The organism is Campylobacter sp. CS_NA3 (assembly GCF_027797495.1).
GTDB lineage: Bacteria > Campylobacterota > Campylobacteria > Campylobacterales > Campylobacteraceae > Campylobacter_B.
The window spans coordinates 690,149-1,570,312 of record NZ_CP115609.1; the positions used below are offsets into that span (position 1 = coordinate 690,149).

850 protein-coding genes, 32 tRNA genes, 6 rRNA genes, 2 other RNA genes and 5 pseudogenes (1 of these 895 running past the window's edge) are annotated in these 880,164 nt (G+C 35.9%); 291 read left to right on the forward strand and 604 right to left on the reverse strand.

The features are described 5' to 3' along the window. Positions 1–3,640 carry the 3' portion of a hypothetical protein gene (locus PF026_RS03480; RefSeq protein WP_270863777.1) on the forward strand. Its footprint begins 3,350 nt before the window's first position, so 3,640 of the gene's 6,990 nt are visible here — the last part of the coding sequence; the start codon falls outside the window, past its left edge; its stop codon occupies positions 3,638–3,640. 64 nt (positions 3,641–3,704) lie between these two features. Here the strand turns inward: PF026_RS03480 and lpxD are convergent, their stop codons facing one another. From lpxD to PF026_RS03500, 4 genes are all read right to left on the reverse strand, one after another. Continuing rightward, a complete protein-coding gene (lpxD, locus tag PF026_RS03485) occupies positions 3,705–4,652 on the reverse strand; it encodes a UDP-3-O-(3-hydroxymyristoyl)glucosamine N-acyltransferase (RefSeq protein WP_270863778.1) in 948 nt (315 codons plus the stop codon). 21 nt (positions 4,653–4,673) lie between these two features. Continuing rightward, entirely contained in the window at positions 4,674–5,150 is a 477-nt protein-coding gene (gene ilvN, locus PF026_RS03490; protein WP_270861429.1) for an acetolactate synthase small subunit, read from the reverse strand. An 11-nt stretch (positions 5,151–5,161) separates the two neighbouring features. Beyond that, positions 5,162–6,847 carry an acetolactate synthase large subunit gene (locus PF026_RS03495; RefSeq protein ID WP_270863779.1) on the reverse strand — a complete coding sequence of 562 codons (1,686 nt, stop codon included), beginning with the start codon at positions 6,845–6,847 and terminating at the stop codon, positions 5,162–5,164. Between the two features lie 114 nt (positions 6,848–6,961). Then, complete coding sequence (locus PF026_RS03500) at positions 6,962–7,507, reverse strand: hypothetical protein (RefSeq protein ID WP_270863780.1); 546 nt, start codon at positions 7,505–7,507, stop codon at positions 6,962–6,964. 123 nt (positions 7,508–7,630) lie between these two features. Here PF026_RS03500 and pta point away from each other — a divergent pair, with 123 nt between their 5' ends. Continuing rightward, the gene (gene pta / locus PF026_RS03505) at positions 7,631–9,121 is read left to right on the forward strand and encodes a phosphate acetyltransferase (RefSeq protein WP_270870449.1); all 1,491 of its coding nucleotides are present in this window, start codon (positions 7,631–7,633) and stop codon (positions 9,119–9,121) included. Continuing rightward, positions 9,121–10,317, forward strand: a complete 1,197-nt coding sequence (locus PF026_RS03510) for an acetate kinase (protein WP_270863782.1) — start codon at positions 9,121–9,123, stop codon at positions 10,315–10,317. Before pta ends, PF026_RS03510 begins: the two co-directional genes overlap by 1 nt. A gap of 47 nt (positions 10,318–10,364) precedes the next feature. Here PF026_RS03510 and PF026_RS03515 read toward each other — a convergent pair whose 3' ends face one another. The 9 genes from PF026_RS03515 to PF026_RS03555 form a co-directional block, all read right to left on the reverse strand. Continuing rightward, complete coding sequence (locus tag PF026_RS03515) at positions 10,365–11,807, reverse strand: Mur ligase family protein (RefSeq protein ID WP_270870448.1); 1,443 nt, start codon at positions 11,805–11,807, stop codon at positions 10,365–10,367. An 8-nt stretch (positions 11,808–11,815) separates the two neighbouring features. After that, entirely contained in the window at positions 11,816–12,727 is a 912-nt protein-coding gene (locus PF026_RS03520; RefSeq protein WP_270863784.1) for an alpha/beta fold hydrolase, read from the reverse strand. A gap of 80 nt (positions 12,728–12,807) precedes the next feature. After that, entirely contained in the window at positions 12,808–13,029 is a 222-nt protein-coding gene (locus PF026_RS03525) for a type II toxin-antitoxin system prevent-host-death family antitoxin (RefSeq protein WP_270861422.1), read from the reverse strand. 58 nt (positions 13,030–13,087) lie between these two features. Further along, entirely contained in the window at positions 13,088–14,140 is a 1,053-nt protein-coding gene (locus tag PF026_RS03530; RefSeq protein ID WP_270863785.1) for a D-alanine--D-alanine ligase, read from the reverse strand. Positions 14,141–14,164: 24 nt separating this feature from the next. Then, a complete protein-coding gene (gene ruvA / locus PF026_RS03535; RefSeq protein ID WP_270863786.1) occupies positions 14,165–14,719 on the reverse strand; it encodes a Holliday junction branch migration protein RuvA in 555 nt (184 codons plus the stop codon). Further along, a complete protein-coding gene (locus PF026_RS03540; protein WP_270863787.1) occupies positions 14,716–15,267 on the reverse strand; it encodes a hypothetical protein in 552 nt (183 codons plus the stop codon). The genes ruvA and PF026_RS03540 overlap by 4 nt, the downstream gene beginning before the upstream one ends. Further along, entirely contained in the window at positions 15,264–16,178 is a 915-nt protein-coding gene (locus PF026_RS03545) for an MlaD family protein (protein WP_270863788.1), read from the reverse strand. Before PF026_RS03545 ends, PF026_RS03540 begins: the two co-directional genes overlap by 4 nt. A gap of 3 nt (positions 16,179–16,181) precedes the next feature. Further along, entirely contained in the window at positions 16,182–16,925 is a 744-nt protein-coding gene (locus tag PF026_RS03550) for an ABC transporter ATP-binding protein (RefSeq protein ID WP_270863789.1), read from the reverse strand. Continuing rightward, a complete protein-coding gene (locus PF026_RS03555) occupies positions 16,922–18,025 on the reverse strand; it encodes an MlaE family ABC transporter permease (protein WP_270863790.1) in 1,104 nt (367 codons plus the stop codon). Before PF026_RS03555 ends, PF026_RS03550 begins: the two co-directional genes overlap by 4 nt. 83 nt (positions 18,026–18,108) lie before the next feature. On the opposite strand from PF026_RS03555, the gene murJ reads away from it, so the two are divergent. From murJ to PF026_RS03610, 12 genes and pseudogenes are all read left to right on the forward strand, one after another. Then, positions 18,109–19,506, forward strand: coding sequence for a murein biosynthesis integral membrane protein MurJ (gene murJ / locus PF026_RS03560; protein ID WP_270863791.1), 1,398 nt, complete (start codon positions 18,109–18,111; stop codon positions 19,504–19,506). Further along, the gene (gene cysS / locus PF026_RS03565; protein WP_270863792.1) at positions 19,493–20,899 is read left to right on the forward strand and encodes a cysteine--tRNA ligase; all 1,407 of its coding nucleotides are present in this window, start codon (positions 19,493–19,495) and stop codon (positions 20,897–20,899) included. Before murJ ends, cysS begins: the two co-directional genes overlap by 14 nt. Beyond that, positions 20,896–22,638, forward strand: a complete 1,743-nt coding sequence (locus PF026_RS03570; RefSeq protein WP_270863793.1) for an ABC transporter ATP-binding protein — start codon at positions 20,896–20,898, stop codon at positions 22,636–22,638. Before cysS ends, PF026_RS03570 begins: the two co-directional genes overlap by 4 nt. A 61-nt stretch (positions 22,639–22,699) precedes the next feature. Continuing rightward, positions 22,700–23,764: a quinone-dependent dihydroorotate dehydrogenase gene (locus PF026_RS03575; protein ID WP_270863794.1), complete on the forward strand. Its 1,065-nt coding sequence runs from the start codon at positions 22,700–22,702 to the stop codon at positions 23,762–23,764. Continuing rightward, positions 23,764–25,017, forward strand: coding sequence for a M16 family metallopeptidase (locus PF026_RS03580; protein ID WP_270863795.1), 1,254 nt, complete (start codon positions 23,764–23,766; stop codon positions 25,015–25,017). Before PF026_RS03575 ends, PF026_RS03580 begins: the two co-directional genes overlap by 1 nt. Continuing rightward, positions 25,010–25,906 (forward strand): 4-hydroxy-tetrahydrodipicolinate synthase, encoded by an 897-nt coding sequence (dapA, locus tag PF026_RS03585; RefSeq protein WP_270861410.1) that lies wholly within the window; start codon positions 25,010–25,012, stop codon positions 25,904–25,906. Before PF026_RS03580 ends, dapA begins: the two co-directional genes overlap by 8 nt. A gap of 11 nt (positions 25,907–25,917) precedes the next feature. After that, positions 25,918–26,694 carry an enoyl-ACP reductase gene (locus PF026_RS03590; protein ID WP_270864025.1) on the forward strand — a complete coding sequence of 259 codons (777 nt, stop codon included), beginning with the start codon at positions 25,918–25,920 and terminating at the stop codon, positions 26,692–26,694. Between the two features lie 15 nt (positions 26,695–26,709). Further along, on the forward strand, positions 26,710–27,246 hold the full coding sequence (gene pgsA / locus PF026_RS03595) for a CDP-diacylglycerol--glycerol-3-phosphate 3-phosphatidyltransferase (protein ID WP_270863796.1): 537 nt from the start codon (positions 26,710–26,712) through the stop codon (positions 27,244–27,246). 90 nt (positions 27,247–27,336) lie between these two features. Beyond that, positions 27,337–28,449 (forward strand): RIP metalloprotease RseP, encoded by a 1,113-nt coding sequence (rseP, locus tag PF026_RS03600; RefSeq protein WP_270863797.1) that lies wholly within the window; start codon positions 27,337–27,339, stop codon positions 28,447–28,449. Then, positions 28,449–29,096 (forward strand): YggS family pyridoxal phosphate-dependent enzyme, encoded by a 648-nt coding sequence (locus PF026_RS03605; protein ID WP_270863798.1) that lies wholly within the window; start codon positions 28,449–28,451, stop codon positions 29,094–29,096. Before rseP ends, PF026_RS03605 begins: the two co-directional genes overlap by 1 nt. Positions 29,097–29,101: 5 nt before the next feature. Continuing rightward, positions 29,102–29,587, forward strand: a pseudogene (locus PF026_RS07955) (pentapeptide repeat-containing protein); the annotation flags it as partial. A gap of 252 nt (positions 29,588–29,839) precedes the next feature. Further along, the gene (locus tag PF026_RS03610; protein ID WP_270875713.1) at positions 29,840–31,090 is read left to right on the forward strand and encodes a hypothetical protein; all 1,251 of its coding nucleotides are present in this window, start codon (positions 29,840–29,842) and stop codon (positions 31,088–31,090) included. Between the two features lie 3 nt (positions 31,091–31,093). On the opposite strand, the gene PF026_RS03615 is transcribed toward PF026_RS03610, so the two are convergent. From PF026_RS03615 to mltG, 12 genes are all read right to left on the reverse strand, one after another. Beyond that, positions 31,094–32,218, reverse strand: a complete 1,125-nt coding sequence (locus tag PF026_RS03615) for a GDSL-type esterase/lipase family protein (protein WP_270863800.1) — start codon at positions 32,216–32,218, stop codon at positions 31,094–31,096. Then, on the reverse strand, positions 32,208–33,392 hold the full coding sequence (locus tag PF026_RS03620) for a DUF459 domain-containing protein (protein WP_270863801.1): 1,185 nt from the start codon (positions 33,390–33,392) through the stop codon (positions 32,208–32,210). Before PF026_RS03620 ends, PF026_RS03615 begins: the two co-directional genes overlap by 11 nt. Next, complete coding sequence (locus PF026_RS03625; RefSeq protein WP_270863802.1) at positions 33,392–34,675, reverse strand: MBOAT family O-acyltransferase; 1,284 nt, start codon at positions 34,673–34,675, stop codon at positions 33,392–33,394. Before PF026_RS03625 ends, PF026_RS03620 begins: the two co-directional genes overlap by 1 nt. A gap of 215 nt (positions 34,676–34,890) precedes the next feature. Then, entirely contained in the window at positions 34,891–35,373 is a 483-nt protein-coding gene (locus PF026_RS03630; RefSeq protein ID WP_270863803.1) for a flavodoxin domain-containing protein, read from the reverse strand. A gap of 116 nt (positions 35,374–35,489) precedes the next feature. After that, positions 35,490–36,041: a 2-oxoacid:acceptor oxidoreductase family protein gene (locus PF026_RS03635; protein ID WP_270861306.1), complete on the reverse strand. Its 552-nt coding sequence runs from the start codon at positions 36,039–36,041 to the stop codon at positions 35,490–35,492. Next, positions 36,038–36,883, reverse strand: a complete 846-nt coding sequence (locus PF026_RS03640; RefSeq protein ID WP_270863804.1) for a 2-oxoglutarate ferredoxin oxidoreductase subunit beta — start codon at positions 36,881–36,883, stop codon at positions 36,038–36,040. The genes PF026_RS03635 and PF026_RS03640 overlap by 4 nt, the downstream gene beginning before the upstream one ends. A gap of 1 nt (position 36,884) precedes the next feature. Then, positions 36,885–38,006, reverse strand: a complete 1,122-nt coding sequence (locus PF026_RS03645) for a 2-oxoglutarate synthase subunit alpha (RefSeq protein WP_270863805.1) — start codon at positions 38,004–38,006, stop codon at positions 36,885–36,887. Positions 38,007–38,009: 3 nt separating this feature from the next. Then, entirely contained in the window at positions 38,010–38,312 is a 303-nt protein-coding gene (locus PF026_RS03650) for a 4Fe-4S binding protein (RefSeq protein ID WP_270861303.1), read from the reverse strand. Then, positions 38,309–39,247: a lactate/malate family dehydrogenase gene (locus tag PF026_RS03655; RefSeq protein ID WP_270863806.1), complete on the reverse strand. Its 939-nt coding sequence runs from the start codon at positions 39,245–39,247 to the stop codon at positions 38,309–38,311. Before PF026_RS03655 ends, PF026_RS03650 begins: the two co-directional genes overlap by 4 nt. Positions 39,248–39,250: 3 nt before the next feature. Next, positions 39,251–41,449, reverse strand: coding sequence for an NADP-dependent isocitrate dehydrogenase (locus PF026_RS03660; RefSeq protein WP_270863807.1), 2,199 nt, complete (start codon positions 41,447–41,449; stop codon positions 39,251–39,253). Between the two features lie 116 nt (positions 41,450–41,565). Further along, positions 41,566–42,282 carry an acyl-[acyl-carrier-protein] thioesterase gene (locus PF026_RS03665; protein WP_270863808.1) on the reverse strand — a complete coding sequence of 239 codons (717 nt, stop codon included), beginning with the start codon at positions 42,280–42,282 and terminating at the stop codon, positions 41,566–41,568. 6 nt (positions 42,283–42,288) lie between these two features. Next, positions 42,289–43,230 (reverse strand): endolytic transglycosylase MltG, encoded by a 942-nt coding sequence (gene mltG, locus PF026_RS03670; RefSeq protein ID WP_270863809.1) that lies wholly within the window; start codon positions 43,228–43,230, stop codon positions 42,289–42,291. A gap of 131 nt (positions 43,231–43,361) precedes the next feature. On the opposite strand from mltG, the gene PF026_RS03675 reads away from it, so the two are divergent. After that, the gene (locus PF026_RS03675; RefSeq protein ID WP_270863810.1) at positions 43,362–45,944 is read left to right on the forward strand and encodes a YhdP family protein; all 2,583 of its coding nucleotides are present in this window, start codon (positions 43,362–43,364) and stop codon (positions 45,942–45,944) included. Continuing rightward, on the forward strand, positions 45,941–47,002 hold the full coding sequence (locus tag PF026_RS03680) for a tyrosine-type recombinase/integrase (RefSeq protein WP_270863811.1): 1,062 nt from the start codon (positions 45,941–45,943) through the stop codon (positions 47,000–47,002). Before PF026_RS03675 ends, PF026_RS03680 begins: the two co-directional genes overlap by 4 nt. Here the strand turns inward: PF026_RS03680 and PF026_RS03685 are convergent. The 7 genes from PF026_RS03685 to PF026_RS03715 all read right to left on the reverse strand — a co-directional run bounded on the left by PF026_RS03685 (position 46,992) and on the right by PF026_RS03715 (position 54,632). Then, the gene (locus tag PF026_RS03685) at positions 46,992–47,792 is read right to left on the reverse strand and encodes a DUF3137 domain-containing protein (protein WP_270863812.1); all 801 of its coding nucleotides are present in this window, start codon (positions 47,790–47,792) and stop codon (positions 46,992–46,994) included. The two genes, PF026_RS03680 and PF026_RS03685, sit on opposite strands and share 11 nt — an antisense overlap. Before the next feature lie 131 nt (positions 47,793–47,923). Continuing rightward, entirely contained in the window at positions 47,924–48,277 is a 354-nt protein-coding gene (acpS, locus tag PF026_RS03690) for a holo-ACP synthase (RefSeq protein WP_270863813.1), read from the reverse strand. Between the two features lie 245 nt (positions 48,278–48,522). Continuing rightward, positions 48,523–49,014, reverse strand: coding sequence for a peptidylprolyl isomerase (locus PF026_RS03695; RefSeq protein ID WP_270863814.1), 492 nt, complete (start codon positions 49,012–49,014; stop codon positions 48,523–48,525). Positions 49,015–49,023: 9 nt separating this feature from the next. Further along, positions 49,024–49,761, reverse strand: coding sequence for a YebC/PmpR family DNA-binding transcriptional regulator (locus tag PF026_RS03700; RefSeq protein ID WP_270861293.1), 738 nt, complete (start codon positions 49,759–49,761; stop codon positions 49,024–49,026). 53 nt (positions 49,762–49,814) lie between these two features. Next, positions 49,815–52,652, reverse strand: coding sequence for a type III restriction-modification system endonuclease (locus PF026_RS03705; RefSeq protein WP_270863815.1), 2,838 nt, complete (start codon positions 52,650–52,652; stop codon positions 49,815–49,817). A 1-nt stretch (position 52,653) separates the two neighbouring features. Further along, positions 52,654–54,402, reverse strand: a complete 1,749-nt coding sequence (locus PF026_RS03710) for a site-specific DNA-methyltransferase (protein ID WP_270870447.1) — start codon at positions 54,400–54,402, stop codon at positions 52,654–52,656. A gap of 80 nt (positions 54,403–54,482) precedes the next feature. Beyond that, complete coding sequence (locus PF026_RS03715) at positions 54,483–54,632, reverse strand: hypothetical protein (protein ID WP_270870446.1); 150 nt, start codon at positions 54,630–54,632, stop codon at positions 54,483–54,485. A 111-nt stretch (positions 54,633–54,743) separates the two neighbouring features. On the opposite strand from PF026_RS03715, the gene PF026_RS03720 reads away from it, so the two are divergent. From PF026_RS03720 to PF026_RS03770, 11 genes are all read left to right on the forward strand, one after another. Next, entirely contained in the window at positions 54,744–54,941 is a 198-nt protein-coding gene (locus tag PF026_RS03720; protein ID WP_270863818.1) for a heavy-metal-associated domain-containing protein, read from the forward strand. A gap of 24 nt (positions 54,942–54,965) precedes the next feature. Then, a complete protein-coding gene (locus PF026_RS03725) occupies positions 54,966–57,134 on the forward strand; it encodes a heavy metal translocating P-type ATPase (RefSeq protein WP_270863819.1) in 2,169 nt (722 codons plus the stop codon). A 193-nt stretch (positions 57,135–57,327) separates the two neighbouring features. After that, complete coding sequence (locus PF026_RS03730; RefSeq protein ID WP_270863820.1) at positions 57,328–57,630, forward strand: hypothetical protein; 303 nt, start codon at positions 57,328–57,330, stop codon at positions 57,628–57,630. 216 nt (positions 57,631–57,846) lie between these two features. Then, positions 57,847–60,399: a bifunctional aconitate hydratase 2/2-methylisocitrate dehydratase gene (locus PF026_RS03735; protein WP_270863821.1), complete on the forward strand. Its 2,553-nt coding sequence runs from the start codon at positions 57,847–57,849 to the stop codon at positions 60,397–60,399. Between the two features lie 168 nt (positions 60,400–60,567). Continuing rightward, positions 60,568–61,824 (forward strand): ankyrin repeat domain-containing protein, encoded by a 1,257-nt coding sequence (locus PF026_RS03740; protein ID WP_270870445.1) that lies wholly within the window; start codon positions 60,568–60,570, stop codon positions 61,822–61,824. A 34-nt stretch (positions 61,825–61,858) separates the two neighbouring features. Further along, positions 61,859–63,547, forward strand: a complete 1,689-nt coding sequence (locus PF026_RS03745) for a Na+/H+ antiporter NhaC family protein (RefSeq protein ID WP_270870444.1) — start codon at positions 61,859–61,861, stop codon at positions 63,545–63,547. Next, the gene (gene trmA, locus PF026_RS03750) at positions 63,548–64,654 is read left to right on the forward strand and encodes a tRNA (uridine(54)-C5)-methyltransferase TrmA (RefSeq protein WP_270870443.1); all 1,107 of its coding nucleotides are present in this window, start codon (positions 63,548–63,550) and stop codon (positions 64,652–64,654) included. After that, positions 64,651–65,046, forward strand: coding sequence for a CoA-binding protein (locus tag PF026_RS03755; RefSeq protein ID WP_270870442.1), 396 nt, complete (start codon positions 64,651–64,653; stop codon positions 65,044–65,046). Before trmA ends, PF026_RS03755 begins: the two co-directional genes overlap by 4 nt. Beyond that, positions 65,046–66,257: a threonine ammonia-lyase gene (gene ilvA / locus PF026_RS03760; RefSeq protein WP_270863826.1), complete on the forward strand. Its 1,212-nt coding sequence runs from the start codon at positions 65,046–65,048 to the stop codon at positions 66,255–66,257. Before PF026_RS03755 ends, ilvA begins: the two co-directional genes overlap by 1 nt. Positions 66,258–66,360: 103 nt before the next feature. Further along, a complete protein-coding gene (locus tag PF026_RS03765) occupies positions 66,361–67,074 on the forward strand; it encodes a DUF4230 domain-containing protein (protein ID WP_270863827.1) in 714 nt (237 codons plus the stop codon). Between the two features lie 80 nt (positions 67,075–67,154). Continuing rightward, positions 67,155–68,135, forward strand: a complete 981-nt coding sequence (locus PF026_RS03770; protein WP_270863828.1) for a YceI family protein — start codon at positions 67,155–67,157, stop codon at positions 68,133–68,135. 148 nt (positions 68,136–68,283) lie between these two features. On the opposite strand, the gene PF026_RS03775 is transcribed toward PF026_RS03770, so the two are convergent. The 3 genes from PF026_RS03775 to ssrA all read right to left on the reverse strand — a co-directional run bounded on the left by PF026_RS03775 (position 68,284) and on the right by ssrA (position 68,911). Beyond that, a tRNA-Met gene (locus tag PF026_RS03775) sits at positions 68,284–68,358 on the reverse strand. A 23-nt stretch (positions 68,359–68,381) separates the two neighbouring features. Then, positions 68,382–68,456, reverse strand: a tRNA-Gln gene (locus PF026_RS03780). A 95-nt stretch (positions 68,457–68,551) separates the two neighbouring features. Next, positions 68,552–68,911, reverse strand: a transfer-messenger RNA (tmRNA) gene (gene ssrA, locus PF026_RS03785). Between the two features lie 105 nt (positions 68,912–69,016). Between ssrA and panB the strand changes: the two genes are divergently transcribed. From panB to PF026_RS03820, 7 genes are all read left to right on the forward strand, one after another. Continuing rightward, entirely contained in the window at positions 69,017–69,811 is a 795-nt protein-coding gene (gene panB, locus PF026_RS03790) for a 3-methyl-2-oxobutanoate hydroxymethyltransferase (protein WP_270863829.1), read from the forward strand. Between the two features lie 59 nt (positions 69,812–69,870). Then, positions 69,871–70,977 carry an AAA family ATPase gene (locus PF026_RS03795; protein WP_270863830.1) on the forward strand — a complete coding sequence of 369 codons (1,107 nt, stop codon included), beginning with the start codon at positions 69,871–69,873 and terminating at the stop codon, positions 70,975–70,977. After that, positions 70,967–71,530, forward strand: a complete 564-nt coding sequence (locus PF026_RS03800) for a hypothetical protein (protein ID WP_270863831.1) — start codon at positions 70,967–70,969, stop codon at positions 71,528–71,530. The genes PF026_RS03795 and PF026_RS03800 overlap by 11 nt, the downstream gene beginning before the upstream one ends. Before the next feature lie 20 nt (positions 71,531–71,550). Further along, the gene (ruvB, locus tag PF026_RS03805) at positions 71,551–72,573 is read left to right on the forward strand and encodes a Holliday junction branch migration DNA helicase RuvB (protein ID WP_270863832.1); all 1,023 of its coding nucleotides are present in this window, start codon (positions 71,551–71,553) and stop codon (positions 72,571–72,573) included. 33 nt (positions 72,574–72,606) lie between these two features. Then, the gene (locus PF026_RS03810; protein WP_270863833.1) at positions 72,607–73,653 is read left to right on the forward strand and encodes an AI-2E family transporter; all 1,047 of its coding nucleotides are present in this window, start codon (positions 72,607–72,609) and stop codon (positions 73,651–73,653) included. A 144-nt stretch (positions 73,654–73,797) separates the two neighbouring features. After that, positions 73,798–74,451, forward strand: coding sequence for a tetratricopeptide repeat protein (locus PF026_RS03815; RefSeq protein ID WP_270863834.1), 654 nt, complete (start codon positions 73,798–73,800; stop codon positions 74,449–74,451). Positions 74,452–74,471: 20 nt separating this feature from the next. Beyond that, positions 74,472–76,253, forward strand: coding sequence for a Na/Pi cotransporter family protein (locus PF026_RS03820; RefSeq protein ID WP_270863835.1), 1,782 nt, complete (start codon positions 74,472–74,474; stop codon positions 76,251–76,253). Between the two features lie 89 nt (positions 76,254–76,342). Here the strand turns inward: PF026_RS03820 and PF026_RS03825 are convergent, their stop codons facing one another. The 9 genes from PF026_RS03825 to PF026_RS03865 form a co-directional block, all read right to left on the reverse strand. Next, the gene (locus PF026_RS03825) at positions 76,343–76,681 is read right to left on the reverse strand and encodes a chaperone NapD (protein WP_270863836.1); all 339 of its coding nucleotides are present in this window, start codon (positions 76,679–76,681) and stop codon (positions 76,343–76,345) included. Next, a complete protein-coding gene (locus PF026_RS03830) occupies positions 76,678–77,580 on the reverse strand; it encodes a hypothetical protein (RefSeq protein ID WP_270863837.1) in 903 nt (300 codons plus the stop codon). Before PF026_RS03830 ends, PF026_RS03825 begins: the two co-directional genes overlap by 4 nt. A 65-nt stretch (positions 77,581–77,645) precedes the next feature. Then, positions 77,646–78,167: a nitrate reductase cytochrome c-type subunit gene (locus PF026_RS03835; RefSeq protein ID WP_270860943.1), complete on the reverse strand. Its 522-nt coding sequence runs from the start codon at positions 78,165–78,167 to the stop codon at positions 77,646–77,648. Beyond that, positions 78,164–78,943 (reverse strand): quinol dehydrogenase ferredoxin subunit NapH, encoded by a 780-nt coding sequence (napH, locus tag PF026_RS03840; protein WP_270863838.1) that lies wholly within the window; start codon positions 78,941–78,943, stop codon positions 78,164–78,166. The genes PF026_RS03835 and napH overlap by 4 nt, the downstream gene beginning before the upstream one ends. Then, entirely contained in the window at positions 78,940–79,680 is a 741-nt protein-coding gene (gene napG / locus PF026_RS03845) for a ferredoxin-type protein NapG (RefSeq protein WP_270863839.1), read from the reverse strand. Before napG ends, napH begins: the two co-directional genes overlap by 4 nt. A 2-nt stretch (positions 79,681–79,682) precedes the next feature. Next, positions 79,683–82,460, reverse strand: coding sequence for a nitrate reductase catalytic subunit NapA (gene napA / locus PF026_RS03850; RefSeq protein WP_270870454.1), 2,778 nt, complete (start codon positions 82,458–82,460; stop codon positions 79,683–79,685). Positions 82,461–82,848: 388 nt separating this feature from the next. Then, positions 82,849–83,640, reverse strand: coding sequence for an energy transducer TonB (locus PF026_RS03855; protein WP_270863841.1), 792 nt, complete (start codon positions 83,638–83,640; stop codon positions 82,849–82,851). Between the two features lie 2 nt (positions 83,641–83,642). Next, the gene (locus PF026_RS03860; RefSeq protein ID WP_270863842.1) at positions 83,643–84,377 is read right to left on the reverse strand and encodes a class I SAM-dependent methyltransferase; all 735 of its coding nucleotides are present in this window, start codon (positions 84,375–84,377) and stop codon (positions 83,643–83,645) included. Between the two features lie 10 nt (positions 84,378–84,387). Beyond that, positions 84,388–85,113 (reverse strand): TOBE domain-containing protein, encoded by a 726-nt coding sequence (locus tag PF026_RS03865; protein ID WP_270863843.1) that lies wholly within the window; start codon positions 85,111–85,113, stop codon positions 84,388–84,390. Between the two features lie 134 nt (positions 85,114–85,247). Here PF026_RS03865 and PF026_RS03870 point away from each other — a divergent pair, with 134 nt between their 5' ends. Continuing rightward, the gene (locus PF026_RS03870; protein ID WP_270863844.1) at positions 85,248–86,246 is read left to right on the forward strand and encodes a FecCD family ABC transporter permease; all 999 of its coding nucleotides are present in this window, start codon (positions 85,248–85,250) and stop codon (positions 86,244–86,246) included. After that, positions 86,243–87,775 (forward strand): TonB-dependent receptor domain-containing protein, encoded by a 1,533-nt coding sequence (locus tag PF026_RS03875; protein WP_270863845.1) that lies wholly within the window; start codon positions 86,243–86,245, stop codon positions 87,773–87,775. Before PF026_RS03870 ends, PF026_RS03875 begins: the two co-directional genes overlap by 4 nt. A 179-nt stretch (positions 87,776–87,954) precedes the next feature. Here PF026_RS03875 and modD read toward each other — a convergent pair whose 3' ends face one another. Both modD and PF026_RS03885 read right to left on the reverse strand, forming a co-directional pair. Then, positions 87,955–88,803 (reverse strand): ModD protein, encoded by an 849-nt coding sequence (gene modD, locus PF026_RS03880; protein WP_270863846.1) that lies wholly within the window; start codon positions 88,801–88,803, stop codon positions 87,955–87,957. 114 nt (positions 88,804–88,917) lie between these two features. Further along, positions 88,918–90,759, reverse strand: coding sequence for a menaquinone biosynthesis decarboxylase (locus PF026_RS03885; RefSeq protein ID WP_373566994.1), 1,842 nt, complete (start codon positions 90,757–90,759; stop codon positions 88,918–88,920). Between the two features lie 166 nt (positions 90,760–90,925). Between PF026_RS03885 and PF026_RS03890 the strand changes: the two genes are divergently transcribed. After that, the gene (locus PF026_RS03890) at positions 90,926–91,789 is read left to right on the forward strand and encodes an EamA family transporter (protein WP_270863847.1); all 864 of its coding nucleotides are present in this window, start codon (positions 90,926–90,928) and stop codon (positions 91,787–91,789) included. Between the two features lie 6 nt (positions 91,790–91,795). Here the strand turns inward: PF026_RS03890 and PF026_RS03895 are convergent, their stop codons facing one another. The 12 genes from PF026_RS03895 to PF026_RS03950 all read right to left on the reverse strand — a co-directional run bounded on the left by PF026_RS03895 (position 91,796) and on the right by PF026_RS03950 (position 102,795). Beyond that, a complete protein-coding gene (locus PF026_RS03895) occupies positions 91,796–92,617 on the reverse strand; it encodes an alpha/beta hydrolase (RefSeq protein ID WP_270863848.1) in 822 nt (273 codons plus the stop codon). Between the two features lie 8 nt (positions 92,618–92,625). Further along, positions 92,626–93,570 carry a hydroxymethylbilane synthase gene (hemC, locus tag PF026_RS03900; protein ID WP_270863849.1) on the reverse strand — a complete coding sequence of 315 codons (945 nt, stop codon included), beginning with the start codon at positions 93,568–93,570 and terminating at the stop codon, positions 92,626–92,628. Next, the gene (locus tag PF026_RS03905) at positions 93,567–93,989 is read right to left on the reverse strand and encodes an FxsA family protein (RefSeq protein ID WP_270863850.1); all 423 of its coding nucleotides are present in this window, start codon (positions 93,987–93,989) and stop codon (positions 93,567–93,569) included. The genes hemC and PF026_RS03905 overlap by 4 nt, the downstream gene beginning before the upstream one ends. Further along, positions 93,983–95,479: a MutH/Sau3AI family endonuclease gene (locus PF026_RS03910; protein ID WP_270863851.1), complete on the reverse strand. Its 1,497-nt coding sequence runs from the start codon at positions 95,477–95,479 to the stop codon at positions 93,983–93,985. The genes PF026_RS03905 and PF026_RS03910 overlap by 7 nt, the downstream gene beginning before the upstream one ends. 1 nt (position 95,480) lies before the next feature. Next, on the reverse strand, positions 95,481–96,680 hold the full coding sequence (dcm, locus tag PF026_RS03915) for a DNA (cytosine-5-)-methyltransferase (RefSeq protein ID WP_270863852.1): 1,200 nt from the start codon (positions 96,678–96,680) through the stop codon (positions 95,481–95,483). A gap of 113 nt (positions 96,681–96,793) precedes the next feature. Next, positions 96,794–98,503, reverse strand: coding sequence for a proline--tRNA ligase (locus PF026_RS03920; protein ID WP_270863853.1), 1,710 nt, complete (start codon positions 98,501–98,503; stop codon positions 96,794–96,796). After that, a complete protein-coding gene (gene hemA / locus PF026_RS03925) occupies positions 98,493–99,800 on the reverse strand; it encodes a glutamyl-tRNA reductase (RefSeq protein WP_270863854.1) in 1,308 nt (435 codons plus the stop codon). The genes PF026_RS03920 and hemA overlap by 11 nt, the downstream gene beginning before the upstream one ends. Beyond that, the gene (locus PF026_RS03930) at positions 99,800–100,705 is read right to left on the reverse strand and encodes a polyprenyl synthetase family protein (RefSeq protein WP_270863855.1); all 906 of its coding nucleotides are present in this window, start codon (positions 100,703–100,705) and stop codon (positions 99,800–99,802) included. The genes hemA and PF026_RS03930 overlap by 1 nt, the downstream gene beginning before the upstream one ends. Positions 100,706–100,707: 2 nt before the next feature. Continuing rightward, complete coding sequence (locus PF026_RS03935) at positions 100,708–100,956, reverse strand: DUF2018 family protein (RefSeq protein ID WP_270863856.1); 249 nt, start codon at positions 100,954–100,956, stop codon at positions 100,708–100,710. Between the two features lie 66 nt (positions 100,957–101,022). Next, complete coding sequence (locus PF026_RS03940) at positions 101,023–101,643, reverse strand: HAD family hydrolase (RefSeq protein WP_270863857.1); 621 nt, start codon at positions 101,641–101,643, stop codon at positions 101,023–101,025. Then, on the reverse strand, positions 101,640–102,341 hold the full coding sequence (locus tag PF026_RS03945) for an SIR2 family NAD-dependent protein deacylase (protein WP_270863858.1): 702 nt from the start codon (positions 102,339–102,341) through the stop codon (positions 101,640–101,642). Before PF026_RS03945 ends, PF026_RS03940 begins: the two co-directional genes overlap by 4 nt. Before the next feature lie 121 nt (positions 102,342–102,462). Beyond that, entirely contained in the window at positions 102,463–102,795 is a 333-nt protein-coding gene (locus PF026_RS03950) for a hypothetical protein (RefSeq protein WP_270860920.1), read from the reverse strand. Between the two features lie 204 nt (positions 102,796–102,999). Between PF026_RS03950 and PF026_RS03955 the strand changes: the two genes are divergently transcribed. From PF026_RS03955 to PF026_RS03975, 5 genes are all read left to right on the forward strand, one after another. After that, complete coding sequence (locus PF026_RS03955; protein ID WP_270863859.1) at positions 103,000–104,292, forward strand: O-acetylhomoserine aminocarboxypropyltransferase/cysteine synthase family protein; 1,293 nt, start codon at positions 103,000–103,002, stop codon at positions 104,290–104,292. 11 nt (positions 104,293–104,303) lie between these two features. After that, positions 104,304–104,717 carry an RrF2 family transcriptional regulator gene (locus tag PF026_RS03960; protein ID WP_270863860.1) on the forward strand — a complete coding sequence of 138 codons (414 nt, stop codon included), beginning with the start codon at positions 104,304–104,306 and terminating at the stop codon, positions 104,715–104,717. 10 nt (positions 104,718–104,727) lie between these two features. Next, on the forward strand, positions 104,728–105,642 hold the full coding sequence (gene cysK / locus PF026_RS03965; RefSeq protein WP_270863861.1) for a cysteine synthase A: 915 nt from the start codon (positions 104,728–104,730) through the stop codon (positions 105,640–105,642). A gap of 97 nt (positions 105,643–105,739) precedes the next feature. Beyond that, complete coding sequence (locus tag PF026_RS03970) at positions 105,740–106,159, forward strand: VanZ family protein (protein WP_270863862.1); 420 nt, start codon at positions 105,740–105,742, stop codon at positions 106,157–106,159. 97 nt (positions 106,160–106,256) lie between these two features. Further along, entirely contained in the window at positions 106,257–106,415 is a 159-nt protein-coding gene (locus PF026_RS03975; RefSeq protein ID WP_270860915.1) for a DUF1328 domain-containing protein, read from the forward strand. Between the two features lie 44 nt (positions 106,416–106,459). Here PF026_RS03975 and hypF read toward each other — a convergent pair whose 3' ends face one another. The 14 genes from hypF to PF026_RS04045 all read right to left on the reverse strand — a co-directional run bounded on the left by hypF (position 106,460) and on the right by PF026_RS04045 (position 122,214). Continuing rightward, positions 106,460–108,763, reverse strand: a complete 2,304-nt coding sequence (hypF, locus tag PF026_RS03980) for a carbamoyltransferase HypF (RefSeq protein WP_270863863.1) — start codon at positions 108,761–108,763, stop codon at positions 106,460–106,462. Then, entirely contained in the window at positions 108,723–110,255 is a 1,533-nt protein-coding gene (locus PF026_RS03985) for a hypothetical protein (protein WP_270863864.1), read from the reverse strand. The genes hypF and PF026_RS03985 overlap by 41 nt, the downstream gene beginning before the upstream one ends. Next, positions 110,245–110,790: a HyaD/HybD family hydrogenase maturation endopeptidase gene (locus tag PF026_RS03990; RefSeq protein ID WP_270863865.1), complete on the reverse strand. Its 546-nt coding sequence runs from the start codon at positions 110,788–110,790 to the stop codon at positions 110,245–110,247. The genes PF026_RS03985 and PF026_RS03990 overlap by 11 nt, the downstream gene beginning before the upstream one ends. Continuing rightward, positions 110,787–111,458, reverse strand: coding sequence for a Ni/Fe-hydrogenase, b-type cytochrome subunit (cybH, locus tag PF026_RS03995; protein ID WP_270860911.1), 672 nt, complete (start codon positions 111,456–111,458; stop codon positions 110,787–110,789). The genes PF026_RS03990 and cybH overlap by 4 nt, the downstream gene beginning before the upstream one ends. Before the next feature lie 10 nt (positions 111,459–111,468). Next, a complete protein-coding gene (locus tag PF026_RS04000) occupies positions 111,469–113,187 on the reverse strand; it encodes a nickel-dependent hydrogenase large subunit (RefSeq protein WP_270863866.1) in 1,719 nt (572 codons plus the stop codon). Positions 113,188–113,189: 2 nt separating this feature from the next. Next, the gene (locus PF026_RS04005; RefSeq protein WP_270863867.1) at positions 113,190–114,344 is read right to left on the reverse strand and encodes a hydrogenase small subunit; all 1,155 of its coding nucleotides are present in this window, start codon (positions 114,342–114,344) and stop codon (positions 113,190–113,192) included. Between the two features lie 205 nt (positions 114,345–114,549). Beyond that, positions 114,550–116,391 carry a molecular chaperone HtpG gene (gene htpG / locus PF026_RS04010; RefSeq protein ID WP_270863868.1) on the reverse strand — a complete coding sequence of 614 codons (1,842 nt, stop codon included), beginning with the start codon at positions 116,389–116,391 and terminating at the stop codon, positions 114,550–114,552. A 219-nt stretch (positions 116,392–116,610) separates the two neighbouring features. After that, positions 116,611–117,615, reverse strand: coding sequence for a bifunctional 3,4-dihydroxy-2-butanone 4-phosphate synthase/GTP cyclohydrolase II (locus PF026_RS04015; RefSeq protein ID WP_270863869.1), 1,005 nt, complete (start codon positions 117,613–117,615; stop codon positions 116,611–116,613). Between the two features lie 2 nt (positions 117,616–117,617). Next, the gene (locus PF026_RS04020; RefSeq protein ID WP_270863870.1) at positions 117,618–118,115 is read right to left on the reverse strand and encodes an HIT family protein; all 498 of its coding nucleotides are present in this window, start codon (positions 118,113–118,115) and stop codon (positions 117,618–117,620) included. A gap of 45 nt (positions 118,116–118,160) precedes the next feature. Further along, positions 118,161–118,955 carry an indole-3-glycerol phosphate synthase TrpC gene (trpC, locus tag PF026_RS04025; RefSeq protein WP_270863871.1) on the reverse strand — a complete coding sequence of 265 codons (795 nt, stop codon included), beginning with the start codon at positions 118,953–118,955 and terminating at the stop codon, positions 118,161–118,163. Next, positions 118,952–120,244: a hypothetical protein gene (locus tag PF026_RS04030; RefSeq protein ID WP_270863872.1), complete on the reverse strand. Its 1,293-nt coding sequence runs from the start codon at positions 120,242–120,244 to the stop codon at positions 118,952–118,954. The genes trpC and PF026_RS04030 overlap by 4 nt, the downstream gene beginning before the upstream one ends. Continuing rightward, on the reverse strand, positions 120,220–120,597 hold the full coding sequence (locus PF026_RS04035; protein ID WP_373566993.1) for a YkgJ family cysteine cluster protein: 378 nt from the start codon (positions 120,595–120,597) through the stop codon (positions 120,220–120,222). Before PF026_RS04035 ends, PF026_RS04030 begins: the two co-directional genes overlap by 25 nt. Further along, on the reverse strand, positions 120,578–121,267 hold the full coding sequence (locus PF026_RS04040) for a tRNA1(Val) (adenine(37)-N6)-methyltransferase (protein ID WP_270863873.1): 690 nt from the start codon (positions 121,265–121,267) through the stop codon (positions 120,578–120,580). Before PF026_RS04040 ends, PF026_RS04035 begins: the two co-directional genes overlap by 20 nt. Further along, positions 121,264–122,214: an NAD(P)-binding domain-containing protein gene (locus PF026_RS04045; RefSeq protein ID WP_270860902.1), complete on the reverse strand. Its 951-nt coding sequence runs from the start codon at positions 122,212–122,214 to the stop codon at positions 121,264–121,266. Before PF026_RS04045 ends, PF026_RS04040 begins: the two co-directional genes overlap by 4 nt. A gap of 77 nt (positions 122,215–122,291) precedes the next feature. Between PF026_RS04045 and PF026_RS04050 the strand changes: the two genes are divergently transcribed. Both PF026_RS04050 and PF026_RS04055 read left to right on the forward strand, forming a co-directional pair. Then, a complete protein-coding gene (locus PF026_RS04050) occupies positions 122,292–123,524 on the forward strand; it encodes a glutamate-5-semialdehyde dehydrogenase (RefSeq protein ID WP_270863874.1) in 1,233 nt (410 codons plus the stop codon). Positions 123,525–123,557: 33 nt separating this feature from the next. Then, a complete protein-coding gene (locus tag PF026_RS04055) occupies positions 123,558–124,739 on the forward strand; it encodes a replication-associated recombination protein A (protein WP_270863875.1) in 1,182 nt (393 codons plus the stop codon). Between the two features lie 185 nt (positions 124,740–124,924). Here the strand turns inward: PF026_RS04055 and PF026_RS07960 are convergent. The 9 genes and pseudogenes from PF026_RS07960 to PF026_RS04095 all read right to left on the reverse strand — a co-directional run. After that, positions 124,925–125,137: pseudogene (locus tag PF026_RS07960) on the reverse strand (hypothetical protein); the annotation flags it as partial. A gap of 230 nt (positions 125,138–125,367) precedes the next feature. Then, positions 125,368–126,126, reverse strand: coding sequence for a TSUP family transporter (locus PF026_RS04060; RefSeq protein WP_270863876.1), 759 nt, complete (start codon positions 126,124–126,126; stop codon positions 125,368–125,370). Positions 126,127–126,175: 49 nt separating this feature from the next. Beyond that, positions 126,176–126,940, reverse strand: coding sequence for a TIGR02757 family protein (locus PF026_RS04065; protein ID WP_270863877.1), 765 nt, complete (start codon positions 126,938–126,940; stop codon positions 126,176–126,178). Further along, positions 126,933–127,523, reverse strand: a complete 591-nt coding sequence (locus tag PF026_RS04070; protein WP_270863878.1) for an RsmD family RNA methyltransferase — start codon at positions 127,521–127,523, stop codon at positions 126,933–126,935. The genes PF026_RS04065 and PF026_RS04070 overlap by 8 nt, the downstream gene beginning before the upstream one ends. Further along, positions 127,523–127,933: a hypothetical protein gene (locus tag PF026_RS04075; protein WP_270860896.1), complete on the reverse strand. Its 411-nt coding sequence runs from the start codon at positions 127,931–127,933 to the stop codon at positions 127,523–127,525. The genes PF026_RS04070 and PF026_RS04075 overlap by 1 nt, the downstream gene beginning before the upstream one ends. Positions 127,934–127,953: 20 nt before the next feature. Further along, the gene (locus PF026_RS04080) at positions 127,954–129,114 is read right to left on the reverse strand and encodes an acetylornithine transaminase (protein ID WP_270863879.1); all 1,161 of its coding nucleotides are present in this window, start codon (positions 129,112–129,114) and stop codon (positions 127,954–127,956) included. Further along, positions 129,111–129,728, reverse strand: a complete 618-nt coding sequence (locus PF026_RS04085) for a trimeric intracellular cation channel family protein (protein ID WP_270863880.1) — start codon at positions 129,726–129,728, stop codon at positions 129,111–129,113. Before PF026_RS04085 ends, PF026_RS04080 begins: the two co-directional genes overlap by 4 nt. Before the next feature lie 120 nt (positions 129,729–129,848). Beyond that, positions 129,849–130,547 (reverse strand): hypothetical protein, encoded by a 699-nt coding sequence (locus PF026_RS04090; RefSeq protein WP_270863881.1) that lies wholly within the window; start codon positions 130,545–130,547, stop codon positions 129,849–129,851. Positions 130,548–130,635: 88 nt separating this feature from the next. Then, complete coding sequence (locus PF026_RS04095) at positions 130,636–131,973, reverse strand: ATP-dependent DNA helicase (RefSeq protein ID WP_270863882.1); 1,338 nt, start codon at positions 131,971–131,973, stop codon at positions 130,636–130,638. Between the two features lie 55 nt (positions 131,974–132,028). Here PF026_RS04095 and PF026_RS04100 point away from each other — a divergent pair, with 55 nt between their 5' ends. Then, positions 132,029–133,333: an SH3 domain-containing protein gene (locus PF026_RS04100; protein WP_270863883.1), complete on the forward strand. Its 1,305-nt coding sequence runs from the start codon at positions 132,029–132,031 to the stop codon at positions 133,331–133,333. Positions 133,334–133,381: 48 nt separating this feature from the next. Here PF026_RS04100 and PF026_RS04105 read toward each other — a convergent pair whose 3' ends face one another. From PF026_RS04105 to PF026_RS04115, 3 genes are all read right to left on the reverse strand, one after another. Then, on the reverse strand, positions 133,382–134,725 hold the full coding sequence (locus PF026_RS04105) for an anaerobic C4-dicarboxylate transporter (RefSeq protein ID WP_270863884.1): 1,344 nt from the start codon (positions 134,723–134,725) through the stop codon (positions 133,382–133,384). A 54-nt stretch (positions 134,726–134,779) separates the two neighbouring features. Continuing rightward, the gene (gene aspA / locus PF026_RS04110) at positions 134,780–136,210 is read right to left on the reverse strand and encodes an aspartate ammonia-lyase (RefSeq protein ID WP_270863885.1); all 1,431 of its coding nucleotides are present in this window, start codon (positions 136,208–136,210) and stop codon (positions 134,780–134,782) included. 674 nt (positions 136,211–136,884) lie between these two features. Beyond that, positions 136,885–137,754, reverse strand: a complete 870-nt coding sequence (locus PF026_RS04115) for an aminotransferase class IV (protein ID WP_270863886.1) — start codon at positions 137,752–137,754, stop codon at positions 136,885–136,887. A 140-nt stretch (positions 137,755–137,894) separates the two neighbouring features. Here PF026_RS04115 and PF026_RS04120 point away from each other — a divergent pair, with 140 nt between their 5' ends. Together PF026_RS04120 and PF026_RS04125 are read left to right on the forward strand one after the other, a co-directional pair. Further along, positions 137,895–138,386: a hypothetical protein gene (locus tag PF026_RS04120; RefSeq protein WP_270860885.1), complete on the forward strand. Its 492-nt coding sequence runs from the start codon at positions 137,895–137,897 to the stop codon at positions 138,384–138,386. Between the two features lie 203 nt (positions 138,387–138,589). After that, entirely contained in the window at positions 138,590–139,453 is an 864-nt protein-coding gene (locus tag PF026_RS04125) for a hypothetical protein (RefSeq protein ID WP_270863887.1), read from the forward strand. A 60-nt stretch (positions 139,454–139,513) separates the two neighbouring features. On the opposite strand, the gene PF026_RS04130 is transcribed toward PF026_RS04125, so the two are convergent. Together PF026_RS04130 and rsmH are read right to left on the reverse strand one after the other, a co-directional pair. Beyond that, positions 139,514–139,831 (reverse strand): hypothetical protein, encoded by a 318-nt coding sequence (locus PF026_RS04130; RefSeq protein WP_270860883.1) that lies wholly within the window; start codon positions 139,829–139,831, stop codon positions 139,514–139,516. Then, the gene (gene rsmH, locus PF026_RS04135; protein WP_270863888.1) at positions 139,832–140,755 is read right to left on the reverse strand and encodes a 16S rRNA (cytosine(1402)-N(4))-methyltransferase RsmH; all 924 of its coding nucleotides are present in this window, start codon (positions 140,753–140,755) and stop codon (positions 139,832–139,834) included. Positions 140,756–140,817: 62 nt separating this feature from the next. On the opposite strand from rsmH, the gene PF026_RS04140 reads away from it, so the two are divergent. The 4 genes from PF026_RS04140 (at position 140,818) to ftsZ (ending at position 145,473) form a co-directional block, all read left to right on the forward strand. After that, the gene (locus tag PF026_RS04140; protein ID WP_270863889.1) at positions 140,818–141,387 is read left to right on the forward strand and encodes a class II aldolase and adducin N-terminal domain-containing protein; all 570 of its coding nucleotides are present in this window, start codon (positions 140,818–140,820) and stop codon (positions 141,385–141,387) included. 134 nt (positions 141,388–141,521) lie between these two features. After that, on the forward strand, positions 141,522–142,982 hold the full coding sequence (locus PF026_RS04145; RefSeq protein WP_270863890.1) for a peptidylprolyl isomerase: 1,461 nt from the start codon (positions 141,522–141,524) through the stop codon (positions 142,980–142,982). Next, positions 142,975–144,333: a cell division protein FtsA gene (gene ftsA, locus PF026_RS04150; RefSeq protein ID WP_270863891.1), complete on the forward strand. Its 1,359-nt coding sequence runs from the start codon at positions 142,975–142,977 to the stop codon at positions 144,331–144,333. Before PF026_RS04145 ends, ftsA begins: the two co-directional genes overlap by 8 nt. Before the next feature lie 15 nt (positions 144,334–144,348). Further along, positions 144,349–145,473: a cell division protein FtsZ gene (gene ftsZ / locus PF026_RS04155; protein WP_270860878.1), complete on the forward strand. Its 1,125-nt coding sequence runs from the start codon at positions 144,349–144,351 to the stop codon at positions 145,471–145,473. 114 nt (positions 145,474–145,587) lie between these two features. On the opposite strand, the gene msrB is transcribed toward ftsZ, so the two are convergent. From msrB to rpmH, 12 genes are all read right to left on the reverse strand, one after another. Continuing rightward, positions 145,588–146,622 (reverse strand): peptide-methionine (R)-S-oxide reductase MsrB, encoded by a 1,035-nt coding sequence (gene msrB / locus PF026_RS04160; RefSeq protein WP_270863892.1) that lies wholly within the window; start codon positions 146,620–146,622, stop codon positions 145,588–145,590. A 385-nt stretch (positions 146,623–147,007) separates the two neighbouring features. Next, positions 147,008–147,265 carry a helix-turn-helix domain-containing protein gene (locus PF026_RS04165; protein ID WP_270863893.1) on the reverse strand — a complete coding sequence of 86 codons (258 nt, stop codon included), beginning with the start codon at positions 147,263–147,265 and terminating at the stop codon, positions 147,008–147,010. Positions 147,266–147,406: 141 nt separating this feature from the next. Next, complete coding sequence (locus PF026_RS04170) at positions 147,407–149,140, reverse strand: LptM family lipoprotein (protein WP_270863894.1); 1,734 nt, start codon at positions 149,138–149,140, stop codon at positions 147,407–147,409. 589 nt (positions 149,141–149,729) lie between these two features. Continuing rightward, positions 149,730–151,262 (reverse strand): bifunctional phosphoribosylaminoimidazolecarboxamide formyltransferase/IMP cyclohydrolase, encoded by a 1,533-nt coding sequence (gene purH, locus PF026_RS04175; RefSeq protein ID WP_270863895.1) that lies wholly within the window; start codon positions 151,260–151,262, stop codon positions 149,730–149,732. 9 nt (positions 151,263–151,271) lie between these two features. Beyond that, positions 151,272–152,117, reverse strand: a complete 846-nt coding sequence (locus tag PF026_RS04180) for a DnaJ domain-containing protein (protein ID WP_270863896.1) — start codon at positions 152,115–152,117, stop codon at positions 151,272–151,274. A 2-nt stretch (positions 152,118–152,119) separates the two neighbouring features. Next, entirely contained in the window at positions 152,120–154,312 is a 2,193-nt protein-coding gene (purL, locus tag PF026_RS04185) for a phosphoribosylformylglycinamidine synthase subunit PurL (protein ID WP_270863897.1), read from the reverse strand. Positions 154,313–154,696: 384 nt separating this feature from the next. After that, complete coding sequence (mnmE, locus tag PF026_RS04190) at positions 154,697–156,022, reverse strand: tRNA uridine-5-carboxymethylaminomethyl(34) synthesis GTPase MnmE (protein ID WP_270870441.1); 1,326 nt, start codon at positions 156,020–156,022, stop codon at positions 154,697–154,699. Beyond that, positions 156,015–156,908, reverse strand: coding sequence for a Jag N-terminal domain-containing protein (locus PF026_RS04195; RefSeq protein WP_270870440.1), 894 nt, complete (start codon positions 156,906–156,908; stop codon positions 156,015–156,017). The genes mnmE and PF026_RS04195 overlap by 8 nt, the downstream gene beginning before the upstream one ends. Further along, positions 156,892–158,481 (reverse strand): membrane protein insertase YidC, encoded by a 1,590-nt coding sequence (yidC, locus tag PF026_RS04200; RefSeq protein WP_270870439.1) that lies wholly within the window; start codon positions 158,479–158,481, stop codon positions 156,892–156,894. The genes PF026_RS04195 and yidC overlap by 17 nt, the downstream gene beginning before the upstream one ends. An 11-nt stretch (positions 158,482–158,492) precedes the next feature. Next, positions 158,493–158,816: a membrane protein insertion efficiency factor YidD gene (gene yidD, locus PF026_RS04205; RefSeq protein WP_270863900.1), complete on the reverse strand. Its 324-nt coding sequence runs from the start codon at positions 158,814–158,816 to the stop codon at positions 158,493–158,495. Then, positions 158,813–159,151, reverse strand: coding sequence for a ribonuclease P protein component (gene rnpA, locus PF026_RS04210; RefSeq protein WP_373566996.1), 339 nt, complete (start codon positions 159,149–159,151; stop codon positions 158,813–158,815). The genes yidD and rnpA overlap by 4 nt, the downstream gene beginning before the upstream one ends. Further along, positions 159,139–159,273, reverse strand: coding sequence for a 50S ribosomal protein L34 (rpmH, locus tag PF026_RS04215; RefSeq protein WP_270860866.1), 135 nt, complete (start codon positions 159,271–159,273; stop codon positions 159,139–159,141). Before rpmH ends, rnpA begins: the two co-directional genes overlap by 13 nt. 141 nt (positions 159,274–159,414) lie before the next feature. Between rpmH and PF026_RS04220 the strand changes: the two genes are divergently transcribed. The 3 genes from PF026_RS04220 to PF026_RS04230 are packed head-to-tail and all read left to right on the forward strand — an operon-like array spanning position 159,415 to position 160,758. Then, positions 159,415–159,846: a YopX family protein gene (locus PF026_RS04220; protein ID WP_270860865.1), complete on the forward strand. Its 432-nt coding sequence runs from the start codon at positions 159,415–159,417 to the stop codon at positions 159,844–159,846. Between the two features lie 13 nt (positions 159,847–159,859). Beyond that, positions 159,860–160,372 carry a DUF4149 domain-containing protein gene (locus PF026_RS04225; RefSeq protein ID WP_270863901.1) on the forward strand — a complete coding sequence of 171 codons (513 nt, stop codon included), beginning with the start codon at positions 159,860–159,862 and terminating at the stop codon, positions 160,370–160,372. Next, positions 160,369–160,758 carry an acyl-CoA thioesterase gene (locus PF026_RS04230; RefSeq protein ID WP_270863902.1) on the forward strand — a complete coding sequence of 130 codons (390 nt, stop codon included), beginning with the start codon at positions 160,369–160,371 and terminating at the stop codon, positions 160,756–160,758. The genes PF026_RS04225 and PF026_RS04230 overlap by 4 nt, the downstream gene beginning before the upstream one ends. Positions 160,759–160,828: 70 nt before the next feature. Here PF026_RS04230 and PF026_RS04235 read toward each other — a convergent pair whose 3' ends face one another. The 8 genes from PF026_RS04235 to abc-f form a co-directional block, all read right to left on the reverse strand. Beyond that, the gene (locus tag PF026_RS04235) at positions 160,829–161,860 is read right to left on the reverse strand and encodes an FtsK/SpoIIIE domain-containing protein (RefSeq protein ID WP_270863903.1); all 1,032 of its coding nucleotides are present in this window, start codon (positions 161,858–161,860) and stop codon (positions 160,829–160,831) included. Positions 161,861–161,862: 2 nt separating this feature from the next. After that, positions 161,863–162,357 carry a YqiA/YcfP family alpha/beta fold hydrolase gene (locus PF026_RS04240; RefSeq protein WP_270863904.1) on the reverse strand — a complete coding sequence of 165 codons (495 nt, stop codon included), beginning with the start codon at positions 162,355–162,357 and terminating at the stop codon, positions 161,863–161,865. A gap of 50 nt (positions 162,358–162,407) precedes the next feature. Further along, positions 162,408–164,450, reverse strand: coding sequence for a DUF2779 domain-containing protein (locus PF026_RS04245; protein WP_270863905.1), 2,043 nt, complete (start codon positions 164,448–164,450; stop codon positions 162,408–162,410). Between the two features lie 189 nt (positions 164,451–164,639). Beyond that, positions 164,640–166,385: a DUF262 domain-containing protein gene (locus PF026_RS04250; RefSeq protein WP_270863906.1), complete on the reverse strand. Its 1,746-nt coding sequence runs from the start codon at positions 166,383–166,385 to the stop codon at positions 164,640–164,642. Between the two features lie 308 nt (positions 166,386–166,693). Next, positions 166,694–167,341, reverse strand: a complete 648-nt coding sequence (locus PF026_RS04255; RefSeq protein ID WP_270863907.1) for a uracil-DNA glycosylase — start codon at positions 167,339–167,341, stop codon at positions 166,694–166,696. A 24-nt stretch (positions 167,342–167,365) separates the two neighbouring features. Continuing rightward, positions 167,366–168,166, reverse strand: coding sequence for a peptide chain release factor N(5)-glutamine methyltransferase (gene prmC, locus PF026_RS04260; protein ID WP_270863908.1), 801 nt, complete (start codon positions 168,164–168,166; stop codon positions 167,366–167,368). After that, positions 168,163–169,368 (reverse strand): M48 family metallopeptidase, encoded by a 1,206-nt coding sequence (locus PF026_RS04265; RefSeq protein WP_270863909.1) that lies wholly within the window; start codon positions 169,366–169,368, stop codon positions 168,163–168,165. The genes prmC and PF026_RS04265 overlap by 4 nt, the downstream gene beginning before the upstream one ends. 58 nt (positions 169,369–169,426) lie before the next feature. Continuing rightward, a complete protein-coding gene (gene abc-f, locus PF026_RS04270; RefSeq protein ID WP_270870438.1) occupies positions 169,427–171,367 on the reverse strand; it encodes a ribosomal protection-like ABC-F family protein in 1,941 nt (646 codons plus the stop codon). Between the two features lie 161 nt (positions 171,368–171,528). On the opposite strand from abc-f, the gene PF026_RS04275 reads away from it, so the two are divergent. From PF026_RS04275 to PF026_RS04315, 9 genes are all read left to right on the forward strand, one after another. Next, positions 171,529–172,851 (forward strand): MATE family efflux transporter, encoded by a 1,323-nt coding sequence (locus PF026_RS04275; protein WP_270870437.1) that lies wholly within the window; start codon positions 171,529–171,531, stop codon positions 172,849–172,851. Then, the gene (locus tag PF026_RS04280) at positions 172,827–173,465 is read left to right on the forward strand and encodes a M48 family metallopeptidase (RefSeq protein WP_270870436.1); all 639 of its coding nucleotides are present in this window, start codon (positions 172,827–172,829) and stop codon (positions 173,463–173,465) included. The genes PF026_RS04275 and PF026_RS04280 overlap by 25 nt, the downstream gene beginning before the upstream one ends. A gap of 41 nt (positions 173,466–173,506) precedes the next feature. Then, entirely contained in the window at positions 173,507–174,475 is a 969-nt protein-coding gene (locus tag PF026_RS04285; protein ID WP_270870435.1) for an agmatine deiminase family protein, read from the forward strand. Between the two features lie 297 nt (positions 174,476–174,772). Further along, the gene (locus PF026_RS04290; RefSeq protein WP_270870434.1) at positions 174,773–175,687 is read left to right on the forward strand and encodes a carbon-nitrogen hydrolase; all 915 of its coding nucleotides are present in this window, start codon (positions 174,773–174,775) and stop codon (positions 175,685–175,687) included. A gap of 116 nt (positions 175,688–175,803) precedes the next feature. Continuing rightward, positions 175,804–178,179 (forward strand): ferrous iron transport protein B, encoded by a 2,376-nt coding sequence (feoB, locus tag PF026_RS04295; protein WP_270863914.1) that lies wholly within the window; start codon positions 175,804–175,806, stop codon positions 178,177–178,179. A gap of 1 nt (position 178,180) precedes the next feature. Then, entirely contained in the window at positions 178,181–178,366 is a 186-nt protein-coding gene (locus PF026_RS04300) for a hypothetical protein (RefSeq protein WP_270863915.1), read from the forward strand. Between the two features lie 150 nt (positions 178,367–178,516). Then, positions 178,517–179,458, forward strand: coding sequence for a TAXI family TRAP transporter solute-binding subunit (locus PF026_RS04305; protein ID WP_270860850.1), 942 nt, complete (start codon positions 178,517–178,519; stop codon positions 179,456–179,458). Continuing rightward, positions 179,458–181,509: a TRAP transporter permease gene (locus PF026_RS04310; RefSeq protein WP_270863916.1), complete on the forward strand. Its 2,052-nt coding sequence runs from the start codon at positions 179,458–179,460 to the stop codon at positions 181,507–181,509. The genes PF026_RS04305 and PF026_RS04310 overlap by 1 nt, the downstream gene beginning before the upstream one ends. Positions 181,510–181,724: 215 nt before the next feature. Beyond that, the gene (locus tag PF026_RS04315) at positions 181,725–182,177 is read left to right on the forward strand and encodes a type II secretion system protein (RefSeq protein WP_270863917.1); all 453 of its coding nucleotides are present in this window, start codon (positions 181,725–181,727) and stop codon (positions 182,175–182,177) included. Positions 182,178–182,780: 603 nt separating this feature from the next. Here PF026_RS04315 and PF026_RS04320 read toward each other — a convergent pair. From PF026_RS04320 to PF026_RS04340, 5 genes are all read right to left on the reverse strand, one after another. Continuing rightward, complete coding sequence (locus PF026_RS04320; protein WP_270863918.1) at positions 182,781–183,242, reverse strand: type II secretion system protein; 462 nt, start codon at positions 183,240–183,242, stop codon at positions 182,781–182,783. 235 nt (positions 183,243–183,477) lie between these two features. Further along, a complete protein-coding gene (locus PF026_RS04325) occupies positions 183,478–185,178 on the reverse strand; it encodes a hypothetical protein (protein ID WP_270863919.1) in 1,701 nt (566 codons plus the stop codon). Between the two features lie 677 nt (positions 185,179–185,855). Beyond that, positions 185,856–187,256 carry a replicative DNA helicase gene (locus PF026_RS04330; protein WP_373566995.1) on the reverse strand — a complete coding sequence of 467 codons (1,401 nt, stop codon included), beginning with the start codon at positions 187,254–187,256 and terminating at the stop codon, positions 185,856–185,858. A 16-nt stretch (positions 187,257–187,272) separates the two neighbouring features. Then, positions 187,273–188,334: a flavodoxin-dependent (E)-4-hydroxy-3-methylbut-2-enyl-diphosphate synthase gene (gene ispG / locus PF026_RS04335; protein WP_270863922.1), complete on the reverse strand. Its 1,062-nt coding sequence runs from the start codon at positions 188,332–188,334 to the stop codon at positions 187,273–187,275. A gap of 101 nt (positions 188,335–188,435) precedes the next feature. Beyond that, the gene (locus tag PF026_RS04340) at positions 188,436–188,741 is read right to left on the reverse strand and encodes a DUF4298 domain-containing protein (protein ID WP_270863923.1); all 306 of its coding nucleotides are present in this window, start codon (positions 188,739–188,741) and stop codon (positions 188,436–188,438) included. 173 nt (positions 188,742–188,914) lie between these two features. Between PF026_RS04340 and PF026_RS04345 the strand changes: the two genes are divergently transcribed. Further along, positions 188,915–189,559, forward strand: coding sequence for a hypothetical protein (locus PF026_RS04345; protein WP_270863924.1), 645 nt, complete (start codon positions 188,915–188,917; stop codon positions 189,557–189,559). A 199-nt stretch (positions 189,560–189,758) separates the two neighbouring features. On the opposite strand, the gene groL is transcribed toward PF026_RS04345, so the two are convergent. Together groL and groES are read right to left on the reverse strand one after the other, a co-directional pair. Beyond that, positions 189,759–191,387, reverse strand: a complete 1,629-nt coding sequence (gene groL, locus PF026_RS04350; RefSeq protein WP_270870433.1) for a chaperonin GroEL — start codon at positions 191,385–191,387, stop codon at positions 189,759–189,761. 13 nt (positions 191,388–191,400) lie between these two features. Then, positions 191,401–191,664, reverse strand: a complete 264-nt coding sequence (gene groES / locus PF026_RS04355; protein WP_270863926.1) for a co-chaperone GroES — start codon at positions 191,662–191,664, stop codon at positions 191,401–191,403. Between the two features lie 220 nt (positions 191,665–191,884). On the opposite strand from groES, the gene PF026_RS04360 reads away from it, so the two are divergent. Beyond that, positions 191,885–194,176 (forward strand): hypothetical protein, encoded by a 2,292-nt coding sequence (locus tag PF026_RS04360; RefSeq protein ID WP_270863927.1) that lies wholly within the window; start codon positions 191,885–191,887, stop codon positions 194,174–194,176. A 304-nt stretch (positions 194,177–194,480) separates the two neighbouring features. Continuing rightward, positions 194,481–194,663, forward strand: coding sequence for a YgaP-like transmembrane domain (locus tag PF026_RS04365; RefSeq protein ID WP_270870432.1), 183 nt, complete (start codon positions 194,481–194,483; stop codon positions 194,661–194,663). 182 nt (positions 194,664–194,845) lie between these two features. On the opposite strand, the gene PF026_RS04370 is transcribed toward PF026_RS04365, so the two are convergent. Beyond that, positions 194,846–196,927, reverse strand: a complete 2,082-nt coding sequence (locus tag PF026_RS04370; protein WP_270863929.1) for an RNA degradosome polyphosphate kinase — start codon at positions 196,925–196,927, stop codon at positions 194,846–194,848. Between the two features lie 75 nt (positions 196,928–197,002). On the opposite strand from PF026_RS04370, the gene PF026_RS04375 reads away from it, so the two are divergent. Then, a complete protein-coding gene (locus tag PF026_RS04375) occupies positions 197,003–198,346 on the forward strand; it encodes a ComEC/Rec2 family competence protein (RefSeq protein WP_270863930.1) in 1,344 nt (447 codons plus the stop codon). Here the strand turns inward: PF026_RS04375 and PF026_RS04380 are convergent. The 3 genes from PF026_RS04380 to PF026_RS04390 form a co-directional block, all read right to left on the reverse strand. Beyond that, positions 198,299–199,132, reverse strand: a complete 834-nt coding sequence (locus PF026_RS04380; protein WP_270860835.1) for a YihY/virulence factor BrkB family protein — start codon at positions 199,130–199,132, stop codon at positions 198,299–198,301. The two genes, PF026_RS04375 and PF026_RS04380, sit on opposite strands and share 48 nt — an antisense overlap. A gap of 679 nt (positions 199,133–199,811) precedes the next feature. Then, the gene (locus PF026_RS04385) at positions 199,812–201,191 is read right to left on the reverse strand and encodes an FAD-linked oxidase C-terminal domain-containing protein (protein ID WP_270863931.1); all 1,380 of its coding nucleotides are present in this window, start codon (positions 201,189–201,191) and stop codon (positions 199,812–199,814) included. Continuing rightward, the gene (locus tag PF026_RS04390; RefSeq protein ID WP_270863932.1) at positions 201,181–201,912 is read right to left on the reverse strand and encodes a plasminogen-binding N-terminal domain-containing protein; all 732 of its coding nucleotides are present in this window, start codon (positions 201,910–201,912) and stop codon (positions 201,181–201,183) included. Before PF026_RS04390 ends, PF026_RS04385 begins: the two co-directional genes overlap by 11 nt. A 135-nt stretch (positions 201,913–202,047) precedes the next feature. On the opposite strand from PF026_RS04390, the gene PF026_RS04395 reads away from it, so the two are divergent. Genes PF026_RS04395 through PF026_RS04405 form a run of 3 tightly spaced genes read left to right on the forward strand, consistent with a single transcriptional unit; the run spans position 202,048 to position 205,161 of the window. Then, positions 202,048–203,217: a peptidoglycan DD-metalloendopeptidase family protein gene (locus tag PF026_RS04395; RefSeq protein WP_270863933.1), complete on the forward strand. Its 1,170-nt coding sequence runs from the start codon at positions 202,048–202,050 to the stop codon at positions 203,215–203,217. 10 nt (positions 203,218–203,227) lie between these two features. Beyond that, the gene (mgtE, locus tag PF026_RS04400; protein WP_270863934.1) at positions 203,228–204,592 is read left to right on the forward strand and encodes a magnesium transporter; all 1,365 of its coding nucleotides are present in this window, start codon (positions 203,228–203,230) and stop codon (positions 204,590–204,592) included. Continuing rightward, the gene (locus PF026_RS04405) at positions 204,577–205,161 is read left to right on the forward strand and encodes an NUDIX domain-containing protein (RefSeq protein ID WP_270863935.1); all 585 of its coding nucleotides are present in this window, start codon (positions 204,577–204,579) and stop codon (positions 205,159–205,161) included. Before mgtE ends, PF026_RS04405 begins: the two co-directional genes overlap by 16 nt. Positions 205,162–205,166: 5 nt before the next feature. Here the strand turns inward: PF026_RS04405 and PF026_RS04410 are convergent, their stop codons facing one another. From PF026_RS04410 to folD, 9 genes are read right to left on the reverse strand one after another with little or no spacing between them, the layout of a single operon-like run. Beyond that, a complete protein-coding gene (locus PF026_RS04410; protein WP_270863936.1) occupies positions 205,167–205,802 on the reverse strand; it encodes a Crp/Fnr family transcriptional regulator in 636 nt (211 codons plus the stop codon). 51 nt (positions 205,803–205,853) lie between these two features. Then, positions 205,854–206,957 carry a redox-regulated ATPase YchF gene (gene ychF / locus PF026_RS04415; protein WP_270863937.1) on the reverse strand — a complete coding sequence of 368 codons (1,104 nt, stop codon included), beginning with the start codon at positions 206,955–206,957 and terminating at the stop codon, positions 205,854–205,856. Then, entirely contained in the window at positions 206,957–208,408 is a 1,452-nt protein-coding gene (locus PF026_RS04420; protein ID WP_270863938.1) for a leucyl aminopeptidase, read from the reverse strand. Before PF026_RS04420 ends, ychF begins: the two co-directional genes overlap by 1 nt. Continuing rightward, positions 208,386–209,000, reverse strand: coding sequence for a DedA family protein (locus PF026_RS04425; protein WP_270860824.1), 615 nt, complete (start codon positions 208,998–209,000; stop codon positions 208,386–208,388). Before PF026_RS04425 ends, PF026_RS04420 begins: the two co-directional genes overlap by 23 nt. Then, on the reverse strand, positions 209,001–209,549 hold the full coding sequence (locus PF026_RS04430; protein WP_270863939.1) for an adenine phosphoribosyltransferase: 549 nt from the start codon (positions 209,547–209,549) through the stop codon (positions 209,001–209,003). It lies immediately after the preceding gene. Continuing rightward, the gene (locus PF026_RS04435; RefSeq protein ID WP_270863940.1) at positions 209,546–209,815 is read right to left on the reverse strand and encodes a hypothetical protein; all 270 of its coding nucleotides are present in this window, start codon (positions 209,813–209,815) and stop codon (positions 209,546–209,548) included. Before PF026_RS04435 ends, PF026_RS04430 begins: the two co-directional genes overlap by 4 nt. Next, positions 209,809–210,258: a ribose 5-phosphate isomerase B gene (rpiB, locus tag PF026_RS04440; protein WP_270863941.1), complete on the reverse strand. Its 450-nt coding sequence runs from the start codon at positions 210,256–210,258 to the stop codon at positions 209,809–209,811. Before rpiB ends, PF026_RS04435 begins: the two co-directional genes overlap by 7 nt. 10 nt (positions 210,259–210,268) lie before the next feature. Beyond that, the gene (gene lepB / locus PF026_RS04445; RefSeq protein ID WP_270863942.1) at positions 210,269–211,147 is read right to left on the reverse strand and encodes a signal peptidase I; all 879 of its coding nucleotides are present in this window, start codon (positions 211,145–211,147) and stop codon (positions 210,269–210,271) included. 12 nt (positions 211,148–211,159) lie between these two features. Continuing rightward, entirely contained in the window at positions 211,160–212,014 is an 855-nt protein-coding gene (gene folD, locus PF026_RS04450; protein ID WP_270860819.1) for a bifunctional methylenetetrahydrofolate dehydrogenase/methenyltetrahydrofolate cyclohydrolase FolD, read from the reverse strand. Between the two features lie 166 nt (positions 212,015–212,180). On the opposite strand from folD, the gene PF026_RS04455 reads away from it, so the two are divergent. The 5 genes from PF026_RS04455 to PF026_RS04475 all read left to right on the forward strand — a co-directional run bounded on the left by PF026_RS04455 (position 212,181) and on the right by PF026_RS04475 (position 215,961). After that, positions 212,181–212,540 carry a c-type cytochrome gene (locus PF026_RS04455; RefSeq protein WP_270863943.1) on the forward strand — a complete coding sequence of 120 codons (360 nt, stop codon included), beginning with the start codon at positions 212,181–212,183 and terminating at the stop codon, positions 212,538–212,540. After that, positions 212,537–213,808 (forward strand): glutamate-1-semialdehyde 2,1-aminomutase, encoded by a 1,272-nt coding sequence (hemL, locus tag PF026_RS04460; RefSeq protein ID WP_270870431.1) that lies wholly within the window; start codon positions 212,537–212,539, stop codon positions 213,806–213,808. Before PF026_RS04455 ends, hemL begins: the two co-directional genes overlap by 4 nt. Positions 213,809–214,027: 219 nt before the next feature. Beyond that, positions 214,028–214,366, forward strand: coding sequence for an AtpZ/AtpI family protein (locus PF026_RS04465; protein ID WP_270870430.1), 339 nt, complete (start codon positions 214,028–214,030; stop codon positions 214,364–214,366). Further along, entirely contained in the window at positions 214,366–214,770 is a 405-nt protein-coding gene (locus PF026_RS04470; RefSeq protein ID WP_270870429.1) for a hypothetical protein, read from the forward strand. Before PF026_RS04465 ends, PF026_RS04470 begins: the two co-directional genes overlap by 1 nt. A gap of 45 nt (positions 214,771–214,815) precedes the next feature. After that, complete coding sequence (locus tag PF026_RS04475; protein WP_270870428.1) at positions 214,816–215,961, forward strand: MFS transporter; 1,146 nt, start codon at positions 214,816–214,818, stop codon at positions 215,959–215,961. Positions 215,962–215,986: 25 nt separating this feature from the next. Here PF026_RS04475 and PF026_RS04480 read toward each other — a convergent pair whose 3' ends face one another. Next, complete coding sequence (locus PF026_RS04480) at positions 215,987–217,174, reverse strand: MFS transporter (protein WP_270870453.1); 1,188 nt, start codon at positions 217,172–217,174, stop codon at positions 215,987–215,989. Between the two features lie 122 nt (positions 217,175–217,296). Between PF026_RS04480 and PF026_RS04485 the strand changes: the two genes are divergently transcribed. Genes PF026_RS04485 through recG form a run of 5 tightly spaced genes read left to right on the forward strand, consistent with a single transcriptional unit; the run spans position 217,297 to position 222,769 of the window. Continuing rightward, complete coding sequence (locus PF026_RS04485) at positions 217,297–218,211, forward strand: SPFH domain-containing protein (RefSeq protein WP_270863948.1); 915 nt, start codon at positions 217,297–217,299, stop codon at positions 218,209–218,211. Then, entirely contained in the window at positions 218,208–218,678 is a 471-nt protein-coding gene (locus PF026_RS04490) for an NfeD family protein (protein ID WP_270863949.1), read from the forward strand. The genes PF026_RS04485 and PF026_RS04490 overlap by 4 nt, the downstream gene beginning before the upstream one ends. Then, positions 218,671–219,720, forward strand: coding sequence for a dehypoxanthine futalosine cyclase (locus PF026_RS04495; RefSeq protein WP_270863950.1), 1,050 nt, complete (start codon positions 218,671–218,673; stop codon positions 219,718–219,720). Before PF026_RS04490 ends, PF026_RS04495 begins: the two co-directional genes overlap by 8 nt. A 10-nt stretch (positions 219,721–219,730) precedes the next feature. Next, the gene (locus PF026_RS04500) at positions 219,731–220,948 is read left to right on the forward strand and encodes a M16 family metallopeptidase (protein ID WP_270863951.1); all 1,218 of its coding nucleotides are present in this window, start codon (positions 219,731–219,733) and stop codon (positions 220,946–220,948) included. A gap of 6 nt (positions 220,949–220,954) precedes the next feature. Further along, a complete protein-coding gene (gene recG, locus PF026_RS04505) occupies positions 220,955–222,769 on the forward strand; it encodes an ATP-dependent DNA helicase RecG (protein WP_270864030.1) in 1,815 nt (604 codons plus the stop codon). A gap of 506 nt (positions 222,770–223,275) precedes the next feature. On the opposite strand, the gene PF026_RS04510 is transcribed toward recG, so the two are convergent. Continuing rightward, on the reverse strand, positions 223,276–223,869 hold the full coding sequence (locus PF026_RS04510; RefSeq protein WP_270863952.1) for a hypothetical protein: 594 nt from the start codon (positions 223,867–223,869) through the stop codon (positions 223,276–223,278). 348 nt (positions 223,870–224,217) lie between these two features. Beyond that, entirely contained in the window at positions 224,218–224,634 is a 417-nt protein-coding gene (gene ybeY, locus PF026_RS04515) for an rRNA maturation RNase YbeY (protein ID WP_270864031.1), read from the reverse strand. A gap of 56 nt (positions 224,635–224,690) precedes the next feature. Between ybeY and queC the strand changes: the two genes are divergently transcribed. Then, positions 224,691–225,359 carry a 7-cyano-7-deazaguanine synthase QueC gene (queC, locus tag PF026_RS04520; RefSeq protein ID WP_270863953.1) on the forward strand — a complete coding sequence of 223 codons (669 nt, stop codon included), beginning with the start codon at positions 224,691–224,693 and terminating at the stop codon, positions 225,357–225,359. Here queC and PF026_RS04525 read toward each other — a convergent pair. Genes PF026_RS04525 through mscL form a run of 7 tightly spaced genes read right to left on the reverse strand, consistent with a single transcriptional unit; the run spans position 225,352 to position 230,723 of the window. After that, positions 225,352–227,214 carry a primosomal protein N' gene (locus PF026_RS04525; protein WP_270863954.1) on the reverse strand — a complete coding sequence of 621 codons (1,863 nt, stop codon included), beginning with the start codon at positions 227,212–227,214 and terminating at the stop codon, positions 225,352–225,354. The two genes, queC and PF026_RS04525, sit on opposite strands and share 8 nt — an antisense overlap. Before the next feature lie 3 nt (positions 227,215–227,217). Further along, complete coding sequence (locus tag PF026_RS04530; protein ID WP_270863955.1) at positions 227,218–227,685, reverse strand: type II secretion system protein; 468 nt, start codon at positions 227,683–227,685, stop codon at positions 227,218–227,220. A 57-nt stretch (positions 227,686–227,742) separates the two neighbouring features. Next, complete coding sequence (locus tag PF026_RS04535) at positions 227,743–228,549, reverse strand: phosphatidylserine decarboxylase (protein ID WP_270863956.1); 807 nt, start codon at positions 228,547–228,549, stop codon at positions 227,743–227,745. Between the two features lies 1 nt (position 228,550). Then, positions 228,551–229,675, reverse strand: a complete 1,125-nt coding sequence (locus PF026_RS04540) for a metallophosphoesterase (RefSeq protein WP_270863957.1) — start codon at positions 229,673–229,675, stop codon at positions 228,551–228,553. A gap of 30 nt (positions 229,676–229,705) precedes the next feature. Further along, a complete protein-coding gene (locus tag PF026_RS04545) occupies positions 229,706–230,134 on the reverse strand; it encodes a Crp/Fnr family transcriptional regulator (RefSeq protein WP_270863958.1) in 429 nt (142 codons plus the stop codon). Continuing rightward, positions 230,089–230,328, reverse strand: coding sequence for a cyclic nucleotide-binding domain-containing protein (locus PF026_RS04550; protein ID WP_270863959.1), 240 nt, complete (start codon positions 230,326–230,328; stop codon positions 230,089–230,091). The genes PF026_RS04545 and PF026_RS04550 overlap by 46 nt, the downstream gene beginning before the upstream one ends. Continuing rightward, positions 230,325–230,723: a large-conductance mechanosensitive channel protein MscL gene (gene mscL / locus PF026_RS04555; protein WP_270863960.1), complete on the reverse strand. Its 399-nt coding sequence runs from the start codon at positions 230,721–230,723 to the stop codon at positions 230,325–230,327. The genes PF026_RS04550 and mscL overlap by 4 nt, the downstream gene beginning before the upstream one ends. Positions 230,724–230,843: 120 nt before the next feature. Between mscL and gltX (PF026_RS04560) the strand changes: the two genes are divergently transcribed. Genes gltX (PF026_RS04560) through PF026_RS04570 form a run of 3 tightly spaced genes read left to right on the forward strand, consistent with a single transcriptional unit; the run spans position 230,844 to position 234,029 of the window. Further along, a complete protein-coding gene (gene gltX / locus PF026_RS04560; protein ID WP_270863961.1) occupies positions 230,844–232,145 on the forward strand; it encodes a glutamate--tRNA ligase in 1,302 nt (433 codons plus the stop codon). After that, a complete protein-coding gene (locus tag PF026_RS04565) occupies positions 232,142–232,411 on the forward strand; it encodes a YggT family protein (protein ID WP_270863962.1) in 270 nt (89 codons plus the stop codon). The genes gltX (PF026_RS04560) and PF026_RS04565 overlap by 4 nt, the downstream gene beginning before the upstream one ends. Next, positions 232,395–234,029 (forward strand): lytic transglycosylase domain-containing protein, encoded by a 1,635-nt coding sequence (locus tag PF026_RS04570; protein ID WP_270863963.1) that lies wholly within the window; start codon positions 232,395–232,397, stop codon positions 234,027–234,029. Before PF026_RS04565 ends, PF026_RS04570 begins: the two co-directional genes overlap by 17 nt. Positions 234,030–234,123: 94 nt before the next feature. Here the strand turns inward: PF026_RS04570 and PF026_RS04575 are convergent, their stop codons facing one another. After that, positions 234,124–234,621: a hypothetical protein gene (locus PF026_RS04575; RefSeq protein WP_270863964.1), complete on the reverse strand. Its 498-nt coding sequence runs from the start codon at positions 234,619–234,621 to the stop codon at positions 234,124–234,126. A 187-nt stretch (positions 234,622–234,808) separates the two neighbouring features. Here PF026_RS04575 and mobB point away from each other — a divergent pair, with 187 nt between their 5' ends. Genes mobB through PF026_RS04600 form a run of 5 tightly spaced genes read left to right on the forward strand, consistent with a single transcriptional unit; the run spans position 234,809 to position 239,288 of the window. Next, positions 234,809–235,297 carry a molybdopterin-guanine dinucleotide biosynthesis protein B gene (mobB, locus tag PF026_RS04580; protein WP_270860796.1) on the forward strand — a complete coding sequence of 163 codons (489 nt, stop codon included), beginning with the start codon at positions 234,809–234,811 and terminating at the stop codon, positions 235,295–235,297. 11 nt (positions 235,298–235,308) lie between these two features. Beyond that, positions 235,309–236,151: a class 1 fructose-bisphosphatase gene (locus PF026_RS04585; protein WP_270863965.1), complete on the forward strand. Its 843-nt coding sequence runs from the start codon at positions 235,309–235,311 to the stop codon at positions 236,149–236,151. Positions 236,152–236,153: 2 nt separating this feature from the next. Next, entirely contained in the window at positions 236,154–236,345 is a 192-nt protein-coding gene (locus PF026_RS04590; RefSeq protein ID WP_270863966.1) for a hypothetical protein, read from the forward strand. Positions 236,346–236,354: 9 nt separating this feature from the next. Further along, positions 236,355–238,286 carry a methionine--tRNA ligase gene (gene metG / locus PF026_RS04595; RefSeq protein ID WP_270863967.1) on the forward strand — a complete coding sequence of 644 codons (1,932 nt, stop codon included), beginning with the start codon at positions 236,355–236,357 and terminating at the stop codon, positions 238,284–238,286. A gap of 15 nt (positions 238,287–238,301) precedes the next feature. Further along, a complete protein-coding gene (locus tag PF026_RS04600; RefSeq protein WP_270863968.1) occupies positions 238,302–239,288 on the forward strand; it encodes a hypothetical protein in 987 nt (328 codons plus the stop codon). Here PF026_RS04600 and PF026_RS04605 read toward each other — a convergent pair. The 3 genes from PF026_RS04605 to PF026_RS04615 form a co-directional block, all read right to left on the reverse strand. Beyond that, entirely contained in the window at positions 239,285–239,485 is a 201-nt protein-coding gene (locus tag PF026_RS04605; protein ID WP_270863969.1) for a hypothetical protein, read from the reverse strand. The two genes, PF026_RS04600 and PF026_RS04605, sit on opposite strands and share 4 nt — an antisense overlap. 71 nt (positions 239,486–239,556) lie before the next feature. Beyond that, positions 239,557–239,631, reverse strand: a tRNA-Glu gene (locus PF026_RS04610). A gap of 14 nt (positions 239,632–239,645) precedes the next feature. Next, a tRNA-Lys gene (locus PF026_RS04615) sits at positions 239,646–239,721 on the reverse strand. 250 nt (positions 239,722–239,971) lie between these two features. Between PF026_RS04615 and PF026_RS04620 the strand changes: the two genes are divergently transcribed. The 4 genes from PF026_RS04620 to PF026_RS04635 all read left to right on the forward strand — a co-directional run bounded on the left by PF026_RS04620 (position 239,972) and on the right by PF026_RS04635 (position 243,674). Beyond that, positions 239,972–241,090 carry an acyl-CoA dehydrogenase family protein gene (locus PF026_RS04620; RefSeq protein WP_270863970.1) on the forward strand — a complete coding sequence of 373 codons (1,119 nt, stop codon included), beginning with the start codon at positions 239,972–239,974 and terminating at the stop codon, positions 241,088–241,090. A 161-nt stretch (positions 241,091–241,251) separates the two neighbouring features. Then, complete coding sequence (locus PF026_RS04625; RefSeq protein ID WP_270863971.1) at positions 241,252–242,058, forward strand: phosphate/phosphite/phosphonate ABC transporter substrate-binding protein; 807 nt, start codon at positions 241,252–241,254, stop codon at positions 242,056–242,058. A 1-nt stretch (position 242,059) separates the two neighbouring features. Continuing rightward, complete coding sequence (locus PF026_RS04630; RefSeq protein ID WP_270863972.1) at positions 242,060–243,232, forward strand: cobalamin-independent methionine synthase II family protein; 1,173 nt, start codon at positions 242,060–242,062, stop codon at positions 243,230–243,232. Next, the gene (locus tag PF026_RS04635) at positions 243,222–243,674 is read left to right on the forward strand and encodes an OsmC family protein (protein WP_270863973.1); all 453 of its coding nucleotides are present in this window, start codon (positions 243,222–243,224) and stop codon (positions 243,672–243,674) included. The genes PF026_RS04630 and PF026_RS04635 overlap by 11 nt, the downstream gene beginning before the upstream one ends. Here the strand turns inward: PF026_RS04635 and mrdA are convergent. The 18 genes from mrdA to PF026_RS04725 all read right to left on the reverse strand — a co-directional run bounded on the left by mrdA (position 243,671) and on the right by PF026_RS04725 (position 256,340). Beyond that, positions 243,671–245,503, reverse strand: a complete 1,833-nt coding sequence (gene mrdA, locus PF026_RS04640; RefSeq protein WP_270863974.1) for a penicillin-binding protein 2 — start codon at positions 245,501–245,503, stop codon at positions 243,671–243,673. The genes PF026_RS04635 and mrdA overlap by 4 nt on opposite strands. Beyond that, positions 245,500–246,006: a hypothetical protein gene (locus tag PF026_RS04645; RefSeq protein ID WP_270863975.1), complete on the reverse strand. Its 507-nt coding sequence runs from the start codon at positions 246,004–246,006 to the stop codon at positions 245,500–245,502. The genes mrdA and PF026_RS04645 overlap by 4 nt, the downstream gene beginning before the upstream one ends. Further along, positions 245,955–246,413, reverse strand: a complete 459-nt coding sequence (locus tag PF026_RS04650) for an N-acetyltransferase (RefSeq protein WP_270863976.1) — start codon at positions 246,411–246,413, stop codon at positions 245,955–245,957. Before PF026_RS04650 ends, PF026_RS04645 begins: the two co-directional genes overlap by 52 nt. Beyond that, positions 246,410–247,018, reverse strand: coding sequence for a ribosome biogenesis GTP-binding protein YihA/YsxC (gene yihA, locus PF026_RS04655; RefSeq protein WP_373566991.1), 609 nt, complete (start codon positions 247,016–247,018; stop codon positions 246,410–246,412). Before yihA ends, PF026_RS04650 begins: the two co-directional genes overlap by 4 nt. Continuing rightward, positions 247,015–247,515 (reverse strand): lipopolysaccharide transport periplasmic protein LptA, encoded by a 501-nt coding sequence (gene lptA / locus PF026_RS04660; RefSeq protein WP_270863977.1) that lies wholly within the window; start codon positions 247,513–247,515, stop codon positions 247,015–247,017. Before lptA ends, yihA begins: the two co-directional genes overlap by 4 nt. After that, on the reverse strand, positions 247,479–248,012 hold the full coding sequence (locus PF026_RS04665) for an LPS export ABC transporter periplasmic protein LptC (protein WP_270863978.1): 534 nt from the start codon (positions 248,010–248,012) through the stop codon (positions 247,479–247,481). Before PF026_RS04665 ends, lptA begins: the two co-directional genes overlap by 37 nt. Then, on the reverse strand, positions 248,003–248,491 hold the full coding sequence (locus tag PF026_RS04670; RefSeq protein WP_270863979.1) for a KdsC family phosphatase: 489 nt from the start codon (positions 248,489–248,491) through the stop codon (positions 248,003–248,005). The genes PF026_RS04665 and PF026_RS04670 overlap by 10 nt, the downstream gene beginning before the upstream one ends. A gap of 90 nt (positions 248,492–248,581) precedes the next feature. Continuing rightward, positions 248,582–248,815, reverse strand: coding sequence for a hypothetical protein (locus tag PF026_RS04675; RefSeq protein WP_270863980.1), 234 nt, complete (start codon positions 248,813–248,815; stop codon positions 248,582–248,584). A gap of 65 nt (positions 248,816–248,880) precedes the next feature. After that, on the reverse strand, positions 248,881–249,180 hold the full coding sequence (locus tag PF026_RS04680; RefSeq protein ID WP_270863981.1) for a hypothetical protein: 300 nt from the start codon (positions 249,178–249,180) through the stop codon (positions 248,881–248,883). A gap of 33 nt (positions 249,181–249,213) precedes the next feature. Then, positions 249,214–249,831: a PstS family phosphate ABC transporter substrate-binding protein gene (locus tag PF026_RS04685; RefSeq protein ID WP_270863982.1), complete on the reverse strand. Its 618-nt coding sequence runs from the start codon at positions 249,829–249,831 to the stop codon at positions 249,214–249,216. Positions 249,832–249,834: 3 nt separating this feature from the next. After that, complete coding sequence (locus tag PF026_RS04690; RefSeq protein ID WP_270863983.1) at positions 249,835–249,972, reverse strand: hypothetical protein; 138 nt, start codon at positions 249,970–249,972, stop codon at positions 249,835–249,837. Between the two features lie 8 nt (positions 249,973–249,980). Beyond that, complete coding sequence (locus tag PF026_RS04695; protein ID WP_270863984.1) at positions 249,981–250,214, reverse strand: hypothetical protein; 234 nt, start codon at positions 250,212–250,214, stop codon at positions 249,981–249,983. Positions 250,215–250,507: 293 nt separating this feature from the next. Beyond that, positions 250,508–251,080, reverse strand: coding sequence for an imidazoleglycerol-phosphate dehydratase HisB (gene hisB, locus PF026_RS04700; RefSeq protein ID WP_270863985.1), 573 nt, complete (start codon positions 251,078–251,080; stop codon positions 250,508–250,510). A 2-nt stretch (positions 251,081–251,082) separates the two neighbouring features. After that, the gene (locus PF026_RS04705) at positions 251,083–251,832 is read right to left on the reverse strand and encodes a septal ring lytic transglycosylase RlpA family protein (RefSeq protein WP_270863986.1); all 750 of its coding nucleotides are present in this window, start codon (positions 251,830–251,832) and stop codon (positions 251,083–251,085) included. Next, the gene (locus PF026_RS04710; RefSeq protein WP_270863987.1) at positions 251,819–253,027 is read right to left on the reverse strand and encodes a lytic transglycosylase domain-containing protein; all 1,209 of its coding nucleotides are present in this window, start codon (positions 253,025–253,027) and stop codon (positions 251,819–251,821) included. Before PF026_RS04710 ends, PF026_RS04705 begins: the two co-directional genes overlap by 14 nt. Before the next feature lie 16 nt (positions 253,028–253,043). Beyond that, complete coding sequence (locus PF026_RS04715) at positions 253,044–253,826, reverse strand: TatD family hydrolase (protein ID WP_270864033.1); 783 nt, start codon at positions 253,824–253,826, stop codon at positions 253,044–253,046. A 112-nt stretch (positions 253,827–253,938) separates the two neighbouring features. Beyond that, on the reverse strand, positions 253,939–255,459 hold the full coding sequence (locus PF026_RS04720; protein ID WP_270863988.1) for an AAA family ATPase: 1,521 nt from the start codon (positions 255,457–255,459) through the stop codon (positions 253,939–253,941). Further along, a complete protein-coding gene (locus PF026_RS04725) occupies positions 255,459–256,340 on the reverse strand; it encodes an NAD(+) kinase (RefSeq protein WP_270863989.1) in 882 nt (293 codons plus the stop codon). Before PF026_RS04725 ends, PF026_RS04720 begins: the two co-directional genes overlap by 1 nt. An 81-nt stretch (positions 256,341–256,421) precedes the next feature. Here PF026_RS04725 and aspS point away from each other — a divergent pair, with 81 nt between their 5' ends. From aspS to PF026_RS04750, 5 genes are read left to right on the forward strand one after another with little or no spacing between them, the layout of a single operon-like run. Continuing rightward, entirely contained in the window at positions 256,422–258,176 is a 1,755-nt protein-coding gene (aspS, locus tag PF026_RS04730; RefSeq protein WP_270863990.1) for an aspartate--tRNA ligase, read from the forward strand. Beyond that, positions 258,173–258,754, forward strand: coding sequence for an adenylate kinase (locus PF026_RS04735; protein ID WP_270863991.1), 582 nt, complete (start codon positions 258,173–258,175; stop codon positions 258,752–258,754). The genes aspS and PF026_RS04735 overlap by 4 nt, the downstream gene beginning before the upstream one ends. 16 nt (positions 258,755–258,770) lie before the next feature. Then, positions 258,771–258,911 (forward strand): hypothetical protein, encoded by a 141-nt coding sequence (locus tag PF026_RS04740; protein WP_270863992.1) that lies wholly within the window; start codon positions 258,771–258,773, stop codon positions 258,909–258,911. A gap of 29 nt (positions 258,912–258,940) precedes the next feature. Further along, positions 258,941–259,459 (forward strand): inorganic diphosphatase, encoded by a 519-nt coding sequence (ppa, locus tag PF026_RS04745; protein ID WP_270863993.1) that lies wholly within the window; start codon positions 258,941–258,943, stop codon positions 259,457–259,459. A 57-nt stretch (positions 259,460–259,516) separates the two neighbouring features. After that, complete coding sequence (locus PF026_RS04750; RefSeq protein ID WP_270863994.1) at positions 259,517–259,939, forward strand: Sua5/YciO/YrdC/YwlC family protein; 423 nt, start codon at positions 259,517–259,519, stop codon at positions 259,937–259,939. 268 nt (positions 259,940–260,207) lie between these two features. Here the strand turns inward: PF026_RS04750 and PF026_RS04755 are convergent, their stop codons facing one another. Genes PF026_RS04755 through pyrH form a run of 9 tightly spaced genes read right to left on the reverse strand, consistent with a single transcriptional unit; the run spans position 260,208 to position 270,011 of the window. Continuing rightward, a complete protein-coding gene (locus PF026_RS04755; RefSeq protein ID WP_270863995.1) occupies positions 260,208–260,642 on the reverse strand; it encodes a hypothetical protein in 435 nt (144 codons plus the stop codon). Further along, positions 260,635–261,042: a hypothetical protein gene (locus PF026_RS04760; protein ID WP_270863996.1), complete on the reverse strand. Its 408-nt coding sequence runs from the start codon at positions 261,040–261,042 to the stop codon at positions 260,635–260,637. Before PF026_RS04760 ends, PF026_RS04755 begins: the two co-directional genes overlap by 8 nt. Continuing rightward, positions 261,039–262,925 carry a bifunctional tRNA (5-methylaminomethyl-2-thiouridine)(34)-methyltransferase MnmD/FAD-dependent 5-carboxymethylaminomethyl-2-thiouridine(34) oxidoreductase MnmC gene (gene mnmC / locus PF026_RS04765; protein ID WP_270863997.1) on the reverse strand — a complete coding sequence of 629 codons (1,887 nt, stop codon included), beginning with the start codon at positions 262,923–262,925 and terminating at the stop codon, positions 261,039–261,041. Before mnmC ends, PF026_RS04760 begins: the two co-directional genes overlap by 4 nt. A gap of 2 nt (positions 262,926–262,927) precedes the next feature. Continuing rightward, entirely contained in the window at positions 262,928–264,595 is a 1,668-nt protein-coding gene (locus tag PF026_RS04770; RefSeq protein WP_270863998.1) for an N-acetylmuramoyl-L-alanine amidase, read from the reverse strand. Beyond that, a complete protein-coding gene (locus tag PF026_RS04775) occupies positions 264,579–265,670 on the reverse strand; it encodes a nitronate monooxygenase (protein ID WP_270863999.1) in 1,092 nt (363 codons plus the stop codon). Before PF026_RS04775 ends, PF026_RS04770 begins: the two co-directional genes overlap by 17 nt. Before the next feature lie 11 nt (positions 265,671–265,681). Beyond that, positions 265,682–266,887 carry a tyrosine--tRNA ligase gene (gene tyrS / locus PF026_RS04780; protein ID WP_270864000.1) on the reverse strand — a complete coding sequence of 402 codons (1,206 nt, stop codon included), beginning with the start codon at positions 266,885–266,887 and terminating at the stop codon, positions 265,682–265,684. A 14-nt stretch (positions 266,888–266,901) separates the two neighbouring features. Next, entirely contained in the window at positions 266,902–269,088 is a 2,187-nt protein-coding gene (locus PF026_RS04785) for a RelA/SpoT family protein (protein WP_270864001.1), read from the reverse strand. Further along, positions 269,063–269,284, reverse strand: coding sequence for a DNA-directed RNA polymerase subunit omega (locus PF026_RS04790; RefSeq protein ID WP_270860759.1), 222 nt, complete (start codon positions 269,282–269,284; stop codon positions 269,063–269,065). The genes PF026_RS04785 and PF026_RS04790 overlap by 26 nt, the downstream gene beginning before the upstream one ends. A gap of 10 nt (positions 269,285–269,294) precedes the next feature. Then, a complete protein-coding gene (pyrH, locus tag PF026_RS04795; protein WP_270864002.1) occupies positions 269,295–270,011 on the reverse strand; it encodes a UMP kinase in 717 nt (238 codons plus the stop codon). Between the two features lie 149 nt (positions 270,012–270,160). Between pyrH and PF026_RS04800 the strand changes: the two genes are divergently transcribed. After that, positions 270,161–270,358 (forward strand): hypothetical protein, encoded by a 198-nt coding sequence (locus PF026_RS04800; protein WP_270864003.1) that lies wholly within the window; start codon positions 270,161–270,163, stop codon positions 270,356–270,358. Between the two features lie 307 nt (positions 270,359–270,665). Here PF026_RS04800 and PF026_RS04805 read toward each other — a convergent pair whose 3' ends face one another. Genes PF026_RS04805 through PF026_RS04830 form a run of 6 tightly spaced genes read right to left on the reverse strand, consistent with a single transcriptional unit; the run spans position 270,666 to position 276,784 of the window. After that, the gene (locus tag PF026_RS04805; protein WP_270864004.1) at positions 270,666–271,982 is read right to left on the reverse strand and encodes a murein hydrolase activator EnvC family protein; all 1,317 of its coding nucleotides are present in this window, start codon (positions 271,980–271,982) and stop codon (positions 270,666–270,668) included. Beyond that, positions 271,979–272,794, reverse strand: a complete 816-nt coding sequence (locus PF026_RS04810; RefSeq protein ID WP_270864005.1) for an FtsX-like permease family protein — start codon at positions 272,792–272,794, stop codon at positions 271,979–271,981. Before PF026_RS04810 ends, PF026_RS04805 begins: the two co-directional genes overlap by 4 nt. Continuing rightward, entirely contained in the window at positions 272,781–273,473 is a 693-nt protein-coding gene (locus PF026_RS04815; protein WP_270864006.1) for a cell division ATP-binding protein FtsE, read from the reverse strand. The genes PF026_RS04810 and PF026_RS04815 overlap by 14 nt, the downstream gene beginning before the upstream one ends. Further along, the gene (gene trmB, locus PF026_RS04820) at positions 273,461–274,642 is read right to left on the reverse strand and encodes a tRNA (guanosine(46)-N7)-methyltransferase TrmB (RefSeq protein WP_270864007.1); all 1,182 of its coding nucleotides are present in this window, start codon (positions 274,640–274,642) and stop codon (positions 273,461–273,463) included. Before trmB ends, PF026_RS04815 begins: the two co-directional genes overlap by 13 nt. Further along, positions 274,642–275,862: a hypothetical protein gene (locus PF026_RS04825; protein ID WP_270864008.1), complete on the reverse strand. Its 1,221-nt coding sequence runs from the start codon at positions 275,860–275,862 to the stop codon at positions 274,642–274,644. Before PF026_RS04825 ends, trmB begins: the two co-directional genes overlap by 1 nt. After that, entirely contained in the window at positions 275,798–276,784 is a 987-nt protein-coding gene (locus PF026_RS04830) for an RluA family pseudouridine synthase (protein ID WP_270864009.1), read from the reverse strand. The genes PF026_RS04825 and PF026_RS04830 overlap by 65 nt, the downstream gene beginning before the upstream one ends. Before the next feature lie 136 nt (positions 276,785–276,920). Here PF026_RS04830 and PF026_RS04835 point away from each other — a divergent pair, with 136 nt between their 5' ends. The 3 genes from PF026_RS04835 to PF026_RS04845 are packed head-to-tail and all read left to right on the forward strand — an operon-like array spanning position 276,921 to position 278,595. Next, positions 276,921–277,178, forward strand: coding sequence for a hypothetical protein (locus PF026_RS04835; protein ID WP_270864010.1), 258 nt, complete (start codon positions 276,921–276,923; stop codon positions 277,176–277,178). Next, positions 277,171–277,455 carry a type II toxin-antitoxin system RelE/ParE family toxin gene (locus PF026_RS04840; protein ID WP_270864011.1) on the forward strand — a complete coding sequence of 95 codons (285 nt, stop codon included), beginning with the start codon at positions 277,171–277,173 and terminating at the stop codon, positions 277,453–277,455. Before PF026_RS04835 ends, PF026_RS04840 begins: the two co-directional genes overlap by 8 nt. Positions 277,456–277,488: 33 nt before the next feature. Continuing rightward, the gene (locus PF026_RS04845) at positions 277,489–278,595 is read left to right on the forward strand and encodes an FtsW/RodA/SpoVE family cell cycle protein (RefSeq protein WP_270864012.1); all 1,107 of its coding nucleotides are present in this window, start codon (positions 277,489–277,491) and stop codon (positions 278,593–278,595) included. A 2-nt stretch (positions 278,596–278,597) separates the two neighbouring features. On the opposite strand, the gene PF026_RS04850 is transcribed toward PF026_RS04845, so the two are convergent. The 10 genes from PF026_RS04850 to purB (PF026_RS04895) form a co-directional block, all read right to left on the reverse strand. Further along, entirely contained in the window at positions 278,598–278,894 is a 297-nt protein-coding gene (locus PF026_RS04850) for a helix-turn-helix domain-containing protein (RefSeq protein ID WP_270864013.1), read from the reverse strand. Beyond that, on the reverse strand, positions 278,878–279,216 hold the full coding sequence (locus tag PF026_RS04855) for a type II toxin-antitoxin system RelE/ParE family toxin (RefSeq protein ID WP_270864014.1): 339 nt from the start codon (positions 279,214–279,216) through the stop codon (positions 278,878–278,880). Before PF026_RS04855 ends, PF026_RS04850 begins: the two co-directional genes overlap by 17 nt. Positions 279,217–279,297: 81 nt before the next feature. Beyond that, positions 279,298–284,499, reverse strand: a complete 5,202-nt coding sequence (locus PF026_RS04860) for a DEAD/DEAH box helicase (RefSeq protein WP_270864015.1) — start codon at positions 284,497–284,499, stop codon at positions 279,298–279,300. A gap of 2 nt (positions 284,500–284,501) precedes the next feature. Further along, on the reverse strand, positions 284,502–285,782 hold the full coding sequence (locus tag PF026_RS04865) for a dihydroorotase (RefSeq protein WP_270864016.1): 1,281 nt from the start codon (positions 285,780–285,782) through the stop codon (positions 284,502–284,504). Continuing rightward, complete coding sequence (locus PF026_RS04870; RefSeq protein ID WP_270864017.1) at positions 285,782–286,711, reverse strand: aspartate carbamoyltransferase catalytic subunit; 930 nt, start codon at positions 286,709–286,711, stop codon at positions 285,782–285,784. Before PF026_RS04870 ends, PF026_RS04865 begins: the two co-directional genes overlap by 1 nt. Before the next feature lie 401 nt (positions 286,712–287,112). Continuing rightward, complete coding sequence (locus PF026_RS04875; RefSeq protein WP_270864018.1) at positions 287,113–288,327, reverse strand: 2-hydroxyacyl-CoA dehydratase; 1,215 nt, start codon at positions 288,325–288,327, stop codon at positions 287,113–287,115. Beyond that, a complete protein-coding gene (locus tag PF026_RS04880) occupies positions 288,328–291,270 on the reverse strand; it encodes an acyl-CoA dehydratase activase (RefSeq protein WP_270870427.1) in 2,943 nt (980 codons plus the stop codon). Between the two features lie 127 nt (positions 291,271–291,397). Next, a complete protein-coding gene (locus tag PF026_RS04885) occupies positions 291,398–292,357 on the reverse strand; it encodes a helix-turn-helix transcriptional regulator (RefSeq protein ID WP_270870426.1) in 960 nt (319 codons plus the stop codon). 52 nt (positions 292,358–292,409) lie between these two features. Further along, the gene (locus PF026_RS04890) at positions 292,410–293,813 is read right to left on the reverse strand and encodes an anion permease (protein ID WP_270870425.1); all 1,404 of its coding nucleotides are present in this window, start codon (positions 293,811–293,813) and stop codon (positions 292,410–292,412) included. A 17-nt stretch (positions 293,814–293,830) separates the two neighbouring features. Further along, positions 293,831–295,186 carry an adenylosuccinate lyase gene (gene purB / locus PF026_RS04895; protein ID WP_270860740.1) on the reverse strand — a complete coding sequence of 452 codons (1,356 nt, stop codon included), beginning with the start codon at positions 295,184–295,186 and terminating at the stop codon, positions 293,831–293,833. 339 nt (positions 295,187–295,525) lie between these two features. On the opposite strand from purB (PF026_RS04895), the gene PF026_RS04900 reads away from it, so the two are divergent. Further along, entirely contained in the window at positions 295,526–296,137 is a 612-nt protein-coding gene (locus PF026_RS04900; RefSeq protein ID WP_270864022.1) for a LysE family translocator, read from the forward strand. Positions 296,138–296,207: 70 nt separating this feature from the next. Here PF026_RS04900 and PF026_RS07965 read toward each other — a convergent pair whose 3' ends face one another. The 6 genes from PF026_RS07965 to nspC all read right to left on the reverse strand — a co-directional run bounded on the left by PF026_RS07965 (position 296,208) and on the right by nspC (position 303,792). Further along, positions 296,208–296,726, reverse strand: coding sequence for a ComEA family DNA-binding protein (locus PF026_RS07965; RefSeq protein WP_373567003.1), 519 nt, complete (start codon positions 296,724–296,726; stop codon positions 296,208–296,210). Between the two features lie 357 nt (positions 296,727–297,083). Further along, positions 297,084–297,200 (reverse strand): 5S ribosomal RNA (rrf, locus tag PF026_RS04910). Between the two features lie 125 nt (positions 297,201–297,325). Further along, positions 297,326–300,232 (reverse strand): 23S ribosomal RNA (locus PF026_RS04915). A gap of 364 nt (positions 300,233–300,596) precedes the next feature. Continuing rightward, a tRNA-Ile gene (locus PF026_RS04920) sits at positions 300,597–300,673 on the reverse strand. Positions 300,674–300,771: 98 nt separating this feature from the next. Next, positions 300,772–302,282, reverse strand: a 16S ribosomal RNA gene (locus tag PF026_RS04925). The 16S, 23S and 5S rRNA genes sit together here with 1 tRNA gene alongside, the layout of an rRNA operon. Positions 302,283–302,637: 355 nt before the next feature. Further along, positions 302,638–303,792 carry a carboxynorspermidine decarboxylase gene (gene nspC / locus PF026_RS04930; protein ID WP_270863459.1) on the reverse strand — a complete coding sequence of 385 codons (1,155 nt, stop codon included), beginning with the start codon at positions 303,790–303,792 and terminating at the stop codon, positions 302,638–302,640. An 84-nt stretch (positions 303,793–303,876) separates the two neighbouring features. Here nspC and PF026_RS04935 point away from each other — a divergent pair, with 84 nt between their 5' ends. Together PF026_RS04935 and PF026_RS04940 are read left to right on the forward strand one after the other, a co-directional pair. After that, positions 303,877–304,098, forward strand: coding sequence for a MoaD/ThiS family protein (locus tag PF026_RS04935; protein WP_270863460.1), 222 nt, complete (start codon positions 303,877–303,879; stop codon positions 304,096–304,098). 21 nt (positions 304,099–304,119) lie between these two features. Further along, positions 304,120–304,557: a molybdopterin synthase catalytic subunit gene (locus PF026_RS04940; RefSeq protein ID WP_270863461.1), complete on the forward strand. Its 438-nt coding sequence runs from the start codon at positions 304,120–304,122 to the stop codon at positions 304,555–304,557. Between the two features lie 9 nt (positions 304,558–304,566). Here PF026_RS04940 and PF026_RS04945 read toward each other — a convergent pair whose 3' ends face one another. Both PF026_RS04945 and PF026_RS04950 read right to left on the reverse strand, forming a co-directional pair. Beyond that, entirely contained in the window at positions 304,567–304,701 is a 135-nt protein-coding gene (locus tag PF026_RS04945; RefSeq protein WP_270863462.1) for a hypothetical protein, read from the reverse strand. Between the two features lie 10 nt (positions 304,702–304,711). Next, positions 304,712–305,398, reverse strand: a complete 687-nt coding sequence (locus tag PF026_RS04950) for a hypothetical protein (protein WP_270870423.1) — start codon at positions 305,396–305,398, stop codon at positions 304,712–304,714. Positions 305,399–305,635: 237 nt separating this feature from the next. On the opposite strand from PF026_RS04950, the gene PF026_RS04955 reads away from it, so the two are divergent. Both PF026_RS04955 and PF026_RS04960 read left to right on the forward strand, forming a co-directional pair. Beyond that, positions 305,636–306,010, forward strand: coding sequence for a RidA family protein (locus tag PF026_RS04955; protein ID WP_270863464.1), 375 nt, complete (start codon positions 305,636–305,638; stop codon positions 306,008–306,010). Between the two features lie 120 nt (positions 306,011–306,130). After that, the gene (locus tag PF026_RS04960) at positions 306,131–307,042 is read left to right on the forward strand and encodes an AEC family transporter (protein ID WP_270870422.1); all 912 of its coding nucleotides are present in this window, start codon (positions 306,131–306,133) and stop codon (positions 307,040–307,042) included. A gap of 10 nt (positions 307,043–307,052) precedes the next feature. On the opposite strand, the gene PF026_RS04965 is transcribed toward PF026_RS04960, so the two are convergent. Continuing rightward, entirely contained in the window at positions 307,053–308,282 is a 1,230-nt protein-coding gene (locus PF026_RS04965) for a TRAP transporter substrate-binding protein (RefSeq protein WP_270870126.1), read from the reverse strand. A 222-nt stretch (positions 308,283–308,504) separates the two neighbouring features. On the opposite strand from PF026_RS04965, the gene PF026_RS04970 reads away from it, so the two are divergent. After that, complete coding sequence (locus tag PF026_RS04970; protein WP_270870421.1) at positions 308,505–309,851, forward strand: FAD-dependent oxidoreductase; 1,347 nt, start codon at positions 308,505–308,507, stop codon at positions 309,849–309,851. A gap of 52 nt (positions 309,852–309,903) precedes the next feature. Here PF026_RS04970 and PF026_RS04975 read toward each other — a convergent pair whose 3' ends face one another. The 9 genes from PF026_RS04975 to ileS form a co-directional block, all read right to left on the reverse strand. Then, positions 309,904–310,437: an adenylate kinase gene (locus PF026_RS04975; RefSeq protein WP_270860722.1), complete on the reverse strand. Its 534-nt coding sequence runs from the start codon at positions 310,435–310,437 to the stop codon at positions 309,904–309,906. An 8-nt stretch (positions 310,438–310,445) separates the two neighbouring features. Next, positions 310,446–311,105, reverse strand: coding sequence for a HesA/MoeB/ThiF family protein (locus PF026_RS04980; RefSeq protein WP_270860721.1), 660 nt, complete (start codon positions 311,103–311,105; stop codon positions 310,446–310,448). A gap of 210 nt (positions 311,106–311,315) precedes the next feature. Continuing rightward, positions 311,316–312,134 (reverse strand): carbon-nitrogen hydrolase family protein, encoded by an 819-nt coding sequence (locus tag PF026_RS04985; protein WP_270860720.1) that lies wholly within the window; start codon positions 312,132–312,134, stop codon positions 311,316–311,318. Continuing rightward, positions 312,127–312,336, reverse strand: coding sequence for an exodeoxyribonuclease VII small subunit (gene xseB / locus PF026_RS04990; protein ID WP_270860719.1), 210 nt, complete (start codon positions 312,334–312,336; stop codon positions 312,127–312,129). Before xseB ends, PF026_RS04985 begins: the two co-directional genes overlap by 8 nt. Beyond that, positions 312,329–313,429, reverse strand: coding sequence for a homoserine O-acetyltransferase MetX (metX, locus tag PF026_RS04995; RefSeq protein ID WP_270870420.1), 1,101 nt, complete (start codon positions 313,427–313,429; stop codon positions 312,329–312,331). The genes xseB and metX overlap by 8 nt, the downstream gene beginning before the upstream one ends. Further along, entirely contained in the window at positions 313,429–314,877 is a 1,449-nt protein-coding gene (gene guaB, locus PF026_RS05000; RefSeq protein WP_270870419.1) for an IMP dehydrogenase, read from the reverse strand. Before guaB ends, metX begins: the two co-directional genes overlap by 1 nt. Positions 314,878–314,879: 2 nt before the next feature. Beyond that, the gene (gene gatA / locus PF026_RS05005) at positions 314,880–316,238 is read right to left on the reverse strand and encodes an Asp-tRNA(Asn)/Glu-tRNA(Gln) amidotransferase subunit GatA (RefSeq protein WP_270870418.1); all 1,359 of its coding nucleotides are present in this window, start codon (positions 316,236–316,238) and stop codon (positions 314,880–314,882) included. Continuing rightward, on the reverse strand, positions 316,235–316,360 hold the full coding sequence (locus PF026_RS05010; RefSeq protein WP_270863471.1) for a hypothetical protein: 126 nt from the start codon (positions 316,358–316,360) through the stop codon (positions 316,235–316,237). The genes gatA and PF026_RS05010 overlap by 4 nt, the downstream gene beginning before the upstream one ends. Continuing rightward, positions 316,350–319,109, reverse strand: coding sequence for an isoleucine--tRNA ligase (gene ileS / locus PF026_RS05015; protein ID WP_270870417.1), 2,760 nt, complete (start codon positions 319,107–319,109; stop codon positions 316,350–316,352). Before ileS ends, PF026_RS05010 begins: the two co-directional genes overlap by 11 nt. Positions 319,110–319,240: 131 nt before the next feature. Here ileS and PF026_RS05020 point away from each other — a divergent pair, with 131 nt between their 5' ends. Next, positions 319,241–320,353 carry a CinA family protein gene (locus tag PF026_RS05020; RefSeq protein ID WP_270863473.1) on the forward strand — a complete coding sequence of 371 codons (1,113 nt, stop codon included), beginning with the start codon at positions 319,241–319,243 and terminating at the stop codon, positions 320,351–320,353. Beyond that, positions 320,346–321,071 (forward strand): hypothetical protein, encoded by a 726-nt coding sequence (locus PF026_RS05025; protein WP_270863474.1) that lies wholly within the window; start codon positions 320,346–320,348, stop codon positions 321,069–321,071. Before PF026_RS05020 ends, PF026_RS05025 begins: the two co-directional genes overlap by 8 nt. 702 nt (positions 321,072–321,773) lie before the next feature. Here PF026_RS05025 and ypfJ read toward each other — a convergent pair. The 6 genes from ypfJ to PF026_RS05055 form a co-directional block, all read right to left on the reverse strand. Continuing rightward, the gene (ypfJ, locus tag PF026_RS05030; protein WP_270863475.1) at positions 321,774–322,655 is read right to left on the reverse strand and encodes a KPN_02809 family neutral zinc metallopeptidase; all 882 of its coding nucleotides are present in this window, start codon (positions 322,653–322,655) and stop codon (positions 321,774–321,776) included. A 162-nt stretch (positions 322,656–322,817) separates the two neighbouring features. Further along, positions 322,818–322,894, reverse strand: a tRNA-Arg gene (locus tag PF026_RS05035). Positions 322,895–322,951: 57 nt separating this feature from the next. Continuing rightward, on the reverse strand, positions 322,952–323,335 hold the full coding sequence (locus PF026_RS05040) for a response regulator (protein ID WP_270863476.1): 384 nt from the start codon (positions 323,333–323,335) through the stop codon (positions 322,952–322,954). A gap of 12 nt (positions 323,336–323,347) precedes the next feature. Continuing rightward, on the reverse strand, positions 323,348–327,541 hold the full coding sequence (locus tag PF026_RS05045) for an ATP-binding protein (RefSeq protein ID WP_270870416.1): 4,194 nt from the start codon (positions 327,539–327,541) through the stop codon (positions 323,348–323,350). Between the two features lie 207 nt (positions 327,542–327,748). Continuing rightward, positions 327,749–329,551, reverse strand: a complete 1,803-nt coding sequence (gene uvrC, locus PF026_RS05050; protein ID WP_270863478.1) for an excinuclease ABC subunit UvrC — start codon at positions 329,549–329,551, stop codon at positions 327,749–327,751. Further along, complete coding sequence (locus PF026_RS05055) at positions 329,532–329,921, reverse strand: hypothetical protein (RefSeq protein WP_270860706.1); 390 nt, start codon at positions 329,919–329,921, stop codon at positions 329,532–329,534. Before PF026_RS05055 ends, uvrC begins: the two co-directional genes overlap by 20 nt. A gap of 48 nt (positions 329,922–329,969) precedes the next feature. On the opposite strand from PF026_RS05055, the gene PF026_RS05060 reads away from it, so the two are divergent. After that, positions 329,970–330,104, forward strand: a complete 135-nt coding sequence (locus PF026_RS05060) for a hypothetical protein (RefSeq protein ID WP_270860705.1) — start codon at positions 329,970–329,972, stop codon at positions 330,102–330,104. A gap of 57 nt (positions 330,105–330,161) precedes the next feature. Then, positions 330,162–331,694 (forward strand): glutamine-hydrolyzing GMP synthase, encoded by a 1,533-nt coding sequence (gene guaA, locus PF026_RS05065; protein WP_270863479.1) that lies wholly within the window; start codon positions 330,162–330,164, stop codon positions 331,692–331,694. A gap of 34 nt (positions 331,695–331,728) precedes the next feature. Here the strand turns inward: guaA and PF026_RS05070 are convergent, their stop codons facing one another. The 5 genes from PF026_RS05070 to murC all read right to left on the reverse strand — a co-directional run bounded on the left by PF026_RS05070 (position 331,729) and on the right by murC (position 336,542). Continuing rightward, complete coding sequence (locus PF026_RS05070) at positions 331,729–331,911, reverse strand: hypothetical protein (RefSeq protein WP_270863480.1); 183 nt, start codon at positions 331,909–331,911, stop codon at positions 331,729–331,731. After that, positions 331,863–332,525, reverse strand: coding sequence for a class I SAM-dependent methyltransferase (locus PF026_RS05075; RefSeq protein WP_270863481.1), 663 nt, complete (start codon positions 332,523–332,525; stop codon positions 331,863–331,865). Before PF026_RS05075 ends, PF026_RS05070 begins: the two co-directional genes overlap by 49 nt. Before the next feature lie 108 nt (positions 332,526–332,633). After that, positions 332,634–334,841 (reverse strand): endonuclease MutS2, encoded by a 2,208-nt coding sequence (locus tag PF026_RS05080; RefSeq protein ID WP_270863482.1) that lies wholly within the window; start codon positions 334,839–334,841, stop codon positions 332,634–332,636. Beyond that, on the reverse strand, positions 334,838–335,194 hold the full coding sequence (locus PF026_RS05085) for a hypothetical protein (RefSeq protein WP_270863483.1): 357 nt from the start codon (positions 335,192–335,194) through the stop codon (positions 334,838–334,840). Before PF026_RS05085 ends, PF026_RS05080 begins: the two co-directional genes overlap by 4 nt. Positions 335,195–335,234: 40 nt before the next feature. Beyond that, positions 335,235–336,542, reverse strand: a complete 1,308-nt coding sequence (murC, locus tag PF026_RS05090; protein WP_270863484.1) for a UDP-N-acetylmuramate--L-alanine ligase — start codon at positions 336,540–336,542, stop codon at positions 335,235–335,237. A gap of 187 nt (positions 336,543–336,729) precedes the next feature. Here murC and PF026_RS05095 point away from each other — a divergent pair, with 187 nt between their 5' ends. Together PF026_RS05095 and PF026_RS05100 are read left to right on the forward strand one after the other, a co-directional pair. Next, positions 336,730–338,139: a multiheme c-type cytochrome gene (locus tag PF026_RS05095; protein ID WP_270863485.1), complete on the forward strand. Its 1,410-nt coding sequence runs from the start codon at positions 336,730–336,732 to the stop codon at positions 338,137–338,139. A gap of 142 nt (positions 338,140–338,281) precedes the next feature. Then, complete coding sequence (locus PF026_RS05100; RefSeq protein ID WP_270863486.1) at positions 338,282–339,487, forward strand: multiheme c-type cytochrome; 1,206 nt, start codon at positions 338,282–338,284, stop codon at positions 339,485–339,487. Positions 339,488–339,545: 58 nt separating this feature from the next. Here PF026_RS05100 and recR read toward each other — a convergent pair whose 3' ends face one another. From recR to PF026_RS05115, 3 genes are read right to left on the reverse strand one after another with little or no spacing between them, the layout of a single operon-like run. Next, positions 339,546–340,121 (reverse strand): recombination mediator RecR, encoded by a 576-nt coding sequence (recR, locus tag PF026_RS05105; RefSeq protein ID WP_270860696.1) that lies wholly within the window; start codon positions 340,119–340,121, stop codon positions 339,546–339,548. An 11-nt stretch (positions 340,122–340,132) separates the two neighbouring features. Beyond that, positions 340,133–341,368: an ArsS family sensor histidine kinase gene (locus PF026_RS05110; protein WP_270863487.1), complete on the reverse strand. Its 1,236-nt coding sequence runs from the start codon at positions 341,366–341,368 to the stop codon at positions 340,133–340,135. Continuing rightward, positions 341,365–342,039 (reverse strand): response regulator transcription factor, encoded by a 675-nt coding sequence (locus PF026_RS05115; protein WP_270860694.1) that lies wholly within the window; start codon positions 342,037–342,039, stop codon positions 341,365–341,367. The genes PF026_RS05110 and PF026_RS05115 overlap by 4 nt, the downstream gene beginning before the upstream one ends. A gap of 122 nt (positions 342,040–342,161) precedes the next feature. Here PF026_RS05115 and dnaJ point away from each other — a divergent pair, with 122 nt between their 5' ends. Continuing rightward, positions 342,162–343,256 (forward strand): molecular chaperone DnaJ, encoded by a 1,095-nt coding sequence (dnaJ, locus tag PF026_RS05120; protein WP_270863488.1) that lies wholly within the window; start codon positions 342,162–342,164, stop codon positions 343,254–343,256. Positions 343,257–343,301: 45 nt separating this feature from the next. Here dnaJ and PF026_RS05125 read toward each other — a convergent pair whose 3' ends face one another. Beyond that, a complete protein-coding gene (locus PF026_RS05125; protein ID WP_270863489.1) occupies positions 343,302–343,832 on the reverse strand; it encodes a hypothetical protein in 531 nt (176 codons plus the stop codon). A 211-nt stretch (positions 343,833–344,043) separates the two neighbouring features. On the opposite strand from PF026_RS05125, the gene PF026_RS05130 reads away from it, so the two are divergent. Then, a complete protein-coding gene (locus tag PF026_RS05130) occupies positions 344,044–344,511 on the forward strand; it encodes a hypothetical protein (protein ID WP_270863490.1) in 468 nt (155 codons plus the stop codon). Between the two features lie 128 nt (positions 344,512–344,639). Here PF026_RS05130 and fusA read toward each other — a convergent pair whose 3' ends face one another. From fusA to PF026_RS05310, 36 genes are all read right to left on the reverse strand, one after another. Next, complete coding sequence (gene fusA, locus PF026_RS05135) at positions 344,640–346,715, reverse strand: elongation factor G (protein WP_270863491.1); 2,076 nt, start codon at positions 346,713–346,715, stop codon at positions 344,640–344,642. Between the two features lie 10 nt (positions 346,716–346,725). Beyond that, on the reverse strand, positions 346,726–347,196 hold the full coding sequence (rpsG, locus tag PF026_RS05140) for a 30S ribosomal protein S7 (RefSeq protein WP_270859211.1): 471 nt from the start codon (positions 347,194–347,196) through the stop codon (positions 346,726–346,728). Positions 347,197–347,270: 74 nt separating this feature from the next. Continuing rightward, positions 347,271–347,645: a 30S ribosomal protein S12 gene (gene rpsL / locus PF026_RS05145; protein WP_270859212.1), complete on the reverse strand. Its 375-nt coding sequence runs from the start codon at positions 347,643–347,645 to the stop codon at positions 347,271–347,273. A 137-nt stretch (positions 347,646–347,782) separates the two neighbouring features. After that, complete coding sequence (locus PF026_RS05150) at positions 347,783–350,701, reverse strand: ATP-dependent DNA helicase (protein WP_270863492.1); 2,919 nt, start codon at positions 350,699–350,701, stop codon at positions 347,783–347,785. Between the two features lie 13 nt (positions 350,702–350,714). Beyond that, positions 350,715–351,731 carry a DUF1848 domain-containing protein gene (locus PF026_RS05155; RefSeq protein WP_270863493.1) on the reverse strand — a complete coding sequence of 339 codons (1,017 nt, stop codon included), beginning with the start codon at positions 351,729–351,731 and terminating at the stop codon, positions 350,715–350,717. Further along, a complete protein-coding gene (locus tag PF026_RS05160; RefSeq protein ID WP_270863494.1) occupies positions 351,715–352,476 on the reverse strand; it encodes a hypothetical protein in 762 nt (253 codons plus the stop codon). The genes PF026_RS05155 and PF026_RS05160 overlap by 17 nt, the downstream gene beginning before the upstream one ends. 243 nt (positions 352,477–352,719) lie before the next feature. After that, the gene (locus tag PF026_RS05165) at positions 352,720–355,461 is read right to left on the reverse strand and encodes an AAA family ATPase (RefSeq protein ID WP_270863495.1); all 2,742 of its coding nucleotides are present in this window, start codon (positions 355,459–355,461) and stop codon (positions 352,720–352,722) included. Between the two features lie 11 nt (positions 355,462–355,472). Next, entirely contained in the window at positions 355,473–356,105 is a 633-nt protein-coding gene (locus tag PF026_RS05170) for a hypothetical protein (protein ID WP_270863496.1), read from the reverse strand. A gap of 159 nt (positions 356,106–356,264) precedes the next feature. Further along, entirely contained in the window at positions 356,265–356,447 is a 183-nt protein-coding gene (locus PF026_RS05175; protein WP_270863497.1) for a hypothetical protein, read from the reverse strand. 70 nt (positions 356,448–356,517) lie between these two features. Then, positions 356,518–356,793: a type II toxin-antitoxin system RelE family toxin gene (locus tag PF026_RS05180; protein WP_270863498.1), complete on the reverse strand. Its 276-nt coding sequence runs from the start codon at positions 356,791–356,793 to the stop codon at positions 356,518–356,520. Position 356,794: 1 nt separating this feature from the next. After that, on the reverse strand, positions 356,795–357,082 hold the full coding sequence (locus tag PF026_RS05185; RefSeq protein ID WP_270863499.1) for a type II toxin-antitoxin system RelB/DinJ family antitoxin: 288 nt from the start codon (positions 357,080–357,082) through the stop codon (positions 356,795–356,797). A 91-nt stretch (positions 357,083–357,173) separates the two neighbouring features. Continuing rightward, positions 357,174–357,593 carry a DoxX family protein gene (locus PF026_RS05190; RefSeq protein ID WP_270863500.1) on the reverse strand — a complete coding sequence of 140 codons (420 nt, stop codon included), beginning with the start codon at positions 357,591–357,593 and terminating at the stop codon, positions 357,174–357,176. 17 nt (positions 357,594–357,610) lie between these two features. Beyond that, positions 357,611–362,122 (reverse strand): DNA-directed RNA polymerase subunit beta', encoded by a 4,512-nt coding sequence (gene rpoC / locus PF026_RS05195; protein WP_270863501.1) that lies wholly within the window; start codon positions 362,120–362,122, stop codon positions 357,611–357,613. Continuing rightward, the gene (rpoB, locus tag PF026_RS05200) at positions 362,115–366,257 is read right to left on the reverse strand and encodes a DNA-directed RNA polymerase subunit beta (protein ID WP_270863502.1); all 4,143 of its coding nucleotides are present in this window, start codon (positions 366,255–366,257) and stop codon (positions 362,115–362,117) included. Before rpoB ends, rpoC begins: the two co-directional genes overlap by 8 nt. A gap of 97 nt (positions 366,258–366,354) precedes the next feature. Beyond that, positions 366,355–366,732, reverse strand: a complete 378-nt coding sequence (gene rplL, locus PF026_RS05205) for a 50S ribosomal protein L7/L12 (RefSeq protein WP_270860682.1) — start codon at positions 366,730–366,732, stop codon at positions 366,355–366,357. 21 nt (positions 366,733–366,753) lie between these two features. Then, complete coding sequence (rplJ, locus tag PF026_RS05210) at positions 366,754–367,233, reverse strand: 50S ribosomal protein L10 (protein ID WP_270860681.1); 480 nt, start codon at positions 367,231–367,233, stop codon at positions 366,754–366,756. Between the two features lie 108 nt (positions 367,234–367,341). Next, complete coding sequence (rplA, locus tag PF026_RS05215; protein WP_270860680.1) at positions 367,342–368,043, reverse strand: 50S ribosomal protein L1; 702 nt, start codon at positions 368,041–368,043, stop codon at positions 367,342–367,344. Between the two features lie 56 nt (positions 368,044–368,099). Continuing rightward, the gene (gene rplK / locus PF026_RS05220; RefSeq protein ID WP_270860679.1) at positions 368,100–368,525 is read right to left on the reverse strand and encodes a 50S ribosomal protein L11; all 426 of its coding nucleotides are present in this window, start codon (positions 368,523–368,525) and stop codon (positions 368,100–368,102) included. Positions 368,526–368,540: 15 nt separating this feature from the next. Continuing rightward, a complete protein-coding gene (nusG, locus tag PF026_RS05225) occupies positions 368,541–369,071 on the reverse strand; it encodes a transcription termination/antitermination protein NusG (RefSeq protein ID WP_270860678.1) in 531 nt (176 codons plus the stop codon). A 12-nt stretch (positions 369,072–369,083) separates the two neighbouring features. Then, positions 369,084–369,260: a preprotein translocase subunit SecE gene (gene secE / locus PF026_RS05230; RefSeq protein WP_270860737.1), complete on the reverse strand. Its 177-nt coding sequence runs from the start codon at positions 369,258–369,260 to the stop codon at positions 369,084–369,086. Positions 369,261–369,272: 12 nt separating this feature from the next. Then, positions 369,273–369,348: transfer RNA gene (locus tag PF026_RS05235), tRNA-Trp, on the reverse strand. A 14-nt stretch (positions 369,349–369,362) separates the two neighbouring features. Next, positions 369,363–369,536: a 50S ribosomal protein L33 gene (gene rpmG, locus PF026_RS05240; protein WP_270860677.1), complete on the reverse strand. Its 174-nt coding sequence runs from the start codon at positions 369,534–369,536 to the stop codon at positions 369,363–369,365. A gap of 64 nt (positions 369,537–369,600) precedes the next feature. Beyond that, positions 369,601–370,800, reverse strand: a complete 1,200-nt coding sequence (tuf, locus tag PF026_RS05245; RefSeq protein WP_270860676.1) for an elongation factor Tu — start codon at positions 370,798–370,800, stop codon at positions 369,601–369,603. Positions 370,801–370,876: 76 nt separating this feature from the next. Continuing rightward, positions 370,877–370,951, reverse strand: a tRNA-Thr gene (locus tag PF026_RS05250). Between the two features lie 117 nt (positions 370,952–371,068). Next, positions 371,069–371,145 (reverse strand) — tRNA-Gly (locus PF026_RS05255). Positions 371,146–371,168: 23 nt separating this feature from the next. Further along, positions 371,169–371,253 (reverse strand) — tRNA-Tyr (locus PF026_RS05260). Between the two features lie 34 nt (positions 371,254–371,287). After that, a tRNA-Thr gene (locus PF026_RS05265) sits at positions 371,288–371,363 on the reverse strand. 83 nt (positions 371,364–371,446) lie between these two features. Then, positions 371,447–371,605: a hypothetical protein gene (locus PF026_RS05270; protein WP_270863503.1), complete on the reverse strand. Its 159-nt coding sequence runs from the start codon at positions 371,603–371,605 to the stop codon at positions 371,447–371,449. Positions 371,606–371,608: 3 nt separating this feature from the next. Next, complete coding sequence (locus PF026_RS05275; RefSeq protein WP_270863504.1) at positions 371,609–372,700, reverse strand: HP0729 family protein; 1,092 nt, start codon at positions 372,698–372,700, stop codon at positions 371,609–371,611. 7 nt (positions 372,701–372,707) lie between these two features. Next, positions 372,708–374,288, reverse strand: a complete 1,581-nt coding sequence (locus tag PF026_RS05280) for a GTPase (protein WP_270860673.1) — start codon at positions 374,286–374,288, stop codon at positions 372,708–372,710. Continuing rightward, positions 374,282–376,039, reverse strand: a complete 1,758-nt coding sequence (locus PF026_RS05285; RefSeq protein ID WP_270860672.1) for a hypothetical protein — start codon at positions 376,037–376,039, stop codon at positions 374,282–374,284. The genes PF026_RS05280 and PF026_RS05285 overlap by 7 nt, the downstream gene beginning before the upstream one ends. Beyond that, complete coding sequence (locus PF026_RS05290) at positions 376,020–376,604, reverse strand: hypothetical protein (protein WP_270860671.1); 585 nt, start codon at positions 376,602–376,604, stop codon at positions 376,020–376,022. The genes PF026_RS05285 and PF026_RS05290 overlap by 20 nt, the downstream gene beginning before the upstream one ends. Then, complete coding sequence (locus PF026_RS05295) at positions 376,604–377,410, reverse strand: GTPase (RefSeq protein ID WP_270860670.1); 807 nt, start codon at positions 377,408–377,410, stop codon at positions 376,604–376,606. Before PF026_RS05295 ends, PF026_RS05290 begins: the two co-directional genes overlap by 1 nt. Before the next feature lie 141 nt (positions 377,411–377,551). Beyond that, positions 377,552–377,857, reverse strand: a complete 306-nt coding sequence (locus PF026_RS05300; protein WP_270863505.1) for a hypothetical protein — start codon at positions 377,855–377,857, stop codon at positions 377,552–377,554. A 58-nt stretch (positions 377,858–377,915) separates the two neighbouring features. Next, positions 377,916–378,392 carry a hypothetical protein gene (locus tag PF026_RS05305; RefSeq protein WP_270863506.1) on the reverse strand — a complete coding sequence of 159 codons (477 nt, stop codon included), beginning with the start codon at positions 378,390–378,392 and terminating at the stop codon, positions 377,916–377,918. Between the two features lie 58 nt (positions 378,393–378,450). Then, the gene (locus tag PF026_RS05310) at positions 378,451–379,371 is read right to left on the reverse strand and encodes a helix-turn-helix transcriptional regulator (protein ID WP_270863507.1); all 921 of its coding nucleotides are present in this window, start codon (positions 379,369–379,371) and stop codon (positions 378,451–378,453) included. Positions 379,372–379,531: 160 nt separating this feature from the next. On the opposite strand from PF026_RS05310, the gene PF026_RS05315 reads away from it, so the two are divergent. Next, on the forward strand, positions 379,532–379,756 hold the full coding sequence (locus PF026_RS05315) for a hypothetical protein (protein WP_270863508.1): 225 nt from the start codon (positions 379,532–379,534) through the stop codon (positions 379,754–379,756). A gap of 50 nt (positions 379,757–379,806) precedes the next feature. Here PF026_RS05315 and PF026_RS05320 read toward each other — a convergent pair whose 3' ends face one another. The 6 genes from PF026_RS05320 to hemB all read right to left on the reverse strand — a co-directional run bounded on the left by PF026_RS05320 (position 379,807) and on the right by hemB (position 385,963). Then, positions 379,807–380,823, reverse strand: coding sequence for a hypothetical protein (locus PF026_RS05320; RefSeq protein WP_270863509.1), 1,017 nt, complete (start codon positions 380,821–380,823; stop codon positions 379,807–379,809). A 124-nt stretch (positions 380,824–380,947) separates the two neighbouring features. Further along, positions 380,948–382,222 carry a (Fe-S)-binding protein gene (locus tag PF026_RS05325; RefSeq protein WP_270863510.1) on the reverse strand — a complete coding sequence of 425 codons (1,275 nt, stop codon included), beginning with the start codon at positions 382,220–382,222 and terminating at the stop codon, positions 380,948–380,950. 1 nt (position 382,223) lies between these two features. Next, complete coding sequence (gene hemN, locus PF026_RS05330; protein ID WP_270863511.1) at positions 382,224–383,585, reverse strand: oxygen-independent coproporphyrinogen III oxidase; 1,362 nt, start codon at positions 383,583–383,585, stop codon at positions 382,224–382,226. Beyond that, a complete protein-coding gene (locus tag PF026_RS05335; protein ID WP_270860662.1) occupies positions 383,575–384,096 on the reverse strand; it encodes a DUF2603 domain-containing protein in 522 nt (173 codons plus the stop codon). The genes hemN and PF026_RS05335 overlap by 11 nt, the downstream gene beginning before the upstream one ends. Then, the gene (argF, locus tag PF026_RS05340) at positions 384,069–384,989 is read right to left on the reverse strand and encodes an ornithine carbamoyltransferase (RefSeq protein ID WP_270860661.1); all 921 of its coding nucleotides are present in this window, start codon (positions 384,987–384,989) and stop codon (positions 384,069–384,071) included. Before argF ends, PF026_RS05335 begins: the two co-directional genes overlap by 28 nt. Further along, positions 384,986–385,963 (reverse strand): porphobilinogen synthase, encoded by a 978-nt coding sequence (gene hemB / locus PF026_RS05345; protein ID WP_270863512.1) that lies wholly within the window; start codon positions 385,961–385,963, stop codon positions 384,986–384,988. Before hemB ends, argF begins: the two co-directional genes overlap by 4 nt. A 62-nt stretch (positions 385,964–386,025) precedes the next feature. Here hemB and ribA point away from each other — a divergent pair, with 62 nt between their 5' ends. The 6 genes from ribA (at position 386,026) to lysM (ending at position 389,330) form a co-directional block, all read left to right on the forward strand. Then, positions 386,026–386,589, forward strand: coding sequence for a GTP cyclohydrolase II (ribA, locus tag PF026_RS05350; protein ID WP_270863513.1), 564 nt, complete (start codon positions 386,026–386,028; stop codon positions 386,587–386,589). Further along, positions 386,586–387,161: a 16S rRNA (guanine(527)-N(7))-methyltransferase RsmG gene (gene rsmG, locus PF026_RS05355; RefSeq protein ID WP_270863514.1), complete on the forward strand. Its 576-nt coding sequence runs from the start codon at positions 386,586–386,588 to the stop codon at positions 387,159–387,161. The genes ribA and rsmG overlap by 4 nt, the downstream gene beginning before the upstream one ends. A 10-nt stretch (positions 387,162–387,171) precedes the next feature. Further along, on the forward strand, positions 387,172–387,399 hold the full coding sequence (locus PF026_RS05360) for a PP0621 family protein (RefSeq protein WP_270860658.1): 228 nt from the start codon (positions 387,172–387,174) through the stop codon (positions 387,397–387,399). Beyond that, positions 387,400–387,948 carry a hypothetical protein gene (locus PF026_RS05365; RefSeq protein ID WP_270863515.1) on the forward strand — a complete coding sequence of 183 codons (549 nt, stop codon included), beginning with the start codon at positions 387,400–387,402 and terminating at the stop codon, positions 387,946–387,948. Between the two features lie 4 nt (positions 387,949–387,952). Next, positions 387,953–388,816: a zinc metalloprotease HtpX gene (htpX, locus tag PF026_RS05370; protein ID WP_270863516.1), complete on the forward strand. Its 864-nt coding sequence runs from the start codon at positions 387,953–387,955 to the stop codon at positions 388,814–388,816. A gap of 91 nt (positions 388,817–388,907) precedes the next feature. After that, positions 388,908–389,330: a peptidoglycan-binding protein LysM gene (gene lysM / locus PF026_RS05375; RefSeq protein WP_270860655.1), complete on the forward strand. Its 423-nt coding sequence runs from the start codon at positions 388,908–388,910 to the stop codon at positions 389,328–389,330. A 159-nt stretch (positions 389,331–389,489) separates the two neighbouring features. On the opposite strand, the gene PF026_RS05380 is transcribed toward lysM, so the two are convergent. The 8 genes from PF026_RS05380 to PF026_RS05415 form a co-directional block, all read right to left on the reverse strand. After that, positions 389,490–390,539, reverse strand: a complete 1,050-nt coding sequence (locus tag PF026_RS05380; RefSeq protein ID WP_270863517.1) for a DUF3137 domain-containing protein — start codon at positions 390,537–390,539, stop codon at positions 389,490–389,492. A 154-nt stretch (positions 390,540–390,693) separates the two neighbouring features. Then, positions 390,694–390,843, reverse strand: a complete 150-nt coding sequence (locus PF026_RS05385) for a hypothetical protein (RefSeq protein ID WP_270863518.1) — start codon at positions 390,841–390,843, stop codon at positions 390,694–390,696. A gap of 229 nt (positions 390,844–391,072) precedes the next feature. After that, on the reverse strand, positions 391,073–391,885 hold the full coding sequence (locus tag PF026_RS05390) for a TPM domain-containing protein (RefSeq protein WP_270863519.1): 813 nt from the start codon (positions 391,883–391,885) through the stop codon (positions 391,073–391,075). Then, a complete protein-coding gene (locus PF026_RS05395) occupies positions 391,882–392,490 on the reverse strand; it encodes a hypothetical protein (RefSeq protein ID WP_270863520.1) in 609 nt (202 codons plus the stop codon). Before PF026_RS05395 ends, PF026_RS05390 begins: the two co-directional genes overlap by 4 nt. 3 nt (positions 392,491–392,493) lie before the next feature. Beyond that, the gene (locus tag PF026_RS05400; RefSeq protein WP_270863521.1) at positions 392,494–393,189 is read right to left on the reverse strand and encodes a LemA family protein; all 696 of its coding nucleotides are present in this window, start codon (positions 393,187–393,189) and stop codon (positions 392,494–392,496) included. Further along, entirely contained in the window at positions 393,189–394,202 is a 1,014-nt protein-coding gene (locus tag PF026_RS05405) for an alanine racemase (protein ID WP_270863522.1), read from the reverse strand. The genes PF026_RS05400 and PF026_RS05405 overlap by 1 nt, the downstream gene beginning before the upstream one ends. Continuing rightward, positions 394,195–394,434 carry a CmeU family protein gene (gene cmeU, locus PF026_RS05410; RefSeq protein WP_270863523.1) on the reverse strand — a complete coding sequence of 80 codons (240 nt, stop codon included), beginning with the start codon at positions 394,432–394,434 and terminating at the stop codon, positions 394,195–394,197. Before cmeU ends, PF026_RS05405 begins: the two co-directional genes overlap by 8 nt. A 1-nt stretch (position 394,435) precedes the next feature. Then, positions 394,436–395,803: a phosphomannomutase/phosphoglucomutase gene (locus PF026_RS05415; RefSeq protein ID WP_270863524.1), complete on the reverse strand. Its 1,368-nt coding sequence runs from the start codon at positions 395,801–395,803 to the stop codon at positions 394,436–394,438. A gap of 90 nt (positions 395,804–395,893) precedes the next feature. Here PF026_RS05415 and PF026_RS05420 point away from each other — a divergent pair, with 90 nt between their 5' ends. After that, on the forward strand, positions 395,894–396,370 hold the full coding sequence (locus tag PF026_RS05420) for a CreA family protein (protein WP_270863525.1): 477 nt from the start codon (positions 395,894–395,896) through the stop codon (positions 396,368–396,370). Positions 396,371–396,796: 426 nt separating this feature from the next. Then, the gene (gene ccsA / locus PF026_RS05425; RefSeq protein ID WP_270863526.1) at positions 396,797–400,009 is read left to right on the forward strand and encodes a cytochrome c biogenesis protein; all 3,213 of its coding nucleotides are present in this window, start codon (positions 396,797–396,799) and stop codon (positions 400,007–400,009) included. Positions 400,010–400,202: 193 nt separating this feature from the next. Here the strand turns inward: ccsA and PF026_RS05430 are convergent, their stop codons facing one another. Both PF026_RS05430 and PF026_RS05435 read right to left on the reverse strand, forming a co-directional pair. After that, positions 400,203–401,315 (reverse strand): hypothetical protein, encoded by a 1,113-nt coding sequence (locus tag PF026_RS05430; protein ID WP_270863527.1) that lies wholly within the window; start codon positions 401,313–401,315, stop codon positions 400,203–400,205. Between the two features lie 55 nt (positions 401,316–401,370). After that, positions 401,371–401,967, reverse strand: coding sequence for a hypothetical protein (locus PF026_RS05435; protein WP_270863528.1), 597 nt, complete (start codon positions 401,965–401,967; stop codon positions 401,371–401,373). Between the two features lie 89 nt (positions 401,968–402,056). Here PF026_RS05435 and PF026_RS05440 point away from each other — a divergent pair, with 89 nt between their 5' ends. After that, complete coding sequence (locus PF026_RS05440) at positions 402,057–402,317, forward strand: helix-turn-helix domain-containing protein (protein ID WP_270863529.1); 261 nt, start codon at positions 402,057–402,059, stop codon at positions 402,315–402,317. Between the two features lie 137 nt (positions 402,318–402,454). Here PF026_RS05440 and PF026_RS05445 read toward each other — a convergent pair whose 3' ends face one another. Genes PF026_RS05445 through lepA form a run of 3 tightly spaced genes read right to left on the reverse strand, consistent with a single transcriptional unit; the run spans position 402,455 to position 406,185 of the window. Continuing rightward, the gene (locus PF026_RS05445) at positions 402,455–403,351 is read right to left on the reverse strand and encodes a radical SAM protein (protein WP_270863530.1); all 897 of its coding nucleotides are present in this window, start codon (positions 403,349–403,351) and stop codon (positions 402,455–402,457) included. Further along, positions 403,348–404,373, reverse strand: coding sequence for a uroporphyrinogen decarboxylase (gene hemE, locus PF026_RS05450; RefSeq protein ID WP_270863531.1), 1,026 nt, complete (start codon positions 404,371–404,373; stop codon positions 403,348–403,350). Before hemE ends, PF026_RS05445 begins: the two co-directional genes overlap by 4 nt. Before the next feature lie 21 nt (positions 404,374–404,394). Then, positions 404,395–406,185: a translation elongation factor 4 gene (gene lepA, locus PF026_RS05455; protein ID WP_270863532.1), complete on the reverse strand. Its 1,791-nt coding sequence runs from the start codon at positions 406,183–406,185 to the stop codon at positions 404,395–404,397. 191 nt (positions 406,186–406,376) lie between these two features. On the opposite strand from lepA, the gene PF026_RS05460 reads away from it, so the two are divergent. Further along, a complete protein-coding gene (locus PF026_RS05460) occupies positions 406,377–407,192 on the forward strand; it encodes a transporter substrate-binding domain-containing protein (protein ID WP_270863533.1) in 816 nt (271 codons plus the stop codon). Positions 407,193–407,523: 331 nt separating this feature from the next. On the opposite strand, the gene PF026_RS05465 is transcribed toward PF026_RS05460, so the two are convergent. The 6 genes from PF026_RS05465 to PF026_RS05490 form a co-directional block, all read right to left on the reverse strand. After that, positions 407,524–408,069, reverse strand: coding sequence for a YceI family protein (locus tag PF026_RS05465; RefSeq protein ID WP_270863534.1), 546 nt, complete (start codon positions 408,067–408,069; stop codon positions 407,524–407,526). A gap of 383 nt (positions 408,070–408,452) precedes the next feature. Continuing rightward, positions 408,453–409,388 (reverse strand): ribose-phosphate pyrophosphokinase, encoded by a 936-nt coding sequence (locus PF026_RS05470; RefSeq protein WP_270860637.1) that lies wholly within the window; start codon positions 409,386–409,388, stop codon positions 408,453–408,455. 66 nt (positions 409,389–409,454) lie between these two features. Next, the gene (locus tag PF026_RS05475; RefSeq protein ID WP_270863536.1) at positions 409,455–411,245 is read right to left on the reverse strand and encodes a DNA polymerase III subunit gamma/tau; all 1,791 of its coding nucleotides are present in this window, start codon (positions 411,243–411,245) and stop codon (positions 409,455–409,457) included. A gap of 208 nt (positions 411,246–411,453) precedes the next feature. After that, the gene (locus PF026_RS05480) at positions 411,454–412,026 is read right to left on the reverse strand and encodes a c-type cytochrome (protein WP_270863537.1); all 573 of its coding nucleotides are present in this window, start codon (positions 412,024–412,026) and stop codon (positions 411,454–411,456) included. A 78-nt stretch (positions 412,027–412,104) separates the two neighbouring features. Next, positions 412,105–413,349 carry a major outer membrane protein gene (locus PF026_RS05485; protein WP_270863538.1) on the reverse strand — a complete coding sequence of 415 codons (1,245 nt, stop codon included), beginning with the start codon at positions 413,347–413,349 and terminating at the stop codon, positions 412,105–412,107. Positions 413,350–413,573: 224 nt separating this feature from the next. Beyond that, positions 413,574–414,026: a prepilin-type N-terminal cleavage/methylation domain-containing protein gene (locus tag PF026_RS05490; RefSeq protein WP_270860633.1), complete on the reverse strand. Its 453-nt coding sequence runs from the start codon at positions 414,024–414,026 to the stop codon at positions 413,574–413,576. 124 nt (positions 414,027–414,150) lie between these two features. On the opposite strand from PF026_RS05490, the gene PF026_RS05495 reads away from it, so the two are divergent. Then, positions 414,151–414,543, forward strand: a complete 393-nt coding sequence (locus tag PF026_RS05495; RefSeq protein ID WP_270860632.1) for a hypothetical protein — start codon at positions 414,151–414,153, stop codon at positions 414,541–414,543. 188 nt (positions 414,544–414,731) lie between these two features. Beyond that, a tRNA-Ser gene (locus tag PF026_RS05500) sits at positions 414,732–414,823 on the forward strand. Between the two features lie 56 nt (positions 414,824–414,879). Here the strand turns inward: PF026_RS05500 and PF026_RS05505 are convergent. After that, the gene (locus PF026_RS05505) at positions 414,880–415,467 is read right to left on the reverse strand and encodes a transglycosylase SLT domain-containing protein (RefSeq protein ID WP_270860631.1); all 588 of its coding nucleotides are present in this window, start codon (positions 415,465–415,467) and stop codon (positions 414,880–414,882) included. Positions 415,468–415,609: 142 nt separating this feature from the next. Between PF026_RS05505 and PF026_RS05510 the strand changes: the two genes are divergently transcribed. The 3 genes from PF026_RS05510 to PF026_RS05520 all read left to right on the forward strand — a co-directional run bounded on the left by PF026_RS05510 (position 415,610) and on the right by PF026_RS05520 (position 415,862). Next, positions 415,610–415,685 (forward strand) — tRNA-Val (locus tag PF026_RS05510). Positions 415,686–415,702: 17 nt separating this feature from the next. Beyond that, positions 415,703–415,779 (forward strand) — tRNA-Asp (locus tag PF026_RS05515). Positions 415,780–415,786: 7 nt separating this feature from the next. Continuing rightward, a tRNA-Lys gene (locus tag PF026_RS05520) sits at positions 415,787–415,862 on the forward strand. A gap of 136 nt (positions 415,863–415,998) precedes the next feature. On the opposite strand, the gene PF026_RS05525 is transcribed toward PF026_RS05520, so the two are convergent. From PF026_RS05525 to PF026_RS05575, 11 genes are all read right to left on the reverse strand, one after another. Further along, a complete protein-coding gene (locus tag PF026_RS05525) occupies positions 415,999–416,745 on the reverse strand; it encodes a DUF3108 domain-containing protein (RefSeq protein WP_270863539.1) in 747 nt (248 codons plus the stop codon). 146 nt (positions 416,746–416,891) lie between these two features. Next, entirely contained in the window at positions 416,892–418,496 is a 1,605-nt protein-coding gene (argS, locus tag PF026_RS05530) for an arginine--tRNA ligase (protein ID WP_270863540.1), read from the reverse strand. A gap of 3 nt (positions 418,497–418,499) precedes the next feature. After that, the gene (locus PF026_RS05535; RefSeq protein WP_270860628.1) at positions 418,500–418,709 is read right to left on the reverse strand and encodes a twin-arginine translocase TatA/TatE family subunit; all 210 of its coding nucleotides are present in this window, start codon (positions 418,707–418,709) and stop codon (positions 418,500–418,502) included. Between the two features lie 12 nt (positions 418,710–418,721). Continuing rightward, complete coding sequence (gmk, locus tag PF026_RS05540) at positions 418,722–419,324, reverse strand: guanylate kinase (RefSeq protein ID WP_270863541.1); 603 nt, start codon at positions 419,322–419,324, stop codon at positions 418,722–418,724. A 1-nt stretch (position 419,325) separates the two neighbouring features. Then, on the reverse strand, positions 419,326–421,110 hold the full coding sequence (locus PF026_RS05545) for a hypothetical protein (protein WP_270863542.1): 1,785 nt from the start codon (positions 421,108–421,110) through the stop codon (positions 419,326–419,328). A 76-nt stretch (positions 421,111–421,186) separates the two neighbouring features. Then, positions 421,187–421,831 (reverse strand): ABC transporter ATP-binding protein, encoded by a 645-nt coding sequence (locus tag PF026_RS05550; protein ID WP_270863543.1) that lies wholly within the window; start codon positions 421,829–421,831, stop codon positions 421,187–421,189. A 2-nt stretch (positions 421,832–421,833) separates the two neighbouring features. Beyond that, positions 421,834–422,886 carry a translation elongation factor Ts gene (gene tsf, locus PF026_RS05555; RefSeq protein WP_270863544.1) on the reverse strand — a complete coding sequence of 351 codons (1,053 nt, stop codon included), beginning with the start codon at positions 422,884–422,886 and terminating at the stop codon, positions 421,834–421,836. Continuing rightward, positions 422,886–423,680 carry a 30S ribosomal protein S2 gene (gene rpsB / locus PF026_RS05560; protein ID WP_270860623.1) on the reverse strand — a complete coding sequence of 265 codons (795 nt, stop codon included), beginning with the start codon at positions 423,678–423,680 and terminating at the stop codon, positions 422,886–422,888. The genes tsf and rpsB overlap by 1 nt, the downstream gene beginning before the upstream one ends. Positions 423,681–424,437: 757 nt before the next feature. After that, positions 424,438–425,661 (reverse strand): PDDEXK-like family protein, encoded by a 1,224-nt coding sequence (locus tag PF026_RS05565; RefSeq protein ID WP_270870415.1) that lies wholly within the window; start codon positions 425,659–425,661, stop codon positions 424,438–424,440. A 20-nt stretch (positions 425,662–425,681) separates the two neighbouring features. Beyond that, entirely contained in the window at positions 425,682–426,521 is an 840-nt protein-coding gene (locus PF026_RS05570; protein ID WP_270863546.1) for a polyphenol oxidase family protein, read from the reverse strand. Beyond that, complete coding sequence (locus PF026_RS05575; RefSeq protein ID WP_270863547.1) at positions 426,485–427,108, reverse strand: riboflavin synthase; 624 nt, start codon at positions 427,106–427,108, stop codon at positions 426,485–426,487. Before PF026_RS05575 ends, PF026_RS05570 begins: the two co-directional genes overlap by 37 nt. A gap of 293 nt (positions 427,109–427,401) precedes the next feature. Between PF026_RS05575 and mnmG the strand changes: the two genes are divergently transcribed. Beyond that, positions 427,402–429,270 (forward strand): tRNA uridine-5-carboxymethylaminomethyl(34) synthesis enzyme MnmG, encoded by a 1,869-nt coding sequence (gene mnmG / locus PF026_RS05580; protein WP_270863548.1) that lies wholly within the window; start codon positions 427,402–427,404, stop codon positions 429,268–429,270. A gap of 217 nt (positions 429,271–429,487) precedes the next feature. Next, positions 429,488–430,006 carry a YcxB family protein gene (locus PF026_RS05585; RefSeq protein WP_270863549.1) on the forward strand — a complete coding sequence of 173 codons (519 nt, stop codon included), beginning with the start codon at positions 429,488–429,490 and terminating at the stop codon, positions 430,004–430,006. Between the two features lie 102 nt (positions 430,007–430,108). On the opposite strand, the gene PF026_RS05590 is transcribed toward PF026_RS05585, so the two are convergent. The 11 genes from PF026_RS05590 to PF026_RS05640 all read right to left on the reverse strand — a co-directional run bounded on the left by PF026_RS05590 (position 430,109) and on the right by PF026_RS05640 (position 440,978). Continuing rightward, positions 430,109–430,234, reverse strand: a complete 126-nt coding sequence (locus PF026_RS05590; RefSeq protein WP_270863550.1) for a hypothetical protein — start codon at positions 430,232–430,234, stop codon at positions 430,109–430,111. Positions 430,235–430,401: 167 nt separating this feature from the next. After that, on the reverse strand, positions 430,402–430,893 hold the full coding sequence (locus tag PF026_RS05595) for a TlpA family protein disulfide reductase (protein WP_270863551.1): 492 nt from the start codon (positions 430,891–430,893) through the stop codon (positions 430,402–430,404). A gap of 11 nt (positions 430,894–430,904) precedes the next feature. Then, a complete protein-coding gene (locus PF026_RS05600) occupies positions 430,905–431,567 on the reverse strand; it encodes an ABC transporter ATP-binding protein (protein ID WP_270863552.1) in 663 nt (220 codons plus the stop codon). Between the two features lies 1 nt (position 431,568). Next, the gene (locus tag PF026_RS05605; protein ID WP_270870414.1) at positions 431,569–432,696 is read right to left on the reverse strand and encodes an ABC transporter permease; all 1,128 of its coding nucleotides are present in this window, start codon (positions 432,694–432,696) and stop codon (positions 431,569–431,571) included. Beyond that, positions 432,683–433,927: an ABC transporter permease gene (locus PF026_RS05610; protein WP_270870413.1), complete on the reverse strand. Its 1,245-nt coding sequence runs from the start codon at positions 433,925–433,927 to the stop codon at positions 432,683–432,685. Before PF026_RS05610 ends, PF026_RS05605 begins: the two co-directional genes overlap by 14 nt. After that, complete coding sequence (locus tag PF026_RS05615; protein ID WP_270863554.1) at positions 433,927–435,294, reverse strand: Fe-S-containing protein; 1,368 nt, start codon at positions 435,292–435,294, stop codon at positions 433,927–433,929. The genes PF026_RS05610 and PF026_RS05615 overlap by 1 nt, the downstream gene beginning before the upstream one ends. A gap of 60 nt (positions 435,295–435,354) precedes the next feature. Continuing rightward, complete coding sequence (locus PF026_RS05620; RefSeq protein WP_270860612.1) at positions 435,355–435,876, reverse strand: iron transporter; 522 nt, start codon at positions 435,874–435,876, stop codon at positions 435,355–435,357. Then, a complete protein-coding gene (locus PF026_RS05625; protein ID WP_270863555.1) occupies positions 435,873–437,822 on the reverse strand; it encodes an FTR1 family iron permease in 1,950 nt (649 codons plus the stop codon). Before PF026_RS05625 ends, PF026_RS05620 begins: the two co-directional genes overlap by 4 nt. 346 nt (positions 437,823–438,168) lie before the next feature. Beyond that, a complete protein-coding gene (locus PF026_RS05630) occupies positions 438,169–439,197 on the reverse strand; it encodes a c-type cytochrome (protein ID WP_270863556.1) in 1,029 nt (342 codons plus the stop codon). 5 nt (positions 439,198–439,202) lie between these two features. Beyond that, complete coding sequence (locus PF026_RS05635; protein ID WP_270863557.1) at positions 439,203–440,462, reverse strand: cytochrome b; 1,260 nt, start codon at positions 440,460–440,462, stop codon at positions 439,203–439,205. 12 nt (positions 440,463–440,474) lie between these two features. Next, complete coding sequence (locus PF026_RS05640; RefSeq protein ID WP_270860608.1) at positions 440,475–440,978, reverse strand: Rieske 2Fe-2S domain-containing protein; 504 nt, start codon at positions 440,976–440,978, stop codon at positions 440,475–440,477. Between the two features lie 309 nt (positions 440,979–441,287). On the opposite strand from PF026_RS05640, the gene PF026_RS05645 reads away from it, so the two are divergent. The 3 genes from PF026_RS05645 (at position 441,288) to PF026_RS05655 (ending at position 443,833) form a co-directional block, all read left to right on the forward strand. Further along, entirely contained in the window at positions 441,288–442,898 is a 1,611-nt protein-coding gene (locus PF026_RS05645; RefSeq protein ID WP_270863558.1) for a cyclic peptide export ABC transporter, read from the forward strand. Positions 442,899–443,126: 228 nt separating this feature from the next. Beyond that, entirely contained in the window at positions 443,127–443,444 is a 318-nt protein-coding gene (locus tag PF026_RS05650; RefSeq protein WP_270860606.1) for a c-type cytochrome, read from the forward strand. Between the two features lie 260 nt (positions 443,445–443,704). Beyond that, on the forward strand, positions 443,705–443,833 hold the full coding sequence (locus PF026_RS05655; protein WP_270860589.1) for a hypothetical protein: 129 nt from the start codon (positions 443,705–443,707) through the stop codon (positions 443,831–443,833). 109 nt (positions 443,834–443,942) lie between these two features. Here PF026_RS05655 and PF026_RS05660 read toward each other — a convergent pair whose 3' ends face one another. The 4 genes from PF026_RS05660 to PF026_RS05675 form a co-directional block, all read right to left on the reverse strand. Next, positions 443,943–444,623, reverse strand: a complete 681-nt coding sequence (locus tag PF026_RS05660; RefSeq protein WP_270863559.1) for a hypothetical protein — start codon at positions 444,621–444,623, stop codon at positions 443,943–443,945. A gap of 299 nt (positions 444,624–444,922) precedes the next feature. Then, positions 444,923–445,558, reverse strand: a complete 636-nt coding sequence (locus tag PF026_RS05665; RefSeq protein WP_270863560.1) for an SDR family oxidoreductase — start codon at positions 445,556–445,558, stop codon at positions 444,923–444,925. Beyond that, positions 445,555–446,781: an SPL family radical SAM protein gene (locus PF026_RS05670; RefSeq protein ID WP_270870411.1), complete on the reverse strand. Its 1,227-nt coding sequence runs from the start codon at positions 446,779–446,781 to the stop codon at positions 445,555–445,557. The genes PF026_RS05665 and PF026_RS05670 overlap by 4 nt, the downstream gene beginning before the upstream one ends. Then, positions 446,778–447,275 carry a phosphorylase family protein gene (locus tag PF026_RS05675; RefSeq protein WP_270870410.1) on the reverse strand — a complete coding sequence of 166 codons (498 nt, stop codon included), beginning with the start codon at positions 447,273–447,275 and terminating at the stop codon, positions 446,778–446,780. Before PF026_RS05675 ends, PF026_RS05670 begins: the two co-directional genes overlap by 4 nt. Positions 447,276–447,355: 80 nt before the next feature. On the opposite strand from PF026_RS05675, the gene uvrA reads away from it, so the two are divergent. From uvrA to bioB, 3 genes are all read left to right on the forward strand, one after another. Next, positions 447,356–450,169 carry an excinuclease ABC subunit UvrA gene (gene uvrA, locus PF026_RS05680; RefSeq protein WP_270870409.1) on the forward strand — a complete coding sequence of 938 codons (2,814 nt, stop codon included), beginning with the start codon at positions 447,356–447,358 and terminating at the stop codon, positions 450,167–450,169. 525 nt (positions 450,170–450,694) lie between these two features. Continuing rightward, positions 450,695–451,447, forward strand: a complete 753-nt coding sequence (gene hisIE / locus PF026_RS05685; protein WP_270863564.1) for a bifunctional phosphoribosyl-AMP cyclohydrolase/phosphoribosyl-ATP diphosphatase HisIE — start codon at positions 450,695–450,697, stop codon at positions 451,445–451,447. Positions 451,448–451,510: 63 nt separating this feature from the next. Continuing rightward, positions 451,511–452,485 carry a biotin synthase BioB gene (bioB, locus tag PF026_RS05690; RefSeq protein ID WP_270863565.1) on the forward strand — a complete coding sequence of 325 codons (975 nt, stop codon included), beginning with the start codon at positions 451,511–451,513 and terminating at the stop codon, positions 452,483–452,485. 200 nt (positions 452,486–452,685) lie between these two features. Here the strand turns inward: bioB and PF026_RS05695 are convergent, their stop codons facing one another. After that, positions 452,686–453,393: a hypothetical protein gene (locus PF026_RS05695; protein ID WP_270863566.1), complete on the reverse strand. Its 708-nt coding sequence runs from the start codon at positions 453,391–453,393 to the stop codon at positions 452,686–452,688. 175 nt (positions 453,394–453,568) lie between these two features. On the opposite strand from PF026_RS05695, the gene PF026_RS05700 reads away from it, so the two are divergent. The 7 genes from PF026_RS05700 (at position 453,569) to PF026_RS05730 (ending at position 454,372) form a co-directional block, all read left to right on the forward strand. Continuing rightward, complete coding sequence (locus PF026_RS05700) at positions 453,569–453,757, forward strand: hypothetical protein (protein WP_270863567.1); 189 nt, start codon at positions 453,569–453,571, stop codon at positions 453,755–453,757. 65 nt (positions 453,758–453,822) lie between these two features. Beyond that, positions 453,823–453,899, forward strand: a tRNA-Pro gene (locus tag PF026_RS05705). A gap of 4 nt (positions 453,900–453,903) precedes the next feature. Further along, positions 453,904–453,980 (forward strand) — tRNA-His (locus PF026_RS05710). Positions 453,981–453,985: 5 nt separating this feature from the next. Next, a tRNA-Arg gene (locus tag PF026_RS05715) sits at positions 453,986–454,062 on the forward strand. Positions 454,063–454,077: 15 nt separating this feature from the next. Beyond that, positions 454,078–454,154: transfer RNA gene (locus tag PF026_RS05720), tRNA-Arg, on the forward strand. A gap of 52 nt (positions 454,155–454,206) precedes the next feature. After that, a tRNA-Leu gene (locus PF026_RS05725) sits at positions 454,207–454,291 on the forward strand. A 6-nt stretch (positions 454,292–454,297) separates the two neighbouring features. Continuing rightward, positions 454,298–454,372 (forward strand) — tRNA-Asn (locus PF026_RS05730). Between the two features lie 132 nt (positions 454,373–454,504). On the opposite strand, the gene PF026_RS05735 is transcribed toward PF026_RS05730, so the two are convergent. The 6 genes from PF026_RS05735 to PF026_RS05760 form a co-directional block, all read right to left on the reverse strand. Continuing rightward, complete coding sequence (locus tag PF026_RS05735) at positions 454,505–455,497, reverse strand: beta-ketoacyl-ACP synthase III (protein WP_270863568.1); 993 nt, start codon at positions 455,495–455,497, stop codon at positions 454,505–454,507. 7 nt (positions 455,498–455,504) lie between these two features. Then, entirely contained in the window at positions 455,505–456,494 is a 990-nt protein-coding gene (plsX, locus tag PF026_RS05740) for a phosphate acyltransferase PlsX (protein WP_270863569.1), read from the reverse strand. Positions 456,495–456,497: 3 nt separating this feature from the next. Then, on the reverse strand, positions 456,498–456,644 hold the full coding sequence (gene rpmF, locus PF026_RS05745) for a 50S ribosomal protein L32 (RefSeq protein WP_270860594.1): 147 nt from the start codon (positions 456,642–456,644) through the stop codon (positions 456,498–456,500). A gap of 12 nt (positions 456,645–456,656) precedes the next feature. Then, on the reverse strand, positions 456,657–457,016 hold the full coding sequence (locus PF026_RS05750; protein ID WP_270863570.1) for a YceD family protein: 360 nt from the start codon (positions 457,014–457,016) through the stop codon (positions 456,657–456,659). Between the two features lie 17 nt (positions 457,017–457,033). Further along, the gene (gene ndk, locus PF026_RS05755) at positions 457,034–457,447 is read right to left on the reverse strand and encodes a nucleoside-diphosphate kinase (RefSeq protein WP_270860592.1); all 414 of its coding nucleotides are present in this window, start codon (positions 457,445–457,447) and stop codon (positions 457,034–457,036) included. A 100-nt stretch (positions 457,448–457,547) separates the two neighbouring features. Further along, entirely contained in the window at positions 457,548–457,832 is a 285-nt protein-coding gene (locus tag PF026_RS05760; protein ID WP_270863571.1) for a DUF362 domain-containing protein, read from the reverse strand. A 158-nt stretch (positions 457,833–457,990) separates the two neighbouring features. Between PF026_RS05760 and PF026_RS05765 the strand changes: the two genes are divergently transcribed. After that, positions 457,991–458,587, forward strand: coding sequence for a peroxiredoxin (locus PF026_RS05765; protein WP_270860590.1), 597 nt, complete (start codon positions 457,991–457,993; stop codon positions 458,585–458,587). A 263-nt stretch (positions 458,588–458,850) separates the two neighbouring features. Further along, positions 458,851–458,979 carry a hypothetical protein gene (locus PF026_RS05770; RefSeq protein WP_270863572.1) on the forward strand — a complete coding sequence of 43 codons (129 nt, stop codon included), beginning with the start codon at positions 458,851–458,853 and terminating at the stop codon, positions 458,977–458,979. Positions 458,980–459,073: 94 nt separating this feature from the next. Here the strand turns inward: PF026_RS05770 and nifJ are convergent, their stop codons facing one another. The 3 genes from nifJ to mraY form a co-directional block, all read right to left on the reverse strand. Next, positions 459,074–462,628 (reverse strand): pyruvate:ferredoxin (flavodoxin) oxidoreductase, encoded by a 3,555-nt coding sequence (nifJ, locus tag PF026_RS05775; protein ID WP_270863573.1) that lies wholly within the window; start codon positions 462,626–462,628, stop codon positions 459,074–459,076. A gap of 168 nt (positions 462,629–462,796) precedes the next feature. Continuing rightward, entirely contained in the window at positions 462,797–464,011 is a 1,215-nt protein-coding gene (murD, locus tag PF026_RS05780; protein ID WP_270863574.1) for a UDP-N-acetylmuramoyl-L-alanine--D-glutamate ligase, read from the reverse strand. A gap of 4 nt (positions 464,012–464,015) precedes the next feature. Continuing rightward, a complete protein-coding gene (gene mraY, locus PF026_RS05785; protein ID WP_270863575.1) occupies positions 464,016–465,080 on the reverse strand; it encodes a phospho-N-acetylmuramoyl-pentapeptide-transferase in 1,065 nt (354 codons plus the stop codon). A 77-nt stretch (positions 465,081–465,157) separates the two neighbouring features. On the opposite strand from mraY, the gene gpmI reads away from it, so the two are divergent. Beyond that, positions 465,158–466,621: a 2,3-bisphosphoglycerate-independent phosphoglycerate mutase gene (gpmI, locus tag PF026_RS05790; RefSeq protein WP_270863576.1), complete on the forward strand. Its 1,464-nt coding sequence runs from the start codon at positions 465,158–465,160 to the stop codon at positions 466,619–466,621. Positions 466,622–466,668: 47 nt separating this feature from the next. Here gpmI and ccoS read toward each other — a convergent pair whose 3' ends face one another. Both ccoS and PF026_RS05800 read right to left on the reverse strand, forming a co-directional pair. Then, on the reverse strand, positions 466,669–466,899 hold the full coding sequence (gene ccoS / locus PF026_RS05795) for a cbb3-type cytochrome oxidase assembly protein CcoS (protein ID WP_270860584.1): 231 nt from the start codon (positions 466,897–466,899) through the stop codon (positions 466,669–466,671). A gap of 2 nt (positions 466,900–466,901) precedes the next feature. After that, a complete protein-coding gene (locus PF026_RS05800) occupies positions 466,902–469,298 on the reverse strand; it encodes a heavy metal translocating P-type ATPase (RefSeq protein WP_270863577.1) in 2,397 nt (798 codons plus the stop codon). Between the two features lie 128 nt (positions 469,299–469,426). Here PF026_RS05800 and PF026_RS05805 point away from each other — a divergent pair, with 128 nt between their 5' ends. Continuing rightward, positions 469,427–469,810 carry a hypothetical protein gene (locus tag PF026_RS05805; RefSeq protein ID WP_270863578.1) on the forward strand — a complete coding sequence of 128 codons (384 nt, stop codon included), beginning with the start codon at positions 469,427–469,429 and terminating at the stop codon, positions 469,808–469,810. A 100-nt stretch (positions 469,811–469,910) separates the two neighbouring features. Further along, positions 469,911–471,233 (forward strand): transcription termination factor Rho, encoded by a 1,323-nt coding sequence (gene rho, locus PF026_RS05810; RefSeq protein WP_270863579.1) that lies wholly within the window; start codon positions 469,911–469,913, stop codon positions 471,231–471,233. Between the two features lie 40 nt (positions 471,234–471,273). Here rho and PF026_RS05815 read toward each other — a convergent pair whose 3' ends face one another. From PF026_RS05815 to PF026_RS05860, 10 genes are all read right to left on the reverse strand, one after another. Further along, positions 471,274–471,540, reverse strand: a complete 267-nt coding sequence (locus PF026_RS05815; RefSeq protein ID WP_270863580.1) for a hypothetical protein — start codon at positions 471,538–471,540, stop codon at positions 471,274–471,276. A gap of 179 nt (positions 471,541–471,719) precedes the next feature. After that, on the reverse strand, positions 471,720–472,655 hold the full coding sequence (gene accA / locus PF026_RS05820) for an acetyl-CoA carboxylase carboxyl transferase subunit alpha (RefSeq protein WP_270860578.1): 936 nt from the start codon (positions 472,653–472,655) through the stop codon (positions 471,720–471,722). 2 nt (positions 472,656–472,657) lie between these two features. Then, complete coding sequence (locus tag PF026_RS05825) at positions 472,658–473,875, reverse strand: beta-ketoacyl-ACP synthase II (RefSeq protein WP_270863581.1); 1,218 nt, start codon at positions 473,873–473,875, stop codon at positions 472,658–472,660. Positions 473,876–473,889: 14 nt separating this feature from the next. Further along, positions 473,890–474,123, reverse strand: a complete 234-nt coding sequence (acpP, locus tag PF026_RS05830) for an acyl carrier protein (protein ID WP_270860576.1) — start codon at positions 474,121–474,123, stop codon at positions 473,890–473,892. Between the two features lie 66 nt (positions 474,124–474,189). Then, on the reverse strand, positions 474,190–474,933 hold the full coding sequence (gene fabG, locus PF026_RS05835; protein ID WP_270863582.1) for a 3-oxoacyl-ACP reductase FabG: 744 nt from the start codon (positions 474,931–474,933) through the stop codon (positions 474,190–474,192). Between the two features lie 86 nt (positions 474,934–475,019). After that, entirely contained in the window at positions 475,020–475,661 is a 642-nt protein-coding gene (locus tag PF026_RS05840; RefSeq protein WP_270863583.1) for an HAD family hydrolase, read from the reverse strand. 61 nt (positions 475,662–475,722) lie between these two features. After that, on the reverse strand, positions 475,723–476,715 hold the full coding sequence (locus PF026_RS05845) for an OmpA family protein (RefSeq protein ID WP_270860573.1): 993 nt from the start codon (positions 476,713–476,715) through the stop codon (positions 475,723–475,725). A 136-nt stretch (positions 476,716–476,851) separates the two neighbouring features. Continuing rightward, positions 476,852–477,241: a 30S ribosomal protein S9 gene (rpsI, locus tag PF026_RS05850; protein ID WP_270860572.1), complete on the reverse strand. Its 390-nt coding sequence runs from the start codon at positions 477,239–477,241 to the stop codon at positions 476,852–476,854. A 2-nt stretch (positions 477,242–477,243) separates the two neighbouring features. Further along, positions 477,244–477,669, reverse strand: coding sequence for a 50S ribosomal protein L13 (rplM, locus tag PF026_RS05855; protein WP_270860571.1), 426 nt, complete (start codon positions 477,667–477,669; stop codon positions 477,244–477,246). Positions 477,670–477,817: 148 nt separating this feature from the next. After that, a complete protein-coding gene (locus PF026_RS05860; protein WP_270863584.1) occupies positions 477,818–479,476 on the reverse strand; it encodes an L-lactate permease in 1,659 nt (552 codons plus the stop codon). A 408-nt stretch (positions 479,477–479,884) separates the two neighbouring features. Here PF026_RS05860 and PF026_RS05865 point away from each other — a divergent pair, with 408 nt between their 5' ends. Genes PF026_RS05865 through PF026_RS05875 form a run of 3 tightly spaced genes read left to right on the forward strand, consistent with a single transcriptional unit; the run spans position 479,885 to position 482,659 of the window. Beyond that, a complete protein-coding gene (locus PF026_RS05865) occupies positions 479,885–480,622 on the forward strand; it encodes a (Fe-S)-binding protein (RefSeq protein ID WP_270863585.1) in 738 nt (245 codons plus the stop codon). Next, a complete protein-coding gene (locus PF026_RS05870; RefSeq protein WP_270863586.1) occupies positions 480,619–482,046 on the forward strand; it encodes a LutB/LldF family L-lactate oxidation iron-sulfur protein in 1,428 nt (475 codons plus the stop codon). The genes PF026_RS05865 and PF026_RS05870 overlap by 4 nt, the downstream gene beginning before the upstream one ends. Further along, positions 482,039–482,659: a LutC/YkgG family protein gene (locus tag PF026_RS05875; RefSeq protein ID WP_270860567.1), complete on the forward strand. Its 621-nt coding sequence runs from the start codon at positions 482,039–482,041 to the stop codon at positions 482,657–482,659. Before PF026_RS05870 ends, PF026_RS05875 begins: the two co-directional genes overlap by 8 nt. 33 nt (positions 482,660–482,692) lie before the next feature. On the opposite strand, the gene PF026_RS05880 is transcribed toward PF026_RS05875, so the two are convergent. The 21 genes from PF026_RS05880 to modA all read right to left on the reverse strand — a co-directional run bounded on the left by PF026_RS05880 (position 482,693) and on the right by modA (position 506,056). Further along, positions 482,693–485,572, reverse strand: a complete 2,880-nt coding sequence (locus tag PF026_RS05880) for a RecB-like helicase (RefSeq protein WP_270863587.1) — start codon at positions 485,570–485,572, stop codon at positions 482,693–482,695. Further along, complete coding sequence (locus PF026_RS05885; protein WP_270863588.1) at positions 485,556–487,964, reverse strand: PD-(D/E)XK nuclease family protein; 2,409 nt, start codon at positions 487,962–487,964, stop codon at positions 485,556–485,558. The genes PF026_RS05880 and PF026_RS05885 overlap by 17 nt, the downstream gene beginning before the upstream one ends. Continuing rightward, the gene (locus PF026_RS05890) at positions 487,921–488,544 is read right to left on the reverse strand and encodes a hypothetical protein (protein WP_270863589.1); all 624 of its coding nucleotides are present in this window, start codon (positions 488,542–488,544) and stop codon (positions 487,921–487,923) included. The genes PF026_RS05885 and PF026_RS05890 overlap by 44 nt, the downstream gene beginning before the upstream one ends. Beyond that, positions 488,541–489,149 (reverse strand): hypothetical protein, encoded by a 609-nt coding sequence (locus PF026_RS05895; protein WP_270863590.1) that lies wholly within the window; start codon positions 489,147–489,149, stop codon positions 488,541–488,543. The genes PF026_RS05890 and PF026_RS05895 overlap by 4 nt, the downstream gene beginning before the upstream one ends. Before the next feature lie 109 nt (positions 489,150–489,258). Next, a complete protein-coding gene (locus PF026_RS05900) occupies positions 489,259–489,474 on the reverse strand; it encodes a DUF4006 family protein (RefSeq protein WP_270860562.1) in 216 nt (71 codons plus the stop codon). A 10-nt stretch (positions 489,475–489,484) separates the two neighbouring features. Beyond that, complete coding sequence (locus PF026_RS05905; protein WP_270863591.1) at positions 489,485–490,348, reverse strand: cbb3-type cytochrome c oxidase N-terminal domain-containing protein; 864 nt, start codon at positions 490,346–490,348, stop codon at positions 489,485–489,487. 3 nt (positions 490,349–490,351) lie between these two features. After that, positions 490,352–490,579, reverse strand: a complete 228-nt coding sequence (locus tag PF026_RS05910) for a cytochrome c oxidase, cbb3-type, CcoQ subunit (protein ID WP_373566989.1) — start codon at positions 490,577–490,579, stop codon at positions 490,352–490,354. Between the two features lie 10 nt (positions 490,580–490,589). After that, positions 490,590–491,282, reverse strand: coding sequence for a cytochrome-c oxidase, cbb3-type subunit II (gene ccoO / locus PF026_RS05915; protein ID WP_270860560.1), 693 nt, complete (start codon positions 491,280–491,282; stop codon positions 490,590–490,592). 14 nt (positions 491,283–491,296) lie between these two features. Next, a complete protein-coding gene (gene ccoN, locus PF026_RS05920; RefSeq protein ID WP_270863592.1) occupies positions 491,297–492,763 on the reverse strand; it encodes a cytochrome-c oxidase, cbb3-type subunit I in 1,467 nt (488 codons plus the stop codon). A gap of 132 nt (positions 492,764–492,895) precedes the next feature. After that, complete coding sequence (locus PF026_RS05925; RefSeq protein WP_270863593.1) at positions 492,896–493,576, reverse strand: response regulator transcription factor; 681 nt, start codon at positions 493,574–493,576, stop codon at positions 492,896–492,898. Then, positions 493,573–494,802, reverse strand: a complete 1,230-nt coding sequence (locus PF026_RS05930; RefSeq protein WP_270863594.1) for a PAS domain-containing sensor histidine kinase — start codon at positions 494,800–494,802, stop codon at positions 493,573–493,575. The genes PF026_RS05925 and PF026_RS05930 overlap by 4 nt, the downstream gene beginning before the upstream one ends. Next, the gene (locus PF026_RS05935) at positions 494,799–495,461 is read right to left on the reverse strand and encodes a sulfite exporter TauE/SafE family protein (protein ID WP_270863595.1); all 663 of its coding nucleotides are present in this window, start codon (positions 495,459–495,461) and stop codon (positions 494,799–494,801) included. The genes PF026_RS05930 and PF026_RS05935 overlap by 4 nt, the downstream gene beginning before the upstream one ends. After that, positions 495,461–496,579 carry a glutamine-hydrolyzing carbamoyl-phosphate synthase small subunit gene (carA, locus tag PF026_RS05940; RefSeq protein WP_270863596.1) on the reverse strand — a complete coding sequence of 373 codons (1,119 nt, stop codon included), beginning with the start codon at positions 496,577–496,579 and terminating at the stop codon, positions 495,461–495,463. The genes PF026_RS05935 and carA overlap by 1 nt, the downstream gene beginning before the upstream one ends. After that, positions 496,579–497,130, reverse strand: coding sequence for a DUF507 family protein (locus PF026_RS05945; RefSeq protein WP_270863597.1), 552 nt, complete (start codon positions 497,128–497,130; stop codon positions 496,579–496,581). The genes carA and PF026_RS05945 overlap by 1 nt, the downstream gene beginning before the upstream one ends. A gap of 18 nt (positions 497,131–497,148) precedes the next feature. Beyond that, positions 497,149–498,399 carry an adenylosuccinate synthase gene (locus PF026_RS05950; protein ID WP_270863598.1) on the reverse strand — a complete coding sequence of 417 codons (1,251 nt, stop codon included), beginning with the start codon at positions 498,397–498,399 and terminating at the stop codon, positions 497,149–497,151. 3 nt (positions 498,400–498,402) lie between these two features. Continuing rightward, the gene (locus PF026_RS05955) at positions 498,403–499,257 is read right to left on the reverse strand and encodes an ATP phosphoribosyltransferase regulatory subunit (protein WP_270863599.1); all 855 of its coding nucleotides are present in this window, start codon (positions 499,255–499,257) and stop codon (positions 498,403–498,405) included. Next, on the reverse strand, positions 499,254–503,345 hold the full coding sequence (locus tag PF026_RS05960) for a diguanylate cyclase domain-containing protein (RefSeq protein WP_270863600.1): 4,092 nt from the start codon (positions 503,343–503,345) through the stop codon (positions 499,254–499,256). Before PF026_RS05960 ends, PF026_RS05955 begins: the two co-directional genes overlap by 4 nt. Before the next feature lie 23 nt (positions 503,346–503,368). After that, complete coding sequence (gene modB, locus PF026_RS05965) at positions 503,369–504,061, reverse strand: molybdate ABC transporter permease subunit (RefSeq protein ID WP_270863601.1); 693 nt, start codon at positions 504,059–504,061, stop codon at positions 503,369–503,371. Then, positions 504,058–504,912 (reverse strand): ABC transporter ATP-binding protein, encoded by an 855-nt coding sequence (locus PF026_RS05970; RefSeq protein WP_270863602.1) that lies wholly within the window; start codon positions 504,910–504,912, stop codon positions 504,058–504,060. Before PF026_RS05970 ends, modB begins: the two co-directional genes overlap by 4 nt. Beyond that, a complete protein-coding gene (locus PF026_RS05975) occupies positions 504,909–505,304 on the reverse strand; it encodes a hypothetical protein (RefSeq protein ID WP_270863603.1) in 396 nt (131 codons plus the stop codon). The genes PF026_RS05970 and PF026_RS05975 overlap by 4 nt, the downstream gene beginning before the upstream one ends. Next, positions 505,304–506,056, reverse strand: a complete 753-nt coding sequence (modA, locus tag PF026_RS05980) for a molybdate ABC transporter substrate-binding protein (RefSeq protein ID WP_270863604.1) — start codon at positions 506,054–506,056, stop codon at positions 505,304–505,306. Before modA ends, PF026_RS05975 begins: the two co-directional genes overlap by 1 nt. 269 nt (positions 506,057–506,325) lie before the next feature. On the opposite strand from modA, the gene PF026_RS05985 reads away from it, so the two are divergent. From PF026_RS05985 to PF026_RS05995, 3 genes are read left to right on the forward strand one after another with little or no spacing between them, the layout of a single operon-like run. Further along, complete coding sequence (locus tag PF026_RS05985) at positions 506,326–507,027, forward strand: MlaA family lipoprotein (protein ID WP_270863605.1); 702 nt, start codon at positions 506,326–506,328, stop codon at positions 507,025–507,027. A gap of 3 nt (positions 507,028–507,030) precedes the next feature. Continuing rightward, the gene (locus tag PF026_RS05990; RefSeq protein WP_270863606.1) at positions 507,031–507,618 is read left to right on the forward strand and encodes a Tgt2/MlaC family protein; all 588 of its coding nucleotides are present in this window, start codon (positions 507,031–507,033) and stop codon (positions 507,616–507,618) included. Continuing rightward, positions 507,615–510,098, forward strand: coding sequence for an efflux RND transporter permease subunit (locus PF026_RS05995; protein ID WP_270863607.1), 2,484 nt, complete (start codon positions 507,615–507,617; stop codon positions 510,096–510,098). Before PF026_RS05990 ends, PF026_RS05995 begins: the two co-directional genes overlap by 4 nt. Positions 510,099–510,536: 438 nt before the next feature. Here PF026_RS05995 and PF026_RS06000 read toward each other — a convergent pair whose 3' ends face one another. From PF026_RS06000 to ciaB, 4 genes are all read right to left on the reverse strand, one after another. Continuing rightward, positions 510,537–511,514, reverse strand: a complete 978-nt coding sequence (locus PF026_RS06000; protein ID WP_270877186.1) for a putative transporter — start codon at positions 511,512–511,514, stop codon at positions 510,537–510,539. A 260-nt stretch (positions 511,515–511,774) separates the two neighbouring features. Then, complete coding sequence (locus PF026_RS06005; RefSeq protein WP_270877187.1) at positions 511,775–512,380, reverse strand: hypothetical protein; 606 nt, start codon at positions 512,378–512,380, stop codon at positions 511,775–511,777. 334 nt (positions 512,381–512,714) lie between these two features. Beyond that, positions 512,715–515,561 carry a M16 family metallopeptidase gene (locus PF026_RS06010; protein ID WP_270863610.1) on the reverse strand — a complete coding sequence of 949 codons (2,847 nt, stop codon included), beginning with the start codon at positions 515,559–515,561 and terminating at the stop codon, positions 512,715–512,717. A 22-nt stretch (positions 515,562–515,583) separates the two neighbouring features. Further along, positions 515,584–517,398 carry an invasion protein CiaB gene (ciaB, locus tag PF026_RS06015; protein ID WP_270863611.1) on the reverse strand — a complete coding sequence of 605 codons (1,815 nt, stop codon included), beginning with the start codon at positions 517,396–517,398 and terminating at the stop codon, positions 515,584–515,586. 114 nt (positions 517,399–517,512) lie between these two features. Here ciaB and PF026_RS06020 point away from each other — a divergent pair, with 114 nt between their 5' ends. The 3 genes from PF026_RS06020 (at position 517,513) to PF026_RS06030 (ending at position 518,961) form a co-directional block, all read left to right on the forward strand. Next, complete coding sequence (locus PF026_RS06020; RefSeq protein WP_270860539.1) at positions 517,513–517,920, forward strand: acyl-CoA thioesterase; 408 nt, start codon at positions 517,513–517,515, stop codon at positions 517,918–517,920. 67 nt (positions 517,921–517,987) lie between these two features. Next, on the forward strand, positions 517,988–518,650 hold the full coding sequence (locus PF026_RS06025) for an AzlC family ABC transporter permease (protein ID WP_270870408.1): 663 nt from the start codon (positions 517,988–517,990) through the stop codon (positions 518,648–518,650). After that, on the forward strand, positions 518,647–518,961 hold the full coding sequence (locus PF026_RS06030; protein ID WP_270860537.1) for a branched-chain amino acid transporter permease: 315 nt from the start codon (positions 518,647–518,649) through the stop codon (positions 518,959–518,961). The genes PF026_RS06025 and PF026_RS06030 overlap by 4 nt, the downstream gene beginning before the upstream one ends. Before the next feature lie 27 nt (positions 518,962–518,988). Here PF026_RS06030 and PF026_RS06035 read toward each other — a convergent pair whose 3' ends face one another. From PF026_RS06035 to dut, 3 genes are all read right to left on the reverse strand, one after another. Beyond that, positions 518,989–519,204 (reverse strand): hypothetical protein, encoded by a 216-nt coding sequence (locus PF026_RS06035; RefSeq protein WP_270860536.1) that lies wholly within the window; start codon positions 519,202–519,204, stop codon positions 518,989–518,991. A gap of 43 nt (positions 519,205–519,247) precedes the next feature. After that, positions 519,248–520,000, reverse strand: coding sequence for an EI24 domain-containing protein (locus PF026_RS06040; protein WP_270863613.1), 753 nt, complete (start codon positions 519,998–520,000; stop codon positions 519,248–519,250). A 68-nt stretch (positions 520,001–520,068) separates the two neighbouring features. Then, on the reverse strand, positions 520,069–520,758 hold the full coding sequence (gene dut, locus PF026_RS06045) for a dUTPase (RefSeq protein WP_270863614.1): 690 nt from the start codon (positions 520,756–520,758) through the stop codon (positions 520,069–520,071). Between the two features lie 71 nt (positions 520,759–520,829). Between dut and PF026_RS06050 the strand changes: the two genes are divergently transcribed. Next, a complete protein-coding gene (locus tag PF026_RS06050; RefSeq protein ID WP_270863615.1) occupies positions 520,830–521,237 on the forward strand; it encodes a hypothetical protein in 408 nt (135 codons plus the stop codon). 108 nt (positions 521,238–521,345) lie between these two features. Here PF026_RS06050 and luxS read toward each other — a convergent pair whose 3' ends face one another. From luxS to PF026_RS06070, 4 genes are all read right to left on the reverse strand, one after another. Then, positions 521,346–521,846, reverse strand: a complete 501-nt coding sequence (luxS, locus tag PF026_RS06055) for an S-ribosylhomocysteine lyase (RefSeq protein ID WP_270863616.1) — start codon at positions 521,844–521,846, stop codon at positions 521,346–521,348. Between the two features lie 167 nt (positions 521,847–522,013). Continuing rightward, positions 522,014–522,505, reverse strand: a complete 492-nt coding sequence (gene fldA, locus PF026_RS06060; protein WP_270863617.1) for a flavodoxin FldA — start codon at positions 522,503–522,505, stop codon at positions 522,014–522,016. 11 nt (positions 522,506–522,516) lie between these two features. Next, positions 522,517–523,248, reverse strand: a complete 732-nt coding sequence (locus tag PF026_RS06065) for a hypothetical protein (protein WP_270863618.1) — start codon at positions 523,246–523,248, stop codon at positions 522,517–522,519. Between the two features lie 4 nt (positions 523,249–523,252). After that, on the reverse strand, positions 523,253–523,573 hold the full coding sequence (locus PF026_RS06070; protein ID WP_270860528.1) for a DUF2325 domain-containing protein: 321 nt from the start codon (positions 523,571–523,573) through the stop codon (positions 523,253–523,255). A 196-nt stretch (positions 523,574–523,769) separates the two neighbouring features. Between PF026_RS06070 and gmhB the strand changes: the two genes are divergently transcribed. Genes gmhB through PF026_RS06095 form a run of 5 tightly spaced genes read left to right on the forward strand, consistent with a single transcriptional unit; the run spans position 523,770 to position 527,915 of the window. After that, positions 523,770–524,261 (forward strand): D-glycero-beta-D-manno-heptose 1,7-bisphosphate 7-phosphatase, encoded by a 492-nt coding sequence (gmhB, locus tag PF026_RS06075; protein ID WP_270863619.1) that lies wholly within the window; start codon positions 523,770–523,772, stop codon positions 524,259–524,261. Then, positions 524,258–525,229 (forward strand): ADP-glyceromanno-heptose 6-epimerase, encoded by a 972-nt coding sequence (gene rfaD / locus PF026_RS06080; protein ID WP_270863620.1) that lies wholly within the window; start codon positions 524,258–524,260, stop codon positions 525,227–525,229. Before gmhB ends, rfaD begins: the two co-directional genes overlap by 4 nt. After that, positions 525,222–526,604, forward strand: coding sequence for a D-glycero-beta-D-manno-heptose-7-phosphate kinase (rfaE1, locus tag PF026_RS06085; protein ID WP_270863621.1), 1,383 nt, complete (start codon positions 525,222–525,224; stop codon positions 526,602–526,604). The genes rfaD and rfaE1 overlap by 8 nt, the downstream gene beginning before the upstream one ends. 3 nt (positions 526,605–526,607) lie before the next feature. Further along, on the forward strand, positions 526,608–527,165 hold the full coding sequence (gmhA, locus tag PF026_RS06090) for a D-sedoheptulose 7-phosphate isomerase (protein ID WP_270863622.1): 558 nt from the start codon (positions 526,608–526,610) through the stop codon (positions 527,163–527,165). 3 nt (positions 527,166–527,168) lie between these two features. Then, positions 527,169–527,915 carry a glycosyltransferase family 25 protein gene (locus PF026_RS06095; protein ID WP_270863623.1) on the forward strand — a complete coding sequence of 249 codons (747 nt, stop codon included), beginning with the start codon at positions 527,169–527,171 and terminating at the stop codon, positions 527,913–527,915. 10 nt (positions 527,916–527,925) lie between these two features. Here PF026_RS06095 and waaF read toward each other — a convergent pair whose 3' ends face one another. Beyond that, on the reverse strand, positions 527,926–528,858 hold the full coding sequence (gene waaF, locus PF026_RS06100) for a lipopolysaccharide heptosyltransferase II (RefSeq protein WP_270863624.1): 933 nt from the start codon (positions 528,856–528,858) through the stop codon (positions 527,926–527,928). A 113-nt stretch (positions 528,859–528,971) separates the two neighbouring features. Between waaF and PF026_RS06105 the strand changes: the two genes are divergently transcribed. After that, a complete protein-coding gene (locus tag PF026_RS06105) occupies positions 528,972–530,264 on the forward strand; it encodes a hypothetical protein (protein ID WP_270863625.1) in 1,293 nt (430 codons plus the stop codon). Then, positions 530,254–531,345, forward strand: coding sequence for a glycosyltransferase family 9 protein (locus tag PF026_RS06110; RefSeq protein WP_270863626.1), 1,092 nt, complete (start codon positions 530,254–530,256; stop codon positions 531,343–531,345). The genes PF026_RS06105 and PF026_RS06110 overlap by 11 nt, the downstream gene beginning before the upstream one ends. Here PF026_RS06110 and rfaQ read toward each other — a convergent pair. The 5 genes from rfaQ to PF026_RS06135 all read right to left on the reverse strand — a co-directional run bounded on the left by rfaQ (position 531,342) and on the right by PF026_RS06135 (position 538,697). Beyond that, a complete protein-coding gene (gene rfaQ / locus PF026_RS06115; protein ID WP_270863627.1) occupies positions 531,342–532,415 on the reverse strand; it encodes a putative lipopolysaccharide heptosyltransferase III in 1,074 nt (357 codons plus the stop codon). The two genes, PF026_RS06110 and rfaQ, sit on opposite strands and share 4 nt — an antisense overlap. Positions 532,416–532,442: 27 nt before the next feature. After that, positions 532,443–533,321: a lipid A biosynthesis lauroyl acyltransferase gene (locus tag PF026_RS06120; protein WP_270863628.1), complete on the reverse strand. Its 879-nt coding sequence runs from the start codon at positions 533,319–533,321 to the stop codon at positions 532,443–532,445. Further along, entirely contained in the window at positions 533,314–534,216 is a 903-nt protein-coding gene (locus PF026_RS06125; RefSeq protein WP_270863629.1) for a lipid A biosynthesis lauroyl acyltransferase, read from the reverse strand. Before PF026_RS06125 ends, PF026_RS06120 begins: the two co-directional genes overlap by 8 nt. Then, positions 534,209–535,171 carry a lipopolysaccharide heptosyltransferase I gene (gene waaC / locus PF026_RS06130; RefSeq protein WP_270863630.1) on the reverse strand — a complete coding sequence of 321 codons (963 nt, stop codon included), beginning with the start codon at positions 535,169–535,171 and terminating at the stop codon, positions 534,209–534,211. The genes PF026_RS06125 and waaC overlap by 8 nt, the downstream gene beginning before the upstream one ends. An 82-nt stretch (positions 535,172–535,253) precedes the next feature. After that, a complete protein-coding gene (locus PF026_RS06135; RefSeq protein ID WP_270863631.1) occupies positions 535,254–538,697 on the reverse strand; it encodes an acyl-[ACP]--phospholipid O-acyltransferase in 3,444 nt (1,147 codons plus the stop codon). Positions 538,698–538,820: 123 nt separating this feature from the next. On the opposite strand from PF026_RS06135, the gene PF026_RS06140 reads away from it, so the two are divergent. Next, on the forward strand, positions 538,821–539,339 hold the full coding sequence (locus tag PF026_RS06140) for a hypothetical protein (RefSeq protein ID WP_270870407.1): 519 nt from the start codon (positions 538,821–538,823) through the stop codon (positions 539,337–539,339). A gap of 47 nt (positions 539,340–539,386) precedes the next feature. Here the strand turns inward: PF026_RS06140 and PF026_RS06145 are convergent, their stop codons facing one another. The 6 genes from PF026_RS06145 to PF026_RS06170 all read right to left on the reverse strand — a co-directional run bounded on the left by PF026_RS06145 (position 539,387) and on the right by PF026_RS06170 (position 546,349). Continuing rightward, positions 539,387–541,192, reverse strand: coding sequence for a hypothetical protein (locus PF026_RS06145; protein WP_270870406.1), 1,806 nt, complete (start codon positions 541,190–541,192; stop codon positions 539,387–539,389). A 75-nt stretch (positions 541,193–541,267) separates the two neighbouring features. Beyond that, the gene (locus tag PF026_RS06150) at positions 541,268–541,954 is read right to left on the reverse strand and encodes a protein-L-isoaspartate(D-aspartate) O-methyltransferase (protein WP_270870405.1); all 687 of its coding nucleotides are present in this window, start codon (positions 541,952–541,954) and stop codon (positions 541,268–541,270) included. Between the two features lie 364 nt (positions 541,955–542,318). After that, on the reverse strand, positions 542,319–543,341 hold the full coding sequence (locus tag PF026_RS06155) for a ribonucleotide-diphosphate reductase subunit beta (protein ID WP_270863634.1): 1,023 nt from the start codon (positions 543,339–543,341) through the stop codon (positions 542,319–542,321). A gap of 60 nt (positions 543,342–543,401) precedes the next feature. Beyond that, positions 543,402–544,088, reverse strand: coding sequence for an anaerobic ribonucleoside-triphosphate reductase activating protein (locus tag PF026_RS06160; RefSeq protein ID WP_270863635.1), 687 nt, complete (start codon positions 544,086–544,088; stop codon positions 543,402–543,404). After that, complete coding sequence (gene nrdD / locus PF026_RS06165; RefSeq protein ID WP_270860509.1) at positions 544,081–544,245, reverse strand: anaerobic ribonucleoside-triphosphate reductase; 165 nt, start codon at positions 544,243–544,245, stop codon at positions 544,081–544,083. Before nrdD ends, PF026_RS06160 begins: the two co-directional genes overlap by 8 nt. Position 544,246: 1 nt before the next feature. Further along, complete coding sequence (locus PF026_RS06170; RefSeq protein ID WP_270863636.1) at positions 544,247–546,349, reverse strand: ribonucleoside triphosphate reductase; 2,103 nt, start codon at positions 546,347–546,349, stop codon at positions 544,247–544,249. A 271-nt stretch (positions 546,350–546,620) separates the two neighbouring features. On the opposite strand from PF026_RS06170, the gene PF026_RS06175 reads away from it, so the two are divergent. The 6 genes from PF026_RS06175 to PF026_RS06200 all read left to right on the forward strand — a co-directional run bounded on the left by PF026_RS06175 (position 546,621) and on the right by PF026_RS06200 (position 551,117). Continuing rightward, entirely contained in the window at positions 546,621–547,982 is a 1,362-nt protein-coding gene (locus PF026_RS06175) for a COG3014 family protein (RefSeq protein WP_270863637.1), read from the forward strand. A 9-nt stretch (positions 547,983–547,991) separates the two neighbouring features. Continuing rightward, positions 547,992–548,411, forward strand: coding sequence for a DUF1425 domain-containing protein (locus PF026_RS06180; protein WP_270860506.1), 420 nt, complete (start codon positions 547,992–547,994; stop codon positions 548,409–548,411). Between the two features lie 9 nt (positions 548,412–548,420). Then, the gene (lpoB, locus tag PF026_RS06185; RefSeq protein WP_270860505.1) at positions 548,421–549,044 is read left to right on the forward strand and encodes a penicillin-binding protein activator LpoB; all 624 of its coding nucleotides are present in this window, start codon (positions 548,421–548,423) and stop codon (positions 549,042–549,044) included. Positions 549,045–549,055: 11 nt separating this feature from the next. Further along, positions 549,056–549,430 (forward strand): hypothetical protein, encoded by a 375-nt coding sequence (locus PF026_RS06190; protein WP_270863638.1) that lies wholly within the window; start codon positions 549,056–549,058, stop codon positions 549,428–549,430. 137 nt (positions 549,431–549,567) lie between these two features. Further along, positions 549,568–550,293, forward strand: coding sequence for a thioredoxin fold domain-containing protein (locus PF026_RS06195; protein ID WP_270870404.1), 726 nt, complete (start codon positions 549,568–549,570; stop codon positions 550,291–550,293). A 233-nt stretch (positions 550,294–550,526) separates the two neighbouring features. After that, positions 550,527–551,117 carry an outer membrane beta-barrel protein gene (locus PF026_RS06200; protein ID WP_270863639.1) on the forward strand — a complete coding sequence of 197 codons (591 nt, stop codon included), beginning with the start codon at positions 550,527–550,529 and terminating at the stop codon, positions 551,115–551,117. Positions 551,118–551,334: 217 nt separating this feature from the next. Here PF026_RS06200 and gdhA read toward each other — a convergent pair whose 3' ends face one another. From gdhA to gltX (PF026_RS06235), 7 genes are all read right to left on the reverse strand, one after another. Then, positions 551,335–552,693, reverse strand: a complete 1,359-nt coding sequence (gdhA, locus tag PF026_RS06205) for an NADP-specific glutamate dehydrogenase (protein WP_270870403.1) — start codon at positions 552,691–552,693, stop codon at positions 551,335–551,337. Then, complete coding sequence (locus PF026_RS06210; RefSeq protein ID WP_270860501.1) at positions 552,690–553,382, reverse strand: MqnA/MqnD/SBP family protein; 693 nt, start codon at positions 553,380–553,382, stop codon at positions 552,690–552,692. The genes gdhA and PF026_RS06210 overlap by 4 nt, the downstream gene beginning before the upstream one ends. 290 nt (positions 553,383–553,672) lie before the next feature. After that, entirely contained in the window at positions 553,673–554,263 is a 591-nt protein-coding gene (locus PF026_RS06215) for a hypothetical protein (protein ID WP_270860500.1), read from the reverse strand. Between the two features lie 24 nt (positions 554,264–554,287). Beyond that, positions 554,288–554,917: a uracil phosphoribosyltransferase gene (gene upp / locus PF026_RS06220; RefSeq protein WP_270863641.1), complete on the reverse strand. Its 630-nt coding sequence runs from the start codon at positions 554,915–554,917 to the stop codon at positions 554,288–554,290. Then, the gene (locus PF026_RS06225; protein ID WP_270863642.1) at positions 554,914–556,350 is read right to left on the reverse strand and encodes a nicotinate phosphoribosyltransferase; all 1,437 of its coding nucleotides are present in this window, start codon (positions 556,348–556,350) and stop codon (positions 554,914–554,916) included. The genes upp and PF026_RS06225 overlap by 4 nt, the downstream gene beginning before the upstream one ends. Positions 556,351–556,463: 113 nt before the next feature. After that, a complete protein-coding gene (locus PF026_RS06230; RefSeq protein ID WP_270863643.1) occupies positions 556,464–557,717 on the reverse strand; it encodes a malic enzyme-like NAD(P)-binding protein in 1,254 nt (417 codons plus the stop codon). 171 nt (positions 557,718–557,888) lie between these two features. Further along, a complete protein-coding gene (gene gltX / locus PF026_RS06235; RefSeq protein WP_270877188.1) occupies positions 557,889–559,271 on the reverse strand; it encodes a glutamate--tRNA ligase in 1,383 nt (460 codons plus the stop codon). Between the two features lie 79 nt (positions 559,272–559,350). On the opposite strand from gltX (PF026_RS06235), the gene PF026_RS06240 reads away from it, so the two are divergent. Then, entirely contained in the window at positions 559,351–560,181 is an 831-nt protein-coding gene (locus PF026_RS06240; RefSeq protein WP_270877189.1) for a peptidyl-prolyl cis-trans isomerase, read from the forward strand. Between the two features lie 260 nt (positions 560,182–560,441). Next, complete coding sequence (creD, locus tag PF026_RS06245) at positions 560,442–561,821, forward strand: cell envelope integrity protein CreD (protein WP_270870402.1); 1,380 nt, start codon at positions 560,442–560,444, stop codon at positions 561,819–561,821. Between the two features lie 148 nt (positions 561,822–561,969). Here the strand turns inward: creD and PF026_RS06250 are convergent, their stop codons facing one another. From PF026_RS06250 to PF026_RS06315, 14 genes are all read right to left on the reverse strand, one after another. Beyond that, positions 561,970–562,578 carry a DUF2238 domain-containing protein gene (locus PF026_RS06250; protein ID WP_270870401.1) on the reverse strand — a complete coding sequence of 203 codons (609 nt, stop codon included), beginning with the start codon at positions 562,576–562,578 and terminating at the stop codon, positions 561,970–561,972. Positions 562,579–562,637: 59 nt separating this feature from the next. Beyond that, positions 562,638–563,975: an acetyl-CoA carboxylase biotin carboxylase subunit gene (locus PF026_RS06255; RefSeq protein ID WP_270860492.1), complete on the reverse strand. Its 1,338-nt coding sequence runs from the start codon at positions 563,973–563,975 to the stop codon at positions 562,638–562,640. Then, positions 563,972–564,421: an acetyl-CoA carboxylase biotin carboxyl carrier protein gene (accB, locus tag PF026_RS06260; protein ID WP_270863648.1), complete on the reverse strand. Its 450-nt coding sequence runs from the start codon at positions 564,419–564,421 to the stop codon at positions 563,972–563,974. Before accB ends, PF026_RS06255 begins: the two co-directional genes overlap by 4 nt. A 250-nt stretch (positions 564,422–564,671) precedes the next feature. Continuing rightward, entirely contained in the window at positions 564,672–565,526 is an 855-nt protein-coding gene (locus PF026_RS06265; RefSeq protein WP_270860490.1) for a universal stress protein, read from the reverse strand. Between the two features lie 11 nt (positions 565,527–565,537). Further along, a complete protein-coding gene (locus PF026_RS06270; RefSeq protein ID WP_270863649.1) occupies positions 565,538–567,676 on the reverse strand; it encodes a polyribonucleotide nucleotidyltransferase in 2,139 nt (712 codons plus the stop codon). Then, positions 567,660–568,379, reverse strand: a complete 720-nt coding sequence (locus PF026_RS06275; protein WP_270863650.1) for a phosphoribosyltransferase family protein — start codon at positions 568,377–568,379, stop codon at positions 567,660–567,662. Before PF026_RS06275 ends, PF026_RS06270 begins: the two co-directional genes overlap by 17 nt. Beyond that, the gene (locus tag PF026_RS06280; protein WP_442867924.1) at positions 568,379–570,739 is read right to left on the reverse strand and encodes an LPS-assembly protein LptD; all 2,361 of its coding nucleotides are present in this window, start codon (positions 570,737–570,739) and stop codon (positions 568,379–568,381) included. The genes PF026_RS06275 and PF026_RS06280 overlap by 1 nt, the downstream gene beginning before the upstream one ends. Next, positions 570,621–571,049 (reverse strand): RDD family protein, encoded by a 429-nt coding sequence (locus PF026_RS06285; RefSeq protein ID WP_270860487.1) that lies wholly within the window; start codon positions 571,047–571,049, stop codon positions 570,621–570,623. The genes PF026_RS06280 and PF026_RS06285 overlap by 119 nt, the downstream gene beginning before the upstream one ends. Further along, on the reverse strand, positions 571,042–572,295 hold the full coding sequence (gene purD, locus PF026_RS06290; RefSeq protein ID WP_270863651.1) for a phosphoribosylamine--glycine ligase: 1,254 nt from the start codon (positions 572,293–572,295) through the stop codon (positions 571,042–571,044). The genes PF026_RS06285 and purD overlap by 8 nt, the downstream gene beginning before the upstream one ends. 238 nt (positions 572,296–572,533) lie before the next feature. Beyond that, positions 572,534–573,184 carry a uroporphyrinogen-III synthase gene (locus tag PF026_RS06295; RefSeq protein ID WP_270863652.1) on the reverse strand — a complete coding sequence of 217 codons (651 nt, stop codon included), beginning with the start codon at positions 573,182–573,184 and terminating at the stop codon, positions 572,534–572,536. Next, positions 573,163–574,551, reverse strand: a complete 1,389-nt coding sequence (argH, locus tag PF026_RS06300) for an argininosuccinate lyase (protein ID WP_270863653.1) — start codon at positions 574,549–574,551, stop codon at positions 573,163–573,165. The genes PF026_RS06295 and argH overlap by 22 nt, the downstream gene beginning before the upstream one ends. Next, positions 574,548–575,894 (reverse strand): CAP domain-containing protein, encoded by a 1,347-nt coding sequence (locus tag PF026_RS06305; protein ID WP_270863654.1) that lies wholly within the window; start codon positions 575,892–575,894, stop codon positions 574,548–574,550. Before PF026_RS06305 ends, argH begins: the two co-directional genes overlap by 4 nt. Beyond that, a complete protein-coding gene (pckA, locus tag PF026_RS06310) occupies positions 575,869–577,443 on the reverse strand; it encodes a phosphoenolpyruvate carboxykinase (ATP) (RefSeq protein ID WP_270863737.1) in 1,575 nt (524 codons plus the stop codon). The genes PF026_RS06305 and pckA overlap by 26 nt, the downstream gene beginning before the upstream one ends. Before the next feature lie 194 nt (positions 577,444–577,637). Further along, positions 577,638–579,488, reverse strand: a complete 1,851-nt coding sequence (locus PF026_RS06315; protein WP_270863655.1) for a biotin/lipoyl-containing protein — start codon at positions 579,486–579,488, stop codon at positions 577,638–577,640. Between the two features lie 339 nt (positions 579,489–579,827). On the opposite strand from PF026_RS06315, the gene PF026_RS06320 reads away from it, so the two are divergent. After that, a complete protein-coding gene (locus PF026_RS06320) occupies positions 579,828–580,490 on the forward strand; it encodes a thioredoxin domain-containing protein (RefSeq protein ID WP_270863656.1) in 663 nt (220 codons plus the stop codon). A 1-nt stretch (position 580,491) separates the two neighbouring features. Then, positions 580,492–581,124 carry a protein-disulfide oxidoreductase DsbI gene (gene dsbI, locus PF026_RS06325; protein ID WP_270863657.1) on the forward strand — a complete coding sequence of 211 codons (633 nt, stop codon included), beginning with the start codon at positions 580,492–580,494 and terminating at the stop codon, positions 581,122–581,124. 21 nt (positions 581,125–581,145) lie between these two features. Here dsbI and PF026_RS06330 read toward each other — a convergent pair whose 3' ends face one another. The 7 genes from PF026_RS06330 to dcd all read right to left on the reverse strand — a co-directional run bounded on the left by PF026_RS06330 (position 581,146) and on the right by dcd (position 588,189). Further along, entirely contained in the window at positions 581,146–581,541 is a 396-nt protein-coding gene (locus PF026_RS06330; RefSeq protein WP_270863658.1) for a type II secretion system protein, read from the reverse strand. Positions 581,542–581,608: 67 nt separating this feature from the next. After that, positions 581,609–582,370 carry a 3'(2'),5'-bisphosphate nucleotidase CysQ family protein gene (locus PF026_RS06335; protein WP_270863659.1) on the reverse strand — a complete coding sequence of 254 codons (762 nt, stop codon included), beginning with the start codon at positions 582,368–582,370 and terminating at the stop codon, positions 581,609–581,611. A 96-nt stretch (positions 582,371–582,466) separates the two neighbouring features. After that, positions 582,467–583,747, reverse strand: coding sequence for a citrate synthase (locus PF026_RS06340; RefSeq protein ID WP_270860477.1), 1,281 nt, complete (start codon positions 583,745–583,747; stop codon positions 582,467–582,469). 82 nt (positions 583,748–583,829) lie between these two features. Further along, the gene (locus PF026_RS06345) at positions 583,830–584,975 is read right to left on the reverse strand and encodes a cation:proton antiporter (RefSeq protein ID WP_270863660.1); all 1,146 of its coding nucleotides are present in this window, start codon (positions 584,973–584,975) and stop codon (positions 583,830–583,832) included. Beyond that, positions 584,972–585,481: a YfcE family phosphodiesterase gene (locus tag PF026_RS06350; protein WP_270863661.1), complete on the reverse strand. Its 510-nt coding sequence runs from the start codon at positions 585,479–585,481 to the stop codon at positions 584,972–584,974. Before PF026_RS06350 ends, PF026_RS06345 begins: the two co-directional genes overlap by 4 nt. A 3-nt stretch (positions 585,482–585,484) precedes the next feature. Beyond that, on the reverse strand, positions 585,485–587,575 hold the full coding sequence (topA, locus tag PF026_RS06355; RefSeq protein WP_270863662.1) for a type I DNA topoisomerase: 2,091 nt from the start codon (positions 587,573–587,575) through the stop codon (positions 585,485–585,487). Positions 587,576–587,628: 53 nt separating this feature from the next. Next, positions 587,629–588,189: a dCTP deaminase gene (gene dcd, locus PF026_RS06360; RefSeq protein ID WP_270860473.1), complete on the reverse strand. Its 561-nt coding sequence runs from the start codon at positions 588,187–588,189 to the stop codon at positions 587,629–587,631. Positions 588,190–588,387: 198 nt separating this feature from the next. Between dcd and PF026_RS06365 the strand changes: the two genes are divergently transcribed. The 8 genes from PF026_RS06365 to PF026_RS06400 all read left to right on the forward strand — a co-directional run bounded on the left by PF026_RS06365 (position 588,388) and on the right by PF026_RS06400 (position 593,998). Beyond that, positions 588,388–589,434 carry an asparaginase gene (locus tag PF026_RS06365; protein ID WP_270863663.1) on the forward strand — a complete coding sequence of 349 codons (1,047 nt, stop codon included), beginning with the start codon at positions 588,388–588,390 and terminating at the stop codon, positions 589,432–589,434. A 152-nt stretch (positions 589,435–589,586) separates the two neighbouring features. Continuing rightward, positions 589,587–590,201 carry a hypothetical protein gene (locus tag PF026_RS06370; RefSeq protein WP_270863664.1) on the forward strand — a complete coding sequence of 205 codons (615 nt, stop codon included), beginning with the start codon at positions 589,587–589,589 and terminating at the stop codon, positions 590,199–590,201. After that, on the forward strand, positions 590,201–590,671 hold the full coding sequence (locus PF026_RS06375) for a hypothetical protein (protein WP_270863665.1): 471 nt from the start codon (positions 590,201–590,203) through the stop codon (positions 590,669–590,671). Before PF026_RS06370 ends, PF026_RS06375 begins: the two co-directional genes overlap by 1 nt. Positions 590,672–590,674: 3 nt before the next feature. Then, a complete protein-coding gene (locus PF026_RS06380; protein WP_270863666.1) occupies positions 590,675–591,292 on the forward strand; it encodes a LysE/ArgO family amino acid transporter in 618 nt (205 codons plus the stop codon). Positions 591,293–591,344: 52 nt separating this feature from the next. Continuing rightward, positions 591,345–591,923, forward strand: a complete 579-nt coding sequence (locus PF026_RS06385; RefSeq protein WP_270863667.1) for a hypothetical protein — start codon at positions 591,345–591,347, stop codon at positions 591,921–591,923. A gap of 21 nt (positions 591,924–591,944) precedes the next feature. Beyond that, positions 591,945–593,159 (forward strand): saccharopine dehydrogenase family protein, encoded by a 1,215-nt coding sequence (locus PF026_RS06390; protein ID WP_270863668.1) that lies wholly within the window; start codon positions 591,945–591,947, stop codon positions 593,157–593,159. A 134-nt stretch (positions 593,160–593,293) separates the two neighbouring features. Then, a complete protein-coding gene (locus PF026_RS06395; protein ID WP_270863669.1) occupies positions 593,294–593,575 on the forward strand; it encodes a hypothetical protein in 282 nt (93 codons plus the stop codon). A 165-nt stretch (positions 593,576–593,740) separates the two neighbouring features. Next, positions 593,741–593,998 (forward strand): hypothetical protein, encoded by a 258-nt coding sequence (locus tag PF026_RS06400; RefSeq protein WP_270863670.1) that lies wholly within the window; start codon positions 593,741–593,743, stop codon positions 593,996–593,998. A gap of 48 nt (positions 593,999–594,046) precedes the next feature. Here PF026_RS06400 and PF026_RS06405 read toward each other — a convergent pair whose 3' ends face one another. Both PF026_RS06405 and PF026_RS06410 read right to left on the reverse strand, forming a co-directional pair. After that, complete coding sequence (locus PF026_RS06405; protein ID WP_270863671.1) at positions 594,047–594,868, reverse strand: transporter substrate-binding domain-containing protein; 822 nt, start codon at positions 594,866–594,868, stop codon at positions 594,047–594,049. 180 nt (positions 594,869–595,048) lie between these two features. Beyond that, a complete protein-coding gene (locus PF026_RS06410) occupies positions 595,049–595,672 on the reverse strand; it encodes a non-canonical purine NTP pyrophosphatase (protein WP_270863672.1) in 624 nt (207 codons plus the stop codon). A 150-nt stretch (positions 595,673–595,822) separates the two neighbouring features. Between PF026_RS06410 and PF026_RS06415 the strand changes: the two genes are divergently transcribed. The 5 genes from PF026_RS06415 to PF026_RS06435 all read left to right on the forward strand — a co-directional run bounded on the left by PF026_RS06415 (position 595,823) and on the right by PF026_RS06435 (position 601,159). After that, the gene (locus PF026_RS06415; protein ID WP_270863673.1) at positions 595,823–596,593 is read left to right on the forward strand and encodes a substrate-binding periplasmic protein; all 771 of its coding nucleotides are present in this window, start codon (positions 595,823–595,825) and stop codon (positions 596,591–596,593) included. Between the two features lie 312 nt (positions 596,594–596,905). Beyond that, complete coding sequence (locus PF026_RS06420; RefSeq protein ID WP_270863674.1) at positions 596,906–597,682, forward strand: substrate-binding periplasmic protein; 777 nt, start codon at positions 596,906–596,908, stop codon at positions 597,680–597,682. 116 nt (positions 597,683–597,798) lie between these two features. Beyond that, a complete protein-coding gene (locus PF026_RS06425; protein ID WP_270863675.1) occupies positions 597,799–598,572 on the forward strand; it encodes a transporter substrate-binding domain-containing protein in 774 nt (257 codons plus the stop codon). Positions 598,573–598,626: 54 nt separating this feature from the next. After that, positions 598,627–599,934: an MFS transporter gene (locus tag PF026_RS06430; protein ID WP_270863676.1), complete on the forward strand. Its 1,308-nt coding sequence runs from the start codon at positions 598,627–598,629 to the stop codon at positions 599,932–599,934. 16 nt (positions 599,935–599,950) lie between these two features. Next, positions 599,951–601,159 carry a molybdopterin molybdotransferase MoeA gene (locus PF026_RS06435; protein ID WP_270863677.1) on the forward strand — a complete coding sequence of 403 codons (1,209 nt, stop codon included), beginning with the start codon at positions 599,951–599,953 and terminating at the stop codon, positions 601,157–601,159. A gap of 252 nt (positions 601,160–601,411) precedes the next feature. On the opposite strand, the gene PF026_RS06440 is transcribed toward PF026_RS06435, so the two are convergent. From PF026_RS06440 to PF026_RS06485, 10 genes are all read right to left on the reverse strand, one after another. After that, a complete protein-coding gene (locus PF026_RS06440) occupies positions 601,412–601,801 on the reverse strand; it encodes a hypothetical protein (RefSeq protein ID WP_270863678.1) in 390 nt (129 codons plus the stop codon). Continuing rightward, the gene (locus PF026_RS06445) at positions 601,798–602,463 is read right to left on the reverse strand and encodes a CatB-related O-acetyltransferase (RefSeq protein ID WP_270863679.1); all 666 of its coding nucleotides are present in this window, start codon (positions 602,461–602,463) and stop codon (positions 601,798–601,800) included. Before PF026_RS06445 ends, PF026_RS06440 begins: the two co-directional genes overlap by 4 nt. After that, positions 602,456–602,917 (reverse strand): hypothetical protein, encoded by a 462-nt coding sequence (locus PF026_RS06450; RefSeq protein WP_270870400.1) that lies wholly within the window; start codon positions 602,915–602,917, stop codon positions 602,456–602,458. Before PF026_RS06450 ends, PF026_RS06445 begins: the two co-directional genes overlap by 8 nt. A gap of 185 nt (positions 602,918–603,102) precedes the next feature. After that, positions 603,103–604,173: a chorismate synthase gene (gene aroC / locus PF026_RS06455; RefSeq protein ID WP_270863681.1), complete on the reverse strand. Its 1,071-nt coding sequence runs from the start codon at positions 604,171–604,173 to the stop codon at positions 603,103–603,105. Positions 604,174–604,185: 12 nt separating this feature from the next. After that, positions 604,186–604,932, reverse strand: a complete 747-nt coding sequence (locus PF026_RS06460) for a restriction endonuclease (protein ID WP_270863682.1) — start codon at positions 604,930–604,932, stop codon at positions 604,186–604,188. After that, positions 604,925–606,001, reverse strand: a complete 1,077-nt coding sequence (locus PF026_RS06465; RefSeq protein WP_270863683.1) for a DNA cytosine methyltransferase — start codon at positions 605,999–606,001, stop codon at positions 604,925–604,927. The genes PF026_RS06460 and PF026_RS06465 overlap by 8 nt, the downstream gene beginning before the upstream one ends. A gap of 15 nt (positions 606,002–606,016) precedes the next feature. Beyond that, entirely contained in the window at positions 606,017–607,819 is a 1,803-nt protein-coding gene (locus PF026_RS06470; RefSeq protein ID WP_270863684.1) for an ATP-binding protein, read from the reverse strand. A gap of 50 nt (positions 607,820–607,869) precedes the next feature. Next, a complete protein-coding gene (gene rnc / locus PF026_RS06475; RefSeq protein WP_270863685.1) occupies positions 607,870–608,547 on the reverse strand; it encodes a ribonuclease III in 678 nt (225 codons plus the stop codon). After that, complete coding sequence (gene rnhA, locus PF026_RS06480) at positions 608,544–608,975, reverse strand: ribonuclease HI (RefSeq protein WP_270863686.1); 432 nt, start codon at positions 608,973–608,975, stop codon at positions 608,544–608,546. The genes rnc and rnhA overlap by 4 nt, the downstream gene beginning before the upstream one ends. Next, positions 608,953–609,975, reverse strand: a complete 1,023-nt coding sequence (locus PF026_RS06485) for a tetratricopeptide repeat protein (protein ID WP_270870399.1) — start codon at positions 609,973–609,975, stop codon at positions 608,953–608,955. The genes rnhA and PF026_RS06485 overlap by 23 nt, the downstream gene beginning before the upstream one ends. Before the next feature lie 40 nt (positions 609,976–610,015). Between PF026_RS06485 and dnaG the strand changes: the two genes are divergently transcribed. Together dnaG and PF026_RS06495 are read left to right on the forward strand one after the other, a co-directional pair. Further along, a complete protein-coding gene (gene dnaG / locus PF026_RS06490; protein ID WP_270870398.1) occupies positions 610,016–611,719 on the forward strand; it encodes a DNA primase in 1,704 nt (567 codons plus the stop codon). Positions 611,720–611,722: 3 nt separating this feature from the next. Beyond that, complete coding sequence (locus tag PF026_RS06495) at positions 611,723–612,703, forward strand: 7-cyano-7-deazaguanine synthase (protein ID WP_270870397.1); 981 nt, start codon at positions 611,723–611,725, stop codon at positions 612,701–612,703. A gap of 26 nt (positions 612,704–612,729) precedes the next feature. On the opposite strand, the gene PF026_RS06500 is transcribed toward PF026_RS06495, so the two are convergent. From PF026_RS06500 to recA, 4 genes are read right to left on the reverse strand one after another with little or no spacing between them, the layout of a single operon-like run. Further along, entirely contained in the window at positions 612,730–613,563 is an 834-nt protein-coding gene (locus tag PF026_RS06500) for a hypothetical protein (protein WP_270863690.1), read from the reverse strand. Continuing rightward, positions 613,560–613,859 carry a hypothetical protein gene (locus tag PF026_RS06505; protein ID WP_270863691.1) on the reverse strand — a complete coding sequence of 100 codons (300 nt, stop codon included), beginning with the start codon at positions 613,857–613,859 and terminating at the stop codon, positions 613,560–613,562. Before PF026_RS06505 ends, PF026_RS06500 begins: the two co-directional genes overlap by 4 nt. Before the next feature lie 15 nt (positions 613,860–613,874). Then, positions 613,875–615,125, reverse strand: a complete 1,251-nt coding sequence (eno, locus tag PF026_RS06510) for a phosphopyruvate hydratase (RefSeq protein ID WP_270870396.1) — start codon at positions 615,123–615,125, stop codon at positions 613,875–613,877. Next, the gene (recA, locus tag PF026_RS06515; protein ID WP_270863693.1) at positions 615,125–616,168 is read right to left on the reverse strand and encodes a recombinase RecA; all 1,044 of its coding nucleotides are present in this window, start codon (positions 616,166–616,168) and stop codon (positions 615,125–615,127) included. The genes eno and recA overlap by 1 nt, the downstream gene beginning before the upstream one ends. A 75-nt stretch (positions 616,169–616,243) precedes the next feature. Between recA and PF026_RS06520 the strand changes: the two genes are divergently transcribed. From PF026_RS06520 to PF026_RS06530, 3 genes are all read left to right on the forward strand, one after another. Continuing rightward, the gene (locus PF026_RS06520; RefSeq protein WP_270863694.1) at positions 616,244–617,134 is read left to right on the forward strand and encodes a menaquinone biosynthesis family protein; all 891 of its coding nucleotides are present in this window, start codon (positions 616,244–616,246) and stop codon (positions 617,132–617,134) included. A 332-nt stretch (positions 617,135–617,466) separates the two neighbouring features. Next, entirely contained in the window at positions 617,467–618,234 is a 768-nt protein-coding gene (locus PF026_RS06525; RefSeq protein WP_270863738.1) for a UDP-N-acetylmuramate dehydrogenase, read from the forward strand. Between the two features lie 83 nt (positions 618,235–618,317). Continuing rightward, positions 618,318–618,758 carry a hypothetical protein gene (locus tag PF026_RS06530; protein ID WP_270863695.1) on the forward strand — a complete coding sequence of 147 codons (441 nt, stop codon included), beginning with the start codon at positions 618,318–618,320 and terminating at the stop codon, positions 618,756–618,758. Positions 618,759–618,801: 43 nt separating this feature from the next. Here PF026_RS06530 and PF026_RS06535 read toward each other — a convergent pair whose 3' ends face one another. The 6 genes from PF026_RS06535 to PF026_RS06560 all read right to left on the reverse strand — a co-directional run bounded on the left by PF026_RS06535 (position 618,802) and on the right by PF026_RS06560 (position 625,846). Continuing rightward, entirely contained in the window at positions 618,802–619,998 is a 1,197-nt protein-coding gene (locus PF026_RS06535; protein ID WP_270863696.1) for an NAD(P)/FAD-dependent oxidoreductase, read from the reverse strand. 286 nt (positions 619,999–620,284) lie between these two features. Further along, entirely contained in the window at positions 620,285–621,364 is a 1,080-nt protein-coding gene (gene tsaD / locus PF026_RS06540; RefSeq protein WP_270863697.1) for a tRNA (adenosine(37)-N6)-threonylcarbamoyltransferase complex transferase subunit TsaD, read from the reverse strand. Then, on the reverse strand, positions 621,361–622,635 hold the full coding sequence (locus tag PF026_RS06545; protein WP_270863698.1) for a uracil-xanthine permease family protein: 1,275 nt from the start codon (positions 622,633–622,635) through the stop codon (positions 621,361–621,363). Before PF026_RS06545 ends, tsaD begins: the two co-directional genes overlap by 4 nt. Beyond that, positions 622,636–623,721, reverse strand: coding sequence for a 1-deoxy-D-xylulose-5-phosphate reductoisomerase (gene dxr, locus PF026_RS06550; RefSeq protein ID WP_270863699.1), 1,086 nt, complete (start codon positions 623,719–623,721; stop codon positions 622,636–622,638). A gap of 1 nt (position 623,722) precedes the next feature. Continuing rightward, positions 623,723–624,484 carry a phosphatidate cytidylyltransferase gene (locus PF026_RS06555; RefSeq protein WP_270863700.1) on the reverse strand — a complete coding sequence of 254 codons (762 nt, stop codon included), beginning with the start codon at positions 624,482–624,484 and terminating at the stop codon, positions 623,723–623,725. Between the two features lie 45 nt (positions 624,485–624,529). Next, positions 624,530–625,846, reverse strand: a complete 1,317-nt coding sequence (locus tag PF026_RS06560; protein WP_270863701.1) for an NFACT RNA binding domain-containing protein — start codon at positions 625,844–625,846, stop codon at positions 624,530–624,532. A 57-nt stretch (positions 625,847–625,903) separates the two neighbouring features. Between PF026_RS06560 and PF026_RS06565 the strand changes: the two genes are divergently transcribed. Genes PF026_RS06565 through PF026_RS06575 form a run of 3 tightly spaced genes read left to right on the forward strand, consistent with a single transcriptional unit; the run spans position 625,904 to position 628,769 of the window. After that, a complete protein-coding gene (locus tag PF026_RS06565; protein ID WP_270863702.1) occupies positions 625,904–627,169 on the forward strand; it encodes a 3-isopropylmalate dehydratase large subunit in 1,266 nt (421 codons plus the stop codon). A 14-nt stretch (positions 627,170–627,183) separates the two neighbouring features. Continuing rightward, positions 627,184–627,780, forward strand: coding sequence for a molybdenum cofactor guanylyltransferase (locus PF026_RS06570; protein WP_270863703.1), 597 nt, complete (start codon positions 627,184–627,186; stop codon positions 627,778–627,780). Then, the gene (locus PF026_RS06575) at positions 627,780–628,769 is read left to right on the forward strand and encodes a phospholipase A (protein WP_270863704.1); all 990 of its coding nucleotides are present in this window, start codon (positions 627,780–627,782) and stop codon (positions 628,767–628,769) included. Before PF026_RS06570 ends, PF026_RS06575 begins: the two co-directional genes overlap by 1 nt. Here PF026_RS06575 and PF026_RS06580 read toward each other — a convergent pair. The 44 genes from PF026_RS06580 to PF026_RS06795 form a co-directional block, all read right to left on the reverse strand. Next, the gene (locus tag PF026_RS06580; protein ID WP_270863705.1) at positions 628,759–630,918 is read right to left on the reverse strand and encodes a hypothetical protein; all 2,160 of its coding nucleotides are present in this window, start codon (positions 630,916–630,918) and stop codon (positions 628,759–628,761) included. The two genes, PF026_RS06575 and PF026_RS06580, sit on opposite strands and share 11 nt — an antisense overlap. Next, positions 630,884–631,402, reverse strand: coding sequence for a LolA family protein (locus tag PF026_RS06585; protein WP_270863706.1), 519 nt, complete (start codon positions 631,400–631,402; stop codon positions 630,884–630,886). Before PF026_RS06585 ends, PF026_RS06580 begins: the two co-directional genes overlap by 35 nt. Before the next feature lie 217 nt (positions 631,403–631,619). Next, positions 631,620–631,790, reverse strand: coding sequence for a hypothetical protein (locus PF026_RS06590; protein ID WP_270863707.1), 171 nt, complete (start codon positions 631,788–631,790; stop codon positions 631,620–631,622). Next, positions 631,777–632,106, reverse strand: coding sequence for a hypothetical protein (locus PF026_RS06595; RefSeq protein WP_270863708.1), 330 nt, complete (start codon positions 632,104–632,106; stop codon positions 631,777–631,779). The genes PF026_RS06590 and PF026_RS06595 overlap by 14 nt, the downstream gene beginning before the upstream one ends. A gap of 301 nt (positions 632,107–632,407) precedes the next feature. After that, the gene (locus tag PF026_RS06600) at positions 632,408–632,812 is read right to left on the reverse strand and encodes an acyl-CoA thioesterase (protein WP_270870395.1); all 405 of its coding nucleotides are present in this window, start codon (positions 632,810–632,812) and stop codon (positions 632,408–632,410) included. Next, positions 632,796–633,701 carry a hypothetical protein gene (locus PF026_RS06605; RefSeq protein ID WP_270870394.1) on the reverse strand — a complete coding sequence of 302 codons (906 nt, stop codon included), beginning with the start codon at positions 633,699–633,701 and terminating at the stop codon, positions 632,796–632,798. Before PF026_RS06605 ends, PF026_RS06600 begins: the two co-directional genes overlap by 17 nt. Continuing rightward, entirely contained in the window at positions 633,694–634,413 is a 720-nt protein-coding gene (locus PF026_RS06610) for a glycosyltransferase family 2 protein (protein ID WP_270870393.1), read from the reverse strand. Before PF026_RS06610 ends, PF026_RS06605 begins: the two co-directional genes overlap by 8 nt. Then, a complete protein-coding gene (locus tag PF026_RS06615) occupies positions 634,394–635,920 on the reverse strand; it encodes an AMP-binding protein (protein WP_270870392.1) in 1,527 nt (508 codons plus the stop codon). The genes PF026_RS06610 and PF026_RS06615 overlap by 20 nt, the downstream gene beginning before the upstream one ends. Continuing rightward, a complete protein-coding gene (locus tag PF026_RS06620) occupies positions 635,913–636,464 on the reverse strand; it encodes a DNA gyrase subunit B (RefSeq protein ID WP_270870391.1) in 552 nt (183 codons plus the stop codon). The genes PF026_RS06615 and PF026_RS06620 overlap by 8 nt, the downstream gene beginning before the upstream one ends. A gap of 2 nt (positions 636,465–636,466) precedes the next feature. Next, a complete protein-coding gene (locus tag PF026_RS06625) occupies positions 636,467–636,718 on the reverse strand; it encodes an acyl carrier protein (protein ID WP_270861439.1) in 252 nt (83 codons plus the stop codon). 1 nt (position 636,719) lies between these two features. Then, complete coding sequence (locus tag PF026_RS06630; protein ID WP_270861440.1) at positions 636,720–636,977, reverse strand: phosphopantetheine-binding protein; 258 nt, start codon at positions 636,975–636,977, stop codon at positions 636,720–636,722. Beyond that, positions 636,974–637,714, reverse strand: coding sequence for a lysophospholipid acyltransferase family protein (locus PF026_RS06635; RefSeq protein ID WP_270870390.1), 741 nt, complete (start codon positions 637,712–637,714; stop codon positions 636,974–636,976). Before PF026_RS06635 ends, PF026_RS06630 begins: the two co-directional genes overlap by 4 nt. Further along, positions 637,698–638,378: a beta-ketoacyl synthase chain length factor gene (locus tag PF026_RS06640; RefSeq protein ID WP_270870389.1), complete on the reverse strand. Its 681-nt coding sequence runs from the start codon at positions 638,376–638,378 to the stop codon at positions 637,698–637,700. The genes PF026_RS06635 and PF026_RS06640 overlap by 17 nt, the downstream gene beginning before the upstream one ends. A 94-nt stretch (positions 638,379–638,472) precedes the next feature. Further along, positions 638,473–639,243, reverse strand: coding sequence for an NADH-quinone oxidoreductase subunit B family protein (locus PF026_RS06645; protein WP_270863715.1), 771 nt, complete (start codon positions 639,241–639,243; stop codon positions 638,473–638,475). Next, on the reverse strand, positions 639,243–639,773 hold the full coding sequence (locus PF026_RS06650; RefSeq protein ID WP_270863716.1) for a formate hydrogenlyase complex iron-sulfur subunit: 531 nt from the start codon (positions 639,771–639,773) through the stop codon (positions 639,243–639,245). Before PF026_RS06650 ends, PF026_RS06645 begins: the two co-directional genes overlap by 1 nt. After that, positions 639,774–641,477 (reverse strand): NADH-quinone oxidoreductase subunit C, encoded by a 1,704-nt coding sequence (locus tag PF026_RS06655; RefSeq protein ID WP_270863717.1) that lies wholly within the window; start codon positions 641,475–641,477, stop codon positions 639,774–639,776. Beyond that, entirely contained in the window at positions 641,474–642,895 is a 1,422-nt protein-coding gene (locus PF026_RS06660; protein ID WP_270861446.1) for a proton-conducting transporter transmembrane domain-containing protein, read from the reverse strand. The genes PF026_RS06655 and PF026_RS06660 overlap by 4 nt, the downstream gene beginning before the upstream one ends. A gap of 1 nt (position 642,896) precedes the next feature. Then, the gene (gene hyfE / locus PF026_RS06665) at positions 642,897–643,532 is read right to left on the reverse strand and encodes a hydrogenase 4 membrane subunit (protein WP_270863718.1); all 636 of its coding nucleotides are present in this window, start codon (positions 643,530–643,532) and stop codon (positions 642,897–642,899) included. A 1-nt stretch (position 643,533) separates the two neighbouring features. Further along, positions 643,534–644,415: a respiratory chain complex I subunit 1 family protein gene (locus PF026_RS06670; RefSeq protein WP_270863719.1), complete on the reverse strand. Its 882-nt coding sequence runs from the start codon at positions 644,413–644,415 to the stop codon at positions 643,534–643,536. Beyond that, positions 644,412–646,292 (reverse strand): proton-conducting transporter transmembrane domain-containing protein, encoded by a 1,881-nt coding sequence (locus PF026_RS06675; protein ID WP_270863720.1) that lies wholly within the window; start codon positions 646,290–646,292, stop codon positions 644,412–644,414. The genes PF026_RS06670 and PF026_RS06675 overlap by 4 nt, the downstream gene beginning before the upstream one ends. Next, complete coding sequence (locus tag PF026_RS06680; RefSeq protein ID WP_270863721.1) at positions 646,285–647,001, reverse strand: 4Fe-4S dicluster domain-containing protein; 717 nt, start codon at positions 646,999–647,001, stop codon at positions 646,285–646,287. The genes PF026_RS06675 and PF026_RS06680 overlap by 8 nt, the downstream gene beginning before the upstream one ends. Positions 647,002–647,367: 366 nt before the next feature. Next, positions 647,368–647,790 carry an excinuclease ABC subunit A gene (locus tag PF026_RS06685; protein WP_270863722.1) on the reverse strand — a complete coding sequence of 141 codons (423 nt, stop codon included), beginning with the start codon at positions 647,788–647,790 and terminating at the stop codon, positions 647,368–647,370. Between the two features lie 16 nt (positions 647,791–647,806). Further along, entirely contained in the window at positions 647,807–649,036 is a 1,230-nt protein-coding gene (locus tag PF026_RS06690; RefSeq protein WP_270863723.1) for a beta-ketoacyl-ACP synthase, read from the reverse strand. Continuing rightward, on the reverse strand, positions 649,030–649,755 hold the full coding sequence (fabG, locus tag PF026_RS06695) for a 3-oxoacyl-ACP reductase FabG (protein ID WP_270870388.1): 726 nt from the start codon (positions 649,753–649,755) through the stop codon (positions 649,030–649,032). Before fabG (PF026_RS06695) ends, PF026_RS06690 begins: the two co-directional genes overlap by 7 nt. Continuing rightward, entirely contained in the window at positions 649,748–650,173 is a 426-nt protein-coding gene (locus tag PF026_RS06700) for an ApeP family dehydratase (protein WP_270870387.1), read from the reverse strand. Before PF026_RS06700 ends, fabG (PF026_RS06695) begins: the two co-directional genes overlap by 8 nt. Beyond that, positions 650,170–651,318: a beta-ketoacyl synthase N-terminal-like domain-containing protein gene (locus tag PF026_RS06705; protein ID WP_270870386.1), complete on the reverse strand. Its 1,149-nt coding sequence runs from the start codon at positions 651,316–651,318 to the stop codon at positions 650,170–650,172. The genes PF026_RS06700 and PF026_RS06705 overlap by 4 nt, the downstream gene beginning before the upstream one ends. Then, on the reverse strand, positions 651,299–651,688 hold the full coding sequence (locus PF026_RS06710) for a hypothetical protein (protein ID WP_270870385.1): 390 nt from the start codon (positions 651,686–651,688) through the stop codon (positions 651,299–651,301). The genes PF026_RS06705 and PF026_RS06710 overlap by 20 nt, the downstream gene beginning before the upstream one ends. Further along, positions 651,685–652,911, reverse strand: a complete 1,227-nt coding sequence (locus tag PF026_RS06715) for an NAD(P)/FAD-dependent oxidoreductase (RefSeq protein ID WP_270870384.1) — start codon at positions 652,909–652,911, stop codon at positions 651,685–651,687. Before PF026_RS06715 ends, PF026_RS06710 begins: the two co-directional genes overlap by 4 nt. A gap of 3 nt (positions 652,912–652,914) precedes the next feature. Next, positions 652,915–653,532 (reverse strand): 4'-phosphopantetheinyl transferase superfamily protein, encoded by a 618-nt coding sequence (locus PF026_RS06720; protein ID WP_270870383.1) that lies wholly within the window; start codon positions 653,530–653,532, stop codon positions 652,915–652,917. A gap of 285 nt (positions 653,533–653,817) precedes the next feature. Next, a complete protein-coding gene (locus PF026_RS06725) occupies positions 653,818–653,940 on the reverse strand; it encodes a hypothetical protein (RefSeq protein WP_270863730.1) in 123 nt (40 codons plus the stop codon). Between the two features lie 812 nt (positions 653,941–654,752). Next, a complete protein-coding gene (locus tag PF026_RS06730; RefSeq protein WP_270863731.1) occupies positions 654,753–655,529 on the reverse strand; it encodes a hypothetical protein in 777 nt (258 codons plus the stop codon). 54 nt (positions 655,530–655,583) lie between these two features. Then, on the reverse strand, positions 655,584–655,919 hold the full coding sequence (locus PF026_RS06735) for a hypothetical protein (protein ID WP_270863732.1): 336 nt from the start codon (positions 655,917–655,919) through the stop codon (positions 655,584–655,586). After that, a complete protein-coding gene (locus tag PF026_RS06740) occupies positions 655,912–656,136 on the reverse strand; it encodes a helix-turn-helix transcriptional regulator (protein ID WP_270863733.1) in 225 nt (74 codons plus the stop codon). Before PF026_RS06740 ends, PF026_RS06735 begins: the two co-directional genes overlap by 8 nt. A gap of 183 nt (positions 656,137–656,319) precedes the next feature. Next, on the reverse strand, positions 656,320–657,546 hold the full coding sequence (locus tag PF026_RS06745) for a tyrosine-type recombinase/integrase (RefSeq protein ID WP_270863734.1): 1,227 nt from the start codon (positions 657,544–657,546) through the stop codon (positions 656,320–656,322). Positions 657,547–657,740: 194 nt separating this feature from the next. Continuing rightward, a tRNA-Phe gene (locus tag PF026_RS06750) sits at positions 657,741–657,816 on the reverse strand. Between the two features lie 133 nt (positions 657,817–657,949). Continuing rightward, entirely contained in the window at positions 657,950–658,432 is a 483-nt protein-coding gene (locus tag PF026_RS06755; protein ID WP_270863735.1) for a ferritin, read from the reverse strand. Between the two features lie 470 nt (positions 658,433–658,902). Continuing rightward, positions 658,903–659,421: a ComEA family DNA-binding protein gene (locus PF026_RS07970; protein WP_373567003.1), complete on the reverse strand. Its 519-nt coding sequence runs from the start codon at positions 659,419–659,421 to the stop codon at positions 658,903–658,905. Between the two features lie 357 nt (positions 659,422–659,778). After that, a 5S ribosomal RNA gene (rrf, locus tag PF026_RS06765) occupies positions 659,779–659,895 on the reverse strand. 256 nt (positions 659,896–660,151) lie between these two features. Then, a 23S ribosomal RNA gene (locus PF026_RS06770) occupies positions 660,152–663,058 on the reverse strand. Positions 663,059–663,545: 487 nt separating this feature from the next. Next, positions 663,546–663,621 (reverse strand) — tRNA-Ala (locus tag PF026_RS06775). A gap of 92 nt (positions 663,622–663,713) precedes the next feature. Then, positions 663,714–665,224, reverse strand: a 16S ribosomal RNA gene (locus PF026_RS06780). Positions 665,225–665,607: 383 nt separating this feature from the next. Beyond that, positions 665,608–666,387, reverse strand: a complete 780-nt coding sequence (locus PF026_RS06785) for a M48 family metallopeptidase (RefSeq protein WP_270864034.1) — start codon at positions 666,385–666,387, stop codon at positions 665,608–665,610. Next, entirely contained in the window at positions 666,384–666,824 is a 441-nt protein-coding gene (locus PF026_RS06790; RefSeq protein WP_270864035.1) for a YbjQ family protein, read from the reverse strand. The genes PF026_RS06785 and PF026_RS06790 overlap by 4 nt, the downstream gene beginning before the upstream one ends. Before the next feature lie 4 nt (positions 666,825–666,828). After that, positions 666,829–667,143 (reverse strand): YbjQ family protein, encoded by a 315-nt coding sequence (locus tag PF026_RS06795; RefSeq protein WP_270864036.1) that lies wholly within the window; start codon positions 667,141–667,143, stop codon positions 666,829–666,831. A 153-nt stretch (positions 667,144–667,296) separates the two neighbouring features. On the opposite strand from PF026_RS06795, the gene PF026_RS06800 reads away from it, so the two are divergent. Together PF026_RS06800 and PF026_RS06805 are read left to right on the forward strand one after the other, a co-directional pair. Then, positions 667,297–668,142, forward strand: a complete 846-nt coding sequence (locus tag PF026_RS06800; RefSeq protein ID WP_270864037.1) for a fumarate hydratase — start codon at positions 667,297–667,299, stop codon at positions 668,140–668,142. A 10-nt stretch (positions 668,143–668,152) separates the two neighbouring features. Next, positions 668,153–668,713: a Fe-S-containing hydro-lyase gene (locus PF026_RS06805; RefSeq protein ID WP_270864038.1), complete on the forward strand. Its 561-nt coding sequence runs from the start codon at positions 668,153–668,155 to the stop codon at positions 668,711–668,713. Positions 668,714–668,745: 32 nt separating this feature from the next. Here the strand turns inward: PF026_RS06805 and PF026_RS06810 are convergent, their stop codons facing one another. From PF026_RS06810 to PF026_RS06825, 4 genes are all read right to left on the reverse strand, one after another. Continuing rightward, on the reverse strand, positions 668,746–669,387 hold the full coding sequence (locus PF026_RS06810; RefSeq protein ID WP_270864039.1) for a DUF4405 domain-containing protein: 642 nt from the start codon (positions 669,385–669,387) through the stop codon (positions 668,746–668,748). Next, on the reverse strand, positions 669,368–669,979 hold the full coding sequence (locus PF026_RS06815) for a flavodoxin (RefSeq protein ID WP_270864040.1): 612 nt from the start codon (positions 669,977–669,979) through the stop codon (positions 669,368–669,370). The genes PF026_RS06810 and PF026_RS06815 overlap by 20 nt, the downstream gene beginning before the upstream one ends. A 163-nt stretch (positions 669,980–670,142) precedes the next feature. Continuing rightward, positions 670,143–671,432, reverse strand: coding sequence for a hemolysin family protein (locus PF026_RS06820; RefSeq protein ID WP_270864203.1), 1,290 nt, complete (start codon positions 671,430–671,432; stop codon positions 670,143–670,145). A 261-nt stretch (positions 671,433–671,693) separates the two neighbouring features. Next, positions 671,694–672,518 (reverse strand): M48 family metallopeptidase, encoded by an 825-nt coding sequence (locus PF026_RS06825; RefSeq protein ID WP_270864041.1) that lies wholly within the window; start codon positions 672,516–672,518, stop codon positions 671,694–671,696. 301 nt (positions 672,519–672,819) lie between these two features. Between PF026_RS06825 and PF026_RS06830 the strand changes: the two genes are divergently transcribed. Beyond that, a complete protein-coding gene (locus PF026_RS06830; RefSeq protein WP_270864042.1) occupies positions 672,820–674,220 on the forward strand; it encodes an anaerobic C4-dicarboxylate transporter in 1,401 nt (466 codons plus the stop codon). Between the two features lie 378 nt (positions 674,221–674,598). On the opposite strand, the gene PF026_RS06835 is transcribed toward PF026_RS06830, so the two are convergent. The 5 genes from PF026_RS06835 to PF026_RS06855 all read right to left on the reverse strand — a co-directional run bounded on the left by PF026_RS06835 (position 674,599) and on the right by PF026_RS06855 (position 677,609). Next, positions 674,599–675,873, reverse strand: a complete 1,275-nt coding sequence (locus PF026_RS06835) for a hypothetical protein (protein ID WP_270864043.1) — start codon at positions 675,871–675,873, stop codon at positions 674,599–674,601. 9 nt (positions 675,874–675,882) lie between these two features. Continuing rightward, positions 675,883–676,149 carry an HP0495 family protein gene (locus tag PF026_RS06840; protein ID WP_270864044.1) on the reverse strand — a complete coding sequence of 89 codons (267 nt, stop codon included), beginning with the start codon at positions 676,147–676,149 and terminating at the stop codon, positions 675,883–675,885. After that, positions 676,127–676,600 carry a cyclic pyranopterin monophosphate synthase MoaC gene (gene moaC / locus PF026_RS06845; protein WP_270861494.1) on the reverse strand — a complete coding sequence of 158 codons (474 nt, stop codon included), beginning with the start codon at positions 676,598–676,600 and terminating at the stop codon, positions 676,127–676,129. Before moaC ends, PF026_RS06840 begins: the two co-directional genes overlap by 23 nt. A 238-nt stretch (positions 676,601–676,838) precedes the next feature. Next, entirely contained in the window at positions 676,839–677,240 is a 402-nt protein-coding gene (locus PF026_RS06850; protein ID WP_270861481.1) for a hypothetical protein, read from the reverse strand. Next, positions 677,241–677,609 (reverse strand): YegP family protein, encoded by a 369-nt coding sequence (locus tag PF026_RS06855; protein ID WP_270864045.1) that lies wholly within the window; start codon positions 677,607–677,609, stop codon positions 677,241–677,243. 124 nt (positions 677,610–677,733) lie between these two features. Between PF026_RS06855 and PF026_RS06860 the strand changes: the two genes are divergently transcribed. Further along, the gene (locus PF026_RS06860; protein WP_270870478.1) at positions 677,734–678,171 is read left to right on the forward strand and encodes a hypothetical protein; all 438 of its coding nucleotides are present in this window, start codon (positions 677,734–677,736) and stop codon (positions 678,169–678,171) included. 5 nt (positions 678,172–678,176) lie between these two features. Here PF026_RS06860 and PF026_RS06865 read toward each other — a convergent pair. The 14 genes from PF026_RS06865 to rpmJ all read right to left on the reverse strand — a co-directional run bounded on the left by PF026_RS06865 (position 678,177) and on the right by rpmJ (position 687,377). Continuing rightward, positions 678,177–678,264, reverse strand: a tRNA-Ser gene (locus PF026_RS06865). Between the two features lie 128 nt (positions 678,265–678,392). After that, positions 678,393–680,309: a transketolase gene (gene tkt, locus PF026_RS06870; RefSeq protein WP_270870477.1), complete on the reverse strand. Its 1,917-nt coding sequence runs from the start codon at positions 680,307–680,309 to the stop codon at positions 678,393–678,395. A gap of 2 nt (positions 680,310–680,311) precedes the next feature. Then, positions 680,312–681,163 carry a polyprenyl synthetase family protein gene (locus PF026_RS06875; protein ID WP_270864048.1) on the reverse strand — a complete coding sequence of 284 codons (852 nt, stop codon included), beginning with the start codon at positions 681,161–681,163 and terminating at the stop codon, positions 680,312–680,314. Positions 681,164–681,178: 15 nt separating this feature from the next. Next, positions 681,179–681,496 carry a YbaB/EbfC family nucleoid-associated protein gene (locus PF026_RS06880; protein ID WP_270864049.1) on the reverse strand — a complete coding sequence of 106 codons (318 nt, stop codon included), beginning with the start codon at positions 681,494–681,496 and terminating at the stop codon, positions 681,179–681,181. A gap of 3 nt (positions 681,497–681,499) precedes the next feature. Further along, positions 681,500–681,847 (reverse strand): aspartate 1-decarboxylase, encoded by a 348-nt coding sequence (gene panD, locus PF026_RS06885; protein WP_270861475.1) that lies wholly within the window; start codon positions 681,845–681,847, stop codon positions 681,500–681,502. Then, positions 681,844–683,133, reverse strand: a complete 1,290-nt coding sequence (locus PF026_RS06890) for a UDP-N-acetylmuramoyl-L-alanyl-D-glutamate--2,6-diaminopimelate ligase (RefSeq protein ID WP_270864050.1) — start codon at positions 683,131–683,133, stop codon at positions 681,844–681,846. Before PF026_RS06890 ends, panD begins: the two co-directional genes overlap by 4 nt. Further along, a complete protein-coding gene (locus PF026_RS06895) occupies positions 683,111–683,671 on the reverse strand; it encodes a hypothetical protein (RefSeq protein WP_270864051.1) in 561 nt (186 codons plus the stop codon). Before PF026_RS06895 ends, PF026_RS06890 begins: the two co-directional genes overlap by 23 nt. Continuing rightward, entirely contained in the window at positions 683,661–683,930 is a 270-nt protein-coding gene (locus PF026_RS06900; RefSeq protein ID WP_270861472.1) for a NifU family protein, read from the reverse strand. Before PF026_RS06900 ends, PF026_RS06895 begins: the two co-directional genes overlap by 11 nt. Positions 683,931–684,454: 524 nt before the next feature. Then, positions 684,455–684,811 carry a 50S ribosomal protein L17 gene (gene rplQ / locus PF026_RS06905; protein WP_270861471.1) on the reverse strand — a complete coding sequence of 119 codons (357 nt, stop codon included), beginning with the start codon at positions 684,809–684,811 and terminating at the stop codon, positions 684,455–684,457. 3 nt (positions 684,812–684,814) lie between these two features. Continuing rightward, positions 684,815–685,828, reverse strand: coding sequence for a DNA-directed RNA polymerase subunit alpha (locus PF026_RS06910; RefSeq protein WP_270861470.1), 1,014 nt, complete (start codon positions 685,826–685,828; stop codon positions 684,815–684,817). 12 nt (positions 685,829–685,840) lie between these two features. After that, positions 685,841–686,467: a 30S ribosomal protein S4 gene (rpsD, locus tag PF026_RS06915; protein ID WP_270861469.1), complete on the reverse strand. Its 627-nt coding sequence runs from the start codon at positions 686,465–686,467 to the stop codon at positions 685,841–685,843. Between the two features lie 21 nt (positions 686,468–686,488). Then, on the reverse strand, positions 686,489–686,881 hold the full coding sequence (gene rpsK / locus PF026_RS06920; protein ID WP_270861468.1) for a 30S ribosomal protein S11: 393 nt from the start codon (positions 686,879–686,881) through the stop codon (positions 686,489–686,491). A 10-nt stretch (positions 686,882–686,891) separates the two neighbouring features. After that, positions 686,892–687,260, reverse strand: coding sequence for a 30S ribosomal protein S13 (gene rpsM / locus PF026_RS06925; protein ID WP_270861467.1), 369 nt, complete (start codon positions 687,258–687,260; stop codon positions 686,892–686,894). A 3-nt stretch (positions 687,261–687,263) separates the two neighbouring features. After that, on the reverse strand, positions 687,264–687,377 hold the full coding sequence (rpmJ, locus tag PF026_RS06930) for a 50S ribosomal protein L36 (protein ID WP_270861466.1): 114 nt from the start codon (positions 687,375–687,377) through the stop codon (positions 687,264–687,266). A gap of 319 nt (positions 687,378–687,696) precedes the next feature. On the opposite strand from rpmJ, the gene PF026_RS06935 reads away from it, so the two are divergent. Together PF026_RS06935 and PF026_RS06940 are read left to right on the forward strand one after the other, a co-directional pair. After that, positions 687,697–689,238 (forward strand): acetyl-CoA hydrolase/transferase family protein, encoded by a 1,542-nt coding sequence (locus PF026_RS06935; RefSeq protein ID WP_270864053.1) that lies wholly within the window; start codon positions 687,697–687,699, stop codon positions 689,236–689,238. A gap of 375 nt (positions 689,239–689,613) precedes the next feature. Continuing rightward, positions 689,614–690,219 (forward strand): lactate utilization protein, encoded by a 606-nt coding sequence (locus tag PF026_RS06940; protein WP_270870476.1) that lies wholly within the window; start codon positions 689,614–689,616, stop codon positions 690,217–690,219. A 241-nt stretch (positions 690,220–690,460) separates the two neighbouring features. Here PF026_RS06940 and PF026_RS06945 read toward each other — a convergent pair whose 3' ends face one another. Then, the gene (locus PF026_RS06945) at positions 690,461–692,005 is read right to left on the reverse strand and encodes a succinate CoA transferase (protein ID WP_270864056.1); all 1,545 of its coding nucleotides are present in this window, start codon (positions 692,003–692,005) and stop codon (positions 690,461–690,463) included. Between the two features lie 149 nt (positions 692,006–692,154). Here PF026_RS06945 and PF026_RS06950 point away from each other — a divergent pair, with 149 nt between their 5' ends. After that, a complete protein-coding gene (locus PF026_RS06950; protein ID WP_270864057.1) occupies positions 692,155–692,664 on the forward strand; it encodes a GNAT family N-acetyltransferase in 510 nt (169 codons plus the stop codon). A gap of 270 nt (positions 692,665–692,934) precedes the next feature. Here the strand turns inward: PF026_RS06950 and infA are convergent, their stop codons facing one another. The 23 genes and pseudogenes from infA to rpsJ all read right to left on the reverse strand — a co-directional run bounded on the left by infA (position 692,935) and on the right by rpsJ (position 703,617). After that, entirely contained in the window at positions 692,935–693,153 is a 219-nt protein-coding gene (gene infA / locus PF026_RS06955; RefSeq protein ID WP_005869854.1) for a translation initiation factor IF-1, read from the reverse strand. 16 nt (positions 693,154–693,169) lie between these two features. Next, a complete protein-coding gene (gene map / locus PF026_RS06960; RefSeq protein WP_270864058.1) occupies positions 693,170–693,937 on the reverse strand; it encodes a type I methionyl aminopeptidase in 768 nt (255 codons plus the stop codon). Position 693,938: 1 nt separating this feature from the next. After that, positions 693,939–695,204: a preprotein translocase subunit SecY gene (gene secY, locus PF026_RS06965; RefSeq protein ID WP_270861132.1), complete on the reverse strand. Its 1,266-nt coding sequence runs from the start codon at positions 695,202–695,204 to the stop codon at positions 693,939–693,941. Continuing rightward, positions 695,204–695,605, reverse strand: a complete 402-nt coding sequence (gene rplO, locus PF026_RS06970; RefSeq protein ID WP_270861131.1) for a 50S ribosomal protein L15 — start codon at positions 695,603–695,605, stop codon at positions 695,204–695,206. The genes secY and rplO overlap by 1 nt, the downstream gene beginning before the upstream one ends. A 10-nt stretch (positions 695,606–695,615) precedes the next feature. Continuing rightward, positions 695,616–696,059 (reverse strand): 30S ribosomal protein S5, encoded by a 444-nt coding sequence (rpsE, locus tag PF026_RS06975; RefSeq protein WP_270861130.1) that lies wholly within the window; start codon positions 696,057–696,059, stop codon positions 695,616–695,618. A gap of 16 nt (positions 696,060–696,075) precedes the next feature. After that, a complete protein-coding gene (gene rplR, locus PF026_RS06980) occupies positions 696,076–696,432 on the reverse strand; it encodes a 50S ribosomal protein L18 (protein WP_270870475.1) in 357 nt (118 codons plus the stop codon). Positions 696,433–696,443: 11 nt separating this feature from the next. Then, positions 696,444–696,980: a 50S ribosomal protein L6 gene (gene rplF / locus PF026_RS06985; protein ID WP_270861128.1), complete on the reverse strand. Its 537-nt coding sequence runs from the start codon at positions 696,978–696,980 to the stop codon at positions 696,444–696,446. A gap of 81 nt (positions 696,981–697,061) precedes the next feature. Next, complete coding sequence (gene rpsH, locus PF026_RS06990; protein ID WP_270861127.1) at positions 697,062–697,457, reverse strand: 30S ribosomal protein S8; 396 nt, start codon at positions 697,455–697,457, stop codon at positions 697,062–697,064. Positions 697,458–697,466: 9 nt separating this feature from the next. Further along, the gene (locus tag PF026_RS06995; RefSeq protein ID WP_270858565.1) at positions 697,467–697,652 is read right to left on the reverse strand and encodes a type Z 30S ribosomal protein S14; all 186 of its coding nucleotides are present in this window, start codon (positions 697,650–697,652) and stop codon (positions 697,467–697,469) included. A 1-nt stretch (position 697,653) separates the two neighbouring features. Beyond that, entirely contained in the window at positions 697,654–698,199 is a 546-nt protein-coding gene (gene rplE / locus PF026_RS07000) for a 50S ribosomal protein L5 (RefSeq protein ID WP_270861126.1), read from the reverse strand. 2 nt (positions 698,200–698,201) lie between these two features. Then, positions 698,202–698,435 carry a 50S ribosomal protein L24 gene (rplX, locus tag PF026_RS07005; RefSeq protein ID WP_270861125.1) on the reverse strand — a complete coding sequence of 78 codons (234 nt, stop codon included), beginning with the start codon at positions 698,433–698,435 and terminating at the stop codon, positions 698,202–698,204. Beyond that, entirely contained in the window at positions 698,435–698,803 is a 369-nt protein-coding gene (gene rplN / locus PF026_RS07010) for a 50S ribosomal protein L14 (protein WP_270861124.1), read from the reverse strand. Before rplN ends, rplX begins: the two co-directional genes overlap by 1 nt. Further along, positions 698,803–699,054: a 30S ribosomal protein S17 gene (gene rpsQ / locus PF026_RS07015; RefSeq protein WP_270861123.1), complete on the reverse strand. Its 252-nt coding sequence runs from the start codon at positions 699,052–699,054 to the stop codon at positions 698,803–698,805. The genes rplN and rpsQ overlap by 1 nt, the downstream gene beginning before the upstream one ends. An 11-nt stretch (positions 699,055–699,065) precedes the next feature. Continuing rightward, a complete protein-coding gene (gene rpmC, locus PF026_RS07020; protein WP_270861122.1) occupies positions 699,066–699,251 on the reverse strand; it encodes a 50S ribosomal protein L29 in 186 nt (61 codons plus the stop codon). Beyond that, the gene (gene rplP / locus PF026_RS07025; protein WP_270861121.1) at positions 699,238–699,663 is read right to left on the reverse strand and encodes a 50S ribosomal protein L16; all 426 of its coding nucleotides are present in this window, start codon (positions 699,661–699,663) and stop codon (positions 699,238–699,240) included. Before rplP ends, rpmC begins: the two co-directional genes overlap by 14 nt. A gap of 2 nt (positions 699,664–699,665) precedes the next feature. Next, on the reverse strand, positions 699,666–700,364 hold the full coding sequence (gene rpsC, locus PF026_RS07030; RefSeq protein WP_270861120.1) for a 30S ribosomal protein S3: 699 nt from the start codon (positions 700,362–700,364) through the stop codon (positions 699,666–699,668). Positions 700,365–700,383: 19 nt separating this feature from the next. Continuing rightward, positions 700,384–700,695 (reverse strand): annotated as a pseudogene (gene rplV, locus PF026_RS07035) (50S ribosomal protein L22); the annotation flags it as partial. 10 nt (positions 700,696–700,705) lie between these two features. Beyond that, a complete protein-coding gene (rpsS, locus tag PF026_RS07040; RefSeq protein WP_270861119.1) occupies positions 700,706–700,987 on the reverse strand; it encodes a 30S ribosomal protein S19 in 282 nt (93 codons plus the stop codon). Positions 700,988–700,990: 3 nt separating this feature from the next. Next, the gene (gene rplB / locus PF026_RS07045) at positions 700,991–701,821 is read right to left on the reverse strand and encodes a 50S ribosomal protein L2 (protein WP_270861118.1); all 831 of its coding nucleotides are present in this window, start codon (positions 701,819–701,821) and stop codon (positions 700,991–700,993) included. A gap of 1 nt (position 701,822) precedes the next feature. Next, the gene (locus PF026_RS07050) at positions 701,823–702,104 is read right to left on the reverse strand and encodes a 50S ribosomal protein L23 (RefSeq protein WP_270861117.1); all 282 of its coding nucleotides are present in this window, start codon (positions 702,102–702,104) and stop codon (positions 701,823–701,825) included. A 1-nt stretch (position 702,105) separates the two neighbouring features. After that, the gene (gene rplD, locus PF026_RS07055) at positions 702,106–702,720 is read right to left on the reverse strand and encodes a 50S ribosomal protein L4 (RefSeq protein ID WP_270861116.1); all 615 of its coding nucleotides are present in this window, start codon (positions 702,718–702,720) and stop codon (positions 702,106–702,108) included. Next, positions 702,717–703,295 (reverse strand): 50S ribosomal protein L3, encoded by a 579-nt coding sequence (gene rplC, locus PF026_RS07060; RefSeq protein ID WP_270861115.1) that lies wholly within the window; start codon positions 703,293–703,295, stop codon positions 702,717–702,719. The genes rplD and rplC overlap by 4 nt, the downstream gene beginning before the upstream one ends. Before the next feature lie 10 nt (positions 703,296–703,305). Further along, positions 703,306–703,617, reverse strand: a complete 312-nt coding sequence (gene rpsJ, locus PF026_RS07065) for a 30S ribosomal protein S10 (protein WP_270861114.1) — start codon at positions 703,615–703,617, stop codon at positions 703,306–703,308. Between the two features lie 235 nt (positions 703,618–703,852). Here rpsJ and PF026_RS07070 point away from each other — a divergent pair, with 235 nt between their 5' ends. Further along, positions 703,853–705,019 carry an AAA family ATPase gene (locus PF026_RS07070; RefSeq protein ID WP_270864060.1) on the forward strand — a complete coding sequence of 389 codons (1,167 nt, stop codon included), beginning with the start codon at positions 703,853–703,855 and terminating at the stop codon, positions 705,017–705,019. On the opposite strand, the gene PF026_RS07075 is transcribed toward PF026_RS07070, so the two are convergent. From PF026_RS07075 to PF026_RS07085, 3 genes are all read right to left on the reverse strand, one after another. Continuing rightward, positions 705,020–705,619 carry a hypothetical protein gene (locus tag PF026_RS07075; protein WP_270864061.1) on the reverse strand — a complete coding sequence of 200 codons (600 nt, stop codon included), beginning with the start codon at positions 705,617–705,619 and terminating at the stop codon, positions 705,020–705,022. It lies immediately after the preceding gene. A gap of 127 nt (positions 705,620–705,746) precedes the next feature. Further along, entirely contained in the window at positions 705,747–706,379 is a 633-nt protein-coding gene (locus PF026_RS07080; RefSeq protein ID WP_270864062.1) for a M15 family metallopeptidase, read from the reverse strand. 299 nt (positions 706,380–706,678) lie between these two features. Beyond that, positions 706,679–707,269 carry a ribonuclease HII gene (locus PF026_RS07085; RefSeq protein ID WP_270864063.1) on the reverse strand — a complete coding sequence of 197 codons (591 nt, stop codon included), beginning with the start codon at positions 707,267–707,269 and terminating at the stop codon, positions 706,679–706,681. Positions 707,270–707,369: 100 nt separating this feature from the next. Here PF026_RS07085 and PF026_RS07090 point away from each other — a divergent pair, with 100 nt between their 5' ends. Continuing rightward, positions 707,370–708,362: a DUF475 domain-containing protein gene (locus PF026_RS07090; RefSeq protein WP_270864064.1), complete on the forward strand. Its 993-nt coding sequence runs from the start codon at positions 707,370–707,372 to the stop codon at positions 708,360–708,362. A gap of 14 nt (positions 708,363–708,376) precedes the next feature. On the opposite strand, the gene PF026_RS07095 is transcribed toward PF026_RS07090, so the two are convergent. The 5 genes from PF026_RS07095 to PF026_RS07115 form a co-directional block, all read right to left on the reverse strand. Beyond that, positions 708,377–709,306 carry an NYN domain-containing protein gene (locus PF026_RS07095; protein WP_270864065.1) on the reverse strand — a complete coding sequence of 310 codons (930 nt, stop codon included), beginning with the start codon at positions 709,304–709,306 and terminating at the stop codon, positions 708,377–708,379. 240 nt (positions 709,307–709,546) lie between these two features. Beyond that, positions 709,547–710,692 carry an iron-containing alcohol dehydrogenase gene (locus PF026_RS07100; protein WP_270864066.1) on the reverse strand — a complete coding sequence of 382 codons (1,146 nt, stop codon included), beginning with the start codon at positions 710,690–710,692 and terminating at the stop codon, positions 709,547–709,549. 527 nt (positions 710,693–711,219) lie between these two features. Further along, a complete protein-coding gene (gene thyX / locus PF026_RS07105; protein WP_270864067.1) occupies positions 711,220–711,837 on the reverse strand; it encodes an FAD-dependent thymidylate synthase in 618 nt (205 codons plus the stop codon). A gap of 9 nt (positions 711,838–711,846) precedes the next feature. Then, positions 711,847–713,139, reverse strand: a complete 1,293-nt coding sequence (locus tag PF026_RS07110) for a Na+/H+ antiporter family protein (RefSeq protein WP_270861104.1) — start codon at positions 713,137–713,139, stop codon at positions 711,847–711,849. Between the two features lie 150 nt (positions 713,140–713,289). After that, a tRNA-Ala gene (locus tag PF026_RS07115) sits at positions 713,290–713,365 on the reverse strand. A 206-nt stretch (positions 713,366–713,571) separates the two neighbouring features. Here PF026_RS07115 and PF026_RS07120 point away from each other — a divergent pair. The 5 genes from PF026_RS07120 to PF026_RS07140 all read left to right on the forward strand — a co-directional run bounded on the left by PF026_RS07120 (position 713,572) and on the right by PF026_RS07140 (position 714,137). Then, positions 713,572–713,646: transfer RNA gene (locus tag PF026_RS07120), tRNA-Gly, on the forward strand. A gap of 29 nt (positions 713,647–713,675) precedes the next feature. Then, positions 713,676–713,765, forward strand: a tRNA-Leu gene (locus PF026_RS07125). 21 nt (positions 713,766–713,786) lie between these two features. Then, positions 713,787–713,860 (forward strand) — tRNA-Cys (locus PF026_RS07130). 19 nt (positions 713,861–713,879) lie between these two features. Then, positions 713,880–714,035: a hypothetical protein gene (locus PF026_RS07135; protein ID WP_270864068.1), complete on the forward strand. Its 156-nt coding sequence runs from the start codon at positions 713,880–713,882 to the stop codon at positions 714,033–714,035. Positions 714,036–714,049: 14 nt separating this feature from the next. Then, a tRNA-Ser gene (locus tag PF026_RS07140) sits at positions 714,050–714,137 on the forward strand. 44 nt (positions 714,138–714,181) lie between these two features. On the opposite strand, the gene PF026_RS07145 is transcribed toward PF026_RS07140, so the two are convergent. The 5 genes from PF026_RS07145 to PF026_RS07165 form a co-directional block, all read right to left on the reverse strand. Further along, positions 714,182–714,586, reverse strand: a complete 405-nt coding sequence (locus PF026_RS07145; RefSeq protein ID WP_270864069.1) for a cyclophilin-like fold protein — start codon at positions 714,584–714,586, stop codon at positions 714,182–714,184. 57 nt (positions 714,587–714,643) lie between these two features. Then, positions 714,644–715,603, reverse strand: a complete 960-nt coding sequence (locus tag PF026_RS07150) for an alpha/beta hydrolase (RefSeq protein WP_270864204.1) — start codon at positions 715,601–715,603, stop codon at positions 714,644–714,646. Positions 715,604–715,823: 220 nt separating this feature from the next. After that, positions 715,824–716,489: a flavodoxin family protein gene (locus PF026_RS07155; protein WP_270864070.1), complete on the reverse strand. Its 666-nt coding sequence runs from the start codon at positions 716,487–716,489 to the stop codon at positions 715,824–715,826. Positions 716,490–716,568: 79 nt separating this feature from the next. Next, positions 716,569–716,841, reverse strand: coding sequence for a hypothetical protein (locus PF026_RS07160; RefSeq protein WP_270864071.1), 273 nt, complete (start codon positions 716,839–716,841; stop codon positions 716,569–716,571). 20 nt (positions 716,842–716,861) lie between these two features. After that, a complete protein-coding gene (locus tag PF026_RS07165) occupies positions 716,862–717,833 on the reverse strand; it encodes an aldo/keto reductase (RefSeq protein ID WP_306558754.1) in 972 nt (323 codons plus the stop codon). 254 nt (positions 717,834–718,087) lie between these two features. Between PF026_RS07165 and PF026_RS07170 the strand changes: the two genes are divergently transcribed. Then, positions 718,088–718,552, forward strand: a complete 465-nt coding sequence (locus tag PF026_RS07170) for a hypothetical protein (protein ID WP_270864072.1) — start codon at positions 718,088–718,090, stop codon at positions 718,550–718,552. 52 nt (positions 718,553–718,604) lie between these two features. Here PF026_RS07170 and PF026_RS07175 read toward each other — a convergent pair whose 3' ends face one another. The 8 genes from PF026_RS07175 to PF026_RS07210 form a co-directional block, all read right to left on the reverse strand. Beyond that, on the reverse strand, positions 718,605–719,606 hold the full coding sequence (locus PF026_RS07175) for an aldo/keto reductase (RefSeq protein WP_270864073.1): 1,002 nt from the start codon (positions 719,604–719,606) through the stop codon (positions 718,605–718,607). 33 nt (positions 719,607–719,639) lie between these two features. Further along, a complete protein-coding gene (locus tag PF026_RS07180) occupies positions 719,640–720,938 on the reverse strand; it encodes an NTP/NDP exchange transporter (protein ID WP_270864074.1) in 1,299 nt (432 codons plus the stop codon). A 32-nt stretch (positions 720,939–720,970) separates the two neighbouring features. Beyond that, positions 720,971–721,594, reverse strand: a complete 624-nt coding sequence (locus PF026_RS07185) for a flavodoxin family protein (RefSeq protein ID WP_270864075.1) — start codon at positions 721,592–721,594, stop codon at positions 720,971–720,973. Positions 721,595–721,618: 24 nt separating this feature from the next. Next, entirely contained in the window at positions 721,619–722,170 is a 552-nt protein-coding gene (locus PF026_RS07190; RefSeq protein ID WP_270864076.1) for a flavin reductase family protein, read from the reverse strand. Between the two features lie 30 nt (positions 722,171–722,200). Next, positions 722,201–723,097: an aldo/keto reductase gene (locus PF026_RS07195; RefSeq protein ID WP_270864077.1), complete on the reverse strand. Its 897-nt coding sequence runs from the start codon at positions 723,095–723,097 to the stop codon at positions 722,201–722,203. A 163-nt stretch (positions 723,098–723,260) separates the two neighbouring features. Continuing rightward, positions 723,261–724,766, reverse strand: coding sequence for a tripartite tricarboxylate transporter permease (locus PF026_RS07200; RefSeq protein WP_270864078.1), 1,506 nt, complete (start codon positions 724,764–724,766; stop codon positions 723,261–723,263). Between the two features lie 12 nt (positions 724,767–724,778). Then, positions 724,779–725,252 (reverse strand): tripartite tricarboxylate transporter TctB family protein, encoded by a 474-nt coding sequence (locus PF026_RS07205; RefSeq protein ID WP_270864079.1) that lies wholly within the window; start codon positions 725,250–725,252, stop codon positions 724,779–724,781. A 69-nt stretch (positions 725,253–725,321) separates the two neighbouring features. Continuing rightward, positions 725,322–726,374 (reverse strand): tripartite tricarboxylate transporter substrate binding protein, encoded by a 1,053-nt coding sequence (locus PF026_RS07210; RefSeq protein WP_270864080.1) that lies wholly within the window; start codon positions 726,372–726,374, stop codon positions 725,322–725,324. A 334-nt stretch (positions 726,375–726,708) separates the two neighbouring features. Between PF026_RS07210 and PF026_RS07215 the strand changes: the two genes are divergently transcribed. Together PF026_RS07215 and PF026_RS07220 are read left to right on the forward strand one after the other, a co-directional pair. Then, positions 726,709–727,872 (forward strand): MFS transporter, encoded by a 1,164-nt coding sequence (locus PF026_RS07215; protein ID WP_270864081.1) that lies wholly within the window; start codon positions 726,709–726,711, stop codon positions 727,870–727,872. Next, entirely contained in the window at positions 727,869–728,360 is a 492-nt protein-coding gene (locus PF026_RS07220) for a methylated-DNA--[protein]-cysteine S-methyltransferase (protein ID WP_270864082.1), read from the forward strand. The genes PF026_RS07215 and PF026_RS07220 overlap by 4 nt, the downstream gene beginning before the upstream one ends. Positions 728,361–728,389: 29 nt before the next feature. Here PF026_RS07220 and PF026_RS07225 read toward each other — a convergent pair whose 3' ends face one another. Together PF026_RS07225 and PF026_RS07230 are read right to left on the reverse strand one after the other, a co-directional pair. Continuing rightward, the gene (locus PF026_RS07225) at positions 728,390–728,848 is read right to left on the reverse strand and encodes a hydrogenase maturation protease (RefSeq protein WP_270864083.1); all 459 of its coding nucleotides are present in this window, start codon (positions 728,846–728,848) and stop codon (positions 728,390–728,392) included. Further along, positions 728,845–729,186 (reverse strand): formate hydrogenlyase maturation HycH family protein, encoded by a 342-nt coding sequence (locus tag PF026_RS07230; RefSeq protein ID WP_270864084.1) that lies wholly within the window; start codon positions 729,184–729,186, stop codon positions 728,845–728,847. The genes PF026_RS07225 and PF026_RS07230 overlap by 4 nt, the downstream gene beginning before the upstream one ends. Positions 729,187–729,341: 155 nt before the next feature. On the opposite strand from PF026_RS07230, the gene ilvD reads away from it, so the two are divergent. Further along, on the forward strand, positions 729,342–731,015 hold the full coding sequence (gene ilvD / locus PF026_RS07235; protein ID WP_270870474.1) for a dihydroxy-acid dehydratase: 1,674 nt from the start codon (positions 729,342–729,344) through the stop codon (positions 731,013–731,015). Between the two features lie 201 nt (positions 731,016–731,216). Then, on the forward strand, positions 731,217–732,065 hold the full coding sequence (locus PF026_RS07240; protein WP_270864086.1) for a hypothetical protein: 849 nt from the start codon (positions 731,217–731,219) through the stop codon (positions 732,063–732,065). A 71-nt stretch (positions 732,066–732,136) separates the two neighbouring features. Here the strand turns inward: PF026_RS07240 and PF026_RS07245 are convergent, their stop codons facing one another. From PF026_RS07245 to PF026_RS07255, 3 genes are all read right to left on the reverse strand, one after another. After that, positions 732,137–733,357, reverse strand: a complete 1,221-nt coding sequence (locus PF026_RS07245; RefSeq protein WP_270864087.1) for a MalY/PatB family protein — start codon at positions 733,355–733,357, stop codon at positions 732,137–732,139. Next, entirely contained in the window at positions 733,354–734,196 is an 843-nt protein-coding gene (locus PF026_RS07250; protein ID WP_270864088.1) for a DUF3737 family protein, read from the reverse strand. The genes PF026_RS07245 and PF026_RS07250 overlap by 4 nt, the downstream gene beginning before the upstream one ends. Positions 734,197–734,307: 111 nt before the next feature. Then, positions 734,308–735,069, reverse strand: a complete 762-nt coding sequence (locus PF026_RS07255; RefSeq protein ID WP_270864089.1) for a CAP domain-containing protein — start codon at positions 735,067–735,069, stop codon at positions 734,308–734,310. Between the two features lie 133 nt (positions 735,070–735,202). Here PF026_RS07255 and PF026_RS07260 point away from each other — a divergent pair, with 133 nt between their 5' ends. Beyond that, entirely contained in the window at positions 735,203–736,273 is a 1,071-nt protein-coding gene (locus PF026_RS07260; protein ID WP_270864090.1) for a Cj0069 family protein, read from the forward strand. A gap of 107 nt (positions 736,274–736,380) precedes the next feature. Here PF026_RS07260 and PF026_RS07265 read toward each other — a convergent pair whose 3' ends face one another. The 8 genes from PF026_RS07265 to PF026_RS07295 form a co-directional block, all read right to left on the reverse strand. Then, entirely contained in the window at positions 736,381–736,782 is a 402-nt protein-coding gene (locus tag PF026_RS07265) for a hypothetical protein (RefSeq protein WP_270861082.1), read from the reverse strand. Beyond that, positions 736,779–738,092 (reverse strand): phenylacetate--CoA ligase family protein, encoded by a 1,314-nt coding sequence (locus PF026_RS07270; RefSeq protein WP_270864091.1) that lies wholly within the window; start codon positions 738,090–738,092, stop codon positions 736,779–736,781. The genes PF026_RS07265 and PF026_RS07270 overlap by 4 nt, the downstream gene beginning before the upstream one ends. 1 nt (position 738,093) lies before the next feature. After that, on the reverse strand, positions 738,094–738,615 hold the full coding sequence (locus PF026_RS07275; RefSeq protein ID WP_270861080.1) for a 2-oxoacid:acceptor oxidoreductase family protein: 522 nt from the start codon (positions 738,613–738,615) through the stop codon (positions 738,094–738,096). After that, positions 738,612–740,423 (reverse strand): thiamine pyrophosphate-dependent enzyme, encoded by a 1,812-nt coding sequence (locus tag PF026_RS07280; RefSeq protein ID WP_270864092.1) that lies wholly within the window; start codon positions 740,421–740,423, stop codon positions 738,612–738,614. The genes PF026_RS07275 and PF026_RS07280 overlap by 4 nt, the downstream gene beginning before the upstream one ends. Positions 740,424–740,898: 475 nt before the next feature. Further along, positions 740,899–741,477 (reverse strand): hypothetical protein, encoded by a 579-nt coding sequence (locus PF026_RS07285; RefSeq protein WP_270864093.1) that lies wholly within the window; start codon positions 741,475–741,477, stop codon positions 740,899–740,901. Positions 741,478–741,517: 40 nt separating this feature from the next. Next, positions 741,518–741,808: a peptidoglycan-binding domain-containing protein gene (locus PF026_RS07975; RefSeq protein ID WP_442867947.1), complete on the reverse strand. Its 291-nt coding sequence runs from the start codon at positions 741,806–741,808 to the stop codon at positions 741,518–741,520. 438 nt (positions 741,809–742,246) lie between these two features. Beyond that, positions 742,247–744,763, reverse strand: coding sequence for a molybdopterin guanine dinucleotide-containing S/N-oxide reductase (locus PF026_RS07290; protein ID WP_442867937.1), 2,517 nt, complete (start codon positions 744,761–744,763; stop codon positions 742,247–742,249). Then, positions 744,760–745,335 carry a cytochrome C gene (locus PF026_RS07295; protein ID WP_270864094.1) on the reverse strand — a complete coding sequence of 192 codons (576 nt, stop codon included), beginning with the start codon at positions 745,333–745,335 and terminating at the stop codon, positions 744,760–744,762. The genes PF026_RS07290 and PF026_RS07295 overlap by 4 nt, the downstream gene beginning before the upstream one ends. Positions 745,336–745,511: 176 nt before the next feature. On the opposite strand from PF026_RS07295, the gene PF026_RS07300 reads away from it, so the two are divergent. Continuing rightward, positions 745,512–746,105, forward strand: coding sequence for a Crp/Fnr family transcriptional regulator (locus tag PF026_RS07300; RefSeq protein WP_270861075.1), 594 nt, complete (start codon positions 745,512–745,514; stop codon positions 746,103–746,105). A gap of 261 nt (positions 746,106–746,366) precedes the next feature. On the opposite strand, the gene typA is transcribed toward PF026_RS07300, so the two are convergent. Continuing rightward, positions 746,367–748,175: a translational GTPase TypA gene (gene typA / locus PF026_RS07305; protein WP_270864095.1), complete on the reverse strand. Its 1,809-nt coding sequence runs from the start codon at positions 748,173–748,175 to the stop codon at positions 746,367–746,369. Positions 748,176–748,234: 59 nt separating this feature from the next. Then, the gene (locus PF026_RS07310) at positions 748,235–748,654 is read right to left on the reverse strand and encodes a hypothetical protein (RefSeq protein ID WP_270864096.1); all 420 of its coding nucleotides are present in this window, start codon (positions 748,652–748,654) and stop codon (positions 748,235–748,237) included. Between the two features lie 49 nt (positions 748,655–748,703). Between PF026_RS07310 and ffs the strand changes: the two genes are divergently transcribed. Further along, positions 748,704–748,801: signal recognition particle sRNA small type (gene ffs, locus PF026_RS07315), an RNA gene on the forward strand. 27 nt (positions 748,802–748,828) lie between these two features. On the opposite strand, the gene PF026_RS07320 is transcribed toward ffs, so the two are convergent. Genes PF026_RS07320 through dnaA form a run of 7 tightly spaced genes read right to left on the reverse strand, consistent with a single transcriptional unit; the run spans position 748,829 to position 756,698 of the window. Further along, positions 748,829–750,058, reverse strand: coding sequence for an HD domain-containing protein (locus tag PF026_RS07320; protein ID WP_270864097.1), 1,230 nt, complete (start codon positions 750,056–750,058; stop codon positions 748,829–748,831). Further along, positions 750,055–750,438 carry a preQ(1) synthase gene (gene queF / locus PF026_RS07325; RefSeq protein ID WP_270864098.1) on the reverse strand — a complete coding sequence of 128 codons (384 nt, stop codon included), beginning with the start codon at positions 750,436–750,438 and terminating at the stop codon, positions 750,055–750,057. Before queF ends, PF026_RS07320 begins: the two co-directional genes overlap by 4 nt. Continuing rightward, positions 750,435–751,847, reverse strand: coding sequence for an EAL domain-containing protein (locus tag PF026_RS07330; RefSeq protein ID WP_270864099.1), 1,413 nt, complete (start codon positions 751,845–751,847; stop codon positions 750,435–750,437). The genes queF and PF026_RS07330 overlap by 4 nt, the downstream gene beginning before the upstream one ends. Next, positions 751,848–754,157 carry a DNA topoisomerase (ATP-hydrolyzing) subunit B gene (gyrB, locus tag PF026_RS07335; protein ID WP_270864100.1) on the reverse strand — a complete coding sequence of 770 codons (2,310 nt, stop codon included), beginning with the start codon at positions 754,155–754,157 and terminating at the stop codon, positions 751,848–751,850. Between the two features lie 17 nt (positions 754,158–754,174). Beyond that, positions 754,175–755,245, reverse strand: a complete 1,071-nt coding sequence (dnaN, locus tag PF026_RS07340) for a DNA polymerase III subunit beta (RefSeq protein ID WP_270864101.1) — start codon at positions 755,243–755,245, stop codon at positions 754,175–754,177. Then, a complete protein-coding gene (locus tag PF026_RS07345) occupies positions 755,242–755,379 on the reverse strand; it encodes a hypothetical protein (RefSeq protein ID WP_270864102.1) in 138 nt (45 codons plus the stop codon). Before PF026_RS07345 ends, dnaN begins: the two co-directional genes overlap by 4 nt. 8 nt (positions 755,380–755,387) lie before the next feature. Beyond that, a complete protein-coding gene (dnaA, locus tag PF026_RS07350) occupies positions 755,388–756,698 on the reverse strand; it encodes a chromosomal replication initiator protein DnaA (RefSeq protein ID WP_270864103.1) in 1,311 nt (436 codons plus the stop codon). A gap of 115 nt (positions 756,699–756,813) precedes the next feature. Between dnaA and ruvC the strand changes: the two genes are divergently transcribed. From ruvC to PF026_RS07365, 3 genes are read left to right on the forward strand one after another with little or no spacing between them, the layout of a single operon-like run. Beyond that, on the forward strand, positions 756,814–757,290 hold the full coding sequence (gene ruvC / locus PF026_RS07355; protein ID WP_270861065.1) for a crossover junction endodeoxyribonuclease RuvC: 477 nt from the start codon (positions 756,814–756,816) through the stop codon (positions 757,288–757,290). Continuing rightward, complete coding sequence (locus tag PF026_RS07360) at positions 757,287–758,126, forward strand: nitrilase-related carbon-nitrogen hydrolase (RefSeq protein ID WP_270864104.1); 840 nt, start codon at positions 757,287–757,289, stop codon at positions 758,124–758,126. Before ruvC ends, PF026_RS07360 begins: the two co-directional genes overlap by 4 nt. Then, entirely contained in the window at positions 758,127–758,654 is a 528-nt protein-coding gene (locus PF026_RS07365; RefSeq protein WP_270864105.1) for a cysteine hydrolase family protein, read from the forward strand. A gap of 441 nt (positions 758,655–759,095) precedes the next feature. Here the strand turns inward: PF026_RS07365 and PF026_RS07370 are convergent. Next, positions 759,096–759,172 (reverse strand) — tRNA-Met (locus tag PF026_RS07370). A 164-nt stretch (positions 759,173–759,336) separates the two neighbouring features. Here PF026_RS07370 and PF026_RS07375 point away from each other — a divergent pair. Genes PF026_RS07375 through PF026_RS07400 form a run of 6 tightly spaced genes read left to right on the forward strand, consistent with a single transcriptional unit; the run spans position 759,337 to position 765,066 of the window. Beyond that, positions 759,337–759,900 carry a LemA family protein gene (locus tag PF026_RS07375; RefSeq protein WP_270864106.1) on the forward strand — a complete coding sequence of 188 codons (564 nt, stop codon included), beginning with the start codon at positions 759,337–759,339 and terminating at the stop codon, positions 759,898–759,900. A 17-nt stretch (positions 759,901–759,917) separates the two neighbouring features. Next, positions 759,918–761,195 carry a DUF3137 domain-containing protein gene (locus PF026_RS07380; protein ID WP_270864107.1) on the forward strand — a complete coding sequence of 426 codons (1,278 nt, stop codon included), beginning with the start codon at positions 759,918–759,920 and terminating at the stop codon, positions 761,193–761,195. A 7-nt stretch (positions 761,196–761,202) separates the two neighbouring features. After that, positions 761,203–762,171 (forward strand): DUF3137 domain-containing protein, encoded by a 969-nt coding sequence (locus PF026_RS07385; RefSeq protein ID WP_270864108.1) that lies wholly within the window; start codon positions 761,203–761,205, stop codon positions 762,169–762,171. Positions 762,172–762,177: 6 nt separating this feature from the next. Continuing rightward, a complete protein-coding gene (locus PF026_RS07390) occupies positions 762,178–763,209 on the forward strand; it encodes a DUF3137 domain-containing protein (protein WP_270864109.1) in 1,032 nt (343 codons plus the stop codon). Then, positions 763,209–764,174 (forward strand): DUF3137 domain-containing protein, encoded by a 966-nt coding sequence (locus PF026_RS07395; protein WP_270864110.1) that lies wholly within the window; start codon positions 763,209–763,211, stop codon positions 764,172–764,174. Before PF026_RS07390 ends, PF026_RS07395 begins: the two co-directional genes overlap by 1 nt. Next, positions 764,155–765,066, forward strand: coding sequence for a hypothetical protein (locus PF026_RS07400; protein ID WP_270864111.1), 912 nt, complete (start codon positions 764,155–764,157; stop codon positions 765,064–765,066). The genes PF026_RS07395 and PF026_RS07400 overlap by 20 nt, the downstream gene beginning before the upstream one ends. Positions 765,067–765,514: 448 nt before the next feature. Here the strand turns inward: PF026_RS07400 and PF026_RS07405 are convergent, their stop codons facing one another. The 4 genes from PF026_RS07405 to purB (PF026_RS07420) all read right to left on the reverse strand — a co-directional run bounded on the left by PF026_RS07405 (position 765,515) and on the right by purB (PF026_RS07420) (position 771,546). Continuing rightward, the gene (locus tag PF026_RS07405; RefSeq protein WP_270864112.1) at positions 765,515–767,890 is read right to left on the reverse strand and encodes a ribonucleoside-diphosphate reductase subunit alpha; all 2,376 of its coding nucleotides are present in this window, start codon (positions 767,888–767,890) and stop codon (positions 765,515–765,517) included. 265 nt (positions 767,891–768,155) lie between these two features. Next, a complete protein-coding gene (locus tag PF026_RS07410) occupies positions 768,156–768,413 on the reverse strand; it encodes a hypothetical protein (RefSeq protein WP_270864113.1) in 258 nt (85 codons plus the stop codon). Beyond that, a complete protein-coding gene (locus PF026_RS07415) occupies positions 768,394–770,148 on the reverse strand; it encodes a P-loop NTPase fold protein (protein ID WP_270864114.1) in 1,755 nt (584 codons plus the stop codon). The genes PF026_RS07410 and PF026_RS07415 overlap by 20 nt, the downstream gene beginning before the upstream one ends. A gap of 69 nt (positions 770,149–770,217) precedes the next feature. Further along, the gene (purB, locus tag PF026_RS07420; protein WP_270864115.1) at positions 770,218–771,546 is read right to left on the reverse strand and encodes an adenylosuccinate lyase; all 1,329 of its coding nucleotides are present in this window, start codon (positions 771,544–771,546) and stop codon (positions 770,218–770,220) included. Between the two features lie 70 nt (positions 771,547–771,616). Here purB (PF026_RS07420) and PF026_RS07425 point away from each other — a divergent pair, with 70 nt between their 5' ends. Both PF026_RS07425 and PF026_RS07430 read left to right on the forward strand, forming a co-directional pair. Beyond that, positions 771,617–772,522, forward strand: coding sequence for an RluA family pseudouridine synthase (locus PF026_RS07425; protein WP_270864116.1), 906 nt, complete (start codon positions 771,617–771,619; stop codon positions 772,520–772,522). Positions 772,523–772,703: 181 nt separating this feature from the next. After that, the gene (locus PF026_RS07430) at positions 772,704–772,985 is read left to right on the forward strand and encodes a hypothetical protein (RefSeq protein WP_270864117.1); all 282 of its coding nucleotides are present in this window, start codon (positions 772,704–772,706) and stop codon (positions 772,983–772,985) included. Between the two features lie 149 nt (positions 772,986–773,134). On the opposite strand, the gene rlmN is transcribed toward PF026_RS07430, so the two are convergent. From rlmN to hisF, 3 genes are read right to left on the reverse strand one after another with little or no spacing between them, the layout of a single operon-like run. Continuing rightward, a complete protein-coding gene (rlmN, locus tag PF026_RS07440; protein WP_270864119.1) occupies positions 773,135–774,202 on the reverse strand; it encodes a 23S rRNA (adenine(2503)-C(2))-methyltransferase RlmN in 1,068 nt (355 codons plus the stop codon). Further along, positions 774,199–774,708 (reverse strand): purine-nucleoside phosphorylase, encoded by a 510-nt coding sequence (locus PF026_RS07445; protein WP_333720461.1) that lies wholly within the window; start codon positions 774,706–774,708, stop codon positions 774,199–774,201. The genes rlmN and PF026_RS07445 overlap by 4 nt, the downstream gene beginning before the upstream one ends. Positions 774,709–774,710: 2 nt before the next feature. Then, positions 774,711–775,469 (reverse strand): imidazole glycerol phosphate synthase subunit HisF, encoded by a 759-nt coding sequence (gene hisF, locus PF026_RS07450; RefSeq protein WP_270864121.1) that lies wholly within the window; start codon positions 775,467–775,469, stop codon positions 774,711–774,713. 96 nt (positions 775,470–775,565) lie between these two features. On the opposite strand from hisF, the gene rsmA reads away from it, so the two are divergent. Genes rsmA through PF026_RS07470 form a run of 4 tightly spaced genes read left to right on the forward strand, consistent with a single transcriptional unit; the run spans position 775,566 to position 780,554 of the window. Further along, positions 775,566–776,393 (forward strand): 16S rRNA (adenine(1518)-N(6)/adenine(1519)-N(6))-dimethyltransferase RsmA, encoded by an 828-nt coding sequence (rsmA, locus tag PF026_RS07455; protein WP_270864122.1) that lies wholly within the window; start codon positions 775,566–775,568, stop codon positions 776,391–776,393. Next, positions 776,368–778,812: a ribonuclease J gene (locus PF026_RS07460; protein ID WP_270870472.1), complete on the forward strand. Its 2,445-nt coding sequence runs from the start codon at positions 776,368–776,370 to the stop codon at positions 778,810–778,812. Before rsmA ends, PF026_RS07460 begins: the two co-directional genes overlap by 26 nt. A 10-nt stretch (positions 778,813–778,822) precedes the next feature. Further along, on the forward strand, positions 778,823–779,782 hold the full coding sequence (locus PF026_RS07465; protein WP_270864123.1) for a KpsF/GutQ family sugar-phosphate isomerase: 960 nt from the start codon (positions 778,823–778,825) through the stop codon (positions 779,780–779,782). A 1-nt stretch (position 779,783) separates the two neighbouring features. Next, complete coding sequence (locus PF026_RS07470) at positions 779,784–780,554, forward strand: pseudouridine synthase (protein WP_270864124.1); 771 nt, start codon at positions 779,784–779,786, stop codon at positions 780,552–780,554. Between the two features lie 190 nt (positions 780,555–780,744). Here the strand turns inward: PF026_RS07470 and PF026_RS07475 are convergent, their stop codons facing one another. Beyond that, complete coding sequence (locus PF026_RS07475; protein WP_270864125.1) at positions 780,745–780,891, reverse strand: hypothetical protein; 147 nt, start codon at positions 780,889–780,891, stop codon at positions 780,745–780,747. 94 nt (positions 780,892–780,985) lie between these two features. On the opposite strand from PF026_RS07475, the gene ybaK reads away from it, so the two are divergent. Continuing rightward, positions 780,986–781,474 (forward strand): Cys-tRNA(Pro) deacylase, encoded by a 489-nt coding sequence (gene ybaK / locus PF026_RS07480; RefSeq protein ID WP_270864126.1) that lies wholly within the window; start codon positions 780,986–780,988, stop codon positions 781,472–781,474. Positions 781,475–781,523: 49 nt separating this feature from the next. Here the strand turns inward: ybaK and PF026_RS07485 are convergent, their stop codons facing one another. The 7 genes from PF026_RS07485 to PF026_RS07515 all read right to left on the reverse strand — a co-directional run bounded on the left by PF026_RS07485 (position 781,524) and on the right by PF026_RS07515 (position 788,899). After that, on the reverse strand, positions 781,524–782,615 hold the full coding sequence (locus PF026_RS07485; protein ID WP_270864127.1) for a CapA family protein: 1,092 nt from the start codon (positions 782,613–782,615) through the stop codon (positions 781,524–781,526). Then, positions 782,612–783,823 carry an Mbeg1-like protein gene (locus PF026_RS07490; RefSeq protein WP_270864128.1) on the reverse strand — a complete coding sequence of 404 codons (1,212 nt, stop codon included), beginning with the start codon at positions 783,821–783,823 and terminating at the stop codon, positions 782,612–782,614. The genes PF026_RS07485 and PF026_RS07490 overlap by 4 nt, the downstream gene beginning before the upstream one ends. Positions 783,824–783,829: 6 nt before the next feature. Then, positions 783,830–784,525 carry an ABC transporter ATP-binding protein gene (locus tag PF026_RS07495; RefSeq protein ID WP_270861041.1) on the reverse strand — a complete coding sequence of 232 codons (696 nt, stop codon included), beginning with the start codon at positions 784,523–784,525 and terminating at the stop codon, positions 783,830–783,832. Beyond that, positions 784,512–785,282: an ABC transporter ATP-binding protein gene (locus PF026_RS07500; RefSeq protein WP_270861040.1), complete on the reverse strand. Its 771-nt coding sequence runs from the start codon at positions 785,280–785,282 to the stop codon at positions 784,512–784,514. The genes PF026_RS07495 and PF026_RS07500 overlap by 14 nt, the downstream gene beginning before the upstream one ends. Beyond that, a complete protein-coding gene (locus PF026_RS07505) occupies positions 785,279–786,400 on the reverse strand; it encodes a branched-chain amino acid ABC transporter permease (protein WP_270864129.1) in 1,122 nt (373 codons plus the stop codon). The genes PF026_RS07500 and PF026_RS07505 overlap by 4 nt, the downstream gene beginning before the upstream one ends. Before the next feature lie 2 nt (positions 786,401–786,402). Next, positions 786,403–787,299 carry a branched-chain amino acid ABC transporter permease gene (locus PF026_RS07510; protein ID WP_270864130.1) on the reverse strand — a complete coding sequence of 299 codons (897 nt, stop codon included), beginning with the start codon at positions 787,297–787,299 and terminating at the stop codon, positions 786,403–786,405. A gap of 481 nt (positions 787,300–787,780) precedes the next feature. Then, complete coding sequence (locus PF026_RS07515) at positions 787,781–788,899, reverse strand: ABC transporter substrate-binding protein (protein WP_270864131.1); 1,119 nt, start codon at positions 788,897–788,899, stop codon at positions 787,781–787,783. 112 nt (positions 788,900–789,011) lie between these two features. Here PF026_RS07515 and ung point away from each other — a divergent pair, with 112 nt between their 5' ends. From ung to PF026_RS07545, 6 genes are read left to right on the forward strand one after another with little or no spacing between them, the layout of a single operon-like run. Then, positions 789,012–789,695 (forward strand): uracil-DNA glycosylase, encoded by a 684-nt coding sequence (gene ung, locus PF026_RS07520; RefSeq protein WP_270864132.1) that lies wholly within the window; start codon positions 789,012–789,014, stop codon positions 789,693–789,695. A gap of 55 nt (positions 789,696–789,750) precedes the next feature. Then, on the forward strand, positions 789,751–790,851 hold the full coding sequence (locus PF026_RS07525; RefSeq protein ID WP_270864133.1) for a nitrous oxide reductase accessory protein NosL: 1,101 nt from the start codon (positions 789,751–789,753) through the stop codon (positions 790,849–790,851). Then, positions 790,844–791,110, forward strand: a complete 267-nt coding sequence (locus tag PF026_RS07530; protein WP_270864134.1) for a hypothetical protein — start codon at positions 790,844–790,846, stop codon at positions 791,108–791,110. The genes PF026_RS07525 and PF026_RS07530 overlap by 8 nt, the downstream gene beginning before the upstream one ends. Continuing rightward, entirely contained in the window at positions 791,103–792,275 is a 1,173-nt protein-coding gene (locus PF026_RS07535) for an ABC transporter permease (RefSeq protein ID WP_270864135.1), read from the forward strand. The genes PF026_RS07530 and PF026_RS07535 overlap by 8 nt, the downstream gene beginning before the upstream one ends. Next, a complete protein-coding gene (locus tag PF026_RS07540) occupies positions 792,272–792,919 on the forward strand; it encodes an ABC transporter ATP-binding protein (protein ID WP_270864136.1) in 648 nt (215 codons plus the stop codon). The genes PF026_RS07535 and PF026_RS07540 overlap by 4 nt, the downstream gene beginning before the upstream one ends. Further along, positions 792,916–793,875 (forward strand): hypothetical protein, encoded by a 960-nt coding sequence (locus PF026_RS07545; RefSeq protein ID WP_270864137.1) that lies wholly within the window; start codon positions 792,916–792,918, stop codon positions 793,873–793,875. Before PF026_RS07540 ends, PF026_RS07545 begins: the two co-directional genes overlap by 4 nt. A gap of 310 nt (positions 793,876–794,185) precedes the next feature. Here the strand turns inward: PF026_RS07545 and PF026_RS07550 are convergent, their stop codons facing one another. Genes PF026_RS07550 through PF026_RS07560 form a run of 3 tightly spaced genes read right to left on the reverse strand, consistent with a single transcriptional unit; the run spans position 794,186 to position 798,146 of the window. Next, a complete protein-coding gene (locus PF026_RS07550) occupies positions 794,186–796,612 on the reverse strand; it encodes a sensor domain-containing phosphodiesterase (RefSeq protein ID WP_270864138.1) in 2,427 nt (808 codons plus the stop codon). Then, complete coding sequence (locus PF026_RS07555) at positions 796,609–797,403, reverse strand: cytochrome-c peroxidase (protein ID WP_270864139.1); 795 nt, start codon at positions 797,401–797,403, stop codon at positions 796,609–796,611. The genes PF026_RS07550 and PF026_RS07555 overlap by 4 nt, the downstream gene beginning before the upstream one ends. A gap of 8 nt (positions 797,404–797,411) precedes the next feature. After that, positions 797,412–798,146 (reverse strand): class I SAM-dependent methyltransferase, encoded by a 735-nt coding sequence (locus PF026_RS07560; protein ID WP_270864140.1) that lies wholly within the window; start codon positions 798,144–798,146, stop codon positions 797,412–797,414. A gap of 114 nt (positions 798,147–798,260) precedes the next feature. On the opposite strand from PF026_RS07560, the gene PF026_RS07565 reads away from it, so the two are divergent. The 3 genes from PF026_RS07565 to PF026_RS07575 are packed head-to-tail and all read left to right on the forward strand — an operon-like array spanning position 798,261 to position 800,911. Further along, positions 798,261–799,163, forward strand: a complete 903-nt coding sequence (locus PF026_RS07565; protein ID WP_270864141.1) for a metal ABC transporter solute-binding protein, Zn/Mn family — start codon at positions 798,261–798,263, stop codon at positions 799,161–799,163. Positions 799,164–799,205: 42 nt separating this feature from the next. Further along, positions 799,206–800,111, forward strand: coding sequence for a metal ABC transporter ATP-binding protein (locus tag PF026_RS07570; protein ID WP_306558753.1), 906 nt, complete (start codon positions 799,206–799,208; stop codon positions 800,109–800,111). Then, on the forward strand, positions 800,108–800,911 hold the full coding sequence (locus tag PF026_RS07575) for a metal ABC transporter permease (RefSeq protein WP_270870471.1): 804 nt from the start codon (positions 800,108–800,110) through the stop codon (positions 800,909–800,911). Before PF026_RS07570 ends, PF026_RS07575 begins: the two co-directional genes overlap by 4 nt. Here PF026_RS07575 and PF026_RS07580 read toward each other — a convergent pair. Beyond that, a complete protein-coding gene (locus PF026_RS07580; protein ID WP_270870470.1) occupies positions 800,908–801,816 on the reverse strand; it encodes a DMT family transporter in 909 nt (302 codons plus the stop codon). The two genes, PF026_RS07575 and PF026_RS07580, sit on opposite strands and share 4 nt — an antisense overlap. Positions 801,817–801,906: 90 nt before the next feature. Between PF026_RS07580 and PF026_RS07585 the strand changes: the two genes are divergently transcribed. Genes PF026_RS07585 through PF026_RS07595 form a run of 3 tightly spaced genes read left to right on the forward strand, consistent with a single transcriptional unit; the run spans position 801,907 to position 803,919 of the window. After that, complete coding sequence (locus PF026_RS07585) at positions 801,907–802,455, forward strand: manganese efflux pump MntP (protein WP_270870469.1); 549 nt, start codon at positions 801,907–801,909, stop codon at positions 802,453–802,455. A 33-nt stretch (positions 802,456–802,488) separates the two neighbouring features. Further along, a complete protein-coding gene (locus tag PF026_RS07590; RefSeq protein ID WP_270870468.1) occupies positions 802,489–803,244 on the forward strand; it encodes an exodeoxyribonuclease III in 756 nt (251 codons plus the stop codon). A gap of 54 nt (positions 803,245–803,298) precedes the next feature. Next, positions 803,299–803,919: a hypothetical protein gene (locus PF026_RS07595; RefSeq protein ID WP_270870467.1), complete on the forward strand. Its 621-nt coding sequence runs from the start codon at positions 803,299–803,301 to the stop codon at positions 803,917–803,919. Between the two features lie 41 nt (positions 803,920–803,960). On the opposite strand, the gene PF026_RS07600 is transcribed toward PF026_RS07595, so the two are convergent. From PF026_RS07600 to rpsT, 3 genes are all read right to left on the reverse strand, one after another. After that, positions 803,961–804,800 carry a universal stress protein gene (locus PF026_RS07600; RefSeq protein ID WP_270870466.1) on the reverse strand — a complete coding sequence of 280 codons (840 nt, stop codon included), beginning with the start codon at positions 804,798–804,800 and terminating at the stop codon, positions 803,961–803,963. Positions 804,801–804,896: 96 nt separating this feature from the next. Then, on the reverse strand, positions 804,897–805,964 hold the full coding sequence (gene prfA / locus PF026_RS07605; RefSeq protein ID WP_270870465.1) for a peptide chain release factor 1: 1,068 nt from the start codon (positions 805,962–805,964) through the stop codon (positions 804,897–804,899). Between the two features lie 12 nt (positions 805,965–805,976). Then, positions 805,977–806,249: a 30S ribosomal protein S20 gene (rpsT, locus tag PF026_RS07610; RefSeq protein WP_270864148.1), complete on the reverse strand. Its 273-nt coding sequence runs from the start codon at positions 806,247–806,249 to the stop codon at positions 805,977–805,979. A gap of 158 nt (positions 806,250–806,407) precedes the next feature. On the opposite strand from rpsT, the gene glmM reads away from it, so the two are divergent. The 6 genes from glmM (at position 806,408) to PF026_RS07640 (ending at position 810,596) form a co-directional block, all read left to right on the forward strand. After that, the gene (glmM, locus tag PF026_RS07615) at positions 806,408–807,748 is read left to right on the forward strand and encodes a phosphoglucosamine mutase (protein ID WP_270870464.1); all 1,341 of its coding nucleotides are present in this window, start codon (positions 806,408–806,410) and stop codon (positions 807,746–807,748) included. Further along, entirely contained in the window at positions 807,741–808,205 is a 465-nt protein-coding gene (gene lspA, locus PF026_RS07620; protein ID WP_270864150.1) for a signal peptidase II, read from the forward strand. The genes glmM and lspA overlap by 8 nt, the downstream gene beginning before the upstream one ends. Then, on the forward strand, positions 808,192–808,584 hold the full coding sequence (locus PF026_RS07625) for an SHOCT domain-containing protein (protein ID WP_270864151.1): 393 nt from the start codon (positions 808,192–808,194) through the stop codon (positions 808,582–808,584). The genes lspA and PF026_RS07625 overlap by 14 nt, the downstream gene beginning before the upstream one ends. A 61-nt stretch (positions 808,585–808,645) precedes the next feature. Then, positions 808,646–809,089 carry a protoporphyrinogen oxidase HemJ gene (hemJ, locus tag PF026_RS07630; RefSeq protein WP_270864152.1) on the forward strand — a complete coding sequence of 148 codons (444 nt, stop codon included), beginning with the start codon at positions 808,646–808,648 and terminating at the stop codon, positions 809,087–809,089. A gap of 78 nt (positions 809,090–809,167) precedes the next feature. After that, positions 809,168–810,337, forward strand: coding sequence for a Na+/H+ antiporter NhaA (gene nhaA, locus PF026_RS07635; RefSeq protein ID WP_270864153.1), 1,170 nt, complete (start codon positions 809,168–809,170; stop codon positions 810,335–810,337). Between the two features lie 183 nt (positions 810,338–810,520). Further along, positions 810,521–810,596 (forward strand) — tRNA-Val (locus PF026_RS07640). 111 nt (positions 810,597–810,707) lie between these two features. On the opposite strand, the gene purM is transcribed toward PF026_RS07640, so the two are convergent. Further along, on the reverse strand, positions 810,708–811,691 hold the full coding sequence (gene purM / locus PF026_RS07645) for a phosphoribosylformylglycinamidine cyclo-ligase (protein ID WP_270864154.1): 984 nt from the start codon (positions 811,689–811,691) through the stop codon (positions 810,708–810,710). Between the two features lie 65 nt (positions 811,692–811,756). On the opposite strand from purM, the gene coaE reads away from it, so the two are divergent. The 7 genes from coaE to PF026_RS07680 all read left to right on the forward strand — a co-directional run bounded on the left by coaE (position 811,757) and on the right by PF026_RS07680 (position 816,513). Continuing rightward, a complete protein-coding gene (coaE, locus tag PF026_RS07650) occupies positions 811,757–812,368 on the forward strand; it encodes a dephospho-CoA kinase (RefSeq protein WP_270864155.1) in 612 nt (203 codons plus the stop codon). Between the two features lie 107 nt (positions 812,369–812,475). Beyond that, entirely contained in the window at positions 812,476–812,928 is a 453-nt protein-coding gene (locus PF026_RS07655) for a CidA/LrgA family protein (RefSeq protein ID WP_270870463.1), read from the forward strand. Continuing rightward, on the forward strand, positions 812,925–813,617 hold the full coding sequence (locus PF026_RS07660) for an LrgB family protein (protein WP_270870462.1): 693 nt from the start codon (positions 812,925–812,927) through the stop codon (positions 813,615–813,617). The genes PF026_RS07655 and PF026_RS07660 overlap by 4 nt, the downstream gene beginning before the upstream one ends. A gap of 40 nt (positions 813,618–813,657) precedes the next feature. Next, positions 813,658–814,359: a hypothetical protein gene (locus tag PF026_RS07665; RefSeq protein ID WP_270870461.1), complete on the forward strand. Its 702-nt coding sequence runs from the start codon at positions 813,658–813,660 to the stop codon at positions 814,357–814,359. Next, on the forward strand, positions 814,356–814,922 hold the full coding sequence (locus PF026_RS07670; RefSeq protein ID WP_270870460.1) for a cytidylate kinase-like family protein: 567 nt from the start codon (positions 814,356–814,358) through the stop codon (positions 814,920–814,922). Before PF026_RS07665 ends, PF026_RS07670 begins: the two co-directional genes overlap by 4 nt. 178 nt (positions 814,923–815,100) lie before the next feature. Then, complete coding sequence (locus PF026_RS07675; protein ID WP_270870459.1) at positions 815,101–815,478, forward strand: MmcQ/YjbR family DNA-binding protein; 378 nt, start codon at positions 815,101–815,103, stop codon at positions 815,476–815,478. Positions 815,479–815,613: 135 nt separating this feature from the next. Next, positions 815,614–816,513, forward strand: a complete 900-nt coding sequence (locus tag PF026_RS07680; protein ID WP_270870458.1) for an AraC family transcriptional regulator — start codon at positions 815,614–815,616, stop codon at positions 816,511–816,513. Between the two features lie 22 nt (positions 816,514–816,535). Here the strand turns inward: PF026_RS07680 and recJ are convergent, their stop codons facing one another. Further along, on the reverse strand, positions 816,536–818,107 hold the full coding sequence (gene recJ / locus PF026_RS07685) for a single-stranded-DNA-specific exonuclease RecJ (protein ID WP_270864164.1): 1,572 nt from the start codon (positions 818,105–818,107) through the stop codon (positions 816,536–816,538). Continuing rightward, positions 818,097–819,740, reverse strand: a complete 1,644-nt coding sequence (locus PF026_RS07690) for a CTP synthase (protein ID WP_270864165.1) — start codon at positions 819,738–819,740, stop codon at positions 818,097–818,099. Before PF026_RS07690 ends, recJ begins: the two co-directional genes overlap by 11 nt. Positions 819,741–819,868: 128 nt before the next feature. Between PF026_RS07690 and PF026_RS07695 the strand changes: the two genes are divergently transcribed. Continuing rightward, positions 819,869–821,572 (forward strand): DUF945 family protein, encoded by a 1,704-nt coding sequence (locus PF026_RS07695; protein ID WP_270864166.1) that lies wholly within the window; start codon positions 819,869–819,871, stop codon positions 821,570–821,572. Between the two features lie 397 nt (positions 821,573–821,969). Next, positions 821,970–823,325 carry an SLC13 family permease gene (locus PF026_RS07700; RefSeq protein WP_373566998.1) on the forward strand — a complete coding sequence of 452 codons (1,356 nt, stop codon included), beginning with the start codon at positions 821,970–821,972 and terminating at the stop codon, positions 823,323–823,325. A 171-nt stretch (positions 823,326–823,496) separates the two neighbouring features. Here PF026_RS07700 and tpx read toward each other — a convergent pair whose 3' ends face one another. The 6 genes and pseudogenes from tpx to PF026_RS07730 form a co-directional block, all read right to left on the reverse strand. Beyond that, positions 823,497–824,030: a thiol peroxidase gene (tpx, locus tag PF026_RS07705; protein WP_270864167.1), complete on the reverse strand. Its 534-nt coding sequence runs from the start codon at positions 824,028–824,030 to the stop codon at positions 823,497–823,499. Between the two features lie 63 nt (positions 824,031–824,093). After that, positions 824,094–824,513 (reverse strand): RDD family protein, encoded by a 420-nt coding sequence (locus PF026_RS07710; protein ID WP_270864168.1) that lies wholly within the window; start codon positions 824,511–824,513, stop codon positions 824,094–824,096. A gap of 17 nt (positions 824,514–824,530) precedes the next feature. Further along, positions 824,531–825,139 carry an orotate phosphoribosyltransferase gene (gene pyrE, locus PF026_RS07715; RefSeq protein WP_270864169.1) on the reverse strand — a complete coding sequence of 203 codons (609 nt, stop codon included), beginning with the start codon at positions 825,137–825,139 and terminating at the stop codon, positions 824,531–824,533. Between the two features lie 2 nt (positions 825,140–825,141). After that, entirely contained in the window at positions 825,142–825,699 is a 558-nt protein-coding gene (frr, locus tag PF026_RS07720) for a ribosome recycling factor (protein WP_270860996.1), read from the reverse strand. Positions 825,700–826,138: 439 nt separating this feature from the next. After that, positions 826,139–826,477 (reverse strand): annotated as a pseudogene (gene secG / locus PF026_RS07725) (preprotein translocase subunit SecG); the annotation flags it as partial. Between the two features lie 108 nt (positions 826,478–826,585). Next, positions 826,586–827,308 carry a Bax inhibitor-1/YccA family protein gene (locus PF026_RS07730; RefSeq protein WP_270864170.1) on the reverse strand — a complete coding sequence of 241 codons (723 nt, stop codon included), beginning with the start codon at positions 827,306–827,308 and terminating at the stop codon, positions 826,586–826,588. Between the two features lie 163 nt (positions 827,309–827,471). Between PF026_RS07730 and PF026_RS07735 the strand changes: the two genes are divergently transcribed. From PF026_RS07735 to PF026_RS07755, 5 genes are read left to right on the forward strand one after another with little or no spacing between them, the layout of a single operon-like run. Beyond that, on the forward strand, positions 827,472–828,143 hold the full coding sequence (locus tag PF026_RS07735; protein ID WP_270864171.1) for a carbonic anhydrase: 672 nt from the start codon (positions 827,472–827,474) through the stop codon (positions 828,141–828,143). Beyond that, positions 828,106–830,118 (forward strand): mechanosensitive ion channel family protein, encoded by a 2,013-nt coding sequence (locus PF026_RS07740; RefSeq protein WP_270864172.1) that lies wholly within the window; start codon positions 828,106–828,108, stop codon positions 830,116–830,118. The genes PF026_RS07735 and PF026_RS07740 overlap by 38 nt, the downstream gene beginning before the upstream one ends. Beyond that, on the forward strand, positions 830,111–830,257 hold the full coding sequence (locus tag PF026_RS07745; RefSeq protein ID WP_270860992.1) for a hypothetical protein: 147 nt from the start codon (positions 830,111–830,113) through the stop codon (positions 830,255–830,257). Before PF026_RS07740 ends, PF026_RS07745 begins: the two co-directional genes overlap by 8 nt. A gap of 41 nt (positions 830,258–830,298) precedes the next feature. Continuing rightward, the gene (locus PF026_RS07750) at positions 830,299–830,928 is read left to right on the forward strand and encodes a superoxide dismutase (protein ID WP_270864173.1); all 630 of its coding nucleotides are present in this window, start codon (positions 830,299–830,301) and stop codon (positions 830,926–830,928) included. A gap of 18 nt (positions 830,929–830,946) precedes the next feature. After that, positions 830,947–831,258, forward strand: a complete 312-nt coding sequence (locus PF026_RS07755) for a hypothetical protein (protein WP_270864174.1) — start codon at positions 830,947–830,949, stop codon at positions 831,256–831,258. Positions 831,259–831,447: 189 nt separating this feature from the next. Here the strand turns inward: PF026_RS07755 and rplT are convergent, their stop codons facing one another. The 6 genes from rplT to PF026_RS07785 all read right to left on the reverse strand — a co-directional run bounded on the left by rplT (position 831,448) and on the right by PF026_RS07785 (position 836,275). Then, positions 831,448–831,807, reverse strand: a complete 360-nt coding sequence (rplT, locus tag PF026_RS07760; protein WP_270860988.1) for a 50S ribosomal protein L20 — start codon at positions 831,805–831,807, stop codon at positions 831,448–831,450. A gap of 94 nt (positions 831,808–831,901) precedes the next feature. Further along, on the reverse strand, positions 831,902–832,093 hold the full coding sequence (gene rpmI, locus PF026_RS07765; RefSeq protein ID WP_270860987.1) for a 50S ribosomal protein L35: 192 nt from the start codon (positions 832,091–832,093) through the stop codon (positions 831,902–831,904). Positions 832,094–832,219: 126 nt separating this feature from the next. Then, positions 832,220–832,741 (reverse strand): translation initiation factor IF-3, encoded by a 522-nt coding sequence (gene infC / locus PF026_RS07770; RefSeq protein WP_270860986.1) that lies wholly within the window; start codon positions 832,739–832,741, stop codon positions 832,220–832,222. Then, complete coding sequence (gene thrS / locus PF026_RS07775) at positions 832,738–834,552, reverse strand: threonine--tRNA ligase (RefSeq protein ID WP_270864175.1); 1,815 nt, start codon at positions 834,550–834,552, stop codon at positions 832,738–832,740. Before thrS ends, infC begins: the two co-directional genes overlap by 4 nt. A gap of 339 nt (positions 834,553–834,891) precedes the next feature. Continuing rightward, positions 834,892–836,124 (reverse strand): multidrug effflux MFS transporter, encoded by a 1,233-nt coding sequence (locus tag PF026_RS07780; RefSeq protein ID WP_270864176.1) that lies wholly within the window; start codon positions 836,122–836,124, stop codon positions 834,892–834,894. A 76-nt stretch (positions 836,125–836,200) separates the two neighbouring features. Further along, positions 836,201–836,275 (reverse strand) — tRNA-Glu (locus tag PF026_RS07785). A 125-nt stretch (positions 836,276–836,400) separates the two neighbouring features. Between PF026_RS07785 and PF026_RS07790 the strand changes: the two genes are divergently transcribed. The 4 genes from PF026_RS07790 to PF026_RS07805 are packed head-to-tail and all read left to right on the forward strand — an operon-like array spanning position 836,401 to position 840,824. Beyond that, complete coding sequence (locus PF026_RS07790; RefSeq protein ID WP_270864177.1) at positions 836,401–836,883, forward strand: hypothetical protein; 483 nt, start codon at positions 836,401–836,403, stop codon at positions 836,881–836,883. Beyond that, the gene (nfo, locus tag PF026_RS07795) at positions 836,880–837,725 is read left to right on the forward strand and encodes a deoxyribonuclease IV (RefSeq protein WP_270864178.1); all 846 of its coding nucleotides are present in this window, start codon (positions 836,880–836,882) and stop codon (positions 837,723–837,725) included. Before PF026_RS07790 ends, nfo begins: the two co-directional genes overlap by 4 nt. 3 nt (positions 837,726–837,728) lie before the next feature. After that, on the forward strand, positions 837,729–839,096 hold the full coding sequence (locus PF026_RS07800) for an OmpP1/FadL family transporter (protein WP_270864179.1): 1,368 nt from the start codon (positions 837,729–837,731) through the stop codon (positions 839,094–839,096). 9 nt (positions 839,097–839,105) lie between these two features. Continuing rightward, positions 839,106–840,824: an ATP-binding protein gene (locus PF026_RS07805; protein WP_270864180.1), complete on the forward strand. Its 1,719-nt coding sequence runs from the start codon at positions 839,106–839,108 to the stop codon at positions 840,822–840,824. Between the two features lie 435 nt (positions 840,825–841,259). Here PF026_RS07805 and PF026_RS07810 read toward each other — a convergent pair whose 3' ends face one another. The 5 genes and pseudogenes from PF026_RS07810 to PF026_RS07825 form a co-directional block, all read right to left on the reverse strand. Next, the gene (locus tag PF026_RS07810; protein WP_270864181.1) at positions 841,260–841,703 is read right to left on the reverse strand and encodes a hypothetical protein; all 444 of its coding nucleotides are present in this window, start codon (positions 841,701–841,703) and stop codon (positions 841,260–841,262) included. 27 nt (positions 841,704–841,730) lie between these two features. Then, positions 841,731–841,868: pseudogene (locus PF026_RS07980) on the reverse strand (IS1595 family transposase); the annotation flags it as partial. Between the two features lie 48 nt (positions 841,869–841,916). Beyond that, complete coding sequence (locus PF026_RS07815; RefSeq protein WP_270864182.1) at positions 841,917–843,356, reverse strand: TolC family protein; 1,440 nt, start codon at positions 843,354–843,356, stop codon at positions 841,917–841,919. Next, on the reverse strand, positions 843,356–846,499 hold the full coding sequence (locus PF026_RS07820) for an efflux RND transporter permease subunit (protein WP_270864183.1): 3,144 nt from the start codon (positions 846,497–846,499) through the stop codon (positions 843,356–843,358). Before PF026_RS07820 ends, PF026_RS07815 begins: the two co-directional genes overlap by 1 nt. Beyond that, positions 846,499–847,635, reverse strand: a complete 1,137-nt coding sequence (locus tag PF026_RS07825; protein ID WP_270864184.1) for an efflux RND transporter periplasmic adaptor subunit — start codon at positions 847,633–847,635, stop codon at positions 846,499–846,501. The genes PF026_RS07820 and PF026_RS07825 overlap by 1 nt, the downstream gene beginning before the upstream one ends. 166 nt (positions 847,636–847,801) lie before the next feature. On the opposite strand from PF026_RS07825, the gene thiD reads away from it, so the two are divergent. Continuing rightward, positions 847,802–848,593 carry a bifunctional hydroxymethylpyrimidine kinase/phosphomethylpyrimidine kinase gene (gene thiD / locus PF026_RS07830; protein WP_270870457.1) on the forward strand — a complete coding sequence of 264 codons (792 nt, stop codon included), beginning with the start codon at positions 847,802–847,804 and terminating at the stop codon, positions 848,591–848,593. Between the two features lie 162 nt (positions 848,594–848,755). On the opposite strand, the gene PF026_RS07835 is transcribed toward thiD, so the two are convergent. Together PF026_RS07835 and ccoG are read right to left on the reverse strand one after the other, a co-directional pair. Continuing rightward, positions 848,756–849,814: a hypothetical protein gene (locus tag PF026_RS07835; RefSeq protein WP_270870456.1), complete on the reverse strand. Its 1,059-nt coding sequence runs from the start codon at positions 849,812–849,814 to the stop codon at positions 848,756–848,758. A gap of 225 nt (positions 849,815–850,039) precedes the next feature. Continuing rightward, positions 850,040–851,419 (reverse strand): cytochrome c oxidase accessory protein CcoG, encoded by a 1,380-nt coding sequence (gene ccoG / locus PF026_RS07840; protein WP_270864187.1) that lies wholly within the window; start codon positions 851,417–851,419, stop codon positions 850,040–850,042. A 198-nt stretch (positions 851,420–851,617) separates the two neighbouring features. Between ccoG and PF026_RS07845 the strand changes: the two genes are divergently transcribed. The 4 genes from PF026_RS07845 to PF026_RS07860 are packed head-to-tail and all read left to right on the forward strand — an operon-like array spanning position 851,618 to position 854,479. Further along, positions 851,618–852,349: a helix-turn-helix domain-containing protein gene (locus PF026_RS07845; RefSeq protein ID WP_270864188.1), complete on the forward strand. Its 732-nt coding sequence runs from the start codon at positions 851,618–851,620 to the stop codon at positions 852,347–852,349. Between the two features lie 14 nt (positions 852,350–852,363). Beyond that, positions 852,364–853,296 carry a D-2-hydroxyacid dehydrogenase gene (locus tag PF026_RS07850; protein WP_270864189.1) on the forward strand — a complete coding sequence of 311 codons (933 nt, stop codon included), beginning with the start codon at positions 852,364–852,366 and terminating at the stop codon, positions 853,294–853,296. After that, the gene (locus PF026_RS07855) at positions 853,286–853,783 is read left to right on the forward strand and encodes a YajQ family cyclic di-GMP-binding protein (RefSeq protein WP_270864190.1); all 498 of its coding nucleotides are present in this window, start codon (positions 853,286–853,288) and stop codon (positions 853,781–853,783) included. Before PF026_RS07850 ends, PF026_RS07855 begins: the two co-directional genes overlap by 11 nt. Before the next feature lie 33 nt (positions 853,784–853,816). After that, complete coding sequence (locus PF026_RS07860) at positions 853,817–854,479, forward strand: SapC family protein (RefSeq protein ID WP_270864191.1); 663 nt, start codon at positions 853,817–853,819, stop codon at positions 854,477–854,479. A gap of 62 nt (positions 854,480–854,541) precedes the next feature. Here the strand turns inward: PF026_RS07860 and PF026_RS07865 are convergent, their stop codons facing one another. The 3 genes from PF026_RS07865 to folE form a co-directional block, all read right to left on the reverse strand. Then, on the reverse strand, positions 854,542–855,534 hold the full coding sequence (locus PF026_RS07865) for an iron-sulfur cluster assembly scaffold protein (protein WP_270864192.1): 993 nt from the start codon (positions 855,532–855,534) through the stop codon (positions 854,542–854,544). Positions 855,535–855,743: 209 nt separating this feature from the next. Beyond that, on the reverse strand, positions 855,744–856,937 hold the full coding sequence (locus tag PF026_RS07870; RefSeq protein ID WP_270864193.1) for a NifS family cysteine desulfurase: 1,194 nt from the start codon (positions 856,935–856,937) through the stop codon (positions 855,744–855,746). A gap of 97 nt (positions 856,938–857,034) precedes the next feature. Further along, entirely contained in the window at positions 857,035–857,619 is a 585-nt protein-coding gene (folE, locus tag PF026_RS07875; protein ID WP_270864194.1) for a GTP cyclohydrolase I FolE, read from the reverse strand. 136 nt (positions 857,620–857,755) lie between these two features. Between folE and tig the strand changes: the two genes are divergently transcribed. Genes tig through PF026_RS07910 form a run of 7 tightly spaced genes read left to right on the forward strand, consistent with a single transcriptional unit; the run spans position 857,756 to position 864,336 of the window. Next, positions 857,756–859,069: a trigger factor gene (gene tig / locus PF026_RS07880; RefSeq protein ID WP_270864195.1), complete on the forward strand. Its 1,314-nt coding sequence runs from the start codon at positions 857,756–857,758 to the stop codon at positions 859,067–859,069. Continuing rightward, positions 859,069–859,653 carry an ATP-dependent Clp endopeptidase proteolytic subunit ClpP gene (clpP, locus tag PF026_RS07885; RefSeq protein ID WP_270860963.1) on the forward strand — a complete coding sequence of 195 codons (585 nt, stop codon included), beginning with the start codon at positions 859,069–859,071 and terminating at the stop codon, positions 859,651–859,653. The genes tig and clpP overlap by 1 nt, the downstream gene beginning before the upstream one ends. Then, a complete protein-coding gene (def, locus tag PF026_RS07890) occupies positions 859,653–860,165 on the forward strand; it encodes a peptide deformylase (protein ID WP_270864196.1) in 513 nt (170 codons plus the stop codon). Before clpP ends, def begins: the two co-directional genes overlap by 1 nt. Next, the gene (locus PF026_RS07895; protein ID WP_270864197.1) at positions 860,162–861,679 is read left to right on the forward strand and encodes a YifB family Mg chelatase-like AAA ATPase; all 1,518 of its coding nucleotides are present in this window, start codon (positions 860,162–860,164) and stop codon (positions 861,677–861,679) included. The genes def and PF026_RS07895 overlap by 4 nt, the downstream gene beginning before the upstream one ends. Further along, complete coding sequence (locus tag PF026_RS07900) at positions 861,676–863,055, forward strand: NAD(P)H-hydrate dehydratase (protein ID WP_270864198.1); 1,380 nt, start codon at positions 861,676–861,678, stop codon at positions 863,053–863,055. Before PF026_RS07895 ends, PF026_RS07900 begins: the two co-directional genes overlap by 4 nt. Then, positions 863,046–863,627: a phosphoribosylglycinamide formyltransferase gene (gene purN / locus PF026_RS07905; protein ID WP_270864199.1), complete on the forward strand. Its 582-nt coding sequence runs from the start codon at positions 863,046–863,048 to the stop codon at positions 863,625–863,627. Before PF026_RS07900 ends, purN begins: the two co-directional genes overlap by 10 nt. Continuing rightward, complete coding sequence (locus PF026_RS07910; protein WP_270864200.1) at positions 863,620–864,336, forward strand: TerC family protein; 717 nt, start codon at positions 863,620–863,622, stop codon at positions 864,334–864,336. The genes purN and PF026_RS07910 overlap by 8 nt, the downstream gene beginning before the upstream one ends. 43 nt (positions 864,337–864,379) lie before the next feature. Here PF026_RS07910 and PF026_RS07915 read toward each other — a convergent pair whose 3' ends face one another. Beyond that, on the reverse strand, positions 864,380–864,529 hold the full coding sequence (locus tag PF026_RS07915; RefSeq protein ID WP_270864201.1) for a hypothetical protein: 150 nt from the start codon (positions 864,527–864,529) through the stop codon (positions 864,380–864,382). A gap of 370 nt (positions 864,530–864,899) precedes the next feature. Between PF026_RS07915 and PF026_RS07920 the strand changes: the two genes are divergently transcribed. Continuing rightward, positions 864,900–865,190, forward strand: coding sequence for a GIY-YIG nuclease family protein (locus PF026_RS07920; protein ID WP_270864202.1), 291 nt, complete (start codon positions 864,900–864,902; stop codon positions 865,188–865,190). A gap of 1,175 nt (positions 865,191–866,365) precedes the next feature. On the opposite strand, the gene PF026_RS07925 is transcribed toward PF026_RS07920, so the two are convergent. Beyond that, positions 866,366–866,584 (reverse strand): hypothetical protein, encoded by a 219-nt coding sequence (locus PF026_RS07925; RefSeq protein ID WP_270877190.1) that lies wholly within the window; start codon positions 866,582–866,584, stop codon positions 866,366–866,368. Between PF026_RS07925 and PF026_RS07930 the strand changes: the two genes are divergently transcribed. Together PF026_RS07930 and PF026_RS07935 are read left to right on the forward strand one after the other, a co-directional pair. Beyond that, positions 866,584–866,781, forward strand: a complete 198-nt coding sequence (locus PF026_RS07930) for a hypothetical protein (RefSeq protein WP_270870494.1) — start codon at positions 866,584–866,586, stop codon at positions 866,779–866,781. The two genes, PF026_RS07925 and PF026_RS07930, sit on opposite strands and share 1 nt — an antisense overlap. 603 nt (positions 866,782–867,384) lie before the next feature. After that, on the forward strand, positions 867,385–880,164 hold a 12,780-nt coding region (locus PF026_RS07935), incomplete at its 3' end, for a hypothetical protein (protein WP_270877191.1).

An 880,164-nucleotide genomic window follows, 5' to 3' on the forward strand; every position in this document is an offset into this window, starting at 1 on the left:
ATATAGCGATAATAATGATACAAGCAACAACAATATCTATGTCAATCAAGGTGCAAATTTAAGTAATGCTACAATCATCGGCGGATATTCTAAATCAGGTACAGTTTCAAACAACACTGTTGATTTAAACAATACTAGTGTAGAAGCAAATATTACACTAGCTCAAACTGATAACGGAAGCATAGATATAGCTTCAAATAAACTAAATAATGCAAATAATCAAACAATAACAGGCTCTTTAACAGTAGCTAAATCAAATTCTACAAATTTAGAAAACGCTACCTATACAATGCCTGAAAACATAACAATAACAGGGGATTTCATCTTAGCTAATAGCAATAGCGGAAATACTTCAAATAATACGCTAGATGTAACAAATGTAAAAGCTACAAATATCTATGTAGGAAAAAGCAGTAGTGGCGAAGCTTCAAATAATACTATCAACATAAAAGGCGATAAAGTAGAAGGTAATATTTATGTAGGATATAGCCAATCAGGAGCTACAAATAACAATATCGCAAACTTTGAAAAAGGTGAAGTTACAGGAACAATCTATGGTGGAAACAATGGCACAACAGGCAATACTCTAAATGTAAAGGATACTAAGCTAAAAGCAGGAAATGTGGCGAATTTCCAAGTTATAAATTTCGACAATAGCAATAACAAGTTAGCTTCTACTAAGAATAATAGTGCTAATGCAGCTTTGATTATAACTAAAAATGAAGCAACTGATTTAAGCGGAGTTAGAATAGATATTTCAGATAACCAATACGATATAGAAAAAAATCCGGGTTATGCTACGCTAGATAAAGATAGCAAATACTATCTAATCCATAAAGAAAACAGCACATTAACAAACTACGATAAAATAGCTAATGCTTCTATGCCAAATCCAAGTAGCACAGTAGGAAATGGTGACACGGCAGTAGGCGCACTTCAAACAGATCAAGTTTATAAAATTTTAGATAAAGATACCTATACAAGAAATCTAGCAGGTATGTTTGTAAGCAAAGATGAAAAAGATCTTTATATTACAGGTGCAAATGAATTCAAAGAAACTTGGAGCAATACAGAATTTAACACCGATGAATTTACCAAATTCAAAAAACCTGATAACAAAGACAACCAAATCTATATCGAAGCAAGTGCAGGTAATCTTAACGGTAAAACAATCTATGGTGGTTATAGCGATAACAATGATACAAGTAACAACAATATCTATATCAATCAAGGTGCAAATTTAAGTAACGCTACAATCATAGGTGGATATTCTAAATCAGGTAAAGTTTCAAACAACACTGTTGATTTAAATAATACTAGTGTAACAGCAGATATTACACTAGCTCAAACTGATAACGGAAACATAGATATAGCTACAAATAAATTAATTAATGCAGAAAACAAAACAATAACAGGCTCTTTAACAGTAGCTAAATCAAATTCTACAAATTTAGAAAACGCTACCTATACAATGCCTGAAAACATAACAATAACAGGGGATTTCATCTTAGCTAATAGCAATAGCGGAAATACTTCAAATAATACGCTAGATGTAACAAATGTAAAAGCTACAAATATCTATGTAGGAAAAAGCAGTAGTGGCGAAGCTTCAAATAATACTATCAACATAAAAGGCGATAAAGTAGAAGGTAATATTTATGTAGGATATAGCCAATCAGGAGCTACAAATAACAATATCGCAAACTTTGAAAAAGGTGAAGTTACAGGAACAATCTATGGTGGAAACAATGGCACAACAGGCAATACTCTAAATGTAAAGGATACTCAGCTAAAAGCAGGAAATGTGGCTAACTTTAATATTATGAATTTTACAGGAAATATAGCTTCTACTACCGATGTAGCCAGTTCGGCGCTTATTTTGAGTTCTGCTAATGATGATACGAATTTAGACGGAGTTGAAATTTGGTTAAATGGAAATAAGTATAGCTCAAATTCTGATTATGGACTTAGTGCAAATCAAAAATATTATTTGATTGCTCACGAAAATAAAGCAAATGTAAATTATAAAAAATTGGAAAACTATGCCTACGGAGCCGCTGAAAAGACAATAGGTGACGGCTCGGTTGCAATCGATGTAACACAGAGCGATCAAAATTATAGAATTATTGATAGTCAAACTTATACACGAAATTTACGCGGTATGTTTGCTGATGCAATGGCACAAAAAAATATCTATATAATAGCTAACAGTGAAATCAAAGAAAATATAGGTTCTTCAATAGGTGATGATGTATTTGAAAAATTTGGTAAATCAAAAACAGGTAACACTGTTACGATAGATCCTGACGATAAAAATAGTGATTTAGATTTAAGCAATACAGCTATCGGCGGAAGCGATAGCACAGGCAATACACTAAATGTCGGCAAAGACAATACAAATCCTATAAAAATGAATAAAATTAAAATCAGTAATGTTACGAATTTTGATACTATCAATATGTATTTACCTGATCCAAAACCTAATGAAACTGTTATAGAAATAAAAGATGGAAGCAATACCGATGTATCTATGTCAAATATTAATGTATTTATCAACGATGTTAGTAAATTTACAAGCGGTAGAATTCATCTTTTAAAAGCTGACAACGGACAAGTTGTCTCAAATCCTAGCACTGTAAAAGTACAAATCGGTGCTATCGCAACTGCTGAAACAAATTCGCTTGATTTGGTTTATAAAGGCGGTTCTGGCGGCACAAGCACAAATCAAACTAAAATTTTTAACGAAGCTAGACTTGGAGCGCTTGGGGCTCTTTGGCAAGGACAATATCTAATCGCAAATCACTTAGATAGAGTAATCCCTGATGCATTTAGTGAGCTTTTCCCTTATGCTATAACAGAAAGTTATGACAAGCGCTTTAACACAGGCTCTCATGTCGATACGCGTGGTTTTAATGCAAATGCAGGTTTTGCTAGCAAAGGCACAAATAGCAGTGGCGAATTTACAATGGGACCATTTTTAGACTATGGTTTTTCAAACTATGATGCCTATCTTGATGACGGCACACATGGGGATGGCAAAAACTACTACATAGGCGGTGGTTTCTTTGGAAAACAAGAAAATAACTCAGGCTCATATTTTGAAGCGACATTTAGAATCGGTCAATTAGTTACCGAATTTAACGGAGATTTGACATTAAACGGAGTTAGAGAAAATTATAATTTTGATTTAAAATCAACTTACTATGCTTTCCATGCGGGGCTTGGAAAAATTTATGATTTAAATGCAAATAATAATTTAGATATTTACGGACGATTTTTTTACACCCATATCGAATCAGCCGATACCACGCTTAACGGCACTAAAACCGAATTTGACGCAGTTCAATCTAAAAAAATCAGACTTGGTTTCAAAGATGATTATAAATTTAATGAAAATCACGCTATTTACGCAGGTGCAGCCTATGAGTATGAATTTGATTCAAAAGCCAGCGGTAGAGTGCTAGTCTTAGGTAGCAACGCAGAAATGAAACAACCAAGTTTGCGTGGTTCGACAGGAATCGGCGAAATCGGCTACGAGTATAAAAAAGATGAAACGCTTAAATTTGATGTAGGCGTAAAAGGCTATGTCGGCAAACAAGAAGGTGTAAGTGCGCAAATGGCGATTAGCATTGCGTTTTAATCGAACTAATTAAAATTTCAAAACCAAAGTCGTTTGTGCGACTTTGGTTTTTTTGAATTTGGTATTATTTATCTTTAAAAAATCTAACTATTTTTGCACTAAATTTAAGGTGTTCTTTGATTTCCATTATCGGGTGGTATCCGGCGTAAGCTTTTCCGCCTTCTAGGCTTCTATTTACTCCGCCACGCGCTGCGACTTGTGCGAAATCGCCGACACTTACATGCCCTGCGCTTCCGCTTTGTCCGCCCATGACGACATTTCGACCAAGCGTCGTTGAACCAGCTAGACCTGTTTGCGAAACTATCAAACAACCTTCCCCTAAAACGCAGTTGTGTCCGATTTGAACGAGATTATCGATTTTTGTGCATTTTTTGATAAGCGTAGTTTCAAAAACAGCCCTATCAATCGTCGTGCAAGCTCCGATTTCGACATCGTCTTCAAGTTCAACTATGCCGTTGTGATAAATTTTTATATGTCTGCCCTCTTTGGTATGAGCATATCCAAAGCCGTCGCTGCCGATGACTGCGTTTGCTTGAATTTCGCAACGATTTCCGATAATAGTATCATTATAAATAACGACATTTGGGTGAATAATACAATCATCGCCGATTTTAACATTTTCGCCGATAAATGCACCGTGCATTATTATGCAGTTTTCGCCGATTTGCGAATTTGAACCGATATAAACATTTGGCATAATATTTGCAGAACCAGCTATTTTTGGCTCGATTTTTTCGCCAAGTAGCGGTTTTGCAAAATATTTGCTTAAAATCGCAAATGCCAAATGTGGATTTTCACACTCTAATGCAATAGCCGAATTTGGCACAGCCGTGCCTTTTTTAACAAGCAAAAATCCGGCTTTGCTATCAGCGATAAATTTAGCATTTTTATCGCTATCGCAGTAGCTTAGCTCGCTCGCAGTGGCATTTTTTAGCGAATTTAAAGTCGAAACTTCAAAATCTTTTCCGTTAAATTCGATACTTAAAATCTCACAAATTTTTGAAAGTTTCATCTTTAAATCCTTTTGTAAATTTTATATATCAAGTGCAACTGAACCGCTTCGAACGATGTCAATCGGATTGTATTTTTTGATAGTCTTTAAAAAACCGTCGATTCTAGTCGAATCATCACACGCCATTAAAATTAGGCAATTTTCATCGCTATTTACAACGCTTCCGTTATATGCACTTAAAAGCGCATCAAGTCCTGCCAAACTTTCATTTAGCGAAATTTTTACTAAAACCATCTCTTTTTCGACAAATTCAGCATCTTCGATAACCTTATAAATAGGAATAAGCTTGTGAAGTTGCTTTACAATCTGCTCTATTACCCTTTTATCGCCCGAAGTTACGATTGTAAAACGGGATAAATTTGTATTTGGAATCGGAGCGACTGTAAGGCTATCGATATTATAACCACGCCCTGCAAAAAGCCCTGAAATTCGGCTTAAAACGCCGTGCTCGTTTAAAACTATAACAGAAATTATTCTTCTTATGCTTTCATTACACATTTTTCGCCCTTTTAATCCAAAATCATATTATATAAAGCACCGCCAGCTGGAACCATAGGCAATACATTTTCAAAGCGATCGATTTTAACTTCGATAAAACTTACTTTGTCGCTTTTTAACGCTTCGCTAAGTGCGTTTTCAAATTCGGCTTTTGTTTTAACGCTAAATCCAATACCGCCGAAGCTCTCGATTAATTTTACAAAATCAGGTTGAAGTTGCAAATTTGTAGATGAAAATCTCTGTCCGTAAAATAGCGTTTGCCACTGTCTAACCATACCCAAAAAGTTGTTATTTAGTATGATATTTACGACATTTAGCTTATTTTCAACCATTGTCATAAGCTCTTGGATATTCATTAAAACTGACCCGTCTCCGACAAAATTTACAACTTGATTGTCTGGTTTTGCAAATTTTGCTCCCATAGCCGATGGCATACCAAAGCCCATTGTGCCAAGTCCGCCGCTAGTTAGAAGCGTGCGTGGTTTTTTAAACGGATAAAACTGCGCTACCCACATTTGGTGTTGTCCGACATCAGTTACGATAATAGCGTCATCATTTAGCATTTGGGCTGTTTTTTTAACAACCCATTGCGGTTTTAAAACTTCATCACTATCTTTAAATTTAAGCGGGTGGATTTCATCATATTTTTTGATTAGCTCTCGCCAATCTGCGTAATTTTCACTAGAAACTTCTTCTTTTACGCGTGGGAGCATCTCTTCTAAGACAGATTTAACATCGCCGACGATTGGAAAATGCGCATTTACGATTTTTGAAATCGAACTTGGGTCAATATCAACATGAATAATTTTTGCATTTTTTGCAAATTCGCTAAGTTTTCCTGTAACCCTATCATCAAATCTCGCACCCAAAGCGATAATCAAATCGGTTTCGCTCATCGCCATATTTGCGGCATAGCTTCCGTGCATCCCTACCATACCAAGGCGATTTGGATCATCGTAATTTAAACTACCCAAAGCCATTAATGTTTCAACTGTCGGAATTTGCGTGATTTCGACAAATTCTCGCACCAAATCACTTGCATTTGAAGCTATAACGCCGCCACCCAAATACAAAATCGGTCTTTTTGAATTTGCTATTAGTTCTACGGCTTTTTTGATCTGTTTTGCGTTGCCTTTGTAAGTAGGTTTATATGTTTGCATTTTTATCTCTTTCGGATAATCAAACTCGCCCATAGCCGCACTTACATCCTTTGGCACATCGATATGAACAGGACCCGGTCTTCCAGAACGAGCGATATAAAATGCTTCTTTTAAAATTCTAGGAAGTTCAGAAATATCTTTTACTAAATAATTATGTTTTACACAAGGTCGAGAAATGCCGATAGCATCGATTTCTTGGAAAGCATCTGTTCCGATTAGCGAATTTGCAACCTGACCACTAATTAGCACAAGCGGGATTGAATCCATATAAGCAGTTGCTAATCCTGTTACGGCATTTGTAAAACCAGGACCACTTGTAACAAAAGCAACGCCGACTTCTCCACTAGCTCTTGCGTATCCGTCAGCTGCATGGACGGCTGCTTGTTCGTGACGAACAAAAATATGTTTGAAATAATCTTGTTTGTAAATCTCGTCGTAAATGTTAAGCGCAGCCCCGCCTGGATAACCAAACGCCACTTTAACGCCCTCTTCACGCAAAGCTTCCATAATCATCTGCGAACCGTTTAAATTCTGCATATTTATACCTTTTTGATAAAGTTAATCTTGTATTATAATCAAAAATTCGCCAAATTCGGCTTAAATTTGCAAATTTAACATTAAATTTAGCTAAAATGTGAAAAATTTACACACTTACCACCGTTTTTGAAATCCAAAATTTATTTCACCGTTTATGCAAATGTTATCTCCGTTTATAAAACAATCGCTGTTTCTTTGTGGAATTCTATGTGGGTTATCGTATCTGCGATTTGGAATTCTATGCGAGTTTCGATACGGCGGTCTTAGGCCGCCGGTTTCTGTGATAGTTATATCTCCATAGGTGGTTTCGCGACGGTATCTTGGCGGAGCGTGAATTATGCGTGTTTTTTCTACCACTTGCACAGGCTGAATAATGGTTTTAGGTTCTTCTTTTGGCTCTTCTTTAACAACCGGTTTTTCTTTTTCTTTTATGTCAAAATTTTCTTCTAAAATACTAGTGTCGTATCCGTTAAAACCTGTGATTAGTTTTAGTTGATTTTTATCGGTGATTTCTTTATTTTTGCGATAGTTTATAAGCATATCGGCTCGTCCTGCATCGAGTTTGCCAATCGTCATAAGCTCGTATCTATCGGCGTCATTTATGTTTATTTTACCAAATGCGAGTTCAAAAAAAACCAAAATTAAGATAATTTTTTTCATCTATATTGCCTTTTTTAAAAAGTAATTAAATTTTATGTGTTTTTATTAAATTTATGATAAATCAAATTTAAAAAAATAAATAAATATGATACAATCAAAAGATTTTTTTAAAAAGGACGGACAATGAACGGAATTTACATTCTAACTTTCTCTAAGGCTATTTTGCCTAAAATCAGCCAAATTCTTGGCTCAAAATTCAAAAATATAAAAATTTTTGAACCTATCGGAGACGGCGAGTTTTCGTGCTTTGATGAAAAAAGCGCGTTCGAGCTTTTAGCAAAAGGTGAAAAATCTAAATTTATAAAAACGATTATTTCGAAATTCGATGAAATGCGGAAAAATGGGGATTTTATAATAGTAAATGGATTTTTTGATTTAAAAATGTTTAATAAAACAAATCTTAATTTAGAACTTTCAAAACACTTAAATTTACAAATTCTTGCTTGTTTTGAAGACGAAAAAGAAGCCGATTTTTTTAAAAATTTAGCAAAAATTGCAAATGCACAAAATTCGCTAAATTTGATAAAAGAAAATTTTGTTTTTGATAGCGGAGAAAAATTTGCATTAAACGAAATTACAAACGAAAGCAAATTTTTTGATTTATTAGAAGCAAAAATGCCAAATATAGTTACTCCGCTTCGATTTGAAAATGATCTTTACGCAAAAGCGGCTTCAAATTTAAAATCAGTCGTCCTGCCTGAAAGCGATGATGAGCGAATTTTAAAAGCATCTCATATTATAAATGAAAGCAAAGCCGTTAAAATCGTGCTTCTTGGCGATGAAAATGAAATCAATTCAAAAGCAAAAAATTTAGGTCTAAATTTAGACGGAATTCGCATTATAAACCCTGCAAATAATGAATATAGCGATGAATTTGCAAATACACTTTACGAACTTCGCAAAGCAAAAGGAATGGAACTAGAAAAAGCAAAAGCTTTGGTGAAAGATAGAACTTATTTTGGCACAATGCTCGTTTATAGCGGCATTTGCGACGCTATGGTAAGCGGTGCTAGCACGACCACGGCTGAGACGATACGCCCTGCTCTTCAAACCATAAAAATGAAACCGGGCGTTTCAACTGTGAGCGGATCGTTTTTAATGTGTATGGATAGCGAAGTCTATCTTTTTGCAGATTGTGCCATTACGCCAAATCCGACCGCAGAGCAACTTGCCGGAATCGTAGTGAGTTCAGCTGCTACTGCTAGTGCCTTTGGAATCGATCCAAAAATAGCAATGCTTAGCTATTCAACAGGATCAAGCGGAAGCGGCGAAGATGTAGAATTTGTGATAAATGCGACAAATTTAGCAAAAGAATTAGCTCCAAATTTGGACATCGAAGGACCAATTCAATTTGACGCAGCGGTTGATAAAATCGTTGCTGCTAAAAAACTTCCAAATTCAAAGGTTGCAGGAAATGCAAATGTATTTATTTTTCCAAATTTAAACTGCGGAAATATTTGTTACAAAGCCGTTCAAAGAACATCTGGTGCCGTTGCGATAGGACCGATTTTACAAGGTTTAAAAAAGCCTGTAAATGATCTAAGTAGAGGCTGTTTAGTAGAGGATGTCGTAAATACGATTTTAATTAGCGCAATTCAAGCAGGAGAAAACTAATGGAAATTTTAGTAATTAATTCAGGTAGTAGTTCAATTAAATTTAAATTTTTCGATATGGATAATAAATCCTGTCTTGCAAGCGGTGTCATCGAAGAAATCGGCTCTGAGCATTCAAAGGCTTCTATCGCAACTACCATTTTCCACACAGACATAACAGAACACATAAAAACACATGAAGAAGGTATCGAAGTAATGTATAGGCTTTTAAAAGATAGCTCTGTTCTAAAAGACATAAATGACATTGAAGGCATTGGGCATCGCATAGTGCAAGGGGCTGATTATTTCGATAAAGCAGTTTTGGTTGATGATGATGTTTTAAATAAAATCGAAGAACTTTGTCCATTAGCTCCACTCCATAATCCTGCAAATTTAGCAGGAATAAAATCTTGCATAAGTGCTGCTAAAACACCAAATGTAGCTGTGTTTGATACAACTTTTCATCAAAGTATGCCGCGTCATGCTTATATGTATGCCTTACCTTATGAATTTTATGAAAAAAATAAAGTTCGTAGATACGGAGCGCACGGCACTTCTCATTGGTTTGTTTCGCGCACGGCAGCTGAATTTTTGGGAATTGATTACGAAAAATTTAATGCTATCACGCTACATTTAGGAAACGGTTCAAGTATAACTGCTATTAAAAACGGGAAATGCATTGATACTTCTATGGGTATGACGCCACTTGAAGGGCTTATGATGGGAACAAGGTGTGGCTCAATTGATCCTGCAATAATTCCATATATGGAAAGAGCAGCTGGATATGGCGCACAGGAAATGGATACTATAATGAATAAAAAAAGTGGTCTTTTTGGCATTTGCGGAACTAACGATTTGCGAAAGGTCGAAGAATTAATGGAAGCAGGTGATGAAAAGGCAAAACTAGCCTACGATATGCTTGTATATCAAATAGTCAAACTTGTCGGCGCATATTATGCAGCATTAGGAAAAATTGATGCTATCGTTTTTACAGGCGGTATCGGTGAAAATGCCAATATTTTACGCGAGAAAGTTTGCGATAAATTAGCGCACTTTGGTATCAAAATTGACAAAGCAAAAAATAGCGTTCGCAGAAAAATCAATAGAGATTTAAGCACGGCTGATGCTAGTATCAAAACCTTAATCATACCGACAAATGAAGAATTGGCTATTGCTGAACTCACAGTAGAAGTCTTAAAATCAAAGAATTTGATTTAAAAATTTATTCAAATAAATTCAGGCGGAAAACGCCTGAATTTAAATCTCTATATAAAACTCGGGGCGTCGTTTGAAAATAGTATCAAATCGCCTTGCATCGTAAATTTTGCTAAATTTTCGGTCAGTTTTGATTTATCTTTTATGATTATTAGTTTCTCGGGTGCGATTTTGCTTTGAAGTGTCGCTAAATTTAGCTCTCCCGTTATCATAACCAAATCAAAAATTTCATTGATTTTTTCGGCTAATTTTTCGTTATCTTCTTTTGTGCTTTCGACGATTCCGGGCGTTATGATGACCTTTCTGCCGTTAAAAGTTCGCACAAGCTCGTAGCTAGAAAGCATTCCTGCTAAATTTCCGTTAAAGCTATCATCGATGATGATTTTTCCGTTTGCTTCGATTTTTTGCAGCCTATGCTCTACGCTTTGCAAATTTGCAACTGCTTCGTAAATTTCATCGTATTTAAGCCCCAAAAATTCGGCGATTTTTATGCAAACTGCTAAATTTTCGGCATTAAATTCGCCCAAAATCGGCGCAAAAAATTCTTTGAATTCATCGCCAAATTTCAAAGAAAATTTAATTCCGTCTAAATTTGCACTTAAAATTTGCAAATTTTCATTATAAATTACCCTATTTTCGCCACTAGACAAATTCGTCGTGGTATGCAAAAACGCCTTTTGCAAATTTGGGCTTTGCAAGGCTTCAAGCTTGGTTTTTCGCACATTTTCAACGCTTTTAAAATACTCGATATGTTGCGCCCCTATTTCACCGACGACGACGAGCTGTGGGCGTAAAAACTGCGTAATCTCAGCTATGTCGCCACTAAGTCTAGCTCCCGCTTCGGCGATATAAATTTTCGTTGAAGTAGGCAAATCATCGTTTATATCTTTCATTAGCCCACCCAAAGTATTTACAGAACGAGGCGTTTTGTAGCAGTTAAATTTGGTTGAGAGAATTTGATACAAAAAGTTTTTAATGCTAGTTTTGCCATAACTTGCAGTGATTTGAACGATTAGCAAATTTGGAATTTGCGTTAGTTTTTGCATTGCTAAATTTTTGAATTTTAAAAATAGGTATTTTTCATAGGCAAAACTTGCCAAAAATGCCGCTGCTAACGGTAAAAACAAAGGAAAAATTTGAGTTTTTAAAACAGCGCAAAGTATCGTAAAAATCGTGCTAAAAAGCAATAAAAAGCCAAAAAATCGTTTAATGCGTGGTGTAAAAACTAGCTTTTTATCAAGTTTTTTGTGCCAAAAAATAAGGCTTGGCAGATAAATAAGAAGAAAATAAATCGCAAAAAAGGTAGTTCCAAAAAATGCACTTAAAAAATGCAAAATAATCGGAATTATCAAAAACCAAACATGCCAAAGCGGTTTTGTAAAATGGAATAAAATTCGCTCAAATTTATAAGAAAACCACTGCAAACAGGTGATTAGGTAAAAGCCTAATGCGAGTAAAAATAAAATATGAATTAGCACGAAAAAAAATGTCATAAAAAGTCCTAAATTTCTAAATTATTACTTGGCAGACCTGCACGAGTTTGCGCTGAATTTTGTGCAAAATCTTGTGGATTTTCAAAAAGTTCAAAGCTGCTTAAATCTTGCAAATTTTGTGATAAATTTTGCGAATTTAAATCAAAATTTTCTAAATTTTGTGAATTTGATATAGAATTTTCCGAATTTATGGCAAATTCGGCTAACTCTTTTTCTATTGTCTTAGCGATAAATTCGCCGTTTTTTATGAAAAAAAAGTGATCCCCGTCAAGCGGATAAAATTTGCTATTTTTGATTAAAGAGTGAATTTTTTCTCCACTTTCAAGGTGTGTGGCAGTATCTTCCTTGCCCCAAAAAATGAGCGTTTTAGTGGAACTAACGCTTTTAAAATGCTCAGTAAAATCTTCATTTACAACTAATTTTAAAATTTCATACATAGTCTTGCTCATACCATTAACATCGCTTGTGGCAAAAAATTTATAAAATTTAGAAAGCCCTAGCATTTTTAAAATTTTAAAAATAGCGATTTTTAGGCGAACTTTAAGCGGTTTTGGCTCTAAAATTCCTGCACTACTTAACAAAATCAAATTCTTTGGATTTAGCAGGGTTGCCACTTTGCCGCCAAAGCTATGCCCCATAACAGCAACCGGCTCATAGCCCATTTTAGCGATAAATTCTTTAATGATACTAGCGTAATCTTTCGTGCAAATCGGCAAAGAAACACTGCTTTTGCCAAACCCCGGCAAATCAACATAAATTTGAGAAAAAGAGCTAAATTTACCCTTAAAAGCAGCCGTCATAAGCTCTTTTTTTGCACCCCAACCATGTAAAATCAAAATGTAAGGCTTCAAATTTGTATTTAATGCTTCGTATGAAATTTTGTAAGAAACGCCGTTATATTCGATCTCTTTTGATGCCATTTTATGCCTTTGCGACTTTGGCACAAAGGCATTTAGCGTGTGAATTTTGAAAATTTGTGTTTTTAAAACAGAATGAAAATCTATTTATCATTTTCACTCTTTCTTTGCGAATATGCGATTTTAAGAAGTTCAACCGCTTTTTCAAATCTTTCAAATTCTGCCATACTTAAAAGCACGGCTTCGAATTTGTTATTTTTGACTATCAAAGCTTTTTTAATATCTCCGTTTGTAACCTTATTTAAAACGCTACTAAAATTGCGAACAATCTCGGTGGCAGTATAAATCTCGTCTTTATTAATCATAAAATCGCTCCATTTCATAAAATTTTACGCAAAATTTAGCATAAAATTTTAAATATTTTTACTTAATATCCATGAGTTTGTCTATCAAATCATACGAAACAGGAATTTCTTTTGGCAATTCAATAGAATTTGCTAATTTTTTGATAACTTCTGTGAAATTATCAAAAAGATAATTTGCCATACTTCCCGGACATGGATTGATTTCATTTAGATAAATCTCATTATTTATAACAAAAAAATCACACCTAATCAAAGCTCCGTCAAAACCACCCGTATTGTAAATTTTATGAAACGCTTCCTTCATATTATCTTGGACCGATTGTCCAACTGCGGCAGGTTCTATCTTGCCTGTTCGAGAAAAATCCATATATTTTTGATCAAAATCTAAATAATCTTTTTTTACAGGCTCTTCTATATTTGAATATATAAATTTACCATCAATCTTACAACCTGCAAGATTGTATTCTTTTATATTTGCTACATACGGCTCGACTATAGCCGTATCATCTAAATCAAAAGCCTTATCCATCGCAATATCTAATTCGTGAGAGTTATTTACTATACCTATGCCTATACTACTACCAAGTCTAGCCGGTTTTAAAATAAGCGGATACTTAAATGTTGCGAGTGAATTTTTCTTAACGATTGCATAGTTTATGGTTTTAACTCCCGCAAGAGCGGCTAAATTTTTAGTTAAAATTTTATTATAGCTCAAAACACTAGCTTCAATCCTAGGACCAATGTATTTTATGCCAAAGAAATCAAACAAAGATGCCATTTTGCCGTCTTCGCCGTCGCAACCATGTATCAAATTTATATAAACATCAACAGGAAATTTATCTTTTGAAAACATTCCGTTTAGATAAAAACCGCCGTTTGAAATATGCAAATCTTTTGGTTTGCCAAAACCAATTCCACCGGTTTTATACGCACCGTCTTTGAAATAAGACGCAACCATATTTTTTGGATCGATTAAATAAAATTTTCTATCTTTATCGCAAAATATATATGCAACATCTTCTGATTTAAATACCTTACTCAATGCAATCGCGGAAATTATGCTAACTTCATGCTCATAACTTTGACCGCCAAATACAACTCCAAGTCTCATTTAAACTCCTTTAAATTTTTGTTATCAAGCTAATTTTTTTAACGCTTCTTTTACAAGTTCAGCCGTACTCGTGCTAGAACACTCGCTCAAAACTTTATTTATCTTATCTCGTTTAAAGCCAAGACTTTCTAACGCCATCGCCGCTTCGTTTTTATAACTCTCGCCACTAGAAAATTCCATTAATTTTGCGTCCCCTAACTCAGCCACTATGCGTCTAGCTGTTTTTGGTCCGATTCCCGGAACGCTAGTTAGCGTAGCGGTATCGCCGTTAATAACCGCTTTTGAAAAACTCTCACTACTAAGACTAGAACAAACAGCCATAGCTGTGCTAGCGCCGATTCCGCTTAATTTTATCAACATTTCAAACATTTTTTGCTCGTCTGTTTCTAAAAAACCAAAAAGCAAATTTGCATCTTCTCTAATAATCTGAGTTATTAGAAGCTCTATTTTAGCATTTTTTTCGAGTTTTGCACTACAATTTAATGAAATATTTACACTATAACTTATGCCATTTGATAATTTTATCACGCAGTTTGTTGGCTCTTTTTTTGTTATAACGCCTTCAATCGCAACTATCATCGCACCGCCTTTAAAATGTCATCTATCGCTAAATTTAAAGATTTATTTAAACCTGCAAAAATACTTTCTGAGCTTGGATCAGGAACAAAAACGCTTTTTGTAACAATGCCGGATTTTACTTTATTTAGCGAATTTAAAATTTCATATCCTATGGTAACAACGGCTTGATCGCCATTTACTTGAAGTGCGATAAGGCTTGTTTTTAGTTTTAACTCATTTTCATTTGAGATAAAAACAGGTCGTAACTCGCAAGTAGAAAACGCCCCGTCAATGAGAGCTTTATAGACCATTTCGCTAGGCATTGTGATAAATTTAGAATCTTCTACAAACCAAGCCTTGTTTTTATAATCCACAATTAAAATATCGCGTCTATCGACTAAATTTGTCGCCATAACTCTGTCTATAAAAATATTTTTGCGATTTTGGACTCTATTTTTACATCTATCACCGCTAAATTTAAGCTCGTAATAATCATATCTAGCCCCTTGTTTAGCCAAGCAACCCGCCAACAAAAACGCTACAAAAGCCGAAATTATCAATCTTTTCACTTTCTTTTTTCCTTTTTGGTATCTCTAAAAAAGAATTCATAAGGGTTATCTTCAAGCCTAAATAACGCCCCTTGAAATTCCCTTAATGCACGATTGAATTCTATCAAAGTAACCTTTGCTTCACTTAAAGTCGGGTCTAAAATTTGCTTAATATTATAATCGCCCTGCTCTATGCGTTTTGCCATCATACTTTGCGTTTTATTCATAGCGTTTGCGAAATTTGTCGCCGACTTTGCAAATGTGTTGAAATTTTTTAACACTTCGTCTAAATCTTTCTCTCGCTGACTTAAATCAGCTACGATTTTATCGGCATTTGAGATAATACTATCAATATTTTTAAATCTTTCGTCGTTTTGTAAATTTGCACTAAATTTTTCTAAATTTGCCAAAGTTACATTTAGTTTTTCTATATTTTCTTGCGACATTAAGGTATTTATCTTTAAAATCATCTCGCCGACACTATCTGTGATAACTTCTGCTTTAGAACCTATTTTATCTAAAAGCGTTTTGTCAAGCGCAATAATCGGTTTTTCATCATTTGGAGCAAAAAGCTCCCCGCTACCACGAGTTATGTTTAAATGTGAAATTCCGGTTAGCCCCTGTGTTTCGATTTCGGCAACGCTATCTTTTGAAATGGGAAGTTTTTTCTTAACCGAAACTTCTATTTCTATAATGCCATTAGCGACATCGGCAAAATCAATCTTTTTGATAATTCCTGCATTTACGCCTAAAAAACGCACTTCGCTATTTTCTTTTATCCCCGTTGGTAAATTTTTTGTATGAATAAAATATGATCTATAAGCCTCTTTCGGGTCGGTTTTTGTAGCCATCCACCACATAAAAGCTCCAAAAAACGCTAAACAAACCATAACAAAAATTCCCACAATCGTATATGAGCTTCTATTTTCCAAAATTTAACTCCTATCTCGCATTTTAAAAAGCTCTTCAAGCGGATTATTTTCTAAATTTGCAATCTCTTTAATATCGCCTTCAAATGCGATTTTTCGGTTATCGATAATCAAAAATCTATCCAAAATATCAAAAATGCTATCGACATCATGCGTAACCATAACAACGGTTAAACCAAGACTATCTCTTAACTCACAAACTAGCCTATCAAGGGCTCTTGCACCCAAAGGATCAAGCCCCGAGTTTGGCTCATCTAAAAATAAAATTTTGGGGCTTAATGCTAAGGCTCTTGCTAAGGCAACTCGCTTTTTCATACCGCCGCTTAGCTCGTTTGGATTTAGCATAGCATGTTCTTTTTTTAGACCCACTTTTTGAATCCAAAAATTTGATAGCTCGTTTATATCTTTTTCGCTATAATCGCTATATTCGCGAAGTAAAACACCTACATTTTCTAAAACGCTCATCGAGCTATACAATGCTCCAAATTGAAACATAACACCGCATTTTAGCTGAATTTCGTTTCGCTTTTTTTCATTTAAAGCCCAAATATCGCTCTCATCAAACATCGAAATTTTACCGCTTTTTGGCTCTTTTAAATAAATTAGCGTTTTCATTAGCGTTGTCTTTCCGCTTCCGCTTCCGCCCAAAAAGCCGTAAATTTCGGCTTCATTTACGCTAAAACTAACATTGTCGTGCATTATTTTTTCGCCAAAAGCTGTGGTTAAATTCGTAGCCTTGATAATACTCATATCCCAAGCTCCGAAAATGTTACCGCAAAAATGGCATCGATCGCAATTACCCAAAAAATGGCATTTACAACGCTAATTGTAGTGTAAATTCCGATACTTTGCGTATTTCCTTGCACTTCAAAGCCACGCATACAGCCAATCAGTGCGATTATCGCCCCAAAAAACGGAGCTTTTATAAGTCCTACAAAAAAATGTCTAAGCTCGACGGCTTCTTTAAATCTAGTCAAATAATCGCTAAATAAAATGTCCAAATAGGCATTGCAAACTATCATTTGCGCTAAAATGCTGATAAGATCTGCTATGCAAATGACAAACGGCATTATCAAAATCATCGCTAAAATTCGAGGCATTGATAGAAAATAAAATGGATCAAAGCCCATTGTTTTCATTGCATCGATCTCTTCTGTGATTTTCATAACGCCAATTTGAGCGGTAAAGCTTGATGATGTCCGTCCCGCAACTACGATAGCTGCGATTAAGGGAGCTATTTCACGCAAGGTAAGAGTTCCCATAATGTCGATTATATAGATACTTGCGCCAAATTGCGAAAGCATATCAGAGCCGATATAGGCTAAAACAACGCCGATTAAAAAAGCAGTTAGTCCTACGATAAAAAGCGCATCAATTCCGCTATCTTTGGCAAAATTTACAACTTCTTTAAAACGAATTTTGCTTGGGTGAAGTAGCATTTGAAAGAATTTAATCACAAATTCGCCCAAAAATGTCGCCAAATTTAGTAAATTTGAAATTCCCAAAACTACGCTTCGTCCGATTTGAGAAAAAATATTTTCACTATTTTTTTGTGGAATATCTTTAAAATCGATATTTTCGTCATTTATAAATTCAAAAATGGCTTTAACTTTCCTGCTTTCATCGCTAAATTTATAAATTTTTCCGCTGAGCGATTTTTTTAGCAAAACCGCGGCAAAATAGTCTAAATCGCTCAAATTTGAAAAGTTTAAATTTATATTTCGTGCATTTTGAATATTTTTTTTAAGCTCGTTAAAATGAGCCTGTTTTAGCTTATAAGTCCAGTCGCCGTTAAGATATATAGTAGTTTCATCGCCGTTTTGCAAAACGGAAAAAGGCGAATTTGCCAAATTTACAAACTCCTAAACTTTGAAATAAGCAAAAATTATATTATAATTTGCCTTTGTATTTTATAAAAACTTTACGGATAGGTATGTTTAAGGGCTTTTTTACAAATAGTTTTGGAATTTTAGTTTCACGCATTTTAGGCTTAGTGCGAGATCTGATGACAGCTTCCGTGCTGGGGGCTGGAATTTGGAGTGATATATTTTTTGTAGCATTTAAACTGCCAAATTTATTTCGTAGGCTTTTTGGCGAAGGCTCCTTTACACAGGCATTTATGCCAAGTTTTGCTCACGCTAAGAAAAAGGGAATTTTTGCTGCTTCGGTTTTAACTAAATTTACGATTTTCATACTTTTTTTAACCTTTGTCGTTTTACTTTTTGCGGCATTTTTTACAAAAATTTTAGCCCTTGGATTTGACAAGGAAACCATAAATTTAGCCGTTCCTTTCGTGCGAATAAATTTTTTATATTTATCGTTTATTTTCATAGTTACGCTATTTGCGGCAATGTTGCAGTATCGTGATCACTTCGCCACGACGGCATTTTCAACGGCGCTCTTAAATTTAGCGATGATTGTGGCTTTGATTTTAGCTCGTGAAAAAGATGATAAAACTATCGTTTTATATCTTAGTATCGGCGTTGTAGTGGGCGGATTTTTGCAACTTTTGGTTCATATTTATGCCTTGAAATTTACAGGACTTTTAAAGGTGCTACTGGGCGGTTTTTCACGCCTAAAAAATGGCGAAAAAGCCGATACAAAAGGCTTTTATAAAAACTTTTACCACGGCGTTATCGGTTCATCAGCTTTGCAAATTTCAAGTTTTGTCGATACTTGGTTTGCTAGTTTTTTGGCATTTGGAAGCATTAGTTATTTATACTATGCAAACCGAATTTTTCAACTTCCCTTTGCACTTTTTGCGATTGCGCTTTCGGTTGCAATCTTCCCAAAAATCGCAAAACAAATCAAATCAGGCAACGACAAAGAAGCCCAAAATTTACTAGAAAAAAGTTTTTATTTTTTGCTATTTTTGCTTTTAGCTTCGACTATCGGCGGAATAATGCTTAGTTTTGAAATTTCGTGGTTACTTTTTGAACGGGGCGAATTCACAAGAGAAGACACGATAGAGTGCGCAAAAGTCTTGGCTGCTTTTATGGTGGGTCTAGTTCCTTTTGGTTTAGCAAAACTCTTTTCGCAGTGGCTATATTCGAAAATGAAACAAAAGGAAGCTGCTAAATTTTCTATTCAAAGTTTGATTTTAAATATCGCTTTGTGCGCAATTTTTGTTAAACCTTACGGAGCTGCCGGGTTAGCACTAGCTAGTTCGCTTTCAGGGTTATTTTTGCTTTATAAAAATATAAAAGAATTTGGATTTAATAACTTTTTAGCTATAATTAAATTTCGCAAATTTGTGCCGATTTTAGCCATTTGCGTGGTTGAAATCGTTATTTTATACTTTTTCAAAGGCTTTATAAATGGTTATTTTTGATAGTGTTAAAAGAAAAAAGGTTGAATTTACGCCAGATGATAAAACTTGCGTGAATTTTTATGTTTGCGGTCCGACCGTGTATGATGATGCACATTTAGGACATGCAAAAAGTGCGATTAGCTTTGATTTACTCCGTAGGGTTTTATTAGCAAACGGATACGGCGTTAAATTTATTAAAAATTTTACCGATATTGACGATAAAATTTTAAAAAAAATGAGCGAAACTGGCAAAAGTTTAGAAGAGATAACCGAATTTTATATAAAGCGTTATTTAGATGATATGGACGCCTTAAATGTCCTTAGAGCCGATGTCGAGCCAAAGGCGACCGAAACTATCGCTGAAATCATCGCTTATATAAAAAATTTAGTTCAAAATGGATACGCTTATGAGATTAGTGGCGATGGAATTTACTTTGACACGGCAAAAGATAGCGATTATTTAAGCCTTAGCGGGAAAGCAAACGATTTAAGCCACCAAGCAAGAGTTGTCTCAAATTCAGCCAAAAAAAGCGAAAAAGACTTTGTTTTGTGGAAATTTGATGAAAACTGGTATGAGTGCGAATTTGGAAAAGGTCGTCCCGGTTGGCACAGCGAGTGCGTAGCGATGATAAAAAAGCATTTTGGCAAAAATAAAAGCGAATTTTGTATTGATATTCACGCTGGTGGGCTTGATTTGCTTTTTCCGCACCACGAAAATGAAGCAGCTCAATGCAGGTGCGGAGAGCATAAAAGCTTAGCCAAATACTGGCTTCACAACGGCTTCGTGCAGGTTAATAACGAAAAAATGAGTAAGAGTTTGGGAAATAGCTTTTTTATAAAAGACGCTCTTAAATTTGTCCCGGGTGAAGCTCTGAGATTTTATCTGATGAGTTCGCATTATAGGGCAAATTTTAACTATTCGCTTGAAGATTTAAACGCTAGTAAAAAACGGCTTGATAAAATTTATCGCCTTAAAAAACGGCTTTTTGGCGTGAGTGCGAGTGCTGTAAATGCCGAATTTCGGGCTGAAATTTTATCTGCTTTAAATGATGATTTAAACTCATCTTTGGCGCTGGCAAGTTTGGATAATTTTATAAATTACGCAAATGAATATTTAGATAAAAATCCAAAAGATAAAGTCAAAAAGTCTGAATTTATGGCAAATTTAGATTTTATCGGCGATATTTTAGGAATTTTGCAAATCAATGAAAATGAATATTTTCAATTTGGCGTAAGCGATGAAGACAAGGTTAAAATCGCCAAATTTATCGCTCAAAGAAGCGAAGCAAAAAAAGAGAAAAATTTCGCTCTTGCCGATGAGATACGAGAAAATTTAACCAAAATGGGAATTTCCATAATGGATACGCCAAGTGGCACCATTTGGGAAGTTATGAACGAAAGCGATAAAAAATGAAGGAATTTTTGCAAATTTTAAAGCGATTTAGCCCGTTTTTCAAAGATTTTAAAGTTCAATTTTTCTTTGCGATTATCGGTATGATTTTAGCTGCACTTGGCACAGCCGGGCTATCTTATATACTAGAACCCACAATGGACGGCGTTTTTGTCGAAAAAGGCGAAAACTACCTTAAACTCATACCATTTGCGATAATCGCCATTTTTTTAGCAAAAAGTCTTGGTAACTTTATGCAGACATATTTTACAGGCTACATAGGACAAAATGTCGTTAGAATTTTTAGAGAAAAAATTCTATCTACGCTAATCTACCTTGATATGAGCTTTTTTCATAAATTTAGAACGGGTGAGTTGATGAGTAGGACAATCAACGATGTCGAGCGAATTCGAACTATCATCTCAAATATGATACCTGAATTTTTTACAAATTTAATCACCATAATCGGGCTTTTAGGCGTTGTGATTTATCAAAGTCCAAAACTAGCATTTTTTGCCTTGATTGTACTTCCGTGTGCTGTATATCCACTTTCTCGTCTCGCAAAGCGAATGAGACGCATTTCAAAAGCTTCACAAGAAAAAACAGCCGATATAAACTCGGTTCTTAGCGAAATTTACTCAAATATCGAAATTGTAAAAGCAAATAACGCCCAAAAAAGTGAAATAAAACGATTTTCGGAAGAAAACTACCGAATTTACAGACTAAATTTCAAAGCTATCATTACAAACGGACTAGTTAGCCCGTTAATGGAAATGCTAGGCGGTATCGGTATTGCCGTAGTCATCTACATAGGCGGAAAAGAGGTTATTGATGGGGCTATGACACTTGGTAAATTTACTTCGTTTGTGGCAGCACTTTTTATGCTTTATACGCCGATTAAAAAAGTTACTAGCGTGTTTAATAATATGCAAGATGCAATAGTAGCGAGCAACCGAACTTTTGAACTAATCGATAAAACGCCGTCCATCATCGGCGGAAAGAAAGAATTTCCAAAAAATATAAATTCTCTCTCGTTTCAAAATGTCAGCCTAAACTACGGCGAAAAAACGGCTTTAAAAAATATAAATTTTAGCGTAAATAAAGGTCAAACTATCGCACTTGTTGGCAACAGCGGCGGCGGAAAAACTTCGATTGTAAATTTGATTATGAGATTTTACGATACCACAAGCGGAAATATTTTGGTAAATAATGACGATTTGTGCGAATTTAGCCTTGAAAGTCTGCGTGAAAATATCGGTTTTGTAAGCCAACGCATTTATATTTTCAACGACACAATTGCAAACAATGTTGCTTATGGTAAAGCTTACGATGAAGAAAAGGTTATAAATGCCCTAAAATCGGCAAATGCTTATGAATTTGTAATGGGGCTTGAAAACGGGATTCACACAAATTTAAATGAATTTGGCACAAATATAAGCGGCGGACAAAGGCAGAGAATCGCCATTGCTAGGGCATTGTATAATAATCCGCAAATTTTGATTTTTGATGAGGCAACTTCTGCGTTAGATAATGTCAGCGAAAAAGCCATTACAGAAGTGATAGAAAAAATCAAAACTGATAAAATCGTATTTATCATAGCGCACCGTCTTAGCACTATCGAAAACGCAGGTAAAATCGCAGTCGTAAATAACGGCGAAATCGTAGGTTTTGGCGACGATGAAAAGCTAGTTAGGGAGTGTGAAATTTATCAAAAACTAAAAGGAAATTTCGCTTACGAAAACAAAGATACAAGCGAAAAATAGATGAATTTAATCCGCTTTTTAACTAATTTTTGCTAGAATTTTGCGTTTTTCAAGGATAGGTATGTATTATAAAACTTTAAAAAAATTGCTTTTCAAATTTGACCCCGAAACAGCTCACGGCTTAGCCGAATTTGCTCTTAAAAACGGCGGAAATTTTGATTTTATACTAAATTTGATTTCTAAAAATTTTTCTTATCAAAATGAAGCATTAAAACAAAATATTTTTGGGTTAAATTTTGCAAATCCACTTGGAATCGGCGGTGGCTTTGATAAAAACGCAACGATGATAAAAGCACTAAACGCACTTGGATTTGGATTTTTAGAATACGGCACTTTCACACCAAAACCACAACCAGGAAACGCTAAGCCTCGCCTTTTTCGCTTGATAGAAGAAGAGAGTTTGCAAAATGCAATGGGTTTTAACAACGAAGGCTGGGAAGCTATCGCAAAAAGAGTAGAAAAAATTTATCCTTTTAAAGCTCCCTTAATCGCAAATATCGGCAAAAATAAAATCACGCCAAATGATGAAGCACTAAAAGATTATGAAATTTTAACGCAAAAATTCAAAGATTTGTGCGATATTTTTGTTATCAATATTTCATCGCCAAATACCCCAAATTTGCGTGATTTGCAAGATGAAAAATTTATAAAAGATATTTTTGAAACCATGAAAAGCATAACCGCTAAACCAATCTTCCTAAAAATCGCCCCCGATATGAGTTTTGGCAAAGCGATCGATCTGTGTTCTTGTGCCGTGCAAAACGGCGCAAACGGCGTAATCATCAACAACACAAGCATTGATTATAGCCTAACGCCAAATGCAAAAGATTTTGGCGGACTTAGCGGAAAGCTAATCACAAAAAAATCAAAAGAGCTTTTTAAAGCTGTGGCAAACGAGCTTTTTGGAGAAACGATTTTGATAAGTTGTGGCGGTATCGACAACGGCAAAGAAGCTTATGAACGCATAAAAATGGGTGCTAGTTTGGTTGAAATTTACACAAGTTTTATCTTTAAAGGTCCAAGCGTGATTAAAAATATAAATTCGCAAATTGCCGAGTTGCTCGAAAAAGACGGCTTTACTAGTATCACACAGGCAATCGGCGTAAATGCTAAAAAGGCAATATAATGTTTCCTAAATTTGATAAAATCACCCTAGAAAACGGACTTGAAGTTTATGCGATACCTGTGAATTTAGGAAGTAGCGTTATAAGTGTCGATATTTTTTATAATGTCGGCTCAAAAGATGAAATCATGGGCAAAAGCGGTATAGCCCACATGCTAGAACACATGAATTTCAAATCCACAAAAAATCGCAAAGCAGGAGAATTTGATAAAATAGTAAAAGGCTTTGGCGGCGTAAATAATGCAAGCACGGGCTTTGATTATACTCATTATTTCATAAAATGTTCAAACGCAAATTTAGAAAAATCGCTCGAACTATATGCTGATATTATGCAAAATTTGGATTTGCAAGATGATGAATTTCAGCCCGAGCGAAGCGTTGTTTTAGAAGAGCGCAGATGGCGAACAGATAACGATCCAAGCGGATATTTGTTTTTTAGACTTTATAATACGGCTTTTTCATATCACTCTTATCACTGGACTCCAATCGGCTTTAAAGAAGATATAAAAAACTGGACGATTGATGATATAAAGGATTTTCACGCTAAATTTTATCAACCAAAAAATGCCGTTTTGATTGTTGCAGGAGATATTGAAAAAGATCAAATTTTTGATTTGGCTAAAAAATATTTCGGTAACATTGAAAATAAAAGTGAAATCCCACAAAATCACTGCACCGAGCCGGTTCAAGATGGCGAAAAATCTGCTATGATTTATAAAAAAAGCGAAGTTGATATTGTGGCTATTGCTTTTAAAATTCCACCATTTAATCACGCAGATCAAGTAGGACTAAACGCCCTTGAAGAGTATCTAAGCGGCGGCAAAAGTTCGCTTTTTCAACGAGTTTTAGTTGATGAGAAAAAGTTGGCAAATTATGTTGGAATTTATAATATGTCGGCAAAATTTGAAAATTTATATATTATTTTTGCTTATGCAAATATCGGCATAAAAGCTGAAATTTTGCGTGATGAGATTTTTGATTTAATCGAATTTGCAAAAAACGCAGAAATCACAGATGACGATATGACAAAAATTCAAAACTCTGTTAAAAAAGATTTTATCTACTCGCTTGATAGTGCTTCAAAAGTCGCTTCTATTTTTGGAGATTATATCATTAGGGGCGATTTGGACGCTTTATTTGCCTATGAAAAAGGGATAAAAAATTTACAAAAGGCAAATTTAAAAGATTGTATGGAAAAATATTTGGTTAGAAAAAATTCAACAACGATGATATTAAGAAAGGAAGAAAATGAATAAAAATGTCATTACAGGCTCGATGGTTGCGATAATCACGCCTTTTAAAAACGGAAAAGTAGATGAAGTAAGTTACGCAAAACTGATAAAAAGACAAATCGACAATGGCATAAATGTAATAGTTCCCGTTGGAACCACGGGCGAGAGTGCGACTTTGACGCATGATGAGCATAGAATTTGCATCGAAATCGCCGTTGATACATGCAAAAATACAGGCGTAAAAGTCCTAGCGGGAGCTGGTTCAAACGCCACACATGAAGCAGTTGATTTAGCTAAATTTGCTCAAAATCACGGAGCTGACGGAATTCTCTCGGTCGCGCCATATTACAACAAACCTACGCAAAAAGGGCTTTATCTGCACTATAAAGAGATAGCAAATTCTATTGAAATTCCGGTATTGCTTTATAATGTCCCGGGCAGAACGGGTTGCGATATTTCAGCCGATACAATCATAAAGCTATTTAACGATTGTGATAATATTTACGGCGTTAAAGAAGCAAGCGGTAGTATCGATAAATGCGTGGATTTACTAGCGCATGAGCCTCGCCTTGTAGTAGTTAGTGGCGAAGATGCGATAAACTATCCGATTTTAAGCAACAGCGGAAAAGGCGTTATCTCTGTAACAGCAAATTTACTGCCTGATTACATTGCAAATTTAACAAATTTTGCGATGAAAAACGAATTTTTAAAAGCAAAAGAGATAAATGATGATTTGTATGCGATAAACAAAATTCTATTTTGCGAAAGCAACCCAATACCGATAAAAGCGGCAATGTTTTTAGCTGGTCTAATCGATACGCTCGAATATCGCCTACCGCTTTGCGAACCAAGTAGCGAAAATCTTAAAAAAATCGAAAGCGTAATGAAACAATACAATATAAAAGGATTTTAATGAAAGAGTTTATGAATGAATTTAAAGGAAAAACATTAGTTATCAGTGGCGGAACGCGTGGCATTGGTCGAGCGATAGTTTTAGAATTTGCCAAATGTGGCGTAAATATCGCTTTTACATACAATTCAAATGCAGATTTAGCCAACGAACAAGCTATTGAGCTTGAAAAAGAATTTGGCATAAAAGCAAGAGCGTATCCGTTAAATATTTTAGAGCCTGAAACCTACAAAGAGCTATTTTTAGAAATCGATAAAGATTTCGATAGGATTGATTTTTTCATCTCAAATGCTATTATCTCAGGTCGCGCAGTAGCCGGTGGATATACTAAATTTATGCGTTTAAAACCGCGTGGTATAAATAATATCTTTACTGCAACCGTAAATGCCTTTGTCGTGGGCGCACAAGAAGCTGCTAAACGCATGGAAACCGTCGGTGGCGGTAGCATAATAAGCCTAAGCTCAACAGGAAATTTAGTCTATATCGAAAACTATTCAGGTCACGGCACGGCAAAAGCAGCAGTCGAGGCTATGGCAAGATACGCCGCGACTGAGCTTGGAGAGAAAAATATTCGCGTAAATGTCGTAAGCGGCGGACCTATCGAAACTGACGCTTTAAGAGCATTTACAAACTACGAAGAAGTTCGCGATATGACGGCAAAATTATCACCTCTTAATCGCATGGGTCAGCCAACAGACCTAGCGGGAGCTTGTTTGTTTTTATGTTCTAGCAAGGCTAGTTGGGTAACGGGTCATACATTTATCGTCGATGGCGGAACGACTTTTAAATAAAATTCGGAAAAGCAAATGTGGAATTTACCAAATATCTTAGCTAGTTTTCGCGTTTTACTTGCGCCTTTGTTTTTGTATTTTTTGATTTTAGCAGGAAACAACGACACGAGCGTTCATACAAGTTGGCTAAATTATTTTGCCGCACTTGTTTTTGTCATCGCTTCGGTAACGGACTTTTTTGACGGATATATCGCTAGAAAATGGAATCAAATCACAAAACTAGGTTCGATCATCGATCCACTAGCCGATAAAATGCTTACACTTGCGGGTTTTTTGGGACTTGCTCTCATTGACCGTGCAAATGTCTGGGCTGTTTATCTTATTTTGATCCGTGAATTTTTTATCACAGGATTTCGCACGGTTATGGTTAGCGAAAATATCAGCGTTTCAGCGTCCATGGCAGGAAAGGTAAAAACCGTTTTTCAGATGATAGCAATCGGCTTTTTAACCATGCAGTGGTGGGGCGGTGAAATTCTACTTTGGATAGCCGTCATCTTAACGCTATATTCAGGGTTTGAGTATATTTTTGCTTATCTTAAAAATAAAAAATAAATTTGCAAATTTGGCGAAAATTTCATTAAATTTACGCCAAATTTTATCTTTTTTGCTACAATCACAAGAAAAATTTATTAAAGGTTAAATTTGAAAAGTATTTTATTAGTTTTGGCGATTTTAGGGGCTGGATTTTATTTTTACGGGTTAAATTTTATGCTCGTGCTACTTGCGATTTCATTTTTGATTTTTTTCCACGAGCTTGGGCATTTTTTGGCAGCAAAAAAGCTAGGAATTTGCGTAAATGTTTTTAGCGTGGGTTTTGGCGAGAAAATTTACACCAAAAAAATCGGACAAACAGAATATGCCATAAGCGCAATCCCACTTGGTGGCTATGTCAGCCTAAAAGGGCAAGAAGATCTAAACCCAAACGCAAGAAGCGACGACAAGGATAGCTACACTACCCTGCACCCGCTTGGGCGCATTTTTATACTACTTGCAGGTCCAGCGTTTAACATTATTTTAGCGTTTTTCATCTATATCGCACTTGGCTACATAGGTGTCGAGCGACTTGCGCCAAAAGTCGGTAAAATCGGCGAAAACTCCGCCGCTGCCGCCGCAGGAATTCAGCTAAATGATGAAATTTTATTTATCAATCAAAACAAAATCAACGAGTGGGACGATATATCGAAATTTGTTACAGTCGAACCGATAAATTTACAGCTTAAACGAAACGGAGAGATTATAAATTTAACTCTCACGCCAAAAATCGGCGAGAAAAAAAATATGTGGTTGGAGACGATAAAAACGCCGTTAATCGGCATTTCGCCAAACGGCGAAAGCGTGATTTTAAAAAATACAGGGCTAAATTCGCTTAAATTTGCACTTGATGAAACATACAAAGCTTCAACGCTGATTTTAGTAGGACTTCAAAAGCTCATCACAGGCGTCGTCCCGGCACGAGAAATGGGCGGAATCGTCGCTATCACAGACATTACGGCAAAAGCAGTCGCCTTTGGTCCAAGCGTGTTTTTATTTATCGTGGCGCTCATTTCTGTGAATTTAGGCATACTAAATTTGCTCCCAATCCCCGCACTAGATGGCGGACATATCGCATTTAACATTTACGAGCTGATTTTTAGGCGACCGGTTTCCGAGCGCGTATTTGTCGCACTTAGCTATGTCGGCATGGCGTTACTTTTCGCGCTTATGGCTTTTACGATAATAAACGACTTTTTGCGACTGGGTGGGGCGTATAACTGATGAATTTAGAGCAAATTTGGCAAAATATAGAAACAGCTAGACAAAAGTGTGATGCGTGGGAAAATGTCCGTCTAATCGCCGTTAGCAAAAATGTAGATACTGATGCGGTGGAAAATCTCTACTCGCAGGGGCAAATCGAATTTGGCGAAAACCGCGTCCAAGAGATGAAGCGAAAATGCGAAATTTTAAGCGACCTGCCCCTAAAATGGCATTTCATCGGCTCGTTGCAAAGTAATAAAATAAATCATCTACTTTCCTTACGCCCTACTTTGTGGCAAAGTTGTAATTCTTACGAACTAGCCGTCGCTGTGGATAAAAGAGCAAATTTTACGCTAGATACGCTTTTGGAGATAAATTCGGCTGATGAAAGTAGCAAAAGCGGGATAGAAATTTCACGCGCCGTCGATGAATATTTAAAGATAAAAGAGAGTTGCAAAAACCTAAATTTATGCGGTGTTATGAGTATAGGCGCACACTCGGACGACGAACGCGAAATACAAAAAAGCTTTGAGATCACTTACAAAATTTTTGAAAATTTGCAACCACACGGCGCAAAAATCTGCTCAATGGGCATGAGCGATGACTACGAACTAGCCATAAAATGCGGATCAAATATGGTTCGACTTGGACGGATTTTGTATAGGTAGGAAAAATGGAAAATGACAGTTTAATACGCAATATTGAAAGCGAAAAATTAAATATTATTATCTACGATACGCTTATACATATTAAGCCGAAACAAAGCATTGAATTTGAAGAACTTAAATCAGAATTTCAAAAAATAAAAAGTGAAATTTTAAAAGAACAAAAACCTTTATATTTTGTTGAGTTTAATTTTGATAAAGATTTAGTTTTAGATAGTTCAATTGTTGATAACTTTAATTTTTCAAAATGCAACATAAATTCAATACACTTAAAAAATCATTTGAATTTTACACATACTTTTCAAGAATGCAATATTAAAAAGGTATCTGCAAGATCTTGTTATATACACAATGAAATTTCTTTTCACAATTCAATTATTGAAAAAGCAGACTTTTCATTTGCTGAATTTGACAAAACAGCAGATTTTTCAAAAGCTAAATTTAAACAAGAAGCAATTTTTCACAACACTATATTCAAAGGTCTTGCTAAATTCAGTGGAGCCATATTTACCAAAACAATTTTTTTAGAAGCTAAATTTGAAAATATAGCCAATTTTATCAGTACCAATTTTAGTAGTTATACTTTTTTTAAAAATACTAAATTTCAAGCACGGGCATATTTTTCAATTTCTAATTTTAGAAACAATGCCTATTTTGACAACACTACATTTTCAGATTATGCCTATTTCCACGAAGCAGAATTTGAAGCAGTTGCTTGTTTTTATGGTGTTAATTTTGAAAAATCTATGAATTTTTCAAGCGTTCTTTTTAAAGATTTCAATAAAGCAAATTTCATAAATTTAAATATTGAAAATATAAATTTAGAGAATATAAATAGTGCTGTCGAAGAAAATTACGAAGATGAAAGTTATAAAAAAGAAAGAGAAAAAATTGATAATAATTCAGAAGAAAATGAAAAAGAAAAGAAAATTAAAGAATTAGATTTAAAATATAAAATTCGTTGGGCTAATAACTTCCGTGATTCATTTAGAGTCATAAAACACTCACTTATCGAAACCAACAATAACCTAGAAGCTTCGAATTTCCATAAACTTGAACTTTATGCAAAAGAGATTGAGCTAAAAAATAAAATAACAAAAGAAAAAAATATAAAAGATATAGTAGAGCATTGGCAACTAGGTATTTATAGAAATACTAGCGAACACCATACAAATTTGATAAGAATTTTAAACTTTACAATAGCTATGATTGCTTTGTTTGGCTCGATTATTTTTGCGTTTAATTTAGCAGAAAATAAAATACCAAGATTTGAAATACCTATTTTGGAATGTTATACAAGTACAATTATCATTGGAATATTTTATATACTTAGTTTAAGTTTAGTTTTGTATGCCTATACACACAAACACAAACTAAGCAAAATAGCCGAAGTTAGCAGTTTAAGTTTAGTTTTGTATGCCTATACACACAAATTTTTTAGAACAATTTTAACTTCAATTTCATACCTTATTTTTTTTGTAATGCTATATGCTTCTACTTCATCAATAATACCATTTGCAAATTTGAATTCAGAATTTCAAAATAAATACCTAGAAGCAAATATTTCACAAGCAAATAAAAGTGAAATTTTAGATTTAGTCAGACAAATCAATGATAAAATAGAAAGCAAAAATTCAAATTTTAATTTAGAATTTAAAGATAAATACCTAGAAATAAATATCACAGAAGCAAACAAAACAGAAATAATAAATTTAGCTTCGATAATAAACCCTGAATTTAACGCAACAAAAAATCCAAATTTGAGCGAAAATTTGAGTATTTCCGAACTAAATGAATACAAAAAATTTATAGTTGAAAATAAAGACGATTTATACAAAAAACTAGATGATAATGATAAATTCAAACAAGCCATTTACGCCGATAGCTCACGCGATAAAACGATAAAATGTATCAGTTTTATCTACGCTATAATTCTTGGTCTTTGTCTGTTTTCACTGCAAAAAACGGCAAGGCGAAATTCGGTCGTGCCAAGCTAAAATTTAATTTCCAAGCCTATTTTTTAACGCATTTGCTAGTATTTCGCCGATTTTTTCGTATCCTGCTTTTGTGAAATGAATATCGTCGTTTTTAACCAAACCACTTGCTTTCCATACGCTCCAACCACCGTTTGCTTCGATAAAATCTCTTAAATCAAAATACATTGTGCGATTGGTTTGCGCTAGGCGCATTACGGCATGTCGCACATCGCTCACACGAACGGCTTTTGGGCTAGGTGGCGGCGAAATCAACAAAAACCTAGCACTTGGCTGCGAAATTCTAAGCTTGTCGATTAGCTCTTGCAAACCTTTGCTAAATTTAGCGATGTCTAAATCTTTATCCATAGCATCGTTCGTGCCGTAAGCAATGACAAATAAATCATAATTTAACTCGTCAAAATCCCGTATAAACGCGTCTTGGCTCCATTTACGATGAATATGAGAAAACGCCCCGTTTAACGCACACGAGTCGGCGAATTTTGCATTTTGGGATTTGAAAATTTTGTATCCGCCAAGATAAATATCATCTTGGAGCGTGGTTATTATTAGCGGGAATTTAACGCTAAATTTGGAGTATTCCCAGCTATTTTGCATATTTTGTGAGATGATAAATTCTTTGTTTGTGGCGTCTTTGACATTTAGAATTTCGCCATTTACAGAACCTTTGTGTAAAATTTCAAATTCAAACTCTCCGCTAAGCTGTTTTAGTCCTAAATTCATACTAGCTCCTGCGTTTTGCGCCCACGCCACAACGCCGCAAAGCGGATAATCATCAAAATCTTCAAGCCGTGAATTTATGGTCGTAAAGCCGTGCTGGGAGTAGCTTAAATTCTCGCTTTTTTGAAATCTCGGCATAATAGGCAGAACAAAGCCAATGCTATTTTGATTAAAAAAGTTTTTGCGAAACGAATTTATCGTATCATCACTAGCAAAATGCGAATCGCCGAAAAATTTAATCCCAAAGCCGTAATCGTTCATCGAATAATTTGTCATCAAAGGCATTTGATTTGAGCCGAAATTTACGATATTTATGGCTTTTATGTCTGAGACTTTTATCTGTTTGCTTAAATTGACACAGCCCACCAAAACGAGCGAGAAAATCGCCACAGAAAAAAATCTAATTAACATTTATCATCCTTAAAATTTCTTTTGCTATTAGCATTGAACCTGCTTTTGTTATGTGAATTTCATCGTCTTGGCGAAGTTTTATCGTTTTATTTCCTAAATTTAAATGCGAAATATACTCGCCGTTTTTGCAAATATAATCATCTGTTCGCATAAAAATTCCGCCAAATTTTGTATTTTCTTCTTTGTAAATTTTATTTAATTTGCGAATTTTAGAATCAAACGATTTCTTTTTCATACAAGGAAGCGAAAGCCAAAGCACCTGTGCGCCACCAAGCGAGGCTGTTTCGTAAATTTCATCGATATTGTTTTTGTAAAAATTTATCCACTGCTCTGAGTAAAACTCTCTATTTGCGCCGTCAATGCGTTTGCCCCAAACATCGTTTGCACCAAGCAATACAACAACAAGCTTAACGCCGCCAACTTCGCGCATAGTTTTTTTGATTTCCTTGTTAAAATCGTGATATTTTTTTGTCAAAAGCCCCGTGCTGTGTTTGCTAAGATCAAAAGCCCTTAAATTCGACTTTGGAAAAATCTGCTTTGCCGCTCTTGCGACATACTCCATAACGCTATCGCCGACAAAAATCACCCCGTCGCCTGAATTTAAAGAAATTTTAGTTCCCAAGCGTTTTGGCTTTATACTGGCTATTTTAACTTCCGGCTTTGTTAAATTTACATCTGCGTTGGCTGCTAAATTTGCCGTTTTATTTGTGTCATTTTGCTCTGTTTTTTGAGAATTTTGCGCGATTTTTTTTGCATTTTCACGCAACTGCAAAATTTTCTTTTTATTCTCTTCTAAAATTTTATTTTGTCGCGCCAATTTTTGGTTTTTGGCATTTTGCTCTTTACTTTGGCGAAAATACTCAAAAACTTCTTGCGAAATTTGCGTTAAATTCATATCTGTTGCCATGAAATTTTGCTCTTTTGGAAGCGTTAGAGAATTTAGCAAATTTTCGCAAATTTTTTCGTTTGGATTTGTAAATTCGATTTCATTTTTAAAGCCGTTTTTGACGAATTTATAGGCTTTTGCGCCACTTCCTAAGCACGAATTTGCACTAATCTCACGCAGATTAAAATCGTTGTGATATTTTTGTTCTAAATATGTAAAAAACGATTCTTGCATAAAAAAAAGCGAACAAAGAGCGCAAAATAGTAAAGTCGCAACAAATTTAATCATCAAAAACTCGCATAAATAAAATTTGGAATTCCGCTTGGCATAAATGTAAAAATAGCGATAAATAAGGCACTTAGCACAATCGGTTTAAGCGCGAAAGGCATTTTTTGTAGTGCTAAATTTAGCCTTTCTTTGCCGTTTGTAAATTTGGTATAAAAAAAGAGCAAAAAACAGAGCATAACGGCGATAACAAACTCAGAATATGACAAATACAGCCTAACTTCGCCCAAAGCTTTAAAAATATTTAAAACATCGCTAAATTTGTCATTTGCGAAAAATACCCAAGCAAAACTAACATATAAATAGTTTAAAAACACTGCTAAAAACGGCGTTTTAATCCGCCACGATGAGGTTAAATTTAAAAACACCACAGCCACGCCGTGCAACAAACCCCAAATCAAAAAATTTAGCCCAACACCATGCCAAATTCCTGATAGCCCAAATGCGATTAGCAAATTTAAAGAACGCCTAAATTCGCCGTGGCGATTTCCGCCAAGCGGGATATAGACATAATCTTTTATAAAATTTGATAAACTTATATGCCACCTTTGCCAAAATTCTTTTACATTTTTTGAAATATAAGGCATATCGAAGTTTTTTGGCAACTCAAATCCAATGCAAAGCGCAAGAGCCGTAACAATATCGACATAACCGCTAAAATCTGCATACAACCAAACTCCGTATAAATTTATAGCAAGGAGAATTTGCATAAATGAAAAGCTGTGCGGATCGTCAAAAACGCCCGTTACAAAATCGCCCAAATAACTTGCGATGATAAGCTTTTTAACGGCTGCGAAAATCAAAAGCGTAAAAATCAAATCTGCATTTTTAAACTCTCTTTTTCGCTCGAATTGTGGCATAAGAAATTTGCTTTTGCAAATCGGGCCTGCGACAAGTGTCGCAAAAAAGGACAAATAACAAGCAAGAGTTAAAAATGAAACAATCTTTTGCTCTTTTTTATAAATCGCCGTAAGATATGTAATCGAAGCAAAAGTATAAAATGAAATTCCTATCGGAAAGGCGATTTGTAAATTTATGCTTTCAAAGCCAAAAAACGCCAAAACTGCGCTAAATTCGGCATAAATTTGATCATAGTATTTAAAAAAACAAAGATAACAAATCGCAAAAAAGACACTCGCAAGAAGCGCAAATTTGGTCCTTTTATAATGTATAAAAAAAGCAGAATAGTAAATAAAAGCCGTGTAAAATAAAATAACTAGTAAAAAATGTGGGCTAAAAGTTAAAATAAGTGCGTAATTAAAAAGCAAAATTAGATAATTTTGCATTTTGTAATGATTTTTAAAAGCCCAATATATGCAAAAAAATAGTATAAAAACGGCAAAAAATTCAATCGAAAAAAAACTCATAATCTCCCCATAAAATGAAAAATCGATTATATAAAAATATTCATAATAAATTCATAATACGGACTAAAAATTTATAATTTTTTTGATTTAAAATGAGAATTTAGCCCCTATTTTTGGGGCTAAATTTGAAAAAATTAGAATTCATTTTTGAATTCGCTTATCCATTTATCGGCTCTATTTTGCCACTCTTTATCGCCTTTAAAGTCGATTGTAAGACCTAAAAATTTGCCGTTTATAAATGCGCGTGAGTAGTTAAATTTATAACCTTCTGCACCCCAAAGACCGACCAAATTTGCTTTTTTTAGCACAGGCAAAAATGCTGCCAAGCCACTACAAAAATCATCAGGGTGTCTTTCTTGATTTCCAACACCTATAAGAGCGACTTTTTTGCCACCCAAATCAGTAGAATTTAGCAAATCAAGCTTGTCATCAAATTTAGCATGAATTTGACCATCGCCGTGTGTTGAAACTGCCAAAACAAGTGCATTTGCATTTGCTAAATCATCGCTTGTTAAATCTTTTGCCTCTTTTGCTTCAAAGCCAAGCTTGTTTGCGATATATTCGCCAACTACTTTTGTATCGCCACCTTTTGTAGCATAAACTAACAATTTTGCCATTAAATTTTCTCCTAAAAATAAAAAATATTTTGTAATTTTAGCTAAATAAGATAAATATTGTATTAAAAAAATAAAAAAAATTGAAAGCCCGAATTTACCGAGCTTTCAAAATAAATTTAAGCTTTTAAAGCTTCTTTTGCGTATTTAGTTCCCAAATCAAACGCCTTTTCATTTACCGCTTTTGTCTTTTCAGGAACAGTTGAAAGCATCTCTTCTTTTACGACATTGGCTTCCATACATTTTGTAAATTCAACGGCGATTGCAAGAGCTACAACGCTTTGAGTAATCACATTTCCGACTTCGTATTTTGCGATTGTGATGATTGGAATTTCGTAAATTTTAAATTTCTTACGATCTTCATCTGTCGGTTTTACCAAATTTGGCTCGATTACGACAATTCCGCCCTCTTTAACATCTGATTTATAAAGATTATAACCGCTTTGAGCAGTCGCAATCATAAAATCGATCTCGCCGTCATTTGCATAAGGATACAAAATTTCGTTGTCGTCTAAAATAATATCAACTTTTGTCGGACCGCCACGCACTTGTGAAGTATATGTCGAAGCTTTTACGCCGTAACCGCCTTTTGCGATTTTAGCGGCAGCTAAAATCTCTCCTGCTAGGATAACGCCTTGACCGCCAACGCCTACAAATCTTAACTGGTTCATTTTATCTCCTCAAAATTTATAGCTGTTTTGTTTTGTGCTGCTTCGATGACTTTTTGATACGCTTTTGTGTATTCGATATGCGAATCATCTTTATGCAACACGCCAAGCGGGAATAGCCCTTTGCGTTCTTCTTCACTCATAGCGTCAAATTTAACCTTCGAAACGGTTCGTTTATCGATCCAATCAAGCATTTTTGTAGCTTCGCCCATTTTATTTTTTCGACCTAAATTTATGTGGCAGTTTGAGAAAATGTCAAAAAAGCTATATCCGTCGTGTGAAAAACCTTCAACAAAAAGTTTTTCAAGCGCATTTGGATTTAAAACGCTTTGGCGACCTACAAATGTAGCTCCTGCGCCTATTGCAAGTTTTGCAGCGTCAAAATTTGGATCGACATTTCCGTATTGGGCCGTAACAGTCCAAAAGCCTTTTGGCGTAGTAGGACTTGTTTGCGAATTTGTAAGACCATAGATAAAGTTATTTACCAAAATATGATTTAGACCGATATTTCGTCTGCAACCATGAATCGTATGGTTTCCACCTATTGCTAGTCCGTCGCCGTCCCCAGTTACCACGATAACATGTTTTTCAGGATTTGCTAGTTTGATACCTGTTGCGTATGCAACGGCTCTTCCGTGCGTAGTATGAACGGTGTTACAATCAATATAGCTTGACATTCTACCGCTACAACCGATACCGCTAACAACGCAGACATCGTCCATATTCCAGCCCATTTTGTCAATCGCTCTAATGATACTTTTTAGGATAACGCCGTCGCCACAACCCCAACACCAAAGTGTCGGCATTTTATCAACTCTTAAATATTTATCGTAATTAAACGCCATTTTAAAACTCCTTAACTTTTTCGATAATCTCAGACGGGCTTAGCGGTCTGCCGTTTGCTTTAAGTAGAGTTTTGAAATCATCTCTTAAAGTTACTCTTTGAATTTCTTCTAAGTATTGACCTAAATTTAGCTCGGCAACCAAAATTTTCTTAAATTTTTTACCGATTTCTTTTAGCTTTTTCTCAGGGCTTGGCCACAAAGTAATAGGTCTAAATAGCCCTACTTTTACGCCTTCGCTTCTAAGTTTATCGATAGCAGCTTTTGCTGAACGGCTTACACTTCCATAAGCGATAATGCAAATTTCGGCATCATCAAGTTTGTATTCTTCGTAAAGCGCGATTTCATCAGCGTGAGCGTTGATTTTATTAAATAATCTTTTGATATTATAATCAACCATTTCTCCGTTTTCTGTCGGGAAGCCCGTATCGCCATGATGAAGACCAGTTACATGGTAGTGATAACCTTTGAAAAATTTATTTAAAACTGCCGGTTTATCGCTATTGGCTTTATAAGGTTTATAGTCTTTTGGATCTCCGTTAAATTCGGCTCTTTGCTCGATTTTTAAATCAGCGATTTCAGGGATATTAGCTTTACCTTGCATGTGTCCTAGCGTTTCATCAAGTAGCAAGAAAACAGGCGTCATAAATTTAGTCGCCAAATTAAAAGCTCTAACGGTTTCAGTGTAAGCTTCTTCTAATGATCCAGGACATAAAGCGATACTTTGGTAATCGCCGTGGCTTGGAGTTTTTGCTTGTAAAATATCGCCTTGTGCAACGCGAGTTGGAAGACCTGTTGATGGACCGCCACGCATAACATTTACGATAACAAGTGGAATTTCAGCGATAAACGCTAGACCAATTTGCTCTGATTTTAGTGAAATTCCAGGACCAGAACTAGCTGTCATAGCCTTTGCACCGCTCATAGCAGCTCCTAATGCAACCGAAATTCCTGAAATTTCATCTTCCATTTGGATAAATCTACCACCTGTGCGTGGTAATAATTTACTCATCTCGTGAGCAACTTCGCTTGACGGAGTAATCGGATAACCGCCGAAAAAATTACATCCGCACTCAACAGCAGCTTTTGCCGCTAAAATATTTCCTGTTGATATAACTTCTCTCATCGGTTATTCCTTTGGTTTCATAAAGTTATTTGCTTTGATTTTTTCAGCCAAAGCTTTGCTCTCAGGCGTTAATTTGCCGAATTTAAAGCCTTTTTCTGCTACATAAATAGCAAAATCAGGGCAGTGGTTCTCGCACTCTCTACAACCGATACAGGTGCTAGGGTCGATAACTTCGATCATCATGCCTTGGATAGCATTTTGATCTTCTCTCATAGCCAAAGTTCCGCTTGGGCAGTAGCTAACGCAAATGTTACAAGCTTTGCAACGCGCTTCATCAACCCATACGGCGACATTTTGTTCAATCATTTTGTCTCCTTATTTTGAGTTTTTATTTCAATATTTTTTATTTTCTCTTTAAAATATGCAAAATTTTGCGTAAAATTTTGCGAATAATTAAATTTTACAATCTCTTTTACGCCGAATTTTCCAAGTTTTACAAATCTTCCGCAAGGAACTTCACTTTCATCAATAACACTACAAATAAGCGTTTTGTTTTCTTCTGTGATAATTTGTTTTATTATTTTAACAATCCCACTAGCAGGGGCTAAAAACGCAGAAGTGCCTAGCAAATTTACGATTTTTGGACCACAATTTTTAGTATTTTGCGAGATTTCATCAAATTCTTTATCGCTAAATTCGACTTTTTTATTATCAATAAAAATTTCGTCTTTTAAAATTTCCATTTTATCGTTATGAAAGCCCACAACACTAGCTTTTATCTGTGAAATTTTTTCATTTTTCAAATTTGATATTTCACATTTAAGTCTAGCGCTATCGAGTTCCCCGGCCATACCGATAATACGATTTTTAGGAAATCCGCTTGATTTGTAAGCTGTATAAACCATAAAATCAAGCGGATTTGTAACTAAGATAATAACCGAATTTGGTGCGATTTTGGCGATTTTAGCAGAAATTTCAGCTACAATTTTTGCATTTATTTTTAGTAAATCTTCCCTGCTTTGCCCTGCTTTTCGTGTTTGCCCTGCCGTTATGACGACTATATCATAACCGCTTAAAATCGCATAATCGCTTCCGCCGATAACCTTTATATCTTTTTCAAAAACGGCACTAGCGTGTGATAAGTCAAGCGCCTTGCCAATTGCTAAATTTTCGATTATATCGACAAGTGCGATTTGTGAAATTTTATCACTAAATTCGGAGCAAATCAATCCGTATGCGACATTTGCACCGATATTACCTGCTCCGATAATGCCTATTTTCATCTTTTCTCCAAATTTCAAATCTTAGCCGATAATTTTATTTAGCGTAGCACTTGGTCGCATAACCGCGTTTGCTTTGTTTTCATCAAACATATAATAACCGCCCATATCCACAGCTTTGCCTTGAACGCCAAGCAACTCGTTCATAATCTTTTCTTCATTTGCTTTTAATTCGTTAGCTAAATTTTCAAAATCACCTTTAAATTTGGTTTTTGATAACTCATCGGCCCAATACATCGCCAAATAAAAATGGCTTGTTCTATTATCGGGTTCTCCTGCGTTTTTGCGTGGAGCTTTATCATTTTTAAGCCAAGTTGAAACAGCACTATCAAGGGTATCTGCAAATATTTTTATATCGCCTGAGTTTTTGATTTCAGCTAAATGCTCTAAGCTTACGGCAAGAGCTAAAAATTCGCCCAAACTATCCCAACGCAAGTGATTTTCTTTTGGAATTTGGATTGCGATTTTTGGCGCAGAACCACCAGCACCAGTTTCAAATAAACCGCCGCCGTTTAACAAAGGCACGATTGAGAGCATTTTTGCGCTAGTTCCAAGCTCTAAAATCGGATATAAATCTGTCAAATAATCTCTCAAAACATTTCCCGTTACGCTAATGCAGTCTTTTCCGCTTCTAATGATTGCGTTTGATTTGATAATCGCGTCATAAGGATCGCAAATTTCAATATCAAGCCCACTTAAATCATAATTTTTAAGTTCGCTCTCAACGATTTTTTTGATATTCATATCGTGAGCGCGGTTTTTGTCTAGCCAAAAAATAGCTTTCGCTCCTGTTGATTTCGCACGATTTACGGCTAATTTTATCCAGTTTTTAATAGGCTCATCTTTTGCCTGTGTCATTCTAAAAATATCGCCTTTTTCAAGTGCAAATTTAAAAATTTCATTGCCTTTTTCATCTTTAACGCAAATTTCGCCGTCTTCGCTCATAATAAAAGTTTTATCATGGCTTCCATATTCTTCGGCTTTTTGAGCCATAAGACCGACATTTGAAACCGTGCCTATCGCAGCAGGATTTAGCTCTCCGTTTTGTTTTAAATCATTTACCATTGCCTGATAAATCAAAGCATAAGAGCGATCAGGAATCACGGCTAGTGTGAATTTTGTTTCGCCGTTTTTATTCCAAAGTTTTCCGCTGTTTCTTATCATCGCAGGCATTGAAGCATCAATAATAACATCGCTTGGAACATGCAAATTTGTAATGCCGTTATCGCTATCGACCATTGAAATTTCCGGTCTTAAATTTAAAATTTCGTTGTATCTATCTAAAATTTTCTTTTTACACTCGCCACAAGGCAAATTTTCGATTCTTGCGAAAAAGTCTTTCATACCGTTGTTTTCATTTACGCCGACACTTGCAAGTTCTGTTTTAAACTCTTCAAAAATCTCTTTGAAAAATATTTTAACAAAATGTCCAAACATCACAGGATCGCTAACTTTCATCATCGTTGCTTTTAAATGAACAGAGTATAAAAGCCCTTTTTCTTTGGCATAATCAATGCTTTTAGCAATAAATTCATCAAGCTTTTTCGCACTCATAAATGTCGCATCGATGACTTCATTTTTCTTTACAGGTAGCGTTTTTAAGAGCTTTTTCTCTCCGTTTTTATTTGTAAATTCGACATTTAAGGTCGTAGCGTCAGCAAAAATATGCGATTTTTCATTTGCATAAAAATCGCCTTCGCTCATCGCTAAAACTTCCGTTTTGGTATCTTTATCCCACTTTCCGTTTCTGTGCGGATTTGCTTTTGCGTATTCTTTTACTGCTTTTGCGCTTCTTCTGTCTGAATTTCCCTCGCGTAAAACAGGATTTACAGCGCTTCCCAAAACTTTTTGATAACGAGCAAAAATATCTTTTTCTTTTTCATCTTTTGGCTCACTAGGATAGTTTGGAACCATAAAACCTTTGCTTCTTAGCTCATCGATACAAGCAACAAGCTGTGGCACGGAAGCCGAAATATTTGGCAATTTTATGATATTTGCGCTTTTTTCTTTTGTCATATCGCCTAAAATTTTCAAAAAATCAGGAATTTGTTGTTCAGGTTTTAAATAATCAGCAAAATTTGCTAAAACCCTACCAGCAAGTGAAATATCCATCATCTCAATATCAACATTTGCACTTTTTAAAAATCGTTTAATAATAGGAAATAGCGAGAAAGTCGCCATCGCAGGGGCTTCGTCCGTGTAGGTGTAAATAATGTCGCTCATAATTTCTCCTTTGCAACTAAAAATTTTTAAATTCTATCAATTTTTACATAAAACAACTATTTAATTAAAAATGATAATTTGAATTTAAGTAATATTTAAGTCTAAAATTATCCAAATTAAACAAATTCCAAAATCGCTTTTAAACTATCGTTATCATCATAAATTGCCACGATATGCGAATTTATGGCTTTTGCGTATTTGCAGATGATTTTTTCGCCAAATTTTATACTATTTTTATATGAAATTCTAATCTTTGAAAAATTCATATTTTTATAAATTTCATCAGGCAAAGCTTCATACGCAAAGTGCAAATAAAGCGTATTATGGACATGATTATTTATGTCTATGTCGCTTTTTCGGACATTTATAGCGGTTTTGGTATCAAAATTTTGTGGAATTTCTATTTTTTTAGCTTCGAATTTAGTATCAACGCTTTCAGGCTCATACATATCGATTAAAGATTTATCGATTTTGCAAATTTTTTGGCTTATCAAATCAAACAAAATCCACTTAGAACTACCTTTTATATAAACTTCATTTTGAGCACAAAGTTCATACTCTCTAATACTATAAAGTGGCGATTGTTGTGGTAAAATCCAAGTTTTAACTTCAAATTTAGCTTCTCCGTTTTTTGGATATTTTAAAATCTCAATATTCCACTCATTTAAAACCCAGCTTTTTCCGTTTTCTAGCATTTTTGAAATACTATTTCCAACCAAATCAGAGTGAATTCCGCCTGAATTTTCAAAAAATTCCAAAACTTTTTCAATTTTAATATTGCCGTTATTTTCAAAATCGTTAAATAGCGGAAAATAATCGTTTTTTACTATCATTTTGCCCTACTTTCTTGCTTTTGCTACATTTCTTTGGTGTTCAGCGATGGTTTTTGCAAAGTCATGTGCGCCTTTTTTTCGATCAAGCATAAAATATAGATAATCTGTCGTAGCAGGATTAAGTGCGGCTTTTATAGCGTCTTTTGAGACCGTGCAAACGGCACTTTTTGGTAATCCATCATGCAAATAAGTATTAAATTCGCTAGTGTCTGTGCGAATTCGCTCAGGCGTAACCCTAATATGCGAATACTCGCCGTAATTTAGCGTTCCATCCATTTGAAGTTTCATATTCTTAGCTAATCGATTTTCAATGACAGAGGCGACAATAGGCATCTCATCAGCATTTGCGGCTTCTTTTTGAATAACAGAAGCCTTGATTATCACGCTTTGCCAAGCAGTTATATTAAAATCTCCCAAAATTTCTTTGCTTAAATTTTCATGGAATTTAAGCGAAGAATTTACCAAATGTTTTATAATTCCTGCCTCATTTTCATCTTTTGAAATTTTATATGTTTCAGGCACTAAAAAACCCTCATAAAACGGAGCGACTGCGCTATATTCGCTTTGAAGTTTTTCAAAATCAAAATTATGATCTTTTGCTAAATTTTTCAAAAACACGATGGTTGTCTCGCCAGGAATCAGCGTAAAGCTTTGCATTAGTGGCTTAGCCTTTGTTAGCTCATATAAAAAATCGATTTTAGCTAAATTTGTGCCTGAAAGCTCAAAGCTTCCCGCCTTAGCATGTCCAAAACTAGCTAAAATTCTAGCATCAAATTTAGTAAAATATGGATATTTTTTTGAAAGTTCGGAAAGAATTTTGACTGCCGAGCCTTCTGGAATTTCGACTATTTTTTCGTTTGGAATTTTTGTCGTTAAATCAGATAAAAAAACGCCCACAACCACCAAAATAGCTTCAATCAAAAAACATAAAAATCTAAAAAATTTCATAAATAAATCCAAAGTTTAAATTTAAAAAACCGAAAAATTCGGACAATTTAGGCAAAATTATACACGAAAACGGCAAAAGTTTGAATAAATTTTAGAAAATTTTAGTTATCATACACAAAAGGTTTTTATTTATGAGTAGTATTTTTCGTTTTTTTTATAAATTTTTTATCGCATTAGCTCTTTTGTTTGTCGTGCTTGTTTTGCTTCTTAAACACGGCGTAGAGTTTGAAAATTTGCACTTTTCAGGTGCAAATTTGGATAAATTTTTTATAAAACTAGATGAAAATATTATCCTAAAAATCGAAAATTTAACAATTCCAAAATCGCAAAAACAAGATAAAAAAGAAGAAAAAAATCTTGCTCAAATTCAACAAAGCCTAGTAAATCAAAGTAAAAAAATCATAACGCTAGGCAAATTTTTTCAAGAAATCGATATAAAAAATATAAATCTTGGCGATCAAAATATTACGCTTTTTTATAAAAATGACACTTTTTATATAGACAATCGAGAATTGCGTGTAAATACCAAAATTACGGAGCTTGATGACGGCGAAGTAAAGTTTTTTTTAAACGATTTTGAACTTAAAAATTTTAACCTTTATTTAGGCGGCGAGCTAACCACTGACACAAAACATAACAAATACAAATTCGACGGTGTTTTTAGCTCTCACGAACTTGACGGAAAATTCGAATTTGATATAGTAGGCGATATGTTAAATTACGAAATTTACGATGTTCATGCATTAAGTTTAAAAAATTTTATGGACGAATTTGCCAAAATTACCGATTTGCACCCGGAAGTTAAAAGCTGGATTTACGGTAAAATCGTAGCACAAGAATACACAATAGAAAATTTGCGCGGAAAGCTCAATTTACGCTCGGGGGATTTTTTCCCAAATGATTTAACAGGAAGCGCATTTGCTAAAAATTTAAAAATAAAATTTGAAGAAAATATTGAACCGGCAGATGTCGATGAAGCGCATATTTCGTTAAATAACGGCGATTTGAGCTTTTATCTTAAAAACCCTTATTTTAAGGGCAAAAATATGTTCGGTAGCAGCGTTAGCATAAGGCGAATTTTTAGCGACAATCCAAGTTTATTGCTTGATTTACAAACAGACGGAGTTTTAGATACCGATTTGGTTGCGATTTTAGGGGCTTATGGTATAAATTTACCGCTTTATCAAACAAACGGAAAAACCGACGGCAGGGTTATTTTAGACATTGATTTGATAAATTTGGGCGTCAAAGTTGGCGGTTTTGTAAGGCTCGAAGATGCCGACATCATCATCTCCGACGCTCCATTTAAGAGCAAAAAAGCAAATTTAACGCTTGGCAAAGAAAAGATGATTTTAAAAGATTCAAATCTTAAAAGCAATATTTTTGATTTAAGTGGAGACGGAGAATTTGATTTAATAAACTTAAAAGCCGATTTTAACGCTATTATAAATAGTTTAAATATAAATTTCAGCGGTAAAAAAATATTAAATTTAAAAAACGCAAAAGATAGATTAAAGCTTGATTTTAAGAATATTCCAACTTTAAGTTCGCAGTTTTTAAATACAGATATTAAATTTGACAAAACCACAACCATAAGCGTTAAAAAATTTGAAAATTTGGTGCAGTTTTCGCCGTTTTTAAAAAATTTGGGTATCAAAGGCGGAGATTTGAAAATTTCAACAAAAGATTTTTCAAATTTCGATATTTTGGGAGAAAATTTAAGATTTGATTTTGGAATTTTACACAAAAACGGCAAAGCCTACAATAGCGACAATCTTAAACTAAAAATCACGCCAAATTCCGTAAGCGGGGAAAGTGAAAGTAAAATTCTCTCTTTTAAAATGGATAAAAATGAAAATTTGATAAATATTAATAACGCCGATTTTATCGTAAATTTTGGCGATAGCGGTGTTAAAATCGCCGAAAATTTAAGCGATAAAATAAATTTTAATGGACAAAATTCAAATTTAATCTTAAAAGATTTAAATAAAACGCTAAATTTTACTTCTTACAAAGGCGTATTAAACGGCACAGATACCGAGATTGATGCCAAATTTGAAAAAGGCGATATTAAACTTAAACTAAAAAAACATCTTTTTCAAGCACTAGCAAACGACATAGAAAGCAAAACGATAAATTCGCTACTTGGAAGCCAAAGTTTTGACGGCGGAGTATTTAGCCTAAAAGCAAGCGGAATCGATTCTAGCGAATTTAAAGGCGAAATCGAAGTTAAAAACACATTTTTGAAAGATTATGTTTTATATCAACAACTTTTGTCGTTTTTAAACTCGATCCCGTCGCTTTTAAGCTTTAAAACGCCGGATTTTAACGACAAGGGTTTTACCGTTAAAAATGGAAAAGCCTATTTTAGGCGAAGTGGTGAAAAAATCATCATCGAAGCTATGGATTTTGTAGGCACGAGTGCTGATATTGCAGGAAGCGGCGAGATAAATTTAAAAAACAAAAATATAAATATCGATTTAGAGATAAAATATCTAAAAGACGCAAGTTCGTTTATAAGCAAAATTCCTTTGCTGAACCACATTATTTTGGGCAAAGACGGCACGATTTCGACAATCGTCGAAATTCGCGGAACGCTTGATAAACCGACATACAAAACAGGCGTTGCAAAAGATCTAATCTCAACTCCGTTTAATATCATCAAAAATACGCTAACGCTGCCGTTTGTCATATTTGAAAGGGATAAAAAATGAAATTTGAACTTGATTACAAAGAGAGCTTTGAAAAATCGCTACTTTTTTGGCTTACTAGATTTGTTAAATTTAAACTTAGTTCGCTCTCAAATAAAGAGCTAAAAAACCATGAACTTTTTACAAAAACAAATATGGCGTTAAATTCGGAGCTAAAAAATATAGATGAACTTGAAATTCTAGCAAAACAGGCAAGAAATGCAGGATTAACCGGTATAAATACATATTTTAATCCATTAAAAAAGCTTTATAGCGTGCTTTGCGAATACAACCTAAAAAGCCTAAAAAATATTGACGAAGAACTTTTGAGCGAAATTTTAGCCAGTATCACAGGCGGACTAAGCGATGCGAGTAAAAAAAATTACCGCATAGCCATAATCAATTTTTTTGGATTTATCGATAGACAAAATGAATTTGACGGCGCTTCGCATAACTTTGGCATAACTTTGAAAAACTGGGGTGGCGTTGGCGGTGGTCGTGGCGTGAAACTACCTGAGTTTATGAGTGAAGATGAGATAAAAAGGTTTATCGAAGCTATCGACTTGGCTGATTTTGGCAAAAATACACATAGAAATCAGCTTATTATCAAAATTATCATTTATACGGGCATTAGAGTCGGAGAAGCGTTAAATTTAAAGAAAAAAGATATTAGCGAAGACGGCGATTTATACATTTTGCGAATTCGTGGCAAAGGAAACAAATACCGCACGGTTATGATAAAAAAATACCTAATAGACGAACATTTAAAGGCTTTGCCGATAAATTATAACAATAAAGACGGATATTTATTTATAAATCGAAACGGAGCGCCGATAACTCAGGCTTATGTCAGCAGAAGCGTTGAAGCTATTTTGATGAACGCAGGAATTCGCAAAGAAAAAAACGGCGCACACATGCTTCGCCACACCTTTGCGACAATGCTTTATAAAAAGCAAAAAGATTTGGTTTTGGTTCAAGAAGCTTTGGGTCATGCTAGTTTAAATACTTCGCGAATTTATACCCATTTTGATAGCCAAAAACTCCGCCTTGCTGCACAAATCGCAGAAGAATTTAACGAGTGAATTTTTGATTTTTCAAAACGGTTTTTGGGTAGATATTTAGCGTCAAATTTAGCTCGTCGATAACAGAGAGAATTTCTAAAAATTCATCTCTAAAATAATGAGCCTGTGCGATACTTGGTGCAAAAAAGAAACTAGGTTCAAAAAGATTTTTACTATTTTCTAAAAATAGATAAAATTTTCCGTTTTTAAACGCCGCACTTACAAAACCAAAATTTTCATTTGCGTTGATTTTGCAAAGTCTCTCCATAAAACTAAAACTTAACAAAAATCTAGTTTCCGTTTTGTCGGTCGTTTCAACATCAAAAATTTTGTTAAATTCTGTATCGTCGAGTTTATCAGAATTCATTTTATAACTATAAATTTCTTTGTTTTTAATTTTTAAATCATATTTAAAATCTTTGTAAAATTCACAAGAAAATATCGCACCATGTGTATTTTTATAACGAGAATATTCAGCAAATCTAAAATTTAAACCTTTATAATTTCCACTTATAAAATCGGATAAAGCATATTTGCCAATTCCCGTATTTTTTAATTCATCATAATCATATAAAAAACTTTCTTTTTCATATACGAAATTTTTATCAATATTTTTTATAGCTTCAATTACAAAATTTTCTTTAAAAAAATTTTCGTAGTCAATATTTTTATGAAAAATTCGCCCTAAATGAAACCAACCCACAAAATAAAAATATGGTAAAAAAAGCATTTGCAAAACTGGATTATCTACAAAAAATTTAACATAAGAAAACACAATGTAAGGCACACAGACACAAGTGCAAAACATCATAAAAATCTCTTTAAACACAAATATTCTAATTTTTTTTAATTCTTGTTTTGTTTTTTCAATAGAATTTAATAAGTCTTCATTTGGTAAAAAACTACTACTTGGATTAATCGGAAATACTAACTTGGTAAAAGTCAATTCTCGCACTCCAAAATCACCGCTGCGATGGCGAAATTTCCGTCGTGACTAATGCTAAGAGCTGAGTTTTTTATGCCGAATTTGGCTTTTAAATTTGGTGAGATTTCAAAAAACGGCGCACCTTTTGGCGTTTTTGCGATTTTTATATCCAAAAATCCGCACTCGCCACCAATGCCCGCGCCAAGAGCCTTTGAAAAGGCTTCTTTGGCGGCGAAAAATCCTGCCAAAGTTTCATCACTTTTTATCAAAGCGATTTCATCATCGCAAAAAACGCGACGCAAAAATTTTTCGCCGAATTTATCACGCAAAGCTGATATGCGTGAAATTTGAACTATATCTATGCCAACCATTTTTTATCTTTAATCTATTTTTTTTTGCAAATTTATTTTTTGATTTATTAATTACTGGCGATTGCCACGACGGCTACGCCGTCTCGCAATGACAGATTAAACAAAATTTGCTTTTTTTGTCATTGCGAGAGAGTGAAACGAACGAAGCAATCGCCAAACTCAAAATAATCAAAATGCAAATTTGCAAATTTAAATTCTGGCGATTGCTTCAAAACTACTACGCCGTTTCTTGCGATGACGATAAATTATAAACTCTCTTTAATCTCGATATTTACGATTTTATCGCCTTGTCTGATACTATCTAAAACAGCCAAACTCGCTTCATCAACGATTTGCCCAAACACGGTATGAACGCCGTCAAGGTGCGGTTGTGGGCTATGACAAACGAAAAATTGACTTCCGCCCGTGTCGCGTCCTGCGTGAGCCATACTAAGCGTTCCACGCAAATGTCTGTGTTTTTGTCCTACGCACTCGCATTTTATACGCCAACCAGGACCTCCGGTACCCGTGCCATACGGACAACCACCTTGTATCACAAAATTTGGGATAACTCTGTGAAAATTTAGCCCTTTGTAAAAGCCGTCGTTTGCCAAAGCGGCAAAATTCGTAACAGCCTGTGGCGCTTCATCGCCAAAAAGCTCTAAATTCATATCGCCTTTTTCGGTTTTGATAACGGCGAATTTAAATTTCGCTAACTCAGACTGATTTATTTCATAAATTTTCAAATCTTCTCTCATATTAAATCCTTATTCGATATTTGTATAAACTGCCTGAACATCGTCATCTTCTTCGAGTTTGTCAAGCAAAACTTCTATGTCGGCTAACTGCTCGTCGCTAAAAGATTGTTTATTATTTGGCACGAATTTTAACGCCCCGCTGATAAGCTCCAAGCCCATTTTTTCGATACCTTCGTTAAGTGTGCCAAAGCTCTCATACTCGCCATAAAGCGTGATAGTTTTTTCCGTCTCGCCCTTGTCGTTTTCAAATTCGTTTAGCTCGATTTCGCTTAACCCAAAATCGATCATTTCAAGCTCGATCTCGTCCATATCCAAATTTTCGCTAAATTTGACTTCAAAAACGCTCTTGCGTGAAAACATAAAGCTAAGGCTTCCGCTTGGCAAAAACTCGCCTTTTGCTTTGTTGAAAATCGATTTTATATTTGCAACCGTGCGTGTAGGGTTATCTGTAGCACACTCTACGATGACAAGTGCGCCGTGTGGGGCTTTGCCGTCGTAATGGATAGTTTTTATATCCACGCTGTCTTTACCACTTGCGCGTTTAATCGCTGCGTCGATATTGTCTTTTGGCATATTTTGCGCCCTAGCTGTGGCGATTGCGGTGCGAAGTTTTGGGTTCATATCAGGGTCGCTACCGCCTTCTTTGGCTGCCATTGTGATTGCCTTGCCGAGTTTTGGAAAAAGTTTGCTCATCTTTCCCCATCTAGCTTCTTTTGAAGCTCGTCTATACTCAAACGCTCTTCCCATGAAAATCCTTGTAAATTTAAAATTTAAAACTTGTGATTGTAGCAAAATTTGGCTTAAAAATTTTGATATTTCTTTATAATATCAACTATCTCGCTTTTTTCAAACTGCTCTTTAAAAATCACAGAACTTCCAAATTTCTCAAACAAAGCCTTTGCGTGGGTGATTTTCATCTTTTCGCCACTCATTAAATCTTTTTCATCTTTATTTTTCGTTTCTACGATTAAATTTAAAATTTTGCCATTTTTAAATTTAACAATATACGCAAAATCAGGCGAATATGTTTCGCCACCTGCGACTGCGATTTTTATAGAACGGCGTGGAATTTTGGTAAAAACTATAACTTCATCGATTGAACTTTGTATATTTTGCTTTTCTAACTCGCTATCATAATAAAGCTCATCAAACAAATAGCTCTCCGCCACGCTCTCGTCGCTACTATCGTCGCCTAAATTTGCACTATCTATCTCGCTTAAAGGATTTCCCTTTTTATCGGTAAATTTCGTCGGGTGAATATCACAATCAAGCTTCAAATAATCCACAAAAAATTGCGTTTTATTTAATTTTTCGCTTCCGATCGTCGTCTTAAATACAGCGTTTGCAAGTAAAAATTTTTTAAATTCTTTTTTTATAATATCGATATTTTGCATACTAAAATATCTGCTTATATCAAATTCTCTTATCTTTTGCAATGCTTCGTGTAAAGTCATATAATGCACAAAAATTTTATCTCCCAAATTTTTTACAAATTCCACATAGCTCATCGTTGAAACACTTATGATTTCTTGCTTTACGCTTCCTTTATTGATGATAGTCGCTTTATCTTTGCTAGTATCTATTTTGTAGTGTTTGACTTCAATCCCGCTTTCTTTTAAAATTCCGGGCAAACCGGCGCAAAATTCGCCAAAAATTTCGCCAAATTTTTGCTCGTCTGCGACCTTATAAGAAAAAATCATTTTTTGATTTATATTTTCCCAAAGCTGTCTAAGCTCGGCGTATTTATCCACACGCATTTTAGTTTTTTTCTTTTCTTTTTGGCTATTTGCATTGCGAATTTTATTTTTTAAGCCACTACTTGCAAAGGCTTTCCCATAAATTTCTTTTATCTTTTCAAAACCGCCGTCTTTATACTCTCGGTTCATTTTCGTTATGCCACTTGCATATAAATTTTCAAGCAAACTTTCGTCATCAATCTCATAAATTTCGCAAATTCTTTTTATCATTTCATCATCTAACCTTATGGAATTCTCCACTACGCCACTAGCTTCGCCGATTTCGCCTACAAGTCTTTGTGCGAAATCTCTTTCGCTCATATCGACGACATAATGCAAAAAGAAATTATCATTTTTTATGCGTTGCATATATTCATTTACTGGAAGTCTTAACCCACGCCCCACTTCTTGTAATCTACTTGTATCGCTTCCGCTTGTGCGAAGTTTGCAAATCGTAAAAACATTTGGATTATCCCAACCTTCTTTAAGCGTCCATTTCGAAAAGATAAATCTGCGAGTATTATTTAAACTAAGCAAACTCTCTTTATCATGCAAAATTTCACCGATTTCTTGCTCTATTTTTTCATCGTTTGCACTATTATCTTGCGAAAAATACCCACCGTGTGTATCGCTTAAATTTGCCAAAGATTTTTGCAAATACTCTTTGTAAAATCCGTCTGCCGTTTTTAACTCATCTAAAATTTTCGCCTTTAAAATCGCTTCAAATTCGTTTTTTAGATAAGCTTCGCTTTCATTTTCATTGCGATAACTTTTAATATCATCGATAAAAAACAAACTCAACGGCTTGATTTTAATATCTCTATTTAAAAAATCTTTTTCAAGCCTAAAATGCTCGTCAATCGCCGTTATTAGCATACTTTTGCTTAGTGGTTTGCAGTAGCGATATGGATTTATTTTTTCATTTTTTCTTAGCTCGTTTCCGTTGCTTAAAACCACAACGCTTTTATTTAAATTTGCTATAAAAATTCCGTCTAAATTCTCATCTATCAAGCTTAGCTCATCGCCTTTTTCTAGGCTAAATTTGCTTTTCTTGCCGTTTTGAGTTTTTTCAAATTCTGCTATTTTGCCGTCTAATTCCGTGAGTTTTATAAAAATTTCATCATCTTTTAGGCTAAAATCGCTTATATGAACCTCAACTCCCTTTACTAAATTTTGCTTAAATGCGTCCATTGCGTTTAAGGTATAGACCAAATTTTCAAATTTGTCGTTAAAAGTCGCTCCAAAACGAAATCTAAATTGAGCGTTAAATTTTTCTATATTTCCCCAAGTTACGCCTTTTGTATCAAATTTATGCGGTTCATCGACTATTAAAAAAGGATTACAGGCACTTAGTGCCGAAAACGGCGTCGAAAACTCATCAAAAAGCGTCCTATCAAATTCGTTTTTCATTGTAGGCGAGTTTATCATACCTGCATTTATGATTAAAACATGTATTTGTTCATCATCAGCTTCAACAAAGCTTTTTACGCTTTGTGGGAAATCTGCTTTTTTCTTTTTCTTAGTAGCATTTACGCTTCTAACTTCATAAATTTGTAAATTTTTCTCATACTCATCTCTAAAATGCTCTTTTGTGCTACTACTGCCTAAAAACGCTACGCTTCCGGCTTTTATAGCCACACTTGGCACTGCTATGATAAATTTTTTGACGCCTAGTTTTTTATTTAATTCAAACATTAGCTTTGTGTAAGTATATGTCTTGCCTGTGCCTGTCTCCATAGCTATGTCGATGATATTTGAATTTTTAGCCAAACCTACATTTCTTATAATCGGATTTTTCGCCTTTTCGCTTGGAAATTCAATATCTGCGTTTTTAAATACAGATAAAACACTGCTAATAGCATTTATTTGGTGAGTTAGATTATTTTCATATACAAAGCCCATTTTAATACCTACTTAAAACTGAAATTTTTAACTCTTTTTTGTTGGCGAAATTTTTTATACTCTCGCAAACTTCTCTTTGCATTGCACTGCTAAAATTTACGCCATATAGCACGATTTTAGTAGGGTTAAACTCTTTTTGATTATCTATCATTTCAAGCAAAATTTTTAAATTTTCGCTTTCAAAATTTGAATTTATTAGATAAATTTTTTCGCCAAATTTATACGCTTCATAACTAGCCAAATTTACAACTTCGCATTTTTGCGTTAGCTCTATGCCATCGTGCAGCCTAAATGCGTTTAAAACAGCGTTTAAATCGTCTTTGTCTTTTAGCTCATTTAAATTTTCAAAAAGCGAAATTTCATCGTCAAGCTTATCATTTGGCAAAGCTCGTTTGTTTTCGCAAATTTCATAAATCTTAAAGCCTAAATCAAGTTCGCTATTTAATAAATTTACGCTCTCATCTTTTATCTTTTTTCCTGCTCTTATAATTCTTTCTTTGGTAATGTCAAAAATGCTAGGATTTTCGCTTCCTAACTCATTTTTACAAAAATCATAAGCCGTTTTGTTCTTTTTCTCATCGATTTTTTCATCAAGTTGAACTAAGATAAATTTACGATTTCCGCCGTCTGTCGCATTTAAATCCATTACTGCATGAGCCGTCGTGCCACTACCTGCGAAAAAGTCTAGGATAATGTCGTTGTTATTTGGGTTTGTAGAAAGATTTATTAAATATTTTAATAAATTAGTAGATTTGGGGTAATCAAATAATCCTTGTTGTCCTAAAATTTCGGCTAATTCTTTTGTTCCTTTCGAATTTAAAAATTCGTCCAACCAAGTTTTGTATGCTTGATAGTTTTTTAAATCGCTACACTCATGTAAATATCTCTTATCAAACAATTTTCCGTCTTTAATAACTAATCTTTGCCAATCTTTATTAAATTTGTCTTTACTCCATAACCAACGCCCATCTTTACCAGATACTTTATGTGGCAAAATAGTTTCTATTGTATTTTCATCTTTTCTCAAAGATAATTTTCCGTCTTTTTGCTTATAAATTTCATAATACAAATTTGGTCTAGCTTCTCTTGTTCCAGCCGCACCAGAATTTTGCAAAGATACTAAATAATATTTTCCATTTTCATCGCTATATGGAAATTCTTTCTCGCCAGTTTCTTGTTTTGTAAAATTTACAGTTGCTTTATTTTTTCCATAAACTAAAATATAATCGTGTATTTTTTGAAGTTCAGAATTATTGCTTACACGAATAATATGACTTGTTTTTCTGGGAATATTAGCTACAAAATTCTCTTCCCCAAAAACTTCATCACAAAGTAGTTTTAAAACGGATTGTTCGTTGTCGTCGATTGAGATAAATATCACGCCGTCGTCTTTAAGCAAATTTCGCGCTAGTTTTAGGCGTGGATACATAAAAACGCACCACGCCGAGTGTGAGCTTTGCTCTTTGCTTAAAAATTTAAATAGCCTTTCGCTCTCATCTTTATCCAAATTTGCGATTTTTGCGATTTGTTCAGGTGTGTATTTTCGCTCGTCATTATAGACGAAATCGCCACTGCCTGTGTTATACGGCGGGTCGATATAAATCATTTTTATTCGGTTTTCATAGGCTTTTTGCAAGTGGCGTAAAACTTCTAAATTATCGCCTTTTATAAGCAAATTTTGTGAATTTTGATTTTGTTCGTTGTGAGTTTCGTCGGCTTTAAGCCACGAATTTGCGTTTTGATTAGCCAAAAATCTAGCGTAAGATTTGCCTAGAAAATTTAATCCAAAACTCTCTTTTGAAAATTCTAAATTTTGGTTATTTTCTGTATTTAGAAATCCCCCCCCCCAACGATTTTTTCAAATTTGTCAATCATAAATTTGCCGTCTTTATCAAAACACTCGGCAAAATGGGCTTTTAAAATCTGAATTTCTTTTGAATTTGCACGCACGCTTGAATTATCAAAAATCTTTTCAACCATAAAATTTCCTTTAAACAAAATAAAGTTTGAATTTTAGCATAAATTTACGCATTTCAAAAATATTTAACTTTTTGATATACAATTTCAAAAAATTTTTTAAAGGACAAAAAAATGAAATTCAAAGTAAATAACATAAACTGCGAAAATTGCGCTAGAAGTATAAAAAACGGCTTAGAAGAAGACTACGGCGGAATCGTCGTTAGCGTAGCAGATAAAACCGTCGAAGTAAATTTAAACGAAGAAAACGCAGAATCTTTTAAAAACGATTTAAGCGATCTAGGCTTTGAAGTGGTCGCAAAAATCGACTAAATTTAGCAAATTTTTCAAATTTAAATGTCAAAAAAAGCAAATTTAAACATAGTCGGTATGACCTGCGTGAATTGCTCGAACGCAATCGAGCGAGTTACGCGCAAGATTGAGGGCGTAGAAAGCGTAAATGTAAGCTTCACAGCTGGGGTCGGCGAATTTGAAGTCGCAAATGAAGCCGTCCTAGACGCCGTAAAAGCAAAAATCACAAAACTAGGCTATGAAATCGCCACAAACTACGAAGAGCTGGAAGCCAAAAAGGCGCGAAATTTAAAAAATATGCTTTTTAAATTCGTTTTAGCCGTGATTTTAGCGTGTTTTATAATGCTAATTGAGATGAAATCAAATTTCAGCTTCGCCGTAAAAGCCCTGCTCTGTGCGATTTTGGGTGCAGTTGTGCTAGGCTTTTGTGGCAAAAACTTCTTTTACCATGCCTATGGGTCGCTAAAAAACAAAAACTACGATATGAATGTGCTGGTCTCGCTTGGCTCGTCTGCGGCGTATTTGTATTCGCTAGGAAGTGCGATTTTTGTCCATTTTAAGGGCGGAAACGAGTGGGCGAATTTGTATTTTAGCTCTTCATCGATGATAATCGCTTTCATATTGCTAGGAAAATACCTTGAAGAACGAAGCAAACTCAAAGCGAACGACTATATTAAAAAACTTATCGATTTAAGCCCAAAAAAGGCGATTTTGATCAACCCTGACGGCACGATGCGCGAAATTTTGGCTAACGAACTAAAACCGGGCGATAAAGTTTTAGTCAAAAACGGCGCGCAAATCCCGGGCGATGGCGTGGTCATAAGTGGTGAAGCTGAAATCGATACGAGCCTGATAACCGGCGAGAGTTTAGCCGTTTTTAAAAAGACGGGAGATACGGTAAATGCTGGGTGCGTGAGTGTCGCAGGAATTTTGCAGGTCGAAATCACCAAATTTTCGCACCAAAGCGTTTTAGCTGAAATCAAAAATTTACTTAGCGAAGCAGGAAGCAAAAAAATGCCGATTTCTCGCTTTGCCGATAAAATCGCAAATATCTTTGTGCCAAGCGTGATTTTTATCGCCGTTTGCGTGTTTGTGATTTGGCTAATCGCAGGAAAAGCCCATATCGGCCTGCTTTGCGCGATTTGTGTTTTGATTATTTCATGCCCTTGCGCTTTGGGTTTGGCTACGCCCATTGCGATAGTTTGCGCTATTTCAAATGCCGCTAAAAACGGCGTTTTGGTGAAAAACCCGGAAGTTTTAGAAATCCTAAAAGATACGAAAATCGCCGTTTTTGACAAAACAGGCACACTCAGCAGGGGCGAAATTTCGGTAAATTTTACAAATTTAAGCGATGAAAATCTAGGGCTAATCGCAAGCGCGCAAATGCTTAGCGAACACCCAATTTCAAAATCGATTGTGAAATTTGCAAAAGAAAAAGGGCTTAAATTTGCTAAATTTGACGGGGAATTTGAGAGTTTGCTGGGTCGTGGTATAAAGGCACAAAACGGCGAATTTACGCTACTAGCGGGAAATAAAGAGCTTTTAAATGAAAACGGCGTGGAATTTGAAACGCCAAAAAATGCATATGAATTTTTATCTAACGGCTTTGGCGTGATTTTTGTGGCTATAAATGCCGAATTCGTGGGTTTTGTGGCACTTAGCGACATTTTGCGAGATGAAGCGAGTGAGTGTATAAGGGCACTTAAAAATCAAGGCATAAAAACCATAATGCTAACAGGCGACAACGCCAAAACAGCGAATTTCATCGGCAAAAGTTTAGGCATAGATGAGATTATCAGCGAAGTTTTGCCAAGCCAAAAATACGAATTTATAGCAAATTTAAAAAACAGCGAAAAAGTCCTTTTCATAGGGGACGGTATAAACGACGCTCCGTCACTCAAAACCGCCGATATAGGTGTCGCGATGAACTCAGGTAGCGACATCGCCAAGGGTGCCGGAGATATAATCTTTATCAAAAACGACTTGCGAAATTTGAAATATCTGATAAATTTATCGCAAAAAACCATGACGACGATAAAACAAAACCTTTTTTGGGCGTTTTTTTACAATCTCATCTGCATACCTGTGGCGGCAGGAATTTTATATCCTTTGTGGGGAATATTACTAAAACCGATGTTTGGTGCAGCTGCAATGTGTTTTAGCTCAGTAACCGTGGTGCTAAATTCGATTAGACTGAAATTTGCGAGAATTTAAATTTATCATATTTTTTTATCGTATTGTTAAAATTATTAGCTTAAAAAAAAATTCTACCTTTATTTAAATTTATGTATAATTACAAAAGCAGGTGAAGAAAATTTTTTATAAAGTTTTAAAAACTAACCAAATTTGCTTTGCTTGACCATAAATTTTGACAAAATAACAAAATTTTATCAAAAAAGTAAATAATATGAGAATTTTAATCAATGAATATCCAGGCGATGGTTGTCCGAAAATTAAAGCTTTTGATGAAAGTCAAATTTTTTTAAATACGACAAAAGACGATGAAGATTCTGAAAATTTTATTGTTTCTATTTTTGTGCAAAATCAAGAAGTCGCTCTGTTTTATTGCAATAAAACAACCCAGTTTAAAGAATTGCAAAATAATTTCAGATCAATGTTTTTCAAAAAAGGTATTTTAGAGATAGATATTCAACTCAACTATCTCAATGGAAAAGTGATTTTAAAATCATCGTCTTTTTCCCAATCTTAATCTCAATCGCAAAATGTCATTGCGATAATTTCCTTTATAAATTCTCGCAATGATAAAAATACATAAAATTTTACGCAAAATTTTACTAAATTTAGCAAATTTGAACTGAAATTTGCTAAATTTTAACTTAAAAAACTTATTTAACCATTTTTATAAATAAAAATTTTGCTTACTTTTTGTAAAATATATGCCAAAATTTTATGATAAGGACAAAATATGGCTTTTTTACAAGATTATGAAAAACATGTTGCTGAACGCTTGGAGTTAGGCATACCGCCGTTGCCGTTAAACGCAGAACAGACAAAAGAAATTTGTGGCTTACTAAAAAACGGCGACAAAGGAAGCGAATTTTACGCTGATTTGCTTGAAAATCGCGTAAGTCCGGGCGTAGATGATGCTGCGAAAGTCAAGGCTGAGTTTTTAAACGAAATCCTAAATCACGGCTTAGAAATCGCCGTTATCAGCAAAAAAAGAGCTGTCGAAATGCTAGGAACTATGCTTGGCGGTTACAATGTCATCGTGCTAGTTGCCTGTTTGCAAAATAGCGATAAAGAAGTAGCAAGTGCCGCTGCAAAGGCTCTTAGTAATACAATTTTCGTGCATGATTATTTCAACGAAGTTGAAAAACTTGCTAAAACTAACGAATTTGCAATGCAAGTGCTAAAATCATGGGCAAATGCCGAGTGGTTTTTAAATCGAGCTAAAATCCCTGAGTTAATAAAAGGTATAGTTTTTAAAGTTCCGGGCGAAACAAACACGGACGATTTAAGCCCTGCTAGTGAAGCTTTTTCTCGCTCAGATATTCCACTTCACGCAAATGCAATGCTAGTAAAACGCCAACCAGGAAGCCTAGAAACAATCGCCCAGCTTAAAAAAAGCGGTCGCCAAGTTGTCTATGTGGGCGATGTCGTAGGAACGGGAAGTAGCCGTAAAAGTGGCGTGAATTCGGTTCAATGGCATATCGGCGAAGACATAAAAGGCGTTCCAAACAAAAAAACAGGTGGCGTAATCATCGGCTCGACTATCGCTCCGATTTTCTTTAACACAGCAGAAGATAGCGGTGCGTTGCCGATTGTCGCAAATGTCGATAAACTCGAAACTGGCGATGAGATCGAAATTTATCCATTACAAGGCAAAATTCTTAAAAACGGCGAGTGCGTAAGCGAATTTAAACTTCTACCAAATACAATCGAAGATGAAATTCGAGCAGGCGGACGAATTCCGCTTATCATCGCTAGGGGGCTTTGCGCGAAAGCAAGAGCTAGTTTAAATTTAGAGAGCGAAAATATTTTCATAAAACCGGAACAACCAAAAAGCGACGAAAGTGTCGGCTACACACTAGCCCAAAAAATGGTAGGTAGAGCGTGTGGCGTAGAGGGCGTAAGAGCAGGTATGTATGTAGAGCCACTCACACTCACAGTTGGCTCACAAGATACAACAGGCCCTATGACAAGAGATGAGATCAAAGAACTAGCAAGTCTTGGATTTGGCGCAGATATGGTTATGCAAAGCTTCTGCCACACAGCAGCCTACCCAAAACCAAGCGATGCGATTATGCATAAAACCTTACCAAATTTTATGAGTAGTCGTGGTGGCGTGGCACTTCGTCCAGGGGACGGCGTAATTCACTCATGGCTAAATAGATTAGTTTTGCCTGATACGGTCGGCACGGGCGGCGATAGCCATACGAGATTTCCTATCGGCATTAGCTTTCCGGCAGGTAGCGGTCTAGTAGCGTTTGCGGCGGTTACGGGAAGCATGCCTTTAAATATGCCAGAATCCGTGCTTGTTAGATTCAAGGGAGAGTTGCAACCTGGCATTACTCTTAGAGATTTAGTCAATGCAATCCCTTACTATGCGATTAAAAAAGGTTTATTGACCGTCGAGAAAAAGGGTAAGAAAAATATTTTTGCAGGAAAAGTGCTTGAAATCGAAGGCTTGGAAAATTTAAAAGTAGAACAAGCATTTGAGTTAAGCGACGCTTCGGCTGAGCGAAGCGCAGCAGCGTGTGCCATTGCGTTAAATAAAGAACCGGTGATTGAATACATCAAATCAAACATCGAGCTAATTGATGCGATGATAAAAGACGGATATGAAAATGCTGTAACGCTTGAACGCAGAAAAGAAAAAATGAAAAAATGGCTAGAAAACCCTGAACTTCTAAAAGCAGATTCTAACGCAAAATACGCAGAAGTGATTGAAATCAATCTAAACGATATAAAAGAGCCGATTTTAGCGTGTCCAAATGACCCTGACGATGTAGCGACACTAAGCGAAATTTTAAGCGATCCAAAACGCGCGAAAAATATCGATGAAGTTTTTGTGGGAAGCTGTATGACAAATATCGGACATTACAGAGCGCTTGGCGAAGTGCTAAAAGGCGAAGGTCAAGTGCCTGTTAGGCTCTGGATAGCACCACCGACAAAAATGGACGAAAAACAGCTTAGAAGCGAAGGATATTACGCGCTATTTGGTGCAGCAGGAGCTAGAATGGAAGTTCCTGGTTGTTCGCTTTGTATGGGTAACCAAGCCAGAGTGCGTGATGAAGCGATAGTATTTTCTACTTCGACAAGAAACTTTGATAATCGTATGGGTATGGGCGCAAAAGTTTATCTAGGCTCAGCCGAATTAGCAGCGGTTTGTGCTATGCTAGGCAGACTTCCAAGCGTGGCTGAATACCTAGAAATCGTGCCTAAAAAGCTTAACGGCAAAGAAGCACAAATTTATAGATATTTAAATTTCAACGAAATTGAGAATTTTTCGTTATAAATTTACAAAATTCGGCAAATTTGATATTTTAAATTCGCCGAATTTTTAAAAAAATAAAAGCCGAAATTTCCATAATTTCGGCTTTTTTAAATTTAAAAAAATGTTATAAGCTTAAAAATATTTTTTTTTGATAAAATATAGTTTTTAGTTTCAAAATTTAGGTTTGATATGAAAAAAATTATCTTCTCGGTTTTTTTACTTATCTTAGCAAATTCTCTATTTGCCTCGACATGCGACGATATACAAAAAGATCCAAATTCATATTTTGTAAATATGGTTGCAAATCCAAAAGATGATTTTGCGTATCTAAACTCAAATTTTGAGTGTGAAAATTCGCTTTTAAATTTGAAATTTTTAAAACAACTTTATAGGCTAAGCAAAGAAATCCGTAACGAAAATATCGATTGCGTAGGAAACACAGCAATCGTAAATGAAAAAAAATTCCAAGAAAAATTAGCTTTTATAGCAATCGCACCAAAAATTTATGAAAATGGGCTTGATAAAACGCAAGAAAAACCAAATTTACAACGCTATGAAGTTTGGTCGCATAAAAGTATAAAAAATTTTATGCTTTTTGATAAATTTAAAAACGAATTTGATAACGCAAATGTAAATTTAACCGAATTTTTCAAAAAAGATTTTGATGAAAACTATGCAAAAGTTATCGCGACAACTGCCTTAAATGAATATCTGAAATTTGCATTTGAAAATCACAAAGAAAATTTGCAATTTAGTGAAATCGAAGAGCTTTTGCTCCAAAAAAATATCAAAGCCGATGAGATAAAAGATTTTATTTTTTCTTGCGAATGTAGTGAATTTGGGCTAACGACAGCGTTACATACGGCACTTTTGCACGGCAAAAATACTCAAATTTTGAAGGCTTTGATCGACCGTGGTGCCAATGTAAATTACGGTGATGAAAATTCAATCTTTTTTGCACTAAATTCGCCTGAAAATATCAAATTTCTTATCGCAAATGGTGCCGATATGAACTACAAAAATAGTTTTGGTTTAAGGCCGATTTTTTATGTTGTAGAAAAAAATGATCCCGAACTTCTTAAATTTTTTATCTATAACGGCGCGAAATTAAATGTAAAACTTATTTCAAATACAGAAAAAATGGCGTTTATTTCAAGTAATTACGAACCATATCAAAATCTTTGTGCTTTTAATGAGCCCTCAAAAACGCTTTTAATGCATGCGGCCGAATTTGGCGATAAAAATATAACCGAAATGCTAGTTAAAAACGGAGCAAACGAATTTGTGCTAGATGATTTTGGCTTAAATGCGCTTGATTACGCTATTTTGAGCGAAAATAACGAAACAATACAATATCTAAAAAATCTAGGATTAAAAGAAAATATACAAAAAGAGGAATTTTATGAGAGTGAGACAAATCAAACTAAACAAGCTTCAAATTTTTAAAAAATAAAATCATAAATTTTAAGAAAGAGCAGATATGAAAAGGATTTTTTTATTTTTATTTTTGCCTATTTTGGCATTTTGCGACGAAGATTTAGCTGCGAAAAATTCTGAATTTTTCGGCATTTTAACGCTTATTCCGCCACTTGTGGCGATAGTTTTGGCTTTTATCACAAAAGATGTTATTTTTTCGCTACTTTTGGGCGTTTTAAGCGGAACTTTTATGATAAGCGTTAGCGAAAACGGAATTTTTAGCTCATTTATCAAGGCTTTTACCGACCTTTGTGCTAGGGTTATTAGCTCGATGGCTGATTCATGGAACGCCGGAATTTTGCTTCAAGTGCTTTGTATCGGCGGTTTAATCGGACTTATCACCAAAATGGGCGGAACAAAAGCATTAGCCATTTGGCTTAGCCAAAGAGCCAAAACTCCGCTTTTATCGCAAATTTCGACTTGGTTTATGGGAATTGTAATTTTCTTTGATGATTATGCAAATGCACTTATCGTTGGTCCTATTATGAAACCGGTTATCGATAAATTCAAAGTTTCGCGCGCAAAACTTGCTTTTATTATCGATGCGACAGCTGCGCCGATTACAGGCTTAGCGATTATTTCGACTTGGATCGGACTAGAAATTTCACTTATAAAATCATCTTACGAAATCATCGGCATAACCGACATTAACGCATTTGCCGTCTTTATCGAAACGATTCCTTATAGATTTTATAATATTTTTATGCTATTTTTCGTGCTTTGCACTGCCTTGATGAGCAGAGAATTTGGACCTATGTATAAGGCTGAAATGGCAGCAAGATCCGGCGAACTACACAAACAACACTTTACAATCTCAAATTTAGACTCACAAACTTTCACGCCAAAAGAAGGCATTGTTTTACGCAAAAGAAACGCTTTGGTGCCGATTTTAGTGATGATTGTGGCTTCATTTGTAGGATTTTATTTTAACGGTCTAGCAACGCTCGAAGGCGAAACGCTAGAAGCAGTAAAAGCTGCACCGCTTTCGTTTATGGCTTTGCGTGAAACATTTGGCGGAGCTGATGCTTCTGTGGTGTTATTTGAAGCTGCCCTATTTTCTTCGCTTGTCGCCGTTATAATGGGAATTTCGCAAAAAATTTACGGCGTAAAAGAAGGCATTGAAATTTGGGTTGGCGGCTGGAAAACTATGATTATTACGGTTGTGATTTTGCTGCTAGCTTGGTCGTTAAGCTCTGTTATCAAAGATCTTGGCACAGCAAAATACCTTGTCGAAGCACTTTCAGATACGACGCCAAAAGTTTTACTACCAATTTTGATATTTATTTTGGGTTCATTTATCTCATTTTCAACCGGAACGAGCTTCGGAACAATGGGAATTTTAATGCCTTTGGCAATTCCATTAGCTCATGCAGTCGGCACTCACTATGGACTTGATGGAAACGAACTTCACGCCTACATGTGCGTAAATATCAGCGGTGTGCTAACAGGAGCCATTTTTGGCGATCACTGCTCCCCTATTTCAGACACTACGATTTTATCATCAATGGGCGCAGGTTGCGATCATATCGAGCATGTTAGCACACAATTTGTCTATGCGCTAAGCGTTGGAGCTATTACCATTTTACTTGGCTACTTACCTGTTGCATTTGGGCTTAGCGTTTGGCTATCGCTACTTTTAGGTATGATTGGCGTTGTCCTACTTTTAAAAATAGTCGGCAAAAAGGTAGATTAGTTGAACTGCGAACATTTTGAAATTTGCGGTAGTTGCACACTAAATTTGCCTTATAGTGAGCAAATTTTGCATAAAAAAGAACAAATTTGCTCACTTTTTAGTGAATTTTATAAAGGTGAGTTTGAATTTTTTTCTTCGCCTGAGCAAAATTATCGAAGCAGAGCTGAGTTTGGACTATACCATGACGGCGACGAGCTAAATTTTGCTATGAATTCGCTAGATAAAGAAAAAGTTATCATTAAAAACTGCCATATTATCGAGCCAAAAATCGCAAATTTGATGAACGAAATTTTGCCAAAGATAAAAGAAAGTCGTAATCTAAAAAACAAAATTTTTGGCATAGAATTTGTTGCTTCAAAGCTTGATTTAATGGCGATTTTGCTTTATCATAAAGATATTTTTGAAATCAAAAATGATTTAGAAAATTTAGCAAATTTGCTAAAAATCAAACTAATCGCAAGAAGTCGCGGTAAAAAGCTAGTTTTTGGCGGCGAAAATTTATGCGACGAATTTGAAATAGAAGGTAAAATTTATCGCTACACATACGAAGCTACGGCATTTTCGCAACCAAATAGAAGCGTAAATGAAAAAATGATTTCTTGGGCAAAAAGTTGTGTGAGAGATGGGCGAGATTTTTTGGAAATGTATTGCGGACATGGAAATTTTACAATCCCGTTAAGTGAGAATTTTAAAAGCGTTCTAGCGACCGAAATCAGTAAAAATTCAATCAAAAACGCCCTAAAAAACTGCGAAATAAACGGCGTAAAAAATATTAAATTCGTGCGAATTTCAAGCGAAGATTTAATGAGCGCATTTAAAAACGAGAGAGAATTTCGCCGTTTAAAAGAGCAAAATATAAATTTAAACGAATTTGATTTTTCGCATATTTTAGTCGATCCGCCACGCGCCGGGCTTGATGAAAGCGTGCTTAAATTTATTAAAAATTACGAAAATATCATTTACATTTCGTGTAATCCACAAACGCTTTATCAAAATTTGCAATCACTTTGCGATACGCATAAAATCGCTAAATTTGCGATTTTTGATCAGTTTGCACACACCGAGCATATCGAGTGCGGAGTTTTACTAGAAAGGATAAAAAAATGATAGAAGAAATTTTAAAAAATGCCAAAAATATCGCTATCGCAGGGCTTAGCCCTGATGAAGAAAAAGACAGCAATCGCGTGGCAAAATATTTAATTTCGCAAAATTTAAATATTTTTCCGATTTATCCTAAATTTGATGAAATTTTAGGTCACAAGGTTTATAGAAATTTAAAAGAAATTAGTGATAAAATTGACATTGTCGTTATGTTTAGAAAAGGCGAATTTGCAAACGAATTGATAAGCGATGTCATCGCGCAAGGTGCAAAAACGCTTTGGTTACAGCTTGGCATTACAAACGAAAATGCCCGTCAAATCGCAATGCAAAACGGCATAAATTTCGTTCAAAACAAGTGCATAATGGTAGAATATAAAAATTTGAAAGGTTGGAAATAATGGTTGATTTAAACAAAATAGTTCAGGCAAAACGCACTATTTCGGGCTTTGTAAATAAAACGCCTTTTGCGTTATCGCCAAAAATGAGTAAAGCTTACGAAGCAGAAATTTATCTAAAAAATGAAAATTTGCAAAAAACGGGAGCTTACAAAATTCGCGGTGCTTTTAATAAAATCGCTCATCTTAGCGAAGAAGAAAAAGCTAAGGGCGTAATCGCTGCTAGTGCCGGCAACCACGCACAAGGCGTTGCTATTTCGGCAAAACATTTTGGCGTCAGAGCCGTCATCATAATGCCCGAAGCCACTCCGCTTTTAAAAGTAAGTGGCACAAAGGCTCTTGGCGGCGAAGTCATCTTAAAAGGCGATAATTTCGACGAAGCTTACGCTTATGCGCTAGAATACGCAAAAGAGCAAGGGCTAACTTTCGTTCATCCATTTGATGACGAATTTGTCCAAGCAGGTCAAGGCACAATCGCACTTGAAATGCTTGAAGATGTCGCTGATTTGGAGTATTTGGTTGTGCCTGTGGGCGGTGGTGGATTAGTAAGTGGCGTCGCAAGTTGTGCTAAACAGATAAATCCTGATATAAAAATCATAGCCGTTAGCGCAAAAGGCGCCCCTGCAATGTATGAAAGCTTTAAGAAAAAAGAAGCAATAAACTCAAAAAGCGTTCGCACGATAGCCGATGGAATTTCCGTGCGAGACACAAGCAAAATCACGCTAAAAACGATATTAGAGTGCGTTGATGAATTTGTGCAAGTCGATGATGAAGAGATAGCTAGTGCGATTTTATATCTGCTTGAAGAGCAAAAAATCATCGTCGAAGGCGCAGGTGCTGTGGGAGTGGCTGCCTTGATGAACGCTAAATTTAACTACCCAAAAAACGCAAAAATCGGCATAGTGCTAAGCGGCGGAAATATCGATGTGCAAATGCTAAATATCATCATCGAAAAAGGTCTAATCAAATCGCATCGCAAAATGACAATCATCGTAACGCTTGTAGATAAACCGGGAGCCTTGATGAATTTAACCGAAATCTTGCGAAAAGCAAATGCAAATATCGTTAAAATAGATTATGATAGATTTTCAACTAAGCTTGATTACGGCGACGCTGCGATTACTATCACGCTAGAAACCAAAGGCAAAGATCACCAAGAAGACATTGCTTATGCGCTTAAAAATGCAGGATATGATTTTAAAGAGATTTTGTAAATTTAGTTAGAATTTGTGAAAATTTGCAAATTCTAACGCTGTTTTTATTTAAAATTTGTCGCAAAATTCGTGGTATAATAACGCAAAATTTAAAGGTTGAAAAATGGATTTTTTCTTACTTATTGCTAATGTTATTTTGATCGCAGGTATTGTTTATTTCGCTTTTTTCAAAGACAAAAAAAGCGAAAAACCACAAAAAAACGAAGTTACAAATAGTCTTTTAGAGCTTAAAAATATAGGCGAACTTAGCGTTTTTAGAATTTATTCAAAAGAGATAGTAACAAGCACTTCAAAGGCATTTGATGATGATTTTTTAGGAAAAATTCTGAATTTTCCTATGACAGAGAAAAAAATCGCCGTAATTTTTGAATTTGAAATAGATTTTATATATGATTTGCTAAGTCCCGAGTTTAAAATTTCGCCTTTGGGAGACGATAAATACGACATTTTAATGCCACCTTGCAAATATAAAGTTTATATGGAAAATATCAAATTTTACGACGAGCAAGAAGCAAAATTTATGCCATTTTTCTTGCCTGAATTCATTAGTTCTAAATTAACCGGCAAATTTAGCGCAGAAGAAAAAAACTCGCTCATCAAAAAAGCGCAAGATGAAGCAAAAAATTTATCACTTAAAATCATAAACGATCTTGGCGGAAAAATTCATAAATCTGCCACAGATACACTTGAAGCCATAGCAAGAAGCTTTGGTGCAAAAGAGTTGGTTTTTAAATTCCAAGATAAAACTATCGATAGAATTGATGTGCAAAATGGCGAAATCGCCATTGTAAATACGACACAAAAGCAAATCGAATAAGATAAATTTTGAAAATTTTAATCAGTTATTAAGCAAATTTTACTGATAATTAAATTTATTTTTTTACAAAGGAAGGAAAAATGAGAAATATTATTTTGGCACTTTGCGTTTTGGCTTTGATAGCCGGTGGCGGTTATTATTTTACCAAATCCAATGACAACAAATCAACAGCTAATTCATCTAGTCAAAGCGTAAGCAAGAGCAATCCGATAGATGAAAAACCTATGGTTACGCTAAATAAGCAAGAACCCGTTCAACCTAGTGCGCCGGTAGAGCAAAAACCTGAACCAACACAAGAGTCTGCACCTGCTACGCAAAATCAAGCACCTGAAAATCAAGCAGACAAGCCGGTTCAAAATCAAAATGAACAACCTACGCAAAACACAGAAAGTCAAGCAGCTCCTGCAAATGCAGAACAAGCAAACGCTCAAAATCAAGCCAATCAAAACGCCAATGTTGCAGCAGAACAACCTGCAACACAAACTGATGAAGCAGCAAAAGAAGAGCCAAAAGCTGATGTAAAAGGTATTGAAATCGATCCAAGTGGCGCTAGAATAAACTTTTTAAGCTATAAAATGCCAAATAAAATGAAAGTTCCGGAAACAGGCACTCCTGCTACATTTAAAACCGCGGAATTTAATTTTGCTAACCAAAGCGGAAGCGTTGCTGAAATTTTAACAAATTCGACAGCAAAAATTGATTTAAGTTCTATCGATACAAATAAAAATGCCATTCGCGATAACAATGTTAAAAATAAATTTTTTGCTCACCTTGCTTCGCAAGAAGTAAGTGGAAAAATAACAGGCGTTAAAGGCGATGACACAAGCGGAGATTTAACTTTAAGTCTAAATTTCAACGGTATTGAAAAAGAAGTTCCACTTAAATATGAAGTAAAAGACGGCAAACTAACAGCCACAGGCGAAATCGATTTGGTCGAAGGAAATTTGTTTAACACGGCAGAAGCTTTTGAAAAATTTGCTGCTGAACCGGTTATACAAGGTTTGCATGGCAAAAAAAGCTGGTCAGATATACAAATCGGCTTTGAAGTGCCTGTAAAATAATTTTAAACTACATTTTGGCGAATTTGCAAATTTCTGCATTTTGCAAATTCGCCTTTTTTTATGAAAATTTAATAAACAAAAAAGCTAAATACCACAGAATTTGATAAATTTTATTTCGAAATATATTAAAAATTTGATTTGTAAAAAATGGTTGCAGAGGACGGATTTGAACCGCCGACCTTCGGGTTATGAGCCCGACGAGCTACCACTGCTCTACTCTGCGACAAAAAAGGATTTAAAAAAGAGTGGATGGGGTAGGAGGATTCGAACCTCCGAATGATTGGACCAAAACCAATTGCCTTACCGCTTGGCGATACCCCAGCCGATAAAAGAAATGTGATTATATAACTTTTAAGTTTAAAAAATGCTTATTTTTGGGTTAAATTCACAAAAATTTACGATAAATTCAAAAAAAATGGTGGAGGTGTGCGGGATCGAACCGCAGTCCAAAAGCGAACTACCAAAGCCTCTACATGCTTAGCAAAAGTGAAAATCTCGCCCTAGCTTGCTCACTTTCCAAAACAACTCGCCAAAGCAAAGACTAAATTTCGCCCCGTATCTCGTCAAAACACGAAACTAGCTATTTAAAGTTACCCGCACACTCGCCTAAATAGCATCAGCTCGCAGCAGGGCTCAACTGAACTTACGCGATTTTTGCGTAAGCAGGAGCAAAATTTTTGTTATTTGCGTTTAATTTTAATTTGGATTTTATACGCTATATCCAAAGCGGCATGCCACCGTGATAAATCCGTTCCTGTCGAAGCCAAATCACCCCCGATAAGAAAGAATTTGCAATTTTACTTCATTTTTTTTTAGTTGTCAAATTTAAGTTTGAATTTGCTAAAATTTCGCTCAAATTTACCAAATTTTGGAGTTTCAAAATGGCAAAAATCACTATAAATGACCTTTATAAAATGAAAGAAAACGGCGAAAAAATCGTTATGATAACAGCCTATGACGCACTTTTTGCAAAACTTTTTAACGACCAAGTCGATATGGTGCTAGTAGGAGATAGCCTAAATATGAGCTTTGGCGGACACGATGAGACCATCGGCATAAGTGTCGATGAGATGATTTATCACGCAAGGGCTGTTAGGCGCGGTCTAACTCACCCGTATTTGGTTGTGGATATGCCGTTTTGTTCGTGCGCTACGCCCGAACTTGCTCTTAAAAACTGCGCCAAAGTTTATGAACAAACAGGTTGCGACGCACTTAAAATCGAAGGTGGAAAGGACTTTGCGGCTACCGTCGAGCTTTTAAGCAAAAACGGCATTGCCGTCATGAGCCACATAGGACTGCGACCGCAACTTTCTCGCTTTCAGGGTGGTTACAAGGTAAGCGGTCGCGAGAAAAATGCCCTAAATTTGCTTCTTGATGACGCAAAAGCCGTGCAAAATGCGGGAGCGGTTTTGCTTCTGCTCGAAGGCACAGTTTCAAGCGTGGCTAACGAAGTAATGAGTGTCGCAAATGTCCCGGTTATCGGTATCGGCGCAGGGTCGTGCGACGGACAGGTGCTAGTGTGGAGTGATATGCTAGGATTTTTTGACGAATTTAAGCCAAAATTTGTAAAACGCTACCTTGACGGCGCCGAACTTGTGCGAGAAGCTGTAAAAAACTACGCTAATGATGTCAAAAAAGGCATTTTCCCAAGCAAAGAATTTGAGTATTTGAAGTAAAAGTAGCAAAATACAACAAAATTTGCTAAAATATAAAATATTATTTAAAGGATAAAAGAATGCTAAAAAGTTTGTATATTCAAAATTTCAGATGTTTTCAAAATTTTACACTAAATATGACTAATAAAAATTTTGCTCTTTTGGTTGGAAAAAATGGTGGTGGCAAAAGCACTATTTTTGATGTATTGAAAATTTTTAATAATATTGGAAATGGCGAAACAGAGCTTGATGATATGATAAGTATTGACGATTTTGCCTTCGAGAATACAAATCAGCCGATAGAATTAAAAATAATCGCTGATATTGATGACACTGAATTTGAATATGAAATTTTGATAGATTTACTTGTATTAGAAAATATTTCTCGTTGCAGAATAAAACGAGAAATTTTAAAAATAGAAAACGATGAAATCATAAAGAGAGAATACGGCGAAGTAAATAAGGATAATGCAAAATTTAATATAGATTGGCATCGTGTAGCATTACCAATAATTCTTGCAGATAGACCAAATAATAGGACCGATAAAAATATAAGACAATTTAAAAATTGGCTTTCAGATTTACTAATTATTTCTCCAATACCAGCAAATTTTAATGACTTTGGCGATGATTTTGAAACACAACTTTATAAAGATTGTTCTAATTTAATAAGTTACATTAGAAAACTTTATAGAGATAGCCCAGAATTTTACAATATTTTAAAAACAAATCTTACAGATTTTATTCCAGATTTCAAGGAGATTTCTTTTGCAGGTCGTTATGATTCTATTGCAACTATTCACTTTGAAAATGAAAAAGAAAGTCTAAAATTAAAATTTTCAAAATTATCGTCTGGAGAAAAAATTTATTTTTTAATTGCATTGGTAAATTCTATAGCACAATATAGTAAATTTTCTAATATATTAATAGGTTGGGACGAACCAAATAATTATATTAGCACAAAAGAATTATCTAAGATAACTTTTAAATTTAGAAATAGTTTTAGCAATTCAAATTCTCAACTTATAATATCATCACACAATGAAAGAGTTATGAATAGTTTTTATACAGAAGATATATTTTGGCTAAGCAGAAACACTCATTTATCTCCAATTACAATTAAAGAAATTGGAGACTATACAGATTTGCCAGAAGAATATGATATGGATATTACTGATGGCAAATAAATATAGACCAAATATTGTAGTTTATTGCGAGGATAATAATATTAAAAATATTGTTGTTGGCTTTAAAGAATATTTGAGTTTGCAAAATTACAATACAAATATTCTTAATATCAAAGGAGTTTATGGGGGTGCTCCACATAAATTTGAAGCTAAATTTAAAAAAGATAATATAAAAATTGCAGAACAAACTTATATTTTGATATTGTGTGATTTTGATACTAAACCGAAAGATAAAAAACCAGAAAATCAAATTATAAATAAAAGACAATGTTTTTATGATATTTTAAACAGATACAAAATATACGAAGAATATGTTTTTGTTTTTGGGATTAGCAACAAAGAATCGGAAGATTTGAAAAAATATTTTTTAGAAAAATATCATATAAATAGTTTCGGAGAAATAGGCAAAATTTTGGCACAAGATTTAAATGAAAATTATTCAGATAATTTTAATAATCTCAAATATTGGAATAATCGTCATCTCAAAGACAATATTGACGAACTTAAAAAAATGTCAGAAAATAAAATTTGCGATATAATATTTGATAAATAATACTTTAAAAGTTGAAAATCATGGAAAGAATTGTAGAAATAGAAAAATTCAGCGTTGAGAGCGAATTTGAAACAAGCCTAAGACCTGTTAGCTTTGATGATTATATCGGGCAGGACAAGATAAAGCAAAATTTAAAAGTCTTTATCGCCGCGGCAAAAAAACGAAACGAGTGCCTAGATCACGCACTTTTTTACGGACCGCCTGGCTTGGGTAAGACCACTTTGGCGCATATCATCGCAAACGAAATGGGAGCAAATATCAAAATCACCGCCGCCCCAATGATAGAAAAAAGCGGCGATTTGGCTGCGATTTTGACGAATTTAGACGAAGGCGATGTTATTTTCATAGATGAAATTCACAGGCTCTCCCCTGCTATCGAAGAAGTTTTGTATTCGGCTATGGAAGACTTTCGCTTAGATATTATCATTGGCTCAGGCCCTGCTGCCCAAACCATTAAAATCGATTTGCCAAAATTTACACTTATCGGCGCTACAACGAGAGCCGGTATGATTTCAGCACCGCTTAGGGATCGCTTTGGTATGCAGTTTCGGTTGCAATTTTACACGCCAAAGGAACTAGCCAAAATCATCGAAATCGCAAGTGCAAAACTTGGCAAAAAATGCGAAGAAAATGCTAGTTTAGAGATAGCTAGACGCAGTCGCGGAACGCCTAGAATCGCACTTCGCCTTTTAAAACGCATAAGGGATTTTGCCGAGATAAACGACGAAAATATCATCACAAAAGAACGAGCTGATGAAGGTCTAAACGCACTTGGCGTAAATGAGCTTGGTTTTGATGAAATGGATATAAAATATTTAGAAATCCTTTTTGAAGCAAAACGCAGAGCCATGGGGCTAACGACCATCGCAGCGGCTTTAAGCGAAGATGAGGGCACCATAGAAGATGTCATCGAGCCGTATCTCTTAGCTAACGGATATATCGAAAAAACGGCAAAAGGACGCGTCGCAACCGACAAAGGACGAAAGGCTTTTGGATTGCCGTGCCTTGAAATACCAAATTCAAAAGGGCTTTTTGATGAATAAATTTGCAAATTTAGACAAAACGGCGGTAAAACTATGAAAACAAGTAAAATATTTTTTGCATGTTTTATTGTGTTTATGTTATGCTGGGTTTTATACCTATTTAAGCCATTTTTGCTAACGATTTCGATAGGAATTTTACTTGCAGTTTCGACTTCGGGTTTGCATTATAAAATTTTAAAATTTACAAACCATAAACGCACATTATCGGCACTTTTGACGACTTTGATTTTGTGTTGTATATTTTTTGTGCCGTTTATCTATGCCGTAATTGCGATATTTAAAAATGCTGCGAATTTAGACGCTACATTTATCAGCCAAACGGTAAATTTTGTAAAAAATTACGATTTTTCACTTTTGCCATCGCCTTTTGATAAATTTGAAACAAATATTCGAGAATTTATCGTAAATTTGGACTTTGGCGGTATCGCAAAGCAAGGCGCACTCTATCTTTCGACACTTGGGAAATCAAGTGCCAAATTTATCGCAGATATGGGCTTAATCATCATTTTTTACTTTTTTACCAATCTTTACGGAAAGGATTTTCTGCTTTTTGTTCGCAAATCCACGCCAATTGGCACAAAACAGCTAAATTATATGTTTTCACAAACTGCAAATACAATGAGCGTCGTGTTTTATTCAACCATTTTTAATGCGATTTTACAAGGATTTTTATTTTCGATTATCGCAGGAATTTACGGACACGATGCTGTTTTAATGGGGATAATTTTTGCTTTTTCATCGCTAATACCGGCTATCGGTGGTGCGCTAGTATATGTGCCAACGGCGATTTTCGAACTCGCAAACGGCAACACAAGCGGAGCGATTATTATTTTAATTTATTGTGTCGTGCTAATCTCGGTTCTAGCCGATAGCTTTATAAAGCCGCTAGTCATTAAATTTATAAATTCAAAGCTTGTAACAAGACCGACAAGCATAAATGAGCTTTTGATATTTTTCTCAATGCTTTCGGGCATTGCGACATTTGGATTTTGGGGCGTGATTTTAGGACCTGCGATTTTAACACTATTTATTGCGGTGCTAAATTTATATTCTCAATTACGAGATAAGGATTTTATATAAAATTTTATGATAGAATTCATAAATTTTCAAAGGATTATTTGTGAAAACAAGCGAAGCGCTCGGCATAGCCGATGTTTCTTGCGGAGCGAAGCGTAGCAGAGTAAAACAAGCGAAGCGCTTTTTCGTGAAAGGAAAAATGTTTCTATGAAAAAAATTATTTTAACTATTTGTCTTACCCTTAGCGTAGGATTTGGTGCCAATTTACAAACTCTTGTTGATGAGTGCAAAAACGACAACTTTGCAAGTTGCTCCGATGTAGGCACGGTTTTATATCAAGCAGGCGAATTGGAAACAGCTGTGCAATTTTGGCAAAAAGCTTGTGACGGAAAAAATCCTAGCGGTTGTCAAAATTTAGGCGTTTCATACCATTTTGGTCAGGGCGTAGAAAAGGATTCTAAAAAAGCTTATGAGTTATGGAATTTTGCCTGCAATGCGAACGAATACAATGCTTGTTATAATCTTGGAAATATATACAAAGAAGGGGTTACGGTTCAAAAAAATGACATTAAAGCAAGAAATTATTACGATAAAGCATGTAATAAAAATATATGGTTAGCATGTTATTCGCTTGGCGACATTTATATAGCAGAAGGACAAAATGTTCAAATAAACGCAATGGGAATTGATTTTTATAAAAAAGCTTGTGAAAACGGCAATATCGGTGTTAGCTGCTTTAAACTTGGAAACATTTATGATGAGGGAAAAATAGCAAGAAAAAATGCCTCAAAAGCCGAAAATTACTATCAATTAGCTTGTCAAAATGGTTTTAAAGAGGCTTGTGAAAAGGTAAGAAATTAGATTTTTACACAAGGAGATAAATGTCTGTCATTAAATGGCTTCAAACTTACAGACAAAGCGTTATATTTGCCGTTTTGGTTATCGGCGTTTGCGTTTGTATGTTTGTAAGTAAAAGCTTTATGACGATTGCCTTTGGAATTTGCATATTTTTATACGCCATTAGTGTTTTAGAAAAAAGTTTTGCTTCATTTACGATTATCGAAAATTTTCTTAAAAAAACTACCGACAAACGCTATAAAAGCTTTTCATTTGGCTTTATAACCACCTGCTTAATGCAATCAAGCGGTCTAGTTAGCATTTTAGCAATTTCATTTTTAAGCGCAGGTCTTATTAGCCTTACAGCGGGACTTGCTATCATTTTTGGCGTAAATTTAGGCACGATCGCAGGCGCATGGCTCATCGCAGGAGTTGGCATAAAAGCTGATATTGCGTATTATGCTATGCCTTTAATCGTCGTTGGAATGCTATTTTTATTCAAAAAAAGTGATAATTCAAAAGGTTTTGGCTATTTTTTATTTAGTATCGGGCTTTTGTTTTTAGGAATTGCTTATATAAAAACAGGCTTTGACGGCGTCAAAGAAAGCTTAGATCTCACAAAATACGCTATGAGCGGCATTGGCGGACTTTTACTTTATACTGCCGTTGGTATCGGCGTAACCATCGTCATGCAAAGCTCACACGCCACGCTAACTTTGGCTATAACAGCACTTAGCTTTAATCAACTAAGCTATGAAAATGCCATTGCTATCGCAATCGGCTCAAATGTCGGAAGCACCATAATGGCAGTCATCGGCTCTATAAATGCAAATTTAGAAGGCAAAAAACTAATGGTAGCTCATGTAATTTTCAATGTTACAAGTGCGTTAATTGCCTTGATTTTTATAAAATTATTTATGTTTTTAACGGATAGGACTTCCGAATTCGTCGGTATCGCACAAGATGATTTTGTCCTAAAACTAGCTGTTTTTAATACATATTTTAATGTCGTTGGCGTGTGCCTTTTTTATCCTTTGACTGATTTTATGGCAAATTTACTTAATAAATTTGTCAAATTTAACAAAAAACGCTCGAAAGTTGATTACGCAAAGTATCTTGGAGAAAAAACAGACAATTTTAGCGATAGTGCTTCTATTGTGCTAGTTAAAGAAATGGAACACTTATATGAAAATACAAGCTCAATTTTGGCAAAATCTATAAGCATTTCCAAAAGCGACATTGCTTCGCCAAATTCAAGCGAAAAAATCATTGTCTCTCGTCAAACTCCGCTTAAAATCGACTTTGATGAGCTTTATAGTAATCGCTTTAAGGAAATTTACTCGCAAATTATGGAATATCTCATAAATGCAAGTCAAAATGCAAAAAAAGATGACTTGAATAAATTTATGGACATTAGGCGCTGTGCCCTACTTTTAGCAGAAGTATTAAAAGATATGAAAAATGTCCAGCCAAATATATATAAATTTATGACATCAACCAACCCTTACGCCAAAGCAGAATATGACAAGCTTCGCATAAAAATGCTCCATGGACTTAGGGTAATCGAAAAAATGAGAAGTTTGAAAATAGATGATAAAGCCGGTTTAACCGAGCTTCGTGCTTTGCGTGAAGAGTATCGAAGTATCTCGCTTGAACCAGATGCGTTGCTTGAAGAGAAAAAAATTTCAAACAAAATGGCAACTTCGATGATAAATGATATTGAAATCATCAAAGGCATAACTAAAAAGCTTGTTAAAATCGTCGAAATCAGCCTTTCGCACAAAAATGATGAGCTTTCAAATTTGGTAATCCAAAATTTGTCGTAAAGTTAGTCTAAATTTTGCATAAAATTCATATAAATTTATAAATTTGAGCTCAAAAAATTTAATAGCAAATTTGACTAAAAATCTAAAAACTAAATTTTTAAATGACCACCATATTTGATATTTTTAATCTCAGGTTCGTCATCGATTTTTTGCATAATGCTTTCGATGTCATTATTGTTTGCAGCTTCGATTTGCTCGTCAAGGTCTTGATAGCTATAAATCATCGCAACATCGCTTACGCCATTAAGCGCTTGCATTGATTTAAAAGCACCTAGTTCTTGATCTAGTGTATCTGTTTGTATGATTGCTACTATTTTGCCATCTTGTGCCGCAATCACTTCGCAAAAGTCTATTTTAGCGACATTATCAGCTAAATTTTGTAAATTTACTTCGTTGTTTGCATAGATTATTACGCTTGAAATATTCATTTATAACTCCAAAAATGTATTGTTTTATCGTATCCTGCTCCAATTAAATAATCATCATAAAAAGTCATATTATTGATTATTTCGCCGTTGTATTCGATTTTTTTGATAATTTCACCATCAACATTTATGATATTTATGCCATTTTCATCGGTAAATGCACCAAATTTATCATTTAATGCAACACTATAAACTAAAAATCCTGCATCGAAAAATTTAGAAAATGCTCCGTTTTCGTAATAACAACTTTTGTCATTTGAACCCGCAATAGCCCTATCGCCGTAAAATGCTACGCTAAAAATATTATCTTTTTGGATACTTTTTTTACGCAAGAATTTTTTATTTACGGCATCGAAGAAATATATAACGCCACCTTCGTTTGATAACATTATAGTATTTTTTTCTCTATCAAAGAAAACACCCCCAAAAGGCGAATCTGAAATTTTGTGTTCAAATGTAACTTTTTGCGAATTTATGTCATAGTATATGATTTCGCTTCCAATTCCTAACAAAAGCAAGGTATTTTCATCAAAGAAAATTAGCTTTTTTATCCCTGTTATAGGCGGAGTAAAAGTTTTTAATTCGCCGTTTTCTAAAATTCCCAAAACTTTACTCATATAATCGCCGTTGATTAAAAGTGCAAATTTATCGCCAAGCTTATCAAGATCTATGATTTTAGAATCAATATCGCCATCGACATAGCTCTTAATTTTTGGCAATTCAAAAATTTGCGTTGCATTTTCATCTCCGTGCGTATAACGAAACAATTTTCCGGCATCAGTCCCTGCGAAAATTTCCCCGTCTATTTGTTTTAAAATAGCAATATTTCCGACAACTTCAATCTTATTATCGGCAAAAAGCATACCTACTAAAATCATAAAAACAGCAAAAAACTTTTTCATCTAACAGACCTTTTTAAAAAAATGTGTAAATTTAGCCAAAATTTGGCTAAATTTACAACAATGCGTTATCTAACATTTACGCCTTGATTTAAAACATCAAGCAAATTCGAGCTAGTGTTTGAATCTTTAAATCTACTAAAATCTGCTTCAAAATTGTTTTTTACAAGTTGTGTTGCGTTAGATTGCACAACATGGCAAGAAACACAGTCGTATCTCGACATAGACAGCGCTCCTTCCAAGCTTTTTTGATTTTCATCACGCAAATCTGTCATGTGGCTCTTTGGATATGACTTTATTTGCAACGGCTCGGCAGCTTCTGGCGAGTGGCAAGAAAGACACATATTATTATCAGTCGTAATCGGAAGCATATCATCTAGATTATGCGGGATTAACGGCGGAGCGTTTTCAAAGCTTCTTTCTAAAACAGCATTTGCTCCCGGTGCTTCTGCTTTCCATTCATAAGTCGGCAAAGCAAAATTCTCGTTAGTATAATCAGACCTAAAAGTCGGCTCTGATTTGTTTGCACCGTCAGCTGCAAACAAACTTACGCAAGCCGCAATACTTAGGCACACAAGTAATTTTTTCATTTTTTTTCTCCTAAAATACTGAAATTCAAAGCATCATCATCGCAAACCTCAACGCAACGACCGCAACTAATACACTCAGAGCCAATTTTAAAATCCTTTTTTGATACTAATTCTAAAATATGAGCTTCCGGGCAAACTATTTTGCATTTGTTACATTTTGTGCAGTTTGCTTGTTTATGATAAATGCGAATTAAACTAAATTTACTTATTATCGCCCAAAATCCGCCAAGCGGACAAATATGGGAACATATTATTCTATTTCCTGCGAAAATTTCAAAGATAATGATAATAAGAGCTATACTAAAAGCTGAAATGCTAAGCGAAGTTACAGCTCTTGTAAAAAATCCGATATAATTTAGCATCTCAAACGCTGCAATACCAAATAATCCGCTACAAATCAGAGCTAAAATCATTAGATAATATCTTGCATTTTTACTAACGCTTAAAATTTTTGTTCTTATACCAAATTTTTCTCTTATCCACGCAGCCAAATCACTCAATAAATTCACAGGGCAAACCCAACCACAATACGCCCTTGGTGCAACCAAAGCATAAAAGATTAACACAATCAGTGCGCCTATTAATGCAGTCGTGCCCAAACTCAAACCTGCTAAAAGTAGTTGAAGCGTAGCAAACGGATCGCTTAAATTTATGCTATCAAATAGCATTGATGAACTTAAATTTCCTTGCAGAATTTTCACACCATAGCAATTTCCTGCTATAAAAAGTGCAAGTATGCTAAGCTGAACTATTCTTCTTAAAATAGTGTAAATCATAGTTCGCCTCCGTTTAAGTAATCAACGCCTTTTTTCAAGTCTAGCTTGATTTTGCTATCAACTTCATCAAGCCTTGCGTCATCGCCTTCTACCCAGCCTTTGACATAGTTATCATTTGGAATACCCAAAACTACCTTTCTAGGCAAAATGGTTATGGCAGGTTTTGTTGTTATACAAACCTTTTCGCATTTTCCACACCCCGTGCAATAATCACTATCGACAACAGGAAGCAATAATGCGTGTTTTTCGGTTCTTTCGTTGCGTTTGTATTCGATAAATAAAGCCTTATCCAAAACAGGACAAGCCCTATAACATGCATCGCATTGAATTCCAAAATATGCAACGCAGTTTTTTTGATCAACAACTGCAACGCCCATTTGTGCTTTATTGATATTTAGCTTATCATTTTCGCTAACTAAATCTTTATCTAATGCGCTAGTCGGACACGCCACAGTGCAAGGAATATCTTCACACATATAGCAAGGAACTTTTCGTGGTTCGAAAAACGGTGTCCCATTTGGCACTCCACTATCGCGAAATTCAGCTAATTTTAGCGTATCAAACGGACAGGCTTCCACGCAGAGTCCGCAACGGATACACTTACTCATAAATTCTTTTTCATCAAGAGCACCCGGCGGTCTAATGCGAATTTTATCTTCCGCTCTTGCGAATTCACAAAATCCGCTACCTCCTGCAACAACTAATCCGATTAAACCTAAAACTTCGCGTCTTTGCATAGCTAAGCCTTATAAATTTTTACAGCGCATTTTTTATAGTCTGTTTCTTTTGAAAGCGGACAAGTCGCATCCAAACAAACTTTGTTGATAAAGACATTTTCATCAAACCAAGGAACATAAACTAGACCCACAGGCGGAACATTTCTACCTCTAAAATCTACTCTAACTTTTACTTTTCCTCGTCTTGATTCTACCCATACAATATCATTTTGAGCTATGCCTAATTTCTTTCCGTCAGCTTCGTTCATAAAGCAAAGTGCCTCAGGAACAGCGCGATAAAGCTCAGGAACACGCATAGTCATCGTGCCTGAATGCCAGTGTTCTAGCACACGACCTGTGCATAACCATAGCGGATACTCTTTGTCTGGCATTTCGCATGGATCCATGTAAGGGCGGAAGAAAATTTTACCTTTATTTTTAAATGAAGTTTTTTCTTCTCCCGATGTTGCTTTTGCCATATCTCCGGTCGGCAATGCGCCTTGGTTTCCGTAAAATGCAAAATCACCGTTTGGATTTGCTTTTTTAGCGTATGTATCGTAGCGAGTGTTAAATCTCCATTGAGTCTCTTTTCCATCGACAACCGGCCATCTAAGACCTCTAACTCTATGATATGTATCAAAATCAGCTAAATCGTGTCCGTGTCCGTTACCAAAAATTCTATACTCTTCAAACAGATATTTATGGATAAAGAAACCATAACCTGTGAATTCTTTTCCGTCGCTTCCGATTACTTTTCTGCTATCGCCGAAAACTTCGGTACAATCAAATCCTGCGATGATTGGGTCGTCTGCTTTAAATTCTTTTGCTCGTTTGTTTGCAAACAATACATCAAAGAGAGTATCTTCTGGATCGTAACCCATTTTTTTAGCTTCTTCTAAAACATCAGGCAGTGTTAGTTTATCATCGATTTTTCTCTCGCCCCAGAAATCTTTAATCTTAAAGCGTTTAGAGAATTCTAAAATTTGCCATGTATCACTCATCGCTTCGCCTACCGGTAATACTTGTTGTCGCCAATGTTGAGTTCTTCGCTCAGCATTACCGTAAGCTCCCCATTTCTCATAAATCATAGCAGTCGGTAAAATCAAATCCGCTACTTTTGCAGATACGCCCGGATATGGATCACTTACAACGATGAAGTTATCCATTTCTCTTGCTGCTTTTATCCAGTGATTTGCATTTGCTGTGTTGTGCCATGGGTTATTTACATGAACCCAAGCAAATTTAACGGCACCGTCTTCAATATCTCTCATTAGTTTTACATAAGGGAATCCTGGGCGCGGATTGATAGTTCCTGCCGGAATTTGCCATACTTTTTCAGTCATTTCTCTGTGTTTTGGATTTGCTACAACCATATCAGCTGGCAATCTGTGGCAGAAAGTTCCTACTTCTCTTGCGGTTCCGCAAGCACTTGGTTGTCCTGTTAGCGAGAATGCTCCGTCGCCCGGTTTAGCTTGTTTGCCTAATAAGAAATGCACCATATAGCTTTGTTCATTTACCCAAGTTCCTCTTTGGTGTTGGTTCATACCCATTGTCCAGAAGCTTACTACTTTTCTGTTTTTCTCGATATATAAATCAACTAGGGCTTGAAGTTTTTTCTTAAAGCTTTCCAAATCTTCATTATCATCGCCTTTTGCTAGTTTTGCAACAAAATCTAGTGTATAAGGTTCTAATGCTTTTTTGAAATCATCAAATCCGATTAGCCAATGTGAATCGGCTTTACCATTACTTTTATTTTCTAGTGTATCTCCTGCTTTCATACCTAGATATGCCAAAGTTACACCTTCATTTTCGCTTAGAACTTTTGAAACTTCTTTTGCTACGGTATCGACCTCTTTTGGATCAAATTTAGGGTGTTTTGGATTTGGTCTCATACCATAACCAATATCAACAGGACCTGTTGCAAACACGCAGTGCTCTTTTACGAATTTTTCATCAAAAGATTCTGGGTGGTTATATAAAATTTCATGAGCAATCAAATTCCAAATCGCAAGGTCAGTATGAGGTTTAAAAATAATCTCAATATCTGCAATGCTTGAAGTTCTACTTGAAAAAGTTGATAAATTTACAACTTTTACGCGATCTGGGTTTTTAAGTTTTGCGTCATTTACGCGAGACCACAAAACTGGGTGCATTTCTGCCATATTTGCGCCCCAGCAAACAACTGTATCGGTTAGCTCTATATCATCAAAACAACCTGACGGCTCATCTATACCAAATGTTTGCATAAACGCAACAACCGCACTTGCCATGCAATGGCGGGCATTTGGATCGATATTGTGAGATCTAAAACCTGCTTTGATAAGCTTAACAGCCGCAACACCTTCCATGATAGTGTATTGACCACTACCAAATACAGCTAGTCCGCTTGGACCTTTTTCGGCATAAGCTTTGCGGAATTGTGCTTCCATAACATCAAAGGCTTTTTGCCAACTAACTTCGCCGAATTTACCTTTTTTGTCAAATTCGCCTTTTTCGTTCATACGCAAAAGAGGTTTTGTAATACGGTCTTCACCATACATAATCTTAGCGTTAAAGTATCCTTTAATGCAGTTTAAGCCACGATTTACAGGGCATAGTGGATCGCCTTTTACGGCTACGATTTTTCCACCCTTTGTAGCAACCATAATACCACAGCCGGTTCCGCAAAAACGACATGCCGCTTTATCCCAGCGCCAGTCTTTTTCGCCATCCGCTGCACTTGCTAGGCTAGGAGCCGAAATACCTGCGGCACTGCAAGCAGCAGCGGCAGCAGAACTCTTGATAAATTCTCGTCTGTCCATAAGAGAACCTTTCATAAAAAAATCAACACCCTACACGGGTGTTCAGCAACATAATAATACAAGATTATTCGTTAAAATGGTTGATTTGTATCAAATACGATAAATTTACTCTTTTGAATTTATTGAATAAATTTTAATAAAATAGATAATTTTAGTCGCAAATATCATAAATTTTAGAAATTTGAAATTGCGTTTAGTTATCAATTATAAAAGATGAATTTTTTTATTTTTAAACCTATTTTTTTAAACAATTTTTTTATTTTTTTAAGAAATATAATTTTAATAAAATTACGAATTTATATTTGTTTAAAAATTAATGCCAGATACCATTACAGCGAGTTATATTGATAAAAATATAACTTTATTTTTTACTAAAAGATAAAAATTTTTAATTAGTTAAAGTAAAATTTATGCTAAGTGTAAAATAATCTGATTTATCAGGTTTTGGAAATTTTGATTTTGTTTTTTTGACCGCATTTAGTGCCGCATTATCCAAATTTAAAAAACCAGAGCTTTGCAAAATTTGCAAATTTTCAATTCTTCGCTCTTTTGTGTAATAAAATCCAATCTCCACGCTTCCTGTTTGGCGAAGCTTTCTAGCTTCGCTTGGATAATTTTGCTTGGCATATTTTGATATTATAGTTTTTAAAATAGCCGAAATATCGGAATTTGCAATCTTATTAGTATTTTGATTTAAATTTAAACTATTTGCGCTATTTATGTTATTTAAATTTCCGCCTAAATTTGCACTTTGTGAATCTAAATTTACTGAATTTTTAGATTTTTTTATTTTCGCATTTTCCTGTTTTTTTGGTTTTGCCAATGTCTGTTTTGGTTGCAAAATAGGCTCTGATTTTGGCACAATCTCTTGTAAAACTTCTTTTTCTACTAAATCATCGGTAAAGTTTTGTAAATTTTCGTTTTCTACTAAATCGTCTTTTTGTAAATTTTCATTTATATCGTTTGGAAAGTTTTTTTGTTCTGAAATTTTTTCATCATTATCATTTAAAAAGTTAAAATTATTTATATCAATCATCATAACATTTTCAAAATTTAGCGAATTTGATTTTGGTACAATCGGCGAGAGATTTGCAAATTTTAAAATAGAAAAGACAAAGCAAAAATATAAAATCGTAGATGAGAAAAATCCGATAATATCGTATTTGCTAAAACCACGCATAATCAAACACTAAAAATAGTTACGCCTTTTTGTGCTTTTGTTAGTATATGAACGCCGTCAGCCTGCCTAAATTTAGCTACAACACTTTTAATATGATTTTCGTCAATATCTAATTCGCAACGCATAAGCATTGTTTTTGCATATTGCATAGCCTTTTCTTCGCTCATTATGTTTTCCCAGTCTGCTTTGAAAAGTTTGCTTTTAAATTTGATATTTAAATCATTTAAAATTTCGTGCATATTGGCTGTTTTTATACAACCTTTGATATTTGGATTTGGTTTTTCTATTAACAAATCCAAAAATTCGCACTCTTTATAAGCGCCCCAAGCGATATAAATTCCAATATTATTTGTCAAATTTATAAATTTATATGCGTTTTTCACAGAATTTATAGCAGGACACAAACTGGCAATAGCAATATCAAACCCTTTTTTTGGCTCAAATTCGTCAAAATTGCCCTTAATTGTAGTTATTTTTTTATCAACTCCTAATCTTTTTGCGTCATTTTTAAGAATTTCTAACATTTCATTAGACATATCAAGGGCGGTTATGCTAACTTCGTTTTTAAGTGCTATTTCTAAATCGATTATGCCCGTCCCTGCGCCAATATCGATAATTTCGCCAGTAAATTTAACGCCACTTTCATAGCAAAATGAAAGTGCGGTTTCTACATCTCGCATCATATCGCTATCACCGTAGTGCGGATACATCTTTGACATTTCGTCCCATGCGTTCATTTTTTATCCTTTATTTTCCGATTATTACGCTGTCCGGCATAAAACAAGCATAAACTTTATCGCCTACTTTAAATTCGCCAAATTCTTGGTTTTTTACGGTTGAAGTTAGTGTCAAATCAGCCAAATTTAGCGAAATTTGTGTTAATTTTTCACCTGTTTTGATTTTTGAGATTTCACACTTTAAGGCATTTGGTAATTTTGGCTTTGTTGCTGAAATTCTAACCGAATTTGCCTTTATAACAGCTATAACAGCAGTTTCAACGCTGATTTTAAGGCGTTCAAAACTATCTTTTGTGATATTTGAGAAAATAGTTGTGTTTTTATTTATATAAAGTTCGAGTTCTACGCTGACGGTATCTCCCCTGATACCGCGAACGATTGCGGCAAATTGGTTTTTTGCACTTAAATTTGAAATAGCAAGGCTATTTTGTTCTAAGTTATCATCAAATTGCGATAAAAATTCATTTTCTTTGGCTTCAAGCTCTCTAAATTTAGAGATTAATCTCTCGCCTTCATCACTTAGTTTGCTTCCGTTGCCGATTTTTACAACTACGGGAGATTTGGCTAAATTATTTAGGCTATCTACGGCGTCCCAAGCGGCTTTATAGCTCATTTTCATTGCTTTGGCAGCAGCGTTTATCGAGCCGCACTCTCTTATTTTTTCAAGTAGCTCAACTTTTCCGTGTCCTAGAAAATTTTTTCCGTCTTTTTCTATCCAAAGTCTTGATTTTATCACCTGATTTTCCTTTTTTGTGCGTGAGTTTATCACATTGTAGATAAAATTTGGCTTATTTAAAAATTTAGACAAATTTATATAAATTAAAATATAATTAGGTATAATTCTTGCGGAAATTTTTATAAAGTCGGACAATGGATAAAATTTGTATCAAATTTAGCGTTATTATAGTGCTTTTATGTATAGTTATTGTTTTGTCATTTTTCTTGGGTCATTATCAAATTGACACAAAAGAGTTATTTAATTATATATTTTTTAATATAAAAAATGACGAAATCCAAAACCAAATTTTAATTCTAACGCAAATTAGACTTCCTAGAATTTTAACGGCGATTTTGATAGGTTCGGCACTAGCGATTAGTGGAGCGTTATTTCAAGGCATTTTTATGAACCCTCTGGTAAGTCCAAGTGTGCTTGGTGTTTTAAGCGGGGCTAGTTTTGGAGCAAGTTTGGCGATGATTTTTAAGCTTTCGCTCATTTATGTGCAAATTTCAGCCTTTTTATTTGGTTTTTTGGCTGTATTTTTTGCCCTGATGATTTCAAAAATTTATGGCAAAAACTCCACGATTTTAATGTTGATTTTGGGCGGAATTATTAGCTCGTCGCTTTTTGGTGCAGGATTATCATTTTTAAAATATATCGCAGATCCTGAAAATTCGCTTCCTAGCATAGTTTATTGGATGATGGGAAGTTTGGCTTTGGCTAAGCTTGATTTGATTTTAAAACTATTTCCTTTTATGATTTTGGCGATTTTAGGGATATGCGTGTTATCTCGCTCGGTGGATTTGCTAAGTCTTGGCGAAGATGACGCAAAGGCTCTTGGGCTAAATGTCAAAAAAGTTCGAATAATCTTAATTATCTTGGCTACCTTTTTAAGCGCGTGTGCGGTAATGCTAGGCGGAATTATCGCTTGGGTGGGTCTAGTGGTGCCACACATTTGTAGATTTATTGTTGGGGTTCGCCACGCAGCTCTGCTTCCATTTAGCGCACTTTTTGGGGCTTTGTTTTTACTTAGCGTAGATACTTTCGGGCGAACCTATTTTAGCGTCGAGCTTCCTATTGGAATTTTGGTTAGTATGTTTGGAATTCCTATATTTTTGGTTGTGCTTAAAAATACAAAGGGCATAAGATGATAAAAATTTCAAATTTAAGCGTGAAATTTGGTAACAAATTTGCTCTAAAAGATATAAATTTGCATATCAAAAAAGGCGAAATTATAAATATTTTAGGCTCAAACGGAAGTGGCAAAACCACGCTTTTAAGGTGCATTTTGGATTTGGAAAAATTTCAAGGGAACATTGAGATAGACGGACAAAACACGGCAAATTTAACCCCAAAAATGATGGCAAATTTGCTATCATTTGTGCCACAAAATCATTTTATTCCTTATGATTTTAGTGTTTTAGATATTGTTTTAATGAGTCGCTTTGCAAATAGTTTTTATAAATACTCCAAATCTGACATCCAAAAAGCCGAATTTGCACTTAAAAAAACAGAAATTTTACATTTAAAAAATGAGATTTTTAGAAAACTCTCAGGCGGACAAAAACAGCTTGTCTTGGTGGCAAGAGCAATCGCAAGTAACGCAAAAATAATCTTGCTAGATGAGCCAAGAAGCGGAAATCCTGATTTAAGCGAATATGATGATTACACTATGGGCGGTCAAATCGAGCTTGATTTCAAATTTAATGAAGCAAATATCTTAAAACTTTCAGTAGCCCTTAAAAATGATAATCACAAGGTTATAGATAGCACATCGCCTGGTGCCGACTTGACAAATAAAGCACAAACTTACTCTTACGCAGGAGAATATACCTGGGCGATAAATAACTATTTTACTTGGGTTGTTGGGGCTAGTTATGATTATAATAAAATCAAGAAAGCCGAATATAGAAATCAGGCTCAAACAGCCATTGAAGGCGAGTGGGAAAAATACAATGCTAGTGCATTTAATCCGCAAACGATTTTATATTTTACGCCGTTTAACGGAACAAATTTTTACGCATCTGTTTCGCAAAGAACGAATTTTCCGACTTTGAAAGATAGATATTCGACTAGATTTGGTCAGTATGAGCCAAATCCTGATTTAAGTGAAGAAAAAGCGACGAATTATGAAATCGGCGTAAGTCAGCTTATAGCAAACAATACGCTTTTAAAATTCGCACTTTTCCACACAAAAACAAAAGATTATATCACGCAAATCAGAACATCTAGTGGTTTGAATAAAAATGTAAATGTCGGAAAAGAGGAGCAAACAGGTGCCGAATTTAGCGTAGATTCGCAAATTTTGGATAATCTTAGCGTGTTTGGAAATTATACTTATATGCACGCACGCATAAAAGATGATGATGAGAACAAATATATCGTGGGAGTTCCGGAACATAGCCTTTTTGCAGGGCTTATTTACTCGCCGATTAAACAAATCGATATAATACCGCAAGTTCGCTATGAGAGCAAACGATACGCTAGTTCGGCAATATCCGATAAAGATTTCGTCAATAAAAGTTATACTTTGACAGATATAAAAATCGCCTATCGTCCGATTGATGACTTTGAGCTAAATTTTAGAGTAAATAACATTTTCGATGAAGATTACTCTTATGCTTACGGATACCCTGCACAAGGTAGAAATTACTACGCAGGGTTTAAGTATAGTTTTTAGAATTTAGGTTTTTTGATAAAAATTTAGCAAATTTTTAAAAAATTTGCTAAATTTAAGTTATATATTTAAAAATATAATATATAATTACAAAAACCAAAAATAAATTAAAATCTGTCCATAAAAAATTCGGCACTGCTACTTAGATGCCGAATTTTTTATATATCTTGCAGTATTCAAATTTATGATATTAGAGAAATTTTTCCACTTAAATCCATCGCCCCTTGCATATACACAGCAGAAGTGATGATATAATCCACTCCCGTCCCGGCAAATTCATCGCAGTTTTTCAAATTCACGCCACCTGCGGCACTCACGGCTGTATTTGGCGAGATTTCATTTTTAAATTTAACACACTGAATAAGCGTTGAAATATCCATTTTATCGCATTGAACGACATCGACAGGATAGCTTAAAAGTGTTTTAAAATCGTCAATATTTTCAACTTCTACCATAATTTTCTTTTCAGGCAGTTTTGCCTTAAATTCGGGGATTTTTTTGCAAAATTCTGCGAAATTCTCATAAATAAAAGTGTGATTTTTAAAAAACAAAACGCTATCGTAAAGCCCTAGTCTGTGTATCGTCCCGCCACCTGCTAGAACCGAATTTACGCACATTTCTTTTGCAAAGGGGATATTTTTTCGTGTTGTGCCAAGCTCGCACTTTGGATTTACGGCTTTTATTTTGCTAACCATTTCGTGTGTGTAAGTTGAAATTTTACAAGCAAATTCAAGGAAAATTTGCGTTACTTTCCAAGCTTTATGGATATTTGCATAACTTCCGACTGCCACGAAAATTTCATCTTTTTCGCCAAATTTCTGTCCGTCGCTCCCACAAAATTTAACTTCGCAATCTAAAAATTTAGCGATTTTTTGCGCCGTCAAAGAGCCAGAAAAAACCAAATTTTCCCTTGTAAAAATTACTAATTTTGCGTTTGAATTTAAATCAATATCATTAGCTTGTAAATCCGTAGTAAGGTCGCAAAAAGCCGTATCAGATTGGATATAATCCCAAATTTCGCTATCTTTCATAATTTTGCCTTTTGAAAAATTTTTGAAATTATATCATAATATAAATTTATATATAACTATTTTGAACCAACTTCATACAACTAAAATATTATTTTTTACTCTAAAAAATTTGAACTAAAATATATCAAATTTCAAAAATAGTTCTTTATCATCGTCGATGATTTGGCGTTTTATGAGATTTTCCACTATGCTTTTATCGCACAAAGTTTCATCTGGCCACTCTCGCTCGTATCCTTCCCATGCGAATTTCGTAGTCGCATCAATGCAAATTTGATCGCCATTTACAAAAATATCGCGGTTAGCGTCGATATTATTTACAATCCGCCAAATGCTGATATAAAGGTTATTTATGCTATTTTTTGGATCTGTAAAAATGACGATTTTAAAGTGATTTGCAAATTTTAAAATTCGCTCGAAACTAGCTTTTGCGTGTTCTTTTTTATCCAAATTTACTAGCACGACAGGGTTTTTAGTGTCCGTAAAATACTGCTTTAAGTCCAAAATTTCAGCACAAACGCTTTTAAATTTGGCAAGCAACTCATCATCGCTTAAAATTTCAGGCGGATTTGGTGAAAAATCGCTACTCGCATCAACGCCAAGCTTCCCGCCAAAACACGCATTTGGACTAGCGTGATCAAGCTGATCGCAAACACCCTCGCTAAAAAGCAGACTTTTTGGCGAAATTCTATCCAAAACATATCTAGCTAGTGTCTCATAGTCACCTAAATCAGGCGCTTTGCTATCCACGAAAATCGCGTGTTTAACAAAACTCATCTGCCCCACACCCCAAAAAGCGTGCATTAATTGCTTTGCGTGAGCAGGGTATTTTGCGTCAAATTTAGCTAAAATCAAGTTGTGAAAAACGCCGTTTTCAGGCATTTTGTAATCAATCAAATCTGGCGCAGAAGTTTTAAAAAGCGGTAAGAAAATTCGCTCAGTCGCATACCCCATAAATTTATCTTCCAAAGGCGGTTTTCCCACGACCGTGGCGTGAAAAACGGGGCTTTTTTTGCTCGTTATCGCACTTACTCTCATCACAGGAAACGGCAAAACAGGCGTGTAAAAGCCAGTATGATCGCCAAAAGGACCTTCAAATTCTAGCTCATTTGTATCGACAAAACCTTCAATCACAAAATCGCTATCATACGGCACCAAAATATCGTTTGTAAGCGATTTGACAAGCTTTGCAGGGCTTTTGCGAATAAATCCGTAAAGCAAAAGCTCAAAAATGCCCTTAGGAAGCGGTGCTTGACCACACCAAATATAAAGCGGATCGCCGCCAATCGCCACAGAAACTGGCATTTTAAGCCCTGCTTTTTTGTAATCATTATAAAAATTTGCGCCGTCTTTGTGGATTTGCCAGTGCATACCAAGGCGATTTTTATCGTAAATTTGAAGCCGATACATGCCTAGATTTTGCGTATTTCCGTGCAAATCTTTGGTATAGACCTGCCCCATCGTGATAAATCTGCCGCCGTCTTTTTGCCAAGTTTTAAGTGCAGGAAGCTTGGTAAGATCGGCGTTTTCGCCCATAAATTTAAGCTCTTGGCACGGAGCGTTGCCTTTAAATTTAGTAGTAAAAACCTTGCGAAGTGAAATCAAATAACGCAAAAAATCAAGCTTTTCGCCCAAATTTGCAGGTTTTTTTGGTTTTAATAAATTTTCAATCTCTTTTGCAATCTCATCAGGCTTGCGTCCTAAAATCAAATTTAGTGCCTTAAAACTGCCAAAAATATTAGTCAGCACAGGCGGATAAAAGTTGCCATCTTGGTCGGTGGGACGAGTAAATAAAAGCGCTTTTGAATCATCTTTTTTTACTTCAATATAACTTGCGTGAGCAATCTCTAAATCAATATCACACGGCTCGTCAATCACACGCAAAAGCCCTGCTTTGCTTAGTTTTATTATCCACTCGTTTTGCCACTCATTTTGCATTTTGTTTTGCAAATTTTGCATATTTTGCCTTTAAATTTTATTTTTGGAATTATATTTTTTTTATGCCAAATTTATGATAAATTCAGCCTATTTTTCACAAAAATTTATCAAATTTAGGTGAAATTTTATCCAAATTTCAGATTTTTAATATAAAATTTGCCATTTAAAAATAACAAAAAGGCAAATTTTGAATAAATTAATCATAGTTACGCTTATTTGGGCGTTTAGTTTTTCTTTGATTGGCGAGTTTTTAAAAGGCGTCGATAGTGCGTTTTTGGCGTTTTTGCGTGTGTTTTTAGCTCTGATTTGCTTTTTGCCGTTTATGAAATTTCGTGGCGTAAATTTAAGCTTAGCAGCTAAAATTTCGCTCATCGGTGCCGTTCAAATCGGCGTTATGTATATTTTTTATTACAAAAGTTTTACTCTGCTTAAAGTCTATGAGGTGGCTTTATTTACGATATTTACGCCATTTTATGTAACCTTGATTTATGACGGATTAAAACTAAGATTTAGACCACTTTACATTTTAAGTGTCGCAATCGCCGTATTTGGGGCATTTATCATCAAATTTAACGGCATAAACTCGGACTTTTTGCTAGGATTTTTATATGTGCAGATTGCGAATTTTTGCTTTGGTTTGGGGCAAAGTGCGTATAAATTTCTACTCGAAAGCAAAGGATATAAAGAGCAAAAAGAGCTTTTTGGCTACTTTTTTGTCGGAGCTAGTTTGGTTACATTTTTTGTCTTGCTTGGCTTTGGAAATCCGCAAAATTTCAGCGTTACGCCGTTTCAAATCGGCGTTATCGTGTGGCTTAGTGTCGCAGCGAGTGCGGTGGGATACTTCTTGTGGAACAAAGGTGCATGCGAAGTAGATAGCGGCATCTTAGCCATTATGAATAATGCTCTAATCCCAGCTGCAATCGTCGTAAATTTGGTATTTTGGCGACACGATGCCGACCTGCTCCGCCTAATCATCGGCTCAGGCATAATCATCTTTTCGCTATATTTGCACAAAAAAATTATGCAGTTTTATGCAAGAAAGGCAGTTTAAAACTGCCTATTTTAGCTGTGATTTTAAAATTTCATAAAATTCTAATTTTGAGAAAATATCGTTATGCCCGCAGTTTAGCTCAAAAAATTTGTCATTTGGCTTTAAAAATTTAGCCAAATTTTGCGAGTTTGAATTCTCAATCAAATCATCATTTTTGCCGTGGAAAAGTAAAATTTGCGAATTTGGATTTTTTGCTGTAAAATTTGCTAGAAATTTATCTGTCGGAATTTCATATTTTACTAAAAATTTTGGAGCAAACGGGATTTTTGAACTCGCTAAATCTTTAAAATTATAATACGCAGAAACTAAAATCAATCTTTTAATGCCGAATTTATCGGCAATTCTAGCCGATAAACCACTGCCGATAGAATAACCCAAAATGGTGATTTCATCTTTTTTAAATTTGCCTAAAACATACTCAAACATCAAGTCGGTATCATCAAAAAGTTCATTTTCACTTCTTATTTCACCACCACTTTTGCCAAAACCACGATAATCAAACACAAAAAAATCATAGCCCAAATTTACAAAAAACTCGCCGTATCGCCCCCAGCTATTCAAATTATCTGCATTTCCGTGAAAAAATAAAATCGCACCTTTTGGATTTTTAGCGTAAAAATGAAGTCCGTTTAAAGTAGCGTTATCTGGCGTTTTTAGATTTATTTCATCAAATTTTGCAAATTTAAACTCAAATTTGTGATTTTGGGCTAATTTATTCGGCACGAAAATTAGCTTTTCTTGCCAAAAATATAGCCCAGCACAAACCGTCATATAAACGAAGCAAAAAATAAAAAATAATCTTTTTATTTGTCGAAAAATTCGTCTCATTTATTATTTTACGCCATACTCTCGGCGCGTTTTAAAAGTTCTTTTGCTCCTTTGGCGATAAATTTATCGGCGAATTTAAAGCCGATTTTTTGGCAGTTTTCAGCTTTTTCACACTCACTTTTTAGCACGATTGTTTCATCTTTTATAAACTCACTCCCGTCAGGTAGCCCAACGATAGCGCGAATTTTTACTTCATCACCGATAATCTGCGCATTTACGCCGATTGGCACTTGGCAACCGCCTTCTAAACGCTCCACAAAACTGCGTTCGATAGTGGTTTGGATAACCGAGTTTTTATTATTTATAAATTCCAAAATTCCCAAAATCTCACGCTCATCTTTGCACTCGATTCCAAGCGCACCTTGTCCCATCGCAGGAATCATTTCGTCCAAGCTAAACGGCGAAAAATGGGCGATTTCTTTATCAAGCCCAAGCCTTTTTACACCTGCACTAGCCAAAATGATGGCGTCAAATTCGCCCTCTTTTAACTTTCTAAGCCTTGTATTTACATTTCCGCGAAGTGAGATAATCTCCAAATCAGGGCGTTTTATAAGCAGTTGCATTTTTCGGCGAAGACTTGTAGTGCCGACTTTCGCACCTTTTGGTAGGTCGCTAAATTTGGCATATTTTTCGCTTACAAAGGCGTCTCGTTCGTCTTCTCGCTCACTAATAGCAGCCAAAACTAGCCCGTCAGGGAAAACCACAGGCACATCTTTTAGGCTATGCACGGCTAGGTGCGAATTTCCAGCTAACATATGCTCTTCAAGCTCTTTTGTGAAAAGGCCCTTACCGCCGATTTTGGCTAATGGCGTATCAAGGATAACATCGCCCTTTGTTTTCATACTGACTAGCTCGACTTCTACGCCGTGCTTTTTTTCGATCAAATCTTTTATATGTTCGCTTTGCCACATTGCTAAGGCGCTTCCACGCGTTGCGATTACGATTTTGTTCATTTTTTTTCCTCTTCTATGATTTCTACATCGATGATTTCTGAGTTATCATTTTGTTTATATTTTGTATTATTTTGTGAATTATTTTGCGTATAATTTTGTGTATTTCGCCCAAAAAGATTGAAATTTTTTATTAAAAATGACATTATGACGACTGCGACAGCCAAAATGTCAGATAAAATTCCCGGCACCATAAATAAAATTCCAGCAATAACATAGCCAAATCCGCCAAATATAGAATTTAGAGTTATTCTTGGAATTTCTCTTGCGTTTGCAGTAGTGCTAAGCCCGACAACAGCCACGCCTAAAACGGCACTAAATAAAACTTCTACGACATAAAATAAAAAGCCGTTATTATCGACAAAATGCGCCGTTATCAAAAGCTCCAAAATCAAATACGGAATAATTAAAAATTTCAGCATAGCAAATCCTTTAAATTTTTTTGAATTTCATTTGCTATATACGAACCTTTTATCCAAACAAATTGTGGGAGCATTTTTATATTATTTACAACTTCTGTTTTATTTTTTAAATGAGAATTTATGCCACCACCACGGATAAATACTTCGTTTTGGGAACTTTTTATAAAATTTGGTGCGCAAGATTTACTTCCGTCACTTAAAATTTTAGGTTTTCCGTTTGTATCAAAATTTGGTATATCAAGTAATGTTTTATTTGCAATCTTATCTTTTGTATCTTTCCAAGCTTTATAGACGATATTATAAATAAAATCATTAGAAAATACAATTCTCTCAAAGCCTATAAATTTATTTTCAAAAAGTTCATATTTTTGATTTTTTGCTTTTTTGGGTTCTTCAAAAATAATATACAAAAATTCGTTATTTGCAAAATAATTGTAAATTTGACTATCTTCAAATTTAGTATCTTCTATAAATTCATTAAAATCAATATGAAAAAGCTTCATATCTTCTGTTCTAGCGCCAAGCGAAGTTAGAGTTATAGATTTGGCAGTTATGCCAAATTTGGCAAAAAGTTCTATTTGATTTAAGTGTTTAGCGTCTGCTCCAAACATTTTTACGATAATTTTTTCTGCCAAATTTTTGCTATTTGTTAAATTTAAGCCAAGTTTATTTGAAATTTCTAAAATAGTTTTATTTTTGTATTTTTTTGTTAGTTCTTCGCATTTTTTATCTATGTCGCTAATGCTAATGTATTTTTCAGGCAATTTAATCAAATCATCACCAAAATATTTTGCGACCATGGTAGAAACAACGGATTGTTTTAGGCGAAAGCGTGGCGGAAATTTAGGCGCGAGATCTATATAAGTTAGCTCTTTTCTAAGCGTTCCACTCGTGGCGATAAATTCTTTTTTTATATCTTTTTCACAATTAAATTTACTAGATATATCCGAGCAAAATTTATGAACTATTTCCCAGTCGATTTTCAATCCAGCCTTTTCATCTTCTTCCCAGTTATGGAATTCATATCCTTTTATTTCAAAATTTCTGTATTCATAAGCACTAACTGGTTTTTTATTTTTGCCAAATTCATAAAGGTAATACACGATTAGCATATTTTCTAATTTTTGCCAAAAATGGCTAGTTTTAAATGTTTGAGTGTGAATTTTATCTACGCCGACGGCTGTTATGCTCATAGGTTCTTTTGCTACATAATTTTTCGATTTTTCTTTTAGTAATATACCGGTGGTTTTTACTTCTGTCGGAGTTTTTTTATCTTTTTCTGTTATGATTAAATCAGGTTTTTGTTCGTTATCTTGTGGATATTCTAAAACACATTGTTCGATAGCGCTACCTGCTATTCCTTTTTGTGATTTTACATTTTTAAATTTTTCAAAATAGCCGATATTATCAAATTCGATAAATTTTTTGCCAACTATATCGTTAAATCGTCTGATAATCTCTTTTTTTTCAAAAATATGCTCTGTTGTCATATTATTCCTTTTCGATTATCGTATCTAGTTCTCTGCCGATACGAGTTATCATAGGCACGACAAGGGCATTTCCCATACAAAAATATCTCATACGATCACTCATATTATCAGTCCAATTATCATCAAATCCCTGTAACCTTTCGGTTTCGATTGGCGTTAATATTCGCAGTCTATTTGTCTGCGGATCGCAAACCACATGTGTGCTACGATTTATCGTAGATTCGCTAGTTAGCATAGTTCTAGCAGGTTTATCTAATGGATCAGGAAATGCAACAGGACCTTCTGAAAATACATACTCATGTCCATTTTTTGATTTACGATTTATCTTTTTTGATCCTTTTAAATAGCTCATTTTTTCTAATTTTGCATCATCTAAATAGTATTTTTCGCTAACATTTTTTTCTAAAATTTGTTCTAAATTTACAGGTTTTTCTTCTTTTTCTGTAACTTTTGTAGTGTAAATTTTATTATTTATCATAAAACCTGCGCTTTCAAAATTAAATTTAAACTCATCGCTATTTTTTTTAATATCTTTATCTAATTCGCAAATTTCTATCTTTTCAAATTTATTTATCGCAAAAGCTTTTGCCATAAGGCTATCTTTCAAAAAAAGATTTTCTATTTTTTTATTTAATACAAAATTCGCATATTTTGTATCTTTTTTGTAAGCAAAAATAAAAACTCTTCTTCTTCTTTGAGCTGCACCATAAATAGCGGCATTTATAACACGCCACTCTACAAAATATCCAAGATGATGAAGAGTCGAAAGCATAACGCCAAAGTCTCTACCTCTTTGTCTGGCTGGTGATTTTAGCAATCTATCCACATTTTCAAAAAGACAAAATGGTGGCTTTTTTGCGATTATAACATCTCTTATTTGCCACCAAAGCACACCTTTTTGTCCCTCTAAGCCCTTGGAATTTGGAAGCGAATTTGCCACCGAATAATCCTGACACGGAAAGCCACCGACCAAAAGCGTGTGATCTGGTATAGTTTTTTTATCTACTTCTGCAATGTCTTTGTTTGTGTGAAATTCGCCGTTTTCATCGGCAAAATTACCAAAATGTTTTACATAGCATTCGTGTGCCCATTGTTTTGTTTTATTTGGTTCCCATTGTGAAAACCATACGGTTTGCCAACCACTTTGCAACCTTGAAAAACCAAGCCCAAAACCACCAACACCGGCAAATAATTCACACATAGTTTTTTGCATATTTCTAGTTTGCTTTCAAGATTAAAAATTCTACGCAAATTTTGCAAAATTGTTCTTTTGTAATGAAATAGCTAACCATTTTAACTCCAAATTTCAAGCATTTACGCCAATTTTTCTTTTATAAAATCCAAAATTTTATCCACGCTAATGCTTTGTTTTTCTAGGTTTTTGCGCTCGATAAACTCTACTTCGCCGTTAGCTAGGCCTTTGCCGACTAGCAGGGCGTATGGAAAGCCCATAAGCTCGTAATCGTTCATCTTAACGCCAAAGCGTTCGTTTCTATCATCAAGCAAGGCGTTAATGCCTAAATTTCGGCATTTCTCATAAAGTTCGGTCGCAAAATTAACGATATTTTCATCTTTTGCATTTGAAATGATGATTTCTAGCGCAAAAGGCGATAACTCTTTGCTCCACACGCAACCTTTCTCATCGTGGCTAGACTCGACTGCGACTGCGACTAGACGGCTCACGCCGATACCATAGCAACCCATATAAAACGGCACACTCTTGCCGTTTTCGTCTAAAAATTTAGCGTTCATTGGATCGGAATATTTTTGTCCGAGCTTAAAAATGTGTCCAACTTCAATGCCTTTGGTTTTATCTAGTTTAGCGCCACAACACGAGCATTTATCGCCTTCTTGCACGGCTATTAAATCTTTAAATCGTTCCGCCTTAAAACTAACGACATTGCAGCCGATAAAATGATAATTTTCTTCATTTGCTCCACAAATCATCTCACGGGCATTTTCAAGTTCTTTATCTATGTAAAATTCGGCACTCTCAGGCAAATTAAACGGTCCGCAAAAACCCGCTACAAAACCTGCATTTTTGACTTCATTTTCATCGGCATCTACTAACTCTAACGCTCCACACGCATTTGTAGCCTTTGTTTCTTGTAACTCGTCGTCTCCGCGAATAAAAAACGCTACGATTTTTTCGCCGTTTTCGTAAATGGCTTTTTTCAAAACAGCTTTAATGGTATAAAATTTATCGACTTTGAAAAAATTTGCCACTAGTTCGATTGTTTTAGTCTCAGGGGTGTGAAATTTCATCATGCCGTCTGTCTCAGGGGCTTCGCAAGATGCGATTTTTGGCGCTCTTTTAGCCGCTTCGACATTAGCAGCATATTTACAACCAGAGCAAACTAAAATATCATCTTCGCCGTTATCAGCCAAAACCATAAATTCCTTGCTTCCGCTTCCGCCGATCGCACCGCTGTCGGCTTCAACGGCTCTGAAATTTAGTCCTAAGCGAGTAAAAATTTTATTATAAGTTGCTTCCATTAAATCAAACTCTCGCCCCAAATCAGCTTCATTTGCGTGAAAACTATACGCGTCTTTCATCGTAAATTCTCTACCACGAAGTAACCCAAAGCGAGGTCTAGCTTCATCTCTAAATTTGGTATTGATTTGATAGATATTTAACGGCAAATTTTTATAGCTAGTAACCTTATTTGCTACCATTAACACGGAGCTTTCTTCATTTGTTGGACTTAGGACAAAGTCGTTTTCTTTTCTATCTTTTAAACGCAAAAGCTCTTTTCCATATACGGCGTATCGTCCGCTACTTTTCCACGCTTCTGCGGGAGTAACCACGCTAAAAGCGACTTCTTGCGCACCGGCAGCGTTCATTTCATCACGCACTACGCTAGTTATTTTATTTAAAACCATTTTTCCAAGCGGCATAAAGTTATATAACCCGCTTCCTAACTGCTCTATAAATCCTGCACGAATCAAAAATATATGGCTTGGCAAAACTGCGTCTTTTGGTGCCTCTTTGATAGTCGGCGCAAACAGCCTACTAAATTTCATTTTCTATCTCCGTTTCTTTTGTTTTATCTTCTTTTACAAAACTTTCATAAATTTCATTTAATCCAAAAATATCCAAAACAGCGTTAGTAGCGCTGTCTATCTCGTTTTTATCATCTAAATTCTTTAAATTTACGCTTGGCGTATGCAAAAACGCCTTAAAGACCTGATGGATTAGCTTTCTAGCTTCTTCTTTGTCGCTATTTTTTAGATAACCTTTTTTGATAGCTTTATCAAGCTCGTTAGCTGAGACTTCTCTTGCTCTTTGGCGAAGTGCTTTTACTATCGGCGTGCAAGCCTGAGTTTTGATTTCTTTGAAAAATTCGCTCGTGCTGCTGCCGACGATACCATAAGCGATACGCGCCTGTTCTTCACGCAAAATCAAATTTCTCTTAACTATATCTTCAAGGTCATCGACTGCATAAACTTCGATGTCATCGCTGTCGCTAAGCTCTATATCGCGTGGCACAGCAATGTCAAAAAAGTATCTTTTAAAATCCACGCTTTCGATTAAATCATCAGTTATAATCGCCCCTGTTGCGCCTGTTGCGCTAAAAATAAGGCTAAATTTGTTGATATAGCTTTTTAATTTTTCAAGGCTATCAAATTTGACTTCATCGCCAAGATTACAGGCTAAATTCTTTGCATTTTGCAAATTTCGATTTAAAATCGTAACCTTTGCGCCGTGCGTTAGCAAATGCTTACAAGCTAGTTCGCTCATCTCTCCTGCACCTATGACTACTGCTTCCACATTTTCAAGTGATCCAAGTTTTTCTTTTGCCATAGAAACAGCCACGCTTGAAACTGAAATCGGATTTTTAGAAATTTCGGTTTTGTTGCGAATTTCGGCGGCGCATTTTAGGGCTTTGGCGATTGCTTTTTTGATTTCATCGCCTAAATTTCCGTTTTCAAGCGCAAATTTATAAGCATCTTTTAGCTGACCAACTATCTGCGTCTCGCCTACAACAAGGCTATCAAGAGAAGCTGCGACCGAGAAAAGATGATGAATCGCACCATAATCTTCATAAATATCAGCTCTGCTTTCTAGCTCGTCAAATTCGACACCGCTTACCTTTGAGATCGCCTGAACGACAAATTTCGACGCAACTTCAAAATTATCAACAAAAGCAAAAATTTCAACTCTGTTGCAAGTGCTAAGCACAAAACACTCTTTGATTGCCGAATTTGAGCCGATTAGTCGCAAAATTTCGCGTTTTTTAACTTCGTTTGAAAACGAAAGCTTTTCACGCAGAAAAATATCGGTATTTTTGTGAGTAAAACTCACGCTCATATAACTCATCAAAATTCCCTATTTATCATATTTAGAACTATTTCGTTTAATTTTTCATTTTTAAATTCACTAACGCTTTGCAAAGCTTTTTCGCCGTAATTTTTAGCTAAATTCACGCACTTTTCTATGATTTTAAATTCGCCAAATTTTGCCTTTATCCACGCACTTTCTTGCGAATTTAGCTCTTTGCCAAAAAGCGATTTTAGATACTCTTTATCATTAACTTGTAAATTTTCATACAAATAAATATACGGCAAAGTGGTTTTGCCCTCTTTGAAATCATTGAGTGCAGGTTTGCCAAGTTTTGCGCTATCTTGCGTAATATCTAAAATATCATCGATGATTTGAAATGCAATTCCTAGATTTTTGCCGTATTCGCCAAATTTAGTTGTATTAAGACCTGCCAAAAATGCCCCGCTCATCGCACTTGCTTCGATGAGTGCTGCCGTTTTTAAATAAATCATATTTAGATATTTTTTCTCATCATCGTTAAAACTCTCGCCCATTTTAACATCGATTAACTCGCCGACAGAGAGTTTTGCGACACTTTCGGAGATACAGCCTGCCACGAATTTATCAAATTTGGTAAGTTCGAAAAACGCTTTCGAATACAAAATATCGCCTAGCATTACGGCGTTTTTTGAGCCATAAGTAGCGTTTATGGACGGCTTTCCGCGTCTTGTATCACTCTCATCGATAACATCATCGTGAAGCAGGCTTGCAGCTTGGATAAGCTCGATTATCGCGCAAAGTTTTAGTGAGTTTTCGTTAATTCCTGCGATATTTAAAAGCAGTTTTGAACGAAGTTTTTTGCCCGAACTTAGCTCGTCAAACATTTTTAAGGCTTCATCACAATCAAATTCGGCGATAAACTCACGCATAAAAAAATCAATTTTTTCTAAATTTTGCGACATTTTTACTCATTTGCACTTAAAATATTTGCCGTTAGCTCGATAAATTTATCGTTTAACTCGTCTGTAAAATCGAGTTTTTCATTTGCATGAATTTCTACTTCACTCTCGCTAATGCCGTGTTTAGCACAAATTTCTTCATAACTTATAAGCTTCATTAAAAGCTTTGTGATTTCATCTTCAACCAAATTTCTGTTTGCATTAAATGCAATGTCAAAAAATTTATCCCTTGGAGTGCCTTCAAAAATATCCATTTTTCACCTTTTTTAAAATCCGCAGATTATACCAAATTCTAAATTTAATTAAAATTAGTCGTAAATTTAAAGCTTAGAAATAATCTCCCACGCTTCATTTGGCGTTTTTGCGTTTGTTGCTGTTTTACTAAATTTTCCCATACCCCAAATCACTTGCAAATACGAAATATTCGCATTTTTTGCAGCAAATTCATCTTTGTTGCTATCGCCTAAAAAAATCGCCTTTTTAAATTCGCTTTGTCTTAAAACTTCAAAAAGCATTTTTGGATCGGGCTTTTGCGGAATTTTATCATCTGCTCCGATAACAAAATCAAAAAATTCTCTAACAGCTGTCATTTTTAAAATCCCATCAAGTGTCTGTGTTGGCGCATTTGACGCCATTGCGATAAAAAATCCTGCTTTTTTGCATTTTTGCAAAAGTTCTAAAATTCCCTCATACAAAACTGCAAATTTTTTGTAATTTTCCACATAAACCCGCTCGAATTCGGCTCTTAAATTCGCGTCAATCTTATCTGTACCATAAAATTCGACAATGGAATTTTTACTCATATCGTTTATAACTTCAACGATAAATTCGTTTGAAAGTTCGCTCATACCAAGCCACTTTCGCATGTGATTTATGCTTTCACAAATCGCCTTTTCGCTATTTAAAAGCGTTCCGTCCATATCAAAAATTATCGTTTTCATACCATAAATTCTCCGTTCAAAAATGCCCTAATATCATTTTCCCACTTTGGTGCAGCCGTAACGGCACTCTCGGTGTAGCATTTGTTGAAATACTTATCGATTCTTGAAGAATCAAGGTTGTTTAAAATGCTAAATTCGAAGTATCTTGTAAAACCTGCCACATCTAGCACTTCCCCGCTCGTGCCGATACAAACAAACATTTCGCACTCTTGGAGCGCTGCGTAAAGGTCGGCGTAGTGTGGGGCTGCTTCGCCAAACATAACGATATTGTGGCGCATTTTTTCGCTTTTGCATTTCTTGCAAATTTGCCCTGCGATTTTTTCGTAGCCGATATTTTGGACATTTTCGCACACTTCACAGCGAATTTCTGGCAAAAATCCATGCAAATGGATTACGCTTTCGCACCCAGCGCGCTCTAACAAATCATCGACATTTTGGGTTTGCACAACGATTTTTTCACCAAATTCTTTTTTTAATTTCGCAATTGTGTAATGCGCTAAATTTGGCTCACAAGTGGCGAGTTGCGCCCTTCTATCGTCATAAAATTTAAGCACTTTTGCTCTATCTTTTAAAAATCCCGGCACCGAACAAACTTCGCTTATATCGTATTGCTCCCATAGACCACCACTATCTCTAAAAGTGCGAAGCCCGCTAGCTGCACTAAGTCCGGCTCCACTTAAAATCAAAACTTTTTTCATTTTCTCTCCAAATTTTAAAATAAAAATCAGCGCACGAAGTGCGCCACCGCTAAGGTTTTACGGGGTGGGGGTGCGGGAGCGGAATGCCTCCTAAAAAACGCCCCGCCCCCGCGTAAATTTTTTAAAATTCATCTTTAAATTTACCTTTATGTTTATCTTTTTTGTAAGTTTTTGAATTTTTTAGTTTTTCTAGCAAATTTGCTTCTTTTATCAGCTCGTCTTTGTTTTTGTTTGCTAATACCGATTTCACGAAGTTTTCAAGCCCTTTTGTATATGGTTGATCCAAATAAACAGCTTGAATTTTTTTTAAAACTTCGTAGTTTTTTATCACGCGAATTTTAAATAAATTTTCATCAAAATCATCTCTTTTTAAAATCGAAATTGCCGATTTTGCAAAGCGTTCCAATGCTCTAATGTATTTTATGCGTTCGCTTTTATCATTTGCTACGCTCAAATTTAATCCTTTTTTGCCAAATAAAGCGAAATTATATCAAATTTAACTTTATTTTTTATTTTTCGCATATTTATTTAATATATTATTAAAATAATAAATTTTTAAAATCACGCTATTTAGTGATTTTAAAAAACATATTTTAAAACTTGACAATAAAAAAAATATCTGTTATAATTCGCCGAAATTTTACAACAAAGGAAAAATATGGCAGATTTAAATTTCGAAACACTTGCCACACATGCAGGTTACAGCTCAAAAGAAGGTTGCGGTTCTATGGCTGTTCCTATTTATCTAACCACAGCGTTTGACTTTGGCACTAGCGAAGAAGCAGCAGCTAGGTTTGCTTTGCAAAGTCTTGGTCCGATTTATACGCGTTTAAATAACCCAACTGTGGATATTTTTGAAGCTAGAATTGCTGCACTTGAAGGCGGCGTGGCGGCTATTGGCACAGCTAGCGGTCAAGCGGCTTCATTTTATGCAGTTGCAAATGTCGCAAGTGCGGGCGATAATATCATCATGGCACAAAAAGTCTATGGCGGAACTTCAAATTTAATGCTCCATACGCTTAAAAAATTTGGCATTGAAACAAGAGTTTTTGACGCAGACAGCGCGAACGATTTAGAAAGCTTGATCGACAGCAAAACAAAAGCGATTTTTGTTGAAACGCTTTCAAATCCACAAGTGGCGATTCCAAATTTCTATAAAATCATAGAAATCGCCGATAAATACGGCATTATTAGCATTGTTGATAACACGGTCGCTACGCCAGTGCTTTTTCAACCGATAAAAAAAGGTGCAGATGTCGTAATCCATAGTGCAAGTAAATATATAAGCGGTCAAGGCTTAACCATCGCAGGAGCCGTCGTAAGCGGAGCTAGCACAAATAAAAAAATCGTAGGAAATCCACGATATGCTGATTTTAACGAGCCAGATGAGAGTTATCACGGACTAGTTTATACAAATTTGGTAGAAAATTTTGATATTTTCACGCTTAGAATTCGTCTTGGACTTTTGCGTGATATAGGCGCAACAATGAGCCCATTTAGCGCTTGGCAATTAATCCAAGGGCTAGAAACACTAAGCGTAAGAGTAAAAGAACACTCACGCAAAACGCAAAAAATCGCCGAATTTTTGGAAAAACATCCGGCGATAAAAAGCGTAAATTATCCGGGTTTAAAAAGTTCGCCGTTAAATAAATTTGTGCAAGAAAACTTTACAGACGGGCTTGCGAGCGGTCTTTTGTGTTTTGATGCAGGAAGTAGAGAAATAGCTGATGCTATTATGAGAGAGGTTAAAATTTTTGCCGTTGTCGTAAATATCGGCGATAGCAAATCGGTCATCACTCACCCTGCAAGTTCAACTCACTCGCAATCAAGCGATGAAGAGCTACTTGGCGCTGGAATTACTCCTGGCTTAATAAGACTTAGCGTTGGGCTAGAAGACACTGATGATTTAATAAACGATCTTAAAAATGCAATCGAAAAAGCAATAAAATAAGGGGAAAAAAAATGGCGCTTTTATCTACAAAAGGCGTTTATGGCTTAATGGCGATTCTAGAAATCGCCAAAGCTAGTGAAATATCGCCGATTAGCATAAAAGAAATCTCAGATAGAATTTTGGTTTCAAAAAACTATTTGGAGCAAATTCTAAACGGGCTTAGGGGAGCTGGGCTAATTGAGAGTATAAAGGGTAAAAACGGCGGTTATTTTTTGGCTATGAGTGCCGATAAAATCACATTTGCCGATGTTTTTAAGTCAATGGAAAAAGATTTTAAAATGACAAATTTAAAAATTGCCAATCCAAATTTAGAATTTTTCTTCAAAAAATATGATGAAAAACTGCTAAACATGCTTAATGAGCCAATTAGCAAATTCGAAGAATATAAAGAAGAAAGCACCAAATTTTTGGATTTTAGTATTTAAAGGAAAAATTATGAAAATAGCAAATGATGTAACCGAGCTTATCGGCAACACTCCGCTTGTGCGTATAAATTCGTTTTCAAAAAATGCAACTATTTTAGCAAAAGCTGAGTTTTTAAATCCTAGCCACTCGGTTAAAGATCGCATTGCGTGGAGAATTATTAGCGATGCGATGAAAGAAGGCAAGATAAACAAAGACACTCTTTTGATCGAGCCAACTAGCGGAAATACGGGCGTGGGACTAGCCATGATAGCAGCAAAAATGGGGCTAAAACTAATCCTAACAATGCCAAGCTCGATGAGTATAGAAAGACAAAAACTAATAGCCGCATTTGGTGCTAAAATCGTGCTAACTGACCCACAATACGGCATGAAAGGTGCAGTAGATAAAGCAAACGAACTAGCAAACGAAAATGAAAATTCGTTTATCCCAAGCCAATTTGACAATCCGTCAAATCCAAACGCTCATTTTAACACGACAGGACCTGAAATTTGGCATGATACGGATGGAAATGTCGATGTTTTCGTTGCCGGTTTTGGCACAGGCGGAACTCTTAGCGGAACGGCTAAATTTTTAAAAGAAAAAAATCCCGATTTAAAGGTCATAGCCGTCGAGCCGGGCGCATCGCCGTTAGCTAGTAGAGGGTGCGCAGGAAGTCATAAAATCCAAGGAATCGGAGCAAATTTTATCCCAAAAAATTTGGATTTAAATTTGATTGATGAGTATATCACTGTTGAAAACGATGATGCTTTTGCTACGACAAAGGCTTTGGCGCAAAAAGAGGGTTTGCTTGTAGGAATTTCAAGTGGCGCAAATGTATATGCGGCCAGTATCATCGCAGGTCGCTACGCAAACCGCGGTAAAACCATAGTAACTACACTAAATGACACCGGCGAAAGATACCTTTCAACGGATTTGTTTAAATAAATTTATAAATTTGGCATAAAATTTATAATTTTGTGCCAAATTTTGATTGTAAAATTTAATGAAAATTGATATTTATTCTTTAAAATTTAAGATTTTTATGCTTGTTATTTTTCTTATTTATTTTGTGTTTTTACTGCGTTTGGCCGTGTTTCGCGACGGATTTAGTGTGGAAAAAATTTGGCAAGTCGGCAAGTACAATCTCGTGCCGTTTTTAGACTACGCAAATGTCTGGCAAAACGGCGGCATAAAATCATTTTTGAGACTATTTTTTGGGAATTTAGGCTGGTTTTTTCCGCTAGGATTTTTTGCAAGATATAAATTTACGCTCACAAAAACCGCCAAAATCGTGCTTTTTGGATTTTTATTTTCGCTTTTGGTTGAAATTTCACAATTTGTCTTTAAAACTGGTATTTTTGAACTTGATGATTTGATTTTAAATTCAATCGGCGTGTTTTTAGGTGCCAAATTTTGCGAAATTTTGTTAAAATTAAATAAAAACAATTACCCAATCGATTAATTTTACAATGAAATCATAAAAACTATAACTTTATTTATAAAAAATTGCTAAAATTACACTATCGCTTCGGCGAAAATTTTTTAACAAAGGATAAAAAATGCTTAGATATGCAATTATCTTTCTTGTAATCGCGATTATCGCTGGATTTTTTGGTTTTAGTGGCGTCGCAGGAACTAGCGCGTGGATTGCAAAAATCCTATTTGTCGTATTTTTGATTTTATTTGTTTTGTCTTTTATTTTCAAAAAATTTAGATAAATTTGCGAAAATTCATACAAATTCGACTCTATTTGGAGTCGAATTTACTTTTTTAAATTCTTATTTAAAGCACTTAAATACGCCATAAGTTGCCCGATAGCAACGCCACTATCGTTTGTAGGAGCACTTTTGTGTAGATAAAATTTCACGCCACTAGCACTAAATTTTTGCACAACTAAATTTAAAAGCGTAGCATTTTGGAAAACCCCACCACTTAGCACGACTTCTAAATTTTGCCTTTTTGCGATTTTTAGCATTGTCTGTGCGATCTCGTTTATGAAATTTGAAGCAGCCACGCTAGGCTCATCTTTTAGCGCACTTAAAAAGGCGTTTTTCACACTAATTTTGCCGTTTATTATCTCAAATTTATAGCGTTTTTCACTCTCACTAGTGATTTTGCTCTCATCAAAAAGATTTTCCAAAACCATACCGCTTTGTCCGTCAAAACTAACGCTTCTTTGGTCACAAATCACACTTGCAAATGCGTCGAAAATTCGCCCTAGTGAGCTAGTTTGTGGCGAATTTGAAGCTACCTTTTTCAAATTTGAGATTTCATTTTTGCTGAATTTTGACAAAAATTCACTCGCTTCATTTTCTAAATCAAATTTAAAAATCAGCGAAATTGCGAGTTTATAGATATTTTTGATTGAACTCTCGCCACCGATTAGCGCAAATTCGTCAAAATGCAAAACTCTCTCATAGCCAAATTCATCAAATTCCAGCACTTCCCCGCCCCAAATCGTGCCGTCTTCGCCATAACCCGTGCCGTCAAAGCTAAAACCAAGATATTTTTTGCCACTTCCAAGCAAATCATTATCCGCCAAATTCGCAACTAAATGCGCGTAATGGTGCTGAAATTTCGCCACTTTAAAGCCCAAATTTTCAAAATGTTTAGTGTGTAAAAAATTCGGATGCATGTCGCCTATAACAGCGTCAAATTTCAAATCATAAGTTTTTATAAAAATCTCTAAAAGCTCGAAAAATCGCCGGTTTGTGGCGATATTTTTTAGATCGCCTATGTATGGACTGATAAAAATTTGCCCGTCTTTATAAATAGCAAACTGGTTTTTCATCTCAGCTCCAAGAGCCAAAAACGAGCCTTTAATATCAAATTTGCTTTTATAAATTTGTGGATTTAACCCACGCGAAGTGCGTAAAAATTGCGTAAAATTTTGCGTAATATTTTGCGAATTTTTTACGCAAAAGGCGATACTATCATCACTTGGCGTAACTATATCTCTGTCGTTATCCAAATAAAAATCTATGACTTTGCCAAGTTTTTGGCGTAAATTTATTTCATCAAAAATAATCGGCTCGCCACTAATATTTGCGCTAGTAGCGATTAACGGGCGATTAAAATACTCAAAAATTAGCAAATGAATGCCAGTGTTTGCTAAAAAAATGCCAACCTTGCCTAAATTTGGCGCCACCGCATAAGCGAGAGCAAAATTCTGCGAATTTTTCGATTTTTTAACCAAAACTATCGGTTTAATCTGCGAATTTAAAAGCTCTTTTTCACTCTCGCAAAATTTAGCAAATTTTTCAGCCATCTCGTAATCTTTACACATTACGGCAAATGGCTTATCGGGGCGATTTTTGCGAATTCGCAAATTTAAGACAGCATTTTCATTTGTCGCGTCGCACATTATATGAAATCCGCCAAGCCCCTTGACAGCGACTATCTCGCCACGAGCTAAAATCTCACAAAGCTTGATAACAGCGTTTTCGCCACGAGCTAAAATCTCGCCGTTTTTATTTTTTAAAAATAGCTTTGGACCACATTTCGCGCAAGCAATCGGCTCGGCGTGATAACGGCGATTTAGCGGATTTTTATATTCATTTTCACAAAACTCGCACATTTTAAATTTCACCATTGTCGTATTTGAGCGGTCGTAAGGTAAATTTTGAATAATGCTCAAACGAGGTCCGCAGTTCGTGCAGTTTATAAACGGATATTTGTAGCGTTTGTTTTGCGGGTCGTAAAATTCGCGCCTGCAATCATCACAAATGGCGAAATCAGGCAAAATGGGGTTAAATTTTTGCGTTTCTTGCGAGTGTGTTATTTTAAAATCATTATAAATTCGCGGTGAAATTTCATAAATTTCAAGCCTATCAATCCGCGCAAGTGGCGGAAGCTCGGCTTTAAGCCTTTTTTTAAGCTCTTTTATTTGCAAATTTGAACCATTTACAAAAATTTTCACGCCTTCGCCGTCGTTGAAAACTTTGCCAAAAAGCCCTAAATCAGTGCAAATTCTATAAACAAACGGGCGAAAGCCCACGCCCTGCACTGCTCCGAAAATTTCAAATTTAAAAGACTTCAAGTCCGTATTGGTTGCTAAATTTTGCATTGTGGCTGTTTTGTGTCAAATTTAAAACCAAATTTGCTAAATTTTTCTCTTCAAAAAGCGACCCTGTAAGCAAAATGGCTTCGCTTTCAAACTCTTCTTTTAATAAATCAAAATAATCGCTTAAAAAATATGCCAACGAATCGATAAATCCGTAGCTAAGCAGCTTATCATCGCTTCCTGCTAGTTTAAAACTCATTGCGCTTTTGATAAATTTTATGCAGTTAAAATTGCTATTTTTATCCACGCTAAAATCGATTCTAACGCCTTTTTTGCCTAAAAAATCTTTTGAACAATCAAGCAAATACTGCGCATCTTTATCAAATAAAATTTTACTTACTATATCAAAAAGTCCGTAAAAACTTGCATTTGCGTTAATTTTGCCTTTTGGAAAATCATAACTTTTGCTGAAATTTTCAAATAGTCTGCAACCGATTTCATCGGAGCAAATTTCATCTTTTAGCTCTTCGTAAGAGTTTGGAATTTTAATTTCTAGCATAGAAACTTGCAAATCTTTATCAAAAACTTTTATAGTGTCGTTATGCTTTTTACTCAAAAAAACTTGCAATATTTTTTTGTCAAAAACGCCCATTTCATCGCAGAATAACGCAAAATTTGCTAAATTTTTATCATCTTTTGAATTTAGAAAATTTTCGCTTTTTTGGCTTAAAAAATTTGGATTATTTATTACCAAAAACTGCTCGTCCAAAACGGCGATTTTAATAAATTTACTTTTATCAGCTTTCACGCTGACAAAGAAAATCTCTTCTGCAAAAAGTTTTCCAAAAAGTGTGTGAATAAAAAAATCACCTGCAAATTTGACATCGAAAAATGCTGGGACTTTTTCGTGATTGCTTCTAAAAATGGAGTTTGTTTTCAAATTTAAAAGCGGTTTTTCATAACTTGCAAGTGCTACGACGATTTTTTCATCGGCAACAAAAATTTTGCTTAACGCTTTTAAGGAAGTCGGCATCAAAAAATCTGCATTAAAATCGGCATTTGCGTTTAATTCGCAAATTTGATCATCAAGCTTAATTTGCAAATTTTGATTATGAAAAAGCTTGGTAAAACAAAAGTCCAAAAGTTCGTTAAAATTCTCTTTGCAAACTTGCTTAAATTCGCCATTTTGCAAAACGCTTACGCTACTTAAAACGCCAAATTCATTTGCATTTAATGCACCATTTTCTTGGTAAGCTTTTATAACACTTGGCGTGAAATTTGCAAATTTAGCCCTATTTTGCGTAAAATTATGCTCTTTTGCAGTTTCTACGACTTTTACCGAAGTTTTAGCTAAAAATACCGAATTTGGAATTAAATTCATATATTCATCACTAAATTTCAAAAGCTCTTTTTCTTCGCCGATGACGAAAAGTCTGGTAAAATTTTTCTCTAAATTTAGTGTGTATTTAAGCCTACTTTTTTGCGCGTAAAAGTCCAAAAAATGGGCTATTAAGGCATTGTCGTTATCGTAAATAAATTCAAATTCAATTATCATGTTTTATCTTTTCAAATTCATCTGCTACATCTTGGACGCTAAAATTTGCAACCTTTTCATAAGAAAAACCAAGTTCGCTAATAAATTTTAACGCCTGTTTTTCCATAACTTGGCTTGATTTTTGAAGCTCGTTACTTATACAAAAGCTCATCGGCTCTATGCGTTTTGGAACAACGCCTAAAATGTGCGTTTTTGGCATATCGCCACAAAGCTCCATCATTTGCAGAGTTTGAAGCATTTCGATTTCGTGAGCCGATCCGCTCCATTTTATGGCATTTGGCATAACTTTGTAGTCAAAAAAATAGACATCGCCGATCTCGCCACCGTCAGCGTCAATACAATCAATAAGCAAAACTTCATCAAATTCTGCCAAAATCGGCATTAACAAATTTGCCAAAGTCCCGCCGTCGATAAATTCTATGCTGTGTTCGTCGCTTTTGAATGTGTAATTTTTTTGTAGCATTTTGGCAAAATGAACTCCGATGCCTTCATCGGAGAACATTACATTGCCAATGCCTAAAACAAGGAGTTTCAAGCGCGAGTTTCCCTGTTAAATTTATATCCGCTAACAATAGCGTCTATCGCGCCATCTTTGCCTTTTACGGCATTGAAAATTGCCATATAAACATGCACAGGAACAAAGATTATAATAATATTCATACAGATATGATGAATGATCCTTACTTCACTAAGACCGCCAAACATAGCTTCAACTGGGCGCAAAATTTCGTAAAAAAATCCGCCAAGTCCGTCGTGATAGATATGAACATATAAAATCATACCAGTCAAACAAATAAGGAAAAGCACAAAATAAAATCCGATATAGGCGATGAATTGCAAAGGATTATAAACGCCGCGCAAATGCGGATGTTCGCCTAAAAATAGGTAATATTTAATCTGAGCTATCCAAACTTTTGGACTTAGAAAATCCCTTATACTAACTAGCTCTTTTCTACTTTGTATATCAAATAAAAATAGATACGATTTAAAAATTGTTGCTGCAATCAACACAAAACCAGCCACTAAATGGACAAATCGCCATTTAGCTTGTAAAAACAAATTTGGCTCACTGCTAACTGACGGAGCTATAAAAACATACGAAATGTAAAAACCTGTAACCACAAGCACGACAATACAAATCGCTCTTATCCAGTGAGTTAGCCTAAGACCTACGGAGAATTCATATTCAGGTGTTCGTTTCATATCAATCTCCTTATAAATTTGGATTTACCTTATACTCGCTAAGCTTATTGCCTTTTGTATCCATAACATGAACAGCACACGCAATACAAGGGTCATAAGAGTGAATTTTTCTTATGATTTCAAGTGGTTGGGTTAGATCGGCTATTTTAAGACCTATCAAACAAGCTTCATACGAGCCCATACCACCGTTTGCGTCTTTTGGACTAGCATTCCATGTTGATGGAACTACTGCTTGCCAGTTTTTAATAACGCCGTTTTCGATTCTACACCAGTGGCTTAGGCTTCCGCGTGGAACATGACCTATGTATCTACCTTTGTATTCTTTGTTTTTATCGATTGTGTATTTGGCGCAAGTTTCAGTGTCGCCTGATTTGATATTTGCAACTAGGTTATTAAATGCGATTAGTGCATTATCAGCGATGATTTTTGCTTCTAACATACGACAAGCTGTTCTTCCCAAAGTCGAGAAAACTGCACCCAAAGGAAGTCCTGTATCAGCTAAGAATTTATCCACAACAGGAACGACATATTTATTTCCCTTTGCGTAATTTACTACAATATTTGCTAATGGTCCTACTTGAAGTGCTTTGCCTTCATATCTAGGGGCTTTCATCCAGCTATATTTACCTTTTATATCAAGGACTTTTGTATCTTCCATTTCGCCTTTTGCATTTAGTGTTTGCTCAACCGTAAATCCTGTATAATTTGGATCTTGTTCGCCGTCATACGGGTGAAGCGGTTTATCATTTTTAAACCAAGTGTGAGTTGCTTCTTCTGTGATTTTTGCTTCATCTAGTTCTAGGACTTTTGAAATATCACCATCAAGGATTAAGCCGCTTTCAAATAGCCACTCATTTGCAGAAAGTGGGAATTCTTGGTGAGTCCATAAATTTGCAACACCAACATCATTTAAAACGCTTGGTTCATTTGCGTAAGCTTTTCCAGCCATTACCAAATCAGGATAATACGCGCGGTTAATAAAATCAGCTACTTCTTGAAATTTAATCAAATACTCGCCAAGTCTAGCAGGACTTAATAGATCCATAACACAAGTTACGCCACCAACTGTTAGGCTTTGTGGGTGTGGTTGTTTTCCACCGAAAATAGCCATCATTTGAGCAGCGGTTCTTTGAATTCTTAAACATTCCAAATAGTGAGATAGCGCAATCAAATTTTGTTCAGGCGTTAGATGATATGTTGAGTGTCCAAAATAGGCATTTGCAAATGGTCCAAGTGCGCCTTTTTCAACAAAAGCTTTTACTTTATCTTGAACCGCTTTTAAGTGATCGGCACCACAAGCATAAGGAGTTTCGCAGTATTTAAATGCTTCTTCACTAGCTGCTCTTGGATCTGCACTTAATGCACTTACAATATCAACAAAATCAAGCCCGTGAAGTTGATAAAAATGCACAGGGTGATCGTGCAAAAATAGCGCTGAAAACATCAAGCTTCTAGCCAAAACTGCATTTAATGGTGGATTTATGCCAAGAGCATCTTCGACTGCCATAACAGCGCCTTTATAGTGCGAAAATGTGCAAACACCGCAAATTCTTTGTGTGAAAAAGCCTGCATCTCTTGGGTCGCGACCTTTGAGAATAGTTTCTATTCCACGCCACAAAGTAGCACCGCTGTAAGCTTCTTTTACTACATTATCTTCATCGACGATTACTTCTACTCTTAAATGTCCTTCAATTCTAGTAATCGGATCTACAACTAATCTTTGTGACATTATTATTCTCCTTTATCTTTTTTAAGTGTAGCAACGGCTGCGTGAGCTGCGATGGCAACGCCTGTTACGGCTAAAACGCCAAGACCGATTTTATCTGCTGTCGCATCAGCTCCTGCTCCGTCAAAAACGGTGTTATAAAGTCTATCTGCCAACGGCTCTTCAAATGGTCCCATGTGATCCCAAAATTCAGGCTCAGAACAACCTATACAGCCGTGTCCTGCTTGGATAGGCCAACTTGTATGAGAGTTAAATCTCTCTTGTGAGCAGTTATTAAATGTATAAGGTCCTTTGCAACCTACTTTATATAGACAATATCCTTGTTTTGCGCCTTCATCGCCAAAGCTTTGGACAAATTCGCCCGCATCAAAATGGCCTCTTCTTTCGCAAAGATCGTGAATTCTGCGACCATAAGCCCATTTTGGTCTGCCGTAATTATCAAGTGCAGGTAGTGTTCCAAACAGAATATAATGAAGCACATTTCCTACGATATTTTTTTCGCTTGGCGGACAGCCCGGAACATTTATAACAGGTTTATTTGTGATTTTGCTAAGCGGTTTTGCGCTAGTTGGGTTTGGATTTGCTGCTTGAACACCACCAAAACTAGAACAGGTTCCAATAGCAAAAATCGCCGCCGCAGAAGCCGCTGCATGTCTGCAATGCTCAGCACCAGTTTTTCCCAAAGGTCCAACGGTTAGATAAAATTCATCACTTCCGCTTGGAATTCCGCCTTCTACCATCAAAATATAATTTCCTTTATATTTTTCAATCGCACCTTCTAGGTTTTCTTCTGCTTGCCAACCACTTGCTGCCATAAGCGTTTCATGGTATTCAAGGCTGATATAATCAAATATCAAACTATCGACTGTCGGTGTATCGGTTCTAACCAAACTCTCGCTACAACCTGTGCATTCTGCCATGTGAAGCCATATAACAGGAAGCCTATCGGCTAATTCAGCCGCCCTTGCAACACTTGGTGCAAAAGCACTTGGCAGACCAATCATTGCAGTCATTGCTCCTGCCCATTTCATAAAATCACGCCTTGTAAAACCTTTTTCTTCAAGCATTTTAGCTATGCTTTTGCCGTCTTTCATCTTAGGCAACAAAGCAACTTTGTCAAGTCTAGTGCTAATACTTTCTAGAAGCTCATTGTTAAGCATCTTTACTCCTTAAATTTTCGTTATGTAACACGACATAATATTCGGTTGTCATTTTACCAAATTTGTTACATTTTTACACTTAAAAATTAAGTTATAAATTTTTTTTAAAATTTACTTAAAAATAGTAATATTTAATAGAATTCAGTGTTATTAAAATATGCAATTTTATTGCATATTTTAATATTTTTGGATAAATTTGCTGAATTTATAGCGCTTTTGCGATAAATTTATTTAAATTTGCGATAAATTCGGCAGGATTTTCTAAATTTTGTCCTTCATTTAAAATCGCCATATCCAAAATAAGCTCTGAAATTTCACCTATCATCACTTTATTTTGGACTAGTTTTTTGATGATTTCATGGTTTGGATTTATTTCAAGTATCGGTTTTATGGCTGGTAAATTCGTTTGCCCCATTTGTTTTAAAATTTGTTGCGTTGCAAAATCAGGGTCATTTTTGTCAAAAACAAGGCAAGAAAGCGAATTTTCTAAACGATTTGAAACTTTTACCGCCTTTACTTTTTCGCCTAAAATTTCTTGCATTTTCGCTGCGATTTCTTTTGCTTCTACGCTGATTTCTGCTTCATTTTTATCATCAAATTCAGCATCTTTTACGCTTTTTATTGCGATTTCGCCAAATTTGCTCACACTTGGCATAACAATCGGATCAATCTCATCATCACAAATCAAAACTTCAATGCCTTTTTTGTTAAAATTCTCCAAAAGTGGCGATGATTTTAGCATACCAGCATTATTTCCGCTGATATAATAAATCTCTTTTTGCTCTTCGCTCATAGCGTCTTTGTATTCATTTAGGCTGATTAAGCCGTCCCTTTTGTTTGATTTAAAAAGGCATAAATTTAGAATTTCTTGTTGATTTGGATTAAAGCCATAAAGCCCTTCTTTTAGCACTTTGCCAAAAAGATTATAGAATTTTTCAAATTTTTCTTTGTCATTTTCTTTGAGTTTGGCTAGTTCGGAAAGTATCTTTTTGACACTTGCTTCGCTAACCATTTTCATAATCTTGTTTTCTTGCAAAATTTCCCTGCTGACATTTAACGGCAGGTCTTCAATATCGATGATTCCACGCACGAAGCGAAGATAAACAGGAAGCAGTTCTTTTGCGTCGTCGGTGATGAAAACTCGCTTGACATAGAGTTTTACGCCACTTTCGTAATCTACGCGAAACAAGTCAAAAGGCTGAGTGCTAGGCAGATAAAAAAGCGTTGTGTATTCGTGTGTGCCTTCTGCTTTTGTGTGTATGTGAAGTAGCGGGTCGGTGCTATCGTGGCTGATTTGCTTATAAAATTCGTTGTAATCTTCGATTTTTAGGCTTGATTTTGGCAGTCGCCACAACGCACTGGCTCTGTTTATCTGCTCATTTTTGATTTCATAAGTTCCTTCGCTTTCGCCGTCTTTTGGGGCGACATACTCACTTTTATCCATAAAAATCGGATACGGGATATGATTTGAATATTTTTTGATAATGCTTTCGATTCGCCACTCATCTAAAAATTCATCATCTTTTAAATAAAGCGTGATTTGCGTTCCAAATTCGCTCTTTTCGCCCTTTTCTATCGTATAATTTGTCGTATCGCTACTCCATTTAAAGGCTTCATCGCTTAAAGCTTTTTTGCTTATAACTTCGATTTTATCGGCCACCATAAACGCAGAGTAAAAACCAACGCCAAATTGACCGATTAGATTGCTATCTTTTGCGACATCGCCGCTTAAATTCGCCATGAAGCCCTTTGTTCCGCTTCTTGCGATTGTGCCAAGATTGCTTTCTAATTCTTTTTCGTCCATACCGATACCGGTGTCGCTGATGATTAGCGTTTTTGCGGTTTTATCAAGCTTAATGTCTATTTTTGGGCTATAAGTTAGTTTTTTATATTCGTCATTTGTCAAACACAAATAATTTAGCTTATCAAGCGCATCGCTTGCATTTGAGACAAGCTCCCTAAGGAAAATCTCTTTGTTTGAATAAAGCGAGTGAATCATCAAATTCAACAAATCATTTACTTCGGTTTTAAATTTTTTCTTTGCCATTTTATTCTCCGTTTCTTTTATTAAATTAATAAATTTAAATTTTTTGGCAGATTATACTATAAATTGCTAATAAATTTATTAAACTTGATATAAATTATATCAAGTTTAAAATATTAAAATTTAGATATGATTGTAAAAAAATAATTTACATTATGTTTAAATTTATATAATCAAATTAAATCATTTTAGAAATTTTAAAATAATATACGCCAAATTTAACTAAATTATATCTATCCCAAAGCCGCTAAGACCTGCGAAACTATTTTGTTCGCTTTTGCTTAGGATTTTGATTTTTTTGATACCAAGATGAGCTAAAATTTGCGCTCCTATGCCGTAACTTTTAAAATCGCCTTTATGAGAAGCCGAATTTAAGGCTAAAAGCACACCGCTGCTACTCGCCAAAGTCTCTAAATTCGCCATAAAATCAGCGTAATTTTCATCTTGCATAAATTCTAAATCGCTACCGATTTTATGAAATTTGACATTGCAAATTTCGCCGATTTTACCGAAAATAAAGGCTTTGTGCGTGTTGCCGTCGTGGTCTGTTATATCGCAAATTTTGCATGTTTTACCGCAAATTTTACCATCGCTAAATTCGCCAAATTTAACCAAAGTTTCGTGTTTTAATCGGTATTCGACGATTTGGGCGATTGAAATCATATTTATGTCATGCGTCTTGCAAAATTTTTCCAAATCATCGCGTCTTGCCATCGTGCCGTCTTCATTTACAATCTCGCAAATCACCGCACTTGGTGAAATTCCGGCTAGTTTGCAAAGATCCACAGAACCCTCAGTATGCCCCGTGCGAACCAGCACTCCGCCTTTTTTGGCTATCAGCGGATTTATATGACCTGGGCGAACAAAGTCTTCTGGCGTAGAGTTTGGACGCGCAATCAAATCTATCGTCATATTTCGCTCATAGGCGCTTACGCCCGTAGTTGCGTCTTTTGCGTCAATCGTAACGGTAAAAGCCGTCTCGTGAGAAGATGTATTTTTATCGACCATAAGCCCTAAATTTAGCCTTTTGGCAATCTCATCATCAAGTGCCACACAAACAACGCCGCGAGCGTGCGTGATAGCAAAATTTACTTTTTCGGGTGTTGTAAAATTTGCCGCAAAGATTATATCGCCCTCATTTTCGCGATCCACATCATCGACCATGACAATCATCTTGCCGTTTTTAATATCGGCAATCGCCTGTTCTACGCTAACCATTTTAGCCATTTTTATCCTTTATTTTTTATCAAATTTTCAAATTCTTTTTTTATTTTTTCATAAAGCGGAGCAAAGCTGACGCCATTTACACGCACATTTGAGATTGTAGTGATGAAATTCGTATCCCTTTCCCAGCGCGGAACTAGATGATAATGCACATGCTCGGCTATCCCAGCCCCTGCTGCACTTCCTAGATTCATACCGATATTCACCCCCTTTGCGCCAAGACAGCCTTTTAGTACTCGCACGCCCTTTTGGACATATTCGCTCATCTCTAACCACGCTTCTAGCGGTAAATTCTCGATATTATCGGTATGCTCGTAAGGAATCACCATAAAAGCACCCGGATTGTATGGATATAAATTCATAAGCCCGAAGCAAAATTTAGCGCGAAACACCACGCCTACGCACTTTTCTCCATTTTTTGCCTTTGCTGCATCGCAAAACGGGCAACCAGTGCGTTTTTCGGTAAAATAATCACTCCGCCACGGCGCACAAATATAATCCATTTTTTAAACCCTTTCTAGTAAATTCATAAAATTTTACGCATTATTTTATGAATTTTTACCAAATTTAATATTTTTCAAAGCTTCGCCGACATCGGTTTGCCTCATAAAATGTTCGCCGATTAAAAACGCATCAACGCCGATTTTATTAAGTTCTAGTAGCTGTTCGTGGCTACTTAGACCACTTTCAGCCACGATAATCTTGCCATTTGGTATAAGCGGAATTAAATTTGCAGACAAACTTAAATCAACCTCGAAAGTCTGCAAATTTCGATGATTTATACCGATAATCTCAGCTCCTGCAAAAATCGCCTTTGTCAAATCTTCTTTATCGTGAATTTCAACTAAAACATCAAGCCCAACATGCAAGCTGAATTCATAAAGTCGCTTCAAATCTGCCCTGCTTAGGGCTTTTGCGATAAGCAAAATAAAATCCGCCCCATAAACAAGAGCTTCAAGGATTTGATACTCATCGATGATAAAATCTTTGCGTAAAATAGGCGTTTTTGTATATCTTCTAACTTGTGGGATAAATTCCAAATCGCCCTTAAACCAGTGCGGTTCGGTCAAAATAGAAAAAGCATTAGTTCCTGCATTTTCATACGCCACGGCGATTTGGGTCGGTTCGAAATCAGCCCTAATAAGCCCCTTGCTAGGACTTGCTTTTTTGATTTCAGAAATTATGCGTAAAGGCTCATCTGCTGAGCTTTTAAGAGCCGGTTTTACAGGACGCGGCATATATGGATTATAAGCTAAACTTTTTCCCAAATCATCAAAGCTAAATTTGGCTTTTTTGATTTCTAAATCAATTTTTGTTTGCTCTATAATTTTATCTAAAATCATTTTCCTGCCTTTTGCAAACACCCATTTATGGCATCTATATGCTCTTTTCCTTCGTCTGATTTGAAAAATTCTTTATCTGTGATTTTATCCATTTCGCTCTTTGCCTTTTTACAATTTCCAAGTTTGAAATATCCCCACGCCAAAGAATCGATATAATAAGCCGAATTTGGCTCGATTTCAAGAGCTTTTTCGACAAATTCCATACCCTTTTTTATATCCAAATCATGATCAATTAAAATATATCCGTAATAATTCAAGTAAATAGGATTTTTTAGTTGCGGCGCGATGTTTTCGAATTTTTCTACAACGCTATTAAGGGTGTTTTTGTTTATATTTTTCTCCATAGATTCATATTCATAAATCGCTTCAATAGCTAAAAAATCGTAATTTCCACTATTTTTAAACTCATCTCTTGCTGTTTTCATCGCTAGGCTATAATCGCCTTTTTTGCCGTAAGCATCGATTAAAAGCTCTTTGTTATACGGATATTTTTTTAAAATTTCTATGATTTTATCGTAATCTTTAAAATGATAATGAATCGAAACTATATCGTCTAAATGCGTCGTGTCGTTGGTGTCGAGATACTGCGCTTCATCGATTTTGATGACATCATCGTATCTTTTTTCTATCCTATAAATATCAGCTAGTGCGGCACATGCTAAATTTCCACAACCATAAATTCGCCTGTGTGTTTCCAAAAACGAGATTGCCTTTGATTTTTCGTTTAGCCTATTTACCAAAATATCGACGATACGGATTAAATTTTCTTCGCTTTTTTCGATTTCATAAGCTTTTTCAAAGTTTTTTAATGAATCTTCATATTCGCCAAGCCCGTATAAAATACTTGCCAAAACAGAGTAATTTTTTGCCGTTTTTTCAACACCTAAAAGCTTTTTTGCAGCACCTGAACTTTCCTCAAATTTTCCTTTTGAAATCAAATTTGCGATTTTTATACGCAAAAAATCGCTATCATCAGCTAATCTTTTTTCCCCGATACCCAAAAGCTCGGATAAATTCTTTTCATCTTTTATAAAAAATGCGATTTTAATGGCTTCTTTTAGATAAACTTCCGAATCTGTTTTTTTGTAAATTTGTTTATAAAGTTCAAGTGCGGCCTTTGGATTTTTATCTTGAAGTTCAAGCGCACTTAAAATATCAAAATTTATCTCTGCTTGATTTTGTGCATTTTGAGCTTTTTTAAGATTCCCTGTTGTTATGGCTTTATCGTCCGCAAAAAGCGAAATAAAGGACAAAAATAAAATTATTATAAGCGTTTTACTGCGATACATTCTTGCTCCAATTCATCAAAATTATCTTTAAAATGCTCCCAAAACGGGAAACTTCGGCACTGGCTCGGGCGAAATTCATAAACGCCACAATTTTTGTTTTTTTCGTCAAAAAACACACACGCAAAGCCGTTTTCATAAGGCTTTTCTTTTATGCTAAATTTTGTGCCGACTTTAAAAAGAAAAATCTCTTTAAATTTTTCTTTTGAAAATCCCAAAAATTCGCTCAAATTTGCAATTTCATCTTCATTTATCCAAATATATCCGCTCTCGCCTACGCAACATTTTCCGCCACAACTAGCGCATTTACTCTCATCAAAACTAAAATCAAACCCACTACAAATCAACGCTTTCAAGCTCCGTTTTTTTAAAAATTTCTTGTGCTTTTTGCGTGTAAAATTCGCCCGAATTCACAAAAATCGGTTGCAAAATTTTGCAAAACGATTTAGAACTTTTTTTCGCCGCAAATATAGCTAAATTTGCGTTTTTGTTTTCGTTTGGAAAAATAAATTGTAAATTTATCAAATTTAACTTAAAACTCTTTAAAATAACGCAAATTTCGGCTATTTGCTTTGCATCATAGCAAAAAATAAAACAACCTTGCGGCTTTAAATGCGAATTTGCCGTTTTTATCAAATTTTCAAGGCTTAAATTCGAAGCATAACGGCTGATTTTTTTATGCTCGTTTTCACTCTGTTTTATATTTCCGTTATAAAACGGCGGATTTGAAATGATAAAATCAAATCTTTTTTCGCTTTTAAATTCGCCAAAATCGGCACGAATTATATCACAATCAATCCCGTTTTGGCGTGAATTTTTCTCTAAAATTTCTAAATTTTGCTTTTGAATTTCAAGGCAGGTCAAATTTATATTTTTAAAATCTCTTTTTAGCAAAAAACCCACCACGCCACTACCTGCGCCCACATCTAAAACTTCGCCAAAAACGCCAAATTCTTTTATAAAATTATACAAAAAAACGCTATCGCTATTATAGCGATAGCCGTCTTTTAGCTGGTAAATTTTCATCGTTTTATGATGTGTTCTACTATCGTGTGAGCGTGGTTTATAGCCCCCACGATAGAACCGCCGTTTCTAGTAACCAAATCCCCGCCGACATAAAGCCCATTTTGCGTGGTTTGACAATGCTCATCTACTATCGGAACGCCGTTTTCATCTAGCTCGATACCGCATTTTTTCAAAAAATCCGTCGGCGTAGTTCCACCGATAGCGTAAATAACTCTATCATAAACAAATTCATCGCCGTTATTTAGCTTAACTAGCACAAGTCCGTTTTCATTTTCAAGTGCTGTAATATCAACGCCCATACGAAGTATAACACCGCCATAACGAACTTCATGCATAAGCGCACTTTCGTTAATATCGTTTAATCTTGTAAATTTATCTTTTCTATAACAAAGCGTAACGATATTTGTATTTACGATTGAAAGTGCGTATTCGGCTGCCGAGTTTCCGCCGCCCACGATGAGAACCTTTTCGTGAGCCGTGCATTTATCGAGATTAAAATTTACTCTTTGTGTGATAGAAGGCGGAATTTTATAATCAGGCTTGTTTGGTTTTCCCATTTTACCGATTGCCACAACGACATTTTTAGCCTTAAATTCGCCGTTACTTGTCGAAATCGTAAAAAAATCGCCCGTTTTTTCGACTTTTTCAACTTCGCTTTTAAAGCTAGTATCGATTGCTTCGTTATCTAAGAGTTTATCGAAATAATTTAAAACGCTCTCTTTTGTTCCTGCTTCAAATTCGACATTTCCTTTTGTTTCGCTCTCCATACCTTTATACTCTTTATCAACGCGTTTGTTGTCTTTATAAAACTGCCTAATAGTTTGAGAGTGATTATCGCCTTTTTCAAGCAATAAAACTTTTTCAACGCCGTTTGTTTTAGCTTCTACAATCGCCGCTAACCCGCACGGACCGCCACCAATGACCGCTATATCATATATATGACTCATACTTTTTCCTTTAAATTAAATTTTAAAACAAATTATAATACTATTTTGCAAAACATTTTATAAAAAAGGGGTAAATAATGTTAGAAATTTTATCGAAAGCAAAAAATTCGCAATCCTTAATAGCAAATTTAACCCCTAAAATCAAAGAAAAAGTTATCAAAGACATGGCAATCCAAATTTCAAACGCAAAAGATGAAATTTTAAAAGCCAATGAAAAAGATATTAAAAACGCTACAAATAACTTAGCTCCTGCGATGATAGCAAGACTTAAACTAGATGAAAAAACGATAAATTCGATGATTGTATCTTTAAACGATACCGCTTCGTTAAAAGATCCGGTAGGTCGCGTGATAGATGGCTGGAAAAACTATTGTGGGCTTCAATTTCAAAAAGTAGCGATCCCAATCGGCGTAGTCTGCGTGATATACGAATCTCGCCCAAATGTTACAAGCGAGGTGGCTTCGCTTTGCTTTAAAAGTGGAAATGCTTGTGTGCTAAAAGGCGGAAAAGAAGCCATAAATTCAAACAAAGCTATCGTAAAAGCACTTCACAAGGCACTTAAAGAAAACGGCATTGATGAGAGTTGTATTACATTTATCGATAGTGTCGATAGAAGCGATACCGAAAAATTAATAAAAATGGATAAATTTATCGATGTTATCGTGCCACGCGGCGGAAGCGGGCTGATAAATTTTGTAACGCAAAACTCAACAATACCAGTTATAAAACATGACAAAGGCGTTTGCCATATTTTTGTCGATGAGAGTGCAAATTTACAAAATGCCCTTAAAATTTGCATAAACGCAAAGGTGCAAAAACCAAGTGCTTGCAATGCAGTTGAAACGATTTTGGTGCATAAAAATGTCGCTAGTGAGTTTTTGCCGATGTTAAAAGCCGAATTTGACGCTCTTGGCGTTAAAATTCATGGCGGAGAAAAATCAGCAAAATATATTGACTGCGAATTTGCCGATGATGCAGACTACGAAACCGAATATTTGGCACTTGAAGTAAATTTGAAAGTTGTTAAAAACTGCGATGAAGCTGTGTCTCATATCAAAAAATTTGGCTCACTTCACAGCGATGCGATTTTAAGTAATAATGAAGCAAACATCGAAAATTTCGTAAATTCGCTAGAAAGTGCGTGTTTGTATGTAAATGCTTCGACCCGTTTTAGCGACGGATTTGAGTTTGGCTTTGGTGCAGAAGTAGGAATCAGCACAAATAAACTCCACGCACGCGGTCCAATGGGGCTAAATGAGCTAACAACTTACAAATATATCATCAAAGGAAACGGGCAAATTCGCGAATAAATTTGCAAATTTGCTTTAAATTTAGGGATTTTTATGAATTTAGCTCTTAAATTTCGTCCAAAAAAGCTGAGCCAAATACTCGGACAAAGGCATATTATCGAAGTTTTTGCCAAATTTATAGAAAACAAAACAATTCCGCATAGCATATTTTTTGGTAATGCAGGAAGCGGCAAAACCACACTTGCAAAAGTGGTTGCTAGTGAGCTAAATTACGATTTTTACGAGCTAGATGCGACGAGCTTAAAAGTAGAAGAAATTCGCAAAATCCTATCGAGATACGAAAATTCGCTTTATAAACCGCTTATGTTTATCGACGAAATTCATCGCCTAAGCAAAACGCAACAAGAAGTTTTGTTAATCCCAATGGAAAATTATCGTGCCGTTATAATCGGTGCAACAACGGAAAATCCGCAGTTTGTGCTAAGTAGCGGAATTCGCTCTCGCTGTTTGCTTTTTGAATTTAAACCGCTTGAATTTGGCGATTTAGAAAATTTGCTAGAACGGGCAAAAAATGAGCTAAATTTTGAAATTTCAGGTGATGCAAAAAAATATTTGATCCACAGTAGCGGCGGGGACGCGCGAAGTATGCTAAATTTGCTTGAATTTGCACTTTTGATTGATAAAAATATCAGCCTTGAAACGCTTAAAACACTTCGAGCAAATGCCGTAAATGAAGGCATTAGCTCGGACGATACGCACTATGCCTTAGCTAGTGCGATGATAAAATCGCTTCGCGGAAGCGACGCAGATGCGGCGATTTATTATATCGCTAGACTTATTGACGCAGGAGAAAGTGCTGATTTTATAGCTAGACGCATGGTAATACTAGCTAGTGAAGACATAGGAAATGCTAACCCAAATGCCCTAAATGTCGCAGTTAATACGCTTTTGGCAGTTAGCAAAATAGGATTTCCCGAAGCTAGGATTATTTTAGCGCAATGCGCCGTATATCTAGCACACTCGCCAAAATCAAATTCATCATATAATGCCATAAATTCGGCATTAGAGTTTGTTAAAAACGAGCCAAAACTTGAAATTCCAAGATATTTGATAAATTCAGATACCAAAATCAAAGATTATCTTTATCCGCACGATTTTGGTGGCTGGGTAGAGCAAAAATATCTTTCTAAACCTATTAAATTCTACGAAAGCAAGGGGATTGGTTTTGAAAAAACGCTAGATGAGTGGTTAAAAAAGATAAAAGGCGAAATTTAAAATGCAAGATAGTGCCATATTTTTATATTTTATTCCGATTATAATATCGATAGTGCTTTTTATAGTTTGGCTTGTAGATACGCATATACAAAAACGAGATTAAAAAAATTTATGCGATAACTTTTATTAGCAAATGTGGCTCATAGCTCAAAATTTGACATGAATTTTATCAATTTTTATTATTTTTAATAAAAAAATACTAAGATATAAATTTCTGTCTTGTTATCAGAAAGCCCATAAATAACCGATAGACGAGAGATTTTTAAATCCAAATAATCGTAATATAATCTCTTTGCTTTGTCTTGTTTGATGATAAATCTTTTTAAGCAATCTTTGCATTTATAGAGTTGTTTTTTATTATTCGTTAGATCGTTTTTAGCTATGTTTTTGCCATCACAAAATTTGCATTTTTTAAGATTTTTTGCTCTCGTTTAGACGACCCTTTACAAATATAGATTACAAGGGTGATTGTAGCACTTTTCATGTCAAATTTTGAACTATGAGCCTAAAATTTTAATGATAAACAGAAAAAAGCGTCAAAAAAGAACTACATAGCACAAGCTTAATTTAATGTATTGCAAGATGCCAAAACGAAAAAAACGAAGCTCATATATAATAAACTCTACATTTATTTAAACAACCCATACAAAATTTTTAAAATCGTAACAGCGACAACGAAAAATAGAATTTTTCGCACGAATTTGACATCTTTTTTCATAACCATATTTGAGCCAAAGTATCCGCCAAGCACCTGCCCTACTGCCATGACGCCACCAAGCAACCACAAAATTTGACCGCCGATGATAAAAACTATCAAAGAGACAATGTTTGAAGTGAAATTTAAAACTTTTGTGTGAGCGACTGCTTTTTTCATATAAAGCCCCAAAACTCCCACAAGCGCAAGTGTCCAAAACGACCCAGTTCCCGGACCAAAAAAGCCGTCATAAAACCCGAGCAAAAAGCCAAAAATGATATAAAAAGCTCTGGCGTTCATCTTTGCGTTTCGCTCTTCTTCGCCTAAATTCGGCGAAAAAATCATATAAATCAAAAGTGCTAAAAGCAAAAACGGGATTATGTAATTTAAAAATTTTGAATCTATCAAAAGCACAACAAATGTGCCTAAAATCGCTCCAAGTAGCGTAAAAACAATGCCAAGAGCTATCTCTTTAAAATCCACATATCCTTTAAATGCGAAATTTGCAGCAGCCGTGAAACTACCAAAAGTGCCTTGAAATTTATTTGTGGCTAATGCAGCATGTGGCGGAACACCGATAGCAAGGAGCGTAGGAAGCGTTATCATACCACCGCCACCCGCAATCGAATCAACAAAGCCCGCAAAAAACGCAGCCAAGAACGCCACGAAAAAATGCCAAATTTCAAATTCCATTTTTTCTCTTTCAAATTTAAATAAAAATTTGCAACTAAATTTGCAAATTTTACACTTTTATATCCTTAAATTCGCCACTTTGACCCAAACGATAAAGCGCAAAATCATATTTTATAGGATCGTTTTTATCAAATTTACGCAAAGCTTTTGTTAGCAAATTTACCGCTTCAAAATCATAACTTTTTCGCTCTATTAGCCCCAAATTTAGCGAAACTCGGTGTGTATGCACATCAAGGGGAATAAGCAAATCTCCCTGACTAATTTTTTCATAAAAACCCAAATCAATGTCGCTTTTTCGCACTGCCCAACGCAAAAAAAGATTGTATCGTTTATACGGCGAGACGGGCTTATCTGTAAAATTTCGACCGAAAAAAAACTCATAGCCAGAGCTTTTATATGAATTTAATTTGTAAATTTGCGAAATTAGCAAATTTATGCCATCGATAATCTCGCCTTTTTGCGAAAGCCCCTTTAAAACGCACTCTTGGATAGAAATTTCATTTTTTAGTCGTCTTAAAGTGATAAAAATTTCAGCCACATCTTGCGAATTTTGAAAGCGATATTTATGATTTTTTAGCTCTTTTTTTATCGTGCTTTCACCGGCGTTTAAAAGCGAAAAATCTAACGAATTTAGAAATTTTAAAATTAAATTTGCATTTCCGTAAGCAAAAAGCGCACAAATAAGTGCGATAATATCGTCATTATGCACCTTTGCGACTTGCAAAGGATCGGCTTTTGCAAATAAATTTTCATCGCAGTTTTTCAAATTTGCATGAAAATCCAAAAGCTCTTTTAAATTTGTAAATTTATCCATTTTTTCTCACAAAAAAACTGATTGTCGTAGCACCAAATTTGCGTGATTTTTTAAGGCAAAATTCGCCGATAAATTCGTCAAATTTAACGCTACTTTGGTGTTCAAGGCAGATTAAATAGACAAACTCAAATTTAGAAATTTCTTCGATAAATTTAATCACTTTTTGATAAATCAACTCAAATCCGTCGCGAATTTCAAACGGCGGATCGATATATAAAATAGTGCCAGAATTTCCACCCAAATTTGCTAAAATTTGCGGAACTTTTGCAAAACAATCGCCGTGCAGGGCAAATTCAGCTACACCCAAAGAAGCAAAATTTGATTTTGTGATTTCGTAAGCTTTTTTGTCAAGTTCAACTGCATAAACGCCTTTTGCGCCGTTACTTAGGGCTTCAAGCGCCATAACGCCACTTCCGCCAAAGCACTCGATAAAAATTTTCCCATATAACTCCGCGCGTAGGCTATCAAAAACGCTTCCTTTAACTATGCTTTTTGTGCTTCTAGTTGTCGCTAGGCTTGGCAAATTTAGCTTTTTGCCTTTGTAAATTCCGCTTGAAATAGCCGTGAAAATGGGCTTTGGCATTAATTTTTACTCTCTTTGATGATTTTTATTAACTCATCTTTAAAATTATCAATTAAATCAGAAATTCTATCTTCTAGCGAATTTTGTGAATTTGATAAATCTGTCAAATTTGATGAATTTTGCAAATTTGACGCCGTTTGCAACTTTTGAAACTCTTCATTTTGGCTTAAATTTGCATTAAATTTGATAATTCTATCGTATTCAAGCAATTTTTCTACCAAAATATCTTTATTAAAAGGCATTTTTAAATCACCGTTTTCATCGCCGACTAAAAAAAGCGGTTTTGGCGTATCTTTTTCTTCGTCACTGATTACCATATCGCATTCATCGTAACTAGCGATAAATTCGCTCAAAAACATTTCTAGTGATTTTTGTAACATCAAACAACCACAATCGATAAACACTTTCATTTTCGCCCTTTTAAATTTGATTAAATTTCTTTAAGCACAGCCTTTAAACGCTCAAAACCTTCTTTGATTTCGGCTTTTGTGATATTTAGCGGCGGTAAAAATCGCAAAGTATTTTTGCCGGATTTTAGCACCAAAAGTCCGTTTTTTAGGGCTTTATCGAAGATAATGCCAAGATTTTTTTCATCTTTTAAAACTAGCCCTTGCATAAGCCCAAGACCAACTCTTTTTTCAAAAATTTCAGGGTTGTCGCTGACGATTTTATCTAATTTTTTTCTAAAAATTTTAATAGTGCCGTCGAGTTTGCCCGTAACTTTGAGCTTTCCAAGCTCGTTTAGCGTAGCAAGTGCAGTCGTGGTGGCTAAAAAATTCCCGCCAAATGTGCTTCCGTGTTCGCCTGCTGATAAAATATTTTCCTTTGCCAAAGTCGCCCCTATTGGGATTCCGCCTGCCAAACCTTTTGCAAATGTGATAATATCGGGCTTTATGCCGTAAATTTTGCTAGTTACAAACTCGCCCGTGCGAAATACGCCACACTGAACTTCATCGGTGATTAAAAGCAGTTTTTTCTCTTGCAAAATTCGTGCTAGTTTTTGCACTTTTTCTTTATCGAGCGGTTTTATGCCGCCTTCGCCCTGCACTAGCTCTATCATCACGGCAACCGTGTTTTCGCCGATATTTTCGATGATTTCATCAATTCCGTCAAAAAATTTAAATCCGTCGATATAGGGGGCAAAAATTTCAGGATGAAATTTATCCTGTCCTGTGGCGCACAAAGTAGCTATCGTGCGACCGTGAAATGAATTTTTCAAAGTTAAAATTTCATATTTTTTCTTTTCAAATTTGGTTGTGCCGTATTTTCGCGCCATTTTGATTGCTGCTTCGTTGGCTTCGGCACCTGAGTTGCAAAAAAACGCATAAGTTTCAAAACCTAAAAATTCACTCATTTTTTTAGCAAGCCCCTCTTGTGGTGCGATTTTATAGATATTTGAAGTGTGAAGCAAAGTTCTAGCTTGTTTTGAAATGACTTTTGCAAGTTTTTTATTTGCATGACCAAGAGAGCAAACGCCGATTCCTGAACCAAAATCGATATATTTTTTGCGTTTATCATCAAGCAAAATTGCCCCGCTTCCTTTGACAAAATTCACATCAACTCTGCCGTAATTATCCATTAAAAAATTCATTTTTCATACCCCACTTTCGGTAAATTCCAAGATCTGTAATATGCAAACATTCGTATAGTAACGCCCAAAATAAGTAACGCAATAACGCTAAAAACATTTGCAAAACCAAGTTTATATAGGCAAAAATAGGCTAATCCTACGCCCATACTAATGGTACCGTAAAGCCCTGTGCGAAGTAGCCACGGAACTTCGTTTAACAAAACATCGCGCAGTATTCCCCCGCCTACGCCGTTTGCAAAGGCGATTAATACCACGCCAAAAACATTGTAATCATGATTTATCGTTACCATTGTGCCAACCAGCGAAAAGCTTACAATGCCGATAGCATCGGTAAAAATAAAAAAGAATTTATCTTCAATATCCTGTTTTTTATGTAAATTTAGCACAACTGCCAAAATCATCATAAAAATAACGATAATGACAGGCAAATAGTTTGAAAATGAGTAAATTTCTCGCCCCACAAGGACATCTCGTATTATGCCTCCGCCAAGTGCGGTCAAAAATGCTGCGATAAAAAGCCCAAGCCAATCACAGCTTTTTCTCACGCCAAATAAAAACCCACTTAGCGCAGCAGAAGCGATACCGATATAATCAGTAATAGTTAAAATATCCATAAATTCCTAAATTCTGCGTAAATTCAAAAACAGCACATTACAATAAACAAAAAACCGAATTTGCAAATTTAAGAATTCACAAATTCGGCACATATTGATCCGACAAGATAAAACAAATTACTAAAAATGCCCCATAATCATCTTACAAAGCGGAGCAAATACCGCCAAACAACCCACAAAACAAACTATAAAAAATATCAAATTCGCATAGCCTATCGAAATATTTGCACAACTTGGTTCAAATTTACAATCGCCTTCTAAAAGCGCAGGATTTGCCAAAGTAGCCTTATCGCCTAAAAATTTAAAATAATTTTCTTCTATCTTTTTTTGCTCGGCTTTTGTGATTTTTCGATTTTTATAACCTTTAATCTCTTCTGCAAATTCGCAAATTTGCGCTAATTTGTTTATAGCGTCATTTTCTCCCATAAATTCAACCAAATAATCGACATAAGAATCATTATTTACATACTCTAAATCACAAAATTTATCAATCTCGTAAAGCATAAGCTGAATTTTTGCCGCTTTAATTCTATTTTTAGCAGCCTTGCTCACTTTAATCCAAAGCAAAGAAAAAACGATTCCTAAAAATGAAAGTAGCAAAAACAACAAAATATAGCCGTGAGTTAAGGATTTTATCATATTTCCGCTTTGTGCGGCGTTGTTAAATAAATTTAGTGCAGTAAGAGCAAAAACGATATAAATAACAGCTAAAAATCCAAACAAAACACCACAACCCCGTCCCGAATTCCTAATCGCAAAGCCGTAATTTCGAGACAATCGGTTCCAAATTTCAATATCTGAAACTTCATCTTTTAGCATATAAAATCCTTTAAAAATTTAATATTTTTGTAATTATAGTAAAACAAAATTTAAAAATATTTGATTTTTGCACAAAATTTAGCCAAATTTACTCTATTTTTTGATTTTCGATATAAATAAATGGCTCATTTTGGTAAAAATTTCTTATCTCATCATCGATTTTAACGATACGACGGATATAATTTTCTAAATTTTCTCCGCGTGAATAAATAATGCCTAAATTTTCTCCGCTTACTGCGCGAGAAAGTGCCACATAAAGCTGTCCGTTTGCAAAAATGTTATTTATATCGCAAACTAAATTTCTTATACTCATACCTTGCGATTTGTGGATTGTGATTGCGTAGGCTAATTTTATGGGAAATTGATAATAACTCGCTAAAACAATCTCTTTTATCTCATCGTCTATTCGCATAAATTCGCTCAAATCATAGCTTTGGCGTTCCACTTCGACAATTTTTCCGTCAAGTTTTGCTATGACGATGCTACTAAGTTTTCCCTCTTTTTCTTTGAATTCTTCAATGATTCCTTGTTCGCCGTTATAAAACTCTCCCCAACGATTTGTCGTAAAAATCACCTTCGCACCGACTTTTAGACGCAAATTTTCACTCACGCTTAGACTTTTTATCCATTTTGCGATTTTTTCATCATTTAGTGCAAAATCATAAATTTCATAGTATCCATCTGCCACCACTAACGGCGAATTTATCGCATTTAAGCGAAGTGCGTTAAGCTCGTCAGCTTCCCTATTTCGCCCAAAAATCATCGTTGAGCTTGATTTTGCCCCGCTAAAATCTATCAAATGAGATTTTAAAAAATCAATCATTTCATCATTTACCACGCCAACACGCAAATTTGAAAGCATTTTGTATAAATTTTCATCTTGCGTTCGCTTTGAGCCTATCATTTCGATATAAGCGAAATTTAACTGCGCCCAGCCGTAAGACGAAAACGCATAAAAGCCAGAAAATAGCGAATTTTGCGGTTTTTGCGTTTCATCTTTTTTTTGCACCGGGGGAAGCTGATAAAAATCCCCCACGACAAGCACTTTTCCGCTAAATTCGCTATTTATTAAACGATAATAAACAAGATCAAAAACTTCGGCACTTATCATCGAAATTTCATCGATTACTATGAGTTTTGCGGTTTTTAGGATTTTTTTAAGCTCTGAAATTTTATCTTTTTGTTTTTTATCCAGCTGTTTTAGCTCGTCTGCGTTTTTGCAAATTCCAAGTTTAAAAAAACTATGAAGCGTTACGCCGCCGATTTCAACTGCGCTTATGCCAGTGCTTCCAAGCACGACAACCGGCTTTTTTGCGCCTTTGTAAGCGTTGATTATATCTTTTGTGATATAACTTTTCCCGACACCGCCGCCGCCTGTGATAAAAAGATTTGATTTTTCTAACTTTTCAAGAACGAAATTTAACAAGTATTATCCTATTTTTGGCAGAATTATAGCCAAAATTTTTTAAAAGGGATAAAATTTGAGATTAAATTTAATCAAATATTTGATATTTTTGTTTTTTGCGCTATTTTTTACGGCATGTTCGAGCAAATTTAGCGAACCGATAGAGCCGTTTTTAAGACTAGAATTCGAACAAAACGCAACGATTTTACCAAAAATAAAAAGCGAATTTAACGCAGATACCAAGAAATTTTTAGAAAAATATTTTGCCGTTTGGAATTTGGAAAAACCGACAAATAAACTTGCCTTTACAAAGCTAAAAATCGAAGCACTTTGGGGGCTAAAATACGCAGATAAGGCTTATGCGAGATTTGATTCGCACGACACAAACTACGACGAAGCGTTTTTAAATTCTATCAAATTTAACGCAAACGAAAGCGAATTTGGCAAAATTTGGCTTCCTGCGATTACGACAAATAACGCCCTACTTCGCAATCTCCCAACCAATGCCCCGATTTACGGAAATCCTAAAAAAGCAGGCGAAGGTTATCCGTTTGATTATGCCTCCATTTCGGCTCTTAGTGTAGCTTATCCGCTTTTAGTGTCGCATTTTAGCAAGGACGGCGAGTGGGCTTTTGTGCAAAATGACACGGTTTGGGGCTGGATACAAAGCTCAAATTTGAAAATTTTAGATGAAAATTCGGCTGAGATTTATAAAAATTCAAATTTTTTGACTATTTTAAAAGATAACGCGCAAATTTATGATGAAAATAATGCCACAATTTTTTTGGCTAGAAGCGGGACGATTTTGCCTTATGAAAGCGAAAATAACGCCAAATTTAGCGGTAAATTTTTAAGTAAAATGGGCTATAAAAAATATTTTGTAAATTCTAACGACGCTTCAAAATTTCCTGCCAAGTTAAATAATGAAAATTTGCAAATTTTAACAAATTCGCTTATCTCGCAAAGTTACGGCTGGGGTGGAACTTCGTTTTTGCGAGATTGTTCTTTGATGACAAAGGATTTTTTAGCGAATTTTGGAATTTGGCTTCCTAGAAACTCAAAAGCCCAAAGTAACGCAGGTTTAAAATACGATCTTAGCGAATTTAGCAACACCGAAAAGCTAGAATTTATCAAAACGAAGGGCATTGCATACCGCACCATACTTTATTTAAGCGGACATATCATGCTTTATGTCGGCGAAATTAACGGCGAAGTAGCGGTTTTGCACAGCGTTTGGGGGCTAAGAACCATAAATGACGATAGAGCAGTCATCGGCAAAACAGCCATTACCACGCTTGAAATCGGCAAAAATCGCCCTGACATAGCCAAAGATAGACTTTTGCTTTCTCGTATAAGCGCAATGACGATTTTAGGGGAATAAAAAATCCCGTGTGCCAAATTTAACACACGGGAGAATTTTATTTAAAAATTAAAGCAATATTGGCGCCAACAAAAAGCCCAAAGCAACAGAAAATGCTATTCCCATAACGCCCGGTATGAAAAACGGGTGGTTAAAAACATATTTTCCTATGCGAGTTGTGCCTGTATCATCCATTTGAACAGCACCTAAAAGTGTCGGATAAGTCGGCAAAACAAATAACGCAGAAACCGCTGCAAATGAAGCTACGATGATATATGCACTGCTTGTATCGGCTGCTGTGATACCAAGAGCGACGATAACGGTTGGGATTAACGCTTTTGCAGTTGCAGCTTGTGAATATAAAAGCATACTAGCAAAAAATAGTGCAACTGATAAAAGCGCAGGGTATTGTTTTACCAAATCTCCAGCGAAAGCTTTAATCTCTTCTGTGTGATTTGAAACAAAAGTATCTCCAAGCCACGCAACTCCCAAAACGCACACGCAAGCCGTCATACCACTTCTAAAAGTGCTAGTTGTCGGAAGCTTATCGACATTTACTTTGCAAATGATTACAATCAAAGTAGCTATAACCATCATAAAACTCATAATCGCTCCGTCTCTTGGAAGTTTGACATCTTTTATAAGTCCAACACTCGGGCTAATCGCAGTAGCATAAAAAACAACTGCCAAAACGCCTAGTAAGAAAATCAAAACAGAAGTTTTCGCACCTTTTGGAAGCTCTGCATAAGTTGCTTCGCTAACTTCTTTAACCAAACCTTGCGATAATCTTTCTTGATACACTGGATCTGCGCTTAAATCTTGTTTCCAAAACATATTCATTATAAAAGCAGTTATCATACACCCAGCAAATGTAGTCGGTATCCAAATAGCCAAAAGTAAAGGATAGCTAATGCCGATACCGCCAAGAGCCTTTTCACTTGCCATAAAAACGACTGCTGCTGAAACAGGCGAAGCCGTGATTGCTATTTGACTAGCAGGAACAGCGATAGAAAGTGGAACAGAAGGCTTTATATTTTGACTTTTTGCGACTTCTGCGATAACCGGAATCATCGAAAATGCCGTGTGTCCCGTTCCTGCAAATAAAGTTAGCAAATAAGTTACGGTCGGGGCTAGGAAATTTATATATTTTGGATTTTTTCTTAGAATTTTTGAAGCTAGTTGAACCAAATAATCAAGCCCGCCGGCAACCTGCATAGCAGTAATTGCAGCAATTACCGACATAATGATTAAAATAACATCCCAAGGAATATTTCCGACTTTAAGACCTAAAAGTAGTGTCAAAACTACAACGCCCAAACCACCGGTATAGCCAATAGCCATACCACCTAAGCGAACGCCAAGAAAAATCGCACCAAAAAGAACGATTAATTCTAAAATAAGATGAAAATCCATTTTTTATCCTTTTTGATATTTTAAGGGAAAATTTGCATTTTCCCTTTTAAATTCTCATTTTTTACCTTTAAATTTATCTTTGTCTTCTGCCGTCATGTGCGGATTTAACAAATTATCAGGGCGCAAAATATCTTCGATTTGCTCTTTTGTTAATAATCCACGCTCAATAGCAATCTCTGAAACACTTTTTCCTGTATTTAATGCTTCTTTTGCGATACTAGCACTATTTTCATAACCGATATATGGGTTAAATGCAGTAACGATTCCGATAGAGTTATAAACATAATTTTTGCAAACTTCGACATTTGCTGTAATCCCAAGAATACATTTTTCACCCATTGTTCGCATTGCTTTTCGTAGCATTGCGATTGAGTTAAACAAATCATAAGCGATAATCGGTTCAAATGCGTTTAGTTGCAATTGACCGCCTTCTGCGGCTAGTGAAATAGTAACATCGTTTCCGATAACTTCGTAGCAAACTTCGCTAACGACTTCTGGGATAACAGGATTTACTTTGCCCGGCATTATCGAGCTTCCAGGTTGCATTTTTGGTAAATTTATCTCATTAAATCCGCATCTTGGACCGCTTGAAAGAAGTCTTAAATCGGCACAAATTTTGCCAAGTTTTGTAGCAACTCTTTTTAAAACGCCTGAAATTTGAACATACGCACCGGTATCTTGTGTGGCTTCGATTAAATTTCCTGCTTTTACAAAAGGTCTGCCTGTAACTTCTTGCAATTTTGCTTCGACTAATTTTGGATATTCAGGGTGCGAATTTATACCTGTTCCAATCGCAGTTCCGCCTAAATTCATCTCTCGCACCAAATTTCTTGCTTCCATAACTCGTTCGATGTCTTCGCCAAGCATTACGGCGTATGTTTTAAATTCTTGCCCCAAAGTCATAGGAACGGCATCTTGCATTTCGGTTCGTCCCATTTTGATAATATTTCTAAATTCGTGAGCCTTTTTATTAAAGCACTCAACCAAAAATCGCATAGCATCGGTTAGCTCGCAAAGTCTTTCATAAATAGCCACTCTTAGCGCCGTCGGATAAGCGTCATTTGTGCTTTGTCCTAAATTTACATGATCATTTGGGTGGCAGTATTTATACTCGCCTTTTTTGTGTCCCATGTGTTCAAGTGCCAAATTTGCGATAACTTCGTTTGCATTCATATTCGTGCTAGTTCCGGCTCCCCCTTGTATCATATCTACTACAAATTGATCTATAAATTTACCGGAAATGATTTGATCGCAACCCCAACAAATGGCTTCTTGAATTTCCTTATCCAAAAGTCCCAATTCGCCATTTGCCAATGCTGCTGCTTTTTTAACTTGCGCTAGGGCTTTTACAAAACCCGGAAAATCTTTTAGTTTTTCGTGGCTGATATTAAAATTTTCAACCGCCCTAAAAGTTTGCACACCATAATACAAGCTATCGTCGATTTCTAATTCGCCGATAAAATCGTGTTCTTTTCTTGTTGCCATGTTTTCCTCCTGACATTAAAGATTTAAGATTTTCATCTTTCTAATGAAATTATATGATTTTTTTTCGCTAAATACAGCAATCTAAAAACATAAATTTAAACTTAAATTTTTTTTGTTTTTTTTATTTTTTAAGTTTAAAGCTGAAAATATTCTAAATTTAGGATAAATTTTTACATTTTTTTGCCATAAATTTCGCTTTTTAGCTGAATTTTATATTAAAATAGAACTTTCTTAAACTTTCAAGCTTAAAAACAAAGTTTTAAAATTGAAAAAATTTTTTTAATTTTTTTTAAGAAAAAATGATTTTTTTAATTTTAAGTGTTACAAAAAGTAACACTTTTTGGAATTTAACAAATTTGCCAAATTTGGTTAAGCTATATTTAAATTTCAGATAAAATAGAAAACTGATTTTTCATTATAGTCCTAAATTTGGTAATTTTAAAAATTCTTAAACAATATTAAGTTTTTAAAATTTAAAAAAATAAACATTTTTTTTATAAATTCTGCTATTTTTCTTAAATTAATTTTAATGCCATTTTTAAAGAGAATTCTTAAATGATTTAACGATAAAATTTTCTATTTAAAAAACGGCAAATTTAAAAACCTTTCTCTTTAAATTTGCCGTGATTTTTACTATTTTTATAAAAAATTGTAAATTTTATTTAGTATAAAATTTACAAAATTCCCGCTTCTTTTTTAAGACGGTCTGCATACATTTGGCGTAAAATCGGCACGAATTTACCTACTTTTCCGCCGCCGATTGGCTTACCGTCAGCCTTTATGACGGGAAGCAGCATTAAAGTCGCTGCACTGATAAAAGCTTCATCAGCATCATAAACCTCTTCCATGCTAAATTTTCGCTCGACCACTTTTAGCCCTGCTTCGCCAGCAAAACCTAAAATAACCTTTCTGCGAATTCCGGGCAAAATTTCATTTGAAAGCGGTTTTGTGATAAGTTCGCCGTTTTTGATGATAAAAGCAGATGAGCTACTGCACTCCGTTACAAAGCCGTCTTCGACCAAAAAGCACTCATCGGCTCCCATTTTGTGCGCTTCGTGTTTGCTGATACATTGTGCTAAAAGCGAGACTGATTTTATGTCGCGTCTTTTCCAGCGAATTTCAGGCAAACTTACGATTTCGATGCCCTTTGTCGCGTCAGGGTTATTAAAAATCTCTTTTGGATATGCAAAAACAAAGCAAGTCTCTTCTAAGCCCACAGGAAAATCAAAATCTCTCATAGCCACTCCACGCGTAACCTGCGTGTAAATTCCGCCCTCTGTAATACCATTTCGTTTTAGAATTTCGTAAAAAACTTCTTCGTATTTTTCCTTACTCATCGGAAGTTTTAGCTCTATGGCTGCCAAACTTCGCTCGAATCTCTCCCAAAAATCGGCTCTATCGACAAGTTTGCCATTTACCACAGGAACTACTTCATAAATCCCGTCGCCAAATATAAAACCGCGATCAAACGGGCTGATAGTGGCTTCTTTTGCGTCGCAAAATTTGCCGTTTATATAAACGATTCCGCTTAAATTTGAACTCATTTTTAATCCTTTTTAATGAATTTTTGCGTAATTTTAACTCAATATTGATTAAATTGATTTAAATCGGCAAATTCGGACGATTTTTAGCCATAAATTTAAACAAAATTTTGTATAATACCCAAAAAATTCAAGGAAATTTTATGTGTAAAAACCTAAAAAAACTAGTTTTGCAAAAAATGTTTCATGTATCAAAAAAGCCTGTGCTATTTCGCGATTTGCTTGAAGCAAATGCTGAATTTAACGATGGTATGCTAGTAGATCCTGCAAAGCTAAATTTCAAATTTAACTACGGAAAATCTTACATTTTATTTGGCATTTTTGCCTTTATTATTTTGGTGCCGACCATTTTGCTAACTCACGCATTTTTTGCCAAAATCGATGTGCATTTATCACTTTTAGCCGTTATCATCGCCACTTCTGCTGTGTTTATCGGGTTTGATTGCTTTAAAGCGTGGGCGAGAAAAGAGCTAACGCACGAGCTTATCAAAAAAGCGTGGGAAAACCACTTTTTGTATTTTCCTTATGAAAAATACTCCCAAATAGTCGAGCAAATTTACGACGAAGCCGTCAAAAACGAAATTCCAAAGCGAGATTTGGAAAAATATGTTTTGGATAAATTGGTGCAAAAGTAGGAATTTGCGCCAAAATTTCCTAAATTCGTTTAATAATCAATAAAATTTTTAAAATTCGTATCGCTTGACGATACGACCTGAATTTAAATTTGCTAGAATTTGTCATTGCGAATTTTTGAAATGGTGCGAATTTGCGTTATTTGTCATTGAGAGATTGCCACGCTACTACTTCGCAGTGCCTTGTAAAGTATAAAGGATAAAATTTGAAAAAATTGAAAGAATTTGCAAAACGCAAAAAAGAACAAGAAGAATTTGCCAAAAAAGCTAGGCAATCTTCTTTAAAACTAGAAGCAAAAATGCAAAAATTAGCCCCAAAAATAGAAGAAAGAGAAATAAAATATCAACAAGATTTAGAATTTCAAAAGAAAAATAATCCAAATTTTAGGGATTACGATGAAAATCCGTTGATAATAAAAAATTATGAAAGATTTTTTGTTTTAAGTTCATTTTTAATCTGCCTTTTTGTCGGCGGGGTGTGTTGTGTTATTTTTAGGGATATGTTTTTTTACGGCGAACCATTTAAATTTGAACCTTTGTCAATGGTAGTTGTATTTTATTTTGCCTTTGTTTATTTATGGGTAGTTAAGTTAAATTCATTTGAGATAGTGTTTGCAAACAGATTTATTCAATTTGTAGATAATGGAGTAGTTAAAAGGCAAATTGAAATTTCATTAGAAGAGCTCTCTAAGCCATATTTTTCATACTCTTCAATTGGATATGATTCGTCGTTTGTGTATAACGCAGTGCATTTTTGTGTTTTGTTGCTCCTTATTATAGCAATGCCAAAAATCATTATACCTTTTTCGATATTTTTTTATCTTACAAATTTATTAATTAAATTATTTTTTCATTTATTATTAAATAAGAGCTTAAAAGGATTTAGAGTATTTTCATTTATTAGAATTTCAGACGGAATTTTTACTAGTTATGCCTATGGTGCTTTGTTATCGCATAGGTATTTTATGCTCCATTTGTATAATAATGAAATTTATTATGAAGTTAAAAAATATTTTTTACAAAAAAATATAAATATAGATGATTTGCCGAAAAGGTATTCAATTTTTTAATAACAAAATTTAATAAACCAAATTTTTATATGAAAAACAAAGTAAGATTTCAAAAAAAACTTACTTCCCGTTTTCTACGCTAAATGAGTCCAAAATTTCGTTTTTAAAACGCAAAAGTTCGATACTATTTTTAAGCGCTCTATTTTCTTCGAGCAAAACTTCGTGTTTGCTTCGAAGCTCGGCTATATCGCGACTTATGTAGTAAATTTCGTTTCTGATATACACAACAGGCACGGTCAAAAAGAAAAAAATCATCATCACTATCCACACTTTTAGTAGCGTGTAAAATGGTATTTCTTTGGTTTTTTTGATTTCGTTGTCGAAATTTAGGACGATTTCGTCTTTTTCGTTAAAACCAAAAAGCGGTTTTTGCTCCATTTATGCCTTTCTATCTATCTCAAAAACTCTCATCTTAGCGCTACTTGCGCGAGAATTTGCCATTAACTCATCTTTGCTAGCTGTGATCGCTTTTTTACTCAAAATTCGCCCAAGCGCGTGGTTACCGCCACATTCGCATTTGATAAAAAAATCAGGGCAAATGCAGTTTTTCTCCCATTTTTTGAAGCGATTTTTCACAATCCTATCTTCGAGTGAGTGAAATGAGATTATAGCGACTTTTGCTTTATTTATCTTTGAATTTTCGATTGAATCTAGTAAATTTGTTAGCTCTGCTAGTTCGTCATTGACTTCTATGCGAATCGCTTGAAAAACCAAAATCGCTTCGCTCACGCTTCGCCCTTTTACGCTTTTATTTCCGACGATACTAACTAACTCTTTTGCACTTGTTATTGTTTTGTTAGTGCGATAAGCCATGATTTTATCGGCAATCTTATGCGAATTTGCTAACTCGCCGTATTCGTTAAAAATTCTTGTTAGTTCATCTTTCGAGTATGAATTTACCACAAATTTAGCATCTTTTTCACTAGTTTTATCCATACGCATATCTAGCTCGTCGCTTTGCAAACCAAAACCGCGTTCGTTTTTATCAATTTGAAGCGATGAAACGCCGATGTCGGCTAAAATGCCACGCACCGAATTTGTATCGATTAAATTTAAAATTTGCGAAAAATTACTTTTGTAAATTTGAACTCTATCTCCAAATTCGCTCAAACGATTTTTTGAAAAAAGGATAGCTTCGTCGTCCCTATCACAAGCAATCAAATTCACATTTGGATTTGATTTTAAAATTCCGCCACTATGACCACCATAACCCAAAGTGCAGTCGATTATAACGCCATTTTCTACGCTTTTAAAAACTTCCAAAACTTCATTATACAAAACCGGAATATGTGGAATTTGCAAATTTAACCCCTAATTTTTCTTTTTTTAGTATAATAGCAAAATTTAATTTAAAAGGCAGATTAATGAATTTAGATTATTATTATAAAACTTTGCAAGATATTTCGCTTTCGATGTTTAGAAAGAGCTTTTTTGGCATTTTTCACGGCTCGATTTCAGCAAAAATCGAAGAAAATCAGTTTATGATAAACAAAGAAGACACTATTTTTGATAGCGTTAAAAAAGAAGATTTGGTTTTGCTTTACACAAAAAAGGATTATCGCTGGAACGAAGCTAGTTTGGATGCCGATATTCATTTAAATATCTACAAAAATATAAAAGAAGCAAAATTTGTTTGTTATGCGATGCCGCCGTATTTGGTTTCATATACTTTCGAGCATGATTTTATAATTCCAAAAGATTATTTTAGTTTTATGAAATTCAAAAAAATCGAAATTTACGACCCTAAAAATTTTGAAGATTGGTATGAACGAGCTCCGCACGAAGTTTATAAATATATGCTTGATGAAAATAGCGATATTATGATTATTCGTGGATATGGCGTGTATGCGTATGCAAGGACTGCTAGTGCGTTAGCCAAAAAAATCGCACTTTTGGAAAATAGTTGCAAATTACTAAATTTGAGTCAAAATTAGTTTTTTGTTAGTTAAATTTACTAACAATTTGTTAGTAAATTCATTACAAAATACCGAATTTTTCAGCATTACATAAGTTTTATGTTAGTATAATTATGGCAATTTTTGTTAGTTAGAGTTAGTAAAGGATTTCAATGATAAATTGGATGCAAAAGCATAAAAAGTCGCTCATACCTACAATCTGGATAAGCACAATCGCATTTGTGGGAGCCGGATTTGTCGGCTGGGGAGCTTATGATTATAACAAAAACAGAGCCGGAGCAATCGCAAAAGTCGGCGACATAAAAATCAGCAATCAAGAACTAAATACCAAATATAGAGAGCTTTATTCATATTTTAGTTCGACAAGCGAAGGATTTACACAAGAAAAAGCAAACGAAATGCACCTTGATGAAATAGCTGCTTCAAATCTAATCCAAGAAGCTTTGCTTTTAAATTTTGCAAAAGATCTAGGCATAAAAGCTACCAAAGAAGACATCGCAAAATATATAGTTACAGCACCAGAATTTCAAGTCGATAACAAATTTAACAAACAGCTTTACTCACAAGCGATTAAAAATTTAGGCATAACAACGGCTGAATTTGAAAAGAATTTAGAAAAAACGATAGTTTTGCAAAAGCTAATGGAAGGAATTTCTTACGAGCCTACTGATACTGCGCTAGAAGCGTTTCTTTCTTCAAGCCTTATTCAAGATAAATTAAGTATTGAAGTCGTCAAACAAAACGATGAAAACATAACTGTTAGTAACGACGAACTTATGAAATTTTGGGAAGAACACAAAAGCAACTATATGACAAAACAAACTTACGAACTTGATACGCTTTTTGTTGCACCACAAACAACACAAGTCGATGATAAAACGCTAAATGAGTTTTTTGAAGCACACAAAACTACTTATAGAAACGAAGATGATACGCTAAAAAGTTTTGAAGAAGCAAAAGATAGCGTTTTGGCTGATTATTTAGTTGAATTCAATAAAGACGAAGCCGTAAAAACATATCTAAATGTAAAAAAAGGCAGCATAGCCACTGATAACAAAATGATTGTTAGTGATGAAAATTTTCCTGTTAGTGAGTTAGAAAATGCTAAAATAGGCGAATTTATCAAACCTTTTGAGTATAACGGCGGAAATTTAATAGCAAAAATAACAAAAATCAACGAACCAAAAGTTATGGAATTCGAACAAGCCAAAACTATGGCAGAAGATGATTTTATCGTAGAAAAGAAGGAAGAATTATTAAAACAAAAAGCCGAAGAAGCGTTAAAGAATTTTAACGGCAAAGATATAGGTTTTATCGCAAGAGATAGTGCAAACAGCGTTAGTGAGTTAGCAGATTTTGAATTTGCTATGCTTTTAAACGATGTTTTCTCTAACAACAAAAAAGAAGGCTATACTATTTTTGGCGATAAAGCAATAGCCTATAAAATAACAGAACAAAAATTTCCCGATACGGAGCAAATTTCACAATACAAAGATGCACTCAAAGGTGAAGCTTCGTATATGATGAATTCTGCATTGCAAAATGATTTATTAAAATCTCTTCAAAAAAGATACAAAATAGAAAGATTTTATAAAGGTAGAGATAGTGAGTGAGTATATTTTAGGGCTTGACATAGGTTCTGTCGAAATTTGTGCCATTATCGCGAAAAAAGATGAAAATTTAGCAGTTTGTGGTATGGGCAAGGCTAAGACATACGGCGTAAAAAAAGGTATCATCACAAATATCGAACAAGCTGCAAACTCTATAAAACATGCAGTTAATGACGCCGTAAAGAGCGCAGGACGCAGATACGATAAGGTTATAGTTTCGATTTCTGGCGCCTATACAAAAAGCGTTCCCTCACAAGGCATTATAAGCGTTCCGGATCATGAAATCGGCATAACAGAAATCAAACGAGCCATGCAAATGGCAGAACACAACGCAAATGTTCCAAATGATTATGTCAAACTTCACATTTTACCTTATGATTTTAAAGTTGATGAGCAAGACCACATAGAAGATCCTTTGGGTATGAGCGGAAACAGACTTGAAGTTTCCACTCATATCGTTATCGTTCCTGAAAGTTCTGTTAAAAATTTAACCAAATCTGTCGAAATGGCAGGAATAAAAATCGATAATATCGTTCTTTCAGGCTACGCTTCGGCTATTTCAACTCTTAGCAAAGATGAAAAAGAGCTTGGTGTTGCACTAATCGATATGGGTGGCGCAACTTGCGATATGGTTGTGCATTTAGGAAATTCGCTTCGATATAATGATGTTTTACTTATCGGCTCAACTAACATAACTAACGACTTATCAAAAGCGATTCATACACCGCTTCCGTATGCAGAAGAGATAAAACTATCTTATGCCGATTTAATCGATGAAGGCAAAAGAGAGATAGAACTTCCTGTTCTTGGCGAAGATGAAAGCACTCACAGCGTTAGTTTAGAAATTATAACAAATGTTATTTTCTCGCGCATTGAAGAGACTTTGATGTTTTTAGCTAAAAAACTTGATGAAAGCGGATATAAAGATAAAATCGGTGCAGGAATCGTCCTAACAGGCGGTATGACAAAGCTAGATGATGTTAGAGAACTTGCAATGGCAATCTTTGATAGCATTTCTATCAGAGTTGCAAGACCAAGAAATGTTAGCGGACTTTATGAAATAGCAAAAGACGGAGCAAATTCTTGCGCTATCGGACTTTGTTTGTATGGATTTGGCGAATTTACACCTTATGAAATCGATTCAAACGGCGAACTTCGTTATAAAGATGAAGTTATCAAGCCGTCAAATTCAAACGATATTTACGCAAAAGAGATTGCAACGGCAATCGACAATGAAAACGGCAAACGAGTTGAAGTCGGAGTTGGTATGGACAAAAATGACATGACTTTACCAAAACTTCCTGAACCAAATGTTTTGAAAAAATTTTGGAATTACATAAAACAACTATTTTAACCAAGGAGAGATTTTATGCAAGGTTATAGTATAGCAGAAAAGAAAAAACCTGTTTTTAGTGCCGAGATTAAGATTATCGGTGCAGGCGGTGGCGGCGGAAATATGATAAATCACATAGTCCGCACTATGGAAAATAGCGACAAAGTTGATTTGATTGTCGCAAATACCGATAAACAAGCACTGAACGGATCTAGTGTAAAACTCAAAATTCAACTTGGAAATAACGGACTTGGTGCCGGTATGGACCCGGAAGTCGGCAAAGCAGCAGCAGAAGAAAGCTATGAAGACATAAAAGATGCTTTAAGCGGTGCCGATGTTGTCTTTGTTAGCGCAGGACTTGGTGGCGGCACAGGCACAGGGGCGGCTCCTGTCATAGCAAGAGCCGCAAAAGAGCAAAAAGCTCTAACAATCGGCGTTGTTACTACTCCGTTTAGTTTTGAAGGCAACAAAAGAATGCGCCTAGCACAAGAAGGTATCGCAGAACTTAAAAAAGAGTGCGATTCTATTATTGTAATTCCAAATCAAAAATTATTAAGTCTAGTAGATAAAAAAGCAGGATTTAAAGAAGCTTTTAAAATGGTCGATAGTGTCCTAACACAAGCCGTTTCAGGTATGACCTCTGTTATCATTGAAAGCGGAGATAGCGATATAAATGTCGATTTTGCTGATGTTAAAATGGTAATGACACACAGAGGCCTAGCTCTTATGGGTGTAGGCAAAGCAGAAGGCGAAAATGCAGCCAAAGAAGCCGTGCAAAATGCTATCCAATCACCGCTTCTTGAAGATATGTCAATCAACGGTTCAAGAGGCGTTTTGGTTCATTTCAAACTTCACCCTGATTGCTCACTATTTGAAATCGATGAAGCTATGCAAATCATTAGAGATGCAGCGCATGAAGATGCGGCAATTATTTTTGGAACTACAAGCGATGTAAATATGGATAATAATCGCGTTGAAGTTACTTTAATCGCAACAGGTTTTGGTAACGAAAGCGTCGAAAAAGACGAGCCCAGTAAAGATTTAAACAGCATTAGACAAGAAAGATTTTCTCAACTACGAAGAAAAGTAAGCGGTAGCGATTTTGATAACGCTTACGATGAGTTAGAAGAGCCGTCATATTTAAGAAACAAAATGGATTAATATCCCTTCTTATTTCTCCTTGGATAAATTTATCGCCCTACTCTCGGGCGATAAATTCTTTATTTTTCATTTTATTAAATTTCATTGATTTTATGATTTTAAATATCAAAAAATTTATTTTACATACGGGATATACTCGCCGTATCCAAGCTCTTGCATTTTTTCAAGCGGAACAAATTCGAGCGAAGCGCCGTTTATGCAGTATCTAAGACCGCCTTTTTCTTTTATGCCGTCATTAAAAACATGCCCCAAATGGCTATCTCCGAGCCTAGAAGTTACTTCTGTCCGCACCATGCCATGACTTTCGTCTTTTGCATAACTCAAAGCGTCCGTAGTTATGGGCTTTGAAAAGCTCGGCCACCCGCAACCTGCGTCGAATTTATCCGCCGAGCTAAAAAGCGGTTTTTTTGTAACAACATCGATATAAATGCCTTTTGCACTCAATTTATCAAATTCGCTCGTATATGGGTGTTCGGTCGCCTTTTCTTGCGTAACCGAAAACTGCAAAGGATTTAAAGTCGCTTTCAACTCTTCGTGGCTAGGAAGCGTAAATTTACTCTCATCATAAAGCGGTTTGGTCGCTAAATTTAGGTCGATATGACAATATCCATTTGGATTTTTCCCCAAATAATCTTGATGATACTCTTCTGCTTTGGCGTAATTTTTCAGCACTGCGACCTCGACGGCGATTTTGGCTTGATATTTTTTTTGCTTTAAGGCGATGAAATTTTGCAAAAATTCTTTGTCGCTTTCATCGGTGTAGTAAATCCCCGTGCGATACTGCCTGCCTATGTCGTTGCCTTGACGATTTACGCTTGTCGGGTCAATCACTCTAAAAAAATGCTCCAAAATCTCGGCAAACGCCACGACATTTTCATCAAATTTGATTTTTATAGTCTCTGCGTGATCTGTATTTTTGAGCGAATAATAATCCGTTTTTTCGCTCTTACCATTTGCGTAGCCGACTTCGCTTTCCACTACGCCTTTTACTCGCTTAAAATAGCCTTCCATACCCCAAAAACAGCCACCTGCTAGATAAATTTCTTTTAAATTTTGATTTAAATTTGCCATATTTCCTGCCTTTAAATTTACTTCATCTGCATTTAGAAATAACGCAAAAAGTAGTAAAACCTTTAAAAATTTAAACATTTTTTTGCCTTTTGATTTTTTAAATTTGTGCGAATTGTAGCTAAAATTTGTAAATTTATTAAATTTTTGCCCATTTGTCATTGCGAAAACAAATTTATAAATTTTGTTTAATCTGCCATTGCGAGAAACTGCGTAGCGGTTTCGTGGCAATCGCCAGAGCTTAAACTACAAATTTAATCTTTTACAAATTTAATCTTTTGCAAATTTAAATAATTTTGTTATTTATCAAATTCTTTAATCTGTAAATTTACATTATGGTAATTTTGCCACTGGCGATTGCTTCGAATTTACTTCGTAAATTCTCGCAATGACAATGGAGATTTTTTTATTATTCATTGAATTATTTTGAATTTGTGCAGCAAATTTGATGTAATGACAAAAGAATTTAAATTTTAATTGATTTAAAAAACTCGCTAACGCTGACTTCTAGGACATTTGCGATTTTGACTAGGTGTTCTATGTTAAAGTGCTTTTTGTTTATACCAAGTTCAGCCATAGAAATCGTGCCGACTGCCTTGTGTCCTATCGCCATAGCAAGGGCTAGTTGCGAAACGCCCTTTTGTGTGCGTATGCGTTTGACATTTTCGCCGATAGTTTTGTAAATTTGCTCCATTTGTTCGTCTGTAATGGTGCAGTCTTTCACTTTGTCGCCTACCTATGGTTAAACTAACTGTAAGCAATATTATATACAATTTAGATAAATTTAAAATAAACACTATCATTTTAATCATTTAATTAACCATGTGGTGGGCAAAAATGCCCACCATATCGGAGCTAAAATCCTTTATTTAAGGCTATAAACTCCGCCGTTTTCAGACATGATATTTACCATACTCTCATCGGCTAGGATTTTTTTGCATCTGGCGGATTTACCATATCTCTGCGATTGCGATAGTGTTAATGTCGCATTTGCTCTATCTAACTTCCCATCCACGCATGATAAAGCAATACTAAAACTATCTTTGTCATAACCCCCCGTATTTACAAATCCGTCTGTCATTTTCTTTATATCTGTATGAAATTTTTTATGCTTTTGATAATATTTTCTTATGTCATCTATGATAGGTAAAATTTGATTAGCATATTTTTTAGCCTCATCCGAAATAGCTTTGGTATCGTCAAATGGGAATTTGACTACAAATTTACCATCTTTTGTCGTTGCTTGGACTATGGTTTTTAGCGCACCTTCTTCGATAGCAACTTCACTTGCTACTCCTCTTAATAAATTATCCCCAAAATATTCATCAAACTTTTTTAGTTCTTCGGCACTTGAATATTCTGCAAGATTTTCTTCTAAGCTTTTTAGCGTTTCGGCATTTGGCTCATCTTTAAGCTTTTCTTTCTCGATTTCTTGTTTTATAAAACTCTTTACATATTCTATCACAGTATTTTTATCTATACTATGTAGGGTTATCGTTAGATTTTTACTATCCATATCTGCTTTGCTAAATCCTAAAAAACCATCAGCCATCTTAACACCATTGGTTGCTTCTAATCGTTTTATGACTTCTTCTTTATTTGTATTTATCATATCTTCGAGATTGCCAAATTTTTTGTTTGCTATGACATAATCATTTATATCCGCCAAAGAATTATACAAAAACCATTCATCGGAAGCAAACGGGTAATCTTTCTGCCACTCTATTTGTTTATCTAATTTATCTTTATATGTTTTAAATTTCTCTTCGCAAGCTATTTTGGCTTTGTGATTTAAAAATTCTTTGTATGTATCGCAACCGCCATTTTTATAAAATTTATAAAACTCTTTTAAGCTCATCGCCTCAACCTCTTTTTTCGCATTTTCTTTTGCGTTTAGGTCAATTTTAGCCACGATATTATCACCATCTATCGACAATGGAAAATCCGTGCTCTTGTCTATGAAGTATTGGTAAAAAGCAACATTCAGTTGAGAAATCATAAGCTTTTCTTCATCGGATTCATCTGTAATAGGACCGATAATAAGGGTTGAATTTTTTCTATCAAGTTTATAGAGTATATCATTTATCGCAATCTCATCATCGCTTATTACCTTCGCCTTTCTAAAATCAAATTTGTCAAGCATATCTTTAAGCGACCCAAATTCGCCATTTTCATCTATATATTTGTTTATATCATTAACTCGTCCATAAAGATATTCTAGGTGATCTTTATAATTTTTTTTGATTTTATTTAAATCAAATTTCTTCATTTGATTATTAAATTTCTTAAATTTTCCCTCACAAGCAAGCGTAGTTTTATGGAATTTATAGTCGAACTCATAGTCAGCTCCTAGGCTTTGTGCTGCTGTCGGCGAAACATCGCAACCACTATCTAAAACCAAAGCTATAAAATCTTTTAATCTCATCGCTTCGACATCATTTTGGGCGTCTTTTAGCGGGTCGCCTTTCTTTTTGACCGGTTTTTCTACCGCCTTTTCGGTTTTTGTAGTCGTTGCAGATGAGCTTTTATCCTCATCACCGCATCCCATAAGCACAGCACACAGCGCACTGGCTAACATAAATGAAAATAGCTTTTTCATCTTTTCTCCTTAGTAAATTTGTCTATTTTGTTTGGAAATATTATGGATTGTTTTGTATTTGCGTATATACCTTATCTAAAATTTCTTTTACACCTTTACAAAACACGCTCTATCCTTTGTGAAAATCAAACCAGTCATTATACCCCCCCCCCCCTTAAAATTTAGTAAATAAGCAGCAATTCATAGGCGAAATTTACGCTTTGATTTCAAGTATAGTAGCATAGGGTTGGAAAAGAGGCGTCCATACGAGGCGTTGCAATCTGAAAAATTCAAAAGAATTTTAAATTTTAAAATTTATCACAATTGTAAAATTTGAAACTCTATTGAAATTTTAAAATTTGAAATTCTATTGAAATTTTAAAATTTGAAATTCTATTGAAATTTTAAAATTTGAAATTCTTGCAAATTATAAATTTTACTGGATTGCTTCGAGCCGTTGGCTCTCGCAATGACAAATTCGGCAAATTCAACTTAAATTTGATAACCAAATGCCGACGATTTTTCACGGAGTGGGCGACGGACTAGACTGACTCGTCTGTCCTAGCCCACGCCGTGAAAAAGCTAGGCTCGTTTAATTGCAAATAATATTTTAATGCAAAAAGTGGCGAATTCCCGTAAAATACATCGCCATGCCAAACTCATCGGCAGCTGCGACGACTTCATCATCACGGATTGAGCCACCCGGTTGGATTACGGCTTTTACGCCTACTTCATTAGCGATTTCTATGCTATCTTTGAAAGGAAAAAACGCTTCACTAGCCAGCGCACAACCTTGCAAATCTAAGCCCAAATCCCTTGCTTTTGCCACGGCTGCGCGCGCAGCATCGACACGGCTTGTCATACCCATGCCAATCGCCACCATTGCCGAATTTTTCACATACACAACGCAGTTTGATTTAGTCAGAGCTGCGACCTGCCAAGCGATTTGCAAATCGGTAAATTCGCCCGAATTCGCCGAACGCTTGGTAACGCATTTAGCATTTTTGACCTCATCGGCACCCACGTAGTCGCGTTCTTGATAGACAAATCCGCCGTCTATGAATTTAAAGTCATATTTATCATTTTCACGCATTAAATACTTGTTTTCTTGCGTGAAAATTTTAATGCGTTTTTTATTTGCAAAAACTTCAAGCGCGGCGTCATCGACATTGGCCGCAATTATGACTTCCACAAAAATTTCATTGATTTTCTCTGCGAGTGCCTTATCAAGTGTGCCGTTTATCGCCACCACGCCACCATAGGCTGAAACAGGGTCGCATTTGAGCGCTTCGGTGTAGCTTTCTAGCAAATTTGATTTTATGGCAAACCCGCACGGATTTGCATGTTTGCAAATACTTACGGCAGGACGCTCGCCAAAGCTACTTGCTAACATAACTGCGCCGTGAATATCGGTCATGTTGTTAAAACTTGCTTCGCCTTTTAGGGCTTTGAAATTTAGGCTAAAAAAGTTTTCGAATTCATACAAAGCGCCCTTTTGGTGCGGGTTTTCGCCGTATCTTGTCGCCATGACTTTTGAGCCTGTGATAAATTTTTTAGCGCCAAAACCGCCGTTAAATCGCTCGTTCATATAGTTTGCTATCATGCTATCATACGCGGCAGTGTGCTCGTAGGCTTTTATCATAAGGCTTCGGCGAAATTCCAAATCATCGGCTTTTGCTTTAATTTTTTCGATAACTAAATCATAATCTAAAATGTCCGTTACTATCAAAACATCTTTGAAATTTTTAGCGGCACTGCGCACCATAGCAGGTCCGCCGATGTCGATATTTTCGATAATCTCATCAAAATCATCTGTGCGAATCGTGGTTTGTTTGAAAGGATATAAATTTACACAAACCAAATCAATCCCGCCAATGCCGTGTTTTAGGGCTTGTTCGGCGTGATTTTTGTCGTCCCTTTTATGCAAAATTCCACCGTGAATTTTAGGGTGCAGGGTTTTTACTCTGCCTTCAAACATCTCAGGGCTTCCTGTGTAGGCGCTCACTTCCACAGCATTTACGCCGTTTTCGCAAAGTAGCTTATAAGTGCCACCCGTGCTTAAAATTTCCCAACCCAAATTTGCCAAATCTTTTGCAAATTCTACTACGCCGTCTTTGTCGCTAACGCTGATTAACGCTCTCATTTTTGCTCCTTATTTCTCTCCGAATTTTTCTTTTAAAATTTCATACGCTTTGTTGATTTCTTGTAGTTTTTTTGTGCCTTCTTGCACGATTTCATCATCTGCGCCCTTACCCATTAAAATATCTGGGTGATATTTTTTCACTAGCTCACGATATTTTTTCTTTATCTCATCAAACGACGCATTTTTTGAAACGCCAAGCACACTATAAGGGTCGAATTCCGGCTCTTTTTTATACGAGCTAGAATTTCTTTGATAACCACCTTGATTGTAGTTTCCGCCATAACCGCCACGGCTACCGTAGTTTCGCCCATAACCGCTTTGACTTTGGCGAGAATATCTATTTTTCCAAGCACGAGCCTGTTCAAAATCGCTTTGAAATTTGGCAAAAATTTGCTGTTTTAGGCTCTCGCTGATTTCAAATCCGTCGCAAATTTGGCTTATTGTGTTTTTTTCTGATTGGCTAAATTCGCCGTCGATATAGGCTAAATTTAAAAAATAATAGATTAATCCAAACGCCCTATTTTGGTCAAATTTAAACCTTTGCTTGTATTCAAACGCTACGCTAAAAACATTGTTTAAATTCTCTTTTTCGATATTGTAAATTTGTTTTAACTCATTTCGGACTGCGCTATTTCCGCCTAATTTATATGTCAAATCATCTAAACTTTGGCTGATTAACTCGGCTTCTATCTCATTTACTCGCCCGTCGCTTTTGGCGACTTTGGCTAAAAGTGCAGTTAGGTATTTGGCTTCTTCAAATGAGAGCGAATTTGCCCTACTTTTGCCGCCAAATACCCCGTCTTTGGACGCTATGATATATAAAATAATTAAAAAAACGATAGTCCAAAACGACATTTTTAATCTTCGCTTCTAATAATCTCGCTAAATTTATTGTAATAAATCTCTCGCAAATCGCCTAAATTTCGGCTAACTTCATTTATGCTAAATTTTTCTCCGCCAGTTACGCCAAGTTTTAGGAAATTTAAGCCCAAACTTTTAGCTAAATCTTCAAATTTCGCTTCATCGCTCACGCCAAAAATCGCGCGAGAAAAGCTCTCGTCGAAAATATCTCGCTTATCATCGCACGGCATTTTAAACTCGCCGCCCATTTTGCCTACACACGCCATTTTTGCTAGTGTTATGGCAACACCGCCGACACCGACTGAGTTTGCAAATTTAAAAATGCCTTGCTCGTTGCCTTTTATCGCCAAATTCCATAAATTTAGCTCTTTTTTATAGTCTAAATTCGGCAAAACACCGCCGATTTTATTTAAAATCGTTTTCATATACAAAGATCCCGCAAACACGCCACTAGTGTCACCAACCAAATAAACAGCGACATTTTCTGCGACAAAATGGCTAGGCAAATTTGCATTTTTATTTACGCCGACGGTTACGATAGCAGGGGTTGGCTGGATACTAACGCCCTCAGTTTCGTTATAAAGGCTCACATTACCGCTCACAACAGGCGTATTTAGCTCTTTACACGCCTCTTTAATTCCTTCGCAACCTTGCGCAAACTGCCACATAACTTCCGGGTTTTGTGGATTTCCATAGTTTAGACAATCTGTAATTGCTAACGGCGTAGCCCCGCTAAGAGCTACCTTACGACCACTAACGGCAACGGCTAATGCGCCACCGACGCGAGGATTTACAAAATTCATGCGGGTGTTACAATCCATACCCATCGCCAAATTCACGCCGTTTTCTTTCACACGCATTACAAAAGCACCCAAAGTTCCCGGTTGCTTTATAGTATTTGTGCCGATATTTGCATCGTATTGATCGTAGATTAGATTTTTATTTAGTATTTCAGGTTCGCTAAACATTTTATCGAAAGCTTCGTTATTATCTATATTACACTCGCAACCACAAAGGCTAAAATTCGCTATTTCATCTAAATATGCAGGTTTTTTTACAGGGCGGTCTAAAACAGGTGCGGCTTCGCTTAAAGGCTCGATTGGAATCTCGCCAGCTAGCTCGCCATGCCAGTAAAGCTCCATTTTACCGGTATTGGTTACTTCGCCGATGACTTCTGCGTCTAAATCCCACTTCGCAAAAATCTCTTTTATCTTATCTTCACAACCCTTTTTCGCGCAAATTAGCATTCGTTCTTGGCTCTCGCTTAGCATTAGCTCGTATGGCGTCATACCGCTTTCACGCATTGGCACTTTATCTAAGTGCATTTTCATACCGCTTCCGCTTCGTCCTGCCATTTCAAAGCTACTAGAAGTAAGACCCGCCGCACCCATATCTTGAATTCCGACAACATAATCAGTCTTAAAAAGCTCCAAACAAGCTTCCATTAAAAGCTTTTCGGCAAACGGATCGCCAACTTGCACGGTTGGGCGAAGAGATTTGTTCTCATCGTTAAAGCTATCACTTGCCATAACAGCTCCGCCAAGCCCGTCCCTGCCTGTTTTTGAACCTACATAAATGACTGAGTTTCCCACGCCTTCTGCCTTGCCGTAGAAAATTTCATCACTTTTTACAATTCCAAGAGCAAAGGCATTTACCAAAATATTTCCGTTAAAACTGCTATCAAATGTCGTTTCCCCGCCGATTGTAGGGATTCCCATGCAGTTGCCATAGTGTGCAATACCGCTAACTGCGCCTTTGACCAAATATCTTTGGTAGCGATTTGTTTTAGAATTTCCCACGACATCGCCAAAACGAAGCGAATTTAGATTTGCTTCGACCCTTGCACCCATTGTGAAAATATCGCGTAAAATTCCGCCCACGCCTGTGGCTGCGCCTTGAAACGGCTCGATATAGCTAGGGTGATTGTGGCTTTCCATTTTAAAAACAGCAGCCATGCCACCGCCAATGTCGATGACACCGGCATTTTCACCGGGACCTTGTATGACCCATGGAGCCTTGGTCGGAAAGCCGTTTAGGTATTTTTTGCTTGATTTATATGAGCAGTGTTCGCTCCACATAGCAGAAAATATGCCAAGTTCTAGCAAATTTGGCTCACGCCCTAGAATTTCTAAAATTTTCGCATATTCGTCTTCGCTGATTTTGTGTGCTTCGATAGTTTTCTTATCCATTTTTAGCCTTTTTTGGAATTTATAAAAAATAAAAAAATATAATACCCAAAAATAGCTTTAAATTTGATTTTGTGATTGTTTTTATTAAAATCGCAAATTTAAAAAAGCGAAAGCTTTTTTAAATTTGCAACCTTGTAAAGCGTTGTCGGGGGTAAGGGGGTTGCAGGGGGAAAGGGGAGCGACTTCGCAATTCAAGCCCCCTTTCCCCCTGCAAAGCAACTTTCTGAGTAACTAAATTTAAAAAATGATAACAATGCCAAATTCGATTGATTTTTTAAATTTGCAAATTCGCGTAGTGGTTATTTAAACACTGGCGATTGCCACACTCGCTACGCTCGTTCGCAATGACAATGGAATAAAATCACAATTACAATGGATTAAAATTCATTTTCCTAAACAAAAATTTGAAAACATTTCATCTAAAATTTCATCTCTATCAAACGGGCGAGAGATAGAAGAAATTTCTTTTATGGCGACATTTAATTCAAAGGCAAAAATTTCAAGTTCGCTTTCATTTAACTTTTCCTTTGCCCTTTGTATCGCATTTACGGCATTTTTACAAGCGATTATTTGGCGATTTGAACTAAGCATAAGTCCGTCAAAATTTTGTGAATTTAGATATTCATTTAGCGAATTTATAAGCTCATCAGTACCAAATTTAGCTGAAATTTTTATAGAATTTGGCAAATTTTTACTAAATTTTTGTTCTAAATCGCTTTTGTTAATAATATAAAAAACCTTTTTATCTTCATCTTTTAAAATTTCTAAAATTTTCTCATCTTCGCCGTCAAATTCGCTACCTCCGTCAAAAACTGCTAATATAATATCGGCTTCTTTTACAGCCTTTATGGAGTGCGAAATGCCGATATTTTCTAAATTTGAAGCTCCGTTTCGAATTCCGGCTGTATCTATAATGCGGATTATATGAGTGCCGATTTTAAGGCTTTCTTCTATGCGATCCCTTGTCGTACCTGCTTCGTCGCTGACAATCGCCCTTTCGTAGTTTAAGAGTGAATTTAAAATGCTACTTTTGCCGACATTTGGTTTGCCGATGATTGCGACTTTAAAGCCTTCGATTAGCCCTTTTCTTTGTTCGCTAACTTCGGCGATTTTACTTAGTTTGGCTGAATTCTCATCTAGCATTGCGCTAGTTTTTTCTAAAATATCACTTGGTAAATCCTCTTCGGCATAATCAATGCAAGTCTCCACAAAAGCCAGTGTCTTAACAAGCTCCGAGCGCAAGGTTTCGACATAGTTTTTAAGTTCGCCGTGCAGGTTTTTAGCTAGAATTTTTGTTGCGCTTTCGCTGCGTGAATTTATGAGAGCTTGAATAGCTTCTGCCTTTGTTAAATCCATTTTACCGTTTAGATAGGCTCTTTTGCTAAACTCACCCGGGCTTGCAATTCTAGCGCCTAAATTTACAAGTTCGTCGATGATTAAATTTGAAATCACCAAACCGCCGTGCGTGTGAAATTCGACGACTTCTTCGCCTGTGAAACTAAACGGGGCTTTAAAATAAATCACAATGGCTTCATCGATAAATTCGCCGTTAGCATTTTTTATCTCACAAAGTGTCGCATAACGGGGTTTTAGAGAATTTTTATTTATAAGTTTTAGGGCAAGATTAAGCGAATTTGCACCGCTTAATCTCACTATGGATATACCGCCTGTGCCGTGCGCTGTGGCGACGGCGACAATGTCATCATTCATTGCTGTTGTCGTTTATGACTATGATTTTTCCGTTTTTGGCACTTTTTACGCCGACATATTTTTCCGGAAATTCAGCCCTTAATCTATCTACCGCAAATTTTACCAAAGCACCGTCATAAGGCTTAGTATAAGCCTTTCCTGCCGTTTTTACCTTTTCGATAACACCACTTAAATACTCATTTAAAATTCGCTCTTGGTTTTGCAAAAATTCAGAAATTTCTAGGATTATCGAAAGATTGTATTTTATGCTAATCCAGTTATAAATCATATACGAAAGTGCCTTGTAGCGATAACCTTCTTTGCCGATAAGAAGAGCAGCATCTTCGCCGTCAAGCTTGATATAAACATTTTCATCATCGTATTTTTTCACTTCGACGACACTTACGGCAAAATCACTCGCACTTAAAAGTTCGCCAAGTTTAATCTTAATCTCTTCTAAAACTTCATCGCTAACTTGCGATTTTGGCTTTCTTTCTTCTTTTTTGCGTGATTTTTTCGCAGGTTTTGGAGCAATTGCTTCTTCGCTATTTTGAGTTTTTAAATTTTGCGATTGCGAATTTTCCAAATTTGATGAATTTTCTAAATTTTGAGTTGAATTTTGGCTCGAATTTGCTTCTTTGTTTTCGCTTTTTTTAACTTTTTTATGCTGTTTTGCTTCTGCGTTTTCATGCAAATTTGGCTTTTTTCTAGGATTTTTTTGTTTTTTCTCAAATTTTTCCTTTTCGCCTTCGACTTTAACTTCTATAATCGCATTTTTACTAAATAATCCAAAAAGTCCGCCGCTTGGGTGTTGGATAACTTTTATATCAAGTTCGGTTATAGAACAATTTAGTTTTTCGGCGGCTTGTTTATATGCTAGTTCTAAATTTTTAGCTTCTATCTTCATTATGTTTCTCCGCTGCCAATTTTTTTTGTTTGTCAAAAAGTTTATTTATCGCGTATTGTTGCACGATTGAAGCCATATTGTTGATAGTCCAATACAGCGTAAGACCTGCCGGAAATGTCGCAAACAAAAATGTAAAAATCAAAGGCAAGAATTTCATAACCTTTTCTTGCATAGGGTCGGTAAATGTCGTAGGTGTGATTTTTTGTTGTAAAAACATTAAAATACCCATAGTTATCGGTAGGATAAAAAACGGATCTTTAATCGATAAATCTTGAATCCATAAAACCCACGGTGCGCCTTTTAGCTCGATAGCATTTAATAAAACTCGATAAATAGCAAAAAACACAGGAATTTGCAGTAAAATCGGCAAACAACCGCCCATTGGGTTCGCTCCGTGTTTTTTGTAAAGTTGCATCATTTGAGCTTGAAGTTTTTGCGGTTCATTTTTGTATTTTTCTTGAAGCTCTTTCATTTTTGGCGCCAAATCTTTTAGCTTATTCATCGACATCATACCTTTGTAGCTCAAAGGGAATAAAATCAAACGAATAATAAGCGTTAAAATCACAATCGCCCAACCCCAGTTGCCGATATAATCGTGAATTGCACTTAAAAATTTAAACATAGGTCTAGCGATGAAAGTAAACCAACCATACTCGATGACATTTGTAAGTTTGCTATCAATGCTATTTAGCGTTTTATACTCTTTTGGTCCGATATAGCCACCGGCGTTAAATTCGCCGTTACTTTTGGCAAAAACCTGCGTAATATCGTCTTTTGAAGTAAGCACGACATTTAAATCGTTTCCGTTTGTGTAGAAAAATTTCGTATAGTATCTATCAGAAACTGCTGCGATATTTGCGTTATTTATGACTTCGTTTGATTTTACATCGCCGTCTTCAAAAATAGCCAAACTCTCGTCTGCATTTCGCACCAAACCACCATGAATAGTGTATCCATCAATCACTTCACTAGGACGGCTTCCTGGGCTTATATAAAAAACTGCATTTTTGCTTAAATTTACTTTTATATCGTAGTTTCCGTTAGGATAAAATGTCAAATTTTTTGTAACTACAATATCGCCTAAATTTTGAGTTAAAACCAAATTTGCTGAGCCATTTGTGGCGTCTAAATTTGACGAAGTTGCCGTATAAGGTGTAGCAAACGCAAGATTGTTTAAATTTGCATCTTCAAAGCGAATTTCAAGCGGCAACGGCGACATATCTGCTTTAATCAAATTTATCGCTTCGCCGTTATCATTTTTGTATTTTTCTTCTTTTAAAACAAAAGAATTTATCCGTCCAAGCTCGTCAATACTTAAATCTGCTTTTTGTGTGGCGATTTTTACGATAGGTTCTTTAACTACCACACTTGTTGTAGGCGCAGGAGTTGCCGAGCTTTGAGAATTTGAATTTTCCACCTTTGGAGCGGCATTTTGAGTTTGAAGTGCTGTTTTGTTTGCTTCTAATGCCTGAGCTTCTCTGATTTTTGAAAGATAAAAATGATCATAGGCTATAAAAAATATAAAGGCAAGTGCCAAAGCCAAAACCAATCTTTTTTGAGCTGAATTATCCACTAAACTTCCTTTTATATAATTGATTTTACAACGAAATATCTGTTTTTTCCGTTTGGGATCAACCAAAAATTCGGTTTTTTTACGCTAGTTTTTGAAAAAACGCTAATAGGCGAAAAATTCGCCTTTATAATCGGATAATCAATCCCACCCTTGAAAAACTGATTACATTTTAAAATCCGTAAAATTGTCGCAAAAAATGCGCCAAAAAAACTATTATGTTTAAATTGCCAAAGCGAATACTCCGAACAACTCGGATAATGTCTGCAAGATACCAGTAAAATAGGCGAAATAAAAAGCTGATAAAATCTTACAAATTTAATAAAGATAAATTTCATTTAACACAACCGATTTTTTTAAACGACCATCTCAAATTTTTCTCTATTTTATCAAAACTTACATCTTGTGTAATCTGTTTTTTGGCTATCAAAATGTAAGTTCCGCTTGCTAAATCGTCTTTTATATTAAAAAAAGCGGCTTTTAAAAGCCTTTTGGCTCTGTTTCTTACTACCGCTTTACCTACTTTTTTGCTTACGACTACGGCTAAATTTTTATTCTCGCTAGCCAAAAAATAAACAACTGCGGTCTCGCAGTGCCATTTTTTGGCGTTTTTGTAGATCTCGGCAAAAATCTTGCTATCGCTTATAGGAGCGAATTCACCTAAGCAGCCAATCTTTTTCTGCCTTTTGCGCGTCTTGCGTTGATAACTTTGCGACCATTTTTAGTCTTCATTCTAACGCGAAATCCGTGTGTTCTCTTTTTAGGAGTTACATGCGGTTGATATGTTCTTTTCATGATTTTCCTTTTTCACAATATAAGAGTTGGATTTTATAAAAAAATTGCTTAAAAATCGGTTAATAAATAATTTAATCAGATTTTTAATATTAAGTGATAAAATAGCATTTGTTAAACTAAGATTACAAAAAGGAATTTGCTATGAGATCTATCAAATTTAGACTTTGGGATTATGCAAATAAAAAATTCTTAGGCAACTGGGAAAAGGAAAATTTTTATCTTGACATCGATAACGGCGTGGTTTATAAGCTAAAAGGCTACACTAGAAAAGGTTTTTTTCTAAGATACAAAAAAGAAGAGCTTGAACCGCTAAAATCGATTAAAATTTCGCAATCAACAGGTATGTTTGACAAAAACGGCAAAGAAATTTTCGAAGGCGACATTGTAAAAAACACAAATCAAACGAGCATGGCATTTAACGATGTCTCAGCCGTGCTATATAACGAAGTCATCGGCGGTTTTACCGTTTATTTTAAAGATATAGAACAATACAAAATGCTAGGAAGCTTTGATAGCCTTGAAATAGTCGGAAATATCTACGAAACCCCTGAATACAATGAAAATTTAGAATAACAAAAGGAAATAAATGAGTAAAATTTTAGGAATTTATCTGTTTTTACTAGCCGCTTTAATCGGCATAGAACTCGCTCTTGGCGCATTTGTCGCCCCGACAATATTTTTCCCGCAAAGTTTTTTAGGTGATGGCGTTTTAAGCCACTTTCAAAGTGGTCAGCTTATGACACAAATTTTTTTAAAATATAACAAAATTCTTATGATAATCACGGCGATTTCGTTTATTTTTGAAATGGTAAATTTCAACAATAATAAATCACAAAATTTCAATTTTCGCTTTTCAACGCTAATGTTAGCTGTGCTAAATTTGATACTTATGGTGCTTTTCGTTTTGGTTTTTACAGACTATATAGTCGAAGCGCAAAAAGCAGGTGCAGCCGCTACTCAAACAGCCGAATTTGCAAAAATTCACAAAGGTAGCGAATGGACGATGAAATTTATGATAATCGCGCAAACAATTCTATTTTTTATGAAATTTCCACGCTCAAATTCGGCAAATTCGAGCCAAAATTCGGAGCAAAAATGAAATTTAGAGTTTATTTTGAAGATACCGACGCACAAGGGATCGTTTATCACTCAAACTATATAAAATTTTGCGAACGCGCTAGAAGCGAAGCTTTGCTTAGAGCAAGGCTAAATTTGGATAAATCAAAATATATGGTTGTTGCAAATTTAAGTGCGAAATTCGTTCGCCCTGCCAAATACGGCGACATAGTAGAAGTGCGAAGCAAAACGCTCGAAATCGGCAAAGCAAGTGCCATCTTCGAGCAGAAAATTTACCGACTTGAAGACATCGACGGAAATAAATTTGACGAGCTTTTATTTAGCGCAGAGATCACAATCGCATATTTGCAAAACGGACGAGTTACCAAATTTGAACCTGAATTAATCGAATTTTTTAAGAAATTTTAAGCATTAAGCTGAAATTTTAGATTTTCGGTGGGCGAAAATGCCCACCATGCGAAGCTTTGCCGCCTACTCGCTATGAGAAAATTTCTTTTATTTCTTCATCGTATCCTAAAAATGGAGCAAAAAGCATTGTTTTTTTATCGTTCATTTTCAAATACATAATACCTTTGCCTAGCAAATTCTCTGCTCCGTCCTCGCCTATAATCAATCTTGATTCCTTTGAAGTAGCGGTACACATTGTGATTCTTGTAGGAAAATGTTTCATTAAATTTAAAGAGTAACCTCGTAAAGCTCCTGCTAAACTAGAAAATATTATAAAAATTCCAGCCGCTGCACCTTTTTCGGCTAATATTTCTAGTGATTTTTGCGAATTTTCATTATAAAACGCACTATTTTCACAAAACAAATTCCCATTATCTTCATCAATCATAACAACTATATTAGCAAACGGCTTGGTAAGTTCGCTGTTTTTTTTAACACCATTTTTATCAAAAATTTTATATCTGTTTTTCATCTCTTGTAAAATTTTTTTGATAATCTCGTGCGTTATTTGCGGCTCTTTTACTACTTTTTTGTTAGAAATTTCACTTAAATTTACTAAATTTTCATAAATTCCAAAGTCATATCTATACTCTGGTTCGATAAAAATAAATTCTATATTTGAATTTAGTTTTGCAATAGAGATTATAAAGTTGTTTAAAAGCACGGTTTTTCCGCTTCCGGTAACTCCTGCTATAAAAATATGCCCACAATCAACTAAATTTAAAAAATACGGCTTATTTTCCATATCTCTACCACAATATACCGCAATTTCATATTTTTTATCATTTTTACTTAAATCGGCTTCAAATTCTGTTTTTTCTAATACTTTCCGACTATTTTCATCTTGTGCCAAATACAGATAAAATGTCATCACTTCGTCACTTATTTCTTCAAACATAACTTCAAAATCACGCCTTAAAAATGATATTTCTTCTTTTAGTTTTTCATAATTTTCTTTGCTTTTTATACGAATTTTATAAATTTTATACCTGAATATGTCTTTGATTTCTAAAATTTCAATGTTTAAATTTTTGTTTTTGAAATATTTTTCGCTAAATTTCATACTTATAACCAACTTTCCTTTAATATTGTATCTTTGTATTTCGAAAAATCTGTTACTCGGTGTTTTTCGTTTGTTGTTTCGATATAGCAGTGACCGCTGAATAATTCTTTAACTTTTTCTACATTATCTATCAAAACTTCATCGCTTTCGGATACAAAAATGCTCATTGCAATCGTAATTGACGGGTTAAATTTATAATTGTAAGTCGCTCGTTCTACAATGAAATCATAGTTTTGTGGGTCAAAACACGGATTGAAAAGAACCAAATTGCTGTATTTTTTCTCAGCAAGTGCTCTGGCATAATAGCACCCAAGCGATGAAGCGATTATTTTATACTCGTCTTTTTCTGGTAGTTGTGCCAATAAATTTTGATAGTTTGTTTCGAAGTCTTTTTTGCTATCCCAGCCTAGAACTTCAACTTTAATCCCTAGTTTTTCGATATTTTTCGCTGTTTGCGCCCCTGACCCGCCATAGCCGTGAATATAAAAATACTTCATATTTCTCCCTTATTATGAAATTTTACATTAAAACACCACAGGGTTGGTATTTATTTATGCAATTGCTCTTCAAAAGTTGTGCCTTGTTTCACTGCCATATCTAATCTTTTGCATACAATCTCAGCCATAATGCGTTCTAAAATACTATTCCAACGGCGAGTAATATCTAAATTTTCTTCTACAACTGCCATATCAAATGAAAATTTCTCGCCGTTTTTTAAATTTGTAAAAAATTCTTCTAACTTTTCAAAAGAAAATTTGTCAAATTTATTCGCAATCTCGCCATTTTTATCTATATATTCGCCATTTTCATCGCCAAATAAAACAAAGCAGTCTATATCAAATTTTTTGCAAAGATATGAAAAATATTTCATCGCTTTTTCAATCTCATTTTTTGAAAATAAAACCAAAAATGAGTTTTCCAACGCACTAAATTCCCCCTGTTTTGCGTAACCGCCGATGATTTTGACAAATTTAAATCTAGCTTTTTTAATATCTCTTTCAAGCTCGTAACTTTTTTCTTTTAAAATTTGCAAATTATTCATCTCATTTTTTATCGCAGAAATCGCAATAATGCAATTTTGTTTAGCATTTAGCCACTTATAAACTTTGCTTAAATTTGTTTTGCTAAGTTCTATTTTTAAATTTAACAATCTCTCAAAAATCCTAACCATTGCCAAAGTATCCAAACGGCAATATTTCAGCAAATTTTCTCTTTGTTTTTCTCGATCAAATTGTGTTAAATTTGCAAAATTTGCATAAATCGCACTTGCCATACCACCATTTTGAATTTCAAGTTTTTTATAACTTAGCTCATCATCATTTTTAAACATAGCAGGTAAAACAGATTTTATAGAAAAACTTCCCTTAAATTCGCTATCGTAATAGCCAAAATTACTAAACGGAAACATCAAATCAACAAATCGTTCATTTAAGGCTAAAAGCCTACTAGCAAATTTGGTATCAAATTTGGCTAAATTTTGGATAACGCCCTTTTCAAAACTCATATTATACGCCACGATACTTCCATTTGGCGTAATATCACCCAGCATTTTTTCTATCAAGTTTGCTCTTGGGTCGCTTACGCCATCTCCTATAAATTCTTTATGCTCCAACTTGCCATTTTCGTGCAAAATGTGAAGCGAGTATTGAAACGGAATTTGCATAAACGGGCGTTGTGCGTTAAATCTCGGCACGGCGTCAGTAAAAGTTTCAAAATCGAAAAAATTTATCGGATATTTTAAATTACTAAAAAAATTATCCAAAATTTCTTGGTTTATATATGGGCTATCTTTGGTCGTATTTAGCTGAATTTGCCACCTTTCGTTAAGTTTTATGTCACTATTTTTTATATCTTCAAAACTTTTTATGCCTTTATTAAAGTATTCACAAGCTTTTTCTTTTTGTATCCTATGCAGGTTAAACACTGATATTTCAGGCATTTGCCCCAAACAATAATTTAAAAATTTGCACTCAAAAGGATAAAAGCAATGTTTGCCAACCTTTACGCAAGGCTCATTTTTAGCTTTTAACATTTGCAAAATTTCTTCTGATTTTGCCTTTACTTCGCTTTGGCTAGCCATAACTTCGCTTGTAATGTCGCAAAAACTAAAAAGCTCATTTAAGCTTAACTCCCCGTTTCGCTCATAATCGCTATTTATGTGCATTATGCAGACTTTTGAAACTGGAATTTGCGAATTTATGACAAAGTATTGAAATTTAGCATCATCTATGTGATATGGCTTTATGTGTGAGCTTGATTTTACTTCGTAAATTTCGTAACTATCGCCGTTTTTAACCAAAATATCAGCCATAGCAAATCCAAATTCATTTGAAAATGTAGCTTCATAGATGATTTTTTGATTATTAGCAATAAATTCATTAGTTTTTTCTATCATTTTGCCAAAATTTAAAGCGTCAAATTCTATCTCTACTCCGCCCTTAAAACACTCTCTTGCCACTTTGCCGACTTCTATACCACTCTGTAAAATGCTTTCGTTTTTATCATCTGTTATCAAATCTTTTCTAAATTTGCTAAGCCACAATGATTTATGGCAGTTTATCCCGTTTATATAAGCAGTTTTTGAAATCATAATTTAACTCCGTGAAATTTACAAATTAATTATAGCTTTGTAGGGTGGGTATTTTTGCTCACCAAATTCTTTGCATTTATTAAATTTTATCATTTTATCCTTTATTTAACCATTGCGGTGAGCAAGGAAGCCCACCCTACAACTTTCAATCTATTCTATTTCATTAGAAGTTTTAAATAAATTCTCAACTTATTCTAATTCCCCGTCATTTCCCCAAATTTTAAAAAAATCTTTTATTAAATCTTTTGTTCTATCCGTTATAGCTTTTTCGTCCCAATCATCCTTATCCAAAACTTTTTCACTTGTAATTAAGCTACTGAACTTCTTTAATTCTTCTCTTTTTTCAGACCATTTTTTATTTGATAAAGCTGAATTTAATGACTGCGTAACCAACATCATATTGCCGATTTGATAAACTAGCTCTTTTGCCTTGTCTGTGTCATTACACACACTGCTCCAATTTTCATTTATATTTTTAGTTGTGCTTTGTGGCATTATATGTTCTAGTGAATAATTGTATTGCAAACCTTGCATATCGTGTTTAGCAGTGCGTTTTGAAAGTTCTATCCAAAATAGCACTAGCGTTGCTCGGTTGTTTTCAAGGTTTTTAAAATTTCCTTCCAAATCTTTTCCGCTTAAAGTTGCAATGATTTGTTTGGTTGCAATTTTACCAAATTTAGGCAAAATTTCTTTTAGTGTGTCATAGCCTCTAACTTCTTTGATATTTTCTGCGACTATATTTCCAAAAGATTTTGTGTGATTTCTAGCAATCCAATTACGCACGGCTAATTTTTCTATCTCCTTGAAACATTTTTTTAGTTCATCTTCGTTCAAATTGCAAAGTTTTAGTTGCAAAATTAGCGGCACAAGGCTTTCGTAATCTGTAATGCTTATAATATGCATTAGCCTTTTTTCAAATTCACTAAATTTATAGTTTTCGCTTGGTTTTGCCCAAGCTAAATTTTGATATACATTTGCGTATAGCTTTATTTCATCTAATAACTTCTCAACTTCATAAAAATTTTTATATTCAATGTATTTTTTATACACAAAACCCAAATCATCTCTTTTATGTTTATCTTTTAAACTGAAAAAACCCTTTGAAATGGCAAGGTAATATAAAATATTCACATTTTTAGAATAGCTTTTAACTTCGCTAATCCAAAAATCTTTTATTTTTTCTCCATTGCCATTGTCTTTATCGCTTTCAAAAATTTCAAACCATTTTTCATTATAAATTTGGGCTATATCATCTTGATTTTTTTCAATACCATCACAACTTTTTAAAAGTTTATAAAACAAAATATTTTTTATAATATCACTAGCTCCCAGTGCTTTGCCAGTTTGGTTTATAGAGTCAAAAATTTGTTGCTCATCGTCATTTATACCAAGGCTTACCACTACAAAAAATTTACTAGTAGTAATAAATTTAAAAAATCTAATCTTGTCGATTTCCAAATTTTGAACACGACTTTTCAGATAAACATAGCATTGATGAATTTTTTCTTTTGAGCTAGAATACTCTTCCTTATAGTCATCTTTAAAAATATCATCAAATGATTTTTTATCTGCTTTTGAGTGGATAAGTTTAGTTATTTTTTTGGAAAAATCATTGTATATATAGCTTTTGTAGTTTTGTTTATCAGTTTCGTCCAAATCTTTTTCTATATCATCATAAAGAACTTTAACCAATATGAAAAAAGTCGTCAATCTTTGTTGTCCGTCAATTAAATTTCTATGACTACCAGAAACTGTATTTAATTGCTTAAAAACCAATGAACCAAGAAAATGTGGTTTATTAGGAAAATCATTTACTAAATCATTAAATAATTTTTCCCAATTTTTCTTTTCCCAAACATAGGGACGCTGAAAATACGGCACTATGATAAATTGTTCTTGCGTTAAAAAACTAAAAGCCCTAACTCCTGCTTCCATAAATTTCCTTTGGTTTTATTTTCAAAAATATTTACATTATAATACCCTCCCCTAAGAATTTGCTTAAATTTTTAAGAATTTTGCTTTAAATAAAAATTTTGTGAAAATTTGTGACATTTATTTTATGAGTTGTAAAATTGGCATTTTTTTTTTGACTACTTAGCTTCGTAAGGTAGGTATCCTTGCTCATCAAATTTTTACATTTATTAAATTTTATTATTCTAACAAATTTAAAACAAGGTCGTATCGCCAAAAACGATACGAAAATTTAAAATTCGCAAAGTTATTAAGGCTTGTAAGCTTAAAATTCACAAAAACTGCTTGATTTTTTCTAAATCGCTTTTAAAATCATCAATCCTACTTGGATTTGAAAGCAAAAAATTTACTCCAAATGTCGGTATATAGGTAATCCCGCTATCTTTAAAAAGGCTTCCGTGGATAATATCAAGGCTAGGCAGATTATCATTTCTAAGTAAAACTTTCGCGCAAAGTTCGCCAAAACTAAGCACTGCTTTTGGCTTTAAAATGCGAATTTCATCGCTTAAATACGGCGCACATTTTAGCAGTAAATTTCTATCGATTTTCCTATTTTGCGGAATTCTACACTTCATCAAAAATGTCGTGTAACACTCTTTTACACTCACACCGACGACCTCTTCAAAAATCTCAAAAAACTTCTCGCCAAGCTGTCCGTTGTAAGCCGTCGCATTTTTATCTGCGCTAAAACCGGGGCTTTCGAAAACTATCATTATCTTTGCGTTTTCATTTCCACTTGGGATTAACACATTGTTGCGCGTTTTGCAGAGTTCGCAAAGATTGCAAAATTTAAGCTCTTTTTTTAATTTATTCAAATCATCAAACCAAATATCGTAATCTTCGAGCAAAAAGCCTTCATCGACATATTTATAACCAAATGCCCTGTAACAATAAAGCCTGTAAATTTGCGATTTTGTCATTTTTTGCCTTTGCTTTTTTTAAAATTATACCAAGTTTCTGTTTTTTGCGCTAAAACCGCGATCAAACCCTGCTAAATCTTTGTAAAAAATAGCGTGAAAATTTGCGTTTTGCAAAATTTTTTCCATACTCTCTTTTTGATCATATCCCATTTCACAAGCTAAAAATTTTGCCCTAGTTTTGGCGATTTGCACGATTTTTTCTAAAATTTCGTTGCCGACTTCTCCGCCAAAAAGTGCGATTTTTGGCTCGTTTAAAACCCTAGCGTCTAGCTCGTAAGAATTTGCGATATACGGCGGATTTGAAACGATAATGTCAAATTCGCCTTCTACTCCGTCCATAAGCGAAGTGTGCTTAAATTCGATTTTTGCGCCGTGCTTTTTAGCATTTATATTTGCAACTTCGATTGCATTTTGTGAAATATCGGTTGCGATGATTTTTGCGCCACGCAAATTTTTTCTTAGGCAAATGCTGATTATCCCGCTACCTGTGCCGATTTCGCAAATTTTTGGATTTTTAAAATTTGAAGCGATATTTAGCACCTTTTTTACCAAAATTTCGGTTTCAAAACGCGGGATCAAAACCCTTTCATCGACAAAAAAATCAAGCCCGAAAAATTCGGCTTTATTTGTGATATATTCGAGCGGAACGCCACCGGCAAAACGCTCGACGGCGTGAGAAAATTTGTCAAAATCGCTAAGCTTGGCGTTTAAATTTAAAACCAAACTCTCGTTTGTAAAATTTTCGCAAAATTTGATAATTTCCCTTGCGACGAAGTCTGAATTCACGCGAATTTTAGCAAATTTTAACGCTTCATTTATCGTCATTTTAGCTCGTTTATTCGCTCGTAAAGGCTTGGGTGCGAGTGATACACAGCCGAGTAAATTTTGTGCGAAATTGGAAATGCTTTGTTTTCGCTACCAAGTTTTTTTAGCGCACTTATCATATCGTCTTTGCCCTGAACGCTGCTAGCAAATTCGTCTGCGCCAAATTCGTGCATACGGCTAAATTTGGAAACCAAAGGCTCCAAAAATGCCTGTAAAATCGGCAAAAACAAAATCATAAAAACCAAAATCGCCCCGCCGTCAAATTTTAAATTTAGCGCGGAAAAAACCGAATTTGGCAAATTCCCAAATACCGCAAAAATCACGCCCAAAAGCACAAAACTAAGCGCAATATTTTTCAAAATATCGCCGTGCTTAAAGTGTCCTAACTCATGCCCTAAGACCGCAAGAATTTCATTTTGAGTTAGCTTTTCGATAAGCGTATCAAAAAGCACAACCTTTTTTGTCGCACCAAATCCGCCAAAATAGGCATTTAGGCGTTTGTCTCGTTTGCTTGCGTCCATGACAAAAACGCCGCTTGACTTAAACCCGCATTTTTGCAAAAGTTCGCAAATTTGCTCTTTTAATTCGCCGTCTTGCAGTGGCGACATTTTATTAAACATCGGCGCGATAATGGTCGGATAGATCAAATTTATAAGCAAAATCACGCAAAAACTAAATAAAAACGCCCAAATCCACCAAAAATTCCCTAAATTTTGTATGCAAAATATCAACGCACAAATAAACAACGAGCCAAAAATAAGCATTAAAAGAAGCGATTTTAGCGTATCGACGATAAAAATTTTAGGCGTCATATTTGAAAAACCGAGCTTTTTATCTTTTACAAACGAGCTATAAATATCAAGCGGCAAACTAAGAAGTGAATTTATTATCAAAAATGCCACGACAAGGGCAGTCGCTTTAAAAATTTCGTTTTGAAAAACGCCACTTTCATAGATGAAATTCTGCAAAAAACTAGCCCCAAAAACTATCCAAAAAACGGCAACTAAAAGCCCGTAAAAATCGCTAAAAATGCTAAATTTTTGATTTATGATTGCCGTATTTCCTGCATTTATATAATCTTCTTCGCTTAAAACTACGGCTTTTTCGTTCATTTTCTGACGCACAAAATTTAGCTCTAAATTCGATAAAAAAATCTTGTAAATCGTATAAATTAGGTATAAAACCACTAAAAACCAAACCATTTTTTTCCTTTTGTAAATTTTAAATTTGCAAATATTAGCACGAATTAGTAAATTTGGATTATTTTAAATTCTCAGCAATCGATAAAACTTCGTAGTATTCGTTTTCCATGTTATACAAATCGCCCTTTTTCTCTTCAAGCTCTTCAAAAAGCGTTTGAATTCCGACTTCTTGGTAAATTTCAGGCGTTGAGAGTGCCTTGTTTAGCTCTTTTATGCGAATTTCTAAGGCTTCGATTAGGGCAGGATATTCTTCAAGGATTTTACTTTGTTTGTATGAGAGTTTCGCGCTTTGTGTTTTTTCTTTTTTGTTTGCGTCGTTTGTCTTTTTGCTATCGAATTCTTTTTCGATTTCATCAAGCTCTTTTATCTCGTCTTCATACTCCAAATACTCGCTATATGGCACATAAATTTGATCTATATTTCCGTTTTCAAACGCCCAAAGTTTATTTGTGATTTTATCGACAAAATAGCGATCGTGGCTGACGACGATAACGGCACCTTCAAAACTCATCAAATACTCTTCTAAAATGTTTATAGTGGCGATATCAAGGTCATTTGTCGGCTCATCTAAAATCAAACAATCAAACTCTTGCGTAAAAAGCTTTGCCAAAGCTAGGCGATTTCTCTCGCCACCGCTTAACACGCTTACTGGCTTATCCAAAAACTCTTTTGGAAATAAAAAGTTTTTAAGATACCCATAAACATGCATATAGTGCCCTCTAACCATTATATGATCTCCGCCGTTTGGGCAGAAAATTTCAATCAAACTTTTATCATCGCTAATGCCCGTTCTGCTTTGATCAAAATAACCGATTTTAATATCGCCCCTTTTAATCTCGCCGCCGTCGATTTTACTCTCGCCAAGCATTATTCGCAAAAGTGTGCTTTTGCCTGCACCGTTTGCCCCTACTATGCCGATTCTCTCGCCTTGCAAGACCCTAGCGTTAAAATTTGAAAATAGCGTTTTTTCGTTCTGTTTTTTGCTGACATTTTTAAATTCAAAAAGCATTTTACGGCGATTTTCATCAAGTCCGCCTTTATTAAAGCTCTTATTTGCGCGTTCGAGTTCGAGTTTTACTTTTCGGATTGCGCCCGGATTTTTTTTAGCTTCTTCACGCATGGCTAAAATTCTAGCTTTTCTGCCTTCGTTGCGTTTAAGCCTTGCTTTTACACCCCGTCTAAGCCACTCTTCTTCGTATTTTAGCTGTTTAAGTAGCGTTTCATGGGACTTTTGAAGACTTGCTAACATTTCTTGTTTTTTTTCTAAATAGTTTGCATAACCGCCGTCAAAATTGCTTAAATGCCCGTCTTCAAGCTCCACGCAACGCGTCGCAAGCCTGTCGATAAAATATCTATCATGCGAGATAAAAACGATGGTTTGTTTTGAATTTAGCAAGAATTCTTCCAAAAATTTAACCATATAGACATCAAGGTGGTTTGTCGGCTCATCAAGCAACAAAATATCAGGCTTTTTTAAGATTAGTCCCCCAAGAGCCACACGACGAATTTCGCCGCCGCTTAGTGTGCAAGCAGAGCGATTTTCATACTCTTTTAGCTTGAAATGCACTAAAATTCGCTCGATTTTATTGTCGATATTCCAGCCGTCTTTTGAATCTATAAATTTAATAAGCCTATCTTGATACGCAAGTAAATCTTTATCATCTGGATCGTTTGCGATTTGATCTAAAATCTCGCCGTATTCGGCTATGGCGTTATAAATTTCCTTTGCTTCGTTTCGTAAAACATCTTTTACAGAGAGATTTTCGCTAAATTTTGGAGCTTGTTCTAGCATTTGGATATTTATGTTATTTTGCGTTACTACTCTGCCATCATCGACTTCATAAATTCCACATAAAATTTTCATTAAAGTTGATTTTCCGCCGCCATTTTTGCCGATGATAGCGATGCGTTCTTTGTCATTGACACTAAAATTTACAGCGTCCAAAACGACATTTGAACCGAATTTTTTAGTTACATCAATCAAATCAACTAATGCCAAATTTAAATACCCTTGCTGAATAAATTTTTTAATTTTACAGAAATTTAGTTAAAAAATTTATTACAAATAAAGATTTTTTGCGAATTTGCTTTAAATTTATAACTTTTAGCTAAAATATCAGACCAAATTCATAAAAATTTCAAATTTACAAAAGAGAGTTGATGAAGGAAGTCTCACTTTTCCGCCTAAGCGGTGCCATTTATATCGATATGTCATTAAGGCTACTAACTGGGTTAATAAACACATATATGATAAGTTTGGTAAATGTAAAACTAGTAGGCGCCCTTGGTGCGGGAAATCAAATTTTCTTACTTTTTATCACCATTTTTGGCTTTTTAGCCGTTGGTTGCTCGGTCGTAGTCGCACAAGCAATCGGCGCAAAAAATAAAATCCTAGCCCTAAAAGCAATCCACACAAGCATAGTTTTTAACGCATTTTTGGGGCTTGTGTGCGGTGCTTTTGTCTTTGCTTTTGCACCGAATTTACTAAGACTTTTGCAGGTGCCTAATGAGCTTTTAGCAGATAGCGCCATTTATCTTAAAATCATTAGCATTGTTTTTGCAATCGATGCTTTGGCGATTTTAATGTCAGCTGTGGTGCGGGTCTATGGATATGCAAACTATATTATCATTATCGCTGTGATTATGAATTTAATCACACTTACCGGAAATTACATCGCCCTATTCCAGCCTTTTGGACTGCCGTTTTATGGTCTAGCTGGTATTGGCGTTAGCACCATAACAGCTCGTATCATCGGCGTAACGCTATTTTTCATAATCGCCATAAAAGTGATAAAAATCAAATTTTATCTAGCTATGTTTTTGAATTTAAGCACCACGATTTTACGCAAAATTCTCTCCGTCGGACTTCCAAGTGCCGGAGAAAATTTGCTTTGGATAACGCAGTATATGGTTGCTTTTGCCTTTGTTGCAAGCATGGGCGAGACGAGCTTAACGGTGCAGACGATTTATTTTCAAATTTCAAGCTTTATATTTTTTGCAGGAAGTGCGATAAGCATGGCAAATGAAGTCATCGTCGGTCGCATGGTTGGGGCGAATGCTATGCAAGAAGCCTATAATCACACTTTTAAAGCTCTTAAATTTGGTCTAATAGCCACTGCGTTTTTCATAGCGATCGTATTTTTTGGGCGTGAGTTTATAATGGAACTTGTAAATTTAAGCTCTGAGCACAAAAGCGTCATGCGACCGCTTTTTTATCTTACCATAGCCCTTGAAATCGGGCGAACGCTAAATATCGTTTTTGTAAATGCGCTTCGTGCTAGCGGGGACGCTAGATTTCCGTTTTATATGGGATTAATTTTTATGTGGGGCGTGTCAATCCCGGTTGGATATTTGCTTGGAATTCACTATGGAGTTGGAATTTTAGGCGTTTGGATAGGATTTTTTTGCGATGAGTGGCTAAGAGGATTAGCTAATACGCTTCGCTGGAAGAGCAAAAAATGGCAAAGCAAACGGCTAGTTTAAAATTCGCAAATTTTAGCGTTTTAATCGAATTTAAGGCTGTTAAATACGCTAGGATTAAAATTTCTAAAAACGGCGAGATAAAATCAAGTGTGCCAAAAAATTTTACTTTACAAGATTGTAAGGATTTTATAGACAAACACACAGCTTGGATAGAAAAAACTCTATCAAAAATTCAAAAAAACAGCCTAGAAAATGACGAAATAATGCTATTTGGCAAAATTTATAAATTTGAACTAAATGATAAATTTAAAAATGTCGAAATCACGCAAAATATGATATTTGCGAAAAATGAAGGCGAAATTTATAAATTTGCAAATTTAGAACTTAAAAAAATCTGCAACGAATTTATCGCTAATTTTTTGCCGTTTATAAATCGCCCTATAAATCGCGTTGTATTTCGCAAAATGGAGACTCGCTGGGGCAGTTGCAACCACAAAAAAGGCTACATAAATCTCTCTTTAAATTTGGTAAAAAAAGACCTTAAATTTATCGAATATGTCGTTCTGCACGAGCTAACACATTTAATCTACCCGCACCATAGAAGCGAATTTTATGAATTTATTAGTAAAATCATGCCTGATTTTAAAGAACGCATAAAAACTGCAAAAATTTAATCAAATTTCATTATAATAACGCAAAAAAATAAAGGATAAAAATGAGAGCATTCGGCGAGTGGGAAAGACAAGATGCCCTTTTTGTGGCGTTGCCACATAAAGATACCGACTGGGCTGGGTATTTGGACGAAATTTGGGCTAGTTATAGGGAATTTATAAAGGCAGTTGCGAGATTTCAGCCTGTTTTTGTGATTACGCCAAATGACGATGATTTTAGGCGAATTTGTGGCAATATAGCAAATGTAAGGCATTTTAAAATTCCGACAAACGACACTTGGATTAGAGATTATGGTGCGATAAATAGGGAAAATAACGGCAAAATTGAGAATTTAAATTTTAAATTCAACGCTTGGGGCGGAAAATTTGAGAGCGAAAAAGATAACGCCGTAAATGAAAAACTTTTTAAGATTTTAGGCGAAAATTTGATAAATTTGGATTTGATTTTAGAGGGCGGAAGTATCGATTTTAACGGGCGTGGCGTAATGCTAACGACAAAGGCTTGCCTACTAAATGAAAATCGAAATTCGCACCTAAATCAAAACGAGCTTGATAAAAAGCTAAAAGAAATTTTCGGGCTTAAAAAAATCATTTGGCTAGATCACGGCTTCATAAAAGGTGATGACACCGATAGTCATGTCGATACCTTAGCGAGATTTGTTGATGAAGAAACGATCGCATTTAGCATTTGCGAAGATGAAAACGACGAGCATTTTGCAGAGCTAAATTTGCTAAAAAACGAGCTAGAAAAAACAGGATTTAATCTCATCGAGCTTCCGCTTCCAAGTCCGATTTTTTATGAAAATCGCCGTCTTGGGGCTACTTATGCGAATTTTATCTTTATAAATGACGCTTTAATCGTGCCAACATACAATGACAAAAATGATAAAATCGTGCTAGATCGCCTTAAAAAAGCGTGTCCAAATCGCGAAATAATCGGCATTGATGCACGAGTTTTTATCCGTCAAAACGGAAGTTTGCACTGTTCTAGTCAAAATAAATTTGCACTTTAAAATGCAAATTTAAGATTTTATTTAAAAATACTTTATTAAAACATTGTTGTATAAATTTAAAATTGCCTTGTAAGGAGGAAGTGGGCTGACTTGCGAAGCGCCCCCTTCCCCCTTACAATCCCCCAACCCCTGCACGCTAGAAGTGGCAAATTTAAAAAGCAATGCTTTTTAAATTTGCGAATTTTTACTGACAACTTAGTCGTGTTTTAAAAATAAAAATCTAAATACTTTACTTAATAAAGTCTAATAAAAAATATTTTGCTATAATTTTGAAATTTAAAATTTTAAGGAAAAGTTATGAAAAATTTACAAGTCGGACTTGTAGCACATAAATTTATGGGAAATAAAGAAAAAACTATCCAAAAAACGCTAGATTTAATAGAAAAGGTTGCAAAAAATGGCGCCCAGCTTGTGATTTTACAAGAACTTCATCAAAATTACTATTTTTGTCAAAACGAAAGCGTTGAGTGTTTTGATTTGGCAAATTCGTGGGAAGATGATAAGGTTTTTTGGGGAAAAGTGGCAAAAAAATTTGGCATTGTTTTGGTAACTTCTTTATTTGAAAAACGCACCGCAGGGCTTTATCATAACACTGCCGTAGTTTTTGAAAAAGACGGCAAAATCGCAGGAATCTACCGAAAAATGCATATACCTGATGATCCACAATTTTACGAAAAATTTTATTTTACGCCGGGCGATCTTGGTTTTGAGCCTATCGATACGAGCGTGGGGCGACTTGGCGTTTTGGTGTGCTGGGATCAGTGGTATCCGGAAGCTGCGCGTTTGATGGCGTTAAGGGGCGCTGAAATCTTGATTTATCCGACGGCTATCGGCTGGTTTGACGGGGACGCAAAAGACGAAAAATCTCGCCAACTTGAAGCTTGGGTAGCCGTGCAAAGAGGGCACAGCGTAGCAAATGGAATTCCTGTGATTGCGGTAAATCGCATAGGTTTTGAACCGCAAAATATAAGCGAATTTGAAAAATGCAAAAATTCAAAAAATCCAAAAGAAAACGGAATTCGCTTTTGGGGAAATAGCTTTGTTTTCGGAAGCCAAGGGGAGCAAATTTTTCGTGCAAACGACACAGACGAACTAGCACAAGTCGTTACAATCGATATGCAAAGGTGCGAAAATGTCCGTCGGTGGTGGCCGTTTTTACGCGATCGTCGTATCGAAGCGTATGAAAATTTGACAAAAAGATTTATCGATTAATTTCGGAATTTAGATGATTTTATTAAATCATCTAAATTTTATCCGATTTCTACAAAATTTATTACTTTTTTATAAAATGATTGCTATAATCAAAAAATTTTTTTGCAAGGCAAATTTTGAAAAACGATAATATTACACTTGATAAATTAAAAGTCGGCGAAAACGCCAAGATAACCGAAATAAAAGGCAACGGAAAGCTTAGGCAGAGATTTTTAGATATGGGTTTGATCCCGCAAACAACTATAAGCGTGATTAAATTTGCGCCTATGGGCGATCCGATTGAGCTAAATTTGCGTGGTTACACGCTTAGTTTGAGACTTAACGAAGCAGAACAAATCGTAGTGCAAAAGCTTAGCGATAAAGATTTGGCTGATAATGAAATAAAATTTAGCGATGAAACCACGCTAAAACAAGAAATAGCCCACCCGGGGCTTGGCGAAGAAGGAATTTATCACATCGATGAAGGTGGCGAAAAGATCAACGCCTGTGAGCTTTTATCTTTTGCCCTAATCGGTAACCAAAATAGCGGAAAATCAACGCTTTTTAATCAATTAACAGGGATAAAACAACATATCGGAAATTTTCCAGGCGTAACAGTCGAGGGCAAAAGCGGTAAGATAAAAAATTATCCAAATACGATTGTAACGGATTTACCGGGCATTTACTCGATGACGCCGTATTCAGACGATGAAAAAATCGCAGTAAATTTCTTGCTAAATCATAAACCGCATTGTATTATAAATATCATTGATGCAAGTAATATCGAGCGAAATTTATACCTTAGTATGCAACTTTTAGAACTAAATATTCCGATGATTGTAGCGCTAAATATGATAGATGAAGTAGCCGGTAATGGCGGAAGCATAGATATAAATACTATGGAACACCTGCTTGGAGTGCCTGTAATCGCTATTTCTGCTGTTAAAAATCAAGGCGTAGATGAGCTAATTCGCCATGCTGTGCATATCGCTCATTATCAAGAAAAACCGCAAATCGGAGATCTTTGCGACAAAGACGACAACGGCGGAGCCGTGCATAGAGCCTTACATGCAGTTATTCATCTAATCCACGATCACGCCGTAAAAGCTGAAATTCCGGCAAGATTTGCCGCCGATAAACTTTTAGAAAGAGACAAAACAATCGCTCAAAGGCTAAATTTAGACAAAAACGAACATGAAACAATCGAACATATTATTTTGCAAACCGAAAAAGAACGCGGACTAGATATAAATTCAGCCATTGCCGATATGCGATTTTCATTTATCCACAAGGTCTGTGCTAAAACGGTAAATAAACCTAGCAAAAGCAAAGAGCGACTTCGTTCGCAAAAAATCGATAGTGTGCTTACAAATAAATATTTGGCTATTCCGATATTTTTTGCCGTTATGGGGCTTATTTTTTATGCTACTTTTAACCTTGTCGGAGCAGGTTTGCAAGATATTTTGGCAAATTTGATAGATAAATTTACAGAATTTTGCGATGAAAATTTAAGTGCATTAGGCACAAACGAAGTTTTGCACGGGCTTATCATAGACGGCATTTTTGCAGGTGTGGGAAGCGTTTTAAGCTTTTTGCCGATTATCGTAACCCTATTTTTCTTTTTAGCGATTTTAGAAGATACAGGTTATATCGCTAGGGTTGCTTTTTTTATGGATAAACTTTTGCGCGGAATCGGGCTTTCTGGTCGCAGTATCGTGCCTATGCTCATCGGTTTTGGCTGTTCTGTTCCTGCTATTATGGCGACACGCACACTTCCAAGCGATAGAGATAGAAAGATGACGATCTTGCTAACGCCGATGATGAGCTGTTCGGCAAAACTGCCGATCTATGCCTTTTTTGTGGCAGCGTTTTTCCCTAAAAACGGCGGAGCGGTTATGCTTGGGCTTTATTTGTTAGGAATTTTAACGGCGATTTTGATTGCGTTTTTATACCGAAAAACACTATTTAAAGGCGAACCTGTGCCGTTTGTAATGGAACTTCCAAATTATCGTTTTCCTAGCCTTCGTAATATAATCCAACTTCTTTGGGAAAAGGCAAAAGACTTTATCCAACGAGCTTTTACGGTTATTTTTATCGCTACGATTATAGTTTGGTTTTTACAAAGTTTTGATTTGCGTTTAGACTTAGTGGAAGATTCATCAAAAAGCATTTTAGCGAATGTTTCAAAGATTTTTGAAGCACCACTTTCACCGCTTGGACTTGGAGACTGGAAAATCGCAGCGTCGCTTATCAGCGGATTTATGGCAAAAGAAAGCGTTGTTTCTACGATCGAAGTTTTGATGGGTGGAAATTTAAATTCGCTTTTAACACCGCTATCTGCGATTTGTTTGCTTGTTTTTAGTTTGCTCTACACCCCTTGCGTGGCTGCGATTGCTTCTATTAGAAGAGAGCTTGGCACAAAATGGGCGATTTTTGTTGCGCTTTGGCAGTGCGTAATCGCTTGGATTGTGGCTTTTATAATTAAAATTATTGCTACGATTTTGGGATTTTGATATGAATATAAATTTGATTATTTTAGCTATTTTACTACTTGCTGTTTTATTTGCCCTTCGAAGTATCATTAAAAAACGCAAAAACGGCGGTTGTTGTGGTGGTTGTAGCGAATTTTCTTGTTGCAATGGCTGTTGTAACTGCTATTCACAAAATAAATGTGATAAACTTTGTGACTGCAAGAAGTAAATTAAATTTATCGTTAAAACATTCTAAATTTGACAATGTTACAAATTTTCACACCAGATTATTAAATTTGGCTTAAAATTTAATAATTTTATCTCAATTTTATGAATAGAATGCGATACTTTTCTATAAATTTTTTTAAGGAGAATATTGATGAAAAAAATTTCAGCAGTTGCTGCTAGTTTGGTATTAGCAGGTTCATTTTTGGGCGCAAAAGAATTCGTTACTATTGGCACTGGTTCTATGACGGGAACTTACTATCCGGTTGGCGGTGCGATTTGTCGTTTGGTAAATATGAATAAAGATATGAAATGCTCAGTTCAATCAACTGGCGGTTCTGTTTATAATGTAAATAATGTTTTGAAAAAAGAGCTAAATTTCGGCTTTGTTCAAAGCGATGTTGTTTATGACAAATTTAACGGAAAAGGCAAATTTGAAAACGACGGCAACCAAGACTTGCGTTCTGTTGTTTCGATTTACCCTGAGCTTCTAGCTTTTGTCGTTTCAAAAGAGAGTGGCATTAAATCATACAATGACTTAGAAGGCAAAAAAATCAATGTCGGAAACCCGGGCAGTGGCAACGAAGTAACAGCTCTAATCGTTTATGATCAATACAAATTTGATGTAAATAAACTAGGTCATCGTGGCGTTTTAACCGTAAATGAATGCCCAATGGCACTAAAAGATAAAAAAATAGACGGATATTACTTTATGGTTGGACACCCAACAGCAAATGTAACAGATGCCGCAACTTCACTTCCGATTGATTTAGTAGGTATCGAAGATGAGCAAATGAACGCACTTTTGGAAAAATATCCATATTTTGCAAAAGGCGTGATTCCTGCAAATATGTATGAAGGTGTTGATCACGATACGCAAACTGTCGGCGTAAAAGCTGTTTTAGTTGCTAGCAAAAATCAAAGCGATGAAAGCGTTAAAGCCGTAGTTAAAGCGATTTTGGATAACTTTGATGAGTATAAAAAACTTCACCCAGCACTTGGCTTGGTTACAAAAGAATCGCTTGTTGAAGGTCTTTCAGCTCCACTTCACCCAGCAGCAGAAGCTGTCTTTAAAGAAGCAGGAATTCTTAAATAATGACTGAAACTAAGGACGAAAAATTTGTAGAAGTAAAAAATCGTGAATTTACTTCCACGAAACTTGCATATTTAGTTACGGCAATATGCTTTTCTTGGTCGGTTTTTCAGCTTTATTTGGCATTTTCGCCAACAAATACGACGATTGCTCGTTCTATACATGTGGCATTTGCCGTTGCGATAATATTTTTGTATTTTCCGTTTAGTTCCAAAAGACTTTCGACTTATGTTCCGATTTACGATTGGATTTTATTTATAGTTGGCGTTTTGGCAGTGCTTTACCCTGCGCTTGCATTTTATTCGCTTTCGCAAAGACCGGGAGATTATACGCAATTTGACATTATCGTAGCTTTTACTGCTCTAATCGTGCTTTTTGAAGCAGGACGCCGTATGGTAGGACCCGCACTTCCGATAATAGCAGGAATTTTCTTGCTATATTGCTATTTTGGGCAATATATGCCAGATCTTATTTCTCATCAAGGCGCTAGTATAGAACGCCTTGCGGGGCATATGTTTTTAACCACAGAGGGCGTTTTTGGCGTTCCTGTCGGAGTTAGCACGAGTTTTATCTATCTGTTTGTGCTTTTTGGAGCATTGCTAGAAAAAGCTGGTGCCGGACAGTATTTCATAAATGTAGCCTTTGCATTGCTTGGCAAATTTAAAGGCGGTCCTGCAAAAGCAAGTGTAATAGCAAGTGGATTAACCGGTATGATAAGTGGAAGCTCGACCGCAAATGTCGCAACTGTCGGCACTTTTACGATTCCGCTTATGAGAAAATCAGGGCTTACGGCTGTAAAATCAGGCGCGATTACTGTTGCAGCAGGTGTAAATGGTCAGCTAATGCCGCCTATCATGGGGGCAGCGGCATTTATCATCGCTGAATTTTTGGGTATGAGCTATACAAATGTTATGATAGCAGCGGTGATTCCTGCGTTTGTCTGTTATGCAAGTTTGGTTTATATCGTGCATTTGGAAAGTTGCAAACTTGGGCTTACCGGAAGCGATGATAGGCTTAAATTTGTAGAAAAACTCAAAATCATACTTAGCGGAATTCACTATTTAATCCCTGTTTTGGTGCTTTTATATACGCTTTTGATTGCCAAAGAATCTGCTATTTCGGCAGCTTTTAACTCGATTTGTGTTTTGTTTGTGATGATTGTTATCCAAGAGCCGATTCGCAAATTTATAATGAAAGAAAAAATCGAAAAATCGGATTTCACGCGCGGATTTAGCGATATTTTTTGGGCGATGGTCGATGCAGCCAAAAATATGGTAACGGTTGCCATAGCAACGGCGTTAGCGGGTGTTATTATCGGTTCGATTTCGCTAACTGGACTTGGGCAAGTGCTATCTGAAATCGTAGAAGCAATCGCAGGAAATAGCATAGTTTTGATTTTGCTTTTAACGGCTGTGATGAGCCTTATTTTGGGTATGGGCTTACCGACAACGGCAAACTATATCGTGGTTTCTAGCCTTATTGCCCCTGTGATTTTGCTACTAGCAGCCAAAAACGGTTTTTTGGTTCCCGCAATCGCCGTGCATATGTTTGTTTTTTATTTTGGAATTTTAGCTGATGATACTCCGCCTGTTGGCATAGCAGCTTACGCAGCAGCTGGAATCGCAAAAGCAAATCCCGTAACCGTAGGCGTCCAAGGCTTTATCTATGACCTTAGAACAGCACTTTTGCCGTTTGCATTTTTCTTTAATAACAAACTTTTACTTATAGAAAGCGTTGGCGATGCGATGGATTCTAAAAGCATAGTTTGGATAAACGATCCGCTTCAAATTTGCGTGATTTTTGCGACTGCGCTTTTGGGTATGTTTGCCTTTTCGTCGGCTTTACAAGGCTGGTTTGTAACCAAATGCAACATAGTTGAACGCATTTTATTACTAGCTGTTACGCCGTTTATGGTCGTGCCAAATATCTGTGCGAAATACTTCTCTTTTGTCGCAAACGAAACTATGAGTTTTGGCGTAGGTTTGGCTATATTAGCCATTGTTTTTGCGAAACAATGGGTTTTACGCAAAAAAACTACAACACAAACTGCGTAAAAATTTAAAAATATTTGGCTTACAAAAGCCAAATATTTTGTTTGAGTTTCACAGAAACTAAATATTTAATTTTTAAGAAACTACTACTATCTTCAAATATCGCTAAATATTATTAGCATACATAAAATTTGTATTTTTTATGGTTTTGCGATAAAATTACATAATTATTTTGCATAAATGTATGTAAAATAAATTCAATTTATTAAGGGGTAATCATGAAAAAGGGTTTTACTATGATCGAATTGATCTTTGTTATTGTTATTTTAGGTATCTTGGCAGCTGTTGCTATCCCAAGATTAGCTGCAACTAGGGATGATGCTGAGATTTCAAAAGCAGCCATGAATATCCAAACTGCCATTACTGACATCAGTGGATATTACACATCACAGGGTCAGTTTGGAACGATAATCGAAATGACCAAAGTTCCTAGTCCAATTAAAATCAAAACTGAAACTTGTCTCACATGGGGAGCAACAGATAATACAAGAGGCGAGATAGAAGTAAGTATTAACGATGCTGGTCTATGTGGGAAAGTATGGGCTATGCCGGGTATAGCACAAATAAAAGGACATATAGCTTCTGATGAAGGGGGCAAAAAAACTCCTAATACATTAAAAGCTGGCGGGATAAGCGTTGTTTTCAATGGCAATGATGAAACATCTAATTAAATTTTATCAGGCTTAATTTTTTAAGCCTGATTTATTTTATTAGTGTTGTGCCTGTTTTCTAAGAAATCGTTATGGCTTTAAATAGGCGCAACACTTTTTTCAGTAAAACATATCTTTTATAGGTTGGTTATTTTAGTTGCTTCGTATAACCTTAGGAAAGTTAATAAATTTATTTTTTCATTATCATTTCTAAGTATTACAAATATAAAAATATAGCGAATTATTTTTATTGACATTTCTAATAAGCTACTTTGCATTACAGAAACAATTTAAAAAATTTTGTTTTTACTCTAATTACAATAAATAAACTTTTTCGAAATAATTGTCAAACAAATAAATGAAAACTAAATTTTCAAATTTGAAAAATAAAATATTAAATTTAAGCATTTATTATTGCTGCAAATTTACTAAATTACAATCTCAACAACAATGTAAAAAAAATACATTTATTTGTAAATTTTTAGCTATGAGCCTGAATTTTTTATATGTAAAGAACAATTAAATAAAAATCATAGTTGATTAAACATAGGAAAAATTATAGAAATAAAAAAGGCTCGGAAGCAAAGCTCCCGAGCCAAGAGTTATCAAAACTTCAAGTTCGACTTATTCGTATGAAACACCTTTGCCACCGAATGTGATATTGCCATCTTTTGTAGTACCTTTAAGACTAGTAACAGCAACATTAGCACCCTCTGCAATTTGTTTCAAACCAGGCATTCCCCAAACTTGCTCACAAAGACCTTTACCACTAAAAGTTAATTTAACTTCTCCACCGTCATCTTTAAACTCACTCACTGTCAAGCAACTTTCAGCTTTAGCGTTTACTGGGTGAGAAACTTTTGTCATTTCTTTTAATTTATCTTTAACAGCAGTACCAGCTGCCCATTTGCCTTGGCTTGTATAGTACGCACCTAAATCTGAAACCAATGTTTGAATATTTGTTGCAACTTTACTAATTTCTGCGTCATCTCTAGTTGCAGCTAGTCTTGGGATAGCAACAGCTGCCAAGATACCTAAAATAACAATAACGAAGATCAATTCGATCATAGTGAAACCTTTTTTCATGGCTTACTCCTTAAAATAAATTTCACTTTACATACCTGTATGTAAAATGTTACTCGAATTATACCCAAAATTTTTAAAAAATGCAAATTTTTTACAAGAAATTTTTAAAAAATTTATTTTTTTATGACAAATATCCATTTTTACGATATTTTAAGTTCAAAATTCTCTTATTTTTATAAGCTTTTCATTTTATTATGAAAATTATACTGCGATGCAATACAAAAAACAATTTTGACTAGTTTTGCTTGATACTTTGAAAAATTTCGTCTGAAATTTGCTCAAAAGAAGCGTTTATATCGCTATTTAGCGAATTTTTAAATTCATCTTTACTTTGCAGAATTTGATTGTAAATTTGGCGTTCGAAATCGGCACGATTTAACGCTTCATCGCCCTTTGCAAATAGATAATCAAACCCAAACCAAGTCGCCACAGCAAGTGCCGGAACGCACACGATGGCACCTGCGCCACACACTACGCCACTACTGCCAGTGGTCGCACTGGCTGCTAGTTTAGCATTTGTTTTAGCTAGTGATTTTGCGATTATTTTTAGTGTTATCGCACTTCCAACAAAACCCGCTCCCATCGCACTTCCTTGCACTCTTGTAAGCTTGTTTTGCAGCAAAAATTCATTTGTGATATTTAGGTCAAAACTTAAATTTCCGCTAGTTTTAACTAAAAGCGAATTTAGATTTTTCTCATATTCGCTAATGCCAGAAATAACGAGTTTTTCGATATTTTCGTTGAAATTTTGCGGAAAACTTTCGTTTAAAAACTGCGTAAATTTATCGTTTAAAAATTTGGTTGAGTTTTTATCAACCACGCCGTGAAATAGCACCAAATAATCGCTCATTGCCGAATAGTTAAAATCTGCCGTTTTTTTCGCAACAAGCCTTGCGCCGTTTTCAAAAACGCTGTCTATGTAAGCATTTAGCGCATTTATCGTGATATTTTTAGCGCTAGTTTTTGTGGCGTTAAATTCATTTATAAATTCGCTAACTTTTTTGCTTTCAAGCTCGAATTTTACGCCGTTTTTAAGTATAAATTCAAAAGTTTTTGCACTTATCGTTTCTTGTGAATTAAAATTTTGCAAATTCTTTTGCGTTTTTGGGGCTAAATTTAATATCAAAGTAAAATAAGCCAAAGTTAAAATCGTAGCGATAAAAAGTCCAAATTTAGGTAGTTTTTCGCTTTGTCTCGTGCCAAAAAAATACGAAATAAAATGCAAAATGGCGACAAAAAACAGAAATTTATTTAGACTGATAAAAAGCAAAATAAATGCCTTTTCATCGCTAAAATAGGCATTTTGCAGATAATTTTGTGCTTCGTTTATGTAAAACGAATAAACAAAAATTTCATTTAAAATCCTTGAAGCAAAACCTGCATTAACGCTTTGTGAAGCCAAATACGACCACAGCGAAGTTTGCTGCGAAATTTCGCCTGTAAAATTTGCATTAAAATCAAAAACCAAATTCAAAATAAAAAAGATCAAAACGCCTAAAAAAGCTGAAATCAAAATCACCCATTTTTTGGTGGCAAAATGCAAATTTTTAACTTCGTTTTTGAAAATTTTTAAAATAAAAAATCGCATCAAAACAAACAAAACAGGCAGTATCGTAAAAACAAAAGCAAACTCAAAAGGCAAAATGCTAAGCAAATTCAAAATCAATGAAAAAGCTAAAATAACGGCAGAAAAAAACGCAAAAATCGCACTTAAAATTTTGCCCGAAAGAAGTTTGCGAATTTTGCTTTCGTTTTTGTAAAAACCCCTGTGCAAGGCGATTTTACGAGCATAAATATAATCAAAAATCTCTTTTGCAATAATAAAAGTCCAAAATACAAAAAAGGCAAAAACGCTTATGTCGCCAAACTCGGCGCAAAAAATCGTAAAAACAAAAAGCGAAGCAAAAATTACGATTTTTACAAGCAAATTCGCCATTTTTTTCCTTTTTTTTGTTTTAATTTAAATTTATTAAATCAAATTTTGCTATAAATTTACTGAATTTGCAAATTTTTCTTTGAATTTGCAAATTTGCCTGATTTGTCATTGCGAGACGGCGTAGCCGTCGTGGCAATCGCCAGAGTTAAAATAACAAAAATGTAAATTTGCAGAATTCAAATAATTCAAATAATTCAAATAATTCAAATAATTCAAATAATTCAAATAATTCAAATAATTCAAATAATTCAAATAATTCAAATAATTCAAATAATTCAAATAATTCAAATAATTCAAATAATTCAAATAATTCAAATAATTCAAAACAACCAAATTTTATAAATTTTTCCAAAAAACAAATTCTAAATTTAAACATTGGCGATTGCTTCGTTCGTTTCACTCACTCGCAATGACAAATCGAGCAAATTCTAAATTTAAGCATTGGCGATTGCTTCGAATTTGCTACGCAAATTCTCGCAATGACAAATCAAGCAAATTTGCAAAAAACTCGCTTGGCGATTGCTTCGAGTGCTTTGCACTCTCGCAATGACATTTGATAACAAATTCGAGCCACAAATGCCGACGATTTTTCGTCAGGCGAACGAAGGACTAGACTAAATTCGTCTGTTTGAATTCGCATGACGAAAAAGCTAGGCTGAATTTAATTACACAAAATCCTATCCTTGAAACTCCACGGCTTCGAGTGGTTCGATATTTGTCGGCATAAAGCTATTATCTACAAATCTTGTAAATTGCTTTTGAAAAACCACTTCGACCGTGCCAAGTGCGCCGTTTCGGTTTTTGCCGACTATGATTTCGGCTTTTTCTTCGTTTGCGTTTGGTATAAATTTGCGTTCATACTCGCGTCCTTCGTTTCTAGCGCGTTCTTCTCGCTCTTTTTCTTCTTGTTCGGCGTAAAAATCGTTTCGATAAACAAATAAAATCACATCGGCGTCTTGCTCGATCGCCCCGCTTTCGCGTAAATCGCTTAGCATTGGGCGTTTATTTGCCCTACTTTCTAGCCCACGATTTAACTGCGACAACGCAACGATTGGCATATTTAGCTCACGCGCTAAAAGTTTCAAGCCACGCGAAATTTCAGCGATTTGCAAATGCCTTTCGTTATATGTGCTAGAACTCGTCATAAGCCCGATATAATCGATCACACAAAGGCTAATATTAGCGTTTGCGGCTTTTAGTTTGCGAAGTTGGGTGCGAATTTGGTGGATATTTACATATCCGCTATCATAGACAAAAAGCTGTTTATCAAGCATATCGTTAAGGGCGTCGTTAAAACGACTAAATTCGTCATCGTCCATTTTGCCTGTCATTATGTTTGAAAGCGGAATCGAAGTTTTTGCACTCATTATACGCATCATCAGCTGAGCTGCCGACATTTCGAGCGAGAAAAACGCCACGCCTTTATTCAACGCCAAAGTTTTCATAATGACATTTAACGCAAACGCCGTCTTTCCCATACCGGGACGCGCCGCTATGATGATGAGTTCGCCGTCTTTAAAGCCTTTTGTATATTCGTTTAGATAGCGAAAGCCCGTGTCAAGCCCGATTAGATCTTGATCGGCTAACTCTTTTTGTTTTTTGATTTCGTTTGCGACTTCTGTTAAAATTTGTGGCATTTCTTTTATGGCTGAGCTATGCTCGTCATCGACAAGTGCGTAAATTTCGGCACTTATGTCATCGACCATATCTTTGCTAGGTTTTGGCTCATTTACTTCGTTTGGAATTTTGTGTGCGATTTTCACAAGTGAGCGTTTGATAGATTTTTCTTTCAACTCTTTTGCATATTTTTTGACATCGATTAACGAGCTAGTCGCCAAAATCTCGGTAAATACGCTCTCATCGTATCTATCGCCTAAGCGTTTTTTCGCAAATGCAGGATCTATCGGCTCGTCGTTATTAACGCAATCAATAATCGCACTAAAAATGTCGCTATGCCCTTTAAAATAAAAATCTTGCGAATTTATAATGTCCAAAATCTCGCTAAATCCGTCATCGTTATAAAAAATCGAGCTTAAAATCGACCTTTCAAGGTCAATATCATATAAATTTGATGAAATTTCAACATTTATTTTATCATTTTTCATAGTTTTTCACCTCATCTTCTACTTCTTGCAAAAATATCTCTACGAGTTCGCTCTCTTTTAGCTTTGCTACTATTTCGCCACGCCTAATCACTAGTCCGTTTCCCTTGCCAAAGGCGATTGCGACATCTGCGCCTTTGGCTTCGCCAAGCGCATTTACCACGCAGCCCATGACAGAGATATTTAAAGGTGCTTTTATGTGTTTTGTTCGTTCTTCTACGATTTTAATCGCACTTACTAAATCGCTTTGCAAACGCCCACAAGTAGGACATGAGATGATATTTATGCCACTTTTTTGCACTCCGGCATCTTGGAGTATCGCTTTGGCGACTTTGATTTCTTCTTCAAGTTCGCCGGTTATGCTTACTCTCATCGTATCGCCGATACCCTCTAATAAAAGCGTTCCAAGTGCGATTGCACTTTTTATCGTAGCGTGAAATGTAGTCCCGGCTTCGGTAACGCCTAAGTGAAACGGATACTCGCAAAGCGGACGAAGTGTGCGGTAGGCTTCAACCGTGCGAGGCACATCGGAGCTTTTTAGCGAAATCGCAATGTCAGTAAAATCGAAGTCTTCGAGCAATTTGAAATTATAAAGCGCACTTTGCACCATACCTTGTGGGGTTCTACCAAATTTGGCTTCAAACTGCTCTTCGAGTGAGCCCGAATTTACGCCTATGCGAATCGGCAAATTTCGCTCTTTGCACACTTTTACCACTTCTTTTATTCGCTCACTTCCGCCGATATTTCCCGGATTTATGCGAATCGCATCGACAAAAGGGGCGACTTCAAGCGCCAAGCGATAGTTAAAATGAATATCTGCGACTATCGGCAAGGGCGAGTTTTTCTTTATCTCTGCCAAAGCTTTTGCGTCGTCATGATCTAGCACAGCACATCGCACCAAATCAGCCCCCGCAAAATACAGGCGATTGATTTGCGCAAGTGTGCCATTTATATCTTTTGTCTTCGAAAATGTCATCGACTGCACCGAAATCGGCGCGTCTCCGCCGATAGCAAGGGAGCCCACTTTTATCTGTTTTGTTTTGTATCTCATCACTAAATTTACCTTAAAAATTTAAAAAAATTTGCATTTTTGGATTTTACCAAAACGCGGTTTAAATTTTGATTTTTTACGCTAATCTACTTTAAATTTAAAATTTACTTTTCTTTTAAAATTTCCTTTGCTATTTTTTGCATTTGTTTTGCAAGATATTTGTTTTCGCAAAAGGCGTTGTAAATACCGTCTTCACTGAGTGCGCCACGATTTATAGCTTTTGGAATTTTGCCCTGCTCGTCGCACTCGTAATCCTTTCGCCACACGCCGTCAAAATAGTATTTGCTAAGTTTTTTCATCATTTTTTGCGAATTTTTAAAATTTTCTAGTGCGATTTCAAATTCTTTTTGTGCGTTTTGCACTTCTTTTAAAAACTCACTCATTTTTTCTATTCGCTCGATTTGGTTCATTTTTTCTACCTTTTTGCCTAAATTTGAAAGGAATTTTAGTCAAAATTTACGAATTTTTCAAATTTTTAAAAATCTCGTTGTAGTGGCTAAAAACTAAAATTTACAAATCAAATTTTGCAAAAAAAAAAAATGATATAATAGTTTTTCAATCAAAATGACAAAAAGGAGATATTTTGGATACTTACAAAGATAAAAAATCGCTTTTTACGATAAAAAATTATAGTAGAAATTTCACCTTAATCAGTTTTTTGTATTTTGGTGTTTTTTTCTTTATATTAGGTTCAAATTTTACTAATGTTGATTATATGATTGTCAGTAGAGTTGGCGGTGGTATTATGCTTATCGGCATAGCCATTTTTATATTTTTATTTAAAAAAAGTAAAAATATAGTTTTTTTTGATGATAAAATTATACAAACAAATTTATTTAGCATAAAACATAGAAACATTGTAGAAAAAATAGATAATGTTGATGAAATTTATATATTTCCAAATCTTTTCCAACACCATTCGTGGTTTTTATACGGTTCAGAGAAAGAAAAAAAGGATTTTATTGGTGTAAATTGGTTTTTTAGTGTGATTATGCTTCCCGGATTGCTACTTTTAGAATTATTTGGAATTATGAAAAGCCGTAAAACTGAATTTATTGTAATAGGAGATATAGAAATCATGCTTTCGGAGCTTTCGCAAGGCGAATATGTGAATTTAAATAGATTTTTAAAAGAAAAATTTGATATTTATATCAAAGACATTAAGCGAGTTAATATAGACGGAAAAATTACCGATCCAAAGCAGTCATCAGAAAATTTGTGGTCGTAAAAATTTAAATTTGTAAATTCCTTCAAATTTGTGAATTTGTGTTTTATGAAGTATTTTTTGCTTCGTTGCACTCGCAACTGCAAGCAGAAAAGGTGATTTTGTAATTTGTGAGTGTGAGCAAATAAGATACACTTGTTCGTGCGTCGCAATGTAGCGAACACGAACAAGTTGCAAAAGCACTTAAAAGCCGAAGCGAAAACTACATCATTCCGCCCATTCCGCCCATATCCGGCATCGCTGGCATTGCAGGTTTGTCTTCTTTTATTTCGCTAACGGTTGCTTCTGTCGTTAGTAGCAGACTTGCCACGCTTACGGCGTTTTGAAGTGCGATTCTTTCAACTTTTACAGGGTCAATGATACCTGCTTTAAACATATCGACATATTCGCCGTTTGCTGCGTTAAAGCCGAATTTTTTATCTTTGTTTTCGGCTACGCCGTTTGCGACTACACCTGCGTCAAATCCTGCATTTTCTGCGATTTGTCGAAGCGGTGCAAAAAGCGCTCTTTTTACTATATCGGCACCTATTTTTTCATCACCTTTTAGATCTAGTTTTACACTTAGACTTGCTTTTATTAGTGCAGCTCCGCCACCTATAACGATACCTTCATCAACGGCAGCTTTTGTAGCATTTAGCGCATCATCAACGCGATCTTTTTTCTCTTTCATCTCTGTTTCGGTTGCTGCGCCTACTTTTATGACAGCAACGCCGCCGCTTAGCTTAGCTAATCTTTCTTGCAATTTTTCTTTATCATAATCGCTTGTAGTCTCGGCGATTTGAGCCTTGATTTGCGAAATTCTAGCGTTTATCGCCTTTTTCTCGCCTGCGCCATTTACGATTGTTGTGTTATCTTTGTCGATGACAATGCGTTCAGCTTTACCAAGATCGGCTAAACTAGCGCTTTCTAGCGTTCTGCCTAGCTCTTCGCTAATAACCGCTCCGCCTGTTAAAATCGCAATATCTTCAAGCATTGCTTTTCTTCTATCGCCAAAGCCCGGAGCTTTTACAGCTGAAATGTTTAACACGCCACGAAGTTTATTTACAACAAGAGTTGCCAAAGCTTCGCCCTCGATGTCTTCTGCGATGATTAAAAGCGGTTTGCCTGTTTTTTGAACTTGCTCTAAAACAGGAAGCAAATCTTTTAAATTTGTGATTTTTTTATCAAATAGTAAAACAAGAGCCGAATTTAACTCAACTATCATTTTATCAGGGTTTGTGATGAAATACGGGCTTAGGTAACCGCGGTCAAACTGCATACCTTCGACGACATTTAGCTCGTCGTTGATTGATTTTGCTTCTTCGACTGTGATAACGCCGTCTTTGCCGACTTTTTCCATAGCTTCTGAAATAAGATCGCCTACTGCGCTATCGTTATTTGCTGAAATTGTCGCAACTTGCGCTATTTCAGTTTTTCCGCTTACCTTTTTAGAAGCTTTTTTTAGCTCTTCGATAACGGCAGCTGCGAATTTATCCATACCGCGTTTTACTTCGATAGGATTTGCCCCTGCTGTTACATTGCGTAAGCCTTCTTTGAAAATAGCGTGAGCTAAAACGGTCGCAGTCGTTGTGCCATCACCTGCTTCGTCGTTTGTTTTGCTTGCAACTTCTCTAACCAAACTTGCACCCATATTTTCGATAGTATCTTTAAGCTCGATCTCTTTTGCCACGCTTACGCCGTCTTTTGTGATAGCAGGTGCGCCAAAACTTTTTTGGATAAGCACATTTCTGCCTCTTGGTCCCATTGTAACTTTTACTGCATCATTTAGTTTTTTAACGCCGTTATAAAGCCTGTTTCTAGCGTCATCTGAAAAATTTATCTCTTTTGCCATTTTCTTTCCTTTACTATTTTATTATGCCTAAAACATCTTCGAAATTTAAGATAAGATATTTCTTATCATCTAGCGTGATTTCGCTACCTGCGTATTTTGCGAATGCTACCACATCGCCTTTTTTTACGCCGTCGCACTCCGTGCCTACTTCTACGATTTTACCTGTTGAAGGTTTTTCTTTTGAAGCGTTATCAGGTATGATAATGCCAGAAGCCGTTGTTTTAACCTCTTCTTCGCGTGAAATCAATACGCGTTTTCCAAGCGGTTGAAATTTCATTTTTTTTCCTTTTATTAAGAATTTTTGTTTTTGATTTTTTAGCACTCTTTTAAATTGAGTGACGAAATTATATGTAAATTTTGCTTTTTTGTCAATACATAATCAAAAATTTATCATAAAATTTTAGTCGTATCGGCTCAACTTTGAAATTTTTAAATTTACTATTTCTTACATATAAAAGAGTATAATTATACGATAAAAATGTTTAAAAGGATTTGTAATGAAAATTTTAGGTGCGATTTTGGGGATAATTTTGATACTTTTAGTCGGTGCTTACAGCATTGCTTTTACGGATTTTGGAAATTCTATCACAAAACCTTATGTCGAAAAAATCTTAAAAGAAAAAACAGGATACGATATAAAGCTTAGAGAATTTGATCTGAATATCGATGATTTCGACATTACGGCTGAGTTAAATAGCGAAATCGCGGCAAGAGCAAAGGGAAAATATTTTTTGTTTGATAAGAGCTTTGATTTTGATTATGCCCTAGAAGTGGCAAATTTAAAGAGCTTTGGCGTAGAGTTAAATGAAAAGATGAATTTAAACGGAAAAGCAGTCGGAAATATTGATAAATTCGCCGTAAATGGCAGCGGAAAGGCATTTGACAGCGATATTAAATTTTTAGCAAATTTGCTCGAAATGAAACCGACTGATTTGCAAATCGATGCTAAAAATTTAAGCGTTGAAAAGATTTTGGCAGTGGCAAAACAGCCGATTTACGCTAAAGGAAATTTAGACATCATCTCAGACATAAAATCGCAAAATAACGAGCCAAGCGGAACAGCAAACATAAAAAGTGCAAATTTAGTGCTAAATGAAAAGGTTTTTGCCGATATGAATTTAACGATACCGGCAAACACGAGAGTTGCCTTAAATTCGGACATACGCGTCGCAAACTGGATAGCTAATGCCAAAAGCGTGATAAATTCAAACTTAGCAAATTTAAGCGCAAACGAAAGCATTTATGATATAAAAAATAACACGCTTAAAACCGATTTTGCCCTTAAAATCGATGATTTAGCAAAAATCGCAAAGATTATAAACTATGAAACTAGCGGAAATTTGATCGCAAACGGAAATTTGCAAACTGATATGAAAACGCTAGAACTTTCCAAAACGGCTTTAAAAGCCTTTAATAGCGGACTTTTGGCTGATTTTAACGCAGTTTATGAAATCGAACCTAAAAATGCAAATTTAAAAGCCGACATAAATATCGCTGATTTTTCAAAGCTAAAAAATCTTACAAAGCAGGATTTAAAAGGCTCAGCCAAAGGCAAACTCGACGCTGTGCTAAAAAAAGGCGAGTTAGAAAATTTAAATTTAAACCTTGATGCTTTGGGCGGAAATCTCGTCGCAAAGGGAAATTTAGGAAATTTAAGTATCAACGCAAAAAGCCTAAATTTAGCAGTTATCACTTCATTTTTAGGGCTTGAAGCTATGGCGAACGGAAACTTAAACGCAACAGCAAATTTAAATTTACAAAAAGATATAAACGGAAACGCCGAATTTAGCGTCTCAAATGGCACGGCGTATAAAAAATTCCTTGATAAAACCACAGGCAAGGCTTTTCCAAGCGATGTCAAATTCTCTCTAAACGGCAAAACAAATATCAAAAATTCTGTTGCAAATTTTAACTCTATCATAAACACAGATTTAGCAAATATGGAGAAATTTGACGGCTCGTATAACATAAAAAATGGCGCATTAAACGCAAATTATATCTTAAATGTTCCGAGCCTAGCTAAACTTAAATTTATCGTTGAGCGCGATTTAAAGGGCGGTTTTAAAGGCAACGGCGAAATCAAAAAATCTGGCAAAAATTTCAGTGCAACGCTAAATTCGCAAATCGCCAAAGGCACACTAAACGGCTCTATCATAAATGACGATGCGAGTTTTAAACTAAGCAAATTTGATATAAAAAGCTTGACAGATTTCCTAAATTTGGGCTATTTCTACGACGGCGTTGGAGACGCAAATTTAGTTTATAACACAAAAAGCAAAAAAGGCAAATTTGACGCCTTGATAAATCAAGGAAGACTAGCCAAAAAAGGGCTTGTAAATACCGTTAGCTCGGTGCTTGGTAGGGATTTAGCGAGTGAAGTTTATAACAACGCCACGATTGACGGAAATATCGTTAAAGATTTGGTTGATTTTAAGGCTAACATGCAGGCTCAAAAAAGCAAACTTATCATCGAAAAAGGAACGCTAAATTTGGCTAGTAAAGCCATAAATATACCAATTTCGGCAAATATCGAAAAGACTGATTTAAGTGTGCAAATCACCGGCACAACCGAAAATCCTAAATATGCCGTTGATTCAGCGTATCTAAAACAAAAAATCGGCAAAGAGATCGGACGGGGTTTGGATAGACTTTTAGGCGGTAAAAAAGATAGCTCAGGTGGTGCGACCACTGACGGCACTACTGACGGTGGCGCAAACAACGCCAAAGATAAAAGCTCAAAAGAAAAGGCAAAAGACGCCGTTAGGGATATTTTAAAAGGGTTGTTTTAAAAAATTTGATTTAATAAATTTGGATTTCTAGCTCAAATTTAGACTTAAAATTTGCAACAAATTCGGCAAATTTAACATCAAGTTTGTCGAATTTGCATTTTTTTTTTGATTTCAAAACAGCGAAGTATTTAAAGTCAAATTTTGAAAATTTTAAATTTGTAAAACCAAATCCTTGATTTTTCCAATGTTTAATTAAATAAATTTGTGCAAAATAACGAAAGCAAATTCGTAAATAGTAACCTTATCACAGATTAAAATCAGCAAATTTTGTATTATTTCAAAAAATTTAACAAAAGGATAAAAAATGAAAGCAAATTTAAGCAAGAAAAAACGCATTACAAAAATCATCATCGGTCTTGTTCTAATGATAGGACTATATTTTGTCAATCCTTGGCTAAGCCTAATCGGATTAATTCCGATTTTAGTCGGTGTTACAGGCTTTTGCCCTGCGTGTTATTTTTTAAACCGATGTTCTTTAAATAGATAGCAAATTTGGCAAATTTGCTTATGCTTAGTAAGCCAAATTTGCTAGATAAGAAACTCATTTTCTTTGTATAGGGAGAATTTATAAATGCGGTCTTTAAATTCGCCCGAATTTCTTTTTCAAATAAAATCTGTCCAAATTTCATAAAAAACTCGGTGTCAAAACGACACCGAGAATTTTAAAAATTAACTCTCTTTTAAAAGTTTAGTTGCTAATACACTAGAATCGTGTTTTCGGATATTTTTATAAATTTCGTTGTAGTAGTTTTCAAAAATTTCGTGGCAATTTACCACGCTTTCGTTTTCTTTTGGCTCTTTTTTGGTATATTCGCCATCGCTTCCAAGCTCAAAAGCAAGGACATTATCGCTTAGTTGAAGTTTGATAATCTCTTTTAATTTATTTTGCAAATTTTCATTGTAAATCGGCGTCATCAGTTCAAGTCGTCGTTCTAAGTTTCGTGGCATCCAGTCCGCACTTGCGATATAAATTCCCGGGCTACTATGTTTAAAATAAAAAATTCGTGCGTGTTCTAGGTATTTTCCTACTACCGAAATCACTTTTATATTGTCGCTAACGCCTTTGATACCGGGACGCAAACAACAAATTCCACGCACTATAAGATCGATTTTAACCCCAGCCGCACTTGCCTTGCAAAGGGCTTTTATCATATCGCTATCAACCAAAGCGTTCATTTTAGCGATAATTCTGCCTTCGTTTCCTTTGCCTTCTTCGACTTTTATCATTTTTAAAAGTCGCTCTTTTATCTGCATTGGCGACATTGAGAGCTTGTCGAGTTTGCGATTTTTATTATAACCTGAAAGTATATGGAAAAAATTCGTCGTATCTTTTGCGAAAATATCATTACTTGTAAAATAACTAACATCGGTATAAATTTTCGCACTGCTTCCGTTGTAATTTCCAGTCGCCAAATGTATATAAAATTTGAGTTTTCCGCCGTCTTTTTTGATGATTTGCGTAACTTTTGCATGAACTTTAAAGCCCGTAATGCCGTAAATCACATGCGCTCCTGCATTTTCTAACGCTTTTGCCCAGTGGAGATTATTTTCTTCATCAAACCTAGCTTTTAGCTCAACCATAACGGTTACTTGTTTGCCGTTACTTGCAGCTTCTATTAAGCTTTGCACGATAGGCGAATTTTTCTCCACACGATACAGCGTCATACGAATAGAAATCACCTTTGGATCGCTTGAAGCTTCTTTTATGAGCTTTTGAACAGGATCGAAGCTTTCAAACGGGTGAAAAATCAGCACATCTTCTTTGTCAATGGTAGAAAAAACCGAAGTGTTTTCATCAAAGGGCGGAAGCGTTTTTTGTAGATATTGCGGGTGCGCTAGAAAGGAAAAATCCTTATTTCCTGCTATCTCCCAAAGCCCGTCAAGCGTGAGCGGAACGGAGTATTCATAGACATCTTTATGGAAAATTTTCAAATGCGAATTTAAAAATTCCACTAGCTCAGAATCTGCATTTTTTTCTATTTGCAAACGCACAAAAGCACCTTTTCTGCGAAGTTTCAAGCCCTCTTCAAGAATCATCATAAAATCATCTGCTTCTTCTTCTTCTATCGTAATATCAGCATTTCGCGTAACCCTAAATGCAGCGGAACTTAAAAGTTTAAATCCCGGGAAAATCTCTTCTGCGTGGCGACGAACTAGGCTGTCTATCGGCACATAAACGCTTTTATCGACCTGAACAAATCGTGGCAAAACACGCGAAATTCGCACCATACCAAAATGTATGCTTTCTGGGTTTTGTTTATCACAAAGTTTAACAGCTAGTGAAAAACTAAGGTTATTTAGGTGCGGGAAAGGGTGCGTCGAATCCACTGCAATGGGGATAATAATCGGCATAATCTGCTCAAAAAAGAATTTATCAGCAGAAGCTTTTAAATTTTTATCAAGCTCATCATAATTTTTGATAAAAATGCCGTTTTTGGCAAGTTCAAGCTTAGTGAAAAAATAGTGATCTTCAAGCTCTTTTTGCTCTTTGTTTAAATACGCCCTAATCTCACGCAACTGCTCTAACGGCGTCATTTTATCGTCCCCGCTTGTGATGACGCCGGCTGTGAAAAGCTGTTTAAGACCTGCAACCCTAATCATATAAAATTCATCTAAATTTGTGCTGTAAATAGCCAAAAATTTAAGCTTTTCGATTAACGGAATATCTTTGTTGCATTGCGCTAAAACACGCGAATTAAAACGCAACCACGAAAGCTCTCTATTTATAAAAATACTTTGTTTTTCAGCCATTTTTTATCCTTTTTATCAATTTTTAAATTCCATTATTATAGCTAAATGGCGATTAAAAGTTGCTATAATTTCACAATGAAAAAGCTTGAAATTTTTGAAAACAAACGGGAAATTTTGTTATTTTTGCTTTTTGCGTTATCTGTTTTTATCTTAAATTTGGGCTTTTGTTATAAAGATTTTTATGAATTTAAATCTCAAAAATATAGATTTTATAATGCGCAAATTTTGCAAAATTATGAAAAAACAAATACTAAGGGCAGGACATACCGCGTTTTACGGCTTAAAACAAGCGAATTTGAGTTTTATACTACAACCAAAAAAGATTTTGAATTTGCTAATGCAAAAAGCTTAAATATCGGCGTTATCACGCAAAATGTTAAATTTATCGATTTTGTAAAAAAACGATTTTATATGCCAAGTTTTAAACTAAAACCGAAATTTGAAAATTCGATAAATTCGGAGCGAAATTCGACGCAGTCCCTGCAAAATTCGGCGCAGTCCCTGCAAAATTCGTCAAATTTTAAAAATAAATTTGCAAATTTAAAACAAAATGCGATAAATTTTATAACCACCCAACACCAAAATTCAAAAATGCAAGAGCTTTACTCGGCGTTATATTTCGCAACGCCCATTTCAAGGGAACTTCGCGCAAATGTTACAAACTGGGGAATCGCGCACATCATCGCCATTAGCGGATTTCATTTAGGCATTATTTTTGGAATTTGCTTTTTTATTTTTAAGCCCGTTTATAAATTCTTTCAAAAACGCTATTTTCCGTATCGAAGCGTGAATTTTGACATTAGTATTTTTGTTTTTATTTTGATGAGTTTTTATCTTTTGGTGCTTGATTTTACGCCAAGTTTCCTTAGAAGCCTAGCTATGGCATTTGTGGGATTTTTTCTTTTAATGCGAAATTTTAAAATCATAAATTTCGCAACACTTTTTATCACTATTGCCTTTTTGATTGCGCTGTTTCCGCATTTAGCTTTTTCTATCGGATTTTATTTTTCGTGTATGGGAGTGCTTTTTATTTTCATTTATGTCAAGCATTTTAAGGATAAATTCGGACTTTTAGCCCACTTGATTTTTTTTAATCTTTTTGTTTGGCTTTGTATGAATGTGCCTGTTTATTATTTTTTCTCTACCCTTACGCCGCTTCAAATTTCAGTCGTGCCTATAAGCTACGCGTTTATTATTTTTTATCCGTTAAGCGTTGTTTTGCATATTTTTGGCGTGGGATATATTTTTGATGAATATCTGCTAAATTTTTTGGAATTTTCGCTTAGTATTTATAAAACGCAAATTCCGCTGTGGCTTTTTGTAACGGCAAATTTATCTGCAATTTTAGCGATAAAATTTAAAAATTTTGCCCTACTTTGTGCCTTGCTCGGCTTCTTGCCTATCTTTTTTATCGTTTAAAAATACACAAACTTTCACGCCGTATAAAAATAAAATCCAGCTAATGTAAATCCACAAAAGGAAAAACAAAAGCACCGAAAACGAGCCGTAAATGCTAAGATAAGTTTTGTTATAAAAAACATACTGCACGAAAAGAATTTTTAAAATCCACCAAAAAACGCTTGTGATAAATGACGCTATCATTATCGCTTTTGCCGATATTTCGCGGTTTATCGATACGGCGTAAGTTACCGCAAAAATCGCCCAAATGATAAGATACGGCAAAATCGCTAGTAAATTTATCCACCTTGTAAATTCGGTTTGATTTAACAAATTTTGCAAAACGCCACTTACATAAAACGACCCGCCAAGCCCGACGGGAGCTAGTGTCATAAGCGTCCAGTAAGTGCTAAGACTAGCAAAAAAGCTTCGTTTTTTCGCCCCTGAAATATTGCAAATCACCCCTTCAAATTCGCTAAAAAACATAACCGAAGTAAAAATCACCGCCGCAAAGCCCGTGATACCAAGCCCGACACTATTTGCCAAAAACTGCTCGATATACGATGAGAGCGTGTCTTGGTGCGTAGGAAGCAAATTTGCAAATATAAATGTTTTGATTTTTTCGTAATACGCCTTGAAACTTGGCATTTGCATAAAAATGCTTAAAGATACCATTAAAATCGGAAGCAGCGAAAGCATAGTGTGGAAACTAAGGCTAGAAGCGTATCGCATGATATTTTTATCATAAACATTTGCGACTTTAAGGGCGCTTTTTAGCGAATTTAGCAGTTCTGTAATCTTTTTCATCATTTTCTCTTTTGTTTTTTGTAATTTTACTTAAAATTTGGGGAATTTGGCAAATTTTTTTGCTTAAATTTGTCATTGCAGGAATTTGTAAATTTGCTTACATTGTCATTGCCACGAATTTTTGCGTTAGCAAAAATTCGTGGCAATCGCCAAAGTTAAAATAATGATAATGCAAATTTGCAAATTTTAAAGAATTTAAAAATAACGAAAATGTAAATTTGCAGAATTCAAAAATACAAAACAACCAAATTTTATAAATTTTTCCAAAAAACCGAATTCTAAATTTAACCATTGGCGATTGACTTCGCTTCGCTCGTCCAAAACCAGCGAAGCGATGGCTCACGCAAAGCGTGAGACAGGTTTCCTTGAAATGACGGCTTTGCCGTCGCTTCGCTCATTTTGCTTCGTTTTTGCTTTGCAAAAACTCGCAATGACAATGGAAACAAATTTGCAAAATAACTCAACTTAAATTTGGTAACCAAATGCCGACGATTTTGCAAATTTGTTTAATTTACAAAAAATATTCAAAACAGAGTAGGCGTAGTAAGGCGTAAATTTAAATGGTTTGAAGCGTAGCTACCTTATCGGTAGTGAGCGAACAAATCATTTAAATTTACGCCTTAATCCGTCAGGTATGGGGAATTAAAAGCTAGGCTCGTTTCAATCTACAAAACAAAACTTAAAGCCCCATTTTGTTTGGGTTTAATATGTTGTTTGGATCAAACGCCTTTTTTATCGTTCTAAAAAGTTCCATTTCGGCATCGCTAAATGCTAAGCCCATATACGGGGCTTTTGAGATTCCTATGCCGTGTTCGCCTGAAAGCGTCCCGCCCAAATCAACAGCCGCCTTAAAAATCTCTTCAATCGCCATATAACCGCGTTTTACTTCATCTTCGTTATTTTTATCGACCATTACATTTGTATGGACATTTCCATCTCCCGTATGCCCGAAGCATGGCGTCGTAACGCCATATTTATCTGAAATTTGACGAATTTGGTGCAAAAGTTCAGGCAGTTTTGAGCGTGGAACGGTTATATCTTCGTTTAGTTTTAACGAGCCATAGCAGGTAATCGACTGCGAACAATTTCGCCTTGCAAACCACAAATTTGCGCTCTCGGTTTCATTTTTTGCAGTGATAAATTCACTAGCGCCGTTTTCTTTAAAAACTCGCTCGATGACGCTTAAATCCTGCTCGATTTGCTCTTGCAAATTTCCATCAACATCGGTAATCAAAATCGCTCCCGCATTTACAGGCAGACCTTTATTAAATTTTTGCTCGACTGCTTTTATGCTAAGATTATCCAAAAATTCCATCGCCACAGGAGTAACCCCTGCTGCCATAGTCTTATAAACTGCGTTCATAGCGGCTTCCACGCTTGGAAAAACACCCATTGCGGTTTTTTTGAACTTTGGCTTTGAAAGAAGTTTTAGCGTGATTTCAGTTATAACGGCAAGCGAACCTTCACTAGCGATTAAAATTCCTGCGACATTGTATCCTGCGACATCTTTTATGGTGCGTTTGCCAGCTCTGATAATATCGCCGTTTGGAAGCACGGCACGAAGAGCCATAACATAGTCTTTTGTAATGCCGTATTTTGCGGCTCTCATACCGCCTGAATTTTCTGCGACATTTCCGCCAAGTGTGCTGTAATTTTCACTAGCAGGATCAGGCGGATAAAAAAGCCCTTTTTCCATAGCAGCTTTTTGCAAATCCATATTTATAACGCCCGGTTGCACGACTGCGACCATATTTTCCATGTCGATTTCTAAAATTTTATTCATGTGCTTTTCAAAAGCTAAAACCACACCGCCATTATGCGCTAGACTACCGCCTGTAAAGCCGCTTCCTGCCCCACGCGGGATAATAATGATTTTATTATCGTTGCAATATTTTAAAATTTTACTAACATCATCTTCATTTCGCGGGAAAAGCACTCCGTCTGGCTCGTAGCGTTTTCTAGTCGCATCATAACAATACGCAAGTTTGTGCGCTTTGTCGAAATATGCGTTATCGCTACCTAGTAAATCTGTAAAAAAATTTATATGTTTAGTTTCCACTTTTTTGTCCTAAAAGGTATCTATAATGTCTGTCATAGTCGTTGATTTGTCCGTTTAAAACATCAAAAAACATAGTATCGATCTTGCCTACGCGTGAATAAAACGGAATTTGATAATAACTTACTTCGCCACTAGCAAAAGTTTTAAGTGGCTCGAAACTGCCACAATCAGCAAATAAACTCTCTTTATCTAATGCGATAAAAATAAGTCCGGCTGCGTTGTTTGAACACATTTTTCTAAAATCATCTCTGCTTGGATTTGGTTTGAAATTATAACTTAGATGCGCTCCTGCAAGGTCAGGGTGAATAAATGTGATATTTGGAAATGCTGCAACGATTTGTTCGTAAATTTCGGCATTTGGCACAACAAGCAAAGCTCTATTATACAAAAAATTTAAAATCACAATGTCGCCCTTTGAAGGCAAAACTTTTGGCAAAGGAAGCGCTTTTTGTTCTAGCGAATCAAAAACTTCAAATCTAACTTTGGCTAAATTTCCCATTTTTTCGGCTACAACCGCCCTTGCGACGATCGAGCGATCGCCGTTTGCAAATTTATGCATTACCACGCCACTACTTCCGACTGCGATGTCTGGGCTATTCATTATGGTTGCGTAGCCATCTTCGACTTCTAAAAGCGGAGATTCGTAAGTCGGCATACTAAATTCAGCCGCATTTGCACTAATTCCAAATAAAAATAAAAAAGCTAAAATCAATCTTTTCAAAATTTGCTCCTAAAAATAAAAAATTTGCTAATTATACATAAAAATTGGTAAATTCTTGGTTTTTGCCAAATATAAGCGTTAATTTGCTACAATTTCGGCTTATGTAATAAATAAAAAAATAAAAAGCGATTTTCTATGAATAAATTTATATTGATTTTTTTTCTATTTTTTAATTTTGCTTTTGCGATAAATTCGGGCGTTGAGAAATTTAAGTGGCCAGAAGGCGTAAGTTTGCTCCAATTTATGGAAAAATATGAAATCCCGCTTTCTGTTTATTATGATTTAGATAAAGAAGCCCAAGAGCTAACCAGTGAGATAATCTCAGGTTCGATTTGTTATGTTTTGCGTGATGATTTAGGCAAAATTTCGCAACTTTTAATCCCCATTAGCGAAGAGCTACAAATTCAAATTTACAAAGATAAATTCAATAAATTTAAACTTGATTTTACACCGATAGTCTATACAAAACAGAGCAACTCGCTTGGAATTTCCATTGAAACTTCGCCGTATAATGATATAGTCAAAGCCACGGGAAATACTGCTTTGGCAAATGAATTTATGAGCGTTTTTAGGGGCGAAGTAGATTTTAAAAGACTTCAAAAGGGCGATAGGCTAGTGCTTTTATACGAACAAAAAACTAGACTTGGTCAGCCTTTTGGCTCTATTAAAATTCTAGCAGGTATGATAGAAGAAAACAAAAAAGGAAATTCTTTATATCTTTTTGAAGATAAATATTTCGATGAAAACGGCAAAAAAATGGAAAGTTTTTTGCTTATCACGCCTATTAACGGCGCAAGAATAGTATCTAAATTTACACCAAAACGCTTTCACCCTATTTTGAAGCGATATAGAGCGCATTTGGGCGTGGATTATGCTGCACCAAAAGGGACAAAAATTTACGCAGCAGGCAACGGCAAAGTTACATTTGTAGGTCGTAGAAGTGGCTATGGAAACACCGTTGAGATTTCACACGGCGGAGGATATTCGACACTTTATGCACATTTAAATGGCTTTGCAAAAGGCATAAAAGTAGGCACTAGCGTAAAACAAAAAGAGCTTATCGCTTATGTTGGAAACACAGGGCTTAGCACGGGACCGCATTTGCATTTTGGGCTTTATAAAAATAAACAAGCAATCGATCCTTTAAAAGTAGTAAAAATCGAAAAAACAAATATAGTAAGCAAAGAAGAGCTTAAATTTAAAGCTCTTGTTAAAGATATGAACGCAAAAATGGATTTGGCTATGGACGGAAGTTTAAATCCGCAAAGATTTGAAAATTTTGAAAATTCGATGATTTTGAATTGAAGGTTAGATTATGGAAGCAAGAGAATTTGAAGAAGCACGAGAAGTCCTAGATTCGCATATTGAAGAGACAGCAGAAGAAGAGATAAGCTCAGCAGATCTTGCCGATCATCTAAAAACGCTTAAAAAACACGACGAAGAAAAATATGTCGAATACCTAGAAAAACTAGACCCGGAAGACCTTGCAAATGTCGCTCTTGAAATGCCAGATCACATGCTCGAAGATGTTATCGAAACTATTCCACATGAAAAAATCGTCGAAGCTATCGAAGAGCTAGAAAGCGATGATCAAGCCGAACTTTTCCAAAATATCGAAGAAATAGACGAAGAAAAAGCAAAGCAAATTTTTGAAAAACTTGACGAAGAAGATCAAAAAGATATTTTACAAATTTCAAATTATGAAGATGATGAAGCCGGTGCATATATGCAAACGGAGGTTTTTAGCGCCAAAACAAACGAAACGCTAAAACAAGCCGTAGATCGCCTACGAAATTTAAAAGAAAGCGGCGAAATAGAAAATGTTTTTCAACTTTTTGTTTTGGACGAAAGCGAACGCTTGATTTCAGCATTTTCGACTTCGGATTTGATTTTATATGATTTTAATTTAACTTTAAAAGAGATTATAGATAAATACGATGATGAATACAAACCACATTTTGCCACTGATACCGATAAAATCGATGATGTCGTAAGAGATTTTGAAGAATTTGATTTAAGCGTTATGCCTGTTGTCGATACTAACGGCGTTTTGATAGGTCGCATCACAAGCGATGATATACACGATATTATCCAAGACAGGGCAACCGAGCAAATTTATCACTTAGCAGGTGTTAATGACGAAGCCGAAGAAGAAGATACGCTAGTAAAAGCAGGAAGCTCTCGTGCGGCGTGGCTTTTTGTGAATTTATGCACGGCAATTGTAAGCTCTGCTATTATCGGGCTTTTTGATAGCACTATCGAAACTATCGTAGCACTAGCTATTTTAATGCCGATTGTTGCTTCTATGGGTGGAAATACAGGCACACAAGCCCTTACCGTTACCGTCAGGCGACTGGCTTTGGGCGAAATCGAATTTAAAGATAAGAAAAATGTTTTATTTAGAGAAGTTGCTATTGCTTTTACAAACGGTATGATTTTTGCTATTATTATGGGCTTTGTGGCGTATTTTTGGTTTGGCATAAAACTTTTAGGCGTTGTTATAGCAATGTCAATGGTGATAAATTTTACTTTTGCTGGAATCTTTGGCACGGTTATACCACTGACTTTGAAAAAATTTGGCATAGATCCTGCTGTGGGAAGCTCTGTTTTACTTACTACCGTTACCGATATAGTCGGATTTTTTAGCTTTTTAGGACTTGCAACATGGATACTTCTATAAAAAATTTAAAAATTTCAAATATGGAAAAATCAGATTTTGTAAAGCCTTTTCGTTTGCATTTTGAAATGGACGGCAAAGATAGAGTTTGGGATTGTGTTAAAGTCCATGATAGCGTATCAATTTTACTTTTTCATAAAGAAAAAAACGCTCTTTTGCTTGTTAAACAATTTCGTCCGCCTGTTTGGTATCATCAGCAACAAAGCGGGTTTGATTGGAACGAACAAGGCTTTACGCATGAACTTTGTGCGGGAATTTTGGATAAAAATTTAAGCCCAAAACAAACTGCAATCGAAGAGATTTATGAAGAAACAGGCTATTTGGTTAAAGATTTGGAATTTATAACTAGTTTTTATAGCGCACTTGGTTTTGCGGCAAATAGACAATATCTTTTTTACGGCGAGATTACCGAAGATGATAAAAAGGGTTTAGGTGGCGGAATAGATGGCGAAAAAATCGAGCTTGTATATTTAGATGTCAAAAAGGCAAAGGAATTTATGTTTAATGAAGAGCTCATTAGAGCTCCCGGGTTAATGTTTGCCTTTTTGTGGTTTTTTGCAAATAAAATTTGATTTGTTTATAAAACGCTTATCACGCCGCGTTTGCGAGAGATAAGTTTATCATTTTCCATCTCTTTTAAAATTCTAGAAACAGCTTCTCTCGCGCTTCCTAAATGCGAAGCTAACTCTTCGTGCGTGATCTTCATACTTCCGTTTTGAGAATTCTTTTTTAAAAATGCCAAAATTCGCTCACTAAGTGGCGAAAAAAGTGCTTGTTCCATGACTTTTATAGACTGCGCAAATCGTTTTGCAACAAGCGTTAGTATATGATTTGTAAGACTTTGATATTTATCTTTCATTTTTATAAAAATTTCGGCAGGAATCAGCAAAACTTCGGCTTGTTCTTTAACTTGGATATTGATTTTTGTTTCAAAACTACCCATAAAACAAGAATCGCACAAAACACAACTTTCGCCTTTTTTTAGCATAAAAACGGTGATTTCTTTGAAATTTTCAGATGTTATAAAGGCGCGCAAAAGCCCACTTTTGACGATAATAAAGCCCAAACACTCATGGTTAAAATATGTAAGTTTATCTTTGCCCAAAATTTTATCAATGCACTTTTCTTCAATCAATTTTTTATCTTCATCACTAAAATCAAATTTATCGATAAATTCTCTACGCAAAATTTCCAAGTCTTTGCTATTTAACATAAAAATCCTTTTCTAAATTTATAAAATTTAGAACAAATTTACACTATAAATTTAAACATTAAACCTAAAATGCATCACATCGCCGTCATTTACGACATAGTCTTTGCCTTCAAGTCGCATTTTTCCGTTTTCTTTGGCGCCATTTTCACCGCCAAATTTGACAAAATCATCGTAAGCAATGACTTCTGCTCTAATAAATCCCCGTTCAAAATCGTTATGGATAACACTTGCTGCTTTTGGGGCTTTCCATCCTTTTGTAATCGTCCAAGCACGAACTTCCATGACACCAGCTGTAAAATAGCTTATCAAATTTAATTTCGCAAATGCCGTCCTTATGATATGATCAAGCCCGCTTTCTTCTACGCCCAAGCTTTGGAGCAACTCTTTTGCTTCATCATCATCTAGACCGATTAGCTCTTCTTCGATTTTTGCGTTTAGTTTGATGACTTCGTGGTTGCTTTTTTTCGCAAATTCTTTGACTTTTTTAACAAATTCGTTATCATTTTCAAGCCCTGCTTCATCGACATTTGCGCCATAAATGACCTCTTTTGCCGAAAGTAATCTTAGCTCTTTATTTAAATTTGTAAAAATTTCATTTTCAAATTCGCTAAAACTTGACGCAGAATTTCCGTCGTTTAAATGTTTTAAAAGCAAATTTGCCATATCCAAGCTTTCTTTTGCACCTTTTGCATTTGCCCTTGCTTCTTTATTTAGGCGTTCTATTTTGCGAGTTAGTTGCTCGATGTCAGCTAGTATAAGCTCAGTGTTGATAATCTCAATATCCCTTAACGGATCGATACCGCCTTCGACATGCGTGATATTTCCGTCTTCAAAACAACGAACGATATGTAAAATAATCTCGCATTCACGGATATTTGCTAAGAATTTATTTCCTAAACCTTCGCCTTTACTAGCTCCTTTTACAAGCCCTGCAATATCGGTAAATTCGATAACTGAGTTTTGAATTCGATTGGGATTAACGATTTTTGCCAATTCATTTAAACGCTTATCAGGCACGGCAACTACGGCTTTATTTGGCTCAATCGTGCAAAAAGGATAGTTTTGCGCTTGTGCGTTTTGTGCTTTGGTTAGTGCGTTAAATGTCGTTGATTTGCCGACATTTGGAAGTCCTACTATGCCTACTGATAATCCCATTATTTTTCCTTTGAAATAGCGTCTAAATAGTATAAATTTGCTCTGACGGCTGCGCCTGTGGCACCGATTTGATTATATCCCCATGCTTTTTCTAAATACGCAGGTCCTGCGATGTCTAAATGAAGCCATTTATCTTTATATTCATCTTTTATAAATTTATCAAGGAAAAGCCCTGCCGTGGTCGTTCCGCCATATCTGCTAGAAGCTGTATTTGAAACATCGGCGATATTTGATTTAATAAGCTCCCTTAGATAATCATTAAATTCTAAAATTCCAAAAAGCTCACCGCTTGGCTTTGTAAGGCGTTTGTATTCTAGTTTAAATTCTTCATTGTTTCCTAAAAGCCCGATTGTGTATTCTCCTAGACCCACTACACAAGCTCCTGTTAGAGTTGCCATATCGATTAAAATATCAGGCTTTAACTCTTGCGCCCAGTCTAAGCAATCAGCCAAAACTAGCCTACCTTCTGCGTCTGTATTTCGCACTTCGATAGTAACACCACTACGAGAAATAAGCACATCATCAGGCTTATATGAATTTCCGCCTATCATATTTTCGGTTGCACCGATGACGGCGTGAATTTCAAGCGGTAAATTTAGCTCGGCAGCTCCTTTTATGATACCCATTGCGGCCATTGCGCCACTTTTATCGCATTTCATCGTTAGCATATAATCGCTTGGTTTAAGGCTAAGTCCGCCGCTATCATAGGTTAAGCCCTTGCCGACAAAAACAACTCGTTTTTTGCAAATTTGGGGCTTATAAGTTAGATGAATTAAGCGTGGCGGGTGGATTGAAGAGCGATTGACAGCCAAAAATGCGTTCATATTTTGCTCTTTTAAGAAATTTTCATCATAAATTTTTACACTTACGCTATCATAATTTGCCGCCAAAATTTCGGCATCTTCTGCCATTTTTACAGGCGTGTAAATTTCAGGGATTTCATTTACGCCGTCTTTGACGAAATTTGCAGCATTTGCCATAATCTCGCCTTTTTTAAGCCCGTTTTGCGCTTTATCAAGCTTGATTTCGTGGTTATTATACTCTTGTGTTGAGATTAGAATTTCATTTAGGCTATATTTTTTCTTTTCGCTTTTATATTTGTTAAATTCATAACTTCCCAAAAACACGCCCTCAGCCATCGCCATAAAGCTTTTTGTAGTGCAACCGCAAAGATACGAAGCGATTTTAAAATTTGAAATTTTATAGCTTTTTAGCGTGTTATACGCAGTGGCGATCGCTGAGCGAATTCTATCGAATTCTAGCGATTTTACGCCTATATAAAGGCGTCTGCTCTCACTTAAAAGCAAATTTGCGCTTCCGTCGTATCCGAAAAACTCAAATTTATCCTTGTCTTTGATAAATTCGTGATCTAAATTTTTATTTACAACCAAAATAACTTCAAAATCAGCCTTAATGTCATCGATTTTTTCATTGATTAGTTTGATTTGCATATCTATCCTTTCTTAAATTCATAAAGTAATTTTCCATTTTTTTAAATCCATAAAAAATCAAAAATAAAAATCCGCAAACAATCGGAATTGCGATATACCAATGCTCTTCCGCCCAGCTTATAAAACGCCAAATTTGCTTTCCAAAATACCACGCCAAAATCATCGTTATCGCTGCCCAGCACCAAGCGCTTATTAAATTTATAAAAGCAAATTTTTTTGCACTATATCTAGTTAAACCGATACTCATAGGTATTATCACACGAAATCCATACATATAGCGTTGCAAAAATATTATAGGCCAACCAAGCCGTTTAAGTAGCAAATGCGCTATGGCAAATTTTCTGCGTTGTTTAGCTAATTTTTTACCTATATAACTACGATTATATCTGCCGATATAAAAATAAAATTGATCCCCACAAAATGCTCCAAGTCCTGCAATAAAAATTCCAAGTGCTAAATTTATATGCCCTTCGTGCGCTAAAATTCCACCCAAAATAAGCGCAATTTCGCCTTCTAACAAACACCAAACAAACAAAATTCCGTAAGCGTAATTTTTATACTCAAAAAGAAGTTCTTTTAAAAAATCTTCCATTTAGCCCTCTAACACGCTATAAACTTTTGTAATTTTGCTTAATTTTTCAGAACCGCCAAGAGCCGGTAAATCCATAACAAAACAAGCTTCCACGCATATCGCTCCTGCTCTTTGTATAAGCTCGGCTGCGGCAAATGCCGTTCCGCCGGTGGCGATTAAATCATCTACTAATAAAACTTTTGCGTCTTTTGTATCTCTAAATGCGTCGATATGAATTTCGATTTGATCAAAGCCGTATTCAAGCGAGTATTTTTGTGAAATCGTTGTATATGGAAGTTTTTTTGGTTTTCTTATCGGTACAAAACCCAAATTTAGGCGCGTAGCAAGTGCTGCGCCAAATATAAAACCCCTACTTTCAATCCCTGCGATATAGTCAAACCCTGCGTCTTTATACTTTGCTTCCAAATGAGACATTAAAAATTCAAACGCCTTTTTGTCATTTAATAAAGTAGTAATATCGCGAAACAAAATCCCTGCTTTTGGGTAATCTTTAATTTCTCTAATAGTGCTTAAAAGATATTTTTTATCATTTTCGTTTAGTTCTTTCATTTTTCCTCTTTTTCTTTTAGAATTTTGTTTTCAAATTTAACTTTTGTATTTTGCAATTTCAAATCCATATTTGCACTATCTGCCTTTTCAAGAGCTTCAATACTCGTTTGCAAATTTGATTTTAGCTTTACGATTATATTTTCAAGCTCGGTTATTTTTTGATTTTTCTTTGAAATCTCATCTAACATTTTGCTATTTTTTCTAAATGCCAAAATCAAAAGCAATAAGCAAAACAAAGAAAATATCGCTAAAACCCAGCTTAACATAGGCAACTTCCTAGTTTTTGCACCCGCCTTTCGTGTCTGCCACCTGCAAATTCAGTGCTAAAAAACGCTTTTATCATATCTTCAATCACGCCAGCTCCAACAACCCTAGCCCCAAAAGCTAAGACATTTGCGTCGTTGTGCTCTCTGCTCATCGTCGCTGTAAAGCGATCGTGGCATAACGCACAGCGAATTTGTGGATTTCGATTTGCCGCCATTGAAATTCCTAATCCCGTGCCACAGATTAAAATCCCAAAATTTCCTTCGTCTTTTGAAACTTCATCACACAAAGCCTTTGCAAAATCAGGGTAATCAACGCTTATTTCAGGCGAATTTGCACCCAAATCTATCGGTTCAAAACCTAAATTTTCTAAAATTTTCTTACTAACTTCTTTTGCTTCAAAAGCAGCGTGATCTCCTGCTATAAAAATCTTTTTAATCTGCATAAAACTCCCCTTAATCTTGCTCGTAAATCAAACTCTCATTAGTTTGCAAAGTATCCGCAAACCGCCCTATTCGCTCCCAGCGAATTTTTCTATCATTTTTATAGTCAGGTATTTTTGGATTTTCTGGCACAGTCCAACTAAAATATATAAACCAAGGTTTCCCAACGATAAATTTATATGGCACGGTTCCCCAATAGCGACTATCTTTTGAATTATTTCTATTATCGCCTATCATAAAAAATTCATCTTCTGGAATTTTGATATAAAATGCGTTAAATTCCATATTTCTAAAATTCACCGTATCGCCCAATTCCTTAACTACCAAAGGTTTCATTGAAAATGAATTTTGCATCAATGCCAACTCGGTTTCTGCAAGCATATTCAAACGACTTTTTGGATTATAATTTATCCCTTTAAATTTATAAGGCTCTTTTACAAATTTTTGCCCCATGAGCGTTACAATGTCGTTTTTGTCGTAGTTTTTTTCGATAAATTCATCGCCTTCGTGCGGACGAAGATAAAAGTTATTTAGATCAAAAATCACCTCATCGCCGCCGACTGCAAAATTTCGCTTTACATAATGCATTTTTGTATCTTTCGGATACCTAAACACAACTATATCGCCCCTTTTTGGGCGTTCGCCGTCTATTAAATGCCCATTACCTTTAAAATCAGGCAAAACAGCCTTTTCTATCCACGGGATATGCGGCGTAGGAATTCCGTAACTAAATTTTTTCACAAATAAAAAGTCCCCCGGCAAAAGCGAGTGCTTCATCGAACCGCTTGGAATCACAAAAGCCTGTGCCACAAAAAATATCACAAATAAAACGATTAAAACCGTCCCCGTCCAGCTACTTGCAAAATTATAAATTTTCTTTAAAACGCCCATAAATTTGCTTTCTTAACGATTTTTATTTAGGCGATTTTTTGCCGAAGTAATCGTATTTTCTAGTAGCATAGCGATTGTCATAGGTCCAACACCACCAGGAACAGGCGTGATAAAAGAACATTTTTCTTTAACGCTATCAAAATCAGCGTCCCCGACAAGGCGTCCGTCTTCTAAGCGATTTATCCCAACATCGATTAGCACGGCGCCGTTTTTTACCATATCGGCAGTTACAAAAAACGGCTTTCCGATAGCCGCAACCAAAATATCGGCATTAGCGCAAATTTCTTTTAAATTTGCAGTTTTGCTGTGCGTTATCGTAACGGTTGCATTAGCATTTAATAATAAATTCGCCATAGGCTTACCGACGATATTACTTCGTCCGATGATGACGGCGTTTTTACCGCTTACTTCGATGCCGTATTCCTTCAAAAGTCGCATAATGCCAAGCGGAGTGCAAGGCACAAAGCTATCTAATCCGCTTACTAAGCGACCCACATTTACGGCATGAAAGCCATCGACATCTTTTTTTGGATCTATTTTTTCTAAAACTTTGTTTGTGTTTATATGTTTTGGCAAAGGAAGTTGCACCAAAATGCCATCTACTGCGTCATCTTCATTTAAATTTGCAATCAAATCCAAAAGCATTTCTTCGCTTGTGTCTTTATCAAGGCGGTGCATGATCGAATTTATTTCACATGAGATACATGCTTTTTCTTTACTTGCGACATAAGTTTGACTTGCTTTATCGTCCCCGACTAAAATAACTGCTAAGCCCGGTTTAACGCCTTTTGAAGCTAAATTTAGTGCTTCAAGTCTAACTTCTTCTTTGACTTTTTTTGAGATTTCTTTTCCGTCGATTATCGTCATTTTTAACCTTTTTTAGAATTTACAAACTTAATATAATACCCAAAGTTATAATAAAACTAGTTGAATTTTTAAAATTAAATTCATAAAATTTAACAAATTTAGAGTTATTTACCTACTTTTAAACTCAAAAATTATAATATTTTAAAAAAATTTAAAAAGTGAATTTATGCGAATTTTGATATTTTTATCTATTTTTTTAAGTGCGATTTTTGGCGAAAATTTTATAACCGAAGCCGAATACGGCGAACTTTTATACAAAAATCCACGCGGTATCGGTTGCAATAAATGTCATGGAGCAAAAGGCGAAGGAAGCTTGATAGCAAAATACGGCGAATTTAATAAAACTTCGGGCGAATACTATGACACCGAGCTTGTCGCACCGCCTATAAACAAGCTTTCTTTGCAAGAATTTGCAGACGGGGTAACAAATTCAAAAGGGGTAATGCCAAGCTATTTTTTAACCAAAGATGAGATTATAATTCTTTACAAATTTATAAAAGATCTAAATAAGGAGAAGAAAAAATGACAAACCACAAAGCTTTTACTCAGGCACAAAAATTTATTCCCGGTGGCGTTGATTCGCCAGTGAGAGCATTTGGAAATGTAGGAAGTGAGCCGTTTTTTGTAAAAAAAGCAAAAGGAAGCTATATTTATGACATCGAAGGCAAAAAATATTTAGATTTTGTGCAAAGTTGGGGACCGCTGATTTTTGGACATTGTGATAAAGATATTCAAAAAGCCGTTATTAAAACAGCTAAAAACGGGCTTAGCTTTGGTGCTTCAAGTCCGTTAGAAACCGAACTTGCAAAACTAGTTCTTGGAAAATTTGATTATTTGGATAAAATTCGCTTTGTTTCAAGCGGCACGGAAGCCACGATGAGTGCAATCCGCCTAGCTCGCGGATTTAGCAAAAAAGATAAAATCATTAAATTCGAAGGCTGCTACCACGGACACAGCGACTCGCTTTTGGTAAAGGCAGGAAGCGGTGCGACAACTTTTGGAAATGCTAGTAGCGCAGGAGTTCCAGAAGACATTGCTAAAAATACCTATTTGGCGATTTATAACGACATTGATAGCGTAAAGGCGATTGTCGAAAAAGAAGAAATCGGCACAATCATCATTGAGCCAATCGCCGGAAATATGGGCCTAGTTCCTGCAAAAGCTGAGTTTTTGGCTGAACTTCGCAAAATTTGCGATGAGAAAAAAATCGTTTTGATTTTCGATGAAGTTATGAGCGGATTTAGAGCTAGTGCGCTTGGAAGCTACGGAATTTACGGCATTAAGGCTGATTTGGTAACTTTTGGCAAGGTTATCGGTGGCGGAATGCCGGTAGCTGCTTTTGCCGGGCGAGAGGAGATAATGAATTTAATAAGCCCGCTTGGCGGGGTTTATCAAGCAGGAACGCTAAGCGGAAATCCTGTCGCTATGGCAGCAGGAATCGCTTCGGTAAGTAAAATTTTTGCTTCAAAAAATCTTTATAAAAAACTAGAAAATTTAGCAAATTTATTTATGGACGGATTAAAAGAAATTGCTAACAACAAAGGAATTCCTTTGCAAACTTGCGTAAGAGGCTCTATGTTTGGATATTTTTTCACTGAAAATCCTGTGCTAAACTACGCAGACGCCCTAAAATCAGACACAAAAACATTTGCCAAATTCCACGGAGCGATGACAAAAGAAGGCGTTTTTCTAGCCCCAAGCCAGTTTGAAACAGGCTTTATTTGTGCTAGTATGAACGAAAAAGAGATCGAATTTGCTTTGAAAAAAGCAAAAAAAGCGTTTGACAAATTATAAAAATTTGCTTGAATTTGCAAATTCGCCTTTTGAATTTGCAAATTTATTTAATTTTATAAATTTTTGACGAGTATTTTTAGTATATTTTTCAAGTTGTGAAGTAAAAAATCGAGCGAGATTAGACAAAAAAGTCTATCGAAGCGAGATTTTTACGAACGCTTGGAAAAGATACAAAAAGACGAAGTCAAAAAAAGTCAAAGTCAAAAAAGGGAAAAATTTATGAGAGTAACAAAAAACTTAAACAAAGTAGTTCATGGCGCAAACGCACTAAGTGTCGGAATTTCCGTTGTTGTAGCCGTGCTAATCGGCGTATTTTTAGGGATTTATTTTAGAAATTTAACAGGCTCAAATATAGCGTTTGTAGTCTGTGTTTTATTTGGAATCGCAGCGGCAATTTTAAACATTTACAAAGCCTATAAAGCTTTGAGTGCCGATATGAGCGAGCTTGAAAACGATCCAAGATACAAAAATTATAAAACTCAAAACGCCGAATTTGACGATGATGAGTGGGGCGAAAATTCGCAAAACGGCGAAAATTCGCAGAATTTGGAAAAATAGTGATAAAAAAAGTTTTAAAAATTTATCTTATTTTGGATTTGTTGCTTATTTTAGCTGCGCCGTTTTTGGGATTAAAATGGCTTTTAAATTCGCAAATCGCCTTTGTTTGTGCTTTACTTATCATTTTTGCCGCACACAAAAGCTATAAAAGACGCATAAATTTAGAGCTTTTAAGCGGAAAATACGACAATCTAGGCGAATTTGACGATGATGAAGAAAAGAAAAAAACTAGATTTTCTTTTACATTTTTTGCACCTTTAAAAATGCTAAGTTACGCATTTATGGCACTTTGCATTTATATTCTTGCTAAATTTAATCTTTTTTGGATTGTAGGATTTTTAGCAGGAACTAGCATAATTCCGATTGGAACGCTCATCTTTTTATTAAAAAGCAAAGAAATTTAAACCCAAATTTATGCTAAAATTCGCCAAAATTTACAAAGGAAAATATTGCAAAGTAGCAAAAGAGCGATAAAAATTTTAACTCCGCTATTTTTGAGTGCCGAGCTAATGTTTATCGGAGAAGCCATAGTTTTAGCTTCTGTCGGAATTATTTTAAAAGCTTCAAATATCGGCGAATTCACTATCGGTTTGGTTTCATCTTTTTATTTTTTAGGTGCTATTTTTTGCACTTTTTTTATAAGCAATATCATTTCTAAAATCGGACACGCTCGTGCTTATACACTATTTTCTGCGATTTTTGCTACAAGTGCGTTACTTCATGCCTTAAATCAAAATCTTATTTACTGGGCATTTTTGCGTTTTATGCTTGGGTTATCGTATTATAGTTTGGTTATTATTATTGAAATTTGGATAAATTCAAAGATTTCAAATCAAATTCGCTCTCGTGTTTTGGCTTGTTACGAGGTAGTTTTTTATTCAGCTTTTGCGATTGGAACGCTTATTTTAGGTCTAAATTTAAGCCCTACGGCAATTTTCATTTTTAGCGGAATTTTTATAATTTTAGGACTTATTCCGCTAAATATTTTTAAAAATAAACAACCACCACTCCCACAAACTAAAAAAATAAAAATTCCAAATATTTTTAAAATTGCTCCGCTTGCCTTAGCGACGAGTTTAAGCGGTGGAATTTTGATCAACGGATTTTTAAGTATGGCAAGTGTTTTTATTTTGTCTTTGGGTTTTGGCGTTAAAGAAGTCTCTCTTTTTATCGCACTTGCAACCATCGGCGGTCTTGTTTCACACATATTTTTTGGATTTTTTAGTGATAAATTTGGCAGAAAATTTGCCATTATGGGCGTTTGCGTTTTAGGAATTTTAACTTCGATCTTATCTTTATTTTTTAGCCAAAATTTAAGCGTTATGTGGATTTTAGCGTTCTTTTTAGGTGGCGGGATTTTCCCGCTTTATTCCCTAGCTCTTGCAAGAGCAAACGATGTCATCAAAGATAAAAAACTAATCGCAGATGCTTCGGCTGCACTAATGCTTGGGTATTCGACCGCTTCATTTATATCGCCTGTGATTTTAGGAAGTGCAATGCAAATTTTTGGCGCAAAAGGATTTAATATAATTTATATTATCACTCTTAGCGCACTTTTTTTATTTGCAACCTTTCAAAAAAATATAAAAAACTAAAAAATTTATCAAATTCGACCTAGTTTTACAAATATTTATCATAAACAAATTTATAGTAAAATCCTGCCACCAAAAAGCAACCAGCCATAATCATCGTTATCGCAGATAAACTAACCCCAAATTCAAATAAAAATCCGATTGCCGCCGAAGTTACGGCTGAGACGATAAAAAATAGCATATCATTATACGCTATTACTCGTCCCAAAAATTCGTCGTCGCAGTGGTGTTGCAAACGGGTAAAAGTATAAGACCAAAGTGCCGTTATGCAAAAACCGGCTGCCGCAATACCAATAAATGAGATATAAAAATTAAACTGAAATGTCGCCCACAAGGCAATTCCCACAAACTGCCCGATAAAAAGCCAAAAAAGAATTTTATCATTTAGGTATTTTGACAACACAACCTGCCCGACCATAGAAAACGCCGCCCTTGCCATATTTATAAAGCCGATTATGAGAGCAGCGCTCATAATGCCTTTGTATTTATAATCTGCCAAAAGCGCAACCAAAGCATCATAGCTAGTAACTCCCACAAACGCATGAAGCACCATAAAATGCACCACCACAGGATTTTTACGCAGATAGATTAGCCCTTCTTTTAGCATTTGTGTGATTTTTACGCCTGTTTTTGGCAAGATATGTTTTAAATTTAAATTTAATAAAATAAAAAACGACACAAAATAAAGCACAAAGTCAAAAATAAACGCCATTTTCACGCCAAAATAGTGTATAAAAATCCCCGCTATACCCATACCGATAGTATATGAAACAGACCAAAGCATACCAAACATCTCATTTGCGAGTTTGAGATTTTTTTTGGTTAAAATTTTTGGAAGCATACTCATCGCTGCTTGAAAATAGAGCGTCCCCGCACCAGAGCGCAAAAAAATCATCAAAAATAAAAGCCAAAGCAAATCAAGGCTATCAATAAAAATCAAAGGCAAAACGCTGATAGTTTCGATTAAAAACATACTTACCATTAGGGGTTTTGGGCGAAATTTATCGACAATTATGCCATTAATCGGAGCTAAAAAAATATTTGGCACAAAAGCTAACGCAGCACACGCCGTAATCGCCCAAACAGGCGCACCAAGTTCGATTAAAAGCGTAAAAATGCCCGTATGCGAAAACCAAACGCCAAAGCTACAAATAAAACTAACAATGGTAAAAAGTCTGAAATTTCGGCTATAACGCAAAAGCGCAATGTATTTAATCATCAAATTCCTTTTAAATTCAGGCAATTTTAGCCAAATTTGGCTTAATTTTTTTGATAAAATTTTGCAATAAGCATTTAAATGGTATAATCTCCAAATTTAAATTCACTAGGAGAAAAATTATGGAAGGATTTGCAGTATTTGTCGTTTTAATCGTCTTTTTGGTTGTAGCTATTTTAAAGCTAGGTATCAAAATTGTCTCACAATCTGAAATTATGATTATAGAGCGACTAGGTCGCTTTCACAAGGTTTTAGATGGCGGATTTCATGTCATAGTGCCGTTTTTTGATAGCGTAAGGGCAAGAATGAGCGTTAGAGAGCAGCTCGTCGATATTTCCAAACAACAAGTCATCACAAAAGATAATGTCAATATCGCAGTCGATGGGATCGTATTTCTAAAAGTAATCGACGGAAAAATGGCACTTTATAATGTCGAAGATTACCGAAAAGCTATTTCAAATTTGGCTATGACTACACTAAGGTCGGCAATCGGCGAAATGAGCCTAGATCAAACACTTTCAAGCAGGGACCAACTAAACTCAAAACTTCAAATCGCTCTTGGCGATGCAGCCGATAACTGGGGCGTAAAGATAATGAGAGTGGAGATTTCAGAAATCTCCGTGCCAAAAGGTATAGAGGATGCGATGAATTTGCAAATGAAAGCAGAACGCGAAAAACGCGCAATCGAGCTTAAAGCAGAAGCCGAAAAAGCAGCTTTAATACGCAACGCAGAAGCTCTAAAACAAGAAAAAGTCCTTGAAGCAGAAGCGATTGAACGCATGGCAGATGCGAAAAAATACGAGCAAATCGCCCTAGCAGAAGGTCAAAAACACGCTATGGATAATATCAATATGGCTATGGCAAATTCGAAATTTGCAGCCGAATACCTACTAACGCAAGGTCGCATTGAAGCCTTTAACGAACTAGCCAAAAACGGCTCAAAAGATAAAATTTTAGTGCCTTACGAAACTAGCGAACTTATCGGCTCGCTAAGCGTTATTAAAGAATTTTTAAGTAGTAAAAAAGAGACGAAATGAGTGCGTGGATTTTTATAGCCTTGGGCATTATTTTTATCATCGCAGAAGTCCTATTTATGGACTTTACGCTTATATTTTTTGGGATTGGATTTTTAAGTGTTGGAATTTTAAGCTTTTTTGTTGGTTTTTCGTGGCAAATTCAGCTCTTACTTGCTGCCATGCTTTCGATAGTGCTTTTAGTAATGCTAAAAAAACGCATTAAAGCAGCATTTTTTAAACCAAAAGAAAAACTAGAAGACAATTTTTTAGATGAAAGTGGCGTTGGAGAGATAAAAAACGGCATGGTTTATTATAAAAGCACATTTTGGAAAAGCGATGAAATAGCGAATTTAGCTGACGGCGAAAAAGTGCGAGTAAAAGGCGTAAAAAACGGGCAAATCGTGCTTGAATTTGACAGCTCAAATACCGACGGCTCGGTCGCTGACAAAAACAGCCCAGCCACCCAAAACAAGGGCGAAAATGAGTAGATTAAGCAAAAAAGAAGCCCTAAATTTAATCCAAAATGCCGATTTATACGAGCTTGGAGCTATGGCGTATGAAAAAAAGCTGCAATTGCACCCAGAAAAAATCACGACTTTTGTAGTCGATCGCAACATTAATTACACAAATATCTGCTTTGTGGATTGCAAATTTTGCGCGTTTTGTCGTAAAATCAATGAAAAAGATGCTTATATTTTGAGCTTTGATGAGATTGATGCGAAAATCGACGAGCTAATCGCAATCGGCGGGACGCAAATTCTATTTCAAGGCGGCGTTCATCCAAAACTAAAAATCGATTGGTATGAAAATTTAGTGGCTCACATAGCCCAAAAATACCCGCAAATCACGATTCACGGCTTTTCTGCAATCGAAATTGATTATATCGCCAAGATTTCAAATTTAACGCACAAAGAAGTTTTATCTAGGCTTCAAGCCAAGGGGCTTTACTCAATTCCCGGAGCCGGAGCTGAGATTTTAAGCGATAGAGTTAGAGATATAATCTCGCCTAAAAAAATAGGCGCAGACAGTTGGCTAGGCGTGCATAAAGCCGCCCACGAAATCGGTATGAAAACCACAGCCACGATGATGTTTGGCACGGTCGAAACTGACGAAGAAATCATCGAACACTGGGAAAAACTGCGAAATCTGCAAGATATTACGGGCGGTTTTAGAGCTTTTATCTCGTGGAGTTTTCAATCAGCAAACACAAAACTCATCGCCCAGCACCCAGAAATCAAAAAAACAAGCTCAAATCGCTATTTAAGGCTTCTAGCTGTGGCAAGGCTATTTTTGGATAATTTTAAAAATATCCAAAGCTCGTGGGTTACGCAAGGCAGCTACATAGGGCAACTCGCACTAAAATTTGGCGCAAATGATTTGGGATCAACGATGATGGAAGAAAATGTCGTAAAAGCAGCAGGTGCGTCCTTTCGCATGAGCCAAAACGAAATGATAGAGCTCATCAAAGACATCGGCGAAATCCCAGCCAAACGCAACACAAACTATGATATTTTAGAAATTTACAAATAACGGAAAAACTATGGAAAAATACGAAATTTCGGTAAAAAACACAAAAATCGATGTGCTTTATGAATTTGACAAATCGCTTCCTGTGGTGCAATTTAAGCTGATTTTTAAAAATGTCGGCTCACTTGGTGAAAAAATCGAAGGTCTAGGCAAACTAACTTCAAATTTGCTAAAAGAAGGGACAAAAACGCTCGGCGGTAGCGAATTTGCAAGGCTTCTTGATATAAAAGCAAGTTCGATTTTTTCTTACTGCGAAAACGATAAATTTGTCATAAATTTAAGCTCATTAAAAGAGAATTTTAAATTTAGCCTTGAAATGCTTGGTAAATTGCTAAAAGAGCCGAATTTAACGCAATCCGTGCTAGAAAAAATCAAAACTGAAATGCTCGGCGAAATCGCAATGCTAAAAACCGAATTTGACTACATAGCAAATATAAATTTGCAAAAAATCCTATTTAAAGGCACTTTGCTGGGTAATGACTCAAACGGAAATGAAGAAAGTATCGCTAAAATCACGCTTGATGATGTAAAAGATTTTTTAGGAAATTTATGTTTAGAAAATTTAGCCGTTGTTTTGTGTGGAGATAGCAAATTTAGCGAAGATGATATAAAAAAAGTTTTGCAAATTTTGCCAAATTCAAAAAAACACAAACTGCCGTTTTACGAAGCAAACGACAAGTGCGAAAGTAAAGAAATTTACGAAGATAGCGAACAAGCCTACATTTACTTTGGTTCGCCTTTTTATGTGGATAAAAATGAAGAATTCATCGCTAAGACGGCACTTTTCGTGCTTGGAAGTAGCGGTTTTGGAAGCAGGCTTTTAGAAGAAATTCGCGTAAAGCGAGGTTTGGCATACTCAGCCTATGCAAGAGCCGATTTTAGCCTATTTGCTAGAAAATTTTCAGGTTATTTGCAAACCAAAAACGAAAGCAAAAACGAAGCAATCGCCGTAGTGCGTGATGAAATCGCTAAATTTGTCAAATTTGGCGTAAATTCTGACGAGCTAGAACAAGCCAAAAAATTCCTTTTAGGAAGCGCAGTTTTGCAAAAAGAAACTATGTTTAAAAGAGTTTCGATTTTAGTCGATGAGTATTTAAAGGGCTATGAATTTGGCGAATTTGAGCGGAATTTAGAGCGTATAAAAGCCCTAAATTTAGATGATTTGAATAAATTTATAAAATCTCACGATGAAATTTGCAAACTTAGTTTTTGCGTGGTTTGCAAAAAATAAGGAAAAATCGTGTTTGAGAGCAAAGACAGAGCTGAACTTGCCAAATGCGGGATTGTCTCGCTTTTAGATCTTGCTTTGCTCGTGCCAAAAAGTTTTGATGATTTAAGCATAAAAGATGAGCCTAGCGTTGGCGAAAATGTCGTAGAAATCGAGTGCAGGTTTCATCACCGAAAAGGCTCGATTTTGTTTATTACTGCTTTTTGCCACACTTGGGAATGCGATGTCAAAATTGTCATCTTTAACGCCAAAGCGTGGCATTTTGGGGCGTTTAAAAGTGGCAAAAAAATGTTTATTCACGGCAAAAGTTCATACGCTTTTGGACTTTGGCAATTTTCAAATCCGAAAATCATCACCAAAACAGGCGGTATCACGCCACACTACAAAAGCCTTTTAAAAGACGGCGTAGTGCAAAATTTCATAGAAAAATATGTGAGCTTTAACGCACTTTTGCAAAGCGGACTAAATGAAAACGAAGCGAATTTTTTAATGCAAATTCACGAAAATTCGGCAAAAAGTGTGGAAATCATTAGAAATTTGGAGCAAAATGAAGCAAATTTGCAAATTCTAAAATTCATTGAAATTTACAATTATATTGAAAAACTTTCTCATAAAAAACTAAATTTTAAAGCCAAGAAATTCCCCATTAGCGACATTTCGCACTGGCTTGAAAACCTGCCCTTTACGCCTACAAACGACCAACTAAATGCGATAAATGATATTCGCTCGGATTTAGAAGGCGAATTTGCCGCTAGACGCGTGGTTATGGGCGATGTTGGAAGCGGAAAAACGCTTATCATTTTAGCAGCGGCCTTGATGAATTTTCCGCAAATTTCCTATCTTATGGCGCCAACAACCATTTTATGCGAACAAATTTACGCAGAAGCCCTGCGACTTTTGCCGAAACAAATGCGAATTTTGCTTGTCAAAAGTGGCGATAAAAAGATAAATTTTGACGAATACGACTTCGTCATCGGCACTCACGCGCTTTTGTTTCAGGACTTAAAGCCCTCAAATCTCATCATGGTCGATGAACAACACCGCTTTGGCTCAAACCAAAGAGAAAAAATCAACCGCCTTACGAGTGATGGCGAATTTAAGGCGCATTTCTTGCAGTTTTCAGCCACGCCGATACCACGAACGCTTAGTATGATCCAGTCCGAACTTGTCAAATTTAGTTTTTTAAAACAAATGCCGTTCAAAAAAGAAATTCACACGCAAATCCTGCAAAATTCGGGCTTTGCTGACTTTATGTCGCATTTAAAAAACGAAATTTCAAAAGGAAATCAAGCTATCATCGTTTATCCGCTTGTTGAAGAAAGCGAAAAGCTCGTCTATCAAAGCCTTGAAGAAGCAGAACCATTTTGGAAAGAGCGATTTGAGCGGGTTTTTGTAACGCATGGCAAAGACAAAGAAAAAGAAGAAGTTTTAAGGCAGTTTAGGGACAATGGAGAGCTTTTGCTGACTACGACCGTCGTGGAAGTGGGAATTTCGCTTCCTAGACTTTCGACGATTTTAATCGTGGGGGCTGAGCGTTTGGGCTTGGCTAGTCTTCATCAGTTGCGTGGAAGAGTCGGGCGAAACGGCGGGACGGGCTTTTGCTATCTTTATACGAAGCTAAAAAATCCGCCTGAGAGATTGTTTGAATTCGCACGAACGCTTGACGGATTTAAGGTCGCTGAAATTGATCTAAAAAATCGCCAAGGCGGGGATTTGCTAGAAGGAAGTATTCAGCATGGGGCGAGTTTTGCGTGGTATGATTATGAAGAAAATTTAACGCAAATCGCAAAAGATAGGCTTTTTCTTAAAAATAAATCAGCCTAGCTTTTCCGTGATACTTCGTTTTTGCTTCGTTCGTTAGGCATACCAGCCTTAACTCACTTGCAAAAACTCGTAAGCACGAAAAATCGTCGGCATAAATTTATCAAATTTGCATTGAATTATTTTTGTTTTTTTAAATTTGCTATCAATTATCATTGCGAGACCACGCAGTGGTCGAAGCAATCGCCAGAGTTAAAACAGCCAAAACAAGCTTCGTAGGTTAGCTTCCTTACCCACCTTTAATATTTTTAAATTTATATTGAATTGCTTTGCAAATTTATTTGATTTACTTTGCTTCGCTACGCTTCGCAAGAAACATTTTTTGCTATACAAAAAGCGTTACACTTGTTTTGTCGTTGCGAGATTACAACACCGTCGTGGCAATCTACGAGATTAAATTTACGATTTGTTTTTTGTATCATTATGAGTAAAGCTTTACAAAACGAATAACATTTATTTAATTGATTATTGAATTATCTTATTTTTTTTGGTGGGCAAGGATGCCCACCCTACGATACTTTCAAATTTAAGTTATTTTTGTATTTTATATTTAAATTTATTAGTAAATAAATTTCTATTATTAGGAGCATACAAGCAATTAAATATGCAATATATTTAACTTTATAGTGCCAATCCCAATTTTGTCTTACATAAAACATTGTTTCATTACAATTTCCGTATTCTAGTAAAAATCCATCAGCCATTTTTATAGTTACGCATTTTTTATTTATATAATCGTCTTTAATTTTATCGCAAAACGAAACATAATCGCTATTGATGCCCATTTCGCTTAATAAATCATCTTTATATTTATGAGTAAAATTTTTACTATTTTTAGTATTATGGATAGAAATTAAACACCCAGCATAATTTCTATATCCACCCTTGCCGTATTTATATTCTTTGATAATCCCTGAAACCACATACGGATTTTTAATATATTTTTCTAATGGAACAGCTGAATATCCAATAAAAAACAATACTGGAATAATAAATGCAAATGCTAAAATTAAAAAACCTGAAATATTATATTTTTTATCAAAAGCAAATTTGATTAAATCGTTAAATTTATCTACATATTCCAACGGATTTTTAAATTTCATATTCTACCTTTCGTTTTTGTTGTCATTGCGAACGAAGTGAAGCAATCCAGCAAACAGCGAAGCTGTTTTAAAATCAAACATTGTTTAAATTTACTGGATTGCTTCGAAATGCTTCGCATTTCTCGCAATGACACCTAACTGAAAATTCAAATTCAGGTCGTATCTGATAATCATCAAATACAAAATTCTATTTTTAAATTTGCTCTTTTGCTTCAACTTTGTCATTTTAAGCGTAGCGAAGTATCTCGTAGATTTACAAAACAACTAAATTGTAAATTTAAACATAAGATTTTTCGCAATGCTTAAAATGGCGACAAAACCAAATCGCTATTACTCAAAATTTATCCTTTATTCCAGCGTTCGCACGATTAGACTTTTTGGAAGTTTGAATTTAGTGATGATTTCACACTCTTTTTCACGCATTTGCCCGTTATCGATTTCGTGGTCAAAGCCCAAAATATGCAAAAGTCCGTGCGTAAATAAAAGCGCGATTTCATCGTCATTTGAGTGCGAAAATTCTAGTGATTTTTGCTCTACCAGATCCAAATTTATCACAACAGAGCCGATGAGCTTAATGTCGCCGCCAAACGGCACATTTTCAAGCGGAAAGCTAAGCACATCGGTAGTTTTGTCAATGCCACGCTCATTTTTGTTGATTTCTCGCATTTCTTCACTTCGCACAAATACAAGCTCGACGGCGTCATCACTAAGCTCAGCTAGGATTTCGCCCAAAATTGGCGGATATTTTTCATCACAAAGTATCAAATTTAAGCCCTTTATATCAAATTTTTCGTATAATTCTACCAAAAAAAGGATTAAATTTGAAAAAAGCTTTATGCATCATCAGCGGCGGTATGGATAGCGCCACAAGTGCCTATATAGCGAAATCGCAAGGGTATGAAATTTACGCACTGCATTTTGATTACGATCAACGAACTATGAAAAAAGAAAGGCAGTGTTTTGAGCAAATTTGTGATGATCTTGGCGTAAAAAGGCGCAAAATTTTAGATGTTTCGTTCATCGCAAATATCGGTGGAAACGCCCTGACCGATACGAATTTGCAAATTTGCAAAAGTGGTTTAAGCAAAGAAATTCCAAACACCTATGTGCCGTTTCGCAACGGAATTTTTTTAAGCATTGCGACTGCGCTAGCCGAAGTTTGGGGTTGCGAAGCACTATTTATCGGCGTTGTTGAAGAAGATAGTAGCGGCTACCCTGACTGCTCGGAAAATTTTATAACTAGTATGCAAAAAGCACTAAATTTAGGCACCAAAAGCGATTTTAGCGTGGAAATCAAAACTCCGCTCGTGCATTTAAGCAAAATGCAAATCGTGCAAAAAGCGTTGGATTTGGGCGTTAAACTCGAACACACTTGGAGTTGCTACGAAAATGAAGACAAGGCTTGTGGGCATTGCGACAGCTGTCGTTTAAGGCTTCGTGGCTTTGAAATGGCTGGTTTAAAAGATAAAATTCCTTATGAAATTAACTAAAATTTATAGGGTCCATATCGATTTCTAAATTTGGCAAATCTCGCACCAAATTTGCTGCGTTTATAAGTGCTTTTGGCGAATTTGAACGAAGCAAAATTTCATAGCGATATTTTGAAGCGATATATTCGATTCCTGCTTTGCCATGCCCGATGATTTCGACATTTGGTGCAGTTTTTAAAATTTGCACGGCTTTCTCTGTTGTATCTTTTGCCGTGCCGTCATTTTTATGTGAAATCAAAATTCGCAAAAGTCTAGCAAATGGCGGATATAACGGCTCTCGCATAGTGCTTTCATCGCTTAAAAACTCATCATAATTTTCTATATAGGTTTTAAAAAATTCGCTCTGCTCGGTCTGCACAACCACTCTACCCCGCCCTGCACGACCCGCACGACCTGCAACTTGCATAACAAGTGCGAGAGTTTTCTCTCTTGCTCTAAAATCGGCATAGCTTAAATGCTCGTCAATGCCCATAATAACGGCTAAATCGACATTGTGATAATCATGCCCTTTGCTAAGCATTTGAGTTCCTACCAAAATGTCGATTTTAGCGTCATTGAAATCTTTAAGCAAATTTTCTAGCTTTTTTTGTGTTGTGATTTCATCGCGATCAAATTTAGCTATTTTTGCGTTTGGAAATTTATTTTCAAGCTGTTTTACGATTTCGCTAGTGCCGATTTTACGAGCTTCCATAAGGTTTCCGCCACATTTAGCACAAGGAATTTTATAAAAATTACTAAACCCGCAATAATGGCATTTTAGCGAATTTGATTTTTCGTGATAGCTCATCGCAACAGCGCAAAACGGGCATTTTTGAATCGTTTTGCAATTTTGGCAAATTATATATTTGTAATTTGCCCTTGTTGGTAAAAACACGATGACTTGGCGATTTGCGTTTAGGCTTTTTGAAATTTGCGAAAGTATCGTATCAGAAAGAGCGGTTTCGCAAATATCATAGATAAATTTTTTCTCGCTTTGAAAAAATGTCCCTTTTAGGCGAAAATTTGGCTGTTTGGCATAAGTTGTTAGACTTGGCGTTGCGCTTCCTAAAACTACCTTCATACCTAGTTTTTTGCCGATAAAAATCGCTAAATCTCTTGCGTTATAACGGGGTTTTTGGTTTGATTTATAGCTATCGTCGTGTTCTTCATCGACGACGATTAAGCCTGAATTTGTAAAAGGCAAAAATAACGCCGAACGCGCCCCTGCGATAAGTTTAATTTCACCTTTGGTAAATTTTTCTAAAATTTCACTCTTTTTTTTTGGCGTGATTTTTGAGTGCCAAAGTGCGATATTTTCGCCAAAATAACTTTTTAAGCGTTTTTCCATTTGCGGTGTTAGGGCGATTTCTGGCATTAAAAAAAGAGATTGTTTGCCTTGTTCTAGCATTTTTGCGATTAAATTTATGTAAATTTCGCTTTTTCCGCTTCCTGTATCGCCAAAAATGAGTGAAGTTTCGTTTTTGTCGGCGAATTCGTAAGCTTTTTGTTGTTTGTCGGTTAAATTTGGCAAATTTTCAAATTTGCAAATTTGCAAATTTTGCTCTATTTTTTCGCACGGCGTAAAAATATCAAAAACCATGCCGATTTCGCAAACATAATAATATGCGATAAATTCGGCTAAATTCGCCTGATACGGCGTAAAATATAAATTTGTAATTTCTAAAATTTCTTTGATTTCAAATTTTTTGCCATTTTGAAAATTCGGCTCATCACAAATACCTAAAATAACGGCATTTTTAACGCTTTGTTTTCCAAGCGGAATTTTAACAATGCTAAAATCTGGAATTTTTTTTTGGCTAAAATATAAAAGCGGTTTTAGATTTGAACCTAAAACCGCTGTTTTGTAGTATGGCATAAATTATTCGGCCAGTTTTCGACAAGTGGCAGCATCGTTATCGGCCGTATTATTTTGATGATCACAATCAAATGAGCCAGCAGGATGCACTCCATCAGGACTTGCCACCCTGTAATAAGTAAAAGTTGTGCATTTGCCTGCGACACAAGCTTTATATTTCAAATTATCATCTCCGTCGATTTGCCAACCATTTCTATCATTTCCTGCATATAGTGGTTGCTGTAAAATATTACCAAACATAGCAGTAGTGTTGTTTATATCAGGCCAACTAACATCGCCTTTCATCAAATTTTCAGATCTTTTTAATGAAAGACCACTTCTTATAGCAGCGACATCGCCTCTCATTTTAGCAATAGTCGCATCGTCCCTAGTAGCTGCTAACCTAGGCACGGCAATACCTGCTAAAATACCCAAAACAACGATAACGAACACAAGCTCAATCATCGTAAAAGCTGAACTAAACTTTTTCATACTAAATCCTTCGATTTAAAGTCTATCTATTCTACTAAAAAAGTTATAAAATTAATATTAATTTAATTTAAGTTTTGCTATGGTTTGCGAAAATTTTACACTTTCGTTGCTTTGTAGTTTAAACTCTAAAAATTCACTCTCACTAACCACCACAACCGTCGAGCCAAGCTCGAAATTTCCGAGCCTTTCACCTTTTTTAATCTGCAAATTTTCATATTTATAAAGCATTTTTTGCAAATTTTTGGCATTTGTCTGAATTTTTTCATCAAATTCAAACTTCATTTTCCCGACATTTAAAGCACCCACAAAAACAAGCCACAGCTTCCCGCCGTTTGGCATCTTGCAGCGTAAAATTACCCGTTCATTTAATGCGTATAGATTTGGAATTTTTATAAGATATTTTTTTGCCACGCTATAAAGTTTGGCTGGTATATAAAGTGCTTCTTCGATAAAAATATCGCACGGAGCGTGGTAATGGTGGTAGTCTTTTGGACTAAGATAGATATTTGCGTAAGCCAAATTTGCATTTTTTTCACTTTCTTTTAAACTCTCGTCCAAAAGTTCGCCCAAATCATAAAAATGCCCCTTAACGCAAATCGCCTTTAAATCGCTACTTACGCCGTTTTCAAAAATCACGCCGTCGCTTGGGCTGATAAAACTCTCAGCCGAAGTATCAAATTTTCTATCTCTTAAAAGCTTTCTTGTAAAAAGTGCATTAAGGCTTTTAAATTCGCAAATATCGGCAAATTCGCTCATATCGATATTAAAATGCGAAACATATTTTTTATTTATGAAAATTTGCAAAAATTTTGGAAATTCAAAATTTGCCATTACGCCAAAAATCCGTGATATAAATTTATCCATTTTAAGCCTTTCTTAATTTTAAAAGTGCGATTTCATTTGGAGCTAAAAATCTCATCGGCGGCCCCCAAAAACCCGCACCGCTACTAACATAAATTTGCTTAACGCCGTCATCATAAAGCCCGTGCAGATATTTTTGATCTATCATCACTAAAAGCGAAAACGGGAAAATTTGCCCTGCGTGAGTATGCCCGCAAACGCACAAATCAACTTCATCTTTTACATTTTCGTTAATAAATTTTGGCTGATGAGCTAATAAAATCTTTGGTTTTTGCGGATTTGCACCGCTTAGCGCTTTTTTTAAATTCGGTGCTAAAAAGTTGAATTTTTCGCCGCTTCTATCATGCACTCCGATTAAATTCACACCACCAAGCTCTATGCATTCATTTTGCAAAACTTTCACGCCGTTATTTTGTAAAACCTTTATCAAATTTTCTGCACCGCGGTAATACTCGTGATTTCCCGTTACGAAAAAAATCGGCTTTGAAATCTGCTTTAATGGTTCTAGCATATCGCCGATTTCTTCGGCTTTTATATCAAACATATCGCCCACGATGGCTACGGCATCATGCGGGACAGAGTTTATTTGATCTACAATGACTTGCAAAAAATCTCGCTTTAAAAATTCGCCCAAATGTATGTCGCTAACCACCGCCAAATTTAGCTCACCAGTTAAATTTTTGATTTTAACTTCCACTTCGTTTATTTTTGGAATTCTAAAAGCGTTAAAAAAGCCCTTAAAAAGGTAAGTAAAAGCAATTATCACAAATGAAATATCAAGGGCGATTTTTAAAAATTTTCTTCTATTTTCGTTAAATTTGGTCGTTTTTAGCGTGATTTCAAAAATATCATAAATCATACAAACTAAAAACACGCCAAAGCTAATCGCCATAGCATAAACGCAAATTTTATAAAAAAATTCGCTTGGCAACATCGCTCTGGTGCCGATAGAGATGAAATAAATCATCTCTAAAATCCAAAATGCTAAGCAAAAAATCGCCGTAAAAAATTTGATTTTTTTACCAAATTTATATGAGCTAAAACGCGCCGTTATCGAGCGAAAAACATAATAATTTAAAAACCAAAACAGCGTAGTAGCGATAATAGGAAACAAATATAAAACTTTCATAAGCGCAAGTCTAGCATAAAACGGCTAAATTCACACTTTTGTTTCGTCAAATTTGACAACTTTGCCGTTGTCATCAAAAACCAAAAATCCGCTTTTTTTGAATTTGCTTATCATGCGAGATAGCGTTTCGGGCGCTAAATTTAAAAGATTTGCAATTTGTGATTGCTTTGAATTTTTAAATAATTCAAAATTTTCTTTTATAAACGAAACCACTCTTTCATCGGCACTTAGTAAGATATGGCGTTCGATTAACGATTCTAGCGTCCTAATCTTATATGTTAAAGATTTTATGATTTCTATACAAACATCAGGGTTTCCCATAAATTCGGATTTAAATTTGGCATAATTTATCTTTAAAACTTCCCCGTCGCCGACAAAAGCACAAGTCGCAGGATAAGGTATTTCTTCGAAATTTACCCGTTCTGCGACAAATGAAATCGATTTTGTCGTATGAAGCAAAATTTCTCTGTTTTCGATGAAGTTTTATAAATTTTAACCATACCTTGCGTTAAAATCAACAAATGTTCGCTTTTTTCGCCTTCAAAAAAGAGAAAATCGTCTTTTTTATAGCTTTTAAAAAACGAAATCTCTTCAAGGCGTTTAAGCTTTTCGTCGCTTAAATTTTCAAAAAACGGAATTTCTTTTAAATTCATTTTTTAAGGCTATCCCTGATTTCTCTAAGTAGCAAAATATCTTCGCTCGGTTCAGCCGGAGTTTCAGGCTCGGCAGGTTTTTCTCTTTTTAATTTATTTATAGCTTTAATCGCCACAAAAATACAAAATGCGATAATGGTAAAATCGATGATATTTTGTATAAACGCGCCATAATTTATGCTAACAGCAGGCGTTTCGCCGACTGCTTCTTTTAAAATCACTTTTAAATCGCTAAAATTTACGCCGCCTGTGATGACGCCGACAATCGGCATAATCACATCGCCCACAAGCGAAGTTACGATTTTTCCAAACGCTCCACCGATGACGACACCCACTGCCATGTCGATAACATTGCCTTTAACAGCAAATTCTTTAAATTCGCTAATAAAACCCATAAATTTACTCCTAAATAAATTTTTGCGATATTAGCACTTTTAAACTTTGTTTTTGCTTTTTCTTAGAATTTTTAAAGTATAATCAGCCTTTAAAATTTAAATTTATTTAGGAATTTTACAATGTATCGTTTTGCACCAAGCCCCACAGGCGACATGCACATCGGAAACCTGCGCGCGGCAATCATAAATTTCGTCCTTTCACTCCAAGATAAAAGCGGATTCATCTTGCGTATCGAAGATACCGACAACGAGCGAAACATAGACGGAAAAGATAAAGAAATTTTAGAAATTTTAAGCAAATTTGGAATTTCGTGGCAAACGCTGTATTATCAAAGTAAAAATTTGAAATTTCACAGAGAATTTGCGGCAAAACTTTTAGCAGAAAAAAAGGCGTTTTGCTGTTTTTGCACGGAAGATGAACTTGAAATTAAAAAAGAAAAAGCTAAAAATGAAAATAGAGCATATCGCTACGACGGAACCTGCGAAAAAATGAGCGATTTGGAAGTTTTAGAGTGTGATAAACCTTTTGTAATCCGCCTTAAAAAACCTGAGAATACTATGAAATTTACAGATTTAATCAAAGGCGAAGTTAGCTTTGAGCCTGAAAATATCGATAGTTTTGTCATAATGAGAGCCGATAAAACGCCTACTTATAACTTTGCTTGTGCGATCGATGATATGTGCGAGGGCGTAAGTTGCGTGGTGCGTGGAGAGGATCATGTCTCAAACACGCCAAAACAAAATTTAATCAGGCAATATCTAGGATACGACAAAGAGATAAAATACGCGCATTTGCCGATTATTTTAAATGAAAACGGCAAAAAAATGAGCAAACGAGAAAATAGCTCGTCTGTAAAATGGCTTTTAGAAAGTGGTTATTTGCCCGAAGCCATTGCAAACTATCTGCTTACTTTGGGAAATAAAACGCCGTGCGAAATTTTTACTTTAAGCCAAGCCGCAGAGTGGTTTGACATAAAAAATATCTCAAAAAGCCCTGCTAAATTTGACATTGACAAACTATCTTTTATAAATAGAGAGCATATCAAACTTGCCACGCCGTCTCGTTTGGCTGAGCTTTTTGGGTTGAGCGAAAAATTTGCAAATTTGATTAAATTTTACACACAAGAAAGTAGCTTGGTGCCTGAAATCAAGGCAAAGGTCGAAAAAATTTACTCTAAAAAAGAAATTGGGAGCGAATTTAGCGAAAATGCTGAAATTTTACGCCAAAAAATCAATGAATTTGATAAAATTCCAACCGAATTTAGCGAATTTAAAACAAATTTAATGGAAAAAAGCGGTTTAAAAGGCAAAAACTTTTTTATGCCGTTAAGATTGCTTTTAACTGGCGAAGCCCATGGACCCGAGCTTAGCGAACTTTGGGGCTATATAAAAGATGATATAAAGGAAATTGTTGCGTTATGAGTATAATTTTGTTTTTGTTGCATTTGGCTATTAGAGTCGCTGTTTTGGTGATTTTCATCGCTTGTATTATCAGCTTTTTGCCGATAAATCCATACAATAAATTTGTGCGATTTTTTCGCAATTTAACCGAACCGCTTTTTAACTCTGTGCGAAAAATCATACCGACAAATGTCGGAATGTTCGATTTTGCGCCACTTATAATACTTTTTATTTTAATGTTGCTTGATAATTTGATTTTAAGGTTAATATATGCGAATAGTTTTTAAATTTGCCATTATTTTGTTGCTTCCGTGTGCTATTTTTGCCGAAATTTTAAGCTACGAAGAGCTAAAAGACAAACCAAAATCTTTGGCGAAAGATTATTACATTTATCGTTTAATCGATGAGACAAAATACGATAAAAAGCAAATAAGAGCCCTAAAACAAAGCGGAATTTATCGCAACAAAGGTAAATTAAAAAAAGAGCTTGATAAAATTTTCCCGCCAGTTAAACCAAAAGATAAATGCGCAGGAGTTGGCACAAAAAATATTTTAGATGCAAATTTAACCTGCATAAAAGCAAGGCTTTATCCAAGTTTTATCGCGAAACTGCCAAATGAAACGAAGTTAAAACTAGCTTCAGATTTAGCACAAAACCACCCAAATTTGGCAAATAGATTAATCGGATTTAGCAAAGAAAATCCTTTGGCGTATTTTGAAAGCTTGGGCGATGCTGCAAATTTCATCTCATATTATAATTATGCTTCGCCAAAAAGTATCGAACTAAACGGCGAAAATGAAGAATTTTATACAAATTTAGCCGCGAATTCGGACTTTTATGCGATACTGCACGATTGTGTGATAAATAAAAAACATACGAATTTACGCCATTTTATCTTGCAAGCAAACCCTGCTCTAAGCGATCCTAAAAACGCATTTTTGCTCGGCGTAAATGCACTGACTTTTGGCGAAGAGCAAAAAGCAGTAGAATTTTTCAAAACTGCCACAAAGGTAGAAAAATCGGCTCATAACGCTGATAATGCCAAATTTTGGATTTATCTGCTAACGAAAGATGAAAATATCTTAAACGAACTTGCTAATAGCAGCGTTTATAGCATTTATTCGCTTTATGCAAAAGAACTTACGGGAAATAAAAGCATAAGTGTCATTATCCCTGAACCCACAGCCGACGCGCCGAAAAACTACGACATAAGCGATCCTTTTAACTGGGTTCGCACCAAAGCAAAAGCCGATAAAATGAGCAAAGCCGAGCTTATCGAATTTGCTAAATTTTTCGATACCAAAGCCACAATCGGCGAGTATAGCTACATTATGAATAAAGCCACAGGCTATAAAGATAATTTTTATGCTATGCCGTTTATGGAATTCATCGGTGATGGCGATAACCACCGAAAGGCTCTGCTTTTAGCCATCGGGCGACAAGAAAGCAGATTTATCCCAGGTTCGGTTTCGACTTCGTATGCGCTTGGAATGATGCAGTTTATGCCGTTTGTCGCAAACGATTTAGGCAAAAAACAGCTAAAAATGACGGATTTTGACCAAGATGATATGTTTAAACCCCAAATCGCTTATAAATTTGCGAATTTGCATATCGATTACCTTGAAAAAAGCCTAATTAGCCCTGTTTTTATCGCATACGCGTATAACGGCGGTTTGGGCTTTACAAAGCGATTGCTTCAAAGGGGCGATTTGTTTAATAAAGGCAAATACGAGCCGTTTTTGTCAATGGAGCTTGTAACATTTGCCGAAAGCAGAGATTACGGCAAAAAAGTTTTGGCAAATTATATAATTTATCGTCAAATTTTAGAGCCAACTGCGAAAATTTCAGTCAAAGAAGAGCTTGAAAAACTTTTAAAACCAAGTTTGAGTGATAAAATTCGCTAAATTTTTGTCTGTTTTTGGTGGGCAAGGATTGCCCACTCTACAATACTAGTTTGATTGCTTGTAACAAAAAAAGCTAGGCTAAATTAATTTATAATCAATCATCAAGCTTTATTTTCGGATTCCAATACATCGATTTTGAAACTTTTCGAAAGCTAAATTTAGCCTCTAATCCGTTAGTTGTGCGATATGAAATGCTTAAATAATCAGCCCCGCTTTTTGGTGCGGTGATTTTATAGGTGCGAGACCAAGGGATATTAAAAGCGACTTTTTGCATAAGCGGATCGTCTTTGCTAAGCTCGACTACAACGACATTTTCGCTACTTCCGTTAATTTTAAGACTAGATTTGTCAAATTCTATCTCTTTTGGATAGGCACTAAGCAAAAAAAACTCATCTTCGTTTTCATTGCGAATTTCGGGCATTACGGGATTTAAATATGTCGCAATCGCCAAATATCTATCATTTTCTTTAACCGATTCAAACTTTTGCGTATAAGCCATAAATTCGTTTTTTATCGGCTCGTGAATTTGCTCTTTTTTCGAGCAAGAAAACAAAAAAAACGCACCAAAACATACCAAAATAATTTTTTTCATAAAAACTAACCTTATAAATTTAAGCTAAACTCGGTAATTCTAGCGAATTTTTACTTTTTTAAGAATAAATCCAAAACCAATGCGATGATTTTTAAATTCGCTCAACAAATTTTGAAAAACTCAAAATTTTAAAAGGCTAAATTTGGTATAATCCTTAGATTTTAATGCAAAGAATTTAAGGAATTTTATGAAACGAGTTGCTATTGCGTTTAGTGGTCCGTCAAATAACGGCAAAACTACGCTTATTTGCAAGGTTGCGAAAAAATTTATTGATGACGGATTAAAGGTTGTGATTGTAAAACACGATCCAAAAGACAAGGCTAAATTTGACACCGAAGGCAAAGATAGCTTCAAATTTAGCGCTCTTGGAGCCGATGTCGTCGTGGCAAGCCCGACAAGAACGACATTTTTTTCGCAAAATAAAATGCAAATCGAACAAATCATCAAAATGGTTGATGAGTTTGATATTTTGATTGTCGAAGGGCTAAAAACACTTCCGCTTCCACGAATTAGCCTATTTTTGGATAAAATCGATGAAAGCTATCTGCCGTTTTCAAATGCGATTGCTTCAAATTTAGGCGATGAAAAAATGTCTAAATTTAATCTTCCGTTTTTTGATATTAACGACACAAACGGCGTTTGCGAGTGGATTTTGCAAAATGCAAAAAAAGTCTAAAAGGATAAAACATGCAAGAAATTTTTAAAACAATAGAAAATATCGCCAAGAAAATCAGCAACGAGCTTAAATTTGCCGAATTTGGCTACACGCAAAATCAAAACTCAACAGGCGACACACAGCTTAAATTTGATGTTTTAAGCGATAAAATCATAGAAGATGAATTTAAAAATTCGAGCCTTGTTAAAGCTTTGGTGAGCGAAGAAAAAGATGAAATGCTAACAATCAACGAAAAAGGCGAATTTATCGTAGCTTACGATCCGCTTGACGGGTCAAGCCTTTTTGATGTGAATTTTGCTATCGGCTCGATTTTTGGAATTTACAAAAATGAAATTTCTAGCAAAAATTTAGTCGCTGCTGCTTACACACTTTATGGACCACGCCTTGAAATGGTAATTTGCGAAAACTCGCCCAAACTTTATCGCTTAAATCCGCAAAATGAGTTTGTTTTTATAAATGAATTAAAATTGAAAGAAAAAGGCAAACTAAACGCAACGGGAGCCACGCAAAAAGGTTGGAGCGAAAAACACAAAAAGCTTGTAAATTGCTTATTTGAAGAAGGTTATCGTCTTAGGTATAGCGGCGCTATGGTTAGCGACCTGCACCAAATTCTCATCAAAGGTGGCGGACTTTTTAGTTATCCAGCGACCTCGGACGCACCAAATGGAAAGCTTCGCGTTACATTTGAAGTTTTGCCTTTTGCTTACATTTACGAAAAAGCAGGTGGCGCCACGACAAACGGCACTTCAAATTCGCTTTTTGAGATAAAAATCGAAAAAATTCATCAAACCAGCCCATGCTTTTTTGGCTCAAAATACGAAATAGCCAAACTTCACGAAATTTACGGAAAATAAAAATGGAAGAAAAAGATTCTTACGAGATAGAATTTGATAAAAAAACCCAAATTTTGCTTGATTGCCAACAAAATTTGAGCATTGATAGTTGCTTTAAATGCGAGAAAATTTTAGATTGCCAAATTCGCGATGATTATGTCAAGGCGACCTTTGAAAATATGTCAAAAGGTCAAAGTGGCGGATTTGATTTTTAAGGAAAGATTATGGAAAAAAGATTTGTTACAACACCGATTTATTATGTCAATGATGTCCCACACATAGGACACGCTTATACTACGATTATTTGCGATTGTATGGCGAGATTTTATCGTTTGCAAGGGCATGAAACATTTTTTTTAACAGGCACGGACGAACACGGACAAAAAATCGAAGAAGCCGCTAAAATGCGAGATAAAACGCCACAAGCTTACGCCGATGAAATCAGTGCAAAATTTAGAAATCTTTGGGACGAATTTGAAATAAGTTATGATAAATTTATTCGCACAACAGATGATTATCACAAAAAAACGGTTCAAAATGCTTTTGAGATAATGCACAAAAACGGCGATATTTACAAAGGCGAGTATGAAGGCTTTTACTGCGTTAGCTGTGAGAGTTTTTTCCCAGAAACGCAGTTAATCGACGGCGAATACTGCCCTGATTGTGGTAAAAAAACGCGAATTGTCAAAGAAGAAAGCTATTTTTTCAAACTCTCAAAATATGAAGATAAACTGCTAAAATGGTATGAAAACAGCGAAAAATGCGTTCTTCCTGGCGGCAAAAAAAATGAAGTTATTAGCTTTGTCAAAAACGGCTTAAAAGATCTCTCCATTACCCGCACGAGTTTTGACTGGGGCATAAAACTTCCAAATTCACTAAATGAGCCAAAGCATGTAATGTATGTTTGGCTTGATGCCCTGCTTAACTATGTCTCAGCTCTCGGTTACACCATAAACGGCGAAAAAATGGACTTTTGGGGAAACACGCTTCATGTCGTCGGCAAGGATATTTTGCGATTTCATGCTGTGTATTGGCCTGCGTTTTTGATGAGTTTGGATCTGCCACTTCCAAAACACATAGCAGCACACGGCTGGTGGACAAGAGACGGCAAAAAAATGAGTAAAAGCTTAGGCAATGTAGTAAATCCAAAAGAAGTGGCTGACGCTTACGGCTTGGAGCAGTTTCGCTACTTTTTACTACGCGAAGTGCCGTTTGGGCAAGACGGCGATTTCTCGCAAAAAGCGATAATCTCTCGCATTAACTCAGAACTTGCAAACGATTTAGGAAATTTGCTAAATCGCATTATCGGCATGAGTAGCAAATACTCAAATTTTGTGATAAATTCAAAAGATACTGCAAAATTCTTTACAGATGAGTTAAATGAAACAAAAATTTACTTGCAAAATGCCATAAATTCGCTTGAAGAAGTTGCAACAAATCGCTATTTAGAAGAGCTTTTTAGAGCTCTTACTTTGGCAAATACAGCCATCGCAAAATACGAGCCGTGGAATTTGATGAAAAACGGCAACGAAGAAAAAGCAAACGCTCTTGTTGCGCTTGTGGCAAATATTTTAGCCAAAGTTGCCATTTTGCTAAGTCCTGCAATGCCAAAAACTGCCGTTAAAATCGGCGAAGCACTAGGTTTTGAGATAAATTCGCAAAACTATGAAAGACTTATTTTAAAAGATGAAATTTTTGATTTTAAAGCTAGTGCCGTTGCACCGCTTTTTGCAAAAGTCGAAACCGAACTTATGGCTAAGCCAAATTATGAAACCGCAAATTCGCAAAATACGGCAAATTCGACAAATAAACCTGAAACAAAATGCGAAAATTCGCAAATTTCAATCGATGATTTTAAAAAATGTGTTATCAAAGTCGGCACGATTTTAGAGTGCGATAGCGTCGATGGTAGCGAAAAACTTTTGAAATTTAAAATAGATCTTGGCGAAGAAAATCCACGCCAAATAATGAGCGGAATCGCCAAATACTACAATCCAAAAGATTTAATCGGCAAACAAGTTTGCGTTTTGGCAAATTTAAAACCACGAAAAGTTTTTGGAAATATGAGCGAAGGTATGATTTTAAGCGCAGAAGATGGCTCATTAACGCTTCTTGGCACTCACGGCGTGGTTAAAAACGGCGCAGTTGTAGGGTAAATTTAGGGGCAAATTTTGATAAACATTATAAATCTTGCAAGGCTAAGCGGGGGCGAACTTATAAACGAACCAAGCGTTAGCGTTGTGGAAGGTTTTGCCTACAAAAGCGAAAGCGTAAAGTCAAAATTTGCCTTTATCGACATTAACGGCGATGAGAGTGAAATTCAAAAAGCAATCGAGCTTGGAGCGTATGCGATTATTTTTAGTGGCGATTGCGAGATAAAAAATAGCGAAATCGCACTTATAAAGGTTGCGAATTTAAACCAAGCGCTAACTCGTTTGATAGTCTTTTTTGCAAATTCAAAAAACCACAAATTTGTGCGAACAAATTTAATACAAAATGAAATCCTAAAACGATTTGTTTTGCCAAAAAGCGTCTTGTTTGCGCCACAAAATCTGCATGAATTTTTAGTTATTTTAACCGGTGGCGAAGATGAAAAAATCTTTTTTTGCAAAGACGGCGAGATTTTGGAAAAATTTGGTTCAAAACTTTTGAAAATAACGCCAAATTCGGATTACGAAATGCTTTTTTTAGGCTCAATTTTCTTTTCAAATTTCATTTTTGATGAAGTTTATTATCAAAATTTACCGCTTCCTAGAATTTTCATCGATGAATTTTGCGGAATTGTAGAGTTTTTAAAAGAACAAAATATAAATTATAAAATCGGAGATTTGCGAAATTTAGAGCATTTTGAGCCTGTTTTTGTAGATAGATTTTTTAGAATTTGCAAATTTGGCGAGAGTTATCGCGCTTTTATCTGCGAAAGCGATGAAACGCTTTTTGTAAAAGTAGCAAGCTTTCTTACAAAAGAATTTAGCCAAAATATCGTTATTTCGCTTCCGTGGAGCAAAGAGATAAAAGGCATAGACGCTGATTTTCGCTACAATCGCCTTGAAAATTTAAAAAATATAAAAGATTTTCATTATGCTTTGGTAAATTGTGATAAAAACTCGCTTTTAGAGATGTTAAATTCGCACAAAATTCAAAATTCGCTATTTTAAAATTGTACTTGCGCACTTATAGAAATTTTCTTTTGTGTAAAATATTTATTCCAATCAAATAATAAAAAGATTGCAATCCCTATTTTATCGTTATTGCAAGTCGATAAGCGCAAGGATAAATTTGTTAAATCGCTTTTCGTGCTTCGGATAAGCTTGTCAAGATTTTCAAATCTTATAGAAAAATCAAAAGCACTCATTATTCAAGTCCTTACACAAAATAAGACAAAGGAAAATAAATTTCCCAACAAATTTAAACATAAAAAAGCTTTGGTGACCCTTACGAGAATCGAACTCGTGTTGCCGGCGTGAGAGGCCGGCGTCCTAACCGCTAGACGAAAGGGCCACAAAACATCAAAATGGTGTCCCGTGCGGGGTTCGAACCTGCGGCCGCCTGATTAAGAGTCAGATGCTCTACCAACTGAGCTAACGAGACACGAACTAGTATTTTATAACTAAAAAAATAAAAAATCTATAAAATTTGTGGTTTTCAAATGAATTTATAAAATTTAATCAGTAAAATGCCTTTTCTTTCGTTTCATTTTCTTTCATTTTTTGCAAATTTAAAACTTAAAATAATATTAATTTAAAAATATATTATTTTTTTTAATGGTGTTAAAATATAAATTTTAGTAATATTAAGGATTTTAGACGCAAGGTTTGCGTAGAACAAAAAAAGGACTTGAATGTCAGAAATCTACAAAAAGGCAAGAGAATTTGCCAAAAAACACATTGATCCGTTCGTAGTTGCAAATGACGAAAATAAGGCATTTGCGGTTGAAACATTTAAAGAAATAGCAAATGAAGGATATTTTTCGTTAGTTATCCCAAAAGAGTATGGTGGAGCTGGGCTTGGCATAGAAGAACACGCTGAAATTTGTATGGCGTTTGCCGAAAGTTCGGCTAGTGTCGGGCTTTGTTATATGATGAGCAATGTTGCGTTATTTTGTCTAAATAAATATGGTAGCGACGAGCTTAAAAAAGAGGTTTTCAAATCTATCGTAGAAGAGAAAAAATTCGCCGCCCTTGCATATAGTGAGCTTGGAAGCGGAACGCACTTTTATATGCCTGATACGACAGCTAAATTTGAATCCGATACTACCACGCTAAATGGCTTAAAAAGTATGGTTACAAGTGGCGGATATGCAAGTTTTTATCTTGTTTTAGCCCGCGGCAAAGACGGCATTGATAACTGGTGCATTCCACTTGGAACGCAAGGCTTGGAGTTTTTAAGCAACAGCTGGAACGGGCTTGGCATGAGAGCAAATGTATCTTGTCAGATGAAAATGGACAATCTAAAACTAAATAATAAATTTCGCATAGGTAGTCCAGATACCGGTATGGAGCAGGTTTTTAACGGCATTGCGCCACTTTTTGTATGTGGTTTGGCAGCCGTTTATAGCGGTGTTTGTAAGGCGATTTTAAATGAAGCTATTTCGCATTCTACAACGCGAAAATATGGCGACGATAAACCACTTTGCGCGATAGAAACGGTTCAAATTCACCTAGCAAAAATTTATGCAAAAACAAATGCAGCAGTGCTTGGCACAAAAGAAGCTGCAAAAGCCATCGCAAATGGCGAAGAAGACGCATTTGCTAAGCTTCTAAGTGCAAGAATTTTTGCAAGTGAAAGTGCGATAGAGTTAGCAAATATCGGTATGCGAATCGGTGGCGGAAAAGCGTATAATAAATTTGGAAATATGGAGCGATATTTGCGTGATAGCCTAGCAAGTCAGATTATGGCGCCAAGCGTCGATGTCCTTACAATATGGCTAGGAAAAGCAATCACAGGTCAAGAGATATAGTAAATTTAGAAATAAACCAGCCTAATCTTGGGGCGATATATCACAAAACTCGCTCACGCAGACATACCAGTCTAGCATTTTACTCGTTTTGCTCATAAACGCCCCAATCTGTCGGCATTTGCAATGCAAATTTGCAAATTTAAATTTAATAAGGAAAATTTATGCAAACAATAAAACTAGGAGCCGTCATCTACGCACCACAAGTTACTGTTATTTGGGGCATTATCGCTGATTTTTTCAAAGAAAACGGACTAAATTTAGAGCCTGTTTTCTTTAAAGATTACAAAATGCAAGTCGATGCGCTTTTAAAAGGCGAAATCGACATTGCGTGGAATTCGCCATTAGCCTATTTAGACGCATTTTTGCGAAGCAAAGGAAGCGTTTTAAACTCAGCCATGAGAGATACCGATAACGATAGAAAATCTTATCTAGTAACGACAAAAGAGATTGCAAATTTAAGCGATTTAAAGGACAAAAAAATCGGCTTTGGAGCTTACGATTCGCCACAAGCAAGGCTAATTCCGATAAATCATTTGCATTTAAACGGACTTGAATTTGGTAGTGATTATGAAGAAGTTCGATTTGACATTGGCGTGGGCTTACACGGCGATCATGTCGGTGGCGAGCTAGACGCCTTTAAAGCACTCGAAAAAGGCGAAGTATCGGCTTCATGGATGCTTGATATGAACTATGAGCGTTGGGCAAGTGATGGCACTTTGGATAAAGATAAATTTGTCATTTTAGATGAAACGGCACTATTTGACCACTGTATTTTCAACGCTAGAAGCGATTTTGATAAAAATTTGCTAAATGAGTTTGAAAGAGTGTTATTTTTAATGGATTATAACAATCCAAAACACAAAGAGATGATGGATTTAGAAGGTCTTAAAAAGTGGGTCAGTGGTCGCACAAAAGGCTTTGTTCAAATCACTCAGGCAAATGAATATTTAAACTTTTTTGGTTATTAGAATGAAAGCTTTTTCAACTTCGCTAATGGGGTCAATGCCACGCTCACAAGAGCTTTTAATGGCGAGAAAAAGGCTAATTTTAGGCAAAATCTCACAAAGCGAAGTTGATAATATTTTGCAAAAAGAGACCCAAAATTTAGTTCGTTTGCAAGAAAAATTTGACATCGATTTTATCACAAGCGGTGAGCTTGATAGGGATAATTACCTTTCATTTGTAAGCGAAAAAATAGCTGGTGCAAAGCTAATGAGTATGAGCGAAATGCTTGATTTTATACCACAAAAACAGCGTTTTGAAGATATGCTTGAAATTTTAGATGTCCCTGCTCTTGCCATTAAAAACGCTGTTTGTGTCGGCAAAGTAAAACGAAAAAGCCCACTTGTGCTTGATGAAATGAAAATACTAAAAAATCTCACAAATCGCCCTTTAAAAGCCACTTTGCCAGGCATTTATCTGCTAACTCGCTCAATGTGGCTTGGCGAACTCTCATCGCATTTTTATGACGATAAAGAAAGCCTAAGTAGCGATGTTTTGGAAATTTTAAAAGCCGAAATCGATGATTTGGCTGAATTTGGTGTTGATTTGGTGCAGTTTGACGAGCCTGTGCTAACCGAAATTCTCTTTTCAAAAGAGCAGACAAGATCGTTTATGTGCGCTGCACTTAGTGAGAAAAAAAACTATGACGAAGAACTAGAATTTGCTTCAAATTTGATAGAAAACTTAATAAAATATGCAAAAAGCAAAAATATCAAAACAGCTTTGCATGTTTGCAGGGGAAATTGGAGCAAGGATGAAAGTATTTTACTAAAAGGCTCTTATGACGGGCTTTTAAAGCTTTTTGAAAAATCAGGCTGTGAAATTTTTATGCTTGAATTTGCAACACCAAGAGCTGGGGAAATCCAAACGCTTTTTAAAAATGAATTTATGCGAAATCACGCTACTATCGGACTTGGCGTGATAAATCCTAGAAATGATAAAATCGAAAGCGTAGATGAAATCGTGCAAAGGGCAGAAAATTTGCTTAAATTTATCCCTAAAGATCGCATTTTGCTAAATCCTGATTGTGGTTTTGCTACATTTGCAAATAGACCTTTAAATTCTTACGAGATAATTTCGGCAAAGCTAAATGCACTAAATAACGCTAAAATCGCACTTAGAGAAAAATATGGAATTTGAAAAATTTAATGCTAAATACCGAGCCGTTTTGCGAGAAAACAAAATCAAGCTTTTTACGCCAAATGATGAGATAATAATATCAAATCAGATAAATTTTGATATAAAAAGCACGGAAAAAAGTTCGCTTGATTATTTCGCAAGTAGCCTTTTAGGTGGAGTTTTGGCTGGAATTTATGAATTTGCAAAATTCAAAAAAATCGCCATTTTAGAAATGGAGGCCAAGATTAAATTTGAAATTTCAAATTCGCTAACCCTTTTAAATGTCATCGGCTATGATGATAGCCCAAAAATCGAGCTTTGCGAGATAAAAATTTACATTTCAAGCGATATGAGCGATGATGAATTTAGCAAATTTACAAACGAAGCATTAAAGCGAAATTTGATATATCAAAATTTGCAAAATTCACTAAATTTAAAGATTAAATTCGAACAAATAATTTAATTATCTTTTCTTTTATGCACTTTTTTATCCGATTTTTCCGTAGGTTCGGGGATTTTTATGTAACCAAGCTCAACAAGTTTTTCATAAATTTGCTTTACTTTTGGACCGGCTGCACTTCCGCCGCCGCCGCCATGCTCGACTAGCACGGTTACTGCATATTGCGGATTTTCATAAGGTCCAAATGTCGTCATCCATGCGTGTGAGCGTTGATAATACTCCATATCGGCTTCCTTCATGCGAGTTTTTTCCGTTTGCGAAATTCCTACGACCTGAGCCGTGCCTGTTTTAGCAGCAATCGGCACAACGATACCTTGCAAAACCTTTGTTGCAGTGCCTTTTTCGTGATTTGCAACTTCAAACATAGCCTTTCTTATCATCGGTAGTTGCGACATTTCTGTCGGCGTAAAAAGCTCTTTTGGAGCAAATTCGATTTTTTCACCTTCGATACTTTTTAAAAAATGTGGCGTTAAGCCTTTTCCGGAAGCTAGTTCGGCTGTGTGTTTTGCCATTTGCATAGGTGTTATTAGTATATCGCCTTGCCCTATGGAAGCATTTACGGTTTCGCCTTGATACCACGGGCGCTTAAATTTTTGCATTTTCCATGCTTTATTTGGCACGGTGCCTACAAATTCGTTCGGCAAATCGACATTTGTTTTGCGACCAAAGCCCATTCTATCAAGATAACTCGCCATATAATCAATGCCTACAATCAAACTTCCTTCATAAAAATAGACATCGCAACTCTCTCTTATGGCGTCGTTTAAATCCACTTTGCCATGCCCCCAGCCTTTCCAACAACGAAATTTCCGACCGCCAAGCTCCATTACGCCGCTACAATGCGGTGCCCATTTTTCATTTATTTTGCCTGAATTTATAAATGACATGCCAATCGCCATTTTTATAACTGAACCGGGCGGATAAAGCCCATTTACAAGCTTATTTGTAAATGGGTGGCTCAAATCGTTTATAAGCTCGTTCCAATTTTCAGCACTAATGCCCGTTACAAACTGATTTAAATCATATTCAGGAAAGCTTCCTGCCGCTAGTATCGCTCCGTCTTTTATGTCCATGACTATGGCGACACCTGCGTCGTTTTTGAAAATTTCTCGCAAATACTCTTGCATTTGCATATCAATCGTAAGGGCTATATCGCTACTACTTGGCGGCACAAATGAAATTTCTTCGACGACTTTATTTAGGGCTGTAACTTTTGTTTTCCGCTCACCGATACTGCCTTGTAATAGCTCGTTATAGTAGCCTTCAACGCCGCTTCTGCCGACATAACCAGTCAAACGCGACATATAGTTTTTTTCTATATCTTTCGAATTTGCACGACCCACATAGCCGATGACATGCGAAGCAAGGGAATTTTGCGGATAAAGCCTTTGCGAGCTTGGCTCGATTTTTAATTTATCTCTTAAATTTAGTGTGGCGAAGTGTTTTACCGTTTCGTTATAATCCAAAAATTCGACAACTTTTATAAAATTTTGATTGTAAGGCGAATTTTGTTTTTGATAATCTTTTTTTATCTGCGTAGCATTTAGTTCTGAAAAAATTTCCGTTAAAACTGAAATTTCTTCTTCTAATTCGCTATCAATTTTTAGATGTGGAGCAAGCCAAATCGAAAATCCAAGCCTATTTATGGCTAATGGTGTGCCTTTGGTATCTAAAATTTGCCCCCTGACAGGAGCGATGAGTTCGCTTTTTACTACATTTTGTTCGGCGATTTCTTCGTAATATTCATTTGATTTGATAGAAAGATAGTAAATTCGCACCAAAAGCATAGCCCAAAATATGAGAATAAATGAAAAAACCAATTTTAATCTCATACCAATCTTCCCCTAAAAATAAGAAGTCCGATTAAAATTTCAATAAAAATATACCAAAGATATTCGCTTCCAAAAACCAAATATCCGCTTTTTTTGACATACGAAATAGCATTGCTAACCAAAAAAGTCCCCGCATAACCGATAACAACATAAAGTGCGATGAGCAAATTTCTAAATTTAATAAATTTGATCGAAATTTCAAATATAAAAAGATAAAAAATGATAAATGTAACGGCGATTGAAAATAGATGAAATCCGTGAATTTGCTCAGCTATAAAAAGATAAAGTATGCCTATATACCACATTGCGCCGTAGCTTTTGAATTTGTTTTCATTTTCAAATCTTAGCACGATTTGATGAAGAAAAAATAGCCCTATTAGCGGCGGTAATTTTTGATTCATCGAAGTTAAAATCAGATAAATAAACAAACACGCTATCAAAAAAGCATTTGTTATAGCGTATAGATTACTGCGATTTCGTTGCATACCGGAAATTTTTTGCATTTTATACAATCTGCCCAAATTTTCTGAGCCGGAAGCTCTTCTTTTGAAATTTCTTTAAAGCCCAATTTCTCAAAAAAACCTTTTTGATAAGTTAGAGCAAAAACCTGCTTTAAGCCATAAAATTTGGCTTCTTTGATAAGTTCTTCTACTATTTTTGCGCCAATTCCTTGCTTACGAAAATTCGGCGATACAACCAAACTTCGCACTTCGGCTAAATTCGCATTAAAAATTTTCAAAGACGCAAAACCTGCTAGTTCTCCGTCACGAAAAGCAAGAGTATAAGAACGAATATTTGTCGCAATCTCTTCGTCGCTTCTTGGCAAAAGCACCCCGCTTTCGACCTCATCTTTTACTAAATTTTGCATACTTTCAATATCGCAAAGTCTAGCTTTTTTTAACTCTATCATAAACCAAAAACCCCTTTTATAATGCTTTGTCTAGCGTTTTCTATGCCAAAATTTTTTGAAACTGAGATAAATTTTGCTTCGTTATCAAATTTTAAAACTTTGGCTTTTTCGCTTTGATTTAATTTATCACTTTTTGTGTAAAATTTGATGATTTTTTGATCGTTTCGCAAAAAACTTTTTAGATAATCTTGCAAATTCAAATCGATTTGTAAATCAAACTGGCGAGAGTCGATTAAATGCACAAAAAGCTTTATATTTCTGCGTTCTTTAATAAATTCGTCCAAATTTTTTTGCCAAATTCCGTGCATTTTTTTTGAAACTTTTGCATAGCCAAAACCGGGCAAATCAACAAAAATAAGCGAAAATTTTTCACTATTTTCGCCCAAATTCTCAATAAATTCGGCTTCGAAAAAATTTACAAGTTGCGTTTTTCCGGGCGTTGAGCTTGATTTTGCTAAGCTTTTTTGACCAACAAGAGCGTTTATAAAGCTACTTTTTCCGACATTGCTCCGCCCTAAAAAGGCAACTTCACTTTTGCCAAAATCAGGGCTATCGCTAAGCCCACTAGCAGAAGTGATAAATTTAGCCCCACAAACCTTTATCACTTATTATCCTCGACTTGAAAAATCAAACGAATCGGCTTTTTCTCTGCACCTGAGCCACTTTTTACTTCGTAAGTGCCTTTTGTGCGATTTACGATAATCTTATCGCCATAAACTTGTTTTTTTGTTTCAGTTTCATGTAAATATGCGTTATTTTCAAGGGTGTAAATTTCGCTTTCTGGCGTATAAGTTAGCATTCCGCCTTTGCCGTCGTAGTGTTTGCCGTTTAGCAAAATTTTAAAATTTGCATTTCCTGTGGCTGTGTATTTTGTAGGCTGTCTATTTTTATCAAAAGTTATAGTTAGTTTATCCGATTTTAGCGTATCGTAACTTCCTTTTTTTATCGTAACATTACCGCTTAAATGGCTAATTTGCTTCACTTCATCGGCAAAAAATTCATCTGCCATAACTTCGACTTGCTCACCTGCACTCAAATTTAGTGCAAAAACCGCCAAAAAGGCAGTTAATTTGTAGAATTTTGATCTTTTATCTGATACCATGCGTGAATTCCTTTTGCGTTTGTCTGCTTTTTATTAATATCATAAACAATGCTTTTTCCGCCAACCCTATCTTCGCCTTGCCACATAACAAACGGCACATTGCTTGAAACGATTTTTTTCTTTGTATTGTAAATTATTTCCTGTGAAGTATAGTTTATATTGTCGCTATTTTGGTAGTTTGCGTCGCCTTTAAAGGTCAAAATATCGCCCTTTCTGATAGCCGTTTTTGAACTAAGAGTATGATTTAAATCGACTTCTAAGTGAGTTCCGTTAAAATCCCTGAATTCGTCATAATTTTTATACCTAGTTCCGCTTTTAGCTGTGATTTGCAAATTTATTTTTTCTCCTATTTCATAATCATTTATGCCAATCATCTCCATATTTGCAATTGTATTATCTTTTTTAAAAGCTTCCGTTAAATAGGGATCTTGAAGACTTAAAAACACCATTGCCACGCTAAAAATGGCGATTGCCACATAAAAAATTTTTATAACCACTTGCTATTCCAAACTTCTCTCATATCGTTTTTATCGACTAAATATTCGATCATTTCTCGCACAGCGCCTTCTCCGCCGTTTAAATTTAGCGTAATGTCGGCTTTAAGCGAAGCAAGAGCGTTTTTTGGCTTGAAACTCACACCAACTGCTTTTAAAAGTTTTGCATCGTTTAAATCATCGCCGATCGCAGCAGCTTGAGAAAATCTAAGCCCAAGTTCATCTAAAATTTCAGTTGCTTTGGCGAGTTTGTCTTTTACGCCTTGAAAAACAATATCGATTTTCAGCTCTTTTGCCCTATTTGCGACGATTTGTGAGGTTTTGCCTGTGATTATGGCGACTTTTTTGCCGCATCTTTGCCACTCTTGAATCCCAAAGCCGTCTTTGACATTAAATTTTTTCATCTCTTCGCCGCTGTTTGAGTGATACAAACCACCGTCGCTCAAACAACCATCGACATCTAAAAATATAATCTCTATCATAATTTTCTCGCTTATCTAAATTTGATGATTTTAGCGAATTTTGGCTGAATTTAACGAATTTTATAAATTTAAAGCAAATTTACATGATTTTTATAAATTTTTTGCGATATATGGAATTAACGATAAAACGCTAAAAATAACAGCTCCGATGATATATTTTCTTGTCTGTTTTTTTGTTGCTGTGATTAAAAATTTCGCTTCATCGTCATCTCGTTTGCCAAGACGAATCAAATCAGAAGTGCCGTGAAATGTCATAATTATAAAATAAATAGCGATAATTGGACAAACTAAAACCGAAAAAAAAGAAAAAAAAGAGCCTTCCATTTTAAAAACCTTATTATTAAAATCCTACAATTTTAGCTAAATTTAGATAAAAATTTTAGAATTTATTATTTTATCCCAACATATCCGCTTTGCTCGATGATTTCTTGACCTTGTGGGCCCAAAATCCACTCTAAAATTTTAGCGATATTTTCGTTTTTATTATTTTTATCATACACAGCATAAATTTCGCCTATTATTGGATACGAGCGGTTTTTGATATTTTCTTTGTTTGGATACACGCCGTTTAGGCTTAGCATTTTGATTTTGCCGTTTGCGACGAGAGTTTCGACATAGTAGCGAAACGAAAAGCCAATGGCTGAGCCAAAAAATCCAAGCGTGTTTCGCTTCATTTTTTCATCTTTCATAAACGCCGCCATCGCACTTTGCGAACCGCTGCCTTAGTTTCGTTGCACAGCGTCAATGTATAAATTTACCCCGCCTACTTGCGACCATTTTGTGATTTTTCCGCTATAAATTTCCTTGATTTGAGTGGTGCTTAAATTTGATACAGGATTATCATTACGGACGATAAAAACAAAGGCTTCAAGTCCGATTGGCACGAATTCTAAATCCACGCCATTTTCTTTGGCGTATTGTAGTTGCGAATTTGAGGGCTTTGCGACAAAAATCAAATCTGCTTTCTTATCAACAACAGCCTTGTAGGCTCCACGAGTGTTTGTGTATTTTAGTCTGCTTTTTTCGGTAAAATTTTTGCCGTCAAATTCCACGCTACTAGCCGGATATACTGCACCCACAAAAGCCGAAAACACAGGAAAAAGTGCCGCCGCTCCGTCGATGACGGGCAAGTCGCCTTGTAAATTTAAGTCCGCTTTTGTTTTGTAAATTTGCGAATTTTCATCAAATGGCAAAAATTTGCTAACTTCGATTGATTTTGCCTGCATTTCGGGGTTCGTGGAGTTTTTGTAGCGTTTAGTAATTCCGTGATAAAATGCTAAATCAAACACCAAAAACGCAAAAATCAGCGAAATGATTGTTAAAATTTGAGATTTTTTCACGGCTTATTTCCCATTTGCGATATACGAGATAATCGAACATTTGCTTTGCAAATCAAAAGTATAAGCAACTAATCCAGCCACGCTAAATGCCCAAATAACGCAGATTATAAGAATAATTTTATAAAATTTTTCATCGTTCATAAATTCTCCTACATTTTAGCACCAGATAGGGACATTAAAATAAAAAGAGCCATATAAGGCAATGAGCAAACAAAAATAACAATCGCAATAGAAAGCACAATATAAAGTGCTGTTTTTTCAAATTCGGAGCAATTTTTAGTTTGAATTTTTGTCTTTAATTTGCGGTTAAGAAAAACAATAATGGCAAGCAACAAAACAGGAGTGCCAACGAAAATCGCTAAACCTAAAATATCTTCAAACATATCCTAACCCTTGTTAATCATACTTTGATAATTGTCTATAAATTACTCTACATATAAAAAAGTGGCATTTGTAGTATAAAATGAGTGATATACCAATCGATAGTAATAACAAAACAAATAAATGTCACTATGAATAATGTTCTAGCAGATTTTTTACGCTCAGCGTAAATAGAATCTTCCTTATCTAGCGTTTTTAACTTTTTAAATCGCCTTACGCACTCAATCGTCAATGCGATAGTAAAAAATATCGGAATTCCTAGCCAAAAAGTAGTTAAAATTAATAAATCCATACGCTACAACACGCCTTTTGTGCTTGGAGTTCCTGTGCGTGAGTTTTTAGTAACTGCTCGTCTAAATGCAACGGCAAATGCCTTAAATGTGGCTTCTGCTATGTGATGAGCGTTGTCTCCACGCAAATTTATGAGATGAAGCGTGATATTTGCATTAAATGCAAGGGCTCTGAAAAACTCAGCGATTAACTCAGCGTCAAATTCGCCGATTTTACCGGTTTTTAAACCTTCATAAACTAGATATGCTCGGTTTGAGAGATCCAAAGCACAGCTAGTCGCCGCTTCGTCCATGACAACCACGCTATCGCCGTATCTCTCGACATTTTGAATCGGATAAATCGCTTCTTTTATAGCTTCACCCAGCACGATACCGCAGTCTTCGACGCTGTGGTGAAAATCCACTTCCAAATCGCCCTTGCAAACGAGTTTTATATCCATTAATGAGTGCTTGCACAAAGCCGTTAGCATGTGGTCGAAAAAGCCAATGCCTGTGTTAATCTCAGCCTTGCCTGAGCCGTAAATTTCAAGCTCCAAGCTAATATCAGTTTCTTTTGTAGTTCTTTTTTTGCTTATCATTTTTATTCCCTTACGATAAATGCGCCGCTAAACGGACCGCCCTGAGCGAAATCTCTGGCTTCGTCTTCGCTTTTAAATCCACTTAAAAATACTCTAAAAATCGGTTCTCCGTCAAGCTCAAACTCTTTTACGATAGTTCGGTAACCGGAAGTATTATCAAATTCGCTCTTATACGAATTTGCACCATTTGCGTTTCTAAACGCACCGATTTGCACCATAAAATTTCCGCCGATCACTGTCGCCTTTGGCGAATTTTTTGCTATCATCTCTCCGCTAAATCCGACAACTTCGAGCTTAACAGGAGCTGTTCCGTTAGCATAAACGCTAAGTTTTTGTGCTGCTGTTTTGCTCAGGTCGATTATGCGACCGCTTACAAAAGGACCACGATCATTTATGCGAACTACGGCATTTTCGCCGGTGTTTGTGTTCGTTACTTTTACCATAGTATTCATAGGAAAGGTCTTGTGAGCAGCAGTCATAGCATGCATGTCATATCTTTCGCCGTTGCTAGTTTTTTTGCCGTGAAAATTCGGACCATACCAACTCGCAATGCCTTTTTGTGTATCACCTACGCTAACATGCTCAGGATAATATGTCTTGCCGTTTATGGTATAAGGTCGCATGGTAGCGGGAGTTTTTGAACCACTTGGCTTTGTAGTGGGCGTTTTATGCGAAGTGCTTTTATGCGAACAGCCGCTAATGCCAAAAATCAAAAAAAGTGCCAAAAAAATGCTAAATTTATGGTATGTCAATGTTATCTCCGACTACAATCTTACCGTCTTTTATATCGTTTATAGCAACCAAATCATTTATATTTACAGAAAACATTTTTGAAATTCCTGCAAGCGTGTCGCCGTTTTGGACGATATATTTTTTTGTGCTTAAAAGTCTGTCGGCTCCTTGCGGAATTTTGATTTTTTGATTTACTAAAATTTTATCGCTTTTTAATTTATTTGCTACCTTTAAATCTTTTACGCTAACTCCCCATTTTTGAGCTATGACTTTTAAATTTTCATTAGCCGCAACCAAGTGTGTTTGATAATTTTCTCCGCTAACGCCAAATTTATCATCTTTTTTATTTTTATAGTTTGCAACAAAAAGATTTAGCTTGTTTTCAGGGATATAAAAATGATATTTCCCATTTAACGGGGCTGAGCCATTTTTGATATGAGCGTTATAGTTTGACATTTCATTAGCAGAAATACCGATTGATTTAGCCACGCTTGATAGTTTTGTTCCGGGCGCTACAAAAATTTGCTTAAAACCCAATGGCTTGTTTTTAAAATCTAGTGTAGCTCTAATATCGCTACTTGTGGCAATATAAGAGTATCTTATGATTTTTTTAATAAAACCGCTTGTTTCTTTTGGTAAATTTCCACTACTCATCAAAGCTTCCAAATCATCGCTCCCTGTTTTTGCGATAGCCTTTTTTAACCTTCCTTCGCCACAATTATACGCCATAAGTGCTAAATACCATTTTCCCATATTTTTCTTTAAAAATGTCAAATATGCAAACGCAGCTTCCGTTGAAGCTTTTAGGTCTCTTCGCTCATCGACATAATTATCGATTCGAAGTCCAAAATTTCTTGCAGTAACCGGCATAAACTGCCAAACTCCCGCCGCTTTTGCGCCAGAAGTTGCTTTATTTGATAGTTTTGATTCAACCATAGCAAGATAGAGCAAAAACTCCGGTGCTCCGATTTCTTCAAGCTCATTTTTTATAAGATATGCGGTGCGGGATTTTGTTTTGATAATATTTCTAAAAAGATCTCTGTCATGTTGCGGAATTCCTTTGTAAATCGAATAAACAAGCAGTTTGTTTGGTGCCGTATTTTCGATACCAAAGTCTTCCATGAGCTTTTCGTGATTTATAGTGGTTATAGTCGGCTTTGCAAACGCAAAACAGGCAGTTAAAATCACAAAAAGCAAATATCTTAAACTTTGCAAATTTTCTCCTTAAAAATTATAACGAAAACAACCTAGAAGCATTGTCAGTCGTAATCTGCTCGACTTTTGAGATTTCTAAATTCAAAAGATTCGCGACTTTTTCCACGACAAACTTTGTGTAGCTTGGCTCGTTCCTTTTTCCCCTAAAAGGCTCAGGCGTGAGATACGGCGCATCGGTTTCGATTAAGAGTTTTTCAAGCGGAATCTCAGGCAAAATTTCGACCAAATTTTTAGCATTTTTAAATGTTAAAACGCCACCGATTCCGAAATAAAAACCACAATCTTTTAAACTAAGAAGCAACCTGCTTGCATTGTAACAATGAAGCACCCCGCCTACCAACTTATCACTATTAGCTTTTAAAATTTCAAAGCTATCTTCGTTTGCATCTCTAATATGGACGATTAGCGGTTTTTGCAGTTTTGCCGCTAAATTTATCTGAGCTAAAAAAACTTCCTTTTGAAGCCTTTTGTTTTGCTCTCTTTCATCGTCGCTTTCAAAATCACTTTTAAGTCTATAATAATCTAATCCGCACTCGCCTACCGCAACGCACTTTTCGTCGTTTGCAAAAGTCTGCAAAATGCTTAAATCAAAATCGTTACAATGATACGGATGAACGCCGACGGCAAAGTAGATATTTTCGTTTGCATGAGCTAAATTTCTAGCTTTTTGCAAATCATTTATATCCGCACCCGGGATTATGATTTTGCTAACTCCGTTTGCCTTAGCTCTATCTAAAACTTCGCTAAAATCGCCATCGTAACTATCATCGTCAAGATGACAATGCGTATCTATAATCATCAAACTCTTTCCAAAAAAAATTTAAATCCGACAAGACAAAAATTTCCTTTTTCCAAGACATATTATTTTATCAAAAAAATTTCTTTACAAGCTTAAATGAAAAAAATATATACTAGCAGACTAATTTTTTAGCGAATTCTAGGGCTTCTTTTGTTATAACTTCACCGCTTATCATACGGGCTAATTCATTGATTTTCTCATCTTTTCTTAAATTTGTAACATACGAAACACCTTCGCTTTTGCTGACCAAAAAGTGAGTATGGGCTTTGGAGCTAAGCTGCGGCTGATGAGAGATAGCAAAAATTTGATAAAATTTTGAAATTTTTTGCAAAACAACGGCGATACTCATCGCCTCTTTTCCGCTTAAATTTGAATCAATTTCATCTAGTATCAAAACGCCGCTTCCGCAACCTGAAATATCTAAATTCGCCGCTATAAAGGCAAGGCGGAGACGATTTATCTCGCCGGAGCTTAAATTTTTAAACTCGGTTTCATTGATGCTTACAAAAACTTCATCGCTTCCGTTTTCATCGGTATTTTTTTCTTTGAAATTTAAAATTACATTATTCATATAAAGTTGCGACAAATACGAATTTATCGAATTTTCAAGCAAATTTGCCACGCTTTTTCGTTTCTTTGAAATAAAATTTGAACTTTTTAAGATTTCATCTTGCAAATTTGCAAATTTGCTTTGTAAATCCCGCTTTTCAAAGCTAATTTTTTCATAGTGTTCTAGCTCATTTTTGCGAATTTGCAAAATTTTAAGAGCCTCTTCAATGCTTCCGTATCGCCTATTTAAGCCACTTAATGCTTCGATTCTATCCAAAATTTGCTCTATGTCGATCTCGTCAAGTTCGTCCAAATTTAAGCTTTCTTTTTTAAGCCTAAGTTCGTTCATACAATCTTCAAAAAAACCGCTATCAAATCCGCTTAAATTTAAAGCCTCACTTACGCTTTTTTCCAACTCAAAAATTCGCTCTGCTCTATCCCAAAGCTCGATAATCTTATCTTTTTTGCTAAGCTTTTTTTTGATTTCTATAAGTTCGTCGTATTCGCCAAGTTTAGGCGAAATAGATGAAATTTTATCGATTTCAAATTTAGCAAATTCTTTAAGCTCTTCGATTTTACTTTCTTCTTCTTCGATTTTTTTAAGTTCTTTTAAAACTCTTGAAAATTCGGCAAATTTTGCCCTAAAATTTGATAAAAATTCTCTAAATTCAGGCTCGTTTTTGCAAACTAAAATATCTAGTAAATTTAATAAATTCTCGCTACCAAGCTCATCTGCGTTTTTAGCACCTAAAAATTTTATATATGAACCCACTGCCAAATTTAGATTTTTCTTTGAAATCATCTGCGAATTTACAAAATACCTTGCCGATTTTTCCTTCAAAACTCGAAAATTGTTTGGCTCTTCATTTTCTATGCCAAATTCATCAAGATCAAATTTATGCCCGACATCGGCTTCGACCACATTTGCTTCGCTTTCGCACAGCCCAAACACTGCTAAAATCGCACTCATTAGCACTGATTTTCCAGCCCCGCTAATGCCCGTAAAAACATTTAAACCGCCTGAAAAAACCAGCTCACTCTCTTTAAAGCCGATTAAATTTTTAATGTAAATTCGCTCTATCATTAGGCGTTTTGCCCCCAGCCAAGCTTTTCTTTTAAAATATCGAAATAATCAGCCTTTGCATTGCGAATTAACGAAATTCTAGTTTTATTTATGCCTACACTCACGCTTTTAAATTCGCTCATATCAAAAGCGTCTTGTCCGTCGATAACTATGCTAACTTCCGAACCACCGCTATTTTTAAAGCTCACCATGCAATCTTTTGGCAAAATCAAAGGTCGTTGCGAAAGGCTATGCGAACAAATCGGCGTCAAACAAAAAACATCACAAAGCGGATAAACGATAGAACCGCCCGAGCTCATATTATACGCTGTCGAACCCACAGGCGAACTTACCAAAACGCCGTCGCCAAAGTATGTATTAAAATATTTTCTATTTAAAAACGCGTCGATTTTTGCCATTGAAGAAGTTAGGCTTCTAGTGATAACAACATCGTTAAATGCGACTTTTTTGATAACTTTTCCGTTTTTATTTTCAAGCACGACATCTAAAATTATCGGTTTTTGAATTTCATAATTTCCGCCCAAAAAATCGTCCATAAATTTAGCAAATTCATCTAACTTCGTGTCGGTTAAAAAACCCAAAGTACCTGCATGAACGCCCAAAATAAAAGCATTTTTAAGTGCTAGTGTTCTTGCTGTGCTAATTAGCGTGCCATCTCCGCCAAGGCTGATAAAAACATTTGTGTTTTCTAATATTTCTTTAAATTCGACACCTTTTAAGCCAAAAAATTCGGCACTGCTTTTTTCAACCAGCAAATTTATATTTTTTTTCTTTAAAATTTTAACGATTTTTTCGATTTGCGGTGCGATTTCTTCGCTTTTTTTAGCAACTAATCCGATAGTGTTTAAATTTAGATGAATTTTGTTATTTTGATTTTCCATTTTGGTATTTTATAAAAAATTAGCTTTGTAAAAGCAAAATTTAAATATAATATCAAGTTTTATATTTTTTAAGGAGAAAATTTGCGAAGTCATTATTGCACTGATTTAGGTAAAAACGACATCGGAAAGGAAGTTAGCGTTTGTGGTTGGGTAAATTCTTATCGCGATCACGGCGGTGTTGTTTTTATAGATTTAAGAGATAAAACAGGTCTAATTCAGCTTGTTTGCGACCCAAAAGATAGTAAAAATGCTTACGAAGTTGCAAACGAAGCTAGAAACGAATTTGTTCTAAGAGCAAAAGGTAAAGTTAGAGCCAGAGGCGAAGGTTTGGTAAATCCAAAGCTTAAAACAGGCGAAATCGAAATCGTCGTGGAAAATTTGAGCATAGAAAATCCAAGTGAGCCGTTGCCGTTTGTCATCGGCGATAAAAGCGTAAATGAAGAAATCAAACTAAAATATCGCTTTTTGGATTTACGCACAAACGAAAACTACGAGCGATTTAAACTTCGCTCAAAAGCAGCCATTGCGGCACGAAATGCACTCGATGAGCTTGGTTTTATCGAAGTTGAAACTCCGATTTTAACACGCGCTACACCGGAAGGCGCAAGGGATTATTTGGTTCCTAGCAGGGTTTATCCTGGAAGTTTTTACGCGCTTCCGCAAAGCCCACAGCTTTTCAAACAGCTTTTAATGTGTTCAGGATTTGATAGATATTTTCAAATCGCAAAATGTTTTAGAGATGAAGATTTGCGAGCAGATCGCCAACCTGAATTTACTCAAATCGATGTCGAGATGAGCTTTTGCGAACAAGAAGATGTTATAAATGTCGGCGAAAAAGTGCTTAAAGACATTTTTAGCGCATGTGGTCATGAGATCAAAACGCCGTTTCGCCGTATGGAATACAAAGAAGCCATGGAGCTTTATGGCAGCGACAAGCCTGATTTGCGTTTTGAAATGCCGTTAATCGATGTTGCCGACATTTTTGAAAAATCAAACAACGAAATGTTTGCAAATTTGGGTAGCGATAAAAAGAAAAATCGCGTAAAAGCACTTGTCGTCAAAGGCGGAGATAAAATTTTTAGCAAACGACAAATGCAAGGCTTTGAAGAATTTGTTCGCAAATTTGGCGCTCAGGGACTAGCATTTATCCAAGTCAAAGAAGAAGGACTAAAAGGACCTTTGGTTAAATTCTTTGCCGAAAATGAAATCAACGAACTTGTAAACCGTTGTGATTTAGCTGTCGGCGATGTTGTGTTTTTCGGCGCCGGAAAGAAAAAAATCGTGCTTGATTATATGGGACGATTTAGAATTTTCCTTGCAAACGAGCTAAATTTGATAGATGAAAACAAATTTGAGTTTTTATGGGTTGTAAATTTCCCAATGTTCGAACAAAACGACGACGGAAGCTACTCTGCTATGCACCACCCATTTACTATGCCAAATAACCCTGACGAAGCAGACATCGAAGATATAACTTCTATCGCTTATGATGTCGTGCTAAACGGCGTTGAGCTAGGCGGCGGAAGTATCAGAATTCATAAGTCTCAAATTCAAGAAAAAGTTTTCAAACTGCTTAAAATCGAACCTGACGAGCAAAGAGAAAAATTTGGCTTCTTGCTTGATGCGCTTAGCTTTGGTGCTCCACCACACGGTGGTATCGCTATCGGCTTTGATAGACTTATGATGCTAGTAACCAAATCAAGTAGCATTAGAGATGTCATCGCTTTCCCTAAAACGCAACGAGCGCAATGCCCTATGACAAAAGCTCCTAGCGAAGTAAGCCATGATCAACTACAAGAATTAGGTCTAAGAATAAATTTAAAGGATAAAAAATGAAAAATCTATTTTTAATCATCGGAGCGCCGGGCAGCGGTAAAACCACCGACGCAAACATAATCGCGCAAAATAACGAAAGTATCGCCCACTACTCAACAGGCGATTTGCTTCGTGCAGAAGTCGCAAGCGGAAGCGAACTAGGTGCTAAAATCGATAGCTTTATCTCAAAAGGAAATCTCGTTCCACTTGAAATCGTAGTGGGAGCTATAACTTCTGCGATAAAAAATTCGCCAAAAGATTTTATCATCATCGACGGATACCCAAGAAGCGTAGAGCAAATGAGTAAATTTGATGAAGTTTTAAAGGACGAAGATGAAATAGAGCTTTCAGCAGTCATCGAAGTCGCCGTTAGCGAAAATACCGCAAAAGAGCGCGTTTTGGGTCGCGCAAGGGGTGCTGATGATAACGAAGAAGTTTTTTACAATCGTATGAAAGTTTTTAACGAACCAATCGGCGCAATCCGCGAATTTTACGGCAACAAGGGTATTTTTTACTCAGTCGATGGCGAACGCACAATCGAAGAAATCGTTGCCGATATGAACGAAATAATTGCGAAAAAAATCGCAAATGAAGAGTAGAATTTAGGAAATTTCTGTGAAAACTATTTTTAAATTTCTCGCCGTTTTTGCCGTTTTGATTTTTTTCAGCGGTTGCGAAGCGAAAAAATCAGTTAATGCAAGTGCCAGTAACGGCGGCGGTGGAGTTTTCACGGGATTTTCCATAAATGCGTGGTAAATTTACAAATTTAATAAAAAGGACAAAAAATGGATATTAGTAAAATCAAAGCAGGTTTAAACCCTGATAAAATCAACGCTGTAATCGAAATCCCTTACGGCTCAAACATAAAATATGAAATCGACAAAGAAAGCGGTGCAGTGTGTGTCGATCGCGTGATGTATTCGGCGATGTTTTACCCTGCAAACTACGGCTTTGTGCCAAATACACTAGCAGATGATGGCGATCCAGCAGACATTTTGGTACTAAATGAATACCCACTTCAAGCAGGTTCAGTTATCCCATGCCGCTTAATCGGCGTTTTGGTTATGGAAGATGAGAGCGGAATGGACGAAAAACTCCTAGCTGTGCCGATTAGCAAAATCGACCCTAGATATGAAAATATCAAATCTCTAAGCGATTTGCCAAAAATCACCCTTGATAGAATCAAAAATTTCTTTGAAACTTACAAAGCGTTGGAGCCGGGTAAATGGGTGAAAGTTAAGGATTATGCTGATGCGAAAAAAGCAGAAGAAATCCTAAAAAAAGCGATTAAAAACTACAAATAAATTTGCAAATTTGGCGTGAATTTAAACAAATTTACGCCAAAATTCAGGCTTTTTAAGATGATTTTTTTAGCTCAAACAGATACTACCGCTGGATTTTTAAGCAAGGATTTTACCGAACTTAACAAGGCAAAAGGAAGAGCTGTTGATACGCCGTGCGTAATAACGCTAAGTAAATTTAGTGAGTTAAAAAATTTTGTGCGAGTCCCAAATTCGCATAAAAATTTGGTAAGAAGAGCTAAAAAAACTACGATTTTGTATCCAAATTCCCTTGCCGTGCGTGTCGTAAAAGACTGCGAACACTCAAAATTCCTTGATGAATTTGGATTTATGTATTCGACTTCTGCAAACCTGCACGGCAAAAATTTTGACCTTGAAGTTGCAAAAAATATCGCAGACATTGTCGTCGATGATAAATTTAGCGAAAAAATTCCGTCAAAAATTTTAAAAATTTCGAAAAGTAAAATCAAAAAAATTAGGTAAGTTTTACAGATTTTTTAAAAAAATTTACTTCGTAAATGTTTTGATTGATTGTTTTAGAAATTTAAATACTGGCGATTGCGAGAAATTGAGCCAATTTGCCTTAATTTACCAACAAAATATTCAAGACAGAGTGGGCGTAGTAAAGTGCAAATTTAGGAAATTTCAAACGAAGTTACCTGTGTTTGGTAATGAGTGCAGAAATTGCCTAAATTTGCACTTTAATCCGTTCGGTATGGGGAATTAAAAGCTAAGTTGATTTTAACTTCAATCAAACTATCACGGCAAAGCCAAATGAGAAAAATAAAGCCATCAACGCGCAAATTCCCCCAAACTCAAAGGCGTTTTCGGCGATAGTGCCAAAATACAACGCACTTGCGAAAAATCCGCCACAAAATGCAACAAAAACCATAAGAAATCTTGCTAAATTTGCACCAAAAAATGCAAATTTGTAAATTGAAATTATTAAGATAAATGAAAATAAAAACCACAAAACGGCAGAAATTTGGCTTTGAAATTTAAGTTCGTTTGTCAAATTTAGCAAATTTAAAACTAAACAAACAATCCAAAAAATGGTGATAAATTTAAAAATTCCGCCCGAATTTTGCGAATTTGAGATATTGTTAAAATTTTCATCTTGCAAATTTTGCTCGTTTTGTGAATTTTTTGGCTCTTTTTTAGGGCGAAATTTAAAAACCTTAACCATTTTCTTCGACTTTTTGCTCTAAATTTTCATCTTTAAAATTCGGCGCAGTATCGTCATCGCTATCGTTTGTAAATTTTTTATGTTTAATTTGCAAATAAATGACAAAAGCCACAAACAAAATCGCGCTAAGCCCGATATAATAGCGATTTTTAAAAAGCAAAATTCCATCAATCAATCCTGCGATCAAAGCCACAAAAACGGCACTTAAAAACGGAAATCTAACAACTTTTTTCTCAAAAATCGCCAAAATCACAATCAAAATAACAAAAATCGCCGTCGTTATAATGCCAAGTAATAGCTTGATTTCGCGAAATAAATTTGGATTTACATTTGCCAAAATCAACAAGGCAAAACCAAAAATCGCAAAAATCACCAACAGCCATAAAATTATTTTTCTCATTTTACTAGCCCTTTTTTGAGTTTTCGTATCAAAAATCTATTTGGATTTAGCTCATTTGCCACGCTTTTTACCACGCAAAGCGGACGATTTAAAATATAATCACACAAAAGCTCAGCCCCTAAAATCGCCGTTGTTAGCCCACGCGAACCATGCGCTGTTGTGATATATAAATTCGGTAGATATTTTGGGCGTAAATTTGAAAGCTTATTTTTCGTCCAAGGCAAACTTTTAAAATCCCTTATAAATTCATTTTCGCTTACAAAAGCCCCTATTAGCGGAAATCTGTCGCCACTATATGAGCGATAACCGACATTTGAAGCGATGATTTTTGGTTTTTTGCTAAAAAATTCGCTAATACTTTCTAAATTTCGCAAATCATCTTCCTTGCGAGGACCATCGTGGTATAAAAGCCTATCGTAAGTCGCCCCGATGAGTTGGCGATTTTTAATCGCAGGGCATATATAGCCACGCGCCGAAAGTGGAATTTTGGTTTTCACGCACGGCTTTAAAAGCGTGGTCTGACCACGCACGGAGCTAATTTGCACGAATTTATTAAGATTTGTTTTTGGATTTTGCCCTTTGCCAAAAAGTTCTTCGCTATGGCTACCACAAGAAAAAATCAAAATGTCGCAAAAGTCGGTTTTTTCGCCTTTTGGTGTAGAAAATTTTACTTCATATTTTTCGTTTTTTCTTGTAAAATTTATAAATTCGTGCGAAAATAAAATCTCAAATTTTTTTGATAAAAATTTACAAATTTTCTTTGGTCTTGCCAATGCGCCATTTTTGATAAAAATATAGTCATAAGGCTCGTTTTTAGCGCATTTTTGGCAAAATTCAAAAATCTTACTTTTTGCGTTTTTATAGCGATTTTCTAATTCATCATCGTATGCAAATTCTTTCACACCACCAAATTTGATTAGTTTTTTTGGAATAAATTTTTTATAAAATTGATATGCTTGTAAAAACGCGCAGATGTGCATTTCGCCCAGTTTTACGCCGTCTTTTGTGATGAGCGGTTCAGCCACACCACAGAAATTACTACTTCCGTTTGTGGCGACTTCGCCCTGCTTTTCTGCGATTTTAACGCGAAATCCAAGTTTTTTTAGTTTTGTTGCCGCCACAAGTCCTGCAATACCTGCTCCCACAATCAAAACGCTTGTCTTTTTTGGCGATTTTAGCGAAGTTTTAGGGCGAGAAAAATGGCTATTTTTTATAAATTCATCATTTTTGATTTTTTTTGCTCGTATCATTTCTCGTTTTTTGCCAAAGCCTTGCACCTTTTCTACTTTAAAACCTGCCGTTTCAAGGGCATTTGCAACGCTTGTAGCACTACTATAAGTTGCGATTTTTGCTCCAATTTTGCTTAAATTTGCGATTTTTAGGATAATTTCATCGCTCCACATTTCGGGGTTTTTGCTAGGCGAAAAGCCGTCTAAGAACCACACATCAGCGTCAAATTCAAGCTCACCCAAAATCTCGCTAACATCGCCGACACACAAATCCAAAATAATATTTTTGCTAAAATTTATGCGATTTATGCCGTGGATTAAATTTTGTGGATATTTTTTAACTAGTCTTTGCCAAATCCCGTCAAATTCGCCAAATTTGGCGTAAATTTCTTTGAGTTCTGATTTTGAAAAAGGATACTTTTCGATACTGACAAAGTGCAGTTTTTTACCACTTTTTGCAAATTTTTTGCAAAGCGTTAAAAAATTTCGCCCTATGCCAAAGCCTGTTTCAGCTACGATAAATTCGTCATTGCTATCCCAAATTTCATTTAAAGCACTAGCAAAAACAAACTCACTCTCTCCAACAGGACTATCAGAATTAAAATAAAAATCGTCAAATTTCTCGCTATAAAGCGTATTATTTTTGTAAATCATATCTATTTATTTTTATGAAAATACGCATCTACGCCGTTTGCAATGCCATTTGCAAGTGCGTTTTGATACTCATTTTTGCCTAGCAGTTTGCCTTCATCAGGGTGGCTTATATATCCAAGCTCGATTAAAACGGCAGGCATTGTCGCACCCACTAAAACCCAAAACGGCGCTTCTCTAACGCCACCGTCTTTGGACTTGAATTTACTTTGCACAGAGTTAAGAATATAGCCCTGAATATCGATAGCAAGTTTATTTGAAGCAATTATTTTTTCGCGATTTAAAAAATTTAAAAATGTCTCTTGCGAAAATTCGTTCATATCTTCTAAATCGCCCTTATTTTCAAGAGCGGCAGCATTTTTTGAACGCTCGCTTCTAGCAGGACTTAGAAAAAAGGTTTCCACGCCGCTAAAATTCGGTGCTTGTTTTTTATTTGGCGCAGCGTTTGTATGAATAGAAATAAACATATCGGCATTTTTCTTGTTTGCAAATGCCGTGCGAGATTTTAAATTTATAAATGTATCGTTTGAGCGCGTATAATGCACCTTATATCCTCGTTTTTTAAGCAACTCGCCAAGCTTTTTTGCCGTATTTAAAACAATCGTTTTTTCTTTTAATCCGTTGCCAAGAGCGCCCGGATCTTTGCCGCCGTGACCTGGATCAATCACGATAATTTTACCTTTTGTGGAGTTATACTTTGTGCTTGTCGTGGTTGCCGAACTCGGCGTCCTTGAAATCGGCGTAGGAGCGGAAGCTGTTTTTTTACTATCGTTTTGCGAATTCGCTTTGTCGGTTTTTTTCTCAGAATTTGCGATTTTTTGAGTGTTTTGAACGACTTTAATGGTTAAAATATTTTTATCAAAACCTAAATTTGTACTAAATTTTTCTACTGAGCTTAACACCACTCGAACACTTTTTAAATCTCTTTGTGCAATCCTAATTTCATCAACCAAAATTCCATTAAAAAGCTTATTTTTGGAGTTTTGCACCCCGTCAAAATCAATCACGAAGCGATAGCGTTCACTGTTTTGTAAAACAAAATTTTTAAATTCTTTTGGCGCAATTTCTCTGTTAAATTCAAGTATTAGCTCATTTTGAGATACTTGTGCCGAATTTAGCGATAGTTTTGCTGTTTTTGGATCTAGTTTTTTAGCTACCTTTATCTCTTTTGGATTTTGCGAATTTGCTATCGTTGGTTGGGAATTTAAATTTGAATTTTGCGAATTCATCGCCGTTGGTTGCGAATTTTGCGAATTCGAATTTGAATTTTGTGGTTTTAACTTTTCTAGCTCATTACTAGAATTCTTTGGTGAATTTAGTGCAACATTTTGTGAATTTTTAGTGCTATTTTCCTTTTTTGTAAGGGTTAAATTCGCAGGATAATCATACTCCCCACCGAGCCTTTTTAGCTCACTTTCATAACTATTTGCATTATAATCAAGCGCTTTTGAACTAAAAATCAGCCTTTTTAGCGCATCTATGCGATACTCTTTTTGAGAACTTGTCGAAGTGCGAAGATAGACATTTTTTAATTCATTGTGCAAATTTTGTTGTTCTTGTAAATTTGCACTTTTAAATGTTTTGTCGAATTTGGTAAAAAATTCATCATATTCACCGGCGTGCAAACAAATCGCACATAAAAAAATGAGTAAAAATTTAACTATTTTCGCCATTTACCAATTTTTTAATCAAATCCTTAACGGAAATTATCTCTTTTAGCTTGTAGCCGTTTGCGCCTGTGAAAAATAGCCCCGTTTCTTTGACGCCGTGATACGCATCGGCTAAGCGATCGGCAATACAATACCCTACTTCTTTTGCGCCTTTGCCCCGTTCGCACGGACTTACGCAGTTGCTAACGCACTGAATTTTTGGTCCTTCTTTTTTAGCAACCAAATTTATCAAATTTGTTCTAATTCCACGAGCCGGGTAACCAACGGGCGATTTTAAAAGCTCGATTGTCTCTTTTGTCGAATTTAAAATAACTTCTTTAAAACCATCAGCCGCGTCGCACTCAAAAGTGCCGATAAATCTAGTTCCCATTTGAACGCCGTCAGCGCCCAAACTCATGGCTCTATCTATGTCATCTTTATCCCAAATTCCGCCCGCTGCGATTAACGGAAAATCGCCCCACGCTTTGATTTCTTCTTTTACTTGCGGAATTAGTTTTTCTAGTTGATACTCTGGGTCAGTGCATTGCTCGTAAGTAAATCCTTGATGACCGCCGCTTAATGGCCCTTCTAAAACAACAGCATCGGGCAAACGATCGTATCTTTGCGTCCAGCGTTTGCAGATGATTTTTAGCGCTTTTGCCGATGAAACTATCGGCACAAGTGCGACATCTTTAAAATTTGCCGTAAATTCAGGCAAATTTGTAGGAAGCCCTGCTCCACTTACGATAATGTTAATCCCTGCTTCACAAGCATCTTTGACAACTCTTGCATAATCACTCGCCGCATACATAATATTTACACCCAAAGGCAAATCGCCACAAATTTTTCTAGCATTTTCGATAACTGCTGTTAGACCTGCTTTTGAGTAAAAATTATCACTTCCAAAAGGCTTAGAATTTATCTCTTTTGTGATATGTGCTCTATTTTCATAATATCCCGTTCCAACGGAGCTTACGATGCCAAGACAACCATTTAAGCTAACGCTTCCTGCTAATTTATCCCAGCTAATACCAAGACCCATTCCGCCTTGAAATATCGGATATTTGATCTCGTACTTGCCAATTTTTAAGCTTTGCATTTTATTCCTTTTTACTCTACAATAAGTTTTGCAAATTTTTTCTTACCGACTTGTAAAACATATTCGCCCGAACTTAGTTGAAGCTGCTCGTCTGTTACTTTATTTTGATCTAGGCTAACGGCATTTGATTTTATTAGGCGTCTAGCTTCCGAGCTAGATGGCGCTAGTTTGCAAGACATAATCGCTTTTACAATCCAAGCAGGAGAGCCGATTTTAAATTCAGGAATTTCGGTAGGAAGCTCGTTATTTGAATGCACTTTATCAAATTCTTCTTTTGCTTTTAGTGAAATTTCTTCACTATAAAATCTAGTAACAATCTCCATTGCCAAAGCTTCTTTTGCTGCTTTTGGGTGAATTGTGCCGTCTTCGACAAAATTTTTGATTAGAGCCAATTCTTCGTTTGAATTATTGCTTAATAGATTATACCAATCCCACATCAAATCATCGCTAATACTCATAATCTTGCCATACATATCATTTGGCTCGTCGGTTACGCCAATATAGTTATTTAGGCTTTTACTCATTTTATTTACGCCGTCAGTCCCAACAAGAAGCGGCATCATAACGACGGCTTGTTCTTTGCCGACACCATAAGTGCGTTGAAGTTGGCGACCCATAAGAAGATTAAATTTTTGATCTGTTCCGCCAAATTCGATGTCAGATTTCATACAAACACTATCGTAACCTTGCAAAAGAGGATACAAAAATTCACTAATGCTAATTGGTTGTTCATTTCTAAATCGTTTTGTAAAATCATCTCTTTCTAGCATTCTAGCGACATTGTAGGTGCTAGCAAGCTCTATCATGCCAGCTGCTCCAAGGCGATTTGACCACTCTGAGTTAAACATAACTACGGTTCTATCTTTATCTAAAATTTTAAAAACTTGTTCTTGATAAGTTTTAGCATTTTTTAGCACAGTTGCGTGATCTAGTTTTTTTCTAGTTTCGCTCTTACCGCTTGGATCTCCGATTTGAGCTGTAAAATCACCGATTAGAAACTGCACTATCGCTCCGTGTTTTTGTAAAAAAGCAAGTTTGTTTAAAACAACAGTGTGCCCTAAATGCAAATCCGGTGCAGTTGGATCAAGCCCAATTTTAATATGATAATTTTGTTTTTTATCGTAATAATTTTTTATAAGAGCTTCGATTTGCTCTTCACCGATAATTTCGGCAACGCCTCTTTTAAAATTCTCCATAATCTCTTTTATGTCAGCCATTTCTTGCTCCTTTATTAGTTATTATAAACATCGTTTTGTGAAACAAAATCAACTATTTTATAGCGATTTCGCAATTTTTCTCTTATGAAATTTGAATTTAAACTTTCATTTAATTCTATCGTAATTTCAAAGAAATCGGACGAAGTTTCTGAATTTTCGCTAAGTCTAATTGAGACCAAATCCACCTGTAACTTAGACAAATATGTCAAAAACTCAGCCAACGAACCTCGTTTGTTTTCAAGTTTTAAGATGACATTGTATCTATGTGGCGCATTTCTCGTCCATTTTACAAAAATCATCTCATCATTTTTCATCAAATTTGCCGCTCTTTCGCACAGCTTGTGATGAACTGTTACATTATGATGACTTCTAAAACCAATTATATCGTCTCCCCTTTTTGGATTACAACAATAATCGAATTCTACCGAATTTATTTTATAATTTGAATAAACTACAATATTATCGAATTTTTGCTTCTCTACGACATATTTATCACGAATTTTAAAGAGCTTTTCTTTAAGCGGATATTTTTTTAGCGCATTGACAACATCTTTTAAATATACGCTATCGTAAGCTGCTTTTGCTATTTTTTTGATTAAATTTTCACTTTCTAACCAACTTATGATTTTATCTTGTTTTGTGCTAAATATCGCAGATAATATATTGATTGCTACTTCGTGATTTAAATCTCTTATCTTTTGTTTGCAAAAACTTTTGATTGTAGCTCTTGCTTTTCCTGTTTTGACCGAATTTAACCAACTACAACGATAATGTGGCTCATTTCCTGTGATAATATGAACAATATCGCCGTTTTTAAGCTCGGTTAAAAGTGGCACTTTTATGCGATTTACAAAGGCTTCTGTCGCTTTTAGGCCAACTTGCGAGTGAATTTCGTAAGCATAGTCTAACGCCGTTGCCCCACGCGGAAGCGTGAAAATTCCGCCTTTTGGCGAATAAACTGCTATGTCTTCGACATATAGGCTATCTTTTGCATATTCGTATAAATCTTCTGCGCTTGTTTCATCGACTTCTTGCATACTAATGTCGCTTAGCCAATCAAGCTTTGGATTCATCGAGCCGCTATATTTATATTTCCAGTGAGCCGCCACGCCAAATTCGGCAGTATTATGCATATCAAAAGTGCGAATTTGCGCTTCAATTATCATACTATCGTTAAAAACGGTTGTGTGTATGGTTTGATAGCCGTTATGTTTAGGAAGTGCGATATAATCCTTAAAACGCGAGATAAGTGGATTAAATTTAGTATGCAAAATACCCAAAACAAGGTAACAATCCATCGGCTTCTTAACCAAAATTCGAATCGCCAATAAATCCAAAACCTCTTCAATCGAAATGCCCTTTCTTTGCATTTTCAAAAAAATCGAATAGTAATGTTTCAGGCGTTTTTGCATTTCAAAACTATCTTCGCTAAAACCATTTGTAAGCAAAAGCTCTTTTACTCTTTCGCTAAATTTGTTTAAATTTATTTGAAGTTGTTGTTTGTGTTCGCTTACATAGTCATGAATCGTTTTGTATTCATCAGGCATAACATACTTAAAGCTTAAATCTTCAAGCATATTTTTTACAGATGAAATTCCAAGCCTGTGAGCAATAGGAGCATAAACTAGAAGCGTTTCTTCGCCTATGCGTTTTTGTTTATCGGGTCTTAGGGCGTCCAAAGTCAGCATATTATGAAGCCTATCACAAAGCTTAACAACAAGCACCCTAACATCTTCAATCGAAACAAGCAACATTCGCCTAAAAGTAAGCGCAGTTGTGCGAAGTTTAGAATTTGTATCACTTGATGGGGCTAGTTTATCTTCTCTGATATTTACGATTTTTGTTAGCCCTTCAACGATTTTAGCGACCTCTTCGCCAAATCTCTCTCCGACTTGATCGGCTGTAAAGTCTGTATCTTCAACAACATCGTGCAGAAGCGCAGAAATCACCATATCATCGTCCCCACCCATAAACGAAACTATACAAGCGACCAAAATCGGGTGAATCGCATAAGGTTCGCCGCTTTTTCTAAACTGACCTTCGTGCTGAGTGATACACAAATTTATCGCATCGACCAAAATCGGCGTCGGCTCTTTTAGATGATATAAAAGTTCCTTTGCAGAATTTATATCTTTAATACCGATAATCTCTTCAATGAGTCTATCTAAATAACCCTCATTTATCTGATTCAGTAATTCCATCTAAGCTTATTTTACCTTCTGCAAGTTCCATTATAGCAATGTCTGCGAATTTCATTTTTCTTGTATCGACATCTTTTAAAAGTGTCGGCTCGCCTGCGCTTAGTTGTTCAACTCGTTTTGTAATCATCAAAGAAAGTTTATATCTATCTCCGCCTGTTACTTGTAAAGCTTTTGCTACTATTTGTTCTGTTCTCAAATTTTTCTCCTTATTTTACGATTGAGCAAAAACTCAAATCGCCTTCTTTTGTGATTTTGTGTAAATTTCCGCTTTTAAACATATTGCAAACTATAATCGGAAGCGAGTTATCCTTTGCTAATGCAATCGCAGTATCGTCCATAACCTTGATATTATCGTGCAAAGCTTGATCATAAGTTATTTTTGATAAAAGTTTTGCGTCTTCAAATTTATGCGGATCTTTATCATAAACGCCATCTACTTTTGTTGCCTTTATAATTGCGTCAGCACCGATTTCAACGGCTCTTAGGGTTCCTGCTGTATCAGTTGTGAAAAATGGATTTCCCGTTCCTGCTGCAAAAATAACAACTCGGTTTTTTTCCAAATGTCTTTTTGCTCTGCCGATGATGAAAGTTTCGCAAATAGCTTCCATTTTAATGGCACTTTGAACGCGAACATCAATTCCCATATATTCGAGTGCTTCACGCATCGCAATGGCGTTTATAACGGTTGCTAACATTCCCATGTGATCGCCGCTTGTGCGTTTTATGATACCGCCTTGTGCTGCACTTACGCCTCTAATTATATTTCCGCCACCGATAACAATACCAACTTCGATTTTGCTATCAACGAGCTGTTTTATCTCACCAGCAATAAATTTAACTATTTCATTATCGATACCAAAGCCGTTATTTCCGGCTAATGCCTCACCTGAAAACTTAACCAAAACTCGCTTATATTCAGCCATAACAATCTCCTTACAAAACTTAATATAATAGCAAAAAAGTCTTTAAGGTTTGTTTAGAATTTACTCAGCCCAGCTTTTTTGAAAATTCGCAAAGTAGATAATTTCATAATCCATATTATAGCTATATCGAAATTTGCTTTTTGAACATTATGGCGTGCAAGGATGCCCACCATACGATACTTACAAAACAAGTAAAGCTAAATTTGCAATTCGTAAATTTAAGCTTTGGCGATTGCTCTGCTTCGTTTTACTCGCAAGAAATGACGGCAGAGCCGTCGCTTCGCTCATTTTGCTTCATGCTTCGCATTCGCAATGACAATGGAAGTGAATTTGCAAAAATAATTTAATTTAAATTTAAATTGTGTATGCCGACGATTTTTACAAAATTTGCAAAATAATTCAATCGCAAATTTAAACAGAGATTCTTCGCTAACGCTCAGAATGACGAAAAAAAATAATTCAATGCAAATTTAAAGGTATTTAAGTATGGATTTGAAAAATTCAATGCCGAATTTGAATAACAAATGCCGACGATTTTTTGTCAGGCGAACGAAGGACTAGACTAAATTCGTCTGTCCGAGTTCGTATGACAAAAAAGCTAGGCTGAATTCAATGTAAATTTAAAAACTTAATCCGTCAAGTATGGGGAATTTTTTACTTCAAAGTAATCAAATCAAGCGGATTTATATGATAATTCTGCTGCGTAACTTCAAAAGTCAGTTCCGAATTTATCCGCCCTAAAACATAACCCTTTTTTATGTTACTTCCTACTTTTATGGTCGGTGCGATTTGGCTTAAATGCGCATAAATCGTATGAATTCCGCCTGAATGCTCCAAAATCACAACCTTATCAAGCACGGCGGTATCTTTGGCGAAAACAACCTTTCCAGCCAAAACGCTTTTTACCTGCGTATCGGAGCTTTTTGAACCAAGCACGATATTTTCGTTAAAAATTTTAATATTATAAACAGGATCATTATAATTTCCAAAATTTCGCTTTACGAAAGCTCCGTTTAAAGGCGCAGAAGTTTTAGCACCTGTGTATTTTTTAACCCTACTTGCTTGATAGCTAGAACCATATTGCTTTACCTTTTTATCGATTTTAGCCACCCGTTCATCTTCGATAACTGGCTCAGGTTCGCTAGAAAAAATTTCTTCTACCTTTTTGCCCTCTTTTTTGGCTTTTTCTTCTGCTTTTTTTCGCTCTTTTTCTAGTTTTGCTAGGCGTTCTTTTTCTGCTTTTTCAGCTTTTTCTCGCTCTTCTTTATCATTTATGATTTTAAGCTCTTCTAATGCTTTGCGAATTTCGTCTTGTTCGTTGCTAAGTTTTTCAAGTTTTTTAGCATATTCGTCTTTGTTTTTTTTCAAATTTGCTAGTTTTTGCTCTTGGAGTTTGCGTTTTTGGCTCAAATCATCTTTTTTCTTGTTGTAATCTTGCATGCTGGCTTTTATAGTTTGTATCTTTCTATCTTGTTCGTCGATTAAATTTTTATTATTTTCATAATCTTTCATAAGTGCGCTAAGCTCGTTAGACATTATATCGCCTAGCAAATTTAGCACCTCATCGGCGATGATACTATCGCTACTTTTGGTTAAATTTATATCACTAACCAAATCAAAAGAAAGCTCTTTTGAAATCGCATCGATGATTTTGTTTTCCAAATCGCTTTGAGTATTTAGCAAAAAGGCGTTTTGCGAATTTAACTTTTCTATCTCTTTTTCTTCACTTGCGTGTTTTTCTTGAAGCTCTAAAACTATCTTCGAAAGCTCTTTTAACTCGCCGTCTTGCTTTTTGGCGTCATTTTGTTCTTTTAAAATTTCATCTGCAATTTCATCTATTTTTTGGCTAAGTTTTTTCTCTTCCTTTTGTGATTTTGCCAAATTTTGCGTGGTTTGTTCGATTTTATCTTTTGTATTTGGTGCTGAAAATACCAAATTCAGGGCAAGTGCTAGAAATAAAATCTTTTTCATTGTTTTTTACTTCCGCTTTCGATCATAACCAAACTAACTGCAATCAGCGATAAAACAATCGCAATGCCAAAAAGCACAAGTCCGTCATAAGGTAAATTTATCGCCACATTTAGATCGGCTATGCTTTGCATGGTGTTTGTAAAAAGCTCCCAACTTGGCAAAAATAGATAAAACGCTATTACAATCAAAGTCGCTATCACGCTATCTACGACCGCCATGCGATAAAGTTTTCCGCTTTTGATGATAAAACTTGCGCCAAATAAATCCATAATCTCAATGCGAGATTTATGCTCATACGCCCAAATTCGCATTTGTTTATAAATCAACATTAGCCCCAAAAGCACGATTAAAAGGGCAAATCCATAAACCAAACTTTTTAACAAAAGCAAAATTTTAAAAATATCATCATGGGTTTTTTTGAAAATTTCAACCCTGTTTAAATCGCCTATATTTTTAAGTTTTTCTTCGATGATTTCAAGTTCCCTTGAATTCGGAAACGACGAGAGTTTTACACTGTAAAATTTAGGCAAATTTTTATTTAAATTTGCCAAATTTTCATTTGAAATTCGCCCTTTTAATCTATCTGTTATAGTTTTTGTGCCGATTTGAGAGATACTGGCGACTTCTGGCGCTACTTCTTTTATAGCTTCTAAACTAAGCTCGTTTTTTGCGACTAAGACTATGTTATATTCGTTTTGAATAGAAATTTCGTAGCTTTTTATCAAATTATTTATAAAAACGCCAAACTGAACCGAAAATAAAAGCGCAACAAGCGAAATAATCACGCCAAAATGTGTTTTAATTGATTTCATAAACTTTTGCGTCCTTTATCTCAAAATGTCTATACGCAAAACGAAGCGTAGCCGGTCTTTTGTGCGTAACTACAACCACACACGCACCCCAAGCTTCCCTTGCCGAGCGAAGCAAACGCCAGATGATTTCGCTTGATCTATCATCAAGGTTTCCTGTCGGCTCGTCGCAGATTAAAAGTTGTGGATTGTGTGCTAAGGCTCTTGCCATAGCCACTCGTTGCTGTTCGCCGCCAGAAAGCTCCATAGGAAATTTATCGGCTTTATGCAAAAGCTCGATATGCTTTAAAAGCTTTTCTGCTTGACTTTTGCAAACTTGCGGTGATTGCCCCATTATCATCAACGGAAGCATTATATTTTTTTCGATACTCCACTCATTTATCAAACGATAATCTTGAAAAATAATGCCGATTCGTTTGCGTAAAATTCGAAGCCCGCTCGTGCTAATATCTTTTAAATCACACAAACAAACATTTAAATAGCCGCTTTTTATGCCAATTCCGCCGTAAAATGATTTTAAAAGTGTCGATTTACCGCTTCCGCTAAGTCCTGTTATAATGACAAAATCATTGACTTTTATGCTAAAATCGGCTTCACTAATAATATCAATGTCGCGTTCATAACCAAGTGTGAGCTTTCTAGCTGTGATTATATCTGGTTTTTCGTCGTTTAAATACTGCATTGCCATTTTTCTAGTATCTCCGTAACTTTTTTGTGTGCCTTATAAGTTTGTTTTACTGCCAAAGGAAATTTGATAAAATATGACGAAAAATCTTCGCCGATAACCAAATAGCATTGTTGTGGCAAATCAAAAGCACCAAGCGAAACTCTTATAAAAATTTTCTCATCGTTTTTGTAAATTTCTTCAAAATGCACAAAAAAATCATCGCCTTTAAAAGCTTCGTTTGTGAAATTTTTATAAATTTTATCTTTGTCAAATTTTGGAAATTCCAAAACAAAATTCTCTTTTAAATCGTCCGAAATTTGCGAATTTTCAAAGATAAAATCAAAAATATCTTTATCCATTTTTTTCCAGCGATCTTCATATTTGCTTGAAATTTGCAAATTTTGATTTTTAAAAAACTCGCTTTTGCCAAATTCGCTAAATTCGCCAAAAATTTCTTTTGCAAATTCAAAATATAGCTCACTATCGGTTCTAAGCTCGAATTTACCACCAATTTTGAGTGTTCTAACACACTCTTTTGCAAATTCGTGCGAAATCACTCTTCGGTGCGGCGCATCGTCCCAAGGAACGGGAAAATGAAGAAAAATTTTATCAATTAAATTCGAATCAATCATACTTAGCAAAATTCGCGCGTCGGTATTTATCAAAGCGACATTTTGCAAATTTTCTTTGATTGCTAGTTTTGCGACCTGCTCGATTGCAGGTTTGTAAATTTCGATGCCGATTACCAATGTATCGCTATTTTGCCTAGCTTGAAAAAGCAAATGTCTGCCAGAACCAAAGCCGATTTCGATAAAAATTCGGTTAAATTTGTGCGCTTTTATCAAATTTAAAACTTCGTTTTCATCTAAAATTTTTGTCGTCTTTTCAGTCAAAGATTTGTTTTTAAAAGCAAAAGATTCACTTACGATTTCATCGCAAAATTCATCTTTAAAAATTTGCAAAGCTTTTTGCAAATGCCCTATTTTAGCTGGTTTGCTAACCTTTTCGCCTTTTACGATAAATTTATCACCACTTGGTTTAAGAGTGATAAAAAATTCGCTATCAAAGCTTTTTGTGTGGATTAAATCTAATTTTCTACCATTTATCAAAGATAAAAATTCCGTCTCGCCCATGCGAAACGGAAAATTTAGCTCTTTGATTTTTTTTGCTATGAAATTTGGCATTAATTAACTTCAACGCTTAGTGAATTTGAAGCCGGCGAAGTTACGCCGTATTCATCGACGCCATAAACTTTGTAATAATAAGTCTTGCCTTTTTCGATATTTGTATCACTAAACGAATTTCCGCCCGTGACTTCGAATTTTTCATCAGGCACCATGCCTAGAATTTGACTTTTTTCAATGTGATATTTGACAACTCTTGTATCAGAATTTTCCCAAACTATGCGGACGGCTTTGCCTTCTTGCGTTACGCTTTGAAGCGATGGTGCATTTGGCGCATCTAGCGTTTGACCTTTTACAGCTTCGCCTTTTGGACTTTCAAGTCCGTCTTTATCTACTGCTGTTACCTTATAAAATCTTACTCCGCCGTTATCATCGATATAATCATCATAGCTATTTGCCGTAGTTTCGCCAAGTATCGTAAAAGGCAAATACTCATTTCGTGAGCTATAAACTCTATAAGTTTTAAAATCTTCCGCCGTTGTGCCGACCCAAGAAATGTTAATTCGTTTTGGCAAATTTGAACTTGCCGTTACTTGGCTAACGCCGTTTGGCAAATTTTTTGTTGTGGCTTGAAGTATTTCGCTTGGTTTTGAAAGTTCGCCGCTAGCGGTTTTTACAAAAATTCTATACTCGTAGCTTTGTCCGCTACCGACTTTATCGATATATTCGGCACTTAATCTGCCATCTACTTCGGCTCTTTTGCTCCAACTTTGACTACCTAGACTTCTGCGTTCTATGACATAAGATTTCACACGCAAGTCAGGGTGTGGTCGCCAAATGATTTTTATGCGTTCAGGCAAACCATAAATCGCTTGTGCAAACGGAACCGAATCCATTAGTTTTGTGGTACTTGCGACCGTTACCGGCGCACTCTCTGATACTGCGCCACCGCCGTAGGTTTTAACCACATATTTATAAGTTGTTTCAGGTGCCAATTTTGTATCGACAAAGTGAGTTGAGTATTTATCTTTGACGACTGCTACGCGTTTCATCTCGCCACCGTTCATCTCGGCTCTAAAAATTTGAAATCCTTGAACATCGCTGTATTCGGCATAGCTTGGCCATTCAAGTCCGATTTCAGTCGTTCCGCTTATGGTTTTTACATTTGTTACTTGTGGTAAATTCGCATTTACACTCGCAGTATCGGGGCTAGTGTTAGCGCAACCTGCTACAAATAAACTCAAAGCCGCGCTCAATGTTAATCGGTAAAATTTTCTCATAAATTTCGTCCTTTTTAGCTGATTTTGCTATCAAATTTTCAAATTCTTTTGGCAAATTTGCCGTTATTTTTAGCATTTCGCCCGTTCGTGGGTGCTTAAAATAAAGCAAATATGCGTGCAAGAAAATTCGCTCAATTTTATCATTTTGGCTCTTAAATCCATATAAAGTATCGCCTAAAATGTGGCGATTTAGACTTGCTAGATGAACTCTGATTTGATGAGTTCTGCCTGTAAAAAGTTTTGCGCCGATTAGGTTAAATCCTGCTTCGCTATGCAAATTTATAAACGCGCTTTTTGCAAATCTTGCATCACTCGCACTTTGGCTAAGAACTGCCTTTTTTAGGCGATTTGACGGACTTCGTCCGATGAAATTTTCTATCACGCAGTCATCTTTTAAGGCTAAATCCGTCATCGCTAAATAAATTCGCCCCATTGATTTATCGCTAAGTTGGGAGCTTAAATTTGCGTGGGCGAAGTTGTTTTTAGCCACCACCAATGCTCCGCTTGTGCCTTTATCAAGGCGATGAACGATTCCGGCGCGAATTTCGCCGTTAATCGTCGAAAGCGTGTAAGAATTTTGCTTCAACCAATCCACAAGCGTAGGCTCTTTGACACTTGGTGCGCTATGCACGACCAAATTTGCAGGCTTATTAATCACAAGCAAATCATCATCCTCGTATAAAATTTCAATCTCAAATTCGCAAATTTGCGAATTTGCCCCGTCTTTGTCGGTAGTATCAGGGTAAAAAATTTCCACAAAATCCCCCAAATTTAGCTTAAAAGACGGCTTATTTGCTAAATTTGAATTCACAAAAACGGCGTTTGATTTTATCAAATTTACGATTTGATTTCTCGAAATTTGCAAAACACCGCTTAAAAAAACATCAAGTCTAGCCGAATTTTCTGCGATAAATTTATCCAAATGAAACCTTTTTTCGTTATAATTTCGCCAAATTATATAAAAAAGAGTTTAAAGTCGCTTTAACCATAAGCCCAGCCAAATTTGACATTTTGCGACATTGACATTATGATAAATTTGGAAATTAAAAGGAGAAAAAATGCAAATAGCAGTGCAAATCGAAGACGGAAACCAAAGCATTTTTAATGCCCTAAATGCGTTTTTAAAAAGCCACAAATTAAATTATCGAATAGAAAAATCAACCAAAAAAATTCACACTATGAGCGAAGAAGACGAAGCCGATTTTAAAGAAACTTTGCGTTTGTTCAAAAATGGTGAATTAAAATTTATGAGCGCCGATGAAATGAAGAAACGCACAGACAAACACTTGGCAAAATTGAAAGAAAAGTATGCGTAAAATCGTCTATAAAGAACGCTTTGAATTTGAATTAACTTTTATAACCGAATTTATCGCAAGTCGCGATGGTTATCAAAGAGCGGAAAAATTTTATAACGACATTTACGCTCAAATCGATAAAATTCCCTTTATGCCCTTTCGTTTTAGACAAAACACAGAAGCAAACGATAAAAACATAAGGGAGTTGATTTTTAAAGGCTATAAAGTGCCTTTTCATGTGAGTAGCGACAAGATAGAAATTTTGGGCATTTACAAAACAAATTTATGGAGCAACTAGTGAAAAAGCCGTTACTTAAAACAAAGGATTTTCTTGTTTAAATTTGACAAAAGCATTTTAGCACATTTTGATTTTATTCAACCTTTGTTGATTTTGCCGATTGTTTTTTTATCTCATCTTCTCATAAGCGAAGCAAATTCGACACTTGCGATGAAACAATATGTCTATTTTGCAGTCGGCGCTGTGCTTTTTTTTGTTTTGTTTTTGCTTCCGCTTCGCAAATTTTCATACCTTGTGCCGATTTTTTACTGGATAAATATATTTTTGCTTATAAGTGTCGAATTTTTCGGCGTTAGCAAACTTGGCGCGAAAAGGTGGCTTGAAATTCCGTTTGTGCATTTTACGATTCAGCCAAGTGAGCTTATGAAACCTGCATTTGTCTTAATGCTTGCATATCTCATCAGAAAATTTCCGCCACCGCAAAACGGGTATAATCTCAAAGATTTTGCCAAAATTTCATTTCACATTTTATTGCCTTTTATTTTGGTCGCAAAAGAGCCTGACTTGGGAACTGCGTTAATTTTATTTTTGACAGGATTTGCGATTTTATTTATCGTCGGGGTTGATAAAAAAATTTGGCTTAGCATTGTCGTTGCCGTCGGTATCGCTTCGCCTGTGCTTTATAACGGATTACATGATTATCAAAAAAAGCGAATTACCGATTTTATCAGCGAAGAGCCGTCTTATCAAGTCAAACAAGCCATTATCGCTATCGGAAACGGCGGAATTTACGGCAAAACAAAAGACGAAGCCACGCAAACGCACTTTAAATTTTTGCCGATTTCTACAAGCGATTTTATCTTTGCTTATCATATCGAACGCTTCGGATTTGTCGGTGCTGCGGGACTTATGCTACTTTATATGCTACTCATTATGCACCTTTTAAGTCTAAATTTTCACTTCAAGGAAGATCCGTTTTTGCGGGTTTTTGCCACGGGCGTGGCGTGTTTGATATTTATTTACGGCGGCGTTAATATCGCTATGGTTATCGGTTTTGCGCCTGTTGTGGGTGTGCCGTTGCCTTTTTTTAGCTACGGGGGAAGTAGTTTTATAACCTTTGCTTGTCTGTTTGGAATTTTGCAAAATTTGATAACATTTCGTATAAAAGACGCCTACGAAACCACGCATATTAGGTTATAAATTTATACCGCACTTGCAGGAGTAAATTTTATGCTTAGCGTTTGTCCTATGGCTTTTGCGTAAGCTTTTAATGTAGAAATAGTCGGCGAAATATGCGAATTTACGCTTTCTAACCTAGAAATAACGCTTTTTGTAGTATTCATACGCCTTGCGACCTCTTCTTGGGTTAGATTTGCTTGTTTTCGCATTGCTATAAGTTGCGATTTTAGTTCAAATTCGCCCTGCAAACTATCGTAAATCTCTTTAACTTCTTTTCGTTTTAACGCTTCTTTTTTAAATTCGCTAAATTCTTTTCTCATTTTGCACTTCCTTTGCTCTTTTTAACGCCAAATCAAAATCTTTTTTAGGGATTTTGTTTGATTTTTTGATTATGGTGTGTAAGACCACTACTTCTTTATCTTTTAGGCTTACAAACATACTTCTTGCGATACCTTCTTTGCCTTTGGCTCTAAATTCGAAAATGCCGTGGCTCAAAGGCGCAGAATCAGGTCTGCCTAAATTTGGTCCGTGAATTTCGACAAGCTCAAAAATACGCAATAAATTTGCCAAAATTCCGTCAGGCAAATTCATAGTTTCATCATAAACTTTATCGTTATAAAAAGTAATTTTGTAATCTTTCATAAAAAAATGTTAGCATAAAAGCGAACTTTTGTCAATAATTAAATAAAGATGGCAATAAAACACGCATTTAAGGTTTTGGATTTATTTTGTAAAGTTTATTTGGCATAGAATTTGTTTATAATCCTTAAAACCAACTATTTCTCTGTTCGATTTAATTCCACCTATGTAAAATACAACATGTTGTACATGGGCAGAACAAATTTTAAAACCAGCCGCTAAAATTCTATCAATTTTATCTTTTCCTTTGCTTGAAAATGTCGCAATCTTCATATTGTTTATATAAATATTTTTTCCATTAATACAAACCGTATCGCCAGAAACTACATTTCGCATATCGATATTCTCTTGCACTTCATCATTTGAAATAATAATATCATCAAATCCCATTATAAACGATTTTTGAATATTTGGACCATCATTTATCTCTTCTTTCATTGAAAAATTTTTGCTCAAATTTGCAAAATTTCCAAATGCGTCATAAATAATCAAATCATTTTTAGCCCTTGTTAATGCTACATAAATAAGCCGTTTTATATATTCATTTGGGGTATTAAATTTGTTATAATCGGTTGCCAAAACATAAACGCAATCAAATTCTCTTCCTTTTGATTTGTGCATAGTGGAAACAATTATTTCATCTTTATCTTTTTTCTTGCTACTTGAATCAAATTCTAACTCATCAATTTTAAAATTTTGTATAAATTTTTTAAATTTTATAATTTGTTCTTGTTTTTGATTTTGTTCTAAGCTATCAAAATAATCAAAATTTATATGTATTTCTTTTTTAAATCTTTCTAGTGCATTTTCTAGCAATCTATAATCAAGCGATTTAGAAAATTTAGCTTTTGTTTTTTCATTGGCTATTTTGTATCCATCTTTTTCTAAAGTATCTATAAAAAATCTGATTTCTTGCAAATCTAGTGCCGAAATATCGCTTTTTGTTTGCAATCTTGCATGAATTCCATAATTTTTTAAAGCATTATAAATCATCGCACATTCTTCATTTGTATAAGCCAAAATAGCTATTTTTTCTCTAACATTATCTTTATTTTGTTTGTTAATTTTATTTAATAAATCCCCTAAATAATTGTCTTGTTTGCATTTTATTAAAATAGCTTTACCACTATCGTTTGAAAAACCTTTTAAGTCGCTGTTTTTTTGACGATTATTAAATTTTTTAGCAAATTCATTTGCTATTTTCACTATTTTTTGTTTGCTTCTATAATTTGTATTTAAAAAATACTCTTTAAAATTTTCATCGCCAAATTCTTTTTTAAATTTATTAAAATTTTCTAAATCAGCCCTGCCCCGTTCATCAAAATCGTTTATACATTGGTCATCATCTCCAACCGCAATAATTTTTCTATCTTTTTCTGGCATTTTTGAATAGATAATTTTAATAAACTTAATCATTTCATCGCTCACATCTTGAAATTCATCTAAAACAAGCACACTTGCGTTTATTGTTTCTAAATTTTTTATTTTTTCTATGGCTTTGTTTATCTGATTATCAACTTCTATAAATTCATCTAAAAATTCACGAGCATACGCATGAAAGGTCATAATTTTCATATTATAAGAGCGTTTTCCTATGAGATTTTTCAAGCGTTCTTTAAATACACTAACAGCAGCATTTGAATGAGTTAGCATTAAAAATTCATCACTTCGTTTATTTTCAATAGTTACCAAAGAAGCTATTTTATGTGTTAATGTTTTAGTTTTTCCACTTCCGGGACCCGCTATAACTAAAATAGCTTTTGATTTTTTATTATTAAAAATCTTTTTTTGTTCTTCGTTTAACTCATCCTTTATTTTATCTTGTCGTTCTTTACTAAGTGGTATTGTAGAATATTTTTTTATTTTATATTTTTCTTTAAATCCATTTTTTCCGTCATATTTTAATGAAAAATAATCTGCCACAAATTCTTTTACTTTTGGGTCTTTGTTTTCTAACATCAATATAAATTTACGCAAAATATGTAATGCTTCGATTTTGTGTTTATAATACTTTTCCAAACTTTCAGAATATTTTTCTCTATTATATTTTCTATCTTCACCTTGCCGATTTTTCATTATTATTTTTAAAGTTCTGTGGTAAATCAAACGCGAACGACGAATTTTAAATTTATCTAAATTTTCATGTAAAAATACCATAGTATGATCTAATTCTAATACTTTGTCATTAGAATTTCGTTTGGTCAAAATAGGAAATTTATTTTTGAGTTTATTTTTAAGTGCTGTTGTATCGATTACTATTTCGCCATTTTTAATAGATGAAATTTTTTCATTTATTGCATTGGTTTCGTTTTGAATAAATCCGTCATATTCATCATCTACGACTTCTGATATACTTTGTGTAAAATTTTCATTCTCTTGCCTACTAACTTCTGTAAATTTTAAAATTTCATCACAAATTTGTTGCCTTTGCAACAATTCTTTCTTAAATTCATCAAAATTATCTATTTTTATATAGCAAAAATAAAATTGTTCTTCGCCATTTTTTTGTTTTTTTGTTCTAAAATTTACACTAAATTTCGTATCTGTAATCTTTGCAAGCTGTATCCAACTTTTTAAAATTCTTTTTGTTTTTTGTATAATTTCTAAATCATCGCTATTACAAAGTTCAGTTAATTTTAATGGCATATTGTCTAAATTATTCTCTAAATTATATAAAATTCTATTCTCAAATTCTAATAATTCTTTCATTTGGCTTGAAACATCATTATCCAACCATAATGCCAAATCACTCTCATCTGTTCGTAATAAATTTAATTTTTTTAATTCTTTAACTCCATCTTCTATCTCTTGGTAATCAAAGCCCAAATCGTCTTGTAAAGTATCAAGGCTAACTGCTCCTATCTTACTTACTCCAATAAATTTTTTCATTATCTCAAATGCTACAAATCGAATTTTATTCTCTATATTCTTCATTGTTTCATAGACTATTTGCGTATCTTTTTCTATTGCAGAAGCAAAGATTTGAATATTATCGCTTTCGCGACTAATAAAATTATGTTTTTCTAACTCCAAAAGTGCCGTTTTTACAAGAATTTCATATTCAAAATAACTATTTTCTGTATCAATGTGTGCGTTTTGAGCCAAAGTTTTTGCGGTTACATTAAGTTCTTTTGTGCGATTTTTAATCTTTTTGATTTCTTTTTGCAAAAATCTTAACATATCTAAAATTTTCTTATATTCAAGCCTACTGTTTTCGATAGTCGGAAATGCCTTATCATCAAATTCGTCATCAAGGTGTAATATTATACACTGAGCTATTTTATTCTCGCTTCTTGCACCACGACCAGATTCTTGCAAATAGGCTTCTATCGAATCTGATTGTTCGTAGTGAATCACAGCACCGATATTTGGTTTATCAATCCCCATCCCAAATGCTGTTGTAGCAATAACTATATCAATTTTATCTTCTATAAAACCTTGTAAAATTTCTGATTTATTAAGTCCTATGCGTTCTTTGTTTTCTATATCTTCGTCAAGTTTTGAATAAAAAGGCTCTATATTTAATCCAAGCAACTTCATGCGTTCATCTTCTCTTAGTTTTTTAGACAACTCTTTACAACCATTAGCACTTTGTGGCAAATAAATAATAGTCGGTATTTTATCATTAGCATTTATTTCACACAAATTCTCAACCAACTTTTCATATTTTTCATCTTTATTGCTAACTTTTATTGCCGAATATACTAAATTTTGTCTATCTGATGATGATATAAATTCGGATAATTTTATATCTAAATTATTAAAAAAATAACGCTCTATGTCTTGTATTACACTCGGTTTTGCAGTTGCTGTAAAACACGAAACAGCAATTTTATCCTGAAAAGGCTCTTTTTGTTTTAGATGATTTTCTTGTAATTTTTTAATAACTTTTGCTATATAAAAGTAATCATGCCTAAAATCATGTCCCCAAGCCGAAAAACAGTGTGCTTCATCAATCACAAATCTATCAATATATCTGTATGAAATAGCTTTAAAAACAGAATTTGAACGCAAGGCTTCTGGCGAAAGATACAAAATGTCAACCCTTCCGTCTTTTACCATTTGGATAATATCTAAACGCTCTGGCATACTTAAATAGCCACTAATCGCCCTTACAACAAAATTATCACCTTTAAAAGTTTCTACATGGTTTTTCATAAGAGCCTGTAAAGGCGAAACAACAATCGTAAGTGGTTTATAAATTTTTGATTTCATAAGTGCAGGAAGCTGAAAAGTAAGTGTTTTACCTCCACCTGTCGGCAAAACAGCGATAAAAGAATCTCCTTTTAGCGTAGCTTGAACAATCTCTTTTTGTGAAATTCTACCTGCAAATAATGAATTTGACAATGTGTTAATTTCATAATCTTGTCTAAATCCTGTTTGATATACGGCAATCTCACTGCAATCTCTTGCATATCCTTTAAATTCCCTATTTGGTGCAAAACCAAAAACATCGTTTGAAAATTTATCAATTTGTTCTATTTGTTTGTTCTCATTCCAAAGAAGTTTTTTAAGAAATTTTGGCGTATTTGGAAAATTATATAAAATTGCAGGTGATAAAACTGAATTGTTATTTTTAAATTCATCATTTTTGAATTTTTCATCTCTGAATTCCAAAAATGCAATACAAAACGCAAGTGTATCATTACCAAATTTGTGCCACAATTTACAAAAATCATCTTTATTTAATGTGATTTTATATCTGTCTTGTAAGAACTTAAAAATTTCATAATCAATAAAAGTTCTTTTATTTACTTTTTTAAAACCTTTTAAAAAATCGAAATAGCCTTCAAAATATTCATTTTCGGACAATAAAAATAGAAAAATCTCGCATAATCGTATATCTAAATCTAAAAAAATATCATTTAACATAATAAATAACATTTTAGTATTTTCATTGTCTTTTAATGGATCATTTATTGTATTTTTGTCGATTTTATAATCTTTTGTTAATTTATGAGAACACTTTGTCGGAGCCAATAACATTGATAGGTAAAAAGTGTCTATGATTGGTGTATTTGACAATATTTCTTTTTGAAAAAATTTCTCGTCAAAATCCTTAAAATTATGTCCGCAGACAAAATTCGCTTCCTTGATATATTTAAGATATTCAATAATATCGCGAATTTTAATCTCTTTTTCTTGTCGAATATGTTTTTTGACAGCATTATCGCCATATTTTATTGCGATTTCATAAACTTCTTTTGTTTTAGAATCAACTTCTAAATCTATAAAAACTATACTTTGTGTATAGTTTTTATAGATTTCTTCTTTTGAATTTATCAAATTTAACCCACAACATTTGGAAATTCAAAAACCACTCTTCCGCTTTTTATGGTCAGCACACACGCACCTTTTAGCTCTTTGCCAAATAGTGGCGAATTTTGCGATTTTGACTTGTTGATTTTTTCGTCATAAATGTATTTTAGTTCAGGGTCGATTATGGCGATGTCGGCTAGTTTGCCAACGGCGATTTCGCCTTTGTCCTTTAAATTTAAGATTTTCGCAGGATTATACGAAGTTAAAAATACCATTTTTTCTAGGCTGATTACGCCGTCTTCCACCAAACGCAAAGTCAAAGGAACTAGCGTTTGAAGCCCTAAAATCCCAAACGGCGCTTTGTCAAATTCGACAAATTTATCGTCCCAGCTGTGCGGTGCATGGTCTGTGGCGATGACATCGATTAAGCCGTTTTTTAAGCCCTCTCGCATAGCCGTTACATCGGCGTTCGTGCGAAGCGGTGGGGACATTTTAAAATTCGTATCATAGCCCATAAGTTCGCTCTCATCGTATGTGAAGTGGTGTGGTGTAACTTCGCATGTTACATTAATTCCTTCTTTTTTGGCTTGTTCGATGAGTTTTAGCGACCACGCCGAGCTTACATGTGCCACATGCAGGTGTCCGCCCGTTTTTTTGGCTAACAAAATGTCGCGCGAAACCATAATCTCTTCTTTTTCACTTGCCATGCCTTTTAGCCCTAAAATGGCACTTACCTTGCCTTCGTTCATAACTCCACCACGACAAAGTGAGCAGTCTTCGCTGTGATTTGAGACAAACGAGCCAAAGTGCGCCGTGTATTCGAGTGCTTGTCGCATGACCGAGCTATCGGTTACGGGAAGTCCGTCGTCGCTAAATGCTACACAACCAGCTTCAAGCATTTCGCCCATTTCGGTTATGCGTTCGCCTTTAAAGCCTTGCGTTATCGCACCAAACGGCAATAAATCGATAAGTCCGCGTTTTTTTGCTTTTTCTATCATCGCTCTTGTGATTGCGGCGTTGTCATTGACAGGCTTTGTGTTTGCCATAGGAAGTGCCGTTGTTACGCCACCTGCGACGGCTGTTTCGCTACCTGAATTTACATCATCTTTATACTCAAAACCGGGATCTCTAAAATGCACATGCATATCTATAAGTCCGGGCATGACGAATTTGCCCGTTGCGTCGATGATTTTATCGGCGTTAGGCTCATCTTTTGTAAGTGAGACAATTCTATCATTTTCTATTAAAACATTGATTTTTTCGCTTTTGTCGTGGTTGATAACTGTGCCGTTTTTTATCAAAATTTTCATTATTTGTTCCTATTTAAATTTAGTGTGTGAAGCACCGCCATACGCATTGCCGTGCCGTTTTCGACTTGATCTAGTATGCAGGTAAATCGTGGGTCATCGGCCACATCTGAATTTATCTCCACGCCCCGATTTATAGGACCTGGGTGCATGATGATAACGCCGTCTTTGGCGTGGAGCATTTTTGATTTTGTTAAGCCAAAAAATTTGCTGTATTCTTTCACGCTCGGAAAACTTGGTTCGCCATCTTGCCTTTCTAGCTGAATGCGAAGCATGATGATGACATCGGTGCCTTCGACGGCTTCTTCCATGCTTTTGCAAATTTGGCAACCAAACGCATCGCAATCTCGCATCATCATCGGCGGTCCAAAAAGTTTCACGCTAATGCCTAATTTTCTCATCGCCCAAATATTTGACCTAGCAACTCTACTTTTAAAAATATCGCCGATGATAGCAACTGTAAGCCCGTCAAATTTGCCCTTAGCTTCATAAATCGTAAATAAATCTAGCAATGATTGCGTTGGGTGTTCGTTCAAGCCGTCCCCTGCATTGACAATCGAAGCGTCGCAGTTTGCTGCGATGAATTTTGGCACACCTGAGCTTTCGTGGCGAACGACGAAAATATCGCTACGCATGGCTTGCATATTTTTTATCGTATCGATTAGCGTTTCGCCTTTTTTCGTGCTACTTGAACCTGCGCTGAAATTTATAGCGTCCGCTCCAAGCCGTTTTGCGGCGATTTCAAATGAAATTCTCGTTCTGGTTGAATTCTCAAAAAAAGCGTTGATAACGGTTTTTCCGCGAAGCGAATCTGTTTTTTTCACAGGTGTGCGATTTAACGCTTTAAATTCCTTTGCCAACTCAATAAATGAAAAAATGTCTTCTTTGCTTAAATCTTGCATACTTAAAAGGTGTTTAAGTTTGTAACTCATCTGATTTCCTTGCGAGTTTTGAATTTTGTAATTTTATACAATTTTATCTGATAGGCTGATAAATTTTTGGAATTTAATAAATAATAAAATTTGAAAATTCGCCTAATGATTTAAAAAAATTCAAGACAGAGTGGCGTAGTAAATTTAAAAAATTCATTACCAAATTTGAAGACCAAATGCCGACGATTTCGCGCCGAATTTGCATAAGATAAGACTTATTTTGTCTATCGTTGCAAATTCGGCGTGAAAGCTAGGCTTGTCTCAATCTAAATTTTAAACTACAAATGCCGACGATTTAGCTTGTTTTGAAGTGTTTTTCGAGTGAGATAAGGCTTTGTGCCTATCGAACGAGAAAAACACGAAATCAAGCCAAAGCTAGGCTGAATTCAATTTAAAATTCGCTAAACACTAGCGTTTGCAAGCATTAATTTTATGCGGTTTTCTTGATTTACCGCACTTGCACCCGGATCATAATCAATCGCTGCTATATTTGCGTCTGGAAAATTTTCTTTGATTTTTCGCACCATGCCACGAGCTATAATATGATTTGGCAAACACCCAAAAGGCTGAGCGCAGACGACATTTTCTATGCCGTGGCTTACGAATTCGACCATTTCAGCAGTTAGCAACCAGCCCTCACCCATTTTTACACCATGGCTGATATAACCATCGGCTGCCTTTCGCACGGCTTTAAACGGCGTTGGAGCGCGAAATCCGTAGCTTTTGATAAGCGAAATTAGCCTTGCTTGGATAAATTCGATTATTTTTGCCACTGCAAATGACGCATAATACGCCACTCCGCCCTTGCCGTAAAGCTCTTTGTCATAAACGGCGTCATAAATGCAAGTTAGCACAAAATCCATAAGCCCCGTATTTACGGGCTCTGCGTTTTCTTTGATTAAGTATGAATTTAATCCGTTATTGCCAATTGGCGAGTATTTTAGATAAATTTCACCCACAATGCCGACTTTTACCTTTTTTTCGTCGCTTCTGTCGATTTTAGCGAAATTTGAAAGTATAAATTTAAAGTTTTTTCGCAACCTAAAAAAGCTTTTTTTACCCACCAAATCGCAAATATGATTTACACAAAGCTCGAAAATTTCATCGGTAAAATCTGGCTTTTTTTCATAAGGTTTGCATTGATTGTAAAGGCACATTAGCAAATCGCCATAAAAAATGGCTCCAAAAAGCCTAAGCAAGGCTTTTTTCGAAAGCACAAATTCATTTTCATCAAGTGAGCTAAAATTTAGCGAAATCACAGGCACATATTCAAAACCGCTATCTTCAAGGGCTTTGCGAAGTAAATTTATATAGTTACTAGCCCTACAACCACCGCCCGTTTGCGATATTAGCAAAGCGACTTTGTGCGTATCAAATTCGCCGCTTTTAAGGGCGTCCATAAACTGCCCGATGACGAGCAACGCAGGGTAGCACATATCATTATGAACGCTTTTTAAACCTTCTTCTACGATATTTTGACGATTTTCTGAGAGCAAAACGCTTTTGTATCCATCAGCTGCTAAAACGCCTTGCATAAAGCGAAAATGCGGATCTATCATCGTGGGAATTAAAATAGTATGGGTTTCTTTCATATCTTTTGTAAATTTGGCAAACAATTATTTTCCTTTTTTTGCTGATTTTGCTCTTTCAAAAATGGCGGCTTTCAAGCTTCTTAGGCGAATTTTTACAGCTCCCAGATTTGTAACTTCATCGATTTTTAGCTGGGTGTAAATTTTGCCTTTTTTGGCTAGCAAATCTCTAATCTCATCGCTTGTAATAGCATCAATTCCGCATCCAAAGCTAACAAGCTGAACAAGTTCGAGATTGTCAAATTTAGCTACAAAATTTGCCGCATTATACATTCTAGCGTGATAAGTCCATTGATTTAAGCTTTTGGTTTGGACATATTCAAGCGGAAGTGAGTCTTCGCTAAGCACGACAAATCCGATAGAATTTAGATATTTATCGATTCCGTGATTTATAAATTTATCTATATGATACGGACGAGAAGCCAAAACAACGGCGTTTTGGTTATTTTCTATCACGCTTTTTAGCGTTTCTTCGCCTTTTGCAAGGATAGCTTTTTTGTATCTATTTAGCTCTTCTTGTCCGTGATATACGGCGTTTTTAACGGCTTCTAGGCTAAATTTAAAGCCAAATTTTTCAAATTCATTTTTTAGCGAATTTGACATAAATTCCAAATCATTTATATCAATATGCGGATAGATAAATTTGGTATCTTTAAGCGCTCCTACATTTGCTCTTATCAGTTCTGGGTAATACGCCACCACAGGGCAGTTGTAGCAGTTTTCGCTGATTTTTTCGTCGATATTGTAGCTCATGCACGGATAAAAAATAAAATCAACTTCTTTTTTAAGCAGGTCATAAATATGTCCGTGCGTGATTTTAGCGGGATAACACACAGTATCTGACGGTATGCTTTGGCTAGATAAAAATAGCGTCTCTTTTCTAGGGCGATTTGAAAGCACCACGCTAATGCCTAAATTTTCAAAGAATTTCGCCCAAAACGGCAGCATTTCATACATATTTAGGACAAACGGGATTCCTACTTTTAATTCGCCTGTTTTTGGCGCTTTTTTGTAGCGTTTCAAAAGCTCATTTTTAAACTCAAACAAATTTGGCAAATCATTTTTGATCTCTTTTCCGGCGCCCCGTTCGCATTTGTTTCCCACTACAAATCTGCTTCCGTCGCTGAAAATATTGATTGTCAAAGCACATTTATTTGTGCAAAGTTTGCAAGAGCCAAATTCGCTCTCATGACTAAAATTATTAAGTTCGTCTATTGATATTAAATTTGAAGTGGCAATCGCATTGTTTTTGGCAAAAAGTGCTGCGCCATAAGCACCCATAATCTCGCTAATATCAAGCCTAATGACATTTTTGCCAAGCTCTCTTTCAAACGCCCTTAAAACGGCATCATTTAAAAATGTCCCGCCTTGAACCACGATATGCTCTCCCAGCTCGTCGGCACTTCTAGCGCGAATCACCTTATAAATGGCGTTTTTGATGACACTAATAGCTAGACCAGCACTTATATCTTCGACTTCTGCGCCGTCTCTTTGGGCTTGTTTGACCGATGAGTTCATAAATACGGTGCAGCGACTGCCTAATTTTGATGGATTTTTCGCAAACAACGCCATTTTTGCAAATTCGCCAATCTCATATCCAAGAGAATTTGCAAATGATTGCAAAAACGAGCCACAGCCAGAACTACACGCTTCATTTAGCACGATAGAATCGATACTTCCGTTTTTGATAGAAAAACATTTTATATCTTGTCCGCCGATGTCGATGATAAAATCAACATCCCTGTTAAAATGTTTTGCCGCGCTATAATGTGCGATCGTCTCAACAATGCCATAATCAAATTTAAACGCAGCCTTTATCAGCTCTTCGCCGTATCCCGTTACGCCGCTACCTGCGATTTTAATGCGGTTTTCGCACATAGAATAGATTTTTTTAAGCTCAGGGAGCAAAATCGCAATCGGATCGCCTTTGTTTGATGAATAAAATTTATACAAAAGTTCGTTATTTTGCCCGATTAAAGCGATTTTGATTGTAGTTGAGCCACAATCCACGCCCAAATACGCTTTTCCGCTATAAGATAAAATATCCATTTTAGGCGCGCTTGCCATTGCGTGGCGATTTAAAAACTCGCTGTATTCGCTCTCATCTTTAAAAAGTGGCGGTTCTGCGTTTATCACTTCTTTGTGCGGTTCGTGTTCGAGTAAATTTAAAATATCTTCTAAATTTTGCACTTTTGCACTATCTTTGGCATAAAGCGCACTTCCGTAAGCCACGAAATAAGGTGCTAACTCAGGAAAAACGGAATTTGATTCATCTAAATTTAAAGCTTTTTTGAAACTATTTCTAAGCCCTTGCATAAAATATAACGGACCGCCCAAAAATAGGACATTTCCTTTGACTTCTCTGCCTTGCGCAAGTCCTGAAATAGTCTGCTCAACGACTGCGTTAAAGATACTTGCGCTTATATCTTCTTTTCTAGCGCCTTGATTGAGAAGTGGCTGAATATCGCTTTTAGCAAACACGCCACACCTTGAAGCGATAGGATAAATTTTTTCATAACCAAAGCTTAATTTATCAAGCATCGCAAGGCTAATATTTAGCAAATTTGCCATTTGGTCGATAAATGCACCCGTCCCTCCAGCACAGCTTCCGTTCATACGCTCTTCTACGCCGCCTGTAAGAAATAAAATCTTAGCATCTTCTCCGCCAAGCTCGATAACGACATCGGTTTTCGGAAATGCCTTTTTTACGCCAAGCGAAGTGGCAAAAACCTCTTGAACGAAGTCGATATTACAGCTTTTTGAAATGCCAAGTCCAGCTGAGCCTGTAATAGCCACGCGAAACTGCGAATTTGCAAATTTATCTTTTAAAAATGAAAGCGTTTGTGCTACGGCAAATTTGGGCTTTGCAAAATGACGATCATAACTTTTGTGTATAATCTCGCAATCTTCGTTAAGTAATACGGTTTTTACGGTCGTAGAACCGACATCTATGCCTAAAAAATAGTTCATTTTTCTCGCTTACATTAAAAATTAGGAATAATTTTATCTAAATTTGATTAAAAAAAATTAAATAAAGGAATATTTTACCAAATTTAGTAAAAATTTATATAAATTCAAGGTGAATTTCATTCATTTTTTAATTTAAAAATTTGCCTAAATTTTTCCCAAATTTTAGATAATCCATAATTAATTTATCAAATTTATCCCTTGTTGATTTCGGCGAAAGTATTACAAAATCAGGAAACCAACGCCTTGCTAGTGGCATTAGCATATCATCGCTACTTAGGGTAAATTCAACCACTCTCCATGAATTTTCTAAAATTTCATCGGTGATTTTTTGTGAAGCAAAAAATGTCTTTTTCTCGAAAAATTTAATCACTTTTGGCGAGATAGCCACTCGCACCACAAAGGGCTCGGCTCTGTATCCGTCAAAAAATGTTTCTAAATTTTGTATAAAATTTTCTGTGTATTTGTCGGTATAAAAAGTGTTTTTAAGCAACCTAATCTCATCTATAAAATTCACTCTTAAAACCTCGAAACCGCTGTTTTTATCGCAATCCCTGAGCGTTGCGACAGACCAATTTCCCTTTGAATAAATAAGCTTTAAAATTTTTACATTTTTTAAAATTTCATTATCGTATTTTAAATTTGTATATTTTTTAAATTTAATCGCTTGTTGAAGTTTGGCAAAAATATCTAAATTCGGCGTTTTTTCGTGTGGCGAGCCTTTTATTAAAAAAATTTCGCTTAGCTCTTTTTCTAGTTTTTCATCGACTTTTTTGTGCGCTTGTGGCAAAAATTTACTAAATCCGGGATTTATGATATGGAGCAAATCGATGAGTTTTTCGCTTTCGTTTTGGTATTTGTTGGGGCTGATAAAGGTTTTGAAAAATTCTGTATTTTTGCAGATATAGCTTCCTTTGGCGAGTTTTGCGATAAATTCTTCGCCAAAAATCTCTCGCAGATCTTTTACATATCTTCTGGCTGTGCGGGTTGAAATGCCTGTTTGTAGGGCATAATCCTCGATGATTATCTCTTTTCCGCTAACGAAATCTTTAAGCAATTCCAAAATTTCAAAAACTTTTTTATTTGCCATGAAAAATCCAAATTTAAAAATCAAAAAGAGCGGAAAAATCCGCTCTTTTATTTTACCATAAACCTAGAACTTTCCACCAAATTCCGCCTATTACCGTCCAAATAAACAGATTTATTAGAGTTGTGATAAATCCTAGCCTCCACCACTCGTTTTGGGTGTTGTAACCTGCACCAAAGATTATCGGCCCAGGAGCACCGCCGTAGTGAGTGATTGGCATCATAAGGTTGCTTGCATAAGCAAACACGAGCGCCACGAAAACAGCAGGAGCTCCCGCTGCGATAGCAACTGCACCAAAAGCCGCATACATCGCAGTAATGTGTGCTGTTAAACTAGCAAATAAATAGTGCGAATAAACATAGATTAAAAGCAAAATTCCCATTATCAAAATCCAGTTTATATCGCCTATACCGCCTGCGACGGCGTCTGAAAACCACTTGATAAAGCCAAGTTTATTTAAGCCGCCTGCAAGTGCGATTAGCGCACCCATCCACATTAGCGTATCCCATGCGCCTTTTTCGCCGATTACATCGTTCCACTCTAAAATTTTTAAAGCAACCATAACACAAACCGCTATCATACCGACATTGGTCGCATTTATGCCTGTTAGGGTGCCAGTTGCCCATAAAAGCAATGAGCCGATAAAAACACCAAGCATACATTTTTCACTTTTTTGCATAGGTCCGATTTTTGCAAGTTCGGTTTTTGCGATTTCTTTGCCTTGTGGAAACGCCTTTATTTCGGGCGGATAAATTTTATAAAGCACAAAGGGGATTATTATAAGCGAACAAATCGCAGGAACAATCGCACCAAGCGCCCACAATGTCCAGCTAATTTCCACACCAAATGAGCTTAACGCTAAGCTTGCAATTAGCGGGTTTCCTGCCATAGAGGTTAGAAACATACCATTTGTAATGGTGTTTCCTTGCCAAAGCGTTTGCATAAAATATGCTCCTGCTTTTTTTCTGCTTCCCTCATCAGGCTCAGAGCCCAACGCCTTAGCTAACGAATTTACGATAGGAAATAAAATTCCACCAGCCCTAGCACCACTACTTGGCATAGCAGGGCTGATAACCGCATCGCTTATGACGATGGAGTAACCTAGCTTTAAGGTGCTATCTCCCAAAAGCGAGATGATTTTATAAGCAATGCGCCTACCAAGCCCTGTTTTAATAAATCCGCGCGCTATCATATACGCGCTTACGATTAACCAAATAGTTGAATTCCCAAAACCAGCTAATGCTTCTGCTGGTTTCATCGTTTTAGTTAAAATCGTAATCGTAACACCGATAAAGGCAACCGCTCCGATTGGAAGTGGTTGGAGAATAAGACCTAAAATCGTAGCAAAAACTATGGCAAAAAGATGCCATGCTTGATCGCTCACAGCCTCAGGGTGCGGACAAAACCATATAAATATTCCGACGACAATGACTAGAATTCCTTTTGTAAGCTTATTCATAGCTTATCCTTTTAAATTTATCCAAAGTATTTTTTACTATCTTCGATAACTCTATCTACAAAAGTAGCACTCAATCCGACATATTTTTCAGGTTGCATGATTTCTTCTAAATCTGCTCTTGTGAAATATTTACTAACCTCTTCGCGCTCTAAAAGATCATCAATTACTGGTTTGCCGTCTGTGAAGGCTTTCATACAAACTTCATAAACGATTTCGTGCGCAGTTAAACGACCAAGCTTTTCGCCTAAGTGTAGCATTACGGCTTCGCTTAGCATTGCGCCTTTTAGTGCGTTGAGATTTCTTTTCATATTTTGTGGATAAACAAGTAAATTTTCTAAAATATCGTTGATTTTTTCAAGCGCACCTGCGATTAAAATAGAGCTTTTTGGAATTGCGTCCCACTCGACCGCCTCGCAACCCCAGTCGCGCTCGTTTTCGCACTCCATAGCCTCTACCATTAAAGGTGCTTGTGCGCGGACAATTTTAGTTAGAGCGATTACGCCTTCGCAAACTTGCGGATTTCGTTTATGTGGCATAGTAGAGCTTCCTACTTTTCCCATGAAAAACGGCTCTTCAACCTCGCAAATTTCAGTTCTTTGAAGACTTAAAATTTCTCTTGCGATGCGTCCGATTGTTCCTGCGATTATCGCTAGCGTAGATACATACTCAGCCATGTGGTCTCTGCTTGGGTGCCATGAAATCACAGGGATATTTAAGCCCAAATCCTCCATCATAAGTTTTTGCATTTCTAAGCCTTTGCCCTCTTGGCTCGCCATAGTGCCGACTGCACCGCTTAATTGACCAACTAAAACTCTTGGAGTAATCTCTTTTAATCTATCAAGGCTTCTGCGAATTTCTTGCGCCCACATTGCAGTTTTAAAACCAAATGTAATAGGCAAAGCGTGTATTACATGTGTGCGTCCAGCCATAACGGTGTTTTTGTGCTCGGCTGAAATTCTCAATGCCTCTTTGTAGGTTTTTTCCAAAAGTTTTTTGATGAGCGGCAAAGCTTCTTTGATTTGCAAAACCATACCATTATCCATAATATCTTGGCTTGTCGCACCCCAATGCACAAATTCGCCACTATCATCATCAAAGACCTTTTTAAATTCTTTTAGCAAAGGAACGATTGTGATAGAGCTTTTGTAGTTTTCACCTATCGCGTCTAAATCTAAAAGCTCGGCTTTGGCAAATTTTGTGATTTGCTCGGCGCGTCTTGGCTCGATAATGCCTAGTTTTGCTTGCGCTCTTGCAAGAGCAGCTTCGGTATCTAGCCATTTTTGCGCTTTGTTTTCGTCGCTGAAAATCTTTCTCATCTCTTCGCTGACGAACATAACTCTAAAAACTCTACTATCTACTACACCTGATGCCATTTTACACTCCTTAAAAAGAAATTTATTTTTCTAATTTTCTTGGCAAAATTTTACTGAATAAAAATGTCAGAAATTGTCCGTTTGGATTTAAAAAAATTTGGGTTAGTGAAATTTTGATTAAAAAAAGTGCGCTGTTTTGGGAATTTGCTGAAATTTGGCTAAATTTGATTTATTTAAATTTAAGCCCAAATTTAGGGAATAATTTAAAAAATAGTGTCAAAATTTGTCCGTTTAAATTTAAAAAATTTAAACTAGTAAAAATTCAAAAAAATATCCACTATAAATTTAAGTTAAAAAATTATATAATCACGCTTTAATTTTGCAATTTTAGGGAGCTTTATGCAAGCTTTTTTACAAGGAATTTTACTAGGTCTTGGCGTTAGTGTGCCGATAGGTCCTATCAATGTTTTGATTATGTCTTATGCTTTAAAAAGCTATACAAAAGCACTTTGTTTGGGGCTTGGCGCGATGAGTGCTGACGCATTTTTTCTGCTTTTATCAGCTTTTGGTGTAGCAAAACTGCTAAATTCGCCTAGCATTTTTAAAATTTTAGCCATTTTTGGGGCATGTTTTTTGCTCTATATGGCGTGGGGTATTTTCAAAAGCGCAAAAAATGAAATCAAAACAAAAAGCGTAAATACCGACGAAATCGGCTCTCATGCTTCGATTTATCTAAAAGGGCTTTTGCTAAATTTGCTAAACCCTTATGTCATAATGTTTTGGTTAAGTGTTTCGGCTACGACTGCCAAAATCGGCGGTAGCTTTGGTGTAGTTTTGGCTGGGCTTATTCTTGGAATTTTTTCGTGGATTAGCTTATTTCCGCTTGTGATTTATAAAAATCGCAAATTTGTTAGCCACAGAGTTGCGATGTGGCTAGCCTACGCTTCGGCTTTGATTTTAGTATTTTTCGCATTTAGTTTGATTTATAAGACATTTTTCACACTATCATAATAAAAATTCTAATGCAATCTTGGAAATTTAACTTCAAGTTTGCCAAGATTTGTAAATTTATTAATAAAAATTAATCTTTTTTTGCTTTTTTAGCGCTTTCTTTTACTTCGTCTTTTGCTTTATTTGCAGTTTTTTCTGATTTTTCCTTTACTTTTTTAACTTTTTCTTTTGTTTCGCTTTTAGCCTTTTTAGTGCTATCTTTTGCTTCTTTTGTCATTTCTTTTACTTCATCTTTTGCCTTTTTAGCATTTTTTTCTGCTTTTTTGGCTTTTGCTTTTGCCTTTCTTTCGGCTTTTGCTTTTTCTTTTTGGGCAACTGATTTTAAATTTGTCGTATCGGTTTCGCCGCTAACGCTCAAATCATCTTTTAGCATTTCAAATCTTTTATTTCCGATACCTTTTATATTTTTTATATCTTCAATTCTTTCAAATTTATTTGATTTTCTATATTCTATGATGGCTTCTGCTTTTCCTGCACCAATACCCGGTAGCATCATAAGTTCTTTTTTTGTAGCTGTGTTAAGATTAATCTCTGCAAATGCAAAACTCGCTACCGCCGTAACTAGAACTAGAATTTTTGATAATTTCATAGGAACTCCTTCAAATAAAAAAATTGAATTTTAATCCTAACTTATAGAAGCTTAAATTTAAATTAAAATGAAAGTAATTAGAAATACTTTTAATAAATTTATAAAGATAATTTTATTTGCAAATTTATATTGCAAAAACGCAAATTAAATTTAATTCATAAATTTAAATACAATTTATAAAATATAAAAAATCTTACAATTTTTCATCATTAAATTTATATCTAAATTAGATAAATTTAACAACCCAATCCCACAAATTCAACACCAAAAACTACAAATTAAATTTTAAAGATTTAACTAAGATTTATTTAAAAGATTAATTGATTTAAAAAAGAAAGCATAAAGAAATAACAACAAAGTCCGCAACGACCTACTTTCCCCGTCCCAGTAAGGGATAGTATCATCAGCCATGATGAGCTTAGCTTCTTGGTTCGGTATGGAGCAAGGCGTTTCCTCATCTGTATAGTCACGGACAGTGTTAAAAAAGGAAACTTTGTAAGTTTGCTTTTTTAACACTGCAAAAGTCATCAAGCCTAATAAAATCTTTTACCATATTGTTAAAGGATTTCTAATACCTTTAACAAGGAAGTAATGCTTAAAAAGATAAGCAAACGAGCTATTAGTACCGGTCAGCTAAATGACTTTCATCACTTACACATCCGGCCTATCAAACAGATAGTCTTTCTGAGCTCTTAAAAGAAGATTCATCTTGGAGTTGGCTTCGAGCTTAGATGCTTTCAGCTCTTATCGCATCCGAACTTAGCTACTCGGCGATGCTCTTGGCAGAACAACCGATACACCAGTGGTTCGTTCGACTCGGTCCTCTCGTACTAGAGTCAACTCTCCTCAATCTTCTTACGCCCACGGCAGATAGGGACCGAACTGTCTCACGACGTTCTGAACCCAGCTCGCGTACCGCTTTAAATGGCGAACAGCCATACCCTTGGGACCTGCTCCAGCCCCAGGATGCGATGAGCCGACATCGAGGTGCCAAACCTCCCCGTCGATGTGAGCTCTTGGGGGAGATCAGCCTGTTATCCCCGGGGTACCTTTTATCCTTTGAGCGATGGCCCTTCCACACAGAACCACCGGATCACTAAGACCGACTTTCGTCTCTGCTTGACTTGTGTGTCTCGCAGTTAAGCTGGCTTATGCCTTTATACTCTACAAGCGATTTCCAACCGCTTTGAGCCAACCTTTGTAAGCCTCCGTTACATTTTGGGAGGCGACCGCCCCAGTCAAACTACCCACCAGACATTGTCCTACCTGAGGATATACTCAGGCTAGTTAGCTACCCAAATAAAGAAGAGTGGTATCTCAACAATGGCTCACCATAAACCGGAGTCTATGGATCAAAGCCTCCCACCTATCCTGCGCATCTTTATCCAAGTAGCAGTGTCAAGCTATAGTAAAGGTCCACGGGGTCTTTCCGTCTTGCCGCGGGTAGGAGGAATTTTCACCTCCACTACAATTTCACTGGATCCCTCTTTGAGACAGCTCCCATCTCGTTACGCCATTCATGCAGGTCGGTATTTAACCGACAAGGAATTTCGCTACCTTAGGACCGTTATAGTTACGGCCGCCGTTTACTCGGGCTTCGATCAGATGCTTCGCGTGAGCTGACATCATCAATTAACCTTCGAGCACCGGGCAGGCGTCACACCCTATACATCCAATTGCTTGTTAGCAGAGTGCTGTGTTTATGGTAAACAGTCGGGAGGGACTCTTTGTTGTAACCTTCTTTGCTTAGGGAGTAAATCTTTCACAAAGTTAGGCACACCTTATACCGAAGATACGGTGCTATTTTGCAGAGTTCCTTAAAGAGAGTTCTTCCACGCGCCTTAGAATACTCATCCCACCCACCTGTGTCGGTTTACGGTACGGGCAATATTAGCTAAACTTAGAAACTTTTCTTGGCTCGATAGTATCAAGGATTCTCCATCTACTCCGAAGAGCGTCAAGAGCCTTTAATGTCTCGGATAAAGAGTTACGGATTTGCCTATAACTCAACCTACACACTTAGACCAGCACTTCCATCAGCTGGCTCCCCTAACTTTAAGCGTCCTTCCATCGCACACTAATATTGGTATCGGAATATTAACCGATTTTCCATCGCATACCCCTTTCGGACTTTGCTTAGGACCCGACTAACCCTACGATGACGAGCATCGCGTAGGAAACCTTGGGTTTACGGCGAATATGATTCTCACATATTTTATCGCTACTCATGCCTGCATGCTCACTTCTATCCGCTCCACCACTCCTTGCCGGTATGGCTTCGACGCTGAATAGAACGCTCTCCTACCACTTACACAAAAGTGTAAATTTAAAGCTTCGGTACTTATTTTAGCCCCGTTATATTTTCCGCGCAGAATCACTAGACCAGTGAGCTATTACGCTATCTTTAAAGGATGGCTGCTTCTAAGCCAACCTCCTGGTTGTTTCAGTAACTCCACATCGTTTTCCACTTAAATAAGATTTAGGGACCTTAGCTGTTAATCTGGGTTGTTCCCCTCTTGACGACGGATTTTATCACTCGCCGCCTGACTGCTGTGATTACATTATAAGTATTCGGAGTTTGATAGGGTTTGGTACATTGGTGTATGCCCTAGCCCATTCAGTGCTCTACCCCTTATAATTACGACACAACGCTATACCTCGATATATTTCGGAGAGAACCAGCTATCACGATGTTTGATTGGCCTTTCACCCCTATCCACAAGTCATCCGGAGCTTTTTCAACAGCCGTCGGTTCGGTCCTCCACCGGTTCTTACACCGGTTTCAACCTGCTCATGGATAGATCACATCGTTTCGGGTCTGCAGCATCTGACTTAGCGCCCTATTAAGACTCGCTTTCGCTACGGCTCCGGGTTTCCTTAACCTTGCCAGATACCACAACTCGCAGGCTCATTATGCAAAAGGCAGTCCATCACCCTGATAAATCATAGGGCTCTGAATGATTGTAAGCAAACGGTTTCAGGTTCTATTTCACTCTGATCACCTCAGTTCTTTTCACCTTTCCCTCACGGTACTTGTGCACTATCGGTCTAGTAGTAGTATTTAGGGTTGGATAGTGGTCTACCCGGCTTCAGACAGGATTTCGCGTGTCCCGCCCTACTCAGGATACTGCTAAGTAAAAAGGAGATTTCGCATACGGGATTATCACCCTCTATGATTAAACTTTCCAGTTTATTCTGCTATCTGCTTTTAGTCTTTTATGCAGTCCTACAACCCCACTAGCAAGCTAGTGGTTTGCCCTCTTACGCTTTCGCTCGCCGCTACTAGCGTAATCTCTTTTGATTTCTTTTCCTGAGGGTACTAAGATGTTTCAATTCCCCTCGTTCGCTCCCGTAGGTAGTTAATATTACTATTAACTGGGTTGCCCCATTCGGAAATTCCCGGATCAAAGCCCCTTGACGGCTCCCCGAGACTTATCGCAGCCTGGCACGTCCTTCATCGCCTCTACTAGCCAAGGCATCCACCGTTTGCTCTTAGTAGCTTACCTTTTTTTACTTCATAATAAAATGAAGTATTAGACTATGTTAATATTCTAATTTGCATTACTTCCTTGTTAAAGATAAAAGATAGAATTCACTTTTACAATATTTAATTTATTTGATTAAGACGGAAAGAGATTAAAATTATAAAGTAAGTTAGGCTTTATAACCCTGTATTAATCTTAACTTTTAAATTTGGATAACAAATAAATTTAAAAGTTTGGCTTTCATCAAATACAATTAAAGCTTTAACAAGATCCTGTAAAATCGTTTTTATTAAAACTTGATTGTGACTTTTAACAATGGTAAGTTAAAGAACATAGGCATAAAGCCTAATTTGAAAGCTAAATTTAACTCTCAAATTAAACTTTATGGTGGGCCTAACAAGACTTGAACTTGTGACCTCACCCTTATCAGGGGTGCACTCTAACCAGCTGAGCTATAGGCCCTCTAATTTACTAACTTCTAAATCAATCCCTCAAACCTAAACAAGGACGATTGAGTTTATGATGAATATCTTGTGAGAGAATATTCATTTGTACTCTAGAAAGGAGGTGATCCAACCGCAGGTTCTCCTACGGTTACCTTGTTACGACTTCACCCCAGTCGCTGATTCCACTGTGGACGGTAGCTAGTTTAGCATTCCGGCTTCGAGTGAAATCAACTCCCATGGTGTGACGGGCGGTGAGTACAAGACCCGGGAACGTATTCACCGTAGCATGGCTGATCTACGATTACTAGCGATTCCGGCTTCATGCTCTCGAGTTGCAGAGAACAATCCGAACTGGGACATATTTTATAGATTTGCTCCATCTCGCGATATTGCGTCTCATTGTATATGCCATTGTAGCACGTGTGTCGCCCTAGGCATAAGGGCCATGATGACTTGACGTCGTCCACACCTTCCTCCTCCTTACGAAGGCAGTCTATTTAGAGTGCTCGGCCGAACCGTTAGCAACTAAATACGTGGGTTGCGCTCGTTGCGGGACTTAACCCAACATCTCACGACACGAGCTGACGACAGCCGTGCAGCACCTGTCTCAACATTCTAGCAAGCTAGCACTCTCTTATCTCTAAGAGATTTGTTGGATATCAAGCCTAGGTAAGGTTCTTCGCGTATCTTCGAATTAAACCACATGCTCCACCGCTTGTGCGGGTCCCCGTCTATTCCTTTGAGTTTTAATCTTGCGACCGTACTCCCCAGGCGGTATACTTAATCCGTTAGGTGGATTACTGCCATGACTAGCATAGCAACAACCAGTATACATCGTTTAGGGCGTGGACTACCAGGGTATCTAATCCTGTTTGCTCCCCACGCTTTCACGCATTAGCGTCAGTTAAGTTCCAGTAGATCGCCTTCGCAATGGGTATTCTTCTTGATCTCTACGGATTTTACCCCTACACCAAGAATTCCATCTACCTCTCCCTTACTCTAGATTACCAGTTTCCCAAGCAGTTTAACGGTTAAGCCGTTAGATTTCACAAGAGACTTGATAATCCGCCTACGCGTCCTTTACGCCCAGTGATTCCGAGTAACGCTTGCACCCTCCGTATTACCGCGGCTGCTGGCACGGAGTTAGCCGGTGCTTATTCGTTAGGTACCGTCAGTGTTCTTCCCTAACAAAAGGAGTTTACGCTCCGAAAAGTGTCATCCTCCACGCGGCGTTGCTGCTTCAGGGTTTCCCCCATTGAGCAATATTCCCTACTGCTGCCTCCCGTAGGAGTCTGGACCGTGTCTCAGTTCCAGTGTGACTGATCATCCTCTCAGACCAGTTATGCGTCATAGCCTTGGTAAGCCATTACCTTACCAACTAGCTGATACAATATAGTCTCATCCTACACCGAAAAACTTTCCCGACTTAACTTGTGTTAAGAAGGAGTATGGAGTATTAGCAGTCATTTCTAACTGTTGTCCTCCAGTGTAGGGCAGATTAACTATACATTACTCACCCGTGCGCCACTAACTCATAAGAGCAAGCTCTTACTTGTCCGTTCGACTTGCATGTATTAGGCACGCCGCCAGCGTTCACTCTGAGCCAGGATCAAACTCTCCATAAAAAATGTATCAAAGATAAAAAGAAACTTTTTATCTTTTAAATTCAATTTATGAAGTTTTTAATCTAAAAACTTAATTGTTTGTAACTTTTAAATTTGACAATTTAAATAAATTGTCTTTGGCTCAATCGATCACTTGTTTAGATTTCAAAGATTGACTAAAAGATAGTTTAACAATACTAATTTAAAAAACGCTTTTTAACAAAAACAAAATCTAGGATTTAGTCCGAGAAGGTTGTTTCCGTGAAAAGGAAATGTGATTATATATGAGGGTTGCTTAAAGCTACATTAAATTTTGTAAAAAATTTGCCGAATTTATAAAAATTTTTCAAAATTCGGCAAATTTTATCTAAATTTTCTAATTTCTACGACTAAATTCGTCATAGCCAAATTTTTTGATTTTCAAAATTTCGCCTTTTTCATCAACCAAAACCAAATCAGGTAGCTTTATGCCGTTAAAGGTCGTATTTTTGACTATAGTATAGTGAATTTGGTCTTCAAATATCACTCTATCGCCGATTTGCAAAGCCTTGTCAAATTTATACTCTGGCTCACCTGCTTCCAAACCCACAATGTCGCCAGCCAAGCAGGTATTTCCACCAAAACGATAAGTAAATTTACCATCTTTGCTCTCGCCACGCACAGCAGGGCGATATGGCATAAGCACGGTGTCGGGCATGTGCGCTTCTGCCGAAGTATCCAAAATAGCGATTTTTTTGCCATTTTCTACAATATCAAGCACACTAGCTACCAAATAACCGCACTCCCAGCCCACAGCTTCGCCCGGTTCTAAATAAACTTCCACGCCGTATTTAGCGCGAAATTCTTTTATCAAATTTATCAAAAGCTCCCTGTTGTAGCCTTTTTTGGTTATGTGATGACCGCCGCCGAAGTTGATATGGTGCATTTGCGGGATAAATTCGCCAAAATCTGCTTCAAATTTTGCCAAAACTTTTGCCAAACTTTCGCTACTTTCTTCGCAAAGTGCGTGAAAATGAAGCCCCCAAATGCCTTTTAAAAACTCGCTATCTGCGTTTATTGCCTTTAAAAAATTCTCTTTTGTTATGCCAAGACGGCTAAATTTACCGCACGGATTGTAAGCATCAGTGGGCGAAAACGAAGTTTGCGGATTTATGCGAAGTGAGCATTTTACGCCACTTTCAAGAGCTTTTTTGCGATATTTTTGCCACTGAGCGTAGCTATTAAAAACGATATGGTCTGAAATTTGCAAAATCTCATTCATATCATCATCTTTAAAAGCAGGAGAATATGTGTGAATTTCACCTCGCCCAATAAATTCTTTGGCAAATTTGGCTTCGTGCAAACCGCTGCAAGTAGCCCCGCTAAGGTATTTTGCGATATATGGCATAGCAAAAGAAAAGGAAAATCCTTTCAAAGCACATAAAATTTTTGCGCCACTTTTATCGGCAACTTCTTTTAAAATCCCTAAATTTGCGATAAGTTTTGCTTCTTCGCACACATACGCAGGGGTTTTGATTTCATCTATTTTCATAATTTTACCTTTAAATTTTTTGGTTAATTATATTAAATTTTATGAAATTTTGGTTAGAATTTGGCGAAATTTAAAGGATAAAATATGATAAAAGTTGAATTTTTAGGACCGATTGGGCTAGAAAGTGCCGAATTTAACGCTTCAAATTTAAAAGAGCTAAAAGAGATTTTATCAAAAGATGAAAATTTGAAAAAATGGCTTGAAATCTCGGCAGTTGCGATAAATGACAAAATGGTTTTTGATTTAGACTGCGAGTTAAAAAACGGCGATGTAGTTAGCATCTTACCACCTGTTTGTGGCGGCTAAAACTCCAAAAAAGGCGATAAAATGGAACTTTATGACGGCAGTTTAAATGTAAATGAGATAACGGCTCGTTGGTATGACGAGATAAAAGATAAAAATTGTGGTGCGTTTATCACTTTTGTGGGGATTGTTCGCGCAGAAGACGGCATAGAAGCGCTTAGTTTCGACATTTACGAGCCGATTTTGCGCTCATGGCTTAGCGAGTGGGAGCAAAAGGCAAAATCGCAAAATGCGTATGTGAAATTCGCCCACGCAAAAGGCGATGTAGCAGTGCATACAAGCTCGTATGTGGCTGCGGTCATCAGCCCAAAACGCAAGGTCGCGCTAAAACTTATCAACGAATTTGTGGAAGATTTTAAGGCAAATGCGCCGATTTGGAAGTATGATGTTGTGGGCGGAAAACGAGTATATGCCGAAAGTAGAAGCCAAAAACTAAAAGGTGCAGGAATTTTGGCTTTTTAAATTTATAACTCAGCCTAGTTTTCGTGTGTAGCGAACACCGATAGACGCACCAAGTCTTATCTTGTGTTCGCCACACACGAAATCGTCGGCATTTGTTTTTAAATTTATAATACAAATCAGCCTAATTTTTCCAAGTGTTTGCAAATTTGTAAATTTAATCTGCTAATTTTGGCAAAACTTTGAAATATTTTACTCTATACCACGCTAAAATAAGTAGCACAAAGCTTGCGACGAGCAGTATCGCATTGATATTATCAAATATACCTATAAATTTAATCAATCCACCCAAAAACGAAAAACCACTAAATAAAACCGCATAAGTTAAAACAGGAACCGAAAAACTCAAAATAAACGAAATAGCGAACAAAATAGCATATATCAAAAATAGTTTTTCGTCGCTTAAATTTTTAAGTTCTATAAAAAGTTTTACATATTTGTAGATTGCCCTTATTCCAAAAAATAAAGCTAAAAACAGAGCAATAAACATATCTATTGTTGTTTTCCCGCCGACAAAAAGCAATGCTAAGACAACCAGCAGTATGCAAAGGCAATTATAAAACCAAGATTTAAAAATATTGTAAATATTCGAGTTTGTTTGCTCTGCTATTTTATCAAAAATGATAAAGCAGTGGTAAATAAAGGCACAAATAGAAATAAAAGCAAATATGCCAAAAACACCCATAGTTTTATCGTATGGATTTTTATCATTGGCAAGTAAAGCACCTATGATCATTAACAAACTTGGCAAAACTCCGCCATAAACCCCAAACGCTAAAAGCCCTTTTTTGCGAACTTCTTTAAAAACCGCTTCGTCCATATAATTTTGATTTAAAACTTCCATTTTTGTCCTTTAAAAAATTTTCAAAAGCGGTATTTTACAAAAAAAAAAAAAAAAACAAATCAATAAATTTGGGGATTAAAAAACATAAATTTAGCGAATTTAAAAACCAAAATTCGCTAAATTCTGCAAATTTGAATTTATATCAAAATTGTAAAATTTAATAAATTTCATCAAATTTAAGCTCTAAAATGCCCTTGTTGTGCTAGAATTTGTGAATTTTTTACCGAAAGGATTAATATGCAAATTATCTCAACACATAGCGCTCCACAAGCCATAGGACCGTATTCACAAGCGATTATCGCAAACGGATTTTTATTTACTTCTGGGCAAATCGCCCTTAAACCTGACGGCTCGTTCGTAGATGGCGACATAAAAGCCCAAACCGAGCAAGTTATGGCAAATTTAAAAGCCGTTTTGGCTGCTTGTGATACCGAAATCAAAAATGTCGTCAAAACAACCATTTTCTTGGCAAATATGGACGATTTTGCAGTGGTAAATGAAATTTACGGCGCGACTTTTAGCGAACACAAACCAGCTCGTTCTTGCGTGGCTGTAAAAACGCTACCAAAAGGCGCATTAATCGAAATCGAACTTATCGCAAAAGTAAAATAAATTTGCAAATTTAGCATTTAAAAACGGCAAATTAAATTAAATTTGATTAAATTTAGTCAAATTTGATAAATTCGCCGTTTTTAAATAAGAATTTAACCAAAATTTCAAAAAAGGCTAAATATGCAAACTATCGTGAGTGCGATTTTATCGATATTTTTTCTCATTATAATCGGCTTTGTTTTAAAACATAAATTTTATAAAGTGCAGAAATTTTGGGACATTTTGGATAGCTTAACCTATTATATTTTAATGCCTTCGCTCTTGATTTATAAAATCGCGGTTGCCAAAATAGACGGAAGTAGCGCTATGATGAGCGGTTTTTTGGTCGTTTTGGTGGCATTTTTTATAATTTCACTTTTGTCTGTTTTATCAAATTTTATTTTCAAATTTAGCCCTAGCAAATTTACTTCCGTATTTCAAGGTGCAATTCGCTATAACACATATATTTTTCTAGCGATTGTGGGCGCACTTTACGGCGAAGAAGGTTTTGTAATCGCAGCTTTTTTAATGGCGTTTATGATACCATTAATCAACATTTTTTGTGTTTGCATTTTTGCGATTTATGTTAGAAAGGGTAAATTTTCTCTGCGTTTGACTATAAAAAATATATTTAAAAATCCACTAGTTTTAGCCTGTATCATAGGAATTTGCGCAAATTTGATAAATTTGCCAAGCGTAATTTTTGAGCCTTTTAAACTAATAGGCTCAGCAGCCGTTACAACGGGACTTTTATCGGTCGGAGCCGGACTAAAATTTGGCGCTATTAAAAATTTAAAAAACGATTTGTTTGTTTCGTCATTTTTAAAACTCGCACTTTATCCATTTTTGGTTTATATAGGCGTTACAGCTTTAAATTTACCCGATTTTATCGCAATGGTTTGCATATTTTTTGCTGCTATGCCAACAGCCACATCAAGCTACATTTTAGCAGGACAGCTTGGCGGAGATAAAGAATTAATGGCTGTGATAATCACGCTAGAAACGCTACTTTCGATGATAACGATATGGGCGATTTACATTTTTGCTAGATAGGCAAATTTGACTACTTTGTCAAATTTGCTTCATCGCCTGTTCTCACAGAAGTAGTTTTGTTTTTGTCATTAGTTGAATTTTTATCCAAATTTGGCAAATTTAGCGAATTTTGCGTTTCGTTTTTATCATTAAATAACGCCAAATTTTCATCATTTTTTGGCTTGATATTTTGCGAATTTAAAAAGGCTATTTCGTTTGTCATTTTCCACTCTCTGGCGATTTTTTGAAATTTTTGCTGACTTTGCAAAATCTCTTTAAAAAGTGGATCTTTTGCCGAATTTTCTTCTAAAATCTCTTGCGTTGCATTTTTAAAAGCGTTTATAATTTCATCGGAAAAGTGCTTGATTTGGATATTTGGATAATCAGTTTTTAATTTTTCCAAATTTTTTGCATTGCCAAAAAAGCTTTTGTTTTTAAAATTTTCACCCGCAAGTCTAGCAGAAGTTTCTAAAATCATCTGCAAATCTTTTGGCAAATTTTCAAAAGCCTTTTTATTGGCTAGTAAATGCAAATTTGCGCTAGGTTCTTGCCAACCGATATAATAATAATCAGCAACCTTATGCAAATTTAAGCCCATATCATAAATAGGATTTATCCATTTTACTGCATCGATTGTTCCCATTTTAAAGGCTTTGTAAAGCTCGCTTGTAGGCACTGTGTTTATCGTTACGCCAAGTTTACTCATAACTTCTGCCCCAAAGCCTGTAATCCTAACTTTAAGTCCGTTCAAATCATCAAGAGAGTTTATCTCTTTTTTAAACCAACCGCCCATTTGCATTTGCGTTGAGCCCATTAAAAATGCCTTAACGCCGTATTTTGACAACATTTTTTCGCTTAGTTCTTTTCCGCCACCGTAATAATACCAAGCGTGTCCTTCATCGTTTGTCATACCAAAAGGAACAGCCGTAAATAGCGTAAATTTGGGATCTTTTTCGTGATAATAATAAAGCGCAGTATAACCTAGATCAAATTTACCGTCTTTGACAAAGTCAAAAATTTGCCCATTTGATTTGTGTTGCGACGGGGTGTAAATTTGGATTTTAAGCTTTCCCCCACTCATAATTTCAGCATAATTTTTAAATTCCAAAGCGCTTTGGTTAAGCAAAGGAAGCGTATTTTCCCAAGCAAGAGCTAGTTTTAGTATGTAATGTTTTTGAGATTTATTTGGTGTTTTATTTTGATTACCTGCGCCAAAAGCAAATACCGCAAAAATCGCTAAAATAATGGCAACCTTTTTCATTTTTTTCCTTGATATTTTTTTTTAAGGTTGGTATTGTATCTAAAAAAAATAAATTTAATTTCAATTAAATTTTGCTTAAACAAATTCATTATTTATAAAATCAAGTTGAATTCGAAATTTAATCTATTAAATTCAGCAAAAAATAATAAATTTATAACTAGATTTTAAGCAAAATTTTAGCAAAATTCTATGTTTAAACATTTTAAAAAAAGGATAAACAAAATGCAAGAAAAGCACTACGAAGTTGTCGTTGTCGGCGGCGGTATCAGCGGCTGTGCGTTGCTTTATACACTGGCGCGTTACACGGATATTAAAAGCATTGCCCTGCTAGAAAAATACGAAGGCGTTGCAACGCTAAATTCAAAAGGCACAGCAAATTCTCAAACTATCCACTGTGGCGATATAGAAACAAACTATACGCTTGAAAAGGCTAGAAAAACAAAGCGAACTTCCGATATGATTATCAAATACGGGCTTCAACACGGATATAATGAAAAGTTTATGTTCCAAGGTCAAAAAATGGCAATGGGCGTAGGCGATGAAGAAGTAGAAGCTATAACACAAAGATTTGAAACTTTCAAAGAACTATTTCCGTATTTGGAATTTTTTGACAAAAATACCCTAAAAGAGATCGAACCAAGAGTTATTTTTGATGAAAACGGCAATGAACGCCCTGAAAATGTCGTTGCAATGGGAGTTAAAAGCGGAGTTTATACAACGGTTGATTATGGTGCAATGTCAAATTCGTTTATAGAAAATGCAAAAAAAGAAGCTAAAAAAACTTGCGAAGTTTATCTAAACTCAGAAGTGCAAAATATCACAAAAGTGGGCGAAAAATTCTATATTCGCACGGCAAATAAGCTTTCACTTAGTGCCGATTTTGTCGTAGTTGATGCAGGAGCTCACTCGCTTTGGTTAGCGCACAAAATGGGATACGGCAAAGATATGGGCTGTTTATCTGTTGCCGGAAGTTTTTATCTAACTAAACAAAAACTTCTAAATGGAAAAGTTTATATGGTTCAAAATCCAAAACTTCCGTTTGCCGCACTTCACGGCGATCCTGATATTTTAGCAGGTGGTTGCACTCGCTTCGGACCAACAGCTCTTGCTATGCCAAAATTAGAGCGATACAAAGGCATGAGAAGCTTCCCAGAATACTTACAAACTTTGAATTTTAGCAAAGAAATTGCCGGAATTTTGTTTGATTTATTTAAAGATAGCGAGATTAGAAACTATATTTTTAGAAATTTTGCATTTGAAATTCCGGGATACGGCGCACAACTTTTTATAAAAGATGCTAGAAAAATCGTTCCATCTCTTCGCGTTGAAGATGTTTATTATGCCAAAGGCTTTGGCGGCGTTAGACCGCAAGTTTTAAATAAAACAGAGAAAAAACTAATGCTAGGCGAAGCTAGTATTGATTCTGGCGATGGAATTATCTTTAATATGACGCCAAGTCCGGGCGCAACTAGCTGTCTAGGAAATGCGGAACGAGATGCGATGAAAGTTTGCGAATTCTTAGGCAAAAAATTCGACGAGAAAAAATTTAGCGCTGAGCTTGTTGATTAAATTTTTAAAAATTATCCCACAAATTCCAAAGTTCGCTTTGGAATTTGGCTTTTTATTTTAAATTCTCACTTAAAAGATTATTTATAGTTTTTTCGTAATCATCGTTTATTAAAACGATTTTTTCGCTGTTGTTTAAAAAGCCCTTTATAAAATTTTGATTATCCGCTTTTAAATTTTCTTTTGTGCAGGTCGTATCATCAAGCCTATTTTCTATATCACAGCTATGTTTTTTGATTTTATCAAAATTTTCATCGATAAATTTATCGCTCATCGCTAGGGCTATAAAACGAATTTGGCGCAAATATTTTTCACTAAAATCGCTCCGCCAAGAAAACGGCACATAACAACCTTCGATAATCAAATTTTGCCCATTTTCTATGGCGGTTTTAATTATTTCACGCACGATTTGCCACAGATACGGCGTTAGTGCTTCATCGTCATTTGGAGTGAGATTTGTATTTTTTGAGCGAATTAGCCCCATTTTTAGGTGGTCGATTGAAAAAGACGAAAATTTATAAATTTCAACCATTTTTTGTGCTAAAAGCGTTTTGCCCGTGTGCGAAGCGCCCGTTATGAGTATAACCATTTTTTGCCTTAAACAAGAGCGATTTTTTTGGTTTCAAATTCGCCCGAGAAAAAATTTAAGTAATAAAGCGTATCTTTTTTGACTTCCAAATTTGCCAAATAACGAAGTGCTAAATTTGCCGTAAAACTCGCCGCAAACATAACGATAGGCGCAGCAAGCCCTGCTGGTGCCACTTTCGTAGTAGGGAAAAATTTAAAATCGCTTTTTTCGATAAAGCAGACTTGCACCTGCCAGCTATCAACCGAAGTAAAAATCCACGGTGTCTCCGTTTTTTTCGCAAATTCGTCGATTTGCATACGCGTGGCAAGATTATCGGTCGCATCTAAAATAAGATCAAATTTTTCGGCGCAGGTTTTAAAAAATTCGTCAGCTTTCATCTTAAAAGGACGAACGCAAACCCCGTCAAATCTACTTTCAACACGAGTTTTAAAAATATCAGCCTTAAATTTACCCTCATCTTCGAGCGAAAAAAGAATTTGTCTATGGATATTATGAAGCGAAACCGTGTCAAAATCCACAACACAAATCTCGCCCACACCGCTAGACCCAAGCGCATAAGCAAAAGATGAGCCAAGACCGCCTGAGCCGATGATGAGAATTTTTTTATCTTTTAGCGAATTTTGCCTGTCTTCGCCCCAAAGCTGTATTTGTCTGTGAAAATATTCCATTTTTTACCTTAAATTACCACAATATTATTGCATTAATTTTGCAAATTTAAAAATTTAACCTACTTTAAAATTGCCTTGTAAGGGGGAAGTTGGCTGACTTGCGAAGCGCCCCCTTCCCCCTTACAATCCCCCAACCCCTGCACGCTAGGAGTGGCAAATTTAAAAGCTATCGCTTTTAAATTTGCGGATTTTACACTATATTATCGCTATCTAAATCAGCCCTTTTTTGGCTGAAATATCTCTAAATTTCCATAAATTTTTTGCAAAACTTAGCTCTTTTTTGGAAATTTCGCTTAGCAACACGCCCTCTTCATCTTTTAGCGAATTTATGATTTCTCCAAGCGGAGAAAAAACCGCGCTTCGCCCGTAAAAATCGCAATTTTCTTTGCCAAATTTCGCTTTTCCGATACGATTAGCTCTGATTATAAAAACAGAATTCAGCCACGAGCGAATTTTTAAAAGCTCTTCCCAACGCTCATTTGAGTCAAATGTCGAAGCGCACGGCAATAAAACACAATCAACCTTCTTTTTCATAAAATACACCCAAGCGGCGTCAAAATGCGCTTCAAAGCCAAATAAAATTCCATATTTCACACCGTTGTCACTAAAAATCGGAAATGAAATTTCGTCATTTTGCTCTTTTTTTGCATTTTTTGAATTTATAAAAAAACCATCTTCGTCCCAGTGAGCGTAGTTTATCAAAATATTTTGATCGAAATATTTAGTCGAGCTTGGGCTAAATTTAGCAACACTTTTTGCATAACCGCCGTTTTTAAGCAAAACAATCGGCGCAATTATCGTTAAATCATATTTTTTTGCCAAATTTGCAAAAAGAGTTTTTTTGTGATCGCTCTGCTCTTTTATCATCGGTTTTGGCATTTTTTTAAGCTCGGTAAAAAAGCTATTTAGCACATATTCGCCAAGAAGCACGATTTTAGCGTCATTATCTTTGGCGATTTTCATATAATAATCAATCCTGCTTTCGTTCATCGAAAGTGTCGGAAGCTGTAACACACAAACTTTACTCATTTTCACCACCAAATTCTTTTATATCAAGTTCGGCATTTTGTAAAATTTGCTTTGCGTCTTTTAGCAAATTTACGCCGTTTTTATAAAGCTCAACGCTTTCTTGCAGTGTCAAATCTTTTTCATTTAGCTTTTCTAAAATTTCATTTATTTTTTCTAATTTTTCTTCAAAATTTTCACTCTCATTTTGCAAATTTTCACTCATCTAAAACCCTTTTAATTATAAAATCAAATTTTTCTACTTCAACCAAAAACGCATCATGCCCGTAATCGCTGTCAATCTCGGCATAATGAGCCAAACTTTTTTTACCCAAATCCACCAAACAATCATAAATTTCCTTCATCAAATGTGGCGGAAAGAGATAATCGCCTTCAAAAGAGATAATATACATTTTTGATTTAACTTCGCTAAGTGCGTTTTTTAGGCTTCCATAATGTCTAGTGCAATCAAAAATATTCATCATTTTAGCGATATATAAATAGCAAAGCGGATCAAATCGTTTGGCGAAATTTGCTCCGTTGTATTCAAGATAGCGATCTACTTGAAATCTGCCGTTAAGCTCATATAAGCCGTCTGTTTCTACATAGTTTCTGCCGAATTTTTTCTGCATTGAATTTGGACTAAGAAAGCTAATATGACCTGCCATTCTGCCGATTTCCATACCTTTTAAGCCGTTTTTTGCGATTTCATCTTTGTCGTAATTTCCGTTTTTAAAATTTGGATCACTAACAATGGCTTCGATTGAGATTTTATTAAACGCTATCGCCCACGGATTTGTAGCATAAGTGGTCGCTAGTAAAAATATATTTTCTGCAAATTCGGGGTATTCGATAGCATAGCAAAGTGCTTGCATGCCACCTAGGCTTCCGCCGATGACGGCTTTTGCGTGAGTTATGCCAAGACGCGTAAAAAGCTTCATTTGAGCCTTTACCACATCGCTAATGACGATAACGGGAAATCTCGTGCGATACTCTGCGCCCCGCTCGTCCAAATCCAAAGGGCAAGTCGAACCAAACGGACTAGAAATGATATTTACGCAAATTACAAAATATTTTTCGGTATCGACTGCTTTTTTATCGCCGATTAGATTGTCCCACCAACCGGCTTTTGTATCGTTTTCATATCTACCTGCTGCATGGTGAGAACCGGTTAAGGCATGGCAGACTACAACGACATTTGATTTTTCTTCGTTTAACTCGCCGTAAGTTTCGTAAGCGAGTTTAAAATTTGATAAAATTCGACCGCTCTCTAAATGGAGCGGTTCGTCAAAGTATTCTATTTTGGTTTGAATTTTCACTAATTTACTCGGTAATTTGGTGCTTCTTGCGTGATGATAACATCATGGACATGGCTTTCTTTAAGTCCGGCACTTGTAATCTCAACAAATTCGGCTTTTTCTTGGAAAGTTTTTATATCTTTACTACCGCAATATCCCATAGAGCTTCGCAAGCCCCCAACTAGCTGGAACACAACATCTTTTAAATAACCTGCATAAGGAACGCGACCTTCTATGCCCTCAGGAACTAGTTTTTCTTTTGCCGTGCCGTCTTGGAAATAGCGATCTGCACTTCCTTTTTGCATAGCTCCAAGTGAGCCCATACCGCGGTAAGTTTTGTATTGTCTGCCTTGGAAAGTAATTAACTCGCCCGGAGTTTCATAACAACCTGCTAGCAAACTTCCTATCATAACCGAACTTGCTCCTGCTGCAAGGGCTTTTGCGATGTCGCCTGAGTATTTTATACCGCCGTCTGCTATGATTGGAATTCCAAATTTTTTAGCAGCTTCCGCACAATCGCTAATAGCCGTGATTTGCGGCACACCGACACCTGCTACAATGCGAGTTGTGCAAATACTTCCCGGACCAATACCGACTTTAATAGCATCAGCCCCGGCCTTAGCAATATCAGCCACACTTGCAGGGTTTGCTACATTTCCGACTATGACATCTACTTCGTAATTTCGTTTTAACTCTTTTAGCGTGTCTATTATGCCTTTTGAGTGTCCGTGTGCTGAGTCCATAACAAGTGCATCAACTCCTGCTTTTACCAATGCTTCGGCTCTTTCAAAATGTCCTACGCTAATAGCAGCAGCAACTCTTAAACGACCAAATTTATCTTTATTTGCGTTTGGATATTCTATTCTTTTTTTCAAATCTTTAATGGTAATCAAACCTTCTAAATGTCCGTTTGCGTCGATTATAGGAAGTTTTTCAACTTTGTTACTTCTAAAAATAAGTTCAGCGTCATCCAAAGTGCAGCCTTTTGGAGCTGTGATTAACGGCGCTTTTGTCATTTTTTCGCCGACTAATGAAGCTGTATCAGTTTCAAAACGCAAATCACGATTTGTTAAAATTCCGATTAGTATGCCGTTATCATCGACAACAGGAACACCGCTGATATGGTATTCTGCCATTAAATCAAGCGCGTCTTTTACGGTCGCATCGGCTTTGATTGAAATTGGATCAAAAATAATACCGCTTTCGCTTTTTTTCACTCTTTTAACCATTTTTGCTTGGCTTTCGATGTCCATATTTTTATGGATTACGCCGATTCCACCCATTCGCGCCATCATAATAGCCGTTTTTACTTCTGTAACCGTATCCATAGCAGCACTAACCAATGGCGTATTTAGCGTAATATTTCTTGTCAAATTCGTTCTAATATCAACATCTTTTGGCAAAATTTCAGAATACTGCGGCACCAACAAAACATCTTCAAATGTCAAAGCTTTTTTCAAAATTTTCATCATTATCCCCTTATAATTTTTTCTAAATTCAAACCGCCATCAAGAACTGCTTGTTCGTCATAAGCCTTGCCGATAAGCTGTGCGCTTATGTTTAAGCCGCCAGAGTTTTTACCCACAGGCACAGAAATCGCAGGAAGTCCTGCTAAATTTACGCCAATTGTATAAATATCGCTTAGATATGCACTTAGCGGATCGGCTAACTCGCCAAATTTATACGCTACGCTTGGAGCAATCGGCATAAAAATAAGATCTGCTTCTTTAAAAATCTCTTCATATTCGGCCTTGATATAGGCTCTTGCTTTTTGTGCTTTTATGTAGTAAGCGTCATAATAACCACTACTTAAAACAAATGTTCCAAGAAGCATTCTTCGTTTTACCTCATCACCAAAGCCCTCGCCACGAGTATTTGCGTAAAGCTCTTTTAAATTTGCCGATTTTGCACGATTTCCGTATCGCACCCCGTCATAACGGCTTAAATTCGCACTAGCTTCGGCAGTTGCGATGATATAATATGTCGCAATGTCATATTTTGAATTTAATAAATTTTTATAAACGATCTTATGTCCGAAAGCTTTAAGCTTATCGATAGCCAAATTCAACGCCGTTTTTATCTCATCACTAGCTTCATTTAAATAATTTTCAATCACGGCGATTGTAAATTTTCTATCGCTATTTAATTTATCTGCCGTTTTTATAAACTCACCTGCGTAGCTTGTGCTATCCATTTTATCGTGCCCTGCGATAATATCGTATAAAATCGCAGCGTCTTCAACATTTTTAGTAATCGGTCCGATTTGATCTAAGCTACTTGAATACGCCCCAAGCCCATAGCGGCTCACTCTGCCGTAACTTGGTTTAAATCCCACGCAACCGCAAAATGCAGCAGGTTGGCGAATACTTCCGCCCGTGTCGCTTCCAAGAGCTGCGATTGCAATTCCTGCGCCCACAGCAGCCGCACTTCCACCGCTACTACCACCTGGAACCCGTGAGCTATCAAGCGGATTTAGCGTTTTGCCGTAATATGAAGTCTCCGTCGTGCTTCCCATAGCAAATTCGTCCATATTTGTGCGACCAAAAGGCGCAAGTCCTGCATTTCGCAGTTTTGTGATAACGGTTGCGTCATAAGGCGCAACATAACCTTGCAAAATCTTCGAAGCAGCCGTTACGCTCCAATCTTTTACTTGAATATTATCTTTTATCGCAATCGGCACACCTAAGCCACTTTCATTTAGCTCTTCGCCTGTTAGCTGTTCGACATAAGCCCCTAAATTCTTTGTTTGTGCGATTTTTTCTTTTAGCTCTTTGCGTAAATTTAGTATCTCATCTGGCGTTAGCTTTAATGCTTCTTTTAAACTTATCAATTTTTCTCCTTTTTGATATTTTTTGCTTTTTTATTTACAAAATAAACGCCCACAAAGCTAAGTGCGATTATAAGGGCGATTGTAGCAATTATAAAGGCAAATGAAATCGGCTCACTTAACATTTAAAACCTTTGCACATCTAGGACACAAGCTTTCGTCCGTTACGGCGTTAAATTTCCAGCATCTTGGGCATTTATGATTTTTTGCCTTACAAAGTCTAAAACTTTCATCGCCGATTTTAAATTCAGCCAAAGCTTCGCTACTATCTATGTTTGCTACTTCGCTGACCATAAACCAATCGCAAATTTCATCACTATCGCCACCTAAAATCTCAGCGCAACTAGTTTGCAAATTTAGCTCCAAAGTCGATTTTATGATTTTGTCTTTTTTAAGACTATCTATGATTTCAAAAAATTTCTCTCTTGAAACCGTTAGTATCTCGCTAAATTCGGTAAATTTATCAAATTTAATCGCTTCATATTCTAAATCAAAAGCGTCATTTTTGCCGTCTTTTACGATATTTGGAGCAAATTCCATAACTTCATCGATTGTATAAGTTAAAGTCGGTGCTATCAAAGGTAAAAGCGCTCTTGTGATGATAACCATAACGCTTTGTGCGCTTCGTCTGCGAGATGAATTTAAATCATCACAATACAATCTATCTTTGCAAATATCAAGGTAAATTCCACTCAAATCTGCACTTAGGAAATTTAAAAGTAGGTTAAAGCCCTTTGAAAAATCATAATTTCTAAACGCGCTCTCAACTTCGCCAAAAACGCTTACCGCTCTTGTTAAAATCCATTTATCAAGCTCTGTGAAATTTGCCGTTTCAAGCTTTTGAAGATCGCTAACATTTGCTAATAAAAAGCGGATTGTATTGCGAATTTTTCGGTATTGTTCGCTGACTTGTTTTAGGATATTTTGACTGATTTTAAGATCTGTTGAATAGTCACTCAAAGCAACCCAAAGGCGTAAAATTTCCACGCCGTATTCTTTGGCTACTTCTTGTGGTGCGACGACATTTCCGACTGATTTACTCATTTTTTGACCTTTTTCATCAACCGTAAATCCATGCGTCAAAATGCTCTTATACGGCGCACACTCATTTATAGCGCAACTTACCAAAAGTGAGCTTTGAAACCAGCCTCTATGTTGATCGCTTCCTTCTAAATACATATCAGCCGGAAAACCACCGGCTTCGTAAATTCCGCTTTGCAAAACGGCTTTCCAAGTGCTTCCGCTATCAAACCAAACATCTAAAATATCCATAACTTTTTCTAAATTTTCAGCTTTAAATTTGCTATTTTTTGGCAGAAGCTCAGAAATTTCCATTTCCCACCAAGCATCAGCCCCGTTAGTTTTGAAAATTTCATAGATATTATCCATTAGTTCTTCATCGAAAATCGGCTCTTTTGTGGATTTATCACGGAAAAATGCAATCGGAACACCCCAGTCTCTTTGCCTTGAAATACACCAGTCAGGGCGATTTTCTATCATCGAAGTTAGACGGTTTTCGCCGCTTTGTGGATAGAATTTAATCCTTTTTATCTCATCAAGTGCGATTTGACGAAGCGTTTTGCCGCCCGAGAATTCCTTATCCATAGCGATAAACCACTGCTTTGTAGCACGATAAATCACAGGTTTGTGCGTTCGCCAACAATGCGGATAAGAGTGCGTAAATTTGCCGACTTTTACCACAGCATCGCCTAGAATTTCGACGATTTTTTCATTTGCCTTAAAAACATGCATACCGATAAACTCATCAACAATGCCGTCTCTAAATAACTTTTTACCGCGAAGCGTTTCATCATAACAGCCGTTTTCATCAACAGGCATTAAAACTTCGATATTGTATTTTAATCCCACAAAATAGTCATCTTCGCCGTGCCCTGGTGCAGTATGCACTAGACCTGTTCCGCCGTCCATTAAGACATGTTCGCCAAGGATAAATTTAGAAAGTCTATCATTTAACGGATTTATCGCGTATAGATTTTCTAGCTCTTTTGCACTAAATTCTTTGATAATTTTGCCACTTGTGATACCTAAATTTACCAAACTTTCAACCAAAGGCTTTGCAAAAATCAAATTTTCAGCCGTTAGCGCATAAATTTCATTTGGATTTAGGCTGATTGCGTTATTAGCAGGAAGCGTCCAAGGCGTAGTCGTCCAAATGACTGCTTTTGCACCTTTTGCGCCGATTTTAGCATTTGCTTCGTCGCTTAATGCAAATGCCACATAAATCGAGTAATCTTCCTTGTCTTTGTATTCGACTTCTGCTTCTGCTAAGGCACTTTTTGCCGCCCAGCTCCAAAAAACAGGCTTACTTCGTTCTATCAAAATGCCTTTTTTAGCGATTTGCGTTAGGGCTTTGTAAATTTCAGCTTCAAACTCAAATTTCATCGTCAAATAAGGATTTTCCCAATCGCCCAAAATGCCTAAATCTTTAAATTCATCTCTTTGAATTCCCATAAATTCGGTAGCGTGAGCCCTGCAAAGTTTGCGAATTTCGCCTTTTGAAGTCTCTTTTTTCTTTTCCCCTAGTTTGATTTCGATTTGTTGCTCGATAGGCAGTCCGTGGCAGTCCCAGCCCGGCACATAGTTTATATTTTCGCCGAAAAAATAGTGAGTTTTTGTGATAATGTCTTTTAAAATTTTATTTAACGCATGACCGATATGCAGGTGGCCGTTTGCATACGGCGGTCCGTCGTGCAAGTTAAAACTAACACTAGCATTTTGCCTTTTGGCTCTCATTTTTTCATAAACTTTTCGTTCATCATACCAAGATTTAAATCTTTTTGGTTCGTTTTGTGGCAGATTTCCGCGCATAGCAAAATCCGTCGTAGGAAGAAATAGCGTGTCCTTATAATCCATTTTTTGCCTTTTTAAAAGTATAAATTTTGATAAATTTGCGAATTTTAGCAAACTAAGCATTAAGAAGTTATAAAACTGAATAATTTATAGAATTTATTGTGGTATAATGCGCCAAATTTATAAGGAAAAAAATGAAAAAAGTTGTTTTGCTTATCGGCGACGAGTTGCGACTAAACGGAAATTTTTTGGATTATATTTTTAGACATTGTCGCAACGGGCATTTAGAATTTGATGAGATTAAATTTGCAAACAAAAATGACAGAAATTTGCCAAATTTCATAGAAAATTTATCCAAAAAGTGCGAATTTATAACGATTTTTGCTAGTAGCGAAAGCTATGGTATAGTAAGCAAAATTTTAGCCACTCTAACTTCTGATTTGCTCGAACTAAAAAACGAAACTTTGGTTCCGTCAATGGTAAAAAATGTCGCCAAAAATAGCTTTTTAATGCAAATTGGAGAGTGCTGGATAAATGTTTTAAAAGCTAGTGCGAACGAAAATTTACCGCAAATTTTAACGCCTTGCGAACAAAATAGCAGAATTTTTTATATTTTTGGATACGGGCTTAATTATGTAAAAACTCGCATTGAACCGCTACTTAAAACCTACGATATAAGCGTAGTTTTATCACAATTTAACGAATTTTTAATCTGCATAAAAGCAAAAGAAAATAAATTTTACGGGCTTAATGATTTCTTGGGTGGCGTAAAGAAAATTTTTGATAATTTTGTGATTGATAGTGAAAATTTTATTGAATTTATCGCACGAAAACTTATACAAAATAACCTTAAAATCACATTTGCCGAAAGTTGCACGGCAGGACTAGTAGCTAGTAAATTTTGCGAAATCTCAGGCGTTTCGGAGATTTTTGAAGGCTCGCTAATCACATATAGCCAAAACGCCAAAAACGCTTGGCTAGGCGTTAGCGATGAGATTTTGACGAATTTTGGCGTTTATAGCAAAGAGTGCGTTAGCGAGATGATTGACGGAATTTTAAAGCTTAGCAAGGCAGATTTTGCGATCGCCGTTAGCGGCGTAGCAGGTCCGTTTGATGACGGCGAGATACCAGCTGGAACGGTGTTTGTAGGCGTAGGCGAAAAAAACGGAGAAAAAATCACGGAAAAATTTCAAATTCACGGCGATAGAAATTTCGTGCGAAACGAGTGCGTAAATATCGCATTTTGCCTACTTTTGAGATTAAAAACTGAACTATTTTTTAAATTTGAAAGGATTAGTGATGAATAAATTTATCATTGCGATTTTGGGTTGTGTTTTGTTTTTTGGCTGTTCTAGCGATGAAAAAAGCAAAAAAGATACGCTAAATTTAGAGATAAACGGCACAAAAAAGGGCGTTGCCGTGGGTAAGACTGAGCCGAATTCTCAAAAATCCCAGCCGAAAATCGAAGCAAATTTAGGCGAGAAAAAAGATGAAAATTTGGCTAAAAATTCGCCAAATTTGAGTGAAAATTCGGCAAATTTAGGCGAAAATTCGCAAAAACCTGCACCGAATTTAGAGAATTTAAAAACAGAAGATATAAACAAAACTATCGATGAAATCGCAAAAAATGCTAAAATTTTAGGCGAGAATTTCGGTAAATTCGGACAGGATTCTATAAATGCATTAAATGATTTTTTGCAAAATAACAAAGAAAATTTAGAAAATTTACGCCAAAACGGCGAAAATTTAGCAAAAGATTTGAATAAAACCTTTGAAATTTTTGGAAAAGATTTAGAAAATTTAGCCAAAGAAGCCGATAAAAGTTTTGGCAAATTTTTTGGCGATTTAAACGCTACATTAAATGAAAATATCGATAACGGCGAACTTGAAAAGATGTTTGGCGACATTTTACAGAATTTAAACAAAAGCTTTCAAATGCATTTTAACGACCAAAATTCGAGTAATAAAAACAAAAAACCAAACATACAAATCGAAGTCTTGCCTGAAAATCCGATTAGAATTTAAAAATTTGCCTAAAAAATTTAAATTCGGCACTAATGGTGGGCAAAATGCCCACCATATAATCTTTTGTTATAAACAAATAAAAACATAAAAATTTTTACATAAAGTTATAGTATAAATTCGCTATCCAATAAAATCTTTTTATTATTAATGAAACAAATTTTAATACCTTTATTATTGATATTTTATTGCTTATTTTGCTCACTTTACCAATTCTTATTTTATAAGTCGATTTAATGTTTTTTTTCATTATAGAACCTTTTCTATATAAATTTATAAAATATTTTAAATAATTTTAACTGCATTGTAAATACGATTTTTTAATAATTCATTTTTCTTTATAAATACCATTTTATGGGATTTTTTAACTAGAATTTGATAGAAAAAATTAAATAAAACTTAATAGGAATTCTTTTCTCTTATTCGAATTTATCAAAATGTGTAGTTTCGTAGGGTGACACCCTTGCCCACCAAAAATTATGCAAGTCGTAGAATGGGCACCCTTGCCCACCGAAATTTAAATTTTCTTTCCATCGCCATCGCAAGAAGCGAATTTTTATTTTGGCGGGCAAGGATGCCCACCCTACAATACTAAATTTGTCTGTCCGAGTTTGCGTGACGAAAAAGCTAGGCTCGTTTCAATTTCAAATCAAAAAACCCGTGCAGGGTCGCAAAAATTCGCCAAATTTAATTATGAATTTAAAACTAAAAACTCTCCAAGCCCGTCAAACACGCATTCAAATCGCCTGTTTTAAAGCCCTTATAAAACCACTCTTTTCTATCTTTGCCGCTTCCGTGCGTAAAAGAATCAGGCACGACATAGCCACGAGCCTTTTTTTGCAAGGTATCATCGCCTATCATCGTGGCGGCATTTAGAGCTTCTTCCAAGTCGCCGTCTTCTAAAATTTTGTATTGATTATGCCCCCAAATTCCGGCAAAACAATCGGCTTGAAGCTCGACTTTTACCTGAATCGCATTTGCGCCAGATTCGTTTGTTCTAGCTTTTAATTTATCGGCATTGCTTAAAATTCCTAGCAAATTTTGCACATGGTGTCCGACTTCGTGGGCGATGACATAGCCTTGTGCGAAATCGCCTGCTGCGTTATGATTTTTTGCTAAATCGCTAAAAAAGTCCGTATCTAGGTAAATTTTTGTATCAACAGGGCAGTAAAATGGTCCTACTTGCGAGCTTGCATAGCCACAACCGCTATTAATCGCTCCGTGAAAAAGTAGCAATTTTGGCTCTACATATCTTGCATTATGGCGCGAAAAAATCGCTCCCCAAGTATCTTCTGTCTGTTTTAAGACGGTAGCGACAAAGTCTTTTGCTTCTTGATCGGCTTGTGTGTTTTGGAATTTTGAAGCACCTGCATTACCGCCAATGGCAGAGAAATTTAAAAGATTTAAAGGATTAAAACCTAAAAACGCTGCTACGACGCCCACTAAAAGGATAATTCTACCAAATTTAGTTTTTATCAAAAATTTTACAATCGGAATCAACAAGGCAAGATTTATTCCGCCACCACCACCTGAACTAGCTCTTTTGTCATCGACATTTAAGCTTTGATTGCCACCACGCCATTTCATTTTAATATCCTTTGAAGTTAAAATCATTAGATTTTAGCACAAAATTCCTTAATTATTTTGCGTAATTGATAATATTTAATAAATTTACCTAAAATTCTTAGATATTTTAGATAATTATACGCTTTATTGAGTTGGCAAACAATATTTCAGAATGGAAAATTATGGTGTCCCCGACAGGATTCGAACCTGTGGCCTCAAAATTAGGAATTTTGCGCTCTATCCGACTGAGCTACGAGGACAAAAAATAAAATAAATAGGGAAAATAAAAAAATTTGGGCTGAAAATCAGCCCAAATTCTAATCTGCGATAATATTCATCACATCATCGAGTTTGCGAGCTAAATCCTTGTCATAAACAGGCTTTGTCATAAAGTCATAAGCACCTTTATTTAGCGCTTCTCTTTTTGCCGTTTCATCTGTCGTTAGGACGATAACAGGTATGTGAGCGACTTCGTCCCTAACATGAAGGTTATCTAGGAATTCAAGCCCGTTCATAACCGGCATAACTATGTCAAGCAAAATAAGATCAATGTCCTGCCTGTTCTCCAAAATACTTAATGCTTCAAGACCATTGGCAGCTTTGACGATTTCATCAACTCTGCCATACTTTTTAAGCATAACTTCCAAAAGTTTCAAGTTGATAGCGTCGTCATCAACTGCTAAAATTTTAATGTTTCTCATATTTCTGTCCCATTATATAAATTTTTTGGCTAATTTCTCTAAATCAGCTTTTGTTATACTATATTTCATAACTTCATTAAATTTACCGCCAAATGTGCCATCTTCCGGATCTGCAAACACAACAGATCTTAATTTGACTTCGCTAGCCTTGTTATGTTGAAGGATAGTATCTGCTAGTTTATCAGCATCAAATCCACTTAGCTTTTTATCAACCATGACGAGCTTATAATTTTCATTGACAATTTGTTTTAGCAATTCATCAAAATTCGAAACAATATCAACATCTTGATATGTATGTTTCAAAATACTTCCGAAAATTTTACTCTCCATGATACTATTTTTACAAATCAAAATATCCTTTGCAGGAGCCGAATTTGTAGCGACACTTTGTTCAACTACCGCTTGCGCGTTAATCGGTTCGCTAACAAAAGCTTTTGTAACTTTTGGTGCCACACTTGAAGCAGGTCTTTCGACTTGAATTTCTTTTTTAACTACAACAGGTTTTTGTTTTATAACCTTTTGCATTACAGTTTTTGGAACTTTAACAGTTTTTACAACAGTTTTTGGAACTTGCTTTTTGACAAGTTTTTTAACTTTTACTATTTTAGTTGCATTGCTTGGAGCAGTAGCACCAACTCCGCCATCTGAGCGTTTATTACCAACAAAATGGTCAAGCATACCAGCTAAAATATCCTTTTTGATTGGTTTTGTGCAGTATTCATCAAGTCCCGCACCCATAAATTTTTCTCTATCGCCTTTAAGTGCATTTGCCGTAACTGCAACAATAGGAACATGTTTTAAGCCATTTTCTGTCTCGTATTGCTTAATTTGTTTAGTAGCTTCAACACCATCCATAACAGGCATAGAAATATCCATAAATACCAAATCAAAATCATTTGCTTTTCTAGCTTCTAGTGCCAATAAACCATTTTCAACAATAGTAACATTCATCTCAAAGCTGTTTAGCGTATGTTTCATAAGTTTTTGGTTAATTTCATTATCTTCCGCAATCAAGATATTTGCATTGTACTTTCTATTAACTAATGGAACATTCGGATCGCCTACTGCTGGTGCAGGAGCACTATCATCAGGAACTTCGACTTCTTCTTCGACTTCAACTTCGACTTCTTCCATAATGGTTTCGCTTTGTTGAACTTCTTCGTAGATAGTTACAGGCTCTTCGACTTCTTCATCAACCATAATTGTCTCTTCAACAATAACAGTTTCAAACACAGGCTCAGGAGGAGTTATAGGTTCTTCGATTATCACTTCTGGTGCAGGAGCAACAACTTCTTCAACCTTTTCTACAACAGCTTCTACTGCTTCTTTTACTTCTTTAACGACAGGAGCAACTGCTGGTTCAGGTTCAACAATAGTTTGGACAACAGGCTCTTCAACGATAGGAGCAACTGTTGGCTCAGGCTCAACAATAGCTTGGATAGCAGGTTCTTCGATTACAGGTGCTATAAATTCTTCAACTTTTTCTGCAATCGGCTCAACTATCGGTTCAGGCTCAACAACCTTAATAACAGGCTCTTCAACGACTGCTTTTGGCATCTCCATCACAGGTATGCTCATATCTTCGCCATCTTCATCTAGTAGATAGTTTGTATCTTCTTTAATTTCTACTTTTGCTTCTTCTACTATCGGCTCTTCTTTTTTAGCAAAAACATCTATGTCAGGTAAATCATCTAAATCAAGAGTATTACTTTCTACTACACTAGGTTTAGGTTCTTCGATAACAGGAGATACGATAGCACTAGCAGTAGTAGCTGTCGAAGTAGATATAATAGGCTCTTCTATTACAGGAGATGACATAAAACTTTCTTCTTGCTGTCTTCTATTTTGTAAAATATTTCTTAAATCATTAGCCGCAGCATCAGATTTTTGAGCGGCACTTTGAGCAGAGGCTATTACGCCGCCTTTTGGAGCAAGATTTGATTTTATAATCTTTTCAATTGTTTTCATCAATTTAGTAATATTTACAGGCTCAGATAGTGTAAATACTGCACTATTATTGATATTGATGCTTTGTAATTCTTTTGGTTTTAGTGTCAAAACAACAGGTAAATTTGTTACTCTATTTAGCTCAGCATAGTTTTTAAATCTACCCATTACCGCATTTACTTTATTATTATTAAGTGCAGTTCTAAATTCAGCATTGGTTTGATAGATACTAATTTGACCACCAAGATTTTCAATATAATTTTTAACGATAGAATTATACATACTATCGCTTTCATCTGTTAGCAACGCAAAGTTAAATAATTTTACATTATCAAACATTACATCGGCATTTGATTTTTGGGTTTCTTTAAACGCTAGCGTAAAGAAGAATCTTGTTCCTTTGCCAACTGTCGATTTGACATCTAACTTGCCACCCATCATCGCAACATATTTAGATGAAATGGTTAGTCCTAGACCAGTTCCACCGTATTTTCTTGTAATAGTAGAATCTGCTTGCGAGAAAGCATTAAATACATTTGCTAATTTATCTTCTGAAATACCAATGCCAGTATCTTCAACACTAAATGTTACAACTGCCTCCCCTGGAGTTTCGCTAGGATTTCTAACTATCTCAACCATAATCTTACCTTGTTCAGGCGTAAATTTAACGGCATTTGACATAAGATTAATAAGAACTTCTTTAATCTTAGTAATATCACCATATAGGTGATGAACAAGGCTAGGATCGATATATAGTAAGATATCGATATTTTTCTCTGCTGCTTTTGCAACATAAATCTCAACCGCACTTTCGAAATCTTGGATAGGGTTAAATAAAATATCTTCAAGTTCGACTTTGTTACTTTCGATTTTAGAAACATCGAGAATGTTATTGATAATGGTCAATAAGTTTTCAGATGATTTTTCAATCGTATCGACATAGTCTCGTTTTTCTTCGTCCAAATCTGTATTTTTAAGAAGCTCTGTAAATCCGATAATACCATTTAGCGGGGTTCGAATTTCGTGAGACATATTCGCAAGGAAGATAGATTTTGCTTTGTTTGCATCTTCTGCCACTGTTTTTTGGTAAGCAACCAAATCCAAAGCATCTTGGATAAGTGCATACGCTTTTGTAATACCCTCACTTGTTTGAATATCAACGATTTCATCTTGGTCAGAAAGCTCACCGATTCGGTTAAGAACGGTGCCAAGTTGTTTAATGTTGTTTCTGAAATTTCTAGCAACACCATAAGCAAAAATACCTAGCAATACAGCTAAAATCCAAAGAGTTAATGCTATGATAAGTTGTTGTTGTTTTTCAGCTTGATACGCAGTTACTTGTGCATCAAATTCATCGTATAGTTTATTTACAATATCATCTGCGACTTTATATTTTTGAGTCATGATAGTAAACCATTCGATAAAAGAGACCGAATAATCACCTTCAAGTGCCTCATTTTGCAATTGAGCATCCAGTTGGGCAACTTCATTTAATACATTTTGAGTTTCAATGCTATTTACAATCTTTAATATCTCATCTTTTGTAGCCGAATCAGGTAAAAGTTGATATACAGGAAGCGAACTTCTTAGGCTATAATCGTTCCATTGTCTAAGTTGTTCAGAATTTACAGCATTATTTGCAACTATATGTTCGATAACATAGTCTCGTTCACCAGCAATCGATATCATCGCAGTTGATGTATTTAGTAGTGTAAGAGCAAGAGCTGTAATATCAGTAGTTACCAGTTTTTCACTAATGGCTGCTTGTGATCTTAGAAATGCATTATCAATCTTTTGAAAATAAGTTTGGAACACTTCACCAAATGAAACTTTTTCTCCATCAATATTAGCTCTAATACCGATAAGTTTTGTTAATTCATCAGCAATCTCATTTTCTGCATTTATGGCAACAGTAGATTTTTTGTCAAAGAAATCTAACAAGGCATTTCTAGTATTTTGGTTTTTAAAATTCTCAAATTCCCTGATAGCTTCGTTTGTTTGTATCCTTTGGGTGTGTAAAATCTCACCGCCACCTATATTTCTACCACTAGCCAAAAACGCAGCTGTTAAGCCTCGTTCTCTACCTAAATTTTCCATAACCTTTTCGATCTTTTCATTCATCCGAACCTGTTCGTTCAGACCCTCAGCCTTTGAGTAATCTACAACCGCAGTGTAAAGATACCAAGACGCAAAGACGAAAACAATCATAAGCGGAATACCGCTGATGAGAAACAATGAACTGGAAGTGTTAAGTTTCATATTTGATCCTTACCTTGCAAAAATGCAAATTTTAGTTTAAATTCTAATATTTTAAAAAACCAAATTAAATCTCATTTACACAAATGCTAACATAGGTGTAAATTTGCGATTTAAAACTTCAAAAAGCACACAAAAATGCTCATATACAAACCGACAAGTTAATTTTACTTCAAGTAACTTTAAAGAAAGCTTTGTTTTAGCGATATTTTAACGATTTTTAAATAATTTTTCTGCTGTTTTTGTATCTGTGAGCGATTTTATCTCATCAAAACTCGCTAAATAGATACTTTCAAAACTTCCGTAAAAATCTAATAATTTTTTTATTTTTCCTTGCGAAATTCCCAAATTTACAAGTTTTGAGCTTTGTAAATCCTGTTTTTTCTTTGTTTTTTGATGAAACGAAATGGCAAAACGGTGTGCTTCATCTCTTAATTTTTGAAAAAATTGCAGTTTTTTATCATCGGTTGAAAGTGAAAAAACGCCGTTTTTGGTGCAAATTTTATCTTTTGCCGACCCTTTTGCGCGGTGAGCTTTCGCGTCAATTTTTTCTTTTGAGATTGCGATTATATCGATATTTGCTCCACTACTTGAAATAATTTCACTGGCTAAATTTAACAACGCCGTTCCGCCGTCAATCACCCACAAATCAGGCGGAGAAAGCTTATCAAAGCGTTTTGCGCGTTCGCTTAAAAATTCCAACATCTGATCGTAATCATTGTTTGAACTCAAATGCGCATGGCGATATTTTGATTTATCAAATTTATCCCCGCTCCACGCCACCATAGCCCCCACGGGCGCAGTCCCAAACATGTGAGAGTTATCAAAAATTTCTATATTTATCGGTAAATTTTCTAAATCAAAATACTCTTTTAACTCATTTTGAAATTCAAAATTATGCGTTTTTAAATGTTTATTTATATTTATTTCGCAGTTTTGGTAAGCTATCTCGCAAATTCGTCGTTTTTCACCGATTTTTGGCGATATGATTTTAAAATTTCGTCCGTGTCGTTTGGATAAAATTTCACTTACGAGCTTATTATCATCAAATTCATCATAAAGATAAATTTTGCTACTTGCGATCGGTGAATTTTGTGGAAAAGAATCTAAAATAACTTGCGTATAAACGCTTTTAATATCGCTAAAATCAGCATTTTTGCAGTTTATGATATTTGAATTTGATGAAGCGATTTTTCCACCACGCACACTAAAATGCACCGCACAAATCAAATCTGAGTGTGAATTTACCGCAATTACTTCGAAATCATCAAGCTTAGCCAAATCAACTTGGGTTTTAATCTCAATATCTTTTAAAATTTCGATTTTATCCCTAATCCCAGCCGCTTCTTCGTAGTTTTCATTTTCAGCATATTTCATCATCAAATTTGATAAATCAGGTATCATGCTTTGTGGATTTTTTAGTGCATTTAAGGCATTTTGCACTATTTTTGCATACTCATCTTTTGAAATTTTATTTTCGCATGGTGCCTTGCAACGCCCGATTTGATGAAATAAACAAGCTTTTTTGGCTTTTATGCACGATTTTTTTTGCACGAGAGCAAATTTCATATATAAAATTTCTAAAATTTCTCTCCCGCCACGAAAATATGGTCCAAAATATTTTATATTCGAACCTTTCACAAGCTTTCTTGTGATTTCAAAACGCGGAAATTCATCGTTTAAATTTACAAAAATATATGGATAAGTTTTATCATCTCTTAGCAAAATATTGTATTTTGGGCGAAGTTGCTTGATAAATGAATTTTCCAAAATCAACGCATCGCTTTCGCTTGGCGTTACGATATATTCTAAATGCGCGGCTTCGCTTATCATCTTGCAAATTCGTGCGCTGTTTTTTGAATTTGGCGAAAGCTTTGGCGTAAAAGAAAAGTAGCTTTTTACGCGGTTTTTTAGGTTCTTTGCCTTGCCGACATAAAGTAGCTTTCCGTTTTTATCAAAATATTCATAAACGCCGGGTAAATTCGGCAAAGTTTTAATCTCGTCTATTAGCAAGGATTAGCCCCCGAATTTCTTCAAAAATAGCGTGAATTTTCTCATCTTTTATATCGTTTTTAAATTTGCCCTTTGATTTTTCAAAATATGGCAAAATTTCCTTTTTTTCGCTCAAATTTGGATTTTTAAATTTGTATTTTTTTGCCATAAATCTATCGGCAACAAAAAATTTTATATCTTTGACACTCGCAAATTCCGAATTCGGACGAAATTTGACAAACATTTTTAATAAGTCTTTTATCAAATTTATATTACTATCTTTTTTTAGTTCTACTTTCCCAAGCGGGTGTTTTAGAGCTATCATCAAAATATTTTCTTTTATATAGATAAAGGCAATCAAACTTTTATGAGTCGCCGAAAAAAGGTTCAAAAAGTCCGCTCTATCGGTAAAAGAAGTATATAAAGGATCGGTTTTAATATGAGAAATAATTTCTTTGGCACTTTTCATTTTGGTATTTTAGCATTTTTATTTTTAGTTTTGCTTAGTGGCTGTGGATATAAAGCTCCGCCTGTTTATAACGGCGATACTACCACAAAAAGCGTAAGCAAATAGTTTATTCAGTTTAGTTTTGTTATACTTTGCAAATTTTATTTTTAAGGACAAATTTTTATGCAAACAGCAGACATTTTAGTTTTGGATTTTGGCTCTCAATACACTCAGCTAATCGCACGAAGACTAAGAGAGCAAGGCGTTTATACCGAGTTAATCCCGTTTAATGCAAGTATCGAGCAAATCAAAGCAAAAAGCCCAAAAGGCTTGATTTTGAGCGGCGGACCTGCAAGCGTGTATGCAAAGGACGCTTATTTTTGTGATGAGAAAATTTTTGATTTAGGTTTGCCGATACTTGGGATTTGCTACGGCATGCAGCTAATCGCCCATAAATTTGGCGGTAGCGTAATACCTGCAAGTCACAAAGAATACGGCAAAGCAGAGCTTAAAATCGCTAAAAATTCTCAGCTTTTTGACGGCGTCGGGGACGATTCTGTCGTGTGGATGAGCCATGCCGATAAAGTAGAAATCTTGCCAAAGAATTTTGAAGTAATGGCAACTTCAAAAAGTAGCGAGTATTGCGTATTTGCCGATGAAAATCGCAAAATTTATGCTATGCAGTTTCACCCAGAAGTCATTCACAGCAAATTTGGCACAGCGATGCTTAAAAATTTCTCCAAAATTTGCGGAATTTCAAGCACTTGGAATATGGGAAGCTTCGCAAAAGATCAAATCGCTAAAATAAAAGCAAAAGTAGGCAACGATAAAGTCCTTTGTGCGGTAAGTGGCGGCGTAGATAGCTCTGTGGTGGCAGCTCTGCTTGCTCACGCGGTGCCAGAGAATTTAATCGTAGTTTTTGTAGATAACGGACTACTTCGCACAAACGAAGCAAAGCAAGTCGAAGAGATGTTTAAGCTCAAACTTGGCGTAAATTTAATCAGCGTCGATGCGAGCGAGCTTTTCCTAAGTCGCTTAAAAGGCGTAACTGAACCTGAGAAAAAACGCAAAATCATCGGCGAGACTTTTATCGAAGTTTTTGATAAGGAAGCCAAAAAATTTGAAAATGTAAAATATCTAGCACAAGGCACACTTTATACCGATGTGATCGAAAGCTCTCCAAGCGGGGCAAGTAAGACGATAAAAAGCCATCACAATGTAGGTGGTCTGCCTGAGTGGATGAAATTTGAGCTAATCGAGCCGTTAAGAGAGATTTTCAAAGACGAAGTTAGGCAGCTAGGGCTCGAGCTTGGGCTTTCGCGAGATGTCGTTTTCCGCCACCCTTTCCCAGGACCAGGCCTTGCGATTCGCATTATGGGCGAAGTAAATACGCCAAATTTAGAGCTACTTCGCAAAGCAGATGTGATTTTAAGAGAAGAGCTAAAATCGAGCGGTTGGTATGATAAAACTTGGCAGGCATTTTGTGTGTTATTAAATGTCCGAAGTGTCGGCGTCATGGGCGATAACCGCACTTATGAAAATGCAGTTTGTATCCGCGTAGTAGATGCGAGCGATGGCATGACGGCTAGTTTTTCGCGTCTTCCTTATGACCTGCTAGAAAACTGCTCACGCCGCATTATAAATGAAGTCGAAGGCATAAATAGAGTAGTTTATGATATTTCGTCCAAACCACCTGCGACCATCGAGTGGGAGTAATTTTTAATTTGACGGGTGTTTTGCCCGTCTTTTTTTATTTTTTTCGCAAATTTAATCTCAAAATAAACGCTAGATTGAATTTATCCACAAACGCCATTGTAAGGCGAGTGGAGAGTTTTGTTTTATTTTTTAGCATTTTTCGTGCAGTGGCGAAAAACGGCGTTTTGCTTAAAATTTCACACTCGCACTTACTAGCAAATTCGTCCCTGTTTTGCACGAAAACTCCATTTTAGCCATATCTTTGCCAAATCTACTTACATAAAAATTCGCGCATCTTATGCCAAATTTTGTCGTAGCGTCAAAAATGAGTTCGGAATTTTTAAAATTTGCCTTTAAATTTACGATTAAATTTAATATTTTTTTCTCGGAAAAATACATAAAAACGCCGTTTGCGACAAAAATCGTAGGCAAATTTTTATCTAAATTTTCGCTCCATTTCATATCAAACATATCGCATGAAATCAGAGTTTCATTATCATTTTGTGGTAGCAAATTTTGCCTAAATTCGATAACTTCTGCCAAATCAACGCCGTAAAATTTCGCCCCATTTTTGCCGAAACGAAAAGCCAAAGTCTCCAAGCCACAGCCCAAATTTACGACATTGCAAACGCCGTGTGTAGCAATGAAATCCTTTATCATAATGTCGGTTTCATAGTATCTTGCAGCAGAAGCCAAAGACTCGTATTCAGATGAAATTTTTAAGAATTTTTGCGGGATTTTATCTTCAAATTTCATCGCCGTTTCATCGTAAAAATACTGCTTGAAATTTTTACTTGCATGAATTCTTGCGATCAACGGAATAAATAGCGTATTTGCGATTTTATTTTGCATAAATATCCTTTTTACGGGATTTTTTAAATTTTAATAACGATATATTTTATCAAAAATTTACACAATTGTAGATTAAATTTATGGATTAAAAATTTTAAATTTAAAAAATCAAAATCTCACGATTTTGCTTCCAAAACCACCTTCGCTTGGGGTTCCATCGCGAAATTCTTTTATACTTGGGTGCGATTTTAAAAATTCTTTTACAGCAAAAGCTAGTTTTCCCGTGCCTATGCCGTGTTTGACTATAACTTCGTCAAAGCCCATTACAAGGCTTTGGCTGATGAATTTATCTAGCCTTTCAATGGCTTCTTCGGCTCTTAGTCCGTGCAGATCTAGCACCACAGAAGCCGTTTGCGGTTTTTGCACTTTTATATTTACCGAATTTGGTTTTGGCGGCGGTGTGTTTCCGCTTCGTTTTAGCAAATTCAGTGGCACTCTAAGGCGAATTCCGTCGCTTTCAATCGTAGCATCGTTTTTACTCATCGCAACAATTTCGCCTTTTATTTTTTCATATTTTACTCTATCGCCGATTTTAAATTCTATCGGTGCAGGGTCAGCTCTTTGCGGTAGCGTAACCGAATTTTTAAGCTCATTTGCCCTATTTATCGCTCTTTGTTTCTCTTTTGTATCGTTTAGTTTTAGCGTTTTTTTGGCTTCTTCTATGGCGAAATAATACTCCCTTTCAAGCTTATTTAAAACCGCTCTAAATTCGCTATCGTTGCGCTCTTTTTGCTCTTTTAAACTTTGCGTTAAGATACCCAGTTTTTGCTCTTTTAATCTTACCTTTTCAAGCTCCGTTTTTAGCTCTAACTCCAAATTTATCGCCTTTGAAATGGCTTCATTTAGATTTTCTTTATCTTCGCCGTAAGTTTGTTTTGCAAGGCTCACCAAATTCGCATTTATGCCATATCTAAGTGCAGTCTCAAAAGCATAAGACTTGCCAATCGTGCCTTTTAAAAACTCATATTTTGGGACGGAGTTTTTTTCATCATAAAGCGCTGCGCACAGATCCACGCTTTTATCTTTTGCTAGTAACATAGCAAGGCGTTTGTGGTGCGTTGTGATGACCATTTTTATGTCATTTTGCATTAAATTTGAAATTATCACGCTATAAAGACTTGCTGCTTCTTCAAAATCGGTTCCAAGCTCGATTTCATCGACACCGATAAGCAAATTTTTGCGTCCAAAAAGCTTTGAAAAACTCATCATTCGCCCTGCAAAAGTCGAAATGTCATTTTTCACGCTTTGCGGATCTTCCATGATGAGTTCAAATTCTTTGAAATTGCCGATTTTAGAGTGCTGGGCGTTGATTTTAATCGGCAAAAGATATTTGCTTAAAATACAAGCACTTAAAATCGATTTTAAAAGCATACTTTTTCCGCCGGCATTAACACCGGTAATCAGCAAAACTTTGCCCGTAAAACTGGCACTTACGGGCTTTGGATTTTTTAGAGCCGGGTGAGAAAAATCACGCAAAATAATATCTTTTGAACTATCGTTTAAAACTATCTCAAAATCATTATTTCTCATCATCATCGCCCTAGCGATAAGCCCGTCAAAGCCGTCAAATGCGTGATTTATGAATTTTAAAAATAGATAATTTTTATTAAAAATTTGCGAAATTTCTTTGCAATGTTCAAAAATAAGCTCTTCTTTTTTATCCAAAATCTCGCTTTGGGCTGATTTGAGCCTAGAAATGCTATCAGGCGTTACATAAAAATATCCGCCGCTACTTCGCCCGATAACGCTTCCTTTTAGCGCGTGGTTAAATCCGCCACGCACCAAAAGCGCTTCACTCTCGCCGATGTAGTGAATTTGAGTATCAACTAAATATGGGCTTATTGATTTAGCATAAATTAGCCTTTTAAGCTCCGCATTTATCTCTTCTTTTTTGATTTTATAGGCTTCATTTAACGCAGAAAATCGCTCATCAATGCTGTCTTTGAAATTTCCGTCTTTATCAAAATAACCTGAAATTTCGACAATCACGCTAGGAATTTCGATTTTTAGCAAACTCTCGGCTAGTTTCCCGCTAAATGGCTGTTTTTTAAGATACAAAAAATATTTTATAATTTTAGCAAACTCGTAAATTTCGCTTATGTGAAGCACGGCATGTTTGGTGATTCGCATTAAAGCGTCATCTAAATTTGCCACTTTTTCGCAAAGCGTGATGTCAAATTTGGCAAATTCGTAAATTTTTTCATAGTTGATTTTGCTATCGCCTTCTAAAAATAGTGGTTTTTCACGCGATAAAAAGGCGTTAAATTTATCCAAATATTCGCTCAAATCAAGGCGAGAAAAAATATCATTTTTCATTTTATCGTGCAGTCTTTTGCGTTAAAAGTTTTATTTTTAAATTCGTTCTGGGCGTCCCTTTTTGCGATAAATGAGCTAGTGGCGAAGGAAAATTCAAAATTTTGCAAATTTACTTGCGTTTGCGATTTGCCGTCACTGCAAATAAGCGTTTTTCCTTGTTTAAATGCCGTAGAAAGCTCGTTTAAATCCTTTGCTTTACTTTGGGTAAAAGTTTCAAAAGAGTAAGCAAATATCGCAAAAATCGCAATCACAGCCGTTATAATAAATTTCGCTTTTTTACTTAATTTTTCATCGTCAATCAAAAAAATCGAAATCATAAAAAGTGTCGCAACAATAAAAACTACAAATCTCAAAATTTGCCCCTTTTAACGATTTAAATTTATCAAATTCGCCCTAAAATTCGCCACGCAACTGATACGAAATATCTCCTGCGCCAAAACCGATAACCAAACCGCTATTTAAAATATGTTTCACGCCAAAAATATCGTAAAATTCTATGCTATCGCCGTTTCGTGAAATTCTCTCGGCAAAAAGCGGATTTAAAGCTTTAAATTCGTCTTTTAAATTTATCCCGTTATCGCTTTCACCTGCTGCATATACAGGCAAAATAACAAGCTCATCGACATTTTTAAAACACTCTTTAAAACCTTGCAAATTCGCCTTTAAGCGAGTGTATCTGTGTGGCTGGAAAATCGCCGTAATCTTGCCAATGCCTAGCAAATTTGCATACTCTTTTGCGCTTTGTAAAGTGGCAGCTATCTCGGTTGGGTGGTGTCCGTAGTCGTCAATCAAAACAAAATCCTTACTTGCCGTTAAAATGTCAAATCGCTTTTTAATGCCTTTGAAATTTAGCAAATTTGCCCTAATCTCTTCAAGCCCTATTTCGCAATTTGCAGCTAGTATCGCTAAACTTGCGTCAATGGCAATGTGCTTACCAAGCCCCCAAACTTCGAATTTGCCAAGCTCTTTGAGATTAAAGCTCATATACGGCTCGTTATTCCTAATAACCTGCTTGACTTCTGTTATATCGCGGCTAGGATATAGCTTTATGCAATCGATTTTTAGCGTTTTTAAAAACTCATCTTCTGCATTTATAACGCGGATTTTCGCCCTTTCTAAAAAGCCCCTGTAAGCTGCGTGAAATTTTTCAATATCAAAATCGTAATGCTCCATGTGTTCTGGTTCTGCGTTAGTTACGACGGCTAGATAAGGGTTTGAATTTAAAAAACTGCTATCGCTCTCATCGGCTTCAAAAATAATATTTTCGCTTTTGCTGTATTTCATATTTGAGCCAAATTGCTTTGAAACTGCACCGATGATGACGCTTCCGTCGATTAGGCTTGAAAGCATAGCACTTGTGGTGCTTTTGCCGTGCGCTCCTGCGACCGCAAAAACTCGCTTAAATCGCAAAATATAAGGCAGAGTTTCCTTGCGTGAAAGGCATTTAATGCCTTTGTTTCTAGCTTCTACTAGCTCGACATTGTCATCTTTTATCGCAGCACTATAAACGACAAAATCTTGATTTTCAATCGCGTTTTTATCGTGAGGCGTGTTGATTTTCATACCTTGCTCTCTAAGCTCGGCGATAGTTTCACTCTCTTTTATATCAGAACCGCTGATTTCATAGTTTTTTTCATGTAGAAATTTAGCAAGAGCAGAAATTCCAATCCCGCCAATGCCTATAAAATGAACTTTTTTCAAATTTATCCTTAAAATTTATAAAAATTTTTGTGCGATTTTACCAAATTTGGGCTAAAAATTTTATAACGAAATGAAAAAATAATTTTTTTATTTTCTCTAAATGTTTTTAAACAAAAATTAAATAAAATAAAGATATAATCCCAAAATTTTATGAAAGCGCAAAAATACAAATTATAAGGAAAATACGATGAAAGCTTTATTTGCTACAATTTTTTCAGCATTGCTTATAAGTTGTGCATTTGCACAAACCCCGCAAGAAACAGATGGTGAAAATACACTTAGCGAAACAAATGCCACTATGGCTAGTGAAACACTGTCACAAGATCAAACTCTTTCGGATTCCACTGCCACAGATACACAGATTGTATCAGAAGAACCTGCGGAAAAAACATTATCTATCTCAGAAATATCGACAACTTCTGGTACGATTTCATCAGATGCCGTAGCAGAAGCAGACAATGGAAGCATAATGAATCCGATTGCTTGTTTTGCTTGTCATAAAGAGCAGTTTGCCGACTGGGAAACTTCGCTTCATGCTAAATCACACGAAGATTTAAATCCGCTTTATGAAAAAGCTATCACTCTTGTAAGTAGCCAAACTCGTCAAATTCGCGAGCAGGTTTTATTAAGCTGTGGAACTTGTCACAACCCAAAACTAGAAAAGAAATTTGTCAGTGAAAGCGCGGCTCTTGCGATTATGCTTGATATAGATTCAACAGTGAAAAATGAGCTAAAAAATGCACTAGAAGCTGAGCATATAAAAAGCGGAATAAGCTGTTATATTTGTCACAATGTCGATAGTATAAATCATAGAGATAATTATACAACAGTCGGTTATCAAATGCTAAATTGGACAAAAGGAAATTTGATAGTAGGGCCTTATGATTTAAGCTCTCAACAAACGATTTTCCACTCTTTTGGGAAACGAGATTTTTTCAGAGAAAATAACGATTTATGCCTATCTTGCCATCAAGGGCAAGCCACTAAAAATGAACTTTCTATGTATAACACAGGTGAAGAGCTAAATTCAAGCGGCACAGACGATAAATGTGTAGATTGCCACATGGGAAACATAAAAAAAGGAATACTTGCCCCACAAATCAAAAGAGATAATATGGTCGAACGCGATATAAAATCACACTTTTTTGCAGGTGCTAGGAATAGTAATATTCTAAAAGATATAATTGATATAAATATGGAAAAAACAGCATCAAGCACTGCTAAAATCATCGTTTCAAATTCTATACCACACGGGGTGCCAAGCGGTTTTAGTGGCAGAAGCTTAGTTTTAGAACTTTTATTTTTAAACGGAGATGAAGTCATCAGAACCGAAACAATCGATTTCAGAGCTACTTATGAAGGCAAATTTGGATCAGAAACTCTATCGTATTCAGCAAAAGCTCTATTAAGCGATACACGATTAAAGCCAAAAGAAAATCGTGAAATTCATATTCGCATTCCAAATGAAACAAATAGTATAAAAGCAACTTTAAGTTATTACATTTTAGCACCACAATTGCAAGAAATTTTAAAAATTGATGACAAAACTTATACAAAACCTTACGAAGTCATATCAAAAGAATTCAAGGTAAATTAGCCTAAATTTGGCGTTTAAATTATATCTTAAACGCCAAATTCACAAATTTACCACTAAAATACTATAAACAATGCAAATTTAAAGATACTTTAAGATTAATATTATATCATACGGAAATTCACCTTATTTTGGGAGTTTGCAAATGAAAAAGTTCTTTGCGGTGCTTATTTTGGTCTTTTTTAGTTCAAATTTAGTTGCCGATGATGAAGTTTCTATCATGGCTGATCCACAAAACTGTCTTGGATGTCACGACGATATACATGCTGATTGGACCACTTCGCTCCATGCTAAATCGCACGAAGATTCCAGTGAGCTATACAAAAAAACTGTTGAGCTAGTCGCAACGGAAACAAAGCAAATTTATGAGCAAGTTTTGGTAAGTTGCGGCACTTGTCATAATCCACGCTTAGAAACCAAAAACATAAGCGATGATGTCGCTCTTGCTTCTATGCTTGGAATTCAAACTGATGAAACAAAAAATTTACATAATAAAATCGAAAGCGAAAGTGTCAAAAACGGCATTAGCTGTTTTGTTTGTCACAGCGTAGAACATGTCAAAATGCGCGATAATCAAACTCAAAACGGATATAAGCTATTTGATTGGACAAAAGATGATTTAATCGTAGGGCCTTATGATTTAAAAGATGAAGAGCCGATTTTTCACAAAAGCGAAGAGCGTAGATTTTTTAGAGAAAATAATGATTTGTGTTTAGCGTGTCATCAAGGTCAAGCTACTAAATCAGAGCACTCGCTTTATAATACAGGCGAAGAAATGCGAATTGTAAGCAGTAGAGAACTTTGCACAGACTGCCACATGAAAAATAGCAAAACCGAAATTATAGCCCCTGATATGCAGCGAGAAAATATGGTTCCAAGAGAGATAAAATCTCACTTTTTTGAAGGCGCACGAAATAGTGATATTTTGAAACACGCTATCGAATTAAGCTTTGAAAAAGTCAGTCAAAATGAAGTAAAACTTTTTGTAAAAAATTTGATAAGCCATGGAATTCCAAGCGGTTTTAGCGGTAGGAGCTTGGTTCTTGATATAGATTTTTTAAAAGATGGTGAAGTTTTACAAACTAAAAATATAGATATGAGAGCAATTTACAAAAATGCACTTTTATATGAAACGCTTTCGTATGCAGCCAAAGCAAAAGGCGAAGACACAAGGCTAAAACCTTATGAAAAAAGAGAAATTTCACTAGAAATTCCTGATAGCACAACCGCTATAAAAGTTTCCGTTGGATATTTTGTAATCGCGCCGCAACTCCAAGAAGTATTGCAAATTCAAAACGAAGAATTTACAAAACGATATGATGTCACAGAACAAACATTTAGTGTAAAATAAAATCTCTTTAACTTCTAATTCTCGGCAAATTCATTTCAATTTGCCGAGAATTTTAAATTTAAATTCCAACCCGTCCGTTCATAGCCTTTATAAGCGAAAGCATATCGACATTTTCAAGGCTGACATTTGTAGGAATTCCTTGTGCGATTTTGCTAAATTTAATGCTTTTGTGTTTGAGTTTATCTTCTATATACAGCATAATGCCGTCTGAATTCACACTTGGAGTGAGTGCAAAAATAAGCTCATCTGAGCCATTTTCATCGATCATTTTTTCAAGACGGGCCAAAATTTGCTCATTTACATCATCAAGCACAAAATAAAGCCCGTCAAAAATGTTATTATTTTCAAAAATAAAAATATCTTTTGGCGTTTCAACTATGCAAATTTTATCTCTATTTCTGCCAAAATCGGCACAAACTTCGCAAATTTCGCTTTCGCAAATTCCGCCACAAATTTCGCAACGGCGTAAATTTTTAACTGCCTCTTCTATGCAGTGAGCTAAATTTAGCCCCATAAAAGAGTTTTCAACTCCCACAAAATAGGCATATTTTAAGGCTGATTTTTTACCCACGCCCGGAAGCTTTTCAAAAGAAGCGACAAGCTCGTCAAATTTTTGTGCTAAATTTTTTTTCATAAACTCATCTTTTAATCATTTTTATTTAAATTTAGGCAAAAAAAGTGCCGTCCGTCGCTGTAATTGTAATCAAATTTAAACTTATGCATTTCGCAAATTTTATCCACGATATAAAGCCCAAGCCCCATTCCACTTGTTTTTTCGCCTTTGTTTCGGATAAAAGCTTGTTTATAATATTCAAACGATTTTGAAAGCGCATTTCCTTGATTGCTAACGCAAATTCGGTTTTTATCGCAAACAACTAATGCCCTTTTATTATCCGAATATTTAAGCGCATTATCGATTAAATTTTTCAAAGCCAAAGAAAATAGCTGAAAATCGACATTTACAATATCATCGCTATTCATCTTAACTTCGACTTTTTCGTCCCAGTTATCGAGCATTGCTATGTCTTTAACTTGCTCTAAAATCAAGCTAAAATGGCACTCTTGATAATTTAATGAATAATTTCGCGAAAGCAGTTGTTCGATTTTTGCAAATTCATTTATCAAAATTTCAAGCCGCTCAAAAACCCCAACTAGCCTTGATTTTTGCGTTTCATCTTCTATCATTTCTGATATTATGCGACCTTTGCCGATTGGCGTTTTAAGCTCATGCATAATGGTTCGCAAAAAAAGTTGGCGAGAGCGAATTAGCTCTTGAATTTTACTAACTGCGTTATCAAATTCGATTGCAACCTGCCCTATTTCATCTTGGCGTGGCTTGTCTAAAATTTTTATCTCCATATCACCACTTGCGAAGCGTTGAATATTTCGATTAAGTTTTTTAAGTGGGGTAAAACTGCGAATCATCGAAAGATAAAGTGAAATCAAAACAGAAATGACTATCAAAAAACCTATCCACAACGGATCGTTTAAATTCTTAGTTCCCAAGCTCTCAAACGCGATCGCAAAAGATTCATTTTTGATATTTAAAAAAAGCGAATCATTATACCGAATCGACTCAAACTCTCCAAGCGGCGTTTTTTGAGCAAAAACTTTTTCTCCGCTTGTGATGATATTTACCATAACATTTTTATCTTTTACCAGTTCAAGACCGAAATTTTTAAAATATTGTTGTATGTCTTGCGGTGGGATTGAACGATCATAAAGCTCCAAAAGATAGTTGATTGCGTTGATTTGATTTGCTTGCATACGAGATAAGGCTTTATTCATCTGAATTCTGCCAAAGGTTATAAAAAGCACACAAACAAGCATCAACGCAATAACGAAAAATATCGTTATTTTGGTAGTTAAAGAGTGTTTCATCCGATAAGTTTATAACCTATTCCACGAACTGAAAAGATGTATTTCGGATTTTTCGAGCTATCACCGATTTTCGTGCGAAGTCTTCCGATGATGACATCAAGGCTTTTTGAATCCTTATCTTTTAGGCTTTTGCAGTTATAAACAAGCTGTTCTCTTGAAACTGAAAAGCTGTGTTGTTTGATTAGGTATTCTAAAATTTCATATTCAGCCGGAGTTAGCGTTAAAGCTTCATCTTCAAAGTAAATTTCATGCCTTTTTTCATCGATTCTAAATACGCTATCAGCGACGACTTCTTCTTTTTCGGCATTTGTTTTTCGGTAACGGCGGATTAGGCTCATAATCCTTGCGTGCATTTCTTTTGGATCATACGGCTTTGGCATATAATCATCAGCACCGATTTGAAGTCCTACGACTCTATCGCTAACATCGCTTCTAGCAGAACTTATGATAATCGGAATATCATATTTTTCGCGAATTTCTTTGCAAACTTCAAGTCCGTCAATGCCCGGCAATGTCAAATCCAAAATCAATAAATCAAAATTTTTAATCCCCGCACTAAGCCCTAAATACGGATCTTCGTAGTTTGTAACTTTAATATTAAATTTGCTTAAATACTCAGATAGTAGCGTTGCAAACTCAGAATCATCTTCAATCATCAAAACATTTACCATAATTTATCCTTTGTTAAAAATTTTGGTAGCACATTATACAGAAAATTAGTTAAAAATTTATTGAGTTTTCAAGTAATTTAGGTAAAATAAGCGTTTTATTAAAATCAAAGCGGAGTTAAAAATTGGCTGATTATTATGAAATTTTAGAAATCACAAGAGAAGCAAATTCTGACGAAATCAAAAAAGCTTATAGAAAACTAGCTCTTAAATACCACCCCGATCGCAATCAAGGCGACAAAGAAGCCGAAGAAAAATTTAAAGAAATCAACGAAGCCTATCAAGTTTTAAGCGATGAAAACAAACGCAGAATGTATGATAGATACGGCAAAGAAGGCGTAAATAACGCAGGTTTTGGCGGATTTAGCGGCGGTTTTGAAGATATAAATTTAGGCGATATTTTTGAGTCATTTTTCGGCGGTGGCGGATTTAGTGGCGCTAGACGCCAAAAAAGCGTAGATCCATACCCGCTAGATACCGAAACTATCGTAACTTTAAGCTTCAAAGAAGCCGTTTTTGGCGTAAGCAAAGAGTTAAAATATAAAATCAAAAAACCATGTGAAACTTGCGACGCAACAGGCTCAAAAGATAAGAAAAAAGAGAGTTGTTCGCATTGTGGCGGAAGCGGTAAATTCGCAAGGCGTCAAGGTTTTATGAGCTATATCCAAACTTGTCCGCACTGCTCGGGCAGTGGCGAAATCGTCAAAAACAAATGCTCTGATTGCCACGGACAAGGTTTTGTTGAAGAGAGCATAGAGGTCAAATTTGACATACCAAAAGGCGTTGATACGGGCTTAAAAATTCGCCTTGCAGAGAAAGGAAATATCTCAAAAACGGGCGAAAAAGGCGATTTGTATGTAAATATTCGCGTAAAAGAAGATAAACATTTCGTGCGAGAAGGCGATGATTTGTATATCGAAGTGCCTGTGTTTTTCACTCAGGCGATACTGGGCGAGACTATCGAAGTGCCTACGACAAGCGGAAAAACCGAGCTTAAACTCAAAGTCGGCACCAAAGACAAAGAGCAATTCATCATCGAAAACGAAGGCGTGGAAAATATCCGAACCAAGCAAAAAGGTCGCTTGATAGTGCAAATCTCAGTCCAAACGCCAAAAAAACTAAACGAGCGACAAACCGAGCTTTTAAAAGAGCTTCAAGAGAGCTTCGAAAAAGACAACGGCGAAAGCTTTTTTGATAAAATCAAAAGCTGGTTTAAGTAGAAAAATTCGGCAAATTTAAATGTAAAATTTGCCGAATTTACAATTTTATTCTTTTGTGTAAAATCCCATAATCTCACAAATATAAACTCTGTGAAAATCCTTGTTTTGATACCAAAAATTCGGTATTTCATCGCTTAAAAAATTCTTTTCTTCAAGGTAGCTTGTATAAAGCTTTTTGCATTTTAGTATCAAATTTGCTTCTTCAAAACCGATTAAGTCCCGTTCTAACAAAACTGCATTTAAGCCGATATTTTTCGCCTTGTCTTCGTCTTTCCCGCTTATTTTTCCACAATACCCAAGAGCCTTTTTCTGACCACCGCCAAAAAACGAAAGGCTCATAAATTCGTTCTCTTCGCTAAATTTAAAGGTGTGGCGTTGCGGACGGATGTAAATATGCGCCACCGGCTTTTCCCACAAATAGCCAAAACCGCCCCATGAAGCGGTCATTGTGTTATAAAGCGGATACTTTTCGCTTGTTCCTGCGCTAACTAGCATCCACTCTTTTCCTACGCTACTAAATGGCTTTAAAACGCTATCTAAGTCCGATATTTTGGCTTCGTTAAACTTAAAACTCATTATTTTTCCTTTTAAAAAATTCTGTAAATTTTAGCGATTTTTTGTTTAAATTTACAAATTTGTAAAAAACTTTATTGTAGGGCGGGCATCCTTGCACACCGAAAAAATTCGGTAACCTTGTGGTAGGCAAGGATGCCCACCCTACGCTAAAACAATCTCATTTACTATTATTATTTTTTTGTTATAATAGACTTTTCAAAAAGGATAAAAGTTGGAAAATAATCAAAATTTAGATGAAAATGTAAATTCAACAAGCAACGAACAGCCGTATGCCGTTATAGACAAGAGAAATCCATTTATGGTTTTGTTTTTTTCAGTAGTAACTGGCTTTATAAGTTTTTCAGGCTTTATGATATTAATAAGTATATTTTTTGGAATAGCACAAATTGTGTCTATGTCATGGTTTGTGCTTTTTATACTTATTGTTATATTTATTTTTTCATTGTATGGTTTTTTTGCGACTATATTATTTCAATATGTCAAATCATACAAAGATAGAATTATAATAAAAAAATATTTTTTCGATGAAATAGTAATTTATCGTAAAGATATTATATGGACACAGGTGTCTGGCACTCCTTTTAATGGAGATACTTTTAATATGTTAGTTAAAAGAAAGATAGGTGTTAGATTTTTTAGCATATTTTGTCTATCTGGCAATCAATGTTATGGAATTTAAATTAAAAAAATATGCAATATACAAATAATCTAAATTTAATTAAAAGCAAAAATTAAAGCATAAAAAAAGCGAAGAATTTAGCAAACTTGCCGAATTCTTCGCTTAAAAAGTATTAAAACTAGCTAAAATTAGCCGTTTCGTTTTTTAATAATTTCTTCGCTTACATTTTTTGGAACTTCATCGTAGTGGTCAAATTCCATAGAATAAGTCGCACGACCTTGTGTTTGGCTTCTAAGGTCAGTAGAGTAACCAAACATCTCTGAAAGCGGACAAAATGCGTCGATGATTTTATTTCCGCCGCGTTCGCTCATATTATTTACTTGACCGCGTCGTTTATTTAAATCGCCGATAACATCGCCCATATACTCTTCTGGGGTTTCTACTTCGACTTTCATCATAGGCTCTAAAATTACAGCACCTGCTTTTCTAGCGCCTTCTTTAAAGCCCATTGAAGCAGCTAGTTTAAACGCCATTTCAGAGCTATCGACTTCGTGGAAGCTTCCGTCATAAACGGTAACTTTGACATCTTCGACAGGATAACCCGCCAAAACGCCGTTTTGCATAGCTTCTTGGCAACCTTTATCAACAGCAGGGATATATTCTTTTGGAATAGCACCACCTTTGATGTCATTTACAAATTCATATCCGCTGCCCGGCTCTTTTGGCTCTAAGCGCAAGAAAACATGTCCGTATTGACCGCGACCGCCTGATTGTTTTGCGTATTTGTATTCTTGTTCGATAGTTTTGCGAATAGTTTCGCGGTAAGCAACTTGCGGTTGTCCTACTTCTGCTTCAACTTTGAATTCTCTAAGCATTCTATCGACGATGATTTCAAGGTGAAGTTCGCCCATACCTGAGATGATAGTTTGACCGCTTTCTTCATCAGTTGCCACGCGGAAGCTTGGATCTTCTTGTGCAAGTTTTTGAAGTGCGATACCCATTTTTTCTTGGTCTGCTTTTGTTTTTGGTTCAACAGCAACGCTAATAACAGGATCAGGGAATTCCATGCGTTCTAGGATTACCTTATCTTTTTCATCTGCTAGTGTATCGCCTGTAAGAGTGTCTTTAAGACCTACGATAGCGCCGATTTCACCTGCGTAAAGCTCTTTAATCTCTTCTCTTTTGTTTGAGTGCATTCGTAGCAAACGACCGATACGCTCTTTTTTGTTTTTACCTGTGTTATAAACATAGCTACCGCTTTCTAGCACACCACGATAAACACGAACGAAAGTTAGCTGTCCTACAAACGGGTCAGTCATAATCTTAAATCCAAGACCTGCAAACGCTCCGTCATCAGTAGATAAAACTTCTGTTTCGCTTCCGTCTTCGTATTCGCCGCGAATCGCAGGAACTTCATCAGGTGCAGGTAAATAATCAACAACAGCATCAAGCAATGGTTGAACGCCTTTGTTTTTAAACGCAGTTCCGCACATCATAGGGATAATGCTAAGCTCTAAACAACCTTTTTTGATGCCTTTTTTGATCTCTTCAATGCTAAGCTCTTCGCCGTTGAAATATTTTTCCATTAAAGCTTCATCAGTTTCGGCAACTGCTTCAACTAGTTTGCTTCTATATTCTTCTGCTTTGTCTTTTAGTTCAGCTGGAATTTCGCCTACTTCTGGCGCACTTGGACCTTTTGCGTCGTCCCAAGTAAGAGCTTTCATAGTTACTAAATCAACTACGCCTTTAAAAGTATCTTCTGCACCGATTGGAATTTGAATCGGAACAGGATTTGCTTTTAGTCTGTTTTTGATTTGAGCTTCAACATTGTAAAAATTTGCACCTACGCGGTCCATTTTATTTACAAAAACGATTCTTGGAACATGATATTTGTTTGCTTGTCGCCAAACGGTTTCACTTTGTGGTTGAACACCGCCGACTGAACAAAATACAGAAACAGCGCCGTCTAAAACACGCATAGAGCGTTCAACTTCGATAGTAAAATCAACGTGTCCCGGGGTGTCGATTAGGTTGATTTGGTGATCGTTCCAAAAGCAAGTAGTCGCAGCAGAAGTAATAGTAATACCTCTTTCTCGCTCTTGCTCCATCCAGTCCATAGTAGCAGCACCCTCATGCACCTCGCCGATTTTGTGGCTCATACCTGTGAAAAATAGAATTCTTTCGCTTGTTGTTGTTTTACCAGCGTCGATATGAGCAGCGATACCGATATTTCTAACTCGGTTTAAAGGAGTTTTTCTTGCCATGATTTACTCCTTACCAGCGATAGTGAGCAAATGCTTTATTAGCTTCTGCCATTTTGTAAGTATCTTCTTTTTTCTTAAATGAAGAACCTTTTGAATTCGCTGCATCAAGTAGCTCGTAAGCTAAACGCTCAATCATAGTTCTTTCGCTTCTTTTTCTAGCAAAAGTGATGATCCAGCGGATTGCCAAAGCTTGTTGGCGAGCTGGGCGAACTTCGATTGGAACTTGATAAGTTGCACCACCCACACGACGAGATTTAACTTCCATAAGTGGTTTTACATTTTCGATAGCGTCGTTGAAAACATCGATACCTTTGGCTTCGCCGCCTTTTTTGTCGATTAAATCAAGCGCACCATACATAATCTCAGTCGCAACGCTTTTTTTGCCGTCATACATAAGTGAATTAATAAATTTAGTGATTACTTTGTTGCCATAAATTGGGTCAGGCATAACTTCCCTTACGGGAGCTTTTCTTCTTCTCATTTTATTATTCCTTCAAATTTGAAAATTTTACTCAAATTTAACCAAAACTAAGGGTTAAATCTGTCTTAGCTAAACTATTTTTTAGGGCGTTTAGCACCGTATTTAGATCTAGAAACTGTTCTTTTTGCGACACCTGCGGTATCAAGCGCACCACGAACAATGTGATATTTAACACCCGGTAAGTCTTTTACACGACCGCCGCGAACTAGAACAATGCTGTGTTCTTGTAGGTTATGACCTTCACCGCCAATATAGCTGATGACTTCAAAACCGCTTGTTAGCCTTACTTTGGCAACTTTTCTCAAAGCTGAGTTTGGTTTTTTAGGAGTTGTTGTATAAACTCTGGTGCAAACTCCGCGTCTTTGAGGACACTCTTTTAGCGCAGGTGATTTTGACTTTACAGTTACTTTTTTGCGCTCTTTTCTGACCAATTGATTTATGGTTGGCACAGTAAATTCCTTTCATCAAAAAATTTATTAAATAAAAAAGAGATTGATTTTACAAAAAAATTACTTAAAAATGGTTGAATATAAGGGAAAATTTATAAATAAAGGTTGCAAAATATTGCAACCTTTATTTACTCAGATTAATAACAAAACTTCAATTGATTATTATTTATTAAAATTGCTGCATCGGATTTGGTATTTTCCCTAGAAAAGTTATCACTGATATATTTCAAAGTTTCATATGAACAATAAATTTCCAAGCACTCTTTTGCCCTTGTAATAGCAGTGTAAAAAATATTATGAGAAATTACACTTCTAGCTTCATCTGTTATAATTACCTTTACGCTTTTATATTCCAAACCTTGCGACTTATGGATTGATACTGCATAAGCTAAGGCAAAAGGTATATCCCCCACATCAATATCATCATCCGTATTTTGATTTATTTCTTCGGCAAATTTAATTATAGATGATTTTTCATCGATTTTTTTGACCAATGTCAAGCCATCGACAATTTCAGCACCTTCTTCTATTCCCTCGAAAGTTCTTTCCACCTCTATTTCAAAAATCAATTTTGAATCATCTTTGACAATATTAACTATTTTTCCTTTTAAATTATTGTATAACGGATAGAAACGATTGGCACTTGTAAAAACAATAGGGTCTCCAATCTTATATCTTAACACGCCTATTTCAAAAGCTTTATTTGTATTCTTTGTATCTTGCAAAAACATATTCATATTATTTATACCATCAAGTCCATCGTAATTTAGACAAAGTATAATTTCGTCATCATCATTTTTGTTAAATATATTTTCTCGTTCTTTATCTAAATCGTAAAAATACACGCCTTCTTTTTTTAAATTTTCCTTTTTATTTTTTACTTCCATATCGTTCTTAAATTTATCTAATACTTTATCTTTTATATTTTTATCTGTTTTAGCTTCTCTTACAAGGTTATAAAATTCCAATAATTTTTCATTTGCCGCCCGATAAGGAGTTTTTAACTCAAATTGACAACGAATATCTGATTTTGGTTGTGGTAAGAAAATTTTAACCATATTAAACCAAGAACCATATTGTATAGCGTCTATTTGATAATTATCGCCGACTAAAACCAATTTATCAAAATTTGCTTTATTTAAAAAATCAAGCATATCCTTATTGCTAACCATACTACATTCATCGATAAAGATTATATCATAGTGCGTATCATAAAACGGTTCTTGTTCTTTTCTTTCTGCCAAAAAGGACGCAATAGTCATTGCTTTGCCTTTTTCTTTTGCCTTTGTAATTTTATCTCTTAAATTTTGAGTAGCAGAGCCAGTATGGGCTAAAAATATCTGACTTTCATTTTTGTGAAATTGAGAGATATACTCCATAAGGGTGCTTTTTCCGGTTCCTGCCGCCCCATAAATAAAAGCAATTTTTGATTTAGCAAATAAATTTTCTATAACTTCTACTTTTTGTGGGTCATCAATCGATTCGCCTTTTAACCATTTTTCAGCTTCGTTTTTATAGTTTTCTACACCATCATTTTTTACTAAATTTTGTAATTCTTCTATTATTTTGATTATAGTATCTTCATGGTTTCGTATGAAATATTTGTTACCATAATTGCTTAATTGTATAGTAATTTTTTTATTAAATTGTTTAGTAGTAATCTTTTTATTATTAAAACGATTTTTTAATATAGATAAATCAAAATCTTTGAATTCTTGCAAATATTTTTCATCGGTATAAAGTTTTTCAAAAGCTTCCGTATTTTCATTTAAGCGATTATATAAAAACTCATCCTCTCTGCCTTTTGGATTTAAACATTGAAGTAAATCTATAAGCCTAGTTTTGCTCCCTTGACCAGGAGGATTCATACAAAACGGAGCCAATGTAAAAGGAAAACATCCAGTGCTTAAAAGTAATTTACTCTTTATATCATCTTTTCTTAGCGTATAATCATCTTGTTTTGTGCCCTTTGCTCTATTTGTTGCCCCTTTTATAGTATTATTTCTCATTATATAAAGCAAATATCTTACCAAATCTTTTCCTACATCGCTATCAATGTATGATTTGCATGGCTCTATTACCTTATCCAAAAAATCTGTTGCAATAGGTCTATTGGTATTTCCAAATTTAATCTTTTCCTTAAAGTCAGCATATCGTTCATTACTAAATTTTACAATATCAAATAAACTTACGCCATAATCATCTAAATATGCGTTTATTCTATCTATTTCTGTTCCGATTTTACCTTTTAAATTTTCGTGAAAAATTGAAGAAAAATTTTCAAACTCGCAAGGTCTTATAGCCGTTTTGGATTCTGTTATTAAAAATACTAACATATCTTTCGTTTTTATTTTAACCTTGTCTGCTTTTATTTTGGCTTTTATAGTATAGTTGTCATTGATTTTATTTCTACTAAAAGCTACAAATCTATTAAATTTATTAGCTTCATTTCTAGCTGCCATGAGCGAAATTTCATAAATTATTTCATTATCTATTATTATGGATTTTATTTTTGTTATATAATATGCTCTTTCTTCGCCTTGATTGTTGTTTTTAGCATTTAATTTTTCTAAAATTTGCCTATAATACTCTTTTGAACTAGCACTTATTTTTGGTTCCAATTTTTCCAAATTTACAAGTATATTTATACCGCATTTTTCTTTAACTATTTTTTTAAATTCAAATAATTGCGGATAAATTCTCGCGGCGGAAAAGCCTTGTTCGTTTTCTTCATTTTCTGAAATATCGCTTTCATCTTTTTCGCCATAAGCATTTGCTTCTATTGCAGTTGCGTCCGTATCTTCTTCATCAAATTTTTTATCATATTTATAACTGCCAAAATAATACACATAAAGTGTCTTTAAAAATCTAAAATCTTTTTGCAATTTTACAGGCAAGGTTTCATAAAAAGTATCTATGTCAAATTCTTTGCCTGTTATATGTTTCAAACAAACTTCAAAAAGTTCTCGCATTTTTTCTAAAAAAATATCTTGCGACGATGAATTTTCATCGATTAATTTTTCAATCTCGGCATTAATTCTTTCTAAATTTTCCATATTTTATCCTTTATCAAAAACCATTTTTAGCTTGAAAATTTTTATAATTTTGCATAGCAGAATTTGGCGAAACATTAGCGTAGCAATACGCACAGCCAAACGGACAGCTATTGTAAAATCCTATGTCTTTTGACATTATACAACCACACTCCGTCCTTTGCCCTTTGTCTTTTAAATCTTTTTCATTTATCTTTTCAAAAATATCGCCGAATAAATTTGAGCTATATTTATATCCCAAAAAATTTGCCAGTTTTTCAAATTTCCCACCTGTTTTTTCATATTTTTTGGCAAGAATTTGCAAAATCAACTCATCATCTACACATTTGTTATGCGAAATTCCAAATTCGCTAAAATCTATCTTTTCAGAACAGGTCGCAAGTTTAAAATTCCATTTTTGAGAATTCATTTGAGCTAATTTCATAGCAAACTCACTCATCTGCTCTTCGTTCCAATCGACGAATTTTATATTTTCATTTTGCAAATTTCGACGGGTTTTTTCATACAAATCCAAAAAGCTAAAAACTAATTTTTCCGTATAACCTGTCAGCTGATTTGCTATATTTTCTATGCGTAAAAGCAAGGTTTTTATATCTAATGCACCGCCTAAAATAAGCGGGTCAAATCGCCAAATAACTCTATCTTTGCCTATTAAATTTGAAAGCTCTTTAAAAGCTTTTATTCTTGCGTCCAAATTCGGAACATTTTTTTCTATTTTTTCGGCGTCGTAATCATTTAAAGTATATTGAAAATAAAAATTTGGAATTTTGGTTTCTATGAAATTTAAATGTTTAAAAATATTTTTTGGAAATTTACTCCAAAACACTGCCATTTGTGCTTCTTGTAATGAAATATAATGAATTTTGCCGTTAAATGGATTTTTCCACTCACAATAACCTTTTTCAAGGGACTTTACAAACCAATCAGCATAAAATGCAGGTAAATCAGTAGCCCTAGAAGCAGAAATAATAATCGGAGATAAAGCATTTATCGCTTCGCCGTTTATTATGATTTTTTTATTTTCCCAACTCATTTCTATTCTTTTGATAAGTATTAAAAACATATCCGTAAATTTTATTTTTGTCGTCTATGTCGCTTGAAATTCTAAATTTTTCAAAATTACTTGTAAGAAATTTACTCGCAAAATCATCCAATCGTTTATTTCGATTTTTATCTTTAAAATACGGACTAACGCAGATAAATAAATTTTGCCCACTAATCGCATTTTTAACCGTTTGGGCAATCTTTTCTATATTGAAAACACTGTCATCTAAATCTATAACATTTGAAAAAATATGCACCGTTAAATCGGCAGTTTCGCTAAATTTTAAATCTTTTTCGGTAATATCAGCAAATTTTAGCCCAATATCTTCAAAATTTGCGTCAGGCAAAATTTGCTTTAAATTTATCATGCACCTTTTAAGTGCTGCTTCCGAAGCTTCTATAAGTTTGGCAGAAATGGATAAATTTTTATCTTGTAAAAAATCTATCAAACACCCAGTCCCGATACCCTGCCCGCAACCATAATCAATCACATTTATGCTCTTACAATTATCAAAAGTATCTTTGCATTCTTTTTCGAGAACGAAATCGAGTTTTGGCTTATGTTTCTCGACGCCATAATCTCTCATATATGCTTCTAATTGAGTATTGTTTTCTAAAATATTCTCTCCGTGATTTGTGCAAAAAGTAGCCAGTCCTTGTGGAATATTTTCTTCGTGCCATTTTATTATGTCTGCAAAACTTTTGCAATCTTTTATAGCTTCTTCATATGTCATTAGATTCCTTTTATTATCCAAAAATTTAAAACGGCATAATACAGCCTTAAATCAAAACTCAACGCTTTTTATGCTTAGTTTTGAAGTTTATCAAATTTGAATTATAAATTCAATAAATTTTTTAGTCTTTAATAATCGCAAATTTTCCGCCACCAGTGGCTAAAAATTTTTGATTTTGGTGGGCAAGGACGCCCACCCTACTTGTCTTAAAGCTACTTTTGTTGCTTTAAGTTATGACTACCTTTATTTTAAAATTTCTAAAAATTCACTCTCGTCAATCATCTCTTTTTCTATAAGAGTTTTCGCGATTTTATCGATTTTATCCCAGTTTTCTTCGATTAATGCTTCGCATTTTTTGCTAAGTTCTGCCATAAGTTCTAAAACTTCTTTTTCGGCTAACTCCGCTATATAGCCAGTTTTGCTTTGGTTGGCTAAATTTAACGAGCCAAATTTGCCCATGCCGAGATTTTTAGTAGCCCAAAATAACAAATTTGTTGCTCTTTCTAAATCGTTTGAAGCCCCGCTATTTATGCCCTTTTCGCCACTGATTTTTTTCTCGGCAGTTCTACCAGCTAGACAAATCAAAACTTCGTTTTTTATGCCCTCAAAGCTTCTACTAGTTTGCATTTCATCTTGGTTATAGGAAACAAATCCAAGTGCCTTGCCCCTTGGCATAACCGTAATCTGCTCGATTTTAATCTCAGGACGCAATAAGTGCGAAATCACAGCATGCCCAGCTTCGTGATATGCTGTGGCACTAAGCTCATCTTGGATACTTTTACTAGATATTTTTTCGCCATATTTCACGGTATTTATCTGCTCTAAAAGAATTTCTTGCGAAATTCCGTCAAGACCTCGTTTTATAACCTCATACGAAGCTTCTCGTTTGACTTTGGAAAGATCGGCACCGCTCATAAACGAACTAAATTTGATAAGTTTTTCTCTATCGATTTTACCAGCTGTTGGGAGCTCTAAAATTTTATCGATAAAATAACCCCTAGCTTCTGGGTCTAGCATTCCAACCTCGACCTTTAAATCAATGCGACCGCTTCTAGTAATGGCTGGATCTAGTTTTTCTGGCAAATTTGTCGCAGCTATGATAAAAATGTCAGCCCCGTCTGAAAATCCATTGATTTCAGTTAAGAGTTGATTTATCTGCACATCAAATCTCGTTCCATCTTCTCTACTACCGAAAACATCGATTTCATCGATAAATATGATAGAAGGCGCATACTCTCTTGCTCTTTTAAAGACCTTTTGCATGGTTTCGATATCTAAAATTTCAGTTCCAGTCGTCTGGATAAAAGGCAAATCAGCCTCATGTGCAAACGCCTTTGCAAGCATTGTTTTACCAGTCCCAGGAGGTCCATACAAAAGCATTCCGCGCGGAGCGTGAATTCCATATTTTTTGAGCTCTTCTTTGTTTAATAAAAGCCTTGTAATCTCTTTTAGTTTAGCCTTAACCTTATTGTGTCCTGCAATATCCTCAAAACAAGTATCTGGCAAATCAACTAAAATCGAACCAACTCCCCCTCCAAAATCGCTTGATTTGGGTAGTTTTTTGAGCTCGGCATTTTTATAGGTTAAATTTAAAATTCCGTCTTTTACATCAATGCTATCCTTTAAATCAACTGTTTGATTTTTTCTAAAACAATCATTTATAAACTTATCAATCGTTGTATTTTCTAGAATTTTATCAATCGATTTGATAAGCTCTTGCTCGACACTAATACAAATTTCTTTGATATCAAGATCTAATCTATCTATCAAAAAATCTTGCAAACGCTTAAACATTTTTTGCGAAAATTTAGATTTTAGCTCTCTTGCATCAAATGACGGAAGCATATTTAAGATTAAAATTTTAATTAGCTCTTTTTTTGCTGTTTCATTAAATTTAATCTTTACAAAATTTTCTTCAAAATTTGCAATCTTATCATCCAAGATAGGTTTTGCGATTTTTTCATAGGCTTCGTAATTTAGCTTATTAAAAAGCGCAATCTCACCCTGAGAGATACGGGATAAAAACTCAGGTTTGAATAAATTTTCCCCTCTATAATTATATTCGGAAGATAACTTTTCTAAAATCATCTTCTCGGCATTTTTAATATTTTCATCAAAAAGCTTTAAAAAGCTTTCGTTTCGATAAAGCTCACTTCCGACATTTGAGGTAAATACAAAAATACACTCCCTAAAATCGATCTCTTCATCGCTAAATTGATCTCTCGTAAAACCACTTCCAAGAATATCTAAAAATGTATCTTGGACACTTATATGGGCTTTTTCGATTTCATCAAATAAGATTATAGACTTTGGATTTTCTTTTACAAATTTAGTTAGTTCGCCCTCGGCTGCTCTCCTCCACACAGGCGTTGAACCGACTAGTTTAAAGCTAGCATCTTCTTCATCTTTATAATGCGCCATGCTAAACTCTTTAAATACATAATTCTCTTCGTAAAAACAATTGCGTATAGCTTTTGCAAGCTCGGTTTTGCCAGTAGCCGGTGGTCCTAGAAAAAAGAAAATCCCTCTTATAGAATTAGCATTTTTCGAGCCTACCACGGCTATCTTGCTCATAACCGCATCGATTGCCATATCTTGCGAAAAAATTCTATTTTTTAGCCAAACTTTTGTTTCTATGATTCTATTCCAAAGCGGTTTTATATTGAGATCGCGCCAAGGGACTCCTATCTCGGTTGTTTCTATATCGAAGTTATTTTCTAACAAAAGCTTTCTTAAATCTATTACTTCTTTGGTAAATCCTACACTGCCTTTAAATTCAGCGTCCAGAATTGTATGTTTATCAATGAACAACCATCCAGGTTCTTCTCGTGGCTCGTAGTCATGATTTTTAAGAAACTCCAAAAACTTTTTATTTGTTATGTAAAATCCTGCTAAAGCGTGACAAAAATGTTCTTTCTTAATTTTATCACTTTCATTTTCAATCGCAGTGGCTTTCGCTGCTAAAAAAATATCTCTTATCGTCATAAACTATCCTATTAAATCGAATTTTCATCTGTCATATTGGATAAATCAGACTCAAAAGGTTTTTTCCGCATTGGTTTGCCTTTTTCTAGCATATATACAATTTCTTCAATATCTCCCAAAAAATCAGTAGCTAATCTATCAGTTCTCTCAATAAGTTTAGGCGTAAGTGGATTATCCTCCAAAATAATTTTTACAGCAAAACTAAGAACTCCAGATTTATCAATCTCCCATGCACCACAATAATATTGAAAGTTCATTTTGAAAAGTTCTTGCATTATAAAATCAAAATATTTTGTATCTTTATTTATTTTAATATCAGTAAAAGTTGTCATAACTCTATCCCCCCAGCCGTCCTCATCTTCTACTACTTCGTAATTGTCACATATATGAGGAAAATAACGGAAAATAACAAACCTACCATTGTCAGCTAAATGAACTTGCCTAGAAACAGAAAACTTACCTTGTAAGTTATCGTCGTAAGATAAGAAACCAAACGGATTTGTATCTGACAATGTATTAGATTTTTCGTCTATTTTATATTCATATTTTATATTTATAGAATTTTCTACAAAATATGGATCCATAGCATATTTCTTATATTTCTTATCGTAATATTTACAAATCTCTTTAAATGTAGTTGCCACAACTTACTCCTAAATAATAAAATTTTTTTCAATTTTCATTGAAAATTGCAAATTATACAGATATATATATATATATATGCTTAAAAATTTTTAAGAAATAGATTTGTTATAGTATTTTGGCTTTGCATATAGCTAATTTTTTTGAAATTTTAAAGTTTATCAGCTTCGTAAGACAATAGAATTTTCATTACTAGCATTTTTTACCTTTTTATTTTGTCCGTGCAAAATTCCAAGCTCATAGCAACTTTTACCGTCGCCTTTTTCGCAAGAAGTTTCTAAATTTGAAACTTCGTCTGCAAACATTATTGCAAATATTAAACTAAATAATACAAATTTTTTCATTTTTATCCTTTGTTATGTTATAAACTCGGCATTGTATCAAAAAAAACGCAATTACAAACCATTGTGAATTTTACTTATACGCATTTTCTCTTGTTGTGATTTCAATAACTTCGATTGTCAGTATATCATCGTGTTTTTCGCCGATTACTCGGTAATGAATTCCTACATACCATTTCCAGCGATTTTCGTATCCTTCCATTTTGCCACAGTTTTTCAACGCAAATGGATTTTCTATTTTTTCTAATTCTTCTAAAAATATTACAATTCGCTCTGCACTTTTTTTATCCCCAATTTTAATTTTTGTAAGCTGTTTATCTGCTTTTTTTACAAGTCTGATTTTATACATTTTATTCACCAAACATTTGAGCTCTAACTTCTGCTCTTAATGCTTCTTGCTCCGATATTGGCATTTTTTGAATTTCAGCTCTTATTTCTTTGATACTCGGGGCTTCATCTAGCGAATAGCCATCTCGTTTTTCTTTCAAAACTTTAAACGGCAAACCGCCTACTTTTAAGGCTTGTTTTAAAAATATTCTAAGAGCCGTTGTGGTATCAAGTCCCAAATCAGCAAACAACTCATCTGCTTGTTTTTTTAACTTTTCATCTACTCTTAATTGTATTAAACTTGTAGCCATTTTAAATCCTTTTGTATGAAATTTGATTGATTTTGTATTATATCATATTTTTAATTCATACAAATAAGAAATATCAAAATAAATTATAAATTCAGTCTTTAACAATCGCAAAGCGTCCGCCGCCGCAGACTAGCAAACAAAAAGAAATTCCGATATAAAGGTATAAAATTTCGGCTGCAAAACCGCCGTGAGAGCTCATCGCAGTTAAATCAGGGTAAGCAACATAAAGTATAATGCCACATAGTCCTAAAACTAGCAAAGCACCGATTCGGCAAAATAGTCCAAGAATAATCATCACAGGCGCAACAACCTCGCCCAAATAAACACCATAAGCTACAAATTCAGGGATATTTTTTGCTACAAGCATACTTTTTATGCCACTAACGCCGTTCATTATCTTTGCCACGCCGTGCATAAAAAGGCAAACGCCAAGCGTCAAACGCACAACTAAAAGCCCAAAATTTGTATAACTTCTCATAATATCTCCCAAATTTAAAAAAGGCGGAGTCATTGCCCCGCCTTTGGAAGTTAGTTATTTTTTATTTTTACGATTTTATCTTGATACAAGCCCGTTCCAACTGGAATCGTGCGACCTAAAATAACATTTTCTTTTAAGTCTTCAAGATAATCAAATTTACCTGCTATCGACGCTTCTGTTAGAACTTTTGTAGTTTCTTGGAACGAAGCAGCCGAAATAACGCTATCAGAACCAATCGCCGCTCTTGTAACACCAAGCAACACAGGCTCAGCAATCGCAGGTTCGCCACCCATAGCCATAACCTTTTCATTTTCTTCACGGAATTTTCTACGGCTTATTAAATCGCCTGTGATAAAATTTGTATTTCCGCTATCTACGATTCGCACTTGGCGAAGCATTTGCGAAACGATGATTTCGATATGTTTATCGTTAATCGCAACGCCTTGTGAGCGATAAACTTGTTGAATTTCGCTTATCAAATAGTAGTGAAGCGCCTTTTCGCCTAGAATTCTAAGCACATCGTGGCTACTTACGAAACCTTCTGTCAAGCGTTCCCCTGCATGGACAAATTCGCCGTTTCTAACTTGAATTTGGCGAGATTTATCGATTAGATATTCAGCCGTTGTGCCGTCGTTTGCTTCGATGATAATTCTCTCTTTTGAGCGAAGCGGTTTATCTAGTCTGATAACGCCGTCGATTTCAGCGATGATAGCCGTATTTTTTGGTCTTCTTGCTTCAAAAAGCTCAGAAACGCGAGGCAAACCACCGGTAATATCTTTTGATTTCGCAACTGCTTTTGGCGTTTTTGCCAAAATGTCGGCTACTTTTACCGTATCGCCGTTATTTACGAAAATCGCAGTATTTGCACCAAGATTATATTTGACTAGCTCTTTTTTAGAAGTTGCGATTATAATCGCAGGTTTTACGCCTTGCGGCAAGTATTCATTGATAACCAAACGGCTTTGACCTGTCATTTCGTCATATTGCTCGCTAGCAGTGTATCCCGGTTCAATATCTTCAAACGCAATCACACCTTCGCTCTCAGCGATAATCGGCGTAGAGTAAGGATCCCACTCAGCAATAACTAGTCTATCATCTTTTTGAGGTTTAGCAATAACGCTTTTTGCTTCGACTTTTGAGTTATCATCGTATTGGATAACTGATTCGCGTGGAATATAGTGGCGAATCGCCTCTCTTCCGTCTTCATCGGCAATAACGACAAACATACCTTTTTCAGCGACTATGTAGCCTTTTTTAAGATCTTTTAATCTTTCTAAATAATCGCCTTTTAAGATGAAATATTTTAGCACACCTTTTGCACCTGCTTTGATGATTTGCGTTACAGGTTCGCCGTCTTTTACCATCAATTCACTAGCAAATGGAATTCGGTTTGGCACATTCCAGCCTTCTTTGATAACCTCAACCAAACTTTCGTTTTCTTGAATTTTCTCGCCGTTTGCATAAGGTAGGTGGAATTTACCTTCAACCTTACCGCTAACTCCTGCTAACTCATTTGGTTTAGCTAAATCATGGCGTCTAATGGTGTATTTAAATTCTTCTTTTTTGTTTTTAACAGAGATATTAACATCATCATGGGTAATATCTATGCTTACAACGCCGTCAATCGGAGCTTTGATTTTAGGCTCAACAAGCAATACGGCTGAATTTCGTCTATTCATAACGATTTGTTTTCCGCCGTTTTCTTGTGTGTTGATATTATAATATCTAATAAAGCCCTCTTTTTGCGCTATAACTTGACGATCTTGTTGTTCAGTCGAAGCGGTACCACCTTGGTGGAAAGTTCGAAGCGTTAGCTGAGTTCCCGGTTCGCCGATTGATTGAGCTGAGATGATACCTACTGCTTCGCCCGGTTTTACTAGTTTTCCTTCGCCCAAATTCACACCATAACATTTCGCACAAACGCCTTTTGCAGCTTTACAAGTAATCGGAGTTCTAATGCTAACTGATTTGATACCTGCATCAACGATAGTTCTAACAGAAATTTCATCAAGCAAAGTGCCTTCGCTAAATAAAACTTCATTTGTAATCGGATCGATAATATCAGAGCTTAAAACTCTACCCATAATGCGATCTTCCAAGCTCTCTACCAACTCGCCGTTATCGGTGATTTCAGTTATTTCGATACCTTCGTGTGTGCCACAATCGTCCATTGTAACTTTTACATTTTGAGCGACATCGATTAGCTTTCTTGTTAGATAACCAGCATTTGCCGTTTTAAGCGCGGTATCAGCAAGACCCTTTCTAGCGCCGTGCGTAGAGATGAAGTATTCTAGCACATTTAGACCTTCGCGGAAATTTGAAATAATCGGAGTTTCGATAATACTTCCGTCCGGTTTAGCCATAAGTCCCCGCATACCTGCAAGTTGCCTAATTTGGTTAGCACTACCCCTAGCTCCTGAGTCAGCCATCATATAAATAGAGTTAAATCCACCCTTGTCGTTTCTAACAAGCTTCATCATCTCTGTTGCGACTTGGTTATTTGTATCGGTCCAAATATCGATGATTTTGTTGTATCTTTCGCTATCGGTTAGCAAACCGGCACCATATTGATTTTGAATTTCTCTAACGCTTTTTTTCGCTTCTTCGATAAATTTGTGTTTTGAATCAGGCACGATAATATCTGCAACTGAAATCGAAATTCCCGCTTTTGTCGCTGATTCGAAGCCTAAATTTTTAAGATTATCTAGGAACTGAGCACTGACTTCAAGTCCGCCTTTTTTATAGACATTATCGACCAAATTCGCAATGTCTTTTTTCTTCATAACTTTATTCCAGTCATCTTCTGTAATAAATTCAGGCAATATTGATTTTATAATCAAGCGACCGGCAGTTGTAAATGTAGTTTTGCCATCAACGATAGTTTTGATTTTTGCGTGAATATCAAGCGAATTTGCTTCAACGGCAACCATAACTTCATCGACATTTGCAAAAATTTTGTTTGTGCCTTTTGCATTTTCTTTTTCCAAAGAAAGATAGTAAATTCCAAGAACCATATCTTGCGACGGAACTGCAACAGCCTTACCGCTAGCAGGAAGCAAGATATTCATAGAACTTAGCATTAAAACCTTACACTCGGCAATCGCTTCTTGGCTTAATGGAACATGCACAGCCATTTGGTCGCCGTCAAAGTCGGCGTTAAAAGCTGCACAAACTAACGGGTGCAAGCGAATCGCCTTTCCTTCAACAAGCACAGGATGAAATGCTTGAATAGACATTTTGTGAAGTGTCGGCGCACGGTTAAGCATAACAGGGTGGTCTTGAACTACTTCTTCAAGGCATTCCCAAACTTCGTTCATCTTGTTTTCAATCATTTTTTTGGCTTGCTTAACGGTTGTTGCGTAGCCTTTTTCTTGAAGTCTAGCTATCAAATGTGGCTTGAAAAGCTCCAATGCCATAGTTTTAGGAAGACCGCATTGATCCATTCTTAGTTTTGGACCAACGACGATAACAGAACGACCAGAGAAATCAACCCGTTTTCCTAGCAAATTTTGTCTGAAACGACCTTGTTTTCCTTTGATGATTTCGCTTAGTGATTTAAGCGGTCGTTTGTTTGCACCTTTTACGGCATTTGCTCGTCTGCCGTTATCAAAAAGCGCATCGACTGCTTCTTGGAGCATTCTTTTTTCGTTGCGAATAATAATCTCAGGTGCATCAAGCTCCATAAGTCTTTTAAGGCGTGAATTTCTGTTGATTACTCTTCTGTATAAATCATTTACATCAGAAACTGCGAATTTACCGCCATCTAGACTTACTAACGGTCTTAAATCAGCCGGTAAAACCGGCAAATTTGTAATCATCATCCACTCAGGTCTATTGCCCGAATTTAAGAAGCTTTCGATGACTTTTAATCTTTTTACGATAGTTTTTTTCTTAGCTTCTGAATTTGTGTTCGCCATTTCATCTTTTAAGCTATTTAAAATTTCGACCAAATCAAGCTCTGCAAGCATATCTCTGATAACTTCGCCACCCATTTTAGCTACAAAACCGGTATGGGCGTATTTGTTATTTAAAGATTGGTATTGCTCTTCATTTAAAACTTCATATTTTTCAACTTTTTTTGAATTTTCGCTATCGTAATAGGCTTCACCTGCATTTTCTACAATATAAGCTTCATAATACAAAACGCGCTCTAAATCTTTCATTTTTACATTTAAAAGCGTTCCGATTCGGCTTGGGAGCGAATTTACATACCAAATGTGAGCCACAGGAGTAACTAGCTCAATATGACCCATTCTTGTGCGGCGAACTTTTGAAGTTGTGATTTCAACGCCGCATTTTTCGCACTTCCAGCCACGATAGCGCATTTTTTTGTATTTTCCACAAATACACTCATAATCCCTAACAGGACCAAAAATTTTAGCACAAAATAGTCCGTCTCGCTCAGGTTTTAGTGTGCGATAATTGATAGTTTCAGGCTTTTTAACTTCGCCGTAACTCCATGATTTGATCTCATCAGGACTAGCTAGTTTTATCTGAAACGCATCAAAATCGTGTGGTCTTTGATCTTCTTTTACATCAATTTGTCTTAAATTCTCACTCATTGTCATCACCGCTTTCATAAATTTCAACATCCAAAGCAAGAGATTTTAACTCTTTTGTCAATACAAAAAATGTCTCTGGGATACCAGTAGATGGAACATTTTCGCCTTTTGTTAAAGCTTTATAAGCTGCAAGTCTGCCCTCAACATCATCTGATTTGATTGTTAGCATTTCTCTTAGCGTGTAAGCTGCACCATAAGCTTCTAATGCCCAAACTTCCATTTCACCAAATCTTTGACCGCCAAATAGCGCTTTACCACCGACTGGTTGTTGTGTAACAAGGCTGTAAGGTCCTGTGCTTCTAGCATGGACTTTTTCATCGACAAGGTGGTGAAGTTTAAGGTAATACATACAACCCACATTTACGCGTTCTTTCATCTTTTCGCCTGTGCGTCCGTCGTAAAGCTCGGTTTTGCCGTCGCTATCGATTCCTGCCATTTCAAATAGTTTTTTGAAATCTTCCGGCACAATGCCTTCGAAAATCGGAGCAGCAAATCTAACGCCTTTGCTCCAATCTCTTGCGTATTTTAGCAACTCTTCATCACTTAAATTTTCAATCGCTTTTTTAGCGTTCATTAGTTTTGAAGTTCCTGCGATTTCAACCATTTTAGCTCTTAAATTTGCAAGCCACTCGCCTGTTTTTTCTTCTAAAATTTGCTGAATTTGCTCACCCAAACGCCAGCCTACAAGTCCTAAGTGGCTTTCCATAATTTGACCGATATTCATACGGCTTGGAACGCCTAGCGGATTTAGAACAATATCTACTCTTTGACCGCTTGGCAAATAAGGCATATCGACTTCCGGGACGATGTTTGAGACGATACCTTTATTTCCGTGTCGTCCTGCCATTTTATCGCCGACTTTTAGTTTGCGTTTAGTTGCGACATAAACTTTTACAAGCTTAACCACACCGCTTGGCAAAATGTCATCTTTTTCCAAAATTTCGATTTTTTCATCGTGTTCTTCTTTTAGCTTTTTCTTTTCATTTTGGAAATGGTTTTTAAGCTCGTCGTATTGTTTTTGAATTTTCTTTGAATATCCTTTAACAAACGAATTTAGCGTAAATCTATTTGAATTTTCCAAATCTTCTTTTTTAACAAAATCGCCCTTTTTATACTCAGTTTTATTTAGAGTTTGAGCGCTTTCTAGCGGATTTTTAGAAAGAAGCGAAATAACTTTTAACATCTCTTCTCTATCTAACATTAAAAGTCTATCGTGGTGTTCTCTTTCTAGCTCTGTTCTTTCTTCTTCATAAGCACGAATTGTTCTAGGATCTTTTTCGTAACCTTTTTTAGTGAAAATTTTCACATCGATTACAACGCCTTCCATAGAACTTCCGGCATATAATGATTTATTTACCACATGCCCTGCTTTTTCGCCAAAAATCGCTCTAAGAAGTCTTTCTTCCGGGGTTGGTTTTACTTCGCCTTTTGGAGTTACTTTTCCTACCAAAATCATACCCGGTTTTACATGGGTTCCGATTTTTACGATACCGCTTTCGTCCAAATGAGTTAGCTCTTCTTCTTTTACATTTGGAATATCTTTTGTAATCTCTTCAACGCCGTCTTTTAGCTCTCTTGCTTCAATCTCTTTTTCGTAGATATGAACGCTTGTGTATTCGTCTTTGCGAATCATTTTTTCGCTTATTACAACGGCATCTTCGTAGTTATAACCATGCCACGGCATAAAGGCAATTAGTGCATTTTTACCGATAGCCAACTCGCCACCGTCCATACTAGCGCCATCTGCGATGATTTGACCTGCTTCAACGCTATCGCCTTTTCGCACAATCGGGTGTTGAGTAAAGGTTGTATTTTGGTTGGTGCGTAAATTTTTCTCCATTGAATAATGGTCAATAAACGGACCTTTTTCATCTTCGCCTAAGATAAAGATATTTTTATTATCTACTTTTTCTACGATTCCGGCTCTTTTTGCTTTAATGGCTTCCCAAGAATCTCTTGCGATAGTTGCTTCCATGCCTGTTCCTACAATCGGAGCAGTTGAGTATAAAAGCGGAACTGCTTGGCGTTGCATGTTTGAACCCATTAGCGCACGGTTGGCGTCATCGTGTTCCAAGAAAGGAATAAGCGAAGCTGCAACACCTGCAACCATACCGCTACAAAGGTCGATCAAATTTATATCTTCTCTTCTTGCCATTATGGTTTCGCCGTCTTTTCTAGCTTCAAGTAGCTCTTCGGCGATATTATTTTTAGCATCTAATTTCGCAGAAGCAGGTGCGATATAAAGCCCTTCTTCTTGTGTTGCGGTTAGATAAACGATTTCATCGGTTACTTTGCCATCAACGACTTTTCTATACGGAGCTTCGATAAAGCCAAGATCATTTACTTTTGCGTAAGTTGCAAGAGTATTGATAAGACCGATATTTTGACCTTCCGGAGTTTCAATCGGGCAAATTCGTCCATAATGCGTCGGATGAACATCTCGCACTTCAAAACCGGCTCGTTCTTTTACTAAACCGCCTTCGCCAAGAGCTGATAATCTTCTTTTATGCGTAACTTCGCTAAGCGGATTTGTTTGATCCATAAATTGGCTTAACTGACCGCTTGTGAAAAATTCCATTAAAGTTGTAGTTATCATTTTTGGATTTACAAAATCATAAGGCATAAGCTCTTCGATATTATTGCTTAGGCTTGTAAATTTATCTTTTATAGCTTTTTGGACTTTGATAAATCCTAAATGAAGCTCATTTGCCAAAAGTTCGCCGATAGCACGAATTCTTCTATTTCCCAAGTGATCTCTATCGTCGATAAATCCTTGTCCGTTTTTAACTTTAATCAAATATTTTGCAGTTTTGATAATATCTTCATTTGTCAAAACGGTTACAAATTCAGGCACACTAAGACCTAATTTGTGATTCATTTTCATTCGTCCTACTTTTGTAAGATCGTATCTTTCAGGGTTGAAAAATAAATCATTTACAAATGCTCTTGCAGCGTCTTTTACGACAGGCTCTCCCGGTCGCATAACTTTGTAAATTCTAATCGCAGCCAAATCATTTTCGTCATCAACGCCTTCTGTTTGTTGCAAAAGTTTTAGCGTTTCTGCATCTTGGATAAATGAATTTATGATTGAGTTATCAACACCGATAGCCAAATCATTTGCTATGTTAAATTCGCTTGTGATTTCGCCGATTTTGGCTAATTTTACTTCATCAAGCGCAGTTAAGGTATCAAATAAAACTTCGCCGCTTTCGCTATTTATGACAGGATCGCTTAAATATCTTTCAACCAAAATTTCAGTCGGATACTCTATAAATTTAAGCCCGTCTTCGACTAGTTTATCTGCTTTTTTCTTGGTTAAGCGTTTTCCTGCTGAGTGTAAAATCTCGCCTTTTTCGTTTTTAATATCATAATCAACCCTACCGGCGCTATATTCATCAGGATTAAAATCTGTCAAAAATTTGCCGTTTTTAATATAAATAGTTTTAATCGGATAAAATAGCTTGATAATGTCTTGTTTTTTATATCCTAATGCCCTAAATAAAATCGTTATAGGCATTTTTCTTCTTTTATTAATTCGAACATAAAGCACATCTTTTGCGTCATATTCGAAATACAGCCAACTTCCCCTATCAGGGATAATTTGAGCCGTAAAAATTAGTTTATTAAGCACAGTTGGGCTTTCTTCTTCTTTAAAGATAACGCCAGGACTTCTGTGGAGTTGATTTACAACAACTCTTTCAACACCGTTTATAATAAATGAAATTCTATCTGTCATCAAAGGAATTTCACGGATAAAAATTTCTTGTTCTTTTATATCTTTTACGCCGATTTTTTCGCCTGTTTTTTCATCTTTATCATGGACTATTAGGCGAATTTTCATTTTCAAATTTACACAATATGTAAGACCTCTTTCCATGCACTCTCTAATGGAGTATCTAGGTTTAGAAATCTCGCTACTTATATATTCTAAACTCAATCTATTTTGAGAATCATGAATAGGAAAAATTGATTTAAAAACCTTTTCGATTCCACTTTCATCGTCAGAATTGTCAAGATTTAAAAAGTGATCAAAACTCTTTTTTTGAAGTTGTAATAAATTTGGAACATCAATCTCTTTTGGAACTTTGGAAAAATCCACTCTAAGACGATTTCCTGAATATAAGCTATTTAGCATTTAGACTACCTCGTAGTTGTATATTTTAAAAAGAAAGAAGTGCTAAATTCAGCGAATTTAGCACACATTAGTTTCGAAAAGAAAATTCTTTTCTCAATTATTTAAGCTCGACTTTTGCTCCGGCTTCTTCTAATTCTTTTTTAGCTTTTTCAGCTTCTTCTTTATTTAGTCCTTCTTTAAGAACTGACGGTGTTCCTTCAACAGCGTCTTTTGCTTCTTTTAAGCCTAGACCAGTTAAAGCTCTAACTACTTTAATAACACCGATTTTATTTGCACCAGCGTCAGTTAAAACAACATTGAATTCTGTTTTTTCTTCTGCTGCTTCGCCACCTGCTGCACCACCAGCTGCACCAGCTACCATAACAGGAGCTGCGCTAACACCAAATTTTTCTTCGAATTCTTTTACCAATTCGCTAAGTTCTAAAACTGAAAGATTAGAAATAAATTCTAATACATCTTCTTTTGTAATTGCCATTTTTAATCTCCTAAATTTTTATTATGCTGTTTGTTCTTTTTTTTCTTTAAGCGCATTTAAGCCGATTGTAAAATTTTGAATCGGTGCGTTCCAAACTTGAAGTAACATTGCGATAAGTTCGTCTCTTGAAGGCATTTTTGACAATGCAACGACTTTTTCCACACTTGCAACTTCGCCGTCGATAAAAGCTGTTTTTAATTTGAAAAATTCATTTTTTTCTTCAAATTTAGCAGCGACTTTACAAACTGAAAGCTGATCGCCCCATAAGAAAATATTTGTATCTTTAAAACTCATACCTTCTTTTTCGGCATTTTTAAGAGCGATATTTGCTAGTGTATTTTTTATGATTTTAACTTTTACATTTTGTTCTTTTGCGCTATTTCTTAAAACTTCAAGTTGTTTAACGCTAAGACCTTTAAAATCGGAAACGACAATAGCTTCGCTAGCTGCGAATTCATCTTTAAGTTCTGCTAAAATTTTAGCTTTTTCATCTCTCGTCATACAGGTTCTCCTTTCCGATCGGTGATTTCAGGAAGAGCGGGTTAAATTTAACCCGATTAAGCAAAAGCCTCTAACCCTCTCCAATCTAAGATAAAAAAATTTATTTAATTATTTTAAATCCATTAGTTCTTGACTATCAAGTGCAACAGACGGGCTCATTGTCAATGACAATGCAGCTGATTTGATATATTTGCCTTTTGCAGTTGATGGTTTGTGTTTATTCAAAGTTTTTACAAACGCATTAACATTATCCAAAAGTTGTTCTTTGCTAAAACTTACTTTTCCAAGACCTGCATGGATATTTCCTTGTTTATCAACACGGAAATTTACTTGACCGCCTTTTGCGTTTTTAACAGCTTGTGCAACATCCATTGTAACAGTGCCTGTTTTTGGGTTTGGCATAATGCCTTTTGGTCCTAGAATTCTACCAACTTTACCTACTAAGCCCATTAAATTTGGAGTAGCGATTAAAACATCAAAATTTATATTGCCTTTTTGAATTTCTTCGATTAAATCATCGCTTCCAACTACATCAGCACCTGCTGCTGTGGCTTCATCTGCTTTTGCATCTTTTGCAATAACGCCAACGCGAACTTTTTTACCGGTTCCAGCAGGAAGTATAACAGAACCTCTAACCATTTGATCAGCGTGTCTTGGATCTACATTTAATTTTAGTGCTATTTCAACTGTTTCATCGAATTTAGCAGAAGCTAGTGTTTTTACTGTTTCAACAGCTTCACTTAAAGCATAAGCTTTGTTTGTATCAACTTTTTTTAAAAGTTCATTAAATCTTTTTGAATTTTTTGACATAAATTTTCCTTCGCATTAGTTTGCTTCCGCCTTTATAACCTTGGCGGTAAAAGGTATTAATCTACTATGGTTATACCCATAGAGCGTGCAGAACCAGCTATAATTTTAGCAGCTTGTTCTTTATCTTTTGTGTTTAAATCAGCGATTTTTTTATCAACAATCTCGAAAATTTGAGCTTTTGTCAATTTGCCGACTTTATTTTTTAACGGATTATCCGAACCTTTTTGAATTCCAGCTGCTTTTTTGATTAGATCAGTTGCAGGTGGTTGTTTTGTAATAAATGTAAAACTTTTATCAGCATAAACAGTGATAACAACAGGGATATTATAACCTGCCATATCTTTTGTTCGCTCGTTAAAAGCCTTACAAAATTCCATAATATTAACGCCTTTTTGACCAAGCGCAGGACCAACCGGTGGGCTTGGGTTAGCTTTTGTAGCGGCAATTTGTAATTTAATTTCGCCTATAACTTTCTTAGCCATAAACTTTTCTCCTTATCAAACTATCTTTTCAACTTGTGAATATAAAATTTCAACCGGTGTGCTTCTACCGAAAATAGAAACATTTAAGCGAAGTTTTCCATGAATCATATCGTATTCTTCGACTATGCCGTTGAAATTTGCAAACGGACCTTCGGTTATTCTAACCGTTTCGCCTTCGTCAAAGAAAATTTTTGGCTTAGGTGCTTCTCGGTTATTTACCTTTTCTAAAATAACTTCAATATCTTTTTCCGAAAGCGGAGACGGCTTTTTTGCTTCGCCGATAAATCTGCTAACTCTCGGTAAAGTTTGAATTTTATGCCATAAAGCAGTATCCAAATCCAAATTTGCAAAACAATAACCCGGATACAAGCTTCTTTCTTTTATGGTTTTTTTACCATTTTTTACTTCGATAACATCTTCTGTGGGAACTAAAACTTCCCCTACTTGCTCGGTCATTCCATAATCTTGTGCAAGTGCCTCAATGGCTCTTTTAACAGCCATTTCGCTTCCTGCATAAGTTTGGATAGCATACCATTTATGTGCCATAGCAGACCTCACTTACGATGCGCTAATTAGACCTGACATAATCGCATCAACCAAAGCCAAAAATAACGCTATAACGAAAACTACTACGATTACCGCTACATAAGCGTTTCTAGTTTGTTCTTTGGTAGGAAAGATAACCTTGTCTAATTCCGATTTTGATTGACTATAATATTCTTTAACTTTTTCCATATTAAACCTTCGTGGCAGGGCAAGAGGGATTCGAACCCCCAACCATCGGATTTGGAATCCGGCGCTCTACCGTTGGAGCTATTGCCCTAAATGGCGTAAATACTAGCTCTTTAACTTAACTTCTTTATGAACTGTGTGTTTTTTAAGTCTTGGGCAATATTTTTTAAGTTCAACTTTTTCAGTTGTAGTTTTGCTATTTTTATAAGTTGTATAATTAATATCACCGCATTCTGCACATTTAAGACCGATTTTTATTCTACTTGAATTTTTTGCCATTTTAATAAACCCTTTAAAAATTAAAAATGCAAACGGCGTAAATTTGCCGTTTGCATAAATTTAATTAAGCTAAAATTTTTGATACAACACCTGAACCAACTGTTCTACCACCCTCACGGATAGCGAATCTTGTTCCTTCTTCAAGTGCGATTGGAGCGATAAGCTCAACAGTGATTTTAACATTATCACCAGGCATAACCATTTCAGTTCCTGTTGGTAATGCGATAGAACCTGTAACATCTGTTGTTCTAACATAGAATTGTGGTCTATAATTGTTAAAGAATGGAGTATGGCGACCACCTTCGTCTTTTGTTAGAATATAAACTTCGCCTTCAAATTTAGTGTGTGGGTTGATTGATTTTGGTTTGCATAGAACCATACCTCTTTCAACTTCTTCTTTTTTAGTTCCTCTTAGCAATACGCCGACATTGTCGCCAGCTTCGCCTTGATCCATCTCTTTTCTAAACATTTCAACGCCGGTTACTGTTGTAGTTTGAGTTGGTCTGATACCTACGATTTCGATTGTGTCGCCTACTTTAACAACACCTTTTTCGATTCTACCTGTTACAACTGTTCCACGACCTGAAATTGAGAAAATATCTTCGATTGGCATCAAGAAATCTTTATCAGTGTCACGAGTTGGAGTTGGGATATAGCTATCAACAGCATTCATAAGTTCCATAATTTTTGCTGACCATTCGCCGTCGTTTCCAGCTTTTGCTTCTTCAAGAGCTTGAAGAGCTGAACCTTGGATAATAGGAGTATCATCTCCCGGGAAATCGTATTGGCTTAGTAGATCTCTAATTTCCATTTCAACTAGTTCGATTAGTTCAGGATCGTCCATCATATCGCATTTGTTTAGGAAAACAACGATATATGGAACACCTACTTGGCGAGATAGCAAAATGTGTTCTCTTGTTTGTGCCATAGGACCGTCTGTCGCAGCGATAACTAGAATCGCGCCGTCCATTTGAGCAGCACCAGTAATCATATTTTTAACATAGTCAGCGTGGCCAGGACAATCAACATGAGCGTAGTGTCTATTTTCTGTTTCATACTCAATGTGTGAAGTTGCAATAGTAATACCGCGTTCTTTTTCTTCTGGTGCGTTATCAATATTGTCATAGTCTTTTAGCTCAGCTAGACCTTTTCTTGAAAGAACAGCAGAAATAGCAGCTGTCAAAGTAGTTTTACCATGATCGACGTGACCAATAGTACCGATGTTTACGTGTGGCTTGTTACGAGTAAATTTTTCTTTAGCCATTATCTTCCTCCGTAATAAATGTTTTTTTCGTAATACCTAAATTTGCATTTTTAAACAGCGGCTCTACATTTCCTAATGGAGCTCATAGCGGGACTTGAACCCGCGACCTCTTCCTTACCAAGGAAGTGCTCTACCTCTGAGCCATATGAGCGCTTAAAGGCTTGGCAAAAGTAGAGTTTGGACACTATTAAAAAACACAAATAAACCTTGGAATCTAAAAAGTAACTGTATAAATTTAAGTTTTACAGCTCCCAGTAAGAATCCAAAATGGAGCGGGAAACGGGGCTCGAACCCGCGACCCTCAGCTTGGAAGGCTGATGCTCTAGCCAACTGAGCTACTCCCGCAAGTCGCTTCCATTTTATTGCCATGGTGGTGAGACGTGGATTCGAACCACGGAAGGCAAAGCCAGCAGATTTACAGTCTGCCCTCGTTGGCCACTTGAGTATCTCACCTAAAAAAATCTGGTCAAACACTGTTACAAAAAAATGGAGCTGGTGAACGGACTTGAACCGCCGACCCACTGCTTACAAGGCAGTAGCTCTACCAACTGAGCTACACCAGCCCGATTAATTTGAAGTTGTGATTATATCTTAAAATTAAACTCTTGTCAAGGTTTTTTTAAAAATTTTATGCAAATTTAGATATTTAATCTTTTCCCTTTGCTGTTTTTGGCGGTATTTGGCTTTTGCATTTTTCACACACTGCAAACGGCTTCGTGCAACTAAAAATAAAAATTTGCAAATTTCCACATTTTGGGCATTTTACCAACTTTGGTTTTCCAGGAATTATGCCGTTGATTTTCATTTTTTATCCTTTATAATCGATTTTTTGTTTTTCTCGCAAAAGCGCAGGTATCGCGCCGTCTCGCCCTATGCCTAAAATTCGGCTTCTTAGCAAATTTATCTCACGCAGGCTCGCCTTTTTTTCATGCACGCTTGCATTTCGCACACTTTGCAGGGCAGTTATCTCGCCGAGCAAGGTGTAAAATAGAAAATTTTCTAAATTCCTATCATTTAGTCTTTTAATAGCGTTTTTTATTTTGATTTGATTAAATAAAAATTTGTAAGTGCCTAAATTTGGGCGAATTTCAAACATATCTCGCACGGTGTAGTCCTTACCCTGCACCGAGTAAGGCACGGCTAAAATCTCTTTGTCAAAAATGCAAAGCCTTTTAAATAAAATTTTGACAAATTCGTAAATTTCAAGCTCCATGACCTTAGAATATCTCATCGAAATGGCGCTAAAATCGTAAATTTTATCATCTTTGTTGGCTAGGTATTCGATCTCGGCTGAGACTAAATTTTCCACGCTATCGATATGTAAGATGTGAAAAATCTCGCCGAAACAATACCTTGCCAAATTTTCTTTTACGCCCAAAAATTCGGCACTTTTATAGACATTTTTATAAAAACACTCGCCGCTAGAAAAATAATCAAGCGAATTTTTTTGTTCTACCACAAGCGGATAAACATAGTCGTTGCCATAAATGCGGTAAGTCCTGCCACGCACCAAAAATCCGCTTAAAAAATCATCTCTGACGCGTTCGAAATCATTTCGCACAAGCTCACGCAAATCGCCTAAAATAAACCATTTCTCCACTTCTAAGCTCTCGTAGTAGCTCGGAGCGATCTTATCATCTAGGCTGTCTTTTACGGCGATGACTTTGGCGACATAAAGGCTAGAAAAATCGCTCAAAAACAGCTGAAAATAGCCGTTTTCGTCTGCGTTTGCACCGGCATAAATTTCGTTTAGGGCGTTTTCATCTAAATTTTGCATATCCCTATCCTTGGCTCTGACCTTGCCAAATGCGACCTTACCTTTGCTAAGCAAAATTTTTATATGCTCTTCGATGACATTTGCCTTGAAATACGGGTTGTAAAGGATAAGGATATTTTGCATTTTTCACCTACGCTATTTTTTCTGAAATTTTTGAAATTTGCTTTTGAATTTGCTCTAAATCATCGTTTTTCGATGACAACTCTCTAAAAATTGTGCTATAAGTATTCAAAAGTGGATTGAAAATTTCATTTGTAATCTTGTTAAATTCTTTTTTGAAATTTACTTCCAAATCATCTGCTATGTTACTAGCTGTATTATTTATACTTGCAATTCGTTCTTTTTCTTTTTTTATCATCTCTTTGTGTTCTTTATTGGCTTTATATATGTCACTGGCACTAGTTATTACTGTTATGATAATGCCAAGCCGTTTTCCAAGCGTTTGAGAAGTTTTTTCTATCCAAACTTTACCTTTTCCTTTCATTAATTTAGGCAAATATTCTTTGATATATTCCAGTGCTTTTTTTGTAGCACCAGAAACTAACTCTTTGTCATTTACTAATCGCATTGCATTATTTTTTAATTCATCAGGTATCAAAAATTCGCCCATTTCGCTATTTGATACTAAATTTGGCAAATTTATATCTACGCTTACGCCACCTAGTTTGCTAAAATTTCCTTGAAATTCATCTACTTTGCGTGAAATTTCACTGCTTATATCATTTACTCCTTGTGAAAATTCATCGCATATCAAATTTGTTTTTGCGTCTATTAGCTCGTATAGTTTTGCTTCGCTAGGATTTTCACTAGATAAAACCGCAACAAGATTATCTTTTAAATTTAAAATATGTCTTCTTAATCCGTTATTTTGCTTGATTTTAAAATTATCTTTTTGTTTTTCAAGGTAGGCTATGAGTTCTGAAATGCTTTTTTGTTTTTCGCTTTCAAAATTTAAATCACAAATTTGAGATATTTTTTCTAATTTCTCTTTTAAAAATTTATTGATAGTATTCTCGACATCGTTTGTGCTAGAATTTTGCATTAAATTTTTTATTGCAAGTTCGATTTGTAGGTAGCCGCTTTTTTCAAGCAAAAGATTTTTATTTTCCATTTTCGCTTTTAACGCAGATAAAGCATTTACAACCTTGATTTGGATATTTTCAGCTTCCGCTCCATACTCAGATGAAATTCTTTGTAAATTTTGGGCTACCTTATCTGTGATTTTTACACTCTCTTCACTATCAAACCCATGACACTCTTTATCATTTACAACGACCAAAAGCTTTTTATTGTTTTTTAAAATTTCAGCCATTGCAGTGTAGATATATCTTGCTTCGACAGAGCCACCATTTTGCATTACAAATATCACGGCATCGCTTTTTTGCAAATGTTCCTGCGAGATTATATCATCTTCATTATTTGCATTAAGTCCGGGAGTATCATAGATAGTAAAGCCGTTAAATTTATGCTCGTGTATCTCTTTGGTAGTAGGCACATCGCCCATAGGTGCTACTTCTTTGCCAAAAAGAGCATTTAGCAGGGTTGATTTACCGCTATTATATGTGCCGTAAATCATAAATGTCGGATTAAAATTTGCTAGTTTTTCATCTAGCGTTTGATTTATACTATCTAAAATTTCTTTGAAATTTTCGTTATCTTTTAACAAAGAATTTAACTCATTTTGGATACTTTTGTAGTTTTTGATTAACATTGTAGCTCCTTTTTAAAAGTTTGTATTTCATTTTCAAATTTATTTAAAATTTCGGCGATTTTAGTAGATTTTTCTTCAAGCGGTTTAAAAATTTTCTCCTGCAAGGCTTCATAAGCTTGTTTTGCTATTTCGGCAAAATGTTTAGTTCTAACTTCTTTAAAATTTAAAATCACTTCTTCGCTATTATCGCCGATTGATACCCACTCGTATTTATCTTTGCCTGTGACTTCTCCGATTTTACCACCGACATAACCAGCGACAGTAGTAGCACCAGTATAAATAGCAGCACCAGTCCAAGTTAATACATTTATACCTGGCACAAGCGAAAGAGCACCCACCACTGCTGTACCTAGTAGAGCACGACCGACAGCCTTATTTCTAGTCTTTGTAGAATATTTTATTTTTTCTCGTTTCTCTTTTATCTCATAATCATAATTTAGTTCGCTTTCAAATTCATCGACAACCTTTTCATAACTTTCAACAACATTTTTAATTTTCATCTCTAAATCTTTTTCAAATTTAGCCTTTATCTTTTTATCTATCTTTTCTAGCGTTTTCTTTAAATCCCTATTTGAAAGGTTTGTCGCATATTTGCTAACCACTTCATCTACTATCAAGCCTACTTCGCTCATAGAATTTAACTTCAAAGTATCAAATTTTTCATTTGTTTGTCTTGTTTCATCATCAAATTTATCTATACTTTCTTTAATTTGAGCTATCGAATTTTCTCTATCTTCCAAAATTTCATCTATGAGTGAATTTAGCGTTAAATACGGACTTTGCTCTTTTAATTTTGTAGCTTTATTTTTCACAATATCAGTTAAATTTTCATACAACTTTGAAATATTGCTATTTTCAAATTTTTCCTTATCATCGTTTTCTAGCCCAATCTTTGCCATTTTTGTCGAAATAGAAAAAATATCTCCCACTTCTTTGCCAATCTGCTCTTTTATGCGTTTTTTGCAATCTTCTTCTTGACCTTTTCTGATTTCTGGCGATTTATTATTTGAAATAAGCACTATTTCTCCATTTATTTCATCTTCGCCGCTTATATCTGATTTAGTGATAATTGTAGTAACTTCTTTATTTGCTCTGAAAATTTCATCAAGTTCTCTATTTTCATCCATTTGAAAAGGGTCAAGCGAGTGAGACGGATAAATAACATAATCAGCACTGCTTAGATATTTTTTAGCAAGTTCGCCATTTTTATCAGTCATCGAGCCAAGACCAGGTGAATCTATCCAAGCCAAACCGCTTAGCTTAAATCCTTGAATAGAGCTTGTGCATTCCAAAAGATCTGTCTTAAACTCTTCGTCATTTATCTCGGCTAACTCTTTGATTTCATCTTTTTTACCTGCTTCATCGTATTTAAAAAACGAAACATTTTGATTTGCAAGTCTATTTTTGGCTATAAAATTTCCTAGATAACTTTTTCCTGCTTTTACTTTTCCAAAAATCATAACTATAAAATAGTTTTTAAGCTCACTTCTCAATTTTTCATTTTCTAAATTTTTCTCGAATTCGGCGTTCCAGTTTTCTATGCTAGATTGTGCCGTGTTTTTGATACTCTCAAATGTCTCAGCTAATGCTTCATTTGCTTTACGCAAATTCTCATCTAAGCTGACATTGCCTAAATCGTCTCTTAAATCATTTACTAAATTTTGAAGCTTTTGTCTTTTTTCATCTATTTTAGAATTTCTGACGCTTATCTCATCAAGAGATTTATAAAATTCAACCATTTTTGATTTCATCTAAAAACTCCTTTAATTCATTGATTTCATTTTGTAAATTTTCATTTTCTTTCTCTATATGGCTAGTGTCAATGCCGTGAAAAACTATTTCATCGTTGTCATTGGAAACCATAGCACAAAGAGCTGATTTATCAGAAACTTGCTCGGAAACTACCTTAGCAATTTTGTGGTATATCGAAGATTTTTCTTGGGTATTTAATTTATCAGAAACTTGCTCGGAAACTACCTTAGCAATTCCAATCCCAGCAGCAACAACACCTGCGACGCCAACAAAAGGAGCCGTCATAGCCGCCGTAGCCATGCCCAGCGGATTAAGTTTATGCTGCACTTTAACCCCAAAATCTCTTTCTATGGAATCAAACACACCTTTTTTATACTTTTTAATACTTGCGTAAATTTTCTCATTATGAGATAACTCTTTTTTCTTTTTTTCTTCTTCTAACTCATTGCGATTGCTTGTAGTCGTTGTCGATGATTTATCATCATCATTAAAAGCTTTTACTACTGCACCTACTACAACGGCACCAACGGCGGCGGCTGCCCAGCCTATCAATGGAATTGGCATTATCTTAACCTCGCTTTCATATTTTTTATAGTTTTGTTTGCTTCTGCTACTTTTTCTTTAATTTGCTCTTCTTTTTCTTTTATATTTTGCACGGCTTTATTGTTTTCTTCGATTTTTTCTTGCAGTGATAAAATCAGCATTTTTACGGCTTTTTCTAATCTTGCATTTCGATTTTTATAAATTTTATCCGGTCTGCACATTTTATTTATCTGCTCTTTTAGCTCATTTATACCGCTGTTTTGAACTAGCAAATTTTTATTTTCATTTTTGCCTTTGATATAACTTGGCGTTTTTATGCTCAAAACTTTCACACTAGCACTAAATTCATTTTGAATTTGCTCTTTTATCTTTTCCATACCCCTTTTTATATCTTCATCGCTTTTATCTTCTATATGATTTATCACAAAGATTGTCTTATCAAAAAACGATTTTGCATTATTTAGCTCGTTTATCAAGCTATGCAAATAACCTATCTCGTCTTTTTTCAGCTCTCCGCCCGATAAAGAGTGCAAAAATATATTCACATCAGACATAAACTCACCGCCAAGAGCCTTTTCATCGTCATCAGGCGTAGCATTTAGTCCAGGTGTGTCGATGTAAATAATACCCCCATACTCCACACTTTTAATTTCTGGCGTTTCTCGCTTGTCAGCCACTTCAAAAGTTTCGTTTTCAAAATCATCTATCAAAGCGTTTAAAAGCGAACTTTTTCCACTATTATAAATCCCTATACACAAAACATTCGGTTTTATGTTTTGAGAAAACTTTAAAGCTTCAACTAATTCTCGTATTTCATCGATACTCATAAGAACTCCTTTGTTTTGAATTTTGAGTTTATAAATCCCCGCTCTAACGCAGACTTATAAACTCAAATTTAAAATTTGCCGTAGAATTCACAGAATTCCACGGCAACTAGGTAAATTCGTAAATTTTAGCGATTTGCGAATTTATTCGGTTTCTGCTTCGATAGTAATTTCGCTACCTTGTGCAACACTTGGGGCAGGTTTTGCACTCTTGCCCCAGCCAAAGGCTTCGTCTATCTCTCCAAGCTTTTTCTCAACGCTATCATAAACTTGCGAAGCCGTCTCTTCGATAGCGTCTTTGGCTCTACCAAATCCGTTGCAAACGCTCTCTATGACATCATCGACTTTTTCGGCGAATTCGTCATCTTCTTCGCACCTATTTTTGACATACATTAATGCACCTACACCTGCTATCGCACCTGCACCTAAACCTAAGAAAAACTTCCACATTTTTCATCCTTTCGTAAAAAATTTATGGTATTTTACGAAACTCTTGCGACAGGATTTGTCATATTATCAAATATGCTTCCACTATCGCCTTTTTCATCTTCAATCTTGCTTGTAAATCTTTAATCTCTTCTTTAAATCTCTCAATGCTTTCCTTTTTAAAATCGATTTCTTTTTGAAGCTCTTTCGTTGTCAAATTTAGAATTTCTTCTTTGATTTTCTCGATTTCTGCTGATATAATGGGTCGTTCTGGCATTAAAATATCTGCGATATGTATGGCTTCATCGCTATGATTACGATAAAAATCGCCTGAAATCAAGTGTTTGATTTCGGACACAAGCTTAATTCCATATTTTTGCTTTATATATAAAATCGCTTCGTTTTCTAGCTCTGTATCATCGCCGTTTGTTTTTTGGGCTATGATTTTTAAAAACTCAGGTGTTATTTCTTCAATCTTTTTTAATAAACCCCGTTTTTTGGCAAATTTTAACTTCAACTCCATTACCCTTTTTTCCGTAGCTGTGACAAATTCGTTCATTTTTCTTTCCTTAAAGTAAATTTTTATCGCACCAAAAAGCACAATAAATTTACTCATTTTAAGAAATTTTCCCGTCAGTATTTGTCGCATTGGCACTTTTTTCCAAATAATCTTGCAGAATTTTTTCAAATTTACTTTGCAAATTCGCAGGTTCGATGATTTTCACATACGGCAGGTAAAGTTTTGCGAAATTTAAAATTTCATCTTCAAACGCCGCCGTTACGCTAAGATAGGCAAATTTTTCATCTTTTTTTGTGATTTTTTGTTTTATAAAAAACTGCTTGTGGTTTAGATACGCCGTTGCCCTGCTATCTAGCCGTAAAACGGCTTGCACCGGGGCAGATGAAAACCAGTGGTTTTTGTTTTCTTTGATTTGTGCTAGTTTTTCATTTTGTGGTGCGAAAGTTTTTCTGCTAACATCTAAATTTAAGATTTTTTCAAATGTAAATGTCTTTAAAACGCCCTTTTCATCGCACAGCACATACCAAACCCCAAGACGGAAAATAAAAGCATAGGGATTAGCCGTGCGTGGTTTTTCGGCGTAAGTGAAATTTAAAATATAGTGATTTTTGATAGCACTGCAAATGTCGTTGAAATCATTTTTCAGCGTAGAATTTGCAATGAATTTTTCAAATTTAGCATCGATTTTATAAACGCCGTTTAATAAATCTGTGATTTCGTTCTCCCCAAAGCTAGGGAAAATCTCGCTAACGCCCAAATTTCGTGCTAGGCTAAGCGAACAAGAATTTAAAAAGCCCCCCCCCAACGCAGTTGCGTGAGTTATGCCGTTTTTGGTTTTAAACTCAAAGCCATGCACTCTAAGCGCCTTTAAATCCCTTTGTATAGTCCTATCGCCCACGCCAAATTCGTTTTCTAAGTCTTTCGTGCTAAAACTCTCGCCCAAAAATGCAAGTTGCATAAATCTAACAAGCCTAATGGCGATATTATCGCGGTCTGATTTTAGATTTCGCTTACTCACTTTTTGCCTTTTTGTTTAAATTTAATTAAATTAGAATTATATCAAAAAAAAAAAAAACGGAAATAAAAAATCTGCCTAAATTCTTGCTATGTCGCCTTTGTGAGCGAAATTTAAATTTGTGCTATAATTATGCTTTGAAAAATTTGAAAAAGGATAAAAAATGAAAATTTTGCCTTGGATTGTCATAGTTTTTTTGATTTATGTGATATATTATTTTTTAAATCGCTACGAAAAACGGACAAAAGAGCTTGAAAAAAGGATAAATTTAAATCAAGAAAAAATCGAACAACTCGAAAAACTCATCGAAACAAATAGGCTTATGATCGAAGAAAATAAATTCAAAATCAAAGAAAACAGCGAAAATGCAAGTAGTATGCTAGAATAAATTTTCAAAGAATTCTCAAAATACCTACACCAAATTTGCTAGAATAAATTTTAATTTATCACAAAAGGTTTGCTGAAATTTCCGTGCTTATCAAGGCTTCTTAGTAAAAATTTTCTAGTTTTGAATAAATTTAGCTCTTTTTCGATTAATTTTATGCTAAATTTGCCCAATTTATCGCTCATTACTCGTTTTATCTCATCGAAGCCGTTTTGTTCGTTTAAGCAAAATAAAATCACTTTGTACTCGCTACTTGCGCCGTCTCCGTAAATTTCGTTAAATTCCAAATTTGCCTTTAAAATATCATCGTTACTAAATTTAACCCACAGCACAAAATGCTCTTCTCTTGGCTCTTTTGTGCCGTCGCTATCGAAGTATCTGACGACAAACATATACTTGCCTTCAAGGAAAAATTTGCTCTTGCAGATAAAAACAAAATAGTCTTTTTCAAACAAAATTTCTCCGTCGATAAAATTAGGCTCTTTAAATAAATGGTCGTTAAAACCGATGATAGATAGCTTAAATTCGTCATAATCGCCAACCTTGAATTTAAGCACAGGATAATGCTCGTTTGTATATAAAATTCGCTCAATGTCAAATTTAACATCGGTTAAATCCATCAAATCGATTAAAAAATTTGTTCCGTTTTGCGAATTTACTTTATAATTGTGATTTTTTAAAATCTCAACCGCTCGTTCTTCGTTTCGATTTGCTCGAAAAATAGGCTTTTTTGTGTCGATTAAAATAACAAATTTATACCTAAATCCGCTCGAATTTTCGCTAGAAATTAAAATTTCAAAATTTAACCTATCTCTTTGTTTTTGTGAATTTATGCGAAAAATCGCTTCGCCTTGCGAATTTGCGTTAAGTTTGATAAATTCGTTTTTTGTTTTTAAATTTACGATAGAAATTTCTGCATTTGGATTTGTGATGATTTTGACTAAAATAGCGGTAAAATTACACTCATAGATATTTAATCCATCTATTATTTGCGAATCAATTATATCGTTAGAATTTTCAGACGATATTATGATCTTGGGCTGTAACTGCCCATGCAACTTTTTTTCCACCATTTCCGCCTAATTATATTTTCAAAATTTTGCCTAAACTCGGACTTTTCCGACTTTTAGCACAAAACCAGCCATTTTATCCTAAATTCTTTAAAAAAAATATAAAGCAAATTTTCAAATTCGCTTAATCTTTTAAAACCTTTGCGATTAACTCAATCGGATTTATGCACTCTTTATCAAGCCCAGCGATATGCAAAGCATTATTTAGCTGCATTTTACATGCACTACACTCGGCACTAACCACATTTAAAGGCATATCTTTTAACATTTCGATTTTGCTTTGACCAGCCTTGCGAGAGAGTTCGTAGTGGTCGGTTTGCATAGTAACACCGCCAAAACCGCAACATTGATTTGAATCTTTCATCTCTTTTATATCGTAGTTGATAGAGAGCAAATTTCGTGGCTCTTTAAAAACGCCCTGCATTTTTCGTGCGTGACATGCGTCGTGGTAGGTTATGACCTGAGCCGTTTTTCGCTTTCCTGCTAATAACGCTTTTAAATTTGTAAATTTATCAAAATACTCCGTCGCCATAAAAATCTTTTCGCTCACTTTTTTTGCTCGCTCGCACCACTCGGGGTCGTTTTCAAAAAAATGAGCGTAATCAACTTTAATCATCGCCGAGCAGGTCGCTTCCGGCACGATGATAGCTTCTACGCTTTGAAGTATCTCTTCAAAATATGCGATATTAAATTTAGCTGATTTTTCCACTGCACCAAAATCGCCCGTAAAATACATCGGCGCACCGCAACAGGCTTGTTTTTTCATCAAATGCAAATTCAGTTTTAAAGCTTTTGCTATCGTAAGAATTCCTTCGCCAATGCCCGTATATGCGTAGTTTCCCATACAGCCGATAAAAACGCCGATGGTTTTAGCTCCACCGTTATCGATAAATTCAGGGTGAGAGTTCATAAAACTTTTTTTAGCGACACTTGGCAATAATCGCTCTTTTTTTACAAGCGGAAAATTAAATCTTGCACTCATCGAATTTGCAAATTTATCGCTCGTTTTAAAACCGCAACTTTTAAAAACAAAGCCAAATTTAGCTGCTAAATCTAAAATTTTTCTATGACCCAAAAACCAAAAAGCAACCCGTTTATGCCACGCAATGCCGAATTTTTCGGCTATATCACGGCGAACATTTTCTATCATCGTATCAACAGGGAGCGAATCATTACAGCTATCTACGCAATTCGTGCATAAAAAACAGCTCTCAAAGATTTTTTTAGCGTCCTTATCAAGCTCTAATTCGCCCCGTTTATACGCTCCAAGCAAATCCAAAAACCCACGCGGAGATGTTACTTCGTCTGCGTTTATATTATGAATAGTGCAAACTTGGATACATTTTCCGCATTTTACGCACTTATCGCTTATTTTTGTAAAGTCAAATTCGCCACTCATCTTACACCGTTTTTGAGAATTTTTTCTCGCCTACATTAAATTTCATATACTCATCAAAGCACATTGCGATATTTCGTATCAAAAGCGTTCCTGTCGGCGTTACGCTGATTTTTTCATCGCTTATTTGCACAAAATCTTTAAGCTCTTCAAGCTCTCTTAGGCTATCTTTGAAATGCTCGAAAAATTTAATGCCAAATTTAGCTTCAACTCCCTTAATATCGACGATAAAGTTACTCATCAAATTCATAACGACTTCTTTTCTAAGCAAATCTTCATCGCTTAGCAAAATTCCTTTAAAAAACGGCAATTTGCCCTGCTCTATCGCATTTTCATATTCGCTCATATCTTTAAAATTTTGTGCGTAGTAGCGTTTGCCTTCGCCGATACTAGTTAAGCCAATTCCCACTAAATCCGCTCCGCCTTTTGTGGTATATCCTTGAAAATTTCTATGAAGAGTGCCGTTTTTAAGGGCAGCGTGAAGCTCGTCGCTTGGTTTTGAGTAGTGATCCATGCCTATTGGTTCATAACCGTTAGCAGTTAAAAAATCGTGTGTAAATTTAAGAATTTCAAGCTTAACTTTTGGGCTTGGTAAGCTAGTTTCATCAAATTTACGCATAGATTTTTTTATCCACGGAACATGAGCGTAGTTAAATATCGCAAAGCGATCAGGATCAAGGCTTAAAGCTAATCTCAAAGTCTCTTTAAAACTTTCCAAACTCTGATAAGGAAGCCCGTAAATAAGATCCATATTTATAGATTTTATACCCCTGTCTCGTGCCATTTTTGTCGCATTTTGCGTGATCTCAAAAGGTTGAATTCGGTGAATTTCTTTTTGCACCTTTTCGTTAAAATCTTGAACGCCGTAGCTTATGCGGTTAAATCCATGCGAAATCAAAACATCAAGTTGTTCTGGCGTTAAAAATCTAGGATCAATCTCACAGCTAATCTCGGCATCATCGCTAAAATTTTTAAAATATTTTTTTATATTTTTTATATGGCGATCAAGTTGTCCCGCATCAAAATATGTCGGCGTTCCGCCGCCAAAGTGCATTTGAGTTACGCTTCGCGAAGTATCCAAAAATTCGCTTAAAATTTGCATTTCTCTTTCAACAAAATCCAAATATCTATCCATTTTGTCGCTTTTGCTCGTATAAATCACATTGCAACCGCAAAAATAACAGGCGCTTCTGCAAAATGGCATGTGAAAATACAGCGACAACGGCGTTTGTGAATTTTGATTTTTTAGTTCATTTTCATACTCTTGCAAACTAAAATTTCTACCAAATTCAAGGGCTGTGGGATAACTAGTATATCTTGGTCCCGGCTTTGAAAATTTCGCATAAGCGTCAAAATCAATCTTCACTTATATTACCTTTCTGCTCAATAAACTCTTTAATATCTACAAATAAATTTGGGTGCTCTTTTTTTACATTATCAACAACGCTATCCAAATCTATATTTATGCGTGAAATATTTGGATTATGTGCCGTAATCTTACGAATTTCGTCCATACACACAACCCAAACATCGCCAAAATCAACAGGTACATGTTGCCAAATACTTTTTTCAAGTTTGAGATCGAAATTCTCTTTCATCGCATTTTTGGCGATTTGAATTAAATTTGAAAGAGATTTTATCGAAACCATCGTATGAAGTTCGCCCTTTTCATCGATCCCAAACCAAGGCTCACCCTGCTCCCATGAACCACTTTTTAAAACAAGCTTTTTTTCGTTTGTTTGCGGGTCATTAGTGATTTCAAAAATAGTTTTTTCATCATCACTAAGACCCAAAATTTCACTTGCTTTATCGATTTTTTTGTAAATTTCGTCCTTTTTTACGGGAGAATTTATTTTTTCCTTTGACGATCTAGCCAAACCATAATTCCTTTTTGCGCATGAAGTCTATTTTCAGCTTCTAAAAATACTTCATTTGCGTGTTTTTCAAAAACATTTTCGCTAACTTCATAGCCCCTGTAAGCTGGCAAACAATGCAAGAAAATAGCGTCTTTTTTCGCCAAATTCATCATACTTGTTTTAACACAAAATCCCTCAAATTGTTTTACTTTGCGATCTTTTTCATCTTCTTGACCCATAGAAATCCAAGTATCTGTCGCAACGACCTCAACGCCTTCGATTGCCTCTTTTGGATCGTTTGTAAAGTGAATTTTTGCACCACTTGTCTTAGCATTTTCTAATGCTTTTTCTATGATTTTATGGTCTGCTTCATAGCCTTTTGGTGTCGCAACTCTAAGCTCAAAACCTAAAATAGAAGCTAGTGAAATCCAAGAGTGAGCCATATTATTTCCGTCGCCTATGTAAGCTACAATGCCCTCTTTGCCAAGCTCTTGCATAGTCATATAATCAGCCATTAACTGCACCGGGTGGATATTATCGCTAAGTCCGTTTATAACAGGCACATCTGAAAATTTAGCAAATTCAACCAAATCGCTTTGTTTATAAACTCTAAGCATTGCCATATCTACCATTTTTGAGATAACTCTTGCAGTATCGCGGATAGGCTCACCACGACCTAGCTGAATATCACGGCTACTTAAAAACATAGCTTGACCGCCTAGTTGATACATACCTGTTTCAAAGCTAACGCGCGTTCTAGTCGAACTTTTTTCAAAAATCATAGCCAAAGTTTGATTTTTAAGATATGGCTTGTATTCACCACTTTTTGCCTCTTTTTTAATATCGGCACCTAGTTTAATAATCTCTAAGATTTCTTCTTTTGTGAAGTCATCAAACGATAAAAAATGTCTCATTTTGCTCTCCTTAAAATTTCGCAAATTTCTTTTGCATGATAGCTTATTATCATATCCGCACCTGCCCTTTTGATACTTAAAAGCGTCTCAACCATAACCCTTTCATAATCAATCACACCAAGTTTGGCTCCTGCCTTTAAAAGCGCATATTCACCGCTTACATTATACGCGCAAATCGGCAAAAGTGTTTTTTCCCTTAAATCTCTAATAATATCTAAATAAGCAAGAGCCGGTTTTACCATTAAAATATCAGCCCCTTGCATTTCATCTTCCAAGCTTTCATTTATCGCCTCTAATCGATTAGCAGGATCCATTTGATATGAGCTTCTATCGCCAAAATGCGGTGTGCTCTCAGCTACATCTCTAAAAGGTCCATAATATCCGCTAGCAAATTTAGTCGAATACGCCATTATCGGCAAATTTTCATATCCGTTGCTATCTAGTCCGTCCCTAAGAGCCGAAATTATGCCGTCCATCATACCGCTTGGAGCTATCATATCGGCACCATTTTTAGCGTGAATCAAAGCCTGTTTAACCGAAATTTCAAGCGTTGCGTCATTATCGACGGTTTGTTTGACGGGGTCGATTATACCACAATGCCCGTGATCTGTGTATTCACAAAAACACAAATCTGTAATAACAAACAAATTTGGAAATTTATCTTTTATCGCTCGAAGCGAAGTTGCGATAATGCCGTTATCACTTAAAGCGTCGCTTCCAACGCTATCTTTTAAATTTGGAATTCCAAATAAAATTATGCTTTTTATACCCAAATTTACCAAATTTTCGCACTCTTTTAAAATTTCATCAAGGCTCATTTGAAAAACGCCCGGCATCGAAGAAATTTCTTTTTTCACATTTTCGCCACTTACGACAAAAAGCGGATAGATAAAGTTGCGACTTTCTAACGAAGTTTCTCGCACCAAATCCCTTAAATTCGGATTTATGCGTAATCTTCTAAATCGTTTAAACATTGTTTTTCCTTTTTTAGATACAATACAAGCGATAATTTTATCATATTTGGAGTAAATTTTATATGAAAATTGAAATTTCAGAGATTGCAAATTTGCCATCACGCTTTGGTAAATTTAAAGTGCAGTCTTTTAAAGAAAATCAAAAAGAGCATTTGGTTATCGCTAAAATGCCGTTTAGCGAAGTAGTTAATGTGCGAATTCACTCAGAGTGTCTAACAGGCGATGCGATAGGAAGCTTAAAATGCGATTGCAGAGATCAGCTCGAAGAAAGTCTTAAATTTATTGAATCTAACGGCGGTATGGTGATTTATTTGCGTCAAGAAGGGCGAAATATCGGACTTTTAAATAAAATAAACGCTTACGCACTGCAAGATAAGGGTTTTGATACAATCGAGGCAAATCATCAGCTGGGCTTCAAAGCAGATGAGCGAACTTACGAAATAGTTGATTTTATTTTAAAACATTATGAAATCAAAAAGATAAATTTGCTAACAAACAACCCCGAAAAGCTTTCAAATTTGCACTGTGTGGAGATTGTAAGCCGAATTCCAATCATTATAAAATCAAATAAATTTAACGAAAATTATCTAAAAACGAAAAAAGATAAAATGGGGCATTTGCTGTGAATTTGATTTTGCCAAGCGATTTTGATGAAAAATGCGATAAATTCGGCGAGTGTTTGCGTAAATTTAACCAAATTCACAGCCTGACAAATTACGATGATTTAAAAGAGATTATCGCTGATAGCATAAAAGGCATAGAATTTATCCCAAAATACCCAAAAATCGCACTTGACATCGGTAGCGGGGCAGGATTTCCTGCTATGTTTTTAGCGATTATTTTAAATCACACAAAGTGGCATTTTTACGAACCAAACGCAAAAAAAGCGGCGTTTCTAACCTACGCAAAGGTAAATTTAGGTTTGCAAAATATCCAAATTCATAGAGAAAAAATCCAAAATTCGCTAAAATTAAGAGCCGATTTGATAACTTCAAGGGCGGTTATGAAAACTAAAAATTTAGTTGAAATTTGCGATGGATTTTATGATGAAAAAACGCACTTTTTGCTGTATAAAGGTAGTAGCGTAGAAGCCGAAATCAGCGAATTTTTAGAAAAGTTTAAATTTGCAAAAACGCAAATTTTTAATGAAAAAACCAGAAATTATCTTTTAATAAGTGAAATTTCAAAACTAATTTAAAAGGCGAAAAATGGGAAAACTTTTATCTTTAATCATAATTATAGCTTTGATTTATTTTTTTATAGTGCCAAAATTTCGCACAAAAAAAAGCGAAAGCTCAACCAAAAAAAATAAAAACGACGAAAATACCCAAAATTTGGTGCTTTGCGAGTGTTGCGGCGCTTTTGTGAGCGAAGATGAAATTCATACAAAAAACAAACAACAAATTTGCAATGAGTGCGAAAAAAAGGAAAAATAGATGATTATTATCGGGCATAGACTTATTAAATTTGAGCCTTTTACGGCTGTTAGCAACTTTGACGAAGTGGCAAAATACGATAATTTGCTTTTTAAATTCAATCCAAAATTTATCGAAAGTTCGCAAATTTTAGGCAAAAAATTTAGCGTTAGGACAAATAAAATCCAAGAAATCATACTCGCAAACGCAAGCGGAGCTAGTTTTATAGTGGTAGATAAAAAATTTGCAAAAACAGCGCAGGATCTGGCGCAAAATTATCTATTTGACGCAAAAATCGCCTGTATCATTTCAAGCGAACGCCATTTAAAAGATCTAGCCGAAATCGGCGTCGATGCGGCGATTTTCAAAAACGGAATTCGCTTTTTATCGCACTCTTTTTTACCGAGTTTCAAGCCAAAATTCGCACTCCCAAAGCTTGAATTTAACAAATTTAAAAAGCAAACACAAAGTAAAGATATATTAACCAAAAATTCTGATAAAATTCAAGCTAACGAATTTCAAAATGAAAATTTGCAATCATTAAGAGAAATCTTAAATAAGAAAGGTTGAAAAAATGGAAAAATTAAAAACTGCCGGTTTAATGGTGGGCTTAATGCTTTTATTTATGTTTGTAGGAAATCTAATCGCAGGTCAAACAGGCATGATAATCGCATTTTTGGTGGCAGCGGGAATGAATTTTTTCAGCTATTTTTTCAGCGATAAACTAGTTTTAAAGCACTACAAAGCCGTCGAAGTAAGCAGAGCAAACGCAGCAGGACTTTATAATATAGTAGAACGCTTAGCAGATAGAGCAAATTTGCCTATGCCAAAGGTTTATATAATCCCCGAGCAAGTGCCAAATGCCTTTGCCACAGGCAGAAACCCTAGCCACGCCGCCGTTGCCGTAACCGAAGGTCTTTTAAAACTAATGGACGAAAAAGAAGTAGAAGGCGTTTTGGCTCACGAAATGAGCCATGTAAATCACTATGATATTTTAATCGGCTCGGTTGCCTCTGTTTTTGCAGGTGCGATTGCTATGCTAGGAAATTTCGCCAAAGTGGGAGCTGCCACAGGCAGAAACGACGCAAACAACCGCGGCGGCGGAGCTTTTATGCTACTAGCAGCTATCGTAATGCCACTTGCCGCTAGTGTTATCCAAATGGCGATTTCTCGCACACGCGAATTTAAAGCCGACGCAGGTGCTGCCAAACTCACAGGACACCCTGAGTGGCTGATTTCGGCTCTATCGAAACTTGATAATTACGCTAAAAATTATCGTATGCAAAATGCAAATTCGCAAACAGCGCACATGTTTATAATAAATCCATTTAGCGGATTAAAAGGGCTTACGAATTTGTTCTCAACTCACCCAACAACGGCTGATCGCATAGAAAAGCTAACGCAAATCGAGCAAGAGCTAAAACAAATTCGCGGTTAAAATTAATTTGAAATTTTACAATCATTTACTAAAAAATTGTAAAATTTCACAATCTTAATTTTTTAAGAAATTACTTTTAAGGAGTCCAAAAATGGGATTACTATCATTTGTTGCAAACGCAGGTAAAAAGTTACTCGGTCTAGGCAAAGACGAAGAGAATATCAAAAGCGAAATCGCTACTAGCCTAAGCTCAGAGCCGGTTGAAAACCTTGAAATCAAAGTCGAGGGCGATACCGTAAAAATCAGCGGCGATGCAAGTCCGGAAGCACTTGAAAAAGCTGCCCTAATCGCAGGAAATGTTAAAGGTATCACAAAAGTAGAAATCGAAGGTGTTAGAGAAGATGAAGGCGATAACTACTACACTATCGTAAAAGGCGATAATCTTTCAAAAATCGCTAAAAAATTCTACGGCGATCCAAACAAATATCCTGTGATTTTCGAAGCAAATCGCGAAGTCATCAAAGATGCAAATTTGATTTATCCGGGTCAAAAAATCAGAATTCCAAAATTATAATTTTGGTAAATTTCATAAATCCTTTACCACAAGGTGCGAATTTTTCGCCCTTGTGGTTTTTTTATGGCTGAAAATTTTACTCGCAAAATAAATACTATACAAAAAAATAAATTTATCGCCGTTTTGTAAATTTTGAGTTATGAGCCAAATTTGAAAATTTCACACTTTCCAAATTCTTGTATTTAAATTTAGTGTTTTGACGATAGATAAAAAGTGCGAAAGTTCGCGTTTTATGGTAAATGCAGGATTTGCGTGTAAAACGCTTTTATCGATGTCTGGCTCGAAATTATCTTTTCCTGTATCTAAAAATATATAAATTTTATCTCCCACAAAACTAACGCTGATTGGAAAATTTAGTCGTCTTTTTAAATCCAAAAGTCGCTTCATAAAAGCAGGACTTAAAATATACATTGCATTTTGCAAATCATTTGAATAAACACTAAATTTAGCGTTAAATTCGCTATCGTCCATTGTGATTTTTTTGAATTTTTTAGCATTATCGCAAACAGTCTCTTTTGATACCACAAAAGTTGTCGAGTTGATATTTTTATTAAAATTTGCGTGAAAAAATATGCCATAAATTCCGTGATTTCTGTTTTTATCATATATAGTTAAATCGTAAAACTCAAACTTAATATTATCAAAATTTCCACAAATTTTATCATTGCCACTTCTTGCATATTCTTCAAGTAAATAAATTTTCTTCCAAAATAATTTGCTATTTTCTAAATCAGCAATTTCTACCAAAGCACTACTTTTATAGCTAAAACCAAATTCTGCTACATAAGGCTCTAAAAAATGAATTTTAAATTCTTTTTGATATATTTTTTGTTTTGCTTCCTTTATATGTTTTATAATAATTTTGTATGTTAGAAAGATTGTAATTGGTGTAAAAATGAAAACTGCGATATAAAAAAAATCTCGTTGATATAGTGTAAATGCAATTAAAATTACGAGTATAAATTTTATAAATTTTATCTCATCTGGCTCAGAATCGTCAGAATTTTGCGCTATAAATATTAGCATAGGGGAAATTATTATTATACAAACACAAACTATAATACGCTTGTCAAGATTGTAATCTTTAAGATGCAAAATTAACCAAATCAATATCGGTAATATAAAAGCTCCAAGAATAGCCAAAGGCTTTGCTTTATTAACTTCTTTTAAAATTCCAAATCGCAAATTTTCTAGTTCGTTAATATCCAAATTCTTGCCTTAAATTTAATTTCAAAACGCCTAACGGCGTTGCCGGATTGACTTCGCGCTTTGCTCGTCCAAACCTGCTTCGTGCTATGCACTCGCACCGCTTCACTTGTTTTGCTTTGTTTTTCTACGAAAAAATCGCAATGACAAAGTTGAATTATATCGCAAATTTAACCATTGGCGATTGCTTCGAATTTGCTGTGCAAATTCTCGCAATGACAAAACCAGCGTAGCGATGGCTCACGCAAAGCGTGAGACAGGTTTCTTGCGTAGCGTAGCGAAGCAGAGTAAATCTAAAAATTTGCAAAAAAACTCAACTTAAATTTGAACCACAAATGCCGACGATTTTTGCAAATTTGTTTAATTTATAAAAAAATATTCAAGACGAAATAGGCGTAGTAAGGCACAAATTTAGGTAATTTCAAGCGAAGTTACCTATGTCGGTAATGAGCGCAGGAATTACCTAAATTTGTGCCTTAATCCGTTCAAGTTCGGGGAATTAAAAGCTAGGCTCATTTCAATTTCCAAAAACAGACTTACCAGCTTCCGCTAGCTCCGCCTCCGCCAAAGCCTCCGCCCCCACCGCTAAATCCGCCGCCAAATCCACCGCCGTGAGAAAATCCACCGCCGTGAGAAAATCCACCGCCAAAACCGCCACCATATCTGCCAAATCCACCGCCCGAACGCATAGAATTTCGCAAAATTTCACTTGCTATATCGCCCAAAATTATCGTGTCGTCGCTGTTTCGTGCCCTGTAAGATCTATTATCCCTGCTCATCATATACAAAATAATGAAAAAGAATATCATAAAAATAATAAAGCCAATGTCGGCTTCTTCGTCATTTTTGGCGATTTTTTCAAATTTTATATCGCCGTTTTCGATAAAATCCAAAATCGTTAAAACACCGCTAACAACGCCATTTTCGTAATCCCCTGCCTTAAAATGTGGCAAAATTTTATAATCAATTATCCGTTTTGCAATGCCGTCAGTTAAAACGCCTTCTAAGCCATAGCCCACTTCTATGCGAACTTTTCGCTCATTTGGCGCGACCAAAAGCAAAATGCCGTTGTCATACTTTTTTTGTCCCAAAGCCAAAAATCTAGCCTGTTCGTTTGCGAATTCTTCGATTTCATAACCGCCAAGCGATTTAACACTTACAACCGAGATTTGATTTGTAGAGTTTTCATCAAATTTGATAAGCAAATCATTTAACGCTTCTTCTATTTGTGGGCGTAAAATTCCGGCTTCATCGATGACGGCGTGATTATTTGGCTGGGCTAAATAATCGCTGATTTTTGCGTCGCTAAAACAAAAACAAAACATTAAAAAAAGCAAAATTTTTTTCATTTTATCTCCACAAATTTTTCTTTAATGTCGTCTTTGTCATCGGCTGTTTTAGCGACTTTTGCGACCACTAACTCGCATAAATTTTTAACGGAATTTTGCAAAACTTGCCCTAAATTTTGCGAATTTACATTTTGGCAAAATTCGTTTATGATGTCTAAAAATTCGCTATTTGGTATAACTTCTGCGATATTTTTTCCACAGATTATGTGGGCGATTTTTTCATTTACACAAACGCAAAACATAACCGTATCATCGCATTTATCGTATCCAAAAAGTTCAAATTTGCTAAACGCAAAATCGTAAGTTAGCCTAAATTTCATCATCTTTGGAAGCATAAATTCCAAAAATTTTGGAAATTTATAAAATAGAAATTTAAAGAGCAAAAATACCAAAACCACGATTTCAAACGCCGTTATTTTGCCGATTTGCGGGAAAAACATAAGCACGGCTCCCGTTATAAAAGCTAGTGTCGCCGCCACGCTCCACGAAAGCGGAGCATAATCAATAGCTTCGTTACTCAAAACGCAGATAAATTCGGCATTTGAGCGTTTTTCTGCTTCCGTTATAGTCTCCGTTATGCTAGTTTTGTAAATTTGCTCTATCATTTTTTATTTAAACGAAACCTGTGGCGCAGCCTGTTCAGCTTCACTTGCCGCAAAAACCGGCTTACTTCCGCCCATGCCGACAAGTTTTGCGATGATATTTGTCGGAAAAACTCTGATAACTTTGTTATACTCTTGCACCACGCCGATATAGTCTTTTCTAGCCACAGCAATGCGATTTTCAGTGCCTTCGAGTTGTGTTTGAAGTTGCGTGAAATTTTCGTTCGCTTTTAGTTCAGGGTAGCGTTCAACCACAAGCATAAGGCGAGAAAGTGCCGAATTTAGCCCGGTTTGTGCTTCGTTAAATTGTTGTAGGGCCTCCATAGTTTGTGGAGCCGTGTTGGCATCGACATTTACGCTAGTTGCCTTTGCACGGGCGTTTATAACGCCTTCAAGAGTTTCTCTTTCATGACTTGCATAGCCCTTTACGGTTTCAACGAAATTTGGGATTAAATCCGCTCTTCGTTTGTATTGATTTTGCACCTGTGCCCACGCCGCATTTACATCTTCGTCCATTTTAACGAGCTTGTTATATGTCGGCACGGCGATAAAACCAAAAATAATGGCAATCGCCACCAAAATTCCAACAACTTTAAGCCAACCAAAACCGCCTTTTTTCTCGCTTTTTGGCGAATTTTCATAGTTTCGGTCGTATTCTACGCCACCGCCATTTTGTGAATTTTTGTTTTCTAACTCTTCCATTAGACCCACCTTCTTTGGATTTTTTCATGTAATTTTACTAAAATTTCGTATTCAATCGTATTAAAAAATTTCGCCCACTCTTTTGCGTTGTCGATGACGCAAATTTTTTCGCCAAAATCTTCGCAAACGAAGCTATCCATTGACATTTTGCCAAGCATTTTTGCTCCATTTGCCACCCTTAACTCGCCCTCGCCGTTGTAGCGAAAAACGCCGTCAGCATATCCTAAATCATAAGTTGCGATTTTCATATCGCTTGGAGCTTCAAATTTAGCCCCATACCCCACTTTTTCGCCTTTTTTTAAAATGCGAGAGCTGATTTTATCGGCATAAAGCTTTAAAACAGGCTTTAAATTCAGACTTTCATCAAACTGAGCGTAACCAAACTGAGCTATGCCAACTCGCACAAACTCATCATCAAATTCAGCGCTTCGCTCGATTGCAGCGGAGTTGCAAGAGTGAAAAACGACATTTTCAAAGCCAAATTCTTTGCACTTTTCTTTGGCGATTTTTTTAAATTCGCTAAAATTTTGCCTTTGCGTGAAAAAATCGCTTCCAAATTCATCGGCTTTGCGAAAATGCGTGTAAAATCCAAGCAATCTAAATTCGCCAGATTTTGCCAAATTTAGAGCATTTTCGAGCTCATCTGTGCTTATGCCGTTTCGGTGCATCAAGGTATCAACAGCAATGTGAATTTTCAAGCCTTTTTTTAGCGTTTTAAAATTTGAAATATCATTTATCGCATAAATAAATCGCTCATCTTCATTGCCGTTTGGAATGTGCGATAAAATCAGCACTTCATCAAAAAATTCAGCTATTTCTACGGCTTCATTTAGTGTGCGAACAACGCCTTTTTTTATGCCAAGAGTTTTAGCAAATTCGCAAACCAGCTTTGCACCATGCCCGTAAGAGTTATCTTTGGCTATGAGATAGATTTTTTCCACGCCACCGACTTTATTTGCGATTTTGTTTATATTATGCTCGTAAGCTTTCCTATCTAGCGTGATTTCAGACATTAAATTTCACCCCATACGCTTCATAAAGATATGGCAAAAGTTTTCGAATCGCATAGTCGTATTTGTGAAATTTTTCATAAATTTCTTTAATATCACAATCTTTTGCATTTTTAAAATCAAAAACATCTGTTCCATTTATTTTAGGAATTTTTTCATCAAAAAGTGCGTAAAATTCAGCTCTGTTATCAAGCAGTTTTTCTATATTTTCTTTTACGATTTGGCTTTTTTCCATTTTATTTTCCTGCGATTTCATTTAAAATTTTTAAAAATTCAGCTTGGAGCAAATCTCTAAATTCAGGTGTCTTGGCTTCAAATCTTGTAACAATTACTGGCGTTGTATTACTAGCTCTTACCAAAGCCCAGCCATCATCAAATCTCACTCTAACGCCGTCAATATCGATAATATCAACGATTTTTGGTAAATTTGCAATTCCGTTTGAAATTTGCGTTTTTAATTTTTCAATAATCTCAAATTTCTCTTCTTCGCTCGTTTTAAATTTAATCTCATCGGTGCTATAAAACTTCGGTAGTTTGGCAAGTTCAGCTTCCAAATCAAAACCAAGCTTAATTAGTTCAAGCACTCTCATCATCGCATACACGCCATCATCAAAGCCAAAATATCGCTCTTTAAAGAAAATATGACCACTAACTTCGGCTGCAAGGTCGATTCCTAGCTCTTTCATCGCTTTTTTTATGTTCGAATGTCCCGTTTTTCCCATAAAGCTTTTACCGATTTTATTTATCGTATCATACATGGCTTGCGAACATTTTACTTCGCCTAAAATTCGCGGATTTTTCATATTTAGAGCCAATAAACATGCCAGTTCGTCGCCTTTTATGTTATGATTTGGCGTTAAAACAGCGATTCTATCGGCATCTCCGTCAAAACCAAAGCCGATTTTATAGCCGTTTTTTGCCATTTCGTTTTTAAGGTCGGCTAGATTTTTTTCTTCGCTAGGGTCTGGGTGATGGTTTGGGAAGTTGCCATTTGGCTCAGGGTAGAGAATTTTTGCCTTTAAATTTAGTCTTTTGCAAATTTGCGTTGCGCTGATTCCTGCTGCACCGTTAGCGCAATCTATCACAAAAGGAAAATCAAAATCTTTCAAATTTGCAAATTCTTTTTCAAAAAAGTCCAAATAATCACTTAAAATATCGAAATTTTCAGCCTTTGCGTTTGTAGTAATTTTCTCTCCGCTTTCTATAAATTCAGCCACTTTTTTACCTAAATTTTGCAAATCTTTCCCAAAAAAACTATCCGTGCCAAGCGTGATTTTAAAGCCGTTGTATTCTTTTGGATTGTGAGAGCCTGTTATCATAATGTTTGCGTCAAATTTGTTTGTAAATACGCTAAAATAGCCAATCGGCGTTGGCAACAAGCCGATATTAAAAACTTGCAAATTTGCGTGATTTAATCCGCTCACAAAGCTCTCAAAAAGCGAATTTGCGCTAAGTCTTGCATCATAACCCACGCTAACTTTTTTTAAGCCCCTGTTTGCTATTTCTTTGCCAAGCTCAAAGCCGATTGCTTTAACGCTAGTCTCGTTTAATTCGCTTCCAAAAATTCCGCGAATATCGTATTCTCTGAAAATATTTTGTATCATAAAAATTTACCTTTTTATAAAAAATCTTGTTATTTTACCACTAACGGCTAAATAAATGATAAAATTACGAAAAAATTTAAAGGAAAAACTATGAAAAAAATATTTTTGGCTTTCATTTTTGCCATTTTTGCGTTTGGCGATGATTATGAAGTCATCGATTCTGTGCCGACTTCGTGGCGGTTGCTAGGCAAAAACGACCGCATTGAAGTCATTTCGGTTAAAGACCCTAAAATAGATGGCATTAGCTGCTATGTATCGTATGCCAAAAAAGGCGGCGCAAAGGAAATCGTGGGTGTCGAAGAAGATACATCTGATGCTTCTGTTTGGTGCGTGCAAACCGCACCAAAAATCATCATAAAAGAAAAACTTGAAAAAGAGGACATTTTTAAGAAAAAAAGCTCGATTTTGTTTAAAAAGACCCATGTCGTGCGTATGTTTGACGAAAAGGAAAAAACGATAATTTATCTAGCTTATTCTGACAGGCTAATTGATGGTTCGCCGAATAACTCAGTTTCAGCCATAGCGTGTAATCAAGCAGTGGGAAGCGTTTGCGAATTTAGGTATTAAATTCTATTTAGAAATCAGCCTAGCTTTTAATTCCCCAGACTTGAACGGATTAAGGCGCAAATTTATGCAGTTTCATCGCTCATTACCGCCACAGGTAACTTCGCTTGAAACTGCCTAAATTTGCGCCTTACTACGCCTATCCTGTCTTGAATATTTTCTAGCAAATCAACTAAATTTCAAAAAAATTCAACTTAAATTTAAACTGCGTATGCCGACGATTTTCAAGGAAATATTTTTACTTCGCAAAAAACGCTTCGCTTGTTTTGCTACGCAAATTCTCGCGATGACAATGGAAATGAAATTTGCAAATTTAAATTTTAAAGTAACAAACACACAAAAATAACGCAGTTTAAAAAATTTTTAGCTAATAAAAAGTCTTTATATTGTAAAATCACTCGGTTAATTTTAAAAATTTAAAGGACAAAAATGAAATACTTTTTAAGCATTGGTGCTGCGTCGTTTTGGCTACTAGTATTTGCCGTAGCTTGCGCCGTCGCAACGATAATCGAAACAGTTTATAGCACCGAAATCGCATGGGCGATGGTTTATAACACACTTTGGTTTGGCGCTATAATGGTGCTTTTAGGCATAAATTTAGCCTACAATATTGTAAAATACAATCTTATTAAAATCAAAAAACTTCCTGCGTTTTTATTCCATTTTAGCTTTTTATTTATCCTTTTGGGTGCGATTTTGACGCGATATTTCGGCTTTGAAGGAAATATCCACATTAGAGAAAACGAAAGCTCAAATTTGGTTTCGACAAGAGATTTTTATATCCAGCTTGTCGCTCACGACGAAAAGGGCGAATTCGTAAGTGCTAGTGAGAAAAACTACCTTTCGCTAACTGGCAAAACAAATTTTGACATCTCGCTTCCTTATAAAGGCAAGAGTGCAAATTTAAAATATACAAAAAGCGTCGCAAACGGCGGTATGAACTGGGTTGAAGGCGAAAACGGCGAACCACGAGTCGAGTTTTTGTTTTCAAATAGCCAACACAAGCGAAACATTTCGCTAAAACAAGGCGAAAATATCGAAATCGGCGACTTTGATTTTGCTTTTAATACTATGCCAAAACAGCCAAAATTCATCTATATCAAGCTAAAAGACGGCAAATTTTATCTAAATACAAACCTTGAAATCACGCAAACAAAAATGGCTGATATGAGCAAATCGGTTTTAGAAAAAAACACCGACATAGAGCTTAGCGAGTTGGGGCTTTATAGCTTTGAAGATCTAAATTTTGCTCCTGTTTCGCTTTTGAAATCCGCAGTTAAGGGCTTTACAGAGCTTCCAAAAGATACTCGCGGCGAAGAGGCGATTTTAGCGAATTTAAGCTACAACGGCGAAGAAAAAGAAGTTTATCTTATATATGGGCGAAGCGGAGAGAGTTTTAGCGTTGGCGGCGAAAATTTCGTTGTAGCGTGGGCGCCAAAAAGTATAACGCTTCCTTTTGAGATGAAGCTAAAAGATTTCAAACTTGATCGCTATCCTGGCTCAAATTCGCCATCAGGTTATAGTAGCGAAGTAACCGTCATCGACAAAGACACTAGTTTTGATTATGAAATTTATATGAACCATGTGCTTGACTGGGCGGGTTATCGCTTTTTCCAAAGCTCGTATGATACAGACGAAAAAGGCACGATTTTATCGGTAAATAGGGATCCGGGTAAAATGCCTACATATATCGGGTATGGGCTTTTGATTTTGGGTATGTTATTTAACTTTTTCAACCCAAATTCAAGGTTTATAAAACTATCAAATTTGATAAATGAAAGCACGAAAAGAGAGAATTCTATGCCAAATTCGCAAAATTCAAAAACACAAAATTCAAAAAACGAGAATTTGCCAAATTCAAATTCTAACAGCGAAAATTCGCAAAACGAAAACCCACAACCAAAGAAAAAAAATAAAAAATCTAAAAAATCAAAAGGCGTGGTTACTGCGTTATTTTTAGCTTTTTTGATAGGAATTTTCACTCCAAATTCGCTAAAAGCCGACAATTTGCCACAAATCGATAAATCTCACATAAATGAGCTAAAAACGCTTGTTATACAGGGTTTTGACGGGCGTATGGAGCCGTTTGACACCGTATCACGCGAACTTTTAAGCAAAATTTATCGCAAAGAAAATTTTCAAGGGCTAAATCACAACGCTGTAATGCTATCTTTTATGGCAAATCCTGAGTTTTGGAAGAGTGCTGAAATCATAAAAGTAAGCGAAAAAGAGTTAAAGAAAATTTTAGGCATTGCCGAAAATAAAACTCACGCTAAAATGGCAGATTTTTTCGAAACCGGCGAAGACGGGACACCACACTATAAACTTACGAAAATGGTCGAAGAGATAAATCGCAAACCGCTTGGAAATCGCGGTGTCTTAGATAAAGAGATTTTAAAAGTCGATGAGCGAGTAAATATCTTTTATATGTCGTTTGTGGGCGAATTTTTCCGTGTCATACCAAAGCTAAATTCGCAAAATAACGAGTGGTTTTCTTATGTTGGTGCTAATATGTATTTTAGCGGGGACGAGAAAGAAAAAGCGCTTGGAATTTTAAATAAATATTTTGATAGCGTGGTAAATGCACAAAAAACAGGCGACTGGGAAAGTGCAAATACTGCACTTCGTGAGCTAAAAGAGTATCAACTAACTCACGCAAAAGAGATTATGCCGACAGATACGGCGATTAAATTCGAAGTGTTTTTTAATAATTTTAAAATTTTTACTCGCTTGATTCCTGTTTATATTTTGGCGGGACTATTTTTATTAGCCTTTGTTTTTGTGCGTATGATGAGCCCAAAAACGCAAATTTCGGGCGCATTTAAGGCTGTTTATATCGTAAATTTTATAGCTTTTGTGCTTCATACCATAGGGCTTATTATTCGTTGGTATATCTCAGGTCATGCACCATGGTCAAATTCATACGAATCAATGGTTTATATCGCTTGGGCGTTATCGCTTAGCGGTATGATTTTTTCTAAAAAATCGGCTATTTCTTTGGCGCTTACTTCTATAATGGCAGGAATTACGCTGTTTGTGGCATTTTTAAGCGGTATGGATCCGCAAATTACTAATATCCAACCGGTTCTTAAATCATACTGGCTTACAATCCATGTTAGCGTTATTACGGCAAGTTACGGATTTTTAGGGCTTTGCTGGTTGCTTGGAATTTTTACTTTGATTTTATTTATTTTTCAAAATCCAAAGAAAAATGCCGAATTTTCACGCAATATCAAAGAAGCAACGCACATTAACGAAATGTCGATGATTTTGGGGCTTTGTCTGCTAACGGTCGGAAACTTTTTAGGCGGTGTTTGGGCGAACGAGAGCTGGGGGCGATACTGGGGCTGGGATCCAAAAGAGACTTGGGCTTTGGTTACGATTTTGGTTTATGCAGCCGTTGTGCATTTTAGATTTATACCGAAGCTAAACGATCAATACGCCTTTGCCGTGGCTTCTGTATTTGCATTTTCAAGCGTTGTGATGACATATTTTGGCGTTAATTATTATCTAAGCGGTATGCACTCGTATGCAGCAGGTGAGCGAGTGCCAGTTCCGGCTGTGGTGTGGATTTTGGGGCTAGTGCTGATTTTGTTAGCGTTTTTTGCGTATTTTAAGAAGGATAATTCACAGAAATTGTAAATTTGAGTAAAAACCGTAGGGTGGGCATCCCTGCCCACCAAATTTTACATTTATTAAATTTATCTTTTAATTATTTGTGTAACCATTATGGTAGGCAAAATACCACCCTACGATACTTTGCACTGGTTTAACAATATGTGATTGTTTTTTTTAAGTTAAAAAAAAAATAATATAACTAGGTGGTATTAACCACCTAGTTATTAAAACATTTATCAAAACCATTGCTATAAACAAAGTCTTGATATTCTATTCTACCCATTACACCGTTATCGTACATTTGGGTATATTTTAGAAATATTGGATCAGAACAATCGCCTTTTCTTACTGGAGCGTCTTCTTGTTGGGTCTTAACCATTTCTGGTTCTGGTTCAACATCTATAACTTTAGGAACTTCTATAAACTCACCTTTATCTTGAACTACAGGTTCATTAACAACTGGTTGTTGTACTACTTGTTGTTTTGGTTTTAGACCTAGTCTAAAATCGGCTATGGCGTGTTCTATGTCATTAGCCATTGTGCAAGTTTCCAACCTTTTTCTTAATTTATCTAAATCAGTATAGTTGGTTTCATATTTATTCTCAAGTTCTGTTAAAATAACATTAATTTCATCTTGAGATAAAATAGGGTGAACTTGTTGTGGAGTAGTTGCTCCCCATTTTTCTTTAGCTCTTTTAACATTAGCTTCTGCTTTAGCTATATTTCTTTCTTCTTCTGTCATAGGTTCTTGTGCTACACTTGGTGATTTAGATTGTAATTCTGTTGTAATATCTTCTAAACATTCTGCTGTTGTACAACTTGCTAGTTTCTTTTTTAGTTTATCTATTTCACTTCCTGAAAGTCCAAATGTTTTAACTAACTCTCCTAGAACAACAACAACCTCATCTTCTGATAAAATAGCATTCTTATTTTTAGATTTCTTAGGTTGCTCATTCTTTTCTTTCTTTTTGATTTTGTATTTTTTAGGAGCCTCGGTTTGACCACAACTATAAGCCCTAAAATCATACATAGCGTCCGCACTTGTAAATGTTTCACGATCGAATATACCTTTATCAACATAGTAAACTACTTTATGGTATATTTCACAAGGTGTTGGTGGGTTGCTACTTATACCATTTAACTCTCTTTCAGCGTAGTTTAACATAGCCATGTTGTATGTTTGTTCAGATCGCTCAACATCTTCTAAAGCAGCTTGATAATCTGCTTCACTTGGTTGGAATAACCAAACAACTAGAATAACTAAACCTGCAATAGGACCTAATATCCAAAATGCTGCGGTACCTACTTTATCGAATATTTTCCAAAACATTTTTTATCCTTCATTTAATGCTTTGACTAATTTAGCGTTTATAAGCCATAGTATTCTAGTGCTCTTTATTCCATTTATATAATGGAATATTAGCGTATTTAACACCACTGCAGTCTAGTATTTCAAGACCTGTTCTTTCCGACTTCTCAACAACTTTACACCCATCATCATCTTGGATAGTTCTTAGTTTAGAAGCTTTCTTAACAAATTCTATGTCTGCTTTAGCTTCTTCAACTAGTTTTGGATGTATTGGAGCATCTGCCGGTCTGTATATGATATAAACCTTTTCTTCACCCCCGTAGTTCATGTCGTTACATACGGTATAGATTTGACCAGCAACACCTGCACTAACAACGCAGTTTTGAAATCTGCTTGTCATATAGGTTCCATACATTGTGCTACCGTCGTCGTATTCGCTTTCAAATCTATTTAAATAATTTTCTAGATAAAGTGGAAAATCTGGAGTATCTGCCATAGTCATAACTTCTGAACGATATAAAATATCCTCGTCTTTTACTGGCAAACCGTATCTATCTGCCATAATTAAATTAGCTCTGCAACTGTTTGGATTTTCAAAACAAACTGTTTCTGAGTCAGCTGCATAAACACCTACAATTAAACTTCCGATTAACACTAATTTTGCTATTTTCATTTTTTATCCTTTATATTTTATCCCATAGGATATAGATTAAGAATTATAGCACTGCTAAATTTAAAGCTAAATTAACCTATGGGATAAAAATGGAAAAAGAATTTAGTAATGTTGGTAGCGATGAGATTTTGGAATTTTATAAGAAAGTATCGCGAAGAGTGCGAAATTTGCGTGAAAGTAACGCCATTTCGCAACTTGATTTGGCTTTGGAAATCGGCATAAAATCTGTAGCTTTTTACTCAAACTGCGAAAGCAATCGTTACGGGAAACATTTCAATTTAGAACATATTTATAAAATTTCAAAAGCTTTAAATGTAAAAATGAGTGAAATTTTAAAAGATATTGATTAAAATTTACTCACCATACAAACCTGCAAAAGCAACCAGCCATGCCTTTTTAGATTACAAATTTATTGGTAATTCTCTGGATTGCTTCGTCGCTTCGCTTCTCACAATGACAAAATTGAAATGTATTGTTAATTTAACCTTTATTGCAAAACCTTATAAAATCCGTCTTTTAGGGTGATTTTTTGAGAATTTAGCAAATTCGCTAAATTTGCCTTTGAGAGTTCGCTAAATTTAGCCTCTACATCGCTTAGGCTTTGAGGACGGCGAACTAGCATAGATAGAATTTCATCTTCGCTAAAATCGAGCTTTTCGCTATCATATTTTGGTTTTGCGACTATATTTACGCTTTGATTTTTCAAAAATTTGCTTAAAAATTCTAGCCTCTCAAAGCTTACAGGCTTAGCGTTTTTAAACGCAGGCGGACGATCAATCGTGCCTAAATCAATGCGAGTGGGATTTATTTTTTCAAGCACCGAATTTAGAGCTTCAAATTCGCTGGCAGTATCATTAAGACCAGCAACAACCAAAATTTCTATGACTAATTCGCCCTTGAATTCGGCACTAAATTTAATCAAATTTGAGATAATTTCGTCCAAATTTACACTACTATGCGGATTATCGATTTTTTTAAAAGTTTCACTAACCACGCTATCAAGGGAAAATTTACAAATATCGCATTTTAAAAACGCTTCGCGGTTTTGCGAAATTCTGCTCGAATTTGATAAAACTAGCAGTTTTTGAGAGAGTTTTAAAGCCTTAATTTCGCTTACAAGTTCGCCAAATTTAGGGTGAAGGCTAGGTTCGCCATTAGCCGTAAGCGTGATGACTTGGGTATTTTTAAATTTAGCCAAAGCCGTTTTTAGCTCGTGGGTCACGGACGAAATATCGCAAATCTCGCTCATCTGCGAAATAGGCTTTTTGGCTTTTAATTCGCAATATGCGCAGTTGAAGTTGCATTGCTTCGAATTTGGACTTAAATCAATCCCAAGGCTCTGCCCAAAACGGCGAGAACTCACAGGACCGAAAATATATTTCATTTTCCCACGCTCATTTCATGCACCAAATTTATGAAATATTTCGCATTTTCCACAGGAATATCAGGCAAAATTCCATGCCCTAAATTGAAAATGTGCGGGCGATTTTTCATAATTTCCAAAATCTGCGAAACACCCTGTTTTATGGCATTTTTGTCATAAAGGCGGGTCGGCTCCATATTTCCTTGAAGCGTATATTTCTGCCCAAGTTTTGCCGCAGCTAACTCTATCGGAGTGCTCCAATCCACGCCAAAAACATCGAAATTACCGCTAATCTTATCCAAATATCCGCTAATGCCCTTTGGAAAAACGATAATCGGCACTTGCGGGAATTTCGCCTTTAAATAGTCGCAAATTTCTAAAATATACTTCCAGCTAAACTCGAAAAACGCGTCCTGCTCCAACGCACTCGCCCAGCTATCAAAAATTTGCACGGCATTTACGCCATTTTTGATTTGATTTTCAAGGTAAAGTTTGGTCGTCTCCGTAACGGCGCGTAAAATCTCGTGCAAAAGCTCAGGGTTTGAATACGCCATTTTTTTGCAAATCGCATAGGTCTTTGTCGTGCCGCCTTCGATCATATATGTCGCCACCGTCCAAGGCGAACCACAAAAGCCAATCAGCGCCTTATCATCGCTTAAATTCTGCCTTGTTAGCGCAACCGTATCATAGACATATTGTAGATTTTTTACCGCTTTTTCGGGACTTAAAGCCTTTAAATCTTCCAAATTTTTCAAAGGATTTTTAAATTTTGGTCCCTCGCCTGCGACAAATTCCAAATCAAGCCCCATTTCAAGCGGAACAACCAAAATATCGCTAAATAAAATCGCCGCATCAACGCCCAAAATCTCCACAGGCTGGATCGTAACCTCACTAGCCTTGCGAAAGTCCTTGCAAAGCTCCAAAAATCCGCCCACGCTTTTTCGCACCACCATGTATTCTGGCAGATAACGCCCAGCTTGTCTCATCATCCACACAGGCGTATAAGGAACTTCTTTTTTCAAACACGCATCTATAAAAATCATCTTACAACCTTTTTATCAAATTTAATCAATCTTTAACACACTTAAAAACGCTTCGCTTGGCAAATTTACCTTACCGATAGCTTTCATGCGTTTTTTGCCTTCTTTTTGCTTTTCAAGCAGTTTTCGCTTTCTCGTTATATCGCCGCCATAGCACTTTGCGGTTACATTTTTGCCCATAGATTTGACATTTTCTCTTGCGATTACTTTGTTTCCGATACTAGCTTGGATTGCGACTTCAAAAAGCTGTCTAGGGACGATCTCTTTCATTGCTTTTACCAAATCTCGCCCCTTTGCAAGAGCTTTGTCTTGTGGGACGATGATAGAGAGCGCATCGACGGTTTCACCTGCGACTTTTATATCAAGCTTAATCAAATCGCCCACTCTATAATCGCTTGGCTCATAATCAAAACTCGCATAGCCTTTCGTGCCGCTTTTTAGCTTATCGTAAAAATCCATTATGATTTCATTTGTCGGTATGTCGTATTCGAGCAAAACCCGCTCAGGCGTGATATAGTCCATTTTTGTTTGGATTCCGCGGCGATTGTTTAGTAAATTTATCAAATTTCCCAAAAATTCGCTCGGGCTTATGATTGTCGCTTTGACATACGGCTCTTTTATATAATCGATTTTTTGTGTTGGCGGAAGTTCGCTTGGGTTGTGAATTTGCACCATTTTTCCGTCAGTCTGATAGACTTCATAGGTTACGGTTGGAGCCGTAGCGATTAAATCAAGATTAAACTCTCGCTCTAAGCGTTCTTTAACCACTTCCATGTGCAAAAGCCCCAAAAACCCCACACGAAAGCCAAATCCAAGCGCAAGTGAAGTCTCAGGCTCGTAGCTTAGTGAGCTATCATTTAAGCGAAGTTTATCAAGGGCGTCGCGAAGTTCTTCAAATTTATCGGTCTCTACCGGATAAATCCCGGCAAAAACAAAAGGTTTTGCCTTTTCAAATCCGCCGATTGGCTCATCGGCTTTATTTTTCGCAAGAGTTATCGTATCGCCGACACTAATGTCGCCTAAATTTTTTAAGCCCAAAACGACAATGCCAACTTCTCCGCTTGAAATTTGCTTTGTTTTTATTGGTGCTAACGGATTTGGATACATGAGATCAAGCACTTGGTGCTTTCCACCCGTTCCCATTACCAAAACTTCGTCATTTTTGCAAATTTTTCCGTCATAAATTCGAACGAGAGCCAAAGCCCCCAAATAACTATCAAACCAGCTATCATAAATCAAAGCTTTTAGCGGTTTTTCATTGTCCGTTTTAGGGGCTGGGATTTTTTGGATTATCGTTTCGATTAGCTCTTTTATGCCTTGTCCTGTTTTTGCACTAACTTCGATAGCTTCGCTGCAATCAAGCCCGATGATATGCTCGATTTCATCTTTTACTCTCTTAGGATCGGCAGCGGGAAGGTCGATTTTATTTAGCACTGGGATTATTTCGAGATTGTTTTCAAGTGCGATATAGACATTTGCGATAGTTTGAGCTTGCACGCCTTGACTTGCATCTACAACGAGAATCGCGCCTTCGCAACTAGCTAGTGAGCGAGAAACTTCATAGCTAAAATCCACATGTCCGGGAGTGTCGATTAAATTTAAAATATATTTTTGCCCGTTAAATTCATATTCAAGGCGAACGGATTGTGCTTTTATGGTGATTCCGCGTTCTTTTTCTATATCCATTGTATCCATGATTTGTGAGCTCATTTGGCGATCTTCAATCGCCTTACACTCGCTAATAAGCCTATCTGCAAGCGTGCTTTTTCCGTGATCAATGTGAGCGATAATGCTAAAATTTCTAATATTATTCAAGTAAAAATCCTAAATTTTGATAAATTCGTAGAATATTGCCATAAATTCAATTAAATTGCCATAAATATATGAAATTTACTTAATATATATAAATTAAATAAACTATATTAAAAAACTAGACATTATTTAATTTTTATTTATTTTTTAGTAGTAGCATTTTACAAATATTTTTATTTTTAAAGGAGTTAAAGATGAAAAAAGCATTAGGTTTATTGATGAGCGCAGCTTTGACATTTTCATGTGCAAATACGCTCGATCAAATCAAAAGCGCAAACACCATAAGGATTGGCGTTGCAGACCACTCTGCACCATTTAGCAGAATCAATAGAGACGGCGAATTCGAAGGCTTTGAAGTTGATTTAGCAAAAGAACTTGCAAGAGCTGTTTTAGGTGACGGCGGTAGAGTCGAATTTATCGCTATAAAGACAGCAGAGCGCGCAAAAGCAGTTACTGAAAATAGAGTTGATTTGCTTATAGATAACTTGGCTAGAACATCAGCCAGAGCCAAAGAAATGGACTTTTCTATCCCTTATCTTTCAGTTACACTTGCGACAGTTTCTCCAAAATCAGCAGCTATCCATAAAGTCGCTGATTTAAATGGTAAAAAACTACTTGTTATCCCTGATACAAACTCTGATGTATGGGCGAAAAAAAATCCAAATTTAGGTCAAATTGTTTATTGCCACAGCAACAGAGAGTGCATGGATGCTTTGCTTGAAGGTCAGGGCGATGCATATATGCACAATATCGTTAATGTTGCAACTATTCCATTGCTACATGATGATTATGAAATAGGTATTCCAAGAATAGGACAAGTTTTGTTTGATTGTGTTGCTACTCAAAAAGGAAATGATGATTTGATTCATATCATAGATGAAAAGATTTTGGACTTGGCAGATAAAGGCTATTTCCATGATGAATATACAAAAACTTTTGAACCATTTTATAAGGGTATGGTTGATGAAAAACTATTTATCCTAGAAGATATTTACGAAGCTTTCCAATAGGAATCTTTCATATCACCATAACCGACATTACCTTTGGTAGTGTCGGTTTTTTTATGCCTAAATTTTTTCGTTTTTTATATGAAATTTTTAAATGCAAATTTTGTTTCATTAGAAATTTGTCACTTTTTTGTAACACGATTTTGAAAAAAATTTATTTTTTGTTTTTTTTTTTTTTGTATCCTACAACCAAAAAATTTAGAAAATTTTTGCAAATTTGTGTATAGAAAAATAATATAGATTTAGACAAATTTTTATAAAAAACAGAAAAAGAGTATAAATTTGCACAAATTTGGTAAAAATTCGTGCAAATTTTTCATCATAAATTTTAAATTTATTTTATAGCTTCGATGTCGATTGAAATTTTTATATCATCGCCAAGCATTGCAGTAGAGCTATTTGGAGCAAAGTTAAAGTCGCTTCTTTTGATTTTGCCTTCTAGGCTAAATCCGATATGCTCTTTGCCTTTTTGATCTGCTTGAACACCGCCAAAATCATAATCAAATTCAACCGCTTTTGTAACATCTTTTATAGTCAAATTTCCGATGACTTTATCGCCTTTAAATTCGCTCATTTCAAATTTCATCTCAGGAAATTTGTCGCTATCAAAAAAATCAGGCGCACTTAGGTGCTTATCGCGCATTTCGTTGGCTGTATCGACAGAAGCAGTTTTTATAACACCACTTAGTTTGTTTAGCTTTTCGCCATCAGCGTCGATAACGCCGTCAAATTCTTTAAATTTGCCATTGGTTGTACTAACGCCCATGTGTTTGATTTTAAAGCCGACATTTGAGTGAGCTTTATCAAGCGCGTATTCGGCTGCATTTACGCTACCGCACAAAAAAGCAAGAGTTGCAACTGAGTAAATAATTTTTCTCATTTAATATCCTTTACAAATTAGAGTTTCGAAATTGTAATAAATTAGGAATAACAAAAGATAAACGAGAGCAAATTTTGAAGCGAATTTGGGCTTTAAATTTGATTTTACGAGAAAATTTTGGTTTTTAATTTTTTTTTGATTGAGCTGTTTTGTGAATTTACGCTTTGGCGATTGCTTCGTTTTTTCGCAGAAAAAACTCGCAATGACAATGGAGAGAAATTTAGAATTTCAAAAACAATTCAACTTAAATTTGGTAATCAAATGCCGACGATTTCGCACAAAACTAGCATAAGATAAGACTTATTGCGTCTATCGTTGCGAGTTTTGTACGAAAGCTAGGCTGAATTTCAATTTCAAAAAATAAAATTCAACTTACAAAAAAGCTATTTTATATCAAACAAGCTATTTACGCTCTCATCATGATAAACCCTGCGTATAACTTCCCCAAAAAGTGGCGCCACGCTAATGACCTTAATATGCTCGTTTTCTTCTTTTAGCGGGATAGTATCTGTTACGACTAGCTCATCGATCGCACCTGTTGCTATGCGTTCATACGCCGGACCGCTAAGCACAGCATGCGTGCAGTAAGCCATAACGCTGTTTGCGCCGTTGTTTTTAAACGCTTCGGCAGCTTTTACGATGGTTCCGGCAGTGTCAATCATATCATCGATTAAAACGACATCTTTGCCATTTACATCGCCGATAATGTTCATAACTTCGCTTTTATTGGCTTCTTCTCGGCGTTTATCGACTATTACCATATCAAGACCAAGTTTTTTAGCAAAACTTCTAGCTCGTGCCACACCGCCTACATCAGGACTTGCGATGATAGGATTTTTAAGATTTTTGGTTTTTAAATACTCAGGAAATACGATAGAGCCGTAAAGGTTATCCACAGGAATATCGAAAAATCCCTGAATTTGCCCTGCGTGCAAATCCATAGTAACAACGCGGTCAATGCCTGCTGCCTGGATCATATTTGCTACAAGCTTTGCAGTTATCGGCACTCTTGGAGCAGCCTTGCGATCTTGCCTAGCATAGCCAAAATAAGGAATTATTGCCGTTATACTACTAGCCGAACTTCGTTTTAGCGCGTCACTTAAAATCAAAAGTTCCATTAAATTCGAATTTGCAGGAGCACAGGTCGGTTGGATAATAAAAACATCTTTGCCCCTAACGCTTTCGCCTACTTGGACGCTGATTTCGCCGTCGCTAAAAGTTTTAATCGCACACTCCGATAAAGGAAGCGACAAATATTTTGAAATTTTCTTTGCAAATTCAGGATTTGCAGTGCCGGAAAAGATTTTATAACCTCGCATTTTTTACCTTTTTTTAAATAAAATTTTCGTCAAATTCTACATAAAACTTGCTTTTAAATTCGTTAATTATTCGCTTATTTTTTTGTGCGCTCCAAAAAGCCTATCAAGCTCCCTAACCAAACTATCATTTGTATTTGAAGTGCCGTTAGATATGGTGTTTTCAAGCGCTTTTACCGCCATAAGAGTTTTGCTTATTTGCTCTTCTTTGTTATCATTTTTGACATAATTTAAAAATTTATTGCTTTCATTACTAACGCTATTTTGAGAATTTTGCAAATTCGTCGGACTTGACGAATTCGAATTTGCCGAATTTATCGAATTTGTCGGATTTACTGAATTTTGCAAATTCGAATTTGCCGAATTTTCTAAATTTTCATCATTTTTTTTTATATCATCACCGCTTTGCATTTTGATTGTCGCGGCATTTCCAAAAACCTTTCGCACAACTGCCATTATGGCTTTTGAAGCATTGCGAAGTGCGATTTTATCGTTATCTTTGGCATTTGAAAGCAAATGCAAAGTATCATCTTCAAATTTGATAAATTCAACGCATTTTTTAAATCTCTCGCCCAAATCATAATCTCTATCATAAATTTTTTCCAAAAATAGCTCATAACTTGGAGCTTGGCTAATTTGCGAATTTAAAGCCACATTTTGCAAATTTGCACTAGAATTCGATAAATTTTTTGCTTGATTTTGAGAATTTAGACTTGGCACAGAAGTTAGATTTTTGCTCAAATTTCCGTCAGCCACCGACTGGTTTGACGACGAATTTATCGTTTTAGAAACTTCGATTAGCTCATCTATGCTGCGTAAATTTACTGCTTCCATCATCATAAAAATCATCATAGATAGCGTAAATCCGTTATCTGCGCTAACGCTTAGCATTCCCTTTGCTTCGCTTAAAATTCTAAAAAATCGCTCATACATTAAAGTATTAAAATTATTTTTTACCCTTTTTTCTCTGCTCTCATCGCTTTCACTTGGAAAAAATTCATCTTTTAAATTTGCGATAATCTCGTCGATTATGGTCTCGGCACTATAATTTTCAATCTCTTTAACAATCTTAATCGCCTTAGTTCGATCCTGCTCTAAAACGACTTTTAAAATTTCATCGATTTTATCGGGATCTAAAAGCCCCAGCATATCGGCAACAGCACTTGCACTTACGCTCTCGCCGCTATAAATGATAGCCTGATCTAGCAAAGTAAGCGTATCTCTTAACGAACCGCTACCTGAACGAGCCAAAATTTCAAGCGCTTCTTTTTGATATTTTATATTTTCGTTATTTAAAATTCGCTCCAAATGCGCCACGACGGCGTTTTTTGGAATCGGCTTAAAGCGAAAATGCTGTGTGCGAGATAGCACGGTAACAGGAAGCTTTAAAGGGTCAGTCGTAGCTAGGATAAATTTGACATAGCCTGGCGGTTCTTCAAGTGTCTTTAAAAGGGCATTTGAAGCCTCTTTTGTAAGCATATGAACTTCATCGATGATGAAAATTTTAAATCTCGCACTCGCAGGAGAATACTTCGTCTGCTCGATAAGCTCACGAATATCGTCGATTTTACGATGACTAGCGGCGTCCATTTCGATAATGTCGATATGGCGACCTTCATTTGCCATAATGCAACTTGCACACTCTTCACAAGGATTTCCCGTAGGTCCCTTTTCGCACAAAAGGGCTTTTGCAAAAATTCTAGCACTTGAAGTCTTACCGCTACCGCGAAGTCCGCTAAAAAGATAAGCATGACTTAAACGCCCCGAATTTAACGCATGAGTAAGGCTTTTGGCGATAGTATCTTGTCCGATAAGTTCGTTATAATTTTTTGGTCTATATTTGAGTGCTAATGCTTGCAAAATTTCTCCTTGAAAAATGTAATATTACAAAAAATTTGATAAATTTCTAATAATTTTTGAAGAAAATTTGATTTTAATTGCCAGATAAAGAAATTGAAAAATTTTTATTAGTTTTTAAGTCAAACAAAGAATTTCATCATCTAAATTTACAAATTTCCAAATTAGAAAATTTGTAAATTTAAATTCTTTGTTTGTTTTGAAAATAAATTTATTTCAGATACGAACCTTGCTCGGTCGGAGTTGTTTGGATCGGTTTGTTTTGATTTTCCCAGTATGCACCGCCGATAAAACTTCTATTTAAATATGGATCATCTTCGCCTTTGATATAAGCGATGATCAAATCAAGCTCAAAATCTTGCACTTTCATAGCTTCTGTTCGCATTATCATTTTAAATTTACCGCCGTGTTCGCTATCGGTTATATAAGAGTGTAAATTCGTAGCTATCTCTTCACCTGTTATGTCTTTTAGGCGTGCTGAGACGCCGTAAGATCTTTTCTCGCCTTTTTCGCCATGACAAGAAGCACACTTTTGCATAAAAACTTTTCTACCCGCTTCGCTCATAGCTCCTACTTGACGGTATCCGCTCACAGGCGCACCGTTTGCGTTAGGGGCTTTTTCATATACATTTACTGAGACATTTCCGTCTTTGGAATGTTTTTGCACTAACTCTTTTAACTCTTTTGCGAATTCGCCTTTTGCTTCAAAAACATAGCTTTCTTCTTCCGCAAAAATAAAACCAAGTAAAAAACATACCAAAAAAGAAATTTTAAATATCTTCATCTAAAAAACCTTTGCTTAGAATTTAAAAAGGGCGAAGTAAAAACTTCGCCCGAGATTTTATCCAATTATAGTAAATAATTAGAATTTGTATTGAGCTTGAACTCTGAAAGTTTTGTCATCAACCATTTTTTCTGGATCATAATCTATATATGAATACCATGAAGTGAAGTTAAGTTTTTTGTTGTATTTGTAACCTAGTCTTCCTACGATTTCTTTTGCTTTGAATTCTTCTGCACCAACTTTGTTGCCTTTGTTGAATTTACCATCAACATAATCTACACCAAAGCTAATGCCTGTGTTAGGGATTTTGTATCCAGCAGTTACGAACCAATAGTCATTTTTGCCAGCATAAGCGTGATATGAGCTAACACCGCTATCTGGAACCATTACTTGACCAGCTGAGATAAATTGACCATTGTCATCTAGTGAGCTTAGGCTATATTTGCCGTCTTTTGCTTTGTAATATACATAACCAGCACTCATATCAAAACCGAATGCACCAAATTCAGCTTTACCAGCTGCGAATTTGCTATCTGCTGCATTAGGAACTTTCTCTTTAAGATCTCCGTCCATATCTGTAAATGCATATTGACCTGTTACGCCAAGAGTTATATCATCAGTGATATTGAAGTTTAGTCCTGCTTCAATAGCAAATAGATTTGCTACATCTTGTAGGCTAGCATACCAAATTTGGAAAGCAAGTGGATCATAAGAACCGATAGCAGCTACACCGTATAGGTTGTGGCTTAGAACATCTCTTTGCATCGCTTTTGCGATTGCAGTACGAACTGCACCATCTTTGCCGTCTAGAACATCGCTGTCATTTTGAAGAGCGTCAGCCCACAATGCCGCAAGAGTTAAGCCTTGGATATCAGTATTTACTACTTTGATACCGTCGCCTAGCATATCATCTGTGAAGAATGTTCCAAGATTATAGCGACCTACCATTACAGTTGTTCCGCCTACATTGTAGCCTAGTAAAGCTTGTGTTACCTTGAAACCTTCTGTATCAAAACCATTGTTTTGTCCCTCTGTGCCATACTTACCACCTGATGAACCAACATCTTTATCTGCACCGTATTGGAAACCAGCTAACATAAAGAAATTGTCATCGATTTTTGTTTTTAGAGTAAGAACTGATTTGAATTTCCACCAGTTACCATCGTGTACCTTACCATCTCTTTTTGCATTTTGATATCTAACGAAAGCCATTCCGCTTAGATCAACATCTTTAATAGCTTCTTCCAAAGCAACTGCACTTGCTGAACTTACAAGTGCGCCCGCAGCGATAGCTGCTGCTAAACTTAGTTTTACTAATTTCATTAGAACTCCTTAAAAAAGTTTTATGGCGAAATTATAGCATAAAAAGACCTATTTTTACTTAAATCAATCTTAAATTTACTAAAATATTGCCAAAAAGTTACCAAACATTTACCAAAATTTACCGAAATTAGGCGATTTTGTGTTTTGTTATTTTTTTGTAACTTTTAGACAAATATCTTTTTTTGTTATTTTAGCTTTTATTATTTCCAAAACAAAGCAAAAAATCAAAATTTCAGCCCATTTATAGATGAAATCGTCGAGCTATCAAGCGGTATGTATGAGACGCTATCGCTATGTTTTAGCTCTCCGGCATCCATTTTTAGGTATGGTTCGACAACCGAGCCGTCTAAAACCCTGCCACAAAGCCCCGAGCGGTCAATGCGAACTTCCATAACGCGCATTCCGTGGAAAATGAATTTCAAGCACTCTTTCTTTTTTACCTTAAATGCGCTATTTTTAAAATCCACGCTTGTCATTTCTTTGATATTTGTTGAGTAGCGACCTTGTGTGAGATTGTATGCGATAACATCGCTAAGAGCGGTTTTTAGATCTAGTTTAGCAGCGGCGACTAACGCATCATCGCGCGAAGCGCTCAGTCTTGGCAAAGCAACGGCAGCTAAAATACCGATAATGGCGATAGCAAAAATAAGTTCGATCATAGAAAATGCTTTTTTCATATTAATATGCTCCAAATTTTTTATGAATTTTACGAAAATTTTTTAAATTTAGCCATTAAATTTGCAAAAATTTATCAAATTTGATAAGATTTTCGCTTTTAAATTCACAAAATAGGATAAAAATTTGAAAAATTTATTTTTTAGTGCTTTTTTGGCGATAATTTTTTGTGGTTGTGGTTTTTTAGGCAGTAGCGTTTCGAATTTGCAAAGTGCAGATGGCGTAAAATGCGAGATTTTAAGCTACGAACGCCATAGCAAAACAAACTATACATATAAATTTAAGGTTTTGAAAAATAACCAAATTTACAGGGCAAATTCGCCAAGATATTATTATAACAGCGGCGATATGGTGTTTGTGATGATAAAAAACGGCGTGATTATAAATATGATTTTAGATCAAAGAAATCCAAATTTACAAACTCGAAATAGCGGTGCAAACGACGGGGAAATCGTAAAAAAAGTGCTACGACAAAACAATGAAATTTCAGTTCCAAAATCTGAAAATATTAGTTTTTAAGCACGATTTTTGGAATTCTTACCGAGTATTTACCGAAATAAAATATAATTTCGATATGCAAAAGATGTTAGAACTTCCTTTCAAAGCCCAAAAGAGAAACCTTGTGGAAGGTTTCTCTTTTTTTATGGCTAATTTTTGATTTTTAAGCACAATATTAGGTTTATTTGATATAATTTCGTTTCTTGCTTGGACAGATGGGTGAGTTGGCCGAAACCACACCCCTGCTAAGGGTGCAGCTTCTAACCGGGGCTCGAGGGTTCGAATCCCTCTCTGTCCGCCACCTACTTAAATTTACAAGATTTTAAATTCGTGCAAATCATCGTCAAAACTATAAAATCAATACGGACTTCCGAAAAATGACTCATAATTTTTATAAAATTTATTGTAATAAGGATTTGATTTTCGCTTTCGCATGCCGTAGTTGTAGCACTCGATTGTGTCTTTTATGTTTTTATTTTTAGCGTTGTAGCATTTTCGCAAAACTTTGGCGCATTTTGTGAGATTGAAAACCGGATTAAAGGCAAATGGTATTTCGTTTGCGCCGAAATTTACCGAATTTAGCTGCCCTAAACCGACATCGATATTAAAACCGCTATCTATCAGATTTTTAGCAATCGCCGTTGCATAAGCTTCATTTATAGGATAAATCGTAACAACCCATTTAGCGCGATTTAAGCTATAAACGCTAGTTTTTATGATGATATTTGGGGTTTGAAGTTTGGCAAAATGATCGGCATTCGCTTTATTTGTCAAAAAAGAGATGACAAATGGGTTAAAATCGCTCTCAATCTTTACAATCGTGTATAAAATTTCAGGCTTTACGCCCTCTTTTTGCGCCACGAAATTAATCGAATTTAAAATATCATTTGGCGTATAGGCAAACATTTGCACCGAAAAAACAAACAAAAAAAGCAATTTTTTCATAATTTTTATCTAAATTTTCCAAAAATTTTTTGTAAGTATAGCAAAAATTTAAAATAAATTAGCTTTTTTTATAAAATTTAAGTAAATTTTTATTATCTTGGCTGTATAATTACAATTCTTTTGCAAAAGATAGCAAAGGAAAGGTCGCTTAGCTCAGTTGGTAGAGCGCCACCCTTACAAGGTGGATGTCATAAGTTCGAGTCTTATAGCGACCACCATTTTATTACTGTTTTGTGCGATGGTAGTTCAGCTGGTTAGAATGCCGCCCTGTCACGGCGGAGGTCGTGGGTTCGAGCCCCATTCATCGCGCCATTTAGGTGTCTTGCTAGCTCAGTAGGTAGAGCATCTCCCTTTTAAGGAGGGGGCCGTTGGTTCGAATCCAACGCAGGACACCATTTTTTTTGCTCAAAATTTATTAAATCCAAAAAAATTGGTTGTTAAATTTAAGATTTTAGCGTGGTTTTTGCGATACTGCGTCAAATTTTTTAAATTTAAGAAATTCTCAAATTTGACGCAGTATCTAAGATAAATTTATTCCAAAAGCTCGGCTCTAATGTCGCCAAAAAGTAAAACATTTTTCAAAATAGCTTTATTTGCGTATCCGCGTTCGTTTAAACTCAAATAAAGCTCACCCCTAGCGCTAGAAAATATTTTTTGATTTATAAAAACGATATACGGGTCAAATTCGCTTTCAAGCTCATTTTGAACGGCGGTTTTTTGCTTATCTTGTGGGATTATTATGTCAATTCGCCCGTTTTCATTTTTCGCACCGACTGCGGTTGTGTAGAATTTGTTTGATGAGTGTTGGAGTTTTGAAAAGTTAAAAAACAGGCTTAAAAGGTCATTTTGCGCGTAATATCCTAGTTTTTCGTTTGAAATATCCATTTTTTCGCCTTTGTAGCCACTTTCTCGCTTCAAATTTACAGCCGAATTTGCGTGATCAAATGTAAAAATTTTGCGCGAAATTCGCTCTTTGTCTTTTTTATTGCGATTTACTTCGTGCGTGTAAATATCAGGCACCAAAGTATTTCCTACGATTTTGCCTTTTGAGTGAAAATATTCACGGCGATTTCCGCTAATGGAATTTGTAAGCCCTGTGGTTTTAGCGTCCAAAGTGATTTCGTATGTTTTTTTGGCTTCATCTTTTACAAGCGTGGCATTTGCTACGCCAATCTCGCCAAAAATGCCGAATTTAACGGCATACTTCACGCTGACACTCTCGCCAAAAGCCAAATTTACAAATATCGCTAAAAACGCAAAAAATTTAAATATTTTCATAAATTTACCTTTTTATCAATTTTTTAAAACCCAAACTCTATTGAATTTTAACTCTTAAATTTTACCGATATAGTTTAAATATGTGAAAAATCATAATTTAATGTAAGCAAAAAATTATCACAAAGCCGTTTTTGGCTCTGTGATAACTACATTTTTTCTTTTGCGCTTAGTCCCATTAAGCTAAATGCCGCGCGTATCGACAGGGCTACAACGGCAAAAAGTTTGAGTTTTGCATTTTCGTTTTCGCTTCCGACTACTCGGTTTTCGTTGTAGTATTTGTGAAAATCAGCAGCCAAGCCTTTGAGATAATCAGGAATTTTTTGCAAACCCCTACTAGAAAAAGCTTCGTTAAGCACTTCATTTAAGGCAAGTGCGTTAAATGCCAAATTTACGCCGTTTTCATCAAGCGAATTAAAATCAGCTTCCAAAATTTCATCGACGCTTTTCTCTGCTTTTGCAAAAATTTGATTAATTCTTGCATGGGCGTAATTTATATAGTAAATCGGATTTGAACTATCTTCTTTTTTAAGCTCGTCGATGTCGAATTCAAGCGGTGTTTCGCCTTTTTTGCTGATAAACATAAATCGCAAATTATCCTTGCCGATAGCACCTAAAACATCGCTCATTAGCACACTTGTGCCAGATCGCTTGCTCATTTTAAAGGCTTCGCCGTTTTTTAGCAAATTTACCATTTGCATAAGTGCGATTTCAAGGGAATTTTCGTCATATCCTAAAAAATGAATAGAGGCTTTAAGGCGTGGTATATAGCCGTGGTGATCTGCGCCCCAGACATTTATATAGCGGTCATATCCGCGTTCAAATTTATTATTATGATAAACAATATCACCTGCTAAATATGTAGGACGCCCGTCTTCTCTAACTACAACGCGGTCTTTTTCATCGCCAAGCTCGGTTGATTTTATCCAAATTTTGCCGTCATTTTTATACATTTGCCCACTTTTTTCAAGCTTTGCGATTGTAGCGTCAAGCTCGCCGTAAAGCGACTTTTCGCTAACCCAGTTTTGTATAAAAATTCCGGCATCGCTTAGATCTTTTTTGATGATTTTTAAAACTTCATCTTTGCCAAATTCGGCAAGTTCCAAAACTCTACTTTCATCGTAAAAAATTTCCTTGCCAAATTTGCTAACGACCGATTTTACAAGCTCATCGATATACTCGCCGCGGTAGTATTTTTCAGGATACTCAACGCTCTCGCCAAAAAGCTCTTTGGCTCTTAAAATCATCGAAATGCCGAGCAACTCGATTTGATTTCCGGCGTCATTTATATAATACTCAGTATCAACCCTAACGCCTAAATAATTTCCCACACTTTGGAGCACATCGCCATAAACAGCACCCCTGACATGCCCTATATGAAGCGGTCCTGTGGGATTTGCGCTGATATATTCAAGTAGAATTTTTTCTTTTAAATTTTCATTTATACCGGATAATGCTCCGTTTTTGGCAAATTCGTTTTTCAAATTTAGAGCTTTTTTGCTTAAATTTCCTAAAAATTTGGCTTTTAGGTGAAAATTTAAATATCCATTTACGGCACTTGCGCTTAAAATTTCGCTATTTTCAAATTTAAGAGCCAACTCTTCTGCTATGATTTTTGGGGCTTTTTTAAGCTCTTTTGCAAGTGAAAAAGCCACAGGCGAAGCATAGTGAGCTAAATTTTTATCTTTTGGTTTTTCTAAAATAATATCTTTACCAAGAGTTTTTTTAATCTCTTTTAAAACTAAATTTTTCAAACATTAAGCCTTTTTTGTATCGCTAACTTCGGCTTCTTCGTCGCTAGTTTCAGTTTTTTTAGTTACTTTTTCAGGCTCGTCATCTTCCATCTCTTTTTTGAACGATTTTATACCTTTTCCTACGCCTTTTGCAAGTTCAGGGATTTTTTTCGCCCCAAAAAGCAACACGATAATAACTAAAATAATAAGCATTTGTTGGACACTTGGACCCATTTTTTTCTCCTTTTACCAGTTATCAATAAATTCGGTTAAATTCAAATTTTTTGTATTGCATTTAATCGATTTAAAGATAGATTTTAAATTTTGATAAGCTTTTTCTAAATCATCATTGATAAGTAAATAATCATAATCTTTTATGTGCGACATTTCACCGACTGCGTTTTCAAGGCGTCTTGCTATATCATCAAGTGTATTTGTATTGCGATCTTCAAGGCGTTTGCGAAGCTCATCGCTGTTTTTTGTCGTAAGAAAAACAGAAGTTATCTCATCCGGAAAAATGCCTCTAACAATATCAAAACCTTGAACATCAATATCAAAAATAACTATTTTATCATCTTCAAAGGCTTCTAATACAGGTTTTAGCGAAGTTCCGTAATAATTTTTATGAACCAACGCCCACTCTAAAAATTCGCCGTTTTCTATGCCTTTTTTAAATCCATCAACGCTTAAAAAATAGTAATCCACGCCGTCTTTTTCGCCTTGACGAATTTCGCGTGTGGTGCAAGAAATGGAAAAATAAATATCTTTTTCTTCTTTCATCAAACGATTTATAAGTGTGCTTTTTCCGCTTCCGCTAGGACCTGAAATCAGTAAAATTTGCCCTTTCAAACTATTTATCCTTAAAAGCAATATTTAGATCAAGTTTTAGATTTCTTAATGCCTTAGCTAATTTTTCATCACTGGCAACACTCATTTCGAAAGCTTTTTTAAATGTTTCTTCTAGTTTTTCTTTTAGCTCATCAATGCTCATTTCTTCGTCATTTTGAGCCAAAATTTGCTCTTTTTCGCTTTTATTTTTTTGCAAATTTTCATTCTCTTGTTTTTCGTCTTCGTCTTCCACTTTTTCTTGTGGTTTTTCTGGCAATTTTTGCAACTCATCATCTGCAAATTTGCCGACTTCAACGAGTTTTAAACTAGAAAAATCTTTTGGTTCTTCAACTTTTTTAGTTTCGATTGTTTGTTTTGGGAGATCATTGATGATAGGAATAGCAATCTCATCATCCGATACAAGCCCGATTGGCGCTTCATCTTGTGGCTCATCGACTAAATTTACTTTATTTGTATCATCGTTTAAAATTTCTAACGGAGCCACTTCGTCGCTACTGATATTTTGGGCTTTTTCATATTTTGTATCATCGGCTAGGCTCGATGGTACAAAATCATCGATATTTGGCATTTCTAGTGGTGGCAATTCATCATCGTCAAAGCTTATATCGTCTTGTTCTGGCAAATTTAACGGCGCAAAATCATCGTCATTTGGCATTTCTAGCGGCGGCAACTCATCATCGTCAAATAAATTTGTATCATCTTGTTCAGCTAAATTTAAAGGCACCAAATCAATATCATCATTTAGTTCAAGTGGCACAAAATCATCATCTGCCTGTTTGATTTGCGAATTTTCTTCTGTGTTTAAATTTTGAATTTGCGCAATATTATCGTTAGCAGCCAAAGTCTGCCCGTTATCATCTTTGGCAAAATCATCTTTATCGATACTATTTAAAATTTGATTAAATTCCTCTTGTTCGTTTGAAACTTCATTTTTTTGCATATTTTGAATAAATTGATCAAGAGGAATATCATCATCTAGCTCAAAATTATCATCTATGCTTATTTCGTTACCGTTTGGTTGCGAATTTTGTAAATTTTCCACACTCTGTGAATTTTGTAAATTTTGCAAATTTTCTGTGCTTTGATTTTGCATATTTTGGATAAATTGATCAAGCGGAATATCATCGTCCATATCAAAATTCTCATCTAACGGTATTACAGGCACAGCCAAATTCTCGCTAGTTTGTGCGTTTTGTGTCTCGACTTTTGTCTCGGCGATATTTGTCGTTTGAGAGCTCTTAGCTTTTTGGTTAAGTTCTTTTAAGATTTCATCGAGCGGTCTATCATCATCTAGTATATCTATGACATTATCTATATTTTCGCTACCGCTAGGCATAATGGCACCCCCTATTTGAATTTTTTCTTGATTTTGTGTAGGCATATCGTCGATTTCTTTGACGATTTGGCTTATGGTTTGTATATCTTGTGCGATTTTTTCGCCCATAGCTTCGCTAAAAGTATTATCTAAATTTTGAGTTTCGTCGCTGTTAGAATTAGAAACAAAAGAGCCAAAATTTGTTAAAAAATTTATCAAATCTATCGGCAAAAACGGCTTTGGCAAAGACAAATTTGACGAAAAGTTACCGATTAAATTTTTCGGAACCAAAAAAAGTGTTTTTGTTTTATCAAATTCCGAAATATCGCAACCATCATCATAATTTTTAATAATCAAATCATATTCGTCTATGTCATTTGAGTATGGCAAAACTTCCGCATTTATGCGTTCGCAACAGATATTTACGACATTTGCGATCGAAGCATTGTCATTATCAAGTAAAATTTTCATTATAAACTCTCTTACGACAAATTAATAGGATATTTTAGAACATTTTTTATTATTAGTTGCTTATTTTTGGATAAATTTATGAGATTTTTTCTAATTTTTTTTCGTTTAAGCGATAAACCGTGGAGCATTTTTTGGCTAAATTTTCATCGTGCGTTACTAGCACGAGTGCGCCACTGGCTTCTTGGATATAATCAAAAATCACGCTCATTACATCATTTGCGGTATCTTTGTCTAAATTTCCTGTGGGTTCATCGGCAAAAATAATTTTTGGTTTTTTACTTAGCACCCTTGCTATGCTAATTCGTTGTTGCTGACCGCCACTAAGATCCCCTACGCTTTGTTTTACGACGCTTTCGATTTTTAGCTTTTGCAAAATTTTCTCATCGATTTCTTGTTTTGTAAGCTTTGCAGCTAGTTCTATATTTTCATACGCTGAAAAGCCCTTAAAAAGGTAGTGTGATTGAAAAATTATGCCAAAATCATTTCTGCGAATTTTGATTTTTTCGTCATCTTTTAGTGAGTAAATTTCTTTTTCGTTAAAATAAACTTCGCCCGAATTTGGTTTTAACAAGGTGCATAAAATGTGCAAAAGAGTGGATTTCCCACAACCGCTCACACCCAAAACGGCTATGCTCTCTTTTTCGTGGATTGATAAATTTATATTTTCAAAGAGCGTATAATCATACGCATGAGTAAGATTAACGCCCTTTAAAAGTTCCATTTTTAGCCAATTTGAGCCGCAACTTCGGCAGCAAAATCATCAACTTTTTTCTCTAAGCCTTCGCCTACTTCGTAGCGAACATAGCTTGTGATAACGATATTTCCGCCAAGTTCTTTGCTTTTTTCAGCGATAACTTGCTCGATAGTTTTTTTATCGTCCATTACGAAAAATTGTCCCAAAAGTGTTAGTCTTTGATCTAAAATCGTATTATCAGCGAAAAATCTATCGATTTGACCCGGAATTATCTTATCCCAAATTTGCTCAGGTTTGTTTTGTTTTTTAAGTTCGGCTTTTAAATCTTCTGTAACACGAGCCAAAACTTCATCTGTGATTTGAGATTTTGAGCCAAATTCAGGTATTTTATGAAGTGGTTTACCAAGACGGACAAGCTCTTCATTTTCTTTTTCTAACTCAGCTTTAAGCGCAACAACTTCTTTTTCGATAAAATCTTTATCAAATTCGTTGTAGCTAATAACGCTTGGTTTCATCGCAGCTGCATGCATACAAAGTGATTTTAAAAACTCGCCCACTTTTGCTTTATCGGCGCCGCCACACTCTGCTGCTATGACAACGGCAACTCTGCCGTTTGAGTGCAAGTAGCCGCTTACTACTTCGCCTTTGATAGTATCAAATCTGCGAACAACCAAATTTTCGCCGATTGTAGCGATTTGATTTTTTAGATAATCTTCAAATTTAACGCCGTCGATCTCACTAGCGTTTAGCTCGTCGATTGTTTTTAAGCCTTTTGCTTGAATTTGATTGATTGTTTTTTTAACCATATCAACGAATTTTTCGTTTTTAGCGACAAAGTCAGTTTCTGAATTTACTTCGATTAGGCTTCCTGTTGTGCAGTCATTATTTATCAAAACTTGCGCTAAGCCTTCACTAGCTAGTCTATCAGCTTTTTTAGCAGCTTTGCCAAGACCTTTTTCGCGTAGCCAATCAACAGCCTTTTCCATATCGCCTGCTGTTTCAACCAACGCTTTTTTACACTCTAACATACCTGCTCCGGTGCTTTCACGGAGCTCTTTTACCATTTGTGCTGAAATTTCCATTATTCTGCGTCCTCTGCTGTTTCGAAATCTTCTTCGCTCATCGCTTCTTCTACGATTTCATCTTTTTCTTCTTGGCTTACTTCTGCTTTTTCTTCGCTTACTTCGCCGTCTTGGTCTCTTAGCGCTTTTCCTTCATTGATAGCCTCAGCCATTTCTTGGCAGAAAAGTTGAACGCTTCTGATAGCGTCATCATTACCCGGAATTGGGAAATCTACAACATCAGGGTCGCAGTTTGTATCAAGTGGAGCTACAACAGGGATTTTTAATCTGTTTGCTTCTGCTACGGCGATTTTTTCTTTTACTACATCGATGACGAAAATCATATCAGGTAAGCTTTTCATATTGCGAATTCCGCCTAAATATTGCTCTAATTTCTCTTTTTTGCGGCGTAGCATTAGGGCTTCTTTTTTTGTTAAAAGGTTGATTGAGCCGTCTTCTTCCATAGCTTCGATGACTTCTAGTTTGCGGATTGATTGTTTGATTGTGCTGAAATTTGTAAGCATACCGCCTAACCAGCGATGATTTACAAATGGCATTCCGCATTTTTCAGCATATTCACGCAAAGTCGCACCTGCTTGTTTTTTAGTGCCGACAAATAGCACTGTTTTGCCCTCAGCTGCTGCATCGCGAACGACATTGTAAGTGTAGCGGAAGTAGCGGATAGTTTTTTGCAAATCTATGATATAGATACCTTTTCTCTCGCCGAAAATGAATTTCTTCATTTTTGGGTTCCAGCGGCGTGTTTGGTGACCAAAATGAACGCCACATTCTAATAAATCTCTCATTGTAACCATGAGTTTTCTCCTTGTGGGACTAGCCCGAAATTTAGTTTCTTCCTCCGCATTTTTTAGCAAATTTAGGGCTTTTTGGGCGTGAAATTTGCTTTCACAACTTGCCAAATTTGCAACTAAAAAGGATAAATGCGTGTGAAATGAAGTGTGGATTATACTGAAAGTATGCTAAATTTAAGATAAATTTATGGTATAAATTTAGAGATTGAACCCAGCCTAGCTTTTTTGTGATACTTCGTTTGGACTTCGTTCGATAGCCAAAACAGGCTTATCTCACTCGTCCAAACTCGTAAGCACAAAAAATCGTCGGCATTTGTCGTTTAAATTTAACATTGAATTGTTTTGAAATTTTAAATTTACTTCCATTGTCATTGCGAGTTTTTGCAAAGCAAAAACGAAGCAATCTAGCAAATTTAAAATTCGCTTCCATTGTCATTGCGAGAATTTTTGCGTAAGCAAAAATTCGTGGCAATCGCCAATGTTTAAATTTACAAAACAACTCAGTCCAAAAATTTGCGTAAGCAAATTTTTTCGTAAAATCAAATTTAAAAAAGCGAAAGCTTTTTTAAATTTGCCACGATAAAAGCGTGCAGGGTATGGGGGTTGTTAAGGGGGAAAGGGGCGCTTCGCAAGTCAGCCCCTTTCCCCCTTAAAAAAGCAACTTGCAAAATAATTAAATTTACAAGAATAATTTCGATACCAAATTTGATTGAATTTTTAAATTTGTAAATTCATATTGTGGTGGGCAAAGATGCCCACCCTACGATACTTTTTCAGAGTATTTATCTGGATTTTTATTATATTTTAAAAGTAATTCTTTAAATGTTTCATCAAAATCTCTTTTTAAATATTTTATATAAAATTCATTGACAGCCTCATCTAAATTGCCAAATTCAAATAAAAAATCAAAAAAATTATAGTTATATTCTTTAAAACATTTCCAGCCCCATTTATCTTCGCTGAATCCTTTTTTTAATTTATATTTCTTTGCTAATTCTTCCAATGTCTCTTTATTAAATTTATTGTTTTTATTATATACACCATAGCATAATTCTATAAAATCATTATAAGTAAACTCAAATTTATACGAAAAATCTTTTTTTGAATTTTCTGTAATTTCTAGACATTCTTTATTATTTGATTTTTTTAGTATATCAAAAGCAAAATCCTTATATTCTTTTTCAAATATATCTTTAAGCTTATTTAAAAAATCTATAAATATTATATCTTTGTCTTTTTTGTAATTTTCAAAAATTGCTTTTAAAATTTTATAATTTTCCCTATTCCAAAGTGCTTTTGTTTCCATAACTAACTCCTTATAATTCCCATAAATTTTATCAATAACCATAGAATAATCACGAATATAAAGGCTTAAATTCGTAATGTTTCCAACTTCGTTCAAACACATTTCAAGCCAATTTTTTATTTCTGTGTCATAGTGAATATTTTTAAATTTGGCTATAAAAATTCCATTTTCATCTAGAATTTGATTTTTTTCATCGTTTAATTTATACTCGCCCAAGCTAGATTCGCTTGGATTTTCCCTATCAAGCGACAGATATAAAACAAACCTATTGTTTGAATTTGCTTCAATTTTATTGATATATCCTTGGATTTGTTTTTCTCGGTCGTTTGCATAAATTTTATTTTCTAAAATTATATGATTTTCTCCATCTGTTATGTAAATATCAATATTTTCATATTCTCTATAAACTTTTACATCGTGTAAATTTATAAAATTTTCTAATCCAACAGCCTTTAAAAACAATTTTAAAAACAAATCTTTTTGATAATGTTTTTCTAACGGATTTAAAAGCGAATAAATAAATTTAGAATGTAATCCAACTTCGTCATTTTCTTTTCGCAAAACAGAAAAAATATTAAATTCATTTATTCCACGCAGTTTTCTTACTTCAAATTCATTTTTTAAAATTTTTGCTTGTTCTTTAATTTTGTCAAATTTTGCCAAAAGCTCATCTGTCATAAAATATCCTTTCTAAAAATTTAATTATTTTTCACCACAAACCCGCAAAAGCGACCTGTTACGCCGTCTCGGCGGTATGAGTAAAGATGATTTTCGCAATGAGTGCAAAATTTGCTAAATTTGAATTTTTTTATGCCAAGTTCGTTAAATTCAGCTTTCAAAGCCAAATTCATATCAAATTTATCACCACGCTTAAAGGCGTTAAATTCGCCCAAATCCATTTCGCCCACTTCGTAGCAACTGCTCCTTATATTTGCCCCCACAATCACGCTTAAATCGCAAATTTCCGTGCCGTAACGCTCACTCATTTTAATGGCTGTTTTGGTTACGATTTTTTGCGTAACCCCGGCTCTGCCAGCGTGAGCTACGCCCACTGCGCCACTTTTTTCATCGAGCAGTAAAACAGGCGAACAATCCGCCACCATGACACACAGCCCCACGCCATGCAAATTTGTAATCATTGCATCGCGCTCGGGGAAAATTTTCACAAATTCGCTTTGCAAATTTTCACTTTTAAATTTGCCAAATTCAAAAAATTTATCAAATTTCGCCCCAAATTCAGCCATAAATTTTTCATCTACAACGCAAATTTTATCACTATGGATTTGGTTCATAAAAATCAAATTTTGTAACTCTAAACCCAGCAAATTTGCCAGTTTAAAACGATTTTGCAAAACGCTTTTAAAATCATCACCGACATGAAAAGCAAGGTTAAATTTGCCAAATTTTCCCAAATTTTCGCCGTTCAAATTTTTCGGCGCAGTATCCTTAAAAATTGCGTTAGCTAAACCAAATTTATCGGTAAAGCCGAATTTAAAGGCATTTAGTAAAGGCTTGAAATCAAATTCACCTGATCCCACGACAAACTCTCTTTTTTCTCGCCCACAAAGCCCAAAATTCGCGCTGCGTATCTTGCGAGCAAATCGGTTTCTACATTTACTTTTCGCCCTGCTTGAAACTCGCCAAATAGCGTATCTTTCATAGTTTGCGGGATTATCGTTAGGCGAATTCCGCTAGGCAAGACTTCGTTTATGGTTAAACTCACGCCGTCAATCGCCACGGAGCCTTTGTTTGCGACAAACGGCATTAAATTTTTTGGCAAATTTATAAAAAAATCATATCCGCTTTTTAGCTTTGTGATTTTTGCGATTTCGCCCACGCCGTCGATATGGCCCTGCACCAAATGCCCGTCAATTCGCTCTCCAAGCTTCATCGCTGGTTCGATATGCACTCTGCCACGCAAATTTTGCACGGCGATTAAATTTGCCGTTTCGCTTGAAATCTCCACGACAAAGCCGTCAGCTAAAATTTGCGTTACGCTAAGACACGCGCCGTTTATGGCGATACTGTCGCCAATACGCTCAGGGCGAAATTTAGCGCGAATTCGAAGCGAATTTCCGCTAAAACTAACGACTTCGGCGATTTCCCTAATTAGTCCGTTAAACATAAACTTCCTTTTAATTTTTTGCTGAATTTTATATAAAATTTGCTAAAAATTCCCCATATTTTACGAATTGAAGTGCAAATTTTCGAATTAATGAAATTTTTAATGCTTTTTTAAGTGGGAAGGGGGCTGACTTTCGAAGCGCCCCCTTCCCCCTTAACAACCCCCAACCCCTGCACGATAGAAGTGGCAAATTTAAAAAACTTTCGTTTTTTAAATTTGCGAATTTTTCGATTTATATTTTTAAAATTAAATTTTTGCTAAAATCTCTTTTTAAAATTTTAAGGGAAAATCTAATGAACTATGATATTATCGTTATCGGTGGCGGACACGCAGGTATTGAAGCCAGTCTTGCTGCTGCAAAAATGGGAGCAAAAACACTTTTAATCACAATTTTGGCTGAGCAAATCGGCGCAGCAAGTTGCAACCCTGCAATCGGCGGTCTTGCAAAAGGGCATTTGGTAAAAGAGCTTGACGCACTTGGCGGTCAAATGGGTCGCACCACAGATGAGTGCGGAATCCAGTTTCGCATACTAAATGAGAGCAAAGGCCCTGCCGTGCGTGGCAGTCGCGCTCAAATCGATATGGATAAATACCGCATTTATATGCGAAATTTGCTTTTAAATACGCCAAATTTAGACATTACGCAAGAAATCGCAACCGAAATTTTAAGCGAATTTAGCGGCGACAAACCACGCGTTACAGGCGTTAAAACGCACCTTGATAATATTTACAGCGCAAAAAAAGTCATCATCACAACAGGCACTTTTTTAAATGGCGTTATCCACACAGGCACGGCTCAGCTTAGTGCGGGCAGGGTCGGCGAACTAAGTAGCACCGAACTTAGCAAATCACTAGCAAATTTTGGGCTAAATTTAGGTAGGCTAAAAACGGGAACTTGCCCAAGAATCGATGCAAAAAGCATTGATTTTAGCGTCCTTGAAGCACAAGGCGGAGACGAAATGCCTAAGCCGTTTAGCTTTCGCACGAAAGATTTTGCCCCAAATCAGCTTCCTTGCTATATCGGCTACACAAACGAAACTACGCACGAGATTATTCGCTCAGATTTTCATCGCGCACCACTTTTTACGGGACAAATTAGGAGCACGGGTCCAAGATACTGCCCTAGTATCGAAACCAAAATTTACGAATTTCCTGAGAGAGAACGCCACCACATTTTTATCGAGCCACAAACGGACGCAGCCAGTGAATACTATCTAAACGGGCTTTCTACAAGTTTGCCTTATGATACGCAGGTTAAAATGATTCGCTCCATAAAAGGCTTAGAAAATGCTAAAATCGTTCGTCCCGGATACGCTGTGGAGTATGATTTTGTCGATCCAACAGAGCTTAAACACGATTTGCAGACAAAAAAGGTCGCAGGGCTGTATCTAGCAGGGCAAATCAACGGCACCACAGGCTACGAAGAAGCCGCCGCACAAGGGCTAATGGCTGGAATTAACGCCGCTCTTGCACTAAAAGGCAAAGAGCCTTTGATTTTACGCAGAGACGAAGCATATATCGGCGTTTTGATAGATGATCTCGTTACAAAAGGGACAAAAGAGCCATATCGTGTTTTTACAAGCAGAGCTGAGTTTAGGCTTTTGTTGCGTGAAGATAACGCCGTTTTAAGGCTTGGCGAATATGGGCGAAATGTGGGGTTGCTTGACGAACCGACTTATGAGCGAATTTGCAAATTTAAAAACGACATACAAAAAGGTATGGATTTTCTTTTAGAAACGACGGTAACGCCGTGCAAAGAGACTTTACAAATGCTATCAAATTTGGGCGAAGAGCCGATTTCGCAAAATTCAACGCTTCAAAAAATCGTAGCACGAAAAAGCTTTACGAAAGAGAAGCTAAAAGCCTTAAATTCGATGTTTGGCGAATTTTCAGACGGCGTTTTAGAAGAGATTTCAACGCAATGCAAGTATTATTTTTATATCCAAATGCAAAAGGCAGAAGTGGAAAAAATGAAAGGTATGCTAGGCGTGAAAATCCCTACTGAGCTTGATTTTAGCAAGATTTCCGGGCTTAGCAATGAAGTGGTTGAAAAGCTTAAAAAATTTGCTCCGCCGACGCTGTTTGCGGCGAGTGAGATTTCAGGCATTACACCTGCGGCGATTGATATACTTCACATTTACATTAAACAGCATAGTCTTTAATTCCCCAAACCTGAACGGATTAAAGCCCGAATTTGAGCAATTCCTGCACTCACTACCACAACAAAGGTAGCTTCGTTTGAAATCGCTCAAATTCGGGCTTTACTACGCCTATTTTGTCTTGAATATTTTTATCAAATAGATATTTTGCTTTAAAAATAAAATTTAAGCCAAATTTTTTTATAATTCAGTTTGCAAATTTTCAAATCAAGGTAAGCAAATGCCATACAAAACCGATACGATTTTTACTTTTGATGAATACAAAAAATTTAACAACTCCATTAAAGGAAAATGGCTAACTAAAATAATTTATATAATAATTGGAATTTTGGTTTTAAATTCTTTATCTAGGGAATTTTATTTGCTTATATATAAAGGAATTTTTACTATTGACTTATTTATAGGATTAGGATTTTTGATTTGGCTTGGCGGAACTTATTACTACATATATTTTTATTTTGTCAAAAAGACATTTTATTCAAATAAATTGTCGGCAAATCAGCACTCTTTTTTTGAATTTTATGATGATTATTTCACAGAAAAAACAAACGAATTTAACGAAAATTCTAGCTCGAATTTCGCCAAAATAAGATACGACGATTTATATAAAATCATCGAAACTAAGACGAATTTTTATCTATTCGTCGGAAATATTTTAGCCTTTACTATTATAAAACAAAACTGCTCTGCCGAGCTGGTAGAATTTTTACGAAAAATCAAAATAGAATTTAAAAAATAAAGCGAATTTTAAAAATTTGCATTTGAATTCTTATTGCTTTGGCGATTGCTTCGTTTTTTCTACGAAAAAACTCGCAATGACAATGGAAAGAAAAAAAATAGTTCAATTTAAATTAAACTGCGTATGCTCTGCTTCGTGCTTCGCTACTGCTAAGAAAGCTCTCTCACGCAAAGCGTGAGCCATCGCTTCGCTTGTTTTCACAGAAACCTGTCTCGTTTCACTCGCCATCGCTTCGCTTCTTTTGCCGACGATTTTGCACAAAGTGGGCGAAGGATAAGACTTAAATTCGTCTATCCAAGCTCACTTTGTGCAAAAGCTAGGCTGAATTCCATTGCAAATTTATAAATTTTAGATTCTCCTTGCTCTGCAAGGCTCAGAATGACGAAAAATTAAATTTACAATAATAACTTCAACTCATTTTCAAATGCAGATTTCGGATAAAGCCCAAGCAGCTGCTTTACTATCTTTCCGTCCTTATCAAATATCACGCTCATAGGCGTTCCCATTACGCCACCGACCATATTTGCTAGATACATTGCAGATTTTTTGCTTGTGGCTGTCGGAAATGAAATATTTTTTTCTTTTAGCGTTTTTATATCTTTATCCAGCCCATGCGAATCGCCCAAAACGCCGATAATTCGCACATTTTCACCAAATTCTTTTGCTAAATTTTCTAAAATCGGCGCTTGCTCGGCGCACGCACCACAATCGCTAGAAAAAAAGTATAAAATAAAAGGCTTATCATGCCCTACGATTTTTAACTCTTTTTTGGCACTATCAAATGTCGTTTTAAAGCCGTTTTCATCATTTAGCGTCATGTGGTGGCGTTCGTTTCCCCCGCAACCTAGCACAAAAAACGCAACCAAAACCAAAATAAATTTTCTCATTTTTTTCCTTTTTAGTTTTTAATTTCTATTTTATCTAATTTTCCGTGTTTTAAACGCACGATTTTATCGGCATTTAAGCCAAGTTCTTCGTTGTGCGTTACCAAAAGTAGCGTTTTGCCTTCGCTTCTTAACTCATTAAATAAATTTAGCACAATCTCTTCATTTGCTTCGTCTAAATTTCCTGTTGGTTCGTCGGCGATGATGATTTCAGGCTCGTTTATCAAAGCCCTTGCTATGCAAACTCTTTGCTGTTCGCCGCCACTTAGTTCGCTTGGTCTGTGAGAAATTCTATGAGCCAAACCCACTTTTTCTAAGGCTTTTTTAGCACTTTGCAAATCCACACAAGAGTGATAATATTGATTTAGCATTACATTTTCAACGGCATTTAGATACGGCACAAGGTGAAATGCTTGAAAAACTAGCCCTATTTTTTTACGGCGAAACTCTAAAATTTGCTCTTCGTTTAGATGACTTGCGTCGCTTCCGCCTAAAAAATATGAGCCATTTGTGAGAGTATCCATAAGGCTTAAAATATTTACCAAAGTGCTTTTTCCGCTTCCGCTTGGTCCCATTATGCTGACCCACTCGCCCTTATTTACGCTAAAAGAAATATCATCAAGTGCTTTTACTTCGCCAAAATATTTACACACGCTATCAAGTTTTAAAATTTCCATATTATTCCTTTAATAAATTTGCTAAATTTGGATTTAAAGCCCGTTTTATCGGATAATAACTAGCACCAAGCGCAAAAATAAGGCTTAAAATCACAGCACTAATAAGTCCTACAAACCTAAAATCAACTCCGCTTGAAAAAATCAAAAAGCCTAGCAAATTTGCTAAAAAATATCCAAGCAATGCCCCAAAAACCGAGCCTATCACGCAAATCGTTAAAATTTCAGCCAAAATCATTTTTAATAAATTATCTCTACTTGCGCCGATCGCTCGAAGCAATGCAAATTCTTTAATCCTAGCAAACAAAATCGCGCTAAGGCTTGTATTTATGCAAATGGAAGTTATAAATAAAATCACTAGACCGATTAAAAGCATTAAAAGTTTGATTTTATCCAAAATCACCCCTTGTGCTTTTGAAATTTTGCTAATCGGCTCAAAAACGGCGTTTTCATCGCTTAAATTTTGCGAAATTTGCTTGATTTCATCGTAATTTCCAGCGACAATCGCTTGGGCGTAATTTAGCGAATTTGGCATATCGAAAATACGCTGAGCTAATTCAAGCGAGATGATTAAAAGCCCGTCTTCCTTGCCGCCGTCATAAACTATGCCTTTGATTTTAACTTTTGTAGGCATTTTTCCTTTTGGCGTGATTTCGATACTCTCGCCAACTTTTACGCCTAAAAGTTTAGCCAAATCCTGCCCGATTAAGGCATTTTTATCGTCAAAATCTATATTTATAAATTCGCCCGATTTTAAATCCAAAAACGGCATAACTAACCTTAAATTTGAAAAATTTACTCCCATTACGACGCCGCTACTAACGCCTAAATTCGCACTTGCAAAAAGATATTTGTTATATGCTTTTAAATTTGAAATTTTTTCAAATTTGGCGTCCATTATTTGCTCATTTATATGCGAATTTTCAAAATCTTTTGGGCTTATAATCAAATTTGCCCCATAAGAATTTAACTCGCTACCGACTTTTTTATCAATATCGGCATAGATATTTACAAATGCCGCTGTTACGGCACTTCCAAGCATAATGGCTAGAAAAATAACAAATCCCCTTAAACCACTTCCTAAAATGCTTTTAAATATTAGATTTTTAAAAAATGCGCTATTTCCTACCATAAAGCACCTCGGCAGGAAGTAGTTTTATAACGCTTTTTAACGGCAAAATCGAACCAAAAATGCAAATTAGTAGCCCAAAAATCACGCTCAAAGGCAAAACCATAAAACTAATGCCAATCAGTGAGCCAAAAATTTGATAAGCGATAATAAAGCTTAAAATATAGCCCAAAATCGCCCCGCAAATCGAAGCTATCACACATACAATGAAAGTTTCAGTCGCAAACTGCGTATAAATCATAAAATTTCCAGCTCCCAAAGCTTTTAAAAGCCCGATCTCTTTTTTTCGCCTGTGAATTTCGCTAGTTAGCAAACTCGTAATACAAATCGCAGAGATAAAAAGCGATAAAATGCTAACGACTGCCATTAAATTTTGGATTTTTTTAGTTATTCCGCTTTGAGTTTCGCTTACGCTTAAAAGTGCCTTTGCCGTGGCGTTTGGAAAATCTTCGGTTATTTGATACGCAATCGAACTAACATAAGCCGAACAATACCATTTATCATACGCAACCGCATCTAAGCTCTCAAAATCTCGCCTTGCTTTTACAGATAAATCATCTTCCGGAATCGTCATTGCGCTGACTTCTGCTTTGGCGATGAGACCGGCTTTATCTGTGATTTTTTGCACCAAATTTAGGCTTGTTATGATTTTATCCGACATTTCATCGCCGTTTTTTAAAATTCCTACGACTTTTACTTCAAATTCGCCCAAATTTAGCTTTTCGTCAAGCTTTAAATTTAGCCTTTCGCCGACTAAAACTTCATCTAAACTATCATCTTTTGGAAATCTACCATCAACGACCCAAAACGGATAAAGCGTAGCAACTCCGCTTTTAAAATCGCTCTCGCCTTCAACCGGAATAACCTTATCAAAATAAGTTCCAACAATCTCAAATTCATTAAATTTAGTAGATAAAAACGGCGCAAAAGCGACAATGTTATTTCGCCAAAAAATTTCTTTTATCTTATGTAAATCTTTTTCATTTAAATAATCTTCATTTTTAAGCGGCGAATACTCTTTTCCGGCTATTTCGATACTTAAATTTTGCGAACTAGGCAAAACCACGATATTTGAGCCGTAGCTTCGAAGCTCTTTTGCGACTTTATCGCCGATTTTAAGCGTGATATTTAGCATACAAGCGATCAAACTCACACTTAACAAAATGGTTAGAAAAGCTAAAATTTTATTATCTTTTGAATTTAAAATCGAAGCTTTTATTATGCGAAAAAACATTATTTTAGCTCCTTTAAAACGCCGTTTGTATCGACAAATTTTTCAGGGTTTGCTTCAAATTCGGCTTGATTTTGAGAATTTTCAAAAAAATAAGTCCGCCCGTAATACAAATATCTAAATTTTGAAGTGTTTTTGATGTTTTCTCTACTTACGGGATCGGTTACTATTTTTTCGACCACTTCGCTAAAAAAACTAGCTCCTTTTTCAATCTCTTTAAGCGAGATTATTATCTCTTTTCCGTCAAATTTATATTCGAGCGGAATAGGATTGCAGCCTCCTGCCTTGCCGACACTTGGCAAGAAAATTCGCACATTACAACTAATGCAGATTAACTCATCACCTTTTTTCACATAGCCCATATCGCCACAAATGCTACAAGCATCAAAAACGGCAACGGGAGCGAGTTTGTCTTTAAATTTATTGATTAAGAAAAATCGCACTTTATGCCCGTCATCTGTGATATAGGCGTAGCGATGAAGTTTGTTATCTTTTACAATTTCGGCGTTAAATTTAAATTCATTATTTATAGGTTCGATTATGGTTGGATTATCTATTTTAGGTGGTTTTGAAGCAACTAAAATATAAAAAAGCGAGATAAAAATGATAATCCCACCACAAAGCAAAGCATAAAAAAATTCGCTAAATGCTTTAAATTTGCCGGCTTTAAATTCTCTAAATTCAATAATATTTTCTTTATTTTTGCATTTTTCAAATTTAAGCCCAAATGCCCCTAAAATAATCAAAATCAAAGAAAAAACAATCGGCAAAAAGCTATTAAAATATATAATTTTTGCAATCACAGAAAGCAGTTTTGGTGTCGTTTTAATAATACCTTCTTGCATAAGCGAAAGTCCAAAAAAGCCTAATCTATCGATAATCAATAGAAAAAGAATTAAAACAAAAAAGCAAATTTTGACTTTTTTATTTACCCTTTTTAAAAGCGAATTTAAAAGAAAAAATATGCAAATGAAAATCAAAAATGCAAAACTAGCCATAAATAAATTTGATAAACTTAGGCTATCTAAAAGCGAACTAGTAAAAATTTTAAAATTTGCACTTATAAATTTATACTCATAACCATAAGTCATAGCAAGTAAAAAGACTATCACAGCAGTCAGATAAACGCTTTTAAATTTAAATAAAATCGGAAAAATTATCAACAATAAAATGCAAATTATGTCAAAAAATATTTTTGCCGTATCGTTATTTGCCGAAACAGCAAATGCGCTAAAACAGGCAAAACCAAAGATCACGCCACAAACAATAGGGATAAATAGCTCTTTGATATAATTTGTTCTTTGCAAAAAAGACGATATTAAAACTAACGGAAATATCGCAAGTGCAACTTGATAAAAAAATATACTCATTTATTACCTTGTAAATTTGATTAAATTCCGTCAAGCACGGAGCTTGACGGAAAATTTGGATTACTCTTTTGGAGTTCCTGTGTATTGGAATTTATAATTTACATCAAATGCGTCCCACCATTTGCCAACGCCGGTTGCTTCATCAGCGTGTCGTCCGAAACCTTGAACGCTAGGATTTTCGATATGAAAAGTTAGCTCATAGTTACCAACTCCGCCGTCCATTTTGATATTTGCGCCGTAGTGCGGTCCGTCGCTTGCTACCATAGGCATAAATGTGCCCTCTTTTACTTTGCCGTTATCTGTGTTTTTTAGTATGTAAGAAACTTTTAAATACGGAATCCACTCGCCTTCGCCAAAGCCGTTTTTGTTGCCCTCTATCGCGTGAATATCAGCTTCTAGGTGAATATCTGCTAGACTTGGGGCTAGATCAATGCCTTTTGGTTCCATGTCGATTGGTTGTAGATAAACAGCAGCTATTTCCATGCCGTTGATTTCAACAGGTTCGCCGATAGGTTGTTCTCCTGCGAACGCAATACTTGAAGCAAGGCTTAATGCCAACACTGATGAAAATAATTTTTTCATTTTATTTCTCCTTTGATAAGATTTTTCTTTCTCATTATAAAAATTCCGATAATTAGTGCCGAAATTAAGAGAATTTGCGGAATTAAACTCTCTAAATATGGATAAATTCCAAGCCATGAAATGGTTGGGAAATTTTCTATAATATGTGGAACAAAAAGTTTGCCTTCAACTAGCTCCATAACGCCTTTTCCGACAAAAACAATCGACATATAGAAAATGATTGCCGAAGTGACAAGGAAAAATGGCTTAATTGCGATTTTAAGCGAGAAAAATTTAATCACAAAATATACCACAGCAAGTGCCACAAGCCCGACTGCAAAGCCAAGAGCTACCATACTTAACGCTGAGCTTGATTTGGCATCGAAAATTAACGCCATGTAAAATAGCACGGTCTCAGCCCCTTCTCTATAAACAGCTAAAAACACGGTCCACCAAAGCGTTTTGCTATCCCCGCTACTTAGACTTTGGCTAATTTGCCCTTGTATGTAGCTTGACCATTTTTTTGCTCCTGCGTTTGAAAGTAGCCAAAAACCGACATAAAATAGCAAGAAAACGGCGATTAGCATAACAACGCCTTCTAAAATCTCCCTACTTTGAGCTGCCATTTGCGAACCAAATATCAAATTTACAGCGTATGCCGTAACTAGACTTAAAATAACGGCAACCGCTAATGAGCTATAAACTATGCCTAAATGCTTTGAATTTCCTGTTTTGATAAGATAAGCGATGACTGCCGTAACGATAATCAAAGCCTCAAAACCCTCGCGTAAAATAATGATAAAAGCATAAAGAAACAAATCCCAGTTACTTGATTTTTTGGTTAAATCAAGGCTTTGTTCTAACTGTTCAAAAAGCCTATTAGCAGCCGCGATGATTTCGCTTTTATCTGCTTTGTTTTGCATTAGGGCAACGATTTTGCTAAAACTAGCTTCCGTATCTACTTTTAGTTGCGAATTTTTAGCACCAACAAGAGCTTCCATACCGCTTGCTTCGTATTCGTCAAAATAAATATCCCCTGCATCGCTAACGGCTGAGTTTATATCGCCATTTTCATAGAGCTTCAAAGCTTCTGCCATTTTTTTACGAATATTTTCAACAACAACGCTAAAATCTGCTTGCTCTGCGATTTCTTCTTCTTGCATTTCCTGCATTATGGCTTTTGGCGCAAGAGCGTAAGATTCACTAGGCAATTTTGCGATACTTGTGTTAAGCAAATCATCAATATCTTTTAAAGCTTGAACTACTTGTGTTTGGCTCATTTGCGTGTTTTTGCTAATAACAGCACCCATAACCTGCTGAATCATTTGATCCATTTTAGCCGAATCATATCGTCTAACGGCGATTTCAAGCTGTTTATTGCGGTAAAGATTAAATTTAGCCCTGTTTAATGCTTCCTTCATAGCTTCGCCGTCGTTTTTTTCGTAAGCCTCTTTTGCGTTTTTAAGCTCATTTGAAATTTGATTATAAATATTTACCCACGGATTTGCGTTTTGCGTTAAATTTGTCTCGTTTAAATTTTCATTTTTAGGCTCGATTTTCGCCGCACTAATACCGCCGTCATCGCTTCGCTCTGCGACTAGTTTATGTCCGCTTTCAATCACAGGTAAAATTTCGATGATTTCAGCATTTAGCTTATCTATCATAGCTTGAATTTCATCAACAGGCTTTTCATTTTTTATCGCTTTGCGAATATCACCAAACTGCTTTTCCATAGCGTAAGATTTTTTCTGACCTAAATTTATACGAATTCCGGCTTCCAAATTTTCAAAATGCCCAAAATATGCTTGTTGCGTAAGTTGCCTTGCTTCTGCGTTTTTTCCGTCTTTATAAAGTGTAATTACTTCTTTAAATTTATTTTCTATCTCTTTTGCTTCATTGGCATAATCAGCACCAAATAAAATCGTAAAAGATAAAATAAAATAAATGCTAAATTTTATAAATTTCATAAATCGCCTTTTAAATTTATGTTATGAAAATTATTTTCATATAATGAGCGTAATTTTATAGTTAAATTTCTTAAAAAGCTATAAAAATTTTTATATTATCAATTTGATTAAAAAACGATATTTAGAGATTTTAAATAAAAATTTTAATTTTTTATTTAAGTATATTTATGATAATCTTATTTAAAATTATCAATTAAAAATGATTTTGAATTTAACAAAATTCAAAAAGAAAATATAATGATAAATGATAAAGCTTATAAATTTAGTAAAACGGGGCAAAGTTATGAATTTTATGAGATAAAAATTCGGTAGCTAAATTTAGCTACCGAATTTAAAATTTAAAATCTTAGTGAAGTTTTTCCCAAACTTTCTTTTTCCAAAGTCCTGCAAATACAGCCAAAATCGCAAAATAGATCATAATCCAAATGGTTGTTTTCTCTCTTTCGCTTTTTTTGCTATCGCCGACATTTTCTAAGTATGCAACGACTTGATCTTCTGCTTGTTGATTTAGACCAACGCGTGGCATAGAAGTTCCCGGCAATCTTTTTTGAGGATCGTTGATAAATTCATGCAAATAACTAGCTCTTTTAGATCTAATCATCATAGACAAATCAGGCGGAGTTGAACCCATATATTTGCTAAGCGCGTCAATATTGCTAGTCATTGCTTTGTTGTCATATTTTACATCGTGGCAACGGCTACAAGCGTTATCAAATACCGCTGAGTTTTCCATCTCTTTTGGTGCGATTGATTTTAGATAGGCTACAATATCGGCTAGTTCTTGGTTTATATCACCGCCAAGACCGAAAAATCCCGGCATAGGAAACGGAGTTTCATCGCCGAATTTATGACCTAATTTTAATGCCATAACAGGATCTTTAATGATAGCGGCTAAGAATTTTTCATCATATAAATAACCAGCAGTGCTTAAATCAGGCGGATTTACGCCATAAGCATCACTAGCTGTTGCGCCGTCCATAGGAGCAGGAAGTCCTGCTGCTTCTACGCCGTGACATGCCGTACAACCTGCATTTATAAATGTTTCGGCTCCTGTTGAAGCATCACCTTTACTAAAATCAATTTGATTTACTTCGTTCCAAAACAAAGTCGCTTTATCTTGATTTTCTTTTGCTACGCTTAAATCAGCTTCTGCCGCTGCGATAGCTTTTTCGTCATTGCGAGATTTTGCGCTTTCTAGTGCGCTTTGAGCCATATCGATATTATCTTTTGTAGATAAAGCGTCCCCTTGACTAAAATCATAATTCACAGGTGCAACATGCGGACTTAGTTTTGAGTGAGCATAAGGCTCGATAAACCAATATGTAACCAAAACACTTACGATAAGGATTAATAATACTTTTAGTTCTTTATTCATCTGTTTTACCTTTCTTTTCTTTCAGCTATTGTTATCAAAGGCAAAAATACTACTATTAAGAATATGTATATTATAGATAGCAAAAATCCCCAGTAAGTATTTAATACACCAAGCGTAGATCCGTCAGCAGGTAATTTACCAAATAGACTTAAAAGTATCATATCAATAACCAAAACCCAAAACCAGACCAAATATGCTTTGTTTTTGTGTGCCGGTTCTACAACGCTACTTCTATCCATCCAAGGAACTAAAATCAGTGAAATTCCGGCAAACGCAAACGCTATAAGGCCAATGTCTGCTGCTTTTAAAGGACCAACATCAAAGAAAAATCCTCTTAAAATTTCATATTGCCACAAGAAATACCACTCAGGATAAATATGAGCAGGTGTTTTCATATCATTTGCAGGATCAAAGTTAATCGGATCCATAGCAAAATCAAAGTGAAAACCTACCAAGTAGAAGAAGAAAATCATAAATATTGATAGGTAGAAAAAGTCTTTTGATAAAAATCCCGGCCAAAATGGAATAACTTTGCTCTCTTTTGTTTCGCCTTTTAAGTATTTTTCTGCTTCAAGCTCAAAATCAATCTCTTCGCCTTCTAAATTATTTACATGCGGAAATCTTAAAGCATAAAAGTGAAGCGCAATCACAGCAATAACAACAATCGGCAATAAACAAACATGGAGCATGAAAAATCTAGTTAGTGTTGGATCGCTTACGGCATAATCACCCCTAATCCACTCAACAACAGCATCCCCAATAACAGGAATTCCACCAAATAAATTTGTGATAACCATCGCAGCCCAGTAGCTCATTTGTCCCCAAGGAAGCATATATCCGCTAAATGCTTCGGCTGAGAAAATCATAAATAGTAGCATACCGCTTACCCAAATCATCTCTCTGCCTTGTTTGTAAGAGCGATAATAAAGTCCCGTAAATAAGTGGATATACATTACTAAAAATACAACAGAAGCAGCAACAGCATGTATATGTCGCCATAACCAACCATATTCAACTTCTTGCATGATAGTTTTATTTACGCTATCAAACGCTAATGCTGCGTCCGGTTTATAATACATTACAAGCATCAAACCGCTTAAAAATAAAACAACAAAAAGCGTCATCAAAATAACGCCCATAGCCCATAGGAAGTTAATATTTTTTGGAATCCAATATTCACTCACCATAACTTTCATAAATTTTTTAACACCTAGTCTTTGATCAAACCAATCTAAAAGGCTAGTAGCTTTTGTGATATGTGCCATATTTTATCCCTCCTACGCTTGCATTAAGGCTTTATATTCAGGGCCTTCTTCGCCCAAAACTATCTTAGTGCCTTCGATTTTAAACGGCGGAATATCAAGCGGTCTTGGCGGTGGTCCAAAAACATTTTCGCCACTCACATCAAACTGACCCCCATGACAGGCACATACAAAAAGTTGTTTGCTAGGATTATAGCTAGGAATACAACCCAAATGTGTGCAAAGACCGATACATACTATATATCTAGCACCATCGACTACAATATCTCTTTTTTCGTTTGCTTCCATTTGTGCGGTTTTTTTAAGCACAAAAATAGGTTTTTTTCGCCATTGAGTTACATAGAGTTCGCCTTCTTTAACGCCACCCAAATCAATAGTCGTAAAACCCGCTGCTCTAACGCTAGGAAGCGGATCCCACGATTTTTTCAAACCACCAAGTGCCAATATGCCACCCACAGCAGCAGTCGCACCAAAGGCAAGTCCAATAAAATCGCGTCGTTCTTTAAATTTTACAGACATTATCCAATCCTTTCTAAAAATAAAAAATCCTAAAATTATATCCAAATAAATATTAAATGAAAATGATATTTTAGATAAATAATAAAAATTTTATTTTAGAAAAAGCCTAATTTTAGATAAAAATCCCAATTTTAGGCAATTTATATAAATTTAATATATGTTTAAAATTTTCTTAAACTTAAAAATGGAAAAATTTAATTTTTGATAAACAAAATTAATTTTGAAAGAAAATTTTGACGAATTTTAAGCAAATTTTTAGCACTAAAAGGCAAAAATTCTAAATTATTTCAAAAATTTAAAGGCAAATTTATGAAAGAAATTTTAAACAAATTTACTCCTGCTTTAATCAAACAGATAATTTTTATGATTGTTTTAAATGCCATTTATAGTGGTTCAAGCATAGCGATTCTATCGTTTATAAATAAATATTTGCTAAAACTTGAAACAAAAAATCTTCAAATAATGTTTTTCTTTTTTGCTTTGCTTTTGCTATTTTTAGGGCTTTCTATACTATCTCGTGCTGTGCTTTGCAAAATCGAAACAAATTTTGTATTTAATCTTAGAAGCAAAATCATAAAACAAATCATCGACACGAAATACCAAAAAATCGAACAAGCAGGTCAGGCAAATTTACTTGCGTCCCTTTCTAGCGACATTTCTCGCTTGACTGACGGCTTTATGCGAATTTCCGAACTCGTCCAAGGTGTGATGATAGTCATTTTCGTGGGAATTTATATCGCTTATATCTCTTTTGATATGTTTTTATTTTTATTTTTTTGGATTGGTGCATTGATGATCATTTGGCACTTTTTTATGAAAAAGGTTATTGCAAATTTCGACGCTTACAGGCAGGGCGAAGATGCACTTTATAAAAATTATAAAGCAAGTATCGAAGGACATAAAGAGCTTTCTATCAACTCTGTTAAAGCAAAAAATTTATACGAAAACAAATTTCTGCCAAATGCGACAAATTTACGCCAAACATCACTAAAAGCGCAAATTTATCAAGCTTTTGCTAGTAATTTCATGAGCATTATGCTTTTAGGCGCAGTTGGCGTTGTGCTTTATTATGGGCTTGGTGGAACCAAAGAAGATCTTGCAAATGCCGTAACCGTCGCACTTACTGTTTTGTTTTTAAGAGGACCTTTGATGACCGTTGCCTTTTCGTTTCCTAGTTTGCTTCGTGCAAAAATCGCTTTTAATAAAATTCAAGATTTAAATTTGGACGAATTTAAGCCTGAATTTTGGAGTGAGAGTCTGCCTGAGTGGAAAAGCCTAAAACTAAAAAACATAAATTTCAGATACAAAAACAGCGAATTTGGTTTAAAAAATATAAATTTAGAGATAAATAGTGGCGAAATCGTGTTTTTGGTAGGCGATAACGGAAGCGGAAAATCAACGCTTTTTATGATTTTAGCAGGACTTTATGAAGCCACTAGTGGGGAAATTTGGGTAGATGACACCAAAATCACGGAGCAAAATTTACAAAGTTATCGCAACAACATAAGTGCGATTTTTAGCGATTTTTACCTGTTTGACGATGTTTTGGGAGACGAAGAGATCGCCAAAGCGTGGTTAGAAAAAATGGCATTAACAGGTAAAGTAAATATCGAAAAAGGTGAAAAAAGCGAAAACGAAGCAAGTAAATTTGCCAAATTTAGCACGACAAATCTTTCTAGTGGTCAGCGAAAACGCCTTGCAATGGTTAGCACACTTTTAGAAAATAATAAATTTTTAATGCTTGATGAGTGGGCAGCCGATCAAGATCCTGTTTTTAGAAAGCAGTTTTACGAAGAAATTTTAGGAACCCTAAAAGCCAAAGGTTATACGATTTTTGCAATCAGCCACGATGATAGATATTTTGAGTATGCAGATAAAATTTACAAAATGAAAAACGGCGAAATTTCTCGCTTAAAGTAGGCTTAAAATTTATTAAATTTTGGTCAATTTTGATAAAAATTAAATCTATTTTAAATTTTTTATTTGCCTATATATTTAAGAATTCAGCAAAAAGTTCGCAAAAAATGGCACTAATTTGTAATTTAAGAATAAATTTTATCGATTAGTAAAAAGTAAATAAAATTTTAAATAAATATTTATTTTTTTTCATTATAATGCCACTTGCAATTTACCTGAAAGGATATAAAAATGAAAAAATCACTAATCGTTTGCGCTGCTCTTGCAGCTTTTGCATGTAGTTCTTTTGCGGCTGATGGCGAAGCATTATTTAAAAAATGTGCTGCTTGTCATGGTGCAAAAGCAGAAAAATCTTACCTAAATAAAGTTCCTGTACTTACAACTTTGGATAAAGAAGCTAGACTAGCTGATATGAAAGCTTACAAAGCAGGCACAATCGGCGAAGGCAAAGGTAAAATCGGCATGGGTGCAGTTATGAAAGGTCAAATGGCTACTATGAGCGATGACGATATGGCTGCTGTTAATGATTTCATCGAAACTTTGAAATAATAACTCTGTTTCTTATGCGACGGGGATTGGGTCTTCGTCGCATTTTTTATTTTTAATCAAATTTATTTATTTTTAAATTCCAAAAGATTTTTTGCTCATCAAATCAAAATGACAACAATAACAAGAATTTGCAAAAGAATTAACGCAAATTTAAATCATTTGTAGGGCAGATAAGCTTATTTGCCACAACCACTTTAAAGCAAAATTTATCTTTTAGTAGTAAAATCAAAATCCAAAATCTAAACGAAAGGAGCAAAATCATGCGAGATAGAGCGATTTTGGCGAATTTTCGCCGTGAAATTTCATTAAAAAGTCGCGTTGTGAAATCTAAAAAAATTTACAATCGCAAAAAGGCAAAAGCTGAATTTAACGCACAAAAAGTGCGTTAATTTAAGTTTTAAATTTAAAAATTTAAATTAACGCATTTTAGATTTTTGTAGTTTTTATCAAAAATTTTTGGTGGGCAAGGATGCCCACCCTACGATACTTGGTATCTCCTTAAAAAAATTTATTTATTTGATTTTTTATATTATTTATAATATCCGAAAGGAACACGGGAAAAAATACTGCTCCAAAAAATAAAATAATCCCATGTGCTAGAAAAGTCCAAAAAAATATTTCAAGCCTAATACTCATAGTGGGATAAAAATCTTTTGCAAATATACCTACTTTTTCTAAAACTAAATTACCATAAAAATATAATCTTATATGTATATAATAAATTACTGCACAAACGAAAGCAGTATATAAAATGTGTTTTAATTTAAAATTTTTACAACATATATCATTACTATATTTCATTGAAAGAAATAAAATACTAAAAAATAAAATAAGAAAAAGTATTACGAAAATTACATAAATATACCCCGTATAAAACATAACCACCTGTGGTATCTTACTAGTGCTACCAAATATTTCAATACTAGGTATAAATTGTTTCATAAAATTTGTAAAACTAGCACAAATTTGGCATTTATCTAAAATATCAGTTGGTATGATAAAAACACTCAAAAGAAAAAGTATATAAACACCAAATATAAATGTAAATCTATTTAACCACTTTTTACCTTCTGGACTTAACTCGTCTTGTTCGGTATTTTTATTTTCCGAATTTCCAGTGTTTTTTGAATTTTCAATGTTTTCTAAATTTCTTGTATTTTCTAAATTTTCATTTTCCAATTTTAATCCTTTAAAATAAATTTCCTTGCAAATTCAAATTCAGGTCGTATCGTTTAGCCACGATACGAAAATCTGTTTTAAAATTTGCTATTTTGCAAATTTGCTTTTTAATAAACAGTTTTGCCGTTTGCGCGGATTGCCACGAATTTTTGCTTTCGCAAGAATTCTCGCAATGACATTATATAGCAACTTAAATTACAAATGCCGACGATTTTTCGTCAGGCGGACGATGGCTAGACTAAATTCGTCTGACCGAGTTTGCATGACGAAAAAGCTAGGCTCGGTTCAACTTAATAAATTCAAAAAGATTTTTTATTTAGTTTTAAAATTTTCGGTCGTATCGTAATGTCTGTAACCACCGACTTTGTGCGTAAAATTTCTAAAACCAAATTTGCTATCTCTTCCGCGTCGATATATGAGCTCTCATCGTCGCTTGGCTCAAAACGCAAATCATCGTAAAACGGCGTTTTGACGATGTCAGGGTTTATGCAGGTAACTTTGATTTCTTTGCGATTTTCTTCAAAAAGTGAGAGCAAAAAAGCCCTTAGCCCTGCCTTAGAAGCACTATATGCACAAGAAAATTTGCTAAAACGCAAAGCTTCGATCGACGAAATGCCGATGATATGGGCATGGTTGCGTTTTAAATTTTTAAGCAAAAGCGAAGTTATGATTAAATTTGCGCTTAAATTTATATTTATTAAATTTGCGATTTCGCCTGCTCTTTGGCATTCAAGTGGGTCAAATTTACCAACACCCGCACACAGCAAAAGTGCCGAAATTTCGTGCTTTTGCGAGAGTTCGCTAACTTCTTTTTCAAGCTCATTTAAATTTTCAAAACGGCTTTTTAGTGTCAAAATTTCATAGCCGTTTGCCTTTAAAATTTTCGCGCACTCCCCGCCGATACCGCCACTAACGCCTGTTACCAAAGCTTTCATCTTGTCCCCTTTAAAGCAATTTTTTCAAAATATGCATTTTTCATCGCCATTTCCATTTCGTCATTTGAGCCAAACTCATAGCCAAAACACTCGCCCCAAAGCGATTTTTCTTCCATACACATATAGAAAAATACCTTGTCATGCCACTTTGCGAAGCTTTCATAGGCGAATTTAAACATCTCTTTTTTGATTTCGTGTGGATACGAAAATTTGCCGTTGATTTCGCACAAAGGCATTTGCAAAATTTTTGATTTTCGTTTTCTCTCACGCAATTTTTTGATAACGCTTTTTATAAATGTAAGCGTTCCAAAGCTCACACAAGCGACATTTTGCGGGTCAAATTCGCTTTGTAAATGCGCGAAAATTTCAGCGTATTCGCTTTGATAATTTTCATACCAAACCATCGGGTGAAAGTGAAAACCAACCAAAATTCCTTTTTCACTCAAAGCCTTTGCAGCCTTTAATCTCGCGTTTAAATTTGCACTAAAATGCTCTTCATTTTCCACGATTGTAGGCGTATTTAGCGAAAAAGTGGCGATTAAATTTTTTGGAATTTCATTTTCTAGCAAGAATTTAATATTATCCGATTTGCTTTTAAGCTCTAAAATCACATTTGGATTAAGTCTCGCAAATTCGCAAAGAGCCGATAAAATGCCGAATTTATCGCCCCACATAAGCGAGTCCGAGCTTTGACCTGTGCCGATATGATAGGTTTGATCTCTATCAAGTTTTAAATTCTTTAAATTTTTAGCAAATTCGGTGTTAAAGCCGATTTTACCGCCATTGTAAAAAGATTGAATAGAACAATATGAGCAGTCAAATCCGCATGACTGCACGGCATCAAGCGTTAAAAGATTGCAACACCTTGTATTAACACTTGCCACAGGACAACGCCCAAGTGCGATTTTATCGCTACTAAAAAGCGAAATTTCATTTTGTTTTGGCGTCAAATTTGGTTTAAAATTTACATAACTATGCTTAGTTTGCTTTAAATCTTGCCAAATTTTTCGCAAATTTACAAAAATATCTTTTGCGTGCGAATGCTCATCAAATTTGCAAAAATTCGGCACAAAATTTTCATCAAAATACTCATAAATTGGCTTTTCGCACCACGCTTCAAAATCTATTGCAAATTCAGCAATTTGCTTTTTTTCTTGGAACGAAAAATGATATTTTTCAAATAAATTTGTCAAAAAATTTGCCGTTTTATCATCTAAATTCATAAAATTCTTTCTATATTTTTGATTTGATTTTTGACGAGATTATACACAAAATTCTTTGAAATTCTCTCAGTGTTTAGATGATCGCTTACGATTTTTACTATTAAAAAAGACACGCCAAATTCGGTGCAAATTCGCCCAAATTCATCGCTTTCCATATCGCAAAGCGTCGCATTTATCGCCGTTTTTGGCGAAGATACGCACTCTAAATTTGCTGTTTTAAAGCCTTCGATTTTTTCATTTATGCAAAAAATTTCGCCGATTTGAACGCCTTTGTCACTACAACCACAAATTCCTAAATTTATAACTTTGCTAAAAGAATTTACGCATAAAATTTCAGCTAAATTTGCCGTATTTTTTGCTCCCACACCCAAAACACAAAGCCAAATTTGCTCGTTTTTGTAAATTTTAAATTTTTCGCTTTTATCTAGTTTTAGCTTAAATCGCTCTATTATCGGCATTGCTTCGCATAAAAGTGCCGTATGAATCAAAATCATAAAAATCCTTATAAATTTTTTGTCTATTTTAACAAATTTCAGCTATAATGAAAGGTTAATTAAATTTTTTAAGGCAAAAAATGAACGATACAATCAAAATAACGGGCGCAAGAGAGCATAACCTGCAAAATATAAATTTAGAGATTCCAAAAAATAAACTTGTGGTTTTTACAGGGCTTTCTGGTTCTGGTAAAAGCACTTTGGCGTTTGATACGCTTTATGCCGAGGGTCAAAGGCGCTATGTAGAAAGTCTTTCAAGCTACGCTAGGCAGTTTTTAGATCGTGTCGGAAAGCCTGACATCGATAAAATCGACGGCTTAACACCTGCTATTGCGATAGATCAAAAAACCACTTCTAAAAACCCGCGATCTACCGTGGGAACGATAACCGAAATTTATGATTATTTGCGACTTTTATACGCTAGGGTTGGCGTTCAGCATTGTCATCAGTGCGGAAAGCCGATTTCAAAAATGAGTTCAAGCGATATTATCGCAGAAGTTATGAAGCTTCCTAATGGCACGAAAATATCCATTTTATCGCCTTTGGTGCGTGAAAAAAAAGGCACATTTGCCGATATGATTGAAAATTTGCGAAATCAAGGCTTTGTCAGAGCTATCATAGACGGCGTTATGGTAAGGTTAGATGAAGACATCGAGCTATCAAAAACCAAAAAACACACGATAAAAGTCGTCATCGACCGCACCGCCGTAAATGGCGAAAATTCGGTGCGTATCGCAAGTGATATAGAAAAATCTTTAAAACTTAGCTACGGCGAAGTTGAAATCGACATCGCAAACGCTGATGAGATGGGCTTAGAACGAAATTTTATACATTATAGCGAACACATGGCGTGTTTTGATTGTAAAATTTCATTTACACCGCTTGAACCGCTTGCATTTAGCTTTAACTCGCCAAAAGGGGCGTGTGAAAGTTGCGACGGGCTTGGAATTCGTTTTAGCCTTGATTTAAACAAAATCATCAACGAAAATATCAGCATTGAAGACGGCGCAGTTAAGCTAATGTATGGCTTTAACAAGAGTTATTATTATAAATTTTTGCTCGGTTTTTGCGAAGCAAACGGCATAAATGTCAAAATGCCATACGCCGAACTTAGCGAAGACGAAAAAAAGCTCATTTTATACGGAAATGTCAAGGAAGTGCCGTTTTACTGGAAACACCACAAACTAATGCGTAAATTTGAAGGTGCGATAAAATACGCCTATGATTTGCTAAAAAATGAAAATGATTTGGACGAATATATGAGCGAAAAAATTTGCTCGGATTGTGGTGGCAAACGCCTAAAACCTGAGAGTTTAGCCGTAAAAGTAGCGAATTTAACGCTCGGGGAAGTCATAAGCCTAAGCATAGATGAGTGCGTGGAATTTTTTTCAAACGAAAGCAATTTTAGCAAATTTAGCGAACAACAAAGTCAAATCGCAATGCCGATTTTAAAAGAAATCAACGAACGGCTTTTCTTTTTAAAAGATGTGGGCCTAGGTTATCTCACACTCGGACGAGATGCAAGGACGATTAGCGGTGGCGAAGCGCAACGCATTCGCATAGCTAGTCAAATCGGAAGTGGGCTAAGCGGCGTAATGTATGTTTTAGATGAACCAAGTATCGGGTTACATGAACGAGATACGATAAAACTCATTAAGACTTTGCGAAATTTGCAACAAAAAGGAAATTCTGTTATCGTCGTCGAACACGATAAAAAAACTATCGAAGAAGCCGATTTTGTGGTTGATATTGGTCCGGGAGCCGGTAAATATGGCGGAAATGTCGTATTTGCAGGAAGTGTGGAAAAACTGCTAAAAAGCGACACACAAACTGCCCTTTATCTAACGCATAAAAAAGAGATAAATTATCAAAAAAATAGAGCGCAAGAGCTATGGCTAGGCATAAAAAATGTCAATATCAATAATATAAAAGGCTTAAATGCGAAATTTCCTTTGCGAAATTTGGTAGGCATTACAGGCGTAAGCGGTAGCGGAAAAAGCTCACTCGTGCTTCAAACCATTTTACCAAGAGCGTTAGAACAGCTAAATCACGCCAAAAAGGTTAAAATCGTAAAAGATGCGAAAATTTCAGGCTTAGAAAATTTAGATAAAGTTATTTATCTTGATCAAACCCCTATCGGTCGCACTCCGCGTTCAAATCCTGCTACTTACACAGGCGTTATGGACGAAATTCGCGCCCTTTTTGCAGCCACAAAAGAAGCGGCCTTGCGTGGGTATAAAATCGGGCGTTTTAGCTTCAATGTCAAAGGCGGGCGTTGCGAAAAATGCGCAGGAGAAGGTGAAATAAAAATCGAAATGCACTTTTTGCCTGATATTAGCGTGGTTTGCGATGTTTGTGGTGGCACTCGCTATAACGCTCAAACACTTGAAATTTTATACAAAAACAAAAATATCGCCGAAGTTTTGGCTATGAGTATTGATGAAGCTTTGGAATTTTTCAAAGCCGTGCCAAAAATTCAAACAAAACTTAAAACTCTCCAAGATGTGGGGCTTGGCTATGTCGCTTTGGGGCAACCTGCCACTACGCTAAGCGGCGGCGAAGCCCAAAGGGTAAAACTAGCAAAAGAGCTAAGCCGCACAGATACGGGCAATACGCTTTATATTTTAGATGAGCCGACCACGGGTCTGCATTTTGCCGATGTCGATAGGCTTGTTCGAGTGCTTCATCATTTAGTGGATTTAGGCAATTCGGTTTTTGTAATCGAGCATAATATGGACATAATTAAAAACTGCGATTATCTTATTGATATGGGTCCAGAAGGCGGGGACGGCGGCGGAAAAATCATAGCACAAGGAACGCCAAAGCAGTTAGCGAAAGCTTATAAAAAAACAGGCTCTTATACGGGAGAATTTTTAGCGAAAGAAGTATTGTAAATCCAACCCAGCCTAGCTTTCGTGCGTAGCGAACTTGGACAGACAATTTTAGTCTAGTCCTTTGTTCGCCACGCACGAAATCGTCGGCATTTGGTTTTAAAATTTAAATTGAATTATTTTGTCATTGCGAGAATTTTTGCGTTAGCAAAAATTCGTGGCAATCGCCAAAGCCTAAATAACCAAAATGCAAATTCACAAATTTAAAAAAAATCAAAAAATAATCAAAATTTCTAAATTTACAAAAACCAAATAGCAAATTTAACCACTAGCGATTGCTTCGACCACTTCGTGGTCTCGCAATGACAAAAAGAGCAAATTTTTTATTTTGTCATTGCGAGAATTTTTGCGTTAGCAAAAATTCGTGGCAATCGCCAAAGCTTAAATAACCAAAATGCAAATTCACAAATTTTTATCTCATTCTAAGCGTAACAAAATGGAGCGAAGAATTTCAAATTTAATCGCCAATTTTGCCGATTTTTTCCAAATTTTAGTATAATTACCGAAAAAATTTAAAGGCACAAAAAAATGAATTTAAAGATTGATTGGCAAAAGGTCGGTGGTTTGCTTCCTGTGGTGGTGCAAGATGACGGAAATGGCGAAGTTTTGATGATGGCATATATGAACGAAGAAGCGCTAAATTTAAGCCTGAAAAGCGGTTTTGCGCACTATTTTTCACGCACAAAAAATCGCATTTGGAAAAAAGGCGAAGAAAGCGGAAATGTCCAAAAAATCAAATCTGCCACGCTGGATTGCGATTTTGATACGCTTTTGTTAAAAGTCGAGCAAACCCGCAACGCGTGCCATACGGGCAAAAAATCGTGCTTTTTTAATGAAATTTCGCTTGAAAACGGCAAAAATTCGGAAAATTTAGCACAAAATGAAATAGTTTCAAAACCAAAATATGACATTTTAGATGAAATTTATCACACTTGTTTAGAGCGAAAATTCTCTGCAAATGCCGAAAAATCTTATGTCGCAAGTCTATATGCCAAAGGCGAAAATGCTTATCTTAAAAAAATCGCCGAAGAAGCGTGCGAGTTCGCATTAGCGTGTAAAGATTTAAGCAAAGCCGAAAAATACGCTAAATTCGGCGTTGAAACCTTTGGCGAACACAAAAAGGACGAGCCGAAATTCGACGCCGTTTATGAAGGGGCGGACATTTTATTTCACATGCTAGTCGCCCTTGCAGACCACGGAATTCACCCTGAAAATTTGCTAAGCGAACTTAAACGCAGACACGGCATTAGCGGGATTGATGAGAAAAAATCAAGAAAATAAATCTTTATTTTTCAAATTTTAAATTTGGAAAAATCGGACGAAATTTAAGAATTTAGGATATTTATGAGCGATTTAAATTTTATAAACGAGATGAAAGAAAAGGCTATCGCCACTGAGTGTTTAAGCAAAAACGAAGCGTTAAATTTAGCCAAAACTAGCGATTTGGACGCACTTTTGAGCTCGGCAAACGAGATTAGGCAAATTTGCTGTGGCGATGAGTTTAATTTTTGCTCGATTATAAATGCGCGTTCTGGCAAATGCTCGGAAAATTGCAAATATTGCGCCCAGTCTGCGCATTTTAAAACAGGTTGCGAAACCTACTCGCTTTTGGACATGGCGCCCGTTTTGCAAATGGCACAGCAAAACGAAAAGGCAAAAGTTCATCGCTTTTCGCTCGTTGCCAGTGGTCGCGGGATAAGAGAAAATGACAAAGACATGCCAAAAATCGAGCAAATTTATCGTGCGCTAAGAGAGCAGACGAATTTGCACCTTTGCGCTTCGTTTGGACTTGCAAGCGAACAAGCCTTGCAAAAGCTTAAAGATAGTGGCGTGAAAACCTATCACCACAATTTAGAGACTTCACGCAGGTTTTATCCGCGAATTTGCACCACGCACACCTATGATGATAGAGTGCAAACTATCAAAAACTGCCACGCTGTCGGGCTTGATGTGTGTAGCGGCGGGATTTTTGGGCTTGGCGAGAGCGTGGAAGACCGCATAGATATGGCGTTTGAGTTGCGAGAACTTGGCGTAAGTTCCGTGCCGATAAACATTTTAATGCCGATTTTAGGCACTCCGCTTCAAAACTGCGCTCCGCTTAGCGAAGAAGAAATTTTACGCTCAATCGCCGTGTATCGATTTATTTTACCGCGCGTTTATCTGCGTTTTGCTGGCGGACGCGTAAAGCTAGGTAAAAGTATCGAAAAAGCGCTAAATTCCGGCGTAAATTCGGCGATTACAGGGGATTTTCTCACCACCACCGGCGATAGTATAAAAGGCGATATGAAGCTTGTCGCTTCACTTGGTTTTAAGATTTAGTTTTGTAAATTTTATAACCTATAAATTTTCATTTTGCTAGATTTATTTTTGCAATATCTGTAATTTTTTTGCAAATTCGTTTAATTTTTAAAAATTTAGCCTAAATTTTTAAATTTGCACGAAGCCTTTTTCTGCCTTATCTAACTCAATCCTAGCTTTCGCTTCTCTACTACCTGTTGAACTCATAGTTCGCTCCTTTATTAAAATAAAATGTTTTCAACTTTGTTAATATCAATACCTTTTTTAAACAAAAAATATTTCCTAATTTCTTTATAATCATCATTTTTTGCAATAAAGATGCAAATTTTGAAATCATCTGTTTTTACTAAAATAGTATCGTATAGAGTTAGAAAATTTTTATCTTTTTTTAAATGATATAAAACTTGCGGAACAAATAAGCCTAAAAGCAAAATTGTAAAAATAGGCAATATTGAAGCAAGTTGATTTTCGATAACTATTACTACAAAAATAATCCCTAATAACCAAAAAATAAGAAAAATATTGACAAAATATTTTAAAAATTTATTTTCTACTTTTTCATTGTGAATTTCATAAAAAATTTGCATACTTTTTTGAATTTTATCAATTCGTTGGGTGCCAATTTCTTTAATAAATTTTGGCGAAGTATGCAAAATACTAGAATTTGTAAATTTAAATTCGGCATTTTTATATTGGTTTTCTGATTTAAAAATCCAAATCAAAAACGGCAATGCTACAAACTTATTATCACTAAAAGCAATAGCAATTAAAATGAAAATAAAAACAAAAAGTGTCCAAAAAGAAGTAACTTCTCCATTATAATCTTTTATAATCAACGGCTCTTTGTCATAATCCCTTTTATTTTCATTTGAATTTGTGTTTAAATTTTTATCAAATTTCTTTTTATTCCAATTTTCAAAATTTTCCAAATTTAATCCTTTTATGTTTAATTACTCGTCATTGCGAGACGGCGTAGCTGTCGTGGCAATCGCCAGAGCTAAAATAACGAAAATGCAAATTTGCAAAATTCAAGGAATTTAAAAACAACCAAATTTTATAAATTTTTGCAAAAAAAAACCGAATTTTAAATTTAAACATTGGCGATTGCCACGACCACTTCGTGGTCTCGCAATGACAAATTCTAGCAAATTCAGGTCGTATCGCTTTTGGCGATACGAATTTGTTAAATTTATAAATTCACATTTGACAAGTTATTTTATTTCGCTATTTTCAAACGGAGAATTTTATCAAATTTTAACTTTATTATTTGAAAAATTTGCAAATTTAAGCTAAATTTCATTGACAAAAAAGCGAAATTCGTATATAATGCAACTTTCAATTTCCACAAAATTCAGTAACGGAGCGTAGCGCAGTCTGGTAGCGCATCTGGTTTGGGACCAGAGGGTCGAAGGTTCGAATCCTTTCGCTCCGACCATGTGGTGAGTTTAGCTCAGTCGGTTAGAGCATCAGATTGTGGTCCTGAGGGTCGTGGGTTCGATTCCCACAATTCACCCCACTTTCGCGCTCGTAGCTCAATTGGATAGAGCAACAGACTTCGGATCTGTAGGTTGAAGGTTCGACTCCTTTCGAGCGTACCACTGATTTTGATATGAGCGTCCATAGCTCAGTTGGATAGAGCAACGGCCTTCTAAGCCGTAGGTCAGAGGTTCGAATCCTCTTGGGCGTACCATTTTTAAGTCAGCATTAAGCGATGTTTAGCTAAAATACCATTTCTTTTTTTCGCGGATGTGGTGAAATTGGCAGACACGCCAGACTTAGGATCTGGTGCTTCACGGCGTGGAGGTTCAAGTCCTCTCATCCGCACCATTTTGTTCCGGATTAGCTCAGCGGTAGAGTAGGCGGCTGTTAACCGCTTGGTCGCTGGTTCGAATCCAGCATCCGGAGCCATTTCTTTTTAAATCCTTTCAGTTATTTTTAGTTTCACATAGCTTTTTTGTTGGCTTTGCTTTTTAATTTTAAACAATAAATTCGATTTAGATTTTTAAATTACAAATTTGGATTAGAGAGTTAAATTTGGCTTTATTTTCCGCCAAATTTAAGTAGTGCCGAACCCCAAGTAAATCCGCCGCCAAATGCGTCTAGTAGCATTAACGAGCCGGTTTTTAGCCGACCGCTTTCGTAAGCGTCATTTATCGCCATAGGGATTGAAGCTGAGCTTGTATTGCCAAATTTACCGACGGTTACGATACATTGCTCGTCGCTAAATTCAAGTCTAGTTTTAACCGCTTCGATAATACGCAAATTTGCTTGGTGCGGGATAAATAAATCAATTTTGCTTGGCTCGATACGATTTTTTTCTAAAATATCAATAACATCTGTCGTTAGTGTATTTACGGCGATTTTGAAAACTTCGTTGCCGTTCATATGCACGAAACACAAATTCTCATCAATAACTCTTTGGCTCATAGGATTTGCGCTTCCGGGTGCTGGAGTGATTAGCAAATTCCCTTTGCCGCCGTCGCTTGCAGTATGCACATCGATGATTTCGTTATCGTCTCGCGCCGAAATCACAGCCGCCCCTGCTCCGTCGCCAAAAAGCACACAGGTGCTTCTATCTTCCCAATTTACAATCGAGCTTAGCTTTTCAGCACCGATTATAAGGACATTTTGTTTTATACCACTTTCGATTAGACCTTTTGAAATTTGCAGAGCATAGATAAATCCGCTACAAGCCGCACTTATATCAAAAGCCGTAACCCCGCTTGGAATTCCAAGTTTTTCTGCGACCAAACACGCAGTTGAAGGCATACAAAAGTGATCAGGACTAACAGTCGCACAAATAACGCAATCGATTTCGTCTAAATTTAAGCCACTTCGCTTGATTGCTAATTTTGCCGCATTGACCGCTAAATCACTAGTGCTTTCATTTTCATCTGCTATATGACGAGTATGAATTCCCGTTCGCTTCGTTATCCATTCGTCGCTTGTTTCGACCATTTTTTCAAGATCAAAATTTGTTAAAATTCTTTGTGGCACATAAGCACCGATTGAAATCATTGAAGCTTTTTTCATTTTTGTCCTAATTTTCAAAATGCGATAATTTGTTTTCAATTACCGAATTTATGTTTGAATTTGAGAATTTTAGTGCCTGAAATACGGCATTTTTGATAGCTTTTGGTGTGCTTTTGCCGTGGCTTATGATAACACAGCCATTTACGCCAAGAAGCGGAGCTCCGCCGTATTCGTCATAGTCTGTATTTTTCTTAACTATCTTAAAAACTTTGTTCATCAAAACAGCACCAGTTATGGCAATAGGGGATTTTTTAACCTCTTTTTTGATAAGTTTATTTATCGCACTTGCCACGCCTTCACTTGCTTTTAGGACCACATTTCCGATAAATCCGTCGGTTATAATAACATCGACCGATCCGTCAAAAATTTGATTTCCCTCTGCGTTGCCGACAAAATTTTTAAGAGATTTAAGTTGTTTAAAGGCTTCTTTGGTAATTTCATTGCCTTTGCTATCTTCTTCGCCGTTGGATAAAAGCCCTAGTCTAGGATTTGAAATTCCCATAATCTCTTTTGCGTAGGCTTCGCCCATAACACCAAATTGAAATAGATATTCAGCTTTGCAGTCGGTATTTGCGCCCACATCAAGCACAAGCGTATGAGTGCCGTGCGAATTTGGCATAAGTGTCGCAAGTGGTGGTCTGGCGACATTTTTAAGTCTGCCGATACGCAAAGTCGCTAAACTCATAGTTGCACCACTATGACCTGCTGAAACAACAGCTTTGCACTCGCCGTTTTTAACTAGTTCAACGGCTTTGTAAATACTGCTTTCTTTGCGTTTTAAAGCATCGGTCGCGCCCTCGCCCATATCAAAAACCTCATCTGCTTGGACAAAAGTTACTGAATTTTTAAATCGCGTTGGGATCAAAGGCTCGATTTGTGCTTTATCGCCCACCAAAAAAGCATGAAATTCACGCTCTTTTAGTGCCGAAATTACACCGCTTACTATCGGCTCACAGCCGAAATCACCGCCCATTGCGTCAATAGCAATCGAAGTCATATTTTAGTATTCGCCTGTATTTTTATTTATTCTATGTGGAATTTTCCAGCTTCCGTCTTTGTCTTTAACAGGAATCGGAAGAGTTACTTTATAGTGAGTTCTTCTCTTTGCTGCGCGAGTTTTGCTCACTCTTCTCTTTGGAACTGCCATTTTTCTACTCCTTTATAAATTTTCGTTTCTACATGCCATACAATATAAATAATCGCTTTTGTAGGCTTCTAGTTCGCTTTGTAAAATTTCATCAAGGTCAATTTGACCGTTAAAAAATTCCATTATATCTAAATTTGCTTGATTTTCATCTTTAAAAATTCCGTCACTTAAAAGCAAATCGATTTCTTCATCGATTTCTAGCTCAAAATCATTTCCGCAACGATCGCAAATATATGGAATCACCCCTTGCATTTTTCCCTTGCAAGATACCAAATTTACAGCTTTTTTAGTTAAATTTCCACTAAATTTAACGCCGTCAGATTCTATACTAAATTCGGTCGGCGAATTTGAGATTTTTTGGAAATTTATCATTTTTTAACTCTTTAAATTTAGCAAATTTCTCTTTTTGCAAAGAAAAATGCGATTTCATTTTTTGCATTTTCTAAGCTGTCGCTTCCATGAACAGCGTTTGCGTCGATACTTTCTGCAAAATCAGCTCTAATAGTGCCTTTTTCAGCTTTTTTAGGATCAGTCGCGCCCATAAGTTCTCTATTTTTTGCAACTGCATTTTCGCCTTCAAGCACCATAACTACAACAGGACCGCTTGTCATAAAATCGATTAAATCATTATAAAATGGTCTTTCTTTATGAATTTCATAAAATTTTCCCGCATCATATCTGCTAAGTTGCATTTTTTTTGCAGCCGCAATCCTTAAACCGTTAGTTTCAAATCTACTAATAATTTTGCCTATAACGCCCTTTTTTACGGCATCAGGTTTAATTATAGATAGTGTTTGCTCCATCTTGGATTCTCCTTGAATTTATATAGAAAATTTTTACAGAAATGTGATTATATCAAAAATAGGTTAAAATTTATTTAAGCCCGAAAGTTCGGGCTTAAAATTATGCCATTACCGGTGTATCGCCGTTTCTTAGATCGGCACCGATTTCGGCTTTGCTTGGTTGTCCAGCAACAACTTCGCTCCATACGATACAGCCGTCAGTCGGACAGGCACTAGCACATGCCGGTTCGTCGTTGTGTCCTACACACTCAACACATTTATCGGCATATACATAATATGTATCTTCTCCTGTTGGGTTATCGCTATCATCTACGATCGCGCTAACAGGACACTCATCTATACAAGAACCACATGCTATACAAATATCGGTAATTTTAACCGCCATAATATTCTCCTTATCAAAAAAGATACAAAATGATACCAAAACAAACTTAAAATTTATATAAATTTAATCAATAAAATTTATTATCTAAAAATTTTTAGCTTTTTTTAAACTAAATTTGGTATAATTTCGCCATAATTTTAAAATATAAGGAGAAAAAAATGATAGTAACTAACAAAGCTATCGATTTTACAGCAACCGCTGTATTAGGAAACAACCAAATAGTTGAAGATTTCAATCTTTACAAAAATATCGGCGAAAAAGGCGCGGTAGTATTTTTCTATCCAAAAGATTTTACTTTTGTTTGCCCAAGCGAAATTATTGCATTTGACAAAAGATATGACGAATTTAAAGCTCGCGGTATCGAAGTTATCGGTGTATCTTGCGATAACGAATTTACTCACCTTGCATGGAAAAACACTCCGGTAAATCAAGGTGGTATCGGTCAAGTAAAATTCCCACTTGTTGCAGATATGACAAAAGACATTGCTAAAAATTTCGATGTTCTTTTCGGTAACGCTGTTGCGCTTCGCGGTTCATTTTTGCTTGATAAAGACGGCACAGTTCGCCACGCAGTAATCAACGACCTACCACTTGGCAGAAATATCGATGAAATGATTAGAATGGTTGATACAATGCTATTTACAAATGAACACGGCGAAGTTTGCCCTGCTGGTTGGAACAAAGGCGACAAAGGTATGAAAGCAGATCCAAAAGGCGTTGCTGATTATCTTTCTGAAAATTCAGGCAAACTATAATACTTAAATTTAAAAATCCCCCTTTGAAATTTTGGAGAGCTTCGGCTCTCCTTTTTTTATGTTCTTAAATAAATTGAAATAAACTAGCTTTTATGCCGAATTTACACCGATAGATAAACCAAATTTTATCTTATATGAATTCGGCGTAAAATCAACAGCCATTTGGTTTTCAAATTTAAATTAAATACAGAAATTTAAAAATTAAATTTAACTTTTAGTAGTAAAATCAAAATCCAAAAAATCTAACGAAAGGAGCAAAAATTATGCGAGATAAAGCGATTTTGGCGAATTTTCGCCGTGAAATTTCATTAAAAAGTCGCGTTGTGAAATCTAAAAAAATTTACAATCGCAAAAAGGCAAAAGCTGAACTTAACGCACAAAAAATGCGTTAATTTAAGTTTTAAAATTAAAATTTAAATTAACGCATTTTGATAATTTTATCTATAAATTTAAAGAATTTAGCCCGAAAATTCGGGCTAAATTTGATTATTCTAGCTCGTCGCTAAAATCTGAATTTGCTATGCGTTTTAGTTGGCGATAGCGTCGTTTAGAATCTGCTTTGTTTGCTTCATAAAGTTCTTGCGCATGTTCAGGATTAACTTTCACAAGTGCATTATAGCGAACTTCGTTCATCAAGAACTCTTGATATGAATCCCAATCAGGCTCTTTTGAAGTTATTTTTAGCGGATTTTTACCTTCTTTAATCAAACTTGGATCAAATGTATAAGTCGGCCAATAACCACATTTTGTCGCTAACTCAGCTTGATTTCCAGACCCTGCCATACCGCCTTTGATACCATGAGCGATACAAGGGCTGTAACAAACAACAAGGCTTGGTCCGTCATAGGCTTCTGCTGCCATTATAGCTTTTATAGCACCAGCCATATTTGCATTTGAGTTAATTTGAGCTACGAAAATATTTCCATAAGTCATCGCAATTTGTCCCAAATCTTTCTTTTGAACAGCTTTACCTGCTGCTGTAAATTGAGCAATTGAACCTTTGCGTGATGATTTTGAGCTTTGACCGCCTGTGTTAGAATAAACTTCGGTATCAAGCACCAAAACATTTACATTTTCGCCACTTGCTAAAACATGATCTAAACCGCCATATCCAATGTCATACGCCCAGCCGTCACCGCCAATGATCCATTGTGATTTTTTAGATAAATATCTGCGAAGTTCTAAAATTTCTTTGACACCTTTTGCGTCTTTATTTTCTTGCAATACAGGGATTAATTTATTGCGAATCTCAGCTGATTTTTCGCTATCGTTTTTATTTTCAATCCAATCTGTATAAAGCGCTTTTAGTGCATTTGGAACATCATCTCTGGTATTTAACATAATATCTACGATTTTATGGCGAATTGTTTCAGTTGCCACTTTCATACCAAGACCAAATTCAGCATTGTCTTCAAATAATGAATTTGCCCAAGCAATACCGTTTCCGTTTTCATCTTTTCTATATGGCATAGACGGAGCTGAACCACCGTAAATCGAGCTACAACCTGTTGCATTTGCTACAATCATGTGATCGCCAAATAGTCTTGAAACCATAGTTACATACGGAGTTTCACCACAACCAGGGCAAGCACCGCTAAATTCAAAATATGGTCTAGCAAAACCAAGACCTTTTACACTTGATTTGCCTAGTAAATCATCTTTGTATTTTACTTTGTTAAACAAATAATCGGCGTTTTCTTGTTCGCCTTTATCAAGCTCTTCGCCAAGCGGAACCATTACCAAAGATTTTTCTTTTGACGGACAATTTTTAGCACAAAGTTCGCAACCAGTGCAGTCTAGAACACTTACTTGAATTTTGTATTTAAGACCTGTTAGTTCTTTACCTTTTGCTTCAAGCAAATGTCCTTTTAAATTCGCAGGAGCGTTTGCTTCATCTTTTTCATCAAGCAAAAATGGTCTAATAACAGCATGCGGACAAACAAATGCACATTGATTACATTGGATACAATTTTCTTCTATCCATTTTGGAACCATAACGCCGACACCGCGTTTTTCGTATTGTGTTGTTCCTGCTTCCCAGCTTCCGTCTTCGTGTCCTACAAATACTGAAACTGGCAAATCATCGCCTTTTGCTGCATTGACAGGTTTAACGATTTTTTCTACAAATTCGCTTCCTACATATTTTGAAGTTTCAGTTTTTACTTCATCAGCTAAATTTGCCCATGCAGGATCAACGCTAACTTTTACAAGTTTATCGGCACCTTGATCGATAGCATCAAAGTTCATTTGAACGATTTTATCGCCTTTTTTGCCGTAAGTTTTTTTAGCGTATTCTTTCATATAACCTTGTGCTTCTTCAAACGGAATAATTTTTGCTAGTTTAAAGAAAGCTGATTGCATAATCGTGTTTGTACGATTTCCTAGCCCTATCTCATGTGCTAATTTTGTAGCGTTTAAAATGTAGAAATTTACATTTCTTTGAGCCAAAATTCTTTTTACTTTATTTGGAATTCTCTCAACTGTTTCTTTTTCATCCCAGATTGAATTTAATAAGAAAGTTCCGTTTTCTCTAATACCGCCGATAACATCGTAAATATCAAGGTAAGCCGCAACAGAACAAGCCACAAAATGTGGATTTGAAACTAGATAAGTCGAGCGAATCGGTTTTTTGCTAAATCGCAAGTGGCTTCTAGTGTAACCGCCTGATTTTTTGCTATCGTAAGCAAAATAGGCTTGTGCGTAAAAATCAGTGTGATCACCGATGATTTTGATAGAGTTTTTATTTGCTCCGACTGTACCATCGGCACCAAGTCCGTAGAATAGACACTCGGTCGCATCGTCATTTGCCAATGACATTTTTGGTTTTAAAGGTAGCGATGTAAAGCTTACATCGTCGTTAATACCAACCGTAAAGCCGTTTTTTGGCTCTTTTGCGTCTAAATTTTCAAATACTGCGATTAATTGAGAAGGATCAACATCTTTTGAGCTAAGACCGTATCTACCGCCTACGATAACAGGAGCATTTTCTTTGCCGTAAAATGCTGATTTTATATCTAGATATAGCGGTTCGCCGATTGAGCCTGGTTCTTTTGTTCTATCCAAAACTGCGATTTTTTTAACGCTTTTTGGAAGAACTGCAAAGAAATGTTTCAAGCTGAAAGGTCGATATAGCTTAACTTTTACCATACCTACTTTTTCGCCTTTACTTACCAAATAATCGACTGTTTCTTCTAACGCTTGATTTACAGAACCCATTGCAACGATGATTTTTTCAGCATCTTTTGCACCATAATAAACAAACGGTTTATACTCTCTGCCTGTAACTTTTGATATTTTTTCCATATAATCAGCAACAATATCAGGCATCGCATCATAGAATTTATTTGTTAATTCTCTTGTTTGGAAATAAATATCATCGTTTTGAGCTGTTCCTCTTGTTTTTGGATTTTCAGGGTTCATAGCGTTATCTCTGAATTCTTGCACTGCTTTTCTATCTAAAAGTTTGTCAAATTCAGCATAATCCATAACTTCGACTTTTTGGATCTCGTGGCTTGTTCTAAATCCGTCAAAGAAATGTAAAAACGGAATTCTACCCTTAATCGCCGCTAAGTGAGCTATTCCGCCTATATCCATAACCTCTTGAACGCTGTCACTTGCTAAAATCGCAAATCCTGTTTGGCGACAGGCATAAATGTCTTGATGATCGCCAAAAATAGATAGTGCTTGTGCCGCAAGAGAACGAGCCGCTACATGGATAACGCCCGGAAGCATTTGTCCTGCGATTTTATACATATTAGGAATTTTCAAAAGCAAACCTTGTGCCGCTGTGTAAGTAGTAGTTAGCGCGCCTGCTTGAAGTGAGCCATGCACGGTTCCGGCAGCTCCCGCTTCACTTTGCATTTCAACAACTTTAACTGGCATTCCAAAAAGATTTTTTTTGCCTTGACTTGCCCAAATATCGGTATAATCAGCCATAGGCGAACTAGGCGTAATAGGATAAATCCCCGCAACTTCGGTAAAAGCATAAGATACATAAGCGGCGGCTTCGTTGCCGTCCATAGTTTTCATAACTTTACTCATACATACTCCTAATAGAAAGTTAATACTCGGAGATTTTATCAATTACTTCCTTAAATTTTCTATTAAACTAAGGATTTTTATGGGACTAGTTATCATTATGTAACAATTTTACACGAATTTAAGCTAATTAAAAACTTTCTAATTACATTTTAAATTTTAAGCAAAAAATTAAAAATTAATTTTATATAAATTTATTACATACTCTTTAAATTTATCGCCACGCTCGGCGTAAGATTTAAATTGATCCAAACTAGCACAGGCTGGACTAAGTAACGCGATTTCATCACTAGAATTTGCATAGTTTTTATGAATTTTTTCTACTGCAACATTTAAAAATTCGCATTTAACGGCACTTATATTAAATTTTTCGCATAAATTCATCAATTTTTGGGTGTTTGAGCCGATTGCATAAACGCAAATTTGCAAATTTAAAAGTTCCTTAAAAAGTGGCTCTAAATCCACTCCTTTATCATCTCCGCCTAAAATGATATGAATTTTTTTATCTTTGTATCTGCGGAGTGCCTGAATTGCGGCGTCTAAATTTGTCGCCTTTGTGTCATTTACCCAAATTCGCCCAAATTTATCGCTAAATTCTTCAAGCTTGTTATTTTCAATCACAAATTTATTTAAAAGCGAAATATTAGCTTTATCAAAAAGAATTTTTTCCACACAAAGTGCCATAACAGCGTCCATCAAAAAAGGCACTTTGAAATTTATCTCACTCAAATTCAAACCAAAAAATTTAGCCAAATCTTCTTCATTTTCATAGCCGATGACTTTTGCAAGGCTAGTCGTGTTTGCATACGCTTTTGGCACTATTGCGACACTTCCTTCGCTCATAGTTTTTAAAGGCTTTAACTTTGCCTTTTCATACTCGCTAAAATCGCCATGCCATGATAAATGATCGGGCGTAATAGGAAGCAAGATATAAATATCTGGCTTAGAAAATTTAGTGTAATGAATAGTAAAAGAACTAGTTTCTAAGACCCAAATTTTGGCATTTTTGTCCAAATTTGCCAAAGGCACACCGACATTTCCGCCCATAGCTGAGCCATAATTTTCTAGCAAAAACTGCGTCATTTGCGTGGTAGTTGTTTTGCCGTTAGTTCCGCTTATCCAAATTTTAACACCATTAAAATCATTAAAATAATCATATTCGCTGATTAAATTTTTTGCTTTTTGGACTAACTCGTGAGTTCGTGGAAAACCAGGACTTGGGATTTCAAGCTCACTTAAATTTGCGTTAAATTCGCTAGGATTTAGAAGATTATTGCCAAATTCGTCCTTCGAATTTGAGCTAAATTTATCATCATAAATGTCCCAACCGCCACTTTTAGCGATTGCTTTTGTAGTTAGTCCATATCCAAAAAGAGATTTTTTCATATTTTTACCTTAATTTTAACGAAGTTAAAGCGATGATATTTACGATTAATGCGATTATCCAAAAACGGATTATGATTTTATTTTCTGCCCAGCCTTTTAGCTCAAAATGATGATGAATCGGCGACATTAAAAAAATTCGTTTTTTTCGCATTTTAAAACTAGCAACCTGCAAAATCACAGACAAAGTCTCCATGACAAAAACCCAACCGATGATGATTAGTAAAAATTCGTTTTTGGTTACAATGCCCGTGTAGCCGATAAATGCGCCCACGCTCAGGCTTCCGCTATCACCCATAAAAACCTCTGCCGGATAGCAGTTATACCACAAAAAGCCTAGTAATGCCCCCACTAACGCAGAAGCGATAATGCAAAGTTCGCCCACACCGCTAACCTTTGGCAAAAGCAAATATGATGAAAACTCGGCATGTCCGCACAAATATGCAAAAATTCCAAGACTTATCAATGAAAATACCGACGGAATCGTCGCTAAGCCGTCCAAGCCGTCTGTCAAATTTACCGAATTTGAAGCTGCCGTCATCACCAAAAGCCAAAAAATCACGGCAAAAAACCATAAATTTATGATAGGAAATTTATAAAACGGCAGATAAAGTTCGGTCGTAAGGTCGCTAAAAAAGAAAAGCAAAAACGCAATAAGTGCCGAAATGAAAAGCTGAAATGCAAATTTGGCTCTTGCCGATAAGCCGTCGTGGTTTTTTCCGCCTGTGATTTTGGCAAAATCGTCCTTAAAACCCAAAAATGAAAAGCCCAAAAGACATAAAATTCCGCCCACGACATAAACATTATTAAATTTAGCGCAAATCAAACTTGCTATCACGGTTGCTGTTATAAAAACAATTCCGCCCATTGTCGGCGTTGATTTTTTGGCTTGATGAGTTTTTGGAGCAAGTTCGTAAATGGGTTGCTCTGCCTTTTTCTTTTGCGCCCATTTTATGAATTTTGGCATCAAATAAATCGTAACAAAAAACGCTATAAAAAACGCTATACCACTTCGCACAGTGGTATATGAAAAAAAGTGCATATTGAAAAATTTTGCAATCGCATAAAGCATAAAAATCGACCTTTAAACTAATGAAAGCAAAATTATATTAAAATATTGCTTTTATATTTTTGAAAACGGAAAAATTTATGAAACAAAAAACGATTTTAGTCATAACTGACGGCATAGGTTCGAATTCGAGCGATAAATTTAACGCTTTTGCAAATGCAAAAAAACCAAATTATGATTATTTTTTTAAAAATGTTCCAAATTCGCTTTTAAAAACTTCGGGACTAGCTGTTGGCTTACCGGACGGGCAAATGGGAAACTCCGAAGTCGGGCACATGACCATCGGCAGTGGGCGAATTTTGTATCAAAATTTGGTAAAAGTAGATCGTGCTATCGAAAAAAATGAGCTAAAAGATAACGAAGCTTTAAAAAATTTGCTAAAAATTTGCAAAAATATCCATGTTATAGGTCTATATAGCGACGGCGGTGTGCATTCGCATTTAAGGCACTTTGATGCGATTATGCAAATCGCAGTTGATAATGGTTGCAAGGCTTATGCTCACGCTATCACAGACGGACGAGATGTAAGTCCCACAAGCGGAGCTGAATTTATCAAGCATTTAGATGAAAAATTCGGCGTAAGCAGTATTTGTGGCAGATTTTACGCTATGGATAGAGATAAGCGTTGGGACAGAGTGCAAAAAGCCTATGAAGTCATAAAAAATGGTGCAAACAAAATCTCGCAAACTCCACTTGAATATATGCAAAATTCCTACGCTAACGGCATTACGGACGAATTTATCGAACCTGCTAGTTTTGGTGAATTTAATGGGATTAGCAAAGATGACGGCATAATTTTTATAAATTTTAGAAACGATAGAGCAAGAGAGATTTGCTCGGCTTTATCTCTACCAAATTTTAGCGAATTTGGGCGCAGCGAAAATGTGGCAAATTTGATAACGCTTACAAACTATGATGATAATTTTAAATTTCCTGTAATGTTTGCAAATGATGATATAAAGGATACTTTAAGCGAAATCGTAGCGAAAAATGGACTTAGCCAGCTCCACACGGCAGAAACCGAAAAATACGCTCATGTAACCTTCTTTTTCAACGGCGGGAAAGAAGAGCCAAATTTAAATGAAAGTAGAATTTTAATACCTAGTCCAAAGGTTAAAACTTATGATGAAAAGCCCGAAATGTCTGCTTACGAAGTTTGCGATGCAGTAGTTAAAGGCATAAAAGGCGGAGAAGATTTTATCGTTGTAAATTTCGCAAACGGCGATATGGTCGGACACACAGGCAACTACGAAGCCGCCGTAAAAGCTGTCGAGGCAGTCGATGAGTGCTTGGGTAAAATTTTTGCAGCCGCCAAAGAAAATGGATATGCCTATATGCAAATTTCAGATCACGGCAACTGCGAAGAAATGCGTGATGAAAACGGCGAAATGCTGACAAATCACACGACTTATGATGTTTTTTGCTTTGTTTATGCAAACGGAGTTGAAAAAATCGCAAACGGCGGTCTTAGCAATGTCGCTCCAACAATCTTAAAAATCATGGGGTTAGAAATTCCAAAAGTTATGGATAAAGCTCTGTTTTAAAAAATTTATTGCCCTAAATTCACTAAATTTAGGGCAAATTTAAAATCTCAATCTGGCGGAGAGTAGTTTTTTTCGCGTTTTTTTAACGCTTCTTTGCGTTTTTGCTCCATTTTTACGGCTTCATTTAGGGCTTCTTCGCTGTCATATTGTGTGCCGTCCAAAAACTTTGAGTAGTCTTCAAACTGCTTTGTTTTTATCCCCCAAAGAAGCGCCCCAAGCGCAATAAAACCTAAAATCGTCGAAATGCCTATCATAATGGCTAAAATTCCGCTATCCATTTTTAATCCTTTTTCAAAACTCTTTTAATTCTCATCGAATTTAGCACGACCAAAACCGAGCTTAAACTCATCGATAATGCCGCAAACAGCGGTATTATAAAGCCACAAACCGCCAACGGGATAGTTAAAGCGTTATAAACGAGCGAAAAAGCCAAATTTTGTTTTATCGTTTTAAAGGTTTTTTTGGCTATCAAAATCGTATCAAGCAAACTAGCCAAATCGTCCCGCATTAGCACGACATCGCTTTTTGCGATACTTATGTCAGCACCGCTTCCAAGAGCGATTCCCACAGCCGCACTCAAAAGCGCAGCTGCGTCATTTACGCCATCGCCTACCATGACGACGCTTTTGCCTTGCGAATTTAGCGAATTTATAAATTCAGACTTTTCATCTGGCAAAAGCGAAAATTTGTAATTTTTTATACCCAAATTTTGCGCTACACTTCGCACGGCATTTTCATTATCGCCGCTTAAAATATAAATTTCTAAACCTAAATTTTTTAGTTTAGCTACGACCGACGGCGCGTCTTTTCGAATTTCATCGTTTAGGCTAAATTTGGCTTTTATCTCGCCACCTACTGCGAAAAAATACTCAGTCGCGCCCAAACTTTGGCATTTTATGCCATTTTCTTGCATAAATTTTGAATTTCCGCCCAAAATTTGCAAATTTTTAAATTTGGCTTTAATTCCCTTTGCTGCGATATTTTCAACGCTTTCGATAACCACTTCGTCTTTTAGTTCATCTTTAAAATTTTCGCTTACAAATTTCGCAACTGCCGTGCTTACAGGGTGATTTGAGCTTTTTAAAAGCGCAAAAAGCAAATTTTTATCAAATTCTTCTAAAATTTCAAATTCGCCAACTTGCAAATTTCCGCTTGTTAGCGTTCCTGTTTTGTCAAACACCACGCAGTCGCATTTGGCGATAGTTTCGATGATTTTGGCTTCTTTAAAAATTATCCCTTTTTTTAAGCCGGAACTTAGCCCTACAAGCGTGCCAACAGGCGTTGCTAAACCCAAAGCACAGGGACATGCTATTATTATAACTGAGACTGCGATAATGATAGCAGTTTGCAAATTTGCATTAAAAAACCAAAACAAAAATGTAAAAAAAGCAATGCTTAAAATCGTAATTGAAAATTTTGCTGAAATTTGATTTACCAAAAGCTCTATTTTTGGCTTTTTTAGACTTGCGTTTTCTAGCAAATTTATGATTTTAGATAGCACGGACGAACTAAAATTTGCACTCGCTTTGTATCTAATCGAGCCGTCAATGCAAACCGCACCGCTTGTGATAAAATCGCCTTTTTCTTTGCTTACGGGGATACTTTCGCCGTTTAAACTAGCATAATCAAAACTCGCACTTCCGCTGATAATCTCGCCGTCGATTAACACTTTTTGCCCCGAATTTATGAGAATTTCATCTCCGAGCGCGACTTCGTTTGGATTTTTGCTTACAAATTCGTCCCCTACTTTTACCATGACAGCGCCCGTAACCATATTTGAGAGCGAATCAAGGTTATCGACAGCCTGTTTTTTACTTAAAATTTCAAGATATTTGCCGATAAAAACGAAAGTGATTATCATAGCAACTGAATCAAAATAAACTTCTCCGCTTCTTGCAAACATCGCATATAGCGAATAAATATAGACAATCGTTACGCCTGTTGAAATTAGCAAATCCATATTCGCCGAGCGATTTTTTATTGCAAAATACGCACCCTTGTAAAACGCACTTCCTGTGTAAAATAGCACAGGCGTAGCTAAAACAAACTCCGCAAAGTGCAAAATGTCTTTAACCTTTGCGTCAATCCCGCTAAAATAGCCACTATAAAGCGCAACCGCAATCCACATTATATTCATAACGCAAAAAATACCAACCAAAAGTTTAGCGTAAAATTCACGGCGTTGCGAATTTATGCGAGTTTCGACAGTTTTTGGATCGTAAGGATACGGGTTGTAGCCGATTGCTTGAATTTTATTAAAAATTTCAGCTAAACTCGTCTGAGTTTCGTCCCAAACGATTTTGGCTTTATTTGTTGTTGCGTTTATGGACGCTTCTACGATTCCTGCGGTATTAAAAAGCACTTTTTCATTTAGCCACACACACGCCGTGCAGTGAATTCCATCTATTATGATAAAAATTTCGTTAAATCCATCAGCCGTTTTTCGCACGAAATTATCATAAATTCCTTGCGTTTCGTTTGCGCTAAATTCGCGAATTTTTGCAGCATTTAGCGTGTTTTTACCAAGACGATTATAAAAATCGTCAAGCCCGTTTTCTTTTAAAAGATAAAAAACTTGCTTACAGCCGTTACAGCAAAATTTATTTCCGATTTCGTCGATCATAAGGGCATTTTCATCAAAACTCTGACGACAATGCGAACATTTTTCGTGTGCCATTTTTCTCTTTTTTATTACATTTTAATTTCAAATTTAAACGAAATTATGGCAAAAATTTCCTACAAATTTGCTTATTTTGGCTGTTTTAAATTTGCAAATTTTAATCACAAATTTGCTATCATCACAAAATGAACGCTTTTATTTTAACTTTGATTTTTATTTTTTTCGAGTTTTGCGACATCGCTTTAAATCCGCAAAGCGACTTCAAAAGCCTTGTAAATTCATATATCGCAAGGTATCAAAAAAGCCCATTTCTGTTTTTTGCGACACAATTTAACTTTTTGTTTTTAACATTTTGCATTTTTTATCTTGGAATTTATGCACTTTTTGTGCTTTATGCGTTTTATGTTTTGGATTTGCTAACTAAGCTAATTTTTATCAAAAATTCATTTTCAAATGACGAAAATAGCGAAATAAATCAAATGCTTGATATGAATTTTAAATTTACAAAAATGCAAAGAATTTTTATCGCACTTGCATGTTCGGCTGTATTTTTCGTGCTGGTAATTTAATAAATTTATTGACAAAAAAGCTAAATTTTACTAAAATCAAAACTTCAAAACTCATTTGAAACTTACAATCCCACATTTTCTAAATTTATGAAGAGGAAAAATGGAAAACACAAATACAAATAATGTTACAAACGGAAAAAAGCAACACGCTAGAACGCATATACCGGTCGATGGCTATCAGATCGAAGAACTAAGATCGCTTGATCTTGATAATTTAGTTAAAATCGCCGAAGAGCTCGGCATTGAAAATCCGCGTGAATTCCGTCGCCAAGATTTGGTTTTTGAAATCCTAAAAATGCAGACAAAACAAGGCGGTTTTGTCCTATTTACAGGAATTCTCGAAGTTACAAACGAAGGATACGGTTTTTTAAGGGGAATTGATTCAAACCTTACAGATAGCGTAAATGACGCCTATGTAAGCCTGTCGCAAATTCGCAAATTCGCACTTCGCGTGGGCGATATAGTAACAGGTCAGGTGCGTGAGCCAAAAGAGCAGGAAAAATATTACGCGCTTTTAAAAATCGAAGCGATAAATTATAAATCAATCAACGAAGCCAAAGAAAGACCGCTTTTTGACAACCTTACCCCGCTTTTCCCGACTGAAAAACTAAAACTCGAATACGATCCAATGAAGCTAACAGGGCGAGTTTTGGATTTATTTACGCCTATCGGAAAAGGTCAAAGAGCGCTTATCACAGCTCCGCCACGAACCGGAAAAACCGAGCTTATGAAAGAGCTTGCTAACGGCATTTCAAAAAACCACCCAGAAGTCGAGCTTATGGTGCTACTCGTCGATGAGCGCCCAGAAGAAGTAACCGACATGCAACGAAGCGTTAAAGGCGAAGTTTTTAGCTCGACCTTTGACTTGCCTGCGTTTAACCATGTTCGTGTAGCAGAACTCGTCATCGAAAAGGCAAAACGCGCCGTCGAAATGGGAAAAGATGTCGTTATTTTGCTTGATAGTATTACTCGTTTAGCACGAGCTTATAATACCGTTGCCCCAAGTAGCGGAAAAGTGCTAAGCGGCGGCGTTGATGCAAACGCACTCCACAAACCAAAACGCTTTTTTGGTGCTGCACGAAATATCGAATTTGGCGGAAGTTTAACTATTATCGCAACTGCCTTGATAGAAACAGGCTCTCGCATGGACGATGTTATTTTTGAAGAATTTAAAGGCACGGGAAATAGCGAAATGATTTTAGATAGAAATATCTCTGATCGCCGAATTTACCCTGCAATAAATATCATAAAATCAGGCACAAGAAAAGAAGAGTTGCTTCAAAATCCTGTTGATTTGCAAAAAATTTGGGCGATTCGCTCGGCGATTTCGACTATGGACGACATCGAGGCGCTTAAATTTTTATACGCAAAAATGCTAAAAACTAAAAATAACGAAGAGTTATTGTCTATTATGAACGAGTAGAAAATTTTTGCTTTTGCCACAAAAGCAAAAGCAAAAATTTTTAACGAGCCATACCAAAACCAAGCATAGAAAGTAAAACTGGACTAGTTGCAAATGCAACTACTAATAAAATCCAAGCTATAATGGCAACAAGTTTTGAAGCCGAACCTTTAACCGCCTTAATCGTAGCAATAATAGCACAAATAAGAGCAAGTGGGACAAATAAAATTCCCAAAAAGAAAATTCCTAAAATAGCAAATACGATAGCTAGAATTCCAGCCGTATTGCCACTACTTTGATTGACAACTATGATTTTTTCATCTGCCATAAAAACTCCTTAGAAAAAATAATAAGTGATTATAGCCCCCCCCCCATTAAAATTTGCTGAATTTAAGCTTAATACGATAAATTTATGCGTAAATAATCGGAATTTGTAAAATTTAAGATGATTTTTGAATATAAATTTGCAATAAATTTAATAAAAAGAATTTTGAGTAATTTATAAAACTACTCTTTAAAAGCACCCAAATTTAGGATTTTTTCTTGTCTTTTTGCTACAAGCTGTTCAGGTGAGAGAAGCTCTAATTCTTTAAGCTCATTTAAAACATAATCCCCAAGAGCTTTTGCGGCTCCTGCTTTATCTCTGTGTGCGCCGTTTTTTGGTTCAGCGATAACTGCATCTATCAAATTTAGATTTTTAAGCTCTTCTGCCGTGATTTTAAGTGCCTTTGTGGCAGCTTCGCTTTTAGCTGGATCGTTCCACAAAATAGCAGCACAGCCTTCCGGTGAAATAACAGAAAAAACCGAATTTTGTAGCATTGCTAAACGATCAGCAACGCCGATAGCCAAAGCCCCGCCGCTTCCGCCTTCGCCGATAACAACGGCGATAGTAGGAGTTTTTAAATCGCTTAAATCGCATAAATTTCGTGCTATGGCTTCGCTTTGTCCTCGCTCTTCTGCTCCGATTCCGGGATACGCCCCCGGAGTGTCGATCAAAAACAAAATCGGCAGACCAAATTTCTCAGCCATTTTAGCCACTCTTAGCGCCTTGCGATACCCTTCTGGATGAGGCATACCGAAATTTCGAATTAGTTTGTATTTTGTTCCCCTGCCCTTTTGTTCGGCGATTACTACAAATTTTTTATCGCCTATCATACCGATAAAACAGACAATCGACGGATCATCTCTAAAAGCACGATCCCCGTGAATTTCGTAATAATCCTTTAAAAGCGCCCTAACATAATCAAGCGCATAAGGGCGGTCAGGGTGTCTTGCAAGCTGTAATCGTTGGTATTCGTTTAAATTTTTATAGACTTTTGTTATTTCTTTTTCGAGATTTGCCTTTAAAATTTTAACGGCATCTTCATCGCCTTTAATCTTGGCACTTGTAATGTCATCATCAATCTGTTTTATAGACTTCTCGAAATCCAAATAACTAGCCATTTTTAAACCCTTTTAAAAATTACAGAGCCGTTCGTGCCGCCAAACCCAAATGAGTTACTCATAACGACATCGACAGTGGCTTTTCTGGCGACATTTGGGATATAATCCAAATCGCACTCGCTATCTTTTGAAATTTGATTTATGGTTGGAGGTAAAATTCCTTCTTGCATAGCAAGTAGGCTAACAACCGCTTCTATCGCACCTGCCGCACCAAGACAATGTCCTGTTTGCCCTTTTGTTGAGCTTACAGGCGGAACAGCACTTCCAAAAAGCTCTTTTAGAGCCGCTGTTTCGTTTTTATCATTTGCCGAAGTCGAAGTTCCGTGCGCATTTACATAGTCTATTTTTGGTTTTCCTGCCATTTCATAAGCTTTTTTCATCGCTCTGTATGGACCATCAAGTGTCGGAGAAGTCATGTGGTATGCGTCTCCGCTCTCGCCAAAACCGATTAACTCGCCGTAAATTTTAGCTCCCCTTGCGACGGCATCTTCGTAAGTTTCTAAAACAAGTGCCGCTGCGCCTTCGCCCATAACAAAGCCATCTCGCTCCCCGTCAAACGGGCGTGAAGCGTGCTGTGGATCGTCATTTCGTGTCGAAAGTGCTTTCATCGCCGCAAAACCGCCGATTCCAACAGGACAAATAGCTGCTTCTGCGCCGACAACTAGCATTTTTTTAGCTTCACCGATCATAATAGACTTTGCGGCTTCGCAAATAGCGTGAGTTGAAGCTGCACATGCAGTAACACTAGCTAAATTTGGACCTTTTAGCTTATGATAAATCGATACAAATCCGCCTAGCATATTTACAAGTGCCGATGGTATAAAAAACGGACTTATGCGTCTTGGCCCACGCTCCAAACAGACATTTGAATTTATCTCAATGTTCGGAAGTCCGCCGATACCCGCAGCAGAACTTACGCCAAATTCGTCATTATCAAATTCACCGTCTTTAAAATTCGCATCAGCCATAGCGTCCTTAGCAGCTTTTAAGCCAAGCTGGATAAATCTATCCATTTTTTTGACTTCTTTGCCGTCTTCAACGACACTAGTCGGATCGAAATCTTTAATCTCGGCTGCGATTTGAGCTGAAAATTCGCTCGGATCAAAATGAGTTATCTTGCAAACTCCCGTTTTACCTTCGCAAATATTTTTAAAACTGCTTTGTGCGTCAGAGCCGACAGAAGTTATCATACCGACGCCGGTTACCACCACTCGCTTCAAAACTATTCCTTTAATTATTTGTTTAAATTTTCAACAAATGTAACAACATCTTGAATGCTTAGCAATTTTTCTGCTTCGCTATCAGGAATTTCGATACCGAATTTTTCTTCCAAAGCCATTACTAGCTCAACAACATCAAGAGAATCAGCACCCAAATCTTCGATGATTTTAGATTCTAATTTAACAGCGTCAGCTGAAACGCTAAGTTGATCAACAACTACATCTCTTACATCTTCAAATACTGCCATTTTAAAGCTCCTTTTAAAAAATTAACTTTCAATTCTATAATATTTATCCTTAAAATTTACAAAAACCTACATATAAAGTCCGCCATTGACTTTTAAAACTTCGCCCGTAATGTAACTAGCGTTATCGCTTAATAAAAACGCAACGGCATTTGCGATGTCTTCGGTACTACCAAATCTTTTTAACGGAATATTATCTTCATAACTTTTTCGTACATCATCGCTCAAAGCATCCGTCATATCAGTAGCGATAAATCCCGGTGTTACGCAGTTAAATCGCACACTTCTACTAGCGCCTTCTTTGGCAAAACTTTTGCTCATCGCTATCATTCCGCCTTTGCTTGCACTATAATTTACCTGTCCTGCATTTCCCATTTCACCGACGATTGAAGCGATATTTACAACCGCGCCGAAGCGTTTTTTGCTCATCACTTTCAAAGCTTCGCGTGAGCCGATGAAAGCTGATGTCAAATTTGCTTCGATTACGCTAGTAAAATCTTCTAGTTTCATACGAAGAGCTAACTTATCATTTGTAATTCCTGCGTTATTTACAAGATAGCTTAATTCGCCATCACTTTCTACTATCAAATTTATTGCATTTATAAATTCTTCTTCATTTGTCGCGTCAAATTTGATAACCGCTGCTTTTCCGCCGCCATTTTCGATTTCATTTTTTAGGGCGTCTGCGATTTCGGGTTTTGAGCGATAATTTATCCAAACTTTAAGTCCCAAATTTGCTAAATTTTTTGCGATTCCCGCGCCTATTCCGCGACTTGCACCTGTTATTAAAACATTTTTTCCACTAAATTTCATATTCTACCTTTATTTGAAAATTTTTTCGTATTATAGCAACTTATCGTAAATTTCTCGTATAAAAACTTTTTTATCGATATAAAAATTTAAAACAAATTTTTTATCAAATTCAGTGCTTCTAAGGGATTTTTGCAAACAAAATCGCAATGTTTTTCAAGCTCGTTTTGACTTCCGTATCCACAAAGCAAACCGATACTTTTTATACCCGCACTTTTTGCTGCGATTGCATCTAGCTTGGTATCACCCACCATAAAAGCATTTTGGTTAGATTTTTGCATTTTATTTAAGGCATTTAAAATGGGTTCTGGATGTGGTTTTAAATTTATCGTGTCTTCCCTGCCGATAATAGTTTTGAAAAACCTATAAATTCCCAAGTGTTCAAGCAAAATGTGAGAAAATTTTGAAGTTTTCGTTGTAACCACGCCAAGATCTGCAAATTCATTTGCAAATTTGACCGCTTCGTAAGCAGTGTCCAACAAAGTCGTTTGATTTAAATAAATTTGCAAATATTTTTCTTTATAGGCTTTTACAAATTCATCAATAAACTCATTTTTAACGCCCAAATTTGCAAACATTATATCAAGCGGATAGCCGATTTGTGAAGTTATGGCTTCATCTTTTGGTTTAGCAAAATCAAATTTATCAAAAGCATGATAAAACCCCGCTAAAATCGCAGAAGTAGAATCTATTAAAGTTCCATCTAGATCAAATAAAATCGTTGGTTTCATTTTGGGAATAAAAAAAAGGCGGAGCTAAAAAGCCCCGCCCAAGAATTTATCAAAACAAGAATTATCGTCTAAATCTTGCATCAACGCGTCTATTTTGAGCGCGACCTTCTTTTGTAGCGTTTGTTGCGATTGGTTGAGTTTCGCCGTAACCTACGCTAGAAATTTTAGCAGCATCAACGCCGAAATTTTGAAGCGCACCAGCAACAGCGGCAGCTCTTTTTTCTGATAGTTTTTGATTGTAAGCAGCTGAACCTGTGCTATCAGTGTGTCCTTCTAGGATAACTGAATAATCAGGATTGTCTCCCATGAAGTTAGCAACTGTTTTAATTTCTTCCATATATTCTGGGCTGATTTTTGCGCTATCTGTTGCAAAATTTACACCTAGATTTAATCTAATAACTTTTTCGCAGCCGTATTCATCTACAACTACACCAGCAGGTGTACCAGGACATCTATCTACATTATCGCATACACCATCATTATCTTCATCTGCGCAACCAGCAGGAGTGGCGTCTGCATATCTTTTACCGAAATCAGCAGCAAAGCCAAGTGTGTAGAACAAGATATGGTTGCCATCATTAAATCTGATAGCATCTCTTGCTTCAAGTTTTGTTGCAAAATTGTCTGTCCAGTAGTATTTTAGACCAAGACCATATTGACCAAAACCGCTATCATAATCTTCATTTGAAACTTTTGCGTTATAATCCATATAACCAAGACCTAGTAAGCCATAAAGTTTCAAATTATCAGTGAAATTTACAATGTTTTTTACAACATTTGCAAAATAATAATCTGCATCTGGTTCAACGGTGCTTGTAGCTTCATCTAAACCAATGCCGTTTGAGCGGTCATAACCAAGTTCGATTTGATCAATAAAAGAATTTTCTAAATTCTTAGCAATTCTCAAACCAAAAAGGAAAGCTTGATCAAGGTCCATGTTGCCTTCATGCATACTTCCACCGATTGTAGGGCTAATTTCCCAACCATAATTTGCTTCATTTGCCATAAGAGCAGTTGAAGCACATAAGCTTAATGCAAGTAAAACTTTTTTCATTAAACATCCTTTCAAAAAAAACTTATTTCTCAATTTTATCACAAAAATTAAAATCTTTTTTAAACAAATAAACTTTAATATTTGCTTGAAAAAAATAATTGATAAAATTTCCCGCAAAAATGCGGGAAATAAAATATTATCTTTTTGAAAATTGCGGGCTTCTTCTTGCCTTTCTTTTTCCAAATTTCTTTCTTTCTACTACACGAGAATCGCGAGTTAGCAAACCTTTTGGTTTTAATAAAGCTCTAAAATCTTTATCCATAGCAGCCAATGCTCTTGAAATTCCGTGCCTTAACGCCTCTGCTTGTGCTGAGTAACCACCACCCAATGTTTGCGCTGTTACATCCATTGAAGTTTCTTGTTTTGTAACTAAAAGTGGTTGAACAACTTTTAGTTTGATAGCTTCGTGTCCGCCAAGCCAAGTATTTAAATCCATACCATTTACGACGATTTTACCGCTTCCTGGTTTTACCCAAACCTTAGCTACGGCTGATTTTCTTTTTCCTGTTGCATAAACTGTTGCCATAATTATTTTCCTTTTTTAGTTGTTTGAGCAGTGTGCGGATGTTCACTTCCTTCATAAACGAAAAGCTTTTTAATCATCTCTTTGCCAAGTTTTGTTTTTGGTAACATACCACGAACAGCAAGTTTGTAAAGTTTTACAGGATTGTTTTTCAACATATCTTCAAATTTGACGCTTTTTAAACTTCCGAAATATCCTGAATAACTATGATATAGTTTATCTTCACCTTTGTTTGCACCTGTAAAAACTGCTTTTGAAGCATTTATGATGATGACGCAATCGCCACAATCAACATTTGGAGTATAGTTTGGTTTGTGTTTGCCACGCAATAAAACTGCAACTTCGGTTAGCATTCTACCAAATCGTTTGCCTGTCGCATCTATAACGATCCAGTCGCGTTTTACTTCGCTAGGCTTAGTAATTTTTGTCATGTTTTCCGCCTTTGTAAAATTTGAAAGTGTGATTTTACAAAAAATAAACTTATAAGAAACTGAATTTAAGTTAAATTTAAAGAATTTTATTAAAAAGAGTGTGAAAGTGGGAATTCTACCATCAAAAATAGAATTCCCATTATTTTAATTATAACAATATTGTACCTAAAATAACAGCCAATATTACATAGAATATACAAGGTGCTAAGTTATAAGTAAGACATCTAGCCTCGCCTTTACCTAATAGACCAACGGTTGCACAAACCGCAACGATATTGTTAATACATATCATATTACCGATAGCACCACCGACATTTTGAAGCGCAACAATAACTTCGGTTTTTAGACCAACAAGCGTAGCGGTTTCGTATTGAAGACCTGAGAAGAGCATGTTTGATACTGTGTTTGAACCAGAGAAAAACGCTCCAAGAACACCAACTAGCGGTGCAACAGCAACATAAGCTTGACCTGAAATATCGGCAAAGAATTTAGCCATAAGCTTAATCATAGAGTAGTTCGTTCCATCGACTGTTGTGCCGACATTTAGCATAAGTTGAACCAAAGCTAGACCTGCTGCTAGTGGAATTGCCGCCGCCGCAACTTGTTTGAAAGTTTTGCTCCAAGCCTCTTTTACATCTTCGCCACTCATTCTGTGTAAGAATATAGTAAGGATAGCAACCAAGATAAATGGAATAATACCTGGTAAATAGCCGTAGTTGAAGCTATATGCAGTGCCCGGAACACCAAACATTAGGCTATCTGCGGTAAATAAATTTATCTTCCAGCTTTGTAGAATTGGTTTTAATCCGATTGCAGGAATACGAGTAACAACTAGTATAAATGAAATAAGGATATATGGTAACCATGCCATAAATAATGACATATCTTTTTTGCTAGTCTCTTCTACTTTGGCTTGTGTTGAGCCAATCCAATACTCTTGCCACTCAGCGCGAGGAGCAAAATCCCAATTATCTTTTGGTGTCATAAATCCGGCTTTTGCAGCTACAATAAGAATACCAAGAGATATAAGACCAGCAAGAAGCGATGGTAACTCAATACCCAAAAATTTCGCAGCTATCAAATAAGGAACTATGAAGCTTAAAGAAGCAAGCAATGCAAATGGCAATGCAGGGAAAGCATCTTTAAAGCTTTTGTTTTTACCAAATAGTTTTACCATTATCATAACAACGATAAAAGGAATAAAAATAGCACCTATTGAGTGGATAATAGCAGTGTTTGTGCTAACGGTAGTGATATATGAATCTATATTTCCACCGCTTCCTTCTACAAGACTTTGAACGGTAGTTTTAACACCAAATGTAGGGGTTCCAACCGCACCATAACTAACAGGAGAGCTGTTTAAAACCAGACATGCAAGAGCTGCACCAAGAGCTGGGAAACCAAGACCGACAAGAAGCGGAGCTGCCAAAGCAGCAGGTGTTCCAAAACCGGCAGCACCCTCAATAAAAGCACCAAATGCCCAACCAATAATCAACACTTGAACACGGCGGTCAGTTGAAATTTTGGTAAAGCCGTTGTTGATTGATTGCATAGCACCTGAGTATTTCATAGTGTTTAATATTAAAATAGCACCAAAGATGATAACCAAAATATCAAACGCCTTTAAAAAACCTAAAAGCACATAGGCTAAAACGCTAGTCCCATCAGCATTTACACTAAATGCAGACAGAGCAATGCCGATAGCTAAAAACATAGCGACACTAAGTGAAAGCCTAGAACTTAGTTTAAAACCTATCATCATAATTAAAATGACGATAATAGGTAAAAACGCCAACAAAGTATGCATCGTAGAACTCCTTTATAGAATTAGATTTCGAATCATCTATTAACAATTCTTATACGGGAATTATATCAAAAATTAATGAATAATAAACTAAAAAATAATTTAAATTTTTTTTTAAAAAAAACAGCTTTAAGCAAAATATAATAAAAGCAAATTTGCAAATTATACACAGATAAAAAACAAATAAAAATAAGTAGTTATGCTTGTAAGTTGGGATTTACAAAGCAAATTTAAATTTTTTAAACTAGCTTTAACTAAACTTAATTTGATTTGGTTTGATTTGATAAAGTTATAAATTAGTTTAATATTAAAGCAAAATTTATTTTTTATTTAATGTTCAAATTTTCAAATTTATGTTAAAATTAACTTGTTGAATTTATTTTCACAAAATCATTTTGGAAAGGAGTAAAGGTGAGTAAGGTTTATTTTTTTGCAACCTGTCTTGGTAACGCAATCTACACGCAAACTGCCTTAAATGCTATAAAACTTTTAAGAAGAGAAGGCGTAGAGGTTATTTTCAAAAAAGATCAAACCTGTTGCGGACAACCAAGCTATAACACAGGTTATTTTGAAGATACCAAAAAAATAGCATTATATAACATGGATCTTTTTAAAGACAACTATCCTGTCATAGTTCCGTCAGGCTCATGTGCCGGAATGATGAAACACGATTATGTAGAGCTATTTAAGGGTACAGAGTTTGAAGGTAAAGCCAAAGAATTTGGTTCTAGGGTCTATGATTTATGCGAATATTTAGACAAAGTTTTAAAAGCTAAATATGAAGACAAAGGCGAAAAAGTAAAAATTACTTGGCATTCAAACTGCCACGCCTTGCGAGTTCAAAAATCAATTCAATCTGCAAAAAATTTATTAGCACAACTTAAAAATGTTGAATTAATAGATTTAGAAAGAGAAGAAGAATGCTGTGGATTTGGCGGAACTTTTGCGGTAAAAGAACCTGAAATTTCAAACGCAATGGTAAGTCAAAAAATAAAGTATATCGAAGAAAGCGGAGCTGAATTTTTAGTATCCGGTGACGGGGGTTGCTTGTTAAATATATCCGGAACTATGGGAAAAATGGGCTCAAAAGTAAAAGCAATACATTTGTATGACTTTTTAATAAAAAGAATTGAAGGGGAAAAGCTATGATGAATCATGAAAAATTAGTAAATCAAAAGCTTGCCGACAAGCAACTAAGAGAAAATTTAGATAAAGCTATGCACACTCTTCAAGGCAACAGAAACAGGCTTAGCACTACAAAATTTAAAAATTTTGACGAGTTAAGAAGTAGAGCAAAAACTGTTAAAAATAACGCTCTTGCAACACTTGATGAAAGACTACTCGAATTTGAAGCAAACGCTACAAAAAATGGTATGAAAGTGCATTGGGCAGTAGATGGCGGTGAAGCAAACGAGATAATTTATCAAATTATAAAATCTCACAACGGGGACAAAGTTTTAAAACAAAAAACAATGGCTAGTGAAGAAATTCACCTAAATCACTATCTAGAAGATAGGGGTGTCAAGGCTATGGAAACCGACCTTGGTGAATTGATTATTCAATTAATCCAAGATCCGCCTGTGCATATCGTTGTTCCTGCGATTCATAAAAATCGTAATGAAGTCGGTAGAATTTTTCAGGAGCGATTAGGTGCGCCGTTAGAGAGCGAACCGGAAAAACTAAATGCAATCGCTAGAAATCACCTAAGAAACGCATTTAGAACGATGAAAATCGGTATTTCAGGTGCGAATTTTGGAATTAGCAAAGCAGGAGCTATTTGGTTGCTAGAAAACGAAGGTAACGGTAGAATGTGCACCACGGCTCCTGATGTACATATCGTAATCTGTGGTATAGAAAAAGTTTTAGAGACATTTGAAGATGTAGTAAGCGCTCACTCTCCTGTTACTCCATCAGCCGTAGGTGCGCCTATTACTTGCTACAACAACATTATCACAGGTCCTAGAAAAGAGGGTGAACTAGACGGTCCAAAAGAAGTCCATGTTGTCTTATTAGATAACGGCAGAAGTGATATGCTAACCAATGAAGAATACTATGAAGCTTTAAGATGTGTTAGGTGCGGTGCCTGTATGAACTACTGCCCTGTTTATGATAAAATCGGTGGTCATACATATCATGCAGTCTATCCGGGACCAATCGGCGAAGTAATTAGCCCACAAATTTTCGGTATGGAAAAAAACGCAGATATTCTTAATTTCTGCTCACTTTGCGGTAGATGTAGCGAAGTTTGTCCTGTAAGAATTCCGTTGGCAGAAACAATTAGAAAGTTAAGAAGCAACAAAGTCGGTGAAGGTAAGAAAAAAGCAAAAGGTTCAGACTTGCTAGAACATAGCAAATTAGAAAAAATGGGCTTTGCAGGATTTAGAATGGTTACAACAAACGGATTTATGTGGAGAAATGGTATAAAAATGGGCTCAATGTTCTCAAATTTCGTTGTGAAGCATGCAGATTCTATTCCTGTTGTAAAACTATGGACAAGACACAGAACGCCGCCTGTTTTAAAAGGAAATCTACACGCAGATGTCCAAAAAATCGAAGGAGTAATCTATGAGTAGCAAAGAGAAAATTTTAGCTAAAATTAGGTCAAATAGAGTAGCTAAAAGAACCGAGATTGAACCGTTGGATATAACTCATTTTGTCGCAAATGACGGCGATAAATATGAGAATTTTAAAACAAATTTGACAAATAATAAGGCCGTCGTTCATGAGACAGACGCAAAAGGACTTCAAGCAAAAGTTGAAGAAATCATCAAAACCGTCGGCGCAAAAACGGTTATGTTTGGTTCAGATTTACCGATAAAAACCGATAAATTAAAAGCAGACAAATTGCCGTTTGACAAACCGGTAAATGAGATAAGAGAAGAGGTTTTTGATGCCGATACTTCAATTATCCAAGCAAGACTTGGTGTTTCAAATTTCGGCGTATGTTGCGTGGTTAGCTCAAAAGAGCAACCAAGGCTTCTTAGCTTGCTTCCGACTAACTGCATTATTTTGCTTAAAAAAGACGCCCTTGTAGAAAGCCTTGATAAAGCCCTAGCAGAAGTTACCAAAGATGAATTACCTACAAATATCATCTTTATCATGGGACCATCTCGCACGGCTGATATTGAGCTTATAACAGTTCTTGGTGTTCATGGCCCACAAAATGTCCATGTAGTGCTATACTAACAAATTTCCCCTTTTTAGGGGAAATTCAACTACTTAAATTTCGTAAAATTCAGTTTTGTTATAGTTCAAAATAGCTATAAATCCGCGAATTTGCAAATTTGAATAAATTTGGCTTAATGAGTTTTTATAAAATTCGACCTGCCCACGGTTTTTTTCAAAAAATTCATCATTTTTGCTACTTTTATAATCAATTATAATGGCTTCATTTTCTTTAACTAAAAGCAAATCTATTTGCCTAAATTCGCCGTCTTGCGTTTTAAAAGGGACTTCTTTATAAATTTTTGCGCCATTTAAAAGTTCGCTAAATTTATACGAATTTATCAAATTTAAAATTCTTTTTTCGATATTCTCAAAGCTCTCAATACCCAAAAACTGCCCGAATTTATTTTTACTTGCCATAAGCGCTATTTTAAGCGAATTTTCATCAAATTTTTCGCACATTTCAAGAGCGTAGTGAAGTGCGGTTCCAAAAATTTGCGATTTGTAGTTTGTGATACTCTCTCCGTTTTCATCTATATCGCTTTCATTATCGCTAACTAGCTGTTTTGGGATACTTTCATCAAAAGCTATCTTTTGTGGCGCAGATTTTGTGATAGCTTTTGGCGCACTTGGTATAACAAAACCATACTCAAAATCGCCCAAATCCAAGTAATCATCATGTAAAACTTTATTATTGCCGCTGCCCGTTTCATAGGGGACAAAATAGCTAGGACTTTTGCCGTTTGGGTTAGCTTTTTTAATGATGATTAGCGATTTTTTAGCCCTTGTAAAGGCCACATAAATATCGTTTATTTTCTCATCTTTTTCTATTTTTTCAAGTTTTTCTTTAAGATTGCTATACCGGCTATCCACATTTTCACGCCCCGAAACTTTGTATTTTATCTGCCATTTTTTAGCATTTGTATCATAATTTATCAAAAAATTATCTGCATTGTGTTTTTTGCCGCCAACTAAATCGCAAACGATTAGATGATCAAATTCCAGCCCTTTTGATTTATGAATACTCATTAAATTTACGCCGCTACTACTTTGTGAAAATGCGTTGGTATCGTCGTTTGCGTAAATATACTCAATGAAGTTTTTATATTTATTTAACACTTCAAAAAATAGCAAAATATTTTCATTATTCAGCTCGATTTTTAAAATTTTTGCTATTTTTTTGGCTAAAATTTGCGGATTTTGTCTAAAATCCAAGCTCTCACGCTCAGGAGTAAAACCCAATAGAGAATTTAAATTTCGCTCGTAAATTTTAGCCCCGCTTAGGCAAAATTTAGCGTATTCTACGATACTAGCGATCTCTTTTACAGAACGCAATTTTTTTGTGCTATTTATCGTTACTCCAATACCCTTGCTCTCCAACATCTCTTTTAGGCTTTCGCAATCTTCATTTTTCCAGCAAAGCACCGTTATGTCACCATCATCAACCCCATTTTGGCGTAAAAATGCGATCTGGTTTAAAACTTCATCAAAAATTTCATCGCTACTAAGCGATTTTACATAGCCGTAATCGTCATTTTCGATCTCAAAAAGGCTAAAATTTGGATTGTTTTTTATATATTCTTGCGATTTTGCGAGATCATTTCCGTTAAGAGCATTGTTGCATTTTTGCTCTACAAATTTGCCGTCAAATTTATCCTTAAAAACAAAATTTACAAATTTAACCAAAAGCTTTAAACTACGATAATTTGTATCCAAATTTGTTGTTCGAATTTGCAAAAATTCATCTCTAAGTGCGTCAAATAGCTCTTTTTTTGCACCACGAAAGCCATAAATGCTCTGCTTTTTATCTCCCACATAAAAAAAGCTTCCAACGCCGTTTTGCCCAGCTCCTGCAACTATTTCGCTAATTAGCGGGTGCATGATTTTATACTGCGAAACGCTAGTGTCTTGAAATTCATCGATTAGCAAATGCGTGATTTTACTATCAAGCCTAAAATATAGCAAATTTGTATCGATTTTGCCACCACAAAGCAAATCATAAACAAGCGATGAAACATCGCTATATGTGAGTTTTGAGCTTGTTTTGTTAAATTTAGTTTTTGCATTTTTATAAGTTTTGATAAATTTGGCTAGTTCGCTAAGATTGTAAATTTCAAGCTCGTCTAAATATTTTTTAATCTCATCTTTTAAAGCGATGAATTTCTCGTCAAGTTCAGGCGTGTAGGCTTTTTTAAAAAAACTATGCTCTGATAATGTCTCGCGATTTAGCACCGAAATTTTCATAATTTCAGAAATTTTTCTAGGTTTGTCAAAAATATCAATGGCTTTTTGCGAAAATTCACCTTTTTTTAAAAGCTCTAAAATCTCATCAAGCAAAGAATTTATACTATTTAAATTTGGAAATTTTGGGTTTGTGAAATTTGGAATTTCGACTTGATTTTCTTGCAAATAGTCCAAATTTGATAAAATTTTATCTTTTTTGGCGTCCAAATTTGCAATCAAATTTATCAAATTTGCAAAATCCATCGGATTTTTTATAATCTCGTCGATAAATATTTTCTGCTGGTGTTTTAAAATGGTATCATCAATGCCAAAATGCGGATCTACGCCACAATTTAGGGCAAAAAGTTTTATGATTTTATTGAAAAATGAATCAAAGGTCGAGATATTTAAATTAGCTTTTAAAAACTCATCTTTTCGTTTATCTCTGAGCGAAATTATCTCATTTTCGTTTAAATTTAAATCTTTTTTGATGAGTTCAAGCTCGTTTTTTTGATTTTCAAGATTTAAAAAATTACGAATTATCCGCTCTTTCATCTCATTTGCTGCTTTTTTAGTAAAGGTTAGCGCCATAATCTGGCTAATCCCAGCCCCGCTTAAAATAAGCTCGATAAATCGCACGGCTAGATTAAATGTTTTTCCAGTTCCGGCACTGGCTTCTAATGCCCAATACAGCTTATCTTGTGGTAGCATCAACTTTTCCTTTGCAGATAATTTGATACGGACAGTATTCGCAAATAGGCTTTTTGCCACCCTGCGTAGTGCAACCAAAATTCACTTCATTTTTAAATTCATCTTTTAGTTCATTTATGAGAATTTTTAAATTTTCTACTCCAAAATCTTTGCCAGCTTCGCAAACTTCGCCACTTCCAAAAAAGATAAATTTGCTTTTGCAAGGCCTATCCAACAAGGCTTCATAAAATGCAAGTTGATAAGAATTATCTTTTTTGCTACCGCTTTTGTAATCAATCACAAAAATCTCGCCCACGCCGTTTTCATCGATTCTATCGATTTTGCCTTTGATTTTAATGCCGTTAAATTCGCGCTCGTTAAGCTCAAATTCGCATTTTTTGCACGAAAAATCCCGTTCGTGTTCAAATAAAAAATTATCGGCGATTTTTTTGATATTTAACAAATTTAAAGCTATATCAAATTCATTTAAATGTCTGTTTTTTGCCTTTTTTTCATATATAATTTTAAATTTATCAAAGTCAAATTTGGCGTTTTCTTTGTAAAATTCTTCAAAACTTTCATGCAAAACATTTCCTTTTGCAAAGTTGTCAGTTTCGTTAAATAGGACATTTTCATCGATTTTTTCTATGTATTTGTAGTAATATTTTCGCTTGCACTCTAAATAGCAATTTAGCCTTGAAAATGATAATGTTTCTTTAAAAAAATCTTCTTTTTTAATAATTGGCTCATCGTTTTTCATCACCATTTTTTGGTCGTTTCCAAAGGTTTGCAGATAGTCATCTTCACTAAAATCATTATCTTCTTTGTATGAAAAATTATTTAAAAAACGAGATTTTAGTTTTTCTTCCGATTTTTCGTAGCTTATGGCAACAAATTTTGCCGAATTTATCAAGCTTTCGTAGTAAAATCTCTGCAAATTCTCTCTATCAGCGTGGCTAATTAGTCCTGCTTCTTTTCGCACAGCTGAACTTAAAAACATCTCTCCGCTACTACGATTTGGCACTAAATCATCGTTAAAATCGATAATAATAACGCCGTCAAATTTCATACCCCTACTTTCTAAAACGCCTAAAACACTCACAGCGCCACCGCCGATATGTGGGATTTTGACATCACTAAGCAGTATTAAAAAAAGCTCGATCGTCTCTTTTAAACAAAGAGTGTTTTTTTGTAAAAAAATTTCTATCATAAAAAGTGGTTTTGCTATAAACTCGTTCAAATTTTCATTTTTCAAACTCAAAATTTCATTTATAATATCGCTAAATTCGCTAAATTCGACCACCTGTTCGAAATTTATTTTTATCCTTTCATACAAGCTTTCTTTCAAGCCGATTTGTAAAAAAAATAGCGAATATTCATTGGAAATTTCATTTTTTACTGCGCTAAAATCTACAAAAGCATTTTCTTTAATGCTCTCATTTATCTTTGATAAAACGCGGTAAAATAGCGTCCTAGCAATCTTTTTGCCCATTGCAAAATTTAGCATATTGTATTTATCATGCAATCTTAAAATATCGGCAAATTCTTCATCAGGCAAGATTACAGCGATATTTTCTGGCTTTATGCCTTTTTTTATAAATGTTGAAATTTTTTCAAAAACAAAGGCACACTGCAAACTTCTAAGCGAAAAATGTTTTACCAAAATTTCGACACATTTTGGTAAATTTTCACTTTTTTCGATGAATTTTTGACTTAAATTTAGCGTGTATTCTTTGTTAAGTTTAAATTCTTGCGGCAAAATTCCACTTAAATTTGCAATTTTTTCAACGACTTTTTTATTAAAATTTGTATTTTTGAAAATAAGTTTTAAATTTGTCAAATTTGCGCATTTTGCGATGATTTCAAACTCAAACTCGCTCAAAAATCCGTCAATGTAAATTTGGATACTTTCAAATTCTTTGATAAAGCTTTCATTTATCTCATACAAATCACAAACGCTAATGTCATCATAAACGCCGTTTTGCTTTAAAATTTCAAGATAGCATTTCAAAAGCTCATCTAAAATTTGTAAATGCTCATTGTAGCTGTCGTAAGTATCGGCTAAAACTATATCTTTGATACCTTTCTTGGCAGTTTTTAGCTCTTTGAAAAATTTAAACAAATACTCGCTATTTTTCATAAATTCAAAAAATTCGCTCGGAAAATTCAGGGTTTGTGTGATTTTTTTTGTCTTTTCGCATGCTTGTTGCATATATAAAATTTGCGAAATTTCACCGCATTTGCTAAGATTTTTTACGATTATCGCTTTTTGCAAAAACTCGCCAAGACTAAGCGTTTTTGGCAGTATAAAATCGCTACTATCTTTTTTAAATTCTCTGATTTTTCTGTTTGTAGAAAAGACGATTAGGTTATTTTTTAATGCTGATAAACTCAAATTTGTAAAACCCCGCATTCTCGCCGTCATCAAGTCTAACTATGACTTGCCAACGACCTTTTTGTGGGACTTCAAACTCATCGACGCTTATAAATCCGTTTTCAAATTTAGCCGATAAATCTTGATTAAATTCATTGGTCTCAGGTCGCGTAAGGCGAATTTGTGCGTCCATTTTATCAGTATTTGGCTTAAAAGCTATTTTAAATTTAATTTTATTACCATTAATAAGTTCATAATTAGGCGCCAAAACAGCGATATTTTCTTGATTTACGCCATCTTCTCTTAAAGATTTTAAAAAAGATTTTTCAAAATTTAGCACATTTATATCTGTGTTATCTTTTGGCTTTACGATTTCACTCTCTCCTTCGTTTGCTACGAATTCGGCAATATAAACTTGATACTTTTCATCAAATTTTGCTTGTGAAATTTGAATTTCATTATATCCGTGATCGACTTCTTGATATTTTCCCATAAAGCCATCTTCATGCACAGGATTATCAAGTGCGATAACCACTGTATGGATAATAGCTGCGATGATTGCGACAAAAGAGAGCATTATCGCATAAGGCCATGGATTAAATTTTTTATTTTCGCTCATTGTTTTTTCTTTTTCCTACTATAAAAATACATAAAAATCGCAAATGCAAGGGTTCCATAAAAAATATATCTAAGTGTGTTTATGAAAATTCTATTTGTATCTCCGATAGAAGTTTCAAGCTCTATGCCTTGCGATTTTGCAACCTGATCGGCAATATCGGCATATCCGTTTAAAATGGCAGCATTTATGATTCCAGTCATATTTGCATCTCTTTTGTGATTTACCAAAATCGGAATAATCGAGCCACGATTTGGCATAGGACTTAGAATTTGCTCTTTGTCAAAAAGATTTTGCGTATCTTGCGAATTATAAATTTGAATTTTATGTTCGTCATTTGTAAAAATCAAAAATATATACGGATTTTTTAAATTTGCCGTAAATTCACTACCTTTTTCGCTTAAACTTTTGTTCTGTAAATTTTTAAGCACAGCAACGGATAAATTTACGCCTGTTTTTTGATATAGCTCATTTCCTATACTTTCAAGCTGCGAAATAAGCTCAGGTTGCAAAATATCATCATTTTGCACAACAAAATTTGCCTGCAAATTTACACAAAAAAAGAAAAGGACGCACAAAGCGCCCTTTGTAATCAAATTTAGTCTCATACTAACCTATATACAATATATTTGAAGTAAGAACTGAACCGGCTGTTGCAACAGCAAGTGCAATTATTAGAAGAAGTATGACTTTTTCAAGTAATCCTGCTGACATATCCTACTCCTTTACCATTGTATTTTTTTGAACTTCAATGCTACTTCTCATTTCAACACTTGCAGGGTTATTTAGCTTGTATGGTTTTTGCATAACTGATTGTTGTGCGCCGATACCAAGCACTGTCAAAGTAGCCAAGATTGAAAGCAAAAGAACGGTAGCAATAAGCATTCCTGTAACGCCATTTAACGCAAAAACACTTCTACTTGTATTTTCCATAGTTTGCTCCTTATTCTGCCAAAGACGAAATAAATTCGCCGACTGCTTGTTTTTGAACTTCGCTAAGTCTTCCGTCCGTAAATGAAGGCATAACACCGATTGAACCGGCTTTACCTCTATTTAGAACTTCTTTTACGAATTCACTTGAACCATATTTTGTAAGATCCGGTGCTGAGCCGTCCATACCTTTGCCGTCTTCGCCGTGGCAAGATGCGCAAACACCAAAAGCTTCTCTTCCTTGTGATACTAAATTTTCATTTTTAGTAGATTTGATAGCAGAAACTTCTTTTGCGACATAGGCAGCGATTGCTTTTGCAGTATTATTATCGATACCTAAATCAGCAGCTTTGCTCATCATACCCAAAGGATATTCCATACCTTCTGAACCATTAATAATAGCATCTTCGATACCTGCTTCGCTGCCCCATTTCGTCAAATCTCTTGCTACGCCGTTTATGCCATCACCGCTAACGCCATGACATTGAGCGCATTGAACCAAGAAAACACTCTCGCCCATATTTTTTAAAGTTGCTTTATCGGCACCTGCAAAGTTTTGTTCAAATTTTGCATTATGAGCCTTAACTTCTTCATTATACTCGCCGATTTGTGAGTATGAATTTAGCGGGTAACCTAAAAAGAAATACCACAAAGCCCATACCATAACCGCGATAAAAGATATTGCCCAGCCTGTCGGCAAATTATTTTTAAGTTCGCCGATGCCGTCCCACTCTTCGCCCGTGCTTTCAACTTTATCTTTGGCAACTTTCATTTTTTTGACATAACCACCTATAACAAAGGCACTTATGAGCAAGATAGCCAAAGCTCCTAAAAGCGACAGAGAATTTACACTATCACTTAAATTAAACCATTTCATAATTTATTGCTCCTTTTTCTCGTTTTCATCGGCTCTTTTGGGTTCGATAATCTCGTCGCTTAGCTCATCATCGATTACTAAATTTCCATACTTTTCATAGTTTCTACGACCTGTTTTTTCAGATCTTTTTAAATGAAACCAATAAGCATAAAGCACAAAACTTAAAATCATAACCGCAAATGCGTATCCGTAAGCTTGCAAACTTCTTATAGTATCCATATCCAAATTCACCGAAAATCCTTTATTTTAGGCTATTCATATATGCGATCAAAGCAACGATTTGTCTAATCTCGCCTCTTGCGAACGCATCTTTGACATCTTGATCTTTCATTTGACTAACTATAACTGCTGCCTCTTTTTTGATTTGATCTTGTAGCATATCAAAATTTTCTTGTGCAGATTTAGATTCGTCTAGTATGACTTGTGGCATACCTGCTTGATCATAAGGAACATTGAACGCTTTTTTAACCGTTAGGGCTTCTGCAAACGCAGTTTCTAGGTCTGCATTTTTAACAAACATGTGCTTGTAAGCAGGCATAATCGAACCCGGAACTACTTCTGTTGGATTTTTCATGTGTTTTTCATGCCAATCAGCAGTTCTAGCATTTCCTACACGAGCAAGATCCGGACCTGTTCTTTTTGAACCCCAAAGGAAAGGTCTATCATAAGCAAATTCGCCTGTTTTTGAGTAAGCACCGTATCTGTCTGTTTCGGCTTTGAACGGTCTGATAAGTTGTGAATGACAAGCATTACAGCTATCTTGAATATAAACATGACGACCTGCTAGTTCTAGAACGCTATAAGGTTTTTTACCTTCAATCGGTCTAGCACTTTCTGCAAAGTTTGGTAAAACTGTTACCACGCCTGCATAAGCAATAACAACAAAAACGGCAACTGCAAAGAAGAATGGATTTTTTTCTAACCAACTAAACATTTTATCCTCCTTTATTATGCTGCCATCGGTGAAGCACTGCGAGGTTCTTCTGCGATACTTCTACCTGAACTAACTGATTTAAGAACATTATATACAAACATAACTAAACCTATGAAATATAATGCACCGCCGACTGCTCTAATCCAGTAATAAGGAACCAAAACAGTTACTGTATCGATAAATTGATATGCAAGGCTACCAAATTCATCTGTCGCTCTCCACATCATACCTTGTGTGATACCTGCAATCCACATTGAGCTGAAAAATAAAACAATACCTGTTGTTTGAATCCAAAATTGAGCTTCCATTAAAGATTTTGAATAAAGCTCTCTTTTGAAAATTCTAGGAACCATGTGATACATAGCTGCAATTGTCATAAATCCAACCCAACCAAGTGTTCCATCATGAACATGTCCCGGGATCCAATCTGTAAAGTGTGCAAGAGCATTTACTGATTTGATTGAAAGGATTGGACCTTCTAGTGTTGAGAATAGATAGAAAGTTGAAGCTAAAACCATAAATTTGATTAGTGGATTTTCTCTTAATTGATTCCATTCACCTTTCATTGTTAAAAGGATATTAATACCAGAGCCCCATGATGGCAAAATCAAGACAACAGAGAAAACAGAACCCATAGTTTGAACCCAATCAGGAACAGTTGAGTAAATCAAGTGGTGTCCGCCAGCCCATAGATAAATAAACATTAAGCCCCAAAATGAAAACAATGATAGTTTATAAGAATAAACAGATTGTCCGCTCTCTTTTGGTAGGAAATAATAAATTTGAGCAATAATAGCAACAGTAAATACGAACGCAACAGCGTTGTGTCCCCACCACCATTGAACCATAGCATCGTTACTTCCTGCATACATAGAAACAGAGTGAATCCAGCTTCCCATACCTGTTAATAATCTTGTAGGAATTTCCATGTTGTTAAACAAATAAAGCATTGCAACGCCAAGGAAAGTAGCGATATAATACCAAATAGAGATATATAGAGTTTTTTCTCTTCTAATTCCGATTAAACCGAAAATCGAAATACCCCATAAAACCCAAACAACTACGACAAGTATATCGATTGGCCATTCAAGTTCTGCATACTCTTTTGATGTTGAAATACCTGCAAAAAGCGTAACAACAGCTAAAAGAATAATCAAAATATATAGAACAAAGTGAAGCTTTCCGATAAACATCAAAAAACCAGACTCGGCCATTGAAACTTTCAAAACTCTTTGACCTACATAATACCATGTAGCCCAAATTCCTGAAAGCATAAAGCCATAAACAACGCCATTTGTATGTAGCGGTCTAAGGCGACTAAAAGTTCCATACTCACCCAAAAGGTAGTTTAAATCAGGACATGCGAGTTGAAATGCAATTAGCGTTCCAATAAGCATACCGATAATACCAAATGCAAGAGTAGAAAACAAGAACAACTTAGCGACCGAATAGTCGTAACTTAATGCTTTTCCTGGTTGCATTAAAAATCCTCCTAGAAATTTAGTATTATTAAGATAACACTTTAATGTAATTATAATCTTTAATTGCTACAAGTAAGCTTAAAGTATTAAATTTATATTTATTTAAAATTTAATCTTTAAGCTTCGATAAATTCATAGTTTTGTATCGATCTTATATCCAAGACCTGGTATGTTTTTGATAAAATCAGCCCCTACTTTATCTCTAACTCGTTTAATAAAAGTTCGAATCGCCGCATCGCTTACACTTTCGCCTATCCAGACATTTTTTTTGATGTCAGAGTGTAAAACAAGCGTTCCAAGACGATTTATCAAAAGCGAAATAAATGCTAGCTCTTTTTTAGTTAGTGGGATTTCAACTCCGTTTTTAATAAGAACTTTTTTTGTAGGACTAAAAGTGTAATTTTTGCCGATTTCTATCAAATTTGAAGAATCTATTTTAGCTTTCGCCAAAGTCTCAATCGCATAGATTAGCTCGTCCATATCAATCGGTTTTAAAAGATATTTATTTATGCCGATTTCAATGGCTTGCATAAGTTTGTCTTTGTCATTAAACGCACTTAAAACCACAATCGGCGTCCCAGGCGAAATAGCTCTAATATCTTTTGACATCTCCAAACCATCACGAATCGGCATTAAAATATCGGTTATGACGATATTTGGATTAAATTTTTTAAATTTTTTCAGACCCTCTTCGCCGTTTTGCGCCGTTATGACCTTTTTGAAAACTTTTTCCATAACGCTAGCTAACAAATCACGAATTTTCGCTTCATCTTCAACTAAAAGGACACTTAATTCCTTCAACGCTACACTCATACGCCCCCCTCTTCTTTTGCCAACGGCAGTATTATTTTAAAATTTACCCAATTTTTCAAATTTTCTGCGATTATCTCGCCTTTCATGTGCTCAATTATCATTTTTGACATATATAGCCCAAGACCGGTACCAGAAGATTTATGCTTAGTCGTAAAATAAGGCTCAAAAATTCTTTCCATAATCTCGTCTTTTATGACTCCTGCGTTGTCTTTTATATCGATAATCGCAAATTTATCATTTGATTTGATTGAAATTTGAATTTTTTTACTTTTTATTTTACTATTTTTAAATGCGTCTTTTGCATTTACTAAAATATTCATAAAAACTTGTGTAAGTTCGCTTTGATGACCATATACAAAAACATTTTTTTGACTTTTCACATCGATTTTTATATCATTTCTATCAAGCGTTCCTTTTAACATAATCATAGCATCATCAACACAACTACTAACCAAAAAATTTTCAACCGGCTTGTTTGCGTTGAAGAAATTTCTAAAATCATCAATCGTATTGGACATGTTTTTGATGACCTGTTTTGCATGTTCGTAAGTATCTAAAAACTCATCTTTATCTTCCAAATTTTGCTTCATTTTAAAAAGATCAATACTAAGTTCGCTTAACGGCTGACGCCACTGATGAGCGATATTTGCCATCATTTCGCCCATAGAAGCAAGGCGAGACTGCCTAAACATAATGCGACTACTTTGCTCATTTTTAGCAATCTCTTCTTCTACTCTTTTTTCCAAATTCGCATTTAATATAGTGAGTTCTTTGGTTTGTTCTTTTACTTTATTTTCTAGTGATTGATTTAACTCGTTTAACTCTACTCTAAGCTGCGTAAGGTGTTCGTTAAGCAAAATAACATTTGTTACATCGTGGCGAATAGCAACAAATTCTTCTATCTCGCCGTTATCATCTAAAATCGGAATAATCGTTGCATTTAGATAAAACGCTCTGCCGTCTTTTGATAAATTTTTAACTATACCTTTATAAACTTTTTTAGCTAAAATGGTCTCCCAAAGCTTTTTAAAAACTGATTTTTTGACATCTGGGTGGCGAACTATATTATGCGGAGAACCGATAAGTTCTTGTCTAGAATAACCGCTAATTTTGCAAAATTCATCATTTACAAAGGTTATAATGCCGTTAATGTCGGTTTTTGAAACAATATTACTCGCATCAATCGCATCTTGATATTGCTTTAATTTTGCCTGAGTTTTTTTCATATTGTCGCCATAAACCCCGTAAATGCCTTGTAAATTCCATAAGCAATTATAAAAATTGCCGACAGCGTTAGCATAGTATTTTTAAACTTTAAACCTAATAAATTTATCACAAAAGAAAAACCTAACAGCGTAGGAAGTGTGCAAATTCCAAAAACTGCCATTATGAGTGCGCCTTGTGCTATATCTGCCGACATAATCGCCATAGCAAGAGCCGTATATACAACGCCGCACGGCAAAAGTCCGTTTAAAAAACCAAGCAAACAAAATCCGCTTAAATTCTCGCTTTGCATTGCAAATTTAGTAGGTTTTGCTAGAAATTTAGACCAAATTTTATCGTTTTCTATAAATTTTAAAAGCGCACCCCGTTTTAAAAGCGCGATCCCAAAAATCACAAGCAAAATTCCGATAAAAAAGTGCAAAAATCCTAAACTTTTTTGGCTAAATTTAAAAAAAGAACCAAAAAATCCGCCTAAAATTCCTAAACTTATATATGCAAAAACTCTGCTTAAATGGTAACTCAAAGCGTAAATAAAGGCTTGGAATTTGGTTTTTTTTGTTAGTTTTGTGTTGTAGGCAATGACAAAACCGCCGCACATCCCTAGGCAATGCCCAAAACTCATCAACACTGCCATAGGGATAATGCTAACTAAATTTGACATTATAAAATTTCTAAAAATTCTTTAAAAATATATTTGCTTTCATTTGGACCAGAGCTTGCTTCTGGGTGGTGTTGGACCGAAAAAACAGGATAATTTTTATATCTAACGCCTTCAATCGTGCCATCAAATAAATTTCTATGCGTTATTTCGGCAACTTCTGCTATGCTTTCAGGGACATTGTAGTTATGGTTTTGCGCCGTGATTTCGATTGATTTGCTAAATTGATTTTGCACGGGGTGGTTTGCGCCGTGTTGTCCGAATTTAAGCTTGTAAGTTTCATAGCCCATTGCATTGCTTAAAAGCTGATGTCCTAGGCAAATTCCAAAAATAGGAATTTTTGCTTCTATCATTTTTTTAATTTCTGCTATTTCGGCTTTTAGCATTTTTGGTTCGCCGGGGCCATTAGAAAGGAAAATTCCGTGAATTTCGCCTTTTTTAAATTTATCAATTAGCGTATCTGCTTTGGTATCGTGCGGGAAAATTTGAGTTTGTATGCCAAGCGTTCCAAGCTCATTTAAGATGTTTCGCTTTACGCCGTAGTCCATAACGGCGACTTTTTTGCCACAAGATTCGATTTTTTTATACTCATTTTTAGCATAATCCCAAGAGCCGTTTTCATGGGCGTAGCCACTTTTGGTGCTAACAATGCTGACATAATTTACCTCTTCGATTCTAGCTGAATTTGCCAAAGCATTTTTAAGCATCTCTTTATCGCTGATTTCGGTTGAAACAAAAACACGCAAATTACCTTGATCGCGAAGCATTTTGGTTAAATATCTAGTATCAATGTCATAAACTCCGAATTTGCCGTTTTTGATAAAATACTCTTCTAAATTTGCTTCGTTTCTAAAATTTGACGGGTTGTTATTAAAATTTCTGATAAAAATTCCACTTGCGTGAATTTTTGAGCTTTCGTTATCAAAACTATTTGTGCCGACAATGCCGATTTCAGGCATAGTAAAAACTATAAACTGCCCGGCATAACTTGGATCAGAGATTATTTCTTGATAGCCTGTAATTGAAGTGTTAAACACAAGTTCGCCAAATGCACTTCCGCCCTTACCAAAAGCCTTTGCTTCCAAATACACGCCGTTTTCAATATAAATATAAGCTTTCATTAAAACATACCTTTTTTGCGTAATTCTTCTTCATAGAGTTTTTCAAAAACCATATCGTATTCTTCTGTTCCGGGGATCAATTTTCGTTTATAGCCTTCGATTTTTTCGATAACTATATCTTCGATTTTTTCGAAATTTTTAAGATAATCTTCAATCGAAATGTAAATCACATTTTTTACCTTGTTTTCCGAAACAGAGTAATCAATCAAGCTTTTTTTCCAAATAGTTTCTAAAATTTCATGCGATAAATTTGAGTATCTATCTTCGTAATTAAGACTGAAATTTGCTTCTTCGGCAAGTTTTTTCTTTATAAGCCAAAACATATTTTTCTTATCAACTTGCATACTATCCATTTCATCGATTCGCGCGTCGATGATTTCATTTGCCCTTTCTTCTATGGCTCTTTCCTTCATCAAATCACTTCGCAAAATTTCATCTGCCGCTTTTGAGACAGGCTCTAAACCGCTAGTAAGCGTAACAAACCCTGAATTCACTAAATCAATCGCGATCTTATGTGCGATATACGGGACATGTGATAATCTTATACGCATATTTCCGCCTTTCTGTTATTATAAAATAATCGTGTCGGTTCGCTCTGGGCTAGTTGAAATAAACCCAACTTTAACGCCTGTTAATTCTTCTATTTTTTTAATGTAAATTTGCGCATTTTTTGGTAAATCTTCAAATTTAGAGACACCTTTTACGCTCTCCCAACCGTCCATTTCTTCATAAACTGGCTCGACTTCGTCTAAATTTACAGGAAAATAATCAATTATCTTTTCGCCAAGTTTATAAGCTTTGCAAATTTTGATTTTTTCAAATCCGTCTAAAACATCAAGTTTCATCAATGCGAATTTATCGATTCCGCTAAGCCTTGAAGCGTATTTTACACCCACAGCGTCAAACCAACCGCATCTTCTTCGTCTGCCTGTTGTCGTACCAAATTCTTTTCCTACTTCGCACATAATATCGCCTTGTGTGCCTTTATCTTCGGTAGGAAATGCGCCGTTTCCAACGCGTGTAGTGTAAGCTTTTACTATGCCGATGACTTCGCCTATATCTTTTGGAGAAAGCCCTAAACCACTACAAGCACCCGCTGCAACGGTGTTCGAGCTAGTTACATAAGGGTAAGTTCCATGATCAATATCAAGCAAACTTCCTTGTGCGCCTTCTACTAAAACCTTTTTGTTTTCGCTCAAAGCTTTCCAAATCATATTTGTAGTATCTGCAATGTATGGCGCAAGAGTGTTTTTAAATCTTTTTAGCTCTTCGTAAATTTCAAGTTTTGACGGCAAATTTATGCCAAGCGTATCAAAAATATATTTATTTGCCGCAAAATCCCTTGATAAGGCTTCACTAAGTTTTTCAGGCTCTAAAAGTTCGCCCACTCTATGACCTGTTCGGTTGATTTTATCAGCATACGCAGGACCTATGCCTTTGCCCGTCGTGCCGATAGCTTTATCGCCTTTTAATTTTTCTTTTGCCTGATCTATGAGCGAGTGAAAACTTAAATTTAAATGTGCTTTTTCACTTATAAAAAATCTGCCTTGCAAATTCTCAAACTGCGCCATTTCAGTAATCAAAACATCAGGATTGACCACAACGCCGTTTCCTATGATATTAATTGTATTTTTATTTAAAATCCCACTTGGTACCAAATGAAGTGCGTATTTTGTGCCATTTACCCAGATTGTATGCCCTGCATTGTGTCCGCCGCCGCTTCTACAAACAAAATCATAATCAGCACAAATCATATCGACGATTTTGCCTTTGCCTTCATCGCCCCACTGAACGCCTAAAATCAAATCAGCCTTACTCATTTTTTAATCCTTATATATAATTTTTTCTATCATTGCATCAACCATAACGGCAAAACCGCTCGAATTTGTGCCGTCGATCTTGTAGTTTCCGCCGCTACAAAGTATCGAATTTGCGTCTAAAAATCTAAAAAATAGCTCATCATAATATCGCATTTTTGAATAATACAAAAGCGAAATTCGAACATTTTCATACGAAATTCCCAAATTTTCAATATCATTTATAGCATCTTTTAATTCGCTAGGAACGCTGTTTTTAAGAGCTTTTAAATCCTGCAAAGTGGTAGCTTTGGTAATGTCATTTAGCCATTTTATATCTTTTTGAAGCAAAACTTCAATCGCACCTTTTTCAAAAACATCAATCGAAATGCCTAAAATTTGACAAATCAGCTTTGGAATTTCGATATTGCTAAGCTGCAAAACAGGCTTTAAACCAAATTCGCTAAAAATTTCTAATGCAATTTTTATCGCAAGAGACAAATTTCGCTCATCTATCATCTCGGCGCCGATTTGATAAAATTCCTTGCTTGGATATTTAAAAATCGGCTGCATATAAAACCAGCGTTTTAAATTTTCATTTTTTAGCCGTCTTCGCACGATACGCACGACATCTACGGTGCTATCGGCTCTTAAAGCGATTTCATTATTTTGCGGGTCAGAAAATTTCAAAAGTCCGCTTTTAACGCCTAAATTTTGATGATACGAAAAACAAGGTGTGAGAATTTCGTTAAAATCATTTTTAAGCAAAATCTCACTTGCAATATTTTCAATCTTTCGTTTTAAAGCGGCATTTTTTCCAAAATAAAGTCTTGATCCGTTTGGAATTTCGTGCTCAAAATCAGCACTAAGACTATCTATCATAAATCCTCCGTGTTTTTTATGAGTGCCGTAAGTTTTGGCGTAAATTCACGCACAAAATTTTGCAAATTTTCATAATCAAGCGTAAGAATATCCAAAATTTGCTTATGTATTTCTGTATTTAAATTAAAATTATCACTCTTAGCAGTTTGAATTTGCTCTAAAATTTCGCTAAATTTTGCTTTTGATGAGTTAAAATTTTCTTTATTGATTTTTTTTGTTTGAACCAAATTTATAAATTCTTCTGCCGTTTTTTTGTAATCTAAGAAAATCAAAAAATCGTTAAATTCGGTTTTTGAAATAGGCTTAGGCTGATTTAATTTTTTGAATTTATTGGCAAAACCGGCGATTTCATCTTTTTTAAGTGCTTTTGAAATCACATTTCCTTGTAAATAATCAAAACCTAAATTTTTAAGCAATCTTAGCGAAAAATCATCTTCAATGCCTTGTGCGCCGACTTTTAAATCCAATTTTTCGGCATAAAGCAAAATGGCTTTTAGCATTTTGATATTATCATAACTTTTTTTGGCATTTAGACAAATGTCTCTTTGAACTTTTATCATATAAAACGGCAAATTTTTTGCCAACACAATATTTTGAGAATTCACGCTATTTATGGCAAATTTCACACCAAATTCGGCATATTTTTCAAAAATATTTTTAAATTTATCTACACTTTCTTCGTCAAAATCAGTAATTTCAAAAATAAATTTGCTAGGATTTACATTTGGATTTTGAGCCATTGTTTTTGCAAAATGCTCGTAAAATTCGCTATTTTGAAGCTGAGTAGAACTTATATTTATGCTACAAATGCAATCAAATTCGCTTTGAAATTCTGCTAGTTTGCTAAGCGAAAAGATACTTAAAACTCTCTCCAAATCGCTTTCGTTTAAATCTAACAAAAAATCTCCCGGCAATAAAATGCCCATATTTGGATGATTCCAACGAAGTAAAAGCTCATAACCGAAAATTTCGTTATTTTTGGCATCTATCATCGGTTGATAAAGCATAAAAAATTCATTATTTCTTATCGACGCGACAAGGCGATCTACTTGCGAATTTGCACTCATATCTTCATATATGCTAAATCCACCTTTATGAAGCGTTTTTGCATTATACATTGCTTTATCGGCTCTGCTTAGCAAATCTTTAAATTCGACTTCTTCATCGCCATTATAAAATACCACGCCGATACTAGCACTTGCTCCGATTTTTTCATTTTTTATATTGAATTTAGTATTTGAAGCTTCAAGCAGTCTATTTAAAATAGGCATTAGTATTTTTTTATCTTCAATATTTGGGATAATAGCACAAAATTCGTCTCCGCCAAGCCTAGCTAAAAAGTCATTTTCTCTAAGTGCCTTTTTCATCACGGCTGAAATTTCACGCAGATAAATATCGCCAACATCATGCCCGTAAGTATCGTTGATCGCCTTAAATCCGTCATAATCGATAAATAAAACAGCCATAAATTTCCCGCTATCTTTTGCCTTTTGCATAAATTCAGGCGCAATCTGCATAAAATAAATTCGATTTGGCAAATTTGTTAAAGCGTCATAGTGTGCTATTAGTTGCAATTTTTCTTCTCTTTCTTTGATGCCATAAATTTCCATAAACATTATCATATAGTTTGTGATTTCGCCCTTATCGTCCCTAATGGCATTTATAGTAACAATAGCAGGGATAATCTCGCCTTTTTTGCTTAGACCCTCGATTTCATCTCTATAAACATCATCTTTTGTAAGCGAATTTCTTAAAGCCTGCACATACTCTTCTTTATTTTTTGCAAATAAAAATGACGGATAGCGACCCAAAACTTCTTCTTCATTATAGCCTGTAATATCGCTAAATGCTTTATTTGTTCGCATTACAAGACCGTCTTTGCCACATAGCATAATGCCTTCGTGAGAATTTGAAAAAACACTTGCATTTAGTTTTAGTTGAATTTCTGCCTCTTTTCGCTCGGTAATATTTTCAAAAATACCTGAAATTTTTGTTATCAAGCCATCTTTTTGATTAGTCGCTCTGCCCTGCACACTAAGCCAGATTATTTGATTCGATCTACCTTTTATGCGATATTCTGCAATAAATTTTTCACATTGTCCGTTTATATAATCATTTAGTGCATTATTAAAAATTTGCACATCTTCATCTAAAATCATATTTTTAAAATCACCAAAAGAAATGCTATATTGATGATATTTATCTTCATAATTTAAAATTTTCAAAAAATTGCCGTCGAATTCAATCGTTTTGGATTTTAAATCCATTTCCCAAGTTACAAAAGTCCGTGTGTCAATGATATTTTTATAAAATTCGCTATCGTATCTTGATTTTTCTTCGGATTTTGTTAGTGTATCGATATTGTTGAAATAAAAAATAATCAGCTCTTTCCCTTTTGTGTGCAAAATTTTTGCAAAAACGCTATAAGTGTAGTATTCGTTATCCAAGTGCCTTATGCGATAGGTCTGCTCGAAACTATCTCTTCTTGTCGTATCAAAAAGTGAGATATTATTTTTTATTTCATTTCGCACACGAAGAACATCTTTTAGATGAATAATACTAAAAAAATCAATCTCGCCGTTTATAAATTTAAAATAATCATAACCCCAAATAGCTTTTGCATTACTCGTTAAATTTAACACTTTTGAAGCATTAAAATCATAAACCATCATAATTTGAGGCGAATTTTGCATAAATTCATACTGCTTACTTGTTTGTTCTTGTAAATTTATGTATTTTGACATATCAAACATGATATATACGATAAAAACCGCTCCGTTTGAGTAAATATAGCTTTTTTGCATATACATACTTTTTTGACCATTAATCGTATTTTGCATACCTATCATATAATTTTCATTTGCATAATTTGCCTTAAATTCGTTAATCTGCCTTTCAAGTAGTGAATTTGCGCTAATTTCAAATACATTTTTTTCGGCTATATCATCGCCGTAAATTTGCTTTGCAGTCTCGCTATAATCAACAATCATACCGCTTATACCATCTACAATCAAAACGCAAAGAGAACTTTGTTTAAAAATATCATAAAAATTTTTACTCAAATCACCAAGCTCGCTATCCTTGGCGCTGAATTTATCAGAAAATTTCAAAATATCATCGCTAAAATCTTTAAAAATTCCCTTTTGTATGATTTTGGTCGAAACTTCCGCGTTTTTATTTGATGACATTAAAATCTTTTTGACTTCATTTATAGGAGCGATAACTTTTGAATTTAAAAAGAAAATATTTGCTAACAAAAATAATCCCACAAGCCCAAATAAAGCCAAAATAACCAAAAACATAATAACTTCGCCGTTTAGCTCAGAAAACAAAGTTCTTTTAACAAGGACGAAATTTTGAGTATTTGCAATATTTTTGATATATAAAAAATCAAAACCGCCTAATTTTTCTTTTATAAGCACAAGTCTATCTGTTTTTTTAAAACTAAACGAATCGCCGTAAATATCGTAGATGTCGCCATTTACACCCGAAATAAAATGTCCGTTTGAATTTAAGATTCTAATTTGCGAATTTGGAAAAGTAAAATTTGAAACAAGGCTTTTTGTATCGACAAAACCAACCAAATACGCACCATTTTGAGCCTGTTTAATAATAAAATAACGATAAATTCCGCCGTAAAATATAAAATCTGAAATATAAAAACCGCTTTTTTTAACGCTATCTTTAAATTTGTCAATATCAAATTCGCTTGGGAAAGCGATTTTATTATAATCACTAGCTAAAATCAAATCATTTTTCAGATAAAAAATAGCGTTAAATTCGTCTTTTTTATCCATTTTCGAATTCATTACTTCAAGCGGCTTTGAAGTCAAGACAATGCTATTTTGTATATCATCAAGTTCGCTTATCAGGTCATCATTATGGTGTTTCATAAGATTTACGGCAATTTCGCTTTGAGATTTTAAATCTTGTTCGATTCTACTTTTTTTGCTATAAATTCCCGAAGCCAAAACCGCAAAAATCACAAATACAACAAATAATCCGAGTAAATAAAATCTTTTTATAAAAGAAATTTTCTGTCTTCTAGCGTTAAACATAGCAAATTCCAAAAAATTTATTTTATCCAAAGATTGCTAAATTTAAAATGATTTTAAAGGCTTGTGAATTTTGCTTTTTTCGAATTTAAAAAATAAACCGCAAACAAAACGCAAAAGCTAATTATAAGCATAATTCCCGCATAAATGTGCGCTAAGCGAAAATCCAACAACTCAACAGCTTCATAAATAGCGATACTTGCGACCTTTGTTTTATCACTAACACTTCCGCCTATCATCAAAACTACGCCAAATTCGCCCATTGTGTGAGCAAAACTTATCACAAGCGCCGTTAAAAGCGATGGTTTAATAGACGGTAAAGCAACCCTAAAAAGCGTTTGTAATCGACCTTTTCCGAGCGAATAACTAGCTTCGATCAAATTTTTATTTAGGCTTCGAAAGCCCGAAACCAAAGGCTGAAACATAAACGGAAGCGAATAAATGCAACTTGCGATGACTAAACCGCTAAAATTAAAAACTAAACGAATTCCAAAGGTTTCATCAAAAAATTTGCCAAAAAACGAGTAAGGCGATAAAAAAACCAAAAGATAAAATCCAAGCACCGACGGCGGCAAAACAAGCGGCAGTGAAATCACAGCTTCAAGTGCATTTTTCCCCTTAAAATCGCGATATGCCATAAAATAAGCTAACGGCAAAACCAAGATAAATAAAATCAAAGTGGTGATAAAAGATAGTTTTAACGAAACCCAAAACGGTGTGTAATCGAGTTTTAAAAGCGTTTCTATCATTTTTCTACCTTTTTTAAATTTAGCAAATACGCCTTTGTGCTTAGACTTACTTCATCTCCAACTTGCAAATTCTTAGCTTCAAATTCACTCAAAACCACTTCGCAAAGCTGATTTCCAACAGCGACAACTGCCACAAAAACGCTGTCTTTTTGCGAAATTTCAACGATTTTTCCTAAAAACGAAAACTTTTGCGAACCAAGCGTTTTTAAAAAAACTTCGCTTGGCGTTCCGCTTTTTATAACTCGTCCGTTTTCAATCTCAAAAACTATATCGCAAAGCTTATAAATCTCGCTAACATCGTGGCTGACGATGATTATCGTGGGTTTATAAATTTGATGAATTTTTAGCAAATAATCTTGAATTTTGTTTCTCATTGTGTTATCAAGCGCACTTAATGGCTCATCTAAAAGCAGAATTTTTGGATCTTGCATCAATGCTCTTGCTAGTGCGACGCGCTGTTTTTGACCACCTGAAAGCTCGGAAATTTGCGAATTTGCGTGATCCCCAATCTCTAATAAATTTAAAAGTTCGTTTGCTTTTTGGGGATCATTTTTTGCAAAAAGCAAATTTTTTATGACACTCATATTTTCAAAAAGCGCGTAATCTTGAAATAAAAATCCGATTTGTCTTTTTTGCGGCGACATAAAAAATTTATCGTCAAATAGCGTTATTTCGCCGTTTATTATCTCTCCGCTATCAGCCTTTTGGAAACCTGCGATTAGGCGTAAAAGTGTCGTTTTCCCGCTTCCGCTTTTGCCGTAAAAACATGCAATTTTGCCTTTTGGAATTTGCAAATTTGCTTCGATTTTAAATTTATCGCCAAATTTTTTAACGCAATTTATACTAATCATAAAACCCCATCGATAAACAGCGAAGTCGCCTTTATATAGGCGTAAATTTGCAAATTTTGGCTTAAATTTAACCTTTTTGCAGATGCAGTTGTGATTATACTTTCAAAAATATCGTCTGAATTTATTGCTTTTAAATTTACTACGCTTAAAATCTCGCCAACAGCGATATTTTGGATAATACAACCAATTTCATTGCTTAAAGAACAATTTTGAAGTTTTTCTAGACTTAAAATCACTTCCGAGCTTTTAAATCCAAGCTTTACGCGCGAATTTATCGATAAATTTGCAGGAATTTCTAAACTAACCATAGTTAGTTTTCCAAATTTAGCACCGAATTTAAGGGCGTTTATACCCTTAAATTCGTTAATTTCTTCTACTTTTGCTTCAATCATTAAAAATCATATCCATATTTGGCAAAAATTTCCTTACCCTTTTCGCCTAAGATAAAATCATAAAAAGCCTTTGCTTCGGCGTTGTTTTCGGCTTTTTTAAGGATTACGATGCCTTGTGCGATAGGGTCGTAAAGCGAGCTATCAACAAGCACGAAATTTACACCTTCTTTATACTCTGCCATTTTTGGCGAATACATAGAACTAGCCGCCACAAAACCCACATCGGCTGCGCTCATAGCTTGTGAAAGCGCATCGCCGATTGATTTTGCTTCTACGATTTTGGCTTTGATTGTATCATAAATTCCTGCTTTTTCAAAGGCAGCCACACTTGCAGCGCCATAAGGAGCGGTTTTTGGATTTGCGATTGAGATTGATTTTACCTTTTCATCTTTTAAAACTTCCAAACCTTGTGTTAAATTTAGATCTCTAACGCTAAACATAGCAACTTTGCCTTTTGCGTAGGTTACGGCTTCATTTATGGCAAATCCGTCTTTGAAAAGATTGTTCGCAAAGTCCATATCTGCTGCCATAAAAATGTCAAACGGAGCTCCGTTTTTAATCTGTGTGCTTAAAGCACCACTTGCACCAAGGCTCACATTTAGCGTAATCTCTGGATGGGCTTTGGCAAATTCAGCCTTAATCTCATCAAATGCATAAGTAGTATTTGCAGCTGCTGCAATACTAACTTCTCCCGCGTTTGCTAGGACGCCCACTAAAAGACCTAAAAATAGTGATTTTGCAGAAATTTTCATTTCTATTCTCCTTATAAAAATTGTAAAATCGATTTTATATTATGTATGCTTTTATATAACTTAATTTTATTAAAATTATTATATAAAAGGATTTTAATTAATATTATATAATTTTATATATAATAAGGGAAATTTGAAATATACTTTTATAAATCAAAAATTAACATTTATTTTCTAAAAAAATGCTACAATGTCGCTTTAATATTGACAAAAAAGCTTTAAATTTATAGAATTTGAAGTTTTTTTAAATTCAAAAATAAGGATAAAAGTTGAAATTTGCATTTGCCTTTTTACTTTGTCTTGGCACCCTTTTTGCTAACCCAAACGAAGCCGAATTTGACGAATTCGAAAGCGAATTTGGCACTACGCAGGTTTTTGATCCGCTCTCAGGCTATAATCGCGTTATGACAAATGTAAATGACGCATTTTACGGCTATTTAGTAAGACCTTTGGCGATAGGCTATGATTTTGTAATGCCAGATCCCATTCAAGGCGCATTTAGCGATTTTTTTGACAATCTTATGTATCCGATGAGATTAGTAAATAACCTTTTACAGGGCAAATTTGCAAATTCTTGGGATGAGACAAAACGATTTTTGATAAATACAACCATAGGTTTTGCCGGACTTAGTGATGCTGCTACAAAGCATTTTAATATCCCAAAACACGATGAAGACTTCGGTCAAACACTTGGTTTTTGGGGAATTCCTGCCGGTCCTCATATAGTTTGGCCAATTTTAGGACCTAGCAACCTAAGAGACACATTTGGTCTAGTTGGGGATTATTTTACAAATCCTGTTAATTATATCCACGACGACGGCACGGCTCTTGGGCTAAATGTATTTAATAAATTTAACGAATTTTCACTAGATCCTGATCAATACGAAAATATCAAAAAAGGCGTTGTTGATCTTTATCCGTTTTTGCGCGATTCTTACGAGCAAAGACGAAATTACCTAATAAAGGAGTAAAAAATGAAAATTTTAAAAATTATCCTAGCAATTTTTTGCCTAAACGCTTTTGCTTTTGCGATCGATAAAAGTGAGATTAAGCCTGTTATGAGCGACAAAGTTGCAAACGCTGTTTCGATTTTAAAAGATAGTGCAATCTCAAAAGAAAACAAGCCAAAGCAAATTTTTGCCCTTTTTGACTCGCTTTTTGATTACAAAACTATGGCAAAACTTTCGCTTTCAAAGCATTATAAGAGCCTAACGCCGGAGCAAGTGGCTAAATTTAACGAAGCTTACGAAGCACACCTAAAACAAACTTTTATCGACAAACTTGCCCTTTACACAAACCAAGAGATGAAAGTCATAAACGCAACAGAGCCAAATGAAAAAAGGGTTTATCTAAAAACCGAAATCATCGGCGAAGATAAAAACTATCCGATTGATTTTAAATTTTTTCCAAGCGAAAACGACTGGCGTATTTACGATGTCGATATTTTGGGGATTAGCTTAGTGCAAACTTACCGCTCGCAGTTTGGCGATGTCGTCGAAAATGTAAGTTTTGACGAGCTTTTAAAAAGACTAAGCCAAACAAATTTGCCAGATAGCAAATGAGCCAAATTTTTAGAATTTTAGTCAATTTTCCCAAAGCCGTATTAGCGATTTTTACGGCTTTGACACTCTTTTTTGCATATTATTCAACCAAACTTGAAATAGATGCTTCAAGCCAAACTTTGCTTTTAGAGCATGACATAGATTTAGAAATTTGGCGTGAAGTTTCAAAACGCTACGAAAGCCCGAATTTTTTGGTTATTGCTTACACTCCAAACGGCGATTTGCTAAGCCAAAATTCGTTAAATAAAATCCGTGCAATCTCAAATGAAATTCGCAAATTTGACTTTGTTGATAGTGTCTTAGATATTACGAGCGTTCCGCTTTTGCAAAATAAAGAAAATCAGCAAATTTCAGATCTCATATCGCATATTCCGACCCTTGATGATAATGATACCGACATTAAAATGGCAAGGCGTGAGTTTGAAACTAGCCCGTTGTATGCTTCAAATTTGGTTAGCAGTGATCTTAAAACCACAGCCATAATGATAAATTTAAAGCCAAATTTAAAATATGACGAATTTTTACAAAAAAAAGAAATACTATCCAAAAAAGAGCTAAATTCCACAATCACAAATGACGAAAAAATCGAGCTGGTAGAGCTAAATAAGGAATTTAAAATTTACCGCGACGCCAATCGCATAAAAGAACACGACGACCTAGCGCAAATTCGTGCCGTCGTCGCAAAATATAAAAACGACGGCTTAAAAGAGAGCCTATTTTTGGGCGGTATGAACCTAATTGCTGATGATATGATGAATTTTGTGCGAAACGACATTGGCACTTACGGCGTTTTGAGCTGTTTGCTTTTGCTTTTTTGTTTTTGGCTCTTTTTCCGTCAGCTCAAATTCGTCCTAATCGCCCTTGTGATATGCGTTTATAGCGCACTTTTGGCTAGTGGCTTGTTTGGATTTTTGGGATTTGAAGTTACGGTTATTAGCTCAAATTATATCGCACTTCAACTCATCATCACGGTTTCAGTTTGCATACATTTAATCGTATCTTATAGAGAATATTTAAGCAAATTTCCAAATTTCACGCAAAATCAGCTTGTTTATGCGGTTTTAAAAGATCGCGCAAAACCATGCTTTTTCGCCATTTTCACGACCATTGTCGGATTTTTCTCGCTGATTTTATGCGACATTAAGCCTGTCATTTCGCTTGGTATTATGATGAGTGTTGGCATTGCTATCTCGCTGATTACGGCATTTGTCCTGTTTTCTTCCATCATTTTGCTGACTAAAAAAACGCCGATTGAGCGTAAATTTGAAGAGCATTTTAAATTTACCGAATTTTGCGCGAATTTAGCCATAAATCACAGAAAGGCTATCTACGCCGTTTGCGTTACTAGCGTTTGTGTTGGATTATTTGGCATTTCAAAGCTAAAAGTCGAAAACAGCTTCATCGGATACTTTAAAGAAAGCACCGAAATTTACGGCGGTATGGCGGTAATCGATAAAGAGCTTGGCGGCACGGTTCCGCTTGATGTCGTTATTAAATTTGGCAATAATTCAGCACAAAATTCGCAAATTTCGCAAAGCGGAGATGATGAATTTGACGAATTTGAAGCTGAGTTTGCCGAAAATCAAAACAAAGCCCAGTATTGGTTTAGTAGCGATAAAATGCGAATCATCAACAAAACGCACGATTTTTTAAAAGAGCAAGAATTTATCGGAAATGTGGGTTCGCTTTCGACTTTGCTAAAAATCGGCAAAAATTTAAATGACGGCAAAGAGCTTGATGATTTTATGCTTGCCGTTATGTATAACGAACTGCCTGAAAACTACCGAAAAATGGTACTTAGCCCATATATCAACATAGAAGCAAACGAAGCGCATTTTGCCGTTAGGACAATCGATAGCGACAAAAATTTACGCAGAAATGAGTTTTTAAAAAATCTTAACGCAAATTTGCAAAATTTACTCGCAAACGACGGCGTAAGTGTGCAGGTCAGTGGCGTAATGGTGCTTTATAATAATATGCTTCAAAGCCTTGTAAGCTCGCAGTTTGGCACACTTAGTTTCACGCTTTTGGTGCTATTTGCGATATTTATAGTGATTTTTAGAAGCCTTAAATTTGCGCTTATGGCGATAGTTGTAAATTTAATCCCGTTGTCGCTTGGTTTTGGCATTATGGGGCTGCTTGGAATTCCGCTTGATATTATGAGTATCACGATTGCCGCTATTAGCATAGGAATGGGCGTTGATAACTCTATCCACTACATTCATCGCTACAAACAAGAAATCGCTTCAAATTCGGCGCAAAATGCCGTGCTAAATAGCCACAAAAGTATCGGTTATGCTATGTATTACACTTCATTTGCCGTTATTTTGGGATTTAGCGTTATGTCTATTAGCAACTTTTGGCCGACGATTTATTTTGGGCTTTTGATTGATTTGGTTATGGCGTTGTTGCTGCTTGGGGCGCTGATAATACTACCGTCGCTAATCTTAACCTTTGGTAAAAAGGGTTTGGCGAATTGAAATGAGCCTAGCTTTTGCGTGATTTTGTAAATTTCTCACTCGATAGGCATACCAGCCTTATCTCGTTCGAAATTTACTGCAAAACACGCAAAATCGTCGGCATAAATTTATCAAATTTTCATTGAATTATTTTGTATCCATTGTCATTGCGAGAAAACGAAGTTTTCGAAGCAATCGCCAATGTTTAAATTTACAAAACAACTCAATTCAAAAATTTGCGTTAGCAAATTTTTCATAAAATCAAATTTAAAAAAGCGAAAGCTTTTTTAAATTTGCCACTCCTAGCGTGCAGGGTTTGGGGGTTGTTAAGGGGGAAAGGGGCGCTTCGCAAGTCAGCCCCTTTCCCCCTTAAAAAGCAACTTTCAAAATAACTAAATTTAAAAAAATAATAACAATACCAAATTTGATTGAATTTTTAAATTTGCAAATTCACAAATTTTAGGCAACTTTTCCGTCATACCCAATATTTTTCTCAAATTCGCTAAGTCGCATATAAATGGAGCGAAGTTCTGTTATCGTCGTCCAGTTATTTGTAAAAACGCTGAAACTTTGGCGGACTTGGTTAAATGCGTTGCTAACTTGGATTAGTACCCCAAAAGTGATAAGCTTCATAAAAAGCCCCGGACCCATGATGAGATACGGCACGATGACAAGCACTTGCGAGTAAGTATGAAGCCAAGTATCAAAATACAAATAGTGCAAAAATAGCTTATGATAGTTGTGTTTTAGCTTGTCAAAAAGTGTCTGAATTTTCTCTTCGCCGCCGTAGTTTTGCTTATCTTCTTCGGCGAAAACAAGCTCTTTTCTAAATGCCGCTTCGACCTTTTGGTTGTTGTATTCAAGGCGTGGCAAATACCAGCCAACCAGCCACGAAATGGCTAACCCGCCCACGCTGACCACCAAAGCAACCCAAACAAGCGAACCCGGAATATCTTTGATATAAGGTATATTTACACCTGAGCTTAGCCCCCATAAAATGGGGATAAACGCAAACAGCGTCATAAACGCATAGATGATTTTCACGCCGATTTCTTCAAGCGTCCTTGTGAAACGATAAATATCTTCTTGAATCCGTTGTGAGCTACCCTCGATGTCATGCTTGACCTTTCGCCAGTGCGTGATATAGGTAAATGTCATCGCTTCACGCCACTTAAAAACCCAAACTCTGGTTAGATAGCGTTCGATGACAATCGCCACGATAAACGGCAAGGCAATCTGCAAAAAGACAAGCATTTGCTCGTAAAAATCGTCGATTGTGTGCTTGTCGATCTCACCGCCCATATCGTAAAATGTGCGATACCACTCGTTGAGTTTGACATTTAGCGTAGTTTGATAATAATTTAGCAAAATAATGCAAATAAGCCCTGCGTAAGCTAAAAACCGCCACTTTTTGCTTTTGAAAAATGAAGCAAACATTTTTTACCTTTGTAAATTTATAAAAGCGAGATTTTAGCAAATTTGATATTAAAGTGCAATTTAAAGCAAAATCAAGCAAATTTGAGAATTTGATTTGAATTTAATATTAAAAAATGTAAAAAAATCAACTTAAAAATTTATTATTTTTAATCCCTTAATTATCTATTATTGTGGCAATGATACCAGCTCTACGATACTTCCGCATTGTCTAGCTCGATTTGAGCAACTGTTTCTCTACTTATTATGTCTCCTTTGTTTGGTTAAATAGCTAAAAAGCTCTTTTTAACCGAATTTAAATTAATATGTTTCTTATCAGAAAAATATTTTTGTAATTCTAAATAGTCTTGGTGTTTAATAATATAAAGCATGTGAAATTTACCACGCATATCGTTCCACTCAAAAGAACCTGCTTGGCTAAATGCAGAAGCCAAAACTTCATAATGATAAATTGTAATAGCTGGAAATAATGAAAACTCTTTTAAATTTCCACCTAAGACCAAATGAAAAATAAATTTAAATAAAAAATTTAAACAAAAACAAATAATATGATATGCTATAAAAAACCAAAATATTTTCGCACCCATAATTTCACCCAATATAACTCCAAAAATAATTATTAAATGCATGATAATAGTGGCAATTGGTGCATAAACTCTAAGATTAAATGTTCTTTCAAATGGTATTAATTCACTTAATTTTTTTACTCTTTTAACTTCCCCATTTACTATAAATTCAATCGTTTTATTTGTAAATTTGGTTTCACATTTATTTTTAATAATGTAGTAATAAAAAGTAGCTACAATATGCAAAGTCCAAAATCCACAAAAAAGCCATATATAGATATTTTTGATTTCAAAAAATTGCATATAACCTGCATAATTTGCATAAATTCCTAAAATAAAAAATGTTCCAGTATGCGAAAAAAAGAACAAATTTGCAAGAAAAAATTCATAAGGATTTTTGATTATTATCGGCTCTTTGTCGTAATCTCTTTGACTTAAATTTTCATTTGAATTTTTATTTCTTACATTTTTATTCCAGTTTTCAAAGTTTTCCAAAAATTTATTCCTTTTATGTTTAATTTCTTGTCATTGCCAGACCACAAAGTGGTCGAAGCAATGACAAATTAAGCAAATTTACAATGACAAATTCTAGCAAATTCATTTCGTATCGCCAAAAGCGATACGAAGTGATGAAAATTTAATTTTTCGGATTTAAAATCGCTGTGAAAAAATTGCCCGTATCAACTAGGCTCAAAATCGCCTTTATATCGTCATTTGTGATAGAATTTATGCTTTTTTCATATTTGCTCTCATTGTAAATCGGGAAGCCCCAAAGTCCGTATCCGCTTAAATTCGCTATCCAAAATGGCGCATTTTGTGCGTTTCGCTTGATAGAGAGAATTTTTGCCTTTTTTGCGTTTTCTAAAACACTCTCTTTTACGCCGTCTTTTTTAATGCTATCTAAAATCTCTCTAAGTTCGCTAACTACGAGCTTTGCGTCATCTTTTTTACACGAAAAATTTATGCTTAAATGTGCGTTTTGATACGGCTCATTTTCAAACTCGCCACCCACGCTAGCTGAGTAAATTTGCCCTTTTTCTTCTCTGATTTTTTCCAAAATTTCAGCCCTTATGACATCTTTTAGAATATTAAATTTTCGCACATTTTCCACGCTAAATTCGGTGATTTCGTCATTTTGGATAATCACGCTAACTTCGCTTTTATCGCTATCGCCGTAGTCTTTTTCTATTCCAAAAACGCCTTTTTTAGCCCTTAGTCCGTCATCTTTGGCTATGCTTTGCGTTTTTTCGCCTTTTAAATTTGCCACATAAATTCCTAGCAAATCCTTTGTTTTAGGAATTTCCAAGTCCCCTGAAATCACAAATAAAAACTCTCCTGCGTTTTTAAAACTCTCATCTGCGATTTTTTGCAAGTCGCTTAAATTAGCCCCGTCAAGGTCGCTAATTTCAAGTGGCATCGCCCTTTCGTTTCCGTTATAAAAATTTTCTAAAATCTCTTTTGAAAAGCGGTAACCGCTCGTTTCGTTGCGTTTAGCTATGTCGGTTTTGGCTCTTTGTTTATAAAGTTCGAATTCGCTCTCGTGCAGTTTTGGATTGTTAAATTTGATAAAAAATTCTTGCAATAAATTCTCAAAATTATCGCTTGAAGAATTCCCGCTAAAAGTGGTTTGCGTATCGTTTATACCGACTTTTAGCGAATAAGTAAATCCGCTTGTAAGCTTTGCGCTTTCATATTTGCCAAAATCCCCGATAGTGCCTGAATTTAGCACGGCTAGGGCAATCCCTGCTTGTTGTTTGCTAGAAAAATTTGTCTTTCCGCCCTTTTTAACGGCTAAAAAATTTATCTGATTTTTTATCGTTTTAATGTCCTTTAAAATCGCCCTTGCGCCGTTTTCAAACTCCAAAATATAAATTTCGTTTTCTTTGTCAAATTCGTCCTTGCTAGGTGCGATTTTTGCAGGAATTTCGCTTAGCAAAACACTTTGCATAGCCAAATCTTTGCTAAAATCATAAGGCGTTGCATTTTCGTAAATTTTATCAATCTCGCTTTGCGTGATTTTTAATGGCTCAGGTGTGATGAATTCGACGAATTTATCGCCGTTTGTAATAGTTTTAAAATGCTCGTTAATCTCTTTAAGGGTGATAGAATTTAGCAAATTTTCGCCAAGTTCGAATTTATCCTTTTTGCTAAGTTTAATCGTGTCTTCATAGATAAAATTCAAAATTCCATAAACGCCCTGCACCTGCGTATCCGAACGCTGGAATTCGCTTAAATTTTGTTTTAAAAATTCTTTTTTTACACTTTCAAAATCATCTTTGCTAAAACCAAACTCTCTTACACCTTTAATCGCCGAAAATAGGCTACCCAGCGTTGCGTTTGTGTCATTATCGATGATATTTGCCGAAAATGAGTTTAGCACCCTTTGCCTAAACAAATCGCCTGAGCTAAAATTGCCTTTTATAGGGCTTTTAAGCGTGATATTTAACTTATCGTAGCTCACCGATAAAAGTGTGGAAATGTAGCGTTTTAGATAGGCCTTGCGAAGTGCAGATAGCGAATTTAACGGCTCGTATGTATCAGCAAACATAATATTTATCAAATTTGCCCCGCTTTCCTTTTCGACCAAATTTGCAAAACCGCCCTTAAACGGCGTTAGCGTTTTATCGGCTCGTATCGGTTCGTCCGCGTTTTTTAAATCGCTAAAATACTCTTTTATCAAATTTTGGGTCTTTGCTTCGTCTATGTCGCCCACGACAACCACGCTCATAAATTTTGGCTGATACATACGCTTGTAAAATCCCAAAAGCGTAGCACGATCTGCATTTGCGATGATTTCGTTTTTGCCTATCGGGAAGCGTTTTGCATAGATACTGCCCGGATAAATATACTCAGCCCTTTTTTCATAAAGCCTAGTGCCGACATCTCGTTTGGCTTCTTCGAGAATCACACCGCTTTCTTTTTTTATCTCTTCTTCGTCAAATTTTAAGCCCCCAGCCCAATCTTTAAGCACCAAAAAAACGCTTTTTAAATTCTCGTCATTTACGCTGATTTGGACATTGTAGGTCGTGCTTTCAAAACTTGTCATCGCATTTAAATCAGCTCCAAATTTAACGCCCAAGCTTTCTAGTTTTCGGATTAATTCGTTTTTGCTAAAATGTTCGCTTCCGTTAAATGCCATGTGCTCGACAAAGTGCGCTAAACCTTGCTCGTTTTCGTTTTCGTCGATACTGCCTGCTTTTATGCAGAGATAAAAATATGCCGAATTTTTTGGATTGTCATTAGCTAAAATGTAGTATTTTAGGCCATTTTCAAGGCTTCCTGTTTTAATGTCGCTATCTAAATTTAGTGCTTCATTTTCGCTAGTTTTTCGTAAATTTTCATCGCTTTTAACTTGCGAATTCGCATTTTGCGTTATTTCTTGCTTTTGCAAATCTGGCGTTTGCCCGTTTTTTGTGGAATTTTCACTATCTTTACAACCACCAAAAAACAGACAAATCGCTAAAATAAAAATAATTTTTTTCATACCCACCGCTTTGTTTTAAAATTTAAATCCATTTTTCTCTTTCGCCACTATCGTCGGTTTCGTTGCCGATTTCTTCGTGGCGTTTGTAATAAAATTTTACAAATTCTCGCACTTTTTCATCTTTTGGAAAATAATATCCGTTTTCCATAATGGTAAATTCGCTCAAAAACTTCTTAGCATCGACTTTATAAGCATAAATTTTCGCTAGTTTTTCATAATTGCTAATACATTTTTTCTTAAAATTTTCATAACTTTCTTTGCTAAAATTTAAAAGCAATTTTCCTTCTAAAAAGTTTAAAACACCACTATCAAAAAGAACACTTAGATGGATTAAACTCTCGCAATAATACGCCTTGACATCATCGACCCTTTGCCAAGCAATCAAACTCACACTTCGGCGAATAAGCTCGTCTAAAACTGCCATTTTTAGGCTATCTTCTTCGTGCAAAAAGAAATTCATAAGTCCGCCCGTGGTGGCTTTGTATTCTTCTATATATTTAAAAACTCCGCTTTTATTCATCAAATTTTCGGTATCTTCATCGATGAAAAATATATGTCCAAATTCATGCCCGATAGTCGAAATTTCATAAACTCTACGCCAAATTTCAGGATGTTTAAACAAAATCGCCCTACCAAAATTTAGATAAGTCTTATCGAAAATTTCGCTAGTTAGCTTCATAAACGGTCTTGCTTTTGCATTTTCATAAACAAAATCCACAAACGCAAAGATTTTTTTACCGCAGTTTGAGCTTACAAATTCGTCATTTGGCACGACTTGGGCTGAAAAAAGTCCGTTTAAATCAGCCCCATAGTAAATCATCGGAGTTGAGATATAAAGTTGCGTTTTATCTATGTTTGAATTCACCAAAGAGTGCATTATTTGGTTGTTTGCTTCAATTTTTTTGTAAATTTTATCAAATGTCTCTTTGGTTTGGGCTTTAAATTTATCCCCGTCAAATTTAGACGCCCTTGCAAGGCGAATGTCCCACTCCAACGCCACTGCGTGCGTGTAAATATCTTCGTAATATTCAAGCGGATGTCCTATTTGAATCGGAGTTTTTATATCCATCCACGCTATTTCTGCATCTCGCCATGCACCGATAACCTTGTCATTATCGGTTTGCAAAAATGCTTCTTTTAATTTTACCAAGTAAGTTATGTAGGCTCTATGTTCTGCGCAATTTTCTAACTCGCTAAGCTTAGCTAAAACTATTTCAAATGCGTGTTCTATACGCAAAACTTGGCTTTTAAATGCAACCGCATACGGCACAAATCTATATCTTCCTTCATTTTCTACAACTGCACCATAAGAACGGTCGCAAATCTCATCTCTTGGGGTTTTTTGATAGAGTCTATTTTCAGAAATAAATTTTTTTGCGTCGCTAAAATTTGAAAACTTAGCAGCAATTCTTTTATTTGTCGTATCGATTATCCTTTTTTGCCAGTCTTTTTGAAATTCATTGATGATTAGACCGATTTTATGAACCCCGATGATAAGTTGAAAATAAAATTCTTCTAAAATTTTTGCTTTACCGATTTTATTTATAAGTTCTCTGTGCAAATCTTCGTGGATCATGCGCGTAAAATCATACATCTCTTCGCGCAACTTTTCGCACTTTGTTTTACTAAATCTAAGTTTTTTAAATTCGCTCATTAAAGGATCTACTTTTAAATCAACAATGCGTCTTAAAATAGCGACTTTTTGCGATTTTCTCCCGCTAAATCCGCAAATTTTCAAGCCTTTTTTAACAAAATCGTTATCCAGGTCCTTATAAAGCGCATTGAGCACAGCCTTGCTCTCTTCGACTAACAAATTTAACTTTTCGTAATCGTTCATTGCAAATCCTTTTGCGTAATTTTAGCAAATTTTTAGTTAAGAGTTTTTTAGTAATTTTCATTTAATATTATTTTGATACAATGTCGCAAAAATTTATAAATATAAAGGAAAAACATGCAAGATATAGGTGAAGCAGTTATTAAAATCATCGCTATGCCCTCAGATACAAATCCGGCAGGAAATATTTTTGGTGGTTGGATTTTATCTCAAATAGACTTGGCAGGAAGCGTTGCAGCAAAAGAATTTGCACCTGAACGAGTGGTTACGATTTCTATGAAGGAAGTCGTTTTTAAACAGCCTGTTTTTATAGGCGATTTGGTTGTTTGCCATGCAAAAATTATCAAAGTAGGAACAACTTCGATAACAGTTATCGTAAATGTAACAGCTGAGAGATATTGCAAAGAAAGCCACGCTAGAATTTGTCAGCATGTAACAAGTGCCGAAGTTACCTATGTAGCGGTTGATTCGCTAGGAAATAAAATCGTAATTGACCCTGATTTAAAACGATCTAGGGGATTTTAAAAATCTCATCGCAAATTTGGATAAATTTTCAAATTTGCGACTTTTTTTCTAACGCAAAATAATCAAAATGAGTAAAAAAGAAATCTTTAAAAGCACCGTTCCTGTAATGCTTGGGTATATTCCGCTTGGATTTGCATTTGGCATTTACGGCGCTAGTAGCGGTGTTCCTGCGTGGGTTTTAGTCATTGCTTGTTTTATGCTTTATGCAGGAAGTGGTCAGTTTGTCTTGGTAGCTTTTATAGTCGCAAAAGCCACGCTTATCGAAGTTTTCTTAATCTCATTTTTACTAAATTTTAGACATTTTTTCTACACGATGACCTTGCTAGATGATATAAAACGCCTAAAAAATCGCATTTATTTTATCTATGCTTTAACGGATGAAACCTTTGCTCTGCTAGTTTCTCGCAAAAAAACCCAAAACGAAAATACGAATTTGGTTTTTAATCTAACTGCACTTTTAGATCAAAGCTACTGGGTAATCGGCGTAACGCTCGGAGCGATTTTTGGAAATATTTTGCCTGTGAAATTTGACGGCGTTGAATTTAGCCTTGTGGCACTTTTTGCGATACTAACTTACGAGCTTTTCAAAGCAAATCCAAACCACAAAGTGCTATCTCTTGGATTTGCAATTGCATTTATCGGACTTTTTGCATTTCCAAGTCAATACTTTTTATTTGGCTCACTTATCTTAGCAACTGCGATTTTAGCGGTATTTAGGCGGTATTTATGAGCGAATATTTTCCTTATTTGATTGTCGCAGGAGTTGCTACTATGCTAACGCGATTTTTGCCGTATTGGATCTTTAAACGCAAAAGCGAAAACCGCACCCTAGCGCATTTGCAAAGACATAGCGGTTTGATTATTATGGCGATTTTGACGATTTATGGCTTAAAATCAATTGGATTTAATCTAAATTTAAATGGCGCCATTATGGCATTTTGTTTGGCTTTAACTTTTATTTTACATAAAATTTGGCACAATTTTTTGCTAAGTATCACGATACCGACGATTTTATATATGATTTTACTTCGAATTTTGTGAGATTTCAAATGCAAATTTGAAATCTCTTTACTCAGTTTCTTTTCTAAATTCTTCGTAAAATTCGCTTTCTAATCTGTGATTTGTTTTAACAAGCTTGGCTGATTCGTGGATTATTTTTGGAAAACAAGCAGTGCAAATATGCACGGTTTCGCCGCCTTTGTGCGCCTTGATAAAGACTGCTTCTTTGTCCTTGCTACTTTCGATACTACAAACATTGCAAATATAAACATTTCCGCGTTTCATTTTAAATCCTTTCATTTAAAATTTGAAAATTTTAACAAATTTACTATTTAATTTCATTAAATTTCTTTTTTACGCCCAATTTTTGCTCATTTTGATATAAAATATGACTTAAAAAAATCACAAAGAAAAGTTGCAAAAATAGTCCCACTAAGGGAATTAAACAAAGCAGATAAAACAAAGAACAGCTTAGCATAAATTTATATCCGCCGCCTTTTTTGTAAATTTTTTCAAATCGCTCTTTATTTAGCGAGTTTGACGCCACATCGATGAGTAAAAATTTGTAAAAAAGGTAAAAAAACGGCACATTTATGACAAATAAATTCAAAATCGGCACAAAGTAAAAAACCAAGCAAATAAGGAAAATAGCGATAAATTTTAAAAGTGAAGTAGCCATTAATTTTACTACTTTTAAAAAACTTACTTCGTTTTGCCTTTCGAGACCATAATGGCGCAAATTTATCTCTTTTGTTACCACGGGCGTTAAAAATCCTGCGATAATAACGGCGATGATAACCGAAAAAATCAGCACCAAAAAGGTTCCTGCTATGTAAAAAAACGCTCCGATTATCCATTTTGTAATGCTATAATTTAAAATTTTTGAGATTATCGGATAGTTTTGAAGTAGCGTAAAATCACCGTTTGCAATGGCTATTTGTAAATTCTCAAAGCCCTCTTTTCCACCAAAAAATGCTAAAACCCCAAGCACCAAAACAGCGCCCAAAAGCGGTAAAAGCGAAAGTAAAATAAATTTTTTAGTTAAAAAATCTTTTATGGAAATATCAAAAATTTTACCCATCAAATTTCCTAAAATTTACTAAATTTCTTTTAAAAATTTACACTCAAAATTTGCTAAATTTTGCAAATTTATTTTGCTTCGTTATATTTTTTTTGAAGCTCATTATAAATTTCATCAACGCCACAAATTCCCTTTTTTAAAATCTCGCCAAGAGCGACATTATCTTCCACACCGTTCCACGATTTTTTGTAAGTTCCTTCCTTGTAGCCGTTGTCTTGGCGGAATTTATTTAGCACATTTTTTCCGATATAAACTTCGAACAAAATGTCTAAATTTACGCCACATTTAAGCGCAACTCTAAAATAATTTGTCAAAAGCTCATAAATATCGATACTAAATCCGCTTGTTTGGTGGATTAGAATTTCAATATCATTTATAATTTCATAGATATTGTAATCATTTATGTTGTATGCGTGAGAGATGAAATCCCCGTATCCGCTTATCATCGTTATGTCGCTGACGATTTCATCGATACTGCGATTTTTATGGCTTTTTTCCAAAACCAAACTCATCACAAAGTGCCAAATATCGACGATTTCGATAACGACATTGTGTGTATCGATTGGTGCAGCAATATTTTTCCAATGTTTCCACGCAAAGCTGTCGATCAACTCAGCGCACTCCATATAAATGCACCTTTTCCAGCTGATAAGTTTGCCATTTTTTGTGTATCCATCTTCCCAGCCAAGGCCGTTAGTTTCGTCATTTAGGCGTTGTTGCATTAAAAACATTTCTTTTATTTTTGCTAAATTTTGCATTTTTTATTCCTTTTTTTAAAAACTAAGATTATAATAAAATTTTTTAAATATTTAAAATCAAAGAGCTAAAAATGAGTGAAAAATTTGATAAATTTTTAAAACAAAAACATCTTTTAAGCCTAGCCGTAATGCACGAAAATGCCCCGTATGCGTGTAGTTGCTTTTATGCTTATGACGAGAATTTAAAAATTTTTGTCATTGCGTGCGATGAAGATACTACGCATATAAAGGCGATTTTGGCGAATTCTAGCGTAAGCGGAACGATTGCTCTTGATACAAAAATCATCGGCAAAATCAAAGGTGTGCAGTTTTTAGGAAATATGAGAAAAGCAAATTCAAACGAAAGCAAGATTTATTTTAGCAAATTTCCGTTTGCAAAGGCGATAAATCCACTACTTTGGACGATAGAAATATGTTGGATAAAATTTACCGATAATACTCTTGGTTTTGGCAAAAAAATCGTTTGGAAAAGAAGTTGAATTCAGCCTAGCTTTTTTTGCAAAGCAACCGGCATACGCAATTTAAACAGAGCTAAATTCGGAAAAATCTTGGCATTTTAGTTTAAATTGCTATCAAATTTTGCAAATTTACAAAAGCGATAAATCAAGCTTTATATCATCGTTTTTAATCACGCAAATTCCGCGATTTAAAATGTTTTTGGCGATAAGCTTTGCTTCGTCTAAGCTGTGCATTTTGTACGTTCCGCATTGATACGGATTTAACTCAGGAATTTGGCTTTGCGAAGCGACATTTAAAATATCTTTCATAGAAGCCTTCCACGCCGAAATAACCGAGCTTTCGCTAGGATTTCCAAGCAAACTCATATAAAAGCCCGTCCTGCAACCCATAGGCGAAATGTCGATTATTTCGACTTCGCTAGAATTTAGATGTTCTCGCATAAATCCTGCAAACAAATGTTCAAGCGTGTGAATTCCCTTTTCGCCTAAAATTTCGTAGTTCGGTCTGCAAAAACGCAAATCAAAAACGCTGATAATGTCGCCTTTTTTGCTTTTCATCGTTTTTGCTAGGCGAACGCCGGGAGCTTGCATTTTAGTGTGATCGACTTTGAAGCTATCAAGTAACGGCATTTTAAATCCTTTTGTAAATTTTTGTGGTATTTTACAGAAAAATTTTTAAATTTTAGGATAAATTTTTAAAAAAATTAATCAGAAAATTCGGCATAGTCATCGCAAATTTGCGTGGCTAAATTTAAAAAAACCAAATTTGCAAATTCACAAATTTGGTTTAAAAAAAATTATGCAAGTTCAGATTTTATCTGCCCTACCCATGCTTCTATGCGAGATTGCGTTAAATCGCTTTGATTGTCGTTATCAAGTGCTAAGCCTACAAATTTGCCGTCTTTTACGGCAGCACTATCATCGAATTCATATCCGTCGGTGGCTACTGCGCCAACGATTTTAGCACCTTTTGCGACGAATTTTTCGTAAAGTTCGCCCATTGCATTGCAATAAGCATCCGAATAGCTCGAACTATCGCCCATACCGAAAATCGCAACAACTTTGCCTGATACTTCAAGTCCGTCAAAATCGAAATCCGCCCAGTCATCTTGTAACTCGCCGTCGTTCCAAGTCGAGCTTCCTATAATAAGCGATGAAAATTTGTTTAAATCGCTAGGACTTATGTCGGCGACATTTACCACCTCGTTTTCTAAGCCTAAACATGCAGAAATCGCCTTTGCGGCGTCTTCTGTATTCCCCATAGAACTACCAAAAATAATTCCTACCATTTTATTTCCTTTCAAAAAATTTTGTTATTTATGCTATATGGAACAAGTTTTACTTTTAAATTTGGCTCAAATTCGAAGCTTTTTATCTCGATATGTCGCCTAAAATTCGCACTTCTTGGATAAACTAAATAAAGCATATCGAATTTGCCTTTTTGTAAAAGTGCATTTTGCAAATCATGGCTAAAATTTTCCGTGTTTAAATTTGAAATTTCTTTAAAATTTGGCAAAATTCCAAGTCTGAATTTATCTTTTTTAATAACGATAATATCATCATCAAAGGTGATTTTTAAGTTTTTATTTTTATGCGAGATTTTATCAAAAACAAAATTTTTAAAACAATAATTTGCATCAAATTCTATGCCAAAATCAAACATACTTCTTAATAAAAAAATTATTTTCGCAACTTTTAAATTCGGCAAATTTGCCAAATTTGGTTGCGGTTTATTTTGCAAAAAAGAAAAAATAATCAAATTTGAAGATACACAAAATTTGGTTATTTTTTTAAAATTTAGTGGTTTTTTTGCTAAATTGTGCGTTATAAAATTCCTAAAAATTTGATTTAATGCAGTGCAATTTTTTGCAAATTTCGGCGGAATTTTATAATCTTTATCAACATTTGCATTATAAATCGTTAAAAAAATCTCTGAAATTTTCTCTTTTTTCAAATTTGAAAAAATTCTTGGCGCAAACTCGCCGTTTTCGCAAAAGCCGAATTTTTCGCTACTATTTTGTAAATTTTGCAAAAATTTACTCCGCACACGACGAGCAAGAAAATTCTTGATTTAAATTAAAAACTTTGCAATACTCACAATACACGCAGCTAACGCTTCTTTTAGCGCAAACTAACGGAATTTTTAGTTTTTTTGTTTCACTTTTAATTTTTTTCATGGTGTTGTGATTTAAAAAACTTGTTAGCATAACCACGCAGTCAGTTCCAGCGGGAATTGGCTTTCGATTTACCCTATTTTCGTTTCTAGCGTCCCAGTGCTCTATATCTTTTGCGCCTAAATTCCTTAAAACTGCCTTTATGGGAGTTATTTCATCAGCCCCGATAACCAAAACTCTCATTTTATTTTCCTTTTTCAATTTTTAATTTGATAATTGATATTATAAAATTTTTTTCTTTAAATTAAACTGATATTCTATATCATAAAATAAATTTATAATAAATATTCTCAAAAAAAATTCAAATAAAAATTTTAAAAAATCAAAAAATATAATCAAATAAATCAAATTTAATCAAATTTCAAGTAAAATACCCGTTATGAATAAGGCTATTTTTTTGGATCGAGACGGAGTTATAAACGAAGATAGCGGATATGTAAGCAAAGTTGAGAATTTTAAGTTCATCGACGGCGTTTTTGAAGCGTTAAAAGGCTTTAAAAAGCTTGGTTTTTTGCTTATCATCGTTACAAATCAATCAGGTATCGGCAGAGGTTTTTATAGTCTTGAAGATTTTGAAAATTTAAATAAATTTATGCTTGATGAATTTGCTAAAAACGCAGTTTTTATCGATAAAGTTTATTTTTGTCCGCATAGCCCTGAATTTGGTTGCGAGTGCAGAAAACCGCGTGCAGGTATGATTTTACAGGCGATAAGCGAATTTAAAATTGATCCGAAAAATTCGGTCTTAATCGGCGATAAGCCTAGCGATATAGAAGCAGCCAAAAATGCGAATTTGGCAAATGCTTATCAAATAGGGATTCACGGAGCAAATTTATATGAAATTTATGAAAAAATAAAGGATAATTTATGAGAATAGTTATCACAGGTGGTGGCGGATTTATCGGCTCAAATTTGGCAAAACACTTTATGGCTGAACATGAAGTTTTGGTGGTCGATAGCTTTCGCTCAAACAAAACTTTTAGCAACGGCAACTTACGAAGTTTCGGGCATTTTAAAAATTTGCTAGGATTTGACGGGGAAATTTATTGTGGCGACATTTGCGATGAAAAAACAATGCAAAAAATTAGGCACTTCAAACCTGATGTTATTTTCCACGAAGCAGCCATTTCCGATACCACAGTGAGCGAACAAGACGAACTTTTAAAGGTAAATTTAAACTCATTTTACGATTTGCTTGAAATTTCGCGTGATTTAAATGCAAAGCTCATTTATGCAAGTTCAGCGGCAACTTATGGTAATGCTAGTGCCCCACAAAAGGTATTTGAATGCGAAAATCCAAACAATGTTTATGGTTTTAGCAAACTTATGATGGATAAAACGGCTTTGAAATTTGATAAAGAATTTGGCACCAAAACTATCGGTTTAAGGTATTTTAATGTCTATGGCGGTGGCGAATTTTTCAAAAACAAAACCGCTTCAATGGTGCTTGGGTTTGGGCTTCAAATTTTAAAAGGAAATGCGCCAAAACTCTTTGTCGGAAGTGATAAAATTTTTAGAGATTTTATCTATATAAAAGATATTATTAACGCTAACGAACTTGCGATGAAATCAGATACTAACGGCGTTTTTAATGTCGGAACAGGCAATGCTAGGAGTTTCCAAGACATAGCCGACATTTTACAAAACGAACTTGGCACGAGTTACGGCAACGAATATATCCCAAATCCATTTAGCTCACAATATCAGTTTTTCACACAAGCCGACATTGAGCCGACTAAAAATTCACTTGGTTATACGCCAAAATGGACGCTAGAAGCAGGGATTAAAGATTATCTACCTGAAATAATTAAAATTCATGAGAGTTTGAAAAATGGCTAAAATACTAGTTATCGGCGATTTGATGATAGATCATTATATTTGGGGAAGTTGCGATAGAATTTCGCCAGAAGCCCCAGTGCAAGTCGTTTTAAAGCAAAATGAAAACAAAAGACTTGGCGGAAGCGGAAATGTCGTTTCAAATTTGATCGCCCTTGGAGCGCAGGTTGGCGTCATAAGCGTAATCGGCGACGACAGCCTTGGCGAAGAGATATTAAATTTAATCTCGCTTCGTGGCGCAAAAGCTGAGCTAGTCATAAAAGAAAAAGGGCGAAAATCTAGCCAAAAATCACGCATAATGGTCGCTCACCAGCAGGTTTTGAGAGTTGATACCGAAAGCGTTTGCGATATAACCTGCACCACTGAAATAATCGCTAAATTTGATGAAATTTTATCTCGCTATGATATAGTTTTGCTAAGCGATTACGGCAAAGGTGTTTTGAGTAAAAATTTATGCCAAGAAATCATTGCCAAAACTACGGCTAAAAACAAAATGGTCTTAGTCGATCCAAAAGGCAAGGATTATTCAAAATACAAAGGTGCTACGCTTCTTACGCCAAATAAAAAAGAAGCAGGAATCGCGCTAGATACGGACCTAAATTCATCACAAAGCATAAATCAAGCCGTGCAAAATTTAAAAGAAAAATTCTCTCTAAAATATGGTCTTATAACGCTTAGCGAAGAAGGCATTATTTTATGCGATGAAAATTCGCAAATTCGCTCTTTTCCTGCACTTGCCAAAGAGGTTTTTGATGTAACGGGTGCCGGAGATAGCGTTTTAGCGACTTTGGGATACTGCTTGGCAAGTGGAGCAAACATAGATGAAGCCATAGAAACTGCAAATTTAGCAGCCGCGGTCGTGGTCGGCAAAGTAGGCTCGGCAGATGCTGCTTGGAGCGAAATCGAAGCCCTAAAAAGCACGAAAATCGGCTTAGAGCGAAAGATCGTCGATTTGCCGACTTTGCTCGGGCTTTATCTAAAAGATAAAAAAGTGGTTTTTACAAACGGTTGCTTTGATATTTTGCATGTGGGGCATATTTCGTATCTGCAAAAAGCAAAAGAGCTTGGCGATATTTTGATTGTGGGGCTAAACTCAGATCGCTCTGTAAAAGCTCTAAAAGGCGATCCGCGCCCAGTAAATGAGCAAAATGATAGAGCTAAAATGCTTGCAGCTCTTGAATGCGTGGATTTTGTGGTGATTTTTGACGATGATACGCCACACGACTTAATCAAAGCCCTAAAACCTGATATTTTGGTAAAAGGTGCAGATTACACAGGCAAAAAAGTGGTTGGTAGCGAATTTGCTAAGGAAACGAAACTGATAGAATTCGTTGAAGGCAAAAGCACAACAAATTTGATAAATAAAATTAAAGGTTAAAAAATGTTTGAAAATGAATTAAAAGCGCATTTAGAAGTCGCACAAAAAACAGCGAATTTAAGTAACGCGGTCAAAAAAGCGACTGATATTATAGTAGAGTGCCTTAAAAACGGCGGGAGAGTTTTGATATGTGGCAACGGCGGAAGTGCCGCAGATAGCCAACACTTCGCAGCAGAACTAAGCGGTAGGTATAAAATCGAGCGAACTCCGCTAGCAGGAATCGCCCTTACCACCGATACTTCGGCATTAACAGCCATCGGAAATGACTATGGGTATGATGCGGTTTTTGCTAGACAATGCGGTGCAATCGGACGAACGGGCGATGTTTTGGTAGGAATTTCCACAAGCGGAAATAGCAAAAATGTGCTAAATGCCTTTGAAGTCGCCAAAAAAATCGGTATGCGAACGATAGGTTTTAGTGGCAAAGGCGGCGGCGCGATGAACGAAGCGTGTGAGCTAAATTTAGTAGTCCCTAGCGACGATACAGCCAGAATCCAAGAAATGCATATTTTGATTATTCACACCATTTGCGGTGGCGTGGATAAGGCGTATATGGAATAAAATATGAAATATCCCGTTTATGTAATTTCTTTGGAAAGAGATACCAAAAGAAGGCAGAATTTAAAAAAACAATTTCGAAGCTATGATGAATTTGAAATCATCTATGCTGTAGATGGTAGCAAAATACCGTCAAAAGAATACTACAAATATATGATAAATTCGCTAACTGAATACTCCATACTTCTAGCTCCAAATGAAGTTGCCTGTTCGCTTTCACACATAAAAGCATACGAAAAATTTTTAAATTCAGGCGCAGAATACTGCTTGATTTTAGAAGATGATGTTATAGGTAGCGATGAGTGTATCAATAAAGCTTTTGAATTAGCCGAGAAATTACCTAAAAATAGCATATTTCACTGCGGTAAGAGAAAAAATTTAGAAACAATTTGGGGGAAAAAAGAAGATGATAATCTAATTTTAGTTTCAAAATTTGCTCACTATTTGCTAACGGGGGCTTTTGCTTATGTTCTAGATAGAAAAATCGCCCAAAGCCTTTTAGATACTCAAAGAAATACACTTTGCGAAGCAGATAATTATAAATTTTTCTCGCAAAAAATAAATTTTAACTTATATTATACCGATATTTTTCACCATGAAGACCTGACGGAAAAAAATTCAAACTTGCAAATATCAAGAAATCAACGAGCAATAGCTGATAAAAAAATAATCCAACCAAAACATTCAACAAAACTTAGATGGCTAAGATTTAAAGATAAATATTTAAGCGGAAATAAATATTTTCAAATTTAAATTTATAAATTTAGGAAGCTACTGCTTCCAAAACCATTTTCGGTGTTAAATTTTTCATGCACTCGTGCGTTTTTAATGGGCAAATTCGCTTCATGCAGGGCATACAAGGCAAATTTAGATGAACGATTTTTGCATTTTTGTTCCCATACGGCGAAGTCTCATCAAATCTAGTCGGTCCAAAAACGGCTACACTTAGGATTTTAAAAGCTGCTGCGATATGCATAGGGCCGCTATCGTTTGTGATAAAAAGATCTAAATTTGCGATATTTTCGCAAAGCTCTTTTATACTCGTTTTTCCACATAAATTCACACAAACTACGCCATTTTGTCTTAAAATTTGCTCGATTTCATCGCAAATTCCCTTTTCGCCCACTCCACCAAAAATCACAATATCAAATTTATCTTTCAAAACAGTCGCCACTTCGGCAAAATAAGCAGGATACCAACGCTTTGCCGAGCCGTAAGTAGCTCCCGGATTTAGTCCTAAAAGTTTTTTTTGTGAATTTAGAAGCGATTTTTTTTCAAAATACAACTTTTGATCTTGCGTTAAATTTTGTAAATTCAAAGCAGAATTCACAAAATTTAGATATTTTTGCACTTGATGAATTTTTTCGCCGTTGTTTTTAAATATAAATTTACGCCCTGCATTAGCAAATTTAAGAAAAACTCTGCTTGCAAAATGCGAACGAAAACTCACGGCGATGTCAAATTTGCCAAGATTTTTTGCCGTTTTTATCAAATTTAAAAGCCTAAATTTACTTTTTCTACTCTCATCAATGACGATTTTTTCGCAGTTTGGGTGATTTTCGTATAAATTTACACTTGCAAACGAGCCAAAAAAAACGATCTTTGCACCTCGCAAATTTAGGCATAAATTCTCTACCGCCGCACTCGCCATCACGCCGTCCCCTAACCACGACGGAAGCTCAATCAAAATTCGCATTTATCGCCCTTGATAACTATTAATAAAAATAATTTGTTTCATAAATTTCATATTCCATTTTTTTAATAATTTTTTTGTTATAATACCCAAATTTTTAGAAAAAAGACCGATAAATGATAATTTCAAGTGAAAAAAAAATAAAAATTTTTGACAATGCAATATTTGTTTTTATTTGTCTATATTTTTTAGCACAATTTATAAGACACTTAAATGTAGTAAAATCAATAGGCGTTTATACGGCTATCCCACTTATAATATTTTTTATAATTTTATGCCATGAAATAGCAATAACTAGATTTAAAGAGAATTTCAAAAAGAATAAAATTTTATTTTTTATAGTATCTTTTTTGGTAGCTACAACGCTTATATTATCGATTTCGCCGTATGATCCGTCACATAATTCACTTAAAGAATTTATGCGAGTTGTAAAAAAAGAGTATCTACTTTTTGTTATGCTACTTTTTTGGTTTGACGGAAGCGAAAAAAGATCAAAAATCATTTTTTGGGTTTTAGTTGGTTCGCTTTTTTATGAATCGATTTATACCATTATAGATAGTGTAATAAATTTTGATTCAAAAATGTTGCAAAAAAGAGTAAAAGTAGTATATAGAGATTATTCTATATGTGTCGATGCGCTTTTTGCTTTTTGTCTTGTAGCCATTTTATTTGTCAAAAAGAAAACTTGGCTACAAATATCGCTAATGCTTTTTTTAGCAGTTATAATTATTTTAAATATTTTAACAGGCGCTAGGGCAAGTTGGTTGGCTCTTGCACTGACATTTTTATTTTGCATTTTCTTTTTACTACTTAAAAATAAATTCAGCGTAAAAACGGCACTTTATATCGGTATGTTTTTTATTTTAGCAGGCGGGGCATTTAGCGTTGCGTATGAAACTTTTCCACATATAAAATATAAATTAACACAAAAAAATGTTACCAGCGGGAGAGATTTGATTTTAAAAAATCGTTTGCCTTTAATTTTAAATAGCGACAGAGCCTTAATAGGCTTAGGCTACGGCACGACTCAATACGAAAAATTTATTTATGACAATAGAAATAAAGCTACTGGGAAACTAGGTCCAGGTAGAACCGAAAGAGATAAAAACAAAAAGGTGAAATTTATTCACTACTGGCACGACGAACCTGCATTTATAGCTTATTATTATCATGTCGGCGTTGGGGTTATATTTTTTATAGCATTGGTATTTTTTATAGCTTATAAAGGCATAAGCGAATATATCAAAAATAATAATTACCTGCTCTTGGGCGTATCTTTATCGGCAATCTCTTTTTATTTGATCAGAGGGCTTTTTGAGTGGTTTGGAATTCAAACTATAATCGCACTTAGCGCACTTTTTATAGTATTAAACTATAAAAATAAAGAAGCGGTAACAAATGAAAATTGATTTTGGTAAATTTATAATCAAATTTTTACTTTTAAATAAACGCATAAAAAAAAGCGAATTTGTAAATTCAGACGAATTTGAAAATGTATGTTTTTTTTCAAATTCTGCTATCGGCGATACCTTATTTAACACTCCTGTTTTTCGTGCTTTTAAACAAAATTTTCCAAATAAAAAAGTGGTTTCGGTTTTAGATCCGAGAAATTATGTTTTATTTAAAAACGATCCAAATTTAGATGAAATTATTTTGTATCGCAACAAATGGCGAAATTTTTTTCAGATCGCAAAAATTTTAAAAAATAAAAAAATAGATACCATTTTTATTTTGCACTCAAACGAGCCACAAGCCACGCCGTTGGCAGTTTTTAGCGGTGCAAAATATATTTTTAAACTGCCAAATTTGCATAATGAATTTAATAAATTTCACTCAAATTCGCCAAGCGATGAAAATTTAAACGAATATGTAGTGCAAAGAAGATTAAATCAACTTAAATTTATCGGTATCAATAGTAGCGACACAAAAATGCAAATTTTCTTTGATGATGATGATTTTAGCAGTGTTAATGAGATTTTTGAAAACTCTAAGAAATTTAAATTTATCGGCTTTCAAATGGGAGCAAGCGTGATTTCTAGGCAGTGGATTTTTGAGTATTGGGGTGAGCTAGCAAAAATGCTTTTAAAGCACGAAAATATAAAAATAATTTTAACAGGAAGCCCGGGTGAGCGTAAAATAACCGATAGATTAGAGCAAATTTTAGGTAGCGATAGGGTTTTAAATTTGGCAGGGAATTTTAATCTTAGAAAATCAGCCGCCCTAATTTCAAAACTAAATTTATTTATCACCCCAGATACCGGTCCGTTTCATATAGCCATAGCCACCAAAACGCCCACTATATCGCTTTATGGAAGTAGCAATCACAAAGAAGTATATCCAAACTACGACCAAGAAATTCACAAATTTATCCAAAAGCCGATTATTTGCAAACTTTGCGAAGATAGAAAATGTATCTGCCAAAAAGGTATGCGTCAAATCAAACCAAGCGAAGTATATGAAAAAATAAAAAAATTTGGACTTTTAGATTAAATCAAATTTAACTCTTGCGCTTTAAGTCTAATAATTTTACAAATAAGAGCAAAATCTAACTCTGTTAAGCACTTGCTAATGCCCGAATTCTCACAACCTTTCGCACCACACGGAACGCAATGCCTGTCATCTTGGATAACGATGTGCTTATTTGTGCTTTGGATTCCTTTTCTAGCTAGATAATTACTTTTTTGCAAATCATTATCCCAAGGCCCCCATTCAAATGCACCGCTTGGTCCAAAAAATGCGATAACAGGCGTATTATTTGCAGCACTAATATGCATTATAGAAGTATCCACTCCGATAAAAAGTCTAGCTTTTGAGTTTAAAAATGCCACTTCTTTTAAACTTAGATTTCCTAAAAATTTAATAGGATTTGATTTGCAAAGGCTTAAAATTTGCTCATTTTTTTGCATTTCATCTTCATTTTTATCACCAGTTATAATGACTTTTATGCCTAAATCAATCTCGCAAAAATCAATAATCTTAGCAGCAAGTTCATCGCTTAAACATTTAAAAAAATCTATACTCATTAGATGGATATGAATAAAATTTTGTGGCAAATCGTTGAATTTTTCTCTAAAATCATCAAAATAGATAGAAACTTTTTTACTAACAGGCTCAAATCCTAAAACTCGCAAAACATCTAAATTCTGTTCTACCGTATGTTTTTCTTCGCTATGTTTCAAACTTTTTGTAATAAATTTATTTAACTGCGTGTGTCTTGTAGGATAGGCAACAATCTCTTTTGCGCCGCTTAAAATAGCCAAAATAAGCCCACGATCGCCTTCTGTGGTTTGGATAATAATGTCAAATTTTTCTCGCCTTAATTCAAGAGCAAATTTAATCTCTCCCCAAATTCTAGCAAAGATATTTGCATTTTTTATCTTTTCTCGCTCATAAATGTGAATTTTTGCTACATTTGGATTTTGCGTTATCATCTCTTTTGAGCTACGATTTAGAGCAAAATGAATTTGGGCATCTGGATAAAAATGTCTTAAATTTTCTAAAAGCGGAGTAGTTAGTAGCACATCACCGATACGCCTAAATTTCATAACTAAAATTTTCATTTTATCTCTTCGCTCCGTAAAATTGGCTCATTTATAACTCTCTTCATAGTAGTGATTAAATTTTTTATGCATCCAAAAATACTCATCGGGCTTAGCTTCGATAACTTTTTTTGTGGCATCGCTTTGCATTTGGGTTGCAACCTGCACGGCGTTTTCGCTAATCTCGTTTATGTCGATAGGCTCGTAAAATTCAATATCAGTCATGCTTTCCCCGTTTCTACGGGCAAAAAAAGGAACGATTAGGGCATTTAGCTTTTGCGCAAACACAGAAGCGGCAGGTGTATGCATAATCTTTTTGCCAAAAAATTCGCACTCTATGCCCTCATTTCCTGCATTTTGATCGACTAAAATTCCAAGCATTCTGCCGTTTTTAAGCGCTCTTAGCATTTCTTTTGCACCGCCTTTTTTCGAAATCAACTCTATGTCAAATTTTACCCTATTTTTGGTTAAAATTTTATCCATCGCCACACTATCAAGCTTTCGCCCGACTATACTCATTTTACCAAATTTTGCCCCCATAGCAAGTCCCATTATCTCCCAGTTACCATAATGCGCTGTTTGCACTATAATCGGTCGTCCCGAATTAAGTGAATTTTCTAAAAAATGTGAATTTATAAAATTTACCTTTGCTAGAATTTGGTCTTTGTCTAAATTTTGATTTTTTAAAAAATCATAAGCAAAAAATGCAAAATTTTTATATGTTGATTTTATGATTTTATCGATTTCATTTTTATTCAAATTTGGAAAGCAAAAGCCCAAATTTACGCTCATTATGCGATAATGCTTTTTATCAAATTTATAAAAACAAAATGCGATAAAATTTAAAAATCCTAATACAATTTTATTTGGCAAAGCATTTACAACAAAATTGAAAAATTTATATAAAAATAGATAAAATTTATCCATTGTCTAGCTCTTTTTTGTAGCTTTCGTCATAGAAATGCCTAAATTTTCTATGCATCCAAAAATACTCATCTGGCTTAGCTTCGATAACTTTTTTTGTGGCATCGCTTTGCATTTGGGTTGCGATTTGCACTGTGTTTTTGCCAAGCTTGTTTATGTCGATAGGCTCGTAAAACTCAAAGTCCGTTAAATTTGGATTTTCTAAATTCCTACGGGCAAAAGCAGGAACTATCAAAGCATTTAGCTTTTGTGCAAAAACAGAAGCCACAGGCGTATGCATAATCTTTTTGCCAAAAAATTCGCACTCGATACCTTCAAAACCGGCATCTTGATCGACTAAAATTCCAAGCATTATCCCTTTTTTTAGCACACTTATCATCTGCTTTGCGCCGCCTTTTTTATCGATTAGCTCTATATCAAATTTTTCTCTTTTTTTTCTTAAAATTTCGCTCATCACGGCACTTTTTAGTCTTCGCCCTACAATGGCGATTTTTCCGTATTTTGCTGCCATTGCTAGGGAAGTTATCTCCCAGTTACCATAATGCGCTGTTTGCACTATAATCGGTCGTCCCGAATTAAGTGAATTTTCTAAAAAATGTGAATTTATAAAATTTACCTTTGCTAGAATTTGGTCTTTGTCTAAATTTTGATTTTTTAAAAAATCATAAGCAAAAAATGCAAAATTTTTATATGTTGATTTTATGATTTTATCGATTTCATTTTTAGCTAAATTTGGAAAGCAAAAGCCCAAATTTACGCTCATTATGCGATAATGCTTTTTATCAAATTTATAAAAGCAAAATGCGATAAAATTTAAAAATCCTAATACAATTTTATTTGGTAAAGCATTTACAACAAAATTAAAAAATTTATATAAAAATAGATAAAATTTATCCATTTAACAACTCGTTTGCTTTTGAAATTATCGCTTGTGGCGGTATTTCATTGATACAAAAATCATTTTTATCGATTTTTTTTGGATCGATTTTTTTGCCTGTATCGATCACCAAATTTATCGGCGTTTTATATGCGTTTCGCCGGCTTGGGCGATTGCCAAAAAGCGTGATTGAACGCACATTTTGCGCCCATGCAAGGTGCGTTATGGCACTATCATTTCCGATAACCAAATTCATATTTTCCACTACGCTTATCATTTCATTTATACTCAAACTTGGCAAAACTTCGGCGTTAGCGCCCCCTGCGATGCGTTCGGCACGCTTTTTTTCGTTTTCATTGCCATGACAAATGTAAATTTTTTCTGCATTTAAGCCATTTATAACTTGTTTAAATTTGTCGTAACATTTGCTTGGCTCACTCGCAAACGGCGCTATTAAAACATTTTTAGCATTAGCAAATTTTAAATTTGTTGGCTTAGTGCTAAAACATTTTCGCTTATTTAAAATTTCATTTTCATCAAATTTAAAACCCAAAGCCTTACTTGCTAGTGTCAAATAGCGAATAATCGTATTTTCGCCGTAATCACAAGGAATTTTATCTTTATAAAAATTTGCAGCAAAACTCTCTCTAAGGCTAAATTTATCAAATCCAAAAGTGTTTTTTCCTAAAACTCTAGCCACAATGGCGGATTTAATCAAACCTTGAAAATCCAAAATAAGATCAAATTTGCCACTAAATTCTTTTAAAATTTGGTAAGATTTTGCGATTTTTTTATCTTTAAGCGGAATTTTTATAATGCCGTTTAAATTTGGCAAATTTTCTAAAATTTTGGCAAATTTTTCATCGCAAACCCAGTAAATTTCGGCATTTTCTACATTTTTTTTGATAAATTGCAAGACTACCGAAGTCTGAATTATATCGCCGAGTGCCGAAAGCCTAATTATCGCTATTTTCAATCTTTTTTCCGTTTTTAAATTTAACTAAATATTTTATAAAAAAAATCCTAAAAAAGCGGTAAAGGGCAATTAAACTCGCTCTTTACTCGCTCAAAGTATTCGCTAACTCTTTTAACGCCTTGAAATTTACCTTGCCACTACCAAGCACAGGGATTTCATCGATTTTTTTGATTACGCTTGGTTGCATAATGCCCGTGATTTTCGAGCTTTTTATTCGCTCATTAATCTCACTTTCACCTAGCTCACCACTATAAAGCATTACGATTTTTTCGCCTTTTTTATCATCACTAACATTTGCACACGCAAAATTTATCTCATCTTTAAAAATTTCACTTAATGCACTCTCAACTGCGCCCAAACTTATCATCTCGCCACCGATTTTAGCAAATCTAGAAAGGCGATCAGTGATAAATAAAAATCCGTCGTCGTCCTTATAGCCTATATCGCCACTTTTGTAGTATCTAACGCCGTCATTTTCGATGATGACTTCTGCAGTTTTTTCAGGATTTTTATAATATTCCTTCATAACTTGGCTTCCGCCGATTAAAACCAAGCCTTGTTCGCCGTTTTTAAGCTCTTCATAGCTATTTGGATCTACGATTTTTACGATGGTTCCGGGTAGCGTTAGCCCAACGCTTCCTGGTTTATTAAAAATTAGTTCGCCAAAAAAATCAGGCTCTAAAATGTTTGGCGTATTTATACAAACCACAGGCGCAGTTTCGGTTGCGCCGTATCCTTCGTAGGCTTCTATACCAAATTTAATCTTAAATTCTTGGCGAACCACCGAATTTAGCTTTTCAGCACCTGCTACGACTAAGCGAAGAGTTGAAAACATTAACGGATTTAATTTTTTATTTTTGGTATAAATTCGCAAAAATGTCGAAGTGCCAAACATCAAACTAGCACCATATTTTGCCGCCATTTTACCGACACTAAATGCATCTGTTGGATCAGGCACATGTATGCTAAGCAATCCTTCATTTAATGGAAAATACGCAGTTACAGTTAGTCCAAAGCAGTGGAAAATCGGCAAATTTGCTAAAATAGCTTCATTTTTACTTGCATTTACCAAATCCGCAATTTGTTTTATATTTGCCATTAAATTTTTATGCGTCAAAACCACGCCTTTTGGGTTGCCCTCGCTTCCGCTACTAAATAAAATCACCGCTTCATCGTCGATTTTTGTGTAGTGAAAATATAGAAAATCAAGCATAAATTTAGGCAGCAAAACTGCTTTCAAAAGTGCTTTTACTCGGTCATTTTGCGAAATTTCTTTGCCTATGTCTTCAAGGAAAACTAACTTCTCGCCGATACTACTTTCTAAATCAAATCCACGACCTTTTAGGCGTTCGATAAAGGTGCGAGAAGTTATGATATGCTCTAACTCAGCCATCCCAGAGCATTTGATTAAATTTTCTTCGCTTAAAGTGTAGTTTAAATTTACAACGACTTTTCCCAGCATAAAAAGCACCAAATTTACGATGCTTCCCATAACCGAGCTTGGCAAAACAACGCCGACATTTCTATTTTTACCAAGAATTTTCTCAAATTTATTGTGAAATAAAATCGAAGCCGTTAGCACCTTTAAATTTGTCATTGTTAAGCCCGTCGTATCGACCATAACCTTTTTAAAAAGATTGCTTTTAGCCTGTTTTAGCCAGTTATACTGCATAGGTTCTAGCGAATTTAAATATTTTTCCCAGCTAAAAAATGATAATTCAACCACTTTTTCTTTGACTTGCGGTGCTTTTGAATTTATATCCATTGGTTTGCCAAAACTTACACGAAGTGCCGATTTACCGTGCTTTGAAAATAGTTTTTTGTAGTTTTTATCGGCTCTTGAAAATGTCGAACCCCAAAGCCCCCTTATGTAAAACGGCACGATTTTTGCGTTAGTATCGTGTGCTGCGACTTCAAAGCCGTGCTGAAATTCATCGATTCGTCCGTTGTAGCTAATATGACCTTCCGGAAAAAGTGCCACAACTTCGCCGTTGTTTAATTTCGTTCTAATAGTTTCAATGGCACTTTTGCTAACTCCTGCACCAATCGGAATAACTTTGAAAATTTCCAAAAACCATTTTAGATACCAAAGATCGTAAAAGCTTCTGTGCATAGCAAATTTGATTGGGCGCGGGGAAGCGATTTGCACGACAGCCCAGTCAATCCAGCTAATGTGATTTCCAAGCAGTAAAACACCGCCTGTTTGTGGTATATTTTCAACGCCATCGACATTTACTTTATAGCCCATTTTTAGGAAAGGAATTGCCAAAATTCGCACAAACAAATGCGGTAAGTATTTAATCGCAAAAAGCGCACTTATCAAAACACAAATGGCTGCTAAAATCAAAATATGCCTTGTGGCAATAGGAAATTTAACAAGCAAAATAACCAAAACAAGGGCAAAAAGCATAAAAATATTTTGAACAAAATTACTTCCTGCCAAAACGCGACCCATTTTGTGTTCTGGCGTGAAAAATTGGATATTTGCATTTAAAGGAACTATAAAAATTCCCCCAGCAAAACCAAATCCAAAACTAGCAACCATCATCCAAAACACAGAGTGCGAATTTGCTAATCCCATTAAACATAAAAACAGACCAAACGCACCAAAAGGCACGATTCCCATTTCAATATGTTTTTTGCAATAATTTCCCGCCGTTATAGAACCAAGCGTGATCCCTATGATACTCATCGCTAAAATTAGTTGAACTAATGCAGCGTTATCAATGCCCGTGATTGCCTTAAAATGGGCAGGGAAAACAGCGATGATAAGCTGTGAAACGCCCCAAAATACGCCAAGCCCGAGTGTGCAAAGCAGAACATTGCTACTTTTTAGCACAAAATTTAAATTTTCTTTTAAATATCCTAGCGTGTAGTATTTTTTTGCTTCAAATTTAGCTTCGTTATTTGTAGCTTCAAAATATGGAATTTTAAATGCAAAAACAGCTTCTGCTATCGCGCAAATCACCAAAATAACGCCGATAAACCAAATCGACTGCAAAGTTTCGTTTATACCTTCGCCGACAACGACGATTTTTTCAAAAATTATAGAAAAAATCAATGAGGCAAAAAGTATCGCAACGACCGTGATTCCTTGAATCAAGCCGTTTGCAGTTCCTAAATTTTCAAGTCCGACAAAGCGTTTTATTAGACCATATTTTGCAGGCGAATAAATCGCACTTTGAAATGCAAGTAAAAGAGTAAGCGCAAATGCAGCATAAAACCAGCCAAAATAGTAGCTAATCGTGATTAAAAGCGTAAGCAAAACGCCAAGTAGCGCCATAGCTCTTATAACTTTTGTGCGCGAGAATTTGTCATTTACAAAACCTGCAACGCTAAAAAATAGGATAAACGGAAGCAAAATTAGCATATTTACAATCGCCGTTGTAATCGCTAAAAATTCGCCGTCAAAGCTCTTAAAAAGCACATTTTGGATTGTGATTTTATGCCCTAAATCAACACTAGCGTTTATAAACATTATAGCTATAAACGCCCAAAAACCTTTGATATTAAATAAATTTCCCATTAAAATACCTTTTTAGTTTAGACATAAAATCCTACCAAATTTTTGCTTTAAAACTATAAAAATCGTAAAAATTTAAGCCCGAATTTGTTAAAATTGCAGGATTTTTATTTTTACGGAGACGATATGGAAGTTACGGTTACCAACAAAGATGTTACAAATTTGAATAAATTTATGCTTAATCATAGCAAAAGTGCGAAAAAACAACGATTTTTTAGCACTTACGCGATTCCTTTTGAATTTATACTAGTGGGCATCATCACAGATACACTTTTGAAATTTTCGCCATTTACTACGATTATTTCTACTATTTTAGCGGCTCTTTGGCTGATATATTTTCCAAAATTTTACAACAAAAACATAGAAAAAAATATCAAAAAAGTAGAAAATTTAAATCTTAGCGATTCAAAAATGAATTTTATAGTTAAAGATGACAAAATTTCATTTTCACCTGATAACACACCAAAACCTAGCGAAATTTTTGATATTAGTTTGCTAAAAAGAATAGTTTGCACTGATGAAAATTATTTTTTAGGCTTTGATAAAAGCGTTCATATCGTGCTTCCAAAAACAGACGAAATAGCTCAAATAGCACAAAGCCTAAGCCAAAAACAAAATATAAAAATAGAAAATGTGGAAATTTAGATTAAATTTGGCAAAATAGCGCCAAATTTAATCCTTTTAAATCAAATTTACAATTTAAAAATATCTTTTATAGCAGATATTTGTTTATTTGCCATTGTATCGCTATTTTTGGAGATATAACAACACTCTAAAATCGGTTCTAAAACTTCGCTAAAAAAGCTATTTAAGCTATCTTGTGTGATTTGGGAATTGCTTTGAAAATCAACTAGTTTCATAAAAATACCATGCCCTATTTCGGTACCCAAACGACCGTCTTTGGCGATAAAATCGTTTAAATTTCGGCACACAGCCACACAAGCAGCTGAATTTTTAATTTTTTCTTCATTTAGTGTATCTTCGATAACGCTATAATTACAACCCATTTTGACCCAGTTAAAAACCTTAGCAGATGATGGCGAAATGCCGTCATTTTTGCCATTTGTAGCACATAAAATGTATAAATTTTTTGGCACAGCAAAATACGACCTGCCGTTTTCTACAACCACACTAAATTCAGCCTTTTTGGCTTCATCAAATTTATCGATGATGTGCGAATTTTTCGTGCGTATCATCGAAAACGGCTCATTTTGATCGTAGCGTTTTTTCAAAAGTTCAACCGTTTCGCCAAAAATTTCATCAAATTTACCGCAATTAATATTATCTATTACCAAATAATATTCATTTTGCGGATCGCTTAGAGCCTTTTTGCAAATTTGTTTAAATTCGCCGTTTGTAAATTCGCTTCCGATAAATCCATCTATAATGTCGCTATAATCGTAACTTTGGTGAAGCGAAATATAGCTAAACCTATCATAGCTTAATTTTTTTGATTTGATAATTTCTGCTATTTTTCTACTTTTGCCCGAACCCACAGCTCCATAAAAAATGGTATTTTTGGCTAAATCTTGTGATTTAAAATTTTTGATATAATCAAAAAATAACCCGGTATAAATATATTTCATCAACGAATTTGCATCGCTTGGATACGGAGAAAATTCGCTTAGAAATTTATCACATAATCTTTGAAAATCGCTAAAATTTAATATTTTTTCGCCAAAAGTTTGCTCTAACATTTCTGCGTTTTCAGCAGAATAAATAAAACTCGGAAAGGTTTCATTTAACATCGCAAACGCAGAAGCTATCGTATAAAGTTCATTTTTTTCTATGCGGCGGAAATTTTCATTGTCTGCAATTTTAAAATTCAAAAGTCCGTCATCTGTCAGATAAAGTTCAATCTCATCAAATGAAGTCGCATTAATGGCTGTTTTTATAAATTCGACTAAAATCAAAGGCTGATTATGCAAAACTAAATCAAAATAAAAAAGCGAAATCTCGCCACCGATGGTATAAAAAATCTTAAAAATAGCATCATAAAATTTGACTAACTTTCCTTTAAATTCATCTCTTTGTGTCCTATCGGCACAAGTTGTGTTAAAATTTTTGGCTACATTTTCTATAAAAACATAAAGTGAAATTATGCTTTTATCTTCCCCTTTTAGCGTATTTTCAACGCTTAAAGCAGAAGCATTTTGAAAAATTTCTTTTTTGGCGATAATTTTATTTTTAAAAACAAAATCATAATAGTGCGAAGTCATATTTGATTCTAAAATTTTATCAATAAAGAAAAACTCGGCTCGTTCATATTTTTCACCAAGTTCTAAAATTTTCGTGCTATGAATATTTCCGTCGCTTGAATTTATATAAAAATTCTGAAAAAAATCATTTTCTGTTTCATTAAATGAACTTAAAACTGCCCTTAATTCGCCTAAATATTTTGCTATATTGTTTGATTTTTTTACCCAAAATTGATTTTTGTTATGGATTTTCCAGCTCTCAACCATTAATTTGACATTTTCAGGACTCGTTTCTAACATTTTTTATCCTTTGAATTTAGTTAAAAATTTATGAATTTTAGTGTAAAAGTTATTAAAATACAATCAATTTTAAATTTATTCTCGTCCGCTAAGAAGCGGCACAAATTCGCAAGATTCTATGATTTTTTCTACGATACGATACGATTTTTCGCCTGTTTTATCAAAATTTAAAGCCCCATTTGTGCTTAAATTCGGTAAAGGCATTTTTGTAAATTTGATGATTTGTTGAACGCCGTTTTTCTCAATCGGAGCAACCAAAATTCCGCCCATTGTAAGCTGATCAAAAAGCCGTTTGTCGATCTGTTTTGCGGCCGCTGAGAGCAAAATTCTATCATAAGGAGCATAGTCTTTCCAGCCTGCGTTTCCATCATCGTAACGCACATTTATGTTGCTTAAATTCAAATTTGCAAAGTGTTTTTTGGCTTCTTTTACCAAGCGTTCTATGCGTTCGATTGTAAAAACTCTACGCACGATTTTGCTTAAAATGGCAGCTTGATAACCACTTCCACAGCCGATTTCAAGGACACTATCTGCATTTTCTAACTCTAATGCCATTGTCATTTTCGCAACCGTCAAAGGCGAACTTATCCATTGATTTCCTAAAATGGGTTGGGCATTTAGGCTAAATGCGTAAGCCGAAACAGGGACAAACTCAGAACGAGAAATGGCACAAAATGCTTCATATAAATTCGGGCTGATTTGAATTTTATCGGCGATTTCGTCCGCCATTTTCGCACATCTTGCTTTTTCCAAAGGTTGCATTTGTATCCTAATTTTTTAAATTTAACGGCGATATTTTAAGATAAATTTGCTTAAATTTAAGATTTTTATGAATTTTTGCAACAACAAATTCGTAGTTTTGAATTTATAAAATAGCAAACAGCGAATTTAACCACTGGCGATTGCTTCGAAATGCTTCGCATTTCTCGCAATGACAAATTATGCGATTTTGTTTAATTTATAAAAAAATATTCAAGACAGAATAGGCGTAGTAAGGCATAAATTCGGACGATTTCAAGCGAAACTACCTTTGTCGGTAGTGAGCGTAGGAATTGTCCGAATTTACGCCTTAATCCGTTCAAGTCTGGGGAATTAAAAACAAAAATATTTCAATTCCACAAGACATTTAAAAATCGTCGAAGCTTAGGCTACCTTTTGAATAGTTCGTAACCTTACTTTCAAAAAAATTCGACTTTTGATCATTAAATTTAGAAAAATCATCAACCCATTTTATCGGGTGGGAAGCATTGTATTTCTTTTCTAGTCCGATTGCAAGTAGGCGTTGATCTACCAAATAGTGAATATACTCTTCGATAATATCATCTGTAAAGCCCATTATTTGGTTATCTGTGATATATTTTCCCCATTTGATTTCCAAATTTCCTGCCGCTTCAAACATTTCATAAATTTTATCTATATTTCGCTCGTGGAAAAGATCAGGTCGTTCCTTGCGAACCGAATTTATCATATTTTGAAAAAGCAATAAATGCGTGATTTCATCTCTTTGAATAAAGCGAATCATTTGCGCTGAACCCAGCATTTTTCCGGCACGAGCTAACGCATAAATCGAAGTAAATCCGCTATAAAAATAAATTCCTTCTAAAATTTGATTTGCAACCATAGCCAAAAGCAGTTTATCTTCGGTAACTTCGCCCGCAAGCTCTTCATAAATGCTTGAAATGTAATCGTTTTTCTCGCGCAAAACATCGTCGTGTTTTTCCATTTCATAGATCAAATCGGTATTTTCGCAAATGGCTTCGACCATAACGGCGTAGCTTTTAGAGTGATTTGCTTCTTCGTAGGCTTGTCGCGCTAAAATCGCATTGATTTCAGGGGCTGTTATATAAGGATTTATATTATCAGCCAAGTTGTTTGTTTGGAAGCTATCCATTGAGATAAGTTGGCTCCAAACCAAATCATACATGCGTTTTTCGGCAGCTGTTAAGTTGAAGTTATAGTCCCTAACATCATCAGTTGTATCAACCTCTTTTGGAAACCAAGTATTTGCTTCCATTATGTCCCACAGTTTCAAAGCCCATTGATACTTTGCTTTTGTGAAATTTAAAATTCCTTGCGGATTTCCGCCAAAAACCTTGCGATTTGTAAGCGTTTCATCAGAAAACGGATTGTAGATTTTTTTCCTATTCATTGCATTTCCTTTGATAAATTTATCGGTAATTTTAACTAAAAGTTGCTGAAATTTATAAATTCACTTGTCAAAATTTCGCAAAGAAATTTTTAAATTTGATTTTATTTTTGTGGGGTCAAATTTGCTCACGGGTTCGCCGATACAGCCAAAATTTTCCCCTGTATATAAAAAATTTTGCAAAAAATATGTCCCTTTATAACCTTCGTTTTCTAAAATTTTTGCCATTTTTTCTATCAATTTTTCATCAATAAAATCACTATGGACGGTTGTTCTCACTTCAAAATCAAAATTTATACTTACTAAATAACGCAATGATTGTAAAAAATTAGAATACAAATTTGAATTTGTAATAAATTCAAAGTGTTTTTCATCGCCTTTAAAATCAAGTGCGATAAAATCTATCAAATTCTCTTCTATTGCCTTTTTTAAGATATTTGGATTTGAGCCGTTTGTGTCAATTTTAAGTTTAAATCCAAGCCTTTTAACTTCCCTTGCCAAATAAAAAAAATCGACATTTTGTGTGCATTCGCCACCGCTAAAAACAACGCCATCAAGCTTATCTATGCGAGATTTCAAAAACTCACTCAGCTCGTCATAGCCGACATTTCCTTCGCTTACGACTAGCTGGGTATTGTAACAATAAATGCAACGCATATTGCAACCCACAAACCAAACGATACAAGCAGTCAGTTCGCCAAAATCTAGCATCGTAAATGGCGTTATTTCATAAATTTGACTTTTATGCACTTTGTTTTTTTACCTTTTTTTCCACGAAAAATACTCGCTCTTTGTGTTCGCCTTTTTTGCCAAGATTAAAGCTCTCAACAGGTCTAAAATAGCCCATAACCCTAGTATAAACTACGCATTTTGTGCGTTTTGCTTCAAGTTCTTTTGGAAATTCCATTTTATGCCCCTTTATTTTTTTGATATTCTTGCAAAATTTCTTCATCGCATTTCGGACAAAACTCATGCTCACCTGCGATATAGCCGTGTTTATGGCAAACGCTAAAAATCGGTGTTATTGTTATGTAAGGAAGCTTGTAATTACTAACAATTTTTCTAATTAAATTTTTACACGCTTCGCCAGAACTAATGCGCTCTTTCATATACAAATGAAAAACTGTTCCGCCTGTGTAGCTAGATTGCAAGTCATCTTGCAAATCCAAAGCTTCAAACGGATCATCTCCGAAATATGACGGAAGTTGTGTTGAATTTGTGTAGTAAATATTTTTATCCGACCCTGCTTGTAATATATTTTCATAGCGTTTTTTATCTTCTTTTGCAAAACGATAAGTTGTGCCTTCTGCCGGAGTTGCTTCGAGATTATATAAATTTCCTGTTTGCTCTTGGAAAAGGCGAATTTTTTCACGCAAATGCTCGATAATTTCACTAGCAAATTCTCGCCCGAACCTAGTCGTAATGTTTTCTTTATCATCAGTAAAATTTCGTATCATTTCGTTTGCGCCGTTAATGCCAATAGTGCTAAAATGGTTATTAAAGCCGTTTAAATAGCGTTTTGTGTATGGATAAAGCCCACGCTCAAACATTTCATTTACAAATTTGCGTTTTTTCTCCAAGGTTGATTTTGCAAGTTCTAATAGCTCATCAAGTCTAGCAAAAAGCCCTGCTTTATCATCTTTATACAAATATCCAAGACGGGCTAAATTTATGGTTACTACGCCGATACTTCCTGTCATTTCCGCACTACCAAAAAGACCACCACCCCGTTTTAAAAGCTCTCTTAAATCAAGCTGTAACCTACAACACATAGAGCGAACTGCCCCTGGCTTATAGGCTTTTGGGTTCGGCACTTTTTCGCCATTTTCATTTGTGATATATTGGCTTCCGATAAAATTTTGAAAGTAGCTAGAACCGATTTTTGCGGTATTTTCAAAAATCGCTTCTGCTGCCTTGCTCTCCCAGTCAAAACTCTCGGTTAAATTCACAGTCGGTATCGGGAAAGTAAAAGGCTGACCGCATTTATCGCCCTGCGTTAGCACCTCATAAAACGCAACCACAATCCGACCCATTTCAGGCTCAAAATCGCCGTAAGTAAGCTCTTCTAGCGAATTTTTGCCCCGTTTTTTAGCTTCCTTTAAAAGCTCGTCATCGCAAATTCCGCGAAATAAATGAATATCGTTGCTAGTTGGAATTTGCTCTTTTAAATCATCAGGGCAAGTAAGATCAATCGTAACATTTGTAAATGGACTTTGACCCCAACGGGCTGGCACATTTAGATTAAAAACGAAGCTAGTTATGGCTTTTTTAATCTCATCATCGCTAAGTTTATCTCTAAAAACATAAGGTGCGAGGTATGTATCAAAACTCGAAAATGCCTGAGCTCCCGCCCATTCGCTTTGCAAAATTCCTAAAAAATTTGCCATTTGATAAAGTGCTTCACGAAAGTGCTTTGGGGCTTTACTTTCAACGCGTCCCCTAACGCCGTTAAAGCCTTCGTTTAATAAAACTCGCAAACTCCAACCAGCACAATAAGCGCTCAAACAATCTAAATCATGTATATGGTAATCCCCGTTTCTATGCGCCGCGCCTTCTTCTTTGTTATAAACTTTATCTAGCCAATAATTTGCAATGACTTTTCCTGCGGTGTTGTTAATAAGCCCTGCATTTGAGTAGCTTGTGTTTGAATTTGCAGATATTCGCCAATCAGATTTGCTTATATATTCATTTATTGTCTGAGTGCAGTTTATGTAGGTCGTATCGTCATTTAAGCCCAAAATTTGCTCTCTTTGCATTTTATGCGTGTGGCGATAGATCATAAAACTTTTCATAACGGCAAAGTATCCGTGCGAATACAGCGACTTTTCAATCAAATCTTGAATCTCTTCGACGCCTAGTTTCTCTTTAAAAACTATACTTTGCAAAACACTTTCAAAAACTCGTTTATCATAAGGCCATGATTCACTTTTAAAAGCCTTTTTAATTGCATCTTCGATTTTGTAAGGTAAAAATTCCTGAGCGCTTCCGTCTCTTTTGATAATTTTTTTCATAAAATTTATTTCCTTTCACGAAGCGAGTATAATGAAAAAAATATTTCACTATACTTAAAATTTGCAACTTTTTTTGATAAAATTATCAATTTTATGACTTTGTTATAACATATTAATAATATCCTAAATTTCGAACTTTACAAGATATTTTTAGAACTTAAATTCAAATCAAAAAATTAGTTTTTTGTATCTAAATATTTTGTAAATTTAAAGCATAAATTCATTTAAATAAATTTAATATAATTTCGTAATTTTTTTAATAGGAAAGCCTGTGAATTTGCGAATTTTCGTTTTGATTTTTACGGCATTTTTGTTTAGCGGGTGTGCTGTTTTTACAGGGCATGGCGATAAAATAGCTAAATTTGATTACGAAATTTCACGCGGAATTTGCGATATAAAAGACTACGCAAAAATGGTTGCAAAAAACGACGATAAGATTTTTGCCGCAAATAGCGCAGGTTCGATTGCTAGAAACTGCAAAAACTACGAAAAAAGCAACTATTTTTTTGACATCGCAGAAGGAAATTATAAAACCGCAGTCGATGAGCGAAATTTATTTGTAAAAGGGCTAAATGAGATAGTTTCGTCCTTTACAAACGACAACATTTTAGATTATAACGGCAAATTTTACGAGCGAATTATGACAAATTTATACAAAGCCTTAAATTTTATGAATTTGGGCGAATTTGACAATGCAAGGGTCGAATTTAACCGCATTTTAGAACGCCAAGAAATCGCCAAACGCCATTTTATGGACGATATTTTAGCAGCAGCAAAAACGCAACCAAATTACGCCGATGAAACGGGGCGCTATCTTTATAATGCAAATTCAAAAAATATCAACGAATTTTTAAATTTTTACGAAAATTCATACTCAAATTTAAAGGCTAGTAGTAACTTTGTAAATCCCTTTGCATCGTATTTAGCAGGAATTTTCTTTTTGTGCGACGGAAGTTATTCAAAGGGAGCTGATTTGCTAAAAGAAGTTTCGCTTATAATGCCAAAAAATGGGCAAATCAAAAAAGATTTAGCTTATGCAAATTCACTCGCAAATTCGCTAAATGCAAGAAATTCAAAAAAACGAGTTTGGGTTATTTATGAAAACGGGCGAGGTGCAGGTTTAAAAGAGAGCGGTTTTTCATTTCCGTTTATAATCGATAGAGCGTTTATGTCGCTAAATGTAGCTTTGCCGGTGCTAAAAAAACGAAATACTTCGTATGAATTTTTGCAGATAAATGGTGCAAAAACCACGCAAATAACCGATATGAACGAGATCATCGCGGCTGAATTTAAAGCCACGGCAAATCTTAGGGCTAATCGACAAATTTTTCTAGGAATTTCAAAAATCATTTTAGAATATCAGCTTTCACAGCACAAAGACGGAGTGGCATTTGGGGCGATTTATGCTATGTTTAATATGCTAAGTAATCGTGCAGATATTCGCTATTGGAGCTATTTACCTGCGAATTTCCAAAGTGCGAGTTTTGAAAACAAAAACGGATTAAATTTGCAAATTTCAGGCGATAACGGCGAAAAAATCACAAATTCGCAAATTCCGCCAAACAAAAATGCAATAATTTATATAAAATCATTACAACGAAATTTAAACTATATTGATACAATCATATTTTAAGGAGTTAGTATGAAAAAGTTTTTAATCTTTTTACTTAGCGTTTTCTTGCTAAGCGGTTGTGTAAAAAAGGTAAAAGATCCAAATTTCACGGTCGAAGATAGCGGAATTTACGATACTTTGGAGTTTGTAGATATGGTTAAGCGCACCAAAGAAGACGGATTTTTAGAAATTCAAGCCGTCTTTAAAAACTATACAAATTCAAACGAAACGGTCGCTTACAAGGTTGATTGGTATGATAATGACGGCTTTTTAATTGATACGATTATGTCAAAATGGAAAGTCGTCGAAGTCGAAGCCAAGCGAAATTTTGTTTTAAAGGCAGTTGCGCCGTCGATTAAAGCGGTGGATTATAAAATTCGTATGCAGTTTCCTAGCGACGATGACGAATTTAGAAATAATCCTGCACAATATGAATATCAAGGGAAATAAGGAGCTATGATGAAGAATTTAAAATTTTTGCTAATTTGTGCTTTGGCTGTGGGAATTTTCACAGGTTGCGCCGATAAAACCGAATATATGAGTAATGGCAAACCAAGCGGCGGAAACGAATATATGACGCTAGGACTTGATCGTGCTGATTTTGAAAAAGCAGCAAGCGATGCGGTCGAAAACCTGCTATCAAGCGGAGTTTTAAACAAAAAAGGCGGCGGCAGGTATGTCGTGGCTATTGGTCGGGTTATAAATGACACAACCCAACGCATAGATACAGATTTGCTGACTAAAAAAATTCGCATTGCAATGCTAAATTCAGGCAAAGCCGTCATCACAAGTGCTATTAGCGGAGATGGAAACAACGAAGAAGGGCTAATCGGCGACATTAGAGATATGAGAGAGAGCGACGAAGTAAATCAAAAAACGCTTCCGCCAAAAGGCTCGATTTATGCACCAAATTTCGCTCTTAGCGGAAAAATAATCCAACGCACTTCGCTAACGGCATCTAAAAAAGCCTTAGTAGCGTATTATTTTCAGCTAACTTTGACCGATTTAGAAACAGGACTAGCGTTTTGGGAAGATGAAAGCGTCATCGAAAAAATCGGCTCAGCAAAAAGCGTAACTTGGTAAAAGGATAAAAAATGAAAAAACTAGCTTTGATTTTTTGCGTTTGTGGTTTGGTTTTTGGGGCTGGTAGTGCGCTAAATTCATCAAATTCGCAAAGCAGTTCTGCTGTGCCAAAAATCACAAGTATCGATTTGGGCGGAAATTTAAGTAAAGATAGTGGTTGCGAGGCAGATTTGCCAAATGATGTTTTTAGCGGTGGAGTTAAAATTTGTGCCGTCGATGAAAATGAAACAGACACAAATGCCACAAGCGAAGGTAATTTCACGGCAAATTTAGAAAATAATGCAACCGAAGTTTCGCAAAATACAAACGAAAGTGAAATTTTGCACAAAAGTAACTCAGGCGTAATACAAGGCAAAAACGGTGGCGTAAAACTACCTTTTGATTAAAATTACAAATTCGCCGAGTTTATAAAATTCGGCGAATTTAATTAAATTTAGAATAAAAAATCTAAAAAACGCTAAATTTTATACAAAATTTACAAAATTCAACTATAATTTAACGAATTTTTTAATAAGGAAAAAATATGAAAAAAACAATTTTAACTTCGGCACTAGCCGTAGCTACTCTAACTAGCCTAAATGCAGCAACTGATGAGCAAATTTTATCAGTTTTTGGTGGTGCGCCAAAAGAGTTAAATTTTAAAGTCGCTGAAAGATTGCCTATTAAAGGACTTGACGGCTTTGAGGCTGTTGTAGTGGAGGTTTTACAAGACGGAAATGTAAGGCAAGAAGAAATTTTAATCTCAAAAGACGATTTGATTTTCCCAGAAGTTTTTAATATAAAAGATAAAATTCGCTATATCGATGAAATCAAAAAACAAAGAACTGCGGTAAAACTTTCTAAGGTTTATAATGAAGAAAAAGCTGAAAATATCATAAAACTAGGCAATGACAAAAACAAACCTACAATGATAATCTTTACAGACGCAGAATGCCCATACTGCCGTCAAGAAATGAATCAAATCGAAGAAAGACTTAAAGCTTGGAATTTAGAAATCATTATGACTTCGGTTCATGGAAATAGCGGACACTCGAAAAGCTATATGATTTACAAGGATATTAAAACAGCTAAAACCGATGCCGATAAAATCAAAGTTTTACGCAAATACTACGACAAAGAGCTTCCTTCACAAGAAAAAGAAGCAGGTGAAGCAAATGTCGCTAAAATGCAAGCTTTGGCTGCAAAATACCACGCAGCAGGTGTAAATAGCGTTCCTTATACATTTGAAAAAGACAAAATCATAAAATAATTTATCAAAATTTGTGCGAGTTTTGCTCTCGCACAACTCTTTTTTTTATTATATTTTAAATCTTATTTCCAAATTCTTTCCAAAAATGTTACAAATTTTCACATTTAATTAAAAAAATTCACTATTTTTCTTGTCCATTTAAGTTTCGTTTAGGGGGGGGGGGGGGTATAATAATACCAATTTTACTATGTTTGCCTGCAAATTTAGTAAAAAATTAATTTTAAAGGATTTTTATGAAATTGGCTAAACTCATATTAGCAAGTTCGTTAGTAGCAAGTTGCGCTTTTGCAGAAGGTGCTTTTATCGGTGTAGGCGGCGGATATAACTTTAATGCTGAATTCCAAACAGAAGACGACCTATCGATAGACGGAAATCAAGGCGTTTTTAGCGTTAAGGGCGGTTATGATTTTGGTAGTTATAGAAGTTATGCACAATACAACTACAATTCAAAATATTCAGAAGAAGTTTCCGTTACACAAGGCGGACAAACTACTCTACTAGGAAAAGCTGAATTTTCAGGACACGAATTTGTAGTAGGTGTGGATTTTACTCCTGCATTAAGCGAAAATTTTAAACTATCAGTTGGTCCTTATGCCGGTCTTTCTTTATTAAAAGCGACAGCTGCTGATCAAACAGGTAGCGAAAGTCAAACTCAAAAAGGTTTCATCGTAGGCGGTAAGGCTGGTGTTATTTTTGATTTTGGCGCAGGCGAGATTGAAGCTGGCGTAAAAGCCGATAAAGCTTGGCATAGCGGTCAAGACGGCTGGGTTGATATAGATAAAACCACTCTTGGTGCCTATGCGGGATACAATTTTAAATTCTAATTAGAACTTCTTTAATAATCCAAATTCGGCGAATTTAAATTTGCCGAATTTATTATTTTTTTGCATAAATTTTGATTTTGATAAAAACTAGAAATTTGATAAATTCAAAGTAAAATTACCAAATTTTAACCATAAAAAAAGCCCGAGTTTTGGCTCGGGCTTAGCAAATTTATTAGAAATTAAGAATAAAAATTTAACGAGAATTCGGTAAATTCTGTTATAGATAGCCTTGATCTATCATCGCATCGGCTACTTTTCTAAAACCTGCAATGTTCGATCCTAAAACCAAGTTTCCTTCTTGACCAAATTCTTTTGATGTTTCATAGCTAACTTTGAAAATATGTCGCATAATGTCGTGAAGCCTAGAATCAACCTCTTCAAAACTCCAACTTGTCATACTTGCATTTTGCGCCATTTCTAAGCCACTTGTTGCCACGCCGCCTGCGTTTGCTGCTTTTGCAGGACCAAAAAGAAAATCTTTTTTGCTAAGCATAAAATCAATCGCTTCAAGTGTGCTTGGCATATTTGCACCTTCGCAAACCATGCGGCAGCCGTTATTATAAAGTGTTTTTATATCTTCTAAATTTAGCTCGTTTTGAGTTGCACTTGGGAAAGCTGCGTCGCATTTTACACCCCAAACGCCGTTTCTTCCTGTCGGATAGCTACCAACTGGTGTAAAAATTGCTTTTGGATGAGTTTTTACATACTCGGCAAGCCCTACTCTCATCTCTTCTTTTAATTTTTTTAGAAGTGCCAAATCAATGCCGTTTTCATCATAAATAAAGCCTGTCGAATCGCTAACAGTCACCGGTTTTGCTTCCATTTCATAAAGTTTTGCAACGGTATAAATAGCAACATTTCCGGCACCACTAACGGCACAAATTTTGCCACGCAAACTATCTCCGTTTTTAGTTAGCATTTCATTTGCGAAATAAACCGAGCCATAGCCTGTCGCTTCTGTTCTAGCTAAACTTCCGCCCCAGCTTAGACCTTTTCCTGTTAAAGAACCGTCAAATCTGCGTGTGATTTTTTTGTATTGACCAAACATATAGCCGATCTCTCGTCCCCCAACACCAATATCACCGGCAGGAACATCGGTAACATCGCTAATAAGCCTTTGAAGCTCAATCATAAATGATTGACAAAATCTCATAATCTCGTTATCGCTTTTGCCTTTTGGATCGAAATTTGCCCCGCCTTTTCCGCCGCCGATATTAAGACCTGTTAGTGAATTTTTGAAAATTTGCTCAAATCCTAAAAATTTCAAAACGCCCAAATTTACGGTCGGGTGAAATCTAATACCACCTTTGTATGGTCCGATTGCAGAGTTAAATTCGACCCTATAACCCGTATGAACGCAAGGTTCGTTTTTATCATTTGTATAAACAACGCGAAACATCAAAGTTCTCTCAGGCACTAGAATTCTCTCTAAAATCTTATGTTTAATGTATTTGTCTTCTCGTTTAATTAACGGTTCTAGGCTATATAATACTTCGGTGGCTGCTTGGATAAAAACTTCTTGACCCGGATTTTTTCTCTTAATATCTTCTAAGATATTACTGACATAGTTTTTCATTTAACTCCCTTTCGTTTAGGATTAAAATTGTAAGTTCTTGCTCTTTTTATAAAGATCTTAAACGCCTTTTCTTCTTTTGCGCCGATTTTATAGCTAATAAAATTTAGATACTCTAATATATCTTTTGGCGCAATCTGCCGTGTCTTGGCGTAATCTTGCAAAATGTAGTATGGAATTTTAATCTTACGGCTTAAAAATTTTTTTACCAAAACTTTATATAGGTCGCCGTTTTTTATGTAACAAAATCTACCGAAAGTAAAGGGCAAATTTGTCTTTTTTTTCCAAACTTCGCCAAGATCGTGAAAATTCTCACTTCCTTCGCTAAGATTTGCTCTAAGTGCATTATCTCCGATAATGACTTCGCCCCAAAGCCCTAAAATTCGGCAAAGCATATTTGAACTCATCGAAGCGCTATCTAGTTTGGAAGCAGAATTTTTCCTAACCAAAACGCTTTTAACGCTTTTTTTCGCGACTATACCTAAATTTAGTTTCTTGTATTTTGCTCGTCTGCTTTCTATGCTAGAAATCACAGCTGCATCGATTTTGCGGTTGTAGAGTTTTTTGCAAAGTTCGCTTGGAACGCCTTTTTTAAACTCGATTGCCTTTTTTGCGTAATTTTGAAGCGGATAACCTTTTAAAAACACATGAAAGGGCAATAAATTTAGATAATCTATCTTTCCAAAAAGCATTATTTTCCTTTTGAAGTTCGTATTCTATTACTTATAACCTTAAAATTTAATAAAAAAATGACTTTTATTTTATTTTAAGTTTTATAAATTTATGTATAAAATTACTATATACAGTAATTTTATAATAAAAAATTGCTGAATTTAAGTCTAAATTTATAAAATTTTGTCTTATTTTTTGATAAATTTCATTAAATTTTAATAAAAATAAATTTTATATTTTTTTAAGATTTAAAATTTCGTGCCTTAAAAGTCTATTTTAAGGCACTTTTAAAATTAAAAATAGCTTAAAATTAATCTACAAGATCAATCGTAATTGATTTATATTTATCAAATTCGACAACGCCGTATGTGTTTTTAAAATGGATATTTGCTCCGTCGGCTGATTCCATATAAACACCGCTACCTGATGGTTTGCGAACCATAGAATATGATTTTTTATTTTTATTTGTTGTCATTGTTGCTGTTTCGAAATCGTCATTTGAAACCAACTTGACTTTTAAGCCGTCTTCACCTTCAAAATTTAAAACTTCTTCATTGATTAAATCAATATTAGTTTCTTTATATTTTCCAAATTTAACTATGCCTTGTGAGCCTTTAAAATGGATATTTGCTCCATCTTTTGATTCCATATAGACACCGCTACCTGATGGTTTGCGAACCATAGAATACGCTTGTTTGCTTTTATTCGTAGTCATAGTAGCTGTTTCAAAATCATCATTTGAAACTAATTTAACCGTTAAGCCTTTCTTGCCTGTGAAATTTAAAACTTCTTCTTTGTTTTTTTCGACACTAGAACTAGTTCCTAGACCTAAATTTGCAAGTTCTGCACAACCGCTAAGCAAAAATGCGCCTAAAAACGCACAACATAACATTTTTTTCATGTCTTCTCCTTAAAAAAGATTTTATTAATTTATTGTATTAAAAACTCTATCTCCTGCATCCCCAAGTCCGGGAACAATGTATCCGTTTTCATTTAATTTTTCATCGATTGCAGCCGTATAAACAGGAACATCTGGGTAAATTTCGCTAAATTTTTTTAGCCCCTCGGGTGCCGCTATAATCGAAATAAATTTGATATTTTTAACCCCTTTTTCTTTTAAAAATTTAACCGCATCGATCGCCGTTCCGCCTGTGGCAAACATAGGATCGATGATAATCGCAGTGCGATTTTTGTAATCTTTTGGCAATTTTGCGTAAAAAAACTCTGCTTGAAGAGTTTTTTCGTTGCGTTGAAAGCCCAAAAATCCGACACTCGCATCAGGAATTAGCTTGAAAATAGCATCAAGCATACCAAGAGCAGCTCGTAAAATCGGACAAATCATAATCTTTTCATCAAGCTTTTTTGCATTCATTTTTGCAACGGGCGTCGTGATTTCTACACTTTTAAGCTTTAAGTCATTACTGGCTTCAAATAGCATTAAATAGCTAATTTCATCGATTAGCATACGAAATTGAAACGGATCGGTTTTTTTATCCCGCAAAATAGATAATTTATGCTCTATAAGCGGGTGCGAGATGAGTTTTACATTTTTCATTGTATTCCTTTCCTATGCTCATTTATCAAATTTTCTCTGAGTTCATAAAGTTTTTTAGAGAGATCGACTTTGTAAGTTTGTGGGTGAATATTTCTTAAAAATTCGTCCCAAATGCTCTCTTTTTCGGACTTTGCAAATTTAGCGATTTCATTAACACTATAAATTTTTCCTACAAATTCGCCGTTTATAAACAGCGGTTCAAGCAGTTTTTTAGCGTAAAAATTTGAAATTCGTTTTCGTTTATAAGTATAAAGTGGGTGAAAAATTTCAAGCTCCCTACTCTCGTCGATAATCTCATCATCAAGCGTGATAAGATCGGCAAGTGCTTTATTTGTCGCTTTATCATAAAGTCTAAAAACTTGCTTATAAGCAGGATTATTTATTTTGCGTGGATCGTTTGAAATTTTAATTTTTGGAATTTCTTTACCATTTTTGATAATCGCACTTAGTTTATAAACACCACCAAGACTAGGGCAATCGCTAGAAGTTATGAGCTTTGTGCCAATCCCCCAGCTATCGACTTTTGCACCAAGAAGTCTTAATTGATCGATTTTATATTCGTCTAAATCGCTTGAAGCCGTGATTTTAGCGTCAGTAAAACCAGCGTTATCTAGCATTTTTCGTGCTTGTTTAGTAAGATACTCAATATCGCCCGAATCAATGCGAATTCCAAGCGGTTTGTAGCCATTTGCTGCTAACTCTTTGAAAACCTTTATCGCATTTGGGATACCGCTAGCAAGGGTATCGTAAGTATCGACAAGCAAAAGAGTGTTATTTGGGTAAATTTTTGCATACGCGCGAAAGGCATCAAGTTCGCTATCAAAGCTTTGAATCCACGAGTGAGAGTGCGTTCCAAGCGCCGTGATACCAAATTTTTTAGCCGCTACTACATTTGAAGTTCCCACGCAACCGCCCACCACAGCAGCCTTTGCGCCGTAAATTCCGGCACTTTTATCTTGCGCTCTTCTTAAACCAAATTCCATTATCGGCGCGTCCCCTGCACTTCGCACCATGCGTGAGCTTTTTGTAGCGATTAAGGTTTGAAAATTTATGGTATTTAAAATGGCAGCTTCCATGAGCTGGGCTTCCATGATATTTGCTTTTACTCTTATTAACGGCTCGTGTGCAAAAACAACGCTTCCTTCACGCATAGCGTAAATTTCGCCGTTAAATTTGAAATCTTTTAGATAAGCCAAAAATCTTTCGTCAAAAATTTTCAAACTTCTTAAATATGAGATTTCTTCATCGCTAAATTTTAAATTCTTAACATATTCGACTACTTCATTTATACCACAAAGTATCGCATAGCCACCACCACACGGAGCTTTTCTAAAAAAAACATCAAAAACAGCAACTTCATCTTTTTTCTCAAAAAAATAGCCCTGCATCATAGTAAGCTGATAAAAATCGGTAAGTAAAGCAAAATTTTGCATAACGCCTCGTTTATAAAAAAGTCCGTTAATTATAGTTAAATTTGTTTAATAAAATACTAAATTTTAGGAGTTTTTCCGAATTTACCATAGCAAATTCGGAAAAAAATATACATTTATTTTAAAAGCGTTTTTAAACTCTCTTTATAGGCTTTTTTATCAAAATTTTTCACTAATGCCACGCCGTCATCTACCGCAGCTTGCGCAACAGCAGGAGCTACTTCTGTAAGCACTCTTGGATCAAAAGGTTTTGGTATGATGTAGTCTTTGCCAAATTTCAGCTCACTCACGCCATAGGCCCTTAAAACCTCATCGGGAACTTCTTTCATAGCTAGTTCTGCTAAGGCATTTGCTGCTGCGACCTTCATATTTTCGGTGATTTTAGTCGCTTTTACATCAAGTGCGCCACGGAAAATAAAAGGAAAGCCAAGGACATTATTTACTTGATTTGGAAAATCTGTTCTGCCTGTTCCCATAATAACATCGTCTCTTACGGCTTTTACTTCATCAGGATAAATTTCAGGCACAGGATTTGCTAATGCAAAAATTATAGGATTGTTTGGAGCCATTGTTTTTACCATTTCGCCTGTTAAAACGCCAGGTTTTGAAAGACCCAAAAACATATTTGCGCCTTTCATCGCATCGGCAAGGGTTCTATCTTGCGTATCGATAGCAAATTCCTCTTTTTCAGGTGTTAAATTTGGTCTTCCTTTGTAAATCACGCCCTTGCTATCAAGCATTACGATATTTTTGACGCCTAGATTTCTATACATTTTCGCGCACGCTATCCCAGCAGCACCTGCACCACTTACTACGATTTTAAGGTTTTCTGGTTTGTCGCCTGTGATTTTTAGAACATTTATTAGACCTGCTGTTGTGATGATAGCCGTGCCGTGTTGGTCATCGTGCATTACAGGGATATTTACGCTTTCTTGGAGTTTTTTCTCGATATAAAAGCATTTTGGTGCACCGATGTCTTCAAGGTTTATACCACCAAAAGTAGGCGCTAATGCTTTGCAAATTTCGACGATTTTATCAGGATCTTTTTCATCAAGCTCAATATCAAACGCATCAACGCCTGCAAATTTTTTAAACAAAACTGACTTACCTTCCATTACCGGTTTTCCAGCTACCGCACCGATGTCGCCAAGCCCAAGCACTGCCGTTCCGTCTGTGATAACTGCTACAAGATTGCCTTTATTTGTGTATTTATAGGCTAGTTCGTTGTCTTTTTCTATCTCTTTGCAAGGCTCAGCCACGCCCGGAGTATATGCTAAACCCAAATCTTCCGCGCTAACGCAAGGTTTTGTTACTCTAATCTCAATTTTACCGTTTTCATGGTATTTCAAAGCTTTTTCTTTCAAATCCATTTTATGCTCCTTAAAATTAAATTAAAAACTAATTTTGGAATTATACACCATTTAAGATAAGGTAAAAATAAAATTCTTCTGAATTTATAGCATTTAAGTAGGAATTTAAAAAAATTTTATAAATTTAAGCCGAATTTTAAAAATATATTTCAAAATTCGGCAAATTTAAATTTATTGTTTTGCGTAGGCTAAAAGTTTTGAAATTCGCTCTTTTACGCACTCGCTTCCTAAAATTTCAATAACTTCAAAAATGCTTGGACTTACGCTTGTGCCAGTAACCGCAACTCGCACAGCTTGGGCAAGATCTTTTAGTTTTGCACCCTTACTTTCTAAAAAGCTCATCGTGGCTTCTTCGTAGTCTTTTGCCGTCAAATTTGGTTTTAAAATTTCGCTAAATTCAGCCAAAATTTGCAGTGAATTTTCATTTATAAATTTATTATACGCCTTTTCGTCGTAGCTTTGCGGCTCGTTTAAAAGCGAATTTATAGAATCTCTCATTTCAACTAGCGTTTTGCTTCGTTCTCTATATTGACCAATTAAAAGTTCCTTTTTAGGGTGATTTCGCAAATTTAATCCAAGTTCGCTAAGCTCATCAAAAATGCGCTCGGAATTTGCCGTTTTGATATAATGAGCATTTAGCCACTCCAATTTTGTTTGATTAAATGTGCTTGAAGATTTGCTTAGATGATTTGGATCAAAAAGCCTTTTCATATCATTTATGCTAAAAATTTCATCGTCCCCATGACTCCAACCAAGTCGCACCAAAAAATTTAACAACGCTTCGCTTAGATAGCCCATGCGTTTGTATTCCATAACATCGGTTGCGCCGTGCCTTTTTGATAGCTTTGCGCCGTCGCTTCCGTTTATCATCGCAACATGATAAAATTTTGGAATTTTAAAGCCCAAAGCTTCATATAAAATAATCTGCTTTGGCGTATTTGAAAGATGATCGTCCCCACGAATAATATCCGTTACGCCCATAAGCGCATCATCAATCACAACAGTAAAGTTATAAGTCGGCGTCCCGTCGCTTCTAGCGATAATAAAATCATCTAGTATATCATTTGCGTTAAAGCTAACTTTTCCTTTTACGCCGTCTTCAAATTCGATAACACCGCTAGTCGGGGCTTTTATGCGAACAACAGGCTCGATTCCGCTTGGCGGTGTTCCTGTAAAATCTCTGTAACGCCCGTCATATTTTGGGCGTTCTTTTCTAGCTTCTTGTTCGGCTCTTAAAGCGTCAAGCTCTTCTTTACTCATATAACACTTATATGCTTTTCCGCTTTCAAGCAGTTTTGCAACATATTCTTTGTATAAATCAAATCTTGAACTTTGATAAACAATCTCGCCGTCGTATTCTAACCCGCACCAGTTAAATGCCTGAACTATGGCTTCTGCGGCCTCTTTTGAGTTTCGTTTTAAGTCGGTATCTTCAATGCGAAGTAAAAATTTACCCCCATTTGCTCTTGCGTATAAATAGTTATAAAGCGCAGTTCTTAGCCCACCGATATGCAAATAGCCTGTCGGGCTTGGCGCAAAACGAGTTACAATCATAGAATTTCCTTAAATTTACTAAATAATGTTATAATTCAAGCTTTAATTATAAGTAAAAAAATATAAATAAAGGTTGAAAATGACAAAAAAATTTTTATTAATTTTAGCGTTTGCTTTTGTAAGCGCAAATGCAGATGTCGTAAATAGCGTTATCGCCGTTGTCGAAAACGAGCCGATTACAAATTATGAACTAGCACAAGTTAAAAAAGAACGAAGAGTAAGCGATGCTGAGGCATTAGAAATTTTGATAAATTCAAAAGTAAAAACAGCTGAAATCAAAAAACGCGGTATCATGGTAAATTCGTATGAAATAGACCAACGAATCGCAGCGATTGCGGCACAAAATAATATGAGCGTGGAAGCATTACACGCAGCCGCCGCAAAAGACGGCATAAGCAAAGCCAAATTTAGAGAAGATGTAAAAAAATCTTTGCAAGAAGAGAAGCTTTACGGCGCATTTGAAAATGAAATTCGAAAAAGCGTAACACCTGAAAATGTTAGACAATTTTACAATCAAAATTTATCGCTATTTACGACATTTGATAGCGTTACGCTTACAAGATTTATCGCAAAAAGTGCCGATAGATTAAATGCCGTGCTAAAAAATCCAAACGCTAGACCAAGCGGCGTTCATATCCAAAAAGGAACGCTTAAAAATTCACAAATGGACGAAGGTTTGCGCTATATCATCACAAATGTCGCTCAGGGCGAGTTTTCGCCGGTGATTCCTACTGCAAATGGATATGAAACATTTTATGTAAATTCGAAATCCGGCGTGCAAACTGCTGACTTTGAAAGTGTGCAAGAAAAAGCAATCGAAGCCTATGTGCTTTCAAAACGCCAACAAATGCTAAAAGAATTCAACGAACGACTTCGCTCAAATGCAAATGTTCGCATTGTAAATCGATAAATTTCGCTTTTAAATTTACTCAAATTTGCCGAAAAAATTCGGCAAATTTATCTTTTTTTTAAAAAAATTCATAAATTTTGATAAATTTATTTTTCGAAATCTCTATTTTTTTCAAATTTTTTTATATATTTTTTATTTTCACAAAAGCCCATAAATTCGGCATCTATCTCGTTGGAACAAAAAAAACGATTTTAACCCGAGTATTTACTTTTTAAAAATATAATTTCGCTTTCATTTCAAAATTCACACAAAGGAAATTTATGCCAAATATAAACAAAAATGCCTTTTGGATTAAGCCTGTGGTAATTTTCATTTTGCTTTTGCTAATGCTAATTCCGCTTGGTTTTATCAAATCTATTCTTTATGATCGCCAAGCCGTAAAAAGCGAAGCCGAAAGCTCTATCATGCGTCCCGTTGGTGGCACACTCGAAATCGGTGGAATTTTGCTTTCGCTTCCTGTTAAACAATTCGTTAGCACCCAAAATAGCGACGGTCGCTTTACTACGCAAAGCATAACAAAGCAAATTTTGCTAACACCGAAAGATTATAAAATTTCAACCGAACTTGACCCACAATACCTAAAACGAGGCATTTTTAGCGTTCCGATTTTTAATGGCGAAATTGCGTTAGAAGCCAAATTTGAACCGATTGATTTCGAGCATTTGGGCGTCAAAGAGGGCGATATTTTATTTGACGAAGCCGTGATGATTTTGGGTATCGGAAATAAAAAAACTTTCACAGCTTTTCCAAAACTAGTTGCAAATTCAGATGCAAATGCCACCAAAAGCGAACTCGTTCAGTCTTTTGCAGCACCTGAGTATTCACCTTTTAGTCAAAGCATTTTTTATAAACTGCCTTATGATATGGCAAGGTCAAATTTCACAATTTCTGCTTCGCTTTTCGTGCAAGGCGGAGCTAAAATCAGCTTTACGCCACTTGCTACAAACAACACTTTTGCACTAAAATCTACATGGGCATCTCCGTCATTTAGCGGTGGCTGGTTGCCAAAAACACGCCAAATAAACAAAGACGGATTTAACGCCGTTTGGGAAGTTTCAGGTCTTAGCACAAATTTTGCTCCCGCTTGGATAGTAAAGCCAAACGAACGCTCACATTACGAAATGATAGATGTAAATTTCATCAGCCCAATCAACAACTATTCGCTCGTGAAGCGTTGCGTAACTTACGCGCTTTTATTTTTAGTCGTGCCGTTTTTGGCGATTTTCTTGTGCGAAATTTGGGCTAAAACGCGAATTCACCCGGTTCAATACTTCCTAATCGGCGCAGCAGATGTGCTTTTTTATCTGCTTATTTTATCGATTTCAGAGCATTTGGCATTTTTCGCTGCTTACGCGTTAGCAGGAATTGCAGTAACTTTGACGGTATTTTTATATGCAAGTGCGATTTTTAAATCCAAAAAACACGGCGCATTTATCGCAATCGTCCATTTGATTTCATATATTACGCTTTATGGAATTTTGCAATCCGAAGACTATGCGCTGCTGCTTGGAAGCATTTTGATGTTTGCTGTGTTAGCGATATTAATGTTTGTTACACGCAAAATCGACTGGTATAAAAATGCTTTTTCAAACGAAGTTGAAGAGTTTTTTACAGATAAAATAGACGGGGAAAATCGGTAAAAAGTATAAATTTAAAACCTTAATAAAGGCAAAGCCGCCGGTAAAATACGCAAATTTAAAAGCGAGAAGCTTTTAAATTTGCAATCTTTTAGGCTTTGCAAGAAATTGCAAATTTTATCAAAATTCGAAAAGCAAAACCATACTAAACTTAGCGAATTTGTTTATCGGGACGGATAAATACAAACAAAATCAGCGAAAAAATCGCTCCTAGCGTATCACAAAGCATATCTTTTTGAGCGTCCCAAATATCGCCTTGTGAGCCTAAAAACTCAATTCCTGCGTTTCCGCCTTTGATAACGGCATAAAGCCACTCGATAATCTCATAAGCTCCTGCAACGCTCATCATAAAAAACAGCCCAAACCAAAGCGCCGTGCCAAAAGTGCATTTGTGCTTTCGCAGTAGCCACTCGCTCATCGCAAAAGCGTAAAATCCAATGGAAAAATGCGCCAAACGATCAAAGTGGTTGCGCTCTTCGCCAAAAATAGGCGTTAAAAACTCATTTCCCCATTCAAACGGAACGGCTGCAAATGTATATTTTGCGCCGATTGTATGCAAAAGTAACCAAACGCTCATCAAAATATAAGCCGTGTTGCTAAATTTAAATTTTTTATATGTAAAAACAAGAGCCAAAAATACGATAAAAAGTGGCGTAGTCTCTGCATACCAAACTGCTCTATCATTTGGCGAAATTCCAGCCCACAGCGACATCGCCACAAAAATAGTAGCTAAAATTAAAGGCACGGCGTGTTTTTGCATTGAGTAAAAATCCTTAAAAAGCAAATTTAGAGCTAAATTTGCTCTAAATTTGCCAAATTTTAGTGTTTTGCTAGATAATTTGTATCAAATTCGTTATTGATAAAATCAGGATTATTCATCATCGCTAGATGAAAATCACGCGTTGATTTTATGCCTTGAATCATCAGTTGTGAAAGTGCCACTTTCATTTTGGCTATGGCTTTGTTGCGGTCTTTGTCATGCACGATTAGTTTGCCTATCATGCTATCATAATACGGCGGAACGCTGTAACCTTCATAAACATGGCTATCCATGCGAACACTTCTGCCACCGGGTGCGACATATTTTGTGATTTTGCCCGGATTTGGCGTGAAGCTTTTTGGATCTTCTGCTGTGATACGGCACTCGATAGCGTGTCCGCTTAAATTTATCTCGCTTTGTTTTGGCAGTTTTTCGCCTTGCGCCACTCTTATCATAAGCTCGATTAAATCAACACCGCTTCGCATTTCGCTAACTGTGTGTTCAACCTGCAAGCGAGTATTCATCTCGATAAAATAGAATTTTTTGTCGCTACTATCATATAAAAATTCAAATGTTCCTGCGCTAAAATATCCGATAGCTTTTGCCGCTTTTACCGCTGTTTCATGGAGTTTTTTGCGAGTTTCATCATCTAGTATTACAGCCGGGCTTTCTTCGATGAGTTTTTGGTGTCTTCTTTGCATAGAGCAGTCTCTCTCACCGATATGAAGCACATTTCCGTGCTCATCGCCGATGACTTGAACTTCGATATGGCGTGGATTTGTAATGTATTTTTCCATATACATTGTCCCATCCCCAAATGCGCTCACCGCTTCGCTCTCAGCCGACCAGAAAAGTTTTTCTAAATCTTCTTCTTTTTGCACCACGCGCATACCGCGACCACCGCCACCGGCAGCAGCTTTGATGATAACAGGATAACCGATTTTCTCGGCTAATTTCCTAGCCTCTTCGACATCGGCGATTGCGCCGTCAGATCCCGGAACAACGGGAATTCCAGCTCTCATCATAACCTGTTTTGCTTTTGATTTATCGCTCATTAAAGTCATAGCTTCAACGCTTGGTCCTATAAATTTAATGCCGTGTTTTTCGCAAATTTCTATAAAATTTTGATTTTCACTTAAAAAGCCATATCCCGGGAAAATGGCGTCTGCTTCTGTTAGCTCACAAGCTGTAATAATCGCAGGTATGTTTAAATAGCTATCACTTGATCTAGGTCCGCCTATGCAAATGGAAGCGTCTGCGTATTTGACATAAAGGGCGTCTTGATCGGCTGTTGAATGCACAACAATAGCTTGTTTGCCCATTTCTTGGATAGTTCTAAGCGCCCTAAGAGCTATTTCGCCACGATTTGCTATAAGAATTCTTTTGATTTCTTTCATAGTTTTTCAACCTCAAATAACGCCATAGCGTATTCTACCGGCTGTCCGTCTTCAACGAGCGCTTTTTTGATACGACAATCAAACTCGGCTTCAATCTCGTTCATAATTTTCATAGCTTCGATAATACCGATAGTCTCGCCCTTATGCACGACTTGACCGACACTTACAAACGCATTTGCACCAGGGCTTGGGGCTTTATAAAAAGTTCCTACCATAGGGCTATCGATCGTATCTGTGGTGGCTTTCGAGCTTGATTTTTCATTTACTACGACATTTACGCTTGGTGCTGGTTGTGGAGCAACAGGTATTTGCGGTGCCAAATTTTCGCCGTCTGCTCCGTATTTTTTAATCTCTATTTCAAAATCTTTGTCTTTGATTTTTAGCTTATTTATACTTTTTTGTTCGTCAAAAAAGCTCATAAGTTCTTTAATATCGTCTTTATTCATTAAGTTTCTCCTAAAAATATTGTAATTAATAATATTAGCTAAAATTTTATAATTATTTGATTAAATTTGGTTGATTTATTCTTTTAGCGTAGTGTTAAAATTTAAAAAATTCAACTTAAATTTGATTATTTATGCCGACGATTTCGTGTGTTTTGAAGCAAATTTTGAGTGAAATAAGGCTTATTGCCTATCGAACAAAAAATTTGCGAAATCACACGAAAGCTAGGCTCGTCTGGCTTTCCAAAAAAAATTACATAAATACTGGAATTTTAGTATTTTTTAGGAAATATTTCGACGCTCCGCCTAAGAAAATCTCTTTTATCCCGTTGTCTGCATGCATTCCAGCTACGATGAGATCGTATTCGCCTTTGCTTGAATGCTCTACTAGCATTTGACCGGGTACTTTCCCTTCGGTATCTAAACACTCAAATTCGACATTTTCTATGCCGTGCAAACTCAAATAGTTTCGAATTCTACCCACTGTTTCTTCTTCGCTATCTGCTAAATAATGTCTAGCGATAACGCAATGCACGACTTTTGCCTTTTTAAGCAAGAAAATCGAATTTGTAAGTGCCCTTGCGCTCGCTGCCGTTCCAGATAAACTAAGTAAAATTTTATCGGCTTTAAATTGATTCATTACACGCGGTATTACTATACAACTTTTTCCGCTTTTGACAACAGCTGCTTCAAAAGTCCCTGTAATGCTGCCTGTCGGTGGGACAGAAGCGATAACCAAATCGCAATAGCGAGAGTGCTTCTCAACAAGTTCAGATCTAACTCCGGTCAAACATTTAAGTCTAGCACTATTTGGAATACCTACTTCATCATTTATATCTAGTCCAACGCTTTCGCACTCTTCTTTAAAAATTTGATTTAAATTTTCTCTTTCCTTTTCTAACTCATCATTTGCGGATTTTAAAAATTCGTCCATCAAAACGCCGCCTTTTAGCGTCATTCTGACATTATAAATCGTTCTTGGATCTAACTGAGCTGCCATAATAGTTAAGTGTGTCCCAAAAAATTTATTCACAAGCAAAGCTCCACGAATTCGCTCTCTAAGCTCTTCTCCGCCACCGATTGGGAAAAATAATTTTTTTAACTCCATTTTTATTCTCCTTATGAATTTTCGCTAACTAATTCAAGTGAAATTTTGCTTCCTTTTTGCTCTGCCACTTTTACTTTGACGCTGTCGCCTTCGTTTAGTTTTGTTTTGATTTTTGAGATATGAAGCAAACCATCTACGCCATCTCTAAGTGAGATAAATGCGCCAAATTCCATTACTTTTTGCACCACGCCATCAAATTCTTCGCCGATTTCAAATTTAATATCTTTTTTGAAATCTTTTCTTGGCGCACCTTTTTTGAAATCTCGTCCGCCGCCTTTGACAATAGAAAGAATTTGCTCTTTTGCGCCATCGACACCTGATTTTTTAACGCCGTGAATTTTAACTTCGCCTTTTTCTCTATCTAAATCAATGCTAACGCCGAATTTTTCGGTAATTTCTTTTATAGTTTTACCGCCTTGACCGATAATATCGACGATTTTGCTTGGATCTACGCTAAAAATTTCAAGTTTTGGCAAAATCTCTTCATTTACGCAAATTTTATCATTTGCAATTTCCATTAAATTTAAGATATGTTCTCTGCCTTCTTTTGCTTGATTTAGGGCTTCGCTTAGCACTTCAAGGCTAATTCCGCCAAGCTTTATGTCCATTTGAAGTGCAGTGATTCCGTCCTTGCTACCTGCAACCTTAAAATCCATATCGCCGTCGTGATCTTCTAGTCCCATGATGTCTGTTAAGACCGCGTGTTTATCATCTTCAAAAACTAAGCCCATAGCAACTCCTGCAACTAGTTTTTGTGTAGAAATTCCGGCTGCTCTCATAGATAAAGAACCGCCACAAACACTCGCCATTGAGCTAGAACCATTGCTCTCTAAAATTTCGCTAACTACGCGAATAGCCCACGGCGAATTTATCGCAACACTTGGGAAAAGCGCTCTTTTGGCTAAATTTCCATGTCCTAGCTCTCTACGACCAGGACTTTTTAACGGGCTAGCTTCGCCAACAGAAAATCCCGGGAAATTGTAATTAAACATAAATTTTTCAGTAATTGCCGAGTTTTCCGTTAAACTATCGCTAAGTTGAGCATCGCTATCGCCGCCAAGCGTAGTAACAACTAACGCCTGAGTTTGACCGCGCGTAAAAAGACAACTGCCGTGAGCGTTTGGAAGCAAATTTGTTTCTATGTCGATTGGGCGAACTTCGTTTAATGCTCTGCCGTCAGCTCTACGGCGTTCATTTATGATTTGGCTTCTAATAATTTTGCGTTTATATTTGCCGATGACATTTGAGATAACGCCTTCTTCCCATTCATTTTTAATCGCTTCATCATCAGTTACGATTTTTTTAACGATTTTATCAAGCTCGGTTGCTCGCTCACTTTTTGCCATTTGGTTTATAGCAAATTTAACATCGTCTTTATAGAATTTATCGATATATTCGGCGATTGCTTCGTTTTCGATTTCAGGCTTATACTCTAAATTTGCTTCATTTTTTTTGTGTGGCATAAAAACTTCTTCATAAGCCAAAGAGCCTTTTAAAATCGCCTGTCCTGCAAAATCAATAGCTTTTACCATATCGTCTTCATTTACTTCGTTCATATTTTGATTTTCGCCGTTTAGTTGTGGCAAAGATCTCATCTCTATCATCAAAAGCTCATCGCCGACACCTGCGACATAAAGATCAAGCGAACTTTGTTTAAGCTGCGAATTTGTAGGATTTATGATAAGTTCGCCGTTGATCTTACCTACTCTAACACCGCAAACAGGGGCTTTCATAGGAATATCGCTTAAATAAAGAGCTGCACTTGCGGCATTTAGACTTACAACTTGTAAATCAACTTCCGGATCAGCAGAAAGCACAAAAACCACGATTTGCGTAGGATAAGCATAGCCTTTTGGGAAAAGAGGTCTTAAAGAGCGATCGATTATCCTGCTCGTTAGCGTTTCAAAATCTCCGGGCTTAGTCTCCCTTTTTATATAACCACCGGGAATTCGCCCTGCTGCGTATTGTTTTTCGATATACTGCACGGTTAGCGGTAAAAAATCTTCTTCAACCTGCCTTTCTTCTCTTGCGACTGTGGCTAAAACGACTGTGTTTTTCACTCTTAAAAGTGCAGCTCCTGCTGCTTGTTTGGCGACTTTGTTAATATCAAAAATCTCTAAATTGTTATTCACATCAACTAAGCACTGCATTTGTTTCTTCTCCTTCTAATACTTCTTTATGTAAAGGTAAATAATACGGACTTTCTTCTAAAATTTGCATTATAATATCAACTTTTGGCTCAATTTTTTCTTTGTAATAAAAATCAACCGAAACAAAATCGGCAATATTATGAACACAAAAAAGCTCATCAACCAAAACGCCCAAATTCTTAGCAACGCTGTTTGGTATTAAAGGCGTTGCGTAAATTATCGTTTTTGCGTTTAAATTTGTAAGCGATTTTATGCAAGCAAGAGCAGTCATACCGCTTTCGCAACCTTCATCTATCAAAATAACATTGCGATTTTCAAAATCTTGCAAAAGTTCGCCTTTGCGATATTTATAAACGCTTTTTAGAATTTTTTCTTCATATTTTCTATTACTTTGTCCGTAAATATAGTCTAAATTTATGCCAAAAGATTTGACTAGCTCTTCTAGTATAACGATTTCTTGTGTTTCGCTAACACAAGCAATGGCGCATTCAGGGTTATTTGGCGCAAAAATTTGTTCGCTAAATAAAATTTCATAACCAATTTTTAATTTTCTAGCTATCTCATCTACCAAAATAACGGAATCTAGCGACGAACAGATAATAATATAGTTGTCTTTTTTAAAATCACTTACAGGCAAAATTTCTATTAGTTTTTCGGCTGCTTGAATTTGATTTTCAAACATTAAATTTTCTCTTGAAATCATCAGTTTTGCTCCGTATAATCGTGATTTATAGAAAAATCATAGCCAACACCGCCAAAAGGATAGAAATTTACAAAGAAATAAAATCCTTGTTCTTTGCTCGCTTTTTCATAATTTTGCTTGTTTGTATTTTTTGGTTCAATATCTTCTTGATACACAAATGAGAAATTCCAACACTTTCGATTATGCGTAACGCCGACTCGCCACATTTTAGTATAATCTCTTTGCAAATCATAATCAACCCTGCCAAAGAGTTTATAATAATTTGGCAAATTTAGTGCTAAATTTGCTATGAAATAGTTGTCTTTTGTATATCTATCTCTATCTTCGCTAAATTTTCTATACTCATAAGAGTGCGTCAAAGATCCGCTAAAATAGTCATTTGAATAACTTGCATAGCTTCTAATTCGATCAAAGCTATGGTATTTATGCGAATATAAAAATCTATTTCCAAGTCTAAGACCATTTTTAAAATAAAAATCAATGCTATGATCTAACTCGCCAAATTCATCTTCGTCAAAATCATATCTTTGTTTTATCATGTGCCTTATAAATTTACGCCCATTTCCATCATAAAAATACTGCGTAAAACGCCCTGCAAGGCTATCGTGCGTATAATCATCGCTAAGTTCGTTTATGAAATTATCTTCATAATAAAGCGAACTTTTTACATTATTTAAGGCAGATTTATTTATTTTTGAATTTTCCTTATCATAATCGTAGCGGTAGTATTTAAACAATCTGTCATCAATATCGCCCTTTTGATACCAAGGGATAAGCAAATCAAGCCCAAATGAAACGGTGTGGAAAAAATTCTCGTAGGATTTTGCTAAATCGCTTTGAAGAGAAATTAAATGATAATTATTTATATATGCAGTTGAATTATCCGTGCTAAATTCGCCATTTGCGTAGTTATACTTTTTATCCCAATCAATATATGAAAAATAGAGATTTTCGCCGATAATCAAATTTAAATACTCATCAAATAAAGGCATAGAAAAACTCACAGGAATATTTAACTCATAATGCCTTGCTTCTACGCCGTCATCTCTAATGTAATTGTGTGCCTTGGTATCGACAGAATAAAGCAAATTTGGCAAGGCAAAATTATCAACGAATTTATGATAATGCAAAGTAGGAATTTCTTGAACCGTATCGTTATTTTTAAACAAATTCTCGCTATTTAGCTTCGCAGTATCTAAATAATATCTCGCGTAAAGCCCAAAATAGTGATTGTCTGTCGTTAGATAATAATTTAGTCTTGAAGTTACAAGCGAATTTGCGCTATCGTCGTCAATCCCGCCTTTGCTAACTAAATCATAATACTCCAAATCATTAAGTTTGGTAAAATCAAGCCATAAATTTTCTTTGAAATCGCCGTCGATTAGGTGTTTTACGAGCCTACTTCTATCGTATTGTATCTCGAATCCATGGTGTTGTTTATTTGCAAGTTCAAGTCTTTTTTGATGCTTTGATTTGTTTTCAAACATACCACCCCGAATTTCGCCATAAGAGTAAGGCGAATCGGCAAATCTAAATGTGCCATAAACACCTGCTCCCCTACGAGCGCGAATTTGTGGATCTAGCTGAAAATCCCAGCTCTCATAAGGAGCAAAATAAATCGGCTGTTTATAATACGCACCCTCGCTTCCGATATAACCAATCTCAGGCGGTAAAAGCCCAGTTCTGCGTGTTTTATCGGTCGGAAAGCCAAAATACGGCAAATATAAAACAGGATAATCGCTAACATAAAAAACAGGGTTAAAAATATGCAAAAATTTGCTCTCTTTATTCATTTTTGCACTACTAAATTTAATCTTCCAGTCAGGATCGCTGACATTACAGCTAGAAACCGCGCCGCCTTTTATGCGATAATACTCGCTATCAACGCAGGTTTTATCATTTTGCATCCAAATTTCGCCGTCTTTATCCATAATGAAATTTGCATCGGCTTCTTGCAAATCGTTTTTAAAATCAAGTTTGACATAGTTTGCCCGCGAAGTCTCATTTAACCCACGCATAGAATTTACATTTCCAAAAAGCTCGGCAACTTCGTTTTTTTGGTCATACACGGCGCGATCTGCGGTTACGAAATAATCTTGCGAATATATTATTACATTTCCGGTTGCTGTTATTATGTCTCCATTTTTTACTACATCATCGGCGATAAGCTCGACATTTTGGACTTTTGCGTTAAGTAAATTTAGGCAAAATAGCAAAATAACGGATAAAAATTTAAATATTTTAATCAACTTGCACCACCAAAGTTGTCGCAAATTTATCGTGCCAAGTTTGCTTAAATTCGCTAAAAAATGCCCACACAAAGCCCAAATAAAAGGCAAATTCGCTAATAATCCTAACAACGGCTCTCATTAGCGATTCATAAAAATTTGGCACAAGAGCGTCTTGGTTTATGCAACGAATTTTGCAAACAAATTTACCCAAAGTCGCTCCGTAAAAATAGACAAAAAGCGTGTGGTAAAGCACTTTTATGATATAGTATTGCACTATAAAATTCATCATTATATCTTGAAGTTGCTCTTGATTTGCGGCTTTTGAAAATTCGCCCATGTAAATAAGAAAAAATAAAATCGCCAAAACCATTTCATCGATACCGCAAGAAAGTATCCTGCGTCCGTTTGTGGCTAGGCTTAATTTCCCGTTTTCAGCCATTTTTTAACGCCTGATACGCTATATCTTTGCGATACTGTGCGCCGTCAAATTTGATATTTTCACAGAGCCTGTAAGCCGTGTCTCTTGCTTCTTTTATGCTTTTTGCAGTTGCCACGCTTACTAAAACCCTACCGCCTGTTGCGATTATTTTATCATTTTCCCTACCGACACCGGCATAGCAAATGTGCGAATTTGGCTCAATTTCGCTTACGCTGATAAGTGCTGGTTCGCTAGAAGAAAAAGGATAATTTTTACTAGCCATTACAACACCCACGGCAAATTCGTCTTTTAATTTTATGCTTTGAAGTTTGCCGATTGCGGCATTATAAAGAATTTTACTCAAACTTCCATCAATCAACGGCATTAAAACTTCACATTCAGGGTCGCCAAAGCGGACATTGTATTCAAGCACAAAAGGCTCGTTTTTAACTATCATAAGTCCCACAAAAAGCACTCCGCAAAAAGGATTTCCATCTTCCTTCATGCCTTTTAGAGTTGGCGCTACGATTTCATTTTCCACTTTTTTTATTAGCTCAGGCGTTGCCAACGGACTTGGAGCATAAGCGCCCATTCCGCCTGTATTTGGACCCATGTCGTTATCTAGTAGTCTTTTGTGATCTTGTGCAACAGGAAGTGATACAAAATTTTCGCCGTCGCAAATGGCAAAAAAGCTAAGTTCAAATCCGTCTAAAAATTCTTCTACAACCACTGTTTTACCGGCATTTCCAAAGCTTTCACCGCTTAGCATACTTTTTACAGCACTCTTGGCTTCATCTTTGCTTTTTGCGATGATTACGCCTTTTCCGGCACATAGTCCGTCGGCTTTAACAACGATTGTTTCGCCCAAATTATCGATAAATTCACAAATTTCATTAAAATCGCTTGAACTTAAAAATCTAGCAGTTTTTATATTTTTTCGCTTTAAAAAATCTTTCATAAAGGCCTTACTGCCCTCGAGCCTTGCAGCATTTTTACTCGGTCCAAAAACAGCTAAATTATGAGATTTAAAAACATCTACAATGCCCTTTGTAAGCGGATCTTCGGGACCTACAATAGTTAGGTTTATATCTCTTTTGATTGCAAATTTAGCCAAATCTTCAAAGTCGCTTAAATTCACATTTTTACCGAGTTTTTCAGTCGCTCCGTTACCTGGAGCAAAGTATAAATTTAAAACATTAGAGTCTTCTTTTAGTTTTAATCCGATGGCGTATTCTCTACCGCCGTTGCCGATGATAAGTATATTCAAAGCAAATTCTCCAAAAAATAAAAAACCCAAGTGAGCGTTGCGTAGAAAGAATCGGCCCAAAACAAGCCAAATCTTGCGAGTAGGAAAGGTCTTCTAGGTCGCAACCCGTAAGCTTAGAGCCTCAAACCGAGCCGCGTCACACGGACTTTTTCACATCGTCGCTATCACAATTATGTTGGACCCTCATAAAAACGCTGTCGCATCACTCAGGCGTTAGATAATTATATTAAAAAAATACTTAAACTATTAGTAAAGCAAGATTTATTGCCGAATTTATCGACTGAATTTCGCAAATTTTAGGTTCGCAAAAATCTTTTAAAATTTGTGCCGTTGTATTTCCGATACTAACTGCCTTGTAGCTTTCGTCCCAACCGAAATTTCGCACAAAAGATTTGACATTTTTTGGTGAAGTAAAGATTAAAACCGAGTTTTTTGGTGGTTTAGCTGAATTTGGCAAATTTAATTCTACATTTTCATAGGCTGCAATAACGCTTAAATTTACGCCGTTTTGAAGCAAAAATTTATCCAAATTTGAAACGGTTTCTTTGGCTTTTAAATACAAAATTTTTCCTTTTAAAAACGGCAAAATTTCACGCGCAAATTCGCTTCCGTGCGAGTTTTTGGCTAAATATATATTTTTAAATCCAAATTTTTTAGCTTCTTTATGAGAAGCTTCGCCGATAGCGTAAATTTGTGTGTTTAAATTTAAGCTAATTTGGTTAAATTCCAAAGCTTTTATCGCATTTTTGGAAGTTATGATAATACTATCAAATTCGCCCAAGTTTGCAAATTCAAAAAATTTGATTTCGCAAACTTGCAAATGTGCTATGCGCTCATCGCTACAAGGCGTATTTGAGATAAGATAGATTAGGCTTTGCTTTTTAGCCATTTCTCTATCTCTTTGATTTGTGTTTTCACACTTGCATTTGCCGTTCCGCCAAGCGAAGTTCTAGCTTCTTTTGAGTTGGCTAAATTTAGCACTTCTATGGCGCTCTCATCGAAGTCTGCGTAAATTTTTCTAAGCTCTTTTAGGCTAATTTCGCTTAAATCAATGCCAAGCTTTTCAGCCCTTGCCACGCATTTTCCTGTGATAAAATGAGCCTGTCTAAATGGCACATTTCTTTCTCGCACCAAAAAATCAGCCAAATCAGTCGCACTTAAATGCCCTGTTTTGGTTGCTTTTAGCATATTTTCTTCGTTAAATTTGGTTGTTTTTAACATTTCATTTAAAATAATAAGCGAATTTTTAGCTTGTTCTACACTATCAAAAACGCCTTCTTTGTCTTCTTGCATATCCTTGTTATACGCCAAAGGTAGGGCTTTCATCGTGGTTAGCAGTGCCATTAAATTTCCATAAACTCTGCCCGTTTTGCCTCTAATTAGCTCTGCGACATCCGGGTTTTTCTTTTGTGGCATTATGCTTGAACCTGTGCTAAATTTATCGCTGATACTTATAAATCCAAATTCTTGCGAACTCCACAAAATAAGCTCTTCGCAAAGCCTTGAAGTGTGCGTAAAAATAACGCTTATATTAAATAAAATCTCCAAAGCAAAATCTCTATCGCTAACGCCGTCCATAGAATTTGACAAAGGCGCTTTAAAGCCCATAAGCTCGGCAGTTTGGTTGCGATTTATATTATGTGGCGTTCCTGCAAGTGCCGCGCTTCCCAAAGGAGAGAAATTATTTCGCTCATAACTTGAAATAAGGCGATCAAAATCCCTTTTAAACATAAACGCATACGCCATTAAATGTTGTGCTAGACTTACCGGTTGAGCGTGTTGTAAGTGCGTGTAACCGGGCATTAGCGTATTTAAATTTGCTTTTGCGATTTCATTAAAAGATGTGATTAAATTTAGCAAAAGTTTTGAAATTTCCAAATTCGAACGAAGCACAAATCGCCTAAAATCGGTTGCAACCTGATCATTTCTACTTCGTGCTGTGTGAAGTTTGCCACCCAGTTCTGCTCCGATTATCTCGCCAAGGCGCTTTTCAACCGCCATGTGAATATCTTCATCGCTAATTTTTATCTCGAATTTGCCGTTTTCAAACTCTTTTAAAATTTGCTCTAAACCTTTTATGATTTTTTTGCTCTCATTTTTTGTTATAATCCCGCACTCGCCAAGCATCGTAGCATGGGCAATCGAGCCTGTAATATCCTCAAAATATAAATTTTTATCAAATTCAATCGAAGCGTTAAATTTTTCTAAAAGTTCGCTACTAGCTTCGCTAAATCTGCCTTCCCACATTTTTTTCATCGTCGTTTCCTTGCTAAAAAATAAAATATAATTATAGCCAAAATTATACCGCCCACAGCGTAGATGAACGGATCTTGCTTGTAATTTTTTGATTTTTCTTTTAAAAACACATTGATAACTTTGCCATCATTTGTCGTAATTTTTAGTTTCGAACCTTTTGCGCCACTTAGTTTAACTCGCAAAGTATTTGCGTGTGGATTTGAAATTTCAGGTTTATTCATAAATGAAGAACTTGCTTTATATGAACTTAACAGGTCATTGCAATCTTTTGGTGCGATAAAAATATCATAATAAATATCGGGCATAACGCCCAAATTATCGCCATCTTTGGCTACAAAATAGTTGTTTTTTGGTGTGGAAGTTTTAAATTTCCACGCATGAGTTTTATTTTCGCCATCTTGCGTGTAGCTAAATTTGGCTTCGTATTCTGTGTCGAATTCAAAAATGCTTTTACTAAAAAGCACAAACTGGCGGTCGTTTAAAATGCCGTTTGGATCGCTTTTTTTATCCAAAATTTTTGTATCTGTGATTTCTACGCCGTTTTTGTAAATTTTAAAACTTTGCATTTTAACGGGCTTGGCGAATTTATTAAATTCGATACTTATCGGATTTGCCGTGATTTTACACTCCGGAATAGGATCTGGAATTTCATTGCTAAAAAAGGCTTGTTGGGGTTCCGAATTTGGAAAATAAACAAACGGCGTGGAATTTAATCTATTTGCCATTTCAAATTTATCGGATTTCATTTTTAGCGTTTTATCCTTGCACATGCCAAGTATAAATCTGCCGTTGCCTTCGTCGTTTTTGTTTGCGCTACAAAATCGTTCAAGCGATGAATTTCCCATTTCAAAGGCGTAACTGGCGTCTTTTTCGTTTTTAAAGTAGGCAATGCCGACCTCATCGATTTCAAAATCCAAAAATGCAAAGCGATGATAAATCGCACTCATAAGCCCGTCAATCGCACTTTGCAAATCATCAGCATTAAAAGATATATTTTCTCTAACGCTTGAATTATACCCTACAAACTCAGCTCTTTTACTCGGATTTTCGCCTGTAAAACCAGTTTTTCCTTGAATTTCATCGTGCGACATAACCGAATTTGCAACAACATATTTTGCGTGATTAAGCGCGGCAAGATCTAAAATTTGATTTTGTTTTAGCTGATTAAGTCCTGATTTTATGCGAAGATTATTTAGATAATTAAGCGGTTCATCATAAACTAAAAAACCGCTTTTTGATTCAAGCGGTTTTTTAAGATTATCTGGGGCTTTTTCGCAAGAAATAAGCAAAAAAGCGATGCCCAAAAGCAAAAAAAATCTAAGCTTTCGGACCCGCTTTTGCAAATTCTATTCCTTCTTTGACATCTTCGTAGCGTTTGAAATTTTCTACAAACATTTTCGCAAGTTTTTCACGAGTTTTTGCGTATTCATCAGCATTTTCCCAAGTGTTGGCTGGATTTAGAAGTTTTGTCTCAACACCAGCTAACTCTTTTGGAACGGCTAGATTAAATTTTTCAAAATTTTCAAATTCGCATTTTGTGATACTTCCGTCAAGGATAGCATTTATACAAGCACGAGTTGCCTTTATGCTCATGCGTTTGCCAACGCCATAAGCTCCGCCGCTCCAACCTGTATTTACTAGATATACATTTACGCCGTGTTTGTCGATTTTTTCGCCTAAAAGTTTTGCATAAACTGTCGGGTGAAGCGGCATAAACGGCTCACCAAAACAAGCACTAAAAGTCGCCACAGGCTCGGTAATACCGCGTTCAGTTCCTGCGACTTTGGCAGTGTATCCGCTTAGGAAATAATACATCGCTTGTTCTTTTGTAAGCTTCGCAACAGGCGGTAAAACGCCAAAAGCGTCAGCGCTTAGGAAAATGATATTTTTTGGGTGTCCTGCTTTTAGGCTTTTTTGATGATTTTCAATGTGTTCTATCGGATAGCTAACGCGTGTGTTTTCGGTTTTATATGAATCAGCATAATTTACAACCCCGTGTTCGTCATAAACGACATTTTCTAAAAGTGCGTTTCTTTTGATAGCAGCGTAAATTTCAGGCTCACTAGCAGGGTCTAAATTTATACATTTTGCGTAGCAACCACCTTCAAAATTAAACACGCCTTCATCGTCCCAGCCATGCTCGTCATCGCCGATTAATGCTCTGTTTGGATCTGTCGAAAGTGTTGTTTTTCCGGTTCCTGAAAGCCCAAAAAATAGTGCAGTGTCGCCGTCCTTGCCGACATTTGCTGAGCAGTGCATTGACATTTTACCTTGAAGCGGAAGCCAATAATTCATCATAGAAAAAATTCCTTTTTTCATCTCTCCGCCATACCATGTTCCGCCGATTACAGCGACATTTTCTTCGACATTAAAAATAACAAAAACTTCTGAGTTCAATCCGTCTTTTTCATAATTTTCATTTTCACATTTACAAGCGTTATAAACGACGAAATCAGGGTGAAAATTTGATAACTCATCAGAGCTTGGGCGGATAAACATATTTTTTACAAAGTGCGCTTGCCACGCTACTTCTGTTACAAAACGAACGCTTTTTCGGCTCTCTAAGCTAGATCCACAAAATGCGTCTTGAATATAGATATTTTTATTTGAAAGTTGTGTTTTTGCTTTTTTTAGAAGTTTTTCAAAAAGTTCTTTTGTGATAGGTTGATTGATTTTTCCCCAAGCTATGTATTTTTGGCTAGGGTCTTGTTTGACGAAATATTTATCTTTTGGGCTTCGTCCGGTAAAAATGCCGGTATCAACCATAAAGGTTCCGTTTGAGCTAACCTTGCCCTCTTCATTTCGCACCTCATGCTCAAAAAGTTCGTCATAACTTAGGTTATAATAAACTTCCTTCACGCCTTCCAAGCCTAACTTGTCCAAGTCGTTAATCATCGTAATTTCCTTTAAATTTGCTAAGAGATTGAATTTTGTCAAAAAAATTCAGACAAAATTCAAAAAATTCAGCCCTAATTATAGCTAAAAAATGCTTGTTTTAACTTTATAGATAAGAATTGTTATTAAATTTACGATGCAGAAAAGTGAAAATTTGGAGAAATTAAGATATTTCCCCAAATTTAAAAAATTTACTGCAATCTTGCCAAAACCTGTCCGCTATCTACGGTTTCGCCTTGTTTGACTAAAATTTCAGCTATCACGCCGTCTCGTGGGCTTTCTATGTTGATTTCCATTTTCATGGCTTCTAGTATTACCACGGTTTGCCCTGCTTTTACATGTTCGCCCTCTTTTACGACGATTTTAAAAACATTGCTTGGCAAGGTTGCTTCGATTTCATTTCCGTTACCGCTAGAAACGGCTTTTGGTGCTTCGCTTTGGGCTTGTGCTTTTGGTGCTTCTACTTTTTTGATTTGCGGATAATTATTTTCACCTACGCCAACAGCCACTTCATATTTGTTACCATTTACGCTTACTTCATCGCCGTTTAGCGCGACTTCGTATTTATTTCCATTTACCAAAACGCTATATTTTCTAGTGCCTTTTTTAGGCGTATTAGCTGTTTTTGGCATATCTGAGTTTTTGCGAACCATAACCTTGCCTTCGCCTTTTAAGAAAGCAATTCCTTTTTCTTTACAAGCAAGAGCGATGAAAATATTTTCTTCATTTGCTTCAATACCTTCTTTTTCAAGCTCGGCTTTTGCATAGGCGATAGATTTTTTCTCATCTTTATCGGCTATATCAATCGCATTTTGCGTTGTCGGTTCTAGTTTTAGTTGCTCACTAGCCATTTTTACAATCTCAGGATCTGGCGCAACAGGAGTTTTACCAAAATATCCTAGCACCATTTTGCCATATCCGTCTGCGATTTTTTTCCAGTCGCCAAACATTACATTATTAAATGCTTGTTGGAAGTAAAATTGACTTACAGGTGTTACACTCGTGCCGTATCCGCCTTTTTCAACTACCACACGCATAGCCTTGATAACGGCGTTAAATTTATCCAAAATATTATTATCTCTCATCATTTGCGTATTTGCCGTTAGCGCACCACCTGGCATAGGCGAAAATGGTATCAACGGGCTTACTTGCGTAGCTTCCGGTGGCATAAAATAATCTTTCAAGCAATCATTTAATGTCTCTTCATAAATTAAAACTTTTTCAATATCAAGTCCGCCAAGATCGTAGTTTTTGCCTTTTACTGCATGAAGCATAGTTAAAATATCAGGTTGGCTCGTTCCGCCACTTACAGGGTGAGCTGCAAGGTCGATTCCGCTAACCCCTGCTTCAAGTGCTGCTAAATAACAAGCCACGCTAACGCCGGCTGTTTCGTGTGTGTGAAGTCTTATGTGCATATCTTCGCCAAGCAATCTTCTAGCCATTTTTATGGTTTGATATACTTTTTCAGGGCTACTTGTGCCGCTTGCGTCTTTAAAACAAAGGCTATCAAAAGGAATTCCGCTATCTAAAATTTGACGCAAAGTTTTTTCATAAAATGCCGTATCGTGGGCGCCTTCGCATTTTGGAGGAAGATCCATCATAGTAATTACGATTTCATGTTTTGCACCGTGAGCCTTGATTCTCTCGCCACTATAACGCAAATTTTCAACATCATTTAGCGCATCGAAGTTTCTAATGGTAGTCGTGCCGTGTTTTTTGAAAAGTTTTGCGTGAAGATCGACGATTTCGCGACTTCCTGTATCAAGAGTAACGGTATTTACGCCCCTTGATAAAGTTTGCAAATTTGCGCTTTCGCCGACGATTTCTCTAAATTTATCCATCATATCAAAAGCGTCTTCATTTAGATAAAAATATAAACTTTGAAACCTAGCCCCGCCGCCAAATTCGAAGTGATTAATCCCTGCTTCTTTTGCGGCAGCCACCGCGGGCAGGAAATCCTGCATAAGCACTCTTGCACCAAAAACAGACTGAAACCCGTCACGGAAAGTCGTATCCATGACATCGATAAATTTTTTCGCCATTACAAGCACCTTTTTTGAAATTTTTTAACAATCTTAAAATTTTAATGTTTCAAAATTATTTTTGGCTTAAAAAATTTAATTTTCAGCAAAAATTTATTTGCGATTTTTTACAAAAATTGATATTAATTTTTAAAAATATCACTTTATAAATTTAGCAAAAAGTCGCTATATTGGATAAATTTTAACGATATAAATTTATAAATTTAAATGCTAAATTTGCTAAATTTATACAAAATTTGTCTAAAAATAACTTTTTAAATTTGTAACAAGTTGTAACAATTTATTTTTATCGTTTATGAATTTATTGTAAAATACGGAAATTTAATCGAAGGATTGATTGTGAAAAAGAGTTTTTTAAAAGTTATTTGTGCGGTTTTTTGCCTTTTTTCTTTTGCATTTTGCGAGCAAGATGAACGCTATATCGTGCTTGAAAATCCGATTGAAAATGCCGAAAATTCGCTGATTGAGATTTTTAGTTACGATTGTCCGTTTTGTTATAAATTTGATGAAGTTATCAAAAAAATAATGTGCGAAAATACAAATTTGAAATTTATCCCTTATCATTTAGCAACTAGGGGCGAATTTGGGGTTTTAGGGAGCGAAATTTTTGCAAATTTGATAGCTTATGACAATAATAAAAGCGTTGATTTATTTGATGAGATTTCCGAATTTAATAGAGCCAAAAAGGCGATTTTCGCGGCATATCACGAGAAAAAAGAGCGTTGGGGCGGTGTGGCTGATGAAAACGGAAAAAATGCTTTTTTGCAAACCGCTTTGGCAAATTCGCAAATATCAAATTTTAAATTTGAAAATAACAGCACCACCGTTAGCGAAATTCTAAATTCTTGGGGTCTGGATAAAAACGGAAAAGCCTATGAAATCGCAAAAATTTTAGGCGTTCCTGCCTTTGTGATAAACGGAAAATATCTTATAAAAACAAGCTCTCTGCGTAGTTTTGAAGATATGGATAAGCTTGTTAAAGAACTAAGTTTAAAGGATTAAAATGAGCCTAAAAGCGATACTAATTAAAATCGGAAATTGGCAAAATGGACGGGATTTTTGGATTTATTTGGCGATAATTTCGGGCTTTTGTGTGTTTTTTTCGCACTATTTTTTCCAAAAATATCTTTTTATGTTGCCGTGCGAGCAATGCGTTTATGTGCGTTTTGCACTTTGTGTGATAGCTCTTGGTGCGATTTTTGCAGCCATTAATCCAAAAAATATATTTTTAAAAATTTTAGGATTTGTTTTTGGAATCTATGGTGTGATTTTAGGAATTAGCTCTGCACTTCATTTAAATGCCATCCACAAAGCACTTCACGGCGGAGATATGTTTGGAATTCAGGGCTGTTCGGCTGAACCAAAATTTATACTAAATTTGCCTTTGCATGAGATTTTTCCTGCGATTTTCAAACCATTGGGGGATTGTGGTTATGATATGCCCGTTGTTCCAAATGGCACAAAACTTGATGCCACGCAAGAAGTTTTAGTCAACCTCTATGAAAACGGCTGGTATTTAGTCCCACAAATGAGATTTATGAATCTTGCCGAATGCTCATTTATACTATTTTTTGTAATAGCAATTTTATTTGCACTAACAATTCTTTTTGGAATTTTAATGAGAAATAAATTTTAATAAATGCGGGAAAATCCCGCATTAATTTGTTGTTTCTACAAAAATTATACCATCTGTAAATGACATATTTGCCAAATTTTTTAAACTTCCAATTTGCCAAACCCTATTACATAAATCATTATTTAAATATATATTAAGAATAGTTTCATTAATATCTCTATATACAAATTCGGCGCAAGTTTCACCTTTTACTTTTATAGGATTTGAAACATTTGTCATAGAGGAAATATTTGAATTAAATTTTCCTTGCGAAACATAATAACCACCAATATCCTGAACTGCAAGTCTTATATTGGATGCTGCTTTTGAAACCTCAGCATCATCTCTTGTTGCTAGAAGTCTAGGCATGGCAACTGCCGCCAAAATGCCCAAAATAACGATCACGAAAATGAGTTCAATCATTGTAAAAGCTTTCATGTTTTTAACCTTTGTTAAAAAATTTTGCTTACATATTATACAACTTTTTTTTTAAAAATGTTAAATTTTATAAATTTCTAAGCATTTCATCCAAAAATTTGACATTGTTTCTATCTAAGACTAAATAAGGATTATTTATCAGGTTCTCGCTGTCGTATCTTGGTAGCTCACGCGTTTTTAGATCGATTATCATACCGCCACTTTGCACTACCAAAAAATCCCCCGCAGCGATGTCCCAAAGCGAAGACGGACCAAGCCTAGAATACGCACCTGCTTTGTTTTCGCAAATTCTACAAAATTTAATCGCCGAACCAATTCTTTTTAATTCATAACCAAATTTGTTAGCCAATTCTGTTCTTTTTGCCGAATTTCCGTGTCTTCCAAGTAAAAACAAATTTGGTGTCCTGTCGCATTTAGGCAAAATTTCGCCGTTTTTATAGACTATGCCTTCGCCTTTGCTATAAAAAAGCTCGTCGCTTACGGGGATATAAATCGCACTCAAAATCGGTCGCCCGGCTTTTATCAAAGCGATACAAACGCAAAATTCGCCGTTTTGCGCAATAAATTCTTTTGTCCCGTCAAGCGGATCAACAAGCCAAAACATTTCGGCATTTTTCCGTTCATCGGCACTTAAAATACTCTCTTCGGAGCAAATCGGAATCCTGCTTTTGCCTAAAATTTTTAAAATTATCTCATTTGCGGCTAAATCCGCCGTCGTAAGCGGAGATTTGTCTTCTTTTTCATAAATTTCAAATTTCTCATAATGCTTTAAAATTTCCTTACCTGCTTCTCTTGCTGCACTTATTGCTAAATTTAATAATTCTTGCACTTTAAATCCTTTTGAATTCAGATTTTACAATAAATTTGATTTATAAATTTTGAAAGAATTTGTCGAATTCGCAAATTTGCAAATTCGACAAAACATTTAGTTTTTCGGAGTTATATCTTTTGGGCCGACATAAAGTTGTCTTGGGCGAACGATTTTTATAGTATCTTGTTCTTTTAGTTCCATCCATTGAGAAATCCAGCCCGGACATCTTCCCATTACGAAAATTACCGCAAACATCTCTGTCGGGATTTTTAGCGCCTTTAAAATAAGACCTGAGTTAAAATCAACATTTGGGTAAAGGTTGCGCGAAACGAAATAATCGTCATTTAGCACGATTTCTTCAATTCTATTTGCAATTTTAATTAAATTTGAATCAATGCCGATTTCATCGATTAGTTGATTTCTCATTTTTTTAAGTACTTTTGCGCGAGGATCGTAGTTTTTATAAACTCTGTGTCCAAAGCCCATTAGTCTAAACGGATCGTTTTTATCTTTTGCTTTTGCGATATATTTATCGACATTATCGACACTTCCTATCATTTCTAGTTGGCGAATTACGCTTTCATTAGCACCGCCATGCGCATGTCCCCAAAGTGCGCCGATACCTGCACTAATGCAAGAATACGGGTGCGAATGTGTTGATCCGACAGTCCTAACCGTCGTGGTTGAAGCATTTTGCTCGTGGTCGCAGTGAAGCATAAGCACGGTATCAAAAGCTTTAACTTCGATTGGTCTTAATTCAAAACGAGAGTGCGGAAACGATCTCATCATATAAAGGAAATTCTCTGTAAATCCGCGATCAAGATCTGGGTAAATTTGCGGATAACCGCGTGAGTGGCGATAATAAAATGCTGCAAGTGTAGGCATTTTTGCAACTAATCTTTTTGCAAGTTCCATATACTCAACTGGATCATCAAAATTCATATCTCGTGAATAATATGTGCTAAGCGTTGCCACACAAGCCTGTAAAACTGCCATAGGGTGGGCACGATCAGGAAATGCGTCAAAAAGTTTTAAGATATTTTCATTGATAAAACAGCGAGTTTTTAACTCGGTTTTGAATTCTTTTAGCTCGTCTGAATTCGGAAGTCTTTTATTTAAAAGCAGATAAACTACATCTAAGAAAATTTTATTTTCGGCAAGCCACGCTATATCATATCCTCTGTGCAAAAGTTCGCCTTTTTCGCCGTCGATATAAGTTATTTGGCTTCGGCACATCGCAGTAGAAGTATAACCACGATCGAAAGTAAACATTCCTGTATCTTTATAAAATGTAGAAATATCTACAACACTAGGTCCTAAATTTCCGTCTAATATCGGGAAATTATATGACTTACCATTACGATTATCGGTTAGAGTTACGGAATTTTCTGCCATATCATATCCTTTCAAATTTTTTCTGAAATTGTAGCGAAAATATTATTAAAATTCGAAGGGGCTTAAAATCAGAAATAAAAATTTAAGATTTTTTTAAATTAAATACAAATTTGATTAAAACCATCGAAAAAACGGCTTCAAAAATACTTGATAAAACCAAAGCATAATAAATTTCATTGTTTATAATTTCAAGTGTTTTTCCGATCGTAGCTGTTGCTATAACCAAAGTTAGCGGCATAGAAAGACTTAAAGAAGTTAAAATCGTATTTTTTAATTTAAATTCTTTTAGAAAAACGCTTGAAGCAATCAATCTAAATGCGAACATTGAAACAACGATTATAACGATATTTGGTAAAACTCCCGGAAGCAAAACCGAACGCAAATCCACAGCAGAGCCTGTGTAGATAAAAAATATCGGCACCAAAAATCCAAAACCAAAACCCGATAATTTTTGTGGCAAATCTTTTTTATGTTCGAAAAATGTCGGTATGAAGGTTCCTGCGATAAATGCACCGATGACGATTTCAAGGTCTAACATTAGCATAATTCCTGCTACAAAAAACAAAATCGCCGCCGCAAAACGAATATCTTTTTCATTTTTGTCATATTTTGGCATAATGATTGTTTTTAAATTCGGATACCACCAAAATAGCGTTTCTAACCCTTTGAAAACAAAAGTCGCCATAAGCAAAAACGCACAAAGTGCAAAAATATGCAAAAACAAATCGCTTCCAAAGCCATTTTTTAGGTAAATTGCGCCGATGGTGATGACGCCTATGCTGATAACTTCGCCGATAATGCCTATTAGCATTGCTCGATTTAGCCAAATTTCGTTTTTGCCGTAATCTTTGTAAAGCGTAGAAAGCAAACCGATACTCATCGTAGGGATTACAATGGCAAAAATTTGCTCCAAATTAAAGCCAAAAACCAATAAAATAGTTAAAAAATATAAAATTGCCAAAAATAAAAGTACTTTTTTTAGAATTTCTCGTTTTATATTTAGGAAAATTTTTAAATCAACCTCAGTTCCTGCCAAAAACATCATATAGTAAAATCCAATCTCTGAAACTGATTTAAATAGCTCATTTTGCGGCAAAAAGCCAAAAAAACCAAAAATCATACCAAGCAAAATTTCAGTCGGAGAAATGGGAATTTTTATCACTTTTGCGACATAAGGAGAGAGAAAAATAATCAAAGCAACGCTAAATAAAATGGAAATTTCACTCATAAAATAATTTCCCTTTGGTTCCAAAATTTCTCGCCAAAGTCCTTTTCAACCTTAAAAACTCTAAATTTGCTATTCTCAAATTCGATGTATGCAAATTCGTGTTTTGGTTTTTTTCTAGCGCAAATTTCACCCGAATTTAGCGTTAAATTTACGCCGTTTAAAACACTAGCGAAAAAATGCGTATGCCCGTAAATGGTTAAATTTGCCGAATTTTCAAAATAAAACGGGTGGTGCATAAGGCGAATTTTTAAATCTTTAAATTCAAAATCATAAGGCTCAGGATAAATTTCAAATTCACTTTCGCAACTTTTTAAAAAAGAATCATTATTTCCCAAAACGGCTTTATACGGAATTCCGCTATCTCGCATATCTTTTAGCGTAGAAATTTCTACGATGTCCCCTGCATGCAGCAGCAAATCCACGCCCTTTTCTTTTAGATAATCAATCGCACTTTTTGCGATGTCAGAGCGATGATGAGAATCCGAGATAACGCCGATTTTTAGCATATTTTAATCTTGTTTTTCTTTAAATTTACAAGCCGGACACTCGAAAAAAGTTCCGCTTTTTAGCTCTTTTTTTACTAAATGCGATTTTTTGCACTCAGGGCATTTTAAATTTGTCGGTTCGTAGTTGCTTACAAATTTGCATTTTGGGTAACTTTTACAGCCGTAAAATTTGCCCCGCCTTGAAAATCTCTCCACGATCTCGCCACAGCACTCAGGGCATTTCACGCCGATTTCTTTGGCGACTTTTTTGGTCGCATTTTGCGAATTTTCATCGCCATTTTCGCTTTTTAAATTCCTTGAATATTTGCATTTTGGAAAATTCGAACAAGCGATAAATTCGCCATATCTCCCACTTCGTTTTAGCAGATCTCCGCCACACTCAGGACATGCTTCGCCGATACTGATAGCTACTTTTTGACTAGCGATATTTGTTTTTCCTTCGCTTATTTTTTCTATAAAAGGATAGTAAAAATCAGATAAAATTTCTTGCCAATCTGCCTTATTTTCGGCTATATCGTCAAGTTTTTCTTCCATTTTTGAAGTAAATTCGCTATCAACTATATTTTCAAAATTTTTCTCCAACATTTCCGTAATTTTAAATGCAATCTCGGTTGGCACTAGCTGCTTTTTCTCGATTTCGACATATTTTCTAGCACTTAGTAAAGAAATCGTCGGCGCATAGGTCGATGGTCTTCCAATACCCAAACTTTCTAGCTTTTTAACCAAACTAGCTTCTGAATACCTTGCAGGTGGTTCTGTGAAGTGTTGTTCGCTAGAAATTTTTTCTAAGCTCATTTCATCGCCGATATTTAGGCTTGGCAAAATTCTATCTTTATCCAAATCACCGTAAATTCGGTAAAATCCGTCAAAACTTACCTTTCTACCGCTTAGCCTAAATTCGCTTTTTTGCCCTTTAATATTTATGGTTTGAATTTGCGACACGCTTGGCGTCATTTGCGAAGCCACAAATCGGTTGTAAATAAGCGTATAAAGTCTTGCTTCATCTTTTGGCAAAGTCGCCGCCGCAAGCTCTGGCGTAAATTTCAAATCAGTAGGCCTTATAGCTTCGTGTGCTTCTTGTGCGCCTTTGCTTGAAGTTGTATAAAAATTTGGGCTTTTTGGCAGGTAATTATCGCCAAATTCGCTCTTTATGAAATCTCTTGCCATAGCGATGGCTTCTTTTGCGATATTTAGCGAATCAGTTCTCATATAGGTTATCGCACCGCCTGATTTCGTATTTACGCCCTCATAAAGGCTTTGAGCCAAACTCATCGTTTTTTTAGGGCTAAAACCAAGACTTGAACTAGCACTTTGTTGCAAGGTTGAAGTCATAAACGGCGCATAAGGATTTGTTTTTCGCTCTTTGCTCTCAATCGAACTAACGCTAAATTTCTCTATTTTAACACTTTTAACTATTTCATCAGCAAATTTAGCAGAATTTACGCTTAGTTTTTCCATTTTAACGCCGTCAAACTTAACAAGCTCGGCTTCAAGTTTTTTCTTAAAAATCGCATCGATACTATAATATTCAACGGGCTTAAAAGCCTTTATTTCGCGCTCTTTATCTACTACGATTTTTAGAGCTGCACTTTGCACACGCCCTGCACTTAACCCTTTTTGGATTTTTAAATTTAAAAGCGGACTTAATTTATAACCAACAATTCTATCTAGCAAACGCCTTGCTTGTTGGGCATTTACGCTATCGATATTTAGTTTGCGTGGCGAATTTAAGGCGTTTTGGATTGCGGTTTTTGTGATTTCATGGAAAACAATGCGTGGCAAGGATTCTGGTTTTTTGCCGATAGAAACGGCGATATGATAGGCTATTGCTTCTCCTTCTCTATCTTCGTCCGTTGCAAGGTAAATTTGATCGCTTTGTTTGGCAAGATTTTTTATCTCTTTTACAACCGCGGCGTGGTCGCTACTGATTTCATATTGTGGTTCAAAATGATTTTCATCGATTTTTATACCAAATTTCTTTGTCGGCAAATCCCTAATATGCCCTTTTGAAGCGATTACTTCATACTCATCGCCTAAAAATTTTTTAATCGTTTTAGCTTTTGCAGGAGATTCTACAATTATTAAATTTTTCATATTTTTACCTTAAATTTAACTCTTTAAATTCTTGTATTCTACCAAAAATTTATTTATTTCAAAATTCGTGGCAAAGTAATGCCTGTTTGACTTTGGTATTTGCCTTTTTTGTCGCTATAACTTACTTCGCACGGCTCATCGCCTTGCAAAAATAAAACTTGCGCAATGCCTTCATTTGCGTAAATTTTGGCAGGAAGCGGTGTTGTGTTTGAAATCTCAATCGTAATATGACCTTCAAATCCCGGCTCAAACGGCGTTACATTTACGATTATTCCGCACCTTGCATAAGTGCTTTTGCCAAGACAAATGGCTAAAACATCGCGGGGCATTTTAAAATACTCCACAGTTCTAGCAAGTGCGAACGAATTTGGCGGGACAATGCAGACATCGCCTACAAAATCAACCACATTTTTTTCATCAAAATTCTTTGGATCGACAACCGTTCCGCCGATATTTGTAAAGATTTTAAACTCATTTCCTACTCTTATATCATATCCGTAGCTAGAAACGCCGTAACTTACCACGCCTTTGCCAACATTTTCTTCGCAAAACGGCGTTATCATCTCGTTTTCTACGCTCATTTTTCGTATCCACTTGTCGCTTTTTAAACCCATTTAAAATCCTTAAAATTTTTTTGGCGAAATTATAGCAATAAATTTTTAAAATGCAAATTTTCGTAAAAGCAAATTCAAAAAGTTGAAAACTTTTTTATAAATTTGATTTTATGAGAAAATTTGCTTCGCAAATTTACAAAACTAGTTTTTATTTATGGTAAAATTCGCTTAAATTTTTAAATTTACAAAGGATAAGCTATGAATTTCTTAAACAAAGTCGCATTAACTACATTTCTAGCTGCTTCAACGCTTGTTGCAAAACCTACTATTTATATATTAGCTACCGGCGGGACGATTGCAGGTAGCAGCGAAAGCACACTTAGCGGAGACTACACATCAGGCACGGCCACCGTAGATCAGCTTATAGCTTCTGTTCCTGAAATAAAAGAACTCGCAACTATAAAAGGTGAGCAAATTTCAAATATCGGCTCACAAGAGATGAATAACGAAGTCTGGCTAAAACTCGCAAATAGAGTAAATGAACTTTTGGTTAAAAACGATGTTGATGGCGTGGTTATCACGCATGGAACCGATACTATGGAAGAAAGTGCGTATTTTTTAAATTTGGTAGTAAAAAGCAAAAAACCTATCGTTTTTGTGGGAGCCATGAGACCTGCGAATTCTATCGGAAGCGACGGGGCATTAAACATTTTTAACGCCGTAAATGTCGCGATAAATCCAAAAAGCTGGGGAAAAGGTGCGTTGGTTGTCTTAAACGATGAAATTCACGCCGCAAGAGAAGTAAGCAAAACAAATACAACTTCGGTTGCTACTTTTGCTTCGCCAAATTCGGGTAAAATCGGAAGTGTAAATTTTGGCATTGTAAATTATTATATGCAAAGCACACGCAAACACACGGTAGATAGCGAATTTAACATAAAAGATATAAAAGAATTTCCACGAGTTGATATTGTTTATGCTCACACAAACGATACGGCAGATTTTGTAAATTTAGCCGTAGAAAAAGGTGCAAAAGGTATTATTTTAGCTGGTATGGGAAACGGAAATCCATATCCAAGTGTCGCAGAAGCACTTGAAAATGCTGCAAAAAGTGGCGTTATCGTAGTTCGCTCATCTCGCACAGGAAGCGGCTCGACTAGTGTCGGTGGCGAAGTAGATGATGAAAAACTCGGATTTTTAAGCGGGGATAATTTAAATCCGCAAAAAGCGAGAGTTTTGCTGATGACGGCTTTAAGTAAAACAGATGATAAAAATAAAATCAAAGAGTATTTTGCGACGCATTAAATTTCTATGAATTTAATCTCGATTGAAACGAGCCTAGCAATTCCACATATCGAACGAATTAAGGATTAAATTTATTGCAAATTTACACGAATTTTGAATTTATTTTATAAAATTTGGTAAAATCATCGCTAAATTTGATGAAAGGATTTGCGATGAATAAATTTAGAGTTTTATTTTTGGCAGTTCTTATGACTTTTTTCCTAACAGGTTGTGCTAGTAGCGGTGTTGCGCGAAATTCAGGCATTATAAAATCTAGCGATCCGATTTTTATCACAAATTTACCAGATAAAAAGCTCGTAAATGTCGCATTTACAAACACTAGTAATTTTGATTCAAATTTAACCACTGCGATCGAAGAATATCTCATACAAGACGGATATAGCGTAGTTTCAAAAGACAAAGCAAATATTTTAATCGAAGGAAATTTAAACTATTTTAGACGCATTGCTTATAGAGATGATAGATTTCGCCCGACATTTGGTTTTGGATTTGGTATGGGTAGATTTTCACGCCACTTTGGGCTTGGCATGGGTATGGGATTTCCGTTTGGCTGGGGCTGGGACGACGATTATTACGGCGTTACAAGCTATATTTATGACGGGCAATTAAGCCTTTTGATTAGGGTTAAAAACGGCAAAGAATTTAAAGATTACGCAACAAATTTAAACTATCAAAGCGAACCTGACGCTGGCGGTATCGCACGAGTAACCGATTCGTTTAATTACAAAGTTTATCAACAAATTTCACAATTTTTAAGTAGGCAATAATGATAATTAAAGAAAACAAAAAATCTGCACTTTACACGCTAATTGGAGCGATTATTCTCATAGTCGCAGGAACACTTGGAACGCTAAACAACGAAGGCGGGGCTTATATTTTTGCACTCATCGTGGGGGTTGCTTGTATAGGATTTTGCATAGCAAAACTGCTTAGTAAAAATTATATGGAAATTTATGATGACGGATTTATGATTGAACACTCTAAAAAACAGATGAAATTCAATTTTAAGGACATTGAAGATATAGGCATAAGAACATTTCACACGACAAAAAATGTGCAGGTTTTAAATTTCAAATTCAAAAAAAATTTTTCGTGCGAAGATAGATTTAATTTCGTTAGATTTTATAGTGAAGATGAAGCTACTTTGCCAAACATTTACGAAAAATCATTTTATGAAATTTGCGGAATTTTAAGAAATAAATTCATCGAATTTAAAGAAAAGAGCGAACAAATTTAGCCTATGTTTGTCTCTTTTTTAAACGGAGCGATTTTAAGCTTTTCCCTAATCGTCGCCATCGGCGCACAAAATGTTTTTGTTTTACAACAAGGACTTATGAAAAATCATATTTTTGTTGTTTGTTTTATCTGCTTTATTTGTGATGCGATTTTAATGGCGTGTGGGATTTTTGGTATCGGCGGAGTTTTTGCAAAAAATGAAAATTTATCATTTTGGCTTGGCGTGTGTGGCATTTTATTTTTACTCGCTTTTGGCTTAAACGCTTTTATTTCGTCATTTCGTGGCTCAAATTTCGCTAAAATCAAAAATGCCGTCCCGCAAAAACTCTCAAAAACAGCGCTCAAAACCCTTGCCGTTACGCTTTTAAATCCGCATGTTTATTTAGATACCGTTGTTATCGTAGGCGGAATAGGAACCACGCTAAATTTGCAAGAGCGAATTTATTTTTGGTTAGGAAGTGTTCTTGCATCTTTTATTTGGTTTTTTTCTCTCGGATACGGCGCCATGAAACTTTCAAAACTTTTTATGAACGCAAAAGCTTGGCGAATTATTGATTTTGTAGTCGGTATTTTTATGTTTTATATAGCTTTTTTGTTGATAAGATTTATATTAAAAATTTAAATAAATTTAGATAAAATAAAGATTTTAATTTTAAATTTAAAAAGGATAAAAAATGCGATTATCTGTCAAAAACGGTACTAAAATCGATACCGTTGTCAAAAAAATAAAAAAAATGCTCGAAGATGAATATAAAGACGGGGTTTTGACATCAGGAATTAATATTTACATAGGTAGCGATACATGCAATGTTTATGATTGCGAAATTCAAAACAACATACAAGAAGCCTACGCCTATGCAAGGGGTAAATTTCGTAACGAAATGCTAACTTTTTTTGAAAATCATCTAAATTTAGACCTTTCAAAAGAGATAGAAAAATATAACACAAAATATAGAAAACACCTAGAACAAGGGCAAACCATGTTAGCCATGAAATACAAAGAGCTACTAGAAGATGCAAAAAAAATGCAAGAGCAAATTCCGTTTTACAGACAGCTATATGCTATGGTGATGACAACCGGCAAAAAAAGCACAATTCATCTTAAAGTCGCTGAAATCGGTAGAAAATGGGTAATAATCAGAGCTTATCAAGAATTTGACCTTGAAAACGGAGAGAAAATTTACTACGCAAACAAAAAAATATATGATAAAATCGATGAAAATTTTGGAAATCGATATAAATTCGCAATTTAAATTTGATAAAAGGAAAACAAAATGAGCCATATTTTGATTATCGGAGCAGGTGGAGTAAGCCGCGTAGCAACCGTGAAATGTGCGATGAATTCTGGGGTTTTTACCAAAATAACTCTTGCAAGTAGAACCAAAAGCAAATGCGATGAAATCGCTAAATTTATAAAAGAACGCCTTGGCGTAGAAATCGCAACGGCTAAAATCGATGCTGATGACACCGAAGCCGTGGCAAAATTTGCCAAAGAAATTGAAGCAGATTTGCTTTTAAATGTGGCTTTGCCGTATCAGGATCTCACACTAATGGACGCTTGTTTAAAAGCAGGAATCCCATATATCGATACCGCAAACTACGAGCACCCAGACACAGCGCACTTTGAATACAAACTTCAATGGGCAAAAAATGATGATTTTAAAAACGCAGGAATTCCCGCACTTCTTGGAAGCGGATTTGATCCGGGCGTTACAAATGTATTTTGCGCCTATGCACAGCAAAATTTATTCGATGAAATAAATGAGATTGATATACTTGATTGCAACGCAGGCGACCATGGATACGCGTTTGCGACAAATTTTAACCCAGAAATTAATTTGCGTGAAGTTTCAGCTAATGGCAGATACTGGGAAGATGGCTCGTGGATCACCACAAAACCGCTTGAAATAATGATGAAATGGGACTATCCTCGTGTCGGCGTAAAAGATAGCTATTTGCTTTATCACGAAGAAATGGAAAGCCTTGTTAAAAATATCAAAGGCTTAAAGCGAATTCGCTTTTTTATGACCTTTGGGCAAAGCTATCTTATGCACATGCGTTGCCTAGAAAATGTCGGTATGCTTCGAATCGATGAAGTGAAACACAACGGTATGAAAATCGTGCCAATTCAATTCCTAAAAACACTTTTGCCAGATCCTGCAAGTTTAGGACCACGCACAAAAGGCAAAACAAATATCGGCTGCGTGATAAAAGGCGTCAAAGACGGAAATCCACGCAAAGTTTATATTTACAATGTCTGCGACCACGAAGAGTGCTACGCAGAGACTGGCGCACAGGCTGTTAGCTACACCACAGGCGTGCCAGCTATGATAGGCTCGATGATGATAGCAACTGGCAAATGGAGCGGAAAAGGCGTATTTAATATGGAAGAATTTGATGCCAAGCCATTTATGGACGAGCTAAATCGCCAAGGCTTACCATGGGAAATCATCGAAATGGATCCAAACGAAAGTAGAGTTGTGGAGTAAATTTATGAGTGAAATTTGCTAAATTTACGCACTGCAAAATCGCTAAATTTCACTAAATTTATAGACAAAATTCGCCAAATTCGGCAAATTTAAAGTCGAATTTGGCGAATTTTAAATTTAAAAAAGGACTAAATTTGCCCTACGAATCGACACTTTGGACTAAATTTCTTGTATATTTGCAAGGCTTAATTTTTGCTTATAATCCCTATTTTGAAATTTTTTTAGTTCTATTTTTTGTGATTTTTTGGATTGGCTTTGTTTTTGGCGTGATTAAATTTAAAAAATCTCGCAAATTAGGCAAACAGACATTAAAATATAAATTTATCATCGCCGTTTGCGGAATTTTATTTCTCTTTGGTATTTTTATATATTTTTCCTGCTATTTTGCGATGTGGGCTGCATATATGGGAGTGTGACATTTCCACTTAAAACATAGCGAAAAATTCTAATTTACGAATTTGCTAATATTTAATAAAATTTATATTTCCATTTACTTTTATTTAATTTTTATTTAACTTCTGATATTATTCCAAAATTGTTAAAGAAAATTTCCGTTAAATTTTTTCAAAAAAGGATAATCAATGAGAAAAGTAGTTTTACTTTTAACCGCATTATTTTTGACAAATTCATTAAATGCTATAACTTCAAACGACAAAATTGCGTTGCTCCACATGGTGACAGAAGATTTAAGCAGTATCGATATTAGTAACACATATTGCGAACAAGCAATACTAGATTTTTACAGTATTGTTGCTAAAAAAGGCGAACAAAATGCAAAAATTGTAAAAAAATATAAAGAGTGCATGGCTCAAAAACCAAACTACGAAGTTGTAGAATAATCGATAAATTTTAGGGCTTATATGCAAAAGCATAAAGCCCTTTTTGTATCAGTACAACAATGCCTTATATAAATCGTCAAGCAATAAGTGCTTTCTATCGACTGTTCCTTTATAAAACGCTTCAAAAGTATCATCATAAACATCTTTGAAAAAATTTGTCGCACTTAGCTCGATGATTGTATCATTTATGACTTTAAGCAAATCAGTATTTCCCTTAACAACTCCTGCACAAACATAATCCAACCCGCCTATGCTTTTAACGCCCATTTCAAGGTCGTCATTATTAAGCGGAACAGCAGCATTAAGGATATTTGTATGTATATAGCCATCGCCTTCATCATCAGCTAATGCCTGACCACACTCTTTAACACTATTACAATACACGACTTCAAGTCCGTATTTTTGGGCATTTATTTGTAGCCAATCATCACTTGTAGTAGCTTTGGTTACTAGCATTCGCTTACCGCTTAAATCTTTTATATTTTCGATTTTATCTATTTTGCGAGTGATAACTGCTTGTGTGTTCGATAAATACGGCGTAGAAAAATCAACTTTTTTCGCCCGTTCAGGTGTTTTGGTGAAATTTGCCACGGCAATGTCGATTTCACCGCTTTCTAACATAGGAATTCTATCTTTTGCATTTAAAACAATAAACTCGATTTCACCATCTTCGCCAACAAGTTTTTTGGCGATTTCTTTGGCTAAGGAAACCTCAAAACCATCGCTTATTCCGTTTTCATCTTGGTTTGAAAATGGCGGAAGTTTTGCCCTTATGCCGATTTTAACTCTTTTAGATTCTTGAATTTCTTGCAACGACGCAGAAAAAACAAATGACGATAAAACAAACAATGAAATAAGTAACTTTTTCATAGCCGTCTCCTTAAACTAAAATCTATAACATTGTTGCATTTAGTGGCGAAATTATAGCAGAAAAAACAAAAAAAAAAAAAAACGATTTTTTAAATACAAGACAGCAACCGAATTTTAGGCACTTAAAATACTATAAAAAATATAATTAACTTTTTATTAATAAAATTTTTTTCAAATTTTTCATATTTTTTGTGAAATTATTCTACTTAGGATATCCAATATATGTTTAGCTATTGTTAAGCCCTTTGTTCGGTGCGAAATTTTTAGCTTTATTTCAAGCGGCAACTCGCCGATGGTTTGTGAAAAGCCCTCGGGAATAAACATAAAATCATACCCAAAGCCGTGATCTCCCCTTTCTTCGTTTATCACTTTTCCGTGCATAAATCCGTGTGCGCTAAATTCGCCGAATTTACTCGCAACGGCGATACAGGCAGTGTAAAATGCAGGACTTTGGCTCAAATTTAGCGAATTTAGTTCGCTAATTACCTTTGCGCGGTTGCTAGCGTCAGTGGCGTTTTCGCCACTATAACGAGCCGAAAAAATCCCCGGTCGCCAATCAATAGCTTCTACGCTGATACCGCTATCATCGCTTAGCACAACAAATTCATCTTGCAAATTTTTCTCTTTTAGTTTTTCAAAAACTGCCCTTGCCTTTATCAAAGCATTTTCCTTAAAAGTTTTTCCGTCTTCAACAATCTCAAAAGGCTCTAAAACTTCATTTAACGCATAAATTTCAAATTCATTGTAAAACTCTTTTATCTCTTTGACTTTTCCGTGATTTCCCGTTGCAAGTAAAATTTTCATGCTTTTCCTTTAAAAAATTTCGCATAATTTTACCCAAATTTAGTGATTTTTAGTTAAACATATACGATAGTAACAAATTTACAAAATATTTTAAATAAAATTTGGTAGAATTATAACTTAATTTTATCTCAAAAACGAAAGGTAATTAAAATGAAAAAACTTTTATTTTTTCTTGCTCTTGGAAGTTTTTTATATGCCGATCCTATAAAAGTCGCCATGGATAACGAATTTCCACCATTTGAATATCAAAAAGACGGCAACATTATAGGATTTGATGTTGATCTTGCAACAGAGATCTCAAAGAGAACAGGACTAGAATTTCAAATAGTCTATGTCCCTTACAATGACGCTTGTGCAGCCATAAATTCAGGTAGTGTCGATATAGGAATTTCAGCTTTTGCCACAGATGATGCCACGAAAGATTGCGACCATGGGCTTTCTTATTTTGAATCTTCGTATGTTTTTATCAAAAATAAAAATAGAGATGATATTAAAAATGCGGCTGATTTAAAGGATAAAAAGGTTGCTTACGATAGAGATAGTAGTGCAATGAAGGATTTTATAATTGATTTAGGGGCAAGACCGATTCCAAAAAGAGCAGGAACTATCATACCAAGTCTGCTTTCTTTAAGCGAAGGACAGGTTGATAGCGTTATGGTGTATGATTTAAATATGCCTGTTGTGCATGGCGACACAGAATTTTTAACACAAAATGATATAGATAAGTTAGAATTTATTAGTGGTGGGCTTGAAAGTTTTGCTGTTTTTGATAAACAACACGGATACGATAGCGAAACTTTTGCTATCTTCCCAAAAGACGGACGACACGAAGAGCTAAAAAAGAAAATAAATGGCGCCATTTTGTCGATGAGACAAGATGGTTTTATAAAAAAACTACTTGAAAAATATAAAATTAATTAGAAAATTTCATCTACGAATTTGCCGAATTTTCGGCAAATTCTCTCAAATTTAAAATTTTTTGTTATACCTGTCGCATAAAAGTAACAAATTTAGCTAAATTTTATTTTAAATTCATAAAAAGAGCTATTTTATCTTTTTATTTTCTTCTCATTTCTTTTTTATGAATTTAATTTCTATATTTTTTCATCTGAAATTTCTTATAAATTGGCTAAATTTAGAGATTTTTGTGAATTTTGACTAAAATCGTCTAATTTTTTCAAAACAAATGCTATAATATAAAAACAATTCCAAAAAGAAAGCGAGAAACGATAGATGAAAAAAGTTTTATTTTTGTTTCTGTTTGGTGGAAGTTTTTTATTTGCCGATACCATAAAAGTAGGTATGGATTATCAATATCCGCCATTTGAATACTTAGACCAAGCAGGAAATATCAAGGGCTTTGATGTTGATCTTGCTAACGAACTTGCAAAACGAGCAGGATTTCAAATCGAAATCGTTAAAATGGAATACGATGGCATTTGCGATGCCGTAAATGCAAAAAAAGTTGATATAGGAATTTCTGCTTTTGGAGACGATGAAGCCACAGCGGCTTGTGATCATGGAGTCTCATACTTTGAAAGCGAACTTCTTTTTGTAAAAGATAAAAGTCGAAAAGACATAAATGCTCCTGAGAATTTAGCTGGTAAAAAAGTTGCTTATGATGCCGATAGTAGCGTCTTAAAAGATATTGTTACTGCTTATGGCGGAAAAGCTGTTCCTAAAAAATCAGGAACCCTTGTTTTGACATTACTTTTGCTTCACGAAGGTAAAGTAGATAGTATAGTCTTGGATAGTTGCAATGCGCCTATTTTATATGGAAAGCTTGAAACTTTATCAGATGCCGATAGAAACAGGCTTGATTTAATCAGCGGCGGTTTGAATAACTTTGAAATTTATAATGTACAACCTGTTGATGATTCCGAAACTTTCGTCATTTTTCCAAAAGACGGTAGCCAAGAAGCTTTGAAAAATAAAATAAATGACGCAATCGTGCAAATGCGAAATGACGGAACTATACAAAATCTACTTAATAAATATGGTTTGAAATAATTGAATTTGCCGAAAAATTCGGCAAATTCGTTGAATTTAAATTTAAAAATTTATTGCAAAAATTCATTAAAAAAGTGGTATAATTTAAACTTGTAAAATCAATATAAGGATAAGATATGAAAAAGATAGTTTTTTCGCTCTTGTTTTTGACTTATTTCTTGTATGGTGAAGATTTAAAAATCGCTATTGACCCGACTTATCCGCCATTTGAATACAAAAATACAAACAATCAACTAGTCGGTTTTGATATTGAACTAATCGCAGCTATCGCCCAAAAAGCAGGTTTTAACTATACTTTTGTAGAAACAGCTCACGATAGCGCTTGCGGTGCTGTTAATGGAAAAAGCGTCGATATAGCAATTTCTGCTTTTACGCACGATAAATTTACACAAGATTGCGATTATAGCGATTCGTATTATAATCCAAGATTTATTTTTCTAAAAATTTCAGGAAGCCCCATAAATTCAACCGATGATTTAGTCGGTAAAAAAGTCGGCTATGTCGGAGATGATGTAGCAAAAGAGATGATAGAAGCTTTTGGTGCAAAGCCTATCAGACGAGATAGAAATGCGCTAATAAATTTATTTACCGCTATGCAAGACGGCAAAGCAGATGCTCTTTTAATTGATTCTAGAAGTATGCCTATACTTTCAAATGATTACGAACACATGAGCCAAGCCGATAAAGATAAACTTGTTGCGTATGAAAGTATGGGTTTTGATAAAAAATTAGAAATTTTTTATCAAGAAGATGTAGGCAGTGCTGAAACTTCTATTTTATTTCCAAATGATGGTTCAAAAAATGAACTAAAAGGTAGAATAAATAAGGCTATTTCGGAGCTTAAAAACGACGGAACAATTGATAATTTAATAAAAAAATATAATCTTTAAATTTAAAAAATCGCCCAAATTTACGGGCGATTAAATTTTTTACAACGGATTTTTATGATAAAAAATGTTTTACCTTTAAGTTTTATTGTCGCAACGAGATTTTTTGGGCTTTTTATAGTTCTGCCCGTTTTAAGCCTTTATGCTCTAAATTTGGACGGAGCAGACGAAAAACTAGTCGGTTTTTTAATCGGAATTTATGCCTTTATGCAAATGGCACTTCAAACTCCCTTTGGGATCCTAAGCGATAAAATCGGTCGCAAAAATGCCCTTGCTATCGGGCTTTTGATTTTTATCATTGGCTCTATCATTTGCGCTTATAGCAGCGGAATTTACACTATGATTTTTGGTCGCTGTTTGCAAGGCTGTGGGGCTGTTGGAGCCGTCGCCACCGCACTCATCAGCGATTTTACAAAAGAAGAAGAACGCGGCAAAGCTATGAGTATAATGGGCGCGATGATCGGCATAGCTTTTGCAAGCGCGATTGTTTTAAGCCCGATTTTAAGCGATAAATTCGGACTTTCTAGCATTTTTAATCTAAGCGCATTTTTGACTTTGATTTGTTTGATCTTGCTTTATGCAGTCGTCCCAAAAGAGCCAAAAATCACCACAAAAAGCGAAAAAACGCCATTTAGCGAGATTTTAAAAGACAAAAATTTACTGCTTTTAAATTTGAGCAACTTTTTGCAAAAAATGCTAATGACCACAGCATTTTTCATAATCCCTATCGTTTTGGTAAATAATCTTGGCTTTGATAAAAGTCAAATTTACAAAATTTACATTACGGCGATGATTTTTGGGCTAGTCGCTATGGGACTAAGTGGCGCACTTGGCGAAAAACGGGGCTTAGCAAAGGAAATTTTGCTAAGCGGCATTGCGTTTTTTATCGCTTCTTACGCACTTTTTGCCACAGAAAATTCGCTTAGCGTCTTTGTTATCGCCGTGATTTTATTTTTCATCGGATTTAACATGCACGAGCCGATTATGCAAAGCCTAGCGTCAAAATTTGCCAAATCACACCAAAAAGGCTCTGCACTTGGGGTTTTTAACTCATTTGGATTTTTAGGAAGCTTTGTGGGCGGCGTTTTTGGCGGCATTGCGTTAAAAGAGATCGGGCTTTTTTACCTTGCCCTTGTCGTGGTCGTTTTAGCCGTCATTTGGTTTATTTTACTTTTAAATTTGACAAATCCGATAATTTTTAAAAATTTATATTTCGATAAAAGCATAAAAGCCGATTTTACCGCACTTAGCGATACGCACGGCATCATCGAGTGCTACGAAACTGAAAAAAACTTCATCGTCAAATACAATAGAAAACGCATTAGCAAACACCAAATTTTAAAAAAATTAGGGCTAACTCGCTAAATTTGAAAGGAAAAAAATGCCAAATTTACCGAAATTTGAAGATACAATCGCAAATCTTAAAAAAAGCGTTACAAAATGGGATCGTATAGAAAAAATCGCCCTAACTCAGGCATTAGATAGAGTTCTAGCCACCGACATAATCGCCCCGCACGACCACCCAAAACAGCCAACCGCTGCTATGGACGGATATGCGCTTAAATTTAGCGATTTAAAAGAAAACGCTGAAATTAAAATTTTAGGCAAAACTCCGGCAGGAACGCAAAATTCGCTTCAAATTCATAACGGCGAGTGCATAAAAACCTTTACAGGCTCACTTATGGCTAAGGGTGCTGACACGCTCATACCTATCGAAAATGTCGAAGTCATTGGCGAATTTATCAAAGTTATAAAGCCTGTATCACAAGGCTTTGCCGTCAGAAAAACAGGCGAAAGCTACGCCAAAGGCGAAATCCTAATCAAAAAAGGAACACGCATAAACTACGCTGTAATCGGGCTTTTAGCCGAACTTGGCATTTCATATATAAGCGTTTTTGTTCGCCCCAAAGTCGCCGTTTTTTCCACCGGAAGCGAAATCAAAGAACTTGGCGAAAGCCTAGAAAACGGGGCACAAATTTATAGCTCAAATCACATAATGATTGCGAATTTAGTGCAAAAAATGGGCTGCGAAAGTATCATTTTGCCTGTTGTCAAAGACGAAAAAGAACTGCTTGAAAAATCCATAATCTCAGCGCTAAAAAGTGCAGACATAGTCCTTAGCACGGGCGGAGTGAGCGTGGGGGATTTTGATTTTGTCAAAGAAATCGTCAAAGAAAACTTCGAAATCATCGTCGATAAATCCGCCATAAAACCGGGTCGCCACATAAAAATCGCCAAAACCGGCGAAAAATACATTTTCGCGTTGCCGGGATTTCCGTTTTCTGCTGTGGTTACTTGCGTTTTATATTTGCGTGAGTTTTTAAATTCGGCTTTTGGAGTGAGCGAAGAGTGCGAAATTTCGGCGATTTTAGCAGAAGATTATGCCAAAAAATCGCCGTTTTTGGAATTTAGCGCCGTTAGTTTGATAAACGAAAACGGGCAAATTTACGCCACCACAAAAGGCAAAAGGCAAGGAAGTAGCGCGATTTTAAACAATCTTTTGCAAAACGCAAATTTGCTAGTTTGCCCCGCTGAGCGAAGCGATGGACTAAAAAAAGGCGAAATTGTAAAAATCATAAAAATGCCTTAAATTTTTGCAAATTGAACTTAGCCTAGCTTTGCACTAAATTTGCAACGATAGACAAACCCAAGTCTTATCTTATGCAAATTTAGTGCAAAATCGTCGGCATACGCATATCGAGTTTAAGTTGAATTATTTTTTAATTACTTCCATTGTCATTGCGAGTTTTTGCAAAGCAAAAACGAAGCAATCGCCAAAGTTTAAATTCCCAAACAATTTAATTTAAAATTTGCGTAGCAAATTTATTGTCAGAATTTACAATTATTTTGTCAAATTTATCACAATCTCGCCAAATTTAATAAAATTTTCTCCACGCTCGACTTTAAAATCGTCTTTAAATTCATGCACTTTTGCGTTTGCATAACCACTAAATTTATTACAAATCACGCCGTTTTTATAGGTCAAAATACTTTCGCTTAGAAATTCTTTATCTATAAATTTAGCCGGGATTATCCCAAAAACTTCACTTTTAACGCTATATAAAAAGCCCTTATCATCGGCGTAGTCGCCAATGACGACTTCAAATTTAACAAATTCGCTTCCGTCTGCAAATTTGCCAATCTCGCCGTCTTCAAACGAGCTTACAAACTCCAAATTTTCATACTGCAAAATCCACGCAAAATCACCGATATAGTATTCGCCTTTTTTCATAAATCGCCCTTAAATTCGCCATTTCCAAGCATTTCTTTGATTTTTTCTTTCACGCTTACTAAATCATCGCTTGAAAGAATTTCCCCCAAATTTTCGATTTCACCCACGCTTTTATCCCACCATTTAAGAGTTAAAAGCAAATTTATCATCTCATCGTCAAAGCGTTTTCGCACTAGCCGTGCGGGGTTTCCGGCGACTATGCTATACGGCGGTATTTCGCCACCCACTACGCTATTAGCGCCGATTATCACGCCATCGCCGATTTTAGCTCCCGGTAATATGAGCGAATTTTGCCCTATCCACACATCGTTTCCGACCACCGTGTCGCCCTTAATCGGCAGTTTATCAAGGCTCGGAGCGTCTTGCGAAAAGCCCTTAAAAATATAAAACGGAAATGTGCTAATACCGCCCATAGCGTGATTTGCTCCGTTCATCATAAACTCCACCCCAAAACCTATTTGACAAAATTTGCCGATGATTAGCCTATCGCCGATGAAATCATAATGGTGCGTAACCTGCCTCTCAAAATCCTGCCCAGCATAGTAGCTAAATTCGCCCACGATTATATTTTTATTTTTAATAGTAGGCTTAATGTAAGTTACGCTTTCTAAGCCTGATTTTAAGGGGAAAATTTCGTTTGGATTTGGAAAATTATTACTCATTTTCTTCCTTTAAACCGACCTTTTTTTTTAAAATTTTTTTCCAAAATATAAACTCAACAATAGTCTCAATAAAGAATACAAATAGAAAAAACATTGGAATAATAATTATAATACCAGCCGACCCAGCCGCCATAATAGCGTGTTCAATTGGCTCACTATCAAGCAAAGCCAATAGTCCCAATAAAATGGACAAAAGATAAAAAAAATGCAATAATGCCGAAAGTTTGAAATCAATATAATCTGTCATCAAATATGCTTTTGCAATCAGCAAAAAACCTAAAATTGGCAAAATAGCTATAAATTTCGCATACTCTTTAATATAATCCAAATAACCAAACGAAATCCAATATAATGAAATTAGCGTAATTCCTACGATAAGTATTTTAAAAAGATTTGCTTTGTTGCTGTTTTTTAAAAATATTTTAAATTTAAAAGCCCTTATCAAATAAATCACAAAATAAGACAAGGCAAAATAAAATTCAAATTTGCTAGAAAACGAAAGAAAAAACGGAATAAATGCTATAGCAAAAAATAATGAAACAAAAATTTGCAAAATTGACAAATTTTTAATCACTTTTGAATTTTTTAATTCTAATGGGTAAATTTTATTTTGGTTTAAAATACTATTTTGCATTAAATTTACCCATAAATTTTCTTTAAATTCCCCAAATTTGCACTTGTATTTAGTAAAAGTAGGTCAGCTAAAATCAGCCGTAAAAGTGCCGTGCAGACGACACTGCCACGCACTCCGATACAAGGGTCGTGGCGACCACGAAGCGAACAAATCGTTTCATCGCCGTTTTTATCAATCGTCGGCTGGTCGACAAAAATGCTAGGGGTCGGCTTAAAATGTGTTTTTATAATGATTTGCTCCCCTGTTGTGATACCGCCAAGAATGCCCCCTGCGTGGTTTGATTTAAAACCATTTTTATCCATAAAATCATTATTTTGTGAGCCAAATTTGCATGAGCTTTCCACGCCGTCGCCAATCTCTACGGCTTTTACGCCGTTTAGCCCCATGTAAGCTCCACCGATTAACGCGTCAATTTTAGCATAAAGTGGCTCTCCAAGCCCCTTTGGCACGCCATTTGCGATTGTTAGCACACTAGCGCCCACGCTCTCGCCTTTTTTCTTTAAATTTGCGATTAGCTCTTTTTGCAAATTCTCCGCGCCCTTATCAAGTGCGAAAATCTCGCTATTATCGGCATTTTCGAAGTCTAAATTCTCAGCCTTTATTTCACCTACGCTTAAAACTCCGCTTTTCACGCTCACGCCAAATTCATTTAAAAGCATCTGCGCAAACGCGCCACCTGCGACCCTTATCGCCGTTTCTCTTGCCGAGCTTCTGCCCCCGCCTCTGTGATCCCTAATGCCGTATTTAGCAAAATAGCCAAAATCAGCGTGTCCCGGGCGAAAAAGCTCTTTTAAATTTTCATAGTCTTTTGAGTGCTGATTTGCGTTGTAAATCACAAATCCAATGGGCGCTCCCGTGCTAAGCCCATCGAAAACGCCACTTAAAATCTGCACCTCATCGCTTTCTTTGCGAGAAGTGGCAAATTTACCGCCGGGTTTGCGTCTGTCTAGTTCGGCTTGTAAAAATTTAGTATCGATTTTCACGCCCGCCGGAAAGCCGTCCAAAACGCCACCAATCGCCACGCCGTGGCTCTCCCCAAAAGTCGTAAGCCTGAGTTTTATACCTAGTGTGTTCATATCAAATCTCCGTTATAAAATATCTGTGAATTTTGGCGGATTTTTATCTATCAGCCATTTAAAATAGTTTTGGTCTATGTTAAATACGGTTTGACCTTCCATTTGCTGTCTTGTAATCCAGTTTAAATCATCGTCAGCGATATTTGAAATATCCACAAACGCAACCTGCCCGTTAAATAAATCAAAATGTAAAACAAGAGTTTGAATTTTACTCTCGGCAAAAACTCGTTTTGCTTCTAAGACCTTGTGCTGTTTTATGTCGTTTATGCCCTGAAACCCGCTTTGAACTTCAATTCTATAAGCATTAAATTCTAAATCAGCCTTTGGCGTTCTTTTAAAAGAATCCAAGCTATCAAATTTATCATCGCCTATGTTTTTTATTTGCGAAATTTTGACTTCAAAAATCTCAGTAATCGCACCTTTAAAAAATTCAAGACTCAAAAACCCGCGCATCCAACTAAAATAAACTTCTTCTTTCCGTCTGCCTTGATTGTTTAATTTATTTAAAATTCCGTTATTTTTGAGCTTCTCAAAGGTTGCAAACAGATTATTTTGCAAAAATTTATCAATATCGCACGGATTATAATAAATTTCATTTATTTTCGTAAAAATTTCACATAGTCTATCATTTAGGCTTCCGATATAAGCAAAATCAACACTCGCTTCAATATCTTTTGCCGATAAAAAATTTTTAAAATCTACCTTTGATGAAAAGCCAAGTTTTTTTCTGTATTCTTTAAAATCGTCGCTACTAAACATAATTTTCTCCTAAAAACTCTATAACCGATTTTGACAAAGCAATGCTAAGAAGCGGTGGCACGGCATTTCCAATTTGTAGTCTTTTTGACTGGTCGCTTCCACAAAAAGCGTAATCATCAGGGAAACTTTGAAGCCTAGCACCTTCTCTAATGCTAAGTGCTCTTGAATCTCGCGGGTGGATACAACGAGAGCTTGACGGCGTGGCGAAATTGCGTGTGATTGTAGGTGCGGGGCGATTCCACCACATTTTGGCATAAGTGTTTGTATAGCCTGATTTTGGGCGAATTTCGCTTGGCAAATCGTCCTTGCACTCGCCGTCTTTTAGCGTTTGCATGATTTTGATTAAATTTGGATTGTTTTTTGGGCTAGAATGCTCGGTTAAATTTGATGAATTTCTAACAAATTTTAAAAATTCATTGTTTGGTGCGTGGCGATAGGCTTTTTCATTTCCGTTTTCGCCACTCCCAATAATCGGCAAATCATCAATGGCTTCTTTTAATGATATAAAATTTGATAAATCTCGCTCGTTTTCGCCGTGTGTGGGGCGTGGAAATTTAAATTCGCCCTTTTTTGTGCCGACAAGCAAAACTCGCTCTCTGATTTGCGGAACACCAAATTCGGCAGCATTTAAAATTTTATAATCCGTTTTATAGCCCAAATTTTCAAACTCAGCACAAATTTGTTTAAATAATTTTCCGCCCTGCATAGATAAAATTCCCCTAACATTTTCGAAAATAAACATTTTTGGGGATAAAATTTTTAAAATTCGCAAATATTCTTTAAATAAATTTGCTCTGCTATCCATTTGCCTTTTGCCAAGTGTCGAGTAGCTTTGGCACGGCGGACCGCCTAACAAAATGTCGATTTGTCCGAATTTTTCGATTTCATTTTGGCTTAAATTCGCTATATCTTTGCATAAAATAGCCGTGTTTTTGTGATTTGCTTTGTATGAATTTACGGCGTCTTTGTCTATGTCGTTAGCAAAAACTATTTCAAATTTATCGTTTTTGCTAAAACCATAGCTAAGCCCGCCGGCTCCACAAAAAATATCAGCTATTTTGTAGGTCATTTAACAGCTCCTTTACTATGGATTTGGCATTTTAAGCATGTTAAAAAATGTTTTATTTCTTATTTTTGCTATGCTTATTAAATCCTGTATTGAAAGTAAAGTTACAAAAATATCTTGTCTATCCGTATTTTTTGGAGAAAATGAAATTGTTCCTTCATAGCTTCCGTTTGCGTATGGGATTTCTTTAAATGTTCCTTTATTTTGACCCTTTTCTTCTTTTTTTATATCATCTATATCGGCTATAATGTAACCAAAAAATTTACAATTATTTGGTTCAAAATGAATACCTGACGGCGTTTTATGGTTGTCATAAATTTTTGCTGCGTATTCTTGTATTTGGTTAATCATCTTACCAGTATTATGGGCTTTTGTTGGTTTCTTTAATTCTAATAACACAATTTGCATAGGAGATTCTTGATTATCGAAGTATGGATAAAATAAAAAATCTACGGCATTTTCCCCTTGCTTAGCATTATGAGCTTCCATAAAATAAGAAAACTTATCATCTAAAAGCCATAAATTATGATTTGCTAAATCTAAATTTTCGCACTTTCTATCTGTTAGCAACTGATGAAAATCATTTTCATTAAATTTACTATTACCAAGCATTTGCTCTAATGCTATTAATACTCTTTCTCTATGTTTTATATATAAATACAATGCTGATTTTTGCAATCTCTCATCTAGTTGCTCGTTTTTATTTGATAACCAAAAATTTTTTTCAACTTCTCCTTTTGACATAATTGCAGAATTCACAAAATCATTTTCTTCTTCTATTTTTACACCACTTATGTCATCATATTTTGGCATAAATTCAGATAAAAAAGGAAATTTATTTTTAGCTTTTGAAAGATTTTTTTGAGATAGCTCTTTTTGCTCTTTTATCTCTTTATTAAATTTTTTATCTAAATAATTCGATATAGATTGTTCCAATTCATCTTTAATATCTTTAATATCTGCACTTAATCCATTTGGAGTAATTCTTTCATCTAGTATAGTAGAAGAAATATACAAACGATTTTTGTAATTTTCTATATTTTTACTATATGCGATTTCTGTATCAATTAATAATCTATGTGCTATTAATTTAATTTCAAATTTATTTGAATTTATTTCCAACATCTTTGCTTCATATTGATTATCTCCTATGTTAATATAAAAATCTTCATTTTTGGCAGAATCTAGATTTACGATTTTTTGCTCTCCATTAAATTCTAACAAAATTGTTAATTCAGCAAAATCGTGTATCAAAAATACAAAATTATCTAAAATCCAATCAGAAAGTAATTGCAAATTATTTTTAAATTTATCAGAAAATGTTTTCATATATTGTTTATTCACAACCATTTCTATTTTAGTATTGTTTTTTTCATCTTTATTCACAGAATCAATATATAAGCCAAGAGAAGCTGGATACGAAAAAGATGAAAATTTATTATTGTTAGTAGTTTGTATAGTAATTTGATTTGCATAATAAACAAATACTAGTCTCCCCAATCCTTTTGTTGGTAACCGATGATTTATTTTAGTTTCATTGCTACTACCCAAATCAAACAACATTTCCTTGTCTATTTCGCTAAATCCTATCCCATTATCTTCTATAACAATAATTCCACCGTTTTGATTTTCTTGTATCTTAATGTGTATTTTTGCTTGATAGCTTTCTTCTTTAAATGTCTCTTTTTGTATTATACAAGCGTGAATTGAATTCGATATGGCTTCTCTTAAAATCAATTCAACACCATTGTGTTTATTTTTATAAAATTTTTCAGCCATATTTTTTAAATTTACAAATGATTGTTGTTTATCTAATTTCATAGTTGCTCCATTTTGTTCATAAATTTTATGTTGATAATCGAAATTTTACCTTAATCTCTTCCGATTTTCTCTAAAATCTCAATCGCAATCTTTGCTGCCTTTTGTTCGGCCTCTTTTTTACTTTTGCCAACTGCACGGGATAGTTCTTTATCGCCCAAAATCACAGCCATTTCAAACTCTTTCATGTGATCTGGACCCTTTGAGCCGATTAAGCGGTATTCAGGTGTAACGCCAAATTCGCCCTGTGTTAGCTCTTGGAGTGCAGTCTTGTGATCTTTTAAAAGCGTTTTTGGATCTATTTTTGGATAAATTTCTTCTAAAATTCTAACGGCGATTTCCTTACACGGCTCAATCCCGCTTTCTAAATAAATCGCCCCAAAAATCGCTTCAAAAGCGTCAGAAAGCAAAGAATCCTTGCTTCTTCCGCCGTTTTTCTCTTCGGCTTGCGAAAGGATTAAATTTTCACCCAAATTTAGCAAATTTGCAAATTTTGAAAAGCTTTTTTCATTTACCAAAGCAGCGCGAAGCTTGCTAAGATCGCCTTCTGATGTGTTTAGCTTTTTAAAAAGATACTCAGCCACGACCAAATCCATAACCGCATCGCCTAGGAATTCCAAGCGTTCGTTGTTATATCCTGCATTTGAACTTTTGTGCGTAAGCGCCGCCTTTAAAAGCTTTGTGTCTTTAAATTTATAACCCAATTTTTCTTGTAAGATTTCCAAATTCATTGATTTGCCTTTTTTAAATTTTCTGCTTGATTCCTTGCTAAGCGGTCACACTCTTCATTTTGTGGGTGTCCGGCATGACCTTTTACCCAAAAAGCCGTGATTTTATGGGCTTTTGCGACTTCTAAATACTCCAACCACAACGGCACATTTTTTACATTTTTGAAATTCTTTTTTATCCAGCCATCTAGCCACAAATTTATAGAATTTGCCACATAGCTACTATCTGTATAAAGCTCGACAATGCAAGGCTCTTTAAGCGCTTTTAAGCCCATTATGGCGGCTGTTAGCTCCATTTGATTATTTGTTGTTTCAGACTTTGCGCCACTTTGGGATTTTTTAAATTTGCCGTATTCTAAAATATACGCCCAACCGCCAACGCCCGGATTCCCCAGACAGCTTCCGTCGCTAAAAAGTTTGACTGATTTCAATGCGTTTTTCCGTGATTTTTGGGATAATGCAGGAAGTATCTAGTTTGTGGCAAATCGGACAGCGATAGAAAAAGAGCGGGATTGTATTTTTGCACTCGGTGCAGACAAACTCAAAGGCTAAATCAGTGTTTAAATTTGATTTTTTAAGCTCTCTTAGGGCATTTATTTCAAAAAATTTGCTCTTTTGCGAATTTTTGCTAAGCCCCTTTGCACCGAAAAACGCCGCATACTCGCTATCTTCTAAATTTACGGCTTCTTTAAAATCGTTTAACATATCCACGCATTTTTCAAGCGGCGGAAATTTGCTTAAATTTGCAAACGGCTCTTTGTGTTGCAAACAAAGCTCCAAGGCAAATCTTGGTGCATTTTTAAAGCCGTTTTCAAGTCGCAAAATCTCATTTATTTTCTCGCTAAACGGCATTTTTACATTGTTTGCGATGATTTGCGATTTTATATAGTCTGTTTCGCTTCTAGTATCGGCTCCTAGCTCCCTTAGCGCGTCTAAAACTTCAAGCGCACGATCGAATTTTTTAAGTTTTTCATAAATCACGCTTAGATGAGTTAGGCTCTCTGTGTTTCGTGGGCTAAGTTTCAAGCTTTCTAAAAAAACCTCTTCTGCACGACCTAAAAATCCTGCTTTGAAATAAATTTTCCCCAAATTTGTAAGGATAAATCTTTTTTCTTTGTTTGAATTTACCTTTTCAAGGGCGATGAGATAAACGCTTATGGCTTTTTCGTAATCCCCGCTTTTGGCAAATGTAAGGGCTAAAAAGCCAAGCGTATCGGCTCCTACTTGCAAATTTTGCAAGATTTTTTTATGCTCGTCATCAAGCCCGTTAGAAATATCAAATTTTTTGATAAATTTTTCGATATTTTCTTGTTCGTTATTTTTGCTAAAAATCCCCCACAAGTAGCTTAACACCGCAACCAGCAAAATAATGCTAATCAAAACAATCAAACCAAAAATCGGATCTCGATACTCTACAAAAAAATTTTCCACCTAAAATTCCTAAAAAAATTCAAAAGGATTATAGCAAATCTTGTGTATAATTTGGCTTATGATTAAAGAAGAAAGCATAGAACGGCTACTTAGCATTGTTGATATTGTTGAAGTTGTAGAAAGATATGTGCCTTTGAAGCGTTCAGGGCGAAATTCTGTTGGAATTTGCCCGTTTCACGACGATAGAAACCCGAGCATGAGCGTAAATTCGCAAATGGGAATTTTTCACTGCTTTTCGTGCAAGGCAGGTGGAAATGCGATAAAATTTATAATGGAATATGAAAAAATTTCCTACCCCGAAGCCATAGAAAAACTCGCCGCAAGTGTCGGTTTTACGCTAGAATACGAAAATAACCATTTTGGCGAAACTAAAAAAGAGAGCAAAAAAATTTTAGAGCTTTTAAACGGATACTATCAAAATTTGCTCTATTCGAACCAAGAAGCGCTGAATTATCTATATTCGCGTGGCATAACCGATGAGCTTATTCGCAAATTTGGCATAGGTTGGGCTCCTGCGTCGCAAAATACGATTAGATTGCTTGAAAACGAAGAAATCGAGCCTAGTGAAGCCCTAAATGTCGGCGCGATAAAACAAAACGAACGGGGCTTTTACGCTAGTTTTACAGAACGCATTACATTTCCAATTTGCAATCACACAGGGCGTTTGGTGGGTTTTGGGGGACGAACCATTTCAAATCACCCTGCAAAATATGTAAATTCGCCACAATGCTCCGTTTTTGATAAATCTCGCATTTTTTACGCTTTTGATTTGGCTAAAAAATCGGCTTATGATAAAAAAGAGCTTATCATCACAGAAGGCTATATGGATGTCATAATGCTTCACAAAGCAGGATTTACAAACGCTGTGGCGGTTTTAGGCACGGCTTTAACTGAGCTTCATTTGCCGCTTATTAAAAGGGGAAATTTTAAAGTTATCCTTAGTTTTGACGGCGATAGCGCAGGAATCAATGCAGCCGTAAAATCGGCAAAACTTCTTAGCACAAACGGCATAGATAGCGGTGTTGTCATCATACAAGATGGATTAGATCCTGCTGATATGGTATTTCGTGGTGAAATAAAAAAACTAAAAGAAATTTATGCAAATTCGGTAGAAAGCGGGGAATTTTTGATTAGAAATATCGTTAAAAATTACGACATCTTACGCCCGATAGTAAAAAATCAAGCCTTAAATGAAATCATAGCCTATACTAACACGCTAAATCCGATTGTAGCGGGATCGTATCAGGATTTGGTAGCAAATTTGCTAAAAATTCCGATAAATTCGTTTAGGCTTACCAAAAATTCGCAACAAAACACAAATTTTAGCGAATTTAAAAACGAAAAAACTCAAAATTCGGTGCAAAATGGTGCATTTTCACGCCAAAAAGATATAAACGAGTTGCAAATTTTAAAATCAATGGTTTTAAACAAAGATTATTTGCAACTTTTTTATGATTACGGCGAAAATGATGATTTTAAGGCGCATAAAGATTTGCTTGGCATAGTTTTATCGGGCGATGAAAATGACGAAAACAAGGCGATTTTTCGCAATCTTGCACTCGATGAAAATATTTTGGAATTTAGCGAAGATGATAAATTTATCATGGCACTTAAAATTCTGCGTGAAAATCGCTATCGAGACGAAATCGAAATTCTAAAACGCTCAGATGATCCGGATAAATTAAGCAAAATAATGAAGCTTGAAAATCTCATACGAGCGTTAAAATCAAAAAAATTAAGGTAAAAAATGAAATGTTTAGCACTTTTTAGCGGCGGGTTAGATTCTATGTTAGCGATAAAAATTATCAGCGATCTTGGTATTAGCGTAACTGCGCTTCACTTTAACATAGGTTTTGGCGGAAAAGAAGATAAAAGCGAGATTATGAAAAAAAGGGCGAACCAAGCAGGTGGCGAATTTAAGCTAGTCGATGTGCGAAACGAATATCTCCAAAAGGTGCTTTTTAGCCCAAAATACGGCTACGGAAAGCATTTTAATCCTTGCATTGATTGTCATGGATTTATGCTAAAAACGGCTTTATCTATGCTAGAAAGCGAAGAAGCAAATTTTATCATCACAGGCGAAGTGGTCGGGCAACGCCCGATGAGTCAGCGAAGTGCTGCGTTAAATCAGGTTTTAAGCGTGAGTGGCGACACGGAAAATCTCATTTTGCGACCACTTTGCGCCAAACTTTTAAAGCCAAGCATAGCTGAAATCAACGGCTGGATCGATAGAGAAAAACTGCTTGACATTAGCGGTCGTGGTAGGACGCGTCAAATGGAGCTTGCTAAAATTTATGGTTTTAGCGACTATGAAACGCCGGGCGGTGGGTGTTTGCTGACGATTGAAAGTTTTGCCGAAAAAATAAGAGATATGATTAAATTTGAAAAAATCGAGACTTCGAAAGATACCGAAATTCTTAAATTCGGTCGCCATTTACGCTTAGAAAATGGCGCAAAAATGGTTGTCGGAAAAGATGAAACCGATAACGAAAAATTGCGTCAAATCGCAAATGAAAAATTTACCGAGATTAAAATTCCATTGATTGGTGCTTGTAGTTTGATAAGCAAAAATGCTAATGAAGCCGACTTGCAAACGGCAGCAAAAATCGCTTTAACTTACGCTAAAAGCGAATTTGGCAAAGAATATGAAGTGCAAATCGATGAAAAAAAATTCACCGCAACGCCGTTAAAAAGCAAAGATGAAATCAAAAAATATTTTGTAGGCTAAATTTGCGAATTTGAAATTTATATTTTTTAACGGATAAAAACATCGTATCCGTTTTCGATTTTTTCGATACTTAAATTTCCTTCTTTTGTGCCGATTTCGATTGTGTAAAATCCGTCATTTCTGGTAACATTTATATCGCTAAAACCGCCTTTATTGACGCGAAAGCTAACCTTTGAAAGTGGTATTTCCATACGAAAAAACTCAGCTTTTAAAACGCCGTTTTTAAAGGAATTTGATTTTATCGAGTCTTGCGTTACTAGGCGAATACTACGATTTTTGATGATAAATTTAAGCTCGTCATCAAATTTCAAAGTCTCAATCGGAAGTTCAAATTGTGGCGTGATAAGCGAACTAACGGCACTTGTGGCACTATTTTCTTTTAAATTTGGATCTTTTGAAGTAACTGAAACATCGATTGCTTTTGATAAATTCGGTCTTTCGCGACTTACGACGCTAAAATCGTGTTGCCAGTTTATGGTTTTATTTATTTCTAAAATTTTCTCGTTTAATGCGCCCGTGCCATCTGTATAGCGAACGATGATTTGATTTAAAATCGCTGCATCGCTTGGCATATTAAAATTTAAATTTTCAAATATTTCTAAATTTGGCTTGTTTAAAATAGCCGTCTGGTTTGTTTCGTTTTTATCCAAATTTGCCAAATTTGAAGTTAAATTTGCAGGAAGCGGAATTTTGTAATTTGTAAGATTAAATTCGCTCTTGTTATTTTCTAAATTTGATGAATTTTTTTCGCTTTTAACGGTGTTTTGCGATTTTTTTGGTGTTTTTAAATTTGGCACGGTACCAGCAAAAGCTAAATTTAAAAAAACCAAAAAAACACTAAATTTGAAAATTTTTTTCATTTTGCAAAATCCGGATCAAGCGATTTTCGCTCCAAATAGTTGCGTTGAAGCTCGGCATTTTCTTTTTTTAGGCGTTCGGTGTCTTGGTATAAAAACGCCTTTTCCTTTTGCAAATCCCGCAAAACTTCAAATGAGCGTTTGCCAAAAAGTGCATCGCCGATAAAAATTCCGATAAAAATGACAAAAATAGCTAGTAGCAAAAACACAAAAATTTGTTTAAACGGAGCTAAAATATCTCTATCTAGCCCCGTTTCGATTTCGTCTAAAATTTCGTCTTCGCGTGAAATTTCGCTCAATTTTTAGCCCAAAAATTAAAGTTTATTGCCTAAAAATTCATCGGTTTCCACTTCGATTTCAAGCAAGCGATTATATTTTGCGTTTCGCTCGCTTCTTGAAGTAGCGCCCGTTTTGATTTCACCCGTATTTAACGCGACCGCAAAATCAGCGATAAACGCATCTTCGCTCTCGCCGCTTCTGTGGCTCATAATGCAGCGATAGCCGTTGCGTTGCGCTAGGCGCACGGTTTGCATGGTTTGGCTTACAGAGCCGATTTGATTTGGTTTAATCAAAATCGCATTTGCCACGCCTTTTTTGATACCTTCTAGCAAAATTTTCTCATTTGTTACAAACAAATCATCGCCCACGAGTTGCACTTTTTTGCCAAGGCGCTCGGTTAGCTTTTTCCAGCCGTCCCAGTCATCTTCGCTTAGACCATCTTCGATTGAGAAAATTGGGTATTTTTCGCACAAATTCGCGTAGTATTCGATTAGCTCTTCGCTTGTGAATTCTCTGCCTTCTAATTTGTATTTTCCGTCCTCGTAAAGCTCGCTAGAAGCGACATCTAGGGCGATTTTAATTTGTTCTCCTGCTTTGTAACCAGCTTTTTCGATTGCACTCATAATGATTTTAATCGGCTCTTCGTTGTCTTTTAAATTTGGTGCGAAACCGCCTTCATCGCCCACGGCTGTGCTATGCCCTGCGTCATTTAGGATTTTCTTTAAAGTTTGATAAATCTCAGCTGCTGCTCTTAGAGCCTCGCTAAAACTATCAAAACCAAACGGCATAATCATAAATTCTTGGAAATCCACGCTATTGTTTGCGTGTGCGCCGCCGTTTATGATATTAAACATAGGCACAGGCAAAATACTAGCGTTAGCCCCACCCAAATAGCGATATAATGGGATATTTAGGCTTTTTGCAGCTGCTCTTGCTACAGCCATAGAAACGCCTAAAACCGCATTTGCACCTAAATTTGAGTAGTTTTCGGTGCCGTCGATTTCAAGCATAATATCATCAATCTCTTTTTGATTAAACGGGCTTAAACCAACTATAACTTCGGCGATAGCTTCGTTTACATTTGTAACTGCCTTTAAAACGCCCTTTCCGCCAAATCGTTCGTCCTTATCTCTAAGCTCTAAGGCTTCTCTTTTGCCTGTGCTTGCGCCACTTGGGACTGTGGCACTTGCAACCGTGCCATCACTTAGCTCGACAGTAGCTCTAACTGTCGGATTTCCCCTGCTATCAAGCACTTCTTGTGCATAAACATTTTCAATAAATACCATTATTCATCTCCGTTATCTGAATTTTCATCGTCCCCGTTAGCAGACATTATGTTTGTTCCGCCGATTTGGGCTTTGATTGCGTTTAAGATTTCTTCTCTAACTTCTTTGTTTTCTTTTAAGAAAGCCTTTGAATTTTCTCTGCCTTGACCTAGTTTTGTATCTTTGTAGCTAAACCACGCGCCGCTTTTATCGACAATGTCAAGCTTAACACCATAATCGATTATCTCGCCTTCGCTGCTGATTCCTTCGCCAAACATAACATCAAATTCTGCCACTTTAAACGGCGGAGCGACCTTGTTTTTAACCACTTTTGCCTTAACTCTATTTCCGATAGATTCTTCGTTTTGTTTAAGTGTAGCGATTTTTCTTATGTCAATTCGCACAGAAGCGTAAAATTTAAGCGCATTTCCGCCTGTGGTGGTCTCTGGCGAACCATATCCCATTTGACCGATTTTCATACGAATTTGGTTGATGAAAATCACCGTCGTTCCCATTTTATGCACGACGCCTGTTAGTTTGCGAAGCGCTTGGCTCATAAGTCTTGCTTGAAGTCCCACATGCGTATCGCCCATATCGCCTTCGATTTCGGTTTTTGGCGTAAGGGCCGCCACGCTATCAACGACAATTAAATCAATCGCACCGCTTCTAGCAAGAGTTTCGACAATATCAAGAGCTTGTTCGCCAAAATCAGGTTGGCTCACATATAAATTGTCGGTATCAACGCCCAAATTCGCAGCATATTTTACATCAAGAGCATGTTCTGCATCGACAAAAGCGCAAATTCCACCTGCCTTTTGGCACTCTGCGATGATATGAAGCGTAAGAGTAGTTTTACCTGAGCTTTCAGGTCCATAAACTTCGACAATGCGACCTTTTGGAACGCCGCCTATGCCAAGAGCGATGTCTAAGCCGACAGAACCTGTCGAAATAGAATCAATGGGCTCAACTTGTTTGTCGCCAAGCCTAACCAAAGTGCCTTTGCCAAACGCTTTGTCAATCGATTTTAGCGCGGCATCTAATGTTTTTTTCTTGTTTTCGTCCATGCCTTACCTTTAAAAAATTTCTCATCATTTTACCAAAAAATATCTTAAAAAATTTAGCTAGATTTAGCTATTATTATGCAAAAAATTTATAAAGGTTTGAATTTGAAAAACATTAGCGTTGCTCACTCGCCCGATGCGGACGATATTTTTATGTATATGGCGATTAAATTTGGCTGGATTGGTTCTTCGTGGCTGAGATTTTCTAACCACGCAGACGATATTCAAACGCTAAATTTGGCAAGTCTTGCTGGGACTTACGATGTTTGTGCTATCTCTTTTGCATTGTATCCAAAAATTTATGAAAATTACGCTCTTTTGCGAACTGCGGTTAGTTTTGGAGAGGGTTACGGTCCGAAACTTATAAAAAAAATTGGCACGAAATTAAAACCGAATTTCAAAGTCGCCCTAAGTGGCGAACACACGACAAATGCGATGATTTTTCGCATTGCTTACCCAAACGCTAGGATTGTGTATAAAAATTTCTTAGAGATCGAAAACGCCGTGCTTAGTGGCGAAGTCGATGCTGGGGTGCTGATACACGAGAGCATTTTGGATTTTTCTAGTGATTTGTGCGTAGAGCGCGAAATTTGGGACATTTGGAGCGAGTTAAACGGCGAAAATTTACCGCTTCCGCTTGGCGGTATGGCGCTTCGCAGATCGCTGCCACTAACTGATGCCATAGAGTGTGAAAGGGTGCTGACTGACGCCGTGCGGGTCGCTCACGCAAATAAATCTTTGCTTTCAAAAATGCTGATTGAGCGAGATTTGGTGCGAGTTGATGATAAAAAACTTGAAATTTATCTAGGACTGTATGCAAACGAAAATTCGATTACGATGAACGAAACGCAACTAAAAGCGGTGCAAAAGCTTTTTGATTTGGGCTTTTTGCATGGATTTTACGCTGAGCAAATTTGTGCGAGAGATATGCTGATACCGAGCGAGTATAAAGAAATTAGGAATTTGTAAAAATTAATTCCCCGAACTTGAACGGATTAAGGCACAAATTTAGGTAATTCCTACGCTCATTACCGACATAGGTAACTTCGCTTGAAATTACCTAAATTTGTGCCTTACTGCGCCTATTTCGTCTTGAATATTTTTTGTGAAATTAAACAAATTTGCGAAATCGTCGGCATTTGGTTATCAAAATTTAAGTTGAGTTTTTCGTCATTCTGAGCGAAGCGAAGAATCTCAATTCAATCTGCCATTGCGAGAATTTTTATGTAGCAAAAATCTTGTTAGCAAATTTTAAAATATTGTATAATAACGCAAAAACTTAAGGTATCATTGTGGCAAAAATTTATAAAGAAATTGACTTTTCAAAATATAGTTCGGTGAAAATCGGTGGCGTGGAAAAAGTTGAAATTTTAGGCGTTAATAGCGAATTTAGCGGCTTTGTAGTGGGTGGAGCAAATAATCTTTTAATCTCGCCAAATCCGCCACAATTAGGAATTTTAAGCGATAAATTTGATTTTATTTCATTTGACGGCGACACGCTAAAAATCGGCGCAAAAACAAAAAGCGCTAAAATTTACAACTTCGCAAAACAGCAAAATCTTGCAAATTTCGAGTTTTTAAAAAATATTCCCGGCACACTTGGCGGTATAATAACGATGAACGCTGGACTTATGGGCTTTGAAATTAGTCAAAATTTGCTAAGCGTTCGCACAAACAAGGGCGAATTTGACAAAGACGAGTTAAATTTCGCCTATCGCCACAGCGAAATAAAGGGCATTATTTTGGAAGCGAAATTTAGAGTTTCGCACGGATTTAACGCCCTTTTAAGCGATGAAATCGCAAAAAAACGAGCAAATCAGCCGCGTGGTGCAAGTTTTGGAAGCTGTTTTAAAAATCCAAATGGCGAAAGTGCCGGTAGGCTCATCGAAGCTGTGGGTTTAAAGGGCTTTCGTGTCGGTGGGTGCGGATTTAGCGAAATCCACGCAAATTTTCTTATCAATTATGGAGACGGCAAATTTGATGAAGCAATCACCCTTATAAATCTAGCCAAAAAGCGAGTTTATGAGCAATTTGGCATAAATTTGCAAGAAGAAGTGGTGATTTTGTGAATATTTTATTGATTTTGCAAATTTAAGCGAAACAAAAAAAAAAAAAACGATATTATTGCTAAAATATTTTTAAAGGATTTTATATGAAAATATTATTAGCTACTCTATCTTTGATAGCGTTAATTTCATTTAGCGGTTGTGGTGCAAAAGGTGCTTATTTTAGTCATTTTGAAACTCCAAGCCAACATAATTCCCTTGTTTATGTTTATCGCACACCGGCATTTGCCGCAGGTGGTAGGTCGTATGATGTTGTCATTGAAATAGACGGAATTAGCAAACCTATGGGAACTATGAAAAACGGCGGCTATTTTAAACAAGAAGTTTCAGCAAATAGCAAAGTGCGTGTTTTGGTTCCTTCTTTTCCTTTCCAACACGCCGAATTTGAAACAAAAGCTGGGGAGACATATTGTGTAAAAACAGGTTACGATATACACCCATTTAGTTTTCAAGAAAATTCTTTCATAGTTATGGCAGTGGATAAAGAAACTTGCCAAAATGAAATTTATCAAACGCAAGAGAATTAAAAAATAATCAAATGCCTTTAAATAGGCATTTGATTTATAAATATCAATCGCTACTTCTAAATCTAAACTGCCCCTTTTTCAGCACTGTGGCGAGATTTGAAACCGAGAGTATCCAGCGATTTTCGATAATATTTTTCAAAAAAGCAGCCGCTTCGCCCTTTAAATTCACGCCATACGCCACGCCAACACCGTCAGTATGCCCGATAGCGCAAACCGTTCCCCTGTGAATAAAGTGAAATTTTTCATTTAAGGGCTTATTTTGCGAGATTTTTATCAAATTTTTAGCGCAATACTCGCCCATTTGCGAAGCCAGTTGAGCCGTCGGGGCATGGATTATGTCGCGTTCGTTGGCGATGGCGCTATCGCCGATGACGAAAACTTCGGGCTTATCTGGCATTTGCAAAAATTCATTTACTTCCACACGGCTATTTTTGTTTGGAATTTGCGAATTTTTTATCAGCTCATTTCCTAAAACCCCGGCGCTCCAAACAACCGTATTTGCCTGAATTTTCTCCTGTTTTTCACCACTTTTTACCATTACGCCGTCTTTCATGCATTCTACGACATCGCCACGAACTAGCGTAACGCCGATTTTACGCAGTTTATCTTCGGCAACACGGCTTAATTTTTCATCAAACATCGGCAAAATTCTATCCCCCCTACCGATAAGATAAATTTTGACTAAATTCCTATCGATTCCGCAAATTTTGCAAAGGTTATCTGCCTGTTTTGCAAACTCAGCAGCAAATTCAACGCCAGTAAAACCACTACCGCAAACCGCCACGCTAAGGTCATCTAAATCGCCTTTAAATGGGAAATCTTTAAAATTTACTTCTAAATTTTTACGAATTTTTAGGGCTGAATTTATGGACTGAATTTTATGTGCGTATTCGCTAACACCCTTAATACCGAAATCGTTCGGTCTAAATCCAACGCAAACTACCAAATAATCGTATTCATAAACGCCACGCACACACTCGACACGACGATTTTGCAAATCAATCTTGTTTGCAATATCTTTGATAAATTCGACCCTTTTTAGCAAATTTCGATAAAAAATTCGCGCTTTTCGTGCGCTATAAGTTCCGCTTGCGACCTTGTGAAGCAAGGTAGTTTGGTAGTGGTAGTCGTGGCGGCTTATCAAAGTTACGCTAAATTCATCGTTTTTTAGCTTTTTTTCTAGCGTAACGGCGCATTTTAGCCCTGCATAACCACCACCTAAAATCAAAATTTTTTTCATTTTTTGCCTTGATTTATAAATTCGGAGCAATTATATCTTTAAAATAATTACAAAATGAAGTGATTTTGAAAATAGAAATTTTATTTAAATCTGTTTTAAGAATTTGCAGTAATAAATTTGTCTGTCCGAGTTTGACACGCAAAAAAGCTAGGCTGAACTCAATTTCAACTAAACAACTTATGCCGACGATTTCGTGCGTTTTGCAGTAAATTTCAAGCGAGATAAGGCTTGTTGCCTATCGAGCTTGAAATTTACAAACATCGCACGAAAGCTAGGCTCGTTTCAATTACAAATTCAAATTCTCAAAGTCGCAGGTTGGATTGATTTGTAGGGCATTATACTCGCTAAATTCGCCCCGTTCAAATTTCACTAACCCAGCACGAGCAATCATAGCAGCATTATCAGAACAAAATTTCAAAGGTGCAAGAAGTAAATTTGAGCCATAAATTTGGCATAAATTCTCAATCTCTTCGCGTAAAAATAAATTCGCACTAGCCCCGCCCACAACGGAAAAATTTGTAAATTTATGCTCTTTAAAAATTAATTTTAATTTATCCATAATATGCAAAATCGCCGTTTTTTCAAAACTCGCCGAAATATCACAAATATCAGCTAAATTTAGCTCTAAATTCGGTGAAAAACCCAAAATTTCATCTAAATTTGGTAAATTTTCGCTTTGAATTTTGTCTAAATTTGCATTTTGTTTTAGTTTTTCTATTTGGGTGCGAACTTGATTTTTAAGCCCTGAAAAGCTGTATTCTAGGCGATTTTTATCTTTAATAGGAATTGTAAATTTAAATCTATTTTCATCTCCAAATTTGGCTAATTTTTCAATAGTAGCCCCGCCCGGGTAGCCTAAATTCATCATCTTAGCAACCTTATCAAAACTTTCGCCAAAACTATCATCGGTAGTGGTCGCTAAAATCGTGGCTTTGCCGAATTTATCGATATTTAAAACAAGCGTATGTCCACCGCTAACGAGCAAAACGCCAAGCGGAAAAACAGCCTTGCTTTCGATAAAAAGCGAATAAATATGCCCTACAAGGTGATTTACGCCGATAAGTGGCACTCTAAGAGCGATAGCAAGGGCTTTTGCCATGCTAACGCCGCCGACTAAACTCACCGAAAGCCCCGGTTCATTTGTAACGGCGATTGCTTTTATTTGCGAAAAATAGGGTTTAATTTCGTCCAAAAGTGCAGGAAGTGCCGCCGTGTGGAGCCTTGCAGCCAGTTCAGGCACAACTCCGCCAAATTTAGAGTGTTCGCATTCTTGCGAAATTTTTTTATGATAAATCAGCTTTAAACTTGCCGAATCCAAAAGAGCAACCGAACTATCATCGCAGCTGCTCTCAATCCCTAAAATCATTTTTCTTCTTCGCCTTTTAGTTGCTCGTAGTCTAAATCTTGCAATTTTTCGGTTTTTGGCAAAACCAAATTTAAAACCACGCCGACAATCGCCCCTAGACCAATTCCGCTAAATTTGGCATAAGAAAAATCCAAAACTAGCCCACCTATGGAAACAACTAAAATAAGCGAGATGATTACCATATTTCGCGGATTTGCCAAATCGACTTTGGCTTTAATCATCGATTCCATACCCACAGAAGCGATAATACCAAACAACAAAATCATAATTCCGCCGATTACCGGAACAGGAATTGTAGCGATAAATGCGCCGATTTTACCGACAAAAGCCAACAAAATCGCAGTTATAGCCGTCCAAGTCATAATGGCAGGATTAAAAGCTTTTGTTAGGCGAACCGCGCCCGTTACTTCGCTATAAGTCGTATTTGGCGGACCACCAAAACACGCAGCCGCCGTTGTCGCTAAACCATCGCCTAAGAGCGTGTTTTTTAGCCCCGGATTTTTTAGAAAATTTTCTTTTGTAACATTACTGATTGCTAAAATATCGCCGATATGCTCGATTGTAGGGGCGATTGCGATTGGAAGCATATATAAAATCGCATTTAGATTAAAGCTAGGAGCCGTGAAATTTGGCACAGAAAACCAACTAGCTTTTGCGATCGGCGAAAAATCGACAATCCCAAAAAATAGCGAAGCTATGTATCCCACAAAAATGCCTGATAGTATCGGAATAAGCTTAATAATGCCTTTTCCAAACATTATAGCTATAATCGTCGCAACGAGCGAAATTCCCGCAACTATGAGCGCAGTTGTTTCCGGTATCGCATCAATCCCTTTTGCAGTTGCCATATTTACGGCTGTCGGGCTTAAAATAAGACCAATCGCCATGATAACAGGACCCACGACAACGGGCGGTAAAAGCTTATGGATAAAGCCTTCGCCTTTAAATCGCACGACAAAACTCAAAATCACATACAAAAGTCCGGCTGCCATAAGTCCGCCCATAGTCGCGCTCATACCCCAATGCGACACGCTAAAAGTAATGGGTGCAATAAACGCAAACGAACTAGCCAAAAATATCGGCACGACTTGTTTGCGAGTGCAAATTTGAAAAACAAGCGTTCCAATCCCTGCCGTAAAAAGCGCGACATTTGTATCAAGTCCCGTTAAAATCGGCACCAAAACAAGCGCACCAAACGCAACAAATAAAAACTGAACGCCTAAAAGTGAATCTTTTAGACGAAAATTATAACCCTCATATCGCTCCGACATTTAGTTTCCTTTTAACTCATTTTTCGCGAATTCTCGCACTTTTTTATCAATCTCGCAAAGCTCTTGCACCGAATTTGGCTTAACTTCACCAAATTTATCCAAACTTTTAAAAACAATCTTTGAAATATCTGTAAATTTACACTTTGAATTTAAAAACTTCTCAACTCCGATTTCATTTGAAGCATTTATTATGACGCCTAAATCAGGGTTGTTTAGCAACTCATCTTTAAGCGAAAAAATCGGATATTTTTTTAGGCTTATTTTTTTAAATTTGATTTTTGCTAGCTCGCATAAATTTAGGGGCTTTAAAATTTGCTCTTTTACTCTGCCACAAATCGCCCACGCAATGGCTAGTTTCATATCGGCTCTGCTTAAATGCGCCGTAGTCGAGCCGTCAATAAAATTTATTAAGGCATGAACCATAGAAGTGCGTTCTATCACAGCTTCGACGCTTTTTACGCCGTAAAGATGATACGCTTCGATAATCTCAAAAAGCTTGTTTGCCATTGTGGCGCTATCGATTGTGATTTTTGCGCCCATATCCCAGTTTGGGTGTTTTAGTGCCATTTGTGGCGTTACCAAATTTAGGGCTTTAACGGGCGTTTGATAAAACGCTCCGCCGCTTGCTGTGATGATTAAATTTGCTACTTTTGTGGGATTTTCAAGCAAAAATTTCAAGCCAAAATGTTCGCTATCAATCGCTCTAATCTCTTTTGTTTTTAAAAATTTACCCCCGACTACCAAGCTTTCTTTGTTTGCAAGAGCTAAGGTTTTGCCTAAACTTTGCGTTTTTACGCTTGGGCGTAGTCCGGCAAAACCCACAAGAGCGTTTATGACAAATTTGCTCTCACACATTTCAAGCATTTCTAAAATGCCGTCCGCTCCACAAAAAACCTTGTCGTGAGTGATTAAATTTTTTAAATTTTCATCGCCGATACAGACGAATTTTGGCCTGAATTCGGCGATTTGAGCGTTTAATAATTTATAATTTTTATTACAACTTAACGCTTCTACTTTGATACCGAATTTTCGTGCAAGTTCGAGCGAATTTCGCCCGATACTGCCGGTGGAGCCAAGAACTATCATCTTACCAAGAATAAATCAAAAACATCGCAATCGCGCCAAACATATACCCGTCAATTCTATCTAAAACACCGCCATGACCCGGGAAGATCGTTCCGCTGTCTTTGACATTTGCTCTGCGTTTTAAATAGCTTTCAAACAAATCGCCAAATACGCCAAAAACAGAAACCACGATAGTGGTCGCTAAAATTTCTTTGACTTCTAAATTCGTAAAAATTTTAGCATAAATAAAGCTTACAACAAGCGCAAAAACAAATCCGCCGATAACGCCTTCGAGCGTTTTATTTGGGGAGCTTTTACTAAATTCGATACGCCCAAACGCTTTTCCGACAAAATACGCACCGCTATCACTAGCAATAACGATAAAAATCATCCAAACAAAATAAAAAATTCCCAAATCGCTATAAAGCCCAAACATAATAAAAATCGGCACACAAGGGTAGATGAAAGGAAGTAAAATTTTCATCGTTGGATACTTGGTAAAAGCTATAATCGAAGCGACAGAGATGACCATTAAAACGCTTAATTTTATAGAAGCCGAAAACGGCTCTTCAAGCGTCAAAAAGGGCATTACGGCAAAAAAACCAAGCGCAACCAAAACCAAATATTTGCTCTCTTTTTTTAGTTTGTAAATTTTTACGCTCTCAAAGAACGCACAAACAAGCATTGCCGCAAAAATCAAAAAATTTAAAACAAAATTATTTATCCAAATTAAAGCAACAAAAACCGCAAGTAAAATAAGCCCCGTCGTTAGTCTCTCTTTCATTTTCACTCCTAAAAATTTGCAAAATTATATAAAAAACTTGCTTATTTAGGGCTTTAAAACGGCTATTGTTTTGAAATTTACATAATGCACAAACGAGCCTTTCACGGGGCTTACATTTAGGCGTTTTGTGTAATCTACAAGATAATTTCCGCTCTTTTTTACGCTAAAATTCACGCAAATTTTAGCTGCGAATTCGCAAATTTCATCATTTAGGTTTTGTTTGTTTGTTTGGACGATGACATGCGCACTTGGAATATCTTTTAAATGAAACCAAAAGTCGTTTTTTGCGCTGTTTTTTAACAAAAATTCATTGCCTTTTTCATTTTTTCCGACACTTATTTTAAATTCGCCGATATAAAAGTTCTGCACAAATTCAGCGTTTTTTTCCTTTAAATTTGCGCTAATTCGCTTTTTTGGAAGCAAAATTTCAAGCTCTTCGCATGTTTTTGCGTTTGTGATTAAATTTTTTAAATTTTCATAAAATTCGATTTTTTCGTTTAAATTTTCGCTTTGTTTATGCGAATTTGCGGCTTTTTGACGCATTTTTTTGGCATCGTTAAAAAATTCGTTCATCGCTATTTTTGGCGAATTTTCTAGCTTAAATTCCACGCTTTTGCCGTTTTCATCTCGCAAAGAAAATTCCCTTTGATAATCTTTTAAATTATATAAATTCGCAGATAAAATTTGCCCACGATAAGCCAAATTTTCGGCATCTCGCAAAAGCTCGTCAGCTTTTGGCACAGACACCAAATTTGCATTTAAAACTTCTAATTTTTTATCAATTTGCATTAATTTTGAATTTTTAGTTTGGACTAAATTTTGCGAATTTAGCTTTTCAAATTCGCTCACAAAAAATTCATCGAAATTTTCTATTGTAACTGCTTCTTTTTCTTTTATTTTAGTTGGCGGTAGTGGCGTCAAAACCCGCCCCACACGGATACTTCTAATATCATTATCCAAATGCCTAAGCGCTTCGAGTATTACGCCATTTTCATCAGTTATTATCACATTTGTAAAACGCCCTGTAAATTCAAAATATAAATTTGAGATAAACGCCTTGTAACTTGCTTTTAGCTCAGTTTTGATATGTAAAATTCGGTTATTTTCAGGAACACTTATTTGCACGATTTTTGATTTTACAAGCCGTTTGGCTAAAACCCCGTCAAATGGTGCTTTATAAATTTTATTTTCCACGAAAGAGCCGTTTTTATGGATATTACAGGCAGTTTTATTCATATCAAAAAACAGCTCATAACTATCAAAGCTTAGCTTAAAAAGGTTGTCGCCGACACGCTTTATGTGGCTAAGCATCTTAAATTTTTGTAAAAATTCGCAAATTTGGATTAGGTGTTGGTATTTCATAAACGCTATTTTAGCAAAAATTCAGTAAAATCAGCTAAAAATTTTTCAAGGATCACTATGAAACAAACAATTACGGAAAAAATTTTTAGCGAACATGTGGGCGAGGCGGTCAGTGCAGGGCAAATCGTAGAAAGCTCTATCGATATGGTCATCGGCAACGACATCACAACGCCGATTTCGATAAAGCAGTTTGAGCTAAGCGGCGCAAAGGCTTTGGCAAATCCAGACGGCTTTGCGATTGTAATGGATCACTATATTCCTACAAAGGACATTTTAAGCGCAAATCAAGCCAAAATTTCACGCGAATTTGCCTACAAACACAACCTAAAAAACTATTTTGACGAAAAAGATATGGGAATAGAACACGCCCTAATGCCTGAAAAAGGGCTAGTCGTACCCGGCGATGTCATCATCGGTGCCGACTCGCATACCTGCACGCACGGCGCACTTGGGGCGTTTTCTACCGGTATGGGAAGCACGGATTTAGCTTATGCGATGATTACGGGCAAAAACTGGTTTAAGGTGCCAGAAAGCATAAAGGTTGTTTTCAAAGGCAAACCGGGCGCACACATTTACGGCAAGGATTTGATACTTGAAGTTATCCGCCAAATCGGCGTTGATGGTGCGTTATATAAGGCTTTGGAATTCACAGGTGAAGCAATTTCATACCTTGATATGGATAGCAGATTTTCACTTTGCAATATGGCTATCGAAGCAGGTGCTAAAAGCGGAATCGTCGCCTGTGATGAGATAACAAAAGAATTTTTGGCAGGACGAACGCTACGAAGCAAGCCAAAATTTCACTACTCAGACGATGGCGCAAAATACGATAAAATCATCGAAATCGACACGGCGAATTTAGACCCGGTTATTGCTTATCCTTTCTTGCCAAGCAACGGCAAAAGCGTGAGAGAAGCGGTAAAAGACGACCTAGCAGTAGATCAAGCTTTTATCGGAAGTTGCACAAACGGGCGACTAAGCGACCTGCGAATTGCTGCTGGGATTTTAAAAGGCAAAAGAGTTGCTAAAAAAACAAGGCTCATCATCACACCTGCAACGCAAAAAATCGCCCGTGCAGCGTGGGCGGAAGGGCTAATGGACATTTTCATCGACGCAGGGGCCGTTGTGAGTAACCCAACCTGTGGAGCGTGTCTAGGTGGATATATGGGGATTTTAGGCGAACACGAACGCTGTATAAGCACGACAAATCGCAACTTCGTCGGTCGCATGGGCGATCGCACAAGCGAAGTTTATCTAGCAAATTCTGCCGTCGTGGCTGCATCTGCAATCGCAGGAAAAATCGTAGATCCAAGAGATTTGTAAAATTTGGAAAAACTATGCAAAATCACGCAAATTTTAGCCTTAAATTGCCGATTTGCGTGATTTTATGTGGCGGGAAAAGCTCTCGTATGGGGCAAGATAAAACGCTTATGGAATTTGGCGAATTTAGCGATTTGACGCATTTTCAATTTGCCAAAATGAGTGAGATTTTTAAGAGCGTTTTTATCTCGGCAAAGTCGCAAAAATTCGACCCGCCGCTTCCTGTTTTAACGGACGAATTTAGTGAATTTTCGCCAATGGGGGCGGTTTATAGCATTTTAAAAAATTTTAAAGATAGCAAAGTTTTTATAATCCCTTGTGATATGCCGTTTGTGGAAATTTCTACCATTTATGAACTTTACGAAAATGTGGGAAACTGCGATATTTGCGTGGCTAGTGATGAATTTAGGCAGCATAATTTATGTGGATTTTTCGATACTTCTGTCGCCACTACTGCACTTAAATTTTATAAACGAAAGAACCACAAAATCGCAAATTTGCTAAATTCGGTCAAATGTAAAGCCGTCAAATTTGCAAATTCCGAACAATTTCATAACATAAATGATAAATTTGATTACGAAAAAGCAGTTTCGCTTTTAAAAAAGGAAATTTGATGAAAAAGGCTATTTTTGGGCTTTTGGCGATATTTTGTATTTTGAGTGCAAATGAAAATTTGCTTGAACTTTATCAAAAAGCTAACGAATTTGAAAAAAACGGCGAAATACAAAACGCAATGCAAATTTATAAAAAAATCGCCGAAATATCGCTAAATTTAGAGCAAAATTCGCAAATTCAAACTACTCAAAATCCACAAAATTCGTCAAATTTAAATCCGCAAAGTATCGTGGAAAATTCGCCAAATTTAGAGATTTCAGAGAATTTGCAAAATTCGGCAAATTCAGAGCAAAACGAGCTATTTTTGGGGCTTAAAGCTTACGAGCCGATTTATGTGCTTTGGACGCACGATTTTAAGAGTAAAGAAGATCGCAGAAGAAACGAACTAAAATTTAGTTTTAGCCTTGAACGCCCTATGCTTTACGATTTTTTCGGGCTTGATGAAAAAATTTCACTTGCATACACGCAAACTTCGTGGTGGCAAGTAACGCAAGATTCTATGCCGTTTCGCGAGAGCAACTATCAGCCCGAAATTTTCATGCAAATACCGATTTCATCGCTTGATTTCATAGAGTATGCAAAATTTGGGCTAATGCACGAATCAAACGGCAAGGACGGGGCAAATTCTCGCTCGTGGAACAAGGCTTATGCTGAGACTTCGCTAAATTTTGGCAACCTTAGCATAACGCCACGCATTTGGCATAGCTTTTATTTTGACGCCACAAACGACGACATACGCCGATATATGGGGCATGGCGAGCTAAAACTTAGCTATGATTATGCTAGACAAAACTTTGCTTTAAAACTTAGAAATAATCTTAAATTTAACGCTGATAATAAAGGCGCTGTGCAGTTTGATTGGTTTTTTCCGATATTTAATAGCGGATTTTACGGCTATTTGCAGTATTTTAGCGGATACGGCGAAAGCCTAGCTGACTACAACCGCCATGTCGATAAAATCGGACTTGGAGTTGCATTTAGGCAGTGAATTTATTGGCGTAAATTCCTGCTAAAAACGCACAAATCGCGATATTTATCGCAACACTTAGACCAAAAACCGCCACAGCCGAAGTCCCGCTAAAACTAAGAGCAAAAAATGAAACCATGCTAGTAAGAGCCGCAACGCTTATGCCAAAGGTTTTTTTGGCTGTTTGAAGGTGCGAATTTAACGCAAAAATCATATAATCAACCCCCACAGCTCCTGCTAAAATCAGCCCAAAAATCACAAAAATATTGATAGAAAAACCAAAAATACTAAGGATAAAAATGGTAATTAAATTTGATAAAAATACCGCTGTAACGATATTTGCGCTGATTTTTAATCCGAAAAAATAACACAAAAGTGCAAAGGCTAAGGCGTAAGCGATGATTTTAAGGTAAATCGCATTTATCTTAATGTTTAAAAATGCCGAATTTGCGCTATCTTTGAAGCTCAAATACGCTCCGCCGTCTGCTAAAATAGCATTTTTTAACGCGATTTTATCTTTTATGTCGTATAAAAAAACGATATTTTTGCCATCTATTTGCAAATTTTTTAAATTTAAAAAAAGCGATGAATTTAAAACTTCATTTCGCGTGAAGACCCGCGAATTTGCGAGTTTATCAAGCTCTTTTTGAACTAAATTTGGATTTATGCCTTTCATTAAATCCGCATTGGAATTTGCAAAAATTTGAATTATTTTTTCTTGTGTTTTTGGACTTTGGATAAATTTTTCCGCACTCAAATACGAGCCGATGACTCCGCTAGAAACGAGCATATTTGGCACATTTGAGCCACTATCTAAAACCGCCAAATCATAGCTTTGAGAGCTTAGCGCGGATAGTTTAGCACTCATTTGCAAAAGCGTTTTATCCATACTAGAATACTCGCTAATATCGTCTTTAAAAACGGCAAAATTATACAAAAATAGCGTTAAAATCGTTATGCAAACGAGATTAAATTTCAAATTTACGAATTTAAATTTAGCAGAGAATTTAATCAAAATTTGCAAAAATTTATCCCAAATTTTAGAGCTTTTAAATTCGCAATTATCAAAAATTTCAGGCAACATAAAATAAGAAAACAAAAACGCTCCCAAAAGCGCAAATATCGCAAATACAGCGATTTGCAAAAGCAAATCAAACGACGAAAACAAAAATACAGCATATCCCCCGGCGGTAATAAAAAAGCCTAACAAAAAGATTTTTTTCATATCTTTTATGCTCTGTTTTTTTACCAGCGAATTTGCATTTGAGCCAAGCCAATGTGCGCTAAAATCGAGCATTAGTCCGATTAAGCTAGTCGAAATCACCACGCTTATGCTATGAACACTCTCAAAAAACAAAAATAACGCAAACACCCCGCTAACTAGCCCAAAAGCCACTACGCCGACAACGGCAAAAATTCTAGCGTTTTTAAAAGCCAAAAATAGCAAAATAGCGCAGATTATCAGCGAAAAACTTCCCATAAATGCACTTTCAAATTTAGCCGAATTTTTCCCAAGCGCCGAGTAAATCGCACCGCCGCTTATGATAATTTCGCTATTTTTTGCGATTTGGGTTAAATTTAAAAGCACATTTTCATCATAAATTTGCTCTAATTTTGCTTTGGCAAAATAGTATTTTTGATTTTCAATCTCGCCGTAAAAGCGGTTTTCGCTCATATCGAATTTAATCCCGCCACCGCCTTTTAAAATCTCTGAGTGAAGAGTCAATGAAAAAAAATCCTGCGAAGCGCTTAACGGCTTAAATTTATTGAAAAAATCCGCCTGACTTCGCGCAAAAAAGGCAGTGGCGTTGTTTTCGAGTAAATTTACGCTCTCATCGTCTAAAAGCGCGATTTTGTAAATTTCAAGCTCTTTTTGATAATCTTTTATCGAATTTATCTTATATAAAATTTCGCTAAAAATCCCGCTATTTTCGCACTCTGCGATAAAATTTTCAAATTTCATTTTATCGTTTGAAGCAAAAATTATCTCATCTCTTAAACTCTCGTTTAGGTTGGTAAAAATTTCCTTGCTCTCTTTATCAAATCCAATTAAGCCGTAAATATCGGAATTTATTTTGCCCAAATTCAAAGCGATAAAAACGCTCATTATGGCGAAAGTTACGGCAAAAACGGCTTTATTTAACATCGCTAAACAAAGTCCTTGTTTCATCGCCCTGCGCGTTAGTAATGGCGATTTCTCGCACCGTTTCGCCACCTTTTATGATAATGTTTTTAAAAATTTCTTTAAAAAGCGTCCCTTTTGGGCTTAAATTTAGCTCCCACGCGCCACTTTCGCCACTTAGTGAAATGTCAAAATCTTTTTGCAAAACGCTAAAATCCAAAGAAAAAATCGCCAAAAAAAGCTCTTTATCCATGAGTGAGTTTTTTTGCAGTTCCCATTTGCCGTTTTCTAGGCTAAAAATGCCATTTTGTGCGATTTTAACGCTACTTTCGAGCGGTTCTTTTATATGCCAAATAAGCTCTTTGTTTTTTATTTCAAACTCACCACTACTTTTAATCGGCTCGTCAAATCCGCCCAAAATCATCTCTTCGTTAAATTTACCGCTTATGTTGTCGGTTTTGAGATTTAACTCGCCCACTTCCAAGCCAAAAACCAAACCGCAAAATGCCAAAAACGAAAGCAAAATTCTCATTTTATTCCTTGATAATAAAAAAATTTATTAATTTTACTATAACTCATAAAATAAATATTGCTAAATTTTGCAAAAGTGCCATTTTGGGTCAAATTTCTTTTAAAATTTAAAATTTCCAGCTAACGCAATCTTGGATACTGCGCCGAAATTTTAGTTGTAGTGTGGTAAGTTGCCTAGCGAAAATTTGGTAACCTTATGATGGGCAAGGATGCCCACCCTACGAAGCTTTGCCATAGTTTGATTTTGAAATACAGCGTGGATTTTCGACACTGACCGAATTTAAATTTGATTGTAGAATTTTGGAATTCGGAAGCATAGAAGCGTTTAGCGTGGTAGAAAAACCAAAAATTATGGCGATGAATAAATTTGTGAATTTATTTGGTTCCATCGATACTGCCTTTTTGATTTTTGAATTTGATATTTTTCAAATTTAATTTATTTTTTGGTTTATCAAATTTAACTTTTTTGCCTTTTGGTTTTTTGGGTTTTTTGCGTTGTGGTTCGTTTGGAGTAAATTTCTCAGGTCGCAAAGCATAGATTATCACAGCAAAAGTAGAAATCCAGCTAAAAATGCAAAGATAAATTAAATAGCCGTCTGATTTATAGATTGTAAATTTTATAAGAAAAAAGCAAACAGCAAAACACAAAGCAAGAAAAGCAATATCTATTTTTAAAATTCTAGAATTATCACATTTTTTATACATTAAAATAGATTGTTTAATAATTTTGGCACTAAAAAATATTATAGGCATTCCGATAACATATAAAACAATCCAAGAAATTGCTGGATATTGAATGGCAAGGTAAATTACAAAATCTACAATTCTATATTGAAATTCTCGCCAAAAAGCATTACTAAATTCACTCATTATTTTTACCAATAGTATTATTTTTTATTGTATTGCCAAGTTCGTAATTTGCCCCTTGAAAAATACCATGCCTAACAACACTCCCAGCACCGTAGGGTAGGCATCTTACCAACCAAATTTATATGTTTATCCAATTTTATTTTAGTCCCTTTAATTTTTCTTTTAAAATCTCAGGTAGATAAAAGCAGGTTTCCATATTTTCTAAATTTACCGTTGCTTGTGCAGTGGTTGCCTTGCATAAAATTTCGCCCGTATCAGCGTTTTTTATGGTGTATTTGAATTTAAGTAAGCTTTCAAATTCGCTCAATTCTACTTCAACGCAAATTTCATCATCAAACATCGCAGGACGCACAAATTTAAAATCCATTTTCACAATCGGATAAGCATATCCGTCATTTTTCATATCGATATAAGTGTAGCCGATCTCGCGCAAAAACGCACACCGCGCCATTTCGCAGTATTTGACATAGTTTCCGTGCCACACCACGCCCATGCTGTCGGTATCGTAAAACTCAACTCTAAATTTATAGTTCTTTTTCACCTTGCCCCCAAAAATCAAAAAAATTATACCATTGCGCGGGATCGCTTACGCATTTGCTCTCTAAATCCGCCACATACGCTCTCAAAGCAGGCATTACAGAAGCGATTTTATCGCTTTTTAGCTCCACGCTTGGCAGTTTTTTCGTTTCAAAAGTATATTTTTTGCCTACTTTGTAACACCAAAATGAGTAAATTTCAGCCTTTAAAATCCCTGCTATGAGATACGCCCCAATGCTAAAATTCGCCGTTTTTCCCAAAAATTTGGCACTTGCGACCTTTTCGCTTTTTATCGGCACACGATCTGCCATTATGGCGATATGTTCGCCGTTATCTAGCAAATTTCCCAAATTTAGCATAGTTTCAATATTTAGCTCATCGACCCAAAAGACATTGATTTTCCCGCCACTGATTTTATCCATAAATTCGTTAAATTTAGCGTTGTTTGCGCGATACATAAAGATATTTATTTTCGTGCGACCAAGTTCGCTCACAAGGGCTTTTGCCACCTCTATATTGCCGTAATGGCTAGTTAGTAAAATTTTTCCCCGTTTTACGCCGTCTAGCTGTGAGCGAATTTTTTCTAAATTTGTTCGGTCGATTTCTATGCCTTTTTTATTTGTCCAAATGGCGATTTTATCGCAGATTGCAACGCCAAAATTATAAAAATTCGCATACGCGTTGCCGCTTATTTTCCCGCCACTTTGTGCGACATTTTTTCTAAAATTTATTATATTTTCTCTTTGGTTTTTTAAAAACAAAAAATACACGCTAACCACGATAAATACGATACACTTAACGATAAAACTAGGCAGTTTTGTAACCAAAAAAAATGTCGCTTTTAAAAATAAACTTGGTGCGACTTCGTTTTGCTCTGCCCAGTGCTTAGCCATGAAATGCCCTTTTTGCCAACCACGGCAGAAGCGTGAAAAAGAGCCTTGCGTGGGTTAGCGAAATTTGAAAATTATCCCTAAACATGCGAAAATGGCTAACTCCGCCCTTCTCGTAGCGAACTTTTAGCTCAATCCATTTCAAGGATATTTTTGCGCGACAAGCCAAAACCAAAATTTCTATATCAAAGCCCATGCGATTATCTTTTACGCTATCTAAAATTTCGCAAATCTCTTTTAAGGGATAAATTCTAAACCCGCACATGCCGTCTTTTATGTCGTTTGAAAGCGAATTTATAGCGCACCAAAAATTTGTTATTTTTCGTCCGTAATATCTGCTTTTTGGGGCGTTTTCATCATAAATCGGATTTGCACAAATTAGCGAGTGCGGATTTTCTTGTGAGATTTGCAAAAACTCGCCACATTTTGAAATATCGTGCTGAAAATCAGCGTCAATCTGAAATGCGTGAGTGTAGCCCTTTTGCAAAGCGATTTTAAAGCCGTCTTTGAGCGCAGCGCCCTTACCGCCGTTATTTTCGCGCGTAAAAATTTCAGCTTTTAAGCCGATTAGCGCATTTTTGCTAACTTCATCACTGCCATCATCGATGATCAAAATCTCACCCATTTTTGATAAATTTTCTACCAAATCGGCGATTTTAGCGGGGTGGTTGTAGTAAGGCACCAAAAAAACAGGCTTAAAGGCTGATTTTTCCATTGCAACACTCTTTTTGACTTTTGATTTTAAAACTTAACGATTTTTCTTTTTTCTCAAAAGTTATGGTTATTTCGTCATTTGGGCGGATAAAGTGCATAAATTTTATGCTTGGAATATGGCTTAAATTTTGCAAATCATATCCTAATTTTTCTGCGCAAATCCTAGCAAATTTAAACTGCATAAAGCCCGGCACCACAGGAAAACTCGCAAAATGTCCGTCAAAATAAAAATCGCTTGGCTTAATTTTTGCCCTAAATTCATTTTGCGAAATTTGCGTAAATTCAGGCATTTCGTAGCTCTCGTAAGCTTTTAAAAAATCATCTTTTTTTACCTTACTTTGCGCAGAATACGGGACTTTGCTGACTATTTTAAAATACCTTACAACCGAGCCAAAATCATATTTTAGATATTTTTTTAAGTTTTCTACGATACTTTTTTTGCCGTTTTTTCTAAACTCTTCTTCGCCGCTCTCGCTTAAAACTATCAAAGCCAAAATTCGCTCAAATTTTGGGTGAAGCCCTAATTTGCAGTCTTTTATAAACTCATTTTGATTTAATTTTTCTTCTACGGCGTCTAAATTTACGCGGTTTTCGCTAAATTTGACAATCCTATCAAGGCGTCCGTGCAAAATAATATCATCGCCTCTAATCTCGCCGCTATCGCTACTTTCAAACCTTTTACACCAAGGCGAAGTTATGATGAGTTCGCCTTTGCTGCCTACTTCTAAATTTACAGGCTCAAATTTTTTAAGCCCGGCTCCTAAATTTGCCCCCACAACGCCCGTTTCGCTAGATCCGTAAATATCGACGATTTTAGCATTTGTGATTTTATTTAATTCATCACGCAAATTTTGTGGAAGCCTAGCTCCTGCTGAGATTATCATTTTTAAATTTGCTATTTTTTTGGCGTTTTTGTGCTGATAAAGTGCGTTTAAAATCGTAGGCGATGAGATCAAGATAGAGCCATTTAGGCTTTGATCGAAAATAATTTCAGGGTAGTTGTATTCGCCCTTATCAGACTTCGCGTCCAAAACTAACGGCAAGAAAAACTTAAATGTCAGCCCAAACATATTTTGGTGAGTTACGCTGGCTAAAAACTGCTCATGGGAGCTTAAATTTAGGGCTTTTGCTAAATGCTTTGCTTCTAAGACCATATCCAAAAGCGACTTTTGAATATTTTTTGGCTTACCAGTGCTTCCGGAAGTTTTTAGATAAAAAATCTCGTTTCCGTTTAAATTTAACTCGCCAAATTCGCCTAAATTTTCAAACTCAGCGCAAATCTTGGCAAATTTTTCATCATCAATGCCAAAAAAACCGTCTTCAAAATGATTATCTCTTAAAAGCTCAGGCTTTGTCCCTGCTAACATCGCCCCAAAAAAAGCGATTTTAAACTCACTCATATCGCTTAGAAAAATTTGAGTTCGCTTTATGTTTTTATTTTTTAAAACAGCTGCAAATTTGCAAATTTGCTCCGAAATTTCACTTAAATTTTGTATAAATTCACGCATTTTTTATATAAAACTTCCTAAAAATAATCTCGCCAAAAAGCAATATCCCTATAAAAACATAAGAAATCGCCCCACAATAAACGCCCCAGTAAATTTTGTTTTCAAAACACGCTAAAATCGCACTTATAAGCCCATTTATCACAAAAAAACCTATCCAAATTTTGGTTAAATTTCTTGTATAAATCAAAGCTTTTGGCTCTAAATTTTTTTCTTTTAACATAGCAAATTTAGTTATCATCGGCGTTTGCTTTAAGCTAAAATAAAAAATTGTTCCCAAAAAGGCATTTATTAGCACAGGATAAAGATATTTTATCCCATAAGCACTAAAAACCGCACAAAGTGCGAAAAAACCGCACAAAACAAAGCTAAATTTACCAAATTCGCTTAAATTTTTGCTCTCAAAGCCAAATTCCAAAATCCCGCGCAGTCCCCATAAAATCGCCATTATAATCAATAAATAAAAACTAAACTCTCTAAAAAAGACAATTCCAAAAGGATAAATCACGCTAAAAAGCGTAATTATCGCCTTTAAAATAGTTTTCAAATTTACTCGCCGATTTGGTATTTTTTCGCCACGACCTCAACGATATCGCCAAGCGTTTTTATGGCTTTGAAGTCTTCTGGCATTAGTTTATGACCTGTTTGTTTTTTGACAAAATCAACCAAATCAATCGCATCAATGCTATCGATGTCTAAGTCTTCATAAATCTTAGCATCAAGCGAAATTTTGCTTTCATCGATTTCGAAAAGCTCAACCAGAGCCTGTTTTAGAATTTCAAAAATCTGATTTTTATCCATTTTATTTCCTATTTTTTGATATAAAATCTGCCAAATTTACGACATTTGCGAAAATTTCTTTGACATTTTCAGTTTTTGAGTTTATAACAATGTCATATTTTTTTTGGATCAAAAGTCCAAGTTCGAGCGCATCGACGCTATCAAGCCCGAGTCCTTCTCCAAAAAGCGGCGCATTTTCGTCAATGTCGCTCACGCTCATATCTTCAAGGTTAAGCCCTGAGATAATCATCTCTTTAATCTCTAAAATAAGATCACTCATAAATCTTGCCTTTCATATAAATTTTGTATTTTTTCGTGTAATAATCTAACTCGAATCGGATTTGAACGAGATTTTTCAAATTCGCTCAAATCTAAATTTTCTAAAATATCCACTTCATATTTTATCTTATTTTGTGGCGTATCATACCACGATTGTCCTTTTTTTAAGCTTTTTGGCGACATTTTTATGCCTAGCGCAATTAGCTCTTTTGCGCAGTTTATGGCTATATAAAATGCACCTTTTTGCATACAAATTTTATCTTTCGTGCGAGTGCCTTCTGGGAAAATTATCAAATTTTCTCCATTTTGCAACGCTTTTTTTGATAGTTCTAACATTTTTTCATTTTCTGTGTTTAAAATATAATTTGCCGATTTTATCGCTCCAAATAAAAAAATATTTTTTGCCAAACTTGCCTTAACTATGCAATTTGCCCTGCGTATGTGAGATAAAAGCAACACGACATCGAGCAAGGACGGGTGGTTTGCGATGATGATAGCGCTATCTTTGCGAACAAATTTTGCTCTAAAATCTATTTTTGCGTATCCATAAAACACAATCAAATACAAAAACACTCGCCAAGCCACAAAAACCAAATCCCTAGCGAAATTTTCTATGATTTTAAATTTGTTTAATCGCAGTATTATTACGGGGATAAAAAAGAGATTTCCAACCATGCAAATAATGCCAAAGCTTGCAAAGCACAACGCTACGCAAACTCGCCTAAATAGCAGTTTCATCGACCCATTTCCAGCTTAAATCTTGCTCTTTTGTAACCCAAGATTTTTTGTGATTTTTTAGATTTAGCAAAAATTCAAAATCGCTATTTTTAGTCAAATTTGCTAAATTTGGCTCGTTATTTGGTGAAATTTCAATGCTAAAATTTTTGCCTTTTTCTACCACAACCAAAATCGCATAAATCAAATCATTTTCGTTCATAAGTTCATTATTTATGCCCTCAAAATAGCTAATAATCACTATTTTATCAAATTCATCAAATTTAGCTACGGCATTTAAAATTCCGTTTTCTAAGCTCAAATTTGCAGATACTGCCGAAATTTCAGCCCTATTTTTGGCAAAAATCGCATTTTGTGCCACAATCGCATTATGAACACTAATGCAAAATGAAGCAGGAGAGAGCGGTTCGAGTGTAGCTAGACTAGATTGCAAAGAAAAACAGCGATTTATCTCGCCGTGCTTTGAGCTAAAAATGACAGGCATTTCATCGCACTCTTTTAAGAGCGAAATGCAAAATCTCGCCCCCTTGCTAAGTCTTCTTCGCTCAATAGGGGCGATATGCGTTAAATCTGGACTTTTTTTGTAAATTTCAAGCTCACCTAAATTCGAGCCAGTATCGATAATGGCGTCGAATTTGGAAATATTAAAATAGACTTTATTTTGCAATTTAACCCCTAAATTAAAATGGCTAAAATTATAGCAAAATATCTCTTAATCTTAAATTGTTATAAATCGGCGTAAATTTGCAAAAAATGCAAATTTACGACCATGAAATCGATTTTAAATCTATATTTTCGCTTTGTATAAATTTCGCATAAACATCGTTAAAAATAATACCCATGCACTCTTTAAAACGCGGATCGTCTTCTTTTTCGATAGCTTGTAAGATAGCTTCTTTTGCCTTTGAGCTATCTTTTGCATCATCGCAACTACTCAAAGCAGAAATAAATTTTTCATAAAGCTCTTTCGCATGAACATAGCTCATCAAAAATTTTGCTTTTTGCAGAACTAATTTTTCAAAATTTGTATCGCCGATTAACGATTTTTGTTCTAAATTTACAAATTCGTCATCTTTATCAAATTTTTCTTCTTTTTGTTTTTGTTCGACTAGTCCAAGCGCATTTGCCAAACCATAAATAATACCGGCTGGATGCGGCGGACAGCCCGGAATAAAAACATCAACCGGAATTATATTTTGCACACCGCCCCAAACGCCGTAACTATCATGGAAAATTCCGCCGCTTATGCCACATGCGCCTAAGGCTACAACTATTTTTGGTTCGGGAACTGCTTCATAAGCTCTTAAAAGCGGATAATACATCTGCCTTGTAACAGGACCCGTTACAAGCAAAATATCGGCGTGGCGTGGGTTTGCGACAAGCTTAAAACCAAATCTCTCTGGATCCCAAAGCGGAGAAATTCCTGCAAAAATCTCTATCTCGCAACCATTACAACCGCCACAATCCACACGAAAAACGCTAAAACTGCGTCTAATTTGTTTTAAAAATTTTAATTTATCATCACCGCTCATCACTCAATCCTTTGATAATCTTTTTCACGCATTGCCGTAGAAGTATTCTCTCGTTTGCAATCAGGGCAAATTTGCGTATAGCTTAGCGCTAATTTTTTTCGTTTGCTACTCATATTTGACGAATTTATTTTATTTAATGCCGATTTTATAAACCTTTTTGAAGTAAAAGGTTTTTCGCATTTTGTGCAAATTTGAGCTTCCATTTCGCCTTGAACCAACAAGTCGTTTTTGTTAAAATTCACGCCTAGTTCAAATTTATCGCTTAATTTTATAGCTCCTGTCGGGCAGACTTCTTCACATCGACCACAAAAAATACATCTGCCTGTGTTATATCGCCATACTACGCTTTTGTCTTCTATTTTAACACTTATGGCATTTGGCGGACAAGCAATGCCACACGCGGCACAGCCTATGCAAAAAGAGTAATTATATTCGGGTTTGCCACGAAAATTTTCGCTTACTTCATAAGGTTGCAACGGATATGGGCTTGTAACTACACCGCTTTTTTTCAATAAATCAATTATTTTCATCTAATTTCCTTTTTGGCAAATGCTTTTAAGCTCTTTTCCGCTTAAAATCTTGCTTTTTCCGCTTTTTATATCAACCACAGTTAGCCTTTCGGTGCATGAATAGCAAGGATCTAGGCTACATACGATTAAAGCAGCGTCTGCGACAGTGTAACCACGAAGCTGATGAGCTAGGGCTGGCCAGTTGCTAAATGTAGGAGCCTTAACGCGCCATCTATAAACCTTTTGGCTTCCGCTTTGCATTATCCAGTGTATATCTTCACCGCGTGGTGCTTCGATACAGCCGATTGCATAGCTATTTGGCGTTATACGATAATCACTACTTACGATAATATCGCCACCTGGCATCAAGTCAATACATTGTCTAATTATGCTAATAGCATCTATCGTATCGTGATAACGAACTTTTACTCTACCATAAACATCGCAACTGGTTTCGGTATTGATATTAAATTTAAGTTTTTTCGTAAAATCATCAGGGTGATCATAGCGAACATCTCTTTTAAATCCGCTAGCTCTTATAGTAGGTCCTACTGAGCCGTAATCCCTACCGACCTGCGGATCTAAAACGCCGATTCCCTTCCAGCGAGACATTTGTCTTTCATCATTTATAATAACATCCCAAATTTCGTCAAATTCTTGTTCGATTTTAACAAGTAAATGAAGCATTTGTTTTATCTCTTTTGCTCTAATATCTCTTCTCATACCGCCAACGGCAACAGTTCCGTAAGTTTTACGACCGCCTGTAATGATTTGAGCTAAATCAAGCGTATATTCACGAATTCTAAAAACATGCATAAATGCGGTGTAGTTTCCTGTAACTTCACACGCTAAACCGATATTTAGCAAGTTTGAGTGAAGTCTTTCAACTTCTGCACTCATAACTCTAAGAGCTTTTGCTCGTTCAGGAATTTCTAACCCCATAGCGTTTTCTGTGGCTCTTGCCATAGCGATAGAGTGCGCAAAACCGCAAATTCCACAAACTCTCTCGGCTAAAAATGCCATTTGAGTGTAGTTCATGCGATTTTCAGCTAGTTTTTCCATGCCTCTATGCTCATAATACAGCCTATAATCCGCATCTACAATCGTATCGCCGTCACAATAAAGCCTAAAATGCCCCGGTTCATCAGCCGTGATATGAAGCGGTCCAAGCGGAATGGCTTGTGTATTTACTCCCTTTGGCTTTTTAAATTCATAATCAGGCTCTATGCTTAGCGGATCTGGACGAAATTTATAATTCATCTCATCTTTTCTAAGCGGATATAAATCTAGCGGCCAATCATCACTCATAGCAAGTCTTCTTGGATCGATTAATCCTTCCGCTCTAAGCCCAAAGAGATCAAAAGCTTCTCTTTCATACCAAACAGCAGCCTTAACGAGCGGTGTAACTGACGGATAAACAGGATCATCAGCCGGAATTAAAGTTTTAACGGTTATAAAGCATTTCTCTTCTAATTCATCATCTTGGCTAAATTTAGAACCCTCCATAGAAAGCACATAATAAAGCGCAAAATGTTTATTGATAGACCTTTCATCGTTTGCTACCATCGTCACTAACCAACCGCCGATACCATAATATAGCTTATTTACCACAGCAGGCAGGTCGTTTCTATCGACCAAAATCGTTATTTGTTTATCGGTTGGTCTAGTGGTTTCAAGTATGTTAAATTCGCTTTCGATTTGACTAATGTATAAATCACCTATCATCTTAAATCCTTTATTAAATTCACGCTCAAATCAAGCAAATTCCAGAAAAACTCAAATTTCCAAAGTCCAAAAGCGATAACAAAAAAGCCCAAAAATATAAGCGGTAAATTTTCAAACAAACTCATCTCTTTATCGTATTTTAACTCGCTTTGGTTTTTGCCAAATGAAGCTAAGAAAAAGTGTGAAAAGTCTGCTATGAAAATAACTGCTAATGCAATCGCAAAAATAATCGCTACGACATATCGCTCTGTCAAAATTGCTTGCGTAAAAGTCATAAATTCGCTTACGAAAATCGCAAAAGCTGGAACTCCAACAAGTGAGCAAATCGAAATTCCAAAAAATACACAAGTAAGCGGTGCAGTGTAGGCTAGACCACCCATTTTGTGCATGTTGTTTGTTTGGTAAATTCTCCAAGTATTTCCCGTGGTAAGGAAAGCTAGGGCTTTTGTAAGACTGTGAGCCAAGCAGTGGAAAAGTGCTGCCGCTACGCCGATTTTTCCGCCAACTCCAAGTGCAAATGCGATAACGCCCATATGAACTACGCTGTGATAAGCAAGCATGCGTTTTACATCGTGTTGAGTTACCAAGAAATACCCAGCCACATAAAGAGTAATCACGCCACTTACAAGCATAGTATCCATTACAAATTCCATGCCGACTGAATTTGCAGCGATAAAATAGTATCTAATGAGAGCTAGCATTGCCACTTTTAGCACGATACCGCTAAGCACAGCAGAAGTCGGAGATGGACCTTGCGCGTGAGCATCAGGAAGCCAAGTATGGGTTGGAACAAGACCTGCTTTTGTGCCAAATCCAACAAGAGCTAGGATAAAAATAACTTTCATCGTAAGCGGATCGATTTTTTTATCAATCAAATCCGTAAATAAAATTCCGCCGCTTGAATAAAGCAAAATAGTAGCCAACATAGCAAATGCTAGACCAAGAGAGCAGACCATTACATATTTATAACCAGCTTCTACGATTTGTTTTTTCTTGTTATAAACAACCATAAAAACACTACTTAGCGTTGTCGCTTCGACCGCTGCCCACATAATAGCAATATCATTTGCCACAGCAGATAGTATCATAGCAAATGTCGTGATATAGGCTAAAACTAGCATTTTTTTGATTTTTTTAGGGCTTTCATCTCTCCAACCAAGATAAGTAGGAAAATATAGCGTTACCAAAGTCCCTGTAATGCCGATGATTGTCAGATAAATTCCACCCAAGCTATCTAAAAACAGCATTTTATTTAGCGCGAAAAGCGGAGTAAAGCCTATCAAAGAGATAGCTTTAAATATAACCGCACAAATAACGAGCGCAAAGGCTAAATTTGCGATTTTTATCAGCCTATCAGGCACGAAATAAATCAACGCCGCACATATTAACGGCAAAATAAGCATTAAATATATTATCATATTAACCCTTTAACTCACTGGCTAAATTCGTATTTTGGCTACCAAAGACCTCTTTGTATCTAACTGCCAAAATAGCCATAATCGCGATTCCAAACACAGCGTCGCTTAAAATTCCAAGTTCGACTAGCGAACTAGCATTACAAGCGTTTGTGGCTAAATTTAGATGAACCGCGTTTTCTATCAAACAATAAGCCAAAATTTGTTTTAAAAACGACCTTCTTAAAATAAATCCGCAAACCCCAATCCAAAATGTAAAAATCGCAGCACAAATAACCACTTCATTTTGGATAATTGCAAATTTCATAAATATCGGCGTTAAAAGAAGTGCCAATCCAAGCGAAAATGCAAAAGCTATCACAGGCGATAAGAAAAATCCTGTATATGGATCATTTTCATAACGCATATCGATTTTACTAAGAGCATAAAACAAAATCGCAGGAACCAAAATAACCTTTGTGATAATCGCAATTACCGCCCAAGAACGAAGCTCGTGAGCATCAAATTTAGCTGCCATAATAAAAAATAGAGTTACCAAACAAACAGTATTTAACGCATAAAGAGAAATTGAAATTTTATAATCCCTAAACGAAAATACCGCCAAAGAAATCATCATTAAAAGTATCGCAAACACTTCCATATTAAACCCCCGCAGCAAACAAAATCACGCTTAAAACGCCAAGTCCTAACATCCACGAAGCGTTTAATTTCAAAGTCGAAAGCATTGCATACCTAGGACCAAAGTTATCGATTAACACAGCAGCCGTTGTGGCAAATTCGACCAAAATCACCGTAAAAATACAATCTAAAAGCAAATTATTAAACCCAAAAGGAATAAAAATTTTAACAAATAAGCAAATTACGGCAAATTGTTTTAGCATAGCACCAATGTCGATGAGCGCTAAATCTCTACCGCTAAATTCAGCCACGACACCTTCTTGAACCTCTTGTTCTGCTTCTGCTATATCAAAAGGCTTTCTTGACATTTCGATATAAACAGACCATAACAATACAATTCCTGCTATTATAAATGAAATTTTAAATCCAACTTCGCCGTTAATGACTGCATTATGAATAGTGGTTAAATTTGTAGTTCCAAACATAACACAAACCACAATCAAACCGCAAATCATAATAGGCTCAGCATATAACGCTAACATATTTTCTCTGTTTGCGCCGATTGCCGCAAATGGGTTAAGACTATCAAAAGCCGCTAAATTTAGGATAAATCTAAATGCGACAAGCAGATAAACAATAACAATTAAATCTGAAATGCTCTCACACCTAGCAGCCGTTAGCATTACCAAAAACGCTCCGATTGCCACAAGCAAATACGGCGTCCATTTAAAGACAAAATGTGCTGAATTTGGAGCTGTTCGCTTTCTGCGCAAAAGTTTTAACAAATCATAATAAGTTTGCCAAATCGGCGGTCCTTGGCGAGACTGGATTTTTGCACGCAAACTTCGACAAATACCGTCAAATAGTGGCATCAAGGCAAGAGCTAAAAGTAGTTGTAATATCATAGTTTGCCTCCAAAAAAGTAAAATATTCCCACGCCTAAAATACCAAGATAAAGCACCATGTAAAATGCGTAAGTCGCACTCTTGCCATTTTGCATAATGGCGATTTTATCGGCTATTTTCATATTAATATCGATTATAGGCTTATAGATATACTCCATAAAAACATCTTTTACGATAATGCTATAAGATGAGCCTTTTTTGCGCATTTTTATGCACATAAATTTAGCCAAAACTCGCCTTAAATCACCCACAGCTGTGTTTGAATTTGGTAAAAATTCACTCTGGAATTTAAATCCGTTTGCCCACGGATCGCTTAGTTTTGGTTTCTCAAATGGCGATTTAAAAGCTAGTAAAATCGCAAACGGCAAAATAAGCATAGCAATCAAACATAGCCAAAGTAGCGAAAATGACATCGTTGTGGCGTCCGCATTAGTCGGCAAAAAACTACAAATTTCTTTGATTAGTATCGGTGAAATTAGAGCAAAAATAACACAAAATGCAGATAGTATCACCATAGGAATCAGTGAAAAAATCGAAGCTTCCCTATAAGAATCTTCTTTTTCTTTTCCGCTAAAAACAAGTCCGTAAAATTTAACAAACGCAAACGCACAAAGCACACCAGCTAATGTCAAAGCGATAGTCGAAATCGCAAAGATTAGTTTAGAATAAAACGAACCTGTATTTGTAAGCAAGGCTTTATAAATCAACCACTCACTTGCAAATCCGTTAAACAGTGGAATTGCAACCGCACTAAAAATGGCAACCAAAGCACATATCGCACTTATCGGCATAAATTTGGCTAATCCGCCAAGTGAGTTGATTTTTAGTTTTTTGCTTGCGACATATACATTTCCTGCCGCAAAAAACAAAATTGCTTTAAAAACGCTGTGGTTTAGACTATGAAAAATCGCTCCTGCTAAGCCAAATGCCGTTAAAATAGCATTTTGTGTGCTAAGTCCGTAAAGCCCGGCACCAAGAGCAAGTAAAATTATGCCCATATTTTCAACCGAACTATAAGCGATAAGCTTTTTATACTCGTTTTGAAGTGTAGCAAAAATTATGCCCCAAATCGCTCCAAATCCACCCAAAATCATCATAGCTAAGGCAAAAGAAGCAGGAATTTTTGCAATCAGCATAAATTTAATCAAACCAAAAATCGCAACTTTGCTCATAGCAGAGCTAAAAAGTGCTGAAACATTTGAATTTACATGCGGATAAACTATCGGACTCCACACATGAAAAGGCGCTAGACCTGCTTTCGTTCCAAATCCGATAAAAAGCAAAATGCAGATAAAAAGAGATGGAGAATTAAAATTCCAATCACTAAAATGCAAACTTCCGCTAGTATTTGCCATAATAAGCATCGCAATAACTAAACAAAATGCACCGACTTGTGCTACTCCAAGATAGAGCATAACGCTGTAATTTGAGCTTGGGGTATCGTTAAATTTAAGCATTAATGCAGATACTAGTGTCATTAATTCCCAAAGCACGATAAATCCAAACACATCGTTGCTATTTAGAACCATTAACATGCTAAGCATAAAAAAGCTAAATAGTGATGAAAAAACTGCAAAATTTACCTTGAAATTTTTTAGGTATCCAAGCGAATAAATTGCACTCATCGCGCCGATAAAACAAACTATAAAGCTAAAAAACGCCCCAAGTGGCGTTAGCATAAAATTTGGTTCAAACAAAAATCCTTTTAAGCTAAATTCATATTTCGAGTTTAGATTTGTTATAAAATAAAGCGCACCTAAAAGCGAAATAAGCGCATTTGAAACAAATCCAAAATAAAAAGCTATTTTTTTGGATTTATAAAGAATTAAGCTTATTATTCCGACACATAAATAAGAAAAAAATAGAAATTTAAGCATTGTCTTCCTTGTTATCCGTTGGATTTTGCAAATTCGCCGAATTCTCGTCTTTTTTCGGTTTTTCTTGCGAATTTGCAGAAGTTTCGGAATTTGCAGCTTCTGCATTAGGAGTTGCAGGGGCAGGTTTTGGCGGTGCTTTTGGCACAAATTTTTCTACATCTACCTTTTTTCCGCTTATTGCGTGGATAAATTCCTGCATATTTTCCGTATCTTTTAGCTTTTTGCCGAATTTATGGTTGTCTTTAAAATCCAGCATAATAATAGCACCTTTTGGACAGGCTTCAACACAAGCAGAACCTTCGACTCTACCGTCGCAAATATCACATTTTACGGCGATATTAGGAAATCCGGGCTGAGATAGATCGTTTTCATCTCTATCTACGCCAAAAACATCCATACAATCAAGACTAATCGCACCATACGGACATGCTACCGTGCAAAGCCCACAGCCTATACATAAATGCTCATTTAAATGGACGAAATCGCCCAAATTTTGTAAAGCACCGCTAGGACAAACGACCGCACACGGAGCATCGTCGCACTGACGACACTGATTTGTAGAAGAAGTTTTTTCTACTTTGGAAACCTTAATTCTGGTAATCCCTAACTTTCCGCGTTTTATAGATTCTTTAACGCAAGCCTTTTCACAGGCCTTACAGCCTATACAAAGACCGGGATTTGTAATGACAAATTGATGTGTTTTACTCAAAGAATCGCCTTTATTTGGAGATTATTTTAAATTTTATTTGACAAAATTTACTTTAAATTTAATAAAATTCAACTTAATATTTTAGCTAAATTCTTAAAATTTTATTAAAGTATCGCTATAATCACAATCTTTAAGAATAAAAAAAGATTAAAAAAATATTTTTAAATTTATCAAAATCAAAAATTTCAACAATGTTACAAAATTTGCGTAACAAAAAAATTATTTTTACAATATTTATTTATAAAAAATATAGCTAAAATAACCAAATAGGCATATTTTTAAGTTTTTAACGATAATGTAAATTTGCGAATTCAACATATCAAATTCGGTGCAATTTGATACAATATCGCACCGAATTTACTAAATTTATTTTGCAATATAGCCACGAAGTGTAACGCCGACCATTATATTTCCGACACCACACTCAAATTCTTTACTACTTATAAATTCGTTTTTATAATAGTAACTAGAAAGATTTACAACCTTGCTTCCGCCCTCTCTTTTGGCTCTTTCTTGAAAAGTTTTAATTGCCGATAAAAACGCCCAGTTGCATGCTGCTTCATCGCTTTTACCTACGCCGTTTGTCTTTTTATTGGCTGAGAGCTGCTGGGTAATTTTTTTAGCTTTGCCACCGTCTTTACCAAAATATAACTTAATGCTAGGATCTAGCACCTCTTTTGCTCTTGGATCATTCAAAGCACCGCTAATTGGAAGTCTAATGACTTCGTTTTTCGCCCAAACACTGCTAGTAAGTAGCATTGCACCTAAAAATAAAACAAATTTTTTCATTTTATCCCCTTTAAATTTACTCTTTAAAATCCTTAAAAATCAAAGATGTATTAACACCGCCAAATGCGAAATTATTATTCATTACAAATTCGGTTTGTATCTCGGTAATATCGCGTAAATAATTCAAATTTGCACACTGCGAATCTAGCGAATTTAAATTTAAATTTGGATAAAACCTGCTTTGCTTCATCATCATAATGCTCAAAAAGCTCTCCAATGCCCCGCACGCACCCAAAGTATGCCCAAGATAGCTTTTTAGCGAACTAATCGCTGTTTTTTCGCCAAAAAGTTCGTTTGTGGCGATACTTTCTGCGATGTCGCCTTGTTTGGTGGCTGTGGCGTGGGCGTTTATGTAGCCGATTTTTTCAGGCGTTAAATTTGCATCTTTTAAGGCTAAACGCATAGCTTCTTTCATCGTGGCACTTTGCGGTCTAGTGATGTGAGTGCCATCGCAACTCGATCCAAAGCCCACAATCTCAGCGTAAATTTTGGCATTTCTTTTTTTTGCACTTTCTAAACTCTCTAAAACCAGCATTGATCCGCCTTCGCCCAAAACTAGCCCGTCTCTATCCGCATCAAACGGTGCCGGGGCTAAATTTGGCGTATCATTTTTACAGCTTGTCGCAAACAATCTATCAAAAACAAAGGCTTCGCTAGGACAAAGCTCTTCTGCACCGCCTGCTAACATCATATCAATTTGCCCGTATTTTATGGCTTCATAAGAGTATCCTATGGCATGACTTGCGCTCGTGCAAGCCGAACTTGTCGGAATCATGCGACCTTTTAGCCCATAAAAAATAGAAATATTTGCTGCTGTGGTGTGTGGCATCATTCTTATGTATGTGTTTGCATTAAAATTGCTCTCCATGCCAAGCAGCAAAGTAACCGCCTGAGACATGGCTTCTGTGCTTCCTGTGCTTGACCCAGCTGCCACGCCCATTCGCCCGTCTTTTATACTCTCATCATCTAAAAGCCCGGCATCTTTTAGAGCAAGACCGGCTGCTTCGACAGCGTATTGAGATACGATTCCAAGAGAGCGAAGTTGTTTTCTATCCCACTGAGAAGGCGGTGCGTAGTTTATTATCGGAGCGGCTAAGCGAGTATTTAATTCACTCCCAAACCTATCCCACTCGCTCATAAATTTAACGGCATTTTGCTTAGCTTCAAATTTAGCTCTTATCTCGCTCCACTCACGCCCAAATGCACAAACATTTCCAAAACCAGTAACTACAACCCTATTTAACATAATCCGCCATTTACTCCTATTACTTGTCTTGTGATATAGCTAGCTTTTTCGCTTAACAAAAACTCAGCCAAAGCAGCCACTTCGTCTGCTTCCCCAATGCGACGAGCCGGAATTTGCTTGATTATCTCATCTTTTAATTCGCCCAAATCTGTCATAGCCGTATCGATTAGTCCCGGTGCTATGCAATTAACGGTTATTTTCCTACTTGCAAGTTCGATTGCCAAAGATTTTGCCGCTGCGATAAGACCTGCTTTACTAGCGGCGTAATTGCTCTGTCCGCGATTTCCCATGATTGCGCTAACTGAGCTCATTACGATTATTCTAGCCGGACTTTTAGCCCTTATCATCGGCATTAGCACGGGATTTAGCACATTGTAAAAACTATTTAAATTTGTATCAATTACGCTTTTCCACTCGATCTCTTCAAGTCCAGCAAATGTGTTATCTCGCGTGATTCCTGCGTTTAAAATCACGCCGTAATACACGCCATTTTGCAAATCTTTTGTAAGAATTTCTTTTGCCCCCTCAGTATCTGCGACATCAAAAATTAAAATTTCAGGCTTTTTAGCTCCAAATTTGCAAATTTCATCCGCTACGGCTTGTAAATTTACTAAATTTCGCCCGTGTAAAACCACTTCATAACCGGCTTTTGCTAGTCTTAAAGCACACGCCTTGCCGATCCCCGCACTAGAACCCGTAATCAAAACCCGCTTATTCATTTATCGCCTTATCTAAAAATTCTTTACTCGGATTTAACACACTCAAACTCGCCTTTGCAACGCACTCATTGCCAAGCAAAATTTCACAATCAAACACAAACATTCCAGCCCCGTCACTTAGGCTCTCGGTTGCTTTTATGATTAGCTCATCGCCTACATTTACAAAAGGGCGGAAAATATCCATTTTGCGACAACTTAGCAAAAATCCAAGCTCGATTTTATCGTTGCTTCCTGCATAAGCTGCGATTGATTGTGCCATTATTTCGATATATGTGTAGCTTTCAAGTCGTCCGTCTTCTACAAATGGCGAACCAGGCGGAATTTTCACAGCGCATACTATCTCGCCTTGCTTGATTTCTTTGATTTCGTCCAAAAAAACCATGTATCCGCTTTGGGGCAAAATTGATTTTATATTCATATTTTTCCTATCACGCTAACTGCGTTGTCTCCGCCAAAAGCAAAGCTTAAATTCATCGCAGTTTTTATGTTTGTCTGTATTTTTTCATCTATTATATTTATTTTTGGCAAAATTTGCTCTTTATCGTAAATTTGAGGTGGCAAAATGCCGTTTTTTATGACTTGAAAGCAAATTCCAAGCTCAATGGCTCCTGCTGCTCCTAGCGTATGCCCAAAAATCGGCTTACTCGAACTACACGGCGTGTTTTTTAGCGTCGAACTTATCGCCACGCTTTCCATAATGTCGTTTGCATTTGTGCCTGTGCCGTGTAAATTTACATAATCCACTTTGTCTAAACCCGCTTTTTGCAAGGCTAAATTTATCGCCTCAATTTGCATAGTGGCACTTGGATTTGGCTGAGTTATATGAAAAGCGTCTGAGTTTGCATGGTATGAGAGCAAAGCAATGTCTGAAATCTCATCACGGCTTAGCAAAAAAACTCCCGCTCCTTCGCCCAAATTCGTGCCTTTTCGGTTAAGAGAGAACGGATTTAATCTCTCATCGCTTAGCACACCAAGACTCTCAAATCCCAAAACAGTCAAAGTATCGATCCCGTCGCTCCCACCGCAAATCACAGCGTCGCAAATCCCGCTTTTTATAAGCCTTGCAGCTTCGATTACGGCTTTATTTCCGCTAGTGCAAGCTGATGAAATCCCCACTGCAACGCTTTTTAAGCCAAAAAAATCTCTCACGAAATTCGCAGGATTTCCCTGAGAGTTTTGCTCTGCGTTGTATCCTTTAAATTCGCCCATTTTTGCGTGATTTTCAAAGGCTTTAAAATTGCTTTGCACTCCTGTTACGGTCGTGCCAATGACCACGCCGACGCGGTGCAAGCCAAATTTAGCAATCGCATTTTTAATCTCATTTTCAATTTGCATAAAAGCAAGAAATAAAATTTGATTTGTGCGATTTGCGAAATCTCTTTTAAATTTAGGGCAAATTTGATCTAAATTTTGCGAAATTTTGCCCAAAACAAAGCTTTTGTTATTATAAAAATTTTCTATTTTTTTTAGGGCTGAGTTTTTGTCGCAAACTGCCTTAAATACGGCGTTTGTATCATTTCCGGCAGAGCTTATGAGACCAGGGCTACTTAGATAAATTTGCATTTTTGACCTTATAAATTTGACCTTGCAAATTTATCTCAAATTCGCTTTTTTCGATATTTTCAAGCAAATTTAAAAATAAATTTTCAGCCCCTTTATTTGGCGGTAAAAATCCGTCGTTTTCAAACTCTGCGCAAATTTTTTCACCGCAATTATTTAAATGCAAAAATTTCCTTGCAATCGGAGCTTTTAGCATATCAAGCCAGATAAAATGATAAAATCCATCGCCGCTTCTAGCAAAAATTTGGCTTTTTACTCCGCCGTTTTCTACCAAAAAATGCTTTTGGCTAAATTTGGGCGTATCGCTAAGCGTAAATTTAGCAGCACACCCAAAAAACAAAAAAACCAAAAAAACGGCAATCAAAAATCTCATTTGCAAAGCTCAGCTAAGGTATCTAAATGCCTTTTTGCATCTTTTACAAATGGATTGCTTTTATCCCACGCATAACCCGCTAAAACCGAGCTTATGTAGCGTTTGATTTTGTGATCTTTTTTCGGATAATAAATCACATCTTGGAATTTGCCATCATACCAGCCATCGACATAAACTCTAAATGTATCAACGCCGCTCATTAGCTCTTTTGCGTAATCATTTTCCCAATCAGCCTTGCCGTTTTTGATCTCGTCTATCACGCATTTTGCGGCGATTTTAGCTGAATACAATGCAATCGTAACGCCTGAGCTAAATACAGGATCTAAAAACTCAGTCGCATTGCCTAAAAGTGCGTATTTATCGCCATACAGACGGCTCACATTTTTTGAATATCCGTTGAGATTTCGCACAGGCGTATCCCAGAGAGCATTGTTTAAAAGCCTTTTTAGCATAGGACATTCATAAACGCATTTTTTAAGAATTTCGGCGTTATTTTCAGGATTTATTTCTAAATTTGATGGATTTATGATATGTTTTTCGCCGACCACGCCGATAGAACAACGCCCATTTGAAAACGGAATCAACCAAATCCAAACATCTCTATGAACCGGGTGAGTGGTGATTAAAATCTTATTTCTATCATAAAGCGGCTCTGTTATATTATCCTCTATATGCGTGAAATACGCACTTCTAGGCGGTAAGTGAGACGGCGTTTCTAAATTTAATAAGCTCGGCAAAATCCGTCCGTATCCGCTCGCATCAAGGACAAATTTGGCTTCTAAATTTTCGCTAATGCCGTTATTTTCCACGCTTAAAACTGCATTTTGTCCGCTAAAATCGACTGCTTTTACTTCGCATTTGTAGGTTACTTCTACGCCAATTTTTTCGACTTCATCTATCAAAAGTTTGTCGAAATCAGCCCTTGGGACTTGAAAAGTCGTCCCGCTTCCAACGCTTGATTTATCGCAAAAATCGATATATGTGTATTTCTCGCCCCACGAAAAAGCAGCGCCGTTTTTGTATTGAAATCCGTAGTTATAAACAGCGTCTAATAGACCTGCTTCTTCAAGGATATTGTTGCAGTTTGAGAGCAAACTCTCGCCAATGACGAATTTTGGCATAGTTTCTTTTTCCAAAACTCGCACTTTAAGACCGGCTTTATGCAAAAATGCCGCCGCCACGCTACCACTTGGTCCAGCACCGATTACCAAAACATCATACATTTTTTACTCCTTAAAACAAACAGAAATCAGAAATTTATTATAAAGCAAATAAGTTTTAAAACTTATAAATTTACCTTTGTGATTTTTGGCTTTGATTTCGTTTTGATTTGTGCTTAGCCCGACCCTTGCAAGGTCGCTAAATGCGAGATTTTCTAGCTTAATGATAGCTTCTTTGATAGTGTAAATTTGATAAAAAAGGATTATTTTTTCGCTTTTATCGCAAATTTGCATTAAATTTTTTTCAAATTCGTTAAAACAAAAATCAATCACGCTGTCAAAATCTCGCTCCGCTAAAATCTCCAAATCAAGCCCAAATTTTTTATTTGAAAAGCCGACAGCTGCGATGTGATTTGATAAATTTGCTTTGTTTGTCGCTAAATTTGGAGAATTTTGCAAATTTAAAGCAGTATTTAAATCGCTCAAATTTAGTAAATTTTCATCAAATTTTTTATGCGAAATGCAAAACTTGCCCCGTTTTTTAATGCGTGATTTAACAGAACGAGAAAGCAAAAAATCAGCAGAATTTTTACGGGATTTGTATAATTTTTTGTCTTTTTTATCTAGCTTTGATTTATCAAATTTAAAGATTTTATCGCTAATGTGTATTTCAAATCGTTGCATAATTTTATCTGAATAAAAAGTGGTGGTTAGAGGCGTCTTTTATAAAGCTCTAAAACACTTATATATAATCCTTTCAACTAAAAATAATAATAAATTATGGTGCTTTTTATGTAGCTATTACTCTTTAAGTTTAAAATGTAAAATTTTCTACTTTTGAAAAGTTTAGTTTTCAAAACTAAAATACATAAAGCCCCTAAATTAGGCTTTTTGCAAAAGTGAAATTCACTTTTTTAAGTTTCGTTTGCTTAAAGTGGTAAATTTGATTTAAGAATTCTCAAAATTCACTCAAATTTTAACGCTAAACTTAATTAAGCTTTGTGGTAAAAAATCGCATTTACTCAAATCAAAATCTTTTACCATAGGTCGCATTATAGCATAAGTAGCTAAATGGATAATAAAAAGGCTCATTGCGTTTTGTTTTGGTGTGATTTATGCGTTCGCTTTATCGTTCGCCTTGTGATGTTCGCTTTTGCTTTGTGGCTTTGGTATTTATGGCTTTTGTGCGTTCGTTTTTGTTCGGTTTTTACTTCTCAAATGGTTTTATTTTTTCTGTTTTTACTCTGTAAAGGATTATGTTTTTATCAGTATTACGATTAGTATAAAATATTACTAAAATGTGGAAATAAAAAATATTTCTTATATAACAAACTTTTTTTTATTTTGTTAGATTTTTACTTATTTTTATACCTTACTTTTTTTGTAAATCATAATAAAATCGGACTTTGAATTCAAAATTTGCTAAAAAATTCTTATGGATATATTTAAGTTTATTTTTATTTTTTGTAGGGGTATGGGCGGGTCTTTGCGTTTAGCTCTTATCTTTGCTTGGTTATTCGCATTGTGATTTTGTGCGTTTGCATTTCTTATTTTTAGCTAATGCTTTGCTTTTTTGTTCTTGCTTTATGTTTTGTTTGCCTTGCCTTGCTTTGTGGTGCGTTTGTTTTTGTTCTTGTTTGTGTTTTGCTCTTGCTCTTTTGCTTTATGCTTTTTGAAGTGGGTCAAATTTTAAGCTCTAAACGGAATTATTTTAAATTCACACTCTAAATTTTAATAAAATAATAAAGCTGTGGTTTTAGATATTTTGGTAATGGTTAGCATAAAGGAATTTCCTTTTCTCTATTAGAGAGAGATTTTAGCCTATGCTTCAAACATAAGCCTTATGGTGCTTTGTTCGCATTTTTTTAGGTTGCAAAAATAGCGAATTAGGTCGGAAGTGAGTTTCAACCATTATCACTAATAAAAAAGCATAGTTCAAAACGAATTAAAGGGCTTTTGAGTGAGTTTTTAGCCGTTTTATCATAAATCTTTACTCTTTGTAAATTTGCGTTAATCGGCTCTGAATTTGGTCTTGCGTTTTTCTGTATGTAAAGCGTGGTCGTATCTTTGTATTTTTTAAATTCACACTCTAAATTTGCTAAGTATTCAGCCTTTTTTATTGCGTAACTTTTGCAAATTTCAGCCTTTTCAAAATAATCAAGGGCGAAATCAAAACTTTTAAGTGCGATATTATTTCGGCTCTTGCCTGTGTCGCAAAACGAAAGCAAATATTTTAAAATTTGCCGTGTTTTTTTGCCGTGCTTAATCGGTTCGGCTGCTTCGCTTTGATATTGTTGTAAGCCGTGAATTTCTAAAAAAATAAAATTGTCTAGTTTTTTCTTATGCTTACGGCTTAAATTTAGCGTGTCGGTTGAGTGGTAAGCATAAATCTTAATCTTATCGGTTACTTTGCAAATAAAAGCCGTTTTTGGCGTTTGTGTGCTAAATATATCAGCTAGTGTGTAATGTCTTGTATTAAATGAAGTTTCATTAAATTTTAAATCAAAATGTTTGATAAATTTATCAAAAAATGCTTTTGTGATAACAAATCGCAAACTATCAATTCCGTTAAAATTAGGCTCTGTAAATTGATTTATATTTTCCTTGATAAAATATTCGTTTTTTTCGCCTATCGCTTTAAAAACGCTTTGAATAGGCTCTGAATTGTGATATAATTTCATTGTCTTAAAATCGTTCAAGGGCGATAATCAAATCGCCCTTTTTAATTTTAATTTTTACTCAAACAAATCATCATAAAGATTTACCACGCAATTAGCATTTTGTAAATAATTCAAAATGCCTTTTGCGTGTTTAATCGCTCTTTTATTTTTGCGATTAATAAAATATCTCTTATGATAGCCTTTTGATAATTCATTTTTTACACGAATATCGGCTATTTCTAAATGATAATTTCGCCTTAAATCGCCTATAATATCCTTTACGGAATTTGTGTGAAATTTAGCGTTTTCGTGGTTTGTGATTTTTTCGCCACTAACCAAAGCCTTTAAAATTAAAATCGTGGAATACTTGCTTCCACGAATAGCCAAAGGGGCTTTTTTTGATTTACTCATTTTCTCCCCCTTGTGTTGCTTCGGCTTGTGAAGTTAAGCCTAATTTTGCATTAACTTCATCAATATTCCAAAGCAAAATACTTTTTGATATTCGCTTCGGTTGCGGAAGTTTATTTTCTCTTTTATAGTATCGCCAAAGCGTAGCTTGACTGATACCGCCTAGATATTCTCTTAACTGCTTGGCGTTTAGCCATTTATTTAAATTTTGATTATTCATAATGAAAAATCCTTGAAAAATAAATTTAATTTTTCGGTTTTCATTGCAATGATTGAAAAATTATGAGCGTATTTTAATAAAGGTGATGATACGAAATATAGTATTATTTCGTAAATTTAGCAATTTTTTTTGATTTTTTATAGTTTTTTTTGGAAAATTTGAATATTCTTAAAATTTTAGCTCTTACTCTTTGCCTAAATTTTCTAAATAGTCGCTATACCACTGCATTAACTCGGTTTTTTCGCTTAATCGTTCGCTTCTGTTATAAACTGCTCGAACATTTTTTCGCTCTTTGTGGTCGATACAAAGCTCAATCACTTCATAGTTTAAGCCGTGTTCTTTGGTGTGTTCGTTACAAATGGTCGAAAATGTGCTTCTAAGTCCGTGAAAGTGCATTTCGTAACCAAAGCCCAAACTTTTAACTGCTAAATTCAAAGCGTTCTCGCTTAAAGGTTTATCGCTATTTTTTGGAGTGATAAAAACAAAAGGCGAATTTATCCCAAATTTGCTATTATATTTTTTCACTTCGTCTAAAATATCCATAACTTGCGAACTCAAAGGCAAAATAAATTCTTGCTTTAATTTCATTTCATTAGCCGGTATGGTTAAAAGTTTTTTGTTAAAGTCTATATACTCCCATTGCAAAAGACGGACATTTGCATTTCTCAAAGCTGTGTGAAGTCCAAATAATAAAGCTTGTTTTGTATGAAAAAATATAAAATTTGCGTTTTTGACTGCTCTTAAAAAATCTTTTATGCGTGTTTCGTCTGTTATCGCCTTGCGTGGTGTTGGCTCTGGTAGGGCTTTGAAAGTTTTGTTAAATTTAACTCCATAAAGTGGTGAAATTTGGATATAGCCTTTGCTAACTGCTAAATCCATAACTCCGTTTAAAATCGAAAAGCATTTGTAAGAAGTGTTTAGCCCCTTGCCGTCAATTTCTGCTTTGGCTTGGATTTTTTCTATCACTTGAACCAAATCAAGGCGTGTGAGTTCGTTTATTTTGTGGTCTTTGATATAAGGATAAATATGCGTATTTAATCTACTTATATCCTTTGCTAGTGTGCTTTCTGCCTTTTGACTTATGTTTAGCCATTGCTCGGCTACTTCGCTAAATGTAAGGGCTTTTTCCTTTTCGCTTTTTATCGTTTCGCCCCTATCCCTTGCGATTTGATACTCTCTTGCTTTTAGCCTTGCTTCGTTTAGGCTAATGCTTGGATACTTACCTATTGTGATTTTTTTGACGGCTTTGCCTATGCGATAAACATATAAAAATGTCTTGCTTTGTTCTTTTACGCCCTGTCTAACTCTACAAAATAAATTTGGCGTTTTGGTATCGTTTAAATCTATCACTTCTTTATTTTGTGGTAGCCTGTAATTTTTTAGTTGGCTGTCTGTTGTAAAGGAATTCATCTAAGCCCCCTTATAATCATTACTTGCAAAAACTGCACCATAAAAATTTTATGGTGCTTTTATGGTGCTGTTTGTGTTGCTTTTTTTGTGAAAATCGTTGATTTTCCTTGAAAATGATTTTAATCAAAATATGCTTTAAAGTCTCTTAAAATGGTGCTTTGTGAAGTTTTGTGAAAGTCGTTAAAAAGGGGAAATGGTGGTTAGAGGCAGAATCGAACTGCCGACACGCAGATTTTCAGTCTGCTGCTCTACCGACTGAGCTATCCAACCACGAAAAAGAAAAATTATTATATTCAAAGAGTGCTTAAAAAAGATTTAAATTTGATAAATTTAAATCTTTTTTGTAAAATTCCGCCCAGCCGAATTTAAAAAACCAAGCGGAATTTATACGCCAAGTTAGCCTTTATTTGCCAGAAAATGTCAAATCCACGCTAAGTCTGGCAGATACATTGTCCCCGGCTAATACAAATCTATCAAGATTATTTTTGGCGATGTCTTCTTCTTCGATTTGTTCGCTTATGTAAGAGTGCAAGAAAATCTCAGTAGCGTAATCGCCCTCTTTTCTAGCTAGTTCGAGCAGTTTTGAGATACGAGCAGTAACCTTTTGCTCGTGCTCTAAGATGAGTTTTGCTACTTCAAGCGGAGTTTTGACATCGACTGGGCTAAATTTAATATCTCCAAGCTCAGGTGTAATGTCGCGTTTTTGCAAAAATGCAATAAAATCTTCTGCGTGAGAAAATTCTTCTTTGTAATGCTGAAATAGCCACGCCGCATAACCTTTGTAGTTTTCACGCTCCATAACCAAAGAAGCTTGTAAATAAATGTAACCTGAATACATCTCAAAAACCACATGCTCGCTCATAGCTTTTGCTATATTTTTTTTCATTTTTTCTCCTTTAAAACGAAATTATTTTGAAAATTTACAACAAAAAAACTTAAATTTGTCTTATCAATATTTAATATATTTTGATAATATAAAATAATAACTATAATCAAATTTTACAACAAAAGAGCTTACTATAAATTTAACTAATAAATTTCCACTCATAACAGTAATGAAATTAATTATCTACTTTTAAAATGGTCGTTTTTTCCAAATATCTAGCAAAACACGACGCAACCATAGTTTCGTTTGGAGACTAGAAAATAAAGCAAATATTTTTTTCACTTTATTTTATATTGTAAAACCAAATGCTTCTTTACGCTCGTTTTGTAGCACAATAAATTTAACAAGAAATTTTACACGCTCTAACTTTTACTTATCCAAAACTTTCACACTATCATAATAAAAATTCTAATGCAATCTTGGAAATTTAACTTCAAGTTTGCCAAGATTTGTAAATTTATTAATAAAAATTAATCTTTTTTTGCTTTTTTAGCGCTTTCTTTTACTTCGTCTTTTGCTTTATTTGCAGTTTTTTCTGATTTTTCCTTTACTTTTTTAACTTTTTCTTTTGTTTCGCTTTTAGCCTTTTTAGTGCTATCTTTTGCTTCTTTTGTCATTTCTTTTACTTCATCTTTTGCCTTTTTAGCATTTTTTTCTGCTTTTTTGGCTTTTGCTTTTGCCTTTCTTTCGGCTTTTGCTTTTTCTTTTTGGGCAACTGATTTTAAATTTGTCGTATCGGTTTCGCCGCTAACGCTCAAATCATCTTTTAGCATTTCAAATCTTTTATTTCCGATACCTTTTATATTTTTTATATCTTCAATTCTTTCAAATTTATTTGATTTTCTATATTCTATGATGGCTTCTGCTTTTCCTGCACCAATACCCGGTAGCATCATAAGTTCTTTTTTTGTAGCTGTGTTAAGATTAATCTCTGCAAATGCAAAACTCGCTACCGCCGTAACTAGAACTAGAATTTTTGATAATTTCATAGGAACTCCTTCAAATAAAAAAATTGAATTTTAATCCTAACTTATAGAAGCTTAAATTTAAATTAAAATGAAAGTAATTAGAAATACTTTTAATAAATTTATAAAGATAATTTTATTTGCAAATTTATATTGCAAAAACGCAAATTAAATTTAATTCATAAATTTAAATACAATTTATAAAATATAAAAAATCTTACAATTTTTCATCATTAAATTTATATCTAAATTAGATAAATTTAACAACCCAATCCCACAAATTCAACACCAAAAACTACAAATTAAATTTTAAAGATTTAACTAAGATTTATTTAAAAGATTAATTGATTTAAAAAAGAAAGCATAAAGAAATAACAACAAAGTCCGCAACGACCTACTTTCCCCGTCCCAGTAAGGGATAGTATCATCAGCCATGATGAGCTTAGCTTCTTGGTTCGGTATGGAGCAAGGCGTTTCCTCATCTGTATAGTCACGGACAGTGTTAAAAAAGGAAACTTTGTAAGTTTGCTTTTTTAACACTGCAAAAGTCATCAAGCTTAATAAAAATAATTTTGCTTGTAAGGATTATTCAAATTTAAAGTTGCGAGTATTTTGAAATGATTTTTTGCGTTTATAAGCGTTTGCGAATGAGACGCACTTGTTTGTGCGTCGCAGTGAAGCAAATGCGAAATATCGCAAAAAAGCGTTCAAAAGACGAAGCAAGTTTTATCCTTAACAAGGAAGTAATGCTTAAAAAGATAAGCAAACGAGCTATTAGTACCGGTCAGCTAAATGACTTTCATCACTTACACATCCGGCCTATCAAACAGATAGTCTTTCTGAGCTCTTAAAAGAAGATTCATCTTGGAGTTGGCTTCGAGCTTAGATGCTTTCAGCTCTTATCGCATCCGAACTTAGCTACTCGGCGATGCTCTTGGCAGAACAACCGATACACCAGTGGTTCGTTCGACTCGGTCCTCTCGTACTAGAGTCAACTCTCCTCAATCTTCTTACGCCCACGGCAGATAGGGACCGAACTGTCTCACGACGTTCTGAACCCAGCTCGCGTACCGCTTTAAATGGCGAACAGCCATACCCTTGGGACCTGCTCCAGCCCCAGGATGCGATGAGCCGACATCGAGGTGCCAAACCTCCCCGTCGATGTGAGCTCTTGGGGGAGATCAGCCTGTTATCCCCGGGGTACCTTTTATCCTTTGAGCGATGGCCCTTCCACACAGAACCACCGGATCACTAAGACCGACTTTCGTCTCTGCTTGACTTGTGTGTCTCGCAGTTAAGCTGGCTTATGCCTTTATACTCTACAAGCGATTTCCAACCGCTTTGAGCCAACCTTTGTAAGCCTCCGTTACATTTTGGGAGGCGACCGCCCCAGTCAAACTACCCACCAGACATTGTCCTACCTGAGGATATACTCAGGCTAGTTAGCTACCCAAATAAAGAAGAGTGGTATCTCAACAATGGCTCACCATAAACCGGGGTCTATGGATCAAAGCCTCCCACCTATCCTGCGCATCTTTATCCAAGTAGCAGTGTCAAGCTATAGTAAAGGTCCACGGGGTCTTTCCGTCTTGCCGCGGGTAGGAGGAATTTTCACCTCCACTACAATTTCACTGGATCCCTCTTTGAGACAGCTCCCATCTCGTTACGCCATTCATGCAGGTCGGTATTTAACCGACAAGGAATTTCGCTACCTTAGGACCGTTATAGTTACGGCCGCCGTTTACTCGGGCTTCGATCAGATGCTTCGCGTGAGCTGACATCATCAATTAACCTTCGAGCACCGGGCAGGCGTCACACCCTATACATCCAATTGCTTGTTAGCAGAGTGCTGTGTTTATGGTAAACAGTCGGGAGGGACTCTTTGTTGTAACCTTCTTTGCTTAGGGAGTAAATCTTTCACAAAGTTAGGCACACCTTATACCGAAGATACGGTGCTATTTTGCAGAGTTCCTTAAAGAGAGTTCTTCCACGCGCCTTAGAATACTCATCCCACCCACCTGTGTCGGTTTACGGTACGGGCAATATTAGCTAAACTTAGAAACTTTTCTTGGCTCGATAGTATCAAGGATTCTCCATCTACTCCGAAGAGCGTCAAGAGCCTTTAATGTCTCGGATAAAGAGTTACGGATTTGCCTATAACTCAACCTACACACTTAGACCAGCACTTCCATCAGCTGGCTCCCCTAACTTTAAGCGTCCTTCCATCGCACACTAATATTGGTATCGGAATATTAACCGATTTTCCATCGCATACCCCTTTCGGACTTTGCTTAGGACCCGACTAACCCTACGATGACGAGCATCGCGTAGGAAACCTTGGGTTTACGGCGAATATGATTCTCACATATTTTATCGCTACTCATGCCTGCATGCTCACTTCTATCCGCTCCACCACTCCTTGCCGGTATGGCTTCGACGCTGAATAGAACGCTCTCCTACCACTTACACAAAAGTGTAAATTTAAAGCTTCGGTACTTATTTTAGCCCCGTTATATTTTCCGCGCAGAATCACTAGACCAGTGAGCTATTACGCTATCTTTAAAGGATGGCTGCTTCTAAGCCAACCTCCTGGTTGTTTCAGTAACTCCACATCGTTTTCCACTTAAATAAGATTTAGGGACCTTAGCTGTTAATCTGGGTTGTTCCCCTCTTGACGACGGATTTTATCACTCGCCGCCTGACTGCTGTGATTACATTATAAGTATTCGGAGTTTGATAGGGTTTGGTACATTGGTGTATGCCCTAGCCCATTCAGTGCTCTACCCCTTATAATTACGACACAACGCTATACCTCGATATATTTCGGAGAGAACCAGCTATCACGATGTTTGATTGGCCTTTCACCCCTATCCACAAGTCATCCGGAGCTTTTTCAACAGCCGTCGGTTCGGTCCTCCACCGGTTCTTACACCGGTTTCAACCTGCTCATGGATAGATCACATCGTTTCGGGTCTGCAGCATCTGACTTAGCGCCCTATTAAGACTCGCTTTCGCTACGGCTCCGGGTTTCCTTAACCTTGCCAGATACCACAACTCGCAGGCTCATTATGCAAAAGGCAGTCCATCACCCTGATAAATCATAGGGCTCTGAATGATTGTAAGCAAACGGTTTCAGGTTCTATTTCACTCTGATCACCTCAGTTCTTTTCACCTTTCCCTCACGGTACTTGTGCACTATCGGTCTAGTAGTAGTATTTAGGGTTGGATAGTGGTCTACCCGGCTTCAGACAGGATTTCGCGTGTCCCGCCCTACTCAGGATACTGCTAAGTAAAAAGGAGATTTCGCATACGGGATTATCACCCTCTATGATTAAACTTTCCAGTTTATTCTGCTATCTGCTTTTAGTCTTTTATGCAGTCCTACAACCCCACTAGCAAGCTAGTGGTTTGCCCTCTTACGCTTTCGCTCGCCGCTACTAGCGTAATCTCTTTTGATTTCTTTTCCTGAGGGTACTAAGATGTTTCAATTCCCCTCGTTCGCTCCCGTAGGTAGTTAATATTACTATTAACTGGGTTGCCCCATTCGGAAATTCCCGGATCAAAGCCCCTTGACGGCTCCCCGAGACTTATCGCAGCCTGGCACGTCCTTCATCGCCTCTACTAGCCAAGGCATCCACCGTTTGCTCTTAGTAGCTTACCTTTTTTTACTTCATAATAAAATGAAGTATTAGACTATGTTGATATTCTAATTTGCATTACTTCCTTGTTAAAGATAAAAGATTTAATTTATAAATTCTAAATTTAATAAATTGCTTTTACAATATTTAAATTTAAAACACCCAAGACGGAAAGCATTAACAACAACTAGATAAGTTTTAACTCTAATTGTTTGTGCCGTTAAACTTGATTTAGTAAATGTAAAATTTAAACTTTATGATTTAAATTTAAAAATTTAAATCTCAATCATTTAAATTTGGGATAACAAATTTACTAAATTTGCATTAGTGTCTAAATTTAAAGCTTTAACAAGATCCTGTAAAATCGTTTTTATTAAAACTTGATTGTGACTTTTAACAATGGTAAGTTAAGGAACTTTAAGTCGTAAAAGACTTAAATAGAAAGTTAAAATTTACAACTTCCTATTTAAGTCTTTAAAACTATCTTTTGATTTTAAATTTGAGATTAAATGGTGGAGAATAGCGGGATCGAACCGCTGACCTCCTGCGTGCAAAGCAGGCGCTCTCCCAGCTGAGCTAATTCCCCATTTCAAATTTAGTGTCAATCCCTCAAACCTAAACAAGGACGATTGAGTTTATGATGAATATCTTGTGAGAGAATATTCATTTGTACTCTAGAAAGGAGGTGATCCAACCGCAGGTTCTCCTACGGTTACCTTGTTACGACTTCACCCCAGTCGCTGATTCCACTGTGGACGGTAGCTAGTTTAGCATTCCGGCTTCGAGTGAAATCAACTCCCATGGTGTGACGGGCGGTGAGTACAAGACCCGGGAACGTATTCACCGTAGCATGGCTGATCTACGATTACTAGCGATTCCGGCTTCATGCTCTCGAGTTGCAGAGAACAATCCGAACTGGGACATATTTTATAGATTTGCTCCATCTCGCGATATTGCGTCTCATTGTATATGCCATTGTAGCACGTGTGTCGCCCTAGGCATAAGGGCCATGATGACTTGACGTCGTCCACACCTTCCTCCTCCTTACGAAGGCAGTCTATTTAGAGTGCTCGGCCGAACCGTTAGCAACTAAATACGTGGGTTGCGCTCGTTGCGGGACTTAACCCAACATCTCACGACACGAGCTGACGACAGCCGTGCAGCACCTGTCTCAACATTCTAGCAAGCTAGCACTCTCTTATCTCTAAGAGATTTGTTGGATATCAAGCCTAGGTAAGGTTCTTCGCGTATCTTCGAATTAAACCACATGCTCCACCGCTTGTGCGGGTCCCCGTCTATTCCTTTGAGTTTTAATCTTGCGACCGTACTCCCCAGGCGGTATACTTAATCCGTTAGGTGGATTACTGCCATGACTAGCATAGCAACAACCAGTATACATCGTTTAGGGCGTGGACTACCAGGGTATCTAATCCTGTTTGCTCCCCACGCTTTCACGCATTAGCGTCAGTTAAGTTCCAGTAGATCGCCTTCGCAATGGGTATTCTTCTTGATCTCTACGGATTTTACCCCTACACCAAGAATTCCATCTACCTCTCCCTTACTCTAGATTACCAGTTTCCCAAGCAGTTTAACGGTTAAGCCGTTAGATTTCACAAGAGACTTGATAATCCGCCTACGCGTCCTTTACGCCCAGTGATTCCGAGTAACGCTTGCACCCTCCGTATTACCGCGGCTGCTGGCACGGAGTTAGCCGGTGCTTATTCGTTAGGTACCGTCAGTGTTCTTCCCTAACAAAAGGAGTTTACGCTCCGAAAAGTGTCATCCTCCACGCGGCGTTGCTGCTTCAGGGTTTCCCCCATTGAGCAATATTCCCTACTGCTGCCTCCCGTAGGAGTCTGGACCGTGTCTCAGTTCCAGTGTGACTGATCATCCTCTCAGACCAGTTATGCGTCATAGCCTTGGTAAGCCATTACCTTACCAACTAGCTGATACAATATAGTCTCATCCTACACCGAAAAACTTTCCCGACTTAACTTGTGTTAAGAAGGAGTATGGAGTATTAGCAGTCATTTCTAACTGTTGTCCTCCAGTGTAGGGCAGATTAACTATACATTACTCACCCGTGCGCCACTAACTCATAAGAGCAAGCTCTTACTTGTCCGTTCGACTTGCATGTATTAGGCACGCCGCCAGCGTTCACTCTGAGCCAGGATCAAACTCTCCATAAAAAATGTATCAAAGATAAAAAGAAACTTTTTATCTTTTAAATTCAATTTATGAAGTTTTTAATCTAAAAACTTAATTGTTTGTAACTTTTAAATTTGACAATTTAAATAAATTGTCTTTGGCTCAATCGATCACTTGTTTAGATTTCAAAGATTGACTAAAAGATAGTTTAACAATACTAATTTAAAAAACGCTTTTTAACAAAAACAAAATCTAGGATTTAGTCCGAGAAGGTTGTTTCCGTGAAAAGGAAATGTGATTATATATGAGGGTTGCTTAAAGACAGCTTAATAAACGGGCGATTTTTGATAAATTTTCAAAAATTTGCAAAAAATTTAAAAAAATTTGCAAATTTTATCAATCTATATAATTATAGAAACGAAATTTATTTTTTAAATTCCAAATTTAATTTTTTCGTTTCGCCCGTTTGAAAATTTGAATTTTGTATCATTTCTATGCGTTTTTGTAGTTTTGGGTGTGAGCTAAAAAGGCTTGAAATCATATTTTCATCGCCGTCTTTTGCCATACTTACAAAAAATTCGTCCGCCCCACCGACATGCCCGTAGTAGCAATTTAGCACTTCAAGCGCACTTTTATCGGCTGCACTTTCTTGGTCTTGCGAATATTTACTAAATCCTAAATTTTGGATTAAATTTAACAAAGCATTGCTTTCGCCAAGACTAGCAGAAATCACACCAAATACCAAATTTACGGCAGTTCCACGCAAATGGTCGCGGTTTTTAAAATGTGAAAGTTCGTGCGCTAAAATAAAAACTAGCCCGTTTTCACTTTTTATATGCGAAAAAAGTTTGTCGGTTACGACGATGTCGCCGCCGATTTTCGCATACGCATTTGGCACGACGCTCTCTTCTATATGAATTTGCAAGTCGTATTTAATGTCAGCGCAAGGTTTGATTTTATCGACTAAAATTTGCAAATTTTTATCTTTTTGAGTGAGTTTTTCAGCTGGAATTTTTGATGAGAAAATTCTATGTTCTGTTTCTTCGGGGATAAATTTAACCACGAAATTTACTAAAATTTGCAAAACAAAAACCAAAACAATAATCCCGACAACCGCCCCTAGCGTAAGCGCAAGAAAATTTTTTATATGATTTTCTTTGCTTATATTTTCATCGCTTTCGGTATATCGTGGTTCGTAGTTCATTTTTTATAATAAATCGCCGTAGCATAAGCAAAAACTTCGATCGAGCCGACACTTTTTGTATTTTTTGTTATCGACGCTGTTTCGATGCGTAAATTCATAAATTCATCAGCCGTCGGGGCTGATTCTTTTAAACGCAAAACCGCCTCTCTTCTAGCACGATCAAGCAGACTTTCATACGGCACGACCTTGCCGCCAAAAATATTTATAACACTTGCGTAAATTCGCTTAAAATAATCCACCGAAACAACAACGCTTCCTTGCACGAGCGCTGAATTTACAATCTCATCGCTTCGCATAGGAAATTTTTTATTTGTTGTCGGAATTCGTAAAAATTTAAGCTCTCGTTTTTTAATCGATTTGTAGTGATTAGCTTCTGCAGCACTTCCGAAAAAATACCCCAAAGCCAAAAGCACTAAAAATATGATAATATCGCTCATAAAACTACCTTACGACCACTGCCGTGCCATAAACATAAATTTCAGCCGCACCTGCTGCGATAGAAGATGTCGCAAAACGGACATTTACGATTGCATTTGCTCCAAGTCTCTGAGCCTGTGCTATCATACGATTTGTGGCTTCTTTGCGAGAATCTTCTAAAAGCTCGGTGTAGCCCTTTAACTCACCGCCAAAAACATTTTTTAGCCCTGCCATCATATCTCGTCCGATATGTTTAGCTCTAATCGTGCTTCCTGAAACCACGCCAAAAACGCTTTGAATTTCCTTTCCCGGCACGGTTTCTGTATTTACCAAAATCATTTATGTCCTTTAAATTTAAATAAGCAAAATGGTAGCATAAATTTATTTAAATTTAAATGCAAATTTAAAAAATTTTCAAATTTAAACTTTTAAGTGAGTGCTAAATTGTTAAGAGTTATAATACAAATGTTAAAAATTTTTTAGGAGATGAGTATGAGAACAATTCAAGCAGAAGAAATCTCTAAAACAGTCGCTGAGCTTTGTAAAAAAGCTTGTTATGTCGTTACGCCCGATATGAGAAAGGCGTTTGAAAAGGCGCGTGAGAGCGAAGTTTCGCCTATCGGAAAAGATATTATTGGCAAACTTCTTCAAAATGCCGACATTGCCGCAAAAGGCGTAACTCCGATTTGCCAAGATACGGGCATGGCGGTAGTTTTTGTCGAAGTCGGACAAGATGTGCATATCGAAGGCGGATATATCGAAGATGCTATCAACGAAGGCGTTAAAAACGGCTATGTTGATAATTATCTTAGAAAATCAGTCGTGGCTGAGCCTTTGTTTGAGCGAAAAAATACCACAAACAACACTCCTGCGGTTATAAATTTACGCATTGTGCCTGGGGAAAAAATCAAAATCACAGTCGCTCCAAAAGGTTTTGGTAGCGAAAACAAGTCAATCCTAAAAATGTTAGTTCCTGCTGACGGAGTTGAAGGCGTGAAAAAGGTATTCCTTGAAGCCGTAAAATACGCAGGACCAAACGCCTGTCCTCCAATGGTTGTGGGCGTTGGAATCGGCGGGACGATGGATAAAGTAGCACTCCTAGCCAAACAAGCTGCCGTCCGCTCAGTCGATAGTAGAAATCCTGATGAAAGATATGCAAAGTTAGAAGATGAGCTTTTAGAAATGGCTCGTGCCACAGGTGTTGGTCCGCAAGGACTAGGTGGAATCAATACTGCCGTGAAAGTAAATGTCGAGTGGTATCCAACTCACATAGCAGGGCTTCCTGTGGCGATAAACATCAACTGCCACGCAGCAAGACACGCTAGTGCCGAAATTTAAGGAGATAATCATGTCAGAAGTAAAAAGAATAACAGCACCGTTTGATAAAGAAGTAGCAAGAAGCCTAAAAGCAGGCGATAATGTGTTGATTTCAGGCACAATCATAGCTGCCCGTGATGCCGCACACAAAGTGCTAACAGAAACTTTGGCTCGTGGAGAGAAACTACCTGTGGATTTAGCAGGAGAGACGATTTATTATCTTGGACCAAGCCCAGCTAAACCGGGAAATGTAATCGGCGCAGCAGGTCCTACTACAAGCGGCAGAATGGATAAATACACCCCGACAATGATAAACGAAGTCGGCATTAACGGTATGATCGGCAAAGGTTATAGAAGCGAAGCCGTCGTCGAAGCGATGAAAAAATCAGGTTGCGTTTATATGGTGGCCATAGGCGGTGCTGGCTCACTCATCAGCCAAAGCATAAAATCTTATGAAGTCCTAGCCTACCCGGAACTTGGTCCAGAAGCCGTCGCAAGACTAGTGGTAGAAGATTTCCCTGCGATTGTGGCGATTGACTGCGACGGAAATAATTTCTACGAAACAGGTCAAGCACCATACAAAAAAATCTAAATTTAAAAAACCAAAGCGAATTTCGCTTTGGTTTATCTTTTAAAACTCAAAACTCTCACTGCAAAAATAATCGCACCAAATATCGCCAGATATTCGCAAATGCTTAGTATTAGCGAATTTTTATTTTCAAGCCCGAAGCCTACTTTAAAAAACAGATATTCATAAAAATGCAAATCAACAAATGAGTAAATTCCAAAAGATAAAAGTGCCAAAAATAGAGCAAATTTGACGAATTTATTAAATTTTATACTCTCTAAATTTGCTAAAATTTTTAAATTTAAGCCGATATGGATACTTGCGAGTAAAAATAGCAAATGCGTAGCAAACATGTGGATATTTTTTGCGCCGTCTGAGCCAAAACCAAAATCAACAAACGCAAAAATATATTCAGAGAGAAAAACGGCACTCACAAAAGTCGCACACAGCGTAAATAAAAGCGTCAAATTTAAAATGCTTCTAAAAAATTTTCTATTAAATTTAGCAAGATTTTTTCGTCTAAAAAATGCGTGAGTTAGAGCAAAAATCACAATGATTAAGCCCAAAATTTCATGCACAAATTCGCCGATTTTTTTGTAATTCATACTTAAAATAAGGCACAAAATCGCCGTCAAATAAAAAAATCTAGCGTATTTTTTCATCATAAATTTGCAAAATTTAGTTATTAATCTTATCAAACCACGCTTTTATCTCTTTTTTCGCCTTTTCGCGTTCGTTTTGTGCGACAGCACCCCTAATGCTAAAATATCCCAAAACTTTGTTTTTTGTCGTTTTCTCGACCGAATTTACAGTCCTATCTAAGCCGCTTCCTTCGTGTGTGTTGAAGACAAAAATCGGTTTGCCTTGCAAATTTACGCTTTCTAAAAATGTAAAAACACCCATCGGCAAATCGCCCCACCAAGTCGGAAAGCCCAAAAATATGGCGTCATAATTAGCTATATCATCACCAAATGGCTTAATCTCAGGACGAGCACTTCGTTTTTGTTCGCTTTTTGCGTAATCAATGGCTTCTTGATAGCCTTTTGCGTAAGGCTTTAAAGTTTCGATTTTAAATAATTTTCCGCCACTAAATTCAGCCAAAAATTCAGCCAAAATTTCTGTGTTGCCTTTTTCTATGTAGCCTACTTGATAATTCTCATCAGCCCTAGAAAAATACGCAATTAGCACCTTTTTACCACTCATATTAAAGCTTTGCGAAACCTTCGTGTCAGCGGCATTTCCCGCACACCCAAAAAAAATCATCACAAAAAAAATCAAAATTTTCTTCATCGTTTTTCCTTGCTTTAAATTTAATTCTAAACAAAGAAATTATATAAAAAAGATAAAAAAATCGGTAGAACAATTCTCCAAATTCATTGCCCAATCCTACAAAATTTGACAAATCGAAGTAAAATTTGCAAATTTTAAAAAATTACGATAAAAAACTTTAAATTTAGTCGTTTTGTATCTTATTTTCATCTTTTAGGCTGACTTTTACCGAACCGATTGTCGTGCCGTCCATTTTAAGCACTTCATAAATGCAGTTTTCATCTTCAATGACATCGCCGACAACTGGCAAACGACCAAGCAGGTTAAAGACATAACCGCCTATGGTTAGTTGTTCGGTTTCATCATCAAAGGCTATTTCCATTAGCTCTTCAACACTTTCGATGTCAAAGCGCCCTTTGAATTCGTAAGATTTATCATCAAGTTTTCTATAAGCCAAATTTTTATCATCATGCTCGTCGTTTATCTCGCCAAAAATCTCTTCGATAATGTCTTCCATAGTAAGAAGCCCTGCCGTACCGCCGTATTCATCGATGACAAGGGCGGCTGAAATTCGCTCTTTATTCATCATCGGCAAAATTTTTGAAATCGGGCTATTTTCGGGAACTATTATTATTTTTCGCACGATTTTATCAAAATTTTTCTCGCCACTGTGTTGCAAAATATCCCTGATATGGATAAGACCTAGCACATTATCTTTGCTTCCGTCGATATAAGGAAAGCGAGTAAATTTGCTATCTATCATAATTTTATAATTTTCTTCATAGCTTTTTTGTTTATTTAGACAAATCAAATCTTTCCTAGGTGTCATTATCTCTTTTGCCACCGTATCGCCGAATTCAACGGCATTTTTGATGATTTCAGTCTCTAAGGAATCTAAAACTCCGCCTTTAAGGCTTTCGCTTGCTATGATTTTTATCTCTTCTTCGGAGTGCGCTACTTCGCTATCTTTGACGGCACGAATTCCAAAAAGTCTAACCACACTTGAAGCGATAAAATCAAACGCCTTAATCGCAGGTAGGCACAAAACCCAAAAATAATACAGCGGTCTAGCAATCCAAAGCACGATTTTTTCGGATTTTGCGATAGCGATTAGCTTTGGAGCCTGTTCGCCTAAGACAATATGCAAAATCGTAATAACGCTAAAAGCGATAACAACGCTAATAGTATGCACAGCAGTAGTGCTAAAACCATAAGCACCAAGCGGTTCTTTTAAAAGCCTTGCGACAGCAGGTTCGCCTATCCAACCAAGTGCTAGCGAAGCAAGAGTAATGCCGATTTGACAAGCACTTAAATATGTATCGATTGAATTTGTCATTTTTAGCGCAAGTTTTGCATTGCTTACCTTATCTTTAACCATTTCTTCGAGTTTTGAGCGACGAACTTTAACAAGAGCAAATTCAGATAAAACAAAAAAAGCATTTAAAAAAATTAAAACAAAAGCGAGTAAAAGCATAAAGACCGAATGATCCGTGTCCAAAATTTAATCCTTAAATTTAAAAAATAAAAGCAAATTATATCAAAAATTTTGTAAATGAAAAAATTTAAATTTGCGTTGATTGCGACGGCACCGAGTTTTTGAGCCAAATTTGAATATGAAAATTTGCATTAAAATTTGCTAAATTTAAGTGAAATTTAATGAAATATTATAAATTTTGCAATCGAAAAAGGCTTTAAATTTGTGCGAATTTACACAAATTTAAAGCCGTAAATTTAACTACTTTTTAGCAGTTTTTGTTGATTTTTTTGTCGCTTCATACAAAGGCATAACCTTTGGAATAGCCTTATTTAACTCTTGAATTCGTGTTTCATTTGACGGGTGAGTTGATAAAAATTGCGGCGTGCTACCCTCGCTTAATAGGCTCATCTTTTTCCATACATTTACAGCTGCATTTGGATCGTATCCTGCTCTTGCCATTAGTTCAAGTCCCATCAAATCGGCTTCGCTCTCGTGGCTTCTTGAAAACGGCAAAGATATGGTGTAGTGAGCCGCCATATTAACCGCGGCAGTTCCTAGATCGCCAAGTCCTGCTGCTTGGCTAACTGCAAAAATTCCTACATTTTTAAGTTGATCTTGTGAAGCTTGTTCCCTGCTGTGTTCTCTTAAAGCATGAGCAATCTCATGTCCGATAACGGCTGCCAACTCAGCATCGGTTAGTTTAAGAGAATTTATAATGCCCGTATAAACGGCGATTTTACCGCCCGGCATACACCAAGCATTAACCGTTTTATCATTGATTACATTTACTTCCCAATTCCATTTTAACGCATCGGGTCTAAAAACTCCGACTTGATTTATGAGTTTAGTAGAGATATTTTTAACTCTATCTGTCTGCTTTTTGTCTGTATTTAGTGTTTTTGAAGCGTTTGCTTTTTTCAAAGTATCGGCATACGCCAAAGTAGCACTTTGATTCATCGCTTCTTCACTCACCACCAAAAGCTGAGTTCTGTTTGCGCCTACAACGCCACCTTGCGTGGTGCTAGCACAACCTGAAAAAATAACACCTATAAAAATAGAAACCAATAAAACCAATTTTTTCATACTATTCTCCTTGTGAAAATTTCATAAAATTCTATCATTTAACAACTTCAATCAGACTTAATCAAATTTGCAAATTTTATCTTAAATTTGGTAATGTTTTGCAAAATTATTAAATTTTTTCTTAATCTATATAAGCAATATTTTTGATAATATTTTTGCAAATATGTCCAAATTTAGGAGATAATTTAAGTCTTAAATGATTAAATAAATTTAAATTTTTCATCGTTTATTGTAAATTTTAATTAAATTTTAAATAGCAAAGCTATAAAATAAAAATTAAGTTCAATAGAAAGGAACAACAATGAGTTTTTTAACTGAATTGAGCCAAGGAACACAATTTGCACTTCAATTGTTGATAGTGCTTGGTTGTTTGTTTTACGGCGCTAGAAAGGGCGGTATAGCCCTTGGTTTGCTAGGCGGTATCGGTCTTTTGGTAATGGTATTTTTATTCCATATCCAACCGGGAAAACCTGCAATCACCGTTATGCTCGTTATCTTGGCAGTTGTTGTCGCAAGTGCGACATTGCAGGCAAGTGGTGGTTTGGACTGTATGTTGCAAATCGCCGAAAGAGTTTTGCGAAAGCATCCTAAATATGTAAGTATTTTAGCGGGTTTTGTAACTTGCACTTTGACCGTTCTTTGCGGAACAGGACATGTTGTTTATACCGTTTTGCCTATCATTTATGATGTTGCGATTAAAAACAATATCCGCCCTGAACGCCCTATGGCAGCAGGTTCCGTTTCAGCGCAAATGGGCATTATCGCAAGTCCGGTTTCGGTTGCGGTTGTATCTTTGACTGCATTTTTACTTGCAGCTGAAACAAAACTACCAAATTTTGACGGATATTTAGATTTGCTAAAAATCACTTTCCCATCTACATATTGTGGCGTTTTAGCGATTGGTCTATTTAGTATGTTTAGAGGTAAAGACTTGGAAAAAGACGAAGAATTCCAAGAAAAGATGAAAGACCCTGAATTTAGACACTATGTTTATGGCGAAAACGAAGGCGCTTCGCTACTTGGCGTAAAACTAGAAAGCAAAAAATGGCTTGCAATGTGGATTTTCTTAGGCATTATCGTTGTTGTTGCTGTTTTGGGTTATTTTAAAGAACTGCGCCCTGCATGGCCAAGTGCAAAAGATCCTGCTAAATTATCTCCTATGAGCATGACAGATGTTATCCAACTATTTATGCTACTAGCCGGTGCGCTTATTATCATCTTTACAAAAACAGATGCAAACAAAATCAGCAGAAACGAAATTTTCCGCTCAGGTATGATTGCTTTGGTTGCCGTTTTTGGAATTTCATGGATGGCAGATACTATGTTTGCAGTTCATACAAAAATGTTTAAAGAAGCGCTTGGTGGCGTCGTTCAAGCTCACCCTTGGACCTATGCAGTTATGCTTTTATTGATTTCAAAATTCGTAAATTCACAAGCAGCCGCGTTAGCCGCATTTGTTCCAATCGCTCTTGGTATCGGTGTAAGCCCTGGTATCATCGCAGCATTTGCACCTGCTTGCTATGGTTATTATATCCTTCCTACATACCCAAGCGACCTTGCGGCTATCCAATTTGACCGCACAGGCACTACACATATCGGAAAATATGTAATCAACCACAGCTTTATATTCCCAGGATTAATCGGCGTATTTACTTCATGCGTTGTAGGTTATATTCTAGCCGGAGTTTATGGCTATCTATAATAGTTAAAAAGGAAGCGTTTAAAACGCTTCCTTTTTTTGTTTTCTAAAAATTATTCAGCCTAGCTTTTTTGTGATACTTCGTTTTTACTTCACTCGATAGACAGCAAGTCTTATCTCGCTCGTAAAAACTCGTAAGCACAAAAAATCGTCGGCATACGCACATCAAATTTAACATTGAATTGTTTTTGAAATTCCAAATTTGTTTCCATTGTCATTGCGAGTTTTTTCGCAGAAAAAACGAAGCAATCGCCAATGGTTAAATTTATGAAATGTAAATTTATAATTTAACAACTTAACCTTTGGTGATTGCTATAAATTGTTTTGAAAATTTAAATTTGACGGCAAATTTGAAAATGCCGTCAAATTAGTAATTAAAGATTATTTATTTTCGTCTTTTTTATTTTCGTCTGTTTTTTTAGTTTTTAGCGAATTTTTCGCAGCTTCAAAGGCTCTTGCGCCAAATTCTTTGGCTTTTTCGTTGAAGTTTTTTGCCGTGTCTGAGTTTTTAAATTCGTTAAATTTTTCACCCAATTTTTTCTCAAAATCCAAAAATTCTTTTTTTATGTCATTAAATTTCTCGTCTAAATCCAAATTTTCGATAAATTTAGAACTTTTTTCATTGAATTCTTTTTTAAGCTCTTCAAATTTTTCATTGCCGATTTTTGCGATTTCTTTGTATTTGCTTTCCAAATCAAGCTCTTCGATTTTTGCATTTATTTGATCTGAAAGCTCGGTTGAAATTTTCTTAAATTTACCCGCATATCCGCTAAATTCTTCATCTAAAACCTTTTGTAACGCACTTTTTGCAGGTTCGTCTGCTTTGGTGTGAAGCTCTTTTAAAAGTGCGTTAAATTCGTTCTGAATGTGCGGAATTTCACTTCTTGTATCTTCTAAATTCGCCACCACCTCATCGGGGGCAAAGTTTAGATTGTCTTTAAATTTTTCGATTGATTTTAAAATTCCGTCGTTTGCTCCGCTAACGGCACCGCAAATTAGCTCGCCAGAGTAAATTTTGCTCTCATTTGCTACTAAAATCGCCCTTGAAACAACGATTTTAGCAATCTGCAAAATGCGAGATTTTTTAAATTCGCCATCATTTATCGACATAAAAACGATATTTTTCGCCACTTCGTGCGCAGTTTCTTTTATATCCAAACCATTTTCGATAACCGAAATAAAGGCAAGTTCAGAGCTTTCTTTTAAAATGCCCTTCATATCAAGTTCGTTTATCAAAACATCGTTTAAGATACCTAAAATTTCATCTTTTTTGTCAAATTTGCCGTCTTTAACCGAATTTTCTATCGCCTCAAAGCCACTCGAAACGGCGTTTTTCATTTCGGCTCGTTGAGCAAAAATTTGTTTTTTTAGTTTGTCGGCTTCATAAATCAGCTTAAATAAATACTGCTCTTCTTCATCACAAATCGCCTTTTTAAGCCCCAAAAGAACAAACTTTACGCTTTTTTCGTCCAAAATTTCAAGCTTTTTTAAATCTGTGCAAAATTTACTAAAAAGCGAACTTACTTTTTTATTTTTCGCTTCTCTATCAAGCCCACGAAACGCCCTTAAACTCTCATCAAACGCCAAATTTTCAATGCTTTGACCAAGCTCAGCGGAACCTAATTTTTCTTTTAGGTTATCAAAAAATTTACTCATCACACTCCCCTATAATACAAATTTGAAATTTGCTCTTAATTTATCAAAAATCTCAACTCTTTTTTCATCACTATCAACCAACACAGCGACATTAAAACTGCTAAATTTTCCGCCGTTTGAAAAATTTGAAAACGAAATTTTATACTCTTCGCCTTTTAAAAGCTCTTCGATATGCGCTCTTTCGTGTTTGATAGTTTCTAAAATCACTTTGTATTGCCAAAAATTTGGATACTCTATCTTTGGTTTTTTACCATTAACATCGCAAATACTCGCCACTTTTGCCTCCGCTCTTGCTTTCTAGTCTAATTTCAGAAATTTCCATTGATTTATCGATTGCTTTTACCATATCGTAAATCGTTAAAAGTCCAACGCTAACGCCTGTTAGCGCTTCCATTTCAACGCCTGTTTTGCCAAAAATTTTAACCGTTACAAAAAGTCTAAACGCACAAATTTCGCTTAACTCTTCAATGTCGGTTTTAACCGAATTTATAAAAAGCGGGTGCGTCATCGGGATTAATTCGCTTGTTTTTTTTGCTCCCATTATGGCTGCAACCACCGCCGTTTGCAAAACAGGACCTTTTTTTGCGGTATTATTTCGCACCGCTTCAAATGCCTCGCGGCTCATTTTTATAACGCCGCTAGCTGTTGCGACTCGCTTAGTTTCGGCCTTTTCGCCCACATCAACCATTTTTGGCATATTATTTTCATCTAAATGTGTTAGCATAATTTTTCCTTTTTTAAAAAGACGATTATAGCAAATTTAATAAAATTAAGGGTAAAAATAAAAAAACCCGAGCCGTTGGAAGAGCTCGGGTCAATACAAAAAGGAGGTTTTTATCTTGTCGGACAACGGAATAATAATATCTTTTTTTAAATTTGCAATCAATTTTTATTAAATAAAATATAACGAGATAAGAATTTTTATAATTTAGAGCTTGTGCGGAAAAAATTCCGCACAAATTTTGTTATTTTAGACCTTTTAGAAGTGCGCCAAGCATTCCAAGATCTAATCCGCCTGAGTTTTGTTGTTGAGCGTTTTGTTTATTTCCGCCCAAAAAGTTACTAGCAAGTCCCGGTAAATCAGCTAAATCTAGCTTTCCGTCGCCGTTAGTATCAAATTTAGCAACTGCAAGTCTTGCTATAAGCGAATTAAAATCAATGCCGGAAGCTTTATCGACTGCATTTGCTTGTTTTTGACCTAAGAAATTTGCACCAATACCTGCTATAATCGCGTTTAGCGTATCAGGGTTCATATTTGAACCCAAAAATTTTTGAACGAAATTTTCAGGTTGTTTTTCGAATTTATCGACATTTTTTTGGCTTTGTTGCAAAGCTGAAACCAATTTTAACAAATCATTTATTTCCATTTATTTCTCCTTTTTTACAGTCGCTTTTACGACTTCTTTTGCGATCATTTCTATAACTTTTTTGCAGTCGCTTTTTTGTTTGAAATCTTCGCTAACAGCGATGATTTGACCATTTCGCGCAGTTAATCTAAATCTAAATTTACCGGCTTTATCATCGTAAATTTGGAATTTAGGATGCGTTAAGGCTTCGCCTTTTTCGGTTAAGTCTTCGACTTTGTTCAAAGCGGCATTCTTCTTCACACTTTCGATGCCATTTTTGCAGCCGTCTAAACTTTTATAGACTTCCGAAGTGCAAACAGTATGTCCGTTTGTGCTGATAAAATCGAACTTGCAACCGTCTTTGGCTGGTTTGATTAAAAAGTGAGCCATTTTTTATCCTTTCAGAAAAAATTTCTATTATTTTAGCAAATTTAAATTAATTAGTTGTATTAAAATTAAAAAATAAATTTATTTTTTTCGCTATAATCGCCAAAAAATTTTGGAGCAAATAGATATGAAATTTAAAATTTGCCTTTTTAGCGTGATTTGTGCGTTCTTTTTTGGTTGTGATGACGGCGGGTCTGCATTTGGAAGCAGTGAAAAATTATCAATACTTCCTTGCGATTTAAATTCACAAATTTGCGAAAAAGAATTTAACGGCACAAAAGTTAAATTTGAAATCTCGCCAAAACCGATTTTAGCAATGGAAAAACACATTTTAAAAATTTCAAATTTAAACGCAAATTTCAAAAATCCCGAAATCGTCTTTAAAGGCGTAAATATGTATATGGGCGACATCGCTTCGCCTTTACAAAAAGACGAAAATGGCGAATTTAGGGCAAATTTTATGCTAAGTTTTTGCACCACTAGCGTTATGCGTTATCGTGCTGAAATCTATGACAATAAAGAACCAACGGGAATCTTCATCGAATTTGATGTGATTAAAAGATAAAATTATGGCAGACAGGAAGGGATTTGAACCCTCGAAAGCTTTCACTTTACACGCGTTCCAGGCGTGCTCCTTAAACCACTCGGACACCTGTCTATGAGATAAAAATTTATCAAATTTAATAAATTTTAGTATGAAATTTGCCAAATTTAGTGAAAATTTAATAAATTTAGCAAATTTAAAAAGCGTAAATTCGCTAAATTTGCAAATTTACGCCAAATTTTTTATGAATTTAAAAGCTCTTTTGCTATTTTAGCGACATTGACATCGCTAAAACCAAAGAGTTTAAACAGCTCATTTGCGTTTCCGCTCTCGCCAAAGCTCTTCATACCAAGCACTTCATCGGCAAATTTATACCACTCCAAGCCACTAGCTGCTTCGACGGCTAAGACTTTTGTATTTTTATTAAAAACTCTATCTAAATAGCTCTTATCTTGCTTGCACAAAAGCTCAAAACAAGGCGCACTAACGACATTTGCTTCTATATCTTCGCTTTGCAAAATATCGGCAGCCTTCAAACAAAGCGAGACTTCGCTACCGCTTGCAACAAGCGTGATTTTAGCGTTTTCTCTTTCTTTTACGAGATAAGCGCCGCCTTTAACGCTTCCAAAAACTGCTTTTGGTAAGCACTCTAAGCCCTGACGAGAGCAAACAAACGCGCAAGGACTTCCCAAATTTAGGGCTTCCTTCCAGCACTCAACATTTTCATTTCCATCCGCTGGGCGAAATGTGTAGAAATTTGGCATTGACCTAAAAGTTGCTAGTTGTTCGATAGGTTCATGCGTTGGTCCGTCTTCGCCAACGCCGATACTATCGTGCGTAAAAATAAAATAATGGCGTAAATTCATGAGTGCGGCAAGTCTAGCCCCACATTTTAGATAATCACTAAAAATGAAAAATGTCGCCGAAAACGGCACAAAAAGCCCATACCTAGCAATCGCGTTATTTATCGCCGCCATTGCGTGTTCGCGAATTCCAAAGTGCAAATTTTTTCCGTTTGGAAAATCGCCCATATCTTTAAGCTCGGTTTTATTTGAAGCAGCCAAATCGGCACTTCCGCCTAGAAAGCTAGGCACAGACGCAGCGATTGCATTTAAAATTTTGCCGTTGCTGTCCCTTGTGGCGACCTTTTGACCGCTAAAATCAGGAAAAGCTACCTTGCTAAAATCAGGGTTTAAAAGCGAATTTAGTAAATTTTTCTTTTCATCGCTTAGTTTTGCAACTTTTTCGTTCCAAAGTTTTTCTTCTAAATCGCCCTTTTCAACGGCACTTCGTGTCTCAAAAAGCACATCTTCGCCCACTACAAATGTTTTATCAGGGTCAAATTTAAGCTCGGCTTTCGCTCTTTTTATCAAATCTTCGCCAAGCGGCGCTCCATGCGTTTTATGGCTTCCTTCAAGCTCTAACGCACCCTTGCCGATAGTCGTATTTGCGATGATTAAGTATGGTTTTTCTTTATTTTTAGCTTCATCTAGCACGAATTCGATTTGATCAAAATTATGTCCGTCTATTCGCGCCACTTCAAAACCTTGCGCTTCAAAACGCACCTTAACATCTTCGTCCCACGCGATGTCTGTGCTTCCGTCGATTGTGATTTTGTTGCTATCATAAATTATGACTAGATTGTCTAAGTTATGGCGACCGGCTAACGCACAGGCTTCGTAGCTAATGCCTTCTTCTAAATCGCCGTCCCCGCAAAGGCAGTAAATTTTATGATCGATTATTTCGTTATTTTCTTCATTTAGCAAATTTGCAGCGTATTTTGCCGCCATAGCAAAGCCAACAGCATTTGCCACGCCTTGACCGAGTGGTCCTGTTGCGATTTCAACGCCGTCAGTGGTAATTTCGGGGTGTCCGGGCGTTTTTGAGTGGAGTTGTCTAAAATTCTTTAAATCGTCCAGATCAAGATCGTATCCGCTTAAATACAAATAACTATACACCAAAGCACTTGCATGACCGCCTGAAAATACGATTCTATCGCGGTTTAGCCACTTTGGATTTTTTGGATTGTGGCGAATTTTGCTCATTAAGACACTCATTACATCGCTTAGTCCCATTGGAGTTCCTGGGTGTCCTGAATTTGCCTTTTGAATCATATCGGCACTTAAAAACTTAATGGTGTTTGAAATTTTGCTTCGCATATTTATCCTTTTAAATATTTTTCTATTAAATTTGATATTAAATTCACTAAATTTTCATCATAATTTTGCAAATTTTCGCTGATTTGGGCGATGATTTTTTCTTTGTAGGCTTTTGAACGCTCAACGCCGATTAAATTCACAAATGAATTTTTAAATTCGTCGTGATTTACAGGTTTTCCCGCTTCTTCGCTGGTTGCGGTTGCGTCGATTAAATCATCTTGAATTTGAAAAGCTAGTCCTATTTTTAGCCCGATTTTATATAGCTCTTTTGCTTTTTCATCACTAAGTCCAGCAATAACGGCACCAAGCTCCAAACTAGCTGCGATTAGTGCGCCTGTTTTGTGTAAATGCAAAAATTCAAGCTTATCAAGTTCGAGCGTAGTTTTTTCAAAATAACAATCTAGTGCTTGACCCAACGCCATACCCGCACTTCCTGCATTTTTGGCTAGAATTCGCACACATTTTACTTTGATTTCATCGTTTAAATTTGCATTTGCTATGCGTAAAAATGCGTCTGAATTTAGCGCGTCCCCGACTAAAATAGCCGTTACTTCGTCATATTTTTTATGAATCGTAGGAATTCCGCGACGAAAATCAGCATTATCCATACTTGGCAAATCATCATGGATTAGCGAATATGAGTGAATCATCTCTAATGCCATCGCAACTGCCATTGCGTCGTTAAATTTGCTCTTATCGACGGCATTAACTACGCCTAAGAGAAGCTGAGCGCGAAAATGTTTGCCACCTGCTAAAAGCATATAATTTAACGCTTCTTCAAAATACGGGTGATAGCTTTTGCATTTTGTTAAATTCTGCTTTAAATAATCCTTGAAACACTCTAAAATATTCATTTTTGCACCTTAAATTTACAAACCAAAATTCCCTAAATTCCCAAGCCCTAGCATTTTCGCTGCTGTTTGTTTTTTCTCATTTTCTATAAGTTTAACAGCGTCATTCATCGCTGAAATGAGCAAAATTTGCAAACTCTCTTTGTCTTCAAACAAGCTATCGTCGATATTTAAATCCATTACTTCGCCGTTGCCGTTGATTTTGATAGCGACTAAGCCGCCGCCTGATTTGACCGAGTATTCTTTATTTGCATTGGCTTCTTCGATCTCTTTTGCCTTTTTTTGCATTTCTTCGACCATTTCGCCCATTTTTGAAAAATCAAACCCTTCAAACATCATTTACTCCACAATTTCATTTTTTTCATTTACATGCACGATTGTCGGCTTGTGCGTTTTGGCTTCATTTGCGTCCATATCGGCATAACTTACGATTATGACAAGATCTCCAACGCAAACTTTCCTTGCGGCTGCGCCATTTAGGCAAATTTCGCCCTTTTTCTCGCCTTTTATGATATATGTGCTAAATCTCTCGCCATTGTTAATATCAAGCACATCGACCTTTTGAAATTCAAGCAAATTTGCAGCTTTCATTAGATTTTTATCTATCGTAATCGAGCCGACATAGTTTAAATTCGCATCGGTTATGGTCGCTCTGTGAATTTTACTTTGCATCATTGTTATCGTCATTTTATCTCCTTTAAAATTTCCCTAACGCACTCTTTGTCGCTAAATGGGTATTTTACCCCTTTTATCTCTTGGGTATTTTCATCGCCCTTGCCTAAAATCGCTACAACTTCGCCGTTTGTAGCCAAACTTAAAGCCTTTTTTATCGCTTCTTTTCTGTCTGTGATTTTTAGAATTTTATCAAATTTACTCATTCCAGCATAAATTTCTTCTATGATTTCGCTTGGATTTTCGCTTCTTGGATTATCGCTTGTTATAATGCAAATTTTAGCAAATTTTTCGGCGATTTTCCCCATTAACGGGCGTTTTGTTTTGTCTCTATCCCCACCTGCTCCAAAAACTACGATTAGCTCGTTATCTTTTAGCGCATTTAGCACTTTTTCTATGCCATCGGGCGTATGCGCAAAATCAACGATTACAAGCGGATTTTTGCTAACTATTTCAACGCGACCTTCGACACCTGCGAAATTTGCCAGTGCGTTTGCGATTTTTTCGTTTTCTAAATTTGTTAGAATTTTAACGGCACAAAAAGCCGAAATGATATTGTAAAGATTAAATTCGCCAACCAAATCGCTTTCTATCTCGCACTCGCCATAGGGCGTTTTTAAAACAGCGTTTATGCTATCTTTTACGCTGTAAGCTAAAACGCTAAAAGTGGCTGAATTTTTTATCCCATAGGTAAAAGCGTTTTTGAGATTGAAATTTATAAATTTATCGTCTTTATTTATCAGCTTTACGCTCTCATCGGCAAAAAAACTGCTTTTAACTCTTGCATATTCTTCAAAAGTTTTGTGATAATCAAGGTGATCTTGCGTTAAATTTGTAAAAATTTTAAGAGCAAATTTAAGCCCTTCTATGCGATTTTGTGCGATAGCATGAGAGCTAACTTCCATTACCAAAAATTCGCACCCCTGCTTTGTAGCTTCGTATAAATAACTAAGCGTTTTGATAACCGAGCTTGTGGTTAGCCCTTTTTCGTCAATGCGTTTATCGTTTATAAATGCCCCGCGCGTCCCCGTTAAGGCGCATTTATAGCCCAAATCCAAAAGCGTAGAATAAATGGCTGCCGCTGTGGTCGTTTTGCCGTTAGTGCCTGTAATACCCACTATTTTGATATTTTCATCGATTCCAAGCATTTCTTTGGCTTTTTCTATGCTAATTATCTTTGCGCCGTTTTGGCTCGCCGAATTTACAAAAGCCGAATTTGCCGAAGTTTGCAAAAAAAAGCAACCATTTTCGCACTCGTTAGAATTGTCCGTGATAAAGCTATTTTGAATTTGAATTTTCATTGTTTTTTATCTTTTCTATAAGTTTATTAAATTTCAAATCGTCCGTAAATACCCAAGAAAAATCTTCGATATATCGCAAACTCATATCGATAAAATCGTTTTCTACCAAATTCTCTAAGAAATTTAGCATTTCGTCTTTGCTCTCTATGGTTATGCTCGATGAAAACATTACACCTTCTAAAACCTGCTTGAAATCGCCCGTTTTACCCAGTATTTCTCTAAATTCTTTATACGAAATCGAATTTTTTACATCATCTTTGAGATTTTCAGGAATTTGTGACTCTTCTTCTTCGTAAATATTTTTATAAAGCGAATTTAAAATGTCAAAAAATTCGTCCATATTTTTTTTGGATTTGATTTGATAAAACTCGAAAATCGGCATAACTTCGCTTCTATCGATAAGCGCTAACTCGGCAAGTTCTATCAAAAACAAAAGCTCATCATTTGGTTCTTGCTCGTAAGCAAGGCTAAAATAAAGCTTTGCGTCTTTAAATCTGTAACGCGAAAATGCCTTTATGCCTAATTCTTTATAATCCATCTACACTCTCGCCCATTGGGATATTTACGACGCTTAGTTCTGGGTGTATGTCTATGCGAAGTTGGCGCTCTACGCCGTATTTAAGCGTCTGACCGGCAGCCGCACAGCCGTGGCAATGCCCTGTTAGTTGCACATAGACAACGCCGTTTTTGATTTTTAAAAGCTCTATATCGCCACCGTCATTTTGGAGCATTGGGCGGATTGCGTTTAGGCTATTTTGAACCGGTTTTAAAAGTTCTTCATCGCTAAATGGTATCACTAAATTTTCCTTTATTTTTTTGTGCGAATTATACTATAAAAGCACTAAAATAAGTCTTATTAAATTTGATAACAAGCATAACACAAAATAAATATTTTTTTAGCGATTTAAAAACCAAATTTAGCTTTTTGATAGGTAAAAAATTTAAATATAATTGCTCGTTACAATAACTATTATTTGATTGTATTTTTTAGCCTTTCAATCTACTTTCTTAGATTATTTAAATAGTAAAAAATAAAAATCAATCACTTAAAATGTTGATTTTTTATTTTTTTTCAATAATTTTCAAAAAATAGTTATAGAATGTGAAAAATTTAAAGAAAGGAGCAAAAAATGCTAAATTTTATAGCAATTGCAATTTTTGCAATTTCAACTTTTAGTCTTTCATTTTTTATTGGAATGACTGTAATTGAATTTTGCAAAAACAAAATTTTATAAAATTTCGTAAGGTGGGCAAGGATGCCCATCTTACTTTGAATTTGTGGATTAAAAAAATAGGGGCAAATTCGCCCCTAAAATTTGGATTATTCGCCGATTAGTTCGATGAAAGCCATTTCGGCTGCATCGCCTTTGCGAATTCTAGTTTTGATGATTCTTGTATATCCGCCGTTGCGACCTGCGTATTTTGGTGCAACTTCGGTAACTAGTTTGTTTGTAGCTGCTTTATCTTGCAATGCAGCAAAAACAAATCTATGGGCTTCGCTATCGCCAATTCTTGCTCTTGTGATTAGTTTTTCTACATAGCTTCTTAACTCTTTTGCTTTTGGCAAAGTCGTCTCAATCTTGCCGCTATTGATGATTGCGATTGTCAAATTTTTAAGCAATGCGGCTCTGTGAGACGAAGTGCGACCTAGCTTTCTATATCCGTGATTGTGTCTCATTTATTATCCTTCGCTCTTTTGTGATTTTAACTCTTCAAGTTTCGCTCTTAGCTGTTCTTTTTTGTCCTTTAAATCAGGATTTCCGACAGGATAACCGATTTCTTGCATAACAGCTTTGATCTCTTCAAGAGATTTTTTGCCTAAATTTTTAAGCTCTTTTAGCTCATTTTCTTCCATAATGGCAAGTTCGCCGATAAATCTGATTTCAGCTTTATCAAGGCAGTTAAAGCTTCTTGCGCTTAAATTTAGGTTTTCTACGCTTTCAAAAAGTTTAGCGTGTTCGTTGCTTGGAATTTGTTTTCCCAAAGTGTTTGAAATATCAATATCAACGATGCCTTTGAAAACCGACATTTGTTGATACATAGCTTCTAGTGCATTTTTAAATGCGTCGATTGCGCTTACTTGTCCGTCAGTTGTGATCGTAAATACGATTTTTTCAAAATCAGGATTGTCTTCAACAAAAACATTTTCAATATCATAAACCGCTTTTGTTACAGGTGTAAAAAACGCATCAAGTGCGATATAATCGCTATCGATATAATCTCTAATCTCTTCACTAGGAACATATCCTATGCCTTTTTCTACAACAAGTGAAAATTTAAGTTCGGCATCTTCGTTTATGGTCGCTAAGTAACTATCAGGATTTACGATTTCAACGATGTCGTTAGTCAAATCTTTTCCGTAAATTTCTTTTGGACCTTTAAAGCTATATTCAACAACTTCTCTTTTTGAATCGCCTTTGATTTTAAATCTTAATGCTTTTAAATTTATGATAAAAGCAGCAACATCTTCAAGCATACCTCTCATGCTGTCAAATTCGTGGCTTACGCCTTCGATTTTAACGGCAGTCGGAGCAAATCCGACGGTGCTTGTAAAAAGTAATCTTCTCAAAGGGTGAGCAAGAGTAACGCCGTATCCTGTTTCAAAAGGATAAGCTATAACCTTAGCAACATTTTCGCTAACATTAACAACTTCGATTTCGGTTGGCATATGAGCTGATGTTGTAATTTTTCTCATAATTTGCTCCTACTATTTTGAATAAAGCTCGACTATAAATCTTTCCTCAACAGGAATAACAACTTCTTCTCTTTCAGGAACTCTTGAAAAAATTCCGTATCTTTTATCTTTTTCTACATCAACCCAAGCAACAATACCTGTTTGAGCTGTCAAATCAATAGCTCTTGAAATTTGCGGATTGTTTTTGCTTTTTTCGATAACTTCGATTTTTTGACCTGCTTTTACGCTGTAAGACGGAATATCTAGTCTTTTACCATCAACTAAAATATGTCCGTGAGTTACAAGTTGTCTTGCAAATCTTCTAGTTGTAGCAAAGCCCATTCTATAAACAACATTATCTAGTCTTTGTTCTAAAAGTTGAACAAGGATAGCTCCTGTGTTGCCGTCTCTTCTAGCAGCTTCTGCAAACAATCTTCTAAATTGTTTTTCGCTTACGCCATACATAAATTTAGCTTTTTGTTTTTCTCTAAGTTGAGAGCCGTATTCGCTTACTTTTGCTCTGCGTTGTCCGTGTTGACCCGGTGCATAAGGTCTTTTTAGAAGAGCGCTTTTTCCAGCCAATCTTCTTTCGCCTTTCATAAACAAATCAACGCCTAGTCTTCTTTCTAATTTTTCAACTGGTCCTCTATATCTAGCCATAATATTCTCCTAAATTCCTAATTATACACGGCGTCTTTTTGGCGGTCTGCAACCGTTATGTGCCAAAGGCGTGATGTCTTTTAAAAATGTAACTTTAATGCCTTCTACGCCGCCTACGCTTTTAACGGCAGTTTCTCTACCGCTTCCTGGACCTTGAACTTTGATGCCTACTTCTTTAATGCCGTGTTCTTTTGCTTTATTAAGTGCATCTTCGATAGCTTGTTGCGCTGCATAAGGAGTTGATTTTTTGCTTCCTTTGAAATTTAACGCACCTGCGCTACTCCATGCAATGGCATTTCCCATTTCATCTGTTACAGTAACCATAGTGTTGTTAAATGTAGCAGAGATATAAACTATACCTTTTGCAATACTTTTTCTTGCTGTTTTTTTCTTAACTACTTTTCTTTTTGCCATTTCTCAATCCTTATTTAGTTGCCGCGCCGACAGTTTTGCGTTTGCCTTTTCTAGTTCGTGCATTTGTTTTTGTTTTTTGACCACGAACAGGAAGACCTTTTCTATGTCTAAGACCACGATAGCCGCCTAAATCCATAAGTGCTTTGATATTCATAGCAACTTCTTTTCTAAGATCACCTTCGACCATATAGTGTTCTTGGATCTCTTTTCGGATTGTCGCAGCTTCTTCTTCTGTTAAATCAGCAACTCTCTTGTCATAAGAAATGCCAGTAGCATCAAGAATTTTTCTTGAAGTAAAAAGACCTATACCGTAGATATAAGTTAAGCCATATTCAATTCTTTTTTTCTTTGGTAAATCAACACCTGCAATACGAGCCATAACTTATCCTTGTCTTTGTTTATGTTTTGGATTTTCACAAATAATGTGAACAACACCTTTACGCTTAACGACTTTACATTTGTCGCACATCTTCTTCACAGAAGGACGAACTTTCATCCTACACTCCTAAAAAAATTATTCCGCTTAGGTGCAACTTGCACTTAGGTTTAACGAATTTCAGGCGAAAGTATCAAACCAACTGTTTTCAAAATAGCGGTGATTTTGAAAACACTTCTTCACGCAGTTAGTTGCAAAAACTAGGATTTTACCCAAAGTTTGCTTTAAAATTTATAAATTTGTGTGAATTTGCCTTATTGTAAATTTGGAGTTAAATTTTAAATTTAACTTAAAAAAATTCAATTTTTTTAAAAATATGGATAATCACAGCAAAAAAATATTATAATCGCCAAATCAATTTAAATTTTAGGAGAAAAAAATGAGTGATTACGCAAGTATGCAAAGTTCAGACACAAGTAGAATCAAAAGTAAAGTTTTTTTAGACAAAGTAGTTTCGGCAGATAAAGCTGCTGAATTTGTTCAAAATGACGCGTTAGTCGGTTTTAGCGGTTTTGTGGGCGCCGGTGCTCCAATCGTAGTACCTATGGCATTAGCCCAAAGAGCAGAAAAACTTCACGCCGATGGCAAAGAATTTCAAATCAAAGCACTAACAGGGGCTTCAACTGATCCAAATTTAGATGGTGTTTTAGCAAGAGCTAATGCCGTTAGTTTTAGAGCGCCTTTTAACACAGATAAAGATATGCGAATAGCAGTAAATTCAAATAAAACTAAATATATGGATATTCATCTTTCATCATTGGCTCAGTATGCTGAATCTGGATTTTTTGGAGAAATGGATTTTGCTATTGTTGAAATTTCTGGCATTACAGAAGACGGGAAGTTGATACCTTCGACTTCAATCGGCAACAATCAAACATGGCTAAATATCGCAAAAAATGTCATTTTGGAAGTAAATAATTACCAACCAACTGCCCTTGAAGGTATCCATGATGTCGCGACTCTCGGACTTCCGCCACATAGAAAACCGCTAAATATCACAAAAGTCGATGATAGAATCGGCACTCCGTATTTAACAGTCGATCCAGATAAAGTCGTAGCCGTAGTAGTAGCAAATACGCCGGATCGTGTTAATAAATTTACTCCACTTGATGAAATTTCAATCGCAATCGGAGATAATGTCGTTAAATTTTTCGAACAAGAAGTAAAAGCTGGAAGGTTGCCAAAAGATACGCTTTTGCCTTTGCAATCTGGCATTGGCAATGTCGCAAATGCTGTTTTGGCTGGACTTAAACGAGCAGGATATAAAGGGCTAACTTGTTATACCGAAGTTATTCAAGATGGGCTTTTAGACTTAATCAAAGACGGCGTTGTCGAAATGGCAAGCTCTGCTTCGCTCTCTCTTAGCCCTGATGCAGTTGATGACTTCCGCGAAAACATCAACTTCTACTCCAAACACATAGTTCTACGCCCACAAGAGTTATCAAATAACCCGGAAGTCATAAGAAGACTTGGCGTAATAGCAATGAACGGAATGCTAGAAGCCGACATTTACGGAAATGTAAATTCGACAAATGTTATGGGAACACAGATGATGAACGGCATAGGCGGAAGCGGTGATTTTGCAAGAAATGGTTATATTTCTATATTCCTTACGCCATCAACCGCAAAAGGTGGTGCTATTAGTTCAATCGTTCCTTTTGTAAGCCATGTCGATCACACAGAACACGATACAATGGTAATAGTTAGCGAATATGGTTATGCAGATTTGCGTGGTAAAAGCCCAAGGCAAAGAGCAAAAGAGATGATAAAAATCGCTCACCCTGATTACAGAGAGGCTTTGCAAGATTATTTCGATAGAGCTTGCGCACAGGAAAAAGCAGGACATACACCACATATTTTAGACGAAGCACTATCTTGGCATGATAGATTTAATAAAACAGGAAATATGAAAAAGGCGTAGGCTTTTTAAGTTGAAACTAGCCTAGCTCTTACACCGAATTTGCAACGATAGACAAATCAAGTATTATCTTATGCAAATTCGGTGCAAAATCGACGGCATAGGCAATTCAAAATTTGCAATGGAAATTCAGCCTAGCTTTGTGGCGATTCGTCACAAAACTTGCTTAAACAGACAGGCGCCTAGTTTTTCGCTTGTTTTGTTCGAAAACACCACAAATCGTCGGCATTTGGTTTTTAAATTTAGGTTGAATTTGATTTGCCTTTCACAACGAATTTGCAACGAGATAAATCAAAAAATTTACAAAACAAGTTTAGTCTAAATTTTGAAAAATTCATTAATTTTTTGATAGAATTTGTCAAATTTGAAAGGCTAAAAATGGATATTGAAAAAACAGCTAAAAATTTAGAAAAATTAGGCTACAAAGTTAGTGTTTTTGAAAACAAAGAAAAAGCGACGCAGTATTTAAATTTGCAAATAAATGGCGTAAGCGTGGGCTTTGGCGGCTCGATGAGTATCAAAGAAATGGGGCTTTATGAAGCTCTAAATTCGCACAACGACACATACTGGCACTGGGTGCTTGATAAAAATTTAAGTGCCGATGAGACGCGTAAAATCGCCCTTACGACCGATATTTACATCTCGTCAGCCAACGGCGTTTCTGAGGGTGGCGAAATTATCAATATTGACGGCACAGGAAACCGCATAGGCGCACTTTGCTACGGGCACAAAAAGGTTTATTTTATCATCGGTAAAAACAAAATCGCACCTGATTTTGATAGTGCGATGAGTAGGGCTAGAAATGTGGCTGCGGTCAAAAACGCAAATAGATTTGGCGTGAAAACTCCGTGCGTATTAAACGGCGATAAATGCTATGATTGCAAGAGCAAAGAGCGAATTTGTCGCGGTTTTAGCGTGTTTTATTATCCGCCAAACGGCTGTGAATACGAAGTAGTTTTGATAGATGAAAATTTGGGATTTTAAATTTTGTAATTGCCAAAAGTGCGGAATTTAATAAATGCATTGCAACGCTTGAAATAAGATTTTTAAATTTATTTAATTAGCTAAAAATATTCAAGACAAGATAGGCGTAGTTACGCACAAATTTAGTCAGTTTCGAGCGAAGTTACCTTTGGCGGTAATAAGCGATGAAATTGACTAAATTTGTGCGTAAATCCGTCAAGCTTGGGGAATTAAAAGCTAGGCTAGTTTCAACTTAAAAAGCCTACGCCTTTTTCATACTTCCTGTTTTATTAAATCTATCATGCCAAGATAGCGCTTCGCTTAAAATATGTGGCGTATGACCTGCTTTTTCATTAGCACAAGCTCTATCAAAATAATCTTGCAAAGCTTCTCTGTAATCAGGGTGAGCGATTTTTATCATCTCTTTTGCTCTTTCTCTTGGACTTTTACCACGCAAATCTGCATAACCATATTCGCTAACTATTACCATTGTATCGTGTTCTGTGTGATCGACATGGCTTACAAAAGGAACGATTGAGCTTATTGCTCCGCCTTTTGCAGTTGATGGCGTAAGGAATATAGAAATATAACCATTTCTTGCAAAATCACCGCTTCCGCCTATGCCGTTCATCATCTGTGTTCCCATAACATTTGTCGAATTTACATTTCCGTAAATGTCGGCTTCTAGCATTCCGTTCATTGCTATTACACCAAGTCTTCTTATGACTTCCGGGTTATTTGAAAGTTCTTGTGGGCGAAGGACTATGTGTTTGGAGTAGAAGTTAATGTTTTCGCGGAAGTCTTGCGTAGCTTCAAAACTAAGGTATAATGAAGCTGAGCTGACGGTGTCAGCAATGCCTTCTTTTATAAGCTCTAAAAGTCCATCTTGGATAACTTCGGTATAAAAATTTAACTTTTTATAAGATGCTTTTTTTAATGCGGCCAAAACGGCATTTGGAATATTTCCTACACCTGATTGTAAAGGCAAGAGAGTATCTTTTGGCAACCTTCCAGCTTTTACTTCATTTTCAAAAAATTTAACGACATTATCTCCGATTGCGATTGAAATTTCATCTAGTGGAGTAAATTTATTAACACGATCAGGAGTGTTTGCTACTACTACTGCTACGACTTTATCTGGATCTACGCTTAGGTATGGAGTGCCGATGCGATCTCCTACTTCATTGATAGCTATTTCTTTTTGATACGGCGAACGAGCCAAAACGGCAATATCGTGCAGTTTTTCTAATTCCAATGGCTGAGAAATATTTACTTCTAAAATAACTTTTTTGGCAATATTTAGCCAATTTTGCGCATTACCCACCGAAGTCGATGGTATCAACTTTCCATCTTCTGTAATGCCAGAAATCTCAACAATAGCAAAATCCATTTCTCCAAAAAACCCAGATTCAGCATACTGAGCCAATGATGAAAGATGAATATCCATATATTTAGTTTTATTTGAATTTACTGCTATTCGCATATCTTTATCTGTATTAAAAGGCGCTCTAAAACTAACGGCACCAGCTCTTGCTAAAACGCCGTCTAAATTTGGATCAGTTGAAGCCCCTGTTAGTGCTTTGATTTGAAATTCTTTGCCATCGGCGTGAAGTTTTTCTGCTCTTTGGGCTAATGCCATAGGCACTACGATTGGAGCACCGGCACCCACAAAACCTCCAAAACCAATCAACGCTCCGTGCGGAATTAAATTGACAGCCTCTGTGGCTGAAATGACTTTTTTTAAATACTCTTTATTTTTAACTCTGCTTGTGTCCGAAACTTCAAATTTTTCGTAACTAATGCCCACTTTTACTCCTGCTAAATTTTAATTAAATTTGCATTATAATATTTTTTTGCTGTGATTATCCTACGAGAAAAAATTTTAAAACCAAATTAAACCTAAATTCTGTAAAATTCATAATTCATCAATATTAACAAAATTTTACAAGGTAATAAATGAGTATAAAAGTGCGTGAATTTAGACAAAATGACATTAAATTTATAATCCAAATTTGGAACGAAGTGGTCGAAAATGGCGTTGCCTTTCCGCAAACTGAGCTTTTAGATAAAAATAGCGGATTTAAGTTTTTCTCTTCTCAAAGTTTTGTTGGAGTTGCGGTTGAAACTGGTGCAAATTCAGATAAAAAGGGCGAAATTTTGGGACTTTATATCTTGCACCCAAATAATGTCGGTAGGTGTGCTCATATCGCAAATGCAAGTTATGGTGTGGCTAAAAATACCCGTGGTAAGGGCGTGGGCGAGATTTTAGTTCGTCATAGCCTTACAAAAGCGAAAGAGCTTGGTTTTCGCATTATGCAGTTTAACGCCGTTGTCGCAAACAACAAAGTGGCGCTAAGACTTTATGAAAAATTAGGATTTACCAAACTTGGCGTGATTAAGGGTGGTTTTTTAAATAAAAACGGCATTTATGAAGATATAATTCCGCATTATATAGAGTTAATTTGATTAAATTTAATGACAACAAAAGCAAATTTAATGCAACAATCTCGCTAAAATTTAGAAAAATAATTCAATGCTAAATTTAAACTGCGTATGCCGACAATCTCGCTAAAATTTAGAAAAATAATTCAATTACAAAAGAAATATTCAAGACGGGATAGGCGTAGTAAGGCGTAAATTTAAGTGGTTAAAAGCGAAGCTACCTTGTCGGTAGTGAGCGAATGAACCACTTAAATTTACGCCTTAATCCGTTCAGGCTCGGGGAATTATAAAAAATTATTTATAGCGATAAGTAATTCTACCTTTATCTAAGCTGTATGGCGTAAGCTCGACTTTGACGCGATCGCCCGGCATAATTTTAATATAGTGCATACGCATTTTTCCTGCGATATGACACAAAATCACATGCTTATTATCAAGCTCGACCTTAAATGTCGCATTTGGCAACGCCTCGATTACATTTCCGTCAATCTCAATGACATCATCTTTTGCCATTAAATTCTCTCCTTTTTTAATCTTTCAAGCTTTTGCTTAAAATTTCGACTTTATTATTCACAACCGCCAAACAATGCTCATAATGGCTAGTTCTAAGCCCGTCTTTTGCCGTTGTTGTCCATTTGTCTTTTGCGATTACTGCCGTGCCGTCTTTTTGGCAAATCATCGGCTCAATGCAAAAAACCATACCATTCTTGATTTTTGGACCCGCTTTTGGGTTATTACCTTCTAAGTAGTTTGGAATTTCAGGCTCTTCGTGCGGTTTTTTTCCGATTCCATGACCGCAAAAGCCAATTAGCGGCACAAAACCGCGTGATTTTATAAATTTTTCAAGCTCGAAGCAAACTTCTTTAAAGTGCATACCGACCTTTATAAAATCAATCGCATGATAAAGAGCGTCCTTACTACACGCAATCAAATCTTCATCTTCTTTTGAAATTTGACCGATAGGAAAGGTTCGTGCGCTATCGCCGTAATAGCCGTTTAGTTTGCTTCCGACATCGACACCTAGTATATCGCCTTCTTTTAAAATGGTATTATCAGGAATTCCGTGAATTATAACTTCATTTAGTGATAAACAAGCAGCATTTGGAAAGCCGTAAAGTCCTTTAAACGCAGGATATGCACCTTTGGCTGTAATAAATTCGTCGATTTTTTTATCGACTTCGAGCAAACTCATACCCGGTTTTAAAAACTCTTCTGCGTAATCAAGGGCGGCAGCGACGATTTTATTCGCTGCTCGTAAGCCCTCGATGTCTTTTGCGTTTTTTAGCGTGATTGCCATTTTATAAGCCTACCGCGCTTAAAGTTTGATATTTATTCATATAAATTTGAGCTTCGATTCTTCTCATAGTATCAAGCGCAACAGATACAACGATCAAAACGCTTGTTCCGCCGAAATAAAACGGAACGCCCATAAATTTAACTAATAGCCATGGAATAACGGTTACTAAACCCAAATAAATCGAACCCCAAAATGTCAAACGACTTGCAATATCATTTAGATATGTCGCCGTTCCTTCTCCCGGGCGAATTCCGGGAACAAAACCACCTTGTTTTTTGAGATTTTCGCTAATATCTTTTGAGTTAAACGCAATCGAAGCGTAAAAATATGCAAAAAATACAACCAAAACAAAAGTTAAAAAGTTGAAAAAATATCCACTTGGACTTAAAAAGTCGTTGATTTTTTGGATATACGGATTTGTGCTAGCTTGTAAAATCGTGCTAGGAAACATCAAGACCGCACTCGCGAAAATCGGCGGAATAACACCGCTTAAATTTAACTTGATAGGGATATAGTTCATTATCCTTTTATTTTGATTTTGCATAATCACTTTTCTAGAATACGAAATAGGAATTCTTCTCTCGCCAAGCTCGACATAGATAATAATGCCGACGGTTGCTAGAACGATTAATAAAATTAAGAATAAAACCAAGAAATTCATTTCGCCTGTATTTACTAAATTTACAGTGCCGCCAATAGCAGCAGGAATAGCACTAACAATACCTGCAAAAATGATTAAACTTGTTCCGTTTCCGATACCTCTTTGAGTGATTTGTTCGCCTATCCACATAAGTAGCATAGTTCCTGCAAGCATCGAAACGCAAGAAATAAATATAAATTCATTTGAATTCTCAGTCATAATGGCAGGTGCGCCGTTATTTCCTGTTAGACTTTGCAAACCGATACTAACGCCTATTGACTGAACTATTGTAATTGCGATTGTTGCATAACGGATAATTTGCATATATTTTTGCATTCCGTCTCGCTCTTTTTTTAACTTGCCTAAATTCGGAAATGTAGCCGCAAGAAGCTCCATAATAATAGAAGCGGTAATGTAAGGCATAATACCGAGCGAAATAACGCTCAATCGTTCAGCGGCCTTACCGCTGAACATATTAAACATGCCTAGTGCATTATCGCTATTATTTTTAAAAAATTCCTTTACGACCTCAACATCTACTCCGGGCACCGGAACATAAGCCAGTAGCCTAAAAGCAAGCAAAAAACCCAATGTAATGAGTATCTTGTTGAGTAATGGATTTTTCATTATTTTTGTCCGCTTGTAACTATTTTCTCATCTTTGATTTTTGAAGCAAGATCTTTTGCACTTGCACCTATTAGTTTGATTTTTTTCACGCTGTTAGAGAATTTATGAACACTTGCGATAGTCTCAAATGTAATCTCGCTTAACTCTTTAACGGCTGAAATTTTCTCAACATTTATAACATAAGGTTTTTCAAATTTAGAAGCAAAACCTACTTTTGGTAGTCTTCTTTGAAGCGGTTGTTGTCCGCCTTCAAAACCTCTTTTTTCGTTATAACCTTTTCTTGCAGTTTGACCTTTACCGCCTTTTGTAGCAGTTTTGCCCCAACCGCTTCCTTGACCGCGACCAATTCTTTTTGTTTTTTTAGTTGAACCAGCGGCTTTTTGTAAATTTTCAAGTCCCATCATCTATCCTTTAATTTTTTAGCATACTAAGAGCTTTCATTGTAGCTCTTACAACATTTGATGAGTTATTTGATCCAAGTGATTTTGTCAAAATATCTTTGATACCTGCAAGTTCTAAAACAGGGCGAACAGAACCACCTGCGATAACGCCGGTACCTTCGCTAGCCGGTTTTAGTAGAATTCTACTTGCATTGTATTTAACTTCTATATCGTGAGATATAGTTGAACCTTTTAACTTAACATCAATAATGTTTTTAAAAGCGTCATCTACGGCTTTTTTGATAGCATCAGGAACTTCTTTTGATTTACCAAATCCGTATCCTACTAGTCCGTTTCTGTTTCCGACAACAACAAGAGCTGTAAATCTAAATCTTCTACCGCCCTTTACGACTTTTGTAACCCTGCCGATATTGACGATTACTTCTTCGAATTCTTCTCTGTTATATTTTTCCATCATCATTTCCTTTGGGTTATAGTTTAATTCCGTTTTCTCTTAACGCATCAGCAAAAGCTGCAACTACGCCGTGATACAAATAGCCGTTTCTGTCAAAAACACCTTGCTCGATTTTTTTATCTTTTAATTTTGCCGCAAAATCTTTCGCAAGTTCAGTCGCACCTGCTTTATTTGCTTTTAAATTTAAAGATTTTCCGCTACTTGCACAGATTGTGCTACCATTAACATCATCAATCGCTTGAACATAGATTGTTCTGTTTGATTTGAAAATAGAAATTCTTGGGCAAGCAGGGCAACCTGAAATGTTTGCTCTAATTCTTCTTTTTCTTTTGATTCTTAAAGAAAGTTTTCTTTTTAATACATTTGCTGTCATTGTCTTAACCCTTATTTCTTAGATGTTTTACCGGCTTTGCGGATAATGCGTTCTTCGACATATTTAACACCTTTACCTTTGTATGGTTCAGGCGGTCTAAAACCTCTAACCTCAGCAGCTACTTGACCTACTTGTTGTTTGTCTGAGCCTTTGATTGTGATGATATTTTTCTCAACTGAAATTTCGATTCCTTGCGGAGCTTCATAATTTATAACATGAGAAAAACCTAGACTTAGCTCTAAAACTTTACCTTTCATAGCCGCTTTATAACCAACGCCGTTGATTTCAAGTTGTCTAGTAAAGCCGTCAGTCAAACCAACGATAATGTTGTTTGTTAGGGCTCTATAAGTTCCCCAATATGCTCTACTTTGTCTATCTTCGCCTTTTGGTGAAAATACAACTTTTCCGTCTTCTATTTTTACATCAACTTGATTTTTCAAGTCTAGTTCTTTTACGCTATTTCCTTTTTTAAATTTAAGCGCAGAACCTTCAAATTTAACCTCTACTCCGTTTGGAATAGTTACAGGTTGTTTTCCTATTCTTGACATATCTTTCCTTCTTTACTTGTCTAGGGTATGACTACTTTTACGAATGGATACCACAATACCATAAAAAAGTAGAAACTAATCTTACCAAATAGTGCAAAGCACTTCGCCGCCAACACCGGCTTTACTTGCTTCGATACCGCTCATAACGCCTTTGCTTGTGCTAACGATAATAGTTCCGTAACCGTTTTTAAATCTTTTTATCTCATCTTTACCTTGATAAACGCGTCTTCCCGGTTTTGAAACTCTTTTTATTTCGTTAATTACGCTTCTGCCTCGTTCATCATATTTAAGCACAACATTGATGAATTTTTTGTTGTTTTCTTCAACAACATTGTAGCTTTCGATATAACCTTTTGCAGCCAAAATACTCAAAGTTGCTTCAACAACTTTTGAGTGGAGAAGCTTGGTTGTATCAAGTCTTCTCATAGCGGCATTTCTGATACGAGTTAGTCCGTCTGAAATCAAATCATTTATCATAACTTTTCCTTACCAACTTGCTTTTTTAAGGCCTGGGATCAAACCTTCATTAGCCATTTTTCTTAAACATACACGGCAAATTCCAAAATCTCTATAAACAGAGTGCGGTCTTCCGCAAATTTGGCATCTTGTATATGCACGAGAGCTGAATTTAGCAGGGCGTTTTGCCTTAGCTATCATTGATTTTTTTGCCATCTTACTTTCCTTTCGCAAAAGGCATGCCAAATAGTTCTAGCAATTTAAACGCCTCTTTGTCGCTGTTTGTTGTAGTTACGATTGTTATATTCATACCGTGAGTTCTTAAAATTTTATCATACTCAACTTCCGGGAACATTAGTTGTTCGTTTAAACCGAAGTTATAATTTCCTCTTCCATCAAATCCATCTCTTGGAACGCCTCTAAAATCTTTAACTCTTGGCAAAGCAATTGTAATTAGTTTATCTAAAAACGCATACATTTGCTCTTTTCTTAGTGTAACTTTTATACCAACAGGAAAGCCTTCTCTAACCTTAAAACCTGCAACAGATTTTTTAGCATTTGTAATAAGTGCTTTTTGACCTGCAATCAAAGATATAGTATCTGCCATATTTTGCAACACTTTTTGATCTTTGCTTGATTCGCCAGCACCCACACTGATAACTACTTTTTCAAGTGCAGGGATTAGCATAGGATTTTTTATGTCAAATTCCTTAACCAAAGCAGGTTTAATTTTTTCGTTATATTGTTCTTGTAATCTACTCATAATTAACCCTCGATCAATGCTACATTTGAAATATCAATCGGCATCTCTTTATTTACAAATCCGCCGTTTGGATTTTTTTCGCTAGGTTTGATTGCTTTTTTAGCCATTTTACAACCCTCAACGATAACTTGACCTTTTTTAGGATAAACAGCTTTTACAACGCCTGTTTTACCTTTATCGTCTCCTGCAATGATTTTTACTTCATTGCCTTTTTTAATTTTAAATTTGGTTGCCATTATAAAACCTCCGGAGCAAGAGATACGATTTTCATAAAACCGCTATATCTAACTTCACGACCAACAGGTCCGAAAATACGAGTTCCGATAGGCTCTTTTTTGTTATCTAAGATAACAGCTGCATTTTCGTCAAATCTGATTAGCGATCCATTTTCTCTGTGAATTTCTTTTGTAGTTCTAACTACAACAGCTTTTACAACTTGACCTCTTTTAATTTTTCCGTTTGGAAGTGCTTTTTTAACGCTACAAACGATAATATCGCCGATTGTAGCATATCTTCTTTTACTTCCGCCAAGAACTTTAATACACATAAGTTCTTTTGCACCGCTATTGTCGGCTACTGCTAGTCTTGTAAAACTTTGTATCATTATTCAACTCCTGCTTTCAAAACTGCTTTTAGGCGGAATGATTTTCTAGCACTTAGTGGTCTGCACTCAACTGCTGAAATCGTATCACCGATATTTACTACATTATTTTCATCATGAACAAGATATTTTTTAAATCTTTTTACGATTTTTCTATATCTTGGATGAATAACTCTTCTTTCTACCAAAATAGTTGCGGTTTTATCGCCCGCTTTTTTAAGAACTACGCCTTGAATTTCTCTTTTAAATGCCATAATTCCACCCCTTATTTCATTGCACTAATTGCAGTATTGATCTGTGCGATCTCTTTTTTAACCGCACGAATTTCATTTGGGTTAGTTAGCTGCATAGTTTTTAGCTTTTGTCTAAGTTCAAACAAAAGCACCTTTTTTTCTTTTAACATAGCGTTTAATTCGCTCAAATTTTTATCTTTCAACTCAGTATAGTTCATTTTCACTTTCCCTCGTTACGATTTTTGTCTTAAACGGCAATTTGTGAATAGAAAGTGTAAGAGCTTGTCTAGCTACTTCTTCACTAACACCGGTCATTTCAAATATAATTCTTCCCGGTTTGATATTCATAACCCACTCTTCAACACCTGCTTTACCTTTACCCATACGAGTTTGAAGAGGTTTTTTAGTAAGCGGTTTATCAGGGAATACTGTAATCCAAATTTTTGCTTGTCTTTTAACAAAACGAGTCATAGCAACACGAGCTGCTTCGATTTGGCGTGAATTTATTCTACCTGCTTCAACAGCTTTAATACCAAATTCGCCATAACTTAGTTGATTTCCTCTTGTTGCATAGCCGCGATTGCGACCTTTCATCATTTTGCGATATTTTGTTCTTTTAGGCATCAACATGACTATTTACCCCTTCTTGATCTGCGTGGTTTTTTAGGCGCATTTTCTTCTGATTTTTCAGCTTGAATTCCTTTTTGAAGAACTTCGCCTTTGAAAATCCATACTTTTACGCCGATATTTCCGTAAGTAGTGTGTGCTTCTGCAAAGCCATAATCGATTCTAGCTCTTAGTGTATGAAGCGGAACTCTACCTTCTAAATACCACTCGGTTCTTGCCATTTCAGCACCACCTAAACGACCTGCAACTGAAATTTTAATACCTTTTGCACCTGCTTTTTGCGCACCTTGAATAACTTTTTTCATAGCGCGTCTAAATGCAACACGGCGTTCTAGTTGCATAGCAACATTTTCTGCTGCTAGTTGAGCTGAACTTCCTGCTTTTCTCTCTTCTTTAATATTGATTGTTACATCTTTATTAACCAAAGCAACTACTTCGTTTTTCAAATTCTCTACTTCGCTACCTTTTTTACCGATGATAATTCCCGGTCTAGCCGCAACGATAGTAACACGAATTTTTTTAGCAGTTCTTTCAATCAAAATTTGATTGATTCCTGCATAGTAAAGCTTCGCTTTTAAGAATTTGCGAATTTTGTAGTCTTCGCCGATACTTTCAGGAAGCGTAGCTTTTGAAGGAAACCATCTTGATTCCCAGTTTCTATTTATGCCTAATCTTAGGCCAATCGGATTAACTTTTTGTCCCATATTATGCTTCCTTACTTGGTTTAGCTACTTCAACGCTAATGTGTGAAGTTGGTTTTCTTATTCTACTTGCTGTTCCTCTTGCTCTTGGTCTAAATCTTTTTAGCACAGGACCTGCATCAACGCGACAACTTTTTACTATAACTTCTTCTGGTTCAAAACCGCCGTTTGCAACTGCGCTTGAAATCGCAGTAGCGATATATTTTGCACCGCGATTTGGAGTAAATTCCAAAGTTGCAAGTGCAAATTCAGCGTTCATGCCTTGAACTTGTTTTGCGATAAGTCTTGCCTTAGTCGGTGAAAGGCGAACAAATTTAATAGTTGATTTACTCATTTATTTCCCCTTATTTACCGATTTTCTTTTGAACTGAGCCTTTGTGGCCTTTAAAAGTTCTAGTTGGAGCAAACTCACCTAATTTATAACCGATGTGGTGTTCTGTAACATAAACAGGAATAAAACTTTTTCCGTTATGAACATTAAATGTTAGTCCAATCATCTCAGGCACGATTGTGCTGCGTCTTGACCAAGTTTTGATCGGCTTATTATCATTAGCTTTTTTTGCTGCAACAACTTTTTTCATTACATGATCATCTACGAAAGGACCTTTTTTTAGCGATCTAGCCATCTTTTATTTTCCTTTCCTTCTAGAAATTATAAGCTTATCACTTGCTTTTTTACGACGAGTTTTCGCACCTTTTGTTGGTTTGCCCCATGGAGTTACTGGGTGACGACCTGAATTTTTCTTGCCTTCACCACCACCGTGCGGGTGATCAACTGGGTTCATCGCTGAACCTCTTGTTTGAGGGCGAATTCCTCTGTGGCGATTTCGTCCTGCTTTACCAAGTGTAACATTTGCCCAATCTTCGTTGCCGACAACGCCGATAGTAGCCATACACTCAGCCAAAACTCTTCTCATCTCACCGCTTGGAAGTCTTAAAATTACATATTTTTCTTCTTTACCCATAAGTTGAGCATAACCGCCTGCTGATCTAGCCATTTGAGCGCCTTTGCCAGGCTTCAACTCGATATTGTGCAAAATCGTTCCCACAGGAATGCTTTTCATTTTCATTGCATTGCCTGGTTTTATATCTAAACCTGCTTCGGCAGAAGCGATAACATCGCCAACTTTTAGTTCGCTTGGTTTGATGATATATCTTTTTTCGCCATCAGCATAAGAAATCAAAGCGATTCTACAATTTCTATTTGGATCGTATTCGATAGCCTCTACTTTACCAGGAACACCGAATTTTGTTCTTTTAAAATCGATAATTCTGTAAAGTTTTTTAGCACCTGCTTCTTTATGACGACTTGTGATTCTGCCGTGATTGTTTCTACCTGACGAGGCAGGAATTTTCACAAGCAGACTTCTAACACTAGCTTTTGCAGTAATATCTTCACTGCTAATGCCTGTCATAAATCTTCTACTAGGAGTATATGGTTTATATGATTTTATCGCCATCTTATGCCTCCGCACTTTCTAGGGTCGCACCCTCAGGAAGCTTGACATAGAATTTCTTAAAATCATTTCTTACGCCGATTCTTCCTCTAAATCTTTTAACTTTTCCGTCCATTCTAAGAGAATTTACTCTTAATGGAGTGATTCCAAAATAGTCTTTTAACACAGCTTTTAAACCGTTTTTTGTCATACTAGGGCTTGTTTGAATAACAACAACACCTTGTTCTTGAAGACCAAGTGATTTTTCTGTGTAAAGAATTGTTTTAATATCTGTTATATCTGCCATTTTAGCCCTCTTTCACTATTGAATCTAGTGCCGCTTTTTCAACGATAACCGCACTATAAACCGCAACCAAATAAGCATTGATTTCACTAGCGTCGATAACATAGCAGTTTGCTAGGTTTCTATAAGCTAGTAAAGTTTTGCTATCTAGTTCGTTTTTAACTATTAAAGCATCTCTTACGCCTAGTTTTTTGATAAATTCACTAGCGTCTTTTGTTTTTCCGCTTGAAATTTCTAGGCTATCTGTAACGAAAAATTTGCCGTTTTCAGCTTTTTCGTTAAGTGCAAATTCAAGAGCCAATCTTTTTTGTTTTTTATTGACTTTTTGCTCATAGTTTCTATCTGTCGTAGGACCAAATGCAACAGCTCCGCCAACCCAAACATTTGTTCTTGTTGAACCTGCTCTTGCGCCGCCTCTACCTTTTTGTCTCCAAGGTTTTTTACCGCCTCCGCTGACTTCTGAACGACCTTTGGTTTGTGCCGTATTTGCACGAAGTGAAGCAAGGTAAGATTTTACATAAAGGTATAAATTGTGCGGATTGACTTCTGCATATTTTGCAGGAAGTTCGATTTCGCTTGCTTTTTCTAATTTTTCATTAAGAACACTTACTTTGCTCATTTTACTATCCTTATTCTGCCCATTGCGCCGTTAAATCCCGGAACTGAACCTTTTACGACTAAGATTTTGTTTTCGGCATCGAAGCTAACGATTTCATTTTTTACGGTGATTTTTTCATTTCCCGTATGTCCTGCCATTTTCATGCCTGGTTGAACGCGTCCTGGCCATTCGCAGTTACCGATAGATCCGTGTCTTCTGTGGAAACGGCTACCGTGTGATTTAGGACCGCCTGAAAATCCGTGTCGTTTCATAACGCCTTGATAACCTTTACCTTTTGAAGTAAAGCTTGTTTTTATAATTTTTGCACCCGCTAAAACTTCCAAATTTTGATCGCCAACTTCTGCATTTTCTACGCAGATAGTAGCAAATTTGTTAAATTCTTTGCTTAGGTTGTATTTTTTTTGCTGACCGGCGATTGCTTTATTGTAAGCTTTGCCGTTAGCATAAGCAACGATTGCTTTTCCGCCTTCGCAAACTTCGCAAACTTTTGTGTTGATAAGTTTCAAAAGCGTTACGGGAGTGCTGCTTCTGCTGATAGTTCTACTCATACCTATTTTTTCTACGATATATTCCATCACTTACCCCTTATTTTCCCATCGCGCGCACTTCGACATTAACCTCAGGAGCTAAGTCAAGTTTTGTTAGCGAATCTACCGTATCAGGCGTAGCTGCTACGATATCTAGCATACGAGCGTGAATTTTCATCTCAAACTGCTCTCTCGAATCTTTGTTAATGTGTGGAGATTTTAAGACTGTGTAGCGTTTGATTTTTGTAGGCATCGGAACCGGACCTCTCACATCGGCACCCGTTCTTTTGACAGCTTCTACGATTGCTGCAACTGTGCGATCTAAAACCCTATGGTCATAAGCTTTTAGCTTTAACCTGATTTTTTGCATCTTTTTTCCTTTAAAAAGAACTTGTCGCAAACGCGCGACCTTTTGTTTGTAACAAAAGACTGCGATTATATAAAATATAGCCCAAATTTGTCAAGAATTTGTATAAATTTAGTAGATTTCTTTCCTTATTAAAAGGAAAAATTTGCATATTTAACTATTTTTTTCAAAATTTATAAATTTTGATGAATTTATAAATTTTTATTTCCTTTTAAAAAGGAAAATAATATAATTTTTTATGCAAAATTTAAAATATTTTTACGAAAATCCGCCGGAAGTGCAAAAATTTATACCACGCAAAAAAGGGGTAAATTCGCCAAAAACGATACTTTTTGGTTGTGTGGGAAGCGGGAAAAGCTATATCTTAGCTGAGTATATTTTAAATTTCAAAAAAGATGAATTTTTGTATATAAATTTTGCTGATTTGCGTTACAAATTTACACGCTTAAACACTGAATTTGATAAAATTTTTGAATTTTTAGAAAAAAATTCGCAAATTGGGGCACTTTTTTTGGATAATTTAGACGAATTTAGCGAAAATGAAATTTTACATTTGCAAAATTTACTAAATTTGGTTTTTTCAAATTCGTTGCCAAATTCGTCGCCAAATTCGCCACAAAGTATCGTAAATTTGCGAAGCGTAGTAATTTCTACGCGAAAAAATAGCCTAAATTTACAAGGTTTTACAAAGGTAAAAATAACGCCGCTTTGCTTTGAAGAATTTATCGCCTTTGATAAACGAAGAACCGACATAAACGCCATTATTTCGGCATTTTTTTTGCAAGGCGGGACACCAAAAAACTCATTTTTAAATGGTAGCGAAATCATGTCATCTGAGCAAAATGCCTTAAAATCGGCACTAAATAAAAATGAAATCGCCGTTTTAAAAGAGTGCTGCGAATTTATCGCTCAGCCATTTAGCGCAAATAAAATTTATCTTAGCCTAAAAGAGCAAATTCGCATTTCAAAGGACAGCATTTACGGGTGCGTGGCGAAATTTGAAGATGAAAATTTTGTAAATTTTGTAAGCAAATTTGGCGATGAAAAGGCGGCAAAAAGGCTGTTTTTGTCGAATTTTAACCTAAAAGACGCGCTTAGCTTTAAAAAAGATTTTTCCAAAAAATTTATAAATGCGATTTTTTGCGAAATCGCAAATTTAAATGAGCCGATTTTTTACACGAAAGATTTGGATTTTTATCTACCAAGCAGGAATTTAGGGGTCTTAGCAATCCCGTTTAGCGCAAGTGAGATTGTGTTTTTAAAATTTAAAAAACTCATCGGCGAACTTAAACGGCTTAAAATCACCCGTTTAAGCGTAATTTCAATGGCGAATTCCGGCACTCTTGAAATCGAAGGGATCAAGTGCGAGGTCGTGCCGTTTCCGCAGTTCGCACTTGGACTTTGATTATTTTGCGATAATTTTGCCTTTTTTATCGCCGCTTGAAAGCTCATAAGTGTTTGGATTGAATTCTTTATCCTTAAAGGTAAGCTCACAAATTTCCGTTTTTTTATAAATGTTTGCCACTACTTCATTTTTATTTTCTACTACAAACGACGCACACTCGACGCCAAAAAGCTCTATTTGTGGATTTTTTTGTGTCATATCATTGACATTTTGGGCAAATTCGCCGTGCATAGTATAATAATCCATCAAATCTGCAAAAATATCCTTAAAATCACTAACTGCTTTTTTCGACAAAGTATCTGTTTGCTCAACCACGCTTTTTGCGTTTTTACACTCAATTTGCTTTTTCTCGGACATTGTATCAAGTGTCTTACATTTTTTGACCGTATTTACTGCAAAAGTATAATTATTAGCAAAATAATGCTCCGTCATAGGGCTACCGAGAAAATCGCTTAACCAAAAAATTAAATAACCTATCGCAATAATCGGTAAAATTCGCTTGACAAAAATTGCTTTATAATAAACAAAAAGCTCCGGAAACATCAATCCAAGAAGAACTATAAAAACCACAAGAACAATCACTAAACCCAATATGTTCATATTGCACCCTTCTATTTATAATGAAGTATTATATCATTTTTTTGTCTCACTGAAAGTTTTAGGAAATTGTGAGAAAAATTCGCAAATTTTGCCAGAATTTACAAATTTAAATTTGAAATTTTTTGCCTTATTTGGCATTCAAATCAACATATTCTTCTAGCGTTAAATTGTTATCCATTATCTCTTTCGCTGCATTTTTGCCGACATATCTAATGTGCCAATTTTCAAATTTATAACCAGTGATCTGCTCTTTGCCTTTTGGAAAACGCACGATAAAGCCGTATTTATGGGCGTTTTCTTCTAGCCATTTATAGTTTTCATCGCTAAGCCTTGCGTTTTTAAGTGCCATATTTTTTAAATCAATCGCTAAGCCCGTTTGATGCTCTGAATATCCCGGTCTTGCCGAGTAAGTATCGGCTGCTTTTACGCCGTCTTTTTTGACATATTTATCGTAAAGCGTTTTTTGAAAATTTTGATCTCTAAATGCGGTTGTAGGCATTAGTTTTATCCCGATTTCGTTTTTTGCCGCCGTTTGTAGAACTAAAAAATCATCTTTTAAAATGCTTCTTATAGGCACTTTGTTTCCATACGCTCCGTCTATATATATCAAATCACTAGGCTTATAATCTTTTGGGAGATAGTTAAATTTATTCACGACCACCAACAGGTCGTTTGGATCGCTAACTTCTTTTGTGTCTGTGTAAAATTCTTTGCCAAACGCCAAAATAGACAATAAAACGAGTAAGAGTATTTTTTTCATAACCGTCCTAAAATAAAATTTGGCTAATTTTAGCGTTTTATAGCTGAGTTTTTGAAAATTTTGAGCTATGAGCCTAAATTTTCCAAAAATCAAATAATAAATTTAAGCATTGGCGATTGCTTCGAATTTACTTCGTAAATTCTCGCAATGACAATAAAAAGTGAATTTACAAAAAAATTCAATGCAAATTAAATAACAAATGCCGACGATTTTTCGCAAGACGGGCATAAGATAAGACTTGTTTCGTCTATCGTTGCCCGTCTTGCGGAAAAGCTAGGCTGAATTCAATTGCAAAAAATCTAAAACAACGATTTTTGCGACAAAGATTTGATTTTAAAGCTTTTTCTATGACACGGCGATAAGCCAAATTTCTCAATCGCTTCGATATGCGCTTTACAGCCGTAACCTTTGTTTTTTTTAAAGCCATACTCAGGGAATTCTTTATCAAATTCTATCATTTTTTTATCTCGTGTTACCTTTGCCAAAATACTAGCCGCACTCACGGCTGACACGCTAGCATCGGCTTTTACGAGCGTTTTAAAACCACTAGCGCCAAAGGTCGTATTGCCGTCATAAATAATCTCGCAATCAAAATCTTTGAAAAATTCCACTATCGTTTCAAGTGCCGTTTTTAGGCACTTGCTAAGCCCTAGCTCATCTACTTGTGCGCTAGAAAATTCAACGATTTTATAGTGAGAATTTGCCGTGATTTCTTTAAAAAGCTCGTTTCTGCGTTTTTCGCTAAGTTTTTTGCTATCATTTAATCCGTTTATTTGCTTTTTTAAAACACACCCTGCAACACAAAGCGGTCCTGCCACGCAGCCACGCCCTGCTTCGTCGATTCCGCAAATCTCAGCGTTTTTGCCTACTTCGTCGTCCCCAAAAAACACGCCATACTCCAAATTTAATCTTGCTCAATTTTACGCCAAATTTCTTTAATAAAGCTAAAATTTGCTAAAATCGCTCTTGGCAAAATTTTTGGAGCAGGTTTTGAGATATTTTTATTCATCGTTTATAATTACCATTTTTGGGCTATTTTGCGCATATTTTTTAGGTGGAGCAAGTGCCGTTTATATCTGCTTTTTGCTCTGCATTTTAGAAGTTAGCCTTAGTTTTGATAATGCCGTTGTAAATGCCAAAGTTTTAGAGCAAATGAGTGAGCTTTGGCAACGCCGTTTCATCGTATGGGGCATACCTGTGGCAGTTTTTGGTATGCGATTTTTCTTTCCGCTTTTAATAGTCGCAATCGCCGCTAAAATAGGCATTTTTGAAACTTTTTTCTTAGCTTTTCAAAACCCTGATCGCTACCACGAAATTTTAAGCGAAGCAAAAGAAGAAATTTACATTTTTGGCGGCGGATTTTTGCTAATGGTTTTTTTCAATTTCTTTTTCGATAGAGAACGAAATGTCTTTTGGTTGGGCTTTTTAGAAAACAACGCCCTTGTGCGAAATTTAAGCCGAATTCGCGGAATTTCAGTTTTAATCGCCGCTATTTTTGGCGGAATTTTGTATGCAAAAACGGCAAATTTGACATATTTGGCGATTTATTTTAGTGCGATTTTTGCCTTTGTGGCAGTTTCATCTTTTGATAAATTTTTTAGCAAAGGTGCCGTAAAAAACGGCGTTGCAGGCTTTTTATACCTTGAAATGTTGGATGCCAGTTTTAGTTTTGACGGCGTTATCGGGGCGTTTGCATTAAGCGAAAACATTTTTATCATTATGATTGGGCTTGGAAGCGGAGCGATGTTTGTGCGAAGTATGACGATTTATCTTGTTAAAAAAGGCACACTTACCGAGCTAATCTACCTTGAACACGGCGCACATTACGCTATTTTAGCCCTTGCCGTGATAATGTTTTTGAAAATTTTCTACGAAGTGGGCGAAATCCTAACCGGCACGATAAGTTTTGCTTTGATTGCGTTATCGCTTTTTGCGTCGCTGAAATATCGAAAAAGCAGTTTAAAAAATTTACAAGGCGACTAATTCGCCTTGTAAATTCAGTTCAAATTTAGCTTGATTTTGTCGTCTTTCATTTCGGCATTATAAAGCTTTTGAAGTGCTTTGTGGAGCGTTAAACCATATTCTGTATAATCCCATTTTTCTTTGACGACTTTATCGAGTTTATCATCGATTTTTATCCAGCCGTTTTGGTCTTTAAAATCGCTTGGCAACTCGCGTAAAAGTGCATATAGCTTACCAAGTGGGATTTTACGACAAAACATACGACTTTGTTCATCGACCTTAAACTGTAAATTTCCAAGATTTTTTAACATATTTGAAATTTTTGCATATCCGTAGCTTCGTGGGTCAAAATCGGGGTTTATGCCGTTTATATAATTGCTAATTCCGCTAACATACGCCCAGCCCATTTCATCGCTTTTGGCTTTGATTGCACTAAAAAGTAGAGTTTTGATACCTCCGTCAAGGACTTGTTGGGTAGTAGGCAGGTTTTTTTGTGTTTGTGAATTTGCCGCTGCGTTATCATCTTCGCCTAAATTTTCAACATAGATAAATTGATTACACGCCTTGATTAGGGCTTTTGGGGTCTGTTTTTTGCCAAAACCATAAACCATTTTTCCGCTTTGACGCAACCTAGATACTAGCGGCGTAAAGTCGCTGTCGCTACTAATGATACAAAATCCGTCCAGCGAAGTCTCGTGGAGCAGGTCGATAGCGTCAATGATAAGTTGCATATCGGTGGCGTTTTTGCCCTTTGTGTAGGCGAATTGTTGAATCGGCACAATCGCAAAATCAAGCAGTTTTTCCTTCCACGATTTTAAGCCGTCGCTCGTCCAGTCGCCGTAAATTCGCTTGACATTTGCGGTGCCAAATTTGGCGATTTCTTCAAAAAGCTCTTCAACTTTTTCCGCACTTGCGTTATCGCCGTCGATTAAAACGGCAAGTTTCCTATTTTCAATGATTTCCATAAAAAACCTTTCCGCAGTTTTGCTTTGCAAATTTCTTTGAATTTTAGCAAAATTTTAATTTAAAATTCGCAAATTTTTAGAAAAAAGTTTTCTCTTTTTTCTAAAAATTTGCCACATTGAGCGTGCAGGGGTTGGGGGTTGTTAAGGGGGAAGGGGGCGCTTCGCAAGTCAGCCCACTTCCCCCTTAAAAGAAATTTCTGATTATTTAATTTTAAATTCAGATAATTTTATAAATTGCACTTATTTCGCCATTTCAAAAATTTTGGCTAAATTTTCTTTTGTGTAAATCTCGCTTCCGCCCCACGAATTCGTGTAAGAATTTGCTAAATTTATGATTTCATCTAAATTTGAATTATCTATGCCGACTTGTGAAAGTTTTGTCGGGGTGCCGATTTTTTCAAACCACGCTTTGAGTGCGTTTATGCCGTCATCAGCAGAATTTAGCCCAAAAATCTCTTTTGCAAATCGCTCAAATGCATTCAAATTTCGTTCTTTGTAAAATTTCATCCACGCCGGCATTACTACGCTCAGACCCGCTCCGTGTGGGCAGTCAGTTACTGCGCTAATGGCGTGTTCTATCATGTGATTTGGATAAGAATATCCGCTAATGCCGACATAGGTTAGTCCATTAAGCGCCATTGTCGCAGCCCACGCAAAATCGCCCCTAGCTTCGTAGTTTTCAGGCTCTTTTAGCAAAATTTCAGTCGTTTTCATAACGGTTTTTATATTTGCTTCTATGTAGGCTCTAATTAGCTCAGGGTGGGCACTTGCAGTAAAATAGCCTTCGATAGAGTGCGCGATGATGTCGCTTGCTGAATAAACTAAATACTCTTTACTCACGGTTGCTTGAAGCTCAGGATTTATGACTGATACTTTTGGATACAAAGCCACGCCGTCACAGCCAAATTTTTCTTTGGTTTCTTCGTTTGTAACTACGCCGCCGCGGTTCATCTCTGAACCGGTTGCTGCCAAAGTGATAATATCAAAAATCATCAACGCCCTATCGGCACTTTTATTTACGAAAAAATCCCACACATCGCCGTCATAAACTGCACCCGCTGCGATTGCTTTACAGCTATCTAACACGCTTCCGCCGCCGATTGCTAGCACGCTGTCAGCTTTAAATTCTTTTGCGATTTTTACGCCTTCTCGCACCTTTGTTAGCACAGGATTGCTTTTTACACCGCCAAGCTCGGTAAATTCGATACCATTAGCTTTTAGCGAATTTATCGCCACTTCAAAAAGACCGCTTTTTTTAACGCGATCGCTTCCATAAACCACAAGCGTTCTTTTTGCGCCAAACTCGCTCATATACGAGCCTATGTTTTTTTCTTTGCCTTTGCCAAATTCGATTTTGGTCGGATTATAAAAACTAAAATCTTGCATAACTTCTCCTTGCGTTTAAATTTGTGAAATTTTAGCAAATTTATACCTAAACTTGATAGAACAATTCTCCAAATTTATTGCCTAATTCTACAAATTTGTTTTGGTCTAAATTTCTCATTGCGAAAGAGTGAAGCGAACGAAGTAATCTAGAAATTTCAAATTTAACCATTGGCGATTGCCACGAATTTTGCTAACGCAAAATTCTCGCAATGACAAATCTAACAAATTTACAAAAATAATTCAACCTAAATTTGAACTGCGTATGCCGACGATTTTACATAATTTTAAAAAATATTCAAGACAGAGTAGGCGTAGTAAGATGCAAATTTAGGTAATTTCAAGCGAAGTTACCCTATCGTTAATAAGTGCAGAAACTATCAAAAAATTTATTAAAATTTCTTTCAATCCGAATTTGGATTACGAATGCCGACGATTTTTCACAAACGGGGCAAAAGATAAGACTTATTTCGTCTATCGTTGCCCCATTTGTGGAAAAGCTAGGCTGGTTTCAACTTCAAATCCAACCCCTACTCCCTATTTAGGCAGTTTTCAAATATAAATTTATGCTCATCAGGCAACGCTTCATATATCAAATTCGCTAAATTTCTTATCTCCCACAATGCCGATTTGCTCGTGCGAAGAGAGAGAAAATTCTGCAAACTTCGTGCGTTTATACTCCATGAAAGCTCCGTTTTATAGCACTCAGGTAGGCAGTATTTTGCAATATCAAGGCTAATAGGCGTTTGCAAAATTTGGCGTAAATTTTCAAGTGCTAAAATTCCGGCGTTATCGACTATTTCGTTGCCTGTTAGCACTATATAGCGAGAAGCGTTTTCAAAATCTCCCCGCTTAAATTCACTCTCGTTTTTTAGCTCTTTTAGCGTGTAGCGGGTCGATTTAACTGATAAATTTGCCATGCGGTGACGGGCTAGTTCTTGCAACAATGCCCTTGAAATGCCCTTTAAATAAAAATTGTAACTCAAATGTTCAAGCGTGGAAGCGTGTTTAAATTTATTCCCTACTCTATCGATTAGCTCTATGTCTTTTTCGCCACCATTATCGCCTTTATCGAAACTTTGCCAACAAGTGCGTATCGCATTAGAACAAACCCAAAGTGGTGTAAAATTTAAAAGCTTTACTTCCATTTTCACTCCTTATAAAAACATTGCAAAAACCACGCCAAAGACGATTAACGGGATATTAAAAAACAAAAATGTCGGCACACAAGTATCATAAATGTGATTGTGCTGTCCGTCTGCATTTAGACCAGCCGTTGGACCTAGTGTGCTATCACTAGCAGGGCTTCCGGCATCGCCAATTCCTGCTGCTATGCCGATAATCAAAATCGTCGCAGCCGCACTAAAACCAAGCTCTAATGCCAAAGGACAATAAATCGTTGCGATTATCGGAATTGTTCCGAAACTGCTTCCTATGCCCATTGTGATGACTAAACCTATCAAAATCATAAGCAAAACGCCACCGAATTTGCCACCGCTTAGTCCGGCAGCAAAATTTACTAGCTCGGCAATCCCGCCTGTGGCTTTTATAACCGCACCATAACCTGCCGCAACAAGCATAACAAAAGCGATATAGCCCATCATAACAATGCCGTCTTGAAAAGTTTTATCAAGATTTTTATAAACTATTCCGCCCGTTACTATCATAACGATAATGCCCACAAGCGCAGCAAGCGGCATAGAACCGCTTATTAGCTGGATTGCAAATGATACGATAATGCCAAGCAAAACGCCTATTTCTTGGCGACCAAATTTAAGATTTTCAAATTTTTCATCAACTTGCGTTGCGATTTCTTGATATTCGCGTGGCTTTCGATAAACAAAAATCGCCAAAATAAGCCCAAAAAGCATAGGAATCGCCGTTAGCCACATAACAGAGCTTATGTCGCTCAAATTCACAGCTATGCCGTTTTCAGTCATATTTTTTTGGATTAGTCCAAAAAATATCAAACCAAAACCAAGCGGAAGTGCCATATACGGCGTTTGTAACGCAAAGGTCAAAGCACACGCCACGGCTCTTCTATCGATTTTTAGCAAATTCATAACTTTTAGCAAAGGCGGTATCAAAATCGGAATAAAAGCGATATGAACAGGGACTAAATTTTGTGAAAAGCACGAAAAAAAGGCAATCGAAGCGATGAAAAGGTATTTTTTGTTTGAGATTACACTTGAAACCTTATTTACCAAAATCGCCGTCAAATTCGTCCTTGCGATCGCACTTGCGATAACGCCCAAAAGCACATAAGAAAGCGCAGTTTCAAGGTTTCCGCCCATACCGTCGATAAAAAGCGAAAGCGGATTTTCAATCGCAGTGCTACTTAAAAACACAGCACACATAGCCGAAATCAAAATAGCTAACATTACATTGCAACGAAGCAAACACAGCACCATCATAATTATGATACTAAGCAACACAGGATTTGTAAGCATAGATTTTCCTCTTCATTGAATTTTAAAAATTTGATTGTTCCCAAAGCGAAAGTATATAAAAAGTTAATGAAATTTTAGCTTTAATGGAAATTTATGCGCCAAATAGGACATTTGAGTGATAAATTTTGAGTAGTTGTTTAATAAAATTAATGGTGGAGTTAAGCGGGATCGAACCGCCGACCTCTTGAATGCCATTCAAGCGCTCTCCCAGCTGAGCTATAACCCCAAAAGCGATTAAATAATAATTCCGTAATTTTACAATTTTTTTCTTATGTTATTTTGAAATTTGACGGAGTATCGCAAAAAATTTGTCAAATTTGGCTAAATTTAGCCAAATTTATCGTCAAAAATTCACAAATTTAACCAAAATTTGCAAAATAAAATAAATTTTTAAGCTTATATTGGATAATATTTCAATTCACTTTAATGTTTGCGGGAATAGCTCAGTGGTAGAGCGCGACCTTGCCATGGTCGATGTCGCGAGTTCGACTCTCGTTTCCCGCTCCATTTGTTTTTTAATTTTGTTTATAAGCGTTGCCCGGATGGCGGAATTGGTAGACGCAAGGGACTTAAAATCCCTCGGAATTTTTTCTTCCGTGCCGGTTCAAGTCCGGCTCCGGGCACCATAAGGTTTAAGTTTAGTGCATGGCGACATGGCCAAGTGGTAAGGCAGAAGCCTGCAAAGCTTTTACCCCCGGTTCGAATCCGGGTGTCGCCTCCAAGTTTTTAAAGGAGAGAAAATGCGTTATTTAGCTATGATTTTTGTATCGTTACTATTTTTTGCGGGTTGCTCAAATACTTGGCATGGTGTTAAAGAAGACACAAACAACGCTTATCAATGGTCCAAAGACAAGGTTCATGACGGAGCCGAGTGGGTCGGAGAAAAAACAAAATAACTTTGTTAAATTTTCGGGAGATGGCTGAGCGGTCGAAAGCGGCGGTCTTGAAAACCGTTGAGGTGAAAGCCTCCTGGGGTTCGAATCCCTATCTCCCGGCCACTTTTTTTAAATTTTTCCACATTTTTGTTTAAAATTAAAGTTTGCTATTTCGCTTTTTGGATTAAAATTTTCTCGCATTTTATGATTTCATCAAAACCGCTTTCGAATTTGCCAAGATTGATCAGTCCGTCGTAGTAGGGTTGCGCTTTGTAAAATAGCACCAAATTTCCCCACGGCGAGAAATAGCCTAAATCGCCAACTTTGCCGTCCGAGCTGGGATCACCAGCAAAATTTAGTCGCACGGGTAAATCCGCGATTTTTTCTCGCCCTGCGTAGTCTTTCAAGTTTAGCGTTAATGGCAAATTTTCATAAAAACTCTTTGCCGCGCTAGTATCGTTTAAAATCGCCACTGCACGGACATTTTCACAGCTAAATTCTACTCTCATCTCGCCTCCAAATGCCAAATTTAACCATAAAATTATGGCAAAAAATAGTTTAAAAACTCTCATTTTTATCCTTTCAAAAATTTGGCAAATTTGAGCTAAATTTGCCAAATTTAAGAGAAATTATTTCAAATTTGCCTTGAAAAATTCTTCAAATTTATCAAACGGAATTTTTTTATCATATAAATCCGTGTGGCTAGCTCCAGAAACGATAAAAAGCTCTTTGTTTTTGCTTCCAAGCTCCTTAAATGCGTCTTCGCTAAAATAGCGCGAATGAGCAATCTCGCCGTGAGCTAGTAAAACAGGCGCCCTAAGCTCGTTAGCGTAGGTTAAAATTTTATCGCTCATACGCGCTAACGCGTCTGTGTTGCTCCACGCATTTTGCGAATTTATCGAGCGTTTGTGATAGCCGCGATCTGTGCGGTAATAATCTCTATATTCACGCAAAAATAGCGCGTCGCTATCTTTTACGCCTGAAAGCCCGTTTGCCCCATAACTTGTTTTGCCGTTTTCAAAGTCCGTCCAGCGTTGCAAATTTAGAGCTTTTTTGGCTTCATACCTAGCATTTTCATTTACGCTGTCGTTGTATCCTTTTGCCGTAACGCGTGTCATATCATACATCGTGGTTGCCACGACAGCTTTTATGCGAGTATCGCTGATAGCAGCATTTAGAGCAAATCCGCCCCAGCCACAAATTCCGATAATGCCGATTTTTTCTCTATCGACGAAGTCTTGCACACCTAGATAATCCACGGCCGCGCTAAAATCTTCTGTGTTTATATCAGGGCTTGAAATGTCGCGCACATCGCCGCCGCTCTCGCCTGTGAAACTGCCGTCAAAGGCTAGTGTTACAAATCCCCGCTCGGCTAGGGTTTGCGCGTGAAGTCCGCTAGATTGCTCTTTGACTGCGCCATAAGGGCCAGAAATGGCGATTGCAGGGAGTTTGCCGTTCATATTTTTTGGAGTGTATAAATCCGCAACGATTACAATTCCGTAGCGGTTTTTGAAAGCTACTTTTTTGTGATCAACTTTTTCGCTTTTGGCAAAAACTTTGTCCCAGTCGCTTGTTACATTTTTTGGCATATCCGCTTCGCCTTTGGCGACCAAACTTGTCGCTAAAATCGTACCTAACGCCAATGAACTTAATGCCTTTTTCATCTTTTCTCCTTGATTAAAAATAAATTTTTTACAAGGAAATTTTATCTAAAATGAAAAAAATCAACTAGAACAATTCTCCAAATTTATTGCCTAATTCTACAAATTATAAAAATTTAATATAATTTTTTAATTTCTAGTGTAAATTTTACAACTCCATTTGCGTAAGTCTTTTGCCAAGCTCAAACGCATTATCTAAATCTATCGGAAACTGCGTATCTCGCACCATTTTTTTGTGCGGTTCGCTAAACATATTGCAATCATACTTCGAATAGTCCTTAAACTGGTAAGTATCGCACACCAAAAGCGTCTCGCAGTGTCCATAGACCATTTTTAGCCCGAGCTCGTTTCCGCTCCACATCGCTTCCATGTTATGCTGCGCGATCTGCTCCTTTGTCGCGTTCATCGTATAAATTAGCCCGACTGGGATTTTTTTCTTCAAATTCATTATGTAATTGCCGTTTTCATCTAGCATATACGATCCGCCGGCAAAAAGCATACGCTCTAAGAGGTTTCTAAACATGCCGGTTGGATAAAAATCATAAATCGGAGAGCCGATTATTAGGGCATCGGCGTTGATTATTTTTTCTAAAATTTCTCTTGCTCCGTCTTTTACGGCGCAAAGTTCGCCTAGACTTTTGCCCTTTCTTTTACAGGCGAAACAACTTATACAGCCCTTAAAATCTATATCGATTAAATTTATAAACTCAGTCTGTGCGCCAACGCTTTGCGCACCATTTTCGCTAGATTTTAAAACCTCAGCCGTGTTGAAATTTTTCCTTGGACTTGCGTTTATGATGATAACTTTTTTCATATTTTTTCTTAAATTTCTTGCCTAATTTTGCAAATTTTATTTTACCAAAATTCCGTTAGCATTTAGCCATGCCCTTATATCATCGCTCAAACTCGCACCGCCTGAATAATGCACCGATAGTGCATTTCCGATAGGAGAAATTTATGAAATTTTGAGCCAAATTTGATGAATTTTTTAAAATTTTGAGCCTATACCACCACGAGTTTAAAATTTGGTGAATTAAAACTATAAAAAGAGCAAAAACGCCGATATATTCGTGCGCTCTTTGCTCGGTAGATTGCGAACTCATAAGCAAAATTAACAAAAACGCCAGAAAAATGTCGGTTAGCTGTTTTTGGCTTTTTTTACTCATTTTTCGCCTCGCAAAGCCCGTTAATCAGGCAGTTTCCAGCCGTTTAGCATTTCTACTGTTTTTGGGTCTAAATGGTTGAAATCATTAAATAGCGATGTTTGCTCGTCAATATCAGCGATTGTTTGCATATCGTTTGCGTCAAGTTCGAAGTCAAAAACGCTGAAATTTTCAACCATACGCTCTTTGCGAGTGGTTTTTGGTATGACGATAATGTCAAGCTGGATAAGATAGCGCAAAATCGTTTGAGCTACCGTTTTGCCGTATTTCTCGCCGATTTTTTTCAAAATCGGGTTGTTAAACATATCGTTTCTACCCTCGCCAAAACTAGCCCAGCTTTGCACCGCTATGCCATACTTTTTGGCGATTTCGCGGTCAAATTTGCGCTGATGAAATGGATTTAGCTCGATTTGATTAACGGCGGGTTTGATTTCGTTGTTTATGGCGAAATCCACTAAGCGATCGGGATAAAAATTGCTAACGCCGATTGATTTTATGCGTCCTTCGTTTTTTAGCCTACTCATTGCGCGCCACGCCCCATAAACATCGTTGTAAGGCTGATGAAGTAAAAGCAAATCAAGATAATCTAAGCCCAGCTTTTTCATACTAGCTTCAAAACTGCGTAAAACGCCACTTTCTGTCGCGTTGCTAACCCAAATTTTAGTTGTGATAAAAAACTCTTCTCGCTTAATTCCACCTTTAATAGCCGAATTTACCGCCGCGCCCACGCCAAGCTCATTTTGATATGCCTGAGCCGTGTCGATAGAGCGGTATCCTACGCTAATGGCGTCTTCAACGCACCTTTGGGTGTCGTTTTGTGGGATTTGATACACGCCGTATCCTAAAATAGGTATTTTGTTGCCATCATTTAAAGTGATAAATTTCATAGCTTCTCCTTTTAAATTTTGCGAATTTGCATTTAAATTTAACGCACCGCCAAATAGCGCCACGCTACCCAAGATTGCAGAATTTTTTAAAAATTCTCTTCTTTGCATAAAAATCCTTTCGGCAAATTTGATGAAATTTTAGCAAATTTGAGAGCAAAATTCATAGAACAATACTCCAAATTCCTTGCCTAATCCTGCAAATTTTAATTGTTTTAAAAATTTATCTTAAATTTTATATAATTTTGAAATTAAATTCATAAAAATGGATATAAAAAAGGTTTATAATGTGGTTAAATTTGCGTAAATTTTTTGGATTTTTGGCACTTTTGCTATGTTTTATTTCATTTTTTTATGCCGTTTTTATGCAACTGAGTGGTAATTTTTTTGCGATTTTATACTATCCCATAAGTGCTATTTTCTTCCTTTTTTCTTTGTATTTTTATTTCAAACAAGATAAAAAAACCAAAAGGCAAATGGTTGGTTTTGCTTTGATTTTTGTTTTCATTGTCTTACCTTTTGTTAGTGTGAAATTTTATAATTATGCTTTTAAAGAGCCAAGCTATTTGGTGGGTGAAATAATTTTGGCTAAAAAAATCTCGAATTCAGACGGAAATATCACAAAATATCTAAAACCACAAGTTATACAAACCATAAAATCACAAAATTTAGATTATCTAAAATCACAAGGTTTTAGCGTAAATTCGCAAAGCGAACGCGCAAGTGCATTTTTTAAAGGCGTTATCAAAAGACGGAATTTTGCAATATCAATAATAATTGAAAATGACAAAGTGGAAGTCCTAGCGTTTAGTGGATACAATGCGTTATGAATTTACTTAGGCGATTTTGCCTAAGTAAATTCCTTGCCTAATCCTACAAATTTTATTTTCGCTCGATCCGCTCTGGGCCGCCTTTGTTGATAGCGCCTACCACTTTGTGCGGGACATACAGCTCTTCAAGGTATTTGATTTCACTCTCATCAAGGCTGATTTCAAGGGCTTTTACCCAGTCGTCTAAATGCTCTGTTTTGATTGCTCCTAGCACAGGACTATCCACGCCCTTAGCAAAGTGCCAAGACAAAGCGATTTGCGCCATATTTACGCCACGATTTTTTGCTATTTCATCAATCCTAGCGATGATTTTAAGGTCGCTTTCTTTAAATTCATCGTATTTTACGCGCAAAACCTTGTCTTCATTTACGCGTTTTGAATACCCGTCCCACGAAGTGTGTGCTAGATGACCGCCAGCTAGCGGACTATACGGCGCGATACTGGTGCCAAACTGCCTACACACAGGGATCAAATCTCGCTCATCTTCCCTATAAATCAGGGTATAATGGTTTTGCATAACGCTAAATTTGGTTAAATTTTCCCTTTCGGCACATAGTTGCATGTTAAAAAACTGATAACCATACATCGCACTAGCTCCAAGCGCACGGACTTTTCCAGCTTTTACTAATTCGTGCAAAGCGCTCATAGTCTCATAAATTTCGTGGTCGTAGTCGAAGCGATGTATCATATACACATCGACATAGTCCATATTTAGGCGTTTTAGTGAGCCTTCGATTTCACGCATGATTGCCGTTTTGCTTAGTTTGCCTTCGTTGAAAAATACCTTAGTTTCGATGATGACATCTTCGCGTTTAACGCCTAAATTTCGAAGCGCCTTGCCTAGATAAATCTCAGAATCGCCGTTTGTATAGACATTTGCAGTATCAAAATAATTTATGCCTAGCTCTAACGCCCTTGCGACGACCTTTTCGCAGGTTTTCTCGTCCGCCTCAGTCCAAGTAAGAAAGTTTGGATTTGGTCTGCCAAAACCCATACAACCAAGGCAAATTTGTGAAATTTTAATGTCAGTTTGCCCTAAATTTGTGTATTTCATAATTTCTCCTTTTATTGCCTAATTCTGCAAATTTTATTTTAATTTCTCATATTTTTTACTTAAATTTAGACCCAAAATTCCCCATACAAACGAAATTATTGCGCCTAAAATCAAAACTCCACTCACGCCAAATTTAGCCAGCGCTACGCTTTCAACTTGCGATGAGAGCGCGTCTCCGCCGCGATAAACGACCGTGTCAAGGAAGTTTTTGACCTTGTATTTGCTCTCGCTATCAAGCGGGACAAAAAGCATTTCGCGAGCTGGTTTTACAAGGGCGTATTCGCCGATACGACGCAGACTCATCACAAGCGCAATGCCCCAAAATGCTGGGTGCGTGAAGCTTAGCATAATAAATCCGAGCGCAATCACAAATCCAAGCAGAGCCAAAAGCCACTTTATGCCAAAAAATTTAGCGATTTTTGCCGTTAGGAAAATTTGTATAAAAAAACTAGCGCTTTGCACGATGAGATCGATGTTTGCAAAGGCTGCGGCTCTGGCTTCGCGTGTCTCAAAGACGGCTCGGACGATTCTGGCTTGTTCCATGTATAAAAATGTGCTAACACTTGTTAGCAATAAAACAAAGCCTACAAAAGATAGCAAATAAGGTGATTTAGTGATGATTTTAAAACCATCAAGCGGATTTTTGCTAGGTAGGGGAGTGCTGAATTTTTGAGTGAAATTTGCTTTTTCACTCTCGTTTTGGAGCAAATTTAACCCCTCTTTTATGATTAAATTTTTTAAAATCAAGGCAAAAAGTAGCAAAAACGCCGATAAAAATATGAAATTTTGCGTCGAAACTTCTCGCAAAAAGCTAACCAAACCAGCCCCCGCAATCCCACCCAAACTAGCTCCTGCGCTGATTATGCCAAACATTGATTTGCTAGTTTCTTTGCTAAAAACATCTGCTAGGACGCTCCAAGCCGAGCTTATGACAAAGAGATTAAAAACGCTAACCCAAATGTAAAAAACCCTGCAAAGTGTGGCAAATGCGGGGCTTTGGGCGTCAATAAATCTCATAGCCACGAAAAATCCTAGCAAATTTAGGGCAAAAAATATAAAAATGGCGTCGGTGTAGAGTTTGCGCCTAATAGCCCCGCTTAGCCACATAGCTAAAATAGAGCAAACAAGCGTGGCGACAAAAGTGCCTAAAAATAGCCATTTTAGCTCGTCGCTTCCGCCGTGAATCCCAAGAGCGTCGCGAATCGGGCGCAAAAGCGCATACGAGCAAAAAAGCGAAACAATAAAAAACGCGCTGTAAAGCAAAAGCTTGAATTCTTCGCGCTTTATCTCAAAAAGCAAGTCAAATTTATCTTTAAATTTCGCTTTGTTCATTTTAAATTTGCCTACGATAAATTTTTGCGCATTTATCTGATGAAATTTGTCAAAATTTGCTCTTCATACTCAGGCATAGCAACAGCATTTTTGGCAAATTCTTTGTTTTTGACAAACCAAGCGATATTTTTGGCTAGTGTTCGCATGGTCTGCAAGCCCTCTTCGTCCTTTGGAAGGTCATCAGGCGTCATGGCGTGGGCTTCGTTCCAATACTGCGAACCAGCCAAAAACATATTTGCAATCGTAAAAAATTTATTTAGCCTATCGAAACTCGCACTAGCCCCGCCACGCCTAGCTATAAGGACACTTGCGCCGATTTTACCGCTAAATTTATTTCCGCCCGCGAAAAAAAGCCTTGTCAAAAACGCCTGAATTCTAGCTGTGGGTCCGGCATAATACACAGGGCTTCCAGCCACGATGCCGTCGAATTCATCAAGCCTTTGGATTATGTCATTTACGAGATCGTCTTTTATGGCACAACGCCCAGTTTTAGCGCAAGAAAAACAGGCAATGCAATCATTTATCGCTTTTTTGCCAAGGTATAAAATTTCGCTTTGAACGCCGTTGTTTTCAAGCTCTTTTGCGATTTCGCTTAACGCTAAATTTGTGCTTCCGTTTTTGTTCGGACTGCCGTTTATGAGTAGAATTTTTGACATATTTGCTCCTTAAATTTGCTAAATTCACACGCCTTTGCCGTCAAGATAAAATTTTTTCCCTGCGACATAATGAAGCGTTTTTAGCTCATCGCCCACTTCATCAAAATGCCAGTGGCTGCCGTCAAAAACCCTATCGTCGCCATAAGCTGCCACAACCTGCCCGATAAAAAGGTCATAAGTTTGCTCGTTGTGAGGCTCTGGAATAACCTTGCAAATAATCCACGCAGCGCAACCTGCGACTAGCGGGACTTTGAAGTCATCTTTATAAAACAGCTCCATGCCGTCCATTTTATGCGGGTTGTCGAAGCGAGAATTGTTTTCATCACCCAAATTTAAAAGCAAATCTTTTTGCGTAAAAACCGGAATTTGCACGGCAAAATATCCGCTTTTTTCGATGAGAGTGCGTGTAAATGAGCCATTGTGTGGCACTATCGTGACTTTGTCGTAATCAAGCGGACACACCCAAGTAACCGCCATAGCATTTGCCACTCCGTCAAATTCAGCCGAGACTATCGTCGTGGCACCGTGGTTTAAAATGTGGTAGGATTTTTGAATATCGACATTAATAATTGCCATTTTTTGCTCCTTAAATTTTGGTTTTTAAATTTATCTATTTAAATTTGCAATCTCTCTCATATCATCATCGCTTAAATTAAAATCAAAAATGCTAATATTTTCGATCATACGGGACTTTGTCGCGGTTTTTGGGATAGTGATGATATTTCTTTGGATTTGCCAACGCAAAATAACTTGTGCTGCCGTTTTGCCGTATTTCTCGCCGATTTTTTGAAGCGTTTCATTTTTTAAAATTTTCGCACTACCTGAGCCAAAAGGCGAATAAGCCTGAGTGGCGACACCTAGCTTATCAAGCCCGTTTTGCGCACGAATTTGCTGTTTGAAAGGGTGAAGCTCGATTTGATTAAGCACAGGCTTTATAGCAAATTCATCGCAAAGCTCTCGCACTAAATCCACGCTAAAATTGCTAACGCCGATTGATTTTATTAGCCCCTTTTCTACTAGCTCGCAAAATCCAGCCCAAATGCCCTTAATATCACCATAAGGAGCGTGGATTAGATACAAATCTATATAATCAAATTTAAGCGCATCTAGGCTTTCATAAACTGCCCTTTTTGCACCCTCAAAGCCCACATTTGCGCCCCACATTAGCTTTGAAGTTACGAAAATTTCATCTCGTTTTATTCCGCTATTTTGCACAGCTTCGCCCACAATGTCTTCGTTGCGGTAATACTGCGCTGAGTCAATGTGGCGGTAGCCCACTTCTAGGGCATTTTCTATGGCTCTAAGCCCATCTTTGCCACGAATATCCCAAGTCCCGTATCCTAAAATAGGGATTTTTGCGCCGTTATTTAAAATAAAATTTGGAACTAAATTTGATGAATTTTGCATATTTTCTCCTAAAATTTCATTTGCAAAAAGTGGATTTAAGCCCAATGCCACAGCCCCCAACGCCATAGAATTTTTCAAAAAACTTCGTCTTTGCATAAAATTTCCTTACGAGTAGTTAAATTTCGTAAAAATTTTACCAAATTTGGTTAGAAATTTAATAGAACAATTCTCCAAATTTATTGCCTAATTCTACAAATTAACAGAGATGATAGTATTATAAGAAAGAGCCCGAATTTGAGTAAATTCGGGCTAGATTAGATTAAAAAGTGTTTTTGTTGTTTTTAGATTCTTTTTTAAATTTGCCTCTAATCACAGGAAGCAGGACAACCAAAGCAGTTAAAACAATAAAAGTCCAGCACAAAGGAGAACCGACAAAAATGCTCAAATCTCCGTCATGAAGTTTGTAAGCTTTTCTAAAATATTGTTCCATGCCTTTTCCTACGATACACGCTAGAACTAGTGGCGTCATAGGAAAATTTGCCCTTGATAGCAAATAGCCAATAATTCCAAATATAAGTAATATGTAAAAATCACTTGTAGCTGCACTTATAGCATAAACACCTAAAAATGTGAAAGCTAAGACTACTGGATATAAAATTTTTGGTGGAACAGATAAAACCCTTACCAAGAGCCCAGCAAGCGGGATATTTACAAAAGCCAAAATGACATTTCCCACAAACATACTGGCGATTAATCCCCAAACGATGGTTGATTGATTTTGAAATAGCAATGGTCCTGGCTGCATACCTAAAATAGTCAAAGCTCCAAGCATAACGGCAGTCGTTCCAGATCCAGGAACACCCAAAGTCAGCATAGGAATCATAGCTCCAACAGAAGCTGCGTTATTAGCTGATTCAGGAGCAGCAACACCGTCTATTGCACCTTTGCCAAATTTATAAGGTTGTTTTGAGAACGATTTTTGTGTATTATACGCCATAATCGCAGCCACCGTTCCACCGGCACCAGGAAGTACGCCGATTAAAAATCCCATAGGGGCACTTCTAAAAATAGCACCCTTGCTTAACATCCAGTCTTCTTTTGTAATCCAAATTCGACCGAATTTTTTCTGAACTTGTTTTTTACCTTCGCCGATATTTTCAAAGCTTCTTAAAACTTCGCCAAACGCAAATATTGCAATGATTACGATTAGAAAATCGATACCGCCGTGAAGCGATAACAGATCAAATGTAAATCTTTGAACGCCTGATTGCGGATCTAAGCCAATCGTGCTTATCATAAGACCTACAATCATCATAACAAAACCTTTTAGGCGTTGTTTTTCCATAACCGCAGTTGCCGTTAATGCAAAAACAAAAAGCAAGAAATACTCGGCAGGTCCAAATTTCAGTGCAAATTTAGCAACGGGGATCGATAAAAATACCATAAAGATAGTAGCTATCAAGCCGCCAAAAAACGAAGCAATAGCCGAGATAGCAAGTGCTGCTTCTGCTCTGCCTTGCTGTGCCATAGGATAACCGTCCCACATAGCAGCAATCGCAGCGCCGTCTCCCGGTGTATTGATTAGAATTGATGATCTAGAACCGCCATACATCGCACCGTAATAAACTCCCGCCATAGTAATAAGCGCAGGAACGGCTCCCATAGAAAATGTTAGTGGTAAAAGTATCGCAACACCAGCAGCAGGTCCAAGACCAGGTAACATTCCTACGATAGTTCCTAACACGCCACCAAGCGTAACCCAAAATATATTCATAGGTTCTAGTGCAACACCAAAACCTTGCATTAATAATTGCAAACTATCCATAACCAAATTCCTTTATATAAAGCCTAATGCTGAGCTAGGCAAAATAATGCCAAGTAGATTATTAAAGATAAAATATATAGCCAAAGAAAAAATAATGGAAACAATTATTCCGTATTTTAAATTTTTAACTCCGCCAAAGATTAAAAATTGAAGTATCAAAAATATAATTGTTGAAAAAACATATCCTATCTGATTAAATATAAGCGTATAAATTACGCCATTTACGACAGTTAATAATATTTGAAGAACATATTTTGCAGAAATTCTGCTTATGCCCCCGTATTGTTTTTTTTCGAGTTGTTGAGCCTTAAATTCTTTTACAAGCAAAATTGTACCGCACACAATTAAAAAAATAGCTAACATAGCAGGAAAAATTTTTGGCTCGTGCGGTCTGCCTAATGCGGCTTCGGGCAACATAAATGTAGCAACCGCATACACTATACCTAAAACCGTTAAAAGAAATGATGATATAACTGAAAGCGACATATGAGCTCCATAAAATTAAATTTAAACATAAAAAATGCCTATGAACTAGGTTCATAGGCAAATTCAGATTTATTTTTTAAGCATACCGATTTCTTTCATAACTCCGATATACTCGCCCTCTGTTTTTTCCAAGAATCTTACGAATTCAGGAGCATCCATATAGATGTTATCCCATCCTTTTTCCTTGCAAACTTGTGTCCATTCTTTTGTATCTTGTAGTGCTCTTAGAGCATCTCGCCAGAATTTAACCGCATAGCCCGGCATATCAGGTGTGCCAAATAGACCACGCCAGTTAATGAAAGTTGCGTTGATTCCGCTTTCGATACAAGTTGGAATTTCAGCCATTTTGCCTTCGCCAATTCGTTTTTCAGCTGTTTGAGCTAAAACTCTTAAATCGCCACTTTCAACCAAGCCTTTAACATCTGATAGACCTGTTGAGAATAGATCAATATGTCCGCCTAATAGTTGAGCAGGACCGTCGCCGTCATCGAACGGAACATAGTCGATTTTACCGATATTTGAAACACCAGCAGCTTGTGCGATGATTAGGAATTGAACATGGTCCATAGAGCCAATCGCAGAAGTTCCGCCGATTTTAACAGCTTTTGGATTTTCTTTTAGTGCTTCCATAACATCGTGGATTGTTTGATATGGAGAATCTGCTTTAACAACGAATGCAGCATAATCAGCAATTAGTCTTGCCAAAGGCGTTGTATCACGGAAACCATAAGGGCTAGAACCGTTTAGGTTAAAGAACAAAATAGGCGGTGAATAAACAGTAATTGTGTTTGGATCAGCTTTTTTGTTTGCTGCTTGTAATGTGCTTAGATGAACCGCACCACCAGCACCCGGAGCATTTCTAACTGGCATAGGAGCTTTTACAATGCCTGTGTCGCTTAGAGTTTTAGCAACCATGCGGATTGTTGTATCCCAACCGCCACCTGCACCTGCCGGAGCAACTAAGTCAAGGTTACCTGACGGATAGTTAGCTTCTGCTTTTGTAGCAGCTTTGCTATCGCCTGAGTTGCCTGAATTGTTTTGGCAGCCAACAATAGCAGCACCCAAAGCAACTACACAAAGTGATGAAACGAAAAATTTTTTCGATTTACCAAATAGACTCATCGTCTTACCTCCATAATAAAATAATTTTTTAACAAGTTTCAAATAGTAACATATTTTTTTTAAATAATCAATCAAAAACGGCTTAAATTCTTACTATATTGTTTAATATAAAAAATAACTAAATTTAACCAAAATTTTGCGAAAAATATCGCTAAATTCGAGCTTTTTGCACTTAAAAGGGCTTTAAATTTAATAATTGTTTTTGCAAATTTATCATTGATATTTAGGTAAAAATTTGCTTAAAGTTATATTTTTTCACTCATTTTTATCGTTTTTATTTAAATTTGTAGCAAATTTGATATAATTGCCTAAATTTATAATAAAAACAAGTAAAATGAAAAATAAATTTGTCTATATTTTGGCATTTTCGCATTTGTGCTGTGATATAAATCAAGGCGCACTCGTGGCGATTTTGCCGTTTTTAATCGCCAGCTATCACTACGATTACGCAACCGCAGCTAGCCTAGTCATGGTCTCAAATATCGTGGGCTCGCTAATCCAGCCCGTTTTTGGCTCGCTCGCTGATAAGAAAAATATGCCTTACATTATCCCGCTAGGTCTTATTTTAGCAGGTGGCGGTATCGCGCTAAGTGGCATCGCGCCCTCATTTGCCCTGCTTTGCGCGGTCGTGATGATTACAGGAACTGGCGTGGCGATGTTTCACCCACAAGCCGCAAGAGCCATAAATAAATGCTCTAATCCGCACAACAAAGCCCAAAATATCGGTATTTTCTCATTTGGCGGGATTTTGGGATTTTCTTTGGGTCCGCTTTTTATGACAGCGATTATTAGTGTGTTTGGGCTAAAAGGGACACTAATTTTCATAATTCCGCAAATTTGCGTTAGTACCCTGTATAGATTTTTTTACGCCGAATTTAAAAAACTTGGTGAAATCGCCCCCAAAACAGCCACAAACACCCAAACTAACGGCGTCGATGACTGGGGCGGATTTTATAAACTCATGGCGTTAATCTGCGGGCGTTCTATCATTTTTCACGGATTTAATACATTTTTGGCACTTTATTTTATCTACGAATTTGACCAAAGTAAGGCTTACGCAAACACGCTATTAAGCGCATATATCGGCGTGAGCGCGATTTTTACCCTTCTTGGTGGCAGATTTGCCGATAAATTCGGCTTTACAAAGATGATAAAAATCTCATTTCTTTGCCTTTTGCCGATTATGATAATGTTAGCAACCGCGCAAAATTTGGGCTTTGCTGTGGTTTTATTGGCACCGCTTGGCATTTTTCTAGCACTTTCTTATAGCCCGATTATCGCACTTGGGCAAGGATATTTACCAAACCGCGTTGGGCTTGCTTCTGGCGTTACATTTGGGCTGACTGTTAGTATTGGTGGGATTTTTGCGCCGATTTTGGGCTTAATAGCCGATAAATTTGGACTTGGTTATGTTTTATATACGCTTTGCGGGGTTTGCGTTTTGCCACTAATCATGGCGTTTTTCTTGCCAAATTTAGAAAAAAAGCAAAGCTTATGAAATATTTTTGGCGTTATAACTCCCCGCTTGGCGAAATTTTTATGCAAAGCGATGGAGCAAATTTGAGCGCACTTAAATTTGGCAAATTTAGCGAATTTGGCGCAGAATTTAAAGAGCAAAATTTGCAAATTTTTGGGGATACCTGCGCGTGGTTGGACATTTATTTTAGCGGAAATTTACCAAATTTCACACCTAAAATTTCACTAATTGGTAGCGATTTTCAGCTTGAAATTTGGCAAATTTTAATGCAAATTCCTTTTGGGGCGACCACAACTTACGGCGAAATTGCGCGCGAAATCGCACTAAAAAGACAAATTCCAAAAATGTCTGCCAGAGCCGTAGGTAGGGCAGTGGGAGCAAATCCTATCGCTATAATTATCCCATGCCACAGAGTTATCGGCAGTGGCGGCAAACTCACAGGCTACGCATACGGGCTGGATAAAAAAGAGTTTTTGCTAAATTTAGAAAATGCGAAATTTAGGGCTTAATTTAATCTATTTTTTTGACTAAAAATTTCTCACAATTCTATGATTTCTTCAAATTCTTTGATTTTTTTTATGGCTAGTTTTGCGTTTTTTTTGGCTTTTTTGGATAAATTAGAATTAATTTCACTCAAAGTAAGCAAATCAACCTTAATGCCTAAAAATAGGATTTTTGGGATAAATTCGCGCAGGTATTTTATCCACACGCAAGCAGGTATGTTATGTGCGCTGTAAAAATAACTCACATCATCACTTAAATCTACAAATTCGCACTCAAATTCGTCATTTTCATCTGCGATAACGCCGATTGCATCGACGATAACTAAAATTTCAGGCGCATAAGCTCTGATATTAGGAAATTCATTTTCCGGCATATCGTTTCCGAAAAAAACTTTCCACTCTTTTAGCTCTTCTAGGGCGATTTTACCGACTTCTATTCCAACGCCGTCATCGCCACGAAGCTCGTTTCCTACGCATAAAATCGCTTTTTTCATCTAAAAACTTTCCTAAGCGTTAAATAACCCTCATCTAAATCCTTTAAAAACTCGCCAAAAGCCGAATTTTCAAGGCTTTGCAAAAGTTTTATGGCGTGTTCTGGGAAAATTTCGATTTCGTAAAGCTGGTCTAATTTTTCTAATTTATTTTTGGCATATTCATCGCCGCTACTGACGATTTTTTGCCAATCTTCATCGCTGAATTCGCCTACTTTTTGACTAAAATCGATACTTCCTGCGCCATGCCCTAGGCTTTTTACAACCAAAATATTTTTATAATTAGGTGCGGTTTTTTCTTCTGAAACACTTTTTCTTGTCAATTTCCAAATTTCAATCATGGCAATGTCCTAATAAATTATTTGCTTGAAATTATATAAATAAATTCATAAATTTTACGAATTTGGCATAGTCAAATTTGCAAATTTCAATCACAAAAAAGATAAATTTAGCCATTTTTAGCTAAAATTACAAAATTTTCAAAAAAGGATATAAAATGAGAAGCGATATTGTAAAAAAGGGCTACACAAGGGCTCCACACCGCTCACTTTTGCGTGCGACGGGCTTAAAAGACGAAGATTTTTCTAAGCCATTTATCGGCGTGGCAAACAGCTTTATAGAAGTTATTCCGGGACATTTTTTCTTAAATAAATACGCTGAAATCATCAAAGATGAAATTCGCAAAAACGGCTGTGTTCCGTTTGAATTCAACACTATCGGCGTTGATGATGGTATCGCCATGGGGCATAGTGGTATGCTTTATAGTTTGCCAAGCCGTGAAATCATCGCAAATTCGATCGAAACTATGATGAACGCTCACGCTCTTGATGCTCTTATTTGCATACCAAACTGCGATAAAATCGTGCCCGGAATGCTAATGGGCGCTTTAAGAGTAAATGTGCCGACCATTTTCGTAAGCGGCGGTCCGATGAAAGCTGGTGTAGGGCAAAAAGGCGAAGCGTTGGATTTAAATTCCGTTTTTGAAGCAGTCGGCGCGTATGAAACCAAAAAAATAGACGAAAACGAGCTTAAATTTATCGAGTGTGCGGCGTGTCCGGGCGGTGGAAGTTGTAGCGGAATGTTCACCGCAAACTCGATGAATACGCTATGCGAAGCGATGGGAATCGCTCTTAGCGGAAACGGCACGATTTTAGCCCTAACGCCTGAAAGAGAAGCGCTTTTGCGAAAAGCAGCAAGGCGAATTTGCGAAATCGCAACGGACGATAAATTTAAAATTCGCAATATAATCAACGAAAAATCAATCCGCAACGCGATGGTTGTGGATATGGCGATGGGCGGTAGCTCAAATACAATTTTGCACATGCTTGCGATCTCGCGTGAAGCGGACGCTCCGCTAAATATCGCCGAGCTTAACGACATTAGCAAAAGCGTTCCGCACATCGCAAAAATCGCCCCAAGTCTGCCAAGCGTGCATATGCAAGACATTGAAAATTCAGGCGGATTAAGTGCTGTTATCAATGAAATCGCTAAATTTAATCCAAATTTACTAAATTTAGACGCTCTTTGCGTGAGCGGAGAAACACTTGGACAAAGGGTAAAAGACGCAAAAATCAGCGACGAAAATATAATCCGCCCTGTTTCAAACGCCTACTCTATGCGTGGCGGGTTAGCGATTTTGTTTGGAAATTTAGCTGAGCAAGGCTGTGTCATCAAAGCAGCTGGAATCATCGGAGAGCGTAAATTTAGCGGAACGGCGATTTGCTTTAACAGCCAAGATGAAGCAATCGAAGGCATTTCAAGTGGCAAAGTGCAAAAGGGAAATGTCGTGGTGCTACGATATGAAGGGCCAAAAGGGGGTCCTGGAATGCAAGAAATGCTAAGCCCAACTAGCCTAATCGTGGGTCGGGGACTAGGAGCTGATGTAGCGCTCATCACAGACGGGCGTTTTAGCGGTGCTACAAGGGGGCTAAGCATAGGTCATATAAGCCCAGAAGCCGCAGAAGGCGGTATGATAGGGCTACTTAAAGATGGCGATATAATCGACATTGATGTGGATAATTTTAGTATAAATGTGCGTTTAAGCGATGAAGAAATCGCAAAACGCAAAGCAGAGTGGAAATATCAAGGCAAGGAAGTGGGGAGCAAATGGCTTCGCCAGTATCAAAAACTAGTAACAAATGCTAGCAACGGCGGAGTTTTGGAAGCGTAATAGTTTGGTTTTGCAAGTTGATATGAGCCTAGCTTTTTCGAGAGTTCGCAAATTTAAAGTTCGATAGGAATACCAGCCTTATCTCACTTTAAATTTGCTTCTCAGCTCGAAAAATCGTCGGCATTTGGTTAAATTTGCAATGTGGGACAATGCAAATTTATTAATTTATTATTGTTGGCAATACAATAGAAAGGATATGATATGATATTTTCAACATTAACAGCTATTATTTCTAATATTAATATTTCTAACTTAGCAGATATAACATCTATTTCTAAAAATACATACGATTTTATTAAAGAAATGTTACGATTAAAAGAGCGAGATATAAAAATACAAAATACAAATATTAAAAATATATGGGAAATTGATAAACCGTATAGCGATTTAGTTATAGACACCTACTATGATTTTGATAGTATTTTTAGTGAATTTTCAACGATTGCTAATGCCTGTTACACTGATATTTATAACAAAATTTATGGATGCAAAAGAAACGATAGCGATATATATAATTTACAGGATTATTTTGGAAAAATAGTTGATAGAATTGAATATGATAATAGGAGCGATATATTATTTCAAAACCCAGAATACTTATTTTCTCAAAAACTAGGATATATGCAAAGATTAAGCTATTTGGATTTAAAAGATAAAAATTCTGATGATTTTATTGAACAAAATCTTAAATTGATATATGAAAATTTCGATTTATCTAAAAAAGATGATTTTGTAAATTTTGCAAAAACCAAGTTTGATTGCGTAGGCGAAATTTACAAAAAATATAAAGAAAAAATAGACACAAAAATTAAAGAATTAGAAAAGGAGAATACAAGGTATAATTGGGACACAAAAGGCTATACATATTTGCCATTGTTAAAATTAGAAAATTTATTATCATATATTAAATATACAAATATTAATATAGTGCAAGATTGGGAACACATATTTATAGGTTCAGTTGTTTATAATGTTGCAATAATTTGGATAACAAATAGAGGTGTTTTGGATTTGTTATATGACATAAAATATCATCAATGGAAAAATTAATTGCAAATATTTTCTTTTGATTTAAATAAAACATTGCCGAATTTGGCTTAAATTCGGCAAAACCCTTAAATTCACTTAGACAACGCATTTTTAAGTCGTTCTAGCCCGTCAAGCAAATTCGCCCTTGGTGTGGCGATGTTTAGGCGTAAAAATTTCTCTCCACCAGCCCCATAAATTTCGCCACTGCTTAGATAAAGCCCTGATTTAGAACGGATAAAATTTGCAAGTTCGGTTGAATTTTTAAACTCCGCAAAGTGTGGAATTTTCAAATTTTCACTCGTTGCGATAGGAATTTCGCCACTTGAATTTATCAAATTCGAACAATCAAGCCACATTAAATATGTCGCATCGCACGGCAATGCCCTTATATAAGGCAAATTTTCGCTTAGGAATTCACGCACGATTTTTTTATTTTCACTTAGATAAATTCGCAATTCATCAAGCCACTCTTCGCCTTTTTCAAATGCCGCCACAGTGGCAGCGACCGCAAATGCGTTTGGCTCGGCGATTTCATCTGTATTAAACGCTCGCCACGCTTTGTGTCTTAAAAATTTATTTTTTGCAAACACGGCAGCACTATTAAGACCTGCGATATTAAAAGCTTTTGTCGGCGAAATGCACGAAATGCTGATATTTGCGTTTGTTTCGCTTATGTTTGCAAACGGCGTATAGGCAAAACCCGGCTCACATAAATCACAATGAATTTCATCGCTGATGACCGTTACGCCGTGCTTCGCACAAAGTTCGCCCATTTTGGCTAGTTCATCACGCGACCAAATTTTGCCTATGGGATTGTGTGGGTTGCACAAGATAAACAGCGTTGTTTGCGGGTCTGCGAGTTTGTTTTCAAAATCTTCCCAGTTTATGTGGTATTGCCCGTTTTCATAGACAAGTTCGTTGCAAAATGCCTTTACGCCGTTGTTTTTAATGCTCGAAAAAAAGCAGTTATAAACGGGGCTTTGCACTAGCACATTTTCATTTGGTGTGGTGAGCTTTCGCACGAGTGATGAAAGAGCAGGGACAATGCCCGTGCAAAAAATGAGCCAATGCTCTTCTATGCGAAAGCCGTGGCGTTTTTGCCACCAATTTTGATACGCCAAAGCCCACTGGGTAGAGATTTCGCTGTATCCAAAAATGCCGTGTCCCACCACTTCTTGCAACGCTTCTAAAATGCAAGGTGCCGCGCGAAAGTCCATATCTGCCACCCACATAGGAAGCTCATCTTTACCGACTGCCCATTTTAGCGAGTTTAAATTTCGTCTATCGATGATTTCGTCAAAATTAAATTTCAAAATTTATCCTTTGTGATTATCTCAAATTTACTCGCGTCGGTTGTGCCGTCAATGATGATTTCACCGATTTCATCAGCGATTATTTTGCCTGAGCTTGGATTTTTTACGCTATCAATTTTACCTAAAATTTCAGCCTGAGCGTCGCTAAATTCAAACGCCAAAGTCGTATTGATCAAACGACAATCTTTCATAACCAAATTTTTCATATAGCAAAAGCCCTGCAAACTCGATACCACGCAGTTTTCAAGGCGAACATTAGATGAATTCCAGCCAAAATACTCGCCGCTTATAAAGCAGTTTTTAATAACCACATTTTCGCAGTTCCAAAAAGCATCCTTGCTAAGCAGTTTCGAATCCGAAATTTCGATATTTTTGCATCCGTCAAAGCAGTAATCTCCACTCAAATTTAAGTTTTGTATGCGTAAATTTTCGCTTTTCATACCAAAATACTGCCCGTTTGCGACGATATTTTTTAATTTTACATTTTTGCAAAACCAAAGAGTTTCACTAGCGTTTGGAATTTGAATATTTTCAAGCTCAAAATTTTCGCTCCCGCGAAACCCTTTTGGCGCATAATACAAGCAATCTTTCAAGCTAAAATCCTTGCTATACCAAATTCCTGCTCTTGCAATTTCGTCAAAAAAGCAGTCTTTAATGCGAAAATTTTTGCTATACCAAAACGGATACTTCCACTCGAAATTTGACGCGGTTACAGCGATATTTTCGCTCTCTTTTAAGGGAGATTCGCCGTCTCCAAACGAACAATGCAAAATTTCTAAATTTTTTGCCATAAATAGGGCTCGCTCCCCTGTAAATCGTTGGTTTTCGATTTTTTTCATTATTTTACCTTTTAATTTTTTCTAATTTTAGCTAAATTTTGTCCGATTTTGGTAGAACAATCCTACAAATTTCTTGCCTAATCCTACAAATTTAATCAATTTTGTGAAAAACTATTTTGAATTTAGCCATTTATCAAACATCGCTTCGTATTGCTCGATAGTATAGGCATTTCCACTCGAACCATAAACTCCGCCGTAAGTTTTATTTGCCACACTAGCGCCCGTTACGCTATAACCTGAATTTACCAAATTCAAATAATGCCCCGTGTTTGCGCTAAATTTGCAGTTTTTTGCAGATTTGTTCGGACAGTTTGATTTTTCGCTATACCACGCATTTACAGCTGCTGCGCCGTTTGCTTGACCTTTGGCAAGATTTTCGGCTACACTTGTAACGCCCGTTAGTGGTGCGTGAGAAAATTTATAATGTGCCGCGTAATTTGTGCGAATTTGCGAGATTGCCATCATTTTATGGCTGACTTTAAGAGCGCTTTTGCCTTCGCTTTTGCGTTTTGCGTTGGTTTGTTTGATGATAGCTAGTGAAGCTTTCATATTTTGCAAATTTGTTGCGTCATTTGCGCCACCAAGTGTGGTTTTGCTTTGTGCGAACCAAGACGGAGTGTTTTTGTGAATGCCTTTTACGATTTGTGCTGCTTCATTATCGCCCATTGCCGTAAAAAAGTCTGCTGAGCTGTTTTTGGCAGTTTTGGCTGGTGTTGTTTTACCTGTTTGTGTTGTTTTGCCCTTGTTTGTTTTATTTGTTTGAATTTGCGGAAACTGCTTTGCAATTTCGTTGTCGATTTCATTTAAAACTTCCGCACAGCCTGTCAAAAATATCGCCACAAAAATAAATATGTAAAATTTTTTCAAATTCATAATAGCCCTTTAAAAACTTGACATGAAATTATACAGAAAATTTGCTAAATTTAATATTTTCTTAAATTCAATGGCTTTTAACTAAATTTTAGATAGACTTAAAAATTACATTTTTATTTTAAAGGACAAAATCATGAAAAAAAGAATAGTTTTTTTCGAAGCCGTAGGTGGCACGGACAAGGGCGAAGACGGACACAGACGAGATACGATGCCGATGGTAAATGCGCTTAGCACTCACGGCTGGACAGGCGAAGTTATCCAGCTAAGCGATGAAATTTTGCGAAATGAAAATGAGAGCAAAAAAATTTACGAATTCGTTAGAGACAACGCTGACGGCTATGTTTCGCGTGTAAATCCGGGCAATATCAAAGAAGAAAAACTTTATTTTGAAATGCTACGAAAGCTCTGCGCTGACGGCCTAGTCGGTATGCCGCACCCTGATGCGATGATAGGATATGGCGCAAAAGACGCTCTAACCAAACTTGCTGACACCGAGCTAGTGCCTGATGATACTTATGCGTATTATGATATTGCGACATTTAAAAGCACATTTCCAAAATCACTTGCCAAAGGCGAGAGAGTTTTAAAACAAAATCGCGGATCCACAGGAGAGGGAATTTGGCGTGTGAGACTTGAAAATGCAGGCGATTACGGCAAATTTGATAGCTTAGCACTTGATACCAAAATCATCTGCACCGAAGCCAAAGACAATCACTCAGAAGAGCGAAAACTTGGCGAATTTATGGACTTTTGCGAACAATACATCGTCGGCGATAACGGAATGCTTGTGGATATGACATTTTTGCCACGCATCAAAGAGGGCGAAATTCGCATTTTAATGCTTTATAAAACGCCTGTTTATGTCGTGCATAAAAAACCGGCAGAAGGCGGGGACGCATTTAGCGCGACACTTTTTAGCGGCGCGAAATATCGCTATGATGAGCCAAAAGAGTGGGAAAATTTGATTGGCTGGTTTTTAGAGCGTCTGCCTGAAATTCGCACAAAACTTGGAAATTACGATTTGCCTTTGATTTGGACGGCAGATTTTATCCTTGATACTGACGAAAATGGCAAAGACAAATATGTGCTTGGCGAAATTAACTGCTCGTGTGTTGGATTTACAAGTCCGGCTGAATTTATGGCAAAAATCGCCGTTATGGTCGGTGAAAATATCGTAAATATCGTAAGCGAGAAAAAGGCGTAAGTTGGATTATACTTTGCCTTATTTTGCAATTAAATTTACGAATTTGTTTAAATAATAGTCAAAATTTAATCTAAATTTTGACTATTAAATCAAATTTATATAAATTATTATTTTATGACTTCAAATCCTGCATTTTGCAGTGCTTTCTCGCCTTTTTCATTATCATCGAGCGAAAATACAAAAATCCCGAAATTTGTATCAGCATAATAGCTATAACAATAATTTATGCTAATTCCAGCCCCGCTTAAAGCTTCCACGATTTTAGCAAAGGTGCCTTTTTTATTTGCGATTTTAACGGCGACTACATCGACGGTTCTAGCGCTAAATCCTGCTTTTTTTAGAGCGTCTGCTGCTTTGTCAAATTCGCTAGTGATGATACGCACAACGCCAAATTTAGAAGTCTCTGCTATGACAACCGAGTCGATAGAAATGTCGCTATCTCGCAAAATATCGCTCATAGCGGTTAGTTCGCCGGGTTTGTTTTCTAAAAATACGCTAAGTTGTTTCATGCTTCGTTCCTTTTGTCGATTACTCTTTTGATTTTGGTATCGCTAGCACCGATACTACGCGGCTCTACTATATTTACACTTGCGTGGATAAATAAATTTGTTAGCAGTTTTGCGGCTGTTTCTTTTTGTAAATTTTCAATCGCCGAAATGCTATCAAAGTTGAAGTCATCGCTCATTTCGACCTTGACTTCAATCTTATCTAAATACCCTTTTTTGCTTAGGACGATTTGATAATTTAGACTTAATCCTTCGATAGTCGATAAAACATGCTCTACTTGGCTTGGGAAGACATTTACGCCGTTTATGATAACCATATCATCGCTTCTTCCTACGATACTTTCTATCATACGCAAATTCCTGCCACAAGGACATTTGCCCGTTTTTATCGAAGTTACATCGCCCGTTCGGTAGCGAAGCAAAGGAATAGCTTCTTTTGTAAGCGTTGTTATGACTAGTTCGCCACGCTCTCCATCAGGCAAAACTTCACCCGTTTTTGGATCTATAATCTCAGGGTAGAAGTGATCTTCAAAAATATGCATTCCTTCGCTTTTACCGCACCCTCCGGCGACACCGGGTCCTAAAATTTCACTAAGTCCGTAAATATCGTGATAATTTATCCCCCAAGCTTGGGCGATTGCTTGTTTTAGGGCTTTGCTAGTTGGCTCAGCACCAAAAATTCCTGCTTTTAGCTTAAAATCTTTTTTCAGATCATAGCCCAAAGCTTTGGCATGATCTGCTAAGTGCATAGCAAATGACGGAGTGCATGAAATCGCAGTCGCTCCAAAATCCCTTAAAAGCATAAGTTGGCGTTCTGTAAAACCGGAGCTAGACGGCACGACAGAAGCTCCGACAGTCTCAGCACCATAATGCGCCCCAAGACCGCCCGTAAAAAGCCCGTATCCGTAGGCATTATGCACGGTGTCGTTTTTGCCCACACCTGCCATAGTAAAGACCCTAGCCAAAACTTCGCACCAAATTTCTAAATCTTTTCTAGTGTATCCTACGACGGTCGGCTTTCCGCTTGTGCCGCTGCTAGAATGAATTCGCACGACTTTTTTTTGCGGAACTGCAAAAAGCCCAAATGGATAATGGTCTCGCATATCTTTTTTTGTCGTAAAAGGAAGCTTTGAAAGCTCGGAAATATCTTTGATTTCATCAAATTTAAGCCCAAGTTCGGCAAATTTTTTCTGATAAAATTCAACCTTAGAAATCCTTTTTAAAAATTTGGCAAATCTTTTGTTTTGGATTTCTCTTAGCGTTTCTTTATCAACGATTTCGTTGATTGACCAGTATTTTGGCGTATCACTCATCTTAGCTCTCCATTGCTAGTTTTAAAATTTGTTTGTTTTTTTCGGCGACTTTTGGGTTAAAAATTTCGATTGCTTTGCAAATTTCATCATAAGAAAACGGGAAATTTGCTACATTTTTGATAACAATTCCTAGCATATAAACATTTAACCCGCCTATGTCAAATTCGCCGGATTTTGCCTTTTTAAAGGCGTTTGTTGCGTAAATTTTAAACGGCAAATTTGGAAAATTTTCATCTGAATTTACAGCAATTACGCCTGAATTTTGATTTAAAAATTGCAAATAACGAAGCGCTTCTGTTTGCTCCAATGCAATCAATAAATCAGCCGAGTTTTCATCGATATTTGGGCTAAAAAAATCGCCGATTTTAATGCCGCATGAAACACTTCCGCCCCTTTGGCTCATGCCGTGATTTTCCGTGCCAAGACACGCATAGCCTTTATTTGCGGCTGCGATTGAAAGCAGTTTTACTAAAAAAACGGCGCCTTGTCCGCCGTATCCAGCTATTAAAATTTGATATTTCATTTTGACCTCACTTCAAAAGCATCTGTCGGACAAAGTCCGCTAATACATGCCGAACAGCCCGTGCATAAAAACGGATCAACCTCAACTTTGTGGCGTTCGTTGTAGCTCATAGCAGGGCATTTGTATTTGCCCACGCAAGTATCGCACTCAACGCATTTTGCTTCATTTACTGTGGCGTAAATTTGCGGAATTTTTGAATTCGATTTATCTAAAATGCAAAACTGGCGAATCACAGCTACCACAGGCAAATCGCTATTTTCGTAAGCTGATTTTAAACCTTTCATAAAAAGCATGGTTTTGTTTAAATCAGGCTCGTAAAAATATTCATGGCATTTTATACCACAGCCTTCGACTAGTTTTTTGATGTCAATATCGCCAGAAGCCCTTTCTGGCGTAGTTTGGCGACCTGTCATCGCAGTAGTTGAATTATCTAAAATTATCAAAATAAATTTGTGTTTTTGATAAACTGCGTTGATGAGCGGCGGCATACCTGAGTGCAAAAATGTGCTATCGCCGATCGTTGCAACGACCGTTTTATCAGGGTTTGCTAGGCTAAAACCGCTTGCGGTTGAAATACTAGCACCCATGCAAAGGAAGTGATCGATCGCATTTTGATTAAGCGCCAAAGTGTAGCAACCAATGTCGCTTGCATAAATAGACTGCTTCGTGCGAAAAGTTTTGGTAATGCTATAAAAAATATCTCTATGCGGACAGCCAGGGCATAAATTTGGCGGTCTTTTTGGGAGCTCAAATTCGCTAAATTTTGGTGCTTTAAAAGGATTTTTGCCGTTTAAAATACCCAAATTTGCAAACGCTTCAAAAACTTTATCTTTGCCAAATTCATGGATTTTATGCACATGTCCTGTTTTTTTGCCGTAGATATTTTCGCCGCTGAGATCTTCTTCCATACAGGCATACGGCTCTTCGAAAACCACGACTTTTTTGTAGCTTTTGCAAAGTTCGTTTAGCTCGTTGTATGGCAAAGGCGTTGGCATATCGATTTTAAGGACATCGGCGTTTATTTTTAGCTCAGCGACCGCTTCGCTTACATAGCTACTTGCCACGCCACTTGTGATACAAAGAATTTCAGCCTTATCGCCGCCTTTTAAATTTGCAATCTTTGGTTTTATAAAATTTTCATAGTTAAATTTGCGAATTTGCTCGATTTTTTCAAGTAACTCTACGCCTTGAATATATCTAGGTCCCGGCGGCACGCCTGCCCAGCGATTTGTATTTTTGATAAATTCGCCTTTTGGCGGGTTAAATTCGCTATTTTCTGAAATTTCGCAGTTTTGCCTTGCGTGGGCAACTCGCATTATAGAGCGAAACATTACGGGGATTTCAAATTGCCTTGAAAGTTTGGCACAAATTTTTATAAAATCATACGCTTCTTGGGGGTTAGCCGGATCAAGAGCAGGAATCCTAGCAAATTTAGCAAAAACTCTGCTATCTTGCTCGGTTTGAGATGAGTAAAAGCCCGGATCATCGGCACTTATTAAAATCATCGCGCCGATATTGCCTATGTAGGCTGAGTTCATCACAGCGTCCGCTGCGACATTTAAGCCCACTTGTTTCATCGTAGCACAGGCGTTTTTACCGCTCATAGCGTGTGCGTAAGCTACTTCGTAACCGACCTTTTCGTTACTTGCCCACTCAGCATAAGCTTGTAAGCCCATTTTGTCGCGTAATTTTTGGAAATTGCCTAAAATTTCACTCGATGGCGTCCCGGGGTAGCCTGATACGACATCGACATTTGCGTGTATTAGCCCAAGCGCAATCGCTTCGTTTCCCATTAAAATTTGTTTCATAAAAAACCTTTTTTTGCAAAAAAATTAAATTTGTAGAATAGCATAAATTTCATATTAAGAAATTTAAATTTTGTAATTTATTCAGTAAATTTGAATTATAAGTTAAATTTGTTTGATTTACTCTGCTTCGCTACGCTTCGCAAGAAACATTTTTTGCTATGCAAAAAAAGCGTTACACTTGTTTTGTCATTGCGATACTTTGCGACAGCAAAGTCGTGGCGATTTACGAGTTAAATTTATGATTTTATTTTATGTCATTCTGAGCCAAACGAAGCGAAGCGAAGAATATTTATTTAAATTGATTATTGAATTATTTTATCTTTTTTTGGTGGGCAAGGATGCCCACCCTACAAAATTTTGAATTTTAATCTTCGATTTGTTTAGTTTGAGATTTATCCTCTAAAAAGCCCTCTTTTTTGAGCGCCGACATGATTTCGTTTTCATGCTCTTTATACTCTGCATTATGGTATTCTATCTAGTTATTTAGTTCGGTTATATCTAATAATTCACTTTTATACCGATAACTAGCAGCCTTACTCTCGTAATACCACTTAGGACTAACAAAAAAAGAAGCAACACCTGCAATAATACCAGGAAAAATATTGCCAGACATTAATACTAATATAGAAAATATTGGAAGAATAATCGAAATTGTCATTAAAAAACCAATCTTACTTGGTTGTTCTGGCAAATTTCTTTTATCCAAATAACCAGGAAACCAGCTTGGTTCTGAATATTTTTTTGTAGCATTTAAAATACAATAAGCTAGATAATAAGCTCCGTCTCTAGAATAACTCTCAACCACGACAAAATCGCCGTTTTTTAAGCTCAATCTATCGCTGATTAATTTAAACGAAGTATCGCCTATATCAAAAGTCCAAAAGGTGGTATGTTTTGTTTTTGAACTAACCCAGCCGCCACTGGTATAAGTACGGGTATCTATGTAGCTGGCTCCAACGCTTGTAGGCATCGTGGTGCTTATAGGTTCAGCAGAAATGTGAAAATCAGTAAGGATTTCTCTTTTTACATCTTCGATATATCCCCAAAAAAACATTTTATATCCTTTCTTACAAAAAATAAAATATCATACTATATTAATTCTTTTTGCCGTCTGCTTTATTTTTAACAGCAATATAAAGTGTGTTTAAATCCGCAGAATTTAGCCCTGTAAATTTCTTTGCAGCGCTGATTGTCTTTTTCCCAAAAACGCCATCGGCTTTGAGTTTATAGCCGTTTTTGATGAGAATTCGCTGGATTTGTATAGTTTTTTCTCTATTGCTTAGATTTATACTTTTGATAACCTTGTTATCTGTCGGTGTATTCGAGGATGTGTTATCGCCTGAAACAAGCCATATAAAACCAACTATGAGAAGTAATCCAAGAATGCCTCCACCACTGCTAACTTTTCATACCGATTTCCCCACATGTCATAATAAGCCATATTGAATCTCCAATATCACATAAACGGTTATTTGCAAGTTTAGATACCTAATTTGATGTCGTCCTTGCCACAAAATGGGCAAATTAAGTATTCTTGCTCTTCATCCATAGTTTTCTCATTGACAAAAAAATAAAGTCTTATTATACCCCCCCCCCCCCCTTAAAATGGGTTGAAATTTTGATTATATGGTGCAAAATTTTGTATTGATTTATTATAAGCTTACGAAGTAACTTTGTAAATTGAGAAATTCGTAGAAATTTCGTTGGATTTTAAAAAGCAAAATTTCGTGGCAGTATTTCAAATTTGCGATAGCGGAATTTTGAAATTTGCAAAATTTTGTAGAATTTTAAAATTTGGCTAGGAAATCCTAGCCAAATTTTGCTTATTTCGCACCTTTTGGCGGCATAAACGCAGTTAGCGTGATGTCTTCGCCGTCTTTTGGTTTATAGACTTCCACATTTACAAGGCAAGTGTGAGAGATATTTCCGTTGGCTAATTTGCTTGTCGGAATATCGATTGTAAGCACATTTGCCGAGCCGTTTTTGCAAAGTCCGTTTTCGTTTGGATCATACCAAGCACCTTCGCATAGTTTTACGACATTTCTTGGCGTGTCATCATTTACAACCGCACCTGCTAAAATTTGACCCCTAGCGTTGAAAACTCTTACCAAATCGCCGCCCTTTATACCTAGCTCTTTTGCGTCTTCTTCGTTGATGAAAATCGGCTCTCTTCCAGCTACTGCATAGCTATCTCTTAGCTTAGTTTGGTTTTGTTGTGAGTGTAAGCGATCATTTGGGTGTGGGCTTATCATGTGGAAACGCGCAGGTTTATCCTTCATACCTAGCCACTCGATTGGCTCAAACCATGTCGGGTGAGCCTTGCAGTCATCATAGCCCATTTTTTCGATAGTTTCAGAGTAAATTTCGATTAGTCCGCTTGGTGTGCCAAGTGCATTTAAAATCGGATCTTCTCTAAAATCTGCAAAAGTTACATAGCTTTCGCTCTCCATTGTAGGGAAAAATTCAGTCGGTTCGTTTTTGTTCCACCACTCTTCAAAGCTTGGCATTTTTATTCCCAAAGCTTCATTTGCATTTACTTGATTTGCCGCTGTTTCGTAGAATTCTTTTATCCAGTCCATTTCGGTTTTGCCGCCTTCTGTGTAGGCTTCTGCAAGTCCGTCTGCATAAGCTTTACACAAATCAACGAAAACTTGATAATCATCTTTTGCACCAAATTGTTTTTCTACGACCTGTTTTTGTGGGACAATGTGCATATTTGTGTAATCCCCTGTCATAGAAATGTCATTTCTCTCATACGAGCTTGTAACCGGGAACACGATGTCAGCCATTTTCGCTGTCGGTGTCCAGTAAATTTCATTTACGACGATAGTTCGTGGTTTTCTCCAAGCTTTGACATTTTTATTTGTATCTTGTTGCTGTGTGAGCGGATTTCCGCCGACCCAGTAGATAAAATCCATATCAGGATATGTGATTTTATTTCCGTTATCATCAAGCGTTGCGCCCGGATTTAGCAAAGCATCAGCATTTCTTGCGACAGGATATGACATTAGGGCAGTATTTGATAGCCAAGATTGCGCTGCATTTTCTTTTGCGCCATCAGCGTTAGCAGGACCCATATATTTGCCGTCTTTGATAACGCCTACGCTTCCTGCGTTGATTGTTTTAATTACGCCACCAACGCAACTTGGCGTTCCGCCGTTTGCATAGTGGTAGCTAAAACCAAATCCACCACCAGGAAGCCCTATTTGACCAAGCATACTAGCAAGAGTTACTATCATCCAATGGACTTGCTCGCCGTGGTGCGCTCTTTGCATACCCCAACCAGCCATAATCATAGTGCGATTATCAAAGAATTTTTCAGCTAATTCTTTTATAACTTTTGCTTCGATACCGCAAATTTTCTCTGCCCACTCAGGTGTTTTTTCTACGCCGTCTTCTTTGCCTAGTAAATACTGCTCGAATTTATCAAAGCCAACGGTGTAAGTGCTTAAAAATTCTTTATCATATTTACCTGATTTTAGCAAATGATTTGCCATAGCTAACATCATCGCAACATCGGTATTTGGAGTAGGTCTGATATGAGTAGCTTTGCCTTCAAAAAATTTAGTTGTGATTGTTTTGAGCGGATCGATGATGATGATTTCTTTACCGCTATCGCGCAATTTTTCGAAATATTTAAACGAGCCTTCATCAGAAACCGTAAATGACAAACGCAAAGTGCCGATTGGATTCATACCCCAAAGCACGACGACTTTTGAGTTTTCTAAAACCACAGGCCAAACGGTTTGTTGCTCATAAACTTGGCTAGATCCCACGACATGTGGCAAAATCACTTGCGCAGCTCCCGTTGAAAAATCCCCGGTAACGCCCACAAAACCGCCTGTCATATTCATAAATCTATGAAGAAGCGTCCTTGCCATACCAAGTGCGCCTGAGCTTTGCCAAGCGTAGCTTCCAGCACAAATGCTATTCATACCTTTTTGTTCGCGCGTTTTTTTAAGTTCTTTTGCGACCAGTTTGATAGCCTCTTCATAAGGCACTTCTACCCACTCGTCCTTACCGCGAAGCTCTGGTTTTGGGCTATCTGGGTTTTCAAGGTAGCTTTTGCGAACCATTGGGGCTTTGATCCTTGCTTTATAAACCAAATCGTCCATCGCAGTTTGCAAAGGATTTGGCACATTTGAAGTTTTTTTCCAAGCTTCCGATTTTACGATTTTGCCGTCTTTTACGGTAGCTTTTAAAATTCCCCAGTGCGCTCCCGTGATGACTTCGCCGTTTTTTACCAAAGCGGTATTTGCGGCTTCACCGAAAACAAAACTAGGCATAGCACTAGCCATACCAAGACCGGCTGTGCCTTTTAGAAAACTTCGTCTTTTCATTTACTCTCCTTTATGTTGAAGTCTTTTGAATGTTTTTGTAAAAACTGAGTTATAGTCCAAATTTCATCTTGGCTTAACGGCGTTCTAGCTTGCATTGATTTAATTAGTGCTGGCCAGCGATTTGCCACTTGTGTATGTCCTAAATGTGGCGGGTGGCAAGTGCCGCAGTTTTCCATAAATTTAGTATTCGCTTCTGCAAACATTTCGTCCAAATTCGCACTAAAATCGCCGTCATTTGTGTAGGCTATTAATTTTACTTTTTTAAAGCCGTCTTCATCGCCTAAAACTTCAAATTCAGGCGCTTTCGTTTTAGCAAAAGAAACAGCCAAAATTCTAGCTTTTGGCGTAAAATAAACGATATTTGGCGATTTTGGATTTTGATAGCCTGTAACGGCGAATTTAACCACGCCGTCCTTTTTCTCTAAAATTTCAACGCCGTTTGTAGGCAGGAGTTTTCCTGCGACTTCTTTTAAATTCTCGCTCAAAGAAACATTTTTTACAACGCTTGGATAGAGCAACTCCCCTGCACTAAGACAGGAAATAAGCAAAGAAAAAATGATAGCTTTTTTCATAAATTCTCCTTAAAACAGATACCAAAATTATAATTAAAAGCCAAAAAAGCCGTTGTCATTTTTGCGACAAATTTAAAAAATTCTGCTTTGTTTTTGCGAAAAATTTTCATTTTTCGTTTTTTTTTTTTTTGTTTTTTTTGAATTTTTCTGTATAATTAAAACAAAAAAGGTATATTATGGGAACGAGAACGACAGGGGTTTTTGACGGGCAAGAGTTATCATTTTTTAACGAAGAAGATTTGGCTAAATTTAGACATCTTTGCTACCAAAAAGGTGCGATGATTTACGCACAAAAGAAACTTTTTATGATTATCCTAAAAGGCGAGGGCAAGTTAAACACCTACCACGAAAGCGGCAGGGAGTATGTGCTAAGCTATTTTAGAGCAGGTTCATTTGTGCTTGTCGATACTTTTTCATCCTTTGAAATCACGCAAAATGCGGAAATTTTAGAGGCAAATTTATCCACCGTGATTGATTTGTTTGAGTTTAACCAAGACTTTGCGATTTATCTTTTTAACTCGTTTTTGAAAAATATGACAATGCAAAAAAATGTGATAAAAGAGCTGGTTTTTGATAGCGTCGAAACTAGAACTTATAAATTTTTGCTTCAAATCGCAAACGGCGATATAGCACATGTCAATGGCGGAGTTAGCGAAATCGCTAGTTTTGTAGGCGCCCCACGCCAAAATGTCTCAGTCGCCGTAAATAGGCTAATCAAAAACAAAAAAATTCGAAAAATAGATCATCAAAATTTCCAAATTTGCGATTAGATTTAAGTTTGTAAATTTAAAAACGCCTAACGGCGTTGCTGGATTGCCACGAATTTTTGCGAAGCAAAAATTCTCGCAATGACAGATTTGGCAAATTCGTTTAATTTATAACAAATATTTAAGACAGAATAGGCGTAGTAAGGCGTAAATTCGGACGATTTCAAGCGAAGTTACCTTTGAGTGGTAATGAGCGTAGGAATTGTCCGAATTTACGCCTTAATCCGTTCAAGTTTGGGGAATTAAAACTAGGCTCATATAATTTTAAGACTTAGTTTTCGACATACGCTTTCTAACATTCGGATCTAAATATCGCTTTCTAACTCGAATACTTATCGGCGTAACTTCGACTAGCTCGTCTTCTTCGATCCACTCCAAGGCTCTTTCTAAATTTAGCGTTCTAGGCGGAACTAGCTTAATCGCATCATCGCTTCCGCTAGCTCTAACATTTGTTAGGTTTTTGCCTTTAATCGGATTTACATCAAGGTCGTTTGGACGGCTATGTTCGCCGATAATCATACCGTTATAAACCTTTGCTTGTGGCGCGATAAATAGCACACCGCGATCTTGCAAATTCCAAAGGCTATAACCCAAAGCAACGCCGTCTTCCATGCTCACTAATGCGCCGTTTTGGCGTTTTTCAACATTTCCTGTTAATGGGCGAAATTCCAAAAAGCTATGATTCATTACGCCCTCGCCTTTTGTATCGGTTAAAAACTGCGAACGAAAGCCGATAAGCCCACGAGCAGGGATTTCAAATTCGATTCTTGTTTGTCCGTCGCCTGTCGGGTTCATAACTTTCATTTCTGCTTTTTTTCGACCCAGTTTTTCGATGACCGTTCCGGTACAATCATCAGGCGCGTCGATAACCAAATGCTCGAAAGGTTCGCATTTTACGCCGTTTATTTCTTTTACGATGACTTCGGGGCGACCAAGACAAAACTCAAAGCCCTCTCTACGCATATTTTCGGCTAAAATTGTGATTTGAAGTTCGCCTCTGCCGCTAACTTTAAATTTGCCTTCGCCGACATTTTCATAACGCATTGCGATATTTGTTTTCATTTCTGCCGCTAAGCGCTCATCGATTTTATTTGAAGTTACGAATTTACCCTCAGTTCCTGCCAAAGGTCCGTCATTTACGCTAAAAATAACGCTTAGGGTCGGCTCTTCGATATGCAAAGCTTCAAGCGGAATCGGATTAGCAGGATCGACAATACTATCGCCAACATCAAGAGCTTCAAATCCGGCAATCGCCACAATATCGCCCGTCCCTGCTTCGTCAATATCAATCCTATCAAGCCCCAAAAATCCGATAAGTTTTGAAATTCGCCCTGTTACTTTTGTGCCGTCAGCCTTGGCTAACATTACGCTTTGATTTTTTGCGATTTTGCCGTTGAAAATTCGTGCAATGCCGATTTTACCGACATAGTTATCATAATCAAGCGTAAAAACTTGCAACTGCAAAGGGTTTGCATTATCCCCACTAGGTCTAGGCACATGCGAAACTATCGTTTCAAAAAGCGGCTGCATATCGTTGTTTGTATCTTCTAGGCTGTATCTAGCAAAGCCGTTTTTAGCCGCTGCATAAATCACAGGAAATTCAAGCTGTTCGTCGTTGGCATCGAGTGCGACAAAAAGATCAAAAATTTCATTTACCACGCGATCCGGGTCGGCTGCTGGTTTATCTATTTTATTTACCACGACTATCGGGCGAAGTCCCAAAGATAGGGCTTTTTTAACGACAAATTTGGTTTGAGGCATTACGCCTTCTTGCGCATCGACTAGTAACAAAACGCCATCGACCATTTTTAAAACTCGCTCGACTTCGCCACCGAAATCAGCGTGTCCCGGGGTGTCGATGATATTTATTTTTGTGTCTTTATATTTGATAGCCGTATTTTTTGATAAAATGGTAATTCCGCGTTCTTTTTCTATGTCATTGCTATCCATTACCCGTTCGCCGATATTTGCGCGTTCGTCAAATGTGCCTGATTGCTTTAAAAGTTCATCTACGATTGTGGTTTTTCCGTGATCGACATGGGCGATGACGGCGATATTTCTTATATTTTCCAAAATTTACTCCGTTTGTGATTTTATAAAAAGGGTTTATTATACAAAATTTATTCTTAAATTTATGAATAACTTTTTACTTCGCTGACAAAAAATTCATAAACTCTTTGCTGTATAAGCGCGTCAGTATCGTCATCGCAAATAAGTCGTCTAAGGTGCGAAAAATCGATTTTTTTGATAAGCCTTTTGTGCGTTTTTAAGTCTTTATCAATCTCATTTAATAAAGAATCCAAATTTAAATTTTTGTAAATTTTTGCCTTCCTGACATACTCTTTTACCGTAGAATTCAAAAGTTCTATGCATTTTTGATCATTTGGGTAAATTTCGCTAGCTAACTCATTTATGATTTCATAATCTTCATCGCTTTGCGTTTTTTTGGCTAGTAGCATTGCCGCAAAAACCTTGCCACGAAATTCCATAGACTTATGACGGCGGATAAAAAGTTGTCTAAACACATCCGATAAAAAAATTTTAAAACTCATCTTATAACCTTATTTTAAGCAAAATTCAAATATAATCCGAATTCGCCTCTTCTTAGACCTGTGCAATGCTTTTAAAAAGCACCGCTTCAGGGTGGGAACACAGCAGAGCACTTTTTTTAGGTGTGTGCCGCAGTCATCTGGGAAGGGGTTTTTTAAATTTTGCTTCCTTTAAATTCACAAATTTTCACGCTTCAAGCCAAAATGTTTTTTAAAACTTTCGCAAATTTCGTAAAAATTTACGCCTTCGACCTTTGGTTTTTCCTTGAAAGACTCTTCCATACCTTCAAAACCTGCGACTAGCTCTTTACTTTTTACGCCGTAGCTTATGGAAATTCCGGCTTCAAAATATGCTGCGATTTTATCGCAATATTTAAGCGCTTTGCCATCAATAGCGTTAAATTTATCTTCATTTACGCTTTGCAAACTTCCTTCTATAAATTTTGGCTCATTTTCGCAAATTCTATTTTCAAATTCATCTTTTATAAATTTTTCGCCGTTTTTGCGAATTCCAAGAATATAGCTAAAACTATCTCTTATATTTTGTGGCACAAACGGCAAAATTTTATCATCAATCAAACGCATTTCATAATCATTTATGATTTCACTTAGCCCGTCAATGCCGTATTTTACAGGGCTTATAATGTCCCTTGTCAAACTTTCAGGCAAATCGTGAAATAAAGCGCAAAAAAAGTTGTAAATTTTGCGGCTCTTACAAGCGCCGACTTTTAGCGAGTAAAAATAGCTTAAAATCGCCACAACAAGCATGTGTCCTAAAACCGAAGTCTCAGGAATTCGCGGTGTTTGCGCCCAACGCTTTTGAAAGCGAAGTCTGCCACTAAGATCAACTAGTCTTGCTAGCTTTTTATTCATAACGATTTTGCGAACGCCAATTAGCTCATAATAATCTTCAAGCTCTTCTTCAACTTTAAATTTAAGCTCTTCAATGTCGTTTAAAAACTGGCTAGTTTGATAAACGATATTAAATTCCCATCTTGTAGCAAGGTAGCCCGAAGCCTTTAAAATGGTCTTTTCTTTGATATGATCTTTTGAATTCAAATAATTTTTAAAACGCTCGAAAAATTCGCCGTTTTGCACGAGTTTTAAATCGTTTTCAAGGATTGATAAAACCCAATTATTTATCTTTTCTTTGTGCGTTTTTTGGATATGATGAAAAACATCAGGGCGAATGTCGGTTACCACAATACGAGCCAAAAATTCAAAAATTCCTGCTTCAATCAAATAGCCCATATCAATATCATCTTCAAAACTAGCCAAAAAATAAGCAATGATAAATTTATGTGCCTGTTTGTCAAGCTCGACTAAATTTACCATTTTTGGGTAGTCGTTCCAGCGACTAATACTTGCGCTTTTGAAAATTTGCTCGATTATAACGGGAGTTATCATTTTTCTATGCTTTTTGAACTGATTTCTATGACGGTATGGACATTTCCGCGCGGATTGAAATCGCCGATGATTTTCATCGATTTAGGTTTTAGTTTTTCTTCTAAAACGCCGTAAATTTCGTTTATGCTATCTTCGTGGCTTATGTGGCGATTCATAAATGAATTTATATAAAGTTTTATCGCTTTTAGCTCAACGACGAATTCATCCGGCACATACTCCAAATAAATAGTCGCAAAATCCGGATAGCCAGATCTCGGGCATAAACAACAAAACTCAGGCAGGGTTATTTTTATCAAATAATCCCTTTTGTGTTTATTTTCCCAAATTTCTAAATCTTTATCTACATCAAATTCTTTTATCTCTTTTTCGCCGTATCTCATATTTGCTCTCTTAAATTTTCTAAATCAACAGGTTTTTCGACACAAAAACCTTGCACTATGTCAATTCCGCTTTCTTTCAAATCTTCATAAAACGGCTTTTTATCGACAAATCTAATAGCCGTTTTTACGCCGATTTCTTTGCACATTTTGTTTAAATTCAGAAAAATTTCGTGCGTTTTTTCTTCGTAAAAATTTTTATTAAATTCAATGTCATAAATGACAAAATCGACATTTAAATGTTTTAGATACTCAAAACTTGCATTTGCGCCGCCAAACTGACTTAATGCAAAACTAAATCCAAGCTCTTTAAACTGCAACAAAATCTCGCTAAATCGCTTAATCTCAGGATAAATCAGCTCTTCGTTAAATTCAAAAACGATCTTTTTAGGATCGATTAAATTATTATCAATTAGTTTTAAAATTTCCTTTTTAAAGTCGCTATTTCGCAGTGTGCTTGCTATAATTTCTACAAAAATTTTACCCTTAATATCTCTAAAATATATATTTTTAGCGATATATTTTATCAAATTTAAATCATATTTCACGGCATAGTTATTTTGCAAAATAATATCAATAATCTTGCTTTTTGTTATCTTGCCCTGCTCTTTTAAATCGATTTTTGGGATAAAATTCAGATACTCATCTTCGCCATTTACAGATTTCATTAGCTGATATTTTATGCTGTATTGTTCGTTATTTATCGCTTCTAAAACATCATTTTCAAAGGTTCCAATTTCGATTTTATCAAAATCAAGCTCTTCATCATCTTTGTGATTTATCTTGTAAAATAGCGCATTTATAACATTATTTAAATTTTTATCATAATCTGCATTGATTGTAGCGTATTCCATTTTTAGTTCGATATTATTTATCGTTTGATTTGCGATTTTTCGCTCAAACATATTTAAAATATGGTGTAAATTTGCCCTTTTTCCGTCGATTGCAAAGATAAAGTTTCCGTTGATAAATCTACCGATAGGAATATCTTTAAATTTATGATCTTGCATAAATTTATCAAATTCAACGACAAAAAGTCGCAAAATTTCATCGCCGTTTCGATAACCATAGCGATCGTTTATGTCGATGATATTTTTTATACGCATTAAAACGATATTATTTACCTTTTCTTTTTTTATGTCTTTTGCTATGATTTTTAAAATTTCATCTCGCACAAACACCCTACTAACTGGATCTATTAAGCTTTTTTTAAATCCCATATAAATCAAATATGTCGCGTAATAAACATAACACAAAAGCAAAATTACAAATAAAATAACATCGTCTCTTGTAAAATCGCCTTCTTTAAACATAAAATATGCGATAAAAATAAGCACCAAAGTAAAAGGAAAAGCAACTTTTAGTGCTAGTTTAAACCGATTTGATCTCTCTTTTTTTTCGCTATATAACATCTAAATATCCAAATGTTTAACATCTTTTGCATGATCTTGAATGTAATTTCGCCTTGGCTCAACTTCATCGCCCATGAAAAGATTAAATGTATCACTAGCACTTTGTGCATCATTTATATTTATGCGAAGCAAACGGCGATTTTCAGGACTCATCGTAGTTTCCCAAAGCTGATCAGGGTTCATCTCACCTAGACCTTTGTAGCGTTGTATATACGCACCTTTTTTCGAATTTTTTTCGATTTCGTTTAAAACTTCGACAAAATCTCTACCACCAAAATCAAGCTCTCTATCTTTGATTTTTGAATAAACATATTTTGCTTCTTTGAAAATATGGTTATCTAAAAGTGTGTTATCGATTTTTAGCTGTTCTAAGCCGTTTGGAGTTTGCACATACATGCGAATTCCATTTTCGCTAACATAATGATTTAGGATATTAAAATTCTCTTTTTCAAGGCGAATTTTTAGTGCGTCAAAAAGCTCATCATAATCAACATTTTCTAAATTTGCCTCTTCGATTAAATATCTAATAGCACTTAAAACGCTAAAACGATTTTTAAGCTCATTTAAAAGCGAACGATAAGTTGAGACGATTTTTAAGAAATCTGTCAAATCTTTATTTCCGATGCCTTCAAATTCAGCCATATCAATACCTGTTTCAATCAAAAATTCGCTCAAAGCTTTTTCATCTTTTAGATAAATTTCTTTTTTACCTTTTTTGTATTTAAAAAGCGGCGGTTGGGCTAGATACACATAGCCGTTTTCAACGACTTTTGGTAAAAATCTAAAAAAGAAAGTTAAAAGCAGAGTTTGTATATGGCTACCATCGACATCGGCATCGGTCATAATGATGATTTTATGATAACGCAATTTTTCTTCATCAAATTCGTCCCCTATACCGCAACCAAAAGCAGTTATCATATTTTTTATCTCTTCGGATTGTAAAATTTTCTCTAATCTTGCCTTTTCAACATTTAAAATTTTTCCGCGCAACGGCAAAATCGCTTGAAAAACTCTATCTCTACCTTGTTTTGCTGAGCCCCCTGCACTATCGCCCTCGACAAGATAAATTTCGCTAATACTTGCATCTTTACTTTGGCAATCTGCAAGTTTTCCCGGCAATGTTCCAACCGAAAAACTCTCTTTTTTTCTAGTTAAATCCCTTGCTTTTCGTGCCGCTTCCCTGCCACGCGCTGCTAAAAGAGCTTTATTCATTATCGCTCTTGCTTCGATAGGATTTTCTTCAAAATATTTGCAAAGCACATCAAAGGTCATTTTTTGCACTATCGGTTTTACATAGCTAGACCCTAGTTTTCCTTTGGTTTGCCCTTCAAACTGCGGTTCAGGCACTTTTACGCTTACAACGGCGATTAAGCCTTCTCTAATGTCATCGCCCGTGATTTTTGTATCTTTTTCTTTTGCCGAAGCGTTTGCGGCGATATAATTTGTTATGGCTCTTGTAAGCCCTGCTCTAAAACCTGCTTCGTGCGTTCCGCCGTCTGGGGTTTTGATATTATTTACAAAGCTTAATAAATTTTCACTATAAGTTTCATTATACATCAAAGCTATATCAACGGCGACATCTTCGACGGTATCGCTAAAAAATACAGGCTTTGAAACCGGAGTTGATCTGTTCATATCGGTTACAAAACTTTCCAATCCACCTTCATAGTGAAAACTTTCGCTTCTACCTGTTCTTTGATCTTTGAAATTTATCGTTATTTTCGGATTTAAATAGGCTAATTCTCTAAATCTTTTTGACAAAATTTCATCATCAAATTCTAAAATTTCAAAAATTTCGCCGTCCGGCCAAAACTCAACCGTAGTTCCTGTTTTTTTGGCAGGTTTTATGATTTCAAGTTCGCTTTGTGGAATTCCTTTTGAAAATTCTTGTCTATGTTCGTTTCCGTCTCTTTTAATCGTTACGACTAATTTTTTAGAAAGTGCATTTACAACCGAAACTCCCACGCCATGCAAACCGCCTGAGACTTTATAAGTATCTTTATCAAATTTACCGCCGGCATGAAGCACGGTTAAAACAACCGTTGCAGCAGGAATTTTTTCAGTCGGGTGAATATCAACAGGAATTCCCCGTCCGTTGTCGGTTACTATACAGCTTCCTTCCAAAGTAAGCTCAACATCAATCGTATCACAATGCCCAGCCATAGCTTCATCGATAGAGTTATCGACAACTTCATAAATCATGTGATGAAGCCCGTTTATATTTGTATCGCCGATATACATACCGGGGCGTTTTCTAACCGCTTCTAAACCTTTTAAAACTTTAATATTACCAGCGCCGTAATTTTCCATTTAAATTTTTCCTTATTTTATAAATTTATCGGCATCATTACGGTTTTTAGATCACCACTAGATACTACAAATGCCGATTCAGGGTTATTAAATTCTAACAAGAAACTATTTTCTTCAATGTTAGTTAAAAAATCGAGTAAAAATCTATTTTTGATACCAAAAACTATATTTTCATCGACTTCGTTTTGAATTTCGATTTCGGTTCTTGCTTCTGAGTTATCTTCATTTATACTTTCAAAAACAATTCCGTCAGGTTTAATCGTGATTTTCATTTGATCACACATTGAGCTTACTGCTTTAATACCTTCTATCATCTTATCACGAGAAATATTAACGCTAAAAGCAGTTTCGCTTGGAACAACTCTTGCATAATCAGGGTATCTACCATTGATTAGCTTTGTAAAAAATTCGAAATTTTCGCTAACGGCTAAAAGCACGGTTTCATCGTAATAAATTTCGATTTTATCACTGAAAAGTTTTTGAATTTCAGCTATGGCTTTTTTAGGGATTATGATATTTTTTCCGTTTGAATTAGTCGCAGTTTTTAATTTATAAATACTAAGTCTTTTTGTATCGGTTCCGACTAAATTTATAAAACCGTCTTTAACATCAATCAAAGCTCCGTTTAGCTCATATTTTGGATTGCTAGTGTCGATTGAAGTAAAAATTTTCTTTAAACTTCTACCAAAAACCATTGTGTTTATATCGAATTTATCTTTGTTTGAAACATTTGGAAATTCAGGGAAGTCTTCGTGGTTATACATAGGAAGTTTATATTTTGATCTTTTTTGTTTTACAAACAAAGAGCCATTCATAACTTCAAGCGTTACATCATCGTCATTTAAACCTTTTATAGCACTTAGTAATTTTGTTCCGTTTGCAGTAGCAAAACCTTCATCTTCAATGGTTACATTTTTTATATTGTAGCTAAGTCCTATTTCATGATCGGTTGCTTTTATGCTTAAAACGCCGTTTTTAGCGCAAAGTAAGATATGAGAAGTAATAGAACTTAAATCCTTTTTATCCAAATAAGGATTTGTGTTTGTAATTATACTTTCAAGAACGGTTTTGTTAATTACAACTTTCATCTTTTATCCTTTACAAATTTATTAAATTTTTTTGTTGTTATAGTTGGTTTTGTGAATTTGTGAAAAACTCTTTGTAAATTCGTAAAATAGGCGAAATTTAAATCACGCAAATTTGAAAATTTATCACAATTCATCACTAAATTTAATCCTTTTTTCGCTGAATTTTATTTTTTAACTCTTCAACTTGCAGTCTAATTTCATCATCACTTTCTATTAGTTCGTTTATTTTTTTTATATTATGACTAACGGCACTGTGGTCGTTTAAGCCAAAAAATTTAGCTATTTGTGCGGTTGAATTTGAAGTTAGAGTTTTAGCTAAATAAATTCCTATTCGCCTTGCATCGACAATGCCTTTTGTGCGAGTTTTGCTTTTTATATCGCTTGGTTTTATATTTAGCTCTTTTGAGATAATGTTAAGTATGCTATCAAGCGAGACTTGATCCATTTTTTCTTTTATTTTATCTTGAACGAAATTTTTAACGATTTCAAGCGAAATTTCAGCTCTAATAAGCCTAGAATAGGCTAAAATTTGACTCATAATTCCTTCGATTTCTCTTATGTTATCGCCCATGTTTGTGGCGATATATTCTATGACGGCTTTTGTAAGAGTGATTTTATTATCATAACTTTTTCGCTTGATAATAGCTATTTTAGTTTCCAAATCAGGCGGAGTAATATCAGCCACAACCCCACTTTCAAAACGGCTAATAAGCCTATCTTCAAAGCCTTTTAAATATTTTGGTTTGCAATCGCTTGTTAAAACAATCTGACACTGCTTTTTTCTAAGTTCATTGAATGTGTTAAAAAACTCCTCTTTTGCCTTTTCTCTACCTACTAAAAACTGAATGTCATCGATTAAAAGAAGGTCGCAGTTGCGATATTTATTTTTAAATTTATCGGTTATTTTATTGGCTATGTGAAATGTTAAATCGTTTGCAAATTGCTCACTAGTTACGCATAAAACTGAATTTCCTTTTGCTATGCCGTAGTGTCCTATACTTTGGAGTAAATGAGTTTTACCCAAACCACTTGGACCGTAGATAAAAAGCGGATTAAATTGTTTTCCGGGATTTTCTGCAACACTTTTTGCAAGATTGTAAGCAAATTGATTTGAATCGCCAACGATAAAATTCTCAAAAGTAAAAGATTCAAACAAAAGCGAACTTTTTGGCTTTTCACTCTTTTGAATTTGATCTTTTTGCGAAATTCGTGATTTTGAAGTGATTTTGATGATAGGTTTTATGCCGGTTTTATTTTCCCAAAGCCTTGTTAGTAAATCGCCGTATTTTGTCTGAATAAATCTCGCTATAATCTCATTTGAGACATTATAGACGACAAAATCAGGTTTGGAATTTTTCTCGTTGAATTTGAGCTGTTTTGCGTAGCGGTTAAATTCGACGGGCAAAATTTCCTTTTGAAATAGAGTTAAAATTTCATCTTGTAACGATAACATCAAAATCCTTAGATAAATAAACCATAAGATTTTATCTAAAATTTAATAAATTGATGATTAAATTTAATATATAATTTTGTGAATAAATTTATAAAAAACGCGTGAAAGAGTGTGAATGAAAATTTTAGGAATAGATCCGGGAACCAGAAATATGGGCTATGCGATTTTAGAAAAAAGCGTGAATAAAATTAGCTTAGTCGAAGCAGGGCTTGTGAAAATGAAACCTGAAAATGTTCAATTTCAAATGACACAAATGTGCGAAGCGATTGATCAAATTTTTGCCACCCATAAGATCGATGAAGTGGCGATTGAGAGCATGTTTTATGCCTATAATCCGCAATCAGTTTTAAAACTAGCCCAGTTTAGGGGAGCTTTGAGTTTAAAAATTTTGCAAATTTATGGAAATTTTGCCGAATACACGCCTTTGCAAGTTAAAAAAAGTGTTACGGGCAAGGCAAAAGCGGCAAAAGAGCAGGTTGCCTTTATGGTAAAGCGAATTTTAGGAATTCAAAAAGAGATAAAACCGCTTGATATTACCGATGCAATCGCAATTGCACTAACTCACGCAAATAATTTAAGGTTACAAAAATGAAAAAGAAAATCGCTTTAATCCAAGCCGATATTAAATTTCGCAAAAACGATGAAAATTATCAAAATTTGCTAAATTTGATGAGTTTAGCTATGGCTGAAAAGCCTGATTTTATCGTTTTGCCCGAAACGCTAAATTGCGGATTTTTCACTTCTAAAAATTTGGTTGAATTTTGCGATAAAGACGGGGCTAAAACCAAAGAAATTTTTAGCAAATTTGCTAAGCAAAATTCCGTAAATATCGTCGCAGGAAGCGTTATGAATTTAAAAAATGATAAAATTTATAACTCAAATTTTGTTTTTAATCGAAACGGCGAAGTAGTCAGCGAGTATGATAAAATTCACACTTTTTCTCCTGCCCGTGAAGATGAGATTATTACAAGTGGCAAAAACTACGGCATATTCTTGCTTGACGGCGTTAAGTGCGCTGTGGCGATTTGTTATGATTTGCGTTTTGGGGATTTTATAAAATCGCTTTGCGGTGCAGGGCAGGGCGAAAATAGCGAAAAAAATAGGGCTGATCTGCTTTTTATCCCAGCCCAATGGGACGAAAAACGGATAAATCACTGGAAAATTTTAAATTTCGCCCGTGCTGTGGAAAATCAAGTTTTTGTTTGTAGCGTAAATGGAAGCGGCGAAATAATAAATTCAAAAGGCGAAAAAAAGGGCAAATTCGGCGGAAATTCGCTTTTGATTTCGCCAAACGGCGATGAAATTTTAAATTTAGGCGAATTTCAAAGCGTGAAAACTGCATTGATTGATTTGGACGAAATTCAACAAATTCGTGCTAAAATAGACATTTCAAAAGACACAAAATTTAAAATTTCAAAGGATTTTTAGATGAAAAGTTTAGTTTTTGTTATCGATATGGTTAATGGTTTTTGTAAATTCGGTGCGATGGCTGATCCAAATATCGCTAAAATCGCACCTGCAATCGCAACGCAAATCGCAAATGCCAAATTCGTGCATTTTATCTGCGATGCTCACGAAGAAAGAGATTTGGAGATGAAAAGCTATCCTGTTCATTGCATAGCAGGGACGCCGGAAGCCGAGATAATCGATGAACTTGCCCAGTTTGCCACGCCTGAAAATACAACACTTAAAAAATCCACAAACGGCTTTTTAAATTTGGATAAAAATATTTTAGATGATTTTGATAGATTTATCATTACAGGCTGTTGCACGGATATTTGCGTGTTGCAGTTTGCGCTTTCTTTGCGAACTTATCTAAACGAAAAAAATATGAAAAAAGATGTCATTTTGCCAAGCTCGTGCGTTTCAACTTACGAAGCACCGAGCCACGATAAAGAATACTACACAAATGCGGCGTTAAATTTAATGAGAAATGCTGGAATTTTGGTGGTTTAGATTTTTTTGAATTTAGCTAATTCCCCAGACTTGACGGATTAATGCGTAAATTCGGACAATTCCTACGCTCAAAACAAGCGAAGCGGTGCAAGGCGAAGCCGAAGCAGGTTTCCTTGATTACCGCTTAAAGGTAACTTCGCTTGAAATCGTCCGAATTTACGCCTTACTACGCCTACTTCGTCTTGAATATTTTTATTTGCATTGAATTGTTTCGTAAATTTAGTAAAATCGTCGGCATTTGTTATTCAAAATTTGCATTGAATTATTTTGTATCCATTGTCATTGCGAGACGGCAACGCCGTCGTGGCAATCGCCAATACAAAATAAACCAAATTCTTTCCAATGAAATGCTTTGCTTTTATCGTGCTATGTTTTTTGCAAAACAAAAAGCCTAAATTTCAAACAATCAAACCAAAATTTACAGGGAAATTTAAAAAGAAATGGTGTCAAGAGAGAGACTTGAACTCTCGACCTCCGGCTTATGAGACCAGCGCTCTAACCAGCTGAGCTACCTTGACACTTAAAAGAACTGCGATTATACCTGAATTTTGCTTATATCAAATTTAAAAAGGTTAAATTTTGCTAAAAATTTCGGTGCAGGTCAGGTTAAATTCGCAAATTTATCACTTATAAAGTTTATTTTAAATAGAATTTTACGAATTTATTAAAAGGAAGTAAAAAAATGAACGCATTTTTGGTTATTTGTGCCGTTGTTGCGGCGTTAGTTTTGGCTGTTATTAGCATTTATAACTCGCTTATTGGCAAACGAAATCAGGTCTCAAACATCTACGCCGGTGTCGATACTCAGCTCAAAAAACGCTACGATTTAATCCCAAATTTAGTCGCTGCCGTTAAAGAGTATCTCACACACGAAAGAGAAGTTTTAACCAAAGTTACCGAGCTACGAAACGAAGCTATGGCGGCGAAAAACGACGCGCAAAAGTTTGATTTAAACAACAAAATTTCAACGCTTCTTGGCAACATAAAAGTGGCTGTGGAAAACTACCCTGAGCTAAGGGCGAACGAAAATGTGCTTCATTTGCAATCAACGCTAACCGAAGTCGAAGAGCAAATCAGTGCTGCTCGCCGTGCTTACAACGGAGCGGTGCTGGATTACAACAACGCTTGTGAAATGTTTCCGACAAATTTGGTAGCAAACTTTTTCCGTTTCGAAAAACGCGAATTTTTCGCAGCCGACGAGAGCGAAAAAGTCGCTCCAAATGTCAGCGATATGTTTAAAAGATAGGCTAAATTTAGGTCTTAATGCACAAATTCAAAAACGGCGAAAGTCCCTACAAAAGGGCGAAAAATAATTTAGAACGCAAATATCGTGGCGACTACAAGGGCGTTTTTCGTGGAGATTATGATTATAAAGGCGTTTCATATCAAAGCCTAGTCGCCCTTGAAGATGAGCGAATTTTGGTTAAAAAACGGGTAAATATTTTACTCGTTTTTTCTATTATTTTTGGCATTTTAGTGGTAGTTGCGGTATTTAAATTCAAGCCAAATGAAGGCATTACAAATTTGCTTATAATGGCACCTTTTGGCTTTTATAGCTTTTTTAAACGAATTATTACTAAAAACATAAGAAATAAATTCAAAAACCAAGTCGTCGCAAAGGTCGTAAAAGATATAAATCCGAATTTTGTCTATCTTAAAGACTTACATATTACAGAAGAAGAATTGGAAAAATCTGGTATTTTTGGCACTGCTGGGCGTATATTTGAAGGAGATGATTTAATAAGCGGCGAGATTGAGAATGTGAAATTTAGAATGAGCGATATAAGGCTAAAAGAAGTTAGAAAGCGTGGCAAAAGCACTCAAATTGTCGATATTTTCAAAGGCGTTGTTTTTATCGCTGAATTTTATAAAAATTTTTCATCTCATACCATTGTTCTAGGAAGCTCAGAAGCAACAGCATTTGGAAAAAAAATCAAAGTCGATAATAGTGAATTTAATAAAGAATTTAGAGTTTATACAAACGATGAAATAAATGCTTTTTACATACTTTCGCCAAGTTTTATGCAAAGATTTTTAAAGCTTCAAAAACGGCTTGGTTGCGGTATAAATGCCGTATTTTTAGAAAATAAAATTTATCTTTATATCGACAACGGTAGGGATAATTTTGAACTAGATTTGCATAGTTCGCTTTTGCAAATCGCCGTAGTTTTTGATACATACAAAAGAGAGCTTGAAAACTTTTTTCAAATAATCAACGATTTAAAACTTAATACTAAAATTTTCAAATCGAATTTTGAACCAAAAACTAGCACACAGGCTCTCGATTCGCAAGATTTTAAAAATAAATTTGTACAATCTGCTACGGATAATGTGCCAAAAACAAAAGAAATGCAATTTGTCGCAAATAGTAAAAGTGATATTTTTGATATAATCTTTGCGTTAATTTTTATAGGATTTTTTGGAATACTTGTTACAGCTATTTCCGATGGATTTAAGGGTTTTTTATTTTTTGTAGTTTTTATGAGCTGTATAGGTTTAATCTGGTATTTTGACGAAAAAGCCAAGAAAAAAAATAGGTGAAGCAAATATGCAAAATCAAAATGAATTTAACCAAAACGAACTAGCAAATTTAGAGAATTTGCGAAAAAGCATTGCTTCAAAAATTTTAAAAATTAAAATTTTTTGTGGTGTTTTGGGAGTTGTATTAGCTTTTTTGATATTTAAAAGCTCGGGAGATTTAGGTATTGGGATTTGTCTTGGGGCAATGGTTGGGATTTTGATTTATAGACTGCTTAGTTATAGCCTTTTAAAGGGCTTTTCAAACGAATTCAAAGAAAAGATTATAACTCAAATCATAAAAGAAATTTCGCCTAATTTAGCCTATGACAAGGCGAAGTTTATCGAATTTAACGAATTTGATAGACCACGAATTTATAACACCGTGATTGATATTTATCAAGGAAATGACCTTATTTGGGGAAATATCGACGGCGTGGAGCTTAAATTTAGCGACATTTATCTTGCAAGAAATGATACAAAAAACAAGGAGCGGTCGATACAGGTGCAAACGCCGCTTTTTTACGGGATTGCTTTTATAGCCGATTTTAGCAAATTTTTCACTGCCAAAGTCATCGTGCTTGATAAAAAAGGTAGCTTTACTTCGACAAATCTGCAAAAAACAAAAATGGATAATAGCGAATTTAACGACACTTTTGCCACTTTTTGTGATGATGAAATCGCTGCTAGGTATATTTTGACGCCAAATTTAATGGAAAAAATGCTTTATTTGCGTAAATTTTTTGGCGCAAAGTGCGATTTTTGCTTTGTGGAAAATAAAATTTATATCTACATAAATTTAGGCAAAGATAGCTTTGAAGCTGATTATAAAGTCCCGTTAATAGGCGAAAATTCGGCACCGCTTCGTTACCACGACGAGATAATGCAGTTTGTAGGCATCGTAGAAAATTTAAAACTAAATTCTAAGATTTTTAAAGCCCATTTGGAGCAGAATTCGGCAAATTCGAGCGAGAATTCAACTCAAAATAGTGCAGGGTAGGGCAAAATGACACAAGAGCAAAAAACGCTTTTAGAGCTTGAAAAAATGCGAAAAAAGATAGTTCGCAAAATGCCGGAATTTAGCCTTATGGCGATTGTTTTTGCCGTTTTTGCTGCGATTTTTATGACGCTATTTTTGACATATTTGGGGAGAGTGTTTTTTGAGACCAAATTCGGTGGCGTGGTGGCGTTGTTGATTTTTATATATTTTATTTTTCACTATTTTAAGCATTACAAACACGAATTTACGCAAGGCGAAGCTCATTTTTTAATCGATAAATATAAGAATTTTTACTTAAAAAAATATATAAATTCACTTGGTTTTGAGTACCAAAAAATAGGGCATATTCATGCAATCGACATTATAAAAAGTGGCTTATTTGCGAGTTTTGATAAACAAAGCGGAAACGATAAAATCTCAGGCGAGATAGACGGCGTTCGCTTTGTTTTTAGTGATTTGCTATTAGAAAATAAAATGGAGCTTGATTACGGAAATATGTTTGTGGCTACTTTGCCAAAATATAATACAAATTTTGAAGCAAAAGACTTTGTAGCGATATTTCAAGGGCTATTTTTTATGGCAGATTTTCACAAAAAGATAAATTCAAAAACCGTCGTTTTGTCCCGTGCGGGTCGGCAAAACGGCGAAATCATCGCCAAAAACAAGCTAAAAGACATAAAAATGGATAACACCGAATTTAATAAGCTTTTCGAAGTTTTTACAAACGATCCGCAAAATGCGATGTATATCCTAAATTTTTCTCTTATGGAGCAGTTGATAAAACTGCAAAAAATGCTTAAAGATCCCATTAGCGTGAGTTTTGTGGATAATCGTATTTTTATCAAGGTCGATCGTGGCTATGATAGCTTTGAGCCTGATTTGAGCCAAAATATCGTCAATAAAAACATCGCACCACGCATAAAAGCCGAACTTAATGCAATGTTTGATATAGTTAAAATTCTGAAACTTAATAGTAAAATTTGGATATTAAATGCCCAAAACAGCGCATTTGAAACGAAAATCAACGGAAAAATTTAATGGGTAAAGATTTTAAAAACTCATCGCCAAAAGAGCTTTTGAATTTAGAAAGAGAGAGAAAAGAAGCGCATTCTAAAAAATCCAAAAGAAATTTGAAGGCGTTTTTTACGACATTTTTCTCTCTTCTCATTTTTGAACTATGGTTATTGGGTTTATATATTGAAAAACACGACAGCTTTATTTTTGGAATTGGTTTTTTTGGATTTGCTGTTGTATTTTTCTTTTACTTTAAACATTTTAGAGATGAATACGAAATGGAAGATAAATCTTATTTTATAGATAAATATAAAGATTTTTATCTAAAAAGATATGTAAATTCGCTAGGGTTTGAGTATTCAAAGTATGGTATGATTAGTCTTAATGATATTTATTATTCAAATTTATTTTCTCAGTTTCAGTTATATGGTGGAAATGATTTAGTTAGCGGTAAAATCGATGATATAAGTTTTAAATTCTGCGATTTATTATTGAAACGGAAAATGAGTAGAGCAGAAAATGGAGAAGAATATGGCGTTGTGGTTTTTCAGGGGCTTTTATTTGTAGCCGATTTCAATAAAAAAACACAAGGTCGTATCATCGTAATGCCAAAAACCAAGATAAATAAAAACGGATACAAAAAGATAAAAATGGATAATAGCGAATTTAACGATGAATTTAGCGTTTTTGGCTCGGACATACAACAAACAATGTATATTTTAACTCCTGCGTTTATGGAGCGAATTTTAAGGCTAAAAAGATTGATGAAATGTCCTATTTCGCTAAGTTTTTTAGACAACAAAATTTTTATAAAAATCGATCGTGGTCATGATAGTTTTGAGCCGAATTTAAACAAAAGCATTATTAGCCAAAGTATGGTGCCACGCATAAAAGCCGAACTTAATGCAATGTTTGATATAGTTAAAATTCTGAAACTTAATAGTAAAATTTGGATAGTTAGGAGAAGCGATGAGCCAAATTTCTTATGAGTTGAAGCGTAAAAAGTTATGCGAAGCTCAAAAATACTCTCGTTTTAAATTGCAAGGCATTTTGGCGTTGATTTTTGTCGTTTTGTTTTTCGCTTACCGGGCGAATTTTGGCAAATTTTGGTTTTTGTATCTGCTTGTGCTGGGCTTTTTTTGCTATGTCGTTTATGTTTATTGCGAAAAAAAGCTCGAAAATTCGCAAAATGCGAAAGAAAATGAGCTTTTCAATAACGAATTTTTAGTCGGCGTAGCAAAGGAACTAAATTTCACATTTCAGCCATTTGGTGCCTTTTTTATAAACGATTTTGACGATACTGCCTTTCAAAAAGGTGCGAATTTAGCCGTTTGTAATCAAAGCATAATCGGCAAAATAGGGCAGGGCGAAGCGAAATTTGGGGATTTGCGTTTGGTGCGGGATTTCAAACGCAAAAAGAAATTTTTTGATTTGGATAAGATTTTTAATCGTATAAATAACGGGGCGATTTTTGATGGATTTGTGGCGAAATTTAACTACGCTGTGCCCTTTAACAGCGAAATGGAAGTGGTGCTAAAAGGCGAAGCTCCAAGTGCGAATTTAAAGCTCTTAAAACAAAGCGGAAAGCTTAGCGAAATTTTTGACATTTATGTCCCTGACGGGGTGGAATTTTTGCAAAACGGCGGCGTGGAAGTCGTCGAAAATACGCAAATTTTGGCTAAACTTCAAGCCATAATGGAAAATTTAATCGGTAGCACGGCTTTGTATTTAAAAGGAAATTCGCTCATCATCGCAGTAGAAAACAAAGAGCTTTTTAGATTTAACAAAAACGAAAAAGATGTCAATGCAAAGCTGTTAGAATCGATGAAGTTGATGATGCAGATAGCAAAGAATTTGGAAAATAATAGGGAATTTTTGTAGATTTTTGGATTTTCTTTGTAAATTTAAACGAGCCTAGCTTTTCCGCAAGACGGGCAACGATAGACGAAAAAAAGTCTTATCTTATGCCCGTTTTGCGAAAAATCGTCGGCATTTGGTTTTCAAATTTTAAGTAGAATTCAGCCTAGCTTTTCCGTGATTCTTCGCAAAATTCGCTCGAATAGCCAGACGGCTAATTCTTCGCTCATTTTGCTCGAAAACACGAAAAATCGTCGGCATTTGTTATTCAAATTTGCTATTAGTTATCGTTGTTAGTAATAATCAAAAAATATTCAAGACAGAATAGGCGTAGTGATTTAAAAAATTTCGCACTTTCAAGCGTAGCGCACCTGTTCGTGCGTGAGCGAAGGAAGCGTGAAATTTTTTAAATTAATCCGTTCAAGTATGGGGAATTAAAGCTAGGCTCGTTTCAACTACGCCAAGACAAAATTTATTGGCAGCCTTCACACTCTATACTTCTATCTGCCACATCTTTATTAAAGTCATCAGTAGATGGGCTTTCGCTCCTTAGATAATATGTCGATTTAATGCCAAGCTCCCACGCAAGGGTGTAAATGTCATTTAGCACCTTGCCACTAGCCTTATCAAGCGTGATAAAAATATTCAGGCTTTGACCTTGATCTATCCATTTTTGGCGGATTGCACCTGCTTTTATAAGCAGCCGCTGGTCTAGTTCGTATGCCGGAACATAGGCTTGCCAAGTATCAGGGCTTAGATTTGGCACGACCACAGGAATCATACCGCTTAGGTTGTGTTCGAACCATTTGCGTTTATAAACAGGCTCGATAGTCTGCGTTGTGCCTACTAAAATCGAAATTGATGAAGTCGGCGCAATCGCCATTAAATAGCCGTTTCTCATGCCGTCTTTTTTGACTTTTGCGCGAAGTGCGTCCCAGTCGCAAGAATTATCTTCAAAAAGTCCCCCACGACCGACTAATTTTTTAGCATTTTCGTTTGCTAAGTCGATTGGGAAAATTCCTTGCGACCATTTTGAGCCCTCAAATTCAGGGTATTTGCCCTTTTCAAGAGCTAAATTTGATGAAGCGTAAATGGCGTTGTAGCTTATGTTTTCCATGATTTTATCGATTGTCTCAAAATGCTCGTAACTACCCCAAATAACGCCCTTTTCGGCAAGCATTTGCGCTTCGCCCATTACGCCTAAGCCTATGGCGCGAGAGCGTAAATTCGTGCGTTTTACCTTTGCGTGTGGGTAAAAATTTAGCTCGATTACATTATCTAGCATTCGCACGGCGATTGGCACGACGCGTTTTATGTCTTCTTGTGTGTGAATTTTGCTTAAATTTACACTTGCGAGATTGCAAACTGCCGTTGCGCCCTCATCTACGCCCTTTTCGACGATGAAAATGTCTTTGCCATTTATGCTATCAAGTGCCGTGATTTTTTTGGCTTTTTTGGTGATTTTGCCATTTACGACCACTTCTTCATTTTCTTCGAAAAGCTCTTCACTGCCATCAGCATAGACGATTTTGGTTTTGTAGTGGTTTGCCTGTGTATTTTGGAAAATTTCGGTGCATAAATTCGAGCTTCTAATAATGCCTTTGTGCGAATTTGGATTTACCCTGTTTGCGTTATCTTTAAAGCACAAAAACGGCATTCCAGTCTCAAAATAGCTAGTTAGGATTTTTTTCCAAAGCTCTTTTGCTAGAACGGTTGATTTGCTGATATTTGGGTCGTTTTCGTAGGCGATATATTTTTGCTCAAATTCTTCGCCCCACACATCGCACAAATCAGCCACATCGACAGGGTCAAAAAGCGTCCATTTTTCGTTATTTGCTAGGCGTTTCATAAACAAATCATTTATCCACAAAGCAGGGAAAATTTCATGCGCTCTGCGGCGTTCTTCGCCTGAGTTTTTACGCAAATCCAAAAAGTCGTTTATATCCATGTGCCAAGGCTCTATATACACGGCGATTGCGCCTTTTCTGGTGCCTAGTTGATCGACCGCCACGGCTATGTCGTTTGTGATTTTTAGGAAAGGTATTATGCCACCTGCGGCGTTTTTATGTCCGTCGATACTACCGCCCATTGCGCGGACTTTGCACCAGTCCCAGCCGATACCGCCGCCGAATTTCGATAAAAGCGCCATTTCTTTGTAGCTATCAAAAATTCCTTCGATATTATCAGGCACACTTCCGACATAGCAAGAGCTTAGCTGGTGGCGAGTAGTGCGTGCGTTTGAGAGTGTCGGAGTGGCAAGCATGACTTCAAATTTGCTTATTAAATCGTAGAATTTTTTCGCCCAAGTTTGGCTGTCTAGCTCATTTTGCGCCAAAAACATCGCAATCGCCATAAACATGTGCTGAGGTAGCTCGATAGGTTTGCCTTGCTTGTCTTTTATAAGATAGCGGTCATAAAGCGTTTTTATGCCAAGGTAGTTAAACTGCAAATCTCGCTCGATTTTTATGTAGTCATTTAGGTCATCTAGGTCGTATTTTTCTTTAAGTCCTAGCATAATGCGACCCTCGGCTTCGCCGCGTTCGAAGTATTCGCGTAAATGGTTGTAGCCGTTAAATGAAGTTACTTTGTGATACAAATCATACAAAAATAGCCTTGCAGCGACAAATGTCCAGTTTGGGCGGTCTATGTCGATTTTATCGACGGCGGTTTTGATAAGCGTTTGCTGAATTTCTTCTGTGGTTATCATATCGCGAAATTGGATTTTCGCATCGACTTCAAGTTCGCTAAGGCTTACATTTTCGATACCTGCGACCGCTGCTGTGGTGTATTTTTTGATTTTTGAAATGTCTAATTCTTCGGTTCGTCCGTTTCTTTTGATAACTTTCATTTACACTTCCCATTTGAATAAAAATTAATGTTTGGATTGTAGCTTTTTTAAACTTATAAGCTAAGAAAAATTTGATTAAATTTTGCTTAGTTGTTTGGTGTAGAATTTGTTGTTATTTGTAAAATTTGTATCCATTGTCATTGCGAGAATTTGCGTAGCAAATTCGAAGCAATCTACGAGCCTAAATAACCACTATGTAAATTTGTAAATTTGAATTTTGCATTGAATTTATCGTCTAAATTTAATCCGTAATTTACATTGCTTTTTAAGGGGGAAAGGGGCTGACTTGCTCTGCTTCGCTACGCTTCGCAAGAAACCTGCCACGCACTTTGTGCGCGTCATCGCTTCGCTTGTTTTGACGAAGCGCCCCTTTCCCCCTTAACAACCCCCATACCCTGCACGCTTCTATCGTGGCAAATTCAAAAAGCAAAATGCTTTTTGAATTTGCGAATTTAACGGAAAATTTGCTAACGCAAATTTTTGGATTGATATTTTGAGATAATTTATGATTGATTATTGTCAATATTTTGCTCTATTTCTTTTAAAATATCTTCTATTTTTATTTTTAATGGTTCATCTAATTGCTTAATTTTTAAATTTTTTAATATCTTTTTGGCTTTTTCATTTTGAAATTTTTCTAATTTGTTGTCTGTGGCAATATCGCCTAAAACATCTATGATTTTTTCTTTAAATTTATTCATTTCTTCAAATCTAGTATATCTTTCTATTTCATTTACACAAATGCGAACACTATCAAGGCTTTGTGTGAAAAATTCTTTTAGTTTATTAGTATCAACAAATTTTAACATTGAATATTCATCGTCTTTGCCAGTTATGTTTAAATATTCACACAATTTTTCTGCTGTTTTAAATTCGACGACATTATCCACATTATCTTTTATTATTTCATCATAAAGTATTTGCGAATTACTTTTATCAAAATTTATTATTATACTTAGAGCTTTTTCATCTTGTTTATTGATTTTGCAATATTCTTTTAGAAGTTTTAATTTTAATTCATCGTGCCTATCTGTCGTATTTAATTTCCGTTCCAAAGCATATAATTTGTTCAGCCAACGAAGCCCTTCATCATATTCAACAACATCTATAAAATACTTATTATGTAGAAATTCCGATATTTTATTGATAGCCCACTCATAATCATTAGTAAAATCTAATGGAAAATCATTCTTATAATATAAATAGAATTCTTTTAAATTTATTTTTAGTTCTATCATTTCATTGTTTTTTTGTATTATGTTATATTTTTCAGTTGCAATTTTTATTTCATTATTTAAGTCCAAGAAATCAATATTTGCAATATTGTGTTGCAAATATTTTTTAACATATTGTCTAAATTTAATTGAAAAGTAGTCTGGATAGGGATACATAAGTAAATTTTCTGTGTAATCTGCAACAGTATTGCCAATAGTGTCAAAAAAATCTTTTCTTATTTCATATTCTAGTTCGTTGAAATTCGTAATATGTTGAGAAATGTTATTTACAGTATGTGCTATTTTTTTTATTGTTCTTATATTGTTTGTTTTTGTATATGATGAATTTTTAAAATATTCCGAAGCGATGTCTTTAAAATCACCAAAATTGTCTTTAATTGCTTCGAAAGAATCTTGTGGCATAGGCTCGTATGTAAATTCGCAATCTACAATCTTTTCTTTATATTCATCAAAAATATCTCCATCTAATTTTTTATTTTTTTCTTCTTCTTTTGATTTATCGCTTTTTTCTAATTCATTTTCGTTCATTATCATCAAAATGTTGCAATTATTATTTTCTTTAAGCACTGAAATTTCGCCTAAAATATCTTTGAATTCAAGTTTTTTGCTATGTCTTTCAAAATCATCAAAACAAATAATTACTTTTTTTATTTCCTTGCCAAGTATGTATAAAAGACCGTTTAGGGAAGTTGTAACAACTGGGGTTAAATTACCAATAATTGGAATTAATTCAAAGGGAATTTTGTCAATTATTTCTTTGGTTTTTTTAAATTTTTCTTTAATTTCTGGCATTACGGAAATTTGGCTTTTAATTTCTTGCTCTATTTGAGCTATATTTTCTTTACCAAAAAGAGAAACATAGGCGATTAGCGTTTTTGCGTTATTTTCGCTTCGCAATTCTTTTTCAATCTCTTTCCAAATATGTGTTTTTCCTATACCCCAGTCGCCTTTTAGCAAGACGCATGTAGGATTATTTTTATTTTTTAGCAAAGATTTTATTTCGCTTTTTATTGCTTCTCTCATTGTTATCTCTTTTGTTTTGATAAAATTTTTTTTTAACTTATTATAAATTTTACGAAACATAATTGAAATTTACCCAAAAACCCTTTTAAAAATTTTATCCACATTTTTTGTGTAATATCCATAATCAAAACACGCTTTGATTTCATCTTCGCTCAAAGCCTTTCGCAAATCTTCATCGGCTAGTAAATTTTGCAGATACAAGCTTTGTCCGTTTTCATCGATAGCTTTTTTGCCTTCTTGCAAGTCAGCCCAAACTTTCATCGCATTTCTTTGCACGATTTTGTAGGCTTCTTCGCGTGATAGCCCTTTTTTAGGAAGTTCTAGCAAAACTCTTTGCGAAAAAACTAGTCCGCCCGTTAAATTTAGATTTTTCATCATATTTTCAGGATAAACGACCAAATTTTCTATCAAATTTGCAAGGCGATTTAGCATAAAATCAGCCGTCACAAAGCCATCTGGCAGTATAAATCTCTCAACCGAGCTGTGGCTAATATCTCTTTCGTGCCACAAAGCGACATTTTCCATTGCCGGAATCGCATAGCTTCGCAAAACCCTGCAAAGCCCGGTTACATTTTCGCTAAGCACCGGATTTCGTTTGTGTGGCATGGCTGAGCTTCCCTTTTGTCCGGGAGCGAAATACTCTTCGCACTCATACACTTCTGTTCTTTGGTAGTGGCGGATCGCAACGGCGATTTTCTCGCAGCTTGAAGCTAAAATCGCTAGTGCGTTCATCACTTGCGCGTAGCGATCTCTTTGTATGACTTGGTTTGATGCCGGGGCTGGTTTTAAGCCTAGATTTTGGCAAACTAGCTCTTCAAGCTCTAATGGAGCGTGGGCGAAATTTCCCATTGCACCGCTGATTTGACCCACACTTATGACGCCATAAGCGTGTTTTATCAGCTCTAATGCGCGGTTAATTTCATCATGCCAAATCGCTAAAACTAAGCCGAAAGTTATCGGTTCGCCGTGAATTCCGTGGCTCCTGCCTACCATAAGCGTATTTTTGTGCTTCATCGCTTGATTTTTGATTGCCGTTTTTAGGGCTTCGATGTCAGCGATAATCAAATCCAAGCTATCTTTTATCTGCAACGCCACAGCCGTATCGATACAATCGCTACTTGTCATACCATAATGCACAAATCTGCTCTCTTCGCCCAAACTCTCGCTCACGCTGGTTAAAAACGCAATCACATCGTGCTTTGTTGTTTTTTCGATTTCGTCTATGCGTTCGACGCTAAATTTAGCGTTTTTGCAGATTTTTTCGCAATCATCATCTGGGATAAAGCCAAGCTTATTCCATGCCTTGACTGCTGCGATTTCCACTTTGAGCCAAGCGTCGTATTTGGCAAACTGCGTCCATTTGTCTTTCATAATTTTTCGTGCGTATCGCTCTACCATTTTTGTGCCTTTATTTGAAATTTGATATAATCCGAAATTATATTAAAAAAGGGCTGAAAAGTTAGTTAATATGGCGTATGAGAAATTTAGTTTAGGCAAATTTACAAATCGGCGAATTTTTGAGATTTTGCTGGGTTTGGGTTATGATATGAAAGGCGCTCAAAGGCTGTGTGATAAGGGCAGGGTGCTAGATAGCTCAGGCGTGGCACTGGCGAAAAACTCGGTCGCAAAGGGCGAAATATTTTTGATAGATTATAAATGTGAGCCTGTGGGTTTAAAGTCGATTTTTGAATGCGATGAATTTGCTGTATTTGACAAGCCTAGTAGAGTGCTTTCTCACCCAAACGGCAGACACTGCAAATATTCGCTTTATGATGAAATTTGGTCACTTTATGGGCGGAGTGCGGCGGTCGTGCATAGGCTCGATAAAGAGACAAGCGGCGTGATACTGGTCGCAAAAAATTTGGCTAGTTTAAATGCCTTGAAAATGCTTTTTGAAAATAGGGCGGTGAAAAAATCATATTTTGCTTTGGTGAGCGGGAGAGTGGAGCGAGAATTTGTAATCGATGAGCCAATAAGCGAGAGTTTGGAAACTGACGAAGTGGCGATAAAAATGCGAATTTGCGAAAACGGCAAAAAGGCGATAACTGAGATTTATCCGATAGAATATTTTAGCGAATTTAATGCGACTTTGGTTCGAGCCGTGCCGCTGACAGGAAGACAGCATCAAATTCGTTTGCATTTGTTTCATGTGAAACACAAAATTTTAGGCGACCCGCTTTACGGGACTGATACGGCGACTTTCGAAGCGATTTTGGACGAGAAATTAAGCGCGAGTGAGCGGATAAATTTAACAGGCGCTTCTAGGCTTTGCTTACATGCAGCGAATTTGCACTTCGAATTTAACGGCAAAATTTACGATATTCAAACAAAGGCTGATTTTAAAAGCGAGTTTTTGAAAGCGTTAAAATTTTGAAACAAAATGGATATAAAAATATTGCCTCAATAAATTCTGTATTTATTACAAATTCCTAAATTTGATAAACTGATTGGTATTATGAAAAAACGGTAGTTAAATCAGCTATAATTTGCAAATTTAAGTAAATTTTTAGGGGGGGGGGGGTACAATATTGTAAATTTTTATTTGAAAGGATAACATGGAAGAACAAGAATTTTTAATATGTCCATTTTGTGGCAAAGATGACATAAGATTTGGTGCGATTGTTTGTGGTGATTGCAAGGCAGAGATTGCTTATGGTTGTTCGTACCTTGGGTGGTTGCTGGCTACGACAGTTTTATTGTTTATTGGTATTGAATATACTCAATACTCATTGTATATTAGCATATTTACTTTGCTTGTGGCAATATTTAAATTCAAAAAGAATCGTGAGTTAAAAGATAATCCGGAATTTATACGAGCTCAAAAGCATGTAAAATAAATCGATTTAAATTATAAATAATGGGCTAGATTGTTTTAAGAATTTTTTCTAGCAATTTAGCACATTATTTTTTTTCGTTTAAAACTACGAACAAAATTCCGCCAATGCCCACAACCGCGACAATGGCGATAAATACGATTTCAATTATATCAAGCGTTGTCATTTTTACTTCTTTCTTTGAGTTGTCCGCACGCAGCACTTATGTCAAGCCCTTTGCTTTGGCGAATCGTGCAGGTTACGCCATGCGCACTGAGATAATCTTGGAATTTCACCATATTTTCAGTGCTTGGGCGCAGATACGGGCTTCCTTCGTGCGGGTTAAAATATATCAAATTTACCTTTGCTTTTATGCCGTGAAGTAGCTTTACAAGGGTTTTTGCGTCATTTACGCTATCATTTACGCCACCCATGACAAGGTATTCAAACATCACTCGCTTTCGCATGTCTATGGGGAAATTTCGCACAGCGTCCATAACCGAAGCTATATTGTAGGCTTTGTTTATCGGCATTAGCTTAGCGCGAAGCTCGTCGGTTACGGCGTGAAGTGAAATGGCAAGCAAAACGCCCAAATCCATTTCGCCAAGCTTTTTTATCTGCGTAGCTAGACCGCTTGTGCTGATAGTCTGGCGGCGCGAAGCGATGGCTAGGCCGTCATTTTCTTTTAGAATTTGCACGGCTTTTGAGACATTTGCTAGGTTGTCAAGCGGTTCGCCCATACCCATATATACGACATTTACGCGTCTTTCGTAAGGGATTTGGTTTGCGATTTTTATGTATAAAATTTGCCCTACGATTTCTCCTGCTGTGAGATTTCGCACAAATCCGCCTTTGGCAGTTAGGCAAAATGCACAGCCCATTTTGCAACCGACTTGCGAACTAACGCAGATTGTGTATCTTGCATGGCGTGAAATTTTGCCGTTTTCATCGGCGACTTCATCTTTCATAGGAAGCAAAACGCTTTCTATGGTTTTGCCGTCTTTTAGCTCGAAAAGATATTTTTTGCTTCCGTCGATACTCTCTTCGCATTTTGCGCATTTTACGGGGTCTAAATAGAAATTTTTGCTTAAATTTGCTCTTAATTCCTTTGGTAAATTTAGCATTTCATCAAAATTTTTAACGCCTTTTTTGTAAATCCACTCGTAAATTTGCTTGGCTCTAAATTTTGGCGTTACAAGCTCGGATAGTTCATCAAGTGTGAAATCTAGGATATTTTTCAAATTATTCCTTTTTGTTTTAAGTAATTTTCTAAAATTTCTTTGGCTTTTGCGTGATTTTTCAAAAAATCTGCGTGTGCGTTTTGGTTGCAAAAATTCGTCGCGACGAAAATTCCGCGAGCTGGGATTTTGAAACTTTCGGCGACTTTGATGACAGAGTAAAATTCCATATTTTCGATTTTGTAGCCGAGTGTGGCGAATTTTTGCGCGCAAATTTCATCTGTGGTGATGAAATTTGATGAGTTACAAAATGTTTCATATGAAACATTAGAGTTAAAAATCGGGCTGTATGAATAGCCCAAAAGCTCGGAAATTTCGTGATTTGTGGCTGTTTCACACTCGAAAATATCAAAAATTTTACCTTCATTATACAGACCGCAACTGCCTACAAACAAAATTTCGCTATGTTTTTCGCTCGCTAAAATTTTGGTTAAATTGATAGCGCAATCCACGAGCCCCACGCCGACAGCGCGCGCGAAGTCGAATTCTTCGCCATTTCCCGCGCACACTATCAACTTCGAACCCTTATGCCGTTTTGCAAAAGATAGGTTTTTAAATCTTTGATTTTTATCTCGCCGAAGTGAAAAATGCTCGCTGCGAGTGCTGCGTCTGCCCCGCATTCAAAGGCTTCTTTGATATGCTCCATATTTCCTGCGCCCCCGCTTGCGATGACGGGGATTTTTAGCATTTTGCTAATTTTGCCCGTAACTTCCAAGTCAAAGCCGTTTTTGGTGCCGTCCGCGTCCATAGAAGTTAGCAAAATTTCCCCAGCACCCCTGCTTTCGACTTCTTTCGCCCATTTATAGGCGTCAATCCCCGTATTCGTGCGACCGCCGTGGATAAAAATGTTATAGCTATCGCCCGTTTTTTTGACATCAAGGGCGACCACGACACATTGAGAGCCGAATTTTTTCGCTGCTTCGTCGATTAAATTTGGGTTTGAAATGGCGGCTGAGTTAATGCTAACCTTGTCGCAACCGACATTTAAAAGCCTTGAAATATCGTCAATCTTGCGAATTCCGCCACCCACGGTTAGCGGTATAAAAAGCTGTTTTGCCACGCTTTCGACCACATGCACGATAGTATCTCGGTTTTCGAAACTAGCAGTTATATCTAAAAAACAAAGCTCGTCCGCACCGCTGTCGTTGTAGATTTTGGCGACTTCGACTGGATCTCCCGCGTCGATGAGATTTACGAAATTTACGCCTTTTACGACCCTGCCGTTATTTACATCAAGGCAAGGGATTATCCGTTTTGCAAAATTATCCAAATTTAACCCTTAAAAATTTACTAAATTTAATTATTTTAGCTAAATTTTGCTTAATATAATGACTTTATAAGCAAAATTTAGATAAATTCGTCTGTTATGATTAAAGCGAAAAAAGAATTCGGACAAAATTTTTTAAAAGATAGCGTTATTTTGGATAAAATCGTCCAAGCGATTCCCAACGATACGAGCAATATCGTTGAAATTGGGCCTGGCTTGGGTGATTTAACTCTAAGACTTTTAAAAATTTCAAAAGTTAAAAGTTACGAGATAGATAGAGATTTAGAAAAAATTTTAACCGCAAAATTTGCCGATGAGCTAGAAAACGGGCATTTTGTGCTTGTTTTGGGCGATGCGTTAGAGATTTGGCAAAACGGTGGTTTAAGCGAAAAAAAATATTTTTTGGCTGCAAATTTGCCGTATTATGTGGCTACAAATCTGATTTTAAGGGCGATTGATGATGATAATTGCCTTGGATTTGTGGTTATGGTGCAAAAAGAAGTTGCATTGAAATTTTGTGCGACAAGCAAAAATAGCGAATTTGGCGCGATTTCGGTTTTGGCAAATTTATTTGGGAAGTGCGAGTTTTTATTTGAAGTGCCACCACTTGCCTTTGAGCCGCCGCCAAAAGTAACTTCGGCAGTAATGCGTTTAGTAAAAAATGAATTTTTGAGCGAGCATAAAAAATTCGCAAATTTAGACGAATATGCCGAATTTAAGGGCTTTTTGCGTATTTGTTTTTCTGCGCCGAGAAAGACACTTTTTAAAAATTTATCGTCAAAATTTGACAAAAATTTGCTAAATAAAATTTTCGCAAATTTGCAAATTTCGCAAACTATCAGATCTCACGAGTTAGATTTCGCCTTGTTTTTAAAAATTTTTAAAAATTTAAAGGTAGAAAATGAACGAAGAAAACAAAAGAGATAACGAAAGACCTTTTAAAAAGACAAATCGTTTCAAAAAACGCAAAGAAAATTTAAAAAAATCGTTAGAAAAAAATGAGAGTAGTGGTGAAGAAAAAAGCCTAAATTCTACGCAAAATTTCACTAACAACGCCACTAACAAACGCACTAACACAAACGCCAAAAGCCACAAAAAAGGGGCTAAAAAGCTAACTAACATTAACGGCGAGAGTGCGTTTGATAACTTTTTTGCCGACGATAATGAGAGTGAATTTTTTGATGATTTTTTCGCTGATGACACGGCTAAAAACCTAAATAATCTAAAAAATACAAATTTGCAAACTAACAAAAAAAGTGGCAAAAATAGGAAAAAATCGCAAAATTCAAAAAAAGCTAACGAAGCGACAATCGGCGTAGAAAATTTAGTAAATTTTGGCGATGAAAATGTGATAAAATCGGCTCAAACAAATAAACAAACAAAAAATTCGCAAGGTGTGAATTTGCAAAACGGAGCGAATTCGCAAAACGGGGCAAATTCACAAAACGGCGAAAGTGTAAAAAACGCAAATTCGCAAAATCAAAGTTCTCAAAATGAAGCAAGTTTGCAAAACGGCGAAACGCAAAAACAAGCTAATGCTTCAAAAAAATCAAAAAAACGCAAAAAATCAACGCAAACGATAAAATTAAACGGCGAAGAGCCGTGGCAAAAGGCGATAGTAAGCGTGATAGAAGCAAATAAGGCAATGCACGATTTGCGTTTAAATCCGCTTAAATATATGAACGGAAGCAACGACTGCATTAAAATCACGCCACTTGGGGGCTTGGGTGAGATTGGCGCGAATATGACGATTTTTGAGACCGCAACGAGCGCGATTATCGTCGATGTTGGTATGAGTTTTCCTGATGAAAATATGCTTGGCGTGGATATTTTGATACCTGATTTTGACTATGTCCGCAAGATAAAAGATAAAATCGCAGGTATCATCATCACTCACGCGCACGAAGATCACATCGGTGCGATGCCGTATTTTTTCAAAGAATTTCAGTTTCCTATCTACGCTACGCCGCTGCCACTGGGTATGATTTCAAACAAATTTGAAGAACACGGCTTAAAATCGGAGCGAAGCTATTTTCGCCCTGTGGAAAAGCGAAAAATTTATGAAATCGGCGATTTTGAAGTGGAATTTATCCATATAACGCACTCGATTATCGACGCTTCTGCGTTAGCGATAACGACGAAAGCCGGAACCATTATCCACACGGGCGATTTTAAAATCGATCACACGCCGATTGACGGCTATCCGACGGATTTAAATCGTTTGGCGTATTACGGCGATAGGGGCGTTTTATTGCTTATGAGCGATAGCACAAATTCACACCGCGAGGGCGTAACGAAGTCCGAAAGCTCGGTTGGTCGCACATTTGATACGATTTTTAGAAATTCTCACGGGCGTGTGATTATGAGCACATTTAGTTCAAATATCCACCGCGTTTATCAGGCGATCGAACGGGGCGTGAAATATGGTCGCAAGGTTTGCGTCATCGGGCGAAGTATGGAGCGAAACCTTTGGACTGCAATCGAGCTTGGTTATGTAAATTTAGATAAAAAGATTTTCATTGACCCAGAAGAGGTCGATAAATACCCAGAAAATGAAGTTTTAATCGTAACCACAGGCTCTCAGGGCGAAACCATGAGCGCACTATATCGCATGGCAACTGATGAGCATAAATATATAAAAATCAAGCCAACCGATCAAGTCATCATCTCGGCAAAAGCGATTCCGGGTAACGAAAATAGCGTTTCAACCGTGCTAAATTTCTTGCTAAAAAGTGGCGCAAAAGTGGCGTATCAAGATTTTAGCGAAATTCATGTTTCAGGCCACGCTTCCATAGAAGAGCAAAAGCTCATTTTCTCGCTAGTTAAGCCGAAATTTTTCTTACCTGTTCATGGCGAATACAACCATATAGTTAAGCACAAAGAAACGGCTATGGAGTGCGGAATTGATGAGCGAAATATCTATCTTATGAGCGACGGCGATCAAATGGAAGTTTGTCAGAAGTATTTGAAGCGAGTAAAAACCGTTAAAACAGGCAAAGTTTTCATCGATAATCAAATAAACAAGCAAATTTCAGACGACATTGTAAAACATAGACAAAATCTAGCCGACGCAGGAATGGTCGTCATCATCGCGCAAATCGATAAAAACGAAAAAAGCCTAATAAAAACGCGCGTTGTGAGCTATGGGCTTGTTGATGAGAAGCAAAACGGGGAATTTACAAAAGATATGGAAGCCGTTATCGAGCAGTTTTTGGCGAACATGAAAACCGAAATTTTGCTTGATAACCGCGTGTTGGAGTCGCAAATTCGCCAAGCCGTGCGAAAGCACATTTTTAGAAAAACAAAAAAATATCCGACAATCGTGCCGGTTATTTACCTAATGTAAGGGGCATTTTATGGGCATTATACAAAACGCAAAAGATGTTTTAAAGCTCGAAGCAAACGAGCTTTTACGCCACGCCGAGCTTATCGGCGATGAAATCGAAAGAGCTGTAAATTTGATTTTAGAGTGCAAAGGCAAACTCATCGTAACAGGCGTGGGAAAAAGTGGTCATATCGGCGCGAAAATCGCTGCCACTTTGGCAAGCACAGGCACGCCTAGCTTTTTCATGCACCCCACAGAAGCCCTGCACGGCGATCTTGGCATGGTCGGCAAAGATGATTTGGTTTTGGCTATTAGTTTTAGCGGTGAGAGCGAAGAGTTGGTGCGAATTTTGCCACACATTAAGCGATTTGGCGTGAAAATCATCGCAATGGCAAGTAACAAAAATAGCTCTTTGGGGCGAATTTGCGACGAATTTATTAGCCTTAAAATCGAAAAAGAAGCTTGTCCACTTGGGGCTGCGCCTACGGTTTCTACCACGCTAACACTTGCACTTGGTGATGCGTTAGCGGTGTGCTTAATGAGTGAGCGAAAATTTCAAAAAGAAGATTTCGCAAACTTCCACCCAGGCGGTAGTCTTGGCAAACGGCTATATCTAAAAGTCGCTGATGTCATGCGAACTAACGATTTGCCGATTGTTAGCGAAAGTGTTAGTTTAAAAGAAGCCATAAATGCGATGACACACGGCAAACTAGGCACCGTTTTGCTAACTAACACAGAGGGCAAACTAACGGCGATTTTAAGCGACGGAGATTTGCGTAGGGCGTTGATGAGTGAGAATTTTAGCCTTGAAGAAAGCGCGATTAAATTTGCCACAAAATCGCCAAAAACCATTGAAAATTCGCAAATTTTAGCTTCCAAAGCACTTGAAATGATAGAAAATTTCAAAATTCAGCTTCTTGCCGTTACGGATGAAAACGGCACCCCAATCGGCACCGTGCATATCCACGACCTTAAAAACATAGGGCTATAAAATGGAAAAAATGCGTTTAAATAAATTTATCTCGCACAACACAGGTTATTCACGCCGTGAAGCTGACGAGCTAATCAAAAACGGCAAAGTTAGCATAAACGGGCGAGTTGTTAGCGAGTTTGTGGAAGTTTCGGGCGAAGAAAAAATCCGCATAAACGGACGAATAATCAAGAAAAAAACCGAATTTAGCGTGATTGTCTATCACAAACCAAAGGGCGAGTTAGTCACCAAAAAAGACGACCGCGGTCGCAAGACGATTTATGACAGCTTGCCAAACGGATTTTCTAAATTTGTCAGCATTGGACGGCTTGATTTTGCCAGTGAAGGGCTTTTGCTATTAACTGACGCCCCTGCGATTGCGACGGCTTTGATGAAAAGCGACATCGAAAGAGAATATTACCTAAAAGTCAAAGGCGAAGTAACTGACGAAGTCGTAACGGCGATAAAAGAGGGCTTTTACGCAGATGACGCCACCAAGGGCGCTCACGCCAAAAGCAAAATCAAATCAATGGAATTTAAGCCATTTTTGGCGTATCGCATAATGCCAAGCAGCGGCGGATACACCAAGATTAAAGCCATCATAAACGAAGGGCAAAACAGAGAGTTAAGGCGGTTTTTTGGGTATTTTGACCTAGAAGTCGTAGATCTCAAACGCACGGCATTTGGGCGGGTTACGCTAGGAACTTTGAAGCCCGGAAAGTGGAGATATTTGGATAGCTCGGAATATGATGATTTGAGAGATTTTTTAAAACAAGGAAATATTCGTTATTAAAATTCCCCATACCGAACGGATTAAAGCTTAAATTTGGACGATTTCTACGCTCACTACCGCTCAAAGGTAGCTTCGCTTGAAACCGCCCAAATTCAAGCTTTACTACGCCCACTCTGTCTTGAATATTTGTGGCGAAATTAAATAAATTTGCAATCGTCGGCATACGCCGTTTGAATTTGCAATTTTTTTGTCATTGCGAGAATTTGCGAAGCAAATTCGAAGCAATCGCCAAAGCTAAAATTACGAATTTGTTTATTTGGTTTATTAACCACTGGCGATTACTCTGCTTCGCTACGCTTCGCAAAAAACCTGCGACTTCGTCGGCTTGTTTTACCACGAATTTGCCTAACGACAAATTCTCGCAATGGCATTTTATTTTTAGTCAAATTTGGCTAAAATTTGCGTTTTAATTACTAAATTCAAGGCTAAAAATGTCCAAAAAAATCGAAAAAACAAACGCTTGTCGCATACTTGACGGGCTTAAAATTCAGTATGAAATTTTAGAATACGAAGTCGATGAAAACAACCTTGACGCCGTGCATGTGGCAAATTCGTGCCAAAAGCCTATCGAGCAGGTCTATAAAACGATAGTTTGCGAGTGCGGGGGCGAGTATATCACGGCGTGTTTGCAAGGCGATTTAAGCCTTGATTTAAAGGCGTTAGCTAGAATTGCGAAAGTCAAACGGGCAGAGCTAATGAATCTAAAAGAACTAACAAAAATCACAGGCTATGTCAGGGGCGGTTGTTCGCCACTTGGCATGAAAAAGCACTTTCGCACATTTATCGACTCGCGCGCACTAACACAAACGCAAATTTGCGTTAGCGCAGGAGTTAGGGGCAAACAAATTTGGCTAAATCCAAACGATTTAGTGACTGCGACAAAGGCAGAATTTGGCGAATTTGCCGTGAAATTTGAATAAATTTGAAGTTAATATTTTTTGATATGTCAAAAATGAGAAAATTTTTGATTTACTCCACCGAAAATTCAGAAAAAATCTTATTCCAAGTGGTTTTTAAATTTTCAACACTCATTTTTTTGCCTTGCGTTCGCCTTAGTCGGTGCGTGGCTTCTAAAATAGTCGGATAGTGCCTTAAAAAATGCACCGAAAAATTCCCTGAAAATGTCCCTATATGCGTGATTAAAGGCTCGGCTTTTATGCTTTTTATCTGCGTTTTGTTATGCTCTTTTTCGATTTTTACATCTGCCATGGCGCCAAGCATTCGCACGGGTTCTTCTTGGTTTGAGATGAAATTTCCTAGCGAATAAAAGCACGGAACGCTTCTGTTATCATCAGTTGTGATGAATTCTAGTGGCTGGATTACATGCGGGTGAGTGCCGATGATAAGGTCGGCTCCTGCGTTGGCTAGGAAGTGCGCCTTTTTTTGCTGTTCTTTGGTCGGTTTGTGCGAGTATTCTACGCCCCAGTGTGGCAAAACCACGACAAAATCGGCATTTTTCCTAGCAAATTCCAAATCGCTTTTGATTTTTTCTTCATCGCTAAGCAAATTTACTAGGTAATTTTTGCCTTTTGGCGGTTTGTATCCGTTTAGCCCGTAAGTGTAGTTTAAAAGAGCTACGCTAATATCATTTTTTTTGAAAATTTTTATAAATTCGCTTTTGTTGTGATCTGGCGAAATGCCGATATATGCGACATCATCAAACTGCGACCAAAAATTTATGCTATCAAGTATGCCTGTTTCGCCTTTATCTAGTGCGTGGTTTGTAGCATGAGCGACAATGTTAAATCCTGCGTCTTTTACGGCAAAGCCTACTTCAAGCGGAGAGCCAAACGCAGGGTAGCCGCTGATTTTTTTTCTATCTTGGACTAAAATTGTCTCTTGGTTTATGATTTTTATGTCTGCTTGTTTGATTTCGTCTTTGATATATGCGTAAAGCTCCTTAAAATCGTAGCTTTTGTTTGCTTCGTTATAACCTGCTTCGATGATTTTTGAGTGGATTAGATTGTCTCCGACTGCGATGAGAGAAAGGCTTTTTTTTGTAACATTTTCATCGGCATTTAAAGTGTAAAATAGTGATAAAATCAGTAGAAATTTTTTCAAATTTTATCCTTTTTTTCATCGATTTTATCATCAATTTCTTTGATAAATTTATTAATGTATTTTTTGCCTAATTCTTTAAATTTTGATTTACCAAATTTGATATATTGTTCTTGCATATTTTTAAATTTAGCTCTATTTTGCTTTCGCAAAATACCTATATAAAGCAAAATTATCTCTGTTGCGATTTTTATAATATTTTTCTTTTGTTCTGATGAAATCTTGCCATATTCTCTAAGCATATTTGATAGGGAAGTGGGCAAATTTGATAAAATTTCATTAAATGATTCTGCGTTTGAAGCATAAAGAATTCTAAATGCCGTATCGATAGCAATTTTCAATTCTTCATCGCTAGCTGTAACTAAAAATGCACTCAACGCTTTATCGATATTTCTGCTAGTTTTTGTGCTTTTAGCATAGATAAAATCGTCTTTTAAAACTTGCCACGAAAAAATATCGTGTTGCAAAAGCCCTTTTTGTGAGCTTTTTATCACTTTGAATTTTTCCTTGTGATTTAAAAGTCGCCCGATGATACTATCTTGCGGGATATAGGTTTGAATTTTGGATACAATATCGCTATTTATGTCATTTAAATCAAATTTGGTATTAAATCCCGGTCCATCGTAATTGTAAATTTTAATAACCCTATTTGCTATTTCACTATCCGCACTCAAAGCCGAATAAACTGCGATATTTCCGCCTTTTGAGTGTCCGCCGATACGAATTTTTTTATTTGGATATGCTTTGGCGATTTTATTTAGATACTCCCTGCCGCAAATTTGAGACGGAATTTCTTGCATAAAAGCCATGTTAAAGCTTTCGTTCCAGCCAAAAATGCTGTTGTCTGTGCCTAAAAATGAGATATAAATTTCATCTTTTTTGGTGTGGATTGTGATTGCGCCAAACTGCTTTTGGCTTGTTTTGTCGTTATTTTGCTCGTAGTTTGTTACTACCATATCGCAAAATCGTTTTGCTTTGCCTAAATTTGTGATTAGTTCTTTATCGCCGTTATATAAAAATTCGCTGTTGTCAAAATTTTGCATTTTTTTGGCGATTGATTTTATACTTTCTTGCGAATTTAACGAAATTTTGTGAAAAAGCATATACGCAAATCGCGCCAAAATAAGACTATCAAGCTCGTTAAATTCGTGGTTTTTTGATATTTTTATATCGCCACGCCAAACTAGATAGTCATTGATATTTGCGCCCATTACGACTTAAATTCCTAAGTATTTTTTGCGAATTTCATCGTTGCCGATTAGATCTTTTGCATTCCCTTCAAGGGCGATTAAGCCGTTTTCTAAAACATAGGCATAATCGCTAATTCGAAGCGCAGAAACAGCATTTTGCTCGACTAAAAGTATGGTTATGCCTTCTTCTTTTAGTTTAACGATAATGTCAAAAACTTCTCCCACGACCTTTGGGGCTAGACCAAGGCTTGGTTCATCTAGCATTAAAAGTTTTGGCTCGCTCATTAACGCTCTTGAAATGGCTAACATTTGGGCTTCGCCGCCACTAAGAGTTCCAGCTAGTTGGTTTCGTTTTTCCTTTAAACGAGGGAAGAAATTATACATCGCATCACGCAAATGTTCGTAGTTTTCTTCGTTATTAAACGCTCCGATTTTTAAATTCTCTTCGATTGTCAAATTTATAAAAACTCTTCTGCCCTCTGGCACCAGCGAAATGCCCTGTTTTACGAGCGTGTGAGTTTTATGGCGTTCTGTTTGATAGCCCAAAAATGTAACTTCGCCTGTGCGTTTGACTGAATTTAAAAGTGCGTTTAGTGTTGAGGTTTTTCCGGCACCATTTGAGCCGATTAGACTTACGATTTTGCCTGTCCCAACGCTAAAATTTATCCCTTTTACCGCTTCGATAGGTCCGTAAAAAACATGTAAATTTTTAACCGATATCATCAACATCTCCTAAATAAGCCGAAATTACATCTTTGTTTCGTGCCGCATCGCTTGGTTTTCCTTCGAAAATAACTTTGCCGTAATCAAGCACCAAAACCCTATCACAAAGGCGATTTACAAACTTCATATCGTGTTCGATGAGTAAAACCGTTAAATTTTTTCGTTTTCGCAAATCAAATATCAAATTTGCTAAATCATCGCTCTCTCTTGGATTCATTCCGGCTGCCGGTTCATCGAGTAATAAAAGCTTTGGATTTGTTGCTAATGCCCTTGCGATTTCGACTTTGCGTTGAATTCCATACGCTAGGCTTGTGGCTTTTTCGTTTGCGAATTTTTCAATGCCAAGTTCGCTTAAAATTTCCATTGCCTTAGCTTTGGCGATTTTTTCGCTTTTGTGAAATCTGCCAAAATGCAAAATCGCTTCGACAAATGAGTATTTTGTTGCCGAATTTAGCCCGATTAAAACATTTTCCAAAACGCTCATAGAGCTAAATAGTCTTATATTTTGAAATGTGCGCGAAATGCCTAAATTTACGATTTTATGTGGTTTTATCCCTTTTAAATTTACGCCGTCAAATATGACTTCGCCTGTCGTTGGCATATAACTGGCAGTGATTATATTAAACATTGTCGTTTTTCCGGCACCGTTTGGTCCGATTAGTCCGAAAATTTCGCCCTTTTCGATACCAAAACTAGTATCGCTTATGGCTTGCACACCGCCAAATTTTTTGCTGATATTTTTTAGTTCGAGTATCATTTTTCGCCACCTTTTTTGCTGCGAAGTTTAGCAGGTCGCAAACGATTTAGTATTTTAATTTTTTTGATATTTTTGGCTTTTTCGATGATGTCTGTTAGCTCGTTTCGCCCCATGATACCGCTTCTAGCAAAAAGCATAACAAGGATTAAAATGATAGAGAAAACTACCATTCTAAGTCCCGGCATTGCAGGTGTGGTGTATCCAAAAATATTCATAGGCTCATCTAAAAATCTTAGCCACTCAGACCCGCCCATAACCAAAATCGTGCCGATAATCGCTCCTGTTGTTGAGCCAAGTCCCCCTAAAACGATGATGATTAGAAGTTGAAATGTAAAGAAAAATGTAAATTGCTCAGGCGAAACGCTTCCAAGAAGCCCCACTAGCAAAACACCGCCCACGCCTTCAAAAAACGCACTCGTGCAAAATGCCGTAGTTTTAGTGGCAAAGGTATTAATTCCCATCGCGAGTGCGGCGTCTTCGTCGTCTCTGACTGCTTTCATGGCTCTACCGAATTTAGAATATACCAAATTTAGCACAACAATAACTGCCAAAATCGCAATAAATCCCGTGTAAAGTATGTTTGCGTAAGCGCTTTTGTCGCCGTTTTCATCTACGCTTTGAATTCCGATTAAACCCAAAGAGCCGTTTGTGTAGGCAGGGAAATTTACGGCTAATAACTGAATAATAAAACCAAATCCAAGCGTTACAATCGCCAAATAATCACCCCTAACTCTAAAAACAGGAAACGATAAAATAAGTGCTAAAAGTGTCGCAAAAACTCCGCCCATAAGCATAGCAAAAACAAAACTTGATGAGTGAATAGCTAAAATAAAAGGGGCAGGATCTTCTAAATCAAACTGATATGCTTTGGCGTCCGCATTTAGCAGTATCAAAGCCGCCACATAGGCTCCGACTGCGACAAAGCCGTTTGGCTCTAAGCTAAACTGCCCTGTAACGCCATTTATAAGGTTATAACTAATGGCTAAAATGATGAAAATCGCGATATTGTTTGCGATACTTTTGCCGTAATCGCTAAAATAAAAATGAGCCACCAAAATAAAGCCAACTGCAATAGCAAAAAAAGCAAAATGAAGTAGTTTTTTCTTTACAAAATTCATCGTTAAAACCTACTTTTCTCAAAATTTATGCCTAAAATTCCCGTCGGTTTAAAAAGCAAAACAAAAATCAAAAATATAAAGGCAAATGCGTCTTTAAAACCGCCAAGATCAGGGTAAAGTGCCACCGCGACAACTTCTGTAAAACCTATGATAAATCCGCCAAGAACTGCCCCTGTAACGCTTCCGATACCGCCAAGAACGGCTGCGGCAAAGGCTTTTAAGCCAATTAATACGCCCATTAACGGATCAACGGACGGATAGCTTATCGCCCAAAAAACGCCGCCCACTGCTGCTAAGGCTGAACCTAATGCAAAGACGATTGAGATGATAAAATTTGAGCTAATCCCCATTAAATTTACCGTTTTTATGTCAAAAGCTAGGGCGCGAATCGCCATGCCGTATTTGGTTTTAAATAAAATCATCAAAACAACGCTTAATAAAACAAGCGTTAAAATCGGTACCAAAATAGCACTCATGGTGATATTTATGCCACCGATTTGCACGATTTTTTCGAAAAATTCAGGCACCGGAAAAAGGCGTGGTGTGCCGCCAAAAATGACATTGAAAAGGTTTTCAAGCAAAAAGCTAATGCCGATTGCGGTTATCAAAAGTGAAATTCGCGGTGCTTCTCGCAAAGGTTTATAGGCGACTTTATCGATACTAACGCCAAGAAGCACGGCAATCGTAACGGCAAAAAGCAAAGAAAAAGCAAACGGAATATGCAAATTTGCAATCCCAAAAAGTGCAGTATAAGCCCCTACCATCATAATGTCGCCGTGAGCGAAGTTTATGAGCCGTAAAACGCCATAAACCATCGTGTAGCCGATAGCGATGAGCGCATACATCGAACCAAGGCTAAATCCGTTGATCATCTGCTGAAAAAATAACAAGCTATCCATAAAAACTTCCGTAAATTTAAAATAACCTAATATTTTATCAAAATTGTTATAAAAGCTTACTTTAATTTGAAAATTTTTGTAACTTTGTGGAATTTGTGAATTTTTTAATATCGTAGGGCAGTATTTTTACCCGCCAAAAATTATGCAAATTTACAGAATTTAAAACAATCAAATTTTATAAATTTTTGATAAAAACCAAATTCTAAATTTAACCATTGGCGATTGCTTTGCTTCGCTACGCTCATTTTGCCACGACCACTTCGTGGTCTCGCAATGACAGTGGAAGTAAATTTGGATTTACAAAATAATTCAATGCAAATTTTGATAAATTTATGCCGACGATTTCACGCCAAATTTGCAAAAGATAAGACTTTTTTCGTCTATTGTTGCAAATTTGGCGTGAAAGCTAGGCTGGTTTAATTATAAAAAAAGAATTTCACCGAATTTGAAAAAATTCGGTGAAATTTAGAATATCAAAAAATTATTTGCTTGGGATAATCGTATCTTTGTACACAGGTTTTTGATTTTCAATAACTTTTAAAACAACGCTTCTAGTTGCATTTCCCTTTTCATCAAGGCTGATTGTGCCTGAAACGCCTTCGAAGTTAGAAGTTGAATGAAGTGCGTTATTTATGCACTCGCCACTTTGATCTTCGCATTTATTTAGAGCATTTACCAAGATAAAATATGTATCAGCACCAAGGGCTGTAAAACCCGCTACTTCGCGGTTGCCGTTAGCTTTTTCGAATTCATTTACGAAATCTTCGCTAAGTTTGGTTTCTGGTTTTGTGTAGTCAAAAACATCGGTAAAGATCGTGCCATTTACAGCTTCGCCACCAAGATCGATATAAGTTTGGTTTCCGATACCATCACTTCCTACAAATACAGCATTTACGCCGATTTGTTTGGCTTGGCGAACAAGAAGTGCCGCTTCTGTGTAGTAAAACGGAATATAAACAAACTCAGGATTTAGTGTCGCGATTTGGGAAGCAACTGCTTTGAAATCTTTATCGCCTGAGCTAATGTTTAGTTTTTTTACGACCTTTCCGCCGTTAGCTGTGAATTTTTTCTCAAATGCTTTTGCAAGACCAAGTGAGTAAGCAGTAGTTTGATCAGCCACTACAACGGCATTTTTCAAATTTGATTTTGTAGCAAAATCAGCAGCAACTTCGCCTTGAATAGAATCTTGGAAAGTTACGCGTGAGCCGAATTTTACGGTGTCTAAAAGTTTATCTGCTGTCGCAGCAGGGGCAACGGCCGGGATTTTTTTCGCATCAGCGATTTGCAAAATTTGTTGAGTGTTGCCTGTGATCATTTCGCCGATTAGTGCGACAGCTTTGTCTTGATCGATAAGTCTTGTTGCACCTGTTGCGGTTTCGACTTTATCGCTTTTGCTATCTACTAGCACGACTTTTACGCTATCGCCGTTTGCTAGGGTTGGTTGCATTTTATTTGCAAGTTCAACGCCTTGCCAAGCAGTTTGACCATAAGTTGCAGCAGCACCGGTCATAGGTAAAACAACGCCGATAACGACTTCTTTTGCGTTTGCTAGGCTAAAAGCCACAGCCAAAGATGAAGCTATAAGAGTGAATTTTTTCATTTTTTCTCCTTAAAAAATTTAGCTGATATAATAGCGAAAAAAAATAAATTTATATAAAAAAGTAACAAAAAATTTTTGCTATAATTTTATGATTTAAAACAAAAGGCGAAAAATGCAGATAAAACTCGAAAATGTTAAAATCGAAAAAAGTTGGAAAAATGAGCTAAGAGATGAATTTTTATCGCCGTATTTTTTGCAAATCAAAGAAAATTTGATAAATGCGAAAAAAAATGAAGTTGTTTTTCCGCCAAGTGAGCTAATTTTTAACGCTTTTAATATTACTCCCTTTGATGAAGTAAAAGTTGTGATTTTGGGGCAAGACCCGTATCATGGGGTAAATCAAGCAATGGGGCTTAGTTTTTCTGTGCCAAAGGGTGTCAAAATTCCGCCAAGCCTAATCAATATTTTTAAAGAGTTGCAAATGGAATTTGGATATGAAATTCCAAAAAACGGAGATTTGACAAACTGGGCGAAGCAGGGCGTTTTGCTTTTAAATTCAAGCCTAAGCGTAGCCGCGAACAAGCCAAATTCGCACTCCAAATTTGGTTGGCAAATTTTTACCGATAGTGTTATAAAAATTTTAAGCCAAAAAAGGCAAAATTTAGTTTTTATGCTGTGGGGAAATTACGCAAAAGCAAAAGCGAATTTGATTGACGAAAATTGCCATTTGGTTTTAAAAGCAGCCCACCCAAGCCCCTTAGCCGGTGGAGCGTTTTTTGGCTGTAACCACTTTAAAAAATGCAACGAATACTTAAAATCGCATAACAAAAATGAGATTGATTGGCGAATTTATTGATAATTAAATTTAAAATGATACAATTTCGAACTTATTTTTCAAAAGGGAATTTTATATGAAATTTGTCAAATTTGTTTTGGTTTTTCTTTGTCTGTGCGTTTTTGCAAACGCCCACGAATTTAGCAAAATGGGCGATGAAAATGCTACTATTTTGCAAGACGGCGACGGAAAAGAATTTTGTCCGGTTTGCGGTATGAAAATTCAAAATTATTACAAAACGAGCCACGCTTCGCATTTGGACGACGGAACAAAGACGCATTATTGTTCTATGCGTTGTTTGATTGTCGATAACGAGCAAAGGGGCGCAAATTTAGAAAATGCGATGGTGGTTGATGCAAATTCGCAAAAATTAATCCCTGCTGTTTTGGCTTTTTATGTGGTCGGAAGTAGTGTAAATGGCACTATGGCAAAAGTTAGCAAACTAGCATTTGAAAACGAAAACGACGCAAAAGAATTTGCTAAAATTTACGGCGGCGAGATAAAAAATTATCAAGATACGCTTAAAATCGCAAAAGAAGCCATAAAAACAGATAATGCCGAGCGAAAAATGAGAATGCAAAAAATGGTTTATCCTATGGGCGAAAAGGTTTATAAGTCAAAATGCAAAGAGATAAATTTGAGTGAATTTGATAGCGTTAGAGCTTTAAAAGCCGAAATTTACGCAAAATGCGAAAATATCACAGAAAAAGAAGCCCAACCTGTTTTACGCTACCTTTGGGACAGGCAAAAACACGCTGACGGCGAAAAAATAGTGGTAAAAGAAAGCGATAAATGCCCAGTTTGCGGTATGTTTGTGCATAAGCATAAGGAGTGGGCAGCCAAAATTTCTTTTGAAAATGGCGAATACGCAGCATTTGACGGCGTAAAAGATATGATGAAATTTATTTTTGAACCTGCAAAATATGGATTTAAAGACGCAAAAATCGCTAAAATTCAAGTGAGCGATTACTACACGCAAAATGCGATTGACGCAAAAAGCGCGTTTTTTGTCGTCGGAAGCGATGTTCTTGGTCCTATGGGAAATGAGCTAATCCCTTTTGGTGATGAAGATAGCGCAAAAAGCTTTAAACTAGATCATAGGGGCGAGGCGATTTTGAAATTTGATGAGATTAGCAAACAAATCGTTTGCAGACTTAACGGCGGCAGTTGTGAATAAAAAATTTTGTATTCTTGTGTTTGCGGTGTTTGCCGTTTTGGCGGTGCAAATCGCGTTTTTGCAAGGCAGGCAAACAGATTTTAACCAAAAGGCTAAATTTGTAAATTTAACAGGATTTTCATCTTTTGCCTTTGGCGAATTTTACGCAAGACACATATTTTCTGGCGAGATTAACGATATTTTTGGCTTTTATCCGGGTTTTAGGGAGAGTGAAATTTCATCGTTTTTAACGCCAAATTTAGGCAAAATCTATGAATAATATTTTTGATTATGCGCTAAATTCGATATTTCGTCATGGATTAAAAAATATTTTAATCACAATCATTTTTGGAATTTTGGTTTTTTTACTATCATCGGTTATTTTTATCACAAATTCGCTAAAAGCCGAATACAAAGGCATTAGTGCAAATTTACCCGATATTTTGGTGCAACGCTACTACGGCGGAAAGGCTCATTTTATCGATGAGAAAATGGTCGATGAGTTTTTGCTAATGCCTTCTGTTTCTAGCGTGCAGCCTAGAATTTGGGGGCAGTATCACTTTGAGCGAGAAAGCGTGTATCTCACGCTTTTTGGGGTGCAAAGCTACCAAAAACATTTTGATAAATCAATTGATGAAATCGCTACAAATTTAGATAACTTTGACGGCGATTTTATGGTGGCTTCAAAGAGAGTTTATGAATTTTTGCAAAAATATTTTAGGGCGCATGATTTGGTTTTGGTGCCGTTTTTTACGCCAAGCGGGGATTTGATTTCGCTTAGGAAAGGCGGGGTTTTTAAAAGCCATAATTCGCTTTTAAATAACGATATAATCTTACTTAGCGAAGAAAATGCAAGGAAAATTTTAGGTGTGCCAAACGGGCAGTTTAGCGACATTTTGCTTGAAATATCAAATAAAGCAGAAGTTGATTTTTTGGCTGATAAAATTCGCAGGTATCATCAGGATTTAAGGGTTATTACTAAAAGTGAAATGCTAAGAAAATATGAAAATTTATACGATTTTAAGAGCGGTTGGTTTTTAGCTCTTTTGCTGACTTCGGTTTTGGCTTTTGCGATAATCTTATATGACAAATCAAGCGGAATTAGTAGCGAAGAAAAAAGAGAAATCGCCATTTTAAAAGCGCTTGGTTGGGACATTTCGGACATTATTAAATTTAAACTTATCGAAGCTTCGATTTTATCGGTGCTAACATTTTTCATCGCTTTAAATTTGGCAATATTTTTTGTTTATTTTTTAAAAGCACCGATTTTAAGCGAAGTTTTTAGCGGTTTTTCAAATTTAAAACTTGATTTTGATTTGATTTTCGTTTTCGATTTTAAGCTTGTTGTGTTGCTATTTTTGCTAAGCGTTCCTTTGTATGTCGCAGTTAGCATTATACCTGCTTACAAAGCTTCTGTGCGCGATATAGGCGAGGTTTTACGATGATAAGCGTTAGTGGTGTTAGTAAAATTTACGCTAACGGCGTTAGCGAATTTTGTGCTTTAAAAGATATAAATTTTAGCGTCAAAAAGGGCGAATTTTTTGTTATAAAAGGCGTTAGCGGAAGCGGTAAATCAACGCTTTTATCACTTTTAGCTGGTTTTGATAGACCAAGCTTGGGCGAAATCATCATAAACGATGAAAGCATTTGCAAACTTTCTATCAAATTTATGTCTAAATTTAGGCGTGAAAATATCGGTTTTATATTTCAAAATTTTAATCTCATACCAACTTTAAGCGTTTTGGATAATATTTTGCTTCCTGCTTTACCCGATGGCACAAAGGATAAAAAAGAGTTTGCAAATTCGCTTTTGGCTAAATTTGATTTGGAGAATAAGGCAAATTTATTAGTAGGGAAGCTTTCAGGCGGAGAACGCCAACGAGTAGCGATAGCAAGGGCTTTGATAAATAATCCAAGTATCATCTTGGCAGATGAACCAAGTGCTAGTTTGGACGAGAATTTGACAAAAAATTTGATGAGCTATTTTGAAAATTTAAAAGATGACGGCAAAACGATCGTCGTTTCTAGTCACGATCCGATTATTGCAAATTCTAGTATTGTATCAAATTTTTACGAGCTAAAAAAATGATAATCTATCAGCCTTTTGTGATGACACTTTTATTTTGCGAAGCTTTGGTGCTATTTTTTTGCACGATTGCCCTTTTTTACGGCGTTAAAATCGCTTTTAAATTTGATGAAAATCTGCTTTCGCCAAAGCAATACAAACTGGCTCAAACTAGCTATTTAGTCTCAACTATCGTTAAATTCGCTCTTTTTGTGAAGTTGCCGCTATTTTTGTTTTTTATCTGGGTGCTTGATGAGCTTTCAAATTTAATACCCGGTGCTATGTGCGCCGTAGGCGTCATCGACGCAACCGAATTTGGTGCATATTTGCTTTTTTTTAAAATCACAAATTTGTTTTTGCTGAGCGGTTGGATTTATCTAAATTCACAAGATTTCAAAACCAAAACATGCAAATTTATGAAGCTGAAATTTAGGCTTTTTATCATTATTTTCATTTTTATTTTTTGCGAAATTGCCTTAGAATATCTGCATTTTTTCGGCATAAAAACGACCCATATCGTTCAATGTTGTAGCGAAATTTTTAAAACTTCGCATTTTAGCGTTAATGCGTTTTACCATAAAGATTTTTTCATTTTGGGTGCATTTTACGGCATTTTTACGCTTTTTGCATTTAGTGCGATTTTGCGAAAACAAAGTCTTTTTAGTGCTTTGAGCGTGATTTTTGTCTTTGTTAGTATTTACGCGCTTATTCGATTTTTTTCGCCCTATATTTACGAGCTTCCTACGCACAAATGCCCGTTTTGTATGCTTGAAAAAGAGTATAATTATATCGGTTATGCTATTTATATTTTGATTTTTTTAGGTGCCTTGCCCGGCGTTTATGCCTTTATTTCGAAACTTTTAAATATCAAATTTGATGATTTTTATTTTAAGCTTTCACTTTTTGCAAATTCGCTCTTAGTTACGATTTTAAGCGGTTTTGTGCTTGTTTATCGTTTCAAAAACGGCGTTTGGCTGTGATATTTTTTTGAAAAATTTATTCATTTTTCAAATTTCTTTTAAGGGGGAAAGGGGCTGACTTGCGAAGCGCCCCTTTCCCCCTTAACAACCCCCATACCCTGCACGCTTCTATCGTGGCAAATTTATAAAAAAGTTTATAACTTTTTTATAAATTTGATTTTACGATAAAATTTGCTTCGCAAATTTTTGGATTTAATTGCTTTGCAAATTCTCGCAATGATTTTTATCGTCATTCTGAGCCTTGCAACGCAAGGCGAAGAATCTCTTGCTTAATTTGCCAAAGCTAGGCTCGTTTCAATTTTAAATAATCTCACCAGCTTTGCGGGATTGAGCTAACCGGCATTGGCTTACCAAGCAAAAATCCTTGCACAAATTTAATGCCTAATGATTTTACAATCTCCATTGTTTCGATATTTTCGACGAATTCAGCCACGATTTCGTAATTTTGTCTTTTGGCAAACGATACAATGGTTTCAACTATGGCGCGAGAGTTTGAATCGATTGCGATTTTTTTGATGATTGAGCCATCGATTTTAATATAATCAACATTTAAAGCCAAAATTCGGTAGTAGTTTGAGTAGCCACTAGCAAAGTCGTCAATGGCGATTTTGCAGCCAAATTCTTTTGCTTTTCGAACAAAATTTGCAACCGTTTCGTAGCTTTGTATATCTTCGCTTTCTAAAATTTCGATACATAAATTTGAGCAGTATTGCGATGATTTGAGATTTTGGATAAAAATATCTCTAATTAATGCATTTGAAATATCAAGGCTTGATAAATTTATCGAAAAGTGCGTATTTGGGAATTTTTCAAGCAGTCTAAATGTCTCTTCGATGACACATTTTGTGATTTGGATATAAAAAGAGGTTTGCTTTGCGACATCTAAAAACTCTCTTGGCATAACGGTTTTGCCGTTTTCATCGCTAAGGCGAACCAAAATTTCATAATATGCAGGTTCAAATTCGTTATCGATATTTTTATAACTAATATCAAAAATTGGTTGGCAAACTACGAAAATTTTGTTATTTGTCAGTGCGTGTTGGATTGTATTTGTCATAATTTGGTTGTGCGAATATCTTGCTTCTATGATATTATCAGTGTTATAAAATCCCATATTTTCGTTTTTTGTCTTTGCTTCGTGGTGAGCTATGGTAGCTTGATAAAGTCTATTTGTATTTGGCGTATCGCGATCTGTGCTAATACCTATGGTAATATCAAGCGGCGCCATAACAAGCCCGTTTGTTTGGCTGTTTAGTCTAAAAATTTTGTTGTTGAAATACTGCATTATAAACTTAACATCTTTTTTTATATCATCTCCGCTATACCAAAGGCAAAATTCATCTAGCTGCAAACGAAAAATTTGGGCATTTATGCGATGTGTTTCGATGGCGAGTTTTAGCGTTTTTGCAAATTGGGTTAAAATTTCATTGATGACATTTGTTTTGTAAAAAAAGCGCAAATTCGTAAAGTTGTTGATATTTATGTAAATTATTTTGCCAAGTTCGTTTTGATTGATACGAAGCATAAGCGCAGCTTCATTTCCAAAGCCAGTCAAATGGTCTAAAAACGCCGAATTTGAAAGCTCAAATTCGGTATCTGTGAGCTTTTCTTTTATGTCTTTATTTGCAGATTGATCAAGTTTTATAACGCCGTAAGCGTAATTTGTATCTTTTGTAGGGAGTTTAAAAAATCTCATTTTTTCAAAAAGCAAATTTCCGTTTTTTCCTTTGCTGACTAGCTCGTTATGTTCGAAAATTCCAAGTTTTTTAACGCTGTCATACATTCTAATGTAAAAACCTTCTCTAAATTCATAAGAGCTTAAAATTTCCATTTTTTTATCATTTAGCTCGTTTTGGCTGTATTTTGTGCTATCTTGAAACTGCTCATTTGCGTATTTGAATTTAAAATCTTTATCCAAAATACTAATGGAGCAAAACGATTTATCGGCTATTTCTTTAAATGCACGATACAACGCACTTTGGCGAATAGAGAAAATTTCCATTAGCAAAAGAGCGCACATTGAAGTCAAAAAAAGCAAAAAGAAAAAGATTGTTGCATATTTTAGCTCTGAGTAATATTGATTAATAAAATCTGTAAATTCGCTGTGAATTCCAAAAATTTTACTATCTATGGCTAGATTTTTTTGATTATTTATCTCGCTAAGTTTTACAAAATTTGTTATGATGTTGTTTGCGATTGAAATAAAATCTGCTTCGTTTGTATCCCAAGGACTAAATCCTTTTATTCGATTTTTAATATTTAAAATTTCATCGCTATTTTTATAATTTATGGTCGAAATTTGGCTGTAAATTTTGCTTAGGCGATTTTTGTCGCCAATTTTTTCAAAAGATTGTTCTAAATTTTTCATAAGGATCAAAGTTTGTGAATTTAGGGTATTAAATTCCGAAATAAGTCCGATTTTTTGACCAAAAAGCGCATTTACATCTTTTAGATTTTTTTCAAAATTTCCGTTAAAAATAATATCGGATTTTAAAAGTTCTTCCATGTTTTCATTAAAAAGTTGAATATTTTTGTTTAATTCATCATAATTTACATTTGCAAATTTATCACCAAAATAACTATTAATGTTGGAATTTGTTTGGATTATGTATTGAATTTTTTGGCTAGTTTCCATTAAATTTGATATATGGTTTAAAACAATTGAGTATTTTAAGCCATAAAAAATACTTGCCGCTAACGAGATAATAATAAATAGCAGTATAAATTTATTTTTCATTGCAATTCCCCGCTTAATGTTTCTAAAAATTTTATGATTTTATCGATTTCATAATCGCTTAGTGTCGTGTTGATTTTTTTTATCGACATTTGCAAAATCGCACTTGATAAATTTTCTATGTCGCCGCTATACGGCGCAGTTTTGGTAATATTTCTAAGAGTGGGAACTTTGACTAAGGCGTTTGAATTTATTGCTTTTTGGAAGCTATTTGAGCCTAAATTTACGCCGTTGTGGCAACTGGCACAACCAAGATCTAAAAACAGCCCATAACCTTCTTGTTCATCTTCATTTAATTTAAGCTCATTTCGTAAAAAATGGTCGAATTTTGAATTTGGCGTTACAAGAGTTTTGACAAAATGTTCCAAACTATCGGCGATATTTTCAAAATTTATGCCATCTTTATAAAGTTTTTTAAAGCTTTCTGCGTAGTTTGAATTTAGTCTAACTACCGATTCGATTGTGCTTGGATTTGAGTTTAATTCGTGTTTAGCAGTAAGTGAGCGTTTTATTTTTTCTTTTAGGCTTTGGTTTGTGCCGTTGGAGAAAAATAGCGTCGAAAGAGCCGAATTTAAGATAGTTGGCGTATTTTTGTCTTTTGAAGTTCCGCTTTGATTTAGGTAGATGTTATGACAGCGATCGCACGAAATTTTATTTTCATTAAATTTGGTTTCAAAATAGAGTTTTTCGCCAAGCTTTGCCTTTTCTTTGTCAAATTTCGGCGGTTCTATCGGCGAAAAAAGCCCCGAAGAAAAGCAAAAAACAAAGCTAAAAAAAATCAAAGCAAATCTCATCATCGCCCCTAAAATAGGATAATCCTAACGCAAATTTCAACTTCATCTTCTATGAAATCATTTTCAAACTTTAATTCTAGCATTTTTTTTATTTCATCTTCGTTATATGAAAAATTATTTATCTTTAAATGCCACAAAATATTTGCAAAGGCGTCGTTAAAATCGCGTTTGCTGTGGCGAATTTCATTTAAAATTTCGCTTTGAAAAGGGATATTTTTGTCTTTTAAAAAATTTAGTAAATTTGCCGTAGAGTTTAGCTTTTTTTCTCTATTTTTCATACCAAATTTTTCGAAAAACGGCGTTAGTAAGGTCGAATTTCGTGGCTTTTCCCAGTTCATAAAAATGCGAAAATTTGCCAAATTTGCAAATTTTATAAAGTCATTTTCATTTTGCAAAGCAGGACTCATAGTCAAAAACGCAATGTCAAATTTATCTTTGCTTTTAAAATTTTTAAAATCGCTAAAAATAGTTTTAATGTTTGTTATATTTTGCATTTTGGCAGAATTTTTAAGCTCTTCTAGCATATTTTTTGAACTATCTACTCCAAGAACAAATTTGCAAATTTTTGCTAAATGTAGCGTATAAATTCCCGTGCCACAACCAATATCAATGAGAGTTTTATCTTTAAAATCAACACCAAATTTAGATAAAATTTCAAAAAATTTAATCTGAAATTCGCTTAAATTTCCGCCGAATTTATCGTAATTTTTCGCCTTTTCGTCCCACAAATTTTTCTCTTTCATCGCAAACTCCGAATTTTTTAGAAAATTATAGCAAAAAACAAAATTTTTCTACGATTAATTTGATATTAATTATTTTTTTGATAACATTTGCCATTTTCTCAAAAAAGGTTCAAAATGAAAAAATCAATAATTTTTATGGCAACGATTTCTAGTTTGGTTTTGGCAAAACCGATTGTCAGCACGACGATAATGCCGACGAAATTTTTTATCGAGCAAATCGCAGGAGACGAGCTTGAAATAAATGTCATGGTGCCAAGCTCGGCAGATCCGCACACTTACGAACCTAAGCCGTCTCAAATGAAAATGCTAGAAAAAAGCGATTTGTATTTTGAAGTCGGTGTTGAATTTGACGAAATTTGGCTTAAAAAAATCGCACCTGATTTTAAAAATGTCAAATTTATAAAAACGCAAGAAAATATCAAAAAAATCGCTATGAATTCGCACCACGACCACGGCGACCACGACCATGAAAAACACGCCGATCATAAGCACGATCATGATAAAGACCACGACGCCCACCACGAACACGGAAATCTAGATCCACACATTTGGCTTGATCCGATTTTAGTAAAAACTCAAAGCAAAAATATCTTAAACGCGCTTTGCGAAAAATACACACAAAAATGCGAAAAATTCAGTGCAAATTTTGCAGAATTTGAGAAAAAACTTGACGAACTTGACGAATTTGCAAAAGCAAAATTAAAAGATTTAAAAGATGCAAAATTTATCGTTTATCACCCAAGTTGGGGCTATTTTGCCGTTCGTTATGATTTGGAGCAAATCGCCATTGAAATCGAAGGCAAAGAGCCAAAACCGGCTGATCTTGCAAAACTGATTGAAGAAGCAAAAGAAGAAAATGTAAAAGTGATTTTTGTCGCACCACAATTTTCTAAAAAAGCAGCCATCACAGTTGCCGCAGCAAGTGGTGCAAATGTCGAGGAAATCGATCATCTAAGCGGTGATTGGCTAAATGAAATGAAAAAAACAATAGAAATAATTTCAAAAAGTTTAAAATAATTTTTGGTAAAATTTAAGCTAAATTTGCAAAAAGGCTAAATTTTGAGCGATTTAACGATAGAAAATTTGAACTTTTCCTACGGCGAAAGCGTTGTTTTTGAAAATTTAAATTTAAGTTATAATAAAAAAGATTTTTTGGCTATCGTTGGACCAAACGGCGGTGGAAAAAGCACTATTTTAAAGCTTATTTTGGGACTTTTAAAACCAAACGCAGGAAGCGTTAAAATTTACGGCAAAAGCCCAAATGCAAATCTGCAAAAAATTGGCTATGTCCCTCAATACATAGCTTCGTCAAAATCCTTTCCTATAAGCGTTTTAGAAGTCGTTTTAAGCGGGTTAATCGATAAAAAAATGTTTGGTTTTTACTCTGGTAGTGATAAAAAAATCGCACTTGAAAAACTTGCGCTTGTTGGTATGGGTGAGTTTGCAAATAGCCGTATTTCCGAGCTTTCAGGCGGACAAAGACAAAGAGTTTATATCGCAAGGGCGCTTTGCGGGGAAAGTAAAATTTTGCTTTTAGATGAACCGACTGCTAGTATCGATACTATGGGGCAAGTGCAGATTTTTGAGCTTTTAAAAGAGCTAAATTTGGGCGGTATCGGCATTATTATGGTTAGCCATGAGATAAATTTAGCTCTAAGTTACGCCTCAAAGGCAGCCTATGTGGCAAATAAAGAGCTAATAATGCACGATATTTCAAAAGCAAAAACGCAAAATTTCCTACACCACTTAGAACACAACCACAAGCATTTTTGCGACATTGAACTAGCTCTAAAAGAGTGTGGCTGTGGCGGTTGTTTGCACGGCAAAGACGGCGATTTTTCAAAAGAGTGCGAATTTTGCGAAAAAAGCGATAAATTTAAAAACGATAACAAAGCTCCAAAATTTATAAATTCGCAAATTTTTCAAAATTCATCGCAAATTCGCTTTTTTAAGGGGCAAAAATGAGCGAAATGTTAAGCCTAAATTTTATGCAAAACGCCTTTTTAGGGGGAATTTTGGTTAGCATTATTTGCGGTTTTGTCGGCTCCCTAATCGTCATAAATAAAATGTCATTTATCGCAGGCGGCGTAGCACATGGGGCTTATGGCGGGATTGGATTAGCCTTTTTTTTAGGCATTTCTCCGCTTTTGGGAGCTAGTGTGTTTTCGCTTTTTTTAGCGCTTTTGGTTGCCTTTATAACGCAAAAAAACAAAGAACGCTTTGATTCTGTAATCGGCGCCATTTGGGCATTTGGTATGGCAATCGGAATTATTTTAATCGATTTAAGCCCGGGTTATAATACAGATTTGATGAGCTATCTTTTTGGCTCGATTTTAGCCGTAAATTCGGCGACACTTACATTTATCGGCATTTGTGATATAATCTTTGTGCTTTTGATTTTGACATTTTATCGTCAATTTTTAGCACTTAGCTTTGATATGGAATTTGCAAAACTTCGTGGAGTAAAAACCGAATTTTTCTACTATTTGCTCGTTGTGATGATGTCTTTTAGCGTGGTTGCTGCCATACAAGTCGTAGGGCTTATTTTGGTAATTGCTCTCATTACAATCCCGCCTTTTATAGCTGAAAAAATCTCAAAAAATCTCTTTTTTATGATGATAAATGCAACGCTCATTTCGGCTGTTTTTTGTGTCGGGGGACTAATTTTGAGCTACAAATTTAACCTAACAAGTGGCGCTAGTATCATTTTAATAGCTTCGCTTTGCTTTTTTGTTTTTGCATTTTTTTGCAGAAAGCAAATTTAGCGTGGTTTTGAAAATAAAATTTTGCCTAGTTCGCTAAGAATTATTCCAAAGAGTATCAAACCTGCGCCAAAAATTTGCAAATTTGATAAATTTTCGCCAAAAATATAGCCGATGATCCCAGCACTTACTGGCTCTAACGCAAAAATCAAAACTGTTTTTGTCGCACTTGTGTAAAGTTGCGCAAAAGTTTGGATAAAATAGGCTAAAACCGTCGCAAAAACGCTAGTTATAATAAGAGCAAATAAAAAATCAAATTCAAACGAAAATATTAAATTTCCTAACAAACTAACAGAATTTTCGTAGTTACCATGTGATAAAAATATCGCTAAAATCAGGCTAAAAACGCAAACACAAACAAACTGAGCGATAACTAACGCATAAATGTTAGCTTTTTTTACAAACTCGCCTGTTAGTGCGATTTGAAAGGCAAAGGCAAACGCACAAACTAGCGTTAAAATTTCGCCAAGTCCCAAGCTAACGCCCTTAGTGCCGCTTAAAAAATAAAGTCCCAAAAATGCCACAAACGCACCCAAAAACGCAAACAAACGCACTTTTTGCTTAAAAAAAGCTAACATCAAAAAAGGCACTAACACGACATAAATTCCCGTTATAAAAGCAACACTTGAAGAGAGCGTATATTTTAGAGCTAGTGTTTGAAATGCAAAACCCAAAAAGAGAAAAATTCCCAAAATTCCGCCATAAATGAGCGATTTTTTATCAAATTTAAGCTCAAATTTGAGCGAAATCAGCCACATTAAAATCGCAGAAATCAAAAATCTCCAAAATAAAAAGCTAAAAACATCGATTTTATTTATCGCATTTTGCACGAGCATAAATGTCGCGCCCCAGCTAATCGCCACAAAAACAAGCGCAAAATCCGATAAAAGCGTTTTGTTTGAATTCATAAATTTGCTAATCTTTCTTAAAATAAAACTTTTATTTTATCTAAAAATTTTTTAATGTATAATCAAGGTTTTAAATTTAAGGAAATTTTTGTGGAAATATTTTTGATTGCGATTGCGCTTTCTATGGATAGCGCTGCTTTGTCGGTGGCAAACGGCGCAAAGTGTTTAAATTTAAGCTTTGCAAAGGCGTTTAAAATCTCATTTGTTTATGCTATTTTTCAGGCGATTATGCCTGTTTTTGGCTTTTTGCTCGGCATTAGTTTTGTTAAATTCATAAGCGAAATCGACCACTTTGTGGCATTTGGAATTTTGTCTTTTTTAGGAGTAAAAATGATAAAAGAAGCGCTGCACTACAAAGGCGAATGCAGCATAAATTTAAGCACAAAAGAGCTTATTTTAGGGGCGATTGCCACAAGTATCGATGCCTTGGCTGTGGGGGTAACTTTTGCGTTTAGCGAAATCAATATTTTATACGCCTGTTTTGTCATCGGTTTGGTTTGTTTGTTAGTTTGTTTGTTAGCTGTTTTTATAGGCAAAAAAACAGGCGAGATTTTCGAGCGAAAAGCCCTTATTTTAGGTGGTTTGATACTGATATTTTTGGGCTTTAAAATTCTGTGTGAGCATTTAGGAATTTTTTGATTTGTTAGTAAATTTGTTAGTAAAGGTTAGTTTATGCGTTTGATTTCGTGGAATGTAAATGGACTTAGGGCGGTGGTTGCCAAAGACGGCTTTGCGTGGCTAGATGAGTATAAGCCTGATTTTTTGGGAATTCAAGAAACAAAGCTTAACGAAGAGCAAATTCCAAAAGAAATTTATAATCTCGGTTTTGCAAATTTGAGTGCAAATTCGGCCAAACGAGCTGGTTATAGTGGCGTGATGAGTTTGCATAATTTTCCTTGTGTTACGCATAAATCGCTTTTTAATGATGATACCGAAGGGCGGGTTTTACAGCACGATTTTAAGGATATAAGCCTTTTTAATATCTACTTTCCAAACGGGCAGAAGGACGATGAAAGGCTAAAATTTAAGCTCGAATTTTACGCTAAATTTTTAGCTTATCTTGATGAGTTGCGAAAAAACGGGCGAAAAATCATCATTTGTGGCGATGTAAATACCGCTCATAGGGAAATAGATCTAAAAAATCCAAAGGCAAATTCGCAAACTAGCGGGTTTTTAAAAATCGAGCGAGAGTGGATAGATGAGCTTTTATCGCACGGATTTATCGACACTTTTAGAGCCGTTCGTGGGGACGAGGTGGCGTATTCGTGGTGGAGTTACCGCTTTAATGCAAGGGCGAAAAATGTCGGTTGGCGGATTGATTATTTTTTTATTAGCGAAGATCTAAGGGCGAATTTAAAAGACGCTTTTATTTTGAGCGAAGTCACAGGCTCAGACCACTGCCCTGTTGGAATCGACATTGAAATTTAGGCTAAATTTGCTTCATAAATTTTTGCAACGACAAAGAAAACAAAAGGGTTAAATTTGGAAGACAATACTAAAAATTTAAAATTTAAAAATGATAATTCAGAAAACAAAGAAGCCATAAATAAACTTCACAAAACATTAAAAATTCCTTTTGTGATTTGTATGTTTTTGTATATTGCTTCGCTTTTTACGGTGTTTTTTACACCTATTGACATTTTAGATACAAATAAAAATTGTGCCGACTTTGTAAATTTTATGGAGCAAATTTTTAGTAATATTAAAATTTTTGGAAGCGTTAGCAAAATACCACAAGTCATAAAATTCCATGCTAGTGTAGTGTGGGTATTTGCGATGATTTTGTGTTTATTGTTTTTGATTTATGTGTTTTGTCTATCCATTATAAATTCAGATGAAGCAAAAAATGTTCCAATTTCAGCTATTTTGGCTAGTTTGTTTTTAAGTAGCGGTATATGGATATATTGTAGTGGCTATATTGTTACACATACTTTTGATTATGGAATAAGAGTCATAAAAATTACAATGAGTGGTAAATTTGAAATATTTTTTTATGTGGCAATATTTCAAAGTGTTTTTATTGTAAGTTTTTTTGTTGCAATATCAGTATTAAGTGTATTATTTATAAAAATAAAAAATAATTTAAAGGAGAATAAAAAATGAGTGGTATGGTGGGCATCCTTGCCCACCAAAAGTAATGAATTCTAAGCCAAAACCAAAATCGGCACAAGGGCATTTTGCAAAATATCTTGCGAAACGCTACCTAAAATAAGCTTTTTGAAAAAGCCTTTGCTAAATGCGCCGGTGGCGATTAAGTCCAGATTATTTGCGCGACGATATTTTATAATCTCATCGCCCGGAACATCGCCTGAGACGCTTACAAATTCAGCATTTTCGCCTTTTAGAATTTCTCTTGCGACTTCAAGCGTTTTTTGCGATTCTTCGGCGTTATTATTTACATTTATGACATATTTTTTTGCATTTTTCAAAAGTTTTGCATCTTTTATGAATTTGACCGTCTTAACGGCAGCTTCCGTGCCATCAAATGCCACAAGCACCGAATTTATCGGGCTAAAATCTTTATTTACTAATAGAGCAGGAACTTTCATCTCTTTTATCAGCATTGTTGCGTTAAAGCCGACATCTTCGTTGTTTGTGCCTTTTATGCCAAGCACAAAAATTTTGGCTTCATTTTTGTATTCTTCGATGATGTCCAAAAAATCGCCGTCGCGCAAAATCGTCGAAGCTTTTACGCCTTGTTCGTCTGCCATAGCAACGCATTTTTCAAGCATAGCCTTTGATTTTTCTTCATCGATTTTATTGCTATCTTCATCAAATGTGCCGTATTGTGATAAGACCATATCTTTTTCGCCAAGCACGATACCGCCAGCTGCAAGTCCGTAAAAATTCTCTCCAAGCTCAGGGCTTTCGATGACATGTATAAAAACAGGCTCAGCTTCGATAGTTTTAGCTACATAAATTCCGTAGTCGCAAACCGGCTGAAATAGCGCATTGTCATCAACACAAATAAAAACTTTTTCCATTTTGGCTATCCTTGTGGTTAAAATTTAAAAAAAGCATAGCAAATTTTTAAATAAATTTTGTTTAAAATGAATAAATTTAAGATAAATTTTTAAATTTTACAAACCAGCACTTGCGATAAGCTCGGCCTGTGCGTTTGTGATGAGCGGATCGATGATTTCATCAAAAAGCCCGCCTGCCATTATCGCGTCTAAACGATAAAGTGTTAAATTTATGCGGTGGTCGCTAATGCGGTTTTGCGGGTAGTTGTAAGTGCGAATTCGACCACTTCTATCGCCTGTGCCGACTTGATCTTTGCGTTCGGCGCGCTCTTTTTCTAGGCGTTCTTGCTCTTGCAAGTCATAAAGCCTAGCTTTTAGCACTTTCATCGCGGCTTCTTTGTTTTTGTGTTGGCTTTTGCCGTCTTGGTTGGTTACGACTAGACCTGTCGGTATATGCGTGATACGAACGGCGCTATCAGTGGTATTTACAGACTGTCCGCCATGCCCCGAGCTGCGCATGACATCGATACGCAAATCGCTTTCTTTGATTTCGATTTCGCTATCTTCGATTTCAGGCATCACAGCAACCGTGATAGCAGAGGTATGCACGCGTCCTTGACTTTCGGTTTCAGGCACTCTTTGGACTCTGTGTGTGCCGCCTTCGAATTTAAGCCTTGAATACGCTCCGTCGCCCTTAACAAGCAAAATAACTTCTTTGAAACCGCCCACGCTTCCTTCGCTTTGGCTTACGATTTCGCATTTATAGCCGCGAAGTTCAGCATAACGCAAATACGCCCCTAGCAAATCTCCCGCAAAAAGCGCAGCCTCATCGCCACCGGTTCCGGCGCGAATTTCAAGGAAGATATTTTTATCATCATTTGGATCTTTTGGAAGAAGCAGAATTTTTATATCTTCTTCAAGTTTTTCTTTTTGAATTTCTAAATTTTTTAGCTCTTCTTTTGCGAGATCGCCAAACTCGGGGTCGCTAAGTAAGCTTTTGTTTTCTTCGATCTCTTTAAGTGTGTTTATGTAGCTATTAGCCGCTTCTTTGATAGGCTCGATACTTCTTTGCTCTTTTGAGAGCTTTGTCATATTTGAAATATCGGCAGTGATACTTGGATCGCTAAGAAGCTTCGAAAGCTCATCGTAGCGATCCAAAAACGGTTGAAGTTTATCGGCTAACATATAAATTTAAAATTAAGCAGCAGTTTTTAATGAATTTACAAGTTTTGCAAGGCGACTAACGCGTCTAGAAGCTGTTTCTTTTTTCAAAAAGCCTTTGCTTACAAAGCTATGGAAGCTTTGATTTGCTACTTTTAATGCAGCTTCGGCAGCTTCGATATTTTTAGCATCAACTGCTTCTCTTACCGCTCTTGTCATATTTTTTAATCTTGTGCGGTAAAATCTATTTCTCTCGGTTCTTTTGACCGTTTGTCTTGCTCTTTTTTCAGCAGATTTATGGTTTGCCATAATTTTCCCTTTTAAAAAATAAGTTTAAGTCGGAGATTATACATATAATTTATTTAAATAATGCTTAATTTAAGAAAAATTTAAATAAGTAATTTTATAAAGATTAAATATTTTTTGGTAGAATACTACCTGATTTTTTTGAAAAAAGGATTAAATTTATGAAACTTTTCGGAACTGACGGTGTCAGGGGTAGAGCGGGTGAGTTTTTGACAGCCGAACTTGCTATGAGATTAGCTATGGCAGCAGGAATTTATTTTAGAAAAAATTCCGTTACGAATATGATTTTAGTAGGAAAAGATACAAGACGAAGCGGTTATATGATAGAAACTGCGATTGTGGCTGGACTTACAAGCGTGGGTTATAATGTCCGTCAAATAGGTCCCATGCCAACACCTGCTATTGCGTTTTTGACAGAAGATATGCGTTGTGATGCAGGGATTATGATAAGTGCTTCGCATAATCCATATTATGATAACGGCATTAAATTTTTCGATCACACAGGCTTTAAACTTGATGAAAAAGAAGAAGCCGAGATTGAAAAAATTTATTATAGTGATGAGCTAATCGCCGAAGCTAGAAAGCAAATGACGGAAATCGGTGTGGCAAAAAGGGTTGATGATGTCATCGGCAGATATATCGTTCAGCTTAAAAATTCATTTCCAAAACACAAAACTCTACACGGACTTCGCATTGTGCTTGATTGTGCAAATGGTGCTAGTTACAAAGTCGCTCCGACCGTATTTAGCGAACTTGGCGCTGAAATAATCGTTCTTGGCGATGAACCAAACGGAAAAAATATTAACGAAAATTGTGGTGCGTTAGCTCCACAAAATTTGGCAAGTGAAGTAAAGCGTTTGAGAGCCGATGTGGGATTTGCATTTGACGGGGACGCCGATAGACTAGTCGTAGTTGATGATAACGGGGAGATAATACACGGCGATACCTTGCTTGGGGTTTTAGCGCTTTATTTAAAAGAGCAAAACGAGCTTGAAAATGATCAAATCATCGCAACCGTGATGAGTAACGGCGCGTTAGATGATTTTTTAAATTCACACGGCGTAAAGGTGCATAGGTGCAGTGTGGGCGATAAATTTGTGCTTGAAATGATGAAAGAAAAAAAGGCGAATTTCGGCGGCGAACAAAGCGGACATGTGATTTTTGGCGATTATGCTAAAACTGGCGACGGGATCGCTTCTGCGCTTCAATTTGCAGCTTGTATGCTAAGCATGAATAAAAAAGCTAGTGAATTAGCAAATTTAATCAAGCCTTATCCGCAAATTTTGCGAAATTTAAAGATTACAAATAAAAAACCGCTTGAAAAAATCGCTGGGTTAAAAGAGCTTGAAGCAGGTATTAAAAAAGATAAAATTCGCACTTTATTTCGCTATTCGGGGACAGAGAATTTAATAAGGCTGCTTTTGGAAGGCAAAAATGAAAAAGCTCTACAAAAATGGGCTGATGAAGCAGAAAAATTTTTCAAAAAAGCGTTAAATGACTAGAAAATTTATCAAATTTATTCTGATTTTTACGCTTGTTTTAGCGATTGATCAGTTTATAAAATTTATATTTTTGGGTGGTTTTCGGTGGTATGGCGAGTATTTTTCGCTAATACTAACTTTTAATAAAGGCGTTGCGTTTTCGATGTTTGCCTTTTTGGGCGAGAATTTGAAATTTATTCAGCTTGGGCTGATTGGGGCTTTGGCTATCTATGTTTTTAGCCAAAAAGAGCTATTTAACGCACATTGGCTTCCTTTTGGCATTTTGCTAGGTGGTGGCGTTTCAAATGTGCTAGATCGCTTTATTCACGGCGGAGTTGTGGATTATGTAGCGTGGCATAAGTGGTTTGAGTTTGCGGTTTTTAACTTTGCCGATGTGATGATAGATTTGGCGATTGTCATATTTTTGTGGCAAAGTTACAAAATTTATAGAAAGGAAAAACAAAATGATACGAAATAACTATATAGCTTACGGGCTTTGGTTTTTAGGCGGTTTGTTGGGTTTGGTTGGGCTTCCTATCGGCGGTGGTTTGCACCGAATTTACTGCGGTAAATTTATAAGTGGATTTGCTCAAATCGCACTTTATTGGCTTGGGGCATTTACCGTTTGGTTTTTGGTCGGTTTTGTTTTTTTGCTTTTTTGGGGAATTTGGTGGTTAGTTGATCTATTTTTTATAGGGCTTTGGGTGGAAGACCTTAACGGCGATGTTAGCGAAACAAAAGACGCTGATTATGCCGAAAAAATCAGAAGCGTTGAAGCACTTTATGAACTTTACCAAAAAGGCGCGATTTCAAAAGAAGAGTATGAAGTCAGAAAAGATATTTTAATGCGAAATTAGCGAATTTTAATGGATAAAAAAGTAAAATACTAGTTTTAATTTTTATTTTTTGGAGAAATTTATGAGTTATAATGCTTATTTATGGTTTAAATTTATTCACTTTGCGGCGTTTATTTCGTGGATGGCAATGCTGTTTTATCTGCCACGACTTTATGTTTATCACGCTGAAAACAAGGACAAACCAGAATTTGTCAGTGTCGTTAAAACAATGGAGAAAATGTTGTTTCACGCAATCGGCTGGATAGCACTTGGATTAACGCTTTTTTCAGCTATTGTTATTATTGTTTTTGCAAAACCAGAGCTTATGAAAATGGGCTATTTTCATTTGAAACTACTTTGCGGTGTTTTGATGATAGCTTATCATTTTTGGTTGTATTATTACTTGAAAAAATTTGAAAAAGGCGAGTGTAATAAAAACGGCAAATTTTTCCGTGCGTTAAATGAAATTCCGACGCTGATTATGTTTGTGATACTTTATGCAATGTTAATCATGCCGTATAAATAAAAATTCAGAAATTTACTTGAATTTTTATTTAGAATTTTATAAAATTTGGAAATTTATTTACCTACAAAAAGGATTTTTTTGAAACGGTTAATTAGAAGGATTTTAGAAAGCGAAAGTAGTGCCGGAATGATTTTGCTTACGGCAGCGGTGCTTGCGCTTATTTTTCAAAATGTAGGCGTTTTACAGGGCATTTATCACCATTTCTTGCATTTGCCTGTGGAAATCGGCATAGGAAGCTACAAACTTGAAGAACCTATGCATTTTTGGGTAAATGATGTTTTAATGGCGATTTTCTTTTTTGCTATCGGACTTGAACTAAAAAGGGAAAAAATCGAAGGTCAGCTTCGCCATTTCTCTCAAATTTTCTTGCCAAGTTTTGCCGCCTTGGGCGGAGTTATGTTTCCTGCGATAATTTTTGCTATTATCAACTGGGGCGATAGTTTTGCTATGCGTGGCTGGGCGATTCCGACTGCGACTGACATCGCTTTTGCCGTTGGCGTTATGGCGCTTTTAGGAAAACGAATTCCAACAAGTCTTAAAATTTTCGTTTTAACTTTGGCGATTATGGACGATTTGTGTGCCATTTTGATTATTGCTTTATTTTACTCTTCAACACTAAATTTCGTATATCTTGGACTAGCGTTTGCCTGTGTTGTCGGAATGTTTTTTATGAATAAAATCGGCGTTGATAAAAAATTGCCTTTTATTTTAATGGCTATTTTGCTTTGGATTTTTGTATTAAATTCGGGCATTCACGCTACAATCGCAGGTGTAATTGCCGGTTTTTGCATACCGATAAAAACAAAAACAGGCTCAATGCTAAAAGAGATGGAACACGGCTTAGCGTATCCTGTGAATTTTTTCATTTTGCCGATATTTGCCTTTGCAAACGCAGGGGTTGATTTAGCCGGAATGAGTATTTCTCACCTTTTTGGTGCCGTTCCGCTTGGCATTATGCTAGGACTTTTCCTTGGAAAACAATTTGGAATTTTCCTATTTAGCTGGGCTTTGATAAAACTAAAAATCGCATATATGCCAGAACACGCAAACTGGGCGCAACTTTATGCGGTGGCGATAATTTGCGGTATCGGCTTTACGATGGCGCTTTTTGTCGATGCGTTGGCTTACGGCGGAAGCGATGCATTCCACCACACAGACAAGTTAGCGATTTTGCTTGGTTCTATTATCTCAGGTATCGTGGGATACTTCGTAGCGAAATTCGTAGGAAATAAAAACTCGGCGCAGTAAGTTTAAATTCGCCAAATTTTCAGTAAATTTGGCGAATTTTTTTAAATTTATGCTTTGCGAATTTAAAAAAATTTGGTTGTAAATTTGGCAAAATTTTGTCAAATTTGATGAAATTTTATTTGAATTTGCTTTTAAAATTTGGCATTATAAAAATTTTTTGCTATAATGCGAACTTCTTTTTTTGGTCCCGTAACTCAGTTGGTAGAGTGTCACCTTGACATGGTGGAAGTCGTTGGTTCAAGTCCAATCGGGGCCACCATTTAAAAATCCAAAACTTTTGAATATAAAATAAATTTTGATTACAAAAAAAAGAAAGTCCGAATTTGCTCGGACTTTTTGCATGAATTTTCGTGGTATTATAAATTTAATTTTACACCATTTCTACGCCGTTGCCTTGCACGACTTCGCCGATAATGTATCCGTCAGAATTATTTAAAACAAAATCCACATTTTCTTTTGGCAGGGCTAAAACTAGTCCCACGCCGTTGTTAAAGGTTCTTTGCATTTCGCTAGGTTCAACCATTTGAGAGATGATTTTAAAAATTTCAGGCGTTTTAATCGCATTTTTTTCGATTTTTGCGCCAAGTCCGTTTGGAAAAACACGCGGTAAATTTTCAACCAAACCGCCACCTGTAATATGCGCAAGGGCGTGAATTTTTTCTTTCAAATTTAAAAAATCTCTCACATAAATTCTAGTTGGCTCTAAAAGCGTATCGATTAGGCTTCTTTCGCCGATTTTCTCATCAAATTTTAAGCCCATTTTTTCAACCACTTTTCGTGCAAGTGAAAAGCCGTTTGAGTGCAAACCGCTAGAAGGCAGGGCAACCAAAATATCGCCGTTAGCTACAAATTTTGTGCGGTCTATCTCGTCCATTTCAGCAATACCAACGGCAAATCCTGCTAAATCAAAATCTTTTCCTTCATACATCGAAGGCATCTCGGCTGTTTCGCCACCGATTAATGCGCAATCAGCTAATTTGCAACCTTCGCTAATGCCCTTTACAACGCGTTTCGCGCTTTCTATGTCAAGTTTGGCTGTGGCGTAATAATCCAAGAAAAAAAGCGGCTTAGCAAAGTTACAGATGAGATCATTTACGCACATTGCGACCAAATCAATGCCCACGCCGTCAAGTTTGTTTGTGTCGATTGCAAGGCGAAGCTTTGTGCCAACCCCGTCAGTGGCACCCAAAATCGCAGGTCGCTTGTAGCCGCTAGGAAGCTCGTAAGCCCCCGAAAAAGAGCCGATCCCGCCGATGACATTTTTATTAAAAGTAGATTTCACAAAAGGTTTTATCGCTTCAACAAAGCTATTTCCTGCGTCAATATCGACACCAGCTTCTTTATAACTAATCAATTTTTATCCTTATAATTTGAAAATTTGCAAATTTTAGCTAAAATTGAATAAAAAAAGGCTTTGAAATGGATAAATTTAAACACGCTTTTGTTATCACAGGCTCCATTGGTTCGGGCAAAAGCACGGTTTGTAATATTTTAAAATTATACGGATTTAAGGTGATTGATGCTGATGAAATTTCGCACCGAGTTTTAGATGATTTGCATGGCGAAATAGCTTTGGAATTTGGCTTAGAATTTGTCGAAAACGGAAAAGTTTTGCGAAAAAAGTTAGGAAATTTGGTTTTTAACGACAAGGAAAAAATGCAAATTTTAGAAAATTTGCTCCACCCGCGCATTAAAGCTGAAATTTTGCAAACTTGCAATGAGCTTGAAAAAACGCAAATTCCTTATTTTGTTGATATTCCGTTGTTTTTTGAAAAAGCAAATTACAGCGAATTTGACAAGGTCGTGGTCGTTTATGCGCCAAAAGAAGTGTTAATTAGCAGAATTTCAAAACGAAATTCACTAACAGAAAACGAAGCGTTAGTTAGGATAAATTTGCAAATCGATACCAAAAAAAAACGAGAGTTAGCAAATTTTGTAATAGACAATAGCTCCGATTTTAAGGCATTAAACAAAGAAATTGATAAATTTTTACTAACGCTAAAAAGCAGTTATAAAAATTTGAAAATTTAGCACTAACAAGATTTTGTTAGTTAGTGTTAGTTTAAAAAATTTAGCAAATTTAGAAACTATTTACCGCATTAGTGCTAAATTTGCAGGATTTTTTTAAAAGAGTGAAAATGAAATATTTAAGACAATTTACCATTATCATCGCCGTTACATTTCTCGCAGAAGTCCTAGCGTGGCTGATTCCTGCGCCGATTCCGGCTAGCATTTACGGACTTGTGATTATGTTTTTGGCGTTTTATTTTAAAGTCATTAAGGTCGCGTGGGTGCGTGAAACGGCGACATTTTTTATAGAGATTATGCCTGTGATTTTTATCCCTGCGGGAGTAGGAATTTTAGTTGCGGGAGATTTGTTGGTTAAAAATTTGTTTCCGTTTGTTGTTATTACGCTGGTTTCGACCATCGCCGTTATCGCAAGTTGCGGCGTCATCGCGCAATATTTTTATAATCAAACGCTAAAAAAGGAAAAAGAAAGACTTTATAAAAAATTTGAAAATTCGCAAAACGAGCCGTCAAAAAATGGCGAAAATTCGCTAAATTCTGCACTTAAAAAGGACGAATTATGAGAGAAGTTTTGTTAAATTCGGTCTTTTTTGGCGTGTTTTTGTGCTTGGCAGCATTTCAAATCAGCTTAGTTTTAAAAAAACGCTTCAAATTTGCGATTTTAAATCCGCTTTTGATCTCAAATTTGCTAGTTATCGGTGTTTTGCTCGTTTTTGATATACCTTATGAAAACTTCAACAACGGCGCAAAATATATCAGTTTTTTTCTTACACCGCTTACGATTTGCCTTGCTGTGCCACTTTACGAGCAGTTAAATTTGCTAAAAAACAACCTAAAAGCGATTTTTGCTGGACTTATCGGTGGCGTTATCGGCGGTTTAGTTAGCATTTATATTTTGGCTTTGATTTTTGGATTAAATCACGAATTTTTCGTAACCCTACTACCAAAATCCGTAACCGCGCCAATCGGTATGGGCGTTAGCGAAAAGCTAGGCGGAGTAGTAACCATAACGGTGGCTTCTATCATCATAACGGGCATTTTTGGGAATATGTGCGGTGCGTTTTTCTTAAAGCTTTTTCGTGTGAAAAATAGCGTTGCAAAAGGCTTGGCGCTTGGTGCAGCAAGTCATGCAATGGGCGTAGCAAGGGCAATCGAAATGGGAAGCATAGAAGGCGCTATGGCTTCACTTGCATTAGCCGTTACGGGGCTTTTAACCGTCGTCGGAGCAAGTATTTTTGCAATGTTTTTGTAGGTAAATTTGGTATAATTTTGTAAAATTTAAGGACAAAGCAATGACTTTAATAGATTTAGTAATTAAATCTATAAATGATTTTTATAGCGATTTAAAAAAAGATGAAAACGGCAGGTATCGTTCATGGGAGCATTGTTATAAAGTTTTTTTCGACGCAAGACAAATAGATAATCCAAATTATGATTATTTAAGTTTGCATTTGGCTTTTTACCTTGCTAGTTGGGGAATGTATAGGGGCTCTTCATTTCTTTTACAAAAAGATTATAAAATTCATGTTCCTGTGATAAAAGAATTATTAAAACCAGAATACAATGGTTTGCTTGATATGGAATGTTGCACACTAAAAAAAGAAAATATTCAAGAAAAGTTAGACGATTTAAATAAATTTATAAAAAATCATTATGATAAAATTAGAGATAGCGTATCAAATGAAAAAATAAAGAGTGAAATTTCCGACACCCTAGTCACGAAAATTCTTATGGGAACATTAGGTTGCGTTCCTGCTTATGATAGATATTTTATAATTGGTGTGAAAGAAAAAGCTGTAAGCACGGGAAATTATAATAGAAGCTCGCTATTAAAATTGGTAGATTTTTATGAAACATATGAAAATGATATTGAAGAAATTAGAAAGAAATTAAAGGTTGATGAAAATTTATTATATCCACAGATGAAACTTGTTGATATGGCGTTTTGGAAAATAGGTTTTGATATTGATACAGAAAAAAGGATAAAACAATGATAATCTCGGTTGGAAGACAAACAGGCGCAGGGGGCAGGGAACTAGTCGTAAAACTAGCCAAAAAGCTTGGTTTTGAGTATTTAGATCAAGATAGATTGCTAAAAAAAGCAGACGAGTTTGGGTATTTTGAACAAGCGTATCGTTTTTACAATGAAACGCCCGTAAATTCGCTACTTCAAGCCATTTCAGGTAACGAAATGGCAGACGAGCAAAGCACAAAATTTATAAAAGAAATTTATCAAAAACTGCTTGAAAATGGCGATTATATCATTATGGGGCGTTGTGCGAACTGCTTTTTGCGTGGCAAAAAGGACTTTTTTAGCGTATTTTTGCACGCACCTAGCGAATTTAAGCAAAAACGGCTCATCGCTTCCGGTATTTCGTCAGGTAAAGTCGTCGAGTATATGAGCGAAAGCGACAACGGCAGGGCGAGATTTCATCGCTATTACACGGGCGAAGAGTGGGGTGGTTCGGCGTTTTATGATTTGTGCATAAATACCGGCGTTTGCGGCGTGGATAATGCTGTGGAGCTAATCGAGTTTTTCATTTCGCATAGGTTGTAATTTCCCGACCTTGCAGATTAAGGCGTAAATTTAGACGATTTTATCGCTCATTACCAAACTTAGGCAACTTCGCTTGAAACCGTCTAAATTTACGCCTTACTATGCCTATTCCGTATTGAATTTTTGTAAAAATTATGCAAATTTAATAAAATTTGAGCAATAAATTTAAAGGTATAATATGACCACATTTAAAAATTTTGTAGAATTAAGCAAATTTATGTTTAATACTTACGGCGTAAAAGCTGATTTTCCATTTAAAGACGATAGTGAAACAGCGGTATTTCGCCATAAAAGTAGTGGCAAAAAAGCGGGGAAGTGGTTTTGTCTTTTTATGCGAATTCCGCAAAACACTTTTAGAGAAATAGGCAATAAAATCATAAATGTAATAAATCTTAAATGCGACCCTGAACTTGCCGTTATTTTGCATGACGGCAAAGGAATTTTTCCTGCATATCACATGAATAAAAAGCACTGGATAAGCGTGATTTTAGACGCTGTGCCAAAATCGCAAGTAGTAGATTTGATCGAAGAGAGTTGGGAACTAACAAAAAGGTGAATTTGTAAAGAAAATAAAATTTACCATATTTGTCAAAATTTAAATTTTTAATCCAACTTTCTTGCCTAATCCTACATTATTTACCGATAATTAAATTTAAAATTATATAATTTTAAAAATTTTAAGGAGCCGAAAATGGAAAATAGCGTAGAATTTTATAGAAAAGAAATTTATAATTTTATCACTTCAAAGTTTGATTTTAGCGGTATTTTAGAGACAGAAATTCCGTCTTTGAGTTTTTATAAGACGCTTGAAACTACAAATTTTTCTTGTTCTATATATGAGCCGTCTTTATGCATAATCCTACAAGGCTCAAAAGAGGTCAGCTTTGGCGACGAGCTTGCAAGTTATGGTCGCCAAAGGTATCTGCTTTCGTGCGCTCATTTGCCGATAAATGTTAAAATTCAGGAAGCTTCAAAAGACGAGCCTTTTGTATCTTTGGTTATCAAATTTAGCCTTGCCGATGTTTATGATGTCATCAAAAGTGTCGGAGAATTTAGAGCTAACCCAAATGCAAAAAGCGAAAAAGGAATACTTTTAGGCACTATAAATTCGGAGCTTTTAGAGCTTGTTTATCGTCTTGTTAGCTTGTGTGGAAAAGATAAAAAATATGTCAAAAATATGTCAAATTTGATACTCAAAGAGATACTTTATCATTTAGTTTTGAGCGAAAATAGCGGTGATTTTTTGGCTAAATTTGCCGTTAGCGGAAGTATTCCAAATAAAATTTCTATGGCTGTTGCCGAAATTCGCACGAATTTTAGCGAAAAGTTAAACATAAAAGAACTAGCAAATTTGGTCGATATGAGCGAATCGTCTTTGTATCAAAATTTTAAAATCGTAACTTCGCTTTCGCCGATTCAATTTCAAAAAAGAATTCGTCTTGAAGAGGCGCGAAATATGCTAAATTCACAAAAAGCAAAGGTTTCTGACATTGCCTTTGCGGTGGGCTATGAAAGTCCGTCGCAGTTCAATAGAGAATACGCTAGAATGTATGGAATTTCACCGAAAGCCCACGCTAGTTTAGGCTTGTAGGCTAAATTCCATAGCAAATTTGCTATGGAATTATCTCTTTTATGATAAGCTCTGGGGTGATGATGCCTTTAAAGTTATTTTTCGTTACTGATACGACCGCTCGTATGCTTTCGCCGATTTGTGGCATATAATCATAATGAAAAAATAGTGCTTCTGCCTGATTTTCGTTTTTTTCAAGTAAAATTTTTATATGTTTTCCGTCTCGTCCGATGGGCCTTACACTTTTGACAACGGCATTTTCTACCGAAAAAATGGGTCTTGGGTTTTTTTGTCCGTAAGGTTCAAAAAACTCCAAAATATCGAGCAATTCGTTGTCTAATTCGCCTATGTCAAGTTCGCCTAATAAATCATCTTGTGATGAAAAATCGTCTAAATTTTGTAAAAAACAACTCGAATTTACCCGTTTTTTGAACTCTTCTAAATTCGCAGGTTCGATAACAAGCCCGGCAGCACCCTTATGTCCGCCAAAACCTATCAAAATATCTTCTTGCGAAGCAATCAAATCTAAAATATCAAATTTTCCCACACTTCTAGCGCTTCCTTTGGCTCTGTTTTCATCTATGCTAAAAACGATTGCAGGTTTTTTGTATGTTTTACTTAGCCTGCTAGCGACTATGCCGATGACGCCTTCGTGCCAGTTTTGCCCCCAAGTTACGATGATATTATCATTTTCGTTGATTTCGATGAGGGAATTTTCATATAAATTTTTCTCTTCTTCTTTGCGCGAATTATTGATTTCGTTTATCATTTCAAGGTAATGATTTGCTTCTCTAATATTTTTTGAGCAAAGGAATTTATACGAAATGGTTGCATCGTCCATTCTGCCTGTTGAGTTGATTAAAGGTGCGATTAGATAGCTAATATCATCAAATTCAAAGCTTTTTTTGAAATAGTGCTCTTTTATGGCTTTAAAACATGCTCGTTTGGACGAATTTAGCTTTTTAATGCCAAATTTAACTAGCACCCTATTTAGATCCCTTAGCTCCATCATATCGGCGATTATGGCGATGATTAAAATGTCTAAAACATCGCTCATATCGTAGTTTATTTTTAGCGTTTCTTTTAACGCTCCGATTAGATACCATGCCACTTCTGCACCGCAAATTTCGACATTTGGAAATGTGCAGTCTTCTTGCTTTGGATTTATAATCGCATAGGCATTTGGTAGCACAGGTGGCGGCATGTGATGATCTGTAATGATAAGATCAATGCCTTTTGCTTTGCAAATTTCGGCTGCTTCGTTAGCCGAAATTCCGTTATCAACCGTGATTATCAGGCTAACGCCGTCTAGTTCGTTTAGAATTTCAGGGTTTAAGCCATATCCGTCCGTGAAGCGATTTGGAATCTTAACGACATAATCCACGCCAAGTTCATCAAAAAAATCGCTGATAACAACGCTACTGACAATCCCATCAACATCGTAATCACCCACAATGGCGATTTGCTCGTTATTTTCAATGGCAGTTTTTATACGAGCTGCTGCCTTGTAGGTGTCTTTTAGATCCTTTGGTAAGGGAATTTCTGAAAGCTTCGTATGAATATCTTTACTAAATCTACTTTCTAAAATTTCCCTTATCTCTTTTTTACCTAACATTGTCGTGTGAGGCTTTGATAAAGCCCAAAATCGCAGGATTTGGGCATACTAAACGGCTCGTAAATTCAGGGTGAAACTGCACACCGAGAAAAAACGGATGATTTTTTAACTCAACTGCTTCAATTAGTCCGTCGCTTTCGCCACTTACAATCATACCTTTGTTTTCAAATTCGGCTCTAAATTTAGGATTTGCTTCGTATCTGTGGCGGTGGCGTTCTTTGATTTTTTTCGCTCCGCCATAAACGCTACTTAAAAGCGAACCGGCTTTTATATTGCAATTATATCCGCCAAGTCGCATAGTGCCACCTAACGGGCTTTGATGAGTGCGAATTTGCTTTTTGCCGCTACTATCGATAAAACTATCGATTAGATAAATAATCGGATTTTTGGTATTTTCATCAAATTCGACAGAATTTGCATCTTTTAAGCCAAGCTCATTTCTTGCAAATTCAACCATCGCAAGTTGCATACCAAGGCAGATTCCTAAAAACGGAATTTTATTAATTCTTGCATAGTTTATCGCCGTGATTTTACCTTCTACACCGCGACTGCCAAAACCGCCTGCGACCAAAATTCCATTTACATCTTTTAAAATCTCATCTGCGTTGCTTTCTTCGATTTTTTCGCTATCGCACCATTTGAGATTTACTTTTATGTCCAAATTTGCACCTGCGTGGATAATGCCTTCGGTTAGACTTTTGTAGCTTTCTTTGAGATCGACATATTTGCCTACAAATGCGATCGTGGTCTCGCCGGTAGGGGCGATAACTCTTTTAACAAGGCTATCCCATTTGCTCATATCTGGTTTTAACTCGCCTAAATTTAGAGTTTGGGCAATCGGCGTAAGAATATCTTGCTTTAAAAATGCCAAGGGAATTTGATAAATACTTGCGCTATCGGGACTTTCGATAACGCAGTTTTTATCCACGCCACAACTCGCTGCGATTTTATCTTTCAAGCCCCTATTAAGCGGCATTTCAGAACGACAAATAATCATATCAGGGCTTATACCTATGCGTCTAAGTTCGCCAACGCTGTGTTGGGTTGGTTTTGTTTTTAGCTCACCTGCGACTTTGATGTAAGGAACAAGCGTTAAATGGATATTCATCGTATTTGTTCTGCCAAGCTCCACTCTCATAGCTCGAATAGCTTCTAAAAACGGCAGTCCTTCGATGTCGCCGACCGTTCCGCCGATTTCGACAATCAAAATGTCATGCCCGTTTCCTGCTTTTTTGATTCTTCGAACGATTTCGCCGACGATATGAGGAATAACTTGAATAGTTTTTCCCAAATAATCGCCCTTGCGTTCTTTTTCGATAACCGTGCTATAAACCTTTCCTGTTGTGAAATTGTTATCTTGCGATAAATTTTCATCTAAAAATCTTTCATAATGCCCCAAGTCCAAATCAGTTTCTGCCCCGTCATCGGTTACAAAAACTTCGCCGTGCTCTAACGGACTCATGGTGCCCGGATCGACATTTATGTAAGGATCTGCTTTTAGCATACTAACTTTTTGACCCGAATTTTTAAGAAGCGTAGCAATCGAAGCTGCTGCGATTCCCTTTCCGAGCGAACTTAAAACCCCACCTGTAACGAAAATATACTTCGTTTGTTTCGTTTGATCTTTCGCCATAGTTTTCCTATTCTTTTTAAATTATTTAATGGCGTGATTATACCTTTTTTAAGGTTATAAAAGGTTTATATTGGAAATTTATAAAATTTTAGTAAAATTATGGCTTCAAATTTAAAAAAAGGAAAATGATGAAAAAAATTCTTGCCGTTGTGGTTGTTTTGGTTTTATTAGGGCTTGGTGCGACATATTTTTTGGGCGGTGGCGTGCAAAATGAGGTCGAAAATTTTATCACTCAAAATAGCGAATTTGAAGTTAAAAAAAGCGAATTTAATCGCGGTTTTGGTGCATTAAAGGGCGTAGTTGAGGGCTTGGTAAAAAAAGAGAAAATTTATGCTGCAATTGATGAAAATGTGGAAAAATTTTTAATGGGCGAAGAAAAAGAGATAATCAATGAAGTCAAAGATGAGCTTAAAAGCTATTTTAAAGACGACTTTGAATTTAGATATGATTATGAAGTAAATCACTCCATTTTGGGCGTTGCAAACGGATTTGAAAGTAAAGGAAAAGTTACGATTTTAACGCCAAGTTATGCAAAAATTTCAAACGAGCTTTTTAATACAGCCACGCCGTTAGAAATAAATTCAAAAGTAGGCGTAAGTGGAAGTGAAATTTTAGCAAATTTAGCCGATTTAAAAAGCGATAAATTCGCATTTAGCGGCATTTCGCTTTTATCAAATTTAAACACTGAGAATGAACTAAAAGATGTCAAATTTATGCTAGAAGATGGTGAATTTAAGCTTAGTGATTTAGGCAAAGAATTAGGTATAAAAGAGAGCAAAATGGCATTTGGCGGGGTAGATTACGCAATAAAATTTGCAAATCCTGAGAGTTTGGCAAATTTAAGCAATGATTTAATTCCTATGGGAAATTACGAATATGATATTAGCGCAAAAAACTTTGGCATAATCGCAGATAACAGCAATCTTTTTATGTTAAAAGATATTTCAAGTATCGGTAAAAGCGAGATTGGTAGCGAATTTGGCATTTTATATGACAAGAGTAAAATCGGCTCATTTGAGCTTTACGGCACCGAGATAAAAAATATAAATTCAGATATAAATTTTCAAATCGATAAAAATTTTATTGAGTATATTGCCAAAAACGGCGTGAATTTTAAAGAATTAGGCAAGGAAGAAACCGAAAAAATCATGGCTGAGATTTTTAAAAAAGGTATGAAAATTTCGCTAAATAACCTTAGCCTAGAAAATACAAAAAGCGATAAATTATCGCTAAAATCGGATTTTGATATGAGTAATTTTGTAGGCGGAGAGAAAATTTTTGATAACATAAATTTTAAAGGCTCGTTCGTTTCTAGCGCAAGTGCGAGTGAATTTTTAAGTGCTTATCCGCATTTGGCACTTTTTGGAATTTTAATCGAAGCACAGCTTAAAGAATTTGCAAAACTGCAAGGCAATGGATTTAGCATTGATTTTAGTTTTGATCCTAAAACAAAAGATTTTATCGTTGGCGATAAGCGAATTCCTTCGCCGTTAAATGAATACAATGACGATAAAATCGTAGCTCTTAGCGTGGGCGATTTTATGGCGATGAGAAATGATTTGTTCGCGTATCATCTCTCACAAGGCAGATTCGCCGAAAGTTTTGATAAGATGACAAATGTTAAATTTGAAGCGATTTCAGCGAATTCGGTGCATTTATTGACCAAAAATAAAAAGTGCATAAAAGTTTCGATTTTTGAAAAAACAGATGAAAAAGAAGCGTATATAAAATTTGAAAAAGGCGACGACGAAGAAGCGCAAATTTGCCAAAAAATTTATGAAAGCGAAACTATAAAATCCAATTTAGAACAATCCGAAGTAGAAGTTTTTTAAAGATAAAATTTGCAAATTTGGCATAAATTTTAAAGCCGAATTTGCAAATTTGCTACAAATTTACTCAAATTCTTTTTATTTAAATCTAAATTATCCAAAAAAATAACAATTATTTTTTAAGAAAAAATTTATAATTGACTTAAAAATTTTCCAAAGTGTTACAATTTGTAATATTTAAAATTAAATTTTGCTTAAATTGATTTAAATTTATTAGCAAATTAGTATTTGTTTTATAGAATTTGATTTAAAATTTTACGAAAGGAAAAAAATGGAAGAAAACAAAAATGAAAATTCTACTGTCTCTGCTATGGAGATCGATAATTCTCCGCACGGGGTAGAAGAAATGGTTCATGAGACGCATTATTCTCGACCATTTCCGGTTCGCAGTATCGTTATAATGGCGATTGCGGCGATTTTGTCGTTTGGTTTGTATGCGATTTTGCCGTTTGAACCAAATCCAAGCAAGGGTTTAGCGTTGTTGCTATTTATTGCCATTATGTGGCTAACTGAGGCTGTGCATATTACGATTACTGCGTTGATGGTGCCAATTCTTGGCGTTTTAATCGGAGTTGGTAAGGTAACTGACGGCAAATTTACGCCAATGACAATAAAATCGGCTATGGCGACATTTGCAGATCCTACGATTTATGTATTTTTCGGCGGTTTTGCGTTAGCGGCAGCTCTTCATGTGCAAAAGTTAGATCGCAAGCTTGCAATGTGGCTAATCTCAAAAGCAGGCGGCAGACTTGGCGTTTCTGCGATCTTAATCTGTATCGCAACTGCGTTTTTGTCAATGTGGGTTTCAAATACCGCAACTGCTGCGATTATGCTTCCTTTGGCTTTGGGAATTTGTTCAAATATGGACGAAAAAGACAGGGGAACAAAACTATTTTTGCTAATCGGAATTGCCTATTCTGCAAGTATCGGTGGTCTTGGAACTTTGGTTGGATCGCCACCAAATATGATTGCCGCAAAAGAGCTTGATTTTAGCTTTTTTGACTGGTTTAAAGTTGGTTTGCCGATAATGTTGATTTTATTCCCAACAATGCTTGCTGTTATGTATTTTGCATTTAAACCAAACCTAAATCACAAAATCGAAATGGAAATCGAGCAAATTCCATGGAATAGAGATAGGATTTTTACTACAATTGTATTTTGTATAACTGCGTTTTTGTGGATTTTCTCAAAACCTCTAAACGGCGTTTTAACAGATATGGGTGTACCATTTAGACTAAGCGATGCTTGGATTGCCGTTGCTGCTGCTATTAGCGTTGTAACTGCCGGTCTAGCTACTTGGAAAGAAGTTTCAGACAATACCGAGTGGGGCGTATTGCTACTATTTGGCGGCGGTTTAACTCTAAGTGCGATTTTGGGTCAAACAGGTGCTTCATTTGTGCTAGGAAATGCCGTTGCTAGCGTTATTGGTGGCTTACCAAAAATCGTTGTAATCTTCTGCGTTGCTCTATTTATCATCGGAACGACTGAATTTACAAGCAACACAGCTTCGGCAGCGCTTTTGGTGCCTGTTTTTGCGGCGATTGCAGATTCTCTTGGAATGCCAAAAGAAACGCTTGTTATCATCATCGGAATTGGAGCAAGTTGTGCATTTATTATGCCGGTTGCAACTCCGCCAAATGCACTTGTATTTGGAACGGGCGAGATAAAACAAAGAGATCTTAGAAGATCAGGTCTTCGCCTAGCACCTTGCGCGGCGATAATACTAACACTTTATACTTACATATTCTTTGCATAATATGCAAATTTTCGAGCGATTAAATTCGCTCGAAAATTTAAATTTATTCGAAAATTTGTCATTGAAAAATAGAAAAAATAATTTGTGAAAATAATTTAAATTAAAAAATTTAGAGTGCAAAAATTTGCACCCTAATGCAATTTATTTAAGGATATTTTTGTAAATTTATAGTTACGAGTTGCAACTACATGCACAACCGCAACTTCCGCCAAGTGCTTGTTTGATAGCGTCATAGTTTGGCTCTGAACTTACTTCGCTAACGATTTCTTTATGAATAATCTTTCCGTCTGTATCGATAACAAAAATCGCTCTTGCAAGAAGCCCTGCTAGTTTTCCATCCACCATCAAAACGCCGTAAGCCTTGCCGAAGTCTTTATTTCTAAAATCACTTGCAACGCTTATGTTTTCGATACCTTCTGTTGAGCAAAATCTACCCATAGCAAACGGCAAATCCATAGAAATCACGCTTAGTGCGACATTTTCTTTTCCTGCCATATTTTGGTTAAATTTGCGAGTTTCTGTTGCGCAAATGCCGGTATCAAGAGATGGAACTACGGCTAAAATTTGAATTTTATCGCTTTTGCCGCCTACTTTAATAGTGCCCAAATCTTTTCCTACAACTTCAACCACAGGGGCATTATCGCCAACTTTTAGTTCTGTTCCGCTCAAATTTACGGTATTTCCACCGACTGTTACAGTTGCCATTTTTTCTCCTTTACAAAAATTAGAGTAATTTTATCCAAATAAGTTAAAAATAAGATTAAATTACTACGATTTTTTGATTACAGGTGCAGTTTGTGTGAGTAGATCGTGTAAATTTAGCTTGTCTTTGCGGAAAAAACATAAAAATAATCCCATAATGCTAAATCCTGCTAAAATAAAACAAACAAAGCGTAAAAACGCCTTAAAAAAGCTGATTTTTCGCCCTGTTTTTAAGTCGATTAGATAAATTTGAGAAAATTTATATCCCGGAGTTTGGGCTGATTTTGCTATGAAAATGGAAGTTATAAGCCCGTAAATCGCCCACACGATTGCGATTGCGAATTGGTTTTCTTGAAAGGCTTCTTTTGAGCCTAAAACAAGGTAGGTTGTGATATATAAAAGCGGCATTGCGATGAAAAACATATCAACGATGAACGCTTTTATGCGTAAAAAAATCGGTGCAATGCCTGCTTTTGTCTTTGCCAAATTTGCTCTTTCTTCGTTTAGTTTCCGCGACTGCCAGGTTTTACGGCTGTTGAGCCTGATTTACAAAGCGGACAGGAACCCGGTTCATAAATGTCAAAATCGAAATTTCCAAGCGTAAAAAGCGGTTTATCAAAAGGAAGTTTGCAACTTTCTTTACGAGAGTTTCCTAAATTTGCAACCGCACAAAATCCGCGATTTGCCAAAGCCGCAAAAGCCACCACTTCGCCGCCTAGGCTTTCGATGATTTTAGCGCTTTCCAGTGCTGATCCACCTGTTGTGATAATGTCTTCGCAAATGATAAATTTTTCGCCTTTTTTGACTTCAAAACCGCGACGGAGAGTCATAATTTTATCAACTCGCTCGGTAAAAATAAATCTTTTTTTGGCAGATTTTGCAAGTTCGTAACCTGCTAGAATTCCACCCAAGGCAGGGGAGCAAACGCTATCAAATTTAATGCCTGAATTTGCTATTATTTTAGCAAGTTTGTCGGCTAGTTTTCCTGCAAGTTCAGGGTATTCTAGCACTTTTGCACTTTGGAGATAAAACTCAGAGTGATTTCCGCTACTTAGCAAAAAATGCCCTTGCAGATACGCTCCGTTTTCTAGGTAAATTTTTTCAATATCCATTATCAAACCTTTAAAAGTTCGGCTTCTTTTGCTTTGACGGCGTCATCGATTTTAGCTGAGTAATTATCGGTGATTTTTTGCACTTCGTCGTAGCCTTTTTTCGCTTCATCTTCGCTGATAGCCTTATCTTTTTCTAGTTTTTTAATCTCGTCGTTTGCGTCTTTTCTGATATTTCTAATGCTGATTTTTGCTTTTTCGCCCATTGCTTTGGCTTTTTTAGCATTTTCTTGTCTTTGCTCTACCGTCATCGGCGGAAAAAATAGTTTTATGCTCTCGCCGTCGTTGTTTGGATTTACACCGATATTTGCCGCAGCGATTGCGCTTTCTATCGTTTTTAGCATAGGTTTTTCCCATGGGCTAATAGTGATTGTTACGGCATCCGTTGCTAAAACTGTCGCGACTTGGTTTAGCGGGGTTTGACTTCCATAATAATCAACCGTGATATGATCTAAAATATTTATATTTACTTTGCCTGTTCGTAGTGTTGTAAAGTCCTTTTTAAGGGCTTCCATAGCCTTTTCGCCACCTGCTTTTTGGTTAGCATAAATTTGATCTAACATTTGTATCCTTTTTGGTAAAAATTTTTTAATTATATCATTAAAAAAATAAGAATTTAATAATTTAAAAGTGCCGAAGCACTTTTAAATTTAGAATTTAATTATTTGTTGAGTTTGTTTCGATTGAAATAGCAGGTGCGATTGTGGCATTGATTTCAGATATGATTTCATCTGCTTTTTGTTCTGCTTTATCGATTTGTGTAGTTACGGCTTGATTGATTTGATTTGCTGTATCGTTAGCTTCGCTCATAACTTTTTTTGCTACTGAATTTGCCGTATCTTTTGCTTGTTCTATTGTTTGGTTAGCTTCTTCTACTATTTTTTCTACCGTTGCATTAAATTCGGCTACTAAATTTTGAGCAGTTTCGTTTGTCTCTGCTACAACACTATCTATAACAGGTGCGATTGGAGCAATTGGTACGATACCGCCTTGTGGTGCCATAGGAGCGCTAGGTGCGTTTGTCTGTGGAACGCTTGGCACACTTGGGTTGCTTGGAACTGCATTTTGTTCTATCATTTTGCTTGTATCAACGCTATCAATAATCGAACTTTTTGCATCTTTTTGATAAAAATATGCCAAAGCCAAAGTATTTATAACAAATAAAATTCCCATAACCGCCGTAAATTTAGCCAAAAATCCAGCAGGTCCTTTTGCGCCAAATAGACTTTCGTTACTTCCGCTGTATTGTCCTAGCCCGATAGATGAGCTTTTTTGTAACAAAACTGAAATCGTAATCACGATAACAAGTATAACTTGAAGAATTAATAACAATGTTGTCACGATTGAAACCTTTTAATTTTAAATTGAACCTATGATTATACAAAAAGTAAGATAAATTTAAGTTAAAATTTAAGTGCCGTTTGTGAATTTAAAACGGCACTATCAAATTTAATCTCTATTTGTAACACCCAAAATGTGTAGTAACGACATAAAAAGGTTGTAGATATTTAGATACATACCAACAGCTGCCATGATAGGTGATGTGTATTCGCCTCTGATGATTTTTTGTGTATCAAAAAGTATGTAAGCTGAAAATAGCACAGCACAAACAGCTGAAACGCCAAGAGCTAAAACGCTGCTTTTAAACAAAAACACATTTAATAAGCTAACAACCACAACGCCGATAAGTGTCCAAAACAAAGGCTTTGTCCAAGAGCTAAAATCTGCCTTTGTTCTCATCGCATAGATAGTTAGTGCGCCAAATGCAACCGCAGTGGCAACAAAAGCTTGTGTTACGACATGTCCTGCGCCCATGCTAACATAAAGCGAGATTATCGCTCCAACCGTCATACCTGTGATAAATGTAAATGCAAAAAGTAGCACAAGCGCTAGTGTGTTTGCGCCACGGCTTACTGCTGCTTGCATACCAAAAATCAAGCCAAAAATCACAACTAGATAAATAAGCGGACTAGTGGCAAGTGAAATGCCTGTATTCATCGCTACAAAAGCACCAGCTGCTGCTGCTACCATAGAAGCAGTCAAAAGCGCATAAGTGTCTTTGATGATAGATGAAATTCTTGAACTATCATACCCAGCGTAGTTTTCATATTTTTCGCCTAGCACATCGATGTTTTGTAGGTCTTTTCCATAGTCTTTGTTGAAAAGTGCCATATTTTTCTCCTTGTTAGATTTAAATTTGCGAGTGAGTATATCGGAAAAATGGTAAATAATAAATTAAAATAAAATAAATTTAGATGAATTTGACAAGACAAAAAGCAAATTTATTCAACATTAATTCTAAATTGTTATAATCCTACACTTTTAAAGGAGAACTATGAACGACAGAATCATTAGCGGTGCCGTTAAATTTATGGAAGAAAACTTTTTAGAACACAAAGAGCTTTTTGAAAATTTGGCAAATCATCAAACTCCGCACACGCTTTTTGTGGGCTGTGCCGATTCGCGCGTGGTACCAAATTTAATCACTTCTACGCTTCCGGGCGAACTGTTTGTCGTGAGAAATATCGCAAATATCGTCCCGCCGTATCGTGTGAGTAATGACTTTGTCGCTACAACGGCCGCGATAGAATACGCTCTTTACGCGCTAGAAATCAAAAATATAATCATCTGCGGACATAGCAACTGCGGTGGTTGCGCGGCACTTTATTATGAAAGTGAAAAGTTGGAGAAAATTCCAAATGTCAAAAAGTGGCTAAATTTGCTAGACCCTGTTAAAAAGGAAATTTCAGAAATCAAAAATTTAGAAATTTCAAAAAGAGAGTGGATAACAGAACGGCTAAATATCATAAATTCGATAAAAAATTTGCTAACTTTTCCAAATTTAGCAAATTTGCACGAAAAAGGCGAAATTAAAATTTACGGCTGGCACTATATCATCGAAACGGGCGAACTTTTTGACTACGATCACGCTAGCGGACATTTTAAAATTTTAACAAAGGAAAAGGATTATGAAAAAGTTTATAATCAGCTTTTTAGCGATTATTAGTTTTATTTTTGCAGATGTAAATTCTAGCGATACAAACATAACAAAAGAAGAAGTTATAGAAGCGATTTCAAAAAATTCAGATAGTAATGAAAGTGAAGTTAGAGATTTAATAGTCGAAAAAATTGAAAAAAGCGAGAACTCTGATTCGCTCGATAGTGATACTATCAGACTTTCGGCTGTGGTAAATGATATTAGAAAATTAAACGCTATACATAAAGCTCTTCTAGCCAAAGGCGATACGAACGCTACCGGCGAAGAAGCAAAAAATTTAGCTAAAAGCAAAGAAGCACTTTTTGATACAATTCCTTATGCTATAACAAAACAAAAAATTAATAAAGAGGGTATTGTAAAATATTTAGAGCACAAAAATTCGTTATTAGAAAGTATAGAAAAAAATAAAAACAAACAAGGCTCAAAAGAGTATATTGAAGCTTCATTTTCACTTGAAAATATGAATTTAGCCGAAATATTTTATGGTTCTTTGCTAAAAGTAGATGATTTATTTACCAAAGGCTCAGGAAGCAAGGCGCTTGAAAAAGAGTTGCAAAGTTCGATTTTAACGCTTCAAACGCTTGATTTTTCGAATTTATTGCTTTTAAAAGAAAAATTAAAAACAGACGAAGAAAAATTAAATTTTGATAATAAATTTGGCGAACTTGAAAACAGCAAACAAACCTATGAAGAGGTATTAAATTATCTTTTAACAAATAAGGATTTACTAACTAGCAATGCTATTGTTACAAGGCTAAATTTAAACACTGCGATTGATTATATCAATGAAAAAAGTCCAAAAATCGGCAAATTAAATGTCGGAAAAACCATTTTGGTGCTTTTTATTATCGGATTTTTCTATTCGCTTAGAAGGTTTTTAGCGAATTTGCTATATTTCATCTTTAAGCCGTTTTCAAAAAACCAAAGCATAGATTTAAAAACGCAAGTTGTTGATATTTTGAAACGACCGCTTGGAATTTTGCTGATTGCTTATGCGATAAGCATTTGTTTAAGCATTATTTCGTATCCTGCGCCGCTTCCTGTAAAAGTGGCAAATGCTTTATCGATAGCCTATATTATCTTAAATGCTTGGTTGATTTTGGTTATTATTGACGGATACGGCATTATTTTGCTTGGAAATCTTGCCAAAAAAAGTGCAAGAAAAGAAATCGTAAATTTAATGATAAAAATTTTATATATATTTGTCGTAATCGTAGCGATTTTACTAATTTTAAGACGACTTGGATTTAATATCTCTGCACTTTTGGCGTCCCTTGGAATCGGAGGTTTGGCTATCGCTCTTGCTACAAAAGATATAATCGCAAATTTCTTTACTTCGATTATGCTTTTGTTTGATAACTCATTTTCGCAAGGAGACTATGTTGCCATAAACGGTGTAGAAGGACATGTCGTAGAAATCGGTATGCGAAAAACTACCATTAGGACGATGGATAACGCTCTTGTTTCGGTTCCAAATTCAAACATTGTAGCACAAAATATTATAAATTGGAGTAGGCGAAAAATCGGCAGACATCTTAAAATCGTTATCGGTGTAGAATATTCATCGCCGAAAGATAAAATTCAAAAAGCTATTAGTGAAATAAAAGATATGCTAGAAGATCACCCTGAAATCGCCGCAACGCACGATAATGCAAAAAATGCAAAAGATCATCGCATAAGACATAAACAAAAAATGGTTTCGATTGACGATTTGGCAGGTTATAAAAATTTGCTTTATGTTGTTTTGGACGAATTTGCAGATTCATCGATAAATATTTTGATTTATTGTTATACAAAAACGACGAATTTTGGCGAATTTTTGGAAGTAAAACAAGATATTTTATTTAAAATAATGGAAATTTTAGAGCAAAACTCGTTAAGTTTTGCATTTCCGTCACAAAGTTTGTATGTTGAAAAGTTACCAAAATTTGAATATGATAACAAAACAGAAAATTCTAACAACAAAGGAGCACAAAATGGCTGAATTTGATGATGAAATGGAATTTGACGAATTTGACGACGAAAATGAAAACGATTTCGATATGGACGATTATCGCTACTCTTATGATGAAGATGATTATAGCTTCGATGAAGATGACGGCGAAGATGAATTTTATGAATAAATTTAGCCAAATTTGCTAATTTATTTTCAAAGGAGAAATTTATGTTTAAGTTACGAACACTGCCGTTTGACGGCGCAAAAAATGCAGTTATAAGCGAAGAAGCCTGTAAATTTCACTACGGAAAACATCATCAGGCTTATGTTACAAATCTAAATAATCTTATAAACGATACGGAATTTAAAGATTGTCATCTATTTGATATTATAAATAAATCGCAAGGAGCGATTTTTAATAATGCAGCGCAAATTTACAACCACGATTTTTATTTTGATTGTATTGCCGAAAAAAGCGAAATCTCAAACGAATTAAGAGAAGCTTTAAGAGAAGAATTCGATGATTTTAAGGCTAAATTTTTAACTGCCGCAACTACTCTTTTTGGGAGCGGTTGGTGCTGGTTGGTTTATGATTTAAATGATAGTAGGCTAAAAATCGTGCAAACGCAAAATGCCGCTACGCCGATAATAGAAAATCAGGTTCCGCTTTTGGTGGTTGATGTCTGGGAGCATGCGTATTATATTGATTTTAAAAATGCAAGGGCTAGTTATTTGGAAAAATTTTATGAAAATATCAACTGGTATTTTGTTAGCAAAGCCTATGCTTGGGCGATAAAAGAAGGGCTAAATTCGGTGAGATTCTACATAGATGAAATTCACCCAGAGTGCAAAAAATAGCAAATTTAAGGATAAAAAATGAAAAAAATTTTAGTTTTTTGTGTGGTTTTGGCTTTTGCTTTTGGTGGGGAATTTACGGCTGTTAAATTTAGCCCAGAACAAACCGAAAAAATGATGAAAGAGCTTCACTCTCGTTTAGAAAAGTGCCAAACTGATGAACGCACAAAAAAGCTAATAAGCGATTTAGAAGATGCGTTTTATCCGCTTGAAGATATGGATTTTTCGCATGATTATGATCCGAGTGTCTTAGAAAAACTTCGCAGACTAAATATGCAAAATCAGCGATTTTTGACTCATTTTGTTTTGACTTCGGGTTGTAAGTTGGATTAGAGATTTATAAATTCGGCAAATTTGCTTTTAAATTTGCCGAATTTTGGAATTTTTGGCACTAGATATATTTTTTATAAAATGATGAATTGTCTATTTTTGATTATATAACAATTTTTATGTAAAACTAAGGTGAAATTGAAAGTAAAATAATCCCCAAAAGCAAAAGCCTTTGGGGTTCAAAGTTAAAATTTATTTTTTAAGTGCGTCTTTTGCTTGTTTTGCAACAACAGCAAAAGCGTCGCTATCGTTCATAGCTAGGTTTGCTAGAACTTTTCTATCTAGCTCGATTCCTGCTAGTTTTAGTCCGTTCATAAATTTAGAATAGCTTATGTCATTTAGTCTGCAAGCAGCGTTTATACGGATAATCCATAGTCTTCTAAAATCTCGCTTTTTCGCTTTTCTATCACGGAAAGCATAGACTAAACTTCTTTCTAATTGCTCTTTTGCTTTTCTAAAATGTTTTCTGCGACCGCTGTAAAAACCGCGTGCTAATTTTAGAACTTTTTTGTGGCGTCTTCTGCGAACTACGCCTGTTTTAACTCTTGCCATAATTTTTCCTTTTTAAAATTTGGCGTCCGAATCTCGGAACTTTTCCTAAATTTGGCAAATTTAGGAGGTTTGAATGACTTTTTTCGTCAAAAACTTATTTGCAAAGCATTTTTTTGACAGCTTTTTCGTTTGTGCTATCTACAAAATGCGGGCCTCTTAAATCTCTTTTGCGTGTGCTAGACATTTTTGTCAAAATGTGGCTTCTAAAAGCTGAGCCTCTTTTGATCTTATTTTTGCCTACTTTAAAGCGTTTAGCAGCACCGCGAACTGATTTCATTTTAGGCATACTAATCCTTTGTTTAAAGTGAAATTGTGATTATACAAAATTTATTCTTTGAAATTTTTGAATTTTGTAAAATTTATGAATTTAGGCGATAAATTTTGCCTAAATTCATTTTTAAATTTGAAAAATTTACGCTTTTTTCGGCGTAATAAGCATACTTACATATCGCCCTTCTAAAACAGGAGCTTTTTCTCGCTCAGCTGCTTCAAGTAGATACTCTTGCCAAATTTTTTCTAGCAAATTTACACCGATTTCTGGCGTATTCATCTCTCTACCTTTTAGAAAAACGCGAAGTTTTACATGTTTTCCGCTTTGCAAAAATTCAATCGCATGTTTGATTTTGTAGTTAATATCGTTTTGAGCGATCTTAGCAGATAGCTTGATTTCTTTGATTTCAATGCTTTTTTGCTTTTTCTTGGCTTCTTTTAGCTTTTTTTCTTGTTGATAGCGAAATTTGCTATAATTCATAACTTTACAAACCGGCGGTTTTGCATCAGGGGCGATTAAAACCAAATCCACGCCGTTTTTGTTTGCTATTTCTAGTGCTTCGTCCAATGAGATAACGCCGTAAGCTTCGCCATCATCTCCAATACACCTTACCTCGTCAAAAGGTATGTTTTCGTTGAGTAAAACCTCTTTTTCTTTGCTCAAAAATTCACCTCGCTTGATTTTTGTTTGCATAAATTTAAAAACTCTTCAAGACTTAAATTTGACTGAGTTCGCTCTCGTCTGTCCCTTAGAGCAACGCTTTTTTCATTAACTTCATTATCCCCAAGAACGATTATCATAGGGACTTTTTGTTTTTCTGCTGTTCGAATTCTTTTATTTAGCGTTTCGTTTTTGCTAAAAATTTCACTATCAATCTCTAAATTTCTTAATTTATCGGCGATTTCTTTTGCGTAAGCTAAATGATTTTCGCTAATCGGAATTATTGCGATTTGAGTTGGACATAGCCAAAACGGAAGCTCGCCAGCAGTGTGTTCGATCAAAATGCCGATAAATCTCTCAAAGCTACCTAAAATCGCTCTATGAAGCATGACAGGTTGTTTTTTCTCATTATTTTCATCGATATAGCCTAGCTCAAAGCGATTTGGCAGGTTAAAATCCACTTGCACAGTGCCACATTGCCATTTTCGTTTTAGGGCATCTGTGATTTTTATATCGATTTTTGGTCCATAAAATGCACCGCCGCCTTCGTCAATGCCGTATTTTAAGCCTCTTTCATCAAGTGCGTCTTTAAGTGCTTGTGTGGCGATTTCCCATACTTCATCATCGCCGACTGCTTTTTGTGGTTTGGTTGAAATCTCCATTTCGTAGTTAAAACCAAAAGATTTCATAAGCAAATCAACAAAATCTAAAATTTCATAAACATTTTCTTTGATTTGGCTTGGCATACAAAAGATATGCGCATCATCTTGTGTAAATTCACGCACTCTAAATAGCCCATGCAAGACGCCAGATTTTTCGTGTCTATGCACGACGCCGTATTCGCAAAATTTAAGCGGCAAATCACGATAAGAGCGAATTTCATTTTGATAAACTTTGATATGACCTACGCAGTTCATCGGCTTAATGCCGTATTCTTGCTCTTCGATCATCGTAAAATACATATTTTCTTTGTAATTTGCATAATGTCCGCTAGTTTTCCAAGCGTCTGATTTTAGGATTTCTGGACCTCTGACTGGCTCATAGCCGCGTCTGCGAAGCCCACGATAAAGTTTTTCTTCAAGTTTTACGCGCATTTTTGTGCCGTTTGGTAGCCAAATCGGAAGTCCCATGCCGATTTCTTCATCAAATGTGAAAAATTTCATCTCAGCGCCAAGTTTTCTATGGTCGCGTTTTTTGGCTTCTTCAAGCATTGTCAAATGCTCTTTTAGGCTATCTTTATCAGCAAATGCTGTGCCGTAAATGCGAGTTAGCATTTCTCTTTTTTCATCACCGCCAAGATAAGCTCCTGCTATGCGAGTGAGTTTAAAAAATTTAAGCATTTTTGTATTTGGCAGGTGCGGACCACGGCAAATATCTTCAAATTCGCCTTGTCTGTATAGACTAACTGCGCCATCAGGTATGCGTTTTAAAACTTCTTGTTTGAGATCATCATTAGCGTATTTTGCGCTAACTTCTGCTTTGGTTGAGTTTATTTTTATAATTTCATCGCCGTTTTTGGCAAGTTCTTTCATCTTTTCTTCGATGATTTTTAGATCTTCTTCGCCAAGTTTTTCGCCGTCAGGTTTAATCACACGCATATCGTAGTAAAATCCGTCTTCGATAGCAGGTCCTACGAAAAATTTAGCGTCTTTATACAGGCTTTTAACTGCTGCTGCTAATAAGTGCGCCGCCGAGTGTCTGATGACATCTAGTGCGTCGTTTGAATTATCAAAATAAATAGGCTCTCCGCTACCTGCGTAGCTTTGAGTATCAATAATCTCTTCACCTAATTTGTATGCGATAATATCGCTCATTTGTATGTTTTCCTTTTTTACCAAATTGTCTTTTTTACGATAAAAGAACGATTTATCATTTTATCTTATTAAATTTTAATATTTACTTAGTTTTTGATTTAAGAACTATTTATTTTGATAAATTTTGTATTTAAATTTGAAATTTCAAAAACAATTTAACTTAAATTCGGTCGTGTTATGCCGACGATTTGCAAATTTGTTTGATTTGCAAAAATATTCAAGACAGAATAGGCGTAGTAAGGCGTAAATTCGGACGATTTCAAGCGAAGTTACCTGTTGGTGGTAATGAGCGTAGGAATTGTCCGAATTTACGCCTTAATCCGTTCAGGTCTGGGGAATTCAAAAAGAAAATTTAAATTTTCTAAGAAATCTTTTGCTTACACACAAGTATGTTACAAACCCCGCCACTATGCAAACCGCCATCACACACGATAGCAAAAACGGGTGGTTTGCGCCGATTGCGCCTACGACAACGGAGATAAATCCTGCCATTGCCATTTGGATTGCCCCAAGCACGGCAGAAGCCGAGCCTGACTTGCCTTTAAATCTAGCCATTGCCAAAACTACGGCATTTGGTATGATAAATCCTTTCATGCCAAGCGTTAAAAATAGGCAAATTTCAAAAGGCAAAAATCCAAAATCAAAAAATCCGCAAACAAGTAATAAAATAGCTCCCACAATCATCGCTAAAAAGGCATTTTTTAAGATTATATAAGGCGAAATTTTTTGCACGATTTTTGCATTTATAGCTGAAAATATGGTCATTGAAAGCGCATTTAACCCAAAAACTATGCCAAAAGCCTTACTAGAAAGTCCAAAATGCTCTCTAAAAACAAACGGCGAACCCGTGATATAGGCAAACATCGCCGCCATACAAAGGGCAGACGAAAGAGTAAAAATAAAAAATTTGCGATTTTTTAAAATCGAAATATAATTAGCCAAAACCGATTTCGGGCTTAAATTTAGCGATTTATCGATGATAGCGCTTTCTTTTAAGCCTAAAAAAATCATCCAAAAAAGCAAAATTCCAAGCAAAAATAGTGTCGTAAAAATGAGCTTCCAACCGCCAAAATCCGATATAAAAGCCCCGACGGTTGGAGCTAACATGGGAGCAAGAGAACCAACTATCATCATCAAGGCTAAAACTGCTGCACCTTCTTGGACGCTAAATTTATCATTTATCACGGCTCTTGCGATAACCACTCCAGCGCAACCGCCCAAAGCTTGGGTAAATCTAAAAAATATAAAAGCATAAATGTTATCGATTGCCACGCATAAAATGCTAGAAAATATAAAAACGCAAATTCCCACAAGTAGGGGTTTTCTGCGTCCGTAAATATCGCTAAGTGGTCCGTAAATGAGCTGACCGAGTGCAAAAGCGACGAAAAATGCCGTTAGCGAAAGTTGAGTATAAAATTCGCTCGTGGCAAATGTGGTTTGAACATTTTTTAAAGCAGGTAGATACATATCGGTCGAAAGTGGCGCAACAGCCGACATATAGGCTAAAACTAAGATTAAATACGGCTTTGCGATTTTTGGCGAATTTAAAAATTCCGTGATTTTGGCAAACATAAATTTCCTTGAAAAATTTTAAAAAGTGATTGTAACGAAAAAAACTTAGAGTGAAACTTAAATTTGAGATTAAAAGTGGTGACCCCTACGAGATTCGAACTCGTGTTACCGCCGTGAAAGGGCGATGTCCTAACCGTTAGACGAAGGGGCCACAATCGGTTAAATAAAAAGGAACTCGTATTTTATACGAAAGTTGCTTAAATTTCACTTAATAAAGTGCTATTTTTTGTAAATTTTGCTAAAATACCATTTTAAATTTTTAAAAAGGATAAATCTATGAAAAAAATAAATTTGTTTATGTGTGGAATTTTGGCTTTTGTTGGTTTTTTATCGGGTTGTGCTAAAAATTCTCCACAAAATTCCCAAGCAGTTAGTTTTACGGTTATTTCGCCGACTTTAAAAATCAGCGATGCAGGTTTTATCCATAAATTCGCAAATAAAACTGAACTTCAAATTTATAACTCAGGCGTTAGTATCCTAAAAATGGATATTTCAGAAAATAAAATTTGTCTAAATTCTGCTTGTGATGATGAGCCGACATTTAATAGAAAATTCTTTAAAAACAGCCATTACAACGGCTTTTTTAGCGATATTTTAAACCATAAGCCGATTTACAACGGAAAAAATTTGCAAAAGAGCGATTGTGGATTTTTGCAAAATCTAAGCGATAATTTTATACAATACAAATTTTGTAACAATTTGGTAGAATTTGCCGATACAAAAAACAAAATAAAAATCAAATTAAAAGAGATAAATTGAAACGAATCGGAGCGCATGTAAGCGCAAGCGGCGGGGTTTTTAACGCGCCGATTAATGCCAAAAATATCGGAGCAGATGCCTTTGCGCTTTTTGTAAAAAATCAACGCCAATGGAGCGCAAAACCACTCAGCGATGACGATATAGCGAAATTTAAAGCAAATTTAGCTACTAGCGGCATAAAAAGCGATCATATCCTAGCGCATGATAGTTATCTTATAAATTTAGGACACCCTGACGAGATTTTACGCAAAAAAAGCCTTGAAGCGTTTATCGATGAAGTGGAGCGTTGCGAAAAACTAGGCATTAAGCTTTTAAATTTTCACCCAGGATCCCATTTAAATGAAATTTCTGAAAACGAGTGCTTGAATAATATCGCAAATTCGCTAAATTTCGCTATCGCAAACACTAGCGGTGTAAAACTTGTCATCGAAAACACCGCAGGGCAAGGCTCGAATTTGGGCTTTAAATTTGAACAAATCGCTTATATCATAGAGCGGGTGGAAAACAAAAATCGTATTGGCGTTTGTATCGATACCTGCCATGCTTTTGCAGGTGGGTATGATTTTCGCACGAAAGAATCTTACGAAAAAACAATGAGCGAATTTGAGCGAGTTATAGGCTATAAATTTTTAAGCGGTATGCACATAAATGACACAAAAAACGAGCTTGGAGTTCGCAAGGATCGCCACGAAAGTCTTGGGCGTGGATTTTTGGGGCTAAGTAGTTTTGAAAATATTATGAACGATAAACAAATAGATGAAATTCCGCTTATCTTAGAGACTATCGACGAGAGTATTTGGGCGGACGAGATAAAAATTTTAAGAAATATGATAAAAGGATAAATTTTGAATTTACAAAAAGTGTTTTTATTTGGTTTGACGGCTAGTTTGGCTGTGAATTTTGCCTGTGCTTCGGGTTTTAAAATACCTGAGCAAAGTGGCGATTCTGTGGCGATGGCGACATCAAACATAGCTTATAGTTTTGGTGCGGATGCGGCGTATTATAACCCTGCAAATATGGTTTTTATGCACGCAGGGCATGAATTTGCTCTATCTGGTCAATATTTAAGACTCGGAAGCCTTAAATATAGCAACCACTCAACCACTTTTGGCAATGCAAACTACGACACAAGCTCAGAAGTAGGACATTTTTTTGTGCCGGGACTTCACATGTTTTCTCCGTTTATCGGCGAAAATACAAGGTTTGGTTTTAGTATTTCAGTTCCGGCAGGAATGACGATGAAATGGGAAGATCCGTTTCCAAAATCAATCGCCGAGCATTTTGAAATTCAGGTTATCGAATTTGCTCCAAGCATCGCGTATCTTATAAATGATCAACTTTCTTTTGCGGTTGGTGCAAGGGCTGTTTATACTAGCGGCGTTGTTAAAAACGAAGTAAGCAACGCTACTATTTCAGCGCAAATTCCGGGCGTTGGCACACAGAGTGCAAATTTGAGTGCTAGGCGTGAGCTAACGGGCGATTCGTGGGATTTTGGTTATAATCTTGCTTTAACTTATAAACCAACACAAAATTTAAGCCTAGCCGCAACTTATCGCTCAAAAGTAAATTTAACCGTCGAAGGTGATGCTAAAATAAAATCAAGCCTAGATACATCAAATTTATCGGCACTTATCACGGCTTATCCGCAGTTGGCACCACTTTTAACTCAACTAAAAGCGGGTTATGAAGGTGAATATAACGGCGATGTAAGTATCGACATACCGCTTCCTGCGATTTTAACTTTGGGTGCGGCATATCAGTGGGACGACTGGACTTTTAGCTTTGCTTATGATAGAACTTTTTGGTCGGCTTTGAAAGAATTTGACTTTGAATATGCCCGTGCAATACCTGTTTCAGCGATGTTTGATAAACCTGTGGAGAAAGATTGGCACGATACCGATACTTTCCGCTTCGGTGTGGCGTATCAATATAATAAAGATTTACGATTAATGGGCGGTTTTGCCATCGATGAAGCAGCTGCTGATGCAAATAAAGTTCGATTTGAATTGCCTGATACAAAATCTTATATTTATTCACTTGGAGCAAATTATAAATTTAGCGACAGCTTTGATTTAACGGGAGCTGCGCTTTATCAAGATCGCCAAGCAAGAGAGATAAATTCTCCTGATAGTATTGCGTTTAACAACCTTGTCGGTGAATTTGGAAGAACAAATATTTTGATACTAAATTTAACGGCAAGTTATAAATTTTAAAGGAGTTTTATGCAAGAAATTATAAATTTTATCAATCAAAATCCAAAAGACTCTCAAATACAAAAAATTTTGGAAGTCAGTGATGATGAGATAAAAATTTTACAATTTTTGCTAAAAAACTACCTTGACGGAAATCCACAATCTAGCGTCTTTTCACTGCTTTGTGCTGTTTTTGGAGAAAAAGATTATAGTTACTTAAACTATTTAAAAAATATAAAATCTCTTATTGATTTAGGGCTTGTAACTCAAATCGCAAGTGTTTTTAAAAATGTAGAATTAGGCAAAAAAACGGCTTTATTGTCTTTGTTAAATTCTGAAATCGAACCAAGTGAATATTTTTTAAAAATTCTTGAAGACGGTGAGATTAAATTTGATTTACCACAAATTTTGCCCTATAATGATAATTTGGAGTATCTAAAAGATCAATTTTTTCGCATAAATTTATATGCCAAAAAGCTGCATGCAAGTTCAGAATTATCGATAAATAAAATCAATGAGCGAATTAAAAATTTAGAAAAAATCATCGCAAAACGGATAAGATTAACCAAAATTTCACTCCCAATCGAGCAAATTTTCAAATCAAATTCACTAAATTCAAAAGAACAGCTCATATTTTTGGCACTTTTAAAAGAAGAGTATTCGGCTGAATTTGAAAATTTCAGAGACCTAAACACGCTAATTGCACTAGTTAGCGAAGACGAAATGTCTCGTTTTAAAAATCGTGCCTTACTAGAAGAAGGGGCAAATCTCATCGTTAGCGGCTTGATTGATTATGATGAGACGATAGGCGGTTTTGGCGGTATTATGCGAAGTTTTTATATAAATGAAGATATTTTGCAAACCATAATGCACCCAAAATCCGGCAAAAAAAACAAAAAAGCACTCATCGAAACAATCGTAAAAGAGAGCGAAATTTTCGAACTAATCGAGCCTGTAACGGACATCGATGATGTCGTGCTAAATGAAAAAACAAAAGAGTTGCTTAGCCAAATTCTAAAACAGGTCGATAAAAAGGTCATAAACCGCTTAAATTCGTGGGGTATAAAATCTCGCAAGGGCGTTGATGCGAAGATTATTTTTTATGGGGCGCCGGGAACTGGTAAGACTATGAGCGCACTTAGCCTTGCAAAGAGCCTTAAAAAGCATGTTATTAGCTTTGACTGCTCCAAAATTTTAAGCAAATATGTGGGCGAGAGCGAACAAAATGTGCGAAAAATTTTTGATACTTACAACAAAATCAAAAACGAAAGCAAAACCGAACCTGTGCTTTTGCTAAATGAAGCAGATCAGTTTCTTTCATCTCGCATAGAAGCAGCCGGTGGCGGAAGCGATAAAATGCACAATCAAATGCAAAATATTTTCCTTGATCAAATCGAAAAATTTGAAGGCGTTTTAATCGCCACGACGAATTTGCTAAAAAATATTGATACTGCCTTTTCTAGGCGGTTTGATTATAAAATCGAATTTAAAAAGCCGACGATGAGCGAACGCCTTGCCATTTGGCGAAAGATACTGCCAGAAAATGCGAGTTTTGAAGAGAATTTTAGCGTGGAAAAACTCGCCGAATTTGAGCTAAGCGGCGCTCAAATCGTAATGACGATGAAAAATACCGCTTTAAAAGTCGCCGTTAAAGATGACGGAATTTTCACTTTTGAAGACTTCGCAAACGAGATAAAACGAGAAATTTCATCGAATTTTGACACTGACAAAAAGGTCGGACTTTTATAAAATTTTTTAATTTTTTGTGGGGTGGGCATTTTGCCCACCAAAAATTATGCAAATTTGATTTGTCATTGCGAGATGGCAACGCCGTTTTTTTCGTCATTCTGAGCGAAACGAAGTGAAGCGAAGAATCTCTGTTCAAATTTACGATAAATAACCACTACGCAATTTGTAAAATTTGAGCCATAAACTTAAATTTTACATTGAATCAATCTCTTAAATTTAATCCGTAATTTACATTGCCTTTTAAGGGGGAAAGGGGCTGACTTGCGAAGCGCCCCTTTCCCCCTTAACAACCCCCAAACCCTGCACGCTAGAAGTGGCAAATTTAGAAAAAAGTTATAAACTTTTTTCTAAATTTGGTTTTATGGAAAATTTGCTTCGCAAATTTTTAGTTATCGTAGGGCGGGCAAGGATACCCACCCTACGAAGCTTTTTTATTTATATATGCGAAATAATTCTTAGTGATTGAAAATTATAATACGAATTTAAGACATTTTGAAAATTATTTGTAGATTTTAAACTATCCAAATTTAAACTATCCAACCCAATTGGTTCTATGGGAGCAAAGTGATTGTTTAATGCCGTTATGCTACCTCCTTTTGTCCTAGTAGCACAAATATGGCAATCTGCTTTTAAGTTTAGTCTGTTAAGTTCGTTTTCTATTTGATTTAATCCATTAATTACTTCTGTCGCACTATCTCCTGCACTATTTATTGTTATGATTTTCTTTTGATAATCAAGTATAGCTAAAAAGTCTAAATTGTTTGTTCTTGGTTGATACCAAATTGTTATGGCTCCGAAATTTATTAAATCATTATAGGTTTGTATTATAGAATTTGTCTTTCCACGATTTGCACCGCCATATAACGCTAAAATTTTCATACTATTTCCTTTCATAAAATAAAGTGTTTAAGAAAGCTTAATCAGATTTTCTCTTATTAATTTTAGCAAAATTTGATATAAGTTCCGTTTGTCATTTTGGTATTATATCTAAATTTGCACTCTTTAAGATATAAAATAAATTTTCTTTTTTATATCCATAAATTTAATCATAGGGTGGGCAAGGTGCCCACCATACAATAGTTTTAAAAATTATTAAAAACTAGGTGTTGGAAAAGCAGAACTAGACGGGGTGATTTCTTCTTTTGAATTTATCAAATTTATTGTATCGTTATCATCTACTTTAAAGCCGCCGCCAAGAGCCTTGTAGGCATTTACCGTGCTTGTTAGCGTTTCTAAATTTGCATTTGCTAAGGATAATTTTGAGTTTAAAAGTCCCCTTTGAGCGTCTAAAAACTCCAAGTGGTCGCTATAACCCTCGTCGTAGCGTTTTGAGGCCATGTTAAAAACTCTTTGTTGTGCCGAAACTAGCTTTTTCATACTTTCTTGTTTGATTTTAGCGTTTTCTACGCCGATTAGAGCGTCTTTGACTTCGCCAAAAGCCGTTTTTAAAGTCTTATCATAAGCGATAAAACTTGCGTTTTGGTCTAAATTTGCTAAATCCACTCGCTTTTTGGTGCGACCAAAGTCGATAAGAGGCCCCACTAGCGAACCGGCTATGCTCCAAGCAGGGTTATTTAAAAGCGTATCAAACTCGCCGCTAGCATAACCTAGACTTCCTGTTAGCGAGATAGACGGAAAATACTGCGCCTTTGCCACGCCGACTAAGAAATTTGTAGCTTTTAAGTGTTCAAGCGCACTTGCGACATCCGGTCTGTGAAGTAAGATGTCCGATGAAATTCCTGCCGGAATAGCAGGTGCATTTGGCAATGAATTTGCCGAATTTACCACGCCGTGCAGAATTTCATTGTAGCTTTTGCCTGTAAGTATATTTAGCGAAGTCGAAATTTGCGAAAGGTTGTTTTGAACACCGATTAAATTCGCTCTTGCGTTTTCTTGTGTCGCTAATGCTTGATAATAAACAATATCGCTAATAGCTCCTGCATTTAGCTGTTTTTTACGAAAATTTGCCGTGCTAGTGTAGCTATCTAGGCTGGATTTTAAAATTTGCTCTTGCTCTTTTAGCGAAATCAGCGTGAAATAAAGGTTTGCAACGGTGCTTACGATTGTGTTTTTTGCCGTTTCGTAGTCGTATTTTGTGGCATTAAATTTAGCATTTGCTGCCCCGACTGAGTTTCGAATTTTGCCCCAAAAATCGATTTCATAGCTCATAGAAGCCCCAAGCGAATAGGCTTCGTGCGAATTTCTATCAGGCAGATTTCCAAAGTTATTTTGGCGACCTGCGCCACCTTGAATCTGCGAATTTGGTAAAAACTCCAAGCGTGAAAGTCCAAGCGAAGTTCGCGCTATTTCGATATTATTTAGGGCTAAATTCAAATCAGAATTGTTTTGTAACGCACTTTCAACCAAAGAATTTAGATAGCTATCGCCAAATTCAGCCCACCAAGCTTTATCTATGCGAATTTCGCCGTAGTCTGCGATAAATTCGGTGTTTTTTTGCGGAAGTGTCGGCTTAAACGAACAACCACTAAACAAAACGGCACTTGCAATCACGCTATATAAAAATTTATTCATCACTCGTCCTCCGCACTTTTATTTTCTGCTCGTTTTTTGTCTATCCACTCATTAAGGCTTTCTAAAAGGTAGAAAAACAGCGGAACAAAGAAAATCGCAATCGTCGAAGCTGCTATCATACCGCCCATAACGCCGGTTCCTATGGCATGGCGGCTTGCAGCACCTGCTCCTGTGGCGATAACCATAGGGAAAACGCCAAGCGTAAAAGCAAGACTTGTCATACAAATCGGGCGAAAGCGCATTCTAGCGGCTTGGGTAGCTGCTTCTGTTATCGAGCGGTTATTATGTAAATGCTGTTGCATAGCAAATTCGACAATCAAAATGGCATTTTTAGCAGCCAAACCGATAAGTAATAAAAGTCCGATTTGAAAATATATATCGTTATTTAATCCCCTGGCCCAGTTAAAGAGTAGCGCTCCAAAAACTGAAAACGGCACGGCTGTCAAAACTGCCAAAGGCATTAGCCACCTTTCATACTGAGCCGCTAAAATCAAAAATACGAAAATCAAACCAAAAATGAAAGCCTGTGCGCCTTTGCCTGTGGCGGCGACTTCTTGGTAAGCAGAACCTGACCAGCCGATAGAATACTCATCGCCTAGCTCTTCCTTCATAACTTCTTGTATAGCTTGTATGGCTTGACCAGATGTAAAGCCCGGTTTTGGCTCTCCCATAAGTTTAGCAGCAGAAAAGCCGTTAAATCTATCGACAGTATCCGGACCTAAGCTTCGTTGCAGGCTAACTAGTGCATCAAGCGGAACTAAATGTCCTGTTTTTGAGCGAACATATAAAAATTTAATGTCTTCGGGCGATGTTCTATACTCTTGATCTGCCCTAATATAAACGCGAAAGTTTTTGCCAAGAAGGTTAAAATCATTTACATAATACTTTCCGATAGTCGCCGATAGGGTTGAAAAAATATCGTTGATATTAATACCCATCATTTTGATTTTTTCGGTATTCATCGTAAGGGTATATTGCGGAAACTGCGTATCTAGCGTGGTTCGCACCAAATTTAGCATTGGGTGAGCGTTTGCTTTGGCTGCAACCCTTTGCATATCGGCTTCGATTTCGTGATATGTTTTTCCTGTTAGGCTTTGGGCATATAATTCAAAACCACCAGTCAAAGAAAGTCCGTTTATAGGCGGTGGCGTAACGACATAGGTCATCGAATTTCTATCTGCAAAATATAATTTTCCGTTTAGTTCATTTGCCATAGCAAAATTTGAATTTTCATAACCTTTTCTTTTATCCCAATCTTTAAGCATCATAAACATAGCTCCGCCGTTTTCTTTCATGCTACCGCTAATCATATCATAACCTGCGATTTCGGTTACGGCTTCTACATTTGGGTTTTGTTCGACAATACTTTTAATAAAATTTGTCGTTTGTTGCGTATGTCCTAGCGTCATGGCTGACGGTAAATTCACCATGGTTAAAACTGCGCCTTTATCTTCATTTGGCACAAGCGCACCCGGAGTTGCTTTAAACAGTGCAACTACAAGACCCATAAAAACAGCCACAATTAACAAACTTGGGATTACATGGCGTAAAACTTTTGCAACACCTGCTGTAAAAACTCGCGTAGAAAAATCAAAAAATTCATTGTATTTTTTTACTAACCAAAACGGCTCACCCTCTTTTTTGCGTAAAATAAGCGCACAAAGCGACGGCGTAAGAGTAAGTGCTACAAAGCCGGAAAATGCGACAGAAGCAACAAGCGTTAGGGCAAATTGTTTTTGTATAACGCCTGTAAAACCGCCCATAAAGGCAATCGGAATAAAAACAGCGCTCAAAACTAGCACGATAGAAATAACAGGGCTTGTTATTTCTCGCATTGCCTTAATCGTGGCTTCTTTTACGCTTAAATGCCTTTCTTCGTGCAAAATTCGCTCGACATTTTCGATAACGATAATAGCATCATCAACAACAATACCGATAGCTAAAACTAACGCAAAAAGAGTAATCAAATTTATAGAAAATCCAAGCAGATGAATTCCGATAAACGCACCGCAAATCGAAACCGGCACGGCAAGCATTGTAATAAAAGTAGAGCGGAAATTTCCTAAAAACATATACATGATGAAAATAACAAAAAGTAGGGCTTCTGCGAATGTTTTCATAACTTCCTTAACTGAAACGGCAACGAATTTTGTAGTGTCATAGCCGACTGAATATGTCAAATTCCCGGGGAAATTTTTTGAGAGCTCTTCGACTTTTTTATTTACTTTTTCAACAGTAGCAAGGGCATTTGCGCCGTTTTTTAAGAAAATCATCGTAGGAACCATGCTGTGTCCGTTGTATTTACCTTGTATAGAGTAATCATCTGCCCCAAGCTCAACTCTTGCAACATCTTTTACGCGCAAAAAACTGCCCTTATCGTCGCTTCTGATGATGATATTTTCAAACTGCTCGACGGTTTTAAGTCGTCCTTCTGGGCGAATAGCAAAAACATAAGGATTGCCTAAATCGTTTGGTTGTTGCCCGATTTTTCCGGCTGTTCGCTGTGAATTTTGCTCTCCTATTGCAGCGATGACCTCAGATGTGGTAAGGTTATATTTATGCAAAAGTTCAGGGTTTAGCCAAATTCGCATAGCATAGTTTCTCACCATAGCAAATGCTTCGCCGACACCTTCAACTCGTTTTAGCTCTTCGACGATATTGATTTTGACATAGTTGTTCATCTCTATGCGATCCATTTCATTGCTAGGATCGTAAAATGTCAAAAGTTCGAGTAGCGATCCGCTTCGCTCATAAACCGAAAGCCCGTATCTTCTAACTTCATCTGGCAAAGTATTTAGAGCAGGTGCTACGCGGTTATTTACATTTACCCTTGCATCAGCCGGATCTGTGCCGATTTCAAAGAAAACATTGATATTAAGTTCGCCGGCAGAACTTGAAGTGCTTTGCATATAAATCATATTTTCAACGCCGTTTATGGCATTTTCAAGTGGTGCAGCAACGCTATCGGCGATAGTTTGCGCATCAGCTCCTGAGTATGTAGCACGAACGACGATTTGTGGTGGAGTAAGTTGCGGATACTCTTCTACTGCCGAAGTTATCGCCGAAATCACACCTGCGATTACGATGATTATAGAAACAACACTCGCAAAAACAGGTCTTTCAATAAAAAATTTAGAAAACATTATTTTTGACCTTCCGTTTGTGCTTGTTGCATTTTGGCCTGCATTTTAGCAGCTTCGGCTGCCCTTGCTTCTTCGTTTAGCGGAGCGACATCAAGCCCTACACGAATTTTTTTGAAATTATCGATAACGACTAAATCTCCGTCATTTATGCCTTCTGAGATGATCGCTTCTGTGGCTGTTTGGGAGATAACTTTTACGATTTTTTTTGCGATTTTTCCGTTTTCAACTACATAAACAAAAGGGTTGCTTAAATCTTGCAAAACAGCGATTTGCGGTAGTTTTGCGCCATTTTTTTGATGAAAACCGCCGACCTTTACCCTAGCGTAAGTCCCCGGTTTTAGTTCTAAATTTGGATTATCAAATTCAGCCTTTGCATCGACCGTTGCAGTATTTGAATTTACGACATTATCGATAAATTTAAGCGTTCCGTTATAATCTTTTCCGGCTACGCTTATGCTAACGCTTGAATTTTTCTTTTCCCACTCGCCGTTAGCCAAATTTGTATCGATTTTTAGCTTTTCGACATCGGAAATTCCGAATTTAACATAAATCGGATCGAGTTTTGTAAGTCTTACTAAATCAGAATCTGCCCCGCTTACATAGGCTCCGACATCTTTTAGATTATCGCCTACAACGCCGGAAAACGGCGCTTTTACCTTTGAATAATCTAAATCAATTTTCGCATTTGTCAAATTTGCGTTTGTTATGTTGTATGCAGCAACGGCAGCGTCATATTCTCTTTGGGAAATCGCATTTGAAGCTCTTAAATTTTTCGCTCTTTTTAAATCGGCGTTGGCGTTGTCAAAATTTGCCTTTGCGATGTTATATGCTGCTTCATATTTTGCAGAATCGATTTCAAACAAAATATCGCCTTCATTGACCGCTTGACCGGGAGTAAAGTTTTGCTTTTCTATCGTTCCTACGACTTTGGCTTTGACTACGACATCAAGTTCGCCGACTATTTGTCCGTTAAAAGAAAGCGCAACTTCCATATCGCCTGTTTTGGCTGTTATTACTCCCACAGGAAGTGGTGGCATTTGTTGTTGGGCTGCTGCTGCGTTTTTATCTTTTTTTTCAAAATAAGAACAACCTGATAACAATATAGCTAATATCGCTAAATTCGCTAATTTACTCATAAATTTACCTTCTTAAAAAATATATAAACAAATACTCATTTTATCTAAAATTTTCTTAAATTTAGTTAATCAATTTTTAATGTTTAATATGAAAAAATACACGAAATTTAGCGTAAATAAGTTAAATTTAGGTAAAATTCGTTTATTAAATTTAAAGGTAAAAATAATGATAAAGATTTTAAGTATTGCAGGTTCGGATTGTAGTGGCGGAGCAGGAATTCAAGCTGACATTAAAACAATAACGGCTCACAAAATGTATGCCATGAGCGTTATTACGGCTTTGACAGCGCAAAATACAACGGGCGTTTTTGGCGTTTTTGAAACTCCAAGCGAATTTGTGGAAGCGCAGATTAAGGCGTGTTTTGACGACATCGTCCCAAATGCCGTTAAAATCGGTATGGTCTCGAACAAAGATATTATAAAATCAATCGCAAAAATGCTTAAATTTTATAATGCAAAAAATATAGTGGTCGATCCCGTCATGGTCGCCACAAGCGGCGGGGTTTTGATGAGAAATGATGCCGTAAATTCGCTAATAGACGAATTTTTTGCATTAGCGACAATTGTAACGCCGAATTTAAGCGAAGCCGAAGTTTTAAGCGAAATGAAAATAAAAAATACCTGCGATATGAAAAAATCAGCTCAAAAAATCGCAAAACTAACAAACGGCGCGGTTTTAGTCAAAGGCGGACATTTAGGCGAAGAAGCGGTTGATATTTTGTATGAAAACGGCGAATTTAGCGAATTTAGAGCGCCAAAAATCGATACAAAAAACTCTCACGGCACGGGCTGCACACTTTCAAGTGCGATCGCGTGTGGTTTGGGAGCAAATTTAAGCCTAAACGAAGCAGTCAAAAATGCGAAAGAATTTGTATTTAACGCACTTTCGTGGAGTGAGCAAATAGGACACGGAAACGGAGCGATAAATCACTATTTTGGGATTGAAAAAAGGTTTTAAGAGCAAATTTACGCATTTTGATTTTAAATAAGTAGAAAATTATATTTTTTTTGTGTTATTTGGTTTTTATGCTATTTTGCAGGTTTAGAACTTTGTCCCCAAATATAGTAACTTAAAACTTCTAAGGCGTAATTGCTGTTGTTTAAATCAAGCGGTTTGTTTTTAGTTTCTGGCATTGCCGTCTCCTTGTAAATTTAGATTTTTATTAAAATTGTTGTTTTTTAAAGTTTGGTATTGATTGAAAGCCAAATCGTATTCATTGTGTTTGTCCAACCAAATATAGTGATCAAATTTTGGAACACTACCATGATGGCCGTATTGATAAATATTTCTATACTCGGCTATATCTTCGATAGTTAGTATATCATAGGCACCATTTTTGGTTAATTTTATAGGAATATATGAAAAGTTAATCGTTGCAAGTTTTGTAAGATAATCTTCATAATAAGGCAAATTTTCATCAAATTTGGTAAAAATATCATCATAATGACCACAAAAACTTTGCAGATTATTTTCTTCATTTATGGCAAAAAATAGTCTTGCAAAACCAGCATTTGACGATATAATAATATCAAAATCTTTATTTGTATGAGAAAAAATATTTTTATTTATAAAGACTTTATCATAAAATAATGCTTGATTTGCTGTATAAAAAAAGTTAGTTATAAAATTCCCATTTTCATCTACAAGTGCTTTTTCGTCTTGTGGATAAAAGAGCTTTTTATTTTGTAAGATTTCATCATTATCTACGATTTGTTTGGCGTTTTCTATTGGGTTGCCATTTATACAAATTCTTTTTCCTAATTTCATTAAGTATTCTAAATTTAGTCTTTTATCAAATGTCATAAATTCGCATTTATCATCGTGTTTTTTATCGCCGTGGCAATATTCAAATATATCGGTAGCATAAGATTCGTGCGTATCTCCAAACATAAAATATTTACTTCTTTTTTTAATGTCAGCTTTGCTAAAATTACGAAACCTATGCATTTTATCAAGATAAATTTTAAGAGCTTTATTTATGATTTCGATTTCATCATTTGGATTTTCTATTTTGAATTCAACGAAATTTTGGTGCATTTTCCACTTGTTGTAAAGATAAGAAATAGTTATAAATATCAATATAAAAGCAACAAGTATGCCAAAAAAATACTTTACAATTTTTACTCTTTTTTTGTATTTATACCTAACTTCTACTATTTTTTGAATTTCATCTTTCAATTTCAATCCTTTTAAATATATTTCTTGCAAATTCAGGTCGTATCGCCAAAGACAATATAAAATTGTGTTTTAAATTTGCAAATTTAAAAACGCCTGTCGGCGTTGCTAGATTGCTTAGTTCGTTTTGCTCGTCTTGCAATGGCAAATTATAGCAAATTTTGTTTTTGTATAAATTTGGGATTAAAAACTAAATTCTGCCGTCAAATTTGACGGCAGAATTCGGATTTATTTTCCGGCTTTTTTAGCTTCGATGACTTCTTGTTTCGGGTATGAAAAGATTGTTTTTCTTGTGATAGCGATATTTTCTTTATCGTCAGTCGCATAAGCCTTGATGACAATCGGGATAATCAAATCTTTTCGCTCGTTTTGTCCGTTTGCTAAATCTTGTTTTGTAACAAGTCTAACGACGGTTCTGCGTTTTGCTCCTGCGCCAACTTTGATAGCTTCTTTTGGTTTTAAAATCTCAATTCCTGAGTTATCGACTTCAAAGAAATAGCTATGCTCTTTTTTATCGGTGTTTTGGAACATAAATGTATAGTCGTTTATAACGCGCAAATCATCATTATCAAAGGAAATGCTATAAAGCTCGGTTGTTCGGTTTATGTTTAAAAGCATATTTTCTTTTTTGGTGCTCATTAGCATAAGAGCGATGAAAACTATACACAAAACAACGATATAGCCAATCGTTCTAAATCTAAAAAATTTGACCTTATTTCCTGTTTCGACGCTGTTTTCGCTCGTCCAGCTAATAAGCGATTTTTTGCCAAGTTTTGACATAATGTTGCTACACGCGTCGGCGCATTCTAGGCAGTTGATACAATCAAGCTGCATACCTTTTCTAATGTCAATGTGCGTAGGGCAAATTCTAACACAGCTTTGACAGCCGGTGCAATCGCCGTTTTGCGGCTTATTTGCGATTAAATTTTTGCTTTCGTCATAAATTTTGCCGCCTCTTTTCTCATCGTAAATGACCTGAACCGTGTCGTTATCAAACATTGTGCTTTGAACTCTTGCGTAAGGACAGACATATACGCAGAATTTTTCTTTTAAAAATGTTACAAGAAAAGTCAAAAATATCGTAAATCCAAGCACAATGCCGACTAGGAGTTTGTGTTTGCTAGGATTTTTTATATAAGCGAAAAAATCTTCCGGCGGGACAAAAAACCAGAGCAAATTCGAAGACGCAACCAAGGCGATAAAGAAAAAAATCACAACAGCAAGAACGCTTTTAAAACCTTTTTCGCTTCCTTGTTGTTTGTTTGCGATATTTTTGCGAATTCCTAGAAGTTTTGTTTGGATTAAATCTCTATAAATCGTCCTAAATATAGTTTGTGGGCAGCCCCAACCGCACCAAATTCGACCCGCCAAGGTGGTTATAAAAAATATAAACAAAAAGAACAAAATCAAACAAAACGGCATTAAATAAAGCTCTTGCGTTGAAAATGCCGTAAAGAAAAGATGAAGCTCTTTTTTGTCAAAGCTTAATAAAAATAGATGATTACCGTTTATGCGTAAAAACGGCATTAACAAAACCAGGGCGGTTATAATAAAAAAACCTATGTATCTTTTTTTGGTGTAGTTTAAAATTTTTTCACTCCCACTCATAAATTCTCCTAAAAATGTTATCAAAATCAAACAAAATTATACAACTTTTTTCTTATATTATCAATAACTTTGTTACAAATATTTATAAAAAATATTATTTTTATATATTTTTAAATTTACTAACGGCTTGTTAGTAAATTTAATCCCTATTTTAGCCTAAATTTGCAATAATACTAACAAATTATTCAAAGGTTAGTTATGAAAAAGTTATCTATCAACGAAGCTGCCGATATTTTGGGCATTTCGAAGGAAGCTATTTATAACAGGATTAGAAGAAATACTATCAAATCCGTTGAAGAAAACGGCGTGAGATTTGTTATTTTGGACGAAATTTCAACTAACAAACAAACACAAACTACTACTAACACAAAAAATTTCTCTTCAAATTTTGCTTCGCCTAAAAAAGAGACAAAAAAAGATCCACATAAAAGCGATTTTATCGAATATCTCATAAAAGAAATCGATGAGCTAAAAGATAAAATCAAAGAGTTAGAGCAGGATAAAGAGAAGCTTTTTAGGGAAAAAGAGAAAATTTTAGTCGATACAAAAGACGAAATCAAGGCAATGTATGAAGAACGAGACGAAAAACTGAAATATTTTCTTTCGTTTTTTGAAAAACCACTTTTGCAAAAAAAAGAGACTTTTAAAAGTGAGCCAATTGATTTGGCAGTCAAAGAAAGTAGCGACGAATTTTTCGACGACAGCGAGTGGCTCAGCATAGGCAGTTTTTTAAATTCGCTAGATATTAAACGAAAAAAGAAGTTAAAAATTCAAAATTTGCTTATCGAAAATATCGGCAAAAGCGAATTTGTTAAGGTCAAAAACGATGCGATTTTGATAAATAAAAATATCGATTTAAATTTATTAAAAGCAAATTTTCAAAATGATGAATTTGAAAATTTAGAAGAAGATAGCGAAAATTTACTCTAATTAAAGGAAAAAATATGAAAATAGTATGTTTAGATGCCGATACTCTTGGCAAAGACGCAAATTTAGAGTTATTTAAAGAATTTGGCGAGTTTGTTAGTTATAACATAACAAAACCTGAGCAAACTATCGAAAGATTGCAAGGTGCCGATGTCGTCATAACTAACAAAGTATTGATAACAGATGAGGTTATGGCTAACACTAACTTAAAGCTCATTTGTGTTAGTGCAACGGGAATTAATAATATCGACGCTAACGCCGCAAAAGAACGCGGAATTCCTGTAAAAAATGTTGCGGGTTATTCTACTAACAGCGTTGTGCAACAAACCTTTGCTTCGCTATTAGCGCTTACTAACGCTGTTAGTTATTACGGCACTTACGGCACTAACGGCGAGTGGGTCAAAAGCGAAATTTTTACAAATTTAGATAGACCTATAAGCGAAATTGCAGGTAAAGAATTCGGTATTATCGGGCTTGGCACGATAGGCAAAAAAGTTGCAACTATCGCCGAAGCTTTTGGTGCGAAAGTAAGGTATTATTCCACAAGCGGTGCTAACACTAACAACGAATATGTTAGAGTTAGTTTGGATTCTTTGCTTAAAACCTGCGATATAATCTCAATCCACGCTCCGTTAAATGATAAAACGGCAAATTTAATCGGCGAAGAAGAGTTAAATAAAATGAAAGACGGAGCGATTTTGATGAATTTCGGACGCGGCGGCATAGTCGATGAAAAAGCCCTTGCAAAGGCGATTGACGAGAAAAATTTAAAAGTAGCCCTTGATGTGCTTGAAATTGAGCCGATGATAGAAAATCACCCGCTACTTAGCGTTAAAAACAAAGAAAATTTGATTATCACACCGCACATTGCGTGGGCTAGTAATGAAGCTAGGGCTACGCTGGTCGAACTAGTAGCAAAAAATATAAAGGATTTTGTAAATGGCAAGTGAGCATAGCTTTGATATAAGCGCAAGTGTAGATTTAATGGAAGTTAAAAACGCACTTGAAACTGCGAAAAAGGAAGTTGCTGCAAGGTATGATTTTAAGGGGCTAACGGCTGAGATTTCGCTAAATGAAAAGGATAAAACTATCACGCTTTTAAGTTCGAGCGATAATAAAATCGACGCACTTAAAGACATAGTCATTTCAAAACTTATAAAGCGAGAAATACCGCCCGTGGCGATAAAAGAGCTAAAAAGAGAGCCAGCAAGCGGAGCTAATACTAGGGCGATTTTAAAGTTAAATGATACCCTAGAAACCGAAGATGCTAAAAAAATCACAAAGGCGATAAAAGATGCCAAAATAAAAGTAAATGCACAAATTCGTGGCGAAGAAGTGCGTGTTAGCTCAAAGTCAATCGACGATCTTCAAGAGTGCATAAAGCTTGTAAAGTCGCTAAATTTGGAGCTTCCGATAAGTTTTAGGAATTTAAAATAGTAAAAATTGCAAAATTTAAAATAAAGGAAAAAGATGAAACCAGAAATTTTAGACAAAGAAAAACATGCGGATTTGTGTTATCACAAAGATGAGTTGCCAAGTGCTGCTTTTGTGCCTGTTATCGCACCGGAAGCAGGAATTTGCGCTAACAATTTTGTTTTAGTTTTTACAGATGAAGAAGAGTCAAAGCTAGTCGCGCTTTTAGGCAAAACCGAAAATATTTTAATCGATAAAGATTTCAAAGGTGCAATTCCGGCAAGCGTGCTAAATTATCCGTTTTTCTTAGCCCAAGTCGGAGATCAAAATTTGCTCTGTATCGATAGCGAAGCAAAACAACTAAAAGGCAAAGGCGATAAGCTCTTTAACAAAAACGGCGAATATAGCGACTTTATGAAAAATTTAATCTCCGTTATGGAAAACTATAACGACATGGATATGCGAACAAAAATCGCAATTTCTGAAATCAAAAAAACAGGCATTTTAGAAAGCAAAGAGTTGGGCGTCGAAAAAGACGGTACAAAAGAGACACTTTTGAGTGGTTTTTTGGTTGTAAATCCGCAAAAATTACACGAACTTGATGATAAAACTTTGGCAGATTTTGCAAGGCGAGGTTATTTAGAGCTTATCTATAACCACCTACGAAGCTTAGGAAATTTGCAAATTTTAGTCGATAAAATCGTAGAAAATAAAAAATAATTTTTGGTTGAATTTGCCTTGATTTTGGCAAATTCAACATAAATTTTTAGTGCGATAAAGCGTTATATCGGCATTACACGGATATTTGCGCTTAAATTTTCTTTTAAAACGCTTTCTATCGCAAACAGCGTTCCACCGGCTCCACTAGCACAACCGCTACAAGCACCTAAATAGCGAATATAAATGTCGGTTTTGCCGTCATCTGCCGTTTTTATATCGATGATTTCTAAATCTCCGCCGTCCATCATTAGCATTGGGCGAATTTCGGCATTTATTAGCTCTTCGACGGCTTTAAATTTGCCGATTGTATTTAATTCTTCAAAACTTAGATCGATTTTTTTCTCGCCTGTTTTAGCGTCCGCCAAAGCTTTTAATCGCTCTTGCTCCATTTCAGCTCTTGTTTGTTCTAAAATATCGACTAAATAATACTCTCTTTTTTCATGTCCGCCCGGTTTTATACAGCTTTTACAAAATGCCCCTGCTTTGGTAAATCTAGTTATATCTTCAACCGTTTTTAAATCATTTAGTTTAATAACTTCTTTTATCGTGCCAAGCGAAACTCTTGCGCACTCACAAACGATAATCTCATCTTCGAAATGCTCAGGATCTATGCCTTTATAACTAGCAGCAGCAGCCTTTATAACATCATACGCCATAACCGAGCAGTGCATTTTTTGCGGCGGGACTGCCGGAGTATCAGGGTTATCTCGCATCGCTCTTTCGACATCTAAATTTGTGATTTTTACGGCTTCATCGACCGTTTTGCCGATACAAAGCTCAGCCATAGTATCGCTACTAGCGATCGCCGTTCCACAGCCAAAACTTTTAAATTTAGCATCTTTAATAATGTCGGTTTTCTCATCGACCAACCAATAAAGCCTTACAGCGTCCCCACAGCTCTCAGCTCCAAAATCAGCGATAATCAGCTTACAGCCTTTTTCCTTAGCTTCTTCTTCTGTTATCTCGCCCATAAATCTAGGGTTATTCATTCTATCTTGCACGATTTGTGAGTATTCGTCCCAGATAGAGCCGTTGATTAAATCATTTTTCGCCATTTTTTTCCTTTACGGCTTGTCTTTTGAGTGCTTTTTTGGGAGATTTGCTTTCGTCTCACTGCGACGCACGAATTAGTGCGTCTCATTCGCCGAAAGCTTCACAACCCAAAAAATCATCTCAAAATACTTCGCCTTACCTTTTTTTATCTTTTTTTCTTTTTTAAATTTAAAATTTGCAAATTTATAAAATTTACAAATTCACAGCAAATTTACAGTCCGCTTTTGTGCCAACTTGGTGCATAAGCAAATGTGCTTGAAATCGCCCTTAAACGCTCAACCGCTTTTTTTATAACTTCGATTGTGTAGTCGATTTCGGCTTCTGTGTTAAAGCGTGAAAGCGACAAACGAAGTGCCGTGTGAGCTAGTTCTTTATCTGCTCCGATTGCTTCCATGATTGGATTGCTCTCTAATGTTTCACTAGCACATGCTGAACCTGTGCTAGCAGCAATTCCAGCTTTATTTAAATCCCAAAGCATAGCTTCGCCTTCAATGCCTTTAATAGAAGCTAAAATGGTATTTGGCACACGGATACTTCTATCGCCGACTACGCTCACATCAGGAATTTGCAAAAGTGCATCTTCGAGCTTATCTCTTAAACGCCTTACATGCGAATTTTCGTAAGCTATAAATTTATTTGCTAATTCTAAGGCTTTTCCCATGCCAACAATTCCTGCTACATTTAGCGTTCCGCTTCTCCTGCCGCCCATGTGTTCGCCGCCGTGAAGCAGGCTAGTTAGCGGTTTGCTATCTTTTATAAATAACCCACCAACACCTTTTAGAGCGTGAAATTTATGCCCTGAAAAGCTTAAAAAATCAACTCCCATTTCAGCGACATTGATACTTATTTTACCGACTGCTTGAACGGCGTCTGTGTGAAATAACGCGCCAAATTCGTGTGCTATTTCACAGGCCCCGTGAATAGGAAAAATCGTTCCTGTTTCGTTATTTGCCCACATTATGCTAACAAGGGCGGTTTTGTCGTTGATTTTTTCGCGTAATTCGTCTAAATTTATCAGCCCATTATTATCAACGCTAAGTTTTGTGATTTTAACGCCAAGAGTAGATAAAAATTCACAGGTTGCGCTGATTGCAGGGTGTTCTACTGAGCTAATTATAATGTTATCTTTTTCGCCTGTTATGATTTTGTCAAAATAAATTCCTTTTAAAACCCAGTTGTTGCTTTCGGTTGCACAGCTTGTGATGACTATGTCGTCGCTATCTTTTGCGCCGATTCCGTTATAAAGTTCGTCCATTGCCCGTCTTAGTGCAGGGTGCGTTTCGCTACCGAAATCATGCAAAGAATTTGGATTTCCGAATTTTTCGCAAAAAAACGGCTTCATTGCTTCATAAACTTCGGGATCAACCGGAGTTGTTGCGTTATTGTCTAAATAAACTCTGTTCATTTGCCCTCATTTCTTAATTAGGATTTTTTTTATCTGTTTTTGCAAATTCGCCAAAATATATAACAAATTTACTAAATTTAACTTTAAAATTTTAAATTTAATAGCTAAAATTTTTCGGCGAATTTATGAGATCAAAAAATTCCTTTCTTGTGTTTGCATTTTTTATAAAAATTCCACGAAGCGCAGAAGTTGTCGTTAGCGAATTTATCTTTTGCACGCCACGCATTTCAACGCACATGTGTCTTGCTTGAACGACAACGCCGACACCTAGTGGCTTTACAACTTCTTGTATAGCATTAGCGATCTGCTCTGTCATCTGTTCTTGTATTTGCAAACGCCTAGCAAAAATATTTACCATGCGTGGAATTTTTGATAAGCCTACAACTTTTCCGTTTGGTATATATGCCACATGAACGCGCCCGATAATCGGCAATAAATGGTGTTCGCAAAGGCTGTAAAATTCAATATCTTTAATCAAAACCATTTCATTATTTGAGCTAGAAAACAAAGCGTCATTTAACACATCTTTTGGATTTTGCGAGTAACCGCTTGTTAAAAATTCATACGCCTTAGCGACCCTAGCAGGGGTTTTTAACAAACCTTCTCGGTTAGGATCTTCGCCGAGTATTTCAAGCATTTGCTTAACCAAATTTTCAAATTTTATTCTTGAATTTTCGTCCATGTTTTTACCTTTTATATGAAAATGTGATTTTATTGCAAATTTGCTTTTATACTCATAAATTTAAAAAATTTATACTTTTAATAAGAAAAGTTTTGGTATATTAACAACCATTTTTTAAATTTTTTAAAGGAATTTTATGGAAGTTAATGCAAAACTTATCAATTCGGCTAATGCAACTGCCGATGTTAAAGTCAGTGCGGACGACATTGCAAAACGCACAGAAAAACTAGCTGTAAATGCAGCCAAAAAAATGAAAATCGACGGATTTAGACAAGGAAAAGTTCCTGTGGCTGTCGTTATGAAACGATACGGCAAAGACTTAGAACAAGATGCCAAAGGCGAGATTTTTAGAGATGCTATAAATGAATCTTTAAAATCATTAGGTAAAAATCAAAAAGATATGCTTGGAGAGCCGATTTTTGCTAAATTTGACGAAAAAGACGGCGCAATCGATACCACAATCGAAATGTCATTTCGCCCTGAAATCAAAATCGACGGATATGAAAAATTAATCCCTGAATTCTCAACTCCAAGAGTTACAAAAAAAGAGATCGAAGCAAAAGTAAATGAATTTTTAAATTTAATCGCTCCGCTTGAAAAAGTAGAAAAAGATAGCCTAGAAAAAGATGATTTTGCTAAATTTGATTTCGAAGGCTTTGTCGATGGCGTAGCATTTGAGGGCGGAAAAGCCGAAAACTATGTTCTTCAAATCGGCTCAAATCAATTTATCCCGGGCTTTGAAGACGGTATGATAGGTCTTAAAGTCGGCGAAGAAAGAGATGTTAAGGTTAAATTTCCTGATGAATACGGCGCAAGAAATTTAGCAGGAAAAGATGCGGTTTTCAAAGTAAAACTACACGAAATTCAAGGTAAAAATCCTGCAAAAGAGCTTAGCGAAGAAGATTTAAAACGAGCATTGCCGGGCGAAAAAGAGCCAAACAAGGAAAAATTTGAAGCTAAAATCAAAGAGCAACTCAAAAATGAAAAATTGCAAAAATTAATCCAAGAAGATTTAAAACCAAAACTAGCAGACGCTCTAAGCGAAAACTATGATTTTGATTTGCCAAAAGTAATCGTCGAACAAGAGATCGATTTGCAGTTTAGAAATGCTTGGGGAACATTTAGCAAAGAAGAGATCGAAAGCTTCCAAAAAGACAAAGACGCTCTTAGCAAAAAAAGAGAAGAATTTAGAGATCAAGCACAAAAAAGCGTTAAAATCACATTTTTGATTGATGAGTTAGCAAAGGCAAGAGGCGTTAGCGTTAGCGATCAAGAAGTCGTTCAAGCGATTTATTTTGAAGCTTATAGCTATGGTATGGATCCAAAAGCACACTTAGAACAATACAAAAACGGCGGAATGCTTCCTGCTATCAAAATGGCACTGACAGAAGAAAAACTTTTCAACAATATTTTCTCAAAAGATAAAAAAGACGAAAAAGAGGCAGAATAATGGTAATTCCTTATGTCATAGAACAAACCAGCAGAGGCGAGAGAAGCTATGATATTTACTCCCGTTTGCTTAAAGATAGAATAATTATGCTTAGCGGCGAGATCGAAGATAGCATGGCAAGTGCGATTGTGGCACAACTTTTGTTTTTAGAAGCAGAAGATCCGGATAAAGATATTTATCTATATATAAATTCTCCCGGCGGCGTAGTTACAAGCGGTTTTAGTATCTATGACACTATGAATTACATTAAGCCTGATGTTTGCACGATTTGCATAGGTCAGGCTGCTTCTATGGGTGCATTTTTGCTAAGTTGTGGCGCAAAGGGCAAACGATACGCGCTTCCAAATTCACGCATTATGATTCATCAGCCCCTAGGCGGCGCACAAGGTCAGGCAACCGATATGGAAATAACAGTTAAAGAAATTTTGCGTATAAAAGAGAATTTAAACAAAATTCTAGCCCAAAATACAGGACAAAAACTAGCAAAAATCGAAAAAGACACCGACAGAGACTTTTTTATGAGCGCAAAAGAGGCCGCCGAATACGGCATTATCGATAAAGTTTTGGAAAAGAGTTTTAAATAATGGTTTTAGAAGTTTTAACATATCCGAATAAAATTTTATTTGAAAAATCAAAAAAAGTAGCCAAATTTGATGAAAATTTGGCTAAATTTTTAGATGATATGTATGAAACTATGATTGCAAAAAACGGAATCGGACTAGCTGCTATCCAAGTAGGAAATCCTATCCAAGCCCTTGTGATAAATTTGGCAGATGAAGACGGAAAACAAGATAAAAAAGATTTGCTTGAAATCATAAATCCACAAATTTTAAAAGCTAACGGAGAGCAAATTTATCAAGAGGGCTGTTTATCGGTTCCAGGGTTTTACGAAGATGTCAAAAGAGCTGAAAATATCGTCTTAAAATATCAAAATCGAAAAGGCGAAAGCTGTGAGCTAAAAGCAGACGGACTACTTGCCGTTTGTATCCAGCACGAAATAGACCATTTAAATGGACACCTTTTTATCGAACGCATAGGCTACAACAAACGCAAAAAATTCAATCAAGAATTTAAGAAAAAACAAAAAGAAAAATGAAATCTCTAAAAAGTGCCGCTTTTACCGATACTCTTGTTAAAGTTGAGGTAGAATCAAGCTTTGTTAGGGGATTGCCGGGTTTTGGCGTTGTCGGGTTAGCAGGAACGACCATAAAAGAGAGCGAAAGTAGGGTAAAATCGGCACTTTTAAGCCTAAATTTTAAATTCCCGCCCTCAAAAATCATTATAAATTTATCCCCGTCCGATGTCCCAAAAAACGGCTCACATTTTGACCTGCCGATCGCACTTTTAATAGCTTTGCAAAAGGAAAAAATCGATAACGAATTTTTTGTTTTTGGAGAGCTTGGGCTTGGCGGAGATTTAAAAAGCACGGCGTCGCTTTTTTCGATTTTGCTTTTTTTAAGCACAAAGGTCGAAAAAGCGAAAATTCTTGTTCCCTACGACATCGCCGAAAAAGCGTGTATGATACCAAATTATGAAGTTTATGCAGTTAAAAATTTAAACCAAGCTGTTAGATTTTTTTTAGATGAAGAATTTGCTAATAGCGTTAAATTTGAAAAAATTCACCCGCTTTTTGAAAATGTTATCGAAATTTGCGGAGAAAAATTTGTTCCAAATTGCGATTTTTCGCTAAATTTTAAAGATATAAAAGGGCAGAGCAGGGCAAAAAGAGCAAGTCTCATCGCGGCTTGTGGTATGCATAATATTTTATTTGAAGGAAGCCCGGGTTGTGGAAAAAGTATGTGCGCTAAACGCATAGCAAAGATTTTGCCGCCGCAAAGCTTAAATGAGATAATGTTGGCTTCGGCTTACGAATCGTTAAATAATAAAAATAGCGATTTTAGCGCGTTGCGTCCATTTCGTAGCCCACACCACACAAGTACCAGAAGTTCCATTTTTGGGGGCGGTTCAGGGACGGCAAAAATCGGCGAAGTAGCCCTTGCAAACGGCGGAGAGCTGTTTTTTGATGAATTTCCGCATTTTGGAAAGCAAATTTTAGAAAGCCTTAGAGAGCCACTCGAAGATAACCGAATTTTAGTTTCTCGTGTAAATTCAAAGGTCGAATACCAAACCAAATTCATCTTTGTAGCAGCACAAAATCCTTGTCCGTGCGGGAATTTATTTGCAAAAAATGCAGATTGTATCTGTTCTGTGAGCGAAATAAAACGCTACAAAAATGCCATTTCATCGCCTTTATTAGATAGGATTGATCTGTATGTGGCGATGGACGAAGTAAGTCCAAGCGACAAAAGCGACATGAGAAGCGAAGATATGTATAAAACCGTGATAAGTGTTTTTAAAATTCAAAAAATGCGTGGTCAAAAAGAGCTAAACGGCAAACTTAGCGATGAAGAGATTGCGAAATTTTGCATTTTAGATGACGGGGCTAAAAATGTGTTAAATTCGGCAGTTGTGAAGTATAATCTTTCGCAGCGGGGCATAAATAAAACGCTAAAAGTCGCAAGAAGCATAGCAGATATTGATAAAAGTGATATAATTACGAAAAATCACATTTTAGAAAGTTTAAGTTATAGAATAAGGAGTGAGTTATGAAAAATGTCTATTTTGATACTAACGAGCTTGATAACAGAGTTGTTAGTGAATTTGGAATTTCACAAGAAATTTTGTTAGAAAATGCCGGTGGAAATTTGGAAAGATTAGTGCGAAAAAAACTTAAAAAAGGTAGTAAAATTCTAGCCCTTTGTGGCACAGGAAATAACGGCGCTGACGCGCTTTGTGCTTTACGAAAGTTAAGCGGGGATTATGAATGTTATGCCTTGCTTATCGGCGAAAAACAAAACAAACTAAATCAAAAACAAGCTAACACAGCTAAGATAGCAAATGTGAAGTTTGTTAGTAAGTTAGGACTAGCTGATTGTTATATAGACGGAATTTTTGGCACAGGGTTAAATAAAGAATTAGATCCGGAACTTTGCAAAATTTTAAAAACGATAAATAAAACAAATGCCCTTAAAATCGCAGTCGATATTCCAAGCGGAATTTATAAAGACGGCAAAATCGGCAAAATCGCTTTTGAAGCCGATTATACTATGACAATGGGAGCATTAAAAGCAGGGCTTTTTAGCGACGCAGCGAAAGATTTTGTCGGTAAAATCAAAGTAGCAAATTTAGGACTTAGCGAGAAAAATTTTCAAAACAATAGCGATATGTTTTTACTAACAAAACAGGATTTAAATTTGCCGTTTAGAAAAACACAAAACACTAACAAAGGCGAATTTGGTCATACATTTCTTATAGCAGGAGATATGCTTGGAGCGGCGCAGATAGCAGGTCTTGCTTCTAGTGCAATCGGAAGCGGACTTGTTAGCGTTGTTAGTGAAGAACCGTTAGTAAATTTAAATCCGCTTTTAATGCAAAAAAAATCGCTTCAAGGCGCAAAAGTGGTAGTTTGCGGTCCGGGCTTGGGTAACAAAAAAGTAGATTTAGCTCAGTTAAAAGATAAAATTTGCGTTATTGACGCTGATTTGTGTTATAACAAAGAAGTTATCGAACTACTTAGCAAAAATGAAAATATCGTCCTAACTCCACATCCGAAAGAATTTGTTTCACTTTTAAAGTTAGCTAACATCGCCGATGTTAGTGTTAGCGAACTTCAAGAAAATCGCTTCAAATACGCCAAAATGTGGAGCGAGAAGTTTAAAAGCGTGTTAGTGCTAAAAGGAGCTAACACAATCATAGCGCAAAATTCACAAATTTACATTTCAAATCTAGGCTCGTGCGCTCTTGCCAAAGGCGGAAGCGGCGATGTTTTAGCAGGAATCATTGCAGGGCTTTTAGCGCAAGGTTATGCACCACTTGATGCAGCCACTAACGGCGTGTTAGCTCACGCGTTATCGGCAAAAAAATTCAAACAAAACGATTATTCGCTAAATTCGCTTGATATTATAAAAGGCTTGAAATGGTTGTAAAAAAAATCGCCGTGCTTTTTAGCGGTAGTGGTTCAAATTTGCAAAGCATTTTAGATAAATTGCACGGCAAAATTTTTGACGATATTAAAATCGAAGTTGTGCTAACGCTAACTAACAAACCTAACGCCTATGGCATAAAAAGAGCTGAAAATTTCGGACTAACAAGTGTTGTTATCGATAACAAAAATTTTGTTAGTAGGCAAGAATTTGATAAAAAAGTGGTTGAAGAGATTAAAAAAAGTGGCGCAGAGCTAACCGTGTTAGCTGGATTTATGCGAATTCTAACGCCGTTTTTTTGCGACAATATCAAAGCCATAAATTTGCACCCTAGCATTTTGCCACTTTTCAAGGGCGCTCACGCGATTGACGAGAGTTTTGATAGTGATATGCAAGTAGGCGGTGTTAGCGTTCATTGGGTTAGTGCTGAGTTAGATGGCGGAAAAATCATAGCTCAACAAACTTTTCAGCGAGAAAATAAAACGCGCGACGAGTGGGAAGCGAAAATTCACGAAATCGAGCACGAACTTTTGCCAAAAACTATAATTCAAATTTTAAAGGACACAAATGTTTGACTGGCTTGCTTCGCCTGAGGCGTGGATCAGCCTTGCCACGCTAACGGGCTTAGAGATTGTTTTAGGGATTGATAATATCATTTTTATCGCCATTTTATGTGGCAAATTACCGGAAAATCAACGGGACAAAGCCCGAATTTTAGGGCTAGGTTTAGCGATGATAACGCGAATTTTACTTTTAATGAGCTTAGCTTGGATTATGAGCCTTACAAAACCACTGTTTTCGCTGTTTTCGCACGAATTTAGCGGACGAGATTTGGTGCTTATTTTGGGTGGATTATTTTTGCTTGTGAAGTCCACAACCGAAATCCACTCAGGCGTTACCGGCGAAACGCACGAAGAAAGGGCGACTAAGGCGGCTAGTTTTGGCGGAGTTTTGTTTCAAATCGCACTTTTGGATATTATTTTCTCGCTTGATAGCGTTATTACCGCTGTCGGTATGGCTAAACACCTGCCTGTTATGATACTTGCGGTCATTTTAGCCGTGTGTGTGATGATGTTTGCAAGTGGTGCGATTAGCCGTTTTGTCGATAATAACCCAACCATAAAAATCCTTGCGCTTTCGTTTTTGATACTCGTCGGCGTTTCGCTCATCGGGGACGGGCTTGGTTTTCATATTCCAAAAGGTTATATTTATTTTTCTATGGCATTTTCGCTTGTCGTGGAGCTTATAAATATACAAATGCGCAAAAAATCAAACGCAGGTTAGTCGATACGACCTGCGTTTAAATTTGCGAATTTCGTTTCTATTTTCATTGCGAGAATTCGCAAATAGCTTCAACTGTCATTGCGAGAGCCGACAGGCTCGAAGCAATCGCCAGAGCTGAAATAACGATAATGTAAATTTGCAAATTCAAAGAATTTAAAAGCAACCAAATTTTATAAATTTCGAAAAAAACCATACAGTAAATTTAACCATTGGCGATTGCTTCGAAAACTTCGTTTTCTCGCAATGACAGTGGAGACAAATTTGTTTGATTTGTCATTGCGAGAATTTTTGCGATAGCAAAAATTCGTGGCAATCGCCAAAGTTAAAATAACAAAATATAAATTTGCAAATTTAAAGAATTTAAAAAAAAATAAAATTCAAAAATTTATACTTTTAAATTTTGCAAAAAAACAAATTTTTAAATTTAACCACTGGCGATTGCTTCGACTGCTGCGCAGTCTCGCAATGACACATTGAAGCGAATTTGCAAATTTTTATAACAAACCACAAAAGTTAAAAATTTACGCTAAAATTTTTCTCAAAATTACATTTGGTGGTATTTTGTGAAAAATCAGTATTTTGTCTATATTTTGTTTAACAACAAACAAGGCACACTTTATGTCGGCATTACAAACGACCTAAAACGCCGAATTCACGAACATAAAAATAAAGTTATCAAGGGTTTTACTGCCACTTACGGCGTTGATAAACTTGGCTATTTTGAAGTTACAGACAGCGTGGAAAGTGCCATTTTGCGAGAAAAACAGCTAAAAGGCGGAAATCGCAAACAAAAAATAAGTTTGATTGAAAGCAAAAATCCAAATTGGATAGATTTATACGATGAAATTTTATGAATTTTCTTTCCATTACCATTGCGAGAATTTGCGTTTCTATTGTCATTGCGAACGAGCAAAGCGAGTGTGGCAATCGCCAGAGCTGAAATAACGATAATGTAAATTTGCAAATTCAAAGAATTTAAAAACAACCAAATTTTATAAATTTCGAAAAAACCATACAGTAAATTTAACCATTGGCGATTGCTTCGTTTTTCCTGCGAAAAAACTCGCAATGACAATGGAAGCGAATTTATATAATCTGTCATTGCGAGAGCCGACAGGCTTGAAGCAATCGCCAAAGCTGAAACAACCAAAATGTAAATTCGCAAAATTTAAAGAATTTAAAAATTCAAAAAATAACCAAATTTTATAAATTTCGAAAAAGCCATACAGTAAATTTAACCATTGGCGATTGCTTCGACTGCTACGCAGTCTCGCAATGACAGTGGAAACAAATTTGTTTAATTTGTCATTGCGAGAATTTTTGCGATAGCAAAAATTCGTGGCAATCGCCAAGGCTAAAACAACCAAAATGTAAATTCGCAAATTTTCAGAATTCAAAAAAATAAAACAAATTTTATAAATTTTCCAAAAATCAAATAGTAAATTTAACCATTGGCGATTGCTTCGTTTTTCCTGCGAAAAAACTCGCAATGACAGTGGATACAAAAAAAATCAAAAAAACCATACAGTAAATTTAACCATTGGCGATTGCCACGACCACTTCGCAGTCTCGCAATGACAGTGGAAACAAATTTGTTTAATTTGTCATTGCGAGTGAGTAAAACGAACGAAGCAATCGCCAAAGCTAAAATAATCAGAATGTAAATTTGTAAATTTGCAGAATTCAAAAAAACAAAACAAATTTTATAAATTTCGAAAAAAACCATACAGTAAATTTAACCATTGGCGATTGCCACGACCACTTCGTGGTCTCGCAATGACAGTGGATACAAAAAAATCAAAAAAACCATACAGTAAATTTAACCATTGGCGATTGCCACGACCACTTCGTGGTCTCGCAATGACAGTGGATACAAATTTGCTTAATTTGTCATTGCGAGTGAGTAAAACGAACGAAGCAATCGCCAAAGCTAAAACAACCAAAATGTAAATTCGCAAAATTTAAAGAATTTAAAAATTCAAAAAAACAACCAAATTTTATAAATTTCGAAAAAAACCATACAGTAAATTTAACCATTGGCGATTGCTTCGAAAAACTTCGTTTTTCTCGCAATGACAATGGAAGCGAATTTATATAATCTGTCATTGCGAGAGCCGACAGGCTCGAAGCAATCGCCAAAGCTAAAACAACCAAAATGTAAATTCGCAAAATTTAAAGAATTTAAAAATTCAAAAAAACAACCAAATTTTATAAATTTCGAAAAAAACCATACAGTAAATTTAACCATTGGCGATTGCTCTGCTTCGCTACGCTTCGCAAGAAATGACGGCTTATGTCGTCGCTACGCTCATTTTGCTTCGTTCGTTTCGCTCGTCTTGCAATGACAATGGAAGTGAAATTTACAAAATGATAATGGAGAGAAATAGATATAAATTCTACAAAAAATTCAACATAAATTTCAAAGGAATTGTTAGAATTTGCTGAAATTTTTAAAAATTTAGAGCAAATTTAAAATTTATGTGTGACATTTTTTTTAAAATTTTCAAAAAATGTTACAAATTTACACACTAAAAACTGCAAATTTTAATAAATTTGCAAAAATTTTCTAAAAAGAGTTAAAATTTATAAAAATTTAAGTTTCTCATAAAAAATCGAAAAATAAACTCAAATTTATCTTAATTTTAAAAAAAACAAAAAATTTGAAAATTTAAAAATTTTTCTAAAAATTTCCAAAATATCGCTAAATTCGACTATATAAAATCAAATTTCGCTAACTTCGAAACAAATTTGACACAAAATTTATCAAAAAAGTATATAAAAAAAGAAAATGTTAAATTTCGCTCAAAAATTTACAAATAAATTTTTTCGTGCAAATTTTTTCTAAATTTTTAAAATTTCTAAAATATCCTAAAAATCGCTATTTGCAAGGACTAAAAATTTCAAATTTAGCTTATTACAAAATCGTTTTTTTTTTTTTTGTTTCATTTACGATTTTAAAGTCAAATTGTAGTATAATTGAGAGATTTATCTGATTTTAGAAAAAGTTCTAAAAGAGAGTAAAGTGAATTCACACAAAGGAAATCTGAAATGAACAAGATTTTTAAACTCAAAAAAAGCGCTAGTGGCTTGAAAGTAGTCAGCGAGATAGCCAAAGGTCATAGCGGCGAAAGAGCCGTTGTGGGTGGGGGTTTTGGCAGTGTCGGTAGTGCGTTTTTTGCTAGACTTGGTCTTAAAGGTGACACTTCGCACGGTAGTTTCAGTTTCGGCAAAGTAGCGCTCTCGCTTGCTGCGGCTGTGGCGTTATCTCCGTTTATGGTAAGCCAAGCAGAAGCACTTGTGTTATGTAGGGCAGGCTCGGGTGCTTTGGTTTTATCGGATACATGCTACCCTTATACAACAGTAACCACAGACTCTATTGGCTTTAACGGTGGAGTAGCAAGCGGTGGAAATTCTGTCGCGTGGAATGGAGCGATAGCTGGCGAGAGAGCTGTCGCGTGGAATGGAGCGATAGCTGGTATCGGCTCGACTGCTTTCGGAGAGGGCGCTACGGCTGGCGGGATGAAAGTTACAGGCAACAATAACAATCCAACCTTTAATAATGTAGAGCTTAGACGATACACCACAGAAGAGTTACAAAACATGGGTGTAACTGACCTAAGTCAGCAATACTGGTATCTAGGATACACAGATAATAATGGAAATTTTGTCAAATTGCTTGCTCATAGTGCCGATAGTGCTAATGCTACATGGGTAAAATATAATCCTGCCAGTGATGGCAACTCTTATAGAGTGCTAACAGGTTCTTATGATAGAGCGCTTCAACAGGCTATGAATTATATAGATTATAACAACAAAGGCACCGTAACTGCGTATGAAAATTCTGTCGCATTTGGAGCAAATTCAAAGGCGCTTGCAACAAATGCTTTCGCTGCTATGGGTGGCAGGGCTCTTAAAGATAACTCTATCGCACTGGGCGTAAATTCTATCGCTAATGGTGCAAATTCTTTTGCTACTGTTGGTGGAGTTGTTAATACCGATAATTCTATCGCTATTGGCAAAGACTCTATTGCTAGCGGTAAGGATTCGGTCGCAATTCTGGGCGGTAAAACTCACAACCAATACACATTTGCAGCTATGGGTGGAGATGCGACTGGATATACTAGTATCGCCATAGGTAGAAATTCTTCGACAAGTAAGATGGGAAATATCGCAATCGGCGGTGCAGTGTGGAATAATGAGACAGAGAGCGACCATGTGGATTATAAAGTTAAAATCAACGAAAAAGTCATTACGACACTTCAAATTCCAGGTCCAAAAGCAAATGGAACTGGCGCTATTGCATTAGGTGCTAGGGCATTAGCAGACAGTTCAGGCGAAGGAAATATTGCTATTGGTTATTTAGCCATAGCTAAGGATTTAGCAAACGATGATGCTGGACAAAGTGTCGCTATTGGAACGCAATCAAAAGCCATAGCTGGACAAACCATAGCAATTGGTGCTAATGTCGTAGCTAACGGATACGGCTCTATCGCTATCGGTGGTGATGATATAGGTAGTGCAGCAAGTAGCACAAAAAGCGTAGAACTAAATAAATATATATCATTTCTTGGCGGAGAAAATGCCGTTTCTGAGCGAACTTTATTGTTGAAAGCCGTATTTAGTGGAGCTTGCGAAATTCAAAATGGGAAATTGAAAAATCCAGCTGGTAAAACGACTTGTTCAGATTTGGATTTAGTTGATAAAGAAGGTATTTATAAATCAACAAATGCCAGTGCGCTTGGCACACTAGCTATCGGTCAAAGCTCGGAAGCAAACAATACATTTTCAAATGCCGTTGGTTTTTCGAATATTGCCGGTGGTGTTGCCTCAAACGCTCTTGGTGTTAGCAATATCGCAGACGCAAACGGAGCAGGGGCTTACGGTCTAGAAAATAAAATCCATGATGCAAATTCGACTGGTATCGGTATTTTAAACACAGTAAATTTAGGCGCAGCAAACTCTACTGCTATCGGTGTGGCAAATAAAATGGTCGCAGGGGATTTCTCTACTGCAATCGGTGCGCAAAATGAAGTAACCGGACCAAAAGCTATTAGCGTCGGTAGCAATAACCTAAATGACGGAAATTATACTCTTACAGTCGGCGATGAAAACACCGCCATAGGACCTTACGCAGCAGCCGTGGGTGTCGAAAACAACGCTACAAACACAGCAGCTTTTGCCGTAGGTGGATATAACCAAACAGAAGGTGCTTACTCGACAGCTCTTGGTTTTAACAACCTAATCGAAGGCAACCACTCAATGGCATTTGGTGAAAAAAATATAATCACCGCAGAAGAAAATGCTGTGGCAATAGGTATGAAAAACAGGGCATCAAGCAACGACACCATTGCAATGGGTATCGAAAATGTGGTATCTGGTTATCATTCTTTGGCATTAGGGTCTGACAATACCGTAATATCAGATAAATATGATGAACATTTTGGCGGTTATTCTGTTGCGATTGGTTCAAATAATGATATTTACGGACCTTCATCGTTTATAGCGGGTTCTGATAACTGGATAGACTCAGAAGACGGGTATAGCTTTGTCGGTGGTTTTGAAAATATCGTAGAAAATTCTCACTCTATTGCTCTTGGTGTTCAAAACTATACTAGCGAAGAAAATGCCACTGCAATCGGTAGATATAATAGCATAACAGGTGCAAATTCTATCGCTGTGGGTTACGGACATCAAATTTCAGGCTCAAATTCCGGTGCTTTTGGTGACCCAACATATATAGACGCAAATAATAGCTACGCCATAGGTAATAATAACAATATAGCAGCAGGAAACGATAGTGTATTTATTTTAGGAAACAATGTAACAAATACTTATGAAAATTCCGTTTTCTTAGGAGACGGAGCTGCGTATGTGGTTTCTGGTCCTAGCACGGCAGGAGATGAAGATTACGATACTAATGGTGTAAAAATAGGAAATATTGAAGCCGGAACTTTGACATTTGCGGGTTCTAAACCGATAGGCGTAGTAAGTATCGGAAACGCCACAGCTCCACGCAGAATTCAAAATGTCGCAGCAGGCTTGATAAGCAAAGATAGCACAGACGCTGTCAATGGTAGCCAACTATACTATGCTATTGAAAAAAGCACGGTTTATAGCGACGATAGATTAGTTTTCCTAAATAACGAAAAAAATATCACAAGCCCGTATCTGCATATAAACGGCGTAAATAGCCATCCTTTAACAAACTACGCAAAAGCTATCGGCACAGATGCTATTGCAATCGGCAAGAATTCAGAAGCTAATAAGACAAACGCCGTAGCGATAGGCAATGGCTCTAAGGCAGGGGGCGAGAACTCTGTGGCGCTTATGGGAACCAAGGTGACTGGTAATAGAGCTATGGCATGGGGCGATGCTGGCAATCAAGCTACTAATTGGCGTTCTACTGCTTGGGGTAAAAGCACAACTGCTAGCGGACAACAAGCTACTGCATTTGGCGAAGGCACAGAAGCTACAAAAGATAATAGTACTGCTTGGGGTAAAAATACACACGCTGTGCAAAATCAAGCAACTGCCTTTGGTGCCGATACAACTGCTAGTGGTTATCGCGCTACTGCTTGGGGTCAAGGCACAGAAGCTAGTGGTAGCGATGCTACTGCCTTTGGAGTAAGCACAAAAGCAACTAAAAATCATACAACAGCTTTTGGTAAAGACACAGTAGCTAATGCTGACGGATCAACTGCTTGGGGTCAAAGCACCAACGCAGGATCAATATTTGAATTTGTCGATAAAAATGGAGAAAAACATACAGTTACCCCTGTTAGAAGAGTTATAGAAAGAGACGATGGATTATTAAAAGAGGTTTGGGTTCTTTTAAAACAAGATGGCTCTATTGTCAAAACAGGAGAGATAATTGGTCAGCACCAACAAGAAGAAGATTATGCAGCAGCAACTAATGATGAAACTTATGCTTTGAATTATGGTAAATTAATTGCAAAATTAACACCTGTGAAGGGTGGAAATGATCAAACTTATTCAACTGCTTTTGGCGAACAAACGATAGCTTCCGGTCAAGACTCTACTGCGTTTGGTTTTCGCTCGGTAGCTACTGGTTGGAGTTCTACTGCGTGGGGTCACGAAACGGCTGCTCTTGGCAAAAGAGCAACTGCATTTGGAACAGAGACTTGGGCTAGTGGTAATCAAGCAACCGCATTTGGTTTTCGTTCAGAAGCAACTAATGAAAACACTACCGCTTGGGGTTCAAATACAAAAGCCACAGGCACGGGAGCGACAGCATGGGGAAGTCATACCAAAGCAAGTGGTGATAACTCTACTGCTTGGGGTAAAAATTCAGAAGTATATTCTGGTAGCTTAACATATGAAGGCAAATCATACACTGATATTAGCATTCAATTTGAGTTAAAAACAGAAAATGCACAAAATGGAGAGACATATACATATACATATACAGACGATGAAGGCAATATACAGACTGTAACTAAACCGGTTCAAGTGCAGTATGGCACTTATTATGTGCAAGGTCGCAATGAAGCAGGCAAATTAGTAACCATTGAAAAAAAAGATGAGTGGGAATGGATTTATTCAGGCGAATTTGATCAAGCACATAGAGAAATAGTTAAAGAGTGGATTAGGAATAACGGTGGTAACACGGCAGGGGATTATTCTACTGCTTTTGGCGATAGCTCAAAAGTGTATGCCGAAAACGCACTTGGTGCATTAGGCGGTATCGTTGAAATAGGCGGCATAAATTCAGCCGCTATCGGAAAAGATGCAAATGTAAGTGTCGCTGATACCATAGCACTTGGTAGTGGCTCAAAAGCAAATAGGGATAATATTACTGGTGGAAGATTTTACAAAGGCTACGATATTGGAACCGACACAAACAGTACAAACAATACTGAAATGCTTGATGACGCTACTTGGGTTGCAACTGCAAATGCAATCGCAGTAGGTGATGCGGATAATAATATCACTCGCCAAATCACTGGCGTAGCAGCCGGTAGCGAAGATACTGATGCAGTCAATGTCGCTCAGCTAAAACGGGCAGTGCGTAGTTCAGTTGAAGCAAATGCAACAACAGTTGAAAGTGCTAACGGCTCAGTAGGTGTAGTTGAAAGTCAGGTAAATGGGCATAAACACTATGACCTAAATATCACAGATACTATCAATAGCATAGTAACTTCAATCGGTGGAGAGACAAAAGTAGATGATGATAATAAAACAATCATCACTAATAACATAGGCGACACAGGCAAAAACACTATCCATGAAGCTATTAAAGCAGTTGATAAAAACATAACAGTCAATGGCTGGAATGAAGCAAATACAACAGACGGAAATCTACAACTTGTTTGGAGCGATACAAACAACACTTATGATTTAAGTCTAAACAAAGACCTAAATCTAACAGACGGAAGTATTACATTTGGTGATAGCTATATCAAAAACGGTGAATTTGTAGTTGCTAATGACGGCAATAAAACAACTATTACTCCAAATGGTTTAGTTGTAAATAGTGACGGAAAAACACTTAAATTTACAGATAACAATGTAAGTGTAGGCGGAAATCAAATTCACGATGTTGCAAAAGGAACTGCTGATGATGATGCTGTAAATGTTGCTCAACTTAAAGAAGCTAACACAACAGTTACTTCTAACAATGGCTCTGTTGGTGTAGTTAGAACAACTAAAACAGACGGACATACTAACTATGACCTAAATATCACAGATAGTTTAGAAAACATAGCAAGTATCATTGGTGGCGAAACTAAATACGACGGCAATAAAACAATCATCACTAATAACATAGGCGACACAGGCAAAAACACTATCCATGAAGCTATTAAAGCAGTTGATAAAAACATAACAGTCAATGGCTGGAATGAAGCAAATACAACAGACGGAAATCTACAACTTGTTTGGAGCGATACAAACAACACTTATGATTTAAGTCTAAACAAAGACCTAAATCTAACAGACGGAAGTATTACATTTGGTGATAGCTATATCAAAAACGGTGAATTTGTAGTTGCTAATGACGGCAATAAAACAACTATTACTCCAAATGGTTTAGTTGTAAATAGTGACGGAAAAACACTTAAATTTACAGATAACAATGTAAGTGTAGGCGGAAATCAAATTCACGATGTTGCAAAAGGAACTGCTGATGATGATGCTGTAAATGTTGCTCAACTTAAAGAAGCTAACACAACAGTTACTTCTAACAATGGCTCTGTTGGTGTAGTTAGAACAACTAAAACAGACGGACATACTAACTATGACCTAAATATCACAGATAGTTTAGAAAACATAGCAAGTATCATTGGTGGCGAAACTAAATACGACGGCAATAAAACAATCATCACTAATAACATAGGCGACACAGGCAAAAACACTATCCATGAAGCTATTAAAGCAGTTGATAAAAACATAACAGTCAATGGCTGGAATGAAGCAAATACAACAGACGGAAATCTACAACTTGTTTGGAGCGATACAAACAACACTTATGATTTAAGTCTAAACAAAGACCTAAATCTAACAGACGGAAGTATTACATTTGGTGATAGCTATATCAAAAACGGTGAATTTGTAGTTGCTAATGACGGCAATAAAACAACTATTACTCCAAATGGTTTAGTTGTAAATAGTGACGGAAAAACACTTAAATTTACAGATAACAATGTAAGTGTAGGCGGAAATCAAATTCACGATGTTGCAAAAGGAACTGCTGATGATGATGCTGTAAATGTTGCTCAACTTAAAGAAGCTAACACAACAGTTACTTCTAACAATGGCTCTGTTGGTGTAGTTAGAACAACTAAAACAGACGGACATACTAACTATGACCTAAATATCACAGATAGTTTAGAAAACATAGCAAGTATCATTGGTGGCGAAACTAAATACGACGGCAATAAAACAATCATCACTAATAACATAGGCGACACAGGCAAAAACACTATCCATGAAGCTATTAAAGCAGTTGATAAAAACATAACAGTCAATGGCTGGAATGAAGCAAATACAACAGACGGAAATCTACAACTTGTTTGGAGCGATACAAACAACACTTATGATTTAAGTCTAAACAAAGACCTAAATCTAACAGACGGAAGTATTACATTTGGTGATAGCTATATCAAAAACGGTGAATTTGTAGTTGCTAATGACGGCAATAAAACAACTATTACTCCAAATGGTTTAGTTGTAAATAGTGACGGAAAAACACTTAAATTTACAGATAACAATGTAAGTGTAGGCGGAAATCAAATTCACGATGTTGCAAAAGGAACTGCTGATGATGATGCTGTAAATGTTGCTCAACTTAAAGAAGCTAACACAACAGTTACTTCTAACAATGGCTCTGTTGGTGTAGTTAGAACAACTAAAACAGACGGACATACTAACTATGACCTAAATATCACAGATAGTTTAGAAAACATAGCAAGTATCATTGGTGGCGAAACTAAATACGACGGCAATAAAACAATCATCACTAATAACATAGGCGACACAGGCAAAAACACTATCCATGAAGCTATTAAAGCAGTTGATAAAAACATAACAGTCAATGGCTGGAATGAAGCAAATACAACAGACGGAAATCTACAACTTGTTTGGAGCGATACAAACAACACTTATGATTTAAGTCTAAACAAAGACCTAAATCTAACAGACGGAAGTATTACATTTGGTGATAGCTATATCAAAAACGGTGAATTTGTAGTTGCTAATGACGGCAATAAAACAACTATTACTCCAAATGGTTTAGTTGTAAATAGTGACGGAAAAACACTTAAATTTACAGATAACAATGTAAGTGTAGGCGGAAATCAAATTCACGATGTTGCAAAAGGAACTGCTGATGATGATGCTGTAAATGTTGCTCAACTTAAAGAAGCTAACACAACAGTTACTTCTAACAATGGCTCTGTTGGTGTAGTTAGAACAACTAAAACAGACGGACATACTAACTATGACCTAAATATCACAGATAGTTTAGAAAACATAGCAAGTATCATTGGTGGCGAAACTAAATACGACGGCAATAAAACAATCATCACTAATAACATAGGCGACACAGGCAAAAACACTATCCATGAAGCTATTAAAGCAGTTGATAAAAACATAACAGTCAATGGCTGGAATGAAGCAAATACAACAGACGGAAATCTACAACTTGTTTGGAGCGATACAAACAACACTTATGATTTAAGTCTAAACAAAGACCTAAATCTAACAGACGGAAGTATTACATTTGGTGATAGCTATATCAAAAACGGTGAATTTGTAGTTGCTAATGACGGCAATAAAACAACTATTACTCCAAATGGTTTAGTTGTAAATAGTGACGGAAAAACACTTAAATTTACAGATAACAATGTAAGTGTAGGCGGAAATCAAATTCACGATGTTGCAAAAGGAACTGCTGATGATGATGCTGTAAATGTTGCTCAACTTAAAGAAGCTAACACAACAGTTACTTCTAACAATGGCTCTGTTGGTGTAGTTAGAACAACTAAAACAGACGGACATACTAACTATGACCTAAATATCACAGATAGTTTAGAAAACATAGCAAGTATCATTGGTGGCGAAACTAAATACGACGGCAATAAAACAATCATCACTAATAACATAGGCGACACAGGCAAAAACACTATCCATGAAGCTATTAAAGCAGTTGATAAAAACATAACAGTCAATGGCTGGAATGAAGCAAATACAACAGACGGAAATCTACAACTTGTTTGGAGCGATACAAACAACACTTATGATTTAAGTCTAAACAAAGACCTAAATCTAACAGACGGAAGTATTACATTTGGTGATAGCTATATCAAAAACGGTGAATTTGTAGTTGCTAATGACGGCAATAAAACAACTATTACTCCAAATGGTTTAGTTGTAAATAGTGACGGAAAAACACTTAAATTTACAGATAACAATGTAAGTGTAGGCGGAAATCAAATTCACGATGTTGCAAAAGGAACTGCTGATGATGATGCTGTAAATGTTGCTCAACTTAAAGAAGCTAACACAACAGTTACTTCTAACAATGGCTCTGTTGGTGTAGTTAGAACAACTAAAACAGACGGACATACTAACTATGACCTAAATATCACAGATAGTTTAGAAAACATAGCAAGTATCATTGGTGGCGAAACTAAATACGACGGCAATAAAACAATCATCACTAATAACATAGGCGACACAGGCAAAAACACTATCCATGAAGCTATTAAAGCAGTTGATAAAAACATAACAGTCAATGGCTGGAATGAAGCAAATACAACAGACGGAAATCTACAACTTGTTTGGAGCGATACAAACAACACTTATGATTTAAGTCTAAACAAAGACCTAAATCTAACAGACGGAAGTATTACATTTGGTGATAGCTATATCAAAAACGGTGAATTTGTAGTTGCTAATGACGGCAATAAAACAACTATTACTCCAAATGGTTTAGTTGTAAATAGTGACGGAAAAACACTTAAATTTACAGATAACAATGTAAGTGTAGGCGGAAATCAAATTCACGATGTTGCAAAAGGAACTGCTGATGATGATGCTGTAAATGTTGCTCAACTTAAAGAAGCTAACACAACAGTTACTTCTAACAATGGCTCTGTTGGTGTAGTTAGAACAACTAAAACAGACGGACATACTAACTATGACCTAAATATCACAGATAGTTTAGAAAACATAGCAAGTATCATTGGTGGCGAAACTAAATACGACGGCAATAAAACAATCATCACTAATAACATAGGCGACACAGGCAAAAACACTATCCATGAAGCTATTAAAGCAGTTGATAAAAACATAACAGTCAATGGCTGGAATGAAGCAAATACAACAGACGGAAATCTACAACTTGTTTGGAGCGATACAAACAACACTTATGATTTAAGTCTAAACAAAGACCTAAATCTAACAGACGGAAGTATTACATTTGGTGATAGCTATATCAAAAACGGTGAATTTGTAGTTGCTAATGACGGCAATAAAACAACTATTACTCCAAATGGTTTAGTTGTAAATAGTGACGGAAAAACACTTAAATTTACAGATAACAATGTAAGTGTAGGCGGAAATCAAATTCACGATGTTGCAAAAGGAACTGCTGATGATGATGCTGTAAATGTTGCTCAACTTAAAGAAGCTAACACAACAGTTACTTCTAACAATGGCTCTGTTGGTGTAGTTAGAACAACTAAAACAGACGGACATACTAACTATGACCTAAATATCACAGATAGTTTAGAAAACATAGCAAGTATCATTGGTGGCGAAACTAAATACGACGGCAATAAAACAATCATCACTAATAACATAGGCGACACAGGCAAAAACACTATCCATGAAGCTATTAAAGCAGTTGATAAAAACATAACAGTCAATGGCTGGAATGAAGCAAATACAACAGACGGAAATCTACAACTTGTTTGGAGCGATACAAACAACACTTATGATTTAAGTCTAAACAAAGACCTAAATCTAACAGACGGAAGTATTACATTTGGTGATAGCTATATCAAAAACGGTGAATTTGTAGTTGCTAATGACGGCAATAAAACAACTATTACTCCAAATGGTTTAGTTGTAAATAGTGACGGAAAAACACTTAAATTTACAGATAACAATGTAAGTGTAGGCGGAAATCAAATTCACGATGTTGCAAAAGGAACTGCTGATGATGATGCTGTAAATGTTGCTCAACTTAAAGAAGCTAACACAACAGTTACTTCTAACAATGGCTCTGTTGGTGTAGTTAGAACAACTAAAACAGACGGACATACTAACTATGACCTAAATATCACAGATAGTTTAGAAAACATAGCAAGTATCATTGGTGGCGAAACTAAATACGACGGCAATAAAACAATCATCACTAATAACATAGGCGACACAGGCAAAAACACTATCCATGAAGCTATTAAAGCAGTTGATAAAAACATAACAGTCAATGGCTGGAATGAAGCAAATACAACAGACGGAAATCTACAACTTGTTTGGAGCGATACAAACAACACTTATGATTTAAGTCTAAACAAAGACCTAAATCTAACAGACGGAAGTATTACATTTGGTGATAGCTATATCAAAAACGGTGAATTTGTAGTTGCTAATGACGGCAATAAAACAACTATTACTCCAAATGGTTTAGTTGTAAATAGTGACGGAAAAACACTTAAATTTACAGATAACAATGTAAGTGTAGGCGGAAATCAAATTCACGATGTTGCAAAAGGAACTGCTGATGATGATGCTGTAAATGTTGCTCAACTTAAAGAAGCTAACACAACAGTTACTTCTAACAATGGCTCTGTTGGTGTAGTTAGAACAACTAAAACAGACGGACATACTAACTATGACCTAAATATCACAGATAGTTTAGAAAACATAGCAAGTATCATTGGTGGCGAAACTAAATACGACGGCAATAAAACAATCATCACTAATAACATAGGCGACACAGGCAAAAACACTATCCATGAAGCTATTAAAGCAGTTGATAAAAACATAACAGTCAATGGCTGGAATGAAGCAAATACAACAGACGGAAATCTACAACTTGTTTGGAGCGATACAAACAACACTTATGATTTAAGTCTAAACAAAGACCTAAATCTAACAGACGGAAGTATTACATTTGGTGATAGCTATATCAAAAACGGTGAATTTGTAGTTGCTAATGACGGCAATAAAACAACTATTACTCCAAATGGTTTAGTTGTAAATAGTGACGGAAAAACACTTAAATTTACAGATAACAATGTAAGTGTAGGCGGAAATCAAATTCACGATGTTGCAAAAGGAACTGCTGATGATGATGCTGTAAATGTTGCTCAACTTAAAGAAGCTAACACAACAGTTACTTCTAACAATGGCTCTGTTGGTGTAGTTAGAACAACTAAAACAGACGGACATACTAACTATGACCTAAATATCACAGATAGTTTAGAAAACATAGCAAGTATCATTGGTGGCGAAACTAAATACGACGGCAATAAAACAATCATCACTAATAACATAGGCGACACAGGCAAAAACACTATCCATGAAGCTATTAAAGCAGTTGATAAAAACATAACAGTCAATGGCTGGAATGAAGCAAATACAACAGACGGAAATCTACAACTTGTTTGGAGCGATACAAACAACACTTATGATTTAAGTCTAAACAAAGACCTAAATCTAACAGACGGAAGTATTACATTTGGTGATAGCTATATCAAAAACGGTGAATTTGTAGTTGCTAATGACGGCAATAAAACAACTATTACTCCAAATGGTTTAGTTGTAAATAGTGACGGAAAAACACTTAAATTTACAGATAACAATGTAAGTGTAGGCGGAAATCAAATTCACGATGTTGCAAAAGGAACTGCTGATGATGATGCTGTAAATGTTGCTCAACTTAAAGAAGCTAACACAACAGTTACTTCTAACAATGGCTCTGTTGGTGTAGTTAGAACAACTAAAACAGACGGACATACTAACTATGACCTAAATATCACAGATAGTTTAGAAAACATAGCAAGTATCATTGGTGGCGAAACTAAATACGACGGCAATAAAACAATCATCACTAATAACATAGGCGACACAGGCAAAAACACTATCCATGAAGCTATTAAAGCAGTTGATAAAAACATAACAGTCAATGGCTGGAATGAAGCAAATACAACAGACGGAAATCTACAACTAGCTTGGAGCGATACAAACAACACTTATGATTTAAGTCTAAACAAAGACCTAAATCTAACAGACGGAAGTATTACATTTGGTGATAGCTATATCAAAAACGGTGAATTTGTAGTTGCTAATGACGGCAAT

Coding starts and splice junctions, on each gene's coding strand:
- lpxD (WP_270863778.1), bottom strand. CDS start 4,652: ATGAAACTTTCAAAAATTTGTGAGATTTTAAGTATCGAATTTAACGGA.
- ilvN (WP_270861429.1), bottom strand. CDS start 5,150: ATGTGTAATGAAAGCATAAGAAGAATAATTTCTGTTATAGTTTTAAAC.
- PF026_RS03495 (WP_270863779.1), bottom strand. CDS start 6,847: ATGCAGAATTTAAACGGTTCGCAGATGATTATGGAAGCTTTGCGTGAA.
- PF026_RS03500 (WP_270863780.1), bottom strand. CDS start 7,507: ATGAAAAAAATTATCTTAATTTTGGTTTTTTTTGAACTCGCATTTGGT.
- pta (WP_270870449.1), top strand. CDS start 7,631: ATGAACGGAATTTACATTCTAACTTTCTCTAAGGCTATTTTGCCTAAA.
- PF026_RS03510 (WP_270863782.1), top strand. CDS start 9,121: ATGGAAATTTTAGTAATTAATTCAGGTAGTAGTTCAATTAAATTTAAA.
- PF026_RS03515 (WP_270870448.1), bottom strand. CDS start 11,807: ATGACATTTTTTTTCGTGCTAATTCATATTTTATTTTTACTCGCATTA.
- PF026_RS03520 (WP_270863784.1), bottom strand. CDS start 12,727: ATGGCATCAAAAGAGATCGAATATAACGGCGTTTCTTACAAAATTTCA.
- PF026_RS03525 (WP_270861422.1), bottom strand. CDS start 13,029: ATGATTAATAAAGACGAGATTTATACTGCCACCGAGATTGTTCGCAAT.
- PF026_RS03530 (WP_270863785.1), bottom strand. CDS start 14,140: ATGAGACTTGGAGTTGTATTTGGCGGTCAAAGTTATGAGCATGAAGTT.
- ruvA (WP_270863786.1), bottom strand. CDS start 14,719: ATGATAGTTGCGATTGAAGGCGTTATAACAAAAAAAGAGCCAACAAAC.
- PF026_RS03550 (WP_270863789.1), bottom strand. CDS start 16,925: ATGAGTATTATCAAGGCTACGAATTTAACCACAGCTTTTGGCGAAAAA.
- murJ (WP_270863791.1), top strand. CDS start 18,109: ATGTTTAAGGGCTTTTTTACAAATAGTTTTGGAATTTTAGTTTCACGC.
- cysS (WP_270863792.1), top strand. CDS start 19,493: ATGGTTATTTTTGATAGTGTTAAAAGAAAAAAGGTTGAATTTACGCCA.
- PF026_RS03570 (WP_270863793.1), top strand. CDS start 20,896: ATGAAGGAATTTTTGCAAATTTTAAAGCGATTTAGCCCGTTTTTCAAA.
- PF026_RS03575 (WP_270863794.1), top strand. CDS start 22,700: ATGTATTATAAAACTTTAAAAAAATTGCTTTTCAAATTTGACCCCGAA.
- PF026_RS03580 (WP_270863795.1), top strand. CDS start 23,764: ATGTTTCCTAAATTTGATAAAATCACCCTAGAAAACGGACTTGAAGTT.
- dapA (WP_270861410.1), top strand. CDS start 25,010: ATGAATAAAAATGTCATTACAGGCTCGATGGTTGCGATAATCACGCCT.
- PF026_RS03590 (WP_270864025.1), top strand. CDS start 25,918: ATGAATGAATTTAAAGGAAAAACATTAGTTATCAGTGGCGGAACGCGT.
- pgsA (WP_270863796.1), top strand. CDS start 26,710: ATGTGGAATTTACCAAATATCTTAGCTAGTTTTCGCGTTTTACTTGCG.
- PF026_RS03605 (WP_270863798.1), top strand. CDS start 28,449: ATGAATTTAGAGCAAATTTGGCAAAATATAGAAACAGCTAGACAAAAG.
- PF026_RS03610 (WP_270875713.1), top strand. CDS start 29,840: ATGAATTTTTCAAGCGTTCTTTTTAAAGATTTCAATAAAGCAAATTTC.
- PF026_RS03615 (WP_270863800.1), bottom strand. CDS start 32,218: ATGTTAATTAGATTTTTTTCTGTGGCGATTTTCTCGCTCGTTTTGGTG.
- PF026_RS03620 (WP_270863801.1), bottom strand. CDS start 33,392: ATGATTAAATTTGTTGCGACTTTACTATTTTGCGCTCTTTGTTCGCTT.
- PF026_RS03625 (WP_270863802.1), bottom strand. CDS start 34,675: ATGCAAAATTATCTAATTTTGCTTTTTAATTACGCACTTATTTTAACT.
- PF026_RS03630 (WP_270863803.1), bottom strand. CDS start 35,373: ATGGCAAAATTGTTAGTTTATGCTACAAAAGGTGGCGATACAAAAGTA.
- PF026_RS03635 (WP_270861306.1), bottom strand. CDS start 36,041: ATGAACCAGTTAAGATTTGTAGGCGTTGGCGGTCAAGGCGTTATCCTA.
- PF026_RS03640 (WP_270863804.1), bottom strand. CDS start 36,883: ATGGCGTTTAATTACGATAAATATTTAAGAGTTGATAAAATGCCGACA.
- PF026_RS03645 (WP_270863805.1), bottom strand. CDS start 38,006: ATGAGAGAAGTTATATCAACAGGAAATATTTTAGCGGCAAAAGCTGCT.
- PF026_RS03650 (WP_270861303.1), bottom strand. CDS start 38,312: ATGATTGAACAAAATGTCGCCGTATGGGTTGATGAAGCGCGTTGCAAA.
- PF026_RS03660 (WP_270863807.1), bottom strand. CDS start 41,449: ATGAGCGACATTATTTACACCTACACGGACGAAGCCCCTGCGATGGCG.
- PF026_RS03665 (WP_270863808.1), bottom strand. CDS start 42,282: ATGATAGTAAAAAACGATTATTTTCCGCTATTTAACGATTTTGAAAAT.
- mltG (WP_270863809.1), bottom strand. CDS start 43,230: ATGAAATTTTTTAGATTTTTATGTTTTTTGATTGAAGCTATTTTGGTG.
- PF026_RS03675 (WP_270863810.1), top strand. CDS start 43,362: ATGAGTAGTATTTTTCGTTTTTTTTATAAATTTTTTATCGCATTAGCT.
- PF026_RS03680 (WP_270863811.1), top strand. CDS start 45,941: ATGAAATTTGAACTTGATTACAAAGAGAGCTTTGAAAAATCGCTACTT.
- PF026_RS03685 (WP_270863812.1), bottom strand. CDS start 47,792: ATGATGTTTTGCACTTGTGTCTGTGTGCCTTACATTGTGTTTTCTTAT.
- acpS (WP_270863813.1), bottom strand. CDS start 48,277: ATGGTTGGCATAGATATAGTTCAAATTTCACGCATATCAGCTTTGCGT.
- PF026_RS03695 (WP_270863814.1), bottom strand. CDS start 49,014: ATGAGAGAAGATTTGAAAATTTATGAAATAAATCAGTCTGAGTTAGCG.
- PF026_RS03700 (WP_270861293.1), bottom strand. CDS start 49,761: ATGGGAAGAGCGTTTGAGTATAGACGAGCTTCAAAAGAAGCTAGATGG.
- PF026_RS03705 (WP_270863815.1), bottom strand. CDS start 52,652: ATGGGCTTTGTATATGAAAATAATCTAACTCACCAAATAAATGCTATT.
- PF026_RS03715 (WP_270870446.1), bottom strand. CDS start 54,632: ATGGTTGAAAAGATTTTTGATAATTCAAGCGTGCGTGCAAATTCAAAA.
- PF026_RS03720 (WP_270863818.1), top strand. CDS start 54,744: ATGAAATTCAAAGTAAATAACATAAACTGCGAAAATTGCGCTAGAAGT.
- PF026_RS03725 (WP_270863819.1), top strand. CDS start 54,966: ATGTCAAAAAAAGCAAATTTAAACATAGTCGGTATGACCTGCGTGAAT.
- PF026_RS03730 (WP_270863820.1), top strand. CDS start 57,328: ATGAGAATTTTAATCAATGAATATCCAGGCGATGGTTGTCCGAAAATT.
- PF026_RS03735 (WP_270863821.1), top strand. CDS start 57,847: ATGGCTTTTTTACAAGATTATGAAAAACATGTTGCTGAACGCTTGGAG.
- PF026_RS03740 (WP_270870445.1), top strand. CDS start 60,568: ATGAAAAAAATTATCTTCTCGGTTTTTTTACTTATCTTAGCAAATTCT.
- PF026_RS03745 (WP_270870444.1), top strand. CDS start 61,859: ATGAAAAGGATTTTTTTATTTTTATTTTTGCCTATTTTGGCATTTTGC.
- PF026_RS03755 (WP_270870442.1), top strand. CDS start 64,651: ATGATAGAAGAAATTTTAAAAAATGCCAAAAATATCGCTATCGCAGGG.
- ilvA (WP_270863826.1), top strand. CDS start 65,046: ATGGTTGATTTAAACAAAATAGTTCAGGCAAAACGCACTATTTCGGGC.
- PF026_RS03765 (WP_270863827.1), top strand. CDS start 66,361: ATGGATTTTTTCTTACTTATTGCTAATGTTATTTTGATCGCAGGTATT.
- PF026_RS03770 (WP_270863828.1), top strand. CDS start 67,155: ATGAGAAATATTATTTTGGCACTTTGCGTTTTGGCTTTGATAGCCGGT.
- panB (WP_270863829.1), top strand. CDS start 69,017: ATGGCAAAAATCACTATAAATGACCTTTATAAAATGAAAGAAAACGGC.
- PF026_RS03795 (WP_270863830.1), top strand. CDS start 69,871: ATGCTAAAAAGTTTGTATATTCAAAATTTCAGATGTTTTCAAAATTTT.
- PF026_RS03800 (WP_270863831.1), top strand. CDS start 70,967: ATGGCAAATAAATATAGACCAAATATTGTAGTTTATTGCGAGGATAAT.
- ruvB (WP_270863832.1), top strand. CDS start 71,551: ATGGAAAGAATTGTAGAAATAGAAAAATTCAGCGTTGAGAGCGAATTT.
- PF026_RS03810 (WP_270863833.1), top strand. CDS start 72,607: ATGAAAACAAGTAAAATATTTTTTGCATGTTTTATTGTGTTTATGTTA.
- PF026_RS03815 (WP_270863834.1), top strand. CDS start 73,798: ATGAAAAAAATTATTTTAACTATTTGTCTTACCCTTAGCGTAGGATTT.
- PF026_RS03820 (WP_270863835.1), top strand. CDS start 74,472: ATGTCTGTCATTAAATGGCTTCAAACTTACAGACAAAGCGTTATATTT.
- PF026_RS03825 (WP_270863836.1), bottom strand. CDS start 76,681: ATGAATATTTCAAGCGTAATAATCTATGCAAACAACGAAGTAAATTTA.
- PF026_RS03830 (WP_270863837.1), bottom strand. CDS start 77,580: ATGAAAAAGTTTTTTGCTGTTTTTATGATTTTAGTAGGTATGCTTTTT.
- PF026_RS03835 (WP_270860943.1), bottom strand. CDS start 78,167: ATGAAAAAATTACTTGTGTGCCTAAGTATTGCGGCTTGCGTAAGTTTG.
- napH (WP_270863838.1), bottom strand. CDS start 78,943: ATGATTTACACTATTTTAAGAAGAATAGTTCAGCTTAGCATACTTGCA.
- napG (WP_270863839.1), bottom strand. CDS start 79,680: ATGCAAAGACGCGAAGTTTTAGGTTTAATCGGATTAGTTGTTGCAGGA.
- napA (WP_270870454.1), bottom strand. CDS start 82,460: ATGGACAGACGAGAATTTATCAAGAGTTCTGCTGCCGCTGCTGCTTGC.
- PF026_RS03855 (WP_270863841.1), bottom strand. CDS start 83,640: ATGCGTGGTTTTAGCAAATACGATATTATCGGATTTTTCTCATCTACG.
- PF026_RS03860 (WP_270863842.1), bottom strand. CDS start 84,377: ATGAACGCATGGGACGAAATGTCAAAGATGTATCCGCACTACGGTGAT.
- PF026_RS03870 (WP_270863844.1), top strand. CDS start 85,248: ATGGATAAAATTTGTATCAAATTTAGCGTTATTATAGTGCTTTTATGT.
- PF026_RS03875 (WP_270863845.1), top strand. CDS start 86,243: ATGATAAAAATTTCAAATTTAAGCGTGAAATTTGGTAACAAATTTGCT.
- modD (WP_270863846.1), bottom strand. CDS start 88,803: ATGAAAGATAGCGAAATTTGGGATTATATCCAATCTGATACGGCTTTT.
- PF026_RS03885 (WP_373566994.1), bottom strand. CDS start 90,759: ATGCAAAATTTGCAAAACAAAATGCAAAATGAGTGGCAAAACGAGTGG.
- PF026_RS03895 (WP_270863848.1), bottom strand. CDS start 92,617: ATGAGACGAATTTTTCGACAAATAAAAAGATTATTTTTTATTTTTTGC.
- hemC (WP_270863849.1), bottom strand. CDS start 93,570: ATGAACAAAATCGTAATCGCAACGCGTGGAAGCGCCTTAGCAATGTGG.
- PF026_RS03905 (WP_270863850.1), bottom strand. CDS start 93,989: ATGCTGAAATTTTTAATTATTCCGTATTTGATTTTGGAGCTTTTGATA.
- PF026_RS03910 (WP_270863851.1), bottom strand. CDS start 95,479: ATGACAACAGAGCATATTTTTGAAAAAAAAGAGATTATCAGACGATTT.
- dcm (WP_270863852.1), bottom strand. CDS start 96,680: ATGTGTGAATTATTTGCCGGTGTTGGTGGTTTTGGGCTTGGTTTTTCA.
- PF026_RS03920 (WP_270863853.1), bottom strand. CDS start 98,503: ATGAAATTTAGTAGGCTGTTTGCGCCGACTATCAAAGAGGCACCAAAA.
- hemA (WP_270863854.1), bottom strand. CDS start 99,800: ATGAGTTATATGAGCGTGAGTTTTACTCACAAAAATACCGATATTTTT.
- PF026_RS03930 (WP_270863855.1), bottom strand. CDS start 100,705: ATGTCGCAAAATTTAGAAAAAATTGATTTTTTTATGCGTGAGTTTATC.
- PF026_RS03935 (WP_270863856.1), bottom strand. CDS start 100,956: ATGGATATTTTTGAAGGCACTCCAAGGGATAAATTTTTTGACATTGCA.
- PF026_RS03940 (WP_270863857.1), bottom strand. CDS start 101,643: ATGAAAACGATAATTTTTGATATGGACGGAACGCTTTTAAATAGCGAA.
- PF026_RS03945 (WP_270863858.1), bottom strand. CDS start 102,341: ATGAAAAAAGTTTTGATTTTAAGTGGAGCCGGACTTAGTGCAGCTAGC.
- PF026_RS03955 (WP_270863859.1), top strand. CDS start 103,000: ATGGCAGATTTAAATTTCGAAACACTTGCCACACATGCAGGTTACAGC.
- PF026_RS03960 (WP_270863860.1), top strand. CDS start 104,304: ATGGCGCTTTTATCTACAAAAGGCGTTTATGGCTTAATGGCGATTCTA.
- cysK (WP_270863861.1), top strand. CDS start 104,728: ATGAAAATAGCAAATGATGTAACCGAGCTTATCGGCAACACTCCGCTT.
- PF026_RS03970 (WP_270863862.1), top strand. CDS start 105,740: ATGCTTGTTATTTTTCTTATTTATTTTGTGTTTTTACTGCGTTTGGCC.
- PF026_RS03975 (WP_270860915.1), top strand. CDS start 106,257: ATGCTTAGATATGCAATTATCTTTCTTGTAATCGCGATTATCGCTGGA.
- hypF (WP_270863863.1), bottom strand. CDS start 108,763: ATGCAAAATTTAGCAACCAATACGGACTTGAAGTCTTTTAAATTTGAA.
- PF026_RS03985 (WP_270863864.1), bottom strand. CDS start 110,255: ATGATAATTGAATTTGAATTTATTTACGATAACGACAATGCCTTAATA.
- cybH (WP_270860911.1), bottom strand. CDS start 111,458: ATGAAACGAACACCTGAATATGAATTCTCCGTAGGTCTTAGGCTAACT.
- PF026_RS04000 (WP_270863866.1), bottom strand. CDS start 113,187: ATGTCACAAAGATTAGTTGTAGATCCGATTACTAGAATTGAAGGACAT.
- PF026_RS04005 (WP_270863867.1), bottom strand. CDS start 114,344: ATGCTTAACAATGAGCTTCTAGAAAGTATTAGCACTAGACTTGACAAA.
- htpG (WP_270863868.1), bottom strand. CDS start 116,391: ATGGCAAAGAAAAAATTTAAAACCGAAGTAAATGATTTGTTGAATTTG.
- PF026_RS04015 (WP_270863869.1), bottom strand. CDS start 117,615: ATGGCTAAAATGGTTAGCGTAGAACAGGCGATTGCCGATATTAAAAAC.
- PF026_RS04020 (WP_270863870.1), bottom strand. CDS start 118,115: ATGGATTATATTTGTGCGCCGTGGCGGAGTGATTATTTTACCGAAAAA.
- trpC (WP_270863871.1), bottom strand. CDS start 118,955: ATGATTTTAGATAAAATTATAGAGCAAACAAAAATTGATTTAGAAATC.
- PF026_RS04030 (WP_270863872.1), bottom strand. CDS start 120,244: ATGTATCGCAGTAAAACGCTTATAATAATTTTATTTTTGTCCTTTATT.
- PF026_RS04040 (WP_270863873.1), bottom strand. CDS start 121,267: ATGAAAATTTACCAGCTAAAAGACGGCTATCGCTATAATAGCGATAGC.
- PF026_RS04045 (WP_270860902.1), bottom strand. CDS start 122,214: ATGAGTCATATATATGATATAGCGGTCATTGGTGGCGGTCCGTGCGGG.
- PF026_RS04050 (WP_270863874.1), top strand. CDS start 122,292: ATGTTAGAAATTTTATCGAAAGCAAAAAATTCGCAATCCTTAATAGCA.
- PF026_RS04055 (WP_270863875.1), top strand. CDS start 123,558: ATGAATTTAGCTCTTAAATTTCGTCCAAAAAAGCTGAGCCAAATACTC.
- PF026_RS04060 (WP_270863876.1), bottom strand. CDS start 126,126: ATGGAATTTGAAATTTGGCATTTTTTCGTGGCGTTCTTGGCTGCGTTT.
- PF026_RS04065 (WP_270863877.1), bottom strand. CDS start 126,940: ATGGATAAATTTACAAATTTAAAAGAGCTTTTGGATTTTCATGCAAAT.
- PF026_RS04070 (WP_270863878.1), bottom strand. CDS start 127,523: ATGCCAAAGCCCATTTTCACGGCTATTTCAAGCGGAATTTACAAAGGC.
- PF026_RS04075 (WP_270860896.1), bottom strand. CDS start 127,933: ATGAAAGTGTTTATCGATTGTGGTTGTTTGATGTTACAAAAATCACTA.
- PF026_RS04080 (WP_270863879.1), bottom strand. CDS start 129,114: ATGAATTTTTTAATGGATAATTACGGCAGAGTTGATGTGAATTTTGTC.
- PF026_RS04085 (WP_270863880.1), bottom strand. CDS start 129,728: ATGGATATTTTAACTATTACTGATTATATCGGTATCGCTTCTGCTGCG.
- PF026_RS04090 (WP_270863881.1), bottom strand. CDS start 130,547: ATGCTAAAAGATGAAGTTTCAGATATTGAAATTTGGAACCGATTGTCT.
- PF026_RS04105 (WP_270863884.1), bottom strand. CDS start 134,725: ATGGATTTTCATCTTATTTTAGAATTAATCGTTCTTTTTGGTGCGATT.
- aspA (WP_270863885.1), bottom strand. CDS start 136,210: ATGGCAACAAGAAAAGAACACGATTTTATCGGCGAATTAGAAATCGAC.
- PF026_RS04115 (WP_270863886.1), bottom strand. CDS start 137,754: ATGAGTTCAAATTTAAGCGGAATCGTTTATATAAACGGCAAATTTTGC.
- PF026_RS04120 (WP_270860885.1), top strand. CDS start 137,895: ATGTGTAAAAACCTAAAAAAACTAGTTTTGCAAAAAATGTTTCATGTA.
- PF026_RS04130 (WP_270860883.1), bottom strand. CDS start 139,831: ATGGAGCAAAAACCGCTTTTTGGTTTTAACGAAAAAGACGAAATCGTC.
- PF026_RS04140 (WP_270863889.1), top strand. CDS start 140,818: ATGAATTTAGATTATTATTATAAAACTTTGCAAGATATTTCGCTTTCG.
- PF026_RS04145 (WP_270863890.1), top strand. CDS start 141,522: ATGATAAATTGGATGCAAAAGCATAAAAAGTCGCTCATACCTACAATC.
- ftsZ (WP_270860878.1), top strand. CDS start 144,349: ATGCAAGGTTATAGTATAGCAGAAAAGAAAAAACCTGTTTTTAGTGCC.
- msrB (WP_270863892.1), bottom strand. CDS start 146,622: ATGTTTAAATTTTTAAAGGTTTTACTACTTTTTGCGTTATTTCTAAAT.
- PF026_RS04170 (WP_270863894.1), bottom strand. CDS start 149,140: ATGAAAAAGCTATTTTCATTTATGTTAGCCAGTGCGCTGTGTGCTGTG.
- purH (WP_270863895.1), bottom strand. CDS start 151,262: ATGAGAGCGTTAATCAGCGTTAGCGACAAAGACGGCGTAGTAGAATTT.
- PF026_RS04180 (WP_270863896.1), bottom strand. CDS start 152,117: ATGTCGTTTTGGACTATCGTTTTTTTAATTATTTTATATATCATAGCG.
- purL (WP_270863897.1), bottom strand. CDS start 154,312: ATGGATAAGAAAACTATCGAAGCACACAAAATCAGCGAAGACGAATAT.
- mnmE (WP_270870441.1), bottom strand. CDS start 156,022: ATGAATGATGACATTGTCGCCGTCGCCACAGCGCACGGCACAGGCGGT.
- PF026_RS04195 (WP_270870440.1), bottom strand. CDS start 156,908: ATGAAGATAGAAGCTAAAAATTTAGAACTAGCATATAAACAAGCCGCC.
- yidD (WP_270863900.1), bottom strand. CDS start 158,816: ATGAAATTTATCTTTATTAAATTTGTAAGATTTTATCAGCTTTTTATT.
- rpmH (WP_270860866.1), bottom strand. CDS start 159,273: ATGAAAAGAACATATCAACCGCATGTAACTCCTAAAAAGAGAACACAC.
- PF026_RS04220 (WP_270860865.1), top strand. CDS start 159,415: ATGAGATCTATCAAATTTAGACTTTGGGATTATGCAAATAAAAAATTC.
- PF026_RS04225 (WP_270863901.1), top strand. CDS start 159,860: ATGAGTAAAATTTTAGGAATTTATCTGTTTTTACTAGCCGCTTTAATC.
- PF026_RS04230 (WP_270863902.1), top strand. CDS start 160,369: ATGAAATTTAGAGTTTATTTTGAAGATACCGACGCACAAGGGATCGTT.
- PF026_RS04235 (WP_270863903.1), bottom strand. CDS start 161,860: ATGAAATTTAGCGAAAAATATTTCAAAAACAAAAATTTAAACATTGAA.
- PF026_RS04240 (WP_270863904.1), bottom strand. CDS start 162,357: ATGAAGTATTTTTATATTCACGGCTATGGCGGGTCAGGGGCGCAAACA.
- PF026_RS04245 (WP_270863905.1), bottom strand. CDS start 164,450: ATGATTTCAAAAACTGCTTATATAAACGGGATAAACTGCCATAAATCA.
- PF026_RS04250 (WP_270863906.1), bottom strand. CDS start 166,385: ATGGAAGCAGGAGTTAGGGCTTTTAGTTTTTTAACGCAAGAACAATTT.
- PF026_RS04255 (WP_270863907.1), bottom strand. CDS start 167,341: ATGACAAAATCGCAAATTTACAGGCTTTATTGTTACAGGGCATTTGGT.
- prmC (WP_270863908.1), bottom strand. CDS start 168,166: ATGACGATAAATGAAGCGTTAAAATTTGCTAAAATTCGCGTGAATTCA.
- PF026_RS04265 (WP_270863909.1), bottom strand. CDS start 169,368: ATGGTTTGGTTTTTAGTGGTTTTATACCTAATTTATACGATTTACAAG.
- PF026_RS04275 (WP_270870437.1), top strand. CDS start 171,529: ATGAAGGAAGTCTCACTTTTCCGCCTAAGCGGTGCCATTTATATCGAT.
- PF026_RS04280 (WP_270870436.1), top strand. CDS start 172,827: ATGGCAAAGCAAACGGCTAGTTTAAAATTCGCAAATTTTAGCGTTTTA.
- PF026_RS04285 (WP_270870435.1), top strand. CDS start 173,507: ATGAGAGCATTCGGCGAGTGGGAAAGACAAGATGCCCTTTTTGTGGCG.
- PF026_RS04290 (WP_270870434.1), top strand. CDS start 174,773: ATGAAAAATTTACAAGTCGGACTTGTAGCACATAAATTTATGGGAAAT.
- PF026_RS04300 (WP_270863915.1), top strand. CDS start 178,181: ATGAATATAAATTTGATTATTTTAGCTATTTTACTACTTGCTGTTTTA.
- PF026_RS04305 (WP_270860850.1), top strand. CDS start 178,517: ATGAAAAAAATTTCAGCAGTTGCTGCTAGTTTGGTATTAGCAGGTTCA.
- PF026_RS04310 (WP_270863916.1), top strand. CDS start 179,458: ATGACTGAAACTAAGGACGAAAAATTTGTAGAAGTAAAAAATCGTGAA.
- PF026_RS04315 (WP_270863917.1), top strand. CDS start 181,725: ATGAAAAAGGGTTTTACTATGATCGAATTGATCTTTGTTATTGTTATT.
- PF026_RS04320 (WP_270863918.1), bottom strand. CDS start 183,242: ATGAAAAAAGGTTTCACTATGATCGAATTGATCTTCGTTATTGTTATT.
- PF026_RS04325 (WP_270863919.1), bottom strand. CDS start 185,178: ATGGCGAATTTGCTTGTAAAAATCGTAATTTTTGCTTCGCTTTTTGTT.
- PF026_RS04340 (WP_270863923.1), bottom strand. CDS start 188,741: ATGAACCAAATCGAGCGAATAGAAAAAATGAGTGAGTTTTTAAAAGAA.
- groL (WP_270870433.1), bottom strand. CDS start 191,387: ATGGCAAAAGAGATAAATTTTTCAGATGACGCTAGAAACAGGCTTTAT.
- groES (WP_270863926.1), bottom strand. CDS start 191,664: ATGAAATTTCAACCGCTTGGAAAACGCGTATTGATTTCACGCGAAGAA.
- PF026_RS04360 (WP_270863927.1), top strand. CDS start 191,885: ATGAAAATTTTAGGTGCGATTTTGGGGATAATTTTGATACTTTTAGTC.
- PF026_RS04365 (WP_270870432.1), top strand. CDS start 194,481: ATGAAAGCAAATTTAAGCAAGAAAAAACGCATTACAAAAATCATCATC.
- PF026_RS04370 (WP_270863929.1), bottom strand. CDS start 196,927: ATGGCTGAAAAACAAAGTATTTTTATAAATAGAGAGCTTTCGTGGTTG.
- PF026_RS04375 (WP_270863930.1), top strand. CDS start 197,003: ATGAAAAAGCTTGAAATTTTTGAAAACAAACGGGAAATTTTGTTATTT.
- PF026_RS04380 (WP_270860835.1), bottom strand. CDS start 199,132: ATGAAAAAGATTACAGAACTGCTAAATTCGCTAAAAAGCGCCCTTAAA.
- PF026_RS04395 (WP_270863933.1), top strand. CDS start 202,048: ATGAATAAATTTATATTGATTTTTTTTCTATTTTTTAATTTTGCTTTT.
- mgtE (WP_270863934.1), top strand. CDS start 203,228: ATGGAAGCAAGAGAATTTGAAGAAGCACGAGAAGTCCTAGATTCGCAT.
- PF026_RS04405 (WP_270863935.1), top strand. CDS start 204,577: ATGGATACTTCTATAAAAAATTTAAAAATTTCAAATATGGAAAAATCA.
- PF026_RS04410 (WP_270863936.1), bottom strand. CDS start 205,802: ATGTTAAATAGCAAAGACTTGGAAATTTTGCGTAGAGAATTTATCGAT.
- ychF (WP_270863937.1), bottom strand. CDS start 206,957: ATGGGATTATCAGTAGGCATAGTAGGACTTCCAAATGTCGGCAAATCA.
- PF026_RS04420 (WP_270863938.1), bottom strand. CDS start 208,408: ATGCAAATCAAACTAATCAATGAAAAAATCGATGACATTAAGGCTGAT.
- PF026_RS04425 (WP_270860824.1), bottom strand. CDS start 209,000: ATGGAAGATTTTTTAAAAGAACTTCTTTTTGAGTATAAAAATTACGCT.
- PF026_RS04430 (WP_270863939.1), bottom strand. CDS start 209,549: ATGAAAGAACTAAACGAAAATGATAAAAAATATCTTTTAAGCACTATT.
- PF026_RS04435 (WP_270863940.1), bottom strand. CDS start 209,815: ATGTTAAGCTGGGTTTTAGCGATATTTTCTTTGTTTTGCTTATTGCTT.
- rpiB (WP_270863941.1), bottom strand. CDS start 210,258: ATGCAGATTAAAAAGATTTTTATAGCAGGAGATCACGCTGCTTTTGAA.
- lepB (WP_270863942.1), bottom strand. CDS start 211,147: ATGGGCGTTTTAAAGAAAATTTATAATTTTGCAAGTAGCTGGACGGGG.
- folD (WP_270860819.1), bottom strand. CDS start 212,014: ATGACGATAATCGACGGAAAAGAAATCTCAAAAAAAGTCAAAGAAGAA.
- PF026_RS04455 (WP_270863943.1), top strand. CDS start 212,181: ATGCGAATTTTGATATTTTTATCTATTTTTTTAAGTGCGATTTTTGGC.
- hemL (WP_270870431.1), top strand. CDS start 212,537: ATGACAAACCACAAAGCTTTTACTCAGGCACAAAAATTTATTCCCGGT.
- PF026_RS04465 (WP_270870430.1), top strand. CDS start 214,028: ATGAGAGTAACAAAAAACTTAAACAAAGTAGTTCATGGCGCAAACGCA.
- PF026_RS04485 (WP_270863948.1), top strand. CDS start 217,297: ATGGAAGGATTTGCAGTATTTGTCGTTTTAATCGTCTTTTTGGTTGTA.
- PF026_RS04490 (WP_270863949.1), top strand. CDS start 218,208: ATGAGTGCGTGGATTTTTATAGCCTTGGGCATTATTTTTATCATCGCA.
- PF026_RS04495 (WP_270863950.1), top strand. CDS start 218,671: ATGAGTAGATTAAGCAAAAAAGAAGCCCTAAATTTAATCCAAAATGCC.
- PF026_RS04500 (WP_270863951.1), top strand. CDS start 219,731: ATGGAAAAATACGAAATTTCGGTAAAAAACACAAAAATCGATGTGCTT.
- PF026_RS04510 (WP_270863952.1), bottom strand. CDS start 223,869: ATGAAATTTAAAAATCCGTTGGAATATGTAGATAAATTTAACGATTTA.
- PF026_RS04525 (WP_270863954.1), bottom strand. CDS start 227,214: ATGCCATACTACAAAACAGCGGTTTTAGGTTCAAATCTAAAACCGCTT.
- PF026_RS04530 (WP_270863955.1), bottom strand. CDS start 227,685: ATGAAAAAGTTTAGTTCAGCTTTTACGATGATTGAGCTTGTGTTCGTT.
- PF026_RS04535 (WP_270863956.1), bottom strand. CDS start 228,549: ATGGATAAATTTATATCACGGATTTTTGGCGTAATGGCAAATTTTGAA.
- PF026_RS04540 (WP_270863957.1), bottom strand. CDS start 229,675: ATGAAAGTTTTATATTTGTTTCCTATTATCGCTACTACGCTGTTTTGG.
- PF026_RS04550 (WP_270863959.1), bottom strand. CDS start 230,328: ATGAATTTAAAAGAAATTCCGTTTTTTGAAAATTTAAGCGACGAAAAG.
- mscL (WP_270863960.1), bottom strand. CDS start 230,723: ATGGGTTTTATTAGCGAATTTAAAGAATTTGCTGTTAAAGGCAATGTT.
- gltX (WP_270863961.1), top strand. CDS start 230,844: ATGTATCGTTTTGCACCAAGCCCCACAGGCGACATGCACATCGGAAAC.
- PF026_RS04565 (WP_270863962.1), top strand. CDS start 232,142: ATGAGTATAATTTTGTTTTTGTTGCATTTGGCTATTAGAGTCGCTGTT.
- PF026_RS04570 (WP_270863963.1), top strand. CDS start 232,395: ATGCGAATAGTTTTTAAATTTGCCATTATTTTGTTGCTTCCGTGTGCT.
- PF026_RS04575 (WP_270863964.1), bottom strand. CDS start 234,621: ATGAAAAAAATTATTTTGGTATGTTTTGGTGCGTTTTTTTTGTTTTCT.
- mobB (WP_270860796.1), top strand. CDS start 234,809: ATGAAACGAGTTGCTATTGCGTTTAGTGGTCCGTCAAATAACGGCAAA.
- PF026_RS04585 (WP_270863965.1), top strand. CDS start 235,309: ATGCAAGAAATTTTTAAAACAATAGAAAATATCGCCAAGAAAATCAGC.
- PF026_RS04590 (WP_270863966.1), top strand. CDS start 236,154: ATGGAAGAAAAAGATTCTTACGAGATAGAATTTGATAAAAAAACCCAA.
- metG (WP_270863967.1), top strand. CDS start 236,355: ATGGAAAAAAGATTTGTTACAACACCGATTTATTATGTCAATGATGTC.
- PF026_RS04605 (WP_270863969.1), bottom strand. CDS start 239,485: ATGAGTGCTTTTGATTTTTCTATAAGATTTGAAAATCTTGACAAGCTT.
- PF026_RS04620 (WP_270863970.1), top strand. CDS start 239,972: ATGTCAGAAATCTACAAAAAGGCAAGAGAATTTGCCAAAAAACACATT.
- PF026_RS04625 (WP_270863971.1), top strand. CDS start 241,252: ATGCAAACAATAAAACTAGGAGCCGTCATCTACGCACCACAAGTTACT.
- PF026_RS04630 (WP_270863972.1), top strand. CDS start 242,060: ATGAAAGCTTTTTCAACTTCGCTAATGGGGTCAATGCCACGCTCACAA.
- PF026_RS04635 (WP_270863973.1), top strand. CDS start 243,222: ATGGAATTTGAAAAATTTAATGCTAAATACCGAGCCGTTTTGCGAGAA.
- mrdA (WP_270863974.1), bottom strand. CDS start 245,503: ATGAGATTAAAATTGGTTTTTTCATTTATTCTCATATTTTGGGCTATG.
- PF026_RS04645 (WP_270863975.1), bottom strand. CDS start 246,006: ATGCAAAAAATTTCCGGTATGCAACGAAATCGCAGTAATCTATACGCT.
- PF026_RS04650 (WP_270863976.1), bottom strand. CDS start 246,413: ATGATAGAGTTAAAAAAAGCTAGACTTTGCGATATTGAAAGTATGCAA.
- lptA (WP_270863977.1), bottom strand. CDS start 247,515: ATGGTATCAGATAAAAGATCAAAATTCTACAAATTAACTGCCTTTTTG.
- PF026_RS04670 (WP_270863979.1), bottom strand. CDS start 248,491: ATGATAGAGATTATATTTTTAGATGTCGATGGTTGTTTGAGCGACGGT.
- PF026_RS04675 (WP_270863980.1), bottom strand. CDS start 248,815: ATGGAAGGCTCTTTTTTTTCTTTTTTTTCGGTTTTAGTTTGTCCAATT.
- PF026_RS04680 (WP_270863981.1), bottom strand. CDS start 249,180: ATGAAAGATGAAAAAATGAAGCGAAACACGCTTGGATTTTTTGGCTCA.
- PF026_RS04690 (WP_270863983.1), bottom strand. CDS start 249,972: ATGAACGATGAAAAATTTTATAAAATTATTCTTATAATCTGCGTTATT.
- PF026_RS04695 (WP_270863984.1), bottom strand. CDS start 250,214: ATGTTTGAAGATATTTTAGGTTTAGCGATTTTCGTTGGCACTCCTGTT.
- hisB (WP_270863985.1), bottom strand. CDS start 251,080: ATGATAAGCAAAAAAAGAACTACAAAAGAAACTGATATTAGCTTGGAG.
- PF026_RS04715 (WP_270864033.1), bottom strand. CDS start 253,826: ATGATTATAGATACGCATTGTCATCTTGACGATGATAGTTACGATGGC.
- PF026_RS04720 (WP_270863988.1), bottom strand. CDS start 255,459: ATGATAGAGCGAATTTACATTAAAAATTTAATCGGCTTTAAAGAGAGT.
- PF026_RS04725 (WP_270863989.1), bottom strand. CDS start 256,340: ATGGAAAATCAAAATAACAAAATTCATCTAAATTTAAACACTATCGGA.
- PF026_RS04735 (WP_270863991.1), top strand. CDS start 258,173: ATGAAAAATCTATTTTTAATCATCGGAGCGCCGGGCAGCGGTAAAACC.
- ppa (WP_270863993.1), top strand. CDS start 258,941: ATGGATATTAGTAAAATCAAAGCAGGTTTAAACCCTGATAAAATCAAC.
- PF026_RS04750 (WP_270863994.1), top strand. CDS start 259,517: ATGATTTTTTTAGCTCAAACAGATACTACCGCTGGATTTTTAAGCAAG.
- PF026_RS04755 (WP_270863995.1), bottom strand. CDS start 260,642: ATGGTTAAGGTTTTTAAATTTCGCCCTAAAAAAGAGCCAAAAAATTCA.
- PF026_RS04760 (WP_270863996.1), bottom strand. CDS start 261,042: ATGAGAAAAATAATTTTATGGCTGTTGGTGATTTTTGCGATTTTTGGT.
- mnmC (WP_270863997.1), bottom strand. CDS start 262,925: ATGATTTACAAAAATAATACGCTTTATAGCGAGAAATTTGACGATTTT.
- PF026_RS04770 (WP_270863998.1), bottom strand. CDS start 264,595: ATGGCGAAAATAGTTAAATTTTTACTCATTTTTTTATGTGCGATTTGT.
- PF026_RS04775 (WP_270863999.1), bottom strand. CDS start 265,670: ATGCAAAGCTTAAAAATTGGCAAGTACGAGATCAAATATCCGATATTT.
- tyrS (WP_270864000.1), bottom strand. CDS start 266,887: ATGGCTGACATAAAAGAGATTATGGAGAATTTTAAAAGAGGCGTTGCC.
- PF026_RS04785 (WP_270864001.1), bottom strand. CDS start 269,088: ATGGAATTACTGAATCAGATAAATGAGGGTTATTTAGATAGACTCATT.
- pyrH (WP_270864002.1), bottom strand. CDS start 270,011: ATGGCTGAATATAAGCGAGTTTTGGTTAAGTTTTCAGGTGAGGCATTA.
- PF026_RS04800 (WP_270864003.1), top strand. CDS start 270,161: ATGGCGTGCAAGGATGCCCACCATACGATACTTACAAAACAAGTAAAG.
- PF026_RS04805 (WP_270864004.1), bottom strand. CDS start 271,982: ATGAAAAAGATTTTATTTCTAGCACTTGCCCTGAATTTGGTATTTTCA.
- PF026_RS04810 (WP_270864005.1), bottom strand. CDS start 272,794: ATGAAATCAATTAAAACACATTTTGGCGTGATTATTTCGCTTGTTGCG.
- PF026_RS04815 (WP_270864006.1), bottom strand. CDS start 273,473: ATGCAGTATTTAAACGACGAAAAACCAGATATAATCACAGCTAGAAAG.
- trmB (WP_270864007.1), bottom strand. CDS start 274,642: ATGCCAAATTTCATAGCAAAAAAAATCAAAGAGCTAAATTTTCCGTTT.
- PF026_RS04825 (WP_270864008.1), bottom strand. CDS start 275,862: ATGAGAAAATTTTACCGATTAACATTGAGCGCGGCTTTGAGTTTATTT.
- PF026_RS04835 (WP_270864010.1), top strand. CDS start 276,921: ATGCAAATAGCAGTGCAAATCGAAGACGGAAACCAAAGCATTTTTAAT.
- PF026_RS04840 (WP_270864011.1), top strand. CDS start 277,171: ATGCGTAAAATCGTCTATAAAGAACGCTTTGAATTTGAATTAACTTTT.
- PF026_RS04850 (WP_270864013.1), bottom strand. CDS start 278,894: ATGAGAAAAGAATTTAGCGAATTTAAAAAAGAAGCGTTAAAACGAAAA.
- PF026_RS04855 (WP_270864014.1), bottom strand. CDS start 279,216: ATGAAAGATTACAAAATTACTTTTTATAACGATAAAGTTTATGATGAA.
- PF026_RS04865 (WP_270864016.1), bottom strand. CDS start 285,782: ATGAAAATTTTGATAAAAAACGGCACAGTTATCAACCACGACAAAAGC.
- PF026_RS04870 (WP_270864017.1), bottom strand. CDS start 286,711: ATGAGTTACAAACTTAAACACCTTTTAAGTATGCAAGATTTAAGCAAA.
- PF026_RS04880 (WP_270870427.1), bottom strand. CDS start 291,270: ATGAACTATTTTTTAGGCATAGATGTCGGTTCTACGACCGTAAAAACC.
- PF026_RS04885 (WP_270870426.1), bottom strand. CDS start 292,357: ATGGCAAATAAAAAAGTTTTTGAAATTTTGGAATTGCTTAAAGATTTC.
- PF026_RS04890 (WP_270870425.1), bottom strand. CDS start 293,813: ATGAATAAGCTTACAAAAGGAATTCTAGTCATTGTCGTCGGAATATTT.
- purB (WP_270860740.1), bottom strand. CDS start 295,186: ATGGCATCAGGTGTAGTAGATAGTAGAGTTTTTAGAGTTATGTTCGTC.
- PF026_RS04900 (WP_270864022.1), top strand. CDS start 295,526: ATGCAAGCTTTTTTACAAGGAATTTTACTAGGTCTTGGCGTTAGTGTG.
- PF026_RS07965 (WP_373567003.1), bottom strand. CDS start 296,726: ATGAAATTATCAAAAATTCTAGTTCTAGTTACGGCGGTAGCGAGTTTT.
- nspC (WP_270863459.1), bottom strand. CDS start 303,792: ATGAAAATAGATGAAATCAAAACCCCTGCGTATGTGTGCGAAGAAGCA.
- PF026_RS04935 (WP_270863460.1), top strand. CDS start 303,877: ATGATAAAAGTTGAATTTTTAGGACCGATTGGGCTAGAAAGTGCCGAA.
- PF026_RS04940 (WP_270863461.1), top strand. CDS start 304,120: ATGGAACTTTATGACGGCAGTTTAAATGTAAATGAGATAACGGCTCGT.
- PF026_RS04950 (WP_270870423.1), bottom strand. CDS start 305,398: ATGGAAGTTTTAAATCAAAATTATATGGACGAAGCGGTTTTTAAAGAA.
- PF026_RS04955 (WP_270863464.1), top strand. CDS start 305,636: ATGCAAATTATCTCAACACATAGCGCTCCACAAGCCATAGGACCGTAT.
- PF026_RS04960 (WP_270870422.1), top strand. CDS start 306,131: ATGCAAACTATCGTGAGTGCGATTTTATCGATATTTTTTCTCATTATA.
- PF026_RS04965 (WP_270870126.1), bottom strand. CDS start 308,282: ATGAAAAAGGTTGCCATTATTTTAGCGATTTTTGCGGTATTTGCTTTT.
- PF026_RS04970 (WP_270870421.1), top strand. CDS start 308,505: ATGCAAGAAAAGCACTACGAAGTTGTCGTTGTCGGCGGCGGTATCAGC.
- PF026_RS04975 (WP_270860722.1), bottom strand. CDS start 310,437: ATGGTTATACTCATAACGGGCGCTTCGCACACGGGCAAAACGCTTTTA.
- PF026_RS04980 (WP_270860721.1), bottom strand. CDS start 311,105: ATGGAATATTTTCACAGACAAATACAGCTTTGGGGCGAAGACAGGCAA.
- PF026_RS04985 (WP_270860720.1), bottom strand. CDS start 312,134: ATGAGTAAAGTTTGTGTGTTACAGCTTCCGACACTTTCGATGAACGAA.
- xseB (WP_270860719.1), bottom strand. CDS start 312,336: ATGAGTGAAAATTTGCAAAATGAGAGTGAAAATTTTGAAGAAAAATTA.
- guaB (WP_270870419.1), bottom strand. CDS start 314,877: ATGAAAATTTTGAAAAAAGCTTTGACATTTGAAGATGTTTTGTTGGTG.
- PF026_RS05010 (WP_270863471.1), bottom strand. CDS start 316,360: ATGTTAAGTGAGCCGATTTCATTTGCCTTTATAATTGCTACAATCGCC.
- ileS (WP_270870417.1), bottom strand. CDS start 319,109: ATGGATTATAAGGACACGCTATTTCTTCCTACGACGGATTTTGCTATG.
- PF026_RS05020 (WP_270863473.1), top strand. CDS start 319,241: ATGAAAAAAGTTGTTTTGCTTATCGGCGACGAGTTGCGACTAAACGGA.
- PF026_RS05025 (WP_270863474.1), top strand. CDS start 320,346: ATGAATAAATTTATCATTGCGATTTTGGGTTGTGTTTTGTTTTTTGGC.
- ypfJ (WP_270863475.1), bottom strand. CDS start 322,655: ATGAAATGGCGTGGTGGCAATCAAAGCTTAAATGTCGATGACAAAAGA.
- PF026_RS05040 (WP_270863476.1), bottom strand. CDS start 323,335: ATGAGAAACATTAAAATTTTAGCAGTTGATGACGACGCTATCAACTTG.
- PF026_RS05045 (WP_270870416.1), bottom strand. CDS start 327,541: ATGAAACTTAACACTTCCAGTTCATTGTTTCTCATCAGCGGTATTCCG.
- PF026_RS05060 (WP_270860705.1), top strand. CDS start 329,970: ATGAGAAATAATTTCTTTGGCACTTTTCATTTTGGTATTTTAGCATTT.
- guaA (WP_270863479.1), top strand. CDS start 330,162: ATGCAAACAGCAGACATTTTAGTTTTGGATTTTGGCTCTCAATACACT.
- PF026_RS05075 (WP_270863481.1), bottom strand. CDS start 332,525: ATGCAAAATAAAATCGCAAATACGCTATTTATTCCGTTGATCGCAAGA.
- PF026_RS05080 (WP_270863482.1), bottom strand. CDS start 334,841: ATGAAAAATGATATTTTTTCTCGCCTTGATTTGAGCGAATATTTGGAT.
- PF026_RS05095 (WP_270863485.1), top strand. CDS start 336,730: ATGAAAGCTTTATTTGCTACAATTTTTTCAGCATTGCTTATAAGTTGT.
- PF026_RS05100 (WP_270863486.1), top strand. CDS start 338,282: ATGAAAAAGTTCTTTGCGGTGCTTATTTTGGTCTTTTTTAGTTCAAAT.
- recR (WP_270860696.1), bottom strand. CDS start 340,121: ATGAAAAAAAATTTAGCACAAAAATTTGACGAGCTTGTCGCTTCTTTT.
- PF026_RS05110 (WP_270863487.1), bottom strand. CDS start 341,368: ATGAAACACTCTTTAACTACCAAAATAACGATATTTTTCGTTATTGCG.
- PF026_RS05115 (WP_270860694.1), bottom strand. CDS start 342,039: ATGGTAAATGTTTTGATGATTGAAGATGATTCTGAGTTTGCAACGCTA.
- PF026_RS05125 (WP_270863489.1), bottom strand. CDS start 343,832: ATGAGTTTTAAGTTTAACGAAGCCAAAATATCGGACTTAGATAGCGTT.
- fusA (WP_270863491.1), bottom strand. CDS start 346,715: ATGGCAAGAAAAACTCCTTTAAACCGAGTTAGAAATATCGGTATCGCT.
- rpsG (WP_270859211.1), bottom strand. CDS start 347,196: ATGAGAAGAAGAAAAGCTCCCGTAAGGGAAGTTATGCCTGACCCAATT.
- PF026_RS05150 (WP_270863492.1), bottom strand. CDS start 350,701: ATGGAAAATTTAGAAAGAATTAATGCCGAGATTGAAAAATTAATCGAT.
- PF026_RS05155 (WP_270863493.1), bottom strand. CDS start 351,731: ATGAGTTGGGAAAATAAAAAAATCATAATAAACGGCGAAGCGATAAAT.
- PF026_RS05160 (WP_270863494.1), bottom strand. CDS start 352,476: ATGACATATGAAGAAGCTATAAAAGATTGCAAAAGTTTTGCAGACATA.
- PF026_RS05165 (WP_270863495.1), bottom strand. CDS start 355,461: ATGACGATAAGAGATATTTTTTTAGCAGCGAAAGCCACTGCGATTGAA.
- PF026_RS05175 (WP_270863497.1), bottom strand. CDS start 356,447: ATGAAAAAATTTGTATTATTTAGTTTAATATTTGCAATAATGTTTGCA.
- PF026_RS05180 (WP_270863498.1), bottom strand. CDS start 356,793: ATGTATAAAATCAGACTTGTAAAAAAAGCAGATAAACAGCTTACAAAA.
- PF026_RS05185 (WP_270863499.1), bottom strand. CDS start 357,082: ATGGCTACAAGTTTAATACAATTAAGAGTAGATGAAAAGTTAAAAAAA.
- PF026_RS05190 (WP_270863500.1), bottom strand. CDS start 357,593: ATGACTCCGCCTTTTTTAAATTTGGGAGATATTATGAGAAGTTATACA.
- rpoC (WP_270863501.1), bottom strand. CDS start 362,122: ATGAGTGAGAATTTAAGACAAATTGATGTAAAAGAAGATCAAAGACCA.
- rpoB (WP_270863502.1), bottom strand. CDS start 366,257: ATGCTAAATAGCTTATATTCAGGAAATCGTCTTAGAGTGGATTTTTCC.
- rplL (WP_270860682.1), bottom strand. CDS start 366,732: ATGGCAATTACAAAAGAAGATGTATTAGAATTTATTTCTAATCTTTCA.
- rplJ (WP_270860681.1), bottom strand. CDS start 367,233: ATGACGAGAGATGAAAAAGCTAAAATTTTAGCAGAACTTAAAGATGAA.
- rplA (WP_270860680.1), bottom strand. CDS start 368,043: ATGTCAAAAAATTCAAAAAGATTTAATGAACTTTTAAAAAAAGTTGAT.
- rplK (WP_270860679.1), bottom strand. CDS start 368,525: ATGGCTAAGAAAGTTATAGGCGAAATTAAATTACAAATTGCCGCTACA.
- nusG (WP_270860678.1), bottom strand. CDS start 369,071: ATGGCACATAAATGGTATGCTATCCAAACTTATGCAGGAAGCGAAATG.
- secE (WP_270860737.1), bottom strand. CDS start 369,260: ATGGAAAAAGTTAAAGAATATTATAGTCAATCAAAATCGGAATTAGAC.
- rpmG (WP_270860677.1), bottom strand. CDS start 369,536: ATGGCAAAAAATTCAAGTAGAATAAAAATCGGTCTTAAATGTGCAGAA.
- tuf (WP_270860676.1), bottom strand. CDS start 370,800: ATGGCTAAAGAAAAATTTACTCGTAACAAGCCACACGTAAACATCGGT.
- PF026_RS05270 (WP_270863503.1), bottom strand. CDS start 371,605: ATGAAAATCAACGGCATAATTCCTGGAAAACCAAAGTTGGTAAAATGC.
- PF026_RS05275 (WP_270863504.1), bottom strand. CDS start 372,700: ATGCAAAATATCCTTATCCTTTACAACCCGTATTTCAAGGCAAATGTC.
- PF026_RS05280 (WP_270860673.1), bottom strand. CDS start 374,288: ATGTTAATCAAAAACTACAAAAGTATCCAAAATGAGTTAAATTCTTTG.
- PF026_RS05285 (WP_270860672.1), bottom strand. CDS start 376,039: ATGAAATCAAAAATGGTTGAATTTTATAAATCTCTTGATGAGATAAGC.
- PF026_RS05290 (WP_270860671.1), bottom strand. CDS start 376,604: ATGCCAATTCCATTGATAGGCTGGGCAGCCGCCGCCGTTGGTGCCGTT.
- PF026_RS05295 (WP_270860670.1), bottom strand. CDS start 377,410: ATGAGTATCGATGAAATACGAGAATTAGTTGAAGCTTTAAAGTTTTCT.
- PF026_RS05300 (WP_270863505.1), bottom strand. CDS start 377,857: ATGTGGAAGTTTTTCTTAGGTTTAGGTGCAGGTGCGATAGCAGGTGTA.
- PF026_RS05305 (WP_270863506.1), bottom strand. CDS start 378,392: ATGAACGAATTTGTCACAGCTACGGAAAAAAGGGTAATGGAGTTGAAG.
- PF026_RS05315 (WP_270863508.1), top strand. CDS start 379,532: ATGAAAATTTTGCCTTGGATTGTCATAGTTTTTTTGATTTATGTGATA.
- PF026_RS05325 (WP_270863510.1), bottom strand. CDS start 382,222: ATGAGTGGCGAATTTGACTTTACAAAAATAAGCGATAAGTGCGTAAAA.
- argF (WP_270860661.1), bottom strand. CDS start 384,989: ATGAGACATTTTTTATCGTTTGATGACTTCACAAAAGAAGAAATCTTA.
- hemB (WP_270863512.1), bottom strand. CDS start 385,963: ATGTTTAAACGATTTAGAAGATTACGCATAAATCCGAATTTAAGGGAT.
- ribA (WP_270863513.1), top strand. CDS start 386,026: ATGAAAATTGAAATTTCAGAGATTGCAAATTTGCCATCACGCTTTGGT.
- PF026_RS05360 (WP_270860658.1), top strand. CDS start 387,172: ATGGGAAAACTTTTATCTTTAATCATAATTATAGCTTTGATTTATTTT.
- PF026_RS05365 (WP_270863515.1), top strand. CDS start 387,400: ATGATTATTATCGGGCATAGACTTATTAAATTTGAGCCTTTTACGGCT.
- htpX (WP_270863516.1), top strand. CDS start 387,953: ATGGAAAAATTAAAAACTGCCGGTTTAATGGTGGGCTTAATGCTTTTA.
- lysM (WP_270860655.1), top strand. CDS start 388,908: ATGGGATTACTATCATTTGTTGCAAACGCAGGTAAAAAGTTACTCGGT.
- PF026_RS05390 (WP_270863519.1), bottom strand. CDS start 391,885: ATGAAAAAAATTTTGCTTTTTTTAATGTTTTGTTTTTGTTTTAGCGAC.
- PF026_RS05395 (WP_270863520.1), bottom strand. CDS start 392,490: ATGATAGAGCAAATTTACAAAACTAGCATAACGGAGACTATAACGGAA.
- PF026_RS05400 (WP_270863521.1), bottom strand. CDS start 393,189: ATGGAAGAGTTAGAAAACAAAAATTCACAAAATGGCGGTGGCGTAGAA.
- PF026_RS05405 (WP_270863522.1), bottom strand. CDS start 394,202: ATGTCTGAAATCACGCTAGATAGGAAAGCTTACGAGCATAATATAAAC.
- cmeU (WP_270863523.1), bottom strand. CDS start 394,434: ATGGAAAAAAGCCAAATCGTAAAAGAAAATATAGAAAAACTGCTTGAT.
- PF026_RS05415 (WP_270863524.1), bottom strand. CDS start 395,803: ATGATACAAAATATTTTCAGAGAATACGATATTCGCGGAATTTTTGGA.
- PF026_RS05420 (WP_270863525.1), top strand. CDS start 395,894: ATGAAAAAAATATTTTTGGCTTTCATTTTTGCCATTTTTGCGTTTGGC.
- ccsA (WP_270863526.1), top strand. CDS start 396,797: ATGAAATACTTTTTAAGCATTGGTGCTGCGTCGTTTTGGCTACTAGTA.
- PF026_RS05430 (WP_270863527.1), bottom strand. CDS start 401,315: ATGTTTTGGAAAATATTCGATAAAGTAGGTACCGCAGCATTTTGGATA.
- PF026_RS05435 (WP_270863528.1), bottom strand. CDS start 401,967: ATGAAAATAGCAAAATTAGTGTTAATCGGAAGTTTAATTGTAGGTGTT.
- PF026_RS05440 (WP_270863529.1), top strand. CDS start 402,057: ATGGAAAAAGAATTTAGTAATGTTGGTAGCGATGAGATTTTGGAATTT.
- PF026_RS05445 (WP_270863530.1), bottom strand. CDS start 403,351: ATGAAATATATTTTCGGTCCTGTGAGTTCTCGCCGTTTTGGGCAGAGC.
- hemE (WP_270863531.1), bottom strand. CDS start 404,373: ATGATTTTTATAGATGCGTGTTTGAAAAAAGAAGTTCCTTATACGCCT.
- PF026_RS05460 (WP_270863533.1), top strand. CDS start 406,377: ATGAAAAAAGCATTAGGTTTATTGATGAGCGCAGCTTTGACATTTTCA.
- PF026_RS05465 (WP_270863534.1), bottom strand. CDS start 408,069: ATGAGAAAAATTATTTACTCAGTTGCAACTCTTGCTTTTTTGTGCGGT.
- PF026_RS05470 (WP_270860637.1), bottom strand. CDS start 409,388: ATGCGAGGTTATAAAATCTTTTCCGGCACTGCAAATCCTGAATTTGCA.
- PF026_RS05480 (WP_270863537.1), bottom strand. CDS start 412,026: ATGAAGATATTTAAAATTTCTTTTTTGGTATGTTTTTTACTTGGTTTT.
- PF026_RS05485 (WP_270863538.1), bottom strand. CDS start 413,349: ATGAAATTAGTAAAACTAAGTTTAGCAGCAGCTATCGCTGCGGGCGCA.
- PF026_RS05490 (WP_270860633.1), bottom strand. CDS start 414,026: ATGAAAAAAGCATTTTCTATGATCGAACTTATTTTTGCTATCGCCATT.
- PF026_RS05505 (WP_270860631.1), bottom strand. CDS start 415,467: ATGAAAAAATTGCTTTTTTTGTTTGTTTTTTCGGTGCAAATGTTTGCC.
- PF026_RS05525 (WP_270863539.1), bottom strand. CDS start 416,745: ATGAAAATATTTAAATTTTTTGCGTTTTTAGCGATATTTGTAAATTTG.
- PF026_RS05535 (WP_270860628.1), bottom strand. CDS start 418,709: ATGGGTCCAAGTGTCCAACAAATGCTTATTATTTTAGTTATTATCGTG.
- PF026_RS05545 (WP_270863542.1), bottom strand. CDS start 421,110: ATGAAAATTTTACTTGATAATGACAATGCTTCGATCGCAAATGTCGTA.
- PF026_RS05550 (WP_270863543.1), bottom strand. CDS start 421,831: ATGGAACTTTTAAAGGGCGTTAATCTTACTCATGCGTATGATTATACG.
- tsf (WP_270863544.1), bottom strand. CDS start 422,886: ATGGAAATTTCAGCACAAATGGTAAAAGAGCTCCGTGAAAGCACCGGA.
- rpsB (WP_270860623.1), bottom strand. CDS start 423,680: ATGGTTACAATGAGAGATTTATTAGAATGTGGCGTTCATTTTGGTCAC.
- PF026_RS05565 (WP_270870415.1), bottom strand. CDS start 425,661: ATGACAGATGAGCTTTTGGCAAAATTTGACAAAATTAAAGAACAAGCA.
- PF026_RS05575 (WP_270863547.1), bottom strand. CDS start 427,108: ATGTTTAACGGACTAATTAGGGAAATCGCCGAAGTCGTTAGTTTTAGC.
- mnmG (WP_270863548.1), top strand. CDS start 427,402: ATGAACTATGATATTATCGTTATCGGTGGCGGACACGCAGGTATTGAA.
- PF026_RS05585 (WP_270863549.1), top strand. CDS start 429,488: ATGCCATACAAAACCGATACGATTTTTACTTTTGATGAATACAAAAAA.
- PF026_RS05590 (WP_270863550.1), bottom strand. CDS start 430,234: ATGGCGAGTGAAACGAGACAGGTTTCTGTGAAAACAAGCGAAGCGATG.
- PF026_RS05595 (WP_270863551.1), bottom strand. CDS start 430,893: ATGAGAAAATTTATTTTGGTTTTGGTTGCGTTTTTTGTGCTAGGTTGC.
- PF026_RS05600 (WP_270863552.1), bottom strand. CDS start 431,567: ATGGAAATTTTAAAACTTGATAGCGTGTGTAAATATTTTGGCGAAGTA.
- PF026_RS05605 (WP_270870414.1), bottom strand. CDS start 432,696: ATGGTAGGAAATAGCGCATTTTTTAAAAATCTAATATTTAAAAGCATT.
- PF026_RS05610 (WP_270870413.1), bottom strand. CDS start 433,927: ATGTTTTTTCGCATAATAAAAGCTTCGATTTTAAATTCAAAAGATAAT.
- PF026_RS05615 (WP_270863554.1), bottom strand. CDS start 435,294: ATGAGTATATTTTTTTATCAAGTTGCACTTGCGATATTTCCGTTAGTT.
- PF026_RS05620 (WP_270860612.1), bottom strand. CDS start 435,876: ATGAAAAAATTATTTTCATCAGTGTTGGCATTAAGCCTTGCTTCAAGT.
- PF026_RS05625 (WP_270863555.1), bottom strand. CDS start 437,822: ATGAAATTTATAAAATTTAGCATTTATTTTATTTTATCTTTTACGATT.
- PF026_RS05630 (WP_270863556.1), bottom strand. CDS start 439,197: ATGAATAAAGAACTAAAAGTATTATTAATCCTTATCGTAAGTGTTTTG.
- PF026_RS05635 (WP_270863557.1), bottom strand. CDS start 440,462: ATGGCACATATCACAAAAGCTACTAGCCTTTTAGATTGGTTTGATCAA.
- PF026_RS05640 (WP_270860608.1), bottom strand. CDS start 440,978: ATGTCTGTAAAATTTAAAGAACGACGCGATTTTATTGGACTTGCCTTT.
- PF026_RS05645 (WP_270863558.1), top strand. CDS start 441,288: ATGAAAGAAATTTTAAACAAATTTACTCCTGCTTTAATCAAACAGATA.
- PF026_RS05650 (WP_270860606.1), top strand. CDS start 443,127: ATGAAAAAATCACTAATCGTTTGCGCTGCTCTTGCAGCTTTTGCATGT.
- PF026_RS05655 (WP_270860589.1), top strand. CDS start 443,705: ATGCGAGATAGAGCGATTTTGGCGAATTTTCGCCGTGAAATTTCATTA.
- PF026_RS05665 (WP_270863560.1), bottom strand. CDS start 445,558: ATGAAAGCTTTGGTAACAGGCGTTAGTGGCGGTATCGGCGGGGAGTGC.
- PF026_RS05670 (WP_270870411.1), bottom strand. CDS start 446,781: ATGAATTTAGATGATAAAACGGCAAATTTTTTGACAAATTTATTTGAA.
- PF026_RS05675 (WP_270870410.1), bottom strand. CDS start 447,275: ATGATTTTGATTCATACGGCACTTTTATGCGAAGCAATGCCGATAATA.
- uvrA (WP_270870409.1), top strand. CDS start 447,356: ATGAACGATACAATCAAAATAACGGGCGCAAGAGAGCATAACCTGCAA.
- hisIE (WP_270863564.1), top strand. CDS start 450,695: ATGAATTTAAAGATTGATTGGCAAAAGGTCGGTGGTTTGCTTCCTGTG.
- bioB (WP_270863565.1), top strand. CDS start 451,511: ATGAGCGATTTAAATTTTATAAACGAGATGAAAGAAAAGGCTATCGCC.
- PF026_RS05735 (WP_270863568.1), bottom strand. CDS start 455,497: ATGAAAAAAGCTTCAATGATTTCAATCGGTGCTTATGTGCCACAAAGA.
- plsX (WP_270863569.1), bottom strand. CDS start 456,494: ATGACTTCGATTGCTATTGACGCAATGGGCGGTGATTTCGGCTGTGAG.
- rpmF (WP_270860594.1), bottom strand. CDS start 456,644: ATGGCAGTTCCAAAGAGAAGAGTGAGCAAAACTCGCGCAGCAAAGAGA.
- PF026_RS05750 (WP_270863570.1), bottom strand. CDS start 457,016: ATGATAAATTTCCAAAAAATCTCAAATTCGCCGACCGAATTTAGTATA.
- ndk (WP_270860592.1), bottom strand. CDS start 457,447: ATGGAGCAAACACTATCTATAATTAAACCTGATGCCGTAAAAAAGGGC.
- PF026_RS05760 (WP_270863571.1), bottom strand. CDS start 457,832: ATGGCGGTTAAAATTACCGATATTTGTATAGCATGTGGTTCTTGTATA.
- PF026_RS05765 (WP_270860590.1), top strand. CDS start 457,991: ATGATAGTAACTAACAAAGCTATCGATTTTACAGCAACCGCTGTATTA.
- PF026_RS05770 (WP_270863572.1), top strand. CDS start 458,851: ATGCGAGATAAAGCGATTTTGGCGAATTTTCGCCGTGAAATTTCATTA.
- nifJ (WP_270863573.1), bottom strand. CDS start 462,628: ATGAGTAAAGTTATGAAAACTATGGACGGCAACGAAGCCGCCGCTTAT.
- murD (WP_270863574.1), bottom strand. CDS start 464,011: ATGAAAAAATCTCTTTTTGGATATGGACTAACTACAAAAGCAATCGCT.
- mraY (WP_270863575.1), bottom strand. CDS start 465,080: ATGCTTTATGCGATTGCAAAATTTTTCAATATGCACTTTTTTTCATAT.
- gpmI (WP_270863576.1), top strand. CDS start 465,158: ATGAAACAAAAAACGATTTTAGTCATAACTGACGGCATAGGTTCGAAT.
- ccoS (WP_270860584.1), bottom strand. CDS start 466,899: ATGGATAGCGGAATTTTAGCCATTATGATAGGCATTTCGACGATTTTA.
- PF026_RS05800 (WP_270863577.1), bottom strand. CDS start 469,298: ATGGCACACGAAAAATGTTCGCATTGTCGTCAGAGTTTTGATGAAAAT.
- PF026_RS05805 (WP_270863578.1), top strand. CDS start 469,427: ATGAACGCTTTTATTTTAACTTTGATTTTTATTTTTTTCGAGTTTTGC.
- rho (WP_270863579.1), top strand. CDS start 469,911: ATGGAAAACACAAATACAAATAATGTTACAAACGGAAAAAAGCAACAC.
- PF026_RS05815 (WP_270863580.1), bottom strand. CDS start 471,540: ATGGCAGATGAAAAAATCATAGTTGTCAATCAAAGTAGTGGCAATACG.
- accA (WP_270860578.1), bottom strand. CDS start 472,655: ATGGCTAGTTATTTGGATTTCGAGAAGTCTATAAAACAGATTGATGAT.
- acpP (WP_270860576.1), bottom strand. CDS start 474,123: ATGGCAGTATTTGAAGATGTAAGAGATGTAGTTGTTGATCAACTTAGC.
- fabG (WP_270863582.1), bottom strand. CDS start 474,933: ATGAAATTTAGTGGAAAAAATGTTTTAATAACAGGTGCAAGTCGCGGA.
- PF026_RS05840 (WP_270863583.1), bottom strand. CDS start 475,661: ATGAAACCAACGATTTTATTTGATCTAGATGGAACTTTAATAGATTCT.
- PF026_RS05845 (WP_270860573.1), bottom strand. CDS start 476,715: ATGAAAAAAGTTTTACTTGCATTAAGCTTATGTGCTTCAACTGCTCTT.
- rpsI (WP_270860572.1), bottom strand. CDS start 477,241: ATGGCAACAGTTTATGCAACAGGAAAAAGAAAATCAGCCGTAGCTAAG.
- rplM (WP_270860571.1), bottom strand. CDS start 477,669: ATGACAAAAATTACTAAGCCTAGCGAAGTAAAACGCGACTGGATCGTT.
- PF026_RS05860 (WP_270863584.1), bottom strand. CDS start 479,476: ATGCATACTTTGTTGGCGTTTTTACCTATTATCGTCATTTTAATTATG.
- PF026_RS05870 (WP_270863586.1), top strand. CDS start 480,619: ATGATGAATCATGAAAAATTAGTAAATCAAAAGCTTGCCGACAAGCAA.
- PF026_RS05875 (WP_270860567.1), top strand. CDS start 482,039: ATGAGTAGCAAAGAGAAAATTTTAGCTAAAATTAGGTCAAATAGAGTA.
- PF026_RS05880 (WP_270863587.1), bottom strand. CDS start 485,572: ATGCTACCACAAGATAAGCTGTATTGGGCATTAGAAGCCAGTGCCGGA.
- PF026_RS05885 (WP_270863588.1), bottom strand. CDS start 487,964: ATGCGGGGTTTTACAAATTTGAGTTTATCAGCATTAAAAAATAACCTA.
- PF026_RS05890 (WP_270863589.1), bottom strand. CDS start 488,544: ATGAGCGAAAATAAAAAATTTAATCCATGGCCTTATGCGATAATGCTC.
- PF026_RS05895 (WP_270863590.1), bottom strand. CDS start 489,149: ATGAGACTAAATTTGATTACAAAGGGCGCTTTGTGCGTCCTTTTCTTT.
- PF026_RS05900 (WP_270860562.1), bottom strand. CDS start 489,474: ATGGAAAATACAAGTAGAAGTGTTTTTGCGTTAAATGGCGTTACAGGA.
- PF026_RS05905 (WP_270863591.1), bottom strand. CDS start 490,348: ATGAAATGGTTTAATTTAAGTGATAGTGTAAATTCTCTGTCGCTTTTA.
- ccoO (WP_270860560.1), bottom strand. CDS start 491,282: ATGTTTAGTTGGTTAGAAAAAAATCCATTCTTCTTTGCAGTTGCCGTT.
- ccoN (WP_270863592.1), bottom strand. CDS start 492,763: ATGCAACCAGGAAAAGCATTAAGTTACGACTATTCGGTCGCTAAGTTG.
- PF026_RS05925 (WP_270863593.1), bottom strand. CDS start 493,576: ATGAGTGTAGCGTTGAAGGAATTAAGTGTCCTTTTAGTTGAAGATGAA.
- PF026_RS05930 (WP_270863594.1), bottom strand. CDS start 494,802: ATGAAAAAAACTCAGGCAAAATTAAAGCAATATCAAGATGCGATTGAT.
- PF026_RS05935 (WP_270863595.1), bottom strand. CDS start 495,461: ATGTCAAATTTAGTTAGCATTATCCCTATGGCAGTGTTGATGAGTTTT.
- carA (WP_270863596.1), bottom strand. CDS start 496,579: ATGAAAGCTTATATTTATATTGAAAACGGCGTGTATTTGGAAGCAAAG.
- PF026_RS05945 (WP_270863597.1), bottom strand. CDS start 497,130: ATGCGTATAAGATTATCACATGTCCCGTATATCGCACATAAGATCGCG.
- PF026_RS05950 (WP_270863598.1), bottom strand. CDS start 498,399: ATGAGTAAGGCTGATTTGATTTTAGGCGTTCAGTGGGGCGATGAAGGC.
- PF026_RS05955 (WP_270863599.1), bottom strand. CDS start 499,257: ATGATAGATAGTCTTAGTGCTGATTTTGAGCACGAAATTCCAAACGGA.
- modB (WP_270863601.1), bottom strand. CDS start 504,061: ATGATAGAAACGCTTTTAAAACTCGATTACACACCGTTTTGGGTTTCG.
- PF026_RS05970 (WP_270863602.1), bottom strand. CDS start 504,912: ATGATTAGTATAAATTGCGTTAAAAAATTTGGCGATAAATTTAAAATC.
- PF026_RS05975 (WP_270863603.1), bottom strand. CDS start 505,304: ATGATTGAAGCAAAAGTAGAAGAAATTAACGAATTTAAGGGTATAAAC.
- modA (WP_270863604.1), bottom strand. CDS start 506,056: ATGAAAATTTCTGCAAAATCACTATTTTTAGGTCTTTTAGTGGGCGTC.
- PF026_RS05990 (WP_270863606.1), top strand. CDS start 507,031: ATGAAAATTTTAAAAATTATCCTAGCAATTTTTTGCCTAAACGCTTTT.
- PF026_RS05995 (WP_270863607.1), top strand. CDS start 507,615: ATGAGCCAAATTTTTAGAATTTTAGTCAATTTTCCCAAAGCCGTATTA.
- PF026_RS06000 (WP_270877186.1), bottom strand. CDS start 511,514: ATGTTTGCTTCATTTTTCAAAAGCAAAAAGTGGCGGTTTTTAGCTTAC.
- PF026_RS06005 (WP_270877187.1), bottom strand. CDS start 512,380: ATGCAATTTTTTGAAATCAAAAATATCTATATATGGCTTTTTTGTGGA.
- PF026_RS06010 (WP_270863610.1), bottom strand. CDS start 515,561: ATGAAAAAAATTATTTTTATTTTAGCGATTTGTCTGTTTTTTGGTGGT.
- ciaB (WP_270863611.1), bottom strand. CDS start 517,398: ATGAACGATTACGAAAAGTTAAATTTGTTAGTCGAAGAGAGCAAGGCT.
- PF026_RS06020 (WP_270860539.1), top strand. CDS start 517,513: ATGCAAGATATAGGTGAAGCAGTTATTAAAATCATCGCTATGCCCTCA.
- PF026_RS06025 (WP_270870408.1), top strand. CDS start 517,988: ATGAGTAAAAAAGAAATCTTTAAAAGCACCGTTCCTGTAATGCTTGGG.
- PF026_RS06030 (WP_270860537.1), top strand. CDS start 518,647: ATGAGCGAATATTTTCCTTATTTGATTGTCGCAGGAGTTGCTACTATG.
- PF026_RS06035 (WP_270860536.1), bottom strand. CDS start 519,204: ATGAAACGCGGAAATGTTTATATTTGCAATGTTTGTAGTATCGAAAGT.
- PF026_RS06040 (WP_270863613.1), bottom strand. CDS start 520,000: ATGGGTAAAATTTTTGATATTTCCATAAAAGATTTTTTAACTAAAAAA.
- dut (WP_270863614.1), bottom strand. CDS start 520,758: ATGCAAAATTTAGCAAAAATAAAAGAAATGTTTTTAATGCAACAACGC.
- PF026_RS06050 (WP_270863615.1), top strand. CDS start 520,830: ATGAGTGAAAAATTTGATAAATTTTTAAAACAAAAACATCTTTTAAGC.
- luxS (WP_270863616.1), bottom strand. CDS start 521,846: ATGCCGTTACTTGATAGCTTCAAAGTCGATCACACTAAAATGCAAGCT.
- fldA (WP_270863617.1), bottom strand. CDS start 522,505: ATGGTAGGAATTATTTTTGGTAGTTCTATGGGGAATACAGAAGACGCC.
- PF026_RS06070 (WP_270860528.1), bottom strand. CDS start 523,573: ATGAGAGTTTTGGTTATCGGGGCTGATGAAATAACTCCCATAAAGGCA.
- gmhB (WP_270863619.1), top strand. CDS start 523,770: ATGAATAAGGCTATTTTTTTGGATCGAGACGGAGTTATAAACGAAGAT.
- rfaD (WP_270863620.1), top strand. CDS start 524,258: ATGAGAATAGTTATCACAGGTGGTGGCGGATTTATCGGCTCAAATTTG.
- rfaE1 (WP_270863621.1), top strand. CDS start 525,222: ATGGCTAAAATACTAGTTATCGGCGATTTGATGATAGATCATTATATT.
- gmhA (WP_270863622.1), top strand. CDS start 526,608: ATGTTTGAAAATGAATTAAAAGCGCATTTAGAAGTCGCACAAAAAACA.
- PF026_RS06095 (WP_270863623.1), top strand. CDS start 527,169: ATGAAATATCCCGTTTATGTAATTTCTTTGGAAAGAGATACCAAAAGA.
- waaF (WP_270863624.1), bottom strand. CDS start 528,858: ATGCGAATTTTGATTGAGCTTCCGTCGTGGTTAGGGGACGGCGTGATG.
- PF026_RS06105 (WP_270863625.1), top strand. CDS start 528,972: ATGATAATTTCAAGTGAAAAAAAAATAAAAATTTTTGACAATGCAATA.
- PF026_RS06110 (WP_270863626.1), top strand. CDS start 530,254: ATGAAAATTGATTTTGGTAAATTTATAATCAAATTTTTACTTTTAAAT.
- rfaQ (WP_270863627.1), bottom strand. CDS start 532,415: ATGAAAATTTTAGTTATGAAATTTAGGCGTATCGGTGATGTGCTACTA.
- PF026_RS06120 (WP_270863628.1), bottom strand. CDS start 533,321: ATGGATAAATTTTATCTATTTTTATATAAATTTTTCAATTTTGTTGTA.
- PF026_RS06125 (WP_270863629.1), bottom strand. CDS start 534,216: ATGGATAAATTTTATCTATTTTTATATAAATTTTTTAATTTTGTTGTA.
- PF026_RS06135 (WP_270863631.1), bottom strand. CDS start 538,697: ATGGGAAATTTATTTAATATCAAAGGTTTTTGGGCGTTTATAGCTATA.
- PF026_RS06140 (WP_270870407.1), top strand. CDS start 538,821: ATGGAAGTTACGGTTACCAACAAAGATGTTACAAATTTGAATAAATTT.
- PF026_RS06145 (WP_270870406.1), bottom strand. CDS start 541,192: ATGTTAGAAACGAGTCCTGAAAATGTCAAATTAATGGTTGAGAGCTGG.
- PF026_RS06150 (WP_270870405.1), bottom strand. CDS start 541,954: ATGCAACCTTTGGAAAAAGCAAGATGTGCGAAAATGGCGGACGAAATC.
- PF026_RS06155 (WP_270863634.1), bottom strand. CDS start 543,341: ATGAATAGGAAAAAAATCTACAATCCGTTTTCTGATGAAACGCTTACA.
- nrdD (WP_270860509.1), bottom strand. CDS start 544,245: ATGGAATTTCCAAAAGAACTTGAAGCAAAACGCACAAAATGCGTAGTT.
- PF026_RS06170 (WP_270863636.1), bottom strand. CDS start 546,349: ATGAAAAAAATTATCAAAAGAGACGGAAGCGCTCAGGAATTTTTACCT.
- PF026_RS06180 (WP_270860506.1), top strand. CDS start 547,992: ATGAAAAAGTTTTTAATCTTTTTACTTAGCGTTTTCTTGCTAAGCGGT.
- lpoB (WP_270860505.1), top strand. CDS start 548,421: ATGAAGAATTTAAAATTTTTGCTAATTTGTGCTTTGGCTGTGGGAATT.
- PF026_RS06190 (WP_270863638.1), top strand. CDS start 549,056: ATGAAAAAACTAGCTTTGATTTTTTGCGTTTGTGGTTTGGTTTTTGGG.
- PF026_RS06195 (WP_270870404.1), top strand. CDS start 549,568: ATGAAAAAAACAATTTTAACTTCGGCACTAGCCGTAGCTACTCTAACT.
- PF026_RS06200 (WP_270863639.1), top strand. CDS start 550,527: ATGAAATTGGCTAAACTCATATTAGCAAGTTCGTTAGTAGCAAGTTGC.
- gdhA (WP_270870403.1), bottom strand. CDS start 552,693: ATGAAAAACTATGTCAGTAATATCTTAGAAGATATTAAGAGAAAAAAT.
- PF026_RS06210 (WP_270860501.1), bottom strand. CDS start 553,382: ATGCTTTTTGGAAAGATAGATTATCTAAATTTATTGCCCTTTCATGTG.
- PF026_RS06215 (WP_270860500.1), bottom strand. CDS start 554,263: ATGAAAAAAATGTTATGTTGTGCGTTTTTAGGCGCATTTTTGCTTAGC.
- upp (WP_270863641.1), bottom strand. CDS start 554,917: ATGAAAAATGTAAAACTCATCTCGCACCCGCTTATAGAGCATAAATTA.
- PF026_RS06225 (WP_270863642.1), bottom strand. CDS start 556,350: ATGCAAAATTTTGCTTTACTTACCGATTTTTATCAGCTTACTATGATG.
- PF026_RS06230 (WP_270863643.1), bottom strand. CDS start 557,717: ATGGATTTGAAAGAAAAAGCTTTGAAATACCATGAAAACGGTAAAATT.
- gltX (WP_270877188.1), bottom strand. CDS start 559,271: ATGATTGTAACTCGTTTTGCGCCAAGCCCGACAGGCTATTTGCATATC.
- PF026_RS06240 (WP_270877189.1), top strand. CDS start 559,351: ATGACAAAAAAATTTTTATTAATTTTAGCGTTTGCTTTTGTAAGCGCA.
- creD (WP_270870402.1), top strand. CDS start 560,442: ATGCCAAATATAAACAAAAATGCCTTTTGGATTAAGCCTGTGGTAATT.
- PF026_RS06250 (WP_270870401.1), bottom strand. CDS start 562,578: ATGCAAAAACACGCCGTGCCTTTAATTTTAGCTACTATTTTTGTGGCG.
- PF026_RS06255 (WP_270860492.1), bottom strand. CDS start 563,975: ATGAAAGAAATCAAAAGAATTCTTATAGCAAATCGTGGCGAAATAGCT.
- accB (WP_270863648.1), bottom strand. CDS start 564,421: ATGAATAAAGACGATATTAAAGAACTTATGAGCTTTTTTGACGAACAA.
- PF026_RS06265 (WP_270860490.1), bottom strand. CDS start 565,526: ATGGAGTTAAAAAAATTATTTTTCCCAATCGGTGGCGGAGAAGAGCTT.
- PF026_RS06270 (WP_270863649.1), bottom strand. CDS start 567,676: ATGCAGTGCTTAGTTGATGTGAATAACAATTTAGAGATTTTTGATATT.
- PF026_RS06275 (WP_270863650.1), bottom strand. CDS start 568,379: ATGATTTCAAGAGAAAATTTAATGTTTGAAAATCAAATTCAAGCAGCC.
- PF026_RS06285 (WP_270860487.1), bottom strand. CDS start 571,049: ATGGCTGAAAACGGGAAATTAAGCCTAGCCACAAACGGACGCAGGATA.
- PF026_RS06295 (WP_270863652.1), bottom strand. CDS start 573,184: ATGGCTAAAAAGCAAAGCCTAATCTATCTTATCTCAAATACGCCTTGT.
- argH (WP_270863653.1), bottom strand. CDS start 574,551: ATGAAAAAAATGTGGGAAGGCAGATTTAGCGAAGCTAGTAGCGAACTT.
- PF026_RS06315 (WP_270863655.1), bottom strand. CDS start 579,488: ATGGCGAAAAAATTTATCGATGTCATGGATACGACTTTCCGTGACGGG.
- dsbI (WP_270863657.1), top strand. CDS start 580,492: ATGAGCCTAAAAGCGATACTAATTAAAATCGGAAATTGGCAAAATGGA.
- PF026_RS06330 (WP_270863658.1), bottom strand. CDS start 581,541: ATGAAAGCTTTTACAATGATTGAACTCATTTTCGTGATCGTTATTTTG.
- PF026_RS06340 (WP_270860477.1), bottom strand. CDS start 583,747: ATGGCAGAAAATTCCGTAACTCTAACCGATAATCGTAATGGTAAGTCA.
- PF026_RS06345 (WP_270863660.1), bottom strand. CDS start 584,975: ATGAGTGAAATTTCCATTTTATTTAGCGTTGCTTTGATTATTTTTCTC.
- PF026_RS06350 (WP_270863661.1), bottom strand. CDS start 585,481: ATGCTAAAAATCGGCGTTATCTCGGATTCTCATCATCGCTCTGACATC.
- topA (WP_270863662.1), bottom strand. CDS start 587,575: ATGAAAAATTTAATAATTGTAGAATCTCCTGCAAAAGCTAAAACGATT.
- dcd (WP_270860473.1), bottom strand. CDS start 588,189: ATGGGTTTAAAAAGCGACAAGTGGATACGAAAAATGAGCGTAGAAAAC.
- PF026_RS06365 (WP_270863663.1), top strand. CDS start 588,388: ATGAATTTCTTAAACAAAGTCGCATTAACTACATTTCTAGCTGCTTCA.
- PF026_RS06370 (WP_270863664.1), top strand. CDS start 589,587: ATGAATAAATTTAGAGTTTTATTTTTGGCAGTTCTTATGACTTTTTTC.
- PF026_RS06375 (WP_270863665.1), top strand. CDS start 590,201: ATGATAATTAAAGAAAACAAAAAATCTGCACTTTACACGCTAATTGGA.
- PF026_RS06380 (WP_270863666.1), top strand. CDS start 590,675: ATGTTTGTCTCTTTTTTAAACGGAGCGATTTTAAGCTTTTCCCTAATC.
- PF026_RS06385 (WP_270863667.1), top strand. CDS start 591,345: ATGCGATTATCTGTCAAAAACGGTACTAAAATCGATACCGTTGTCAAA.
- PF026_RS06390 (WP_270863668.1), top strand. CDS start 591,945: ATGAGCCATATTTTGATTATCGGAGCAGGTGGAGTAAGCCGCGTAGCA.
- PF026_RS06400 (WP_270863670.1), top strand. CDS start 593,741: ATGAGAAAAGTAGTTTTACTTTTAACCGCATTATTTTTGACAAATTCA.
- PF026_RS06405 (WP_270863671.1), bottom strand. CDS start 594,868: ATGAAAAAGTTACTTATTTCATTGTTTGTTTTATCGTCATTTGTTTTT.
- PF026_RS06410 (WP_270863672.1), bottom strand. CDS start 595,672: ATGAAAATTTTACTTGCAACGGGAAATCACGGAAAAGTCAAAGAGATA.
- PF026_RS06415 (WP_270863673.1), top strand. CDS start 595,823: ATGAAAAAACTTTTATTTTTTCTTGCTCTTGGAAGTTTTTTATATGCC.
- PF026_RS06420 (WP_270863674.1), top strand. CDS start 596,906: ATGAAAAAAGTTTTATTTTTGTTTCTGTTTGGTGGAAGTTTTTTATTT.
- PF026_RS06425 (WP_270863675.1), top strand. CDS start 597,799: ATGAAAAAGATAGTTTTTTCGCTCTTGTTTTTGACTTATTTCTTGTAT.
- PF026_RS06430 (WP_270863676.1), top strand. CDS start 598,627: ATGATAAAAAATGTTTTACCTTTAAGTTTTATTGTCGCAACGAGATTT.
- PF026_RS06435 (WP_270863677.1), top strand. CDS start 599,951: ATGCCAAATTTACCGAAATTTGAAGATACAATCGCAAATCTTAAAAAA.
- PF026_RS06440 (WP_270863678.1), bottom strand. CDS start 601,801: ATGAAAAAAGGCGAATACTATATCGGTGATTTTGCGTGGATTTTGCAG.
- PF026_RS06445 (WP_270863679.1), bottom strand. CDS start 602,463: ATGAGTAATAATTTTCCAAATCCAAACGAAATTTTCCCCTTAAAATCA.
- aroC (WP_270863681.1), bottom strand. CDS start 604,173: ATGAACACACTAGGTATAAAACTCAGGCTTACGACTTTTGGGGAGAGC.
- PF026_RS06460 (WP_270863682.1), bottom strand. CDS start 604,932: ATGTTTAGTAGCGACGATTTTAAAGAATACAGAAAAAAACTTGGCTTT.
- PF026_RS06465 (WP_270863683.1), bottom strand. CDS start 606,001: ATGACCTACAAAATAGCTGATATTTTTTGTGGAGCCGGCGGGCTTAGC.
- PF026_RS06470 (WP_270863684.1), bottom strand. CDS start 607,819: ATGAAATTAGATAAACAACAATCATTTGTAAATTTAAAAAATATGGCT.
- rnc (WP_270863685.1), bottom strand. CDS start 608,547: ATGAATTTGGAAATCTTACAAGAAAAATTGGGTTATAAATTTAAAGAC.
- PF026_RS06495 (WP_270870397.1), top strand. CDS start 611,723: ATGAAATGTTTAGCACTTTTTAGCGGCGGGTTAGATTCTATGTTAGCG.
- PF026_RS06500 (WP_270863690.1), bottom strand. CDS start 613,563: ATGAAAAAAATTTTCAAATTTAGTGTTTTTTTGGTTTTTTTAAATTTA.
- eno (WP_270870396.1), bottom strand. CDS start 615,125: ATGGTATTTATTGAAAATGTTTATGCACAAGAAGTGCTTGATAGCAGG.
- recA (WP_270863693.1), bottom strand. CDS start 616,168: ATGGACGAAAACAAGAAAAAAACATTAGATGCCGCGCTAAAATCGATT.
- PF026_RS06520 (WP_270863694.1), top strand. CDS start 616,244: ATGCAAAAAATTTATAAAGGTTTGAATTTGAAAAACATTAGCGTTGCT.
- PF026_RS06530 (WP_270863695.1), top strand. CDS start 618,318: ATGAAAATATTATTAGCTACTCTATCTTTGATAGCGTTAATTTCATTT.
- PF026_RS06535 (WP_270863696.1), bottom strand. CDS start 619,998: ATGAAAAAAATTTTGATTTTAGGTGGTGGTTATGCAGGGCTAAAATGC.
- tsaD (WP_270863697.1), bottom strand. CDS start 621,364: ATGATTTTAGGGATTGAGAGCAGCTGCGATGATAGTTCGGTTGCTCTT.
- PF026_RS06545 (WP_270863698.1), bottom strand. CDS start 622,635: ATGTCGGAGCGATATGAGGGTTATAATTTTCGTCTAAAAGATTCACTT.
- dxr (WP_270863699.1), bottom strand. CDS start 623,721: ATGATAGTTCTTGGCTCCACCGGCAGTATCGGGCGAAATTCGCTCGAA.
- PF026_RS06555 (WP_270863700.1), bottom strand. CDS start 624,484: ATGAAAGAGAGACTAACGACGGGGCTTATTTTACTTGCGGTTTTTGTT.
- PF026_RS06560 (WP_270863701.1), bottom strand. CDS start 625,846: ATGAAATACCAACACCTAATCCAAATTTGCGAATTTTTACAAAAATTT.
- PF026_RS06565 (WP_270863702.1), top strand. CDS start 625,904: ATGAAACAAACAATTACGGAAAAAATTTTTAGCGAACATGTGGGCGAG.
- PF026_RS06570 (WP_270863703.1), top strand. CDS start 627,184: ATGCAAAATCACGCAAATTTTAGCCTTAAATTGCCGATTTGCGTGATT.
- PF026_RS06575 (WP_270863704.1), top strand. CDS start 627,780: ATGAAAAAGGCTATTTTTGGGCTTTTGGCGATATTTTGTATTTTGAGT.
- PF026_RS06580 (WP_270863705.1), bottom strand. CDS start 630,918: ATGAAACAAGGACTTTGTTTAGCGATGTTAAATAAAGCCGTTTTTGCC.
- PF026_RS06585 (WP_270863706.1), bottom strand. CDS start 631,402: ATGAGAATTTTGCTTTCGTTTTTGGCATTTTGCGGTTTGGTTTTTGGC.
- PF026_RS06590 (WP_270863707.1), bottom strand. CDS start 631,790: ATGGAACCAAATAAATTCACAAATTTATTCATCGCCATAATTTTTGGT.
- PF026_RS06595 (WP_270863708.1), bottom strand. CDS start 632,106: ATGTATAAAAAATGTGATAATTCTAGAATTTTAAAAATAGATATTGCT.
- PF026_RS06605 (WP_270870394.1), bottom strand. CDS start 633,701: ATGGCTAAGCACTGGGCAGAGCAAAACGAAGTCGCACCAAGTTTATTT.
- PF026_RS06610 (WP_270870393.1), bottom strand. CDS start 634,413: ATGGAAAAATCAGCCTTTAAGCCTGTTTTTTTGGTGCCTTACTACAAC.
- PF026_RS06615 (WP_270870392.1), bottom strand. CDS start 635,920: ATGCGTGAATTTATACAAAATTTAAGTGAAATTTCGGAGCAAATTTGC.
- PF026_RS06625 (WP_270861439.1), bottom strand. CDS start 636,718: ATGGATAAAAATCAGATTTTTGAAATTCTAAAACAGGCTCTGGTTGAG.
- PF026_RS06630 (WP_270861440.1), bottom strand. CDS start 636,977: ATGAGTGATCTTATTTTAGAGATTAAAGAGATGATTATCTCAGGGCTT.
- PF026_RS06635 (WP_270870390.1), bottom strand. CDS start 637,714: ATGAAACTGCTATTTAGGCGAGTTTGCGTAGCGTTGTGCTTTGCAAGC.
- PF026_RS06645 (WP_270863715.1), bottom strand. CDS start 639,243: ATGAGCGGTGATGATAAATTAAAATTTTTAAAACAAATTAGACGCAGT.
- PF026_RS06650 (WP_270863716.1), bottom strand. CDS start 639,773: ATGAAAATAATTGATTTATTGAAAAAAAGCGGTGTAGTTACAAGCCCA.
- PF026_RS06655 (WP_270863717.1), bottom strand. CDS start 641,477: ATGATAGGTGATTTATACATTAGTCAAATCGAAAGCGAATTTAACATA.
- PF026_RS06660 (WP_270861446.1), bottom strand. CDS start 642,895: ATGATAATATATTTAATGCTTATTTTGCCGTTAATATGTGCGGCGTTG.
- hyfE (WP_270863718.1), bottom strand. CDS start 643,532: ATGGAAGTGTTTGCGATACTTTTAATGATGATTTCTTTGGCGGTATTT.
- PF026_RS06670 (WP_270863719.1), bottom strand. CDS start 644,415: ATGATATTACAACTACTTTTAGCTCTTGCCTTGATGCCACTATTTGAC.
- PF026_RS06675 (WP_270863720.1), bottom strand. CDS start 646,292: ATGCTTAAATTTCTATTTTTTTCTTATTTATGTGTCGGAATAATAAGC.
- PF026_RS06685 (WP_270863722.1), bottom strand. CDS start 647,790: ATGAAAAAATTTGTTTTATTTTTAGGTGCAATGCTACTTACTAGCAGT.
- PF026_RS06690 (WP_270863723.1), bottom strand. CDS start 649,036: ATGTTAAATAGGGTTGTAGTTACTGGTTTTGGAAATGTTTGTGCATTT.
- fabG (WP_270870388.1), bottom strand. CDS start 649,755: ATGAATAAGCGGGTTTTGATTACGGGTTCTAGTGCGGGGATCGGCAAG.
- PF026_RS06700 (WP_270870387.1), bottom strand. CDS start 650,173: ATGAATATAAAATCAATTTTGCCCCAAAGCGGATACATGGTTTTTTTG.
- PF026_RS06705 (WP_270870386.1), bottom strand. CDS start 651,318: ATGCAAATTTATCTAAGTAGCCCTGGTCTCATAAGCTCTGCCGGAAAT.
- PF026_RS06710 (WP_270870385.1), bottom strand. CDS start 651,688: ATGAGATTTTTGATTGCCGTTTTTTTGGTTTTTTTGTTTTTTGGGTGT.
- PF026_RS06715 (WP_270870384.1), bottom strand. CDS start 652,911: ATGTATGATGTTTTGGTAATCGGTGCTGGACCAAGTGGTAGCGTGGCG.
- PF026_RS06720 (WP_270870383.1), bottom strand. CDS start 653,532: ATGCAACGATTTGAAATACACATTAGCGATAAAATCTTTAAATTTGAT.
- PF026_RS06725 (WP_270863730.1), bottom strand. CDS start 653,940: ATGAGCCTTTTTATTATCCATTTAGCTACTTATGCTATAATGCGACCT.
- PF026_RS06730 (WP_270863731.1), bottom strand. CDS start 655,529: ATGAAATTATATCACAATTCAGAGCCTATTCAAAGCGTTTTTAAAGCG.
- PF026_RS06735 (WP_270863732.1), bottom strand. CDS start 655,919: ATGAGTAAATCAAAAAAAGCCCCTTTGGCTATTCGTGGAAGCAAGTAT.
- PF026_RS06740 (WP_270863733.1), bottom strand. CDS start 656,136: ATGAATAATCAAAATTTAAATAAATGGCTAAACGCCAAGCAGTTAAGA.
- PF026_RS06745 (WP_270863734.1), bottom strand. CDS start 657,546: ATGAATTCCTTTACAACAGACAGCCAACTAAAAAATTACAGGCTACCA.
- PF026_RS06755 (WP_270863735.1), bottom strand. CDS start 658,432: ATGAAAAAAAATATAGCAAAAGCTATGAGCGAGCATGTGGTTTTTGAG.
- PF026_RS07970 (WP_373567003.1), bottom strand. CDS start 659,421: ATGAAATTATCAAAAATTCTAGTTCTAGTTACGGCGGTAGCGAGTTTT.
- PF026_RS06785 (WP_270864034.1), bottom strand. CDS start 666,387: ATGAACTACGAACCACGATATACCGAAAGCGATGAAAATATAAGCAAA.
- PF026_RS06790 (WP_270864035.1), bottom strand. CDS start 666,824: ATGAGCGATATTATCATATTTTTAGTGCTTTTGGCTTTGGGGTATTTT.
- PF026_RS06795 (WP_270864036.1), bottom strand. CDS start 667,143: ATGATTTTGGTAAATACAGAAACCGTGCCGGGAAAGGAAATTCAAAGC.
- PF026_RS06800 (WP_270864037.1), top strand. CDS start 667,297: ATGAGAACAATTCAAGCAGAAGAAATCTCTAAAACAGTCGCTGAGCTT.
- PF026_RS06805 (WP_270864038.1), top strand. CDS start 668,153: ATGTCAGAAGTAAAAAGAATAACAGCACCGTTTGATAAAGAAGTAGCA.
- PF026_RS06815 (WP_270864040.1), bottom strand. CDS start 669,979: ATGAAGAAAATTTTGATTTTTTTTGTGATGATTTTTTTTGGGTGTGCG.
- PF026_RS06820 (WP_270864203.1), bottom strand. CDS start 671,432: ATGCTTTTACTCGCTTTTGTTTTAATTTTTTTAAATGCTTTTTTTGTT.
- PF026_RS06825 (WP_270864041.1), bottom strand. CDS start 672,518: ATGAAAAAATTGGTTTTATTGGTTTCTATTTTTATAGGTGTTATTTTT.
- PF026_RS06830 (WP_270864042.1), top strand. CDS start 672,820: ATGAGTTTTTTAACTGAATTGAGCCAAGGAACACAATTTGCACTTCAA.
- PF026_RS06835 (WP_270864043.1), bottom strand. CDS start 675,873: ATGAGTAAATTTTTTGATAACCTAAAAGAAAAATTAGGTTCCGCTGAG.
- PF026_RS06850 (WP_270861481.1), bottom strand. CDS start 677,240: ATGGAAATAAATGATTTGTTAAAATTGGTTTCAGCTTTGCAACAAAGC.
- PF026_RS06855 (WP_270864045.1), bottom strand. CDS start 677,609: ATGGCTCACTTTTTAATCAAACCAGCCAAAGACGGTTGCAAGTTCGAT.
- PF026_RS06860 (WP_270870478.1), top strand. CDS start 677,734: ATGAAATTTAAAATTTGCCTTTTTAGCGTGATTTGTGCGTTCTTTTTT.
- tkt (WP_270870477.1), bottom strand. CDS start 680,309: ATGCGAAGCAAAATTTCAAACACCATTAAGTTTTTAAGTGCCGATATG.
- PF026_RS06875 (WP_270864048.1), bottom strand. CDS start 681,163: ATGAATATTTTAGAGTGTTTCAAGGATTATTTAAAGCAGAATTTAACA.
- PF026_RS06880 (WP_270864049.1), bottom strand. CDS start 681,496: ATGTTTGAAGGGTTTGATTTTTCAAAAATGGGCGAAATGGTCGAAGAA.
- panD (WP_270861475.1), bottom strand. CDS start 681,847: ATGACGATAACAATGATGCAAAGTAAAATTCACAGAGCGACCATAACC.
- PF026_RS06890 (WP_270864050.1), bottom strand. CDS start 683,133: ATGAAAATTCAAATTCAAAATAGCTTTATCACGGACAATTCTAACGAG.
- PF026_RS06895 (WP_270864051.1), bottom strand. CDS start 683,671: ATGGATTATAAAGAATTAGGCATAAAGGCATTTTCGCGTTACAGATTT.
- rplQ (WP_270861471.1), bottom strand. CDS start 684,811: ATGAGACACAATCACGGATATAGAAAGCTAGGTCGCACTTCGTCTCAC.
- PF026_RS06910 (WP_270861470.1), bottom strand. CDS start 685,828: ATGAGAAAAATTACAACATCAGCTCATATGCCAACCGAAATCGAAGTT.
- rpsD (WP_270861469.1), bottom strand. CDS start 686,467: ATGGCTAGATATAGAGGACCAGTTGAAAAATTAGAAAGAAGACTAGGC.
- rpsK (WP_270861468.1), bottom strand. CDS start 686,881: ATGGCAAAAAGAAAAGTAGTTAAGAAAAAAACAGCAAGAAAAAGTATT.
- rpsM (WP_270861467.1), bottom strand. CDS start 687,260: ATGGCTCGTATTGCAGGTGTTGATTTACCAAAGAAAAAAAGAATTGAA.
- rpmJ (WP_270861466.1), bottom strand. CDS start 687,377: ATGAAAGTTCGTCCTTCTGTGAAGAAGATGTGCGACAAATGTAAAGTC.
- PF026_RS06935 (WP_270864053.1), top strand. CDS start 687,697: ATGAGTGATTACGCAAGTATGCAAAGTTCAGACACAAGTAGAATCAAA.
- PF026_RS06940 (WP_270870476.1), top strand. CDS start 689,614: ATGGATATTGAAAAAACAGCTAAAAATTTAGAAAAATTAGGCTACAAA.
- PF026_RS06950 (WP_270864057.1), top strand. CDS start 692,155: ATGAGTATAAAAGTGCGTGAATTTAGACAAAATGACATTAAATTTATA.
- infA (WP_005869854.1), bottom strand. CDS start 693,153: ATGGCAAAAGATGATGTCATTGAGATTGACGGAAATGTAATCGAGGCG.
- map (WP_270864058.1), bottom strand. CDS start 693,937: ATGGCAATCACGCTAAAAAACGCAAAAGACATCGAGGGCTTACGAGCA.
- secY (WP_270861132.1), bottom strand. CDS start 695,204: ATGAAAAATCCATTACTCAACAAGATACTCATTACATTGGGTTTTTTG.
- rplO (WP_270861131.1), bottom strand. CDS start 695,605: ATGGGACTTGAAAATTTACAAAAAGCCGCTGGTTCAACTAAAAAAACA.
- rpsE (WP_270861130.1), bottom strand. CDS start 696,059: ATGGAAAAATATAACAGAGAAGAATTCGAAGAAGTAATCGTCAATATC.
- rplR (WP_270870475.1), bottom strand. CDS start 696,432: ATGACAGCAAATGTATTAAAAAGAAAACTTTCTTTAAGAATCAAAAGA.
- rplF (WP_270861128.1), bottom strand. CDS start 696,980: ATGTCAAGAATAGGAAAACAACCTGTAACTATTCCAAACGGAGTAGAG.
- rpsH (WP_270861127.1), bottom strand. CDS start 697,457: ATGATAAATGATTTGATTTCAGACGGACTAACTCGTATCAGAAATGCC.
- PF026_RS06995 (WP_270858565.1), bottom strand. CDS start 697,652: ATGGCAAAAAAATCAATGATAGCTAAGGCAAAACGCCCTGCTAAATTC.
- rplE (WP_270861126.1), bottom strand. CDS start 698,199: ATGAGTAGATTACAAGAACAATATAACGAAAAAATTAAACCTGCTTTG.
- rplX (WP_270861125.1), bottom strand. CDS start 698,435: ATGGCAACCAAATTTAAAATTAAAAAAGGCAATGAAGTAAAAATCATT.
- rplN (WP_270861124.1), bottom strand. CDS start 698,803: ATGATACAAAGTTTTACAAGACTAGCAGTAGCCGACAATAGCGGTGCA.
- rpsQ (WP_270861123.1), bottom strand. CDS start 699,054: ATGGCATTTAAAAGAGAAATTCAAGGCGTAGTTCTTAAAAAAGCGGGC.
- rpmC (WP_270861122.1), bottom strand. CDS start 699,251: ATGAACTATACTGAGTTGAAAGATAAAAATTTGAGCGAATTAAACGCT.
- rplP (WP_270861121.1), bottom strand. CDS start 699,663: ATGTTGATGCCTAAAAGAACAAAATATCGCAAAATGATGAAAGGTCGC.
- rpsC (WP_270861120.1), bottom strand. CDS start 700,364: ATGGGACAAAAAGTTAATCCGATTGGCCTAAGATTAGGCATAAATAGA.
- rpsS (WP_270861119.1), bottom strand. CDS start 700,987: ATGGCTAGATCGCTAAAAAAAGGTCCTTTCGTAGATGATCATGTAATG.
- rplB (WP_270861118.1), bottom strand. CDS start 701,821: ATGGCGATAAAATCATATAAACCATATACTCCTAGTAGAAGATTTATG.
- PF026_RS07050 (WP_270861117.1), bottom strand. CDS start 702,104: ATGGCAGATATAACAGATATTAAAACAATTCTTTACACAGAAAAATCA.
- rplD (WP_270861116.1), bottom strand. CDS start 702,720: ATGAGCAAAGTAAGTGTTCTTAATGAAAAATTAGAAAAAGCAAGCGAA.
- rplC (WP_270861115.1), bottom strand. CDS start 703,295: ATGGAATATATCGTAGAAAAAATAGGTATGAGTAGAACTATCAGCAGA.
- rpsJ (WP_270861114.1), bottom strand. CDS start 703,617: ATGCAAAAAATCAGGTTAAAGCTAAAAGCTTATGACCATAGGGTTTTA.
- PF026_RS07070 (WP_270864060.1), top strand. CDS start 703,853: ATGCAAAATTTAAAATATTTTTACGAAAATCCGCCGGAAGTGCAAAAA.
- PF026_RS07075 (WP_270864061.1), bottom strand. CDS start 705,619: ATGAACATATTGGGTTTAGTGATTGTTCTTGTGGTTTTTATAGTTCTT.
- PF026_RS07080 (WP_270864062.1), bottom strand. CDS start 706,379: ATGAAAAAAATACTCTTACTCGTTTTATTGTCTATTTTGGCGTTTGGC.
- PF026_RS07095 (WP_270864065.1), bottom strand. CDS start 709,306: ATGGAAATCATTGAAAATAGGAAACTTGCCGTTTTAATCGACGGCGAT.
- PF026_RS07100 (WP_270864066.1), bottom strand. CDS start 710,692: ATGCAAGATTTTAGTTTTTATAATCCGACCAAAATCGAATTTGGCAAA.
- thyX (WP_270864067.1), bottom strand. CDS start 711,837: ATGGAAGTAAAGCTTTTAAATTTTACACCACTTTGGGTTTGTTCTAAT.
- PF026_RS07110 (WP_270861104.1), bottom strand. CDS start 713,139: ATGCTTACAAATCCTGTGTTGCTTAGTATCATAATTATGATGGTGCTG.
- PF026_RS07135 (WP_270864068.1), top strand. CDS start 713,880: ATGCGTTATTTAGCTATGATTTTTGTATCGTTACTATTTTTTGCGGGT.
- PF026_RS07145 (WP_270864069.1), bottom strand. CDS start 714,586: ATGAGAGTTTTTAAACTATTTTTTGCCATAATTTTATGGTTAAATTTG.
- PF026_RS07150 (WP_270864204.1), bottom strand. CDS start 715,603: ATGCCAAAAAATGTAACAAGCGACTGGGACAAAGTTTTTGCCAAAAGC.
- PF026_RS07155 (WP_270864070.1), bottom strand. CDS start 716,489: ATGAAAAAAGTTATCATCATAAACGCAAGTCCAAGGAAAAATTTCAAC.
- PF026_RS07160 (WP_270864071.1), bottom strand. CDS start 716,841: ATGAGTAAAAAAAGCCAAAAACAGCTAACCGACATTTTTCTGGCGTTT.
- PF026_RS07165 (WP_306558754.1), bottom strand. CDS start 717,833: ATGCAAAGAAGAGAATTTTTAAAAAATTCTGCAATCTTGGGTAGCGTG.
- PF026_RS07170 (WP_270864072.1), top strand. CDS start 718,088: ATGCAACTGAGTGGTAATTTTTTTGCGATTTTATACTATCCCATAAGT.
- PF026_RS07175 (WP_270864073.1), bottom strand. CDS start 719,606: ATGAAATACACAAATTTAGGGCAAACTGACATTAAAATTTCACAAATT.
- PF026_RS07180 (WP_270864074.1), bottom strand. CDS start 720,938: ATGAACAAAGCGAAATTTAAAGATAAATTTGACTTGCTTTTTGAGATA.
- PF026_RS07185 (WP_270864075.1), bottom strand. CDS start 721,594: ATGTCAAAAATTCTACTCATAAACGGCAGTCCGAACAAAAACGGAAGC.
- PF026_RS07190 (WP_270864076.1), bottom strand. CDS start 722,170: ATGGCAATTATTAATGTCGATATTCAAAAATCCTACCACATTTTAAAC.
- PF026_RS07195 (WP_270864077.1), bottom strand. CDS start 723,097: ATGCAAAGACGAAGTTTTTTGAAAAATTCTATGGCGTTGGGGGCTGTG.
- PF026_RS07200 (WP_270864078.1), bottom strand. CDS start 724,766: ATGGATAGTTTGCAATTATTAATGCAAGGTTTTGGTGTTGCACTAGAA.
- PF026_RS07205 (WP_270864079.1), bottom strand. CDS start 725,252: ATGTCGCTTTCAGTTATATCATCATTTCTTTTAACGGTTTTAGGTATA.
- PF026_RS07210 (WP_270864080.1), bottom strand. CDS start 726,374: ATGAGTCTATTTGGTAAATCGAAAAAATTTTTCGTTTCATCACTTTGT.
- PF026_RS07215 (WP_270864081.1), top strand. CDS start 726,709: ATGAAAAATAAATTTGTCTATATTTTGGCATTTTCGCATTTGTGCTGT.
- PF026_RS07220 (WP_270864082.1), top strand. CDS start 727,869: ATGAAATATTTTTGGCGTTATAACTCCCCGCTTGGCGAAATTTTTATG.
- PF026_RS07225 (WP_270864083.1), bottom strand. CDS start 728,848: ATGAAAAAAGCGATTTTATGCGTAGGAAACGAGCTTCGTGGCGATGAC.
- PF026_RS07230 (WP_270864084.1), bottom strand. CDS start 729,186: ATGATTGAAATTTGGAAATTGACAAGAAAAAGTGTTTCAGAAGAAAAA.
- ilvD (WP_270870474.1), top strand. CDS start 729,342: ATGAGAAGCGATATTGTAAAAAAGGGCTACACAAGGGCTCCACACCGC.
- PF026_RS07240 (WP_270864086.1), top strand. CDS start 731,217: ATGATATTTTCAACATTAACAGCTATTATTTCTAATATTAATATTTCT.
- PF026_RS07250 (WP_270864088.1), bottom strand. CDS start 734,196: ATGAAAAAAATCGAAAACCAACGATTTACAGGGGAGCGAGCCCTATTT.
- PF026_RS07255 (WP_270864089.1), bottom strand. CDS start 735,069: ATGAATTTGAAAAAATTTTACATATTTATTTTTGTGGCGATATTTTTG.
- PF026_RS07260 (WP_270864090.1), top strand. CDS start 735,203: ATGAAAAAAAGAATAGTTTTTTTCGAAGCCGTAGGTGGCACGGACAAG.
- PF026_RS07265 (WP_270861082.1), bottom strand. CDS start 736,782: ATGAAACAACTTAGCGTATTTTTAGAAAACAAACCCGGCGAACTAACC.
- PF026_RS07270 (WP_270864091.1), bottom strand. CDS start 738,092: ATGAGTGATACGCCAAAATACTGGTCAATCAACGAAATCGTTGATAAA.
- PF026_RS07275 (WP_270861080.1), bottom strand. CDS start 738,615: ATGAAATATCAAATTTTAATAGCTGGATACGGCGGACAAGGCGCCGTT.
- PF026_RS07280 (WP_270864092.1), bottom strand. CDS start 740,423: ATGAAACAAATTTTAATGGGAAACGAAGCGATTGCGCTTGGGCTAATA.
- PF026_RS07285 (WP_270864093.1), bottom strand. CDS start 741,477: ATGTTTTTTTGGGGATATATCGAAGATGTAAAAAGAGAAATCCTTACT.
- PF026_RS07290 (WP_442867937.1), bottom strand. CDS start 744,763: ATGAAAAGACGAAGTTTTCTAAAAGGCACAGCCGGTCTTGGTATGGCT.
- PF026_RS07295 (WP_270864094.1), bottom strand. CDS start 745,335: ATGAAAAAAGCTATCATTTTTTCTTTGCTTATTTCCTGTCTTAGTGCA.
- PF026_RS07300 (WP_270861075.1), top strand. CDS start 745,512: ATGGGAACGAGAACGACAGGGGTTTTTGACGGGCAAGAGTTATCATTT.
- PF026_RS07310 (WP_270864096.1), bottom strand. CDS start 748,654: ATGAGTTTTAAAATTTTTTTATCGGATGTGTTTAGACAACTTTTTATC.
- PF026_RS07320 (WP_270864097.1), bottom strand. CDS start 750,058: ATGATAACTCCCGTTATAATCGAGCAAATTTTCAAAAGCGCAAGTATT.
- queF (WP_270864098.1), bottom strand. CDS start 750,438: ATGAGATACGGCGAAAAAGAGATAAAAGAATTTGATGTAGATAAAGAT.
- PF026_RS07330 (WP_270864099.1), bottom strand. CDS start 751,847: ATGTTATATAGCGAAAAAAAAGAGAGATCAAATCGGTTTAAACTAGCA.
- gyrB (WP_270864100.1), bottom strand. CDS start 754,157: ATGGAAAATTACGGCGCTGGTAATATTAAAGTTTTAAAAGGTTTAGAA.
- dnaN (WP_270864101.1), bottom strand. CDS start 755,245: ATGAAAGTTGTAATTAACAAAACCGTTCTTGAAAGTATAATTACAAAC.
- PF026_RS07345 (WP_270864102.1), bottom strand. CDS start 755,379: ATGAATTGTGATAAATTTTCAAATTTGCGTGATTTAAATTTCGCCTAT.
- dnaA (WP_270864103.1), bottom strand. CDS start 756,698: ATGTTATCGTTACAAGATGAAATTTTAACTCTATTTCAAAAGGAAATT.
- ruvC (WP_270861065.1), top strand. CDS start 756,814: ATGAAAATTTTAGGAATAGATCCGGGAACCAGAAATATGGGCTATGCG.
- PF026_RS07360 (WP_270864104.1), top strand. CDS start 757,287: ATGAAAAAGAAAATCGCTTTAATCCAAGCCGATATTAAATTTCGCAAA.
- PF026_RS07365 (WP_270864105.1), top strand. CDS start 758,127: ATGAAAAGTTTAGTTTTTGTTATCGATATGGTTAATGGTTTTTGTAAA.
- PF026_RS07375 (WP_270864106.1), top strand. CDS start 759,337: ATGAACGCATTTTTGGTTATTTGTGCCGTTGTTGCGGCGTTAGTTTTG.
- PF026_RS07380 (WP_270864107.1), top strand. CDS start 759,918: ATGCACAAATTCAAAAACGGCGAAAGTCCCTACAAAAGGGCGAAAAAT.
- PF026_RS07385 (WP_270864108.1), top strand. CDS start 761,203: ATGCAAAATCAAAATGAATTTAACCAAAACGAACTAGCAAATTTAGAG.
- PF026_RS07390 (WP_270864109.1), top strand. CDS start 762,178: ATGACACAAGAGCAAAAAACGCTTTTAGAGCTTGAAAAAATGCGAAAA.
- PF026_RS07395 (WP_270864110.1), top strand. CDS start 763,209: ATGGGTAAAGATTTTAAAAACTCATCGCCAAAAGAGCTTTTGAATTTA.
- PF026_RS07400 (WP_270864111.1), top strand. CDS start 764,155: ATGAGCCAAATTTCTTATGAGTTGAAGCGTAAAAAGTTATGCGAAGCT.
- PF026_RS07405 (WP_270864112.1), bottom strand. CDS start 767,890: ATGAAAGTTATCAAAAGAAACGGACGAACCGAAGAATTAGACATTTCA.
- PF026_RS07415 (WP_270864114.1), bottom strand. CDS start 770,148: ATGAGAGAAGCAATAAAAAGCGAAATAAAATCTTTGCTAAAAAATAAA.
- purB (WP_270864115.1), bottom strand. CDS start 771,546: ATGGTAGAGCGATACGCACGAAAAATTATGAAAGACAAATGGACGCAG.
- PF026_RS07425 (WP_270864116.1), top strand. CDS start 771,617: ATGGCGTATGAGAAATTTAGTTTAGGCAAATTTACAAATCGGCGAATT.
- PF026_RS07430 (WP_270864117.1), top strand. CDS start 772,704: ATGGAAGAACAAGAATTTTTAATATGTCCATTTTGTGGCAAAGATGAC.
- rsmA (WP_270864122.1), top strand. CDS start 775,566: ATGATTAAAGCGAAAAAAGAATTCGGACAAAATTTTTTAAAAGATAGC.
- PF026_RS07460 (WP_270870472.1), top strand. CDS start 776,368: ATGAACGAAGAAAACAAAAGAGATAACGAAAGACCTTTTAAAAAGACA.
- PF026_RS07465 (WP_270864123.1), top strand. CDS start 778,823: ATGGGCATTATACAAAACGCAAAAGATGTTTTAAAGCTCGAAGCAAAC.
- PF026_RS07470 (WP_270864124.1), top strand. CDS start 779,784: ATGGAAAAAATGCGTTTAAATAAATTTATCTCGCACAACACAGGTTAT.
- ybaK (WP_270864126.1), top strand. CDS start 780,986: ATGTCCAAAAAAATCGAAAAAACAAACGCTTGTCGCATACTTGACGGG.
- PF026_RS07490 (WP_270864128.1), bottom strand. CDS start 783,823: ATGGGCGCAAATATCAATGACTATCTAGTTTGGCGTGGCGATATAAAA.
- PF026_RS07495 (WP_270861041.1), bottom strand. CDS start 784,525: ATGATATCGGTTAAAAATTTACATGTTTTTTACGGACCTATCGAAGCG.
- PF026_RS07500 (WP_270861040.1), bottom strand. CDS start 785,282: ATGATACTCGAACTAAAAAATATCAGCAAAAAATTTGGCGGTGTGCAA.
- PF026_RS07505 (WP_270864129.1), bottom strand. CDS start 786,400: ATGAATTTTGTAAAGAAAAAACTACTTCATTTTGCTTTTTTTGCTATT.
- PF026_RS07510 (WP_270864130.1), bottom strand. CDS start 787,299: ATGGATAGCTTGTTATTTTTTCAGCAGATGATCAACGGATTTAGCCTT.
- PF026_RS07515 (WP_270864131.1), bottom strand. CDS start 788,899: ATGAAAAAATTCACTCTTATAGCTTCATCTTTGGCTGTGGCTTTTAGC.
- ung (WP_270864132.1), top strand. CDS start 789,012: ATGCAGATAAAACTCGAAAATGTTAAAATCGAAAAAAGTTGGAAAAAT.
- PF026_RS07525 (WP_270864133.1), top strand. CDS start 789,751: ATGAAATTTGTCAAATTTGTTTTGGTTTTTCTTTGTCTGTGCGTTTTT.
- PF026_RS07535 (WP_270864135.1), top strand. CDS start 791,103: ATGAATAATATTTTTGATTATGCGCTAAATTCGATATTTCGTCATGGA.
- PF026_RS07540 (WP_270864136.1), top strand. CDS start 792,272: ATGATAAGCGTTAGTGGTGTTAGTAAAATTTACGCTAACGGCGTTAGC.
- PF026_RS07545 (WP_270864137.1), top strand. CDS start 792,916: ATGATAATCTATCAGCCTTTTGTGATGACACTTTTATTTTGCGAAGCT.
- PF026_RS07550 (WP_270864138.1), bottom strand. CDS start 796,612: ATGAAAAATAAATTTATACTGCTATTTATTATTATCTCGTTAGCGGCA.
- PF026_RS07555 (WP_270864139.1), bottom strand. CDS start 797,403: ATGAGATTTGCTTTGATTTTTTTTAGCTTTGTTTTTTGCTTTTCTTCG.
- PF026_RS07560 (WP_270864140.1), bottom strand. CDS start 798,146: ATGAAAGAGAAAAATTTGTGGGACGAAAAGGCGAAAAATTACGATAAA.
- PF026_RS07565 (WP_270864141.1), top strand. CDS start 798,261: ATGAAAAAATCAATAATTTTTATGGCAACGATTTCTAGTTTGGTTTTG.
- PF026_RS07575 (WP_270870471.1), top strand. CDS start 800,108: ATGAGCGAAATGTTAAGCCTAAATTTTATGCAAAACGCCTTTTTAGGG.
- PF026_RS07580 (WP_270870470.1), bottom strand. CDS start 801,816: ATGAATTCAAACAAAACGCTTTTATCGGATTTTGCGCTTGTTTTTGTG.
- PF026_RS07590 (WP_270870468.1), top strand. CDS start 802,489: ATGCGTTTGATTTCGTGGAATGTAAATGGACTTAGGGCGGTGGTTGCC.
- PF026_RS07600 (WP_270870466.1), bottom strand. CDS start 804,800: ATGGAAAAAGTTTTTATTTGTGTTGATGACAATGCGCTATTTCAGCCG.
- prfA (WP_270870465.1), bottom strand. CDS start 805,964: ATGTTAGCCGATAAACTTCAACCGTTTTTGGATCGCTACGATGAGCTT.
- rpsT (WP_270864148.1), bottom strand. CDS start 806,249: ATGGCAAACCATAAATCTGCTGAAAAAAGAGCAAGACAAACGGTCAAA.
- glmM (WP_270870464.1), top strand. CDS start 806,408: ATGAAACTTTTCGGAACTGACGGTGTCAGGGGTAGAGCGGGTGAGTTT.
- lspA (WP_270864150.1), top strand. CDS start 807,741: ATGACTAGAAAATTTATCAAATTTATTCTGATTTTTACGCTTGTTTTA.
- PF026_RS07625 (WP_270864151.1), top strand. CDS start 808,192: ATGATACGAAATAACTATATAGCTTACGGGCTTTGGTTTTTAGGCGGT.
- hemJ (WP_270864152.1), top strand. CDS start 808,646: ATGAGTTATAATGCTTATTTATGGTTTAAATTTATTCACTTTGCGGCG.
- coaE (WP_270864155.1), top strand. CDS start 811,757: ATGGATAAATTTAAACACGCTTTTGTTATCACAGGCTCCATTGGTTCG.
- PF026_RS07655 (WP_270870463.1), top strand. CDS start 812,476: ATGAAATATTTAAGACAATTTACCATTATCATCGCCGTTACATTTCTC.
- PF026_RS07660 (WP_270870462.1), top strand. CDS start 812,925: ATGAGAGAAGTTTTGTTAAATTCGGTCTTTTTTGGCGTGTTTTTGTGC.
- PF026_RS07665 (WP_270870461.1), top strand. CDS start 813,658: ATGACTTTAATAGATTTAGTAATTAAATCTATAAATGATTTTTATAGC.
- PF026_RS07670 (WP_270870460.1), top strand. CDS start 814,356: ATGATAATCTCGGTTGGAAGACAAACAGGCGCAGGGGGCAGGGAACTA.
- PF026_RS07675 (WP_270870459.1), top strand. CDS start 815,101: ATGACCACATTTAAAAATTTTGTAGAATTAAGCAAATTTATGTTTAAT.
- PF026_RS07680 (WP_270870458.1), top strand. CDS start 815,614: ATGGAAAATAGCGTAGAATTTTATAGAAAAGAAATTTATAATTTTATC.
- recJ (WP_270864164.1), bottom strand. CDS start 818,107: ATGTTAGGTAAAAAAGAGATAAGGGAAATTTTAGAAAGTAGATTTAGT.
- PF026_RS07690 (WP_270864165.1), bottom strand. CDS start 819,740: ATGGCGAAAGATCAAACGAAACAAACGAAGTATATTTTCGTTACAGGT.
- PF026_RS07695 (WP_270864166.1), top strand. CDS start 819,869: ATGAAAAAAATTCTTGCCGTTGTGGTTGTTTTGGTTTTATTAGGGCTT.
- PF026_RS07700 (WP_373566998.1), top strand. CDS start 821,970: ATGGCGATTGCGGCGATTTTGTCGTTTGGTTTGTATGCGATTTTGCCG.
- tpx (WP_270864167.1), bottom strand. CDS start 824,030: ATGGCAACTGTAACAGTCGGTGGAAATACCGTAAATTTGAGCGGAACA.
- pyrE (WP_270864169.1), bottom strand. CDS start 825,139: ATGGATATTGAAAAAATTTACCTAGAAAACGGAGCGTATCTGCAAGGG.
- frr (WP_270860996.1), bottom strand. CDS start 825,699: ATGTTAGATCAAATTTATGCTAACCAAAAAGCAGGTGGCGAAAAGGCT.
- PF026_RS07730 (WP_270864170.1), bottom strand. CDS start 827,308: ATGGCACTTTTCAACAAAGACTATGGAAAAGACCTACAAAACATCGAT.
- PF026_RS07735 (WP_270864171.1), top strand. CDS start 827,472: ATGAACGACAGAATCATTAGCGGTGCCGTTAAATTTATGGAAGAAAAC.
- PF026_RS07740 (WP_270864172.1), top strand. CDS start 828,106: ATGAAAAAGTTTATAATCAGCTTTTTAGCGATTATTAGTTTTATTTTT.
- PF026_RS07745 (WP_270860992.1), top strand. CDS start 830,111: ATGGCTGAATTTGATGATGAAATGGAATTTGACGAATTTGACGACGAA.
- PF026_RS07750 (WP_270864173.1), top strand. CDS start 830,299: ATGTTTAAGTTACGAACACTGCCGTTTGACGGCGCAAAAAATGCAGTT.
- PF026_RS07755 (WP_270864174.1), top strand. CDS start 830,947: ATGAAAAAAATTTTAGTTTTTTGTGTGGTTTTGGCTTTTGCTTTTGGT.
- rplT (WP_270860988.1), bottom strand. CDS start 831,807: ATGGCAAGAGTTAAAACAGGCGTAGTTCGCAGAAGACGCCACAAAAAA.
- rpmI (WP_270860987.1), bottom strand. CDS start 832,093: ATGCCTAAAATGAAATCAGTTCGCGGTGCTGCTAAACGCTTTAAAGTA.
- thrS (WP_270864175.1), bottom strand. CDS start 834,552: ATGAGCGATATTATCGCATACAAATTAGGTGAAGAGATTATTGATACT.
- PF026_RS07780 (WP_270864176.1), bottom strand. CDS start 836,124: ATGTTTGCCAAAATCACGGAATTTTTAAATTCGCCAAAAATCGCAAAG.
- PF026_RS07790 (WP_270864177.1), top strand. CDS start 836,401: ATGAAAAAAATAAATTTGTTTATGTGTGGAATTTTGGCTTTTGTTGGT.
- PF026_RS07805 (WP_270864180.1), top strand. CDS start 839,106: ATGCAAGAAATTATAAATTTTATCAATCAAAATCCAAAAGACTCTCAA.
- PF026_RS07810 (WP_270864181.1), bottom strand. CDS start 841,703: ATGAAAATTTTAGCGTTATATGGCGGTGCAAATCGTGGAAAGACAAAT.
- PF026_RS07815 (WP_270864182.1), bottom strand. CDS start 843,356: ATGAATAAATTTTTATATAGCGTGATTGCAAGTGCCGTTTTGTTTAGT.
- PF026_RS07820 (WP_270864183.1), bottom strand. CDS start 846,499: ATGTTTTCTAAATTTTTTATTGAAAGACCTGTTTTTGCGAGTGTTGTT.
- PF026_RS07825 (WP_270864184.1), bottom strand. CDS start 847,635: ATGAGTAAATTAGCGAATTTAGCGATATTAGCTATATTGTTATCAGGT.
- thiD (WP_270870457.1), top strand. CDS start 847,802: ATGATAAAGATTTTAAGTATTGCAGGTTCGGATTGTAGTGGCGGAGCA.
- ccoG (WP_270864187.1), bottom strand. CDS start 851,419: ATGAGTGGGAGTGAAAAAATTTTAAACTACACCAAAAAAAGATACATA.
- PF026_RS07845 (WP_270864188.1), top strand. CDS start 851,618: ATGAAAAAGTTATCTATCAACGAAGCTGCCGATATTTTGGGCATTTCG.
- PF026_RS07850 (WP_270864189.1), top strand. CDS start 852,364: ATGAAAATAGTATGTTTAGATGCCGATACTCTTGGCAAAGACGCAAAT.
- PF026_RS07855 (WP_270864190.1), top strand. CDS start 853,286: ATGGCAAGTGAGCATAGCTTTGATATAAGCGCAAGTGTAGATTTAATG.
- PF026_RS07860 (WP_270864191.1), top strand. CDS start 853,817: ATGAAACCAGAAATTTTAGACAAAGAAAAACATGCGGATTTGTGTTAT.
- PF026_RS07865 (WP_270864192.1), bottom strand. CDS start 855,534: ATGGCGAAAAATGATTTAATCAACGGCTCTATCTGGGACGAATACTCA.
- PF026_RS07870 (WP_270864193.1), bottom strand. CDS start 856,937: ATGAACAGAGTTTATTTAGACAATAACGCAACAACTCCGGTTGATCCC.
- folE (WP_270864194.1), bottom strand. CDS start 857,619: ATGGACGAAAATTCAAGAATAAAATTTGAAAATTTGGTTAAGCAAATG.
- tig (WP_270864195.1), top strand. CDS start 857,756: ATGGAAGTTAATGCAAAACTTATCAATTCGGCTAATGCAACTGCCGAT.
- clpP (WP_270860963.1), top strand. CDS start 859,069: ATGGTAATTCCTTATGTCATAGAACAAACCAGCAGAGGCGAGAGAAGC.
- def (WP_270864196.1), top strand. CDS start 859,653: ATGGTTTTAGAAGTTTTAACATATCCGAATAAAATTTTATTTGAAAAA.
- PF026_RS07895 (WP_270864197.1), top strand. CDS start 860,162: ATGAAATCTCTAAAAAGTGCCGCTTTTACCGATACTCTTGTTAAAGTT.
- PF026_RS07900 (WP_270864198.1), top strand. CDS start 861,676: ATGAAAAATGTCTATTTTGATACTAACGAGCTTGATAACAGAGTTGTT.
- purN (WP_270864199.1), top strand. CDS start 863,046: ATGGTTGTAAAAAAAATCGCCGTGCTTTTTAGCGGTAGTGGTTCAAAT.
- PF026_RS07910 (WP_270864200.1), top strand. CDS start 863,620: ATGTTTGACTGGCTTGCTTCGCCTGAGGCGTGGATCAGCCTTGCCACG.
- PF026_RS07915 (WP_270864201.1), bottom strand. CDS start 864,529: ATGGTTTTTTTCGAAATTTATAAAATTTGGTTGCTTTTAAATTCTTTG.
- PF026_RS07925 (WP_270877190.1), bottom strand. CDS start 866,584: ATGGTTAAATTTACTGTATGGTTTTTTTCGAAATTTATAAAATTTGGT.